The sequence below is a fragment of the Teredinibacter haidensis genome (genome assembly GCF_014211975.1).
Classification (GTDB): Bacteria; Pseudomonadota; Gammaproteobacteria; order Pseudomonadales; family Cellvibrionaceae; genus Teredinibacter; species Teredinibacter haidensis.
On the sequence record NZ_CP060084.1, the window covers coordinates 230686 to 1153431 of the forward strand.

At 47.0% G+C, this 922746-nt stretch carries 751 protein-coding genes, 3 tRNA genes, 2 other RNA genes and 9 pseudogenes (1 of these 765 only partly in view); 521 read left to right on the forward strand and 244 right to left on the reverse strand.

Features of this window, described 5'->3' with window-relative positions; genetic code table 11:
- The 4 genes from H5715_RS00910 to H5715_RS00925 all read left to right on the forward strand — a co-directional run.
- On the forward strand, positions 1-198 hold the end of the coding sequence (locus H5715_RS00910; protein ID WP_075186018.1) for an efflux RND transporter periplasmic adaptor subunit. It extends 1008 nt beyond the left edge of the window; the window shows 198 of its 1206 coding nt (coding positions 1009-1206); its start codon lies beyond the left edge, outside the window; it ends in the stop codon at positions 196-198.
- Positions 195-3299, forward strand: a complete 3105-nt coding sequence (locus H5715_RS00915; protein ID WP_246434643.1) for an efflux RND transporter permease subunit — start codon at positions 195-197, stop codon at positions 3297-3299. The genes H5715_RS00910 and H5715_RS00915 overlap by 4 nt, the downstream gene beginning before the upstream one ends.
- A gap of 103 nt (positions 3300-3402) precedes the next feature.
- Positions 3403-4836 carry a Na+/H+ antiporter NhaC gene (gene nhaC, locus H5715_RS00920; protein ID WP_075186017.1) on the forward strand — a complete coding sequence of 478 codons (1434 nt, stop codon included), beginning with the start codon at positions 3403-3405 and terminating at the stop codon, positions 4834-4836.
- A gap of 46 nt (positions 4837-4882) precedes the next feature.
- A complete protein-coding gene (locus H5715_RS00925; RefSeq protein ID WP_075186016.1) occupies positions 4883-6730 on the forward strand; it encodes a DUF885 domain-containing protein in 1848 nt (615 codons plus the stop codon).
- On the opposite strand, the gene H5715_RS00930 is transcribed toward H5715_RS00925, so the two are convergent.
- Positions 6731-7264 (reverse strand): hypothetical protein, encoded by a 534-nt coding sequence (locus H5715_RS00930; protein WP_075186015.1) that lies wholly within the window; start codon positions 7262-7264, stop codon positions 6731-6733.
- 122 nt (positions 7265-7386) lie between these two features.
- On the opposite strand from H5715_RS00930, the gene H5715_RS00935 reads away from it, so the two are divergent.
- Together H5715_RS00935 and H5715_RS00940 are read left to right on the forward strand one after the other, a co-directional pair.
- Positions 7387-9927, forward strand: coding sequence for a beta-glucosidase (locus tag H5715_RS00935; RefSeq protein ID WP_083608046.1), 2541 nt, complete (start codon positions 7387-7389; stop codon positions 9925-9927).
- 145 nt (positions 9928-10072) lie between these two features.
- On the forward strand, positions 10073-11539 hold the full coding sequence (locus tag H5715_RS00940; RefSeq protein WP_075186014.1) for a DEAD/DEAH box helicase: 1467 nt from the start codon (positions 10073-10075) through the stop codon (positions 11537-11539).
- 325 nt (positions 11540-11864) lie between these two features.
- Here H5715_RS00940 and H5715_RS00945 read toward each other — a convergent pair whose 3' ends face one another.
- A complete protein-coding gene (locus H5715_RS00945; RefSeq protein WP_075186013.1) occupies positions 11865-13946 on the reverse strand; it encodes a cellulase family glycosylhydrolase in 2082 nt (693 codons plus the stop codon).
- A gap of 1992 nt (positions 13947-15938) precedes the next feature.
- Between H5715_RS00945 and H5715_RS00950 the strand changes: the two genes are divergently transcribed.
- The 40 genes from H5715_RS00950 to H5715_RS01145 all read left to right on the forward strand — a co-directional run bounded on the left by H5715_RS00950 (position 15939) and on the right by H5715_RS01145 (position 49934).
- Entirely contained in the window at positions 15939-16616 is a 678-nt protein-coding gene (locus H5715_RS00950; protein ID WP_075186011.1) for a PEP-CTERM sorting domain-containing protein, read from the forward strand.
- 572 nt (positions 16617-17188) lie between these two features.
- On the forward strand, positions 17189-18364 hold the full coding sequence (locus H5715_RS00955; RefSeq protein ID WP_075186010.1) for a Re/Si-specific NAD(P)(+) transhydrogenase subunit alpha: 1176 nt from the start codon (positions 17189-17191) through the stop codon (positions 18362-18364).
- Between the two features lie 2 nt (positions 18365-18366).
- Positions 18367-18651, forward strand: coding sequence for a proton-translocating transhydrogenase family protein (locus H5715_RS00960; RefSeq protein WP_075186009.1), 285 nt, complete (start codon positions 18367-18369; stop codon positions 18649-18651).
- A 9-nt stretch (positions 18652-18660) separates the two neighbouring features.
- Complete coding sequence (locus H5715_RS00965) at positions 18661-20055, forward strand: NAD(P)(+) transhydrogenase (Re/Si-specific) subunit beta (protein WP_075186008.1); 1395 nt, start codon at positions 18661-18663, stop codon at positions 20053-20055.
- A gap of 176 nt (positions 20056-20231) precedes the next feature.
- A complete protein-coding gene (locus H5715_RS00970) occupies positions 20232-20954 on the forward strand; it encodes a DUF2189 domain-containing protein (protein WP_075186007.1) in 723 nt (240 codons plus the stop codon).
- A gap of 81 nt (positions 20955-21035) precedes the next feature.
- Entirely contained in the window at positions 21036-22460 is a 1425-nt protein-coding gene (locus H5715_RS00975; RefSeq protein ID WP_075186006.1) for an OmpA family protein, read from the forward strand.
- 216 nt (positions 22461-22676) lie between these two features.
- The gene (rpsJ, locus tag H5715_RS00980; protein ID WP_075186005.1) at positions 22677-22988 is read left to right on the forward strand and encodes a 30S ribosomal protein S10; all 312 of its coding nucleotides are present in this window, start codon (positions 22677-22679) and stop codon (positions 22986-22988) included.
- Positions 22989-23154: 166 nt separating this feature from the next.
- Entirely contained in the window at positions 23155-23799 is a 645-nt protein-coding gene (gene rplC, locus H5715_RS00985; RefSeq protein WP_075186004.1) for a 50S ribosomal protein L3, read from the forward strand.
- A gap of 20 nt (positions 23800-23819) precedes the next feature.
- Positions 23820-24434, forward strand: coding sequence for a 50S ribosomal protein L4 (gene rplD / locus H5715_RS00990; RefSeq protein ID WP_075186003.1), 615 nt, complete (start codon positions 23820-23822; stop codon positions 24432-24434).
- A complete protein-coding gene (gene rplW, locus H5715_RS00995) occupies positions 24431-24727 on the forward strand; it encodes a 50S ribosomal protein L23 (protein WP_075186002.1) in 297 nt (98 codons plus the stop codon). Before rplD ends, rplW begins: the two co-directional genes overlap by 4 nt.
- Before the next feature lie 11 nt (positions 24728-24738).
- On the forward strand, positions 24739-25566 hold the full coding sequence (rplB, locus tag H5715_RS01000; protein ID WP_075186001.1) for a 50S ribosomal protein L2: 828 nt from the start codon (positions 24739-24741) through the stop codon (positions 25564-25566).
- Between the two features lie 34 nt (positions 25567-25600).
- A complete protein-coding gene (gene rpsS, locus H5715_RS01005) occupies positions 25601-25876 on the forward strand; it encodes a 30S ribosomal protein S19 (protein ID WP_075186000.1) in 276 nt (91 codons plus the stop codon).
- A gap of 24 nt (positions 25877-25900) precedes the next feature.
- The gene (gene rplV / locus H5715_RS01010; RefSeq protein ID WP_075185999.1) at positions 25901-26233 is read left to right on the forward strand and encodes a 50S ribosomal protein L22; all 333 of its coding nucleotides are present in this window, start codon (positions 25901-25903) and stop codon (positions 26231-26233) included.
- Positions 26234-26245: 12 nt separating this feature from the next.
- Positions 26246-26920 carry a 30S ribosomal protein S3 gene (gene rpsC, locus H5715_RS01015; protein ID WP_075185998.1) on the forward strand — a complete coding sequence of 225 codons (675 nt, stop codon included), beginning with the start codon at positions 26246-26248 and terminating at the stop codon, positions 26918-26920.
- Positions 26921-26962: 42 nt separating this feature from the next.
- A complete protein-coding gene (gene rplP / locus H5715_RS01020; RefSeq protein WP_075185997.1) occupies positions 26963-27376 on the forward strand; it encodes a 50S ribosomal protein L16 in 414 nt (137 codons plus the stop codon).
- Complete coding sequence (rpmC, locus tag H5715_RS01025) at positions 27376-27591, forward strand: 50S ribosomal protein L29 (RefSeq protein ID WP_075185996.1); 216 nt, start codon at positions 27376-27378, stop codon at positions 27589-27591. The genes rplP and rpmC overlap by 1 nt, the downstream gene beginning before the upstream one ends.
- Positions 27584-27850, forward strand: coding sequence for a 30S ribosomal protein S17 (gene rpsQ, locus H5715_RS01030; RefSeq protein WP_075185995.1), 267 nt, complete (start codon positions 27584-27586; stop codon positions 27848-27850). Before rpmC ends, rpsQ begins: the two co-directional genes overlap by 8 nt.
- Before the next feature lie 65 nt (positions 27851-27915).
- Positions 27916-28284, forward strand: coding sequence for a 50S ribosomal protein L14 (gene rplN, locus H5715_RS01035; protein ID WP_075185994.1), 369 nt, complete (start codon positions 27916-27918; stop codon positions 28282-28284).
- A gap of 32 nt (positions 28285-28316) precedes the next feature.
- Complete coding sequence (gene rplX / locus H5715_RS01040) at positions 28317-28634, forward strand: 50S ribosomal protein L24 (protein ID WP_075185993.1); 318 nt, start codon at positions 28317-28319, stop codon at positions 28632-28634.
- Between the two features lie 18 nt (positions 28635-28652).
- Positions 28653-29192 (forward strand): 50S ribosomal protein L5, encoded by a 540-nt coding sequence (gene rplE / locus H5715_RS01045; protein ID WP_075186103.1) that lies wholly within the window; start codon positions 28653-28655, stop codon positions 29190-29192.
- A 14-nt stretch (positions 29193-29206) separates the two neighbouring features.
- Positions 29207-29512, forward strand: coding sequence for a 30S ribosomal protein S14 (gene rpsN, locus H5715_RS01050; RefSeq protein WP_075185992.1), 306 nt, complete (start codon positions 29207-29209; stop codon positions 29510-29512).
- A 28-nt stretch (positions 29513-29540) separates the two neighbouring features.
- Positions 29541-29933, forward strand: a complete 393-nt coding sequence (gene rpsH / locus H5715_RS01055; RefSeq protein WP_075185991.1) for a 30S ribosomal protein S8 — start codon at positions 29541-29543, stop codon at positions 29931-29933.
- 44 nt (positions 29934-29977) lie between these two features.
- Positions 29978-30511 carry a 50S ribosomal protein L6 gene (rplF, locus tag H5715_RS01060; protein ID WP_075185990.1) on the forward strand — a complete coding sequence of 178 codons (534 nt, stop codon included), beginning with the start codon at positions 29978-29980 and terminating at the stop codon, positions 30509-30511.
- A gap of 36 nt (positions 30512-30547) precedes the next feature.
- Positions 30548-30898: a 50S ribosomal protein L18 gene (rplR, locus tag H5715_RS01065; RefSeq protein WP_075185989.1), complete on the forward strand. Its 351-nt coding sequence runs from the start codon at positions 30548-30550 to the stop codon at positions 30896-30898.
- Positions 30899-30908: 10 nt separating this feature from the next.
- Positions 30909-31424, forward strand: a complete 516-nt coding sequence (gene rpsE / locus H5715_RS01070) for a 30S ribosomal protein S5 (protein ID WP_075185988.1) — start codon at positions 30909-30911, stop codon at positions 31422-31424.
- A 97-nt stretch (positions 31425-31521) separates the two neighbouring features.
- A complete protein-coding gene (gene rpmD, locus H5715_RS01075) occupies positions 31522-31707 on the forward strand; it encodes a 50S ribosomal protein L30 (RefSeq protein WP_075185987.1) in 186 nt (61 codons plus the stop codon).
- 1 nt (position 31708) lies between these two features.
- Positions 31709-32143 (forward strand): 50S ribosomal protein L15, encoded by a 435-nt coding sequence (gene rplO, locus H5715_RS01080; protein ID WP_075185986.1) that lies wholly within the window; start codon positions 31709-31711, stop codon positions 32141-32143.
- 31 nt (positions 32144-32174) lie between these two features.
- The gene (gene secY, locus H5715_RS01085) at positions 32175-33521 is read left to right on the forward strand and encodes a preprotein translocase subunit SecY (RefSeq protein WP_075185985.1); all 1347 of its coding nucleotides are present in this window, start codon (positions 32175-32177) and stop codon (positions 33519-33521) included.
- Between the two features lie 32 nt (positions 33522-33553).
- Positions 33554-33670, forward strand: coding sequence for a 50S ribosomal protein L36 (gene rpmJ, locus H5715_RS01090; RefSeq protein ID WP_075185984.1), 117 nt, complete (start codon positions 33554-33556; stop codon positions 33668-33670).
- Positions 33671-33902: 232 nt separating this feature from the next.
- Positions 33903-34259, forward strand: coding sequence for a 30S ribosomal protein S13 (gene rpsM, locus H5715_RS01095; RefSeq protein WP_075185983.1), 357 nt, complete (start codon positions 33903-33905; stop codon positions 34257-34259).
- A gap of 46 nt (positions 34260-34305) precedes the next feature.
- A complete protein-coding gene (gene rpsK / locus H5715_RS01100) occupies positions 34306-34701 on the forward strand; it encodes a 30S ribosomal protein S11 (RefSeq protein ID WP_075185982.1) in 396 nt (131 codons plus the stop codon).
- A gap of 12 nt (positions 34702-34713) precedes the next feature.
- Positions 34714-35334 (forward strand): 30S ribosomal protein S4, encoded by a 621-nt coding sequence (gene rpsD / locus H5715_RS01105; protein ID WP_075185981.1) that lies wholly within the window; start codon positions 34714-34716, stop codon positions 35332-35334.
- Between the two features lie 52 nt (positions 35335-35386).
- Positions 35387-36376: a DNA-directed RNA polymerase subunit alpha gene (locus H5715_RS01110; protein ID WP_075185980.1), complete on the forward strand. Its 990-nt coding sequence runs from the start codon at positions 35387-35389 to the stop codon at positions 36374-36376.
- An 84-nt stretch (positions 36377-36460) separates the two neighbouring features.
- Positions 36461-36853: a 50S ribosomal protein L17 gene (gene rplQ / locus H5715_RS01115; RefSeq protein WP_075185979.1), complete on the forward strand. Its 393-nt coding sequence runs from the start codon at positions 36461-36463 to the stop codon at positions 36851-36853.
- Between the two features lie 1025 nt (positions 36854-37878).
- Positions 37879-40089 (forward strand): 4-alpha-glucanotransferase, encoded by a 2211-nt coding sequence (malQ, locus tag H5715_RS01120; RefSeq protein ID WP_075185977.1) that lies wholly within the window; start codon positions 37879-37881, stop codon positions 40087-40089.
- A gap of 18 nt (positions 40090-40107) precedes the next feature.
- The gene (gene glgB / locus H5715_RS01125; RefSeq protein WP_075185976.1) at positions 40108-42303 is read left to right on the forward strand and encodes a 1,4-alpha-glucan branching protein GlgB; all 2196 of its coding nucleotides are present in this window, start codon (positions 40108-40110) and stop codon (positions 42301-42303) included.
- A gap of 38 nt (positions 42304-42341) precedes the next feature.
- On the forward strand, positions 42342-44519 hold the full coding sequence (glgX, locus tag H5715_RS01130; RefSeq protein ID WP_075185975.1) for a glycogen debranching protein GlgX: 2178 nt from the start codon (positions 42342-42344) through the stop codon (positions 44517-44519).
- A 24-nt stretch (positions 44520-44543) separates the two neighbouring features.
- Positions 44544-46994, forward strand: a complete 2451-nt coding sequence (locus tag H5715_RS01135; protein WP_075185974.1) for a glycogen/starch/alpha-glucan phosphorylase — start codon at positions 44544-44546, stop codon at positions 46992-46994.
- A gap of 90 nt (positions 46995-47084) precedes the next feature.
- Positions 47085-48356, forward strand: a complete 1272-nt coding sequence (gene glgC, locus H5715_RS01140; protein WP_075185973.1) for a glucose-1-phosphate adenylyltransferase — start codon at positions 47085-47087, stop codon at positions 48354-48356.
- Between the two features lie 24 nt (positions 48357-48380).
- Positions 48381-49934, forward strand: coding sequence for a glycogen synthase (locus tag H5715_RS01145; RefSeq protein ID WP_246434645.1), 1554 nt, complete (start codon positions 48381-48383; stop codon positions 49932-49934).
- A 155-nt stretch (positions 49935-50089) separates the two neighbouring features.
- Here the strand turns inward: H5715_RS01145 and uvrA are convergent, their stop codons facing one another.
- Together uvrA and H5715_RS01155 are read right to left on the reverse strand one after the other, a co-directional pair.
- Complete coding sequence (gene uvrA / locus H5715_RS01150) at positions 50090-52918, reverse strand: excinuclease ABC subunit UvrA (RefSeq protein WP_075185972.1); 2829 nt, start codon at positions 52916-52918, stop codon at positions 50090-50092.
- Between the two features lie 140 nt (positions 52919-53058).
- Entirely contained in the window at positions 53059-53721 is a 663-nt protein-coding gene (locus H5715_RS01155; RefSeq protein ID WP_075185971.1) for a LuxR C-terminal-related transcriptional regulator, read from the reverse strand.
- Positions 53722-54155: 434 nt separating this feature from the next.
- Here H5715_RS01155 and H5715_RS01160 point away from each other — a divergent pair, with 434 nt between their 5' ends.
- From H5715_RS01160 to H5715_RS01170, 3 genes are all read left to right on the forward strand, one after another.
- A complete protein-coding gene (locus H5715_RS01160) occupies positions 54156-55430 on the forward strand; it encodes an MFS transporter (RefSeq protein ID WP_246434647.1) in 1275 nt (424 codons plus the stop codon).
- Positions 55431-55515: 85 nt separating this feature from the next.
- Positions 55516-56034: a single-stranded DNA-binding protein gene (gene ssb, locus H5715_RS01165; RefSeq protein WP_075185970.1), complete on the forward strand. Its 519-nt coding sequence runs from the start codon at positions 55516-55518 to the stop codon at positions 56032-56034.
- A gap of 45 nt (positions 56035-56079) precedes the next feature.
- Complete coding sequence (locus H5715_RS01170) at positions 56080-56958, forward strand: sugar nucleotide-binding protein (protein ID WP_075185969.1); 879 nt, start codon at positions 56080-56082, stop codon at positions 56956-56958.
- Between the two features lie 70 nt (positions 56959-57028).
- Here H5715_RS01170 and fabB read toward each other — a convergent pair whose 3' ends face one another.
- Positions 57029-58243, reverse strand: coding sequence for a beta-ketoacyl-ACP synthase I (gene fabB / locus H5715_RS01175; RefSeq protein ID WP_075185968.1), 1215 nt, complete (start codon positions 58241-58243; stop codon positions 57029-57031).
- Between the two features lie 68 nt (positions 58244-58311).
- Complete coding sequence (gene fabA, locus H5715_RS01180) at positions 58312-58836, reverse strand: 3-hydroxyacyl-[acyl-carrier-protein] dehydratase FabA (RefSeq protein ID WP_075185967.1); 525 nt, start codon at positions 58834-58836, stop codon at positions 58312-58314.
- A 282-nt stretch (positions 58837-59118) separates the two neighbouring features.
- Between fabA and galU the strand changes: the two genes are divergently transcribed.
- Entirely contained in the window at positions 59119-59946 is an 828-nt protein-coding gene (galU, locus tag H5715_RS01185; RefSeq protein ID WP_075185966.1) for a UTP--glucose-1-phosphate uridylyltransferase GalU, read from the forward strand.
- 18 nt (positions 59947-59964) lie between these two features.
- A complete protein-coding gene (locus H5715_RS01190) occupies positions 59965-61326 on the forward strand; it encodes a phosphohexomutase domain-containing protein (RefSeq protein ID WP_075185965.1) in 1362 nt (453 codons plus the stop codon).
- Between the two features lie 66 nt (positions 61327-61392).
- Here the strand turns inward: H5715_RS01190 and H5715_RS01195 are convergent, their stop codons facing one another.
- Genes H5715_RS01195 through H5715_RS01210 form a run of 4 tightly spaced genes read right to left on the reverse strand, consistent with a single transcriptional unit; the run spans position 61393 to position 63841 of the window.
- Positions 61393-61857 (reverse strand): DoxX family protein, encoded by a 465-nt coding sequence (locus H5715_RS01195; protein ID WP_075185964.1) that lies wholly within the window; start codon positions 61855-61857, stop codon positions 61393-61395.
- On the reverse strand, positions 61854-62657 hold the full coding sequence (locus H5715_RS01200) for an HvfC/BufC N-terminal domain-containing protein (RefSeq protein WP_075185963.1): 804 nt from the start codon (positions 62655-62657) through the stop codon (positions 61854-61856). The genes H5715_RS01195 and H5715_RS01200 overlap by 4 nt, the downstream gene beginning before the upstream one ends.
- Positions 62648-63508 carry an MNIO family bufferin maturase gene (bufB, locus tag H5715_RS01205; RefSeq protein ID WP_075185962.1) on the reverse strand — a complete coding sequence of 287 codons (861 nt, stop codon included), beginning with the start codon at positions 63506-63508 and terminating at the stop codon, positions 62648-62650. The genes H5715_RS01200 and bufB overlap by 10 nt, the downstream gene beginning before the upstream one ends.
- 51 nt (positions 63509-63559) lie before the next feature.
- Entirely contained in the window at positions 63560-63841 is a 282-nt protein-coding gene (locus H5715_RS01210; protein ID WP_075186100.1) for a BufA1 family periplasmic bufferin-type metallophore, read from the reverse strand.
- Between the two features lie 525 nt (positions 63842-64366).
- Here H5715_RS01210 and H5715_RS01215 point away from each other — a divergent pair.
- The 21 genes from H5715_RS01215 to H5715_RS01315 all read left to right on the forward strand — a co-directional run bounded on the left by H5715_RS01215 (position 64367) and on the right by H5715_RS01315 (position 95835).
- The gene (locus tag H5715_RS01215) at positions 64367-65068 is read left to right on the forward strand and encodes a LuxR C-terminal-related transcriptional regulator (RefSeq protein ID WP_175574272.1); all 702 of its coding nucleotides are present in this window, start codon (positions 64367-64369) and stop codon (positions 65066-65068) included.
- Between the two features lie 674 nt (positions 65069-65742).
- On the forward strand, positions 65743-66333 hold the full coding sequence (locus H5715_RS01220) for a hypothetical protein (protein WP_175574271.1): 591 nt from the start codon (positions 65743-65745) through the stop codon (positions 66331-66333).
- A gap of 2 nt (positions 66334-66335) precedes the next feature.
- Positions 66336-69659 (forward strand): hypothetical protein, encoded by a 3324-nt coding sequence (locus tag H5715_RS01225; RefSeq protein WP_075185958.1) that lies wholly within the window; start codon positions 66336-66338, stop codon positions 69657-69659.
- A gap of 1 nt (position 69660) precedes the next feature.
- The gene (locus H5715_RS01230; RefSeq protein WP_075185957.1) at positions 69661-72318 is read left to right on the forward strand and encodes a zinc dependent phospholipase C family protein; all 2658 of its coding nucleotides are present in this window, start codon (positions 69661-69663) and stop codon (positions 72316-72318) included.
- Positions 72318-73151 (forward strand): hypothetical protein, encoded by an 834-nt coding sequence (locus tag H5715_RS01235; RefSeq protein WP_075185956.1) that lies wholly within the window; start codon positions 72318-72320, stop codon positions 73149-73151. The genes H5715_RS01230 and H5715_RS01235 overlap by 1 nt, the downstream gene beginning before the upstream one ends.
- A 137-nt stretch (positions 73152-73288) precedes the next feature.
- Positions 73289-74680, forward strand: a complete 1392-nt coding sequence (locus H5715_RS01240) for a phage tail sheath subtilisin-like domain-containing protein (RefSeq protein ID WP_075185955.1) — start codon at positions 73289-73291, stop codon at positions 74678-74680.
- Positions 74681-74694: 14 nt separating this feature from the next.
- Positions 74695-75192, forward strand: coding sequence for a hypothetical protein (locus tag H5715_RS01245; protein ID WP_075185954.1), 498 nt, complete (start codon positions 74695-74697; stop codon positions 75190-75192).
- 6 nt (positions 75193-75198) lie between these two features.
- Positions 75199-75684, forward strand: coding sequence for a hypothetical protein (locus H5715_RS01250; RefSeq protein ID WP_075185953.1), 486 nt, complete (start codon positions 75199-75201; stop codon positions 75682-75684).
- Positions 75681-77030 carry a hypothetical protein gene (locus tag H5715_RS01255; protein ID WP_075185952.1) on the forward strand — a complete coding sequence of 450 codons (1350 nt, stop codon included), beginning with the start codon at positions 75681-75683 and terminating at the stop codon, positions 77028-77030. The genes H5715_RS01250 and H5715_RS01255 overlap by 4 nt, the downstream gene beginning before the upstream one ends.
- A complete protein-coding gene (locus tag H5715_RS01260) occupies positions 77027-78043 on the forward strand; it encodes a contractile injection system protein, VgrG/Pvc8 family (RefSeq protein WP_075185951.1) in 1017 nt (338 codons plus the stop codon). Before H5715_RS01255 ends, H5715_RS01260 begins: the two co-directional genes overlap by 4 nt.
- A 14-nt stretch (positions 78044-78057) precedes the next feature.
- Positions 78058-78720: a phage baseplate assembly protein V gene (locus tag H5715_RS01265; protein ID WP_075185950.1), complete on the forward strand. Its 663-nt coding sequence runs from the start codon at positions 78058-78060 to the stop codon at positions 78718-78720.
- Positions 78721-78918: 198 nt separating this feature from the next.
- Positions 78919-79275, forward strand: coding sequence for a hypothetical protein (locus H5715_RS01270; RefSeq protein ID WP_221892328.1), 357 nt, complete (start codon positions 78919-78921; stop codon positions 79273-79275).
- A 60-nt stretch (positions 79276-79335) separates the two neighbouring features.
- Positions 79336-79815, forward strand: coding sequence for a GPW/gp25 family protein (locus H5715_RS01275; protein ID WP_075185948.1), 480 nt, complete (start codon positions 79336-79338; stop codon positions 79813-79815).
- Complete coding sequence (locus H5715_RS01280; protein ID WP_075185947.1) at positions 79815-81665, forward strand: baseplate J/gp47 family protein; 1851 nt, start codon at positions 79815-79817, stop codon at positions 81663-81665. Before H5715_RS01275 ends, H5715_RS01280 begins: the two co-directional genes overlap by 1 nt.
- 2 nt (positions 81666-81667) lie before the next feature.
- Positions 81668-83404 (forward strand): hypothetical protein, encoded by a 1737-nt coding sequence (locus H5715_RS01285; protein WP_075185946.1) that lies wholly within the window; start codon positions 81668-81670, stop codon positions 83402-83404.
- Between the two features lie 67 nt (positions 83405-83471).
- Positions 83472-84185: a carboxypeptidase-like regulatory domain-containing protein gene (locus tag H5715_RS01290; RefSeq protein ID WP_075185945.1), complete on the forward strand. Its 714-nt coding sequence runs from the start codon at positions 83472-83474 to the stop codon at positions 84183-84185.
- An 87-nt stretch (positions 84186-84272) separates the two neighbouring features.
- The gene (locus tag H5715_RS01295; RefSeq protein ID WP_075185944.1) at positions 84273-84854 is read left to right on the forward strand and encodes a hypothetical protein; all 582 of its coding nucleotides are present in this window, start codon (positions 84273-84275) and stop codon (positions 84852-84854) included.
- Positions 84855-84883: 29 nt separating this feature from the next.
- Positions 84884-86590, forward strand: a complete 1707-nt coding sequence (locus tag H5715_RS01300; protein ID WP_075185943.1) for a hypothetical protein — start codon at positions 84884-84886, stop codon at positions 86588-86590.
- A complete protein-coding gene (locus H5715_RS01305; RefSeq protein ID WP_075185942.1) occupies positions 86587-88413 on the forward strand; it encodes a collagen-like domain-containing protein in 1827 nt (608 codons plus the stop codon). Before H5715_RS01300 ends, H5715_RS01305 begins: the two co-directional genes overlap by 4 nt.
- A 1-nt stretch (position 88414) precedes the next feature.
- Positions 88415-92101: a beta propeller repeat protein gene (locus H5715_RS01310; protein ID WP_075185941.1), complete on the forward strand. Its 3687-nt coding sequence runs from the start codon at positions 88415-88417 to the stop codon at positions 92099-92101.
- Between the two features lie 14 nt (positions 92102-92115).
- Entirely contained in the window at positions 92116-95835 is a 3720-nt protein-coding gene (locus H5715_RS01315) for a beta propeller repeat protein (protein ID WP_075185940.1), read from the forward strand.
- Positions 95836-95950: 115 nt separating this feature from the next.
- On the opposite strand, the gene H5715_RS01320 is transcribed toward H5715_RS01315, so the two are convergent.
- The 4 genes from H5715_RS01320 to fbaA all read right to left on the reverse strand — a co-directional run bounded on the left by H5715_RS01320 (position 95951) and on the right by fbaA (position 100528).
- Complete coding sequence (locus tag H5715_RS01320; RefSeq protein WP_075185939.1) at positions 95951-96151, reverse strand: hypothetical protein; 201 nt, start codon at positions 96149-96151, stop codon at positions 95951-95953.
- Between the two features lie 516 nt (positions 96152-96667).
- Positions 96668-98311, reverse strand: a complete 1644-nt coding sequence (gene pgi, locus H5715_RS01325; RefSeq protein ID WP_075185938.1) for a glucose-6-phosphate isomerase — start codon at positions 98309-98311, stop codon at positions 96668-96670.
- 33 nt (positions 98312-98344) lie between these two features.
- Positions 98345-99307 (reverse strand): polyprenyl synthetase family protein, encoded by a 963-nt coding sequence (locus H5715_RS01330; RefSeq protein WP_075185937.1) that lies wholly within the window; start codon positions 99305-99307, stop codon positions 98345-98347.
- A 144-nt stretch (positions 99308-99451) separates the two neighbouring features.
- Entirely contained in the window at positions 99452-100528 is a 1077-nt protein-coding gene (gene fbaA / locus H5715_RS01335) for a class II fructose-bisphosphate aldolase (protein ID WP_075185936.1), read from the reverse strand.
- 415 nt (positions 100529-100943) lie between these two features.
- On the opposite strand from fbaA, the gene rplU reads away from it, so the two are divergent.
- From rplU to H5715_RS01360, 5 genes are all read left to right on the forward strand, one after another.
- A complete protein-coding gene (gene rplU / locus H5715_RS01340; protein WP_075185935.1) occupies positions 100944-101255 on the forward strand; it encodes a 50S ribosomal protein L21 in 312 nt (103 codons plus the stop codon).
- 25 nt (positions 101256-101280) lie between these two features.
- Positions 101281-101538: a 50S ribosomal protein L27 gene (rpmA, locus tag H5715_RS01345; protein ID WP_075185934.1), complete on the forward strand. Its 258-nt coding sequence runs from the start codon at positions 101281-101283 to the stop codon at positions 101536-101538.
- A gap of 351 nt (positions 101539-101889) precedes the next feature.
- A complete protein-coding gene (cgtA, locus tag H5715_RS01350) occupies positions 101890-103092 on the forward strand; it encodes an Obg family GTPase CgtA (RefSeq protein ID WP_075185933.1) in 1203 nt (400 codons plus the stop codon).
- A gap of 128 nt (positions 103093-103220) precedes the next feature.
- Positions 103221-104342, forward strand: coding sequence for a glutamate 5-kinase (proB, locus tag H5715_RS01355; RefSeq protein ID WP_075185932.1), 1122 nt, complete (start codon positions 103221-103223; stop codon positions 104340-104342).
- 81 nt (positions 104343-104423) lie between these two features.
- Complete coding sequence (locus tag H5715_RS01360) at positions 104424-105473, forward strand: pyridoxal phosphate-dependent aminotransferase (RefSeq protein ID WP_075185931.1); 1050 nt, start codon at positions 104424-104426, stop codon at positions 105471-105473.
- A 49-nt stretch (positions 105474-105522) separates the two neighbouring features.
- Here H5715_RS01360 and rpsT read toward each other — a convergent pair whose 3' ends face one another.
- The 4 genes from rpsT to H5715_RS01380 form a co-directional block, all read right to left on the reverse strand.
- Positions 105523-105789, reverse strand: a complete 267-nt coding sequence (rpsT, locus tag H5715_RS01365) for a 30S ribosomal protein S20 (protein ID WP_075185930.1) — start codon at positions 105787-105789, stop codon at positions 105523-105525.
- 106 nt (positions 105790-105895) lie between these two features.
- Positions 105896-107977 carry a proteobacterial dedicated sortase system histidine kinase gene (gene pdsS / locus H5715_RS01370; protein ID WP_075185929.1) on the reverse strand — a complete coding sequence of 694 codons (2082 nt, stop codon included), beginning with the start codon at positions 107975-107977 and terminating at the stop codon, positions 105896-105898.
- A gap of 15 nt (positions 107978-107992) precedes the next feature.
- Positions 107993-108697, reverse strand: coding sequence for a proteobacterial dedicated sortase system response regulator (pdsR, locus tag H5715_RS01375; protein ID WP_075185928.1), 705 nt, complete (start codon positions 108695-108697; stop codon positions 107993-107995).
- Positions 108698-108791: 94 nt separating this feature from the next.
- Positions 108792-109580 carry a type IV pili methyl-accepting chemotaxis transducer N-terminal domain-containing protein gene (locus H5715_RS01380; RefSeq protein ID WP_246434649.1) on the reverse strand — a complete coding sequence of 263 codons (789 nt, stop codon included), beginning with the start codon at positions 109578-109580 and terminating at the stop codon, positions 108792-108794.
- A gap of 342 nt (positions 109581-109922) precedes the next feature.
- Between H5715_RS01380 and H5715_RS01385 the strand changes: the two genes are divergently transcribed.
- The 4 genes from H5715_RS01385 to H5715_RS01400 are packed head-to-tail and all read left to right on the forward strand — an operon-like array spanning position 109923 to position 114163.
- On the forward strand, positions 109923-111173 hold the full coding sequence (locus H5715_RS01385) for a hypothetical protein (protein ID WP_075185926.1): 1251 nt from the start codon (positions 109923-109925) through the stop codon (positions 111171-111173).
- A gap of 8 nt (positions 111174-111181) precedes the next feature.
- Entirely contained in the window at positions 111182-112138 is a 957-nt protein-coding gene (locus H5715_RS01390; RefSeq protein ID WP_075185925.1) for an HlyD family secretion protein, read from the forward strand.
- Positions 112128-113057, forward strand: coding sequence for an ABC transporter ATP-binding protein (locus H5715_RS01395; protein ID WP_075185924.1), 930 nt, complete (start codon positions 112128-112130; stop codon positions 113055-113057). The genes H5715_RS01390 and H5715_RS01395 overlap by 11 nt, the downstream gene beginning before the upstream one ends.
- A complete protein-coding gene (locus H5715_RS01400) occupies positions 113057-114163 on the forward strand; it encodes an ABC transporter permease (protein ID WP_075185923.1) in 1107 nt (368 codons plus the stop codon). The genes H5715_RS01395 and H5715_RS01400 overlap by 1 nt, the downstream gene beginning before the upstream one ends.
- A 308-nt stretch (positions 114164-114471) precedes the next feature.
- Here the strand turns inward: H5715_RS01400 and H5715_RS01405 are convergent, their stop codons facing one another.
- From H5715_RS01405 to H5715_RS01425, 5 genes are read right to left on the reverse strand one after another with little or no spacing between them, the layout of a single operon-like run.
- Positions 114472-115008, reverse strand: coding sequence for a DUF2058 domain-containing protein (locus tag H5715_RS01405; protein WP_075185922.1), 537 nt, complete (start codon positions 115006-115008; stop codon positions 114472-114474).
- A gap of 12 nt (positions 115009-115020) precedes the next feature.
- On the reverse strand, positions 115021-116013 hold the full coding sequence (locus tag H5715_RS01410; RefSeq protein WP_083608044.1) for a glycoside hydrolase family 5 protein: 993 nt from the start codon (positions 116011-116013) through the stop codon (positions 115021-115023).
- Between the two features lie 60 nt (positions 116014-116073).
- A complete protein-coding gene (locus H5715_RS01415) occupies positions 116074-116913 on the reverse strand; it encodes a CPBP family intramembrane glutamic endopeptidase (protein WP_075185921.1) in 840 nt (279 codons plus the stop codon).
- Complete coding sequence (locus tag H5715_RS01420; protein ID WP_075185920.1) at positions 116913-117677, reverse strand: sulfite exporter TauE/SafE family protein; 765 nt, start codon at positions 117675-117677, stop codon at positions 116913-116915. The genes H5715_RS01415 and H5715_RS01420 overlap by 1 nt, the downstream gene beginning before the upstream one ends.
- Complete coding sequence (locus H5715_RS01425) at positions 117670-118908, reverse strand: hypothetical protein (protein WP_075185919.1); 1239 nt, start codon at positions 118906-118908, stop codon at positions 117670-117672. The genes H5715_RS01420 and H5715_RS01425 overlap by 8 nt, the downstream gene beginning before the upstream one ends.
- Positions 118909-119104: 196 nt before the next feature.
- Between H5715_RS01425 and fabV the strand changes: the two genes are divergently transcribed.
- The 6 genes from fabV (at position 119105) to H5715_RS01455 (ending at position 125132) form a co-directional block, all read left to right on the forward strand.
- On the forward strand, positions 119105-120295 hold the full coding sequence (gene fabV / locus H5715_RS01430; protein WP_075185918.1) for an enoyl-ACP reductase FabV: 1191 nt from the start codon (positions 119105-119107) through the stop codon (positions 120293-120295).
- A 44-nt stretch (positions 120296-120339) separates the two neighbouring features.
- Positions 120340-121383, forward strand: a complete 1044-nt coding sequence (locus tag H5715_RS01435; protein WP_075185917.1) for an NADP(H)-dependent aldo-keto reductase — start codon at positions 120340-120342, stop codon at positions 121381-121383.
- A 99-nt stretch (positions 121384-121482) separates the two neighbouring features.
- Positions 121483-122361 carry a 4-hydroxy-tetrahydrodipicolinate synthase gene (gene dapA, locus H5715_RS01440; protein WP_075185916.1) on the forward strand — a complete coding sequence of 293 codons (879 nt, stop codon included), beginning with the start codon at positions 121483-121485 and terminating at the stop codon, positions 122359-122361.
- 26 nt (positions 122362-122387) lie between these two features.
- Complete coding sequence (gene bamC / locus H5715_RS01445; protein WP_075185915.1) at positions 122388-123590, forward strand: outer membrane protein assembly factor BamC; 1203 nt, start codon at positions 122388-122390, stop codon at positions 123588-123590.
- A 12-nt stretch (positions 123591-123602) separates the two neighbouring features.
- The gene (locus H5715_RS01450) at positions 123603-124370 is read left to right on the forward strand and encodes an MBL fold metallo-hydrolase (RefSeq protein WP_075185914.1); all 768 of its coding nucleotides are present in this window, start codon (positions 123603-123605) and stop codon (positions 124368-124370) included.
- 492 nt (positions 124371-124862) lie between these two features.
- Positions 124863-125132: a PilZ domain-containing protein gene (locus tag H5715_RS01455; protein WP_075185913.1), complete on the forward strand. Its 270-nt coding sequence runs from the start codon at positions 124863-124865 to the stop codon at positions 125130-125132.
- A gap of 21 nt (positions 125133-125153) precedes the next feature.
- Here the strand turns inward: H5715_RS01455 and H5715_RS01460 are convergent, their stop codons facing one another.
- Positions 125154-125681: a leucine-rich repeat domain-containing protein gene (locus H5715_RS01460; RefSeq protein ID WP_075185912.1), complete on the reverse strand. Its 528-nt coding sequence runs from the start codon at positions 125679-125681 to the stop codon at positions 125154-125156.
- A gap of 89 nt (positions 125682-125770) precedes the next feature.
- Here H5715_RS01460 and H5715_RS01465 point away from each other — a divergent pair, with 89 nt between their 5' ends.
- The 4 genes from H5715_RS01465 (at position 125771) to H5715_RS01480 (ending at position 129322) form a co-directional block, all read left to right on the forward strand.
- Complete coding sequence (locus H5715_RS01465) at positions 125771-126421, forward strand: YiaD family glycine zipper/OmpA-like lipoprotein (protein WP_075185911.1); 651 nt, start codon at positions 125771-125773, stop codon at positions 126419-126421.
- Between the two features lie 206 nt (positions 126422-126627).
- Complete coding sequence (locus tag H5715_RS01470; RefSeq protein ID WP_075185910.1) at positions 126628-127029, forward strand: BlaI/MecI/CopY family transcriptional regulator; 402 nt, start codon at positions 126628-126630, stop codon at positions 127027-127029.
- Positions 127029-128621, forward strand: coding sequence for a M56 family metallopeptidase (locus H5715_RS01475; RefSeq protein WP_075185909.1), 1593 nt, complete (start codon positions 127029-127031; stop codon positions 128619-128621). The genes H5715_RS01470 and H5715_RS01475 overlap by 1 nt, the downstream gene beginning before the upstream one ends.
- A gap of 47 nt (positions 128622-128668) precedes the next feature.
- Positions 128669-129322, forward strand: coding sequence for an energy transducer TonB (locus H5715_RS01480; RefSeq protein ID WP_075185908.1), 654 nt, complete (start codon positions 128669-128671; stop codon positions 129320-129322).
- Between the two features lie 204 nt (positions 129323-129526).
- Here the strand turns inward: H5715_RS01480 and amrS are convergent, their stop codons facing one another.
- Positions 129527-130663 (reverse strand): AmmeMemoRadiSam system radical SAM enzyme, encoded by a 1137-nt coding sequence (gene amrS, locus H5715_RS01485; RefSeq protein ID WP_221892329.1) that lies wholly within the window; start codon positions 130661-130663, stop codon positions 129527-129529.
- A gap of 45 nt (positions 130664-130708) precedes the next feature.
- Between amrS and amrB the strand changes: the two genes are divergently transcribed.
- The 4 genes from amrB to H5715_RS01505 all read left to right on the forward strand — a co-directional run bounded on the left by amrB (position 130709) and on the right by H5715_RS01505 (position 132898).
- The gene (amrB, locus tag H5715_RS01490) at positions 130709-131530 is read left to right on the forward strand and encodes an AmmeMemoRadiSam system protein B (RefSeq protein WP_075185906.1); all 822 of its coding nucleotides are present in this window, start codon (positions 130709-130711) and stop codon (positions 131528-131530) included.
- Positions 131508-132107 carry an AmmeMemoRadiSam system protein A gene (amrA, locus tag H5715_RS01495; protein ID WP_075185905.1) on the forward strand — a complete coding sequence of 200 codons (600 nt, stop codon included), beginning with the start codon at positions 131508-131510 and terminating at the stop codon, positions 132105-132107. Before amrB ends, amrA begins: the two co-directional genes overlap by 23 nt.
- Positions 132108-132280: 173 nt before the next feature.
- A complete protein-coding gene (locus H5715_RS01500; RefSeq protein WP_075186098.1) occupies positions 132281-132487 on the forward strand; it encodes a cold-shock protein in 207 nt (68 codons plus the stop codon).
- Positions 132488-132685: 198 nt separating this feature from the next.
- Positions 132686-132898 carry a hypothetical protein gene (locus H5715_RS01505; RefSeq protein WP_075185904.1) on the forward strand — a complete coding sequence of 71 codons (213 nt, stop codon included), beginning with the start codon at positions 132686-132688 and terminating at the stop codon, positions 132896-132898.
- Positions 132899-133211: 313 nt separating this feature from the next.
- Here H5715_RS01505 and H5715_RS01510 read toward each other — a convergent pair whose 3' ends face one another.
- The gene (locus H5715_RS01510) at positions 133212-134138 is read right to left on the reverse strand and encodes a carbohydrate-binding domain-containing protein (protein WP_425507051.1); all 927 of its coding nucleotides are present in this window, start codon (positions 134136-134138) and stop codon (positions 133212-133214) included.
- Positions 134112-134216: pseudogene (locus H5715_RS20490) on the reverse strand (carbohydrate-binding domain-containing protein); the annotation flags it as partial. The pseudogene H5715_RS20490 and the gene H5715_RS01510, both read right to left, overlap by 27 nt.
- 555 nt (positions 134217-134771) lie before the next feature.
- On the opposite strand from H5715_RS20490, the gene H5715_RS01515 reads away from it, so the two are divergent.
- Positions 134772-137033, forward strand: a complete 2262-nt coding sequence (locus H5715_RS01515) for a TIM-barrel domain-containing protein (protein WP_075185902.1) — start codon at positions 134772-134774, stop codon at positions 137031-137033.
- 4 nt (positions 137034-137037) lie between these two features.
- On the opposite strand, the gene H5715_RS01520 is transcribed toward H5715_RS01515, so the two are convergent.
- Positions 137038-139173 carry a hypothetical protein gene (locus H5715_RS01520; RefSeq protein ID WP_083608042.1) on the reverse strand — a complete coding sequence of 712 codons (2136 nt, stop codon included), beginning with the start codon at positions 139171-139173 and terminating at the stop codon, positions 137038-137040.
- A gap of 162 nt (positions 139174-139335) precedes the next feature.
- Between H5715_RS01520 and uxaC the strand changes: the two genes are divergently transcribed.
- A complete protein-coding gene (uxaC, locus tag H5715_RS01525) occupies positions 139336-140787 on the forward strand; it encodes a glucuronate isomerase (protein WP_075185901.1) in 1452 nt (483 codons plus the stop codon).
- 20 nt (positions 140788-140807) lie between these two features.
- Positions 140808-142292 carry a UxaA family hydrolase gene (locus tag H5715_RS01530; RefSeq protein ID WP_075185900.1) on the forward strand — a complete coding sequence of 495 codons (1485 nt, stop codon included), beginning with the start codon at positions 140808-140810 and terminating at the stop codon, positions 142290-142292.
- A gap of 6 nt (positions 142293-142298) precedes the next feature.
- Here H5715_RS01530 and H5715_RS01535 read toward each other — a convergent pair whose 3' ends face one another.
- The 13 genes from H5715_RS01535 to H5715_RS01595 all read right to left on the reverse strand — a co-directional run bounded on the left by H5715_RS01535 (position 142299) and on the right by H5715_RS01595 (position 156228).
- Complete coding sequence (locus tag H5715_RS01535) at positions 142299-143045, reverse strand: RES family NAD+ phosphorylase (protein ID WP_075185899.1); 747 nt, start codon at positions 143043-143045, stop codon at positions 142299-142301.
- Positions 143046-143435 carry an antitoxin Xre/MbcA/ParS toxin-binding domain-containing protein gene (locus tag H5715_RS01540; protein ID WP_075185898.1) on the reverse strand — a complete coding sequence of 130 codons (390 nt, stop codon included), beginning with the start codon at positions 143433-143435 and terminating at the stop codon, positions 143046-143048.
- Positions 143436-143583: 148 nt separating this feature from the next.
- Entirely contained in the window at positions 143584-144582 is a 999-nt protein-coding gene (locus tag H5715_RS01545; protein ID WP_075185897.1) for a hypothetical protein, read from the reverse strand.
- A gap of 30 nt (positions 144583-144612) precedes the next feature.
- Positions 144613-145896: a phosphoribosylamine--glycine ligase gene (gene purD / locus H5715_RS01550; RefSeq protein ID WP_075185896.1), complete on the reverse strand. Its 1284-nt coding sequence runs from the start codon at positions 145894-145896 to the stop codon at positions 144613-144615.
- Positions 145897-145959: 63 nt separating this feature from the next.
- A complete protein-coding gene (gene purH / locus H5715_RS01555) occupies positions 145960-147540 on the reverse strand; it encodes a bifunctional phosphoribosylaminoimidazolecarboxamide formyltransferase/IMP cyclohydrolase (protein WP_075185895.1) in 1581 nt (526 codons plus the stop codon).
- A 311-nt stretch (positions 147541-147851) separates the two neighbouring features.
- Positions 147852-148166: a DNA-binding transcriptional regulator Fis gene (gene fis, locus H5715_RS01560; RefSeq protein ID WP_083608041.1), complete on the reverse strand. Its 315-nt coding sequence runs from the start codon at positions 148164-148166 to the stop codon at positions 147852-147854.
- Positions 148163-149155 (reverse strand): tRNA dihydrouridine synthase DusB, encoded by a 993-nt coding sequence (gene dusB, locus H5715_RS01565; RefSeq protein WP_075185894.1) that lies wholly within the window; start codon positions 149153-149155, stop codon positions 148163-148165. The genes fis and dusB overlap by 4 nt, the downstream gene beginning before the upstream one ends.
- Positions 149156-149468: 313 nt before the next feature.
- Positions 149469-150785 (reverse strand): DUF3426 domain-containing protein, encoded by a 1317-nt coding sequence (locus H5715_RS20355; protein ID WP_075185893.1) that lies wholly within the window; start codon positions 150783-150785, stop codon positions 149469-149471.
- A gap of 151 nt (positions 150786-150936) precedes the next feature.
- A complete protein-coding gene (gene prmA, locus H5715_RS01575; RefSeq protein WP_075185892.1) occupies positions 150937-151830 on the reverse strand; it encodes a 50S ribosomal protein L11 methyltransferase in 894 nt (297 codons plus the stop codon).
- Positions 151831-151902: 72 nt separating this feature from the next.
- Positions 151903-153243, reverse strand: coding sequence for an acetyl-CoA carboxylase biotin carboxylase subunit (gene accC / locus H5715_RS01580; protein WP_075185891.1), 1341 nt, complete (start codon positions 153241-153243; stop codon positions 151903-151905).
- A gap of 21 nt (positions 153244-153264) precedes the next feature.
- Positions 153265-153711: an acetyl-CoA carboxylase biotin carboxyl carrier protein gene (accB, locus tag H5715_RS01585; RefSeq protein WP_075185890.1), complete on the reverse strand. Its 447-nt coding sequence runs from the start codon at positions 153709-153711 to the stop codon at positions 153265-153267.
- Between the two features lie 52 nt (positions 153712-153763).
- Positions 153764-154207, reverse strand: a complete 444-nt coding sequence (aroQ, locus tag H5715_RS01590; protein ID WP_075185889.1) for a type II 3-dehydroquinate dehydratase — start codon at positions 154205-154207, stop codon at positions 153764-153766.
- A gap of 245 nt (positions 154208-154452) precedes the next feature.
- Positions 154453-156228, reverse strand: coding sequence for a protein-disulfide reductase DsbD family protein (locus H5715_RS01595; RefSeq protein WP_075185888.1), 1776 nt, complete (start codon positions 156226-156228; stop codon positions 154453-154455).
- 244 nt (positions 156229-156472) lie between these two features.
- Here H5715_RS01595 and H5715_RS01600 point away from each other — a divergent pair, with 244 nt between their 5' ends.
- Genes H5715_RS01600 through H5715_RS01610 form a run of 3 tightly spaced genes read left to right on the forward strand, consistent with a single transcriptional unit; the run spans position 156473 to position 158786 of the window.
- Positions 156473-157192 carry an N-acetylglucosaminyltransferase gene (locus H5715_RS01600; protein ID WP_246434651.1) on the forward strand — a complete coding sequence of 240 codons (720 nt, stop codon included), beginning with the start codon at positions 156473-156475 and terminating at the stop codon, positions 157190-157192.
- Between the two features lie 14 nt (positions 157193-157206).
- Positions 157207-157695, forward strand: coding sequence for a copper chaperone PCu(A)C (locus H5715_RS01605; protein ID WP_083608040.1), 489 nt, complete (start codon positions 157207-157209; stop codon positions 157693-157695).
- Between the two features lie 17 nt (positions 157696-157712).
- A complete protein-coding gene (locus H5715_RS01610; protein ID WP_075185885.1) occupies positions 157713-158786 on the forward strand; it encodes a DUF2333 family protein in 1074 nt (357 codons plus the stop codon).
- An 8-nt stretch (positions 158787-158794) separates the two neighbouring features.
- Here the strand turns inward: H5715_RS01610 and H5715_RS01615 are convergent, their stop codons facing one another.
- Positions 158795-159787, reverse strand: coding sequence for an adenosine kinase (locus H5715_RS01615; RefSeq protein ID WP_075185884.1), 993 nt, complete (start codon positions 159785-159787; stop codon positions 158795-158797).
- 375 nt (positions 159788-160162) lie between these two features.
- Here H5715_RS01615 and H5715_RS01620 point away from each other — a divergent pair, with 375 nt between their 5' ends.
- Together H5715_RS01620 and H5715_RS01625 are read left to right on the forward strand one after the other, a co-directional pair.
- Positions 160163-162454 (forward strand): DUF1631 domain-containing protein, encoded by a 2292-nt coding sequence (locus tag H5715_RS01620; RefSeq protein ID WP_075185883.1) that lies wholly within the window; start codon positions 160163-160165, stop codon positions 162452-162454.
- On the forward strand, positions 162441-162791 hold the full coding sequence (locus H5715_RS01625; protein WP_075185882.1) for a hypothetical protein: 351 nt from the start codon (positions 162441-162443) through the stop codon (positions 162789-162791). The genes H5715_RS01620 and H5715_RS01625 overlap by 14 nt, the downstream gene beginning before the upstream one ends.
- On the opposite strand, the gene hemL is transcribed toward H5715_RS01625, so the two are convergent.
- From hemL to H5715_RS01645, 4 genes are all read right to left on the reverse strand, one after another.
- Entirely contained in the window at positions 162788-164068 is a 1281-nt protein-coding gene (hemL, locus tag H5715_RS01630; RefSeq protein WP_075185881.1) for a glutamate-1-semialdehyde 2,1-aminomutase, read from the reverse strand. The two genes, H5715_RS01625 and hemL, sit on opposite strands and share 4 nt — an antisense overlap.
- Positions 164069-164116: 48 nt before the next feature.
- A complete protein-coding gene (thiD, locus tag H5715_RS01635; RefSeq protein WP_075185880.1) occupies positions 164117-164959 on the reverse strand; it encodes a bifunctional hydroxymethylpyrimidine kinase/phosphomethylpyrimidine kinase in 843 nt (280 codons plus the stop codon).
- Between the two features lie 80 nt (positions 164960-165039).
- Positions 165040-165465 carry a CopD family protein gene (locus tag H5715_RS01640; protein ID WP_075185879.1) on the reverse strand — a complete coding sequence of 142 codons (426 nt, stop codon included), beginning with the start codon at positions 165463-165465 and terminating at the stop codon, positions 165040-165042.
- A complete protein-coding gene (locus H5715_RS01645; RefSeq protein WP_075185878.1) occupies positions 165452-167248 on the reverse strand; it encodes a chloride channel protein in 1797 nt (598 codons plus the stop codon). The genes H5715_RS01640 and H5715_RS01645 overlap by 14 nt, the downstream gene beginning before the upstream one ends.
- A 117-nt stretch (positions 167249-167365) precedes the next feature.
- Between H5715_RS01645 and argC the strand changes: the two genes are divergently transcribed.
- The 27 genes from argC (at position 167366) to mutT (ending at position 197654) form a co-directional block, all read left to right on the forward strand.
- Positions 167366-168406, forward strand: coding sequence for an N-acetyl-gamma-glutamyl-phosphate reductase (gene argC / locus H5715_RS01650; RefSeq protein ID WP_075186095.1), 1041 nt, complete (start codon positions 167366-167368; stop codon positions 168404-168406).
- A gap of 34 nt (positions 168407-168440) precedes the next feature.
- Positions 168441-169181: a DUF6776 family protein gene (locus H5715_RS01655; RefSeq protein WP_075185877.1), complete on the forward strand. Its 741-nt coding sequence runs from the start codon at positions 168441-168443 to the stop codon at positions 169179-169181.
- Between the two features lie 3 nt (positions 169182-169184).
- The gene (locus H5715_RS01660) at positions 169185-169631 is read left to right on the forward strand and encodes a bactofilin family protein (RefSeq protein ID WP_075185876.1); all 447 of its coding nucleotides are present in this window, start codon (positions 169185-169187) and stop codon (positions 169629-169631) included.
- A 97-nt stretch (positions 169632-169728) separates the two neighbouring features.
- Positions 169729-170082 (forward strand): iron-sulfur cluster insertion protein ErpA, encoded by a 354-nt coding sequence (erpA, locus tag H5715_RS01665; RefSeq protein ID WP_075185875.1) that lies wholly within the window; start codon positions 169729-169731, stop codon positions 170080-170082.
- A 23-nt stretch (positions 170083-170105) separates the two neighbouring features.
- Positions 170106-170624: a DsrE family protein gene (locus tag H5715_RS01670; protein ID WP_075185874.1), complete on the forward strand. Its 519-nt coding sequence runs from the start codon at positions 170106-170108 to the stop codon at positions 170622-170624.
- A 25-nt stretch (positions 170625-170649) separates the two neighbouring features.
- Positions 170650-171008: RNase P RNA component class A (gene rnpB / locus H5715_RS01675), an RNA gene on the forward strand.
- Between the two features lie 246 nt (positions 171009-171254).
- A complete protein-coding gene (locus H5715_RS01680; RefSeq protein ID WP_075185873.1) occupies positions 171255-173252 on the forward strand; it encodes an ATP-binding protein in 1998 nt (665 codons plus the stop codon).
- A 428-nt stretch (positions 173253-173680) separates the two neighbouring features.
- On the forward strand, positions 173681-174124 hold the full coding sequence (mraZ, locus tag H5715_RS01685; protein WP_075185872.1) for a division/cell wall cluster transcriptional repressor MraZ: 444 nt from the start codon (positions 173681-173683) through the stop codon (positions 174122-174124).
- A 12-nt stretch (positions 174125-174136) separates the two neighbouring features.
- Entirely contained in the window at positions 174137-175072 is a 936-nt protein-coding gene (gene rsmH / locus H5715_RS01690) for a 16S rRNA (cytosine(1402)-N(4))-methyltransferase RsmH (protein WP_075185871.1), read from the forward strand.
- Positions 175073-175142: 70 nt separating this feature from the next.
- Positions 175143-175409, forward strand: a complete 267-nt coding sequence (ftsL, locus tag H5715_RS01695; protein ID WP_075185870.1) for a cell division protein FtsL — start codon at positions 175143-175145, stop codon at positions 175407-175409.
- Between the two features lie 8 nt (positions 175410-175417).
- Positions 175418-177112, forward strand: coding sequence for a peptidoglycan D,D-transpeptidase FtsI family protein (locus H5715_RS01700; protein WP_075185869.1), 1695 nt, complete (start codon positions 175418-175420; stop codon positions 177110-177112).
- Positions 177112-178668: a UDP-N-acetylmuramoyl-L-alanyl-D-glutamate--2,6-diaminopimelate ligase gene (locus H5715_RS01705; RefSeq protein ID WP_139309792.1), complete on the forward strand. Its 1557-nt coding sequence runs from the start codon at positions 177112-177114 to the stop codon at positions 178666-178668. Before H5715_RS01700 ends, H5715_RS01705 begins: the two co-directional genes overlap by 1 nt.
- Positions 178665-180059, forward strand: coding sequence for a UDP-N-acetylmuramoyl-tripeptide--D-alanyl-D-alanine ligase (locus tag H5715_RS01710; protein WP_075185868.1), 1395 nt, complete (start codon positions 178665-178667; stop codon positions 180057-180059). The genes H5715_RS01705 and H5715_RS01710 overlap by 4 nt, the downstream gene beginning before the upstream one ends.
- Positions 180059-181141, forward strand: a complete 1083-nt coding sequence (gene mraY / locus H5715_RS01715) for a phospho-N-acetylmuramoyl-pentapeptide-transferase (protein WP_075185867.1) — start codon at positions 180059-180061, stop codon at positions 181139-181141. The genes H5715_RS01710 and mraY overlap by 1 nt, the downstream gene beginning before the upstream one ends.
- 18 nt (positions 181142-181159) lie before the next feature.
- Complete coding sequence (gene murD, locus H5715_RS01720; RefSeq protein ID WP_075185866.1) at positions 181160-182524, forward strand: UDP-N-acetylmuramoyl-L-alanine--D-glutamate ligase; 1365 nt, start codon at positions 181160-181162, stop codon at positions 182522-182524.
- The gene (gene ftsW, locus H5715_RS01725; protein ID WP_175574270.1) at positions 182521-183666 is read left to right on the forward strand and encodes a putative lipid II flippase FtsW; all 1146 of its coding nucleotides are present in this window, start codon (positions 182521-182523) and stop codon (positions 183664-183666) included. The genes murD and ftsW overlap by 4 nt, the downstream gene beginning before the upstream one ends.
- Positions 183653-184774, forward strand: a complete 1122-nt coding sequence (gene murG / locus H5715_RS01730; protein ID WP_075185865.1) for an undecaprenyldiphospho-muramoylpentapeptide beta-N-acetylglucosaminyltransferase — start codon at positions 183653-183655, stop codon at positions 184772-184774. Before ftsW ends, murG begins: the two co-directional genes overlap by 14 nt.
- Positions 184775-184789: 15 nt before the next feature.
- Positions 184790-186214 carry a UDP-N-acetylmuramate--L-alanine ligase gene (murC, locus tag H5715_RS01735; protein ID WP_075185864.1) on the forward strand — a complete coding sequence of 475 codons (1425 nt, stop codon included), beginning with the start codon at positions 184790-184792 and terminating at the stop codon, positions 186212-186214.
- A 4-nt stretch (positions 186215-186218) separates the two neighbouring features.
- A complete protein-coding gene (locus H5715_RS01740; RefSeq protein WP_075185863.1) occupies positions 186219-187175 on the forward strand; it encodes a D-alanine--D-alanine ligase in 957 nt (318 codons plus the stop codon).
- A gap of 2 nt (positions 187176-187177) precedes the next feature.
- A complete protein-coding gene (locus tag H5715_RS01745; RefSeq protein WP_075185862.1) occupies positions 187178-188047 on the forward strand; it encodes a cell division protein FtsQ/DivIB in 870 nt (289 codons plus the stop codon).
- Positions 188048-188083: 36 nt separating this feature from the next.
- Complete coding sequence (gene ftsA / locus H5715_RS01750) at positions 188084-189310, forward strand: cell division protein FtsA (RefSeq protein ID WP_075185861.1); 1227 nt, start codon at positions 188084-188086, stop codon at positions 189308-189310.
- Positions 189311-189387: 77 nt separating this feature from the next.
- Entirely contained in the window at positions 189388-190554 is a 1167-nt protein-coding gene (gene ftsZ / locus H5715_RS01755; RefSeq protein WP_075185860.1) for a cell division protein FtsZ, read from the forward strand.
- A gap of 489 nt (positions 190555-191043) precedes the next feature.
- Positions 191044-191958 carry a UDP-3-O-acyl-N-acetylglucosamine deacetylase gene (gene lpxC / locus H5715_RS01760; protein ID WP_075185859.1) on the forward strand — a complete coding sequence of 305 codons (915 nt, stop codon included), beginning with the start codon at positions 191044-191046 and terminating at the stop codon, positions 191956-191958.
- Between the two features lie 273 nt (positions 191959-192231).
- Positions 192232-193164 (forward strand): M23 family metallopeptidase, encoded by a 933-nt coding sequence (locus H5715_RS01765; protein ID WP_075185858.1) that lies wholly within the window; start codon positions 192232-192234, stop codon positions 193162-193164.
- A 119-nt stretch (positions 193165-193283) separates the two neighbouring features.
- The gene (secA, locus tag H5715_RS01770; RefSeq protein ID WP_075185857.1) at positions 193284-196019 is read left to right on the forward strand and encodes a preprotein translocase subunit SecA; all 2736 of its coding nucleotides are present in this window, start codon (positions 193284-193286) and stop codon (positions 196017-196019) included.
- Between the two features lie 10 nt (positions 196020-196029).
- A complete protein-coding gene (gene argJ / locus H5715_RS01775; RefSeq protein WP_075185856.1) occupies positions 196030-197250 on the forward strand; it encodes a bifunctional glutamate N-acetyltransferase/amino-acid acetyltransferase ArgJ in 1221 nt (406 codons plus the stop codon).
- The gene (gene mutT, locus H5715_RS01780) at positions 197250-197654 is read left to right on the forward strand and encodes an 8-oxo-dGTP diphosphatase MutT (protein WP_075185855.1); all 405 of its coding nucleotides are present in this window, start codon (positions 197250-197252) and stop codon (positions 197652-197654) included. Before argJ ends, mutT begins: the two co-directional genes overlap by 1 nt.
- On the opposite strand, the gene yacG is transcribed toward mutT, so the two are convergent.
- From yacG to pilB, 5 genes are read right to left on the reverse strand one after another with little or no spacing between them, the layout of a single operon-like run.
- Complete coding sequence (yacG, locus tag H5715_RS01785; protein ID WP_075185854.1) at positions 197651-197851, reverse strand: DNA gyrase inhibitor YacG; 201 nt, start codon at positions 197849-197851, stop codon at positions 197651-197653. The two genes, mutT and yacG, sit on opposite strands and share 4 nt — an antisense overlap.
- The gene (gene coaE / locus H5715_RS01790; RefSeq protein ID WP_075185853.1) at positions 197848-198438 is read right to left on the reverse strand and encodes a dephospho-CoA kinase; all 591 of its coding nucleotides are present in this window, start codon (positions 198436-198438) and stop codon (positions 197848-197850) included. The genes yacG and coaE overlap by 4 nt, the downstream gene beginning before the upstream one ends.
- 6 nt (positions 198439-198444) lie before the next feature.
- The gene (locus H5715_RS01795; RefSeq protein ID WP_075185852.1) at positions 198445-199332 is read right to left on the reverse strand and encodes a prepilin peptidase; all 888 of its coding nucleotides are present in this window, start codon (positions 199330-199332) and stop codon (positions 198445-198447) included.
- Entirely contained in the window at positions 199332-200558 is a 1227-nt protein-coding gene (locus H5715_RS01800; protein ID WP_075185851.1) for a type II secretion system F family protein, read from the reverse strand. The genes H5715_RS01795 and H5715_RS01800 overlap by 1 nt, the downstream gene beginning before the upstream one ends.
- A 5-nt stretch (positions 200559-200563) precedes the next feature.
- Positions 200564-202291, reverse strand: coding sequence for a type IV-A pilus assembly ATPase PilB (gene pilB, locus H5715_RS01805; RefSeq protein ID WP_075185850.1), 1728 nt, complete (start codon positions 202289-202291; stop codon positions 200564-200566).
- Positions 202292-202704: 413 nt separating this feature from the next.
- On the opposite strand from pilB, the gene H5715_RS01810 reads away from it, so the two are divergent.
- The 5 genes from H5715_RS01810 (at position 202705) to H5715_RS01830 (ending at position 208180) form a co-directional block, all read left to right on the forward strand.
- The gene (locus tag H5715_RS01810) at positions 202705-203142 is read left to right on the forward strand and encodes a pilin (RefSeq protein WP_075185849.1); all 438 of its coding nucleotides are present in this window, start codon (positions 202705-202707) and stop codon (positions 203140-203142) included.
- A 235-nt stretch (positions 203143-203377) separates the two neighbouring features.
- Positions 203378-205267 carry a hypothetical protein gene (locus tag H5715_RS01815; protein WP_185906581.1) on the forward strand — a complete coding sequence of 630 codons (1890 nt, stop codon included), beginning with the start codon at positions 203378-203380 and terminating at the stop codon, positions 205265-205267.
- Positions 205268-205355: 88 nt separating this feature from the next.
- Positions 205356-206213, forward strand: a complete 858-nt coding sequence (locus H5715_RS01820; protein WP_075185847.1) for a glycosyltransferase family 2 protein — start codon at positions 205356-205358, stop codon at positions 206211-206213.
- 77 nt (positions 206214-206290) lie between these two features.
- On the forward strand, positions 206291-207556 hold the full coding sequence (locus H5715_RS01825; protein WP_075185846.1) for a lipopolysaccharide biosynthesis protein: 1266 nt from the start codon (positions 206291-206293) through the stop codon (positions 207554-207556).
- Positions 207557-208180, forward strand: coding sequence for a class I SAM-dependent methyltransferase (locus H5715_RS01830; protein ID WP_075185845.1), 624 nt, complete (start codon positions 207557-207559; stop codon positions 208178-208180).
- A 76-nt stretch (positions 208181-208256) separates the two neighbouring features.
- Here the strand turns inward: H5715_RS01830 and H5715_RS01835 are convergent, their stop codons facing one another.
- Entirely contained in the window at positions 208257-209135 is an 879-nt protein-coding gene (locus H5715_RS01835; protein WP_075185844.1) for a glycosyltransferase family 2 protein, read from the reverse strand.
- Positions 209136-209142: 7 nt separating this feature from the next.
- A complete protein-coding gene (locus tag H5715_RS01840) occupies positions 209143-210195 on the reverse strand; it encodes a glycosyltransferase family 4 protein (RefSeq protein WP_075185843.1) in 1053 nt (350 codons plus the stop codon).
- Positions 210196-210318: 123 nt separating this feature from the next.
- Between H5715_RS01840 and H5715_RS01845 the strand changes: the two genes are divergently transcribed.
- Positions 210319-211548, forward strand: coding sequence for a glycosyltransferase family 4 protein (locus tag H5715_RS01845; protein ID WP_075185842.1), 1230 nt, complete (start codon positions 210319-210321; stop codon positions 211546-211548).
- Here the strand turns inward: H5715_RS01845 and nadC are convergent.
- Positions 211535-212380 carry a carboxylating nicotinate-nucleotide diphosphorylase gene (gene nadC / locus H5715_RS01850; protein WP_175574269.1) on the reverse strand — a complete coding sequence of 282 codons (846 nt, stop codon included), beginning with the start codon at positions 212378-212380 and terminating at the stop codon, positions 211535-211537. The two genes, H5715_RS01845 and nadC, sit on opposite strands and share 14 nt — an antisense overlap.
- A gap of 22 nt (positions 212381-212402) precedes the next feature.
- Positions 212403-212927, reverse strand: coding sequence for a retropepsin-like aspartic protease family protein (locus tag H5715_RS01855; RefSeq protein WP_075185840.1), 525 nt, complete (start codon positions 212925-212927; stop codon positions 212403-212405).
- A gap of 323 nt (positions 212928-213250) precedes the next feature.
- Here H5715_RS01855 and H5715_RS01860 point away from each other — a divergent pair, with 323 nt between their 5' ends.
- The 3 genes from H5715_RS01860 to ampE all read left to right on the forward strand — a co-directional run bounded on the left by H5715_RS01860 (position 213251) and on the right by ampE (position 217034).
- Positions 213251-215554, forward strand: a complete 2304-nt coding sequence (locus tag H5715_RS01860) for a DUF1631 domain-containing protein (protein WP_246434653.1) — start codon at positions 213251-213253, stop codon at positions 215552-215554.
- Positions 215555-215652: 98 nt separating this feature from the next.
- Positions 215653-216198: a 1,6-anhydro-N-acetylmuramyl-L-alanine amidase AmpD gene (gene ampD / locus H5715_RS01865; RefSeq protein ID WP_075185838.1), complete on the forward strand. Its 546-nt coding sequence runs from the start codon at positions 215653-215655 to the stop codon at positions 216196-216198.
- Complete coding sequence (gene ampE, locus H5715_RS01870; protein ID WP_075185837.1) at positions 216195-217034, forward strand: regulatory signaling modulator protein AmpE; 840 nt, start codon at positions 216195-216197, stop codon at positions 217032-217034. Before ampD ends, ampE begins: the two co-directional genes overlap by 4 nt.
- A gap of 341 nt (positions 217035-217375) precedes the next feature.
- Here the strand turns inward: ampE and H5715_RS01875 are convergent, their stop codons facing one another.
- On the reverse strand, positions 217376-218680 hold the full coding sequence (locus tag H5715_RS01875; protein WP_075185836.1) for an AmpG family muropeptide MFS transporter: 1305 nt from the start codon (positions 218678-218680) through the stop codon (positions 217376-217378).
- A gap of 132 nt (positions 218681-218812) precedes the next feature.
- Between H5715_RS01875 and H5715_RS01880 the strand changes: the two genes are divergently transcribed.
- The 4 genes from H5715_RS01880 (at position 218813) to H5715_RS01895 (ending at position 222286) form a co-directional block, all read left to right on the forward strand.
- Entirely contained in the window at positions 218813-219262 is a 450-nt protein-coding gene (locus tag H5715_RS01880) for an FxsA family protein (RefSeq protein ID WP_075185835.1), read from the forward strand.
- A gap of 189 nt (positions 219263-219451) precedes the next feature.
- Positions 219452-219742, forward strand: coding sequence for a co-chaperone GroES (groES, locus tag H5715_RS01885; RefSeq protein WP_075185834.1), 291 nt, complete (start codon positions 219452-219454; stop codon positions 219740-219742).
- Positions 219743-219803: 61 nt separating this feature from the next.
- Positions 219804-221453: a chaperonin GroEL gene (gene groL, locus H5715_RS01890; RefSeq protein WP_075185833.1), complete on the forward strand. Its 1650-nt coding sequence runs from the start codon at positions 219804-219806 to the stop codon at positions 221451-221453.
- 251 nt (positions 221454-221704) lie between these two features.
- Positions 221705-222286 (forward strand): Fe-Mn family superoxide dismutase, encoded by a 582-nt coding sequence (locus tag H5715_RS01895; protein ID WP_075185832.1) that lies wholly within the window; start codon positions 221705-221707, stop codon positions 222284-222286.
- Positions 222287-222331: 45 nt separating this feature from the next.
- Here H5715_RS01895 and H5715_RS01900 read toward each other — a convergent pair whose 3' ends face one another.
- Complete coding sequence (locus H5715_RS01900) at positions 222332-222967, reverse strand: hypothetical protein (protein ID WP_075185831.1); 636 nt, start codon at positions 222965-222967, stop codon at positions 222332-222334.
- Positions 222968-223678: 711 nt separating this feature from the next.
- On the opposite strand from H5715_RS01900, the gene H5715_RS01905 reads away from it, so the two are divergent.
- From H5715_RS01905 to H5715_RS01925, 5 genes are all read left to right on the forward strand, one after another.
- Positions 223679-224317, forward strand: coding sequence for a urate hydroxylase PuuD (locus H5715_RS01905; RefSeq protein ID WP_075185830.1), 639 nt, complete (start codon positions 223679-223681; stop codon positions 224315-224317).
- 47 nt (positions 224318-224364) lie between these two features.
- Positions 224365-225102 carry a hypothetical protein gene (locus tag H5715_RS01910; RefSeq protein ID WP_075185829.1) on the forward strand — a complete coding sequence of 246 codons (738 nt, stop codon included), beginning with the start codon at positions 224365-224367 and terminating at the stop codon, positions 225100-225102.
- Between the two features lie 107 nt (positions 225103-225209).
- A complete protein-coding gene (locus H5715_RS01915) occupies positions 225210-226730 on the forward strand; it encodes a fumarate hydratase (protein WP_075185828.1) in 1521 nt (506 codons plus the stop codon).
- A 332-nt stretch (positions 226731-227062) separates the two neighbouring features.
- Entirely contained in the window at positions 227063-229144 is a 2082-nt protein-coding gene (locus H5715_RS01920) for a putative bifunctional diguanylate cyclase/phosphodiesterase (protein ID WP_175574268.1), read from the forward strand.
- Positions 229145-229172: 28 nt separating this feature from the next.
- Positions 229173-229379, forward strand: coding sequence for a hypothetical protein (locus H5715_RS01925; protein WP_075185826.1), 207 nt, complete (start codon positions 229173-229175; stop codon positions 229377-229379).
- Positions 229380-229388: 9 nt separating this feature from the next.
- On the opposite strand, the gene purN is transcribed toward H5715_RS01925, so the two are convergent.
- Together purN and purM are read right to left on the reverse strand one after the other, a co-directional pair.
- Entirely contained in the window at positions 229389-230027 is a 639-nt protein-coding gene (purN, locus tag H5715_RS01930; RefSeq protein ID WP_075185825.1) for a phosphoribosylglycinamide formyltransferase, read from the reverse strand.
- 9 nt (positions 230028-230036) lie between these two features.
- A complete protein-coding gene (gene purM / locus H5715_RS01935; protein ID WP_075185824.1) occupies positions 230037-231107 on the reverse strand; it encodes a phosphoribosylformylglycinamidine cyclo-ligase in 1071 nt (356 codons plus the stop codon).
- A 204-nt stretch (positions 231108-231311) separates the two neighbouring features.
- Here purM and H5715_RS01940 point away from each other — a divergent pair, with 204 nt between their 5' ends.
- Both H5715_RS01940 and hda read left to right on the forward strand, forming a co-directional pair.
- Positions 231312-232460: a DUF2066 domain-containing protein gene (locus H5715_RS01940; RefSeq protein ID WP_139309791.1), complete on the forward strand. Its 1149-nt coding sequence runs from the start codon at positions 231312-231314 to the stop codon at positions 232458-232460.
- 3 nt (positions 232461-232463) lie between these two features.
- Positions 232464-233177 (forward strand): DnaA regulatory inactivator Hda, encoded by a 714-nt coding sequence (gene hda, locus H5715_RS01945; RefSeq protein WP_075186092.1) that lies wholly within the window; start codon positions 232464-232466, stop codon positions 233175-233177.
- A gap of 181 nt (positions 233178-233358) precedes the next feature.
- Here hda and sppA read toward each other — a convergent pair whose 3' ends face one another.
- The 4 genes from sppA to arsC are packed head-to-tail and all read right to left on the reverse strand — an operon-like array spanning position 233359 to position 236616.
- Complete coding sequence (gene sppA, locus H5715_RS01950; RefSeq protein WP_075185822.1) at positions 233359-235239, reverse strand: signal peptide peptidase SppA; 1881 nt, start codon at positions 235237-235239, stop codon at positions 233359-233361.
- Positions 235240-235252: 13 nt separating this feature from the next.
- The gene (locus H5715_RS01955; RefSeq protein ID WP_075185821.1) at positions 235253-235633 is read right to left on the reverse strand and encodes a DUF2069 domain-containing protein; all 381 of its coding nucleotides are present in this window, start codon (positions 235631-235633) and stop codon (positions 235253-235255) included.
- A gap of 26 nt (positions 235634-235659) precedes the next feature.
- Complete coding sequence (wrbA, locus tag H5715_RS01960) at positions 235660-236256, reverse strand: NAD(P)H:quinone oxidoreductase (protein ID WP_075185820.1); 597 nt, start codon at positions 236254-236256, stop codon at positions 235660-235662.
- 3 nt (positions 236257-236259) lie between these two features.
- Complete coding sequence (gene arsC, locus H5715_RS01965) at positions 236260-236616, reverse strand: arsenate reductase (glutaredoxin) (RefSeq protein ID WP_075186091.1); 357 nt, start codon at positions 236614-236616, stop codon at positions 236260-236262.
- A gap of 70 nt (positions 236617-236686) precedes the next feature.
- On the opposite strand from arsC, the gene H5715_RS01970 reads away from it, so the two are divergent.
- The 3 genes from H5715_RS01970 to H5715_RS01980 all read left to right on the forward strand — a co-directional run bounded on the left by H5715_RS01970 (position 236687) and on the right by H5715_RS01980 (position 239728).
- A complete protein-coding gene (locus tag H5715_RS01970) occupies positions 236687-237958 on the forward strand; it encodes a YihY family inner membrane protein (RefSeq protein WP_075185819.1) in 1272 nt (423 codons plus the stop codon).
- A gap of 105 nt (positions 237959-238063) precedes the next feature.
- Positions 238064-238429, forward strand: a complete 366-nt coding sequence (locus H5715_RS01975; RefSeq protein WP_075185818.1) for a response regulator — start codon at positions 238064-238066, stop codon at positions 238427-238429.
- Between the two features lie 48 nt (positions 238430-238477).
- Complete coding sequence (locus H5715_RS01980) at positions 238478-239728, forward strand: valine--pyruvate transaminase (protein WP_075185817.1); 1251 nt, start codon at positions 238478-238480, stop codon at positions 239726-239728.
- Here H5715_RS01980 and H5715_RS01985 read toward each other — a convergent pair.
- Positions 239718-240263: a gluconokinase gene (locus H5715_RS01985; RefSeq protein ID WP_075185816.1), complete on the reverse strand. Its 546-nt coding sequence runs from the start codon at positions 240261-240263 to the stop codon at positions 239718-239720. The genes H5715_RS01980 and H5715_RS01985 overlap by 11 nt on opposite strands.
- Positions 240264-240410: 147 nt before the next feature.
- On the opposite strand from H5715_RS01985, the gene gntR reads away from it, so the two are divergent.
- The 7 genes from gntR (at position 240411) to H5715_RS02020 (ending at position 250705) form a co-directional block, all read left to right on the forward strand.
- Positions 240411-241424, forward strand: coding sequence for an HTH-type transcriptional regulator GntR (gene gntR, locus H5715_RS01990; protein WP_075185815.1), 1014 nt, complete (start codon positions 240411-240413; stop codon positions 241422-241424).
- A gap of 18 nt (positions 241425-241442) precedes the next feature.
- A complete protein-coding gene (locus tag H5715_RS01995; RefSeq protein ID WP_425507007.1) occupies positions 241443-243104 on the forward strand; it encodes an MFS transporter in 1662 nt (553 codons plus the stop codon).
- Between the two features lie 312 nt (positions 243105-243416).
- Positions 243417-245777 (forward strand): GH36-type glycosyl hydrolase domain-containing protein, encoded by a 2361-nt coding sequence (locus H5715_RS02000; RefSeq protein WP_075185814.1) that lies wholly within the window; start codon positions 243417-243419, stop codon positions 245775-245777.
- A gap of 85 nt (positions 245778-245862) precedes the next feature.
- Entirely contained in the window at positions 245863-247152 is a 1290-nt protein-coding gene (locus H5715_RS02005) for a Dol-P-Glc:Glc(2)Man(9)GlcNAc(2)-PP-Dol alpha-1,2-glucosyltransferase (protein WP_075185813.1), read from the forward strand.
- Positions 247153-247267: 115 nt separating this feature from the next.
- Complete coding sequence (locus H5715_RS02010; RefSeq protein WP_246434655.1) at positions 247268-249289, forward strand: DUF2298 domain-containing protein; 2022 nt, start codon at positions 247268-247270, stop codon at positions 249287-249289.
- 30 nt (positions 249290-249319) lie between these two features.
- Positions 249320-250282 (forward strand): glycosyltransferase family 2 protein, encoded by a 963-nt coding sequence (locus tag H5715_RS02015; protein WP_075185811.1) that lies wholly within the window; start codon positions 249320-249322, stop codon positions 250280-250282.
- Positions 250283-250288: 6 nt separating this feature from the next.
- Positions 250289-250705 carry a GtrA family protein gene (locus H5715_RS02020; protein ID WP_246434657.1) on the forward strand — a complete coding sequence of 139 codons (417 nt, stop codon included), beginning with the start codon at positions 250289-250291 and terminating at the stop codon, positions 250703-250705.
- 2 nt (positions 250706-250707) lie between these two features.
- On the opposite strand, the gene H5715_RS02025 is transcribed toward H5715_RS02020, so the two are convergent.
- Genes H5715_RS02025 through pyrC form a run of 3 tightly spaced genes read right to left on the reverse strand, consistent with a single transcriptional unit; the run spans position 250708 to position 252766 of the window.
- On the reverse strand, positions 250708-250995 hold the full coding sequence (locus H5715_RS02025) for a hypothetical protein (RefSeq protein ID WP_139309790.1): 288 nt from the start codon (positions 250993-250995) through the stop codon (positions 250708-250710).
- 10 nt (positions 250996-251005) lie between these two features.
- Positions 251006-251731 (reverse strand): ribonuclease T, encoded by a 726-nt coding sequence (gene rnt / locus H5715_RS02030; RefSeq protein ID WP_083608037.1) that lies wholly within the window; start codon positions 251729-251731, stop codon positions 251006-251008.
- Entirely contained in the window at positions 251732-252766 is a 1035-nt protein-coding gene (gene pyrC / locus H5715_RS02035; RefSeq protein WP_075185809.1) for a dihydroorotase, read from the reverse strand.
- Positions 252767-252955: 189 nt separating this feature from the next.
- Here pyrC and H5715_RS02040 point away from each other — a divergent pair, with 189 nt between their 5' ends.
- Positions 252956-253855, forward strand: a complete 900-nt coding sequence (locus H5715_RS02040; RefSeq protein ID WP_175574267.1) for a flagellar protein MotY — start codon at positions 252956-252958, stop codon at positions 253853-253855.
- A 3-nt stretch (positions 253856-253858) separates the two neighbouring features.
- On the opposite strand, the gene H5715_RS02045 is transcribed toward H5715_RS02040, so the two are convergent.
- Positions 253859-254548 (reverse strand): ABC transporter permease, encoded by a 690-nt coding sequence (locus tag H5715_RS02045; RefSeq protein ID WP_075185807.1) that lies wholly within the window; start codon positions 254546-254548, stop codon positions 253859-253861.
- A 131-nt stretch (positions 254549-254679) separates the two neighbouring features.
- Here H5715_RS02045 and H5715_RS02050 point away from each other — a divergent pair, with 131 nt between their 5' ends.
- The 11 genes from H5715_RS02050 (at position 254680) to H5715_RS02100 (ending at position 265388) form a co-directional block, all read left to right on the forward strand.
- Positions 254680-255912: an argininosuccinate synthase gene (locus tag H5715_RS02050; RefSeq protein WP_075185806.1), complete on the forward strand. Its 1233-nt coding sequence runs from the start codon at positions 254680-254682 to the stop codon at positions 255910-255912.
- 316 nt (positions 255913-256228) lie between these two features.
- Positions 256229-257674, forward strand: a complete 1446-nt coding sequence (gene ccoN, locus H5715_RS02055; RefSeq protein WP_075185805.1) for a cytochrome-c oxidase, cbb3-type subunit I — start codon at positions 256229-256231, stop codon at positions 257672-257674.
- A 12-nt stretch (positions 257675-257686) separates the two neighbouring features.
- The gene (gene ccoO / locus H5715_RS02060) at positions 257687-258298 is read left to right on the forward strand and encodes a cytochrome-c oxidase, cbb3-type subunit II (RefSeq protein ID WP_075185804.1); all 612 of its coding nucleotides are present in this window, start codon (positions 257687-257689) and stop codon (positions 258296-258298) included.
- Positions 258299-258306: 8 nt separating this feature from the next.
- Positions 258307-258522, forward strand: a complete 216-nt coding sequence (locus tag H5715_RS02065; protein ID WP_075185803.1) for a cbb3-type cytochrome oxidase subunit 3 — start codon at positions 258307-258309, stop codon at positions 258520-258522.
- A 2-nt stretch (positions 258523-258524) separates the two neighbouring features.
- Entirely contained in the window at positions 258525-259427 is a 903-nt protein-coding gene (gene ccoP, locus H5715_RS02070) for a cytochrome-c oxidase, cbb3-type subunit III (protein WP_175574266.1), read from the forward strand.
- A 115-nt stretch (positions 259428-259542) separates the two neighbouring features.
- Positions 259543-260982, forward strand: coding sequence for a cytochrome c oxidase accessory protein CcoG (gene ccoG / locus H5715_RS02075; RefSeq protein WP_075185802.1), 1440 nt, complete (start codon positions 259543-259545; stop codon positions 260980-260982).
- 30 nt (positions 260983-261012) lie between these two features.
- On the forward strand, positions 261013-261522 hold the full coding sequence (locus H5715_RS02080) for a FixH family protein (RefSeq protein WP_246434659.1): 510 nt from the start codon (positions 261013-261015) through the stop codon (positions 261520-261522).
- A gap of 4 nt (positions 261523-261526) precedes the next feature.
- A complete protein-coding gene (locus H5715_RS02085) occupies positions 261527-263908 on the forward strand; it encodes a heavy metal translocating P-type ATPase (protein ID WP_075185800.1) in 2382 nt (793 codons plus the stop codon).
- A complete protein-coding gene (gene ccoS, locus H5715_RS02090; protein WP_075185799.1) occupies positions 263908-264099 on the forward strand; it encodes a cbb3-type cytochrome oxidase assembly protein CcoS in 192 nt (63 codons plus the stop codon). The genes H5715_RS02085 and ccoS overlap by 1 nt, the downstream gene beginning before the upstream one ends.
- A 2-nt stretch (positions 264100-264101) precedes the next feature.
- Positions 264102-264821, forward strand: coding sequence for a sulfite exporter TauE/SafE family protein (locus tag H5715_RS02095; protein WP_075185798.1), 720 nt, complete (start codon positions 264102-264104; stop codon positions 264819-264821).
- Positions 264822-264833: 12 nt separating this feature from the next.
- Positions 264834-265388: a DJ-1 family glyoxalase III gene (locus H5715_RS02100; protein WP_075185797.1), complete on the forward strand. Its 555-nt coding sequence runs from the start codon at positions 264834-264836 to the stop codon at positions 265386-265388.
- Positions 265389-265427: 39 nt separating this feature from the next.
- Here H5715_RS02100 and H5715_RS02105 read toward each other — a convergent pair.
- Positions 265428-265504: transfer RNA gene (locus tag H5715_RS02105), tRNA-Pro, on the reverse strand.
- A 540-nt stretch (positions 265505-266044) separates the two neighbouring features.
- On the opposite strand from H5715_RS02105, the gene H5715_RS02110 reads away from it, so the two are divergent.
- The 8 genes from H5715_RS02110 (at position 266045) to H5715_RS02145 (ending at position 277818) form a co-directional block, all read left to right on the forward strand.
- Positions 266045-269122 (forward strand): TonB-dependent receptor, encoded by a 3078-nt coding sequence (locus H5715_RS02110; protein WP_075185796.1) that lies wholly within the window; start codon positions 266045-266047, stop codon positions 269120-269122.
- A gap of 279 nt (positions 269123-269401) precedes the next feature.
- Entirely contained in the window at positions 269402-270133 is a 732-nt protein-coding gene (locus H5715_RS02115) for a SapC family protein (RefSeq protein WP_075185795.1), read from the forward strand.
- A 33-nt stretch (positions 270134-270166) separates the two neighbouring features.
- The gene (locus H5715_RS02120) at positions 270167-271198 is read left to right on the forward strand and encodes a cupin-like domain-containing protein (protein ID WP_075185794.1); all 1032 of its coding nucleotides are present in this window, start codon (positions 270167-270169) and stop codon (positions 271196-271198) included.
- Positions 271199-271241: 43 nt separating this feature from the next.
- Positions 271242-272723 carry a tryptophan halogenase family protein gene (locus tag H5715_RS02125; protein WP_075185793.1) on the forward strand — a complete coding sequence of 494 codons (1482 nt, stop codon included), beginning with the start codon at positions 271242-271244 and terminating at the stop codon, positions 272721-272723.
- A gap of 814 nt (positions 272724-273537) precedes the next feature.
- A complete protein-coding gene (locus tag H5715_RS02130; protein ID WP_075185792.1) occupies positions 273538-274449 on the forward strand; it encodes a LysM peptidoglycan-binding domain-containing protein in 912 nt (303 codons plus the stop codon).
- Between the two features lie 74 nt (positions 274450-274523).
- Positions 274524-274907 carry a lactoylglutathione lyase gene (gene gloA / locus H5715_RS02135; protein ID WP_075185791.1) on the forward strand — a complete coding sequence of 128 codons (384 nt, stop codon included), beginning with the start codon at positions 274524-274526 and terminating at the stop codon, positions 274905-274907.
- Between the two features lie 33 nt (positions 274908-274940).
- Positions 274941-277055 carry an aminodeoxychorismate synthase component I gene (gene pabB / locus H5715_RS02140; RefSeq protein ID WP_185906582.1) on the forward strand — a complete coding sequence of 705 codons (2115 nt, stop codon included), beginning with the start codon at positions 274941-274943 and terminating at the stop codon, positions 277053-277055.
- A 139-nt stretch (positions 277056-277194) separates the two neighbouring features.
- Entirely contained in the window at positions 277195-277818 is a 624-nt protein-coding gene (locus tag H5715_RS02145) for a ParA family protein (RefSeq protein ID WP_075185790.1), read from the forward strand.
- A 61-nt stretch (positions 277819-277879) separates the two neighbouring features.
- On the opposite strand, the gene H5715_RS02150 is transcribed toward H5715_RS02145, so the two are convergent.
- The 7 genes from H5715_RS02150 to metG all read right to left on the reverse strand — a co-directional run bounded on the left by H5715_RS02150 (position 277880) and on the right by metG (position 286206).
- Positions 277880-278590, reverse strand: coding sequence for an electron transport complex subunit E (locus H5715_RS02150; RefSeq protein WP_075185789.1), 711 nt, complete (start codon positions 278588-278590; stop codon positions 277880-277882).
- 3 nt (positions 278591-278593) lie between these two features.
- The gene (rsxG, locus tag H5715_RS02155) at positions 278594-279226 is read right to left on the reverse strand and encodes an electron transport complex subunit RsxG (RefSeq protein WP_075185788.1); all 633 of its coding nucleotides are present in this window, start codon (positions 279224-279226) and stop codon (positions 278594-278596) included.
- Between the two features lie 3 nt (positions 279227-279229).
- Positions 279230-280264 carry an electron transport complex subunit RsxD gene (gene rsxD, locus H5715_RS02160; RefSeq protein ID WP_075185787.1) on the reverse strand — a complete coding sequence of 345 codons (1035 nt, stop codon included), beginning with the start codon at positions 280262-280264 and terminating at the stop codon, positions 279230-279232.
- Positions 280265-280266: 2 nt separating this feature from the next.
- The gene (gene rsxC / locus H5715_RS02165) at positions 280267-282525 is read right to left on the reverse strand and encodes an electron transport complex subunit RsxC (RefSeq protein WP_075185786.1); all 2259 of its coding nucleotides are present in this window, start codon (positions 282523-282525) and stop codon (positions 280267-280269) included.
- Positions 282522-283124, reverse strand: a complete 603-nt coding sequence (rsxB, locus tag H5715_RS02170) for an electron transport complex subunit RsxB (protein ID WP_075185785.1) — start codon at positions 283122-283124, stop codon at positions 282522-282524. The genes rsxC and rsxB overlap by 4 nt, the downstream gene beginning before the upstream one ends.
- Positions 283125-283128: 4 nt before the next feature.
- Positions 283129-283704, reverse strand: a complete 576-nt coding sequence (rsxA, locus tag H5715_RS02175; protein ID WP_075185784.1) for an electron transport complex subunit RsxA — start codon at positions 283702-283704, stop codon at positions 283129-283131.
- A 474-nt stretch (positions 283705-284178) separates the two neighbouring features.
- Entirely contained in the window at positions 284179-286206 is a 2028-nt protein-coding gene (gene metG, locus H5715_RS02180) for a methionine--tRNA ligase (RefSeq protein WP_075185783.1), read from the reverse strand.
- A 194-nt stretch (positions 286207-286400) separates the two neighbouring features.
- Between metG and apbC the strand changes: the two genes are divergently transcribed.
- Positions 286401-287489 carry an iron-sulfur cluster carrier protein ApbC gene (apbC, locus tag H5715_RS02185; protein WP_075186086.1) on the forward strand — a complete coding sequence of 363 codons (1089 nt, stop codon included), beginning with the start codon at positions 286401-286403 and terminating at the stop codon, positions 287487-287489.
- Positions 287490-287558: 69 nt separating this feature from the next.
- Positions 287559-288128, forward strand: coding sequence for a dCTP deaminase (gene dcd, locus H5715_RS02190; protein WP_075185782.1), 570 nt, complete (start codon positions 287559-287561; stop codon positions 288126-288128).
- Positions 288129-288197: 69 nt separating this feature from the next.
- Here dcd and can read toward each other — a convergent pair whose 3' ends face one another.
- On the reverse strand, positions 288198-288836 hold the full coding sequence (gene can, locus H5715_RS02195) for a carbonate dehydratase (RefSeq protein ID WP_075185781.1): 639 nt from the start codon (positions 288834-288836) through the stop codon (positions 288198-288200).
- A gap of 53 nt (positions 288837-288889) precedes the next feature.
- Between can and sbcB the strand changes: the two genes are divergently transcribed.
- Positions 288890-290299 (forward strand): exodeoxyribonuclease I, encoded by a 1410-nt coding sequence (sbcB, locus tag H5715_RS02200; RefSeq protein WP_075185780.1) that lies wholly within the window; start codon positions 288890-288892, stop codon positions 290297-290299.
- On the opposite strand, the gene H5715_RS02205 is transcribed toward sbcB, so the two are convergent.
- Positions 290296-291186: a DUF2971 domain-containing protein gene (locus H5715_RS02205; protein ID WP_083608036.1), complete on the reverse strand. Its 891-nt coding sequence runs from the start codon at positions 291184-291186 to the stop codon at positions 290296-290298. The two genes, sbcB and H5715_RS02205, sit on opposite strands and share 4 nt — an antisense overlap.
- A 326-nt stretch (positions 291187-291512) precedes the next feature.
- Here H5715_RS02205 and H5715_RS02210 point away from each other — a divergent pair, with 326 nt between their 5' ends.
- Together H5715_RS02210 and H5715_RS02215 are read left to right on the forward strand one after the other, a co-directional pair.
- Entirely contained in the window at positions 291513-292532 is a 1020-nt protein-coding gene (locus tag H5715_RS02210; RefSeq protein ID WP_075185779.1) for an aspartate carbamoyltransferase, read from the forward strand.
- Positions 292533-292918: 386 nt separating this feature from the next.
- Positions 292919-293416, forward strand: coding sequence for an EF-hand domain-containing protein (locus H5715_RS02215; protein ID WP_246434661.1), 498 nt, complete (start codon positions 292919-292921; stop codon positions 293414-293416).
- A gap of 109 nt (positions 293417-293525) precedes the next feature.
- Here the strand turns inward: H5715_RS02215 and H5715_RS02220 are convergent, their stop codons facing one another.
- A complete protein-coding gene (locus tag H5715_RS02220; RefSeq protein WP_075185778.1) occupies positions 293526-294809 on the reverse strand; it encodes a diguanylate cyclase in 1284 nt (427 codons plus the stop codon).
- Between the two features lie 194 nt (positions 294810-295003).
- Here H5715_RS02220 and H5715_RS02225 point away from each other — a divergent pair, with 194 nt between their 5' ends.
- From H5715_RS02225 to fbp, 4 genes are all read left to right on the forward strand, one after another.
- Positions 295004-296155, forward strand: coding sequence for a 1-acyl-sn-glycerol-3-phosphate acyltransferase (locus tag H5715_RS02225; protein ID WP_075186083.1), 1152 nt, complete (start codon positions 295004-295006; stop codon positions 296153-296155).
- Positions 296155-298275, forward strand: coding sequence for an ATP-dependent DNA helicase DinG (gene dinG / locus H5715_RS02230; protein WP_075185777.1), 2121 nt, complete (start codon positions 296155-296157; stop codon positions 298273-298275). Before H5715_RS02225 ends, dinG begins: the two co-directional genes overlap by 1 nt.
- 5 nt (positions 298276-298280) lie before the next feature.
- Entirely contained in the window at positions 298281-298604 is a 324-nt protein-coding gene (locus H5715_RS02235) for a YqcC family protein (RefSeq protein ID WP_075185776.1), read from the forward strand.
- A 76-nt stretch (positions 298605-298680) separates the two neighbouring features.
- Positions 298681-299682 (forward strand): class 1 fructose-bisphosphatase, encoded by a 1002-nt coding sequence (fbp, locus tag H5715_RS02240; RefSeq protein ID WP_075185775.1) that lies wholly within the window; start codon positions 298681-298683, stop codon positions 299680-299682.
- A gap of 160 nt (positions 299683-299842) precedes the next feature.
- Here fbp and argS read toward each other — a convergent pair whose 3' ends face one another.
- Complete coding sequence (gene argS, locus H5715_RS02245; RefSeq protein ID WP_075185774.1) at positions 299843-301570, reverse strand: arginine--tRNA ligase; 1728 nt, start codon at positions 301568-301570, stop codon at positions 299843-299845.
- A 121-nt stretch (positions 301571-301691) separates the two neighbouring features.
- Here argS and H5715_RS02250 point away from each other — a divergent pair, with 121 nt between their 5' ends.
- The 3 genes from H5715_RS02250 to purU all read left to right on the forward strand — a co-directional run bounded on the left by H5715_RS02250 (position 301692) and on the right by purU (position 304247).
- Positions 301692-302468 carry an enoyl-CoA hydratase gene (locus tag H5715_RS02250; RefSeq protein ID WP_075185773.1) on the forward strand — a complete coding sequence of 259 codons (777 nt, stop codon included), beginning with the start codon at positions 301692-301694 and terminating at the stop codon, positions 302466-302468.
- Positions 302469-302480: 12 nt separating this feature from the next.
- A complete protein-coding gene (locus H5715_RS02255; RefSeq protein ID WP_075185772.1) occupies positions 302481-303296 on the forward strand; it encodes an SDR family oxidoreductase in 816 nt (271 codons plus the stop codon).
- Positions 303297-303380: 84 nt separating this feature from the next.
- On the forward strand, positions 303381-304247 hold the full coding sequence (gene purU, locus H5715_RS02260; protein WP_075185771.1) for a formyltetrahydrofolate deformylase: 867 nt from the start codon (positions 303381-303383) through the stop codon (positions 304245-304247).
- A gap of 581 nt (positions 304248-304828) precedes the next feature.
- On the opposite strand, the gene H5715_RS02265 is transcribed toward purU, so the two are convergent.
- From H5715_RS02265 to H5715_RS02280, 4 genes are all read right to left on the reverse strand, one after another.
- Positions 304829-306061: an ankyrin repeat domain-containing protein gene (locus H5715_RS02265; protein ID WP_075185770.1), complete on the reverse strand. Its 1233-nt coding sequence runs from the start codon at positions 306059-306061 to the stop codon at positions 304829-304831.
- A 343-nt stretch (positions 306062-306404) separates the two neighbouring features.
- Positions 306405-309515, reverse strand: coding sequence for a D-2-hydroxyglutarate dehydrogenase YdiJ (gene ydiJ / locus H5715_RS02270; RefSeq protein ID WP_075186162.1), 3111 nt, complete (start codon positions 309513-309515; stop codon positions 306405-306407).
- Between the two features lie 251 nt (positions 309516-309766).
- Positions 309767-310639 (reverse strand): MOSC domain-containing protein, encoded by an 873-nt coding sequence (locus H5715_RS02275; protein ID WP_075186161.1) that lies wholly within the window; start codon positions 310637-310639, stop codon positions 309767-309769.
- A gap of 17 nt (positions 310640-310656) precedes the next feature.
- Positions 310657-310944 (reverse strand): DUF1244 domain-containing protein, encoded by a 288-nt coding sequence (locus H5715_RS02280; RefSeq protein WP_075186160.1) that lies wholly within the window; start codon positions 310942-310944, stop codon positions 310657-310659.
- 408 nt (positions 310945-311352) lie between these two features.
- Here H5715_RS02280 and cobA point away from each other — a divergent pair, with 408 nt between their 5' ends.
- The 5 genes from cobA to H5715_RS02305 all read left to right on the forward strand — a co-directional run bounded on the left by cobA (position 311353) and on the right by H5715_RS02305 (position 319345).
- Positions 311353-312165 (forward strand): uroporphyrinogen-III C-methyltransferase, encoded by an 813-nt coding sequence (gene cobA, locus H5715_RS02285; protein WP_425507031.1) that lies wholly within the window; start codon positions 311353-311355, stop codon positions 312163-312165.
- 38 nt (positions 312166-312203) lie between these two features.
- Positions 312204-314750, forward strand: a complete 2547-nt coding sequence (gene nirB / locus H5715_RS02290) for a nitrite reductase large subunit NirB (RefSeq protein ID WP_075186159.1) — start codon at positions 312204-312206, stop codon at positions 314748-314750.
- Between the two features lie 11 nt (positions 314751-314761).
- Complete coding sequence (nirD, locus tag H5715_RS02295) at positions 314762-315097, forward strand: nitrite reductase small subunit NirD (RefSeq protein ID WP_075186158.1); 336 nt, start codon at positions 314762-314764, stop codon at positions 315095-315097.
- Between the two features lie 151 nt (positions 315098-315248).
- Positions 315249-317432 carry a molybdopterin oxidoreductase family protein gene (locus H5715_RS02300; protein ID WP_075186157.1) on the forward strand — a complete coding sequence of 728 codons (2184 nt, stop codon included), beginning with the start codon at positions 315249-315251 and terminating at the stop codon, positions 317430-317432.
- 65 nt (positions 317433-317497) lie between these two features.
- Positions 317498-319345: a DmsC/YnfH family molybdoenzyme membrane anchor subunit gene (locus tag H5715_RS02305; RefSeq protein ID WP_075186156.1), complete on the forward strand. Its 1848-nt coding sequence runs from the start codon at positions 317498-317500 to the stop codon at positions 319343-319345.
- 227 nt (positions 319346-319572) lie between these two features.
- Here H5715_RS02305 and H5715_RS02310 read toward each other — a convergent pair whose 3' ends face one another.
- On the reverse strand, positions 319573-319728 hold the full coding sequence (locus H5715_RS02310) for a hypothetical protein (RefSeq protein ID WP_175574275.1): 156 nt from the start codon (positions 319726-319728) through the stop codon (positions 319573-319575).
- A 507-nt stretch (positions 319729-320235) separates the two neighbouring features.
- Here H5715_RS02310 and H5715_RS02315 point away from each other — a divergent pair.
- From H5715_RS02315 to H5715_RS02325, 3 genes are read left to right on the forward strand one after another with little or no spacing between them, the layout of a single operon-like run.
- Positions 320236-323424 (forward strand): transporter substrate-binding domain-containing protein, encoded by a 3189-nt coding sequence (locus H5715_RS02315; RefSeq protein ID WP_075186155.1) that lies wholly within the window; start codon positions 320236-320238, stop codon positions 323422-323424.
- Positions 323402-323773, forward strand: coding sequence for a response regulator (locus H5715_RS02320; protein ID WP_075186154.1), 372 nt, complete (start codon positions 323402-323404; stop codon positions 323771-323773). The genes H5715_RS02315 and H5715_RS02320 overlap by 23 nt, the downstream gene beginning before the upstream one ends.
- Positions 323770-325944 (forward strand): two-component system response regulator, encoded by a 2175-nt coding sequence (locus H5715_RS02325; protein WP_075186153.1) that lies wholly within the window; start codon positions 323770-323772, stop codon positions 325942-325944. The genes H5715_RS02320 and H5715_RS02325 overlap by 4 nt, the downstream gene beginning before the upstream one ends.
- Before the next feature lie 385 nt (positions 325945-326329).
- On the opposite strand, the gene H5715_RS02330 is transcribed toward H5715_RS02325, so the two are convergent.
- Genes H5715_RS02330 through selD form a run of 6 tightly spaced genes read right to left on the reverse strand, consistent with a single transcriptional unit; the run spans position 326330 to position 332672 of the window.
- Complete coding sequence (locus H5715_RS02330) at positions 326330-327478, reverse strand: endo-1,4-beta-xylanase (RefSeq protein ID WP_075186152.1); 1149 nt, start codon at positions 327476-327478, stop codon at positions 326330-326332.
- Positions 327479-327530: 52 nt separating this feature from the next.
- Entirely contained in the window at positions 327531-329018 is a 1488-nt protein-coding gene (locus H5715_RS02335) for an ABC transporter permease family protein (RefSeq protein WP_075186151.1), read from the reverse strand.
- Positions 329019-329021: 3 nt separating this feature from the next.
- The gene (locus H5715_RS02340; protein WP_075186150.1) at positions 329022-329693 is read right to left on the reverse strand and encodes an ATP-binding cassette domain-containing protein; all 672 of its coding nucleotides are present in this window, start codon (positions 329691-329693) and stop codon (positions 329022-329024) included.
- Entirely contained in the window at positions 329690-330547 is an 858-nt protein-coding gene (locus tag H5715_RS02345) for a putative selenate ABC transporter substrate-binding protein (RefSeq protein ID WP_075186149.1), read from the reverse strand. The genes H5715_RS02340 and H5715_RS02345 overlap by 4 nt, the downstream gene beginning before the upstream one ends.
- On the reverse strand, positions 330544-331635 hold the full coding sequence (gene mnmH, locus H5715_RS02350; RefSeq protein ID WP_075186148.1) for a tRNA 2-selenouridine(34) synthase MnmH: 1092 nt from the start codon (positions 331633-331635) through the stop codon (positions 330544-330546). Before mnmH ends, H5715_RS02345 begins: the two co-directional genes overlap by 4 nt.
- Positions 331632-332672 carry a selenide, water dikinase SelD gene (gene selD / locus H5715_RS02355; RefSeq protein ID WP_083608063.1) on the reverse strand — a complete coding sequence of 347 codons (1041 nt, stop codon included), beginning with the start codon at positions 332670-332672 and terminating at the stop codon, positions 331632-331634. The genes mnmH and selD overlap by 4 nt, the downstream gene beginning before the upstream one ends.
- 351 nt (positions 332673-333023) lie before the next feature.
- Here selD and H5715_RS02360 point away from each other — a divergent pair, with 351 nt between their 5' ends.
- Both H5715_RS02360 and H5715_RS02365 read left to right on the forward strand, forming a co-directional pair.
- The gene (locus H5715_RS02360; protein WP_075186164.1) at positions 333024-333434 is read left to right on the forward strand and encodes a GFA family protein; all 411 of its coding nucleotides are present in this window, start codon (positions 333024-333026) and stop codon (positions 333432-333434) included.
- Positions 333424-334524, forward strand: a complete 1101-nt coding sequence (locus tag H5715_RS02365) for a serine hydrolase domain-containing protein (protein WP_075186147.1) — start codon at positions 333424-333426, stop codon at positions 334522-334524. Before H5715_RS02360 ends, H5715_RS02365 begins: the two co-directional genes overlap by 11 nt.
- Before the next feature lie 76 nt (positions 334525-334600).
- Here the strand turns inward: H5715_RS02365 and H5715_RS02370 are convergent, their stop codons facing one another.
- From H5715_RS02370 to H5715_RS02400, 7 genes are all read right to left on the reverse strand, one after another.
- Positions 334601-337300, reverse strand: coding sequence for a nitrate reductase (locus H5715_RS02370; RefSeq protein ID WP_075186146.1), 2700 nt, complete (start codon positions 337298-337300; stop codon positions 334601-334603).
- A gap of 11 nt (positions 337301-337311) precedes the next feature.
- Positions 337312-338643, reverse strand: coding sequence for an NAD(P)/FAD-dependent oxidoreductase (locus H5715_RS02375; protein WP_221892330.1), 1332 nt, complete (start codon positions 338641-338643; stop codon positions 337312-337314).
- Positions 338644-338797: 154 nt separating this feature from the next.
- Complete coding sequence (locus H5715_RS02380; RefSeq protein WP_075186145.1) at positions 338798-340120, reverse strand: sensor histidine kinase; 1323 nt, start codon at positions 340118-340120, stop codon at positions 338798-338800.
- Positions 340107-340775 (reverse strand): response regulator transcription factor, encoded by a 669-nt coding sequence (locus H5715_RS02385; protein ID WP_075186144.1) that lies wholly within the window; start codon positions 340773-340775, stop codon positions 340107-340109. The genes H5715_RS02380 and H5715_RS02385 overlap by 14 nt, the downstream gene beginning before the upstream one ends.
- A gap of 113 nt (positions 340776-340888) precedes the next feature.
- A complete protein-coding gene (locus H5715_RS02390) occupies positions 340889-341431 on the reverse strand; it encodes a rhodanese-like domain-containing protein (protein ID WP_075186143.1) in 543 nt (180 codons plus the stop codon).
- A gap of 21 nt (positions 341432-341452) precedes the next feature.
- Positions 341453-341758: an ArsR/SmtB family transcription factor gene (locus H5715_RS02395; RefSeq protein WP_075186142.1), complete on the reverse strand. Its 306-nt coding sequence runs from the start codon at positions 341756-341758 to the stop codon at positions 341453-341455.
- 147 nt (positions 341759-341905) lie between these two features.
- On the reverse strand, positions 341906-345337 hold the full coding sequence (locus H5715_RS02400) for a methyl-accepting chemotaxis protein (RefSeq protein ID WP_075186141.1): 3432 nt from the start codon (positions 345335-345337) through the stop codon (positions 341906-341908).
- 298 nt (positions 345338-345635) lie between these two features.
- On the opposite strand from H5715_RS02400, the gene H5715_RS02405 reads away from it, so the two are divergent.
- Positions 345636-346631 carry a Gfo/Idh/MocA family protein gene (locus H5715_RS02405; RefSeq protein ID WP_075186140.1) on the forward strand — a complete coding sequence of 332 codons (996 nt, stop codon included), beginning with the start codon at positions 345636-345638 and terminating at the stop codon, positions 346629-346631.
- Between the two features lie 49 nt (positions 346632-346680).
- Here H5715_RS02405 and H5715_RS02410 read toward each other — a convergent pair whose 3' ends face one another.
- Positions 346681-347550, reverse strand: a complete 870-nt coding sequence (locus H5715_RS02410) for a peptidylprolyl isomerase (protein WP_075186139.1) — start codon at positions 347548-347550, stop codon at positions 346681-346683.
- A 124-nt stretch (positions 347551-347674) separates the two neighbouring features.
- Positions 347675-348961, reverse strand: coding sequence for a sugar MFS transporter (locus H5715_RS02415; RefSeq protein WP_075186138.1), 1287 nt, complete (start codon positions 348959-348961; stop codon positions 347675-347677).
- 140 nt (positions 348962-349101) lie between these two features.
- Here H5715_RS02415 and glk point away from each other — a divergent pair, with 140 nt between their 5' ends.
- Positions 349102-350061, forward strand: coding sequence for a glucokinase (glk, locus tag H5715_RS02420; protein WP_075186137.1), 960 nt, complete (start codon positions 349102-349104; stop codon positions 350059-350061).
- A 308-nt stretch (positions 350062-350369) separates the two neighbouring features.
- On the opposite strand, the gene H5715_RS02425 is transcribed toward glk, so the two are convergent.
- Together H5715_RS02425 and H5715_RS02430 are read right to left on the reverse strand one after the other, a co-directional pair.
- The gene (locus H5715_RS02425) at positions 350370-352928 is read right to left on the reverse strand and encodes a glycoside hydrolase family 3 protein (RefSeq protein ID WP_075186136.1); all 2559 of its coding nucleotides are present in this window, start codon (positions 352926-352928) and stop codon (positions 350370-350372) included.
- Positions 352929-353162: 234 nt separating this feature from the next.
- Positions 353163-356258 carry an error-prone DNA polymerase gene (locus H5715_RS02430; RefSeq protein WP_075186135.1) on the reverse strand — a complete coding sequence of 1032 codons (3096 nt, stop codon included), beginning with the start codon at positions 356256-356258 and terminating at the stop codon, positions 353163-353165.
- Positions 356259-357576: 1318 nt separating this feature from the next.
- Here H5715_RS02430 and H5715_RS02435 point away from each other — a divergent pair.
- The 9 genes from H5715_RS02435 to ltrA all read left to right on the forward strand — a co-directional run bounded on the left by H5715_RS02435 (position 357577) and on the right by ltrA (position 369921).
- Positions 357577-358431 (forward strand): hypothetical protein, encoded by an 855-nt coding sequence (locus H5715_RS02435; protein ID WP_139309802.1) that lies wholly within the window; start codon positions 357577-357579, stop codon positions 358429-358431.
- A 144-nt stretch (positions 358432-358575) separates the two neighbouring features.
- Positions 358576-359019 carry a hypothetical protein gene (locus H5715_RS02440; RefSeq protein ID WP_075186133.1) on the forward strand — a complete coding sequence of 148 codons (444 nt, stop codon included), beginning with the start codon at positions 358576-358578 and terminating at the stop codon, positions 359017-359019.
- Between the two features lie 532 nt (positions 359020-359551).
- Positions 359552-360022 (forward strand): hypothetical protein, encoded by a 471-nt coding sequence (locus H5715_RS02445; RefSeq protein ID WP_075186653.1) that lies wholly within the window; start codon positions 359552-359554, stop codon positions 360020-360022.
- Between the two features lie 173 nt (positions 360023-360195).
- A complete protein-coding gene (locus H5715_RS02450) occupies positions 360196-364020 on the forward strand; it encodes a hypothetical protein (RefSeq protein ID WP_221892331.1) in 3825 nt (1274 codons plus the stop codon).
- 130 nt (positions 364021-364150) lie between these two features.
- The gene (locus H5715_RS02455; RefSeq protein WP_075186129.1) at positions 364151-365023 is read left to right on the forward strand and encodes a hypothetical protein; all 873 of its coding nucleotides are present in this window, start codon (positions 364151-364153) and stop codon (positions 365021-365023) included.
- Between the two features lie 2 nt (positions 365024-365025).
- On the forward strand, positions 365026-365487 hold the full coding sequence (locus H5715_RS02460; protein ID WP_075186128.1) for a hypothetical protein: 462 nt from the start codon (positions 365026-365028) through the stop codon (positions 365485-365487).
- A gap of 676 nt (positions 365488-366163) precedes the next feature.
- Positions 366164-366643: a hypothetical protein gene (locus H5715_RS02465; protein ID WP_075186127.1), complete on the forward strand. Its 480-nt coding sequence runs from the start codon at positions 366164-366166 to the stop codon at positions 366641-366643.
- Between the two features lie 86 nt (positions 366644-366729).
- Positions 366730-367464 carry a hypothetical protein gene (locus tag H5715_RS02470; RefSeq protein WP_139309801.1) on the forward strand — a complete coding sequence of 245 codons (735 nt, stop codon included), beginning with the start codon at positions 366730-366732 and terminating at the stop codon, positions 367462-367464.
- Between the two features lie 1113 nt (positions 367465-368577).
- Complete coding sequence (gene ltrA / locus H5715_RS02475; RefSeq protein WP_075186125.1) at positions 368578-369921, forward strand: group II intron reverse transcriptase/maturase; 1344 nt, start codon at positions 368578-368580, stop codon at positions 369919-369921.
- A 512-nt stretch (positions 369922-370433) separates the two neighbouring features.
- On the opposite strand, the gene H5715_RS02480 is transcribed toward ltrA, so the two are convergent.
- Positions 370434-370682, reverse strand: coding sequence for a transposase (locus H5715_RS02480; protein WP_075186124.1), 249 nt, complete (start codon positions 370680-370682; stop codon positions 370434-370436).
- Positions 370683-370711: 29 nt separating this feature from the next.
- A complete protein-coding gene (gene tnpA / locus H5715_RS02485; RefSeq protein ID WP_139309837.1) occupies positions 370712-371155 on the reverse strand; it encodes an IS200/IS605 family transposase in 444 nt (147 codons plus the stop codon).
- Positions 371156-371971: 816 nt separating this feature from the next.
- Here tnpA (H5715_RS02485) and H5715_RS02490 point away from each other — a divergent pair.
- The 27 genes and pseudogenes from H5715_RS02490 to H5715_RS02625 all read left to right on the forward strand — a co-directional run bounded on the left by H5715_RS02490 (position 371972) and on the right by H5715_RS02625 (position 397383).
- A complete protein-coding gene (locus H5715_RS02490) occupies positions 371972-372991 on the forward strand; it encodes an HlyD family secretion protein (protein ID WP_139309893.1) in 1020 nt (339 codons plus the stop codon).
- Between the two features lie 10 nt (positions 372992-373001).
- Entirely contained in the window at positions 373002-375131 is a 2130-nt protein-coding gene (locus tag H5715_RS02495; RefSeq protein ID WP_075187340.1) for a peptidase domain-containing ABC transporter, read from the forward strand.
- Positions 375132-375246: 115 nt separating this feature from the next.
- Positions 375247-375435 (forward strand): hypothetical protein, encoded by a 189-nt coding sequence (locus H5715_RS02500; RefSeq protein WP_139309892.1) that lies wholly within the window; start codon positions 375247-375249, stop codon positions 375433-375435.
- 465 nt (positions 375436-375900) lie between these two features.
- A complete protein-coding gene (locus H5715_RS02505) occupies positions 375901-377088 on the forward strand; it encodes an efflux RND transporter periplasmic adaptor subunit (protein ID WP_075187339.1) in 1188 nt (395 codons plus the stop codon).
- Positions 377089-377099: 11 nt separating this feature from the next.
- Entirely contained in the window at positions 377100-377795 is a 696-nt protein-coding gene (locus H5715_RS02510; RefSeq protein WP_175574321.1) for an ABC transporter ATP-binding protein, read from the forward strand.
- Entirely contained in the window at positions 377788-379008 is a 1221-nt protein-coding gene (locus H5715_RS02515) for an ABC transporter permease (RefSeq protein WP_175574320.1), read from the forward strand. Before H5715_RS02510 ends, H5715_RS02515 begins: the two co-directional genes overlap by 8 nt.
- 216 nt (positions 379009-379224) lie before the next feature.
- A complete protein-coding gene (locus H5715_RS02520; RefSeq protein WP_075187337.1) occupies positions 379225-379677 on the forward strand; it encodes a cysteine peptidase family C39 domain-containing protein in 453 nt (150 codons plus the stop codon).
- Between the two features lie 45 nt (positions 379678-379722).
- A complete protein-coding gene (locus tag H5715_RS02525; protein WP_075187336.1) occupies positions 379723-380931 on the forward strand; it encodes a glycosyltransferase family 4 protein in 1209 nt (402 codons plus the stop codon).
- Positions 380924-381871 (forward strand): FkbM family methyltransferase, encoded by a 948-nt coding sequence (locus tag H5715_RS02530; RefSeq protein ID WP_075187335.1) that lies wholly within the window; start codon positions 380924-380926, stop codon positions 381869-381871. Before H5715_RS02525 ends, H5715_RS02530 begins: the two co-directional genes overlap by 8 nt.
- 24 nt (positions 381872-381895) lie before the next feature.
- The gene (locus tag H5715_RS02535) at positions 381896-383635 is read left to right on the forward strand and encodes a hypothetical protein (RefSeq protein WP_075187334.1); all 1740 of its coding nucleotides are present in this window, start codon (positions 381896-381898) and stop codon (positions 383633-383635) included.
- A complete protein-coding gene (locus H5715_RS02540) occupies positions 383622-384833 on the forward strand; it encodes a glycosyltransferase family 25 protein (RefSeq protein ID WP_075187333.1) in 1212 nt (403 codons plus the stop codon). The genes H5715_RS02535 and H5715_RS02540 overlap by 14 nt, the downstream gene beginning before the upstream one ends.
- A 154-nt stretch (positions 384834-384987) precedes the next feature.
- Positions 384988-385185: a glycosyltransferase gene (locus H5715_RS20495; protein ID WP_425507032.1), complete on the forward strand. Its 198-nt coding sequence runs from the start codon at positions 384988-384990 to the stop codon at positions 385183-385185.
- The gene (locus H5715_RS02550; RefSeq protein ID WP_075187332.1) at positions 385176-385637 is read left to right on the forward strand and encodes a glycosyltransferase family protein; all 462 of its coding nucleotides are present in this window, start codon (positions 385176-385178) and stop codon (positions 385635-385637) included. The genes H5715_RS20495 and H5715_RS02550 overlap by 10 nt, the downstream gene beginning before the upstream one ends.
- A gap of 183 nt (positions 385638-385820) precedes the next feature.
- The gene (gene tnpA / locus H5715_RS02555; protein WP_139309837.1) at positions 385821-386264 is read left to right on the forward strand and encodes an IS200/IS605 family transposase; all 444 of its coding nucleotides are present in this window, start codon (positions 385821-385823) and stop codon (positions 386262-386264) included.
- 251 nt (positions 386265-386515) lie between these two features.
- On the forward strand, positions 386516-387151 hold the full coding sequence (locus H5715_RS02565) for a transposase (protein WP_484600451.1): 636 nt from the start codon (positions 386516-386518) through the stop codon (positions 387149-387151).
- Positions 387152-387425: 274 nt separating this feature from the next.
- Complete coding sequence (locus H5715_RS02570; protein WP_075185766.1) at positions 387426-387638, forward strand: hypothetical protein; 213 nt, start codon at positions 387426-387428, stop codon at positions 387636-387638.
- A gap of 781 nt (positions 387639-388419) precedes the next feature.
- Positions 388420-388707 carry a hypothetical protein gene (locus H5715_RS02575; RefSeq protein ID WP_075185767.1) on the forward strand — a complete coding sequence of 96 codons (288 nt, stop codon included), beginning with the start codon at positions 388420-388422 and terminating at the stop codon, positions 388705-388707.
- 82 nt (positions 388708-388789) lie between these two features.
- Positions 388790-389737: an IS30 family transposase gene (locus tag H5715_RS02580; protein ID WP_185906583.1), complete on the forward strand. Its 948-nt coding sequence runs from the start codon at positions 388790-388792 to the stop codon at positions 389735-389737.
- An 891-nt stretch (positions 389738-390628) separates the two neighbouring features.
- Positions 390629-390886, forward strand: a complete 258-nt coding sequence (locus H5715_RS02585; protein ID WP_139309807.1) for a hypothetical protein — start codon at positions 390629-390631, stop codon at positions 390884-390886.
- Between the two features lie 11 nt (positions 390887-390897).
- Complete coding sequence (locus H5715_RS02590) at positions 390898-391074, forward strand: hypothetical protein (RefSeq protein WP_175574276.1); 177 nt, start codon at positions 390898-390900, stop codon at positions 391072-391074.
- An 18-nt stretch (positions 391075-391092) separates the two neighbouring features.
- On the forward strand, positions 391093-391488 hold the full coding sequence (locus H5715_RS02595; RefSeq protein ID WP_075186192.1) for a hypothetical protein: 396 nt from the start codon (positions 391093-391095) through the stop codon (positions 391486-391488).
- Positions 391489-391553: 65 nt separating this feature from the next.
- Positions 391554-392381 (forward strand): SMP-30/gluconolactonase/LRE family protein, encoded by an 828-nt coding sequence (locus tag H5715_RS02600; RefSeq protein WP_075186191.1) that lies wholly within the window; start codon positions 391554-391556, stop codon positions 392379-392381.
- Between the two features lie 148 nt (positions 392382-392529).
- The gene (locus H5715_RS02605) at positions 392530-392784 is read left to right on the forward strand and encodes a group II intron maturase-specific domain-containing protein (RefSeq protein ID WP_221892332.1); all 255 of its coding nucleotides are present in this window, start codon (positions 392530-392532) and stop codon (positions 392782-392784) included.
- A 162-nt stretch (positions 392785-392946) separates the two neighbouring features.
- Positions 392947-393425 (forward strand): annotated as a pseudogene (gene tnpA, locus H5715_RS02610) (IS200/IS605 family transposase).
- A gap of 1127 nt (positions 393426-394552) precedes the next feature.
- A complete protein-coding gene (locus H5715_RS02615) occupies positions 394553-394945 on the forward strand; it encodes a hypothetical protein (protein WP_139309806.1) in 393 nt (130 codons plus the stop codon).
- A gap of 723 nt (positions 394946-395668) precedes the next feature.
- Positions 395669-395896 carry a hypothetical protein gene (locus tag H5715_RS02620; RefSeq protein WP_075186186.1) on the forward strand — a complete coding sequence of 76 codons (228 nt, stop codon included), beginning with the start codon at positions 395669-395671 and terminating at the stop codon, positions 395894-395896.
- A 119-nt stretch (positions 395897-396015) separates the two neighbouring features.
- On the forward strand, positions 396016-397383 hold the full coding sequence (locus H5715_RS02625) for an MFS transporter (protein ID WP_075186185.1): 1368 nt from the start codon (positions 396016-396018) through the stop codon (positions 397381-397383).
- A gap of 116 nt (positions 397384-397499) precedes the next feature.
- Here the strand turns inward: H5715_RS02625 and H5715_RS02630 are convergent, their stop codons facing one another.
- Together H5715_RS02630 and H5715_RS02635 are read right to left on the reverse strand one after the other, a co-directional pair.
- The gene (locus tag H5715_RS02630) at positions 397500-399272 is read right to left on the reverse strand and encodes a GGDEF domain-containing protein (RefSeq protein WP_075186184.1); all 1773 of its coding nucleotides are present in this window, start codon (positions 399270-399272) and stop codon (positions 397500-397502) included.
- Positions 399273-399727: 455 nt separating this feature from the next.
- Complete coding sequence (locus H5715_RS02635) at positions 399728-400321, reverse strand: PEP-CTERM sorting domain-containing protein (protein WP_075186183.1); 594 nt, start codon at positions 400319-400321, stop codon at positions 399728-399730.
- Between the two features lie 436 nt (positions 400322-400757).
- On the opposite strand from H5715_RS02635, the gene H5715_RS02640 reads away from it, so the two are divergent.
- Positions 400758-402170, forward strand: coding sequence for a family 8 glycosyl hydrolase (locus H5715_RS02640; protein ID WP_139309805.1), 1413 nt, complete (start codon positions 400758-400760; stop codon positions 402168-402170).
- Between the two features lie 71 nt (positions 402171-402241).
- Here the strand turns inward: H5715_RS02640 and H5715_RS02645 are convergent, their stop codons facing one another.
- From H5715_RS02645 to H5715_RS02655, 3 genes are all read right to left on the reverse strand, one after another.
- Complete coding sequence (locus tag H5715_RS02645; RefSeq protein WP_075186181.1) at positions 402242-403801, reverse strand: Y-family DNA polymerase; 1560 nt, start codon at positions 403799-403801, stop codon at positions 402242-402244.
- A gap of 2 nt (positions 403802-403803) precedes the next feature.
- Positions 403804-404619, reverse strand: a complete 816-nt coding sequence (gene imuA / locus H5715_RS02650; RefSeq protein WP_075186196.1) for a translesion DNA synthesis-associated protein ImuA — start codon at positions 404617-404619, stop codon at positions 403804-403806.
- A gap of 136 nt (positions 404620-404755) precedes the next feature.
- A complete protein-coding gene (locus H5715_RS02655; RefSeq protein WP_075186180.1) occupies positions 404756-406216 on the reverse strand; it encodes an ArnT family glycosyltransferase in 1461 nt (486 codons plus the stop codon).
- A gap of 114 nt (positions 406217-406330) precedes the next feature.
- Here H5715_RS02655 and H5715_RS02660 point away from each other — a divergent pair, with 114 nt between their 5' ends.
- From H5715_RS02660 to H5715_RS02705, 10 genes are all read left to right on the forward strand, one after another.
- The gene (locus tag H5715_RS02660; protein ID WP_075186179.1) at positions 406331-407215 is read left to right on the forward strand and encodes an ROK family protein; all 885 of its coding nucleotides are present in this window, start codon (positions 406331-406333) and stop codon (positions 407213-407215) included.
- Positions 407216-407217: 2 nt separating this feature from the next.
- Positions 407218-407889, forward strand: a complete 672-nt coding sequence (locus H5715_RS02665; RefSeq protein WP_075186178.1) for a DsbA family oxidoreductase — start codon at positions 407218-407220, stop codon at positions 407887-407889.
- Positions 407890-408030: 141 nt separating this feature from the next.
- On the forward strand, positions 408031-408543 hold the full coding sequence (locus H5715_RS02670) for a phosphatase PAP2 family protein (protein ID WP_075186177.1): 513 nt from the start codon (positions 408031-408033) through the stop codon (positions 408541-408543).
- Positions 408544-408565: 22 nt separating this feature from the next.
- Positions 408566-409651 (forward strand): MJ1255/VC2487 family glycosyltransferase, encoded by a 1086-nt coding sequence (locus H5715_RS02675; protein ID WP_075186176.1) that lies wholly within the window; start codon positions 408566-408568, stop codon positions 409649-409651.
- A 1023-nt stretch (positions 409652-410674) separates the two neighbouring features.
- Positions 410675-412534 carry a TolC family outer membrane protein gene (locus H5715_RS02680; protein WP_083608065.1) on the forward strand — a complete coding sequence of 620 codons (1860 nt, stop codon included), beginning with the start codon at positions 410675-410677 and terminating at the stop codon, positions 412532-412534.
- An 18-nt stretch (positions 412535-412552) separates the two neighbouring features.
- On the forward strand, positions 412553-414673 hold the full coding sequence (locus H5715_RS02685; RefSeq protein WP_221892333.1) for a type I secretion system permease/ATPase: 2121 nt from the start codon (positions 412553-412555) through the stop codon (positions 414671-414673).
- On the forward strand, positions 414670-416082 hold the full coding sequence (locus tag H5715_RS02690; protein WP_075186173.1) for an HlyD family type I secretion periplasmic adaptor subunit: 1413 nt from the start codon (positions 414670-414672) through the stop codon (positions 416080-416082). The genes H5715_RS02685 and H5715_RS02690 overlap by 4 nt, the downstream gene beginning before the upstream one ends.
- A complete protein-coding gene (locus tag H5715_RS02695; protein WP_075186172.1) occupies positions 416079-416726 on the forward strand; it encodes a response regulator transcription factor in 648 nt (215 codons plus the stop codon). Before H5715_RS02690 ends, H5715_RS02695 begins: the two co-directional genes overlap by 4 nt.
- A 107-nt stretch (positions 416727-416833) precedes the next feature.
- The gene (locus H5715_RS02700; protein WP_185906584.1) at positions 416834-432010 is read left to right on the forward strand and encodes an immunoglobulin-like domain-containing protein; all 15177 of its coding nucleotides are present in this window, start codon (positions 416834-416836) and stop codon (positions 432008-432010) included.
- Positions 432011-432033: 23 nt separating this feature from the next.
- On the forward strand, positions 432034-432363 hold the full coding sequence (locus H5715_RS02705; protein ID WP_075185759.1) for a hypothetical protein: 330 nt from the start codon (positions 432034-432036) through the stop codon (positions 432361-432363).
- Here H5715_RS02705 and H5715_RS02710 read toward each other — a convergent pair.
- The 4 genes from H5715_RS02710 to H5715_RS02725 form a co-directional block, all read right to left on the reverse strand.
- Positions 432360-434294, reverse strand: a complete 1935-nt coding sequence (locus tag H5715_RS02710) for a bifunctional diguanylate cyclase/phosphodiesterase (RefSeq protein ID WP_075185760.1) — start codon at positions 434292-434294, stop codon at positions 432360-432362. The genes H5715_RS02705 and H5715_RS02710 overlap by 4 nt on opposite strands.
- A gap of 19 nt (positions 434295-434313) precedes the next feature.
- Positions 434314-434979 (reverse strand): transglutaminase-like cysteine peptidase, encoded by a 666-nt coding sequence (locus tag H5715_RS02715; protein ID WP_246434665.1) that lies wholly within the window; start codon positions 434977-434979, stop codon positions 434314-434316.
- On the reverse strand, positions 434963-435124 hold the full coding sequence (locus H5715_RS02720) for a hypothetical protein (protein WP_175574264.1): 162 nt from the start codon (positions 435122-435124) through the stop codon (positions 434963-434965). Before H5715_RS02720 ends, H5715_RS02715 begins: the two co-directional genes overlap by 17 nt.
- A 1113-nt stretch (positions 435125-436237) precedes the next feature.
- Positions 436238-437275 (reverse strand): integron integrase, encoded by a 1038-nt coding sequence (locus H5715_RS02725; protein ID WP_075185761.1) that lies wholly within the window; start codon positions 437273-437275, stop codon positions 436238-436240.
- 1179 nt (positions 437276-438454) lie between these two features.
- On the opposite strand from H5715_RS02725, the gene H5715_RS02730 reads away from it, so the two are divergent.
- From H5715_RS02730 to H5715_RS02775, 10 genes are all read left to right on the forward strand, one after another.
- Positions 438455-439258 (forward strand): hypothetical protein, encoded by an 804-nt coding sequence (locus tag H5715_RS02730; protein WP_075185762.1) that lies wholly within the window; start codon positions 438455-438457, stop codon positions 439256-439258.
- 1795 nt (positions 439259-441053) lie between these two features.
- Positions 441054-441482 (forward strand): hypothetical protein, encoded by a 429-nt coding sequence (locus H5715_RS02735; protein WP_075187539.1) that lies wholly within the window; start codon positions 441054-441056, stop codon positions 441480-441482.
- A gap of 69 nt (positions 441483-441551) precedes the next feature.
- Positions 441552-442058: a hypothetical protein gene (locus H5715_RS02740; protein ID WP_075185460.1), complete on the forward strand. Its 507-nt coding sequence runs from the start codon at positions 441552-441554 to the stop codon at positions 442056-442058.
- 1393 nt (positions 442059-443451) lie between these two features.
- Positions 443452-443892: a hypothetical protein gene (locus H5715_RS02745; RefSeq protein ID WP_139309808.1), complete on the forward strand. Its 441-nt coding sequence runs from the start codon at positions 443452-443454 to the stop codon at positions 443890-443892.
- A gap of 1431 nt (positions 443893-445323) precedes the next feature.
- The gene (locus tag H5715_RS02750; protein ID WP_075187319.1) at positions 445324-446055 is read left to right on the forward strand and encodes a hypothetical protein; all 732 of its coding nucleotides are present in this window, start codon (positions 445324-445326) and stop codon (positions 446053-446055) included.
- A gap of 560 nt (positions 446056-446615) precedes the next feature.
- Positions 446616-447080: a hypothetical protein gene (locus H5715_RS02755; protein ID WP_075187321.1), complete on the forward strand. Its 465-nt coding sequence runs from the start codon at positions 446616-446618 to the stop codon at positions 447078-447080.
- Between the two features lie 1820 nt (positions 447081-448900).
- Positions 448901-449389 carry a hypothetical protein gene (locus tag H5715_RS02760; protein ID WP_075184541.1) on the forward strand — a complete coding sequence of 163 codons (489 nt, stop codon included), beginning with the start codon at positions 448901-448903 and terminating at the stop codon, positions 449387-449389.
- 138 nt (positions 449390-449527) lie between these two features.
- Positions 449528-450145 carry a hypothetical protein gene (locus H5715_RS02765; RefSeq protein ID WP_075184542.1) on the forward strand — a complete coding sequence of 206 codons (618 nt, stop codon included), beginning with the start codon at positions 449528-449530 and terminating at the stop codon, positions 450143-450145.
- Positions 450146-450279: 134 nt separating this feature from the next.
- Positions 450280-450801 (forward strand): hypothetical protein, encoded by a 522-nt coding sequence (locus H5715_RS02770; RefSeq protein ID WP_075184543.1) that lies wholly within the window; start codon positions 450280-450282, stop codon positions 450799-450801.
- A 1423-nt stretch (positions 450802-452224) separates the two neighbouring features.
- Positions 452225-452662, forward strand: a complete 438-nt coding sequence (locus H5715_RS02775; protein WP_139309887.1) for a lysozyme inhibitor LprI family protein — start codon at positions 452225-452227, stop codon at positions 452660-452662.
- A gap of 1753 nt (positions 452663-454415) precedes the next feature.
- On the opposite strand, the gene H5715_RS02780 is transcribed toward H5715_RS02775, so the two are convergent.
- Positions 454416-454718 (reverse strand): type II toxin-antitoxin system RelE/ParE family toxin, encoded by a 303-nt coding sequence (locus tag H5715_RS02780; protein ID WP_045856568.1) that lies wholly within the window; start codon positions 454716-454718, stop codon positions 454416-454418.
- Positions 454715-454957, reverse strand: a complete 243-nt coding sequence (locus H5715_RS02785; protein WP_045859830.1) for a type II toxin-antitoxin system ParD family antitoxin — start codon at positions 454955-454957, stop codon at positions 454715-454717. Before H5715_RS02785 ends, H5715_RS02780 begins: the two co-directional genes overlap by 4 nt.
- Before the next feature lie 577 nt (positions 454958-455534).
- On the opposite strand from H5715_RS02785, the gene H5715_RS02790 reads away from it, so the two are divergent.
- The 13 genes from H5715_RS02790 to H5715_RS02850 all read left to right on the forward strand — a co-directional run bounded on the left by H5715_RS02790 (position 455535) and on the right by H5715_RS02850 (position 469830).
- Positions 455535-455996, forward strand: a complete 462-nt coding sequence (locus tag H5715_RS02790; RefSeq protein ID WP_139309907.1) for a hypothetical protein — start codon at positions 455535-455537, stop codon at positions 455994-455996.
- A gap of 95 nt (positions 455997-456091) precedes the next feature.
- Positions 456092-456514: a lipocalin family protein gene (locus H5715_RS02795; protein WP_185906528.1), complete on the forward strand. Its 423-nt coding sequence runs from the start codon at positions 456092-456094 to the stop codon at positions 456512-456514.
- A 724-nt stretch (positions 456515-457238) separates the two neighbouring features.
- Positions 457239-458177, forward strand: coding sequence for a GapS4a family protein (gene gapS4a / locus H5715_RS02800; RefSeq protein ID WP_075187525.1), 939 nt, complete (start codon positions 457239-457241; stop codon positions 458175-458177).
- Positions 458170-459291, forward strand: coding sequence for a GapS4b family protein (gene gapS4b / locus H5715_RS02805; protein WP_075187526.1), 1122 nt, complete (start codon positions 458170-458172; stop codon positions 459289-459291). The genes gapS4a and gapS4b overlap by 8 nt, the downstream gene beginning before the upstream one ends.
- 3026 nt (positions 459292-462317) lie before the next feature.
- A complete protein-coding gene (locus H5715_RS02810; protein ID WP_185906585.1) occupies positions 462318-462773 on the forward strand; it encodes a lipocalin family protein in 456 nt (151 codons plus the stop codon).
- A gap of 548 nt (positions 462774-463321) precedes the next feature.
- Positions 463322-463600 (forward strand): hypothetical protein, encoded by a 279-nt coding sequence (locus H5715_RS02815; RefSeq protein ID WP_075188179.1) that lies wholly within the window; start codon positions 463322-463324, stop codon positions 463598-463600.
- Positions 463601-463762: 162 nt separating this feature from the next.
- Positions 463763-464134: a hypothetical protein gene (locus H5715_RS02820; RefSeq protein ID WP_185906586.1), complete on the forward strand. Its 372-nt coding sequence runs from the start codon at positions 463763-463765 to the stop codon at positions 464132-464134.
- Positions 464135-464765: 631 nt separating this feature from the next.
- Positions 464766-465275, forward strand: a complete 510-nt coding sequence (locus tag H5715_RS02825) for a type VI secretion system amidase effector protein Tae4 (RefSeq protein ID WP_075186119.1) — start codon at positions 464766-464768, stop codon at positions 465273-465275.
- 315 nt (positions 465276-465590) lie between these two features.
- Positions 465591-466307, forward strand: a complete 717-nt coding sequence (locus H5715_RS02830) for a L,D-transpeptidase family protein (RefSeq protein ID WP_075188144.1) — start codon at positions 465591-465593, stop codon at positions 466305-466307.
- Between the two features lie 310 nt (positions 466308-466617).
- Complete coding sequence (locus H5715_RS02835) at positions 466618-467097, forward strand: lysozyme (RefSeq protein WP_083608246.1); 480 nt, start codon at positions 466618-466620, stop codon at positions 467095-467097.
- Between the two features lie 95 nt (positions 467098-467192).
- Entirely contained in the window at positions 467193-467654 is a 462-nt protein-coding gene (locus tag H5715_RS02840; protein WP_075187878.1) for a lysozyme inhibitor LprI family protein, read from the forward strand.
- A gap of 990 nt (positions 467655-468644) precedes the next feature.
- On the forward strand, positions 468645-469337 hold the full coding sequence (locus H5715_RS02845; protein ID WP_083608116.1) for an FRG domain-containing protein: 693 nt from the start codon (positions 468645-468647) through the stop codon (positions 469335-469337).
- A 124-nt stretch (positions 469338-469461) separates the two neighbouring features.
- Positions 469462-469830, forward strand: coding sequence for a hypothetical protein (locus tag H5715_RS02850; protein WP_075186641.1), 369 nt, complete (start codon positions 469462-469464; stop codon positions 469828-469830).
- 103 nt (positions 469831-469933) lie between these two features.
- Here the strand turns inward: H5715_RS02850 and H5715_RS02855 are convergent, their stop codons facing one another.
- Positions 469934-470176: a hypothetical protein gene (locus H5715_RS02855; protein ID WP_075186642.1), complete on the reverse strand. Its 243-nt coding sequence runs from the start codon at positions 470174-470176 to the stop codon at positions 469934-469936.
- A gap of 648 nt (positions 470177-470824) precedes the next feature.
- On the opposite strand from H5715_RS02855, the gene H5715_RS02860 reads away from it, so the two are divergent.
- The 8 genes from H5715_RS02860 to H5715_RS02890 all read left to right on the forward strand — a co-directional run bounded on the left by H5715_RS02860 (position 470825) and on the right by H5715_RS02890 (position 475038).
- On the forward strand, positions 470825-471382 hold the full coding sequence (locus H5715_RS02860; protein WP_083608117.1) for a TIGR02594 family protein: 558 nt from the start codon (positions 470825-470827) through the stop codon (positions 471380-471382).
- Between the two features lie 68 nt (positions 471383-471450).
- Positions 471451-471936: a hypothetical protein gene (locus H5715_RS02865; RefSeq protein WP_075186644.1), complete on the forward strand. Its 486-nt coding sequence runs from the start codon at positions 471451-471453 to the stop codon at positions 471934-471936.
- A 320-nt stretch (positions 471937-472256) separates the two neighbouring features.
- The gene (locus tag H5715_RS19915) at positions 472257-472511 is read left to right on the forward strand and encodes a hypothetical protein (RefSeq protein ID WP_221892334.1); all 255 of its coding nucleotides are present in this window, start codon (positions 472257-472259) and stop codon (positions 472509-472511) included.
- A gap of 42 nt (positions 472512-472553) precedes the next feature.
- Positions 472554-472778 (forward strand): hypothetical protein, encoded by a 225-nt coding sequence (locus H5715_RS19920; RefSeq protein WP_221892335.1) that lies wholly within the window; start codon positions 472554-472556, stop codon positions 472776-472778.
- Entirely contained in the window at positions 472759-473175 is a 417-nt protein-coding gene (locus H5715_RS02875) for a DUF2195 family protein (protein WP_075186645.1), read from the forward strand. The genes H5715_RS19920 and H5715_RS02875 overlap by 20 nt, the downstream gene beginning before the upstream one ends.
- 516 nt (positions 473176-473691) lie before the next feature.
- Entirely contained in the window at positions 473692-474051 is a 360-nt protein-coding gene (locus H5715_RS02880; protein ID WP_075186646.1) for a L,D-transpeptidase family protein, read from the forward strand.
- A 4-nt stretch (positions 474052-474055) separates the two neighbouring features.
- Positions 474056-474619, forward strand: a complete 564-nt coding sequence (locus H5715_RS02885) for a hypothetical protein (protein WP_075186647.1) — start codon at positions 474056-474058, stop codon at positions 474617-474619.
- Between the two features lie 80 nt (positions 474620-474699).
- Entirely contained in the window at positions 474700-475038 is a 339-nt protein-coding gene (locus H5715_RS02890) for an SMI1/KNR4 family protein (RefSeq protein ID WP_075186648.1), read from the forward strand.
- A 16-nt stretch (positions 475039-475054) separates the two neighbouring features.
- Here the strand turns inward: H5715_RS02890 and H5715_RS02895 are convergent, their stop codons facing one another.
- Positions 475055-476431 carry an IS1380 family transposase gene (locus tag H5715_RS02895; RefSeq protein ID WP_075186650.1) on the reverse strand — a complete coding sequence of 459 codons (1377 nt, stop codon included), beginning with the start codon at positions 476429-476431 and terminating at the stop codon, positions 475055-475057.
- A 1014-nt stretch (positions 476432-477445) separates the two neighbouring features.
- Here H5715_RS02895 and H5715_RS02900 point away from each other — a divergent pair.
- From H5715_RS02900 to H5715_RS02920, 5 genes are all read left to right on the forward strand, one after another.
- Complete coding sequence (locus H5715_RS02900; protein ID WP_185906587.1) at positions 477446-477889, forward strand: hypothetical protein; 444 nt, start codon at positions 477446-477448, stop codon at positions 477887-477889.
- Between the two features lie 895 nt (positions 477890-478784).
- Positions 478785-479090, forward strand: coding sequence for an NIPSNAP family protein (locus tag H5715_RS02905; protein ID WP_075187879.1), 306 nt, complete (start codon positions 478785-478787; stop codon positions 479088-479090).
- A 160-nt stretch (positions 479091-479250) separates the two neighbouring features.
- Positions 479251-479712 carry a hypothetical protein gene (locus H5715_RS02910; protein ID WP_139309845.1) on the forward strand — a complete coding sequence of 154 codons (462 nt, stop codon included), beginning with the start codon at positions 479251-479253 and terminating at the stop codon, positions 479710-479712.
- Positions 479713-479805: 93 nt separating this feature from the next.
- Complete coding sequence (locus tag H5715_RS02915) at positions 479806-480240, forward strand: DUF4304 domain-containing protein (protein ID WP_075186754.1); 435 nt, start codon at positions 479806-479808, stop codon at positions 480238-480240.
- 103 nt (positions 480241-480343) lie between these two features.
- Complete coding sequence (locus tag H5715_RS02920; protein WP_139309846.1) at positions 480344-480565, forward strand: hypothetical protein; 222 nt, start codon at positions 480344-480346, stop codon at positions 480563-480565.
- Here H5715_RS02920 and H5715_RS02925 read toward each other — a convergent pair.
- The 4 genes from H5715_RS02925 to H5715_RS02940 all read right to left on the reverse strand — a co-directional run bounded on the left by H5715_RS02925 (position 480553) and on the right by H5715_RS02940 (position 485003).
- Positions 480553-482034: a hypothetical protein gene (locus tag H5715_RS02925; protein ID WP_075186756.1), complete on the reverse strand. Its 1482-nt coding sequence runs from the start codon at positions 482032-482034 to the stop codon at positions 480553-480555. The genes H5715_RS02920 and H5715_RS02925 overlap by 13 nt on opposite strands.
- Positions 482021-482809 (reverse strand): hypothetical protein, encoded by a 789-nt coding sequence (locus H5715_RS02930; RefSeq protein WP_075186757.1) that lies wholly within the window; start codon positions 482807-482809, stop codon positions 482021-482023. Before H5715_RS02930 ends, H5715_RS02925 begins: the two co-directional genes overlap by 14 nt.
- A 409-nt stretch (positions 482810-483218) precedes the next feature.
- Positions 483219-483992, reverse strand: a complete 774-nt coding sequence (locus H5715_RS02935) for a hypothetical protein (protein WP_075186758.1) — start codon at positions 483990-483992, stop codon at positions 483219-483221.
- A 39-nt stretch (positions 483993-484031) separates the two neighbouring features.
- Entirely contained in the window at positions 484032-485003 is a 972-nt protein-coding gene (locus H5715_RS02940; protein WP_075186759.1) for a hypothetical protein, read from the reverse strand.
- A gap of 1158 nt (positions 485004-486161) precedes the next feature.
- Here H5715_RS02940 and H5715_RS20505 point away from each other — a divergent pair.
- Positions 486162-486257, forward strand: coding sequence for a hypothetical protein (locus H5715_RS20505; RefSeq protein ID WP_139309859.1), 96 nt, complete (start codon positions 486162-486164; stop codon positions 486255-486257).
- 930 nt (positions 486258-487187) lie between these two features.
- Here the strand turns inward: H5715_RS20505 and H5715_RS02950 are convergent.
- Positions 487188-488912: a bifunctional protein-serine/threonine kinase/phosphatase gene (locus tag H5715_RS02950; protein WP_075186760.1), complete on the reverse strand. Its 1725-nt coding sequence runs from the start codon at positions 488910-488912 to the stop codon at positions 487188-487190.
- An 80-nt stretch (positions 488913-488992) separates the two neighbouring features.
- Positions 488993-490465, reverse strand: a complete 1473-nt coding sequence (locus tag H5715_RS02955) for a NarK family nitrate/nitrite MFS transporter (RefSeq protein WP_075186761.1) — start codon at positions 490463-490465, stop codon at positions 488993-488995.
- 303 nt (positions 490466-490768) lie between these two features.
- On the opposite strand from H5715_RS02955, the gene H5715_RS02960 reads away from it, so the two are divergent.
- Positions 490769-491557 (forward strand): lipoprotein intramolecular transacylase Lit, encoded by a 789-nt coding sequence (locus H5715_RS02960; RefSeq protein WP_083608128.1) that lies wholly within the window; start codon positions 490769-490771, stop codon positions 491555-491557.
- An 8-nt stretch (positions 491558-491565) separates the two neighbouring features.
- On the opposite strand, the gene H5715_RS02965 is transcribed toward H5715_RS02960, so the two are convergent.
- Entirely contained in the window at positions 491566-492444 is an 879-nt protein-coding gene (locus H5715_RS02965) for a diguanylate cyclase (protein ID WP_075186762.1), read from the reverse strand.
- Between the two features lie 218 nt (positions 492445-492662).
- Between H5715_RS02965 and H5715_RS02970 the strand changes: the two genes are divergently transcribed.
- From H5715_RS02970 to H5715_RS02995, 6 genes are all read left to right on the forward strand, one after another.
- Positions 492663-493001, forward strand: a complete 339-nt coding sequence (locus tag H5715_RS02970; protein ID WP_075186763.1) for an ArsR/SmtB family transcription factor — start codon at positions 492663-492665, stop codon at positions 492999-493001.
- 12 nt (positions 493002-493013) lie between these two features.
- Positions 493014-493259 (forward strand): YgaP family membrane protein, encoded by a 246-nt coding sequence (locus tag H5715_RS02975; protein WP_075186764.1) that lies wholly within the window; start codon positions 493014-493016, stop codon positions 493257-493259.
- 19 nt (positions 493260-493278) lie between these two features.
- Positions 493279-494394, forward strand: coding sequence for an efflux RND transporter periplasmic adaptor subunit (locus tag H5715_RS02980; protein ID WP_075186765.1), 1116 nt, complete (start codon positions 493279-493281; stop codon positions 494392-494394).
- A gap of 13 nt (positions 494395-494407) precedes the next feature.
- A complete protein-coding gene (locus tag H5715_RS02985; protein WP_075186766.1) occupies positions 494408-497638 on the forward strand; it encodes an efflux RND transporter permease subunit in 3231 nt (1076 codons plus the stop codon).
- Positions 497639-497670: 32 nt separating this feature from the next.
- Complete coding sequence (locus tag H5715_RS02990; RefSeq protein ID WP_083608129.1) at positions 497671-499728, forward strand: TonB-dependent receptor plug domain-containing protein; 2058 nt, start codon at positions 497671-497673, stop codon at positions 499726-499728.
- Between the two features lie 372 nt (positions 499729-500100).
- The gene (locus H5715_RS02995; protein ID WP_075186915.1) at positions 500101-501324 is read left to right on the forward strand and encodes a helix-turn-helix domain-containing protein; all 1224 of its coding nucleotides are present in this window, start codon (positions 500101-500103) and stop codon (positions 501322-501324) included.
- 239 nt (positions 501325-501563) lie between these two features.
- Here H5715_RS02995 and H5715_RS03000 read toward each other — a convergent pair whose 3' ends face one another.
- The 7 genes from H5715_RS03000 to H5715_RS03030 all read right to left on the reverse strand — a co-directional run bounded on the left by H5715_RS03000 (position 501564) and on the right by H5715_RS03030 (position 517999).
- Positions 501564-502619 carry a TolB family protein gene (locus tag H5715_RS03000; protein ID WP_083608130.1) on the reverse strand — a complete coding sequence of 352 codons (1056 nt, stop codon included), beginning with the start codon at positions 502617-502619 and terminating at the stop codon, positions 501564-501566.
- 312 nt (positions 502620-502931) lie between these two features.
- Complete coding sequence (locus tag H5715_RS03005; protein WP_246434667.1) at positions 502932-505007, reverse strand: glycoside hydrolase family 6 protein; 2076 nt, start codon at positions 505005-505007, stop codon at positions 502932-502934.
- A 127-nt stretch (positions 505008-505134) separates the two neighbouring features.
- On the reverse strand, positions 505135-506907 hold the full coding sequence (locus H5715_RS03010; RefSeq protein ID WP_175574294.1) for a cellulase family glycosylhydrolase: 1773 nt from the start codon (positions 506905-506907) through the stop codon (positions 505135-505137).
- 875 nt (positions 506908-507782) lie between these two features.
- On the reverse strand, positions 507783-509939 hold the full coding sequence (locus H5715_RS03015) for a glycoside hydrolase family 6 protein (protein WP_221892337.1): 2157 nt from the start codon (positions 509937-509939) through the stop codon (positions 507783-507785).
- A 192-nt stretch (positions 509940-510131) separates the two neighbouring features.
- Positions 510132-511796, reverse strand: coding sequence for a cellulase family glycosylhydrolase (locus H5715_RS03020; protein WP_075186768.1), 1665 nt, complete (start codon positions 511794-511796; stop codon positions 510132-510134).
- 851 nt (positions 511797-512647) lie between these two features.
- The gene (locus H5715_RS03025) at positions 512648-515089 is read right to left on the reverse strand and encodes a cellulase family glycosylhydrolase (RefSeq protein WP_185906588.1); all 2442 of its coding nucleotides are present in this window, start codon (positions 515087-515089) and stop codon (positions 512648-512650) included.
- Positions 515090-515242: 153 nt separating this feature from the next.
- Positions 515243-517999, reverse strand: coding sequence for a glycoside hydrolase family 9 protein (locus H5715_RS03030; RefSeq protein WP_075186770.1), 2757 nt, complete (start codon positions 517997-517999; stop codon positions 515243-515245).
- A gap of 1446 nt (positions 518000-519445) precedes the next feature.
- Between H5715_RS03030 and H5715_RS03035 the strand changes: the two genes are divergently transcribed.
- From H5715_RS03035 to H5715_RS03045, 4 genes are all read left to right on the forward strand, one after another.
- Positions 519446-520981 (forward strand): GGDEF domain-containing response regulator, encoded by a 1536-nt coding sequence (locus tag H5715_RS03035; protein ID WP_221892338.1) that lies wholly within the window; start codon positions 519446-519448, stop codon positions 520979-520981.
- A complete protein-coding gene (locus tag H5715_RS20360; protein WP_221892339.1) occupies positions 520963-521532 on the forward strand; it encodes an EAL domain-containing protein in 570 nt (189 codons plus the stop codon). The genes H5715_RS03035 and H5715_RS20360 overlap by 19 nt, the downstream gene beginning before the upstream one ends.
- A gap of 153 nt (positions 521533-521685) precedes the next feature.
- Positions 521686-522591, forward strand: coding sequence for a DUF808 domain-containing protein (locus H5715_RS03040; protein WP_075186771.1), 906 nt, complete (start codon positions 521686-521688; stop codon positions 522589-522591).
- Between the two features lie 672 nt (positions 522592-523263).
- A complete protein-coding gene (locus tag H5715_RS03045; RefSeq protein WP_075186772.1) occupies positions 523264-526464 on the forward strand; it encodes a TonB-dependent receptor in 3201 nt (1066 codons plus the stop codon).
- A gap of 675 nt (positions 526465-527139) precedes the next feature.
- Here the strand turns inward: H5715_RS03045 and H5715_RS03050 are convergent.
- Together H5715_RS03050 and H5715_RS03055 are read right to left on the reverse strand one after the other, a co-directional pair.
- Positions 527140-527760: a hypothetical protein gene (locus tag H5715_RS03050; protein ID WP_083608142.1), complete on the reverse strand. Its 621-nt coding sequence runs from the start codon at positions 527758-527760 to the stop codon at positions 527140-527142.
- A 64-nt stretch (positions 527761-527824) separates the two neighbouring features.
- Positions 527825-529282: a hypothetical protein gene (locus tag H5715_RS03055; protein WP_075186774.1), complete on the reverse strand. Its 1458-nt coding sequence runs from the start codon at positions 529280-529282 to the stop codon at positions 527825-527827.
- Between the two features lie 425 nt (positions 529283-529707).
- On the opposite strand from H5715_RS03055, the gene H5715_RS03060 reads away from it, so the two are divergent.
- Complete coding sequence (locus H5715_RS03060) at positions 529708-532362, forward strand: cadherin-like beta sandwich domain-containing protein (RefSeq protein WP_175574295.1); 2655 nt, start codon at positions 529708-529710, stop codon at positions 532360-532362.
- Between the two features lie 41 nt (positions 532363-532403).
- Here H5715_RS03060 and H5715_RS03065 read toward each other — a convergent pair whose 3' ends face one another.
- Both H5715_RS03065 and H5715_RS03070 read right to left on the reverse strand, forming a co-directional pair.
- Positions 532404-533201 (reverse strand): hypothetical protein, encoded by a 798-nt coding sequence (locus H5715_RS03065; RefSeq protein WP_075186776.1) that lies wholly within the window; start codon positions 533199-533201, stop codon positions 532404-532406.
- Positions 533198-533860: a molybdenum cofactor guanylyltransferase gene (locus H5715_RS03070; protein WP_075186777.1), complete on the reverse strand. Its 663-nt coding sequence runs from the start codon at positions 533858-533860 to the stop codon at positions 533198-533200. Before H5715_RS03070 ends, H5715_RS03065 begins: the two co-directional genes overlap by 4 nt.
- Before the next feature lie 62 nt (positions 533861-533922).
- Between H5715_RS03070 and pdxH the strand changes: the two genes are divergently transcribed.
- From pdxH to H5715_RS03090, 4 genes and pseudogenes are all read left to right on the forward strand, one after another.
- Complete coding sequence (pdxH, locus tag H5715_RS03075; RefSeq protein ID WP_075186778.1) at positions 533923-534561, forward strand: pyridoxamine 5'-phosphate oxidase; 639 nt, start codon at positions 533923-533925, stop codon at positions 534559-534561.
- A 192-nt stretch (positions 534562-534753) separates the two neighbouring features.
- Positions 534754-535060: pseudogene (gene tnpA, locus H5715_RS03080) on the forward strand (IS200/IS605 family transposase); the annotation flags it as partial.
- A 336-nt stretch (positions 535061-535396) separates the two neighbouring features.
- The gene (locus H5715_RS03085) at positions 535397-535756 is read left to right on the forward strand and encodes a diacylglycerol kinase (RefSeq protein WP_075186779.1); all 360 of its coding nucleotides are present in this window, start codon (positions 535397-535399) and stop codon (positions 535754-535756) included.
- A 3-nt stretch (positions 535757-535759) separates the two neighbouring features.
- On the forward strand, positions 535760-536287 hold the full coding sequence (locus H5715_RS03090; RefSeq protein ID WP_175574296.1) for a shikimate kinase: 528 nt from the start codon (positions 535760-535762) through the stop codon (positions 536285-536287).
- A gap of 749 nt (positions 536288-537036) precedes the next feature.
- Here the strand turns inward: H5715_RS03090 and H5715_RS03095 are convergent.
- Positions 537037-537507, reverse strand: coding sequence for an Lrp/AsnC family transcriptional regulator (locus H5715_RS03095; protein WP_075186781.1), 471 nt, complete (start codon positions 537505-537507; stop codon positions 537037-537039).
- 92 nt (positions 537508-537599) lie between these two features.
- Between H5715_RS03095 and H5715_RS03100 the strand changes: the two genes are divergently transcribed.
- Positions 537600-538775 carry an amino acid aminotransferase gene (locus H5715_RS03100; protein ID WP_075186782.1) on the forward strand — a complete coding sequence of 392 codons (1176 nt, stop codon included), beginning with the start codon at positions 537600-537602 and terminating at the stop codon, positions 538773-538775.
- A gap of 133 nt (positions 538776-538908) precedes the next feature.
- On the forward strand, positions 538909-540135 hold the full coding sequence (locus H5715_RS03105; protein WP_075186783.1) for an HD-GYP domain-containing protein: 1227 nt from the start codon (positions 538909-538911) through the stop codon (positions 540133-540135).
- 133 nt (positions 540136-540268) lie between these two features.
- Here the strand turns inward: H5715_RS03105 and greB are convergent, their stop codons facing one another.
- The 4 genes from greB to H5715_RS03125 form a co-directional block, all read right to left on the reverse strand.
- The gene (gene greB / locus H5715_RS03110) at positions 540269-540742 is read right to left on the reverse strand and encodes a transcription elongation factor GreB (RefSeq protein ID WP_221892340.1); all 474 of its coding nucleotides are present in this window, start codon (positions 540740-540742) and stop codon (positions 540269-540271) included.
- A 246-nt stretch (positions 540743-540988) separates the two neighbouring features.
- Positions 540989-544681 (reverse strand): AAA family ATPase, encoded by a 3693-nt coding sequence (locus H5715_RS03115; RefSeq protein ID WP_075186785.1) that lies wholly within the window; start codon positions 544679-544681, stop codon positions 540989-540991.
- Between the two features lie 12 nt (positions 544682-544693).
- On the reverse strand, positions 544694-545941 hold the full coding sequence (locus H5715_RS03120; RefSeq protein WP_075186786.1) for an exonuclease SbcCD subunit D C-terminal domain-containing protein: 1248 nt from the start codon (positions 545939-545941) through the stop codon (positions 544694-544696).
- Positions 545942-546163: 222 nt separating this feature from the next.
- Positions 546164-548143, reverse strand: a complete 1980-nt coding sequence (locus H5715_RS03125) for a S9 family peptidase (protein WP_075186787.1) — start codon at positions 548141-548143, stop codon at positions 546164-546166.
- A gap of 65 nt (positions 548144-548208) precedes the next feature.
- On the opposite strand from H5715_RS03125, the gene tilS reads away from it, so the two are divergent.
- The 8 genes from tilS (at position 548209) to H5715_RS03165 (ending at position 559666) form a co-directional block, all read left to right on the forward strand.
- Positions 548209-549552, forward strand: a complete 1344-nt coding sequence (gene tilS / locus H5715_RS03130) for a tRNA lysidine(34) synthetase TilS (protein ID WP_075186788.1) — start codon at positions 548209-548211, stop codon at positions 549550-549552.
- Positions 549553-549792: 240 nt separating this feature from the next.
- Complete coding sequence (gene pyrG, locus H5715_RS03135) at positions 549793-551415, forward strand: CTP synthase (protein WP_075186789.1); 1623 nt, start codon at positions 549793-549795, stop codon at positions 551413-551415.
- Positions 551416-551439: 24 nt separating this feature from the next.
- Positions 551440-552291, forward strand: a complete 852-nt coding sequence (gene kdsA / locus H5715_RS03140; protein ID WP_075186790.1) for a 3-deoxy-8-phosphooctulonate synthase — start codon at positions 551440-551442, stop codon at positions 552289-552291.
- A 27-nt stretch (positions 552292-552318) separates the two neighbouring features.
- Entirely contained in the window at positions 552319-553605 is a 1287-nt protein-coding gene (gene eno, locus H5715_RS03145) for a phosphopyruvate hydratase (protein WP_075186791.1), read from the forward strand.
- Positions 553606-553895: 290 nt separating this feature from the next.
- Positions 553896-555107 (forward strand): ABC transporter substrate-binding protein, encoded by a 1212-nt coding sequence (locus H5715_RS03150; protein ID WP_075186792.1) that lies wholly within the window; start codon positions 553896-553898, stop codon positions 555105-555107.
- Between the two features lie 30 nt (positions 555108-555137).
- Positions 555138-557135, forward strand: coding sequence for a methyl-accepting chemotaxis protein (locus H5715_RS03155; protein WP_075186793.1), 1998 nt, complete (start codon positions 555138-555140; stop codon positions 557133-557135).
- Positions 557136-557406: 271 nt separating this feature from the next.
- Positions 557407-557910: a TIGR03546 family protein gene (locus H5715_RS03160; RefSeq protein ID WP_075186794.1), complete on the forward strand. Its 504-nt coding sequence runs from the start codon at positions 557407-557409 to the stop codon at positions 557908-557910.
- A 4-nt stretch (positions 557911-557914) separates the two neighbouring features.
- The gene (locus tag H5715_RS03165; RefSeq protein WP_075186795.1) at positions 557915-559666 is read left to right on the forward strand and encodes a TIGR03545 family protein; all 1752 of its coding nucleotides are present in this window, start codon (positions 557915-557917) and stop codon (positions 559664-559666) included.
- Positions 559667-559726: 60 nt separating this feature from the next.
- On the opposite strand, the gene H5715_RS03170 is transcribed toward H5715_RS03165, so the two are convergent.
- Positions 559727-561814: a sodium-translocating pyrophosphatase gene (locus H5715_RS03170; protein WP_075186796.1), complete on the reverse strand. Its 2088-nt coding sequence runs from the start codon at positions 561812-561814 to the stop codon at positions 559727-559729.
- 921 nt (positions 561815-562735) lie between these two features.
- On the opposite strand from H5715_RS03170, the gene H5715_RS03175 reads away from it, so the two are divergent.
- Positions 562736-564925, forward strand: coding sequence for a cellulase family glycosylhydrolase (locus H5715_RS03175; RefSeq protein WP_075186797.1), 2190 nt, complete (start codon positions 562736-562738; stop codon positions 564923-564925).
- A gap of 83 nt (positions 564926-565008) precedes the next feature.
- On the opposite strand, the gene H5715_RS03180 is transcribed toward H5715_RS03175, so the two are convergent.
- Positions 565009-568062 carry a phosphorylase b kinase regulatory subunit alpha/beta gene (locus tag H5715_RS03180; RefSeq protein WP_075186798.1) on the reverse strand — a complete coding sequence of 1018 codons (3054 nt, stop codon included), beginning with the start codon at positions 568060-568062 and terminating at the stop codon, positions 565009-565011.
- 84 nt (positions 568063-568146) lie between these two features.
- Positions 568147-568602 carry an LEA/WHy family protein gene (locus tag H5715_RS03185; protein WP_083608131.1) on the reverse strand — a complete coding sequence of 152 codons (456 nt, stop codon included), beginning with the start codon at positions 568600-568602 and terminating at the stop codon, positions 568147-568149.
- Positions 568603-568747: 145 nt separating this feature from the next.
- On the opposite strand from H5715_RS03185, the gene ftsB reads away from it, so the two are divergent.
- The 8 genes from ftsB (at position 568748) to rpoS (ending at position 575290) form a co-directional block, all read left to right on the forward strand.
- Positions 568748-569032: a cell division protein FtsB gene (gene ftsB / locus H5715_RS03190; RefSeq protein ID WP_075186800.1), complete on the forward strand. Its 285-nt coding sequence runs from the start codon at positions 568748-568750 to the stop codon at positions 569030-569032.
- A 36-nt stretch (positions 569033-569068) separates the two neighbouring features.
- On the forward strand, positions 569069-569782 hold the full coding sequence (ispD, locus tag H5715_RS03195) for a 2-C-methyl-D-erythritol 4-phosphate cytidylyltransferase (RefSeq protein WP_075186801.1): 714 nt from the start codon (positions 569069-569071) through the stop codon (positions 569780-569782).
- Positions 569782-570255 (forward strand): 2-C-methyl-D-erythritol 2,4-cyclodiphosphate synthase, encoded by a 474-nt coding sequence (gene ispF, locus H5715_RS03200; protein ID WP_075186802.1) that lies wholly within the window; start codon positions 569782-569784, stop codon positions 570253-570255. The genes ispD and ispF overlap by 1 nt, the downstream gene beginning before the upstream one ends.
- Positions 570245-571261 (forward strand): tRNA pseudouridine(13) synthase TruD, encoded by a 1017-nt coding sequence (gene truD / locus H5715_RS03205; RefSeq protein ID WP_075186803.1) that lies wholly within the window; start codon positions 570245-570247, stop codon positions 571259-571261. Before ispF ends, truD begins: the two co-directional genes overlap by 11 nt.
- Positions 571262-571388: 127 nt before the next feature.
- Positions 571389-572030 carry a protein-L-isoaspartate(D-aspartate) O-methyltransferase gene (locus tag H5715_RS03210; RefSeq protein ID WP_075186920.1) on the forward strand — a complete coding sequence of 214 codons (642 nt, stop codon included), beginning with the start codon at positions 571389-571391 and terminating at the stop codon, positions 572028-572030.
- Positions 572031-572109: 79 nt separating this feature from the next.
- On the forward strand, positions 572110-573063 hold the full coding sequence (locus tag H5715_RS03215) for a DUF368 domain-containing protein (protein ID WP_075186804.1): 954 nt from the start codon (positions 572110-572112) through the stop codon (positions 573061-573063).
- Positions 573064-573273: 210 nt separating this feature from the next.
- Complete coding sequence (locus tag H5715_RS03220; protein WP_075186805.1) at positions 573274-574053, forward strand: peptidoglycan DD-metalloendopeptidase family protein; 780 nt, start codon at positions 573274-573276, stop codon at positions 574051-574053.
- 211 nt (positions 574054-574264) lie between these two features.
- Positions 574265-575290: an RNA polymerase sigma factor RpoS gene (gene rpoS / locus H5715_RS03225; RefSeq protein ID WP_075186806.1), complete on the forward strand. Its 1026-nt coding sequence runs from the start codon at positions 574265-574267 to the stop codon at positions 575288-575290.
- 108 nt (positions 575291-575398) lie between these two features.
- Here the strand turns inward: rpoS and H5715_RS03230 are convergent, their stop codons facing one another.
- The 3 genes from H5715_RS03230 to mutS all read right to left on the reverse strand — a co-directional run bounded on the left by H5715_RS03230 (position 575399) and on the right by mutS (position 579374).
- Complete coding sequence (locus tag H5715_RS03230; protein ID WP_075186807.1) at positions 575399-576163, reverse strand: exodeoxyribonuclease III; 765 nt, start codon at positions 576161-576163, stop codon at positions 575399-575401.
- A gap of 211 nt (positions 576164-576374) precedes the next feature.
- On the reverse strand, positions 576375-576698 hold the full coding sequence (gene fdxA, locus H5715_RS03235; RefSeq protein WP_075186808.1) for a ferredoxin FdxA: 324 nt from the start codon (positions 576696-576698) through the stop codon (positions 576375-576377).
- A gap of 84 nt (positions 576699-576782) precedes the next feature.
- Entirely contained in the window at positions 576783-579374 is a 2592-nt protein-coding gene (mutS, locus tag H5715_RS03240; protein WP_075186809.1) for a DNA mismatch repair protein MutS, read from the reverse strand.
- Positions 579375-579583: 209 nt separating this feature from the next.
- Between mutS and H5715_RS03245 the strand changes: the two genes are divergently transcribed.
- A complete protein-coding gene (locus tag H5715_RS03245) occupies positions 579584-580597 on the forward strand; it encodes a GGDEF domain-containing protein (protein WP_083608132.1) in 1014 nt (337 codons plus the stop codon).
- Between the two features lie 251 nt (positions 580598-580848).
- Here the strand turns inward: H5715_RS03245 and H5715_RS03250 are convergent, their stop codons facing one another.
- Entirely contained in the window at positions 580849-581316 is a 468-nt protein-coding gene (locus H5715_RS03250) for a DUF4124 domain-containing protein (protein ID WP_175574297.1), read from the reverse strand.
- Positions 581317-581421: 105 nt separating this feature from the next.
- Between H5715_RS03250 and H5715_RS03255 the strand changes: the two genes are divergently transcribed.
- The 10 genes and pseudogenes from H5715_RS03255 to H5715_RS03300 all read left to right on the forward strand — a co-directional run bounded on the left by H5715_RS03255 (position 581422) and on the right by H5715_RS03300 (position 591732).
- Complete coding sequence (locus H5715_RS03255) at positions 581422-581925, forward strand: CinA family protein (RefSeq protein ID WP_075186922.1); 504 nt, start codon at positions 581422-581424, stop codon at positions 581923-581925.
- 140 nt (positions 581926-582065) lie between these two features.
- A pseudogene (gene recA, locus H5715_RS03260) lies at positions 582066-582689 on the forward strand (recombinase RecA); the annotation flags it as partial.
- Between the two features lie 162 nt (positions 582690-582851).
- Positions 582852-583880 carry a recombinase RecA gene (recA, locus tag H5715_RS03265; RefSeq protein ID WP_019604687.1) on the forward strand — a complete coding sequence of 343 codons (1029 nt, stop codon included), beginning with the start codon at positions 582852-582854 and terminating at the stop codon, positions 583878-583880.
- A gap of 12 nt (positions 583881-583892) precedes the next feature.
- Positions 583893-585884, forward strand: coding sequence for a hypothetical protein (locus H5715_RS03270; RefSeq protein ID WP_075186812.1), 1992 nt, complete (start codon positions 583893-583895; stop codon positions 585882-585884).
- Positions 585881-588136: a hypothetical protein gene (locus H5715_RS03275; RefSeq protein ID WP_075186813.1), complete on the forward strand. Its 2256-nt coding sequence runs from the start codon at positions 585881-585883 to the stop codon at positions 588134-588136. The genes H5715_RS03270 and H5715_RS03275 overlap by 4 nt, the downstream gene beginning before the upstream one ends.
- 1 nt (position 588137) lies before the next feature.
- Positions 588138-588566, forward strand: a complete 429-nt coding sequence (locus H5715_RS03280; protein ID WP_075186814.1) for a hypothetical protein — start codon at positions 588138-588140, stop codon at positions 588564-588566.
- On the forward strand, positions 588566-589813 hold the full coding sequence (locus H5715_RS03285) for a site-specific integrase (RefSeq protein WP_075186815.1): 1248 nt from the start codon (positions 588566-588568) through the stop codon (positions 589811-589813). The genes H5715_RS03280 and H5715_RS03285 overlap by 1 nt, the downstream gene beginning before the upstream one ends.
- Positions 589810-590241 (forward strand): regulatory protein RecX, encoded by a 432-nt coding sequence (locus H5715_RS03290; protein ID WP_075186816.1) that lies wholly within the window; start codon positions 589810-589812, stop codon positions 590239-590241. The genes H5715_RS03285 and H5715_RS03290 overlap by 4 nt, the downstream gene beginning before the upstream one ends.
- 298 nt (positions 590242-590539) lie before the next feature.
- On the forward strand, positions 590540-591121 hold the full coding sequence (locus H5715_RS03295) for an AHH domain-containing protein (RefSeq protein ID WP_075186817.1): 582 nt from the start codon (positions 590540-590542) through the stop codon (positions 591119-591121).
- Between the two features lie 44 nt (positions 591122-591165).
- Entirely contained in the window at positions 591166-591732 is a 567-nt protein-coding gene (locus tag H5715_RS03300) for a hypothetical protein (RefSeq protein WP_185906589.1), read from the forward strand.
- Positions 591733-591796: 64 nt separating this feature from the next.
- Here H5715_RS03300 and H5715_RS03305 read toward each other — a convergent pair whose 3' ends face one another.
- The 3 genes from H5715_RS03305 to H5715_RS03315 are packed head-to-tail and all read right to left on the reverse strand — an operon-like array spanning position 591797 to position 594174.
- Positions 591797-592150 carry a hypothetical protein gene (locus H5715_RS03305; RefSeq protein WP_075186819.1) on the reverse strand — a complete coding sequence of 118 codons (354 nt, stop codon included), beginning with the start codon at positions 592148-592150 and terminating at the stop codon, positions 591797-591799.
- Between the two features lie 27 nt (positions 592151-592177).
- Positions 592178-593617, reverse strand: coding sequence for a DEAD/DEAH box helicase (locus tag H5715_RS03310; protein ID WP_075186820.1), 1440 nt, complete (start codon positions 593615-593617; stop codon positions 592178-592180).
- Positions 593611-594174, reverse strand: a complete 564-nt coding sequence (locus tag H5715_RS03315) for a hypothetical protein (protein WP_075186821.1) — start codon at positions 594172-594174, stop codon at positions 593611-593613. The genes H5715_RS03310 and H5715_RS03315 overlap by 7 nt, the downstream gene beginning before the upstream one ends.
- 73 nt (positions 594175-594247) lie before the next feature.
- Here H5715_RS03315 and H5715_RS03320 point away from each other — a divergent pair, with 73 nt between their 5' ends.
- Complete coding sequence (locus H5715_RS03320; RefSeq protein WP_037991016.1) at positions 594248-594499, forward strand: helix-turn-helix domain-containing protein; 252 nt, start codon at positions 594248-594250, stop codon at positions 594497-594499.
- A gap of 59 nt (positions 594500-594558) precedes the next feature.
- Here the strand turns inward: H5715_RS03320 and H5715_RS03325 are convergent, their stop codons facing one another.
- On the reverse strand, positions 594559-595194 hold the full coding sequence (locus H5715_RS03325) for a DUF6088 family protein (protein ID WP_026337685.1): 636 nt from the start codon (positions 595192-595194) through the stop codon (positions 594559-594561).
- A gap of 327 nt (positions 595195-595521) precedes the next feature.
- On the opposite strand from H5715_RS03325, the gene H5715_RS03330 reads away from it, so the two are divergent.
- The 7 genes from H5715_RS03330 (at position 595522) to H5715_RS03360 (ending at position 604215) form a co-directional block, all read left to right on the forward strand.
- A complete protein-coding gene (locus tag H5715_RS03330) occupies positions 595522-595923 on the forward strand; it encodes a hypothetical protein (RefSeq protein WP_139309852.1) in 402 nt (133 codons plus the stop codon).
- A 114-nt stretch (positions 595924-596037) separates the two neighbouring features.
- Positions 596038-596532: a DUF411 domain-containing protein gene (locus H5715_RS03335; RefSeq protein WP_075186822.1), complete on the forward strand. Its 495-nt coding sequence runs from the start codon at positions 596038-596040 to the stop codon at positions 596530-596532.
- Entirely contained in the window at positions 596532-597869 is a 1338-nt protein-coding gene (locus H5715_RS03340; protein ID WP_075186823.1) for a TolC family protein, read from the forward strand. Before H5715_RS03335 ends, H5715_RS03340 begins: the two co-directional genes overlap by 1 nt.
- 25 nt (positions 597870-597894) lie before the next feature.
- Positions 597895-599625, forward strand: a complete 1731-nt coding sequence (locus H5715_RS03345; RefSeq protein ID WP_075186824.1) for an efflux RND transporter periplasmic adaptor subunit — start codon at positions 597895-597897, stop codon at positions 599623-599625.
- A 3-nt stretch (positions 599626-599628) separates the two neighbouring features.
- Complete coding sequence (locus H5715_RS03350) at positions 599629-602739, forward strand: efflux RND transporter permease subunit (protein WP_075186825.1); 3111 nt, start codon at positions 599629-599631, stop codon at positions 602737-602739.
- A 64-nt stretch (positions 602740-602803) separates the two neighbouring features.
- Positions 602804-603154: a hypothetical protein gene (locus H5715_RS03355; RefSeq protein ID WP_075186923.1), complete on the forward strand. Its 351-nt coding sequence runs from the start codon at positions 602804-602806 to the stop codon at positions 603152-603154.
- A gap of 194 nt (positions 603155-603348) precedes the next feature.
- Complete coding sequence (locus H5715_RS03360) at positions 603349-604215, forward strand: formyltransferase family protein (RefSeq protein ID WP_139309853.1); 867 nt, start codon at positions 603349-603351, stop codon at positions 604213-604215.
- A gap of 89 nt (positions 604216-604304) precedes the next feature.
- On the opposite strand, the gene H5715_RS03365 is transcribed toward H5715_RS03360, so the two are convergent.
- Positions 604305-605714: a heavy metal sensor histidine kinase gene (locus H5715_RS03365; protein ID WP_175574299.1), complete on the reverse strand. Its 1410-nt coding sequence runs from the start codon at positions 605712-605714 to the stop codon at positions 604305-604307.
- Positions 605707-606387, reverse strand: coding sequence for a heavy metal response regulator transcription factor (locus H5715_RS03370; protein WP_075186827.1), 681 nt, complete (start codon positions 606385-606387; stop codon positions 605707-605709). Before H5715_RS03370 ends, H5715_RS03365 begins: the two co-directional genes overlap by 8 nt.
- A 217-nt stretch (positions 606388-606604) precedes the next feature.
- On the opposite strand from H5715_RS03370, the gene H5715_RS03375 reads away from it, so the two are divergent.
- From H5715_RS03375 to H5715_RS03540, 34 genes are all read left to right on the forward strand, one after another.
- On the forward strand, positions 606605-606880 hold the full coding sequence (locus H5715_RS03375; RefSeq protein WP_075186828.1) for a hypothetical protein: 276 nt from the start codon (positions 606605-606607) through the stop codon (positions 606878-606880).
- 57 nt (positions 606881-606937) lie between these two features.
- Positions 606938-607462 carry a c-type cytochrome gene (locus tag H5715_RS03380; protein ID WP_083608144.1) on the forward strand — a complete coding sequence of 175 codons (525 nt, stop codon included), beginning with the start codon at positions 606938-606940 and terminating at the stop codon, positions 607460-607462.
- On the forward strand, positions 607449-607970 hold the full coding sequence (locus H5715_RS03385; protein WP_075186830.1) for a GNAT family N-acetyltransferase: 522 nt from the start codon (positions 607449-607451) through the stop codon (positions 607968-607970). The genes H5715_RS03380 and H5715_RS03385 overlap by 14 nt, the downstream gene beginning before the upstream one ends.
- Before the next feature lie 22 nt (positions 607971-607992).
- Complete coding sequence (locus H5715_RS03390) at positions 607993-608376, forward strand: FtsL-like putative cell division protein (protein ID WP_139309854.1); 384 nt, start codon at positions 607993-607995, stop codon at positions 608374-608376.
- A 128-nt stretch (positions 608377-608504) separates the two neighbouring features.
- Complete coding sequence (locus H5715_RS03395; RefSeq protein ID WP_075186832.1) at positions 608505-610649, forward strand: TonB-dependent receptor family protein; 2145 nt, start codon at positions 608505-608507, stop codon at positions 610647-610649.
- A gap of 144 nt (positions 610650-610793) precedes the next feature.
- The gene (locus H5715_RS03400) at positions 610794-611174 is read left to right on the forward strand and encodes a hypothetical protein (protein ID WP_075186833.1); all 381 of its coding nucleotides are present in this window, start codon (positions 610794-610796) and stop codon (positions 611172-611174) included.
- Positions 611175-611377: 203 nt separating this feature from the next.
- A complete protein-coding gene (locus H5715_RS03405) occupies positions 611378-612499 on the forward strand; it encodes a porin (protein WP_139309855.1) in 1122 nt (373 codons plus the stop codon).
- 11 nt (positions 612500-612510) lie between these two features.
- Positions 612511-613062 carry a c-type cytochrome gene (locus H5715_RS03410; RefSeq protein WP_075186834.1) on the forward strand — a complete coding sequence of 184 codons (552 nt, stop codon included), beginning with the start codon at positions 612511-612513 and terminating at the stop codon, positions 613060-613062.
- Positions 613063-613100: 38 nt separating this feature from the next.
- Positions 613101-613454: a hypothetical protein gene (locus H5715_RS03415; protein ID WP_075186835.1), complete on the forward strand. Its 354-nt coding sequence runs from the start codon at positions 613101-613103 to the stop codon at positions 613452-613454.
- Between the two features lie 106 nt (positions 613455-613560).
- Positions 613561-613992 carry a MerR family transcriptional regulator gene (locus H5715_RS03420; protein ID WP_075186836.1) on the forward strand — a complete coding sequence of 144 codons (432 nt, stop codon included), beginning with the start codon at positions 613561-613563 and terminating at the stop codon, positions 613990-613992.
- Positions 613985-616306, forward strand: a complete 2322-nt coding sequence (locus H5715_RS03425) for a heavy metal translocating P-type ATPase (protein WP_425507009.1) — start codon at positions 613985-613987, stop codon at positions 616304-616306. The genes H5715_RS03420 and H5715_RS03425 overlap by 8 nt, the downstream gene beginning before the upstream one ends.
- A gap of 27 nt (positions 616307-616333) precedes the next feature.
- Positions 616334-616699 (forward strand): cupredoxin domain-containing protein, encoded by a 366-nt coding sequence (locus H5715_RS03430; protein WP_075186837.1) that lies wholly within the window; start codon positions 616334-616336, stop codon positions 616697-616699.
- A complete protein-coding gene (locus tag H5715_RS03435) occupies positions 616696-617049 on the forward strand; it encodes a P-II family nitrogen regulator (protein ID WP_075186838.1) in 354 nt (117 codons plus the stop codon). The genes H5715_RS03430 and H5715_RS03435 overlap by 4 nt, the downstream gene beginning before the upstream one ends.
- Positions 617039-617311 carry a DUF5676 family membrane protein gene (locus H5715_RS03440; protein ID WP_075186839.1) on the forward strand — a complete coding sequence of 91 codons (273 nt, stop codon included), beginning with the start codon at positions 617039-617041 and terminating at the stop codon, positions 617309-617311. Before H5715_RS03435 ends, H5715_RS03440 begins: the two co-directional genes overlap by 11 nt.
- Positions 617304-617600, forward strand: coding sequence for a DUF2933 domain-containing protein (locus tag H5715_RS03445; RefSeq protein WP_075186840.1), 297 nt, complete (start codon positions 617304-617306; stop codon positions 617598-617600). Before H5715_RS03440 ends, H5715_RS03445 begins: the two co-directional genes overlap by 8 nt.
- A gap of 10 nt (positions 617601-617610) precedes the next feature.
- Positions 617611-618261 carry a methyltransferase family protein gene (locus H5715_RS03450; RefSeq protein WP_075186841.1) on the forward strand — a complete coding sequence of 217 codons (651 nt, stop codon included), beginning with the start codon at positions 617611-617613 and terminating at the stop codon, positions 618259-618261.
- A 9-nt stretch (positions 618262-618270) separates the two neighbouring features.
- Complete coding sequence (locus H5715_RS03455) at positions 618271-618609, forward strand: hypothetical protein (RefSeq protein WP_075186842.1); 339 nt, start codon at positions 618271-618273, stop codon at positions 618607-618609.
- 82 nt (positions 618610-618691) lie between these two features.
- A complete protein-coding gene (locus tag H5715_RS03460; RefSeq protein WP_075186843.1) occupies positions 618692-619063 on the forward strand; it encodes a hypothetical protein in 372 nt (123 codons plus the stop codon).
- A 24-nt stretch (positions 619064-619087) separates the two neighbouring features.
- Positions 619088-620776, forward strand: a complete 1689-nt coding sequence (glgP, locus tag H5715_RS03465; protein WP_075186844.1) for an alpha-glucan family phosphorylase — start codon at positions 619088-619090, stop codon at positions 620774-620776.
- Positions 620777-620818: 42 nt separating this feature from the next.
- Positions 620819-621163: a hypothetical protein gene (locus H5715_RS03470; protein ID WP_075186845.1), complete on the forward strand. Its 345-nt coding sequence runs from the start codon at positions 620819-620821 to the stop codon at positions 621161-621163.
- Between the two features lie 42 nt (positions 621164-621205).
- The gene (gene petA, locus H5715_RS03475; RefSeq protein WP_075186846.1) at positions 621206-621790 is read left to right on the forward strand and encodes a ubiquinol-cytochrome c reductase iron-sulfur subunit; all 585 of its coding nucleotides are present in this window, start codon (positions 621206-621208) and stop codon (positions 621788-621790) included.
- A 9-nt stretch (positions 621791-621799) separates the two neighbouring features.
- Positions 621800-622774: an FtsH protease activity modulator HflK gene (hflK, locus tag H5715_RS03480; protein ID WP_075186847.1), complete on the forward strand. Its 975-nt coding sequence runs from the start codon at positions 621800-621802 to the stop codon at positions 622772-622774.
- Positions 622774-623733, forward strand: a complete 960-nt coding sequence (gene hflC / locus H5715_RS03485; RefSeq protein ID WP_075186848.1) for a protease modulator HflC — start codon at positions 622774-622776, stop codon at positions 623731-623733. Before hflK ends, hflC begins: the two co-directional genes overlap by 1 nt.
- A complete protein-coding gene (locus H5715_RS03490; protein ID WP_246434671.1) occupies positions 623730-624239 on the forward strand; it encodes a hypothetical protein in 510 nt (169 codons plus the stop codon). Before hflC ends, H5715_RS03490 begins: the two co-directional genes overlap by 4 nt.
- A gap of 47 nt (positions 624240-624286) precedes the next feature.
- A complete protein-coding gene (ftsH, locus tag H5715_RS03495) occupies positions 624287-626140 on the forward strand; it encodes an ATP-dependent zinc metalloprotease FtsH (protein WP_075186849.1) in 1854 nt (617 codons plus the stop codon).
- A 77-nt stretch (positions 626141-626217) separates the two neighbouring features.
- Positions 626218-627261 (forward strand): 2-hydroxyacid dehydrogenase, encoded by a 1044-nt coding sequence (locus tag H5715_RS03500; RefSeq protein ID WP_246434672.1) that lies wholly within the window; start codon positions 626218-626220, stop codon positions 627259-627261.
- Positions 627262-627334: 73 nt separating this feature from the next.
- Positions 627335-628636 (forward strand): NAD(P)/FAD-dependent oxidoreductase, encoded by a 1302-nt coding sequence (locus tag H5715_RS03505; RefSeq protein WP_075186850.1) that lies wholly within the window; start codon positions 627335-627337, stop codon positions 628634-628636.
- 72 nt (positions 628637-628708) lie between these two features.
- A complete protein-coding gene (locus H5715_RS03510) occupies positions 628709-629890 on the forward strand; it encodes a cation:proton antiporter (RefSeq protein WP_075186851.1) in 1182 nt (393 codons plus the stop codon).
- Between the two features lie 13 nt (positions 629891-629903).
- Positions 629904-630200, forward strand: coding sequence for a hypothetical protein (locus H5715_RS03515; RefSeq protein ID WP_175574300.1), 297 nt, complete (start codon positions 629904-629906; stop codon positions 630198-630200).
- A complete protein-coding gene (locus H5715_RS03520; protein WP_075186853.1) occupies positions 630197-631090 on the forward strand; it encodes a DMT family transporter in 894 nt (297 codons plus the stop codon). The genes H5715_RS03515 and H5715_RS03520 overlap by 4 nt, the downstream gene beginning before the upstream one ends.
- A gap of 181 nt (positions 631091-631271) precedes the next feature.
- Positions 631272-631550 carry a DUF2934 domain-containing protein gene (locus H5715_RS03525; RefSeq protein WP_075186854.1) on the forward strand — a complete coding sequence of 93 codons (279 nt, stop codon included), beginning with the start codon at positions 631272-631274 and terminating at the stop codon, positions 631548-631550.
- 251 nt (positions 631551-631801) lie between these two features.
- Entirely contained in the window at positions 631802-632530 is a 729-nt protein-coding gene (locus tag H5715_RS03530) for a heparan-alpha-glucosaminide N-acetyltransferase (RefSeq protein WP_175574301.1), read from the forward strand.
- Between the two features lie 48 nt (positions 632531-632578).
- Positions 632579-632992: an ion channel gene (locus H5715_RS03535; protein ID WP_075186856.1), complete on the forward strand. Its 414-nt coding sequence runs from the start codon at positions 632579-632581 to the stop codon at positions 632990-632992.
- Positions 632979-633536, forward strand: coding sequence for an ATPase (locus tag H5715_RS03540; protein ID WP_246434673.1), 558 nt, complete (start codon positions 632979-632981; stop codon positions 633534-633536). Before H5715_RS03535 ends, H5715_RS03540 begins: the two co-directional genes overlap by 14 nt.
- 21 nt (positions 633537-633557) lie before the next feature.
- Here H5715_RS03540 and H5715_RS20365 read toward each other — a convergent pair.
- Positions 633558-633749, reverse strand: a pseudogene (locus H5715_RS20365) (GDCCVxC domain-containing (seleno)protein); the annotation flags it as partial.
- 92 nt (positions 633750-633841) lie between these two features.
- On the opposite strand from H5715_RS20365, the gene H5715_RS03545 reads away from it, so the two are divergent.
- Positions 633842-634477 (forward strand): DsbA family protein, encoded by a 636-nt coding sequence (locus H5715_RS03545; protein WP_075186857.1) that lies wholly within the window; start codon positions 633842-633844, stop codon positions 634475-634477.
- Between the two features lie 144 nt (positions 634478-634621).
- Here the strand turns inward: H5715_RS03545 and H5715_RS20370 are convergent, their stop codons facing one another.
- From H5715_RS20370 to H5715_RS03625, 17 genes are all read right to left on the reverse strand, one after another.
- Positions 634622-634837, reverse strand: a complete 216-nt coding sequence (locus tag H5715_RS20370; RefSeq protein ID WP_075186858.1) for a GDCCVxC domain-containing (seleno)protein — start codon at positions 634835-634837, stop codon at positions 634622-634624.
- Positions 634830-635120, reverse strand: coding sequence for a mercury resistance system periplasmic binding protein MerP (merP, locus tag H5715_RS03550; protein WP_075186859.1), 291 nt, complete (start codon positions 635118-635120; stop codon positions 634830-634832). The genes H5715_RS20370 and merP overlap by 8 nt, the downstream gene beginning before the upstream one ends.
- Positions 635121-635132: 12 nt before the next feature.
- Positions 635133-635492, reverse strand: a complete 360-nt coding sequence (locus H5715_RS03555) for a mercuric transporter MerT family protein (RefSeq protein WP_075186860.1) — start codon at positions 635490-635492, stop codon at positions 635133-635135.
- Between the two features lie 66 nt (positions 635493-635558).
- A complete protein-coding gene (gene merR / locus H5715_RS03560) occupies positions 635559-635951 on the reverse strand; it encodes a mercury resistance transcriptional regulator MerR (protein WP_075186861.1) in 393 nt (130 codons plus the stop codon).
- Positions 635952-635954: 3 nt separating this feature from the next.
- A complete protein-coding gene (locus H5715_RS03565) occupies positions 635955-636845 on the reverse strand; it encodes a cation diffusion facilitator family transporter (RefSeq protein WP_075186862.1) in 891 nt (296 codons plus the stop codon).
- 10 nt (positions 636846-636855) lie between these two features.
- Positions 636856-637458: a methyltransferase family protein gene (locus H5715_RS03570; protein WP_075186863.1), complete on the reverse strand. Its 603-nt coding sequence runs from the start codon at positions 637456-637458 to the stop codon at positions 636856-636858.
- A 37-nt stretch (positions 637459-637495) separates the two neighbouring features.
- Positions 637496-640612 (reverse strand): efflux RND transporter permease subunit, encoded by a 3117-nt coding sequence (locus H5715_RS03575; protein ID WP_075186864.1) that lies wholly within the window; start codon positions 640610-640612, stop codon positions 637496-637498.
- 11 nt (positions 640613-640623) lie between these two features.
- Positions 640624-641658, reverse strand: a complete 1035-nt coding sequence (locus H5715_RS03580) for an efflux RND transporter periplasmic adaptor subunit (protein ID WP_083608135.1) — start codon at positions 641656-641658, stop codon at positions 640624-640626.
- The gene (locus tag H5715_RS03585) at positions 641658-641936 is read right to left on the reverse strand and encodes a hypothetical protein (RefSeq protein WP_075186865.1); all 279 of its coding nucleotides are present in this window, start codon (positions 641934-641936) and stop codon (positions 641658-641660) included. The genes H5715_RS03580 and H5715_RS03585 overlap by 1 nt, the downstream gene beginning before the upstream one ends.
- 54 nt (positions 641937-641990) lie before the next feature.
- On the reverse strand, positions 641991-643262 hold the full coding sequence (locus tag H5715_RS03590) for a TolC family protein (protein ID WP_075186866.1): 1272 nt from the start codon (positions 643260-643262) through the stop codon (positions 641991-641993).
- Positions 643263-643323: 61 nt separating this feature from the next.
- The gene (locus tag H5715_RS03595; RefSeq protein WP_075186867.1) at positions 643324-643680 is read right to left on the reverse strand and encodes a hypothetical protein; all 357 of its coding nucleotides are present in this window, start codon (positions 643678-643680) and stop codon (positions 643324-643326) included.
- Between the two features lie 228 nt (positions 643681-643908).
- A complete protein-coding gene (locus H5715_RS03600) occupies positions 643909-645768 on the reverse strand; it encodes a cytochrome c/FTR1 family iron permease (protein ID WP_075186931.1) in 1860 nt (619 codons plus the stop codon).
- Positions 645769-645935: 167 nt separating this feature from the next.
- Positions 645936-649049: an efflux RND transporter permease subunit gene (locus tag H5715_RS03605; RefSeq protein ID WP_075186868.1), complete on the reverse strand. Its 3114-nt coding sequence runs from the start codon at positions 649047-649049 to the stop codon at positions 645936-645938.
- 9 nt (positions 649050-649058) lie between these two features.
- The gene (locus H5715_RS03610; RefSeq protein WP_075186869.1) at positions 649059-649955 is read right to left on the reverse strand and encodes an efflux RND transporter periplasmic adaptor subunit; all 897 of its coding nucleotides are present in this window, start codon (positions 649953-649955) and stop codon (positions 649059-649061) included.
- 55 nt (positions 649956-650010) lie between these two features.
- Positions 650011-651282 (reverse strand): TolC family protein, encoded by a 1272-nt coding sequence (locus H5715_RS03615; protein WP_075186870.1) that lies wholly within the window; start codon positions 651280-651282, stop codon positions 650011-650013.
- A gap of 456 nt (positions 651283-651738) precedes the next feature.
- Positions 651739-652446, reverse strand: coding sequence for a hypothetical protein (locus tag H5715_RS03620; RefSeq protein WP_075186872.1), 708 nt, complete (start codon positions 652444-652446; stop codon positions 651739-651741).
- Between the two features lie 7 nt (positions 652447-652453).
- Positions 652454-653359: a cation efflux transmembrane domain-containing protein gene (locus tag H5715_RS03625; RefSeq protein ID WP_075186873.1), complete on the reverse strand. Its 906-nt coding sequence runs from the start codon at positions 653357-653359 to the stop codon at positions 652454-652456.
- Positions 653360-653437: 78 nt separating this feature from the next.
- Here H5715_RS03625 and cadR point away from each other — a divergent pair, with 78 nt between their 5' ends.
- From cadR to H5715_RS03645, 4 genes are all read left to right on the forward strand, one after another.
- A complete protein-coding gene (gene cadR, locus H5715_RS03630) occupies positions 653438-653836 on the forward strand; it encodes a Cd(II)/Pb(II)-responsive transcriptional regulator (protein WP_075186874.1) in 399 nt (132 codons plus the stop codon).
- A 348-nt stretch (positions 653837-654184) separates the two neighbouring features.
- On the forward strand, positions 654185-654847 hold the full coding sequence (locus H5715_RS03635) for a hypothetical protein (protein ID WP_075186875.1): 663 nt from the start codon (positions 654185-654187) through the stop codon (positions 654845-654847).
- Positions 654847-655569: a hypothetical protein gene (locus H5715_RS03640; RefSeq protein ID WP_075186876.1), complete on the forward strand. Its 723-nt coding sequence runs from the start codon at positions 654847-654849 to the stop codon at positions 655567-655569. Before H5715_RS03635 ends, H5715_RS03640 begins: the two co-directional genes overlap by 1 nt.
- 129 nt (positions 655570-655698) lie before the next feature.
- Positions 655699-656337, forward strand: coding sequence for a hypothetical protein (locus H5715_RS03645; protein ID WP_246434674.1), 639 nt, complete (start codon positions 655699-655701; stop codon positions 656335-656337).
- 103 nt (positions 656338-656440) lie between these two features.
- Here H5715_RS03645 and H5715_RS19935 read toward each other — a convergent pair whose 3' ends face one another.
- The 6 genes from H5715_RS19935 to H5715_RS03680 form a co-directional block, all read right to left on the reverse strand.
- The gene (locus H5715_RS19935; protein WP_221892341.1) at positions 656441-658015 is read right to left on the reverse strand and encodes a hypothetical protein; all 1575 of its coding nucleotides are present in this window, start codon (positions 658013-658015) and stop codon (positions 656441-656443) included.
- Between the two features lie 597 nt (positions 658016-658612).
- Complete coding sequence (locus H5715_RS03660; RefSeq protein ID WP_075186878.1) at positions 658613-659197, reverse strand: hypothetical protein; 585 nt, start codon at positions 659195-659197, stop codon at positions 658613-658615.
- A 142-nt stretch (positions 659198-659339) separates the two neighbouring features.
- Positions 659340-662171, reverse strand: coding sequence for a pPIWI_RE module domain-containing protein (locus H5715_RS03665; protein WP_175574302.1), 2832 nt, complete (start codon positions 662169-662171; stop codon positions 659340-659342).
- 18 nt (positions 662172-662189) lie between these two features.
- Positions 662190-665639 carry a pPIWI_RE_Z domain-containing protein gene (locus H5715_RS03670; protein ID WP_075186880.1) on the reverse strand — a complete coding sequence of 1150 codons (3450 nt, stop codon included), beginning with the start codon at positions 665637-665639 and terminating at the stop codon, positions 662190-662192.
- On the reverse strand, positions 665636-667135 hold the full coding sequence (locus H5715_RS03675) for a restriction endonuclease-related protein (RefSeq protein WP_075186881.1): 1500 nt from the start codon (positions 667133-667135) through the stop codon (positions 665636-665638). Before H5715_RS03675 ends, H5715_RS03670 begins: the two co-directional genes overlap by 4 nt.
- Before the next feature lie 134 nt (positions 667136-667269).
- Positions 667270-670689, reverse strand: a complete 3420-nt coding sequence (locus H5715_RS03680) for a TM0106 family RecB-like putative nuclease (RefSeq protein WP_075186882.1) — start codon at positions 670687-670689, stop codon at positions 667270-667272.
- A gap of 821 nt (positions 670690-671510) precedes the next feature.
- Between H5715_RS03680 and H5715_RS03685 the strand changes: the two are divergent.
- Positions 671511-671942: pseudogene (locus H5715_RS03685) on the forward strand (recombinase RecA family protein); the annotation flags it as partial.
- A gap of 90 nt (positions 671943-672032) precedes the next feature.
- On the forward strand, positions 672033-672527 hold the full coding sequence (locus tag H5715_RS03690; RefSeq protein WP_075186883.1) for a regulatory protein RecX: 495 nt from the start codon (positions 672033-672035) through the stop codon (positions 672525-672527).
- 304 nt (positions 672528-672831) lie between these two features.
- On the opposite strand, the gene H5715_RS03695 is transcribed toward H5715_RS03690, so the two are convergent.
- Both H5715_RS03695 and H5715_RS03700 read right to left on the reverse strand, forming a co-directional pair.
- A complete protein-coding gene (locus tag H5715_RS03695; protein ID WP_175574303.1) occupies positions 672832-673002 on the reverse strand; it encodes a hypothetical protein in 171 nt (56 codons plus the stop codon).
- Positions 673003-673023: 21 nt separating this feature from the next.
- The gene (locus H5715_RS03700; protein ID WP_075186884.1) at positions 673024-674499 is read right to left on the reverse strand and encodes a glycosyl hydrolase; all 1476 of its coding nucleotides are present in this window, start codon (positions 674497-674499) and stop codon (positions 673024-673026) included.
- Positions 674500-675361: 862 nt separating this feature from the next.
- Here H5715_RS03700 and H5715_RS03705 point away from each other — a divergent pair.
- The 7 genes from H5715_RS03705 to H5715_RS03735 all read left to right on the forward strand — a co-directional run bounded on the left by H5715_RS03705 (position 675362) and on the right by H5715_RS03735 (position 680387).
- Entirely contained in the window at positions 675362-675529 is a 168-nt protein-coding gene (locus tag H5715_RS03705; protein ID WP_175574304.1) for a hypothetical protein, read from the forward strand.
- A 166-nt stretch (positions 675530-675695) separates the two neighbouring features.
- Positions 675696-677534, forward strand: coding sequence for a cellulase family glycosylhydrolase (locus H5715_RS03710; RefSeq protein WP_075186885.1), 1839 nt, complete (start codon positions 675696-675698; stop codon positions 677532-677534).
- Between the two features lie 195 nt (positions 677535-677729).
- The gene (locus H5715_RS03715; protein WP_185906590.1) at positions 677730-677879 is read left to right on the forward strand and encodes a hypothetical protein; all 150 of its coding nucleotides are present in this window, start codon (positions 677730-677732) and stop codon (positions 677877-677879) included.
- Between the two features lie 114 nt (positions 677880-677993).
- A complete protein-coding gene (locus H5715_RS03720) occupies positions 677994-678329 on the forward strand; it encodes a hypothetical protein (protein WP_075186886.1) in 336 nt (111 codons plus the stop codon).
- Between the two features lie 610 nt (positions 678330-678939).
- Positions 678940-679272, forward strand: a complete 333-nt coding sequence (locus tag H5715_RS03725) for a hypothetical protein (protein ID WP_075186887.1) — start codon at positions 678940-678942, stop codon at positions 679270-679272.
- A 6-nt stretch (positions 679273-679278) separates the two neighbouring features.
- The gene (locus H5715_RS03730) at positions 679279-679914 is read left to right on the forward strand and encodes a hypothetical protein (protein ID WP_139309857.1); all 636 of its coding nucleotides are present in this window, start codon (positions 679279-679281) and stop codon (positions 679912-679914) included.
- 59 nt (positions 679915-679973) lie between these two features.
- Entirely contained in the window at positions 679974-680387 is a 414-nt protein-coding gene (locus H5715_RS03735; RefSeq protein WP_139309858.1) for a hypothetical protein, read from the forward strand.
- A 191-nt stretch (positions 680388-680578) separates the two neighbouring features.
- Here H5715_RS03735 and H5715_RS03740 read toward each other — a convergent pair whose 3' ends face one another.
- Positions 680579-681604: a YheT family hydrolase gene (locus H5715_RS03740; RefSeq protein ID WP_075186890.1), complete on the reverse strand. Its 1026-nt coding sequence runs from the start codon at positions 681602-681604 to the stop codon at positions 680579-680581.
- A gap of 242 nt (positions 681605-681846) precedes the next feature.
- On the opposite strand from H5715_RS03740, the pseudogene H5715_RS03745 reads away from it, so the two are divergent.
- The 7 genes and pseudogenes from H5715_RS03745 to H5715_RS03775 all read left to right on the forward strand — a co-directional run.
- A pseudogene (locus H5715_RS03745) lies at positions 681847-682482 on the forward strand (M23 family metallopeptidase); the annotation flags it as partial.
- Positions 682483-682673: 191 nt separating this feature from the next.
- Positions 682674-682874 carry a Trm112 family protein gene (locus tag H5715_RS03750; RefSeq protein WP_075186891.1) on the forward strand — a complete coding sequence of 67 codons (201 nt, stop codon included), beginning with the start codon at positions 682674-682676 and terminating at the stop codon, positions 682872-682874.
- A gap of 57 nt (positions 682875-682931) precedes the next feature.
- Positions 682932-683285: a histidine triad nucleotide-binding protein gene (locus H5715_RS03755; RefSeq protein WP_075186892.1), complete on the forward strand. Its 354-nt coding sequence runs from the start codon at positions 682932-682934 to the stop codon at positions 683283-683285.
- Between the two features lie 60 nt (positions 683286-683345).
- Positions 683346-685940 (forward strand): alanine--tRNA ligase, encoded by a 2595-nt coding sequence (gene alaS, locus H5715_RS03760; RefSeq protein ID WP_075186893.1) that lies wholly within the window; start codon positions 683346-683348, stop codon positions 685938-685940.
- Between the two features lie 141 nt (positions 685941-686081).
- Entirely contained in the window at positions 686082-687305 is a 1224-nt protein-coding gene (locus tag H5715_RS03765; protein ID WP_075186894.1) for an aspartate kinase, read from the forward strand.
- Between the two features lie 256 nt (positions 687306-687561).
- Positions 687562-687756 (forward strand): carbon storage regulator CsrA, encoded by a 195-nt coding sequence (gene csrA, locus H5715_RS03770; protein WP_075186895.1) that lies wholly within the window; start codon positions 687562-687564, stop codon positions 687754-687756.
- 187 nt (positions 687757-687943) lie between these two features.
- Positions 687944-688033 (forward strand) — tRNA-Ser (locus H5715_RS03775).
- A gap of 359 nt (positions 688034-688392) precedes the next feature.
- Here the strand turns inward: H5715_RS03775 and H5715_RS03780 are convergent.
- Together H5715_RS03780 and H5715_RS03785 are read right to left on the reverse strand one after the other, a co-directional pair.
- Positions 688393-689235, reverse strand: coding sequence for a tyrosine-type recombinase/integrase (locus tag H5715_RS03780; RefSeq protein WP_075186896.1), 843 nt, complete (start codon positions 689233-689235; stop codon positions 688393-688395).
- Positions 689232-689480 (reverse strand): DNA methyltransferase, encoded by a 249-nt coding sequence (locus tag H5715_RS03785; RefSeq protein ID WP_075186897.1) that lies wholly within the window; start codon positions 689478-689480, stop codon positions 689232-689234. The genes H5715_RS03780 and H5715_RS03785 overlap by 4 nt, the downstream gene beginning before the upstream one ends.
- 919 nt (positions 689481-690399) lie before the next feature.
- Between H5715_RS03785 and H5715_RS03790 the strand changes: the two genes are divergently transcribed.
- On the forward strand, positions 690400-690936 hold the full coding sequence (locus H5715_RS03790; RefSeq protein WP_075186898.1) for a hypothetical protein: 537 nt from the start codon (positions 690400-690402) through the stop codon (positions 690934-690936).
- A gap of 635 nt (positions 690937-691571) precedes the next feature.
- Here H5715_RS03790 and H5715_RS03795 read toward each other — a convergent pair.
- From H5715_RS03795 to H5715_RS03810, 4 genes are all read right to left on the reverse strand, one after another.
- Complete coding sequence (locus H5715_RS03795; protein WP_075186899.1) at positions 691572-692450, reverse strand: hypothetical protein; 879 nt, start codon at positions 692448-692450, stop codon at positions 691572-691574.
- A gap of 12 nt (positions 692451-692462) precedes the next feature.
- Complete coding sequence (locus H5715_RS03800; protein WP_185906591.1) at positions 692463-692741, reverse strand: hypothetical protein; 279 nt, start codon at positions 692739-692741, stop codon at positions 692463-692465.
- A gap of 278 nt (positions 692742-693019) precedes the next feature.
- The gene (locus tag H5715_RS03805; RefSeq protein ID WP_075185002.1) at positions 693020-693898 is read right to left on the reverse strand and encodes a hypothetical protein; all 879 of its coding nucleotides are present in this window, start codon (positions 693896-693898) and stop codon (positions 693020-693022) included.
- A 12-nt stretch (positions 693899-693910) separates the two neighbouring features.
- Complete coding sequence (locus H5715_RS03810) at positions 693911-695149, reverse strand: hypothetical protein (RefSeq protein WP_246434675.1); 1239 nt, start codon at positions 695147-695149, stop codon at positions 693911-693913.
- A gap of 729 nt (positions 695150-695878) precedes the next feature.
- On the opposite strand from H5715_RS03810, the gene H5715_RS03815 reads away from it, so the two are divergent.
- The 4 genes from H5715_RS03815 to H5715_RS03830 all read left to right on the forward strand — a co-directional run bounded on the left by H5715_RS03815 (position 695879) and on the right by H5715_RS03830 (position 718165).
- A complete protein-coding gene (locus H5715_RS03815) occupies positions 695879-697843 on the forward strand; it encodes an NHL repeat-containing protein (RefSeq protein WP_185906592.1) in 1965 nt (654 codons plus the stop codon).
- 890 nt (positions 697844-698733) lie between these two features.
- Positions 698734-700689, forward strand: coding sequence for an NHL repeat-containing protein (locus tag H5715_RS03820; RefSeq protein WP_185906593.1), 1956 nt, complete (start codon positions 698734-698736; stop codon positions 700687-700689).
- A 114-nt stretch (positions 700690-700803) separates the two neighbouring features.
- The gene (locus H5715_RS03825) at positions 700804-716190 is read left to right on the forward strand and encodes a filamentous hemagglutinin N-terminal domain-containing protein (protein ID WP_075186902.1); all 15387 of its coding nucleotides are present in this window, start codon (positions 700804-700806) and stop codon (positions 716188-716190) included.
- Positions 716191-716284: 94 nt separating this feature from the next.
- Positions 716285-718165 carry a ShlB/FhaC/HecB family hemolysin secretion/activation protein gene (locus H5715_RS03830; protein ID WP_075186903.1) on the forward strand — a complete coding sequence of 627 codons (1881 nt, stop codon included), beginning with the start codon at positions 716285-716287 and terminating at the stop codon, positions 718163-718165.
- Between the two features lie 212 nt (positions 718166-718377).
- Here the strand turns inward: H5715_RS03830 and H5715_RS03835 are convergent, their stop codons facing one another.
- The 7 genes from H5715_RS03835 to H5715_RS03865 are packed head-to-tail and all read right to left on the reverse strand — an operon-like array spanning position 718378 to position 723457.
- Positions 718378-719544, reverse strand: a complete 1167-nt coding sequence (locus tag H5715_RS03835) for a glutathionylspermidine synthase family protein (protein ID WP_075186904.1) — start codon at positions 719542-719544, stop codon at positions 718378-718380.
- 4 nt (positions 719545-719548) lie between these two features.
- Positions 719549-720160 carry a DUF1190 domain-containing protein gene (locus H5715_RS03840; protein WP_075186905.1) on the reverse strand — a complete coding sequence of 204 codons (612 nt, stop codon included), beginning with the start codon at positions 720158-720160 and terminating at the stop codon, positions 719549-719551.
- A gap of 10 nt (positions 720161-720170) precedes the next feature.
- On the reverse strand, positions 720171-720584 hold the full coding sequence (locus H5715_RS03845; RefSeq protein ID WP_075186906.1) for a DUF350 domain-containing protein: 414 nt from the start codon (positions 720582-720584) through the stop codon (positions 720171-720173).
- Positions 720585-720627: 43 nt separating this feature from the next.
- Positions 720628-721275 (reverse strand): YjfK family protein, encoded by a 648-nt coding sequence (locus H5715_RS03850; protein ID WP_075186907.1) that lies wholly within the window; start codon positions 721273-721275, stop codon positions 720628-720630.
- A 53-nt stretch (positions 721276-721328) separates the two neighbouring features.
- Positions 721329-722360: a potassium channel family protein gene (locus H5715_RS03855; RefSeq protein WP_083608139.1), complete on the reverse strand. Its 1032-nt coding sequence runs from the start codon at positions 722358-722360 to the stop codon at positions 721329-721331.
- A 3-nt stretch (positions 722361-722363) separates the two neighbouring features.
- A complete protein-coding gene (locus H5715_RS03860) occupies positions 722364-723056 on the reverse strand; it encodes a PspA/IM30 family protein (protein WP_075186908.1) in 693 nt (230 codons plus the stop codon).
- Complete coding sequence (locus tag H5715_RS03865; RefSeq protein WP_075186909.1) at positions 723053-723457, reverse strand: DUF2170 family protein; 405 nt, start codon at positions 723455-723457, stop codon at positions 723053-723055. The genes H5715_RS03860 and H5715_RS03865 overlap by 4 nt, the downstream gene beginning before the upstream one ends.
- Before the next feature lie 144 nt (positions 723458-723601).
- On the opposite strand from H5715_RS03865, the gene H5715_RS03870 reads away from it, so the two are divergent.
- Both H5715_RS03870 and H5715_RS03875 read left to right on the forward strand, forming a co-directional pair.
- Positions 723602-723880: a DUF6471 domain-containing protein gene (locus H5715_RS03870; protein WP_075186910.1), complete on the forward strand. Its 279-nt coding sequence runs from the start codon at positions 723602-723604 to the stop codon at positions 723878-723880.
- The gene (locus tag H5715_RS03875; RefSeq protein ID WP_075186911.1) at positions 723873-724439 is read left to right on the forward strand and encodes a rhomboid family intramembrane serine protease; all 567 of its coding nucleotides are present in this window, start codon (positions 723873-723875) and stop codon (positions 724437-724439) included. Before H5715_RS03870 ends, H5715_RS03875 begins: the two co-directional genes overlap by 8 nt.
- A gap of 76 nt (positions 724440-724515) precedes the next feature.
- On the opposite strand, the gene H5715_RS03880 is transcribed toward H5715_RS03875, so the two are convergent.
- On the reverse strand, positions 724516-725676 hold the full coding sequence (locus H5715_RS03880) for a DUF2220 family protein (protein WP_075186912.1): 1161 nt from the start codon (positions 725674-725676) through the stop codon (positions 724516-724518).
- Between the two features lie 396 nt (positions 725677-726072).
- On the opposite strand from H5715_RS03880, the gene tnpA (H5715_RS03885) reads away from it, so the two are divergent.
- The 5 genes from tnpA (H5715_RS03885) (at position 726073) to H5715_RS03905 (ending at position 734668) form a co-directional block, all read left to right on the forward strand.
- Complete coding sequence (gene tnpA, locus H5715_RS03885; protein ID WP_185906594.1) at positions 726073-726516, forward strand: IS200/IS605 family transposase; 444 nt, start codon at positions 726073-726075, stop codon at positions 726514-726516.
- A 533-nt stretch (positions 726517-727049) separates the two neighbouring features.
- The gene (locus tag H5715_RS03890) at positions 727050-729725 is read left to right on the forward strand and encodes a TonB-dependent receptor plug domain-containing protein (protein ID WP_075188120.1); all 2676 of its coding nucleotides are present in this window, start codon (positions 727050-727052) and stop codon (positions 729723-729725) included.
- A 479-nt stretch (positions 729726-730204) separates the two neighbouring features.
- Entirely contained in the window at positions 730205-731167 is a 963-nt protein-coding gene (locus H5715_RS03895) for a class I SAM-dependent methyltransferase (RefSeq protein WP_075188119.1), read from the forward strand.
- A gap of 811 nt (positions 731168-731978) precedes the next feature.
- On the forward strand, positions 731979-733139 hold the full coding sequence (locus tag H5715_RS03900) for a helix-turn-helix domain-containing protein (RefSeq protein ID WP_075188118.1): 1161 nt from the start codon (positions 731979-731981) through the stop codon (positions 733137-733139).
- Positions 733140-733645: 506 nt separating this feature from the next.
- Entirely contained in the window at positions 733646-734668 is a 1023-nt protein-coding gene (locus H5715_RS03905; protein ID WP_075188117.1) for an extracellular catalytic domain type 1 short-chain-length polyhydroxyalkanoate depolymerase, read from the forward strand.
- Between the two features lie 127 nt (positions 734669-734795).
- Here the strand turns inward: H5715_RS03905 and H5715_RS03910 are convergent, their stop codons facing one another.
- From H5715_RS03910 to H5715_RS03925, 4 genes are all read right to left on the reverse strand, one after another.
- Positions 734796-738434, reverse strand: a complete 3639-nt coding sequence (locus H5715_RS03910) for an ATP-binding protein (RefSeq protein ID WP_185906595.1) — start codon at positions 738432-738434, stop codon at positions 734796-734798.
- Positions 738434-739162: a DUF4194 domain-containing protein gene (locus H5715_RS03915; protein ID WP_075188116.1), complete on the reverse strand. Its 729-nt coding sequence runs from the start codon at positions 739160-739162 to the stop codon at positions 738434-738436. Before H5715_RS03915 ends, H5715_RS03910 begins: the two co-directional genes overlap by 1 nt.
- A gap of 141 nt (positions 739163-739303) precedes the next feature.
- A complete protein-coding gene (locus H5715_RS03920) occupies positions 739304-740731 on the reverse strand; it encodes a Wadjet anti-phage system protein JetA family protein (protein ID WP_075188115.1) in 1428 nt (475 codons plus the stop codon).
- Positions 740732-740956: 225 nt separating this feature from the next.
- Positions 740957-741033 (reverse strand) — tRNA-Arg (locus tag H5715_RS03925).
- Positions 741034-741206: 173 nt separating this feature from the next.
- On the opposite strand from H5715_RS03925, the gene H5715_RS03930 reads away from it, so the two are divergent.
- Both H5715_RS03930 and ggt read left to right on the forward strand, forming a co-directional pair.
- Positions 741207-741665, forward strand: a complete 459-nt coding sequence (locus tag H5715_RS03930; RefSeq protein ID WP_083608263.1) for a methylglyoxal synthase — start codon at positions 741207-741209, stop codon at positions 741663-741665.
- Between the two features lie 361 nt (positions 741666-742026).
- The gene (ggt, locus tag H5715_RS03935; RefSeq protein ID WP_246434676.1) at positions 742027-743730 is read left to right on the forward strand and encodes a gamma-glutamyltransferase; all 1704 of its coding nucleotides are present in this window, start codon (positions 742027-742029) and stop codon (positions 743728-743730) included.
- Positions 743731-743772: 42 nt separating this feature from the next.
- On the opposite strand, the gene H5715_RS03940 is transcribed toward ggt, so the two are convergent.
- From H5715_RS03940 to H5715_RS03950, 3 genes are all read right to left on the reverse strand, one after another.
- Positions 743773-744516 (reverse strand): alpha/beta hydrolase family protein, encoded by a 744-nt coding sequence (locus tag H5715_RS03940; protein WP_075188114.1) that lies wholly within the window; start codon positions 744514-744516, stop codon positions 743773-743775.
- A gap of 102 nt (positions 744517-744618) precedes the next feature.
- Positions 744619-744921, reverse strand: coding sequence for a hypothetical protein (locus H5715_RS03945; RefSeq protein WP_139309942.1), 303 nt, complete (start codon positions 744919-744921; stop codon positions 744619-744621).
- A gap of 413 nt (positions 744922-745334) precedes the next feature.
- Positions 745335-746303 carry a tRNA dihydrouridine synthase gene (locus tag H5715_RS03950; protein ID WP_075188111.1) on the reverse strand — a complete coding sequence of 323 codons (969 nt, stop codon included), beginning with the start codon at positions 746301-746303 and terminating at the stop codon, positions 745335-745337.
- 535 nt (positions 746304-746838) lie between these two features.
- Here H5715_RS03950 and H5715_RS03955 point away from each other — a divergent pair.
- From H5715_RS03955 to pyk, 4 genes are all read left to right on the forward strand, one after another.
- Positions 746839-747087 carry an OadG family protein gene (locus H5715_RS03955; protein ID WP_075188110.1) on the forward strand — a complete coding sequence of 83 codons (249 nt, stop codon included), beginning with the start codon at positions 746839-746841 and terminating at the stop codon, positions 747085-747087.
- 40 nt (positions 747088-747127) lie between these two features.
- A complete protein-coding gene (gene oadA / locus H5715_RS03960; protein WP_075188109.1) occupies positions 747128-748927 on the forward strand; it encodes a sodium-extruding oxaloacetate decarboxylase subunit alpha in 1800 nt (599 codons plus the stop codon).
- 18 nt (positions 748928-748945) lie between these two features.
- The gene (locus tag H5715_RS03965; RefSeq protein WP_075188108.1) at positions 748946-750253 is read left to right on the forward strand and encodes a sodium ion-translocating decarboxylase subunit beta; all 1308 of its coding nucleotides are present in this window, start codon (positions 748946-748948) and stop codon (positions 750251-750253) included.
- 246 nt (positions 750254-750499) lie between these two features.
- The gene (gene pyk / locus H5715_RS03970; protein ID WP_185906596.1) at positions 750500-751948 is read left to right on the forward strand and encodes a pyruvate kinase; all 1449 of its coding nucleotides are present in this window, start codon (positions 750500-750502) and stop codon (positions 751946-751948) included.
- A 269-nt stretch (positions 751949-752217) separates the two neighbouring features.
- Here pyk and H5715_RS03975 read toward each other — a convergent pair whose 3' ends face one another.
- On the reverse strand, positions 752218-752463 hold the full coding sequence (locus H5715_RS03975) for a hypothetical protein (RefSeq protein ID WP_075188106.1): 246 nt from the start codon (positions 752461-752463) through the stop codon (positions 752218-752220).
- A 307-nt stretch (positions 752464-752770) separates the two neighbouring features.
- Between H5715_RS03975 and H5715_RS03980 the strand changes: the two genes are divergently transcribed.
- From H5715_RS03980 to H5715_RS04020, 9 genes are all read left to right on the forward strand, one after another.
- Complete coding sequence (locus H5715_RS03980) at positions 752771-753103, forward strand: BolA family protein (protein ID WP_075188105.1); 333 nt, start codon at positions 752771-752773, stop codon at positions 753101-753103.
- Positions 753104-753520: 417 nt separating this feature from the next.
- Positions 753521-754153, forward strand: coding sequence for an IMPACT family protein (locus H5715_RS03985; protein ID WP_075188141.1), 633 nt, complete (start codon positions 753521-753523; stop codon positions 754151-754153).
- Positions 754154-754373: 220 nt separating this feature from the next.
- Positions 754374-755327 (forward strand): XdhC family protein, encoded by a 954-nt coding sequence (locus H5715_RS03990; RefSeq protein ID WP_075188103.1) that lies wholly within the window; start codon positions 754374-754376, stop codon positions 755325-755327.
- On the forward strand, positions 755308-755901 hold the full coding sequence (locus H5715_RS03995; RefSeq protein WP_075188102.1) for a nucleotidyltransferase family protein: 594 nt from the start codon (positions 755308-755310) through the stop codon (positions 755899-755901). The genes H5715_RS03990 and H5715_RS03995 overlap by 20 nt, the downstream gene beginning before the upstream one ends.
- A gap of 229 nt (positions 755902-756130) precedes the next feature.
- Positions 756131-756805, forward strand: coding sequence for a phage shock protein PspA (gene pspA, locus H5715_RS04000; protein WP_075188101.1), 675 nt, complete (start codon positions 756131-756133; stop codon positions 756803-756805).
- An 11-nt stretch (positions 756806-756816) separates the two neighbouring features.
- Positions 756817-757059, forward strand: coding sequence for an envelope stress response membrane protein PspB (gene pspB, locus H5715_RS04005; RefSeq protein WP_075188100.1), 243 nt, complete (start codon positions 756817-756819; stop codon positions 757057-757059).
- Positions 757056-757436, forward strand: coding sequence for an envelope stress response membrane protein PspC (gene pspC, locus H5715_RS04010; RefSeq protein WP_075188099.1), 381 nt, complete (start codon positions 757056-757058; stop codon positions 757434-757436). The genes pspB and pspC overlap by 4 nt, the downstream gene beginning before the upstream one ends.
- 38 nt (positions 757437-757474) lie before the next feature.
- Positions 757475-757855 (forward strand): hypothetical protein, encoded by a 381-nt coding sequence (locus H5715_RS04015; protein WP_075188098.1) that lies wholly within the window; start codon positions 757475-757477, stop codon positions 757853-757855.
- A 124-nt stretch (positions 757856-757979) separates the two neighbouring features.
- Entirely contained in the window at positions 757980-758729 is a 750-nt protein-coding gene (locus H5715_RS04020; protein WP_246434677.1) for a TIGR01458 family HAD-type hydrolase, read from the forward strand.
- 46 nt (positions 758730-758775) lie between these two features.
- Here the strand turns inward: H5715_RS04020 and H5715_RS04025 are convergent, their stop codons facing one another.
- On the reverse strand, positions 758776-761172 hold the full coding sequence (locus H5715_RS04025) for a glycoside hydrolase family 94 protein (RefSeq protein ID WP_075188096.1): 2397 nt from the start codon (positions 761170-761172) through the stop codon (positions 758776-758778).
- A gap of 258 nt (positions 761173-761430) precedes the next feature.
- Between H5715_RS04025 and H5715_RS04030 the strand changes: the two genes are divergently transcribed.
- Positions 761431-762789, forward strand: a complete 1359-nt coding sequence (locus H5715_RS04030; RefSeq protein ID WP_075188095.1) for a S1 family peptidase — start codon at positions 761431-761433, stop codon at positions 762787-762789.
- Positions 762786-763748 carry an FHA domain-containing protein gene (locus tag H5715_RS04035; protein WP_075188094.1) on the forward strand — a complete coding sequence of 321 codons (963 nt, stop codon included), beginning with the start codon at positions 762786-762788 and terminating at the stop codon, positions 763746-763748. Before H5715_RS04030 ends, H5715_RS04035 begins: the two co-directional genes overlap by 4 nt.
- 38 nt (positions 763749-763786) lie before the next feature.
- Here H5715_RS04035 and H5715_RS04040 read toward each other — a convergent pair whose 3' ends face one another.
- The 4 genes from H5715_RS04040 to H5715_RS04055 form a co-directional block, all read right to left on the reverse strand.
- A complete protein-coding gene (locus H5715_RS04040; RefSeq protein WP_075188093.1) occupies positions 763787-765124 on the reverse strand; it encodes an MFS transporter in 1338 nt (445 codons plus the stop codon).
- A gap of 239 nt (positions 765125-765363) precedes the next feature.
- On the reverse strand, positions 765364-765834 hold the full coding sequence (locus H5715_RS04045; protein ID WP_075188092.1) for a hypothetical protein: 471 nt from the start codon (positions 765832-765834) through the stop codon (positions 765364-765366).
- A 351-nt stretch (positions 765835-766185) separates the two neighbouring features.
- Positions 766186-768621: a glycoside hydrolase family 94 protein gene (locus H5715_RS04050; RefSeq protein ID WP_075188091.1), complete on the reverse strand. Its 2436-nt coding sequence runs from the start codon at positions 768619-768621 to the stop codon at positions 766186-766188.
- 107 nt (positions 768622-768728) lie between these two features.
- A complete protein-coding gene (locus H5715_RS04055) occupies positions 768729-770627 on the reverse strand; it encodes a sodium:solute symporter family protein (protein ID WP_075188090.1) in 1899 nt (632 codons plus the stop codon).
- An 813-nt stretch (positions 770628-771440) separates the two neighbouring features.
- On the opposite strand from H5715_RS04055, the gene H5715_RS04060 reads away from it, so the two are divergent.
- The 6 genes from H5715_RS04060 to H5715_RS04085 all read left to right on the forward strand — a co-directional run bounded on the left by H5715_RS04060 (position 771441) and on the right by H5715_RS04085 (position 776907).
- Positions 771441-772277 carry a DUF4380 domain-containing protein gene (locus tag H5715_RS04060; RefSeq protein ID WP_075188089.1) on the forward strand — a complete coding sequence of 279 codons (837 nt, stop codon included), beginning with the start codon at positions 771441-771443 and terminating at the stop codon, positions 772275-772277.
- Positions 772278-772404: 127 nt separating this feature from the next.
- Complete coding sequence (locus tag H5715_RS04065) at positions 772405-773181, forward strand: 3-hydroxybutyrate dehydrogenase (RefSeq protein WP_075188140.1); 777 nt, start codon at positions 772405-772407, stop codon at positions 773179-773181.
- Positions 773182-773200: 19 nt separating this feature from the next.
- A complete protein-coding gene (locus H5715_RS04070) occupies positions 773201-775018 on the forward strand; it encodes a PHA/PHB synthase family protein (RefSeq protein WP_075188088.1) in 1818 nt (605 codons plus the stop codon).
- A gap of 29 nt (positions 775019-775047) precedes the next feature.
- Positions 775048-775548 carry a polyhydroxyalkanoate synthesis repressor PhaR gene (phaR, locus tag H5715_RS04075; RefSeq protein ID WP_075188087.1) on the forward strand — a complete coding sequence of 167 codons (501 nt, stop codon included), beginning with the start codon at positions 775048-775050 and terminating at the stop codon, positions 775546-775548.
- 218 nt (positions 775549-775766) lie between these two features.
- Complete coding sequence (locus tag H5715_RS04080) at positions 775767-776084, forward strand: phasin family protein (RefSeq protein ID WP_075188086.1); 318 nt, start codon at positions 775767-775769, stop codon at positions 776082-776084.
- 337 nt (positions 776085-776421) lie between these two features.
- On the forward strand, positions 776422-776907 hold the full coding sequence (locus H5715_RS04085) for a phasin family protein (RefSeq protein ID WP_075188085.1): 486 nt from the start codon (positions 776422-776424) through the stop codon (positions 776905-776907).
- A 55-nt stretch (positions 776908-776962) separates the two neighbouring features.
- Here the strand turns inward: H5715_RS04085 and phbB are convergent, their stop codons facing one another.
- Positions 776963-777688: an acetoacetyl-CoA reductase gene (gene phbB, locus H5715_RS04090; RefSeq protein ID WP_075188084.1), complete on the reverse strand. Its 726-nt coding sequence runs from the start codon at positions 777686-777688 to the stop codon at positions 776963-776965.
- Positions 777689-777855: 167 nt separating this feature from the next.
- Here phbB and trxA point away from each other — a divergent pair, with 167 nt between their 5' ends.
- From trxA to H5715_RS04155, 13 genes are all read left to right on the forward strand, one after another.
- Complete coding sequence (gene trxA / locus H5715_RS04095; RefSeq protein ID WP_075188139.1) at positions 777856-778710, forward strand: thioredoxin; 855 nt, start codon at positions 777856-777858, stop codon at positions 778708-778710.
- A gap of 265 nt (positions 778711-778975) precedes the next feature.
- The gene (locus tag H5715_RS04100; protein ID WP_075188083.1) at positions 778976-780091 is read left to right on the forward strand and encodes a phosphoserine transaminase; all 1116 of its coding nucleotides are present in this window, start codon (positions 778976-778978) and stop codon (positions 780089-780091) included.
- Between the two features lie 273 nt (positions 780092-780364).
- Positions 780365-781543: a phosphoglycerate dehydrogenase gene (locus H5715_RS04105; RefSeq protein ID WP_075188082.1), complete on the forward strand. Its 1179-nt coding sequence runs from the start codon at positions 780365-780367 to the stop codon at positions 781541-781543.
- 93 nt (positions 781544-781636) lie between these two features.
- Positions 781637-781733: signal recognition particle sRNA small type (gene ffs / locus H5715_RS04110), an RNA gene on the forward strand.
- A 104-nt stretch (positions 781734-781837) separates the two neighbouring features.
- Positions 781838-783745, forward strand: a complete 1908-nt coding sequence (gene dnaX, locus H5715_RS04115) for a DNA polymerase III subunit gamma/tau (protein ID WP_075188081.1) — start codon at positions 781838-781840, stop codon at positions 783743-783745.
- Positions 783746-783752: 7 nt separating this feature from the next.
- On the forward strand, positions 783753-784073 hold the full coding sequence (locus H5715_RS04120) for a YbaB/EbfC family nucleoid-associated protein (protein WP_075188080.1): 321 nt from the start codon (positions 783753-783755) through the stop codon (positions 784071-784073).
- A 105-nt stretch (positions 784074-784178) separates the two neighbouring features.
- A complete protein-coding gene (gene recR / locus H5715_RS04125) occupies positions 784179-784772 on the forward strand; it encodes a recombination mediator RecR (protein WP_075188079.1) in 594 nt (197 codons plus the stop codon).
- 15 nt (positions 784773-784787) lie between these two features.
- A complete protein-coding gene (gene rnd / locus H5715_RS04130) occupies positions 784788-785948 on the forward strand; it encodes a ribonuclease D (protein ID WP_246434678.1) in 1161 nt (386 codons plus the stop codon).
- Positions 785945-786238, forward strand: a complete 294-nt coding sequence (locus H5715_RS04135; RefSeq protein WP_075188077.1) for a YcgL domain-containing protein — start codon at positions 785945-785947, stop codon at positions 786236-786238. The genes rnd and H5715_RS04135 overlap by 4 nt, the downstream gene beginning before the upstream one ends.
- Complete coding sequence (locus H5715_RS04140) at positions 786238-786672, forward strand: YcgN family cysteine cluster protein (protein ID WP_075188076.1); 435 nt, start codon at positions 786238-786240, stop codon at positions 786670-786672. Before H5715_RS04135 ends, H5715_RS04140 begins: the two co-directional genes overlap by 1 nt.
- 9 nt (positions 786673-786681) lie before the next feature.
- Positions 786682-786900: a SlyX family protein gene (locus tag H5715_RS04145; protein WP_075188075.1), complete on the forward strand. Its 219-nt coding sequence runs from the start codon at positions 786682-786684 to the stop codon at positions 786898-786900.
- 28 nt (positions 786901-786928) lie between these two features.
- Positions 786929-787291, forward strand: coding sequence for a hypothetical protein (locus H5715_RS04150; RefSeq protein WP_075188074.1), 363 nt, complete (start codon positions 786929-786931; stop codon positions 787289-787291).
- A gap of 107 nt (positions 787292-787398) precedes the next feature.
- The gene (locus H5715_RS04155) at positions 787399-789651 is read left to right on the forward strand and encodes a VWA domain-containing protein (RefSeq protein WP_075188073.1); all 2253 of its coding nucleotides are present in this window, start codon (positions 787399-787401) and stop codon (positions 789649-789651) included.
- 69 nt (positions 789652-789720) lie between these two features.
- Here the strand turns inward: H5715_RS04155 and H5715_RS04160 are convergent, their stop codons facing one another.
- Complete coding sequence (locus tag H5715_RS04160; protein WP_075188072.1) at positions 789721-792105, reverse strand: DUF748 domain-containing protein; 2385 nt, start codon at positions 792103-792105, stop codon at positions 789721-789723.
- Positions 792106-792416: 311 nt separating this feature from the next.
- Between H5715_RS04160 and H5715_RS04165 the strand changes: the two genes are divergently transcribed.
- Entirely contained in the window at positions 792417-792938 is a 522-nt protein-coding gene (locus H5715_RS04165; RefSeq protein WP_075188071.1) for a MerR family transcriptional regulator, read from the forward strand.
- Between the two features lie 49 nt (positions 792939-792987).
- On the opposite strand, the gene mnmL is transcribed toward H5715_RS04165, so the two are convergent.
- Complete coding sequence (mnmL, locus tag H5715_RS04170; RefSeq protein WP_075188070.1) at positions 792988-793893, reverse strand: tRNA modification radical SAM protein MnmL/YtqA; 906 nt, start codon at positions 793891-793893, stop codon at positions 792988-792990.
- An 83-nt stretch (positions 793894-793976) separates the two neighbouring features.
- Positions 793977-794813: a CZB domain-containing protein gene (locus H5715_RS04175; RefSeq protein WP_075188069.1), complete on the reverse strand. Its 837-nt coding sequence runs from the start codon at positions 794811-794813 to the stop codon at positions 793977-793979.
- Positions 794814-795097: 284 nt separating this feature from the next.
- Between H5715_RS04175 and H5715_RS04180 the strand changes: the two genes are divergently transcribed.
- Positions 795098-797659 carry an esterase-like activity of phytase family protein gene (locus H5715_RS04180; protein ID WP_075188068.1) on the forward strand — a complete coding sequence of 854 codons (2562 nt, stop codon included), beginning with the start codon at positions 795098-795100 and terminating at the stop codon, positions 797657-797659.
- 226 nt (positions 797660-797885) lie between these two features.
- Here H5715_RS04180 and miaA read toward each other — a convergent pair whose 3' ends face one another.
- Complete coding sequence (gene miaA, locus H5715_RS04185; RefSeq protein WP_075188067.1) at positions 797886-798770, reverse strand: tRNA (adenosine(37)-N6)-dimethylallyltransferase MiaA; 885 nt, start codon at positions 798768-798770, stop codon at positions 797886-797888.
- An 827-nt stretch (positions 798771-799597) separates the two neighbouring features.
- Between miaA and H5715_RS04190 the strand changes: the two genes are divergently transcribed.
- The 18 genes from H5715_RS04190 to H5715_RS04275 all read left to right on the forward strand — a co-directional run bounded on the left by H5715_RS04190 (position 799598) and on the right by H5715_RS04275 (position 823757).
- Positions 799598-800224 (forward strand): MotA/TolQ/ExbB proton channel family protein, encoded by a 627-nt coding sequence (locus H5715_RS04190; RefSeq protein ID WP_075188066.1) that lies wholly within the window; start codon positions 799598-799600, stop codon positions 800222-800224.
- 2 nt (positions 800225-800226) lie between these two features.
- The gene (locus tag H5715_RS04195) at positions 800227-800748 is read left to right on the forward strand and encodes an ExbD/TolR family protein (RefSeq protein WP_075188065.1); all 522 of its coding nucleotides are present in this window, start codon (positions 800227-800229) and stop codon (positions 800746-800748) included.
- 34 nt (positions 800749-800782) lie between these two features.
- Positions 800783-801325: an ExbD/TolR family protein gene (locus tag H5715_RS04200; protein ID WP_075188064.1), complete on the forward strand. Its 543-nt coding sequence runs from the start codon at positions 800783-800785 to the stop codon at positions 801323-801325.
- A 297-nt stretch (positions 801326-801622) separates the two neighbouring features.
- The gene (locus H5715_RS04205) at positions 801623-801943 is read left to right on the forward strand and encodes a hypothetical protein (protein ID WP_139309941.1); all 321 of its coding nucleotides are present in this window, start codon (positions 801623-801625) and stop codon (positions 801941-801943) included.
- A 22-nt stretch (positions 801944-801965) separates the two neighbouring features.
- Positions 801966-804470, forward strand: a complete 2505-nt coding sequence (locus tag H5715_RS04210) for an AgmX/PglI C-terminal domain-containing protein (protein ID WP_075188062.1) — start codon at positions 801966-801968, stop codon at positions 804468-804470.
- Positions 804471-804481: 11 nt separating this feature from the next.
- Entirely contained in the window at positions 804482-805189 is a 708-nt protein-coding gene (locus H5715_RS04215) for an outer membrane beta-barrel domain-containing protein (RefSeq protein ID WP_075188061.1), read from the forward strand.
- Between the two features lie 5 nt (positions 805190-805194).
- Positions 805195-806721 (forward strand): hypothetical protein, encoded by a 1527-nt coding sequence (locus H5715_RS04220; protein WP_185906597.1) that lies wholly within the window; start codon positions 805195-805197, stop codon positions 806719-806721.
- A complete protein-coding gene (locus H5715_RS04225) occupies positions 806718-810176 on the forward strand; it encodes a tetratricopeptide repeat protein (protein WP_075188059.1) in 3459 nt (1152 codons plus the stop codon). Before H5715_RS04220 ends, H5715_RS04225 begins: the two co-directional genes overlap by 4 nt.
- Complete coding sequence (locus tag H5715_RS04230) at positions 810163-811557, forward strand: hypothetical protein (RefSeq protein WP_075188058.1); 1395 nt, start codon at positions 810163-810165, stop codon at positions 811555-811557. Before H5715_RS04225 ends, H5715_RS04230 begins: the two co-directional genes overlap by 14 nt.
- 188 nt (positions 811558-811745) lie before the next feature.
- Positions 811746-812621: a thrombospondin type 3 repeat-containing protein gene (locus tag H5715_RS04235; RefSeq protein WP_075188057.1), complete on the forward strand. Its 876-nt coding sequence runs from the start codon at positions 811746-811748 to the stop codon at positions 812619-812621.
- Positions 812622-812732: 111 nt separating this feature from the next.
- Entirely contained in the window at positions 812733-814343 is a 1611-nt protein-coding gene (locus tag H5715_RS04240) for a VWA domain-containing protein (protein WP_139309940.1), read from the forward strand.
- A gap of 12 nt (positions 814344-814355) precedes the next feature.
- On the forward strand, positions 814356-816695 hold the full coding sequence (locus H5715_RS04245) for a hypothetical protein (protein WP_075188055.1): 2340 nt from the start codon (positions 814356-814358) through the stop codon (positions 816693-816695).
- A gap of 1165 nt (positions 816696-817860) precedes the next feature.
- Entirely contained in the window at positions 817861-818343 is a 483-nt protein-coding gene (locus H5715_RS04250) for an Hcp family type VI secretion system effector (RefSeq protein ID WP_075188054.1), read from the forward strand.
- 107 nt (positions 818344-818450) lie between these two features.
- Complete coding sequence (locus tag H5715_RS04255) at positions 818451-820463, forward strand: type VI secretion system Vgr family protein (RefSeq protein WP_075188053.1); 2013 nt, start codon at positions 818451-818453, stop codon at positions 820461-820463.
- Between the two features lie 8 nt (positions 820464-820471).
- Positions 820472-821059, forward strand: a complete 588-nt coding sequence (locus H5715_RS04260) for a DUF6484 domain-containing protein (protein ID WP_075188052.1) — start codon at positions 820472-820474, stop codon at positions 821057-821059.
- A gap of 15 nt (positions 821060-821074) precedes the next feature.
- Positions 821075-822070, forward strand: coding sequence for a DUF2169 family type VI secretion system accessory protein (locus H5715_RS04265; RefSeq protein ID WP_075188051.1), 996 nt, complete (start codon positions 821075-821077; stop codon positions 822068-822070).
- 30 nt (positions 822071-822100) lie between these two features.
- Entirely contained in the window at positions 822101-822481 is a 381-nt protein-coding gene (locus H5715_RS04270; RefSeq protein WP_075188050.1) for a DUF4150 domain-containing protein, read from the forward strand.
- A 28-nt stretch (positions 822482-822509) separates the two neighbouring features.
- The gene (locus H5715_RS04275) at positions 822510-823757 is read left to right on the forward strand and encodes a TIGR02270 family protein (RefSeq protein WP_246434679.1); all 1248 of its coding nucleotides are present in this window, start codon (positions 822510-822512) and stop codon (positions 823755-823757) included.
- Between the two features lie 319 nt (positions 823758-824076).
- Here the strand turns inward: H5715_RS04275 and H5715_RS04280 are convergent, their stop codons facing one another.
- The 12 genes from H5715_RS04280 to tssA form a co-directional block, all read right to left on the reverse strand.
- Positions 824077-824349: a hypothetical protein gene (locus H5715_RS04280; protein ID WP_075188049.1), complete on the reverse strand. Its 273-nt coding sequence runs from the start codon at positions 824347-824349 to the stop codon at positions 824077-824079.
- Between the two features lie 112 nt (positions 824350-824461).
- Positions 824462-825043 (reverse strand): tetratricopeptide repeat protein, encoded by a 582-nt coding sequence (locus H5715_RS04285; RefSeq protein ID WP_175574340.1) that lies wholly within the window; start codon positions 825041-825043, stop codon positions 824462-824464.
- 116 nt (positions 825044-825159) lie between these two features.
- Entirely contained in the window at positions 825160-827961 is a 2802-nt protein-coding gene (locus H5715_RS04290) for a tetratricopeptide repeat protein (RefSeq protein ID WP_075188048.1), read from the reverse strand.
- 3 nt (positions 827962-827964) lie between these two features.
- The gene (locus H5715_RS04295) at positions 827965-829401 is read right to left on the reverse strand and encodes a tetratricopeptide repeat protein (protein ID WP_083608258.1); all 1437 of its coding nucleotides are present in this window, start codon (positions 829399-829401) and stop codon (positions 827965-827967) included.
- Positions 829402-829490: 89 nt separating this feature from the next.
- A complete protein-coding gene (gene tssH / locus H5715_RS04300; RefSeq protein WP_075188046.1) occupies positions 829491-832178 on the reverse strand; it encodes a type VI secretion system ATPase TssH in 2688 nt (895 codons plus the stop codon).
- Between the two features lie 28 nt (positions 832179-832206).
- Complete coding sequence (gene tssG, locus H5715_RS04305) at positions 832207-833337, reverse strand: type VI secretion system baseplate subunit TssG (protein ID WP_075188045.1); 1131 nt, start codon at positions 833335-833337, stop codon at positions 832207-832209.
- Positions 833301-835136, reverse strand: coding sequence for a type VI secretion system baseplate subunit TssF (tssF, locus tag H5715_RS04310; protein WP_075188044.1), 1836 nt, complete (start codon positions 835134-835136; stop codon positions 833301-833303). The genes tssG and tssF overlap by 37 nt, the downstream gene beginning before the upstream one ends.
- Positions 835129-835626: a type VI secretion system baseplate subunit TssE gene (tssE, locus tag H5715_RS04315; RefSeq protein WP_075188043.1), complete on the reverse strand. Its 498-nt coding sequence runs from the start codon at positions 835624-835626 to the stop codon at positions 835129-835131. Before tssE ends, tssF begins: the two co-directional genes overlap by 8 nt.
- Positions 835627-835650: 24 nt before the next feature.
- Positions 835651-837174: a type VI secretion system contractile sheath large subunit gene (gene tssC, locus H5715_RS04320; RefSeq protein ID WP_246434680.1), complete on the reverse strand. Its 1524-nt coding sequence runs from the start codon at positions 837172-837174 to the stop codon at positions 835651-835653.
- Positions 837175-837242: 68 nt separating this feature from the next.
- Complete coding sequence (gene tssC / locus H5715_RS04325) at positions 837243-838730, reverse strand: type VI secretion system contractile sheath large subunit (protein ID WP_075188042.1); 1488 nt, start codon at positions 838728-838730, stop codon at positions 837243-837245.
- On the reverse strand, positions 838720-839244 hold the full coding sequence (gene tssB / locus H5715_RS04330) for a type VI secretion system contractile sheath small subunit (protein ID WP_075188041.1): 525 nt from the start codon (positions 839242-839244) through the stop codon (positions 838720-838722). The genes tssC (H5715_RS04325) and tssB overlap by 11 nt, the downstream gene beginning before the upstream one ends.
- Positions 839245-839307: 63 nt before the next feature.
- Positions 839308-840429 carry a type VI secretion system protein TssA gene (gene tssA / locus H5715_RS04335; RefSeq protein ID WP_075188040.1) on the reverse strand — a complete coding sequence of 374 codons (1122 nt, stop codon included), beginning with the start codon at positions 840427-840429 and terminating at the stop codon, positions 839308-839310.
- Between the two features lie 964 nt (positions 840430-841393).
- Here tssA and tagH point away from each other — a divergent pair.
- The 14 genes and pseudogenes from tagH (at position 841394) to tnpA (H5715_RS20160) (ending at position 857773) form a co-directional block, all read left to right on the forward strand.
- A complete protein-coding gene (gene tagH / locus H5715_RS04340; protein WP_075188039.1) occupies positions 841394-842944 on the forward strand; it encodes a type VI secretion system-associated FHA domain protein TagH in 1551 nt (516 codons plus the stop codon).
- Positions 842945-842973: 29 nt separating this feature from the next.
- Positions 842974-843495 carry a type VI secretion system lipoprotein TssJ gene (tssJ, locus tag H5715_RS04345; RefSeq protein WP_246434682.1) on the forward strand — a complete coding sequence of 174 codons (522 nt, stop codon included), beginning with the start codon at positions 842974-842976 and terminating at the stop codon, positions 843493-843495.
- A 21-nt stretch (positions 843496-843516) separates the two neighbouring features.
- Positions 843517-844851, forward strand: a complete 1335-nt coding sequence (gene tssK / locus H5715_RS04350) for a type VI secretion system baseplate subunit TssK (RefSeq protein ID WP_075188038.1) — start codon at positions 843517-843519, stop codon at positions 844849-844851.
- 17 nt (positions 844852-844868) lie between these two features.
- A complete protein-coding gene (gene icmH / locus H5715_RS04355) occupies positions 844869-845765 on the forward strand; it encodes a type IVB secretion system protein IcmH/DotU (RefSeq protein WP_075188037.1) in 897 nt (298 codons plus the stop codon).
- 72 nt (positions 845766-845837) lie between these two features.
- The gene (gene tssM / locus H5715_RS04360) at positions 845838-849392 is read left to right on the forward strand and encodes a type VI secretion system membrane subunit TssM (RefSeq protein ID WP_075188036.1); all 3555 of its coding nucleotides are present in this window, start codon (positions 845838-845840) and stop codon (positions 849390-849392) included.
- Positions 849392-850312: a type VI secretion system-associated protein TagF gene (gene tagF, locus H5715_RS04365; RefSeq protein ID WP_075188035.1), complete on the forward strand. Its 921-nt coding sequence runs from the start codon at positions 849392-849394 to the stop codon at positions 850310-850312. Before tssM ends, tagF begins: the two co-directional genes overlap by 1 nt.
- A gap of 23 nt (positions 850313-850335) precedes the next feature.
- Positions 850336-851085 (forward strand): PP2C family protein-serine/threonine phosphatase, encoded by a 750-nt coding sequence (locus H5715_RS04370; protein WP_075188034.1) that lies wholly within the window; start codon positions 850336-850338, stop codon positions 851083-851085.
- A gap of 23 nt (positions 851086-851108) precedes the next feature.
- Positions 851109-853991 (forward strand): bifunctional serine/threonine-protein kinase/formylglycine-generating enzyme family protein, encoded by a 2883-nt coding sequence (locus H5715_RS04375; RefSeq protein WP_075188033.1) that lies wholly within the window; start codon positions 851109-851111, stop codon positions 853989-853991.
- Positions 853981-854340, forward strand: coding sequence for a hypothetical protein (locus tag H5715_RS04380; RefSeq protein ID WP_139309939.1), 360 nt, complete (start codon positions 853981-853983; stop codon positions 854338-854340). Before H5715_RS04375 ends, H5715_RS04380 begins: the two co-directional genes overlap by 11 nt.
- Before the next feature lie 74 nt (positions 854341-854414).
- Positions 854415-855032: a MotA/TolQ/ExbB proton channel family protein gene (locus H5715_RS04385; RefSeq protein ID WP_075188031.1), complete on the forward strand. Its 618-nt coding sequence runs from the start codon at positions 854415-854417 to the stop codon at positions 855030-855032.
- Between the two features lie 10 nt (positions 855033-855042).
- Positions 855043-855576, forward strand: a complete 534-nt coding sequence (locus H5715_RS04390; protein WP_075188030.1) for an ExbD/TolR family protein — start codon at positions 855043-855045, stop codon at positions 855574-855576.
- Positions 855576-856088 carry an ExbD/TolR family protein gene (locus H5715_RS04395; RefSeq protein WP_083608256.1) on the forward strand — a complete coding sequence of 171 codons (513 nt, stop codon included), beginning with the start codon at positions 855576-855578 and terminating at the stop codon, positions 856086-856088. The genes H5715_RS04390 and H5715_RS04395 overlap by 1 nt, the downstream gene beginning before the upstream one ends.
- Positions 856089-856095: 7 nt before the next feature.
- Entirely contained in the window at positions 856096-857052 is a 957-nt protein-coding gene (locus tag H5715_RS04400) for an AgmX/PglI C-terminal domain-containing protein (protein ID WP_075188028.1), read from the forward strand.
- A gap of 289 nt (positions 857053-857341) precedes the next feature.
- Positions 857342-857773: pseudogene (gene tnpA / locus H5715_RS20160) on the forward strand (IS200/IS605 family transposase).
- 185 nt (positions 857774-857958) lie between these two features.
- Here tnpA (H5715_RS20160) and H5715_RS04410 read toward each other — a convergent pair.
- The 3 genes from H5715_RS04410 to H5715_RS04420 all read right to left on the reverse strand — a co-directional run bounded on the left by H5715_RS04410 (position 857959) and on the right by H5715_RS04420 (position 862003).
- The gene (locus tag H5715_RS04410; protein WP_075188027.1) at positions 857959-858447 is read right to left on the reverse strand and encodes a jacalin-like lectin; all 489 of its coding nucleotides are present in this window, start codon (positions 858445-858447) and stop codon (positions 857959-857961) included.
- 946 nt (positions 858448-859393) lie between these two features.
- Positions 859394-860989 carry an ABC-F family ATPase gene (locus tag H5715_RS04415; protein WP_075188026.1) on the reverse strand — a complete coding sequence of 532 codons (1596 nt, stop codon included), beginning with the start codon at positions 860987-860989 and terminating at the stop codon, positions 859394-859396.
- Positions 860990-861220: 231 nt separating this feature from the next.
- Positions 861221-862003 carry a phosphatase gene (locus H5715_RS04420; RefSeq protein WP_075188025.1) on the reverse strand — a complete coding sequence of 261 codons (783 nt, stop codon included), beginning with the start codon at positions 862001-862003 and terminating at the stop codon, positions 861221-861223.
- 139 nt (positions 862004-862142) lie between these two features.
- Here H5715_RS04420 and H5715_RS04425 point away from each other — a divergent pair, with 139 nt between their 5' ends.
- The 7 genes from H5715_RS04425 to H5715_RS04455 all read left to right on the forward strand — a co-directional run bounded on the left by H5715_RS04425 (position 862143) and on the right by H5715_RS04455 (position 868535).
- Positions 862143-862463 (forward strand): DUF4156 domain-containing protein, encoded by a 321-nt coding sequence (locus H5715_RS04425; RefSeq protein ID WP_075188024.1) that lies wholly within the window; start codon positions 862143-862145, stop codon positions 862461-862463.
- Between the two features lie 151 nt (positions 862464-862614).
- Positions 862615-864513, forward strand: coding sequence for a molecular chaperone HtpG (htpG, locus tag H5715_RS04430; RefSeq protein ID WP_075188023.1), 1899 nt, complete (start codon positions 862615-862617; stop codon positions 864511-864513).
- Between the two features lie 361 nt (positions 864514-864874).
- Entirely contained in the window at positions 864875-865909 is a 1035-nt protein-coding gene (locus H5715_RS04435; RefSeq protein ID WP_075188022.1) for an NAD(P)H-dependent glycerol-3-phosphate dehydrogenase, read from the forward strand.
- Entirely contained in the window at positions 865894-866313 is a 420-nt protein-coding gene (locus tag H5715_RS04440) for a DUF4389 domain-containing protein (protein WP_075188021.1), read from the forward strand. Before H5715_RS04435 ends, H5715_RS04440 begins: the two co-directional genes overlap by 16 nt.
- 7 nt (positions 866314-866320) lie before the next feature.
- Positions 866321-866791 carry a phosphohistidine phosphatase SixA gene (gene sixA, locus H5715_RS04445; RefSeq protein ID WP_075188020.1) on the forward strand — a complete coding sequence of 157 codons (471 nt, stop codon included), beginning with the start codon at positions 866321-866323 and terminating at the stop codon, positions 866789-866791.
- 7 nt (positions 866792-866798) lie between these two features.
- On the forward strand, positions 866799-867659 hold the full coding sequence (locus H5715_RS04450; protein ID WP_075188019.1) for an alpha/beta hydrolase: 861 nt from the start codon (positions 866799-866801) through the stop codon (positions 867657-867659).
- Positions 867660-867662: 3 nt separating this feature from the next.
- The gene (locus H5715_RS04455) at positions 867663-868535 is read left to right on the forward strand and encodes a DUF4892 domain-containing protein (protein ID WP_075188018.1); all 873 of its coding nucleotides are present in this window, start codon (positions 867663-867665) and stop codon (positions 868533-868535) included.
- Positions 868536-868560: 25 nt separating this feature from the next.
- Here the strand turns inward: H5715_RS04455 and folE are convergent, their stop codons facing one another.
- Entirely contained in the window at positions 868561-869136 is a 576-nt protein-coding gene (gene folE / locus H5715_RS04460) for a GTP cyclohydrolase I FolE (RefSeq protein WP_075188017.1), read from the reverse strand.
- Between the two features lie 104 nt (positions 869137-869240).
- Between folE and prmB the strand changes: the two are divergent.
- The 4 genes and pseudogenes from prmB (at position 869241) to H5715_RS04480 (ending at position 873545) form a co-directional block, all read left to right on the forward strand.
- Positions 869241-870160, forward strand: a pseudogene (gene prmB, locus H5715_RS04465) (50S ribosomal protein L3 N(5)-glutamine methyltransferase).
- Between the two features lie 22 nt (positions 870161-870182).
- Positions 870183-871283, forward strand: a complete 1101-nt coding sequence (gene aroC, locus H5715_RS04470) for a chorismate synthase (RefSeq protein WP_075188015.1) — start codon at positions 870183-870185, stop codon at positions 871281-871283.
- A 5-nt stretch (positions 871284-871288) separates the two neighbouring features.
- Positions 871289-872446: an MFS transporter gene (locus H5715_RS04475; protein WP_075188014.1), complete on the forward strand. Its 1158-nt coding sequence runs from the start codon at positions 871289-871291 to the stop codon at positions 872444-872446.
- A 127-nt stretch (positions 872447-872573) separates the two neighbouring features.
- Positions 872574-873545: a hypothetical protein gene (locus H5715_RS04480; protein ID WP_075188013.1), complete on the forward strand. Its 972-nt coding sequence runs from the start codon at positions 872574-872576 to the stop codon at positions 873543-873545.
- 294 nt (positions 873546-873839) lie between these two features.
- Here the strand turns inward: H5715_RS04480 and H5715_RS04485 are convergent, their stop codons facing one another.
- Together H5715_RS04485 and H5715_RS04490 are read right to left on the reverse strand one after the other, a co-directional pair.
- Positions 873840-874619, reverse strand: coding sequence for a TIGR04219 family outer membrane beta-barrel protein (locus tag H5715_RS04485; RefSeq protein WP_075188012.1), 780 nt, complete (start codon positions 874617-874619; stop codon positions 873840-873842).
- A 98-nt stretch (positions 874620-874717) separates the two neighbouring features.
- Positions 874718-875605 (reverse strand): LysR family transcriptional regulator, encoded by an 888-nt coding sequence (locus tag H5715_RS04490; protein WP_075188011.1) that lies wholly within the window; start codon positions 875603-875605, stop codon positions 874718-874720.
- 151 nt (positions 875606-875756) lie between these two features.
- Here H5715_RS04490 and leuC point away from each other — a divergent pair, with 151 nt between their 5' ends.
- From leuC to H5715_RS04550, 12 genes are all read left to right on the forward strand, one after another.
- Positions 875757-877175 carry a 3-isopropylmalate dehydratase large subunit gene (gene leuC, locus H5715_RS04495; RefSeq protein WP_075188010.1) on the forward strand — a complete coding sequence of 473 codons (1419 nt, stop codon included), beginning with the start codon at positions 875757-875759 and terminating at the stop codon, positions 877173-877175.
- Between the two features lie 13 nt (positions 877176-877188).
- Positions 877189-877836 (forward strand): 3-isopropylmalate dehydratase small subunit, encoded by a 648-nt coding sequence (gene leuD / locus H5715_RS04500; RefSeq protein ID WP_075188009.1) that lies wholly within the window; start codon positions 877189-877191, stop codon positions 877834-877836.
- A 30-nt stretch (positions 877837-877866) separates the two neighbouring features.
- Entirely contained in the window at positions 877867-878943 is a 1077-nt protein-coding gene (gene leuB / locus H5715_RS04505) for a 3-isopropylmalate dehydrogenase (RefSeq protein ID WP_075188134.1), read from the forward strand.
- A gap of 51 nt (positions 878944-878994) precedes the next feature.
- The gene (asd, locus tag H5715_RS04510; RefSeq protein WP_075188008.1) at positions 878995-880101 is read left to right on the forward strand and encodes an aspartate-semialdehyde dehydrogenase; all 1107 of its coding nucleotides are present in this window, start codon (positions 878995-878997) and stop codon (positions 880099-880101) included.
- Between the two features lie 364 nt (positions 880102-880465).
- Positions 880466-883954 (forward strand): FimV/HubP family polar landmark protein, encoded by a 3489-nt coding sequence (locus H5715_RS04515; RefSeq protein ID WP_075188007.1) that lies wholly within the window; start codon positions 880466-880468, stop codon positions 883952-883954.
- Between the two features lie 104 nt (positions 883955-884058).
- On the forward strand, positions 884059-884922 hold the full coding sequence (gene truA / locus H5715_RS04520) for a tRNA pseudouridine(38-40) synthase TruA (RefSeq protein ID WP_075188006.1): 864 nt from the start codon (positions 884059-884061) through the stop codon (positions 884920-884922).
- Between the two features lie 105 nt (positions 884923-885027).
- Positions 885028-885642: a phosphoribosylanthranilate isomerase gene (locus H5715_RS04525; RefSeq protein ID WP_075188005.1), complete on the forward strand. Its 615-nt coding sequence runs from the start codon at positions 885028-885030 to the stop codon at positions 885640-885642.
- Between the two features lie 4 nt (positions 885643-885646).
- Positions 885647-886867 (forward strand): tryptophan synthase subunit beta, encoded by a 1221-nt coding sequence (trpB, locus tag H5715_RS04530; RefSeq protein ID WP_075188004.1) that lies wholly within the window; start codon positions 885647-885649, stop codon positions 886865-886867.
- Between the two features lie 14 nt (positions 886868-886881).
- A complete protein-coding gene (gene trpA / locus H5715_RS04535) occupies positions 886882-887691 on the forward strand; it encodes a tryptophan synthase subunit alpha (protein WP_075188003.1) in 810 nt (269 codons plus the stop codon).
- An 18-nt stretch (positions 887692-887709) separates the two neighbouring features.
- Complete coding sequence (accD, locus tag H5715_RS04540) at positions 887710-888573, forward strand: acetyl-CoA carboxylase, carboxyltransferase subunit beta (RefSeq protein ID WP_075188002.1); 864 nt, start codon at positions 887710-887712, stop codon at positions 888571-888573.
- 66 nt (positions 888574-888639) lie between these two features.
- Positions 888640-889935, forward strand: a complete 1296-nt coding sequence (locus H5715_RS04545) for a bifunctional folylpolyglutamate synthase/dihydrofolate synthase (protein ID WP_075188001.1) — start codon at positions 888640-888642, stop codon at positions 889933-889935.
- Positions 889935-890453 carry an SPOR domain-containing protein gene (locus H5715_RS04550; RefSeq protein WP_075188000.1) on the forward strand — a complete coding sequence of 173 codons (519 nt, stop codon included), beginning with the start codon at positions 889935-889937 and terminating at the stop codon, positions 890451-890453. Before H5715_RS04545 ends, H5715_RS04550 begins: the two co-directional genes overlap by 1 nt.
- A gap of 110 nt (positions 890454-890563) precedes the next feature.
- On the opposite strand, the gene H5715_RS04555 is transcribed toward H5715_RS04550, so the two are convergent.
- Together H5715_RS04555 and H5715_RS04560 are read right to left on the reverse strand one after the other, a co-directional pair.
- Positions 890564-891466 (reverse strand): sulfite exporter TauE/SafE family protein, encoded by a 903-nt coding sequence (locus H5715_RS04555; protein WP_246434684.1) that lies wholly within the window; start codon positions 891464-891466, stop codon positions 890564-890566.
- 168 nt (positions 891467-891634) lie between these two features.
- Positions 891635-893296, reverse strand: a complete 1662-nt coding sequence (locus tag H5715_RS04560; RefSeq protein ID WP_075187998.1) for a response regulator — start codon at positions 893294-893296, stop codon at positions 891635-891637.
- 173 nt (positions 893297-893469) lie between these two features.
- On the opposite strand from H5715_RS04560, the gene H5715_RS04565 reads away from it, so the two are divergent.
- The 10 genes from H5715_RS04565 to H5715_RS04610 all read left to right on the forward strand — a co-directional run bounded on the left by H5715_RS04565 (position 893470) and on the right by H5715_RS04610 (position 905511).
- Positions 893470-893970 carry a CvpA family protein gene (locus H5715_RS04565; RefSeq protein ID WP_075187997.1) on the forward strand — a complete coding sequence of 167 codons (501 nt, stop codon included), beginning with the start codon at positions 893470-893472 and terminating at the stop codon, positions 893968-893970.
- Between the two features lie 33 nt (positions 893971-894003).
- Positions 894004-895524, forward strand: a complete 1521-nt coding sequence (gene purF, locus H5715_RS04570) for an amidophosphoribosyltransferase (RefSeq protein WP_075187996.1) — start codon at positions 894004-894006, stop codon at positions 895522-895524.
- A gap of 82 nt (positions 895525-895606) precedes the next feature.
- The gene (locus H5715_RS04575; RefSeq protein WP_075187995.1) at positions 895607-896812 is read left to right on the forward strand and encodes an O-succinylhomoserine sulfhydrylase; all 1206 of its coding nucleotides are present in this window, start codon (positions 895607-895609) and stop codon (positions 896810-896812) included.
- A 14-nt stretch (positions 896813-896826) separates the two neighbouring features.
- A complete protein-coding gene (locus H5715_RS04580) occupies positions 896827-897813 on the forward strand; it encodes a VanZ family protein (protein WP_083608255.1) in 987 nt (328 codons plus the stop codon).
- A gap of 51 nt (positions 897814-897864) precedes the next feature.
- The gene (locus H5715_RS04585; RefSeq protein WP_075187994.1) at positions 897865-898803 is read left to right on the forward strand and encodes an AAA family ATPase; all 939 of its coding nucleotides are present in this window, start codon (positions 897865-897867) and stop codon (positions 898801-898803) included.
- A gap of 9 nt (positions 898804-898812) precedes the next feature.
- On the forward strand, positions 898813-899778 hold the full coding sequence (locus H5715_RS04590; protein ID WP_075187993.1) for a DUF58 domain-containing protein: 966 nt from the start codon (positions 898813-898815) through the stop codon (positions 899776-899778).
- Between the two features lie 4 nt (positions 899779-899782).
- Positions 899783-901891, forward strand: a complete 2109-nt coding sequence (locus tag H5715_RS04595) for a transglutaminase TgpA family protein (protein ID WP_075187992.1) — start codon at positions 899783-899785, stop codon at positions 901889-901891.
- Positions 901892-902146: 255 nt separating this feature from the next.
- The gene (locus H5715_RS04600) at positions 902147-903439 is read left to right on the forward strand and encodes an ammonium transporter (RefSeq protein ID WP_075187990.1); all 1293 of its coding nucleotides are present in this window, start codon (positions 902147-902149) and stop codon (positions 903437-903439) included.
- A gap of 75 nt (positions 903440-903514) precedes the next feature.
- Complete coding sequence (locus H5715_RS04605; protein ID WP_246434686.1) at positions 903515-904738, forward strand: MFS transporter; 1224 nt, start codon at positions 903515-903517, stop codon at positions 904736-904738.
- Between the two features lie 158 nt (positions 904739-904896).
- Positions 904897-905511, forward strand: a complete 615-nt coding sequence (locus H5715_RS04610; protein WP_221892344.1) for an acetate uptake transporter — start codon at positions 904897-904899, stop codon at positions 905509-905511.
- 141 nt (positions 905512-905652) lie between these two features.
- Here the strand turns inward: H5715_RS04610 and H5715_RS04615 are convergent, their stop codons facing one another.
- The 7 genes from H5715_RS04615 to H5715_RS04645 all read right to left on the reverse strand — a co-directional run bounded on the left by H5715_RS04615 (position 905653) and on the right by H5715_RS04645 (position 910185).
- Complete coding sequence (locus H5715_RS04615) at positions 905653-906426, reverse strand: TrmH family RNA methyltransferase (RefSeq protein WP_075187988.1); 774 nt, start codon at positions 906424-906426, stop codon at positions 905653-905655.
- Between the two features lie 62 nt (positions 906427-906488).
- Positions 906489-906902 carry a CBS domain-containing protein gene (locus H5715_RS04620; protein WP_075187987.1) on the reverse strand — a complete coding sequence of 138 codons (414 nt, stop codon included), beginning with the start codon at positions 906900-906902 and terminating at the stop codon, positions 906489-906491.
- A gap of 111 nt (positions 906903-907013) precedes the next feature.
- Positions 907014-907778 carry a pyridoxine 5'-phosphate synthase gene (locus tag H5715_RS04625; protein WP_139309936.1) on the reverse strand — a complete coding sequence of 255 codons (765 nt, stop codon included), beginning with the start codon at positions 907776-907778 and terminating at the stop codon, positions 907014-907016.
- On the reverse strand, positions 907775-908395 hold the full coding sequence (locus H5715_RS04630) for a peptidylprolyl isomerase (protein ID WP_075187985.1): 621 nt from the start codon (positions 908393-908395) through the stop codon (positions 907775-907777). Before H5715_RS04630 ends, H5715_RS04625 begins: the two co-directional genes overlap by 4 nt.
- 15 nt (positions 908396-908410) lie before the next feature.
- A complete protein-coding gene (locus H5715_RS04635; protein WP_075187984.1) occupies positions 908411-909124 on the reverse strand; it encodes a TIGR04211 family SH3 domain-containing protein in 714 nt (237 codons plus the stop codon).
- A gap of 25 nt (positions 909125-909149) precedes the next feature.
- Positions 909150-909449 carry a YciI family protein gene (locus H5715_RS04640; protein WP_075187983.1) on the reverse strand — a complete coding sequence of 100 codons (300 nt, stop codon included), beginning with the start codon at positions 909447-909449 and terminating at the stop codon, positions 909150-909152.
- Between the two features lie 4 nt (positions 909450-909453).
- Complete coding sequence (locus H5715_RS04645) at positions 909454-910185, reverse strand: VC0807 family protein (RefSeq protein ID WP_075187982.1); 732 nt, start codon at positions 910183-910185, stop codon at positions 909454-909456.
- Positions 910186-910345: 160 nt separating this feature from the next.
- Here H5715_RS04645 and H5715_RS04650 point away from each other — a divergent pair, with 160 nt between their 5' ends.
- From H5715_RS04650 to H5715_RS04675, 6 genes are all read left to right on the forward strand, one after another.
- The gene (locus H5715_RS04650; protein WP_075187981.1) at positions 910346-911179 is read left to right on the forward strand and encodes a PHP domain-containing protein; all 834 of its coding nucleotides are present in this window, start codon (positions 910346-910348) and stop codon (positions 911177-911179) included.
- A 35-nt stretch (positions 911180-911214) separates the two neighbouring features.
- Positions 911215-911835: an L-threonylcarbamoyladenylate synthase gene (locus tag H5715_RS04655; protein ID WP_075188131.1), complete on the forward strand. Its 621-nt coding sequence runs from the start codon at positions 911215-911217 to the stop codon at positions 911833-911835.
- 140 nt (positions 911836-911975) lie between these two features.
- Positions 911976-912812 carry a segregation and condensation protein A gene (locus H5715_RS04660; RefSeq protein WP_425507033.1) on the forward strand — a complete coding sequence of 279 codons (837 nt, stop codon included), beginning with the start codon at positions 911976-911978 and terminating at the stop codon, positions 912810-912812.
- A 35-nt stretch (positions 912813-912847) separates the two neighbouring features.
- Positions 912848-913909 (forward strand): SMC-Scp complex subunit ScpB, encoded by a 1062-nt coding sequence (gene scpB / locus H5715_RS04665; protein WP_083608254.1) that lies wholly within the window; start codon positions 912848-912850, stop codon positions 913907-913909.
- On the forward strand, positions 913902-914765 hold the full coding sequence (gene rluB / locus H5715_RS04670; protein ID WP_075187979.1) for a 23S rRNA pseudouridine(2605) synthase RluB: 864 nt from the start codon (positions 913902-913904) through the stop codon (positions 914763-914765). The genes scpB and rluB overlap by 8 nt, the downstream gene beginning before the upstream one ends.
- Positions 914762-915172: a hypothetical protein gene (locus H5715_RS04675; RefSeq protein WP_075187978.1), complete on the forward strand. Its 411-nt coding sequence runs from the start codon at positions 914762-914764 to the stop codon at positions 915170-915172. Before rluB ends, H5715_RS04675 begins: the two co-directional genes overlap by 4 nt.
- A 4-nt stretch (positions 915173-915176) precedes the next feature.
- Here H5715_RS04675 and H5715_RS04680 read toward each other — a convergent pair whose 3' ends face one another.
- Entirely contained in the window at positions 915177-916112 is a 936-nt protein-coding gene (locus H5715_RS04680) for a GGDEF domain-containing protein (RefSeq protein WP_075187977.1), read from the reverse strand.
- 309 nt (positions 916113-916421) lie between these two features.
- Here H5715_RS04680 and H5715_RS04685 point away from each other — a divergent pair, with 309 nt between their 5' ends.
- The gene (locus H5715_RS04685) at positions 916422-916958 is read left to right on the forward strand and encodes a flavodoxin (protein ID WP_075187976.1); all 537 of its coding nucleotides are present in this window, start codon (positions 916422-916424) and stop codon (positions 916956-916958) included.
- A 295-nt stretch (positions 916959-917253) separates the two neighbouring features.
- Here the strand turns inward: H5715_RS04685 and cmoB are convergent, their stop codons facing one another.
- Both cmoB and cmoA read right to left on the reverse strand, forming a co-directional pair.
- A complete protein-coding gene (gene cmoB / locus H5715_RS04690; RefSeq protein ID WP_075187975.1) occupies positions 917254-918237 on the reverse strand; it encodes a tRNA 5-methoxyuridine(34)/uridine 5-oxyacetic acid(34) synthase CmoB in 984 nt (327 codons plus the stop codon).
- Between the two features lie 14 nt (positions 918238-918251).
- A complete protein-coding gene (cmoA, locus tag H5715_RS04695) occupies positions 918252-918992 on the reverse strand; it encodes a carboxy-S-adenosyl-L-methionine synthase CmoA (protein WP_075187974.1) in 741 nt (246 codons plus the stop codon).
- A gap of 131 nt (positions 918993-919123) precedes the next feature.
- Between cmoA and H5715_RS04700 the strand changes: the two genes are divergently transcribed.
- Positions 919124-920740 (forward strand): tetratricopeptide repeat-containing response regulator, encoded by a 1617-nt coding sequence (locus H5715_RS04700; RefSeq protein WP_246434688.1) that lies wholly within the window; start codon positions 919124-919126, stop codon positions 920738-920740.
- Positions 920741-920754: 14 nt separating this feature from the next.
- Entirely contained in the window at positions 920755-921450 is a 696-nt protein-coding gene (locus tag H5715_RS04705) for a sensor histidine kinase (protein WP_075187973.1), read from the forward strand.
- Positions 921451-921525: 75 nt separating this feature from the next.
- On the opposite strand, the gene H5715_RS04710 is transcribed toward H5715_RS04705, so the two are convergent.
- Positions 921526-921990, reverse strand: a complete 465-nt coding sequence (locus tag H5715_RS04710; protein ID WP_075187972.1) for an NUDIX hydrolase — start codon at positions 921988-921990, stop codon at positions 921526-921528.
- The gene (locus H5715_RS04715) at positions 921987-922622 is read right to left on the reverse strand and encodes a pseudouridine synthase (RefSeq protein WP_075187971.1); all 636 of its coding nucleotides are present in this window, start codon (positions 922620-922622) and stop codon (positions 921987-921989) included. The genes H5715_RS04710 and H5715_RS04715 overlap by 4 nt, the downstream gene beginning before the upstream one ends.
- Between the last annotated feature and the right edge of the window lie 124 nt (positions 922623-922746).

Sequence of the window (922746 nt, forward strand, 5' to 3'; positions counted from 1 at the left end):
AATAATACTGCTTGGGTGATGGAGAGGAATACCCTGGTTATTCGCGAATTGGATATTGTTTTTCAAGATAAGGAGTACGCCTACCTTAAAAGCGGTTTAAATGCCGGAGACAAAATTGTAACAACTGATCTTTCTCGTGTGCGCGAGGGGGCTGAGCTTAGATTAAAAGGTGAAATGAATTCGGAGGTTCGCTCGTGACAACGAACAGTGGTTCCATCGCCTGGATGGCGAAAAATTCTATAGCGGCCAATCTGTTGATGATTATTTTGCTTGGTGGTGGCCTGTTTATGGCGTTTGAGGTACAAAAACAGGTCTTTCCTGAGTTTGAAATGGATATTATCGATGTAAGTGTTAGCTATCCTGGATCATCACCAGAAGAGGTCGAGCAGGGCATTCTTCAGCCGATAGAAGGTGCTTTACGTGGCGTACAGGGAATTAAGGAAATGTCTTCCCAAGCGAGGGAGGGGGGCGGGCAAGTGAGTTTGGAGCTGGTGTCTGGCACCGATCGCATGAAAGCTTATCAGGAAGTCGAGCAAGCCGTTAGCCGTGTACGCACCTTTCCCGACGATGCCGAAGATCCTGAGGTGAGCATACGGGCTAGCCAGAATAGGGTAATGGAAATTGGTCTATATGGTGACCTCGATATTTGGAGCCTGCGGGAGCTGGCCGAGCAACTACGCGATCGATTACTCACCGAAAACACGATTACTCATGTAGAGCTGGGAGGCATTCACGATTATGTCACCCATGTGGAAATCGCGCAGGAACAGCTGCGCCGCTTTGGATTAACCTTGGGAGAAGTGGCCCGCTCAATTGCATCATCGGGGCGTGATGTGCCGGCTGGAGCTGTAGAAACGAGTCGTGGTGAAATTCTAATACGATTAAAAGAGCGTAAACAGTGGGCGGAAGAGTTTGCCAGTATTCCAGTGGTTATCGCTGATAGCGGTGCGCTGGTTACTCTTGGTGACATCGCCACCGTGTACGATGGATTTGAGGAGTCAGGCTTTCATTCACAATTTAATCGGCAACCATCTGTTGATGTGGATATCTATCGCGTAGGGGACCAATCTCCACTGAATATCGCTACGGCGGTCAGCGAAGTGCTGAAAGAGTTGGATGCGACGCTGCCGTCTGGTGTGCATTATCGTATTGATCGGAATGATGCCGAAGATTTTCGTGATCGGTTAATGCTGTTGCTGGGGAATGGTGGTTTAGCCATTTTAATTGTGCTGATGATACTCACGGTGTTCTTGGAGTTACGCTTGGCCATTTGGATTATGGTGGGCATGTGCGTTTCATTTGTTGGCGGCGTGTTAGTGCTACCTTTTTTGGGTGTCAGCATCAACATGATTTCTATGTTTGCCTTTTTGGTTGTACTTGGCATTGTTGTGGATGATGCGATTGTGGTGGGGGAAAACGTCTACGAGCGCCGCTTGCGGGGCGAAGACTACATGACCGCCGCGATCAATGGCACTCGCGAAATTGCCATGCCGGTAACATTCACCATTCTGACCACTATTGTTGCCTTTGTTCCCATTATGTTTATTCCCGGTACCACGGGAAAATTCTGGTGGCCGTTCCCGGTGGTGGTGATTGTGGTGTTAATTTTGTCGCTTATCGAAGCTCTCTATATATTGCCCGCGCACCTGGCACACAATGCGGTGAAAACACGCACAAAGATCGGCCAAAAAATTCATCAGCGCCAACAAAAAATGGCCCGAGGTTTTCATTATTTAGTTGAAACCCAATACCGCCCTGTAATCGATCGCTGCCTGCGTTTTCGTTATATCACCGTTAGCGCTGCGTTATCGTGTCTGATAGTGGTGGGAGCATATGGCGTGAGTGACCATATGGGGATGATCATGATGCCGCGCGTAGCTGCGGATGAGATTGAAGCGGGTGTGCGTTTGCCGGTAGGTACGACCCTTGAGCAGGCCGCCCGGGTTGCTAACGCGATTACCGAATCAACCCACAAAATGTTCGCAGAGCACGATCTCCACCGGGTGGCAGAGGGAATAAAAACCAATGTTCGGGGCAAAACTTTTATCGATGTCGAAATGGTGATGAAACCACCCAACCAGAGGGATATGAGTGCAGCGGAAGTGATTGAGTTGTGGCGAAATGAAATTGGCGATATTGATGGGGTTGACCAAATTACGTTTGAAGCAGAGCGCGGCCCGGGTGGCTGGCGAAATGATATTAGTGTTGACCTTAGCCATAGTGATACCGCTGTGCTGGCAGAAGCTGCTATGGATTTTAAAGCGCGTATGGCGGAATTTTCCAATACCCGTAATCTCAATGATAATTACAATACCGGCAAATTACAGTACAACTTTACGATGCTTCCCGAGGGCCAACTATTGGGACTTAGCCCCGCGAATGTGGGGCGCCAGGTGCGCGACGCTTTTTACGGAGCGGTGGCGCTGCGGCAGTTGCGCGGCACCAATGAAATTGAAGTGCGGGTAAAGCTACCGCTGGCAGAACGCCAGCAGCAACACACGTTGGACAATTTAATTATTCGCACTCCGGATAACCGGGAAGTGCCCTTGCATGATGTCGCCAATGCCGAATTAAGCGAGGCATTTAGTTCGCTGAGTCGGCGCAATGGTCGTCGGGTTATTAATGTGGGAATGGATGTCGAGCCACAAAGCGCCATCAACCGCGTTAGCGCGGCCATGAATGAGCGGATACTACCGCAGTTGCGTGAAGACTATCCCGGTGTTACCTGGAGCTTTCGCGGTAGCGAAGCAGAAATGCGCGAATCCACGCGTGTGCTCTGGGGTGGTTTTTCCATGGCCATGTTTATCATTTATTCCCTTTTGGCCATCGCCTTCCGCAGTTATACGCAACCACTTATTGTTATGATCTCAATTCCATTTGGTTTGATCGGTGTAGTGCTTGGCCATTTGCTACTGGATTACGATTTGTCTCTGGTGAGCTTAATGGGAATGGTGGCTTTGTCTGGTGTGGTTGTGAACGGTGCGTTGATTATGGTCGACTACGCCAACCGCCATCGTGAGCATCTTTCGGCGCTGGAGGCCATTCGGGAAGCGAGTATCCGGCGTTTCCGCCCCATCTTCCTAACAACACTCACCACTTTTGGTGGTCTCGCACCGATTATTTTGGAAACCTCACGACAAGCAGCACAGCTGGTTCCGATGGCTATTTCGCTAGGGTTTGGCATTATATTCGCGAGTGCCATCATTTTAATTATTGTGCCGTGTTTTTACATGGTGCTGGAAGATATTCAGGGTGTGTGGTATTCAAAAAAAGCCGGTTTTATAGAAGGAGAGAGTTAATTGGAGGGCGCTGCCTCCCGTAGCGCTTGACGCCAGTGTCCAGAGCAGGACAGACTACTCTTTTTTCGCGAACCGCCTCTTTTTTCATTGATCAGGATCAGACATGAGTCGCACTCCATCGTTTGTTTTGAGCCTTACTCCCGTTTGTCTTCTTATTGCTCTGTTGGCGCTAAATGTTTATATCTTTGGCGATAATGCCATCGGCGGTGCAAACCAGCTGACGATGCTTTTTGTTTCTGCTGTAGCCACCGTTTTTGCCCTGCGTATTGGTATCCGCTGGAAAGATCTTCACGCAGGTATGATCAAATCTATTGCGGTTGCAATGCCGGCAATTTTGATTTTGTTGATGGTGGGAGCACTTTCAGGAACCTGGCTGCTGGGTGGGGTTGTCCCCGCCATGATTTATTACGGCCTCTATATTCTCGACCCCAATATTTTTCTATTGGCAGCTTGCGTGATCAGTATTGTGGTGTCGGTTGCGACGGGTAGCTCGTGGACAGCGTCAGCTACGGTCGGCGTCGCCTTAATGGGTATTGGCATAGCGCTCGGATTCAACCCGGCAATGACCGCCGGAGCGATCCTGTCCGGAGCCTATTTCGGCGATAAAATGTCGCCGTTATCGGATACCACCAACCTTGCGGCGGCAGTCTCCGGTGCGGACTTATTTACTCATATTCGTTATATGTTTATTACCACGGGGCCTTCCATAGTGATCGCGTTGGTAGTTTTTGCGTTTATGGGGATCGGCGATTACGAGCAAAAAACGGGGACGCGCGAGATACAAGATGCATTGGCCGCAACCTTTAACATCAATGGCTTTTTACTTATAGCGCCACTTTCCGTCATTGTGATGATTGTAAAGCGTGTGCCGGCCTTGCCAGCGTTATTTGTAGGTTCCCTCCTCGGTGCGCTGCTGGCACTTACTTTTCAATCGCCCTTAGTGGAATCTCTTGGACAAGAAGCGGGATACCAAAAGCTGACAAGCTATGCGGTTATTCTCACAGCTTTTTATGGAGAAACGAGTATTACAACCGGCTCGGCAGTGGTGGATGAGTTGCTAAGTTCCGGTGGTATGGCGGGTATGCTGAATACCATCTGGCTGATTCTGTGTGCAATGATTTTCGGCGGGGTGATGGAAGCTTCGGGTTTTTTACGTCGTATTACCTCGGCTATTGTTCTCAAAGCTCGCACCCAGGGACAGTTGTTCAGTGCTACCGTGGGCACCTGTATTTTTACCAATGTCAGTGCGTCGGACCAATACTTGTCGATTATAGTGCCTGGCCAAATGTATCGGGAAGCTTATAAAGATCGTGGTCTCGAACCGCAGAACTTGAGTCGTACGTTGGAAGACTCGGGTACGGTAACGTCTGTTTTGGTTCCGTGGAATACTTGCGGTGCGTTTCATGCTGGCGTGCTGGGGGTTGCAACCTTAAGTTATGCACCGTTCGCGGTTTTCTGCTTTATCAGCCCGATTATGACACTGTTATTTGCCTTCTCCGGGTATAAAATCGCGAAGACCGGAGCTGTCGTCGAGTAAGTGTGTTTACCCGTAAAGAATAATGTTTCCTACCTGGAGTGATCTTATGTTTAAAAAAATGGTCATGGTGTTTATTGCTGTGCTTAGTGTTGCCTGTAGTGAAAAGGCGGTGGAGGTTGTTGATCAGACTGACGAGGTGGTGCTGAGTGAAAGCGACAGGCTCAATCAGTGGTTTGAAACAAAATACGAAGAAAAATTGCGGTTCAGTCCCATTGAGCTGACCTTTCTGGGGCGCAAGGATCTTTACGATAAAATAGACGACTTTAGTATCGCCGCTGAGAAAAAGCAGCTTGCTTGGTTGGCGTCCACCGTTGATGAGCTAAAGACCCAATTCAATTATGCCAAGTTAGACAATGAAACCAAAACCTCTTTCGATATGTGGGTTTATGGCTACGAGCTGGCCAAGGCTGGCGAGCCATTTATGGAGAGCGGCTATATTTTTAATCAAATGGATGGCCTGCATTCGTTCCTGCCAACATTTTTAATTAATTTTCACAAGGTAGAGGATGAGCCTGATATGCGTGCCTACCTGGCGCGGATCAGTGGTGTTTCCAGGGGGCTGGAGCAGTTGCTGGCCCGAGCTAAAGCCGCATCGGATAAAAATATTCGGCCACCCGCATTTGCATATGAAATTGTTGCAGAAGAAATCGAAAAGCTTATTACCGGAAAACCGTTTGATAACTCTGACGTAGATGCCCCGTTGTGGCTCGATGCTAAAAGTAAGATGAATGCCCTTTTGGAAGGGGGGAAAATTACTCAGGCCGGTGCAGGTGATCTACTCAAGAAAATAGAAACGGCGCTATCGGACGAATATGCGCTTGTTAACCGTAACATTATCGCTTTCCTTGAAAGCGATATTGAAAATACCAGCCCCCTTTCCACTGGGGTGTCTGCGTTACCAAATGGTTTGGAGTATTACAATTATCTGCTAAAACTGATGACAACCACCGATCTCAGCGCCGAAGAGATTCACCAGTTGGGTTTAAGTGAAGTCTCGCGACTGCGTGAAGAAATGGTTGCGCTGAAGGAAAAATCTGGTTTTGAAGGCAATCTACAGGAATTTTTTACGCTCATCCGGGAAAGCAAACAAGATGCGCGTTTCTATTACCCCAATGTGGATGACGGTCGCAAGGCCTATATTGATGATGCTTCGGCGGCCATTGAAAATATCAAAGCCGAGCTACCTCATTATTTCGGGATTTTGCCTAAAGCTGATTTAGTGGTTAAACGTGTAGAAGCGTTCCGCGAGCAGGATGGTGCTGCTCAGCACTACTATCCAGGCACACCCGATGGTTCGCGCCCGGGAACCTATTACGCACACTTGTCCGATATGGAGTCTATGCCGAAAAATCAGTTGGAGGTGATTGCTTACCATGAGGGGCTACCCGGCCACCATATGCAGATCTCCATTGCCCAGGAGTTAAAATCGGTACCTACCTTCCGCCGTCAAGAGCACTTCACCGCGTATGTGGAAGGCTGGGCGCTGTACTCCGAGTTTTTAGCAAAAGAAATGAATAACACCTATATAGATGTTTATTCAGATTTTGGTCGTTTGAGTAGTGAAATTTGGAGAGGTATTCGGTTGGTGGTCGATACTGGTCTGCATGCCAAAGGTTGGACAGAGCAGCAGGCGATAGAATTTTTCCAGCAAAATTCGCCCGAGCCATTAGAAGGTATTCGATCCGAAGTGCGCCGCTATCTGGTTATTCCCGGTCAGGCAACGTCGTATAAAATCGGAATGATCGATATTCTACGCCTGCGAAAAAAAGCGGAGGATACGTTGGGCGATAAATTTGATATTCGCGGCTTCCACGATACGATTCTGGGTGGGGGGGCGCTGCCACTTACTCTGCTGCAACGCCGTGTCGACCAATGGATAGTATCCCAGCGTTAATTACCAATGTTTAGCCTGTTCCGGTTGGCGGTTAAGTTCTATTTCAACCGCCGCCAGGAAAGCCAGCTGATCTTTACTGGCTTCCCTTTCTTTTCCTGCTGTCTCTTTTAGCATTTTTAGCAGTGATTCTTTGTGCCTTGTCTGGTACTGCCCAATGCTGGGAGCAAGAACCGGTTTGACTTCGTCGGTAATATTCACCACGTCTTTGAGCAAATGTGAGGATACGGCAAACGATTCAATCGCTGACGTCTCGCTAATACCAAACTCCTCGATAAAAAACTGGATAACGTCCTGCTTTTGTTCACGGGTAATGTCTCCTTCCAGCCTCGCCATGGCGACAACAAGTAGAGCGGCGGCTTCCATGGGGGTTTCCAATCGGTGTAGGGGTTTGGTGCCTAGCTGTTTTTCCCATTCGCGCCTGCGCGCCCAATAGAACGGGTTGAAGGTGTTCAGGTTTACGCCAGCATTGTGCAAGCGGTAGAGCGCAAAGCACAGGGTCGCTAGAGCGGTAAGAAATCCAATGATGATATGCATGATGCTTCCCTTAAGTTCGCATTACGGCTTTTTACTGACCTAAAGCCTGCTACTATCGCAACGATAATGATAGCGTGCTTGTCGTTAACTGCACATCACCTTTTAATGTAAAGATCCTACCTATGAAATTGCCTGAAATACTATGCCCCTTGTGTCTGCTCACCCTAATGGGCTGCGCCAAGCCCTTACCGGAAGTTGTTATGCCTGAGGATAGCCGGAGCTCTGCAAAAGTTGTTGAGGCCGAAGTTGAGCGTCTTTTAGTGGCGCTTACATTGGAAGAAAAAATTTCGATGTTACACGCCAACAGTAAATTCACCGTGGCAGGCGTTGATCGTTTGAACATTAAGGAAATGACGCTAAGCGATGGACCTCATGGTGTGCGCGAAGAGATCTCCCGGCACAGCTGGGCCTCGGCTAACTGGGATACGGATTACGGTACTTATCTACCACCTCTCACGGCGGTTGCCGCCAGCTGGGATCCGGAACAGGCTCGTCTACACGGTAGTGTTTTGGGTGCAGAAGCCCGTCATAGGGGGAAGGATATTATTCTTGGCCCGGGTGTAAATATTGCTCGTCTACCAACGTATGGCCGTAACTTCGAATACTTTGGCGAAGATCCTTTTTTGGCCGCCAGCATGGTCGTACCTCAAGTTCAGTCCATTCAGGAAAACGATGTGGCAGCCTGTGTAAAACACTATGTGTTGAATTCACAGGAATTGAATCGCTGGAATGTCGATGCCCGGCCGGATGAGCGCACATTGCGGGAGGTTTATTTACCGGCATTTGAAGCGGCAGTGAAAGAGGGGGGGGCACTGTCGTTAATGGGAGCTTACAACCGTGTTTATGGCACGAATGCCAACCAGAGTAAGCGCCTAGTGCAGGAAATTTTAAAAGAGGAGTGGGGGTTTGACGGCGTATTGCTGACGGATTGGCATGTGGATATTAATACGTATGACGCGGCCATGAATGGCCTCGATCTGGAAATGGGAACCAAGGTTGACGACTACGAAGACTATTTCTTTGCTCGACCACTACTAAAAATGGTGAAAAAAGGAAAAATTCCCGAATCGATTGTTGATGACAAAGTACGGAGGATTCTCCGTTTGCAACTGCGTGTGGGGATGATGGATCCACAGCGTAAAAGTGGTGCGCGTGATACCGAAGCGCATCATCAAGCTGCTCAGTCCATTATTGAGCAAGGCATCGTTTTACTCAAAAATGACAATCAGCTATTGCCCTTGGATAAATCCAAATTGAAAAAAATCCTGGTGCTTGGGCCCAATGCCACGTTGGCTCACGGCCGAGGCGGCGGTTCTGCGCAAGTGAAATCACACTACGAGATTACACCTCTGGAGGGGTTGAAAAAAGCGTTGGGTGACGATGTCGACATTATCTATATGCGTGCAGCCAGCCATAATACTTTGCAGCCCATCGCGACCGATTATATTTCCACTCGCCATGGAGGCTCTGGAACGCCGGCCTGGATGGTTCATCGTTTCGAGGATGCCGAGCGGACAAAACCTAAGGGATACGAGCAATGGCCGGAATCCCGTTACGAGATGGAGCCCGGTGTTGCCACACAGTATTTAAATATGCAGGCAACGCTAGTGCCTTTGGAAACGGGTGATCATATTGTTCAGTTTAAAGGAGTGGGTAAAGCCGAGCTGCAGGTAGAGGGCGAAACGGTGCTTCGCTACGAAGGCGATGAAGAAAGTACGGTAGCGAAAACGTTGCGACTGGAAGCTGGCAGCCCCTACAAATTTGAATTGTTCTACGATGGTGATCGCGCGTTTACGCTTGGGTGGGCAGCGCCGGGATTGACGCTGGCGAGCGAAGCTGAATATTTGGCGGTCGCAAAGGACGCCGATGCGGTACTTTATTTTGGCGGCTTAAACCACGATCATGATCGTGAAGGCGCCGATCGTAAAGATATGCGATTACCGGGAAATCAGGATGATGTTATTCGTGCGCTAAATAAAGTGAACCCCAATACTATTGCTTTTATGGTTGCCGGTTCAGCGGTGGAAATGCCCTGGGCTGAAGATGTGGCGACTATCGTGTGGGGATGGTACGGAGGAATGGAAGCCGGTAACGCATATGCGCGAATGCTACTGGGGGATATCAACCCTGGCGGCAAAATGCCCATCACTTTGGCGCAAAAATACGAGCATACTTCGGCCATCGCGCTTAACGATTACAACGAGGTCGACTCGCTGTATAAAGAGGGTGTTTTTATTGGCTATCGCTGGCTCGAACTCCACGGCATTAAACCTCTCTTTCCTTTTGGTCACGGTTTATCTTATAGCGAATTTGAATTGAGCAACTTATCGCTCCCCAACACGGTTTCGGTAAACGACGAACAAATTACCATTAGCGTTAATGTGAAAAATACCGGTAAGCTCGCGGGTTCGGAAGTGGTGCAGCTATACTTGGGTGATGATCAGGCGAGTGTTGAGCGTCCGCAAAAAGAGCTGAAGGGGTTTGCCAAAGTGTGGTTGCAAGCGGGGGAAGAAAAGCAGGTAACGATCAATATTGGCCAGCGAGAATTGTCGTTCTGGGATGTGGAAAGTAAGGGTTGGTTAGTCGAACAAGGTAAATTTAATGTCTATATGGGCGTATCCAGTATGGATATTCGCCAAGAGGGTAGTTTTGTTTACCAATAAGCTTATACAGAAGGGAGGGCAGTGCTTTAGTTCTTTTCCTGTCCGGGAGGCTGCGCAAGGGGATAAATAATAACAGGCAATCGCTGTACGATTCCTGTACACTGCGCGCCTTTTCCCCTGTGTGCAGTTCCTTCCGAGAGTTTATATGATTTTTTCCGAACTGGGTTTGTCCGAATCCATTGTCAAAGCCGTAGCCGAGCAGGGCTACGAAACGCCTACACCTATCCAGGCCCAAGCGATTCCCGCTGTGCTGGAGGGGCGTGATGTGATGGCGGCGGCGCAAACTGGCACCGGTAAGACGGCTGGTTTTACCCTTCCGATTTTGCATCAGTTAAGTAAGGGAGAGCCTACCAGAGGGAATCAGGTCCGGGCTCTTATACTCACGCCTACTCGTGAGCTGGCAGCTCAGGTCGCCGAGAGTGTGCAAACTTACAGTAAGTACCTACCAAAAATTCGCGCCGAAGTGGTTTTTGGTGGAGTAAAGATCAACCCGCAGATGATGCGCCTGCGTCGTGGCGCAGATATTCTGGTGGCCACTCCGGGTCGCTTAATGGATCTCTTTCAGCAGAATGCAGTGAAATTTAATCATCTGGAGATTCTGGTGCTAGATGAAGCTGACCGTATGTTGGATATGGGCTTTATTCACGACATAAAAAAGATACTGGCGGTGTTACCTGCCAAACGTCAGAACCTGTTGTTTTCGGCAACCTTTTCGGATGAGATCCGTACGCTGGCCAAAGGTCTGATTCACAACCCGGCGGAATTTTCGGTTACGCCGCGCAATGCGACCGCTACTACGGTAAAACAATGGATTCATCCCGTCGATAAAAAGCGCAAGCCTGCATTGTTAAGCTATTTAATTGGGCACAACAACTGGCAGCAAGTGCTGGTGTTTACGCGCACCAAACATGGCGCGAATAAGCTAACCCGTTATCTTGAAGATGCTGGATTAAAAGCCGCCGCTATTCACGGAAACAAAAGCCAGAATGCACGCACCAAAGCGCTGGCAGATTTTAAGCAAAATAAAATTCGCATACTGGTGGCCACGGATATCGCTGCGCGTGGTCTTGATATTGACCAGCTGCCCCAGGTGGTCAATTTTGACTTGCCTAATGTGTCTGAAGATTATGTTCATCGTATTGGCAGAACCGGCCGTGCGGGCGCGAGCGGTCAGGCGGTATCTCTGGTGAGTGCCGATGAATTCGATTGTTTGGCCGGTATAGAGCGGTTAACAAAAAAACTGATTCCTCGTGAATATGTAGACGACTTTTATCCTGTGCACGAGCTGCCAGAATCAAAACTCGATTTGCGTCCAATCCGAGCCAAAAAGCCCAAAAAACCAAATGCGGGACACCGGGATGGGCAGCGTTCAGGCGAGGTGGCACGGGGACACAAGCCGAGCACTAACAGTAGCAGCAGGAAGAGGGCTGGTGGCCGTACGGCAGGAGAACATAAAAATACGGCAAAAGGGGATAATCCAGGCGCCAGAAATAGTGGTAGTACCAGCGCTGGCGATAACCAGAATATTTATGCTGGGCCTAAGGCCGGTAATACCAGTCGAGGCGGTCGTAGCCAAAATAGTAGTCAGTCCAATCGCGGCGGTAATCGTTAGCGGCGGATTTTGCGTCTTTCACTGAAGGTTAGTGGAAGGCGCGCTCTTCAAATAGTGCCGACCGAGTTGCGCTGTAAAATACGTAGTTTCTGGTCACTTTGCTCCTAGCGTTTTTTCCCAATCAAAAAAGAGTTAAATCGCTTGGTCTGGCTTCAAGCACTATCCCTTCTCAGTGCAGGCTGTCGACGCAATATTTCTGTGTAAGCGGCTCTATTCGTTAGAGCGCTGATTCCCTTTCTGTGAAAATCAAACACGCAAAAGAAAACCCGAGATCAGCTTTCGCTAGTCCCGGGTTTGGGTTTTGCTAATCCCTAGGGATTAATGTTTACCAGGTTAATTCCAGCAGACTCCACTTTCTTTCATCGAAGCCTAGCCATTCGCCCCAACCGGATTCGTTAGAGCGTGGATCGTAGGTTGTCTCATACAAACCGCCAGTGTCGCCGGACTCTGGGTTAATAGACCAGTAGCAGCTTTGGATGTTTTTCTCTGCCATGTAGTTGGCGAAGGCCGTTTGCCATTCTTGATCGACACCTTCGGGTATGTGATCCCAACGATCCTGATCTCGAATACTGGCGGCTCCACCTGGCCAATCCATATTTCCTCCCCACTCGCCAACGACCATTGCGTAGCCCATATCACGCAGATAGCCGAAGTGCTCTTCCCAGCCCGCGCGCAGTTGTGTGGCATTGATAACGATATTGCAGTCGTTTTCACCAGCTTCGTCACCTTCCAAACCTTCACACTCTGGTTGTGCAGGGTCCATGAACATCTTCTGTACGAATACGGAAGGACCATAGGTGTGTGGAGAGTAAACCAAACGCTCTTTGGGGATGTCAGGGGGGTTGTCTCCAGCTTCAAACAAGTTTTCACCCCAGTTTGGATTGGAGGCTTCTTCGCCGTGAGGAACTTCGATGATATCGTCTGGCGTACCGTCCTGGTTACTGGCCGAAGCGGAGATGCCTTGTACAAACAGAAGAATATTTGGATTGACTTCATTGATGGCACCGTAGGCGGATTCAACCAATGTTTTCCATTCTTCCCAAGTGTAATCCCATGGCTCGTTGAAGATATCGATACCGATAATATTATCTACACCAAGGTCGCTAGCCAGTCCGGCAAGCTCTCTAAGGTTAGCTAGCCAAGCGGCTTCGTTGTATGCGTCGCCACCGGATGCACAGCTATAGTCTTCACGAGTGAAGTCATAGTTGTCTCGGTCGGCATCGACATAGGGAGGACGGGCGTCCAGACGGCCAGCACGCCAACCAACGTAGTTTGAACAGGAGTGAATATCGAGCATAATTTCGATATTGTTTTCGTCGGCCTGAACAATAAAGTCTTCCATTGCCTGACGAGCATTATCCTGACGGTATTGCTCGTAGTTTTTCAGCACGTTACCCGTACCCTGTGGATCGTTTGGATCGAGGGTTTGAGGTGCGATAGGCAAGCGAACAACGTTAATGCCTCTCTGAGTGATTTCATCCATGGTTTGCTGGATAGTGCGGTCATGGGTGTCGGCCCAGAAGGTATTACCAATGTATAACTCCATAGGCGCGCCGCTGGGGTTATCTGGATCATCGGAGGGTTCGTGTCGGCCCTCTAGGCCAAACCATGAGCCACAATGAACATCGAACTGCTGGCCATTTTTGGTGATATTACCTGAGTCATCGACGCGGAAAATTCCGTCGGTGCTAGAGCTACTGGAGCTGCTGCTAGAACTGCTCGAGCTGCTGCTAGAGCTAGAACTACTAGAGCTAGAACTGCTGGAGCTAGAAGATGAGCTGCTGCAGTTCGATACCACTCCGCCGCTGCCGCTTTGACCTTCGCACGTTGTGCGACCAATACAGCTTTGGCTGTCTTCCCAACCCCAACCGCTATCCTGATTTTGACACAGAGGCCAAGTGCCGTTGCCATACCAGTTACATTCTTCTGCACAATCGCTGCTAGAAGAGCTAGAGCTGCTAGAGGAACTTGAGCTGCTAGATGAGCTTGAACTGCTAGAAGAACTGGAACTGCTACTGGAGGAGCTTGAACTGTTAGCTGTGCCAGTACAGCTTGGTGTTGCCAGGCTTCCATTGGAGCTTCCCTGGAATCCGAAGCTGGTGGATTGCCCATTGCCAAGGTTACCATTCCATCCAATGTTGGATGCTGAAACGGTGGTTCCGGAAGTGCTTAAGCTCGCATTCCAGCTATTTGTAATTTGCGGTGGTGCTGTAAAGTGAAGCGAGATTGTCCAGCTTGAAACGGCGGCCCCAGTGTTGGAAACACTAACGTCAGCTTGGTAACCGCTGTTCCACTGGTTTAGGCTCGTAACTTCACATGTTATATCGGCAAGCGCTGCGGGCGACAGGGCAAAAGCCAGTGCCGCGCAAGCTGTGCGTAGAGGTGTAAATAACTTTTTGGTTTTCATTTTTATTCCTCAGGAGGGTCAAATGATTAATGTTTCGCAAAACATGATGGCCCCTGTTGTTAGTATTATGGTGGGCTGTAACAGATAAATTCCGGAGCGCATAGGAACTGGTGTGCCCTTATTGCACCGGTAAAATGCAGGGCTTTTTGAGCCGTTACATTAAACTTGGAAATATAAAAATAATCGGATATTTCGAAATTATTTTTTTGTTATTGATGTTAAGTCGTATGTTCTTCTGCCTTTGTTTTATCGGTTGTAGGGCAAAAGTATTGGTAAGTGTGCTTTTTATATTTATTGCACCAAGGAGAATATGTTAACTGTTTTTTTTACTATTTAAATTGATTGGTGCGCCAAATTGAATTGATTTTAACGTTCATTTTTGCTTGTGTGAGGAAAGTATAATTTTTATTAAGAAGGGTTATTATTGGTTATTGTTTTTATTAGGTAAAAAATATCGTGGTAGGTGTTCCGAGGTTTAGTAATGCCTCGTTGCTATTTTAGTTATATTAAATACGATGTAAATATTATTATAAATGGAAATAATATTTTGCTTGTTTAGTTGCGATTATTTCATCGCAACTTTTTAAAACTGTTCGGCGTGGTTGGTGCCAAGTTTGTCACAGATATGGTGTGATCAAGTAGAAGAGTGTTTTGTGCTAGTTAAGCAGGGATAAAGCTAATTTATTCTTCGAGCTGAAAAACATTTCAGGTGATGCCTAGTTTAGGCGGTAGAGGTATTCAATAGAGTGCTGGGGTGAAGTAGGTTTGGGGTGTTATGTATTGATTTCTTTTTTGTTGTTAAGTGTGGACAGTGTTCGCTTCTCGTTGCTCTTTATTAACATTAATCCTCAATATTTTTCGGGTCATAAATGGGCGTTAAGTATTTTTGATTGCCGAGAATTGTCCGTGGAAAATGAAGGCTCTTAATTGCCGCTTGAAGAGATGTATAAGAGTAGGTGTTTTTGAGACGGTAATGCCATCGCTACAAGGTCTGCATTCGCGGGTGAGCCGTATTACCCCCGCAACCATCGGGGGAATGTCGGGGAGGGAGTTCCCGATTTCCACATTTTTTGTTTTGTCGGTCTTGTGTTTCGGGAATGTAACCTCGTTACGATCTTACGGTATGGGACATCGCGGTTTTGACGAGAGATTAAGCACTCAATAAGCATAGCTTGATGTTGGTGAAACTGTTTTCCCAAATTGATTTTGGGTGGGGCGTACCCCGCGCGCGTCGCTGCTCGCTTTGTAAATGCTTTACCCTTGAGGGTATAAATGGTTTGTTTTACGCAATTGGTGGGCAGTCTATATGCTATCTCCACAAAGTTGTGGGCTTGCCCGAGTTGAATGGTCAGCCGAAAAATGACTCGTCCTCTGTGCGCTGTTCCAGCGAATTGCGCACTTACGGTTGTTGTTCGTAATTGAGACGGGTACTTACTAGCGGTATTGTCTTTTCCGGTAGAGGCTTTCGGGTTTCCGGCTTGTTGCTAGGTGGAGCAAGAGTCCTTGTCTCAATTTAACGGGGTTTCTCACTGAAACTATATCGAACCCTATATGGTTGTGAACGCCTCCTAGCGGCGTAGTAGGTATAAATGTTTCTTTGTGTCCTAGCAGTTAATTGTCCCTGTATTTCAGGTCCGGCAGTGTCGGCGAGAGGGCGCGCACAAGGGGGCGCGGGAGTTCAGGGGGTTGTTGCTCGTGCTGTTCTGCTTGTTGGGGCAGTGGAAAAGCAGATAAAAGGTGATCTCTTTACAAGGGCCCCATGAAAAGCATGACTATTGAGGGGCTCAGCCCTGAGTCAGTTACAGTTTCGCCATCAAAAAAACAAGTGCATGGTTCACAAATATGTCGAGATGCTTATCATGTAAACGCTAACATTTTGACAGCGGATAACAAAAGGCTTTATTAATCAATACTTTATATTTTTAGGCGCGAATATTGCTTTCGGCATCGTATTCGTTGGAATGAAAGATGTGATGTGTTTTGAGGAAGAGTATGAAGCTTAGGTTTTTCTTGTTGGTGGGTGGGTTGGTTTGGTTGTCCTCTTTTCCGGTTAGTGCAGGGGTTATTCCCTATGGTGTTCACTCGGATACCGAGGTCTCTACGGTTGAGGGTGAGTGGGGGTGGAGTGAATGCTTTGTTACGCCCGGGCATTCATCCGGTATTGCGATTTCAGCCATACTCTCTAGTTGCGACACTGGTGATAGCTTGATGGTGGCGGTTAGGCGGGTTGGCTCTGATGTATTTGATATTTTAGGTGCTGCCAGTTTCGAAGTTGTTTCAGCCTACACGGTTTTGCCTTACAACATCGACACGCTTACCGGCAACGATGAGAATGGTATCAGTTGGTATCGGAACGGTAAGAGTTGGGGTTTTACTGAGCAGGGGAACACCATACGTCAATTTAGTGCAGATACTAACCTTAAAGATGCGCCTTATCACGGCGTGTCGGATACGAGCTATGGTTTTGTAGGCTTATCGTTTCATGCCAGGGGCGGTTTGTTGGATGCGGGTTGGGCGTTTAACAACGGTTCTTTTGTTTCTGTGGGCAAGGAGTATGAGCGTGTGTGGTTGACGGCTACTAGCGCTTCGGTGCCCGAGCCGGGAACAATATTTCTCCTTGCGCTGGCGCTTGTTGGGGTGGGCGTATGTCGACGAAGAGTTGACGTTTAATAAATAGATGGATTTTGAGTTTCTATAGCCTCGTTTTTTAGCGGGGCTTTTTTGTATTTGAGGTTTTCATTGTGAGTTAGTGCTAGCTCCTATGGGTGGTGTCGAAGTCTTTGTTGTTGCTCAGTTTGGGTTGATGATTGTTCCCTGTAAAAAATGAATGCTGTTTAGTGGGTTTAGGTGCGACAATATGCCACTTTTTTTTGGAGGGGGCGGCTCTGTATAGTAACGGCTCCGACTAAAAGCCAGTAGTTGAGCAGTCGCAGGGGCGATCTTTTGTTGTTGTGCGTCTTCTATGCATAACGTAGTGATGGGTAGATTGCCTGCAGCAGCTGGAGAAGACGAGACACTCCCAGATTAACGTTTTCTCGATTATTCGGCGCTGCCATTTATTGTGGTTTTTAGTTGGTCCCTTCTTAACAGACTATTTTGCGCCCCTTGTTGGGGCGCTTTATTTTTGCGCTGTATATAATCCTTATATTATTCATTGAAAGCATTCTGATCCTGTCATAAGTCAATACGATTTATTTGCGAAAATCGTATTCTGTGATAGTTCCTGTAAATGGGGGGAAATCATGAAAATTGCGGTACTTAAAGAACGTCGTGAATATGAAAAGCGCGTCGCGGTGACGCCTGAAGTAGTTAAGAAGTATATTAAGTTGGGCCAAGCCGTGGCCATTGAAAGCGGTGCGGGGCTTGCGAGTCGTATTAGCGATGAGGAGTATGCCCTTGCGGGTGCGACGATAGTTACCGATCCGGCTGCATTGTTGGCCGATGCCGACATTCTGTTAAAAGTACAGAGACCTTTGCTTGCGGGTGAAGGTGAGTTGGACGAACTTTCCTTAATGAAGTCGGGCAGTACGATTATTTCTGTGCTCTCTCCGTTTTCTTGTCCAGAATCGGTAGAGCTTTACGCAAAGGCTGGGGTTGCGGCTATGGCTATGGAGTTTGTTCCGCGAATTACGCGAGCGCAAACCATGGACGTGCTCAGCTCTCAAAGTAACCTTGCTGGTTATCGAGCGGTGCTCGAAGCCGCTTTTGAATACGAGCGTGCAATGCCGATGATGATGACGGCCGCAGGTACTGTCGCTCCTGCAAAGGTTATGGTGTTGGGGGCTGGCGTTGCGGGTCTTCAGGCGATTGCAACCGCTAAGCGTTTGGGTGCAATTGTTAGCGCTACCGATGTTCGGCCAGTGGCTAAAGAGCAGGTTGAAAGTCTTGGGGCTAAGTTCGTGATGGTTGACTCGGAAGAGATGGCCAATGCAGAAACGGACGGTGGGTATGCTAAAGAGATGAGTGAAGATTTCAAGCGCAAGCAAGCTGAGCTGGTTGCTGCCACTATGGCCAAGCAGGATATTGCTATCTGTACAGCGCTTATTCCTGGTCGTAAGGCGCCCACGTTGATCACAGATGAGATGGTGCACTCCATGCGCCCAGGCTCTGTCATTATCGATCTGGCAGTCGAGCAGGGTGGCAACTGTACTTTGTCCAAGCCGGGCGAGGTGGTCGATGTGAACGGCGTTGCTATTGTCGGGCACATGAATATGCCCGCGCGCTTGGCTGCTGATACGAGCTCCCTGTACTCCCGCAATCTGTACAACTTTATTGAGCCTCATATCAATACTGAAAGCCAAGAGCTGAGCTTTGATTGGGATGACGAAATCGTTGCGGCGACGTTATTAACACAAAACGGCAAGGTGGTTCATCCACAATTCGCCCCGGTAAATGCTGATCAGAAACAGGAGGCCTAAGCGTGCACGGTGAATTTGTATCTCAGTTATCTATTTTCGTTATGGCGGTGTTTGTAGGTTATTACGTGGTTTGGAGTGTGACTCCAGCCTTGCATACGCCCCTTATGGCTGTAACTAATGCTATTTCCAGCGTGATTATTGTGGGAGCGTTGATCGCGGCGGGCCCGGCAGAATTCAATCTGGCGAAAGTGTTGGGCTTTATCGCCATGATCTTGGCGGCCATCAATATTTTTGGTGGTTTTGCAGTAACTCAACGCATGCTAGCCATGTATAAAAAGAAGAAATAGGGGGAACTAATGGAATCTAATTTAACTGCATTTGCCTATTTGGTTGCCTCTGTACTCTTTATATTGGCGTTGCGCGGCCTGTCGTCCCCAGAAACCTCCCGTACTGGGAACCTAATGGGTATGGTTGGTATGGGGCTGGCAATTGTCACGACAATTTTTAGCCCTGAAATAACCTCCTATACCTGGATTGTGGTTGCTTTGGGTATTGGCGCTGCAATTGGTATTACCATCGCTTCGCGTATTGCCATGACGGCAATGCCGCAGTTAGTGGCGGCTTTCCACAGTTTGGTCGGTATGGCGGCTGTACTGGTTGCTGGTGCGGCCTACTCTAATCCTGGAGCTTTCAGCTTGCTGGATGCCAGCGGTCAAATCTTTGCTGCCAGCCGTATTGAAATGTCTCTTGGGGTTGTTATTGGTGCAATCACCTTTTCCGGTTCGGTTATAGCGTTTACCAAGTTGCAGGGCTTGGTGTCGGGTGCTCCTGTTGTGTTTAAAGGTCAGCACCCACTTAACGCCTTGTTTGGTATCGCGATTATTGCGTTGATGGGTGTGTTCTATACAGACCAGTCTCCAACAATATTTTGGTCCATGACTGCGTTGGCCTTTATTATCGGCGTGCTAATCATTATCCCTATTGGGGGTGCCGATATGCCGGTTGTGGTGTCGATGCTCAATTCTTACTCTGGTTGGGCTGCGGCAGGTATCGGCTTTACGTTACATAACAATGCTTTGATAGTCACCGGTGCCTTGGTTGGCTCCTCTGGCGCCATTCTTTCTTACATTATGTGTAAGGCCATGAACCGCTCCTTTATTAGTGTAATTCTCGGTGGCTTTGGTGGTGAAAGCGAGAGTGCCGCTGTCGGAGGCGTAGAAGATCGTCCGGTTAAGCGGGGTAGCGCGGAAGATGCTGCTTTTATTATGAAAAATGCGGGCTCAGTGATTATCGTGCCTGGGTATGGGATGGCCGTGGCGCAGGCACAGCACGCCTTGCGTGAAATGGGTGATGTGTTGAAAGAGGCCGGTGTAAACGTGAAGTATGCGATTCACCCGGTTGCCGGGCGGATGCCAGGGCATATGAACGTACTACTGGCTGAGGCCAGCGTATCCTACGATGAGGTTTTCGAGCTGGAAGACATTAACAGTGAATTCCAGGGCGCGGATGTGGCCTTTGTTATTGGGGCTAATGATGTTACCAACCCGGCCGCAAAAACCGATCCGCAGAGTGCCATCTACGGTATGCCAATTCTCGATGTTGAAAAGGCGCGTACTGTGCTTTTTGTGAAGCGCGGAATGGCGGCCGGTTATGCGGGAGTGCAGAATGAGCTCTTTTTCCGTGATAACACGATGATGCTGTTTGGTGATGCCAAAAAAATGGTGGAAGGTATTATTCGCAATATCGATTAGTGTTTACGCATTTTTTGTAAAAGGGTCTGATTTTCAGGCCCTTTTTTTGTTTCTGCGCCTTGTATAGAAACGGTTTAGGGTGAAGGTTGATCTTAATACTTGTGCGGATTTGCAAGCCATTGCACTATAGGTTCTTACGTTTATAACAATTCCCAGTGGAAATCGGAGTAAATAATATGACGGAAGCTAATCCTTATCAGGCGCCGGAGAGTGTGCTAGCGACAGAAAATGCAGAATCTATTGGTGGGTCTTTAGAGCGGGGGCTTAATGGCGAATACGATTTTGCTATTGGATCAACCATAAAAAAAGCTTGGTCGCTCACCAAGGGGTTTAAGCGAACTTATTGGGGGGCGGCCCTAATTGTCGTCGCTGTTAGTGTCGTCTTTATGTTGCTCGGTATCCCGGTAAAGAACAATGTTGCGCTTGCTATTGTCGTGCAGATTATTTCTTATATTGTGATTTATCCATTGTCTGCTGGCTTTTACATGTTGAGTGTTAGGAGGGCAGCTGGACGAGAAGTTCAGGCAATGGAAATTACCGGCTATTTCAATCGCACATTGAAGATTTTTTTGCTTAACGTGCTTATGATGGTTTTGGTTGCTGTCGGCTTGCTTTTGTTGGTATTGCCCGGCTTGTATTTGATGGTTGCGTATATGTTTGCGGTTCCATTGATGATTGATAAAAATATGGGCGTCTGGGCTGCACTGGAGGCTTCCCGTAAAACGGTTACGCACAAATGGTTTAGCTTTTTTGGCGTGTTTTTCTTGGTGATGATACTTGTGGCGGTGGCTGCGATTCCATTTGGTATTGGCTTGATTTGGGTTTTGCCGCTGGTTAGCCTGGTGTTTGGGGTCTTGTATACCCAAATTCTCGGGGTTGAAGCTGAGGCACGCGAGTAAGCCTCGCGTTGAAGCGGGACGAGCTGAAGCCCTATTCAGCTCGATTGCAAATATAACAATAACATTGACTGGAGTTGTCTTATGGCTTTGCGCAAGTCGTTCTTTGGTTTACTACTATTTCTTTCGTGTACCCTTTCTGGTATTGCAGTGGCGGATGAATTGCGCGGATCGCTCTTCGCGTCTGCCAATGCAGCATTAAAGGAGGCGGATAATGAATTGGCAAAGGTATTGGCGCCGGTGAGTTATCAGCAGGCAGCAAAACTCTATGCCGGAGCCGATAAGCGTTATGGTAAGGGTGGTAACGTTGCGAAGGTAGAAAAGGATTTAACTTCCGCGGCCCAATATTTTCGGAAGTCCGCAAAGGCCGCAAAGTTTGCGCAGACAACATTCAAGTCCGCGATTCAGGCCCGTACCGATGCAAAAGGCGTTGATGCCGAAAAGCTGGCTGCTGATACATGGGGTGAGGCAGAGCAAAAGTTTTTGACTGCAACCAAAATTTTGGAAACCGGCAATATGAGTCGCGCCCAGGTGAAGGCGGCTGAGGCTGAAAGCGTTTTTCGGGACGCAGAGCTGATTGCGATCAAAGGGAATTACCTAAATCAAACTCGTGCCAAGCTTGAAGAAGCTAAGCGTATCAAGGTGAAAAAGTTTGCGCCCAAAACGCTTGAGCGCGCTGAAAAGCTGCTAGCAGCTGCAGAAAAAGAGTTGAGCGAAAACCGATACGATACCGATTACCCCCGAGCCCTGGTAAAAGAAGCTTACTATGAGGCTAGGCATGCAATTTATCTGACCGGACAACTGGAGGCGCTGAAAGCTAAAACGCTGACGGCCGAGGAGTTGATCCTAATGCTGGAAGAGCCCGTAGCCGTTCTAGCGGGGGAGGCGGATGTGCTTGCCGAATTTGATCAGGGCTTCGGCGTGCCAACCGAAGCAATAGCGGTTGAGGTTCGCCGCCTACAGAAAGACTCTTATGATTTGGGCGAGTTGCGCACCCGAGCCGCTACCCTAGAGCAGGACTACGCCATGCTGGAGACCAAGCTGGGTATCCAGTCCGAGCGGCTTAATGAGCAGGAGGAGGCTCGTGAGCGACTACAGCGGGTTACGGAGTACTTTCGCCGCGATGAAGCTTCTGTACTTACCCAGGGGAGTAATGTGTTGGTGCGTATGGTGGGTTTGAATTTTGAGCCCGGCAGCTCGCAAATTACCGCAGCTAATTACGGCTTGCTGCAAAAGGTGGAGCAGGCCGTTCGCATATACCCAGGTTATACGGTTGTAATTGAGGGGCATACGGATTCGTTTGGGAGTACAGAGGCGAATCAAGTGTTATCACAAAATCGCGCGAAAGCTGTTCGCCAGTATTTAATGGTGAATATGAGTGACCTGCCTGCAGAGCGCTGCGAGGCTTATGGTTATGGGGAGTCTAGCCCTATCGCTAATAATGAATCCCGTGAGGGGCGGAAGCGTAATCGCCGTATTGATCTACTACTTAAACCTCCTGTCGAATAGCGTGTTTTGGCGCCTGCTGGGAGGTTATATTTCGCGCCCAGTCAGGCCTCAAGAGCTCATTTTTACGGTATCTCAAAGGCAAATTCTTGCGCCGTGAAAATAATCGTTTTCCCTGTTGACAGACCTATACCTAGTCATTAGAATTGCGCCCTCATTTCAGCCAGCCAAAACAAGCTTGGTTGATTGTTCTTTAAAAATGTTTGGAGTTTGGTTCAGATGCAGAATCAACGTATTCGAATTCGTTTGAAAGCTTTTGATCACAAGTTGATTGATGCTTCAACGCAAGAGATTGTTGAAACGGCAAAACGTACTGGCGCACAGGTTCGCGGTCCTATTCCGCTGCCGACTCGCAAAGAGCGTTTTACTGTTCTGGTTTCGCCGCACGTCAATAAGGATGCGCGAGATCAATATGAGATTCGTACGTATAAAAGGTTGCTCGATATTGTTGAGCCAACCGAGAAGACTGTAGATGCTTTGATGAAGCTGGATTTAGCAGCTGGCGTCGAAGTTCAAATTAGTCTGGGCTAGATTATTTTTGCTTCGGCAAAGATGGTGTGTGCTGCATTCGTGCGGCCAAGACTCCAGATAAAGTTTGTCGGCAATAAGGCTGGCAAGCGTGTAACGCTCTGAAATGGGCGGCCATAGCGGGTCCACATAAAGTGGGAAAGCCCCGTACACTGAGAGGTTAACGAAAATGACGATTGGACTTGTCGGCCGCAAGAGCGGCATGACGCGCATTTTTACTGACGATGGTTTATCCGTTCCTGTCACTGTGGTTGAGGTAGATCCCAACCGCATCACTCAGGTTAAGAACGCAGAAACCGACGGTTACGCCGCTGTGCAGGTAACCGTAGGGTCTCGTCGAGCCTCCCGTGTCACCAAAGCGGAAGCAGGGCACTTCGCTAAAGCGCAAACAGAAGCCGGTCGCGGCGTTTGGGAGTTGCGTAATAACGAAGGTGCTGCATTCGATGTTGGTAGTCAACTTACTGTAGAAGCTTTTGAAGCTGGTCAGAAGGTAGATGTAACGGGCACTTCTAAAGGTAAGGGTTTTGCTGGTGGTGTTAAGCGTTGGAATTTTTCAATGCAAGATGCTACTCACGGCAACTCCCTCTCGCACCGAGCCCCTGGTTCCATTGGTCAATGTCAGACGCCAGGGCGCGTATTCAAGGGTAAAAAGATGGCTGGTCACATGGGTGCTGAGCGTGTAACGACTCAGAATCTTGAGGTGGTCAGGGTCGATGTTGAACGCAATTTACTGCTTATTAAGGGTGCCGTTCCTGGTGCTCCAGGTGGAGACGTTATTATTCGTCCTGCTGTAAAGCTGCGTAACAACGGTTAAGTATCCCGGGGGAATCGACCATGGAATTAAGTATTGCTACACCGCAAGGCGCCAAGGGTACTATTGCAGTTTCCGAAGTGGCTTTTGGTAAAGAATTTAATCAAGACCTGGTTCATCAGGCAGTAGTGGCCTATATGGCTGGTGCTCGTCAGGGAACTAAGGCTCAGAAGAATCGTGCTGATGTTTCCGGTGGTGGTAAAAAGCCATGGCGTCAGAAAGGTACTGGCCGTGCTCGTGCAGGTACCATTCGCAGTCCAATCTGGCGCTCCGGTGGAGTGACTTTTGCGGCTGAGCCACGCAATTTTGAACAAAAACTGAACAAGAAAATGTACCGCTCTGCGTTGCGCTGCATTTTGTCCGAGCTGGCTCGTCAGGAGCGTTTGGTTGTAGTTGAGGAGTTTAGTGTTGAAGCTCCTAAAACCAAAGATTTAGTCGCCAAGCTTGCGCAATTTAATTTGTCTGATGTGTTGATCGTGACGGCTGAGGTGAGTGAAAACCTTTATCTTGCCTCCCGCAATTTGCACAAAGTAGATGTTCGTGATGTTCAGGGTATCGATCCCGTCAGCCTGATTCGTTTTGATAAGGTTGTGGTTACTGTACCCGCTCTCAAAAAACTTGAGGAGGTGCTGGTATGAACCAGGAGCGTCTGTATAAGGTTTTGCTTGGACCCGTAATTTCTGAAAAGTCAGCTGTCGTTGCTGATATAGCTAACCAGGTTGTTTTTAAGGTGGTTGCTGATGCAGAAAAGTCTGAAATCAAAGCTGCGGTAGAAAAGTTGTTTAATGTTAGCGTTGAGGGCGTTCGCGTTCTGAATGTTAAGGGTAAAACCAAGCGCACGCGTTACGGCATCGGTCGTCGCAGTGATTGGAAGAAAGCGTACGTATCTCTGGCCGAAGGCTCAGAGATCGACTTCGAAGCAGCTGAATAAGGAGCGGACTGATGCCAATTGTAAAACGCAAGCCAACGTCAGCCGGTCGTCGCTTTGTTGTAAGCGTAGTAAACCCTGACTTACACAAGGGCGCACCTTACGCGCCGTTGTTAGAAAAGAAATCTAAAAGCGGTGGCCGCAATAATAACGGTCGTATTACGACTCGTCATATTGGTGGTGGTCACAAGCAGCATTACCGCAAGATTGACTTTAAACGTAATAAAGATGCTATTCCGGCAAAAGTAGAGCGTTTGGAGTACGATCCAAATCGAACGGCCTATATCGCGCTGGTTTGTTATGCCGATGGTGAGCGTCGCTACATTATCGCTCCTAAGGGTGTTGCAGCGGGCGATATGGTTGAGTCTGGTGATGCGGCAGCGATTAAAGCTGGTAATACATTGCCCTTGCGTAATATTCCAGTGGGTAGTGTTATTCATTGTGTTGAGCTGAAGCCTGGTAAAGGCGCCCAGTTGGCACGCTCTGCCGGTACCTCAGTGCAGTTGGTTGCTCGTGAAGGTCAATACGCTACTCTGCGGTTACGCAGTGGTGAGATGCGTAAGGTTGAGTCTGAGTGTCGCGCCACATTGGGTGAAGTATCCAATAGTGAGCACAGCTTGCGCTCTTTGGGTAAGGCTGGCGCTACTCGCTGGCGTGGTGTTCGGCCAACCGTTCGTGGTGTTGCGATGAACCCGGTTGATCACCCGCACGGTGGTGGTGAGGGTCGTACCTCCGGTGGTCGTCATCCTGTGTCTCCATGGGGTACGCCAACTAAGGGTTACAAAACTCGTAGCAATAAGCGTACGGACAACATGATTATTCGTCGTCGCGACAAGAAGTAAGCGCCGGCTAAATAGCTAAAAAGAGGAAAGAACAGTGCCACGTTCACTGAAGAAAGGTCCTTTTGTAGACCACCATCTTTTGAAGAAAGTTGAAGTAGCGGCTGAAAAAAATGACCGTCGTCCTATTAAGACCTGGTCTCGCCGCTCCATGATTTTGCCAGACATGGTGGGCTTGACTATCGCTGTGCACAATGGTCGTCAACACGTGCCAGTGCTGGTTAGTGAGGAAATGGTAGGTCATAAGTTGGGTGAGTTTGCGGCTAGTCGCACTTACCGTGGCCACGTAGCAGACAAGAAAGCGAAGCGCTAAGCGCGCACTTAGCGAGGAATTGTGATGGAAGTAGCAGCTAAATTACGCGGCGCTAATATGGCGGCGCAGAAAGCGCGGCTGGTGGCAGATCAGATTCGCGGAAAATCAGTAGAAGAAGCTTTGGATGTGTTGGCATTCAGCCCAAAGAAAGGTGCTGCTGTCATTAAGAAGGTTTTGGAATCGGCTATCGCCAACGCTGAGCATAATGAAGGTGCTGACGTTGATGAGCTGAAGGTGTCCACCATATTTGTGGACGAAGGTTTAACGATGAAGCGCATTCGACCACGCGCAAAAGGCCGCGCTGATCGTATTTTAAAGCGCACTTGTCACATCACCGTTAAAGTAGCGGATCAATAAGAGAGTAGACTTATGGGTCAGAAAGTACACCCTACAGGAATCCGTCTCGGTATTGTTAAGAAGCATACCTCAACTTGGTATGCCAGCAAAGGCGAGTACGCGGATAAGCTGAACGAAGATTTACTGGTGCGTAGCTATATTCAAAAGGCATTGGCGCACGCGTCAGTTAGCCGAATAGAAATTGAGCGCCCAGCCAATACCGCGCGAGTGACTATTCATACTGCTCGCCCAGGTATCGTAATCGGTAAGAAAGGCGAAGACGTTGAAAAGCTGCGCGCTGAGATTAGCAGGCAGATGGGCGTTCCCGTTCATATCAACATTGAAGAGATTCGTAAGCCAGATCTGGACAGTGTGTTAGTTGCACAGAGCGTTGCTCAGCAGTTAGAGCGTCGAGTGATGTTTCGCCGTGCTATGAAACGAGCGGTTCAGAATGCCATGCGTCAAGGCGCTGAAGGCGTAAAGATCCAGGTTGGTGGTCGTTTGGGTGGGGCAGAAATTGCTCGTACTGAATGGTATCGCGAAGGTCGTGTACCGTTGCACACCTTGCGTGCTGACATCGATTACGCGACTGCAGAAGCTGCTACTACTTACGGTATTATTGGCGTAAAGGTATGGATCTTCAAAGGCGAAATTATTGGCGGAATGGAAGAAGTTGAAACCACTCCCAAGAAGAAAGGCGCTAAATAAGCGCTTGTAGTTAAACAGTTTTGACGAATAAGGGTTAGGCAAATGCTGCAACCAAAGCGTACAAAATTCCGTAAGCAAATGAAGGGTCGTAATCGCGGATTAGCGCAACGCGGCTCCAAAGTTAGCTTTGGTGAATTCGGACTGAAGGCGGTTGACCGTGGGCGTATTACAGCGCGTCAGATTGAAGCGGCTCGTCGTGCGATGACTCGTCACGTTAAGCGTGGCGGAAAGATCTGGATCCGTGTATTCCCGGACAAGCCTATTACTGAGAAGCCTCTGGAAGTTCGTCAGGGTAAAGGTAAGGGTAATGTTGAATATTGGGTTGCCCAGATTCAGCCAGGTAAAGTACTTTACGAAATGGAAGGCGTTTCTGAAGAGTTGGCTCGTGAAGCATTCGCTCTCGCAGCTGCGAAACTGCCTCTGAATACCACTTTTGTTAAGCGGTCGGTGATGTGATGAAAGCTACAGAACTTAACGAAAAGTCAGTTGATGAGTTGAGCCAGGAATTGCTTTCTCAGCTTGAGGCGCAGTTTAAGCTCCGCATGCAGAAAACAACTGGCCAATTGAATCAGACTCATTTAATGAAGCAGGCTCGTCGCGATATTGCTCGCATTAAAACGGTTTTGCGTCAGAAAGCAAAACAAGTAAGCGTAGGTAACGATCATGTCTGAAACAGAAAAATTGGTACGTACGCTAACGGGTAAAGTTGTTAGCGATAAAATGGAGAAATCCATCGTTGTCTTAATCGAGCGTCGTGTTAAGCACCCCGTCTACGGTAAGTACGTCAGCAAGTCTTCGAAGTTGAAGGCCCATGACGAAAGCAACGAATGTAAAGCGGGCGATACCGTAACTATCGCTGAGTCTCGGCCTCTTTCGAAAACCAAGTCCTGGACTCTGGTTAAAATCGAAGAACGGGCTACACAAATTTAATCGAATCGCCTCGGGCCGGTGGTTTTTAACTTCCGCCAGTCGGTAAAGAGTTTCGGAGAAAGACGATGATTCAAACAGAAAGTTATTTGGAGGTAGCCGACAATAGTGGTGCACGCCGAGTAATGTGTATCAAGGTATTGGGTGGCTCACATCGTCGCTACGCGAGTGTTGGCGATGTAATTAAAGTTACCGTTAAAGAGGCTATTCCTCGTGGTAAGGTAAAAAAAGGTCAGGTAATGAAGGCCGTTGTGGTTCGCACCAAAAAAGGTGTTCGCCGCCCTGACGGTTCTATTATTCGCTTTGACGACAATGCTGCGGTGTTGCTCAATCAGCAGGAAGCTCCTGTTGGTACTCGTATCTTCGGACCAGTAACCCGTGAATTACGTGGCGAAAAGTTTATGAAGATTATCTCTCTAGCGCCCGAAGTACTGTAATCGGCCGCACTGAGGTCAAGAGGAATTAGGTTATGCGTAAGATTAAACGTAATGACGAAGTGGTGATAATCACCGGTCGTGATAAAGGTAAGCGCGGTAAAGTAAACCGTGTACTGCCTGATAATCGAGTCATCGTCTCCGGCGTGCAAATGATTAAAAAGCACCAGAAGCCAAACCCCCAGCTGAACGTCCCTGGTGGTATTGTTGAGAAAGAAGCTCCGATTCAGGTTTCAAATGTTGCAATTTTCAATCCGAGCACGCAAAAGGCGGATCGCGTTGGATTTAAAGTGTTGGAAGATGGAAACAAGATTCGTGTTTTCAAATCCAATGGCGAAGCTATAGACGCATAAGCGGACTGAGTGAATAAAATGGCCAGGCTGAAAGAAATTTATCAAAAAGAAATTGCTCCAAAGCTTAAAGAAGAGTTGGGGTTGAAGAATGTGATGGAAATCCCTCGCATTACCAAGGTCACTCTCAATATGGGTGTCGGTGAAGCGATTGGAGATAAGAAAGTTTTGGAGCACGCTGTAGCTGACTTGGAAAAAATTGCCGGTCAGAAGGTTGTGGTTACCAAGGCTCGTCGATCCATCGCAGGTTTTAAAGTGCGCGAAGGTTGGCCGGTAGGCTGTAAAGTAACTTTGCGTCAGGAGCGTATGTACGAATTCCTGGATCGATTGATCAGTATTGCTATCCCGCGCGTACGAGATTTTCGTGGTATTAGTCCTAAGCAGTTCGACGGTAGGGGTAATTTCTCAATGGGCGTAAATGAGCAGATCATTTTCCCCGAGATTGAGTACGATAAGATCGATAAGCTGCGTGGTTTGGATATTTGTATTTCCACCAATGCTCGCACAAATGACGAAGGTCGTGCTTTGTTAAAAGCATTTAACTTCCCATTCAAAGGCTAGGAGTTGATTGAATAATGGCTAAGAAATCAATGATCGCCCGTGAAGTTAAGCGCGCGAAAGCAGTAGAGAAGTACGCAGCTAAGCGTGAAGAATTAAAAGCTGTTGTTGGCGCTTCCGAGTCTACGGATGAGCAGGTTTGGGATGCGATGATTAAGCTGCAAAAGTTACCTCGTGATAGCAGTGCCGCTCGCGGACAGCGTCGTTGTCGAGTGACTGGCCGTCCTCACGCGGTTTACCGTAAGTTTGGCTTATGCAGAAACAAATTGCGTGAAGCTGCAATGCGCGGCGACGTACCAGGCCTGGTAAAAGCCAGTTGGTAATCCAGGTTATTAGTAGGAGCAGAATTTTATGAGTATGCAAGACCCTATCGCAGATATGCTCACTCGCATTCGTAATGCGCAGATGGTTGGTAAAACGTCAGTTTCCATGCCGTCTTCGAAGTTGAAACAAAGCATTGCCAGTGTGCTGAAAGAAGAAGGCTACATCGATGGCTTTTCGGCTACAGAAGAAGCGAAGTCTGAGTTGAGCCTCGAGCTAAAGTATTTTGAAGGCAAGCCCGTTATTGCTGAATTGGATCGCATTAGTCGTCCTGGTCTGCGTTCATACGTAGGTAAGGGAGAGTTGCCATCCGTTCGCGGTGGTTTGGGTATCGCCATCGTATCCACCAGTAAAGGTGTTATGACCGACCGTGCCGCTCGCGCAGCCGGTGTTGGTGGTGAGATTATTTGTACTGTTTTCTAAACAGTTCAAGCCTGTAACAAGAAACGTATTGACGGGTAACCATTATGTCACGTGTTGCTAACAGCCCAGTTCAACTGCCTCAGGGCGTTGACGTTAAGCAGAACGGTCAGGACCTCACCGTAAAAGGTGGTAAAGGAACTCTGGATCTGCAAATCCACAATAATGTGGAAGTAAAATTAGAAGATAACGTGCTCACGTTCGCTGCTCGTGACGGAGCGAAAAGCTCCCGAGCGTTGGCAGGTACTATGCGTGCGCTGGTAAACAATATGGTTACCGGTGTGACACAAGGTTTCGAAAAGAAACTAGTGCTGAACGGCGTAGGTTATCGTGCGAAAGCCACAGGGACGGTGCTAAACCTGACCTTGGGTTTTTCCCACCCAATTGATTACGATCTGCCTGAAGGCGTAACGGCCGAAACACCGTCCCAAACAGAGATTGTGTTGAAGAGCTCCGACAAGCAATTGTTAGGTCAGGTGGCAAGTGAAGTACGTGCTTTCCGTCCACCAGAGCCATACAAGGGCAAGGGTGTTCGCTACGCTGACGAACATGTACGTCGTAAAGAAGCTAAGAAGAAGTAAGCCATACTAAGGCTAACTAAACAGTAGGTTTTGAATATGAACGCTAAGAAGCAATCCAGAATACGCCGTGCTACCCGGTCTCGGGCTAAGATCCGTGAACTGCGCGAAGTTCGTCTTTGCGTTAACAGAACTCCACGTCATATATATGCGCAAGTAATCGCTGCAGAAGGTGACAAGGTTCTGGCTACCGCTTCAACACTTGAAAAAGATTTGCGTGGTGGCAAAACCGGTAATGCCGATGCTGCTACAGAAGTAGGTAAGTTAATCGCTGAGCGCGCGAAGAGCGCAGGCGTGACTAAGGTTGCGTTTGATCGAAGCGGTTTTAAATATCACGGTCGAGTAAAAGCGTTGGCAGATGCTGCTCGTGAAGGCGGATTGGAATTCTAAAGGTTGAATTATGGCGCAGCAAAACAACAAACGAGATGATAACACTGCCGAAGGTTTACAGGAAAAGTTAGTACAGGTAAACCGCGTTGCTAAGACTGTTAAAGGTGGCCGTATTTTCGGTTTTACTGCCTTGACTGTTGTCGGTGATGGTAACGGTAAAGTGGGTTTCGGTCGCGGTAAAGCACGAGAAGTGCCTATTGCTATTCAGAAAGCCATGGAAGCTGCTCGACGCAATATGATCGAGGTTGAGTTGAACGGTGATACCATTCAGTACCCGACTAGAGGTCGTCACGGTGCATCGAAGGTTTACATGCAGCCCGCTTCTCAAGGTACTGGCGTAATTGCTGGTGGCGCGATGCGAGCAGTATTGGAAATCGCCGGCGTACAAAACGTACTGGCTAAGTGCTACGGTTCAACAAATCCGGTTAACGTTGTACGTGCAACTTTCGAAGCTCTGCGTGCAATGACTTCTCCTGATACTGTTGCGGCGAAGCGCGGTAAATCCGTAGAAGATATTTTGAACTAAACGGTTTTTGCTTCAGCGAATCCAGAATACACCACATCCCTGTGGTTAGTCGCTTATCGCGATTGGACAAAAGGGGCCGATTTTAGGTAAAAAAGTCATGGCTAAAAAGACGGTAAAAGTTACACAAGTGAAAAGCGTTCACGGACGCTTGGAAGCGCATCGAGCCTGCATTCGTGGCTTGGGTTTGCGTCGGATCGGTCACACCGTAGAAGTAGAAGATACTCCTTCGACTCGCGGTATGATCAATAAAGTTAATTATATGGTTCAGGTGGAAGGAGAGTAAGATGCGTTTAAATACTTTAAGTCCTGCTCCCGGTAGCACCTCCAGCAAAAAGCGTGTGGGTCGCGGAATTGGTAGCGGTTCTGGTAAAACTGCAGGTCGTGGACACAAAGGGTTGAAAGCACGTTCAGGTGGTTCTGTTAAACCTGGATTCGAGGGCGGTCAGATGCCTTTGCAGAAGCGCCTGCCAAAATTCGGTTTCACGAGTCGCGTTGGTCGCGTTTCTGCTGAGATCCGATTGGCCGAGCTGAATAAGGTTGATGCAGATGTTATCGATTTGGATGCTCTACTGAACGCAGACCTTATTGGTGTTGGCGTGAAACGCGTGAAAGTATTCTTATCCGGTGAACTGAAAAAAGCTGTTACGGTTAAAGGTTTAGCTGTTACTAAAGGCGCCAAAGCAGCCATTGAAGCTGCCGGTGGAAAAATAGAAGAATAAGCGGAATTTTCCGCATATATTAGGGGGATTGATGGCAACGCCAGGTAACATGCCTCTGGGTAGCCAGAAAGGTTTAGGTGAGCTGTGGGTTCGCCTAAAATTTTTGCTTTTGGCCATTGTGGTTTATCGCCTAGGAACCCATATTCCGGTTCCAGGGATAGATCCTGAGCAGGTCGCAAATCTGTTCAAACAAAATCAGGGCACTATCCTTGGCATGTTCAACATGTTCTCGGGTGGTGCGCTCTCGCGTATGAGTATTCTTGCGCTGGGGATCATGCCCTATATCTCCGCGTCAATTATTATGCAAATGATGAGCGCAGTGACCCCCTCGCTTGAGGCAATGAAAAAAGAAGGTGAATCCGGGCGTCGTAAGATCAGCCAATACACTCGCTTCCTTACCGTAGCCCTTGCGACGGTACAGGCGTTCGTGATGGTTGCCGGAATGTCTGGTCAGGGAATGGCTTACGCAGGTCTTGCGACTGTCAGTTTCTACGTTATCGCAGTGACTTCACTGGTCACAGGCGCCGTATTTATGATGTGGTTGGGCGAGCAGATTACCGAACGCGGTATTGGTAACGGTATTTCTATGCTGATCTTTGCCGGTATCGTTGCGGGATTGCCCGGTGCTGTGGGTCAGGCCTTTGAAAGCGCCCGTCAGGGTGACTTGCATGTGCTGATGCTGTTGGCACTACTTTTTGCAGCAGTAGCCATCGTTTGGTTTGTGGTCAGAATGGAACGCGGTCAGCGTCGTATTACTATTCAATATGCGCGCCGTCAGGCGGGTGGCCGTGGTGGACAGGGTCCAGCACAAACGAGCCATCTACCACTCAAAATTAATATGGCCGGTGTTATACCTGTGATCTTCGCAAGTAGTATTCTGCTATTTCCTGCCTCTATCGCGCAGTGGTTCGGTAGTGCTGCCGAAGGCAAGTCTAGTGAAATCCTGCAGGAAATTGCATTGGCCATTGGTCCTGGTCAACCGCTGAACTTTGTGTTGTTTGGCGTTTTGATAGTCGTTTTTTGCTTTGTCTACACCGCGATGATGTACAACCCTAAAGAGGTTGCAGACAACCTTAAACGCGGCGGTGCTTATATACCAGGAATTCGCCCTGGAGATCAGTCCGCTAAGTACATCGATAACGTTTTAACTCGACTTACTGTTGTAGGCTCTATCTATATCGCTGCTGTTGCGCTATTGCCACAGTTTCTGATGGTGTCGGCAAATGTTCCCTTCTACTTGGGCGGAACGTCGTTACTGATTGTTGTAGTTGTGGTTATGGATTTTATGTCACAGGTACAGTCACACTTGATGTCGCATCAATATGACTCGGTGATGAAGAAAGCTAATTTACAGAGTTACGGGCGTGGCACTCGCTAGGTGCTAGCCCGGTATTTTCGGAGTAATTAAAGATGAAAGTTCGTGCGTCAGTAAAAAAGGTATGCCGTAACTGCAAAATCGTTCGGCGCAAAGGTGTTCTGCGTGTGATTTGTAGTGCAGAGCCACGCCATAAGCAGCGTCAAGGCTAAGCGTTAGGCAATGTTTTCTGGTGTTGTTAATGGGGGGTTCGTTTCTCTTTTCGCAAAACCATTCAGGGTTTCAGGCCCTGATAAATCGGAGGTGTTAACTGTCGTATAGCTGGAAACAGCTATACTATTGCTTTTTGGTAGGTTTGCCGCTATCCTTCGCGCCCTTTCAAGGTGCTAGGGTGGTCGATTCTGCCGTTAACACTGAAAATCTTATCTAGTTGGAGTAAGTTGAATGGCTCGTATAGCTGGTGTCAATATACCAGACCATAAGCATGCCGTGATTTCCCTCACTTACGTGTTTGGGGTTGGTAAAACCAAGGCCAAACAAATTTGTGTGGCAACCGGTATCGCTGAATCTACCAAGATTGGTGACTTGGGCGAAGACCAAATGGATGCAATCCGTAACGAGGTAACGAAGCTTACCGTTGAAGGTGATCTGCGTCGTGAAATTTCCATGAACATCAAACGTTTGATGGATCTCGGAACTTATCGCGGAATGCGGCACCGTCGTAACCTGCCAGTACGTGGTCAGCGTAGCAAGACCAATGCGCGTACTCGCAAAGGTCCTCGTAAGCCAATCAAGAAGTAAGTTTCGGGTTTATTCACTCTAACGTATTAGTTCGGGAAATATTGCTATGGCAAAGCCAGGTGGTAAAAGCACGACGAAGAAGAAGGTCAAAAAGACCGTCGTCGATGGTATTGCGCATATTCATGCCTCTTTTAATAACACTATCGTGACGATTACTGATCGTCAGGGAAATACATTGTCTTGGGCCACTGCTGGTGGTTCAGGTTTTCGCGGTTCTCGTAAAAGTACACCTTTTGCTGCGCAGGTTGCAGCAGAGCGCGCCGGTCAGGCAGCTCAGGATTACGGTTTGAAGAATCTGGACGTCGAAGTTAAAGGTCCAGGGCCTGGTCGCGAATCCGCGGTTCGTGCCTTGAACAACGTAGGTTATAAGATTACCAACATTACTGATGTCACGCCGATTCCTCATAACGGCTGTCGTCCACCCAAAAAGCGTCGAGTATAAGGAGCAGAGAAAGTGGCACGTTATATAGGTCCTACTTGTAAACTGTCTCGCCGCGAGGGAACAGATCTGTTCCTGAAGAGTGGCGTAAGACCTTTAGAATCAAAATGTAAAGCTGAAAACGCTCCAGGTCAACATGGGCAGCGTCGTGGTCGCCTTTCTGATTACGGTGTTCAGCTGCGTGAAAAACAAAAAGTACGTCGTACCTACGGTGTGCTGGAGAAGCAATTTCGTAGTTACTATAAAGAAGCTGCACGTCGTAAGGGTGCAACTGGTGAAAATCTTTTGAAGCTTCTTGAAGGCCGACTAGATAACGTTGTTTATCGCATGGGCTTTGGTGCTACTCGCTCCGAATCTCGCCAGTTGGTTTCGCATAAAGCTATTTTGGTTAACGGCAAGATACTGAACATACCATCCTACCAAGTACAGACTGGTGATGTGGTTTCTGTTCGGGAAAAAGCAAAAAACCAACTGCGTATCCAAAGTGCTATGGGTATCGCTGCACAGCGTCCTGATGTTGAGTGGGTTGATGTTAACTCTGACAAGAAAGAGGGCACCTATAAGCGTGTTCCCGATCGCGCGGACTTACCAGCCGACATCAACGAGAACCTGATTGTGGAGCTTTACTCTAAGTAGAGCTTTTAGTCGGTTTATAATTTAAGGATCACAATTACATACAGGTGCCTATATGCAGAGTGCGGTTAACGAATTTTTGACTCCTCGTCACATCGATGTAACAGAATTGGCCCCAACCCGAGCAAAAGTTGTTTTAGAACCGCTTGAGCGTGGTTTTGGTCATACACTTGGTAATGCTTTGCGTCGCATTTTACTGTCCTCCATGCCTGGTTGTGCGATCACTGAAGTTGAGATTGCTGGTGTGCAGCACGAGTACAGCGCTATAGAAGGTGTTCAGGAAGATGTTATTGAGATCTTATTGAACCTAAAAAACGTAGCGGTTGTAATGCACGGCAAAGATCAAGCTATATTGTCGTTAGCCAAGCAGGGCCCGGGTGTTGTTACCGCAGGTGATATTCAGCTGGATCACGAAGTGGAAATTGCTAATCCTGATTTGGTTATCGCTAACATCACTGGCGATGTTGCGCTGGATATGAAACTGACGATCGCTCGCGGTCGTGGTTATCAGCCAGTGGATGCGCGCCAGTCTGATGAAGATGAAACGCGTGCCATTGGTCGTTTGCAATTGGATGCATCTTACAGTCCCGTTCGTCGTTTGGCTTATACTGTGGAAAGTGCCCGTGTTGAGCAGCGCACCGATCTGGACAAACTGGTTCTCGATCTTGAGACCAACGGTACCATTGATCCCGAAGAAGCGATTCGTCGGGCAGCGACTATCCTGCAACAGCAGCTGGCTGTTTTTGTCGACCTAGAGGGCGAGAAAGAAGTTGAGCCAGAGCAGAAGGAAGACCAGATTGATCCGGTACTATTGCGTCCGGTCGATGATTTGGAGTTAACGGTTCGCTCCGCTAACTGTCTGAAAGCCGAAAATATTTACTACATCGGTGATTTGATACAGCGTACAGAAGTAGAGTTGTTGAAAACCCCAAATTTGGGTAAGAAATCTCTTACTGAGATTAAAGACATACTCGCGTCTCGCGGATTGTCCTTGGGTATGCGTTTGGAAAATTGGCCTCCCGCCAGTCTGAAAAATAGCGACTAGGTAAAAATGAGTATGACGGGGTATGTCCCCGTCAATTGAAAAATTTGACTTGCTGAGATAGCAACCAGGTGAAGGGTTACAGTCATGCGTCATCGTCATAGTGGACGTCAGTTAAATAGAAACAGTTCTCACCGTAAGGCCATGTTCCGTAATATGGTTTCTTCTTTGGTAGAGCACGAATTAATTAAAACAACCTTGGCTAAGGCGAAAGAACTGCGTCGTCATGCAGAACCTTTGATAACCTTATCTAAGGTGGATAGCGTAGCTAATCGTCGTCTGGCGTTTGATCGTCTGCGCAGCAAAGAGGTGGTTGGTAAGTTGTTCAACGATTTGGGGCCTCGTTACGAAGGTCGCCCAGGTGGTTACTTGCGTATTCTCAAGTGCGGCTACCGTGCTGGAGATAAGGCGCCTATGGCTTACGTTGAGCTTGTTGGCCGTCCTCAGGTAGAAGCTTCTTCTGAAGCTGCTGCCGAATAAAATACTATTTTTCGGCTCGGTTCCGTTGAGTCGAGATACTATTCAATTTGATAAGGCGCCAAGTTAAAAGCTTGGCGCCTTTTTATGTCTCAAATATTTTAATTTCTTGTGCTTATGTCCAGGTAGGAGCCTTAGGTAATATCGAAGCAGGTTGAGCTTGTTTTTTATGGCTAGTGTAATCTTTCTTCGTGCGATGGTTAGCGGGTGTCGTTCAGTCATCTTTTAGGGGCGTAGAGGGACTGTTTTGAGCATGGCCGTTTGGTTCGGACGAATAGCCTTCATTCAACCGTGAGTTTCATCGGTGAAATCAGCGGATATGTCGTGGTGCGGTTGAAATCATCGGTTCTGATAGCTGAAGTGTAGAGCTCTATTCTTTATCTCAGTTCAACGGAGTTACTTTTTAAGATCTTACGTATTGGTAGCTGAAACGAGCCATACGCCAACCTAGCTATCTTTTTAAGGCACGCGTTAAGGAAAACCACACGAGCGGTTGGCTCGGGCGCTCAGTTGAGCCCCTTCTTCCCCGAGTAACTTTACGACGATCCGGCAGGCGAACGCAAACCTCACCCGTAAATCACCCCATCACTAATCAAGTGAATTATTACTATCTTGCACAGTCGGAAGGTATGGCGGGTGGTGTACAGTGTGAAATAATTAACAAATACGAACTTTTTTGAGGCTGTATTATTCAGTTCTATTACCATCTTGAACAAAGCCCATACAGCTTTTGTATTTGGCATTTGAATCCATAAAGGGCCAGTCTCCAAGTCGGCCATAAGCTGCTATCCTTGTTGTCAGGTGTCATATTCGCTCGTTATAGTGCTAAATCGCATCGCTATCATGCGTTAGTGTTAAGTATCTTTTTCGAGGTAGTCAAAATGGCAGCGCAATCGAATTACGGTGCCCGGTAATTTACTAACCCGCCCTCCATAAGTCGTTTGAATGTTATCTACTAATCGCGAATAAACCTTTTTGGCAGCTTGTTTGCTTTAGTAACCATAGAAAACATAAATAATGGAACCGTTATGAGCGATCTCGATCGAATATTTTATTGGCGAGGTATAACAGGGGAGTATCAAAACTATCGAGGTGAAGCAGTAAAAGTACCGCTGGCAAACCGGTTAACGCTATTAAAAGCCATGAACGTAGATGTTTCTAGCCCTCAAAAGGTTGCGAAAGCTGCTTATGAACTTGATGTCGGCCCATGGCGTCAGTTTTTTCCTGCATTACAAACCGTCAAGTTAAAGCCGAACACGTCTGCGGCGTTTTATATAAACCTTCATCCAGAGCAGTTAAGTAAAAAGTTACGTTGGCGATTGGAAGGCGAAAATGGCGCAGTGGTCGATAGCGGTGCGCTTTTGCCTGCTAGCGCTCCAGAAACGGGTGATTATCTTTTTGATGGAGTACGCTATTCTCGCAGGCTTATTACAACGGCCGTAGATAGCCCGGGTTACTACCAGTTGGTGGTAACGCTGATAGAACCTTCAGCTACAGATAAGCGCCAGAATACTGTTAGGGAGATAGAAGGTGTATTGGCCGTTGCGCCCGCTACTGTGTTTCAGCCTGCCTGGCTCGAAAAGGGGTGTAATCCGTGGGGATTCATAATCCAGCTCTACACCTTACGCACGGAAAGTGATTGGGGCGTGGGGGATTTTTCAGATCTACAGTTGCTCGTAAAACGTGCGGCTGCGTTAGGTGCTGATATTATTGGTTTGAATCCGCTACACGCGTTATTGCCGGATATTGAAAACAATAATAGCCCATATAGCCCCTCTGATCGACGCTTTATTAACCCGTTATATATTGACCCTACCAGCGAGCAAGATTACCTGCAGTCGAATATTTTACATACCGAAGAAGGTTTAACTGCGCGCAAGCAAGTGATTGTGGAGCTGCGCAAAGCACCGTTAGTAAACTATTCTGCGGTTAAAAACTTGAAGTACCCTGTTTTCGAACAGATGTATCAACAATTCCGTTTATCAGAACCAGATAGTGAACGTGTTAAATGTTTTGAAGATTTTGTGAGTGAATGTGGTGTTGCTCTGCAGCAGTTTGCCCTCTACGAAGTTGCGCGCGATCGATGGCCTGGGTGTGGATATAAGGGGGATATCAGCGATAGTGTATTAATGGCTGGCGCAGAAACAGAGGCGTTTAAGCAGGTTGCGAAAGCTCATTCAGAGGCGATACGTTTCCATTGTTACGTTCAGTGGCTAGCTCATAATCAATTGCGGCGGTGTCAGCAGCTCGCAGAAGAATCAGGTATGAACGTTGGTTTGGTGCGGGACCTTGCCGTAGGCGCCGATGGTGGTGGTGCTGAGGCTTTCTCAAACCCGAATCAGTTCTGCCGCGGAGTATCTGTTGGCGCTCCTCCCGATCCTTTGGCAGAGCAAGGACAGAATTGGGGGTTGCCACCGATGGATCCCGCTCATTTGCGTGCAAGTGGCTATAAACACTTTATTCAAATTTTGAGAGAGAACATGTCCCGTTGCGGGGCGCTACGGATCGATCACGCTATGGCATTGATGCGGTTGTGGTGGTGCCCGCCTGGTATGACCGCCGACCATGGGGCCTATGTTTATTATCCGTTTGAGGATATGCTGGCATTGCTTTGTTTGGAAAGTCACCTTAATCAGTGTGCGATAATCGGGGAGGATCTTGGTGTTGTGCCAGATGAATTTCGCAAAGCGATTACTGAAGCCGGTATTTTTACTAACCGTGTGTTTTATTTCGAGAAAGAAAATTACAGCCATTTTCGGGCACCCGAAGATTATGATGTTCATGCGCTGGCGATGGTCAATAATCACGATGTGCCAACGTTAAAAAGCTGGTGGGATGGTAGCGATCTTATATTGCGGGATCGACTGGGGATTTTTGAAGAGGGCGTGGATTATGCAGCTATGGTTGACCAGCGGAGCCGTGATAAATATGAGCTGCTGAATTTCCTCGAAGCGAAAAAAATGTTACCGGATCCATGGCGTAGTCGGGAGATAGAAAAACCTGCCGATGATATTCTGATTTATGCCTTGTTAGTGGCGGTAAGTCGCGTCGCATCCAGGCTTTTTGTGATACAACTTGAAGATGTTTTATTAATGGATTCTCCTGTCAATGTGCCGGGAACCTACAAAGAACATCCAAACTGGCAGCGTAAAATCAGTAAAAGTATTGAGGCTGTATTTGATGCCGAAAAAACTATTGAATTGTTAAAGAGAATAAACTCTGAGCGTCGCTGCCGTTAGTAAGGGATAAGAATAGTTATGGCAACACTTCCTCTCGATGTAATTCAGTCTATTGTCGACTCCCATTGCGACGATATTTTTGCGCACCTTGGCTGCCACCAGTTGAATGGGGGGATATTACGTTTTAGCGTGTTTCTTCCTGGTGCGGAGGATGTCGAAATATTTAGCTACGATAATTCAGCGTTATTGCTTAAGCTTGAAAAAATTCACGAAGCGGGTTTTTTTACAGGAACGTTGGAGGCTAGCGAACCTTTTCGATACCTATTGAATATTTGCGAGCAGGGACAATGGTCGTTAGAGGAAGACCCTTATCGCTTTGGTAGCAATATTGGTGAGCAGGACTTATACCTGTTCGGCGAAGGTACCCATGAGAATGCTTACAGCTTTATGGGTGCCCAGTTGAAAGCGGTGGATGGTGTTGCGGGAACACAATTTGCTGTGTGGGCGCCCAACGCAAAGCGAGTTTCTGTTGTTGGAGAGTTTAACCATTGGGACGGTCGCAGGCATATGATGCGCAAGCATATGCTCAGCGGTATATGGGAGATATTTATTCCTGGTGTTGCCGAAGGCGCGCACTACAAATATGAATTAAAGGCGCAGGACGGTTCGCTTTTACCGCATAAGGCTGATCCATACGGATTTTACGCTCAACAGCCTCCCGAACAGGCATCTCGCGTATACGATAATCGACGTTATCAGTGGCAGGATAGTGATTGGAATCAAAAAAAATGTCAGTTTACCAAGCGCGATAAAGCTGTATCCATTTACGAAGTTCATTTGGGTTCGTGGAAGCGCGTTGTCGAAGATGAAAATCGCTATTTAGACTATAGAGAATTGTCAGAGCAGCTTATTCCCTACGTGAAAGAAATGGGGTTTACGCACATCCAGCTAATGCCAATTAGCGAATTCCCGTTTGATGGCTCGTGGGGCTACCAACCGATTGGTTTATTTGCTCCTACCAGTCGTTATGGTACTCCTGACGATTTTAAATTTTTCGTCGATCAATGCCACAAAGCAGAGATAGCGGTATTGATTGATTGGGTCCCGGGTCATTTCCCAACAGATCAACACGGACTTGGACGCTTTGATGGCACACCGTTATACGAACACGCAGATTCGCGACAAGGCTTTCATCCTGATTGGAACACATTTATATACAACTATGGACGAAAAGAAGTTGCCAATTACCTGATGGCCAACGCTCTTTATTGGCTTGATGTTTTTCATATTGATGGGTTGCGGGTGGATGCGGTTGCATCCATGCTTTATTTAGACTACAGCCGCAATGAGGGCGAGTGGATCCCCAATGCTTACGGAGGGAGAGAAAATCTCGAAGCTATTGATTTTATTCGCCACGTGAATGAACGCGTATATAAAAACTACCCCGATGTGATGATGGTGGCAGAAGAATCAACGGCTTGGCCCGGAGTATCCAAGCCCACCAACTTCGGCGGGCTTGGTTTTGGTTTTAAGTGGAATATGGGATGGATGAACGATAGCTTGGAATATATTTCTAAAGAAGCTATTCATCGTCAGTACCATCACCACGACATGACTTTCAGCCTTTATTACGCTTTCAGCGAAAATTTTATCTTGCCGCTAAGTCACGACGAGGTCGTGCACGGTAAAGGTTCGATTCTGGGGCGAATGCCGGGAGATAGCTGGCAACAGTTTGCTAACCTGAGAGCTTACTATACGTTTATGTGGGCGCACCCCGGCAAGAAACTATTGTTTATGGGGAGTGAATTTGGTCAGGGGCCAGAGTGGGATCACAATAATGGTTTGTGCTGGCACCAGCTGGAAATAACAGAGCACGCGGGCGTACAAAAGCTCATTCGAGATCTTAATCTGCTATTACAATGTTACCCCGCGCTGTATGAGCTCGATTGCGAAGAGGGTGGTTTTGAGTGGGTCGAAGCAGATGATAGTCACAACTCCGTCTTTGCATTTCATCGCAATGACAGCAGTCGTAAAAGCAGTTTATTGGTAGTGTGTAATTTTACACCAGTCGTCCGAGAAAATTACCGTGTTGGCGTCAGCAGTCCTGGGGTCTATGCTGAACTATTGAATACAGATTCCAGCGAATACGGTGGTAGCGGTATTGTCAATGCCGACAAGCTTTGTTCGGAACCTGTTCCCTGGCATTATCGAGAGAATTCCCTTGAGTTGAAATTGCCGCCACTAGCGGCGGTCATATTGAAGAGGGAGTCCTAATCTTGGATAAGTCGTGTCATCCGAGTGGTGCAATTTGAATGAATGAGTTTATACCCTCCCGTCAATTTTCAGTAAAAGAAGGTAAGGCCTATCCTCTAGGCGCGAACTGTGAAGAGAATGGCGTGAATTTTGCCCTGTTTTCTGCTCACGCTAGAGGTGTGCAGCTCTGCTTATTTGATGACTTGGGGCGAGTGGAAATCGCACGTATTGATATGCGTGGTTATACCGATCAGGTGTGGCATGTGTTTGTCGAGGGCGTCGGTTCTGGCACACTCTATGGTTATCGTGTGTCTGGCCCCTACGAGCCCAAGCAGGGGCATCGGTTCAATTCCAATAAATTGGTATTGGATCCCTATGCGAAACACATAGACGGCGTCTTCCATTGGGGCTCAAGTATGTACGGCTATGACGTTAATAGTCCCCAACAGGATATGGCCGTCGATAACCGCGATAGCGCAGCCGACATGCCCAAGTGTGTTGTTGTTTCCGATGCCGAAATGCAGTTGGACGATTTGCCCCATCCGCACAGTAACAAACCCAATATTCCACGAAACCGAACCGTTATTTACGAAACCCATGTGAAAGGATTTACCCAGCTCAATCTAGCGGTTCCCGCCCACGATAGGGGGAGTTTTGCCGGTTTAGCCAATCCAGATTTACTAGCCTACATCAAAGATCTCGGTGTCACATCGATAGAGCTGTTGCCGGTGCATGGTTTTGTCAACGAAGCTTTTTTAGAAAATCATGACTTAAGTAATTACTGGGGTTACAACACTCTCCATTTCTTTAGTCCCCATGCGGACTACTCAAGCAGCGGCCATCCCCGAGAGTTTAAACGCATGGTCAGTGCAATTCATGAAGCGGGCTTGGAAGTGATTTTGGATGTGGTTTATAACCACACCGCCGAGGGAAATCATCTTGGCCCCACACTTTCATTTCGCGGTATCGACAACGCCTCTTATTACTCTCTGCAAAACCATGATCAGGGTTTTTATGCTAATGATACGGGCTGTGGAAATACCCTTAATATCCGACATCCCCGGGTGCTGCAAATGGTGATGGACAGCCTGCGCTACTGGGCGGCTGAAATGGGTGTCGATGGCTTCCGGTTTGACTTGGCAACAGTGCTCGGGCGGGAATCTTATGGTTTTGATGCAGGCAGTGGTTTTTTTGACGCGGTGAGGCAGGATCCGATATTGGCAGAAGTAAAGCTCATTGCTGAGCCCTGGGACATAGGCCCCGGAGGCTACCAGTTGGGGCAGTACCCCAGTGGCTGGTGCGAGTGGAATGATCGCTACCGAGATACCTGTAGGCGTTTCTGGAAGGGGGATCCGGGGGTGTTGCCTGAATTTGCACGGCGTATCCACGGCTCCAGTGATTTATTTGAACACTCCGGACGCGCACCGGCGTCGAGTATCAATTTTATTACCAGCCACGATGGTTTTACTTTACGCGATCTGGTTTCGTATAGAGACAAACACAATGAACTAAACAAAGAGCAGAATCGCGATGGCCACCATGCTAACTTCAGTGAAAATTACGGTGTGGAAGGTGAAGTCAGCGATAGAAAAATTCTTGATGTTCGTCAGCGTCAGCAAAGAAATTTTTTAGCGACTTTATTTCTATCTCAGGGAACGCCCATGCTGTTAGCTGGGGATGAATTGAACCGAACACAGAAGGGCAACAATAACGCTTATTGCCAGGACAACGGTATCAATTGGTTGGATTGGCAAAAGCAGGACAAAGATCGTCAAAACCTACATAAGTTTGTTCGTTACGTCATTTCTGTTCGACAAAAATATCCACTGTTGACCTCTCAGCGCTACATTCACCGGCCCGATGAGCCGGACTCCGATATTAAATGTGTTGTGCGTTGGGTTAATGCCTTTGGTGAAGAGATGCGCGAATCTCATTGGACAGAACAGCATGTGAACACCTTAGGTTGGATATTGGAACAATACCCTGTTGAAAATCCTGCAGTAAATGCGGGGAAGGCTAGGTTGCTAGTATTATTTAACTCCGGGCCAACAGATGTGGAGTTTCGCATTCCTATTGGTACCCCAGATGCTTACGGTGTAGAAGCCCGTTATTGGGAAAGTGTTATAGATACATGGGAGCCAGATGGACTCCCCAAGTTGCGCATGCAGGCAAAAGGCGCAACCGTAAATTTGCACGCTCACAGCATGCAGTTGTTGGTGGCTGTATTTAAAAATTAATATGTATTGACGAAGGAAAGTGTTATGGACAAAAAATTGTTGGCACCTGTTCTCAGCAATGACCATGAACAGGTTGCTGCAGATTTACATCGTCATTTCAATTTTACATTAGGTCGTTTCGATACAGATGATATTAGCGGTTATATGATGACTGCTCTTGCCCTCACCGTTCGAGATCGTCTTATGGAACGCTGGCGTATTACAAAAGCGCACGAGCAGGGCGGAGAGCGCTTACGCAAGGTTTACTACTTGTCTCTGGAGTTTCTTCTTGGCCGGAGCTTGGGCAACGCCATCTTGAACCTTAATATGCAGGATTCCATTCGCCAGGCGTTGAGCGAATTTAGCGCGGTTCTGGAAGATATTGAAATGGAGGAAAAAGATGCTGGCCTAGGCAATGGTGGATTAGGGCGATTAGCAGCCTGTTTTATGGATAGCTGCGCAACACTAGCACTACCGGTCATTGGCTACGGTATTCGCTACGAATACGGCATGTTTCAGCAAAGCTTTCATGAGGGGCGTCAGGTAGAGCAACCCGATCACTGGTTGATTGCGGGAAATCCCTGGGAAATCGAACGCACAGGGCATACGCGCCGAGTAAAGTTTTATGGCTACTCAGATTACTATCATAACGATGCAGGTAAGATGTGTGTGCGTTGGTCGAATACGCAGGATGTACTCGCAGTGCCCTATGATATGCCAATCCCTGGTTATAAAAACGATAAGGTCAACACTCTGAGGCTGTGGAAGGCAACAGCAACAGACGAATTTAATTTGCAGGAATTTAACGAGGGTGATTACGCCGACGCCGTTGCCCAAAAAAATCTTGCAGAGCAAATTACAATGGTGCTCTATCCGAATGACTCCAGCGAAAATGGAAAAGAATTACGTTTGCGTCAGCAGTACTTTCTCGCGTCAGCAAGTTTGCAGGATGTTATTGCAGACTGGGTTCTGGAGAATGGCGAAAATTTCGAAGATTTTGCTAAATACAACTGCTTCCAGTTAAACGATACTCATCCAACTCTTGCTGTTGCCGAACTGATGCGCCTGTTGATGGATGACCATGGATTGACATGGGATGAGTCCTGGAAAATCACAACAAACACCATGGCCTATACCAACCACACATTACTGCCGGAGGCGTTGGAGCGTTGGTCAGTAAAGTTACTTAGGGAGTTGTTGCCACGCCTATTGGATATTATTTACGAAATCAATGCGCGCTTTTTGGCCGTGGTGGCTCATCGCTGGCCCGGTGATGTATCCCGCCAGCAGCGAATGTCGATCATAGAAGAGGGCGGCGAGCCGCAGGTGCGCATGGCCTATATGGCCATTGTCGGAAGTTTTTCTGTTAATGGTGTTGCTGCGTTGCATTCACACTTATTAACGACCGGCTTATTTAAAGATTTCTATGAATTGTGGCCAGAAAAATTTAACAATAAAACCAACGGTGTTACCCCTAGACGTTGGTTAGCCCACTGCAACCGCGGGCTGGGTGATCTATTTACTGAATCCATTGGCCCGGGCTGGAAAACCAATCTTTCAGAATTGGAAAATATTCGCCCCCTTGCTAATGATGCTGAGTTTCGTAAACGTTGGCAGGAGGTTAAGCGACAAAATAAAGAGCGATTACTTAATCGCGTAAGTGATAAGTGTAATGTCGGATTTAGTTTGGACAGTATCTTTGATGTTCAGGTTAAACGTATTCACGAATATAAGCGCCAATTGCTTAATATTTTACATGTTATTCATTTGTATGATCGAATAACGCGTGGTGATGGCGAAGGTATTGTGCCGCGTTCGGTACTGCTTGGGGGCAAGGCTGCTCCTGGCTACGCGCTGGCGAAACTGATCATAAAGTTGGCTAACAATGTTGCGCAGGTAGTGAATTCTGATAGCAGTGTCAGCCCTTACGTTAAATTGGCTTTTTTACCTAATTACCGCGTTAAATCTATGGAGATTATTTGTCCCGGAACAGACTTGTCCGAGCAAATATCTACGGCAGGGAAGGAAGCCTCCGGTACCGGTAATATGAAATTTATGATGAACGGTGCTCTAACGATAGGGACTTATGATGGTGCGAATATTGAAATATTGGATGCAGTGGGAAGTGAACATTTCTTTCTGTTTGGTTTGCGAGTTGAGGATGTAGCAGAATATCGTCTGCATAACAATCCAAATGAAATTATCGAACAAGATGAAGATTTAAAACGCGTTATGCGCTTGATTGAATGCGGTCATTTCAGTATGTTTGAGCCAGGGATTTTTGAGCCCATCATTCAATCTATTCGCAATCCAATGGATCCTTGGATGGTAGCTGCAGACTTCCGCAGTTATGTGGATTCTCAAAAACTTGCTGCTGAAGTGTATAAGGATCAAGATCGCTGGTTGAAATCCAGCATTTTAAATACGTCCGCAAGTGGTTATTTTTCAAGCGACCGTACGATTCAGGATTACGCCAGGGATATTTGGAAACTATAAGAATGAAAGGCTGCCGGTAGTGAGTCTCTTTTAATGATGGTAGCCTCTTAGAGCTACCGCATTTTGAATCTGTATAACAGGAGGACGCTAATGCTAGATCCGAACTCTCGCTACGTGAGTCGATTAACACGCGATACTATGGCACTTGTTTTGGCTGGTGGCCGGGGCAGTCGTTTACATGAACTAACAGATTGGCGAGCTAAGCCGGCACTGCATTTCGGGGGGAAATTTCGAATTATCGATTTCCCCTTATCGAATTGCGTCAATTCAGGCATTCGAAAAATTGGTGTGCTTACCCAATATAAGGCTCACTCGTTGATTCGTCACCTAGTACGTGGCTGGAGCCACTTTAAAAAGGAGTTGGGAGAATATGTTGAAATCCTTCCCGCTTCACAGCGCTACTCCCCCAACTGGTATCAGGGAACTGCCGATGCAATTTATCAAAACCTGGATATCATTATGGCCGAGGCTCCGAAGTATGTGATGGTGCTCTCGGGTGACCACGTGTACCAAATGGACTATGGTTCCATGCTGGCATATCACGTTGAAAAGGGTGCAGATCTTACGGTTTCCTGTATTGAAGTGCCTATCGAAGAGGCCGCCGGTGCCTTTGGTGTGATGACCGTAAACAAAGACAATAAAATTATACGCTTCGATGAAAAGCCTAAACATCCAACAGAGCTGGAGGACGAGCCGGGGATGACATTGGCATCTATGGGCAATTATATTTTTAATACCGAGTTTTTGTTTGAACAGTTGCGACAGGATGCGGAAGACCCTGAATCCGATCACGATTTCGGCAACAATATTATCCCCAAAATTATTAATACCAGTAATGTTCGAGCTTTTCGCTTTCGCGATCACGAAACGAATGTTGCTTCCTACTGGCGAGATGTGGGTACACTCGACGCTTTCTGGCAGGCCAATATGGAGCTAGTATCACCTTCGCCTGCACTTAATTTATATAACCACGATTGGCCTATCTGGACCTATCAAACGCATTTGCCTCCTGCTAAATTTGTGTTTAACGATGATGATCGACGAGGTCATGCCGTTGATTCTATGGTGTCTGGGGGGTGCGTTATCTCTGGGGGAAAAGTGGATAGATCGCTACTGTTTTCCGATGTACATGTTCACTCGTTTACGAATATTGAAGAGTCTGTGGTTCTGCCTGAAGTTGAAATACATCGCAACGCAAAAATTAAGAAAGCTATTATTGACACTGCCTGTGTTATTCCTGAAGGCATGGTGATCGGTCACGATCATGAACATGATACTGCCCGGGGTTTTCGTGTCAGTAAAAATGGCGTTGTTCTGGTAACTCGTGAAATGCTCGGACAGCAAATTTTAGGCCCAGGTTAATTTAACTGTTAGAAAAATAATAGAATGAGTGATCGCAAACGTATTTTAATGGTAGCAGCCGAGAATGATTCCCTTCCTGGTGTAAAAGTCGGTGGAGTAGCAGATGTTATTCGCGATTTACCCCCGGCACTGGTAGCGCTCGATCTAACCGTCGATGTTGTTGTGCCGTCATATGGTTTTCTGGCTCGCTTACCTGAGCAAGATAATATAGCAGAGATTGAGGTTGCCTTTTCTGGAAGCATTCACCGTGTGAACCTGTTTCGACAGCAGCGAACTAACGGTGGTGCAGTAAATTATATTTTGCACCATCCGGCGTTTGCTCCACAGGGTGAAGCGGTTTATTGCAACGACGCCGAACATCCTTTTGCAACCGATGCGACTAAATTTTCTTTCTTTTGCGCCTCAGTAGCCAGAGCGTTGATTGAAGGTCATTTGCCGTGGCCAAATATTTTGCATTGTCATGATTGGCATACGGCTTTTTTATTGATTTTAATTAGGTTTTCACCTGCCTTTTCACGTTTGCAGAGTATTAATACCGTCTACACCATTCATAATCTGGCAATGCAGGGGGTTCGACCTTTTAAAGGTGATGATTCAGCATTTGAAAACTGGTACCCGGATATGCATTACGACGGCCAGGCCATTTGCGATCTTGCAAATCCGCATTGTGTAAATCCCATGCGTGCCGCCATCAATCTTGCAGATAAAGTTCATACCGTTTCCCCAGCCTATGCCGAGGAAATTCTGCAACCCAGTAATACATTGAATGGTATTTATGGTGGGGAAGGTTTGGAAAATGATCTTTATCGGCGTTATCTGCAGGGGAGCTTGATTGGTATTATCAACGGATGTGAGTACCCCAAGAACGCGCGTTATGCCTCACCGGCCAAGAAAAAAGTGATCGCCACAGCGCAGGAAGATTTGATTGCCTGGGCTAGTCACAAAGCGGAATTAGGTGGCGCACATTTCGTGGCAGATAAGCGTTTGCATCACTGGTCGCAGAAAAAATCTAGAGGATTTGTTGTAACATCTGTTGGGCGTATTACAGAGCAGAAAGCGAAATTGCTATCCACTTTTGTTAGCAATGGAAAAACAGCACTGGAAACAATGTTGGATAAGCTGGATGACAAAGACCAATTTATATTGCTGGGTAGTGGAGATAAAAATTACGAAGATTTTCTATTGCGTGTCAGTGGGAAGTACACTAACTTTGTTTTTCTGAATGGCTACTCACATGAGTTATCTCTAAATCTCTATCGTTACGGTGACTTGTTTTTAATGCCCAGTTCTTTTGAACCCTGTGGCATTAGCCAAATGCTGGCCATGCGCGCTGGTCAACCCTGCCTTGTTAATATGGTGGGCGGGTTAAAGGATACCGTTACCCACAATCAAACTGGGTTCTGTTTTTCTGGTGATTCAGCAGGGCAGCAGGCGCAAGCCATGGTAGAAGAGTTTGTACGGTTACGTAATTTATTCGAACAAGAGCCTGATCAGTGGAAGAAAATTTCGCAGGCGGCAAGTGAGGTGCGTTTTACCTGGCAGAAAAGTGCAGAAACGTATATTTCAGCACTTTATTAGTTGCTTGGTTATAAAGCGGTTTTTTGTTGACTAGATAAACTCCAAATATGTTCTGGTCTCCTGGCTTTTCCAATATTAAGGCATCTTTTGCAGAAATGCGTATAAGCGGTGATGGAAAATGCCTGGAGACCCGAAAGGGCGAGTCCGGATTTTGATCAGGGGTTTCCTAGCATGGTCTTTAAAAAAAATCCCGTGTGAGATTTCTTGCTACGGGCGACTTTTTCCGGAGTTCCTTCCGCGACTATCTGCCCGCCGCCGCTACCACCTTCTGGCCCTAAATCCACAATCCAGTCTGCGGTTTTAATGACATCCAGATTGTGTTCGATAACGACAATTGTATTCCCGTGGTCGCGCAAGCGGTGCAATACGTTTAGCAGTTGTTGAATATCGTGAAAATGTAGACCCGTCGTGGGTTCATCAAGAATATAGAGTGTTTTCCCTGTATCACGTTTGGATAGCTCTCGGCTGAGTTTTACGCGTTGCGCTTCTCCTCCGGACAGGGTTGTTGCCGCCTGCCCTAAGCGAATATAGGAAAGCCCCACATCTATAAGGGTTTGAAGTTTTTTTGCGATAGAGGGTATCGCATCGAAAAACTCGCGGGCATCTTCAACGGTCATCTCTAAGCATTCATGGATGCTTTTGCCCTTGTATTTGATTTCCAGTGTTTCGCGATTGTATCGTTTGCCTTTACACACGTCGCAAGGAACGTATACATCGGGTAAAAAGTGCATTTCCACTTTAACAACACCGTCACCTTGGCAAGCTTCGCAACGTCCGCCCTTTACATTAAAGCTAAAACGACCCGGTTTGTATCCTCTGGAGCGAGCTTCCTGGGTGCCGGAAAATATATCGCGAATGGGTGTGAAAATTCCCGTGTAGGTCGCAGGGTTTGAGCGTGGCGTTCTACCGATGGGGCTTTGGTCAATATCGACACATTTATCCAATAGATCCAGACCTTCAACCGCTTCGTATTTTGCTGCCGTCAGTGTTGTGGCACCATTTAAGGCGGTGGCTGCTAAAGGGTAAAGGGTTGCGTTTATCAGCGTAGATTTTCCCGAACCGGAAACCCCTGTTATGCACGTCATTAATCCAATTGGAATTTGAAGATTAACATTCTTCAGATTGTTGCCACAGGCACCCGTCAGTAACAATTGTTTTTCCGGTTCGGCTTTATGTCGAACTGTGGGAATTTCAATTTTTTTACGGCCAGATAAATAGTCTGCCGTAGTGGATGTTTTAGATTTGATAAATTGTTTGTATGTACCTGAGGCAACTACTTCTCCGCCGTGAACGCCCGCTCCCGGTCCGATATCCACAATATAATCGGCGGTGCGAATAGCGTCTTCATCATGCTCTACCACAATAACGGTATTACCTAAATCTCTTAGATGAGTGAGCGTGCGCAATAGCCGGTCATTGTCGCGCTGATGTAAACCGATCGATGGTTCATCGAGTATATACATTACTCCCACCAGTCCTGCTCCAATCTGGCTGGCAAGGCGAATACGTTGTGCTTCTCCACCGGAAAGCGTTTCTGCGCTGCGGTTTAGGGAAAGATAGTTCAATCCTACATCCACTAAAAAGCGAAAGCGGTCGCGCAGTTCTTTTAGTATTTTGTCGGCAATTTCATGGCGCGCACCAGTAAACTCTAGTTGCTGAAAATAGTCGTAGGCTTCTCCAACGGGGAACTCGGTGATGTCTGGTAGGGTTTTATTGTCGATAAAGACATGGCGTGCATCTTTATTAAGACGAGTGCCTCCACAGTCTGGGCACTTCATAATGGACAAATACTTAGACAATTCATCACGCACAGAGTTTGAGTCGGTATCGCGGTAGCGTCGATCTAAGTTGGGGATCACTCCTTCAAAAGCATGGTTGCGATTGTAGGTGTCGCCACGATCGTTCACGTAGCTGAAATCGATTTGTTCGCCTTTTGAGCCGTACAAAATGATCTCCCGGTATTTTTTAGCCAACCGCTTCCAGGGTTTGTCTACATCGAAACCAAAGTGGGCGGCGAGGGACGTCAACATATGGAAATAGTACAGGTTACGCTTATCCCAACCGCGAATGGCGCCTTCAGAAAGTGAGGATTCCGGGTATTGAACCAATTTGTCTTCGGAAAAAAATTGTTTCACGCCCAAACCGTCGCAACCTGAACAGGCTCCAGCCGGGTTGTTGAAGGAGAACAGGCGGGGTTCCAATTCAGCAAGGGAGTAGTCGCAAACAGGGCAGGAGTGCTTGGCCGAAAAAACCATATCCGCTTTTTTGCCGTCCATATCGGCCACAATGGCGATGCCGTCGGAAAGGTTAATCGCGGTTTCGAACGATTCAGCTACACGAATTTGTATATCGTCGCGAATTTTAAAACGGTCAACAACAACTTCAATCGTGTGCTTTTTCCGTTTGTCCAGATCAGGTGTATCGTCTAGGTCGACCACCAGCCCGTCAATGCGCGCGCGAATGAAACCATCGCGGCGCAGGCTTTCAAAGATATGTAAATGCTCACCCTTGCGATCCCGAATAATGGGAGCCAGGAGCATTGTCTTGCTGCCTTCAGGTAGCGTTAAAACTTGATCCACCATCTCGGAAACGGTTTGTGCGGCTAGGGGTTCGTCGTGTTCGGGGCAGCGTGGCTCTCCGACCCGAGCGAAAAGCAGGCGCAGGTAATCGTAGATTTCCGTGATTGTCCCTACCGTAGAGCGAGGGTTGTGAGAAGTGGATTTTTGCTCGATTGATATGGCGGGGCTTAGGCCTTCAATGTGATCGACATCGGGCTTTTCCATCATCGACAGGAACTGGCGAGCATAGGTGGAAAGAGATTCCACATAGCGGCGCTGACCTTCGGCGTAAAGTGTATCGAATGCGAGGGATGATTTGCCAGAACCGGAAAGGCCTGTAATCACAATCAACTTATTGCGAGGCAGATCGATATCGATGTTTTTCAGGTTATGGGTGCGCGCACCACGTACGACGATAGTATCCACTGAATTTGAGTCCTAAAGGAAAGCGAACGCGAAATTATACGCGTTTAAGAGATGAATATTTACTTGCTTAAAGCAATAGGTAAGAAAAAACCCGGTTGGAAATCCGAACCGGGTTTTATATGTCGCTTTTTGTGGGGCGATTAGTTTTCCAGGTCGTCCATATCGCGAACCCAGTTGCTCGCTTCTAGGCGGTTACGTACACCGATTTTCTTGTAGACATTATATAAGTGGCTTTTTACAGTGTGTTCGCTCACCGAAAGAGCTTCGGAAATATCCGCATTGGTGGCGCCGTCTTTAATGAGTTTAAGAATTTGCTTTTCACGCTTGGTCAATTTGACATTAGGGCGCTTGATGTTCGAGGGGGCCTTCCTGTTTTTATCCAGGAATGTATGCAATAGCCGTCTTGGTACCCAGAAGTCACCTTCGAGAAGACTCTTTAAGCCGCGGATAAGTTGTTCTTGTTCTGAATCGACGTAGAAAAGGCCGGAAACACAAGGCCAATCCAAGAGAGTTTCTTGCGTACTCTCGTACTCAGCATTTAATAAAGCCGCGTTAACGTTTCCAAAGGAGTCTTGAATCTTGCGTACGTAATCGCTCAGGGTTTCAATATCTTGTCCGTTGCAATCGATAAGCAGCACGTTAGTTGTACTGGGAACCGTTTCCAGTTCTCGGTGAACGCTGCAGTCAAGAGCCAATTCCTCACCAATCAGCTTGGCCAGTAGCCCTGTTTGTAGGCTGCTGTTAGCCGAAAAGAGAACAATATGCTTAGCTTGTTCCGTGGTGTCTGATTCTAATATAGACACATGATTACCTGATTTGGTTATTCGTACATCCTTTGCTTTTAGGCTAAAGAGGTACGAGTTGATTTATTGTTGTTATCTTCCCTGGTTATGGGGAATCACGGGTCATTGTACCCCATATTTTCTGGTTGCAGTACCAAAAAGACTTATTATATTCGCGCCAAGGAGATAGAAAGTTCATTCTTAAGTGCTGGAATTGAGCACCATACTTGCCCGTAAATAGAGGCTTTGCTGGTGGTATGGTACGTCCTCGACGAGGTGCGGGTTTATACGGGCTGTAAAATATGAACTCGAAAAAGGGAAGCGGTGTTATGTCGCGGGGTTGGCTGTTAGAATCGCCGTTTTTTCGAGTTAGAGGAAGTTCCGCTTTGCATTCTCAGGTTAAAACAGTCGCCTCTTTGGCGTCTCTGTATGCATTTCGAATGTTAGGGCTCTTTATGGTCCTACCAGTGTTAATGCTTTACGGTGGTGAATACCTCGGTGCGTCACCCTTGCTCTTGGGCTTTGCTCTTGGCGTCTACGGTCTTACCCAGGCCCTGTTCCAGATACCGCTTGGATTGCTATCCGATATTTGGGGTCGCAAACCTGTGATTTTTCTCGGCCTTGTCGTTTTTGCTGTTGGGAGTCTGGTTGCGGCTCAGTCAACCAGTATAGAAGGCCTTATTGTCGGCCGGGCGCTACAGGGGAGCGGCGCGATCGCCAGTGCAATTATGGCGATGGTGGCAGATTTGACCTCGGAGGAAAATCGAACTCGGGCGATGGCGGCGATTGGTGCGTCTATTGGTTTGTCGTTTTCTGTTGCCATGATCTTGGGGCCAGGGGTTGCTGCATTCGCGGGCTTGAGTGGCGTATTTAGTTTGTCGTCGGTACTCGCGGTGGCGGGTATGCTTGTTCTGATTTTCGTTGTGCCAACGCCGCCCAGAGCTCCAGCGACGCATCGGGATACTGGGGCGATTCCCGCACTTATATTTGCCAGCGTTAAAAATACGGAGCTGTTACGCCTGAACTGGGGCATCTTTTCCCTGCATTTTGTCTTGATGACAGCCTTTATCGTGGTACCTCAAGTTTTGGAGCAGCGTTTTACTATTGGCCGCGAATCCCATTGGATGGTTTACCTGTTACTACTTGGAGTTGCGTTTGTGTTGATGCTGCCGTTAGTGGTGTTTGCCGAGCGTAAGCGCAGGGTAAAGTTGGTGTTTGTCGGCGCCGTTGCGATATTAGGGTTAAGTTTAGCTGTGCCGGGATTTTTTGTCGTGTCTAAAGAAGGATGGTTCCTATTGTTGCTGGTATTTTTTACCGCCTTTAATTTATTAGAGGCCAGCCTACCGTCGCTGGTAAGCAAGCTTGCTCCTGCAGGGGCAAAGGGTACAGCGATGGGGGTATATTCTACCAGCCAGTTCCTGGGGGCTTTTTTGGGCGGAGTAAGCGGTGGCTGGGTGCTGCAGTATGGCGGTGTGGAGCAGGTATACTGGCTGGGAACGGCAGTTGTTGCCCTCTGGTTTCTAATTGCTGTTACCATGCGCAGCCCTCGTTACCTCAGCAGCTTGAGTGTCAGTGTTCAGCGGGGTTTTCATGCGACGATGGATATTCTTGCTGTGCCTGGTGTAGAGGAGGCCCTGTTGGTTAGTGAGGATTCGCTTCTGTATCTGAAGGTGGATAAGCAGCAGTTTGATGAGGACGAGCTATACCGGGTTTTACGGCGGGAATGTTAGCTGGGTAGATTAGTTAAAGCTAAACACGCTAGAATTGTGGGCATATCAGTACATACATAATATTGAAATATTTAGGAGAACTATCGTGGCCAGTAGAGGCGTCAATAAAGTTATCCTGGTTGGAAATTGCGGCCAGGACCCAGAAACCAAATATATGCCGACTGGTGGTGCTGTCACCAATATCAGCGTTGCAACGTCCGAAACCTGGAAAGATAAGCAGACTGGTCAGCCGCAAGAGCGTACCGAGTGGCATCGCGTTGTGTTTTTTAACCGCCTAGCGGAGATTGCCGGCGAGTACCTACGCAAGGGTAGTAAGGTTTATGTTGAAGGGGCCCTGCGTACGCGCAAGTGGCAGGGGCAGGATGGACAAGACCGCTACACTACTGAAATTGTCGCTAACGAAATGCAAATGCTCGATACTCGTTCTGCAGGGGAAGGTCAGGCATCTGGCGGCGGTTATCAGCAGGCGCCCGCAGCTTCTCAGCCCCAACGAGTTCCAGCTCCGGCTTCAGCGCCGTCCCAATCGACCGCTCCAGCACAAAGCTCTCATGCGGCGGCGCCACCGCCGGCGATGGATAGTTTCGACGACGACATTCCGTTTTAAATGAATGCGAAGGGATCAACAACAATCTGCTGCTAGGGCCTACAGTTGAGCTACCGTATATTGGTGCGGCGAGCGGATACCGATCTCGCCAACATTTTCTTGGGGGTAATGGAAGATTACCCTTTTGTTTTGCTTACGCCTTCGTCCGAAGGCCTTGATTGGTCTGATCCTGCATCAGTGGAGGGCTATTTCAGCGAAAAGTCGCCGAGTTTGGCGATCCATTTCCCAGAGCTCTATGGGGAGGTGAGTGAGGACGATATTCGGGCAGCGGATAGCATGGGGAAGGCCTGTAAGGCGAAATCGATACCGCTTATTCAGTTGTCCTCATTTCGGGTTTTTGGCGACGATTATCTTGCCGATGGTATCCGCGAAGATGATATGCCGGCTCCGGAGAGCGACATTGGTCGGCAATTCCTGCGGATGGAGCAGGCAGCGTTGCAGTGCCCATCTACGATTGTTTTACGCTTACCCTGGGTGATGGATTTCGTTTCTGGAAGCTTGTTTGACAGGCTTCTTCCCAAACTTATGAGCGGTAATTTAGCCCCCGTTTCTGACCATCATCGCTTTAGTCTGGTATCTGCGGGCTTTGTTGTGCGTAGCTTAATTGCGCTGCTTCACCAGGTGTTTTCTGGTGCTGAAAACTGGGGAGTCTTCCATTTGCGGAGTTCTGACCAGTGCTCTGAGGCAGAGTTGGTCGATGCGGTTGTGCGTATGCTAAACAGTGAGGTTGGGCTGAAGGCGGCCATGCCGCAAGTGATTGGCGGTAAAGACGAAGGGCGTCTGTTGATGGGAAGTGCCAACCTGAATGGTCGTCGCTGTACGGATGACTTTGGCATACAGTTTCCGTCATGGCGACACGGCTTTAAGTCTTTGGTGCGACGCTGGTTGCACGATAAAAATATGATTGCGGAAGCTCCCCGCTAAAAACGCCGTTACCATGTGTGAAAAAAGCGCCGAACAGGCGCTTTTTTTTGCTCGGAAAATCGCGCGTTGATTAGCCGTTGTACTTCTGGAAAATCAGCGTTGCGTTAGTGCCACCGAAACCGAAGCTGTTGGACATCGCTAGATTAATATCGGCGTCTTTTGCGTTTTGCACAATATTCAAGCCTTCGGCTTCCGGGTCCAGTTGCTCGATATTGGCAGAGCCGGCAATAAAGCCGTGCTGCATCATCAGTAGCGTGTAAATAGCTTCCTGAACGCCGGTTGCACCTAGAGAGTGGCCAGTCAGAGATTTGGTTGAACTGATGGCGGGTAGTTTGTCGCCAAAGGTTTCGCGCACGGCTCGCAGTTCAGCGAGATCGCCAACGGGTGTACTAGTGCCGTGTGAGTTGATGTAGTCGATATCACCATTAATAGGCTGTAACGCCTGTCTCATGCAGCGGACGGCGCCTTCACCCGAGGGGGCAACCATGTCGTAGCCGTCTGAGGTTGCGCCATAGCCAACCAGTTCTGCGTAAATCTTTGCTCCCCGAGCCAGGGCATGATCCAGAGACTCAATCACCAGGCTACCACCGCCACCGCCAATGACAAAACCGTCGCGGCTGGCATCGTAGGGGCGTGAGGCTTTTTCGGGGGTATCGTTGTATTTGGTTGAGAGCGCGCCCATGGCATCGAACAAGCCTGTTAGTGTCCAGTGCTCTTCTTCGCCTCCGCCGGCAAAAACGACATCCTGTTTGCCCAGCTGTATCAATTCCATCGCATGGCCTATGCAGTGGGCGCTGGTGGCACAAGCCGATGAAATGGAGTAGTTGACGCCCTTGATCTTAAAGGGGGTCGCAAGGCAAGCAGAGGTTGTGCTGGCCATGGTTTGGGTAACGCGGTAAGGGCCTGCGCGCTTAACGCCGCGGCTGCGAATAATGTCGGCAGATTCAACGACACTAGAGGTGGTCGCGCCACCAGAGCCAACAATAATACCCGTGCGCTCGTTGGAAACCTCTGCGTCACTCAAGCCTGCATCGGTGATGGCTTGCTGCATCGATATGTAGGCGAAGCCCGCAGCGTCACCCATAAAGCGCAGTACTTTTCGGTCGATGTGTTCGCTTAAGTCAATATCAACCGATCCGGATACTAGGCTGCGGAAGCCTTGTTCCTGATAACTTTCGTTAAAACGAATGCCAGACTTGCCAGCTTTCAAAGACGCCAGTACGGTATTTACATCATTGCCTATGCATGAAGTAATACCCATGCCCGTGACTACAACACGTTTCATAATATTCCTCTTCAAGTATTTGAGCGCTTTGGGCTTGCTCTGTGCAAGAGCGCTGTGGGGATATTGCCCTAAAAAGTGTCTGTGTTACTGAATAGGCCTACACGCAGATCCTTGGCGAAATAGATTTCCTTGCCATCGACGGCCACGCGACCGTCGGCAATACCCATTATCAATTTACGTTCAATAACACGCTTTAAATGGATATGGTAGGTGACCTTCTTTGCTGTTGGAAGAATTTGCCCGGTAAATTTCACCTCACCAGAACCCAACGCACGGCCTCGGCCTGGATTGCCCTTCCACGCGAGGAAGAAGCCTACCAGTTGCCACATGGCGTCCAGCCCCAGGCAGCCCGGCATTACGGGGTCACCGGGAAAGTGGCAGCCAAAGAACCACAGGTCATCTTTGATATCCAACTCTGCGATGATCTCTCCTTTGCCGTATTCCCCGCCCGTTTGGCTGATAAGGTTAATACGATCCAGCATCAGCATATTGGGAACGGGAAGCTGGGCATTGCCGGGGCCAAACATCTTGCCTTGGCCGCAGGCGAGCAGCTCTTCAAGATTATATGACGACTGTGGTTCAAATGAGTTCATGACAGAAAGATATCCGTTTGTTATTTAGACGACAGCGTAACTTTGTCGCTCAGAAAAAGGCGCCATTCTACCCTGTGTATAGTGCATGTCCAGCGTTGTGGCCAGCGCTCCGCCAACAGGCATGCCAATTTGACATTAATCAGGTTGTCTATGCGTTTCTGGAACGGTAAAGCAATATTGAATATGGTATATTTCGTGCCTGCTCAAATCGGGGCAATATGGCGGGAAACTGCCCGTCTCAAATGCAAATATAGAAAAACAAGCAAGAAGGTGAAGTCGATTATGATCAGCAAATGTTTGTTCCCTGTTGCAGGATATGGAACCCGGTTCCTCCCTGCCACCAAATCCATGCCTAAAGAAATGTTGCCGGTTGTGAACAAGCCGCTCGTTCAATATGGCGTGGAAGAAGCGTTGGAGGCTGGTCTGACGGAAGTGGGTTTTGTCACTGGTCGTGGTAAGAGAGCGATTGCGGACCACTTTGATGTGAGTTACGAGCTGGAGCATCAGATCGCGGGCTCTTCTAAAGAGCAATATCTGTCTTCCATTCGAGAGGTTATGGCAAAAGGTTCTTTCTCTTTTACCCGTCAGCGCGAGATGCGTGGTCTGGGCGATGCTATTCTTAACGGACGCCGCCTGATCGGCGACCAACCGTTCGGTGTTGTGCTTTCTGATGACCTCTGTGTGGCCGAAGAGGGTGTGCTATCGCAAATGGTGAAGCTCTACAACCAGTTTCGCTGCAGTATTGTTGCTGTTCAAGAAGTACCGGAAACGGATATTAGCAAGTTTGGCGTAATCGCGGGCAAGCAGATTAAAGACGGTATTTACCAGGTAGATGAAATGGTAGAAAAGCCAGCTCCAGAGGATGCGCCCAGTAATCTCGCCATTATAGGTCGCTATATCTTAACCCCCGATATTTTTGAACTGATTGAAGGTACCCCTCCAGGTAAAAATAACGAAGTGCAATTAACGGATGCACTGATGACTCAAGCGAAAAATGGTTGCGTATTAGCCTATAAATTTAAAGGTCGCCGCTTCGACTGCGGCAGCGTTTCTGGCTTTGTAGAGGCAACCAACTATGTGTATGAAAATCTTTACACTCATCAAGACTAATAGGTGGATTTAAACCGAATGAAGATTGATATAACCTGTTTTAAAGCCTACGACATTCGCGGTCGTGTGCCGGAAGAGTTGAATGAAGACGTGGCCTACCGTGTCGGCCGGGCGTTCGTCGAATTTCTAGATGCGAAAAAAGTGGTTGTTGGGCACGATATTCGTTTAACCAGCGCAACATTAACCGATGCACTGGTTCGAGGCATTAATGAAGCTGGTGCCGATGTGATACATATTGGCCAGGTGGGAACCGAGGAAGTGTATTTCGGCACTTTCCATTTGGGTGTTGATGGTGGTATCTGTGTAACTGCCAGCCACAACCCAATGGATTACAACGGAATGAAGCTGGTAAAAAAAGGTTCGGAGCCTATTTCAGGTGATTCCGGCCTTGATGATATCAGGGCGATGGCAGAAAAAGGCGAGTTCAAGCCGTCAGCTTCAATTGGAAGTGTTGAGAGGCGCGATCTTCGTCCAGAATATCTGGAGCACTTGCTCCAGTATGTGGACACCTCAGCTCTTAAGCCATTAAAAGTCGTTTGTAACGCTGGCAATGGTGGTGCGGGTGCAGTTATTGATGGTCTCGAGCCTCATATGCCTTTTGAATTTATCAAGGTTCACCACAATCCTGATGGTTCCTTCCCTAATGGTATTCCAAATCCAATTCTTCCCGAAAGGCGCACTGCGACGATCGAAGCGGTAAAAGCAAACGGTGCAGATCTCGGTTTCGCTTGGGATGGCGATTTTGACCGTTGCTTCTTCTTTGATGAAAACGGCGTATTTATCGAAGGATATTATGTGGTTGGTCTGCTGGCGGATGCCTTCCTGAAGAAAAATCCCGGGGCGAAAATTGTCCATGATCCTCGTTTAACCTGGAACACCATCGATATTGCGGAGCAAAGTGGCGGTAGCGCCATAGAAAGCAAAACCGGTCATGCCTTTATCAAAGAGAAAATGCGCAAAGAAGATGCTGTTTACGGCGGTGAGATGAGTGCTCACCACTACTTCCGCGATTTTGCTTACTGCGATAACGGCAATATTCCGTGGTTGTTGGTTACAGAGCTGATGAGCCGTACAGGTAAAAAATTGTCTGAACTGGTTAAAGACCGCGTTGCTAAATTCCCGTGTAGCGGAGAGCGCAATAACACTGTAAATGACCCTGTTGCGATTATTACCGCGATTGAACAGCACTACACTGATACGGTTACCGAAATCAAAAAGGTAGACGGTTTATCCATGGAGTTTGCCGACTGGCGATTCAATATTCGTATGTCCAGTACCGAGCCTGTGCTGCGTTTGAATATTGAAAGCCGTGGCGACCAGGCTTTGATGGAAGCGAAAACGGAAGAGCTACTGAATCTGGTTAAAGAATACGATGTTTAATTAGTATTGTTTTAGCTCCGAATAAAAATAAAGACCGGCGAAAGCCGGTTTTTTTATGTCTATGCATTACCCTCGAGATAGAAAACGATCCAGTGACAGTTTTCCTCCGCCATTTTTGATCAAGTAAACGAGTGGAATCATCCAGAGAAAATGTGTTGCCAAGGCGCCAGGGTAGACAAAAAATTGAATAATCAATGTCATAACAATAAAGACCAATGCGCTGAACCGCGTTACCAAGCCAAACAAAATAAGTAGAGACACAAAAAACTCGGCAAAAGTGGCGGTGTAGGCTGCTAATTCTGCTGGGATTATAGGTAGATCATAATCGTATTCAAACAAGAGGAAAGTGCTTTGGGATATATCCCAAAAAGCGAATTTCTGGCCTAGGAATGTAGCGCCCCCAATTTTGGTCTGTGCTGACAGCCAGAAAATCATAAAGACTGAAATGCGGGCAGCGACATTAAGGATGAACTCCGGAATCAGGTCGCCGATGGATTTGGCGAAGTTGTCGAGTATACGTAGCATTTTCATTTTTCTTCTACCTTATGATCTTCCAGGGAAATAATTACCCTGCTGGAAACTAAAAATGCGATTGCCTCGCTAGGATTAAATGTTATTTGCTGTTTTTCACCGGTTTCTAAAGCGGCTTCTATGGATTGAATAAGGGTTTTTTTGGCAGCTAATTGATTGATAAGTTCAGTTACAGGTGGAGATAATCTCCAGGTTCTTACCTCCGTGTCTGGGCGAACGGTTAGCAATGTTTCCGGCGTGTCATATAGGATTGGTGTGGAATCGTTTAAATTTGTGTTCGTGAGTGAGTCCCAAATAGTAAAGATAGCAAACTCTGATTTAAGTAGGTTGGTACTGGGGTGAAGTTGCAGCAGGCTATTGCTGAGCGTGGAGTTATCAATTTTCTGGAAAAATTCCGGCGCTAAGGGCTCCGCTTCTGCAGCGTGATACGCCAGCTGTCGATGCCAGTCGAGCAGGGCAAGGTCCGCCAGGTAGGGGAGGCTTTGAGTGTGTTCAAAATGTTTAATAAAATCCGAAAAATTCTCGCCGAGATAAATCATGGCGGCATGTTGTGGGGGGTGCTGCCGAATATAGGCTGCAGATAAGGCGTTAAAGAATTCCTCGCCTACAATCTGATTTACGGAACTATAGGTTTCCCGTAAAACCTCTTCAAATGAAGCGTAGTAATTGTTGCGATAAATATCTAAGCGCGCTTCAAGCTCATCCCTGCTATAGCGCTTAATAGCAGACTCCAACGAATAGCTGGGTTTGTTGCCAAGTATGGTTTGTGTCAGTTGTTGCTGAAGATCGCTTAAATACATGGGGTTGTGTTTTTTGAATGATTGTTTAATTTCGTGTCGGCTTTTTCTGCTTCTCCAAGTAATGTAGTGAGACTGGGGACATTATTGTCCCATTCGATTAGTGTGGGTAGAGGTTGTTTGGTTTTGCTTAACAGGTAGTCGTACAATGCCCATACGTTTTTTTTGACTTCAGAACCGTGGTCATCAATGCGTATCGTTTTGTTGTTACCGAGTTTTTGTTCTGAGTGTCCGGCGAGGTGAATTTCTCCGATATTCTGCAGTTTGATATCGTCAATATACCGGTAAGGGTCGAATCCATTGTTGCTTGCAGAAACATAAATATTATTTACATCGAGCAACAGGCCTGCGCCCGTTTTTTTGCATATTCTATTAATAAATTCCGGTTCCGAAAAATCGCTTTGAGAAAAATCGATGTACGTAGAAGGGTTTTCCACTAAAATTGCTTGTCCCAAAAAAGATTGCATGCGATCTAGGTTTTCGCACAGTATTTCCAGGCTATCGTGCGTATATGGAAGAGGCAGCAAGTCGTTAAGAAAAATCTGATTGCAGTGGCTCCAAGCAATATGTTCGGATACCTGAGCGGGCTGGTAGCGGTCTATTAGGTGTTTGAGCGCGATGAGATGATCTTTTTTTATACCTCCAGTAGAGCCCAGGGACATGCCTACACCGTGAAATGACAGTGCATAGTGCTCACGTATTTTTTGCAGGTAACGGTGAGGGGGGCCGCCAGCACCCATATAGTTTTCCGGGTGAACTTCAAACCAGCCAATGTCGGGGAGAGTCGAAATAATTTCCTGGTAGTGTTGCGGCTTCAGGCTAACGCCTGCACGGTGGGGTAAAGTTGGTTTCATAGTCTCGTGTTGTGTGGATTAGCCCGTGTGTTCGCACGGGCTACAAAGAATTTATTTTTTCCCTTCTTTTGGCGCTAAGCTGCCACCGATAATGGCTTCGCATTTGCCTGTGGGGACATAAATCCATGCGTCCGCAATACCATCTTTTTTCGCCTGGCCCGCACAGCTGGTACCCTGGCTCTTAATGGCACAGTCGTTTTTGCCTGCTTTCACAATGCCGTAGCATTTCTCCATTTTTGCTTTGCTGCCCGCCAGTACATCGTTGGCACCAGCCATCATAACACCTGCGGCAATAGCGCTGGATAGGGCAACAGTTTTACTCATCTTTTTCATTTTTTTGAACTCCTGATCTTTCAACTCCACTAGTGGGGTTGTTCGGATAATTTTTTGGGAGCCTCTGAAAAAAACAACACCAGAGGTTACAGCTATGCTGTTAGCGGTCTGACTGGGCCATCAGCATAAAGTTCGTTTTATACAGAAATAAAAACGCAAATGATACTGGTTTCGATGCGCTTAACCTTTTTATATTTGTTAATGCTCACTTGTTAGACTTCATTATTTATAGGGACAACAGCTGTATTTTGGAGTCGATATACGGGCTGGGGAGGGTTGCTGGTGTTAAGCGATATGTTCGTGTCGTATGATTCAACGAGTGCCCTCCTTGCAAAAAAACCCTTTAATTTATGTGCTTTTATGGAGAGGGGCACAACTGATTGGGTGTAGTTTCCGCGAATTAGCTATGACATAATCGATCGACCTTCCTCTTGAAATATTCTTGGCGTGCTAAATAATCCGTTTTAAGATTTTATGCCACGCGAATGATTGACACGCCTTTTTTGTAGACGAGTATCTATGGTTATGGATATCCATTTAGATTTAGTCATTAAAAACCGACTGTATCGAGAAAGCCTAGCGGGTTATTTGAACGCTTTGGATGAAGGGGTGAATATGCAGATACCTGTTTTCTCTGCATCGCTTGTCCAAACGTTGAATGCAAATGGTGAACGTTACAAGCTTGAAAAAAACATTCTCGAAGAATATGGCGCTGATATTATTTTAATTGATAGCCAATTGGATGACAGTTTTACCTTGGTATCCCGGCTTAAAGCGTTGGTGGCTGAACTAAAAATAATTTTGTTTGTTCCTTCCTACAGCGAGTCTGTTATCTGTGATTGTATTACATCTGGCGTAGAGGGGGTTATTTCCGCGAACGACAGTGTTGATGATCTAAGGCACTGTATTTTTACCGTGTTTGCCGGTCGTTTGTACTACCCGGCCTACACTGCCCGGTTGTTGAACCAGGGTTATCGCAGTAGCACTGGCGGCGCCACATTCAATGCCGATATCAAGTTGACAGAGCGGCAAAAACACGTTGTTCAGCTTATCGAAAATGGTTTTTCCAATAAAGAAATCGCACGCGAGCTGGATATACAGCTTTCAACAGTAAAAAATCACGTCCATCAGATTCTCGATCGTTTGAAAGTGAAAAGCCGCTGCGAAGCGGCGGCACTCTATCGGCGAACGAAAATCCCTGCAGCTAGAACTTCCACAGCCATTTAAAGCGGTACCGACCAGGGAAATTTTGATCGAGGCTAGAGCATATTTGAACTTAATTAGTGGTGCTCTCTCAATATTCCAATTTGTTCCGTTCGTTTAAATGTTAACGGGTATGCGCTACTTTTAACGTCACAGGCGTTGTCGTTTATTTATCCTATACACTGTATTTCCGCCCGTTCCCGCCGTCGCCACTGCCTTTTGAAATTGATTTGAGGTCGATAATCAATCCTTTCTGCTACCACAAAATATAAACCTAAAGATCTATTTTTTTGTAGATCTTTAGCGAGATATCTAGTTCTTGCTAGTCACTAATGCTTATTTTGTTAACGATAGCCATGGGATAGCCTGTAACCGCTGCCTCCTGAAAAATAGCGCAAAAAATTTGTATCGCTTACTTTATTCAGTCGCAACGAGATTTGTTTTGCGGCCTTCGGGATACTGATCTGTTTAGTTTGGAAGCAATTATATGTCGTGGATAAGATCTGGCTAACCAGCTATGGCGCGTTAAAAAAGGTGTGCCAAGCACTGCCAGCGAGCAAGGAAAAGCAAATGGATTCTCCATCCGTGTACATCCCAAATTTACTGTACGGTTGTGTGAGTAACTGCATTGCGCAACGTTTCTGCCACAAGGTATTTTTCGCAATAGAAAGTTGGGCGCTCTGATGTTGGTGCGTCCGATGATTAGCGGTTGGGAAATTCCGCGTATCGCCAATATTCAGGCTCATGAATCGCGTCGCCTGGTTCGTTTGCCTATTCCAGGACTCTCCGGCGACCTTCATCAAGACCTGGGTCGTAGTGCTCTGGTTGTAGACATTAGCGGCTCACTATACGGAGATGAAGCTCGCGACGAGTTTTTAATCAACAATATTCGTCCCGCCTTCCTCGCGGGGGATCCGGTGGACTTTGTCGCTGACATTGTTACCGAAGCTGAGTTGGAGCAGGTATTGATCGAAGCTTTGCATATTGAAGAAAGTGCCGATACACCTAACCAATTCCACTATCGCATCCGCCTGCGCGAGTACACAGAGCCACCCGAACCTCCCGGGTCGGATCTAGGGCTCGAAGCGCCCGATCTGGGTTTGGATATCGACTTGGGGCTGGATCTGCTCGATCTGCCGGGCCTGTTGGTGCCGCTGCCGGATATAGGCGATCTGCTGCAGCCCATTGAGCCTGCGGCAGATTCGCTGCGTGATGCACTCTCTGGTGCTGCGGATGCTTTCAGCGGGCTAGAAAGCCTGTTCGACAACCCTCCCGCTGGAGATACCTAACCATGGCTTTGAGCGATATCTTAAGCGACAAGTTCGATGTCAGCACGAACCTCACCGATCTGGGCGCCAATGTCACCACCGCACTGGGCGAAATGGGTGGCGTGTCTCTACCCGATATGACCTCGGAATTCGGCGAGGCTGGCAGTCTGGCTGGTGGCATCGATCTCAGCAGTATTACCGACTCATTGAATAGTGTACTCACACAAATCTCACCGGCTTTGGCTAATTTGCCAGTGGCCAATGAGGTGCTTGGCCCGCTGCAAAATGCGATCTCCCTGGCTGAGCAGTTGGCCGAGTTGGATTGGCCTAATGCACTTCAGGATTTTGAATCCGGGCTGGAAGAGCAGATTAGCGGCAGCAGCGACTTTCTCTCCAAGCTCAGTGATTTGTCTGGCTTTCTACAGGGAAACACAAGCCTGGATGCGGCCAAAAGCCTGCTCGAAAGTTTGGCGCAGTTAACCGGCACAACTTTGGATTCAGACAAGCTGCAGTTACCACAGCTGCTACCGGCGGTGCAGGCCATTACGCAGTTGATTGGCCACCTGATGACCATATGGCATCAGTTGAATGAAGGTAATCAGTTGGCTAGCTTCGTTGGCAAACAACTGGATGCGGACAGTATCACTGCTGGTGTCGCGCAGGTGAATAAGCAGCTTCAGGAAACTGGCGGTGAGCCTTTACCGCAGATGATCAGCAATCTCGATATTGCCGATGACGCTGCGGTCGCCGCCGCCAAGCTGGCCTTGCAGAATGTGGCATTGCCGGTAATCGCACTCCGCGACGGCATCGCTCAGGGTATGGGCTTTGGTGAGGCAACCCTGGTGCAGTTGAATCCTAACAAGCTTCGCCAGGCGATAAAACAGGCATCGAGCCAACTGGGTAGCCTGGATCTCAGTCCTTTCGACAGCATAGTGCAAAGTCTCGCTGATACGCTGCAACCGCTGTTTGTCGTGGATTTTTCCAATGCCCCAGCGGAGACTCTCGACAGCTGGCTAACGCGTATTCAAGGCAGGGTGAGCGAGCTGGCCAGTGGCATAGATACTTACGATATAGGCTCTCTTACCGCGCCGGTTACCGATGGTATAGACGCGGTGATGGCGTTGCCGGAGGAGCTTACCAAAGCACTGCAAAGCGTAAAACTCACGGTCAAGCAGGGTTTAGATACTATCGAAAATGCAGTACAGGCCATACCGGTGGAAAGTATCGCCAATGCCATTCGTACAGTGCTGGATCCCATTGCCGATGCGCTGGCATTTATCGGAGACCTTGTCGCACAAATTCAAGCGTTGCTGGAAACAGCTATTGAAACGCTGCAAACAGGTCTGGAAAGTGCTGAGCTGGCGGTTGATACGGTAAAGAATGCGATTGAGGACGTATTTCAAACGGCTAAAACCTATGTCGACAGCCTGAAGCTCGATCAGGTCATTGGCGAAGTTTCTGAACAGATCGAAAATTTCGCCCAACTGCTCAGTCAGGCCGATATGACGCCCTATTTTGATACCGTGGTCGATGTGCTGGATACCACCACCGGCGTTGTGGGCAAGGTTCCCTTTGATATGCTGCCCGATTCCATGGAGCAGGATGTGGTGGACCTAGTTAAGCCGGTCAAATCGGTCGATATCAATGCTTTTAGTAACGACATCAAAAGTCTGCTGCAACTGGGGCCGGACGGTAAATTCGCGCTGCGCCCAGATCTGGAAGCCGCACTGGCGGGTATCCAGACCAAGTACGATGAAATTCTCGATATTGTGCGTGAGGCTGACCCGGCTGAGCTGTTGAGTGAAATCAACACGGCATTGGCGGATCTGCAAACGGAAATTGAAAGCCTTACCCCCACGGTTGCCCTGGAGCCTCTACAGGATGCTATCGACGAGGTGAAATCGGCGATTGGCAGCTTTAATCTCAGCGAGGTGCTCGCTCCCGTCAATCAGGGGTTTGATGATTTTCTGGCCAAGGTGGACGAATACAAACCCTCGGAGTTACTACAACCGTTGGAAGACCAGCTGTCCGAATTGCGCGCTACCGTATTCGGTAGCTTGAAATTAGATAGCTGGGAAGAACAACTGCTGGATGTGCGCCAGCAGGCGCTTGATCTACTCGACCCGCTCGACCCTAGTCAGTTGCAACCGACGCTGGAAAACCTAGTGAACGAGCTGAAATCCCAGAGCAACAGCTTGTCCCAGCTGGAGCTGGGTTATCTGTTAGGTAGTGTTATCAACAGTCTGCTCGGGGGAGCCGGTGGCCGCGCTGACAGCTTTCAGGCCATACTCCAGTGGCTTACCAGCAACAGTGGAACCTCCATCCTCACTGGCCTTGCCAGTACCGCCTCTGCAGCAATAGAGCAGGCCAAGGGTGCGGTGCAGCAGGTTGATCCCCAGGCTATTGTGTTACAGCTGCAGCCTGAAGTTAGCGCTATTAACAGCGCGATAAGTACCTTGGTGGACGGTGAGGTTAAAACCGAACTGCAGCAGTGTGCCCGCGCGCTGGAACTGGAAGAGGCCATCGGTGGCTTTGCCATTCATCGGCAGCGCTATTTAGTGGCGCTCAATGAGGCCAGTGCGGCGTTCACGGAACTGGCCAATGAAGGTTTATCCGAAGTCGATTTGTCCGTAAACCAACTGCGCGAGGCCTTTATCCCTCTGAGCTTTGCCCGTGATCTGTTCCAGCAAATTCTCGGCTTTCTCGGTATTGGCAATTTGGATCAGGGCTTACAACAGGTGGTTAACAACACCTTCGACGTGGCAACGCCCGAGCGTCTGGCGAATATTTTTACGCCGTTGCTAACGGCGGCAAAGGGTCGGTTGGACGTTTTTCTGGACGGTTTCCTCAACCCAGTGCTGGATGCGATAGACGACCTGCAGGCACTGGAAAGCCAGCTGAGCCTAGCGGATCTAATGATAGAGCTGGATGAGATCCACACCGCAGCGAGGCAGAAAATTGAAGCCCTGCACCCCAACACCCTCCTGGGTGATGTTGTCACTGCCTTTACAGGTAGCCAGAACCAAGTCTTGAGTTTCGACGCCCTCGGTAGTCTTACCGAGGGCATTACCAATCTGCAGGACACCAGCACGCGGGTCCTGGGCAAACTCGATGCAGAGGAGATCTTAAAAACGCCGCTGGAAATTTATGACGATGTGTTGAGCTTGTTCGAGTCTCTCGACCTGGGTGAGCTGCTTACACCTGTGTTGGATGTACTGGACAACCTCTCCGAAAAAGTGGCGACAGGGCTGGACGAAACCAGCACGGCCTTTGTTCGCCTTCAGGATGCTCTGCCGGATCAGGTGGGTAGTTCATCTGTTTCTGGTTCCGCAAGCGTGGGGGTTTAACATGCCAGCCGTTCTGACACACAAAGCCATAATGCTACTCGCCCGCGAACGGGTGCACAGCATCAAAACAGTGCTGCAAACCAAAGTTAACGCCGGTGGCGCGAATGTAACCACACTGGATCGCCAACTACTGGCTATCGCGAGTGAAACTTCGCGGATTTTTGAGAGTGAACCTCGTCCACGTACGCAGCTTCCCGGCATATTATTCGCGACGCCCGTGGGGGCTGATAGCGACAGCTACCCCATTTCCCAGTACGCAGTGTTGGGCTCCATGGGGCCGGATCTAACGGCCTTTTCGCACCTACTGGCGCCGGGGCAGGACTGGGTATTCGATACTGTCCACAAGGGCACGCCGGACCCAGATAGGGAACTGGTCAACGCTCAAACCTGCGATTTCATTATGGCCTTCTGGTCGAAAGTAAACGATTCGATGCCTGCGGGTGCCGACCGAGAAGCGAAGCTGGATAAAATGCGCGCCTTCGTACTTGGGCATCTCTGCCATATTGGCGCGGATGTGGTTTCTCACCCCTATATCAACGATTACCAGTGGCAGGATCCGCCGCACGACGTAAAGAAGTTTCACGCCGATATTGAAGCCGAAATGGATGCGTTGGTAGCGCGTACGCTATTGCGAAGAGACAGCACCCGCAGCGGTCAGGACTGGGATGTGTGGTGGCCTTCGGAAGAGCTGCCAACAGAGTTTTTTGGCGCCTATGCCGACGCCCTCGAGCAGGTCTATACCGCGCAGAGCCGTCGCCGTACCGGTTACGGCGAATTTGAGAAACATCTCGACGACCTCGGCCCCGAAACACTGGATGCCGACTTTATCAAAGACGGCTACAACATGCTGCGCCACGGTATTGTCGCTAAAGGCTACGGCTATGGTTACGGCAGCTGGTGGGGTTGGCTGAGCCTATTGTTTGTTCCCGCCATTGCGCTGCCTTTGGTGGTCGCGGCATTGCCCAAGGGCGGCAACATTCTGCTGAAGGATGATAGCAAGCGTACCGAGCGCGCCTGGATGGAGTTTGTTTCCATGCCCATGCTCTTCGCGTTGCCGGCCACCATTGGTTATGGCGCGCTGCTGGGAACGCTCACCACTGGAGGTGTGGAAGGCCGCTACTGGCTGGGAATGGTCGGCACCATTATTTCAGGTGTATGCGGCATTCTTTTGCTCTCCACAATGGGGGTGGATGATCTGCACCCGGGCTTTTCCTGGCCGGTACTCTTCGCCATCCCAGCCATATTTTCGGCCATCCAGGCGGTGCTGGGTTTCGTTGCCCTAGGACGCGGTGACCGCGGAGGGCGCATGGCCATCGGTTTTGTTTACGCCCTGCCGTTTGCGCTGTTGCTTCTATTTTTTGTCTTTTTCAGTATTTTTCCACGGCTAATTACCTGGAGTGACGATGTTACCAACCCCTTCGCGGCAGAAGGGTTTTGGATAATCTTTGCCATTTGGCTGGCGGCTTGCCTAGTAGGCTGGTTTTGGTTGCCTGCTATCGTGCGAGATACACGCATTCCGGAAAAACCAGCGGGTAATGTCGTAAATCGTCGCTACGTGCGGGTATTCGATGAAGGTACTCTGCATCACGATAGCGAGCTGGCAACACGTGATGTCGCTGCCGAGGTTTATCCCAGCGGTCGCCGCCAGTTGGTAAAACTGTGGTGGGAGGGAACGGGCGATCTGTATATCCGTTCCGACCGTTACCAGTTGCAGTTTTCGGCCAGCGAAGACGGCAGCGATGCGCAGGTTGTGCCCGCACCCATCGCACCTATGACGCTCACCGAATACATGACTTACCTCTCGGCTACCGTGGTTCAGCCCGGTGGTGCCGTCACTAATAAACTGAAGTGGGAAATGAGCTTTCCCGCCGATGTGGAATACGAACTTCCTGCCGGAGCCGTTTTTGCCGATCACGGTGATGAGGAGGACGGTCGCGCCGATCACGACGAGGAAGCGGCTAAATTCAAAAAGCTGGACACTAGCGCCGACGCCAGCGACTACTACCTCTATCACGCTTATAAGGCCGCCCAGGCGGTACGCTATGGAGAAAAAGGCGCGGTTCCGCCCGAGCGCAATCTCGGTGGAGCAAGCCCCATCGTCAACGTGGTTGAAGACGAAGGCTACAACTACATACACAACCCTGAAACCGCCGAAGCGACTGAAGCTCTGATGAGTTATGCGGGTGATTTTGGCGCCATTCTCAGTATGGCGGCCACCACGCATATGACCACTAACCTGCGGGACAGCCAGAACAATAACGTCAATAAAATCTATCAGGTATTTCGTAACTGGAACCTCGATCGCCGCCGCGTGAACGAATGGCGAACGCTGGTATCGGGTGGCGCTTTGAGCGAGAAAGGCAGCGATCGCAGTGGTTACGACAGCAAAATGCTGGGCGGCATACTACGCCCCAGCAACCACGAGAGTTGGCAGGAGGCGCTGCTGGGCTCTAGTCAGGCGGCGTTCGATGAGGGGGAGCAGACCGCGCGGCAAATTGGGTGGGTAAAGGTCATGCGGGAGTGGATGGATGTCAGTGGCACCGCCGGGCAAAACCCTCTGGGGGCCACCTCTCTGAAGCCGGGCAACCCCAGTAACCAGGCCTTGAGCCGGGCGATGGCCTATCTTCTCGACCTGGCCGATCCAGCGGCGGCGCCCTGATGATTGCCGCTGCCCGGTTACTCGAAGCGGTGCGTAGCCACCTCAGTGCGGAGCTGTTGGTTCCTTCGCTGGGCATTGGCGTGGCAGAACCCGCTACCCCGCCAGAATTGCCTGCGGTAGTGGTTTCGCTGGCGCAGTTGCTCAATCCCTCGCGGGGGCTGGGTGAGCATCGGCAACTACAAAACGGTGCGTTGGCCGAGCGTACGGCGGTAGATTTAAGTAATCCGGTTTTGGCTGACGATACGGCGGTATCCCTGTTGAGCGCAGACAGGTTGAAATTAACCCTGCTTCACGGAGGCCTGGTGGATGCCAGTGGCTCGAACACACCGCTGGGGGCAGCGGACATACAGGTCGAGCGCAACGGCGTGCCGTTTACCTTGGTCGCCGCCTCGCCCGGTGCGGGGGAATTTACCGTTAACGCTGCGGCGGGCCAGCTAACTTTTGGTGCAGGGCTGCCAGCTGATGGTTTGGTGGAAGCCGAATATTTTATCGGTCAGTGGGAGCGGGTGGTTTATCAGTTGCGTGGGCTACTGCGGATTGCTTCTGTGGCTGGAAACAACGTCGATGCAGAGAGCCTGAGCGATTTGGTGTACGACGCCATGTCCGATCAAACCATTCAGGGCTTGCGGGACCTGGAGATTATCAATATTGGGCCAGTGACAACCTTTCGAGAATTTCCACCGCCCATGCGGGTGCGAACCCTCGAGTGGCAGTTTGATTACGAGAGTATCGTCGAGTTGCCAGATGCTTCCGGGGGCATTATCGAGCGAATCACCCTGCTCAGCAGCCAGGATGGTTTGGGTGTGGAAGAGGAACAGATCGTTTTGGAGTAGCTCATCGTTTTCAGGATGTTGTATTCCTGTGGTTGTTCAATGGTGAGTATTTTTTAACACGTTAATAGTTTCAACAGATCGCCCCGCTTGTACAGGCATTAAAGCGCGGTTTTAAACAAACGAGAGGAGGAGTTCGCATGAGCGAAAGTATCGGCGAAATGATTCTACCGGGCACCTACATAGATGTGCGGGCGGAAGGTTTAATTGGTGTGGGCGGTATCAGCACCGGCAACATAGGTATTGTGGGCACGGCAAATCGCGGGCCGGTGAATGAAGTGCAAATTCTGGGCTCCTACACAGAAGCTTTGGATACCTTTGGTCAATATGACGAATGGTCTACTACCGGTAATCCGCTGAGCCTTGTACGGGCGTTGGCTCAGGTGTTTAACGGTGGTGGTTCGACGGTGTATGCCGTGCGCGTTGCCAACGGCACTCCGGTGGCGCGAGTGATTAGCGTGCGCGACTCTGCCGACGCCGTGCTGTTCACCCTCACGGCAACTTCTGGAGGCACCTGGGCCAATGATATTAAGGCTACGCTTACCTCCGGAGCGACAGCTAAATTGGAGCTGGAGTACGCAGGAAACAAAGAGGTGTTTGAAGGTGCTACCGCGCTGGATTTACACACCGCTATTGTTGCTTCGTCTACTCAACTTATCACTGCTGGCGCATTGGCAGCGGCTGATGAGGCGACAGCCGCAGACGATCTGGATGATACAACGGCTGGCTCCAACAACGGTGAAAACGCCACGGCGACTCAGTTGCAGACCGGGCTGGCCCGGTTGGCGACACAGCCGGTGAATATTCTGGTCGCTGCTGGGTTCGGAGCTGCTCAAGCCGCTTCGCGGGTATTGGCACACTTGGAGGCGACTGAAAACGACGGCTTGGAACGTATGGCCGTACTGGGTGTAACCAGTGACACGGTGTCTAGTGTTGTCAGTAGCGATGCAGGAGCCGTGAGTAACAAGCGCGTGATTTTGGTCGGCCCCGGTATTAAGTCCACCGATGCCCGCAGTGGAAATCTGGTTAACCTACCCGGCTCTTACGCGGCAGCGTTGGTGGCCGGTCGCCTGTCCACTTTAGCTCCGCATATTAGCCTTACCAATAAAGATCTGGCGGCCGAGGGTTTGACTACAGAATACACGCGTGCCGAACAGAAAAACCTGCTGCAGAACCGAGTCATGGTCTTGCACAAACACTTTGGCTATCGAGCACTTAAGGGCATTACCACCGATACCGGTGCGTTCAAGCAAATCTCCGTTCGTCGTACAGTCGACTACGCCAAGGCCGGTGTGCGCAAAGGTAGCAACCCTTACATTGGCAAACTCAACAACGTGCGGGTTCGTGCTGCCTTAAAAGCGACTTTAGATGGCTTTTTTGCGGGCATGGTACTGGATGAAATGCTCACCGAATACAGTCTGGATGTCACCGCAACTCGCGCGCAGGAAATTAATGGTATCGCTCTGGTGACGCTCACCCTTAAACCTACCTTCTCGATTGACTTTGTGAAAGTCATCATGAATCTCGAATAAAGGAGCAAGCAACAATGGCTAATAATGTTTACCGAGGATCAGATGGCACTATTTCCGTTGCCGTAGAGCAGGGTGTGGAAGGTGATGCCGCTGCGGTGGTCACCGAAGAATTTGCCCTTACCCCGATTGGCCGCGCGACAGGTGTGACCGTAAAAGTGACTAGCGATACCGAGCCTTTCCACGAGTTAGGGCAGCGCTTCGCCACGGAATTGCGACCGGGGAATATCAATGTTTTCGGCACCATAGACCGTGCCTACATCAACGGTGCGCTGCTGAAACTAATGTTAGGTGACGCAGCTAATTCACGCCCGCAGGGCACCTTTACTAGTCCGGCCTTTAACTTAAATGTTCGTCTTGAAAACCCATCAATACCGGGCAACAGCGCTTCCGTTACGGTGATGGGTGTAAAACTGAACGAGTGGAATTACGATTTGCCGGAAGACGACTTCGCCATGGAACAAGTGAGTTTTAAGGCTTTGTGGGTAAAAGTTGAAGATGCGACAGCGGGGTAAAGTGTGATGGCATTTCTAAGCGCTAATGACCTGCTGGCAGGCGGTGCACAGAAGTACAACATAACGCTTCCGGCAGCGTTGCTGCCGGATACCTTGTCGGGCAGCGATGCCGAAGTGTTGATGCGGCCGCTAACGGTTAATGATGTTCAGCGAGTGGGCAAGGCGGCTAAAGACGAGGGTCTGTTAACCAGTGTATTAATGGTGCAGCAGGCGCTGGTAGAACCGGCGATGAGTATCGAACAGGTGGGCAAACTACCCGCGGGTTTAACGCAGTTTTTGCTGGCAGAAGTTAACCGCATCTCGGGTTTGAGTTTGTCGGAAGACGAGTTGCAGCAGGCCGTTAAAGCCCCCCTTACCAAGGCGGTTTTTGTGCTGGCAAAAGAGTTCGGTTGGACACCGTCGGAGTGCTCGGAACTTACCGTGGGCCAAGTACTTTTGTACCTGGAAATGCTTTCGGGTGAAAAAACTTCCGACCAGGAGAGTGCTGCATGAGCGTGGGGTTTTTACCGCCAGCATACCCACCAGATTTGCTGAAAGTGCTGGTTCATCAAAGTCAGCCGCTGCGGGAGTTTGCCGAGGCGGATAGGGTGGCAGCTGAAAAACTGTCGCGCCTAGATGGCGCGTTGGCCCCTGCGTTATACCAGTCAGGAGGCTTGCTGGACGAACAAACGCTCGACATATTCTTTGCCAGTCCACTGCCAGACGCGCCGCTGGCGGCTACGTTAAAAACGCAGGCCAATGCCGCCGGTTTAAACCCCAGCGTCGAAACGCCTAAATCAACCAGACAAAAAAAAATACACGCAGCAAAAATTTCCGACCGTGAGACAGTGCAAACCAACGAAAAACATCCGTATCAAAAAGCCGACGTAAAAAAAACGCCGGTATCGAAACAAGTGGAGGCAGAGCCGGTAGCATCTACTGAAGCTCAGTCTGCGGGAGATAAACCGCAAAACGAAGATATTGCCCATAGGCTTTATCAGAAAGTAACGGTGTTACAGCAAGCAAACAGAAGTACTGATGCCACACCTAAGCCACGGCCAAACCAAACGTTTGGAAAAACCATTTGCGATAAAAAAACATCGGCAAAAAATAGCACTAAAGCGCAAATAAAACGTAAACGAGATACTGCTGATATTGAAAGTAATCAATCGAAAAAAACACGGGATATAAAGATCCTTAAATCAGAAAAATATTTCATTGATCGTCGTAAAGCGGAGAAACTGTTAGCGGATAAGTGGGGGCAGATGGCCTGGAACTCAGTCATTAAAACCGATGGGCGTTCCGCAAGTTCAGAGCAGATTTTTGACTCAGAAAATAAAAATCGCTCAAACCCAACAATAACCGAGCAGAGTACCGCAGAAACAAAACTGGAAAAAAAATTAGCACAAATTCTCGATAAAAAAAATTCTTCAGGTGAACAGATAAACTCATCTGAACTGTTATTAACAGCCAACCCTTCAAAAACAAAAAAATTAACGTCCAGTGGTCATGATGCTCACCAGAAAAAAGCACTTCCCGTAGCGAACGCTGAGCCGTCAAATGCGCACGACTATAAACCCGGCGAAATAGTATCTGTTAAAGCAGAAGGACTCGTGGGTCTGCGTGGCCTGGCTGCCCGTGCAGAGGAAAGTGAGGCAGTGGCACCCGCCAGCGGACTCGCTCGCAACGGCTCCGCTCACCGTTCACAACCGGCCCAGGCAAGTCATGCCATCGGAGGTCTGCCAACAACACCTGAGCAGGGTGGCGGCGGCAAGGCCCTGCAGATTGCCGAGCTGGCCGAGACCCTGGCTGAAGAGGCAAGAAGAGCCGGCATTAACTTGGAGCAGTTTCAGCCATGAGCCTTGCTAAACCCAGTGCCACCATCACCTTGGACGGCGACAGCTTTACCGCTGCTGAGGCGGGGCTGGTGAGCGCGCGGGTTGATCTGGGCTTTAATTCTCACGACCGGGTTCAGCTCAATTTATGGCCACAATCCCGGCTGGCCAGCGCCTCGCCAGGGGCAGAGCTCAGCCTAAGATTGAGCCTGGAAGCGGATAGCGGTGGTTTACTGGCTGCCGTACCGGGGCTGGGAGGTAGTAGTGGTGGAGATTCTTTATGGACCGGCACGGTACAGAGTATTCATAGCGGAGCGGATTTTGTCACCCTGATGGGCTTGTCTAGTACCGCCTCGCTTAGTGATATGCGCCGCTCGCAGTCTTGGGCCGATATGAGTGTGGGCGACATCGTTAGCGATATGGCGGGAGATTTAAGCAGCGAGGTAGAGGCAGATCTAACTCTTTCCTCCTACTGCATTGATAACACCCGCACTATTTGGTCCTACCTCTACGAATTGGCTCAGCTGGCAGGGGCCGAGCTGAGCTGCGCGGGTGATGGAGGCGTGCGATTTATTCTTGCGAGTAAGGAGAGTGGTACTACCGAGCTGCGCTATGGGGCCGACTTAATCGACTGGCGCCTGTCGCGCAATCTGGCGTTAGCACCCGTTGGTGCGGCAGAGCATGGTGCTGCGAGCTCTGCCGGCAGTGATAAGTGGCACTGGCTGGCCCACGACCCAGTGGGTGCAGGGGGTGAACCGGCGCGGGTGCCCGCTGCCTTTCACAGCCGCGATGCTGCGAGTGCTTTTACCGATGCAGCCAATGCAAGAGCCCAGCGGGCGCAGCTGCGAGGTGACATTTGGTTGGGTGGGCGCCCCGAGCTGCGGCCTGGCAGCTGGGTTGAACTGAAGGATCTTCCGCAGGGCGACAGCGGCCCGTTAAGGGTGCATGCGGTTACCCATCAGCTGGATGGTGATAACGGTTTTATAACCGCTTTGCGTGTAGAGGGTAGCGGTGGTGGTGGAGGGTTGAGTCTCTGATATGAGCATGGCAGATGAGTGAATTAATCGACACCCTTAGGGCCATAGTGCGCGACGAACTGTCACGAATGAGAGCGCCGGAAATGGGCATAGTGGCGGCGGTATATCCTAACGATACTGATGGCAATAACCATCAAGTGGATGTGCGCTTGCGCAACAGTGGCGTTGAACTAATGCGTGTTCCAGTCACTGTCCAGCGTTACGGCTTATCGGCGTTGCCCAGGGTTGACGATGCGGTGGTGGTGGTATTTCTTGGTGGCGATTTAAATGCGCCCATGGTGATTGGCTGTGTCTATAACGAAGAGCACAACCCGCCGGAAGCTGCCGCCAGTGAAATGGTTTATCAGATACCCGACGATGGTGGAGAACGGCATCTGTATGTGGAGTTACCCTCGGGTATGAGTATTACCGTCAATGATGAATCGATACAAATTACTGCTGGCGGAACCGAAGTACAGCTCGAGCAGGATGGTGATTTAAAAATCGTTTCGGCGGCCAATATCGATTTTCAGGCGCAGGGCGATATTAGCCTTGAAGCTTCCGGCAAGCTGAATCTAAAGGCGTCTCAGGATGTGAACATTCAGGGGATGAACGTAAAGAACCAGGCAGATGTGCAGCTGGAATGTAAAGGTTCGATATTGAAGTTTGGCGGTATGGCCCAGTTCAGCTCAAGTTAGCGTGTTAATTAAACGGGGCCGGCTGCCCATAAGTTTGGATATATGAATTTGGCGTTTACGGATGCGACCGTCGCCAGCAGAGATGTATTCACGGCATGTCGCGGTGGTGAATGCCAAGCGTATGTTCGCGCGTTGCGCCTTGCTCTGATAACGGCGTTTATTTGATTGCCTATGGGGCAGTCGTGAAATTGGGTGTATTTGTTTATACGGAGAAATTCCATGTCCAAACCGCCGGTTTCCATTGGTTGCGCCGTGGTGTTATCGCCGGGTATGACGGGGCCGCCGGATGCGGGGGTGATTACCACCATCCTGCAGTCGACGGTGACATTCAACGGTATGCCTTTGGCGGTCGCTGGCTCGCTGTGCCAGATGATTAACTCGTTAAGTGGTGCGCCCTATATGTTGCCGATTGGTTCACTTGGGGTGTCCACCGGATTTACTGTTGATGGTATGGGACTGGTGCGAATGGGTGACCAGATTCCCAGCGGGCCGGGGATTTTGAGTATTCTCGGGCCGCCGGCAAATCCAATGCTGCTGGACGGCTGGCCGCCTTAATACAATTGTTTTTAACGTCGAAAGAAACGGAAACAAAAAAACGCGAATAGGATAAAGATAGTGGCAAATAGCGGTACAGAATATCTCGATGAAATTCTAGGCCTCGATCTGTGGTTGGACTATCGCAGTACGCCGGGCTATTGGGAAAACGCCGACCTGCGCGGTGAACGCGGCCCGGAAGCTAGCGCACAGATCGATCTGCGCGTGGCGCGAGGTGTTGATACTTTGCGACAGGCTATCACCAATCGTTTGAAAACCCATAAAGGCGAACTTGCGCCACTCGGGCACCCGGAATATGGCTCGCGTCACCACGAGCTTATTGGTGAACCCAATGTGGAGCGTACACGCAACCTTATCAAACTCTACATACTGCAGGCGCTCAAGCGTGAGCCGAGAATCGAAAAAGTACTTAAGGCCGAAGTGTCGGCGCAACACAATCCACCCCGAGACGTTGTGCGCATTGAGCTGAGCGTGAAAGTGGTACGTGAGGCGTTGCCACTGGACATTATTGTTCCCTTTAATTTAGAGGAGAGTACGTAATGAGCTACGTAGCGGAGCCTTACGCCCAATTTGTTGATGACTTGCTTGTTGGCTTAACCGGCGGGCATGTACGTGAAACCTTCCGCATGTTGGACGAGGAGTCGCCCTTTCGTCTGAGTTCAGATAGCGGCATAAAACCTAACACCTTGCGGGTTTATGGACAAAAAGAGAGCACCGATGATAGCTATGTTTTTCAGCGCTTTACCCTGAATGTCGATTACGAATTATCCAATGGCCGCGATGTGGTCTGGAAAACCAAAGAGGGTGGGCTGCCAGCGGTTGATGCAGTTTGGCCTGCCGAGGGCACGACTTTCTATGTTAACTACGAAAGTGCGCGTAGTGGCTTTGACGGGCCACTGCTTAGTGATCGCAGCCCCGGTAGTGTGACGCGCCTGTTGGCGGAAAGTATTGGTCGCGAATACGCGGTACTGTCCGGCCAGTTGGAAAAAGTTTACGAGGCCGGTTTTTTAGAATCGGCAACAGGACGTGACTTGGATAATCTGGTGGCGCTGGTTGGTATTACCCGCTGGGGCCGTGATGTGGCTGAGGGAGCCGTGAGTTTTAGTCGCAATACTCCGGCGCCAGCCGATATCACCATTAGTTCCGGTACTCGACTAACCACCGGTGATGCGCCCGCCCGCGTTTTTGAAACCACGGCGACAGCCACCCTACAGCGTGGGCAGCTGAGTGTGGAGGCGCCAATACAGGCCACTGCGACGGGAAGTGACGGTGTTGTGGAAGCTGGAAAGATTGTTGCGATTAACCGTCCTGTACTGGGTATTGATGCGGTTAGCAACGATGAGCCCACCTTATTTGCAGCCAACAAAGAAAGTGACGAAGCCCTGCGCCTGCGAGCCCGTCGTGCCTTAGAAAGTGCTGGTCAGGCAACCGTGGGAGCCCTGCTGGGGGTACTGACCGGGCTGCCGGGTGTTCGGGAAAAAGACATTCGTTTTACCGAAGACCCTATCGAGCATCCCGGCATTGTTAACCTTGATATCGCGCTGCCGGAACTCAGTACGGAAAAGGCTGAAGACTACAAGCGCAGCGCTATTCAATTACTGGAAGAAACTCGCCCTGTCGGGGTACGCATTCGCCACACCATCGAGGCGGCTCTGCCGCTTGGCGCGGCGACCCCCACTGGTGGACAGGACACGGCTTTGGGCGATGGCCCTCCGGTGTCTACCGGAACCCTGGATGAAAACCTACACATGTCGGTGGATGCCAATGTGATTGTTCAGCCGCTATTGCAGAACCTGACACCGAGTGAACGGGAATCCCTGGTGAGTGCAGCAACAACGGTCGCGGAAAATTTTATTGCCGAGGCGGGCCTGGGTGAAACGCTGGTCTACAACCAACTGGTGGCCTTGCTGATGGATATTGACGGAGTGCTAGATGTCGCGTTGGAACTATTTCCCACCTCAGAGCACACCGGCCCGCGCACACGTAATGTATTACCTAGTGATGTTGGTGCGCGGCCGGTAGTTGGGACCATTGATGTGCAGATCGGCAGTTCATTGGTGGCGCTCGACCTGGAAGTAACTCTGACCATGGAAGGTGCGGGCACCATAGGCAATGCCGAGAGCAATATCACCAGCGCCGAGAAAGAAATTCAGAGCGATGTGCAAAAGGGGCTCAATCAGTTTAGCGGCAGCCAGGTTGATCCAGTTGCACTGCTGGCACTGATTCCTGCATCAGACACTTATCAAGTCTCGAGTGTTGGCTATGACAGGGTGGAATATCTGGATATCGGTATCAAAATCGATGTACCAGATATACCGTTGCCCTATACCGGCTTGGAGCGATTTTGGGTGCGTTCCGTCAAGGCCCAGGAAGCTGGGGCGGGGGCCTGATTATGAGTGTCGCGCTGAATGGACGCACCAAACGGGTTCTGGAACGTTTTCCCTATCACCTGGAGGCCGCGAGCCCGGGAAAGCTCCTGGCTAATGTTACCCGGGCTTTGGTACGTGATCAGGACGTGCAGGCGGCGGATCTTCAGGGTATTCGCCTGGCTCATCGTCTGTACGAAGCCAGAGAGCTGATAGACCTGCTGCGTATCGGTGCCCTGCACCATATCACTCGTATCGAACTCGCTCTACTGTTCCAGCGTTTCACCGAGGCTCGTGAGCGCTTCAGCGCATTGCGCACAAATGTTAACAGTGATGGTGATCTAGCCGAACGGGAGGCCCTCGCAGATGCGTTTTTGGCTCTGTGGCCCATACCCGGTGAAATGCCCTTACGTGTATTTAGCGACGATCCTGCCGGCAGTGACCCGATCGATATTGCGCTAGCCGCTGAGGGCCTGATTCAAACCGGCGCAAAAGCGGTGGGCACCCAAGCGTTGTTGGAGGCGGTGCGCCAGCGCATTGGCGTTATCGCCGCCACCCACCGAGTGGGCAACGGCACCGTAAGGGCATTGTTGCAAGGGGCAGCGAATTGTCTTGATCTAAAACTGGGGGCTATAGAGCACAGTGACGATCGCTTTTGGCATGCAGCATCGGTAACCGACCGGGTGGCGCTTCACCGTCCTATAACGGGTACAGACAAAACCGAAGCGATTAGCCCTGGGTTGGAATTTTTGGGTATCGAAGAAAACCCCAAGCGTGTGGCAGAGTTTGGGCCGCGTAATGTTAGGCACACGCAGCGGTTTCATTTGCTGCGCAAAGGTTTTGAAGATGCCCTGCTGGAAATTCGCATCCGTGGTGTTGGTTTGCGCACGCTTAGCCCGATGCTGGTGAATCGTGACGCGGGGCATGGCGTCGGCATATTTGGTGCAATACCCGACGGTGTGGAAGTGATCTTCACTCAGGGCGGTAGGGTAGTAATGAACGGCAAGGATGTCACCAGTCGCTGCTACGCCTGGCAGGGAGCCTGTTTTGCCGAGCAGCCAGCGGAGCAAGTCTATGCGAAAGGTGCCGGCCTCAGCCAGAGCAAGGATTTTGTTTTTGCCGATGAAGGCGAAGGTAACGGCAGCAATACCAGCTGTTTCGTTAACGTCACACCCGCCAAAAACCTCGATCGGGAGGCAAAGTTTCCCCATGCCGGCGACAGCCTGCCCATGCCAAGCGTAGGCATAGGTAAAACCCGCTTCGCCTTCTTTGTGCAACATGGACACTTCGCCGCATTGCGCAAGGCTATGCCACCGCTGCCGGACGGTATTTTTGGCTCAGACCCCTTTGCCTCCACTCACCCCTTGGTGTTAGCCGACCGCGAACTGGTAACACCGCGTTATGGTGCGGCGATTGCCGATGCTTCGTTGTTTTCGAATGCGAGCGGTTACGACGAAAGCACCAAGCATTCGGCCGAAATACATCTGCGTTGGTTGGAGCGCCAAGCCTATAAAGTGCGCCTGTTTGTACCCCAACGTTTTATCGGTTTCGACGAAAGCGAAGGCGAGCTGGTGAAGCAGACTATCAAGCTCGGCATTGAACGTTTCCGCCCGGCGGGTATAGACGTTGAAGTGCAGTATATCGATGAGAAGTGGGTGTTGAGCGATGCCGATCTGCCCCATGAAGATGCTTCCCTCGACAGTGCAATCAGCCGCATTCGCTCGCAAACAATATTAAATCCGGTGCCGGGTCTAGAGGTATAAAAGATTATCAAACGGAACTAAAAAACATAACCCCAACGCAAACTGATTCTCGAAAAGAGGCAGAGTTATGGAACTAAAAGAATTTACCGCGAAAGAGGTCGCCCCCGGCGAACCCATAACCGCGCAGGCGTGGAATGAACTGGTGGGCGGCATTCGTTCGCTAAATGAATTTGTCGCGGCCAGCCAGAAAACCTCCCTCGAAGTAACTTTAGGTAATGTCGATATCGACCTTTCTAAGGTCCGTGTGACGGCAGAGCGAGATGATGGCTGGCTAGTAGAAGCCGCGGTGAACAGTGAAGACGTTTTTGTATTTACTTCTCTACCTGCGGGCGCCTTTATTGTAACGGCCAGCGCACCCGGGTTTAGTGCGGCTACGCAAAATATCACGGTACCTACAGAGAGCAGTGTGCAGCTTACCATGGCCCAGAGTGGTGCCTTTATGCCAAACGTGACAGGCGTGGAACTGGGCACAGCACTTAACCAGTTAAGTGAACTCGGCATTGCCGTGGGACGTTTAATTGACGTTGTTGGCCGGGAATTAGCGCCAGCAAAACCCGATTCCGAATACTTGCGCCAGCCTTTGCTGGTACAGCTTCCCGATCCCGGTGTTCCGGTGTTGCCGAGTGACAAAATTTCGCTGGTGGTTTCCACCGCGCTCCAGGTTGACGATTCAGTAGAAATTCCGCCGCTAACCGGGCTTACGCTGGCCGAAGCGCGTAAAACGCTGGAATCACTTGGTTTGCGGTTGGGTGATGTGGAAACACGACAGAAGGGCGTTTAAGACGGTAGGCACCGGTTTGCTAAACGGCCTGTATAGGGCAAGAGTAAGCGCATAACCGTTTGCGTAACTAAATGCAGGGGACAAAAAATGGCATCTTTTAATTTTTCAAATGATATTACCCGCGCGTCGGCGGCTGTCGCTAATACTCGGTTTGCGGCACAGCCACAGACGGAAAAACTGGTGTTTGTAGAGCTGGAGGACGAACCGGCAAAAGCCAATGTGTTGCGCGAAGGCAAGCAGGTGCCCTCGGTGATACCTGAAAAATCCAGAGTTTTAGAAGCCTTGGGCGGCATGGATATCGTACAGCCGACGAAAAAACCGCGGGTGTTAAACCAGAGTATTGAGCCGGGCGTAAGAGTTACCGTTGGCACAACCATCGACCTAGTAATGGCTCCGCGTGACGACGTGAATATCGGGGTTTTTTCCGATGTTCACGTGGCTACCAAAGACGTCAGTGTGGGAGTGATGGTTGAGAAACTTCAGACAAATAATGAACTTGTTAATCTCGCACTGAAGTACAACAAGGTTGCTGATGTTAGCGAAACCGATAAGGTCCGAATGACCGAGTTATTTGTAGAAACCGCCGAAATACCGGTAAACGAAGGTGTCGCGGGCCAGGGCTTTGAGCATGCTTTCAATAGCATGCAGGTAGCGCTGGCGTTTCAATAGCAGAGTCAGAAAAGAAAAAGGGAAGCGCAATGGCTATTTCGGTAGGGAACGGCGGTTATTCTGGGAAGCGGCTACACGTATCGGCATCCCAGGAGCCCCACCGCGTGCAGCTTGTTGAAGAGCAACTCGCCTATGCGGTGCAAAACCCACCGATTAAAGTGATTACCGCCAATGGTACCAGCAGCGCCAGCACCAGCGTAACCCTGCCTGCCAATGCGCTAGTGGATGAATACCTAGTCAAAGTGCAGGCCGCCCGCGCAGGTTACACGGAGGCAAAGCTTGCGGGTGAAGTTCGGCAAAGTAGCTCGAGTCCATTGGAGGTCGTAATTGACTTCGGTGCCATGGTTACGGTTAGCGGGATTCGGATACCGTATATTGTTACTGATTACAGTGCCCATGCTTGGCTGGGTTCAAAGTTTGATTTGCTCAATGATGTAAGCCGAGTACTCAAAAGTCGCCCTGCGGACGCCCGCTACGGAAGTGATAGCGATGTGCCGGTGGTTTATTCGTTTGCGCAGGAGATCCGTACCGAGCGCTTGTTGTTAATCTTTCCGGACAGCATTTCCTTTGCCACTGTACAGGACAAACTGGAATTATCCCTGCCCGACCTGCCGTCAGACCTTGCCATCACTTTGAATGGAGGTGTGCCGGTTTGGCAGTATGCGGGCATGGTTCAGCCGGGAGTGGCGAGTGAGCTGGGTGAAGAGCAGTGGAGTGATAATGCCGTTTTGCTCGTATCATTGACGTCACCGTTACAAGCTCTTGCTGGCGATGCTACCCGTAGTGATTCAATCCCCTTGACGATAGAGCTTACCTCAAAAACTTCGGGTTACTTGGATATAGACCGGTACAGCCACTCCTTGCGCCTGTTGCACCGGCAAAGCTTTAACAGCGAGTCGGATCTCAATTTCGATTATGTAATGGAAGGCAAGCTTGCCATAGCGCTTGATTCACCTGGCACCGGCCAGGCTAAACCGCCGCTTTTGGGTGTACAGCTGAAGTTATCTGCAGACTTTCCTTTGCAGCGTGCACTGCCACCACTGGGAGCAGCCGCCAACGGTATTTGCGAACTTGTGCTAGGCAACGGCAAGGCCGCTTGTGTGCGGCTCGATGACATTGATCCCCTGGTGCAAATCTCCGGTATACGGATTCCTCTCTCGACGCCGAGCACGCGCGCAGAAGCACGCGTTGTGTTGTGGCGAGGTAAAGACGAGGCGCCCACGGAAGCGATCGAGGCGGGGGTTAGTGCTCCTCAGAGTTGGAGCGGTGAAGATGAGCAATGGCTGAGCTTTGACTTTGCCGAACCCATTGAAAGTAGTGATGCCGATGTCTTTTGGGCGGCGATTATGGTTGAGCGGGGAGAAGTCTCCTGGGCACTGGCGGCGGCTAACAACAGCGGGCACTATCCGGTGCGTCTGGGTGCGCCCTCGGGGCCCTGGCGTGCGCTACCGGCTATTTTTGCCAGCGACACCAGCCTTGGTTTAGTGGCCGGTCGCCTGCATGTGCTTGGATTCGCCGCCGAAACTAAGCCTCTGGCCCCGTTACAGCTCAGTTTGAATACCAACAGTACACCAATTGAACTCACACCCACCAAAGACGGCGTGAGCGTGCAATTGTTACTTGATAATCCCAACGGAAGTTCGGTTACCAGTGCTGAACTGACCATCATCAGCCGCGCTCTTGGCAATCTGGCCGTCAGCGAAGTTGATGTGATTACAAAGGAGATAACGGTATGACAGAAGACGCGCACAGCCGTTTTATCGACGGGCAAAAAGTCACGTCCCTGCATCTACAGCATTTGCAGGATCGCCTGCGCGAGGGCATTGCCGATATTCGCAGCTGTATTGGTTTGGGCCGTGTCGCTTGGGGCCTGAAAGCCGAGTTGGCCGACGGTGACATTACTGTACAGCCCGGTGCGGCCTTTGCCCGCAGTGGCAGTAGGCTTTCTATCGACGAGGTTGCCCAGGTGAGCCTGCCTGCCGATGGTGCGCCTTGGCAGTTAGTGCTGCGAGGGGAAAACCAGGATATAGAAGCCCTGCGTCACAATGGTGCTTCGACGGTGATTAACCTCGTACCGCAATTGGCGGTAGAGCCTTCCGGCGATGCGGATGTGAATACGCTGATTCTGGCCACCATTGATCTTGTCGATGGTGCCGCGCAGCTGCAGCAGGACCCGGAAATATTCGCTACCACCGGCCACCATAATCACACCGGAACTTGGCGTCAGAATGCTCTGGGCCAATGGCTCTACGACGGGCCCACGGTAAGCAGCGACCAGCCCAGTCTGCCGGGGCCAAGGGGTGAGCAGGGGCCGGTTGGCCCGGCCGGGCCGCAGGGCCTGCGAGGCGAAGCGGGGACGACCGGTGCTCAAGGCCTGCAGGGCGAAACTGGTGCTCAGGGGCTGCAGGGTTTAAAGGGCGATAAAGGTGATCCTGGTGCTAAGGGTGATTCCGGCGCACAAGGTTTGCAGGGCGATCCTGGCTTACAAGGCACGCAGGGTGACGCCGGCTCCCCCGGGCCACAAGGCATACAAGGTTTGGTCGGCGCAACAGGTTCCCGCGGTCCTGCGGGTGCTCGTGGTGATAAGGGTGAAGCTGGGTTGCGCGGAGAGACGGGCCCCAAGGGTGATATTGGCGTTCAGGGGCTTCAAGGTGATAAGGGCGATACCGGTGCGCTAGGACCTGTTGGACCGCAAGGTGAAATAGGTGATGAAGGCCCGGTAGGCCCGCGTGGAGACCAAGGCGAACAAGGACTTCAGGGCGAGCGAGGCTTAGTGGGGCCGCAGGGTGAGGAAGGGGAGCCGGGACCGATAGGGCCGCAAGGTCTACAGGGTGAACAGGGTGAGCGGGGGAGCACGGGCCTACAAGGCATACAAGGTTTGCAGGGGCTTCAGGGTGAGCAGGGTGATACTGGGCTGCGTGGAGACAAAGGTGATCCGGGGGTGGCCGGGCCGCGAGGGTTGCCAGGTCCTGTCGGAAGCGTTGGTCCATCGGGGGAGAAGGGCGATACCGGTGCCGCTGGCCCAAAAGGTGATCGAGGCGAACAGGGGTTACAGGGGGTTCGCGGGCCTCAGGGATTGCCGGGCGTGGGGTTTGACGCCGATGTCCCTGTGATCAGGAGTATTAGCTGGCCACACGACCAAATTGTTGAGCTGGATAGAGCGTTGGATCTCTTGGTCGAGTTGAGGCTAGGTATGTCTTCGCCAGCATCGTCTGAAACAGACAAAGCGCAGCCCCAGGTTGTGCAGGTATTGTTCGAGCCCGGTGTGTTGGAGAATGAGCCCACCGCCGTTATCAGAGTGTTGAAGGGGCGCACACAAATTAAATCCATGGAGATTACCTGGGCTGGCCCCAGTAATCGTGACGATCTCTTCAAGATGATTAGTTCGGGTATTACCGGAAATGAAAACGGACGTGTGTGGGTAAGAGTCAGTTGCGGCGGTATATTGGATGAAAAAGACCGACCACTTTCGTCAAGCCCTGGTGTGCTATACGGCCGGGAAATGGTGGGTGTACCGGGGGGCATATTTGAAAGCTGGTTTTACATAGGACGCGGATAACATGCCGCTAGAGGATGGAAGCCGTCACGATAACCCATCGGCTCGAGTCGATTATTTACTCCGGCGATCGGGGTCGGTAAGCCCTTGGGATTTTAACCGCTTAACGGACGAAGCTGTGACCCACGCTGCAGATAACGGCCGCCGGGATAGTCTCGCTTCCTCTCGTGCTTGGCGCCCCCTTGGCCCAAGGAATTTGGGTGGACGAATTCGTTGTTTGGCTCAAGATGAGCGCGATCCGGATACCGTCTATGCAGGCAGTGGTCACGGCGGTTTGTGGCGCACACGCGATGCCGGTGATACTTGGGAGGTGCTAGATTACCTCGACCCGCCGGGCGTGCATCACGGTGTACCCATTGGCGCCGTGGCCATCAGTTACAGCAATCCGGAAATTCTTTACATAGGCACAGGTGAGCCGACGCGCTCGCCGCCCGCTGGCACGGTGCGGGATATTCCCGGCAACGGTCTCTATTGGTCTACAAACGGCGGCGAGAGCTTCCAGCAGATTGATGAACCCGATATTGGAGAGGGCGATATAGGCGCCAGCCAATACGAAACCATTGTGGTCGACCCTTGGGAACCGAAGCGCCTGTGGATAGCGAGCCCAGATCGAGGCTTGGCGCGCGGGATTCCTCCCGTATTCGGCGGTACCCCTAACTTCCATCGCGATAATATTGATCATGCGGCCGCTCCAGCCGCCGGCAGCCAGCAGGCGTCCGATATTTGGGTGGATTTCGGCGCGAGTCGAACCACCCCGCCCACCACGGTTACCGTTTACGCAGCACTTTGGGGTAATGGTGTTTATCGCGCGGTGTACAACCGCAATAACGATAGCTGGCAAGGTGCAACGGGTTCTGTTTGGACGCAAATCACACCGGCTTTTCCTGCGGGGTTTACACGCATAAAAATATCGGTGTGCCGCCAACAGTCTAACTGGATTGCCGCCGTTGCAGGTCTTGGTGCTGCTGACAATACAACCAACGTTTTCCTGTCGAACAATCAGGGTAACGCAGCCAGCTGGGTCGATACCGGTTCGCGAGCGGCGGCTGGCGACACGGGTACTCAGGCCTCTTACGATTTGGTACTGGGCGTTCACCCGTCCAACCCTGCGATTATTATTACCGGTTCTGTCGAGCTTTTTTTAGGACGGCACAATGCTGTCGCCAGCACCACCGTGTGGTCGCGAATTCTCAACTGGCAGCAACACGATCTGGGTGACAGGGCACAGCATGCAGATCAGCACGCATTACTTTTCGATGCTGCAGATCCGCGACGTATCTGGGTAGGAAACGATGGTGGTCTGTCGTCTTCTGTGAACCTGGGCACGACTTGGCGGGAGCGTGGCTTGGGGATTAATGCCGCGCAGTTTTACGATATTTCCAGTCATCCCACATACCCTTACATTTACGGCGGTGGCTTGCAGGATAATGGCACCTGGCTGAGTTATGGCGGGCAAACCTGGTACCACGTTAATGGGGCAGACGGTGGGGAGGTCGCATTCGACCCGACAAACCCGCGCAATTTTTTTGCCACCTGGCAGGGTGGGTTTGACCAAACGACTATTCAGAGCATTGTTGCAGCAATTGGTAGCAACAATTATATGAATCGCCTGCCTGATGTGCCTCAGGTGGGCGGCAACGATGTTAACCAGCAGGCTGCACTCACTGTGGCCGGAACAGGAATCGCCGGCGTTCACGGGGCGACCTTTGTCGGCATTATTGCCCAGCATCCAACCCTGGCCAATCATGTGCTTGTGGGGCGCAATGGAGCCGCTTATTTATCCACCAATGGGGTTAATTTTAATCAGGTCAACACGGGTGCCTTCACGGGGGCAAACGATCCGGTTTCAAAAATTGTTTACTCCCCGCAAACCCCCAATACCAACTGGTGGGTGGCTACAGAGCAGGGGCAGCTGTTTTTTACTAACGATGCCAATGCAACAGCCTGGACGGAACTGGCTGCGGCAGCTTCGGCCACCGTACACGACTCAGATCCTGCGGTTACAGTACAGTCCGCTGGTAACTACATTACCGGCGTTGCGGTCAACCGCAGCAATGACGCAATTATCGCTATTTCGGTTACCCTGAGAACGTCCGTAGGTGGCGCGCAGGGTTTTGTTTTTTTAAGTGGCGATAGGGGCGTGACCTGGTGCGAAATTTCCGGTCGTTGCGATCCTTGTAGTAGTGGCGGTAGTGATCAGCTAAACCCCTCGGCCGCCACGGCCCTGGTGTTCGATCCTGGCAGCTCCACCAATGTGGCCAATACCCAAACCCTATATTGCGGCACCATGGCGGGTGTTTACGTGATACGTAATGCCATTGCCCCCTCGGGTTCTATCACCAATTTTAACCCTGAGTGGCACACCTTTAACGGCGGACTACCGCTTACGCTGATTTTCGATCTCGAGTCTGTCACCTTTCAGGATGCCGGTGGCACAGCGCAAAATTTGTTGCGCTGTGCCACCCACGCTCGCGGTGCCTATGAGTGTGACTTGGGCGGGGCACCGCCTGTAAAGCTACTGATTCGCGATAATATTGTTGATGACGGGCGCCGCTACGCCGCTGCCCACCAGGTGCCAAATAATCACGATCCAAGGATGACTGCTGGTGCTACAGCGGTGATGCAGTTAAATCGCGCGCTGGATCTTCGTATCGATACTCCGCCTTACCGCTACTTCGGCAGCGCCATGGACGGGTTGGAATTTGACGAACATTTGCGCAGCCAGTCGCTGGCGGCGGGTAAAAAAAACATCGTTTACCTACAGTTGAATAATGTTGGCAGTGGCCGCTCTACGAATGCTCAGCTCAATATTTATTGGGCGCAGGCTTCCGGTGCGCCCCTACAAGCACCGGATCTGCAGGCGGATTTTTGGACGCAGTTTCCCAATGTGGAAGATGGCGGTGTCTGGCAGAAAGTGGGTGGTAAGCAAATCAACTCTCTGCCGTCGGGGCAGCCGTTGGTGGTGGGCTTTAAATGGAATGTACCCGGGCAATTGACCGGCGAAATAGCACTATTGGCGATTGCTAGCGACCCCGATCAGGATGCGCTAAATACCGCCGGGCTGGGGCTTGTGGTAGACCCGGCAAAAGCGGGCAGTTTTATCGGTACTGAGCGTCGAACCGCATTGCGACAAACCCCGGTTTTACCCGCGCCGCCAGACGCTTTGTTGCGCGACGGTTTTGACGACCTGGGCAACCTGGGTGAAACTGCCTGGGGTGCGCGCAGCCACGACATCATTGTGGTTCACGCCGCCGACCCAACCCCTGCCGCAACCTTCGCTGATGGTACTGACCTACGTAAAAGTGATGTGCTCGATGGCAGTGAGACTAACCATATCTATGTGCGGGTGAACAATGCTGGTAGTCGTCCGTTGAGTAACGTCGCGGTTGAGGTATTTGATATTCCTTTCGCCACCCTGGAAGACCCCAGTACCTGGGTAACTCGCGGCACGGTAAATCTCGCCAATATTGCTGCCAATACTTCGGCGATTATGCCCGCTATTCAATGGCCCACCCCTGCCGATCCTGCGCCAAACAATGGCTATCTACTGTTTGCGTTGGTTCAGGCCGATGGTGATCCGCGTCCGGATTTTTTGGCGCGTGTAGACAGTCTCGCGAGCGTATGGGAAATGGTGCTGGAAGCAGTTGATAGTGGTAATGCCGTTTTGCGCGGTATTAAGTGGCAGAGCTAGGAGAGTGAAGAGCAATGACCAGCTTTGAACCCATTCACGACCCCGAATTGCACGACGAACCCGATGCCCGAGAGGAAGCGAATGAAGGAATAGCGTCCATCCCGTCCACCAGCCTGCGTGAGAATTTAGATGAGGTCCTCGTCCATGCCGGTTCCGCCGCCCGGAGGGATCCCAATGCCGCCAACTTTCCCTGGCGCTCGTTGGGGCCGCGCAACGTGGGTGGTCGCGTTCGTTGTATTACTCAAGATCCAATCAATGCGCAAATTCTCTACGCTGGTACGCCACGCGGTTTGTGGAAAACCACTAATGCCGGTGACACCTGGTCTGTATTGGATGACTTTAGGCCGCCTAGCCCTCCCAACAATGTACCCCAGGCTTTGCCCGTGGGTGCGCTTGGGGTTGGGCGCAGTAATGCGCAGGTGCTCTATGTGGGAACAGGCGAGCCGGTGCTCAACAAGGCTGATTATGACTACAAACTCTCCGGCGCCGGACTGTATTGGTCGACCGATGGTGGTCAGATTTTGAGTCGTTTGGATCATCCCGATGTCGGCACCGGTACCATTGCCAGCCGTAACTTCGAGCGTATTATCGTCGACCCCTGGGAGCCGCGACGGTTGTGGCTTGCCTCTCCCTTGCGGGGTTTGTGGCGGGGAGTTCCCTCGGGCGCCTTCCCTAACCCCCCAACGTTTTCTCAAGACGTGGTCGATGGAGCTTCTGCTCCGGCGTCTGCAGCAAAGCAGGACGCCAGTGATGTGGTGGTCAACTTTGGCAATACGACAGGGCCGCCACCGGCTAAATACACGGTCTATGTTGCTCTGCGTGGGCGCGGAATCTTTGCTGCTACCTACGATCGAGCCACCAACACTTACGACACCGATGCTGCCGGTATTGCTTGGCGTTATCTCAGCAGCAACAAATTTCCAAAAGCCGATGCCGATATTAACAAACGAAAATTTCATCGACTGAAGATCGCACTTTGCGCAGCGCAGCCGCAACATCTTTACGCCATTTTTGCCTTGCAAGATAACAAGGCATCTAATGTTTTCCATAGCTCCGATGGCGGCGCGAACTGGGAAGAAACGGGCAGTAGGCCTGGTGATAAAGGGAAGCAGGCTTGGTATGACCTAGTCTTGGAGGTACACCGACAGGATCCTAAGGTTATTATTACCGGCAGTGTGGATATGTACCGCAGCTACGATGGTGGCAAGCACTGGGATAAAATTATCGATTGGCTGCAATACAATAAGGGCGACCGCGCCCAGCATGCCGATCAGCATGCCTGTGTTTTCGATCACTCAGACATTCGCAAAGTGTGGGTTGGGAACGATGGCGGCATCTCCATGACCGGCGATCTGGGCCATACTTGGCGCAAGCGCAGCCACGGTATTCTCGCGTCGCAACCCAATGACATTACCTCCCACCCGAATTTCCCGATGGTGTGCGGCGGCGGCTTGCAAGATAACGGCACCTGGGTGAGCTATGGCGGCCTTACTTGGCACTATATGTATGGTGGAGATGGCGGTGATATCGGTTTTGAACCCAACGATGTACGTGCCTTTCACGTTACGACCCAAAATGGTGTGAGCCAGGCCAAGGTGCAGCAGAGTACGGACTTCAATTGGCTCTATTCCAACCCTCTTCCTGATGTGGGCGCCGATGAGCAGATGCGAGTGGAAATTCTGGAGCGTGGTTCGGGCTTTAGCGGTTCCCACAAATCCACGTTCTATGCCGTACTGGAGCATCACCCCAGCAATGCCAACGAGGGGCTTATCGGTCGTTACAAAGCCTTGTACCGGACGACAGATGGCCACGATTGGAGCAACCAAAACCTGGGAGATCTGCGGGAATTCCGGCCAGCGGGGAGTACTTCGGCTTTCTACAATGCGCAAATTAGCGCCATTGCATACGGCCCTGGCGCGAATGCGAATAGTATCTGGTGGGCGGCAACATCGCGCGGCGAAGTCTTTCTGACCACAAATGGCGGTACCGATTGGAACGCCGTCGGTCCGGTGCCTGCCAACGGATGCTGGATTGCTCAAATTGCCGTGCACCCGTCCAGCGCTAATATTGTGGCATTTTGCTGTGCTGAACCCGACGGCACGGTTTATCTCAGTGGTGATCAAGGCAGTCATTGGCTGGAAATTTCCGGTGTCGACATCAATGCGACGGCCGCTGTCGCCAATCGACTGGGGCCTAGTCCCTCTCTCGCACTGGCTTTTGACCCTGGCTGCCCTAACGTTGCCGCTGGCCCACATACTCTTTATGTGGGAACCCTTACGGGCGTTTACGTTATTCGCAACGCTGTGGCTCCTGCCGCTGCAGTGGGTGGGTTAGTGTTCAATCCGGTATGGAGAACCTTGAATATCGGTCTGCCATTGGTGCAAATTTATGATATGGAAGCCATTCGCTATACGGTGAACGCCGTTAATAAGGACGTTTTGCGGGTCGCAACTTTTGGTCGCGGAGTTTATGAGTGTGATCTGAACGGCGCACCAGTGGTGCGTTTATTAGTGCGCAATCACGTCTGTGATACTGGCAGACAATACGATGTTGCTCAGCGGTTGATAGATGACCCTCGCGTGCCTGCGGGACGAACACTGGCCAGCCAGGAGCATGTGAGTATCGATATCCGTATTGATTCGGCGCCCTTTGTGGATTTCGGCCCCGTGATGGATGCCGTGGAGATGGATGAAGATTTTTCTGGCGAGTCTAGTTTACGCGCGGGCGAAATCAACCTCGTTTACGTACAGGTACAAAATACAGGAGGTGGTGATGCAGCGGCTACCCAGGTCCACCTGTTTTTTGCCGATACCGCTGGAACACCGGCGAGGGCGCCGGACTTTGCTGCTGGTGCCTGGGGCAGCTTTCCTGCGGCAGCGGCACCCTGGCGCCTTGCCGAAACCAAAAACCTGCCACATTTACAATCGTCAACACCACAGGTCTTGGGGTTTCGCTGGGACGTTCCTGTAGATGTCGGCAGTGAAGTGGCGCTGTTGGTCATTGCCAGCCACGCCAACGATAATATTGTCACGCACGACGCTGAGTTCCAGGTTCGTCCGGCCGCAAACCCGATACCGTCACTGGTAATCGATACTCGCAATGCGAACGCCCTAGTGCTGGCAGATCGTCGTGCGGCAATGCGTATAGTCTCCGTTGAAACCTATAACCCAGATCCTTTTGTTCGAGATGGGATGGATGATCAGGGGCTGGGAGCGGTTGCCTGGGGAGGGCGAGCTGCCGATATTGTTGTTCTGGAACAAACCGCTGCAGCAGCTATTGCCGATATCAATACCGAGTTTACCAACTTGGCCGATAAGCGTGCCGACGACCAGCTAAACATTAGCAATAATTACCGTATCTTCGTGCGTGTTCATAACCGTCGTCGAATCGCTTTTGCCAACCCCAGTGTTCAACTCTATGCGATTTCGCTGGCCAATCTTACCCTGCCGGGTAACTGGGTGGATTTAGGTGCGGTGAATATCGCTTCCATTGATGCACAATCATGGCGTTTCTCTGCCGCCATTAATTGGGATACACCACCGGACCCAGGAAACAGTGGCGATCGAAAATTCTGGTTGTTGGCGGCTATTGTGGGTGTGGAAGACCCTACGGGCGCCGATGATGAAGCGCCGGACCACACAGCCATTAACAGTGTGCAGAGCTTCTGGCATTTTTTTGTGGGTGCAGAAAGAAGTAACAATGCGGCGCTTAGAGTGGTGCCGTGGAGCGCATAACTTTATGTAAGGTTGAGGTGTGTTTTATCGTGCATTAATATTTTTATAGCTAACAGGTACGGTAATAATTTTTTAGCGGCGGGGTTTTAATGCCGCCGCTAGGGGCGTCTTTATGTTATTTATTTGAGGTCAGCAGAGTTTTACCCGTCTGAAATAATGCATCGAACAAAAACCAGGTTGTCAGAAATGCCACCAGCTCCAACCCAAAACTTCCAAATTTGTATAACGTGTTGGCGATAAAAAAAGAAACTAAAAATACGGGGGCTTGCTCTAGGGCAATACGTTGAACAGACAGCTCGCGAAATAGAGAGTACATAATAAAATCCTTTTGAAAATTAATGGTACTTTAAAAGGAACTGCGTAGGGAATGATGCTAAACAGTTTGGAATTAATATTCAAATGATTTTGGCTTCTGGTGTAATAGTGGTTAGGGGTATTTCCAATAATACTTTTATTTGTTTTAGTTATTGGAGAAAATTTTTGACGCTAATTTTTTTGGACTATCTAGAAAACGGTAAGCGGCTGCGCCGTATTTAAAATGTTTCGCAACAGAGTCTAACGGGTATGGTTCGCAAATCTATACTCACCACAGGATCAATAGGCGTAGGTTGATATTTGTGCCTGCACGCAAGCCGGCTCTGCCAGAGCGTTAGGATGGCAATTATAAATATTAAGAGAGGGGGATGAGTTGGTGGGGCGGTTACAGCGTTTTTTGCTGCTTCAGCGTAGTGGCCAGTGTGCTAAAGTTTTAATTTCACGGCCGGGATATTCAGCGGGGCTGGTGTTCAAGCTGAGAACAATCAACCCCGCCGAGATTTATTAATATACCAAATTACAGGCTTTTGTTCGCTTCGTTAAATTTGCGCACCAATGTTTGCGTTGACGAGTCCCAGTCGCCCGGGATATCGGTGGTATCGATGGCATTGGCGATGTGGGTGCCGAGCAGCTTGCCCAGTTCCACGCCCCACTGGTCGTAGGAGTTAATATTCCATAGCGTGCCAAGGGTGTAGACCTTTTGCTCGTAGGCAGCAATGAGTGCGCCCAGAGTTTCCGGTGTCAGCTTGTCCATCAGGATGGTGTTGCTGGGGTGGTTGCCGGGGTGAACTTTGTGCTCTGCCAGCTTCTGAATTTCTTCTTCGCTAACACCGTTTGCGCGCAGCTCTGCTTCGGTGGTTTCCAGATCCCGGCCGCTCATCAGTGCCTGGCTCTGGGCAACGCAGTTGGCGAATAGGTACTTATGCTGATGGTCAATAGGGTGGTGGGCCTGCAGGGTGGCGATAAAGTCGGTGGGAACCATAGTGGTACCCTGGTGTAGCAGCTGGTGGAAAGAGTGTTGGCCGTTAGTGCCTTCACTACCCCAAACGATTGAGCCTGTCTGGTAGTCCACGCGGGCGCCGTCTTTGGTTACGCTCTTACCGTTACTTTCCATTTCTAGTTGTTGTAGGTAGGCCGGCAGCAGTTGCAGATGGCAGGCGTAGGGTAGAATAGCCTGCGTATCGGTGCCGAGGAAGTTGCTGTACCAGAAAATGATCAGGCCCATCAGTACGGGAATATTTTTTTCCAGTGGTGCCTCGGCAAAGTGGGTGTCCATGGCGTTGGCACCCGCGCGCAGCTTATTGAAGTTATCCATTCCCACGGCGAAGGCGATGGGCATACCAATGGCTGACCACAATGAGTAGCGGCCGCCCACCCAGTCCCACAGGGGGTAGACGTTATCGGCATCAATACCAAATTCAACGGCTTTATCGACCTTGGATGATATGGCCACGAAGTGATGACACAGTTGATTTTCACCACAGTCGTTGTCGAGCATCCATTTTCGTGCGCTCAGGGAGTTTTCCAGCGTCTCCAGGGTGGAAAAAGATTTGGAGGCGATCAGGAACAATGTGGTGGCCGGATTCAGCTTTTGCGTTAGGTCGTAAATCTCTGCTCCGTCGACGTTGGCAATGAAGTGAACATTGACATGGCCTGTGTGAAAAGGTGTCAGCGCTTTAGTCACCATACGCGGACCGAGGTCGGAACCGCCGATACCGATATTCACCACATCGGTAATTTTGTCGCCTTTAAAGCCTTTCCATTCACCACTGTGAACAGATTCAATTAATCCCGCCATTTTTGTCAGCGTCGCTTCTACGCACTTTTCTTCTTCGTTAGAGGCTTCACCGGTATAGCGTAGAGCGGAATGGAGAGCTGGTCGGTCTTCGGTATTGTTTACATGGTCTCCGCGGAAAAGGCGTTTGATCGCACCCTGTAAGTCGGCCTGTTTGGCAGCATCCAGTAAGAGTGCTAGCGTCTGCTCGTCGATATGGTTTTTCGAAAAGTCCAGTTCCAAGCCTGCGGCGGCAACAGAGTAGCGAGCAGAGCGGTTGGCGTCTTCGCTGAACAGTTGTTTTAAGGTGCGTCCTTCCCAGGAAGCGGCATTATCGACGAGTTGATCCCAGTTACTGTACAGATCGGATAATTTTCGTTTTTGCATCGATAGACTCTCTATGGCTGGGCTTAGGTAGATTCAGGTGCTACGTTCTACCGAGAAGCGTGTAAGGTCCGCAAGTGCGGACTGATAGGGTGTTGCCGGCAGGTTGGCAATTAAAGCTAGCGCCTTGTCGGCGTGAGCGCGAGCACACTCATTGGTGTATGCCAGACCACCGCGCTGCTGCACGATAGTGATAATGTGTTGCAGTTTGTCGATACCGCCTTCGCGTATCGCCTGCTTGATTAGGGCTGCTTCGTCTTTAGTGCCCTGTGTTATGGCGTGAATTAGAGGCAGCGTGGGCTTACCCTCTGCCAAGTCATCACCTACATTCTTTCCGAGTTTTTCGGCATTGCCTTCGTAGTCCAGGGCGTCATCTACCAATTGGAAGGCGACTCCCAGATGGTAGCCGATCTGGCGGACTTGTTTGCGCAAGGTTGTATCCGCGCCGGAGATTACCGCGCCAATTTCACAGGCCGCTTCAAACAGGGCTGCGGTTTTTTTGTGGATCACGGTTAAATAAGTGGCTTCCGATACTTCTGGGTTGTTGGCGTTAACCAGTTGTTGAACCTCTCCCTCGGAAATGACATTGGTCGTATTGGAGAGGATTTCCATAATATCCATATTGCCGATGGCAACCATCATCTGGAATGAGCGTGAATAAAGGAAGTCGCCAACCAGCACGCTCGGGGCGTTACCCCATTGGGCATTTGCCGTTGGGCGGCCTCGGCGAAGGGATGATACATCGACCACGTCGTCGTGGAGTAAAGTCGCGGTGTGAATAAACTCAATAATGGCGGCGAGATTAATATGCTGCCTACCGTTGTAGCCTAGGGCGTTGGACATCAAAAGAACCAGCAGTGGGCGCAGGCGCTTGCCTCCCGCATCGACAATGTAGTGACCGATATTTTCAACCAAGTCTACATCCGAATGTAGCTGTCCAATAATAAGCTGATTAACGGATTCAAAGTCAGATTGCACCACTTTGTGAAAGGACTGCATGGAGTATAGTCGCCTGTCATTTTTGAGGGGTGGATGCTAGGGGGCTGCTTTGGGGGTGTCAAGCTCATCAGCTCATATCGATCAAAAGCCAGCCAAAAAAAAGCCCGTAGAGCTACGGGCTTTTATATCTAACGCTTAGGCAAATTAGAGTACGTCTATAGCGTTCAGGTCGGCGAAGGCTTGCTCAAGGCGAGCAACCATAGCGTCTTGGCCTTTGCGCAACCAAACGCGTGGGTCGTAGTACTTCTTGTTTGGTGAGTCTTCGCCCTCAGGGTTACCGATCTGGCCCTGCAGGTAAGCTTCGTTTGCGACGTAGTATTCCTTGATACCTTCCCAAGTTGCCCACTGGGTGTCGGTATCGATGTTCATTTTGATTACGCCATACCCAATAGATTCCTGGATTTCTTCAGGAGAAGACCCGGAACCGCCATGGAATACAAAGTTCAGGCTGTTGTCTGCCAGGCCAAACTTCTCGCTGCAAAACTTCTGGGAGTTGTCCAGAATTTTCGGTGTCAGCTTCACGTTACCGGGCTTGTAGACGCCGTGTACATTGCCGAAAGAGGCAGCAATGGTGAAGCGTGGGCTGATAGCATTCAATTTTTCGTATGCGTAGGCAACGTCTTCTGGCTGGGTGTACAGCAGTGAGCTGTCCATATCGGAGTTATCAACGCCATCTTCTTCACCGCCAGTGCAGCCCAGTTCAATTTCCAGGGTCATGCCGATTTTGCTCATACGCTCCAGGTATTTGGCACAAGTTCCGATGTTTTCTTCCAGGCTTTCTTCAGACAGATCGATCATGTGTGAACTAAACAGAGGTTTGCCAGTTTCTGCGAAGTGCTTTTCGCCAGCGTCTAATAGGCCGTCGATCCATGGCAGCAGTTTCTTGGCCGCGTGGTCGGTGTGTAGAATAACGGGTACACCGTAGGCCTCTGCCATTTGGTGAACGTGCTTGGCGCCAGAAATAGCTCCCAGAATTTGTGCTTGCTGGCCTTCGGCTTTCAGGCCTTTACCTGCAAAGAAAGCTGCACCGCCGTTGGAGAATTGGACAACAACAGGAGATTTGGCTTTAGCTGCTGCTTCTAATACACCGTTTACGGAGTCGGTACCCACGCAGTTAACCGCTGGCAGGGCAAATTTGTTGGCTTTGGCAATTTCGAATATTTTCTGAATATCGTCGCCAGTAGCAACGCCGGGTTTTACTGCATCTAAAATTTTGGACATATCAATGGTTTCCTGTAGTTCAAAACGTGGGACGGGGCAGGGGTTCTATGCGCGCTTCTGCTGTTGGCGGTGTTTCTGCCACAGTGGCTTCCCGTTCGGGGCCGCATTATACGGGAAAGTGGTGGCTTTTGTACTCTCGTACGCGACTCCAAAAAGATGAACGGGCCAACTCCCCTATAAAAGAGTAGAACAATTGATTTGAGTCGCCAGTAGAGAGTTTATCTGTCTGGATGAGGGATGTATAAATAGGGTTTGATTTGGCCAGAACCATAAAGTACAATTCGCGCCCCTGTAACCTTTGGTTGCGGGTTTTTTAAGCAAACGACGCAAGTTTTGTGGTTGTCGCCGATAATGGTGCTCTCCTGAAAGCTTTATTGAGCTACTTCGTGTCGTCCATTCTAATCTGGAGCAGATTATGTACGCAGTTATTGCTGCCGGTGGTAAACAGCACCGCGTGGAAGAGGGCGAAGTTCTTCGTCTGGAAAAAATTGAAGTGGCTACTGGCGAGAGCGTTGATTTTGATCAGGTTCTGCTGGTAGGTAGTGGAGACGACGTGAAAATCGGTACTCCTGTTGTGGAAGGCGCTAAAGTAACTGCCGAGGTTGTAAGCCACGGTCGTGCAGACAAGGTGACGATTATCAAGTTTCGTCGTCGTAAGCACTCTATGAAGCGTCAAGGTCATCGCCAGTGGTATACCGAAGTTAAGATCACCGGTATTCAGGGTTAAGTTAAAGATTAAGCAGGAGTAGAGCATGGCTCACAAGAAAGCAGGCGGTAGTACGCGCAATGGTCGCGATTCCGAAAGTAAACGTTTAGGCGTTAAGTTGTTTGGTGGTCAGGTAGTTAAAGCCGGTAATATTCTCGTTCGTCAGCGTGGCACTAAGTTCCACGGTGGTGAAAATGTTGGTATGGGTAAAGATCACACCCTGTTCGCCAAGACTGACGGCGAAGTTAAATTTGATGTTAAAGGCCCTAAAAACCGCAGAGTTGTTAGCATCGTAGCTGCTTAATTTCGGTTTATTAGTGTTTGAAAGCCCCGCTACACTTTTGTGGCGGGGCTTTTTTGTTATTGAGCAGGAAATTGTGCGCTGCACTATTGTCATTATTGACTATTTTGTGGGGCGATAACGTTTTTGGGAGCGTTACTCTTCGGGTGCAGCCAGCCTTGGGTTAGTGGTTTGGCGCTTAAGCACTGCCTTGCGGTAATCCACGTCGCAGTTAAAGTGTTTACTGTGGCCTCTGGCCCGATCTTTGGAGATTTCACTACAGTATTTCTGCTGTTGAGGTCTCGGGAGGCAAGCTCCTACCGTCCCAGCTGAAACTGAACTGCTCACCATCTCTTCTTACATAAAGGTTACAAAATGAAATTCGTAGACGAAGCCCCAATTATTGTTCAAGCGGGTAAAGGCGGGAATGGCTGTCTCAGCTTCCGTCGCGAAAAGTTTATCGAACGCGGTGGTCCAGATGGTGGTGATGGTGGTGATGGCGGCAGTGTTTATCTGGAGGCAGATGAAAATCTTAATACGCTAATCGATTACCGCTATCAGCGCAGTTACAACGCTCAGAGTGGCGAGGGTGGTCGCGGTCGCAACTGCACCGGTAGAAAAGGTGATGATTTGGTCCTCAAGGTGCCCGTGGGTACCTCTGTTTTGGATGAGGAGACGGGCGAGCAGGTCGGCGATCTGACCCGGCATGGAGATTTGTTGTTGGTTGCTCAGGGCGGGTTTCATGGTCTGGGTAATGCTCGCTATAAGTCGAGTGTAAACCGTGCTCCTCGACAAACATCAAATGGTTCTGAAGGTGACGCTAAGCAGCTTAAGCTGGAAATGAAAGTTTTGGCTGATGTGGGTATGTTGGGTTTACCCAACGCCGGTAAGTCCACGTTTATTGCGGCTGTCTCTGCCGCCACGCCAAAGGTGGCTGGCTACCCGTTTACCACGCTGATACCCAGCCTAGGGGTGGTTAAAGTACAGATGCACCGCAGCTTTGTTGTTGCAGATATTCCGGGATTAATTGAGGGGGCGGCAGAGGGTGCCGGTTTGGGGATTCGTTTCCTGAAGCATTTGACCCGTTGTCGAGTACTTGTGCACTTAGTGGATATTTGCCCTATTGACGGTTCTGATCCGGCGGAGAATGCAAAATCCATTACTCGCGAGTTGGAGAATTTCAGCCCTACGCTGGCTAAGCGAGATCGCTGGCTGGTGCTGAACAAGTCGGATTTGTTGACTGATGAAGAGCTCGAAGTTCGTAAGCAGCAGGTGGTGGACGCCCTCGGTTGGCAGGGGCCCGTATACTGTATTTCGGCAATTGCGCAGCTGGGTACCAGCCATTTGTGCGAGAATTTACTGACCTACATGGAGTCGTTGTGGGAGAAAGAGAAGGAAGACCCGGAATTCGCCCAGCAGGAACAGGATACTCAGGTTCGTATGCAAGCGGAAGCCCGTGAGCGGATCGAAGCTTTGCGCGCAAGACACAAATCAAAGAAACACCAGAATGGCGATGATGATGGTGGTGATGATGATGACGGTGACTTTGATGTAGAAGTAGAATATGTTCGTGAATGAATTTTGTCCTACCCATATATTCTTTAAATAGGTTCAGACACAAAAGGCACCAAATGCAGAGTGTCGACATAGGCTGAGGTATAGGTACATACTTCTAATAACCTTAACAATAACGAACGAAGAGAACTATGTCTAAGAGAATGCTAGTCAAGCAGGGTCGGCGTTGGGTTATCAAAATTGGTAGCGCGCTGCTCACTGATAATGGTCGCGGTTTGGATCGGGAGGCTATGGCCATCTGGGTTGAGCAAATTGCGGCGCTGTCCAAGAAAGGTTACGAGGTTGTTTTGGTCTCCTCTGGTGCCGTTGCTGCGGGAATGACGAAGCTGGGATGGAAGTCTCGGCCAAAGGCAATTCACGAGCAACAGGCGGCGGCGGCAGTCGGGCAATCCAGTTTAATACAGGTCTATGAAGAGGAGTTTCATCGGTTCAGCAAAAAGACCGCTCAGGTGTTGCTCGATCACGATGACCTATCTAATCGTCAGCGCTACTTAAATGCCCGTTCAACGCTTAGTACGTTAATTGATATGGGTGTTGTGCCCATTATTAATGAAAACGACACTGTCGTAACCGAAGAAATTCGTTTTGGTGACAACGACACTCTGGCTGCTCTGGTGGCGAATTTAATTGAAGCAGACGTGCTGTGTATTCTGACTGACCAGAAAGGTATGTACGACTGCGATCCTCGTAAGAGCGCTCTGGCGGAGATTGTGTTTGAAAAATCTGCCCTGTCGCCCGATCTCGATGCTATGGCAAGTTCTGGCGGCGCTCTAGGGCGTGGCGGGATGATCAGTAAAGTTCGAGCTGCGCGTTTAGCTGCGCGTTCTGGAGCTAGCACGGTCATTGTGGGTGGAAAAATTCCCGATGTGATGCCGCGTATCGCTAGCGGTGAGTTGTTGGGAACACTACTTTATTCCGATCAGCAGCCAATTGCTGCGCGCAAACAGTGGTTGGCTGGACATCTTCAGTCTCGCGGTGTGGTTGTTTGTGATGATGGTGCTGTAACGGTTCTTCGAGAGCAGGGTAAGAGCCTGTTGCCGGTGGGAGTGGTGGGTGTTGATGGCCATTTTACCCGGGGTGAGATGGTCCTCTGTCACGATTCGAAAGGTAATGAAGTTGCGCGTGGCTTGGTCAATTACAGTAGTGATGATGCGAGAAAAATTATGGGTCAGCCCACGACAAAAATCGAGGGTCTTTTAGGTTATAAAGATTTCGACGAGTTGATTCATCGAGACAACCTTGTGCTGTCATAACGCTTGCTGATAAACCCTTTTAAGTTGTAATCTTCGAAACCCGGCAATTGCCGGGTTTCGCTTATTTTGAGATCTTATGTTATGTCCATCTTCAAAGATCATATTGATCGTATGAGTGCTTATAAACCGCCTTTGGATGGTCGTGACCCAAAACAGCATTTGTTGCTCGATTTTAATGAGAGAACTCTTCCTGTGGGTGAGGCTATTCGGCAGGCTTTGGTGGACTATATCAACGATGACCGTCTGCAGATGTATCCGTCCTACGGTGACATTGTAGAGAAAATCGCCGCTTACGCCAAAGTGAGTGCTGAGCAGGTGATGATTACAAACGGCTCCGATCAGGGGATCGATTTGATTTTTCGCGCGGCTTGCTGCGAAGGGGATGAGGCAATTATTCCTGGGCCGAGTTTTGCCATGTATAGCCAGTGTGCGAGGGTCGAAAACCTGACGATTATTGAGCCACAGTATACGCAGGAAAAGGGTTATCCTCTGGCGGAAGTGTTGGCCGCGATTAGCGGTAAAACACGTATTATCGTGGTGTCTAATCCGAATAATCCCTGTGGGACGTTGGTTGCGCGCAACGATATTTGCACCTTGGCAAAGGCTGCGTCCGATGCTGTTATTTTGGTGGATGAGTGTTATTTCGAGTACAGCTCCGTAACGGTTGCTGATCTGGTACAGCAGTACCCCAATATTGTGATCACCCGAACATTCTCTAAAACTTGGGGTTTGCCGTCTTTGCGCTTGGGTTATGTGATTGCTGATGCCGACAATATTCGTGCGCTGCTTAATGTTCGTGGCCCTTACGATATTAATCAGTTGGCGGTTGTGGCAATTCGCGCTGGTCTGGAAAATCTCAATGGTATAGAGAGTTATGTGTACGAGGTGATGAGCGAGTCCAAGCCGATGTTAGAGGGGTTCTTCGATCAGCAAAAAATTCCCTATTGGCGTAGTGGGGGGAATTATTTGTGGGCGTTTTTTGAAAACCCTGAGCAGATAGAGCGTGGGCTGCAGGAGGCTGGAGTTTTGGTTCGGCCGAAATCTTATTTGGGGCAGGTGGGTCTACGTATAACGCTGGGCACTAAAGAGCAGAGCGAGCGTTTAATTAGTGTTCTCGCCCAGCTTATTTAGGTCATAAAAAAACCGGCGAAAGCCGGTTTTTTTATGAAAGCTTTGCCACTTAAGCAGCGAGAGCTTTAATTTGGGTATTCAGGCGGCTCTTATGGCGAGCAGCCTTATTCTTGTGAATGACGCCTTTGTCAGCCATACGGTCAATCACGGGCACTGCTGCTTCGTAAGCTGCTTTTGCTGCTTCAACGTCGCCTGCTTCAATCGCCGCAATAACTTTTTTAAGATAGGTGCGAACCATGGAGCGCAGGCTAGCGTTGTGTACGCGACGCTTGTCGTTCTGACGGGCGCGCTTCTTAGCTTGGGGTGAATTTGCCACCGGGTTAGCTCCTGTAAAATCTGTTAAAGAAAAAAATAAATTCTATTGTTGTACCGCTACTGGTGCGGTTTAAGGACGCGGTATTATCCGTGTTTATAGGCCAATGTCAAGCCGCAGGTAGGCGAATTTCGAAGATAACGCCACTGTTGTCTGGAACGTTATAACACTGTACCTCTCCGCGATGAAAATCTGCAATCAGACGTACAATATAGAGCCCTAGGCCCAGATGCTGTCCGTTCTCGGTATTATTGGACTTTTTTTCTCGTACGGACACCATGGAGTCGAATAGCTGCCCGTGCATGTGCTTGGGCAGCGGTGGACCTTCATTGTGAACGGTAAACACCAGGGTATCGTGGTGGCGGTAGAGCCCTATTTCGATTCGCCCTCCTTGCGGACAGAAGTCGGCGGCGTTATCGACCAGTTTATCGAACATCTGTACCAATAGCTCCCCCGAGCCGAGCAGGGTTAGAGGGCCATCGTCGTGGCGAATTTTTAGGTTGAACGAGGCGTTTTGGTACACGTCGCCATAGGCTTCCTTTAAGTTGGTCAGCAGCTCATCGCAGGGAATGGTTTCCAGTTCTGCAGCTCCAATGGCCTGCTCTACTCGGCTGGCGGCGCTCATGGCGTTAAGGATATTGGATAGCCGGGTCGTCCCTTCCTTGGCGCGCTCCGCATAGATTTTCGCTTTGGGTGTAAGCTCTTCGTGTTCAAGATTTTCCAGCGAGGATTTCACTATCGCCAGCGGTGTACGCAGTTCGTGAGAGAGTTTGCTCGAGAGTGAGCGCAGGTAGTTAGTGTATTCGCGCAGGCGGGTCAGCAGCAGTGCGTAGTTGCGGGACAGGTCGCCAATTTCGTCCTGGCTTTTAAATATGGGGAAAGACTCGGCGATTTTACCGCTGTCTGTAATGGCACTGGCGGCCGCGTGGCTGAGTCGGCGGATACGCAGGGACAGCCAGGAGGCGTAGAGTATGAGGCTAATACTGGCCGCAAAGGTGACCACCAGAGAATAAAAGAGCAAACGGTAGAAGGCCGAACTCGTGAGCGTTGCAAGACTGTCTGCGCTTTGGTCGGCCACTATAATGCCAATAGGGCCTTTTTCTTTGCTGGCCAAATCAAAAATGGGAAGACTGACGCGGACTAACTTCTGCTTTCCCTGCTGATACCAGCCATGGGAGGGGGGCGCGTTATCGCTAAAGCCCGTATCAAGAGCCTGTCGAGCTTCACTGCTGTCGAGCCGGCCTGTTCGCTGGTGGTTGTCTAGTTGTGGCAGCCGCTGGTTGCCTAGAGCTGCGCGGTAAAACCAATTGAGGAAGTTGTGCCGAGTTTCCAGTTGGCTGCTTTCTGGTGTGAGCAGGTCGCCGGAGAGCGCGATCGGGCGGAGACCGCGGGTGGCAATGCTTAGTTGCACGCCACTGCGTTGAAAAATTTCCAGTTCACGGGAGAGATCCGGTGAATTTGAGATCAGCGGAGGCAGTTGGTGGTCGATGCCCAGATTACTGGCGCTGGGCCTAATGGTATTTGCATCGTTAATATCGATACCGATACCTTGGCGAACCCAGCTCAACGGGAGGCGCATTTCCATCTGGTACCCCTGTGGCCATTCGGAGGAGGTACCGCTAGCTTGGTACTCCATCTGTAGGCTGCCGCTTTCCTGTTGCCAGGCTGCATGCAAATCACCAGAGCCAGAAGAGTAAATAATGAGCCTCTCGTGCTGCTCTCCTCTTTTTAAATGTAATTGCAGGTGGTCGCTGGCTAAAGGGCTTTGAAGGGTTGGGTTGAAGTAGTGCCGTTGCGCGTCTTTTACCTGGATAAGCAAGTATAAGAAGGGTGTGTTGTCGGTAACCGCTACCAGTAGTAGAGCCATTTCCTCCCCGCGGCTATTCAGCAGACTTTGTCTGCTCAGTGAATACGATAGCCATTCGTCATCGTAGGAATCAAGAATGGGTGGGGTGTCTAGCTGGTGGGCGTAGAGGGGCGTGCTGCCCGCAGGAGGGTTGAAGCTGGTTAAGCGGCGAACGGTGTCTGGATCGCTTCCCAGTCTCGCGGCTACGGCTTTTGCGGTGGCTGCCAGGGCATCGGTTTGGCCTTTGCGTAAAGTGCTTTCCATTTCCTGAATATATTGGCAGCCCACCCAGGGTAGTGTGAGGGTAATCAGGCTGACAATCAGTAGTTGTTTACGCAGTTTCATTAAGTGCCTGCCGGCCTATTTTGCCGGTGCTTCGCTAAGCCAGCGATACCCCATACCGTAGGCGGTCTGGATGCAGTCGAATTGTTTATCCAGCTCTCTAAATTTTTTGCGAATACGCTTGATGTGGGAGGTGATGGTGTTGTCATCCAGGACGACATTGGCAGCGTCCATTAGTTGCTGACGGTTTTTAACGTGCCCTGGGTGCTGCGCTAGAGAGTGGACAATCCACAGTTCGGTTACGGTTAAATCTACACGTTGGTCTTCCCATTGAACACCCATGCGATCCATGTTGAGTGTGAGCTTGCCGCGCACAATTTCTTTCTCCTGGGCAACCGGCTGTTGCAGCGCATCGATACGCCGGAATAAAGCAACGATTCGCGCAAGCATGTGAGGCTGGCTAATATCTTTGGTGAGGTAGTCGTCAGCGCCCAGTCGCAAGCCGGAAACGACATCGAATTCGCTGTCGCGTGCGGTCAGGAAAATGATGGGCAGCTCAGGCGCACGACTGCGTAGATCGCGGCATAAATCGAAGCCGCCCTCAATCTCATGTTCCAGGCCGACATCAATAATGGCGAGATCCGGCAGGCGTGTACTGAAAGCCTCGGTGGCTTCAGGCCGATTGCGGTAGTGGGATACGGTATACCCGTGCCGCCGGAGGGCGTCGCAATAGTTTTGAGCGATGGCTTCTTCGTCTTCTACGATGGCAATATGACGGGACATAGGCAGGTTTTCTTATCGTTCTGGTAAGGCGAAAGCTTAACAGTGAAGCACCTGAATCAACAACCTGCCTTTGTCAAATCAAGGCTATGTATTATTACCGGGAGACAATCTGATTTTGCGTATCCAGCAACGTCGCGTACATGCGTGTGATCTCATCCATGTTGCGTAACATAATGTCTGTGGTACCGGTGATGACAAAAATTAATCGGTCGCCTTTTAATGTCATGTCACCATCGAAACCTTTAGCTGCATAGCGTAAATGGCCTTCGGTTTTCATAATCTTGCGCATGATATCCTCTGTGTTCAAATCACTCTCTTTTAGATAACTCAGCATCAGCTCGTATTCCGCCAGGTCGGAGTAAAGGTGTTTCAGGCTGTTGTTATCCAGTTGCCAGTAGTAGGCGAGATAATTTTTGGCAATACGTTGGGATAGCATACGTTGACGGCCAGATACGTTGATCAGCTCGGCACTGGAGGTGTTGGCGAGCTTTTCCAGCTTGCCAACATACGCGTGGGCTGCAGTCAGGAGAGGTGAACTCTGTTTGTATAAGTCGGCGGCAGCTACCTTTGAGACGGGGCCGAGGGCGACAGGTTTAAAATCAGCCCATAATTGCCTAACGGTTAGTAGGTCTTGTGTTAGCGACGCCCCTTCGGGCATGCTCGCCAGAGCATCTAGGTTGCTTTGAAATTCTGATACGCATTTTCGCAGTTGTTTCTGGTAACGTTGGTTCTCTGGCTGAATGCCGGTAAGGATAAAGGACTGGGTAATACGCTGTGACAGCATGCGCTGTCGACCTGCGGTATTGATTGCATCACCCATTGTGAGGGCTATGGTTTCGTTCGCACAAAAGAACAGCAATAGAAGAACAATAGATCGCATCATAAACTCCGCAAAAAATAGAAAAGAAAATCATTCTCGGTTGTGGCGAGCTAGCTATTTGCAGGATGTAGACCAATGTGTGAATCGGATACCGACGCACCTTTTTGGTGATGTATTTGGACGAAAGTGTCTGTTAATTGAACATAAGGTAGGAGTTGTGAGATTCTGCTCTCAGTTCTGAGTGTTTTAAGAGGGCAAAAAAAGAGTGGTTGGCACGCCTATGGTGCGCGATCAGTCAAAGGGTGTGGCGCGTGAAAGATGCTGACATTTATGGTCAGTTTGTAGTCCTAGAGGGCGGTTATAAGCAACTAAGTTTATGGGTCAAAATGGCTAGGAATTAAATGTATGCACATGTCGTTGATTAAGGGTGTTTTACTCGTTTTTTTTATTCCTGTGTGCTTTGCGCAAGCGGAGCGATTGTATCCTGTGGAATACAGAGTGCAGTTTGCGCCAAACGAGTCGTTAGCGTATGTCACGCTGACGCTTCGTAATAGCGGGCTAGTGAACTACATCAATTTCAATCTAGCCAAGAGTTTATGTGACGACTTTGAAAGCAAATCTTCTTTGACGCGTGAGGGAGAAAGGATTATTTGGCGGCCGGAGGGTAAAAAGGCCGTTTTGCACTACCGGTGTAAAATAAATCAGCTACGCAGTCACAATAACGGACAGAAAAGCTACGACGCCTATATGACGAGTGATTGGGCAATTTTTCGTGGCGATGACCTGGTTCCACCGGCGAAAGTGCGAGCTAAAAAGGGGGCCTCCTCCGACGCTCGACTTATTTTCGATTTGCCCAATGGTTGGGGGAGTGTGAATACAGGTTGGCGACGGATAAAAAATAAGAACGAATTTGTTATTCAGAATCCACAGCGCAATTTCGACCGACCTACAGGCTGGATGATCGCGGGGAAAATAGGAACAAGGCGAGCTTATCTGGAAGCAGGAAAAAAAGAATTATCGCGTATCTCGGTTAGTGCCCCTCTAAATTCATCACTACGACGCATGGATATTCTTACCTTTACTCAAATGGTATGGCCGCAATTCGAGCGTGCTTTTATTACCATGCCGAAAAGTATTCTAGTGGTAGGTGCCGATGATCCATTTTGGCGAGGCGGCTTATCTGCCGGGAATTCTCTATACGTACACGCTGATCGACCTATTGTTAGTGAAAATGGCACAAGTACCCTGCTGCATGAACTAGTGCATATGGTGACGGGTATACACGGCCAGAAAAACAATGATTGGATTGCAGAAGGGCTGGCGGAATACTATGGCATCGAGTTACTTTTACGTTCCGGTGGTATGAATGAAAAGCGGCATAAAAAAATACTTCAGGAGCTAAAGCTGCGTACGAAGGGCGTTAAATCCTTGAGGGTTGGGTACGCAAATGGAGCGGTAACGGCGGCGGCAGTTTTACTCTTTGCCGACTTGAGCCGGGAGATTCGAACATCCAGTAATCAACGTTATTCGCTGGATGACCTTGTGCAAAGGTTAATGTCACTAGACCGTAGAGTGAGCGATAAAGATCTAAAGGCAATTTTCGAGCAGCTAACAGGTGACTCCACGAAAGTACTACAAACCAAATTACTTAAATAAATATCGCTATGAACAAAATAACGGCGAAGCATGTGTATTTTTTGTTATTTGCATTGCTGTCTGCATGCGAAAGTGACCGGCCTTCAAGCGCGTTGGGCACCGTTGAGCGCGACCGCATTATCTTAAAAGCTACCGCCAGTGAAATTATCATCGCGCAACCAATTCGAGAAGGGGAGTTTGTTGAGCGGGGTCAGCTTTTGGTTGAGCTGGATGATCGTCGCCAGCAGGCGCGGGTTTCAAAAGCAAGCGCAGAAAATGTTCGGGCAGCAGCGTACTGGGAAGCTCTACGAAACGGTGCCCGCGTTGAGGATATTGATGCGGCAACGGCCGAAGTCAACGGCGCACAGGCGACACTGATCGTAGCCGAAAAAAACTACCAACGGACATTGGAGCTGCGCAGAAAAAACCTGAGTGCTCAAGTATCGGTGGATCAGGCTTTAGCGCAGCGAGATTTTGCCGAAGCAGCGCTGGATGCCGCCAGTAAACACCTGCTGGCGCTAACTAACGGTACACGTAAGGAAGAGCTGGATCAGGCTGAAGCGGCTTTCAATGCCACTCAGGCTCAGCTTGAGCTGGAGCAGTATCAGTTAGAAGAATTAAAAATAGTCGCGACCCGCGATGGGTATCTTGATAGCCTAACCTGGAACACCGGAGAGCGAGTGCTTGCGGGTGGCCGTGTCGGGGTACTATTGGTGGGTGAGCACGCCTACGCTCGTGTTTATGTACCCGAGCCCTGGCGAGCAAAGCTTGCTGTGGGAGATCAGCTGAGCGTCAATGTTGACGGTGTAGAAAAGCCTTTTGTGGGGAGGTTGCGTTGGATATCGTCGGAACCTGCTTTTACACCCTACTATGCGCTTAACGAAAGGGATCGCACGCGGCTGGTGTACTTGGCTGAAGTGGAGTTGGACGGCTCGGACGGTCTTGCGTTGGGTGTTCCGGCGGAAGTTCTGTTTCATGAGCACTGATACGCTAGCCATCCATACTCAAAATCTTACTCGTAAGTTCGGTGATTTTGTCGCCGTCAATCAACTCAATCTCGCTGTGCCTAAAGCTTCTATATACGGTTTTCTGGGGCCCAATGGTTGTGGTAAATCAACCACCATTCGCATGCTTTGCGGCCTGTTGTCGCCCAGTGCGGGGAGAGCGGAAGTGTTAGGTATGGAAGTGCCGAAGCAAGCCGAGGCGCTACGTTTACGTATTGGCTATATGACTCAAAAATTTTCACTTTACGAAGATTTAAGCGCAGAAGAAAACTTACTTTTTATGGGGCAGATATATTCTCTTCCGAAAGTTTTTTTAAAAAATCGCATTGAAAAATTGCTGTGTACCTATTCGCTGATCGATATACGACAACGGCGCGCGGGCAGTATGAGCGGTGGTCAGCGTCAGCGTTTGGCGTTGGCAACGGCAACGTTACATTGGCCTGATTTACTCTTTCTCGATGAGCCCACCTCTGCGGTCGACCCGGAAAATCGCCGGGATTTCTGGGAGAAATTATTTGATCTCTGTGATCAGGGAACCACGATTTTGGTATCCACGCACTATATGGATGAAGCTGAACGCTGCCATCGTTTAGCGATTCTCGATGAGGGAAAGCTTTGCGCGGAAGGCGAGCCGCTAGCGTTAATGGCGAGTATGGGCGCGCATGTTGTGGAGGTGGAAGCGGAAAATTTGCGAGATTTAAAAACAAAAATGCTTGCGCTTCCCGGTGTTAAATCTGCGGCACAGCAGGGCGTAAGGTTGCGTGTGCTGGTTGACGGTGAAATTTACAATCCGCTTGATTACATAAAGGCTCAGTTTGTCGACGCTCCCCTGGTTTGTAATCGGGTGCATGCGAGTCTTGAAGATGTGTTTGTTACGGTTACCCATTCGGGGCGGTCGTAATGATATCGTTTAGGCGGGTTTTTTCTGTTATCCATAAAGAATTTATGCAGCTGCGCCGCGATACAATAACGTTCGTTATGATTATTATGATCCCATTGGTGCAGCTGTTGTTATTCGGTTATGCCATCAATACCGACGTGCGCCATATTCCCGTGGGGGTGGTCGATCTCAGTGGCAATAGCGACGCGCGTTTTATTGAACAGGCCGTCATAGCGACTCAGGTGGTCGATATTACTGCCCGATATCAAACGCCCAAGCTGGCCGAGCTGGCCATTGTGCGAGGGGAAATTCGCGCGGCTTTGGTGTTTCCTTCCGACCTGAATAAGCGTATCGCCGAGCAGGAAATTTTGGCTCAGTGGCTAGTGGATGGTTCCGATACCATGGTTAGTTCTGCGGTATTGCAATTAAGACAAATGTCTTTGGATCAATTGATAGTCGAACCACAGTTAAAACGCAACACTCACAACCCCAGTTTTGAGGTGGCTTTATTCTTTAACCCCACCCGTCGTTCCGCCGTTAATATTGTGCCCGGGCTTACGGCCGTTATTTTGACCATGACGATGATCTTGTTTACCTCTACGGCGATTGTGCGTGAGCGAGAGCGAGGGAACCTGGAATTGCTGATTACGACACCTATTCGGCCCATTGAGTTAATGATAGGGAAAATAGTACCCTATATTTTTGTTGGCCTTATTCAGGTAAGTATTATTTTGTTATTGGGGCGTTTGGTTTTTGCTGTACCAATCAACGGTTCACTCGCACATGTGTATGGTGCAACCCTGTTATTTATTGCCGCCAGTCTTACCTTGGGGTTAATTATATCTACCATTGCGACAACCCAGTTGCAGGCTATGCAAATGACAGTATTTGTATTGCTGCCATCTATCCTCTTGAGTGGGTTTATGTTTCCCTACGAAGCCATGCCAGTTATCGCGCAAAGAATTGCAGAAGTGCTACCGGCAACCCATTTTATGCGCATGATACGCGCGATCATATTGCGTGGAGCGGAGCTGCCGATGCTGATTTATGATTCTTTGTGGTTGGTAGGTTTTAGTATTTTAGGGTTGCTTGTGGCAGCGTTACGGTTCAGCAAACGGCTGGATTAAATGGGTTTAATCTCTTTATGTGTTATGACGGCTAATGCTATTACATGAAGGATGGCTATGCTTGCAGATTCTTCTTTAGCAGAGCATGCCGTTCACCTAGTGCCACACTCGATCTATCGACAAGTTCGCAATCTCTGGGCTGCTTGTTTGGCTTGTATCATGTTTGCAGCTCTTTCTGTACTCGTACTTGTTCTGATTCCGGTAGTGGTGTTTTTTCTGGTTAGCTGTTGATAGAAAGCGTAAAGACGTGGAAGGCAGTTTGAAATAACCAAGTCGCCTTTAATGGAAAATGCGACTTGGTTTGTTGTTCACCACATTAAGTCGTCGGGTATTTCATAATTCGCATAGGGGTCACCTTCCTCTGTAACTTCTGCAGATTTTTCAGCAAGCGAAATAATAAAGCTATCGTCGCGCTGACTGATTTTGTCGGCAACAGCAGCGGGTACCAGTTCGTAGCGTTCATCCCGTTTGACAATCGCTATTTGGCCCCGTGCCAGCTGGTTTTGCAGCTTGTCTGAGATGTAGATTTTTTTAATCTGTTTGCCATCAGTAAAGTTATAGGCAATATCGCCCTCACGCCTAATAATATTAAGCGTAATCAACTGACGAATCTGGGCCAATATGGCTTTGCGTAGGGCTTCGGCATCGCGCTCTGCGTTGAGCTGGCGGTCGCGCTCTGCTTTTTCTGCCATAGCTTGCTTGGCTCTTTCTTTCGTTTCGTCCACTGTAGGTTGAGATGATTTTCGCTCAACCTTATTTTTTTTGGCCTTGTCCTTTTTAGCCTGTTTGGCTTTTTTCTCATTAACCAATCCTGCTTTTAGCAATTGGTCCTGCAAGCTGCTCATAGGATTATTCTCTTACCAGTTGGAAATGATTTGTTTAAGGTAAAGTCCATTTTCAGTTAAATCGCTATCTGTCCAGTTGCCGTCGGCTGACGCGCCGGGCTTAAGTATGGACGCACCTTCTTCCTTATCGTGCATAGACCAAGTGCAGAAGCTGAGGTCGTGCTTTTTCATAAAGGTGAGCCATTGTTCAACACTTTCTTTGGCTACTTTACCATCGCCATCGGCATTAACGGTACCCCATTCGGTAACCATTAATGCAACACCGTTGTTAAGCGCTATTTCAGCTTTTTTTCGTAGTTCTTCTTTGTGGGTACCTGCGTAAAAATGCAAGGTATAGACAATGTTGTTAATGCCTAAAATAGGGTTTTTAGAGGCTTCGTCTACATCCTGAGACCATGCTTGTGTGCCCACAACAATTAAATTGTCGGAATCTATTTTTCGAATAACGGGGATTACTGTTTCAGCATAGGGCTTGATGGTTTTCGCCCAGTCAGCAGCTTTTAAGGGTTCGTTATAAATTTCGTAAATAACGTTCGGTGTGTCGCCATAGGCTTGCGCGATACGGGTAAAAAATACAATGGCATCGTCTGTGTGAGTCTCGGCGTGGTGAGAGTGCCAGTCTACGATGACGTAAAGACCTTCTGCGATGGCCGCATCAATTAATGCTTTAGCTCGCTGGTAGTTGCCCTCTGGGTCTTCGCTGTAACCACCAGGGCCTTCAGCACCAATCGCGGCGCGAACAACACTTGCTTTCCAATCCTGCTTTAAGTGGCGAACGACGTCGGCATTATAAAATTTTTCTGCGCCCCAGCCGGTATTGCTCCAGAAAAAGCTGGGGCCGGCAAGGGATACGGGTTTGCCGTGGCTGCCTACGATTTTATTTCCCATTACAGCCAGTTGTCCGTGCTGTTCGACCGGTGTTTTCGCCAGAGCGGTGAAAGGAAGCGCGACTAAAAAGAGAAAAATTGCAGAGATAGACAGGCGACCGCAGTTCTGTTTGTTCATGTGAGTGATTCCTCGTTCGAATTTGGCGCGTAGCTTATCTTCAGCTCGGTTAATGTCCCGTCAAGGCCAGAGCTGCGATGGTATCTTGCCCTGCTGCAGGAGGGAAGCAATATCCATACTGACCGCAACGCCCGCATGAACAAAAAAACCGCCCCAAATGGACCGAGATCGCAGGGCCAATATCCCTAGAAACAAGCCGAACAGTATCGCGCCGCTAGCTTCCAGCCAAAGCTTTGGGAGGTGAATCATCAAATAGGGTACGCACATCACCCATATGGCGTTGGCGCCTATTGCGGGCCGTAGTGATTGAATGATAAACCCGCGGAAAAAGAATTCAAGGCAAATAAACTGGGTGAGGTATAGCGCTTCCCAGGCAATAAAATCGAACCAACTTCTTCCCGCTTGTTTATAAAATGGGTAATGCTGAACAAAATCTGTGCGGAAGCTCACCAGCAACACAAACAGCAGAATGGGACTGAGCAAGAGTAAATAGCCCTTCCAGTGCTTTGCTGTTTCGTTAAAGCGCCAACCCATTTGGGTAAAGCTGGTTTTTAGTTTATAACGAATAATCAAGAAGGGAATGGCGATATAGCCGATAAGGTGCCAGAAGGTCCACCAGCTGTAGGAGGCCAGTTGCATATAGTCGCTACGCTGGAGTTGGCTTGACCAGTAGTTGCGAGGTTTGTCCTGCCATTCCGCAAGCAGGTATAAAAATGCTTGAAAGGAGGAAAAAAATTTCAGGTAGTGGATCGTTAGCAGGCTGATGCAGACGCAGGCTAAGGTCCAGAAAACACGTCTTAGCGTATCGTGCCGGTTAAGGGTGTAGGAGGGTTTTTGTTGATCGATCTCGTCGAGAGCAATAAATATATTGCGCGGATCCAAAGCAAACCGTTTTTTCATTATTGTGTGCTCGCAATAAGAGAGAGGCCGACCATTATAGTGACAGCTTCAAAAACCCGCTTGATCAGCGGGTTGCCATATTTAACCGCAATATGGGCGCCGCCGTACCCCCCCAGCAGAGATCCTAGCAATAGCATGGGCAGCCATTCCCATCTGACGGGTGTTAATAGGGCCAGTGTCAATGCGCCGGTGCCATTCCAGAATAAGCCGACAAGAATCATGGTGTAGGCGGTGGCTCGCTTATAGTCGTAGCCAAACCAGGCGATTAACCACATTGTTACAAAAAGGCCTGTGCCAGAAGTAAGTGAACCATTAAAAAACCCCAGTACAAATAAACCAAGGCCGCCGGCAAGATAACCTTTAAGGTTGCGATGACGGGGCAGGTAGTTTTGGCCGAGTTGTTTCTTAAAGAAAGAATATGTACCCAGGCCAATTGTAAGAATACCCAGAGCGATTTTTGCCATATTTTCGGGGATACTTAAAATAATGTTGGCTCCGATAATAACACCGGGAATACCGGCTCCCAGCATTAACAGTGCAAATGGCAGCCGTGTATTGTGCTCGCGGGCGTGCTTAAGAGTAGCTCCTGCGCCAAGCGCTACGGTGGCGATTTTATGTGTGGCCAGGGCCATAGAAAAAGGCAGCCCCAGAAAAATGAGTGCGGGTAGCTGTAATAGGCCTGCACCGCCGCCCGCCATCGCGGAAACCATATTGGAAATAAGGGCAACAACAAGGAGTAAAGCGTGTTCGGCAATATCAATCATTAATTTGGCTACTTAATTGGTTAATCGCTTTATGTAACGGTTGAGGCGGGAAACCATTTTGTTGGAGGTGGTGGATGAATTTCAGCGTTAAGAAAGCATCGAACCATTGATGGAATTGGGTGCGAAAAGCGTGTAATGATTTGCAGTGGGATCTTGCGTGGGTCAAGAATTTCTCTGAGCCTAATACTGTAACGGTCTTGCGAATATTTTCCGGTAACGCTTCCAGCGGGGCGGCCCCTGTCTGAAGCGCCTGCCATAGCGTATCGATTGACTGCAGCCAACGTCTAAGCTCTACAAAAATACCGGCGTTATAGTAGTGGTAGTCTTCGGACGGTTTTTCCAACTGCAGAATTTTTTCTACTGCTGGTCCCGTTCCAAAAGGGACCCGTTGGGATTGTCGGGCAGAAATCTCAACGCAAATAGTTTTGGCAAAAACAACATCCCCGAGTTTTGCAAGCTTGTTCAATAAGTAAAAATCTTCACCGCCTGCACGCTTGGGAAAACCGCGTGACTGAACATAGTGGTGAATAGAAACTGCCAGCGTGCTGCCCAGGGTATAGAACGCATAGGGGGATTCGGCAAAGCTCAAACCCTTGCGAAAATATTTTAGAGACCGTTCGTAGAGCAGGGTGGCTTGTAAGCATGTGTCCGAAGCGTGGGGGTTTTGCTGATCACTTTTATGGTGGAAGTCGAACACCAGGGCGCTGGCCGTATGTGTGAAATAGTGTTTAGCCGCTAGAAAATAATCGTCGGGTAAATGCGCGTCGGCATCGGAGGAAAAAATCCAACTGCTATTTAAACGTTGTTTTCGATATAGCTCGCAGGCGAGATCGCAACCAATTTTTCTCGCAAGGCCCACTCCTTGCTTTGTGGGGATGGGTTGAGAGCTAAAACGATCAACTAACAGAAGGTGACAGTTGTGGCTGGAGCCGAAATAGAGGTTTGCTTTTTGCCAGTGATTTGTCGCGAAGATCGCTCGTGCTTTTCTTGCCAGTTCGTTATTGCTTGTGTTGTCGGTTTGGGTCTCTGGGCGATTAATTACCAGGATTAATAATATATTGTGCTGGCTTTGATCAAAGGCTGAAATAAAGCGTTGCAGCCATTCTGTACTTTCATCTCGGGCGGGGATAACAATACAGTATTCGAAGGCTTTCTCGGGAAAGGTGTCGAGATGTGTCACTTCAGTTTCACTGTATTGCTGTAAGTATTTCCCCAGGTTACTTGTGGCCATGTGACGGTACAATATTCAGTTTCGATTAAAAAAAGAGCAAAGGAAAAATATGAGTTGTGGCTAGGGTTACACTTGGGCGCGATGAGCTACTGTTCCTCTGCGCGCTAGGCGGTATAATGCGCGGCTACAAAGGCGCCAGTATACCTTATTAAGGGACGGCTGCTCGCTCTAAGAACAATAGCCTCAGGACATTCGCATGATTATCAAACCAAAAGTTCGTGGATTTATCTGTATCAACGCTCATCCCAAGGGGTGTGCTGCCAGTGTGCAGGCGCAGATCGCTCACATTAAAGCGCAACCGGCTATCGAAAGCGGCCCTAAAAATGTATTGGTTATTGGCGCATCGACCGGCTATGGGTTGGCTTCTCGTATTGCAGCGGCTTTTGGCTGCGGGGCTAATACTTTGGGCCTGTTTTTCGAAAAGCCCCCAACGGAGCGTAAAACCGGAACGGCAGGGTACTACAATACGGCGGCTTTCCATGCGGCAGCAGAAGAAGCTGGTGTTTGGGCTAAGAGCTTGAATGGCGACGCCTTCTCTCACGACGCCAAGCAGAAAGCGATAGACGTGATTAAAGCAGATATGGGGAAAATTGACTTGGTGGTGTACAGTCTGGCGTCCCCTCGCAGACAGGATCCCGATACCGGGGAGGTCTATTCTTCCGTGCTCAAGCCTGTAGGTAAAGCTTACACTTCCAAAGGTTTGAACACCGACACCCTGAAAATTTCCGAAACCTCTATTGAGGCTGCCAGCGAGGACGAGATAGCCAGTACCGTTAAGGTTATGGGTGGGGCTGATTGGGAATTGTGGATGGCGGCGCTGAATGAAGCCAACGTGTTGGCCGAAGGCTGTAAGACGGTTGCCTATACCTATCTGGGGGAAAAGCTAACCTGGCCAATTTATGGTCACGCGACTATTGGTCGAGCGAAAGAGGATTTGGATCGCGCCGCAACGGCGATTACCAGCTCTCTCGCGCCCCTGGGCGGCAGCGCCAATGTCGCCGTACTAAAAGCGGTTGTTACCCAAGCCAGCTCGGCGATCCCCATTATGCCGCTATACCTCTCCATTCTGTTTAAAGTTATGAAAGACGGTGGCACGCACGAGGGCTGTATCGAGCAGCTTTATCGTTTGTTTGCCGAGTGTCTTTATACTGATAGCCCGCGCGTTGACGAAGTAAACCGCCTGCGTGTCGACGAGCTGGAATTGTCTCCAGAGGTTCAAAGCAAAGTAGAAGAAATCTGGCCTGCGGTAACGGAGAGCAACTTGTTCGATCTCACCGACTTTAAAGGCTATCAGTCTGAGTTCCTACAGCTGTTCGGTTTTAATATCGAGGGTGTGGATTATGAAGAAGACGTTAGCCCATTGGTAGAGTTATCACTGGTCGATTAATGGTATAGGTTGGGGAGTCGTCCCCATCATTGGAGGTATCGATAATGAAATTTCGCAAATTGGGCAGTACGGATCTCGATGTTAGCTTGATCTGTTTGGGCAGCATGACCTGGGGAGAGCAAAACACTCAGGAAGACGGCTTTGCTCAAATGGATATGGCCGTCGATAGGGGCATAAATTTTTTCGATGTGGCAGAAATGTACTCCGTACCGCCGCGCCCGGAAACCTACGGTCGCTCGGAAGAGGTCATGGGCAGCTGGTTGGCCAGTCGCGGACAGCGCGAGCATCTGGTGATCGCTTCTAAGGTAACAGGGCGTAGCGAGCGAAATGGTGGAGTGGGTCATATTCGAAACGGTGCCCGCCTGTCTCGCGAGCATATTTTCCAGGCGGTGGAGGGATCGCTCAAGCGTTTGCAGACTGACTACCTCGACCTTTATCAGGTTCACTGGCCCGAGCGGCAAACTAATTTTTTCGGCAAGCTGGGTTACAGCCACGGTGGTGACGATGGTATAGCTATAGAAGAGACCTTGTCGGCGATGCATGAGCTGGTGGAGCAGGGCAAGGTTCGCCATATTGGTGTTTCCAACGAGACACCCTGGGGATTGTTTGAATATCTGCGTTTGGCCGAGCAAAAAGGCTGGTCGAAAATTGTCAGTATTCAAAACCCCTACAATCTGTTGAATCGCACCTTTGAAGTGGGATGCTCTGAGTTTTCCATGCGTGAACAGGTGAACCTATTAGCCTATTCTCCACTGGCCTTTGGCGTGCTCTCGGGAAAATATCTGCATGGCCAGCAGCCGCAGGGTGCTCGTCTCACTTTGTATGATCGCTTCACCCGATACGGAAAAGTGAATGTGGAAGAGGCAATTGAGGCATATGTGAACCTAGCGAAGGCGCACGGACTCGATCCGGCTCAGATGGCGTTGGCCTATGTGAATAGTCGTGATTTTGTAGCCGGGAATATTATCGGTGCAACCAGCCTCGAGCAGCTGAAGAGCAATATAGAAAGTGTGGATTTGGAGCTGGGTGAAGAGGTTCTTGCCGGAATTGAGGCGATTCACGAGCGTTACCCCAATCCATCCCCCTAATTTGCCAAGATTAGCGGCGTTAATGGTTGAGTGTAATCGCTTGCGCCAGTACCATTGACGCCCTCGTAATTATCACCCTTCAATTTGTGGAGAAATCTTATGTTTAGAGGCAGCATGGTCGCACTTGTGACCCCGATGAAAGCGGATAACTCGCTCGATTGGGATGCCCTGCATAAGCTTGTGGAGTGGCATATAGAGCAGGGAACTCACGGTATTGTGGCCGTGGGTACGACTGGCGAGAGCGCCACTCTAAATATGCAAGAGCACGCCGAAGTGATTCGCAAGGTCGCAGATCAGGTCAATGGCCGAATTCCGGTAATAGCGGGAACTGGCGCGAATTCTACTTCTGAAGCTTTGGAGTTGACCTTGGCGGCCAAGGAAGCGAACGCTGACGCCTGTCTGCTGGTAACGCCTTACTACAACAAACCCTCCCAGGAAGGTTTGTATCTACACCATAAATTGATTGCCGAAAGTGTCGCCATCCCCCAATTACTGTACAACGTACCGGGCCGCACCGCTGTGGATATGCTGCCCGAAACTGTTGCCCGGTTGGCCGCGGTCGACAATATTATTGGTATAAAGGAAGCCACTGGTAGCTTGGATAGGTTGCAGCAGTTGCAGGCCGTAGTGCCCGACGATTTTCTCTTCTTTTCCGGTGATGATGGTACTGCTCTAGATTTTATGCGTTTGGGTGGTTGTGGAGAAATTTCGGTAACGGCGAATGTTGTTCCGCACTTAACCGCAAAAATGTGTGAACTGCTGCTGGAAGATAAGGTCGAAGAGGCTCGCAAAATTGACGAGCGTATGCGGCCACTGCATAGCGCGCTATTTTTGGAAGCTAACCCCATCCCTGTTAAGTGGGCAATGGCACGTATGGGAATGATGAGTGAGGCGATTCGCTTGCCGCTTACGCCACTCGCAGAATCGTATCGCTCAACGCTGGAATCTGCCATGTTGGCAGCTGACGTTTCACTGTAGAAAGAGTTATATAAGTAAATAATAATATGATGTTTAACCAACGTTTTATCGCTTCAACACTGTTTCGCTCGGGCTTAATACTGTCGCTTGTATGGCTTTGTGGTTGCAGCACTTTTTTTGGGAAGCACGGGGTTTTTCGTGGCCGCGGAAATGATTACCTCGCCGCCGCTCCCATCAAAGGGCTAGCGCTGCCTGAGGGTATTCAAAGTGTTCTCTCGGAACCTATGTACCCAGTTCCCGATGTGAATGCTGTCGATGAGTTCGGTGATCCGGTGAATATTGCCGAGTACAAAGTGCCACGTCCGCTTCCTTTGGGAGATAAGGGCGAGATTGGCGTTAAAATCCAGAAGCTGGGTGACGAGCGTTGGATTTACCTGAACGCTTCAACTGCCCAGGTCTGGCCCCGCACCCAGTATTTCTTGTCACAGTTCGATCTCGATATCGCTCGCAGCAATGCTACGGCAGGTATTATTGAAACTAACTGGATGAAATTCACTAACGATGAGGTGAATGCTGTACGTTTCCAAATCCATCTATCCAAGGGTATTCATCCAGAGACGTCAGAAATACATGTCCTTCATATGCAGCGCTCGCGTGAAGAGGCTGCGAATAACCCAAATCAACCTTGGCCTAAAACTTCAGATGATACCGAGCGTGAATCCTGGTTACTGGGTGAACTCGCGAAGACTTTGGCTGAATCGGTTGATAATTCGTCGGCCTCTCTGTTAGGGCAGAATGTGGGTGGAGATCTCAAAGCGGGCTTTACCCGGGATCATAACGAGCCAACACTTTCAATCCGCCTGCCAAACAGTCGCGCCTGGGCGACCATTTCCCACTCGGCTAAAAAAGAGGGTTTTAAAACCTGGGAAGCTGATTCGGACTTGGGTCTCCTTTACGTTGGCTATGCCCCCTATGATGAAGATGGGGAAGGTTTCTTCAGTAAGCTTGCTTTCTGGAGTAAGAAAAAAGGGCTACCAGACACCGCTCCCCACAAAATGGCAGAACTGCTAGCGAATTTAGATAACAGTACCGATGTGATGCAGCGATTTAATGGTGTAACCGGCGCAGCTTTTAGTGGTCTGAAACTCGCTCAGGCTCAGGGTTACTTACTGGTTGTTTCGCCCAATGGCGCTGAAATACTAGTGAATATCCGCGATTTTTACGGTAACCGTCTTCCTGATGGCAAAGCCAAAGATTTTCTTCGTTTGCTACGAAAAAACCTGATTTAAATTGGGGTCCTATTGAGCCTGCAATTTGCGTCCCTTGGCAGCGGCAGCAAGGGCAATGCGACCGTTATCCGCAGTGATAAAACGACACTATTGCTCGATTGTGGCTTTGCGTTGCGAGAGCTTGGCTCCCGCCTCGCCAACTTAGGTTTAAGCCCTTCAGAGCTGGATGCCGTCTTGGTCACCCATGAACACTCTGACCACTGTAAAGGCATAGGTGCGCTCGCTCGTAAACACCGTACACCTGTATATATGACCCTAGGGACCCACCTGGGGCGGGATTATGGTGAGCTACCCAATCTACAACTTATTCAGGGCTATAAGCCGTTTACCCTGGGTGATATTGACATTACTCCCATTGCGGTGCCGCACGACGCCAGGGAGCCTGCACAGTTTTTTTTTACACACCAGCGTTTGAAGTTCGGCGTTCTTACCGACTTGGGCTGTATCACGCCACACGTGCTGCAGGCCTACAGTCATTGCGATGGTTTAATTCTTGAGGCTAATCACGACCCTCAAATGCTTGCTGTTGGCCCTTATCCTCCGTCGTTAAAACGTCGTGTTGGTGGTGATTGGGGACACTTGAGTAATGCTCAGGCCTACAGCTTTTTGGAATTGGCGCTACTGCCAAAGTTGCAGCAGCTGGTGATTGGTCATATCAGTGAAAAAAACAACAGTTTGGCTGTTGTGCAGGAGGTTTTTACACAAAGTCTTTCAGGTCCGAAAATCACTTTTGCCAGCCAGCAGCAGACGATGGGTTGGTTTGTGTTAACAACTGGTTAAAAGTGTTACTGACCTGTAACTATCCAGTAACAACTTAGGCTGGAAATCTCTTTGTTATTGGTAAAATGTCCGGTTTGGCGCTTGATTATTTGTGTTGTATCAAATAGACAGCGCTACACAAAAAATAGGTGTTACCGAAGTAAGTAACTACTTCCCTCTCGCACTACAAAACATGGGTGTCAAATACTTTTTCCACATGACGTTACAAAAAGTCACACTGAGTGGAAAAATTCTAGTTTTTTTGATGCGTGCGCTGATAAAATAGCGTAACTCGTTGATAAATAACTAATATTTCAAATTGGTTAAATAGCCGTCAAACAGCTAGCTGGCCAGAAGTAATGGTAAATAGCGGTAGATGTAAAGAGATTGCTCACAGAGTTATCCACAGGTTTTGTGGATAAACAAACATACAATTTTTTCATGAACCTGTTAATCCTCTTGTCATGAACTAAGCTTAGTGACAACGATAAATGTATAGAAAGGAGAGCCTTAGTGGACGAAAGACGCAAGTATGAGCGCAAGGCAACGTCTATTCGTGTTGAAATCATTCACCCGGCGTTTGGTTCCATCATCGGCTTCGCTCGAGATATTTCAGATGGCGGAGCACAGGTCACCATAGAGAACCACCCAACACCACCGGTTGGTACCGTGGTATCCGTAAAATTCCGCAAGGTCATGGGCCCTATTAATGAGGAGCCCGTAGCCATGAGAGTTATGCACACTGCTCGCAATACCGTCGGCCTTATGTTTACAGGCGCATAATCTAGCGCCTCTTTCCACCTTTTAATGACTCGCTTGCAGACAATGGTTTGGAGGAATCACTTCCAGATCATTTTTTGGTGTTTGATGTGAAATACTGGCGCACTTTAACGCTACGTTGCCTTTCAGGTTTAGGTATTGCAGTTTGTTCAGCTTGGATAAAGGTTGAGTATCGATAATGTGGTTGTTGGCTAGGTTTATGTGCGTAAGGCGGGGAAGGAGTGAAAGCGTCTCGATATTGCTAATGGCGTTGTCGCTTAAACCCAATTGCTGTAGTTGATCGAATATCTCCAGGCCGGCGAGGGAGCTTATTTTTCCGGGCCCACACTGCAGGCGTTTTAACTGGTCTGCAGAAGTAATATTCTTCTCCGCCAGATTCGTTTTTACGCATGACTGTAAGGCGGTATCGGCAAATTGAACACTTCGTTGAAATTCAAGCGGGTCGTAGAGGGTTCGCTCGTTTATACTGAACTCGTACTGACTACAGGAACTTAAATAGCCAATTAAAAAAATAGGTGACAGTCGACGCAGATAGAATGATTTGATTGTCATAAAATTAACTCTTTCATGGGTGCTGACTAAGATAGTAGGCACTTTATAGACATATTAAACTATTAACACGTTATAGCCTTGGAGATTGTATGAAACGGCTCATCATTATTAGCATGCTAATGTTTACCTACGGATGCACAACAATAGATCCTTACACGGGTGAACAAAAAACCAGTAAGGCGGCTGCGGGCGCCGGTATAGGCGCCATTGCTGGCGCGGTTATAGGGGCTGCAACTTCCAGCAAGAAAGATCGTGACAAGGGTATTCTTACGGGTGCCGTCGCCGGTGCTGCCGCTGGCGGTGGTATTGGTTATTACATGGATCGTCAGGAAACCAAACTGCGTGAAGAGCTGCAGGGTAGTGGCGTACAGGTTCGTCGTGAAGGTAATACCATTCACTTGGTAATGCCCGGCAATATTACCTTCGAGACCTCGCGATATGAGATCAAGTCGGAATTTTATTCGGTGTTGAACTCTGTGGCAAAAGTACTGGCCGAGTTCAAGGAAACCTCCATTAAGGTGTCTGGCCATACTGATTCCACCGGATCAATGGCGTTGAATCAGACCCTTAGTGAGCAGCGCGCAGACAGCGTTCGCCAGTATTTGATTCAGAGAGATGTTGCCGGTGGCCGCGTTCACGCCTACGGCTATGGCCCACGATACCCTGTTGAATCAAATTCATCTGCCAGTGGGCGCCAGCAAAACCGGCGTGTAGAGCTGAAATTGGAGCCTTTGGAATAGGGGTTCACATTTCCCGCCATAGAGCCCGCTATTTAGCGGGCTTTTTTGTGTTCGCTTATTGTTCGGCGCATTACTGTAGGGGAAAGGGAGGCAGTTAATGCTAAATTTATAGCACTATGTTGTTGTTCTTGCGTTCGAGGTGTGCTACTTTTCTAGCATGATGCTAAATATTTAGCAGGTGCAGCCAAGTTAACACAGGAGCAACGATGCCACCCCTCTCACACCTTAACCTCAGCCGTCGGGAACGCCAGATTATGGATGCGCTCTATGAGTGCGGCGAAGCCTCTGCTCACGATGTGCAAGGAAAAATCCCCAACCCGCCTGGATACTCCGCCGTACGTGCTTTGATTGCCCGTTTGGTAGAAAAAGAGTTGGTTAGCTTTCGTCAGGAAGGCGCCAAGTATATTTACTTCCCTACCGTTGCCCAGAAAAAAGCCAGCCAGTCGGCGATAGAAAGAATAGTTAAGACGTTTTTTAAAGGCTCCAAAGCGAAAGCTATGAATGCACTTTTGGATCTGGACGGGGACGATATCTCAGCGCGGGAAATAGAAGAGTTGGAACGCAATATTGCGCGTATAAAAGCGCTAAAAAAGGACGGAGACAAGTAATGATTTCCGTGGACTTGATGCATATTTTCAGCGACTACTGGCTAAAACCTATGATCGGGTTTACCTTCGTGCTGCTGTTTCTGCGTCGAGCTAACTTTCGTTCTGCCGCATTGAGTCACCGGATTTTATCTTTGGTTCTGGGCGCAATGGCAATCCTAATTGCGTTACTACCTGTTATGCCAACCTGGACCTTAGAAATATTGCCCCAGTGGTTGGCTAGCCATACTAGGATTACGTTCTCGCCCAATGTTGGTGGGTTCGACAATTGTGTTTTCTATGGTCTTATTGCTATTTATATACTCGTTTTTTGCTGGGTGAGTAGTTTTACCCTATGGTCGATTAAAGACGCACAAGCGTTGACTGTTAGCAGTCGAGAGGCCGATGCACAGGAGGCTAAAGTATTAGGGCCCATAGAGCAGGAGCTGAATGCACTTTTCGATATTAATGGTAATAAGCGCCTTCAAATTGTTATTAGCAATGAGATTCAGACACCGCTCGTTTGGAAATATCAGCAGCCCGCGATAGTACTCCCGGAAGCATTTAATCGTTGGCCGGTTGCGAGATTAAAGCGAGTGCTAGCCCATGAGTATGCGCATATTGAACGTAATGACTGGCTCACAAAAATCATTACACGAATAGCCTGTATGGTTTTCTGGCCTATTCCGTTGGTTTGGCTTTTGAGCCGAAAGATTAACTGGTATGCGGAAATAGCCTGTGACGATAGGGTCGTGCAGTTGCTCGACTGCAGAGGTGAATATGCAGATGATCTGCTGAACCTATCAAGCGATCAGAAACACTTTGGTTTTACCTTAAGCTATCTGCGCAATTCAGAGCTTTATGCACGTATTAATTTGGTGCTGGATCCCTGTCGCAGTAAAAACAGACCAAGCTACAAGCAGAGCCTGGCAATAGGTTTAATGGCGTTATTGGGTTTGTCACCGATAGCGACAACAAAAATCGTTACAAATAAGCAGTTCGACACCTTGTGGGAATTGGGCGTTTACCCTTTGCCCAGTCATGTTCCGTTGCTGGAAGTGCCAGAAAAATCGCCGATTGCTGACAGTAAAAGCCGTGTTCGCTGGTATATACAGCAACAGCAATTGGGTGATTCCCGCGTGCAGGCGAGCGAAGCCAAACAAGAGGACAGTCGAAATCAGCTGGCTTCAGATAAATCAAAAAAAGAATGGCTTGGGGCGCCAAGACCACAATATATTCGCCCGGAAGAAGAAATGGTTATTTCTGTCGCCCCCCCCAGAGCGCACACAATTGATCTTTCAAAAAAACAAAGAAATGCATTTGCGATATCGGCTCCCAGCGTAGCGGTAAACGGCTATATTCCGTTGAAAACAATTACGCCGCAATATCCCAGGTTTGCATTGCAGCGAAATATTACGGGCAAGGTTGTCGTGCGGTTTGATGTAAACGAGAGCGGCCAAGTTGTTAATCCAGTTGTTATCAAGGCAGAGCCCGGGAAAGTTTTTAATAGAAGTGTACTTAACGCGGTTAAAGAATTTAAATTTATGCCTTTGACTATCGATGGCGTACCCGTTATTACAAAAAATGTCTCAGAAACATTTGTATTTACGATATAAAAATAAGCACTACTGACGTTACATTGGCTCAATAGAGGAGAACGTCCATGAGTAAGAACCTTATCAACAATACCCCGTCAGTTTTTATGGCAACAGAGGTTGCTGAATCAAGCCTTGGTCGCTGGTTGCAGGTGCTGCCACTCGCCGCGATTATCACTTTTTGCCTATTAATTTTTATGGAGAGACTTATCGCAATGGCAGATGTCGAACTTGAAGAAGAGGCTCCACATATTATCGATAATATATATTGGGAGCCAACGGTAATTGAAACGCGCAGGGAGGAAATGGCCAGAAAACCTCAGGAGCCTATGGATAAGCCTGAACTTCCGGAGGAGATTCCCAGTGTGACTCCAGGGATTAAAACAAACCTTCCGCGCAGCAACTTTAGTGTTAAACCACAAGGTAAGTTACAGGTATCTATGTTCGCCAATATCCCTATTGCACAGTACTTAGCTACCGCTCGATATCCCAGCACTGCGCTTACCAGGGGAATAGAAGGCTATGTAGATATTATGTTCGATGTAACGGAATACGGTGGTACCGATAACATTAGGGTGGCAGCAGCTGAACCCGAAGGCATTTTCGAAAAGGCAGCAATGAAAGCCGTAGCAAAGTGGCGCTTCCAGCCAAAAATGTACGAAGATAAGCCGGTAAGGTTCGAGGGAATGATGCGTCGCGTTCGTTTTGAGATGGAGAAGTAATGGATGTAGAAATTTTATGTCAGTAGTACCTTTGCGCTTTCCCTGGAAAGCGCTTTTTTATCTTCAGTAGCTCTGTCGTCCACTTAACGGCACAATTAAAAAGACCCACCGTTTTGGTGGTTGGCGCAATAGTCATACGACAACACGTTTTTCAGGTCGTTATCTTTTATTCCCTCTATTCTCCCGCCGTGCGCAATGAGAGTACTAAAAACAATTTTCAGGACGAATCAATTGCTGTTTCGTCCCCCAGTTTCCCGGTGTGGTTTCAAATACTCCCGCGATAACCTGGCCACAATAAGCGCATTGGCCCGTGGTGCTTGCCCTTGTTGTCTGGATATTCCACTCGCCTAGTTCATACCAGTCGCGCTCAATGAGCAATTTTTTACAGTGTGGACAGTAGGTGCTGCTGCCGTAAGGGTCGTGCACATTGCCTGTGTAAACGTAGTTCAAACCGACGCCTGTTGCGATTCTGCGAGCACGTGTCAGGGTCGCTATCGGTGTGGGTGCTTTGTCTTGCATTTTCCAATCGGGATGGAAGGCGGTAAAGTGCAGGGGGACATCGGGGCCGAGGTTTTCGATTATCCATTCATTTTCGCGGTGAAGTTCTGCGTCACTGTCGTTTTCGTTCGGAATTAAGAGCGTGGTGATTTCAAGCCAAGCATCGGTTTGATGTTTTATATAGCAAAGAGTTTCGAGCACATTTTCCAGTTCAGCTCCGCAAAGTTTTTGATAGAATTCGGGAGAAAATGCTTTGAGATCGATATTGACGGCATCCATATGACGGAAGAAGGATTCCCGCGGTTTTTTCTCTAAGTAGCCTGCGCTAACGGCAACGGCACGTATATTCTTTTCGTGGCAAGCCTGAGCTGTATCAATGGCGTACTCCAGAAAAATTACCGGGTCATTGTAAGTAAAAGAGACAGAGTGGCAATCTGTTTTCATGGCTATTTTTGCCAACTGTTCGGGCATGGCCAAGGACGATAGGGTATCCATTTCCCTAGATTTACTCATATCCCAGTTTTGGCAAAATTTACAGGCCAAATTACATCCTGCGGTGCCGAATGATAAGGTGGGGGTGCCGGGAAGAAAATGATTCAGCGGTTTTTTTTCGATAGGGTCGATACAAAATCCGCTGGATTTTCCGTAGCTATACAGTAGGATTTGATTCGACTCCCTGCCGCGGATAAAACATAGGCCGCGCTGGCCTTCGTGAAGTTTACAGGCGCGAGGACAGAGGTCGCATTGAATCCGGTCATCTTCCAGCTTGTGCCAGTAGTCGGTCTTTATGGTGTGTTGTTGGGATCTTAAAAACTGTCGCGCGCTCATCGATTTAACCCTCATTCATCCAGCCTTTCTACTAAACTATAGACAGTGTGGGAGGCAACTATGCTCGCTCGACCTGCAGTGGTGGCTGGTAGTTTTTACCCAGCAGACCCAGAAACGCTAAACCGGCAGTTGGAGCTGTTGTTACAGACGCCGGACTTGCACACCGGTGGCACGACAACACGGCCCAAGGCCTTGATTGTGCCGCATGCAGGCTATATCTATTCTGGGCAAACGGCGGGCATCGCTTATCGAACGCTCAAACGTCACGGAGAAAATATTTGTAAAGTTATTCTGTTGGGGCTTTCTCATCACTTGGCTTTTTGTGGTATTGCCACAAGCAGCGCTAGACAATTTGAGACCCCGCTGGGTGCTATTAATATCGATCGTGCTACGATTGCATCGCTTAAAAAACTACATCTTATAATTGAACTCGATGACGCCCACCACTGGGAACACAGTCTGGAAGTACAGCTCCCCTTTTTACAGAAAGTATTAAATCCATTTAAACTTATTCCCCTGGCGACTGGGGATTGCTCTGCTGGGGATATCGCACGGTGTTTGGATGCTCTATGGGGGGATGGTGAAACGTTAGTTGTCGTCAGCAGTGACCTTAGCCATTTTCATTCGTACCGTGACGCACAATGTATTGATAAGACCAGCTGTGAGCGGGTATTACAGAAAAAACAATTGAGTGCAGAGCAGGCCTGTGGGTATAAAGGGGTTAATGGTCTATTGAAATTTATTTGTGCCCGTGATTTCAGTATTGAGTTACTCGACTACCGTAATTCCGGTGATACAGCGGGAGATAAACAACGGGTCGTGGGCTATGGCGCTTTTGCCATTTATCCAGGTGTCGGAAATGGTGAAACCTCATTTAGGTAAAGAACAGCAGCAGATGTTGTTGGCGGTCGCCAGAAAATGCATTATTTATGGATGCCAAAACCGATCCCTTTTGCCTATCGATAAATCATTGATTGTTCAACCTGAACTGCAACAAATTGTCAGTACTTTTGTCACTTTGAAAGAGGCTGATATCCATAACGTTTACCAGTTACGTGGTTGCGTAGGCTCAGTAACGGCATCTCAATCATTATTGTCGGATGTGATTGAGCATGCCTATACGGCTGCTTTTTACGACTCCCGATTCCCCGAAATAGCCGCTGATGACATTCCTCTGTTGCATATTGCTATTTCGATAATCTCGCCCCAAGAAGAGCTTCAGTTTAAAAAACAGGATGATTTGCTTGAGCAGCTAAGGCCCCATGTTGACGGTTTAATCATCCAGTCTCGGGGGCGGCTAGCCACCTTTTTACCTTCGGTTTGGGATTTGGTGTCAGATAAAACTGGATTTATCGAGCATTTAAAGCTTAAAGCTGGCTTTACTACTGACTATTGGAATGATGATTTAAAGGCCTTTCGCTACGAAACTCTCTATTTTGAAGAGAAAACCCCTGTTTAAACTGATGTTTAATCGGTCTGGCTGTCGAAAAGTATCAAAAAATACAATAAAATGCGTCGCTTGAGTGTTTGTAGGCATATTGCGAGCTCAATTAATTGTATTCAATATCTGTTTTTGTAATGGTGATGGCAAAAACAGAATTTTATTCTTCACCAAAAGATAAAGAGAACGGTATGACTAAAGGTACAGTAAAGTGGTTTAATGCAGATAAAGGCTTCGGTTTTATTACTCCAGAAGACGGCAGTAAAGATCTGTTTGTTCATCATTCAGAAATTCAAGCTGGGGGCGGTTACGCAACTTTGAATGACGGTCAGGCCGTTGAATTTGAAGTTGGTCAGGGTCAGAAAGGTCCATGTGCAAATAAGGTTCGCCCGATATAAGGGGCTACACCTAAAATACGATTCAGCCGCATTGCACGCCGCTTTCCATCTGTCGGCATGCAATGCGGTTTTTAGGTTTAGAGTTACTGAATATAGAATGAATGTCGGGAAGGTCGATATAAGGCCTATACGTGGGAACGTACCCGCTAGGTTTTTGAGCTTGTTAAAGGGGTATTTGACGAGTTCTTAAAGCACGATATGACAGAAGCTGGCGTTGCTGAGTTTTATCGGCCAGCACAGGAAACCGTTTTTCACACACAGGACAATCATTGTGTGTTGGTGGTCGGTTCAGAGCGTCGCGTTGTCGGGATGATTGATATTAGAGTCTGGCATCATATCTCTCTGTTTTTTGACAAAAAAATTGTCATCAAAAAGGCGTGGGAAAAGGTTGCTTGTACAACCCTTAGTTAAATGTGTGCATACTTTACCAAAACTGGAAAAGTTACTGTTAATTCGTCTTGTTATGCCGTTAGTGCATAGAAAAGTTGGGGTTTATTAAAACAAGAGCGAATAGATTGTTTACTGAATGCGGTTTATTCCAATGATCCGGCCAGCGTTATCGTTATAGCGTTGCGTTATCAAATGAATTTTTCTTTACAGATTTAAATGCAACGTTCGTTTTTTCTAGTCACCGTTACATTGACCCTGCGTAGCACTGCTTGAATAAAAAAAAGGCCAGCAACTAGAGCTGGCCTTTTGTCCATATTGACTCTGCTAAAATCAATCAAATCGCAGGTATGCTTACCCAGAAACGAATATCGTCACTTTCGTGGCCGTTTAGCATGTCATAGGTCCACTGGTAACCTGTTTTAAAGTTATTGATATCGCTCGTATTGGGGTTATCAAGGCCAGACGAGCCATTGCGATGCCCGGCAAACCAGTTGTCTCCGAAATAGCTGCGGCACTCGTTGTAAACTTGTACGTCGAGGCTCTTACTGCTATTCATTGCTGCAGATACATCGTAATCATCCGCGCCATAACTGCTCCAGGCACTGTGGCATTGGCGCATCATACCCCAGTTTTGTTTGGTTGCTCCGGCGTTAAACGCGTCTCCACTTTTCCCGTCACCATAGGTGTAGTTGGTATCCATCATTTCGGTTTCCATCATGGCAGACGCAAGAAAGCGACGGTCGGCGCCGGCGTTGGTATAGGATTGCTTGTTCGAGCCGAGGCCGCTGACGGTATAGCAGCCACACTCAATGCCGCTTGGACAGCTGAGGGAGCTGGGGCAGCTGCCACTTGTACTTCCTGTGTTGGAGCTAGAGCTGCTACTGGATGTGGTATTGCCACCATCCTGAGAGTTACAGGTATCAACGCCTATGCAGCTCTCGCCGTTTTCGTAGCCCCAGTCGCTGCTTTGATTTTGACACATAGGGTAGCTGGTGCCGTACCAGTTGCACTGCTGGCTTGAACCGGTGTTGGTGGACGATGAGCTAGAACTGGATGACGTGGAGCTGTCTGTCCCGCTGCCTCCAGGGCAGCTATCAGGGCCAATACAGCTTTGGTCGTTTTCCCATCCCCAGTCGGAGGACTGGTTTGTACATAGCGGGTAGTCGGTGCCGTACCAGTCACAGATCCCGGAAGCGCTGCCGGAGTTTGTGTCGGTTGCAGTATTACCGCCATCCTGCGAGTTGCAGGTGTCTGAACCAATACAGCTTTGGTTGTTTTCGTATCCCCAGCCGCTGCTTTGGTTTTGACACAGGGGGTAGTTGGTACCGTACCAATTGCATTGACTTTGCGCGTGAGATCCAACGCTTGCGAGCCCTATAAGTAAAAAAGCGGCCATTAAATAGATGCGTATCATTGTAGGTATCCTCTATTCGGAGTTTTGTTTCTTCGATCCATGCACCAGTACAGGTCTTAATTTGCAAGACGGTAAACAGACCAAAATTATTTAAACGGTGTGGAAAATGAAGGCTCGAGCAAAGGATATAGCGAACATGCTTACTCTAAGCCCAGTGGTGGCCAGAAGGTATTAGGCCGTGTTGCAAACGTTAACGGGTACATTATTGTTATCACCGCACTAATCGTTTGAGAGGGAAGTTTGACTGCAAATGGAACCGGTTACAAACACATAATGTTCATGTAAAACGGTCATATCTATACACTGTTGAAGTAAAAAACAGAACAAGTTCAAAGTCTCTTATTCTTTGATGATTCAGACGCGGATGGCGTTGCCGCAATGCGTAGCTATGGAGTTGCGCCAGAAGGTTATAATGGGGCGTTAATTGAAAAGGCAATATAGATAAACACGCAAAAATAATAAGCACAAAGAGGTATAAAAATGAAACTCGCGGTATTCTGGGTATTACTGATTAACTTGATTTTTCCTCTGTCGGCACTGGCTAAACCTGCCAATTACGTACTAGTTGCGGGTGATGCCCAGCTGCGTTTCCATCAACAGCAGATCTCTTTATTACGCGATGGCAAGCAGCTACTTTTGTTGGACGGCCTCCGTTTTAATTATGTGCAAGCAGACTCCTGGAATTTGGTGGAGGCTAATGAAAGCCAGATGACCATCAGGGGAAGCTTTCCTGCGAAGGCAGATTTTTATCGTCACGTGACGGACACCAAACCCCGGGTGGCAGAGTTGACTATATCTAAGGCGGCGGGTGGTTTTCGCCTATATGCGAATCCCGAATGGGCACGCCAAACAACATTGAGCTTTGGCTATCTTGGGGATCATTTTTTTGGCTTGTCGGAACCGCTGCAGCCAGATAACCGCTTGTCGCCAGATTTAACCAACAGCCATATCCGCGTAGAGATCGTGGCTGAGCATGCATCGTTTCAGGAGAATTATGCTTCGGCCTATTCTTCTTTTTTTATGAGTAGCTACGGTTACGGTGCTTTCTTCGATACCTTCGCTCGAGGGCAGTACCAATTTGCAATTAATGGTCGCAATGAGATTCACCACGATACCGGCGAGCTGGATTGGTACCTGTTCCCCGGCGCAAACGGGGCGGAAATTCACGAAGCTTATTATCAGGTCATTGGGGCACCCAAAAAAGTGCCTGCCTGGGCGCTGGGCCCAGTGGGTTGGCGTGATCAGAATGATGGTGGTGCTGCCGAAATAGTCGATGATGTAAAAAAACTCACTGAGATGAAAATTCCATTTACCTCGTGGTTTGTCGATCGCCCCTACAGTGATGGTGCCCATGCCTGGTCGGATATGAATTTCAGTGAAAGCTTTGCCAACCCCAGCCAGTGGATAACGTCCTTGCGTCATGATTATGGTCTGGAATTTATGACCTGGACCTCTCCAGCCACTTTTGGCGACGCACGCTTCGAAAAACATCTGGCGGGAAAATTCAGCTATGTGGATTTAAGCCATCCACCAACAGTGGCGGCTTTTCAGCAGGAACTAAAAGACGAGCAGTATGTGCACGGTGTAAAAGGACACAAAATAGATCGCGCCGATGAAAACTTGCCCATGTTTGAAGACTGGTACGATACGGTAGTTTCACCGGCTGAACGTCGCAATAAATATTCTTATCTAATGGCCAAAGTTCACGATGAAGCTCTGCGCAAAGCCTGGGGAGATGACCAGGTCACGTTTGCGCGCTCTGCTATTCACCGCAGCCAGCCATTCCTTAGCGCCATCTGGGCGGGGGATCCCCGTACCAGCTGGGAAGGCCTGCAGGCGAATTTTGCCAATGCCGCACGCAGCGCTTTTATGGGTTTTCCGGTCTGGGGAACAGATGTTGGAGGTTATCAGGGCGAGGGATACATTCCGGAAGATTTATATCTGCGATGGATGCAGGCCGGTAGTGTGAGTGGGCTTTTTGAAATTAAGTTGGATGGTGCTGGCGGAGATGGGCGGGATCGTATGCCCTGGCAGTACGATGCTGCTTTTCAGCGGCAATTTAAAGCGATTTGCGATGACCGTATGCGTTTTATTCCCTACCTTTATTCTCTCGCGTATACGGCGGGAATAACGGGTAGTTTGATGCAACCGCTTGCCTATCGGCATCTGGATGACAAAAATACCTACGCTATTTGGGATCAGTTTTATTTGGGCGAGGCGATTATGGCCGCGCCCGTTTTTACACCGGGAAACCGGCGCAACGTATATTTTCCCAAGGGAAACTGGCGAGATTTAGACGCTCCAGCGAAAATATTCAAAGGTCAGAAGCTGTTAGAAATAGAGGCGCCGCTGGACAAGCTTCCGCGTTTTATACGCGAAAACAGTATTTATGTAACGGGCAATCTTTTTGTGGGTAATGATCGTTTGTGGCAGACAGCCGAAAAGCAGCTGACTATTCACGCCTACCCCGGTAAGGCGGGAAGCGAAGCGCTATTCCATTATGTCGATGCATTAAATGGCAACCGGGAGAAGAGTATTTCTTTGGTGACGGAAAGAAAAATACTGAAGCTAACAGCGCCCGCGATGTCGCACGCTACCCGAGTGGAGATTTTGCTCGATAACGCCGCGAAAAAAGTACAGCAACAGGGTGAGGTGGTGGCACATAGCTACGATAGTGAACAGCACCAGCTGAGTGTGAGTATCCCAGCCGGCGAGCCCATTGATGTGTGGGTAAGTTTTTAATTTTTTAATAATGTTGTGCGTTAAAACCCTCTGCCTGTAGATCCCAGCCGGGAGCTTTTTGTTCGTCCCACCGCGAGGCAATCATAGCGAGGGCGGACAGTAAAGCGCCGTTTGCCGGTAGGTATACCGGTAGTTTGGCGCCGGGTTGCGGACAGTGCCCGTTGATTAAATAGTGGTTGTGCGGTGCGTCTTTTAGCAGTAGCTCAAGCGCGAGTTCCGTATCACCCATTTGCAGGGCCGTCATGGCGATCATGGGGTAATCCCAGCCCCAGATTTTTTCTTTCCAGTCCCAGCTTGTGAGTACCGCCGCCAGTGTGTTTTTCATAATAGCTTGATTGACACTCGGGTCCTTTAGCAGACCCCTGGGCGCAAGCATAGTCGGGTGATCTTTGCGGCTGGCAGGATTGTCAAAAGTATCGGGAATCGATTCTATGGCAACGTACTTACCCTGTTTTTGAGGCAGGGGTGCGAGGCTATCCAATTGCTTTTGCCACACGGGGTTGTGCGGTTTGCCCAGGCGTTTGCGCCAGCTTTGGGCGGTGCTCAATCCATAGCGCCAGTAACTGAGCTCAAAGGTAGGGTTTTTCGTGAGCGCAGGTTCGTAGATTTCCTGAGAAATCCAAATGGGTGGCAACAGTGAGTAATGTTGTTTGCTGTCCTCCCAGCTCAGCATGGAAGAGAGCGCTTCTGCGCTCTGTTCGACAAGGTGCTGATATTTTTGTAGGACTTCGGGGCTATTCTCACTGCGGTAGAGCAATTCCGCTAGATGAATCGGTTGGGGTTGATTCCAGATAATTAACGGGTTGCCACCGGGGCTTTCGCGTCCCCAGGGGCCGACCATTTTTGCCCAGCGTGCCCCTCTTAAATTACGACTGGCCGCCAGTTGTTTAGCTTCAGTCAATCTGCTCAGGTACCAGTCCAGCACGCGCTCGGCTTGTTTAGGGCGGCTCCAGTATATCCAGTGGGCGGTGTGCCACCAGGTCATTTCGGTGTGGTGCTTTCCGTACCAGGAGCTGCTCGTTAAACCGGTTTCCTGTGCAGGAATCTGACCGCGCCCCTGAGTGCCCATTAAATACTGAGATAAAATAATACGGCGTTCCAGTTCTTGTGCCCCGGGGTTTTGGCTTTTTTCCAGTGAGATCATGGCTCCCTGTGTCCAATAGTTCTTCCACTGGCTTTTTGCTGTCTCAAGCGTCGCTCGATAGGATTCTGGCTTGGCAGCGCTTTTGTTTTGCTGAATAAACTCCACCGAGATCTCGAGCGTTGTTTCACTGGAGGGCAAGGCATAGAGAATATAGTGGTGCGGCCCCTGTTGCTTTAATTCGGCCTTTCCTTGCCACTGCAGGCGTACTTTGTGCGTTTCGTTATCGATGCTACGCAGAAATAATGCCGAGTGGGAATCGCTTTTGAGAAGCTTGGTCGTGTGCTCTTCGTGGTGCTGCCAATCTATGGCAGGAGTATTTTTCTTATCCAGTTTGTAGCCTCTGGGAAAATTTACGCTCAAGCCCAGTTGACCGTTTTGTATAAGTGGTGATTGAATCTTTGTGGCCAGAAGATCTCTTTGACCGTGTACGGTGCTGTGCAAGGATACGGGGCTTCCTTGCAGAGTGTATCGACTGGTCAATTGACCTTGCCAAAGGTTTAACGTCTGTTGAATATTGTCGAGATCGTTTGGTTGAAGGGCTTGCTTGTCGAATAGCAGACCCAGATTTGCGAGAGGTAAATCGTGTGGATTTTTGCGCAGCCACTGGCCTGCATCGCTTTCCATGTTGGTGGGGAAGTTCACTTTTGTGCCGTAAGCGTCGTAGGACTGATGGGTGTCCTGAAGTCGGTAGCTCCTGGGGTTGCTGCGGCTGTGCCAGGCCCAGCGCGCCTTGGTCTCCACAGGTGTACCCTTTACATAGTAAAGTTCGCTAAAACTTTGCAATCCAGTGACATCTGCGGTGAAAGCGAAATGCCCATTACCCAGAGTGAGGGGATTGCGGGGGTCCAGTTCTCGAATAACGGGATTGTGTCGTTCTACCAGGGCCTGCCGGTCAATCGGTGTGTCGGTGCCGGCAAGTACGGGGCTGGAGAGTATAAAAAAAAGAGAAGTAAAATATCGGTGGGCGTGGCTACCCCAGTTAATTATTTTATGCATTATTTTTGAAACCAAAAGGCAGAGAGAAATTTATTGGCCTGTACGCAGGTGCAATCTACAGCTGAGTTCCATAAAATGGCTGTCGCTTGCAAACTCATTCAGCCCGCTTTTTATACAGTCACTACGCTTTATGATTCTCTCACGAATAATTAAGGTTTTGCCATGAATAACACGATTCAAGCGCTTTCCCTTCATCCTGAACGCCTTTTTGGTAGTGATCCCGCAGTTGTTGCAATTGCCCGGTCGCTTTACCTTGACGTGGAATCATTGCCCATCATCAGCCCCCACGGGCATACGGATCCCCGCTGGTTTGCGGATAATAAACACTTTGGTAATCCGAGCGAGCTGTTAATCAAACCCGATCACTATGTATTCAGAATGTTGTACAGCCAGGGTGTTGATATGAAAAGCCTGGGTATACCCCAGCACGGTTTTAAAGGGCAAATGGCCGAGTCTGCAGCTATAGACCCTGAGGTTATTTGGAGGATTTTTGCCGAGCATTATTACCTTCTGGTAGGCACACCTTCTGGTTATTGGCTGGATTCTGTTTTTGCGAAAGTCTTTGGTTTGACGGAAAAATTGTGTGCTGAAAATGCAGATCGTTATTACGAGCGCATAAATCAAACGCTGGCCACAGATGCCTTTAAGCCGCGAGCTTTAATGGATAAATTTAATATTGAGCTTCTCGCAACAACGGAAGGTGCGCTGGACTCGCTGGAGCACCATAAAAAATTGGCGGATACGCCCTGGGCGAAGCGGGTTATTACCACCTTCCGCCCCGATGACGTGGTCGATCCCGACCGGGAGGATTTTCAGGGTAATTTGGACGTACTGAGTGAGATTAGCGGCCACGATACTGCCAGCTGGGCGGGCTATTTGGAGGCTATACGCAATCGTCGCGCATACTTCCGTAAAAAGGGGCGGGCTACCGCGACGGATCATGGACATCCTACGGCATTAACGGCCGACCTGTCTGTATCCGAGAGCGAGAAGTTGTATCAGAAATGCCGGACCGGGACATCGACCGAGTGGGAAAACGAATTGTTTCGCGCTCAGATGCTAACCGAGCTGGCTGGTATGAGCGTAGAGGATGGCATGGTGATGCAAATTCATCCCGGCTCCCACCGCAACCACAATCAGCAGTTATTTGATGTTTTTGGCCGCGATAAGGGCGCCGATATGCCGGTTGCCACGGAGTACGTTAACGCACTGAAACCGCTGTTGGGTAAATATGGTAATTCCAAAAAGCTCAATATTATCCTTTTTACGCTGGATGAAACGTCTTACAGCCGAGAGCTGGCGCCGTTAGCTGGGCATTATCCCTGCCTGAAATTGGGGCCCGCGTGGTGGTTCCACGACAGCCCTGCGGGCATGATGCGTTTCCGTCAGCAGACAACCGAAACGGCGGGCTTTTATAATACCGTCGGATTTAATGACGATACGCGTGCATTTTTATCTATACCCGCTCGCCACGATGTGGCGCGAAGGGTCGATTGCCGCTATCTGGCCGAGCTGGTTGCCAATCACCAGATCACGGAGGTGGAGGCTCGTCATGTCGTGCACCAACTCAGTTATGGCTTGGTCAAAAAAGCCTATAATCTCGATTCACTCTAAAACGGTATTACAACCTAGCCATGCAGTATTTTATTCAAATTCACCCCAGCGATAATGTGGCCGTTGCCTTGCGGGATTTAAGTGCTGGCACGGTGTTGCCGTTAAATAGCCGCGATATTCGCTTAGAGACAGATATTGCCAAGGGCCATAAGTTTACGTTGTGCGATATTACTGTCGGCCAAGCGCTAAAAAAATATGGGGCGGTGATCGGAGAGGCCGTGAAGGGGTTGAAATCTGGAGCCTTGGTGGATGAGCACAGTATAAAGACCCGGCTGGACGATGTGATCAGTTACACCTACGAGCCTAAACTGTGCGATTTACCCCGTCAGCCTTCAAGGGATGTTCAGGTGTACCGGCGCAGTCAAGGCCTTGTTGGTATTCGCAATGAGCTGTGGATTATTCCAACTGTGTCCTGTGTGAATGGTGTTGCCGCGAATATCGCCAAAGCTTTTCTAAGGGAAAATGCCTGTGATGATATTGATGGTGTGCATGTTTTTCCCCACCAGTTTGGCTGCTCTCAACTCGGTGATGATCTGGAGTACACGCGCAACATATTGCGTTGCCTGGTTCTGCACCCCAATGCCGGGGGCGTTCTGGTGTTGGGGTTGGGTTGCGAAAGTAATCAGATCGCGGAGCTTAAATTGGGGATGGCAGATATTGATCCCGCGCGACAAAAGTTTCTCGTGACACAAAGTGTTGAAGATGAAGTTGAGTCGGGGAAGCTGGCGCTCGCTGAGATCTATCAGCAAATACGCCACGACCGTAGGACAACGGGAAATCTCTCGGAGCTTTGCTTCGGCCTGGAGTGCGGGGGCAGTGATGGGCTGTCGGGTATTACCGCTAATCCCTTGTTGGGCGCTTTTTCCGACCGGGTTATTGCTCAAGGTGGCAGCAGCGTTCTAACCGAAGTTCCGGAAATGTTTGGTGCTGAAACATTGTTAATGGAGCGTTGCCGCAGCGAGGAGGTATTTCTTCAACTGGTGGACATGGTCAATGAGTTTAAGCATTACTACAAACGTCACCAGCAGCCCATTTATGAAAATCCATCACCGGGAAATAAAGCCGGTGGTATTTCCACACTGGAAGAAAAATCCCTGGGCTGCACCCAAAAAGCGGGCTGCTCTACGGTAGAGGCTGTTGTGGGCTACGGTCAGCGTATTCACGCTAAGGGTCTAAATCTGTTGAATGCTCCGGGCAATGACGCCATTGCAACAACAGCACTGGCTGCTGCCGGCTGCCATATGGTGCTGTTCACTACCGGACGGGGAACTCCCTACGGGGGGGCTGTGCCCACCGTTAAAGTTGCGACTAACTCGGAATTGGCCAAACGTAAAAAACATTGGATTGATTTTGATGCCGGGCCACTGGTAGAGGGAGCGGCTATGGAGACCCTGCTGGAGGGTTTTATCGACCAGCTGGTGTTGATTATTAACGGCGAACAAACTCAAAACGAGCGTAACGATTTTCGCGAGTTGGCGATATGGAAGCAAGGCGTGACGCTTTAAGCCCGGCTACAGGCAGGGGTGCTGTAGCACTCCTGCGCGCTTGAATGCGGTATGCGAAAACTCGTAGTAATCACCTCCTGCTCGGCCAAACCAGCAGAGCTCTTCGGTCAGGCGCAGGTTCCAAAGTTCTTCTTTATCTGGTTTTGTTGTGGCGAAACATTCGGGTTTAAGTACCGCAACATTTGTTCCTTCGGGACGGCGTGAAGAGGGGTACCAAAAAAATTCTGCTCCCGCTTGCCGCAGGTTAGTGCCCAACTGCTGACTGTGTTGCCAGTCTTTCGGATTCGTGATGGACGGGTGTAGCTCGGCAAAGTTCGAGCTGCATAGGTCGCAGCCTTTTTGAGTTCTTAAGCGTACCGAGAACAATGTGCGTGAATCGGAAATTTCTGCCAGTGGGCCGGTAATCGTGGGGCCTTTTTGAAATAGCCACAGGTAGACAGCAGTTTCGGCTAGGGCGGTTTGTTTTTCCTTTGCCGCATAAAAAATGCCCCTCTCCCATTGGCCGCCGTAGCGCGAGCCATATTGCAGCGGAGGATAGCGAAAGGGTGTCATCAGCAGGTAGGAAAGCCTTTCGCATTCCGAAGGGACTGGTGGTTTGCTTGTATCCAGTAACTGTTCAAGCCGAAGCTGCTCTTCGGCATTGCGGCTGATGGCTCGTGTTGCTGCCGTTTCCTGGGTTTCAACCACGCGCCAGGCGAGGCCGACAAGGGGGGCTAACTGTTTTTGTAACTCGTCCGTTGAGGGGATTTGCACTTATATTTTTCCCCGCATGGCGTCGAGGTACCAGATAATTTGCCCCAAGCCTAAAGCGGTTTGTACTAGGTCGACGGGCTTTGTATTGGAAAGATGGAGATTGGGGGTGCTCATCCAGTGTTTCATTGCTTGCTGGTTACCGCCGAGTATGGAATAGAGGGAGCGGTATACACGGATCAGTAACAGCGATAACTCAAAGGGTTTACCATTGCTCGCTAAAGCGGCGTCGTCCAGGTTACTGCTGGCACTTTTTTTGATACGCGCTACCGTGGCGCGGGATACGCCTATAGCGCTGGCGAGCTGGTCTTGTGTGATCCCAAGGAAGCGGCTGGCTTCGATTAGGCCGTTGGCGACAATGGCGCTGTCGTTAGGAATACGGGATGGCTCCATGCTGACTATGCCTCATAAGATACAAATATGCATATATTGTTGCATATGATGTTTTTTTCTGCAAGAAACAAAGGGAGTACGGCGAATAATGTACAAACGAAAACGCCGACGGATGCAGGCGTTTTCGTTATTGATTGTGTTGTTGGTGCTATTCGAGGTTGAAGCTAAAGCTGCCGTTGAAATTGGTGCCATTTCCAGTCGCAATATCAAATGTACCGCTGGCCTGCCGGTCGGCGATGCTGATGATGCTGAGGCTTCCACTTATGCCTTTGAGGGCGTCGGGTGCGGCGTCGGAACCACCGAACTCAGGGGAGCTGATGTTGACGGCAGTCTGATTCGCCTCATTTTCTATTTCGAGAGCGCTAACGATAGAGTAGGTGCCCGGTGTGACGGTGCGAAGGAATGAAAAGGCGAAGTTGATTTGGCTGTCGCCGTATGGGGCAGCGACGTTTACTGCAGCGTATGTAGCTGTATCATCTTCCAGTCCCAGCCCCTGATCAGACAGGGTTAATTCGACGTATGAATCTGCTGTGCCTCCGCAAACGCCCGCGCTGGCATCAAGGTCGTTGTACTGGTCGGAACCGAAGCTCAGAGTACCTTGATTGAACGTAGGCGTCGCGCTGAGTTGCCGCATTTCAACGGCTCCGATACGGTCGCTGCCACAGTGCATTTCGATACGGTATTGCGAATCGGAGACCACGAAATAGCTGGAGGTAATCGCGCTGTTACAGTTGAAAAAGTTGGCGTCTTCTTCCCCGATAAAATCTTCGCCGTTCACTGTAGTGTCTGTCACCAATTCGGAGCCGCTGGCGTCGCAGTAACTGACCGTTGTAGCGCTAGCTCCAACGTTGATTTCGCTGACGACGGTGCTGAAAGCTAACATATAACCATCGATATGGAATACGTTAGATCCGTATTCAAAATCGAAGATAAAGTCAGTATCCAAGTCTACATCGGTACGCCATACCCCCGATTTAGTGAGCAGATCAAAATCGTTTAGGCTGACTTCCGTACCCAAGGTGCTGGTGCGCCCTGGGTCTTTACTTACAGTATCTTCTCCATCACCACCGCCGCCACAGCCGGTGAGACCCAGGGCGGACGCGAGACAAAGGTAAGTGAAGGTTGTTGTCCATAGACGATGTTGCATTTTCCTCTCCTTGTAATAGTCGTTTTGTTGTTACTGTTCGCGTGCAATTGCTCTGTAGGCAATATCTGTACGCATAAAGACATCTTCCCAATTGATATGCCGCGCTAGAGTATAAGCGTTCTGTTGCGCCTCTGTGACAGAGCTGCCCAGCGCCGTTGCGCAGAGAACGCGGCCTCCGTTAGTGACGACATTTTCGTCTTCGAGTGCTGTACCCGCGTGGAAGACTTTGGCGTCGGCAGATTCGCCTTTACCTAAACCGCTGATGACTTTACCTTTAGCGTAGCTATTGGGGTAGCCGCCTGCGGCCAGCACGACGCCAACGGATGGGCGTGAATCCCATTCGGTGGTCGATGTATCAAGTGATTTGCTTAGCGCGGCTTGGCATAGCTCCACTAGATCGGATTTCAAGCGCAGCATAATCGGCTGGGTTTCGGGGTCGCCGAAACGGCAGTTGTACTCGATTACCTTGGGCGTGCCATCTGCGGTAATCATTAAGCCCGCGTAGAGGAATCCGGTGTAGGTGTTGCCTTCGTCGGCCATACCGCGAATGGTGGGCATGATCACCTCATCCATAATGCGTTGATATACGGCGTCGGTTACTACGGGAGCTGGCGAGTAGGCACCCATTCCTCCGGTGTTTAGACCAGTATCACCATCTCCTGCGCGCTTGTGATCTTGGCTGGTGGCCATGGGCAGGACATTGTCGCCGTCGGCGATAACAATAAAGCTGGCTTCTTCGCCCACCAGAAATTCTTCGATAACCACGCGGCAACCGGCATCACCAAAAGCGTTACCGGAGAGCATATCGGTAACGGCATTCTCTGCGGTTTTAAGATCTTCGGCGACAATCACGCCTTTACCCGCGGCCAAACCATCGGCTTTCACTACAATGGGCGCGCCTTTTTCCCGCAGGTAGGCGAGCGCGGGTTTCACTTCGGTAAAGGTTTGATAGTCGGCTGAGGGGATGTTGTGGCGGGCGAGAAAATCTTTGGTAAAGGATTTGGATCCCTCCAGTTGCGAGGCGCCTTTGCTTGGGCCAAAACAGGCTAGGCCTGCGGCTTCAAAGGTGTCTACTACGCCTTCCACCAACGGTGCTTCCGGGCCGATAATCGTGAGATCGATGGCGTTGTCTTTGGCGAATTTAACTTGTTCATCAAAGGCCATAATATCGATGGCAACGTTTTCCATTTTATCTTCGATTGCGGTACCAGCATTGCCGGGCGCGACAAATACTTTTTCGACTTTACTACTCTGTGCCGCCTTCCAGGCTAGCGCGTGTTCGCGGCCACCGGAGCCTATTACAAGTATTTTCATGTTTCTGATCTACGTTTTATGTCGCTTGGGGGCCGCTTAGCGAACCCCAATCTACGTGTTTATTTAGTGCCGGAAATGACGCATACGGGTAAAGACCATCGCCATGCCGTGTTCGTCGGCGGCGGCGATCACTTCTTCATCGCGCATGGAACCACCTGGCTCGATGACGGCAGTGATGCCTACGCTTGCGGCATTGTCGATACCATCGCGGAAGGGGAAGAATGCGTCTGAAGCCATAACGGAGCCTTTTACTTCAAATCCTGCGTGCTCGGCTTTAATGGCGGCGATTCGCGCGGAATTTACACGACTCATCTGGCCTGCGCCGACGCCTATCGTCTGGCTGTTTTTGGCGTAAACAATAGCATTGGATTTGACCATTTTGCCGACTTTCCAGGCGAACAACAAATCGCGAATCTCGTCTTCTGTTGGGGCTCGCTGGGTCACGATCTCCAGATCTGCTTCGACAATAATACCGTCGTCACGATCCTGAACCAGTAGGCCGCCGGTGACGCGTTTAAAGTCGAATGCGTGTGCTATTTCGGTGCTCCATTCGCCGCATTCAAGCAAGCGGACATTTTTCTTGGCACTAACCACCTGGCTGGCTTCGGGAGACACCTGCGGGGCAATAATGACTTCCACAAATTGCTTGTCGATGATGGCTTGCGCTGTGGTTGCATCCAGTGGCCGGTTAAAAGCGATAATGCCACCGAAGGAGGATTCTGGATCGGTAGCGAAGGCTTTTTCATAAGCTTCGAGAATGTTTTCTCCCAGTGCAACACCGCAGGGGTTGGCGTGCTTCACAATCACACAGGCTGGGCCGTCAAACTGTTTCACGGTCTCGAGTGCCGCATCGGTATCGGCCATGTTGTTGTAGGAAAGCTCTTTTCCCTGCAACTGTTTCGCCGAGGCCGCGCAGGAGTCGCTAAAGCTTTTCTCTTTGTAGAAAGCCGCTTTCTGGTGAGGGTTTTCCCCGTAGCGCATGCTCTGCACTTTCTCAAATTGCAGATTGAAGGTGCGGGGGAAATTGTCTTCGCCCGGAGCTACCTTTTGGCCAAGATAGTTGGCAATGGCGCCGTCGTAGGCAGATGTGTGTTCGAATGCCTGTACACACAAATCAAAACGGGTATCCAGAGAAATAGCACCGTTGTTCGACTGCATTTCTGTTAGTACGGTTTCGTAGCTGTTGGCATTGACTACAATCGCGACATCTTTAAAGTTTTTCGCCGCTGCACGTACCATCGTAGGCCCGCCGATATCGATATTTTCGATTGCGGTTGGTAGGTCGCAGTCCGGGTTGGCAATGGTCTGTTCGAAGGGGTAGAGGTTAACAACGACCATATCGATGGGATTGATGCCGTGCTTTGCCATTACAGCATCGTCGATGCCGCGACGGGCGAGAATACCGCCGTGCACTTTGGGGTGTAGTGTTTTTACTCGACCGCTCATCATCTCGGGGAAGCCGGTGTAGTCCGAAATTTCAATGGCGGGAATATTGTTGTCGCACAGCAATTTATAGGTGCCTCCGGTAGAAAGCAGTTCTACACCTTGAGCACTTAAGGCTTGGGCGAATTCAACAATGCCGGTTTTGTCAGACACGCTGATTAGGGCGCGCTTGATGGTTACGGGTTCAGCAACGTTTGTCATGAGTGGATGCGTTCCTGTGATTGGGAGGATGAATCATGTAGTCCGTTGCAACCAATACAAAAAAACTACCGCCCGGAGCTGGTTATGGTCGGGAGTAGACATCTTTTTATAAAGTAGCCACAGAAGTAGCCAGAGGTATTGGGTGCTGAGCAACACTTTACAACAGCATAGACGGCGTTTTGGAAGACTATGCTCAATGTAAGATTGAGTCTATGTCATTGTTGTCGGGCTGTTGTTGGTTGAAACTTAAAGGCCGGATCTACCGGCCTTTTTGGCATGGTGAACAAGTATTCACCCGTTTTCAAAAATACTTAAAGTAATCCGTATTGTTTGAGTTTTTTACGCAGTGTGCCTCGGTTTAGGCCTAGAACCTGTGCTGCACGGGTTTGGTTGTGTCGGGTGTACTTCATAACAACTTCAAGCATTGGCGCTTCGACTTCTGCCAATACCATATCATAAACATCACTCACGTCTTGACCGTCGAGGTGTTGGAAGTAGTTAGATACGGCTTTCTCTACACTGTCCCTCAATGAAGGCTCTTGGCTGCTATTGTACTGTTCACCGTTGACGGGTTGAGTACTAAATTCTCGCGCGCCTTCTCTCAGAAGCGTATCCGCTGTGTTCATGCTGCATTTTCCTCATGTGTTTCTGGCCGGTTAAAGAAATTTGTCACGGCCTCAAGTTGTGATTGTAAGGTGTCTAACTGATTAAAGTGTTGAAGGAACGTTTTTGCCCCCTGGTATCGCTCGAGATACCAGCGAGTGTGTTTTCGCGCAATGCGAACGCCCTTCGTCTCTCCATAGAACACTGTAAGTTCGTTAAGGTGCCAAGCCAGTGTTTTTTGTAACTGGTGCGCACTGGGCGTGGTTTTGAGCTTACCTTCTTGCAGGTAGTGCTCGACTTGCTCAAAAATCCAGGGGTTACCAAGGGCGGGGCGACCGATCATTACCGCTGCGGCTCCCGTGTACGCGAGCACACGTTCAGCTTTTTGCGGGGTATCGATATCTCCGTTGGCGATCACTGGGAGAGCAACGCTGTCGACTATTTCGGCAATGGTGTCGTACTCAGCATTACCATTAAAGCGACAAGCGCGTGTTCGGCCATGAATGGCCAAGGCCTGTATGCCGCTCTCCTCGGCAATACGGGCAATTCTCTTTCCATTGCGGTTGGTACTATCCCAACCTGTTCGGGTTTTTAGCGTTACTGGAGCAGAAACACTGTTAACAACCGTCGTGAGTATTTCTGCTACTAGGGATTCATTTTGTAGGAGCGCTGAGCCCGCCAGTTTTTTACACACTTTCTTAGCCGGGCAGCCCATATTAATATCGATGATTTTGGCGCCATTAGCAACCGCTAGTTGCGCAGCTTCGGCCATCATTTGTGGATCGCTGCCAGCAATCTGTATGCTGATGGGGGTTTGCTCCTGCGCTTCGCCGGCTAGTCGCGAGCGAGTTTTGTTACTGCTCCACAAGCGGGTATCGCTGGTTACCATTTCTGATGTTGTCAGTCCGGCCCCGAATTGGCGGCACAGGCGGCGGAAGGGTGCATCGGTTACGCCAGCCATGGGCGCAAGCACAGTTCGGCCCGCAATGGTATAAGGTCCAATTTGGAACAAACGACTCCCCCCAAAAGAATGGTCTGCAATTACATCTAAGTGCCTGATTTAACAGTCAATATAATATCAGGTAACCATTCCCTTATAACCGTCGAAGGTTCTGTTAAATGGTTAATACTGATCGATAGTTGAGTGTTTCAGGTGGCGCACATATCGCCTTTAAGGAAGGCAAAGCCGTCTCCAAAAAAGGGTGGCTATAATACCCGTTGTTACACATGTTTGGAATGCACAATTTGATCAGATTGGTCAAAAAAATAGCAGTCTTTGATGTTTTTCAATGAGGCGTCAAAGAGCTTGCTTAGAATGGGCTTATTTATTGGGCTATTGTGATGCGATAGCCCACGGCCTTGGGGCCGGGGTCGGCAATTTCGAGAGCAATATGAATGGGCTGTTTGCTAGGCATACTGTCTTTGCCGGCCATTTCACCCCCCAGGTACTCGCGGGGCTCAAAGCGACGAGCGGCAACGGGTTGATCCTGCATATCGGTGAAAACGAGGTCGAGCGATGGAAAACGCTGAGGGAAGGCGGCTGCATTTTGCAATACAGCATCGACCACCAGTGCATTACTGCGCTCGGGGTGGCTGCGAACCACTAGGTTGACAGCGTGAATCTCGGCTCGGTTAACTAGGGGGGGGAGAGTACAATTGAGCCACTGGCAGGCCTGGGCGTAGTAGCTGCGGTAGGGCTCTGTACGGTTTAGGCGGTCAAATTGAAGCCAGGCGACTTGTGCCACTAAGGCAATACTCATAAGACCAATCAGAGGAGCCCAGAGTAGCTTGGACTCAAGAAAATGTCGGTTCTTGCGGTAGGAAAATTCTACCGGTTCCGGTTCAATGGCGTGGATAAATTGGTGCTGTGGCGTGGCGGCGGTTTCGTAATCTGGTTCGATAATGGCTTCCAGCTCGCTCAGGGATGGTTCTGCAGAAGTAAAAACCGGTTCGTGAATGCGGTCGGTCGTGCTTCTATGGGCCGCTTCCTCTATTTCTTTTTCACTGTACTCAGCGTGGTAATCGGAGTAGTTGGATTCTTCGTAATGATCTTCGCTCAAGTCGTGATTATTGTCGTGGTTCGCATCATCTGCACTATTGTTGTCTTGCGAGGTATCTTTGCGGACATAGAGTTGTTCGTCCTCGGCGCCATCAATAAGGTCAAGCGCCCAGCTTTCATCGGACGTTTCTTCATCGTCGTCATCCTCTTGAAGAATTTCCCGCTCAAACAGGTTGGATTCCTGTGATCCTACCGATGTACTGTAAAGGATATTGTCGTTGAAGTCGGCTTCGTAGTCGCCTTTTTCTTCGGTATCGAGTTCATCCAGCGGCATATCATCGCTGATCAGAATATCATCATCTTCTTTATGGGTGTCTTCTATTACTGGCTTCTGTATTGGCGCAGGCTTGGGTGCGCTCTTTTTCGGTTTGTTGGTTAATGGTTTTGGTTTGGTCTTGGGTTTTGGTTTGGGCGTTTCGACAGGAGTTGTTTCAAGCGCGGCGTTTTGCACCAAGTGGGCTCGGGCATTAAAAATATTCAGGCAGGAGCCACAGCGAACCGCACCCTTGGCAGACTTAAGATGTGCCTCGGTGATTCGGAAGGATGTGTGACACTTTGGGCAGCGCGTAATGGTCTCTGCCATATCGGCTAGAACTCTCCACCTAGAAACTTCATTAACTTTAGTACCTAATGTGCTATCAGGCTTAACTTTGTGTGCAGTTTAACCTTAACCTGGGGGAGCGTAAATCGAACGAGGCACTTTTCTCCCTGGTTGTGTCACTAAAATCACTTTCTCACGGCTTAGCTGTTCCTGTTATGCAAATCCATTCGTCCTTGGTCTCGACGCTGTCGATATCGATCGAGGACTCATAAGCGGCAACAATAGATTGCTGCTGGGTATTCAGCACGCCGGAAAGGCAGAGTTTGGCTCCGGGCTTGAGTAGTTTACCGAGCGTGGGCGCCAGCTCAACCAATGGGCCAGCAAGGATGTTGGCGAGTACGATGTCGACCGGTTCGCGGGGGCAGGCGTCAGGGAAAAAGACCGGGAATTGCTCCGCCTGCAAGGCGTTGCGCTGTACGTTGTCACGGGTTGCCAGCAGCGCTTGAGGGTCGATATCAACGCCAGTGGCTTTACTTGCTCCCAGTAATAAGGCCGCAATGCCCAGTATGCCTGAGCCGCAGCCGTAGTCGGTAACGGTTTTGCCTTCTACCGCTTGCTCAGCCAGCCATTTAAGGCAAAGAAAGGTGGTGGGGTGGGTGCCGGTGCCGAAAGCCAGACCCGGATCCAGCATCAAATTTACCGCGTTAGGGTTGGGTGGCGATGTCCAGCTAGGGCATATCCACAAGTTGTCGGCACATTGAATGGGGTGGTAGTGGCTCATCCATTCCCGCTCCCAGTCTTTATCTTCCAATAGGTGCCAGTTGGCGCTGTCGAGCATTTTTCCCGTACCGCGCTGAAAGTACTTGGCTATGTCTGCACGTATTTGTGCGGTATTGACATCCGCGTCAAACAGACCTGTAACGCGGGTTTCCTGCCACAGGGGGGTTTCACCTAGCTCGGGCTCGAAAATGGGTTGATCAGCGTTATCTTCCAGGGTCACGGCTAGTGAGCCGTTTTCAAGAAGCGCGGTTTCAACGATAGGGGCTTGGTCGCGCGAGCTGTCGATGCGCAGTTGTAGCCAGGGCATGAGCGGCTCCTCAGATAAAACACCGCAGCCGGAAAGGCTGCGGTGTGGATTGGTTTGATGTGAAAGTGGAGCTTAGAGTCCCAGCTTTTTCTCGAGGTAATGAATGTTTACACCGCCTTCAATAAAGGCCTCATCTCGAACCAGGTCTTTTTGCAGGTCGGTATTGGTGCGAATGCCGCTGATAATCAGTTCATCCAGTGCGCCTTCCATACGCTTTAATGCTGTTCGGCGATCCTCTCCGTGAGTAATTATCTTGGCGATCATGGAGTCGTAGTAAGGGGGTACGGTGTAGCCGCTGTAAAGGTGCGAGTCGACCCTTACGCCCAAGCCTCCAGGAGGGTGGAAGTTTTCCACTAAGCCGGGAGATGGCAGGAATGTTTTAGAGTCTTCCGCATTGATACGGCATTCGAAGGCGTGACCATTAATCTTAATGTCTTCCTGGCGAATACTGAGTTTTTGACCTGCACATACTCGAATCTGCTCTTTAATGAGATCGACGCCAGTAATCATTTCTGAAACGGGGTGTTCGACCTGGATACGGGTGTTCATCTCGATAAAGTAAAAACCGCCGTCTTCGTACAAGAATTCGAACGTTCCCGCACCGCGGTAGCCGATTTCATTGCAAGCTTTTATGCAGGATGCAAACACTGCTTGGCGGGCCTCGTCGTCAATATGTGGCGCTGGGGCTTCTTCAATTACCTTCTGGTGTCGGCGCTGCATGGAGCAGTCGCGGTCATAGAGGTGGACTGCGTTGCCCTGGCCATCGGAAATGATCTGTACTTCTACATGGCGAGGGTTCTGCAGGAACTTTTCCATGTAAACAGTACCATCGCCAAAAGCGGATTTGGCCTCGGTTTTGGTTATCTGGATAGAGTTCCACAGGTTGGCTTCGGTATGGACTACACGCATTCCTCGGCCACCGCCGCCAGCGGACGCTTTGATTATGACAGGGAAGCCAATGGCGCGACCAATTTTAATACAGGCTTCGGGGTCGCTTGGCAGAGGGCCATCGGAGCCAGGTACTGTGGGTACGCCAGCTTTTTTCATGGTTTGAATCGCGCAGACTTTATCGCCCATCATGCGAATAACATCTGGATCTGGGCCGATAAAGACAAAACCGCTTTTTTGGATTTGTTCAGCAAAGTCGGCATTCTCTGCCAGAAAACCGTAGCCGGGATGAACGGCGATAGAGTCGGTGACTTCCATCGCGGAAACAATGGCCGGAATATTCAGGTAGCTTTCGCTGGAGGGGTTTGGGCCGATGCAAACAGATTCGTCTGCCAGACGGACGTGTTTGAGATCTCGGTCGGCTTTGGAATATACAGCTACCGTGGTAATACCTAGTTCACGACAGGCACGCAGTACGCGCAACGCAATCTCGCCTCGGTTAGCAATGAGGACCTTATTAAACATAGTGGTTATCCTCGTTACGGTTTAGGCGATAACCAGCAGTGGCTGGTCAAACTCTACGGGTTCTCCGTCATCTACCAGATACGCTTCAATAACACCGGATTTATCGGCTTCGATCTGGTTCATCATCTTCATGGCCTCAACAATGCAGATAACATCGCCAGCTTTTACGGATTGACCAACTTCAAAAAATGGCGACGCGCCGGGGCTAGGTGAGCGATAAAAGGTGCCAACCATTGGCGATACAACTTGATGCCCCGTAATGACGGGCTCTGCGGGAACAGCTGTTTCGGCAACGGGAGCTGGCATGGGTGCGGCAGCTGGTGCTGGGTGATAGAGGGGTTGTGCCGGCGCGGGATTGCTTGAGCCTCTGCTGATCCGAACAGACTCCTCTCCTTCCTTGATTTCTAATTCTTCTACGTTGGACTCTTCCAACAGTTCAATCAATTTTTTAATTTTGCGAATGTCCATTAGGGCCTCTCGATAACAAGCGCGTAACAAAGTGGATGTTCATGGAAAGCGATTATTCGTTTTCCAGATGGGAAAATGCGGCCTGCAAGGCCAGCTCGTAGCTTTGAGCACCGAAACCGCAGACAACTCCCTTTGCGATATCCGAAAAATAGGAGTGGTGGCGGAAGGGCTCACGGCTAAATACGTTTGATAAATGGCACTCCACGAAGGGGATCTCGACCGCTGCTAAAGCATCGCGCAGGGCGACGCTAGTATGGGTAAATGCGGCGGGATTAATAACTATGAAGTCGACGCCTTCGTTGCGTGCATCGTGTATGCGGTCGATCAGTTCGTACTCGGCATTGCTCTGCAGTGCGTGAAGGTGATGACCTTTTTCGATACAGAGTGAAGTAAGCTTTTGGTTGATGTCAGACAGTGTGGTGCCGCCGTATATCTCTGGCTCACGGGTACCAAGAAGGTTAAGGTTGGGGCCATGAAGAATTAGAATCGTTGCCATTGCCGTACCTACCTACTGAGTTTGCCGAGCCAAGCGACAAAATATTGCCGCAAGTCAAGACTGGGTCGAATGTGCAGCGAACGGTGCCGATATTGTTATATACGGTGGCTAAATAGCTCGCACACGAGGAATGAGGGGAATTGTGCCTAAATTGCAGGGTGTTGTCTACGGGAAGTTGTGACTTACCTCTCTTTCAGCGATGTTTCCTTCTAAGTTAGCGAATATCAAGACAAAACGGCTGCTTGTTATTCTTCCGTCGTTGCGCGCGTCAGCGCATCACGAATGCTCGCAGGAGTGAGCAGTTGCGGTAAAATTTCTGGTTCTGCGCCTACTCTAGCGGGAAATACTAGGTAGAGGGGAATGCCACTGCGTTTGTGCTGTTTGAGTAGTGCGGCAATATCGTCATTGGGGTTGGTCCAATCGCCAATGAGTAGGGTTACACCCAGCTCCTTGGCCTTCGTATAAAAATCTTCTGAGCTGAATGCAATTCGTTCGTTCACTTTACATGTAATACACCAGTCGGCCGTAAGGTTGATAAACACGGGTTCTCCGTCTGCGCGTAAGCTTTCCAGTCGCTCAGGTGTGTAAGTTTCCCAGCGCTCATGCGAGCTGCCCCCCTGAAATAGGCGGATATTCCATGTGAGGTGGGCGGCGGCCAGAAGGCAGAAGACCATTAAAGCTCTCAGTCCCCACTGCTGTATGGCTTTCTCTCTGTTGAAGCGTGCGAGCCACAAGGCAAAGCAAATAAGAAGGGCGGAGCACAATACCAGAGCGGTGCCGTCGCTGCCGGTTTGATGGCCTAGCACCCATAGCAACCAAATACAGGTGGCCAGTAGGGGGAAGGCGAGCACCTGTTTAAGCACCTCCATCCATGCGCCTGGTTGTGGTAGGTGATGGGCGAGTTTGGGGCTGTAGCTAAGCGCGAGGAAGGGTAACGCCATACCGAAGCCCAGAGCGATAAAGATGATTAACGCCACAGCAACCGGCTGTGAAAGGGCGATACCCAGTGCCGTCGCCATAAATGGCGCGGTACAGGGGCTGGCCACAACAGCGGCCAACACGCCGGTGAAAAATGAAGCGCGTAGGCCTCCTCCTGCGGTCAGCGATTGCCCGACCCCCATAAATTGGGTGCCAAACTGAAAAAGCCCGAAGAGGTTCAACCCCATGACTAAAAACAAATACGCCAGCGCCGCTACGAAGACGGGTTGTTGAAGCTGGAAGCCCCACCCAAGCATTTCGCCTGTGTGGCGCGCAGTGAGAATAATACCGGCAGCGGTGACAAAAGAAATTACCACTCCAGCGGTGTAGGCCCAGCCGTGTAAATGTTGCCGGTGGTCTGATTGATTGCTGGATGCAAAGCTGAGGGCCTTTAGCGATAGCACGGGGAAAACGCAGGGCATTAGATTGAGGATTAAGCCTCCGGCCAGAGCGCCGAGAATAATCAGTGGTAGAAAGGGGGGCTTTTCCTGGTTGACGGGGTGCTCATTGGTTGTTGCTTGCGTAAACTGTGAATTGTTCAGTTCGATAACGCTGCCATCGACGCGAACCTGAAAAAGTTGCTTGCGTGGTGAATAGCATAAGCCAGCATCGGCACAGCCCTGGGATGAAACTTTTATTTCGTAGGGGGCGGCCATTTGCGGTATAAGGCTTCTTACGATTGTGCTGTTGTAATAAACCTCTAGTTCCTTGGCAAAATAGTCGTCGTATTTACGCTTACCTGGCTCAAATGTGAGTTCGAGTGTCTCGCTTTGTGAACCGTTATAAGCTTCCAGCTTAAACTGGTGCTGATACAGGTAGTAATTAGGCGCGAGATTCCAGTTCAATACGGTTTCGTTGTCGGCCGTTTCAATCAGAACCTGGAAGGCTTCTTCAACAGGTAAAAATTCGTCGTCGTTACCGGCAACACCAAAATCATAATTGTCGGCGTTAGCGCCAACGTTAATAAGGCCTGTGAGCAAAAAAACGACAGTGAATCGAAGAAATATCGAGAATGAGGAATAAAAAGAATATCTGTTGGTCATATAAAAGAATATCTGTTGGTCATATAGCAGTATGGCTTGTTATTAGTTTTTGCGTCTCGCTGTACAACACAGTACTCTCACAGTCGCAGACAATAAAGGCACATCTTAAGCCCTGTGTATGACAGTGGCATAGATATTGAGTTCAGTGTAGCTAAACCTCGTCTTCCGCTCTGTGCAAAGGTCACACGAAATTGTTTTTTAATGACAAAGTAGGGGTAATGAGCCCGTGGGGGCTAGGGCATTTATGCGGTTTTTAATAACGATTTGTATAGCTATATTGCTTTCAGCCTGTGCTGGCACGCAGGTTAAGCCCGTCGATACTGCGGCCGGTACTACGGTCGATGTCGGTACTATCACAGAGCCAGCTTCTCAGCCCATATTTGAGCAGCGTCTAATGCAGCAGGCAGAAAAGGCCTTTCGACGAGGGCGCCTGATATCGCCCGCCCACGATAATGCGTACGACCGTTTTCACGCGGTATTGTTGATGAATCCAGACAATGCGACAGCCAATGCGGGCCTGCAGGCGATAGTGATACGTTATGCAGAGTTAATTCGCGATGCTCTGGGGCATAGTCGTTATCATCAGGCGACAGGATTTATGCGGGTGGCTCAGCAGTATTTCCCCGGTAATCCGCTGTTGGTAAAATTACAGCGGGAGCTTGCGGAGACGCGACGCCACAAATCGCAGTCTCGTGTTGGCCCGACGCCCGATGTTGCTGTGGTGGATGAGTTTTCCCTGTCTGTGCAGTTGCTCAACGACAGCCCCGAACAGTTGGTACCTTTGCTGTTCAGCATTGCTGAGCGTGTTAAGGTGAGAAATGAAAGTGTGATGATTTATGCGCGCACCGATACCGAAGGGCGCTGGATATACCGACAATTGAAAAAGGCTGTACCCGGTTACAGGGTGCGTGGGGATATTCGTTTGGCTAAGCGCCCCAAAATAACCGTAATGCCCCCGTTGTAAGAAAACCCCGGTGGATGAAATTATTAATGTGTGTACTAATGAAAGCTTTACGGCAAACTATACTGATCAGTGTATGGCTATGTTTAGCGCTTAGCGTTGCCTGCAGCAAAGAGCCTGTTCCCGGTGGCGCTGAAATGGGTATCAGTGTTAAGTCTGCTGTTATGCCCAGCTTAGCTCCTGGGCAGATGACTGCGGCTATCTACCTCTTATTGGAGAATAACACTGAGCAGACATTGGTCATAAATCATATAGTTTCTTCAATATCTGACCATATTGAAGTTCACCGCACCTTTTATGAGGACGGAATGATGAAAATGCGCTCGGCACCTCACGTTTCTATAGCGCCAAGTGGCAAAATGCGGTTTGCGCCAGAAGGCTACCATTTGATGGTATTTGATATTTCTTCACCGGTACAAGCGGGGGATCAGTTCTCGCTCACCATAGAATTTGAAGGCGGTAAGACGGTAACGGGCAAAGTCGATGTTCGCCGTTTAGCTCTGTAATACTTGGAACGATGGATATGTTTACTAAAATTTCGCGATCTGCAGGGAATATGAAACAGTTGGCTCAAACCCGGTGGCAGGATTTTAAGTCCGACTTAGAAGAATCGAATCGCTGGTTTCGTCTAGTTGCGATTGGCATAGTTGTTTATTTGCTTCTAGCGATGGTTGTCGGTATTTACTGGAGTGTTGAGCCCGATTTTTTTGATGTGAATGCGGCGGTAAAAAAAGAGGCTCCTCAATTACAAGAGCGTTTTGTGACGGGAGCGACAACGACTGCCGCACTAATTACGGTTATCGATACACTAATGGATAAGTCGGGAGGCTATTTGTCTAACGATATCGCGCCGCCGGGTGCGTGGCTGGATAATATTCCCAACTGGGAATATGGTGTCCTTATTCAGGTGCGAGATTTTACCAAAGCTATGCGCGAAGCGTTTAGTCGTTCTCAATCCCAATCTACAGAAGATAAAGATTTGTCTTTAGCCGAGCCGCGATTTAACTTTGATAATCGCAGTTGGTTGTTACCTCCCACCGAAAAAGAGTACAGAGAGGGCGTTAAGTACTTGCGTTCCTATCTGCAGAGATTGACCGATGAACAGCAGTCCAATGCGCAATTCTATACACGTGCGGACAATATTAATTACTGGTTAAGCACCGTAGAAACTCGTCTTGGCAGCTTGTCTCAGCGTTTGAGCGCAAGTGTCGGCCAGCGTCGCCTGAATACGGATTTGGCCGGCACTGCTGGCGCAAACCAATCCACATCCGCGCCATCGGAAATAGAAATAAAGACCAGTTGGTTCGAGATTGACGATGTGTTTTATGAAGCGCGCGGCAGCGCTTGGGCGCTGATCCATTTGCTCAAAGCGATTGAAACGGATTTTGCAGATGTGCTGGAAAAGAAAAATGCTCGTGTTAGCATGCAGCAAATAATTCGTGAGCTGGAGGGCACTCAGGAAACCGTCTATAGTCCGATGATTCTTAATGGTAGCGGCTTTGGGGTGTTGGCCAATCACTCGCTGGTGATGGCCAATTATATTTCCAGAGCTAACGCTGCTATCATTGATTTGCGGGATTTACTCTCTCGCGGCTAGTGCCGCAATCAATCGTTTTTAAGCAGGTCGTCGTACTGTTCGGGCGAAAGTCTGGGCCCGAATTGCGATACTACCTTTGCCGCGGCCCTATTGGCCAGAGTACCTGCGCTGGCGAAATCCATTCCACGGCTGATACCAAATAAAAAAGCTCCGGCGAACATGTCTCCAGCGCCGTTAGTGTCGACCCGCTCTGCCGGATAGGGCGAGATTTCAATGGTTTGCTCTCCATCGAAAAGCAAAGCGCCATGTCTACCTAGCGTGATAGCGAAGGTTTTTGCGTATTGTTTTAACGCTTCTGCAGCAGCTTCAATTGAGCCAGTTTTAGTAAAGTTGATTGCTTCATCCTGATTGCAGAATATGATATCCACGCCGGAACCAACCATCTCTAACAACCCATCGTGGAAGAAGTTGACGATAGCTGGATCCGACAAGCTGAGAGCGGTTTTAACCTTATGCTCCTCTGCCAGCTGTCTAAGTTTGACGGCTGCCGGCCGTCCTGTTTCAGAGGTCACCAGATAACCCTCAATATAGGCGTAGCGAGATTTTACTAAAGCATCGACGTCGATATCGTCGATAGAAATGTGTTCGCTGGTGCCCAAAAAGGTATTCATGGTGCGCTCGGCATCGGGGGTGATCATCACTAGGCATTTACCGGTAATACCGTTACAGGAGCCGTTGCGGTTGTGGTAGTCAACGCCCGCAGCGGAGAGATCTTCCAGATAGAAAATGCCATTGTCGTCACTAGCTACACGACAACTATAAAAATTACGGGCTCCAAAGTAGCTTGCCGCAATAATACTGTTCGCTGCCGAGCCACCGCTGGCACGGTTTGAGGCAACAATGTGGGCTGATAGGGCATCGATTAGCTGGTGTTGGCGGGGTTCATCCACGAGCGTCATTACGCCTTTTTCGATTTCTAGTTCAGCTAGGTCGGTGTCGGTTACCTCTATTTCGGTATCCACCAAGGCCGCGCCAATGCCATAAATATCGTAATCACTCATTATTGCTCTCCAATTTAATAAGAGGGGATTATAGCGGTTGATAATGAGAGGTACAGTTCTGGCAGTGTTGGTTACTCAGCAAGAAACATAAGAAATTGTATCCGTATGGCGCTAAAGGCATTCTTTTTGCGTCATTTTTGTGGATAATGTGAGCGGTGTCTATGATTTAGACATTCTAAGTTTGTTACGGAAGTAGAAAACCACTTTGTTGGCTGATCTAAGCGGCTATAGTTGAGAGAGGCTTCTTTTAGGATTGAGGGAAGCTTTTGAATGAAAAGATCCCGGCTGATGGTTTATTATAATCGGGATTTTGCCGCCAGATAGCTACTGAAGCTGACCGAAACGAATGTTTTTGGGGATAAAACCAGGGGAACTATGTCAAGACTGATTCGTGGCGATGACGATAAGAGCGCCAGCGCCGATGACGATCATGCACCATTACTGTTGCCGCTTTCTAACGCAGCGGTTGTGTCGCACCTCAAAGCCTGCCAAGGCTTGGCTGCGAGCCATTCCCAGGATGCTTTTCGTGAGTATCTTAAGGTCTTGGATGATGCGCTTACTATTGAGATTGAGGGGGCAAAATCCAACCAGGAAGCTAGCGAGTTGCAGGAGGTTCAGCGGCTGTTCCGCTTAAATCGGGAAGAGTTGGAGCGCTATTTTTGTGGTTATCTCTCCGAAGGTTTTGTGAAGTTCAAAAAACGCGAATTACAGACTTCTGTTGGTGGTGTTGGTGAAGGCGATACCTTATCTTTGGTCGATAATGAAGACCTGGAAGAGACGATTGCGATTTCCTCTATTGCCCAGCGAGCAGACTCTTTTTTTGCTGAGCCTCTATGGGCTCTGAACCAGCGGTTTGCGGTATTGAATGGCGGTGAGCATGTGACAGAGGCGAGCAATCCTGCATCGCCAATACAGTTTTGCGAGTCTTTGCGTAAAGCGTTGAGGTTACTTTCACTCGATCCCAGCGTTAAGCAGTTGGCTTACCGGGTATACGATGATCAGCTGATCAAAACTATTCAGGATATCAGTGAGGACATTAACCGTTACCTGAAACAGGAAGGGGTTTTACCGCACTTAAAGTACAGTGCTCCCAGTGGGCATGCGCCTGCGTCCAGCTTAAGGCGGGAAGATGATGGCGTTTCACAGGAAGCGTCGTTTGATGGTGCGGGTGGTTCAGCGCTCCCCGATCCGAATCTTCCTCCAGAAGAGTACCAAAGCAGTTTATTACACGCGATTCGTGGCTTACAGAATCAGCTTGTTCCTAGTGCCAGTGCCAGTGCCAGTGCCAGTGCCGGTGGAAGCCTACCGCCTGGTGGCGTTATGGTTTCGCCTGATGATTTACTTGGCGCTTTGCGGGCATTGCAAGTGCCTGGCGCGGAGGCCAATCTCGGCAGGCAGGGGCAAGTCGTTCCTCTGGACGTGTCGGAAATTGTTGACCGATTACATGCGCAGCTAAAATCGGAAGAAAAAGATGGTGCCGTCGACAAGAGTGACATGCAAACCATCGATTTAGTGGGGATGTTGTTCGAGTATATGCTCAACGACGAAAACCTGCCCAACTCCATTAAAGCGTTGCTGAGTTATCTGCATACGCCTTTCCTGAAAATCGCTTTTATTGATCCTGGTTTTTTTGAGCAGGCCGAACATCCTGCGCGGGTCTTGTTAAACAGTCTCGCTGAAGCTGGAGCGCGCTGGGTTAGTGATGACGGTAGTGCTCAGTACGACATGTACAGCAAGATTAAAGATATTGTCGATCGCATATTGCAGGAGTTTGATAACGACGTAAAAATTATTACCGAGCTGTTGCTTGAATTCAGTAGCTACACTAAAAATATTATTCGTCGCCAGGAATTAATGGAAAAACGTGCAACAGAAAAAGCACAGGGCGAAGAAAAACTGCGCGAAGTGAAATTGAAGGTGAACGATGAGGTTCGCAGCCGAACAGAAGATCGGGAATTGCCCTCTGCCGTATTACTCTTTTTGCTGCAACCCTGGTCGGACTATCTGAGCTTTGCCCTTTTGCGTTATGGAGATAAGTCCGATCGATGGGGCAAGGCTCTGGCCATTGTTGATGATGTTTTATGGTGTGTAGAGCCCAAGGAAAGCGCCGCAGATAAAACCCGTCAGCTAGAAATTCACGATGACCTTATCGCGGCCATTGAGGCTGGATTCGAAACGATCGGTTACGATCAGCTCAAAGGTAATAAATTGGTAGATGCGTTGTCGGCGCTGATAAAGCTGGCGATGCAGAGTAAGAAAGCCGAGCCAGCACCAGCGCCAATGCGCGATAAGCTGGAGCGCATTGCAGCGGAAAAAGCGGGAACCAAAGAGCTGCGTCAGGAAGACTGTTCGCCGGAAGAAGCGCAGATGGTAGAAAGCCTGAAAATGATCGAATTTGGAACTTGGTTCGAATTTGAGGGCGGCAAACGCTTGAAAGTGGCTTGGTACAACGCGCGAACCTCCCACTACATGTTGGTTGATCAGATGGGTAAGCGTGTTGATATGCTCTCTGGTTTAAGCTTGGCCAGGCAAATGATCAGTGGTAAAGCTAAAATTATTTCTGGCAGCTCAAAGCCTTTCTTCGAACGCGCGCTGGAAAATATTTTCCAAAAGCTCAACGAAAAAGCCGAATCGATCAAGCCGGGAGAAGAGAATGTCGTCAGCTGAGTCGAATAAGCGTCGCCTTGCCCGGATTTCCATACAGCAGACCGTTATTGTGCGAGATCTAATGCGTGAGGTTGAGGTTGGGCGTATTGTGAATGTTCACGAAGAAGGCTTTATGTTGTTGAGTGAGGGAGGCTTGAAAGAAAATTGCCTGTATCAGCTGCAATTTAAACTATCCAAGCCTATCGATGCTGTTTCTGAGATTAGTGTTGGTGCTGAGTGCCTTTGGATCAACGAAACGGTTGGCGATGATCGCAACTGGGCCGGTTTCCATATTATTGACCTATCCTGTCGGGACGTTGCATTAATCGCCAAGCTTAAATCTCAAATCGACAGTTAGAGTGTTGCGAATACTTTTTTCGCGGCGTTTAAGGTTTGCTCTATATCGCTGTCGCTATGAGCCGCAGACATAAAGGCCGCTTCGTAAGAAGCGGGCGCTAGGTAAACCCCCTCATTTAACATGCCGTGGAAAAAGCGATTAAACCTTTCGTTATTGCAGTTCATCACTTGCTGGTAATTTGTTACCGACTCCTCTTCCGTAAAAAAGCCTCCCCACATTGTGCCGACATGGTTGGTTGTAAAAGGGATGCCAGCTTTTTTGGCAATGGCCTTCAAACCAGTTACTAGCGTTTCTGTCTTATCGAACAGAGGCTGATAAAACCCGGGGATAGCAATTTTCTGTAGGGTTTTTAAGCCCGCAGCCATAGCCACGGGGTTTCCTGACAGCGTGCCCGCTTGGTATACGGGGCCGACCGGCGCAATATAGTTCATAATCTCCTCACTCCCACCAAAAGCGCCTACTGGCATTCCGCCTCCCATTACTTTTCCAAGGGTGGTGATATCGGGTTGAACATTATAGTAGCCTTGGGCGCCGGTTAGACCGAGGCGAAAACCGGTCATTACTTCATCCAGAATTAATTGAGCACCGCTGGCAGTACACTGTTCGCGCAAGCATTCCAAGAACCCTGGTTGTGGCGGTATACAGTTCATGTTGCCGGCAACGGGCTCGACGATAACGCAGGCAATCTCATTTCCCAGTTTGGTAAAAGTTTGCTTAACCTGTTCAATGTCGTTGTAGTTGAGCGTAATGGTGTGTTCCGCTAGGCAGGCGGGAACACCAGGCGAGCTGGGAACGCCCAGAGTCAGTGCGCCACTGCCTGCTTTGATAAGTAGAGAGTCTGAATGGCCGTGGTAGCAGCCTTCGAATTTAATGATTTTATCGCGTCCGGTAAAACCTCTTGCCAGTCGAATCGCGCTCATGGTTGCTTCGGTGCCGGAGCTGACAAAGCGCACTTTGTCCATGCCGGGCATAGTTGTGCATAGCATTTCGGCCAGTTCTGTTTCAATTTCTGTGGGAGCGCCGAAACTCAAGCCGTGTTGCAACTTCTCGGTTACGGCTGCCAGAACCTCGTCATCGGCATGGCCCAGAATCATGGGGCCCCATGAGAGCACGTAATCGATATAGCGTTTATCGTTAATATCGTAAAGATAGGCGCCCTTGGCTCTTTGTATAAAAACGGGCTCGCCACCGACGGCTTTGAAGGCACGGACAGGTGAGTTTACTCCACCAGGAATAGTTTTTTGTGCGCGTGCAAATGCAGAGGTCTTCTCGCTCATAGGGCTCTCTTTTTTGGGGTGAGGAAAGTAATTGATACTGTGGGGCTGTCAGTGGTTTTTTTTGGCCGAAGGTAAATCCTGCGGGGATTCTATATTTTTGTCAGCCCAAAAAAAACGGTGAGGTGTGCGTGTACCATAGCCAAGCTCTCGTGAGGCGCGCATGGTTTGCCAGGTAAAGTCCTGGGCTTGGCCAATGGCCATTTTGGGCGTGCAGCCGTGGGTAAGGTAGGCGCAGGTGCTCATGCCCAGTGTGCTACTGGCTCCGTGGCAGGTCGGTGGTTCCTGCTCCCATTGGTAGTGCTGAATAAGGCCTTTTTGGTTAAAGCTGCTGTTCTGAAAGGTGGGGCGTTCATGCCCGGTACCGGTAATGAGTGTTAATTCGCAGCCGCTACTGGTGATGGCCTGTGCCGTTGTGGCCAGCGTATCGAGTTCGCGGGAGATTGAGCGAGCTTCCCACAGGGAAAAAATGCCTATATTTACTTGCGGAACGATAAGTGAGAAAAAGGCATCGGGGAAATCTTGTTGATCGTCATCGTCTCTATCCCACAGCATTAGAGTGGGGTGGGCAACAACGGGTATCTCGGGGTAATCAAGAATAATGGTGTGCACGGCTTCGGCATTCGCCACCGAGCCCAGAAAGCCAATTTTGATGGCGGCAACGGCCATGTTTTCGAGCACGGATCGCGCTTGAGCAATGAGTAAGGTGGCATTTACTGGGGAGGAGTCTGTATCCGTGCCAGCGCCAGCTGCGGCCAGCGTTGTGGCAATGGGGGAACAATGGCAGCCTAGGCTGGCAGCAGTTTCAATGTCTGCTTGAAGGCCGCCAGATCCCGATGGGTCTAGCGCACCCAGTGCGAGTATTACGGGAGGGTTAGCGTTACGTGGTGTCATTATTTGTAATTCGCTCGTCAGTGGCGGAATTCTAGCATAGGAGCAAGGTCATGCTGGATATTTTCGGCGCCATTTGGCTGTTACAGGGGTTGTTTTAAAACCACCAAAAAAACAGATGCCAGCAAGATTATCGTTGGAAACTCATTAAACCAACGGAAAAATACGTGGCTTTTCGTACATTGGTCGTTGCTAAGTTGGCGTAGGTAATAACCGCAAATATGGTGGTACACCACCAGCGTGAGAACCAGGGCCATCTTAATCCAGAACCAAGTACTGGACACATAATACTCCCATGCATAATGGACTGACCACAAACCAAAAATAATCGTGAGCCACAGGGAAGGTGTTCCTATACCCCTGTAGAGTTTGCGTTCCATCACTTTAAATTGATCCTTGATGGCTTGGTTATCGCTCATGGTGTGATAAACGAACAGCCGTGGCAAATAGAATAACATTGCAAACCAGCACACTACCGCGATAACGTGAATCGCCTTAACCCACAGCATGTTTAAACTCCTTTGGTTGATAATAGTTTTCGATGGCTTCCATGGTGACAACGCCGTAAACATCACTCGTTAACGGCGAATAGGTTCGCGATACATAGAGTGCGCCTGTGCCTGAATTTTTTATTGCTTCCATGGCCTCAACTAGATTTGCGGTATCGTGAATGGGTAACAGGTTAACTCTTCGGCCGGCGATTTCTAGCAGGTCGATTAGCGGCGGTTCAATACTGTTATTATCGGGTTCCTCTGGTTCTTCCTGCTGTTGATTAATGGCTGCAGCGAGGTCTGCTGCGCGCAGGCCAATTTTCTGATGTTCCGAATCGAAAATAAACCACATGGGTTTGCTTTCCAGTTTTTTAATAACGGCTTCTTCGCTGATAAGTTGGGAGCAGGTAACAAAGCGAGTGTCCATAATGCTGCGTACACCTGCGCGCCTTAGGGCCTGCCTTGCCGGACCGAAATCGAGATCCCGGCCACTGTATTTTAGTTGTTGAATAAAAATACAGTTGAGTTTGAAAAATTGCCGTGTCGATACACAGGCCACGACGATAACCAGCATGGCAGGAAATATCATGTTGGGGTTATAGCTTAGTTCCAGTACGGCGACCAGCGCTGCCAGCGGGGCGTTAAGGGTGGCTGCCATCATTCCTGTCATACCGACAATCACGTAAAAACCGGGGTTTGTTTCCAGCGATGGGACAAAGGTTTGCAGGGCTAAACCCATCGCACCGCCTACACAGGCCCCGATAACCAGCAGCGGGCCAATTACTCCACCGGGGATTCCCAGGCCTATTACAATGGGGGTTACAAAGAGTTTGGCTGCAGCAATAATTAATAAGCTTGCAACGGCAAGCTTGCCGGCTAAGGCGGCATTAACCGTGTCGTAACCCAGGCCCATAATCTGTGGAATAAAAGCGGCGACACAACAGGTGATTAATCCGGCAGCAAGTAGGCGCAGATAGATGGACGCTTTGTTGAATTTCAGCGCGAATATATTTAAGCGAATGTAAACGCTTGCGCATACGGAGATGGCTAAGCCAACAATCATCATATACGGCAGCTCCATCAAGCTATTCATATCGCTGGTGCCTACCAGTAAGCCACCGCTGTCACCAAACGCCGCTTGGCTCATCATCGTACCCATGACGGAGGCGAGAATGACGGGTACAAATCCGACGATGGTGTATTCCATTACAATCACTTCCATAGCGAAGATAACGCCGGCCATGGGGGTGTCAAACGACGCTGAGATGGCTGCAGCAACGCCACAACCAATTAGTGTGTGCATGCTGTTATTGGGCAGCCGCAACCACTGCCCCAGCTGGCTAGCGGCACCTGCGCCCAGGTGTACTACTGGACCTTCCCTGCCAACAGATTGACCGCTGATTAACGCAATAGCCGCACCGGCAAATTGCACCAGCCAGTTGCCAAAGGGCAGTTTGCCTTGGTGGTTATGTAGGCGATCGAGTACATGGGCAACGCTGGTTTCACCGTACTTTTTCCCTGCAAACTTGAGCAAAACCGCAATAGCAAACAGTCCGGAAAATATAAATAGAACACGGTCTGCAATAACCAAAGACTCGAAGTTATCTGGGCTGTCAGCAATCAGGAATGCGAGTGGGGTATCGATAATATATCGAAAGGCAACGATAATGGCCCCTGTAAGCAAGCCTACCACCAGACCAAGCAGTGTTAGCTGGGGAAGGGCGTCGATATAGGCGAGAGAATGGCGAAAATTATTGAGGTGGCTGCTGAAAAACTGGCCAATATTTTTGGTGTTAATCATATTTAGTCAGAATCCCGGATGGGAAGCGACAACCTCCCTTTAGCTTTTGGCGAAAGAACCTTATCATACGCGGCTATTCTTTTGTCGTCATTGGCGGCGTGTTATGGAGACTATGCTGTGATTAAAGTGGGTATTGTAGGTGGTACAGGCTATACCGGTGTTGAGCTTTTAAGGTTGTTGGCTATGCACCCGGAGGCGGAAGTGACCGCCATTACCTCTCGTGCAGAAGCGGGAAAGCCGGTTGCGGATCTTTTTCCCAACCTTCGGGGCCACTATACGCTGACTTTTAGCGAGCCCAGCGCCAAAGTTTTAAGCGCCTGCGATGTCGTTTTTTTTGCAACTCCCCACGGCGTTGCCCAGGCGATGATGAACGATCTGTACGAGGCTGGTGTCCGTGTTATCGATCTTTCCGCCGATTTCCGCATCAAAGATATTGCCGTCTGGGAGCAGTGGTACGGCCAGAAACACGGTTGTCCGGAACTGGTGGCAAAGGCAATATACGGTTTGCCTGAGGTTAATCGCGAAGCGATTAAAGGCGCGCAATTGGTGGCGTGCCCTGGTTGTTACCCCACATCCATTCAGCTGGGTTTTTTGCCTCTGCTGGAAAATGACTTGATTGAAGCCGATTCGTTAATTGCCAATGCTGCATCGGGTATTAGTGGCGCGGGCCGACAGGGTAAAGTGGACTTCCTTCTGGCGGAAAACAGCGATAGCTTTCGGGCTTATGGTGTTGCCGGGCATCGCCACCTGCCCGAAATTGAGCAGGGTTTACAGGCTCTGCAGCCGCAGGGAAGATCTGCGCCAAAATTAACGTTTGTGCCTCACCTTCTACCTACGATCAGGGGGATTCATTCTACGTTATATGCACGCTTAAAAGGCCGCGTAGACGATGTGCAGGCGCTATACGAGCAGCGCTTTGCCAAAGAGCCTTTTGTGGATGTGTTGCCAAAAGGCACTTTCCCGCAAACCCGCACGGTAAAAAGTACAAATATGTGCAGACTATCGGTACTAGAGCCTCAGGAAAGGGGTACGGTTGTGGTGATGTCCGTGATCGACAACCTGACAAAAGGAGCCTCGGGTCAGGGTATTCAGAATATGAATATTATGTTTGGGCTGGAAGAAACCCTTGGTTTGTCGGCGCCTGCACTATTACCCTAAGCAAGCTGAACACAACAATAATAAGGTGAATTAAATGGCGGTGGTGAAGGGGAGTAAACAGTATTCGTTGCACGTTGTTCAATATCGGCCATGGACGAGAGCGGGCATAAGCATGCTGCTGTTAGCTGTTGTGGCAGCTGCAGTAGCGGTTAGCTTCGAGTTTGGTCATACGAAGGGGATGTCGGGGCAGGAGCAGGCTCTGCAAGATGTTGCGCGTTTAAATAGTGAGTTGCAGGCCAGTAACAGTGAGCTATCGGAGCTGCAGCAGCAAACGGCTAATATCAACTTGGGAGCCGAGGTCGATCGCAAAGCAAGTGAGACGGTTCGTCAGGAAGTTATTACGCTAAAGGATCAAGTTGCGGCGCTACAGGAAGAAAACAGTTTCTATCGCAATCTGATGGCACCAACGGGTAATAAGCGTGGTCTAACATTTGGCGCTGTCGAGGTGGTAGATACCGATAAGCCTCGGACTTACCACTTTAAAGTGGTTTTACAGCAGCTGGCAACTAATCATCAGTTGCTGACGGGTACGCTCACATTTGATGTAGTGGGCAGGCTCAATGGCGTGGAGGCAAGCTTTTCTCTGAGTCAGTTATCCGAGCAGGTGAGCCAGGATGCTGTTAGGCTGCGTTTTAAGTATTTTCAAACGGTTCAGGGGGAGTTGTCCCTGCCCGAAGGGTTTGAACCAGAGCGTATAGAGCTGGTGGCAAAATCAGCTGGCAAAACGCCAGTAACGATAGAGAAACGGTTTGGCTGGTTGGTCGAGGAGGCCTAATAAATGTTCGCTAAGAAAAAAGATAATCCATTTGCCCAGGGTGGTCACACACTGTTCGATAACGCGCTTGAAATTACTGGCGATGTGCATTTCGGTGGAACCCTTGATATTGAGGGCACCGTGAAAGGGAATATCACAGCCGAAACCAATGGTGATGCTTTGGTTCGTGTGCGAGCCAAAGGCGAGGTGACGGGTGAAATTCACGCGCCCAAGATTATTATCAACGGCCATGTTCATGGAGATGTGTATTGCAGCAAGCATTTGGAGCTGGCAGCCAATGCTGTCGTGAATGGCGATGTGCACTACAAAGTTATCGAAATGGTAAAAGGAGCCCAGGTAAACGGCAAGTTGGTACATATTGTGGAAGATGCCGTTGCCAAGCCGGAGGCTGTTAAATCGACGGCGCCAGCCAAGGCAGGGTCTGTGCCGGCGACTAAGGCTTCTGCTTAGCTAATCCCAATCTGGTTAATAGTTGACTAAAATGGTTGGTTAAATGGATAATTGCCTCTCCGTAGTATTCGCTACTGTATAAGGTATGTGTCCCAACATGAGTCAAGCGCAAACATTTACTCCCGAACCCCTGCTGGTAACCGAAAGTGCGGTGGCCAAAGTGAAGGGGTTAATTGACGAGGAAGGCAATTCCGACCTTAAGCTGCGAGTGTACGTCACTGGTGGTGGCTGCTCGGGGTTTCAGTATGGTTTCGCTTTTGACGAGGCCTGTGCGGAAGACGATGCCCGCATCGAAAAAGAGGGTATCACGGTGGTGGTGGATGCCATGAGTTACCCTTATCTGGTTGGTGCTAGGTTGGATTACCAGGAGGGGTTGCAAGGTTCGCGCTTCACTGTCGAAAACCCCAATGCTGCTTCCACCTGTGGCTGCGGCTCATCTTTTTCTATCTAGCTAGCCTATCGTGGGGCAGTATTGTGAAGCCATACTGCCCTTATTCCCAGTTACTCTCCATCTCAATAGTGGTACTCGGCTTGTGCTTTGTCAGCCAGGCTTTCGCCCAGGTTTTAGCTCCCCCTTCGAGTAGCCATTTCAACACCCCGCCTCCAACGTATTCCCCTGTCGAGCCGTTGCCGCAAGGCTATTTAGCAAGAATTCAGCTCAATTCTCCCGAAGAAGTAGGGCAAGCCCTGCTGCGGGCGGAGTTATTGTTTCGCGATGGAAAGGCTTTACATCCGGGCGAACCCTTGGCTTTTGTTCTGCATGGCCCGGAAGTCGCTATATTTTTCCGAGAGAATTATGAGCAATACAAACCAATCGTGGATTTGGCTGCACGCTTATCAGCACTGGAAGTGGTCGATGTTCGCGTGTGTCAAACGCGCATGGGTGTGCTTGGGCGTGACCCTTCCGTATTGCTGCCTTTTGTTGGAACCGTGCCTTTTGGGCCGACTGAGATTGAACGGCTGGTGAAGGACAAGCAATTTGTTTATTTCTAGACTAGAGTTTGCTACCGTGCGGCCCTGAGCTGGTCGGGCAATCGCGTTTGTGGGTTTTCGAACCTACAGCCGAGGAAAGTCCGGGCTCCATAGGGTAGAACGCCAGGTAACGCCTGGGGGGCGTGAGCCTACGGAAAGTGCAGCAGAGAGTAGACCGCCGATGGCCTTCGGGCACAGGTAAGGGTGAAAGGGTGCGGTAAGAGCGCACCGCGCAACTGGCAACAGTTTGTGGCATGGTAAACCCCGTTCGGAGCAAGACCAAATAGGAATCCTACAGGTGTGACCCGCACTGGATTCGGGTAGGTCGCTTGAGGTTTGTGGTAACGCAAGCCCTAGATGAATGATTGTCCACGACAGAACCCGGCTTACAGACCAGCTCTTTTTACTTAAAATACCGGTAGTTTCAGGGGGGCGAGATTGCTTTAACCCCTTTGGGCTACTAGTGTTGGTACAGAGTCTGATGATACAAGAAAAATACGTTCCGCACCCACCTCCTGTTTGATTGAGACGCTTGTTTTGTTTCTCTTGTTCGGCTTACATACTTTAGTCTTATTGCTTGATTGATCACCAGCTGCGAGGATTGCTGGTTGCACTATATTGGCTCATGGTTAGGTTATACAAGGGAAGCTCATGCTTGATGTTATCTGGAACCCGGAATCCTGCGATCTTGTTGATATCAATATTCTCGGCGAGGAAATTGCGCGCCATCAGCGCAGCATGCTGGGTAGTGGGCAGGGTTTTTGGGAGTGGGATCTAGCCGCAAACAAATTGAGTTGGTATGGCACCTTCTGGCGTGAACTAGGGTATAACGAAGACGATATCCAAAACATGACCGAGCCGGAAGTTCTGCTGAATTTTATCCATCCGGAAGACCGTGCAGTTTTTGGTTCTGCCATGACCAAAACGATCACTGAAGGCGTTGGCATTGATGTCTGCTATCGCCTACGCAGTAAGATGGGGTACTACTTGTGGGTTCGTGTTACCGGCCAGGGTTTTCGTGATGAAAACGGTTGGACTCACCATGTCGCCGGCGTAAACCAGAATATTTCCCAGTTAAAACAAACCGAGCAGGCGCTTCGAGCCAGTGAAGAACGTTACGGTCGCATAATTGCCGGAACGCAGGATGGCGTGTGGGATTGGGATATTGAAACGGGTGAAATCGAATTTTCCGATATCTGCTGGGAGCAGTTGGGTTTTAGTGGCGCAGAGATAAAAGAGCAGAATTTACGTAAAATCTCCGACTGGGAAGCGCGGATGCCCGAGCGCGATGTCGAGCGTTTTAAAGAAGCGTTACGTGCGCACATTCTGGAAGGGCAGTCCTTCGATATTGAGTATCAAAGCACAGCCAAAGATGGTTCTATTCGCTGGATTCGTGCTCGTGCAGAGGCCTCTTATAATAAACAGGGGCGGGCGGTGCGGGTGTCGGGTAGTAATATGGATATTACCGAGCTGAAAAACACTCAGCTGGCCGTGGTCCAGGCAAAAGTAGCTGCAGAGAAGGCTAATCAGGCCAAGTCCGAATTTTTATCCAGTATGAGTCACGAACTACGTACGCCGTTGAATGCCATTCTTGGCTACGCACAGCTATTTGATTACGACGACAACCTTAACGGCGAGCAGCAGGATAATATTGTTGAGATCCGCAAAGCCGGGGCTCACCTGTTGCACTTGATTAATGAGGTGTTGGATCTGGCCAAGATCGAAGCCGGACGTATGACGCTTTCGTTGGAGCCGGTGATTCCTAATCGTGCTCTCGATGATTGCTTGAAGCTGGTTCAGCCACTGGCGGAAAAGAAACGTGTAGAGATTGTCGTGCACGCGGGCACCTTTGGCAACACCCCTATTTTTGCCGACAATACGCGTTTGAAGCAGGCACTAATAAATTTAATATCCAATTCAATTAAATACAATCGTGAAAAAGGCAGAGTGACCATTGCTTTGGAGCAGGGGGATCGCGAAGCCATGCGGATTATTGTGCGTGATACTGGCCTGGGAATTCCCGAAGAAATGCGAAGTCAGGTCTTTGAGCCCTTCAATCGCTTGAGCGCTGAAATGGGCGCTATAGAGGGGAGTGGTGTTGGGTTGGTGATCACCAAGCGTTTGGTCGAAATGATGAGTGGGCGCATTGGTTTCGAAAGTGTAGAGAACGTGGGCACCGAGTTTTGGATTGAGCTACCTCTGGCGAAAGAGGGGGACAAGGGCGTTACCCAGAGAGCTGAGGATGTGTTCTCATCCAAGCGCGGTGAACTGAAAGTGAGCGAATCCAGGCATATCCTTTACATTGAGGATAATCCTGCCAATACTCGTCTGTTTGCTAAAATCATTGATCGCTTCGACCTGTTGACCGTAAGCACCGTAATGGAGCCACTACTGGGCATTTACGAAGCGCGTACCGCACCACCGGACATTATTGTGCTGGATATCAATCTACCAGACTTGGATGGCTATGAGGTGCTGGAGGTTCTGCAGAATGATGCTCGCACCAAAGATATTCCTATTGTCGCGCTGTCGGCCAACGCCATGTCATTGGATGTACATAAGGGCCTGAAGGCCGGTTTTGTTGACTACTTAACCAAGCCCGTAGACGTCAATCGTCTTATTGAAGTATTTAATACGCATCTTGGTTAACGTCTAGAAATATTTTCGCTATATTCACTGTCGTTATATGCTTCTTGGGTATATCCCGCACTGATTAATAATCCCAAATATTCTTGCAGTTAAAGTAAATTCTAGGAATTCACTTTAACTGCTTGTATATGATTGTGTTTCTTCTTTTTGTCGTTTCCTCCCGCTGTGTATGCATCCTGTAAAACTCTCAGAATTTCAATAGCTTAGCGAAACTTTTGCTCTCCATTTCCTTGACTTTGGCTCCCTGCGAAATATAGTGTTCAAAAGTGGTGTAAAGTGGATTAATGTGGGGTAAAGTGGGTAGATAAGCAATTTAACGTTATACTTCTCCGAGGTATTCCCAATTCAGTGCTTTATTTGCCGCTTTGAATAAACCGATAAACGCGTCTCAACCTTGACGTAATAAGGAAGAGAGACAGGAGGAAAGAGTGTTTCAGGGCAGTCACGCTATCAATATGGACGCCAAAGGGCGCATGGCTATTCCGGCTAAATACCGGGATTCGCTGGCAAGTGCCTGTGGTGGCCGTATTGTTATGACAGCTCACACTCAGGATCGCTGTGTGTTGGTTTATCCAGAGCCAGAGTGGCAGACCATTCTGCCGAAAATCGAAGCACTTCCCTCTTTCAACAAAGCATCACTTAGAGCGCAGCGATTGTTAATCGGCTACGCCTGCAGTCTTGAGCTGGATGGTAATGGTAGGGTGTTGGTTCCGCCAACTCTGCGCGACTACGCTGGTTTAGAAAAAAAAATGATGCTCGTTGGTCTCGGCAAAAAGTTTGAGCTCTGGAGTGAAGAGGCCTGGTTGGCCTCGGTGGCAGATATGGACAGCGATGAAGATCTGCCGGAAGAAATGATGACACTCTCTCTATAGAGATCCAAAGCTATGACAGGTACGCCACACTATTCGGTTCTATTGCAGGAATCGGTTGATGCATTGATTACCAATCCGAACGGCCTCTATGTGGATGGCACTTTTGGGCGTGGTGGTCACAGTCGCGCAATTCTCAATCGTCTCGGGCCGCGAGCGCGGCTGGTTGCGTTTGACAAAGATCCGGATGCAGTGAAGGTTGCTAGTGTTTTGCGGGCTGAAGATGAGCGCTTTCATATCGTGCACGATTCGTTTGCACATTTGGAACAGGTGACAGGTTTTTTACACGACCGTGATGATGAAAGGGTTGATGGTGTATTGCTTGATCTCGGGGTTTCTTCTCCGCAATTGGATGTTGCCGAGAGAGGTTTTAGTTTTATGCAGGATGGTCCGTTGGATATGCGTATGGACAACAGCCGGGGGCAAACGGCAGCTCAGTGGTTGAACACTGCGGATGAGGCGGATATTGCGTTTGTTTTGCGGGAGTATGGAGAAGAGCGATTTTCAAAGCGTATGGCGAATGCTGTTGTTAAGGAACGAGTGAAAAAGCCTTTTGAAACCACAGCGCATTTTTCCCGGGTGATCACAGAGGCGAATCCGCGTTGGGAAAAAGGTAAAAATCCAGCGACTAGGGCTTTTCAGGCGGTAAGAATTTTTATCAATCGGGAATTGGAAGATTTGGAAACCGCTTTATCCGGCGGTGTAAATCTGCTCTCCAGCGGTGGCCGCTTTGTGGTGATTAGTTTCCACTCGTTGGAAGACCGAATGGTAAAGCGTTTTTTTCGCGAGCAGTCCCGCGGAAAAACTCTACCCAGAGGTTTGCCGGTAACGGAAGATATGCTGAATAAAACGCTTAAAACTATTGGCAAAGCGGTTAAGGCTGGTGATAGTGAATTACTGGAAAATATTCGTTCAAGAAGCGCGGTTTTGCGAGTGGCAGAAAAATTATAAAGTCCATTATACAAAACTAGTAAATAGCGACGGTAAAACAAGTACGTAATTTTGTGGAGAAAAAGGGTCGGTGAAGTCGCTACTGATAATAATGTTGTGGTTGAGTTGCGTGTGCTCTGCACTTGGCGTTGTGTATTCGGCCTATAGTGCGCGCCAGGCGACCCAGGAACTGGAGTCTTTAAGGCGGGAGTCCAGTAGTTTGCAGGTGGAGTCCGGGCAGTATTTGTTGGAGAAAAGCACCTGGGCGGCCTATTCCCGTGTGGAAAAAATTGCTGTCAATGAACTGAATATGAAAGTTCCTGCATCCAATAAAACAATATTAGTCTTTAAGAAGTAATAGAAATAATGAAACGAGAACTGCAAATGTCCTTTTGGCGATTTTGGTTGTTGGGTGGAATGCTGGTCATTCTGCCTGGCCTGCTCGTCTGGCATTTGGCAAATTTGCAGGTTATTCCCTCTGCAGATAAAGGTTTTGAATTCTTGCAGAGCGAAGGTGAGGCGCGCACTTTACGGAGCGAAATTTTGCATGCCTATAGGGGCGTTATCACTGACCGCAATGGTGAGTTATTGGCGGTAAGTACGCCCGTAACGTCTATTTACGCAAATCCACAATTTCTAAAAGAAGAAGAGCACAGTGTTCTCGCTTCAGCACTGGATATTTCTACAAAGCAGCTACGTGAGCGCCTGAAGGTCTACGCTAACAAACAATTTGTCTACCTAGCTCGACATTTGCCCCCTCAGCAGGCAGATAAAATTTTAGCGAAAAAAATTCAAGGTATTTACGGGGAAACCGAATATCGTCGTTACTACCCTGCCGGAGAAGTGGTTGCCCATGTTGTAGGCTTTACTGATATTGAAGATCACGGTCAGGAAGGTGTGGAACTGGCGTTTGATGAGCACTTAGCTGGCGCAATTGGTTATAAGCGGGTACTAAAAGATTTAAAAGGCAATATCGTTAAAGAAAAGGGCCTGCTTAAAGCGCCGATTGCCGGCAGTAATTTATCGTTAAGTTTAGATTTACGTTTACAGTATTTGGCCTACCGTGAATTGAAGGCCGCTGTTGCCAAACAAAAAGCGAAATCCGGTTCTGTCGTTCTATTGGATGTTAAATCGGGGGAGATTTTGGCAATGGCTAATCAGCCCTCTTACAATCCAAACGATCGCCGTAATATAAAACCCGCACAGCTTCGCAATAGGGCAATTACTGATGTGTTTGAACCGGGCTCCACGGTTAAGCCTTTCACGATGATGGCTGCGCTGGAAAGCGGTCGTTATGCGCTAAAAGACACCATTAATACCAGCCCTGGTTATGTCATGGTTGGCAGTAAGGCGCTGCTCGATCCAAAAGATTACGGTGTTATGTCAATGACCAAAATTCTCACCAAATCCAGTCAGGTGGGGATAACCAAAATTGCGTTAAATATGGAGCCGCAGAGTATTCGAGAGCTGTTTTTTCGCGCAGGTATGGGGCAGAGTACAGGCATGGGTTTCCCTGGCGAAAGTGTAGGAGTGTTGCCAAACCGAAACCGCTGGCAGCCCATTGAGGTGGCAAATCTAGCGTTTGGATATGGGCTTAATGTCAATGCTGTTCAGTTGGCACAGGCTTATGCCATGATCGCTGATAAAGGGTCGTTCAAAAACGCTAGCCTAATTCAGGCCGATCAAGAGCCAATTCGAAACCAAATTGTTTCTCCTGGAATAGCGCAAAATATTACCGATATGTTGAAGACGGTACCACAACCTGGAGGAACAGCTACGCGCGCACAAATTCCTGCTTACCCAGTTGCTGGGAAAACAGGTACTGCCCATAAAGTGGGTGCGGAAGGTTATGTTGATGACAGGCATATTGCGTTGTTTGCCGGCTTTGCTCCAGCGGATAACCCTGAAGTGGTTGCTGTTGTGATTATTAATGAGCCTACCGATGGTAAGTATTTTGGTGGGGAAGCGGCTGCGCCGGTGTTTGCTACTATTGTCGAGGGCGCATTAAAAGTGCTGCGCGTTCCACCGCAAGTGGACAAGGCAATGATGGCGGGATTGTGATGGTAGATCCGTTAGCAAAAAATATGGGTTCATCCGATTGCTCTTTAAATGAGCTTCTGTCGGTTGTCGGTTGTGGCCCGTTATCGCAGCAGAACCCAAGCATTAAAAATATTGTACTAGATAGTCGACAGGTAAGTACTGGCAGCCTGTTTGTTGCGATAAAGGGAAGCGCGGTTGATGGTCGTGAGTATATTGGGGCGGCCATTCGTGCTGGCGCCGTTGCAGTTATCGCAGAGAGCAAAAGCTTTTCTGTGGAGTATTTCGACAACGTCGTAATTATCAATATTGAAAATTTGTGCGAAAAGCTGGGTCTTATTGCGTCGAAATTTTTTGGTGATCCGTCAGAAAAAATGCATGTGGTCGCTGTGACGGGAACTAACGGAAAAACAACTTGTGCGCAACTATTGCAACAGTTGTTCCAGTTGCTGGGAAAAAAATCGGCGACTATCGGTACCATGGGCTATGGGGCTGATTTATCGTTACTTGTTAGCACCGGATTAACCACGCCGGATGCGGTTACCTGTCAGCGAATTTTGAAACAGTTGCTCGATGATGGTGTTGAGTGCGTGGCTATGGAGGTTTCTTCCCACGCGATTGCACAATGTCGTCATGGTGGGATTCAGTTTGAGGGAGCAGTTTTTACCAACCTTTCGCGAGATCATTTGGATTACCACGGATCGATGGGCGATTACGCCGAGATTAAAGCGTCATTATTTCAGTCTACAGAGCACAAGTTTGTAATTACGAATTTAGATGATGACGTTGGTGCAGGCAGTATTCGTGATGCCGTCCCCGAAACCGTCGATTGCTTTGGTTACGGTCTGAAAACAAAAAAAGGGAACAGGGGTTTCGAAGGGGGGAGCGTATTTGCTGGCGAGCTGGATTTTTCGGAAAAGGGTATATGTGGCCATGTTGATTCTTGCTGGGGAGAGGGAGAGTTAAGTAGTCAGTTAATTGGTCAGTTCAACGCCTACAATCTTCTGGCTGTTATCTCGACGGCTTGCGCATCGGGTTATTCACTTGTTGAAGTATTGGAAAAAGTACCTTTGCTTGAGCCTATAGAGGGAAGGATGCAAAAGGTTCAAGTAGCTGGAGATATTGTTGTAATTATTGATTACGCACATACGCCAGATGCATTGGAGCAGGCGCTGAAGGCTGCGCGCGAACATACAGCTAAAAAATTATGGGTTTTATTCGGTTGCGGCGGTGACAGAGATAAAGGTAAGCGTCCGCAAATGGCTGCTATTGCAGAGGAGTATGCCGATAATATTGTGGTCACTTCAGACAACCCCAGGATGGAAGACCCAAAACGGATTATCGAAGACATTCTCGCCGGCTTTTCTTCGGTGGATAAAATTATTACTGAACCCGATAGAGCCGCTGCTATTTACTGGGCGGTAAACCAAGCCGCCTCCGGCGACATGGTGTTGTTTGCCGGGAAGGGGCACGAGAAATATCAGCTGGTGCAGGGTGAGAAATTATCGTTTAGTGATTACGACACAGCCTCTAGTGCGTTAAGGATGCGGGCGCAGAAAAATGCGGGGGGCCTGCAATGATGTTATCGGATTTGTGTTCGGCAGTAGACGGAAAAGTCATTGGCGCTGACACTGCCTTTGCCCGCGTTAGTACCGATACACGCTCAATCAAAAAGGGCGATTTGTTTTTTGCGTTGAAAGGGGCCAATTTTGACGCCCATCATTACCTTGTGCAAGCAGTGCAAGCTGGAGCTTGTGCCATAGTTGTGGAAAAAGAAAGTCCGCACGTTGCTGTTCCGCAATTACTTGTAGAAGACTGTTGTAACGCTCTGGGGCAGGCTGGGAGATTAAACCGGGAAGCCTATTGCGGAATGCTTGTGGCGATTACCGGTAGCAATGGAAAGACCACTGTGAAAGGTATGCTGAAAAGTGTTTTCTCTGAGCGAGGGCGTGTTTTGGCTACTGAGGGCAACCTGAATAATCATATTGGGGTGCCTCTAACGTTAATGAAGCTGGACGTTCATCACTCGTATGCAGTCTTAGAGGCTGGAACCAGCGGGAAAAATGAAATTGCGTATTTAACGTCGTTGATTCAGCCCGAGATCGCGCTTGTTAATAATATAATGTCCGCGCATCTTGAAGGGTTCGGATGTAAGGCTGCTATTGCAGAAGAAAAATCCGCTATTTATTCCAGTACGAAATTACGTATTGGTGTTGTCAATTTGAATAGTGCCTATTGTAGTGAATTTCTGCTGAAGCTAAAGGGAAAGACTGTAACAGGTTTTGCTCGTGTTGAAACCACAGAAGAGCTTGAACGGGTTGTCGCTAAGTTCGATAAAGCGGTTAATCGTTTAGTGTTGGCTCGAGTCTTAGTGAAAGATGATCGGGGGTGCAATCGTTTCGAGCTAATTGATGGCACTGAACAATCCTCGGTGACTTTACGGGTTCCTGGCTTACACAATGTGAATAACGCTTTAGCTGCGGCAGCTTGTGCTTTGTCCTGCGGTTTACCTTTGTCGGTTATTGTCGTCGGCCTCGAAAAATTTGCCGGTGAGTCTGGCCGTATGCAAACTGTAGCTTCAATATTGTGCGATCAGCTAGTCGATGATAGTTATAACGCAAATCCCGGCTCTATGCGAGCGGCCATAGATTTTTTGGCAGAGAAGGCAAAAAGCGTACTAATAGTAGGAGATATGGCTGAAGTAGGCAGTAATGCTGAGCAAGAACATTTTGCGATAGGCGATTACGCAAAAAAGAAAGGTATAAATACTGTAATAGCCGTTGGCCCTCTAAGTCGGTTTGTCGCTGAAGGTTATGGTGAGGGAGCTGTTTGGTTTTCCGGTCGAGAAGAGTTATTCGAAGGTTTGGGAAAGTTAAATTTCAAAAATAGTGTTGTTTTGGTAAAGGGATCGCGCAATTCCAGAATGGAGAAAGTTGTGCAGACACTGAAGCAAAGAGAGGAGGATTGCTGATGTTGGTGTGGCTGGCGGATTTTCTGCAGAATTTTATTAGTGGTTTCGGTGTCTTTAAATACCTGACCTTGCGTGGCATCCTCGGGATTATGACCTCGCTGGGTATTTCCATGATCATGGGGCCCTGGGTGATTCGTAAATTAAACCACTTACAGATTGGTCAGTCCATTCGTGACGATGGCCCGGAAAGCCACTTGAGTAAATCGGGTACGCCGACAATGGGCGGCACACTTATTCTATTTTCAATTGTGACATCAACTTTGATGTGGGCCGATCTCAGTAACCGTTATGTGCTGGTCGTGCTTTTCGTTACTGTGGCTTATGGCTTGATTGGCTGGGTTGATGACTATAGGAAAGTTGTAGAAAAAAATTCGCGGGGTTTGCCCGCCAAGTGGAAATACTTTTGGCAGTCGATTGTAGGCTTTGGTGTGGCACTGGTACTTTTCTACAGTGCCCAATCTCCAGTAGAAACCACACTTTATGTTCCGTTCTTTAAGAGTTTCGCCTGGGAAATGGGCGCGTTTTTTGTTGTGCTGACTTATTTTATGATTGTTGGTTTTAGCAATGCTGTGAACTTAACCGATGGTCTGGATGGTTTGGCCATAATGCCTACCGTAATGGTGGGCTCGGCATTGGGGATTATTGCTTACTTGAGTGGACACGCAAATTTTTCTGGGTATTTGCATATTCCTTATATCCCCGGTGCTGGAGAGCTAGTGATTTTCTGCGGAGCCTTGGCGGGCGCTGGTTTGGGTTTTTTATGGTTTAACACCTATCCTGCCCAAGTGTTTATGGGGGATGTAGGTGCCTTGGCGCTGGGCGCTGCGCTTGGTGTTATGGCGGTCATTGTTCGTCACGAGATCGTATTTTTTATTATGTCCGGTATTTTTGTGATGGAAACGGTATCGGTTATTTTGCAGGTAGCTTCCTTTAAGCTTACCGGGCGTAGAATATTTCGAATGGCTCCGTTGCATCATCACTTTGAGCTAAAAGGTTGGCCTGAACCCCGGGTAATTGTTCGTTTCTGGATTATTACCGTTATGCTGGTTCTGATTGGCTTGGCAACACTGAAAATTCGTTAACAGGGTATTGGCAATTTAATGAGTTCGCTACTAGCAACAGATAGAGTCACCATTGTATTCGGTTTAGGTATGACTGGCGTGTCTGTTGCGCGTTATCTAAGCCGAAAAAAACAAGCTTTTGTCGTTGTTGACACGCGCGCGAACCCTCCTGGGTTAAATCAATTGAAAGTGATTAATTCGAGAGTGGAGGTTATCACTGGGGAACTCAGTGAAGAAACGATTTTGTTAATGTCGAATGCCACCGAAATTATTATTAGTCCAGGGGTTTCACGTCATATACCAGCATTAAAAAACGCGATCGAAAAAGGCGTGTCTGTTATTGGTGATGTTGCCCTATTTTTGCGCGAGGCGAAGGCTCCGGTAATTGGAATTACCGGTTCTAACGGAAAAACAACGGTTACAACAATTGTTGGCGAAATAGCCGAGAAAGCGGGAGTTAATGTCCGCGTGGGCGGGAATATCGGCGTGCCAGCGCTGGATATACTGGGGTCTGATGTCGAACTCTATGTTCTGGAGCTGTCGAGCTTTCAATTGGAAAGCATTCCTTCTGCCGGTTTACATGTTGCCTGCCATTTGAACCTTAGCGAGGATCATATGGACCGTTACGACTCGCTTGCACAATATTGTATGGCTAAGCAGAGAGTTTTCTGGGGAGCAAAAAATGTCGTTTATAATCTGGACGAAAAACTGACTCAGCCGCCGATCACCGAAAAGGTAAAGCGCTTTGGGTTTGGTATGAAAATTTATGCTGAGCAGGGTGATATCAAGTACCTGTTTAGTGGAACAAATAGAGTTTTAAATATTGATGACCAACCGCAGTTAGCCGCATCAGAATTAAAAATGTTTGGCCGCCATAATATTGCTAATGCATTGGCCGTTATGGCCATTTGTGACGCGGTGGGACTTGATCGAAAGGCGGTAAAATCAGTGCTTTGCGAATTCAAAGGATTGTCGCATCGTTGCCAATGGGTGGCTGAATATAGGGGGGTTACCTTTATTAACGATTCTAAAGCAACCAACGTTGGCGCCGCAATAGCTGCTATTGAAGGCATGGTAGATGATTTTTCAGAAATTACGCTTATCGCTGGTGGTGATGGAAAGGGTGCAGATTTTGATGTGTTTGCGGGTACGATTAATCGACATATTGCTCAATTGGTATTGATTGGTAGAGATGCTTTGCTTATCGCCGATAAAGTTGATGGAAATAAGGTTAATAAAGTTCACGCCACTACTTTAGAGGATGCTGTTCAAAAAGCGTTTGAAAACAGTAGGAAAAATAGTGTTGTCTTACTGTCACCCGCATGTGCAAGCTTTGATATGTTTACAAGCTTTGAGCACCGGGGAGATAAATTTATTACTGCGGTGGGAGCCTTGGTTGCATGAAGGGTAAGCAGCTGGTGCTAAATGATTATTTGCCTCCACTCGCGATGGATAAAGGCCTGGTGTTCGCCGTTGCTAGTTTAGTCAGTATTGGTTTGGTTATGGTCGCTTCCAGCTCGCTAGATTATGCGGCAGCAAATTATGGTGATGCGTGGTATTTCGTAAAAAAGCAGGCGATCTACTTGTGCATGGGCGTCGCAGGAGGACTAGTGGTTGCATCGATACCGACGGATATTTGGCAGAAATACTCTGGTCTGCTGCTAGTATTGGCCATCGTTTTTCTTGTGATAGTCCTACTGCCCGGGGTCGGTAAAACTGTAAATGGGAGTCGTCGCTGGTTACGGCTTGGTCCGCTGACGATGCAGGCCTCTGAGTTGGCCAAGTTTTGTCTGGTTGTCTATTTTGCGAGCTATCTCGCGAGAAAAAACCATGAAGTGCGTTTCCAGTGGGGCGGCTTTTTCAAAATGATCGCGATTATTGGCCTAGTCGTTTTTTTATTGCTGTTGGAGCCGGATTTCGGTAGCTCAGTTGTTATTTGTTTAACTCTGGGGGCAATGATGTTTGTCGCGGGTGTTCCGCTATTGCGTTTTTTGTTACTGGCGCTCATCGGTATTGGCATGTTGGCTTTTATGGCCGTTATGTCTCCTTACCGTTGGAACCGATTAGTCGCCTTTATGGATCCCTGGGAGCATCAGTTCAACAGTGGTTACCAATTAGTTCAATCGCTGATTGCTTTTGGTCGAGGTGAATGGTTTGGGTTGGGGTTGGGGAATAGCTTGCAAAAATTATTTTTTTTGCCAGAAGCCCACACGGATTTTGTTTTCGCTATCTACGCCGAAGAGTTCGGCTTGATAGGTGCTTTGTTGTTGATTGGTTTGTTTGCGTTTTTTGTTTGGAAAATGGCAGTACTGTCACGAATCACTTTTTTTAGGAAAAAACTCTTTGGCTGCTATCTGGTTTTTGGTATAGCAGTAATGGTGGCGGTACAGGCATTTATCAATATGGGCGTTGCGTCAGGTTTTCTACCGACAAAAGGTTTAACTCTCCCGTTTATTAGCTATGGTGGCAGTAGTTTGTTGGTCAATTGTGCTTTGGTAGCTTTGGTTTTTCGAGTGGCTTGGGAAGAGCGTTATGGCTGCAACTAAGCGTGTATTGGTGACTGCTGGTGGTACGGGTGGCCATGTTTTTCCTGGGTTAGCTCTTGCCAATGAATTGCAGTCCCGGGGTTACGAAATTCACTGGCTGGGAACAAACGCGGGAATTGAATCTCGTTTGGTATCAGAAGCGAAAATACCACTGCATATGATTGATGTTAAGGGCCTGCGTGGAAAGGGTGTTCTGTTAATATTTGCAGCCCCATTCAATATTGTAAGGGCGGTTTGGCAGGCTGTGAATATCGTGAAAAAAGTGTCTCCGGATTTGATTGTTGGCCTCGGTGGTTTCGTGGCTGGGCCAGGAGGCATTGCTGCTAAATTAACGGGTAGGCCGTTATTGATCCACGAGCAGAACGCCGTAGCGGGAACGACGAATAAAATATTGGCGCTAATGGCTAACCGTGTTTTGACCGCGTTTCCCAACGTTTTGAGTAAAGGTGTTTGTATAGGTAACCCTGTAAGAGATGAGTTTTACTCTTGCAAAATGCATAAAGCAGAAAACAACGGGCGAATAAATTTATTGGTCGTTGGTGGTAGCCGAGGTGCTCGGGCGCTAAATCAACTACTGCCTGACGTTATTGCGCAAATGGGCGAAAAGGCTGGAAGTCTTGCTGTTCTTCATCAAACGGGTGGAAAACTGCTTGTTGAAACAAAAGAGGAGTATCAGCAGAAAGGAATTACTTATTCAAACGGATTAGAAATGCCGGAGGCCGGTGAAGTCGCGGTAGTTGATTTTATTGACGATATGGCGTCCTGTTATCAGTGGGCAGATATCGTGCTATGCCGTTCAGGCGCACTTACGGTTTCTGAGTTGGCTGCGAGTGGCGTTGCGTCCATATTGGTACCTTTTCCGTTTGCCATTGATGACCACCAAACGGAAAATGCTAAATACCTAGTGGATGCAGGAGCAGCAATACTTTGGCCACAAAGCGCTATTGACAGCAAAAAAATCGCACAAAAGTTGCAAGAATTTATTGATGGTCCCAGTCAGCTTGTCGATATGGGATTGAAGGCAGAAGAAAGAGCGAAGCCACTGGCAACTAAACAGTTTGCCGACGTGTGTGAGCAGCTAATAAACGTTATGGCAGGCACGAGTTAACAAGGTTGTATTATTATGAAATCAAATAACCTTCATCAAATACCCGAAATGCGCCGAATCCGACGAATACACTTTGTCGGTATCGGCGGAGCAGGAATGAGCGGGATAGCTGAAGTCCTGTTGAATCAGGGTTATGAAATTTCGGGTTCGGATTTAAAGGAGTCTGATGTTACCCGTCGTCTTGCGACAAAAGGAATCGAAATATTTATCGGGCATCATGCGCAGAATGTTGAAGGTGCTAGTGTTGTTGTCAATTCCAGTGCAGTTACCGATGGTAATCCTGAGCTGGCGGAAGCGAAAGAAAAGCGAATCCCGGTTGTACGAAGAGCAGAAATGCTCGGTGAATTAATGCGCTATCGCCATGGGATAGCTGTCGCCGGTACACATGGTAAAACAACAACAACAAGCCTGATAGCCAGTATTTTTGCCGAGGGAGATCGCGATCCTACCTTTGTTATTGGCGGCTTGTTAAATAGTGCTGGCTGCAATGCCAGTTTAGGGGGAAGCCGTTACTTGGTTGCTGAAGCCGATGAAAGTGATGCTTCTTTTTTGCATTTACAGCCCATGGTTGCCGTCGTTACCAATATCGATGCTGATCATATGGATACTTACGATGGCGATTTTTCAAAGTTAAAGAAAACATTTATTGAATTTTTGCACAACCTGCCATTTTACGGTGTAGCGGTTATGTGCGGCGACGATCCTGTTGTGAAAGAAGTGATACCTAGTGTCTCACGCTCGGTGGTGACATACGGTTTTTCTGAAGACTGTGACTATCGTATCGAGGATTTGCAACAGTATGGAGATAAACAGAGCTTCAAAGTTATTCGTCCCGGCGACAAATCGATGCTGAAACTGAAGCTGAATATGCCGGGTAGTCATAATGTATTAAATGCTACTGCGGCTGTGGCGGTTGCGACCGATGAAGGGATTAATGATGAGGCTATTTGCAATGGTCTAGATAAATTCCTTGGTGTCGGTCGTCGTTTTCAGGTGTATGGTGAATTTAACGTGGGTGAAGGTGACACCGCGATGCTGGTGGACGACTATGGTCATCATCCTCGAGAAGTGGCCGCGACTATTAAAGCCGTTCGTGACGGTTGGCCAGCTCGACGTTTGCTTATGATTTATCAGCCACACCGTTATACTCGTACGCGGGATCTCTACGAGGATTTTGTCGATGTGCTTTCGAGCGTTGATCAACTTATTTTACTAGAAGTCTATTCGGCTGGTGAAGAACCGATACAAGGTGCCGACGGTCGTCACCTTAGTCGAAGTATTCGCAATCGAGGCGTAATTGATCCCATTTTTGTGGAGGGTGTGGAAGGTGTGCCAGCTGTTGTAAAGGATATTGTAAAACCTGGTGATGTGGTAATAACTCAGGGGGCGGGCAATGTAGGTGCATTGGCTACGGAACTGGCGAAGAGAAAATTTTGTTAAGGCTATGAGCGATAAAGTGGTAACTCGTTTTCAACACTTATTAAATGCTGAAGAAGGTTTTGGCAAAGTGGCGGTTTTGTATGGCGGAACGTCTGCAGAGCGCGAGGTTTCGTTAAAAAGTGGGCTCGCCGTCGAAAAAGGTTTGCAGGAACTGGGGATTGACGCCAAGGGATACGATATTGGGGGAAATGCTGTTGAGCAATTGTTGGCAATCGATTTTGATCGCGCTTTTATTGCTCTGCATGGGGAAGGTGGTGAGGACGGTAAAATTCAGGCTGTGCTGGATTTAATGGGTAAGCCCTACACTGGTAGCCGGCATACGGCTTCAGCGATTGCAATGGACAAACTGAAAACCAAACAGATCTGGTTGAGTGAAGGTTTACCGACTCCATCATATCGAGTTATTGATGCCTGTGCAGATATGGCCGAAGTGCTACAAAGCTTAGGTGGCGAGGCTTTTGTGAAGCCTGTACACGAAGGTTCCAGTATCGGTATGCGTTGTGTCTCGTCACCGCAAGCTTTGGCTGAAGCATGTGTTTTGGCGAATCAATTCGATAGTCTTGTTATGGCTGAGCAGAAAATTTCTGGAGCGGAATTTACGGTAGCTGTTCTAAATGGCAGAGCGCTGCCACCGGTAGAGCTGCAAACCGATAATACGTTTTATGACTACGAAGCGAAATATGAATCCAGTACTACTCGGTACAACTGCCCGTGCAATTTAAGTGTGGAAAAAATACAGGAGTTGGAGAACTTGGCGGTTAATGCCTTTGGTGCTGTCGGTTGTAGAGGTTGGGGGCGAGTCGATGTTATGCAGAATCAACATGGCGATTTTTTTCTGTTAGAAGTTAATACTGTACCGGGTATGACAGATCACAGCCTGGTACCGATGGCCGCACGAGCTGCAGGCTTAAGTTTCAACGAACTGGTGTGCGAAATTCTAGCCACTACCATGCAGGATTGAGAATGGCTCCAGTAAAGAAGCATAATTCCAAAGGAGAGCGGGTCTACGGATCAAAACGTAAAAGATCCGATGGGCGAGTAAAGTCTAAGGGCGCAGTAAAAAAACGAAAGAATATGTCAGTGTTTTTTTCTGCGGTTCGCTGGGGGCTTTGGTTGAAAGGTATGGCTGTATGTGGCGCTTTTTATCTGCTGGCGGTATATGTAGATTGGTGGAGTTTAAGTAATAAAGCGCAGGCATTGGTGAATAAACCCATCGCTAATGTTGTGGTTAAGGGCGAGTTTACTTGTTTGGAAAAAGGCACTGTTCAACGTATGGTTGTTGATCATATAAACGGCAACTTTGTGGGTATTAATTTGGCGGAGCTGCGTTCGAGTTTGGAAAAAAATGCTTGGGTGCAATCGGCAAGTGTACAGCGGTTATGGCCTGACGGGTTGCAGATCGACGTGCGTGAACAAAGGCCAATTGCACGTTGGGGAAATAGTAGTTTTATTAATCATGAAGGTGCCGTCATTGGAATAGGCCGCAACGACCAGCTTGTGCATTTACCGCAATTGTCGGGGCCAATGGAGCAGAGTCGACAGATAACACGCACTTATCTAGATATGACAGAAATGCTATCTAGTCACGGAATGGCGTTAGTTGGGATACATGTAGACCCAACGCTTTCGTGGGAAGTGAAGCTGACAAGTGGTGTTGAAATCGTATTTGGCCAATACGAAGTGCTAACGAAAATGCGCAATTTTTTATTGGTATACGACACAAAGTTAAAAGCCGATATTCAGGAGGTTAGCCGCGTGGATATGCGTTACGAAAGTGGAATGGCTGTGGCCTGGAGAGATCAGGTATTGGCGAGTGTAAAGGCAGACCATTAACAGATGAAACTATTTAAACAAGTGGCAGGTGAGTAAATGGCATATTCAAGCGGGGGGCGCATGATTGTCGGCCTGGATATAGGAACATCCAAGGTTGTTGCGATTGTTGGTGAGGTCTCTACTGAGGGTGATTTGTCGGTTGTCGGTATCGGATCGCATAAATCCGTCGGTATGAAAAAAGGCGTAGTGGTCAATATTGAATCCACGGTGCAATCCATTCAGCGTGCGGTGGAAGAGGCCGAGTTGATGGCTGGTTGTGAAATTCATTCGGTTTATGTAGGTATTGCAGGTAGTCATATTAGAAGTTTGAATTCTCACGGTATTGTCGCCATTAAGGACCGCGAAGTTTTTTCTCAGGATTTGGATCGCGTAATTGACGCCGCTCAAGCTGTCGCTATTCCCGCAGATCAAAAAATTCTGCATATCTTGCCGCAAGAATATTTAATTGACGATCAGGAAGGTGTGAAGGAGCCGCTGGGAATGTCCGGGGTTCGCCTGGAAGCGAAGGTTCATTTGGTCACGTGTGCGGTCAATGCAGCGCAAAATATTGAAAAATGTATTCGTCGGTGTGGCTTGGAGGTGGAAGACGTTATTTTGGAGCAGCTGGCCTCCAGCTATTCGGTTCTAACGGAAGACGAAAAGGAATTGGGCGTTTGTCTAGTAGATATTGGTGGTGGCACCACGGATATTGCTATTTTTACCGAAGGCGCCATTCGCCATACGGGAGTTATCCCCATAGCGGGCGATCAGGTTACGAACGATATCGCGATGGCCTTGCGTACGCCTACACAGTATGCAGAGGAAATAAAAATCAAGTACGCCTGCGCACTGGCAAAATTAACCGGTGCAGAGGAAACCATAAAGGTGCCGAGTGTTGGTGATCGACCGGCACGCGATTTATCTCGGCAGGCGCTTGCTGAGGTGGTTGAACCAAGGTACGACGAGTTGTTTACACTGGTTCAGGCAGAGTTGCGAAGAAGCGGTTTTGAAGATTTGGTCGCGGCAGGAATCGTTTTAACCGGCGGCACATCGAAAATGGAAGGCGTTATCGAGTTGGCGGAAGAGATTTTTCATATGCCGGTTCGTTTGGGGGCGCCGAATAATATTAGCGGTCTGAAAGATATTGTTGATAACCCGATATATTCCACCGGCGTCGGTTTATTGATTTACGGTATGGGGCAGAGTGCTGATAGCGGCTACGGCTCTGAACCGGGGCTAAGTTTTATTGAGCGTTTGAAATCTTGGTTTCAGCGTAATTTGTAAATTTTCACGAATTTAATTTGGTAGAAAACTACCGAATTGATTGTAGTTTTAATCAAGGGGAAAAGAGGGGAACTCTTATGTTTGAATTAGTTGATAGTATTCCGCAAAATGCGGTAATTAAAGTTGTTGGTGTTGGTGGTGGCGGTGGTAATGCAGTTAAGCACATGATCACCAATGCGGTTGATGGCGTCGAGTTTATTTGTGCGAATACAGATGCTCAGGCATTAAAAGATGTTGATGCTCGCACGGTATTGCAGCTTGGCAACGGTATTACTAAGGGCTTGGGCGCAGGAGCAAACCCTGAAATTGGTCGTCAGGCAGCAATGGAAGATCGCGAACGCATTCTCGAAGTATTGGAAGGTGCTGACATGGTGTTTATTACTGCCGGGATGGGCGGTGGAACCGGTACTGGAGGCGCGCCAGTTGTAGCGGAGATTGCCAAAGAACTGGGCATTTTAACGGTTGCAATTGTTACTAAACCTTTCCCGTTTGAGGGGCGTAAACGCATGACGATAGCTGATGAAGGTATTAAGCAGCTTCAGGATCGTGTGGATTCTCTTATCACCATACCCAATGAAAAGTTGCTGGCTGTGTTGGGCAAAGCAACTACTTTACTGGATGCGTTCAAAGCCGCCAACGATGTATTGCTAGGTGCCGTTCAAGGTATTGCCGATCTGATTATTCGCCCGGGTATGATCAACGTGGATTTCGCCGATGTACGTACGGTCATGTCTGAAATGGGTATGGCAATGATGGGTAGTGGTAGCGCTACCGGTGAAAACCGAGCTCGCGAAGCGGCAGAAGCCGCCATTCGCAGTCCGCTGCTTGAAGATATTAATTTGCAAGGCGCTCGTGGTATTTTGGTCAATATTACGGCTGGAATGGACTTGTCTCTAGGTGAGTTCTCTGAAGTGGGTGACACTATTGAAGAGTTCGCCTCAAATGATGCCACCGTAGTTGTTGGCACAGTGATCGATCCAGATATGTCGAACGAGCTTCGAGTGACCGTAGTTGCAACCGGTTTGGGCGCGGCTATGAGTGTAGAACGTCCGGTGCCAACGAAGGTAGTTGTCGATAATACCCGAAAAGCGGATGGTCGCCCCAACTATGCAGAGCTGGACCGCCCAACGGTTATTCGTAACACCCAGTCTGCGGCGAAAGCGATTGCGCCTGAAGCTGTAGCGCAAGAAAAGGATATGGAATATCTGGATATTCCTGCGTTTTTACGTCGCCAGGCAGATTAATCTAAAAGCAAAGTAAAATTGCTTGCGGGAAGCGATTCTCGTAGGACATGTTGGGCTGAATTGTCGCGATCGAGCGAGGCAATGATTTCCCCGCTCTCCCCTATTTTAGGGGGCACATGGATGTGGTTGCCTGCATTTTGGCGACATTCTGGGTGGAACTTATTACGACTTCACCCGTCTCAGCTCTAACATGGCTAATTTGGCATGGGATTGATTTAGCCCGAGGCTTCCATCGCCGTCGGGCGTCGACCTCGGCAAAGCCGCTTGGGAAGTAGAGTATCGTGCGAACAGCATTGTTTGTTTGTGATGGTATTGAGTTTTACTGGTGGCATTTAGATCCAAATGTTGAAACAGGTCTCAGCTGAACACAAAGGTACTTGTATTACGCGACAAAAGTGCTGTTCAATTGTTGATCAGCCCAGTTGGTTTGGCGTATGCGTTCTGGTATGATGCGCGCCGCTTTCTGCCCCACCCTAGAGATGTTATTTAATGATCAAGCAGCGAACCCTTAAGAACGAAATTCGAGCAACAGGCGTAGGTCTTCATACAGGACAGAAAGTTTATCTAACTCTTCGCCCCGCTCCAGTCGATGCCGGTATTGTGTTTCGTCGAATCGACCTGAATCCCGTTGTTGAAATTGCAGCTAAAGCTGAGAATGTTGGCGATACAACGCTTTCCACCACGTTGATGAGTGGTGATGTGCGGGTATCGACGGTTGAGCATTTGCTATCGGCGATGGCTGGTCTGGGTATCGATAACGCCATTGTTGAAGTGAGTGCTGACGAAGTCCCCATTATGGATGGCAGTGCGGGGCCGTTTGTTTTTCTGATTCAATCAGCGGGTATTCAAGAGCAGAATGCGCCAAAGAAATTTATTCGTATTAAGAAAAAGGTTGTTGTTCGCGACGGTGATAAGGAGGCTTGCTTCCTGCCGTTCGAGGGCTTTAAAGTGTCTTTTGCCATCGATTTTGACCATCCGGTTTTCAAAGGGCGTAAGCTGGATACGACGGTCGATTTCTCCAGTACGTCCTTTGTTAAAGAAGTCTCCCGTGCGCGCACCTTTGGGTTTATGCATGAAATTGAATACCTACGCTCAAAAGGCTTGGCCAAGGGTGGCAGTGTGGATAATGCCATTGTGGTGGACAAGTACCGCATTCTGAATGATGATGGCCTGCGCTACGAAGATGAATTTGTTAAACACAAGGTGTTAGACGCTATTGGTGATTTGTACCTGCTAGGTACCAGCCTGATTGGAGAGTTCAAAGCCTTTAAATCCGGTCATGGTTTGAACAATAAATCGCTACTTGAGCTAATAAAACAAAAAGATGCCTGGGAGTTGGTGACTTTTGAAGATGATGAAGAAGCGCCCATTTCTTACGTGAAACCGTTATTGGCGGCATCCTAAAAGACGTTTGACGGTATCGATAAATGACTCTTTTTTTTGAGCTATACGAATAAAAACGTCCGTTGGTTGATCTGTGATCGAATATGGAGTTGAAGTTTTGTGGTTAGATGTGCCATAGTTCTGACACTCAAGGGTTTGTGCGACACCCGGAAGGCAACTGGACTTGCACCTTAGTCCGGTGTACACAACTATTATGATAAAGCGCTGGCGAACCCCTATTCGTTCGCCAGTAATAAAGTCGCTAAAACTAGCACCCAGTGTGCAAATTGACCAATGAAAATAATCGTAGTGAGTAAACGCCACGGTAGCACCCGCAGTTTTACACTGGGTGGGTGGACTCGTGCGTTGCTCTCAGCCTGTATCGTTGGCATCCCTGTCGGGGCCGCCACTCTTGCCGTTTCCCACCTTTCCAATACGGATGCCTCCGATGTCATGACACCGGAATCGGCGCTGGCTTGGTCCGAATCTTTGGAACGGCAAGAAGCTGAGGTAGAAGAAGCTCGTTATCTCACAGAGAAAAAACTGGCGGCAATAACACTTCGAGTAGCAGAGCTGCAAGCGCGTTTAGTTAGGCTTGACGCGTTGGGTGAGCGGCTCACTACTATGGCCAAGCTCGACAATGGCGAGTTTGATTTTAGCCGTGTTCCGGCATTGGGTGGCCCTGAAGAGGATCTTGATGAAGCCAACTACGCAGCACCTGATTTTCAGTTGGTGTTGGAGCAGTTGGGCGAACAAATCGAAGACCGGCAGCAGCAGCTGGATACGCTTGAAGCGTTAATGGCCAAGCGCAAGCTCCAAAACGATGTATTCCTTGCTGGTCGTCCTATTAAGAAAGGGTGGATGTCTTCCCGCTACGGTCGCCGTAGTGACCCCTTTAATGGTCGTATTGCCTGGCATGCAGGGGTCGACTTTGCAGGAAAGGCGGGCTCAAATATTATTGCTGTAGCCGCGGGCGTTGTTACCTGGTCGGGTGAACGTTACGGTTACGGTGAAATGGTGGAAGTGAACCACGGCAATGGTTTCACAACACGTTATGCACACTGTAAAGAAAGCCTAGTGAACGTTGGCGACGTGATAAAAAAAGGCCAAATTGTTGCCCTCATGGGTTCCACTGGTCGTTCAACCGGGCCACACGTTCACTTTGAAGTCTATAAAAATGGTCGAACCGTCGACCCTGCAGCGTATATTCATCGCACAAACCGATAGAATCCCCTTCTTTTCGCCAGCAATAGCTTTATATTGTTCGGCCAAGCTCAACTTCATGTTTTAATCGACGCACTATAAAAAATTCGGGCCTTGGGGCTCGCTTACTGGTTGGAAAATATATGTTAGGTAAACTCGCTAGGGCTGTTTTTGGCTCCAAAAATGATCGTGAGCTGAAAAAAATGGGCAAAGTGGTTCAGCGAATTAATGCGCTTGAATCGGATATGGAAGCATTAAACGACGAGCAGCTAAAAGCAAAAACGGCCGAGTATCGTGAGCGATATGAAAAGGGCGAAACGCTGGACCAGCTGTTGCCGGAGGCATTTGCAACCGCGCGTGAGGCCAGTCGCCGCGCAATGGGAATGCGACATTTTGACGTGCAGTTAATCGGTGGTATGACCTTGCACCAGGGCCATATTTCGGAAATGAAAACCGGTGAAGGTAAAACGCTGGTAGCAACGCTTGCGGCCTATTTGAATGCGATTCCGAGCAAGGGAGTTCATATTGTAACGGTTAACGACTACCTTGCTCGTCGCGATTCCAACTGGATGCGTCCTGCGTACGAAGCGCTGGGCATGACGGTGGGTTCCATTGTGTCGATGCAGGATCAGCAGGAAAAATACGACGCCTACCGCGCAGACATTACCTACGGCACTAATAACGAATACGGTTTTGATTACTTGCGTGACAATATGGCGTTGCGCCAAGAAGATCGCATGCAGCGACCTTTGTTTTTTGCGGTTGTCGATGAAGTGGATTCCATATTGATCGATGAGGCACGTACACCGCTGATTATTTCCGGTGCCGTTGAAGATAGCTCTCTGTTGTATCAAAAGATCAATACTCTGATTCCGAAACTGAAACTCCAGCCAGAAGTTGCAGAAGGTGAGGAGAACACGGAAATTGGCCACTTCACCATCGATGAAAAATTGCGTTCTGTGGAGTTGACGGAGGATGGCCATCAGTTGGTTGAAGAGCTACTGATTAAAGAGGGCCTATTAAAAGAAGATGAAAGCCTGTATCAGGCATCGAATTTGAAACTGGTACACCATATTCAATCGGGGCTGCGGGCACACCACCTTTATCAGCGCAATGTTGAATATATTCTCCAGGATAATCAGGTTGTTTTAATTGATGAGCACACCGGCCGAACGATGTCTGGTCGTCGCTTGTCTGAAGGTCTGCATCAGGCGATTGAAGCGAAAGAAGGTGTTTCTATTCAGGCCGAAAGCCAGACCATGGCATCTACCACCTTCCAGAATTATTTCCGTCTCTACCCCACGCTATCGGGAATGACGGGGACAGCGGATACCGAAGCCTTTGAGTTTCGTCAAATTTACGGCCTCAACGTCGTCGTTATTCCAACTAACCGTCCGGTGTCACGCCAGGATCTTAACGACCTTATCTTCCTTAATATGGAAGATAAGTACGATGCAATTATTGATGATGTTAAAGCCTTTCGCGAGAAGAACGCGCCAGTACTGGTGGGTACAGCGTCGGTAGAAACGTCCGAAGAAATGTCTGATCGTTTGACTAAAGCGGGTATTCAGCACGAAGTTCTTAACGCTAAGCAGCACGAGCGCGAGGCAGATATTGTTGCGCAAGCTGGTCGTCCAGGCGCCGTTACTATCGCCACCAACATGGCAGGTCGCGGTACCGATATTGTGCTCGGAGGTAAGTGGGAGTCTGAAATCGCTAAGTTGGATAATCCTAGCCAAGAGGAGATCGATGCGGTTAAGGCCGATTGGAATCTGCGCCACGAAATGGTTATTGAAGCCGGTGGTTTGCATATTATAGGAACCGAGCGGCATGAATCCCGTCGTATCGATAACCAGTTACGCGGTCGTGCTGGTCGACAGGGCGACCCTGGACTATCGCGTTTTTACTTATCTCTCGAAGATAACCTGATGCGCATATTCGCCTCGGATCGCATGCGTTCCATCATGCAGACCCTGGGTATGGAAAAAGGCGAAGCCATTGAGCACCGTATGGTGACGAATGCAATTGAAAAAGCCCAGCGTAAAGTCGAAGGTCGCAACTTTGATTATCGTAAACAATTATTGGAATACGATGATGTAGCCAATGATCAGCGTCGCGTTATTTATGCACAGCGTAATGAATTACTGGATGCGGATGATATAGAGGAAGCAATTGCGGGTATTCGAGAAGATGTCATTAGTGCGCAGATGGCGAGCTTTATTCCTCCTCAATCGGTTGAAGAACAGTGGGATATAGCCGGTTTGGAAAAACGACTTCAGGACGATTACGGTATCAGCCTGCCGATTCAGCAGTGGCTGGATGAGGATGCCAATCTTCACGAAGACTCGTTGAGAGATAGAATTGTTGGGGCTGTGGATGAACTTTATCTGCAGAAAGCGGAGCAGATTGGCGATATTATTCGCACCCTGGAAAAGCAGTTAATGCTGCAGGTGCTAGACACTCTTTGGAAGGATCACTTGCAGAATATGGATTCTCTTCGCCAGGGGATCAACTTGCGCGCTTACGCACAGCGTAATCCTAAACAGGAATACAAGCGTGAATCTTTTGCCCTGTTTGAAGAGCTGTTAGAAACATTGAAGAGCGATATTACGCGTGTTCTCTTCCGTATCCAGCCGATTAGTGAAGAGCAGTTGGCAGAGATGGAGCGCCGCCGTCGGGAAGAAGCAGAAGCACAGAAAATGCGTATGCAGCAGCAGCACGAAGAATTTTCTGCGCTGACCAAGGAAAGCCCCGAAGCAATGGCGCAGGTTAGGCCCGAGCGGCCCTATGTACGTGATGGTAAAAAAATTGGCCGTAACGATCCGTGCCCCTGTGGTTCAGGAAAAAAATACAAAGCTTGTCACGGAAAATTGGCGTAGGAGCGAATTTATGGCTGTAGGTGAAAGTCTTTGGCCGCATATATACCCCGTTGCGGGTGTGCGTCTTGGTGTTGCGGCCGCAGGGGTGAAGTACCGTGATCGCAACGACGTCGTATTACTGGAGATTAAAGACGGAAGCTCCGTTGCTGGTGTATTTACACAGAACACATTTTGCGCAGCGCCAGTAACCATTGCCAAACAATTGCTGAAAGAAAAAACGCCACGCTTTTTTATTATTAACTCCGGTAATGCCAATGCTTGTACCGGTCGGCAAGGGATGGAAGCCGCCTGGGAAACCATGCAGGCGGTGGCGGATATTAGTGGAGAATCCGCCGACAGAGTGTTGCCATTTTCAACGGGCGTTATTGGTGAGCCGCTACCCTGTGGGAAGATTTCCGCCGCCGTGCCCGAAGCGTTTAACAGCCTTTCTGTCGAAGGTTGGGAAGCTGCTGCCAGAACGATTATGACCACGGATACCCGTCCCAAGGCGGCGAGTGTAGAAGTTGATGTGGACGGAGAAGTGATAACCATAACGGGTATTGCAAAGGGTTCCGGTATGATTCGTCCCAATATGGCGACTATGCTGGCCTATATCGCAACCGATGCCGCAATTTCACCAGATGTTCTGGGAACGATCTCCCGCTTGGCTGCTAACAGATCTTTTAACCGTATTACCATCGATGGTGACACCTCCACTAACGATGCGTGTATGTTGATCGCAACCGGGCAGTCGTCTGCTCCAGCGCTAAAATGTCACGGTGGCGAATATTTCGAAAAAATTGCTGCGGCAATCGTCGCGGTTTATCAATCTCTTGCTCAGGAAGTCGTTCGTGATGGTGAGGGGGCGACGAAATTTGTCACGGTGAATGTTTCGGGAGGCCAATCGCAAACGGAAAGCTTACAGGTTGCCTACTCCGTAGCGCATTCCCCCTTGGTTAAAACGGCTTTGTTCGCCTCTGACCCCAATTGGGGGCGGATTGTTGCCGCCATAGGTTATGCTGGTATCGAGGGTTTGGATGCTAATGGCGTACGAGTTTCGCTGGATGATGTCGAGATTGTACGGGATGGAGGACGATCACCGAACTACACGGAAGAGGCGGGACAGGCTGTTTTTAACCAATCTCAATTTGCGATTAATATCGATCTGGGGAGAGGTGAAGCGTCTGAAACTATTTGGACGTCAGATCTTTCTCACGAGTATGTCACCATTAATGCCGAATACCGCAGCTGATGGCTTCATCGGCTAAGCCTGTTCGGGTAGCGGTGGGCGTCGTTCTAAACGCCGAAACCGAGGTGCTTGTTGCCCAGCGTCAACAGGGGCAGCACCTCGCTGGTTTGTGGGAGTTTCCCGGCGGCAAAATAGAGGCGGGTGAAACCTGTGAGCAGGCGTTGAAGCGTGAATTGGAAGAAGAGGTCGGGATTGTGATTGGCCTCTGCCACCCGTTTGCGCGCATTATTCATCAATACCCAGAAAAGCAGGTTGAGCTGAATGTGCAACTGGTAAGTACTTTTGAGGGGGAGGCACACGGGAAGGAAGGGCAGGCAGTGCGTTGGCTTGCACTATCAGAGCTGAAAGAAGAAATGTTCCCAGAGGCTAATCGCGCGATTATTCACAGCCTGCAACATCAGCTTTAAAACCCTTCCGGTTTATCCTCAGACCAGTTATCACTCTCCGTTTCGTCGCCTTCAATAAGGTGCTGTTCTGCAGCCCAGCCACCAAAATCGATGGTTTTGCAGCGGTCGCTGCAAAAAGGGCGAAATGGGAATTCATCAGTCATTAGAACTTGCTTACTACAGGTAGGGCATTTTACGGCGAGCGTTTTAACAGTCATAACATCGATAAGTAGCGTTGGTGTAGGTCTTCCACCTGTTTGCGGGTGGAGTTTAGGTCGCCGCTATTATCGATAATATCGTCCGTCCTTGCCAGCCTATTCTGGCGTGATATCTGGTTTTGGATAATGGATTTAATACCGTGGGCGCCGACATCATCACGCAGGGATGCGCGTTCAAGCTGTTGTTCTTCGCTGACATCGACAACCACAACGCGATCAACCAGGGCGTTCTGCCCTGTCTCGAGCAGTAGAGGCGAAGAAAGTATGACATAGGGGCTTTGAGCGGCATTTAAACGCGCGATAGTTACGTTGCGAATAACGGGATGTGTCAACTGCTCAAGCCATTTTTTTTCTGCAGGCCGGCTAAAAATAAGTTCTCGCAGCTTGGCTCGATCAAGCGTCAGGTTGTCCTGCAGCATCATTTTCCCAAAGTGTTCGACAATTTTTTCCAGACAGTCGGTGCCGGGTTCTACTGCTTCGCGTGCAATAACATCGGTATCAACAATGGTAATACCCAGGGCTGAGAAATAATCTGTTACCGTTGATTTGCCGCTTCCGATTCCTCCTGTTACGCCAATTTTCAGCATTGGGTATTAGCCGACTTTGGCGTAGTTCAGGTAGGCAGCGGTAATTTGATCTCCCCAAAAAAATGCGATCCAGCCTGCGATGGCGAGATAGGGGCCAAAAGGTATGGGGATGTTTTTGTCTCGACCGGCGATAAGAATACCGGCTATACCGATTGCGGCACCCACGAAAGATGACAGGATAATAATCAGTGGCAGCATTTCCCATCCCATCCAGGCGCCTAGAGCCGCCAGTAGCTTAAAGTCGCCAAAGCCCATCCCTTCCTTGCCAGTGGCAAATTTGAACAGCCAGAAGACACTCCAGAGCACACCGTAACCCAAAATGGCTCCGTAAACAGCGCTTTGTAAATCGGTAAAGAGGTGAAAAGAATTAAGCAGTATACCCAGCCACATTAAGGGCAGGGTAATGCCATCGGGGAGTAACCTATGATCGATATCGATCATGGTTAAGGCAATGAGGCTCCAGGTAAATACCAATGCAAGCCCGGCTTCATAGCTAAAGCCGAGAATGAGAAGGCAAAAAACGGAAAGCAGGCCGGTTATTACCTCTATTATCGGATAGCGGATAGAAATGCTGGCCTTACAGCTGTGGCAGCGCCCTTTGAGGATAAGGTAGCTAAGTACTGGAATGTTCTGCCAGGGCTTGATGGGCGCTTTACACTTTGGGCAATGCGAAGCGGGGAAGGCGATATTGAAGTTGGGGGCTACCTCATCTTCAGTGTTGGGGTTGTCGGATAAAAATTCTTTACACTCAACTTTCCATTTGGCCAGCATGGAAAGGGGCAAACGATAGATAACGACGTTTAGGAAGCTGCCAATCATCAAGCCCAGAACCAGTGTAGTGATAAGTAGACCTGCGAGTACCACTGGATCGTAACCGAAACTGTAGGTTGTCATTAAATAGCCTGACCAATCTGGAATATGGGCAGGTACATAGCAATCATAAGGCCGCCCACAAGGACACCGAGTATTGACATAATCATCGGTTCGAGTAGCGAAGTCAGGCTGTCTACCATATTATCTACGCCTTCTTCATAGTAATTGGCGACCTTATCTAGCATATCATCGAGCGCGCCAGACTCTTCGCCGATGGCTACCATTTGAATAAGCATAGCCGGAAAAATATTGGTGTTAGATATTGAAGCGTTCAGTTGGGTACCAGTAGAAACGTCATCGCGTATGCGTAATACTGCTGTTTCGTAGAGCGAGTTGCCAGTGGCTCCGGCTACGGACTGAAGTGCGTCGATTAAGGGGACTCCCGCTGCGAACGTTGTAGACAGGGTGCGCGCGAAGCGCGCGATAATCGACTGATAAACAATACCGCCGACAATAGGAACTTTGAGGATTAGTCTATCCATGAAATTTCTAAAACCCTTACTTTTTTCCTTTGCTTTTCCATAAAAGACAACCGTCAAAATAATACCCACTAGAATTACAAGCCAGTATTCTTGCGCTAATTCTGAAAGATGTAAGACAAAAAGTGTGAACGCAGGCAAATCGGCACCAAAGCTGCTAAAAGTGTCTGCAAATTGAGGAACAACTTTTACCAGCAATATACCTGTTACAACAATGGCTACAGCAACGACGGCAATGGGGTATGTCATTGCCTTTTTAATTTTAGCTTTTAGCTGTTCCGTTTTTTCTTTGTAGGTGGCAATTCGCTCTAGCATCGTTTCAAGAGCGCCCGATTGCTCACCGGATTCTACTAGGTTGCAAAATAGGTCATCGAAGTATTTGGGACGTTTGCGCAACGAGGCCGCAAATCCACCGCCAGCAGCGACGTCGTCTTTGATGCCTCGAATTAAATCCGCCATTCTTTGGTTTTCACTGCCGCCAGCAACAATTTCAAAACTTTGCACGAGAGGCACACCCGCTTTCATCATTGTTGCCATTTGTCGTGTGAAAATGGCAATATCCAAGGGGTTGATTTTTTTTCCGCCACCACCGAACAGAGGTTTTGGTTTTCGTCGTACAGAGTTTGCCCGTACCCCTTGTTTTAAAAGCTGAGCCTTGGCCAGAGCAGGGCTTGGGCTGAAAACCTCCCCCGTAACTTTGTGGCCCTTTTTATCTACGCCTTTGTAGACAAAGACTTCGGTTGTTGCGGATGCTTTTGCGGTTGCCATACAGATTAATCCTTCGTCACTCGGTTGGCTTCTTCGAGGCTGGTTAGCCCTGCTGCCGCCTTGCGAAGCGCCGATATTCGTAAATCGTTAAAACCCGCTTTACGGGCGGCATCGGCAATTTGAATAGAATTGCCACCTTCCATAATAATGCGTGAAATCTCGGGTGTAATGCGCACAACTTCATAAATACCTACACGGCCCTTATAGCCGTCACTGCACTTGTTGCAACCCACGGGGTGGAACAGTGTGAACTCTTCCCGAGGGACCCCAATAGTGTCGAAACCTTCTTCAGAGAGAATTTCTTCGGGAATATCATCCGCCGGTTTTTTGCAGGCGCTGCACAGTCTTCTGGCTAGGCGTTGCGCAATAATAATACTGACGGTTGTTGCAACATTAAATGTCGGTACACCCATATTGAGCAGGCGGGTGAGGGTTTCGGGGGCGCTGTTAGTGTGTAAAGTAGATAAAACCAAGTGGCCTGTTTGAGCGGCTTTAATCGCAATTTCGGCCGTTTCGAGGTCTCGGATCTCGCCTACCATCACAATGTCGGGGTCTTGGCGCAGAAATGATCGTAATGCCTCCGCGAAGGTAAGTCCAACCCTCGTATTCATGTTGACCTGGTTTACCCCCTCCAGGTTAATTTCCACAGGGTCTTCTGCAGTCGAAATATTGCGTTCGGTTGTGTTTAGAATGTTTAATCCGGTATAGAGAGAAACTGTCTTACCCGAACCGGTAGGGCCGGTAACTAAGATCATTCCCTGGGGCTGGGCCAATGCATCCATATACATTTTTTTCTGGTCTTCTTCGTAACCGAGGGCGTCAATACCCAGTTTTGCACTGGACGGGTCAAGAATTCGAAGAACAATCTTTTCACCAAAAAGTGTTGGAAGACTGTTCACACGAAAGTCGATGGCCCGGGTTTTGGAAATTTTCATCTTAATACGACCGTCTTGTGGAACGCGTCGTTCAGAGATGTCCATTTGTGACATCACTTTTAACCTGGCCGCCAATCGAGTCGCAAGGTTTGTGGGCGGGCGAGCCATTTCTTTCAGGATGCCATCGGTACGAAATCGTACCCGGTAAGATTTCTCGTAGGGCTCAAAATGAACGTCGGATGCGCCGATCTTTATGGCGTCCAAAAGGACTTTATTGACAAAGCGAACAATGGGCGCCTCATCGGCTTCGGAACTATCGTCTGTACCCTGTTGGTTGCTTTCATCCACGGCTTCGATATCAAGGTCGTCGAGCGCCTCTTCGTCTAGCCCTCCAAGCGCATCGCCGATACTTTCTTCTTCAGCTTTCAGAAAAGCTTCTATTGCCGTATGGAGTTTATCGGCTTCGGCTAATAAGACTTCGGTATTTAAGCCGGTGTTGAATTTAATTTCGTCGAGCGCGTGCAGGTTGGTTGGGTCTGCTAATGCAACGAATAGTCTGTTGCCTCGCTTGAACAGTGGAAGCGCGTGGTGCTTGTGAATCAGTTTAGAGTCGACTATACCCGAGGGGATTGACTCGGTGCTCAGGGATGCGAGGTCGTACAAGGGGGTTCCAAACTCATCGGCTGCAGCTTCAGCCATGGATTTGGCGTCGATAGCACTGTTGTTGACGAGGTACAAGGGAAGTGGAGTCTTCGCTTTGGCCGCGGCTTCGGTTGCTTTTTGCGCTTCGTCTTCCGAGATGAGGTTATCTCGAACTAAGCGACGTGCAAGGCCGGTAAGACTGGTTGCTGTATTCATGTATTTCCCTGCTGAGTCCTGTCGTATAGCGCCTGAGGCCATTATCGGATTGGCTAACGAGTAAAGTGTAGGACAATGAACGTCAGAAAGATGATTTTAGAGGAGACTTTACCACTTTTTTGAGGTTCGGCCAGTAACCTGTTGTTAATTTTAAGGTTTTAAGTGAGCTAAGCCTCATTTTTATGCGGGTAACGTGTAAAAGTAATGCGAGTGAAGCTTGGCTGTTGTAGTCAAATCTTGTTTAGGGAGTGACATTTTTTGTCATGCAGCTTTTGAGGCTAGCCATTCGAAAATGGTGGTTAACGGTTTGAATGTAGGGTTTTACTTGTGTTAGAGGTGGGTTTTGTTAGTTGGCATTGATATTGAATACATTAATTTCGTATTTCAACATTTCCCGTCGGAGGAACTTTTACATGAAAAAAGTACAACAAGGTTTTACTCTTATCGAATTGATGATAGTTGTTGCGATTATCGGTATTCTGGCAGCGGTTGCGCTTCCGGCGTATCAAGACTACACCATTCGTAGCCAGGTTTCTGAAGGTTTGAACTTGGCGCAGGGCGCTAAAGTAGGTGTTCAGGATTTCTGGTCTGATCGTGGCCGTTTCCCCGCTAGCAACGTTTCGGCTGGTATTGCGTTGCCAGCTTCAATTGTTGGCACCTATGTTTCTACCGTTTCAGTTGGGGCTAGCGGTGTGGTCACGATTACTTATGGTCGTAATGCGAACACGGCTATAACCACTGCTGGTACAAACACTTGCACTATTACCCCAAGAAGTGCAGGTGGTAGTGTTGTTTTTGCGGGCGACTGCACTTTTGACAATAAATATCGTCCACAAGCGTTCCGTGACTGATAATAAGTTTCTAGGAAAAGCCTGGTTATCCGCCAGGCTTTTTTTATGTCTGAAGTTTTGTGGTTATTTATGTCTCGAACGTTTTATTGGTAATGCGCGGTGATAAGATGAGCCTGAAATTCAGTAGTTGGATAACTTATTCCCTATGTTAGTTTTACTTGGAAAGTTACATTGTGGGGCCTCGAGTTTTCGGAGGCAGCTCAGTATACTCCTAACCATAATTTGTTCTTTTGTCGTGCTCTTCTGGCTCTATTCATATGCAAAGGGGCTCCAGTGGGGTTTTGACGACTGGATTAACCTGAAAGACCTTTCGCAGGTTAGCTCCTTTGACGGTTTAGTCAATTTTATATTCGGTGGCATAGCCGGCCCTACAGGGCGCCCCGTATCACTGCTGGCGTTTCTTCCCAATTATACAGATTGGCCAAGCAACCCTTACGGGTTTGTGTATGGAACACTGATCTGGCATTGCTTAAATATGCTGTTAGTATTCTTGTTGGTCAACCGAATACTGAAAATACATAATGAATTCGCGAGTTCTGCGATGTGGGTAGCTCTTGTTTCCGCTGTTATGTGGGCAGTGATGCCCATACACGCGAGCGCCATCCTGCTGCCGGTACAGCGTATGACTCTTGTATCTGCTTTTTTTGCCCTTGTCTCAATGAATATCTTTGTTTACTGGCGCACTCGTTGCGCGGGTAAAGGAAACTATTTAATGACAGTTGTTAGTTTGGCGGGTGTTGCGCTGGCGTTGCTTTTGTCTGTATATGCTAAAGAGAATGGTGTTCTTGTTATCGCCTATCTTGCAGTGATAGAGGTCTGCCTGTTAGGGCATCTATCTGCCCCTCTGAATAAAAGAGTCTGGTCGTTCGTTGTGAAAGCGGCGTGTTTGTTCATTCCTCTGTTATTGCTTGCTTACTTATATTTGAAATGGGGATCCATTCACGCCAGTTATGCCTCTAGCCGTAATTTTGATGTAAGTGAAAGATTAGCTACCCAGCTGGTTATTTTGTGGGAGTACGCAAAAAACTTGATTTTGCCTCGGGCGACAGCATTTGGCCCGTTTCATGATGGGCACGCTATATTTAGTTGGCAAAATTTAGTGCCTCTGGGAGCGCTACTGGCTTGGGTTGCAGCTGTTTCAGCGGTCTTGGCTTGGTCAAAAACAGGGAGTATGCTTGGGCGTATTGGTCTGTTTTCGCTGTTATTTTTCCTGTCGGGGCATTTGCTGGAGTCCACTTTTGTTCCTCTGGAGCTTTACTTTGAGCACCGCAATTATCTTCCCGCATTGGGGTGGGCGATATTTCTATCCGTGGCCTTAGTGCAAGCATTGAAAAATGCGCATCAAAAAGCGGTTGTATGGACTGTCTTCAGTGTGTATATAACGTACAACGTATTTGTTGTCCAGCAAATAACTTCGCTATGGGGACAGCCACTTTTTGCCGCTGAAATGTGGACAAGAGCGCAGCCGAACTCTACCAGAGCAGCGCAAATGCTCGCGCGTGAATACTCTATGATAGGGGAGTCTGGAAAAGCGCTTGAAGTTCTGGATCGCTTCTCTCTCAATGAGGTTTCAAGTCGTCTAGATGTAAAAATTCAGGCTTTTACTTTGGCTTGCTCTACGGAAAGCTGGGTGGGACTGGACAAGCGCATTAACTTGATGACTGATTCAGTGGCGGCGTTGGTTTCACCTAATGGCATCGCAACTGGTCTTCAGTCTATGGGGGATGCGGTTCGCCGGAATAAATGTGAAGGTATTTCACTTAAAAGGTATGAGATATTCCTATCTGAGCTTCTGGATCACCGTAAAATTAAGATAAATAGAAGGGTTCGGCATTATGTTTACTATGAGCTTGGATTGGTTGCCGAATCTATGGAGCGCTTGGATGATTTTATCAAGTATGCAAAGTTAGCATTTCTCGATTTTCCATCCTTGTCGGTGGCTCAAAAGATAGCTTTAGAGTTGTTCAAAAGTGGGCACGAAGAAGAGTCTTTGGCTTGGATTGACGAGGCCGTGGGGTATGCGCCTACCAATATTTCTGGCGTAGCTTGGTCCCGGAGTTTGACCAGTTTGCGTAATGCTATTATTGATATACAGGCGATGCGTTCGCAGTTGAATATTGAGTAATGTTTATTCGTGTAATATGGGGGAATCCTAATTTTGATGTCAGATTCGAAAGAAAGGCTAATAATTCCTTGTTTAAGTGGAGTTAGCTATGAGTAAAAGGGTCAGCATCATATTGCCCGCAAAGAACGAAAGCGCATCCATTGGTAAAGTTGTCTCTAAGCTGCGAGAGATTCACTCAGAATATGAGATTCTAGTTGTCGATGATGGGTCTTCTGATAATACAGCTGACGTAGCCGAGCAGTCGGGTGCAAGGGTTGTACGGCATCGGTATTCTATGGGGAATGGGGCTGCGATTAAAACAGGAGCGCGGGAGGCCAGCGGAGAAGTGTTTGTTTTTATGGATGCTGATGGACAGCATCGGCCAGAAGACGTATCCAGACTATTAGAAACGTATGAACAGGGTTACGATATGGTGGTAGGGAACCGCGATTCGAAATCCCAAGCAAGCTTTGGAAGGCTTGCCGCTAATAGGGTATATAATCGCTTGGCTAGCTGGATGGTTGGGGTGCGTATACGGGATCTAACCTCTGGGTTTCGTGTGGTAAACGCAAAAAAATTCAAGGAGTTTCTGTATTTACTGCCAAACGGTTTTTCTTACCCTACAACTTGCACGATGGCGTTTTTTCGGGCAGGTTATTCTGTTAAGTATGTGGGTATTACTGCTGATAAACGTCAGGGTAAAAGCCATATCCATGTTGCAAAAGATGGACTCCGGTTTTTGCTTATTATCTTTAAAGTAGGAACACTATACTCTCCGTTGAAGCTGTTCACGCCTGTTAGTGCGGCGCTTTTTATTCTCGGCATGTCATATTATATCTATACTTATGCAACAGTAGGAAGATTTACAAATATGAGTGCGTTGCTCTTTACAACATCGCTAATGATTTTTTTGTTAGGGTTGATATCGGAGCAAATTACCGCTCTTATGTACCGAAGAGAAGATTAATAGTAAGTTGCGTAATAGCCTGAAAATAAATATTGATCCTTGGTTGACTGATTGTTGGTGCCTAATTGCTATGAATTATGTGTGGTCGTTCTGATCTGAAAACAATAGGTAATGTATTTGCTCTCGCTTCCGGGGCTGCCGTTGCCCAGTTAATTGCTATTGTGCTTATGCCTGTAATTGCTCGCTTTTATGGGCCTGAAGAATACGGTATTCAAGGTGTTTTTCTTTCTGTAGTTAATATTCTCGTGCCAGTGTCTACCTTGATGTATTCGATGGCAATTGTGTTGCCTAAGTCTGAAAGGGGCGCTTTCCTCGTTTGTAAAATTGCCATTCTGATTTGTTGTTTTAATGCGGCTATTGCTGCAGTTGTATTGTTTATATTTTACCTGATTGGAGGGGGGACGGTTTTTGGCGAGGCCTATTTTTCTTTCTTCTTTTTTATACCCTTATATATTTTCTTCTACGGCATTCATTCCTCCGCCTACCATGTGCTTGCGAGGAGGCAAAAGTTCAAAAAAATTGCAGGGATAAATGTCGTACAGGCGATTGTTACAAGTGGCGGAAAAGCGCTTTTTGGGCTCTTTTCTTCCAATGCTTTTTTCTTAATTTTTTTCCATACTTTTGGGGTTTTGATCGCTGGTTTAATATCCTTTAGTAAACAGGATTGGAAGACGTTGATCTCGGAGTTGAGGCGGGGACTGGTTACTAGTAGAGATAAGGTGGTCGCAGGGTTTTTTCGAGACTTCCCAAAATATAGATCTCCCCAAGTGCTTTTGAATGCGAGTTCGATGAGCGCTCCCGTGTTACTGCTCGCATTTTATTTTTCTCCAGAAACGTCCGGTTACTACAGTTTGGCGTATTCTTTGGTGAATATTCCTTCTGGGCTGCTCGGGGCCGCCGTAACTCAGGTGTATTACCCAAAAATAACAAAAATGGTTCGGAGTCATCAGCCCGTTCGGTGGGATATCGTGAAGGCGACGATAGTGCTATTTGTTGTAGGTATTCCAATATTTTGTGTATTTATATTTTATGGCGAATTTATTTTTTCTGTAGTGTTTGGGGTCGCGTGGATTGGTGCGGGTGAGCTATCACAATATTTATCGCTAATGCTTTTTATGGGGTTTGTTAATAAGCCTGCTGTTGCGGCTATTCCTGCTTTAGGGATACAGAAGGGGTTGTTTGTATATGAAATTGCTAGCTCCTTTTTAAAGGTGTTTGGTTTTTTGGTTTCGTATTATGTTTTTGGGTTAGCGGAAATTTGCGTCCTTGTATATGCGATTATTGGCGCGATATGTTATGGTTTCCTTATTTTATGGGTTGTTATTGCAGCAGAGAAAATTTAGATGTTTGAAAAGCAAGTTGAAAAATGCCACTACGAGTTCGGACGTTATTTTCATAAAAAGCGATGGATAAGCGTTTGGCACCAAATTTCAGAGGTGCTTGAAAAATCTCCTAGCTGTGTTCTTGATGTTGGTCCGGGGGCCGGGGTTCTGGCAGCACTTCTGAAGCTACAGAACATTAAGGTCGAAACTGCAGATATCGATCCTGACCTTAACCCTTCGATATTGTTGTCATCGGCAAAAATTCCTGTTGATGATAACCGTTATGATTGTGTTTGTGCGTTTCAGGTGTTGGAGCACCTGCCGTACGACGAAGCGCTAAGTTTGTTTCGTGAGATGGTTAGGGTGAGCAAGAGTCAAATAGTCATTAGCTTGCCTGATGCAAAGAAAGTGTATCGGGTGCTTTTGGACTTTCCTTTTATCGACAATTTTTCTGTATTTATTCCTAGACCCAGATTTGGGCAAAGAAAAAACAAGTTTGATGGAGAGCATTATTGGGAAGTTAACAGAGAAGGGTTTTCTCTCGGTAAGGTTGTATCAGATCTTAGCGCTAATGCGGAGTTGCTAAAAACGTATAGAGTTCCAGAAAACCCACATCATAGGTTTTTTATTTTTCATAAGTGGTGAGAGTTGCTGTCTTTTGTTGTTTTTTTTCGGTAGGGCGGTGTTAATTTTTTGTGGCGCTAACGCACGCCTATTTTACTTACTCTCTTTCTGGGTTTCCGCCTAATCGTATTCTGATTTTCTCAATTTCACTAACTCCATATATGACCGCTGCCAAAAAAAATATCTTGATTCTGGATGGGAGTGAAAATCTATTATCCGATAGTATGAATTTTATTTTTTTTATTATGGAGCTTGGCTCGTTACCTTGGCGAATTTTATAATATTCTTCGTTTTTGTAAATTCTATCAGCAATAAGCTTGCCAGCTGCAACTCGCCTTGCTTGTTTGATCGCAGACGCAAGGGTTGTTCTCGGGGCTGTGATGACGGCGGTGTTTCTGGAATACGTGGTTGGTATTCCCATATGCTCGGACTTCCAGCACCAGAGTCTATCGCCTCCAGATAAAAGCTCGGTGTCAAATACGCCGGTTTTTTCCCACGTTGTTCGAAAGATGAAAAGGTTGGCTGTAGTAGAAAAAGATCTTGAGAGAATATTTTTCTCTTGCCCGAACCCAGTCATTAGTTGGTATTTTGTGGCGACACTTTGGGATGCTTGATCACTCAGTATGACATTACCGCCTATATTGCATATCGGTGTGTGGGCTCTAAGCGATTTTACTCCACTCTCTAACCAATCGCTTAAGGGTTCGCAGCCTGCATCAAGAAAAACAAGTATATCGCCGGTTGATTTTTTTACGCCATAATTTCTGGCTGCATAAGAGCCGGGAGTTTGACATACAAATAGCTTGGTATTGCTTGTGTGATCAATGTTAAGAGTAATAGGTATAGGCGAGCCGTTGTCTATTATCAATACTTCAGTTTTGATTTTTTCTAACGAGAGTTGGGGGCGAAGCGTGTCAAGTGTTTTATTTAGCCCTTCTTGATCTTTGTAAACGGGTATGATTATTGAAACATCCATTTTTTGCTCAACTTTCTTGGGTTTTTAACAGGCCTTTGTAGATAGAAATGTATTTGTTTACAGCAACATTTCCACAGTATAAAGATGAATTTCTTAACGCTCCACTAGAGAGCTTGTTGTAAACGCCATGATTTTTTGCAAGCAGCCTTATCTTTGATGTGTATGCCGATATGTTTTCAGTTTCACACAAAAAACCACAGCTTTCATTAACTATCTCTGGCATTGAGGATGTGTCGCTTGTGATTATTGGTAAGCCACAATATTGTGCTTCTAGAATAGATAAACAGCACCCTTCAAGGCGACTGGGAAACAAAAAAGCGTCTGCTTCGTTGTATATATTGAGCAGCTCCTCTCTCGGGACTTTTCCTTTATATATAATATTTGGGGCGCTGTTAGATAAGTTGTCACTGCTATCTCCTGCAATGGTGAGTTGATAGTCTTCGCCAAGATTTTGCATGATTTGAGTTAGTATGTCCGCGCCTTTTAGTGGGCGAAGCTTTCCGACAAACAGCAGCTTAAAAGGATGTTGTGGTTTTTCTTTTGATCTTCGATAGAATTGGCCTTCCTCTATCCAGTTATATATAGGGAGAATATCTTTCTTTGGCTTGAATGTTTTTTCTACGACGATTGCAGTGTATTTGCTCACGGCTGTTAATGCGCAGGATTTTTTTATATTAATGGCTTCATTCCGTTTGACCCATATCGCATGATATAGTTTTTGTAATATCGATTTGTATGGGGAAAGCGTGCTGTCATGCACGCATGTATGAAAGGTTGTTACAATATTGCATTTTGAGGGTAAAAGTGATGATGGAAACCATGAGTTTATGTGAGTGATATTTACCCATGCAGGGACTTTCAGCGTTTTGAGCATCAAAGGGAAATATTCAGCGTGGTGGGGCAGCCATTGTATTTCTGCTCGTATTCCCCTTTTGTTTAGCTCTTTTACTAGTTGTATAGTGAAAATGTCGACGCCTGAGCCCGCTTTAATAGTAGGAAACCATATTGCTGGCAGGGGGGGGCTGGCTAGCTTGGCTTTATGCGTTGTTTCAATATTCATTTTGATATTTACTTATGATAATGAGCTACTATACCTGCGTATTTTTATTAGCGGCAGTCAGCTTGCTAAACCTTTCTGATGCTATAGTACTGATTTCGCCAAGTTTCCACAGTGGTTATCCCAATGGATGATAGAAAAGAGAAAATCCTCGTTCTTACCTCAACTTATCCTCGCTTTCGTGGCGACAGTATCCCTGAGTTTGTTCATGGATTAAGTTCTCGCTTAAATAATAAATACGATTTTTTTGTATTGGCCCCACATTGTAAGAGATCGTTAAAAAACGAGGTTATTGATGGCGTTAATATAGTAAGGTTTCGTTATGCCCCTGAGCGATTGGAGGTTCTTGCATATGGAGCTGGAATGCTGGCAGAGTTAAAACGCAATCGCTTCGTATACTTGTTGGTGATACCTTTTCTTTTTTCCCAAATGGCTTATACCTGCTTCTTTATTTGGAAGTATAAGATACGCCTAGTACATTGTCATTGGATTATTCCTCAGGGAATAACTGTTTTGTTTGTAAGGCTGATTTTCTGGAGAAAAGTTAAGGTTGTATTAACTGTTCATGGCGGCGATTTGTATAGTTTTAATGGCGCTTTTGGTCGTTTGTTAAAAAGAGTTGTGTTGAGTGCAGCAGATATTATTGCGGCAGTAAGCGAGGCGGTGAAAGCGGATATTAATAGTAGGTTTCCGGGGCATTCGCAACGATGTGTTGTTGCTCCGATGGGGGTGGATCTCGAGGGTCGCTTTATTCCCGGTGCGGTAAAACATAGGCAGGGTATAGGGTTTGTCGGTCGTCTAGTGGAGAAAAAAGGCGTTTCTACTTTGATTAATTCTCTTAGGATCTTGCATGACATGGGGGGGAATCAAAAGCTCACGATTATTGGTGATGGAGATGAAAGACCGCAGCTGGAATCACTGGTTCAGGAATTAGGGTTGCAGGAATACGTTGAGTTTTTAGGCGCAATACCTAATGAGAGAGTGGTCGGGTACTATCAAAAAGTCGAAGTAGCTGTGATCCCTTCACTTGTTGCATCTACCGGTGATAGAGAAGGCTTGGGGTTGGTGGCCGTTGAGGCCATAGGTTCGGGAGCTATTACGGTTGCTTCTGATTTGCCTGCATTGGCAGATGTTATTACGGACGGGGTAACTGGGTATACCTTTGGAGCGGGGTGTGCTGAAAGCCTAGCGGAAAAATTGCACAATATTTTTTCCGACATAGAAGGAGCTCGGCGTCAATTAGATTGTGCGCGAGATCACATTGTTCAAAAGTTTTCCTGGGGCTCCTCAGCGGAAAGATACGCTGAAATATTCAAATCAGCACTTGTTGATAAGGAAAAGCCTACTGACTATTAAACCGCATCGACAAATCAATCGCCCCGCAATTTTTAGTCAAATCCCCTGTAGAAATATAATCTACATTATACTGTTTCAATACGGCCACTTGATCGCTAGTGACATTGCCAGAGATCTCAAATTTTGCGGTTCGTTCCAGGTTGCTGGCGTACTCCAACATATTGGCACTGAAGTTATCCAGCATTATAATATCGGCGCCGGCGCTCAGGGCTTTATTCAGCTCTTCGAGAGTTTCTACCTCTACTTCTACGGGTTTCCCCGGAGCGATTTCTTTGGCGGTTTTTATGGCTTGCTCTATTCCTCCGCATGCGGAAATGTGATTCTCTTTAATTAGAAATGCATCGAACAATCCTATGCGGTGATTGTGGCATCCTCCACAGGCCACGGCGTATTTTTGTGCAGTTCGTAGCCCCGGGATGGTTTTTCTTGTATCGAGTATTTTAATGCTGGTATCGGCAACTAGCTGCGCATATTGACTGGCTTTTGTTGCTATACCCGAAAGGAGTTGCAAAAAATTGAGCGCTGTTCGCTCGCCCGTTAAGAGTGAGCGGGTGTTGCCCTCAATGGTGAAAAGAGTGGTGTCCGCGGTAACTTTTTCACCGTCAGCAACTTGCCAGCGAATACTGTTGATGCCACCTATCTGGCGATAGACTTCATCTACCCAAGCTATTCCGCAAATGGTGCAATCTTCACGTGTAATCACTTCTGCCGTGTTGGTTTTAGAGGCTTCAATAAGCTGTGCGGTAATATCACCACTCCCCACATCCTCTTCTATCGCCTGCGTTACCGTTTGTTCGATGTCTTTTTGAATGTCTTTTATGTTTAGGTTCATGATTCTACTGCTAAATGGAAGGTTACTGTTTGTATTGTCGCAAGGTGAGATGCTTTCCCTGCTGGGAAAAATCCAGAGATTTTAACACGCTCATGCCAAGCAGTACTTCGTCTCCGTTCATCCCTGGGTTGAGGGATGCTCTTACATTGTGAAGTTGAATCGGACCGAGATCCAGTTGTGTGATTTCGGTCATCCACACCATAACCTCTCCATTAGCGGTTGAAACGGGTATTTGTGGCCCGCGTTTCAAACCGAGCTTTCTTTGAAGGCTTGCGGGAATGGCGACGTCCGTTGCGCCAGTATCAAGCATAAAGGTTACTGCCTGGCCGTTAATAAACCCGTTGGCTAAATAATGACCGTAAGGGTTTCGCTCGAGGGTCACGTCTACCCAGTTCGGATTTTCTTTTCCTTCCAAGTATTGGTTTGGATTATAGCGGTTTTCTTCATGGCGGTTGAAAAACAGGGTTAAGCCCGCGAGAACCAGTATCCAGCAGGCTATTAGCATGCCCTTGCCGATATGTTTTCCTGGTGCTTGTTTTTCGCTCATGAGGTCTCTAGAAAGGCTGAGGAATAGTTGTTTGCCAATACAATTCTTTTGATTATATCAAGGATGTCTTGTTAGGCCACAGAAGTATTAAATGCGTCACGCTTTGGACTACAGCTTGTGACACATTTCTCGAACCAGCCAAGCTACCGTAGGTCCTTGTCAGGCATTCAGTATACTGAGTGGTGTTAGATGTCGATGTATATCCGAAACTGATTTTGCCTATCGTTTTGGATTTGATGTTCCTGAGGAGGCGTTAGGTGCCAGAATATGCAAAACAATCAGCAAATGTGAAGGTAGTGCATTTGGAACCTGAAGGTCAAAGAATGACTCGTGCCAGAATTGCGCGTTTACCCGCGGCTGTGCACGCGGTTCACGAAAAGGGTAAGCAGCTCCTGCTTGATAAGTTGAGGGCCTTTTTCGATCAGGCCGACGATTCTCTGTTTAGTCTTGCCGATAAGGCAAGTTCCAACCAGGAACAAAACATCTATTTCGATTCCATGCGTGAAGTTCGTGTACAACGGCGTGGTTTTGAGAAGCGTTTCAATTCCTCCATTGACACTGCCTTTGCCAATCTGGTGTCTGCGGACGCCGCCCCCACTGTTTCCGACGATACTTTGTCTGCGGATACCCTTTCTCTTGTTCAGAATGAACAGCTCGAGGAAATGGTTGCGATAGAATCCTCTGTAAACCGGGCAAACAATGAATACGGCGAGGCGATTCAGCATCTGTCGCTGCGCCTGGATAGTTTGGTGCCGGTTAAGGTCTTCCAGAAGAACAATCCGCTAGGGCCGGATGTCGTTTCTGTTGCTTTTATGGATCAAACCAAACGACTTGATATCGATATCAAGGCCAAGTTGGTGTTATTTAAACTGTTTGATCGTGCTGTGATGCAGGGGCTTGGCTCTTTGTATGTCTCAGCGAATCAGATATTGATAGAGCATAATATACTGCCTTCGTTAGTAAGGGCGGGTGCGCCAAGCGGACGATCGGGTGGCGTTAACCCCCATGGCAATCATATGTCTGCCTCGGTGCCTCACTCTTCATCTCCGGTGGGTGGCTTGGAGGTGGAAGGAAGTCAGGCCAGTACAGAAGTTATGCAGCTTTTGCAGGGCTTGTTAGCCGAAAAGCAGAGCCTGCAGAGTGCTCAGCCGACGGATGTCATTCGGTTATTATCTCTAGCACAGCATTCGCCGGTACCGGTGAACAATGTGCGTGGTGGTGTAAAGGCGCTCGAGCTGATTAACGAATTACAGCGTCGCAGCGGCAGTGCGTCAACGGTAGAGGGGACTGACCGAGAAGTTATTAATCTGGTCGATATGCTCTTTAACTTTATTCTTGAAGACCGCAATCTGGCTGAGGAAATGAAAGAACAGATCAGTCTTTTGCAGATTCCTATCGTTAAGGTTGCACTGCTGGACAAGTCTTTTTTTGCTAAAGGCGGCCATGCTGCGAGACGATTGCTGAATGAGATGGCGACGGCGGCATTGGGTTGGCAGCCGAATGAGAATGGTAAAGGTGATCCTTTATATCGAAAAATTAAAGAGTTAGTGAGCACGCTGTTAACGGAGTTCGAAACGGATGTCAGTATTTTTAATGACATGCTGGCCGATTTCTCTTCTTTTGTCGCCAAGGACAAAAAACGAGCGGAGCTGCTGGAGCGACGTGCCTTGGATGCAGAAGATGGTAAGGCCAAAGCTGAAGTTGCTCGTTCGGTTGTTGCTATTGAAATCGAATTGCGCACGGTTGACCAGGTATTGCCAGAGATCGTTGAAAAACTGATCGAAGGGCCATGGAGCAATGTTCTCTTTCTGAACAACCTTAAGCAAGGCATAGAGGCAAAGGGGTGGGTTGACGCTCTACAGACTCTGGAAGACCTTGTGTGGAGCTCTCAGCCGCCGCAAAGCAACGAGGATCGCAAGCGATTAATTCGCATGGTGCCTGATCTACTACAGCGCCTGCGCATGGGTTTGGATTCCATTTCGTTTAATCCGTTCGAAATGTCAGAAATTTTCAAAGAGTTGGAAAACGTTCATTTGGCCTGTATACGTGGTGAGATCCCAGCAGGGGTAGATGCCGCCAATGCGTCCGTTACTAAAGAATCGAGCGTGGACAAAGCTCGGCGTATGCCGAGTATTGAAGAGCTGGAGGCTGAAGTGTTTGGGGATGCAGAAGAAATGTTTGCCGATGTCGATGCGGCAATGACCTCTGCAGATCTCGATGATCTAGAACCAGTCGAGATTAAAAGGCGTATGGCCGCCGCAAGTGCTAGTAAGGCCAAAGCCTCTGCCGCAAAAACGCAGAAAAAACAGGAGCGAGCTATTGCGGCCAAGAAAGATACGCTGCCAGAAAACGACCCGTTTATGCAGCAGGTAGCCAATTTTGTACAGGGTGCTTGGTTTGAAATGAGTGATGACAATGACAATAGTTCACGCTGCCGTCTGGCGGCGATTATAAAGCCGACTGGCAAGTATATTTTTATTAACCGTGGGGGTATGAAGGTCGCGGAAAAAGCTCAGACCGAATTAGCCTTAATGTTAAAGCAAAACCGGATTCGTGCTTTGGATAACAGTATGTTGTTCGATCGAGCCCTGGAAACGGTTGTTACCAGCCTGCGCAAACCCCAATAGCGCTCCTCCTCCCTCATAAATTTCCTGTTTCCTCCGTTTGCGTGAGTTATATTCCTTAACGGGGTATTATCGAGGCTTTATTTTCGTTGGAGATTGGGGTGGTAGAGCAGGGCTGGTACCGGCAGGCGCAACGGCTGATATCGTCGAATTGTAATCGTAGGCCGGACAATACTGAAGTATCACTACTGGTTATTCACAATATTAGCCTCCCGCCTGGCGAATATGGCAACGGCTGCGTCGAACGTTTTTTTCAAAATCAGTTACCGGCTGGCGAGCATCCTTACTTTTCTACCATATCTAACCTGCATGTGTCATCGCATTGCTTTATTCGCCGAAATGGTGAGGTGGTGCAATTTGTTCCTTTTAGCAAGAGGGCGTGGCATGCGGGTGAATCCTGCTTTGACGGTGATGAAAACTGCAACGATTATTCCATTGGTATTGAGTTGGAGGGTACGGATTCAGAACCCTATGCTGAGCAGCAATACCATTCGCTGGCCGCCCTCACTAAGAGTATCATTCATCAGTACCCCAAAATAACAAAAGAGCGTATTACCGGCCATAGTGATATTGCACCGGATAGAAAAACCGATCCTGGCCCATCCTTTGACTGGAACCATTACCGCTCACTATTGGAGTTATCATGAACCTGTTCATCGTGCTTATTGGCATCGCCTTCATCCAGGTATGGGGGGCGGCAAATCCTACACACAAAGATGGCTGGTTTTACAGTTGGTCGTCCAACGTCGTTGGAAGTACAAAGATACCGGCGGAATTAAAAGTGTTGGTTGCCGTTGGCCTTCCCCTTGTATTACTGGCTCTCCTGCAAACGTTGCTTGCGGAATTGTCTCTGTGGTTGCTGCTGCCGCTGGGCATTGCGGTGCTTCTATACAGTTTTGGACGCGGTGAGTTTGGCGATATCGTCTCGGAATATACTAAGGCCTGTTACGTTGAAGATTGGTCTTCTGCGTTGGATAGGGCGCAACGTTTAAATGTACAAACGGACGACTTAAACGAAGGGGATTGGTCGGAGTTACATGAGCATGTATTGCGCGAAGCAGGGTATCGCGGATTTGAGCGCATGTTTGCGGTGCTCTTCTGGTTTTTTGTGCTTGGCCCGGTGGGGGCTCTATTGTATCGCCTAACGTTTCTTTATTCTCACGAAGCGCAACCAGAAGATGATTTGGCTAGGCGATTACGGTGGATACTCGAATGGCCAGCGGTCAGATTGTTGGGGTTATCCTTTGCTTTGACGGGGAACTTTGTCGGTTGTTTCCAGCGCTGGCGAGAATGCCTGTTTTGCGTAAAGCGTTCTACTGTTGCGGTACTCAGCCCATTAATCCTAGGGGCTTTGATGGTTGACGACGATATGGATCAAACCTGTGAAGTTACGCGCAAAGAGTTAAACCTCCTTAATGGCCTATATACCCGTACGCTGTGGTTCTGGCTGGCCACGGCTTCCGTTTTGATAATACTGGTCTAGCGCGTATGTAAGCGGTTGCATACCGGTTAGAGCCCTATCTACATTGGTTTTTGTGGAGATGACCGGCCTGTAGCTATATTGAAAAGTGGGTGTATTAAAGGATTTATGTAAACGTCTTGACCTTGTCATATCATAGGCATAAGATGAACTTCCTTACCGGCTGACTGTACATGCATACAGCTCTCCTTATGACGCATGGATGCAGCCATAGTACCCCTAAGGAGCCTCCCTCTTTGGCTCCTAACCCCTTGAACTGACAATGCTGTACTCAGTCGGTAAGGCCCCTTTTTTAATAGCCGGTTTGCTGGTTTCAGCTTGCAATAATCCGGTAAGTCTTTCCGTTAACCCCCCTGCTTTTTCTGATGCTTCCAAATAATAATTGCTAGTAATATGGCTGGTATGCCCATGATTGCAGCGTAGATGAAGAAGTTCCAGTAGCCGAAATTGTCGACAATCACACCGGAAAATCCACTCTGAAATTTGCCGGGCAGCGTCATAAATGATGAAAAGAGCGCATACTGAGTCGCCGTATAAGCGCGATTGGTTAGACCGGAAAGGTAGGCGATAAAGGCCGCGTTACTGAAGCCACCACTCAGGTTATCGGCACTGATAGTAACAATTAAAAATTCCGGTACGGCGCCCAGTTGGGCCAGCTGTGCGTAGAGTAGGTTCGTTACGGCAACTAGTATTGCTCCTGCAATTAATGGGCGATACACACCTAGTTTGGCCACGCAAATACCGGCGATAAAACCCCCTGCGATAGTCATGGCAAAGCCATAGATCTTAGAAATACTGGCGATCTGGGTTTTAGTAAAACCTAAATCCAGGTAAAAAGGATTGGCCATAACGCCCATGGTGATATCGCTTAGTCGGAACAGTCCAATAAAGGCCAATATCAGCAGGGCAAAACGGCCGTTGCGTTGAAAGAAATCTACGAAGGGGGCTACAACGGCGCAGTAAAACCACTTTACTGTAAATAGCTCCACTTGATTGCCATTAGCTTGATGAGTACCGGGCTCTTGAATACACAGGGTAAAAATAATGCCTGTGCCCATAAGTCCGGCCATACTCAGGTAGGCGCCGGGCCAATGCAGCGTATCGGCGATAAACAGGCTGCCTGCGCCCGATACTAGCAGTGCCAGCCGATAACCGAAGCTATAAGTGGCGGCCATGGCCCCCTGAAATTCAATCACCGCAGTTTCGATACGATAAGCGTCGATCACTATATCCTGTGTTGCGGAAGAGAAGGCGATCAACAAAGCGCAGAGAGCAATCAGCGCCATATGGTCTACGGGTGAGACTGTGGCGATCAGCAAAATACCGACAACAATGCCGACCTGTGCAATCAGCAGCCAGCTTCGCCTTTTGCCAAGCAGGTGGGTCAATATTGGCAAGGGTAGATTGTCAACGATCGGTGCCCAGAAGACTTTGATGGAATAGGTGATGCCCACCCAGCTAATAAAGCCGATAGCCGAGCGGCTTATTCCTTCATCCCGTAACCAGGCGGTTAGTGTCGAAAACACCAGCAGGTAGGGGAGCCCGGCAAAAAACCCCAGAGCGAGCATTATCAGCACGGGACGTTTAGAGTAGAGACTTAGCGCTTCGGTCCAAGTGAGTTTGTGGGGGGCTGAGGATAAGTTGACCAAGGTCGGAATAGCCTTTTGTTATTGTCTGAACCCGTAACCCTACCGATTCTGCCGTTGTAGGGCTAGTAGCACGACACTTGTGTTTATGGATTCTGCCCGCATCTTACTAATATCCCCTAATGGAGTGGTCTAGTGCGATTTGTTCTTTTATTGTTTGTAGTGATACCCGTTATCGAGATGTGGCTGCTTATTAAGGTGGGCGGCATTATTGGTGCTCTCCCTACCATCGGGCTAGTTTTACTTACCGCTATGATCGGTCTCGCACTGCTTCGCCAGCAGGGCTTTAGTACCTTGATGCGTGCTCGCTCCAAAATGGAAGGGGGACAACTGCCCGCCAGTGAGATGATTGAGGGCCTTTTCTTGGCCGTTGGTGGAGCTTTGCTGCTGACGCCGGGTTTTTTTACCGACGCCATCGGTTTTGCCTGTCTGTTGCCCGGTATTCGACAAGTAATTATTGCTTGGGGTGTCCGCCAGTTTTCCATTCATAATCTGGGCATGCATGGACAGCCCTCTCAACACGGATCTGCTCAGAACAGTAGCGAGCGCCACACAATCGACGGTGAATTTCGCCGCGACGACTAAAACCGTCGAGAAATCCAAAGTTTTTATTCTACAAGGTGTTGAAATCCCAAAACGGGCACCCATCTTGGGGTACACGTAGTCTTTCGCGGCCTCGCTCAACAGCATTAACCGGGCGAGGCCGCTTTTATAACTTGCTCCACTTCAGAGCAGCATGTGTTTAAAAAACGCTAATTATTGGAGATATCATCAATGAAAATTCGTCCTTTACACGATCGTGTTGTGGTTCGCCGCAAGGAAGAAGAAGAAACAACTGCTGGTGGCATTTTGCTGCCTGGTTCTGCTAAAGAAAAGCCAAATCAAGGTGTTGTAGTCGCTGTAGGTTCTGGCCGCGTATTGGAAAATGGTGAAAACCGCCCTGTTGATGTTAAAGAAGGCGACATCGTGGTATTCGGTAAATATGCCGGAAGTGACACCATCGAAATCGACGGCGAAGAGCTGGTTATCCTTAGCGAAAGCGATATCAAAGCCGTCGTTGAATAGGCTTTTTCGTACAGAATTCTCACATTAAAGTATAAAAATTAGCTAGTAAGGAAAAATTACCATGGCAGCTAAAGACGTAAAATTTGGTGACGAAGCGCGCCAGAAAATGTTGGCGGGCGTAAACATTCTGGCCGACGCAGTTAAAATTACCTTGGGCCCTAAAGGCCGCAACGTAGTGTTGGACCGAGCATTTGGTGCTCCAACCGTCACTAAAGACGGTGTTTCCGTAGCGAAAGACATTGAGCTGAGTGACAAGTTCGAAAACATGGGCGCACAGATGCTTAAAGAAGTTGCTTCTAAGGCGTCTGACGATGCTGGTGATGGCACCACTACCGCGACTGTTTTGGCTCAATCCATTGTTAACGAAGGTTTGAAATCTGTTGCAGCGGGTATGAACCCAATGGATCTTAAGCGCGGTATTGACAAGGCTGTTATTGCAGCAGTTGAATTTGTTAAGTCCAGCGCTCAGCCTTGTGAAGATAGTAAATCAATCGCTCAGGTAGGTACTATTTCTGCTAACAGTGATACCCAAGTGGGTGACATTATTGCGGAAGCAATGGAAAAAGTGGGCAAAGAGGGTGTTATCACTGTTGAGGAAGGCAACGGTCTGGAAAACGAACTGGACGTTGTTGAAGGTATGCAGTTTGATCGTGGTTACCTGTCTCCCTACTTTATCACTAACCAAGACAACATGAGTGTGGAACACGAAGCGCCGTTCATTCTCCTGGTTGATAAGAAAATTTCCAATATCCGTGAGCTGCTGCCAGTATTAGAAGCAGTGGCCAAAGCTGGCAAGCCTCTGATTATCATTTCTGAAGACGTTGAAGGCGAAGCTCTGGCGACTCTGGTTGTGAATAATATGCGCGGCATCGTTAAAGTGGCCGCTTGTAAAGCGCCTGGTTTTGGTGACCGTCGTAAAGCTATGTTGCAGGATATCGCTATCCTTACTGGTGCTACCGTTATTTCTGAAGAAGTTGGCTTGGACCTCGAAAGCGCAACTCTGGAGCACCTGGGTCAAGCCAAGCGTTTCAGCATGTCTAAAGAAAACAGCGTAATTGTTGATGGCGCTGGTGCAGCGGCAGATATTCACGCTCGTGTTAACCAGATTCGCGCTCAAATTGAAGAAACCACTTCCGAGTACGATTCTGAAAAACTGCAAGAGCGCGTAGCTAAACTGGCTGGTGGTGTTGCGGTTATTAAAGTGGGTGCAGCTACCGAAGTTGAAATGAAAGAGAAAAAAGCTCGCGTAGAAGATGCTCTGCATGCGACTCGCGCTGCGGTTGAGGAAGGTGTTGTACCTGGTGGTGGTGTTTCTCTGATTCGCGCCGTTTCGGCTATTGCTGATCTCACGGGTGATAACGAAGACCAAGACGCTGGTATTGGTATCGCACGTCGTGCAATGGAAGCTCCTTTACGTCAAATCGTCACTAACTCAGGCGATGAAGCTTCTGTTGTCGCTGAAAAAGTACGCAATGGCGAAGGTAACTTTGGTTACAACGCTGGAACAGGTGAATACGGTGATATGCTGGCCATGGGTATCCTCGACCCAGCTAAAGTGACCCGCACTGCATTGCAGGCTGCAGGTTCTATCGCTGGATTGATGATCACTACCGAAGCGATGGTTGCCGATAAGCCAGACGATAAAGGCGCAGCAGGCATGCCTGATATGGGCGGCATGGGCGGCATGGGTGGCATGGGCGGCATGATGTAAGTCATCCCTCAAATCATGCGCACTCGAACGGCCCCTCTGGGGCCGTTTTTATGTACAGGAAGTACGTATGTTACGAAGCCTAGGGAAGGGCGAGAGTAACGATGTGTAGAATACCTAGTCGCTACCAATATTCATTAAAGCGTTGCTACTTTATGCACCGATAACTTTTTCCAATTTCCATTTTCTGTGAACAAAGTTAGACTGCGCTTCGTTATCTAGTTTGTTTGATTTAAATCAAAGGAGAAATGCTCATGGCTATCCAGCTACCTGAACTGCCCTACGCACGCGATGCACTGGCCCCTCATATTTCTGAAGAAACACTAGACTTTCACTATGGCAAGCACCACAAAACCTATGTAGACAAATTAAACGGCCTGATACCGGGTACTGAATTTGAAGGTAAGGCGCTGGAAGATGTGGTGAAAACCTCCAGTGGTGGCGTATTTAACAATGCCGCTCAAATCTGGAACCATTCGTTCTATTGGAACTGCCTGAGCCCAAATGGTGGTGGCGAAGCTAGCGGTGAAATAGCAGATGCTATTAATAGCGCCTTTGGTTCATTTGCTGAATTTAAAGAAAAATTCACCGCTTCAGCTATTAACAACTTTGGTTCCAGCTGGACCTGGTTGGTTAAAAAAGCCGACGGCTCTGTCGATATTGTGAATACCTCCAACGCGGCAACGCCTTTAACCGATGATTCAGTTACGCCATTGTTGACTGTTGATCTGTGGGAACACGCCTACTATATCGACTACCGCAATGCGCGACCAGCTTATATGGATGCGTTTTGGAATCTGATTAACTGGGACTTCGCTAACCGTAATTTTGCGTAGTGATAGATGATAAAAAAAGGGCCCTACGGCCCTTTTTTTATAGCGCTACAAATTGGCGGTATCGGGATCGGGAAGGTCGCGCGGTAAGAGAGGCTGGCTACAGTTCTTAGTGAGTTTGTCTGGGTTCCATGCGTAGGCACATGCAGCCATCAAAATTAACAGTGAACCGTCCAGCTCAAGTAACTCCTCTAACAGCACCATGTGGGCTTGCTCAAAAAGGCTACCGACAACGAGAAACAGGCAGCCAATAATGACAGTTTTAGCTATGCGGCTTTTAAAAATATTTTTAATCTGTGAGTTGAGATGTCTATAGTGCCTAAAGTAATGGACTGTTAACAATATATAAGTAACAGCTATTAAATAGTGCTTCCCCTTACCGGAAATAAGGTATTCAACCAATGCCGGTAACGCAAAATCTCGGGTTTCGAGTTCTCGTAGAAATAAAGTCAGGCAAGTAAAGTAGAAAAAAAGTGATAGCCAACGTTTGAAATAACTTAGCCGGAAAATAGCAAACAGGATCACCACTGCTGAGCCAAGATAAAATGCAATCTGTAGGTTCTCAATCAGACCATTTTCATCGGTCAAAGCGATATTCCCGTTCCAATAAACATTGGCAAATAAAACAAAGTTTAGAGGGATGGCGATAAGCAGAAACAGCGTTCTAGTGTAGTTCTTTTGCATGGAAAAATGTTATCAGTCCACCGTTGTAATGTAAATGTAATTAAAAGTACACGCTGTATTTATACGGTTCGTGTGGGGCTGTGCCGCTAGAATTCAACAAATGACCACAATGAGACCTGAATGTTTTTACGTCGAGGTGTGACGTCTGTTTTGGTCTATCGCGGGATCTGTAGGTGATAGTTTAGAGTGGGGCGATTTAGGGTGGCCATCTCCTGCTCGTCACACCTCTGGGAGATGAGTGTTTGGTAAGTCATCTGACCTAATCAAAATACTGTACCGGATCTGGTTGAAGGCGGTGTTGGTAGCGCCGCGTGAAGAGATGCTTTTGCATGTCGTATCAGTGTCCTTTTCTCCGCTTCAATTGAATTTTACCTGTGGAAGTCCCCACGCTTGGGCTAAAGTGCTGGGCGCTTCGTACCGACAAGCGGCCTTTTCAATACTTATCGTCACCATAAAGCCCTGAATGCCAGAGGTTCTTTATAGAAGACCGTGTGTAGTGGTCTAAGTAGGGGGACTAAAGCCCCGGTAGATATGGATGGGGTATATTTTTCTGTACTGTTAAGTTGATTACCGTTTAAAGGGGGGTATATTTCATGAGTGCAGTTGTAGTGCCGTCCGCTGTTTGACTGAGGTTGCATTTGTGACGAGCTGATATAAAGTAGACCTTTGTCAAACAATAACAAGACTGGAAAACACTTTTTGGGAGCTGTTATGGAAATTGTCGATTTTTTGTTTCGTTGGGTGCATATGCTGTTTGGTATTGCCTGGATCGGTATGTTGTATTATTTCAACTTTATTCAAACCGAATATTTTAAAGAAGCTGATCCTGTAGCCTTGGCGGATGTCAAAGCTAAGCTTGCGCCGCGCGCGTTATGGTGGTTCCGTTGGGGCGCGATGTTTACTTTTATCACCGGCGTGATTTTATTGGTGGGAACCTATCATGGCTCACTTCTGAATGACTATGTTCTGCTTGGCGCACTGCTGGGTACTTTTATGTTTTTGAACGTTTGGCTGATAATCTGGCCTAATCAAAAAGTTGTGCTGGGCTTGGCTGAGGGGGATGTTGCTAGCGCTGCGCCAAAAGCAGCTTTGGCGTCTCGTACCAATGTACTCTTTTCCGGTCCAATGGCATTTTGCATGTTGGCGTCCCCACATTTGGGCTACAGCGCAGATTACCTTGTGGCTGCAAGTGGCGCTGGTTTGGGATTGTGGCTTTCTCTTGGTTTGACTTTATTGCTTGAAATCAATGCGTTGTTTGGTAAACCTGGTCCGATAGCCAGTATTCGTGGTGTGATTCATATGAGTCTGGCACTAACTGCGGTATTCTTCCTGCTTAACTTGTATCTCTAATAAAACGTCGGGCGTAATGCGCCCGGCAGCATTATTCGGTTTTCTCCATGGTAGAACGTAAAGAACCTACATTAAATCCCATTCGTCCTGAACAAGACGAAATTGCTCGTCATCGTCAGCGTTCCTCGCAGGCAAAAACCAGTAACGGAGGGTCAGAGCCGCCGGTAAGGCCTGTGATTGTTAAATCACCGCTGGCTCCAGTGGCTTTTCTTTTAGCGGTAGTTGGTATTGGTTTGGCCGGGTTTGCCTATTGGCAGTTAACACAAACCCAGCAAACAATGGTGCTCTCCGAGTCTCGTATTGCGTCTCTGGAGAGTCAGCTTCAGCTGACAGGTGATGAATCGTCGGCGTCGGTTACCGCTTTGCAGGCCAAAATCAAGTGGGCCGATTCTGAAATTCGTAAGCTTTGGGGGGTATCTTTCGATCGCAATAAAAAAGCAATAGCCGAGAATAAAACACAGATCGACGTGCTTTCGAAAGGTGCAAAATCGGTAGACGGAAAAATTCAAAAGGCGCTGCAAAACACCGCTGCAGAGATTCGATTGATTAACGATCTGCTCGATTCTCAGCAGAGTGCCATGAGTGAAATTGAGAAGAAAACACAGTCGCAGGTAAGCCAGGTACAGGCTTTAACCGATAAGATGCGCCAGCTAGATAAGCTGGAGGTTGAGCTGAAAGGGCGTATCAGTACCAATGAAGAGGCTATTAAAGCCATCGATGCTTTCCGCCGCAGCGTTAATCAGAAGCTGCTACAGTTAAGCCGTTCGGCTACCGCAATGCCATAAGCCATTTGATTCAAATTCAGAAATATTTCGGTTAGCGGTGTAAAATCGCCGCTTCTTCGGCGGGTAACCGCTACATCCTTCATCTGTTATAAGACTTTGGATATTCCATGACTACGATCATTCGCCAGGAAGACATTATCGCCAGTGTGGCCGATGCCTTGCAGTTTATCTCCTACTATCACCCAAAAGACTTTATCGACGCTGTACACGATGCCTATCAGCGAGAGGCCAATCCGGCGGCAAAAGATGCTATGGCGCAAATACTGATTAACTCGCGTATGTGTGCCCAGGGGCATCGCCCCATCTGTCAGGATACCGGTATCGTTACCGCGTTTGTGAATGTCGGTATGGATACAAAAGTCGAAGGTAATATGAGCTTCGACGATATGATTAATGAGGGTGTTCGCCAAGCCTATAAGAACACGGATAACTTGCTTCGCGCGTCGATTCTGGCCGATCCTGATGGCGCCCGAAAGAATACCGGCGACAATACCCCTGCGGTTATCCATTACAAAATGGTGCCCGGCAGTTCCATAGAGATTCATGTCGCTGCCAAGGGCGGCGGCTCAGAAGCCAAAACCAAATTTGCGATGCTCAATCCCTCCGATTCGGTTGTTGATTGGGTGTTAAACGTTGTGCCGCAAATGGGGGCGGGTTGGTGTCCTCCGGGTATGCTGGGTATTGGTATTGGAGGCACGGCAGAAAAGGCCATGCTGTTGGCGAAGGAAGCTTTGCTGGACCCTGTTGATATTCAGGATTTACGTGAGCGTGGCGCGAGCAATCGCTCGGAAGAGCTTCGCCTGGAGCTGATGGAAAAGGTTAACGCGCTGGGTATTGGCGCGCAGGGGCTAGGCGGTTTAACGACGGTTCTCGACGTTAAAGTTAAAGACTACCCTACGCACGCAGCCAACAAGGCTGTTGCCGTTATCCCCAATTGTGCGGCGACTCGACACGCTCATTTCACCCTGGAGGGTTCCGGCCCCGCGCTGCAAACGCCGCCCAATCTGGAAGACTGGCCTGAAGTGAGTTGGGAAGTGGGAGATACGGTGGAGCGTGTGGATCTGAATACTATTACGCCTGAAGTTATAGCCAAGTGGACACCTGGGCAAACTCTACTACTTAACGGTAAGCTGCTGACTGGGCGCGATGCCGCACATAAGCGATTGGTCGATATGATTGAGAAGGGTGAGCCCATGCCTGTGGATTTCACCAACAAGTTTATCTACTACGTTGGCCCGGTGGATCCGGTTGGTGAGGAAGTGGTTGGTCCGGCAGGCCCTACGACGGCGACCCGTATGGATAAATTTACCCGCACGGTGCTGGAAAAAACCGGCCTGATTGGCATGGTTGGTAAAGCTGAGCGCGGTCCGGTGGCAATTGAAGCAATTAAGGATAATAAGGCGGTCTACCTAATGGCCGTTGGAGGCGCTGCTTATTTAGTGTCCAAAGCTATTGTTGGTGCTAAGGTGCTGGCATTTGAAGATTTGGGAATGGAAGCTATCTATGAATTCGATGTGAAAGATATGCCCGTTACGGTAGCCGTGGACAGTGAAGGGGTTTCTATTCACCAGACCGGCCCTAAACTCTGGAAGGCCAAGATTCAAGAGCAGGCCTTAAATCTCAAGTAGGACTCTAGGAGCTCTGATTTAGTCAGAACATATCTGGCTTGATTAGAGCTGCCCACCCCCTCTACTGTCGATAGGCGAGGGGAATTCACCTCCCCATTTTGCTTTCAGCCAGGTGGGTTGATACCCCCGTGTTTTAAATCGCTTTCCTTCTGCTGCCATTTGTTCCATAAAATTGGTCTTATTGACCGAAAATGTTGCGGTGCAGCGCTATACTCAAAGTAAGGCTGTTCTTGTTTGGGCTTCGGTTTGCGTCTTACTCTTACTTTGCGGGTCAATGTGCTTTTAAAACGCGAGGAACGATAAGACTGGCGCTGTCAGTGGGAGGTGCAGATATGCGTCTTAGCGATATTAATATCAGCACTAAACTGACATTGATTGCTGTTGCGTCCTCTGCTGCCGCTATCCTTTGTGTGGTAATCGCTTTTGTTGTGCAGGATTTACGTTTGGTCAACCAAATCAAGGACGAGCAAATTCGTACGCACAATGCGTTTATCTCTACCAGCCTTTCTATTGCTATCGACGAACACCGTAAAACAATGGTTTACGATCTTCTGCTATCGACTTTAAGTGATTATGGTATTGTTGCCGCCGCCGTAATTTCACCAGATTCGACTCTCTATGCCAGCATAAATTTTCCTGAATTGGAGGAAAATAAACCGGTGTCACTGCTGGATTTTTTTCGTTACGCCAAATCACCGGCTTTTAGCTCAGCAGTCGGTGTTTATCAGCATGATATTCCTGTTGCAAACTCGGCACCGGCCATACTCGTAACCCTCGTTAGCCTGGAGGACGTCCAGCAGCGAATTTGGTTTATGGCGGGCTATTCAGTAATGGCATTTATATTGGCGATGTTTATCTCTCTCTGTGTTTCATGGCTAGTGCAGCGGATGGTATCGAACCCCATTCAGCAGCTTAGTGGTTTGATTCGTCGTATCAAGCTGACAGGCGACTACAGCTTACGCTCTGAAGGGGAAGGGAGTGATGAGTTGGGAGAGTTGTCTGAAGGCTTTAATGCCATGCTTGAGCAGATTCGGCTTAAAGATAAAAACCTTGAAAAGCAGGTCCTTCGGCGGACTCAGGAGCTGGAGGAGTTAGCCGAAGCGTTTCGCTACCGGGCTTTTCACGACCCATTGACGGATTTGCCTAATCGAGCTTTGTTGCAGGAAGAGTTTTATCGTGCTGTAGCGCATGCCAATCGTTCGGGTAAGTATTTTGCCCTTATGCTGATGGATGTTGATGATTTTAAGCAGGTAAACGATACCTACGGCCATGAGTTTGGTGACGAGCTTCTGAAGGAGGTTGCGCGTCATATTCGATGTGTTGTGCGTGCCGAAGACCGTGTATGCCGTATGGGCGGCGATGAGTTTATTGTGCTGATGGAAAACATCAGTAGTGAAACAACGGTGCGCACTATCGGTGAGAATCTCCTGAAAGATTTAAATAATGAGTTGAATATCCTCAACGTATCCTTAAAAATCAGCGTTAGTATTGGCGCGAGTATTTATCCACGGCATGGAGGGCAGCTGGGGGATCTTAAACGGAAAGCTGACGTTGCTATGTATCATTCGAAAGAAGAGGGTAAAAATCGGCTGACGGTTTTTCAAGGTTTTATGGAGCGCAAGGCCTCCCATCGTCAGTTGGTTAAAAATGATTTGGACGGAGCACTGAAGAACAACGAGCTGGAAATAAATTACCAGCCGCAGGTGGATATTGAAGCGGGAAAGCTTGTGGCGGTGGAGGCACTGGTGCGCTGGCGAAACCCTGAGTACGGCATGTTAAAGCCAGGCGAATTTATTGGCCTAGCCGAAGGTAGCGATTTAATACGCAATATTGATTACCATGTTATTAAATATGCCTGTAGTCAAAGCGCAGACTGGCTAGCAACACTTGGTCGCTGTATACCGATTTCTGTTAATGTCTCCGGTGTGCATTTCCGAGATATGGATATTGTCAATTTTATTGATCAGACACTGCATGAGTACGGAATAGGCGGTAAACATTTGATTGTGGAGCTCACACAGGCCGTTTTAGGCGAAGATGAGACGTGCGTTCGAAGGGTTGTCGATGCCTTGCGAGAGCTTTGCGTACGCAGTGCGCTGGATAACTTTGGTACGCCTGCCAGCTCCCTGCACTACTTGCGTTGCTTTCGGGTTGATATTCTAAAGCTGGATAAAAGCTTCTCCAGATTTGTCCACAGTAGCGAGCGAGAGAAGAGGTTGGCGAAGGGCATTATTTCGCTTGCTAAGGATTATGGTGTTACGTTAGTTGCCGAGGGAGTGGAAACCGAATCGCAGGCAGCCAGCTTGACGTCGCTTGGTTGTAGCATTACCCAGGGTTACTGGCACGCAAAACCTTGTAATCGTCAGATGTTTGAGCAATGGTTAGAAGCCTTTGAACACAAGCATGTCGCCTAATTTTAATACACTAACTCGAGAGTGATGTATGACAGATAAACCGGAAACAACGGACAACGTAGTGCCGTTAAAAAAGAAAACACCTGCCGAAGAGCACAAAGGGAAGTCCATGTGTCGCCACGGTTTTCACAAATGGATAATAAAGCAGGATAAGCAGTTTGATGTGAAGCAGGGCAAGCTGGTGACGATTCTAAAGTGCAGCCGCTGTGGTAAAGAAAAAGTGCAGTTGAGTTAACGCTCTGTGCTAAAACGTAACTGGATTTCCATCCACAAGGGCTTTCCCGTCCACCATTTTCACTCTGCCATCGGCAAACCAACCTACTGCCTGCGGGTAGATTTTGTGTTCTTGTACTAGCACTCTTGCGGCTAGCTCCTCTGCCGTATCACCTTCCATCACGGGTACGCGCGCCTGAATAATATTTGGGCCGCCGTCTAGCTCCGCTGTCACAAAATGTACGGTTACACCGTGCTCTTTATCGCCCGCATCAATCGCGCGTTGGTGGGTGTGCAAGCCCTGATATTTGGGCAGCAGGGAAGGGTGAATGTTAAACATACGCCCAAGGTAGTGCTTGGTAAACTCGGGGGTGAGTATTCGCATAAAACCGGCGAGTACGACGAGATCTGGAGTGTACTCGTCGATGGTCTCACGCAGAGCTTTATCGAAACTCTCGCGGCTGTCGAATTGTTTGTGATTGAGTATGCGCGTGCTGATACCGTGATTGTGTGCGCGCGCCAAACCTTTTACGCCGTCTTTGTTGCTGATAACGGCACAGATTTCAATATTAATCGTGCCGGCTTCCTGCTGGTCGATAATGGCTTGTAAATTACTACCGCTACCGGAGATTAGAACGACCACACGGGCCGGCGCTTTCACTTGTGTCATTACCGGCTCTCAGACAATATTGCGCAGTTCAACTTGTTCTTCACCTTCTTCAGCGGTGTCGATCTGGCCAATAACAAAGGCCTGCTCGCCTTCGGTTTTCAGCAGTTCGATTGTGCGGGTAGCATCGGCTTCCGCTACACAAATCACCATACCCACACCACAGTTAAACGTGCGGTACATCTCACGGGCTTCCACATTGCCTTTTTCCTGCAGCCAGGCAAAGATATCCGGGAACTGCCAGCGGCTGCATTCAATCACTGCTTTGGCGTTTTCCGGCAGTACGCGGGGAATGTTTTCGGTTAGGCCACCGCCAGTAATATGGCAGAGGGCGTTCACTTGAACCTGCTTCATTAGGTTCAGTAGTGGCTTAACGTAGATGCGAGTGGGTTCCAGTAGGGCTTTGCCCAGCGTGGTTGCGCCCAGTTTTGTATTGAGGTCGGCACTGTTGACTTCAAGAATCTTACGAATGAGTGAGTAGCCGTTGGAGTGGGGGCCACTGGACGGCAGAGCGATTAATACATCACCTGTTTGCACCTTGCTGCCGTCAATAATTTTGGATTTCTCAACGATACCGACGCAGAAGCCTGCTAGGTCGTAATCTTCTCCTTCGTACATGCCGGGCATTTCGGCGGTTTCGCCGCCAACCAGTGAGCAGCCAGACAGGTTGCAACCATCTCCAATGCCTTCAACGACTTGTGCCGCAATCTCTACAGAAAGCTTGCCGGTGGCGTAGTAGTCGAGAAAGAACAGGGGCTCTGCACCACCGACGATCAGGTCGTTAACGCACATGGCGACCAGATCGATACCAATGGTGTCGTGCTTTTGCATTTGCAGGGCCAGTTTCAGCTTGGTGCCCACGCCATCGGTGCCAGAGACCAGGACGGGCTCATCGTAGCCTTTTGGCAGCTCAAATAATGCACCAAAGCCGCCCAGTCCGGCCATAACTTCGGGTCGTTTGGTTCGTTTAGCCACAGTTTTGATGCGCTCGACCAGAGCATTACCTGCGTCGATATCGACACCGGCGTCTTTGTAGCTAAGTGATGGGGAAGTTTGGCTTGGGGGTGGCGTTTGTTGAGTCATATCGGTAGAGTTCAGTCAGGTTATTGCTGATGCAGGAAAGGCGTGCATTCTAACAGCTTCGATGGCGGGCTAACACCCTTGAATTCGGCCTAATCGGCCTTCATCAACGGGGTAAATTTGTGTTACAGCGCCCTGTGATTTCGTTGGCGAATTGCTACAATTTACCGCCCAGTAACAGGCGCAACCAAGTGAGAGAGGATTTAGGTGAAATTAGCCTATAGAGGTATTCAGACTGCCCGATTAAAAAGCCACATTATGTGCCGTTCCTGCGCGCTGGTTGTGCTCGCCGCAATGATGTGGATAGGGCCGGTGTTCGCGCAGCAGAATTTTTTTAAAGCCTCCGTGCCCGTGACGTCCCAGTCCCCCGGCGATAGAAAGGCGGCTGCACAGCTGGCGTTTGCCGAGGTGATAACCCGGATTTCCGGGTCTGATTTGGTGCTGGATAATTCGCAAATGAATTCCGCGCACTCGAATGCCATTGCCTATGTGGAGCAGTTTCAGTATTCCCCGGTGGATGATCCCAAGCTTCTTGCTCAGGGCTATAAAGAGCAGATCGCGCTAACGTTTTCAGCTGTTTCTATCGAACGATTATTGCGCAAAAACAACCAGCCTTTTTGGCCGGTTAATAGACCTACAACACTGGTGTGGTTAGTGGAAAACGATTTTGAATATGGCAAGCAGCTGGTGTCTGGTGATATGGCTCCAGAACTGGCTGAAGGATTTGAAGAGGCGGCTAGTCTGCGCGGTTTGCCCCTGAGTTATCCGTTATTGGATATACAAGATCAGGTTAACCTTTCTTCCGACCAGTTGTGGATGCTCGACGAGCAGGCAATTTTACAAGCGTCGGAACGTTATTCTCCCGATTCGATACTGGTTGGTCGATACTCGGTCACGTCGACGGGGGAAGTGCTATCCACATGGCAGTTTTTTCATCGTGGGGACTCTCGGGTTTACGATAGCCGCAATCAAAATTTGGAGCAGTTGGGAGCCGCAGCGCTGAACCCGCTGGGAGATTACTTGGGTGGGCGCTATGCGATTCTAGCTCAAGGCGAAAACAGTTCCGCTTTGGTTTTACAGATCGCGGGGGTTAATAGCTACAGCAGCTACCGAAAGGCGCTGGATTATTTAGACTCCATAGCGGCAACCTCCGGTGTTTTTCTGGCGGGAGTTCGTCAGGACACTTTGTTGTTGTACCTAGATTCCGATGCCGGTGTAGAGAAGTTTGTCAGTGTACTGGCGTTGGACGGAAGGCTCAAAAAGAATGAGTCCGTTGCCGCTGGAGATCTACCGGTTTGGCAGCAGGCGCAAAGAGGGTCTTTGGAAAATCCCTTGCAGTACCGTTGGGGTCGTTAAGTGATGAGTGATGGGACTCCAGTTCAGTTAAGCCTCGGTGTGTCTCTGCGCGATGATGCCACGTTCGAAAATTATTTCGTCGCGGCCGGAGTGAACACACAAGCGGTCTTCGCACTCAATCGTCTGGCCAAAAACAATCAGCAGGACTTAATGCTGGTATGGGGTTCCCGCGGGGCGGGGCTGACGCATTTGCTGCAGGCTGCCTGTCATATAGCAAGCCACGATGGACGAATGATCCAGTATCTACCCATGGCGGATGTACGCGGTTACGATGCAGCGGAACTCTGTGATGGCCTGGAGGAGATGGATATTGTGTTTCTTGATGGTATTGAGCACGTTTGTGGTAACCACCTTTGGGAGCAGACATTGTTTCATCTGTTCAACCGCTTGCGTGACGGCGGGAAATCGCTGCTGGTATCGTCTCATACCAGCCCTCCGTCACTTCCCATTTTATTGCCGGATTTAAAATCGCGTATGCTCGGCTGTGAAATCTATCATATAGAAGGCCTTACGGATGAAGGGAAAAAAGAGGCTTTAAAAATGCGTGCCGCAGCAAGGGGGATGGAGCTTTCCGGCGAGGTGGCAAGTTTTATTTTAAACCGTGCATCGCGAGATACAGCTGAACTTTTTTATTTGCTGAATCAGCTGGATGATGCTTCGCTGCAGGAAAAACGTAAACTGACCATTCCTTTTGTTAAAGAGGTGCTAGGGCTTTAGATGACGCTTTGTTTGAGCGCAATGGTTTTCATACTGTGCGGCGATGCCTTGGCAATTTTCTTCAGGCTCTACTGAAAAGCCATTCCTTCACGCCCACACCAATATCCGTTGGCGTTGGCGTTGGCGTGAAGGGAATAACCCATGTACCTGAAAGAATGGTCGTGGGGCTAAAGTTTAGTCCTCAAGGCGTATAGCACTCCATGCAATAGGCCATGGTCGCTGGTTGCTGTCCTTCTTCTGTGGATAGCTTTATTTGTTTTAGTATTTGCACAAGGCTATTGATCGTTGGCGAGCTGGTAGACATAGACGCCAATCTATTTAGTATGCCAATATTTTTCAGCGGACCTTCCAGTATTATCCCTTCGAGTTTTACGCTGGCGTCTTCCATAAGTGCGCGCATAATTTCTTCCGACGTGGAGAGGGGTTTTTCTATGACTTTGATACCGTAACTATCGAGTTCGCGGTCACTCGCAACGGAGATGATCAGGTCGTTCAATGTCCCAATATTGTCTACCAGGCCCAACGACTTGGCCGCCTCGCCTGTCCATACGCGGCCACCGGCAATTTCGTTGACGCTGGTGGGGTCGCTGTTGCGCGCTTCAGCCACAATATTCAGGAAACGGGTGTAAACATCGTTCACGCCGTTTTGGATCAGTATTTGTGCCGGTGCGGAGAGTTCTCGGTCGATATGATAAATATCGGAGAGCGATGTTGTGCCTATGCCATCGGAGTGGATACCTATTTTGTTCACGCTGTCGGCGATATTGGGGATTAAGCCCCACACACCAATAGAGCCAGTGAGTGTAGACGGGGTTGCCCAAATTTGTTCGGCTGCAGTAGAGATCCAATAGCCACCGGAGGCGGCCATGCTGCCCATGGAAATATACACGGGTAGTTCCTGCTCTTGTGCTTCGAGAATTTCACGGCGAATCACTTCGGAGGCGAAGGCACTGCCGCCGCCACTGTTAACACGAATAACCAGAGCTTTTAACGATTCATCCTCACGAGCTTGTCGGATAAGTTCGCTTAAGCTGTCGCCACCAATTGCGCCGTTGTCCTGTTTGCCATCCAGAATATTACCGGCGGCAACAATTAAGCCGATATTGTTTTTATTCTGTGGGGAGTGCTTGGCCATGGCGTGACGGTAATGGCTATAGCTGATGGCTTTAAATGTATCATCCTCGTCATCCTTTCCTACCTGTTCGATCAAAGCTTTGCGAATGCCACTTCGAGAATGCAGTTCATCAACTAAGCCCTGGCTTTGGGCTATGGTGGCCAGTGTTTCCTCTGTCTGGCTCGATTCCGTGGCAATAGAGATAATATAGCTTTCGATTTCCGATTGCGGCAGTTGACGGTTTTGACTGACCACTTGTGTGTAGCGCTGCCATAATTCATTTAGCCAGCGGCTGTTATGTTCGCGCGAAGCAGTTGACATATCGTTGCGCATAAAGGGTTCTACGGCATCTTTGTAGTCACCTACGCGAAACACATGGAATTTTACCGCCAGTTTGTCGGCGGCATCCTTGTAGTAATTGCGGTACACGCCGAAGCCGGTGAGCAACAGATTGCCCATATCGTTCATATAAATCGTGTCGGCATAGCTGGCGAGAAAATACTGCTGCTGCGAATAGTTATCAGCATAGGCGTAGATGGGTTTTCCGGCAGCTTTGAACTGGTTGAGAGCCTGCCCCAGCTCCTCCATTTTACTGATACCGCCGCCAACAAAGTGGTTGAGGTCTAACACCAGGGCCGTAATGCGCTTATCTTTTGAGGCTTGGATAACCGTGCCGATAAGTTCGCGCAGCGGTGTTTCTGCAATGCGATCTTCAGACCCGAGCAACAGCTCGGCGGGCGTGGGTTTGTAGGTTTTTTGGTCGACAAGGTAGCCTTCTGGTGCGATATAAAGTGCGGTTTTTGCCGGCATCTCAAAACGTGGTGCGGAGACAATGCTGGCGATAATCACAATAAGAACTAGCAAAAAAAGCAAGTTAACAAATGCTGCGCGCAGCCAGCTGACGATTTTCCACAAACCGTTCCATAGAGAGCCAATAAATTTAAACATGAGAGGGGGTTCCTTAACCTTTTTGCTGTCTTTGTAACCAGCGAGCGGCGAGCATCGCTGAAATAAAGGTTGTCACTGTTAACGCAACAAACAAGGCATCGCTCCAGTTTGCTGTCGACATAAACACACCATCTATCCCTTTAACAAAATACATTAGTATCACAAAGCATAGCCAGCTGTAGCTGCGGTAATATTTTTGCCAAAGACCAGGCAGCAGTACCAATAGTGGTAGGGATTGCGCAGACAGTACTACCCAGTTTGGGCCGCTGGCGCGAGTAAAACACCAACCGAGAAACAGTATCTGCAGCGAAATATAACTGATCGCTACTGCGAGCAGACTGTACCGGACTTTCGTTGCCAAATGAGCAATGGGCTTTAATTGTTTTTCAGGCATGATGAGTTTAATCGGGTTTGGTGTGTTTAGTGTGAAAGCTTTTGGGCTAGTTCTGCAATGCGCTTTCCCAGCGCCGTACACAGGTGTTGCTCTTCTGCGCTAATATTCCTGTCGTGATGGGTGCCACTGATATGGCTGGCACCATAGGGTGTGCCACCACTTTGGGTTTCGTGCAGTGCATTTTCACTGTAGGGGATACCGGTAATTACCATTCCGTGATGTAGCAAGGGCAGCATCATGGAAAGTAGGGTAGATTCCTGGCCTCCGTGCATGGAACCGGTGGAAGTAAAGACCGCTGCGGGCTTTCCTATCAGATCACCGTTGAGCCAGCTGCTGGAGGTGTTGTCGATAAAATACTTCAGTGGTGCAGCCATATTGCCAAAACGAGTGGGGCTGCCAAGTATAAGGCCTGCGCAGCTTTTCAATTCTTGCTCACCGCAATAAATATCGCCCAACTCCGGAATGACAGGTTCGGTCGCTTCGCAGGTTGCAGAAACCGGTGGAACTGTGCGCAATCGCGCTTCCAGTCCAGCGGCTTCAATACCTCTGCCAATTAACTGAGCCATTTCGCGGGTGGCGCCTTTTCGGCTGTAGTAGAGCACCAGAATATAAGAATCACTCATGCTCTAACCCAGCAGCGCATTGACGTTTTCCGGTGGACGTCCCAACACCGCTCGATCACCTTTAACTACAATAGGGCGCTCGATCAGTTTGGGATATTGCACCATAAACTCAATAATTTGCTCGTCGCTCAGTGAAGTATTGGATAGCTGGTTTTCCTTGAAGCTCGCTTCGCCTTTACGCAGAAGATCGCGAGCGCTTATGTTCAGCTTGTTAAGTATGTTTTTGATTTCTGCCACGGATGGGGGCGTTTCCAGGTAGAGTACAATATCGGGTGTTATTCCCGCGTCTTCAATCAACGCCAACGTTTGGCGAGATTTTGAGCAGCGGGGATTGTGGTAAATACGTATAGAGTTGGTCATCATAATGGCCCCCTTTATGATTGATCGGGTATTCTAAACCATCGGCAACAATGAGCGAGAGAAAGATTCCATGGAGCAGGTTGATATAGGCTATCAGCAAAGAGTAAAAATGGTGGCAAGCTCGGTTGGGCTGTTCTGTGTAGAGCTTTACCGCGAGTTTATGGATAAAGGCTGCCAGAAAAGTGCTGCTGCCTTGACCTATATGACACTGTTTGCGCTCGTTCCGCTTATTACCGTTACATACTCTATGTTTTCGGTGATTCCTGCGTTTGATGGTGTGGCCGAACAGTTGCACAAAATGATTTTCGCCAACTTTTTGCCTGAAACGGGTAACGAAGTGGCGGATTACCTGGCGGACTTTTCTTCTCAAGCCCGCAGCCTGACGAAAGCCGGTGTGGTCATCCTGTTGGTGACAGCCTATCTGATGCTGCGTAATATCGAAAAGACCTTCAATTCGATCTGGGGGGTGAAACAGGGACGTAGCGGTCTGTTTGGTTATTTATTGTACTGGGCCATTTTAAGTATTGGCCCGTTGCTACTGGGGTCGGGCTTTGTTGTCAGCACTTATCTGCTATCGCTAAAATTGATTGTTAACGAGCTGAGTCACCTGGGGCTTACGGCGGCGGTCTTCCAGCTGCTGCCCTGGACGATGACCAGCGTGGCTTTCACCATGCTATTTGTGGCTGTGCCCAATTGCCGTGTGCCCTTTCGTTATGGGCTGATTGGCGGGATTCTCACTGCGGTATTGTTTGAATTGCTGAAAAATCTGTTTGGTTATCTGGTGGCCAATTCCAGCTTTAAACTTATCTATGGCGCCTTCGCCGTTGTTCCTCTGTTTCTGCTGTGGATCAATTTTTTGTGGACAATCATTCTTGGTGGCGCTGTTTTTGTGCGCACACTGGCAGAACATAGCTATGCTTCTAAGGTGTTGCGTTATTCGGATATGCTTGCGGTACTGCGCTGCTTGGCGTTATTTCGAGCGAAAGCAGCAACTGGTGGAACCGTTTCTGATAAGGATTGCGTCAATCTGGGTTTGGGGTTGGTGCACTGGCAGCGTCTGCGTTCCATGCTGGTTCAGCATCGCTGGATTGTTGTTACCGAGGCCGGAGATTACGTCCTCAGTCGCGACCTTAAGCAAGCCAGCCTGTGGCATGTGGCTGAAATGGTGCGATTACCTGTGAATGAACAGGTACCGGAAGGTAAAGACGCTTTGCCAAATCCAGAGCCCTGGTTGCAGGATTTTCTGGCCAGGCAGGCACAAATTGGTGCTAGCGCACGGCAAACTTTTGCGCTGTCGCTGGAGCAACTTTTCGCCCAGGAAGCTAAAGACCTTGGTGAATAAAAAAGTCGTTTTATAGTTTTAAAGAATATTTCAAAACAGTTTTTCCTCCTGTGTCTATAATCTAATGAACACTTGGAAGATAGAGATAGTTGAACGCGAGATTTCATGGCCATTCCTCTGTTGATTTGTGACGACTCCAATATGGCTCGTAAGCAGGTAGCCCGCTCGCTGCCGGAGCAATGGGAAGTCGATGTTTCCTTCGCTGGTAACGGTATGGAAGCGTTAGATGTTATACGTGCAGGGAAAGGCGAAATGGTCTTTCTCGATCTCACCATGCCGGTAATGGACGGTTATGGGGTGCTGGAGGCGGTACGTAAAGAAGATCTAAATAGTGTCATTATTGTTATTTCTGGCGATATCCAGCCGGAGGCGCGGGAGCGGGTAAAATCCCTTGGTGCTCTCGATTTCATCAAAAAGCCCATCGACAAGCAAAAACTCAACAGTGTGCTAGAAGCCTACGGTTTGCTCTAAGCCCTTCGGATTGCTGTAGAATCTGCCCCCTGTGCTCTTGGGGTAGTTATGAAACTTTCTTCTATTGGTCAACAACTCTGTAGTGAATCCGGGATCGTCAGTTTGATGGAGGATCTGGGTGATGCTCTTAATGTCAACCCAGATATGCTCTTTCTTGGCGGTGGTAACCCAGCCTCTGTCCCCGCATTTGAACAGCGTATTGCGCAACATTTACAGCGTATAGCGACGGACCCGGTTAAATTACACAAGCTACTTGGAGTCTACCAGTCGCCCCGGGGCAACGAGCAGTTTATCAGCGCCTTGGCGGCATACCTTCGTAACACTCTGGGTTGGGATATTAGCGAACGTAATCTTGCCGTGACCAACGGCAGTCAGCCAGCGTTTTTTTTGCTCTTTAATATGCTGGCGGGCGAGGCGCCCGAAGGTGGCGTCCGGCGAATCTACCTACCCCTAATGCCCGAGTATTTGGGCTATAAAGACCAAGCCCTGGCACCGGATCTATTTAAAAGTTTTCGTCCAGCCGTAACCCTGACGGGCGAGCATCGCTTCAAGTACAAAATCGATTTTGAAGCTTTACACATTGATGATGATATCGCCGCTCTTTGTGTCTCTCGCCCCACCAATCCTACCGGCAATGTCCTGACCGATGACGAGATGGATCAGCTCAATCGCTTGAGTTTACAGTACGAGGTTCCTCTTATCGTCGATTGCGCCTATGGCACTCCATTTCCAGGGCTGCTCTATAAAAACATTACAAGCCAGTGGCAGCCGAACAATATTTTTGTGCTGAGCCTCTCCAAATTGGGCTTGCCGGGTGTACGGGCGGGTATCGTTGTTGCTAAAGAATCGGTGATTAATAAGCTGGTGCATGCCAACACGATCGTCAGCCTCGCTAACGGTAATCTAGGACCTATGCTGGCCGCAGAGCTATTGATAAGCGATGATCTGGAGCATATTTGCCAGCAGGAATTGTTGCCCTACTATCGATCCAAGCGCTCGCAAATACTCAAGCTTTTAGGCGAGCATTTGCAGGGGGTGAACTATCGTATTCACGAGTCGGAAGGAGCTTTCTTTGTGTGGCTTTGGCTGCCGGATTTGCCCATATCATCTACACAGCTGTATGAGCGCTTGAAACAGCGCAATGTGCTGGTCATGGCTGGCGAGCATTTCTTTTTCGGGTTAGAGGGGGAGTGGGAGCACCAAAAGCAGTGCCTGCGTCTCAACTTTTGTCAGAGCGAAGAGGTGATGAATGCAGCTCTGGGTATTTTGGCTGAAGAGTTAAACCTGCTTAAGGGGTAAGTTTCCGGTTCCGTAATGCTTCCACCGCCTGGGCCACTAGCGGTTCAATGGCTTGCGCTATATTCAGCGCTATAACGTCCTTTTCCTTGGGTACTTCCAGAGCTTCAAACTGGCTGTCCAGCAGCGAGCTGGGCATAAAGTGTTTACTGCGAGCCTGCATTCGCTGAAGTATCAACTCTTTGTTGCCTTCGAGATATAAAAAACAGATATTGGCCTCTGGAATACGCAGAATATCCCGGTGCTCCAAGCGCAGGCCGGAAAACGCCAGCGAGCAGCTTTTACCTTGCTTGGATAGGGTCTGCAAGTGAGTGCGAATGGATTGTACCCACGGTAGGCGCATAGCGTCCGTTAGTGGTCTGCCGTTGGCCATATGAGCTTTGTTTTGCTCGCTGTGAAAATCATCGGCATCGAAGCTTTCTATACCCAATCGTTTTCCCAGCGAATGGGCCAGAGTTGTTTTGCCGCTGCCAGACACGCCCATGGCAATCACTACAAGAGGTTTAGTGTTGATAGTGGGTTTGTTGTCGACGGTCATGGATAGGTTCTGTTTCTGGATGATAGCGCTAACATTTTTGTTATGTTATGGTGCCGGACAGCCTGTTTTAGGCCCGTGAAGCCAAAGTAGTGTAGGGGCTTTAAACAAAAAACGCTACATTTATAGTGGCTTGGTGTAATAAGAGTAATGGGTAATCGAGTAACTATGGCTGATGTGGCAGAGTTAGCGCGTGTTAGCGCTATCACTGTGTCGCGGGTTATTAATCAGCCAAATAAGGTTTCTGAGGCAGTCCGCCAAAAGGTGGAAGACGCTATCGAAGCGCTTGGGTATATTCCTAATCGCTCGGCCAGCGCCTTGGCTTCTGCTCGCTCGGGGGTTATAGGTGTCGTTATTCCCTCTTTATCCAACAGTGTTTTCAATGATGTCTTACAGGGGATCTATTCTGTTGCGGGGCCTGCGGGTTATCAGGTTGTGTTGGCCGATAGCCATTATTCTCCCCTGGAAGAAGAGCAAATGGTGCGCACGTTGCTGGGGCAGTCGCCAGAAGCGATGATTATTACCGGTAGCAATCAAACCCGGCAGACCCGCAATTTGTTACAGGCTGCGGATATTCCAATTGTGCAGCTTATGGAGTTTGTCGAACAGCCTCTTGATATGTGCGTAGGCTTTTCCCATCGCCAGGCGGCGTTCGAAGCGGTCAATCATATGCTTGCTGCCGGTTATCAAAAGCTGGGGTTTCTGGGTGCAAGAATGGATCCCCGTGCTCAGCAGCGTTTACAGGGTTACATTCAGGCAATGGAACAGGCCGCAAGGTATAGTGAAGATTGGGTCGTGACGACGCCACGGCCATCGTCAATTGCGGTGGGGGTGGAGTTGTTTAACAGCTTGATGTCTAAAAGCGCTGGCGAGTGTGACGCGGTGTTTTGCGTAAATGATGACCTGGCATTGGGTACTCTGTTTGAATGTCAGCGAATGCATATTGCCGTACCGGATAGAATGGCAATATGCGGCTTTAACGATATTGAAGCTTCTGCTTTGGTCAATCCACCGTTGTCCAGTGTGCGTGTCCCCCGTTATGACATGGGGGCTAAGGCAACGGAAATGGTGCTGGGCGTGCTGGTGGGGGATGCGGTAGAAGAAAAGCAGATAAACTGCGGCTACCAATTAATAGTGCGCGAATCCACGAGCGCGAAGCGATAAAAAAACAACAATAAAATTATGGGGGATAAAGTGTCATCTATCACTACAGCAGAAGACAGAACAGCAAAACTCGCCATTGGTGAAAAACTCGGTTATGGCTTTGGCGATTTCGGTTTTAATTTGTACTGGACCACCATCGCCTCGTTTCTTGCCGCGTTTTATACGGATGTTTTTGGTATTTCCGCTGCAGCTGCGGGCACCATGCTGTTAACCACTAAAATTGTCGACGCCTGCACCGATCCTTTAATGGGTGCTGTCGCGGATAGAACGCGTACGCGCTTCGGACAATTTCGGCCGTTTTTATTGTGGGCGGCTTTACCCATGGCCGGCGCGGCCGTTCTCACTTTCAGTACGCCAGATTTAAACGCGTCGGGTAAAGTGATTTATGCGTATATCACTTATACATTAATGATGATGATGTATACCGTGTTGAGTACGCCGTACTCGGCGCTTTCCGGCGTAATGACTGCGCGCAGCCAGGAGCGAACATCTCTAATCAGTATTCGTTTTATCTTTGCGTTTAGTGCGGGTTTTTGCGTTAATTATTTTACTTTAGATATTGTTAACGCTCTGGGTGCCGGCGATGACTCCAAGGGATGGCAGTTGACCATGGGGCTTTATGGTATTGCTGCAGCCATTATTTTCGCGATTACCTTTTTAGCAACGAAAGAACGTATCTCTCCACCAGCGGAGCAGCGCACTCACCCTATTGCCGATATTAAAGATCTAATTGCCAATCGGCCGTGGTTAATACTATTTGTTCTTTCCATGATTATTATGATGACCATTACCATGCGTGGTGGTTCGGCGTATTACTATTTCACGTATTTTCTTGAACGTCCTGATCTATTGGGTGTATATCTTGGTTTACAGATGGCGGCATATGCTGTGGGGGCCGCCTGCGCACCGCTGATGACAAAGTTTCTTGATAAAACACGTTTGCTGATGCTGTTAATGGTTATTGTCGGTAGTTTGTCGGTTATATTTACTTTTGTTCCTAAACCCGATCTCAACGGTGTGAGAACTATTCAAGCGAATGAAAACGTCACGCTTCAAGCCAGTGAGTTGGTGGATCTCAGTGGTGCGAGTGAGGTGCAATACCAGTGGCAGGAACACCAAAGATCTTGGTGGATTTTTACTGATCGTGTTGCGATAGCGGGTGAGAGGTCTGCATCTGCAGTGTTTACGGCAGAGGAAGATCTGGTGGTGAGCATCCTGGTTACTTACAAGAATCAATCCGGCGAATTACAATTGGTCGATAGTGGAACTTTACCGAGTGAAATCTGGATGATGTTTTTGCTGTGTGTGTTGATCAGTTTAGCCTTGGGGCCTAAATCACCGCTTACCTGGTCTATGTATGCAGATAGTGCCGACTACAACGAATGGAAAACGGGCCGCCGCGCAACGGCGATGACTTTTTCTGCTGCGACCTTCTCCCAGAAACTGGGCGGGGCATTAGGTTCGGCTGGAATGTTATGGGTTTTGGCTGCTTTCGGTTATGCGGCGAAGGAAGCTCAATCTGATGCATCGCAGTTTGGCATCGTTTTGCTGCAAACAGCGGTTCCGGGTTTCTTCGCGTTAATTGCGGTGTTTGTGGCTAAATTTTATACGTTGACCGGGGCTCAGCTGGAAACGATTCAGGTGGATTTAAAAGAAAGGCAGGCGGCGGCTGAAAATTAGTCGATCAGGTTGATGACTGCGAGACACTTTCTACCCTCTTAGGGTAAGTCTTTCAAGTTCGCATTAACAAGCCCCTTTAAAGCCGTCAATTTCTCCCGTAATTGGCGGCTTTAAAACATTCCCCCCATTCTGAACGTTTAGCGATCACTAGTAATAGGATTGCTGGAATACACTTTTACGACCACGCTGGGGAGTGGCTTCTGAGACTCGCGACCACTGCTTTGCGTTTTGCCGCAGAAGCGATTCATTCTTTTATTTGGACTGGGATTGAACTCCCGACTTACCTAAAACTGATTTTAATTGGATTATTCAATGCTAAAACTCTCCTCAAAAGGTGATCGTTGCGATTTGTTAACGCCGACAGCGATGCCCCATTCAGCGGGCTTTTTGTGGAATCAACAAATGATGATTCACGTTAATTGCCGTGGTTATGCCATTGCGCAATTTATGCAGCCCGAACCCTCAAAATATACATATCAGCCAGTGATTGAAGGCAAAATATTTATGCTGCCGGAGCAGCCTTTTTTTGCGCATTCGCCGGGCCGCTTCTTTTACATAAAAGATGAAGAAACCGGTGAGTTGTTTTCTGCACCCTTCGAGCCGACAAAGGTCAAGCCAGAGAAGTTTGTATTTTCTGTTGGTAAAAATGATATTCGTTGGACGGTGGAACATCTGGGGATTGAAGTAACTCTAGAGTTAAGCATCCCCGCCGATGACGTCGTCGAACTGTGGCAGCTAAGGGTAAAAAATAAATCCGCTCGCGCGCGTAAGATCAGTGTCTACCCCTATGTGCCTTTCGGTTTTATGAGCTGGATGAACCAGTCTGCACAATATCGAGAGGATCTAGGTGGAATTATTGGTAATTGTGTGACGCCTTATCAGAAGCTGGATGATTATTTTCTAAATAAAAACCTAAAGGATAAAACCTACTTTTTACACGAGCGAACACCTGTTGCCTATGAGGCCTCTCGGGATGCCTTTGAAGGTGAGGGCGGTATTCACAATCCGATAGGTACGCAGCAGGAGGTGTTGGGAAATGGGGATGCGCTTTATGAAACGCCTGCCGCTATATTGCAGTACCGTCTGAACCTCGAACAAGATCAATCGGAAGACTACCGGTTTTTATTGGGGCCTGCCTTTGACGACGCGGACGTTCGTCGTGTTCGCGAGATCTACTTTGGCGATAGAAATTTTGCAAAAACCAAAGCTGATTATGCGGCTTATATAGCTAAGGGAAAGGGTGTTCTTCACATTGAAACGCCAGACAAGCACTTCGATAACTTTATAAATACCTGGTTGCCCCGGCAGGTGTTTTATCACGGGGATGTCAATCGCCTGTCCACCGATCCGCAAACGCGTAATTATTTACAGGACAGTATGGGTATGAGTTACATCAAGCCCGAGGTGACAAAAAACGCCTTTCTTTGGGCCTTGGCGCAACAGGAGGAGAGCGGCGCAATGCCCGATGGTGTCTTGCTGCGTGAGGATGCCCAGCTGAAATACATTAATCAAATTCCTCATACCGATCATTGCGTCTGGTTGCCGGTCTGCCTGCAGGCCTATCTGAACGAAACCAATGACTACGCTTTTCTGGACGCGCTGGTTAAGGATTGGAAGGGCGACACGGTGCTGAGCGTTTTCGTGCGAATTTCGGCTGCTATGCGTTGGTTGTTGAATGACCGCGATGAGCGAGGTTTAAACTATATTGCACAGGGTGACTGGAACGATCCCATGAATATGGTTGGTTATAAGGGCAAGGGGGTTTCCGGCTGGTTGTCGGTGGCAACCGCTTACGCCTTAAATTTATGGGCGGAGGTGTGCGAACAGGTTGGTGCGCTCGAGGATGCCGATGAATTTCGTGCGGGTGCAGATGATATCAATGATGCTGTTAATAAGCATGTTTGGGATGGTGATTGGTACGGCCGAGGTATTACTGACGACGGTGTGGTGTTTGGGGTTTCCAGCGATAAAGAGGGACGAATTTTTCTTAACCCACAAAGTTGGGCATTAATGGCGGGTACTCCAGATGAAGATCAAGCCCGGAAAATCTTAAAAGCTATTGATGAACAGCTAGACACACCCTACGGGGTAATGTTGTTGGCACCGGCCTATACATCTATGCGTGATGATGTCGGTCGTTTGACTCAAAAACACGCCGGGGCGGCGGAGAATGGTTCAATTTACAATCACGCTGCGGCATTTTATGCCTGGAGTTTGTGCTGCATTGGCGATGCTGGCCGCGCCTTTGACGTGATCCGAAAAATGATATCGGGGCCGGATGAGGCGGACTATCTTCAGCGTGGTCAATTACCGGTCAATATTCCCAATTATTACCGCGGTGCTTATTATCAGCATCCTCGTACAGCGGGACGCTCAAGCCAGTTGTTTAACACCGGTACGGTTTCATGGGTATATCGCTCGGTGGTGGAAGGCATTTTTGGTTTGGTGGGTACCAGAGACGGTTTGGCCGTAAAGCCACTGCTGCCTGAAGGCTGGGCACAGGCGAGTGCTACTCGAGAGTTTCGGGGCGCCACATTTAACGTGAATTACCAGCGGGTTGAAGATGTTACTGCGATCTCTATTGAGGTTGATGGGCAGCCTTTGAGTGGTGCTGTGATCTGTGCGATTTCTCCCGGCAGCGTCTACCGGGTAGACGTCAAACTCCCCCTTTAAGGCCAGGTAAACTGTGGTGGGCTCCCTTGAACCCACCACAGAAAAGCTCAATAATGGCGGTCTAATAACAAAGTAGAGTTTCCTTTTGAATTCACCTCCAGCGCCTCCCAAAGACTCACTGTCGCCTACAGCGTTATTTTACCTGCTGGTTTTGGCCGTCCTTCTAATGGGGTTCAATGCGATGAGCCATCTTAGTGGTGGTATCGGAGATGAAGATGTTCATCGGTACCAGATTAACTGGTTCATTAATGGGCGCTACGAAATTTTCAAATATGTCACCATGTTGCCTTTTTATCATGCCGTGGTGGCGTTTTTCGGTAAAGTCACGGGTCTAACCTCACTCGATGGTTTACGCTTTGTGCATATGGCTATATCGGCAAGCGTAATTCCTGCCATGGTTGCCCTTGTGCGTTGCTTTTATCCAACGGAAGCACTTTCTCGCACGCTTCTGCTTGTTTTTGTTCCTTTTCTTTTCCCGCTATTTTTTTTGACCTACACCGATCTTGTGTCGCTTATGTTCGTTCTGTTTATGGTTGAGCGGGCGTGGAAAGAACACTACGTGTGGTCGGCAGTGTTAGCCCTATTTGCTGTTGTTGTTCGCCAGCCAAACATTATTTGGGTAGCGTTTACTGCTTGTCTGGTGGTGCTGAATACGGCGAAGGAGATGGGAGTTGGGTTTTGCGTTAAGGGTAGTGACGGGAATACTGGTTTACTTGATTGGGATTTTCTAATCCGAGTTCTGCAGCGAACGTGTTTCTATGGCGTTGTCTTTGCCTTGTTTTTGGCGTTTGTGGTTTGGAATGGCGGCGTTGCGGTTGGTGATGCCGAACAGCATCCCATTTCCTTTAATTTGTCTAATCTGTATTTTTTCCTATTGGTAGCCTTTGTGTTGTTTTTGCCATTTAATGTAGAGCAGCTGGCAAATATCAAACGACTGCTGATGGCGAATTGGTGGATTCTGCCGCTGCTGTTAGTGCTATTCGTTGTTTATTTTTATACCTATGAGCACCCTCACAAATACAATACGGCAGCATTAAAGTTTTATCGTCACAACTTGTTTATTCATTACACTTGTGATTATTTACCTTGGCGAATTCTTAGTTTTATCCCTATGGCCTGGATGGGTTTAAGTTTTGTTACGTCCATCCGCACATCTGATTATGCTCCCGTATTGTTGTTAATGTTGCCTTTTGCGTTGCTTTCTTTTGTGCCCTTGCCATTAATTGAGCAGCGCTATTATGTGGTTGCTCTAACCTTGTTTTTAGCGTTGAGACCGAAAATGTCGTCGTTAAGCACAGGGATTACGCTATGGTCCTTTGTCGCGATTTGCGCGTACGTTATGTTCAATATTACACGTAAAGTATTTTTCCTATAAACAAACAGTTAGTGGTCTTATGTACGGCATATATTTAATTTTCACTATCGTATTTTTATGGTTTTGTGTGACAGGGGGCACTTTACTTGCCTACCGATATTGTCCGCATTTGCATTTGGCTCGCAGTTTAAGTCTTATCTTGTTTGTGTTGTTGGTATTTTTTATTGAGCATTTCTTCGGCTTGGGTCGCCTGAATGCAGCGTTGCCAGTGCTTATGGGGATTTCGGCCTGGTTGTTCTGGAAAAACCGCGAGCTTGTTCGATCCAGAGAGTTTATCGTTTCCGAGACCGTTTTTATTGCTGCTTTTATGTACGCTTTTGTGTGGCGTTTTTCGTTTCCTTCGATAACCCCGTCTTCAGAGCGGCTAACCGACCTCTTCTTTATTACCAATTATCTTCAGGGGGTAACACTCCCGCCGGTGGATAATTGGAACCCACCGCATTTGTTCGATTACTACTATGCCTTTCAGCATTATGCCGCCGCGTTAATGGGCCGCATTTTTAATATGAGCCCCGGTGAAAGCTATAATTATGCTTTTGCGCTTTTGGGAGCTTTGCCGATTACGCTTGTTGTCTTTGTGGGGCAGCGCGTTTTTCAGCAGCTGGAGATGCCAAGGTACAAGCGTATTGGCTTGACGCTGCTATTAGCGCTTTCGATCCTATTTGGAGGGAATGGTTTTTCTCCAGTATTGGGAGTGGTCTACAAGGCGCCGGAATACGGTAGTTTCGTGAAGCCGGGTACGTCCGGTGGCACCGAAAAAAGAGCCATTGAGCGTTATCATTCGGCTCTGGCGAATCAGAGCCGCGATTTAATTATTGGTGCTGCGCGTTATATTGGCAGCGATAGAGATACATCCCTGCGGGGGAATGCGTCGGTGAATCAATCGGTTGGCAAACTATTGCTGCCCGACACCCCTAAGCCTGCCAAGGGGAAGAAATTAGTTTTGCCCTCGGAAAATTTGGGCTACCAGTATTTTTTGGGTGATTATCATCCTACATTGGGCGGCTTCTTTCTGTTAACGCTTGGTTTAGGGCTTATCTTTTCCATGCGTTTTACCGGTGCTGCGGCGAAGGGTGAGGAGCCCTGGGGCAAGCTCAGCCAGGCGGCATTGACTCTGTGCGTGCCTGTTATGATGATTACTAATACCTGGACTTTGCCACTTCTCGTGGTGCTAATCTCCGTCTGGGTTTTATATCGTGTTTGGTTCAGACAACCCGTTTATTGGTTGTGGCTAATCGGTGGTGGGGTTGTTGGAACGTTTTTGATATACCCCTTTATGACAGGTTTTCTTACCAGCACTTTATCGACACCGGTTGCCTGGGTGTCGGCCGACATGCGCACCCCATTTTCTCGCTTTCTTGTTTTACAGTGGCCGGTACTGTTATTGATTGCTTTTGGCTTGTGGGAGGGGCGTAAGCGGCCCTTGGCTTGGTTCTTCAGTGGTTTATGGCTGTTATTGCTGATTGTTTCGGAATTGATTTATATCGATGATCCGACGGCAGAGCACTTTAGCCGAACCAATAGCGTTATGAAGTGGTGGGGCTGGATTCAGGTTGGTGCTTTCGTTTCTCTCGGTGGCCTGTTAATGGGGTCAACTATAAAGTGGGTGCGCTGGGCGTCCGTGGCCGTACTGTTAGTGGTCACCTTTAGCGCGGGTTTTGAATTGCAGCGCTATTGGAGACACTCAGGCAAATACAATGCGGGTCATCTTGAGGGGCACTATTGGTACACTAATAACGCAACTAATCGACAGATGTTTGAATATCTGGAGGCTGCCCCCGCAGGGATTGTGCTCGAACCGATTCTGGATAACGCATACAGCAATACCAGTATGTACGGTATTTTCAGCGGTAAGCCGGTTTTGCTGGGTTGGCCCTCCCATTTGCGTACCTGGCATGGTAGTGTTCCTCGAATATGGGTTTTAAAAGATGAAATTGATCAATTTTATAAAGCTGAAAAAGTAGATACGTTGCCCTGGCTGAACAGTAACAACGTACGCTATATCGTATTTGGTCCCAAAAGTGATAATAAAAAATTCGAGGCAATACATAATAAAATTAAATCCGAGTATGCTTGGCATGAGTATGAACATTCACGTCGACGTCATACGGGAATTTGGGTAAAGGTTAGCCCTTAAATTTTGCAACATTAAACAAAGGTGACGTCGATGACTGGCAACAATGTGACAGGTAACAAAAAGAATAAAAAACTGTCTTTATTGGTTCCTATGTACAATGAATCCAGTGTTATTCCTGTATTCTTTGAAACGGTATTGAAGGTGTTGGAAAATCTTAGCTACGATTTGGAAATTGTATGTGTTAATGATGGCTCCACCGACAATACTTTAGAGTTGTTGAAGGCGTATGCGGCCAAAGATGAGCGTATCAAAGTTGTTTCCTTTTCGCGTAATTTTGGCAAAGAACCCGCTATGACAGCTGCGCTGGATTACGCTACAGGCGATGCCATAATTCCTATAGACGCCGATCTGCAGGATCCCCCTGAGCTTATTTTAGAAATGTTGGCCAAGTGGGAGCAAGGCTTCAATGTGGTGTTTGCTCGCCGCTCCTCCCGCGATGCGGACAGTGTGCTGAAACGCAGTACCGCCATTTGGTTTTACACCCTATTTAATAAAATGAGCGACACCTACATTCCGTCCAATGTGGGTGATTACCGATTAATGGATCGCAAGGTGGTCGATGTTATTAAGCAGCTGCCGGAAAAAGACCGCTTTATGAAAGGCTTGTTCTGCTGGCCTGGATTCAAGAGTACAACGGTAGAGTTTGAGCGTCCAGAGCGCGCTGAAGGTGAAACCAAGTTCAATATGTGGAAGCTTTGGAATTTCGCTATCAGCGGAATTGCTTCTTTCAGTACTATGCCAATTCGACTGGGTATCTATCTGGGCTTAATGATCTCAGCAGCATCTTTTGTTTACGGTCTGTTTATTATTACCAAAACGCTGTTTATGGGAATTGATGTTCCCGGCTACGCATCTATGATGGTTGCAGTGTTGTTCCTTGGTGGGATTCAGTTATTTTTCCTCGGTTTGCTCGGCGAGTATATTGGCCGTATCTATAAAGAAGTTAAAAATCGCCCCTTGTACGTGGTGGAAGAGTGGGTAGGCTTTGAGTAGGTTGCGATGATCGCCAGCTTTGTTGTGCGGCAGCTGAAACGTGAGTTAATTGTTCAGCTATTGGTCTTTGGTGTAGTCGGTGTTACTGCGACGTTAACGCATTATTTTACCGCGCTGATTAGTCATGAGTGGGCGGGTATTGATTTGTATTTTGCCAACTTGATCGGGTATGTGTCGGCGGTTATGGTTTCTTATTTTGGGCATGGCCGATTTACATTTAAGCAAGAATTAGATTTGCAGGTGTTTCTTCGTTTTGCACTTGTTTCTGTGTCTACATTTTTTTGTAGCGAATTAATTTTATTGGCTTTGGAGACGTTTCTTCAGCTCTCACACAGAGTCTCCTTAGGTGTAGTGGTCTGTACGATTCCCGTGATTACGTTTGTACTGAGTAAAATGTGGGTTTTTCGCGCACGAAAAGAATGAATTTATTGCAGTATCAGCCCATAGTTTACATACAGTGCCCAGCCGATAATCGCGGTGATTAGCGCGAGGGCTGTACCAGGGAATAAGAGTTTGGCTGGGTAGCTGGCTTCTTTTCTGTACTGAAAACAATATGCTAGGGCGACAGGGAATAGTAAAAAAGAGAGGGCGCCGTAAATATAATGGCGATTGCCAAGAGCTGTTAGCAGTGTCATTAATACGCCGACAAACATCAGAGCGATGCCGATAGAGCCGCTAATGGTTAATACGATAATCCATTCGGATGTCATCAATAAAATCTCATTAATCTTGTGTTGCTAGCGGCCAGCCGCCGAGCGCCTTCCACTTGTTGACAATCAGACAGAACAAATCTGCTGTTTTTTCTGCGTCGTACGCGGCTGAGTGCGCTTCTTTGTTGCAGAACTCGATTTCAGCCAGCTTGCAGGTGGTGGCTAATACGGTGTGACCGAAAGTGACACCAGACAGACTGGCTGTATCCATGCAGGAAAATGGGTGAAAAGGATTGCGCTTGATTTCACAGCGTTTTACCGCAGCGTTGAGAAACCCCAGATCGAAGTGGGCGTTGTGCCCCACTAATACTGCGCGGTTGCAGCCGTGCGCCTTAATGGATTTTCTTATTGGCTGGAGCAACTCACTTAAAGCGATTTCCTCTGGTACCGCTTTTCGGTTTTCGCATTCCAGGTTAATGCCGGTAAAGTCTAAAGCGCTTTGCTCAATGTTGGCGCCTTCAAAAGGCTCAACGTGGAAATCGAAAGTTTCATCGCGTACCAGCGTGCCGTCCTCTTCCATGCGAATGGTTACGGCGGCAATCTCCAGGAGCGCGTCGGTAGCGGCGTTAAAACCGCCGGTTTCTACATCAATAATAACGGGTAAAAAACCGCGAAAACGTAGGGCAAGTGGTGTTTTTTGTTTCTCTTCGGGGCGTTTATCGCTCACAAAAATCTCTACTTCTTTTGTTTTATTTTGAGTGGCTTCCAACGTTGGCTTAACGATCACGCTGGGAATCATTTATGGGCACCTTTTCCAGCGTAACTTTTCACCGGCTTTTACGGGAACCAGCTGCTCACTGCCAAACGGTAGGGTTTTGGGTACTTCCCATTCGATTTTTTCTAGCGTAATGGTACTGCTGTTGCGTGGTAGCCCATAAAAGTCGGGGCCATAGAAGCTGGCAAAGGATTCCAGCTTGTCGAGAGCCTTCGCATCTTCAAAAACTTCCGCGTACAGCTCTATGGCGGCAAATGCGGTGTAGCTGCCAGCGCAGCCACAGGCGGCTTCTTTTTTTGTCTTGGCGTGCGGGGCAGAATCTGTCCCCAGGAAAAATTTGGGGCTGCCACTGGTGGCGGCCGCTATTAGTGCCTCTTGGTGGCTCTGGCGTTTAAGAATCGGCAAACAGTAATAGTGTGGGCGAATACCGCCGGCAAGCATATCGTTGCGATTGTATAGCAGGTGATGTGCAGTAATGGTGGCGGCCACATTGGCAGGCGCTTCGCGAACAAATTCTACTGCCTGGTGAGTGGTGATATGTTCCAGCACTATTTTTAGTTGTGGGAAATCACTTACCACGTGGCGTAGCGTGCGATCGATAAAGGCCGCTTCGCGGTCAAAGATGTCGATATTACTGTCGGTTACTTCACCATGGAGCAGTAGCAGCATGCCATGCTTTTGCATCGATTCCAGAGCGGGATAGATATTGCGGATATTGGTAACACCGGAGTCGGAGTTTGTGGTGGCTCCGGCCGGGTATAGCTTGCATGCAACAATGCCAGCAGCTTTTGCTTCGGCTATATCCTGAGGATTGGTGTTGTCTGTTAAGTAAAGCACCATTAGTGGTTCGAACTGGTGGTCCTGGGGCAGCGCATCTTTAATGCGAGCCTTATAGGCAAGGGCTTGGCTGGCGTTGAGCACCGGCGGGACCAGGTTGGGCATAATGATTGCCCGGGCAAAGCTGTCTGCAGCGTGGGGAACGGTGGTTATTAACGCTTCACCATCGCGCAGGTGGATATGCCAATCGTCGGGGGCAGTGATAGTCAGGGCGTCAGTCATGGAAACTATAGCTATTCTGAAATAAGAGAGTGCCCGCAAACAGCGGGTTGCTTGGTGTGAATGCTACCGGAAAATGGGCTTGCTTGCACTGTGAGGCTCAAGGGTTTATCGGATTGGCCGATAGTTGTCTAACGGGTGTCTCTTTTGGCAAGAGGTTTTTAGGTGTGGTTTATAGATAGGTAGAATGGTGTGACACGTTTAGTCTTGGTGATGGTTTTGGCTGTGCTGCCAGTGGTTGCTGGTGCGGCCACCTACACGAACGCGATCAATGATGGGCAGTGGCGCTCAATCTCGTCCGTTTTTGAGTGCCGGCTGGAGCAGAGTGTGCCTTTCTTTGGTGAAGTGGTTTTTCGCACGCGCGCGGGTGAAGCGTCTGGGTTTTACCTGCGCACACGATCAGCGAGATTTCAGGCGGGAGAGGCTCAGTTGTTGTCGAAAGCCCCTGTCTGGATGCCGGAGCCATCGGAACAGACGTTGGCCTCCGTTCCGGTAAAGCGAGGGAATCGTCCCCTTTGGTTAGGCTCCCAGCAAGCGGAGTTGATGTTGTCGGAGCTGAATGCTGGCAGGGAGTTGAAGCTGGTAAAAGATAGCTGGTACCAGGCCGAGGAAAGTCAGCCTGAGCGACTAGCCATTACGGGTATCGGTTTTAGACCGGAATATCGTACATATCTGGATTGTTTAACGGGTTTGCTGCCGGCCAATTTCGAACAGGTTAAGCGAACAGCCCTTCTCTTTCCTGCTGGCGTTACCGATGAGTTGAATAAAAAAATGATTCGTCAGATTGATAAAATGCTTGAGTTGGTAAAGCACGACTCGAAAATCAGGAAATTTTATGTGGATGGGCATACCGACGCTTTTGGTGATAGAGCCGATAACCTGGAGCTTTCCAAGCAACGCGCAGAATTGGTAAATCAATACCTTGTTTTAAGAGGCGTGCCGGAGGACTGGATTGTGCTGCGTTGGCATGGCGAACGCTATCCGGTGGCCTCTAACGGTTCCGTTGCCGGTAGAGCGAAAAACCGCCGTGTTAGTGTGCGTATGGAGCGATTGGAGGAGGTTGATGTTTTACCTCTGGCGTCGAGCCAATAAAATTTATTGTCGTTTAAAGTTAAGCGCGTAAAAATAGATCGTTAGGCTGAGTGCGGACGTTCCGGCAACCATGCTCATCACCATAATTTGATAGCGCACCGCTTCGAGAGGCGATATTCCTGAAAGGATCTGGCCTGTCATCATTCCCGGCAGCGATACCAATCCGACGGCCAGAAGGGCGTTTATCTGAGGGATCATAGCTGCGTTAAAGGCGCAGGTTGCGGCATTCTCGTTATTGTGTTTCTGCTCCGCCTCAAACCTCTCTGCTCCTAGGCTAAGGCTATTCATACCGTTGGCAAACACCATTCCAGCCAGAGGCACGACAAGTTGTGGTTGGTACCAGGGTGAGAGTTTCAGAACAATTAAAACAATCCAGGCCAAATGAAGTCCGCTTGCCAGAAACAGTGCGAGGGCGGCGGCATTGAAATGGCGCCAGGATTTGGATTTCAATGGCCGGATCGCTATCGCGGCTGATACCAGTGTCATAAAAGTAATAACGGCAATTCCCAGCGTGTTCCAGCGATACTCAAAGAGTATTGCCAGCAGGTAGCCCATGGCAATAAGTTGCAGCACCATTCGTGCGCTGGCGACTAAAATATCCCGGCAGCCATTAAGCTTCCATTGGAAGAGTGCAATGGCTAACAGTAGTGGAAGCGTGGAAAGAAAGGTATCAAATACCGTAAGGCTGATCATTGTCAGGTTTCCTGCTCTTTATTTTGTGCTGGATGAGGGCAAATAAACAGCCAAAGCACTGGAGTTTGTGGGCTCTTTGCATATAAAATTCGCGTCCTTCAGATCGCATTCTATCCATTTGTGGAGTTTTCATGTCAGAAGATAAGTCTTCAATCAAAAAAGTTGTACTCGCATATTCCGGTGGCCTTGACACTTCGGTGATCATTCGCTGGCTAGAAGAAACCTATAACTGCGAAGTTGTAACCTTTACTGCCGATATTGGTCAGGGTGAGGAAGTAGAGCCTGCCCGAGCCAAAGCTGAAGCGATGGGCATTAAAGATATTTATATTGAAGACTTGCGTGAAGAGTTTGTACGCGACTATGTGTTCCCAATGTTCCGCGCCAATGCGATCTATGAAGGTGAGTACCTGTTGGGCACCTCTATTGCCCGCCCGCTGATCGCCAAGCGTATGGTTGAAATTGTTAAGGAAACCGGTGCTGATGCTATTTGTCATGGAGCAACGGGTAAAGGTAACGATCAAGTACGTTTCGAGCTGGGCGCCTATGCGCTGCAGCCGGGTATTAAAATTATTGCTCCCTGGCGTGAGTGGGATCTGACTTCCCGTGAAACGTTGATGGCTTACTGTGCAGAGCGTGATATTCCTGTGGACTTCGCCAAGGCGACCAAAAAATCACCTTACTCTATGGATGCTAATTTGTTGCATATTTCTTATGAGGGCGACATCCTCGAAGACCCATGGAGTGAAGCTGAGCCCGATATGTGGCGCTGGACGGTTTCACCGGAAGAGGCGCCGGATGCACCTGAATATATCGAGCTGAGCTTCGAGAAAGGTGACGTTGTTGCAATTAACGGTGAAGCCATGTCGCCAGCGACCGTATTGGAAACACTGAACAAAAAAGGCGGTGCCCACGGTATTGGCCGAGCAGATATCGTCGAAAACCGTTATGTGGGCATGAAGTCCCGTGGTTGTTATGAAACGCCAGGCGGCACGATTCTGCTGCCAGCTCACAGAGCCATTGAATCTCTTACCCTCGATAGAGAGGCCGCGCACCTCAAAGATTCGCTGATGCCCAAGTATGCTGAGCTGGTGTACAACGGTTATTGGTGGAGTCCTGAGCGCAAAATGTTGCAAGCGCTTATTGATGATAGCCAACAATTTGTCAATGGCGATGTGCGCCTCAAGCTCTACAAGGGCTCCGTCAGTGTTGTCGGTCGCCGTTCTCCAGACACCCTGTTTGATGAAAGCATTGCAACCTTCGAGGATGATGCCGGCGCCTACGACCAGAAAGATGCCGGTGGCTTTATTAAGTTAAATGCATTGCGTATGCGCATAGCGGCCCAAAAAGGTCGTAAACTCGACTAATCTTGATCTTGTAAGGGGGGAGTGGCCTGATATGGCTTCCCCTTAAAAGATAACTATTCACCGCACTTTATTCGCAAGATGTGCTGCAGAAGCCTGTAGAGGGTTTGTGCGGCATTTTTTGACGTTTGATATAGATCAAATAAAGAGAGAGGAAAGTGCCTAAAATCGTTAGCAATTACAGCCCTAAAAAATGAAGAACTGCGTAATGAGACGCGCATAGATTCATCTACAGGATACAAATGTGTTTTGGGTTGGCTGCAAGTGATTTACAAATACTGTTTTCGAAACCTGAAACAAAACAACACAGGACTGAACTATGAGCAATGGCTTGGCAACTGATCAGTCAACATACAACTACAAGGTCGTACGCCAGTTTGCGATTATGACTATTGTTTGGGGTATTGTTGGTATGTCTGTGGGGGTGCTGCTGGCAGCGCAACTCATGTGGCCGGAGTTGAATGATATTCTGCAACCATATTCGCATTTTGGACGCTTACGACCACTGCACACCAATGCGGTGATTTTTGCGTTTGGAGGGTGTGCGCTGTTTGCAGCCTCTTATTACGTGGTACAGCGCACCTGTCAGGCCAAGCTGTTTGGTGGTTTTTTAATTCCGTTTACCTTTTGGGGTTGGCAGCTCGTTATTGTGCTTGCCGCTATTACCCTGCCTATGGGGATGACCTCCGCTAAGGAATACGCGGAGCTGGAATGGCCAATTGATATTCTGATTACCCTGGTGTGGGTTTCCTACGGTATCGTGTTTTTCGGAACGGTCGTATCCCGTAAAACGTCACATATTTACGTGGCCAACTGGTTTTTTGGTGCCTTTATCATAACCGTTGCGTTGCTGCATGTTGTTAACAGCATGGCGGTTCCGGTGTCACTCAGCAAATCTTACTCAGCCTATTCTGGTGCAATGGATGCCATGATTCAGTGGTGGTACGGCCATAATGCTGTTGGTTTCTTCCTAACTGCGGGCTTTCTGGGCATGATGTACTACTTTGTGCCAAAGCAAGCGGGTCGCCCGGTATACTCCTATCAGCTATCAATCGTTCACTTCTGGGCCTTGATTGCCGTCTATATCTGGGCGGGTCCTCACCACCTGCATTATTCGGCCTTGCCAGATTGGGCTCAGTCGCTTGGTATGGTGATGTCTTTGGTTCTACTGGCGCCATCCTGGGGCGGTATGATCAACGGTATTATGACGTTGTCCGGTGCTTGGGATAAGTTGCGTACAGATCCAACACTGCGCTTCTTGGTGGTATCGCTGTCTTTCTACGGTATGTCCACCTTCGAAGGGCCAATGATGTCCATCAAAACCGTAAATGCCCTGTCGCATGATACAGATTGGACCATTGGTCATGTTCATTCTGGCGCTTTGGGCTGGGTGGCGATGATTTCCATTGGTGCGGTCTATCACTTGCTTCCTGTTCTGTTTGATCGCGCTCGTATGTGGAGCGTCAAACTTGTCAACGTACATTTCTGGCTATCGACTATTGGCACTGTGTTGTATATCTGCGCCATGTGGGTCAATGGCATTATGCAAGGCATGATGTGGCGCGCGTTTAACGCAGACGGCACTTTGACCTACAGTTTTGCCGAGTCCGTTGAAGCGAGTTATCCCGGTTATTTTGTACGTTTCCTAGGAGGCTTTATCTTCCTGATCGGTATGTTGCTAATGGCCTACAACACTTATAAGACCGTTACTGAAGAAGAGCCTGCGGAAGAAGAATCCAATGCCGCAGAGCCGCAACTAGCCTAAGGGGACGCCACAGTGAAAAATCATGACATTGTTGAAAAAAATGTTGGTTTGATGGTGCTGCTGGTCGCAGTTGCGATCAGTTTCGGGGGGCTGGTTCAAATTGTGCCGCAATTCTTCCTGGATGAAACCACAGAGCCTGTAGAGGGTTTGATGCCTCTTCCCGCTTTAGCTCTGGAAGGGCGCGATATCTATATCCGCGAAGGCTGCCATGTTTGTCATACTCAGATGGTTCGACCACTGCGTGCGGAAGTGGAGCGCTACGGCCACTATTCTGTTGCCGGCGAATCGGTTTATGAGCACCCATTTCTGTGGGGCTCCAAGCGAACCGGGCCCGATCTGGCGCGCGTGGGTAAGCGCTACAGTGATACCTGGCATAAGGCGCACCTGTATAACCCTCGCAATGTTGTTCCAGAATCGAATATGCCCGCATTCCCCTGGCTATTTGACAATATTCTGGATGGCAAGGAGACAGCAACGAAGATGAAGGCCTTGAAGCTTGTTGGTGTTCCTTACACCGATGACGATATTGCTGGTGCAGAAGCCGCTGTGGTAGGTACAACCGAGGTTGATGCCTTGGTTGTTTACTTGCAGCAGCTGGGTACCTTGCTAACCCATAAGCGATAGAGGGCATTATGGATATCAATGACCTCAGAAGTTTATCGGTAGTTTTGGTGGCGCTCGCCTTTGCGGGCGTTTGCTGGTGGGCGTTTTCACCTAAGCGCAAGAAGCGTTTTGACGATGCGGCTAACTTGCCATTTGCCGATGAACCGGGGAATACATCAAACGAACAAAAAAAAACTGAAGATAAAAATCTTCAGTCAGCTGACCAAAAAGAAAGGCAGGGCTGATTATGAGTATATTTTGGAGTCTTTGGATCATCGTGCTGACGACGACCTGCGTCGCACTGGTCTGCTGGGTGTTGTTTGCCAATCGCAAAGTCGCCATGAGCGACGACGAATCCCCAGAAAATAAAACAACGGGTCATATTTATGACGGTATTGAAGAGTACGACAATCCGTTACCACGCTGGTGGTTTCTGATGTTTGTATTCACCTTGATTTTTGGCGCAGCGTATCTGGTGTTTTATCCGGGTATGGGTAGCTTTAAGGGGGTTCTCGGGTGGACTTCCACGGGAGAGCTGAAAATGGATCAGGAGTCTGCACAATCCGATCTGGCTGAGACCTTTGGTGTTTACGCCAAAATGCCTATCGAAGAGTTGATTCATGATGGTCGTGCCATGAAAATGGGGGTGCGCTTGTTCTCGAACAACTGCGCAGTCTGTCATGGTGCTGATGCTGGTGGTAACTTCAGCTTCCCTAATTTATCGGATAAAGACTGGTTGTATGGTGGCAAACCGGAAGATATTGCTCACAGTATTCGCGAGGGGCGTGTCGGAGAAATGCCAGCCTGGGGCGATATTATTGGTGAACAGAACGTGGTAAATGTGAGTGAGTATGTCCTGAAAATGTCAGGGCAGGATCACGAGGCGGCCTTGGCTGCAGCGGGTGAAAAAGTATTCGCTCAAAACTGCGTCGCTTGTCATGGTACAGATGGTGCGGGAAGTCAGTTGTTAGGCGCTCCAAAACTAGCGGATAACACCTGGTTGTACGACGGCTCCCGGGAAGGCATTCAGCACTCGGTTCGCAATGGTTTGAAAAACCAAATGCCATCGCAGAAGGATATGTTGCGTGAGGATAAAATCCACCTGTTGGCCGCCTATGTCTATTCTTTATCATTCGACTTCGACGAGTAATATAAAAGCGGTTTGGTGAATGGAAACGGGAGCCCTGAAAAGCGCTCCCGTTTTTTTTCCAGGAAGGCAATAGTGTATATTAGTTTGGCCTAATTCATAATCCGGAGTTCTTAACGTGTCCGAGCAGTCCCCTTCTGATGATAGTGGCAACATTCGCTACCGAAACCTCTACGAATCCCAAGGTAAGATCTATACGCGTAAAATTAGTGGTTTCTACCAAGCTATTCGCCGTTACACTGGCCTGCCGTTAATTGCCGCATTTTTGCTGTTGCCGTGGATTTTGATTGATGGCCGACCGGCGGTTTATTTCGATTTGCCGGCCCGCCAGTTCCATATTTTTTGGTTAACCTTTTGGCCGCAGGATTTTATGCTGCTCGCCTGGACGCTGATAATTTCGGCCTTTTCTCTATTTACCGTAACGGTTCTTCTGGGGCGAGTGTATTGCGGTTTTACCTGCCCTCAAACCGTATGGACGTTAATGTTTATTTCTGTTGAACACTTTTTTCAAGGTGATAGAAATAAGCAGATTAAACTGGCTGGTCAGCCTTGGACCTTCAATAAAATCTGGCGCATAGGCGTTACTCACAGTGTTTGGGTACTTATTGCCTTTATTACTGGCGCGACCTTTATCGGTTATTTTGTACCTATTAGGGAGTTGCTTGCGGGGCTCGTACCCTACGCTGATCCAAACACCGGCATTCTGACGATTGATGCGCCTGCGGTTGCAGCTTTCTGGACATTGTTCTTTACCTCAGCAACGTATTTAAATGCGGGCTGGATGCGCGAGCAGGTGTGTAAATATATGTGCCCCTATGCGCGTTTTCAGTCGGTTATGTACGATGACGATACGCTCGCGGTACAGTACGACCCCAAGCGGGGAGAGAGTCGCGGGCCACGTAAACCCAAGGATGATTACAAGGCAAAGGGCTTAGGGGATTGTATTGACTGTTCCTGGTGTGTACAGGTTTGTCCGGTTGATATCGATATTCGTGATGGTCTGCAGTACGAGTGTATTAACTGCGGTTTATGTGTTGATGCCTGCAATGCTGTTATGGATAAAATGGAATATGAGCGTGGGTTAATTCGTTTTACCTCTGCAGACGAACTAAAAACCGGCAAAACTAAATTTTTTCGGCCCCGCCTGTTTGGCTATTGCCTGGCGGTAGTGGCAATGATTTCAGCTTTTAGTTACACCATAGCCACTCGTACGCCACTTTCTGTTGATGTTATTCGGGATCGTGGTGCGCGCCTCTACCGTATCAGCGGCGATCAGGTGCAAAATGTTTACACCGTGAAAATCAACAATATGGATCGTAATGCCCACGTATATAAGATATCCGTTGATGGCGACTACCCGTTCACTGTGAATAATTTCCGTGCCGTTGAAATTGAAGCGGGGGAGGTGTTTACTGTGCCCCTAAGAGTTTCCATTCCAAGAAAAGTCCTCGATACCGAGAAAACCATGATTACGTTTACGGTTGTTGCTGGTGATGACGAGGAACTTCATGCAGTTGAGGAAACGAATTTTATTGGCCCGATGTTCCAGCGGAAATAGGCAGATTTAAACTCAGGTTGAAATAAACATTTGAATACAACACACGTTACAAAACACTGGTATCAAGAGCCTTGGGCTTGGATGGTGGCGGCGCCTTTACTGCTCGTATTTGTGGTCTGCGCCGTCTTGGTGACAGTAGCCGTTAGAGGTGGGGATGATGTCGTCAGCGATGATTATTATAAAGAAGGCAAAATGGTTAATAAGCGTTTTGCTGCCGAGTCTTATGCTGAGGAAAAGGGTATCAGTGGCGTTTTAACGCTGTTTGCCGAAGAGGGTTATCTTGATTTGACACTAACGGAGCCGCTGGATTCTAGTGACAAGCTTGAGTTGAGGTTGTCACACCCGGCTGAGGCAGACTTTGATCAAGCCTACGTTTTGAAGCGTAAATCGATTCGAGGTTATTACGCTGATTTGTTGTCCGTACCCGAGGGGCGATGGTATGTGCGTGTTGAGGGCTTTTCCAGTGAGGGCAATAAGCTTCTCTGGCGGCTGAGTGGAGAGATCGACTTCAACCAGTCGCCCCGTCTACAGTTACAGTAAGCTTATGTCTGCCTGCTTTCATTGTGGTTTGCCTGCGGACCCAAGCATTGCCTGTACGATAAATGGCGAACCCAAAATATTCTGTTGTCACGGCTGTATGTTGGTGGCGCAAGCCATCCATGAGGGCGGCTTGGACAATTACTATCAATATCGCGATCAATTGGGCGAAAAGGCCGTCGAAAAGCAACAGGATTTTTCTGGCTACGATTTGCCTGAGGTTCAGAACGAATTTGTCAGCCGTAGTGAAAATGGTTTTAGGACCGCTCGTTTGAGTGTGCAAGGTATCAGTTGTGCCGCCTGCGCTTGGCTGATCGAGCACCACCTGGAAAAGGCAGATGCGGTTGATAGTGTTCGCGTAAATGCGACCAACCGAACCTGCTTATTACGCTGGGATGAAGGCAAAACGCCGCTAAGCCAATTGCTCAACGAATTTCAAAAAATAGGCTATCACCCACAACCAGATCGCCAGGAAAACAAACAAAAATTACGCCGTAAGGAATCCCAGCAGGCGCTTATGCGTTTGGGTGTGGCCGGTATCGGTATGATGCAAGTCGGCATGGTGGCCGTTGCGCTCTATGCCGGAGGTATGCAAGGGATAGAAAGTCATTGGCAATCGTTTTTGCGTTGGGTGAGCTTGGTGATGGCCACACCCGTTGTTTTCTTTTCTGCTCAGCCTTTTTTTAGCAATGCACTGCGATCGCTAAAAGCCTCACATCTTAATATGGATGTACCGGTTTCCCTGGCGATTGCCTTTGCGTACGCGGCTAGCGTCTGGGCAACGCTTACTCGTACCGGTGAGGTCTACTTTGATTCTGTTTCCATGTTCACTTTTTTTCTGCTGCTGGGGCGCTACCTGGAAATGCGTGCGCGTCACAGCAGCGCTTTCGCCAGTGAAAGCCTGCAGCATTTGTTGCCACTAACGGCATGTCGAATGGAAAACGGCAAGCTGCTTTCTATTCCGTTGGCCGCAGTACTACCCGGTGACCGGTTATGGGTTGAGGCGGGAGACGTTATTCCTGTGGATGGCCAATTGATGTCCGCCAGCGCCAGGATTGATGAATCGTTGTTGACCGGTGAATCTGTGCCGCAAAAGAAAGTCGAGGGTGATGAGTTGTCTGCGGGAACCCTCAATGGCGGTAGTGCACTTGAGCTTGACGTCACCCGTACGGGGCAAAGTACTCAGTTGGCGGCGATAGAGCGACTGGTGGATCAGGCCAGTATGGTGAAGCCACGACAAATTGCGTTGGTCGATAAAATTGCCGGACGCTTTGTCGGCGCGGTTCTTCTGTTGGCCCTCATTGTTGGCGGCGTGTGGTGGTATATAGATTCAAGTAAGGCTTTTTGGGTCGTGTTATCGGTTTTGGTTGTAACCTGCCCCTGTGCGCTTTCTTTGGCGACACCGGCAGCGCTTACGGCAGGCATAAACCGTGCGCGGAAAATGGGGCTGTTAATTAGTGGCCCACAAACAATTGAATCTCTGGCTGAAGTTGATTTGGTTGTGTTTGATAAAACGGGCACTTTAACGGAAGGGCGGATTACCGTATCCCAGTTGCTGCCGCTCGATTCTGACAACAGCCAAAATGAAGCCTTGATTGAGATAATTGCGGCTTTGGAAGCTCATTCTCGTCATCCCATTGCCTTGGCGTTTGCGGGCTACCGGGCATCAGTAGCTGCAGAGCAGGTTGATGTTGTTGAAGGCGAGGGCGTATCCGGGTGTGTTGGTGACGCGTTTTATCGCTTTGGACGACCGGCTTTTGCATCGCCATCTACGCCCGATCTGGATATCCCCGAGGTAGAGGGTATGTGGCAATTACTTTCCCTTAAAAAGCAGGGCCAGTTTGAACCCTTGCTTTGGGTTTGTTTGACCGATGATATTCGCCCATCGGCCAAAGTCGCTGTTTCTGAGCTACACCGACTTAATAAAGATGTTGCGTTGCTTAGCGGTGATCGGCCGCAACCGGTAGCATCGATAGCTGTGCAGCTGGGAATAGAGAGCCCTGTTGCTGAGGCCAGGCCCGATGGCAAGCTCGGATGGGTGCGCAAGCAACAGGCAAACGGGAAATCCGTACTTATGGTGGGAGACGGTATTAACGATGTTCCCGTATTGAGTTCGGCAGATGTTTCCATTGCCATGGGCTCCGCAACCCGTCTTGCGCAATCCAATGCCGACAGTGTGTTGTTAAGCGGTAATCTGGCCGTCATTCCTTTGGCCATCAGCTTGTCGGCGCGGGTACAGAGAGTTATTCGCCAAAACCTTGGCTGGGCTCTGTTGTATAATGGACTGGCTCTTCCTGCCGCTGCTGCAGGGGTGTTGCCGCCTCATCTGGCCGCCATAGGTATGTCGTTCAGCTCCCTGGTTGTTGTTCTTAATGCGATGAGAATCTAATGGAAAGTTTGCTTATATTAATTCCCATCGCCATAGTCTTTGTAATTATTGCCATTGCCATTTTTTTCTGGGCGGTAAAATCCGGGCAGTATGAAGATCTGGACACAGAAGCTCGAAGAATCTTGTTTGACAGTGAGCGCAAAGAAAAAGACGGTACCGACAAACTATCTCAACCTTCCGATAAAAAATAACCATGTCAGAAACGTTTATTGCAGCTTTTGTTCTTGGATTAATGGGGGCGGGTCACTGCCTGGGTATGTGTGGCGGTTTGGCCGCAGCGCTGGCTTTTGCAAATCAAGGTAAAAGCAAGTTTCACCGGTTCGCGATACTTCTGAGCTACAACATTGGACGCATTTTCAGTTACGGGCTTATAGGGTGGATCTTTGGGTTTATTTTTTCCAATGTTGATCAGCTAAGTCCAGTCCCTGTTTTAAGGGCCGTCTCGGGTGTGCTGTTGATCGCAATGGGGTTCTATTTAGCCGATTGGTGGAAAGTGCTTACACGTCTGGAGCGTTTGGGCTCTTTGTTATGGCGCTGGATATCACCACTGGGACGCCGTCTTATGCCCGTTACCAATACCGTAACGGCTTTGTTTCTAGGCTTGCTCTGGGGGTGGTTGCCATGTGGGTTGGTTTATTCGGTATTGGCGTTGGCCGCAGCTCAAGGAGAAGCCTTGGCTGGAGCCGGTGTTATGGTGGCTTTTGGCCTAGGAACCGTTCCTGCCGTACTAGCTGGAGGTCTCGCGAGTAATTATATTAAAACCGCTATTTCAAATGTATGGGTGAGGCGATTGTTTGGAATTGGCTTTATTGTTTATGGCATCGTTACCCTGCTGCCGGTGATTAAATTGTTGTTGGTGGCCTCTGGAGTGCTGGCGGCTTCGGAACAGGGAATGATGCATCATCACCACTAGGGGAGAGGGACCATGGTTAATGTTTTAGTGCCTGTTGCGGACGGAACTGAAGAGCTGGAAGCTGTGACCATTATCGACATTCTGCGGCGGGCGGGTGCAGACGTTTGCATCGCGTCGGTTATGACATCAAAAAGAATTACGGCGTCCAGAGGCGTTACATTGGAAGCAGAAGTTCTGATACCGAGCTGCGTCGATACCGTGTGGGATCTAATCGCGCTGCCTGGCGGGATGCCTGGTGCAGAGCATTTGCAAAATTGCTCCACATTGCAACATCTTCTCGGGGAGCAGTTTTCGACTGGTCGTTTCGTCGCTGCCATTTGTGCAAGTCCGGCTGTAGTCCTGGGGCGAAATGGCTTTCTAAAAGGGCGTCGCGCGACTTGCTACCCAAGCTTTCAAGACGAACTACAGCAATACGGCGCTATATCAAGCAGTGAAAAAATCGTTGTTGACGAAAATTTGGTGACCAGCCAGGGGCCGGGAACGGCGTTGGCATTTTCATTGAAACTTGTTGAGTTAGTGTTTGATAAAAACGTAATGAAATCGGTTACATCTGATGCGGTTGCATAAAAAAGCTAAGAGGTTGTTTTAAATTGTGTTTTAAAAATGTGGTCGGAGCGAGAGGATTTGAACCTCCGGCCCCCGCCTCCCGAAGGCGGTGCTCTACCAGGCTGAGCTACGCTCCGTAGAATAATGTCAATGATGCGATGAGATGAAAATGCTGTTTTTTCGCTAGACCTCCCCTGTATTTTTGCTAAAAAAGTACTAAAAATAAAGTGTTTTTTACATGTTTGACTTTAATTCAACGAAGTTGAAACAAATAGCGCTTCCTCATAAAGCCCCTACAAAATTAAAATCACATCAGCAATAACTATCCTCTGCGTTACCCATAAATGATATTTATGGGTAAACTGATGCGTGCTTGTTTTCGGTCAAAGCTATCTGGGAATAGTAAGATATTGACAGCATAATCAGTAAGAGTAATATAGAACCTCCTCAGAATCATTTGTGTTTATTATCATAACAATAGAAATACGCTTTATGTTGGTTTGCGGGGGAGCCAGAACGAGCACCTTATAAACACAGATTCTCGCGGTAGAGATAATAAAAACTGACTTGCGCCTAGTACAACTATAAATACGCTAGCAAAGAAAGTTTAAAACAATCAAAGCTTCAGCGCTGAGGCGCCTATAAAAATCAACTCTAATCGAGGAGTGGGAGTTTCTATGTTTAAGAAAAATAATCTATCTAATGCTATTGCCGGTATTCTGGCTGCGTCCGTCGTCGCATCTCCGGCCCTGGCTCAAGAAGGCAACATCGAGGAAGTTTACGTAACGGGTATTCGTGCCAGTATGGAAGCTTCAATGGATATTAAACGCGAATCAGCTGGTGTCGTTGATGCGATTAATGCCGAGGATATTGGTAAATTCCCTGACACAAACCTTGCCGAGTCGCTGCAACGTATCACTGGCGTGTCTATAGACCGTGTAAATGGTGAAGGTTCAGAAGTTACTGTTCGTGGTTTCGGTGGTGGCAATAACCTGGTCGTATTGAATGGCCGTCAAATCCCCTCTGCAAACGTTGCTACTGTAGGTGGTGATCAGAACTCTGACTTTGCTGCAGGTTCTGGACGTTCTTTCGACTTTTCCAACTTAGCATCTGAAGGTGTAAGTGGTCTGGAAGTCTATAAAACTGGGCGTGCCAGCGTCTCCTCCGGCGGTATTGGTGCGACCATTAATGTCAAAACGTTGAAGCCTCTTGATAATCCTGGGTTTAAAGCTTCCGTTGGCGGTAAAATCGTTAACGATACCAGTGTTGAGTACACTGGTGACGAGTACACCCCTGAATTGTCTGGTCTGGTGAGTTGGACTGATGACGATGAGACTTTCGGTGTTTCGTTGTTTGCCAGCCATCAAGTTCGCCACAGCGCTACTCCAAGCGCTACTGTGAACGGCTGGAATATTAGCTCTCTGGAGCAGTTTCTCGACCCAAACAGCGGTATGGTTGACGCGGATACTAATGTTGCTAATGCTCCGGGCAATCAGAATCAGTGGGTGTCAGTGCCAAACGACAGCCGTTGGCACGTGGCTGAGACCGAGCGTGAACGTACTAACGGCATGGTAACTTTGCAGTTTCGCCCAATGGAGAGCCTTACTCTTACCGCTGACGCATTCATCGCTAAAAACGGCCTGAATGAGTGGCGTAGTGATCAGACTAACTGGTTCAACCGTCCTTTCGATAATGTACAGTTCGACTCCAACCCAGCTGTTGCTACCACTGTGTTCCTGCAGGAAGATATTTCCGGTGTGAAGGATACTGGTTTCGAGCAACAGGCTCGCTCCACGGAAGATAGCATTAAGTCTTTTGGTTTTAATGCTGGCTGGCAAGTGACTGATACTCTCAATCTTGCACTGGACGTTCACAGTTCTGAGGCTGAAAGTACGCCAACTGGCGCGTTCGGTACCAGCTCTATTCTGGTGAGTATGGGTGCTCCTGTTGTTACCTCTCACTCCTTGGACCTCCGCAGAAATGGTTTCCCAATCCAGAACATCACTATCGACGACTCTGGCGCTAGTGGTCGTGGTGACTTTGGTGGTACTAACAATAACGGTATCTTAGATGTTGGCGACCTGGGTTCTCAGGTTGCTAGGACCATAGCATCCGGTCAGACAACCAGTATCGACCAGTTCAACCTGGACGGTAGTCTGGAGTTCGATTTCGGTACATTTGATTTCGGTGTAGATTACCGCTCGTTAGAAATGAATCAAACTCGTATTCAAACTCAGCAGACCCTGGGTAACTGGGGTATTGAAAACCCAGGTGATATACCGGCTGACCTGATAGAGACAGTATGTCTAAGCTGTGCTTTCAGTGATATCGACACTTATGCGACGGGCCATTCTCTGACAGCGTTCCGAGGGGACGCCGGAGAGTTGTACGCGGCGTTGTCACCTTTTTACGCTAGCCGCGGTAACGCTGTGACTGAAAATGGCAATGAGAATAACACCGTTCAAGAAGACTCCACTGCGCTGTACGTCCAGTTTAACCACGATGGTGAAATCGCGGGAATGACGTACAATGTATTGGCAGGTGTTCGCTGGGAGACGACTGATGTCACTTCGAGTGCGCAACTTGTACCATCTGCCGAGATTATCTGGCAGTCGGATAATGACTTCACCATCACTACTGCCGACATCGTAGAACCACTTCGGCAGGAAGGTTCTTATGACAACGTTCTGCCCTCAATTGACTTCTCCCTAGACGTCAGCGATGACATCAAAGCGCGTGCATCCTATAGCTGGACTATTGGACGTCCGGACTATGGCTACTTGTTCGTAACCGACGATGCCGATACTCCACCACGTCCGACTGCGCTGGGTGGTCTTGCCACGGGCTCTTCGGGTAACCCAAGCCTTCAGCCTCTTGAGTCCAAGAATTGGGATCTGTCTTTCGAACACTACTACTCAGACAGCAGCTATGCGTCTGTCGGTTACTATTACAAGACCATCGATAACTACGTGGGTACCGGTGTAGAGAATCGCAGCTTGTTTGGCCTGCGTGACCCAAGCTCTGGCCAAGACGGGACTCGCTCCGGTGCTGCTCTTGATGAGTTGGATGCCTTAGGGATGACCCGTAGTGACGTTAACATGTTTACTATGACTGCATTGCTGGATAACTTCCCTAGAGACGAGGCTGTTGCACGTTTCAACGCGGGGGTCGACCCGGATACTGGTGCTCTGCCTCAGTCATTTGTTGATGAAATACTGGCCGCATACGATATTGAGCCAAACTCAACCGACCCACTGTTCAGCTTCGCTGTACAGGTACCTGTGAATACAAGTAAAGCTCATATCGACGGTATGGAATTCGCGTGGCAGCACTTCTTCGGTGATTCTGGCTTCGGTGTTCAGGCTAACTATACTATCGTTAATGGTGACATTGGAATTGATGTTGCCTCCGACCCAGACGAAAACCAGTTTGCGTTGCTTGGTTTGAGTGACAGTGCTAACGCATCGTTGATTTTCGAAAATGATCTGATGTCTGCTCGACTGGCATACAACTGGCGTGATGATTTTTTGACTGAGTCTAACCGTGGTGCTGCCCGTAACCCAGTGTTCGTCGACGAGTACAGACAGCTTGATATGAATGTAAGTGTGTTTGTTACCGACAATCTTAGTGTTACCTTCGAAGCTATCAACCTGACTGGCGAGAACTCTAAGAACTATGCTCGTGATGAAAGTAATATCTATTACATGCAGGATTTGCAGACTCGTTACGTGCTTGGAGCTCGCTACACTTTTTAAACCCTTGGCTGTATAGTTATTAACCCGACAGTATCGATTGCCGGGTTAATAAGCGCTGTAGAGATGCATCGCCATTGCCTGATAGGCAATGAATTTCTGAAATACCCGAAAGTGGTTCATTTTCGCCGGCGTTTCAGAAGGGAGTAACAAAATAGACAGGACGATCTATTTTGTTACTGGGTTAATAGTAGTCTACCTATCGCCGAAGGCCGCTGTTATCAGCGGCCTTCTTTTTTAGTCTGTATAAAAAATCTAGTTTTATCGGGGTACAAAATACCGATGTCAAATAATGTAATTCTTAACAATGTGGAGCACAAAGACCTTCGGGTTATTACAACCTATAGCAAAGAGTATGGGGATAGTGTCAATCAAGTGCTGACTTTTCCTACCGAGTTTGCAGAGGTGCAACGAGAATATCCGATACTTTTTTGTAAAAATTCCGAAAATAAAATGCAAGCCGTCGTGATTTTAGGGCTGGATCGTGATGAAAACCTTTTTCTTGATGAAAAAGGAGGGTGGAGCGCGGACTACATTCCGGCGATTGTGGCCAGAGGGCCGTTCATGATTGGCTTCCAGAAAAAAGAAGTAGACGGGCAGCTGATTAAAGACCCTACGATTCATATCAATCTTGAAGATCCCAGAGTGAGTGAGAACGATGGTGACGCGGTATTCCTATCTCAGGGCGGAAACTCTCCATATTTGGACCGGGTGAGTGAGACTTTACGCCGTGTTTACCATGGACTACCTTTGTCTGATTCTATGTTTACTGCATTTGAGGAGTGCGGGCTTCTGGAGCCTGCGACCATAGAAGTAAAGTTGAGTAACACCGAGCAGTACACCATTCAGGATTATTTCACTATTTGTGAAGAAAAGCTCAACAACTTGGACGGTAATACGTTGGAGCGCCTGAATAAAGCGGGTTACTTGGGTTTAGCCTATCTTGCATTGAGTTCACTTGGGAATATGGCGAAACTCATACAAATGAAAAACATAAAAAAAACGGCAGTGTAATCTGCTCAAATTAGCGCTTTAGGTAAAGTTAATATGAAGGTGGTTGAGCGAAAAACCCAAACAGTATCAGGTGTTGATATAGAAAATATTCCATATCAAAAACTGCTTGAAGAGGGCAGGCCGGTAATCTTTAAGGGAATTGCTCAACACTGGCCAGTTGTTCAAGCTGGACTTAAAAGTGCATCTGAGTCGATGGATTACGTGTCTCGATTTTATAACCGGAAAAAATTACTTGCTTATATCGGCCAGCCAGAAATTAAGGGAAAGTTTTTTTATAATACAGAACTTACTGGCATTAATTTCGAAACTCAGTGGGTAGAATTAGGGCCGTTTTTCAATCAGTTAAAAGTGTCACAGGGAAACAAAGAGTCACCGGCGTATTTTATTGGTTCAACCACGGTGGATGGGTGTTTGCCCGGCTTCCGTAAAAATAATGAGCTTCCTCTTAATCACGAGATGTTTCAGAAAAACCCTCATCTGTTGAGTATCTGGATTGGCAACAGAACCCTGACTTCGGCGCATTACGATTTCTCGAACAATCTCGCCTGTTGTCTTGTTGGAAAGCGCAGGTTCACGCTTTTCCCGCCGGACCAAATTGCAAACTTATATCCGGGCCCGCTTGAACCTACGCCGGGTGGGCAGGTTGTAAGCATGGTGGACTTCAATAACCCAGACTTCGATATTTTCCCGCGTTTTACAGATGCCCTTGCTGCATGCGAGGTTGCTGATCTTGAGCCGGGAGACGTACTCTTCTACCCTGCAATGTGGTGGCACCAGGTGGAATCGCTGAGTGACTTTAATGTCATGATGAATTACTGGTGGAATACGACGCCACAGTATCTGGATTCACCACAAACTACTTTGCTCCATGGCATATTGAGCTTAAGGGATCGGCCTGTTGCAGAAAAAACGGCGTGGAAGGCAATTTTTGACTACTACTTGTTTAATGAATCGGATGACATTACCGGTCATATTCCAGAGCATGCTAGAGGAAACCTTGCCAAGCTCGATGAAACAAAGGCGCGAAGGCTTAGGGCGCAGATTCTTAGTGCTCTAAATAGATAATGATAGAGGCCAAAATAAAATATGAAACTACTTGGGGGTTACAGTGAACGATCAAAGGGTTAGAAAAATCGTGATAGCTGGCGGTGGAACTGCTGGATGGGTAGTTGCGGCCGCGCTCTCAAACCAACTTGGCTCATTGTTGGATATCACTCTCGTTGAGTCTGATGACATTGGTACCGTGGGTGTGGGTGAAGCAAGCATTCCTACCATGCGGAGCTTTCATCGATTAGCTGGAGTCGATGAACAGGAATTCATGAAGGCTACGCAGTCTACTTTCAAGCTTGGTATTTCATTTGAAAATTGGGGGAAAGTGGGGGGAAAATACATTCACTCGTTTGGAAAAGTTGGTAAGAGCGTGTGGATGGCAGATTTTCATCATCTTTGGATGGATGCTAAGGCCAGAGGTTTAGCGGGTGATTTAGGTGATTATTGTCCCGAACTCCAAGCGGCGCTAGCAGGCAAGTTTGCCTTGTCACCAGAAGGCGGGCTCAACTACGCTTACCATCTGGACGCTTCATTGTATGCAAAATTTCTCAGGACCATAACAGAAAAACGTGGCGTTACACGGCTTGAGGGAAAAATTGTTTCGGTCAATCAAAATCCGGATTCGGGGTTTATTACCTCTCTTGCACTAGACTCAGGCGCTAATGTAGACGGCGATTTTTTTATCGATTGCACTGGGTTCAGAGGCGTCCTTATTGAGCAGACATTAAAAACCGGATACGAGGACTGGTCGCACTGGTTGCCAACAGACCGTGCGCTTGCCGTTCAGTCCGAAATGTGTGGCCCAATCCCCCCCTACACTCGAGCGGTAGCGCATGATGCGGGATGGCGCTGGCAGATTCCTCTGCAAAAGCGTATGGGTAACGGACTTGTGTATTGCAGCGAGTATATGTCGGATGATGAAGCGCTGGAACAGCTGCTTTTGAGCTTAGACGGAAAAGTCTCAACAGAACCGTTTAAAGTTAAATATACCACTGGCCGCCGCAAAAAAGCGTGGAATAAAAACTGCGTTGCTCTAGGGTTGTCTAGCGGCTTTTTGGAACCGCTAGAGTCTACGAGTATACACCTGATCATGATTGGTATTACTCGACTAATGCAGCTATTCCCCTTCAATGGCGTTGCAGATTCACTCATCAAGCAATTTAATGATGGAACAAGTCTGGAGCTTGAGCGAATTCGTGACTTTATAATTTTGCACTACAAAGTTACACAAAGAGAAGACACTGCGTTTTGGAAGTTCTGTAAAAACTTGGATATACCTCAGTCGCTCTCGGATCGCCTCGAGTTGTTCAAAGAAAGTGGCATTGTAAGTCAGGCAGAAGGTGATGTGTTTCAGATTGATTCGTGGTTGCAGGTCATGATGGGGCAGGGCTTGCATATGGATAATTACCATTTGATAGGGCGCCTGATGAGCGACCAGCAGCTGGGTTCCGCGCTAAGTTCGCTTAAAACGAGCGTTACTCAGGGTATTGCAAAGATGCCTGCCCATCACGAGTTTCTGAAACAATATTGTGGGAATTAAGTTATCGAGCCAGTCCTGGTAAGTAGGCTGTCGAAAAGCTATTTGCGTTGACAGCGAGGTGTTAAAAATGGGTTCAAAAGGCTTATTGATTCAGCATAGCCCCCCGCTTTTTCACCCGTTTTTGTTTTGCGCTGACAGCCTCACTTACGTTGTTTCAACAACCTGCTAGAGACTGTGAACTGTATTCAAGGTGAAATATTATCGACAGAGTTTTTATGGACAATGCCAGAAACTAGCTTAACGCGTTGATAGAAGTAGGGACGTATTTTAACGGCTAGGGGTTGTGGGCGCTTGCGTTCCTTACCTGATCGAAACCCATTACTCGAGATGTTGGTTGGCATTAGAGAGTTGATGCGGTGGTTGTTCAACCTGGGACGCCAGCCTCTTCTGTAAGACGTATGGGCATTAATCTTTACCCGGTACGCTGTCACTACGAATTAATGCTTTTCTAGACAATGGAATACCAATTCAGGCAGTGGGTAATCTCTTTCAGACAGATTCCTGTGTCAAGTTGTGATCGGGCAGGGCCCAACGTCACAGGAATGCCATCATTTAGCGTAAATAATGACCGATGCTCAGCGTAGTAAGTGGCTTGAAAATCTGTGCGAGTCTATTTCTAGCTGGGGTGAGCCATAGCATTGTTACTATTATGTGAATACGAGGAAAGCAGTAAAAGGACGGATTTTTTATTTCTTAGATAGATATTTTTGTTTTGGAAAAGCTATTATTTTTTTGTCGACTGTAATTTTCCTGTAAAGATTCACCTTAATATTATGTGTCAGGGTGTTTGTTGGCTTTCCACAGGGGTTTTTACATGGCAGACGGTGATGTAAAACATACGGTTTCTACAGGAGAAACGCTTTCACAAATTGCCAAGCGTTATCGATTAACTTTGGGGCGGCTCCTTTCTGCGAACACCCTGTATCGAACGCATCCTGAAGATTTACGGGCAGGCGCTGATTTGATTATTCCCCAGGCTAAAATTGAATTTTCAGCCCTACGTTTTGAACGTGATGATACTGCCGATTCGTCCATTTATAACTCTTCTGAAACACTTGCTCTTCCTCACGACGAAAGTGTGTATTTCTCCGTTGGTTGTGGCCAGTTAACATTTGACTGTGAAGGGTCGGAAGAGCGTGGGCGTAATTTCAGTCGTAAGCCCCGGGTGCCGACCGCAGAGTCGGGTGTAACTATTGGTCGTGGTTATGATTTAAAAGAACGTTCTGAGACGGAGATATTTGATGACTTGATGGAGGTGGGAGTGAAAGCGCAGGATGCTAGAAAGCTTAGTGGCTGCAGACATTTATCGGGAGTAAAAGCGAGAAGATTTTTAAAGGACTTTGGCTTCAATCGAATCGAGATATCTGCAGAATCGCAGTACGGGTTATTTAATTTACTCATGTCTGAATTCGAAGGCGATATCATCAATATCTGTCATAAGGAAGATATCGTCGAAAAATATGGCCTGACTCCCTGGCAGGATATACCACAAGTAATAAAGGACGTGATTTTGGATCTGAAGTTCAAGCGCGAGTTCACCGGCGCAACGCGCGAACGCCTACAACCGGCCCTCGTTTCTGGTCGCTTAGACGAGTTCTTTCAAATTATGTCAGATCGCTACTACTGGGTAGAGCTGCGAGGAGTCCCTTCTTCTCGCTTTCAGAAGCGCATAGACTACCTTTCCGGCTTTGTCGCTTCGTGGATGAGAGTGGATCCGGCAATTTGATTGCCAAACCCCGAACACAGAGGGTATCCTTCGCTGCCTTTCATATTAACTCCCTGTTTTAGGAGATCCTCCCTATGCAATTTTTACACACCATGTTACGAGTCGGTGATCTGGACAAATCCCTTGCCTTTTATACGGACGTATTGGGCATGACGTTACTGCGGAAAAATGAATTTCCAGATGGTCGCTTTACGCTCGCATTTGTGGGTTATGGCGATGAGTCCGATTCAACAGTGCTGGAGCTGACCCACAACTGGGATACACCTTCCTATGACGTGGGAACCGGCTTTGGGCACTTGGCTATTGGCGTTGAGGATGTCTATAAAGCTTGTGACAAGATAAAAGCGGCTGGCGGCAAGGTTGTACGCGAAGCCGGACCAATGATGCACGGAACAACCGTGCTGGCATTTGTCGAAGACCCGGATGGCTACAAAATCGAATTGCTGACAAGCAAGTAATTAACTGGCAGGTTTTAGCCCGGTGGTTCGCTTTTGAAAACGCTACTTATCGATAATTTCGATTCCTTTACCTATAACCTTTACCAGCTGATTGCCGAGGTAAATCGAGTTCCGCCAGAGGTGGTGAGCAACAATGCTATTAGCTGGGAGGAGATTAAAAAGCGGGGCTACGATAATATCGTTATCAGTCCAGGGCCAGGAAGGCCCGAGAAAGAATCGGATTTTGGTGTTTGTCGAGAAGTTCTTATGCAGTCTCAAATTCCTGTTCTGGGTGTTTGTCTCGGGCATCAGGGCTTGTGCCATTACACTGGCGGCAAAGTTGACTACGCTGATAAGGTTATGCACGGCCGGGTTAGTGTGATTCACCATTCCAAAGGCGAGCTATTTCAACATATACCCTCTCCGTTTAATGCTGTGCGTTATCATTCCTTGGTGGCCAGTGAAGTGTCTAATGCACTGGAGGTTACGGCATTTTCAACAAACAACATCGTTATGGCGGTACGCCACAAATCACGGCCAATGTGGGGTGTGCAGTTTCACCCGGAATCTATTTGCTCTGAATACGGTTTTCAGATTCTAAAAAACTTCAGGGATTTGACGGTTGATTACCACAAGTATCACCCCGGCCTGAATTCGGGCGTTATTCTGGAACAATCGTTAAAAACAGAACCTGTAAACGAAAGCCCAGCGTTCCCGGCGACAGCGGAAAATCCGACGATTTTTTATCGGCGGCTGCCGTTCACGCTGAATTCAGAGCTGGCCTTTCGCGAATTATTTCAGGAGTCGAGACCTGCTTTTTGGTTGGATTCGTCTCTGCAGACGGAAGAGACACGTTTTTCATTTATGGGTGATGGCAACGGGCCTCTCTCTGAATTTATCAGCTATCGAGCGCTGGATCAAAGTCTGACCGTGACGCGAGGAGGGGAATCCACAGAATTAAGGGATAGCGTTTTTAGCTATTTACAGCGACAACTCTCGCGCTACGAAACCTTTACTGACAACTTGCCCTTTGATTTTAATTTGGGCTATGTCGGTTACTTTGGTTATGAGTTGAAAGCTGAATGTGGTTATCGCAACGAGTTCAGCAGTTCAGTGCCTGACGCCCAGTGGCTGCTCGCAGACCGAGTACTGGTCTTTGATCACGACGAAGATGTCATCTATCTGGTTTGCTTGGAGTTCCGCAGCCAACAGGCTCGCGGGAAAGCTTGGCTGGAGCAGATGGAATTGGTACTGAACAATCTCGCCGGACAAAAGCTAGACGCTGTACATCAGCTTGCCGCTGAGGAGGCCATTGATTCAAGTATTGATAAGTATTCTCGAGCGCTGTCGGAAAATGAGTATATTGCAGTTATCGAAAGGGCGAAGGAGGCGATACGTGAAGGCGAGAGTTACGAGATTTGCTTGACCAACCAGCTGTTTAAACAAACGGACGCAAGCCCCTTCTCGGTGTATTCAGCCTTGCGCGCCCTAAACCCGGCTCCCTACTCCTGTTTTCTGGCCTTCGGTGAAACTCACATTTTGTGTTCTTCACCCGAACGCTTTTTAACGATCGATCAACAGCGAATGGTAGAAAGCAAACCCATTAAAGGTACGCGAAAACGGGGTGTGACAGCACTGGAAGATGAGGCGCTAATTTCTGATCTGATTAATAACGAAAAGGATCGCGCAGAGAATTTAATGATAGTCGACCTGCTGAGAAATGATCTCGGACAGGTCTGTGATATTGGCAGTGTGCAGGTTAACAAACTGTTTAATGTTGAAAGCTATGCCACTGTTCACCAGTTGGTTAGCACCGTACGCGGTCACCTAAAACGGGGCAGTTCGTCTGTCGATTGTGTTAAAGCGTGTTTCCCCGGAGGTAGTATGACCGGGGCTCCCAAAAAGAGGACTCTGGAGCTTCTAGGGGGAATGGAAAAATGTGCCAGAGGAATTTATTCCGGGAGTATTGGTTTTCTGGCGTTTAATGGTTGTGCAGATCTCAATATTGTTATTCGAACCGTGGTTATTCATAGAGGTGTTGCCAATATTGGGGTGGGTGGTGCTATTGTCGACCTTTCTGATCCTCAGCAGGAGTTGGACGAAACCTTACTTAAAAGCCGTGCGCTGATCGGGGCATTGTTGGTTGCAGAGCAGCGGGAAACGGATTAACTGCTTTGCATGTACAATCAGCGAGTCCCTCTGTTGGTATATCTGCTATAAATAAAAGGGCGTTTAAACAATAATGACTAGCCTGTTAAGCGATTTCCCTCAAAAGCTTTTCCGATAATCATGGACCCTGGTTGCCTCTATGACCCAGATCTTTGTCGCCAATCCAAAAGGTGGTTGTGGTAAAACGACAATAGCCACCCAGCTGGCAGGCTATTTCGCGAATAGCGGAAAACGGGTGCTGTTAGTGGATCACGATGCCCAGCGTTCCAGTTCGGACTGGTTGGGTAGCCGGTCTGAGTGTTATTCCCATATTGATCTGATCGCTTCTGCGGTAGATCAACCTATAGAGGAGGGCACGGCTGAGCTGGTTGTACACGATATGCCTGCAGCCTGGGATCTGGACCATGTAGCGGAAATTATTCAGGGTGATGACCGTATACTGATTCCCGTTCTTTCCTCTCCAACCGATATAAAAGCTTGTTTGCGTTTTATTATGGGCTTGTATCGCTCGGGGGTGATGGAATCATCAATTAAAATCGGTTTGGTTGCCAATCGTTCGCGGGTAAAAACTCGCTATTTCCGTGTGCTGCTGGAATTCCTTCAGCGCATAGAGTTGCCTCTGGTGGCAACTTTACGCGATACCCAAAATTACGTAAAAGCGATGGATCGAGGCGTAACGATCTTCGATTTGCCGCCGGGGATGGTGGCTGGAGACATAGAACAGTGGCAGCCGTTGTTGGAGTGGCTGGAGATTACCCACTGATCATAAATTCAATACGATCTGTACTAATTGCGCTGTGTCGGGTGCCGAGAGTGGAAGTGCTTCAGGCAACTTGACCGGTTGTTCTCACTCGCTTGGAGCCCTTGCTTGCGGCGACCTTGCTTTTTTCCGTCTGTTTTTTCAAATACGTATCGATCATATTTTTAGTGGCAATTAACAAGCCGGCAATTAAAAATGCCCCGGGTGGTAGCACGGCAACGAGAAAACCTTTGTAGTTGTCGCCAAATACATTCAGCGTCCAGTTGCGAGCACCTTCACCGAAGAGTAAATGCATATTGTCGAACAGGGTTCCTGTACCGAGTATTTCGCGCAGGGCACCGATGGTGACCAGTACCAGTAAGAAACCCAGGCCCATCATAAAACCGTCTACAGCCGAAGGTAGAACCGGGTTTTTGCAAGCGAAGGCGTCGGCGCGCCCGAGAATGGAACAGTTGGTTACTATCAGAGGGATAAAAATACCTAGAATTTGATAAAGCTCGTAGGTGAAGGCCTGCATAAGTAGTTCGGCGCAAGTTGTAAAGGCAGCGATAATCATCACAAAAGCAGGTAGTTTTACGGCATCGCTTACGGCGTGGCGAATTAATGAGACCGAAATATTCGATCCCATCAGTACCAGCATGGTGGCAATACCCAGGCCCAGCGCATTCACCACGGAGCCGGTGACGGCCAGTAAAGGGCATAAGCCCAACAACTGAACCAGTGCTGGATTGTTTTTCCACAAGCCGTTTGCGGTAATTTCCTGATAGCTAGCCATAGCTTACTCGCCCTCAGTTGGTTTAAATATTTGTTGTTGGTGTTTCCGGTAAAACTCCAGTGTTTGCTTAACGCGCTTTACCACCGCACGTGGTGTGATAGTGGCGCCGGTAAACTGATCGAAATTGCCACCGTCTTTCTTCACGGCCCAACTCTCTGCGTTGGGGTTGCTGAGCGATTTACCATCAAAACCCAGAATCCAATCGCTCTTGCGTAAGTCCACTTTATCACCTAAGCCAGGTGTTTCTTTATGGGTTAATACACGAACACCCGCTACGCTACCATCGGCATTTACACCGATAATCATCTTAATATCGCCGCTGTAACCATCCGGGGCCATCGAGGGGATGATCGCGGCTACGGGGTTACCGTTTTGGTAGGCGAGGTGAATGGTGGCGCTATCTTTAAGGCCAAGCTCTGTCAGCAATGGCTGCTGTAGGCTGACAGTGTCCGAGAGCATATCGTTGTTATGACGGTTCGCCGGCACGATTTCCAATAGCGCGGCCTGAGCGGCTTTTCTTTCTGCCGCAGCTATCCGCGTGGCTGTTGCCTGGTACGTAGTCGCTAGAATACCGGCGGTTACCAGCGCGAAAGCGGCAAGGATTAAACTGTTTTTGCTGATCGATTGTCCTAACACGGCTTAACCTGCTTTATGCCCGTAGGTCTTGGGCTTGGTGTAATAATCGATAAAAGGTGCGGCGAAATTCAGTAGCAGCACCGAGAAGGCGAGTGCATCTGGGTAGTTGCCCCATGCGCGAATAACAAATAGCAATACGCCGATTAGCGCTCCATAAATCAACCGACCTTTATTACTTACGGCACTGGTGACAGGATCGGTGACAATAAAAAATGCACCCAGCATTGTTGCACCGGAGAATAAATGGAACAGAGGAGACCCTGTACTGCCAGAGCTGCCTCCATCGTAAAAAAGTGCAGATAAAACACTAAGGCTGGTCAGCATTGCGATTGGTGCGTGCCAGGTAAAAACTTTTTTATAAAGTAGAAAAGCTCCACCAAGAAGGAATGCCAGGTTTGCCCATTCCCAACCCGCTCCGGCCCAGTACCCAGCAATAAAACCCGCATCAGTTTTATAAACCTCATTTAGCTCGAGGGAATTGTTTTGTTTAAGGACATCGAGAGGCGTCGCGGCGGTATAGCCGTCAATGGGGTTACCGAGAAAGACCTGCTGCAGGGTCTGGCTAATGCTTGGCAGCGATTGTCCGTCACTTAAAGCGCTGACTGCTGCTGGCCACTGGCTCATTTCGAGAGGAAAGGAAATGAGTAGCACAATATAGCCGACCATCGCTGGGTTGAACGGGTTGTAGCCTAAACCACCGTAGAGTTGCTTTGCGACGACAATGGCAAAAAAACAGCCGGTTGCCACCAACCACCAGGGGGCATAGGGGGGCAGCGTCAGTGCGAGTAGTACTGCTGTTAACAGCGCGCTGTAGTCCTGTAAATAAAACGCGACGGTTTTGTTGCGTAGCTTCAAAAAGGCCGCTTCAAAAACCAGACAAAAAAGACTGGCTAACACAATATTTAACAGCGTGCCGGGGCCAAAAAAAGCCGTGATAACCGCAATACCTGGAACTGTTGCCAGCAAGACGGTTTTCATTACCGTACCGGTATTGCCGGGGCGGTGAGCGTGCGGTGAGGTAACTTTAATAAATGCCATAATTAGCTCTGGCCTTCTTCTATGGCGACTTTGGCGTCGGCAAGTTTGGTTTCCAGCTTTTCGACTCCGGTTTGGAAAGCCTCAATATTGTCGTTGCTTTCTTCCTGCGCTTTTTTCAGCCGTTGTCGGGCTTTTTCTAATCGTGCATCCAGCGATTTAATATTCGCTACGGCTTTCTCTTCGTTACTCATGCTTGCCTGTGCAGCCGCTTTGGCTTTTGCTCGTTCAATGGCCGCCTGAGCGGCATTTTCTTCGGTCTTTCCTGCGCCGGGGCCGGTACCATCAACCGGAGACAATGGCTCAATTTCTGCCAATTCTTTGCGGTTGGTTTCTAGTTTTTGCAGAAGTTTTTTAATACCCTGCTGTAATGCACCTACAGACGGTGACTGTTGCTCCTCGGCTTCAGCCAGTTTTTCCTTTGCGGTTGCAATGCGCTTTTCCAGGGTGACAACGGCCTTTTCCATCTGCTCTTTGGGTGACGCGGTCATTTTTTTCTCGACAGTTTTGGCCACGCTACCTTGCGACGCAAGCTTGCTGCCGAATTGCTCTAGTTTGACTTTTGCGTCGGCTACTTTTTGCTCTGACTGTTTTAAGCGAGCTTTTAGCGAATCGATGCGCGCCTCGTCCGCACCTTCGTTCTGCGCACTGGCAAGCGAATCTTTAGCTCGCTCTACGCGGCTGGATGCACTGGAAAGTGCACGATCCAGCTTGGCTTTCTCCTTTTCAGGATCAAGCTCTTTCGTTTTTGCGGATGCGACGGCTTCTGTCACAATATCTTTTGCTGGCGCTTCTGCGGCTTTTTCTGCCAGTAATTTTTTCGCTTTTTCCGCAGCTTCTTTACGGGCGATGCGCTTGGCTTCTTTTTCCGCTTCTGCGTGAGCGATACGTTCCTGGCGAGCTTCAAAACGTAAACGTGAACGGTCGGACTTTTCTTTTTCCATATCCAGTTTACGAATTTCACCTTTCGATGCACGATAGTATTGCACCAGGGGAATATTGCTGGGGCATACAAAGGAGCAGGCACCGCACTCGATACAGTCAAATAAATTGTGCTCGCGTAACTGTTCGAAGTTTTCACTCTGGGCGTACCAGAATAATTGTTGTGGCAATAAGTTCGCAGGGCAGGCCTCTGCACACATGCCACAGCGAATACAGGCTTGTGCCGGTGGTTGCGAGGGCATTTCGTCATTTGATGGTGCTAAAATGCAATTGCTGGTTTTAATGATGGGAGTTGTTAAAGCTTCAACTGTAAAGCCCATCATTGGGCCGCCAATGATCAAGCGGGCACAGTTGGTTGCGTCCCAACCGTGGGCCTTAAGAATATGCGCAATGGGTGTACCCAGCGGGACGTCAATATTGCGTTGCTGCTGCAAGGATTCGCCCACTATCGTGGTTACGCGACTAATCAGGGGTTCACCGTAACGCACGGCGCGATAGGCGGCGACAGCGGTACCCACGTTCTGTACAACGATGCCGATTTGTGCGGGGATGCCACCACTGGGAACCTGTTTGCCGGTCAGAATTTCAATAAGTTGTTTTTCGCCACCGGAAGGGTATTTGGTGGGAAAAATAACAATATCTATGCTGGTACCTTCGGCAGCTTTTTTCATTGCTGCGATGGCTTCGGGCTTGTTGTCTTCAATCCCTACCAGGACATCGGTGGGGTTATCTAGCAGTTGTGCTAATAATTGAGCGCCGTCAATAATTTCATCAGCGCGCTCACGCATCAGCATATCGTCAGCGGTAATATAGGGCTCACATTCGGTGCCGTTTAAAATCAGCGTATGGATTTTATTGTCTGCGCGCGGGTTAACTTTGACTGCCGTGGGAAAACCCGCACCGCCCATACCGGCAACACCGGCTACTCGAATTTTTTCTACCAGTTCGTGGTGGGCAAGTTTGCTGAAGTCGTCACAGCTTTCCAGCGTGATCCATTGGTCTTTACCATCTGGCTTAATAACAATACAGCGCGCGGTCATGCCCGAGGCGTGAGGAACGGCTCTTTCTTCAATCGCTGTAATATTTCCGGATGTTGACGCGTGAACCGACGCACTAAAAACGCCTTCGGCTTCGGCAATAAGCTGCCCTTTTAAAACGTGATCGCCAACATTAACAACGGCTTGTGCCGGCGTTCCAATATGCTGGTTTAGAGGCAGGATAATTTCGTCGGCCAGTGGAATAGTGCCAATGACTTCTTGGGTTGACTGGTGTTTATTTTCGGCCGGATGAACGCCGCCGTGAATATCAAAAATTTTTCTCATGCGACATGCTCCTGATCGCGATCAGTTGCAATAATCTGAGAGGGCTTTGGTAAAGCCCATTTCCAACTATTGAGGCCCGTCTCCACGGGGAGCATATCAATACAGTCCACAGGGCAGGGCTCTACGCAGAGGTCACAGCCTGTGCATTCGGAGCCGATAATGGTGTGCATTTGCTTGGCCGCGCCTAAAATTGCGTCCACAGGACAAGCCTGAATACATTTAGTGCAGCCGATACATTCATCTTCGCGAATGTAGGCAACTTTTTTGACGTCCGACTCTTCGCCGTGTTCTTCGTCCAGCGCCGGGGCTTCCACATCCAATAAATTGGCGAGAGCGGCTATTGTCGTGTGACCGCCGGGAGGACACTTGTTGATCGCATCACCTTCGACAATCGCTTGTGCGTAGGGGCGACAGCCGGGGTAACCGCATTGGCCGCACTGGGTTTGCGGCAATAGTTCGTCAACTTGCTCTACTAGCGGATCGCCTTCGACTTTATAGCGAATGGCGGCAAAGCCGAGTACGCCACCAAAAACGGCGGCCATACTGCCGAGGGCAATAAGTGCACCGAGAATCGGGTTTTGGATGAGAAATTCGATCATAGTGTTATACGAGGCCGGCAAATCCCATAAAGGCCAGCGACATTAAGCCAGCGGTTATCATGCCGATTGCAGCACCTTTAAAGGCTTCAGGCACATCCGCAACGGCGAGTCTTTCGCGCATGGCCGAAAATAAGACCAGCACAAGGGAAAAACCAACGGCTGCACCAAACCCATAAAAAGTGGATTCAAGGAAATTGTGGGCTTTGTTGGTGTTTTGCAGGGCGACGCCCAATACGGCGCAGTTGGTTGTAATCAACGGAAGAAAAACACCCAGTACTCGATACAGTAGCGGGCTGGTTTTTTCGATAAACATTTTGGCAAATTGCACAACGGCCGCAATTACGAGAATAAAAGAGATCGTCTTTAGATAGGTAAGGCCAAGCGGGTCGAGAATCCAGGTGTGGACCATATAGCTGCACACGGATGCGAGCGTAAGTACAAAGGTGGTGGCTGTACTCATACCGATGGCGGTTTCCAATTTATTGGAAACACCCATAAACGGGCACAGGCCCAAAAATTGGACCAGTACAAAATTATTGACCAGTACGGTGCTTAATAAAATGAGCGCGAATTCAGTCATGTTTTTGCGGTTTCTAGTTTAGCCTTTCTCAGTCGTTTCTATCGTAGCGTGGGCTTTTACCTTGTATACAAAAGCGACATATTTTCCCTTTGGAAGGCTTTAATAAAAATTCCTCCGGTTTGATTTGTCGCTAGCGGGCACATAACAGGGGCTACTTCTGAAACCCTCGGCCGCAGGATGCGGAAGTGGAGCCCCCAGGCGAGGGGTTTCGGCGTGTTTCAGACGTAATTCGGTGTCATATGCTGACCCACACTAAATTTCAGGACTCCTCAAATTGACTATCAGCCAAATTCGACTTGTTCTCGATAACGCTATAACAACACTATTATCGAATGAATTGAAGTGCTCTTGTGGGTAATACTTTTGCCTTGGGCCGTATGCGATCGGTGCGGGATGGACAATATCAAAAACTGTAGATTCCCGTATATGCCAAAAAGAAATTATTTTGGAATATATTTATTCCCAAACAGTGCCTTACATCACCCGCATGCCTGGTTCCGCACCTTCGTGCGGTTCCAGAATAAATAAATCCTTTCCACCCGGTCCCGCCGCTAGAACCATGCCTTCAGATAAACCAAACTTCATCTTTCTAGGCTTTAAATTGGCGACCATAATAGTTTTTTTACCAATCAGATCTTCCGGCTGGTAGGCACCTTTAATACCTGCAAAAACATTGCGGGTTTCGCCGCCCAGGTCCAGGGTTAGGCGCAGTAATTTATTTGCGCCTTCAACATGCTCGGCATTGGCGATTAGGGCAACGCGCAGATCTATTTTTGCAAATTCGTCGAACTCAATTTCATTGGCGACCGGTTCTTTTGCGAGCCATGTTTTGGGTGATGATTCTGCTGCAGCCTCGGCAACATCTTCTTTACTGGCATCGACCATAGCTTGCACCTTGTCACTCTCAACTCGTGTCATAAGAGGTTTGAATTTGTTGATTTCGTGATCGCCGAGGAAGCTAACCGGTGTTGACCAGCTTAGTTTAGTGTTTAAAAATAATTCGGCGGCCTCTGCAGTGGCAGGCAGTACGGGCTTTAGGTAGGTCATAAGAGCTTTAAAGCAGTTGACGCCCATGGTGCAGATATCCAGCACCTTTTGCTCGTTGCCGTCCTCTTTCGCTAGGCTCCAGGGAGCCTGCTCGGCAATATATTCGTTGGCAGCATCTGCGAGTGCCATAATTTCGCGCATGGCCTTGCTGAACTCTCTGTTTTCGTAGGCTTCGGCAATTCGGCTATCGGCAGCCTGGAATTTATTCCACAGTTCTTCATTGGCAATACTGCCGGAGAGCTTGCCACCGGCTTTAGCCACAAATTTGGCGGTACGGCTGGCAATATTGACAACCTTGCCAACCAGATCGGAATTTACTTTGGAGATAAAATCATCCAGATTTAAATCTAGGTCATCAACAGAATTGGTTAATTTGGTGGCGTAGTAGTAACGCAGGTATTCCGGTTTCAAATGCTCAAGGTAGGTGCGGGCATTAATAAAGGTGCCGCGGGACTTGGACATTTTTTTACCGTCAACGGTTAAAAACCCATGCACACAAACCTTGGTGGGTGTGCGGAAACCTGAGTCGTTGAGCATGGCTGGCCAGAAGAGCGCGTGGAAATTAATAATGTCCTTACCTATAAAGTGGTAAAGCTCATGCTTGGAATCTTTGGCCCAGTAATCGTCGAAGTTTAAGCCGTCGGTTTTATCGCAGAGGTTTTTAAAGCTGGCCATGTAGCCGATGGGGGCATCTAGCCATACGTAAAAATATTTGCCGGGGTGACCGGGTATTTCAAAGCCGAAGTAGGGAGCATCGCGGGAAATATCCCATTGCTGCAAGCCGCTGTCTAGCCACTCGGCTAGTTTGTTTGCAACTTCATCTTGCAGGTGGCCAGCGCGGGTCCAGTCTTTCAGGAAATCGGTAAAGTCTGGCAGAGTGAAGAAGTAATGGTCAGAATCTTTGGCGATTGGGGTTGCACCGGAAATAACGGATACCGGGTTAATTAACTCTACGGGAGAGTAAGTCGCACTACAGTGCTCACAGTTATCGCCGTATTGATCCGGTGTTTTACATTTCGGGCAGGTACCTTTTACATAGCGGTCGGCCAGAAATAGTTGCTTTTCCGGGTCGTAGGCCTGGGTGACCGTGCGGGTATCGATATGGCCGTTGTCCTGCAATTTTTTGTAAATATGGCTCGACAGCTCTTTGTTTTCTTCCGAATGGGTGGAATGGTAGTTGTCGAACTCGATCAGGAAGTCATTAAAATCTGCCTCATGTTCGGCCTGGATGTTGGCGATCTGTTGCTCGGGTGTTAGCCCTAGTTGCTCGGCGCGCAGCATAATGGCAGTGCCGTGGGCATCGTCGGCGCATACATAGATACAGTTGTGACCACGCAGCTTTTGGAATCTCACCCAGATATCGGTTTGGATAGTTTCTACCATGTGCCCCAAATGGATCGAGCCATTTGCGTATGGAAGGGCACTTGTTACTAGCATTTTGCGTTGTTCTGTCATGGTCACTTGATCGTTTCTACAGCTAAAGTATGGGTGCCCGCGGGTGGCGGGCATTTCGGGCGCGCAACTATACCACTAAATACTTGATTTTTCCGCATCATGGGCTCCTGAATACAGCCAAATTGAATCGTGGGGTTGAGAGTGGTAATTTGCTTACCTTCTGCGCGCCCCAACAAATTTTTCACGGAGTTTTTATGAGTAGTGACCTAATGCAGCAGGTAGATTCAGCTTTAACGGCGGTGGTTTTACCAGAGATCGGTGGGCAAAGCCTGCGCGCAATTTGCGAGCTGTCGGCGCACGAAAATGGTGTGCGTATATTGGTTAATCAGGGCGTGCACGATGACGAGCTGACCCGGCGCATCCAGTCGGATATTGCGCGGGCATTGTCGCCGTTGGATCAGGAGCGGGTAGAGGTGGGCTTCAACATCGCCGTGCTGCCAGCAAAATCCTTACAGGCGGCGAATGTCAGCAGTGTTCCCGGAGTGAAGAATATTGTTGCCGTGGCATCGGGTAAGGGTGGCGTGGGTAAATCGACGACAACGGTAAATATAGCGCTGGCGCTGGCGCTGGCGGGAGCGAAGGTGGGCGTGCTGGATGCTGATATCTATGGCCCCAGCCAGCCACAGATGCTGGGCGTAGCTGATAAACGTCCTGAAATGCACGGCCCCAACATGATTGAGCCTATTGATGCCCTGGGTTTGAAAATGATATCCATGGGCAATCTGGTCACCGATAAAACGCCGATGGTATGGCGGGGGCCAATGGTGAGTGGTGCTTTACAGCAGTTGTTACAAAGCACTCACTGGGACGACATTGACTATCTTGTAATCGATATGCCGCCGGGAACGGGTGATATCCAGTTGACCTTATCTCAAGCTGTACCGGTTTCTGGCTCTGTGATTGTGACCACGCCCCAGGACATTGCGCTGCTGGACGCTCGCAAAGGTATTGAAATGTTTACCAAGGTGAATATTCCGGTATTCGGTATTGTGGAGAATATGTCGACCCATATTTGCTCCAATTGTGGTCATGCCGAGGCCATCTTTGGTGAGGCTGGCGGTGAGGCTCTGGCAGATGAGTATGGTGTAAGTGTCCTTGGTCGTTTACCGCTGACACTTGCCATTCGTGAGCAAACCGATGCGGGTACACCACCTGTGGTTGCCGATCCTGATTCTGCCGTCAGCAAGGAATACCGTAGTATTGCCAGCCATGTGGCTCTGGCCTTATGGCAGCAGTCATTGGCGGGAAATGCTGGCCCGGAGATTTCTTTTTCCGACGATTAACTTGCAGCGCCATGCGGCCGACACTATTATCCCGCATTCAAATTGAATAGCTGAAAAGAGAGAACTTCAATGAGCATCAAATCCGACCACTGGATTCGCCGTATGGCAGAGCAGCAGGGCATGATCGAACCCTTCGAGCCAGGCCAGGTTCGTTACGATAGCAACGACCAGCGGTTGATTTCCTATGGTACGTCCAGTTACGGCTATGATGTGCGTTGTTCCGATGAATTCAAAATCTTTACCAATGTGCACAGTGCGGTGGTTGACCCCAAAAATTTCGATGACAATAGTTTTGTCGATATCAAAAGCGACGTGTGCATCATTCCTCCCAATTCTTTTGCTTTGGCTCGCACGGTGGAATTTTTCCGTATACCGCGTTCAGTGCTGACGGTGTGCTTGGGTAAATCGACCTACGCCCGTTGCGGTATTATTGTTAATGTCACTCCGCTTGAGCCGGAGTGGGAGGGGCATGTGACGCTTGAATTTTCCAACACCACACCGCTGCCGGCCAAAATTTACGCGAATGAGGGTGTGGCCCAGATGCTGTTTTTTGAGAGTGATGAGGTGTGTGATACGTCCTATAAAGATCGAGGCGGGAAGTATCAAGGGCAGACAGGGGTAACGCTGCCGAAGGCCTGATCCTTTTGGGCCTGTCTTCTCTCGGGCCAGCTAGCAAGGTTAAAAAAAGGGGGCTACGCCCCCCTTCTGTTACGGCTGCCCCGATACCCTGTAGTGCTCTGGTATCTGCTCAATACTGTTGAATGTCTCCGTAATCTGTTTCAGCAGGCCATCCTGAACGCCGTAAATCCATCCATGTATAGCCAGAGATTGGCCTTTTGCCCAGGCGTTTTGTATTGCTGGAATATGGCAAACGTTCGCGACCTGCTGCTGCACATTTAATTCGCACAGCATATCTACGCGAGCTTTCTCATCGGTAACGGCTTCAAGTTTTGCTTGGTTGTTATGGTACACGTCGCGGATATTGCGTATCCACTGGTCGACCAGTCCAAATTGTTGGTTTTGCATAGCCGCATGTACACCACCGCAGCCGTAGTGGCCGCAAACAATGATATGTTTAATCTTCAGTACCTGAACGGCGTAATAAATAACACACAAACAATTTAGATCGGTGTGCACCACACAGTTGGCAATATTACGGTGAACGAAGAGTTCTCCAGGTAGCAGGCCAACAATTTCGTTGGCGGGGACGCGGCTGTCGGCGCAACCAATCCACAAATATTCTGGATTTTGCTGTTTGGATAGTTTTTCAAAAAACTCAGGGTCTTCCGCTTTTATTGCGTTTGCCCACTGCTGGTTATTCTGGAAAAGGTTTTCGAGATCATTCATAGTGCAGCTCATACGTAAAATCAGCGGCGATTATAACCAATTTGGAGAGGGTGATGAACAGCTTTTACTGGCACGATTATGAAACTTGGGGTGCAAATCCGGCGGTGGATCGTCCCAGCCAGTTTGCGGGTGTTCGAACCGATGAAAACCTGAATATTATCAGCGATCCGTTGGTGCTCTATTGTAAGCCTCCGGAGGATATTTGGCCGCAGCCGCAAGCCTGCATGGTGACGGGAATTACGCCACAAAGAGCTCAGGAAGAGGGGTTTACTGAAAGTGAATTTATAAGAAAAATTCACCGGGAATTGTCCCAACCAGGTACCTGTAGCGTGGGCTATAACTCCCTGCGTTTCGATGATGAGGTTACGCGCTACACGCTTTTCCGTAATTTTTACGACCCCTACGAGCGTGAGTGGCGCAACGGGAATTCCCGTTGGGATATTATTGATATGGTGCGTTTGACATACGCGTTGCGCCCCCAAGGCATCGAATGGCCTACCGTGGAGGGTAAGCCCAGTTTTAAGCTGGAAAACCTGACGCAAGCCAATGGTATTTTGCATCAGTCAGCTCACGATGCGTATTCCGATGTGGAGGCGACCATTGCGCTGGCCAAGCTGATACGTAAAGCCCAGCCGGATTTATACCGCTATGTCCTGGCCAATAAAGCCAAACAAAAAGTGGCGTCAATGCTTGATGTCGGCAGTAAAAAACCGTTGTTGCATATCTCTTCTCGCTTCTCTTCGGAGCACGGTTGTGCCGCTTTAATTGTGCCTCTGGCTATGCACCCGAGCAATAAAAATGCCGTGGTTGTTTATGATTTGTCGGTAGATCCCACACCGCTAATAACGCTGGATGTGGAGACCATTCGCCACCGGGTGTTTACTGCTACCGCGGATTTGCCGGTAGGTGTAGAGCGTATTCCCCTAAAACTCGTGCATTTGAACCGCTGTCCGGTATTGGCCACGCCCAAATTACTGGATGAAAAGGCGGCGGTGAGATTGACGATCGATAAAGCCCTGTGCGAGCAACATTGGCAACAGCTTCGCTTGTGTGACTTGTCGCCAAAGCTAAACGAACTCTACTCGACTGAAAATTTTGCTCCGCGAACGGATCCGGAGCAGCAGTTGTACAACGGCTTTCTTAATGATGAAGATAAAAAGCGCTGTGCTCAGTTGCGCAAAGCAAGTGCTGGACAATTGTCCGAGACCAATTTTGTTTTTAATGATGCCCGTTTAAACGCGATGGTGTTGCGCTACAAAGCACGTAACTTTCCTGAGTCATTAAATTCGCAGGAGCAGTTAGAGTGGCGGGAGCATAAGCTGCAGAGGTTAGAAGGCGGCGGAGATGCTTGCTTGTCATATAGTGAATATCAAGCTGCCATTGTCGAGTTGCAGAAAGACGCGCCCACAGAGCGCTTACCCGTGTTAGCGGCGCTCCAATCCTGGGGGGAGGAGAGGGCTTAGGCTTTTTGAACTTCTAGCTCGTATTTGCCCGCGGCCAAGTTGGTTTGATAGCTGCGCGCCACGCCGAGGTGTTCTTTCATTAGCGCGATAATTGATTTTTTATCGGCTTCGCTGGTTTCGATACCAAAGCAGGCGGCCGACAGCTCGGTTGGGTCGAAGGGAACGTCATCAACCCAATTCATTGGGTTCTCTCCAGTGTCTGAATGACTGGTTTTGCGGAAGCAGCGCCACTCCTGCTCCTGCTTTCTATGGGGGGCTTTCAGCGAAAAGAGCGATTCAAAAACGAAGTTCTGGTTTTGTGGGATATTAAAGAGAATCGCATCCACCTGATCGCGCAGTTTAATCAGTTCCGGGCGGTTATTGCTGTACTCTACTTGTCGTGGTTGACGAGTACTAGATTGCTCTGTGCAGTCGAAGCGTAAGCATACGCCCCTATGTCCATCAGCGAATAGATCCCATGCGGTCATATTGTCCGGCCGGCTGCTAAAGCTGCAGATGCGAATCTTACGGTTGTAATCCATCCACTGTCTGTGAAATTCCTCAATAACCAGCATACGCTGGTCTACCATTTTTGATAGTAGCTCGCGAAGTACGCCTTCGGCCTCTTCGGGCGCAGCAAATCGCTCATCTTCACGCCAGCGGCGAATAGCGTTAATTAAGGGGGTATCGCCATTGGGGGTGCTGGAGGCGAAAACCATGGAAGCTGCCAGCTTTATAGTGGCTTGCAGCAGTGATTCCGTTTCCAGGTTGAAGTGTGTTGTGTGATTGAGCTCTAAGGGGTCTGCAAAGACGATTGGAGCGCTCCAGCGCAGGCTGAGCCCGGTAATAATTTGCTTTGCGGTTTCGATAGAGCAGTATTTGAAGAGCTTTTCCGTACGACTTGCCACTATTGGATCCCCTAACAAAGTTGGCCTTTGATTGAGTCTGCTGTTTATAACTGATACCGGAAGCTTAGCTGGTTTTTAGACGTTTTGTGGCTTACGAAATACCGGATCAAATTCAGGCATACTCAGAGCGATTCTAAAAGCGTTGATTGGCAAGGCGGACGTTGCCGTTAATGGTCGTCGCCCATAGCAATAACTATTTACTTGAATCTAAATGGCCTTCTTTTGCGTCAAATAGCTTTTCTTGATTTTTATCGCTTGGGCTGGGTTTCGCTCGGCAGTAGAATAGCCGCCAATATCAAATCCCACCATCTAAGAGGTCGCCTACAGTGAAATTTGCCGGTTCCCATATTCTCTCTGTTGAACAATTTACTCGTGCCGATATTGAACAAATTTTTGCTGTTGCGGACAGTATGGAGCCCTATGCGTTGCGCAAACGGGTAACACGTGTTCTTGAAGGTGCGATTCTCGGTAATATGTTTTTCGAACCCAGCACGCGTACGCGTGTGAGCTTTGGTTGCGCCTTCAACCTGTTGGGTGGCGAGGTGAGGGAAACGACAGGGTTCAAAAGTTCGGCAATTGCCAAAGGCGAGTCACTTTACGATACCGCGCGAGTGCTTTCGGGCTATAGCGATGTGATCTGTATGCGTCATCCAGAATCGGGTTCGGTGGCTGAGTTTGCCTCTGCCAGTCGGGTGCCTGTTGTGAATGGTGGTGATGGCGCTAACGAGCATCCCAGCCAGGCATTGTTAGATCTGTATACCATTCAAAAAGAGGTGAAGGCTAAAGGTGGAAGTATGGACCGCTTGCGTATTGCTATGATCGGCGATCTTAAGTACGGACGCACGGTGCACTCCCTTAGTCGATTACTGGCTCTGTATGACAAAGTGGATGTGGTTCTGGTATCCCCTGAAGAGCTGGCGATGCCAGAGAGTTATGTTGAGTCGCTGCGCTCGGGAGGCCATACCGTAACGATATCCTCGGAATTGAACCAAAGTATCAGCCAGGTCGATATCGTTTATTCGACCCGTATTCAGGAGGAGCGTTTTGCGTCCAAGGAAGAGGCGGACCTTTATCGTGGTCGCTTCCGCCTTAATCAGGCAATTTATACAGAGTTCTGTCAGCCGAATACGGTGATTATGCATCCCTTACCCCGGGATTCCCGATCGGATGCCAACGAGTTGGATAACGACCTTAACCAAAATCCGAACCTTGCGATTTTCCGCCAAGCAGACAATGGAGTGTTGGTTCGTATGGCACTGTTTGCCATGATTCTTGATGTGGTTGATCAAGTTGAAGCTCATTCCCGCGAGGTCAACTGGTTTCATCGTCGGATCGGTGACTTGTGACAGCTAAATCTTTAATTTGGCGCTGTTGTTCGTCATCCTTTAGTGCTTGTTTTGCGTTTATTCATTGACGCTAATTTTTATTTAGACGACATCTTGTGGCGTGGTTAGGTTCTTGATATAGATAGAGTTATTAAGCTCGTGGTGCTTTTATAATCAGAGCTTTCTATCTGTTCGTTAATTAGGCATAATCGGTTTTAATAATTCATCCAAAAGTGTGAACTTGAGCCTGTGTTGAATTGAGTGTCGGGTTTACACTTTTATACAGGTAGTAATAAGCTTGAAACTCAGTTAACAGGAATCAAGTTAATCATGGAGGGTGAACTTCGGTGCTAAAAGAGCGCCTAATATAATATAACAACATCACAAAGTGATACGAGGTGGAAGTAATGACGGGCCTTAATGTTCTCCGAGGGCTAGCAGGAGCGGTGCTTGCGGGCTGTATACTTTCAGGGAATGTAGTGGCACAACCAGAGACTGGTGCTGAAGATCTTTGGTTGTTGGCAAAGTATGACGAAAATGGCGATAAAGTCATTACCGTCGACGAAATTTCGGAAAAAAGAAAACAGATCTTCTCTCGTATGGACGGTAATGCTGATGGCGGTGTTTCGTTCGAGGAGTATCTCGATCTGGATACCGAAAAACGTGAAATGCTGCTAAAAGCACGCTTTAGCAAGTTGGATTTGGATCAGGATGGCAATTTGTCTGGTGATGAATATTGCTCATATCTAGGCAGCTTTGAGCGTTTTGACCAAAATGGAGACGGCAATATCAGCAGCGAAGAGATCACCCGTGAAGCTCCCGCCAAAGTCGATATTGCTGAAGAGGCAAAGGACGATGATGTCCACTGTTTGTTTTGGGTTTGCATTAAAACAAACTTGGAATAACGTAGAAAATACCTATGGCATTGTAGAGAAAGGCTGCTTATATAAGCGGCCTTTTTTGTGTGTGTATAGTTTTCAGTATTACCGGCATTCTTTAGCGGCGGCTCTTACTCTATTTGCTTAGATACAGTCGAATTTTAGCCAATAGTTGATGCGTATTAAATGGTTTCTGTAGATAAGCATTGGCATGAAATTTCTTGCTGAAGCTCTCTAATTCCTCTTTCTCACCATCTGAAGTCAGTATCACTGGGGTTTCGTTCGTTTTGTCGTTACCTTTAAGTGCCTGACATATTTCGTAGCCGTTGGTATCGAGCAGGTGGGCATTGATCAATATAATATCGGGCTTCAGCTCACTTACGAGGAGTAAAGACTCCTCTTTGCTTTGTGAGGTGACCAGTGCGCAGTGTCCGTCGAGTGTTTCCTCCAGAGCAGCTAGGCTGTTCTGGTCGTTATCTACGGCAAGGACACAGGCATTTGGGGTGTAGGTGGCAAGTGTTACTCGGTTGCGGCCCTTGTGCTTCGACTTGTACAGCGCTTGGTCGGCCATGGCGACTTGATGGGATAGGCTCGTACCAGTAGTAACGTTTGTCACTGAAGCGCCAATACTGATGGTCACGCGATCATTCTGAGTCAGCCCTCTGTGCTTAAGACGCAGAGCTTCAATTGTTTTCCTTATATGTTCTGCAACATGCAGAGCGCCTTCTTCCGTTGTGTTGGGCAGCAGAGCGATGAACTCCTCCCCCCCGTAGCGGCCGACCAAGTCTCCGGGGCGATTAACACAGCGTTTAATGGCTGTTGATATCAAGCGAATGCATTCGTCTCCAGACTGATGGCCATATGTGTCGTTATAGAGTTTGAAGTGATCGATATCCATAAGCAGGATAGATAGGGGTTCCTGGGTCCGAGTAGATAGCTTCCAGTGCTCTTCGGCTTTCGTGTCAAATGTTCGGCGATTATAGAGGCCACTGAGACCGTCTTTTTCACTTAAAAATAGTAGCTCTTTATTGGCCTCGTTGAGCTGGTCACGCATGGTGGCAATGCGCCCCATTGCTCGTATTTTTGCAGTGAGAATAACGGAGCTAACGGGTTTGATCAGGTAATCGTCTCCGCCAGCTTCAATGCCTTCCTTCAGGCTCTTTTCATCATTGCAGCCCGTTACAAAGATTATGGGTACCCAGTGATCTCCCAGCCATTCACGGATTAGTCGTGTGGTTTCAAAGCCATCCAGGCCGGGCATTTCAACATCCATAATTACCATGTCGACCGGTGTATTATCGACAACTTGCAAGGCTTCTTCGCCGCAGGTGGCAATAATGGGTTCGTGGCCAGCTTGGCGAATATAAGTGCTGGTGGCGTAACGTAATGTAGGGCTGTCTTCAACAAGAAGGATTTTCATCGCGTAGGTGTAAGGCTCTCTATACTGGAATCCAGAAAAGAGTGTATCACAGCAAAAAAAATCTGCGCTGTGGTAAGGCAAACATAGGATCAGAAGTCATCAGCCGGTATAATGCTTGGTTTTGTTTTCTAAAGGGTTTTTCCCCTCCTCAGAGGGATGAACCGGGCATAAAAGTAATGGTGAGTAAAAAACTTATGGCGGATTTTGAAGATATTCGGCCCTATAACGATGACGAAGTGCGGCCAATTTTGGAACGCTTACTGGTAGATAAAGAACTGCTGGATACCGTGGCCAAGCTTAAATTACCGACCATCTCCAGATTTGCAGCTCCCGCATTGAGGCCGCTGGTACGCAAGCGTTTGGCGGGAGAGATGGCTCATATTCAAACTGTTGCAGATTTTCAGGCCTTAGTCGAAAAATATATGGCGAAATCCCTGAAAACGACGGTAGATCATTTAAGTTTTTCTGGGTTGGATAAATTGAATGCCGATGAGTCTTACCTTTTTATTAGTAATCACCGCGATATCGCCATGGACCCGGCGTTTGTCAATTGGGGGCTTTATCACAACGGCTTTTCCACCTTACGTATAGCCATCGGCGATAATCTACTGTCTAAACCTTTTGCTTCGGACATAATGCGGCTCAACAAAAGTTTTATCGTTCGCCGCGGGCTTTCTTCTCGTCGGGAAAAATTACAGGCCGCAAAAAAGCTATCTAGCTATATTCACCATTCGGTTGTTAATGACAAAGAGAACGTATGGATCGCCCAGCGAGAAGGTAGGGCCAAAGATGGTCTGGATCAGACCAATCCTGCATTGATTAATATGCTTGCTATTAGCAAACCTAAAACACAAACCTTTGCTGAATTTATTCGCGAAGCGCGTATTGTGCCGGTTAGCATTTCTTACGCTTACGATGCGTGTGATATGGAAAAAGCTCGCGAGCTGCATCAAAAATCGGTTCACGGCAGTTATACCAAAGATGAGCACGAAGACGTTCAGAGTATTGCCCGCGGTATTACCGGTTATAAAGAAGCGGTGCATGTTTCTTTTGGTACACCGTTGACAGAGGAATACGAAAATGTCGATGAAGTTGCTGTTGCGATTGATCAACAAATAGAAGAAAAATACGTGTTGCATCCAAGCAACGGTTTTGCGTATGAGCTATTAGAAAAGAAAACACCAACAATTGCCGTAAGCGAAGCGGGGATAGATTTTTCCTCCAGGGGTTGGGATCAGGAGCGATCCAAATTTAAGGAGCGTATTGCGACGTGTAACGAGGCTGTGAAAAAAGTGCTGTTGACCGGCTATGCCAATCCGGTTTATCGCCGGCTTGGGGAAAAATAGTGCTCGACACGAATACCAAAGAGGTTATTCAGCAGGCCTACAGTAAATTTCTTGCAGCAAAAGAGCTAAAGCCCCGTTACGGGCAAAAATTAATGATTGCAGAAATTGCCCGGACCCTGGGTAATATTCTTCTGGATGACAACGAGGACCGTGCATCCGACAGCCATATCTGCGTTATTGAAGCCGGTACTGGTGTGGGTAAGACGGTTGCTTACCTGCTTGCTGCTTTGCCTATAGCTAAAGCCCTTAATAAGCGCTTGGTTCTCGCCACTGCAACTGTCGCGTTGCAAGAGCAGGTGGTGCTTAAAGATCTGCCGGAATTGCTGCGGTTCAGTGAATTAAACTTTCAATTTCGATTGGCAAAAGGACGGGGCCGGTATTTATGCTTGGCCAAGCTGGATAAGCTATTATCCGCAGAGGAAGATACCCAGTTTATCCCCCTTTACGAAGATGAACAAAGCGGTATTACATCCGATGAGTCGCGCCTGTACGGCACCATGATGGAAAAACTCTCCCATGGGCACTGGGATGGTGATCGCGATAATTGGGATGATGAGATACAGCAGTCCAGCTGGCAGCGGGTAACCACCGATCATCGCCAATGTACGGGAAGAAAATGCAGTTTTGTACGCAGCTGTTCATTTTTCAAAGCGCGGGATGAGCTGGATGATGTCGATTGCGTGGTTGCCAACCACGATTTGGTACTGGCAGATCTGGCTTTGGGTGGCGGGGCGATTTTATCCAAACCGGAAGAGACCATCTATATCTTCGACGAAGGGCACCACCTGCCCGAAAAAGCGCTTAACCACTTCGCCTCCCATACGCGCTACCGTAGTACGATTCGTTGGTTAGGTCAGAGTGAAGGCCAGTGGCCCAGCATAGTGGAGCCGATAGCGGAGGCCAGCTACTTTATGCAATTAACTGCGCCTATGGAAAGCACACTAAAAAATGTGCGTACTATCCTCGAGCAGAACTTGCATCTTATTCAGGCGCTTACCGAAGGTGTCGACCGGGAACAATTTTCTCCTCGCCTGCGTTTCCCTGAAGGCGTTGTGCCTCCAGAATTGGAAACCCTCGCGTCTGAATTGCAGCGCGCTTTTGCAGAGTTGGTTCATTTGCTGGAAAAGCTCAATAAGGAAATGAATCTTCTTATTGATGAGGATTATCCAACGGTTCCGAGGGTTGATTTGGAAAACGTTCTACCAATACTGGGTTCCTGGCTTAGTCGAGCAGAGGGTAATTTAGAGCTATGGACCAGCTATGCGGATACCCGGGTGGACAAGAAATTTCCTCTGGCGCGTTGGATAAATTTGCTGGAATTCAATGAAGTCAGTGATTTTGAAATTGTTGCTAGCCCTATACTCGCATCCCGTGCTTTGCGAAAAGATTTATGGTCTCGCTGTTTTGGTGCGGTTGTTACCTCTGCAACCCTAACTGCTTTGAATAAATTTGACCGTTTTCAATACCGTGCCGGCACTTACGACGACAGCCGTTATGTGGTGGTTCCGAGCCCTTTTGATTACCCAAATAATGCAGATTTGGTAGTGCCTGATGGCGCACTGGAAGCTAACGATGCTTTAGCGCATACCGATAGTATTATTGAACTGCTGCCTGAAATTATTGATGAGAATGCGGGTTCCCTTGTGTTATTTTCCTCTCGCAAGCAAATGCAGGAGGTTTACGAGGAGCTCCCACGTGATTTCAAAATTATTATATTGATGCAAGGTTTGGAAAGTAAGCAGGCATTGGTGCGTAAACACAAAAAGCGTATCGATAACGGCCAGGGTAGCATTATCTTTGGGTTGGCAAGTTTTGCTGAGGGTGTGGATCTACCAGGGGATTATTGTACTCATGTTGTAATAGCAAAAATTCCGTTTTCCGTACCGGATGACCCCATTGAAGCGGCATTGGCAGAATGGATAGAGGCTGGCGGTGGCAATGCTTTTATGGAGATTACGGTTCCCGATGCAGCTATAAAGTTGGTGCAATCCTGTGGTCGACTACTGCGAACCGAATCCGATACAGGCCGTGTGTCCATTCTAGATAAACGTTTAAAAACCAAGCGTTATGGAAAGGCCTTACTCAATTCATTGCCGCCTTTTGGCGGTGGGCTGCGTTAGCCCCGATGCGTGAGTTACACACCTCGATAACTACTCTGTTGCGGGATCTTGAAGTAGAGCTTCGAAAGCTGGAGTGGTGGCAGCCATTCCAGCCGAGTGCAGAAGCTTTGGCTAGCTTGCAACCCTTTTGCATGGATACTCTTTCTTTTTCTCAATGGCTGCAGTTTGTTTTTATCTCGCGTATGGATATGCTTATTGCTGCTGATCAGCCATTACCTGTCGCTTGTGCTATCGCGCCTATGGGTGAAGAAGCTTTTGCTGGGCAGACGCCTGCTGTAGAAACACTTTTACAGATTCTCAAGCGTATCGATAAGACCCTATCCAAATAACGGCACATAAGTTCGCAGCCGCTCATTCTGATCGGCTAAGCTCATATTGATCTTTTCTCAATAAGGGGCTTTGTTTATGGAAAACCTCATTACCCTTGGCGAATTCGTCATTCAAAATCAGCATCACTACCCGGGTGCGACGGGTGAGTTAAGCCAAATTTTTGGTGCTATAAAATTAGCCTCCAAGCTGGTGCATAGGGAAATCAACAAGGCCGGTATTGCGGATATTGTGGGTTATGCTGGGCAGGACAATATTCAGGGGGAACGTCAACAAAAACTCGATGTTTATGCCAACGAGAAATTTAAGGCAGCGCTGTCGGCGCGTGGGTTGGTTTGTGGTTTAGCCTCTGAGGAGGAGGAGTCCTTTATTGAATTTAACCAGCCGCTGCATAAGGGTAGTAAATATATTGTTTTGATCGACCCGGTTGATGGCTCATCAAATATTGATGTCAATGTGGCGGTGGGAACCATTTTTTCAATCTACCGCCGAATTTCACCAGCCGATAGCCCGGTACAATTGGCGGATTTTCTGCAGAGAGGAACTGAACAGGTAGCAGCGGGTTACGTTATTTTCGGTTCGTCTACCATGCTGGTCTATACCACGGGTAGCGGTGTGAATGGTTTTACTTTCGATCCCTCTATTGGCGTCTACTACCTTTCCCATAGAAGTATGCGTATTCCCGAGAAAGGGAAAATTTACTCAGTAAATGAGGGGAATTATGTGCACTTTCCCGAAGGTGTAAAACACTACATTAAATACTGTCAGGAGCATGACCCTGAAACCGATCGTCCCTACACATCGCGATATATCGGTTCTCTGGTCGCAGACTTTCATCGAAATTTATTGAAAGGCGGCATTTTTATTTACCCTTCGTATGCGGGAAATCCGAGCGGCAAATTGCGATTGCTGTACGAGTGTAATCCGATTGCGTTTTTGATGGAGCAGGCAGGAGGTGTTGCGTCCGACGGACGCAAACGGATTTTGGATATCGAGCCCAAAGAACTTCATCAGCGCACGCCGTTTTTTGTGGGCTCCAGGGAGATGGTCGTTAAGGCTGAAGAGTTTATGCTGGATTGATGCTAGTGCAGTTTAAGTATTTCAATTTTGCTATCGAGGGCGCCGGCTATTGGGATAGGTTAATTAAGCGCCGCAATGGACGTAAGGCGTAAACCCCACTCCCTTCCTTGTTCTGAGTGGGGTGCCCTGCCCGTGAAGGGGCCTTGTTGGATGGCCTTTGTTACATGCGTTCCATCGTTTCAATACCCAATAACTCCAGGCCTTTCTTCAGAGTTTCCGCAACGGCTTTACTCAGTTGTAAACGGCTGTTTCGGGTGTCGGGAGCTACATCGCTTTTGAGAATTGGGCAAGCTTCGTAGAAGGTCATAAACAGACTGGCCAAATCGTATAAGTAGGTACACAGAATATGGGGCATGGCTTCATTACCAACCTGTTCGAGTGCCTCGTCGAACTGCAGGGCTTTTAATGCCAGCGCTTTTTCTTGTGGCTCGCGTAGATCAAGTTCTGCCGTAAAGCTTTGCATGTCGATATTGGCTTTTCGGAAAACACTGAAGATGCGAGTGTAGGCATATTGCATATAGGGGCCGGTATTACCTTCGAATGCGAGCATAGCCTCCCAGTTAAAGATGTAATCGTTGGTGCGGGTTTTGGATAGATCGGCATACTTCACTGCGCCAATGCCAACCTTGCGGGCAACGCCCCGAGCTTCGCCTTCGTCTAAATCCGGGTTTTTGTCGCGGACGACTTTGGCAGCACGCTCAATTGCTTCATCCAGCAGATCCGCCAGCTTAACGGTGCCGCCGCTGCGGGTTTTAAATGGCTTGCCATCCGCGCCCATCATAGTGCCGAAAGGGTGGTGCTCCAGGCTTACCCACTCGTCCACGAAACCGGCTTTGCGGGCAACCGTAAACACCTGTTGCATATGCAGTGATTGGCGCGCATCGATAAAGTAAAGCACACGGTCGGCATTCAGCGTGCCGGTGCGGAAGCGCAACGCGGCGAGGTCGGTACTGGCGTAAAGGAAACCACCGTCTTTCTTCTGTACAATCACAGGGCTTGGGTTGCCGTTTTTATCGGCCAGCTCCTGCAGAAATACAACTTGAGCGCCAGCATCTTCCACTGCCAGGCCCTTCTTTTTTAACTCGGCAACGGTGGGTGCAAGGTCGTCGTTGTAGAAACTTTCACCGCGCACGGCATCGGCGTTCAGCGTCACGTTTAGTTTCCGGTAAATATCTTCGCTGTGATTGAGCGAAACGTCTTTAAACTGTGCCCACAGGTTCAGTACTTTGGTGTCGCCAGATTGTAATTTCACCACGTAATCGCGAGCGCGATCAGCAAAGTTCGGATCTTCGTCAAAGTGGGCCTTGGCTTGCTGATAAAAGCCTTCCAAGTCTTTTAGTGCCAGTGCGGCTTGTTCGCCTTCACCCAATTGATCTTCCAGCTCGGCGATCAGCATGCCGAATTGGGTTCCCCAGTCGCCCACATGATTTTGACGGATAACTTTGTCACCTCGGAATGCGAGCACGCGGGCAATGGCATCACCAATAATGGTGGAGCGCAAATGGCCAACGTGCATCTCTTTTGCGAGGTTTGGGGAAGAGTAGTCGATGACGACTATTTGGCTGTGATCGTCTTCGTGGTCGCGCTCAGCGCTGTGGGCTAATTGTTGGGCGAGCCAACTTTCGCTTAAATGTATATTAATAAATCCTGGGCCTGCTATTTCCACTTTCTCCGCCACACCGGCAAGATCCAGGCTGTTAACGATGGATTGTGCGAGTTCGCGGGGATTGGTTTTCATCGCTTTGGCGGCGGACATGGCGCCATTCGCCTGGTAATCGCCAAAACCTGCCTTTTTACTGATGGCAAGGGCGGGGCTGTAATCGTTGGGAATACCAACATCAGACATGGCATTACGGATACGATCGGCGAGAAAACTGCGAATATTCATGGCGATAAAATCTACAATTTGAGCGGAAGCGCGATTGTAACGGCATCCCCGAAAGAAGCAAGTTTGCAGGTCAACAATGGGCTAGACTTCAGTCGACGGTATAACAATAAAGAGAAGGGATATGGTGAACGAAATTCTTACCCTGTGCGAGAATGGAGTGCTTGAGATAACATTCAATCGACCCGAGAAAAAGAACGCGCTCAACCAGCATATGTATCAGGCCCTAGCTGATGCATTCCAGCGGGCGGCGAATGACCCCTCAATTAGAGTCGTGTTAATTAAAGGCGCTGGCGCTGATTTTTGCAGCGGAAATGATCTTGCCGATTTCTCGTCCGTTATGGCCGAACCTGAGAAACTCGCGCAACAAGATAGCCCCATCCCCGCATTTATGGCTGCTCTGGCGGAATTTCCCAAGCCCGTGGTTGCGGCGGTACACGGTGTTGCCGTGGGGATTGGTGTAACCCTCTTGCTGCATTGCGATTTAGTCTACGCCTCTGAATATACGGCTTTTTCGCTACCTTTTGTAAGCCTGGGCCTGCGGCCGGAGTACGCCAGCTCGTATTTGCTGCCTCGCTTGGCGGGCCATGCGCGCGCAGCTGAATGGCTGCTGCTGGGGGAGCCTTTCGGTGCAGATGACGCTCGTATGGCAGGGATGATAAATAAAATTGTTGCCAATCCCGTTGAGGTGGCGCGCGAAGTTTGTGAGAAATTAAGCAAACAGCCCTCGGTGGCCGTTCAGCAAACAAAAACACTGTTAAAGCAGGCGGATACGCTAAATGTGCAGGTGAGTATGCAGAATGAGCTTAAGAGCTTTATCGAGGGCCTTAGCAGCGCCGAATTCCGCGAGGCAGTCACGGCTTTTTTCGAAAAGCGCCCGGCAGATTTTTCCAAATTATAAAAGGTGGGCAGAATGCAGTTGGATTTTCGAGATTGTACGGTTGTCGTCGTTGGTGGAACAAGCGGGATTAACCGTGGCATTGCCGAGTGCTTTGCCAAAGCTGGCGCAAGAGTGGCCGTCGCTAGCCGAAGTGAGGATAAAGTGGAAGATACCGTGGCGGCATTGGCTGTGTTAGGGGCCGAAGCCATGGGCTTTACCGCAGATGTCCGCGATCAGGAGGCCGTTAAAACCGGCTTTGCGGGTATTGAAAAAGCCTACGGCAAATTTGATGTGCTGGTCAGCGGGGCCGCGGGTAACTTTCCCGCGTTGGCTAATGGTATGTCGGCGAACGGTTTTAAATCGGTTGTGGATATCGACCTGCTGGGAACTTTTCATGTGCTCCAGGCCGCTTATCGTCATCTGAAAAAACCGGGTGCAAGCATTATCAATATTTCTGCTCCTCAGGCCTTTCTACCGATGGTCGCCCAAGCACATGTCTGCGCTGCGAAAGCGGGCGTGGATATGATCACCCGCACTCTGGCGATGGAGTGGGGACCAAAAGGCATTCGTGTAAACAGTGTTGTGCCCGGTCCTATAGAGGGTACAGAAGGCATGCAGCGGCTGGCACCAACACCGGAACTGCAGAAGCAGGCGACGCATACGGTTCCGCTTCGCCGATTGGGGCAGACCGATGATGTGGGAAACCTCTGCCTGTTTTTGGCGTCTGCAATGGCCAGCTATGTGAGCGGTACTGTGATTCCGGTGGATGGTGGGTGGTCGTTGGCTGGTGCATCTGCATTCAGTGCAACATTGGGAGATTTTATGATGCAAACCGAAAAAGACGTTTAGCGGCACCTGCATAGACCTGAACACACGGCCTTGCTATGATCGCTTCTTGCCTGTTGGGGGGCGTCATTACAGCAAGAGGGCAGTATGTCAGCAAAAGTAGAACAGCTGATTTTAAAATTTAGTTGCAACGATCAGCCGGGAATAGTCGCATCCGTTGCCAGTCTTTTTTCTCTTCAGGGTTTTAACATTCGAGAATCGTCACAGTTTGAAGATGTGAGCGCTCGTCGCTTCTTTATGCGCACCTTACTGGAATCAGTTGAAGGTCCAAAAAGTTTTGCTGATGTGAATTCTGCTTTTCAGTCTATTGCTGACCGTTACCAGATGGATTGGACGCTTACCGATGGTAAAAAACGGACTAAAGTTTTAATTGCGGTTTCCCAGTGGGGCCATTGTCTAAATAATTTGTTGAATAGTTGGAAGCGTGGCACTTTGCCCGTAGATATTGTCGGCGTAGTCTCTAATCACGAAGATATGCGTGCGCTGACTGAATGGTACGAGGTTCCCTACCACTACCTTCCGGTTACCAAAGAGACCAAGCCCGAGCAGGAAAACCAAATACTGACGTTGATGGATGAGACCGGAGCTGAGTTGCTGGTACTTGCTCGCTATATGCAGATTCTCTCTAATACGCTGTGTGCCCAATTGGAAGGCCGGGCGATTAACATTCACCACTCCTTTCTGCCTGGTTTTAAGGGCGCAAAGCCTTACCATCAAGCCTATGATCGCGGTGTAAAATTGATCGGTGCTACTGCCCACTATGTGACAGCAGAACTGGATGAAGGCCCGATTGTCGAGCAGGAAATCGAGCGGGTAACTCACGCCAACTCTCCGGAAGAGCTGGTTGAAATCGGTCGTAATACCGAAGCTGTAGTCCTACAGCGCGCGGTGCGTTGGCATGCGGAAAATCGCGTGTTACTCAATGGCCAGAAGACGGTAGTGTTTACGCGTTAAACAAAGGGTTACCCGTTCCTTAAAAAGGGGGACTGGCGATACCAATAGATAACAACGCCTTACTATCGAGTAGAGAGGGATTTGAAAACAGAATAAAGGGATATTTCATCTATGCCCAATGCCATTCTTCTTTTTGTAGTTATGTTCCTTTCCGTAAACCTTTTCGCTGCCAAAGAAGAGGCCCTCATTTAGACTGAACAATCGCACCGGGTACTGAACTCGCGTTTCCCAACGACGATGATATCAAACCGAGCAGAAGTGAATTCGAACTTGTTAATTATGTGTTGATGAGCAGTGAGCCTGGTGAACGCTGGACGGTCATGACTATTCGCAACACATCCACTGAGTCTCGAATTTTAGAGAGCAGGCACCTTATGGCCGCCTTGTTTGCCGATGGTGGGCGACTAGCGCCACAGGCATTTTCACGAAGCTTAAATGGTGGCGAGACTATTTCTATCACGCTATCTTTCGGGTTTAGCCAATTTCCCATCTTGGGCGTATATACACGTGAGTAAGGCGTAGCCCGTTCAAGTGCCACTTATTTAGACGTGCTTTTATATTGCTTGGCAGATTACTCTTTGCTAGTTGGGGGCAACCGATGGGCTGCTTTCTTCCAGTAATTTGGCAATGTCCGATTGAGCGGTCTCCTTCGCATATTCCGCCGGAGACATATCATCTATCGTAAAATCGGTGCTTACACCAGCGCCGAGAAGGTAGTTTACGAATGTATACCCCGTGCCGGACTCTATTGCCGCCTTAAGGAGGTTATCACCGTGCTCCGAAAGCGTGTGAATATCAAAGCCCCTGGCAACTATTAAATCCATTATTTCCGCAGGTGGTCCAGCGTTGGATACTGCCCACCAAATATTGTTGTGGTCATCCAGCGAATCAACGGATTGTAAAATCAGATTTGTCGACTGCATATCTCCGAATTGCAGTGCTTGCTCTAGAGCTGTTTCACCTTCGCCGTTTTGCTGCGCAGGATTAGCGCCTTGCTGGAGTAATGCTTCAACAAGCTCATAGTCTTCTATCCCGACGGCGTAGTGCAGGGGGGAATCACCATATTCATTTCTTACATTGATATTTGCTCCCTTACTGACGAGCTCTTCAATATTTCCAGCTGTCAAGGTATCGTGATCGAGGTTGTCCAAAATAGCCTGTGCGCCGTAAACTAGTGGTAGTTTGAAGGAAAACACCATAATCATCAGTGTTGCAACAGCGTAGGAAAAACCGGTGTTTATTGCTCCCCTGCCTTTCTTTACATACTGATCTTTTGGGCTCCAGCGTGTTATTTTTGGCGGTGTTTTGACGCGTGTTATCAGAATATAAATACTGGCTAGCGCCCACAGCCCACCCACAATCAGGGTAACCCAGCGCCATTTGTTGATGTAAAACCAGGAGATAAACAAAGCGAAAAACAGGCTGAACAGGGATGGCAGTATTGCGGTAAACCAACGTTGCTGGTGTTCGGTTTTTTTTAGGTTTTCCGGCGCAATTTTATTAAAAATGGAAGTAAATTCTTGCTTTTGTTCTGTCGATTGGAAATTTAAAGGCAGGTTTTCTTTTTTCTTCAGGACTCTGTAGCACAGGTCGATATTCGTATCGGTGTTGCGACTGGTGACTGATCGCAACTGCGTGGATTTGACAATGTGAATATCGTCTTTGGCATATATCGAGATAGGGTGAACGTTAGCGGCGAGCTTTTCTCTTATGGCGTCACATGCATATTCATTACAGGATGCGACCAGAACACCATTTTTGGTCAGAATAACAACGTTATCGGAATTTGAGTTTGTATTAATCCAAAACTTCATAGACTCCTCCATTAAACTATTAGTCATTATTTCTATTAGTTATACGAGTAGTGCTAGTTTCAGTGCTTTACGTGCTCTGGTGAGCGGGGTGATCTGAGCAGGGTAGCAGTGAAGGAACGTTTTCTTTTGTATGCAGATCAAATTTGTTGTTTATTTCATAACCAGCGTAACAGTGCAGGCGACAGAACATTGTGGAATATGCTCTGGGATCTCAGAGCAACAGAGTGGCCATTTTTCGATGCTTTTATTGGTAGGAAAGTGAGTGGGTTAGTTTTGAACTTTGTTCGGGAGCCCCGCGACTCGACCCTGCAGGTGCGAGTCGCGGGGCTCCCGGAGCGCTAGCTTACTTATGTTCCAGCGAGGCGAGCAGTGCCTGAAATGGATGTTGAATAATTTTCCCTGCTTCGCGTTTCACTTGGCTGCGGCAGGAATAGCCTGTCGCCAGTAGCTGTTCGGTAGCGATTTCATCCACTGGCTTTTTCCAGCTTAGCGCGTAAATTTTCTTCGAGGTTTCGACATTGCGCGCTTCATGGCCGTAAGTGCCGGACATACCGCAACAACCCAAGGATAATATATCCAGTTCGTGCCCCAGCGCGGAAAATATTTGTTTCCACTGGTCGCGTTCTTTGGTGGCGTGAGACTGCTCTATACAATGGGGCATTAAGGTGAACTGCAGTTTGTCTTCAGGGGCATGCTTTTTCAAATGTTCGATATTTTTCATCAACCATTCCTGTAGCAATAAAACATTGGGGGCTGCGTTTTCCTGGGTTTCATCTTCCAAAAACTTTTTATACTCGGCGCGGTAGGTAAAGGTCATCGATGGATCAACACCTACGAGGGAAACACCCTGCTCGCTAAATTTGTTGAGCATATTGGCATTGCGCCGTGCAACTTTGGTAAACCAGTTTAAAAAGCCGTGTACGTGTAAGGGTTTGCCATTGGCTCTATAAGGGGCCAGGTAAGGGGTAAAGCCCAGCGCGCGCAGAAAATCGAAAATATCGACAATTAGTTGGGTTTCGAAATAGCGGGTAAATGCGTCCTGTACTATCAGGACAGTGTTTTGTTTTTCTTCATCGCTCATACGCTTGATTGCGTGCAGGTTGGCTGTCTCGATTTGGTGCTTGCGTAAAGATACTCGGGAAAGCAGAGGCCCATTCACAAAGCCGACCCATTTATTTAGTATCCACTTTATGGGAGCTGCACCCATAACGCCGTTGTATATAACCGGTACTTTTGCACAGATAGGTAGAACAAATTCAAGCGTTCCCACTAGGTAATCTTTTAGTGGACGTAAATAACGGGTGTGGTATAGCGCGATAAAGCGGCTTCGAAATTCCGGCACGTCTACCTTAATGGGACACTGACTTGCGCAGGCTTTACAAGAGAGGCAGCCCGCCATTGCCTCGTAAACATTGTGCGAGTAGTCGTCACTGTTTTTACCGAAAATGGCATTGAGTAATTTTAGGGGAAAGCGAATAAGGCTGGAAATCCCGCTGGCGTTTTTTAATTGTTGCTGTGGGTGAACTTTCTGGTCCGATAATAATTTCAGCCAGGTTCGAATTAATGTAGCGCGGCCTTTTGGCGACTGAATCCGATCGCGGGTTCCTTTCCACGATGGGCACATGGCATCGTTGGGATTCCAGTTATAGCAGGCTCCATTACCATTGCAGTATACCGCTTCGTTAAAGCTCTTCCATGCGTCTGGTAGTATTTCTCGGTCGTACTGACCCCGTGTAGGCACTTCATTAATTTTCAACAGTTCAATATCGGCTGAGGGGGTGGCTATTTTTCCTGGGTTTAATTGGTTGTGCGGGTCGAAGGCAGCTTTAATTCGCTGCAGTTGCGGATAGAGTTGGCCGAAGAACTTGGGTGCATATTCCGAGCGCACGCCCTTGCCGTGTTCGCCCCAGAGCACGCCGTTGTATTGATGGCACAGGTCGGCAACCCTGTCGGAAATCTCCCAGGCTATTTCTTCCTGTTGTGGATCTTTCATATCCAGCGAGGGGCGCACATGTAGAACGCCCGCATCTACATGGCCAAACATGCCGTATTCCAGTTGGTAGCCATCAAGAATTTCGCGGAATTCCAGAATAAAGTCGGCAAGGTTTTCGGGCGGTACCGCAGTGTCTTCCACAAAGGGCACGGGGCGAGCTTCACCCGCTGCGTTGCCGAGCAAGCCAACAGCTCGCTTGCGCATGGCCCAAATACGTTTAACGGCATCGTTGCCCATGGCGATTGAGTAGCCCAATCGACCACTGGTGGTATAGCTACTGGCTTCGAAATCGGGTGTATCGCTGGCGTGACCGACCGATTGCTTGAGTCGCTTGGATAGGCGCTCTATACCGTCTTGAAGTTCCTGTTCTGTGTCGCCGGTAAATTCCACCAGATTAATGCCTTTCACGTCCTGATTGTGGTGGTCGCCAAGGGCATTGTTATTGGATTCATTGAAAAACTCTTCTACCTGGTGCCAGATAAAATCGTTCATCGCCAGGGTGAGCACTTTGGAATCGATGGTCTCGATAGACGTGGGATTTGCTCGCATCAGCTCGGTTGCATCCCGCAGGGAGCTGTTAAAGTCTGAATACTTTACGACGACCAGTGCCGAACATTTGGGAATGCTTAGCAGGTTAAGTTTAGCTTCGGCAATAAATCCTAGGGTGCCTTCGCTGCCACAGAGGATATTGTTCAGGTTGAGTTGCCCCTGTTCATCACGAATATGGGCCAGGTCGTAGCCCGTCATGCAGCGGTTCAGCGGGGGGAAAACGTCGTCAATAAGCGCAGCATGCTCCCGATGAATGCTCTCGGCCAGTGTGTGAATATCCGAACAGGGGCCGTCGCCCTCCAGCAGGGCAGAGGCTTCCTCTTCTTTTAGTGCGCGCGTTTGCAGTGTTGCACCACTGGCGAGGACAGTGGTGAGTTCAAGTACATGGTCGCGGGTCTTTCCGTACACGCAGGAGCCTTGGCCTGATGCGTCAGTATTGACCATTCCGCCGATGGTCGCGCGGTTGCTGGTCGACAGGTCAGGCGCAAAAAACAAGCCGTAAGGTTTGAGGGCCGCGTTGAGCTGGTCCTTGACTACACCGGTTTCCACGCGCACCCACTTTTCTTCCGCGTTAATCTCTAGTACGTGGTTCATATGTCGTGAGAGGTCCACCACAACCCCATCGGTTAAGGATTGGCCATTGGTGCCTGTGCCGCCTCCGCGGGCAGTCAGTACAATAGTCTGGAAGCGCGTCTCGGATACCAGCTTAGCGGCAGTGATCAGGTCGTCGATATCTCGTGGGTAGACGATACCCTGAGGGAGAATCTGATAGATGGAGTTGTCCGTAGCCAAAGCCAAGCGATTACTGATATCCGACTGTATTTCTCCTCTAAACCCTCGTGCTTCCAGCGAATTCAGGTATTCCAGATAGAGTGTTTGTTGTTCTGCAAAGGGGCTTAACTTGGGGATCATAACTACGTTGTCCTGTACCTATCGGAAGACATTAAGTTTCGGGCTAGACTATAGACAATTACGAAACGCGGTGTCTGTGTTTAGTGTGTTCTCACTGGTGCAACGGCGCATTTTATAGCCTTGTAGCATCACGGTCATCTACAGGTAGCAAATGAATTTATCTAAAAAGTTTAGCGCTAAGCTTGCGGGCAACTTGGAGGTCTTGTTCAGTATGTTTTGTGCGCGTTTTGAGGCAGGGTTACCATATCCCCTTATTGAATGACCTGCAGCTTATCCCCCAAGCGTAGCCCCACTTTGGTCGCCATTTCTCCCACGGGCTCTCTCAGTTTGGCATTGACACCAAAGGCAGGCGCTTTTTTGTTCCCCGGCATTGGATTTAATTCCGTTAGCTGTTTGAAGGGAACTGAGTAGGGCAGCTTTACTCCAGTATCTGGGTTGATGGTAATAATTGCGCAGCGCTGGCAGGCATCCACTAAGGTGAACTCGATTCCCGAAGCGGGGTGTTTAAGCGCTCGTACCTGATGCTCCGCGAATGCGGGTAAGCCGCTGATCACAATATTGGGCCGAAAGTTGCGAATGTCCACTTCGTGTAGGTGTCGTTTCGCTAATAATTCATTAAGTGTGTACAGCGACAATGCATTGGCGATCAAAAACGGTGCCGCATCGGCAAAGTAGGTGGCGTTGGCGCCGAAGCGTTCCGGGTAGCCGGGTAGTCGTTCTGTGGCTTTGTTAAACCAGGCCAGAAAGAGTGGCTCCTGTGAGTGAAGTGCATGGGTAAGCCAGCGGTTAGCGTGTTCCTCTGCGAGAAAGCCTTGTGCTGAATCGCTCCAGATGTGCACTTCTCGACTGGGGGACGTTTTTGTCGGAAAGTTCAGTGTGCAGTTTGGAACATCCGAAGGATGGTCATCATTCAGCTTAAGTATCAGGCCTTGAGGCTGACGTTTAACTTGAATCAGCGCCATGCGGGGTAACTTTCGCTGACTTAAAAACTGCCCTTGAGCGTTAATGACAGCCCATTCGCGATCACCGAGAACCCCCTTTGGTGTTAGGGAGCATTGCGCCAGGGGGATGCCAGCGCAGGATTTAACGGGGTAGTGGTACAACCCAGTGATAGTGACTTCCACAGGTTTATCTGCCGCTGTTAGTGGTTTTTCTCAAAAGTAGCCAGTTGCTCGGGGCTCGCAGGCGTCTGGTGCTTTTCCTTCCATTGATCATAGGGCATGCCGTAGATGATTTCGCGAGCCTGGTCGTAATTTATGGATTCTCCTTGCTCTTGTGCCGCTGCGGTATACCATTTGGCCAGGCAGTTACGACAAAACCCAGCCAAATTCATTAGCTCGATATTTTGTACATCTTTTCGGGAATCCAGATGCTCGAGTAATCGGCGAAAAATGGCGGCTTCTATTTCGGTTCTCTTCGTATTTTCCACGATCTCTTCCTTATATAGTTTGAGCGTGGAGAGTACCCCGGATTTTCTGGAAGAGAAAGAGGCGGCGTAACGCTCCTTTTGTGAGTCGTTATGGTGCAAAAACAGATCAAAAAACCACCAAAACGAAATTAACCAAGAAATCGGCTATGAGTTCATGGTAGCTAAAAGTGCATATATGATCCGTAGTGGTGCGTTTTTTACTGTTTGGTGAGTCTGAAATATAGTCATTTAGAACTACGCCTATGATTTCATGGGTTTAACCCATTGATATACAAGGGATAAAAAAATATTTTTGTCGACCGTTCGCGATTGGTTTCCATTTTGCAGTACTGGCAGTGGCTGCTAAATAAGGCGTTTTATCTAGCGGCCAGCCTGGTGCTAAAACTAATGATTATTCGTGGCGAAACTATGATGTACTCACAAACAAAAACTTCCGCACATCGGCCGCAGAGCTCGAACGTGGGGAAAGTATGGCTAGTCGGCGCCGGCCCCGGCGACCCAGACCTGCTAACAGTCAAGGCATTGCGTGTTTTGCAGCAGGCCGATCTTATTTTGTTCGATAATCTGGTAAGTGATGAGATTCGAGCGCTGTTTCCGAAAGCCGTACCTGCTTTCTATGTGGGCAAGCGCAAGGATGACCACAGTATTGCACAACAGGATCTTAATGCCTTGTTGGTAAAGAAAGCAAAACAGGGTTTGAGTATTGTTCGTATTAAAGGCGGTGACCCCTTCGTTTTTGGTCGTGGCGGTGAAGAGTTGATGTCTTTGCGAGAAGCGGGTATTGATGCCGAAGTTGTACCCGGTATTACCGCTGCTTCGGGTTGCACAACGGCTGCCGGTATTCCTCTTACCCATCGCGGCGTTTCTCAGGGCTGCACATTTGTAACGGCGCATGGAGAAACAGAGTTAAACCTGGATTGGCAGGCTCTGGCTCATGTAGGACACACCCTGGTGTTTTATATGGGGGTTAGCCGTGCAGGTATTATCGCCAAAAATTTAATCGGTAATGGCCTTTCCGCGAGCACGCCGGCCGCCATTATCGAAAACGGTTGTCGCTCCAATCAACGGGATATTGTGGGGCAGCTGGGGGAGTTAAGTCACCTGGTTGATACCCATCAAGTTCAGTCTCCTGCGTTAATAGTTGTGGGTGATGTGGTGAACCTTTCAGCGCGATTGCGTACACTGCCTGAGTTGGAAATATTGAATCAAAGCTGTGCCTAGGTTCACGGCGCTGACAACAAGAATTTTGAGGACGTAATATGAGTAAGCAAAGAATAGTGGTTGTCGGTAACGGCATGGTTGGACATAAGTTGATTGATAATCTGATCAACCACGAGAATGCCGATCAGTACGAAGTAATAACATTTTCTGAAGAGCCACGCCTGGCTTACGACCGGGTAAAGTTAAGCGCCTATTTTTCCGGTTCAACCGTCGATGATTTAATGCTTACTTCCGAAGCTTACTACGTGGAAAATGGTGTTAAGTATGTTTTGAATGAAAAGGTGGTGGAGCTGAAAACCGCCGAAAATAAAGTGGTTACGGCCAGCGGCCGTGAAGAAAGTTACGACAAGTTGGTACTGGCAACGGGTTCCTTCCCCTTTGTTCCGCCTATTCCCGGTAAGGATCAGCCCCACTGTTTGGTGTATCGCACAATTGAAGATTTGGAAGCCATCACAGCTTCAGCAAAAGAAAGCAAGGTGGGCGTTGTTGTGGGTGGTGGCTTACTTGGTTTGGAAGCGGCCAATGCTCTTAAAAACCTGGGGCTGGAAGTACATGTAGTTGAATTTGCTCCCCGTTTGATGGCCGTGCAGTTGGACGAAGGTGGTGGTGAACTACTGCGTAAAAAAATATCTGAATTGGGTGTGAACATTCATACCGAAAAAAATACTCAGGAAATTGTTGACGGTGAAGAAGCGCGTTATCGCATGAACTTCGCCGATGGCTCGCATTTGGAAACCGACATGATCTTGTTTTCTGCCGGTATTCGCCCGCAGGATGAATTGGCTCGCCAGTTTAATTTAGATATTGGCGAGCGCGGTGGCATCGTGGTTAACAATAGTTGCCAAACATCTGTAGACAATATTTACGCGGTTGGTGAATGTGCGCTTTGGGACGGTCGAATTTTCGGTTTGGTTGCGCCGGGTTACACCATGGCCAAAGTAGCCGTGTCCCATATGACCGGTGGCGATGAGGCCTTCACCGGCGCTGATATGAGTACCAAACTGAAATTGCTCGGTGTGGATGTGGCCAGCGTGGGTGACGCGCAAGGACGCACCCCCGGTTGCTTAAGTTACGTTTATCAGGACGGTGTTAACGAAGTTTATAAACGCATTATTGTGTCTGAAGATAAAACCAGATTGTTAGGTGCTGTGTTGGTAGGGGATGTGGATGCCTACGGTACGCTGCAGCAGATGTGTGTAAACAGTATGGATTTGCCGGAAACCCCTGAAGCTTTGATTTTACCGGCCATCGACGGTGCCGCGAGTGTTGGTATGGGCGTTGATGCCCTGCCCGATGAGGCTGTAATTTGTAGTTGTAATGATGTGAGTAAAGGCCAAATTTGCTGTGCCGTGCAGGATGGCGCCGTCACTATTGGTGATATAAAAGCCGCTACCAAAGCGGGTACCAGTTGTGGCGGTTGTGTTGCACTGACAACACAAGTTATGAACAGTGAACTTGAGAATTTGGGTGTTGAGGTTAATACCGATCTCTGTGAACATTTTGCTCACACCCGCCAAGAGCTGTATCACATCATTCGTGTCGAAAAAATTAAGACCTTTGGTGAAATGCTTGAAAAGCACGGCAAAGGACTGGGTTGCGACATTTGTAAGCCAACGGTCGGTTCTATTCTCGCCAGTTGCTGGAATGACTATGTGTTGGAGGATCAGCACGCATCGTTGCAAGATACCAACGACCACTTTATGGCAAATATGCAAAAAAATGGAACCTATTCCATTGTGCCGCGTATAGCCGGTGGTGAAATCACACCAGACAAATTAATTGTGCTGGGCCAAGTGGCTAAAACCTATAACCTTTACACCAAAATTACCGGTGGTCAGCGTATCGATTTATTCGGTGCGCAACAGCACGAACTACCGCTAATCTGGAAAGAGCTTATTGAAGCCGGTTTTGAAACGGGACATGCCTATGGTAAATCATTACGTACCGTTAAGTCGTGTGTCGGAAGCACTTGGTGTCGCTACGGAATGCTCGACAGTGTTGGCATGGCTATTCGATTGGAAAATCGCTACAAAGGTCTGCGTTCGCCACATAAAATAAAGTTTGCCGTATCGGGCTGTACCCGCGAATGTGCGGAAGCACAAAGTAAGGATGTGGGCGTTATCGCGACGGAAAATGGCTGGAGCTTATATGTGTGTGGGAACGGTGGTATGAAGCCGCGCCACGCCGATTTGTTTGTGACAGGCCTTGATGATAACGCGCTTATTCGAACCATCGATCGATTCTTAATGTTTTACGTACGAACCGCCGATCGACTACAGCGCACCTCAGTTTGGATGGACAATCTGGAAGGAGGCTTGGAATATCTGTCATCTGTAGTGATCGACGATAAGCTGAATATTTGTGAAGAGCTGGAAAGTGAGATGTCTCACGTGGTCGATACCTATCAGTGTGAATGGAAAACCACCATTGAAAATCCAGAAAAGCTTAAGCGTTTCCGCACTTTTGTAAACAGCGACTCAGCAGACGATACCGTTGTATTTGTTGAGGAGCGCGAACAGATTCGTCCGGCAACGGAAGAAGAAATCGTTCGCTTCGTAGAGCAAAAAGAAACTGCTACCGTATAGGAGAATAGAGTATGAGTACTGAATTAAATTGGGTATCTGTTTGTGATGCCAGCGAACTATCTCCTTTCCTGGGTGTGCGCGCTCTTTTGGATCAAGAGCAGGTGGCGATTTTTAAAGTGAAGGATGAGCTGTATGCACTAAATGCCATAGACCCATTCACTAAAACAGCCGTGTTGGCACGCGGTATAGTGGGTGATCTAAAAGAGCAGTTAGTTGTTGCCTCACCTTTGTATAAGCAGCATTTTAATTTGCAGACTGGTGTGTGCTTGGAGGATGAAACCGTAAGTGTACAAACTTACCCGGTTCGAGAGCAGGACGGGCAGATACAGCTGGCAAAGGCCGTTTAATACGTAGAGACTTCGCCCCGACAAGTTTGATCTAACGCCTATGCTGGGTTGGTCGAACTTGTCGGGGCGAAGTGCTGTACAAATCAACAAAATAATAATGCAGTAAACCCCTATTAATCTATAGCACCTATTTATCCAGTGAGGCAGGCGCATGCTTTTCGGTAGAAAAAAGAAAAATCCGATTAAGATTCGAGACAAGGGCGTAGTCGACTGGAAATACTCCACTTGTGGCTATTGCTCTGTGGGCTGTTCTATAGAGATCGGCATGAATAAAGACGGCGTGCCGGTTACGACTCGTGGAGTGGGTGGTGCCGACGTGAATCGCGGAAAGCTCTGCATTAAGGGCTTGACGGAAGCGCAAATTTTCGATTCCGTTGGTCGTGGTAGCACGCCAAAAATTCGCAATAGAGCTTTTGACGAGTGGCAGGAAACAAACTGGGATACCGCTCTGGATAAAACCGCTGCTGAGTTTAAGCGTATCCAGGAGAAATATGGTCGGGATTCGGTTGCGGTCGTTTCTACGGGGCAGATCATGACCGAGGAATTTTATACCCTCGGGAAGCTGGTGCGCGGGGTTATCGGTACAAATAATTACGATGGCAATACCACCTTGTGTATGGCTTCGGCGGTGTCGGGCTATAAGCGCTCGTTTGGTTCCGACGGCCCTCCAGGGTGTTACGGGGATTTCGAGCATACGGAATGCTTAATGGCTTTCGGTTCTAACCTGCCAGAACAGCACCCCATTATTTATTGGCGTTTAAAAGAGGCGCTGGAAAAACGTAAGTTCCCCGTTATTGTGGTCGATCCACGCGTTACCATGTTCTCCCAGTTTGCCGATATGCATCTACCCATTACACCGGGTACTGATCTGGTGCTGCTGAATAGTCTCGCCTATGTCATTCTTGATGAAGGCCTGGAAGACCGCGACTATATTGAGCGCAGTTGCAGTAATTATGAAAAGTTTGCAGAAGTCGTTGCCCAGTACGATCCAGTCTCAGCTTCAAAAATTTGTGGTATTGACGAAGATACCATCCGCAATGTTGCGCGGCTCTATGCCAAGGCCGGTGCTGCCATGTCTATTTGGACAATGGGCATTAACCAAAGCACTCACGGTTCTGATGGAGTATGTGGCATTAATAACTTGAATTTAATTACCGGTAATATCGGAAAGCCCGGTGGTACCAGTCTTTCTATTACTGGTCAGAACAATGCAATGGGGACTCGTGAGTGGTCTTCTTGCTCTGGTTTACCCGGTTATAGAGCCTTGGAAAAACCCAAGCATCGAGAAGAAGTTGCCCAATTCTGGGGCGTCGACCCTGAATTTTTCCCGGAAAAACGCGGCCTGGTGGAAACCGATATATTTCCTGCAATTGAAACAGGACAGATTAAAGCTCTGTGGCTGGTTGCAACCAACCCCATGACTTCTATGCCCAATTCCGCCCGTATTCGTAAGACGTTCCAGAATTTGGAGTTCTGCGTTGTACAGGATTGCTACGAAGATGTGGAGACCACTCAGTATGCCAATGTTTATTTGCCTGCGGCGCTTTGGGCAGAGAAAAAAGGGTGTTTTACGAACACTGAACGGCGTGTAAACCTTACGCGCCCTGTCGTTGAGCCTATTGGCGATAGTAAACCCGATTTTTGGATTTTCACCCAGCTTGCCAAGCGTTGGGAGCAGGGCAGAAAAATGGCCTTCCCTGAAGATACTGAAGAGGTGTTCGAGGAAATGAAGGCGCTTTCCAAAGGGGATGATCGTATGCTGGATATTTCCGGCATGAGTTACGACCTTATCGAACAAAAACGTGGTATTCAGTGGCCGTTTCGCGAGGGGCAGGAAGAGGGCTCACCAAGGCTTTATACCGAAGGGGTTTTCCAACACCCGGATGGCAAGGCCAAGTTGATGGACATGCCCTATATAGAAAACAATGAATGCCCCTGTGAAGACTTTCCGTTCTGGTTGAACAGCGGTCGGGTTGTTGAGCATTTTCACACTCGGACAAAAACGGGAAAAATAGGTAACTGTAATAAATTCAGTCCAACACCCTATATGGAAATGAATCCCGATGCGGCGGCTGAGATGGGCATTAAGCATATGAGTTACGTGCGCTTGGTCTCGCGCCGGGGCGATGCTGTCGTGCTGGTGCAAACTACTCAGCGGGTTGCACGGAATATGGTGTTTATTCCTATGCATTATCATGACTGTATTAACCGCTTATCTCTCGGTTTGCTCGATCCATATTCAAGACAGCCCGCGTTCAAACAATCTGCTGTAAGAATTGAAGAGATCGATCAGGATGAAGCTGCGCGATTGAATATGGAAATGCGGGAATTTTAATTTTTGTAAACCGGTTTTTCATTCATGGCTAAAACGATAAAATTAATTATTATCAAGGATCAAACGTGTTCAAAGTAAGAGAAGACGAACCTCCCTACGCAAAATTGTTTGACCCAGAGACTCTCGAAAAAAATCGTTACGGTCAAGCGATCAATTTAACGCCGGTAGAAGATAACGGTGTAAGCCTTTGTATTAATGGTGATGAAGCTATTGGCCCGAATCCCAATCGTACCAAGCAGCACGCGTTTCATTTTACTGCGGATAATTGCATTGGCTGCCATGCCTGCGAAGCCGCATGTAGTGAGAAAAATGATCTGCCTCCACACTTGAGCTATCGCTCAGTAGGTTACGTAGAGGGCGGTACTTTTCCGAACTTTACCCGTATGAATATTTCGATGGCGTGTAACCACTGTGACGATCCGGTTTGTTTGAAGGGGTGTCCTACTCGCGCTTATACTAAGCACCCGGAGTATGGGGCTGTTATTCAGGACCCGGATATTTGCTTTGGTTGCGGTTACTGCACCTGGGTGTGTCCCTACAATGCGCCACAGCTCGACCCGGTAAATGGTCAGGTAGAAAAATGTAATATGTGCGTAGATCGATTGGAGGTCGGGCTAAAACCCGCATGTGTATCCGCTTGCTTGGGCAATGCACTCAACTTCGGAGTGGTCGAAAATACACCGGAAAATCGCGAGCAAATCGAAACGCAAATTCCAGGGTTCCCCGACCCGTCCATTACCAACCCCAATATTCGCTTTCAGCAGGTCAAAACTCTGCCACGCGAAGTGACGCGCACTGATTCTATACCAGTGAAGTATCACAAGAATAATGAAGACGGGAAATACAGGCCTGTTGTTGATCAGAAAGAAGGCGTTGATAAGCATTGGAATTTGAAGCGTTTGTCTTCTCGTGAAAATCCATTGGTGATTTTTACCTTAGTGACACAAGCTGCAATCGGGCTATTTGCCACAGCCTTTCTTGGCGGCATGTTAGGTGTGCCAGCGTTAGATGCAGCCATGCAATCGGTTATGTACGTGCCGATGGTTGCAATAGCGTTTGGTTTGGCGGGTTTAGGTTTATTTTTATCGACCACTCATTTGGGTAAGCCGATTCGTTTTTATCGTGGCTTTAATAACCTCAGGCACTCGCCGGTAAGTCGGGAGGGTGCTGGCGTTGCAGTATTTATGGGGTTTGCCGGTTTGCACTTGTTGTGTATGCTTCCCAATAACCCCCTCTTTCAGCAGCTGTTTGGTACCTCATTAGCTGCGTATACTTTTGTTCCTTCGCTCGTGACCGGTACTCTGGCCTTTTTGGGGAGTTTGGTTGGCCTGTATTACATGTACCGGTGTTATCGTATTAAAGCACGACCATTCTGGGACCACTGGCAAACGGCGACCACTTTTGGTGGTAGTGCGTTGGCTATGGGAGGATTGGTGTACGGCTTGTTAAGTGTGCCTTATCTTGTTGTGATCGGTGGCGACTATATAGCACTACTCTCTACACTTGCTTGTGTCATTGTCGCCGGCTTGATGATTGAGGCCTTGGGTCTGTATAAGCATGCGGGGGATTTAAATGCTTCAGAAACCGAAGGCGCAGTCTCGCATTATATCCAGTCCACTACGTTTGGTAAAAGTTATTGGCTGCGTAACATTCTAATAGGCATAAACGTCATTGCTATTGCGATAATGGCAGCAACAGCATTCAGTGGAGTGTTGGCGTTAAGCTTGTGGGCGGTTGTGGGGCTTAGTTTAATCGCAGCGGCGCTTATTGGCCGAGCAATTTTTTATGTGTTGGTTGTGCCGACCACAATGCCTGGTGCATTCTTTTGGCGAAACAAAGCCTTTGAAGAGCACGCGAGGGAAATCGGCCTGGCAGCAAACCCCGCAGTGGGTGTAGCGACCTGGAAGCACTAATTTAACGTTTTATGAGTAAGCTTGTAATCCTCCAAAGATATAAGCTTTGCACCAGTTGGGCGGCTTTGGCCGCCCTTTTTTATTTGTAATAGAAATAATGATTTTTTGGTGTTACCAGGATGCGGCTGAGTTGACGGAGCGGTTAATAAAGAGTGCTAATATATACAAATTGAGGCATGTTACGTCTATAGCTATTCAAAAACGTCGCTTGAATTGGTGATCCTTTTCTACTTTAATTCCGACGCCAAACGATTTTCTCCGCCGTTATACAGAGCTCCATCAGAGCTAGAATAGAGCTTGAGTACTGCTGCGGCTTGCTCCCTGAGCAATGCTGGAATAATTTCAATTCCCCTGTTATTTAAGCAGCCTTTGGGTGTACTCAATCTCAAAAGACCCCTGATGCCCAAGCTGTGTAGCATGGACAAGATGTTAATGGAAATATTTCTCCCCACAATCCTGGCCTCACGTAGTTAGGGCTGAATGCTATGGATTGTGCCGAGGGCTGTGAAGTGTGAGGGTAACAGGCTAAACCCTTTGATAGGGTAAGGCTATTGTTTTTAGGATGTCTATTTGATTACTTCTTGTGTCGTAAGGGCCTAGCCAATCGGACTCATAACCTTCTCGCTCGATCTTATGCCGCCTGTAATCTTAACCTTGGCGTATATTGTACGTTTACTTTTGATCGGGTTCTGCAAAACGTATACTATCTAATACCCAATCTAGTCTTGAACTTGTGGACGTTCGGAAGAAAGTACCGGGTTCGATTGAGTGACCTAGGTTATATCCGCGTCATAATGAGATAAGGGGTTACCGTAAATAAAAAGAATAGGGAAGTCGTGAAAGTAAAGGGTGTAAAACCTGTCTCCGGGGCTGATTAAGGGAAAATAATAATGGGTTTAGCTTTAGGATCGCAAAAGCCACTCAGGGCAATGCTTATACTTACCGCCCTGCTCGCACAGTATGCACTCGGTTCAGCTCAAGAGAGTCTTCTCGAGCTAACGCCGTTGGAAAAAAACTGGATTAGGCAAAATCCGGTTATTGTTGTGGCCAACGAAATGGACTGGCCTCCTTTTGATTACGTCGAGAACAGTAGACCCGAAGGCTATTCAATTGATATTGCTAGACTGGCCGCCGAAAAAGCGGGTTTAAAAGTAGAATTTATTAATGGCGTTACTTGGGCGGAATTACTGGAGCAATTTAAGGTCGGTGACATTGATATAATGCCCGCGATCTACCTCAATAAAGAACGCGAAAAATATACGCTTTTTACCAAAAGTTACTACTCCCAACCTTCCGTACTTGTCGTTAATAAAAAAAACAAAACGATACGTGATGTGCACAGCCTTGCAGGGTTGAGGGTCGCGGGTATACGCGGTTTTAGTATCACTAGTGCGATAGAGGACACCATCCCGAATGTTGAAGTAATAGCTGTGGACAGCGTTATAGAGGGACTAAAACGGGTGTCGCTTGGTGAAGCAGACGCGTTTGTTGACAGTATTGGTACGGTCTCCTATGTATTGGAAAAAAATTACATTCCTAATATAGAGTTAATTGGTAATGTCGGTAGTGATGAAATTTCCAATCCTCCCTTGTATATGGGTATCAATAAAAACAAGCCCATCTTACATAGCATTGTCGAAAAAGCACTGGCTGCGATAACCCGCGAAGAAAAGCAGAAATTGAACGCTCAATGGATTTATGTGCACCGTGGGTTATATTTCGCCGAAAAGGAACTGTTTTCTGACGAGCAATTGAACTGGCTTTCAGATCACCCAACGATTCGTGTCGGTATTATGAACTCCTGGCCACCAATGGATTATGTTGACTCTGGCGGTGAGCCCAGAGGTATAGGTGTTCGCTATATCCAGGCAATAAATAGGCGCTTAGGTAATCGCCTGGAAATAGTTCCCGGCTTATGGCGGGATAACTATGGCGCTGTGAAAGCAAAAAAACTAGATGCGTTACTGGATATTACACCGCGAAAAGATAGGGAAGAGTATGTTCTTTTTACTGAGCCCTATATCGAGGTTCCGCATCTTATTTTTACACGAAAAGGCGATGATGCGGCTAATACGCTTACTGACCTTCGTGGAAAGACTGTTGGTGTGGAAAAAGATTTTTTTATTGTTTCGGTGCTTAAGTCCAAATACCCTGAAATTGTAGCAAAAGAATATGCAACAACCAGCGATGCGCTGGACGCCCTATCTAAAGGTGTTGTCGAGGCTTATATTGGAAATAGAGCGGTAGCAAATTACCTGATAGAAAACGAGCTTATCACCAATATAGTCGCACGAGGGAAAGTAAATGAGACCTCGTCTGTAAATGCCATCGGTGTAAGAAAGGACTGGCCCATTCTGCGAGATATTCTGCAATTGGCCTTGAATGATATTGATGTCGCAGAGCGTTCTGCCATCGTTAAGCCCAGCCGGCAAGACAACAGAATGGAAGATCTTCGTTCTCAATTGAGGGCGTTGCTTAGTCCAAAAGAGATTGCCTGGATTCAATCCCACCAACCATTGCGTCTTGGCGTGGATCGGGCTTGGCCACCCGTTGAATGGATCGATAATAGCGGTCAGTATCAAGGCATGACCTCTGATTTCGTAAAGACTATATTTGATATGTCAGGGATTAGGTATCTCGCGCCAGACGTAAAATCATGGACTGAAGTTTTGGAAGAAAGTAAAAGTGGGCGATTAGATGTTGTACCCGCTATTGTTTCAACTCCCGCGCGCAGAGATTACCTGAATTTTAGTCGCCCTTACTTAACGTTTCCGTATGTGATTTTTACTCGGAACGACTTTGGATTAGTTGCCGATATACACGATCTATACGGTAAAAAAATTGGGGTTGAGCAGGGTTATTCAATGGGCGAGCAGATCGAGAAAGAACACCCTGATCTTAATGCCATCCATTTCGAGAATACAGAAGATATTTTGCAAGCGTTGTCGGTGGGCAATATTGATGCCTACGTGGGCAATTTAACGGTCGCTGTTTACCTCCTAAATAAAACTGGACTCACCAATATTAAAGTTTCTGCGGCAACTGAATATACCGTAGACTTGGCTATTGGTGTGAATAAAGAGTTTCCGGAGTTGTACTCCATTATTGAAAAATCGCTAGGTCTAGTATCGGATAGACACCGGACAGAAATAAAACAACGCTGGCTGAAGTACGATTTTAATGTTGGTGTAGACTATAAATATGTATTTTCAGTTGTTGGAGTTTTGGCATTCGTTATTTTGTTTAGTTTTCTTTGGTTGCTGTATGTACAAAAACAAAAGCGGGAGCTGGCTCTTGCAAAGGCAGAAACGGAACGGGCCAATACAAAGCTGAAGGAGCTGGATCAATTAAAATCTATGTTTATTGCCTCCGTTTCCCACGAGTTAAGAACCCCCTTGAATGCGGTCATCGGTTTTTCAAGCTTAATGAAGAATAGTTTTTGTGGGGATCTCAATGACAAATATATAGATTATGCTGGACGTATACACCGTTCAGGATTGCATCTTCTTTCCTTGATTACCGATGTTATTGATATCTCGAAGATTGAATCTGGAAACTTTGATGTCGAGTTGTCCAATTTCGACTTTGGCGAGATAATTGAAGAAGCTGTTAGCAGCCTTAAACAAATGGCTGATGTAAAGGGGTTAACTTTCTCTGTAGAAACCGAAGGCGCTATCTGGATGGTTACAGACAGGCGTCGTTTGTATCAATGTGTATTGAATTTCCTTAGTAACTCTGTGAAGTATTCCGAGCGGGGAGATATACATATTGATGCCAAAATCGAAGCTGGTTTTTTACTGTGTAGCGTGACAGATAAAGGAATTGGTATTCGAGATGAAGATATGGCAAAGCTATTTGAACCATTTGAGCGGTTGGAGTCGCATATAAAAATCCAGGAGGGTGGCACTGGGCTTGGCCTATACTTAACCAATAAAATTGCGAAGGATCTATTGAAGGGGGCGGTTGGTGCAGAGAGCCGTTTAGGAGAAGGTAGTCGATTCTGGATACGGGTGCCAATATCGTTAATAGAAGTGAATTCAACAGAAGGTATTGTTCATGAAGACGGCGCTGGTAATTGAAGATAACCCCGATAATATGCTGCTAATTTGCGATATTCTGGAAATGAGTGGCTATCGGGTGTTGAAAGCTGATACGGGAAATATGGGTTGTGAGATTGCTAAAGCGGAAAAGCCAGATTTTATCCTGCTGGACATTCAGCTGCCAGATATTGACGGTTACTGCGTCATGGATATGATTCGTAAGGATGTGGAGATGGCCCATATTCCCGTTGTCGCCATGACATCCTATGCTATGGCTGGCGACCGGGAACGTTTGATATCCTGTGGTTGTAGTGGTTACGTGGAAAAGCCAATTGACCCAAATAAAGTTATAGCACAAATAAATACGGCGCTTGGAGAAAGCAGATGAGGGTGCTTATCGTAGAAGATAGTGAAGATTCGAGAATTTTACTCGAGGCCGCTTTGGAAGGGAGATCCTTTCTTGTAGAAACTGCGGGCAATGGAATAGAGGCCTTAGCCCGCGTTAAGAAAAACGTTCCGGATTTGATAATTTCTGATATTTTAATGCCGGAGATGGACGGATTTGAATTGTGCCGCCAATTAAAAGATGATCCCATTTTTAAGGGTATTCCTTTTATTTTTTATACGGCGACTTATACCGAGCCAGCAGATGAGCGTTTTGCTATGTCTTTAGGCGCTGACAGATTTATGCAAAAGCCTCAGGATCCTGTGACGGTTATCGATGTCATTAATCAGGTTCTCGAGGAAAAAAGTCTCGAATATGAATCTCGTGGCGTGGAATCTTTGCCTCGTGTCGTCTACGAGAGTATTCATATCAGTAGATTACAAAAAAAGCTTAATTCAAAAATCGAATTGTTGGAGAGACAGAAAGAGGAGCTACAGCTAAAGTCACTGGTATTCCAGAACAGCACAGAAGGAATGATGGTAACGGACCAACACAATAAAATTATCGCAATCAACCCGGCATATACCAGCATAACGGGTTACAGTTTTGATGAGGTTAAGGGTGAAAATCCCGCCGTCTTTGCTTCTGGTAAGCACAATAGAGCCTTTTTTAAAAAAATGTGGGCTGAGATAAGTGCGGCAGGGAGTTGGCAAGGTGAAGTCTGGGATTGCAAGAAAAACGGTGAGGATTACGTTAAGTGGTTATCGATTAAAACTATTCGTAATGCTGCTGGTGATGTGTATCGTTATGTCGCAATATTTTCTGATATTACGGATAAGAAAAAATCTGAAGAATTAATTAGGCGGCAGGCAAATTATGATGCATTAACGAATTTGCCAAACAGAAATATGTTTCGAAACTGTTTGGAGACTAAGCTGCAGATCTCCGGGCGGGGGAATCTTCCTTTGGCCCTATTGATAATCGATCTTGATTTGTTTAAAGAGATAAACGATACCCTAGGTCATGAAGTCGGTGATATGCTTCTTAAGGATGCAGCTTCTCGTATTAGTGGGCTGTTAAGGGATACCGATATCGTTGCTCGTTTGGGGGGGGATGAATTTGCGGTGATTCTTTCTGAGATCGTTGAAATTAAACATGTAGACGATGTTGCCGCTAGAATTCTTATTGAACTGTCCAAACCTTATCGAATTAATAGAGATGAGGTTTATATCTCCGGTAGTATCGGTATTACCTTGTCACCCAATGATAGTTCGGATATAGATGAGCTAATAAAAAATGCTGATCAAGCCATGTATGAGGCAAAGCGAAGGGGGCGGAATTGTTTTAGTTATTTTACACCGTCAATGCAAGAGTTAGCTCAGAAAAGACTACGTACGATCCGTGATTTGCGTGACGCTCTCGTCGCTAATCAGTTTAGTGTCTATTATCAACCTATTATTGATTTGGCGACCGGGCAGATCAAAAAAGCAGAAGGGTTGGCTCGCTGGCTACACCCTAAGAAAGGTCTGATTGCGCCTAACGAATTTATTCCCTTGGCAGAAGAAACCGGTGTTATTAACCAGCTTGGCAGTTGGGTTTTTAAAGAAGCGACTCGACAAATAGCCGAGTGGAACAATCAGCACCAGCTTGATCTGAAAATTAGTATCAATATGTCACCAGTGCAGTACAAAATGGAAAATAAGAAATACACGGCAGACTGGCTGGACCATATCGGAACACTTGGACTTTCCGGTAGCAATATCGTGCTGGAGATCACCGAGGGCTTATTGCTTCATGCAGAGAAAGAGATTACGGATCAATTGTTGGCCTATCGTGATCAAGGAATCAATATAGCGATTGATGACTTTGGGACCGGCTATTCATCGCTATCGTACCTGAAAAAATTTGATATTGATTTTTTGAAAATCGATCGTTTATTTGTGCAGAATCTCGGTGCCGATACGGATGACCTTATACTATGTGAAGCTATTATCGTGATGGCGCATAAGCTGGGATTAAAGGTTATTGCTGAGGGCGTAGAAACATCGGCCCAAGCTGATTTACTGGTTCGTGCGGGGTGTGATTATGCGCAGGGTTATTTGTACGCCAAACCGATGCCTGGGGATGAATTCGCACAATTTCTAAAAAACAATGGCTCTTCTAGTGACGGGTAAATGTGGTCGTATCTGCCGATAGGCTTCATTTTTCTAAGAGATTTTTCTATTGTATGAATTGGTTGTGGTTGCGATGTAACCGATTTTTTCGGAGTCAGGTTGTCAGGCAGCTAAAAATGGGCTCTCGGCCTCACTTACGTTTTTCAACAGGTTGCTCGCGGTATTATCAGCGTTTATGACGTGGTGAAAGCAACTGCGTTCAGTTGAGCCTAGCTAGCGATCCAAGCCAGAGGCTACAGATGGTAACCGCCCTCGGTGAGCTGTGGGCGGTACACTAATCGAAAGGTTCTACTGGAGGGTGTATTTTGGTTACAGCGACGTAACTGCGCTGAAGTGCATTCAAGTAGTTGCGCTTGAATGACGTTACCGCGCACTACTTTGTGCGCTACTTTTCCATGGGCACGTTCAGTATAGCGGCTACGGCAGGTTTGGCCTGTTTATGTCGGTTGTAGAGCAAGGGATAATTTGTTCTGTTGGGAATGGGGTAGCCATTCTTCCAGGACATATCATCGTGAACCCCCCAGAGGGTTACGCGATCGATTTTATCCCGTCGGTCGTAAAAAATTTCAAACAATTGCGCGTAGCGGTCTGACAGCTGCTGCTCCACATGTTTTGGCAGCCCTGCGGCATAAGGATTTAAAACGGTCATAAATTCCTCTAGCTGAAACTGTGGGTGCATCATGCCGGTGCCAATAATCTGGCCCTCTTTGGTGAGTGGTAACACATCAACGTCCAGCTCGGTAATCATTACTTTTACGCCAAGCGCGGCATAGGCATCAATGGCCGCTTCGATATACTCTGTTTTGGGGTAATTCAAGCCCCAGTGACCCTGGATGCCAATGCCATCGATACGAATCCCCGCTTTTTGTAGCATTTTGACCATACGCACAATCCCGTCTCTTTTGGCCGGACGCCAAGCGTTAAAGTCGTTGTAATAGAGCTCTGTATTGGGTGCATATTTCGCGGCATAGGTAAACGCAGCCTTCACCATCGTATCGCCACCCCCTGCGCCTTTAACCCAAGTGGTTGGTCGATAGGAGCCATCATCGGCGATAACTTCGTTGACAACATCCCAGGCGTGAACTTTTCCTGCGTAGCGGCCCGCTACGGTTTCGATATGGCTGCGCATGCGTTCCAGCTGTTGAGTTGGCGTGTTGGCTTCGCCTTTTTCATTGTGGAAAAACCAAGCGGGGGTCTGGTTGTGCCAGACCAGTGTGTGACCGACGACAAACATATCGTGTTGTTTGCCGAAGGCGACATAGGCATCAGCCGGTGGAAAATTGTAGATGCCGGGTTCGGGGTTAATCAGTGCCGCCTTCATATCATTTTCTATGGTAATAGTATTGAACTGTGTTGTGATGATTCGCTGAGTCTGTTTGTCTTCGCCTGCCACAATGGCCGTATTGATAGCGCTACCGATCAGAAAGGCCGAGTGATAGGCATCCTTCATTGTGGGTAGTGGGCTTGCGGGGAGAACGTGAGAGGAAAAGGCAGCGATAACAAGAGCGGTGAGGACGGACGTTGTTCGTTTCATTATGTTTCCATATAGCGCGTGTATTACCGAAAGTATAACGGAGATTATGTCGTTATTCTGATGATGACGGAAGGGGTTCCTGTAACTGGCAGTGTTGGCGAATTTTTCGGGCCACACTATCAACCGCAATATTTAATACCGCTGCACAGACGACTAACAGCAGGGCTTTATCGTAGCGAATTTCCTCAAAGGCCGAATCGACATAAAAACCCAATGTGGTAACGCCAAGTAAGCCGAGAATCGCAGATTCACGAATGATAACTTCCCAGCGGTAGAGTAGCAGCGCCATGATACGTGGATAGAGGCGCGGTGTTAATTCGTAGCTGTAGAGGTTGAAGCCTTTAGGCGCATCAATACGCAGTTTTACATGTTCGCTTTCACGGGCAATTAAGTAGGCGATAAGCCCACTGTTATGTAGAGCCAGGGCTAAAATTGCCGGTAAAGCGGAGGGACCGAATAGCAATAGAAAAACAAAGGCCAACACCAACTCGGGTGTGGAGCGGAAGAATAACAATAGGCTGTGACCCAGCATATAAGCTCGGCCAATCAGAATCCTGCTGGCGAGTGGGTATAGCAGTAAAACAAATAGGGCTGTAAGTACCAGAGCGATTAGGGAAAGTAATAATGTATAAGCGGTGGCGGGAATAAGTGTTTCCGTTATTTGTTGGTTGTACCAGATTAGGGCGTCGAGCCAGCGGCCTTCTTGCAAAGCTCTGGGCCAAATGTCGTGACAAATAAACTGCCAGAAGTACTGGCTGTTAACAGGGGCCGATTCAGGCAATAAAAAAATTGCTGCAATACAATAAATGGGCACCAGTTTCCAGTGAAGCCAAAAGCGCAGGCTGGCGATTAGTGCGTAAAATGCCCAGAGCAAACAGGCTGCTTCGGAATACTGACCTTGTTTAAAGGCTGTTTCAAAATAAAACCCTAAGGTAGGCAGACCGATAAATCCTAGAATTGTGCTTGAGCGCAGGGCACATTCAAACCGGTAACGAATGTAGGTTGTGAGTTGCGGTAGCGCTTGGGCAAACAGCGTATAAAACCAGTGGCTAAAGCCGCTTTTTTTTGCAATGGTTTGGGCGGGCAGGGGTGATTGCTGTTCTAAAATTTCGGCAAAAACTTTGGCAAAGATACCCGTATAGGGAACGGCAATGGCCAGTACACCGGTAAGCGCCGAAAGGCCAAATACCTGCATAAAAATAAGGCCCCAAAACAGCTCGTGTACGGCGCGAATACTGGAGCAAAAGAGCCTTATGCTGCGGTGCTTAAAAAGGGTGGCGAGCAGTAGGCCCGTCAAGACAGAAATGGCGACCGCTGCGAAAGCAAAGGCCAGGGTATAAAGGAGCGCTTCTCCAAGCGTTGGCCAGTCGTACCAGTGCGGCGTTAACAAACCGTGAAATATACGTAGCAGTTCTTGCCAGGGCTCCGAAGGATAAATGGTTAGATCGGCAAAGGGTAGGCTTGCGATCGCCAGAAACGCGAACATTAAACTGGTTTGAATAAAGGGTCGACCGGAGAAGGGCAGCCGGTTGATCAACATGGCTTAAAACCTGGCGCCAGCATACAGTTCGTTGAGCTGTTCGCTGGAAGAGGAGGCCGAAGGGCGATCGAAAATAATATGGCCGTTGTGAACGCCGACTATACGATCAAAGGCCGACAGTGCCAGCTGAGGATCGTGCAGAGCGATGATAACCGTTTGGTGGCGGGCAAGTATAAGCTCCAAGACCTGCTGGCTGCGGCTGGGGTCTAGCCCTGTGGTGGGTTCATCCCCCAAAAACAGGGATTGCTCGCGATACAGCGCGCGGGCAATGGCAACGCGCTGACGTTCGCCACCGGATAATTGGTTGGTGGTTTTGGATAACAAGTGCTCTATACCCAGAGTAGAGGCTAGAGTGTGAATGTTTTTTTTATGGGCGGACAGGGGGAAAAGCAGATTCCATAGGTTGGTTAAGCTGGAGTGTTGCTCCAGCTGGCCCATATAAATGTTGTGATATACCGACAGCGTATCCACGAGCCCCAGCTGTTGTGGGCAGAAAGATGCCTGGTTGCGCACTCGCTGGTACAGCGCCATCAGTAAGCTTGATTTTCCTGCGCCGCTAGAGCCAAGCAGTGCAATTTTTTCACCGGGCTTTACGGAAAAATTAATGCCCTTGAGTATGGCCTGCTCACCAATACTCCAGTGAAAATCGCTTAATGTAATATCACCAGAATTCATTGAAGAATATCAATGGCGCGAGCGGTCGATTCAATGGCTTCGTAATCGCTGTTGCTGGCAGGAACAAACGATTTACGCGGGAAGGCCTGTAGTAACGAAGGCTCTTTCATATTCAATAGAGTTTTTCGTACTTTTTCAGTAAAACCCTTTCCGTAGCGTTTGTCGGCGTCGCCGCGTATGGTCCACTGATAATCGGCATAATTGGGTGTTTCCCAAATTACGCTCGCTTTTGTTAAATCAATTTTTCCTGCGGCTAATTCTGTTTCCCACACGAGGTAGTTGACGGCTCCCAGTTGGTACGCACCCGCCTGTACTTGAGCGATGGTCATACTATGGTCACCAGAAAATCCTACGCGCTGGAATACTTTTTGTGGAGCTTGTTTAAAATGCTCTCGAATAAAAAATTCTGGCATCAGTCGGCCAGAGGTGGAGCCCTTTGAGCCGAAGGTAAAAGTTTTACCCTTAATAGCGTTTGGGAAATTATCGCTTTTAGTTAAACCTGCGCTCTTGTGGGCGATGATATAGGTTTTAAAAAACTGGTCCTCATATCCCTGTGCCAGTGCTAGAGAGTCTGGAACTTGTAGGCGTGCCTGCACTCCCGAAAGCCCGCCAAACCAAGCTAGTTGAACCTGATTGTTGCGAAAGGCGGTTACCGCCGCGGCATAGGATTTAACCGGGATATAATTAACCTCCACTCCGAGCTCTTTTTCCAGATAGTCGGAGACTTGAGTGAAACGCTGAACCAATCGCGATTCATCTTCATCAGGAATCGCAGTAAAGGTGAACGTTTCTGCCCGAGCGAACAGTGAAAGGCAAAGTAGTGCTAACGCCAGAGAGGTTTTAGAGGTTGTCATTGTGAGTCCTTATTTAAAAATTCGACGACAGCTTCAGGTCTTCCTCGGAAAATAACCCGTTCGGTTTTTTGTTGGATCTGGTAGCTGTACATGGGGTCGTAATAGTCGCGCAGAAGGGTTTCGATCCAGCCAATATGTCCACTGCTGTCACCATTTTTGTGTTGCGCCAATGCGTTTTCCATTTGTGTATTCAGCTGCGTAAACCGCTCACCGCCGAGGCGGCGTCGGATGTTGCTCAGTGACTGCAGCAGCTCCGTGGCAAAATAGTCGAAGCCATCCTGCTCGCCGAAGGTTGTTAGGCTTTCCTGCAGGTTACGCAAAATATAGTTTTCGAATGAATGGGAAACGCGCTCTTCCAGTGTTGTTTCCACCAGTACTAGAGGCGATTTTTTCATAGCCTCCAGTAATTCTGGGGGCAGACACAAACGGCCAATTAGACGGCTTTCATCCTCTAATACGATATTGGCATTTGGAAAATGGTGGTTGTGTTTGAGAAAACCGACGGCAAGCGTGTTTTCAAATGATATTTGCGGCGGTTGACCACCGATACGTTTCCCAAAAGCACTGCCCCGGTGATTGGCCATGCCCTCCAAGTCCAGGCTATGAGCGACCTGATCTAACAGTTCGGTTTTGGCCGAGCCGGTATTCCCACCGAGAATCACTAGCTTTTTGGTGTTAAGTGTTTGTTCCTGAGTTTGAATCAGAAAACGGCGCATGGCTTTGTAGCCACCCTCTACCCGGGGGTAGTCACAACCGGCTTCTGCCAGCCAGCGCTGGCAAATTTGCGAACGCAGGCCGCCGCGAAAACAGAACAAATAGCCTTGAGGGTTCTGTTTTGCAAACGCTAACCAGGCGTTTACACGCGCTTCCTTGATACTGCCCCTAACCAGTGAGTGGCCCAGTTCGATGGCTGCATCCTGCCCTTTTTGTTTGTAGCAAGTACCGACTTGTGCTCTTTCATCATCGGTCATGAGCGGCAGGTTTTGGGTTAACGGAAAGCTACCGCGAGCAAATTCCACCGGTGCGCGTGTATCCATCATCGGGGCATCGGATAAAAAAATGTGTTTGTAATCGATGGTATCGGTCACGCGATAAACTCTACCCGGTGACCGCTGCCGTAGGCTTGCAGTTCACCAATGACGTTGGGAGTGATACCTGCCCCGGTGAGTAGCTTCTCAACGTTGTATTGCCCTGCGGGCTCGACGGCTATAAGCAGGCCACCACTGGTTTGCGGATCGCAGAGAATCTGTTTCTGCAGATCGGAAAGGGGCGCCGCGTTGTGCCCATAGCTATCGAAATTACGTTGCGTGCCGCCGGGGATGCAACCCAGTTGCAGGTATTCCTGAATGGGGGCCAGCACGGGAACCTTATCGAAATTGAGAAGAGCTTTTAGGTTGCTACCTTCGCAGACCTCCAGCAAATGGCCAAGTAGACCAAAGCCGGTGACATCGGTAATGGCCGTTACCTCGTCCAGCTTCGCCAGTTCACTGCCAATATTGTTGAGTTTACACATCCAGTCACGGGCCAAAAATTCGTGTTCGGGCTTGAGCTTCTTCTGTTTTTGAGCCGTGGTAAGCACACCAATACCGAGAGGTTTAGTGAGGTAAAGCTGTGAGCCTGCAGTTGCCGAGGCATTCCTTCTTAGGCGCTGCTTGGGTACCCGGCCGGTAACGGCCAGCCCGAAAATCGGTTCCGGGGAATCGATACTGTGGCCGCCTGCCAGCTGAATCCCGGCGTCGGCGCAGGCCTGGCGGCCTCCTTCCACAACTTGGGCGGCAACCTCTGCGGGCAGGGCACTTACCGGCCAGCCCAGAATGGCGATGGCCATAATGGGTGTGCCGCCCATAGCGTAGATATCACTAATGGCGTTCGTTGCTGCAATGCGGCCGAAATCGAAGGGGTCGTCGGCTATAGGCATAAAAAAGTCGGTGGTACTGAGAATCACTTCACCATTACCCAGATCGTAGGCGGCGGCATCGTCGCGTGTGCTGTTACCCACTAATAGCGCTGGGTCTGGGGTTCTATCTATCCCTCCTGCAAGGATTTTATCCAGGATGGCGGGGGATATTTTACAGCCGCAGCCTGCGCCGTGACTGAATTCGGTAAGTTTTATCGTATTGCTCATCATGACCGACTTATTTGGTGAAAGCGGCATGATAAGGATTTTACGGGTACTTGTCACAAGCTTGCGTAAAATAGGGTACCTCTATGGTCGAGGGATGTAAAAGCCCCCGCAAACTGAGCTAATAAGGCCTTGTAATTATGCTGGATAGATAACAGCAGCGTCTTAACGGTCCTTTGATCGAAGAGGTTGTTCTTCAACCTAAAGAAGAACACAATTCCAGCGATAAGCGTGGCGGAGGCCTCAGAGCCTGCAGGAGGTGAGCTCGAGGCGACAAAGCAAAGGTCGTTAGCTAAGCCGCTAGTCTATCTATCGTCATTGATAATGATTGAGGCAAATATTAAGGGGTTAGGTGTGATCTACCAGGGGAGTTGTCACTGTGGCCGCGTGCGGTTTGAGGTTGAGGCGGATGAAGAGATTCAGTGTAAAGACTGCAACTGCAGTATTTGTGCGATGTCGGGTTTTCTTCACCTGATCGTACCCAAATCCAGGTTTAAATTACTGGCTGGAAAGGAAAACCTTACAACTTATACTTTTAATACCGGGGTCGCCAGGCACACTTTCTGCCGTGTATGTGGCATTAAACCATTCTATACGCCCCGATCCAATCCCGATGGTATCGACGTCAATGTGCGCTGCCTGAGTCCTTTGCCAACAAAGCTTATCCTTAAGCCGTTCGACGGGCAGAACTGGGAGTTACACGCGCACACTCTTGCCCATTTGAGTCGAGAAACCGATCGTGAGGAGAAAAACCATGAAAACTAAAAAACAAGTGTTTGCCCCATTTATTCTGCTGTCTCTTTGGTTGATAAGCCAGAGCGCGTATTCAGCCCGGCTACAGGATTATCTCTCTGATACCGCCTTTCCCGATAGTTTTTGGCAAATATCGTCGCCTGAAACCGAAGGCTTAAACGCCAAGAACTTAAACGACGCGTTGAATTTCATCGAAGAAAAAAATTACGAAATTCACAGCTTTAGTATTATCAAAAACGGCAAACTTGTCTTTGACCGCTATGGGCAGCTTAGAAAAACCGACGAGGATCTTCAGCTTACCCCCAATTCTCGCCACGAGTTGTTCTCTACAACCAAAACCGTTACCTCTGCATTGTTGGGGGTTGCGATAGCAGAGGGCAAAATAGCCGGTGTCGATACTAAGGTGCTGGATTATTTCCCCGGCGTTCCGGTGAAAGGAATAAATGATTACAAAAAGGCGCTGACACTAGAAAACCTGTTAACCATGCAGAGTGGTTTGGAAAATGCCGAGGGCGGTGAGGCGGATCTTTATTCTTCCGATCGCTATCCAACGTCGGCGTTTGCCTTCCTTGATCAGCCCTCCATCCTAACACCGGGAGACCAGTGGAATTATAATTCTGGGAATTCCCAGATTCTGGCCGAGGTATTAAGAAAAACAACAGGAAAAACGCCGCAGGATTATGCGCAGGAAAAGCTTTTTAATCCTTTGGGAATCTCCGATGTGCAATGGTCTGCGGATAAAAGTGGTACGCACTATGGGGGCTGGGGATTGTTTTTAAAACCGCGCGATCTCGCACGATTTGGTTACATGTATTTACATGGTGGGCGCTGGGGTGATCAGCAGTTGGTACCGAAAAGCTGGGTACAGGTCTCTACGCAGCCGCACTCAGAAACGCCTTGGGCCGGAGGTCAGTATGGTTATCATTGTTGGGTACCGAGAATAGGCGGCTATGCCACGACTGGGTATAAAGGACAAGATATGTTTATGTTTCCGGAGAAGGATTTAGTTGTGTTATTTACCAGTAACCTACCTCACGATCGAGCGGATGAAATATTAATCGACTTGGTAGAGAAGTTTGTATTGGCTGGATTAGCGCAATAAGTTTTTTGGTTATGGGCGTTTGGTGCTTTAGTGTTTATGGTTCCCCCTAAAACCCTAGGCACTCTAACGCCCAATGTTATTTTTGAGATGCTTCTATCTTGACCGGCGTGGTGTTTTGAATAAGCGCATTTAGCTCGGGGACGCAGGAGCCGCAGTTGGTTCCGCACTTTAATTTTTCGCCTAGCTTTTCGATTGTGTCGCAACCGCCTTCGATGGCTTTAATAATGGTATTTTCCCCTGTTTGGAAACAGGAGCAGATAGCTTTTCCCGTATCCTCCGTAGCATTGGCTGGAGCACCAGCCAAAAGTGTGAACCGATTAGCGCTATCACAGAGTTTTCCCAGATGGGATTCCAGCCAACTATTTTCCTGTTTCTGTTGATTCTCAATAGAGCAGGTTAACGCTACCACCATTTTATCTTCGATAAAGCCTAAGGCTCTGTAATGCTGTTGGCGGGAATCTAGTACTTCGCTCCATTGTTCAACGTGTGGAAATTGCTCGCGTATCCAGGTTTGCCAGTTTTCCGGTTGCTCGCGGTCCGCCAGGCGGTATTTGAAGCCTGTACCAAGCAGTATTTTGCTCCAGTATTCGCTCTTGGGAGTAATGTCTTCACACGTTAATAAAAAGCCCTGCCAAGCAGCATTAAAGGGTTTTACTGACACCGGAGTGTGTTTGAATTCAGGCTGACCACAGAGAGGATCCGTAATCGAATTAACCAGAGCATCGGCGCGGGCACTCGCAGAGAATTGATTGTTCCAGTGCATGGGAACAAAGGTTTCACCGCGTCTTACGCTATCGGTAATAGAAACTCGCCCAAGAAAACGGGAATTGCGATTTTCGAGCAGAGCGATATCGCCGTTATTCAGCTCCAGTTTTTTTGCATCGCTGGGATGAATATCTATATAGGGTTCATCGGTATGTCCGACTAGCTTGGCAGAGCTACCGGTTCTACCCATGGTATGCCACTGGTCGCGAATACGGCCAGTGTTCATTATGAGTTGTCCTGCCTGCGGCGGCTTCTTTGGGAATTGCGCTACGACGGGAATAAAATTCGCTTTGCCATTATCAGTAAAAAATTTATCGTCTTCGAAGAGGCGGCGCTTGCCTGTGGTTTCGCCCTTGACGATGGGCCAGTAGGTGGGAGGGAGGTTAAAGTAATCGTAATCGGATAGGTTTTCCAACGCTGAAATATTAAAAGCTCTTTCGCCATTATTTTCAAAGCCAGACAGCGCCGCGTGCTCGCGAAAAATATCTGCCGCCGAGGTGTAATTAAACCCTTCGTTGAACCCCATTTTTTTGGCAAATTCCATGATGATTTGCCAGTCGTTTTTTGTGTCGCCTGGCGCTTCAAGGAATCCTTTTTGCAGAGAGATACAGCGCTCGGAATTGGTGACGGTGCCGGATTTTTCACCCCAGGTGGTGGCAGGAAAAACAATGTCGGCTTCTACAGCGGTATCTGTATTAGCCACACACTCACTCACTATTACCATTTCGCAGCGGCGCAATGCCTCGCGTACAAAATCCGCATCGGGCATGGTGACGACCGGGTTGGTGGCCATAATCCACACGGCTTTAATTTTTCCGTCGTGAATGGCTTGAAACATATCAACGGCCTTAAGACCTTCGTTTTCGGCCATTCGAGGAGCGTCCCAGAAACGCTTTACTTTATCGAGGGCTGCAGCATCTCCGTAGTTCATATGCGCGGCTAACTGGTTGGCAAGGCCGCCGACTTCTCGCCCACCCATAGCATTGGGCTGTCCGGTGATAGAAAACGGCGTCGCGCCGGGTTTACCAATTTTGCCGGTAGCAAGGTGGCAGTTAATAATGGCGTTGCCTTTATCGACGCCGGAGGATGACTGGTTTATTCCCTGGGAAAATACCGTTACGGCTTTCTGTTTTTGCGCAAAAAGCTGGTACACCCTGGCGAGGTCGCCCTCGTTCAGGTCACACATAATGGCTGCTTGAGCGGTACTGCCTACCTGTGTTTTCGCTGCGGCTAGTGTCTGCTCAAACTGGTTGCAGTGTTGTTCAATAAAGTGTGTATCCAGGTGGTTGTTATCGGCCAGATAACTGAGTAATCCGTTAAAGAAAAAAGCATCGGCACCGGGGCGTAGGGATAGATGGATATCGGCGATGTCGCAGGTAGGCGTGCGGCGGGGATCGAGTACCACCACCGTCATCTCCGGGCGCCGTTTTTTCGCTTTTACAATTCGCTGGTAAACCACCGGGTGGGTGTAGGCCATATTGGAACCGACCAGAATTAGCAGGTCGCTTTGTTCTAGATCGTCGTAGCAGCCGGGCACAAGGTCTTCACCAAAAGCGCGTTTGTGGGCAACGACGGCGGAGGCCATACACAGTCGAGAATTGGTGTCGACATTGGCTGTGCCAATAAAGCCTTTCATTAACTTGTTGGCAATGTAGTAATCTTCGGTTAGCAGCTGGCCAGATAAATAAATGGCCACCGCATCTGGCCCGTATTGATCGACAACCTGCTTGAATTTACCTGCGCCCAGCTCGATCGCCTCTTCCCAACTGCTGGGTTTACCGTTGATTAGAGGCTGCTGTAGTCGGTTGGAGAAATTCTGCGTTTCGTGTAAAGCCGAGCCTTTTACGCAAAGCCGTCCCTCATTTGCCGGATGTTGTTTGTCTCCCTTTACGCTGGTAATGGTATTGTTCTCGACCGTAGCGGAAACACCGCAGCCAACGCCACAATAGCAGCAGGTCGTATTGACGATTTTTTGAGGGCTTGTACTAGCGATAATCGATTCAATATTCATGTATAGGCTTTTTAGGCGACCTGAGATTGTGAGGGAATGGTTGTTTTATCGATCTTGCAATAGTGCTGCCCGAAGATAAGCTGGGGCAGGTACTTACTAACGGGTATTTGGTTTTGCATCAGCTCGAAATACTCATTGCCATCGCGAGTATCGCCAAACAAAACGATGCCAACGATACGGTCGTTTTCAAGCAATAGTTTGCGGTACATATTATTGGCGGGGTCTTGCATGATGATTTCGTGGTGGTGAGCCCGAGTGATAAATTCTCCCGCCGAGTAGAGCTGTACACCGGAGACCTTTAGTTTGGTGGCGACAGGCTTTGTTGAAAACGGTGTTAAGCGGTCACTGGTCAAGCGATCGGCTAGGGTAGTGCATTGCTGCCATATTGGTTCAACAAGCCCAAAGGTATTGCCGTCGTGCTCACAGCATTCACCCAGCGCGCTGATATTAGCAGAGGACGTGTTCAAAAAATCATCGACGAGAATAGCGCGCTTGGTTTCAATACCGCTCTCTGTCGCTAGCGCCGCATTGGGGCTGATTCCTGTGGCGATAACAACTAAATCGCAAGGCAGAGTCTCTCCGCTTTTCAGGCTTGCACTGCAAACAGTATCGCGGCCGTTGAATTGCGTAATTTCATCGCCGAGGCGAAAATCGATGAGCAGATTGTGCATGACTTTACGTAGCAGATCGCCCGCGTTTTTATCCAGCTGACGGTTGAGCAGCCAGTCCGAGCGGTGAATAAGCGTAACTTTTATATCTTTTTGGGCCAGTCCGTAGGCCGCTTCCAAACCCAGCAGTCCTCCCCCGACAACAATGGCGGATTTCGCGTTTTGGCTTACCTGGTCAATAGTGTGAACATCGTCCAAGGTTCGAAAAGGAAAAATATGGGCGAGGTGTTGGTTTTTTGCCGGGATTTTACTGGGGCTTGAGCCAGTTGCTATAACGAGGTGGTCGTAACCGATTTGTTTGCCATTTTCCAGCTTTACGGATTGGTTTTCCGGCTGAATGGAGGTTACCCGCGCACCACCATAAAAACGAATATTGTTGGCTGCATACCACTTGCTGTCCTTTTGAATAATATCACTATGCTTCAGCTCACCGGCCAGTACCGGTGAAAGCATAATACGGTTATAGCTTCCCTGCAGTTCATCACCCACAACGGTTATATCGAACTTGTCTGGACTGCGCTTCATAATCTCATCGATTAGTCGGCCTGCGGCCATACCGTTGCCGGCGATCAGGAGTTGTTGTTTGCTTTTTTCGGCAGTGGGTATCACTGAATCTGTACCTCGGTTTCGAGAGCAACCCTGATGCGGGTGTTCTGTTTTGGTTAGCGTTGGCACTGTTTGAGTGCCTGTCTGGGCTAATGAAAACAAAATTTTTCGGCGCGGCTCAATTAAAATACTCAAAAACGCACCAATGAAGTGCTTAAAGCATGGAAAATGCTGACTATAGGAGGACTTTAGCAATAAGCAGACCAGCTTAGATCGTTATTGCTTAGAAACGTATTCTGGCTGTTGCCTGGTGGTCGTCCACATGGAAACTGAATTGCCAGCCCTGTTTTTCGGTAATTTTCTGGACCAGAGTTAAGCCCAGCCCAAAGCTTCCTGTGACAAGTGCCTGGGCTGCATCCTGGGGCCTGGGGGAGACATAGCTGTAGGAGTGATTGCAGTTGACAATTTCAAGGCTGTTGCTAGCGATTGCCTGGATGCTGATGGCGCCGTCCCCACAGTGTTGAAAGGCGTTGCGGATTATATTATCCAAAACAATATGCGCAAGTGCGGCTTCCATTTCCTGTGTGCCCAGGGCATCCAGATTCAGGTTAAGTGATACTTGTTTGCCTTCATTCAGGTTTTGGTTCTCTTCGATAATGTCGCGTGTGAGTGTTTTTAAACAAGTTGCTTGCTTGGATGGGGCTGAATAGTTCTCGATCGCTAGCCATAGAATGGCTTCAGTGACGGATTTCATCGTGTCGCCAGCGCGCCGAATTCGCTGTACTAGGCTATCAATCTCATCGTTGCCGATTTTACGTTTGTATTCGAGTACATCCAGTGCGTTGCGGATAATCGCGATGGGCGTGCGCAATTCGTGGCTGGCGTTGCGTAAAAACTGTCGTTCGCGCTCGTTGTACTGGTGAATTCGTTTAAGTGCGTTATACAGGCTGTCGGCCATCTGTCCAATTTCATCGGCCTGAATATTACGTGGCAGTTGTTCTGGCGGGCTGGTTTGATCGAGTTTGTCGATCCAGCGGGAAAGGCTTGTAATCGGGCGCAAGGCTCGGGCTATAGTGGTTTTAAATACCAGTAACATGGCAATAACCAGAATGCCGCCGACAATGGCCAGTAATTTGAATTTTCGCCACACTTTTTCAGCTACGGCATCAGAAACGGTTATTGTGTAAAAAATAAATAGGCGTTCGCTGGTATCGGGCAGGTGGGATATCAGCAGGTGGTAATGCGATTCAGTTCCAGGGTTTTTGTTAAATCGATAGATAAGACCCTCTTCATCTGCCCCCCATTTATGCCACTTACGATGGGGGTACCACTGCAATATCTCTTTGGGCAGGTTGTCTTCACCGATATAGCCTTTCAGTGTTTGGCTATTGGGTAGCGGAGCGTCGTGGTCTTTTTGGTAGGCCTGCTTGAACAGAAGGGCTTCCTGCCAGACGATGCCGTGGGTGGCATCTGATAACCCCCATTCATAGAGCATTGCGAGCATGGTGGTGTAGAACGACACCAGTAAAATCGAAAAAATCAGAACGATTTTACTGATGCGTGCGCGCAGTGAATAGTTGCGACCTAGGGGCTTAACTGTTGTCACGTACTGCAACTCCAACGCCTCGTAAGGTATGTATCAAGGGCTGGTCGAAGGGCTTATCGACGAGTTTACGCAGAGTGTATAAATGGGATTTCAACGCTTCCGAGTCGGGCGGGCTATCTTTCCACAAAACGTTTTCCAGCTCGTAGCGGGATAACACCCGCGGGCTGGCCTGAACTAGCGCCACTAATAATTTCCAGCAGGCGGGAGAAAGGTCAATGGATTTACCTGCACGGATGGCTTGGTGATTGTCCAGGTTGATTTCCAGATCAGCAACTTTTAGGGAGGAGCCGTTGGTGGTTTTGCGCTTGGTAATCGCGCGTATACGTGCAGCTAGTTCCGGTAGATCAAAGGGTTTAACCAGATAGTCGTCTGCGCCAGCTTCGAAGCCAGCCAGTTTATCATCCAACGTGTCTCGTGCGGTTAGCATGATTACCGGGGCGTTGTTGCCGCAGTCGCGCAGGGTTTTGCACAGGCTAAGGCCATCAATGCCGGGCATCATGATGTCCAGAATCATTGCGTCATAGGTGTTGTCTCTGCACAGTTCCAACGCGTGGTCGCCGCGTTCGGCGTAGTCGCAGTCGAACTCCTGCAGTTCAAGATAATCCAAGACATTGGCGGCTAGGTCGCGGTTGTCTTCTACTAGTAGCACTATCATGGTTGTTCCCTCCAACAGACAAGTATACCGCAGAATAGCAGGAGTTTTTACCTGAGCTTGACTTGCTTGGTCTTGGTAGCAGGGTATCGGGGTACCCTGCGTGAAGGAGGAATCTATCGATTCCAGGGCATGCGAGTCAGCAGGAATGCCAAGCCGCAGCGGTTAGTAACACCCGCGAAAATGAGGCCGGCGCCGACAAAGCCCGACATTAATAGGAAGTTGGGGTTGACGTTTATACCCAAAATTACACCGGCAAGGATAACTATACCGGCAGCAATGCGTACTTGACGTTCCAGCGGAATACTTTTGCGCTCGCCTTTGTTGATGTTCCCTCCAGCGGCCTTGATACCGTTTATACCGCCTTCGATAATCACCCACTCTACACCCGCCAGTTTACCCAGTTGGCGAACGGTGGCCTCTGCACGCATACCACTCTGGCACAGCAAGAATACGCGTTGGTCTTCATTCTGTAGATTGGTGGTTATGCTGTCATTGACGGCCTCTGCTGAAATACCCTGGAAGGGCAGGCAAATACAGTTGTCGATATTTTCCCGGTCGATCTCCGGCTGGGTTCGCAGGTCGACAATGGTCAACTCACTGGTCTGACTGCTGCGCAGTGTTTCAAATTCCGCTGCACTGATACGATTAATGGTCATAGTTAACTCGCTGGTGGGTTACTAGGGGCGATCCGGGCAATAGATGGACTTTAACGTGGTAATAATTCGGATGGCGTGATCGCCGGAAAGGCGATAGAACACTGTTTGGCCTTCCTTGCGTGTGGCGACAAGGCCTGCTTCACGCAACCGGGCCAAATGCTGGGACAGGGCCGACTGGCTAAGGGGAACCAGTTTGTTTAGTTCGCCAACGCTCATTTCATGGCTACCGAGGGAGCAGCACACCATCAAACGGCTTTCATTGCCTAATTCTTTTAGCAGGCTGGCGGCATCTTTGGCGTGTTCTGAGAGCTCGTCATGCGGGTTCACAGATAATTCCTCTTGTCTGGAATAGGTTGTTTCCTGATCACAGGACGCGAACGCGCGATTCTATATAGGGTTGACTGGGGAGGCAAGTGGCGGAAGTGAGGTAGGTGCAAGACAAACGAGGATAGCTCCCCGTTTGTCTTGGTGCGCTTAGCGGGTAAAAAAGGCGACCATCTGCTCCATTTGGTGTGCTTGCTCTGCAATACTTTCGCTAGTGGCAGAGGCTTCTTCAACCAGTGCGGCGTTTTGTTGGGTCATTTGGTCCATTTGCGCTATGGCGGCGTTAACCTGCTCTATGCCGGAGCTTTGTTCGCGGGCGCTCGTGAAGATCTGATCCATCATATCTCCAACGCGTTCAATCTCGGTGACTATGTTTTGCAAGGTTTTACCGGAGCTTTCTACCAGGCTCGATCCATCATCGACTTTCGTGGTGGAGTCGCGGATCAAATCCTTAATCTCCTTTGCTGCGGATGCTGATCGCTGAGCCAGGTTGCGCACTTCCCCTGCAACTACCGCAAACCCACGCCCTTGCTCGCCAGCGCGGGCGGCTTCTACGGCTGCGTTTAACGCAAGCAGATTGGTTTGGAAGGCGATTTCATCAATCACGCCAATAATATTGGCGATCTTGTTACTGGACTGTGAGATTGCTGCCATCGCTTGGCCGCTGGCCCTGACTGACTCGTTACCTACGCGCGCGATTTCCATTGAGCGTTGACTCAGCTCGGTCGCACTCTTTGCGCTGTCTTCATTTTGTTTCACCAGTGTTAGGAGTTCTTCCATGCTGGATCCGGTCTGCTCCAGAGAGGACGCCTGCTCTTCGGTTCTTTGGCTCAGATCGGTATTGCCGGCGGATATTTCGTTTGTTCCTCTGGCGATATCTCTCGAGGAACTCGAAATTTTCTCAATAATATCTCTCAACTTTTCCACGGTAGCGTTGGCGTCGTCTTTCAGCTTCGCAAATTCTCCTTGATACTCCCGGTCGATTTTTTGTGAGAGGTCACCTTTTGCCAGGGCAGAGAAAACCCGCATCATATCGTTGAGCGCAATATTAGTGGTTTGAGTGAGGCGGTTGAGACCATCACTAACACTTTTGAAAAAGCCCGTTTTTCCCTCTGACATTATTGTTTGGCTAAAATCTCCAGCGGCGGCGGCGGTAATAATACTGTCTATCTCCTGTTCAATGGCGACTTCTGCAGTACGATCCAGCCATTCCGTTACTGTACCGATACGCTCTCCATCGATGTTGTTGATAGGGTTTGTCGTCAGTGTAAAGGTGCGGTCACCAGCGTTAATTTCGCTGTTGAATGTACGGTTAAGCTGATCGAGAATTGAGCGTTGGTGAGCTGGGTTTTTATGGAAGGTATCAATGTTTTTACCCAGCAGGTTGTCGGCACTAAATTGTCCGATATGACGGCTTAGATCCTCCTCGGCTGCCTTCATCATGGAGTTTAGGGAGCTGTTGGTGTAGATAATGTTAAAGTCTTTATCTGCGATCATGGTGCTGGTAGAAGAGCTGTCCAGAGCTTGTCGTATGCGTGCGTTTTCATCTGCAATACGTTTTACTTCGCGTTCATTTTCCAGCTTTTGAGTTATATTTTCCCACTCGACAACGGCACCAAGAAATTCACCGTCTTCATCGCGGATAGGCGTGGCAGATAGAAAGAAGTTTAAATTGGCAATGGCGAGCTCGACTTTAAAACTATCGCGTAATTCCTGTAGTAGGTGCCGTTGGTGAGCTGGGTTTTTGTGAAAGATATCAATATTGCTACCCATTAATGTACTGGAGTCAAAGCCGGGGATATCCTTTTGAATATCCTGCTCTGCGTCCAGCATGAGGGCATCGGCCGACTTATTCATATACACGATATTAAAGTCTGCATTGGCAATCATTACACCGGTAGCGGAAACGTCCAGAGCCTGTTTGATTATCAGCGTTTGCCTTGCCTGATTCTTTGCTTCTAAAGCGGCCGTTTCCGCGGCCTTGGCATTTTTGTCGGCTAGCGCTTGCTGGCGTAGCTGCTCGGCATTTGCCTCTTGGATATCCTTAACCGCAGCGTTTACCCCGTGAGTGAGCATTCCCAGTTGACCGGGGTAATTTTCAGATACCTTTTCCTTATAGTTTCCTTTCCCAAGCTCTTCCAATACTGTATTCGTCCCTGTAATGGACGAGGACAGGTTGGATAAAAGAGAGTTGAAAGCGCGGCTGGTATTGCCTATTTCATCCTGGTAATCGTTGCGTAATAGTGGTTGAAAATTGCCTTCGCGTTCAACCTGCTGGATAGTGTTGCCAAGCTGGAGGATAGGGGTGCTGACAAGCTTGCTGATATAAAAGGCGAAAAGAGTGATCGCAATCGCGCAGACAAGGGCGATAACCAGCAGCGCCCACTTCATCGAGCGGATTCCGGAAAAGGCTTCTGCTACACTGATCTCAGAAAGAATTACCCAGCTGAAATGGGTGAAGTTGATTTTACTGTAAGACGATAGCACCTGTTTATTGCTGTAATCTTGAATAATCTTATTTCCGGATTTTCCCTGCAGAGCCTCTTCGACTGACTGCGTTTTGACCGATCCGGTTTCCGGGTTTTTGAAGGAGGCAGATACAGAATGGTTCTCTGGATTCAAATAAGAATCGGAACGCATTAGATAGTCTTCGCCCACCAGATAGCTTTCACCGGTTTCCCCCATTCCTGATCGCTCGCTCATAATGGCATCGATTGGTTCCAAGGGGATCTGAAAGACTAAAACGGCTACGCGTTTTTCTTTGTAGAAGATGGGCGTGGCAATAAAACTGGAGGGAGCTTCGTAAGACGGCGGATAGGGTCTAAAATCTTTTAAAATCGATTGCCCTTTTTCCAGCGTTAAAGCCTCTCTAAAGCTTTCTGCGAAATTCGTTTCTGAGTAGGGGCCATCAAGCAGCGAGGTGGCATAATCCAACTCTTTATATACGGAGTAGACAATGTCGCCGCTTTTGGCGTCTGCGATAAAGAAGTCGTAGAACTCAAACTCCTTTACAAACTGGCGAAAACTATCGTGGTACTTAGTGTGTACTCGGTGGTAAATACTTTCTCCGTCGGTTTTGGAGAGTTTGTCTTTTTCTCCTAGAGGGTATTCGTTTTGTGCAATGTAGCGTGTCTGCATTACCGTGGCGAGGTCATTTAGTTTGGCGATAGCATTGTTGGTGTTGAAGGATGCTCCATTGTTTTTTTGAGCGTATTTAACGGCAAATTCGTCGGTGTAGTAGGTCTTGAGTGCTTGTCTAAATTCTAAGATCTGTAGAGCGTCGTAGTTTTCAGAATTCAAAACACGTTTGAAAGATCGTGTAAATGATCCTGCGGCGCTTACGACCATGGGCGTGTCAGCCATAGTGATGACTTGGCTGTGAACCTGGTCAAAATAGCGTTTTATGGCTGCAGACTTAATTTGCCGGACAGCATTCAAATGCTCGAAGGATTGCTGTTCAAGTTGCTGGGTTGATATGGACGCAGAAAGCACGGAAACGACAAGCATGGGTAGCAAGCCAGCCAGCAATAGCACAGAAATCAGTTTCTGTGCCAGCGAGAGGTTCATAAACCAGGTTTTCATCCTTACACCTTTAACTGAGAGAATTACTAAGCGGGAACGCTTGAGACGGTTGGGTGAAATTTGATCGGTAGAAAATAGTCATATAAAAACATGTTTCTAACCCACTAAAATATAGTGGAGCCGGAAAGTTCAGTTAGAACTATCTGCTATAAATGATGGGTTTTCACAAAACTAGAGCAATTAACGATGTTTGTCTGAGCTGAAGGGATGGTGAACATGGTAATTTGGCGTTCATGTTTGCATTTTAATTCACCTGGCTTGTGAGATACTGGCAACAAACTGAATCTGGAGAATAGTAATGTCTAAGCGACCGCTTCGATGGGGTATTTTAAGTACAGCGAAAATAGCGCGTGAAAAGCTGATTCCAGCCCTGAACGCGTCCACATTAAATGAAGTTGTTGCTGTGGCTTCAAGAACGGATGAGTCTGCGGCCGCGTTTGCACGCGAGCAGGGGTTCCCCCAGTCCTATGGTGATTACCAACACCTTCTGGATGCCGATGATATTGATATCGTTTACAACCCGCTCCCGAACCACTTGCACATCCCCTGGACTGTCAAGGCGGTAGAAGCTGGCAAGCACGTGCTGTGCGAAAAGCCTATCGCTTTGAATGAGTCCGACATGGCACCTCTGGATGCTGCGCTTAAAGCGCATCCGAATGTAAAGGTGATGGAAGCCTTTATGTATCGCTTTCATCCGCAGTGGTCGATGGCAAAAGATCTGTTGGATAATGGCAAAATTGGCAAAATTAATAGCATTGAAGCAGTGTTTACTTACTTCAATCGAGACCCTAAAAATGTGCGCAATATGCCTGGGATTGGTGGTGGAGGCTTATTGGATATCGGTTGTTATTGTATCTCGGCTACCCGTTATCTGCTGGGCTTGGAGCCGGTGCGAGTGATGGGCTCTTTGAGTATGGATGGCGACTTTCAGGTGGATCGCCATGCTCACGCCATGCTTGATTTTGGTGAGGTGCGCGCGAATATTTATTGCTCTACTCAAAGCGAACCCAGCCAGCGTGTTTACGTTTCTGGTGAGCATGGCAGTTTGTTGATGGAATTTCCGTTTTATCAGCCGGACAACGCTATGGCTCTCTTGAAGTTCTATCACGATCGGCAAGAAGAGGTGATTGAAACCGAGGCTTGTGATCATTACGTAAAACAGGTCGATGCACTTGCCGATGCGGTTATGCACGATAAGGCCGTACCGACACCGTTATCGGATGCCAGAAATAACATGAAGGTTATCGATGGGGTGTTTGCGAGTCACGAAGAGGGTAAGTGGATATCTCTCTAACTATAACGAAAAAAACGCAGCAATAGCTGCGTTTTTTATCTTTCGCCGTTTACCTTTTTCTTGCAAAGCGGCCAAATACTGCGAGTAGCACAAGCCCAAATAAGGTTGAACTGCCACCGCCAGAACTACCACTATTGTTATCGGAGCTGCTAGAGCTACTGGAACTGTTTGAGCAGGAAGGGTCTGTTGCGCTGTGGGAATCGATAAGTGTATTTTCTTCAATCGTTAACGATGCACTGGTATTCACCGTTGAATCAGTGACAACAATAGCGTCAACATGCACGATATTGTCTTTCTTCACAGGATTGTAGTTATCGGTATTCGCGTTAATGTAATACTCGGTGTATTCCTCTAGGGTATAGCCGGTCAGTGGGAGGGTGCTAAAACTGCTGCCCATATTGAAAACGGGCAATTGTGCTATCGAGTCAACAACCTGCATACCGTCACCCGCAACCTGGCCAAATACGGCATAGCCACCATTTTGGGGATCCAACTCGGCACTGTTATCTGTCAGATTAATAAACCATTGGTTGGTGGCGCTATTAGGATCGCAGGCAACCTTGGCCATGGAGATGGTACCGCGAAGATTCGAGTATACCGGTTCGTTACTCACGGGGGCGTTTGTCTCTGTGTACACCGGCCCATCTTCATTGCTAAAGGTCAACCCGCCGCCCTGAATAACAAAGTTCTTTACGGAGCGATGGATCATGGTTTCGGTATAGAGACCATTGTCTACATAGTCTAAAAAGTTGGCGACTGTTTGGGGGGTGTCCTCATCAAAGAGAATAACTTCGAAATTGCCAAGAGACGTTTGGAACTGAACGGTTGTTGCCTGTGCTGTTTGCAGCAGCATGCTGCCAGCGATTAAAAACAGACCAGTGAAAGTGGGGGTAAAAGAGCGGGAGTTTATTTTTAGCATGGTGATTTTTGACTCTACATAATAAAGCTATAACAAACGCCACCTTACTGCATTCAGGTGGCGTGGGCGAGTAAAAGAGGCATTAAGAAACGTAAACTTTTGTTAATTGAGAGTCCGGGGAGATTTACTCGTCATCGAGGTGATAACCCTTTACGCCGTAGAAGGCGATATAGATATAACAGAGAATCGGCAACAGGAAGGAAATTTGAAGGCCTATATTATCGGCTAATAGTCCCTGTATGGGGGGGATTATCGCTCCGCCAACAATGGCAACGCATAAAATCCCTGAGCCCTGACTGGTTGCGGGGCCGAGCTTATTGACGGACAAGCTGAAAATAACTGGGAACATAATGGAATTAAACAAGCCAATCGCCAGTACCGACCAAACGGCAATATTGCCGCTGGAGAGTGAGGCGGCCAGGAGTAAAATTGAGGCGGCTACAGCGGCAAAGGTTAAAAGCTTTTGCGGCTTAAAGCGCAGCATTAAAGCAACACCTAGAAAGCGCCCAACCATTGCGGCCCCCCAATAAAACGAGATCATTGAACCTGCTTGCCTCTTGGGCATATTGGCAACGTCGGGTTCACCGAGGAAGTCCACAATAAAGCTACCTATCGACACTTCTGCACCCACATAAAGAAAGATACCCAGAGCCCCCAGTACCAGATGCTTATACTGCCAGGCAGATTTTGCAGTGTGGTTAGCGTCCTCTGCGGCATCGACAATCACCGGCAGGTTTTTCAGCAGCGCAAAAACGATGGATAAGCCTATAAGTGAGGATGCGAGAATCAAATACGGTAGCTGAACGCTTTCGGCCTCGGTTTGACGGTGTGCTTCCAGGTCGATGGCGCTCAGAGAGCCGATATCAACCGTCGCGGCTGAAAAGATCAATATCGAGCCAAAGATTGGGCCTAGCGTGGTGCCCAGCGAGTTAAGTGCCTGGGTGAACGTCAATCGCAGTGATGCGCCCTCCGGCTTACCTAGGCGTGTTACATAGGGATTGGCTGCCACTTGTAAGATGGTTATTCCCGAAGCGAGTACAAACAGCGCGGCAAGAAACAGCCCGTAAACGCGCATAGTCCCTGCTGGGTAAAACATTAAGCAGCCAACTCCGGCGATTAGCAGGCCCAGTACAACGCCTTTTTTGTAGCCAATTTGTTTGATTAGCGCACCGGCTGGGTAAGACACTACGCCGTAAGCGCCAAAAAAGGCGAACTGCACTGCAGACGCCTGGAAGTGGCTAAGATCGAATACCGCTTTAAGATGGGGGATTAGGATATCGTTGAGAACGGTAATAAAGCCCCACATAAAAAACAGCGTCGTTAAAATTGCCAGTGGAACAAAGTGATTTTGTTCGGTTGAGGTTGAAGCTGAGGGAGCAGGAATATTGGTAGCGCCGGGAATACTTGCCATAGGGACCTCGAATTTATTGTTATTGATCAGAACCGGTTACATTCTTCAATGAATAGGCCGTCCGTGTCCAGCCCCGACTTGACGATTAGCGAGCCATTCCCTAGAGTGCGGGCACTAGAACAAATCAAGGGTTGGATTATATGTTTCCGTCGATTGTTGCAGATATTGGAGGTACAAACGCTCGTTTCGCACTTGTAACGGGCGAAGAAAATGGTCAGTTTGTGCTTGATCATATTCAGATTTTAAACGGTAGTGAATACGCCAGCTTTTCTGATGCCATGCGTGCATATATAGCGATGCTAGATGGCGTAACGCCGCACTCTGCTTGTGCCGCTATCGCAGGCCCTATTGAAGGGGACAGCGTTAGAATGACTAACCTCAACTGGTCTTTTGCGCCATCCGCCATACGGGAAGAATTTGGCTTCGAAAAATTTTCTGCCATTAATGATTTTGCTTCGCTCGCGGTTGCCACCAGTGCGCTGCTTCCTACCGATTTGATATCGATTCGCGAAGGCGAGCGGGAAGCGACCAGTAATAAAGCGATTCTTGGCCCAGGTACGGGCTTGGGTGTTGCCGGGTTGGCATATAGTAATGGTAGCTGGCTGCCTATTCCCAGCGAAGGCGGTCATGTAAACATCGCGCCGGCTACGCCGCTGGAGTGTGATGTGGTAAAAGCTGCCATGGCGCAACATGGCTATGTATCAGCGGAGGTCTTTATTTCCGGCCCCGGTTTGGTCAATCTCTATAACGCGCTTTGTGCGGTAAAAGGCGAGCAGCCTCGCTCTTTGCAACCTAAAGATGTGACAAGTGAAGCGATGGCTGGGGCCAACGCTACCTGCAAAGAAACGCTGGAGCTTTTCTGCAGCTTTATAGGCACGCTCTCGGGCAATTTGGCCCTGACCTATGGTGCGAAAGGTGGCGTGTATCTGGGGGGCGGAGTCCTGCCACGTATTGTCGATTTTCTTAAGTCCAGTGACTTTAACACCCGCTTTGCAGAGAAGGGCGTTATGAGCCCCTATGTAAAAGATATTCCAGTGGATATTATTGGCCACCCACAGACGGCATTTTTGGGTGCTGCGGCTTGGTTGGCGCAGCTATAGGTTAAAGTTTTACGAATAGAGAGCCCTTGTGCTCTCTATTCGCTACTTATTTCGTTTCTACCGCCATATTCTCGTAGCCCCTCCATAGCCGATTCCTAGCGCCACCTCCAGATAAATTATGGCACCTAAAGGGACGGTTTCTGGACGAACCACCCATCCAGTAAGAGTTAACCCGAACAGTCCACCGTTTCGGTGCGGCCTACCGGTCTTTCAATGCGATGACATAGGTAACCCCGTACCGCCCTGAGTTCGGCTTCGTTATTTGGTCAATAGAACCACTCTCTAACCTCGACTGTCCGTGTTGGAATTTACTGGGATAAACACAAATTAATGGCCGAGGGTTTTACCTTTCCCACTCGCATATTGCGCAGGCTTAGGGAAAGGTTTCCCGATGAATCGATCCTAAATGGGCTGTTAATTTTATGCAGGTCTGTACGGTGATCGGCTATACAGGATAGCGGGACATAAACCGGATGCCACTCGTTTTGAGTGAGTGCTTTTAACGGCTCTGTTACGTCTATCTGTTCTGAACATAAATGGCCACACTCCATTTTTAGCCACACCGTTTCGTTTGCGGATTGGCGAATATTGACTTCGAAAGCCAGAGACTGATCAGCGACTAAGTTGGGGACAAACGATTGAACTCTGCCATTTTGCAGTACGGCATTCACCCGTGGGGCGCCCGCCCAGACAAGGTCAATTTGCTCAATGTTTTTATCACCTGTGCGCGAAACTTTTGCGTTCAAACCGTGCCAACTGGTCTCGGTGTTTACGACAACTTTTTCCAGGCTTTTTAGCTCCAGGTGCAAGTTCATATCGCTACCACTTAAATCGTAGCCCGCGACCTGCAGTGGCTGGTCTGGCAAATCGCAACCGTTGATAAATGGTGGGTAGTTTTCATTCAGCTGTGGCGTTTGTACATCGCTTTGATAATTCAAGCCAAAGCCCAGCGGGTGCAGTGGTGGAGGGTTGTTGCCATCGCTGTTTGGACAGGGTTGTGACGGCCAGGAGAAGGGCAGTTTTCCTTTAAAACCCCGGGCACCGTCCAGCAGAACATCGGCGATGCCTTGGCCTTCGGAGCCCGGCAGCCAGGCCATAACAAAGGCATCGGATTGGTTCATTTCCTTCGCGACCAGACGCGGGCGGCCGGAAACAAATACCGATACCGTGGGAATTCCCTCGGCTTTTAGCGTGCTCAGTACCATAAGGGCTTGTGCGTATTCGCGGTTATATTCCAGGGTTTTTAGGTTCTGCAAATCGCCGCGCATCTCCGCATAGGGCTCCTCGCCGAAAACGACAACAGCAGCGTCGGGCCGTTTTCTGTAGCTCCCGTCCTCACTCAATTCTACGCTACCGCCAGCAGAGCGTGTGGTGTAAAGCAAACCCTGGTAAATACTGGTGGCGGCAGGGAAGTCTTCGGGCTTCGTGTCGTTACCTTGCCAGCTAATGGTCCAGCCGCCACTTTGCATTGCTACACTATCGGCGGCATTGCCGGTTACCAGAATATGACCGTCGGCGGCCAAAGGAAGTGTTTTGTTGTTGTTCTTCAGTAATACCAACGATTCGCGTACGGCTTGGCGAGCGATTTCTTGATGGGCAGCCGTGGATAACGTATCGCCAAAAGAATAAGTTGTGCGCGTAGAAGGCTGCAGTTCTTGAAACAGTCCGGCGCGCATTTTTACACGCAGAATCCGGGTCACGGCATCATCGATTCGCTCTATGGCAATGTCGCCGTTTTTTACCTGGGATAGGGTGTTGGCTATCATATTTGGCCAGTCTGGTTTCGTGGGTACCATTAGCATATCCACACCCGCATTGATGGCGGTGGCGCAATTGTCTCGGGTGCAGCCCTCAACATGGCCGGTAGCGTTCCAATCGCTGATCACAAAGCCATCAAAGCCCATATGATTCTTCAGTACATCGGTAAGCAGGTATTTTTGTGCGTGCATGGGCACTCCCTGCCAGCTGCTGTATGAGGCCATAACGGTTTGTACGCCGGAGCTGATGGTGGAAAGATAGCCCGTTACGTGCTCGTTGATTAATGCCTGCTCGCTCAGTTGGGTACTTCCCTGGTCATCTCCCCGTTCCGTGGCGCCGTCACCGATAAAGTGCTTTGCCGTCGCAATCACGCGGTCATTAGCCAGAAAGCGCTCAGAGCTAGGCTCACCCTGCAGGCCGATGACCATTGCAGCGGAAAGCTGGGCTGCGATACCGGGGTTTTCGCTGAAGCTCTCGTAAGCGCGGCCCCAGCGCAGGCTTTTGGCAATGGCAACGGTCGGAGCGAAGTTCCAGTCGAGGCCAGTGGCAACCATTTCCCGTGCAACGGCTTCACCAATCTCTCTTACTAGCTTGGTATTGTTGGCCGCTCCCAGGGCACTGTTGTGGGGAAATAACGTTGCACCTACAACATTATTGTGGCCGTGTACGGCATCGGTGCCCCAGAGAAGGGGAATCGCGGGAACGCCTTCGGGCATATTCCTGGCCGCATCCCAAAATTCATTTGCCAGTGCCATCCAGTCGTGGGGAGATGCGTAGCGGTCCTTGTTGGGGTACATACCGCCGCCATTTAATACCGAGCCAATGTAGTATTGGGTGACCTCTTCCGGGGTGATGTGGTCGATAGAGGGTTGCATCATCTGGCCAATTTTCTGCTCCAGGCTCATTCGGGCAAGTATCTCGGCAATTTTTTTCTCGGCCTTCGGGTCTTTGCCTATGGGGCTTTGGGGTGTTGGCCAATAAACGTTAGGCGTTTCTCCTCGTGCCATTGGCCCTTCAATACGGGTGTCTTCAGCGGGTGAGCAGGCCAATACCAATACTGCTGATAGTACGAGGCCTAATGGTTTTAACGCTGGAATATTCACTTCCATAGCTAATTTCCCTTATATGGTGATAGGAGCATATTGCCCGGAGTTTTCTCGTTATTGTTGCGAAAGTGGGGTGACGCCTGGTCTTTAACGAATGAAGGGTTGTTATTGTTATTTCTACGCCCCTGATTACGCGGGCTATCTTAGCAAGGGCTCCGGGGGTAGGGCCAGAATCGGGTTCCACCTTTGTCTGGGAGAAAACGCAATACCTGGGCAAGGTCTGGCTCCGTGATCGTGTTAATGAAAATCCCGCGAGGTGAGTTTTAAATCAGTTAAGCGCTCAGAATAATCGACCAGTTGTCCCGCGACGACGTGGATCACCGGGTGGCCCTTGCCCAGTTCGCTGATTTCCAATCGACCTTTGATCAAAAGCAGTTTGCTGGTAAGCAGCGCTTTACGAAAATTTTCCTGAGTGTTTTTCCATACCACCACATTAATATTGCCAGTTTCATCTTCCAGCGTTAAAAACAAGGTGCCTTTGGCCGTGCCCGGCCTTTGCCTGCCAGTGACTAAACCCGCTACTTGAACAAAGCGGCCGTTACTAATGTTGTGCAATTGGTTTTGTCTTTTACAGCGATTAAAAGGAGATGTCTCACGCAATAATGCCATGGGATGAATTCGCAGGCTGAGGCCGGTTGTTTGGTAATCCTGGCTGAGATCTTTTTCAATAGGGGGAGCAGATGTGAATAACGTTTCCTGTGAGTTTTTTGCGGAGGCTTCCAGCAGCGGTGAATGCGGCTCTATGGCGGCAGCTTGCCAGTGGGCCTGATGGCGGTTACCGGCAAGTGAATGGAGCGCATCGGCAGCGGCTAGCAGCTGCAAATCGACCCGGCTTAGCTGGCTGCGACGAGCTAACTCTTCCAGCGAGCAAAAAGGGGTACTTCCCCGGCTGCAGGCAATGCTTTTGGCTTTTTCTGAATCCAGCGATTGTATACGGCAAAAACCCAGGCGGATTGCCCAGGGGGATGCCTTTTGGTTACTGGCTTCCAGAGTGTTCTCGTATTCGCTGTGGTTAATATTAATCGGTAGTACAGAAACCTTATGCCGCCGGGCATCCTGTACTAATTGTGAGGGGGAATAAAATCCCATTGGCTGACTATTTAACAGGGCGCAATAAAAAGCTGCCGGGTGATGACATTTTAGCCACGATGAGGCATAGCATAAAAGCGCAAAACTGGCGGAGTGTGATTCGGGAAAACCATAGCCGCCAAAACCTTTAATTTGTTCGAATAGACGCTGGGCAAACTCTAGTGGGTAACCATTATTAAGCAGACCTTGAATAAATTTTTCTTCAAACTGCAGCAGGTTGCCATTTTTCCCCCAGCTGGCCATGGCTCTGCGCAGATTATCGGCTTCGCCACCACTGAATCCCGCAGCGACCATCGCTAAACGTATGGCCTGTTCTTGAAAAATGGGTACACCTAAGGTGGATTTAAGAACGGCTTCAATCTCCGGGCTTTGATAGCTAACAGGCTCCAGGCCGTCGCGCCTGCGCAGGTATGGATGCACCATATCGCCTTGAATTGGGCCGGGACGAACAATGGCAATTTCAATCACCAGATCGTAAAAATTTCGGGGACGTAAACGTGGCAGCATGGACATTTGTGCGCGCGATTCAATTTGAAAAACGCCGATACTGTCCGCAGCGCAAAGCATATCGTAGGTATCTGGATCTTCGCGGGGAATGTCGGCCAGGGTTTTAATGACTGGGTTATACCGGTGTACAGTTTCCAATGATTTTTTCAGCGCGGTGAGCATCCCAAGCGCCAGAATATCCACCTTTAACAAGCCCATGGATTCAAGGTCGTCTTTATCCCACTGAATGATCGTGCGCTCCGGCATACTGGCATTTTCCAAGGGTACAAGATCACTAATTTTCCCCTGCGTAATCACAAAGCCACCCACATGCTGAGACAGGTGGCGGGGAAACCCGAGAATCTCTTCCACCAGAGAGAAAAACTGTTGCAGTATTTTTTGTTGCGATTGTAAACCCGCCGCTTCTATGCGTTGAATTAAATCGCCGGTTCTATCCCACCAGGCCAGAGATTTTGCGAGATGATCAACGAGAGCGGGCTCCAGCCCCAGCGCCTTGCCGACATCGCGAATGGCACTGCGGGAGCGATAGCTGATAACCGTCGCCGCCAAGGCCGCCCGCTGGCGAGTGTATTTCCGGTAAATATACTGAATCACTTCCTCCCGTCTTTGATGCTCGAAATCGACATCAATATCCGGTGGTTCGTTGCGCTCCCTAGAAATAAATCGCTCGAATAAAACATTAATTTGTCCCGGCGCAATTTCGGTAATAAATAGGCAGTAACAGACCACCGAATTGGCTGCCGAGCCGCGCCCCTGGCAGAGAATGTTTTGCGAGCGGGCAAAGCGAACAATATCGTGTACGGTTAAAAAGTAATATTCGTAGTGAAGTTCTTCAATCAGCGCCAGTTCTTTTTGCAGAATGGCTTCGGCAAATTCCGGCACACCCTGGGGCCAGCGCTGTTGCTTGCCGTGTGCCACCAATGTGATCAAATGATCGATGGGCTTGGTGTGGCTGGGCACCAGCTCTTGTGGATACTGGTAGCGCAGCTCGTCCAGAGAAAAAACACATTGCTCTGCAATAACGTGAGTTTGGTCAATCAGTTCTGCTGGGTAGAGGGCGTAATACGCTTCAATGGGTTTTAGGCAGGCTTCGGCATTGCTACCCGCTCGGGTTCCCAATTCCGACACGCTGGTAGTGTGGCGGATCGCCGTAAGTACATCCTGCAAAGGTTTGCGCTTGGCATCGTGCATCAGCGCCTGGTCGCAAGCGACCATGGGAATACGATATTTTTCGGCGAGCTGCTGCCAGTGTTCGAACTGCATAATCTCGCCACCACACAGCTGGTGACTTAACCCTAACCATAAACGCTGGTGAAAAGCCGCCTGCAGCGTTTTGGCGAAAAGGACATTGGCGCTTGCAGGGGAGGGTAGCCAGATGATTAGGCAGCTTTGCAGACGAAAGCGCAGGTCTTCCATATGGGCCTCGTACTCTCCTTTCGGTGCGCGGCGGCGAGCGAGAGTAATAAAACCGGAAAGCTCACTGTAAGCCTGCCGATGGGGAGCAATAGCAATAAGGTGGCAGCCGTTGGAAAGATGGAAGCGGCTGCCCACGATAAGCGGGATGCCAGCGTCTTTTGCGGCTATATGGGCTTTAACCGCGCCAGCCAGTGAGCATTCATCCGTAAGGGCGATAGCGCTATAGCCCAACTCTTTAGCGCGTGTCACATACTCATGGGGGTGAGAGGCGCCCTGGAGGAAGGAGTAGTTACTGGTGGTGTTGAGATGAGCATAAAACATAGGGGGTTCGATAGCTGTATTTATATACAGTATAGCGTAGTTGGGTCGCGGGAGGTGACAGCTGACAGAAATAAAGTTGCCGGGCTGAAGTGATGTATCGGCCCTAAAGGAACGGCGATTCTTACGGCAAGGCTCCTCAGAGCATTCTTCATATCGCCTGGGTCTTTTCCCTGCAGCAAAGAATGACGTAAATCTGTCCAAAAGGGTAGTTGGAAAAAAGTCGGCGCCGGATGTTGGACGAGCACGATTCTGAACTAGCAACTACCATCTTCGATCGATCAAGGACTCTGGTATGTGCCAATGCACCAGACACGCCAAGAGGAAACCTATAGTCATGATCCCCTATATTGAATCACCTAATACGTCGATATCTACACCCTTAAGTAAATGGCAGTGGCTAGAAGCTGTTAATAAAGCCATAAACGCTTTGAGCTACCCGGTGAATCTCATCCCACGGGAGTCAAAGTGCTGGTAGGAACGAACTACATTTAAAATACGGTGGTAGTTTGTTAAAAATCCGGTCACATATTGAATTAACGAGCGCATATGTCTTTCATACCGTTTTGGCGATGGAAATGCCGAAAGGAGTGTGTGTTAATTGAGCTGGCGCAACTACCAGCATAGGAGAACTTATATGCTGAAGCTAGAGTGAATAGAGCGTGCCTGTTGGTCACAGCAACATAAAAGGCAATCTATGCACTCAGGCCGTAAACGGGCCAAGCGGGCGCACGGGATAGCGAGCAGAATGTGAGCGGGCTTCGTAAATGTGAAAGGTAAAACCAGAGACTCTACTCTGATGCCTACCTTCGGTAATTGATAGTCTAGATGATAGCTCTACGGCTTTTCCCGTTTGTCTTCGATAAGCTTGCTATTGTTAACCTGGCCAAATACACAATAAAGCTGGCTCGCCTTCTAACTGCAGTTGGAGTGCAAAAGCCACAAAACTACTTGTAGCGATCCGCTATAAGCCGTGAGCGTAGGATTTACAGGGGTTTTGGGCGTACCCATTAAATAATGCACGCGTTGAAAGGCGGTATTTCGTCGTAGTTAATACGGCGTTTTACATTATAATAATATTGTTATGCCCCTAGGCCCAGAATCTCGGTAAAGGATGAATATTAATATCACGTACATTACGACCTGGACAAAGGACAGCGTTTTTCTTTACCCTCTCGTCCTCTCACTTTTTTCAGCCTTGATATTCTGGTTGGTGTTCTCCTTCGTGCCGAATCGCAGGAGGCATAGCAAGATTAGACCCTTGGTCGAGTTGGACATAATCAATGTTCGAAGTGAGTTGTTTGCTCTGTTCGATTGCATCATGAGAGAAAAGAATTTCTCACCATCAAATTTCCAATCTGAAATTCGATCGGGATTGCTCTCTGCTGAAGAAGTCGAGCTTGGCCTTCAGAATAAGTCACTTAATGAGCATTACTTGTACGACCCGGAGATCAGCACCCAAATGTTAGTTGTGGGGCGTGACATCTTCAAGCGCTCAGAGACTATAGATCGGTTGATAGATAAAGCACTAAACTTAAGTCAGTTCGTGAACGCGGATGAGATAATTCTACTTGAGCGAATCAGAGAAAACGTACGGCGATATGACTTTGGTGAGAAGGCGGTTGAGAAGCGTCCAGGCACCAAGATTGGTGGCAGTCAATACCTTCCAGTTATTCCGAACATCTCATACAGAAAGAACAACTTTTCAGAACTTTACTCGCTTTATTTAGAACTACAAAGACTCATTATTAAGCACTTTAGGTACATGGACAGGAATACTGCAATCCACAATGTTCAATATCTTTTCGGCGCAGGCAAGTACAAAGAGTGCATTGCATACGCTCGCGGATGTATTAAATTTGCACCGAACGACAAAATACTTATTTGGAACTACATTGCTAATTGTCTGTACAAAATAGGCCTGAAGAAATCAGCATATCGAAAGCTTTATTATATTTACAAAGACAGGCCCTACAATGGCAGCCTAGTTTCATCTCGGTCCGTCTTGGAGAATTTCGTCAATGACACCAAGGCTGTAGAAGTGCTTTTAAGAACCCATTCTGAAGATGAGTTTGAGCAGCTAAAAACAGTCCTGCAGCAAGAGCGATTGCAACGAGAATGTTTCCTGAAGAAAAATAGGCTGCTTTTCGAGTACTTTGAAAAAAAGAAAGGCTAAGGTTGGAAATTCCGCATAACAAAAATCTGCACCTGACAAATATTGCTACGCTCGATTTTGTGTATGTCGCGTAGCTCCATTTTACACAAAAACGCTCTCCGCAATATTTGCAGGTGAGCTTGGCGTTAGGGGCTAATTGAAATAATGGATAAGTTTTCTAAGGGCATAGAGCTAAAATTTAATTCGCGCTTCCCTGAATGGAAGAAATTTGGTCAACCTACTGATTATGAAGGGGTTACAATTTTTGAGGCAAAAATTCCGTGTCCAAATGGCGGGGAAGAAAATCTTCTGGTTGTGGATACATTTAACGAAGAAGTAACAGTTTCATTTGACGCCTATCACGCCCATTTTGACGACTTTGGTAATAGTGATGCATATGACGATGCTTTAGAGTTTATTCTCCAAATAACAAGTGAAGAGTGGGCGGTAGTGAGTTATTGGTTGGATGAACAATGGAATGGCTCATCACTAGTAAAGGTTTCGGATCTGCCCGATAGCAACTCTGAATATCCAGCTGCAAATAGGCTAAAAATTAAATCCTGGTGCGGAAATTTTGACAAAGAAATCACGTTTAAAATTAGTGGTTAACGGTGCCCTAACAAACAGCTCAAGCCGACCTCCACTGCGTTGCTCGTTTTGTGCTTTTCAGCTACGCTGGCACAAAACAATCAACTCCGTTTCAGCGGCTTAGCTGGGCGTTATAAGCGCTCGTATTTGGTTGTAAGGTTTTTTACGTTTTTCAATTGAGCGCAGAGGCGCCTGAGGGTTTCGTGGAACCACTTTTTGGGCTAAAAGGCCGCCTGTCGGCCGCCATAGTTTGAGATTAAGAGTGTTCGTTCCCGGTGCGGGTAATGCCAGCCAAACTAAATTGTTAAAGAACAACAATATAGTTTGGCTTAGTAAATAATTTGTTGGTGGTTGTTTGACTTCGTTTCAACCATCTTTGCGTGGGCTAAGTCAAAATATTGAAGCAGGCTCTTTGAGTAAGGCATTGTGGTCCTCACTAGCAGGTTCAGTGCGGTTCCGCTTATAACAAATTACTTAAACATCGTTCCGGCCGAAAAGACGGCCTCCACTGGACGCAGCAAGCTGCGCCGTTTAGCAAAACGTTAGGCAAAATATGAATTCAATCATCCTTAGAATCTGCGTGATATATTTTTTGACTGGTTTCCAGCTTGCCTTCGCAGGAGCAGACAAATTATGTGGTTATCTAGATGCATATCTAAAAACGATAGGTCCTGATAAGTCATCGACTATTGAGTTGCACACATCGTGGGGTTCAAATTTTATAGGGGAGTCGGAAGAGGCTTTCGCGGCTAAGAGATGCATTCGAGATGAATCTCCATTGGCAAAGAGCTTATGCAACTACTTAATGGAGAACTCATCTACCGAGTTCTCTGGAGTTAATTTCAAAAGGTTTTTGATGTGTCTATCGCCAAAAACGAAAATAGAAAGAGACGTGTCATTTGAAACGGCGTTTGTTTCGCTATCATGGGGTACGGATGAACGCGGCTCACTTATAGAGCTGTCCCTGAAAAATGATAAAAAAATTGGTGGTATGGTACTTAAATTGGAAGCGGAGGGTTATTAAGCCTATGCCTAACAATTTACTCCTGCTGACGTTTTGGTCTACGCTCCGTTTTGGGGTGGCTGCGCCACTTTACCCCAAAACCCCACTTCAACCAAAACGCAGCAGAGTAAGGCGTTATACGACCTTTCAGTTTTACAGATATTAATTGGCAGCATAGGGAATTGTAAAACCTAATGATATTTTTTGAGCTTGAGCCATCTGATATTTCTAATCTTAGTGATGCAAATCTAAGAGAAATGGTTGCTAGATTGTGTGAAGCGGAATTAATTAGCCAAGAGCTTCAGCCTTCTTGTGTTCTTTGGGGTGGTGCGCAAGAAGCTGCCGATGGTGGCCTTGATGTTCGAGTTATAGATGCAATCCCGTTATCAAATCCAGGCTTTGTAAGCCGTGATAATACTGGTTATCAAGTAAAGAAAAACAGCATGAGTAAAGCTGCCTGTAAAAAGGAAATGCTTGAAAAGGGAAAAGTTAAAGCTGTTATAGGCGATTTGTTAGCTAAAAAAGGCGCCTATGTAATTGTTAGTGGCAAGGATGATTGCTCGGATAAAATGCTGTCTGAACGTATTCTTGGTATGAAATCAGCCCTCGAAGATTTACCAAATAGTGATGATCTTCTCCTAGATTTTTATGGAAGAGATAGACTATGCGCATGGTTGAGGCAGTTTCCTGGCGTTGCCTTATGGGTTCGCTCTAGGCTAGGGAAGCCTCTAGCTGGCTGGCTACCTTTTGGGAAATGGACCGCTACCCCGGCAGATCAAGATGATGAGTTTTTATTGGACGAACATCCCTGCGTTATCGATTTAAATTCGCACCAAAAAACACCTATAGCGATTTCTGATGGAATCAGGCTTGTACGTGAAAGATTACTTAAAGCAGGTTCAGTGGTTCGAATAACCGGTCTTTCTGGAGTTGGAAAAACACGCTTTGCTCAAGCACTTTTTGAAGATGGTGTATGCGAAAAACCTTTGCCGGAAGCAAATGTAATTTATGCAGATCTTGGTGACGATCTATCCCCAACAGCATCTGAGCTTGTTTCATATTTAATAGCTAATGATTTTTCATGCTATGTGGTTCTGGATAATTGCCCGCCAGATGTTCATAGGAGACTGCAAAAGCAAGTATCATCAAATCAAGCTAAATTAAGTCTTCTTACTATCGAATATGACATTTCTGATGATCGCCCAGAAGAAACGGAAGTAATACATATTGAGCCCTCAAGTGAGCAGACTGTTTCCAAACTTATTCAAAAAAGGTTCTCATCTCTAGGACGAGTGAATGCCGATAAAGTTGCAGAGTTTTCTGGGGGGAATGCGCGCGTTGCTATTGCATTGGCTAGTCGAGTAGATTCAGATGAGACGTTAGCAATATTTTCTGATGAAGAGTTGTTTCAGAGGCTATTTAATCAAAGAAAAGGTGCAGCTGAAAGTTTACTTGAAAGTGCAGAGGTATTATCGCTAGTTTATTCCTTTAACGTAAGCACGCAAGAGTTCAACAATGAATTAAGCGCTCTTTCTAAAATTGGCGGGTTGGAGCGCAACAAGTTAAATCGTAACCATGCAGAGTTATTACGGAGACAGCTATCACAGCGGCGAGGAAACTGGAGAGCAGTTTTACCGCATGCGTTAGCTAATCGTCTTGCACGAAGAGCACTTCAAAACATCGGTCCTGACCAAATTAATGCCGAGTTGTTAAAGGGGGATAATTTACGTCTATTCAAATCATGCGCTCACCGATTAGGGTATCTACATGATTTTGAACCAGCTCGTCAACTCGCTTATACGTGGATGAAGGTTGATGGGCCATTTCACAACATTACAGTGTGTGATGCTGAGTTACTTACGGCTCTAACCCATATCGCGCCTGTTTTTCCAGATGTAGTTTTAGCTGCTATCGAAACTGCTTCGGAAATCCAAGGATTCTGCTCTCGAAATAATCAGAATTTCTCTATTTTTGTTCAACTACTTCGAAAGATTGCATACGATGATCAGTACTTTGATCGCGCAGCTGAGTTAATTCTTCGTTTTGCTGAAACAGAAAAATCTGGAGAAAATAACAATAGTATCACTAGTCAATTATCGAGCCTTTTTTCATTGTACCTCTCAGGTACACAGGCTACGTCTACACGAAGACATGCATTTGTAAAAAGAATGTTGGATTCCGGTGATGTGAGACAACTTGAGATTGTGCAGGATATTCTTGGCTCTGTTTTTCAGACTTCTCACTGGACCTCATTTGGAGGTTTTGATTTTGGTGCTCGAAGTAGGGACTATGGATGGGAGCCGAAAACAGCTAAAGAAGTATTGGATTGGTACGTAGGTTTTGCTGAATTATTAGTGCCACTTTTAGATTCTAATAATGAGCCCAGAGTGAACTGGGCAAAGGAGCTACTGGCAAACCATTTTAATGGTTTATGGACATACGCAGGTTGTTTTGACTTTCTTGACGGTATTGTTCGCAAATATGCTGTTGATGGTCAGTGGCCAGATATGTGGATATCTATTAAACGGACAATTCATTACAACGGAAAGAAGCACACTCCCGAATTATTGAAAAAAATTGAGGAGCTAGAAAGTTTAGCGGCACCGACTGATCCCTATTCTGAAATCGAAGCGTATGCATTGACTAACACATGGGACCACATAGAGGTGAGAAATGGGGATTTCACAGAAAATTCAGAAGAAATTCACCGTAAGATAGAAAAATTAGGGGAGTTAGCTGTATCCGAACCTGAGTATCTTGAAAAATTGGCACCAAGGCTTTGGAAGCAACATATCGATGCGCTTTGGCCATTCGGCAAGGGGTTGGCTAAAGGTTCATCCGATCAAAGATCAACCTTTGATACGCTGGTTCAGTTGATGCAAAAGCAAGAATTGCAATTAGTTCAAACCAACCTCTTTGGCGGCTTTATTGCTGGTGTTCATGCAGATAATCCTAGTTTGTCACGGATACTCCAAGAGTCTGTCTTGGTTGTACCTGAGTTAAAGCCGTATTTCGTTGATATTCTGTCTGCAACGCCGATAGCACCTTGGGGTACAAAAAGGCTCATAGAATTAGCGCTGGCTGGTGAACTGGAAGCTTGGCGCTTCCAACAGATAAGTTATGGTCGAGCTCATGAACCTATATGTGATGATGATTTATCAAAACTGCTTGGCGCAATTAATGATTTAGCTGATGGGATATTTGCAACCATTGAAATATTGAGCATGAGATTCTTTACTGATATGAGTAGCAACTATAGTCCTAGCAATGAGCTAAGATCAGTTGGTAGGCTTGCTATATTGAAACTTCTTTCAATGCACAGGGATGAAATAAGCAGGCGACAGTCTCATGGACTGGACCGAGTTATTGAAAAGTGTTTATCAGAAACCACAACGGAGAATGAAATTCGCGATATTGTTAGCTTGCTCTGCGACGGCGTAGAGACATATCGCCTATATGGCTTCGAATTAGAAAATATCATAGCCCATCTGGTAAAAACCTATCCTGAATATGTATTGGATAGAGTATTCATTGATAGTGAGAACAGCGAACAACTTACGTATTTGCTTTTTAAAGACAGGGTCAGTCGTAGTGGCTCTCCTTTAAATTTAGCTCCGATCGAGCGCGTGTTAGATTGGTGTAATGGAAATCAAGATAAGATCCGGAAAGTAGCAGGTTCTGTTTCAGCATATACGTCCTTAGACAAAGAATCACAGGCTCTAGACAATCCTAAGACAGTAGCTCTTAGTAAACATATCACATCACTTTTAGATGCCGCAGAGGATAAAGTCGCTATAGTTGAAACTATTTTCTCAAGGACCTTTCCTAGTGGGTGGTCAGGTTCACTTGCCGACATTCTTGAAGTCCGATCGAAGGCGTTTGCAGAGTTATTAAATCAAGACTCACCTGAGGTGCAAAAGATTGCAAAGGCTAAGCTTTCTCTTTTAGATAGGTCAGTTAGAGAGAATAGAGATCGCGAGTCGGACGAATACAACCAGCGAGAACAGCGATTTGAATAACCGTCCTGCTTGTGTTCGAGTATCGTATAACAAGGCGCTGCTGTCGGACAAATTTTCCGCTACGCTCCAAATTTGCCGCAGAGCGCGGCGTTATTTCTCATCACAATTTTAACCAATGGAGGGAAGCATAGTGCTTACTGAAAAGGAAAAGAAAGACCTACAACAAAAGATACACTCGAACACGCATGAAGTTTATGTAGTTTCATTTGAAGAAATGGATGCCATTATTAAATCCTCACCTAAAGGGCAAAAGGCAAGTGTCCAAGCAGCTTGGCAGAAAATTAAAGGTACGGCTGGAGTTGGAGCAAATTTCTACTCAGCGGGTACTGATGCTGTAGCCATGACTAAATTGATTGGTGACTTGGGAGGTGTTGGTGCAAGGGCGTACATTAAGAGCTATGGCGGCAAGCCTCATATCATCCTTAAAGGTCACGCAGGGTTGAGGACTGTGCTCACTGGCACCAAGTACGGAATTAAAAATCCTAAAGTGATTTCAATGGGTCTAGGAAAGGCTGGAGCTGTAGCAGCAGCCAAACAGGGTGGAATTCTCACAGTCGTTCTCCTATCTGCATATAGGGTTGCTGACTATTTCCTTACAGACCAAGCAACTTTAAGTCAATTGATCGGGACACTTGCAACCGATGTTGTAAAAGTAGGCATTGCTACTGGCGCTTCAATTTTGGTAGCTACGGCAGTTGGCGCAGCGACATTTGCAGTCGGGCCAATTATAGCGGTAGTGTTTGTTGGTGTAGGCGTGTCTATGCTTCTAGAGTATGCAGACAACCGCTTGGGGATTACAAATCGCGTAATAGCTGGTCTCGATGAGATGGGCGAGAATGCAGAGAGCTATATGGCACAGGAAAAGCAGCAGGCTATCAATTCTGCCGGGAAAGCAATTGGTGAAGTAATCGACTACGCAGTTGAGTCTGCACGAGCTATTACAGTTACGTGGGTCAGGAGAACGCTACGCGAATATCTCTCTCCATTCCCAAGAGTTAAATAAAAATGGAAACACGAGATCCCCCATCTTTACTCAATAAGGTAATCACGCCTCCTCTACTTTTGGTTGGGGGTGTATCCGCCGTTTTATGGTTCATTTACAGGGTAGCGTTTCTTTATAAAAATATATCAGAGTCAATGGTTGTTTTTGATAAAGGCTCTTACTATATGCTCGGCGTAGGTATTGGCCTGCTAACACTTGCTTTCGTAACTCTCAAAGAATTCTGGGGCGGGAATCCGATAACAAAGAAGCAGAATCACATACTCACAAAGCTTGCAATATCTGGGTTGGCTCTATTGTTTATAGTTCCTCATGCCGCACATTTTTTTGCTAACAAACATCTAGTAACGCACGGTTACTCCGTTTGCGAAGACGCATCACATCAATGGCTATTTGTTCGAGATATTGTATATATTCAACCTTCAATTGAGTGTAGTGCAGAATTGAAAAATGAAATAACAAAGTAATCAACCGGACTCCACAAAGCGTGGCTCGCTTCGCTCACTTTACCACGCTTTGTTCCGCTCGGTTATTACGGCGTTAGCAGTCAATACATATGAACTTTTTAGCAGGCACAATAGTTCGTTACGAAGAAGATGAAAATCTTGATCTCGACGAAGAGATATCGAAACTAGCTGAATAAATTGGATAGGATAACGTCCTCAAAAAAGCCTATATTACGTTGTCATCGTACAGAGTTATGGGGTTGTGGTATGGAGCTGCGAGAATTATTTATTTCGCCGCAGTAGATGGAAGAGTGCCATTCGGGTCAAGCCTATTTTATAATATTCAAATATAATTGATGTTAGGTTTCAGTCGATTTTATCCCGGTGCAAGACAATAAGGACACCATCTCCCCAAAAAGGCCAAAATATTGCCAGGGTGTTTTACAAAAATTCCTTTTGAGCAGTGAAAATTTAGGATTAGTAAGAATACATTGCAGTATGGGTAGGAGCAAGCGTGCGTGGCTGTCCGTCTCAATCACGATAAAAATTCGTTGCAATAGCTCATTTTTTTGAATTTTGTACAATATTTTTTCTTTTTCTAGGCATTGCCAACGAAATAGCTCAAAATTGTCTTAACGGGTATGTTTAATGTATTTTATCTATAACGCTATTGCATTAGGAGGATCATCGGTTGAATATGTATAAATATATTTTCATTATTACATTCGTACTCTTTATTCAGGCTTGCGCGACCAGTCATACAGGCACGACCAATCCAAGCGGCGCTGAGAAGGTAGCGCTTACTTCCATTTTGGAATCTGAAGGCATAGATGCTTTCAAGAAAACACTCCACCACATTGTTCAAGAACGAAGCCATAATACTAAGCAAATACAGCATTTTTTTGTAAGTAAATACCCAGAAGTTGATAACCAGACATATATGTTCTGGCAGGAAGAAAAACTGTTGTGGATCATGTATCTCGGCTCCGATGATGAGGATAGTTGGCTGGGTGTTCGTTATCCCAATAGTGGCCAGTTGATTGACCTTAGTACGAGCGTAGTAAACACGCAGGAAGAAGTAGGTGGTAGCAGTTATCTTGTTACAAAAGATTGGGCTTCAAAGCATATATTCGATGCCATTATCGATGGTGATGTAATAGTAATAAATAGGGAATAATATATGGACAGTTTACTTCGATAAGCGATCACAACACAGCGTTAAAAAATGTTGAAATTCCAAGCTCAGATAAAAAACGCGTTCATTTGTTTGGTGTAAAAGCTAGAACATCAGCAGATATAAAATTGACTCACGGAAAAAACATTGAAGTCGCGATAAAATCATCTCCATTTAATGGTCCTAAAGGGATATGGGTGATCGATATTAAAGGTATCGAGAATGGAGAAACCACACTGAAAGCGGAGCTTGATAGTAAGCCTGTAGCCAGTTTGGATATAAAGATATTTACAAAAATCAATATTTCATTGGATCTTGAGAATAATGAGCAAGGTATGCTTACCCGCTTATTTTTGGCCGAAAGTATTAATCCAGGTAATGGTTTGGTATATAACGAAGGCCAATCCAAAACATCTATGCTTTGGATGCGTAAAGTTATTGAAAATAGACTAGCCCATAAAACACCTAACATTTTTGGGGCTGTAAAACCTATTGGTCAGTCAAAGTATACAATTTACGATATTGTCAAAGCAAAAAACCAGTTTCATGGTTTCGAAAAGTACCCCGAAATTAACTCGTCTATTAAGCTTAATCTGACTAGTTTCTTAGTAATCGCTAATAATTATAATCATGCTAAACGCGAGCTTTACGCAAACTTTATAGAGAATGCAAAAAATGCTGCTTCTAAAAATGCTCTAACAGGTTTTATTGATACTAGTCCAAAAGGCTTGTATGGATGGAGAACAAAAGGATCAAGTGCGCCAGGAGGAGATTTTAAGAAGTATAAAGATTTTGCTGGTCAGACCTTCTATACATTGAAATAGTAATCTTAAGTGGGTGTCCGCAGTGGTACTTTTTATAAATAAAGCTTCTAACAAACAAAGGCATCTGACCCAAGCAAGCAGCGGCCTAAAAAGCAGGCCGTTAAGCGCTTGCTCGGCCAGCTGCTTTGGGCGTTAGAAGGCTCTGCCATTTACTTTAAATGTTGGGTGAGTTATTCACTTCGTAATGGCCCTTTTTTGGGTTTGGAGTAATAGCAAAGATTTACGTTGGGAGTAGGGTGTAAAAATAAACCGGCTATTCCTGCATTAGGCGCTGCAATCCTTTCTTTGGGCGCTGTATTTTGCGTCAGGTTAACCGCTTTCGTTTCGTCGGTTGTTGGTGGATTCACTATCGTGGTAACGTTCTAGCGGTAGTGGTTAAGAGGTTCGTAGCAGGGAGAAGCCGTCAAAAATCCTCCCGTTCGCTCTTCTCGCCAGTAAGCTAACATTAATTTTAAATCAGGTGAGCACTGTTTTCGCCAGTGTTGAGTTAAGGCTCCACTAGCGTTTCGCAGCGTAGGTTTGTTCAGGCGTGTAGTTCGCAATCTAACAAGGCGCTATACCTCGGCCAACAAGTTGGCCTGGAGTGCGCCCGCAATTGCGCGCAATTAGTGCGGTGAAAGTCCGTTCCAAAGTAAGTTAGAACTTTGTAGTCGACCGTAACTGCGTTGCTGTGAAGCAGGGTGGGGAGAAACGGAAGACGAACTATCAGTCCGTAGTAAAGCGAACTCGTTTCGGTTTCATATTGTGGCGAGCCTTCTCCAGTTTGGCGAAGCCTGAAAAACACGGATAACGTTAACTAACGCTAAACGATTATTCGACGATATGGGATGGTTGGAGATGGAATGATGGGAAGATTGCGCGAGAGAAGCGGGGAGACCTACGCGCTGTAGTGACAGTGGGTAGGAGTCAGAGCCCTAATATTATCGGTGAGGATATTTTCTGAAAATTAATTGGTCTATTTCGAGTTAGCAGATTGCACTGCTTGAACAAAACACAGGTGATTCGTTTGCCGCTGAAATTGAATAGACTTGACGACAATTTGTTGAAGGGGAATATTTTTGAGACAAGCAGAAACCAAAGCTGCTTTTAGAAAAGTGGGGCAGGAAGATTGATTTGGAACGAATAGAACGTAGCCCTAATGGAGATCGCCTAGTGAGTGAAAGCTCTAAACCCCGATCAGAACCTCCGGATGAAAGACTATTTCGAGGGGAAGCTACGGTCTGGACAGACCGAATGCTTACGGCGCTGGGTGACGGCGTCAAAGGCGGTAAATGGCATAGTTTGATGGATAAAGTTTACGCCCTAAAAACGTTGCGCCTCGCTTGGAAGAAAGTGCGAGCGAACAAAGGTGCTGCAGGCGTAGATAATATCAGTATCGTTAAGTTCGACGCCCACGCTGCACGCTATATTGAAGAGCTCCACGACGCATTAAAGACACAATGCTATGAGCCAAAACCGGTTAAGCGGGTGTACATCCCTAAAGCCGATGGCGGAGAGCGTCCTTTGGGCATCCCTACGATAAAAGATCGTATTGTGCAAATGGCGATCAAGATGGTGTTGGAGCCGATCTTCGAGAATGAATTTTGTGATGATAGTTACGGATTCCGACCGAAGAGAAGCGCTAAAGATGCGTTACGTGAAGTAAACCGAGAGCTTCGTGCAGGCAAACACTGGGTAGTGGATGCGGACATCAAGGGCTACTTCGATGCAATCGATCACAGTCTGTTGATATCCATGCTGAAGGAATATATAGCCGATCAAACGCTACTAGGTTTGATCACATCCTACCTTAACCAAAACATCCTTGATGGAGTTGATGAGTGGACGCCCATAAAGGGTTCGCCGCAGGGCGCAGTCTTAAGCCCGCTTCTCGCTAACATCTATCTTACTGGTTTAGATAAAACAATAGGGGAATCGCACAAGATTATTCGCTATGCGGACGACTTCGTGATCCTTTGTCGAAGCCAGGAAGAAGCAGAGTTGGCGCTGGGAAAAGTGACCCAATGGACTGAACAGCATCAACTTACCTTACACCCAACCAAAACGAAGATTAGTCATGAGCTAAGCGATGAGCATGGTTTTGACTTTCTTGGCTATACGTTCCGAGAAGGTTTTCGTTACGCACGGGCAAAGGCCATCGACGGTCTGCGGAGTAAAATCCGAATTGGCACGCGGCGGCAGCCGGGTAAAAGTATAAAAGCGGTGATTGCTGGATTAAATCGCGTGCTGAGGGGTTGGTTCGAATACTTTAAACATGCGTGGTATACCCTTTTCCGCTTTATTGACGGCTTTGTTCGACGACGATTACGTAGTATCTTACGTAAGTATCTGAAGAAGAGCGGCGGTACAGGTAGGAATGTGTTGGACCACATAGCATGGCCAAATATCTTCTTCGCAAAACTAGGGCTTTTCACTATGCATGAGGCCTTTGTTAGAGCGAGTGAGTCACGATGTTGAAACAATCGACTGGAGAGCCGTGTGCGGGAGAACTGCATGCACGGTTCGGAAGGAGGGGAGAGAAATCTTCCCTACCCTTATCAAATTTTCCGTGGTTCGTTTTGCGCTTATTCGCTACTCTAGCACAAAACGCGCCATTCCAAATTTTCCGCGTATAGCGGCGTTATGCTTAACAAATCGTTCAATCAGACGTAAATTTCGGTGAGCCTTTTGGGTGGCTGCGCCACTTTAACCCAAAAGTCACCCCAAAAATTCCGCAGGTTAACGCGGCGGTTGAAGCCGTCGAAAAACTCCAAAAACAACAAAATTCCTGCTGAATTGACCACTTTATTGAAGTAAGATGGGGCTATTATCCATTTGCTGGAAATGCAGATGGTCAATAACTTCAAAGACCCTATGATTTAATGAAGGAAAAATGCTATTGAAAACGCCGACTACTGTTTTGAGCGGGAGATTGATGCCTATTTAGCGGACGGGGATATGCGATGACTCCCGATGAACAAAATCGTACTTTATTTCATTTCTTTCGCGAAGAAGGCACTTGCCTTTTTTAAAATTTCTTTCTCCATACGCAACTCTTTGACTTCTTTGCGCAGGCGTTTTAACTCTGCACGCTCATCTTCGACCAACACTTTCCCCTCAAGCTCGGCATCAATCTTTTCCTTCCATTTGTAAAGCATGTTTGTCGCGATCCCTAGAGATTTAGCCGCTTCAGGAACGGAATAGCCTTGTTCGCGAACAAGCGCTACAGTCTCGTCTATAAAAAACTCGGCCGCAAGCGACCGAGTTTTTAGAAGAGCCCCAGCTGCTTACTGTTTTCTTCACCTTTATTCATAGCTTCAAGTTGATTCTTAACATACTCGCGAATGACTTTTTCACTCGCATTTCCGATCGTTTCGACAAAGTAGCTTTGAGTCCACAATTTGCCACCCCAGAAATATTTATGCCTTATTTGTGGGTGTATTCGAAAAAACTCTCTTGCCGATAAGCTTTTGATTTTCTGCATAATACTTGATGGTGAATCTTTAGGCTCAGCTCTTACAACCATATGTATATGATCTACTGGAATCTCAAGCTCCACAATTTCTATATCGTAGTCATATCCGATCTTCTGGATAATGGCTTTCAAATCTGCTCGAAATGGTTCTTCAAAAACTTTATGCCTATATTTTGGTATCCATACAAAGTGATACATTATTCTATACACATGATGAGTATTTCGACGTAACTCCATAAGTTGGCTACCCCACAATGGCTAAAGCCATTGTACGCTATCCAGCTCGGGGGCAAGCCCCCGAGATTTACGCTATGCGGTTAAACTCTTTCGGGTACTGTTTGTATGTACGTTTTTGACTCATGATGGCACCTTAATCGTTGACAGTTATTGTCTCTCATTAACGTGTCCGGTGTCATTAGACCACTACACCCATTCCCGGTCCGCCACCGCCGTGGGGAATACAAAAAGTTTTGTGTAAATTCAAGTGGGAGACAGCATCGCCAAATTGGCCTGGGGAATACAGCTATATAATACCTATGGATTGGTGATATGGTTAACAAATTCTATAAATTTAAAATAGTAACCGACATTAATCTCATGCCAAAGTGCGAATTGAGAAAAGGAGAAACGTATAGCCGAATCTAGGCCAATTATTTATTCGTATCAGACGAATATTAATGTTAGAAGACTCATACAAATATAAATTGCTGTTCTTTCACAAAACGGAATTGTTGATAATGAGATGCATTCTATGGTTTTGTGAATGTGTTAATTAATCGTTATTTTGGTGCATTTATTGTTAACTGTCGCTAAATGAGGTTATTAAAACAAACAATATGAAACTATTTTTGGAGCACGATTGGTTAATTGAGTATGCAATATGTCTCGGATGAATATTTATAACGATTTAAATTAAAAAAAGTTGTATATGCTCAATCCTAAGAGTAATATAATCGCTCATTTCTTAGCCTTAAGTCATAGCGAATACGCAGATATTAAATTTTTAGCTGCAGTAATGCTGAGGTGGTCTTTGAATTTTCAAATGGATTTGTTGTGCATTTATTCCGTACTCAAGCGATAGAACATCGTAAGCAACGTTTATACGGCGATGTCATCTTACTTCCGAGAATTTCACATACATTAATCTTAGGTGGTCTCCTAGTATGGGTGGGCTTTCTATTATTGTGGCTTTTCACTAGTACTTATACCGAACACGAAACTGTACATGGGTGGTTGGAAGCACCAGGAGGTTCGGTGAAACTGTATCCCGAAAATTCAGGATTAATAAAAAAGTTATTAGTAGGGGAAGGCGAGAAGGTTACCAAAGGCCAGCAACTCATGGTCTTGAGAATTGAGCCCAAACTTAATACCAACAATCAACTTAATTGGCAGCTGTTTAAGGAATATGAACCGTATTGCCAATACCTTCATGCGCACTTGGCGCCTATAAAGTCTTTTCTTGGCAATAGTTTTATCGTAAAAATACAAACAGAGCAGAGTGAATTTAAGTTGCCAAGCGCGCTAATTGTCAAGGTTAGCGAGTTGTGTGAAACATTTAAAGGGTTTGCGAAGCAAGAAGCTCAGGATGGTGGTGAATACACACAAATACTGAAGGCACCTCAATCGGGTATCGTGAGTAACTTGCAGGTGCGAGAAGGTCAGCAGGTGCTTTTAGAAAATAATATGCCATTGCTCACATTAATGCCAAATGAGGCGAAGATAAAAGCCTATATATTAATTCCTGCCAGATTAGTTGGATCGTTAAAGCAAGGGCAATTACTTGATTTTGAATATGATGCATTTTCTTATCCAAAAGCCAGATTGTCACAGGGGGAGATTGAGAATATATCGAATACAATTCTATTACCTATTGATAGGCATAATGCTCCGATTGCGATTGAAGAACCAGTATACAGGGTTGCTGCGCGTTTATTATCACCTAACGTGCAGGTGTATGGCAAAAATTTATTTCTTAAGCCCGGGATGACTCTATCAGCGGATATTAGGCTAGTGGATCGAAAATTAATTGATTGGTTTTTAAGGCCATTTATCAGTTTAAAGGATAGAAAATAATGGAGAATGTATGATAGACGCGGTGCGCGCTGATGCCTTACTCAAATTCGGTAGTTCATATCGTTTGCCAATGATTTTGCAAACTGAAATGGCAGAGTGTGGTTTGGCATGTTTGGGAATGATTGTAGGTTATTACGGTTATGACACAGATATAATGAATTTGCGACGGCGCTATTCAATATCCAGTAAGGGCGTAAACTTAAAAAATATTATGAATATGGCCGCGGGACTACACCTTGCGCCAAGGGCACTACGTATTGAGCCTGAACATCTAAATCATGTTCAATTACCTTGTATCGCGCATTGGGGGCTTAATCATTTCGTTGTTTTAAAGGCAGTGAAAAAAAACAAAATGGTAGTGCATGATCCCGCTTTAGGAGTGCGTCATCTTGATAAGGAAGAATTTAACAAAGAGTTCACGGGTGTCATTTTGGAGTTGAGCCCTACAAAAGAATTTGAATTAGGAGAAGAAAAGCAATTACTTAAGCTAAGTGATTTTTGGTCTCGAATTGTTGGCTTAAAACGTAATCTAACACAAGTTTTAATGCTATCGCTAATGCTTCAGCTATTTGCGCTAATGGCTCCATTTTACATGCAGATTGTAGTCGATTATGTAATACCATCGCGTGGAGAAAGTTTTCTTATTGCGTTGGCTTTGGGCTTTTTTTTACTCATGATTGTGCAAATTGCCACGAACACACTGCGTGAATTCGTAATATTGCATATAGCTAATCGATTGTCTATGCAAATGTCTTCAAATCTGTTTCGTCACTTAATTCGCTTGCCCATAGAATATTTTGAAAAGCGCCATATGGGAGATATTGTTTCGCGTTTTGGTTCGTTAGGACACGTTAGAAACCTGCTTACTTACAGTATTGTGGCAGCAATAATTGATGGTGTTATGGCGGTGATTACCTTAATAGCTATGTTTTTATATAGCTCACAACTTTCGTTTATTGTGCTAGGTGTTGTTGCTCTTTACGGGGTATTCCGTTGGGTTTTCTTTCGGCCATTTAAGATGCTAACGGAAGAGCGTATTATTGCGGGTGCAAAAGAAAATTCTCATTTTATGGAATCTATTCGTGCAATTCAAACGATTAAGATATTCCAGCGGGAGAATGATCGCCAGGCTCAGTGGTTAAATAGTCTCGCAGCTGTAATAAATCGAGACATTCGCATTGCCAATTGGGGAATCGGTTATGGCGTTATTAACAGTTTCTTGTTTGGGTTAGGCAGTATTTTGATCATCTATTTTGCGGCAATATCTGTTATTGAAGGTGTGCTTTCATTAGGTATGGTCTACGCATTTATGAGTTTTCAAGGCAGGTTTGTTAGTGCTATGGATAGTCTTATTAGTAAGTGGGTGGACTTGAAAATGTTGGATGTGCATTTGGGTCGCTTAGCTGATATTGCATTCACTCCATCGGAAAATATTGATAGACATTCGATAATTGATAAACAAAATGTATTAGGTGAGGATTCTTATAGCCTGCAGAAAATAGCAGGTAAAATAGAGGTTCGTGATCTTTCATACCGATACAGCGAACATGAGCCTAACGTTTTTAAAAATATTAGTTTTACCGTTCAGCCGGGTGAATCGGTCGCTATAACCGGCCCGAGTGGGTGTGGAAAAACCACAATACTCAAGTGTCTTATGGGGCTATTAAAGCCAACAGAAGGTGAAATTCTGATTGATGATATACCGCTTAAAAATATATTACATTATCGTAGTCAAATTGCAGGCGTTATGCAGGAGGATCAATTGTTGAACGGCGATATGGCTGAAAATATTAGTTGTTTTTCGACTGAGCTTCAGATGGATGAAGTACATAAAAGTGCGCGCATGGCTTGTATTCATGATGATGTTCTAAAAATGCCAATGCAGTATAACACGCTAGTTGGTGATATGGGGTCAAGTTTAAGTGGTGGCCAAAAACAACGAATAGTATTAGCTCGAGCACTGTATAGCCAGCCTCGAATTTTATTTATGGATGAGGCAACTAGCCATCTCGATTTGGGTAATGAATCTGTTATAAACGATAATGTAAAAAGTCTTGATATTACTAGAATAACGGTTGCACATAGAGGTGAAACAATAAACTCTGCAGACCGAATAATAAATATGAATCTTCAATTTTAAAATATAGTTTTAATCGAATTAAGGACTTTTGAATTGGAAATGCTTGCGAGCATTGGCGTAGTGCCAGCGAAAAGGAATTTGCATTACTTTTAATTATTAATTAATGGAGTAAGATATGAGTAAAGATGTGAGTGAATTAACGGGTATTCGTGGGTTGAGTCTTGATGAAATTGAGTCGGTAGTTGGCGGTGGTTTTTGCTACTCAGTCTGTTCAGTAGTCTACTCAATGGTATGTACTGGCACCGATAATGTCCGAGAATGTACCTATATTAGCAACCAATTCTGCCATGATGTTTGCAGTTAGATGGTTAATGTTGCGCTCAGAAAATGATAAAAAAATATAGGTAGCTGTTGGGTGGTGAGCGGTTAAATCTTCCATTGCTTGCTTTAGCTACACTTTAAATTGGTTTACCTGTGGCACGCCGCAAAATTCTTCTGAGGTTGGTTTTTCTCGTTTTTTTGGCGTGCTGTTTTGTTTCTTAAAAAGATTATGTGCTCATTTGTAAGGAAGGATTAACCAGATGCTTATTAGGTAGATTGTTGCGTTATAGGCTCTAGAGAAGAGGTGGTCTCTATACTATTTGGTTTTCACCGCTGTACGGAATGAGTTCTGGTGTTTTAAAGTTAATTGGCGAATTTTCACTAGTTGAATAATGATGACTGCTATTGCGTGGGTAAGTTTATTTAGATATCTTTTGTTGTTTGCTCTTACGGTTTTGTTTGAATTGACAGTGGTTTGCGACGGCAACTATATTAATAGAGATGTGGAATGAAAAAAAATATTTCCATTATCGTTATTATGCTTTTAGTAGCTACAATAGCGCGGCCATTTATTTTTGTTAAAAGTGAAACACTTGCACTGCAAGCTGAAGAGTTACAATTTCGAACACTAAGTCGGTCAATAATTGCTTCAGGCAACCTAAATCATGAAGATAAAGTAAACTTGAGTACAGAAGTTATTGGAAAGATAAAATCACTTTTAGTAAAAGAAGGAGACCGTATAGCTGAGGGGCAATTGTTATTAATAATTGATGATGAAGCTTATCTCTCTGCGGTAGAACAAAATGAAGCCGCTGTACGCATGCAGGCGATTATGGTGGAGCGATCAGAATTAAGATATGAAAACGTACTGTTACAATGGAAAAGATATAAATTAATTTTTGACAAAAGGCTTAGTGATGAGCAAACGCTTGAGCAGGTTGCTTTCCAGTTGTCTTCCTCAAAATTAGATATTCGTGCCGAGAAGGAACAATTAGCTCAAATGGAAGCACAGTTAGCGCAAGCTAAGGGCAATCTTGCAAAAACGCGCATATACTCACCAATTAAGGGTGTTGTTACATCGTTGTCTATTAAGGTTGGTGAAACGGCGGTTTCTGGAACTATGAATTTTTCAGCATCTAGCTTGATGACAATAGTAAACCCTTCCACTTTATACGCAGAAATCAATGTAGATGAAGCGGATATTAGCAATGTCAGTATAGGTCAGCATGTTGAGGTTACTGCTATTGCTTATTCTGAACACCCATTAAACGGTGTAGTATATTTTATTGGTGAAACTGCTAGAACCGTGAATGGTCACAATGGTTTAAGCTTTTCCGTTAAAATCCGTTTGGAAGAAAAAATTACTTTAAAACTTTTTTCAGGCATGTCAGTACGTGCTGAGATTTTTCCCAATGGTAGGGTTGAAAAGATAGCTGTACCTATTCAAGCAGTTTTTAGTCCTCTAAATAAAGATAATAATAATTATGTGTTTGTGAATAACAACGGCAAGGCTCGACGCGTAGCAGTAGTATTAGGAACGAACGATGATGAGTACCAGGAAATCACTTCTGTTTCAAAAGGTGAATTAAATGTGGGGGATCAGGTTATCGTCGGCCCTCAACGCTTTATGCAGTCTATAACAGATGGCAAAACTATTTCTACAGCATTGTCTTCGGTATCCAATGTTGGACGTTAGTGACAGTAATTATGGCTTTTATTGTGTTGGAAAATATTTTAAAACAGTATTTTGTTGGTCAACAAACTGTGTCTGCGTTAAGCGGAGTTGATTTAAGAATAGACAAAAACGAATATATCGCCGTCACGGGCTCGTCTGGTTCAGGAAAGTCTACGATGATGAATATTTTGGGCGCACTTGACAAGCCTACTAGTGGTACTTATTTGCTCAACGGGATTAACGTAAATACACTTAATCAAGATGAGCTGGCGGATGTGCGCAACTTAAGAATTGGGTTTGTTTTTCAAAGTTTCAATTTATTGACTCGAATGTCTGCACTGGGCAATGTAATGCAGCCACTAGTGTATCGCGGCATAGGGTCGAAGGAACGCAAATATGTAGCACAAATGGTCTTGGAGAGAGTAGGTCTTGGCGAACGAGAGAATCATCTGCCCAATCAATTATCTGGCGGCCAACGCCAACGCGTTGCGATAGCTCGTGCACTGGTGACAAAACCTTCCCTTTTATTGGCGGATGAGCCAACTGGTAATTTAGATACTGTTACATCTAACGAAATTATGAACCTTTTTGATGAATTACATCAGGAAGGAAACACTATAGTAATAGTTACGCACGAGTATGAAATTGCTCGTCGATGCGATAGGGTGGTTTACATGCAAGATGGAAAAATTGCGAAAGACCAAGTTAGAAAATCTAAACGTGTTTAATATTATTGAATGTTTTCGTTCGGCTCTTTTTTCTATTAGAGCGCATAGCTTTCGTAGTATTTTGACTGTGCTTGGTATTATTATAGGGATTGCTTCAGTGATCGCTACTATTTCTATAGTACAAGGTTTAAGCGAAAGTATCAGTAAGCAGTTTGAGGGTTTGGGTTCAAAAAGTTTAACTGTTTCATCGTATACTTCTTATGAAGACCGGCTAAATCAGCATATTGCTCGTATTACGCCTAGTGACTTTGAAAAAATTAATGACAATATTAGTGGTATAGATTATACGTCGCCGGTGCTTAGCCCTAATTTTTCGAGCAAGGTGCGTTATGGTGCAAGGACGACTTCAGGGAGACTTATTGGTACTACCAGCACTTATTCTAATGTTAATAAACTGTTTGTTGAAAATGGAAGGTTTCTGTCTGAGAGAGACAATAAAAGGCGCCGAAGAGTTTGTGTCATTGGCGTGAAGGTGCGTGACGATTTAATGTTGCCTATAAATCCAACGGGAGAATTTATTGAAGTTAATTCTGAATGGGTCAAAGTTGTAGGCCTTATTGAGGCAGGTGAGCGTATGTTTCCATTTAAACACGATAATACAATTATTTTTCCTTATGAAACAATGCAAAGCCTAAATGGTAATCTGGCGCAAACTGATATTCAAATACAGTTAGCGGTAAATCACTTGAGCGATGCTGATATAGTGGCAGAAAATATTCGAAACCTTTTGAGGCGAACACGTAATATCAGGGAAAAAGATGATGATTTTAAAGTGAAATCTTCAGATGAGTTAAAAAAGTCTTTCTCTGAGATTGCTGTAACAGTTACTCTTGTAATGGGAGGAATTGTATGTATCTCGTTGTTGGTGGGTGGTATCGGGATTATGAATATAATGCTGGTTTCTGTTACCGAACGTACTAGGGAAATTGGTATATGTAAAGCTATCGGTGCAAAGCGAAAGCATATTCTCTCACAGTTTTTAATCGAGTCTATCGTGTTATGCATGTTAGGTGGAATAATTGGCCTTTTTTTTGGTTTTTTAATAGCAAAGGGAGTAGCAGCTGTGATACCAAAAATCGACTTCATATATATACCTTGGTGGTCGGTATCAATTTCTCTCGGTTTTCCAATCGTTATAGGGTTGGTGTTTGGGATAGTGCCTGCAATTAAAGCTGCCAACCTCGATCCAATTGAATCATTGCGTTATGAATAAGTAATAACCTGACTTAACGTTAATCGAGTAATGTGAGTAACCTTTATATAGTTTAGAAGTGAATATTATTATACACCCAAATAGCATCCCCTTTGAATTAAAGGATGCTCGACTCGCATTCTAGCACGGAAGTCATTGATAGCATTTTTATTTGTCGGGCCTCGCCCCGTAAGAATTTAAAGTAATAGCAGGAACTATTTACCTAAGAACATAAATATGTCAATTTTATTAAATATTCGGAAATTATTGGGTTTGACTCAAGTCTATCCAGACTTTGGAATTTACTATATCAAGCAGCGCAAGCAAGGTGAAGATGCTCTTGCTTGCGTCGCTATGCTGCTTAATTACCATGGTCAAAACGTGTCGTTTTCAGTTTTTAAAAATAAATATAGTCATTTTAGAAATATTTCATCGATAAATAAACTAAAAGAACTTTGTGACTTAAACGGCTTGCACATGCAATATTTTGACGGGAATTTCATTGAGATAAAGAATGTTGATTTACCCTGTATTATTCGATGGCGAATGAATAGATATGCTGTGCTCTTAAAAGTTAATCATGAAACATTTTATGTTTTTGATCCTGCCTGCAAAAGATATTCATATCACCAGTATGAGGTGGAATGTTACTATTGCGAAAGTGCACTAGTTGTTTGCTCGCAAGAATAACCAAACGAGCTGGAGTCCGAAATATACACCGGAAGTGAAAATTCTATGAAAATACTTTTTATCGCACCTTCATTACCCATCAACAACGGAGCTGGCCATGCAATAAGAAGCTACCATGTTTACACGGAACTTTGCGGCTTCGCTGATGTCGACGTGCTGTCTTCTAATCCCAACGGTGTGAGTTATCCATTAGCAAAAGAGTTTAGGGAAAATCATTCGTATATGGGGCATATAGATATAGGCTGGAAAGAGTATTTTTTTGGCTTTAAAAAGCGGTTACATCGCAAGCTAAAAAAGATACTAAATGAAGGTTGTTATGATTACGTATTTATAAGATATTACAATACAGCGTTGCGCTTAGGGGCGTTAAAACTAAAGAATCTAATTTTAGATTGTGATGACTGCTACATGGAATTGCTTGTGCAGCAGAATTCAGAGCTAGAGTTGAAAAAAATTGCAAAATTAAAAAAGAATTTATCATTTAAATTCCGATGCTACAATTATCAAAGGAACCTTAAAAAGGTTAGAAAAGTTATCTTTTCAAAGCAAAGCTCACAAATATCATGGAGAAGTAATTTCACATTGGTACCTAACAAAATTGCGTACCGACCTTTTTCAATCCCAGCATCAATAAATAAGAAAGCCATTAAAGAAAATGTCAAAATACTATTTATTGGAGTGTTAAATTATGCGCCAAATTACGAGGGCCTATATCATTTTGTAACTAACATTTGGCCCAGAGTTTTTGATGAGTGTCCACAAGCAAAACTTAAAATCGTCGGTTCAGGTTTGCCGGAAGAATATTTTCTCAAATGGAAGAATGATTGCAGCATTGAATTGTGTGGATACGTACACGATATTGAGAATGTCTATAAAGATATAGATATTGCTATTGCCCCTGTATATAAAGGGAGTGGTACGCACATAAAAGTAATGGAGTCTCTATTAAGAGGCAAAACTATGGTGATTTCGCCTCTTGCTCACAGAGGGTTCGAAGATTCATTGCTTGATAGTGAAGCTCTCTTTGTAGCCCCTAGCGTTGAGTCGTATGCGAAATGTTTGATTAATCTTATAAAAGATAAAGAAATGCGAATAACTATGGGAAATATAGGTCGTAAGGCTGTCATTGCTAACCATACTCTTGGAGAATGTTCTTTGAAATTTAAAGAGATTATCTACAATCTTTCTTTAATAGAAGGCAAGCGGGCTTCACGTACTGATAGTCAAACGATTCTAGCAGAAGTATATGAATAAAAGAATGTGCGCTAATGTAGATGAACACAACTGTTCCGGATTCTTAACTCATCGAGACGATGTTCAGTTAGCAGATAATATCCGTAATGTATTGCACCGTTTTTTTATTGAGGATGATAGATCCGAAGATGTTCATGATCTAGAGTTAACTAATCGACGTGAAGATGTTTTTGTTTCGTATATCGAGGATCGGATAAACAATGCAAATTGCTACGATAAGGATCTTATTATATTAAGCGCTTTTAAAAATGATGAAGATTTGATTTTAGATATTGGAGCAAATTGGGGCTATTCCGTAGCTGATTTGTGGTCCTATGGTGCTGGTACACGAATACTTTCATTTGAACCGGTAAAATTTTACGCTCCGTTACTGGAAAAAATTAAAGAAATGAGACCTGGTAAATATGAATACAAGCTGGTTGCATTATTTGACGAGCCTTCAACGTTAAAATTCGTAGTTCCGGTTGTCAATAATCTTCCGGTCTTCGCCTTGTCAACCGCTGTGAATAACCCAAATATTGAGTTCATGGTTAAAGATATCTGCTTTCATATTAAAAATTATATGAAAGCAGATGACTGGATTAATGTTCGTATGCATGAGTTTCTGGCTCCTGTAGATACTCTAGATAATCAATTGAAAATTATAAAAAGTAATTTTTCCTGGAAGCAGATTTCCGCAATTAAAATTGATGTAGAAGGTTTAGAGTATTATGTTCTAAAAGGCGGTTTTGACACTATTGTCGAGTATTGTCCGCTAATTATGATAGAGGATGGTAATCGTAATAAAGAGGTAACAGAATTTCTTGAAAAGATAAATTATATATTTGCTGTTAGGTTAAATGAAAAGTTAGTATTTTCAGACGTTATGGATGATCGTGTTAATGGTTTTTTTGTGCACTCAAGTAAGATTGAGGAATACAAAAATTTAGGGATCTTGTAAAAAATAGAGGGAGCTTCAGTAAATATGCAATATATAGATTTATTTCATGTTCTTAAAAATGAATGGGCTTCATTTGAAGCAAATAAAATATCTGGGTTAAAAACTGCGTGGCTATCTCCAAAATTTAATGGTGATAAGGTCTCTTTTGCCCAGCAATTTTCATTTGCCATTCCAGGTACTAACTGTCTCAGTAAGCTTACTTTTAATAGAGACGAAAAAGTTCAACTATTAGCAGAGCGATACGGCGGCAAGGGTATTGGCCTAAACGGAGGAGGTGCCCGTTGTGGAACATTCGGTAGTTTCCAGTTGAAAGGCATAGGAGCAAATATTCTTGCTGGAGATCACGATGACTTAGTTCATGCTTACGGCGGGCTTGATGCGCGATCGGCAATATGCGAGGTAATATTTACAAATGTAATGTCAAAAGTACTTCCTATTGGTGTGGTTGATATCTATGGGATCATTTTTACTGGGGTGGATACTGCAATTGACCCAATTACAAAGGAAAAATGTTGGGGTTCGATTCTAGTAAGAGAAGCATGTGTTCGGCCGGCACATTTTTTACCTGCAGCTGGTTTCTTACCATGCTCGGAATATCAAAAGCAAATAAGGCCTGATTTTGCACGAACAAAAATTGTGAATCAAAATTTAGCAGAAATGTTCGCTTCTCCCAATGAGTTTATTATGTTTTTGGGAAGCTTTTTGAGTAAATGTGCGAATCAAATGGCATTTGCAAGGGTTGCTAGGGCTATGCACTCTACATTGAGTCCATCAAATTTCTCAATAGACGGTCGTTGGTTAGATTTATGTCTATCTACATTTTTGAGTGGAGGAGAAAATTTCGGATCGTCAAGTATATTTTATAATGAGGCCGGTGAGCCACTTTTATTTTGTATCGAGCTACTTTATACATATGGGAAAATGAATGATTTGGTGTTAAATCCTAATTCGTTAGCTTCATACTATAACGAGCAACTTGATGCCTATTGTAGCCTTCATCTTGGGTATGTATTTGGTTTGCCATTTGAAAAAATATGCGATAAATATAAGCAAGATCTAGAATTATTTAAATCATTGGTAATGTTAGTAATAAATGGTGCGAAGTATGTAAGTCGTAATTATCCTGAACCCAATCCATCTGATCCGATTGTAAGTTTGATTCTTGGAGTATATATATCACTTGAGGATCGATTAGCCGGACTAAGAATGGTAGAGGCATCCGGTCTGAACAAGTTAAATTCAGAGAAAATAATCAATGTATTTAGAAACTTGATTCAAGGCCTCGCGACAGAGGATGAAAGTACTGAGCTAGACTTTACTCTCAGATGTAGCATACTTGCGATCAAGCGGGCGGTATTGCCAGGAATGTTTTATTTGTTACTTGTAGACAAAGAAATAAGCGAACTTTGCATGAATGGCACACCTGATGAAATCGAAAATACCATTGATTTTTACGACTGGGCCGCAGACTGGGTGTTTGACTATAATAATGGTAAAGATATTACAATATATAGATCTAAAGAATTTCACGTTGAGCTTAAGGTCGAGTCTAATAGATTTTTGATCCACGAAATCGCGAATAATCAGACATCGGAATTCGTCACTTTAAGTGAATCGCTAAATGGGGCAGAAGAATTATTTGGATTCGCAAGTAAAAGTATTAAAGGGTTTTTTTATAAAAATTACTATAACAAACTATCAATTCTTTCTCGCTATTTATGTTCCGGTTCAAGTAAAGAGGGCGCTCTTCATGCAGCAGAATGAAAAAGTATCAGATAACCTTCTAGATATAATGCGTATCCGAACTGATAATAATTTGGATACTCCTGCAGAATTGCAATCAAGAATTATGAATGCTATTTATAGCGATAACATTAAAATATTTAAAAATGAAAACGGTGATCCTATCGGATATGTGGCTTGGGCTAGAGTGAAGCGAGAGACGCTTAATTATTTGACAAAGGTACAATCATTGCCAAGCTTTTCATATGAGTGGCGCGAGGGAAGGATAAAGCTTTTTTTTGATTTGGTTTTGAGCTATGAATGGCGACGTCAGGCGAGAGATTGTTTTAACTTATTTTTAAGAGAGCATAGATTTTTTGCGTATTATCGAAAAAATAGGTTGAAAATATGTATGCATACTTATAGTAGGGCGAGCGGATATTTTTGGCACTACAAGTTAGTTAATCCGAAGCGGAAAAAAATCTTTAAGTCATGTTTGGGTATGAGTAGTAAAAGTAGTAATGTTACATATATTAAATATATCAACATGGATAAGGATGTCGAAAAGCGATTTTTAATAAGTAAATTGTTGTCTAAATTTCCTTATGCATCTCAGCGTATTCAAGGGGTCATGGTTAACGATCAGAATATTTCTATAGAAAATTATCTGAAATTTGGATTTCAGTCATATCTCAAGAAGCTGCCTGTTAATCGTCAAAATGGGGTGCTTGGCTGTTGGATAGCACATATAAAAGCTTTAGAAAGCATTACCGAAACGGACGGTATTACGGTTGTTCTTGAGGATGATTTTGTGTGCAAAGAAGGATTTTTTGAAAAAGCGTTAAAAATGATCAAAGAATTTGATAAAGATTTTGATGTGATAGTGTTTGATCCTAGTGGGGGTGGCCCACTAGATCGTCACTCGATAGGATCGGATATGTATGATGTTGATGGATATAGTAGTCCAGAATATGTCGGAAGCCACTGTTTGTTTTATAACAACAAAAGCGTTAAAAGAATACTCAAAACAATTTTAAGCTCATTTGTGACGGATTTTGATGGCTTTCTATTTAAAGATCAGACTATAAATTCATATGTATTTTATACCGGAGAGTCGTGTAGTATTTATTACTATTCCGACACCTGTGGCATTGGCGACCAGACTAGTTTATGGTATGGAATCGCAAACTGGATAGACTTTGTTTGTGACTGGAAGAGTGATGTAGAGAAAATGGCATAGACGTATAATGTTCTCTTCAGTTGAATAATATCGCGCTAGAATAAAGAGTTAAAAATTTATTCTTCAATCCGATTATACGGCAAAACAAATATTTGAAGTATGGTTTTCTATTGTCATTCCAAGCAAAGATAGGCCTGTATTAGCTGAAAGAGCCATTGCAAGTGTTAGGGCGCAGGGTTTTAATGATTGTCAAGTGATATTGATTAATGATGGATCAAGTCAGTCATATGAAAAAATTAGAAATAAGATGGGCGCAAATTATTTATATTTAGAAAATAAATCGTCATTAGGTGTTTCTCAAGCAAGGAATCTGGGTATTGAAATAGCAAAATACGATTGGTATTGTTTTTAGATGACGATGACGAGCTTCGAGTCGGATATCTAAATAACTTAATCAGGTGCATTCACTTAAATCAACACATTGATTTTTTTTGGTGTGATGTAGTTGTTTATGCGTCTAGGCCAGATAAACAAATTTCGAGAATAGATAGAATATGGCCAAGAAAATACTGGAATGAGGACCATTTTTTTGCGACAGCACTTTCTGTTGCGACGAGTTATGGTCTGTGTGTTAGAAAGGAAAAGCTTATTGATATTGGTTTGTTTGATAAAGAATTTCCTGTCGGCGAGGATATGGACCTTATAATAAGGTTGCTTCAAAATCTTGTATTGCCTAAATCTATCCCTTTCTTTGGAGTAAACAAATTTGAAACTACTAGTGAACGGCTTTCCTATGGGTTTAAAAGATATTCATCTGACAGGGTGTTTGAAAAAATATTATCGAAAAATAGTAAGTTTTTTTAGATCATAATTACTGCAAAGCGTTAACCATTTATTTTGCAGCTTCCGTTCATGCTGCTAACAAGGATTTTGAATCTGAAAAAGAACTATTAAAAGAATTGTTTAACCGCATAGCGTATATCTCGGGGGCTTGCCCCCGAGCTGGATAGCGTACAATGGCTTTAGCCATTGTGGGGTAGCCAACTTATGGAGTTACGTCGAAATACTCATCATGTGTATAGAATAATGTATCACTTTGTATGGATACCAAAATATAGGCATAAAGTTTTTGAAGAACCATTTCGAGCAGATTTGAAAGCCATTATCCAGAAGATCGGATATGACTACGATATAGAAATTGTGGAGCTTGAGATTCCAGTAGATCATATACATATGGTTGTAAGAGCTGAGCCTAAAGATTCACCATCAAGTATTATGCAGAAAATCAAAAGCTTATCGGCAAGAGAGTTTTTTCGAATACACCCACAAATAAGGCATAAATATTTCTGGGGTGGCAAATTGTGGACTCAAAGCTACTTTGTCGAAACGATCGGAAATGCGAGTGAAAAAGTCATTCGCGAGTATGTTAAGAATCAACTTGAAGCTATGAATAAAGGTGAAGAAAACAGTAAGCAGCTGGGGCTCTTCTAAAAACTCGGTCGCTTGCGGCCGAGTTTTTTATAACTAAGAATTACAAAATGTATTTTGAGTATAAGGTAAATACAATTATTAAAGGGGCTGGTTATCTTGTTGGGTCGGTAACTTAGTTTAAATTTTAATAAAGCAATATGTGCATTTTTTCTAAAAGCGACCGGATATCTATTGTTTAACACTGTGTCAATGAAAAATGTTTGGTTTAAAAATGAGTAATACATTATAAGTGTTGTTCGTTTTTATATAGCCTGACTGAAACGGCAAAAGCCAACGGCATAAATCCTTACGCTTACTTACGTGAAGTATTTGCTCGGTTGCCGGTAATGACCCCTCTCATAATGCTTGCGGATGAACTCGATTGGTTAAAACTCGAATTGGAGTTAAAGCCATTTTATACGCTCGATAATGGCCGTCCTGCCTTGCCGATTCGCCTCATGGTAGGCTTGTTGATTCTAAAACAATTAGAAAACCTCAGTGATGAGCAAGTTGTTCTTCGATACAAGTGTAATCCTTGCTACCAATACTTTTGTGGTGCGCCAAGCTTTGTAAGCGCCTTTCCTTGTCACCCCAGTGACTTAAGTCGGTTTAGAAAGCGAATCGGTGCTGTTGGTGTAGAGTCAATCTTTTCGATGTCGCTTGAAATTCATGGTGATGCCATTGAAGAACCTGTTGTCAATGTGGACTCCACAGTTCAGGAAAAATTTATTACGTACCCAATCGATGAGAAACTCACTATAAAAATTATCAATCGGTTAAATAAAATAGCTAAAATCCACGGTATTCAACAACGTCGAACTTTCGTTAAGGAGGTGAAAACCCTTCGTCTTCAGCTTCGTTTTTTTCCACACGTAAAAAAGCGGCTAAACGGCTTCGTACCATCCTAGGGATCTTAATAAGAGAGTTACAGCGCTGTTTAACGGATGAGCAACATGCATTCTACGAAAAAGATTTCCCACTTTATCAAAAAGTGGTGAAACAACAAAAAAGTGACAAAGATAAAATTTACAGTTAGCATGAGCCTCAAGTCTATAGCATTGCTAAGGGTAAAGATCACAAACCCTATGAGTACGGAACCAAGGCATCCATCGTATCAACAGCAAAAGGGGCATTATTTTTAGCGCGGTTAGCCACAAAGAGAATGTTCAGGATAGCCACACGTTGGAAGAAGTTATTGATCTTGCGAATAGATATAGACAGCAACCGATTACCAAGGCTGTATGTGATCGAGGTTATGGCGGTGTTAAAGAAGCTGCAGGGGTAATGATCGTTTTACCGAAGAAGGCATTGAAGCGAGATAGTCGTTATCAGCGCGATCAAAAACGTAAAATGTGTCGACAGTGTGCAGCTATAGAACCATTATTGGTCATCTAAAACAGCACTACAGGCTATCCAGAAATTACCTGAAACGTCACGTTGGCGACGCTATTAATCTTTCTATGGCCGCTTGTGCATGGAATTTGAAAAAATGGATCAATGCAATGCTGGAGACTATTCTTGTTGCCAAAAAATTGCGAAAACACCCTGTTTTTATCGATATATTAGCGTTTATGGGAATGATTCTGTCGATGGGAAGAAGAATTTAGCGTGGGGGTAGAACTGAAAATGCTTACTTTGCCGATATTTGCTGGCCTTCGCATAAAAAAGAGGGGTTATGCAGGGGCGTCTAATTACTTGACAGTCCAGGTTGAAGACGAACACTGGGTCAACCAGTGGAACACAAATTAAGATTAATCCTACAGGCTCTAAAGGTGCCAGTGTCTTCCGGAGCACACAGTAGATATAAAAATCAAATCATTCGGAAGAATTTCCTGATTTTAGATTAGGTCGGTGTGAGCGGGTGGGGCGCCTGACATCTCATCCTGTCTTCATCGGGTGCCTTTTGATCAAAACAAGATTGATCGGTGTGGTTCAACTACAAAAATTGGGGTTTAGGCGGTAAACGATGTCGAGAATTTGGGGTAAGATACTAAGCTTGTTGGGGAAAAAGGGTGGTTTGTAATTCCTATACTCACTTTATTTTGACGCTGTACGCTGGGAGAATACTCCAGCTGGTTATCGCCGGTTGCAAGCAAGTAAAGTCACTTCATTTTCAATACGTAAATTGATGCGGAATCGTTTGGCGATTCCGCATTGTTTTTATTAAGGCAGATCGATGTCCAGCACTTTAACTGACGCAAACGGCAATACTATCAATTTGTATCGCCGCCTACTAAGCTACGCTTATAATTACAAATCCTTTCTGATTATCAGTATTTTCGGTTTCGTGTTGTTTAGCGGAATGGATGCATTACTTTTTAAAACTCCCGGATTTTTTGTCGCCGCCATTGAAGGCAATCCCGTCGATCTGGGAAGATTCAATTTCATTAGCGTAGATATACGCTCTTCAATTTATTTTGTACCCATAACAATTATTGTTTTAAGTGCCGAATTCGCAAAGTAAGTGCAACACGCCTGCCTCTTCCTTTATATAGGGTGAACTGGGATACTCATGGTTTTTCTCGACCAGCAAGAAGAGGAATCTCATGACATACCACCAGCTCACCACCGATGAAAGATATACTATAGCTGCCTATCTAAAGCAACGAAAATCACAAGCATTCATTGCTCGCGCCCTAAATAGAAGCCCTTCAAGCATTTCCCGTGAGTTAAAAAGAAATCGTCGGCCAGATGGAAAGTATTGTGCCGCCCGTGCTGTAAAGCGTACTTCTCGCATCCGGCGAGAGTCCCGTCGAAAATGGTACTTCACCGATATCGAGCTTCAAATGGTTATTGCGCTAATACGTCTAGACTGGAGCCCGGAACAAGCATCTCTATGGCTCAAGAAATGCAATATTCGATCCATTAGCCACTCAACCATCTATCGCTATATTTGGTACGATATTTTTTACCTGGGCGATCTCCATAAACACTTGCGTCAGTCTCAAAAACAACGTCGTAAAAAGTATAGAAGCCCTGATTCTAGAGGCGTTTTGGCTAATAAGGCCCATATTTCTGAGCGACCAATAGGTGCAGAAAACAAGTCTCGTATAGGCCACTTTGAGATCGACACTGTTCATGGATCTAGGGACCAGCACTCAATCGTCACGCTGGTCGATCGAAAGAGTAAATACACCATTATTGGTAAAATCAAAAACCGCACTACGGATGAATTAAACCGCAAGGTAATTCAATTGATTGCAAAAGAGGTTAAACAGGTAAGGTCGATCACCTCCGACAACGGAACTGAATTCCATCAATACAAAAAGATAGAAGAAGCGACTAACGCAACATTCTATTTTGCCAACCCATATCACTCATGGGAGAGAGGTTTAAACGAAAACACAAATGGACTTATACGACAATATTTACCTAAAGGTGAATCAATGAAAAATATCACTCAAAAAGATTGTGACAAAATTGCAATGAAACTTAACCGGCGACCAAGAAAGTGTTTAAATATGGAAACACCGGAGGCAGTCTATGTACGTTAGTCAATTTCGTTGCACTTCATTTGATAACTCAGGAGGTGTTGCATCTAGTTTTTTTGGTTGGTACTTATCATATGGGGTATACAGAGGTGCGTATCAAATACTATTTCAATCTGTTGCAATAGTTGGAGTTGTACTTGGAATTAATGCGTTATTCAATTTTGGCGGCCTATCTAACAAAGAGTTGTTGGTTTCTTTAGTTGGTGTGAGTGTAGCTGTTGGTTGGTGGTTTTGTTCAAATCGAAGTACAAATTCATAACAAAAATCCGCACCTGAAAATATTGCTACGCTCGTTTTTGTGTATGTCGCGTAGCTCCATTTTACACAAAAACGCTCTCCGCAATATTTTCAGGTGAGCTTGGCGTTATGGCTGTGATATTCGGCGGAATCGAGAAATCATGTTTAGTCTGGACGTTAAAATATACGAAATGGTAATATTTTAAACTGGAGTATTGCAAACATTGGTAATATTTTATTCTGATTGCATAGATTGATTTAAAAGGAGATAACTACTTGAAAAAACGATTTATAAACCTTTATGGGATGCAACAATAGAAACCGGTATGTGCAACAATGCCGAGCTTACACTAACACTAAAGTTGGCATTTAAGCAGGTCAACCCTGCTGCTGAAGCTCTTGGTGGAGCTTATCATGACTATGGCGACTCGCGTGCCACCGCTCGAAAAATTGTCAGGTGGTCACCTGCAGATTGGATAGCTTGGAAAATGTCATTTATTAGATCTGATGAACAGTTTTGGAAAGGTAAATTCTGGCTCGTTAAATAATTTTTCTGAACTGGAGTATGAGGATTCAGGTACAAAATATATTCCAAACATTTGCCGTCGTTTTAAATTGGACGGGAGTGATGCTTCTCCAGCTTTCAAATATCATCACATGATAGAATTAGTTGAACTGCACCAATCTGAAACGTGGTTTGGCTCACACTCTAGACTATACGATAGCCTAGACAGTAGTTCGGTACAAAAAGGTACTGATAGCAAAGGTAAATCGATTATGCAGCGTGCTCATGTGCACGAGATAGGGCACCTACTTTGTTTAGGGCATGTCGATGAAGGTAAGCCACACTGCCCCCTAGCGAATACCAACTCGTCCGCTTGCTATGGAGTGAGTGACCAGGACAAAATTCTGTGATGGGTCAAGGTATGCAACTAAGAAACGAGCATGCTACAGCCTGGCGCAAGGCAGTGATTGGTCTGCTAAGCAATGATAATATTCAGATTCCTACTGATTGGGAAGCGAAGCTGCAACGCCACTACCCGAGAGACCTCGCGGAAGTCCAAGCTAAAAAATATATTACTACAAAACCCAACAGAAAATAGCATGAGCAATTTACAACCATGAAGCTAATCGTAACTCCATCAATCAAAATGTTTTTAGTTGCCTTGTGTCTGTCGCAGGCATCAGTATCTTGCGCACTTGATCAAACGAGAATTACAGGTAATGATAAAGAAGAGGTCCAAGCCATGACTAGTCAAAAAAGGAACTGTAAATCTAATAGCATTATCAAATCCCAAAGCCTCATAGATTTCGTGCTAAAAGATATACTTGCAAACTATACCCATTCCGGTGGTGGTGGCATCACATCTATAAAAGAAACGCTCACGAATACTTATGAAGTGTCCATCGCGCAAGAAGAGAGAGTGGACGTATTGACATACGAGCTAGCCATTGATGAGCGGTGCACGGCAACGCTTTTAAAGAAAACTGGATCGACTGTTAATTTTGGCCAATAGCTTTGGCCTGGTTCAAAAAGGGAGAGCTTTTGTGGCCACCCAACTAAAAACTGTAGGACAACAGAATGAAATTATTTTTTATTATGACGCTGTTAGTTTCGAATGTTATCAACGCACAAGCGTTTCAAACACCCGAAAGCGCAGCTTTCGACTCTAGCTCAAATAGATATTTCATTTCAAATTATGGAGATGGAAATATCATTCAACTTGATTCAGCAGGAAATAAATCCTATTTTAAAACGGGATTGTCGAAGTCTTTGGGGATGATTATTAAGGATGATATTCTGTACGTTGTCTCAAATCCGAAGATGGTAAAAGGCTTCCGGCTCTCAGATGCAAGTCAAGTGTTTGAAATCGAAATCAGTGAAGGTCTGTTCTTAAACGATATTACTAGTGATGATTCTGGGTTTTTATATGTTACTGATAGCCGCTTAAAGGCAGTTTTTAAAATCGATCTTTCAAAGAAAACTTATTCGTTGTTTGTAAAAACAGAGCTCGATAATCCTAATGGGATTATCTTTGATAAAGCCAACAACAGACTGGTAATGTGTTACTTCGAAGAGGATTCACCCATTGACCAGATCACGCTAAAAGATGCTGTACGCACTGAGATTATTAAACCCGGATTCGATAATCTTGATGGTATTGCCATTGATGAATTAGGAAACTTCTATATTTCTTCATGGGGAGCCGGGAGCTTTTCGACTGGATTCAAGAAAGAAGGGACGATATATAAATTCGATAATCAGTTTTCAGTAAAGCCCAAGGCAGTTTCAACTGGCCATCATGGGCCGGCGGATATATTTTACTCGCTAGAAAAAAGCGAACTGATTATTCCGTTATTCATGGAAAATGACATAAATGTTAAAATACTAACAACTCTAATAGAATAGTCACGATAAGGCGCTATCCATATAGAGGATTAATGCATACGGTATTCGGGATTAGTTGAACACTACGAAAAGTGCTGTTGGCCGGCCATGGACAGGAACCTTTCTGGAGTTCACCTTCACCCAAAATGGGAAAGTGAAAAAGATAAAGATGAGTGAAAAGGCACTGGCAAAACTCAAAACTAATGTTCGTATGATTACGCCCCGGACCCGAGGGCTAACGCTATTGTATATTGTCTCGGATTTACGAAAGTATCTACTGGCCTGGAAAGGCTATTTCGGAATAACAGACATGCCGACTCCGCTCAGGGAGCTGGACAAATGGATAAGGCGTAAAAGCTTCGATGTTATATTTGGAAGCAGTGGGATCGTTCAGGTTATCCGCAACTTCGTAAGCGGGGTGTAAAGCGGCAATTGGCATGGAATACGGCCACGTCTGCGCATGGCCCGTGGAAACTAAGCTATTGCCCAGCTCTTTATTAGTCTCCTAAAAGGTTAAAATCATCGGCTTTAGCCGGTCAGCTTTAGCTACAATGCTGGAATCGAAAATAAAGCTGGGGAGCAAAATATGGATTATCGATATGGCAGCCATACAGCCTTAAAGTTCAGTATCACTTTGTGTTTGTCACTAAATATTGCTATCGGGTTTTGAAGGGGGATGTTGGGTTGAGAGCCCGAGAGCTGATTCGACAAACGTGCCAATTTTTGAGATTGAGATATTGAAAGGATTGGTTAGCAAAGATCACATACACCTGCTTGTTTCAGCTCCGCCCAATATGGCCCCCGAGCGAAATAATGCGTAGGGTCAAAGGCCGCTCATCGTCAAAGCTATTTTAGAGTTTCCCCGATCTTAAGAAAAGATATTGGGGTCGTCATTTTTGGGCAAGAGGATACTTTTACATTACCCATGAAATACTCCAATCACTTGGGTGTGTTGGAACTGGTGGGATGGCAATTACTCCATCAACCGAACCGCCGTGGTACGTGATCCGTATGCTCGGTGGTGTGGCGGAGGGACATCGTGAGATGCCTCCCTATCCCGATTAGGAGGCCAAATGAAAATCGCGGTTTTATACCTTTTACTCAGTACTTTTTTTTCTCTTGTGCTAGCTTCAATGATTCGACACCTGAAGTACAGAAAGGAAAGTGGCTACTTACAATTCAAAACCTCAACAATGAAAAAGTTACCATCATGTCAATTCGATTTGCGGATAAAGGAGCTGAATCATGTCTAGGTGGTGAATGGCTTCAATTAACAAAAAAAGCTATCTACGACCGAAGATGAAGACTTTTTCCAGTAGAAGATTTCCTTTCTTATCAGCTAAAAGACGGAAGATTAATTGACGGTCGAAATGGAATTTGCGACGCATATTTACACCCTAGCGGCGAATTTGAAGGCGATAAGTCGAGCGGAGAATATGTTTCATTTGGCTGGAGTGGTGAAAAGTTGGGTTATTTCACCCTAAAAAATTTTAGCGCTATGGGCTGATATAGGTATCCGCATGACAAAAGTTGAGGTTGGGGAATGAGAGGAAGTGCGTCTATCTATTTTGCCGTAGGGTATTATGTCTACTTGTATTTGTCCGATAGGTAAATCACCTGTTAAAGGGTGTCAATGGGGGTTTTTTGAATAAGCTATTTTGGGAGCAGTTACGGGAAAAGTACTTTCTTAAAATTGTATTAGTTATTGCTTTGCTTATGGTATTGAAAGTACTGTAAATAATAAGTTTAAGAATGATTGTGTAGATATCTGTTTGGTTGATACTAACGGCCCCGATTATAAATATTCTCCAATAAATATTTTACCAGTCTTTTCTGGCAGAAGTTCGGTAAGTCATAATTCCCGATACGAATCTGAGTGTACTTGTTTCAATCAAAGGGAATTAGATAAATCAAGTAAACAGCAAACTGAAGAAAAGCAGTGGTATAAAGATAATATATTGTAATAAGCGTTGCATTATTCTGTGAGGCCAGCCTTCTCAATAAAACGTTCAGCCTCGAAAGCTAAAATACGCTTGCTGGAACCACAAATAGCGAGGTTCGGTTAGCTTGGCGTTATGCGAATACAAATTAATACAACTACGCTTTCCTCTATTGGATATCATTTGGCTGGTTTATTTATGATGGAGAAAAGGACTTGGTTATGAAAATTATTAATATGGTTGTATTTTTGTTTGTTTTGCATCATCTGGTGGGGTTCAAGTGACGGATCTAAACAGCTAGATCAAGCAGAAATCTATAGTATCTGGAATGAATATAGCGAGCGTGTTGTCTTCGTTCAAGATAACGGGAATGTCATCGAATCAAATGATAGATACGTTACTTATGACTACTCCAGGGACACTTTAACCGTTGAAGCGAAGGATGCGTTACCTGTAATTCAAGTTGTGATAGATGGGCTTACTTGCGTTGAGGACGGAGTAACTTATGACATTACTGTCACAAGCAGTTCCGGAGAAGACAAAACATATTACTCTGCAAATAAAGCATGTGATGCAGCTCAGGAATTGAACTATGTTAAAACTGAAGAAATTTCATCGCTAATTCCATTGCTTTTTATCTACTAAATACAAAAGGCATAACAAAGAGGTAAACCTTATGCGGAGAATTTACAATTAGTTAGTCCCATGGCATCTACGCTCTGTGTGTTGCGAGAAAGTAAGATCTCACCGTATTTACTCTGCATCTTTCCAGTTTTGGTCTTTATCAGCGGTATATCCGCAATTTCTTATCTCGCAAATATTGCTTCCGCGGGTGGAACGCGAGCTGTTGCTTTAGGGCATTTGCAAATGGAGGTCTAATATTGGCGGTGTTTTGAGTGCCTAGTATAGTGGTTCGTTGCGATGCCTAACAAGCGACTGTGATTAAAAGCAATCCCGCAGAAACGTTATTCGCTAATTTATTTATTCCTCTTTATGTTTTCTGTTGGCGACGATTTTGGTGTAGAAGCGCTTTATCACAGTGTTGTTCTGATATGGCACCCAACTAATTTGGAAGCTCTCGAACGTGGTTGTCTAGGCTATAATTTGATCGTATGTCGCTCAGTAGCTGTTAGCACTGTTAAGCCCCGAGCCGTGCTGCAAGGTATAACAAGGAAATTTTACTCGTTTGGCTCTTGGAATTCGGGTGAGTGGGGTTTTGTGGCTCTAGGAAACTCAGAAAGTACGGAAAGTGTACGATGATGTGCAACGCGTTTTTAAACTGCGAGTGGATGCTCAGAGTGTGGCGTACATTGAGGCCATACCGAATCCGTCCTGGGGCCCACCCGAGCAGGTCGGGTCGCCGCCGCCATGGAGCTGAGGGGCCCCTTGGGAATTGGTGTCAGTGCCAAATTTTTTGGAGAGATACTGTGGGTAATGGCATCTAATGGCTTTAAATACTTTGCCTGTGAAATCGGCGGTACCTTTGAGAATGAGGATGCGTTAAAGTTGGCTCGAATGGCTGCTCTGGGAAAAGAAAATTATTTGCCTGCTCGTTTTGCTCGAGCTGCCGAAGGGAATACTGTTTTCTATTTTTAGTATAGACAGATGGTGGGCTAGTTGTAGAGAAACCGGAATTTTATACCGGTTTTATATTGTTCAGCCAGCCCTAATGATTTCTTTAATGGTTCCTCGTTTTAATGTTGTTTTGGAGTCGTATGATTCGTTCATTAGTACCTTTAACTGCTTTGTTGCTTTCTGATGCATTGCTCCTTCTTGGGCATGGTCTTTTGCTCACATTATTGCCGGTTACGGCAAGTAATATCGGATTTTCTGATTTTCAGGTTGGTCTTACCGGTACGGCATATTTTATCGGCTTTGTGGTTGGCTGCCTGGCCACACCATTCGTGTTAAAGCGGGTCGGTCATATTCGGAGCTTTGCCGTATTAGCTTCGCTATATGTCTCGATGGTTCTGCTTTTTATGTGGAGCCAAAATTTTTTGGGGTGGTTGATTCTACGCTTTGCCATTGGCGCAATGATCGCGGGTATTTATATGATTATTGAAAGCTGGCTGAACGAACGTGCAGATAGTAATCACCGCGGTACTATTTTATCTCTTTATGCCATGCTGAATCTGGCGATGATTACTTTGTCGCAGCAGTTGTTAAACCTAGCAGGCGTCAGCCCCCTATTATTGTTTTCGTTGGCGGGTATCTTTATTTCGCTTTCGATTGTTCCTGTATCAATTACTCTCGCCTTGGCGCCGACGCCGGTTAATAAGGTAAAGGTTAATTTCCGTAAAGTTTGGAACCATTCGCATATTGGCCTTATTGGGGCTTCTTTTTCGGGTCTTATTACTGGGGCGTTTTGGTCGCTAGCACCTATATATGCAAGCGATAGCGGCTTTTCAAATTTTCAGCTGGCCAGCTTTATGTCCGCTATCGTTTTGGGTGGTGCGATATTTCAAATTCCATTAGGACGATTTTCAGATAGATTTGATCGGCGAATTGTTTTGGTATTCGTTGCAGCGATTGGCATGTTGTTTTCGATGGGTATATTTTCGGCCTCATTTTTAAGCAGCTATGCGGGTACGTTGTCGACCTTGTTGGCCTTTACTTGGGGAGCGATGGGTATGACGATGTATCCTATTTGTTTGGCTCACGCAAACGATAATGCTGAAAGCACGGATTTTGTCGAAATTGGCAGCTCTATGCTGATCACTTATGGTATTAGTTCTGCTCTAGGTGCACCGATCGCGTCTCTTTTGATGGAGTCGTTTGGGCACCAATATTTGTTTGTGTATATGGCGGTGGTGTTTTTCTTGTTTTCTGTCATTTTAATTATTCGTCGTCAGTCTAATGTGCTTCCAATATTGGCGGAGGAGCATGAAACCTTCCAAGCCGTCGCGGGGATGACTACACCAGAAGCGTTTAATCTTGACCCGCGAGCTGAGGAGCCAAATGAAGCAGCTACGGAAGAGGCGTGTGAGCGTGAATGGTCCGATGTGGATGTCGATTATCATCAGTACGTTGAACCCGATGGGCGGGGCGAAGGTGTACAAGAGGATGAATCGAAAGCCGATTGATTCTCGCCGGTACGGCTGGTACTCGAGTTGGCAATTGGTTAGTGGTGCTGATGCCAGCTCGGCGGTTACGTTTTTACCCAGCAGGTTTACTTTTCCGTACTAGGGTAGGCGTTTGGTTACAATATGGCCAAATCCAGGGTGTCGTTACAGGGTTGAAATTGATCAGACATTTTAAGTAACCGTATTTTTGAAACCGATTTTTTAGCCTCTCCTTTTACTTTTGCAGCATGAAAGGTGATGTCAAAGCCATCGGGTATACTGGGCATGTCTTGCTCGACAATGGCAATGGACAGTGAGCTGATCGGGAAAATGTCCGCTATTCCGTTACGCCCTATAGCGTTTAAGGTTCCTCGCGTGGCTACATCTTTGGGGTAAAGTGACTTTACTTTTGTATCAAACGACGCTTTTAAGTCACGCGCTGTTTTGATCATGTCGCGAGGCGTTTTGAAAATTACCACAAAATCGTCACCTCCTACATGCCCGATAAAGTCACCGTTGCCATTCAGTTCCTGCTTAAGAATGTTCGCCAATAGTTGTATAACATTGTCGCCTTTTGCGTAGCCATAATTGTCGTTATAAGGCTTGAAGTAGTTGATATCAAAATAGGCCAGTGAGTAACATTGGTTGGATTGGTTTAATTCGGCAATTGTTTCGTTAATGGGGACGTTGCCAGGCAATTGAGTGAGAGGATTGGCGTATTTAGCCGCGCGTATTTTCATTTCTGTTATGCGTTTTAGCACATCTCTGGTACTGCCGAGGCCGATATATTGATGGTCCCGGGTAATAATAAAGTGCTGGCGTACGTAGAGATCTTCTTCGCCGGTTAATAATCGGCTTACTTCGGAAACATCGGAATCCCAGCTGACGGTAATGACATCCTTTGCCATGTAGTTTTTTACCGGTTTATACTCGTGGAGCGAGCGGCCGTAGGTTTGTGAAAATAATTCCAACAGGCTCCAGCGGGAGATCATGCCCAGAGGCGTACCGTTTTTAACAATGGGAATGGAGGACAGATAGCGGTTGCTGGTAAAGGCTTCTGCTATTTCCAACATTTTTGTTTCCGGTGTCGCTGGCGTAATGTGGTTTGATAGTGAGCCTATCTTTGCAATAGAGGTGTGCCCCGCCTGCAATTTTTTGGTTTTATCCAGGTTTTTAACCGAGGGAATGGGCTTGGGTTTGCCAAAGTAAAACCCCTGGCAAATATCGATACCTAAATCGTGGACAGCTTTATACTCGCCCTCGGTTTCTACGCCTTCGGCAATTAACTTGCAGCCTAATCCGTTTGCCAGATCACACAGCCGGCTAACAAATTCATGTTTGACGAGATCGCTGTCTATATCGCAAATAAAGTGACGATCTAATTTTACGAAATCAGGTTTAACCTGCGACCACAGTTTTAGGCCGGAGTAGCCTGTCCCCAGGTCGTCAATGGCGATGGAGAAGCCCAGCTCTTTAAAGGATGTTAGTACTTTACTTGTATGCTCAATATTTTCCGTTGGGTAGCGCTCTGAAAGCTCTAGTACGATGCGATGGGGCTCAATGTTAAGCTCATTCGGCAACTGCTCAAGGTAGGCCGCGGCCTTTTTGTGATCATTGAGGCTATTGGGGCTGATATTGATAAAGAGCAGGCCCCCGGGGCTAAGGGAGTTAAATCGCTTGGCGGCTAGTACACGGCATTCGTATTCCAGCTCTTCCTGCAGACCCGCGCGTTCGGCCGCTTCGAAGAGTCGTCCTGCCGGGAACAGAGAAGAGTCAGATGGCCCCCGGCTGAGCGCTTCGTAGCCGAGTACCTGTTTGCTCCTGGTGTCCACGATGGGTTGAAAGTATGTTTGTATTTCTCCTTCTTGAATAATCTCCTTTAATCGTTGTTCAAGGGCCAACCCGTTCATTTAAACTCCGCCTGCTTGTCTTCTGGTGCCGAAAATAATGCATAACTTATGTGACAAAATTGTTACGAGTTAGTACTAAGGTTTGGGTATTTTTGGAATCATTTGTTTTGAGTGCTGGCCAATCTGATAGCGCCGCTCTTTCTGTGTTAACAAAACCCACTCGTTGTTTTATTCCCTATGCACTAATAACGATCTCGGTAGGCGTTATATTTCCCGCGCGGGAGTTTCCGTTTTATTAGGTTTTTGCTTGGGTTTTAAGGCGCGTTCTTGGAGGGTGTTGATAACAGCTGTATTTTCAGCCATTCACTTTTTGGGGTTGCCGGGGTTTTTCTGTGGTGTTTGGGAGCGAGCGAAGCTGGCCGCTCCTGGTTGCCCATCTATATTTTTAAAAAGCGTCATCCCGTTATTGGGAATAAAAGGAATGACACCGTTTTATGAATAAATACGATCAGTATTTATGCTTTTCTGGCTCGGCTTAAGCCCAGGCCAGCAATACCGATAAACAGCAATATTAGTGTTGATGGCTCTGGTACGCTTGCGCTGCTAACGGAGTTGATGGCAACGGAAAAATAGGTTTCATTGTGGTTGTGAGCATCGTCAGACCAGATCCACTGAGCGCTGCTGTCGATTGCGGCTTGAGTTCCCCAAGGGCCAACACCATTGCTGCCATAGGTGCTGGCGGTCGTGTAGCCACTCCAGCCGGTTGTGCTGACATTCCAATCGGTACCGTTGGTGAGCAGGGTGTCGGTGCCATTAGTGAAGATGTGGTCACTGCTATCGAGGAAGAGGTTGCCTAAAAAGCCCGCAATACCGCCGACATCTTCTGCATAGATGTGCAGGAAGTAATCTGTTCCAGCGTCGAGCGTGTGGCTAAAGGTATCGGTTATGCCCCAGTTGTCGCCGCTGGAGATTGAATCTCCTTGAGTGCTGTCGTCTGTGCTTATATATACCCAGTGCTGATTATCAACATTCAGCTCGCCAGAAATAAGGGTGGCGTTCGCCGCGATTGAGAAGAAGGCAACACTTGCCAATACGAGTCTAATTATCATTCAAAGTACCATGAGAAAATAAGTAAAAGTTAACGATCCATCTGTGGTTTTTTAAGCAACACTCTACGAATATCGAGCGTTACTATTTACGCGTCTAAAAACCGATTTTTTAAATCCTTTTACGCCCAAATCAACGAAAAGCAATAAACGTGCCAAAATATCGCGCACGTTGCTATTCGCGGGGTTTATGTTGATCGCATATGTCATGCCTCTATAAGGTGTAAAAAAGTCTGACAAAAATACGCTAAAGTATGGTAAGAATTTTACAGTTGTGAGCTGGTTCTCTCATGCTAATTAATGGGTGATTGCGATTTCTATCGAGCGCTTACTTCGGTAGGATGCGGAGCCTCTAATAGTCATTGGTACTTTAAGGCTTCGGCGCGTTGCTGCTTTATCGTGGGTTTACAGAAATACTTCCGTTTGGATGGTTAACAATATGCTTTTTATCTCTCTCAGGTTTCTTCTTCTTACCGGTGTGCTCTCATTGGTTGCCTGTGGTGGAGGGGGCGGCTCTGGCTCGCCTGCGTCCTCATCCTCCTCCGCGATGTCCTCATCAGAAGCATCGTCCTCAGAATTCTCATCGTCTGTGGTTTCATCCTCGTCATCTGAGGCGTCTTCGTCAGTTGCTTCATCGTCTTCTTCTCAGTCTTCTTCAAGTACGTTTGAGGTCACTTATAATGATACGTCAGCGTATGAGACCGGTATTCACCGGAATCTGTTTGTTGAGTTCCAGTTAGGTACGCAGCAGCAGGTAGACGATAAGGTGGGAGCGGCTTACCAGCAGCTGTTTTTTGGCAATGGTTCACAAACGGTGATGTATGCGGTGGGCTCCGATATGGCCTATATCTATGCACCGGATAGTGATGATATACGCTCCGAGGGGATGTCTTACGGGATGATGATTGCCGTGATGATGAATGATCAGGAGAGCTTTAATAGGCTGTGGCGGTTTGCCAAGGAGTATATGCAGGTTAAAACCGGGAACTTGGCGGGGTATTTTTCCTGGAGCCTGGATAACGAAGCGCCTTACCCAGCGACTGATGTCAATCCTGCACCTGATGGCGAAGAGTATTTTGTGATGTCGCTATTCTTCGCTCACAACCGTTGGGGAAGCGGAAGTGGTGTGCTCGACTACCAGGCCGAGGCCAATGCCATCCTCGATGATATGGTGAATAAGGACACGGCTACCGTTGGCCCTTTAATGGATCCGGCAGCGCACCAGATAGTGTTCTCTCCCGTGCAGGCAAATCCGTACACCGATCCCTCCTACCATCTTCCTGCTTTCTATGAGTTATGGGCGCTGTGGGCAGAGAGTAATAATCAATACTGGCACGATGCAGCGCAAATAAGCCGGGACTTTTTTTATTCGGCCGCTCACACGTCGACAGGCCTGTTCCCCGAGTACAGCTCCTTCGAGGGTGCGCCCGTGGAGACTAGTTTTAACTCCAATAGCCATAACAGCGCGTTCGATGCGCACCGTGTGATCCATAATATGGCGATGGATTATGCGTGGTTTAGTAAAAGTAATACGCTCAACGAACTTGTAGAGCGCTTACATCAGTTCTACTACAACGAGGGGGCGCCAGAGAATCCTCGGTCTTATTTTGCGGTTTACTCTCTGGATGGGGAGGCTCTTGCCAATTACAGTGCTTCTTCTCTGGTGGCGATGAATGCTGTGGGTGCGTTGGCTTCGGATGAAACCATTGCTGCGGGTTTTGTTGAAGACCTGTGGTACCAGGCTGTGCCCAGCGGTACCTACCGTTACTATAACGGTTTAATTCATATGCTGGGTTTATTGCACACTGCGGGTGAGTTTAAAATTTATGGAAACCCCGCTCTGGTAGATTAACCTTCGGCAGGCAATGTTCTTAGGCCGTAGATGATCAGTTTAAATACCCCATTTTTCAATGGGGTATTTCCTTAACCAAATACACCCTGTACAAACCAGCTTTTTTTCAATAAATCGTAAAAGACCCAAAGCCGTAAATAATCATCCCGCTGAGCGATAAAATAATCTCTTGCGCAGGCCTGCTGCCACCAATTTCCTTCTATACGTTCTGGGCCTTGCAATAAGGTTAGTTTGCCTCGCCAGTAAAGATTTTCCCTTCGTTGTTCTACGGGGAGTGGTGAATCGAACAGCCAGCTTGGTCGTGCCCCCTGATGCTCGGGAGCTGTGTCTTCGCTGTGTTGGTCAACGGGGAGGGATAGATTACTGTGCTCTGGTAAATGGCTGTCGCGGTAGGCAATTTTAAACAGGGCGTTGTCGCCAAGGCGAGCACGCAACTTGGCGGTGGTTATCGCAAAATCCTGCTGCAGCTCTATTTTGTTTTTGGCCTCTTGCCCGTCGAAGTTGAGTGTTTGTCGCGCGTCGCCGATGACGTGTGTATTGCGGCAACTGAGCTCCAGGCTATCCACTTCAAATGTGAGTGTGTGTGCTTCCAGTTGTATTTGGCTGAGTTCCAACCATAGTGGCCATTGGCTTTGCGCTTCGCTGGTAAAGACCTGAAACTTTTGTTTGTTGTGATAGATATCCATCAGAATCCATTCGATTTTCTGCGATTGTTGTTGCCGTTGTTTCAGGTGTTGGCTCAGCTGTTGGAGTAAAAATTCCATCGGTTGAATTAGTTGTTCGATATTGGAAATAGGGTAGTCAAATTGAATGCTATCGAAGAAAAATTCTTTGGGCTGATACATTTCAGCAGGTTTTTCAAAAAGGCTGGGCTGGTTGAGTTGCTGATCAAAATTAAAAAGGCCCATTAATAATCGTGAAAAATTCTGCCCCCAGCGTTTACGGATACCGGCAAGGGATTGCTGTTCTATTTGTTGGGCAATATCACCGAGGGTGCTAAAGCCGGATTTATCCAAATTTGCGATGTGGCCGGCTAATTTTTTGGCTTGAATAATGTTTTGTGGGCATAGGGATAGTCGCTCAATAGGGCTTGCGTGGAGCTGTGTTAGGAACGTTTGGCGATCTTCGTTACCGCTGATAACTTGATTGGTATAAGACAAAACCCAGGCGGCGGTTGCGCTGTATCCCAGCCCCAGGCGGTAGTTGTGAGGGCTTTTTTTTAGCGTGTCTTCCAGCCGTGCGATTAAATTCAGTAAGCCTTTAAATAGGGTTAATGAACGTGATATTTCGATAGTGAAACCGCTTTGGGTGGTATCGCTGGGTAGGTGTTGCTCAATATAAGGCGTGAACAGGTAAAGCTGTTCGGCGAATTGATCTAATACGGCTTCTTCCTGCTGCTTATCTCTTTCCAGCCGTTGGCACTCGCACAGAATTTGAGCGGTTGTTGGCGACATGCTTAATGTCACCCCTTGTTTTTCTGCTTGCGGATTACAACAGATAACGTTCTGTTGGTCGCAGACGACGACTGGGGTGGGGTCTTGTTCGAAAAAACCAAAAACCTCCAACGGTAATTGGGGTAGGCGAATAGCCAGCCAATATTTTTCCTGGCGTTTGGGTGCAGCATTTTTCATCGTTAGGAGTATTGCCGCTTTAACTTAGCTTGCTTGCCGGCGGGAATAGACAAAATATTCTGTCGGGGTTGGTAGCTGGTAAGCAGCCAGTCGTTGGCGGCGCTGGGAGCGCTGTTGCGAGGTTTTCCTCCCAGTAGACGGTGCGGTGGTTGAGGCCGCCAGTGTTTAGACAGCGGCAGGCCCAGTGGTTTGCTTTGTTGGCGCAGTTGCCCACGTTGCTTCAATAAGGTGACATTCAATGTCTGTTTGTCTAAGGCTGCTATCAGCCGCAGAGCTGCGGGGGAACTTTGCTGTATGGCTTGGCTTGAACGGAAGAGAATGTAAAGACCCTGTCCATCGCTCGTCGCCAGCTGGCATTTGCGAAGTTCACTGTAGCTGAGAGCCTGCTGCGGTTGCCAAGCCAGTACCAGGCCGCAGCTGCGGGCTCGGGCCAGTTCGATAAAAGAGGAAATAAAATCTGTTTTGTTACGAGCCCTTACAATGAGCAGTTGTTCTACCGGAATGTCGTTTTGTTTTAGCCCCTGGGCAAAAGGTAGCGCGGGGGGGTTAAGGAGAATGGCGTATTGTTGCGCTTGCAGGCACGCTTTTAGTGCCGGAGTGAACAGTAGCCAATCGCCATGCCCTGCTGCTGGTTGGCATATTTCAATCAGACTGGCTGTGGGCCAGCCCTGATCAAGCAGTTGCCGGTTAAGCTCTGGGTGGCCGCTATCCACAACGTTTCTGGCTTTGGAGCGCTGTCCTTGTCCGCGCCAAATGTCACTGCGCTGGAGGAGTTGTTCCAGTGTGGGAGGCTTCGGTTGGGTGGGGGGAGTTTTCATGCTGGCTAACACACTTACACTGTTGTTATATACAGTACTCCTGTGCGTGTGTTATGGCAAGTACAACTTTTGCGCTGGTCGAAGGGCTCTGTCAGTTGTAAACGGTATATTCAAAGGTTTTAAGTGCTGACAGGCTTTAATTCAACTGTACCCTGGCCCAGTAAATGGTCAAAAACATCGAGTCCATATAGTGGTAGGGTTGCACGATGGTTTTGAAGCTAAGTGATTGCGATTTGATGGCGTAATTGTCTAAAAGCCAGTTTTGAAAGTGTTTGTCTTCACAGTTTGGTGTGATACAAAGCACGATGCCTTCACCCTGAAAAGGCCTGGTACTTATGTCGAATTCCGGTATGCGGACGGCGGTTTGTTTGAAAACGGGGATGGCGTTGCCGCCGAGCATACGGGTTTCTGCCAGAATAAAGTTGGCCTGTGGGCGTTGGCTCTTTAGTTCTGCCATAACCGCAGGGTAGGGCATATTGGGGCGGTTGGATTTATCGGTTTTTTCCGCAATCAGGGTCCTTAGGGGGAGGGCAATTGCGACGAGAAGAGCGAGTCCCAGTCCCAGTCCTATGTAGGTATTTACTGGCCATTTTTTTTGAGGCTGCGTGAAATAGGCAGCCACGATAGGAGTGAAAAATAACAGAGGCTGGTACCAGCGATCCTTAACTTCCTGTGCGCCTGTGACAATAACAAAAAACGCAACCACAATACCGACTGATACAAGCAGGGCAAGGAGAAATCGACCGTAAAGGGATTGCGCTGTGGTGCTAATGTGTATTTTGGGTGTAGCAAAAAACAGTAAAAGGGAAAATAGCCACAGCGGTGAAATATAGGCGAGTCCCGATGTGCCCGCTTGGGTCAGGCCAGTAAAAATATTACCGGAACTGGCTTCGATTTTATGAATACTGCCCATGGCTATGCCGTAGTGATTTAGAGCCCAGAAAATATGGGGGCTTGAAATCGCTATGGCGATAGCAATACCCACAAATACGCGCTTATCGAAGATCAGCGATCGAAAAGCCGGTACGTAAAAAACTGCACCAGCCAGGGCTGCAATAAAAAATACATAGTTGTACTTACTGATTACCCCCAGGCCTATAAGTAGGCCCATAGCGGCGTAATTAAAAATGCTGAGCTTGCTCTGAAGCCTGAGGGTTTGCAGCAGCGTCGCGGCAGCCAAAATACTCACCAATACCGAGTGGGTTAAATCTCTTTGAGACTCCCAAATAATTTGAGGGATAAAAACAAGGCCTATTACCGCAATAACTTGTTGGCGAATAGATAAATTAAGCTGTTTGCCTATGCCGATAAAAGTACCCGCAAGCAGGCTTAATAGCAGGGCTTTAAAAACCAGTAATGTTGCAAGGCTGGGCTGGGTAATGCTGAATAGGGTTTTGGTGATATAGGTGTATAACGGTGGCTGTGCGCCATACCCCAGCTGAAAGGTCTGGCTGAGGATTAGTTGTTCTGATTGGTCCAGGTCGGCGGTGCCAGACAAGCTTACTTGGGTCAATGCATTGAGAAAAAAATACAATACAATGGCACCCCACAGCCAAAGCAGGTGCTGGGATGTGTTTCGCTTTATCTTGTGTGTCATTGCAGAGACTTATTTAGATAAATGGGCGCACATTTTTAACCGAAGCGGAATATGGGTCAAGCCAAACCCTTTAGCGGTTCTACTGTTTTTTTTGCGATGTTTTAAGGAGATTTTATGACCAGACTATACGGCGCCATAGAAGCTGGCGGGACTAAATTTGTGTGTGCCGTGGGCACCGGGCCGGAGGATATTAAGGATATTCGCTTTCCCACCACAACACCGCAGCAAACGCTACAGCGGGCCGTCGATTTTTTTCTGCCTTACCGTCAACAGTTGGCGGCAATCGGTGTGGGTTCTTTTGGGCCCATAGATTTACATAGGGATTCGCCATCTTACGGCTGTATTACCTCTACACCAAAGCCCGGTTGGGCTAATACCTCTGTGGTGGGGGCTTTAGGGGCCCATTTTGATATTCCCATTGGTTTCGATACTGATGTTAATGGCGCGGCGTTGGGGGAGGCCAAGTGGGGAGCCGCTCAGGGGTTAGACGATTTTATTTATCTGACTATTGGTACCGGTATTGGTGGCGGTGTGGTGAGTGGTGGCCAGTTGGTGCACGGGCTGGTTCATCCCGAGCTTGGCCATAGTTTTTTGCCAAAATTACCAGAGGACGGTTACAAGGGGCGGTGTCCCTACCATGGCGATAGCTGCTTTGAAGGCCTAGCGGCGGGCCCTGCGATAGAGGAACGCTGGCAGGTACCGGGGGCCGAACTGGCGGCAGATCATCCCGCGTGGAATATGGAAGCTGAATATATTGCCCTGGCGTTGGCGAGCTATTTTTGCACGTTGTCGCCACAAAGGATTATCTTGGGCGGAGGCGTTATGGATCAAAGTCATTTGATTTCCATGGTGCGAGAGAAAGTACAGAAGCGGTTGAACGGCTATATTCAGCATTCGGCTATTCTAGATGACATTGAAAACACCATAGTACTTCCGGGGCTGGGTAGTAAAGCCGGCATTCTCGGTGCGATGGTTCTGGCGCAACAACTAGAGGGGTAAACGTGTCCAAAATCCAAATAGATCATTTTTCCGATGTGTTATGTATATGGGCCTATGTGTCGCAGATTCGGGTGGACGAACTGATATCCGAGTTTGGCGACAAGGTGGAGGTCGCCTTTCATTTTTTCCCTGTCTTTGGTGATGTGCCGGGGAAAATTGAAAAAAATTGGAGTCACAGGGGTGGGGTTAAAGCCTATAGCTCCCATGTACAATCGGTTGCCGATAAGTTTGATCATGTATCGATTCATCCGGATGTCTGGGTGAAAAACACACCTCAATCTTCACTGCCCGCCCACCTGTTTTTGTCTGCGGCAAAAATGGCAGAAGCTAACGGCGAGGCGAAAGCGGGTTCTTTTCTTCATTTTATGCAGAAGGTGCGCGAAGCTTTTTTTGTGGACGCGAGGGATATATCCAACCGCATGGAATTGTTGGCTATTACCGAACAGGCAGGCTTACCCATTGCCGTGATTCGTGAGGCGGTGGATAGTGGCAGGGCTCACTCGATGATTTGTGGCAACATGCATCACTCTGTGGACTTGGGTATTCAATCCAGCCCAACGTTGATTTTTAATGAGGGTAGGCAAAAGCTTTCGGGTAATGTGGGTTACCGTATTATCGAAGCGAATATTCGGGAACTATTGGAAAACCCTGCAGGGCAGCAGTCATGGTGTTGATCGACAAATTCCCGTTTACAGGGAATATTTCTGGGGGCACACATTTTTGACGCATTAAACTCTATGTAACCATTTCGTCATGTAAATCTCATATCGCTGTCATGCTGTGATATTAACGTGGTTATATGCGGAGGGTATTACATGCGTTTATTGCAGAACATACATCAATTTGATCTGATGACTTTTGACTGGTGCTTACGACGAAAGCACCGTCAGTTGGCGGTGAGCCTTAGCCGTTATGTTTCGCGTACAGCGGACGGCCCTCTCTATGCGGTAATTGGCGCGGTTTTTATGCTGCAGCAGAACTGGGCTATGGCCAAGCTGATGGCGCTCGCGTTTCTAGTAGAGCGCATTTTCTACTTCATTTTTAAATCTTCATTCCGCCGAAACCGACCAGCTGTGGCAATTCCTGGTTTTAAAAGTGCGGTGGTTCCCTCCGATCAGTTCAGTTTTCCTTCCGGTCATACATCGGCTGCCTTTTTGGTCGCCTGCGCACTTTCATCGGCATTTCCAATTCTAGCCTGGGTGCTCTATCCGTGGGCTGTCTGTGTAGGCTCTGCCAGGGTTATGCTCGGGGTACATTTCCCAACAGATATTTTGGCTGGTGCTTTGTTGGGCCACAGTATTTGCCTGTTGATTCTGGGCCTTATCTAAACAAAGAGCAAAAATAAACAGCATGAAAATACTTTACGGTGTCCAGGGAACTGGCAACGGGCATATCAGCCGTGCGCGTGCTATGAATAAATATTTACGCGAATTTGGTGTGGAGGTGGATTATATTTTTTCTGGACGTGAGCGGGAAAAATATTTCGATATGGAAGAGTTTGGTGATTGGCGCTGCTATAAAGGTTTAACCTTTCTTCATAGCGCGGGCCAGCTTAATATCATGCGCACATTAAAAGAGGCAAAAATACGGCAGGTGTGGCGTGACATTAACGAACTAAAGCTGGATGCTTACGATCTGATTGTAACCGACTTTGAGCCAATAACTGCTTGGGCTGCAAGGCGAGCGGGGCGGATCTGTCTCGGTGTGGGTCACCAGTACGCTTTTAATCACAGTGTTCCGCTACGTGGCCATAATTTTGTGGGCCGCAAAATTATGGCGCTATTTGCACCGGCCAGCGAAAGCCTGGGGTTGCACTGGCACCATTTCAATCAGCCCATTTTGCCGCCTATTGTCGATATGGATCATATTGATGATCCGGTGGACGAGAAGAAAATACTGGTATACCTGGGTTTTGAAGACAGTGAGCAAGTGGTCAGTTTGTTGGAGCCCTTCGAAGACTACACCTTTTGCCACTATGGGCCTTTCCCTGAATATGAGAGCCGAGGCCATATTAAGCTGAAGCCCTTATCGCGGGACGGTTTTAAATACGATCTGGCAACCGCCAGTGGTGTTATCTGCAACGCGGGTTTTGAGCTTTCGAGTGAAGCCGTTCAATTGGGTAAAAAATTACTGGTTAAACCTCTAATTGGGCAGCTGGAGCAGTTGTCCAACGCCAGGGCCATGGAAGAGCTGGGCTTGGCTATGACGATGGATACTTTGAACTCGGAAAGCGTTGCCGATTGGTTAAATAATTTCCATGCCCCGCAGGTGGAATACCCCAATGTTGCAAAGGCGATTGCCCGCTGGATTAAAGACCGGGAATGGGAGAGAAAAGGCTCCAAAGAGGAGCTTATTAAAGCCCTTTGGCAGGCTGTAGAAAGTCGTGGTGTGGAGCGCTTTAAAAGTAATCCGCTGCCATTATGCTTGGCGGTTTAGAACAGCTCAGAACAATCTCTATATAGAAACGCTCAATCTGAGTCGAAGCAATATCGTGCTCGACGCTGCGGATAATGTTTAGGATTTTATTGTTCGCGACCTCCGATTTTAACTATTTATCAAATGCTTCATTTATCTTCCTCTGGTTATCATTGCTCTACGTTTGAGTGCTGCAGCTACGGGGGCGTCGATATTGGCGGCTATCTCCTTCATGATTTCACTTTACCAGTCTGCATTCTGTATGATCTGAGGATAAATCGGATTTCCCCAAAACCTTCGATAAATCTCGGTCTTTCAAATAACATGCTCAGAGGTTTCCTTGTTGCGGTTGACATAAATTTTTTTCAGCGGAGGTCGCAATAAATTCGGTCATGCTTTTGGTGTGAGCCGTAACGTTATCGACTATGCTGGAGATATCGCCTGTAGATTGGGATGTTTACCGGACGGCTTCTCCGCTTTCATTTATAAAAAGGGCTATATGGTGTCGATCACTTCTGATATTGGGGAAGATACGACAGCCGGTTTTTTGATAGTGCGGTCTATTGTGTGTGAAAACGCTAATATGGCTGACTTTCGAGGAAGCATGTACAATCCGTCGGCTGTAGGGAGTTGGTTGCGTGGGGAAACTAACGTCCTCCAGCGTGGTTAAGGTAAACAGGGTAACGTTCTTGGCCATGAGGTTTTAGTGTTTTTGTCTCAATGCAGCCCTTGCCCTCGGTTTTATTCATATCTTGCCGATAAGAAAAGGTAGAGCGCCATTCTCCCGCTGCTTTGGGAAAAGTGCCTCGTGGCACTTACACAGAAGCTGTTTACCTCTGGTGATTTTCTGCCGAAAAAATGCAGGTATGAACCTCTGAAATTAGGCTAGAGTGGGATATAACTCTCAGAATAAGAGGGCTGTAGTACTATTTTCTTAGTAAAAACCCCAATAACATATTGTTTTTAATGAAAAATCGCCCCCGGTTTATGAGTTGCTAGGTTAAACTATGGGAGTTTAATGAGATCAAGAGACAACTACACTAGATGTCAGTCCAAATAATGATACGTTTACTAACAGCATTCTGCTGCCTCTCCTTGGGCCTTTTCAGCCCCTATTCCGCATCTGAAGCGCTAGAAAAACACACCTTAAAAGGTGCTGTAGCGCAAGCTGCTATCAGCAATCCTGGTGTTCAGGCGGCATGGAATGCGTTTGAAGCGGCTAACCAGGGCGTTAGAGCATCGCGAGGGCGGTATCTGCCAAAGCTGGATTTGACGCTAGAGCATGGAAAAGAGAGAACAGAAGACCCCCAGCAGATAGAAGAGTCTTATGACACCAAGATCTATCAGCTTGTTATGACGCAAATGCTGTTTGATGGCTTTGCGACTAAACAGGATGTCGCCAAGCAAAATTTTATCAAGCTTGCGCGTTACTACGAGTTCAGGCAGGTTGCCGAGGAAACCGCACTGGAAACGGCCCAGGCTTACTTGGATGTTTTACGTTATCGGGAGCTGGTTGATCTTTCCAGAGAAAACTATTTCCAGCATGTCCGTTACCACAAGGATATTGAAGACCGGGCGAACTCGGGGATTGGACGTGGGGTGGATCTAGAGCAGGCTAAAGCACGATTGGCTCTCGCCGAATCCAATGTACTGACTGAGACCACTAATCTTTACGATGTTTCTGCGCGCTATCAGAGGTTGGTTGGCACCTTCCCTGGTATGTTAATGGAGCAGCCTGAATTACCTGAAACAACGATTCCGTCACAACGCAAAGATGCCCTAACACGAGCGTTTAATTCCAACCCCCAGTTGAATGCATCGATTGAAAACATTCGTGCTGCCCGGGCAGACTTAAAGGGAAAAGCGGCCCCTATGATGCCTCGTTTGGATCTTAGGTTGCGAAAGCAGATTGACGAAAATACCCGTGGCTTTCCTGGTGAATACGATGAAGAAGCCATTGAACTCGTGCTCTCATACAACCTGTACAACGGTGGAAGCGATAAAGCCAGGCGTAAGCAATCCAGATATTTAATGTATGAAGCGGTGGACACGCGAAACAGAGTTTGCCGCGAGGTAAGACAAACCGTCGCTATTGCACACAACGATATTTACAGTAAAGAAACCCTTATTGGGTATTTGAAAAAAAATGTTGATGCAATAGCGCGTGCGCGTCTGGCCTACAAAAACCAATTTGATATTGGTCAGCGAACGCTCTTGGATTTACTCGATACCGAAAATGAATTTTTTGAGGTAAATCGCACGTTAGTGAATGAACGGTATGCCTTAGTGTTGGCGAAAGTACGCACCATGGTAGGAATGGGTACTTTTCTCTATGCGTTGAAGGTTGACAGTTTGGATAAAGAAGTTTTTGACGATTTGGATTTGAGCCAGGAAGAGTCATTAAAGGCCCGGTGCCCAGCAGAATCGCCGGTAATGCAAAGTATTGATTTTGATAAAAACAAAATTCTGGGTGATCGAAACTTTCAGTCAATACCGCTGGCCCAGAGGGAAGTGATGCGACTGGATATTAAATTCAACCATCAATCTGCAGGCTTAGGTCTAGTCAACGGGCCGGAAATTGAACGCGCGGCCTCTTTTCTATGTGAGAATCCAAATATCCGTGGCGTGGTTGAGGGGCACACCAATTCACTTGGATCGGATGATTACAATTTGGAGCTGTCACAGGCTCGTGCAAATTCAGTACGAGCCGCGTTAATTCAGCAGTGCAGTAGCGCGAAAGGTCGGCTTTCTGCTGTTGGTTTTGGTGAAATTCGCCCGATTGCTCGTAACGATTCAGAGCTTGGCCGCGCAACCAATCGGCGTGTGGAGTTGGTGTTAGAGAGTGGAAAAGGTAGTTATACGATCCAGGATGGCCATTCTGAACCCAATTCCTCTAAAAACTGATTGCGGGGGGAGGAATGCGTGAGTAAAGTCGATTCACTCCTCGATTGCTTATTGATTCTTGGAGCAATTCACGGGCAAGTTACTACTCGCGAATCGTTGACGGCGGGGCTGCCGCTTAAAAATGCTCGCCTCGAACCCGAGCTGTTTTCGCGCGCGGCTAATCGCATTGGTCTGACGACCAAAATCCATAAAAAAACGCTTAGTCACATTAATCCATCGTTACTTCCGGCCGTTTTGTTACTGCGAGATAATCAGGCTTGCCTGCTGTTGCGTTTTTCTGAACAAAAAGGCGCCACGGTTATTTTTCCGGAGCTGGGTGATGCGGCGGTTGATATAAGCGCTGAGGAGCTTGAAGACCAGTATTTAGGACGTGTTATTTTTGCTCGTCCGAGATTTCGTTTCGATCAACGCAGCCCGGAACTAAAAAATAATCATACACAACAGCATTGGTTCTGGAGTAGCTTTCGAGCGAGCTTTAGTCTCTACCGTGATGTTTTGATCGCTGCGTTTTTTATTAATTTAATGGCCATCGCGTTACCCTTGTTCACGATGAATGTGTACGATCGCGTAATACCCAACAGCGCTGTTGAAACACTGTGGGTGTTGGCCATTGGGGTTGCGATTGTTGTGATTGCCGATGCAATATTGCGTACTATTCGTGGGTATTATCTGGATCTTGCCAGCAAGCGTATTGATATTCGCCTGTCGGCGGAAATCATGGAGCGGGTATTAGGCTTACGCATGGAGTCGCGTCCGGTATCTGCGGGATCTTTTGCGGCAAATTTGCGCTCGTTTGAAACCATACGCGATTTTATCACCTCAGCGACTATTACGGCGGTTATCGATTTACCCTTCACTCTTATATTTTTAATTCTGATATTTTGGATTGCAGGGCCAATGGCGTTACCGGCCTTGATTGGCATGACAGTTATTGTACTTTTTGCGCTCACTACACAGGCCAAGATGGAAGAGCTTACCGAGACAACCTATCGGGCGAGTGCTCTACGCAATGCAACGCTTATTGAAAGTCTCGTTGGCTTGGACACCGTAAAGGCGATGGCAGCAGAAGGTATTATGCAACGACGCTGGGAACAGTCTGCAACGTTCTTGGCTCGCGTATCGATACGACTTCGTTTACTGGCATCGTCGAATGTTAACCTAGTGATGTGGGTTCAGCAGTGGGTCACAATAGGGGTGATTATCAGTGGTGTATACCTGATCACTGCCGGCGAATTGTCGATGGGCGGTTTGATCGCCAGCACGATGCTAAGTGCACGCGCCATGGCGCCGTTTGGTGGCATCGCGGGTTTGCTTACCCAGTATCACCACGCACGCACGGCCTTTTCTTCGTTAAATGAAATTATGGAGACGCCCGTTGAGCGAAATCCGGATGCGCGTTTGGTTCACAGGCAAAAATTAAAGGGCAAAATCGAATTCCGCAACGTGTCTTTTACGTACCCTGGCAGTGAAGTCCCTGCGCTTAAAAATGTTTCTTTTAGTATAGAGCCCGGAGAACATGTGGCTTTCATTGGTCGTGTTGGCTCTGGAAAAAGCAGTTTGCAACGTTTGGCGATTGGCTTGTTCCAGCCCACTGAGGGTGCGGTATTGGTGGACGGCATCGATGTAAGGCAGCTCGATTTGGCTGAGCTTCGTCAGCAGGTCGGTTATGTCGCACAAGATGTGACATTGTTTTACGGCAGTTTGCGTGAAAACATCGTACTTGCGCACCCACAGGCTGAAGATGAAGACGTTATTCGCGCAGCGGAATTCGCCAACTTGGGCGATTTTGTTAATACCCACCCTAACGGTTTCGACATGGTTATTGGTGAGCGTGGTGACTCCATTTCAGGGGGCCAGCGAAAATCGATTGCGCTGGCGCGGGCGGTTGTCCACGACCCTCAGGTGTTACTACTGGATGAACCAACGGGGTCAATGGATCATTCTACAGAGACCTGGATTAACAATAAAATTCAAGAGTTTAGCGAAGGCAAAACCGTCCTCGTGGCGACTCACCGAACCTCGGTGTTGGGCTGGGTTGACCGCATAATTGTGATCGACAATGGACAAGTGGTGGCAGATGGTCCGCGAGACAGTGTCGCCAGCGCATTACGGGAAGGCCGCATAGGAAAGGCTTCATGACTAAGCCAGCAACGCCTGATGGCGGCTCGGAAAACAAAAGGCGCCTTAGAGATATTGCTGCGCAGCCGCTCGAAAAAATCCTGGAGGCCATTGATACCGCCCCGGATGAAGCCGATTCTTTGACGTGGGAAGACAGCGCTGATCGTGCTCAAGTTGAACAAAATCCGATAAAAACACGTGTCATGTTCTACACGCTCTGCTCTTCGATAGTTGCGTTGATCGTTTGGTCGGCTTTTGCGGAAATTGACCAGGTCACTCGGGGGGAAGGCAAGGTCATACCTTCTCAGCAGGTGCAGATTCTGCAGTCGCTCGATGGTGGTGTTATCACCGATATTCGCATGAGAGAAGGTGATATTGTCGAAAGGGATCAGTTACTGGTTAAACTTGATGCCACACGGTTTCAGTCCACCCTACAGGAGAGTCACGCAGAGCTATTAGCGCTAAAAGCGAAAGTTATTCGCCTGCGGGCGGTTGTGGAGGGCACTGATTTTGTTCCCGGTAGTGAACTCGAAACAGCCGCGCCCGGGCTGGTTGAGCATGAGCGGCGGCTTTTTGAGACCAGCCAGCAAGAGTTAGAGGTGCTCAAACAAATTGCCCTACAGCAGATTACGCAGAGAGAGCAGGAACTCGAAGAGGCTGAAGCCACGCGTGATCGGGCCGTGAAAACCTATAGTTTGGCGTCGCGAGAACTTGCTGTAACCCGTCCGTTGGTTGCTACAGGTGCCGTGTCTGAAGTGGAATTGTTGCGTCTGGAGAGAGATCTGGCCAACATGATCGGTGAGCGCGACCAGGCATTAGCACAAATTCGTCGGCTAAAATCTGCGATTGTTGAAGCTAAGCAAAAGTACTTGGAAGTGGATCTGAATTTCAAAAATGATATTCGCGAGGGCATGTCCATTGCCATGGCTCGGCTTAGCGTGCTGGAGGGAGCGTCCTCCGGTTTAAGCGATCGTGTAAAGCAAACCTCGGTGCGTTCCCCGGTGCGAGGAACAATTAAGCGCCTTTTTTACAACACCATTGGCGGTGTGGTGTTACCAGGCAAGGAGATTGTCGAAATTATCCCCTTGGATGATAGCTTGCTGTTGGAGGCGCGCATTAAGCCCCAGGATATTGCTTTTTTACATCCTGGGCAGTTGGCAAACGTTAAATTTACCGCTTACGATTTTGTTGTTTATGGCGGGCTTGACGCCAAGGTGGAGCACATAGGCGCCGATACGGTGACGGATGACAAAGGAAACCCGTTTTATATTGTGAGAGTACGCACCTTCGAATCCAGCTTGGGGGAGGGTAAGCCGATTATCCCCGGAATGGTCGCAACAGTAGATGTGTTGACGGGTAAAAAGACAATATTGGCTTACATGCTCAAACCACTCTTGCGAGCCAAACAATACGCACTGACTGAAGAATGAAAGCTCCCCTGTTTGTTAGTTCTGCGCCACAACTCCTGCCCAACTGGAAAGAAGCCTTTTCCGGCTCGTCTTTTGTTTGTGGCTTGCCGACCCGTTTTGACGCGTTTGATGACGCCTTAATTTTTGTCGATTATATGAATCTTAAAAGCGATGAAAAACGCAGTTGGCTAGAAAGGTGTCTGGCGACAGGTCGCAAAGTATTTGTTTTGAGCCCAACCCCCAATTTGCACGAAGCGATTGATGTTATAAAAGCTGGTGCTGTGGGCTATGGGCATACACTGTCTGCCCCCAGCCGACTGCAGGAAATGGTGTTGGTGGTTAATCACGGTGGCCTTTGGGTTGGGAATAAGCTACTCAAACGAGTGATGGCTGGTTTAGGCCAAAGCTCCCAGCAGAAAAATGACCCAAAAAAGCAGGGGGTTGAACGTTTTAAAGGCATACTTAGTCAGCGAGAAATCGCTGTGGGCCAATTAGTTGCTCACGGTGCCACCAACGCAGAAATATCCACCGCACTTAACATTAAAGAAAGAACCGTAAAGGCGCACATTAGCTCAATATTTAGCAAGCTAGATGTACGTAATCGCGTCGAATTGGCGCTTCGTCTCAATAATATTAAAATTTCCCGCCCATCTATCCTAAATTAGTCTAAGAGATATGCCCTTTAGTACAATTAGTGGCGTTTCTATTGGGCTAGGCTTAGCTCGTTAAAACTGTTTTTGCTTACTACTACCGATTAGACCCAGGATCACTTATGAACCCTATTGCAACAGTCGTCTCTGTTTCCGGCGTTAACTACGCAAAAAATGCTACTGGCGAGCTGCGTGAGCTTAAACCTGGGGATGTCATTTACGAAGATGACATCATCATTACCGGTAGTAGTGGCAACGTCGAGCTCGCATTAAATGACGGTAACAGGATTGTGGTGGCTGAAGCTGGGGAGGTGGCCATTACGCCAGATTTACTGGCATATAAAGGCCCTGTGGCAGATGAAAACGCCATCGAAAGTGACGATGTGGCCGCCGTACTCGAAGCGTTGGAAAGTGGTGTGGACCTTAGTGAGGTTCTTGAAGAAACTGCCGCAGGCGGGGGGCCAGCGGATGAAGGGCATGGATTTGTGCGCCTAGCGCGCATCGTAGAATTGCTACCCGATATTGAGATCAATACCGAGACACTGGTTGCTCCTGATATTGACGATCTGGATTTCAGCACTGCAGATGATACTGGGGTGCTGTTTTCCAGCTCAAATCTATCAATATCGGCACCCGCTGTCGTCACCGAGGGCGAGTTGATTCGCTATACGGCCACGGTGGATAACCCCACCCAAAGTGATATGAACGTAACCCTGGGTAATGGTTTGGTTATCATTATTCCTGCAGGTGAAACCTCCGGCTTTGCGGAAACTACCGCCTCGGATGATGTGTATTTAGGCGGAAACAGCGTTAGCACCGTTATCTCCGACGTGAGTGGCGGCGACCTGCAAAACCTGAATGTATCCACCACGCCTGTGGTGACTGCGATTAATGATGATGCCGATATAACCCAGGTGCAGGTGAGCGCTACCGCCATTGTGTCGGAGGGCGGCGATATCACCTATACCGTAAGCGTTGCTCAGCCCACGCTTGAAGACATGGTGGTTGTTTTGGATAACGGGCTGCAAGTTACGATCCCGAGTGGCCAGTCAACGGCGAGCGTTGTGGGTTCAGCGCCAAATGATGTTTATGCGGGAAATAGTCAAGCAACTGCCACAATTCTTGGCGCACAGGGCGGTGGTTTTGAAAATCTTGTTGTTGATACATCACCTGCCGTGGTTGCGGTTGAGGATGTGGTGGATACCACCACTTTGAACCTTTTTTCATCTGAGTCGGTGGTTGAAGGTGGCACGATAACCTATACCGCAGAACTGGATAGTCCTGCTGCGAGCGATCTGACTGTAACGCTGAATAATGGTGGTGTTATTAGCATCTCAGCGGGCAGTACTAGCGGTACTGTAGAGATGCAGGTTGAGGATGACGTATATCTTGGTGATAACCGATTTTCGTCCGCGTCAATAGTTGGCACTACGGGCGGGAATTTTGAAAGGTTGCTGGTTAATTCCACTACAACAGAGATTCTGGACAATGACAGCAACACCAATCTGGTGCTTACGGCAACAGAAAGCGTAATTGAGGGCGAGCCAGTGACGTATCTGGCCACTCTTGATAACGCTGCGGCCAGCGATATGACAATCACCCTTGAAAACGGGCTGGTGATTGTCATTCCTGCCGGCGCAAGCTCAGGATCGGTTACGTACACCACTACTGACGATGTTTACATAACTGAAAATACGGTTAGCACCACCATTGTAAGTGCCGAGGGTGGGAATTTCGAAGCGCTCAATGTGAGTGCTGATCGTGTTGTTACGACGGTAGTTAATGATAGCGATGCTACTACGCTGCGTTTGAGTGCAAGTGACGTGGTCACGGAAGGTGAGGAGATTGTTTACACGCTGACCCTGGATAATCCGACGAATAGTGATCTGGTGGTTAGCCTAGATAATGGTGAAATTGTCACAATAGCTGCGGGAACTTCGCAGGCCAGCATTGCTACGCCAACAGTTAATGTTGGTTCAGTTCTTGTCGCAATTACAGAAACATCCGGTGGCGGTTTTGAAAACCTGGTTATTGATACGGTACCCGTCGTCACGCAAGTCAACCAGGTTCCACAGCTTTCGTTAATTGCCGAGCAAACGGTTGCGGAGGGCGAGACGATAACCTACACGGCGACTTTGAGTGAAGCGATAGATACACCATTACAGGTTACGCTCGACACTGGGCTTGTCATCACCATCGCCGCCGGTCAGACAAGCGGTCAAGCGAGCATAACGGCAGACGATGACGTTTATATAAACGGCACAACCATCAGCGCTTCAATAGCCTCCATTGCGGGAGACAATCTCCCTGCGATTCACGTTAATACCTCACCGTTTGAAACTGCGGTAGTAGATGATGGTGACCAAACAACGCTGAACCTTGCGGGTCCTGCATCCATTATTGCGGGTGAAGATTTAACCTATAGCGCAACTCTCGACAACATCGCAGAAACCGATGTGACAGTAGAGCTTTCAAATGGCCAAACAATTTCAATCGCAGCTGGGCAAGCTTCGGGTTCTATTACTCTCACTAGCAGCGATGCGACGTACCCCTCATCCTCCACGGAAACCATTTCAATCAGCAATGTATCGGGCGGCAACTTTGAAGGGGTATCGATTGTTGGTGGTGAAGTTGTTACGAGCATTACGGAAGCTCCAGCTACAAACACGGTGCGCCTGAGTGCCGACGTCAGCACGTTGAGCGAAGCGGGCGGGGTGATCACCTACACGGCGACGCTGGAGAGTGCGAGTCAGGGCACGACCACGGTAGAAACCACGCTGGGGACGATCACGATTGCCGACGGGGCGACGGAAGGGCAGCTGGCATACACGGTTGCGGCGGATGAAGATGTTTACGTGGATGCGGGCAGTCTAAGCAACGTCATCACCGGCGCGAGCGATGGCAACTTTGAACAGCTGACGTACAGCGACACGGCGTTAGCGATCAGCATCACCGACACGCTCGACGAGACGGAGGTGCGCCTGAGTGCCGACGTTAGCACGTTGAGCGAAGCGGGCGGGGTGATCACCTACACAGCGACGCTGGAGAGTGCGAGTCAGGGCACGACCACGGTAGAAACCACGCTGGGGACGATCACGATTGCCGACGGGGCGACGGAAGGGCAGCTGGCATACACGGTTGCGGCGGATGAAGATGTTTACGTGGATGCGGGCAGTCTAAGCAACGTCATCACCGGCGCGAGCGATGGCAACTTTGAACAGCTGACGTACAGCGACACGGCGTTAGCGATCAGCATCACCGACACGCTCGACGAGACGGAGGTGCGCCTGAGTGCCGACGTTAGCACGTTGAGCGAAGCGGGCGGGGTGATCACCTACACAGCGACGCTGGAGAGTGCGAGTCAGGGCACGACCACGGTAGAAACCACGCTGGGGACGATCACGATTGCCGACGGGGCGACGGAAGGGCAGCTGGCATACACGGTTGCGGCGGATGAAGATGTTTACGTGGATGCGGGCAGTCTAAGCAACGTCATCACCGGCGCGAGCGATGGCAACTTTGAACAGCTGACGTACAGCGACACGGCGTTAGCGATCAGCATCACCGACACGCTCGACGAGACGGAGGTGCGCCTGAGTGCCGACGTCAGCACGTTGAGCGAAGCGGGCGGGGTGATCACCTACACGGCGACGCTGGAGAGTGCGAGTCAGGGCACGACCACGGTAGAAACCACGCTGGGGACGATCACGATTGCCGACGGGGCGACGGAAGGGCAGCTGGCATACACGGTTGCGGCGGATGAAGATGTTTACGTGGATGCGGGCAGTCTAAGCAACGTCATCACCGGCGCGAGCGATGGCAACTTTGAACAGCTGACGTACAGCGACACGGCGTTAGCGATCAGCATCACCGACACGCTCGACGAGACGGAGGTGCGCCTGAGTGCCGACGTTAGCACGTTGAGCGAAGCGGGCGGGGTGATCACCTACACAGCGACGCTGGAGAGTGCGAGTCAGGGCACGACCACGGTAGAAACCACGCTGGGGACGATCACGATTGCCGACGGGGCGACGGAAGGGCAGCTGGCATACACGGTTGCGGCGGATGAAGACGTTTACGTGGATGCGGGCAGTCTAAGCAACGTCATCACCGGCGCGAGCGATGGCAACTTTGAACAGCTGACGTACAGCGACACGGCGTTAGCGATCAGCATCACCGACACGCTCGACGAGACGGAGGTGCGCCTGAGTGCCGACGTCAGCACGTTGAGCGAAGCGGGCGGGGTGATCACCTACACAGCGACGCTGGAGAGTGCGAGTCAGGGCACGACCACGGTAGAAACCACGCTGGGGACGATCACGATTGCCGACGGGGCGACGGAAGGGCAGCTGGCATACACGGTTGCGGCGGATGAAGACGTTTACGTGGATGCGGGCAGTCTAAGCAACGTCATCACCGGCGCGAGCGATGGCAACTTTGAACAGCTGACGTACAGCGACACGGCGTTAGCGATCAGCATCACCGACACGCTCGACGAGACGGAGGTGCGCCTGAGTGCCGACGTCAGCACGTTGAGCGAAGCGGGCGGGGTGATCACCTACACAGCGACGCTGGAGAGTGCGAGTCAGGGCACGACCACGGTAGAAACCACGCTGGGGACGATCACGATTGCCGACGGGGCGACGGAAGGGCAGCTGGCATACACGGTTGCGGCGGATGAAGATGTTTACGTGGATGCGGGCAGTCTAAGCAACGTCATCACCGGCGCGAGCGATGGCAACTTTGAACAGCTGACGTACAGCGACACGGCGTTAGCGATCAGCATCACCGACACGCTCGACGAGACGGAGGTGCGCCTGAGTGCCGACGTTAGCACGTTGAGCGAAGCGGGCGGGGTGATCACCTACACGGCGACGCTGGAGAGTGCGAGTCAGGGCACGACCACGGTAGAAACCACGCTGGGGACGATCACGATTGCCGACGGGGCGACGGAAGGGCAGCTGGCATACACGGTTGCGGCGGATGAAGATGTTTACGTGGATGCGGGCAGTCTAAGCAACGTCATCACCGGCGCGAGCGATGGCAACTTTGAACAGCTGACGTACAGCGACACGGCGTTAGCGATCAGCATCACCGACACGCTCGACGAGACGGAGGTGCGCCTGAGTGCCGACGTCAGCACGTTGAGCGAAGCGGGCGGGGTGATCACCTACACAGCGACGCTGGAGAGTGCGAGTCAGGGCACGACCACGGTAGAAACCACGCTGGGGACGATCACGATTGCCGACGGGGCGACGGAAGGGCAGCTGGCATACACGGTTGCGGCGGATGAAGATGTTTACGTGGATGCGGGCAGTCTAAGCAACGTCATCACCGGCGCGAGCGATGGCAACTTTGAACAGCTGACGTACAGCGACACGGCGTTAGCGATCAGCATCACCGACACGCTCGACGAGACGGAGGTGCGCCTGAGTGCCGACGTTAGCACGTTGAGCGAAGCGGGCGGGGTGATCACCTACACAGCGACGCTGGAGAGTGCGAGTCAGGGCACGACCACGGTAGAAACCACGCTGGGGACGATCACGATTGCCGACGGGGCGACGGAAGGGCAGCTGGCATACACGGTTGCGGCGGATGAAGATGTTTACGTGGATGCGGGCAGTCTAAGCAACGTCATCACCGGCGCGAGCGATGGCAACTTTGAACAGCTGACGTACAGCGACACGGCGTTAGCGATCAGCATCACCGACACGCTCGACGAGACGGAGGTGCGCCTGAGTGCCGACGTCAGCACGTTGAGCGAAGCGGGCGGGGTGATCACCTACACGGCGACGCTGGAGAGTGCGAGTCAGGGCACGACCACGGTAGAAACCACGCTGGGGACGATCACGATTGCCGACGGGGCGACGGAAGGGCAGCTGGCATACACGGTTGCGGCGGATGAAGATGTTTACGTGGATGCGGGCAGTCTAAGCAACGTCATCACCGGCGCGAGCGATGGCAACTTTGAACAGCTGACGTACAGCGACACGGCGTTAGCGATCAGCATCACCGACACACTCGACGAGACGGAGGTGCGCCTGAGTGCCGACGTCAGCACGTTGAGCGAAGCGGGCGGGGTGATCACCTACACGGCGACGCTGGAGAGTGCGAGTCAGGGCACGACCACGGTAGAAACCACGCTGGGGACGATCACGATTGCCGACGGGGCGACGGAAGGGCAGCTGGCATACACGGTTGCGGCGGATGAAGACGTTTACGTGGATGCGGGCAGTCTAAGCAACGTCATCACCGGCGCGAGCGATGGCAACTTTGAACAGCTGACGTACAGCGACACGGCGTTAGCGATCAGCATCACCGACACGCTCGACGAGACGGAGGTGCGCCTGAGTGCCGACGTTAGCACGTTGAGCGAAGCGGGCGGGGTGATCACCTACACGGCGACGCTGGAGAGTGCGAGTCAGGGCACGACCACGGTAGAAACCACGCTGGGGACGATCACGATTGCCGACGGGGCGACGGAAGGGCAGCTGGCATACACGGTTGCGGCGGATGAAGACGTTTACGTGGATGCGGGCAGTCTAAGCAACGTCATCACCGGCGCGAGCGATGGCAACTTTGAACAGCTGACGTACAGCGACACGGCGTTAGCGATCAGCATCACCGACACGCTCGACGAGACGGAGGTGCGCCTGAGTGCCGACGTCAGCACGTTGAGCGAAGCGGGCGGGGTGATCACCTACACAGCGACGCTGGAGAGTGCGAGTCAGGGCACGACCACGGTAGAAACCACGCTGGGGACGATCACGATTGCCGACGGGGCGACGGAAGGGCAGCTGGCATACACGGTTGCGGCGGATGAAGACGTTTACGTGGATGCGGGCAGTCTAAGCAACGTCATCACCGGCGCGAGCGATGGCAACTTTGAACAGCTGACGTACAGCGACACGGCGTTAGCGATCAGCATCACCGACACGCTCGACGAGACGGAGGTGCGCCTGAGTGCCGACGTCAGCACGTTGAGCGAAGCGGGCGGGGTGATCACCTACACAGCGACGCTGGAGAGTGCGAGTCAGGGCACGACCACGGTAGAAACCACGCTGGGGACGATCACGATTGCCGACGGGGCGACGGAAGGGCAGCTGGCATACACGGTTGCGGCGGATGAAGATGTTTACGTGGATGCGGGCAGTCTAAGCAACGTCATCACCGGCGCGAGCGATGGCAACTTTGAACAGCTGACGTACAGCGACACGGCGTTAGCGATCAGCATCACCGACACGCTCGACGAGACGGAGGTGCGCCTGAGTGCCGACGTTAGCACGTTGAGCGAAGCGGGCGGGGTGATCACCTACACGGCGACGCTGGAGAGTGCGAGTCAGGGCACGACCACGGTAGAAACCACGCTGGGGACGATCACGATTGCCGACGGGGCGACGGAAGGGCAGCTGGCATACACGGTTGCGGCGGATGAAGATGTTTACGTGGATGCGGGCAGTCTAAGCAACGTCATCACCGGCGCGAGCGATGGCAACTTTGAACAGCTGACGTACAGCGACACGGCGTTAGCGATCAGCATCACCGACACACTCGACGAGACGGAGGTGCGCCTGAGTGCCGACGTCAGCACGTTGAGCGAAGCGGGCGGGGTGATCACCTACACAGCGACGCTGGAGAGTGCGAGTCAGGGCACGACCACGGTAGAAACCACGCTGGGGACGATCACGATTGCCGACGGGGCGACGGAAGGGCAGCTGGCATACACGGTTGCGGCGGATGAAGACGTTTACGTGGATGCGGGCAGTCTAAGCAACGTCATCACCGGCGCGAGCGATGGCAACTTTGAACAGCTGACGTACAGCGACACGGCGTTAGCGATCAGCATCACCGACACGCTCGACGAGACGGAGGTGCGCCTGAGTGCCGACGTCAGCACGTTGAGCGAAGCGGGCGGGGTGATCACCTACACAGCGACGCTGGAGAGTGCGAGTCAGGGCACGACCACGGTAGAAACCACGCTGGGGACGATCACGATTGCCGACGGGGCGACGGAAGGGCAGCTGGCATACACGGTTGCGGCGGATGAAGACGTTTACGTGGATGCGGGCAGTCTAAGCAACGTCATCACCGGCGCGAGCGATGGCAACTTTGAACAGCTGACGTACAGCGACACGGCGTTAGCGATCAGCATCACCGACACGCTCGACGAGACGGAGGTGCGCCTGAGTGCCGACGTCAGCACGTTGAGCGAAGCGGGCGGGGTGATCACCTACACAGCGACGCTGGAGAGTGCGAGTCAGGGCACGACCACGGTAGAAACCACGCTGGGGACGATCACGATTGCCGACGGGGCGACGGAAGGGCAGCTGGCATACACGGTTGCGGCGGATGAAGATGTTTACGTGGATGCGGGCAGTCTAAGCAACGTCATCACCGGCGCGAGCGATGGCAACTTTGAACAGCTGACGTACAGCGACACGGCGTTAGCGATCAGCATCACCGACACGCTCGACGAGACGGAGGTGCGCCTGAGTGCCGACGTTAGCACGTTGAGCGAAGCGGGCGGGGTGATCACCTACACGGCGACGCTGGAGAGTGCGAGTCAGGGCACGACCACGGTAGAAACCACGCTGGGGACGATCACGATTGCCGACGGGGCGACGGAAGGGCAGCTGGCATACACGGTTGCGGCGGATGAAGATGTTTACGTGGATGCGGGCAGTCTAAGCAACGTCATCACCGGCGCGAGCGATGGCAACTTTGAACAGCTGACGTACAGCGACACGGCGTTAGCGATCAGCATCACCGACACGCTCGACGAGACGGAGGTGCGCCTGAGTGCCGACGTCAGCACGTTGAGCGAAGCGGGCGGGGTGATCACCTACACAGCGACGCTGGAGAGTGCGAGTCAGGGCACGACCACGGTAGAAACCACGCTGGGGACGATCACGATTGCCGACGGGGCGACGGAAGGGCAGCTGGCATACACGGTTGCGGCGGATGAAGATGTTTACGTGGATGCGGGCAGTCTAAGCAACGTCATCACCGGCGCGAGCGATGGCAACTTTGAACAGCTGACGTACAGCGACACGGCGTTAGCGATCAGCATCACCGACACGCTCGACGAGACGGAGGTGCGCCTGAGTGCCGACGTTAGCACGTTGAGCGAAGCGGGCGGGGTGATCACCTACACGGCGACGCTGGAGAGTGCGAGTCAGGGCACGACCACGGTAGAAACCACGCTGGGGACGATCACGATTGCCGACGGGGCGACGGAAGGGCAGCTGGCATACACGGTTGCGGCGGATGAAGATGTTTACGTGGATGCGGGCAGTCTAAGCAACGTCATCACCGGCGCGAGCGATGGCAACTTTGAACAGCTGACGTACAGCGACACGGCGTTAGCGATCAGCATCACCGACACGCTCGACGAGACGGAGGTGCGCCTGAGTGCCGACGTCAGCACGTTGAGCGAAGCGGGCGGGGTGATCACCTACACAGCGACGCTGGAGAGTGCGAGTCAGGGCACGACCACGGTAGAAACCACGCTGGGGACGATCACGATTGCCGACGGGGCGACGGAAGGGCAGCTGGCATACACGGTTGCGGCGGATGAAGATGTTTACGTGGATGCGGGCAGTCTAAGCAACGTCATCACCGGCGCGAGCGATGGCAACTTTGAACAGCTGACGTACAGCGACACGGCGTTAGCGATCAGCATCACCGACACACTCGACGAGACGGAGGTGCGCCTGAGTGCCGACGTCAGCACGTTGAGCGAAGCGGGCGGGGTGATCACCTACACGGCGACGCTGGAGAGTGCGAGTCAGGGCACGACCACGGTAGAAACCACGCTGGGGACGATCACGATTGCCGACGGGGCGACGGAAGGGCAGCTGGCATACACGGTTGCGGCGGATGAAGACGTTTACGTGGATGCGGGCAGTCTAAGCAACGTCATCACCGGCGCGAGCGATGGCAACTTTGAACAGCTGACGTACAGCGACACGGCGTTAGCGATCAGCATCACCGACACACTCGACGAGACGGAGGTCTCGCTGGGAGCGACGGCCTCGATAAGCGAAGCGGGCGGGGTGATCACCTATACGGCGAGCGTGAGCCACCCAACCGAGACGGAGATGACTGTCAATTTAACCAATGGACAATCCATTACCATTGCGGTTGGAGATATTTCTGGCACAGTCGATATGGTGATCGCTGCAGACGAAGACGTTTACCTGGATGTTGATTATATTTCGGCCTCAATCGACAGTACCTCGGGCGGCAACTTCGAAAATGTGGTTATCGAAACTACTCCTGCAAGTACGATAATTACTGACACGCTAACGATTACCACGGTGAGTTTGACGGCGAGCCCTAGTGTTGTTGAAGGCGGGGAGATCACCTACACGGCGAGTCTGACGAGTGAGTCGCAGACGCCGGTGTCGGTAACGCTGAGCAACGGTGAAACTATTATTATCAGTGCTGGCAATACAGCTGGGACAGTGACCGTAAATGCCAGTGACGATGAGTACCTCGGTGGCGGGAATGTTTCTGTCAATATAATAGCGGCTTCCGGCGGTAATTTTGAAAACCTGCAAATCGATCCAAGCGCTGTAAGTACCGTCATTACAGATGATAGCGATATCACCTCACTGACGCTTTCGGCCACACCGAATGTTACAGAAGGTGGAGTGATTACCTATACCGCTACCTTGGATAGTGTTGCTGTATCACCTGTAACTGTAACTTTAACAAACGGTGCAGTAATCAATATTGCTGCGGGCAGCACAGCGGGTGAACTCGATATTGCCGCGAGTGATGATGTTTATCTTGGTGGTGATTCTGTAGCTCTTGCGATCGTATCTGCGACGGGCGGAGAATTCGAAAATTTGGTGCCTGACACCACTCTCGTTACAACGTTAATTGCGGACGATACGGATATAACGAATATTGCGCTCACCGCTACTGAAAGCGTGAATGAAGGGGGGATGATTACCTATACGGCGACATTGGATAACCCCGCAGCTACCAGCACAACAGTTAATTTGAGCAATGGCGCAGTTATTACGATTGCTGCAGGCGCTATTACTGGGACGGTTGATGTTGTTGCCGGTGGTGGCAGTAGTGCGAGTGTTACCGTCAGCGGAACCAGTGGTGGGAACTTCGAAAACCTGTTGGTGGACAACACCCCAGCAGCTACGACAATTGTTGACCTCCCTCCTCAGATCTCTGTAACGGCTGTCGACGTTACAGAGGAATCGTTGTTTGCGGGCGATGTAATCGCCACCTTTGTCTCCAGTGACCCTGGTGGTGATTCACTCAGCCATCAGTTACTCAATAACAGTGATGGTTATTTTGTCTTGGTGGGTAATCAGGTTCAGCTGACACAAGCGGGTATCGATGCCATTAACAATGATGTACTTAACTTAGCGTCGTTGGATATTACGGTGGAAGTGACAGCAGATGCTGTTTCTGTGGGTGATTCCGATACCAGTAATATTACCCGCATCGATGACGCACCTGCTACGAACACAGAAAACTATGCGGCGGTGGAAGGTTCAACCTTAAGCGTCACTGCAGCGGCGGGCGTGCTTGTAAATGATAGTGATCCAGAAGGGAGCGCAATTAGCGCTATAGAATTTGCGACGGATATAGCGGGTAGTAGCTCAGCGTTAGTGGATGGCACCAATACGGTAACAACTGCATTGGGCGGCACAGTTACCTTGTTTAGTGATGGATCGTTCGATTATGTTGCTCCGGTGTCCTTGGATCATAGTTTAGCTGGCACGTTACCAGACAGCTTTGCCTATCGCGCATCGGATGGCGCCCAAAGCTCTGCATGGACCGCAGTCACCATTGATGTCTCGGATACCGCCCCGATTGCGGCTGATGATAACGACAGTGTTGGCTTCGGAGAGACAGCCAGCGGTAATGTTATTTCGGGGATTGGTGGTGATGGCAGCGGTGCCGACGCGCTCGCCTCAGATGCGAGCCAGGTTATCTCCGTCGAATTCAATGGCGATATCTATAGCGGATTTGACGGCAGCGGTGATCTGGTGATTGATGCCGATTATGGAACGCTCACTGTTAACCAAAACGGTTCGTACAGCTACGCTTCCACGCAATCCCTGCCGCTGGTGACTGTGGGTGGCGGTAATACTGCGTCGTGGGAAAATGCTGGAGTTACGCTTTACGGCTTTAACTCAGGAACAGTATTCGAGCGCGAAGGTGTGCTGAACTTAGGGGCGGCAAACCGTACGGACGATATCACCTATAGTGATGGCAACGGATTAGGTTTGAACTCCCGTGGTGGTGGCGATGATCGAACTGAGATTGATGGTAGCGAAGCTATTGCGTTAGAGCTGAATGAGAATGCGCTTACTGCGACCTTTACCCTGGGCGACGTTCAGAATAACGATGGAGGGAGATGGTATGCCTATGATGAAGGCATGAACGAGGTGGATACTGCAAATTTCTCTGGCGGCACAACCGAAGTCAGTATCAACCCGGGAGCGCCCTTTAGGTACGTTGTTTTTACCACCAACGACAACAATGATGACTACAATATTTTCAGTGCAACTTACACACCCGATGTGCATCCTACAGAAAGTTTCACCTACACCATTGAAGATTCTGATGGCGACCAAAGTAGTGCTGATTTAACGCTTCGACATGATCCAGTGCCGGTTGCTATTAGCGATAACAACACCGCTTATGAATCTGCACTGTTTAATGGAACCGAATTTGGTTCGCAATCACCTGTTTCATCAGGCAATTTATTGGATAACGACGAAGGCCTTAATAGCGATTCTTCCATCCAGGAAGTTGTGTTTGGTGCAGAAACTTACACGCCGGATGGAGCCGGAGTGATTACCGTTACCTCAACCTTAAGCCAGGGCCAATTGGTTGTTTACACTCAGGATGATCTGGTGAACGGCATTCGAGCAGGTGATTACCAATACACTATTCTTGAAAACAATCTTGCTGGTGATGTTTCAAACGAGGTATTCAGCTACACCTTGGATGATGGATCCAATCGATCTTCCGCCGATTTAACCATCAATTTCGTCGATGATGCGCCGGTGGGCGGCGATATAGAAACCACTATTCGAGCCTCTAGTGAAGTCGACACCTATAACCTTGTTGTTGTGCTGGATAGGTCGGGCAGTATGGGCTGGGACGTGAATGGTAATGGTAGTGGAAATTACGGTTTCGACCCCACCCAGGTACGCATCGATATCGCGCGTGACGCGCTTAGTCAGCTGTTCAACTCATACGACGATGTTGGCAATGTGAATATCCAAATTGTTGATTTCTCTACTGATGTGACGAACTCAGACTGGTACAACGATAATATCAATGGTGCGATGGATTACTTAAGTGCCATAAACCCTGCAGGTGGCACGCGATATAGTACGGCGCTCAACGGCGTAATGGAGGGTTTTAATCCGCCAGAGGGCAGTAAAACTCTGGTTTACTTTATTTCCGATGGAGAGCCCACCTGGGGCTATGGGGTCGATGCTACGTTACAGTCCAGCTGGGAAACCTTTCTTGATAATAGCAATGTCGATATTTCCTTTGGTATCGGGGTTGGTAATGTATCGGTTGACTCACTTGAGCCGATTGCGTACCCAAATCTGGATAGTAATGGCAACGGCACTGACGATTATGCTATCCAGGTGGCTAATGCCAATGATCTTGCCGACACTTTGTTGGCGACACTGGATTCCGGTGTGGTTAGCGGATCTATTTCCATACTCGAGGGGGATGGATCCAGTGGGTTCTTCGTGGGTGCCGATGGTGGTTATATCAATAGTGTTGTTGTAGATGAGGTGACCTATACCTATATCCCCGGCGTGTTGGAAAACATTGCTATTACAACGGCTCTCGGCGGTACACTTTCTGTGGATTTCCTCACTGGCGCTTACAATTATCGCGTAGAAGTTGATAGTGCCATTATGGGAGAGCACGAAGTCTTCACCATCACGGCTGTAGACGGTGACGGTGACAGCCTTACGGCCGATCTCACCATTAATCTGGAATACAGCCCTGCTCTGGATGCAAACCGCGATACGATAATCAGTAATCGCCAGGACGGTACATTCACGGTTTCCGATGCGGCCTTGTTACATAACGATATGGTGACCGAAAGAGGTTCCGTTACCTTTGTTGGAAATGCTTTAAACGGCTTAATTTCCGGGCCTGGGCCGAGCACCTCCAGCTTCGCAGGGCTAACACTCAGTGAAGACGATTTCGGTACTGTTGCCTACGCAGAAAATGAACCCACCGAAGATTCCGATGTGAGACCGTTGAACAATAGCAGTGCAACGGCTGTCGATTTTACCGATCGCTCTCTGTTCGGCAGCGATGGCAGTGCACTGGCGGGACTTAGTGTAGAGGGCTACAGCTATAGCGCAGCTTACTACGGTAGTCTCTCAAGAGATGAATCAGCGGACGAAGACTGGTTACAGCTTCGTTTGGCCGAGGGAGAAAACATCTGGTTCGATATAGATAACGCGGGTATTGCGGTGCAAATGGCGGTGTACGACGGAGATGGATTCTTTATCCAAAACATTGATAATGACGGCCAGCCTTGGGGAGGGTTTGTCGCAAGCAGCAGTGGAGATTATTACGTGCAAATCACTACTACTGATACAGGCTCCGGGAATTATGAGCTGTATATGGCCATTAATAACGATAATGCGAATTACGATAATGTAGATGCGAGCTTCGAATATACAGTGACTGATGGTGCTTTGTCAGACTCAAGTTTTGCTGACGTAAGTTTTGTCAGCGGTGTGACGATTACAGGCAGCGAAAGTGACGAGATACTTATCGGTAGTGACGATGCAGATACAATAATCGGGGAAGCCGGTAAAGATGCACTCGCCGGAGGCGCCGGAGGTGATACCTTGGATGGCGGTGATGGTGCAGATCTTATCGTCGGTGGAGCCGGTGATGACTTCTTGACGGGTGGGCTGGGAGCCGATGTATTCGCTTGGGAATTAGCGGATGGCGCTACTATGGGAGTACCTGCGCATGATCAGATTACTGATTTTGATAATTCGAGTACTGGGGATGCGCTCGATTTACGCGATCTATTAATTGACGAAACAGAGTCCTCCTTAACGGAACACCTTTACGTCGAAATCCAGGGGGGCAATACTATTATCCATGTTAGTTCCAGTGGCGGATTCGACAATGGAATCTACAATAGTGCGATGGAAGACCAAAGCATAGAGCTTAGCGGTGTTGATCTTGTAAGTGCTTTTGGTGGTGATCAAAGTGCAATTATTCAAGATTTAATCGGTCGAGGAAAACTCATCACAGAATAGTTTGAAAACCGGGAAGTATTAATATGCCGTTTGTAAAACGCAATAGTGAAGGTGATGTGATCGCAGTAAGCCAGGCACTTGAGGATGGCTTTTCGGAAAAGCTTGATAAGGATGACCCTGCATTACAAAAATTTATAGTGGAGGTCGGAGAAAGCAGTGTAAGAATGGCGGAAACCGATCTGGATTTTGTTAGGGTGGTAGAAGACTTGATTGATATTCTTGTATCAAAGAACTACATACTGTTCACAGATCTTCCAGAAAAAGCGCAGGAAAAAATGCGAAACCGTCGAGTCCTGCGCGGGAAGTTATCTACGTGCTTGGATTTGCTCTCGGATGATGAAGGCTATTTTTAGCCTTCATCAGTTTCTTTTCTCAGCGAAAAGAAACTACCGGCTCCACCATCAATACCCAATGTATTAAGAGCTTTCCATTCCTCACTACTGCAGACTCCCTCGGCTATTACCTGCAAGCCAATGGAGTGTAGAATCGTGCATAAGCCCCTCAAATAAACCTGGTAGGCTGGGGTGTTGTGGATATCTTGAACAAAGGACTGATCGATTTTTACATAGTGCAAACCAAGGTCATGTACTTTGGCAATATGCTTGATTTCCTGTCCTGAATGGTTAATGCCTATCTTGCAGTCTAATGAGGACAGTAACTGGCAAAAAGCGCGCAGCCCATCAATATTTTGAAAAACACCATGCTCAGGTATTTCGATATTTAAGTATTTAGATAGTTGCGAGTTTTGTTGAATAAGTTCTGAAATTTCTCCCATTAGCGCCGGGTGGGTCAGGGTGCTGGCAGACAGATGGATGGCCAACGGCTTTGGGTTTTGTTTGAGTATGTCGATGGCCATTTCCACCACCATACGATCTAGCTGGGAGCTTAGCCCAAGCCTCGAGATATGGGGCATAAATGCGGCGGCATCTAGATCGCTTCCATCCTCGTGTCGTAGTTGCAGTGGCGATTCCCAGTGTAGAAGCTTTTCTTGCACAGAATAAACGGGCAAAGCCTTCATACTAAAACGACGCTCAGCGAGTGCAGTTTTAAGATAGTTCAGCCAATCATGTTCGCCTATTTTTGATGATGTTGGCGCTTGGGAATCGATAAAAATATACGCAGGCGCTTCGTTTTGCGCTGCGTCCTGAAGCCCGTTGTCCAGTCGTGTGAGGACCTCACTCGTATTTTCTCCGGAATAATAAGCGGTACAAGAGCTTAATAGTATTACGTTGTTAAGTCCGCGATCACGACACACGCACAATAGCCTTTCACTAATGTCACGGCCGGCGCTTTCGGCTTTTGTATCGCAAGCAGGAAGAATTACCAAAAAGTCTGATCCGTTTAGTCGTCCAGCTAAGCCCTGGCTTGACCTGCTTGCACAAGCCTCTTTTAATGTGTCACCAAAATCCACCAGCAGGCTATCGATAGCCTGACGGCCCTCCTTCTGGTTTAAGTGGAATAAATCAACGATTCTAATAAGGATTAGAGCGCCATGAGCGTATTCGTTTTGTTTGTGTAAAAAAGACGTCAGTCGACCTAGCAAAGGTTCTCGATTATAAAGCCCACTCACTTCGTCTTTTTGAGTTCTCTTTATAAGTTTTTCCAGCTTGCCAGATTCGTCGTCCAACATTTTTTGAACATGCTTGGAAAGCTTGTTTAACGAGCGAATAACAGCTTTAAATTCCAGAGTGCGAGGCTCTTTAGTCGTTATAAAGCGTCGGTCGCCAATTGCAGCAGCTTGAGATACCGCTTGATGAAGTGGTTTCGTAAGCCAGCGGAGAAAAACGCTGCCTAGTACGCCAAAAATAAGAGAAATAAGCGAAAAATAGTAAAAAAGTTGTTTTACATTGCTCCATAACTGTTTGTAAGCGAACCTTACATGGGAGCTTAAGGTTAAAACCCCAACTTGCTGCCAGCCATTACTAATATTGGCTAGCCCGGGTTTAATATTTATTGGGAATAGGTTGATTAGCCAGCGAGGCGCTTCACTGTAGTCTCTATCATCAAATTGCACGGCAATGGTGTTTCCATCCGTGTCTATCAGGCTTATAAACTGATAGTGACCCAGATCGAACTGAGTATTAACCAATAACTCCATCGATAATCTATCCTGCGTTGCCGTGGAGAGTGATAATGCCAATGCCGAGGCATTATCAATATTTTTATGGTAAAGCTGCTCTTCTAAATAATTTTTTGCAGAAACGCAGCTAAAGAAAAAACTCCCCAGAAAAGAGGTGATCATAAATAGAACAATAGAAAACCAAAGTTGTTTATATAAAGACATTGCAGGTAACTAGCTCCAATTATTGTATGCCTTCAAGTTGCATTCTAGTAAGCACATCGCGCCAGCGAGATAGACGTGTTTCGGGTTGCTTGCTCTTGGATTCAGTGCTGTTGCCAACCCATAAGCCTTCACTGTTAAAACTGAATACAGGGGTTAAATCTGGTCGCCTAGAAGCTGGCATAATTTGTGTGCTGAGGTTATCCAAAATCAGAGGTTCAGCATTGGGCTCGGCATAGTACGCCAAAACCATGTGTGCTTGTACTCGGCCGCTAACCAGCCTAGCTTTAACATACACTAGCCGGAGTTTTTCGATAGGAATCCCTAGTTTGATGAGACTTATATATTTTGCAATACTAAAATCTTCGCAATCGCCCTGCAATGTTCCCATTGTTTCGAGAGGCGTCGCCCAATAGTCCTTCTTTCCCCAAATCACTGCATCATCGCCGAAGCGCACACGTTGATTAAAGAAATCGTTAGCCAGAATGAGCTTTTCCGTTTCCTTATTTGCGTCGCTATTTTCTAGAAGATTGCGCCAATCGACTATCGTTTGCTTTGCATTATTGCCATAGCGTTGCTCAGCGAGAACTATTAATTTATCCCAATAGGGCTCGCCATTGCCAAACCATGCAATGCTCAAAAGTAAAACAATACAATACCACTGGATAGAGTTACGCCGACTGATCACGCAACAGAGACACCTTTACATAGGCGACAAACACGATATCGTTTTGTCGGCGATTTTTTGTAAGTATAGCTTCTCTGGGGGAGAGGGTAGCGAAACTTCCGTTATCTTCGGTAAGTGCCAGTTTTCGGCGTCGAGCATATCCCATTATGAAGACCTTGATTTCTCTTTTAAAACGCAAATTAAGAGTTATCTATAGTCGACTCTAGACTAGCTAAGCGGGGCTTTAGGGGTTGTGGGGCAAACATCTGGAAGTACTGGATCAGCTTCGGGGCTTGTTAGTCTTCAACAGACTTCGCGTTGGCACTCTCCGAGGCGAAATACTGATACTGCTTGTTTGAATGGAGGGGAGTAAAGCCTTTTTCGAATCGCCTACACTCTACTGATTTCTGTGATTACATTAATTGTAACGGTACGCTTTCCTGTTTTCACCAAAAGGTGGCCTGAATGTGGCGCCCTGGTTTCAGCTTAAAAAACGAGCATCGAATAAACGGAAGAAGACAAACAACAAGCCCTTAGAGTAAATGAAGTTGATCGCAACAGCTCGTATTCTAAATCTATGGTTCATAGCACACGCCGTATGTTCCCAAAGATGGTCATTCCGTAGAGAATGGACTGTTTTGTTTTCTATTCTCGTTAAATAACGCCGATAACAGCTCTACCCTTCGGTTAGCTACCGTTTTTAAGTGCTTATTTCGCTTTCTGTTGGTGAGCCAAACTGGGCCTGTAACTCGTCAAACAATAGGTACGTTTTCGTTAACGTTTGTGCAAGTTGAGCAAGGTTTTTTTGGTAGAAATTTACGGTCATTTGAATAGTAGAGATACAGTAAAGCCGCTTGAACTTGCAGCCAAATAGGGGAAAAGACCTTTCCGCGTTAAGAACTGTACAGAAAAGACCCTATTAGAATTTGGAAGTGACTTCCTTCGGTGGCAAGCAAGTCAATCGCTAATGCGGTCGGAATATATTGATACTTGTATAGATTCGTGCTTTTTATGCAGCACGCCAACGTTGTCTCGTTGGGGCGCGCTTGATTAAGTGCCAATTATAGCTCTGAGTTTTAGCCCATTCATCCGGTGAATATTGCTCTTTCAAAGGTGGATACTTGGTTTTTGGTCGACCGTATTTGAGCAAAGGGGAAATGAATAAATCTCTGGTCAATTTCAGATATGTTCTGCCCGAATTCGACACGCTACTTGGTAAGACCGACTTCGCCGTTAATGGCTGTAGCTCTTAGCAAAAAGTGCAACGTAGAATAAGATGTTATGCAGACAAGGGTAACGCCTCAATGAGCGAAGGTTTTGAATGCTCAATCGCATAAATAGCGGCGTTTTCCCGAATGTTATCGAATGGACTTATTACGGCATTACCGCCCATTTGCAGTACATGGGTGTAAATTTGAGTGGTTCGTAAATCTGAGTGACCTAATTGGTCCTGAACCGTACGAATATCAGCGCCGCGAGCAAGCAAGTGCGTTGCAAATGAGTGCCTTAGTGTGTGAGCAGAGACCACTTTGGCAATTTGAGCATCGCGTGCGGCGCGGCGAATAGCACGTTGCAGCGTACTTTCATCGATATGGTGACGGCGCAATGCGCCATCTTCAGGATCATTGCTTAATCGGCCTGACGGGAAAAGATAGTGCCATCCCAATTCCCTGCAGGCGAATGGATGCTTTCGGCGTAGGGCATAAGGGAGCGCAACACCCGTATAAGCGGGGTTATTCAAATCAATAGAATGATAATCCGACCCAATATTAATTTGGTTTCTCAGTGCGTTCATCAAATTGTTTGCGAGAGTAACCGTTCGATGTTTTCCGCCTTTACCGTTCCACACTCTTATGCAGCGATAATCGAAATCAATATCGTGTATGCGCAAGCGAACTGCTTCCATTAGCCGTAAGCCGCTTCCATACATCAATGCGGCGAGTAGAAAATAACGAGGAGCTATGCACGAGAAAAACGCCTCAATTTCGGCTTCAGTTAGAACAACAGGTAGCTTGCGCGGTGTTCTACTTTTTACGAAATTGAGCTGAAACGAAATGGGTTGATTAAGTACAGTTTTATATAAAAATGACAGCGCATTCAGTGCCAACGCCTGGGTATTAGGAGATACGCGCTTATCTAGGGCTAAGTAGTTTAAAAATTGCTCAACTTCAGCGTTCCCCATCGTAGAGGGGTGATTTTTATTGTGGAAGCGAATATAAGTAGCAATCCAATGCACATAGGTTTCAATGGTTCGCTTGGAATAGTTCCTTTTGTACATCAGTACCTGAATGGACTGGAGGAAGGGAGATTTAGCCATAATATCGTAGCCTAGATAAGGATATAATGTACGTGTACATATATACAGTAAAATTAAGTTGCTGTCTAGTTGCAGTTGGAGCGCAAAAGCTCGAAAAACACTTATAGCTTTCTGTTATAAATCTCGAGCCTAGGATTTACGGTGCTTTGGGGGTATGCTTCAATAACGTACGCGCTGAAAGGCTGCATTTCGCCGTGTTTAATGCGGCGTTTTACATTCTAATAATATTGTTATGGCGGGTTTAAATAATTTAGTTGTCGTTCCAGAATTTTTATTAAATTGAGAGTTCGCAGTTTAGTAAGTGCAGTCGTCGAGAAAGAACAAATAGTTTCACTCGGCACAAGAAAGTAGCTAAGTGGTTACAATAAAAAATTGGAATAAGGTGAGCCCAAAACCATTCGTTCCTTGGTTCACCGTTTGAGATTCCACTGCGAAAAGAAAATGGGTGACCCGCATCTTCAAAGCTCCATCAAGAAGGTACGTATTACAAGAATTGTAGTTTAAACTGGTTGGGGTTTTTTCGGGGTATTGGTTTCGCTAAAGCTCCACAAAGAGCGCTGTAGAGAATAAGTGCCACCCCGCTCATAACAAATCGCTGCACTCGGACGCATATTGCTACGCTCGTTTTTATGTATGTCGCGGTGCTCCATTTTACATAAAAACGCTCTCCGCAATATGCGCCGGTGAGCTCGGCGTTATGGCGGGTTTAAATAATTTGTAAATCGTTCCAGAGTTCGTCAAAATTTGAGGTCTCGCAGTTTAGTAAGTGCAATCGTCGAGAAAGAACAAATAGTTTCACTCGGCACAAGAAAGTAGCCAAGTGGTTACAATAGAAAGCATTGGAATAAGGTGAAAGCAAAACCATTCGTTCCTTGGTTCAACGTTTTAGGTTTCACTGCGAAACAAAAATGGGTAGTTCGCATCTTCAAGGCTCCATCAAGAAAATGCGAATTGTTAGAATAGTAGTTTAAACTGGTTGGGTTTTTTTGGGGTATTGGTTTCGCTAAAGCTCCACAAAGAGCGCTGTAGAAAGTAAGTGCCACCCAGCTCATAACAAATCGCTGCACTCGGACGCATATTGCTACGCTCGTTTTTATGTATGTCGCGGTGCTCCATTTTACATAAAAACGCTCTCCGCAATATGCGCCGGTGAGCTCGGCGTTAGGTGCCTTCTGAAGTATGAGTAACCTTCAAGAATTGATAGAAGATTTTGATTTTATAACTGAGGTAGCTTATGACCTGTCTCAGCAATTTGATGGTGTTCAAACGGATGATAGAAAGAAGAAAGTTTCAACTTATTATTTGGCTAAAGTTGTTCCAGAGTGCATGTCACTATTAAGAGTTCTCCCTGGCTCGAGGTTCACCGACACAGAAGAGCTGTTCGATTTTCCGTCTTTTTGTTCGATTTCTAGGAGTGTTATTGAAGCGGCTAACCTGCATTGGTATTACTGTATAGAGAGCATTGATGCGGAGGTATCTAACTTTCGATTTTATCTTTATGATTTCCATGACAACAAATCTACAATGCAAATATCGAAATTTATTGACGGCGAAGAGGAAGGTTTAGATTTACTCCAAGAAAAGTGTGATGATCTTAAAGATAAAATTATACAAAGCGACAAATTCAAATCCCTTTTACCTGAGGTTCAAAGGCAGATCCTCAAAGGGCGAAAGTGTTCGGATATGAATCAAACCGAAATACCCGAAAGTCGAGGTCTGGATCTGAATACGTTTAATGGTATTTACAAAATACTATCTACTAATACTCATTCCACACCTTCGGCGATAAGTGCCATAGTCCACTCTAGAATTCATGGCAAAGAGTTACATGAGGCATTTGCAGGCCTAGTTCTCTCATATGTTGCTTCATTTGTTGCTGATATGGTGCGAACAATTGGAGAAATATGGTGCTTGGAGTTTGCCAAAGATGAGTCTGAGGAGATAATAGCGGTTTATTCGGAGGGCTTGAGTGAGAGCACCTAACAAGGCGCTGCACGCTGACACATACTGCTACGCTCGTTTTTGTGTGTCGCTGCGCTCCATAATACACAAAAGCGTTCTCCGCAGTATGTGCAGGTGAGCGCGGCGTTATAGCGGTCTTTAGCATTTTACATTTTTAGGTGAGTCTCAAGTATCCCTTACCTTACTTCGTAGGGGCTTGGCCAAGCAGTTGGATCGTAAATTGCGAGATTCTACATCGCTAACGTAGTTTCTTTATCGTTGGTGGTATTTAACTACGAGCCTTTTCAAGTTTGGATGTTGTGCTGTTGCTAAGCTTTTGTCGGTGGTGGCAGTGTTTAAAGGGTAATAGGGCGGGGCGGTCTTGTCGTTATTGTCGGCAAAGGCTTTGTTAGAGAAATGGGGAGCGTTTGTAGGTATGAACGCTGCCTTGCTATAACAAAGTCATCAAACCTGACACTTTTTACTCCATTTCATGTTGTGCATGCCTACGGCATAGTTGCACAACATTACATTACGTAAAAAGTGCAGTTTATAACAACGTTATAAGCGCTCGTAGTTGGTTGTAAGGTTTTTACGTGTTTCAATTGAGCGCAGAGGCGCCTGAGGGTTTCGTGGAACCACTTTTTGGGCTAAAAGGCAGCCTGTCGGCCGCCATAGTTTTATGTTAAGAGCGTTCGTTCCCGGTGCGAGTTATACCAGCCAAGCTAAATTGTTAAAGAGCAACAATATAGCTTGGCTTAGTCAATCAGTTTGTTGCTGGTTGTTTGACTTCGTTTCAACCATCTTTGCGTCGGCTAAGTCAAAATATTGAAGCAGGGTCTTTGAGTAAGGTATTGTGGCCCTCACTAGAAAGTTCGGTACGGTTCCGCTTATAACAAATTACTTAAACATCGTTCCGGCCAAAAAGACGGCCTCCACTGGACGCAGCAAGCTGCGCCGTTTAGCAAAACGTTATAAGCGCTCGTATTTGGTTGAAAAATGTTTACGTGTTTCAATTGAGCGCAGAGGCGCCTGAGGGTTTCGTGGAACCACTTTTAGGCTAAAAGGCAGCCTGTCGGCCGCCATAGTTTGATGTTAAGAGCGTTCGTTCTCGGTGCGAGTTATACCAGCCAAACTAAATTGTTAAAGAGCAACAATATAGCTTGGCTTAGTAAATAATTTGTTGGTGGTTGTTTGGCTTCGTTCCAACCATCTTTGCGTCGGCTAAGTCAGAATATTGAAGAAGGGTCTTTGAGTAAGGTATTGTGGTCCTCACTAGAAAGTTCGGTACGGTTCCGCTTATAACAAATTGCTTAAACATCGTTCCGGCCAAAAGACGGCCTCCACTGGACGCAGCAAGCTGCGCCGTTTAGCAAAACGTTATAAGCGCTCGTAGTTGGTTGTAAGGTTTTTACGTGTTTCAATTGAGCGCTGAGGCCCCTGAGGGTTTCGTGGAACCACTTTTAGGCTAAAAGGCCGCCTGTCGGCCGCCATAGTTTGAGGTTAAGAGTGTTCGTTCTCGGTGCGGGTAATGCCAGCCAAACTAAATTGTTAAAAAGCAACAATATGGCTTGGCTTAGTAATTCATTTGGTTGTTGGTCGCTGAACTTCGTTCTAACCATCTTTGCGTCGGTTACGTCCAAATATTGAAGAAGGGTCTTTGAGTAAGGTATTGTGGTCCTCACTAGCAGGTTCTGTGCGGTTCCGCCTATAACAAATTACTTAAACATCGTTCCGGCCAAAAGACGGCCTCCACTGGACGCAGCAAGCTGCGCCGTTTAGCAAAACGTTAAATGTCACGATATCTGAAAGATCTAAACTATTAATGGAAAGAAATATGAAGAAGTTATTACTTATTGGAATTCTTGGAATTTTTAGCACCAATGTAATTGCTGGTGATGTCTGCGATAAGGCGTCTAAAGAGTTTGCGCAGGCTGTCGAGGTATATAAGAAAGAAGGTGGCACAGCTTTTATGAAGCGCGTTCTTAAAAATGGTCCATTAGAAAATGACACGAGATCATTGAGTCAGGCGCAAGCACTAGGGCAAATCGAGCAATTTTTCGGCCCTATAGAAACAGCTTCGGTTTTAAGCACAAAAGCTCTCGGATCAAAATCATGCTATATCATCGGCATATTGGAGTATCAAAATGGGCCAGCTTTTGCGGTAGCAAACTACTACAGTGGCTCAAAAGGCGTTGGTGCTACATCAATGTTTTTCCAAACAGAACCCGAAAAAATATTACCTAAGCAGTTTCTTGTTCAGTAAAACATTTAACAAGCTAAGTCAGCAGGACGCCGCAAGCGGCGCCTCTGCTTAGGGCGTTAGAGCTACACAATGAATAAAATTACGCTTCTATTTATAGTTATTGCATGTTCTGCCATTGGATTTATTGGTGGAACATATTATGGCTTCAAAGAGGGTGCTGAAAATCATGGTTTGCTTGAGCAAGTTGCTCAGGGAGCGCTCTCGCGACATCAGCTAGCATCAATCGAAAAGGGGGAAATTGAAAATGTAACACATTTATTCGAGTTAAATATTGACGCTGGTTTACACCGGTACGTGATGTACGAAGAGTCTGGTAATAGGATTCTGTCTGAGTTATTCATGCTTGAGGTTACGTCAAACTTAGATTCATATGTAGATTTAATGGCAGAGTATAGAAGGGATCATCCAATTGTCTTTAACTCGGACTGGGCATTACCAGTAGATGGTGATGATGAAGAAACGAAGAAGTGGAAGAAGCAAGAATACAATGGTAGTGAAAAAATGCTTTTAGAAATTAGAGAGCTTCTTAGATCTCGGGGCGTCCCAGAGTCAGCTCTAACAAAGCAATCTACCTGACCTCAAAAGCGTCGCTGGTTTAGTTCGCCATTCCGCTTCGCTACATTGTAAACTAAACCAGCGCCACTTTCGTGGCAGGTAATTGCGGCGTTATAAGCGCTCGTATTTGGTTGAAAAATGTTTACGTGTTTCAATTGAGCTCTGAGTTTTTCTGAGAGTTTTGTGGAATCACCTTTAAGTTAAAAGGCCGCCTGTCGGCCGCTATAGCTTCAGGTTAATAGTGTTCGTTCCCTGTGCGCGTTATACCAGCCAAACCAAATTGTTGAAAAGCAACAATATGGCTTGGCTTAGTAATTCATTTGGTTGTTGGTCGCTGAACTTCGTTCTAACCATCTTTGCGTCGGTTACGTCAAAATATTGAAGAAGGGTCTTTGAGTAAGGTATTGTGGTACCCTCTAGAAAGTTCAGTGCGGTTCCGCTTATAACAAATTACTTAAACATCGTTCCGGCCGAAAAGACGGCCTCCACTGGACGCAGCAAGCTGCGCCGTTTAGCAAAACGTTATAAACGCTCGTAGTTGGTTGTAAGGTTTTTACGTGTTTCAATTGAGCACTGAGCTTTCTGAGAATTTTGTGGAATAAATTTTAAGCTAAAAGGCCGCCTGTCGGCCGCCAAAGTTTGAGGCTAAGGGTGTTCGTTCTCGGTGCGAGTTATAGCAGCCAAGATAAATTGTTAAAGAGCAACAATATAGCTTGGCTTAGTAAATAATTTGTTGGTGGTTGTTTGGCTTCGTTTCAACCATCTTTTCGTGGGCTAAGTCAGAATATTGAAGAAGGGTCTTTGAGTAAGGTATTGTGGTACTCACTAGAAAGCTTGGTGCGGTTCCGCTTATAACAAATTACTTAAACATCGTTCCGGCCAAAAGACGGCCTTCACTGGACGCAGCAAGCTGCGCCGTTTAGCAAAACGTTACTTGTCTATTCAAAAAAGTTTGGTGTGTATTTAAGTTTTGGTAGGGTGTTCCTAAATTCGTCAGGCTCCATCAAGTTTAGGTAAGCCACCTTTGGTCGCTTACAACGTGCTTCGTAAGAGGTAGATTTGGTAATCCGGTAAAGCTTCGTTGCAAAAAAGCGCAACCAAGCTTTACCTAGCAAAGGGAAATTGCGGCTAATTCCTCCCGTTCGTTCCTTTCTGTTGGTTGCCATAATCACTTGTTGTTTTGGGTCAATTTTATGCCTTCTGTTTTGGCTATCCCACGGTTATAGTTGGGTCTAACCAAAGCTTCAGGCTTTTTAAACAAATAAAGCAATTGGCGTAACAGCGTAGTTCAAAGCGAGTAAGTGTTTGGTACAAGTAACAAACCAAGTCAGTAGGACTTACTTTGCCGTCGCTTCGCTCCAAAACGCAAAGTAAGCCTCTGCTTGGGGCGTTATGAGCTACTGAGAACTTGAGCATGGATGAAAGAATCGATTGTAATAGCTGCGGAAAAAAATGTACTCCAAGGCTTTGGCATTTAAAGGGAGGTTTTTTTCGTAGAAAAAGAATTCAGCACTTATGTCCATATTGCGGCGCGGTAATGTATCAATCGGGCGGCGGAATAGGTCTAGGCGTCATCGGTATTGGAGTTCTATTCGCTTTTTATATTGCGGCGGCACTTAATCAATCGGCAAACAAAGATGAAATCCTCGCGCAGCGGCTGCAAGCCGAAATTGAGGAGTTGAATTCGAGGGTTGAAAAATACGAAAAAGAAATTTCCGTTCTTATTAAGAAAACTAAAGATGGTAATAATCCTCAACTGTTAAGGCAACTGGAAAGCAAGCCTGAAAAGTTAGAGCAGCTCAAGGGTCTACTCAATGACAAAAAAACGGCGCTCAGTTTGGCTACTGGCTCATAACAAAGCCAGCCATTTGACCGTCATTCCGGCGCTTCGCGCCTCCATGCCGGCAAATGCTGGCGGCGTTATGGCGGGTTTAAATAATTTATTTGTGGTTCCAGAATCTTTTCTAATTTGAGAGTTCGCAGTTTAGTAAGTGCAATCGTCGAGAAAGAACAAATAGTTTCACTCGGCACAAGAAAGTAGCCAAGTGGTTACAATAGAAAGCATTGGAATAAGGTGAGAGCAAAACCATTCGTTCCTTGGTTCACCGTTTAAGATTTCACTGCGAAACAAAAGTGGGTGGCTCGCATCTTCAAGGCTTTATCAAGAAGGTACGAACTAAAATAATAGTAGTTTAAACTGGTTGGGTTTTTAATAGGCTAAAGTTCCGCGTTCGCTCCACAAAGAGCGCTGTAGAAAGTAAGTGCCACCCAGCTCATAACAAATCGCTGCACTCGGACGCATATTGCTACGCTCGTTTTTATGTATGTCGCGGTGCTCCATTTTACATAAAAACGCTCTCCGCAATATGCGCCGGTGAGCTCGGCGTTATGGCGGGTCTAAATAATTTGTATATCGTTCTAGAGTTCGTCAAAATTTGAGGTCTCGCAGTTTAGTAAATGCAATCGTCGAGAAAGAATAAATAGCTTCACTCGGCACAATAATCTAGCGAAGTGGCCACAATAAAAAGTATTGAAATAAGGTGAGAGCAAAACCATTCGTTCTTTGGTTCAACGTTTTAGTTTTCACTGCGAAACAAAAATGGGTAGTTCGCATCTTCAAGGCTCCATCAAGAACGTGCGAATTGTTAGAATAGTAGTTTAAACTGGTTGGGTTTTTTTGGGGTATTGGTTTCGCTAAAGCTCCACAAAGAGCGCTGTAGAAAGTAAGTGCCACCCAGCTCATAACAAATCGCTGCACTCGGACGCATATTGCTACGCTCGTTTTTATGTATGTCGCGGTGCTCCATTTTACATAAAAACGCTCTCCGCAATATGCGCCGGTGAGCTCAGCGTTATAGCGGTCTTTAGCATTTTACATTTTTAGGTGAGTCTCAAGTATCCCTTACCTTACTTCGTAGGGGCTTGGTTAAGCAGTTGGATCGTAAATTGCGAGATTCGGCATCGCTAACGTAGTTTCTTTATCGTTGGTGGTATTTAACTACGAGTCTTTGCCAGTTTGGATGTTGTGCTGTTGCTCAGCTTTTGTCCTTGGTGGCAGTGTTTAAAGGGTAATAGGGCGGGGCGGTCTGGTCGTTATTGTCGGCAAAGGCTTTGTTAGAGAAATGGGGAAAGTTTGTAGGTATGAACGCTGCCTTGCTATAACAAAGTCATCAAACCTGACACTTTTTACTCCATTTCATGTTGTGCATGCCTGCGGCATAATCGCACAACATTCCATTACGTAAAAAGTGCAGTTTATAACAACGTTAGGCGTAAGGTACGAAAGATGACATCAGTATTTATCGATCAGTGCATTATTAGTGATGGAGATATATTAACTGGTGAAAGACGAAATGGGGTAATTGGCTACGTTAGAAAGAAACCTCCGAAGGAAAACTGGAAAAGAGAGCAGTTTGAGTATTTTCCTACAATTTCTGAGTTAGCTGAAACCGGAAAAATTGAATTTTTCAGATACCTAGAATTAGACTTTGAAGATTGGAAGAGAATAGGGTCATTTCCGTCGAATAAGCTTGGAAAGCTCTTCGAACCTAAAAAAATGAAGCGTGTTAGCGCTGCAATCGAGAGATCCTATTTTTTTCAATCTTCATTAGAAACGCATCTAGAAAAAAGTAGAGTTATCGAATTTTGTCGCTGGCTCAATACGCCAAACCTAGAAGATAAAATTCTTGGATCAAGGGCCGCTGATAAACTACCAGAGCAAATGAAGAGCAATATCACCCAGCTAGAAAGGTATCGTGTTCTTTGTAAAAATCTATCTGAGTCTCAGCGAATAGATGCCTTTCACTTTTGGAGTGCAGAAATTTCTGGTATTGATTACTTTCTAACAACCGATAAGAAATTTGTAAATGCTATGCGTATTACCAATAAAGTGGAATCGTCCTGTAGTCTTGTTTTTCCTTCTGAGCTCAGTAATATTTTAGATTGTGTAGAAAAATCTAAATTTAAATACGAGCTTGGTGTATTTTATGGTATCGCGGGTAATCGTCTATATGTATGAGCCTAACAAGTTTGTCAACAGGACATTTTTTGCTACGCTCCGTTTAGCGGTGGCTTCGCCACTTTACCGCAAAACTACACTACACAAAAAATGCCTGTTACAAAGGCGTTAAGTGCAATCAAGTATGAGTCCAGTTATAGTTTTTACAGCCATAGTAATAGCTTCGCTTGTTGTCGCTGTTGTATGTTTAAACAATCTGAGAGCTGATCTAAGCAGATATTATTGGCTCAATGGGTTAGGTGCTACTTTTGTAGGTATGACAGTATTGTCGGGCCTAGCTTGGTACAATTTGTTTTTTTATGCATTCGTGTCGTTCGTAATAATTATGGGTGTGCGTGAATCAAGCAAATACATATTCTTAAACCCAAGGGGTGGTATCGTTTTGGGCATATATTTTGGTTTGTGGTTAAGTCTGCCTATAGGTATGTTGCAGCTCGGCACTTAACAAGCATAGCCAGGTCGACATTTATTCCGGCGCTTTTTTTATGCCAGTCGCTACGCTGGCATAAAAAAATCACCTACATAAATGCGTCTGCTATGGGCGTTAGAAGCTCTTAATCATGGCACGTAGAAAACAACTAAAAGGTGTTGCTGGGAATCTCGGTCAATGGTGTTTGAGTAGAAGCTTCGACTATGAGGGCTATTGGGCAATCGGCCAGTTTTACGCACATGCTGAAGCAAATGGAACAGAAGAGATCGTTCTAAAGTTAATTGAAGACTTCGTTCCGATCTATGCAGAGGGCATAAAGTATTCGTCGGCGATTAAACTTCTATCAAGTATTTTAAAGCAGGATGTACAGTCCAATAAAATACCTGATTGGTGGCTAAAGGACGTGAGTGTGATTTTTAGGTTTAATACTGAATTTGTGCACAAGTATCATTATTGGGGCTCAGGATTAGGTGGCAAGCCATTTATTTGTGTAGTAAAAATTACTACGGACTTAGGTAAAACCTATTCGAAAGAGTTTGGTTGTAATGTATGGGTGCATAACCCAAAAAGAGAGCAGCGTCGCTATGGCTTCTAACAAAACAATCTTGCGGAACGGTTGCTGCGTCGCTTCGCTCCTTACAACCGCCCGCAAATTGTGGCGTTACTTGTCTAATCTAAAAAGTTTGGTGTGTAGTTAAGTTTCAGTAGGGTGTTCCTAAATTCGTTACCCTCCATCAAGTTTAGGTAAGCCACCTTTGGTCGCTTACAACGTGCTTCGTAAAAGGCAGATTTGGTAATCAGGTAAAGCTTCGTTGCAAAAAAGCGCAACCAAGCTTTACCTAGCAAAGGGAAATTGCGGCTTATTCCTCCCGTTCGTTCCTTTCTGTTGGTTGCCATAATCACTTGTTGTTTTGGGTCAATTTTATGCCTTCTGTTTTGGCTATCCCACGGTTATAGTTGGGTCTAACCAAAGCTTCAGGCTTTTTAAACAAATAGAGCAATTGGCGTAACAGCGTAGTTCAAAGCGAGTAGGTGTTTGGTACAAGTAACAAACCAAGTCAGTAGGACTTACTTTGCCGTCGCTTCGCTCCAAAACGCAAAGTAAGCCTCTGCTTGGGGCGTTATAAGCGCTCGTAGTTGGTTGTAAAGTTTTTACGTGTTTCAATTGAACTCTGAGTTTTTCTGAGAGTTTTGTGGAATCACCTTTAAGTTAAAAGGCCGCCTGTCGGCCGCCATAGTTTGAGATTAAGAGTGTTCGTTCCCGGTGCGGGTAATGCCAGCCAAACTAAATTGTTAAAGAACAACAATATAGTTTGGCTTAGTAAATCAGTTTGTTGTTGGCTGTTTGACTCCGTTCCAACCATCTTCGCGTGGGCTAAGTCCAAATATTGAAGTATGGTATTCGAGTAAGGTATTGCGGTCTCACTAGAAAGTTCGGTACGGTTCCGCTTATAACAAATTACTTAAACATCGTTCCGGCCAAAAAGACGGCCTCCACTGGACGCAGCAAGCTGCGCCGTTTAGCAAAACGTTATGGCGGGTTTAAATAATTTAGTTGTAGTTCCAGAATTTTTATTAAACTGAGAGTTCGCAGTTTAGTAAGTGCAATCGTCGAGAAAGAACAAATAGTTTCACTCGGCGCAAGAAAGTAGCCAAGTGGTTCCAATAGAAAGTATTGAAATAAGGTGAGTCTAAAGCCATTCGTTCCTTGGTTCACCGTTTAGGATTTCAATGCGAAACAAAAGTGGGTAGTTCGCATCTTCAAAGCTCCATCAAGAACGTGCGAATTGTTAGAATAGTAGTTTAAACTGGTTGGGTTTTTTTGGGGTATTGGTTTCGCTAAAGCTCCACAAAGAGCGCTGTAGAAAATAAGTGCCACCCAGCACATAACAAATCGCTGCACTCGGACGCATATTGCGGAGAGCGTTTTTATGTATGTCGCGGTGCTCCATTTTACATAAAAACGCTCTCCGCAATATGCGCCGGTGAGCTCGGCGTTATAAGCACTCGTGGTTGGTTGTAAGATTTTTACGTGTTTCAATTGAGCAACGAGCTTTCTGAGAGCTTTGTGTAATCACTTTTAAGCTAAAGGGCCGCCTGTCGGCCGCCAAAGTTTGAGGTTAGGAGTGTTCGTTCTCGGTGCGAGTTATACCAGCCAATCTAAATTGTTAAAGAACAACAATATAGATTGTCTTTGTAAATAATTTGTTGGTGGTTGTTTGACTTCGTTCCAACCATCTTTGCGTCGGCCAAGTCAAAATATTGAAGTAGCGTCTTTGAGTAAGGTGTTGTGGTAATCACTAGAAAGTTCAGTGCGGTTCCGCTTATAACAAATTACTTAAACATCGTTCCGGCCGAAAAGACGGCCTCCACTGGACGCAGCAAGCTGCGCCGTTTAGCAAAACGTTATAAGTCATGTCGAACCTTGAGCTAAACCTTAAAAATCATAAAACGGATGAAGGAGCATATGCCCTTGTTGTCTTTGATGAAAGTTCATCTATGGCAATAAAGGTATTTAAAAATGACCCCAATATAACTCAACACGCTAATGTCTTTAATTCTGAAGTAGAGGCATATGAAAAGGCAGCTCAAGATGAAGAGTTAAAAGTGTTAGTACCTGTTTTTTATGGGAAAGTCGAAATAAATAAGATATTGGATAAAGCAGACAACGATATATCATCAAACTATTTTTTAAATTTAGCTTATGGAATGAGTATAGAAGATAAAGAATTTATTAAACTATATAGCGCTGGAGTTTGCGAAAAAGAAAGGACTCGTATAGTGGAGCTGTTTAATAAGAACGGTATTATGTATACAAGAGATTCATCTGTTTTAATGAAAAAGTCGAAAATAGTTAAAGTAATTGATTTTGCAATACAAGCACATGAGACCAGTTGGGAATGACTTATAACAAGCGTATCATGGCTCAGCCGCAAGCGGCTTGGACTCGCAAAAGCTACGCTTTTACTCGCCCCATATACGAGCGTTATGCGTCTCTGTGAAGTACGAAAAAAAAGTAGGGGTGCGAGGTAAGAAGAGATAATGAGTTTAAAGAATGGAGATTGGGTGACTACTATTGATGGTATTGGCCAGCTAATAAGTCGCCATAAACTGTATGTTGAAGAATTCCAGTTGCAAACACCAACAAATATTGAAAATGGAAAACACAGCAAGTCGTTAGGTGAATTGGACTTAGAAATAGGTGTATATAAATTATTTTGCAGCTTTGAAGGTATACCGAGAAAACGATTCGTTATTGACAGTGGGAATTTGTCTTATATAAGTACTCTGACTGAAAAATATCAAGCGGTCTTGAACAAAGAAAAAGCCTTAGACCAAGAAAGGGTTGAAAAGTTTTCCAAATTCAATTCCAAAAAGGCGAATGGATCTTGGTGCAAGTTTTGGGTACAAGCACCGATAGTTAGTCTTTCTGAAACCGCTGATTTGCTTACATCTGTATTTGAAGCTTTAGATTCAAGATTCACTTTCACTGAAGTATTGGAGCGGTTTGAAGAAAAAGGTATCACGCTAGATTATCAAATAGGTGTAAAGGATCACGGGTTTGTGAGCGTAAACATGTTCAATGAAAACTATGAAACTATCGGTAAGCGCCGAGTGTTTACCAATGTAAATGTGGTGAAACAAAGCGTGAACGCATAACAATCGGCTCCACGCAGACGCCCAAACCTACGTTCTTTTTGTGGGTTGCGCTGCGCTTACTTTACCACAAAAAGCTCTCCGGTTTGGGCGCTGGTGAGCCGGGCGTTATGCACCCAAAATGAGAGAAATTTAGATTGCTGCTAGTAAGCGAGCATAAAGTACACGATATTGAACTTGATCGATTGCGCGAGCTTTTGGAGGTTCTTGACGGCAAGTTATATCAAATTGAAAAGTCTATTTTAAATTCAGCTGATCCAGAGTCCGATGGGCTTTTTGACCGAGGCGAATACCTTATTGGAGTTGGGTTTGTTGCAATTCAGCAGCATTTTATCGACTCCTTAATAGCATTAGATATTAATAAGAAAGAAGCATATTCGCTTGGTTCAAAACACTCTTCAGGGGTATCGTGTGCTGCAGTAATTAACGCAGCCGCTAATTGGTGGAAACACGAAGCAGAATGGTTTAAAAATGGAAGTGTCCCGAAAAATGGTGAGCGTACATTTGAAATAATAATGAATATATCAAATCAATATGAATATGCATTATCTAATGTGCTGGCGTCGTTCTCTGAGTCTAAGGACTTATCGTTAACAAAAAGTGTTATCCCTCATGTTGAAGAATGGACGAAAGCGCTTCTTGTTGAGCCTAAGGGCTGAAAAATGCATAACAAACGGCTCCACGCAGACGTCCAAACCTACGCGGTTTTTGTGGTTCCGCTGCGCGGTACTTTATCACAAAAACCACTCCGGTTTGGCCGCTGGTGAGCCGGGCGTTATGGCGGGTTTAAATAATTTGTAAATCGTTCCAGAATACTGTCCAATTTGAGAACTCGCAGTTTAGTAAGTGCAAACGTCGAGAAAGAACAAATAGTTTCACTCGGTACAAGAATGTAGTGAAGTGGTTACAATAGAAAGTATTGGAACAAGGTGAGTCTAAAACTGTTCGTTCTTTGGCTTACCGTTTGGGATTCCACTGCGAAATAAAAAATGGGTGGTTCGCATCTTCAAGGCTCCATCAAGACAATGCGAATTGTTAGAATAGTAGTTTATACTGGTTGGGTTTTTAATAGGCTAAAGTTCCGCGTTCGCTCCACAAAGAGCGCTGTAGAAAGTAAGTGCCACCCAGCTCATAACAAATCGCTGCACTCGGACGCATATTGCTGCGCTCGTTTTTATGTATGTCGCGGTGCTCCATTTTACATAAAAACGCTCTCCGCAATATGCGCCGGTGAGCTCGGCGTTATAAGCGCTCGTAGTTAGTTGTAAGGTTTTTACGTGTTTCAATTGAGCACTGAGTTTTCTGAGAGTTTTGTGGAGTCACTTTTAGGCTAAAAGGCCGCCTGTCGGCCGCCATAATTTGAGGTTAAGAGTGTTCGTTCTCGGTGCGAGTTATGCCAGCCAAGCTAAATTGTTAAAGAGCAACAATATAGCTTGGCTTAGTAAATAATTTGTTGCTGGTTGTTTGGCTTCGTTTCAACCATCTTTGCGTCGGCTAAGACAAAATATTGAAGTAGGGTCTTTGAGTAAGGTATTGTGGTACTCACTAGGGAGTTCGGTGCGGTTCCGCTTATAACAAATTGCTTAAACATCGTTCCGGCCAAAAAAACGGCCTCCACTGGACGCAGCAAGCTGCGCCGTTTAGCACAACGTTATAAGCGCTCGTAGTTGGTTGTAAGGTTTTTACGTGTTTCAATTGAGCGCAGAGGCCCCTGAGGGTTTCGTGGAACCACTTTTAGGCTAAAAGGCCGCCTGTCGGCCGCCATAGTTTGAGGTTAAGAGTGTTCGTTCTCGGTGCGAGTTATACCAGCCAAACTAAATTGTTAAAGAGCAACAATATAGCTTGGCTTAGTCAATCAGTTTGTTGTTGGTTGTTTGACTCTGTTCCAACCATCTTTGTGTCGGCTAAGTCAAAATATTGAAGAAGGGTCTTTGAGTAAGGTATTGTGGTCCTCACTAGCAGGTTCTGTGCGGTTCCGCTTATAACAAATTACTTAAACATCGTTCCGGCCAAAAAGACGGCCTCCACTGGACGCAGCAAGCTGCGCCGTTTAGCAAAACGTTATGTATCTTAAGGAGTAAAATGAAAAATTTAGCCTTTGTGTTTCTAATGTTTACACTATCATCGGTTTGTTGTGCTGAACCTTATCTGTATGAGGACGGTGCATATAAATTTAAGGCCGAAAATATTGATGAATGTTATGGTCTTGGAACTAGCAGCCCAATTCTAGGAGTTTGTCAAAAATATTTTAGAAATCTGGCAAAAAATAAATTAGATACTAGCTATAACAACCTACTTTCTAAGTTAACTCGCGATAAATCAGAACTTATTGCTGCTCAACTGAAATGGGAGGAGTTTTCAAATTTACAGTGCCAATTTGAAGCAAAAGCATCAGAAGCAAACTCAAAGCCTAGTAAGGTATATTTTGAAATAAATAATATATGCATGGACAATCTTCGTGTAGTTCGAGCTGGCTATCTAGACTCTATAGATACCGGTTGTGCTGGCTGTGTGCAATGATACATAACAAGCATGTCCTGTTGACGTTTTGGCTTTCGTTCCGTTTTGGGGTGGCTTCACCACTTTACCCCAAAACTCCACTACAGCCAAAACGCAACAGACATGGGCGTTATAGCGGTCTTTAGCATTTTATATTTTTAGATGAGCCTCAAGTATCCCTTACCTTACTTCGTAGGGTGCTTGGTTAAGCAGTTGGATCGTAACTCGCGAGATTCGGCATCGCTAACGTAGTTTCTTTATCGTTGGTGGTATTTAACTACGAGTCTTTTCCAGTTTGGATGTTGTTCTGTTGCTCAGCCTTTTTTAGTGGTTGTAGTGTTTAGACGGGCAGTAGCTTGGTATGGCTTGGTCGTTATTGTCGGCGATGGCTTTGTTAGATATATGGGGAAAGTTTGTAGGTATGAACGCTGCCTTGCTATAACAAAGTCATCAAACCTGACACTTTTTACTGCATTCCATGTTGTGCATGCCTGCGGCATAATTGCACAACATTCCATTACATAAAAAGTGCAGTTTATAACAACGTTATAAGCGCTCGTATTTGGTTGAAAAATGTTTACGTGTTTCAATTGAGCGCAGAGGCGCCTGAGGGTTTCGTGGAACCACTTTTAGGCTAAAAGGCAGCCTGTCGGCCGCCATAGTTTGATGTTAAGAGCGTTCGTTCCCGGTGCGAGTTATACCAGCCAAGCTAAATTGTTAAAGAACAACAATATAGTTTGGCTTTGTAAATCAGTTTGTTGGTGGTTATTTGCCTTCGTTCCAACCATCTTTGCGTGGGCTAAGTCCAAATATTGAAGTATGGCATTCGAGTAGGGTATTGTGGTTCTCACTAGACAGTTCGGTGCGGTTCCGTTTATAACAAATTGCTTAAACATCGTTCCGGCCAAAAAGACGGCCTCCACTGGACGCAGCAAGCTGCCCCGTTTAGCAAAACGTTATAAGCGCTCGTAGTTGGTTGTAACGTTTTTACGTGTTTCAATTGAACTCTGAGTTTTTCTGAGAGTTTTGTGGAATAAATTTTAAGCTAAAAGGTAGCCTGTCGGCCGCCATAGTTATAGGTTAAGAGTGTTCGTTCCCGGTGCGGGTAATGCCAGCCAATCTAAATTGTTAAAGAACAACAATATAGATTGGCTTTGTAAATAATTTGTTGGTGGTTATTTGACTTCGTTTCGACCATCTTTGCGTCGGCTAAGTCAAAATATTGAAGTAGCGTCTTTGAGTAAGGTGTTGTGGTAATCACTAGGAAGTTCGGTGCGATTCCGCTTATAACAAATTACTTAAACATCGTTCCGGCCAAAAGACGGCCTCCACTGGACGCAGCAAGCTGCGCCGTTTAGCAAAACGTTATAAGCGCTCGTAGTTGGTTGTAAAGTTTTTACGTTTTTCAATTGAGCAACGAGCTTTCTGAGAGTTTTGTGTAATCACTTTTAAGCTAAAGGGCCGCCTGTCGGCCGCCAAAGTTTGAGGCTAAGAGTGTTCGTTCTCGGTGCGAGTTATACCAGCCAATCTAAATTGTTAAAGAACAACAATATAGTTTGGCTTAGTCAATCAGTTTGTTGCTGATTGTTTGACTTCGTTCCAACCATCTTTGCGTGGGCTAAGTCAAAATATTGAAGAATGGTCTTTGAGTAAGGTATTGTGGTAATCACTAGAAAGTTCGGTACGGTTCTGCTTATAACAAATTACTTAAACATCGTTCCGGCCAAAAGACGGCCTCCACTGGACGCAGCAAGCTGCGCCGTTTAGCAAAACGTTATGAGCCGCCAAATTTTGAGAGTACGTCCATGTTTTTGTGGAGAATACGAATAATTTGAATGCTGCCTTGGGTCGCTATGCGATAAAAAATTATATGGCTACCCTGAGGAAATCTTTGGTAATTTTCTTTTATATGGTTACAGTTATTCCCTATTTCGGGGGTATTAGAAAGCACATGAAATGTATCATCAAATTGCTTAATGTAAATGTAGCGTTGCTCTCGTCCCCAGCGCTTTTCAGTAAATTTAGCTATGGATTTCAAATCAGTTTTAGCACGTCGTGTTAAAGTAAATGCGCTCATATATGACTTTCAGCATCAAGTTCACTCATGAGGCTGTCATAGCTATAGTCAGCTGTACCGCTTTCTTCTCCGTCAGCCAGCATTTGGCGCAATACATCAAGTTTGCTCTCCTTATCTTCAAGCACCCTCAAACCTGCACGTATAACCTCGCTTGCAGAGCCATAGCGGCCACTTTGAATTTGATGAGAAATAAAGCCGTCAAAGTGTTCGCCTAACGTCATACTTGTGTTTTTAGCCATGATTCACCTCCGAGATACCAATATATACCTAATTATGGTATAAAAGTCATAACAAGTCAAAGCACGCGGACGTGGCAAAGCTGTCACCTTTTGTGCAAAAACATGCACAAAAGCCGCCAACTTCACCACGCCAGTGTTTGAGGCGTTATAGCGGTCATTAGTATTTTACATTTTTAGGTGAGTCTCAAGTATCCCTTACCTTACTTCGTAGGGGCTTGGTTAAGCAGTTGGATCGTAAATTGCGAGATTCTACATCGCTAACGTAGTTTCTTTATCGTTGGTGGTATTTAACTACGAGTCTTTGCCAGTTTGGATGTTGTGCTGTTGCTCGGATTTTGTCGTTGGTGGCAGTGTTTAAAGGGTAATAGAGCGGGGCGGTCTGGTCGTTATTGTCGGCGATGGCTTTGTTAGAGAAGTGGGGAAAGTTTGTAGGTACGAACGCTGCCTTGCTATAACAAAGTCATCAAACCTGACACTTTTTACTCCATTTCATGTTGTGCATGCCTGCGGCATAATCGCACAACATTACATTACGTAAAAAGTGCAGTTTATAACAACGTTAGAATTTGAGGTTTACATGGAAGAGTTGTTGCACATATCCAAGTTTTCTTTGCCAATAATTGCGCTCCTTGGGTTATATATAGCGGGACAGCAATATTTAGTAAATAAAACAAAAATAAGATTAGAGCTCTATGATAGGCGATTTGATATCTATGATTCAATCTTTAGCATTTTCGATAGTATGTTAAATGATGGTAAAGTTAACGAGAAAACCTTTTTTACTTTTGAAAAGTCATGTCACGAAGCTAAGTTTTTATTGCCAAAGAAAATACACAAAGAGGTAAATAAAGCTCATAGTTTAGTCTGCAAGTGGAAACGTTTAAATAGACAACTAGTTGCCTTTGAAATAAAAAACTTAAGTAGTAAAGGTGTTGATGATGTCAAAAATGAAATGATTACAGTGGAAGAAGAAATCGAGTCATTTATAGAGCCTATGACAGCATCTTTTGCAACGGTACTAAAATTTGAACAATTCTAACAAGTTGCTTAAACGGAATAAAAACAGTTGGCCATCGCTTCGCGATTATAGCCAACCATTTTTATCCGCTTAGCAAGGCGTTAGGCGTAAATTTCATGAAATTATTATCCGCTATATTTTTGGTAATCTTTGTTGGTGCATACGCTTCGGCAGAAGAAGAGTTGAATTGTGAATACTTAGTCGGTACTTGGGTTGGTAGTAGTTTTGAGTACAGCATACAATCCCAGAAAACGTTTCAATCCACCTTTAATAAAGATGGAACATTTGAAATGGTATTTAACTTTGCTGATGGCGTTGTAGATGAATCACAGAAAGAGTCTGGGGTGTGGGAGTGTGATGGGAGGTATGTTGTAGAGCATACGCTGATAGTTTCTGAAACTGAAGTTGAGTATGTAGACTTGTATGAATATTTGGAGTTAACAGCGTCTTATAGCAAGTACAGAGCTGTTCTAGCTAATTGTGATGATGTTATTGGGGATTGTAATGGAAAGCTGTATGAGTCAGTAAAAATTCGTTAGCCTAACAAAGCTATCAAATTGACCACCGAAGCTACGCGCCGTTTGGTGTATTTGCTTCGCAAATTATCACACAAAACGTCACTCCACTTCGGTGGCAATTTATAGCGGCGTTATGGCGGGTTTAAATAATTTTTAAATCGTTCTAGAGTTCGTCAAAACTTGAGAGTTCACAGTTTAGTAAGTGCAATCGTCGAGAAAGAACAAATAGTTTCACTCGGCGCAAGAAAGTAGCCAAGTGGTTACAATAGAAAGCATTGGAATAAGGTGAGTGCAAAACCATTCGTTCCTTGGTTCACCGTTTAAGATTTCACTGCGAAATAAAATGGATAGTTCGCATCTTCAAGGCTCCATCAAGAAAATGCGAATTGTTAGAATAGTAGTTTATACTGGTTGGGTTTTTAATAGGCTAAAGTTCCGTGTTCGCTCCACAAAGAGCGCTGTAGAAAGTAAGTGCCACCCAGCTCATAACAAATCGCTGCACTCGGACGCATATTGCTACGCTCGTTTTTATGTATGTCGCGGTGCTCCATTTTACATAAAAACGCTCTCCGCAATATGCGCCGGTGAGCTCGGCGTTAGATGGAGCAGCAGAGTACGATAATTTGACTTAGGGCGACAGCAATTGCCTTACATTGCCTCAATTAACCAATCGTTAATTTTTTTTGCAATATTCGGAGTAAATCTATTCGGATATCGCTACACAGAATAATAAAGGGCTATAGTTATGGGAGAGTGGTCTAAGAAGATCGGAGAGGTGGGAGAAAGTGTAGTTGAGGAGTTCTTTGACTTAATTGGATGGGCTAATTCACAAAGCAATCTTACATTGCCTTGTTTCAGGGGGATTAGGCATGGGAAAGAGGGATCGCCCAAGCAAACTCATGGTATAGATCGTCTTTATTCTTATGAATCACCTTTGGAAGACGGCGTTTTAAATCATCTAGTAACTTCTGTTAAATATACTAGCTCCCCATACCCGAAAACTCCGAATTCTGTATTTAAGGGGCACTTCCTAGACCTAACGAAAACGCTAGAGTGTTTTAAAAAATCAGAATTAAAAACTAGATCCAACAAAGATTTTTCTGGAATTGATGTCGCCAAAAATATTGGGGTGCTATTTTGGTTGTCTCATGAAGTAGAAATGGATGTTGATATCTTGCAAAAAGTATCTGGCTGTAAGGGTTTGGATGAGTATTCTTACGATGCTGTATATGTTGTTGATAACAAAAGAGTTGGCTTTATTTATGACTCTATTCAGTTTGTTAAAAGCGCCTACCCTATAGGTGAGTTCGAGTTTTTTTACCCTTCCACAGGTAAAAATATAAATCCTCTAAATAAAAAATCATCTGGCGAGTTTCTTCCCGTAGAATACATAAATTCAAGCGTTCTTGTTTTTAAAGTAACCGATGAGTCCGAAAAAAAGACACTAATAATATCCTGTATAAATGAGTTTGATAATTCTAGTCTGAGAAGGTTAATTGGATTGGCGCAAGAAATCAGTCAGGATTTGACGGCATCAATTGTCATCCTTTTTCCTGACTACAATAAGCTTCATCATGAAAATTATGTTAGTGATGCCAAGGCGGGGTTTAGAAATAAGTCTTTTACAAATACAATTAAGGTTTCCTCATTCAGGAGCGATTTTCGGGGTTTAGCTGATGAATAAGGAACCGGTTGATATAAGTAGGTTTTTGCCCATCGGTGAAATGCTTAGAGGGCTAATGGAGCAGCCGTTTATCCAGAAGGCAGATCTAAAAACTATATTAAGATCTCGCGGGGTATTTACATGTAATACGGAAAAATCTGACAGTATACCAGTGCTAATGGCAACTATATTGAGTCCTTCAGAATTTGATGTGTTACGCGAATCACAAAATTCAAGAGAAGATAACCCTAAGAGAATTACTCAGGTTGTGGCATGGGATTCTGATGAGACGTTACTTGATTCGCTCCCCGATGATATTGATTTTAAAAAAATTGTAGATATGGAGTTTTCCAGTTGTAAAGTTGATGGCGCTCCCGAGTTTGTTCCTGTCGATGGAAATCCAGACCATTTACGTCTTGAGTTTGATGTTGAACGAACAAATCTTACCAAAAGTTGGGCATCAACAAAAAGTACCTTTCCTGGCTCGCTTGAGCTTAAACGAATCAAAGATAAGGGAGAGGTCAAAGTTGTAGTAACGCATACTGCCAATGAGACCAAGCAGGTCGCTAGCAAAGCAACGTCTAGTCTTGTAAATACGTTTAAAGAAAGCGGTCATATATCTAAAGCTAAAGATATTGAGAGAATTACTTTTGGTAGATTTTCAAATGCTAGTCGAATTGAGTACTTCTTAGAGCTTTCTGTAGAGACAACTTCAAATATATTGTCATTCGAGGAAATTGTCGATTTGGAGCTTTCCCCCGATCAGGAGGCGGAGCTACCAGCCAATATGGATTGGATGTCAAATAGAATTGATGATCTAAAATTAAATGGAAAGTCATTACATGAAACATTTTTTGTAAATGAAAAAAGTAGTCACGAGTACATATTCCTTTATAGGGTCGATGTACGGTATAGCTTTGATATTTCTGGATTAGAAGGGAGTTGCGTCGTGTCGATTAGTTTTCCTGAATACATAAAATCCAAATCGGATAAGTCCGAGTTGGAAATTAGTATCAAAAGTATGTCTTTTGCTGATCGACTTCGTGGAATTACAAAGAATGAAGTAAAGGAGATGTTACTAGATGAGCTCGAAACACAAAAAATCGAAAAATACCGAAATTATATAGTTGATTAGGCGATGAGTTCGGTTCATCTAACAAACACTTACAGGCCGACAGCTGGTACTTCGCGGTTTTTGCGTTACTCGCTATCGCTCAAACAATAACACAAAATCCACTCCATACCAGCTGCGGCTGAAGTGGGCGTTATAAGCGCTCGTAGTTGGTTGTAAGGTTTTTACGTGTTTCAATTGAGCGCTGAGGCCCCTGAGGGTTTCGTGGAACCACTTTTAGGCTAAAAGGCCGCCTGTCGGCCGCCATAGTTTGAGGTTAGGAGTGTTCGTTCTCGGTGCGAGTTATACCAGCCAATCTAAATTGTTAAAGAACAACAATATAGATTGTCTTTGTAAATAATTTGTTGGTGGTTGTTTGACTTCGTTTCAACCATCTTTGCGTGGGCTAGGTCAAAATATTGAAGAAGGGGCTTTGAGTAAGGTATTGTGGTCCTCACTAGCAGGTTCTGTGCGGTTCCGCTTATAACAAATTACTTAAACATCGTTCCGGCCAAAAGACGGCCTCCACTGGACGCAGCAAGCTGCGCCGTTTAGCAAAACGTTATAAGCGCTCGTAGTTGGTTGTAAGGTTTTTACGTGTTTCAATTGAACGCTGAGCTTTACTGAAAGTTTTGTGGGATCACCTTTAAGCTAAAAGGCCGCCTGTCGGCCGCCATAGTTTGAGGTTAGGAGTGTTCGTTCTCGGTGCGAGTTATACCAGCCAATCTAAATTGTTAAAGAACAACAATATAGATTGTCTTTGTAAATAATTTGTTGGTGGTTGTTTGACTTCGTTTCGACAATCTTTGCGTCGGCTAAGTCAACATATTGAAGAAGGCTCTTTGAGTAAGGCATTGTGGTCCTCACTAGAAAGTTCGGTACGGTTCCGCTTATAACAAATTACTTAAACATCGTTCCGGCCAAAAAGACGGCCTCCACTGGACGCAGCAAGCTGCGCCGTTTAGCAAAACGTTATAGCGGTCTTTAGCATTTTACATTTTTAGATGAGTCTCGAGTATCCCTTACCTTACTTCGTAGGGGCTTGCTCAAGCAGTTGGATCGTAAATCGCGAGATTCGGCATCGCTAACGTAGTTTCTTTATCGTTGGTGGTATTTAACTACGAGTCTTTTCCCGTTTGGATGTTGTGCTGTTGCTCAGATTTTGTCGTTGGTGGCAGTGTTTAAAGGGTAATAGGGCGGGGCGGCCTGGTCGTTATTTTCGGCAAAGGCTTTGTTAGAGAAATGGAGACGGTTTGTAGGTGCGAACGCTGCCTTGCTATAACAAAGTCATCAAACCTGACACTTTTTACTCCATTTCATGTTGTGCATGCCTGCGGCATAATTGCACAACATTCCATTACATAAAAAGTGCAGTTTATAACAGCGTTATAGCGGTATTTAGCATTTTACATTTTTAGGTGAGTCTCAAGTATCCCTTACCTTACTTCGTAGGGGCTTGGTCAAGCAGTTGGATCGTAAATTGCGAGATTCGGCATCGCTAACGTAGTTTCTTTATCGTTGGTGGTATTTAACTACGAGTCTTTGCCAGTTTGGATGTTGTGCTGTTGCTCAGCTTTTGTCAGTGGTGGTAGTGTTTAAAGAAAAATAGGGTGGGGCGGCTTGGTGGTTATTGTCGGCGATGGCTTTGTTAGAGAAATGGGGAAAGTTTGTAGGTATGAACGCTGCTTTGCTATAACAAAGTCATCAAACCTGACACTTTTTACTCCATTTCATGTTGTGCATGCCTGCGGCATAATTGCACAACATTCCATTACATAAAAAGTGCAGTTTATAACAACGTTATAGCGGTCTTTTGCCTTTTATATTTTTAGATGAGTCTCGAGTATCCCTTACCTTACTTCGTGGGGTGCTTGGTTAAGCAGTTGGATCGTAAATTACGATATTCGGCATCGCTAACGTAGTTTCTTTATCGTTGGTGGTATTTAACTACGAGTCTTTGCCAGTTTGGATGTTGTGCTGTTGCTCGGCTTTTTTCCGTAGTGGTAGTTTTTAGAGGGAAATGGCGTGCGGCTGCCTGTTCGTTATTGTCGGCAAAGGCTTTGGTAGAGGAATGGGGAAAATTTGTAGGTATGAACGCTGCTTTGCTATAACAAAGTCATCAAACCTGACACTTTTTACTCCATTTCATGTTGTGCATGCCTGCGGCATAATTGCACAACATTCCATTACATAAAAAGTGCAGTTTATAACAACGTTATAAGCGCTCGTATTTGGTTGTAAGGTTTTTTACGTTTTTCAATTGAGTCCTGAGTTTTCTGATAGTTTTGTGGAATCAGTTTTAAGCTAAAAGGCAGCCTGTCGGCCGCCATAGTTTGATGTTAAGAGCGTTCGTTCCCGGTGCGGGTAATGCCAGCCAAACTAAATTGTTAAAGAGCAACAATATAGCTTGTCTTAGTAAACAATTTGTTGGTGGTTGTTTGACTTCGTTTCAACCATCTTTGCGTCGGCTAAGTCAGAATATTGAAGAAGGGTCTTTGAGTAAGGTATTGTGGTCCTCACTAGAAAGTTCGGTACGGTTCCGCTTATAACAAATTACTTAAACATCGTTCCGGCCGAAAAGACGGCCTCCACTGGACGCAGCAAGCTGCGCCGTTTAGCAAAACGTTATAAGCGCTCGTAGTTGGTTGTAAAGTTTTTACGTGTTTCAATTGAACTCTGAGTTTTTCTGAGAGTTTTGTGGAATCACCTTTAAGTTAAAAGGCCGCCTGTCGGTCGCCATAGCTTGAGGTTAAGAGTGTTCGTTCTCGGTGCAAGTTATACCAGCCAAACTAAATTGTTAAAGAACAACAATATAGTTTGGCTTAGTCAATCAGTTTGTTGCTGGTTGTTTGGCTTCGTTTCAACCATCTTTGCGTCGGCTAAGTCAGAATATTGAAGAAGGGTCTTTGAGTAAGGTATTGTGGTCCTCACTAGAAAGTTCGGTACGGTTCCGCTTATAACAAATTGCTTAAACATCGTTCCGGCCAAAAGACGGCCTCCACTGGACGCAGCAAGCTGCGCCGTTTAGCAAAACGTTAGGCGTAAATTTCATGAAATTATTATCCGCTATATTTTTGGTAATCTTTGTTGGTGCATACGCTTCGGCAGAAGAAGAGTTGAATTGTGAATACGCTTCGGCAGAAGAAGAGTTGAATTGTGAATACTTAGTCGGTACTTGGGTTGGTAGTAGTTTTGAGTACAGCATACAATCCCAGAAAACGTTTCAATCCACCTTTAATAAAGATGGAACATTTGAAATGGTATTTAACTTTGCTGATGGCGTTGTAGATGAATCACAGAAAGAGTCTGGGGCGTGGGAGTGTGATGGGAGGTATGTTGTAGAGCATACGCTGATAGTTTCTGAAACTGAAGTTGAGTATGTAGACTTGTATGAATATTTGGAGTTAACAGCGTCTTATAGCAAGTACAGAGCTGTTCTAGCTAATTGTGATGATGTTATTGGGGATTGTAATGGAAAGCTGTATGAGTCAGTAAAAATTCGTTAGCCTAACAAAGCTATCAAATTGACCACCGAAGCTACGCGCCGTTTGGTGTATTTGCTTCGCAAATTATCACACAAAACGTCACTCCACTTCGGTGGCAATTTATAGCGGCGTTATAAGCGCTCGTAGTTGGTTGTAGAGTTTTTACGTTTTTCAATTGAGAAACGAGCTTTCTGAGAGCTTTGTGTAATCACTTTTAAGCTAAAGGGCCGCCTGTCGGCCGCCATAGTTTGAGGTTAAGAGTGTTCGTTATCGGTGCGAGTAATGCCAGCCAAACTAAATTGTTAAAGAACAACAATATAGTTTGGCTTAGTCAATCAGTTTGTTGCTGGTTGTTTGACTTCCTGAGTTCCAACCGTCTTTGCGTGGGCTGAGTCAAAATATTGAAGCAGGGTCTTTGAGTAAGGTATTGTGGTAATCACTAGAAGGTTCGGTACGGTTCCGCTTATAACAAATTACTTAAACATCGTTCCGGCCAAAACACGGCCTCCACTGGACGCAGCAAGCTGCGCCGTTTAGCAAAACGTTATGTGTCACTCAGAATTTAGGATATGAAATTAAAATTAATGTTTATTTTTAGCGTTCTAATCATACTTGGATGTGCCAACACATCTGGTGTGGTTCCATTGGGTGGCGGTTCGTATCTGATATCTCGTTCGGAGAAGGGTTTTGATGTTACTGGCTCGGCGGTGAAGGCGGATGCAATTAAAGAGGCTAACGAATATTGTTCCCTTAAAAATAAAAGTCTTGAATTAATTAAGACTAATCAAAAGGATATGGTGCCATTTAAATCCGATGCCCAGGCTGAAATAGAGTTTAAATGTATTTAGCGCAAACACATAACAAACAGCACCAGGAACAGCCGCGTCGCGGCTTGGACCTTCGTTACAGCGCTTCGCGCTTTCACTCCGGCCCCTGTGCTGGGCGTTAGGCGCCCGCCGAAACGGTGTAAGCGAGCAAATTTGGTTCTGCCATGAACAATTAGGAATCCTATGTGGTATAAACGATTCGGCTTCAAATATCCTAGCTCCAGTTATGCTGGAGGTATGGGGTGTTTTAGTATGATTGCCGTGTATGTTGCATCACTATCTATGGCCTTTTTAATTGCAGTAATTCTGCAAAATGGTTGGTTCTTCTTTACAGTAATCCCTATATCGTTTTTTGGTTTTAATCTTGCGGAAAAATACGCGAGCGACGAAGGGGGTAGGTTGCGGAGAAAACGGTTCAAGCATCATCTTAACCTAGCTCAAGTTCATATATCGACAGGATCTACGGCTAAAGCTCTAGAGTCCCTTCGTAAAGCAAAGATTTACGGTGAGCTACCAACAGAATTACAAGAGTTTGAGCATCGAAACAATGAATAGTAAATCGCCTAACCAAGCTATTAACCAGACGCCCAAAGCTACGCTTGTTTTGCGCATTTCGCTGTGCTCAATTATTGCTCAAAACAAGCTCCACTTTAGGCGCTGTTTATAGCGGCGTTACTTGTCTATTCAAAAAAGTTTGGTGTGTATTTAAGTTTTGGTAGGGTGTTCCTAAATTCGTCAGCCTCCATCAAGTTTAGGTAAGCCACCTTTGGTCGCTTACAACGTGCTTCGTAAGAGGTAGATTTGGTAATCCGGTAAAGCTACGTTGCAGAAAGCGCAACCAAGCTTTACCTAGCAAAGGGAGTTTGCGGCTTATTCCTCGCGTTCGTTCCTTTCTGTTGGTTGCCATAATCACTTGTTGTTTTGGGTCAATTTTATGCCTTCTGTTTTGGCTATCCCACGGTTATAGTTGGGTCTAACCAAAGCTTCAGGCTTTTTAAACAAATAGAGCAGTTGGCGTAACAGCGTAGTTCAAAGCGAGTAGGTGTTTGGTACAAGTAACAAACCAAGCCAGGAGGACTTACTTTGCTGTCGCTTCGCTCTAAAATGCAAAGTAAGCCTCTGCTTGGGGCGTTAGCATACAGGCGCAATGCCAGAAATTATTTCAATCATTAAATGGAGAATATATATGCCGTCGTTCGAGACTCTTTGGAGAAGGTACCCAGATAAGGATAAAATCAAAGCGATATGCACCAACAAGCAAAGGGATAGCAATAAACCATTTAGTGATTACTGTGCAATTATGATGAGTGAATGCTTTATCCGATCAGGTGTCGATTTAAGTCTGTATAAAGGAAATCGATGTTGGTCGCACTCTGGGAAAAAACACGTGTTGCTGGCTGAAGATTTTGCCAATGGACTTAGTAAATTTAACCCTCCTGTATTTAGCAATGTAACAAAAATTCCTCCGGGCTCATTTCAGACGCAGCTTGAAGGAAAGACCGGCGTTATATTTTTCAAGGATTACTGGCAGCGTGGTAAAGAATCCTTCGAAAGGAGAAGTGGAGACCATATTGATTTATGGAATAAAGACAGAATAACCAGCTCCTCTATGTTTGTGAGGGGTGTACTGGAATTCTTTGGTCGGGTAAGTGACTTAAACAAATCTCGTGAAATCTGGTTTTGGGAGGTTAAATAATCGAAAATGAAAATATTTATCCTATACACAATATCAGCCCTAGTGATATTTGTTGTAAATTTCATGATCTACAACATTTCATTTAATATTCAGGCAACGCCTTACCTTTCCGAGGAGCAACGAGTAGATAGTGGAATTTTAATGCTTAAAACCACGATGCCAGCATATCTTATTTTTTCTATTCTAGTAGCTTTATCGTTTTATCTAATCGCCAAATTGACAAACAAAAAACATATGCTAACAAAAAGCTCAAGCGGACGCTGAAAAGCGCGCCGCTTAGCTTGGCGTTAGCACTCTTGGTCCTTCTCACGAAATATGAATAAACTAAAACCAATCATATTCTTGCTTTCTATCTTATTGGGCCTTGAGTCTCTTGCAGTAGAAATCCCAACAAGTGCCCGAGCAGAAAGATCCATAGCAAGCGTAGAGCCAGCGTTGAAGAAGGAGCTATCGAATCTAGGTCTTAAATACGGGGCACCTATATTTATCCGTATCTTCAAAGACCCTGGGGTACTTGAAGTATGGGTTGAGTCCGATGATGGAACCTTCGTAAACTTCAAAAACTATGATATCTGCACCTTTTCAGGCAATCTCGGTCCGAAGCTGAAGCAAGGTGACAACCAAAGCCCTGAGGGCTTCTACTATGTTAATGCAGGCAGGCTAAACCCCTGGAGTAGTTACCACTTATCTTTCAATTTAGGCTACCCCAATAAATACGACCGCTTGCAAGGCCGTACCGGTAGTGCACTGATGGTTCATGGCAGCTGCGTATCCATAGGTTGCTACGCGATGACCGACGCATATATTAATGAAATTTACGCCCTTGGCGTTGCTGCGCTAAAATCTGGGCAACCCTATTTTAGGGTTCATTCATTCCCTTTCAAACTTGAGGGCGTTACCCTATTAAAATACAGCTCAAATCAGTGGCATTCGTTTTGGCTTAACCTCAAAGAGGGTTATGATTACTTCAATAAACATAAACAACCGCCAAACGTTGAGGTATCCAATGGTAAATATGTGTTCGGCGCGTAATCCAGTGCTAACAAGTAAAGCAAGCCGACGCATAAATGCGAGGCTTCTTTAAGCGTTAGTTTTCTCTCTTGAAGCACTTAGGGGAGCTAACTTTCATCAATACTGATAGAAATTCGCACCATAAACTAAGGAAAGTAATAATGAAAAAGATAATAGCATCAGTTGGAAACAAAGGTAAAAATAATATGTTAGACGTTAAAGTGGTGCAAGGCTTACTTAATCAGCACAAATTAATTGGTTTTCAATAGATGGAAAATCAGGACCAAACACGGTTAAGAGAATAGAAGCTTTCCAAAAAAACAATTTAAAAATGATTCGTCCTGATGGCTTAGTTGATGCTAATGGTAAAACCTTCAAATATTTGGTTGCGACTAAAGTTGGGGCTAAATCAGGTGTTTCTATGTTCTTTGGTCAAAAAGGTATGAATCTTTTAAAGTCGATTGAAGAATTGGCAACTACTCCCTACGACGACCAAACAGGCAAAGATATTACAGTATGGGTAGAAGGGGCAACTATCGGTTATGGCCATTTGATCGCTAAATCTAATTGGTCAAAATACAGAGATGGTTTGACAGAGGCTGAAGCTCTTGCATTATTTAAAGCAGATTTAAGCCCTTTTGTTAACACCGTAAAAAACAAAGTTAAGGTTAGTGTTACTCAAAATGAATTTGATGCAATGGTCATACTGGCGTTTAATATAGGCGAAGCTGGTTTCTCTAGTTCATCTGTTTTAAAAATGGTGAATAATCCATTGGCAACAACCGCTTACGCTACACTTGAAAAGGCTTGAAAAGCTTGGGATAAATCTCAAGGCAAAGTCAGTCGAGGCTTAATTAGCAGAAGGCAAGCAGAGTGGAATATATATAATAAAGGAGTTTATGTAAAATGGTAAAAATAAAACAGGGTACCGCTTATAAATATATTATCGGATTTTTGTTGTCAATTGGCTTGGTTGTAGGTGTATACGCAATTGACAACCCTGAAGCACCAGACTTGATTGGTGAGTTTGAAAAACGAGAAATTATTTATTTAACGGCTATTGATCGCCCCCAAAATAGCACTAGAGATTTTTTGGTTTCCTATGATAATTATCTAATCTTTTTAGATGAGGAGTTGAATAAGGCTGCTGATAAACTTAATTCGAAATTACCTGAAGCAAGAAAATTAGAGTTGATGGCTGCACAGCAGCATTGGAGTAAATATCGTGATGCTGAGTTTGAGTTCATTAAAAATACCTGGACTCGCAAAGGTTTTGGTAGTTCTGCAGGAATTTCGCGTGGTGATTATCGAACCAGTATAATCAAAGATCGTGTTATTCAATTATTGCATTATACAAAGAACTTCTAGTTTTGAACATTTGCCTTGTTAGTTTTAATTTATACGTTTCAAAACCTGAGTTATCACATCTGACACTTTTTACTCCATTTCATGTTGTGCATGCCTACGGCATAATCGCACAACATGAAATGGAGTAAAAAGTGTAGTTTATAACAACGTTATAAGCGTTCGTAGTTGGTTGTAAGGTTTTTACGTGTTTCAATTGGGCACTGCGTTTTTTGAGAGTTTTGTGGAACCACTTTCAAGCTAAAAGGCCGCTTGTCGGCCGCCATAGTTTGAGGTTAGGAGTGTTTGTTCTCGGTGCGAGTTATACCAGCCAAGCTAAATTGTTAAAGCACAACAATATAGTTTGGCTTAGTCAATCAGTTTGTTGTTGGCTGTTTGACTCCGTTCCAACCATCTTCGCGTGGGCTAAATCCAAATATTGAAGTATGGCATTCGAGTAAGGTATTGTGGTCCTCACTAGAAAGTTCGGTACGGTTCCGCTTATAACAAATTACTTAAACATCGTTCCGGCCAAAAAGACGGCCTCCACTGGACGCAGCAAGCTGCGCCGTTTAGCAAAACGTTATAAGCGCTCGTAGTTGGTTGTAAGGTTTTTACGTGTTTCAATTGAGCGCTGAGGCCCCTGAGGGTTTCGTGGAACCACTTTTAGGCTAAAAGGCCGCCTGTCGGCCGCCATAGTTTGAGGTTAAGAGTGTTCGTTCTCGGTGCAAGTTATACCAGCCAAACTAAATTGTTAAAGAGCAACAATATAATTTGGCTTAGTCAACCAGTTTGTTGCTGGTTGTTTGGCTTCGTTCCAACCATCTTTGCGTCGGCCAAGTCAAAATATTGAAGTAGCGTCTTTGAGTAAGGTGTTGTGGTCATCACTAGCAGGTTCTGTGCAGTTCCGCTTATAACAAATTACTTAAACATCGTTCCGGCCAAAAGACGGCCTCCACTGGACGCAGCAAGCTGCGCCGTTTAGCAAAACGTTATATGTGATTTTGGATCATTATGCGTGAAATCAGTGAGTTCTTAAAAATAATAGATAGTTTTGGTTACGTTAGCTATTATCGTGGTCACGCAGATAATAGCTGGGATCTACTTCCTTCGCTTTCTAGAACAGAAGTATCTTCAATTGATGTATTTAATTGTTCGAACTGGTCAGATTTAGAAAGGGAAATTTTACGCGCTTTTGAAAAACACGGATGTTCAATTATTAATACACCTCCTAAAAATTCACTTGAATGGTTAATTCATGCGCAGCATCATGGTTTACCAACAAGGCTACTTGATTGGAGTTCAAATCCGTTAAAGGCTTTATTCTTTGCTGTTGAAAATCCGGAGCTTGATCATTTAGACGGCGTAGTTTTTGGTGCTTCGGTCGTTACAAACTTTGTAATGGATAAATATGTTGAAATTGATCAACATAATAAAATTATAGGCTTTCATTCTTCAAGTTTAAATAAGAGAGTGACGGCTCAAGAAGGTTGCTTTACTTTAACCCCTTTACCTGATTACTGGGGTGATTTTATGAAAGTCGAAGCTGATAATAATTCATTGGATTACCTTGGGAGGTGTGATATTCCTAAAGAAAATAAACCTGCTCTAAGAAAGCAGTTAAAAAAATTAGGAGTAACTCATCAGTTTCTTTTTCCTGATCTTGACGGTTTAGCTAAATCAATAAAAAGAGATTTCGGCTTGTGATTAATTACATATAACAAGTTGCTCAAACGGAAAAATAACAGTTGGCCATCGCTTTGCGATTATAGCCAACCATTATTTTCCGCTTAGCAATGCGTTATATTTAAATTCGAATAAGGAGAACTTTATGAGTAAAGGAATTTTTCTACTAATTTTTATTTGTGTTTCTGTCACAGTACAAGCCGATGTGTATAAATGTTCAGGCGGAAAAAACGGTCAGTATTATGCAGACACTGGTTGTGCTAATGGCGAAGTTGAATCTATTGTTGTAGTGCGGAAACCAAATATTTCTATGCCTGTAGAGGCTACGGAAAGTGTTAAAGCTGGATACGAATTGTTTTTTGGGCCAGAGCGCATTGGCCACGAACCGGAATGGACTTTAGCTCAAGCTTTTGAACATCTTCGTTGGTACAAAAACAAGAATAGCACTACACAAAAAGCGAAGGGATACTACAATGGAACAGTTATTATTCTTCGTGATGTTTCAGTAAAGTAAATATAACAAGTTGGTGAACCCGACCTTCACTGCGTTGTGCGTTTTGTGCTTAAATAGCACAAAACTTCAACTCCGTTCCGGCGGGTTACCAAAGCGTTATAGCTCAATCGGAAAAGTTAACTGGCATACAAATGATTAAGACAAGAGTCATTGCTACTTTAAATATCCTGGCTGCTGCCTCAGCTTGGCCACTTTTATTCGTAGCTTTAGTATTTGGTATGCGCCCGGCAGACCAACCTGCAACATTCTTGCAAAATCTAGCATTTGCTGTACCAATACTTTTGTTTGCTGCTTCAATTTGGGTTTCTGGTTTTTTTTTCAAGCGCCATCCAAAACTTTGTACCATTAGCTCACTTATCGCTCTTTTAGTGCTTGTTGGCATGATCTGGTCTGTGGTCTCAATGTAGAGCGCTATAACAAAGCGGTCAATGTCGCCTTCGGCTGGACCTCCACTGCGTTGGTTAATTTGTGCTTTAATAGCACAAATTAACCAACTCCGTTGCGGCCCATTACCGCGACGTTATAGCGGTCATTAGTATTTTACATTTTTAGGTGAGTCTCAAGTATCCCTTACCTTACTTCGTAGGGGCTTGGTTAAGCAGTTGGATCGTAAATCGCGAGATTCTACATCGCTAACGTAGTTTCTTTATCGTTGGTGGTATTTAACTACGAGTCTTTGCCAGTTTGGATGTTGTGCTGTTGCTCGGCTTTTGTCAGTAGTGATAGTGTTTAAAGAATAATAGGTTGGGGCGGCCTGGTCGCTATTGTCGGCGATGGCTCTGTTAGAGAAATGGGGAAAGTTTGTAGGTATGAACGCTGCTTTGCTATAACAAAGCCATCAAACCTGACACTTTTTACTCCATTTCATGTTGTGCATGCCTGCGGCATAATCGCACAACATTACATTACGTAAAAAGTGCAGTTTATAACAACGTTAGGCTGAGCATTACTCCTATAGCAATTACATTAAAAATTCGTCAAAAAGGATCACTTCATGTCTTTCTTCATTCCATCTGGATTGCAAAACTTCATAAATCACTCGCATACTATGCTGTTTCTATTTACACCGTGGATGAAAACGGCCTATGGGGAATTAGGGCAAAGCGAAGTTGCTGGCGTCAAAGCAAACCCGAGAATCCTCAATTACTTCAACGCATCAAAATTTTGGGGAACGGATGATTCAGGCGGTAAAAATGCATGGTGTGGGTCTTTTGTTGCTTGGGTCATGAAAGAAAATGGCCATACGCCAGTGAAGAATGCCTTTCGTGCAAAGTCTTGGAAAGATTTTGGTAAAACCATTAAAGACCCCGTTTTTGGTGCAATCGCGATTAAGAGCCGCAAAGGTGGTGGGCATGTAGGCTTTGTTGTAGGTAAAAGCGCTTCGGGTAAAGAGCTATTTATTTTAGGAGGAAATCAGGGGGATAAAGTCAGTATTGCTGAATACCCGCGAAATGTATGGGAAACTTTTGTTGTACCTAAAACCTTTGATAAAAATTCTGGCCGTCTACCCGTTTATACAGCCCCAGCAGAAAAAGCCGGCTCGGAAGCATAGTACAGAATATATTGGCCTTATGTTAAAGGCAAGGCAAAAAGTAACAGAGTCGAATAGCGAGGTAAACAATGACTAATAATTTTAAAAAAATCAGCACTAAAACCACTGTAACGATGAAAATTCTAGTTATTTTTTTTGGTGCTATGATAAACCAAGCCTGTACGAATCAAGCTAATGCGCAACAAGAATTTCTAACCGAATCTGTCTTGAGTACTTCTTTTACTGCAGTGGTAACCCACAAAAAAGTAATGAAACTATCCTCAAACGCAAATGATGGCGATGAGTATGAGTTAAGTGCTGAGGTTATCAAACACATATCTGGTAAAAAGCAAAAGGTGATTAACTACCGGATGTTCGTCGAGCCCGGTGAAGAAGTAGTATTGAACCGAGACCTAGTGATTATCACCTTGTGTGAAAACAAGGGCCAATATTACTGGCCTGGTGTTGGAGCAGAGTTCCCGGCCACTGAAGCTTTTATCAAGACGGCTGGCAAAGCTGCCAAAATGAAGTCAAACCAATCTCCCACTGAATTAGGCAGTCATTGTGAAAACTAAGAGTTATTACTTGGCTCGAAGAAGCCCGGTTTCACTATCGCCCCCCCCCTTTCAGCTGAGGTAAAGCGAGATTGTATCGTGCCTGAAATTCACCTTCTCCCTGATACATATATGGGGTATATCCATTGTTTAAGCTGGCTCCGTTGGGACCGCCTAACAAAAAGCTGCACGCGGATACATATTGCTACGCTCGTTTTTGTGTATGTCGCGTTGCTCCATTTTTACACAAAAACGCTCTCCGCAATATGTGCCAGTGAGCTTGGCGTTAGCATTCAGTATCAAATTTTTCATAATTACATTTAATATAAGGAAGTAACTTTATGCACCACGAAATGCATTACGATGGGCAAAGCCTCAAATGGGATACACGCGGGAAATTCAAGGCAACATCTGGCTTACCAGAGTCTCAATTACCCAAAAATCAATGTGTTCCTGATAGCGGGCCAATACCAGAGGGTTTTTATAAAATTTTCCTTGCGAATCATGGTTTAGCTAAAGATGATGGTAGAGGATTATGCGCGTTAAAACCATCTTGGGGTATTCAAAGTATCTCTAGTGGTGAAGAAGCTGGTTAGTGTGCGCCATATTGGGCTAACTGGGGTGAAAATAGAGCTAGAATGGAGCCTGCTGATCTTGCGGCTAAGTCAAAATGTAGTCCCACTATGCGTGGTGGTTTTTATCTTCATGATTCAACCAAAGGATATAGCCATGGTTGTATTGAGGTTGAAACTCGAATTTTCCCTTTATTACGTGCATTTAATAAAGCAACAAATAAAAATACGATTATATTAAAAGTTAAATATAACAAAGGGGTGGCAACAAATGGCGGAACGAAGATTTAGCTTTATATTGTTACTTTTAATATCTGCTTGTTCTCAGGCTACACAAAGATCAGAAACAAAAGTTACAATTGAAAATAGTTTGTCAAGTTGTTTAAAGATCCAAGATGAAAAAATTGTATATAAAAATGATTTCCCAGTCTTAAATGCGTCATTTACAACTTTGAGTTCTACTTCTGAGTGTGGGTGTAAATCGAAAATATCGGCTTATACTTCTGAATTACAAATCGGGAATATCAGGTCAAAGTTAATGGAAGCAAAATATGTTTTCGTAAATGGGAAAGAGTTGAATATTCCAGTGGCAACTAGCAAACAACTTGTTGGGGACTACGGCTTGGTTGTTAAGTTCAGTTGTGGGTTACCAGACTTGAATGCTAACAAGGAATTTAAACGGAACTAAAACAGTGGGTTACGTTCCGCTTCGCTCCACAGTATAACCCACAATTTTAGTCCGCTTAATGCGGCGTTATAAGCGCTCGTATTTGGTTGAAAAATGTTTACGTGTTTCAATTGAGCGCAGAGGCGCCTGAGGGTTTCGTGGAACCACTTTTAGGCTAAAAGGCAGCCTGTCGGCCGCCATAGTTTGAGGTTAAGAGTGTTCGTTCTCGGTGCGAGTTATACCAGCCAAACTAAATTGTTAAAGAACAGCAATATAGTTTGGCTTTGTAAATCAGTTTGTTGGTGGTTATTTTCCTTCGTTCCAACCATATTTGCGTGGGCTAAGTCCAAATATTGAAGTATGGCGTTGGAGTAAGGTATTGTGGTTCTCACTAGACAGTTCGGTGCGGTTCCGCTTATAACAAATTACTTAAACATCGTTCCGGCCGAAAAGACGGCCTCCACTGGACGCAGCAAGCTGCGCCGTTTAGCAAAACGTTAGGCTTAGAAATTAATCAATTAGTAGGGAGATAACTTAATGTATAAAATCACAATAAAAAGATTGGCTAAAGATGGTACTTTGACATTTAGTTCACCGGGAAAGACTATTTCAACAAAATGCTATTGGAATTTAACTAAAAAAATTCCAGCAGGTACATACTTGAACTGCTCTGTAACTACAGTGGCCCGCAAAAAGAATTCTAAGGGGATGCCTAGAGAAGCTGTTTTCTTACCTAATGTTGCAGGATTTTCAGAAATATTTATACATATGGGTAAACCCCCATATGAAAAATGGTCTGATGGTTGCATTGTTATAGATGAAGGTAAAATAATTGAAATATATAACGCAATCACCCCTAAAAATGCACATAATGTTACTGTTGTGATTAATGGCTAAATTTATGAAACATACAATTATAATATGTTTATTCTTGTTGGCGGCATGCTCTAATTTAAAGGCATCTGAGTCATCCGCCGATGAATATACAATCTTGTTATCTAGCCTTTTAGGCACGGATAAGGAAAGGTTCACCTTTACTGATAAAAATGGCAATAAACAGATTGATTCACTTGCAAGATTTAAAGAGCTGGAAAAAGTATATATAAATAACATCAACCCGGATCTTGCTAACAATAAATTCAGCAATAAGCGTTTAAAAATTGTAATGCTCTATTCTTTTTATTCATTTGTAAAGAAATCAGCAGCTTTCCAGGAATATTTAGCAGCAGACTTAATGCCGATATATATACGCAACTCTGCGGATTTTTTGAAAGTGTTGAATGAACTACCTTTTTTAATTGAAGCAAATTGCAACAGGTTAAATGCATACTTTGGTTTTGAAGGTAAAAATACCGATAAAAAACCAACATTTGTTAAACAACATGCAAATCAATTCAAAAAATACTTAAATACCGATCAATACGAATTATGTATTCGTAGTTTTCATGAAAAGCCTAACAAGTAAATCAACATTGACAACTTTGAGCTACGGCCTAAAAAGCAGGCCGCAGCACAAAGTTGCAAGTTATTAAAGCGTTACGTGTAATGGAAAAAATCGATCGCCTAGCGAAACAATATGATGGTCGGCGTCACGTTCACATGAATAGCGCTCCGCCACCAACGTCAGAATCTGTAAAGAAGATTGAAGAGCTCTTCGGTTGTGAATTGCCTAAGAGCTATATTAGATTTTGTGAGAAATCTGAACATTACGATGATTGGCTCGCTAGTATAGGTCCAGATTTTGATTCTCCGAACCATATAATTTGTATAAATAGACTATGGCGTGAAGAGGTTGATGAAAGTGAGCGTATTCCTTCAAACCTCTTGATAATAAACGTAGGCTACGATGAAGATCTTGATTGTATCGACCCTAACGTTGCATAAAAAAGACGAACTAGGGCTAGGCCGCCTTTCCAATTGTATCTAAATAATGCAACATTTCATCTTTCACTGCATCATTTTTGGCCATAGAAAGAACAAGTTTACCTTGAGGCTGAATAATTCGACCCGCTCTTTGAATAATTTGTCTTCTTAAGGTCCCGAGTGCCTTAAATTTCCATAAAGTGGGACGTTTTTCTTGAGTGGTTCTTACCGGCGAAGAAGATATCATTTGTAATTCACGCGTCAAGTTGTGGGCTAGAACAGCACTAAGCAGATAAACTTTATTTCCTTCCCATGTCCGAGTCGGTACATAGTCCATTTGTAGCGATGACTTTAACTCGCCAAAGATATTCTCCTGACTGCCTCGGCCATTATGATAAGCAACAGTATTTTTTGCGGTCAGTATTTTATTGGTAATGACCACTTTATATTCCCATTGATAATCAGAAGGTGTGAACAGATCGAGTTGTACCGGAGTCTTCATTTGAATTTTCGTTGCTTGACGCACGGCGATAAATCGACGCGTGTATTTCCACGACTTGGGCTTCCAGCGAATATCAAAAAAATCGCAGTATTTGTCGAGATAACACCATTTTCGGCGCTTCTCTACTCGCCCCTTTAGTTCCAATAGACGCTCAAAAGGTACACTTATTGTATATTCAACATCGCAGGCCTCTAACAGACTGACAAGCTCATCACTAAAAAAGGCGCTATCCATGCGCACCTCTACAATTACATTTGGCAGCACCTTTCGTACTTGATCTACGCAGTTTTGTATGAAACCCGGGGCACCGTTTGAGTCATGGATGTTACCTGATCGATGTAAGATATTGAGTACTTGACCTGTCTGGGCAACCGTACAGAAAAGGGGATAGTAGCTGCATTGACCTTTTTTCTTTTTGTTAAAGCCTACGGCGGTACCTTCAGCGAAACGACCAGTTCCTATAACTGAGCCATCAAAGTCGAGTGTGATTCTCGAAGTAGAAAGTGACACTAGTCGATTGAGTACGCCGTCACCAATCACTTGCTGAAGTTGATTAACGCTTTTTGCGTCCATGCTTGATAAGCAGCGACTAACCGTAGAAACATCCGGTAACCGCGTTAAACCGAGGATGCGTTTGACCATAGGGTCATTTTCATAAAATTTAATATGACGTATTTCTCGGTAGCCAAGAAGCATATGAACAACAAGCAACATAACGATTGTCGCATCCCCAAAAATAGAATTAACGGTTCGATGCTTAAAGCATCCACTTAGGATCGACTTCAAGGATAGAAAATCGAAAAGTTGTTGAAATACGGTCAGCCCGGAAAAAGAGGTCAGTTTTTGTTCTTCGAATCGAAGTTCGGGGATCGCATGTGTTTTACTGTGAATGCTGGATTTGCTATGCTTCATATCTAGTGGCTTGTGTGTTTTGTTTTGGATTTTTTTATGGTGAAAACATTCTAACAAAACCTCAAGCCACTTCTAATTTTATAACCTCAAATAAACTATTTAATTGCACTTTTCGACTCATTCATGGAACTCACCAAGGGTGGAATCCAGATTTTGGTCAAAAATGCGTGCTCATACTACATATACAGGCTTAAACCGATTTCTTGCCATTTCTTAATGCAACTGTAAGGTCAAGTATCCCTTACCTTACTTCGTAGGGGCGTGGTTAAGTAGTTGGGTCGTAAATTACGAGATTCGGCATCGCTAACGTAGTTTCTTTATCGTTGGTGGTATTTAACTACGAGTCTTTGCCTGTTTGGATGTTGTTCTGTTGCTCAGCCTTTTTTAGTGGTTGTAGTGTTTAGACGGGCTGTAGCTTGGTATGGCTTGGTCGTTTTTGTCGGCGATGGCTTTGTTAGAGAAATGGGGAAAGTTTGTAGGTATGAACGCTGCTTTACTATAACAAAGTTATCAAACCTGACAATTTTTATGTAATGTAATGTTGTGCAACTATGCCGCAGGCATGCACAACATTACATAAAAAGTGCAGTTTATAACAACGTTATAAGCACTCGTGGTTGGTTGTAAGATTTTTACGTGTTTCAATTGAGCTCTGAGTTTTTCTGAGAGTTTTGTGGAATCACCTTTAAGTTAAAAGGCCGCCTGTCGGCCGCCATAGCTTCAGGTTAATAGTGTTCGTTCCCGGTGCGCGTTATACCAGCCAAGCCAAATTGTTGAAAAGCAACAATTTGGCTTGGCTTAGTAATTCATTTGGTTGTTGGTCGCTGAACTTCGTTCTAACCATCTTTGCGTCGGTTACGTCCAAATATTGAAGAAGGGTCTTTGAGTAAGGTATTGTGGTCCTCACTAGAAAGTTCAGTGCAGTTCCGCTTATAACAAATTACTTAAACATCGTTCCGGCCGAAAAGACGGCCTCCACTGGACGCAGCAAGCTGCGCCGTTTAGCAAAACGTTATGAGCTACAAGGAAATTAATTTGGTTGCGTATTTCAAGATTTTTTATCTACACCTTACGTACTACTTTGTCGGATTAGAAGAGGAAGGCTTTTACTATCAAAAAGCTATGTACTTAACAGAGTTAGGACATTACTTCCCTGCTATTACGGCTTTAAAGAAGGCTGAGAAAAACCTTAAAACTAGTTATGTTTGGGGCTTGCTTGGTTGGTGCTACGCCAATGTAGAAGTATTTGAAAAGTCTTTATATTATTATAAGCTTGCATATAAAACTGATAAATCAGAATCGGTATTATTGGGGTTAGCAGTTTCAGAGTGCCATGCAGGGAGTCCCGAGAAATCCCGGGCTTATCTCGAGCAACTTAAACCTTTTCGTAATGACCCCATAATGAATGAATACGCGCAAAGAGTAGAAAATGAACTTGAAATTCGCAAAATCTCATAACAATCAATTCAAGCGACCGCCTTCGGCGTCGCTTGAATTGGGCGTTATAAGCGCTGTAAGGTTTTTACGTGTTTCAATTGAGCGCAGAGGCGCCTGAGGGTTTCGTGGAACCACTTTTAGGCTAAAAGACCGCCTGTCGGCCGCCAATGTTTGAGGTTAAGAGTGTTCGTTCTCGGTGCGAGTTATACCAGCCAAGCTAAATTGTTAAAGAGCAACAATATAGCTTGGCTTAGTCAATCAGTTTGTTGCTGGTTGTTTGACTTCGTTCCAACCATCTTTGCGTGGGCTAAGTCAAAATATTGAAAAAGGGTCTTTGAGTAAGGTATTGTGGTCCTCACTAGCAGGTTCTGTGCAGTTCCGCTTATAACAAATTACTTAAACATCGTTCCGGCCAAAAGACGGCCTCCACTGGACGTAGCAAGCTGCGCCGTTTAGCAAAACGTTATAATCGCTCGTATTTGGTTGAAAAATGTTTACGTGTTTCAATTGAGCAACGAGCTTTCTGAGAGCTTTGTGTAATCACTTTTAAGCTAAAGGGCCGCCTGTAGGCCGCCATCGTTTGAGGTTAAGAGGGTTCGTTCCCGGTGCGGGTAATGCCAGCCAAACTAAATTGTTAAAGAACAACAATATAGTTTGGCTTAGTAAACAATTTGTTGGTGGTTGTTTGACTTCGTTTCAACCATCTTTGCGTCGGCTAAGTCAAAATATTGAAGAAGGGTCTTTGAGTAAGGTATTGTGGTCCTCACTAGCAGGTTCAGTGCGGTTCCGCTTATAACCAATTGCTAAACATCGTTCCGGCCAAAAGACGGCCTCCACTGGACGCAGCAAGCTGCGCCGTTTAGCAAAACGTTATGTTCAGCAAACAATTTTGGCGTTTTCAACAAGGAATAGATAAATGGTCACATGCTATTTGAAATATGTGTTAGATCCATTCAAGATAAAGGAGTTTGAGTATTATTCAAAACTCTGGATTCCATTGGTTGCAAAGTTTGGAGGTAATCATCATGGTTACTTCTTGCCTCATGAAGGGGCAAGTAATGTAGCTATTGCGCTATTTACATTTCCAAGTTTAGCTGAGTACGAAGTTTATCGTCAGCAAGCAAGTGATGATTCAGAGTGCCAAGCTGCGATGAAATATTATGAAGAGACCAAATGCTTTTTGAGCTTTGAGCGCTCATTTATGAAGCCTCTGTTTCAATAGATAGGAAATGTATTCTAAGAAAGAAGTGCCAAAAAAACATAACAAACAGCTTCAGTCGACGTTTTGGTCTTCGCTCCTATTTGCGCATGGCCTAGGGCCATTGTTGCGCAAATATCCACTACAACCAAAACGCAACTGAGCTGGGCGTTATGAGTAAAATATGAATTGTAGACTGGTTTACTTAGCTCTATTTATTAGCACTTTGTCTTTAGGAATAATTTTATGGGATAAAGTGGCGGAATATAGATATAAAAGAGCTGTGCCAGTGTCAGTAGATGAATTCATGACTCATAAAGGAAGTGACGGGAAAAATGTATTTATCTGGGGCTTTCTGACAAAAGAAAATGGAATATTCCTTTTGCATAAAGACAAAGAATTCAGTGAATTAAAAAATCCCTATATTTCCCCCATTTCTATTTGGGTTTCAGATAACGATCTTGAGGGTATGTGCGAGGGTAGCTATGTTATAGTTCATGGAAAAATGCGTCCTACTCTTTATGGCCCAGGAATAGACAATATCTTCTATCTAGGCTCCTTGAAAATTGAAGGTGACTGCAAAAAAACAGGTGAAAGAAAAGAGTATTATCCAGCTTGGGTAAAGTTTAATGTTAAAAACACATAACAAGCTCATCGTGCTTCGTTCCAGCCACTTTGTGGCTTCCACTGGACGGCCAACAGGGTTGGCCGCCGCACATGCAGGGCGTTAGGCATCACCATGAGTACAGTCCAAGATAAGTTTAAAGAACTTCTCAAGAATACTGTTGCACCAGCCTTGAGAGAAAATGGCCTCAAGGGTTCTGGTCAAGAGTATTCAATAAAATCCGATGATTATTGGGCTCTTATTGGTTTACAGAAATCGATGTATAGCGATTCACGAGGATTAAAGTTTACAATCAATATTTACGTTATTTCTAAACTTCAGTGGGACGAAGGTCGTGAGCAATACAGCTACTTCCCGAAAAAACCTTATCCAAACACCAAGTGGCAGTTGGGTTGGTCTGAGCGTATTGGTACTCTTATGCCTTCAAAGTTAGATCACTGGTGGGAGTTCAATAATCAAACCAATAAAAGGGAGCTGGCACGGCAACTAGTGCATGCAATTATGGAGTACGCGGTGCCAGCAATGCAGTCGAGAATGCGAAATGCCTGAGTTATCAAATGAAGTCAGCAGGACGGCCAGAAAGACGGCCTCCCCTGGACGCAGCAAGCTTCTCCGTTTAGCAAAACGTTATGGTTCCCATGGGATCGAGAGAATGCTAAATTTAGTAACGAAGTGGTTAAATGGTGCTATGGGGCGGCAGCCGGGTGAGAAAATCCCCAAGGAAGATGAAATATTTCTACCAAATGGAATCATCACTTTATCGGGGCCGCCAACTAATCAGCCTAATCTTCTAATGATACAAGTCCAGGTGAGTATGGAAATTATTTTCACGAAGAGTGTGCCTGATAGGATGTCTACCAATCACTCTCGGTAGCCGTCGGAATACACTATAAATTTATCGTATAACAGTGGGTCTGAGATAATGCCATTACCGGCCATTCGGCTAATCAGTTCTTTGGTGCTGAGACGCTCGGAAGACTGTTGCTGATAATAGTTGAGTGCCGATATTACAATGGGCGGGGCGAAAGATGAGGAGCGAAGGCCAGGGAAAAACTCTCGTTCCAAGAATCCGTGCATAATTGTCTTAAAACTTTTTTCACGTAGTGCGTAGATTAATGGAGGGGGCAGTGACTCATCGGTATAGATACCCAGAGGCACGTAGAGGTCTGTGCATGCAAGGTAATCCAGTAGGCTCGTCGGTTGAATCGCGTTGGTATTATCGGTTCCATTCTCGGGTATAACGATGGTCATACCATCATTTTCAAGACCCTGAACCCTCACTCTGTTCATGGTCGAGCTATCGCAATCCGATAGGAATTCAGGGTGATTTTCCAGCAACGGTTCAGATGCCAGCACGGCTCCTGCCTGCACTACTATGGTTGAGACCAGCTCCTCTGTTTTTGAGTTTACATATTTTAAAGCCGATAATTGTCGAATAAAATCCCTGTCGATGATTTGTAGTTTTTCAACCATTTGTGGAGGTGCTTCACCATCGCAAACTGCGGATATCTGGCGGCGAATAACTGGCGCAGATGTACCCCACGACGCGTTTATATAGTCAATTTCGTAACGCGATACCAAGCCTTCAATAGCGCCCAAAAAACGGCTATATCGATTTGTGATCTCGCTTAATGCCATGCCCTGTAATTCAGTATCACTCGATAGAAGATTCTTGCAGTAGCCATCGGGTGTTAACAAATCGCGGTCACTTTTCCCTAGCTCAACTAAAACAAATTTAGCGTTCGGGTTATGTTCAAATAAAAATGAACTAATAAAATAGCCGTGGCCGAATATGGCTAATTCGGCTGTTAGTTTATCCAGCAAAGGTATGTTTTTGTGGTCTTGAAATTTCTGGAAACGACTGACGGACACAAAGTGTGGGTGGTCACTTATGGTGGTAAAAATAGTGTCGAATAATGTCGAAAGAGTGACCTTTGGTCTGGATTCAATGATGTTCAATTCGTTATCGAACTCAAAGGTGTTGAGCACTCGTTTTCTGTATCCGAGTAGGGCGTGTGAATGTATCCCCCAGTCTAGGATCAGGATTCTCGCTTCTTGATCGGCTCTTTCCTGTGGCGCGGGTGGCGCGTAGGTGTGCTCGGTTTCAGCGCAAGCGTCCTGCTCTGAATCCAGGCAATCTTCTTCGTCCAGTAACACCTCAATAGAATCTATTAGTTCCGCTTCCAGCAACGATCTTGCTGGAGGGGGGGGGGCTGTGGGTTCGGGCACGCCTGTTGGTTGCGGCACAATCCCTGGATTTACGGTGTTACCACCACCACAGCCAACCAACATAAAAGAGGCCAAATAGATGAAAAGTAGACCTATACGATTAAGCTTCATCATTGCTATTCTCGAATTTTTGACGCAAAGCATTTTTTTGAGTGCCATCTAAGTGCTTAAGCACGCCAGAAAGTACCAACCCAACCATCACTTGGTTGGCTAGGTTCGTACTATAACTGATATCGGTTAACAGGCTGTCGATATTCGCAACGAAATTAGTGGATCCATACGTTTTTTGATATGACTTAAAGTAGCCTGCCACCATATCACTGTAATCGTGTTCGACGCCTTTCTCCTGTGTACCTTGCCCTAGGGAACCTGCAACTGTTTGGATAGCATTAAGTAGTGGCTCTGAGTTTCCTTCAGTTGACAAATATTCAAGAAACATAATGGACGCAACTCTTGCTTGAGCCTGCTGCTCACCGAATAGGACAGACGCGTACGCCGCATCGCCTGCAACCCGTTCAGCTAGGTCGATGGCTTCGGGAATAGCGGTCATTTCACCATACAGTTCATTGCGCTTTTCCAATCGGTTAATATCCTTGCTAACCATAAATATTTGGTTGACGCTCTTTGTATATTCGCTAATTGTCTCATCGTTAAATTGGCCGTGAATGATTTTCTTTGGCTCTTGTTGAAGAGAGTTAGCGGCATTTGTAACTACGCTTTTGGTTATAGGCTTTTCTTGACTACTCTTGACTGAAGATTGCGTACTGGCGTTAATTCCCTGTGGGTTAGTTTCATCTACAAGTTCTTTATTAAAAAAGGGGCCAAGTTGAGTGTAGATCGTAATAGCGAGTATGCATATGCCAGTGAACATCCAAAGTGTATTTTTCATTTTCATCTCCTGAAATAAATTACCTAGTTGTTCAATAAAGATGTAATAGTTACCGCTATCTTAGCAGTAGAAATTCTTTCGCATTGACAGGTGAATGCTAGATAATCGCTCACAATTCGGTTGCAAACAGGAGCGAGATTTTACTCTTTCTTGTATTGAAATTTTTATTCTGATACACACCCGGTTTGGAATTTTCTGCATAGGCATTCGGCAATTTTCATTGTTCAGATGATACGGCATCGAGTACATAGCGCGATCGATACACATCGTCATTCTATATAGTGAAATTCGCACCCGAATTACTCGATTGAATTGAAATAGCTAAGGCAAAAAAAGCCGGGGTATGATAGTTGTTCGATATAACCTTGATAGGGGCACCCCACGGCGCCCCCTATTGTACCTATTGTACCTATTGTCGTATTTTGAATCTGCGGAATTCTGAGTCCAGAATATTCTGCCAATACAAGTCGCCCATTATTAATCCTTGTGCAACGATCAGGTGGCTGGCCCCACTTTCATCATCAGTTTCGGTGAGAACGTTGTACACAATTTCGCCGACAGGGCCTTGCTCAATAGACACAATGGGGTCAGGCGATCCGTCCGCTTGCACCAATACATCGCCTACTGAAAGTTCTGTGGCAGTAGTCATAGTGCCCGAAATTAGAAGAACACCGTGCCGACTGGATAAACCAATACGCTTTCCTGACTCGGTTAAAACAACAACCAGTGGCTTTTCTTCAACGCCATCAGTTACCACGTCAAACCCTCGCGGTTCATACGAAAGTGATGTTAATGTTGAATTAGCTACAACAGTATAGGCCTCGTAAGACGAATAGTTGTTCACAATATCTTCGATTGTGGCCAGCTGATCATTGCCATTTACCCTGTTAACAGTGCTGATGTTCGTACCTTCTTCAAAGCAGCCACAAGGACATACGGCAACTAAGCTAACCGGCGGGAAGGGCGTGCAGATAGGAGCGAGTTTTTTGGTATTTGCGTAGTCGTACTCCTCAAGCGTAACGCAGTCGGTTTCGTAAGCATAGTCTCGTAAATCTGCGCATTGCGCGGCGGTGAGATCTGCTGTGTAGCAACGACTTCTATAAACGTCATCATCCAATCGGTTTGCTAGTGCTTCAAGTGGAAGTAGTGCAGTAAGAACCATGAGTAACAATAAATTATTCACGTTATATCTCCTCTATAAATATACGGGTTAATCATCCATTTAGTAATACAAATCGGGAACGTCTGCGGCTTTTAGCTTGGGTTTGAACCAGCAGCGTGGTCTGTGTGCGTCGTTATAATTGATAACATCCAAATCGGCTGAAATGCTTGCACAGTAGTGATAAGCCGACTCCATCTCTGCATACATCGACTCTCTACCAAGCACGGCATTTTTACCGGGAATAAAGAATGGGTCTAAGTCCATTGTGCAGAGTGAGCCAGCAAAGTAGGTATCCAATCGGCACTGGGGTGCTGGGTGGTTAATATATGTTTTATCAACCTTTCCCTGGTCCGGCGTATCAAAGTGCACAGCTACACCTCTTGAAGCAGCCAATAGATCTGCCAGAGATTTTCCGGCAAGTGCTGTTCTATAACAAAGCTGTTGTTCAAAGGTTGTATTCCATCGAGCGTTGCACTCATTTTTTACCGTCTGTGGCGCGCTATGTTCGTATTCAGAGTTGTCGTCGTAGAGCCATAGTTGCCTTGCGCAAGATTGCGTTGCAAAATAATCTGATTGCCCTTCCGAAGCTGCCCAGCGAGCACCTTTAAAAGGAAATCCTGCAAGGTGATGGCCCATTTCATGGCACACCACTAACGCAAAACCATCGGGTGTTACCTCGGGCGCACGAGCGAGGCCGCCATACATCCTTATAAACCAGTTATTACCGCTTTGGTACGCTTGTGCGTTAACAGTATTGTTATCCCATTCGCGAACTGTATTTAATACCGCTCCATGTGAACTAACGATGGTGGTGTAGTAATCGTAAATCTCATCGATAATTTCATCGAAGAGCGCTTCATCAATATCGCTTCCTCCCGCGTTACTCCGTAAATGTAATTGGTTAGGTGGCATAAAAATTTCGTGGGTACCTGCCTCCACAGCTGTCGTATAGTGGTCGATATCCTCAGCGTGTAGTGAGGATATCGACACGAGCGATATCGCAAATGCAACGATCTGCTTTACACATTTCATATCCATTCTCCAGTATTGAGTAAGTTAGCATTGTCTCCAAAAACAAATAGAGGCTAAACGATACGCAGCTAAATTCCGCTAGAAAACCATTTAACTAAGCAACATAATTTTCACGTCCATAATGTTTAGCAATGCTTGAGCATAATTGTTTAATATTTGGCGAAGATCAAGAGACAAAACGCGCCACAAAGAATGTTGTGCGACTTATTGGGGTCGCAAGTGACATTGTTTGTTTGAAAATACTATTTTATCTATTTGCTTCTTAAACATTACAGATAAACGACAGTGCCATTACCTATTTGTGTCATATTGTTTTCTAGCCAGACAGAAAAATTATTCAAACTGGATGTTGCTAATAAAAATTAATCCAGGTCTGCGTTAAATAGTCATATCGAAGGCACTCCGTTGAATATGGGTTAATGAATCTATCGTACTGAATTAATTTTCATCGAAAAATAATATGTATACGTTAACGGAAATGTTATTTATTGTTCGTAGCTATTTGTCGTTCCGGGTGCTTTCTAGGGGTGCAACAAATAAATGGGTCAGGCTGTACTCCCTTGGCTTATTGGGCTCCCCAGATAGCAGGAAATACCTAGGTGGGATCGATGTATGGTCAAGCGAAATGCTTACACCAAAGAGTTAAAGTTGAAAGCTGGGTGTCTCCTGGAGCCGAACGGTAAACATGGGAAATAGATTTCTCGTGAACTAGGCATAAGGCGCAACATGTTTTGTAACTGGCAAGATTATTTTTCGAATATCGCTGAGAATGCATTTCTAGGCGCGCGCCGTAAGCCGATAGATAAAAATGAAAATATGACGAAGCTTGAGCGAGAAAACCTCGGGTTCAAATAATAGGTGGGTTTACAAAAAGCGGCCGCTGTATATTTTTCTCGGGAGCTCAATCGAAGTACGCCTTTATTCCTTGATAACGAGTGCAATGAAAATGGATTTTTCTCGACGAGAAGTTCCTCCGGGGAATCGTTCATTCGGGCCCAGGGGTATATTGATTACCTAACGATGAAGGGCTGTCAAATTAGTATGAGCCGTAAAGGGAGTTGTTGGGATAATGCGCCTATGGAATCATTCTTTAGCCGATTGAAAGTAGAGTTGATCTATGTGAAAAACTACCACTCGATCGAAGAATAAAAATCCGTTATCTTTGCGTATATTGAAATATTTTATAACCGAAAAAGAAGGCATTCTGCAAACGATGATATGAGTCCCGTCGCGTTTGAAAAAAGGCAGCATTGACTGCATAGTTATGGTGGCTACTTTTTGTGGGGAACACCATTTGTGTTGGCTGCGCCACTTGGTTGCAAATATTCGCTCCACAAAAGCTGGAGGTTAGCACTGCGTTATACGGTCTGGGAGCTAGCGTGCTGAGATCAGAGTGCCCCTGGTGTTCAACTAAAGTATCTACAAACCAACTTGGAGCACGAACTCGTAAAGTAAAGCCAAAGTGGTATCAATTTACTCGGCACGTGCAAGTCTGCCCATATTGTAATAATCCAGTTAAAATTGACCAAAAATCTATTAGGTAGATTTTTCTAATGCTGCCGTTTTTTTGTTATGTTTGTTCGGGTTTTTGTCTGGCAGTTATAGATTTTTTAGCGACGCAAATGACAATGAAATTCGGTAAAGAAGAAGACTTATAACAAGCTTGTTAACGAACGCTCTGTTTGCCGAGCCCTCCAGGGCGTACTTCCGGCCCCTAAAGCAACCACAGTGACAAAACCTCACAGCACAGCAACGCTAAAGATTGAACTCAAGCCCACAGCTGTGGGCTTTTTTATGCTGGGGTGGAGCGATTCGGGCGAGAGGCGCGTTTGAAGGGGGAGAAAGCCTGCCCGGAAGTGGCGCGCTAGCCTAAAAAATACACTCCAGGGTGGGTCATCCACCTACACGGAGGGGGCAGCACCCTACACAGACCGGGTCATCTGGTCAGTACCCTACACGGACCGGGTCATCTGCCTACACGGATAGGTCGGCACCTTACACGGACCGGGTCATCCGCCTCCATGAATGGCGATCTGGTTCCCAGCTAAACAAAGCCAGGTTCCAATACTGAATATCCAGATTGGCTTGTGATATTGCTGTTTGGTTTGGCGGCAGCCATCGGTTTTTGTATGGCTTTACGGTATTTATGGTGCGCGAAGCTGGTTTCCTGCGTGAAGTCAGCGGTTATTGTTGAAAGAGCAATATAAGGGCGGCCAGCCAGCCAAGGCCTGCTATCACTTGCCACACTTTTACCGGGTCTCGTTCCAGTAGGGGCGCTTCTCTTGGCGATGTCCAGCTGGGGTTGGGGCGCTGTAAATCGGTTACCCATTCGGAGAGTGCCGGGTAGCGGGCGTTGGGGTGAATGCTCAGTGCTTTTTCCATGGCTTTATCCAGCCAAAACGGAACCAGCGGGTTATGTTTTCTGGCTGGGATGTAGGATAGCTTTTGGAAGCCTTTCGGGTCTTTCGTGTTGCTGTAGGCATTCCCGTAGGGGGATTTCTGCGTGAGCATTTCATAGAGCAATACCGCCAGCGAAAATTGGTCGGACTTTTGCCCAACGCTTCCGCCAATACGATATTCTGGTGCAGAGTATTCGAGTGTTCCGAGTATTAGGTCGCGTTCAAATGGCGAGCTCATTTCATGGATGCCTGCGACCCAGCAGGAACCGAAATCGATAATCGTAGCGCCTTGTGCGCCAATCACTATATTGCCCGGTTTAATATCCTGGTGCAGGGTATCTTTGCGGTGGAAGGCTCTAATACCTTTGACGATTTGTTGTATTAACTCAATGGCATCGGGAATGGGAAAGGGCGCACGTTCCTTTATTAATTGTTCCAGGGTGGGGCCGGGAATATATTCCGTGAGGTAGTAAAGTGTTTTTCGGGCGTGGGGCGGGGTTACTACCCGGGCGACCTGAGAATTTTGAATACGTGAGCCAATCCAGGATTCCATCACAAAGCGTTCGATATAGGCTGGGTCATCTTCGTAATTAACGGAGGGCGTTTTCATCACCAGTGGTGTGCCATTTTCCGCTTTTACCAAATAGACCTGACTGCGCTCGGATTCGTGTATTACCTTTGTTACGGTCATGCCATCGATTTTATTGCCCGGTTCCAGCAGTGGGGGGAAGGGGAGCTTTGATAAAACGGTAATGGCGTCTGATTGTGAGGGTGTACCAATGGATAATACCCGCACTGCCTGAATGCTAATGTTATCTTTGGTTTCGTATTTTAGGGCTAGCTTGGCTGCCTTTTCGGTTAAGGCTTCGGGCTCTTGTTGGTGTTCAAGAATTAGCTGCTGAAATTCTTTTTGGGGGATGGCATCGTGAATGCCGTCGGAGGTTAAGACAAATAAATCGCCGACTTCCATTTCCTCTGTCTGCATATCTACTTCCAGCGAAATATCCGCGCCCATCGCTCGGCTGAGGTAGGTGGTGGTTTTATCGATTCGCTGGGAGTGATCGCGGGTTAATTGTTCTAGCTGGTCGCCGCGCAAACGGTAGATTCGGGTATCGCCAATATGAAAGGTAAAGCACTTATCACCCTTTAATATCAGCGCGCTAAAGGTTGTGAGATAGCCTTCGCCGCGAACACTGTTTTGGCTTTGTCCCCATAAATAACTATTGAGTGAGTGAATGACGCGCATGGCCGATTGCTGGGTTCGCCAGGTTTCGGGCGTAGCGTAATAATCGGTAAGAAAGCCGGATATTGCCGATTGGCTTGCCTGCCTTGCGGAAGAGCTGCTGCTAACGCCGTCGGCTACTGCAATGGCAATGCCCTTGGTGGCAAGCGTGGATTGTTGATCGTCGGAAGGAATGCGCGCGCCCACGGTATCTTGATTTTCGGGCTTGGGGCCTTTATCGCTGTATTGGGATAGGGCGATTTTTAATGACGATTTTAGGTGGTCCACGATTTTTATCCGTTTTATATAGAAGCAGCCCTTAAAGGGCTGCTTAGAATTCAATCATACATCAATTAAATTATCGGTGATCAGGTCAGCTCTATCTGCTGAACGGTGCCGTCTGGTAACACTTCGGTCATGTGGCCTTCTGGCTCTTCCAGGAACTGCACAATAAAGAAGACTACCGCAGCACAGGCGCCGATAATCATAAAGAAGGTACTGGCATCTACAAAGCTGTAGGCGGTTAGGAATGTTACTGCACCCACGTTTCCGTATGCACCTGCCATACCGGCGATCTGGCCTGTCATGCGTCGCTTAACCAAAGGCACCATGGCAAATACCGCACCTTCGCCTGCCTGTACGAAGAAAGAGCAAAACATTACCGAGGCAACCGCAAAGTAGATGGGCCAGCCACTGCCAACTTGTGACAGAATTAAGTAGCCAACAGTTAGTCCCGCAATGAAAATAGACAGTGATTTGCGGCGACCAAACCTATCGCTGATATAGCCTCCACCGGGGCGGGCGATTAGGTTCATAAAGGCGAAAGCAGCACCTAGTGCACCGGCTTGTACAAGGCTTAAGCCGGTGAAGGTTTCCAGGAAGAAAGCGGGCAGCATGGAGACCACCGCAAGCTCGGAACCGAAGGTAACAAAATACGCCCAGTCTAGAATTGCGACCTGCTTAAATTTGTATTTGTCGTGTTCTGCGGCACCGTGGCTCAGCATTTCCTTGTTTACTTTATAGATTTGAGAAAACTGAAAAACACACAATACAAACAGAGCGACATAGAGAATGTAAGTTGTTGTTTGACTCAGTAGATCAACGCCAGAGGGAGACAGTTTCCACGCGAGTACGGCGAGAATAATGTACATGGGTATATTCATTGCCAGGTACAGGTAAAAATCTTTTTTACTGCTGACTTCTAGGCCGCCGGATTTCTTGGGTTTGAAATAGGTGGAACCTTTGGGGGTATTCCGTGCTTTCCAGTAAAAGAAAAAGCCGTAAATAAGAGCGATAACGCCGGTGCTGGCAATAGCATAGCGCCAGCCGTTGTCCCCACCAAACATCAGTGCAACGGTGGGCAGAGAAAAGGCTGCCGCTGCAGAACCAAAGTTACCCCAGCCGCCGTAAACGCCTTCGGCCAGGCCAACTTGACGGGCCGGGAACCACTCTCCCACCATGCGGATACCAATCACAAAACCGGCACCAGCGAAGCCCATGGCAAAACGCATAATCGCCAACTGCTCATAGCTGGTAGAAAAAGCAAAGCCTATACAGAGCAAACCGGAAATAACCAGCAACGTACTGTAAACCGTTCGTGGTCCGAATTTGTCTACCAGGATACCGATGACAATTCGGGCGGGAATGGTTAAAGCAACGTTAAGAATGAGCAGCGCCTTCCACTGGGCGCCACTCATATTGAAGGCTTCCATGATCAAAGGCTTCATTGGCGCGTGGGAAAACCACATAACAAAGGTTAGAAAGAATGCAAACCATGTCAGATGTAGCATGCGGATATTAGCCTGGGCAAAATCCAGTAGATTTAGCTTGGAGGTACTCATTGGGTTTCCTTCAATTAGTGGGTTGTCTGTGGTTCAATCTTGCTTGGTTATGTACCACTTTGATATTTGCTGATTCCCTTGCAACCTGTGTGCCAGCACGCAAATAGTGCATAAACAGGGAGGTGGGTGCTCGTGTTGGCGTTCTTACGCGATGAAACTATTTTGATTTCGCCCTCAAATGGGGCTGCGTTGGGATTTTTTGATTCGTTATGAGGCGATTGAGCGGATTTTATCAGGGTTAAAAAAATGAGTCATGAATTAACGGTAATATATGTGGCTACAAATAACAGGTAAGCGTTGTTGATGAGTAAAAAAGCAGAAAAAAGAACGAATCGTATAAAGGCCGCCAATCAGGCTGTTAAGTTAAAGGCGAAGGTGGGGTTGTGGGCGCTTACGCTCAGTTACACACTGTTGAGTTTGATCATTTCCCTGACGGCGGCCTGGGTGTTGCTTGCCAAGCAAGATTTTATATATGGCGTTTGGCATGACCACGGGGGAATCGGGCAGGGGATTGATACTTACGGCCCTCAAAACCGTTATAAACCGGGCTTTGGCGATACCTCCAGGGCGGAACGAATCCGCATTTTTGCGGAAATCAATCGTAGTATTCATGAGGGGGGCGAGGGCCTGGAGGCCATCATCTATCAATCTTCCAGCAGCGGTGGAGAGCAAGCGCTATTGCGCACCCCGGAAGTGGTTCATCTGCAGGATGTGGCCAAGCTTATTGATTTTCTGTTTGTGGTGACGTTTGTTTCAACTATCTTGTGGCTGGCTGTGAGCATCTACCTTTTGTTGGTCAGGCATCGTATGCCCTCCATTCGCCAGCAGTTGTCAGCATTACCGATATTGCTGATACCCAGTATATTGTTGGTCTTGGCTATTGGTCCGAAATCGGTGTTTAACACTCTACATATCTGGGTTTTCCCGGCGGGGCATCAATGGTTCTTTTATTACCAGGAATCGCTGATGTCTACCATGATGCTGGCACCAAATTTATTTGGTTGGATCGCACTGGCCTTGCTGGCACTCTCTATTGTCATATTTTTGTTTATTCAGTACACGCTCTTTTTCATTGGTAAGCGGACCGGGTAACGCTAATATTAATCGTCAATATCTTGTATGGTCACTCTGTTTCGCCCCAACGCCTTGGATTGATAGAGTAATTTATCAACGGATTGGTAGACCACTTTTGCGTCGATATTGGTACTGACAATGCACAGCCCGATGGACGCTGTGACGTGATCAAAACGTTTGTTGCCGGGGCTTGGAATGGCCAGGTTTTCAATTCCCAGGCGAATCCCTTCAATAAAGGCAATAATATCGCTGCGCGAGTGTCCGTTACATTGCAGAATAAATTCATCGCCACCTATCCGATAGCCTCTATCACTTTGCCGTTGTAGGTGCTCTGTTATCACCTTTCCCACGTTTCGTAAAACATCATCACCGGCGTAGTGGCCGCAGGTATCGTTATATTGTTTAAAGTAGTCGATATCGAGCATGGCAACACCCAGCAGGGATTGCCCATTGGCGGTCAGTGTACTGCTTAAAAACTCGGTTTCAAATTTCCGGCGATTCAGTAAGTGAGTCAGTACATCTTTTTCACTTTCTTTTATGTGGGTGATTTCGGTAAAAATCCAAATACGCGACTGGCCGATTCGGTCATCGGTAAATGAAACACTGCGTCGGCTAAAGTAACGCCCGTCGAGCAATTTCAGCTCGTCCTCGAACATTTCTGTGCTGTTGTGTAAGCGCTCGATCTGACTAACAAAGGCTGAAGGATCTTCTACCTGCGAAAGGGCGTATTCCAGCAAAGCGGCATTTTCATCAAAGATGTTTTGTTCTTTGGGAATATTCCACTGCTCGCGAAAGCGATGGTTACAGTAAACAATTTCTCGATTACGGCTGACAATCAATATGCCATCGGGCAGTGCATCCAGCGTATTTTTAAGTAGCTCGAGTGTGTAGCTCTCTTGATCCATAAGCGTAAAAGCTCGTTTATTGTAGGGTTAATAGCCAAGGTAGATTGTTATACGGCGGGCGTTATAGTGTACAAATGCGGGATGACTTTCAAATGATCGACGCGCCAATGTGAGAGTGAATAGGCAGAATGTGAAAACTTATGCTTGTACATTAGAATTATCTAATTTAGAGTTGCCGCTAATTGATGTGTGAGAGTCCGCAAGCACTGAGGAAGGATATGCCATCATCGAAATCAATAGGGGAACGTGAAACTGTTGCTTTGACAGATGTTGAGCAGCACGTTGACTCCGCTGCAAACTTGCTGAAGAGCCTGGCGAATCCCAATCGATTGCTAGTGCTGTGTGTGCTGGCGGGCAAGGGCGGGGAAATGTGTGTTTCTGAATTGAACGCCTGTATTGATCTGTCGCAGTCGGCACTGTCCCAGCATTTGGCGCGATTAAGAACCGATAATCTGGTTCAGACCCGGCGTGACTCTCAAACCATCTATTATTCCATTAATAGTGGCCCGGCTCTGCAATTGATCCAGGTTTTACAGCAATACTATTGTCAAAAATAGCGAGGCTCACCCATGACGACCGAAACTACAAACTCAACGAATATCGATACGCTGGTATTCCGTTTTGCCGGTACTTTTGTGCTGATTAGCTTGTTACTGGCGCATTTTCATCATCCCTACTGGCTGTGGTTTACCGCTTTTGTAGGTGTTAATTTGCTACAGGCGTCGTTTACTGGTTTTTGCCCTCTGGTTATGATTCTGAACAAGTTAGGTTTTAAACCCGGTACGGCTTTTAATTGCGGTATGGCTGGAAAATAAATTGTAAGGGAGTGGGACAATGTTACCGTTTGTGTGGGGCCAGCATCGGCCTGTAAAAAAACGCGTTGCTTTTTTTTGGGGGGCGGCAGCTTTGGTGCTGTCGGCTTGTGGGGATGATTCCACTGAGCGTGTTCCAAAGGCCTTTTCACCGAGTGTGGGAACACTTGAAACCGCTGTTGCCTATGATTCACAGGTTGCGGCTGAAACCAATTTTGACGGCGTTATTGAAGCGGTGAACCAGGCTGTGGTGTCTGCGCAAACCAGTGGCCGTATTATTGAGCTTCCCTTTGATGTGGGCGATTACGTTGCTATGGGTGATACGGTCGCGCGTTTTACGGATACCGAGCAAAAGGCAGTGTTTGCCGCCGCAAACGCTCAGTTAGAGGAGGCCAATGCTCGTTTTGCCGAAGCTGGCCAGCAATTCAAGCGTGTGTCCGATGTTTATGGGAAAGGTGTTGTTGCCAAAGCTAATCTCGATCAGGCTCAAGCGTCTTATACGGCGGCAAAAGCGCGAGTGGAATCGGCTCAGGCGGCATTGAATGATGCACAGGAAAGGCTTTCGCATACGGTGGTGACGGCTCCCTATAGTGGTATTGTGGTCAAGCGTTTAACCGATGTGGGCGCAACCGTTGCGCCGGGCTCACCCCTGATTGAGGGCTTGTCGCTGAACCATTTACGGGTGCAGGTCGATATTCCCCAGCAGCATATTGGGCCTTTACGTCGACATAAAAAAGCACGGGTGATTCTCGAAAATGGGACTTCTGTGGATGTAACCGATATGCGCATTCCTCCTAGCGCTAATCCGACTACCCACAGTTTTCGTGTACTGCTGACTCTGCCCGAAGGGGAATACGCTGAGCCGGTGTTTCCCGGTACGTTGGTCAAAGTGGCTTTTGTTACCGGTGAGCAGATGCAGTTATTGGTGGCCGATAACGCGGTGGCCAAGCGCGGCGAAGTGACGGGTGTGTATGTGGTTGACAGCGAGAAGGTCGAGTTTCGTTATATTCGCCTGGGGCACAGTTTTGGCGATCATCAGACCAGTGTGTTGTCTGGTTTGAAAAACGGTGAAAAGGTTGCGCTGGACCCCGTAGCTGCCGCTGCCGTATACAAAAATCAATCGTATAGCACACCATAGCCTGGAGCGAGCCATGACGACGCATGACGAAAAGCCTCTGGGTATTTCCGGACGCATTGCAAAAGCCTTTCTTACTTCCGAGATAACACCCTTGCTGGCGTTAACCGGATTTTTGTTGGGAATGTTCGCGGTAGTGGTAACGCCACGGGAAGAAGAGCCTCAGATTAACGTAACCTTTGCCAATGTGTTTATTCCGTTCCCCGGGGCGACCGCGAAGGAAGTGGAATCGTTGGTCACTACGCCGGCCGAGCAAATCGTGTCGGAAATACAAGGTGTTAAGCACGTTTACTCGGCGTCTTCACCGGGTATGGCGGCATTAACGGTTCGTTTCACCGTGGGCGAGCCGCGTACAGAGGCGATTGTACGTCTGTATAACGCCTTTTATTCCAATCAGGATGCGTGGTCACAAAATCTCGGTGTTGGGCAGCCGCTGATCAAGCCAAAAGGCATTGACGATGTACCTGTTGTTTCCGGAACTCTGTGGAGTAAAAACCCGGATTTTACCGCTGCAGACCTGTTGAAAGTTGCGCACTCTATGGAGGCCGAGCTGCAGCGTGTTCCCGGTACCCGGGATATCGAAACTATTGGCGGGCACGCCAGTATTGTGCGGGTGAATTTCGATCCTGCTCGACTTTCGGCTTACGGTTTAGCTCTGGATGATATTCGCCTTAGCCTCGCTGCCGCCAATGCCTCGGCCGATGCCGGCAGCCTGGTGAACAGCAATACGGAAATTCAAGTGCAGGCCGGAAATTTTCTGACCTCCCCTCAAGAGGTCGGCGAGCTCGTGGTTGGTGTGGTGAATAATGCACCGGTTTTTCTGCGCGATGTGGCCGAGGTTTCTTTAAGTGCTGAGACAGCAAAAACCTATGTCAATTACGGTATAGGTTCTGCTCACGATGACGTTCCGGGGCGCTACCCAGCTGTGACGCTTTCCGTTTCCAAAAAGCCGGGTGAAAACGCGGTGGATGTCGCCAATGCGGTGATTGAACGCTTTGATCAAATGAAGGGTGTTTATTTTCCCGATGGTGTCGAGGCGACGGTAACCCGCAATTATGGCGCGACGGCTGAGGAAAAAGCGCAAACGCTGATCAAAAAGCTGATTTTTGCCACCTTGTCAGTAATTGTTTTGGTGCTGTTTGTATTGGGGCGGCGAGAGGCGATTGTTGTGGGTGCCGCGGTGGTGGTAACTCTGGCGATAACCCTGTTTGCTTCGTGGGCCTGGGGTTTTACGCTCAACCGCGTATCTCTATTTGCGTTGATTTTCTCTATCGGCATTCTGGTAGATGACGCCATCGTGGTGGTGGAAAATATTCATCGGCATATGAGCTTAGGTGGAAAAACACTTAAAGAGTCTATTCCCTATGCCGTAGACGAGGTGGGTGGGCCGACCATTCTTGCTACATTTACGGTTATTGCAGCATTGCTTCCGATGGCGTTTGTGACGGGTTTAATGGGCCCTTATATGCGCCCGATTCCAATTAATGCCTCAACCGGTATGTTGATATCTTTGGCGGTTGCCTTTGTGGTGACTCCCTGGCTGTATCTACGCCTGTTTAAACACCACGAGCCGGCTACAGGTGATCATCACGAAGAACATGGGCACAGAGGAAAATTACACGCTTTCTTTTATCGTATGCTAACGCCCTTTTTAAATGGCATTGACGGGCGAAAAAACCGCGTATTTCTTCTGTTTGCTATTCTCGCATTAATTGCTATTTCCCTGAGCCTTGCCGTTACGCAATCCGTGATTATGAAAATGCTGCCATTCGACAATAAAAGCGAATTTCAGCTGATTGTGGATATGCCGGAAGGTACGCCGTTGGAAGAAACACATCGTGTGTTGCAGGCCCTGGCAGATGATCTGGAAGCTCTGCCGGAATTGCGTGATTATCAGTTATACGCGGGTACTGCGGCACCGATTAATTTTAACGGACTCGTGCGACAATATTATTTGCGCAGCGAACCGCACATGGGTGATATACAAGTAAACCTAGCGCATAAAAAAGATCGCTCCCGAAAAAGTCATGATATTGCCTTGCACGCTCGAGCGTTGATCGCCGAAACGGCGCGTGAAAATAAGGCGAATGTAAAAGTGGTGGAGATGCCACCCGGACCACCCGTTATGGCACCATTAGTAGCGGAAATTTATGGTCTGGATTATCTGCGTCAAATGAACGTAGCGAACGAAGTTCGTAAGGTTTTTGAGTCCACCGACGATGTGGTTGATGTGGACGATACTATCGAGGCCCAGCAGGAGAAGTGGGTGCTGGTTGTCGATCGTGCACGTGCAGCTAAAATGGGCGTTAGCCAACAAACGATTATTTCCGATATTGCTGCCGCTTTGCGGGGCGAAGATATTTCTTTCTTGCACGATGAGCACGCGCGCGTGGCCATTCCTGTACGCTTGGAATTACCCGCCATGGCTAAGGGGGATTTATTGGCGCTGCAGAACTTACGTGTTAAATCCCGAAACGGTTCGCTTGTTGCCTTATCTGAAGTGACGCGTGTTCAAAAACAATTACGTGACCAAACCATTTACCACAAAGATTTATTACCCGTTGTCTATGTTTTGGGTGATGCGGCGGGCGTTACCGACAGTCCACTCTATGGTTTGGCTAGTATTGCTTCCGTGTTGGGTGAAAGCCCGGTAGATGGTTCCATTATCGAGCAGTTTTATATACAGCAACCGGAAAATCCCTACAGCTGGAGTATGAAGTGGGACGGTGAGTGGCAAGTTACTTACGAAACCTTCCGCGATATGGGTATAGCCTACTCCATCGGCCTGATCATGATTTATTTGTTGGTCGTCGCACAATTTCGTTCCTACTCAACACCGCTCATTATTATGGCTCCTATCCCTTTAACCATTATTGGCATAATGCCGGGCCACGCTTTATTAGGGCAGCAATTTACGGCACCGTCTATGATAGGAATGATTGCCCTCGCGGGTATTATTGTGCGCAATTCGATTCTGCTTGTGGACTTTATTCAGCAGGAAATTGCACGGGGTATAAGCTTGCAACAGGCGACGGTCGACGCGGCGGCAGTAAGGTCTATTCCCATTGCACTAACCGCTGTGGCGGCGATGATGGGAGGCTTCTTTATTCTGGATGATCCTATTTTCGGTGGCTTAGCGGTTTCACTGATATTTGGCTTGCTGGTATCCACGGTTTTAACCTTGTTGGTTATCCCGGTTGTGTACTACGCTTATGAATACCAGCAGGAGCCCACCTCCTTGCGTTAATTATACCATACGAAATTTAGGGGTTCTCAACCATGGGCCGAAAGGGACATGTTAAAGGCCAGTTTGCGCCTCTAATTCTGTTAGCCACATTATCTACGAGTTATGCCGATCTTGAGCTTTACGACCTTTCGTTAGAAGATCTTTTAGAGTTAAAAATCACGTCGGCATCAAAATTCTCGAATACTGTTCGAGATATCCCTGCATCCGTCACGGTTATTACGCGCGATGATATCAGCCTTATGGGTTACAGTTCTTTAGAGGAACTGCTCATTAATATTCCTGGCTTCTATCATGTTGATACCTACGAAGATTTTCAGATCGGTGTTCGAGGCACCGTGGGTGGATCGTTGGCTTTCCTCGTAAATGGTATACTGCAACACCCCACCCGCATTAAAACACTGTCCACTCCCGATCGTTCCCGCACTAATATTCCCATTGACTCCATCGATCGTATTGAAGTTGTTCGTGGACCCTCGTCGGTTATTTATGGTAACAATGCTTTTTTTGGCAGTATCAATATTGTTACCAATAATCATGAAGTACAGGGAAGTAAAGTATCAGCCAGTATTGGTGATAACGGTTACAAAAAAGCGTTTGCGCGCCTCGCGCAAACGTCCGTAAGTGGATACTCCGTATTGAATCTTGGGGGAGTTGAGAGTAACGGTATTGGTGGTAATTTAGCGGAGGTTATGAGCGAGGCTCAGCTAAATCACCCACTGATGCAGCCGGGTATGTACCAGCAGTTAGATGGCACTCTACAATCAAAAGCTTTTAATGCGGATTTAACCGGCGCCGCTGATAATATTGAATATGGTTTTCGCTATTCAGAAAGGGACTATGGATTTTATGCACTCTTTCCCGGTTTTGGCGATGGCAACCAACTGGAATTGAAAACCTGGAATGCCCACCTTGGGCATGCTTTCCCTCTTAACGACAGTATCGAAACAAAGCTCGGCGCTACGTTAAGTAGTGAAAGCTATTTCGTTGCCCCAGATTTTATTATTCCCAGCGTACGCGGTTACCAGTACCAAAGCAGTAATCGAATGGATATCGAAGGGTTATTGACAGGCGAGAAGAGTAATGATTTTGGTTGGGTATTAGGCGCCAATTATAGCCAGTTAAGTGATATTAAAAACGATGGCGACCTTAGCGAAATTGGTTTTTATAATTTGGCTGAAACGGACAAAGTTGAAAGCTCGGCTTTATTTACAAACGTAACCTACGAATTCTCTCCGTTTTTACATATTGAAGGTGGTTTCCGATTGACACGTATTGGCGACTATAGTGCAAGTTTTACTTCGTTAAACGAGGGGGGCGATAAAATTTCGCGAGAGCAAAGAGTCTTGTCGCGAACTGATGATGCGGTAAAGTTGTCGGGTATTTGGGCGTTTGCGTCACAGGATTTCCTTAAATTTCTTTACAGTACTGCCACTCAAGATAATAGCTCTATCGAACTGGTCGAGCCTGAACATATTCGTTCGTATGAGTTGAATTACTTACATGCAGGTAAAAAAAACACGGTTTCGATAAGCCTGTTTGATAACGACATTCAAAAGGTTAGGCGGCGTATTTTACGCTACGATGCAGGGGGGGTTAACGAGACCGTCGATAATCAGTCTCAATGGAAAACTCAAGGAGTCGAGTTTATTTTAACATTCCGCCCGAACAGCCGTCTGACAACTGAGCTTAGTGGTGTTTACCAAGAGAGCGACGATGCCGCGGTGGATGGTTTGTCCGTGGGGTATTCCCCTAATCATCAGCTGAAGTTCAAGATGGGGTACGGGTGGAGTGAATGGAAAGCCAGCAGCTCAGTGGTTTGTACCGGAGAGATGTACACAACTTACCGTCTGGATTACCAACATCTCACGCCGGAGGTGCAGTACCTCGGTCAACCGGTAGATGGGTATACCTTAGTGAACAGCAATCTTCGTTATCAGAAAAACAATAGTTTATGGTATTTGAACCTTCATGCTTTTAACTTGCTCGATAGCGACATACGTTATCCCGCAAATGAGTTGGCCAATTTTGAATACGGCGCTTTTGGGCCTGCTCGACAAATAACCCTTACCTTGGGTATGGATTTCGAATAGCAAAAAAAGCCGTGGTAATCACGGCCAGTAACATGCGGAAGCTGCTTCAAGGCTTATACATAAATATGTAGGCCGTAATTCCTCAAGACTTCTATCGGAACAGAAACAGCCTGAAAATATTAGGTTTTTTTTGTGCTGAATAGAAGTGAAAAACCATAATGATAACTATAGCGGCATACTATATCGGATCTCATGCTTCAGACTGATTGTGTTCATACTGGAAAAAAGTACACAATTGTTGGATATTGAACGTTCAAATATAAGCATAAGTATTCATGTACGCAGGTTACATTCTGGTTTGTTCGAAAAACTGGGGTAAATAATAATAAAAGCAGCAAATAGCTGTATATATTGCCGGGAGGCCTATTCGTTTTGGATAGTGTACTTTTCAATATTCACGATGTCGTTTTATTGACGACGGTTTATCAATGCGCTGCACTGGCAGTTGTACTGTTTATTGCTGCACCGCAACAGCGCCTGTCTAATGTTTTTTTGATCGGATTCCTAGTCGCTAATGCCGTGGTACCGCTTGATACTCTAATAAACTTTGGTGCCGCGTTCAGGGGCTGGGCAATTGTAAACCTGCCCGACTGGTTCTATGTCTTCGAGATGGGGTACTGGCTACAGGGGCCTATACTATTGTGGTATTTACGCTCCCGTTTCTACAAAAATTATTGTTTGAGATTTGTTGATCTATTCTATCTAGCACCATTTTTCCTGTTTGTCTTACATCAGCTGTTGTCTTACCACGTGTTGCCGACCAGCGTAAAAGTTGAGATTCAGCAGAGTTATAGCCTGTTTTCTGAAAAATCGATTATCTTTTTCTTCGTGACTCTGGCACGCGAGCTGCTGCGTTTGTATTTCGGTGTTTTGTGTGTGCTTGAGTTGCGACACTATGTGAGTACGCTTGATACCGGTTTTCAGAGTTCACATAAAGAAATGCTGCGTTGGTTGAAGTTGGGCGTGTACAGCTTTGTTGGTTTGTGGGGTTGGGCTTGTGTTCTCGCGGTAGGTATTATCGTGAACGTGCAGTTTAGTGAAGTCGTTCCGATTGGCTCGATGGGGCTGGCGGCCAATTATGCTACCTGTTTATTGTTAAGTGGCTATGTGATTTTGCTTGGAAGGGCGGGCGCGACAAAAATTGAGTGGCCGCAGATCTCCTACCGCTCTTCGTTGAGCCTTCGTCTAGCGGGCGTAGCTGAAGAGGGCTCCAATGTAGAGCCGAAAGAGTCCTTGCCAGGGGTAAATCTAGAGTATGTACATCGTCTCGACGCTTTAGTCAAAGAGGGGGAGATATACTTAGAGCCATCGCTTACATTGGAAATGTTGGCTTCGAAGTTGTCCATTTCTCCACGTACACTCAGTACGATTTTAAATCGTCACTATGGTAGTAACTTTTTCGAGTTTGTTAATACCTACCGTATTGAAGAGGCGAAAAAGCTGTTGCTAAGTGATGAGTTTAGAAATGCAACAATGCTTGATATTATGTATAAGGTGGGGTTTAAGAGTAAGGCTACCTTCAACAACTTTTTTAAGAAAATGGAGGGTATGACTCCACGGGAATTTAAGAAGGCGAATAGGGTGGTGGAAGCTTAGGGATGCTCTGATTAAGTTTAGCTATATTCTGCTCGTTTGTTGGCAAGGCGCACATCTTCGTTAATGGTCATAGTTCGCCCTTACCCGAAAATGGGTGTTTTGGCGCACGCTTCAGAATCTCCTGGGGCCCCATTTTCGCGTCGCGCCTTGTTGCAGAACAGATCTGCTCCTGCAACAAAACGCTTTAATCGTGGGGAAGTCAGGAATCTAGACTATGTTTGTACTTGATCAGCGCTTTCCTATTTCCACAACAGTGACGAGCTGGGCGTTACACTTTCTTGAAGCGTCTCACGCTCATTACCTTTTCTATTCATTGTGCTTAGGTGATAGGTGCGCTCATCCAGGGTGTCAGAATAGAAATAGGCTATGAGCTTTTCATCGGGTGAATAGGTGGGCCTTTTAAAAACGTGGTCACCGGAAGTGAGCTGCTGGTTTTCCTTTTCCCCTACGGCATACTGGAAAATATGCATCCCTCCTTCGTAAACTTTTTTGTGGATGGTTTCGTCGTAATAAAATTTGTACCCAACTAAAGCGGCATACAGTAACTGTTTCCCGTTTTTGGTCCAGCTTACGCCATCCTGAGCGTGAATTCCTGAAGTCGTGATGGGCTGATCGCTTTGATCTTTCAGGTTAAAGACGCGTAATTGTCTTGAGCCGTGAAACGTCGGGCTACGAATGTAGGCGATGTGTTCCCCATTTGGCGACCAATTGAGATAACCCACTTTTTTCATAATATTGTCTTCGTCATTGGGTTTGTGATCTTGTGACGGAGCTTTTAGTGGCATGGATAGTAATACTTTGCTACGGCCAGACGATGCTTCTAGGTGGCTTATATAGGCGGTGGTGTCGTCGTTATGGGCGATAGCAATATAGTCACCGCTGGGTGACCAATCGTAAGCGGTAATTTCTTTTGCTGTATAAATCGATTTTGGTTCACCACCACTGCGCGGCATGAGCAAAAAGCGATAGTGAGAGTCTTCTTGCAACAGGTAGCTGATCCACTGGTCATTTGGACTGAACTTGGGGGATATTTCGGTTTTTCCATGAGCGGCTATTTTAGTGGGTTCCAGCTCGCCTTTTTTTTGTAGGAACAGGTTGTAACTATCACTGTGCTTGTTAAGGTCAATTTTAAAATTTTCTTTACGATTTGAGACAAAAAGTAAATCGCCATTATTGGCAATATCGATGTCGAGATCACGCCAGCGAGAATCATCGGTTAGTTTGTGAAGCGTTCCCTGGCCATCTAGTGCGCGAATATTGACAGAGGGGCCAATGGTTTTAACTGAAAAATACATTTGACTATCTTTGTTCGACGGTGCTTTTTCTATTGAGCAGCCACTTGTTAGCAGCCCTGCGATAAGTGCAGTAGTAAAAAGAATTTTTCGGGGTGTTCTGTTTGAAGTTGATCTGAGGCTAGACATAGGCTGGTAATTTTATTCTGTTGTTATTTTGTCTGCTTATGATAACGGGAATTGTACTGGGATTCATCTGTGAGACCCCTGGTCTGTGTGATTAATTTCTGAATTTACATAAAAAAGCCGCAGCTTCAAGCTGCGGCTTTTAACAAGAGTAGTGCTTAGCTTTCACTGAGCACTAATAATATAGACCTACAGTCCAGGGTAGGCATTTTCCAGCAGAGTATGGAAGGCTTCTGGGAACCAACGACCTGCGTGAGGAGCGTTATCGAGCGCACCAGTGTATATACCGGAACCTTCATCCGCATAGCGGTTTTCTGCATTCGGGTCACACATTGGATCGTGTTGTTTATTGGGATCGTTAGGATCAATTTCGAAGTTAGGATCGGACACTCCGTCGGATTCACCCTGTGGTTTCACCCAAACATAGGCATCAACACCGGTATGAGGATTGGCAGTTGGACGATAACCAACACCACCTGGCTGGTTACACCAGTTACCTCGATGCTGACGACGATCGATACGTGACTCATTCACATAGGTTTCAAGATCGCTGCTGCCAGAAACACCTGATGGACGACCAGTTCCGCCCCAACCATTACGACCGGTATCGATTAGCATACCAATGTTGTTAGGTAAGCCGCGGCTTATCATGGCATCACGCCAGTCTTGTACGAAATCCAATTCTTCGAAGTAACCGTTGTACTCGTAGAAGTCGGAAGACTTGAGTTGCCCACTGCCAACTTGCATGTCTGGATTTGGCAGATATGGTTCTTCAACTGGAGTGTAGTTAGCCGAGTTACTCACGAAACCGGCGACGGGGTTAAGATTTGCACCTAAGTCACCAACAGCGCCAGCAATTAACTGAGATGCTTCATTGAAGTTGTCGGACCAACCTAACCAACCAGAGTGAGCGATATCAACGTATGAGTATACGTTATCCAGTTGTCCCAATTGCTGCAGTGCATAGCGAATACCGTCAACATAGCCACCGGCACCATTTGCTTCGGAGCAGTCTGGCTCATCAAGGTTAGTTACCAGGTTGGGCAGAGAGTCCACTTCGATAATGGCTACGATGTGAATATCGGCATATGCCGCATCGCTGATGATGTCCATGATCTGGGCAATATATTCAGTCTTATAACGGTTGAAACCGTCTTCAGAAATACGCAGTTCACCATTGGAGGCGAGTGCAGCACAGTCACGGTTTGGCAGATCATAAACCACAAACATAAACATGTTTGCGCCTTGATTCAGCGCTTCGTCCAGGTGGCCTTGCAAGCCAAGGCCGTCACCATCTGCAGGGCCTTCAATCGCGCCAATGCGATCCATCCATACTGCAGTGTTGTAATTGGCAATGGCGCTACCACCAGGCTCGCCGGAAGCTTTAGCAGACCATACAGGATCTACATACCAAGTAGCGCCCACAAATGGGTTGTCTACGCGTTCTCCGTTTGGAAAGCTGGAAGAGCTACTGCTGCTTGAGCTGGAGGAGCTGCTGCTTGAGCTGGAAGAGCTGCTGCTAGAAGAGCTACTGGAGCTACTGCTAGAAGAGCTGCTTGAGCTGGAAGAAGAGCTGGAGCTGCAGCTTGAAATAACGCCACCGCTACCACTCTGGCTTTCACAGGTTGTGCGACCGATACAGCTTTGGCTGTTTTCCCAACCCCAACCAGTGTCCTGGTTGTCACAAAGTGGGCGTGGGTCGTCTTGGTACCACTTACACATTTCTTCACAAGCGGGATTACTGGAGCTTGAAGAAGAGCTTGAGCTACTGCTGGAGGAGCTGGAGCTAGAAGAGCTGGAGCTAGAAGAGCTTGAGCTACTACTTGAGCTAGATGAAGAGCTTGAGCTTGAGGACGAGCCGTCACCGATACAGGTTGGTGTTACGAAGCTACCGTCGGCATTGCCCTGAAGTCCGAAAGAGGTTGTAGCTCCTGCTCCGAGGTTGCCGTTCCAGCCGATATCACTGGCCGTTACGGTATTACCTGAAGTGCTTAGTTGCGCATTCCAGCTATTCGTGACTTGTGGAGCTTCTGCATACTGGAGTGTTACCTGCCAGTTTGAAATCGCGCTGCTGCTATTATTATTGACAGCGACATTGATTTGATAGCCAGTGCCCCAGTTGTTGTCATAGGTAATTTCGCAGTCTACGGCATTGGCGCCGACGGAAAATGCCGACAACGCCAGTGCGGCGCTGCTGAGTTTCAGCCAGCGCCTAAATGTTGGGTGGGAGCTCCTGGAGTGCGAGCGATTTAGAAATCTCATCATTATTTTATCCTCTATGTTGCAGCGCCGTTCATGGGTTGGTTGGCGCCATTTTCAAAGTACACATCAAAAAACTTCAAGTTGCCTAGTTGCAAGAGGAGCCAGCGCGAGCGGGCTCCGCTCCAAAAGGTTAGTTACATACCGATCCAGTCACGGTCGGTGCTTCGGCCGTGCTGCCGGTACCCTGGAAGCCAAAAGTGACGGAGCTTCCCGGGGCGATTGAGGCGTTCCAGTTCAGGTTGCTGGCTGTATAGGGGTTACTGCCGGAGATATCAGCATTCCAACTACTGGTGATCTGGTTATTGCTGTATTGCCAGCTGACTTCCCAGCCGTTGATTGTGCTGGAACCGTTGTTCGTAATGGTGATCGACCCGGTAAACCCTGTGCTCCAGGAATTGCTAATGGTGTATTCACAGCTACCACCTCCGTTGCTGGAGGAACTGGACGATGAGCTACTGCTGGACGAGCTACTGGAGCTGGATGACGAACTGCTAGAGCTGGATGACGAACTGCTAGAGCTGGATGAAGAACTACTGGAGCTGGATGAAGAACTGGAACCGTCGCAAGTCGTACCTATAACGCCGCCACTCCCGCCACTCTGGTTTTCACACGTCGTGAGGCCAATACAGCTTTGGCTGTCTTCCCATCCCCAGCCGCTATCCTGATTTTCACACAGAGGCCAAATGCCATTGCTGTACCATTGACACTCTAATACGCCATCGATGCAGGCGCTTGAACTGGATGACGATGAGCTGCTGGAACTGGAGCTGCTAGAGGATGAACTACTAGAGCTTGACGAAGAACTGCTGGATGAGCTGCTAGAGCTTGACGAAGAACTGCTGGACGAGCTGCTGCCACTGGAAACATCTTCATAACTGCGCAGGCGATTGCGGATATAACGGCCAGACTGAGTCAGATCGCTATCACTCCAGTCTCCAGTGGTACTGGCTCCAGGATTTAAAGCGGCGGAGCTTTCGAGACGGGTACTAAGCGACCAGTTCATCCAGCTGATATTATTTTGATCATAGAAATTCAACCAGGTTGTGGTATCGCTTTCGCAAACGCCGCCATCACCGCTGGAATCGGAGAGGCCGAACTCGGTTGACATTATGGCTGCACCTTGGGACAGCGCGCTGGAGATCTCGTCGCGCAACCATTGGCCATGGGTACAGGCATAGAAGTGAACCGCGTAGGCAATGTTGTTGTAGCTCAGAGGGTTTTCGGCAGCGTCGGTGACGTACTGGCTCCAATTGGGTGTGCCAACTATAACGACGCCATCGGGATCGATATTGCGAATTGCAGGAATAACGGCCTCGGCATAGGGTTTGATGTTGTCACTCCAGCTGGCGCCATTGGGCTCGTTCGCAATTTCGTAAATAATGTTCGGTGTATTACCGTAGCGATTAGCAACTTCCTCGAAAAAATTGATTGCCTCACTCTGGTGGGTTTGTGGATTGCCATCAGACAAAATATGCCAATCGACAATGACGTACATATCCAGTTCGATTGCTGCGTCTGCAATTTCCCATACCTTGTTGGCAACGCCGGCATCAAAAATGTAGCCCTCTTCTTCGGTATACATGGCGGCGCGAATAACATTACTATTCCAGTCATCGCGTAACCACTTAATGGAGTCATAATTCATCCAGGGAGCTGCGTCAGACCACTGTAGGCCCAGGGAACTCATGCCGCGAAGCTGGAAACGCTCACCATTTTGGTTGACCAGGGAGCCGCCGGAGATACTCAATTGACCGTTGCCGCTGACCAGGCCGTTCGCGTGTACTGTTGTGACGAAGCTTATGCTCGCCAATAGGATGAGGAATGTGTATCTAAACAGGTGGATTACGTTTTCTTTAAATGTGTTTGCTGCGCTTATACCACTGTTAATAGGGAGGGCTCGCATACTCTTCTCCTTGAAGATTAACGTTATTGTCATTCCAATATTATTTGTCGGGCAAATTCCACGTGCCTGAATAAAGCGCCGTTAACTTATTTGCGCTAATAACAACGTTGTTGTGGAGACAGCTTAAAAGGAGGTTTCTTGGAGATTGAAAACGTGAAACCTGTTTCTTCTTCCTCGCGCCAGGTTTCTCGTTATTGCATTCACACGCACCCTAATGCTGAGTCAGTATTAGGGTGAGAGGTGCTGATTTGAAGAAGACCTTGCTTAGTTTGGGTACTGATTAGGCTTTGGTAGCTCTTGTTATTTAATCTAAATTATTAGGTTAGGTTTTTCGCTATTATTTTATCGATGCATAAAATCTACATTCGTTTTCGCGGTGTACATTTTAATCCTTATTGTTGCCTTTTTTACCTGCTCGGTAAGCAAAAAAAAGTTGTCGTTAGTTCTTTTTTTCATTCTCCGTAAAATTTTTATTCCTAATCTCGTTTTTTTGTTATAACAAAATAAAGATGGGTTGTTTTTATTTCAATGCTTAATAAGTTAAATAAATGTGTGTTACGTCTATTTTTGAGCGATAAGTATGAAGTAGTTCGCTCTGGCGTGTGTCGTGGTGCGCATAGGGGCGTTGATAATCATCACTATTTCGGGCGTTCTACGAGCGGTTTCCGTTTGTGGGGCGGGTGCAGATAATGTCGACGTAAAATAGTGTTGGTTGGAACTTCTTTATTCTGTAAGAGAATGGTTCATGCGCTTTGGTAGTGCGATAAGGTTGATGAGGGCGTGAGACCGAAAAAATTGCCCCTGATTGACTGTTTTCCGGGCATAAAAAAACCGCGATCGTTTCTGATCGCGGCTTTGGGAGGCGTTACCCGGTATTAGTCGAGAGGAGGGTAAGCATTTTCTATCAGCAACTGGAATGCTTCTGGGAACCAGCGGCCAGCGTGGGGAGCATTATCCATAGCGTCTGTTCCGAGAGAGGTATCGGAGGTGTTGTTGGATGATGGATTACACATTGGGTCGTGCTGCTTGTTCGGATCGTTAGGATCGATCTCAAAGTTAGGATCACTTACACCATCAGATTCACCCTGTGGCTTAATCCATACATAAGCATCAATACCTGCTTCTGGGGCTGCCTGAGGACGGAAGCCCACACCACCAGGCTGGTTACACCAGTTCCCACGGTGCTGACGCTTGTCGATGCGGCTTTCGTTAACAAAGGTGTTAAGGTCAGTGCTGGAAGACGCTTCTTCTGGGCGGTTTGTTCCACCCCAACCGTTGCGGCCAGTATCGATCAAAATACCAATAGTTGAGGGGAAGCCCTTGTCGATCATAGCTTGACGCCAATCCTGAACGAACATGAGCTCTTCCATGTATTGAGTCCACTCATAGAAGTCTGCAGAACGGATGGGGTTTCCACCTACCTGTAAATTGGGGTCTGCCATATGTGGCTCTTTTACGGGTGTGTAGTTGGCGGAGTTAGATGCGAATCCAGCAATGCTGTTAGCACCTTTATCTGTTGCCAAAATAGCGTCACCAATCAGAGCAACGGCTTCGGAGAAGTTATCGCTCCAGCCTAACCATCCAGAGTGTGCAATATCGACGTAGGAGTATACGTTAGGAATTTTGCCTAGCTCGTTCAGGGCGTGCTGAATACCATCTACGTAACCACCTTCACCGTTCGCTTCCTGGCAGTCTGCTTCGTCGAGGTTAGTTACCAAGTTGGGTAGTGAATCCACTTCGATGACAGCGATAATGCGGATGCTGGCGAAAGCGGGGTCGCTAATAACGTCAGTAATACCGGCGATATATTCATCCTGATAGCGCTGGAAACCGTTCTCTGAAATGCGTAGCTCGCCGTTTGAGGCTAGTGCAGCACAGTCACGGTTTGGCAGATCGTAAACTACGAACTGGAATAGGTTAGCCTCTTGAGCTAAGGCTTCGTTCAAGTGATCACGCAGACCCATGCCGTCACCATCTTCAGGGCCGGCAATGGCTCCAATGCGATCCATCCACACGAAGGTGCTCTGGTTTGCAATGGCGCTACCACCAGGCTCGGCAGCGGCTTTTGCAGACCAGATTGGGTCAACATACCACTTGGCATTTTCGAACGGGTTGTCGCGGCCAGCGGCATCTCCGTAGTCAACACTGGAAGAGCTGGAGCTACTGGACGAAGAGCTGGAGCTGCTGCTTGAGGATGAAACACTTGAGCTGCTGGAGCTAACACTGCTTGAGGATGAAACACTTGAGCTGCTGGAGCTAACACTGCTGGAGGACGAGCTGCTTGTGTTGCAGCTATCGACTACACCACCACCGCTACTTGCATCCTGACTGTTACAGGTTTGAGTCCCGATACAGCTGCTGCTGTTTTCCCAACCCCAACCACTGTCTTGGTTATCGCATACCGGATAATTGGTTCCGTACCAATCACATACTTGCTCACATTGATCCGTTGAACTAGAGCTGCTGGAAGAGCTGGAGCTAACGCTGGAAGAGCTAGAGCTAACACTGGAAGAGCTAGAGCTAGAGCTAGAGCTAGAGCTAGAGCTAGAGCTAGAGCTAGAGCTAGAGCTAGAGCTAGAGCTAGAGCTAGAGCTAGAGCTAGAGCTAGAGCTAGAGCTAGAGCTAGAGCTAGAGCTAGAGCTAGAGCTAGAGCTGTTATCTGTGCTGTAGCAGGTTGGGGTGTTCAAGCTTCCATCGTGGTTGCCTTGAAAACCGAAAGAGGCGCTACCGCCACTAGCCAAATTTCCATTCCAGTTAATGTTGCTTGCGGTAAGAATGTTTCCAGATTCACTGAGTGATGCATTCCAGCTGCCGGTCATTTGCGGAGCTTCACCGAAGTCTAACGCAATCTCCCAACCGGAAACGGCGCTACCATCGTTGCTTACTGTAACGTCCATCTGGTAACCGCTACCCCAAGTATTTACGAAGGTAGCATCACAAGTAATTGCTGCCAGTGCGGATGAAGAGGTCATAGCAAACGCTAATGCCGCTCCGCCGAGGCGCAAAGTTTTTTTAAATGATTTTGAATTCATTATTATTCCTCATAGAAGTCACTGGTGAACAGCCGTTGCCAGATATATGGCGGGCAGAGAAAATGTCCACAAGAAGCGCAGTAGATGCACTAACAGCGACAGGTTTTAAGCAAAGTTATTATTGTTAGAAAAGTACACCGAGACGCTTGGCCCCCAGAGCCAAGCGTCTTTCCGTACCAGTTTTCAACCAAATTACAATCCAGTGCAGGACGGCGTATTCAGACTTCCGTCGGAATTACCCTGCAAACCGAATGAGGTTGATTGACCTGCGCCGAGGTTGCCGTTCCACGAGATATTGCTTGCGGTCACGGTATTCCCGGAAGTGGAAAGGTCGACATTCCAGCTACTTGTAACTTGAGGGCTTTCGCCAAAATCGAGTTCTATTGTCCAGTTGTTGATAGACGAACTACCGGAATTGGTAACTTCGACATTCATTTGGTAACCGGAACCCCAGCTGTTTGCATAGCTAGCCACACAAGTCACGCCGCCGTTTGATGCACTACTCGAGCTGGATGAGCTGCTGCTGGACGAAGAGCTAGAGCTGCTGCTTGATGAAGATGAAGAGCTACTGCTTGACGAAGAGCTGGAAGACGATGATGAGACAGAGCTACTACTTTGAGAGTTTGAGCCACATGAATCAACAACGCCTCCGTTACCACTCTGGCTGTTACAGGTGTTTGGCCCGATACAGCTAGCACTGTTTTCCCAGCCCCAACCACTGTCTTGGTTATCGCATACCTGATAATTGGTTCCGTACCAGTCACATACCTGCTCACATTGGCCGGTGCTACTTGAACTTGAAGAAGAACTGTAGCTGCTGCTGGAAGAGCTAGAACTACTGGAGGAACTGTAGCTACTGCTTGATGAAGATGTCGGATTTGTGTTGATGCTGGTTCCCCAGTTGGACACAATATCTTTCGCAAAGCGGCCTGCAGCTGTTAGCTGTGAATCGCTCCAGCCACTGGTAGGCGCACCTTCAACGACAATAGATGCGCCTTCAGCCTTATCGCTTACAGCCCAGTTCAGGTGTGAAATATTGTTTTGCTTGAGGAAGTCCATCCATGCGCGGGTTTCACTCTCGTTAGGAGCTCCGTCACCATTAGCATTTACGGAACCCCACTCGGTTGCAAACAGTGCGATACCATTGCTCATGGCGGTGCGTGCCTTGTTGCGCAGCGATTCGCCATGGGTACCTGCATAAAAATGCAAGGTGTAGGCGATGTTACTGTAGCTGGTAATGGGGTCGTTAGACGCGGCATCGACATCCTGGGACCAGCTAGGTGTTCCGACAACGATCAGGTTATCTGGGTCGATGGCACGAATCGCAGAAATGACGGCTTCAGCGTAAGGCTTAATGGTTCCACTCCATGAGATCTGCAGAGGTTCGTTGTAAATCTCATACACAACGTTATTGTTGTTGCCGTAAGTACGCGCCATTTCTTCAAAGAAGGCAATTGCATCGGCTTGCTTATCTTCAGCATGGTGAGTGTGGAAATCGATAATAGCGTACATATCTTCGGCAATGGCAGCATCAACCAATGCGCGTACGCGGCTTATATTGCCTTGAGGATCTTCCTGGTAACTACCATCTTCGTCGGCTCCCATGGCGGCGCGAACAATCGTCGCGTTCCAATCGTTTTTGAGCCATCTTACGGTTTCAGCTGCGTAAAAACGCTCTTGGCCCCATCCGGTATTACTCCAGAAGAAGCTGTTTCCGGCAAAACTTTTTGCCTGTCCACCACTTAATATTTGATTTCCGCTTACTGTCAGCGCCGGTACGTCGGCGAAGGCTGCGGAGGTTGTCAATGCGGCGGCGGCGACCGCAGTAAGTAGACCTTTCATATTGGTATTTATCATAGTGAGAATCCCATGATTTATTAACGTTATTGTTTTGGGGTTTCGATACTTAGCCATATTTTTAAAAATAGAAAAATTGCTTAAAAATTCAAAGCACGAGTGATTCTAGGGGAAGAAAAATACGATTGAAAGTATTGATTAGTAAGGGATTTTCTTCCTAGAAAATGGCGATTGAAAATTTGCTTTCGAGTGTGTGGTGGTTATCGATACTCTTTTGAATAAAAGGTTGCGACAAGTTAAACCTTAGCTGGGTGGTCGGTGCTCCTGCCGTATACAATCGTATTCTGCTGGATCATTTGTATGTAACGGGTTCCTTCGTAAAAAAGTATGTATTTTGCTGCACGTGCAAACCAATCAAATTGTTGGTTTTCGAAAGAGTTGCATGAGATCGCTTGAATTTATGGTGTTGTTTGACTATTTAGCACTGAAAATCCAGTTTGCTTTTTATTGAGTGTTGTTTTTGCTTTTTTATAAGTGTTACTTCCGAAAGGTGTACTTAAGTTGCTTATATTTAAACTAAAAAAAACGTTGGTTTGTGAGAAAGTTTTACTTTTATTGAGGTGATTCACTAAGCCTTTTCGCGATATGCTCGGATTTATACTTAATTTTGGGTGTGAGTCGAGTATTTATGTGGGTGGTATTTGTTGGAAGCGGGTTATTTAATGGTGATACGGAATATCTCAGCATTGAGTTTGGCAGAAGCTTTACAGGGAAGTTTTGGTAGAATCACTTATTAAAAAAAGGGGTATTGTGGGTGTAGTGGATGTCTTCTGTGTCGACGCGGTTAAATAATAAAGCCGCAGCAGTGAACTAATGCCGCGGCTTTTTCGATTGAGCCTAAAGCGAGCTACTTATAGCCCAATACAAATGGGTGTAGTGACATTTCCATCGGAATTTCCTTGTAAGCCAAAGCTAGTTGATCCGCCAGCACTTAGGTTGCCATTCCAACCGATACTGGATGCAGTGACTACATTTCCTTCGCTGGCAAGCTCGGCATTCCAGCTGTTGGTCACCTGTGGAGCCTCTCCAAAGTCTAATGCAATGGTCCACCCGTTGGACGTTGTGGTGGAATCGTTGGTTACCGTGACATTCATTTGATACCCAGATGCCCACTGGTTGATATAGGTAACCTCACAGTTAATACCGCCAGCACTGGAGCTTGAAGATGAACTGCTAGAGCTGGAGGAGCTGCTGCTAGAGCTGGAGGAGCTGCTGCTAGAGCTGGAGGAGCTGCTGCTAGAGCTGGAGGAGCTACTGCTAGAGCTGGAGGAGCTACTGCTAGAGCTGGAAGAATTACCCGTGCAAATCTCAATAACACCGCCGTCTCCGCTCTGGCTTTGGCAGGTGCTTAATCCAATACAGCTTTCATTGTTCTCGTAACCCCAGCCGCTATCTTGATTTTCACATAGCGGGCGAGGGTCGTCCTGGTACCATTTACACATATCGATACACTGGCCAATTTCAGAGCTACTCGAGGATTCGCTTGAGGAGCTAGAGCTACTGGAAGAGCTTGAGGAGCTAGAACTACTGGAAGAGCTTGAGGAGCTAGAACTACTGGAAGAGCTTGAGGAGCTAGAACTACTGGAAGAGCTTGAGGAGCTAGAACTACTGGAAGAGTTACTTGAGGATGAGCCTCCTATACCTGAGAATTCAGAATCTGAACAAGTTAACTCGTTAAGCAAGTAATAAGAGGGCTGCTGAGCAGGGCCGCTCTCTTTACTTACTTGGTAGTCGATGGAGGCCGTGTTGCCAGGCGCAAGAGTACCGTTGAAGTGGTCGGCATCCAGATGCGCAGTAATGGTGTCTCCTTCCTCGGAGAACCCGGTGGCATTGTAACCGCCACTTAAGTCTTCACTCTCACCGATAACCCAAGATAGGTCGTAGCCCGAAATTGTTTCACTGCTGTTATTGGTTACATTCAATTGCAGGTGAGAACCTGCGTCCCACTCTTCGTAGCGCACAAATTCTACCGAGCAGTAGGGTTTACCGCTAGTACCACCAGCTGAAGCTACAACCATTGTGGCAGTTGCTTCGCTCGATTCAGCTCCGTCGTCGTCGATGAGAATGTAGTTGAATGGGTCGATACCAGAAAACCCATTGTCTGGTGTGTAAGTTACCACTGGACCAGAGCCGCTTATGTTGCCATTTGCTGGAGCGGACGTAATGGTGGACTCAACCAGTTCCCCATCAATATCACTGCCCTGTAATGCAACTTCGACGGCAACTCCTTGAAGGGTGGTTTGAGAGAACGGAACGGATTGTGGTGGGTAGATTGGGCCTGCGCCGCCAGTAAAACAGGAGCAGGTTTGAGCTGTTGCGCGAAGACCATGCTCGCTGTTGATAAGGAAATCACCCCATTCAGACAAGTTGTTTACATCGTATTCGATGGTAATATCCAGCGATTCGACACCGCCGCTGTTGCCGGACCAGGACCAGCCAAGGTAGCCTAGGTTGTATTGGTTAGCCAATTCTAAAATGGAGGCTTCGTCCACCTCTTCACCCGCGTGATCTGCACCAAATTCTCCTATGACTAGTGGTAGCTTATGGTCGTAAACGAAGGTGCGTAGGTAGTTGTCGATGACATTACGGTTGTTGTAGATTTGGTACATGTGAATACTGAAAACGACGTTTTTCAGTGGGTCGGAAGCGAATACTTCGGGAGCATAAGTCAGCATGGCTTCCTCCCAGTCTTGACCCCAGTTGGCCGCATCGACCATCAAGGTGTGGGTGAAGCCTGCATCGCGTAAGCGCGTAATTGCATCAATGTGTGCGTCTACCCAGTCGCGAGCTTCAACACCGTTACCGAAAGGCTCGTTGGCGATGTTAATTATCACATAATCTTCTTCGCCTTTTAGCGCGTTTTGAATGTCAATCCAGTAGTCAACAGCCGTCGACATATGGGCTGCGCCGGCCTTTTCCGGGTAGCCTGTGGAATCGTGAACTTCCACTATGGACACCATTTGCAGCTCTTTCATCTGTGCGATGATTGAGGATACGGTTTCCTCTGAGTCGCGACCCCATTCTTCTTCGTGAGCGCCATTACTTAAAACAATGCGTACCGAGTTGGCGTTTACGCTGGCAATATCGGCCAGCGCTTGTTCGGTGGTATCTTCATACCAGGTATGTGCGTGGTTTACGCCGCGCATAATAAAAGGGGTGTCGTAATTGTCGAGCAGCAGGCCGTCTTCTACAGAAAATCCTGCAAATGCGAAGCTGGTGGTGATGGTTGTTGCTGCAAATAAAGCGGATGTTCCCGCCCATTTGCATAACTTTTTAACAAAATATTTGTTCATGGGGTTTCCTCTTTTCATTATGGTTGAGTGGCCGTTACATCTGGCAGCTAAATCGGTTACATCGGTGACTCAAAAAAAGACCTTTCGGTCAAGGATAAACGCAGCCTCCTTGTTGGGGAGGCTGCGTTTTGAATGGCTAGCGTGTGGGCTAATTTATGGGGTGGTTACTGTACAACTTGGTGTATTTAGGCTGCCGTCAGAATTACCCTGGAAACCGAAAGATACCGTCGAGCCGCTGACAATATTGCCGTTCCAGCTAATGTTGCTTGCCGTCACGATATTGCCTGAAGTGGATAGATCTGCGTTCCATGAGTTGGTGACTTCTGCGGTCTCGCCGAAGTCCAGCTCAATTGTCCAACCGTTGACAGCGGTGTTGCTGTTGTTGTTTACAGAAATATCCATTTGATAGCCGCTGCCCCAACTATTGACATAGCTGACTTCACAGCTTACTTCGCCCGTGGGGGTGCTGCTGGTACTGGAGGACGAGCTACTGGAGCTTGAAGAACTGCTACTGGAAGAGCTAGAGCTTGAAGAGATGCTACTAGATGAGCTAGAGCTAGAGCTAGATAACGAAGAGCTGCTGCTGGAAGATGAGGTGCCGGTACAAACCGAGACTACGCCACCGTCGCCACTCTGGCTTTCACAGGTTGTGATGCCAATGCAGCTTTGTGAATCTTCCCATCCCCAGCCACTGTCTTGATTGTTGCACAAGGGACGAGGGTCATCCTGATACCATTTACACATCTCGGTGCAACTTCCCTCGCTGGAACTACTGCTAGAAGACGAAACGCTGGAAGATGAACTAGAGCTGCTGCTAGAAGACGAAACGCTGGAAGATGAACTAGAGCTGCTGCTAGAAGACGAAACACTGGAGGATGAACTAGAGCTACTGCTAGAAGAGGAGATGCTGGAAGAGGAGCTTGAGCTACTGCTGGAACTGGAAGAACCGTTTTGCTCTGGCTCTTCGCCCCAAACAAGACCGTTGGCATCGTAGAGTGCAATTTTGGGTGCTTCAACACCGTAAGTTGCGTCTGCATCGCTGCCGGTATAGCTGGCATCGTAGGAGGGGTCGTTAGTGTCATCCCAGGTTACGCCTGTTGCAGTATCGGGTACAGCTACGCGAAATTGTGATTCGCGGCGGTGTTCGGATTGGCCGCCGGGGAAAATTACATCATCGAAAAACTCCACCTGCACGTAGTAAACGTCGCCACTCCATTGAACCGGGCCAGTGATGCCAGAACCCTGGTTGTAGCCGGAGCTGACAATAATGTCTCCTACATTTAAACCCGCTTCGAAGAGCTCAGAAAAATCGTACCAGTAGCGCAGATAAAGATCATCGTTGCCTTTTGCTGGAGTAGTGCTGTGGTTTTGAACAACGGCTTTGATTTCCACGTATTTACTGCTGGTAGAATTAACCTTGGCACCTACCAAGTATTCGACAGATTCCGGTTCAGCGGGAGGGAAGTTTGCCAAAGGTGCGCCGCCATACTGGCCGTAAAGCGCAGCAACTGCACTGGTGAAGCCCGAGTTGTAGTCTGTGGCCACCTCATTTAACACGTAGTCACCGCGGTCTTCTATATAGCCGGTATCTCCCTGCGGGCCGCCAACAACAGCGCCATACAAAATGTGGCGTTGCTGCTCTGGCACGCTGCTACTATCGGACCAGGAACCGTGAGAACCTCGGTGGTGAACGTTGGTTGGGTAGTTGTTACCGAAACCGACAACGTAGCTCTGATTGTCTGGGTTGGCGCCTAGGATATGGTCGATTTGGTATTTGCCGAAGCTGTGGTAGCGATCATACAGCGCGTGTCCGCTTCCCAGTTGATCGGCGTAGAAGAGGGCTAGGTAGCCAGCGTTCGCGGCGTAGCGGTTAACACCCCAGGAATCGACCAAAATCAGGCCGTTTGGTGTGCGAGAGCCTTCACCAACACTCCAGTGATCAAGGTAGCGCTGAGCGTCTGCGTGGTAAGTCTCATCGCCGTCTAATGCGGCCATCATTACATAGACCGCATAGGCTTTATCGTTCCAGCCTTGAGACCAGCTATACACCGGAGTTTCAGACTGATTTTCTGTGCCCATTTGGGTGTAGTACTGCTTGGCTTTCACGAGGTACGTTTCGTCACCGGTTGCACGGTAGAGCCAAAGCGCACCCCAGGCTAGTTCATCGTAGTAAACGCCATCGGTAGCGGTGTAAAAACCTTGCGCGCCGGTAATGCAATTGGAGTAGGCGGTATCTTTGCCATCTGTTCCCTTGGTGGAATCGGCAAAGTTGTACAGTTCTTTTGCGTGTTGAATCAGGGTTGAAGCGTAGGCTGAATCTGAATCCTGGAATATCATTGCAGAGGAGGCCATGGCAGCAGCTGTTTCTGCAGCGAGGTCCGTACCTGGGCAACTGGCATCAATTTTCATTGATATGCGCGACTCGGGGATTTTGTAGTGTAAAACTTCGGCGGGCCCCCAGAATGTGTGGTCTGCACTACCATCGCCTACCTGGCCATAAAAAGTATTGGCGGATGGGTGAGCATTAATAAAGTAATCGTTTACAAAGCGAAGATTGTTGCGCAAGTGAACCATTTGGCCTGACTGCTCGTAAGCGTTTGCATAGTCAACACCACCCCAGGCAACCATGGTGACGGTCGCGGCCATGGGGAATCCAAACTTTACGTGGTCACCGGCATCGAACCAGCCACCGCGAAGGTCGAGCCCCACATCGGCACCATCGTCGGGTACTGAGTCGCTGCGCCAAGCGACACGGTTCCACTCGGGCAGTGGTCCGGCCTGTTGGGCCTCATAGAAGTAAAGGGATTTTTGTAAGGCTTCGCCGTAAGCAAAGCTGGATTGCGCGTTAGCACCGCTACTGGCGAGTGTAAACGCTGCAATGCTGGTTGCGAGACACAATTTTTTTATCATTTTCTTGCTCTCCATAGGTTAGAAACAAATCTTAGCATTTGGTCTAATAGGCTTATTTCAGCAGGTACAGATACAACACAGCTTCCGCAAGTGCTTAATGAGTTGTCATTTTCAGTGGCTAAAAATAAAAATAGGGATAGTGATGTGTACGCTTTCGGTGCTGGGATGTTATTTTTATTGTTGGTTGGTTGTCTAAAGACCGTTACGCCGAGAAGTTGCATATTTTTATTTTTTTGCGAAGCACATTAGACGCCGCCGACATAGGATAGTCCAGACCCAGATCAAAAATTTAAACTAACCAGTTAAAATAAAATGAACAACTAAACGTGGGAGTTAAAACAAACTGGTTTTAAGATAATACTTTGGTTGGGCTTTTGTGCGGGAGGCTCATGCGAACGTACTTATAGCGGGAGGGAGTACTAAAATTCATTATGGGGAGTGTTGGTTGCGGCCACAATTTTGATATTGTTGAGCTGGGAATACCGGCAGAGCATAATCCTGCTGGTTGTTAGTTTAGGTCTAGAGGCGTCAACGCTTTAGGGTGTTGTGATTTTTCGAGAGTATGGCAAGTGACGTTTTCGCCAGCGTTAGGGACAGGAAATTTTTTTTCAGCTAGTGGGTTTTCGACGAAAATTTTTTGTTGGGGTCTATGGCTTATGCGAGGGGAGGTGTTACTCGAAAATGCACTGGGGAGAACTTAAGTTTGTGGGCGATAGTGAGAAAATATCCGCAGTTGTCTACCTTCTAAATTTCGGTTTTTTTGGGACTGTATTCGGATATATAAAATAAAAACAGTAAGAGCGACCCCCCTTTTCAATAGCTGGGAATGTCGTGTAATGCCCGCTCAGACCAATCCAAAAGCAGCGCAGATTAATCTGTGCCAGATGATCGTCTAGCGAGGGCATTTTAGATCGCGTAAACGGTCGAAATGATGGTATGTCAGCCACTTTTCCCGTCTTGATTATATGCGTCTGTATCTTTATCGATTGCGGAAGTCAACGGGTAGCTTCGCCCTGCCGTGGTTAGCTGGAAAATGTGTAGGGAAAATGTAGTTTCGTTGCACTACCCCAAAGAACGGCAAGTTTGTGCTCGTATACTTTTGTCCGCGGGTGAGGTACTTCTGAGCTGGCGGTATAGTATCGAAAGTGAACCACATCGATCGGTGTCACGGTTTTATTCTGGTTATATATCGTGTCTATTTTCGCTTCCCGGTTAAGCGTGTTTTTGTTTTTGTTTTTGTTTGTGTTTTTGTTTGAGTTTAAATATCACTTGACGCATAGTGTTGTTGCGCCTGTAAACGGGGCTGTAGGACGTGCGATATAGTACAAGCGCATATTGCAATTGGTTATATTGGTAAGCGTTAAAGGTGCGTATTGAAGAAAGGTATATGGAGATGGGAAAGGCGAACCAGGCACGCTGGGAGTGGCTTGGAAATGGATGAGTTGTATGCAAAAAGAGTTGGCTAATATACTAATCGTTGAGGATGAAGCGGTAGTTGCTCGAGATATCGAACAGCAACTAAGTCTTGCTGGCTATAATGTCTTGGCGCGGGTCGCAAGCGGGGAGGACGCGCTTACTGCGGCACAGGAATTGCGGCCTGATCTTATTCTGATGGATATTCAAATACATGGTTCTATGGATGGAATTGATGTTGCGCAGTTGATCAAAAACAAATTCTCTATCCCTGTTGTTTTTTTAACCGCTTACTCTGCAGACGAGGTAATTTCACGAGCTAAGCTCACAGAGCCCTATGGCTATATTTTAAAACCGTTTTCCAGTAGGGAGCTGTATACGGTTATATCTATGGCGTTGTACAAGCATAAAGCAGAACACAAGATTCTTGAGGTTGCGCAATACAGCCAGATTATTATGGAAAACATGGTAGAGAGTGTTATAACTACCGATAAGTTTGGACAGATTAAAACGTTTAATGCAGCTGCTAAACGGGATTTCTGTTACGAGCTAAACGAGATCTCTCAAAACAGTATTGCCATACTTCTTCCTGAAATAGAAAAATTTATCTCGATCAAAAATGGCCATGCAGACCTTAAGCCGTATCTAACAAATGAGAGTATTTCGTTTGAGACGGTTGGTTACAGAAAGGGGGGAGTCAGTTTTCCGGTGGAGCTGTCTGTTTCCACAGTTGAAACGTTTAGCGAGAACGTTCTGGTTTTTGTTGTGCGCGATAATACAAAGAAAATACAGGATGAAGAAAAAATAAACCGGCTCGCTTTTTATGATCCGTTAACCGATTTACCTAATAGGCGATTGTTGAGTGATAGGTTAAATCAGTCTAGGTTGAAGTCGTCTCGCCGGGGGCGTCACTGCGCTTTAATATTTCTCGATCTTGACCACTTCAAAAAATTGAATGACAGCTTGGGGCATCATAAAGGCGATGTGCTGCTTGTTACAGCAGCGAAGCGATTAAAAACTTGCCTGCGGGAAGGTGACAGTGTTGCCAGGTTTGGAGGGGATGAATTTATTATCCTGTTGGATGCTTTGAGTATTAATAATACTGAAGCTGCTGCGCAAGCGGAGCATGTGGCCCATAAAATTATGGAACAAATGCGCAAGGGGTATGATCTTGGTGACCACCATTATCATACCTCTGCGAGTTTGGGAATTGTTGTGTTTAAAGGTGATTCAGAGTCCTCAGAAGAATTGCTAAAGAAAGCCGATAGCGCTATGTATCAAGCTAAATCTGCGGGTAGAAATAATACAAGGTTTTTTGATCCGGTGATGCAGGCTTCTGCTGCGACGCGAATAGAATTGGAACAGAGTATTCAGAAGGGGCTGGATAATGGCGATTTTTCACTGCATTTTCAGATTCAGAAGGACGCGAAAGGAAAGAATATGGGTGCGGAAGCTTTGCTGCGTTGGAAACACCCCAAGCATGGTATGATTCCCCCGAGTATTTTTATTCCGATCGCAGAAGAGACAGGGATGATAATTGCGGTGGGTCGGTGGGTCGGTGGGTCGTAGAGGCTGCTTGTGAGCAGCTCGTTACTTGGGCCTCTGATACAGTTTTGGCAAAACTATCTGTATCCGTAAATATCAGTACCGTGCAGTTTATGCAGCGAGATTTTGTCAGCGAGTTACAGAATGTGATCGAGGAAAAAGGAACTCAGGCGAATAGGTTGAGGTTGGAGTTAACGGAATCTGTATTGGTGGACGACTTTCATGATGTCGTGAAAAAAATGAGTGCTCTTAAAAAAATGGGAGTCACGTTTTCTCTAGATGATTTCGGTACAGGGTATTCTTCTTTAGCTTATTTGAAACAGTTGCCATTGGATGAACTGAAAATAGATGGTTCTTTTGTTAAAGACTTGGAGACGGATCAGAATGACGCCGTTATCGCGAAAACAATTGTTGCTCTGGGGCATAACTTAGGCTTGAAAGTGATTGCTGAAGGTGTTGAAAATGAAGCTCAAAGAGTTTTCTTGGAAAACGTGAGTTGCGATGCTTTTCAGGGGTATTTGTTTAGTAAGCCTTTACCTGTCGAGGAGTTCGTCGATTTTTGTAAGCGCGCATAGCCTTGGTTAGTATAGATATTATGTTGTCACAGTGTATAAGCTTTGTGGAATCTCCAGGAAATGCGCGGGCTACCCTTCGACATTGAGGCTTGTGAGTCGGCGAAAATATCGAAACTATTGCGTTATCATCAAAATAGACTTTTAGGGTGAAGTATGGCTGGTGCAAGTTTATTGGCATTGTTGGACGATATAGCAACAGTGCTCGACGATGTCAGTATATTAACCAAAGTTGCGGCAAAGAAAACGGCGGGTGTGCTTGGAGATGATTTGGCTCTTAACGCAGAGCAAGTCAGTGGCGTGCGAGCTGAGCGAGAGCTGCCAGTGGTTTGGGCAGTGTTTAAAGGTTCTATGGTCAATAAGCTGATATTGGTTCCGGCAGCTTTGGCTATTAGTGCTTTTTCCCCTTGGCTGGTGGTCTATCTATTGATAATCGGCGGCTTGTACCTTTGCTTTGAGGGTGCGGAGAAAGTGTGGCACAGCTTTACCCATAATCACACTGAAAAAGCCGAGCTTCGCAATGCGTTGCTTGATCCGTCTATGGATTTTAAGGCCTTTGAGAAAAACAAAATCAAAGGAGCAATCCGTACGGATTTTATTTTATCAGCTGAAATTATTGTTATTGCGCTAGGGACCGTTAGCGATGCGTCACTGGGGCAACAGGTTGCTGTGGTGAGTGTTATTGCGCTTGTTATGACATTGGGGGTTTATGGCTTTGTCGCATTGATTGTAAAGCTTGATGATATGGCACTGCTTTTGATGCGGGGTGAGCGCGTCTCCCTGTGGGCTAGACTTAAGTACGCTATTGGCTATGCGGTACTGGCGTTTTGCCCTTGGTTAATGAAGGGACTCTCGGTTGTTGGTACAGTGGCGATGTTTTTAGTTGGCGGCGGAATTTTCGTTCATGGTATACCGTGGCTACACCATCTTATAGCCTATGACTCATTTTCTTTTCCGGGCGTGGTGTCGGTTCTATTCAACCTATTAATTGGTGTGATGGTCGGCGTTGTTTTAGTTTTTATTGTTGCCTCCATTCGGCGAGTGGGTATGCCGTCTAGTTAATTGAAGCTGTATCCGCGAATTATTGTAAACGTCTCTTTTATGGTGATTCTTTAGGGGTGTCTTTCTCGTTATTTCCTCTGATTTCTTTTGCTCCCCTCTTCTTTTATTTCGTTCAGCTCTAAGACTCCTCGGTTTATATTTCAAACTTATGGTCGGTTAGCGTTTCACTTGATCATATAAGTGGTCATTTTTACATGCAAAAACTATAAATAAAAAACATTTACATATGAATATGATTTGCGAATGTTTTTTCGTCTGATTTTTGGGTTGGGGTTTTTGCACGTCTATATGTTGCGCGTTTTGTTTGTTTTTAATTCGGGTTTTGGGGCCGTATAAATCGACTGAATGGGAGTGTGCGTCAGTATTTAATTTGTCTACTGATGCTTGTGTTCATATTTACTATAAGATCACCTGAAATACTAATTAGCGTGCTGTGTCGCGTATAAATGCTTGGCTGTTTTGGTTCGGTTCGTTTTGCGCAATAGGTAAGCGTTGTATTGTAATTATAATAATAATAAGTGTCAGTGGGTAATGTTTTGTTGAAGTGAAAAGTTGAAAAATAATTATAAAAATAGATGTATTTATCAGCCTTCCAGGGAAATAGAAGTCGTTATAAAAAAGTAATAATAAAGCATATCCAATAATCAACTCTTTAAAGAGGTAGGAGATATTATGTTTAAACTTAACAAGCTATCTAGCGCAATCATGGGAGCGGTTTCAGCTTTGGCTGTGATGCCGGCATTGGCGCAGGAAGAAAATATTGAAGAAGTATTTGTTACTGGTATTCGTGCTAGTTTGGAAGCCTCGATGGATGTAAAAAGGGAGTCGTCAGGTGTTGTTGACGCTATTTCCTCTGAAGATATCGGTAAGTTCCCAGATACCAACTTGGCAGAATCCTTACAACGCATAACCGGTGTTTCTATTGATCGTGTAAACGGTGAAGGTTCACAAATTACGGTGCGTGGTTTCGGACCCGCAAACAATATGGTGACGTTGAATGGCCGTACAATGCCCGCAGGTTCCACCTTCGGCGGTGGTAGCGGTGCAGGGGGAACTACCGGTGGTGCAACGCGTGCATTCGATTTTGCTAACTTGGCTTCCGAGAGTGTTAACGGCGTGCAGGTATATAAAACCGGCCGCGCAAGTGTTTCTTCTGGAGGTATCGGTGCGACAGTTAACATTACTACCTCTCGTCCGTTAGACAAAGAAGGTATGGCGGTAACTATTGCTGGTAAAGCTGTACATGACACAACGACCCGTATTGGAGACGATCTTACTCCTGAGCTATCAGGCTTGGTAAGTTGGAGTGATGGAACCTTTGGTGCCGCATTATCCGGTAGCTATCAGGTGCGGCATTCCGGTACTGCTGGCGCGCAAGCAAACAACTGGAATATCGCTGAGTGGGATTCAGAAAATATACCTCTGTACTCTTTTACCGACGACGTAATAATCACGAATCCACCGGAGAATGGCCAGTTGTTCGGTCGGCCAAATGATTTCCGCTGGGCATACTCGGACAAAGAGCGCGAGCGTGTCAATGCACAGTTAACCTTGCAGTGGGCTCCCAGTGATACCGTAGTAACAACGCTCGATTATACCTTTGCCGAAAACGATCTGTGGGAGCACCGCGGAGAGTGGACTATGTGGTTGAATAACGGTGACTCTATCGATGCAGTAACCTTTGACGATAGCGCTGTCGCCACCCCAATTTACATACATGAAGTCCAGAACGGTAATAAAGATGTTGGCTATGAACAGCAGCTCCGTGAGCAAACGAATACGCTTGACTCGATTGGTTTTAATGTTGATTGGCAGGCAACGGAAAGTTTGACTCTGAATTTCGATGTGCATGACTCCTCCATGGAAAGCATGCCTGCCGGTATTGGCGACAGTGGTGAGCTAGCGATTAGTCTCGGCGTGCCTGTATCTAGTTCATTCACGTATGACTTCAGTGGTGATATGCCCGTTGGCAGCTTTACCATTGATGATGCGAATACCAATGGCAATGGCTACCTGGATGAAGATGACGTGGGTAGTGCACAAGGCCGGGTAGCCTACGCTGCACAAACTATGGACATTACCCAGTTTAAGATGGATGGCACTTGGGAATTTGATAATGGCCATTTTGATTTTGGTTTTTCCAGAACTGAAATCGACATGCTGCAGCAGGCTTCGAATCGACAAGTCGGTCTAGGTAATTGGAATGTCACCTATCCTGGCGAATTTGACGAAGGAACCTTTTCTACGTTCAACTTTGCCGACCAGTATGATGACTACGATATGGATGGTTCTTTCCAGTCGGGAATACGAGCTAACTCGGTAGCTGACCTTTGTCGCCAAACGGAAGCGATGTACGGCGTTGGTGGCACAACGGATGATCAAGGTTGGGTCTGTGAAATTGAACGTAATTTCAGTCAGGATAACCGGGTAGGAGAAGACGTCACAGGACTGTTCTTCCAGGTTGCTCTAGAGGGCGAGTTGGCCGATCGACCATTCCATGTGCTTGCAGGTTTACGCTACGAAGAAACAGATCTGACTTCCACGTCTATGTTGCGTCGTCCAGAATATCGAGTCTGGCAAGGCAATAACGACTTCCAGGTCACCCACTATGCGGAAGGGGATAAAATCCCTATTACTATAGATAATTCGTATAGCAATATGCTGCCAAGCTTCGATTTCGATATCGAGCTGTTGGATAATCTTGTTGGCCGTTTCTCTTTCAGTAACACCATTGCCCGCGCGAACTATGGAAACCTATTTGCGGGAGCTAGTAACTTCCAGCAGACCGACCCGACCGGATTCGCCGGTGCACAGCCAACGGCTAATCGTAATAACCCGGAGCTTTTGCCCCTTGATTCCGATAACTTGGATCTGTCGCTGGAATGGTATTACCAGGAAGGTAGTTACGCCTCTATTGGTTTTTTTGAGAAGCGCGTAAACAATTTTGTAGGTACCGGCCAAATCGTCGAGACTCATTACGGCATGGTGGACGCTAGTACGGGGCCACGTATGGATCAAGCGAGGGCTGACCTTGAAACTATGGGGTACGCTGACCCTAACGCCGATCAGTTGTTTGCTCAAGCGGTTTGTTTGACCTATACCGACGAGTATATGGGTGATTATAGTCTTCCAGAAATAGAAGACCTTCAATTGCAATGTGGAAACGCGGCATTTTTCGATCCCAACAACGACGTTACATTTACACCTGTTGATGAAAATGGTGATGCTGTAATGGTGCAGAATCCTGCGAACCCTGATGATCCCAATGACCTTATACCTCAGGAAGTTATTTTCATGAACTGGGTAGAGGGGCCTTATGATGTCAACGGTTTGATGACGGATGATGAGCATCCAGACTTTAATGCTGATTCTGAAGCTGAGTGGTTAACTGCTTTCCCAACCAATAATAAAGAAGCTAAAATTTACGGCTCTGAATTGGCCGTTCAGCACTTCTTTGGTGATTCAGGGTTTGGTTTACAGGCTAACTACACTATCGTAAATGGTGATGTTAGCTTTGACGATTTGGCCTCGCCATCGGAAGAGCAATTTGCCTTACTCGGTTTGAGTGACACAATGAATATTGTTGGGATTTATGAGAAGTATGGTTTCCAGGCACGTCTCGCTTACAACTGGCGTGATAGCTTCTTGCGACAAACCAATCAGGGTGGCTCCAGAAACCCGGTTTATGTGGATGAATATGCACAGTGGGATTTGAACGCTTCCTATGATATCAACGATAGCTTTAATGTGTTTGTCGAAGCGCTGAATATTACCGGGGAAAATGTCCGTTGGTACCAGCGTTCCGATAGGATGACCCGCTATGTGGAAGACTTGGGTTCTCGTTACCAAGTGGGTGCTCGTTACACATTCTAACAACAGCTCCATGTTGTAGGGAAAGGGAATTCCTATTCGTGTGATGAAGAGGCCGTAATCGAACGGTTCTCGATTGTTTATCTAGCCCCGGTCTTCCTCCGGGGTTTTTTTATATGGGTAACAATTACCTGATCGGTGTATTCAGTATTAGCCCTTGAAAAAAGGCCACAGTTCAACGCAGTCACCCTTGTCTCGATAAAGTTCGCGAATTTCAATAAAAACCGTTGTTGGTGTCGCTAGTCTATGTTGGTTGCAACCCTTTCGTGCTGAAATACGCTAAGTTCGCAAGCGTTAATTTTCAGCTCCATCCCCATTACACCTGACGCCTATCTGCAGAGAACTGAGAAGTTGTGATCTCTATTGTCGAGGCGTTATTGAGCGGCATATGTAAAAGTAAATGATGAGTGGTGCCGGAGGTACCACCATTACCTAGGCTTTACTTGGCGTACTTTCGCCTATTCATATTAGGTTTCGGACGTGGTTTTAGGTGCTGGCATCGATGATAGAGGAGGTTTTTTGAGTTGCTGCCTCAATTTAGGCTGGCGTTTAGCTAAAGGAAGGAAAAAAAGGGGAGCGAAGCTCCCCCAAGCAATCATGTTCGCGAAGACACTCCAGGTGAGAGGAGTGTGGTTCACGAACAGGATTCTACCAGTGACGCGTAAATCTTAGGTGAAATTACAGTGACAGCGCTTCAGGTTTATCCAGATCATTTATCACCAGCCAGCTTCCACCGCCATTCGTAACACGGTCACTCCACTGACTGAGTCGGTCTAAATATTCCTGAGGGTTTTGATTGTCTGCACGGAGTTTTGTGACATTTAGGGCTTGAACGGTAAAACCATCCAATACCAGATCGAAATTGCGCACATAGCCGTCGGGTAACTCTTCCTTCAGGTCCGAATAGATCATGATGGTTTTGCTGCCAACTTTAGCTTCGTTCAAATATTCAACTCCTTGCAGTAGTCCGCCGGAGATATCGGTATAAGCGCTACTTTTTACCGATTTAACAAATTGTTCTACCTGCAAAGCAAAGCCCCGTTTTTGCTTGTTGGCAATGGATGGGCGTGGGTCCAGCACAACCTTGGCAACGATATCTTGTTCACTAAAACTGCTGCTGTCGATACGGGCCACAGCGAAGGTGTCGCCGGGCTCCAGCATGGCCAACATATAGTTGATAAGTTGCTGCGCCTTGTTCAGCTCCTTGGTATAGGTGCCAGAGGTATCCAGAAGTAGGTAAATACCTCGAGCGTAGTGCCCCTCGGGTTGGGGGTCTCCACAGCCGGTGAGAGATAGCATTACGGCCAATACCGTGGCCCCTATCATGTTGGTGGTTCTGTTAAATTGCATGGTAAATCTTCTTTTATTGGTCTTGCGTTGTTGTGAACTCAGCCACGGGGTCGTAGTCGTTTTTTATGGTCGTTTTGCGGCGGCGAACCTGGCTTTCGATCCACAGCGGAGCGGCAATTAAGAGATCGTAAAAGCTGATAACCATTCTTCCCAACTGACGCATAATATTGGCGAGTATTCGTAGTAGGGTGGCTAGTACACTTAGCAGAATTTCGAGTAAGCTCCCAATCACGTTGCGGCCCGTTTGTAGTAGGTATTCCAGAGGAATGGCAACCATAGTGAGGGCCAGCGGTAGAATAAAGCCCAGGATCATATTGGCGGCCAGGGGGATCCATTGGCTGATTGTTGGCGTGGTAGCTGCTGCATCTGATTCCACGCCTGCAAGGGATGCACGTAGGCTGGCGAGATCTCCAGCAATCTGGTCGCGCATAAAAGCGAGAGCAGATTCAGTAGAGGCGAGTACCACCAGTACGATGGCCGCGGTGATCATAATGGTGCGGCGGATACGATCATCCATCGAACCGATAAGTGGAAACAGCTTGGTTATACGCAGGCTTTCCAGCAGAAATATACCTGCAGTCACCTCCAGGCAAATAATCACCAGTGCAGCAAGGTTGGCGACCTTTACTCCTCCCACTCTTTCAACCGATCCGACCATTTCCGACATAGGTAAGGCAATAAGGTGAAAGTTGAAAAATGCTCCGCCAACGGCAATAGCAATGACCAGTGAAGCGATTAAAAACTGTGTGATTGCAGAGGCTTTCAGGGCACGCTCGGCCCTGTCGGTGCCTGCAATGATGTCGTTAAAACGAGCCATATGAGTGTCGATATGCTGGCTGCGGGTGATGATTTCTTTCAGTCTGTCTCCAACCTCGTCGACGCTGTAGGCCAGCTTGCGCCAGAAGGGGGTCATGGTTTTAAGGATACGATGGCGTGTGCCGGACTCTTTTCGGTAGGCTGCTAGATTTTCTTTGTGTTGTTGTTCCGCGGAGGAGTGGATCTGCTCAAGAATCTTGCCGCCTACAGCTGTTGCCTTGTCGCCACCTTTCAGCTTGGCAATGGATTCCACGGCCTCCAGCCAATCAGGTTCTGAGACAGGAGCTTCGCGGCTGCATTCGTAGTCGTCTTGTATTTGGGCAACCTGTTCTTGAATGCGGCGTTGTAGTTGTGGATATCCGCCCAGGTCGTGCTGCACAAATTTGTTGATTTCAAAGAATTCCTTTTCTAGGTCGCGCTCTGCTTGTTCGCGTCCCTGACACAAGAGTACATCGCGATTGCGAGCGGCAACAGAAGAGCAGGTTTTCTGCAGTGCTTTTGCCGCTAGTCTAAAGCCGCCGTATAAGCCGTGAAACACGGCATGGAGCGCGCGGTGAGCTGGTTCGCGAGCGAGGTACAAAATAATCGTACCGCCGATCAGTAATACCAGGAATGAGCCCCAACTATTTAAGGCGAGCGGTGTATCTATAGCCATAATGCATTCCACCATCTGTGGTTAAAAATTAAAAATTAAGCCTGGCACACAGCAAAAGTGACCAGTTTGTATTCAATGTATCAATGATGGCTGAGCGACTGTGGACACAGTTCACGCTTTCACGGTGATCAATCCTGCCCAATTATGGCGAAATGTGGCAGCTGTAACTCGTTGATTCGTATAAGAAAATAATTGTCTTCTGGGGAGGAACTTATTAGCCGGGAGAGGTCAAATCGGAACGGTGTAAAGGCAATTGTCGGAGGCGGGCACGGGTTACAAGTCTCTACTTTACTAAAAGAGCGAATACTAGTACCGTGTTGGCCCTGCTTTTGTGGCCTTTACGCCATTAAAAATAACAACGAGTGGAACAAAAACGGGTGTTTTATTTCCTATTCCAAATGCTTACTTTTGGGTTAATTCAACGAATGTTACGTAGTAAATCCTTCTTCTTTATATTCTTCTCCATTATTTCTTTGACCTTATTGCAAGGTTGCGGTGACGATAGCGGCCGAAAAAAAGGTCCTGTGACTGATTACGCAAATTATACGGATTTGCGTTTGTCACAGCTCGGTTTCAGTACTGGCACTTTGGTTCCTGAGTTTGATCCGGATTACACCGGTATATACTCACTAATGCTCGAGAGTGACGTGGCGGGGGTTGATATCACTGCTGCTCCAGCGGACGAAAATGTACAGTTACTGATCGCAAAAAAAGAACTGCAGTTGGATGATAATGGCAATCCGTTACTCGACGAAAATGGTAATAATCTTTATACCTCCGCGGGTGAAGCAAATATTATTGAAGCGGGTGAAGTCGATACCAAAAGTTTACATAACGGCGACAACATAATTGAGTTTCGCCTTTACTCTCCAGAAACTGGAACATTTCTGATATACACCGTGAATGCTCATCGCTTAAATAGCGATGCGAAATTGCTTGGTTTGTTCGTCAGTAATGAGGGTTTTGTTACTTCTGGCGAGGGAACTCGCGTTCTCACCTTAACGCCAACGTTTGATGCAGCTGTTAGAGATTATGCCGCAACGGTTCCTTATAGCGGTTGCATGCTTACCGTGGGAGCCCGCACAAATTCGCGCTATGCCTCGGTAGAGATTAATGGCCATTCTGCTCTCCATATGACTCCTATACCTCTGGATGTAGAGGAAGGGGATAACCTAGTTGAGCTTGTCTCAACGGCAGAAGATAACGAATCTACCGAAACCTACCGCATTACTATTACGCGAACGGAAGCTACCGCAGAGCAACTGGCCGCAGATGCAACACTGGATTCAATGGAGCTTGTTAATGCCGACTTAACCCGTGGTTTCGGCTGCCTGACTGATTTTTATCAAGGGGCTTACAATAACGATGTTACCAGTGTGCTTCTTAACGCGACCCCCTCGGTTACGGGGGCTACCATGCGAGTCGGTACTCCGGAATATGATGACGATGATGTTTATACCGGTATTACTGATGCCGTTACGCTTGCGGCAGGCACTCCTCTGGATATTGCTCTTGCAGCAGAAAGCGAGCTTAACCGCGTAATTGAAGTAACAGCAAGTGATGGCACGACTATTAAGTACTACGGCCTGAGCCTGTCTCGAAGGGATACCAATTGGGTTACGGCAGAAACGGTAGAGGAGCTGCAGACCGCACTGTTAAATGCCGAGCCCAACGACGAAATTTTTGTACTGCCGATAACTCATGAAGGTGTTGCCTCTTTGGAGACTAGCGGCCATGTAGATGCGTATTTCTATAGTGCCCAAAGTGGTACGGCTGATCACCCCATAACGCTTCGTGGAGCCGTGACAGGGGCCTTCCCTGTTTTGACCGGTAGCGATGGGACAAAAGACGTACTTCGTCTCGACGGCAATTACTGGGTTGTTAATAGCCTGGAGATTACTGGTGGTCGTAATGGCGTGGTTTTGGATAGAGCCAGTCACAATACAATTGAAGGCTTGAGTGTTCACCATGTTAATGAGCGTGGGGTACTGCTTCGCAACGGTAGCTCGAATAATACAATTCGCCGCAACCATATCTCCCATACTGGGCTCTCGCCACGGGAAAATGTGGAAGCTTTCGGGGAAGCCATTGTCGTTGGTTCCAGTGCAGATGATTGGAGTGCGGCTCCAAGTGGTACTTTGGACGAGAAGGATTACGAAAACCGAATTCACAACAATCTTATTGGCCCCGGTGTGCTCGCTGAAGCTGTAGATATTAAGGAAGGTACGCAGCAAACAGAGGTGAAGTACAATATCCTCGACGGTAGCAGTACTGGCAGCGAGGAAGAGGGCGCTTTGATTGTTGTTAAAGGCTTGAGTGCTGAGATAAGCCATAACGACGTGATTAATACGTCTGCCAGCCACTTACATCACCTCTTGGTGGTTAAAGATGTAGAACGGGATTGGGTGACCGATAGCTCCGGTAGTGACATCATCGATTTCTACCAGAATATTAGTGATCTCGGTGGCGCAGAAATAGCGCTGGCAAACAGTCTGGGCGAACATACCGTGCGTGTTGCAGATAACTTCCGTAAAGATGCTGTTGACGTGAGTTATACCGGCCAAGGTATCGACGATTCGTTTCAAACCCCCGCATTCCAGCTGCAGGCTGGAACGGAGAATCCGCTTTGCCTCGAAGAGGAGCGCCCATACCCTCTGGTGGAGGAGGTGGATACTACGTTGCGCCCGACATTACCGCTGATCTATATGCGTGCATGTGATACTTCTGTTAGCGCGCAACTCTGGAGATTGGTTCAAGCCGAAGAGGGTTATGTAAGAATAGTTCCTGCAGATGACGATAAGCGAGTGCTGGTACCTGCTTCTCCATCTTTCGTTGGATCACTGTCTATATTTGCAGTAACAATGAATCCCGAGGAAGACTTTACGCGTATTATTAATCCAGAAAACGGATTTTATATGCGCTGGCTGATGCGCCACGACGAAGATGAAGTGATCTTTATCAATAAGGGCGATTGGGGGCGGCGATACGTGCTTTCGGGTAGTGATGATGTTGACGGAACGGTTAAAACTGCTATTAATACAGGAGCCGATTTTCAGCGCTTCCGACTGATTCCTCAATAAGCGAATTTAACGGGAGCTCAGCTCCCGTTTCTATATCAGGGCTATGGTTCTCGCCGGTATAGCCAGTTTCTTTTTACATTGTCACACACTATTAAATCCGCGTTGGCCCGCATACATTGCTGAATGGTTGATGGCAGAGTGCTGTCGTAACGCCGTTTGATGCTGTTGTTGGCTTTTTCATTCTTTAAATGCTCAAACATCATACCGAAGCGCAGCTCAAAACTTTCTCCCTGCTGAATAATCTCTCGATAAGTTGCTGCATAACGCGTAAACGACATGGTTGAGTCACCCAAGCCAATGGATAGCATTTTGTCCAAATAAAGAGGGTATGTAAGACTAAGGTAGTGCAAATCACTTTGGCCTGAAAAACGCGGGTGATCGCGGCTTGCTAGGTTCAGGCTGTTCGATTGGCTGAACACCGTGGTGTTCAGCTCCTGGTTTTGGCGGTTGGTTTGCAATTGATAGTGATTCGTACGACAAATGATCCACTGCTTTTGTAATTTACAGTTATCTAGGGAAGTGCTTTGCTCCTGTTTTATTCGTTGGGACGGCTTGTTAACGGGTTTGATTGGCGCTGTCGCTGATTTTTTGGGGGCGGCTGGCGGAAGAGATAGCCCGGCTTTTCGCGCTGGCGTTTTGAGTAAAAGCCGTTGGATATTCTCGGAGTTTTTGCGGAACTCATTTAATGGTGGCAGCTGAGCACCCTTGCCGCGGGTCTTTAGCTTACAAAGAACCTCTTCTAATGCTGTTTTTGCCTGCTCCTGGCAGCTAAGCGTATTGGAACTTGCGCCAATAGCGGAAATGGCAATTAATGCCAGGAAAAAGCCCTTGGATTTCATTTTGAGCTTAAACCCTTAAAAGTGTTTTTTGCGTTTTGATAGTCTTCGGGCGTATTGATGTTCAAAAACAGGTGCGGTATCAGCTTGCTGGGCGCCTCTACTTCCTGCTCCGTTAAAATAAGAGGTTTAGCCTTGAGTTGTTTGAGCAGGCCCTTTGCCGACCTTTTGCCGCTATCAAAATAGGACTGCAGGGTCGCTAAACTGTTGACAGGCCAAATAGCGGTCAGATAATGATTCCGCTGTTGCCACTGAATATAGTGAACGGTTTCTTGTTCGGCATTTGCCGCTGAGCAAAACTGTTGTACTAGGTCTGTAGGCAGGAAAGGCGTATCTCCCGGCAGGGTTATCAGCCACTGACAGCTTGCGTGGTTTTCTTTTAGCCATATTAGCCCGCTTATCAGTCCCGCGAGGGGCCCTTGCCGTTCGCAGGACTGATCTTTGATAACGGGTAAATTTTGTTGGAGAGCTGATGGAGGCTGGTCGTTATAGCTTAACGCGACCCTACCTGTGCAACCGTGAATGCAAGCCAGAGTGTGTTGAAGGAGGCTGCTTTCGCCCAAGGGCAAAAATATTTTTGCTTGCCCGCCCATACGTCGATTTTCGCCACCGGCCAATATTACAACGCCAGTGTTGTCTGATGTTAAAGTGGTAGGTGCCATAATTGGATTAAAAAGGTAATATCCCTGCCCCGGAAAACGTTAATACTCATCATAACCGAAATATGAAACTAGAAGACATTCGTCGTGAATACCTGGCCGGAGGCCTGAGTCGTGAAAACCTGCTGGCTGATCCGATCGCGCAATTCAATGTGTGGCTAGATCAGGCAATAACGGCGCAAATTCCAGACCCTACGGCTTTTACATTAGCAACAGTTGGCTCCGACGGTAGGCCAAGTCAACGTATTGTGTTATTGAAACAATTGGATGAACAGGGATTTGTTTTTTTTACCAATTACAGCAGTAAAAAAGCCGTTCAGATGGAAGCTAATAGGAACATCTGTATCCACTTTCCTTGGCATGGTATGGAGAGACAAGTGGAGGTGGAGGGTACCGTGGAGCGTATTTCCATAAAGGATTCACTGAAGTACTTCTTATCCCGCCCACGAGACAGCCAAGTGGCTGCTTGGGCTTCACACCAAAGCCATCATATAAGCTCTAGAAAAGCACTGCTGATGCAATTTGAAGCGATGAAAGCAAAGTTTGGTCAGGGCGATATTCCTCTCCCGGATTTTTGGGGCGGCTATCGTGTAACCCCCGCGAGTTTCGAATTTTGGCAGGGCGGAGGTAGCCGTCTGCATGACCGTTTTCAGTATTCCAGAGTGACGAATACTCATTGGGATATAGAAAGGTTAGCACCTTAACTGAGCTCGTTTATCCCGATGCTCGTCTGGAAGTGCGTATAGAAAACTTCTGAATCGAAAATCGCCAAGGCTCGTCGATTGAGGGTATATGACTTTTATATTTCTGCGACCTATTTATTAGTCTCCTAAAAGGTTAAAACCATCGGCTTTAGCTACAATGCTGGAATCGCAAATAAAGCTGGGGAGCAAAATATGAATTATCGATATGGCAGCCATACAGTCTTTAAAATTCAATATCACTTTGTGTTTGTCACTAAATACCGCTATCGGGTTTTGACGGGGGATGTTGGGTTGAAGGCCCGAGAGCTGATTCGACAAACGTGGCAAGCTTTTGAGATTGAGATATTGAAAGGAGTGGTTAGCAAAGATCACATACATCTGCTTGTTTCAGCTCCGCCCAATATGGCCCCGAGCGAAATCATGCGTAGGGTCAAAGCTATTTGAGAGTTTCCCTGATCTTAAGAAAAGATATTGGGGTCGTCATTTTTGGGCAAGAGGATACTTTTGTGTTACTTCTGGGGAGTTAACTGAAGAGATGATTAAAAGTTATTTAGAACACCACTTCGAACCGAAAGTTGAAGACAATTTTCGGGTGGAGGAATAGACGGGTCTTCGACCCGTATCCGGACTTTCAGTCCGTAATGCTAACCCACCAGCTTTAGCTGGTTGTTGAGTTACACTGTCGGCGCTAGAGCTGGTGAGCTATCGATATCTCATGAAATCTCCTTTTGGCTGCTCTAATCAGAGCGCAAGAGCTTGAATACCCCCCCTGTCATTGAACTGTCACGAGCCTGACATAGGCTTGCTTTCGAAATTGTCATAAGGGTCAGTTAGTATGATTAAGAAGAACCGCGGCTTTACCCGCGTCGTCAAGGCTGGTATGTATTCATACAAGGGATTGATTGCGGCATTTAGAAATGAAGCTGCGTTTAGACAGGAGTTGGCGATTGCGGTTATTCTAATTCCCCTCGCTTTTTGGCTGGAAGTAACCAAACTCGAGAGAATTGTCCTTATTGCTATGGTGATTATGGTACTGATTGTTGAATTGTTGAACAGTGGTATTGAATCGGTGGTGGATCGGGTGGGCTACGAACATCACGAGTTGGCGGGGCGGGCTAAGGATATGGGTTCTGCGGCGGTCCTGCTAAGTTTGGGGTTGCTGTTATTTGTATGGATAGGCATTGTCCTTTTTTAGCCAATGGTAAAACGAATAAACCAACAATCAATAGTCCTTATAGGGATGCCTGGTTGCGGCAAAAGCACTTTGGGCGTACTGCTTGCCAAGGCTCTTGCCAAACCTTTTGTGGATACTGACTTGCTGATTCAGGAGCAGATGGGGGCCACCCTTCAAGATTTTCTGGATGTTCACGGCCATATGGCGCTTAGGCAGCAGGAAGAGCGCGTAGTGCTTATCTCGGACCTTGAGAACAAGGTTGTTGCGACGGGAGGCAGTGTTGTATACAGCTCCGCTGCCATGGCGAAGCTAAAGCGGTGCGGTGTTTGTGTTTTTCTTGATGTGCCGCCTGAAGAACTTTACAGACGAGTTGCTAATTTCTCTTCTCGAGGCATTGCCAGTGCGCCAAATACCACTCTCGAAATGCTCTATCGGGAGCGTTTACCGTTCTATCGACAGTATGGAGACTACTGCCTCAGAGTTAACGGCCAAACTCCCAAGCAAATGATCGAGCAGTTGCTCGAGCTTTTGAGCGTCAATTCTCCCCTCTAAATTTAAATACCGATACTCAATATTCCTTTTTAAATAAGGGGGGAGCAGGGTATCTGTATCGAGTATGTCGCTCAAATTTCAATTTCGCGCAACAAAACAGCTTCCAGAATAAAAAATATTTTATTTTTCGGGAATTCATTAAAAAATATGAAGTCCTATGAAGTGTATTTGTTGGAATACTGCGCCATATTTACAGGCGGAGCCGGAAATGCCGTGAAAAACCAAAAACTAATACTTTAAGATTAGCTAAATGAATGATATTCACCATTCTTATTACGTTTTTGTCCTTCATATTTAATGCGTATGTGCTATATTTTGAAACAAGTAGGTTGATTGCTCTTCTCTACAAACGCAGTTTTTATGTTTGTTGTGTTGTTTGTTTTTACGTTTGTTTTTTTTAATTGTGTAATTGTTATTCGCTTAATTTGATGTGTTTTATGTGTAACTAGTCCCAGCCCGCCTTCGTGCGGGCTTTTTTTTGCCTACAGGAAGTAGGTATGCCGTGCAGGCCAAGGAAGGCCGAGAACGCTGGCCTACAGGAAGTAGGTATGCCGTGTAGGCCATGGGAGGCCGAGAACGCTGGCCTACAGGAAGTAGGTATGCCGTGTAGGCCATGGGAGGCAGAGAACGGTGACTTACAGGATGCAGACCGAAAACTGCTCCTTGTATTTTCTGTGTTTCAGCCATCGTTGGTGGTCGTATGCTTTAGGGAATGCATCATCAGAGCGGGGAGCGACTAAACCCCCTTTTTACGGTAACGGTAAGGCCGTTGTATATTTAACCTGTTTCAACGCGAAAACCGAATTTACCGAAGCAACATTGGGCAGGTGGACCAGTTTACTTTTCAATAGCTGCTCATAGTGGTCTACGCTTGCAACAATGACTTTCAGTAGATAGTCCTTATCGCCGGTAATGGAGTAACATTCGACAATTTCTTGGATGGTTTGTACCGAGCTCTCGAAAGCGAGCAGCGATTCTTCATCGTGGCTTTTTATCGTGATGTAAGCATGTACAGCGACGCCTAAATTGAGTTTTTCCGCATCCAGCAGCGTCACTCGGCGCTTAATATAACCGGCTTCCTCCAAACGCTTAACCCTGCGCCAACAGGGAGTATGGGAAAGACCGATGGCATCTCCCAGCTCTGCCATTGAAACTTCAGCGTTGGCTTGCAGGCATTTCAAAATTTTTATATCGTAATTATCCAGTTCAGTAGTGGTCATAACGGGCCCAAAGCTAGCAAGTTATAGGGTAGAATCGCGATTTCGCACGACTTTACACTGTGTTCCTTTCCCTCTCAAATGTAATAGCAAGCATGTTCAATAATTTATCGACTTTACCACCGGACCCGATTCTTGGGTTGATTGCCCAGTTTAATAACGATTTACGCGACAGGAAGATAGACCTCGGCGTCGGAGTGTACCGAGATAGTAAAGGTGAAACCCCTATATTGGAAAGCGTGAAGTTGGCTGAAAAGCGCATTCTCGAAAGCGAGCGCTCCAAAGCGTATGTGGGGCCGCTGGGTAATGCAGAATTTAACCGCGCAATGGCAGTGTTGGCTTTAGGTAAACACCACCCTCAGTTGGAATCTCTGGCTTTGGTGCAAACCCCTGGGGGTTGCGGTGCGTTGCGTGTCGCCGCGGAGCTGATAAAACGAGCAGATGCTAACGCCTGTATCTGGGTTAGTGATCCGACCTGGGGTAACCATGTGCCATTATTGGCTGGTGCGGGGGTTACCATCAAAACTTATCCCTACTATGACTTCAAAAATCACAGTATTTGTTTTGACTCCATGATGGATGCTTTGCAACAGGTCCCCGCGGGGGATTTAGTTCTTTTACATGGTTGCTGCCACAATCCGACGGGTGCCGATCTCTCTCCGGCTCAATGGCAAGCGATTACCAACTTGTCTGCGGAGAACGGTTTTGTACCCTTTATCGATTCTGCGTATCAGGGGTTTGGTAACGGTATCGCCGCCGATGCTTATGGTATCCGCTTAATGTGTGAGCAATTACCTGAAGTGGTACTTGCGCTGTCCTGCTCAAAGAATTTTGGTTTATATCGAGAGCGCGTGGGTGCGGTAGGCGTACTCGGTAAAGGCAAGGCGACCGTCAGTTCTCATATTGCCAGTATTGTGCGGGGCATCTATTCCATGCCTCCATCGCATGGTGCAACAGTGGTTTCTGAGATATTGACGGATGAAGCCTTGCGTCGGGCGTGGGTCAGCGAAGTGGACCAGATGCGCGGAAGAATTGACTCTATGCGTAAAAAACTCGTTGAGGAGGTTAATGCCTTAGGTGCCGCGGGCCGATTCGATCATATTGCACAGCAGCAGGGAATGTTTTCGTTTCTCGGGATTAATAAAGGGCAGGTCGCCCGTATGGCCGAAGATCACGGGATCTATATGGTTGATACCAGCCGCATCAGTTTGGCCGGATTGAACGAATCGAACATGCAGACATTTTGTTCTGCGCTGATGAATGTGATCTAGGCGTCAAAGTTTCGATAAAGTCCATCGGGGCGAAGAAAAGCCTTCTATACTGGCGCAAAGTATCGCCTCAATTTTGTAATCGAGGCGAACCCAGTTGAAGAAGATTTTTTTCTGAGTGAGTTGGTTAGTTTTCATGCCAAATAATATCAAAATGCATGTGGGTGAATTAAGGGTTGGTATGTATGTGTCCAAGCTAGATAAAGACTGGCTGGACACGCCTTTTATCATGCAGGGATTCTCTATCGAAGAGCAGGACGATATCGATATCGTTTCCGAGTATTGCGAATATGTGTGGGTGGATGTCGACCATTCACGGAAACTAAGTGTTCATAGCTCTGGTACTGGCTCGGCGTCCCAAGCACGCGCTTCAGTCAATGCCTTCGCGCCAGAAGTATCCATTCAAGAAGAGCATCGTAAAGCCTATAGAACCTTCCGGAATGCGCGTTCCCTGACGAAAACTATGCTGGACGATATTCGTCTGGGTGGTGCCTTGGATGGCTCCAAAGCGCGGGAAATGGTAAACGATTGTGTGCAATCGGTCATTCGTCACCCGGACGCGTTGCTGTGGATGGCAAAGATTCGCGATGAACGTGCGTACACTGCAGAGCACTGTTTGAACGTCTGTATTCTTGCTATCGCCTTTGGTCGACAATTGAGCTTGGATGAGAGCGGGTTGCATGACCTGGGTATGTGTGGGTTGCTGCACGATGTGGGGAAAATGCGTGTACCGGAGGAAATAGTCGATAAGCCTGCGAGCCTTACGCCGAAAGAAATGCGTCTAATGAAAGCGCATACTGTCCATGGTCGAAATTTATTACTGGCCAGTTCCAATATTTTTAATGGTGCTATCGACGTCGCTTACAGCCATCACGAACGTATTGATGGAGTAGGGTACCCACGTAAGCTGCCTGGCCACGGTATTTCACGATATTCCCGTATTATTTCTATTGTCGATGCTTATGATGCTATGACGGCAGACCGCTGTTATTCGCGGGCTCGAACCTCCACAGAAGCTCTAAAGATAATATACGAAGAAAGAGGCAAGCAGTTCGATGAGGCGCTGGCGGTAAAGTTTATTGAAACCATTGGACTTTATCCTGCGGGTAGTATTGTTGAACTCTACAGTGGTGATGTGGGTATTGTCTTGGAATCCAACCAAAAATATCGTCATCTCCCCCGTGTTATTTTACTGCTGGATGAAAATAAAAAAGCACGGGAGAAAGAACTGATTAAAGATCTTGTTTACATCGAGAGTGGTGAAATACCCCGTAAATACCTGGTGAAACAGGTTTGGCGCGATGGCAGTTTTGACATACGCTTACGCGAATACCAGAAGAAGGGGCTGGTGTTAAAGCACTAAAGCGAACCAGCAAAACGGTCGACAAGCTGAATAATTTTCCGCAACCGCACTAGGCGCCAGTTCGTGTCCAAGCTACTACATTTAAGATAGAAGTAGTGGCCATTAAAAATAGTACATGTACTAGCGAGCCAGATTATTTTTCATACTCTATTGCATTGATATACCAAATCATCGCTCCAGCCTCAGTTTTCACTTCAGCCTCATCGTCCACCTCTTTTTTTAACAGAGCTCGGGCCATGGGCGAGTCGATGGAGATATAGTCTTTACGGTTGAATATTTCGTCATAGCCTGTAATCCGGAATTTAAGGCGGTCACCCTGCTCGCTCTCGACTTCTACCCACGCACCAAAAAACACCTTTCCTTCTTGTTCGGGGTGATATTCAACTATTTTAAGGTGCTCCAGACATTTACGTAGGTAGCGAACACGGCGGTCCACCTCTCGGAGTCGCTTCTTGTTGTATTGATAGTCGGCGTTTTCACTGCGATCGCCTAAGCTTGCAGCCCAAGAGACTTTCTTCGTAACTTCTGGGCGCTCAATACGCCATAGCTCATCGAGTTCCTTTTCAAGGTCGTTGTAGCCTTGTTTGGTAATTAATGGCGTTTTCAAATCTTGTCTCTCGTTCTTAGTCTTTTCGTCAATTGAGTGATGTGGGATAAGTGATACCCCAACAATTTAGTTACTTTAGTTTTCATCACCGTGCCAAGCAAGGCGGGTAGGGGCTGCAAGTGCCAAATAATTCAGAAATAGAAAATTTATGGGGCTGTACCTGTATCGATCGATTATTACTTACTTGGTGGAGTAAGGAGCCTCGTGAATATTTTGCTCTTTAAATATGGGTGAATAAAGGCTGCTTTATCCGCCTTTTATCAAGCGGCACCCAGGCCCGATAATGTGACTTCTTCCTCCACTACTTGGGGCCACTTGTATTTGTGTGCCGATTCTTTCTTTTAAAGCTGAAACATGTGAAATAACGCCGATCAGCTTCCCTTCCTGTTGTAGGCTCGAGAGTGTTTCAAGGGCCGTGTCCAGCGCTTCTTCATCTAAAGTACCAAAGCCTTCATCAAGAAAGAGAGAGTCGACTCGAACATTCTTGCTTGCCATATTTGAGAGCCCCAAGGCTAGGGACAGGCTGACAATAAAACTCTCGCCTCCGGAAAGATTTTTGGTGGAGCGAATCTCGCCAGCCTGATAGTTGTCGATCACATTAAGTTCAAGCGGTTGGTTTTCATCTCGAACTAAGAGGTATCGGTCGGTCATTTTTTGCAATTGCCGATTAGCATGGCTGATCATTATTTCAAAGGTCATCCCCTGGGCAAAATTCCGATATTTTTTCCCGTCTGATGAACCGATAAGCTCGTGGAGAAGATCCCATCTTTCGCATTCTCTCTTCTGTAAATTGATGGCCTTGAAGCGAACTCTCTGCTCTTGTTTTAGGCTGTCGTTGTCCGTAAGTTTTCGCTGAATACCGCCTATTTCTTGCTGGAGCTCTCGCAGATTTTCCATCGAGTCAGCCAGTGCTTTTTTGAGATCGTCCAGTGATTCATCCGTAATGTTCTTCCCGCTTTCCGTTGCCAATAAACTTCTCTTTTCTCGCTCTCTTGAGCCAATCTCTGCCTTCTCGTCCGAAAGTGCTTGTGATTGTAGTGTCAAATGTTTGCGTTCGTGTTCTTCGAGGTAAGCCGATTGATAGCGTTCTTCATCGCTAAAACCGGCGGTGTTTAAACGCCCGCGAAAGCAGGTCTCCGTATGCGTTAACACGATCTCCCTAGCATCGATCGCCTTACCCCATTCGCTGATCTTTGTTGTTAGTTGAGAGAGATTTTGGCTCGCCGTTGATAAAGCTCTGCGGGCACTGTCCACTTCGTTCTCCGAAGCTTCTATGCACGAGGAAAGGCGAGTTTCTTCTTGGTTTGTATCCTTGTTTCCAAATATCTGTAGCCGTTCCAGGGAAAAGGACTCTCTTTCCCGCTGCAATTCAGCAAGGTTTTTTCGATAGCTATTAAGGCTTTCTTCGGTTTGAATAAGCGCGTTTTCTCTATGGTGAATTTGTATTTCAAGTGCGGATATTACTTTTTCAAACAGGGCTCTTTCTTTACTTCTTTCCTGCCACTGGTCTCGACGCAGGGTCAGTTGCGCCATCGTTGCGTCGATGTGTTCTATCAATAGCACTTCCATCCCGAAACGCTGTATTTTTTGCTGTAATTCTTCGTGTAGCTCTTCCTGTTGCTGGAGACTGTTGCCAGTTTCTTTTCTCAGCCGTTCGAGTTCTTGTACGGCTGAATCCTTTGTGTGGGTGGCAGCCTGAGCTTCGCGTTCGCTATTGGCGACGACATCTCTGGCATTGGTAAAGGATTCACGTAGTGCGTGCAACTCTTTTTCAATTAACTCTGCCGCTTGTATGGTGTGGGTGGTGAGAGAGAGTTGGGCCTTGTTTTTCTCCAGAAGAAGTTTAAGTGCTTCCTTCCGGTTGAGGTCTGCGGGAAAAGCTTCTGGTGCGAAAGGTAACTCTGCACAATTTCGGTGAATTATCTGGCTGGCATTGTCAATTTCCCGAAGGCACTCCTGTTGCGATGCGGCAATTTGCTCAAGATCTTTTTCCTGCTGAGCCAAGGTTACGTTGAACTCGGTAAGTTGGTGCTGTAACGTTTTTAGTTCAGCCCGTACGGCGCTTAGTTGCTGCTGGGTATCGTCAGGCTTGGGAACATTCCCTTCGGCATAGGGGTGGGATTCTGCACCGCATAGGGGGCAGGGATCACCGTCGTTGAGCTGGTGGCGGGCAGCTTCCAGGTCATCGATTTTCTTGAGTAATACTAGCTGGGTTTCCAGGTGTTTCAGCTCTGTTTCCAATGTTGCTTGCTTGTGGGTTTGAGATATCAGCGTCGCTTTTATCTGATCCTGCATGCTTTGGAGTGAGTCTTTACGTTGCTCGAGAGTTTCATTCCTCTGCTCAGCATTTGCGTGCGCCTGAATAGCGTCTTGCGCTTTAGCAATAAGATCATTTTGCGCAATTAGTGACGTTTGTTGTTCTCGCCAATGGGCTGAGTCTTTCCGTTCAAGGGTATCGAGTAACTCATTTTTTTTCTCTTCCCCTTGCTTTTTGATCGTGTCCAGATCTGTTTGTGCTTTTCCTAGTTGAGCATTCCGGTTTTCGCAGGCTTTAATATTGGTCTGACACCGAGTCTCCGCTTGTTCAGCCTCTTGAGATTTTCTGGAGAGCTGATCCCTATTGGCTTTTAAGGTTTCAAACCGGCTATGTAAAGCTGCAAGTTGTTCAACTAGTACGCTATCCTCTTTGGAAGCTTCCAGTAGCGACTTTAGTTCTTCTGTTGCACCTTGTTTATTGATTAATTCATTGGTGTCGATTGTCTGCTGCGTTTTCAGTGCATTAAGCGACTTTGACAATTCTGCGATGGAGTCGTTTGCTGTTTTCATTGGCGAGCTTTTCTCGGCAATTTTTAAATCCAGCTCGCGAACCTTACGTATGACCGGCAGCGCTTGCTGCTGTTCCGCCTTCCTTGCTTCTAGGTGTTCCGTTGTTGTTGCCATTGTTTCTTCCGCTTGCTTTGCGATATCGGCGCAAGTGGGAAGGGCATTCTGGCAGGTGCGCAGTGAGCTTCTGTCAACATCTTGTTCCTTGCGAACAGCGGTTAACGCTGCATAATCGGCCGCAAGTTCGAGCGCCATGTTGGCGAGCCGCAGGCGTTCTTTCTCTGGCGCAAAAGCGTGCAACCGGATCTGTAATTCGTCCTTTGCCAGATCGAGCTGTTTTATTTCTGATTCAAGCTGAACCATACTTTTCAACCAAGTAATGGCCGTATTTTTTTGATTAATCGAATTGCCAAGCTGTGTGTCCTGTTGTGCTTTTTGATCCAGGCTCTCGCTAAGTTGATGTTCCTCTTCCGGTGTTAGGAGCTGTATTCCGGCCAGTTCTGCCTGTAGTGTCTCCAAGTTTTTGCGCTCTAGCGCGCGGCGTTCATGAACGTGAATGGATATTTGGCTGTAAATCTCTGTACCGGTTATTTGTTCCAGAATTGGCGCTCGGTCATCAGATGTAGCCTGCAGAAATGCAGAAAACCCGCCCTGGGCCAGTAACATGGACCGGGTGAAACGGTCGAAATCCATACCAGTAGCAGCCTCGATCCGATCGGCTACGCCCTTAATCTTGGCTTCAAAAATTTCGCCAGAATCGGCGTTTGCTATCTCATGCTTAGGGCTCTGCAAATCACCTTCTGGCTTTCTACGCGCTCGGTGCTGACTCCAGTGGCAACGAAAATGCCCGGCCTGGGTTTCAAAAGTGACTTCAGCAAAGCACTCACCGGTTTGGCGGGACATGATCTCGTTCGTGCTTTTGGTAACTTTGGCGAGACGAGGGGTGCGGCCATAGAGCGCGAGGCAAATAGCATCGAGAAGGGTTGTTTTTCCCGCACCTGTAGGGCCTGTAATAGCAAAAATACCATCGGAGGCAAACGCCGGGTGAGAAAGGTCGATCTCCCATTCTCCCAGCAATGAGTTTAAGTTTTTGAATCGTACCTGCAATATTCTCATCGAAAGTCTTTTCTAATCCGCTCGCACATCTTGTTCGTAAAGAGACGTGAGTGTTTCCTGGTAAGCTCGGAGTAATTCCGGCCGCTGCTCATCGGGCACGCCATGTACGGCGAGACACCTGTCGAACACATCGTTTACATTCAAATCATCCAGGGTTTCGTCTTCTTGGGTTTTGCCCAATATACGGTCGATGATGCGGGCATTCTTAACACGCAAAATTTCGATTCCCGTACTGGCGATCACGGTATCTAGGCGATCTCGTAAATCCCCGATGATTTCATCGCCATCGTAGATGATCTCGATCCATGTCTGCGAGTTTGTTAACGAGAGTTCGAGAATGCGTTTTTCAATGCTTTCCCAGTCGCCCTTAATACGCTCAAGCGGTTGAAATAGGGGTACGTCAATTTGTTGGATTGGCACGTTAGTGCTTTGATAGTCGGCATGATGCTCCAGTTGGATTCGGCAAACGCACTTTTGCTGTTTTGCTTCACCAAAGCCCATGGGTATCGGCGAGCCGCAATAACGAATATGTTCAAATCCACCGACTTTTTGCGGTACATGTAAATGCCCAAGCGCAACATAATCAAATGAATCCGGGAAAATAGTTGCGTTGACATGCGCTAGCGAGCCCACGTAAAGCTCGCGCACGCCGTCGCCGTCAATGGTTTGTCCACCAGCCGTGAAGAGGTGCCCCATACCCACAATGGGTACTTTTACTTCGAGTTCATTGTTTTTTTGATCTGCTACAGCAGCTATAGCGCTGTAGTGGCTACGAATGCCTTCGAGCAATTTTTGCTCTTTATCTTCAATGCTCTCGCCGGCCTCGGCTATTCGAATATCTCTATCCCGCAGATAGGGTACAGCGCAAACGATAAGTTCTGGCTTACCCTGAGCATTGTTAAGAACCAGTACTTCCTCTTCCATATTCTCCGATAGGTTACCGATCACATGTACATCCAGCACTTTGAGCAGCGCCTTGGGGGCGTTGAGAAATGAAGGTGAATCGTGGTTGCCAGCAATTACCACCACATGTCGACAATCGGAAGCGGCTACGCGACACAAAAAGCGGTAGTAGAGTTCCTGGGCGCGATTGCTCGGGGCGCTGGTGTCAAAAATATCACCGGCAACCAGGAGGGTATCGATTTCGTCGCGCTCAATTATCTCTGCCAGCCAGTTTAGAAAGGCTTCAAATTCCTGGTAGCGCTTTTTGCCGTAAAGAGTTCGGCCTAGGTGCCAGTCGGATGTATGCAGAATTCTCATAAATATCGCAGTTCCAATGCATCGAGATACGGATTTATTAAATGCTTAATTATTAAACCTAGACGGTGGGAGTTTGAACTCACAGTGATATGGACCTTTTTCAAAAACCGGGCTGTAGGTTTAGCTGCAACCAAGCCTGAATATTGTTTTATTAAATTGCGGGGATTTGTCTAAACCCTACAGCTTTTTTTGCACTAATTTTTCAGGGTGTTAAGTGTGTGTCTATAGTGCAAATACCCGCTGGTAAAACCTAAGCTCTTCATCGAGCATGGTTTTTATATTGTGCGCATTGCGAAAGCCGTGGCCTTCATCGGCAAAGGTGATATAGCGGACTTCCAACCCTTTTTCTTTTACGGCACTCACCATGGCTTCTGCCTGATTTGGAGGTACGACTTTGTCTTCCAGGCCCTGAAAGACCAGCAGTGGACAGTTTATCGTATCGACAGAATGAATTGGTGAAAGTGCCAGATAGCGTTTCTTCTCTGTTTTGTAATCACCAATAAGTTTGTCGAGATAGCGGGCCTCAAATTTATGGGTGTCGCGCACAAGCGTTTCTAAATCGCCAATACCATAAAGACTGACTCCAGCATTGAATCGGTCGGTAAAGGTGAGCGTGGCCAGAACGGTATAGCCGCCCGCGCTGCTACCTTTGATTATCAGCTGCTCAGGGTTTGCCCAGCCTTGCTCAACGGCATAGTCTGCGGCGGCACAAACGTCTTCCGTATCGAAGACACCCCAGTTGTAGTGAAGGGAATGACGGTACTCTCGGCCGAAGCCGGTACTGCCCCGATAGTTGACGTCGATAACGGCAAATCCTCTGCTCGTCCAATACTGAATTTTTAGATTCAGCGAGTTTTCTGTTGCGCCTGTTGGACCTCCGTGACAAATAACGATTAAGGGTGGTTTTCCAGTGATGGAGTCGTAATGTGTACTTGTCGGGGCATAGTAAAAGCCGTAGGCCGTTTCGGCTTTAGTGTGGCCAGTAGCAAAGTGTATGGCTTGAGGCACGGAAATATCTGAACGGTTTAGCGGTAAGGCCTGATCGATTGCGCTACGAAGCAGACCGTTTTTAAAATGATAGATGTTCGGCAGCGTGATTGGAGAGGCGCCAACAAAGGTTGCCTGACCGTTGCTACAATCGACGCCGTGGATCACACTGAGTTCGCATGCTTGCTTGAGGAGCAGATATTCTGTGCTGGGTGGTGAAACGGCGAGATTTATTTTTGCCAGTTTCCAACTACCATTCGCGCTAAAGGTGGCCAGTATTTCACTGCCATTTAGGAAATCGTAGGTGGACATACGAAATGTCCACTGTGGGGTAGCGCATTCGGCCTTCTCTTCGGTAACAGCCGCAGCCACTACATGGTTATGATCAAAATGTACGGCGGCAATGCGGTAAAGGTTCCACCAATTGTTGCGGTCGGAAGCAAAAAACAAATCACCGTTAGGGCTAAAGCGAGGTTGGAAAATACTTTCGTGATGGTTGCCAGCAATTTTTTTTGCGTTGGCCTGACTAAACTGGCCCTTGCTGTCGCGTTTACATAACCAAAGCAGGGTTGCATCCCAGGGCATATCCGGGTGGTTCCAGCATAGCCAGGCGAGGTAGTTGCCACAGGGAGAAACAATGGGGTTTGAATAAAAGTCATCGCCTTCGGCAATAATACTTAATGGCTGGCTGCGATCGAAAGGAATTGCTGTTAGCCGCGTGACGGGCTCTTTGTCGCTTTTGTTAAAATGCTGTTCGCAAACAGCCAATAGCCGCTCGCCGTTGGTGTCTGCGATAATATCGGCAAAACGTAGGCTGGAGGTCTCTTCATCGCTGAAGGGAGTGTTGCTAGACGTGAGGGCTTCGGGTGTAAATGTCGATTGCTCAAGATTCGTCCGATAGATCTGTTGGTCATCGGCTAATACAAAAAAGAGCGAGTTCCCTTCCAGCCAGTAGCTGCCGCCTCCATATTCATGCACCTTCGATTTTGCACTGAGAGGGCGAGGTAAAAGACACTTTGCCGGTTCAGATTGTGGCGCATCGAGAGCTTTTTGCATAATCGCCACTCGGCCTTTTTCGTCCGGCAGAGTTTGTAGCCAGAAAAGCTGGTTATTGTGAATACAGGGCTCACTCAAGCGCGGCGTTTTTCCGGCAACTATTTCTGCTGAAATGTCTGAAGGCCAGCCGCCGTAGCTGCGTTGTTGTTTGGAATCCATAGTGATCGAGCCCTTAATTGCGGGTATATTGCCTATTTAAATGACAGGAAACACACTTTTCCATTATGGCTTCCGTTTTTCAAGCACTGGAACATCTTAAAGCACAGCTCGGCAGCGCTCGACACCTGTGGGTAGGTTACAGCGGTGGACTGGATTCCACTGTTTTACTTCAGCAATTGGTGCAGCTCGGTTTTAAAAATCTTACAGCTCTTCATGTTCACCACCAACTGTCGGGACATGCCGATAGTTGGGCGGAACACTGTCGCAAACAGGCGGAGCAGTGGGCTTGTGACTTTAAGAGTGTTCGAGTAAGTGTTGATCTTCAAGGGCGTGGGCTGGAGCAGGCGGCTCGCGATGCGCGCTATCGCGTATTTAATACGCTGGCCCAGGCGGGCGATATTGTACTGACGGCGCATCATGCCGGTGACCAGGCGGAGACCTTTCTTTTTCGGTTGCTGCGTGGCGCCGGGCTTAAGGGCTTGGCCGGTGTGCCGAAGCAGCGGCCGCTTGACGCTAGGGATAAGAACAGTGCGTTGCTGCTGCGCCCTTTCTTAACGATGCATCGCTCTGCGATTCTCTCTTATGCCCAGGATAAACAGTTGCGCTGGATTGAGGACGATAGTAATTCCAATACTGACCTGGACAGGAACTACTTAAGACATAAGCTGGTTCCCGTAATGGAGCAACGCTGGCCCAATGCGGTGGCGCGTATCGAGGCGAGTGCAGATTTACTACAGCAGAGTGGTCGGTTGCTGGATGAGTATTTGGCCGAAGACCTCAATGTTTGTGATCTTCGGCCGGAGAGGCTTGGGTGTAGCCTGAGCCTTGATAAGTTCACAGGCTTTTCCTGGTTGCGACAAAAACACCTGCTTCGCTACTGGCTCGTTCAGAATCACTATCTCTTGCCGGGACAACAACAACTTGAACAGATTCAGTATTTAATTTCCGCCGCCGATGACGCCAATCCTGAGGTCAGCTGGGGCGGCTCCTCGACGGCGGGCTCACCAGGCTGTAGCTTTTACCGTTTTCAATTGCGGCTGTACTTGTTGCCGCGAATGCAAAAGGCGGGAAAAAACACATTTTCATGGAATGGTGAGAGCATCTGTGGATTGGGTGGTGGCTTTGTGCTGGGTGGAGAAAAAGCCGCGTTCGGCTTGGCCGCAGGAGACTACGAGATTCGGTTTCGCAGCGGCGGAGAGCGCTGTCGGCCCGAGGGTAGAGATAAATCGCAAACGCTAAAGAAGTTGCTGCAAGAGTATCGCCTGGAGCCTTGGCTGCGCGACCGGGTGCCGTTGATTTATCACGAAAACATGCTGGTGGCCGTAGGAGATTTGTGGTTGTGTAAAGGGGGCGGTGAGCCGGGCGGGTATCAGCCGAGATGGTACTATCAGCCTCAATCTCATGTATAAATCACATTGAGTCAAAAGGCACTTTCTGGTAATCTGGCGCCCCATCTCGGGGGCACTCTCCGTTTGCAAAAAAGTTAGCCAAATCCATGCGCTATACTTCTGCAAACAATCAATTTAGCTCCCTCAATTCCGTTTCAAAAGTGCTTAGGCAGTGCGTTTATGTGCGATCATTTTTCACCGGTCTTTGTGTGTAAAAGTGTGCCTGTGCCAGTGATTTAAACAGTCGATTTAAGGGTTTCAATGACTCAGTATATATTTGTTACCGGCGGCGTTGTGTCGTCATTGGGGAAAGGTATTGCATCTGCTTCGCTGGCAGCAGTACTCGAGGCGAGAGGCTTTAACGTCACCATTCTAAAGCTGGACCCCTATATTAATGTCGATCCAGGGACTATGAGCCCTTTCCAGCACGGTGAAGTGTATGTGACTGAAGATGGTGCCGAAACCGATCTGGACCTTGGGCATTATGAGCGTTTTATTCGATCAAAGATGACTAAACGCAACAATTTCACCACCGGACGCGTCTATGAGACTGTGTTGCGTAAAGAGCGTCGCGGAGACTATTTGGGTGGAACGGTGCAGGTCATTCCACATATTACCGACGAAATCAAACGTCGCATTCTCAGTGGTGGTGATGGTTACGATATTGCACTGGTGGAAATCGGTGGAACTGTGGGTGATATCGAATCACAACCGTTTCTGGAAGCCGTGCGTCAGTTAAAAGTAGAAATGGGCTCTCAGCGTGCTTTGCTGATGCATTTGACCCTGGTGCCTTACATCGCTACGGCCGGTGAAACCAAGACCAAGCCTACTCAGCACTCGGTCAAAGAGCTGCGTTCTATTGGTTTGCAACCGGATATTCTGTTGTGCCGTTCCGAGCAGGAAATTGATATAGATTCACGCCGTAAAATCTCCCTGTTCACCAACGTTGAAGAGCGCGCAGTTGTACCGCTAGCTGATGCCAAATCTATCTACGCCATCCCTCAAATTCTGAAGAGTTTTAATCTCGACCAGATCGTCCTGGAAAAGTTTAACCTAGATGCCCCGGAAGCAGATTTGAGCGAGTGGAACCATGTGTTGGAGTTGGAACTCAATGCCACGAAAGCGGTTACAGTGGCGATGGTTGGAAAGTATATGGATTTGCTGGATGCCTACAAATCCTTGAATGAAGCGCTAACACACGCCGGGTTGCATGCTGGCGCTGATGTGAATATCAACTATATTAATGCTGAAGATATTGAAGAGCAGGGGACCGGAATTCTTGCTGATGCAGATGCCATTTTGGTGCCTGGTGGTTTTGGTGAGCGTGGGCTGACAGGGAAATTAATGTCTGTTCAATATGCACGCGAAAACAACGTGCCCTATTTGGGAATCTGCCTGGGAATGCAGTGCGCGGTGATTGAATTCGCACGAAATGTGCTGCAACTGGAAGCGGCTAATAGTACGGAGTTTAACCCGAAAACACCTCATCCGGTTATCGCCTTGATTACCGAGTGGGTTACGGCCGAAGGCGATAAGGAAACCCGCGACGAATCATCTGACCTGGGTGGCACCATGCGTCTGGGGGCTCAGGAATGCCACCTTGAAAAAGGTTCAAAGGCTTCCACTATCTACGGCAAGGATTTAGTTGTAGAGCGTCATCGCCATCGTTTTGAGGTAAATAACACCTATCTGGATCAGTTGCGCCAGGCGGGACTGCGTATTGGCGGCTGGTCTGCCGACGATACTTTGGTCGAAGTGGTCGAGCTACCAGATCACCCCTGGTTTGTCGCTTGTCAGTTTCACCCGGAATTTACGTCCACTCCGAGGGATGGTCATCCGTTATTCTTAAGTTACATCAAAGCCGCCATGGTCGCACACGGCTAAAATCGCCGCCCAGGAGATACACACTTGCAACATAAAACCATTAAGGTTGGCGATATTGAGGTCGCCAACGATAAGCCTTTTACACTCTTTGGCGGCATTAATGTACTAGAGTCCAAAGATATGGCTCTGAAAACTGCAGAGCACTATGTAAAGGTTACTCAGAAACTTGGTATTCCTTACGTATTTAAAGCCTCTTTCGATAAGGCTAATCGTTCCTCCATCCACTCTTATCGTGGGCCGGGAATGGAAGCCGGGTTGAGAATATTCGAGGCAATTAAAGCCGAATTTAATGTTCCGATTATCACCGATGTGCACGAGCCTAGTCAGGTCGCACCGGTGGCGGAAGTGGTGGATGTTATACAGTTGCCCGCTTTTTTGGCTCGCCAGACTGATCTGGTTGCGGCCATGGCAAAAACTGACGCGGTTATTAACGTGAAGAAACCGCAGTTTTTAAGCCCGGGGCAAATGAAAAACATCATCGAGAAATTTGCAGAGGGTGGTAGTGAAAAGCTTATCCTTTGCGAACGCGGAGCTTGCATGGGCTACGACAATCTAGTTGTCGATATGCTGGGTTTTCGCACCATGAAAGAAGTGAGTAACGGTCTGCCCGTTATTTTTGATGTAACCCACTCACTTCAATGCCGCGACCCTTTGGGCGCAGCATCCGGTGGTCGTCGTCACCAAACAGCTGAACTGGCTCGCGCCGGTATGGCGATTGGTTTGGCGGGCCTGTTTATTGAAGCCCACCCCAACCCGGCAGAAGCGAAATGCGACGGCCCAAGTGCGCTTCCTCTGGACAAGTTAGAGCCGTTTTTGGGGCAAGTTAAAGCAGTGGACAATCTAATTAAAGTGTTGCCGCCACTGCACATTCAATAGTTTTGTAAACAAAGAGAGACAGTCACTATGAGCAAGATTGTAGACGTAGTTGGTTTTGAGGTAATGGACTCCCGCGGTAATCCAACCGTGATGGCCGAAGTTGTTCTGGAAAGCGGTGTAGTAGGCAGCGCCTGCGCACCATCCGGTGCTTCCACCGGTTCTCGTGAAGCCTTAGAGCTACGCGATGGCGACAATAGCCGTTACTTGGGTAAAGGCGTACTGAAAGCCGTAGCTAACGTAAACGAAGCCATCAAGCCTTTACTGGTTGGTAAAGACGCTGCTGCTCAGCGCGAGCTGGACAACATCATGCTTGAAGCTGATGGTACGGAAAACAAAGGCACCTTGGGCGCCAACGCTATTCTGGCTGTTTCCCTGGCTGCCGCCAAAGCTGCCGCTATTGATAAAGGCATCCCCCTGTACGCTCACATCGCTGAACTTAACGGCACTCCAGGTAAATACACCATGCCTGTTCCTATGATGAACATTGTTAACGGTGGTGAGCACGCCGATAACAACGTCGATATCCAGGAATTTATGATTCAGCCTGTATCTGCGCCTAACTTCACTGAAGCACTGCGTATGGGTGCCGAAGTATTCCACAGTCTGAAAAAAGTATTGTCTAGCCGCGGTTTGAACACTGCAGTTGGCGACGAAGGTGGCTTTGCTCCAAATTTGCCATCCAATGAAGCCGCTCTGGAAGCGATCGCCGAAGCCGTTGCTAACGCAGGCTACAAGCTGGGCGAAGACATTACCTTGGCCCTTGACTGTGCATCTTCAGAGTTCTACAAAGACGGCGTTTACGATATGAGCGGTGAAGGTAAGACCTTCTCTGCTGTTGAATTTACAGACTATCTGGCAGATCTGTCCGCTAAGTATCCTATCCTGTCTATCGAAGACGGCATGGACGAAAGCGATTGGGCTGGCTGGGATGTACTGACCAAGAAAATTGGTGACAAAGTACAATTGGTCGGTGACGATCTGTTCGTAACCAACACTAAGATCCTTAAGCGTGGTATCGACGAAGGAATCGGTAACTCCATCCTGATCAAATTCAACCAGATCGGTTCGTTGAGCGAAACTCTGGACGCCATTAAGATGGCTCAGGATGCAGGTTTTACAGCGGTTATCTCTCACCGTTCCGGTGAAACTGAAGACACCACTATTGCTGACCTTGCTGTTGCGACTGCTGCTGGCCAGATTAAGACAGGTTCTCTGTCTCGTTCTGACCGTGTCGCCAAATACAACCGTCTGCTGCGCATCGAAGCTGAGCTGGGTGCAGCGGCCCCATACCGCGGTCGTGCGGAATTCAAATAAGCACTTATTAAAGTGGCACCCGAAAGCCGGCTGATTAGCCGGCTTTTTTATTTACCGGGTGAACGCAATGATACCCCCGCTCTAACTGTGCTTTATTTATTCTATAAGAGCGTAAAACATGCACTCCAGTATGTTCGAGGTTTTGTGGGCCTCCCCCCCCCCGCTAGTATGCAATCCCCTGCAATCGTTTACATCTTTGCTAAACTCAATAGGAAAAATTGAATTCATTCAAGGTTCCTGCGCTTTTGCCGATGGGTTAGTAGGGTATTTCTTACGGGAGATTTATTTGTATGCTGCGAGTGATTGTACTGGTGTTACTAGTATTTAGCGTTCCTGTCTCTGCACAGGTGGCCGGAACGATTTCAGTGTTTACCAACAGGGGAGACCTCGTTCGAAACGGGAGCTTTAAGCGTTGGGCTGCCGAGTTTCGATCCTTGCACCCTCAGGCATCTGTAAAAGTAGTGTTGGTGGAACGTTACGGTGAGGAGATGGCTGCACGCTTTGATAAACGAGACTATGGCGATGTGGTCCTAGTTCCGACTGATATGCCAAAGGAAGCTTATCCCAAATTTTTTCTTCCATTAAATGAAATGGGCCTGTCAAACAAAATTTATTTTTCCGATAGTTGGAGCCTTGATGGAAAAGAATATGCCTACACTCAGGGGGTTAGCGCAGAAGGGCTTATCTACAATAAAAAAATTCTAAACGATTTGGACGTTAAAAGTCCACCCGATAAATTGTCGGACTTTTATGCTCTGTGTGAAAAGATAAAGGCCTCGGGAAAAACACCTATCTATTTGAATGTTGGTGCCGGTTGGCCTCTTCAGCAATGGGACAAAGCCGTTATGGTTTTGGCCGAAGATGGTAATTATTATCAATCCATGCTGAATCAACAGCGTCCGTTTGCATCGGGGATGCCGTATACGAAGTCTCTACAAATAGCGAGTTCAATTTTCAAAAAGGGCTACAGTGAGGAGGAGTTTATCCTCGACCAATGGCAAGAGTCTAAAGTAAATTTTGCGGAACACAATTCGGCGCTTTTTTTTCTTGGAAGCTGGGCAATACCACAGTTAATTGAATCGGGTATTCCCTCTCGCCATGTGGGTTTTGTGCCTTTTCCTCTGGATGATACAGGTGTAAGCAAAGGGATTCTTAACTTCGACTGGGGGATCGCCATTAGTCGTTATAGTCGCAACCCTAATACAGCGAAGGCGTGGTTAGACTTCTTGCTGACCGAATCAAATTTTGCCGACGTGTCAGGCTTTATTCCAACCGTTAAAACTCGAAAGTCAGGAATGCCCCAATTGTCGGAATACATGAGTTATAAGCCTCAAGTGATTCAGACTGCCTCCTACGATGCAGATTTTTTACGGAGGGCAAACAAAGCGGGTATGGATTTTTTGGGAGGCAACTATATTCGAAATATTTTGCTTAGCCCCGATTTCGACGGAAGTATGGAATACTTGAATAAACGCTGGCAACAGGCTGGTTCAAACTTTTAATCGAACACTTCTTTGTCCATAGGCTAATCAATGAACATGACTCTTGTTTCCAAAGTAATCTCTGGCTTTGTGATTGTTTTGGGATTACAGTTTTTGGTAACAACATTCGGGGTGTGGAGCCAAGGCCGCGCGTATAGCCAGTTTTCACTGTCAAACAACACTGTTTTTCCTATGCTCCAGCAAAGCGCACAAATGATGTTGCATGCACAAAACGCAGCTCAAGCGGTAGGTATGCATGCCGCAGAAAATGAATTGTATCGCTTGAGTCCTCTCAAGGAAAAGTACGAAGATGCCGTTCAATCTTATCAAATTGATTCTCAAAAGTTGATATCAATTGCGAATAATCAAACGGCGTTTCAGCAAGAAATAGAAAGTACCATCGAGGCCACTGGGAAGGCGTTTGAGATTGGTCGTCAGCATCTAGATTCCCATCGGAAAGTCACGAATACCACGGAGCTGGAATATCAGGCTCTGGCGGAGTTTGAGCAAACCTGGCAATACTTTACGGCGGATCTAAAAGATGTTCGTTTTGTTTTAACGGATGCGGAGCTGCCTGCTCGATGGTTACTCGATGCTTTGGAGCAGGATGCAAATGATGCCGCTGCTTTATTGTCTCGTGTACCTTCCTATCGGCTTAATGCGGAGTTGGAGGACGTTGCGCGCTCGCTACAGTATTTCTGGGTCAATATTGAGGCTAAGCACAAGCTAATGTTGGAACGCTTTCCCATTATGGCGGCAAGGCTGGGAAAATACATTGCGTTATTGCGTACGCATGTTACGGCGGAAAGCGGCGTGCTCGAACAACAGCGAATGCGACTTAAACTATCAGCAGAAAGTCGTGAGTTGATGCTGAATTTATCGCAACAGCTCGAGTTGAGTACTGGGATGTTGGACACGATGCATGGAGATCTACAGAACCTTGCTGATGAAGCCAGTCTGGATATTTCAGGGGTGCTAGAAAACTCGCGATTCATAATGGTTGCGAGTCTTGTTGTCGCGGTATTCGTCGGTATTGCGGTTGCTTTTCTTGTCGTGAGTGGTGTGAGAGCGCCTTTGGCGCAGCTAGTGAGTCGCTTGGATAAACTGGCGAACAATGATTTGTCCGATACGGGAGATCACTATGCTAGTGGTGAATTTAATAGTATTTCACGCTCTTTGGATAAACTTGTAGACGGTTTGTCGGGCACCATACGCACTATTAAAAACCAAAGTTCGGAGCTATCTGGTTTGGCGGCAAATGCTTCTTCTATGAGTTCAGACTCAAGGCAGGATATTGATCAACAAAAAGAACAAACTACATCGCTTGCGGCGGCGTCAACGGAGCTCGAGTATACCGCGAGGGATGTTGCAAACAATGCCAAAGAAACCAGCGATGTTGTCTCTCGCTTGCATAGCTCGGCGGAAGATGGACGAGAGATAGTTTCCAATAATCGATCGTTAATTGCTTCGCTCGACGCCGAACTTGATAGTGCTGCAAGTGTTATCGAAATGCTGCGCAATGAATCGGACAATATAGGCTCTATCGTCTCAGTCATTATGGGGATCGCAGAACAAACCAACTTGTTAGCATTAAATGCGGCAATTGAGGCTGCTCGGGCCGGTGAGCAAGGGAGAGGGTTTGCGGTAGTGGCTGACGAGGTAAGAGCCCTCGCAAATAAAACGCAAGCATCTACAACAGAAATTACTCACATGATTGAACGGCTACAAAGCAAATCCACCGAGGCAAACTGTATTATGGATAATAACCGTAAGACCGCAAATGCCTGCGTGGAACAATCGGATTTAACGGCTGAATCATTGTCGGGTGTTCTTTTGGGGTTGGAAAAAATACGGACGATGACATCCTCAATTGCCTCAGCAGCGGAAGAGCAGAGCCGTGTTACCAGCGATTTGGCTCAGACCGTTGTCTTTATTTCCAATGTGGCCGAAGGTGTTCAAGATCGAGCTGTGACTATGGAACGGTCGAGTGGGAAGCTGCGTGAAATGGCACAAAAGCAAAATGACTTGGCTGAGAAGTTCAAACTATAGGTATCTCCTGAGCACGGAGGGCTGCTGACAGCAAACCAACAAGCTTGTCACAGGATCGTTAAAGCAGAGAAACGCGAAAGCAGGTTTTGTCGCCGATAGGGTGGTATGATTATCACCCGATTATCATTTGGGCAATGATCGTGAAGGCTACCTACGTCTTTCTTTCCCGGTTGACTCCTCGTTATTATTGCCCCCATTGTACTTTTCCTATCGCAAATCTCCGACTCTGGAGAATAAAATCTATGAGCGTTATCGGCTACAGGAGGCAGCTATGAATTTTCTGTTTAAGTTTGTCAAAGTTATCAGTTCGGAAACCAATCCCTGGCAAATTGCTATCGCCATTATGTTTGGCATGGTTGTTGGCTTTACACCGCTGTTAAGGTTTCACAACCTTATTATTTTGTTCGTTGTGTTATTTTTCCGGATCAATATTGCTAGCTTTCTGCTGGCCCTCGGACTGTTTACTGGGCTCGCGTTTGCTCTTGATCCCGTTATGCTCCAGGTTGGAGAGGGTGTGCTTAGTTCGACTGCTACCGAGCCCTTATGGCAAGCATTGTATAGTTCAACTGTGGGGAGAATCTCTCAATTTAACCATACGCTAACAATGGGTAGTCTAGTGGTTAGTATAGTTTTTGCTCCCGTTGTATTGATTGTCAGCCGAGTTTTAATTGTGCAATACCGTGTGAAAATTATGGCTGCGCTTAATAAATTACACATTGTACGGGTGTTAAAGGCCAGTACGATAGTCCAGCGTTTTTCAGGCCTGGGGGGGTAAGAAGATGAAAGCTATTCGTTGGAGTGGGTTTCTTGGGTTTATCGTTGTTGTTACTTTGATATTTGTCGTCACACATTTCTTTGTCGACGGTTGGATCAAGCGGGGTGTGCAATCGCTAGCCTCTGAAGCAGTTGGGGCCGAAGTTAATGTCGGTAGTGTTTCTCACTCCTATATGCCCTTTGGCGTGACATTGCAGAGAGTGCAGGTAACTGACCCGGAAAATCCAAGCCTCAATAAAGTGGAGTTAGCTGAAGTCGCGGCAACTCTTGATGTGTTACCACTGTTAATGGAAAAGGTCATTATCGACGAGCTTACGGTAAGTGAATTACAGTTTGGTACAGTCAGAGCGAAGCCTGGGAAAGTGTATCGGGGTACAGCAGAAAACGAAGGGGGCGAGAAGGAGAAAGGGGAAGGTTTGAATATCGAGCTGCCTAGTGTTGATGAGGTATTGGCAAAGGCAACTCTAAAAACCGAAACCGCCAGAACGGCGTTACAGCAATCTTATGAGGAGCATGATACGCAGTTGAGGGACAAATACGCGGCACTGCCCAACGAAAAAGTATTGAAATCTTACGAAACGAAAATTAAAGCATTGCAAGCCCGAGATGTTAAAAATCCGCAGGATTTCCTTGCTGCGCAAAAAGAGCTAAAACAACTTAAGGACGAGTTGAAAGCAGAAAAGACTAAACTGAAAGACTTTAAGCAGGCTGTTGATGGCGCCAAATCAGGGGTAGGCTCAGACATTAGCACTCTAAAAACGGCTTCAAAAGAGGATTACGATAAGCTAAAGGGCTTGCTTGCCGGCGACTTGGCCGCGTTTGGTGAAATTACGTCGCTACTGTTTGGTGAGCAGGCGAGGGTCTGGTCTGAGCGGCTATTTTCTGCCTATGAGTTGGTTGTTCCTATGTTGGAAGGAAAGAAGGAGCAGGTTGTAGAGGAAGAACGCGCTAAAGGCCGATGGATAGAGTTTACTGATGCAGAATTTCTGCCCGATTTTTTGGTGCGAAAGGCCAATGTATCCCTTTTGTGGGATGGCCAGAGTTTCGAATCTATTTGGCAGGATATTACAACGGAGCACGATTTGCTGGGGAGGGCAACGCAGTTTAGAGTGGCTTCCCTGAACACGAAAAAATGGAAAGCGTTAAATGTTGATGGTGATTTTTGGTTGGCAGAGGCAGGCGTAAAAGCTAATCAAAAATGGAAGTTGCAGGATGTCGTTCTCAATAAGCTGCCATTGGCCGCCCAGGATATATTGACGGGGCAGTTGGAAAAAGCGAGCTTGAACAGTTCTGGTTCGTTAAGTATTCGCGATAATATGCTGGATGGTAAAGGTGTTATCGATTTGGTGGATCTTGTCCTGCAAATGGAGGGGCGTAATACTTTTGCATCCAATGTGGCAAAAACGCTTAATCAACTAAAAAACATAAAAATGGATGCAGGGCTAAGCGGTATGCTGGACGAACCAGAGTTCAATCTGGGCTCCGATCTTGATGCTCAAATACGCAAGGCATTTGCCTCTGGCGCTGGAGCAGAGGGACAGGGAAAGCTGGATGAATTGCAGCAGAAGCTGAATAGTATGGCGGCAGATCAACTGGGTGAAAGTGGTGCTAAGCTTGCTGATTGGAAGCAGTGGCAGGATCTGGCGCAGGGTAAAACTGGTACTATAGAAAAAATGCTGGAAGCTGAAATGGAAAGCAAGGTCGACAAACAAAAAGATAAGCTTAAAGATGAGCTAAAAAAACGACTATTTAATTAATCGTGAAACATAAAAAACCCGGCAAATTCAGCCGGGTTTTTTATTGCCTACAGAAAAGACCTAAGCCAGAATCGCCAGCATCAAAATTGCCACAATATTGGTAATTTTAATCATTGGGTTAATCGCTGGGCCAGCGGTGTCCTTGTAGGGGTCGCCAACGGTATCGCCTGTTACTGAGGCTTTGTGGGCTTCTGAACCCTTGCCTCCGTGAGCGCCATCTTCAATGGACTTTTTGGTGTTATCCCAGGCTCCGCCGCCGGATGTCATGGAAATTGCGACAAATAGGCCAGTCACAATGGTTCCCAACAACATTGCACCTAGTGCGGAGAAGGCAGCAGCCTTACCTGCGACGAAGGATATTACTACATAGATCACTACGGGGGCCAATACGGGCAACAGTGACGGAATGATCATCTCGCGAATAGCTGTTTTAGTCAGCATGTCCACGCAGGCGCCATACTCGGGCTTTGTTGTACCGTCGAGCACACCTGGTATATCACGGAATTGGCGACGCACTTCGTTCACCACTTGCCCGCCCGCGCGACCAACAGCCTGCATGGCAATGGAGGCAAAGAGGTAAGGCAGGAGGCCGCCGATAAATAAGCCAACCACGACATAAGGATCGGATAAAATAAAGCTTACATCCAGGTCCGGGAAGTAGTGTTTGAGATCTGTGGTGTAGGCAGTAAACAGTACCAGTGCCGCCAAGCCTGCAGACCCAATCGCGTAACCTTTGGTGATGGCTTTGGTTGTGTTACCTACAGCATCCAGAGCGTCAGTGGTTTTACGTACATCGGCAGGAAGGTCAGCCATTTCGGCAATACCACCGGCATTATCGGTAACGGGACCAAAGGCATCAAGCGCTACAACAATTCCAGCCAGTGCCAGCATTGTGGTAGCAGCAATAGAAATACCATACAGGCCAGCAGCGAGGTAGGAAGCGATAATGCCTGCACAAATGGCTAATACTGGCAACGCTGTGGATTCCATGGATATGGCCAGGCCCTGAATAATATTGGTTGCATGGCCCGTGCGTGAGGCTTCTGCAATCACTTTTACTGGACGATGATTGGTACCAGTGTAGTAATCAGTAATCCATACAATTAAACAGGTAACACATAGCCCTGTAATCGCACAAATGATCAGAGTCTTACCCGTTAGCCCTGTATCAGCTATGGCTGAGTTAAAGCCAAATTGCCAATAGGTGGTAGCAATAATCAGTGCGGCGGAAATAAAGACGCTGGCGAAAAAGCCTTTGTAGAGAGCGTTCATAATATTTTCGCTTTTACCCAAGCGGACGAAGCTAGTGGCGACCACAGATCCAATAATACAGACGGCCCCTATCAACAATGGGTACATCATTAAATCAGCTCGTATCTCACCTGAAAAGAAAAGTGCTCCGAGTAGCATTGTGGCAACGATAGTCACAACGTAGGTTTCAAAGAGATCGGCCGCCATTCCTGCACAATCGCCAACATTATCGCCAACGTTGTCAGCAATAACGGCGGGATTTCGGGGGTCATCTTCTGGGATGCCGGCTTCAATTTTACCTGAAAGGTCTGCACCCACATCAGCACCTTTAGTAAAGATGCCGCCGCCGAGACGAGCAAAAATTGAAATAAGGGAAGCACCGAAGCCCAGTGAGAGAAGTGCTTCTAAAATATGGCGGGACCCCTCGTTCGTTGCTATATCAAATTGCTGTTGGAGTATTATGTAATAGACGGTAATACCTAACAGCGCGAGCCCCACAACCAGCATGCCGGTAACAGAACCGGATTGAAAGGCCATGGCCAGCGCGGGTTTAAGACCAGAGCTGCGCGCTGCCTCTGCTGTGCGGACATTGGCTCGAACGGATATCAGCATTCCGATATAACCGGCCACGCCGGATAGAATGGCACCAATAAAGTAGCCGACCGCAGCCCATGCATTTAACAACAGTCCAAGCACGATTCCGATCACTACGCCTACAACTGCGATGGTGCCGTACTGTCTGTTGAGGTAGGCCTGAGCGCCTTCTTGCACGGCACTAGCGATTTCCTGCATGCGCTCGTTACCGGCGGGTGAATTAAGGATGATACGGGTTGCAAAGACACCATAAAAAAGCGAGATGATCACTGCACCAAAAATCACGGCGTAGGTGATGGCCATAGGGGGAATCCTCCAAGTGTGGCGGTTTTAATCGCGTATTATAATTAGTTAAATTGTATATATTCCGCTTTAGGTCAAGTCGGGGTGACTTTCTCCAGTTCGATTCAACGCAAAAACAGCCCGACAAACCAGTAACGGCAATGTTATAGGGCGCGAATATTCTGGCTGGTTAAATGTTATTCAATTTATTGTGTACCAGACCAAGTATAACAATAGTTTTTTGTTTGTTGGTGTTATTTACAAGCTTGTTATTTCTAAACAGAGGTATGAGTATGGTGGGGTGGTGTATAATTTTACTACTAATACGCATTTACCTTTCCTCAAACCTTCTGCTGTTCAGGTGTCTGTATTATTAATGAATTGTTACTGTTTTTGGCTGTTTTGTCGTAATAGTTCAATTTTCTTAAAGATTGAACTACGCGCTAATTTGATATTGAAGTAGTATGTGACTCCATTGCTGTGCCCGGTAGTATTTCCACAAAGTATTTAGTGTTTTTAATACTGCGTTGCTATCGGATGAATGATGTACTGAGAAAAATAAGAATAATTAAAGGCACCATAGAATAATAAAAATGTATTCCGTTAATGGTTTTTCTCTGCAGTTTTTCTCGCGTTAACCTAATAACGGTATTGGGCCTTATTTGGAAACGAGCCGTTGCTTGTTTTCCAAGAAATTATTTAAATTTTTTTTGTACCATTCTTGTGCTGTCTATTTTTTGCACGCAGCGATAAACCGAAGTTCCCTCATTCTGGTCGATGGCCAGATTAAATGTTTCTGAGTTTCCTGTTTCGGCAGGTTTGCTCTTGCCCTGTGATGTTTTCTGGGCGGTTTTACGCGCCACAAGTGTTACCGCTTTCCCGCGGATGGGTGTGTCCTACAAATAACAAAAACTCCCATTTTTGGTTAGGAGAAATAACAGTATGAATTTCAAACAGAAAAAAAGCTTACGCTTAGCCAGCTTATTAAGCTTGGGTATTGCAGCGTCGGCTATGGGCCTGAATGCTCATGCAGCTGACTGTACTTATGAAGTGACTAATTCGTGGGCTTCCGGCTTTACCGGTGCCATTCGAATTACCAATGATGGCTCCAGCGCAATTGATGGCTGGGAAGTCAATTGGTCTTATGAAAACAATGCTATCTCTAACTCATGGAATGCTAACGTTAGCGGAAGCTATAGTGCTAGTGATCTAGGTTGGAATGGCACCATTCAGCCTGGAAACAGTGTTGAATTTGGTTTCCAGGGAACCACTAACGGTGGTAACGTTGAAACACCGATTGTTACTGGGGATGTGTGTTCTGGTGCTACCAGTAGTTCTTCTAGTAGTTCCAGTTCTTCTAGTAGTAGTTCAAGTTCCTCCTCTAGCTCTAGCTCTAGCAGTTCCAGTAGCTCAAGCTCCTCATCTAGTTCTAGTAGTTCAAGCTCTTCAAGCGTTGGCGAGTGTGAAGAAGTTTGCCAATGGTACGGTGAAGGTGCTTACCCACTGTGCGAAAACTCCTCTGGTTGGGGTTGGGAAAATAACCAGAGCTGTATTGGTCGCACAACCTGCGAAAGCCAAAATGGCGGTTCCGGTGGCGTCGTGAGCTCCTGTGGCAGCTCAAGCTCCTCCAGCAGTTCAAGTTCATCGTCTAGTTCAAGTTCTAGCAGTTCAAGTTCTAGCAGTTCAAGCTCTAGCTCTTCATCAAGTTCTAGCAGTTCAAGCTCAAGCTCCTCTAGTAGTGTTGGTGGGACTTTCCGAGTGAACGATGCTGGTCATATCACCAAGAATGGAGACGAGCTCCCCATTCAGTGTGGTAGCTGGTTTGGTCTTGAAGGTCAACACGAGCCCAAGGATGCCGACAATAATGCCGATGGTGCTCCAATGGAGTTGTACATTGGTAATATGTGGTGGTCCAACAGTGGTCAAGGTACTGGTCGAACCATCCAGCAGACTATGGATGAAATTAAAGCGCTGGGTATCAACGTTGTTCGTTTCCCCATCGCGCCACAAACTCTGGATCCAAACGATGCACAAGGCATTGGTTCTGTTCAGAACGGTGGTGTATTGAAGAACCACGATGATTCAATTCAGGATAATGCCCGTCAGGCGATGGAAGACTTCATCAAACTGGCCGACCAGAACGATATCGAAGTTATTATCGATATTCACTCTTGCTCCAACTATATTGGTTGGCGTGCCGGTCGCCTGGATGCCAAGCCTCCTTATGCCGATGCGGAGCGTGAAAACTACGACTTCACTCGCGAAGGTTATTCCTGTTCTGCATCTGGAAACCCTGATAGCGTAACGACTGTTCATGCCTACGATGAAAGTAAGTGGTTAGATAATCTGCGTGAAATCGCTGGTTTGTCTGCAGACCTGGGTGTTGACAATATTCTCGCAATCGATATTTTCAACGAGCCTTGGGATTACACCTGGGCAGAGTGGAAATCTTTGTCTGAAAAAGCTTTTGTTGCTATCAGCGAAGTTAATGACGATGTACTGATAATGGTTGAAGGTATTGCTGGTGGTACTGCAGATGGAACTGAAGTTCCTCACGGTAGTACAGATACTAACCCGAACTGGGGTGAAAACTTCTATCCAGCAGCTGACGAGCCTTTAGATATTCCAAAAGAGCGTTTGATCATCTCTCCACATACTTATGGTCCTTCCGTATTCGTACAGAAGCAGTTTGTTGACCCCTCGCAGCCAGATTGTGTTGGCTTGGAAGGTAACGAAGCTGGTGATGCCGATTGTAATATTCTGATTGACTCCTCGGTACTTGAGCCCGGCTGGGACGAGCACTTTGGCTTCCTACGTGATCAGGGTTACGCCATGATTATTGGTGAGTTCGGAGGCATGATGGATTGGCCTGAAGGTGCCGCTGCACACGATCTGGAACGCTGGGATCACATTGTTCCTGGTGTAGATGAAGATTGGCAGAATGCTTTTGTTGACTACATGAAGAAGAAAGACATTCAAGGTTGTTACTGGTCTATCAACCCTGAGTCTGCCGATACTGGTGGTATCTACAGCCACGCCTACGACGCACAAAGCAACGAAAGTGGCTGGGGCGAGTGGCTTGAGTTTGATACACGCAAAGTTAACTTACTGAAGCGTCTCTGGGGCAATTAATTTCCAACAGCCCTAATCTGAAAACCCGAGACTGAAGTTGTCAGTCTCGGGTTTTTTTATGCCTTAATCTTCACAAGTAAACGTTATAGATGTTGCGCTCGAGATTTAAAAACCTTGTGGAAATAGTGAGCTAACTTTTGCGGGGATTCCTCCAGCAGAATATCGATTTTGCGAGTTGTTGGATTTGCATGATGTTCCTGCTCACAAAAATCGATTGCGGCCATCTCTAAAATGGTTTCCAGATTAATAGGGCCATTGAATTGTGCCGTTGGGTATTGCTCATGGAAGGTGGTAAGGGCAACCAATCCTTCGACGAGCGCGCTTTTAAAATAGGGGGGATGGAGCTGAGCCAGAGCATTGTCAATCAGCTGAGCAAAAATTTCTTCCCCAGGCGTCATGGAGCTTTGTATAAGGCTGCTCTGAATGACACAGTTTGGGTTGTATGTGTCGCCAAAAATAAGTTGTGGTGCAAGGCTTAGGCATTTCCATATATTTTCCAGAAAATCGCGGTTTAAACTCATAATCATGCCGCGTTCAAAGCGCCATTCAAACCAATCCATATCCATTGCGCCCATCTCTTCATCACCAGATGCAATAGCTAGGTTTTTCTTCAAATCCGCAGAGAATTTCAAATGCATGGATTGGAATATGTCATTTAACTTTTCCAGTAGCTCGTGAGGACTATAGGTTCCGACCGTGAGTACCGTTTGGATATGGTTGTGTTCCGCACGCTGCTTATCGCAAAGGCGCAAGAGATTGTGAAGATGTATGGACCGAAGACCATCGAAAAACTGGGGTTTTGTGCGTTGGAATACACCAATAAGTTCGAGGATTTCCTGCAACAAGCTGTGTTCAACCGGATGGTTGCTCGCATCGCAGAGTACTTCTACTATTTCATGGTTATTAAGAGCGGGGTGGAGACCGAATTCGCAATTCTTATTTTCACCCACAATAACTGAAAAATGTCGGGCGGATAAAACTGATAAATAATCTGCCAAGTCGGATTTTCGACGGTGCGATAAAGCGAAGGTGGCTCGTGTCACCAGCCAGTGGTGCTGCTCCATGGCTTGTTGATATATATGATGAAGTAAATCGAGAAGGGTTAGCTTTGTATTGCTGTCGCTGGCGGGAGAAGCAAATTCCTTTTCGTCGAAAAAGTTCAGCAGTTGTGCAACCTGTTCGCTTTCATCACCTTTCAGTTTGTGGAGAAGTGCGGTGGCGGCATTGTTCCAGTCTATATGTTCTGGGCCTGGGCGCGCGGTACTGGCCAGCGGAGTAATACACAAGTTGGGGATTTGTAGGTGGTTTTCTCGTGAGGCAAGGTAGGCGAGGTTTGCTGAAGCGTAGCCGATATTTTCGTCTGCCATTCGCAGCTGGTAATTTTTGATGCAGTCAAATAGCAGGTGAGAATCGGGCGCACGACACAATTGTTCGCTCACCATAAAGGTGAACACCGCCACTTCTGAATTCAGCCAATGCTCAAGGATATGGGATATTTCCTTTTTCATCATTTTTGCGACTAGGCCGGCGTCACGCAGGCTGTAATCGTCGCTCTGGTCGCCTTGAATCCAAGATAAACACAAGCATTGCTGGTCATTAAGGTTGTAGGTTTGTGATGTTGCGAGGCTGAGTAGGCGACGCTTCGGTCGGCCACTGAGGTTTAGCTTCTGGTTTGCACCTACTTGCCCATATGCTTCTACCAAATGTGGCGCTGAAATGGCGCGTATTGGCGATATATCATCAATGCTTTCTGCAATAACACCATTGCTAGCCAACTGATGTTTAACGTGTTCATTTTCTGCGAGCACAACAAGTGCAACCTGGGCGCGTGCAAATTGTGTTGTTTTACCACGCAGGCCCAAGGGGTCCAGATCGCCCGGGTACAGATAGCCTTCGTCCAGCAGTGTTGCGGTATAGTAAAGGCTTTGGGCCCATACCAGAGGTAAATTGTCGTTTGGCAATCGCGCCTGGCTTTTAGGGTTTTCTTTCTCCAGCTCAATATTTTCAGCTGCAACATAGTAAAGCTCCGGGATCAAATGAATCCCATCTTTTTCTACCATTAAGGCCTCAATTTTCTCCCGGTAGTGCCTTGCCGTTTTGTGGTTTCCGGAAAATAGGGCGTTGATGTAGAGATAACAAAAGAATAGGGGCCATTCGGACTCAACATGTTCAAAACTGGCGAGTTCCGAGTGCTCGTAGTAAAGGCGTGATGGATCTTCTATGGTGGTTTGGTGGCCATCCCATAAAAAGCGTTTGAGTCCGTAATTACCGCCTAACTTTTTTAATATCTCATCTCTGGTTCGGGTGGCCAGAGTGTTATCGCCCACGGCGAATGCGGGGAATCCAATAACGCTAAGCAGGGCACTATCTACCTCTTTAGAAAGGGATTCGCGTGGTAGTAATGCCGCTAGGTTTGTTCTGGCCATGGAGAGGGCATCGGCGACGGTATGGACAACGGATCGTTTTGACGCTTGCGTACCGAAGAGATTGAGTCCATCCAGGGCCTGAAGCGCCGCCTTTGCCATCCCCAGAGAGCTGGCATTGATCTCGGTATTGCCGTTATTGATTTTATTGCCCCTTTCCCAAATGCCGTAATCGGGTGTGCGAAATGCGCTGGCAATGTAATAAATGAGGTTTTGTACAAAGTCGACCTCATCATAGGTGTGGATCATCCGTAAACCGGAAGCCGTCATTTGAGCAAGCATTAGTAGGTAGATGGCGGTGGCATCTATCTGCAGGTGGCCCCAAGCATCGTCAGCGACGACCGTTAGGCCGGAATGGGTATCGTATTTTGCGTGCAGGGAGTCGAGGGGGTTGAGTGAATGTTTAAAGGCCTCGACTTTATTGGACTGGCGCATCATCGACTGCAGTAGGCCGCGCATCAGCTTAATCGTGGCCTGTTCTAACTCGTCGCTCTTATGCTGCTCGCCGCTTCGCTTATACGCAAGGGCTAGAGCCCAAGGAGCGATAATGGAGTAGACGTTGTCTCGAACCCAGGCATCGGTATAGTCCCCATGAGCATTTACTGCCGTGCTCGCGGGTAGTAAGCCCGTAACGGGGCTTTGGCGCGAAAGAATCACGGTTTGAATTTCGTGGTACAGTTTTTCCAGGTGATGCTTGGAAAGGTTTGGACTCATATTTCTTCCAGTCGTTTAGTCGCATACATGCGTATTGAGCAGTTATGTTGTTCCAAGCATATTCTATGCCTGTATCAGAATTTTTTATTGGGGAAGCTTGCCGACAGGCAGCTCGCCTTCCTCCACTAGCCTAATACTGGGTAAGGCTCCTTTTAGATCGATTTTTGTTTTAAAGGCGTAGTGAATTTTCTGGTTAGGTTTTTTCAGCAGGTTGTAGAGAATTTTAGGTGCAGAGAGTAGGTTAGCGCTTAACTGAAGCGCTATATCCTGACTACCGTAGGCTGGAATGGTGTCGATATTGTTACTCACGCCTCTCAGTAACCCCGTATCATTGATGGCAAATTCATAACTCATACCTTGAATTGGCAGGGGAATACCGTTGGGGTTGGCGATACGTACCTGTAATTCAAACAGTGCCTCCAGCCCACTGGTTTTGACTGGACTGAAGCCGATAATTGAAACCTGAGGTTGTTCAAGCTGCATAGATGCGCATCCGCTAAGTACGCACAGAAAAAATACAGCAACTAAAAGTCTTTTCATCTATTGTCTCCCTATGGTGTGTTTCGAGATCCCGCGTGCATTATAAGTGACCATCGCCAGATAATAGCTAGAATGCTTTAGCTTTGTGGCGGTTTCCTAAATATGGTACTTTTGGCGCACTATTGATGTGCCTCGGCCCCTTGTTATGAAATGGATACTCTCATTACTCTTCGTACTTCTGGGAATACTACAGTATCGCCTGTGGGTAGGAGAGGGCAGTATCGCTCAAGTTGTACGTCTGCAGCAGGAAATTACGATGCAAAGTGCCGAAAACGAGCGTCTGCGGGAGCGCAACCGCCTTCTTGCGGCAGAGGTGGAAGCGCTTAAAAACGGCTATGATGCGATAGAAAACCGGGCTCGTAGCGAGATGGGTATGATCAAAGACGGCGAGACATTCTTTATGATCGTCGGCGAAGAATCTAAAAAATAGCTTGCCAACAGGTTGGTGAGTAGGTGATAGGCTTTCGTGAATAATAACAATAAAATATGGGCCGTGGTGCCAGCCGCAGGGGTTGGCAGCCGCATGGGTGGGGAAACGCCCAAGCAATACCTTCCTTTAGCCAACAAAACAGTTCTGGAAACATCACTGGAGAAGCTGCTGGAAATTGACCAGCTTGAAGGTATTGTTGTTGCCCTCAATGCGGGAGACATCTACTGGCAAAAAATGGCTTTAGTGAATCACCCCAAAATTTTTATTTGTCTCGGTGGAAGCGAGCGTAGTGATTCGGTGTTGAACGCGCTGAAGTTTGTTCGGGAAACTACGCTTGATATTGAGCATACCTGGGTGATGGTGCACGATGCCGCCCGTCCCTGCGTCACGTTAGGGAAGATCCAGGCACTGATTGACCTGTCGTTTACAGAAAACAGCGGAGCGATTCTGGCTGCACCGGTTGCCGATACCTTAAAAAAGGTCAATCACAATAATATTGTGGTTGGTACGGAGGATCGATCTAAGTTGTGGCTTGCCCACACTCCACAGTTGTTCAAACTGCAAAAACTGAGCGCGGCTCTCGAATATTGTCGTGAAAAAGCCCTTTCTGTTACGGATGAAGCCTCTGCTATAGAGCGTGTAGGTGGCAAGGTACTGATCCTGGCGGATCGAAGGGACAACATTAAAGTTACCATGCCGGAAGACCTGGCGTGGGCAGAATTTATTTTAGCGAATCAGGAATCCACTTAATGAGAATAGGCCAGGGCTTTGATGTCCATGCATTTGGTAGCGGCGATAAAATAGTGATAGGTGGTGAAGTTATCCCCTACAAACACGGGTTAGTGGCACACTCCGATGGAGATGTTTTACTTCACGCGCTGTGCGATGCACTCTTAGGGGCCGCTGCGCTCGGTGATATAGGCGGGCATTTTCCCGATACTGATGCTCAGTATAAAAATGCCGATAGTCGTGCACTGCTTCGTATGGCTTATGCGAAGTTAAAGGCCGAGGGGTATTTGCTGGTTAATGCGGATATGACCATTATCGCGCAGGCTCCCAAAATGGCTCCATATATTGATGCCATGAGAGCCAATATTGCCTCAGACCTGGAATCGACTATCGGTACTATTAATGTCAAAGCGACGACTACAGAAAAATTAGGATTTAATGGCCGTGGTGAGGGTGTTTCGGCCATGGCGGTGGTGCTACTAAATGAACGATGATATTTCGACCATCAATACGCCTAGTATTGATTTCCCGTACGCCTACGGCGCCCCCCTTACAACTGCAGACTTTCGTAGCCAGCAGGAAGACTTTGTTGTTGACGAAGAATTAGACTTTTTACCTGATGGCGAAGGCGAGCACCTGCTGGTTCAACTGCGTAAACGGGGCGACAATACGGCCTGGATCGCTGAACTTTTGGCCAAGCACTTCAACCTTCGGCAAATGGATGTTGGCTTTTGTGGACTAAAAGATCGGCATGCGGTTACCAGTCAGTGGTTCAGTTTGTACCTGCCCAAAGCGGCACCTTCTGAAGATGCGCCTCAACTGCAGCAGTTTTTGGATAGCAGCGAGTCCAGCCTGGAGCTGTTAGCGCAGGGCCGGCATCGTAAAAAGCTACGTCGCGGTCAGCACAAAGCAAACCATTTTCGTATCACCCTTAAAAATCTGGCTAACACAGTAGGTCTGGAAGAGCGTTTGCAGCAGATAGCTGAAAACGGTGTGCCCAACTATTTTGGCGAGCAACGTTTCGGGCGCTACAGTTCCAACTTGCATTGGGCTATGCGATGGTTCGAGCAGGGAGAGACGATCCGCAATCGCAATAAAAAAGTCATGGCAAAATCGGCTGCGCGCGCCTATTTGTTTAACTTGGTGTTGGCCAAGCGTGTCGAACAGGAAAGCTGGAGCCAGTTGTTGGATGACAACCCTGAATCTGCTACGGGTCCTCTATGGGGGCGGGGACGTCCGGTTGTCGCGCCGGGTTTGGCTGAGTTGGAAGGTTCTGTTTTGAGCGCCTGGCAGAAATGGTTGGAAGCTCTGGAGCATGTAGGCTTGCAACAAGAACGACGAGCGCTGGTACTTAAGCCCGAGGGTTTCAACTGGCAAATGAGCGATGAAATGCTTGTGCTGGAGTTCGCTCTCCCGCCCGGAGCCTTTGCGACTTCGGTGTTGCGCGAGCTGGCGTTACTCAACAATATATCGGCCCAGCCAGAATCGGTGGACGCATAAAATTTAGCGACGCGGCTGTGGTATAGTTTTGGCGGCTGTTACTACCCCATCCTGGGCTAGGTCTGGCAGTTTAGACATTGAAATGCGAGTAGAAAAAGTGAACCCATTAAACCTTGAGGGCGTAGGTATGACGTCCAAACGAACTAGGGAAAGACTCGTTCAGCGACTGATGGAGCAGGGCGTTAGCAATCAATCCGTCCTGGAAGTAATGTCTAACACGCCACGTCACATCTTTCTCGACGAAGCACTCTCCCATCGCGCTTACGAAGACACGGCTCTGCCTATTGGTCATGGACAGACGCTCTCTCAGCCCTACATTGTCGCGCGTATGACGGAGATACTGCTGGGTGCCGGGGGCAAGATGTCCCAGGTTTTAGAGGTGGGTACCGGATCGGGGTATCAAACGGCCGTTTTGGCACAGCTTGTTGACCAGGTTTGGAGTGTTGAACGCATCAAGCCCCTGCAGGACAAAGCGCGCGAACGCTTGCGTTTACTTGGCTTACGCAATGTCCAGCTGCGCCATGCTGACGGCGGTTTTGGCTGGCCAGAAGAAAAGCAATTTGATGGCATTCTCTCTACGGCGGCACCCCGAGAAATCCCGCAGGGCCTGTTAGACCAATTGGCACCAGATGGGGTTCTTGTTATACCCGTTGGCGTTGAAGCGCAGTATTTAACGTTGGTTATGCGGGTGGGCGATACTGATGAATTCAAAACTCAGCGGTTGGAGCCTGTGCGTTTTGTTCCCCTTCTGTCAGGCATTACAAGATAAAACTCTAAAGTAAAACCAAACTGGCGCCATTGTGGCGCTTTTTTCTATTTAATCTGTTAACCAAAAATATAAACATGTTATGAAAACTACATCTGATCGGCGTGCGATCCAAGACTATTTATTGTTGTTGTTGAAAGGAATGTGCATGGGTGCTGCAGATGTGGTCCCGGGTGTATCGGGAGGCACCATTGCGTTTATTACGGGTATCTATGACGAGTTGTTGCATTCTCTAAAGCAAATTGGTCCACAGGCTCTAACGGTTTTGTTTAAAGATGGGGTTGCGGCTGCGTGGAGATTTGTGAATGGCAATTTTCTACTAGCGGTTTTCGGGGGGATTCTTATTAGCCTGAAAACTTTCGCCTCTGTCATTGGTTATTGTCTGGAGAACTACCCGCTATTGGTTTGGGCTTTCTTTACAGGGCTGATTATCGCGTCCATTGTGTTGCTTTGGAAGCACCAAACCCGGTGGCATTGGCCGCAAATACTAGCTTGTATACTGGGTGCAGCCTTTGTTTTTGGTGTATCTATCGCTTCTCCAACGCAATTACCGGGAACATGGTGGATGCTATTCCTCGGTGGCTTTGTGGCTATCTGCGCGATGATTTTGCCTGGTATATCCGGTAGCTTTATTTTGCTGTTGGTTGGTTTATACCCTGCATTTCTTGAGGCCATTACGGAGATGGATTTAGTTGCTTTGGCAAGTTTTGGCGTTGGCTGTGTGGCAGGGCTATTATTGTTTTCCCGCTTTTTGTCCTGGTTACTAGATAGCTTTCACCAAACGACATTGGCTACGTTAATCGGTTTCTTAATAGGTTCATTGAATGTTACATGGCCGTGGAAGCAAACGCTTGAAACTACGGTCGATCGTCACGGTGAACTTGTACCACTTGTCCAGCAAAATATTTTACCTGCTACTTACGAGATTGTTGTGGGCCAGGGCGCGCAACTGTTTACAGCGCTGTCTCTTGGTCTTTTAGGGCTAGCATTAGTGCTATTTGTTGAGTTGTTGTCGAAACGTTATTCAATTAACTAGTTAAAAACGTCTAGTGGCTTTGCTCCAAGAATGAGTTAATCTCGGAATATAAGACAAATTTATGGAAGTTTGCCTGAGGATGATAGATTTTTTTCTAATATGTTTGTCGTTCTTAGTTCAAAAACATCTAACTTTACTTGGTCTTTATGCATGTCTACTTGGTCGATAGATAAGGATTGTCCGCAAACGCTTGGTATACGGTTATATAGAGTGATCAAAATATTGATCACTCTGCTATTTGTTATTGCGATCAATAGCTCATGCTCGAACACGTCATACAGAGCCAATGTAGCTGATCGCCCAGCCCCCCCAGGAGAGAAGCTTACATTCCATATTGTTGCTAAGGGTGAAACTCTTTATTCAATTGCGTGGCGCTACAATTTGGACTACAAATTACTGGCTCGCGCCAACGGTGTGGCCTCCAGCTATAATATCTATCCCGGTCAAAAATTAAGTCTTAATACAAAACCAGCAGTGTACAAGCCGACGGTGAAGAAGGCGCCGGCAGGCGCCAAGCTACCTACACCTCAGGTTTCGAAAGAAAATACAGCGCCACCTCGTTCGATAAAAAAATCGCCAACCATGGCAAAACAACCAGCGAAATCTCCAAGCAAAAATCCGCAGAAATGGCAATGGCCAGCAAAAGGAAAAGTAATTGCTACTTTCAGCTCAAACTCAGGCCTAAACAAAGGTATTGATATCCAAGGTAAATTGGGGGAGCCTGTGCATACAGCTGCTGCGGGGATCGTTGTTTATTCCGGTAGTGGGTTGCGAGGCTACGGCAAGTTACTGATCGTCAAGCACAGCGATAAATACCTGAGCGCATACGCACACAACAAGCGTCTGCTCGTTAAAGAGGGCTCTCAGGTTAAAGTTGGCGATAAAATAGCCGAAATGGGGTCATCTGGTACCGATACCGTAAAGCTGCATTTCGAGATTCGATATGATGGTAATCCGGTCGACCCCCTTAGGTTCCTTCCTCGCAAGTAGTTAGTAATAAAGTAGTATTTTTTCTCCGAAAAGCTTAAAGATTTGTCATTGCTGCCGACATCTACTCTTACTGGTGGCGGAGTTATCAACGCATAAACATAACTTTTCGATAGAAACCAAAACCGGAGGGGGGTAGTAGTATTGCCCAACCTGCAAAACGGCGAGCATATGGATTCTCGCAACTATAAATCTCGGTAACAGGAGTCAGGTCATGGCGGTTCAAGAACTCGATGCAGTTTTATCTTATGCGGATTTAGAGCAGGACACGCTGGTACAACAGGGTACGTCTTTTGGTTCCGTGGATGATTCAAGGTCTGAAGAAATACACTCAAAACAGTCCCGTAAGCCCAAAAGTACTCGTGCTTCAAATACTAGTGATGTTGATGACACCTATCAGCGCAACCTCGATGCAACTCAGCTTTACTTGAACGAGATTGGTTTTTCTCCCTTGTTGAGTGCTGAAGAGGAAGTGTATTTTGCACGCAAAGCCCTCAAAGGAGACGATGCTTCACGTAAACGCATGATCGAAAGTAATTTGCGTTTAGTTGTAAAAATTTCCCGTCGATATGTTAACCGTGGGCTGGCGCTTCTCGATTTGATCGAAGAGGGTAATCTAGGCCTGATCCGAGCGGTTGAGAAGTTTGACCCCGAGCGTGGTTTCCGATTTTCGACGTATGCGACCTGGTGGATTCGACAGACAATTGAACGCGCCATTATGAATCAGACCCGGACTATCCGTTTACCGATTCATGTTGTGAAAGAGTTAAATGTGTACTTGCGCGCTGCGCGAGAGCTTTCCCAGAAACTTGATCACGAGCCTTCGGCAGAAGATATAGCCAACCTCTTAGATAAGCCTGTAGAAGATGTTGAGCGAATGCTGGCTTTGAATGAGCGTGTGACCTCAATGGATGTGCCTATTGGCCCATCTTCCGAAAAAACCGTGGTAGATACGGTGCCCGATCAGCAGGTTTCTGACCCTGTAGAGCTTCTTCAAGACCGAGATTTGTGTACTAGCTTGAATGGTTGGTTGGATGAGTTGAGCGAGAAGCAGCGCGAAGTTGTAGCACGTCGCTTTGGTTTGCGTGGGCATGAAACGAGTACGCTTGAAGAAGTGGGTCGTGAGATTGGTTTGACTCGCGAGCGTGTACGCCAGATCCAGGTGGAAGCGCTGCGCCGTTTACGCGATATTCTGGAAAAGCAGGGTTTGGATGCTACAGCCTTGTTTGGTGCTATGTAATTAGCGCGCAAAGAAATAAAAAGGGTTGCCTTCCAGCAACCTTTTTTTTGTTTCTCAGCTTTTCTGGCACTTGTTGATCGGAAGTGAACAGCTACCGAAAACGGTTGTTTAAGGTTTTAGCTCCAGCCACACCGGGCAGTGATCAGAGCCCACAATCTCGTTGAATATACCGGCATCGCTGTTGTGTTCTGCTATTTCTGCCGAGCACATAAAATAATCTATTCTCCATCCAACGTTTTTTGCGCGAGCGCCTGCACGATAGCTCCACCAGGAATATTTGATTTCTTCAGGGTAAAACTGACGGAAAGTATCGACAAATCCGGCATTGATATAGTTGTCCATACCGTCAATTTCCTCCTGCATGTAGCCAGCGGACTTATTGTAGTTTGGTTTGGCTCGAGCGAGATCAATGGCTTGGTGCGCAACATTCAAATCGCCACACACAATAACCGGTTTCGTCTTTTCAAGATTTTTTAAAAAGGCAAGGAAAGCGGCATCCCAACCTTGGCGGTACTCGAGACGTTTTAACTCGCTGCCACTATTGGGTACGTAAACCGTTACCAGAAAATAATTGTCATATTCTGCAGTAATCACACGTCCCTCTAGGTCGTGTTCTTCTTGGCCGATATCAAAGCTGACACTAATAGGTTTTGTTCGGCTAAGAATGGCTGTGCCGGAATAACCCTTCTTTTCTGCAGAGTTTGTATAGAGGTAGTAACCGTTAATACCCTCAAGAGCTTCCTCTACCTGATCATCTTGGGCTTTGGTTTCCTGCAGGCACAAAATATCGGGTTTCATTTGGTCTAGGGAGCCGAGGAAATCTTTTTTCATTACGGCGCGAATGCCGTTAACGTTCCAGGAAATAATCCGCATAGCAGTGTTCTTTTGTTGCCCGTTAGTGGTGGTTTTAATAGAAAACTAGCGCGAGATTATACCCGAAAGTATTTAAAACCGTGTTTTTATATCGTTGGAGGCAGGGCTTTGGGCTAAGTGGTACAGAGCGAAAACCGGCAAGGCTTAGCGCGAATTTGTGTTAGCCGAAAAAAAGCCCGCTTAAAAGCGGGCTTTTTAATACTGAAAAAAATCACCTTTCGAGATATTGCAGCTTGCCCTCTACTCCATCCCACTCTTCGGCATCGGCAGGAGCGTCTTTTTTCTCGGTAATATTGGGCCATACCTCAGAAAGCTCAGCGTTCAGCTCCAAAAACACTTCTTGGTCAGCAGGTAACTCGTCTTCCGAGAAAATGGCATCTACGGGGCATTCTGGCTCGCACAGGGCGCAGTCAATGCACTCGTCCGGGTGGATTACCAGGAAGTTCGGGCCTTCATAGAAACAGTCAACTGGACACACCTCTACACAATCTGTGTGTTTGCACTTAATACAGTTGTCGCCGACTACGAATGTCATGTGGGTTAACCTCTAGCTGAAAATTCCAAAGCGCGGCATTTTAGCAGGATAGTTGTGGGACGCATAGCCTCCAAATACCCGCATTTAAAGTAGTTCTTTTAGCTGGTAAACGAGTTCCAAGGCTTGCCTGGGGCTTAGCTCGTCTGGGTTTATCTGCTTCAAACGTTTGTCGCTTTTACTGGGTTCTGGTGCGGAAAACAGATCTGCCTGGGGGTTGTTGTATGTCGGTTCTGGTTTGACGGCTACGATTGGCTTTGGCGCTTCGTGGCTACCGGCTTCAAGCTTGGTGAGTTGCTCTTTTGCATTATTCAGCACGGCTGCTGGAATGCCGGCTAGCTTGGCAACCTGTAGACCGTAACTGCGGCTGGCTGGGCCCGCCTGGATATTGTGCAGGAAGACAATGTTGTCATTGTGTTCGGTCGCGTCCAAATGAACATTGCGTACGGTGGGTAGTTGCTCGGGTAGGGCGGTAATCTCAAAGTAGTGTGTCGCGAAAAGCGTGTAGGCTTTTAAGTTCTCGGCTAAATGTTCGACGCATGCCCAGGCCAATGACAGGCCGTCGTAGGTGCTGGTACCGCGCCCGATTTCATCCATAAGTACTAGGCTGTTAGCCGTTGCATTGTTGAGGATGTTGGCGGTTTCCGTCATTTCCACCATAAACGTAGAGCGGCCGCCAGCAAGGTCGTCAGAAGAGCCGATACGGGTAAATATTCTGTCGACCAAGCCCATTTTGCAACTTTGGGCTGGGATATAGCTGCCCACCTGGGCGAGTAGGACAATCAGCGCAGTTTGGCGCATATAGGTGGATTTACCGCCCATATTGGGGCCGGTAATAATAAGCATACGCTGTTGGTCATCGAGAATGACATCGTTGGGAATAAATGGGTCGTCCAGAACTTGCTCTACGACGGGGTGCCGTCCCTGCTCAATATAGATGCCGCTTTCAGACGTAAATTGGGGGCAGGCAAGGTTAAGTTGATCGGCGCGTTCAGCCAGTGTATTTAAAACATCCAATTCAGAGACGGCAGCCGCAGATATCTGTAGCGGTATCAGCTGCTCGTTTAAGGTTTCAACCAGCTGCTCATAGAGTGCTTTTTCTCTTGCCAGTGCTCTGCTGCGGGCAGAGAGGGCTTTGTCTTCAAACACTTTTAGTTCCGGCGTAATAAAACGCTCGGCATTTTTAAGGGTTTGCCTGCGAATATATTCGGCTGGCGCTTTTTCCGCCTGTGATTTACTGATCTCAATAAAATAGCCGTGAACACGGTTGTAGCCGACCTTCAGCGTACTTAACCCTGTGCGTTCGCGCTCTTGGGTTTCTAGTTTTAGCAGGAACTCTCCAGCGTTTGTGCTGATGTTTCGCAGTTCGTCGAGCTCGGAATCATAACCGTCAGCGATAACTCCTCCGTCACGCATCACCACAGGAGGGTTTTCTACCAGGGCTTTATTCAGCTCCTCGACCAAAACCGGGAATTCGCTGATATCACCGCAGAGCTTTTGAATTTTCTCAATGCCCATTTTTCGCAGTAGGTTCTGTATTTCCGGGTAGAGGGCAATAGAGCTGAGTAAGCGCGACAGATCTCTGGGGCGTGCAGAACGCAGCGCTATACGACCGAGTATACGTTCAAGGTCGCCAATATGTTTTAACGTTTGCCTAAGCGTATCGTACTGATAGTTTCGCAGAAGTTCACCGATAGCTGCGTGCCTCGCTTCCAAAATCTGTTGGTCCCGCAACGGTGCGTTTAACCAGCGTCTTAGCAGGCGGCCGCCCATTGCGGTGGATGATGTATTGAGTACGCTAAAAAGGGTGTTGTCTTCTCCGCCGGTAAGATTTGTATCGATTTCGAGATTGCGGCGGGTGGCAGCATCAAGCCTTACGCTGTCGTCTGGGTTTTCTACGGTCAGACTGGATATGTGGTCTAATTCGGTGCGTTGGGTCTCCTTCGCGTAACCGAACAGGCAGCCAGCAGCGCCCAAGGCAAGAGTTAAATCGGCACAGCCAAAGCCGTCGAGGTCTTTGGTTTCGAAATGGCGGGTGAGTAGGCGAATACCGGTTTCGATATCGAACTCCCACTCTGCACGGCCTCGGAACCCGGGTCGATTACTAATCTCGCGGGGCATAACTGTTGTTTCCTGCGCGAGAATTTCAGCGGGGCGCAGGCGCTCCACTTCTGCGATTAGCGATTCTTCACCAGAAATTTCGAAAACAAAAAAGCGGCCACTGCCCATATCCAGGCAGGCGATACCATAGTGCTCGTCGTGACCGCAGATAGCCATTAGCCAATTATCGCGATGCTCGTCGAGCAGGGCTTCGTCACTAATCGTGCCGGGGGTAACAACGCGAACAACTTTCCGTTCAACCGGGCCTTTGGAGGTAGCTGGGTCGCCAATTTGCTCACAGATGGCGACTGAAACGCCAAGCCGAACCAGCTTGGCCAGGTAATTTTCTGCCGCGTGGTGGGGCACTCCCGCCATCGGAATCGGTTCTCCGCCAGATTTACCCCTTGCGGTTAACGTAACATCCAAGAGCTTGGCGGCCTTCCTGGCATCGTCATGAAAGAGCTCATAGAAATCACCCATTCGATAAAACACCAACTCATTCGGGTGCTCGGCTTTAATACGCAGATATTGCTGCATCATGGGGGTGTGCTGGGGCGGATTTTGTTTTGTGTTATTCATTCGGCTTTTTGACGGTTTGGCTAATACGGATTATTCAGCAATCACTTTGTGATGCGGCCTTCTGGGGTGGCAAGGATACAGGGTAACAATAGATAAGGGCCAGCCATAAAGTTCTGTCGTGTGGCGCAAGAAATTGCATGTTGAATAAGCTACACTTGGCATTTGTAATGCCATTAGCTTTATGGCGTGATTCTGCTTACGGATGATAGATGATGATTCCCAATATGACGGATTACAGAGTAACGGCGACCCGCTATGTGGCGTTGGTTGCGGTTACGATTGTTTCGCCGTTTGTAGTAAACCATTTTTTGCAGGGACGCGTGGGCTTGGGCGTTCTCTGTTCGATTATTGTGGCTACGCTCTGTGCTAGCGGATACAAGGCCTATAAAGGAAAGCCTATATGTAATCTGTTGTTTGTGGGTTTTGTACCAACGGTAGTGCTATTGCTTGCCATATCGCTGCTTAAACAAGGTGTGACCGCTGTGTTCTGGGTCTTTCCCACCATCATGACGTTTTATCTTATGCTCTCAGAGAAGCGGGCCTGGATGGCGAATTTACTGATTTTGGTGGTGATGTCAGCCATGTCTTTCCAGTATCTGGATTTAGCCATTGCCCCCAGAGTGACGGCTTCACTGCTTTCGGTGAGCTTGTTCAGTGCAATCCTTACTCGTGTGATATCCGACCAGCAAATCCGACTGCATCGCCAAATTGTGACAGACTCGCTAACGGGCCTTACCGATCGAGTTCTACTGGCCAGTACGCTCCAATCCGCTGCTGAACATTGTCGGGATACACGCTCAATCGCGGCACTCGTTGCAGTGGATATTGATCATTTTAAATCGATAAATGATACCTATGGGCATGACGTTGGTGACGAGGTGCTTCGTCAGGTGGGTGCGGTACTTAGGAATAACGTACGTAAAGGCGACGTGGTTTTCCGCCTTGGGGGAGAGGAGTTTTTGGTATTACTCTACGATATGGCGACAAAAGAAAACCGCGCTGTAGCCGAGAAATTACGTACCGCAATCAGTGAAGTCTCAGTTATTCCGGACAGGAAAATTTCCGCCAGTTTCGGTATTGCAAATTATCGACAGTCGGAAGAATGGAAAGTCTGGATGAAGCGGGCCGACAAAAAATTGTATGAAGCGAAAAATCGAGGTAGAAACAAGGTTATCTGTGATGTTAGCGATGTGGAGAATAGCTCAGAAGCTTGCGTTAACTGATTTCAGCCAGTTTTTAAGGCTCGTTTGATCAGCCACCTTAAGGATGTATCCATCGAGCCTGCAGGCTAAGCTCCACGGTCCCTTGCTTGCAAAGCTGATATTACCACCCAGGGGCGTTCCACCTGCTAAAACTTTAACTTGTTAATGATGCTCTCGGTAACTAAATGCCGAGACTATCCAAATTATTCATTGTGTTGGGTTTCCGGGGGGCGGAACAATCTATCGAATTTATCGGCACATAAATAATGGACCTATGAGCCATCAATAATTTTTCGTTGTTGCTCGTGGCGGTCATTGAGTTTTCGCTGAACGTCTCGGGCGTCGTCGAGAAGCTTTTTCACACCTTCGGCATTGTACGGGCTGCTGATTACCGGCTGGTTGGATATCGGTGCGTCCGAAACTGTTGGGGTAGTGCTTCCCGGCTTCAAACCCTGAACCATATTGGTATCGGGGTCGACCACCATTTTCTCGGCTTGATCTTGCATGTGGGCCGGTGCTTCGGAGCCATAGTGAACCACGCCGTTTTCATCTGTCCATTTATAGGCGGTGTCTTTCGCCGAAGGGAATTTGGGCTTTAAGCCTGAGAGCGACGGTGTACTGATTTCAGCATCCATCAAGCCAAAGGGTGCTTTTCCCGTCATCAGATAGAACATGTAGTTCGATACGCCAACCACTATCAACAGTGTCATAACAAGCTTTATAAGTAACTTTGCTGCCATTTCCCTTTCCAGCCTTCTTTGTGTGTCTTGTCGGCATTGTAGGATAAACGGAGCATTGACGAAATCCCGTTGCAAAATTCGACAGATTGCCCTATTTTCCGCTCCATGAATAATACATTCCGCACCTCCCAGTTGGCTGAGGCCCTGGGGCATACTCTTATCGACCGCAAGCTACGTGTAGCAACCGCTGAATCCTGCACCGGGGGAGGCGTGGCTCAGGCCATTACCGCTATTGACGGTAGCTCTCAATGGTTTGAACTGGGCCTGGTAACTTATAGCAATTCAATGAAAGAGCGCCTGCTGGGCGTGAGCCCAGCACTGCTGGAAGCACATGGTGCGGTGAGTGAAGCGGTTGTGGCATCGATGGTCGTGGGCGCGATTAAAGCGTCGGATGCAGACATCGCTGTAGCCATCAGTGGTATTGCCGGGCCCACGGGCGCCGTTGAAGGTAAGCCGGTAGGGACCGTATGTATTGCATGGGGTAGCCGTGATTGTATCGCTACATCAACAGAGCATTTCAACGGTGATCGCGCGCAGGTGCGGGAGCAGTCCGTGATAAGCGCACTGGAACATCTCATTTCAATACTCCAGAATAAAAACACTGTATAAGTATATATTACTGTTTGCGCGTACAGTGTTTTTGCCGTATGCTGCACTCGTACTTTGGCAAGAGACATAGCTCTCTGCGGCAATAAATGAACAACAGCTGGCCGGATTCAGCTACAGAATGGCATAGAAAGGGGTGATTAATGGACGCGAATAAAGAGAAAGCATTACAGGCCGCGCTAACGCAAATTGACCGACAGTTCGGTAAAGGCACCGTTATGCGTATGGGTGACAAAGAGCTGGTAAAAATACCTGCAATATCTACGGGCTCGCTCGGGCTGGATGTGGCACTAGGTATCGGTGGTTTGCCAAAAGGGCGAATTGTTGAAATCTACGGCCCTGAATCTTCTGGTAAAACCACGCTTACCTTGCAGGTTATTGCCGAAGCGCAGAAAGCCGGTGGAACCTGTGCGTTCATTGATGCGGAGCATGCGCTAGACCCTATCTATGCGGGTAAATTAGGCGTGAATGTGGATGATCTGATTGTCTCTCAGCCAGATACGGGCGAGCAGGCGTTGGAAGTTGCCGATATGCTGGTGCGTTCCGGTGCGATTGATGTTCTGGTTGTGGATTCTGTCGCTGCACTTACCCCAAAAGCGGAAATTGAAGGTGATATGGGTGACCACCACGTAGGCTTGCAAGCACGCTTAATGTCCCAAGCCCTGCGTAAAATTACCGGCAATATCAAAAATGCTAACTGTCTGGCTATTTTTATTAACCAGATCCGTATGAAAATTGGTGTAATGTTTGGCAACCCATTATCTACTATTGAAAAATTGTACACACCTACTAAATCCCTTGCTACTATTGGCCTTCAGTCCGCAAATGACGGTCTGTACAGTTCTCACCTAGCTTCAGCAGCCTAAATTTAGCCAAAGCGTTGTAGTGAGTTGTTTAAAAAATACTTTAATTTTTGGTAGGAAATAATTATGGATGCGAATAAAGAAAAAGCTTTGCAGGCTGCATTAGCTCAAATTGATCGGCAGTTTGGTAAAGGAACTGCGATGAAATTAGGTGATAAGCCTATTGAAAGAATACCTTCGGTTTCAACAGGTAGTTTGCCACTGGATATTGCCTTGGGTATAGGTGGGTTGCCTTATGGGCGTATTGTAGAGATATACGGGCCGGAATCATCTGGTAAAACAACTTTAACGCTAAGCACTATTGCGCAGGCACAAAAAAGTGGTAAGACGTGTGCATTTATTGATGCGGAGCATGCGCTTGATCCTGGTTATGCACAAAACCTTGGGGTGAATACAGACGACCTTATTGTTTCTCAACCTGATACTGGTGAACAGGCGCTTGAAGTGACTGATATGCTTGTTCGTTCTGGTGCAGTTGACCTTGTAATTATTGACTCTGTTGCAGCTCTTACGCCGAAAGCTGAAATTGAAGGTGAGATGGGCGATCATCATGTTGGCCTTCAAGCGCGTTTAATGTCGCAAGCTTTACGAAAGCTCACAGCAAATATTAAAAACGCAAATTGTTTGGTTATTTTTATCAACCAGATCCGAATGAAGATTGGAGTTATGTTCGGGAATCCAGAGACTACATCTGGCGGCAATAGTTTAAAATTTTATGCATCTGTACGCTTGGATATTCGTCGCATAGGCTCTGTTAAAGAAGGTGACGAAGTTGTTGGAAGTGAAACTCGTATCAAGGTTGTTAAAAATAAAGTAGCCCCGCCATTTAAGCAATGTGAAACTCAAATTTTATATGGTCAAGGCTTTAATTATTTTGGCGAATTAATTGATTTGGGTGTAAAAGTTGGATTGATTGATAAAGCCGGTGCTTGGTACTCCTACAAAGGCGATAAAATAGGTCAAGGTAAAAAGAACGCAGCGGTGTTTCTAGAAGAGCATCCGGAAGCTGTTGAAGAGTTGGATAAGGCGATTCGAGGGGAATTTTTGCAAGTGCCTAGTTCAGTGTCGCCCGATGTTGAAGAAATAGAAAGTTAAATTCGGCTCGTAATGAGCTCGATTCTTTTAAAGCACCCCGAGAAAGATGTTGATCTTGGGGTATTCCTCCCATTTATTAGTAGGCCTTTTCTTACTGCTGTACAAAAAAGTTGTAGTGACGCAGCTAAGTATTCACTGGATCATTTTAACTCTATTTGGGCCTCAATTAAGTTGCTTTTTAAAGAACTTAATGAGCTTGCTGTTGGGTTGTTGGGTGAAATAAATAGTGGCGTTGCTACTTTTGGGGAGAAAATTTCATGGATGAAATTTATTGCATTGGTTCGTTGTCGGTTGGAACGGCGAAAGATTACATCTTATGCTAAGAACTCCTATATCTCTGGTATAAATTACACCCTTAATCGTCTCCAGTATTATGGGTATATCCCTAGGTTCGATGTTCTGTCGACATTTAAGCCAGAGAAAAAAGTTTCAAAATCTCTCCTTGAGTTCACTTTTGATGACAAAGAAATCTTTAGTGAAATTGTTGCGGGTGATGACGCTGCTGCAATTGAAAGGGTTATGCATTCATTGGCCGCAGAGATGAATGGAGAGGTTTATGAAAATATTGCAGATCAGTGTGCTTACCTCTTAAAAAAAAGACTGGCATTAATTCGTTCAGAAGCAGAGATGCAGTTCTCAAGATATGCTGTATTGAGGAAGTCGGGATTAGTTGCTATACGAAAATATCGCTCATTATTGCCAATAATAGATCGTTGGATCGAGTGGCGGCGCTCAAAGTCGACTGGCTCGATAAATCCTTACAACGATGAAATAAAGAAATTGTCAAATGAGCAGTGGTGGGGTGTATATCTCGCATGGTGCTGGTATAGAAATGGCGGTGTAGAGCCAAAGTGCAGCGTTTTGCCAACGCGTATTTATAACATGCTCCGAAAACAGTTTTTGAGTAGAAAGGATGCTAGGGCCGATGTGTCTACTGCTGAAGCGATTGGATGTAGTATGGGGTTTATCGCTTCCGCGAGTATTCTTTTAGTGCATGATCTTGTTGCAAATGTTGACTCGATCCGAAATATACTTGTGGATGCTGATTACATCACAGACTATGGCGTTGTTGATATTGAATGGGTTAAGCCACGGGCTAGAGGGTTTCTCACAGCTATCGACGAAGGCGAACAGAAGTACTCTCCATCAAAAGTAATCAGGACTATTAGGAAAGCAACTCGTTGTTACAGAAAAACGGCAACTGATCAGCACAAGGGAAAGCTGTTTTTACATCATCATTCGGCTAAGGGATCTTCTAAAAAGAACAGTCATCAGAAACATATTACTCCTATGGTACCTACTTCGAGTACTTTGCTTACGCATATAAAAAAAGTAATTAAGAGTGCGTCCGGGGGAGAATGGGGCGGGACCGCGCGATCAATTCGAGTAAGCTTATTGCTATATAAGGGGTTGACGGGCGGGTTGATTGCTGTTCAGCAAGCTGCTCAACACAATAGTCTACGGACTTCAATGTTGTATGCTAATTCAATTCCTATGCGCATGTCTTTCGATCAAAAAATGCGAGAGTTTAGAGAGTGGTTACAAGTTCTAGTCACTATTGATATCGAAAATGTGGCGATAAAGATTGGTCTAGATGAGGATAAGTATCGACAAGATAAAGAAAAAATAATTGCGTCCCAATTTGGTGGGGTTTATTGTCGTGATCCTATGGCGGGTGTGCAGCCAGGAACAAAAAAAGGCGAAGTTTGTTGGGCAATTAGTCAATGCATGACGTGTAATAATAAGAGAAATATATTTGTCGTCACAGAGGAGAATGTGGTTCACCTTTTACAGTGGAATGAGGCGTTAAAAAGTGCCAGTAGAGCAGGATATATAAATGTGATGAAAGAAGCCCCGTGGGCATTCTGGTGCGTGTTTATTGAGTCTGTTCTCGAGAAAATGTTTCAATCCGGAGAAAAATATAAAGCGATTTTGCACAGTAGCCAACGTAAGTTGTCTGAAATTGATAACCCCTATCTTAAAATTGATTTTCGTCTTATATGAATAATGTTTCTGTACTTCATCAGGTTTTAAATGGGGAGGCTGATACCAGTAAACTGGCAAAGGGAAACTATGATTGGCTGCTGTCAGAGTATCGAGAACCGATATGGAAGATCCAGGACCCTGGGAACTTATCGAGTCCTATTGTAGGTACAATTAATTTTGATGGTCCTTTGATTGGTGGTGGGAGACTAATTGATATTGAAGGGTTGGTTGATGATTTAAAGCTTTCTTTGGTGTTTGCTGTAGAATTTTCTGCTTTCAAAGATCAAGTAAAAATACGTAGCTGCTCTGCAATGAGAAATCATGTTTATATTTTGAAGCGGGTGTTTAACGAAATCTACGACATGCAAGGGTGTCGTTGGGATCGTTGGTTGGAAAAGGATCGTCAGGTTTTGGTTGAGCGGTTGAAATATAAGCCTTCCGTTTCGCAAAATTATCTACCTAGGTTGACAATGTATATTGAAAATGTCGGCATTGAAAATCTTCCTGTTCGTAAATATAAGGGGAGCGTCAAAATAAATTATGATGCCGTATTTGGAGAGATCGGCATAGATTACTACCAATTGCGAGGCGATCTTGAAATTCAAAAATATTTGGATGAAGTGTACGTACGGTACAACAAGCAATCAATATCAACTAAATTGAAGCGAGGTGAAAGAGCTCTTCAGATGAATTCTTCCGGAACGACTTTGAGCCGTGATCGTTACGAAGATGTTCTTAGGGCTGTTAAATTGTATCAGGCGCAAACCTCATTGATGCCCGATCAATATGTAAACGCTAGCAGATTAAATCTCGTTTATGATGCGTCATCAACACTTCGCAGTTCAAATTTAAAGCCTTCTAATCCATCCAGAACGCGAAATATTCCCGTGCCTGTATTTCTTCATCTTGTCGATGCCTCGATACGATATATTCTAGACTATGCAGATACGCTATTTGAAATCGAGGACAAACTCGCCCTCGAGCATAAAAAATTAACTTTGCAAACTAACAGCTATGAAGCAGGGAAAATTGTTAATGCTTATGCCCGCGAGCTAGGGGAAGTAAAAGAAGGTAGGTATTCCCCTTTCCCGTTAGCAGCCTATAAGCATTTTCAGATTCGAGAGAAAAATATTTCTGATGAAGATCTAAGTATCTTTCATGATATGGTTAATTCTGGGCTTGGTCGTGCTGAAATTAGAAAAATATTGGGATTGTCCAAAGGACAGTATGATTATCGTAGTAAGGTTATACGTAATATTCAGCCTTATGGAAAGAATTTACCGCATAAAGGTATCTCCCTGCAGAAAGCCCTTTATCAGTTTTTGCCGCTTAGCTGCTTAATTGTAATATTTGCTTTCTCTGCGCGACGTGAATCGGAGGTATTTGGTATGAGGGAAAACTGCTACCAAAAATTCCAAGATGGCTGGAGAGTTAAATTTTATGTGGCTAAGAGCCTTCGGCGTCATGAATGGTTTACAAGCGTTCCTGTTGTCATTAAAGCTATTAAAACACTTGAAGCGTTGAGCGAAGAAGGGCGAAAAATATCTCGGAGTGATTCTTTATATCGATTTAATGACACCTTCAATCGATCTCCGATTAATATGGACCGACTAAATATCGCAATGGAACCTTTTTTGGACTTTATTGGGGTTGAAAAAGGAGAGGGTGGAGAAAGGTTTAAATTCAGCGAGCACCAGTTTCGACGATTCTTTGCCATTATGTATTTCTATCGATACGAAAAGCAGGCTGACCTAGAAGCTCTGACGTACGAACTTCGTCATGAAGATTGGTCAAATACAGCCGTATATTTGACTGAGCAAGAAAGTGGCCGTATTTTTCGAGAAGTTGAAAAAGAGTATATGGCTGAGAAGCTAGTAGGCACGCTGGGTGCTGAGTCTGAACCTCGAGGCGTGTTGCGTGACTTGAGTGAGAGAATCAAGCAAACGGTTGATGTCGTTCCTGAAAATCGTTCAGCAATCGCGATGAAGTATATTGAAGAAAATTCATTACGAATGGATTTTATTAGTGAGGGGATTTGCTTCGGGAATACGCCAGGGCGCTCAGAGTTAAGCCGGTGTTACAGTGATGGTTACGTAATGTGTCATCGCTCTTCTTCGGAGGTGTGTACCGATTGTCCCAACCTACTCCCCATTGAAAACATTAGGAATGATAAGAAAGTGGCAGCGATTGAAAATCTCGAATGTGACAATGCTTCGATTCTCGATGCTGCAATTTCTTACTCTAATAAGGTTGGAGAAGGTGTAGATTAGAATGAACGATCATAACCAGATTAAAAAAGATGAAGCTCAGTGTCAGCTATTAAAGAAGGCGAACTATTTTAAGTCGGCTGTAAATGAACGTGTTAGTCATAATCTTTCTTTCGATGGTCTTCCTCGCAATATTACTCAGTTTTTACGTTGGTGCGAAGGTGATCTATGTCAAACGAATAGAACGTACTTGTACTCGAATTGTAATAAGGCCATTTTAGCGCAAGTAAAAACGCTAATAGCTGAAGTCAAAAAGCCGCCGACTAAAAGTAGCGATACCTTCAAGGAATTAAAATCTGAGATTAAGACGCTGAAGCAACAGGTCGCCGGTTTAGTCGACGCTAATCGAGATCTTAGGGGGCGGTTGAAAGAATATGAACAAAGGCTGAGTCATTATGAATCACAAAAGCTTTCAATGGCTAGGAAGTTATAGTGTACTTCAAGATATTTGGTTCGGATAATTATAAACACAATGGTAAGTATTTACCTGAGCTTCCTTTTATTGTGGATCGGGGCGGGAAACCTTTTGATGAATTGAATGATTACATCTTGTATTTGGCTGGTACTCAAGATAAAGACCTGGATTCTACAGTACGCCTAGCGGTGGTACGTATTTTGGTAGTATTGAACTCGCTGAGTACTGGGAACTCAAAGTTCCAGTGGCGTCAGGTCGTAGGGGCTCACCTTGAACTATTGATGAATACTTTAAAGCTGGATGGGCATAACAAGAAAGGTCTCCGGCGCGACACAATCAATACTTATATCAGTGCTTTTATTGCCTTCCTTTGGTGGGCAGAAAAAGAGGGGCTTTGCGATGGGGTTGTTGGTATCAATGATGTAGGTGTGTCTGATCGTCTTTACCAAATAGCACTTGAACCATCGGCCCAGAGAGGAAAACAGTACAAAATACCATTTCTGCTTTCTCGGGATAAAACGCAAAAAGGGAGTAAGCGAGAACACGATTCTAGGAAAGCGTGGGACAAAGCGTTGGAAATGGTGACTCAGTTTGATGCGGGTGGTTTAAGCAACAAATCAATCGCAATATTTCACCGAGATGAGATGATACTTAGATTGTTTTTGGAAAGTTCATTGCGTCGTGTCGAGCTGATTCATTTGGAGGTGGGACTTTTTCTCGAGCCTCTATTGTCCGGAGAGAGAAAGAAAATTATTACTTTGCCTAAGACTAAGATATACGATACCCGTGATGTCGGTATTCATTCTGCTTTGTATGCTGATATTCAGGTTTACATCGCGAGTTCAAGAAAAGAACTGGTTGCTGGGAAAAAGAAATCTCTTGCCCTAATACCGTCCTTAAAAACGGGCGGCTTCTTCAAACCAAACTCAATTACGAATTTGTGTCGAGAATACGGTGTAAGACCTCATGAGGGTAGGGCCCAAGGGCTAACGGAGCGGTTTATTGATTTGATTGAGTTGGGCGTATCGCAAATGACCGCAATTTTGACCGTGAGTCAGGAAGCAGGGCATAAAATAGAAAACCGAAATGCGGGTAATATCTTTCTAAAATATTATCTTAGAGCTGAACGGATTGTTGCGCGAGCAAACGCTGCGCGTGATAAAAAATTGAGTTTGGAAGAGGAAAACGCTGCTTTGAGGCAAAGCCTAAATAACGCAAACGCAGAACTCAGGAAGCTGGGCCGTGAAGCTGTGGAGGTGCTGTGAGTATACGAAATAAAGCGCTAGATTTATTGGCTCGTAGAGAGCACTCTCGGGCTGAGTTAAGAAACAAGCTACTTCATCGCTTTCGGAATGAAGAGCAATCGATTGATTCTATTCTTGATAAGCTAGAAAATGAAAACTTATTATCCGATCAACGCTTTACGGAGATGTATATTCGTGGACGTGTGGCTAAGAGCATTGGGCCCATTCGAATTATCTCTGAGCTTCGTCAAAAGGGTGTTGATGCATCATTGGCCGAATTGGTGCTCGCCGATTTAGGTATGGAATGGTGCGCTGCTTTGAAGGCGTTGTCATTGCAAAAGTATGGTGAAACAGCCGCGCAAGATGATAAAGAAAGAGCCAAGCGCATTCGTTTTTTTCAATACAAGGGTTATCCGCCTGAATTCATTCGTGAAGTAGTAACTTGGTGAGATTTGTCACCAATACCGCAGCCTGACGGATTACACTGTTTTCGAGAGCAGCTATAGAGGCGGTTTAAGCCGGTGATGCAAAGATAAATTGTTAGAGATGTTGAATAAGGCGTCTTGTAACATTTCAAGTAGAGGGTCATGAGAAACGATAATAATTAGTTGGTAGGTTGCTCAACAGTGATACAGCTGGTGAGCTTTGAAATTATCCGCCAGTATGCTTAGTATTTTTGGAAATACAGGTAGAAACTCTGCGATAATAGACATCTTCTACTAATGCACTATTACAGAGGGCGAACGGATGTATCCTGATATCAGGCCACCTCAAAACAAAGTTGATTGGCTAATTGCGGATTTTGCGAAAAAGGAAAAGCCCGGCGTGGCTGACTTTGCGCGCTTGAGAGTTATTGGAGGTCTTTACGACCGTCTAGATAGCTATCGTGTCGCCGGTGAATCCATGTCTCGCGGCGAGTTGTTGGCAGAATCACATAAATCCGATCGTCTTGGCCGGTACTTAACTAGGGCTGGTGATGCCCGGCCATCCACGCGATGTGATGCTCACGCCATCATCTCCGGAGGGCACCCTGAAACAATAGTTCTTAGGGGCATTATGGCTTGGGTGAAAATGAGAATTGATGACCCCCACAATGGGTGTTGGCTCCCTAGAGACTGGGATGATCGTGCGTATATGCCGAACCATTTACGAAAAGCAGTACCGCACCGGCGTATCCACACCAATGCATACTATGAATGGTTAAGTTCGCGGATTCGCCCTCAGTTGATTAGAACGTCGGAGCAGCTTATTCATGCGCTACGCTTTGCTAGGGTTATGCTGCAATCGGGCAGTGTGCCACCTAATGTAATGCCGAGGACGGGACGCTAAAAATGTTATATACGATAGTGCAAGATTCTAATCGGTATCGTTCGTTGGTTTGGGATGATGCGCAAATAACACAGCTGGTTGGTGAGTCCGACATGGAACTGCGCATTGATATGTGGAATTCTCCTCGAACTTATAAAGATGTATTTGATGAAACCTTACGTGTTAGTTTTAAACCATTATCTAAGCAAGCTGAGAAACTAGCAATTCCTGATGTGAGTGTGCTACAGGGGCGCCTGTTTCTAAGTTTGAAAGCGCATTCAGTACTATCGAATCTCATTAAACCTGATGGTGAGTTTTTAAAAGTGAATTTCGACGGTGGGGATGGATATATTTTCACTCCATTGTGTGTTGCGGAAAAGTTAGGTGGACTGGATATTCAATTGAGCCGTAAAAATGAGTGGGGTGATTTGGAAAACCTTGCATTTCATGAGGAAAAAGTTAAAGGCTGCGCCCTTTTTCGTTGTGAGTACGATATGTTCATGTCGCTTCATTGTCAGCAGATAGTGAAAGACGCTATTGAGAAGGCTGGACTCAAAGGTGTATTTTTTACCACTGATATTGGGAATATATTTTCTAACCAGTTCGACGGTAATATTCGAGATACAAATTAATTCCTTGAAAAACAATGAAGCGTGTTAATACTCGGTGTCTGAATTACAGTAGCGGGTAGTTTAATTAACTTTGTCTCCACCACTGAATCGAAAGATTTGTTTTAGCTCTTCGCATTGAAATTAGCCCACCGATTATCCAGCCGATGCATATGGGGCCGGCTAAAAAACCGAGCGCCATTGATAACAGCATCCAGCCAGATTCAAAGTAGATAGTTACAGCAAAAAATACTGCAAAAAAAGCAGCCCCAACTAAGCCCATTTTAACTTTGGTTTTACCGAGATCATAAACTTGTTGTCTGGTCTTTCCTGTTGAGCTTCCCCAGCGCGCGCCGCAGGCAGCACAAACAACGGCATCGAGAGGCACATCGGTTTTGCAGTGGTCACATTGGCCTTGGTGTTTATCTTCAGGTAATTTCAAAGGTCTACTCCTATCTTTTTGAAACAATTAGGTTGAGCTGTTGAGAATCGTGGGTTGAATTATTTGCTGTTTGAAACGTCCGAAAAAGTCGATCGTCATATTGTATGTGTCGGATAAACTTGGATAGATTCCATTGGCTATATCTGGTGTTAATGTATTCTCATTAAGAGGTGACCCGTCCAAATCGAATGGAACGTGTAAAAGCACTTCATCGATAGGTGGATAGTTAATCCCTAGTTCGTCGTTAGACTCGTTACTGGTGCATTCGGTGAAGGATGTTTGTTCTTCCATTACGTCAATGGATACGGTGTGTTCCTCGGGAACGTCTTCCGCTACTCGTTGTGCAAATGCAATTAAGTTGGGCTCTGCTGGCATAAATAGGTATCCGGGAGAGTCATGTTTTCCTGAAGAGCGGAGAACCCTTCCAAGCACTTGACGGAAGGCGAGTTCAGTTTTTATTCTGCTTAAATGGCAGCAGACACGAAGTCGAGGAATATCTGTACCCTCGCTGATCATGCCAACGGAAATAATCCATTTTTGAGTGGAAGATCGGAATTGTTGAATAATATCTTGAGCGTCGTCGTGTAAGTGAGTTACGACAGCACTTTCATCACCTGTAACCTCTTTGAGGATTTTAGAAATTTTTAACGCGTGGTTAATACTGGCTGCAACGATTAGAGCACCTGCGTCACGGTTTTGCTTGCGTAAAGAAGATAGCTGGGCCGATGCCTTTTTGATGACTTGGCGAATGAGGCCGGGATTGTCGAGTATTTGCTGGTAGCTGCAAGTCGACTCGCTAAGTAGTGATTCAAACGAGTTATAATAGGACTCCCTACCATTTTCTCGTAACGATATCTTCTCGTTGTCGATGGCTATAATTTTAGGGGCTCTACAAACATAATCTTTAATGGCTTTATTTAAACCGTAGCTATAGTCGCAGTTGACTTTTCCTTGCTCACAATAGTTAGAGAGTGCAATGGGTATGTTATCTGAACGCCAAGGTGTGCCGGTCAACGACAGCGTATAGGTTGCTCTACCTTGTATGGAGTTAACTATTGTTTGCCCCCAGCTATTGCCGTTGCCAAACGCGTCGCCGGCACAGTGGTGTATTTCATCAAAAATGGCCAAAACACGGTATTGAGAAAGAATTTCCCAATAGCTTTGATCAAGGCTTAGCATTGATTGATAGGTCATTACATGACCCTTGGCACCTAGCCGTCCGTTAATGTGATGTCCAATATGTTGTTCGAGAGAGTGCTGTAAGGCAGTAGCGATATTAATCGACGGTGAAAAACAAATGACCAAGTCAATCTTGTTGGATTGAAATAACTGTTTCGCCAAAATTGATGCCATGAGCGTTTTGCCCGCACCGGGGGTCGCAAGACAGAGAAAGTGTGATTGTCCTTGCGCATACTTTCGCCGAATTGCAGAAATCGCCTCTGCTTGCCACTTACGAAGCTTTAGCACTGCTCTGGCGCTTTGATAGAGATAAGTGTTTCGAGAGCCTTGATCTTGCCAAGGAGGATGGCACTGCGCTCCCTCGCTCGGTTGTAGAGCTCTTGAGTCTGTATTTTTAGCCCTGGATGAGCAGTGCACAGGGCGTGATATTCTTCGGCTTCCCCAACAGCACAAAGCATGTCCGATCTATGCTGGCTTAACCTTTCTGATAACTCTCTTATGGCTGTAGTAGCGCTAGGCTTTTCTGGAGAATCTTGTTTTCTGTATTGGCGTTGCTTATTAGTGCTTACTTTAGGGGAGACTTTTTTATTGTCGGCGCTCTCGCTAAAACGCTTAGCGAGCACATAGGTTGGCCAACCACCTTTCTTGATTTCGCGACTCATTAATTCAGCTTTCATCATTCGAACCATATTTCTATAGACAAATTGACGTGCTGATTTTTTGTTCGAATGTTTGCATGCTTTACTTTCTAGGTAGGCTGTTGTCAGTTGGTCTACCGTAAATTGCTGTTGGGTAAAGGATCTGAGGACAGCAAGTAGCTCAGGCTTGATTTCTATGGTCTTCATCTACTTCTTAGTGTCTATGTCTTTCGGTGTCTCGAATTTCGCGACATTCTATATTGTCTCTATCATCGAGACAATGAAAACATCTCCTTATTCACCTCACTACGATAGATTGCGCGCTTGGATGAAGCAGAAGCGTGAAGACAGTGGTCTATCTCTTCGAGCTGCATCTATTAAGATGGGGAGACATCATTCTGTGTTGGGGAAGATGGAACAGGATAGACGTAAAATAGAGATATTGGAGTTCATCCAATATTGCCATGTCATTGGTGCTGACCCACAAGAGGGGTTGGAGGTGATGATTCAGTCTTTGTCGGGTGAAAGCTGAAACGTAGATACTTAGATTTACAGAGTTGTCAAAATCGACAACGGTGGATTTTGAGCGTATTAGTCGTCGAGCCCCTGAGTAGATAACTTCTCGAAAGATTTAAGCTTGCTAATCCACTTCTTCGGCAAAGGTTCTTCTTGGAGTTGTTTAAGCATCCTTGCCATTTCTATACTGGTAATAGACAACCGGTTAAACGCAGTTTGTAGATCCTTCATCTCAATCGCATCTGCGTTTGTTGCGTAGATTGCTCGCAACAATCCACCAAGAGCTTGGCCAGAAAACTTAAGCTTCTTATTAGAAACTCGGCGAATAAATAACGTTGCGTTCCCGAATGTAAACTTCCTTGTAGGCCCATCACTCCAATAAACAGTTCTGACCGGTGCTTGCGTTTGAAAGCCAATTTTATAGGCTGCTTCGACCCCTTGACTGACTAAGCGATACCCATGTTTCTTTGCCCAAAGCCTGGCGATTTCTTCTGGGCTGGTGGTGATGACAATACTTGGGACGCTTGGAAGTGATTTTGGTGCTGCGTACATCCCTTTGCTAACGCGAACGACTTTGCCAGCTCGGACAAGCTTACCTATCGCTTTTTGAACAGCGCCCTTGGACGCGAGCTCGTAGAGCTCGTCTATATAGAAAGGCGCGCCACGTTCGAGGTTATTAATGTAGTGAAGGACAATATCTTGAGTGGTCATGTTTGCCAAAAGTTCTATGTGCCGAGTTTGTTTTGACGGTGCAGTATAAGACATGCTTAGAATCGCTAGGGTGTTGAGCCTCAGAAAATGGGTTGCTTGAATCGGTACGGTAGGTACAAGAAATACCTACCGTACCGCTGAGAGGGCGTAATTTTATCTAGTTTGTCGAGTCGTGCCCGAGTTTGAAAGTGACAGTCTGTTAGTAGATTGACGTAGATCGATTGCGTGATATGTAACATGACTTAAGTCAATCTATGCCTCTTGCTCGCTAGGCAAATTCGATATAAAATGCTATTGTTGACGATGTAATCTAAGTTAAAGATGAATATGAATTCGTTCCGAACCAACAAAAACACCCGCAAATGGGTGCTTTTCGCACTATTGACCTTCTTGGGTCAGGTAGTGTTGGCGGACGCGCATTCGAATATGATGTTCAGTAATACAGTCGCTGACACTGCTCTTCAGCCTGCCGTAAGCTCGACATGTCATGGTGACGCAGTTCACCATCCTGAGGCCGCAACTCATACCTCTGAAACGGCCACTACTAGTGCTGACAACGAGTGTTGCGATGATGGGTGCCCGATGACAGCATGCCACTCTGTCAGCGCGATTCTAACTTCCGTTCGACTTGAGACTCTCGGGTTTCGTAACCAATCTTCTTTCTTTTTAAGTCAGGCTGAAGTCATTAAGCCTACTAGCTCTCTCTACCGTCCTCCCATTCTCGGCTAATCACACCCTAATTGCGTCTGAAATTAGGCGTTTTTAAAGCCGAGGATCCCTTTGATCCTCATATTTAATCATTTCCGCAAGCGTTGTTGCTCGTGGATCTTAGAGGATTAAACAATGAAAGTTGTAACGCTCAGTATTCTTTCAATCATATTTATGGCCCTGGTGGCCTGTTCCGAATCGTCAGCACCTGAATCGTCAGAGGCTAAACAAAGCATCGCAATAGAGGTGTTCAAGAGCCCAAGTTGCGGGTGTTGTGGCCTTTGGGTTTCCCATATCGAAGAAAATGGTTTTGACCCTACCATCCGCAATCGTAACTCCCTCGATGCCATCAAAAAGAAGCTCAATATTCCCGCCAATATGCAGTCTTGCCATACCGGCGTGACCTCAGATGGGTATTTCTTTGAAGGCCATATTCCCGCCAAGCATATCACTGCTTTTATAGCCAACCCGCCGGAAGGTGCTATTGGTCTGGCAGTACCGGGCATGCCCGCCGGTAGCCCAGGCATGGAAATGGGGGACCGTTTCACACCCTATGAAGTGTTATTGGTAAAAGCTGACGGCAGCACCGAACCCTTCGCCACGGTGTCCAGCCTAGAGGAGCAATATTAATGCACTTTGACTACAAAATTTGGAGGCCCATGGTATGCGCCTCGCTGGTTGCCTTGTCGGCAACCTTAGCACACGCCGATTCTTACTCTCTTGAGAATGCGGTGACAACAGCCCAACGACAAGACCCATGGGTTCAGGGAAGTTTGAAGCGCCAAGAAAGCCTTGATGCGCTGAGTGTTGAAGCGGGCTCGCTTCCGGATCCCTCAGTCAGCTTGGGCGTGGCAAACCTTCCGATAGATACCTTTGATTTTTCTCAGGAGGGGATGACGCAGTTCAAAGTGGGTGTAAGCCAAATGTTCCCGCGCGGCAAAACGCTCTCACTCAAACGTGAAAAGCTACAAAAGTTGAGTGAGATGCAGCCCTATGCGAGAGCGGATCGAAACGCCCAGGTTGCTGTTACGGTTGCCCAATTGTGGCTGGATACCTATAGAAGTGAACAGACAATCTATTTGATAGAGCAGGACCGGGGGCTTTTTGAGCATCTGGTCGACGTGGCTCAATCCAGCTACACCACGGCTTCCGGAAGAACACGTCAACAGGACCTCGTCAGAGCGCAACTCGAACTGACTCGGCTGGACGACCGCCTCACGCGTTTATACCAGCAGCGGGATATGTCGCTCGCTAAGTTGGGTGAATGGTTGGGTGACCCGGTCATCACTCTTTCCGAAAACGAGAACTCAGAAAGCCTCATTGAATTGAAGGCGCCTGGCTTGATAAAAGAACGAGATCGCTCTACGAAGCTTCGTCAGTTGTCAGAGATCTTGAGTCGCCACCCCAAAATAAAACGCATTGACCAAAAAATTAACGCGTTTGACTCCGGTGTGAAACTAGCGAAGCAAAGCTACAAACCGCAATGGGGGGTTAACGCGAGTTATGGTTATCGGGATCAAACACCCATGGGCGATGATCGCTCAGACTTTTTTTCTGTTGGTGTGAGCTTCGATGTGCCCTTGTTTACGGGTAAGCGACAAGACAAAAAGGTGCAATCGGCTAATGCTGAATTAGAAGCCGTGAAAACCGAGCGTGCGCTAGTACTGCGACAATTGAAAGCCGGCTATGACTCGGCAGAAGCCATGTACCTCAGGTTAGTCGAACGGAAGTTTTTATTTGATTCCCGTTTGCTAAAAGAAATGGCCGAGCAAGCGGAGGCTTCTCTTTCCGCTTATACAAATGACGACGGTGACTTTGCTGAAGTCGTGCGTGCGCGTATTGCTGAACTTAATGCACGGATAGAAGCATTACATGTGGATATCGACATGCAAAAGAACATTGCCCAGCTTAATTATTTTCAGGCGGGCACCCCATCTACAAAAGAATCTAGCCGCGCTGCGCTTTAGTGAAGCGCAACGATAGGAGAAAAACATGAATACATCAGACATATTTAAGCCCGCAACGCTTGTTGCCGCAATTTCGGGCGCCCTTGTGGGTGGTCTACTGACCCTCTCTCTGGGCGGTGGAAATAGCAGTTCCGAGACGTCATCGGATGCCAAGCAAGAACCCTTGTATTGGGTGGCGCCGATGGATCCGAATTATCGACGCGATAAACCGGGTAAGTCGCCCATGGGCATGGATCTTATTCCAGTCTACGACAAAGGTGCAAAAGCCAATGACGAAGGCCCCGGAACAATCAGCATATCGCCCGATGTGATTAATAATTTGGGGGTTCGCACCGGCTTGGTTGAGCGTCAGCCACTTCATACTGAAATTGTCACCGTCGGATATGTTAAATACGACGAAGACAAGCTAATCCACATCCATCCTCGAGTCTCCGGCTGGGTGGAAAAATTATTTGTTAAGGCAGCCGGTGATCCGGTGCAACAAGGCGAGCCTTTGTATTCGCTTTATTCGCCGGAATTAGTCAATGCACAAGAAGAGTTGGTGCTCGCACTTAATCGTAAAAACTCACGCTTAATTCAGGCAGCGGAAGACAGGCTTAAAGCCTTACAAATTCCAGCGGCCTCCATTAAAGCGCTGAAGCAGACCTTAAAAATTCAGCAAACAGTGACGTTCTACGCCCCCCAAACCGGCGTGGTTGATAACCTGAATATTCGAGAAGGCTTTTACGTTAAGCCAGGCACAACGATGCTCAGTATCGGCGCATTGGATCAAGTATGGGTAGACGCGGAAATCTTTGAACGCCAGGCGGCCCTGGTTAAAGCCGGCGATCCTGTCACGATGAACTTGGACTACCTGCCGGGTAAAACCTGGTCAGGTCAGGTGGATTATATTTACCCAACACTCGATAGCAAAACACGCACAGTGCGTCTTCGCCTTCGTTTTGAAAATCCAGATTTTGCGCTCAAACCCAATATGTTTGCGCAAGTTGCTGTGCACTCCGATAGTGCTGAGCAATTACTTGTCATCCCAAGGGAAGCACTTATTCGTACCGGCAGCCAAGACCGGGTTGTATTGGCCTTGGGAGAGGGTAGTTACAAATCGATTGCCGTCAAAGTTGGGCGTGAAGATCAGTCAATTGCTGAAATCATCGAAGGCGTGAGCGAAGGGGATAGGGTAGTGACATCGGCCCAGTTCTTACTCGATTCCGAGTCTAGCAAAACCTCAGACTTTAAACGAATGCATCATGGCGAAGATCAGCCCAGCTCAGTGTGGGTTGCCGCCACGATCGAGAGCGTAATGCCTGATCATCGAATGGTGACGGTCAAACATGATGCGATTGACGCTTGGGAATGGCCTGAAATGACCATGGATTTTCAGGTTAACCCAAAAGTGAATTTTGAGGTGTTAGCACCCGGTACTCAGCTGCACATGGAAATTACCAAGCTCGATAATGGGCAGTATGAAATGACGGGTACACATATTATGAATGGTGAGAGTGAGAACGAAATGTCTTCGGAAGATGAAGAGAGCGTGGATCATAGTCAGATGAATCACGGTGAGATGGATCACTCCAAAATGGATCACAGCCAAATGAATCATGGTGAGATGGATCATTCTAAAATGGATCACAGCCAGATGAATCATGAAGAAATGGACCATTCACAAATGAACCACAATGGCATGGAAACTAACGCGGTTGATCACTCAAAGATGGATCACTCCAATCACCAACAGCACTCAGGTGACGGGGAGTAAGGCATGATTGAATCCATTATTCGTTGGTCCGTTGGCAATCGTTTTTTTGTCTTACTTGCGACCGCCATACTCGTTGGGGTCGGGTTGTTTTCCTTAAAGCGTACGCCTGTGGATGCAATTCCCGATCTTAGTGACGTACAGGTCATTATCAAAACGTCTTACCCCGGGCAGGCGCCTCAGGTGGTTGAAGATCAGGTGACCTATCCGCTCACGACGGCCATGTTGTCGGTACCTGGCGCTGTGACGGTACGAGGTTACTCTTTTTTTGGCGATTCATATGTTTACATCATTTTTGATGAGCAAACGGATCTTTACTGGGCGAGAAGCCGCGTCTTGGAATATCTGAGTCAGGTAGCGCCTTCGTTACCCCCAGCGGCGAAACCTCAACTAGGCCCTGATGCCACTGGTGTGGGCTGGGTCTATATCTACTCACTTATTGATCGAACGGGAAAACACGACCTGAGCCAGCTGCGAAGTTTGCAGGATTGGTTTTTAAAATACGAACTTCAGACGGTGCCGGGTGTTTCAGAAGTCGCGGCCGTTGGAGGTATGGTCAAGCAATACCAGGTGACAGTAAACCCAGAGAAATTACGGGCTTTTGGTATTCCCTTGTCTCATATTCAGATGGCGATTAAACGGGCAAACCAAGAGGTCGGTGCATCGGTCGTTGAAATGGCTGAAGCCGAGTACATGGTGCGTGCCTCGGGCTACTTACAGAGTGAAGAGGATTTGGCCAACATTCCGTTGGGTGTGAATGAAAATGGCACTCCATTACTTTTGAAGGACGTTGCGGATATCGGTCTCGGACCGCAAATGCGCAGAGGAATTGCCGAACTCAATGGCGAGGGTGAAACAGTAGGTGGTGTTGTGGTCATGCGTTTTGGTGAAAACGCCCAGACCACCATCGATGGTGTCAAAGCTAAGCTCGAGCAATTGAAACAAGGCTTGCCTGAAGGCGTAGAGGTTGTCACGGTGTACGATCGCTCCGGTTTGATTGAGCGTGCGGTTGAAAACCTATGGCATAAGCTTCTTGAAGAGTTTGTTGTTGTCGCGCTCGTATGTATGGCCTTCCTTTTTCATATTCGCTCATCCCTGGTGGCAATATTCAGTTTGCCGGTGGGTATTCTGACTGCGTTTATCATCATGCATGCTCAAGGCATTAACGCCAATATCATGTCGCTCGGAGGGATCGCGATTGCCATTGGCGCGATGATTGATGGAGCAATCGTCATGATTGAAAACATGCATAAACACATGGAAAAGACGCCGTTGACCAAAGAGAATCGTTGGCAGGTTGTCGCGGAGTCGGCCTCTGAGGTTGGGCCAGCGCTGTTTTTTAGTTTGCTGATTATTACAGTGAGTTTCGTTCCTGTATTTACTTTAGAGGCTCAAGAGGGGCGGATGTTTAGCCCACTTGCTTATACCAAGACCTATGCAATGGCCGCGTCCGCGGCACTGGCAATCACCTTGGTGCCGGTATTAATGGGGTATTTTATTCGCGGTCGTGTCTTGCCGGAACACAAAAATCCCATCAATCGCTTTTTAACTGCGACGTATATGCCCGTGCTGAAAAAAGTGCTGGCGTTTCCAAAAATGACGCTAGTGATCGCGCTGTTGCTACTTTCGACTGTCATGTGGCCCTTAGGAAAAATCGGCAGTGAGTTTATTCCGCCATTGGATGAAGGCGACTTGATGTACATGCCAACCACGTATCCCGGGATATCAATCGGTAAAGCTCGAGAGTTACTGCAGCAAACCGATAAGCTGATTGCCAGTGTGCCCGAAGTAAAAACAGTGTTCGGTAAGATCGGGCGAGCGGATTCTGCGACCGACCCCGCACCGCTCACCATGATAGAAACCTTCATTCAATTAAAACCACAAAGCGAGTGGCGAGAAGGTGTCACCACTGAAACGCTAAAAAAGGAATTTGATGCGTTGGTTAAACTTCCAGGTGTCACAAATGCTTGGGTGATGCCCATTAAAACGCGCATCGATATGTTAGCCACGGGCATTAAAACGCCGGTGGGCATAAAAATCGCGGGGCCGGATTTAACGGTGATACAGGACATCGGAAAGCAGTTGGAGGTGATTTTAAAAGATGTGCCCGGTACGGCATCGGTTTACTCAGAGCGCGTAGCTGGCGGGCGCTATCTCAACGTAGATATTAACCGGGCAAAAGCTGCGCGCTTTGGGTTGAATATTGCGGATGTTCAACAGGTCATCGCTTCTGCGATTGGCGGTATGAATGTCACGCAAACCGTGGAAGGGCTTGAACGTTACCCCGTGAATATTCGGTATCCTCAGTCGTATCGAGATTCGCCCCAACAACTTGCGTTACTGCCGATTGTTACGCCCAGAGGTGAGCGGATAGCCCTTGGTGATGTCGCTGATGTAAGGATAGAAGATGGCCCCCCAGGAATAAAAAGTGAGAACGCACGCATAAATGGTTGGACCTTTGTGGATATCGATGGCATTGACGTCGGTACCTATGTTGTGAACGCTCAGCAGGTAGTTGCAGAGCAGCTTGAATTACCAGCGGGTTATTCGGTGGGGTGGTCCGGACAGTATGAATACATGGAGCGTGCCAAAGCCAAACTGACTTACGTCATTCCTTTGACCTTGGCCATTATCGCCATATTGCTGTTTATGAACTTCCGAAGCTTTATCGAAGTGGCAATATTGATGGGGACATTACCATTCGCCCTGATTGGTAGTATTTGGCTGATGTATTTTGAAAGCTTTAATTTCTCTATCGCCGTTGGCGTGGGTTTTATTGCTCTAGCCGGTGTTGCCGTCGAAATCAGTGTGATTATGTTGGTGTACTTAAATCAAGCTTGGAATCGGGCTAAGGCTGATGCTGAGGGCGGGGTGCTGTCGTCTGAAGCACTCCGACAAGCGGTTATCGATGGGGCGGGTCTTCGTGTTCGGCCAGTCATGATGACGGCGGCTGCCGTGACCGTCGGTCTGCTTCCAATTTTATACGGTTCAGGCACAGGTTCCGAAGTGATGAGCCGGATTGCCGCGCCGATGGTTGGCGGGATGATCAGTGCGGTGTTTTTAACGCTGTTGGTGTTACCGGCCGTGTATTTCCTATGGAAGAAACGTGTTTCCTAATCTCTCATGCCGGCACTTGATTAACGGTGTCGGCAATTTTAACCTTCAAAAGGATGAAAATCTCATGAAAAATAAATTTTTTAAGTTTGGTGTATTGGGCGCTCTTATTTTGTTACTGGGTGCCTGCTCTTCGTCGATGTACCACAAGGCACTAATGAAGGGCCAAATTGTTAAGGTGAATGATCGTGAAGTCGTGATGTGTATTGGCAGTCGGGAAGGAGCGAAGGCGAACGATGAATTCCGTGTTGTGCGTTCGACCTTCCGTACAGATGTTGTCGAAGAGGGTGAATCTGACTACGAGCTCATCGAAGTCGGTCGTGTTGAAATCGTAAGTATCGTTGATGAACATTATGCGGTCGCTAAAGTGATTAATGGAGATATTCAACTTCACGATGTTGCTGAAAGAGCTAAGTAGTATGTGCCTTGAGCGATTGGGGCCTCACATCGGGCGCCAATCGTTTTCGTCTGGTTAAGTGAATTTCAAAATTGTAATGTCCGTGTCATGTTTGTGTTGGTTGCTGTCATCTACTGTTATTTTTGGTGCTCCTTTAAATTCGCTTGAGATATTAAGGGGTGATTGAAAATAAACACAAGGGTAAGGATGGCGTAGTGAAAATCGCATATTTCGGGGATGATTTTTTTATTAATTGTTTTTATATGCTGCGAGAATTTGGGCATGAAATAGCGTATGTATTCGTTTGCGCAGAAGAAGGGTATGGCGACAAGTTACTTGCACTGGCGAATGCTGAGAACATTCCCATAAGGTTCGATAAAGTAGAGGCTGGATTTGTAGATAAAATCATTTGTGAAGATAAAATTGACTGTGTTTTTTCTGCTGGTTACGGATGGAAAATCAAATTTGATTACGATGCTGTCATGTCAGTGAATGTTCATCCAACGCTGTTGCCGATGGGGAGGGGGCCCGACGCGGCGGCTTGGGTAACGCTCAAATACAGAGAGAGTGCAGGCGTTACTTTCCACAAACTGAATGGTGTCTTTGATGCGGGTGATATCCTATGCCAAAGGTCAATCGTGTTAGAGGAGCAGGATGGCTGGGAAATGTACATGGCGAAGGTCCAGATTGAGGTGGCTTGGGCTCTTCCTGAGTTGCTAGAGAATATTTCCGAGCTTTATGAAAAAGCAATGAGTCAGGAGTCAGGCGTTAATTGGCCACCGGCTACAATAGCTGAGCGATTAATCGATTGGGATATGACTCAAGATAAAATCAGAACCATCACAAAAGCGTTTGGTCGATGGGGCGTGATTGCATTGGTGGGCGATACGTATTTACTCATTAATGATCTTGAACTTAGCACTTATTCACATAGTTTTCCGGTAGGAAAACCATTAAACGAAGACCGTTATGCTTTCACTATCGCGACTAAAGAGGGGCTCGCGCTTTTGGCTAAAAAGAATATTCTTCGGACGCTTGACGTTACTGAAGCGCGGAATCTTGGTTTATCAATCGGTCATTGATTATCTTAATGAGTATTGAGCCCTCGTTGGTTTATGTATAACGGTTTTATGGTAGGAAACGATCCTAGTTGGTATCGGTTATTTGGGCGTCACTTGGCGCTGGTTACAACCGGAAACTGGATGGCAAATTCTGTTTTCCCTCTTTCACTGGTGCAACGTATGGTACCGTTATGTAGATCGATAATAGCTTTCACAATGGCGAGCCCCAAACCACTACTGCCTGAGTGCCGGGCGCCCTTTACTTGATAAAAACGATCAAAAAGTCTGTTGATTTCACTCGCCGGAATAGGCTCTCCCGTATTACTGATGGAGAGCCATACACGTGGTTTTTCTCTGCTATTTTGTACATTGGTTTTGAGCTGAATCGTAATTGACCCTTCTCTTGGTGTATGCCGGATAGCATTCGATACAATATTGTTAAGGGCGCGACGAATCATGTTTTTGTCGCCGTCGATACTTACAGGGTCTAGTGAGATGCTCAATTTAATCTCCTTCTCATCAAGCAGATCAGCAAAATAGTCGATAATGGATCTAACCTCGGTGTCGATAGCAAAAGGCTCATGAACAAAATCAAGTTGAGCATTGTCTGTCTTTGCCAGCCATAGCATGTCATTGACCATTCCGGTTAAACGCTCATATTCTTCGAGGCAGGAGTACAGTGTTTCTTTATACTCCTCATTTGTTCGTGTTTTGGTTAGCGCAACCTGTGTTTGCACACTGAGGTTGGCCAAGGGAGTACGAAATTCATGGGCAAGATCGGCTGAAAAATTGTTGAGCGTATCGTAGCCTTTTTCAACTTTTGTCAGCATGTCATTAAATGCACAGACCAGTTCTTTGAGCTCGGGTGGTGTGTTTTGCATCTGCAAACGCTGGTCTAATTCACTGGCTCCGATGTTGCGTATGTCTTGCGAAATTCGGTGGATGGGCCGAAGTCCGAGTTGTGTAAAAAAAAAGATGGCTGCCGCGCTGACAATGCATAACGCCAAGATGATGAGCCACAATGTTTGTCGAAAGCCCAAGATGAAGTGGTTGTGAAAGTCGAGTGAGGCGCCGAGGATTATAACGTAGGTTCGATTGTTTACCTGACGTGATAAACGGGTAAGGCGGTATTCATGACCTTCAAATACAGCATTAGAAAGTGTGCTGGCACTTAAATTCTGAAAGCTCGTCCCAATCGTTAAGGCATGCTCTGCAAGTGTATCGTGGTTACTGTACACCAGTTTATCTGGGGAGATAAACACACCGAAATAGATACCGTGGTGGCCGGCAACACTTAGTGCTAATTGTTTGCTCAGGGTGGAAGTGTCAGAGCTTTCCTGTTCCAGAGTATCGTCAATCGCCTTGAGGACCACTTGAAGTTCGTCGGTATCCTGCTCGATAAAATGGCGTTTAACGGAGTATTCAACGACGAGCCCCAGTAGCAGGAAGCAGATCAATACAATGCCCCAGACGGATAATGCAGTGCGAAACGTAATAGACCGCGGAAGATGACTAATCATCAAGTACATCCAGGGTATAACCCATGCCGCGCACTGTGTGAATCAGTTTTGTTGGCGCTGAATCGTCAATTTTTGCGCGCAAGCGACGCACGGCAACATCGATCACATTGGTGTCGCTATCAAAGTTCATATCCCATACATGGGATGCAATTAGGGCTCTCGTCAGCACTTCGCCTCGTCGACTGGCGAGGAATTCCAACAGTGAGAATTCTTTGTTGCTTAAAGCAATACGCTGATCACCACGATGCACCCGACGCTTTTTTAGGTCGATATGCATGTCATCAATGTCAATGGTCTCTGATAGGGGCGCAGACGTTCCCCGGCGTAACAGCGTTTTTACACGCGCGAGGAGTTCGGGAAAAGCAAAAGGTTTAATGAGGTAATCGTCACCGCCAAGCTCAAGGCCCTTCACACGATCATCGATGCTGTCTCTGGCGGTAAGGAATAGTATAGGCGTTGCAATAGCGGCTTCCCGTAGAGCGGTCACCAGACGAAACCCATCAATGTCCGGCAGCATGACATCCAGAATGATGATGTCGAAGGGTTCGGTTTTGGCTATGTGGTGCCCATCTAGCCCATTATCGCACCAACGGACGTTGTACCCCGATTCTGAGAGGCCTTTTTGAACGTACTGGCCGATCTTTGGCTCATCTTCAACTACTAATATTTTCATGATTTCTATTTAGTGCGGCTTCTAGGAGAACCAAGAGTACGTTGTCCTTTCAATTCGTGCGAGCGACATTACCATATTGTAATGTCGCAGTAATCGGTCTGTTGGTGGAAATGGGCTAACGTAGAACCTATCAATAAAGCACCCGAAACCGTCCAACCGACTGTTGGCTTGGAGTAGGGGTAGTAGTTAATCAACCATACAAAAAAAGGTTCTTGATATGCGCAAAATTCTAACTCGTGTTGCCGCTTATGGCGCACTGACCATTTTACCGGCTTTTGCGTTGGCTCACGAAGAGGCTGAGCATGCCAAAACTGCCGAACCCCCCAAATGTGAAGCAATGAGTGCCATGGATCATAGCAAGATGAAAAAGGATGATCCTGTGATGCAAGCGATGATGAAAAAGTGCATGAAAACACACGCCAAGCAATCTGAAACAGAAGGTGAAACATCACACCAAAAGTCAGAAGGCCATAAAAAACATGATTCGCACTAGCATTAATTTTGTGTGGCAAATTGGAGTTTGAGTCTTGTGAAACGCGTTTTATTTGCGATGATATTTTTACTCGGTATTGGTGGTGTAGGCTACGTGGTTTTGGGGTTGTATCCCATAGGCGCAGATGTGCCTCATACCAAGTTGACCTATGAGCTACTTGAGTTTGCACGTGAGCGTTCGATTTCACGCGCATCTCAAGACATTGGCGTGCCGAATCTAGAAAACCCAGATTGGTTGTTACGCGGTGGGGCAGACTACAACGATATGTGCGCCTCATGCCACTTAAAGCCAGGGAAAACAGAATCAGATTTGAGCGTTGGGCTTTACCCCAAGCCGCCAAATCTAAGTGTAATACACACAGATCATACACATGGCGACCCGTCCGTAGAGGGGCAAGCCAGGCGTCAATTTTGGATCATTAAGCATGGGATCAAAGCTTCGGGTATGCCTGCGTGGGGTCCGACCCATAGTGATGAGCGAATCTGGGCGATGGTGGCCTTTTTGCAGCGATTGCCAGGGCTGGACTCAGAGCAATATCAGATTCTCACCGCGCGAGGCGAAGGCCAGCATGAGCATCATTGATGAGACAGGGGTAGCAAGGTATGAGCTTGTTGAAAATATTGATCAAATGCGAGCGTTATTTCCGCTATTGAATGCACAATTTGATGAAGAGCAATGTCTTTTTGCGCATGCAGAATTACTAACGCATTTCAGAGGCGGCGAAGATGCCGTGAGTGCGGTGCTCGATTTTTGGGCAACGGATTTTGGTATTGATGTCATCGCAGCCTACAGTGGAAATCATAAAGTTGGGTTTATAGCGACTCAGGTTAAATGTGATGTGTATTATGGGCAAGAAATCAGTGTGGCAGAAATAGTTGCCGTGTATGTCGTAGAGATATTTAGAAGAAAAGGCGTTGCCACCAAACTCCTATCACTGGCTAGCGCGCGATTAACGGCGCAAGGCGTAAGCTTAGTGACGACTTCCTGGTTGATGGGAAATAATGCCTCGCGAAAACTATATGAAAAATTTGAATTTGAACCCGTGTGTGTACATGCGCGAAAACGATTGGTGTCTGACTTTGTTCGCTAATCTGTTAATGCTGGGAGCGTTGTTGAAAAGAAATGTTAAACATGACTGGTGTTCTGCTTCGCGCCTAGTCATCTATCTCGTATTGATCGGTGGCATTTTAAATAATATCGCATATGCACACAGTGGCGATGATCCCAATCGGGAATTGGAAAAATTAAATAACCAGGTTAAATCGCATAACGCAGAATTTAAATCGCTCTCCGATACAAAAGAAAAAAAGAAAAATATTTCTCAACAAATTAGAGGCGTTAGATCGACAATATTGTTGTTAAGGAATGAATTATCGGGGACTCGCGCAAATCGTTGTATTAAAAACGAAGATGAAATTGATTATTTTAAGGAGTTAGATAAAGCGCTTAAAGCGAGTGAGAAAGCGTTGGCGCAGTTGAATCAAGTCATTCATTAAGCGAGCGCGATCGGACTAGAGCAAGAAAATTCGGACTACTTTGAAAAATATAATGATTATCATTTGCATTTAATATGGCGGTTTTGTAGTGTGGCACCTTTCTGGTTGTTTTTACAAAAAGGTGTTTTATGTTCAAGAATTTTGGGTCAACGGTGTTTATTTGCAGTGTTGTTAATGTGTCAGCGTATGCCGACTCGATTGAGGAGGTGACGATCATTGGTAACCGAGAGAATGCTCAAACATTGCCGGGTTCAGCTCACGTTATTGATGAACAGGCCTTATTAAAATTTGAATATACGGATATCAATCGAATGATGCGTCAGGTCCCTGGTGTCTATCTTCAAGAAGAAGACGGTTTTGGATTACGCCCGAATATTGGTATCCGAGGGGCTGGGGCCGAGCGGTCAGAGAAAATTACGTTGTTGGAAGACGGTGTATTAATCGCACCAGCGCCGTATTCGGCCCCCGCAGCCTATTATTTCCCAACGGCCGGAAGAATGTCGGGTATCGAAGTATTAAAAGGGAGCAGCTTATTAAAATACGGGCCTTCAACAGTGGCCGGTGTCGTTAATTTAGTTTCTGCTCCGATTCCTGAAGACAGCAGTGGGGTATTTAATGTTGAGTCAGGAGAATATAGCAGTAACAAGGCACATATACGTTATGGAAATCGTGTGGAAAACATGGGGTTTCTATTGGAAACGTATCAAGCCCAAAGCGATGGCTTTAAGCGGATTGATCGATCACCTGAAAACAGTGGCTTTGATATTGAAGATTATATGCTGAAATTTTCTGTGAATGGTGGCGATAAAAATCAGGAAAACTACCAGCAGCTGGACGTGAAATTGCAGTATTCAGAGGAGTCGTCGGATGTGACTTATGTCGGGCTTTCTGACGCGGATTTTGATCGGGATATGAATCGGCGCTACGGCTTAACGGCTCTGGATCAAATGAGCTCACGCCATGTGGGTTTCAGCGCACGTCATTTATTCAAGGTAAATCCAAATCTAAAATTTACCACGACCGCCTATAGAAATTCCTTTGCCCGAGATTGGTTTAAAGTCGATAAAATAAATGGCAATGGATTTGGACGTGTCATCGATGCAGCCAATGATGGCGAGGCAAATGCACAAGGCATACTTGATGGTACTGTGGATGCAGAAATCAGTATTAAACATAATGATCGCGAGTATGTTAGTGAGGGTGTCCAGTCGATAGTGGATTGGCGTTGGAGAGAGCATGCGATTCAGGGTGGGGTTCGATATCACGAAGACAGCTCGGATCGATTTCAGCCGTCAGACATTTATTTTCAACGTGAGAGTGCATTAATTTTTGACCGCGTGAGCCAGCCTAGTGCGAGCAATAATCGGCTCGAGGAGGCTAAGGCAACATCGGCCCACCTGATGGATGTATGGCAGGTAAAAAATGACCTGGCGCTAACGCTCGGTGTTCGATATGAAAATATTCGAATGCAACAAAGACGTTACAGTGATACCGCACGCAGCGAAAGTACGCTATCGGCGACGAATCAAATTGAAGAAATCATGACAGGCGTAGGCGTGACCTATGAGCTCAATAACCAGTGGCAACTTCTCGCCGGGGCTCACACCGGTTTCGCGCCGGCATCACCAAGCGACCAGAATAATATCGAGCCAGAAAAAAGCACGAATTATGAAATGGGATTGCGGTTTTCAAATGCTTCTTTTGACGCAAGTGCCCTGACGTTTTACAGCGACTACTCGAATAAAGTCACGAATTGTTCAGTGGCGTTTCCGTGTGGAGAATTAACCACCGGCTCTGTCAGTGAGGGTGAAGCGAGTATTGCGGGTATTGAGCTTTCGTTAAGCCAAAACCTGGCAGTGACTGAGGGTTTAACGGTGCCTTTGTCTGTGGTGTATACCTATACTTTAGCGGAAATTTCTGACCCCGCTCAGTCCACGAGTCAAAAAGGTGAGGCGCTGCCGTACACGCCAAAAAACGTGTTGAATATTCAAACGGGGCTTGAATCGTCGTTCGGTTGGAACACGTATTTGAGTATGAGTTACGTCGATAAAATGTGTATTTATAACCGTTGTGGAAATGATTCACTATTTTCAGAGACCGAAGAAACGGTGGTGGTTGATCTTACTTCACATTACGCTTTTTCTGAGGGCTTATCGATGTATATAAAATGGGACAATCTGCTTGACCAACGGCAAATTGTGGCGCGAAGCCCTGGTGGTGCGCGCCCAAACAAGCCGCGAACGTTGACGGTCGGATTTAAACTGGATTTTTAACTGAAATACAGTGAGTCTTTGATCGATGATGATCGTATTGACTCCTAGGACTGGCTTGGTTGATTTAAGTCAATTTTGTAGGCGTGGTAATTTGAGATAATAACTTGTATGGCGCTGCCAAATTATGATGAGTGAGAGTGGTCAATGAAGTTGACGCGAGTTAAAGTAATACTGTTGGTTTGGGTGCTGTTATTTCAGCCCATGCTTTCGCTCGCGTCCAATGCTGAGGCGGAGCACGATCACAGTCAGCACGAGCATTCGGTGGAGCATCAGCACGTTGCACAAAATGACCACCATGCAAGTGATGCGCATCATGATCATTCTGCGCCGATAAAAACCATGGCCACACATGACTGTGGTCCATGTGTAAATGGTGATATGAGTCACTGCCAATGTGGTGCTGTATTGCCGTCCATTGTTTCCACCATCTATTTAGATTCATCTTCTCGAGACACCCTGTCTCTTTATCGAAATATTTTGGCAGCACACAGCCAGTCCTTAATTCGTCCCCCCATTATTGCCTAACCCCAGGGTAAATCCGTCTATCGTTTGTGGATTTTTAGTGGGCGTTTCCCACTAAAGACTACTCGTTTAATCTCGATGTATTCCACATGTTATGTGGCCTAAGTCGACAGCGTATTGCCCTCAGTATTTCTGAATTAATCCTTCACACATTTATTTTTCATGCGCCCATGAGTTTAACTGGTGCGTAAAAAAGGAGACGCTTGATGTCTATAAAATCTTGTGCGGCAATGACTATTGCTGCGTCGTTATCCCATGTCGTTATGGCGGACGAGGGTGATCGGGGACGGTTTGCTCTTGGTGGCTATGGGGATGTGAAATATGAAACATCGGAAGCGGAAGACACCAGTGCATACAGCGCGCGCTTTGTCCCAATTTTTCTATTCAGTCTCAACGAGAAAATGCATGTTGAAGCTGAAACTGAAATTAGTATTAACGCGGAAGGTGAAACGGAAGTTGAGTTGGAATATGCCGATCTTCATTATTTTCTGACCGATACCACCACGGTTACAGCGGGTAAATTTCTCATCCCGTTTGGTCAATTTGGACCCAATATTCACCCAAGCTGGATCAATCGTTCGCCGTGGACCCCAGGTATTTATGGATCGCACGGCAGCAACCAGGCGATGGAAGCGTTGTTGCCCATATTGAGTGATGTTGGCGTCGCCGTTCAGCAAACCATTGTTCTGGGTGGCCATCAAAAGGTATTTATCGATCTCTACAGTACCAATGGTCCTGGAGTGGAGGCCGACGATCACGCCGAAGAGCCGGTTGAGGATGAGCATCAAGAGGAAGAGAGTGATCACGCTGAGCTGCCTGAACTTGCCTTTGAGGCCACCAGTGGTGACAACAATAAAGACAAGGCATTTGGTGGTCGCGTCGCTTACGCCATGCTGCCGGGCCTCGAACTCGGCGCATCTTACTATAGCGCCAGCTACGACGAAGAGGAGTCATTGGACTTCCGTGCCCAGGGTGTCGATATCAATCTGATTGGCTCACATTACCTGCTGCGCGGAGAGTACATCGAAACGCAAACGGATGGGCGCGAGGAAGAAGAAGGCGAGAGTGAAATTCATACCTTCAAACGCGATGGCTGGTATCTGCAGAGCACTTTTCAAACGGGAAAACTTTGGCCATCGCTTTCGGGTACGGAGTTGGTACTCGAGTACGCCGAAACCAACCAGCTGGCAGAAGCCAGTCGTTGGATGGTCGGAGTGAATTACTGGTTGGATGCCCGCTCGGTGATCAAAGTTGCCTATGACGATACCGATCTCGAAGAGGGAGAAGACGATCAACGTTTTGCCATTCAATTGAGCTATGGCTTCTAGGAGAGACCACTATGAAACAACTTATAAATCGCACTCCTTTATCACCAGCTTCCTGGTCGATCCTGTTTTTATTGATGTTTAGCGCATCTTGGGTAAGCGCTGAACCCTCACCGATCAACGGCGCGGAAGTGTTCAACAACAATTGTGCCCGATGCCATAACGCACGTTCACTTGATGAATTTTCATTGCAAGAGTGGGCCGTCATTATGCCGCACATGCGTGAAAAAGCGCACTTAACTGGCAAAGAAACCGATGCCGTGATGGCGTTCATTACTCTCGTGAAAAAGGGTGAGACCAAAAGCGCTAGCGCTAAAGAGGGAGCCCACGTTTTAAATGGTGAAGCACTGTTCAACAAATACAGTTGCCAGGGTTGCCACAGTGTTAACGGGAAAGGTGGGACAGTGGGGCCTGCTTTGGACACGACAATAGCGGATAAAGGAAAAACGTTTTTTCTTCAGAAATTAAAAAACCCTCAATTTAATAATCCGGCCTCGCCGATGCCAAAAATGCCGTTATCGGATGAAGAGATTGAAGCCTTGGCTGATTATCTATCAACATTTTAATTCACTTAATTAACGAAAAAAATACAGGAATAAGCATCATGAAAAAACACATTAACCATTTCGCCATTCTGTCATTGACCACGTTGGCTGTAGGGTACGCTTCGCTGGCGTTTGCTGAAGACAAAGCAACGCATAAGCACCATAAAGCCACCATGCCGGAAGCGACGCACCAGCAATACATGGAAAAACAGAAAAACGAAGCAGCACCGAGTGATAGCGACAAGCAAACGGTCAGCAAACACTCCATGCGCAATGGTGTTCAGATGCAAGGGAAAACCCATCGTGAACACGCTAACCGTGAAAAACAAGAGGACCTTGTCGATGCAAGCAAAGAAAAAAAGAGCCATAAACACCACAAAATGACTATGGAGGGTGAAAAGCATAATCAATAAGGCTTGACCTGTGTGTTGGACACAGGTTTATCGTGAATGGTAACGATTAGACCTAGGTTTAACACTTGGGTCTAAGCTGAAATATTTGGATTAAACAGGTGACGTCATGCGAGTCAAAGATTTAGCCAAGATGCTTAAGGTCAGCGCTGAAACGGTGCGGTTCTATACCCGGAAGGGCTATTTGTCGCCGACCAAGAGCCCTGCGAACGGCTACAAAGAGTACAGCCCTAAAGATCAGGCTCGTATGCGTTTTATTTTGAGCGCGAGGGCACTCGGTTTTACGGTCAATGATATCGGCGAAATATTGGCGGTGGCGGATAAACAAAACGCGCCTTGCCCAGTAGTGAGAATGCTGATTGAGCAACGCCTGATGGAAACCGAAGCGCAATTTAAAGCCACCGAAGAACTCCGTAATCGTATGCGCACCGCTGTGCGCGAGTGGAGTGGTTTGCCGGATGAAGAACCCACCGGACATATGATTTGCCATTTGATTGAAAACTTTACCAAAAACACCACAGGAGGCGAACGCAATGAGTGAATCCACTGTTACTGACAGTCATTGTCATTCCGAACACCCAGAAAAACCAAGCGCGGCACAACCAGTGAGCTCCGCTGTTACAGAACTCATTATCGACGGTGCGGGATGTGCTAGTTGTGTCGGCAAAATCGAAGGTGCGCTCAAAGCGGTATCCGGGGTGCAGCAGGCTGAAATGAACTTTGCGCAACGTACCGTCAGTGTTTCAGGTACGGCACCCAATGAGGCATTGATTCAGGCAGTAGAGCGCGCGGGGTACAACGCCAAGGTCAGTTCCGCCGAGTCAGATAGTGATGAACTAGACGAAAAAGAACAAGCCGATCTTGCGTACTACAAAAAGTTGATGCGAGAGACCTGGATTGCCTTGGCTCTGGGTGCGCCGTTGATGGCCTATGCGCTGATCACCGGCGAGATGAGTGTCAATACCACGACTGAGCGAATCGTGTGGCTGATCATCGGTATTCTGACGCTAGGCGTCCTACTCGCCAGCGGACGTCACTTCTTCGTCGGTGCTTGGAAGTCATTTCTCAATCACTCCGCGAACATGGATACATTGATTGCGTTGGGTACTGGCACAGCGTGGCTGTATTCCATGGTGGTGGTGTTTTTTCCGGAAGCGGTGCCAGCGCAAGCCCGGCACGTCTATTTTGAAGCCACCGCCATCATTATCGGCTTGATAGATTTAGGCCTGGCACTGGAGATAAAAGCGAGAGGCCGTACCAGTGAAGCCATTAAGCGTTTGATCGGCTTACAGGCGAAAACAGCGCGCGTCATTCGTGACGATAAAGAAATGGATTTGCCCATTGAGCACGTGCTGCTGGATGACCTAGTGCGCGTCCGCCCCGGCGAAAAAATCCCCGTCGACGGCGAGGTGGCCGAGGGACGCACTGCCATTGATGAGTCCATGCTGACGGGTGAGCCCATGCCCGTGGAAAAAGCTAAGGGTGATGAAGTGGTCGCCGGCACACTCAATAAAACTGGCAGTATTGTATTTCGAGCAACGCGGGTAGGAAAGGACACCGCGTTGGCTCAGATCATCAATATGGTCAAGCGCGCCCAAAATTCCAAGCCGCCGATTGGCCGATTGGCCGATGTTATTTCAGCGTTTTTTGTGCCGGTCGTCATGATTACTGCTGTCATCAGTGCCTTAGCCTGGCTCAATTTCGGCCCAACGCCAGCCATCGCTTTTGCCATCGTGTCGGCAACCACGGTACTCATTATCGCTTGCCCTTGTGCTTTGGGATTAGCGACGCCCATGTCGGTGATGGTCGGTGTAGGTAAAGCGGCGGAGGCCGGAGTATTAATTCGTAATGGCGAAGCCTTGCAAACCGCTTCCAAAATTACCGCCATGATTCTCGATAAGACCGGCACGATTACCCTGGGCTCACCGAAGGTAACCGATGTTGTCGTCGTGAGTGGGCGAACGGAGCACGAAGTGCTGCAATTAGCCGCCAGTGTTGAAGCGGGTTCGGAACACCCATTAGCGCTGGCCATTATGGAAACCGCACAAGAAAAAGCGATCGAGTTAAGTAAAGCGTCGTCCTTTAACGCGATTACCGCAAGAGGTGTCGAGGCTGAAGTCGACGGTCGTCGTGTGTTATTTGGTAATGAAAAGCTAATGCATGAACGAGACGTCACGTTGAATGTGGCGGGAGACGATTTTGTTCAAAAGGCACAGTCGTTGGCGGCTGACGCGAAAACGCCCATGTACTTCGCAATTGATGGCAAGTTGGCTGGCATTATCGCGGTCGCCGATCCCATCAAAGAAGACTCCATCTCGGCAATTCAGCGACTACAGAAAAACGGTATTCGCGTCATCATGCTCACGGGGGATAACCGCGATACCGCCAACGCTGTAGCGAAAAAGGTGGGTATCACAGAATTTGTGGCCGAAGTGTTGCCGGAGGATAAAGCCAAGAAAGTACAAGAGCTTCAAATGGCCGGGGAAGTCGTGGGCATGACGGGGGACGGTATCAATGATGCCCCAGCGTTGGCCTTAGCCAATGTGGGATTTGCCATCGGCACTGGCACTGACGTCGCCATTGAAAGTGCCGATATCACGCTGATGCGGGGTTCACTTCATGGGCTGGCGGATGCCATTGCTGTGAGTAAAGCCACACTGAGAAACATCAAGCAAAACTTGTTCGGCGCCTTTGTCTATAACGTCGCCGGTGTGCCGGTAGCGGCCGGTATTCTCTATCCCGTGCTTGGCATTCTGATGAACCCGGTTATTGCTGGGGCGGCCATGGCGTTCTCGTCACTCACGGTCGTGAGCAACGCCAATCGATTGCGTTTATTTAAAGCCCAAGAACACTAATACACAGCAACACTGAGGAGCGTTCAGATGTTAATAATCAATATAGCCGGCGTGATTTTAATTGCGCTTATTATTTGGTGGTTTTGGTTGTACAAACCCAAAGCAGAACAGGTGGGTAATGAGGATTTGGTAGTTGTTGTCGAAAACGGCGTGTATAAGCCGTCTCATATTTTGATGGATGGTAACGATACGCATGACATAACGTTTTTACGCAAAGATGCTTCACCTTGTGCGGAAACACTCTTGATTCCAGAGTTAGAAATCAGCGAAACCTTACCGCTCAACAAGCCAACAAAAATCCAGATCCCACCATTAAGTACAGGGGAATACGCCTTTCATTGTCAAATGCAAATGTACAAAGGCACGATCAAGGTGGAAGGAGGCCCATCATGAGTTTATGTAAAGTTGTCGCAATTTTTGATGAGTTTCGTCTCGAGGAAGTCGAAAGTAAATTGATCGAACATGGCGTGCATGGCTTTACCTTGCACCCCGTTCGTGGGCGAGGGCGCTATTTCGATAGTTTCAATGAAAACCACTTAATCAAACATATCCAAATGGAAATATATGTTTCCGAAGAACAATCGTTAGACCTGTCCCGCCTCATTTCAGAGACGGCCTACAGTGGTGCCGAAAGTGAAGGCCTTGTCTCCGTGGTTCCAGTGCAATCATTACGTTGGATTCATGATAAGCGAGAGGCGCAAGCAACTGATTTTGTCTTTAGGGAGTCCCGTCATGCGAATTAACTCCGTAAAACTTGCAACCGTCACGGCAGTTTATGTGGCCGCGGTGTGGGTGTTGTGTTCCGTTGCTATTGTCGTTGCCCCGAACGCGTTGCGCACGATATCGGGGGCCATGGTGCATCTCGACCTTTCTCAGTGGTCTTGGGATATGGCGTTGGATACTTTTGTTGTAGGCCTGTTGGCCTGGACACTTTTTTCATGGGTGACGGTGTGGAGCATCGTGACTGTTTATCAACGTTTGCTTGGAGGGTCAACTTATGAGTGACCAAAAACAATCTTTCTGGATGAGCCCTAAGGGCTTCGCTGCGATGGGGCTTATTGCCTCAGTGTCTTATTTTGTACTAATGGAGCATCGTCAGCACTTCTTTCAGTGGTTACCGTTTCTCATCATCTTGTTGTGTCCGCTGATGCATATATTTATGCATGGTGGACATGGCCATGGCGGACACAGTGGCCATGGGGATCATGACGAAAATTCGGAAAATGAATCGGAAGCATACAAGCGTGGCCTAAAAGATGGCCAGAAAAATTCCAACCAACATCATTCACATTAGGAGGTGGGTTATGCACGGCGACTCTTCTTACGGCCTATGGGTTTTAGTCATTTTAAACTCGGCCATTTTTATTTTTTTCGCGTTTAGTTTTGTAAAACCAAAAACGAAAACGGACTGGCGGAGCCTTACCGCATTTTCTGCTTTTATCGTAGCGTTATTCACAGAAATGTATGGATTCCCACTGACCATTTATTTTTTATCCGGGTGGCTGGCAGAAAATTATCCTGGCGTGGATTTTCTAGCGCATGAGAACGGCCATCTTCTCCATACACTGTTTGGATTTGAGGGGAATGCGCATTTTGATCCACTGCATATTGCCAGCAATGTGCTTATTTTCCTGGGATTCATTTTGCTTTCCTCGGCGTGGTCGGTCTTACACAAAGCCCAACAGACGCGGTCACTGGCATCTACCGGCTGGTACGCGCGCTGCCGTCACCCGCAATACATCGCATTTATCATGATTATGTTTGGATTTCTATTGCAGTGGCCGACGATTCCAACGGTTGTCATGTTCCCAATACTTGTCGTGGTGTATGTGCGCTTGGCTAAGCGCGAAGAGGCTATTGCGCTCAATGAATTTGGTGATGAGTATCGCGCGTACATGCAAGTGACGCCAGCTTGGCTGCCAAAATTTAACAGCGAAAAAATTAAAACAGCTTGAGGAGATAACATGAAATTTATTACAACTTTTTCGTTAGCCTTATTGGTTAGCGCTTATACCTACGCACAAGGTGGTCATTTGCATGGAGACAGCTCAATTGACGAAAACAATCAAGCGCATGCTATGCAATGCGGAATGATGGAGAAGATGAGTCATGAACAGAAAGTGGCGATGCAGCAGCGTATGAAGAAAATGAAGTTAACGATGAAAAAAATACAGTCAGAAAAAGACGTAAAAAAACGCGAAGTATTGATGCAAGAACAAATGGCTGACATGCAAACGTGTATGGGCATGATGGAAAAAATGATGGGCGAGTCGCCCATGGCTCACGAACATAAGGGAAGCTGACCTGAGTAATTAATTTTATCTTATGTGCAGCAAGACTATAAATGTCAGGCTGAGACAAAATGAATAAACGAGGAGTTTCATTATGAGTAATAAAGAGCATCGGCTCGGTGTGTCCGAGGTTAATCTCGTTGTGCGTCATCTGAAATTAGAAACGGCCGAAAACGATAGCGTTGCCAAAGCCGTGGCTGACATTGATGAAATATACGGCCTTGATTCCGTGTCCTTTGATGAAAAATCACATGTGCTGAATGTTGCCTATGATGCGACACGTATTTGCATTGATTGTGTCGAGGAAGTACTCGAGAAATATCAGGTACAGATTAGTCATGATTGGTGGACGCACTTTAAAGAAGGCTATTACCGCTTTGTGGATGACAACATTAAAGAGAGCGCCAAAACGGAACCATGGAGCTGTCATGGCAACGTGAACCAAGCACCGAAGCGAAAAAAATAGAGCGTCGATGCGGGAGGGGAATACATGTTAGATCATTTTACTCACACGCCACGTGTTGCCTATCTCTCAATGGAGATCGCCTTTCACGAAGACTTGCCCACCTACTCGGGGGGCTTGGGTGTGCTCGCAGGTGATTCGATGCTGTCAGCCGCGGATTTGGATTTACCGATGGTCGGCGTCACGCTGGTCAGTCGTGAGGGCTATTTTCGCCAGCACCTTGATAGTGACGGCTGTCAAACGGAGTCTCCCGAAACGTGGGATCCCTCACAGTATGCCACGCGCTTGCCCGCGAAAACCTCCATTCAACTACAGGGGGAAACCGTATGGATCGGTGCGTGGCTCTATGAATTGAAAGGGCATATGAATGGATGTATCCCGATCATTTTATTGGATACCTTTGTTGAGGGTAATTCGGCTGATAATCAGGCCTTGACACATCACCTGTATGGGGGCGATGCGCGCTACCGTTTAAAGCAGGAAGCGTTGCTCGGCATTGGTGGTGAACGAATGCTCCGTGCGCTGGGTTTTACAATCTTTCGCTATCATATGAACGAAGGCCATTCGGCCTTATTGATCTCTGAATTACTGAAACAGTATCGTTTTTCATCGGAGAATATGCGCAATAGTGAACATTCGTCCGATATTCCACGTGTAAAAAGATTGTGCTGTTTTACCACGCATACACCGGTTGATGCCGGGCACGATAGGTTTGACTACGCGATGGTCGAGGCGGTATTGGGCGAAGAAGTTGACCTCAATACTGTAAAAAAACTGGCTGGGAGCGAGTGTTTAAATATGACGCAATTGGCTTTGAATGGAAGTCAATATATCAATGGCGTCGCCAAAAAACATGCGGACGTGTCACGCAATATGTTTCCAGGCTATCGTATCCATGCAATTACCAACGGCGTGCACCCACATCGCTGGGTGAGCCCATCATTGGCGGAAGTATTGGATACCTATTTACCGGGTTGGTGCCACGAGCCTGAGCTGTTACGCAACGTTGACGGTATCCCAAATGACACGCTTTGGCAGGCGCATCTGTTAGCGAAACAATCCCTTATATCGCATATACACGAGCAACAAAAAAAATCACTTCAATTGGAATTGCCGATCTTAGGGTTTGCTCGCCGAATGACATCCTACAAACGTGCGGACTTATTATTTTCCGATATTGATCGACTGGTTCAGATTGCTGAGCGATATCCTTTTCAGATTGTCCTGGGAGGGAAAGCCCACCCACAGGATCATGAAGGAAAACATTTGATTCAACAATTACATATTGTTGCAAAGACCGTGAAAGATGTGCTCCCTGTTGTGTTTCTCGAAAATTACGATATCGCTCAAGCCAGGCAATTGATCGGTGGTTGCGATATTTGGTTGAACACACCACTGCGGCCTTATGAAGCGTCCGGCACGAGCGGGATGAAAGCGTCGATTAATGGTATAGCCAATTTGAGCGTGCTCGATGGGTGGTGGATAGAAGGCTGTGTTGAGGGGAAAACCGGGTGGGCCATCGGTGGTGTTTCCCCGTCAGAAAATGGCAATGATGCATTGAGCCTATATCAAAAGCTAGAGCAGCAAGTATTGCCAATGTATTACGACCGTAAGCTTGACTGGGTCCAAATGATGAAAACCTGCATCCAGAAAAACGGTACCTATTTTAATAGTCATCGCATGATGCGTCGTTATGTCTGTGAGGCCTATTTGTAGATTTACATTGTTTAAAAAACGAAATTAATAGAGGAAGGTTTGATGAAAAGTATCGTGTTGTTAGTGTTCGTTACCGCTTCACTCTTTTTGGCTGCATGTTCGCAGAACCCTTTTTATCACGAGCATTTTATGCGAGGTCATGTGGTCAATGTGAGCGACGATCAAGTTCGAGTCTGCATTGGGAAAAAAGATGGCGCAGAAGTATCTGATGAGCTGAACGTCTATCGGGTCGTTGTATCGGGACAAGATGCCTCAGGTACTGATATCTATGACAGCGAAACGGTTGGCAAAGTCAAAATTACGCGCATAACAGGCGAACATTTTGCCGTTGCAAACGTGACAGAGGGAAGTGTTAAGAAACACGATATTGTGGAGTTTTCGCCATAAGTATCGCAACCCATCGTTTTCTAACAAAGTAAGGTGAATCGTGTGGATAAAACCATTCCCAATGAAAAACGACGACGTTTTTTAAGTCTTGCCACAGGCTTTGTCGCTGGCGCCGGCGTGGTCGGAGCCTCAGTTCCTTTTATCGGTTCTTGGCAGCCGAGTGCTAAAGCAAAAGCCATTGGTGCACCCGTGCAAGTCAATGTCGATAAAATTGAACCAGGGGCAATGGTGAGTGTTGCATGGCAGGGGAAACCCGTGTTCGTGTTGCGCCGGTCGGTGGGCATTCTTGACATCTTATCGACTGCTGAGCATCTGAGTCAGTTACGCGATCCCGCTTCGGATGTGAATAACCAACCTGAGTACGCCAAAAATGCGGCTCGAAGTATCCGCCCCGATATCTTGGTGGTGGTTGGGGTTTGTACGCATTTAGGCTGTGTGCCTGAGTATCGCGAAAACGGGATGATCAATGTGTCTCATAGCCTGTATTTTTGTCCGTGCCATGGTTCGAAATTTGATCTTGCGGGTCGTGTGTATAAGAGCGTTCCTGCGCCGACCAATCTCATTGTGCCACCTCATCATTATATCAACGACAGTATCGTGGAAATCGGTACCGATAAAACCAGTTAGGAGTGTCTCATGCCACAAGCACAACAAGAGTTACCCGATATTAACCTATCGCCAAAAACCATTGGATTCGCGATTGCCGCTGCGATCCTGCTGTATGTGGGATATAGCAGCTATTACACCGTATCAGCAGAATCCGTTGGAGTGTTACAGCGCTTTGGCCACTATCACAAAGTGGTTGATCCCGGGCTGCATTTTAAAATCCCGTTCGGGGTGGATACCGTGACGCAGGTGCCAATCAAGCGACAACTTAAAGAAGAGTTTGGTTTTGGAACGCCAGGAGCAACGTTTAAAGATCAAGTTGGATCGAAGCAACAGTGGGACTTGGAAACCACGATTGTTACGGGTGATTTAAATACGGCACTTGTCGAATGGGTGATTCAATTTCGTATTGAGGAGGCATACGATTTTTTATTTAAGGTTCGCGATCCCGGCGAGGCCTTGCGAGACATTTCCGAATCTGTGATGCGAGAGGTGGTGGGTGATCGCACCGTGGATGAAGTGTTAACCATTGGACGCCAGGATATTGAGACCAGCGCACAAGTGAAAATGCAGGAGGTCGTGAATTTGTATGAAATGGGCTTACGTATCGATCAAGTGCAGTTGAAAAATGTCAATCCACCGAAGCCCGTGCAAGCCTCTTTCGATGAGGTGAATGAAGCGCAACAAGAACGCGAGCGCATGATCAATGTGGCCCGAGGGGAATACAACAAAGCCGTGCCGAGAGCACGCGGTACCGCAGACCAAAATATACAGTCGGCAGAGGGCTACGCAATTCAGCGGGTCAATCAAGCCGAAGGGGACGCGGCAAAATTTAATGCCCTACTCACGGAATATCTTAAAGCCCCAGAAGTAACTGAGCGTCGCTTGTACCTTGAAACCATGGCGGCGGTTTTGCCGAAGGTCGATCAAAAAATCGTGCTTGATGCCAAGGCCAGTAATGTTCTTCCTCTACTGAATTTAGATCGACAATCCGGAGCCCGATAATGAACAAGATATTGAGTGTATTAGCGCTATTAATTTTCCCCCTTGTGATAGTTGGTTTCCAATCCTTTTATCGTGTCAACGAAACAGAACAAGTCATCATTACGCAATTTGGTAAACCTGTGGGCGACATCATTACAGACTCGGGCTTGAAACTGAAAGTGCCCTTTATCCAAACGGTGAATCGAATTGAGAAACGTATTTTGTTGTGGGACGGATCCGCGAATGACATGCCGACCAAAGATAAGCTGTATATCACGGTGGATACCTTTGGTCGCTGGCGAATAAAAGATCCCTTGCAATATTTTTTACGCCTACGCGATGAACGTAGCGCTCAGTCCCGACTGGAAGATATTTTAGGCAGTGAAACCCGCAATGCTGTGGCCAAACATGAACTCATTGAAATTATACGCACGACAAAAGGCCGTCAACCGGCCGTCGATCCGTTGTTGGAAGGCGCTGACATCAGCACCTTACTTCCGATTACACGTGGTCGTCGCCAAGTAGAGGAAGATATCTATGCTGCGGCATCCAGCAAGCTTTCTGAATTTGGCATTGAGTTGTTGGATATTCGATTTAAGCGCATCAACTACAACGATAGCGTCCGTCAAAAAATCTATCAGCGTATGATCAGTGAACGTCAACAAATCGCTGAACGATTTCGATCTGAAGGAGCGGGTGAGGCCAATAAAATTATTGGTAACAAAGAAAAAGACCTGCAAGAAATCGAATCGGAAGCCTATAAAACCATTCAAACGATTCAGGGAGATGCAGATGCGAAGGCAACCGAAATTTATGCTAACGCTTACAACAAATCAAAAGCATCCCGCACACTATACAATTTCGTGAAAACCCTGGAGACCTACCAAGACGTTGTAGATGAGAAAACAACACTGGTACTGACAACAGACAGCGCCTTATATCGCATCCTCAGCGAGGCCGAGGCGGGAGACGTCAAATGAGTCGGGTCAGCCCTTTTGCAAAGGAAGATCGCCCTTGTCCCGTGTGTGGGATGAAGGCTGTTCATGAAGCCTTATGGCGAGCGCATCTCGGTATAAAACACTATTTTTGTTCTCAGCAATGTGTCGACCGTTTCATTGCGCATCCTGGATTGTATACGGGGCATCCCAAAACTGGACCATCGGAAAAGCAAAAAGGTCGCGTTCAAATAAAACGCCACAAAATCTTATTTTCTGAACCGATATCAACGCAAAGTATGGCGGAAATATTGGAGGCCGTGCGCGTAATGATGGGTGTGAAAAGTCTCAATGCCCATCGTGAGGCTTTTTATGTCACTTACGATCTGATGGAGGTCTCGCTGGAAGATATAGAAAAAACGATAGAACTCACCCTTGGAAAAATACATTCGCCGATGATTGAACAGGTAAAACGCGGTTGGATTCACTACACCGAAGAGTGTGAGTTGGAAAACTTAGCCCATCCTTCGAAAGAAGGCGGTTGTCATTGACGTCATCGTCAAGATTGGCGAACACCATATTATAAAGGGGGGACAGTGTGGAGCAAAAACACAAATTAAATATGGGGTATGTGATTGTCGCTTTTTGGGTGATCATACTTTTTCAACAGTTTATCGGCCATACCGCCAGTCAAGTTGAACTCAGCTACAGCCAATTTGAGGCGTATTTAGAAAATGGTTGGCTGGATGAAATTGTCATCGATGACAATAGGATTCGGGGTACCTTTAAAGAACCTCAAGAAGGCAAAGACCATTTTGTCACCTTGCGTGTGGATCCTGCGCTCGTCGATACCTTAGAAAAATACGAAGTAGAGTATTCAGGCGCTCCCAAAGGTGGTTTGCTTTCAACATTGATTGGATGGGTAGCCCCTGCGCTAGTATTTTTTGCCGTGTGGTTTTTATTGTTCCGAAAATTTGCCGATAAGCAAGGCATGGGCGGCATGATGAATATCGGTAAATCCAAAGCCAAAGTGTTGGTGGAGAAAGATACCGGTGTGACGTTTGCGGATGTTGCGGGTGTGGATGAGGCAAAGGAAGAGCTGGTTGAAGTGGTGGACTTTTTGAATACGCCCGAACGGTATGCAACGTTGGGGGCGCATGTGCCCAAAGGTGTATTACTGGTGGGGCCGCCGGGAACAGGCAAAACACTTATCGCAAAAGCCGTTGCCGGCGAGGCAGGCGTGCCTTTTTTCTATATCAGTGGTTCAGAATTTATTGAGATGTTTGTCGGTGTTGGTGCGGCGCGCGTACGTGACCTATTTGAGCAAGCCAAACAGCATGCCCCCGCCATTATTTTTATCGATGAACTCGATGCGCTGGGACGGGCGCGTGGTGCAGGCCCCATGTCCGGAGGTCACGATGAACGGGAACAGACTCTGAATCAATTGCTGACCGAACTCGATGGGTTTAATCCTTCGGAGGGGGTTATTATTCTCGCCGCGACTAACCGTCCGGAAATTCTCGATCCAGCACTGTTGCGAGCTGGGCGTTTTGATCGGCAGGTTCTGGTGGATCGTCCAGACAAACAGGGACGGGAGCAAATCCTGCAGGTGCATCTTGCCAAGATTCAGCATGAAGAACGATTAAATATTTCAGCGGTTGCTGCCCTGACGACCGGGTTCAGTGGCGCGGACCTGGCGAATTTAGTGAACGAAGCGGCACTGCTTGCCACTCGACGCAATGCGGCGTCTGTCACGATGGATGATTTTGTCTCAGCGATTGAACGCACCATCGCGGGTTTGGAAAAGAAAAACCGGCTCATTCATCCCCACGAGAAGCTGGTGGTGGCGCATCATGAAATGGGGCATGCCCTTGTCGGGATGGCGCTCAACCCAGAGCAACCGATTCAAAAAGTGTCCATTATCCCACGAGGTATTGGGGCTTTAGGGTATACGATTCAACGCCCCTCAGAAGACCGTTTTTTAATGAGTCAGAACGACCTGCAAAACCGCATCGCTATGTTATTGGGTGGCCGCGCGGCCGAGCAATTGATTTTTCAGGAGGTTACCACGGGAGCCTCGGACGATTTGGCGAAAGCCACCGACATTGCCAAAGCCATGGTCACGCAGTATGGCATGTCAGGCGATATTGGCATGCTCTCGCTTGAGCAACGCAATCCCAACTTTCTACAACAAGGCAGTATGCAGGCCGACTATGGGGTGGAAATGGCGACGCGCGTCGTCGATGGCATGAACGGGATATTAAAAGAGGCCTTTGAGCTGGCGACCGGTATCCTCACTGAGAACCAGAGCCTCTTAGAAGAGGCGGCGAAAGACCTCCTCACCAACGAAACCCTCGGAGAGTCGGAACTTAACACCTACAAAACCAAAGTACAGATGCCCGCACAATTCGAAGAAGCCGCGTTTAGTGCTTACCACCGGGAAGGTGCTTAGCACATGATCAATGGAGCATTTTCAAAGAACGCTTTTAGTGTTACTGCAATAGCGCGAAAACAGAGGGGAAAAAAGCGGTGAATATACCGATCGCCATCTTCAATACGCATGCATTCGAGCGCGCCGTATTTGACGTGCAGAATAGTCAATATGGTTTTTCCTTTCACTATTTCGAGGCGTGTTTAAATGCCGATACAGCGCCGATGGCCAACGGGTTTGAGGTTGTGTGCTGTTTTGTTAACGACCGGCTTGATGAGGCATGCGCGGAGCGTTTGGCTGATGCTGGGGTGAAACTCGTTGCGCTGCGTTGCGCGGGTTTTAATCAGGTCGATTTGCGAGCCATGGAGCGTTGCGGTATTCGGGTCGTGCGTGTGCCAGCCTATTCGCCATACGCGATCGCCGAGCATGCGATGGGTTTGATTCTTTCGCTGAATCGTAAAATACACCATGCGTATTGGCGAGTGAAACAACTGAACTTTGCACTGGATGGCTTAGTTGGTTTTGACTTACACGGCAAAACGCTGGGTGTGGTGGGGACCGGTAAAATAGGCGCGGCATTTGCGAGAATCGCGAAGGGCTTTGGTTGTCGTGTCTTGGCATCCGACCCTCACAAAAATGCTGAACTAGTCGAAGGTAAGGTCGTTGAGTATGTGGTGCTGGATGAGCTATTTGCCCAATCCGATATTGTCTCTCTCCACATTCCCTTAACGCCCGATTCTTATCACTTAGTCAATGCACGATCGCTTGAGCTGATGAAAACGGATGCTCTGCTGATTAACACCAGTCGCGGGGCACTTGTCGATAGTCACGCACTCATTCAGGCACTGAAATCCGGTGCCATTGCCGGGGCGGGCTTGGATGTCTACGAAGAAGAGGCCGGTATCTTTTTTGAAGACCTTTCTGATCGTGTTCTGCAAGACGATACGCTGGCCCGGTTAATGACATTTCCCAATGTATTGATTACCGCCCACCAAGGGTTTTTAACGCAGCAAGCGCTGGCGAATATTGCGAGCACGACCTTAGCCAACATCAACGGCTTTTTAAAAGGGGCGCCACTGGAAAATGAAGTTCTGGCTAAACATGTGCTTTGCCGTGCGGGAGATGCAACATGCAAACCCTGAAACGACAAAAATGCCCCATTGAAATCATCATATTGGGTGCGCAAGCGATGTCCAGTAATAGGGGTTTATACAGATGACTCATCGCGCAACCACGCGGATTGTGATTGTGGGTGGAGGCGCTGGTGGCTTGGAATTGGCGACCAAGCTTGGGCACGCTTACCGAAAATCGACCTCGGCATCGGTACTGCTGTTAGACAAGCATCCCTTTCATGTCTGGAAGCCTTTGTTTCATGAGGTTGCATCGGGTTCTTTGGATGTGGATATGGATGGTATCGATTTTCGTTCACACGCAGCGAATCATGGATTTGAGTTTCAATTGGGATCGCTCACGGGACTGAATCGAACAAATAAGATCATCACGTTGGATGCTATTTGCGATGAGGACGGCGGCGTCCTGATTCCAGAACGTGAAATCGAATACGATATTTTGGTCTTGGCTATTGGCTCAATTACCAATGATTTTGGTATCCCAGGTGTGCGCGAGCACTGCTTGACCATTGATGACACCCATGAAGCCGAGCGCTTTCATAAAGGCTTACTGAATCAATTCCTTAAAATCAAAGCGCAAAAAAAAGATGCTCCACTTACCATTACGATTGTAGGGGCGGGGGCCACGGGCGTGGAACTCACCGCTGAATTATACAAAGTGGCCGATTATTTACGCGTATACGGGTTTCAAAATATCGATCGTTCCTCTTTGAGAGTTAACCTTGTTGAGGCCTCTGAACGCATCCTTAGCGCTTTGCCGCACCGAATTTCCGAAATGGCAGGGGGCGTACTTGAGGAGTTGGGTGTACAGATATTGGTGCAGACACAGGTTCAAGGTGTCGGGGCCACAGGCGTTTTTGTGGATGATGGAGCCTTCCTCCCCTCGGACATCACCGTGTGGTGTGCCGGCGTAAAGTGCCAGGATGTGTTGGACCAGATTGGTGGCCTGTCTACCACAGGACGTCATCAGATTATCGTGAGACCCACCTTACAAGCACAAGATGATCCATCGATTTATGCGTTGGGAGATTGTGCGGCCTGTGAACAAGAAGGCGGGCAGTTTGTGCCACCTCGAGCACAATCGGCACATCAAATGGCCACGTCGGTTGCCGCCAATATTCGGAGACACATCAACGGGAAGCCTCAGAAGGCGTTCCGGTATCGTGATCATGGCTCGCTCGTATCGTTTGCCGAGTATTCATCTGTGGGTGTGCTGAGTTACATGACTAAGCATCGTCTTTTTGTCGAAGGGAGTATTGCCAAATATTTGTATATCTCGCTTTATCGCCTCCACCAAATCGCACTTCACGGATATATCAATACTGCGTTGACGATGATCGTGGGCCGTATTAATCGCAAGCTACGGCCTAGGTTGAAATTACACTGATGAAAAAAATAACGCGAATCGCTAAAAACTGTTCGACCCATTATTTAAACCGTCATTGGGTGGGAGGGCATCATGCTTAATCTTTCAGATCTGTTATTTGTGGGTCTTGTCTTTAGTATCGTAGCGTTGAGTCCATTCGTGGAGAAAGCAAAACTCCCAACATCGGCCCTGGTGATTATTGTCGGTGTGTTGATTGGGCCTGCGGGGTTCTCGCTTTTGGCGTTTACCGAAGGCATACGCCTTTTCTCTGAGTTAGCCATCGTGTTGATTTTGTTCTATGCCGGTTTGGAGGTGCAATGGCATCGCTTCGTCATTGCGTTGAGACCCGGATTTTACGTAGCGTTGGCAGGAATAGTGCTCAGTGCACTTCTGGGTATGGCGGTAAGTTTGAGCTTCGACTCGAACATGGAGCAAGCCCTTTACATTGGAGCTGCTTTGGCCGCTACCAGTATTGGGTTGAGTGTTCCCTTGCTAAAACAAGCGAACCTGCTGCATACCCGCATGGGGCAAATACTGCTTGCCGCTGCCATTATTGATGATGTGCTGGCCATGTATTTCCTCTCGGCGTTGCACACAAGTTTGAGCGCGCAAGGCGATCTTGGGCGCCTTGCGGTTGGTTTAATCATAGGGGCACTGGTGTTGATTTTCATTGCCTTGCTCAATGCGGTACTCGCTTCCTTACTGAAAAAGACGTTTTTTGATGGCAGGGTTGCCCTTGTGACTGGACTGTTGTTTATAGGCGCACTTGCGTCTGGGGCAGTGACCTGGGCCGTCGATATGTCCCTGGCCGTGGGGGCTTTTTTATCGGGTGCTGTCATGGCCTGGTCGGGTATTGGGCAAAAGTATAGGTTGTCCACTCATATTTTTGAGCGGCTTTTTAGTGTGGCCACACCGGCTTTCTTTTTCGCTATCGGTCTTCAAATTACCGCTATTTCATTTGCATCAAACACCTTGTGGGTCTTTGCGATTGCCATCACTGTGGCCGCCATTGCCGGAAAGCTGCTTTCCGCATGGGTGGTTCCTCTCGCGTTGTCAGCACGAGATCGTTGGGTACTGGGTACCGCATTAATTCCTCGTGGGGAGGTTGGCTTAATTATCGCTGGGCTCGGGCTGAAGCAAGCACACCTGAATCACCACGCCATGATGGCCTTGGTTGTGATGACGGTGATCACTGCCATTGTGGCGGCCGTTTTTGTCCCTGTGTGCGCGCGAACGAAATGGCGCGTGCCGGTGTCAACGCCGAACGATGAATAACAAGGTCCGTATTATGAGTCACATCCCCAAAGTCGGTATGACCTACAAGCACACATTGAGAGCGCTTCAAATTAAACGTGTGGCGCTTCAGAAAGATTTTATTCAACGCTGGTTAAAGGCCTTGGTCTCGTTTGATGAATTAGGTGCTGTTGGTAAAGGAGGGATTATTAAATGGGAAATGCAGTATCTCAGTCTGCGTGAACTCTGGGTTACATGTCCAGATCACGATGTGCACGCGGCAATGATGGATAAGGATGTTATTTATCAAGTTGCCCTTGCCCAAATGAGCAATGGGAAACTACAGCCATGATGATTGTCGTTCTCGGGGCAAGTACCGTCATGCTGCTTTGGGCAGTGTGCTATCCATTGATTGTGTTGAGTATGCCTTATGCACCACTCATGCAAACGGCGTTTTTACGTGCTTTGATTGGTGGGCTGTTCTTGTTGTTGTGTGCTGTGGTTCTACGTCGTCCTTTTCCTAAGTCTCTGCGGGCTTGGGCTTCGATTGCGGCTATTGGTTTTACTGCCACCAGTATAGGGTTTTGGGGGATGTTCTATGCAGGCAGCCTGATCTCGCCTGGCCTGGCCACCGTCTTGACCAACACCCAGCCCTTGATTGCCAGTGTTCTGGCCGGTGTCATTCTAAAAGAAGTGATCCACCGAAATGTTCTGGCTGGCATCCTTCTCGGTTTTGCCGGTGTTGCCATTATCGGATTTAACGGTGCTCTGGGTAACAATACACAGGCCATATTTGGCATTGCTTTTGTGATCAGTGCAGCCTGTGGCATAGCAATCAGCAATATTTTGCTAAAAAAACTCGCCGCTCAGATAGATATTTTCTATGCCATGGGGGGACAGCTCGCGATCGGCGCATTGCCGCTATGGGCGATCGCACCCTCGCCAACAGTGGCCGCGGGCTTATACCCAGACACAAATTATGTTGCGATTCTGATGGCGCTCGCGATTCCAGGTACGGCACTCCCATTTTTATTGTGGTACTGGTTGATGGCTAAAGCCCCCCTCAATCAACTCAACATTTTCAGTTTTCTCACACCCATTTTTGGATTGGTTCTCGGCGGCGTTTATTTCGCGGAATCGCTGTCGCATTGGCAATGGGTGGGGGTAATGATCGTCATTGTGGCTATCGTGATCTCGATCTTGCCCAAAAAGCGTGTGAAAGAAAGATCGTGCCCGGTGTGAGGCCGAATAGTGTGGGTTTGAACACAACATCTACTCGCTGCAAGGCACTGTGATGACGGCAGTTGCAGTATTGACCTGTGAGTTAGTCCCACATTTAACATCCCGTGGGCCATTTTTTTCGTTATCTAACGTTTTTAATGGCCGCTATTAAAATTGACACAACCTACTGAGGAGTAGAGCTATGACAGAAGCAGAAGCAAAAACAAAAACACGCAAGCCAAGCAAAAGCACTAAGAAAAAAACGACCACCGCAAAAAGCGCCAATACTAATGACGTTCCGGTCAGTGCTCACTGTGAAACTGAATGTTTGACCGCCGATGCCCGACAAAACTTAATTGAAGAAGCCGCCTACCGTCGTGCCGAAGCGCGTAATTTTGATGGCGACATGGCGCTAGAAGACTGGCTAGAAGCTGAAGCTGAAATAAATGAGAACTTTCCCGCTGCTGCAGAATTAAAGTAATGCCGGTGGTCATTGTCCTTTGGTGTGAGATGGGATGTTTTTACCCATTTGTCCGGTAGCAGCCGACGTTTTTCAACACCGAGCGTGGTAACTCGCTGGGGTTATCGCGCGGATTGCTGAAAATAATCTGCAAGATTTGGGGGAACTGTTGGCTTTTTATGGTCGCAATATAAGAAGGAGGCTGTTATTTGGTGATGTCTTAATGACGAGTAAATGTGGGGTAAATGAGTGTTTGAAATACGATGAGAATCATGCCTATAGATAGCAGTGAAGTTGAATGTGTAAAGAGAATTGAGTGGCTAGATTTTCTCAAGGGAGTAGCCGTTCTATTAATGGTTGCTTTTCATTTTTTCTACGACTTGAGTTACTTTGGTTGGATGGATGCTGATGTTTCCGGCCCATCTGGGTGGAAGCCATTTCGTTATTTGATTGTTACGATATTTGTATTCTCAATGGGTGTAAGCTTGTATTTGGCAAATTACCGAAAGCCAGACTGGAAGGGCTATTCCTATCGATTGCTGAAGCTCCTACTCTCGTCAGGGGTTATAACTATAACGTCAATACTAATATTTCCAGATGCTTGGGTTTATTTTGGGATCCTGCATTTTATGTTTTTTGCATCTGTTGTTGGCCTAATTTTTGTGCGGTACCCATGGCTATGCCTGCCAGCTGCTGGCATTATATTTATTATTCATGCGATGGGCATTCTTCCCTTTAAGTGGCCTTTTAATTATATCGTTCATTTTTTGCATTCAAGTCGGTCAGCAGATTTTGTACCTATTGTTCCATGGTTTGCGGTGGTTTTGATTGGGGTGTTTGTTGGGAGGATGGTTGGTGAGTATACAAAGTTGTTGCGAATAGGTGTCGGTCGCTTCCCTAAATCAATTATTTGGATGGGGAGAAAATCCCTAATCATCTATTTGCTACATCAGCCAATACTTTTTTCTATTCTTTATCCCATTAGACAGCTGACTCACTAACAATGTATTGGGGTTGTAGAGTGGTTAACAAAATATGGTTCTAATTTTATGGCAGTGACAGTGGTAACCATCTTAACGGTACTGGTGAGTGTGAGTTTGCACTACTACGTTTTAAATCGACTCAATGCCGTTATTGACAAGCGTGGTAGTACGCAGCAATGGGTGGTCTTATTGATGGTGGTTATTATTTTAGTAACACACTTTTTAGAAGTGATGGTGTTCTCTTCGGTATACTGGCTGTTTGCTTCTCACTTCGCCATTTCAACCTTTGAAGAAGCTGTATTTCTCTCGTTTTTATCGTATTCGACCCTGGGTTTTATCGATTTCGAGTTGAGTGATTATTATCGCTTGATACTCGGTGTAGAAGCGCTGTGCGGTTTATTGCTAGTTGCGTGGTCAGCCTCGTTTACCTTTATTGCCATGCATCGTTTATGGAAATGCGATCAATGTGACCAAGCATGAAAAAATAGCCTGGATCAGTGAGCGAAAAAAAGCTCCTGACGAACAGCTGATGTCGACAACCCAACCTGGATATGAGGAATATATTATGCAAATTGAAACACTAAGAGATGTCCTTCAATGGACTGGAGACTACCATCGGTATCTCGCTGAATGCACTCGGCATTGTGCGAATCAACAACTCAACCAGCGAGCACAGTTGTTATTGAACTACCTTTCAGAGCATGAAAAAACCTTATCTACTGTACTGGATGCTTATGAAGCAACCGCTGATCCACATGCCTTGAACACATGGTGTTATGAGTTCTTTGAAAAAGCACCGGTGAAACCTCATTATCATTGCGACAAGCCTTTTGCTGAAATGGATACGCAGGAAATTATTGAGGCGATTGAAAATCAACATCAGCAGTTGATCGCATTGTATCAATACCTCGTGGGGCGAGCGGATATTCCTTCGGCTATTGAGTTACTCGAGCAACTTACTGCGCTAGAGGAGCACGAGGCCATGCGGATGGCGCACGAGGCTAATCGCTTGGAAGATTTTTAGTTTTTTGGAGGTTTACGAACTTCACTGTTTCGAACTCATGCATAAAGGGGCGGTCAATACTAAATTAAGTGGAAGCAGAGCTTGGGTTACGATCTTCTTGGAGCAGTACTGCTTGTTTGATTGAATTGGTTGGCATGGCACCGTTCCATACGAGCAGTACACGCAGCAATCTGTTAGCTTAGGGCTAAACACCGCGTGGCACGATGCACACTCGAAAAACCACTGATTTGAAAATGCTGTGCTACGAACGTTGTCTTACTGTTATCATCTCGAAAAAGTCTAATTGAAATGAGAAGAATGTCACGATGAAGGGCTCACAAAAACCACACACTTTATGGTTTCGAATAGTCAATATTGCAACTGCAGTACTAGTATCATTTTCAGCAACTGCGAGTGGCGAAACCGAAAAGGCGTTAGGTCATGCCCAGGCCCCGGTGACCCTGATTGAATACGGGTCAATGACCTGTGACTATTGCATACATTTTCACCGAGAAGTGTTGCCCATCATTCAATCTCGTCATATTGAATCAGGCCAGGTTCGTTTTATTTTTCGCGATTTCCCAACCAGCGCGGCCGCGGCACGAGGGGCTGTAGCAGCCCGCTGCGCTACTGATGATTATTACAATATTTTAAAAATATTGTTTTTAGAAGTCGGACAATGGTCTCAGGCGGAAGATGTTGATGCTGCTTTGGTCCAGCTTGCTAAGCAGCTGGACCTTGATACGAAGAAATTTAACACTTGTCTCAAAGATCCAAATAAGAGCCATGCGGTTACAAAAGCGCAGCAAGAAGCACGGGAAAAATTCGACATCATTGGAACCCCGACGTTTTTCATTAATGGCAAAGTCGTAAAGGGTAAAAAGTCTATCGAGGAAATGGAAGCACTGATAAAACAGGCTCTATCGCAGCCGGATTCCGCGCCCAAGGCTGTCAACCAATAGGGAAAGCCAAGTGAGTGAAACGGAAAAATACATTCAAGCGGTTACGCGCTTTAATACCCGTAACAGTTGCCGAGTCGCCATTGAACATAATGGGTCGGTATGGTGAAGATATATTCCTGCGACTGGCAACAGTGTTGCGATCTACTAGTTACAGCACGACTTATTTGATTGAATTGGCGGACATGGCACCGTTCCATACGAGCAGTACACGCAGCAATCTCCTGGCTTAGGACTTAACACCGCGTGGCACGACTCACACTCATAAAACCACTGGCAAGCATCTGTTGGCATTGTTTCCACTTTCTTAAAACTGCACTCTGGGCATGTGATCTCTGAGTCTGCTAAAAGTGGCTTAGTCATTAGACGCTTCCGACTTTAGAGTAGATGGAAAGCCCGCATTGGTGGTTGCCGAGATTAACTCATCAATAGAGGTGAGCGTGTTTTCGAACTTCACTGTCGCAAGCTTGGTTTTATAAGTGACCTCGACAAAATGCACGCCTTCAACTTTTTCCAATGCTTTTTTCACCGTAATCGGGCATATCGAGCAATTCATGGAGGGAAGGCTCAGTTCAACTAGCTGTTCTTCTGCAAATACGCTGCCGATCGAAAACAAGCTTAATAAAAAAACGCTTAACTTTTTCATGTGGGTACCTTTCTATACAAATAGTGGAATCCAGTATGGGCTTGCCACAAAACCAATAGCGGCAATTAGTGATACGACAAACAGGATCTTGCGATTTCTCTGTGTTTCAGGAATCGCGCATGCTTCCCCAGGTTTACAATCACCGCTCCCTGTTGAGTCTGTTTTGAATAATCGCCAGCCAGCCCAGCCAAATAACACAATGACGATGGCGACAAATAGGGGGCGGTATGGCTCTAGGCTAGCCAAGTTGGCGATCCAAGCGCCACTCACACCAAGTGACAATAATATCAGTGGTCCAGCACAACATAGGCTAGCGCCGATAGCGGCGCCAAGCCCCGCCAGTATTGACCAAAGTGATTTGTTCTTGAGCACCGCTTTGCCCCTATTCAGTCTGAGATACCCTAAGTGTATGCTCCGTACCTATGTACGGAGTCAAGGTTAAGGCGGAGGCTGTAATGAATCGATGATGGGGCAATGACTTTTGTCGTCATTCTCATGACATTGAGAAAGAAGTACTTCAAGTGCATTTTCAAGGCGTCGTAAATCGAGGATTTTGGATCGCACTTTTTCAAGCTTATTGTTTGCAAGTGTTTGGACCTCGCTGCAGGGCGAGTCTTCCAGGCTAAGCAAGTGCACGATTTCATCAAGGGTAAACCCTAGCTCCTGCGCACGCTTAATAAAATGGATTCGATTGACCGTCTCACTCGGGTAGTGGCGGTAACCGGTTGTTGGCTTTGGTGGTTGCTGGATTAAGCCTTTGCGCTCGTAAAAGCGAATGGTCTCAATATTAACACCCAGCTCTTTAGCAAGGCGGCTGATTGTTCTGGTCATAATTTATTGGTCTCTGCAGGGTTCATTGGGGAACTCCAGCTCGATGGTTGTGTGCTCTAACCCAAATCCCGATAGGCGGTCAGCAATCTCGGTTTTTAATTGGATTTGACGGGTTGGTTCGATTAGCTTACTCAATTCTAAATGCGCGGTCATGACATGGTGTTCCCCGTCAAGCGACCAAAAATGTAGATGGTGAATCTCTTTGACTTCCGCAAAACTCAGTAGTGATTCACGAATAGTATTGGCCGTATCATCATTTGGCGTCGCCTGAAGAAAGAGTTTAGTTGTGGCCCATAAATTACGAAGAACGTTGATAAATATAAAAATCGTAAAAGCAATGGAAAGAATAGGATCGAGTATGGGCCACTCGATAAACATCAAAATGATTGAGACTACCAGTACCGCTACCCAGCCTAGAACATCTTCCAGTAGGTGCCAATTCAACATCTGCTCATTAAGTGACTTACCTTTGGATAGTTTAAATGCTGCGTAACCGTTGACTGTAACCCCTAGGATAGCTAAGCCGAACATACCTTCAACAACAGGCATTTCGGGATTAAAAAGTTTGGGGATTGCTTCAGACAAAACCCAAATTGAACCGATAATTAATACGATTCCATTAATCAGTGCGCCCAGTAAGGAAAACCTGCGATAGCCGTAGCTAAACTTTGAGGTGGACTCTCTATTGCTCAGTTTTCCCAGTATCCAAGCGAGACCAATCGATAAGCTATCCCCTAGGTCATGAACCGCATCAGCCATGATTGCGGTGCTGTTGGTCAGCCATCCCCCAATAAATTCGATGATCGTAAAGCTGACATTCAGGAAAAATGCCCAGGCTATTCTGGATGTACTTTCATTGTGTTGTTCGTAGTTGTGGTGCGCATGATTGTGCATGGTATTTCACCTATAGCCAGCGACGAACATGTTGGCAATACTCACTATATGAATCCCCGTGTTGCTTTGTTAAATACTCTTCTTCCATGGCGACTTGTATTTGAATTAACGCGATATCAAGGGCAAGTATTGTTAGCGTAATTGGATTGGGGAGTAACAGAAAAAAACCGAAAGAAATGAAAATCACCCCGACAAAAATAGGGTTTCGTGAATATTTAAATAAACCTTTTTGGACAAACGCTGTCTTTGCGTCATGATCAATTCCGATTCTCCATGACGCGCCCATTTGAGATTGTGCCGCCAGTACCCAAACTAGCGAAACAACCATTATTCCCATTCCCATCCACTGAATAGCGGCATGGTTCATCAGGTCAATCGGCCCGATAGATTGATATAGGTTTGGCAGAAAGCTATAGAGAATAAAAACCAGAATGGAAACAAGAGGTAGAAATTTAAAGTACCACCCCGTAATCGATTCGGCTCCTGCCTTTTGATTAAGTTTAAAGGCGTTAACGCCCGTTCTTTTTGCAACAATAAAATTTCTGAATACAACGGCGAACCCAAAGAAGCAAATAAAGTAAATGCCCAAAAAAACGATACTGGTATTTTGCATAAGTTTGGCCCCTCACACAGAAGGGGCTCCTCCATTGTTATTGATTCACTTTTTCGTTTTTATGAAGCCAGTGATACAGCACCGGTAAAACGAGCAGCGTTAAGAGTGTGGATGAAATAATGCCGCCGATCACCACCGTGGCAAGGGGGCGCTGAACTTCCGCGCCAGTTCCGGTATTAAGTGCCATCGGCACAAAACCCAAACTCGCTACCAACGCCGTCATTAAGACGGGCCGTAAACGAATCATTGCGCCTTCGGTAACAGCCAAGATTAAGTCGCCTTTTTCATGCCAGAGGTCGCGAATAAACGCGAGCATAACCAAGCCATTAAGTACGGCGACGCCTGAGAGCGCAATAAAGCCAATACCCGCAGAGATCGATAAAGGCATATCTCGGAGATAAAGTGACAAGACGCCACCGGTTAATGCTAGCGGTACGCCACTAAAAATAATCAATGCATCTTTAAGTGAGGCGAAGGCCATAACGAGAATACCCAGTATCACCAACAGGGTAAGTGGTACTACGATAGACAAGCGTTGGCTAGCAGACTCCAGTTGTTCAAAGGTGCCGCCATAATCTAACCAATAGCCCGGTGGGATATCCGCTTGCTCGCGGATGTTGGCTTGTACTTCTTTCACGAAACTCCCTAAATCCCGGCCGCGCACATTGGCGGTGACCACGACACGGCGCTTGCCATTCTCGCGGCTGATTTGCGCAGGCGCCGGTGAAATATCCAAGGTTGCGACTTCTTCGAGTGGCACGTAATCACCGTTGGGGAGTGGTACAGGTAGAAACTTTAAACGGTCGATATCGCGACGCGTCGTTTCAGGTAAGCGAACCACCAATTCAAAACGTCGATCACCCTCGTAGATAATGCCGGCGGATTCACCACCAATGGCAGCGGACACCCAATCCTGAAGTTCGGCAACATTTAATCCATATCGGCCCAAGGCAGTGCGATTCGGTATCACGGAAAGCGTAGGTAACCCAGTCACTTGTTCAACCCGAGCATCGGCCGCGCCTTCAATTGCGTTAACGATGCCTAGGATGTCGTTGGCCGTTATGACGAGTTGGTCCAAGTCGTCACCAAAAACCTTGATGCCCAGATCCGCCCGCACGCCCGAAATCAATTCGTTAAAGCGCATTTGAATAGGCTGGGTGAACTCGTAGTTGTTTCCCGGTAGCTCCTCCACAGAACGCTCCATTTCCTCAACGAGTTCGGCTTTTGTTTTCGCTGGATTTGGCCATTCACTTCGTGGCTTCAATGTCACAAAATTATCGGCAACGTTCGGTGGCATTGGGTCTGTAGCTACCTCGGCAGTACCGATACGTGCAAATACCTTATCCACTTCAGGAAAGGATTTGATTCTCTGTTCGAGGATTTCCTGCATTTCCACGGCTTGCTCAAGACCAGTACCTGGAATACGCATGGCATGCAGTGCGATGTCCCCCTCATTTAATTGTGGAATAAATTCGGAGCCTAAAGTGGAAGCTAACCATAAACAAAACACAACGAGTACTGAGGCAAAGCTCACCACCGCCCAGCGAAATTTCAGGGCGAGGTTAAGCAGCGGTTTGTAGGCGGATTTTGCTTTGCTGATAACGATGCTTTCTTTTTCACTGATTTTGCCATTCATAAACACGGCAACCGCCGCTGGTACCACCGTTAACGAAAGCACCATGGCTGACAGCAAGGCCATCACTACCGTTGCTGCCATTGGGTGGAACATTTTACCTTCAACACCGGTTAGGCTGAATATCGGGATGTAAACGATGGTAATAATGGCCACGCCAAATAAGCTGGGGCGAATCACCTCCGATGTTGCTTCGAAGACCGTGTTTAGGCGCTCGCGTAAGTCTTGCAGTCTGCCATTCGCATGCTGAGCTTCGGCCAAGCGGCGAACACAGTTTTCAACAATGATCACCGCACCATCAACAATCAATCCGAAATCGAGGGCTCCCAAACTCATAAGATTGGCCGACACGCCGGTTTTCACCATGCCAGTGATGGTCATCAACATGGCTAACGGAATTACCGCTGCAGTAATTAATGCAGCCCGCATATTTCCTAGCAAGAGAAACAGCACCACGACGACTAGAAGCGCGCCCTCCATCAGGTTTTTGGACACAGTGGCAATGGCCTTATCAACCAACGCGGTGCGATCGTAGACGGCTTCTGCCACTACACCCTCTGGTAACGAAGCTTGTATAGCATCGAGTTTACTCGCTACATCCTGAGCAACCGTACGGGAGTTGGCACCGATAAGCATCATGGCGGTACCTAGCACGGTTTCCGCACCATCGCGTGTCGCCGCGCCTGTTCGCAATTCTTTACCAATTGCTATCTCAGCGACGTCCTTGATTTTAATCGGCACACTGTCATGTTCAGTAATGATGACATTGCCGATATCTTCACTTGTTGCGAGCTGACCAGGCGAACGGACCAACAGCTGTTGGCCATTGCGTTCGATATAGCCCGCGCCCCGGTTATCGTTGTTGGCTTGCAAGGCTTGCACAAGCTCTTCAACGCTGACTTTATAGAGCAGCAATTTGGTGGGATCAGGCATCACGTGGTATTGCTTGTTGTAGCCGCCAATACTGTTAACTTCAATGACGCCTTTCACCTGGGCGAGCTGAGGTTTGATAATCCAGTCCTGAATTTCTCGCAATGCGGTTGAGGTGTAAAGTTCGCCATTGGCCATGCGGGCATCAGGTTTGGCTTGCACGGTGTACATAAAGATTTCACCCAAACCGGTGGATATGGGGCCCATCTCAGGTTCCAACCCAGGCGGTAAGACACTTTTGATCGCACCCAGTCGAGCGTTAATTAGGTTGCGGGCAAAATAGATATCCGTGCCTTCTTCAAACACCACCGTAACTTGTGACAAACCATAACGTGACAGTGATCGCGTGTAGGAAAGATTGGGCAAACCAGCCAAGGCGGTTTCCACTGGATAAGTAATGCGTTGTTCCGATTCTAATGGTGAGTAACCCGGAGCAGCGGTATTGATTTGTACCTGAACATTAGTGATATCGGGTACCGCATCAATTGGGAGTTTTTGATAACTCCATACGCCCACACCGACTATCAACAAAATCGAACATAAAAATAGTAAGCGCCTTTCAATGGCTAGGCGCAAGATAGATTCAATCATGGTGCGCCCCTTTAGTGGTCGTGTTCAGCTTCGGATTTTTCGATATCGGCTTTAATTAAATAGCTGTTCTGACTGACATACTCAGCGCTACTCTCAAGGCCATCGATGACTTCATAAAAGTGATCGTCTCCACGACCTAACACAAGAGGGGTAAAGGTGTATTCGTCGCCGTACTTAACAAATACGCCCTGGCGTCCGCCCAGGTTTTGGACGGCATCTTTCGCAACGGCAAGAGATACGGGAAAGCGACCAATCTCTAATTGGGCTTCCACTATCAAGCCCGGAGATAAGGTCTGCTTGGTGTTGTCCAGCTTGACCCGCGCCAATTGATAAGGGGAGTCCATCGACGGCACAACATGTTTTACCCTAGACTCAACGCGTCCGTTGGTTGTCAAAACATGCACGGACTGACCTTCTGCGACCGAGGATTGTTGCGCAGGGTAAACACGCAGCTCTGCCCACACAGTGTCAAAGTTGGCGATAGAAAATAGAATCTGATCCTGAGTCACTTCACCACTGTTGGCGTGTCGCTGAACAACACGACCAGAAATAGGTGAGCGTATTTTGTAGATTTTAAGGCTTTCATTGGATTCAATTTCTGCCAATACGTCACCGGTTTTTACAGTATCGCCGATAGTAACTTGAACAGACTTAACGAGACCTTCAAAGCGTGCACGTACATGGCTTAGCTGTTCTGGCCCCGAGATCAAATTACCGTAAACAGTGATGGTTTGGTGGAGCTCTTGTGAGCCGGCGTTTGCGGTAACGATGCCCACTTGTTGCGCCATGTCGCTATCGATGCGGCTGCTATTTTCATCGCCGTGTCCGTGCTCATCTTCTCCGTCATTCCCGTGATCATGTTCATTATGATCGTGTCCGTCGTCATCGTGATCAACGTGGTCTTCATGCTCATGTTTGTGGTCACCCTCCGACCAAGCGTTTAATGCAAGTGCACTTAACAGAAATGCCGAAGCAAACAGTACGCCTAAAAAAGGTGTTTTGCTTTTGGGTTTTAAATAAGAAAACAAGGTAGTTAAGCCTTTCATTATTTATTCTCCTTTGTTTTTTTATTCGCATGGTCATCGGCGTGATCGTTGTGGTCATGATCTTCATCGTGATCATCTTTGGTGGGACTCTTTTTGTGATCGACGTGGTTCTTATGTTCCTCGTGGTCGCCTTCAGCGTGGTGTTTTTTATGATCTCCACTTGCTTCATGTTGATGATCGTGGTTTTGCTTTTCAGCTGCGTGAACATACGTACTTAAAACAAAGCTGCTTAAAATAACGGTTAATGTCGTGATTACTGTGAGAATTGATTTTTTCATGGTCATAAATTCCTATGGTCTGATAGTAATCAAACCTAAATAAAATGGATTGAATTATTGATTAAGGGATTCACTGGACAGATTTTCTATCAGTGCTTGACTGATGAGTGCTGTCGATGCCGCATCGATATGTGCTTGTTTGGTTGCAAGTAATTCTTCCTGGGCAGCAATCAAATCCAGGTATCGATAGCGCCCATTTTCATAAGCTTTACGTGTGAGTTTGAGCGCGTTTTCGAGCGCTGGAATGATCTCATTTTCGGTTTTATTCACGGCCGCGATACTCTGCTGTCGGAGCGAATACGCTTCAAAAAGCTGCGAATGCAAACGCAAAAGTAGATCCTGCTGGGCATAATCCACGGCATTGCGGTTTGCTAGGGCAGCCTTCACTTCGCCGGTGTTTCGTTTTTTTGAAAATAACGGAATGGAGAGCCCTGCGGTGAATGCCGAATCGCCAGTTTCCTCAAAGCGTCTGATACCCGCACGCCAGGTCAGATCACTGCGTCCACCGGCGCGTGCCAGCGTCACTTCTGCATCTTTGATTCGCGCCTCACTCGCAAACACCTGAATAGTGGGCGATGTCTTCACTCGCGCATACAGCTGGTTGAACCCTTGGCTTGCGCCAAATACAAATAGGCTTCCCTCCAGATAGCTAAAGGCCGGAGTGGTATCTCCCCAAAAACGCGCAAGCCGCACCTTTTGACGCTCCAACCGCTCCACTAAGGCAGCGAGGCGGATCTCAGCGCGTGCAACTGCCGCTTGAGCGCGCATGACTTCAGCTTCGGGCGTTGCCCCTTTGTTGGAACGCGTTTTGACAGTTTTTAGTAATGATTGAGATAGTGCCAAAGATTCTTCCGCTAGTTGAATGTTGGCTTGGGTTGCCAAACTCTCGATGTAGCTCGCCGTCAGTTCACCGAGCACATCCAATGTAGTGGCTTGCTGTTCCCATTCCGCTTGGTGAATTCGAGCATCCACCAAAGACATGCGTGCTTTTCTTTTTCCACCCATTTCAATAACGGAAGAGAGTGAAAGTGTGGCTTCGGGACCATCGAGTCCTTTAAATGAGCCTGAACCCGCAAAGTTTTCCACCTCTAACTCGAGCTCCATTGCGGGGCGTAGTGCACCCGTTTGCTTTTGAGCATTTAAAGCGTCATTTACAAACCGGTATTGATATAACTGTGGGTTTTGCGCGAGGGTCTGAGTGATCGCGTCTTTTAGTGTGAGTGGGGTGTCAGTGCTTGCGTATCCAACTGGTGGTAGTAAGCCGCCAGCCAGAATAAACACAATCACACAGACTTTTCTACACCCGATAAGTGTAATAAATCGCATAACTTGATCCTAAATTAAGTCTAATTTTTCCGCTTTCGCGAAATTAAAATAAGGGCTTGAATTAGGTGTGTGCGATCGGAGGGCGTAAGAGCGGGTTAATGACTTTAGAAGGGAAGTTTTCGCTATAATCCGATTTGGATGCGGACGATTTTCTTAAGGCGAATCCGGAGGGTTTAACTAAAACCGCTGGGGTAAAATGGCCATGACAATGGCAGCAGTGATGGCAGTCCCTTTCTTGACCTTCTGCTCCGTCAACTAATTTATGATCAACCTCGACATCTTCGTGCGAATGTTGATGGTCGTCAAAAGTGAGGTGCTCCGTGCCTGACTGATGCGACTGATGGGCATCGGCAACCCCTGCGGCGGATTGGAACACCACCAGTGCAAGGATAAAATATGTCAGGAAACGTTTGCTCATTATACAATTCTAATTCATTCGTTATGCGATTCTATTTAATGGGCTATCACTCGATCATCTTAGCAAAAGTATGCGTCGAGCGCCGTTTTAAATAATAAACTCAATGATGACATCGATGATCAAGTCCGGTATTTGAGACCCCGTCAGCGCCACAAGGGTTCCCGCAATGATCACGCCTAGCCAATACATCTTTACCTAGCCCGCTTAATCGGCTGGGAATATTTTTCATTACATGACCTGGATTCTGGAAAGTCTGGAGCGGATTGTATAAGCAACAAATACTGCAATGACCAAGGCTTGGGCAAGGACGCTTTGCCAAGTTGATTTCAGTCCTATCCAGTCAAGTTCGAAATTCATAGGCAGGGGAGAGATTCCGATGATTGCCGCTTCCTGTAATGCGATAATACCTTTCCCGATCAACACAAATGACAGTCCAACCAATAGATAGGTGGTCACGGAGAAGAATCGACCAATCGGAAGTCTAACTGAGTAACGGATTGTTAGCCACGCTACCACCGCTAAACTAAGTGCTCCTGCTAAGAATCCACTGATAATTGTGGGCGTTTGAGAAGGTAGCGATTGTGTTAAAAGGGCTTCGTAAAACAACACCGTTTCAAAGACCTCTCGGTAGACCGCGATAAATGCTAATAGGGCGATCCCCCAAAGTGTGCCAGACTTTAATCGCTGAGAGACCTGTTTTTGGATATAAGCTTTCCATTGTGCTGCATGACTTTTACTGTGCATCCAAACGCCCACGTAAAATAATACTGCAGCGGCAGTCAGGGCGGCCACGCCTTCCATTACCTCACGGCTGGCACCACTGATGCTGATTAGCTCGCGTGCAGCCCACCAGGTTAATCCGCCAGCTACGAGCGCTGTGATCCATCCCGCGTGGACATACCGGAGGACGTCGGCTCGACCAGAGCGTATCAACACCATTGCTAAAGCAAGTGTAACCAGAAGCGCTTCTAGCCCTTCACGCAGTAGGATGATTAAACTGGCACTAAATAAGGTTGCGTTAGATAATCCTTCCGAAGACAAAATCTGTTCGGCACTCTCGAGTTGTGCCAGGGTGGCATCCAAGCTTGCTTCTAGCTGCTCCCGGTTCTCCGCGTTTTTAAACTGCTTCCTTAATGCCATCATATTGGCTTCAATTTGCTTTCTCAGGTTCGAGTCTCGAGTATCGAGACTGCTTTCTACCAACTCAAACCCATCTAAGTAGGCGCTCACAGCAAAGTGATTTGCCTTTTCCAATTGACCATTTTTGTAAGCAGAGCGAGCCTCTAACAACTTGCTTCGAGCTATACCTAGGGGAGAAGGGGAGTGAGAAAAAAGCCTGCTGGGTGACGCGCGAAGTTGTACAACTTTTTCAAGCTCGTCTATATCCCCATTAGCTAATTGCGTGGGGCTATTATTGATCAATTCCTCCAAGGTAACATTTGGTGATTTCGCAAACTCGACCTTAACCTCTTCAAAAGCCAAACTTCCCGCATAAAAAGCCAGCGACCAACGCTGCTCTTCGCTCAGTTGGTCGTAAGCAACCATGGCTGTTTCATCGATGCCATTGGATGTCGCATCGTATAACCCGAGAATGGAACGATTCATCGCGCGCGTTCTGTCGGTAAAATCTGCGGGCGGTGGTTCTAGCCCAATACTAGTGGGGCCATCACCTTTGCCTTGGCGGCCGTGACAGGTTGAGCATTGTTGCTGAAATAGAGATTGGGTTTCAGGCTCTGGCAACAGTTGCCGAGGCAGTGTCGCTTGAGGCATTTGCTCCAATAGTTCAGAACGTAGCTCGTTACACAATTGTTGAATTACTGAAGATGCTTTCTTTTCCTTGATGGACGCTTCCAATATTTCTGCCTTGGAAACGAGCGCACTTACCTTTGATGCCTTTGCCTGTGTTATCAAGATGCCGGAAAACTCCAGCATTTCCTGATACTCCGCATTATTGATAATCTCACCACTATCGATTGCTTCTGGATAGTCCACGCCTATATATTCGGCCAACTGAGCCATCTGCCTGTAGTCTGGTATTTGTGTATTGGCAATACAATTGACCGAGAGTATTGATATCAATACCAACATTGCTGTGTGAACTTTAGAGCCATTAAACCAAGGAAAAAACACGATATAACCTCAGGGGTTTATAAGTGGAATGAGAATTAATCTCGATTATAAAGTCTATAGCTAGTATAGAGTCAACCCCCCGCTTATAGATGCCCCTCCACGGCTGAAGAGGGGGGGTATTTCTGCTAGCCTTGCTTAACATCTTTTCGATGTACCCACTGATACAACACTGGAAGTACGAGCAAGGTTAAGATAGTTGAGGAGATAATTCCTCCAATCACAACAGTCGCAAGTGGGCGTTGGACCTCGGCACCGGTACCGGTATTCAGTGCCATCGGCACAAACCCCAAACTTGCGACAAGTGCCGTCATTAACACTGGCCGTAGTCGGATCATGGCTCCGTCTACGATGGACTGGGTCAATTCTCCCGTCTCATGCCAAAGTTGACGTATGAAAGCGAGCATCACCAGACCATTCAGAACGGCTACCCCTGATAAAGCGATGAACCCGATGCCAGCGGAGATCGATAACGGCATATCACGTAAATACAGTGATAACACGCCACCAGTGAGCGCGAGTGGCACACCACTGAAAATAATCAATGCATCTTTGAGTGAAGCAAAGGCCATGACCAGCAAACCCAAAATCACTATCAGAGTGAGTGGCACCACAAGGGATAGTCGCTGACTGGCCGATTCCAACTGTTCAAAGGTGCCGCCGTAATCTAACCAGTAGCCTGGAGGGATATCGGCCTGTTCGTGAATTTCCTTTTTTACCTCACTAACAAAACTTCCCAGGTCTCGCCCGCGCACGTTTGCGGTTACTACAACACGTCGTTTCCCATTTTCTCGACTAATTTGTGCCGGAGAAGGCGCAATACTGAGAGTCGCCACTTCTTCCAGAGGGACATAGTCGCCGTTGGGAAGAGGAACAGGTAAGGATTTAAGTCCTTCGATATCCCGTCTGAGCAGCTCGGGAAGGCGCACGATCAGCTCGAAGCGACGATCTCCTTCGTATAAAACACCCGCTGATTCGCCGCCTATTGCTGCAGCAATCCAATCCTGTAGTTGAATCACATTCAAACCATAGCGACCGAGTGTTTCTCGTTTGGGACTCACTGACAAGGATGGCAACCCCTCCACTTGCTCCATTCGGACATCGGCAGCGCCTTCAATCTTGCTTACAACCTGTAGGATGTCTTTTGCGGTAAGGGTCAGTTGGTCCAGGTCATCACCAAATATTTTTATTCCCAGATCTGCTCGCACACCCGAAATGAGTTCGTTAAAACGCATTTGTATGGGTTGAGTGAATTCATAATTATTGCCGGGTAGTTGCCACAGTGCTTCTTCTATTTCTTCAAGTAATTCATTCTTTGTTTTTGATGGTTCTGCCCATACATTCCTGGGTTTTAGAATCACAAAAATATCAGCAATACTTGGCGGCATAGGATCAGTGGCTACTTCTGGTGTGCCTATTCGAGCAAAGACTTTATCGACCTCCGGAAACGCTTTAATGCGCTGTTCCAGAACCTCCTGCATTTCGACAGATTGTTCCAAGCCTGTACCGGGTATGCGTAGCGCTTGAAGAGCAATGTCACCTTCGTTTAACTGCGGCACAAATTCTGATCCTAGAGTGGTCGCCAGCCAAATGCTGAACGCCACAAGAAGAGCTGCACCTGATACGACCACCCAGCGAAACTTGAGTGTGGCAAGCAGTAACGGACGATAAACAGATTTGGCTGCGCTGATGACGAGGCTTTCTTTTTCACTAATTTTTCCATTCATAATCACCGCGACGGCTGCAGGAACCAGCGTTAACGACAATATCATGGCAGAAATTAGCGCCATCACGACGGTCGCAGCCATCGGGTGGAACATTTTTCCTTCAACGCCAGTCAAGCTAAATATCGGGATGTAGACGATGGTAATGATGGCGACACCGAACAGGCTTGGGCGTATCACTTCGGATGTAGCTTCAAATACCGTATTCAATCGTTCACGAAGGTCTTGCCGTCCACTCTGATGCTGTGCTTCAGCCAAGCGTCGAATACAATTTTCAACGATAATTACAGCGCCATCGACAATCAAACCAAAATCGAGAGCCCCCAAGCTCATTAAATTGGCTGACACGCCCGTTTTTACCATGCCGGTTATCGTCATCAGCATCGCCAAAGGAATGACTGCAGCGGTGATAAGTGAAGCACGTATATTCCCCAGCAATACAAATAACACAACAATAACGAGTAGCGCGCCTTCTAATAAATTTTTGCTTACTGTCTTAACGGCTTTATCAACCAGGCTTGTGCGATCGTATACCGCTTCCGCAATAACGCCTTCTGGCAGTGAGGCTTGTATATCCGTCAGTTTAAGCGCGACATCTCGTGCCACTGTACGTGAGTTTTCGCCAATCAACATCATGGCGGTTCCCAGTACTGTCTCCACACCATTTCGCGTTGCGGCGCCGGTACGGAGCTCCTTTCCTATCGCAACTTCTGCAACATCATCTATTTTCACGGGCACGCCATCATTTTGCTTGATGATGACCTGACGAATCTCTTCAATCGTGGCTAATTGACCTTGAGAACGCACCAATAATTGTTGGCCATTGGCTTCGATGTATCCGGCACCTCGGTTATCGTTATTTGCGCGAAGTGCATCAGCAACATCTTCGAGACTGACCTGATGGTATAAAAGCTTTTCCGGGGTTGGCATCACATGGTATTGCTTGTTGTAGCCACCAATACTATTAACTTCAATTACGCCTTTTACTTGGGCGAGCTGAGGTTTAATAATCCAGTCCTGAATCTCTCGTAACGCAGTGGCCGTATACGGCTCGCCATTACTCATGCGCGCAGATGGATCTGCTTGAACCGTATACATAAATATCTCGCCAAGACCGGTCGATATGGGGCCCATCTCTGGCTCCAGCCCGGCAGGCAACACACTTTTAATCGCACCAAGGCGCGCATTAATCAGGTTTCTAGCGAAATAGATATCGGTGCCTTCTTCAAATACCACCGTGACTTGAGATAAGCCATAGCGAGATAAAGAACGCGTGTGCGAAAGCTTGGGCAAGCCGGCAAGAGCCGTCTCAACGGGATAGGTGATCCGTTGTTCCGCCTCCAGAGGCGAATAGCCTGGTGCCGAGGTATTAATTTGTACCTGTACATTGGTGATATCCGGTACTGCATCAATGGGGAGTTTTTGATAACTCCACACGCCAATACCAACAATCACCAAAATAAAACTTAAAAATAGAAAACGCCTCTCTATCGCGAGGCGCAAAATTGATTCAATCATAATGCACCCCTAGTCGTCGTCTTCAGCTTCGGATTTCAAAATATCCGCTTTGATTAAGTAGCTATTTTCAGAAACATATTCGGCCCCATGTTCCAGCCCTGAAACAACCTCAATGAAATTGTCGTCGGATTTCCCTAGTACCAGAGGCGCAAACTCATAAGCTTCACCTTCTTTAACAAACACGCCTAATCGTTCCCCCAATTCTTGTACGGCGTCTTTCGTCACCACCAAAGACACGTCAAATTCATTGGTATGTATTTTCCCTTTGGCAAGCAGACCTAAAGAAAGCCTTAATTCATCGTTATCAAGCTTGACGCGCGCAAGTACGTATGGTTTATCTTCAGCCGGTATTAGGTGGGCTACATCGGAACGAATAGTCTTATCGTTGATGGTGATAGAAACAGGCTGTCCCGCGCTCACTTTTGCTTGCTTTTCCGGGTAAATACGGAACTCTATCCACACCGTATCCAAGTTGGTAATCGTCAATAACCGCCGTTGTTGTGTCGGTTCACCTGGGTTCGCGTGGCGTTGCACAATAACCCCGGATGCCGGAGCGTGTATTGGATAGCTTTTTAAGCTTTCATTTGACTCAATGGTCGCGATGCGATCACCTTTTTTAACGGTATCGCCGATTGCAACATTGACTGATTTGATAATGCCGGGGAAACGCGCATAAATTTCGTGACTGTTCTCAGGCGCTTGTGTCACGCTCCCATAGACGGTAACGGTTTGACTGATTGTCCCTGCCGTTGCTTTTGCGGTAACAATACCTACCTTGGTAGATAACTCGTCGTTAATTCGACTAATTTCTTCATATTCTTCATCATCGTCGTCATCTGCCAAGGTGGATTGAATCGGCGCTAAAACGCCAAGCAATAAAAATAGTGAGAGTAAGTATTTATTCATTGTTTTTCCTATTTGATCCACGTATCGATGGATCACTCAAATTGTTAAAAACGGTTTATTGAGAGAGCGATGCACCGGTCAACTGTTCGATTAGAACCTGGCTTATCTGCACATTCGTGGCGGCATCGATAAGGGCTTGTTTTGCAGCGAGCAACTCTTCCTGTGCGGCGACAAGATCTTGATATCGATATCGTCCGTTTTCATACGCTTTTTTTGTTAATTGAAATGCCTTTTCCAAAGCGGGGATGGCCGTGTCTTCCATCTTCATCACAGCGTCCATGTTTTGGTTTCGTAGAGACCAAGCTTCGAAGAGTTTTGCATGCAAACGCAGGAGAGAGTCTTGCCTGGCATACTGGATGGCGTTGCGTTCAGCGAGTGCGGCTTTAACTTCACCTCGGTTTCGCTTGGATGCAAACAGCGGCATTGACAGGCCAGCGGTTAACGCAGAATCACCGGTATCTTCAAAGCGCCTAACACCTGCACGCCAGGTAATATCGCTGCGACCACTTGCGCGAGCTAACGTGACTTCCGCATCTTTTATTCGTGCATCACTCGCAAATACCTGAAGAGAAGGCGATGTTTTAATGCGCGCATAAAGCTGATCGAAACTCTCGTTTTTACCAAATTCGAATAAGTTTGCATTAAGGCGATTAAATGTGGGTAATGTGTCTCCCCAAAAGCGTACCATTAGTACTTTTTGTCGTTTCAGCCTAGCGGTTAACGCCGCTAGTTGAAGTTCTGCCCGTGTGACGGCTGCTTGTGCACGCATGACTTCAGCTTCAGACGTAGCCCCTCGCTTTGCTCGTGTTTGTACGGCCCGGAATAATGATCGCGACAGATTCAATGAGTTGTTAGCAAGGTCGATATTTGCTTGCGTCGCTAGGCCTTCAATAAATAATTGGGCCAGTTGACCCAAGACATCCAAAGTGGCCGCTTGCTGTTCCCAGTGGTTTTTATTGATTCGAGCATCCACTAGGGACATACGCGCCTTGCGCTTGCCCCCCATCTCAATAACTGATGAGAGTAGTAGCGTGGTTTCAGCGCCATCAAACCCTTGGGTATCGCCGGTCCCCGCAAAATTTTCCATTTCGAGTTCGAGTTCTATTGCAGGGCGTAAAGAGTGTATTTGCTTTCGAGCTTCAAACATTTCAGTAGCGAAGGTGTACTGATATAGCTGCGGGTTACGTTCTAGAGTCTGGGCAACGGCGTCTTTTAGTGTAAGAGTAGGTTCAGCACTTGCATAGCTATGAGAAGCGGATATACCGACGACCAAAACTATAGCTGACAGGCAAATCGCCCGACACCGATTAAGTGTGTTAAATCGCATAAAATGATCCTGATTAAGTCAATCTATTCCGCGTTAGCGGAGTGAATAGTTTGTTTAATTAAGATCGTAAGATAGGAGGGCGTTGGAGAGGACTAGGCACTTCAGAGGAGATGCGTTTACGATAATCAGGGACATTTGTTCGTGCTTTTTGAAACGTAAAACTCAACGTTTTAACTAAAATCACGGGACAACCATGTCCATGGCAAAGGCTGCAGTGACTGCAATCGTGCTCCTCTTCAAGCGGATCAATATTTGTTTCAGGCGGATCAATCTCGCCGAGCCCAATTAGAATATTATTAATTGAAAAATTATCCGAGCCTGACTGTGTTATCTGGTCTACATCGGCCATAGCGATGCTCGACTGAAAAACCGTCAATACGAGCATCAAATATATTAGGGTGGGTTTTACCATCAGGGCTGCCACTAGATTTCGATTAAAAAATACATAATAGGATGTCAAGAATTCACATTTAACCTGGGAACAATAAATATTTCTGTCTCGCCATTTAACACAAAGATGAAGTGTTCACTCTCACCAAGTTTTGTGCCGCTAACCAACCTGCCGCCATAAGCTTTTACTTGAATGGGTGCTAGTTCTATATTGCCTTTCATCAATAAATACAGGCTGTGTATCGCTGCAGGGTAAAAATGTTTTAGCCAATATTCGCGATCTTTCGATAATTGAGATTCCGAAATATTCGCAAATTGTATCGTTCGTTCCTTGCAATAACGGAAATGCACCTCGATGGAGGAATCTATGTCTGTTGAAAAGTTTTGAAAGCCTAACTTAGGTAGGTTTGAGTCCCAAAACCTTAGGGTCCAGTTATAGTCTGCGTCATTGAAATGCAGATCGGCAAGATCGAGCCAATCCCCAGCATATGTGGCCGTGTTATTTAGGCGTATTTTATTGCCCTTGGCTACTTCCTTTAAAGCATTGGTTATATCTTTGGCCGCCTGATCGAAACTTTTTGTTTTTTCCTGTGCTGCGGGGCTTATATTGTCAAAAATAATGGCATTCACTGCCTTTTTTTGGGTTAAGTCCTCGATACCAATAGAAGTAATATTGTTTGGCCGATTGTTGCTAACACATGCGCAGAGCACGCCACTGATGAGCAGTAGCGTCAATGGCTTAATGGTGACTAGTTGTCGGATTGTATTGACCATATCGCGTTTATTTCAGTCGCAAGATGCGAACCGCCCCCCACATAACCAGGCCTGCTATTAATAGGCCGATGACCAAATCTGGCATTTGAGACCCTGTCACCGCTACTAGAATTCCCGCTGTTATCACGCCCGCATTGGCCAACACGTCATTGGCAGAAAATATCCAGCTCGCTTTCATATGGGAGCCTTGGTTTCGCGATTTGAAGATCAACAAGAGACAGGTAATATTCGCTATCAAGGCCACGGCGCCAAAGCTCATCATGAGCACCGAGACCGGTTCACTTCCATATAGGAAGCGTCTGACAACCTCCAATAGAACACCCAGAGCAAGTGCAATCTGCAACCAACCCGAAAAGTGAGCCGCTTTGAGTTTAAGCTTGGCCGCCTTGCCCACTGCATATAACGACACGCCGTAGACCGCCGCATCGGCGAACATATCCAGTGAGTCGGCGATAAGCCCTGTCGATTGCGCCACAATGCCCACGCCGAGCTCAAGTACAAACATGGCCGCGTTAATGGCCAACAGCCATTTTAATACTTGAGATTCACGCGTTTCATTGATTGTTGTGGCTTCCAAGGCAGCCTGAACCGCATTGTGATCTACTGACTCGAATGAGACCAAGGTTGCGCCGAGGCCAACAGACGTCATGGCTTTTTCCACTTTATCCGCCATATCAGGGTGATATATATGCACCTTGCGTCCGGGCAAGTCGAATTCGAATACGACGGTTGCTTCAAAGCTAGCAAAAGCCGTACGAATCAAGTTCTCTTCGGATGGGCAATCCATCTTAGGAACGTCAAATACGCTCAGGTGGCTCATTTCAGTCTGAGCATCACTTTCTGCTTGTGATTCAGGTTGCAATGACGCGCCTTGACTGGCGTTGCAACCACAAGTCTTCGAGTCTTCAGTCATAACCGGCTCTTGTTTACACATTAATAGAAAGTGTAAACTCTGTAGTAACTATAGAGTCAAGGGGCGGGTTGATGAAAGATGAAAATTGGTGAGCTGGCAAAACGCAGTGGCTGCTCAGTGCAGACCATCCGGTACTATGAAAGGGAGGGGTTATTGAGTTCTGTTGCGCGCAGCGAGGGGAGCTTTCGGTTGTATGACAAGCAAGCGGAAGAGCGGCTGATGCTCGTTAAGCGTTGCCGCAGCCTGGATCTTACTTTGGTGGAAGTGAAGCAGCTATTGACCCTCACCCAAGAGCCTGACTCAGCGTGTGATGAAGTGAATCAGATCGTTGACCAGCATATCCAGCGAGTGGAGGATAGAATCGCTGAACTTCAAGATCTACATAGCCAGCTAATAGGGTTAAGAGGGCATTGTGCAGATAATCGTACTGTTGAACAGTGTGGAATAATCAGGGGGCTAAAAGCGGAAGGGGGATGAGGCAAATATTTGAGGTTATGCCCTGAGATGAGCAAGAGTATGAATATTGGTGTGGTCTTGAGCTGTATCTGGTGTAGATTGATCCGCTCATGATTAATCTAAATCGAGCCTATTTGGGCCATTCGGCATTTCTAAAAGCGCCCCTGTGACCATGATTGCGCCAGCAACACACTAAACAATTATGCTGGTATGCGTGAGTATGCTCGCAGCAAGCCCATTTAATCCTATCAAGACAGCCTGACCCCTCCATTCAGACCTCTTTTTTAGTGTTCTTGGTTGAAAGCTTGAGTATACTAAGATACGCTAGTCCTAAATCCTAGGACGCGGGACATAGAGGGGTGATGCGCTTTGAAAAGTCAAGATATATTATTGTTGCTGAAGCTTGTATCCCTACGGAAACAAGAACAGCGAATTGAGGGCGGCTCCGAAAGCAATGCCTGGCCCTCTGGCTGGCAGGACTGGGAGGTTATTGAAGAGGAGCAGTCCGCTCTTGATGATTTTCTGCTTCCAGAGAGAAGGTTTGGTGTTAATGAATATATCTCCACTCTATATACCGCAAGGAAGCTTGAGGCCGACACCGGGATAAGCAAGTCTCAAATCAATCTGGCGTTAAACCGCTGCCTCGATATTGGTTTAGCGAAAAAAGACCGAAAGCTAGGGGTTCCCAGGGCTAATGTTCGAGCCTTATTTGAATTTATTGTCTTTGGCCTTAAATATGTATTTCCTGCTAAGCCAAAAGAAATCACTCGGGGTATCGCCACCGCTTTTGCCGCGCCAGTATTGAAAGACAAGCTGATGAGCGCTGGAGAGTTTGTGCCTATTTGGCCGGACGCAAAAGGCAATACAAAAGGGCAGGCTGTAGAGCCATTATACAAGTCCGTGGGGCATGCAATAAGGCGAGATCCTGAAATGTATTCCTTGCTGGCTTTGGTCGATGCTATGCGTCTAGGGCAGCCTCGTGAGAAGGCCCTTGCAGCTGACTTGCTTAAGCAGAGCCTTGGGGTTTCATGATGAGCGCACTTCCAGTTCACATCAAGATGCTCGAGCAAGTGGCTAACGCACTTGGGGAAGAGTTTCGACAGCAAATGACATTTGTCGGCGGCTGCACCACCGGATTGTTGCTCACAGATGAATATACAAAAGAGCAAGTGCGACATACCGATGACGTAGACCTAATTGTCCATGCAATGGGTTATGTTGAATTTCATAAGCTACAGAAAAGTCTTCAAGAGCGAGGTTTCACTATCCCTAGCCCCGTTCCAGGTGAGGAGTCGCCTATCTGCGCAATGCAGCTGGGTGATCTTCGGGTGGATTTCATGCCCGATGATGAGGGTGTTCTAGGTTTTGGTAATCGTTGGTATCAAGGCGCCATGGAGACCGCGGAATGCTATAACCTCACTACCGAGTTATCGATCAAGCTAGTAACCCCAGTTTATTTTCTGGCTACCAAATTAGAGGCCTACAAAGGCCGAGGGAATAACGATGCGCTCGGTAGTAGAGACATCGAGGATATTCTCAATCTTGTCGATGGTAGGGAGGAGCTTTTGGGTGAGGTGCAATTGGCATCGCTTGAATTACAGCAATATATATCGAAAGAGTTAACCCCGCTCTTAAGTGACACTAATTTTGAGTACGCAGTACAAAGCCAATCCAAAGGGGATGAAGGTAGAGAGGCCTTGATTTTTGAGCGGTTAGAGGCTTTGGCTTCATGCACCATCGATGGTAGTGAGTAATGCGATATTATGGATGTTAAGTGGATAAGCCGGTGTGGAAATGAGCGCTCTCAGAACAACGACGCGATTGCATTGGGTTACAAGGGCAGCTTTTTAATTGCAGTACTAGTAGATGCAGCGGAGAGCCGCGTGACCAGAAGAGTAACATCGAGTACTCCGGGGCAAAAAAAGCGACTTGCGGTTTTCTGGGCGGATAGCTGCTTAAAGAGAATACTTCAGCTTGAAGGGAGCTATTCTGATGAAGCGATAATTAATATGTTATCGGACCAGCAAAAACAACTTAGAAGTCTCTATCTTCATGATATTGCAAGCTATGGCATACTCATTTTGAATCTCGAGACTGGCGATGTTCAGTGGCTCTATACAGGTGATTGTCGCATTGGGTTGGTAGCGTATTCAGGGGAAGTGCAGTGGTTAAATAGGCCACATAGATTGAATGAATTCCCGTTATTAATTCCTCAAGGGCAGGGGGGCCAAGATATTAACCCGTCAGCGCGTGATATTTCAGAGCACACACTGACGCAATGCCTCAATGCTCGCCGCTTTACTCGCCCAGATTTAGTGACTTCCAAAATAGACATTAAAGATCCAGAGCTAGCCGCAGCCAGTATTGTCATTGGTACCGACGGGTATTGGAGTGAGCACCTTCAGGACGGAGTTGAAATGAGTAAGCTTGTGGATGATGCCAGCTTTCTGACAATTAAATGTGGCGGGAAGGCGCTTACTCTGCAATCAGACTCGCCCAATTTATTTGTTATCTACGTTTAATGGGTACTCGGAGAGATACCCATCAAGTATTAGTTGATTCGATATAAAACTGGTCAGTTGACCTCTGCGGTGCTGGCAAGCTGCTGTGGTTCGCGGCCAATAACTATGCTGGAGGCGCGGTATGACCCAATCGCTCAGCAATTTTCTTTTGGCTGCTGGATAAAGCCTTCCAGAACGTATGAACTTTAAAGGTGTCCATTTCCTCCAGGTGTTCTTTGTACTTGTTCTTATTGAGTGCGACTTTAAAAAATGACGGACTATGATCAATGTCATTCTTGTTCAGTCGCCAGAAAACGACAAAGGCATACTTGGGGGTCAAGTATTTGTTCTTAAGGTAATAATTTAGTGCATTGCTTAAAATTTCGTTTGGTTCAGCTATTGCGAGGTTTTTAAGAGCATTAATGCACGCGTCATAACACATTTTGTCTTTTAATTTATTTAGTTTTTTCTCGGTATCTTTTGCGTTGAGAACGTTACCCTTATTATCAAATACTTGAACTTGAAACTTTAGAATACAGCTGGATCCAATCCATAGTCGGTTTCGAGTAATTTCGTTTTCAATTTCGAAGTGATATCGTAACTTTTCGTTGTCACATAGCTCGCAATCTTCATTAGGTTTTAAATGATCTTTCACTTTATCGGTGAAATGCCATTCTTTAAATGCCGCAGGCAAATCCCCCGCCATGGATAATGGCAAAATATTATCGGCAACCCGTTTGGGGTAAGTGCTCATCGTATTTCCCCTATTGTCGTTAGGTGTAGAAGGCTCCGCTAATTGTGTGTGCTCATCAAATGCGTTGGCGCTAACACGAATAGTTTTGTCATCACTCAATCCTTCAATTTTCCCCAGTATTTCAGGTGGGCAAGTGTCGTCAAAGGTCAGAATGAAATCATAAATCAGTCCGTCATTACTGCTGTTTTCCTGTGTTTCCCATTCCAGCATTTCTAGGTCGTCGTCACTAATGCCCAGTTCTTCTGCGAGTCGGCTTTGAAGAGGCTTGCCATATTTTAGGTCCGGATCCACCCAGTCATCATTGATGCTGCCGCCTACCTCTAATTCGAAGTCGTAAAAACCACGCTTCCCGGCTATACGAGGTAAAGTAATTTGGACGCCCATATCAATGGTGTCACCACAAAATGGCTTATCATCGAGTGATTCACCCTTGTATTGAGCGGAGGCAGTGACGATCAATTCGTCATCGCCATTATGAATTTTGACATCATCATAATATGGCGTGTCGAAGAAGCCCGCATTAGTTTCTGCCATCACGCCCGATAGCTCATCATCGATCAGCGCTTGGCTGTCAGGAAGGAAGACGTCAGTGATGTAGCTCTCGAGAGAGTCATAGAGCCAAACGTTTCCGCCACATAATCCTTCACCGGATAAAAAGTCTGAAAGAAGCTTCGCAATATTCATTGAAGAGATGAGGTCGGCAGGTAAATCGTTTAGCTTCACGCGCCGATCTTCCAGTAAGGGAAGGTCGGGAATAAAGATATAGGCGTCTTCGAGCCTTTGAAGGGGATACGCTTTTTCTGCCATAAGCGCTGCATGGCTTTTATACCCAAAAAAAGCCGCCACCAGTTCTCTGGCATGTGATGCTTTTAGTTTTTCGGGGGATAGAGAAGCATGTTTTTGACGCAGAAAATCTGCGCAAAGCTTGGAGAGGTCTGTACTCATTGGAGTGATCCTTTCTTAACAATGCTGGGCTTTGGTATGTAGTAGTAAGTGTTTAATTCACTACACTTGCCAGCGGAGTTAGAAAAAATCGACTGAAAAGTAGGTAGTTAAAATTGCTGTCTTTTAGGTCACTTACAGCCTTGGCATCAGCTCCGATACTTAAGATACCAGATCTACAGGTTTTGGCAATACGGTCAACAAACAAAGAGGGCGCCTTTGAATGTTCTGTTGGGGGCTGCGTTTGTGGCTTGTAGTGGGGGGGTAGCTGTTATCTGAGCGGGCGGGGTGTTGTATAAAGGTAGATGCTAAAAGCACCTACCTTCTTAGGCTGCAATGAGGCAGATGGCGTGAGTGAGTCTCATTGGCGAGGTTTTCTCTTTGGTCGCTTGTTTTATCTGTTGTTCAAGGCTGGGCTTAACTTCATCGTAGATATGTGGCTTGACGTTGCTCGAATCTAGTGTGACCACTAAGGCATAAGGAATCGTGAGTTGCTTTCCTCCGGTATGTGATTTCGAGATGTTCGCTCTGTATAATTAGCTTTTAAAGTTGTTTTATAGGGGACTTCTTTGCGGTGGTAAAGTGAGATCTTGGATTTATCTAGCGGTCCCATGACGGCCCCGGGTCTCTGTTGCGTACTGGCGACGGCTTGAGTTTCGCTTGTAGTCTCTGTTCCAGTTGCATCGCTTGTCCAAACTCAGATAGTTTCATACACTTCGTCACTGTGCCATCGCTCCTAATACCCGCAACGAGTCCGAAACCTCCGGAACTCTTATTTGAATTCTTTTTAAATGTGACAAACTTCCTCACGTACTCAAAAAAACTATCGATATCAGTACCCTGGCTAAGAGCATCCTCGATATGCAGTTGTTCTTCAGAAAAATACTCTTGGCATACTAAATCAATGTCTCTTCCTGAACTCTCTCCGTAGATTATTAAGTGGTGGCTACTTTCATCAATTAGAATACCTTTTGCTTCTTCATAGTTGGTGAATTTTCGGCACTCATCTGTTAAGCATGTTTCGTCCTTTTTGAATTCAATAAGAATCCAGTTTTCTTCGTTTCCCAATATTGTGTCCCCTGCGCGCTCCTGATGTCCATCAAGGGGAGCAATAAATGCATCTAGCTCTACGTATTTTTTTACGAAATAATATTCGACCGTTTTTTCCCACCAGATAATGCTCATTAAAATTCAATTTCCCTTAATGTTGTTAACTATGTTTTGTGCAGATGTTGGGCTGTATTTGTTATGAGTTATAGGCATAGCTTACATTTCCCACTCTATGAATATGTCAGTTGTGTACGTCGTAACGGAAAGCGTCGTCAGTTCACAGTTCAAAATACTCTTTGAGCTTTCTGGTGATGAAAAGCGGTGCAGGTAAAGAGACGAAATTCGAATAATTAGCCTGAAGAATGCCAACCCTTAGTGAAGTAGTAAATTGGATGAGCTTATCGACCGGTTCATCTTCAGGTGCTGATAGTACGACAAATTCAACGGCGTTTGGCGTCGGCGTTGAGCCCAGGATTGGATCATGAAGCTTTGTTTCGTCTTCTCCTTTCCCTGGCAGTTCAATGCTGCGGTAAGTACTAATGCCACGTTTCTTTTGACTGAGTGGCTGACCAAGTGACCAATATGTTGGAACCTCTCCCATATCGACAGAATATAAGCGGCGACAGGTTGTAGGTGTAAAATAATTATCCTTGTGTTTTTCGATCAAGAGTTGTGGAGCCTGCCTACGAACTCGTATCACTCTAAGAGCGGGGAAGTCTGAGAATAAGCTTGAATCTTCTCCGACTTGGGTGTCAGACATCCACGGGGTCAATGCGCTTTTTGGGGCGCTTTCCAGATAGATGACTCCTTTGTTCTGGTTGGCTTCCTTGAAAATATTTTTGCAAAATAGGAGGTAGACTTCGTGACGAGGGAGTCTTGATTTATTTGTTCCGAGTGTGACTTTCCGGTTAAATCGCGTGGTGAGATATTGAATTGCATCTCGGTAATTGAGCCAGTCCGAGGTGACTAAAATGCGCTCTTGGTGGCAAAATCTAATCGAAGGTTGGCCGGTGTTTACGTCTATCCGTGTCGCAACGGCAATCTCAGCAGGTGTGGGCCCTGATCGCGTGTTCACTCTAATATTTGTAATGCCATAAATGAAGTGAGGCTTACTTTCCTCCTTAGGGAAATACTTAGTGACACTCTCGCTGATCGCAGGGACGATGCCATGGTGCCCAAAAACCAGATCGAAAAATGCACTCCGAATTCTATTGAGATAGTCTTTTAATTGTTTGTCTCGCTTAGTGATTCTTCGGTCGATTGGATTTAAATATTGTGTGGGTATTCCTGACTGAGCGAAAGCGATCTTTGCTGCGGGTTTGTTAATTGTATCATCTCGTCCTTGGCCTTCATAAAATTGGTCTGCTTGGATTATGCACATATCCACTTGTTGATTGGAAATGGCATTGTTAATTGCTGCGTCCCAAATATCTTTTCGAAGTTGTAATCGTTTTGCTGTAGTTAACTCTGAGCCGGGGAGGGATTTTTTTGGTCCATGCGTGTTTGCTGGTAATAGCGTGCTGATCACTTGAATGCTGTCGCCAAATAATTGATCAACAATATACTTAATAATCCCTTGTTGGCTCTGATCTTGACAAATGAGTAAAATTCTAGGGGCATTATTGGTGGGGAAGTGGTCGCGGATAATATCGCGGTTTATATTTTGCATATTCCCCACTTTATCGGCTTTTTGTTTTATATTTTTCAGTTTGTCAGGGTCACTTAAATTTTCCGCGAGTAGGGCGGTCATTTCAAACCATTCCTGACCTAACAATTGTATTGTTTCTCTTTCGTTTGGTTGAATATCGCTATTGATGGTTTCGTTGCTCAAATCCTCAGAGGCGGTTTGATCTTCATTAATGTGCATGCACAGTGTGACGAGGTCGAGATAGTTGATCTTTTTTCTTTTTAAAAACTGAATTTCATTATCAATTTTGTGAAAGCTATCCATTCTATGAAACCCGTAGGGCGCTAAGTTATCGAATATAAGATTAAATGCGTCGCTTCTATCTCGTTCTGTTACCCCGGAGCCCAACAAATTTTTCCCAGAATAGCCACCGCCATCGCTGGAGTGAGAATGGCTGACGCTAGATCGAATACCATTGATATTGAGCGTATATATTTCACTTTCATCGATTATCTCCGGTAGATCAAAGCGGTCACGCAGGGCGCTAAATGAGTCGTCGGGAAGCCATTTTCTCTCACCGTTATCCTGCCTCCTCTTCGCAATATTGAAGGTGTAAACACGCCCCTTGCCTTCATCAAATAGAAAGGCTGATGCATTTTGATTGTGCGAAAACTTTTCTTTCAGTGCTGATACCCATCGCCTGCGGCCAAAATTGAAATTGATAATTGGGTAACTGACGGTGGGCAGTGTTTCAATTGAAATTTTACAATAAAGACTAAATAAGCCCTTTTCTTGAAACTGATCTATGATTGGGGTTATGAGTTCGGCGGTATTGTTGCCTAAATCTGATCCTATAACTCGCATTACTGGCGGTAATTCGGGGAAGATAGATACGCCCTCTAAAAGTCTGGCGATATCATTTGCTGTAATAGAATACCCATGTGGGCTAAAGAGTGGTGCGGCAGTGCCATTGTTTGAGGCGCCCCAAGGCAGTAGCTCAAAGGATTGTGATTCTACAGAAAATACTAATTTTGAATCCAGCGCTGAAAATAAATTATCGCGCAATGAATCCGGCATTTCACGCTTTTCCATGAACGGTACGAGGTAGTCGTCCACCCAAGTATCAATGCAACTACTAATGGTTTCAGCAATATCACTTTGATCAATCGCGATAATAAAGGGTTCTATTTTTGATGAAGGCTTGAAGTACTTTAAGTCGTTTGTTTTTAGGCCTGAATATGCTCGTACAAGTAGCAGCCCATCTAAGTGTATTTCCAGGATAGATTTTAACGATGCTGTTGGAATGGATTGGAAGTCGTTACTTGCGGCTTCAGCGTAAGATATGATTTCCCGCATGATTGTCATCCATTGCGGCGTCCATTTTACTAAACAGGTATTTCTAGAAAGCGCTTCCGCATCTCCAGGGTAAAAAAGCGCATGTGCAACATCCTTTTCAGTCGATTTATTCGTATTCTTAGTCACTTTTGTTACCTTTGTCATTTAGGTGTTGTCGGAAAGTAAAGCTTCGGTTGTAGTTATTCCATCGAGGCTACTCTCGCTTGCGGCGTCGTAGTGCGGCGAGAGTGTTTTTACATTTCTTTTATCGTAATGAAGTCCCTGTGTTTCGCTTAGCGGCTCTAAGAAAGCGCTGTATAACTCCTCGTAAACTGAGCGCTTAATTGGATCGGTGTGATTTACGCAGGATTTTAATATGTTGATGAGCTGCACGAGCATACTGGTTTCGTTTGTATCTAGTATCGATTCATCGTTTTTGGCGGAGTTTTTAGCCCAGGCTGCATCCACAAAAAAGCATTGAACTCGGCAGCTATTTCGCATTCCCCGTCCAATAGTTTGTAGTAGCGACACGGAAATGTTAGCCGTGAAGGGTTCCATTAAATCGCCAAGCCTGCTGGCAATAAGTGGGTTGAGTAACAGCCTCCAGACTTTATCGTAGGCTTTATTACGAGCAGTCATATGATGCGTGGCAATATCTTCAAATGAAGCGTCTTCCGAGAATGTCTCGGCGTTAAACTCCTCGGATTGTTGTGCGGCAATGCTAATCAGTAGTGATAGGTCATCAGTGGAAGGGTGTGGGCGTGTCAAAAAGTACATCGTTCCTATTGCCGCGTCTCGTGCTCTCGTCCCTTTACTGAATACGATATTAGTTCCTCTGCCTATGGCGCCCATAGGGAAAATAATAAGTTCAATATTATCCATGTCTCCGAGCGCTTCGACTTGTGAGTTCGTGACGTAACCCGGGGCGCCATCGTATGCTTCCACATCCTTTACAACGGCAACTGTCTTTGAGGCCCACTCAGGATGTCGTTGGTCGATGTGTCGCTTGAGCATTTCACAGTGTTGGTAGCTATTCACCACGAATGCGGCTTTCCTTTTGCGCTCACCTGAATCGAAGCTTGTAATCGCTTTGCCTACCACGGAGTCATCAACGCCATCTTTGAGTAGGTACGATACCATTTTTCGGAGATTGCCTTCTCGAACCGAGGGTAGTGCTTCGCCACTGTATCGGAGGCATGTTCCGGGCTTTGACGCGTTAGGAATGGGTTTAAATTCAAAATAGCTTTTGTCAGATCTTTCGTCGTTGTTGCACGCTCTGACGATATAATCTGGTACGCGGTTGATATGGTAAGCAGGGCTTTGCTCTAAATAGCTTGTAGCACTTGCTAATAAAACGGCGGGGGCGCGACTTACTCCCGGTACGGACTTGTGGAGGTGATAAATAAAGGATCTCGGAGAACCTGAAAACACGGCGTATTGTAACTTTACGCTCGACAACTCCGAGTGTTTGGACGAACGATTATCAAGAAAAAATCGCACCCCGGACAGTCTGCCTAATATATTATCTGTTGTGTAGCTTAGTAAATCGTCAGAGCAACGTTGCTCGACATGCGACGGCGTCAAAAAACCTTGCTCAATGAGAGCTTCGGAGTGGGGGGCCAGTTTTTTGTAGGAGAAAATCGTAAAAGTTACGCAAACCAGTAAGTGAACCTTTTTATCGAAAGAAGGGGATTGACTTCGGTGAGCTAGTTCAGAAAGAGCAGTGCATATCCTGGTCATTCCGATGTCGCGATTAGAGCTACGTTCTTCTGTTAGCCAAATCCTGCAAGCACTTGAAAGGTTTTTAAATTGGTTTTTAATTTCCTCTTCACTAAAGTTAAGGTTTTCAGCTATACGCTGAATTTTCAATTGTTCAACGGTATCTTGTTCGGCCATATCTTGTCGATTGTAAAAAGCGGCGTTAGCTGCGCTTTCCCAAAGAAGTGTAATGGCTTCTTTTTGTCTGAAGCGACTATCGATACCCTCTAGTTCTTCGGCCAATCCGCTCTTGGCTTTATCACCACTGACAATGGCATTTATTAAGCGAGACGAGGTAAGAAAAATGCCTTGATATTGTTTTCGGAGTTCCTCGTCTAGCTTTTGGATAGTGCCAACCAGCATATGGCTGTTTCGACTAAAATCCATGGCCGTTAACGTAAAGTTAAAAATGTTAGGGTCGCCAAGCGCATAATTATGCTCTACGGTCATTTGATTTTGGCGTTTTTGCAGGTCGGCATGAAATGATTCGGAATCTCCTGTTAGTGTGAGCTTCGACACGCCTTGATCATCTAGCCAAGATTGAACTTGGTCTGCTTCATCAATAATTACGACATCAAACTCCCTGGCGATATGCTCGAAGTATCGATAATGAAGCTGAGTTGCATGAGGAGGAACGAGGGTGTCAAATGATGCTATGTGACCTAGCCAGACGTTCACATCAATTAGCTCTCGGGAAGCTTTGTGATAACCACACATCCCCCATAGAGGGCATAGACGGCTGACAGGCTTGCTCGCGCTACCATCTCGGCTCTTTGTCCTTTCTTTTACCTTGCTACAAAAGTTACGTGTTGGGTTTATCCCATCTTCCATTGCGTCGGTAAAGGCGGGTAAAACACAGTGTGTGGAAAAGTACTCGCTTCCTGCAAAATCTTTTGCGAAGCCTTTTAATGGGTCTGCACACGCAATCGTTTCGGCGATGTTATGAGCGTGTCGGGCTCGAGTGGATTGGCTTTGTCCAGTTAACAGCCCTGCAGCCACATCGTAGTCTTTTAAGGCTGTCAGGTATTGACGGCTAACTTCTACGGATGGAAATACAACGGCCGTTTTATAGTCTTTTCTTGAGAGCCATCGGGTTAAGCACATTAATAGTGTTGTCTTGCCGGCTCCGGGTAGTCCAATGAGGTGTTTTAAGCCTGTAAGTTCAAGGGTATCTGCGCGAGAAAAGCCGCCGTTTTCCTTAGGTTTTTCTAATAAGATGTTCTCAAGCCGAGAAATCCAGTTACCAGCGCGTCGCGAGTGCTTTACGTCAAGTAGATCCATCTCTGTCGCTTCTTCGAATAACTCTGCGATAGGGATTTGAATAGGTCCGCTGGATTGATTGCTTATATTATGTTGCGTGTTTGAAAGGGGGCTCGGCAAATCTTTAATGTTGTACGGACGTTTAATACCGATATCGTCTACCTCGATGAACAACTCTTTATCCGCTTTTGCGACACTTTTTCCGTGCTTTGAAAATTCGAGAGGTTTTAGCAAAACTTGTTTGGCTTGCTCGTATTCGGGCGGCATTAAATCCAGTAGTGGTTGGAAGGTCAGTGTCTTTTCATCGATATTAAACAGTCGTTGGTCGCTGGTAGTCTCACCGCTTGTATAATGTTCGTTATAACGGACAACCGCTTTTTTAATTGCTGTTAAGTTAGAGAAGCGCAGCATTAATTGTCGAATATTGAAGTACGCGAACTCATTCTCTTGGGCGACAGAAGAGGAGCGAAGTGAGTGAAACCCAGACAGTAATAGTGGAGCTAAGTTTAAATCACTTTTCCCTGTGAACTCATTAATGAATAGGCAGAGCCAATTAATTTTGTCATTGCCTGTCCAGATGTCGATGGATTGTTTCATCGCTCACTCCTTATCATATTTTTAACGCCTGATACGGACATGAACTCGATGGGAATCTCGTTGTTATAGTATCTTTTTAGAGTGGCGAGATAATCTCTGTGGCGAGATATGGAGGTGTCACTGACGGCAATAATCTTCTTGGCGTATCGGTTGAGTCGCCCGATCGTTCGGTTAAGGGTATTCGCTAATAGGTACGGGCTTGAGTAAGATTTTATGTCAATACCGATATCATATCCGTCAATTGAGATATCGCAGGCATCGCTCTCAGGGTATAACTGAATCTCAGCCTCTGGCAGTAGTTTTTTTGCCAGCTCATATACCGCAAGCTCATCGATTGAGGGACCAAACCAAAAAGAAAGCAAGTGAGGTTTTAAAACAAGGCTATCGGCTTCGGGCTTACGGCCGTCAATGAGCGGTATATGCTTTCCATAATCGGGGCATTGTTTAATCGTACATTTTCCAAGTTTTTCTTCGGCCTTGCGGATCGGCGCTCCGCATTTTGGGCATAAATAAAGTCGCTCATCAATCAATATATGGCTTCCTATCGGAGAGTACACCTCTCGGGATAAGAACTGTTCGATCTTTGCCATTGCGTGCTCTTTCGCGTGAGCAGCAATTTCACGGCCTGTTGTGACCGGTTTTTCACCAATGAACCGTCGCACTGATGTGTAGACTCTGTGTTTTTGTGTTCCAAACCCTGAGCACAGTTGAGTTAAAAGTTCGAAACTGAACTGCTCTTTGATATTGGCTTCGCTTCCGCCGCTGGCAAGTTCCACGCAATCCTGAGTTGGACACCGATGGTCTCTGTCAATTAGATTGACAGAGCCTAGTTCAAAACTAGCGTCTTTAAATGCGGAGAGTGGCCAGGAGGTGTCGTTAAAGGGCAGTTTGCAGAGCGCTAATGTGTCGTGAATGGATGCGAAGGAGTCTTCTTTACCTTCTTCAATGCAAAGGCGCCCCAGTAGTCCCATGGCTCTCTTTAGGTTAAAGGGGATATCGTTCCCGTTTACAATTTTGTGTTCGTCAATTACGCGGTTAAAGCTGTCACAGACTCCAATTGCCAACATTTGTACAGCTAGCTCTGGGAGAGGTAATTCAGGGTCTACATTAATGGCTTCATCGTTTACCTCGTTCGGTGTTAAACCTTGGGAGGCAGTCGAGGCGCTAAGTCCTATGGCAGCATCAGCTTCGATTTCCCCGTATGCGACTTGTATAAGGGTCCATTCATCAACATTGGCTATCAGCTGTGCCAGTTGACTCACAGTCCATCCGTGTGAAATCAGTTTTCTCGCTGCTAGGCATTGTGCCAGATGAAGGTAGCCATACTTTTTACCGTTTGCGGGTGAGATGACCCCTTTGCCGCGGTAATAGATAAGGGTTCTTTTGGTGATGGGTTGGTCGCCCGGAATTAGGAGAGGGCTTAATTCGCCAACAAGGGCTACTAACTCGTCTTGTGATCCGCTCCATTCAGAGTATTGCGATAATTCAATATTCATATCTAGCCATAAGAAACTACAGTGTTAGGTGTAATATTACACTTATAACTGTAGTATTCAAGGTCAAAACTAGAATTTCAGTAATATATTACACTTTTTACTGTAGTATTTTGGTGTTCTGACCGTGTGACAGGTCAACTTGATAGCAGTCGTGACATGTTGTTTGCGAGTTTCATCTGTTCAATTGTAGAGGTGTCAGGGCACGCAAGCGTCGGGTTTCCAACAGTGATTACCAGGCACTGGCCTCGAGATATTGCGACGTTGGTGCGGTTGCGGTCGTAAAGAAACTCTAACCCTCGTGGTGATTCGGATGGTTCACTTGAGCACAGGCTGTAGAACACGATAGGGGCTTCTTGCCCTTGAAATTTGTCCACTGTCCCCACTTTTGCGTCCGCACCTAATAGCATCTGAAGACGATTGACTTGGTGGTTATAGGGGCTTAGGAAAAGCATGTCATGGAGAGTGACCGGGCGAGTGACGCCATTTTTGTCTCGGTATTGGCAGCTCATCAAAGCTTTGGATAGCTCAAGAATTTTTTCAGCTTCTTCGTCACTAGCTTGTTGGTTACCGGAGTGTTCAACGGAAATAAACTGGACGCCTGCGCTTTTTAGGGGTGGGTTGCATTGGGTGTTACCTAGCAGGAGTTCTTGTGTATCGTTTTGTGGGTCTGTGAGTAGCTTTCCCTGATAAAAGGCTGGACTAATAAATTCGTTAATCTTGGAGTGCATCCTGAAGCTCGTTCCGAGAAAAATGCCCATGTCACTGGTTACGATAGCGGTATCGCCTAGCGCGTAATCCAGAATGGATAATCCACTCTCGGCTGGATGTGTTCCTTGTGAGGGCTGGCTTAGCTGCATTTGGTCCCCCATTAATATAAGGTTATCTGTTGCGCGACTCATTCCAACGAGGCGGGCCATGGGGACTTGTCCGGCTTCATCAATGAATAGATAGTCAAAAGTATTGATTAGGTCAGATCGACAGAACCCCCACGCAGTAGTGCCGATGACGACGCCTGGACCAGCGTTGTCAGCGAGTTCTCGGCTTGTCAGGATCTCCACCCCAGCTTCTTGTAATTCTTCTCCAGTATTTTTGGTGGCGTAAGTTACGGCAGGAATTTGTTGCTCTTTACAGTATGTGGCAACGCCGCAGAGAAGGTGATTAATGGCTTTATGACTATTGCTGGAAATACCCACACTCTTGCCTTGAGAAAGTAAGTTGGCAATAACATGTTTTCCGGTATAGGTTTTTCCTGAGCCCGGCGGGCCTTGGATGATGAGGTAGCTTTTATTGAGATTATTGATTGCCGTTATGGTTTCTTTTAGTTTTTCGTCGGGTATTTCGCTATGGACTATGTTTCCTGTGCAGCCCTTAATATTGGGTTTTCTACGAAACAAATAGTCTGCTATTGCGCTGTGCTTGGAGTCGAATTCGGAATCGCTTAACGTGTTGTAATCATTGACAACGTCGTCAATGGCCTGAGGGATTTGGCCAGGACTTATGTATTCATCGGGAATGAGAGTGATAAGGGGGGCTGGATCATGGCTGGCTTGAATGACAATGAGACCGCTATCAAAATCTGATTGGTCTTTAATTAGATTTACTTTCCTCCGCTCGGGTTCAAGGAGGTAAAGTGAGGTGAGGCGAGGAGGCTTGAATTCTTGATCCACGCTCATCTTGTATTCGTATGCCATGTGCCTTGACCTGGCTGTTGGCTTGAACGGTTCTCGATCGGTGCGGTGACACATTGCCAGGCAGTCCATATCGTCCAGTAATTCATTGTGCTCCATACCTAGGCGATCGAAGAGGCGCCAGTAGAGTGGCCTTATTTCTCTTCGGTGGAATTCCAGAGACCATGCAAGATTCTCGGTAACGCTTTTTTGGGGCTCAGGCTGCAGGTGGATTTTGTCCAAGAGTTCGTCTCTTAGTGTGCTTCTAGCAGTGACCTCTTCCGAAATGTCAGGCTCAACAGTTTCTGCTGTGCCCATGTAGGGAATGTTGTGTTCTGCTTGTTGCTTTCGAAGCCAAATCGTGAGCTCTTCAGTCGAGTTACAGTCATCGATATTGTAGTCACGGATATCTCGAAGTATTTCTGATTCTTGCCAGTCGTCATTTTCTAAGCCTGCTCTATGGAGTGTTTGCCATTTTTCATAGACAACAACGGAGTCGCCGCCAGATTCGACCTCTGTGTCACGTTGCCCGCGATAAAGATGCTCGATGTTTTTGATGGAGTACCTTGGCTCTCCTACAACTAGCCCATGTATTACTATTTTGTATAGGTCAACAAATACATCATTTCTTAGTAACTGGTCCAGTTCATATTGGCAAACCCCGTAACGCCCCATGAGTTTTCGGCATGCTGCAATTTCATAATTTGCGTAATGATAAATATGCATTGCTGGGTCAGCTGTCCAGCGTTTGTAAACCCACTGAATAAATGCTTCAAAGGCAGCCTTTTCTTGGTCGGCGTTATGAGCCCAAAAATCTCTGAACGTTCTATTGCCAGATTCATCGTAATAGGTGGAGCCCCATAGATATTCCAGTCCACCTTTAGTAAGAGGGTATCCCTCGATATCAAAAAATATATCCATTGCCGAGTGTGGTGGTAGCAAAGACAGCCCAATATGAGTTTGCTGCTCAGAGTGTTTGATTTCAAATTGTGGCGGAATACGACCGTTAGTTTTTAGTTGTAGGCTGGCTTGCTTCTTTAATTTTTCAAAAATATCTACTTGGATACCGTTGATTTCAGCATAGTGAGCGGATAATAATTTTTCCCTGCTTTCTACCCCAGCGGCACAGAGTTTCTTGACTTGGGTTCGAGTAATGTTTGCGATTAAAGAAACATGATCTCGCGCTTTTAGTTGTTCAGTGGCAAATGTTTCCCAGCGTCCAAACATTTTAGAGTTCGCTGGGTCAGGCATATTGTTTACATCAAATTCATCATGAAATCGTAGGAATCTATCCTTTAGGGCAAGGTAATAGTGAAAATAGTCATCCACATAAAGACGCTCTTGTTCGCCCGAGCCTAATACAACAACGAACGAATCTGGCTTGAATGCATTGGTTGTGATTAGTATATCTGTATAGCAACACAGTTGAATGATGTGGGCCGGTTTGATAGTTGATGATAGCTTTGTATCCCAAACTTCGTAGTAACTTTGTCCTGATGAGGTACTTTTTTTAACTAAAAAGTCAGCAAAGCCTCTGAATGGACCACTTTGTAGCGCGGCTTGAAAAACAACATCGACTTTCCTATCTATAGCGTCGATGGTGGCCTGGTGTTTTAGGTTGAAGGGTACATGCTCTTCTTCGGTGATAAGCTCGTCGGTAATCTCTTCAACATGAAGTCCCTGACTTATTAGGTCGTCGAGCAGATTCTGTTCGTGCTCATAGCCTTTCTGAGACAGAGACTTTGTCATTTCAGATTCAGGGTCTTTCTCTGGAGCAGACAGTGGTGATTCGACTTCAAGGCGCTGCATCCAAGATGCAAACGGGCTTTTCACGAAAGTCGTTAGGTCGGTTGGAGAGAAGAATAGTTTTCCGGCTTCTTTATACATGAGGTATGGATCTACCCTTTATTTTGTTTTTGACGAAGTATGCCTTGTTTTTATGTGGATCGTAACAAATAGGTAGCGAGAGTGATGAGGGGTAATGGGAGTGTTACGGGATGTTGGCGCGCCAGATATTTACTTGACGCAGTTAGTCAATCCTTGGCCATTGAGTGCTGGTGTCCTTTACGAGCGGGAAGTTTCTCATTGTTGTGTACTGAACTATGTGGCTGACTATTTAATTTACACTAGTCACAGGTAATAAGCTCTGTTAATCCTAGTAAAATAAGGCCTTGGCGCAACACTTTCTGGCGAGAATTCTTTGGCATAGTACTGGTCCAATGGAGGCTGGATGGATTAGCGTCTTTCCTTTAGTTGCTATCGGGAATACACTCGTTCACTGATTTATCCACAAAATGATGCTAGGTCTTAGGCTGGAGTTCGTTGCTATGGATGTTTGTTCTTCATGTTCAGCCTATTGGTCAGTAGGGCTGTTTACCGAAAACTGCCTTGAATGTGGAGGGGCTGCACTGGTCAAGGATTGTCCACACTGTAACGGCAAATGCGGCGCAATTTGGCATCGAGAAGTTGCTATGTCCAACTCTTATAAGGAAGCATTTTACTCTGGTGGATGTAAGTGGAAATTGCACGAGAAGAAGCCAACTGAGCACCCTGCATGTGATTAAGGACGTTTATGGACACAGATTGGAAGGCTAACTCGTGAACACCATCAGCGGTTATCCAAATTCAGTTGGTGAGCTAGGGTTTCGCGCTTGTGATAGATTGGTTTGGTCTGTACAAAATGTGCTGTATTTCACAATAGTAGATCTAACCCCGAGACCACTACCGGCGGTAACGCACTTAAATTCTATTCTTCCGTACGATTGGATATTCGCCGTATTGGCTCGGTCAAAGACGGGGATGAAGTTACAGGCTCAGAAACCCGTGTAAAGGTTGTGAAAAACAAAGTTGCACCTCCTTTCAAGCAAGCGGAATTTCAGATTCTTTACGGTCAAGGCATAAACCGTTTAGGAGAAATTATCGATTACGGCGTGAAGTTGGGTCTTATCGATAAAGCGGGTGCTTGGTATAGCTACAATGGCGATAAAATCGGCCAGGGTAAAAGTAATGCCATGCAATATATGAAAGAACATCAGGATATCGCCGAGTTTTTAGAGGCTAAAATTAAGGCCGAACTGTTGGGTCCTGACGATATAAGCCCTGCAGAAGCCTCCGGTGATGCGACGACAGAAGAAGCGTAATTTTACCCCGTTTCATTATAGTGTTTCACACCATCTCCGAATTGCCTACAAATTGTGGGCAGTTCAAACTTCCTTCTTATATGTTTTTCAATGTTTGATGACTCCCTAAACCCAGAGCCCGACGAGCTTGAGAATAAAGCCTATAACGCTGCCATAGCGTTACTAGCTAGGCGGGAGTATTCTCAAAAAGAACTGACAGATAAACTATTTAAAAAATTTTGTAGTGCAGAAGGCGATATTCTCAATACAGTAATTCAGCGGCTTACTGAAAATAGTTATCTCTCGGATGAACGCTTTGCAGAAGCTTATTGCCGGGCGAGAGTCCGAAAAGGTTTTGGGCTAGAAAGGTTGTTGTTGGAGCTTGCAGAAAAAGGTATATGTACGGAACTCGGCGAGCAAGTGTTGATACAGTTTGAAGAGCAGTGGCTCACTCTTGTCGAGCAGGTTTGGCGAAAGAAATATAAAACACTTCCTCAAAACTACGCGGAGAAAGCAAAACAGCAAAATTTTCTACGTTATCGTGGTTTTACATTCAGCGATATTGATCGGTTGTTTACATATTTAAAGTTCGAGGATAATACATAGGCGTGCGCCTAAGCCCTTCGATCCCTCCTGATGGCAGTGATTTCCTATAATGAGAAAAACCGGCACCCGTATATCGTTAACAAGTTGATTGAATCTGTCGTTCAACAGTGCGGGCGCGCCAACCTTATGGATATCGACTAATCCGGTAATTTTCTGTAATCCCTAACGCCGCTCTTTGAGTAGCAAATGATTATCTAGCGGTTGGCGTCTGTGCCAATCGGATGTGTAGACTTTCCCTGTTTGCTCAGCCGGGAAAATTTCAGCGGCAACAGCAACGAGATACTTATCTATACGGTTATTTTTTCTAGCTCTTCTTTTCGACGGTAATTTCTATCGTTTTCGCATCACCAGCAAACCACTTCTGCATATACACAGTACCAAAGATCGGGGCTTGGCCTGCTTCTGGAACTTCTTTATAGCGCACGCTATTCTTCGTCTCTTTTTCCAACTCAAATTTAACTAATGTTTTTGACATTTTATCTTCTCTATAACCGTTCTATTTTAGATTCAACTCTTTCAATGTAATAACGCCCTCTGATTCATAGCGCGTGCGCAGTTGCTCATCGGTCATTAATGCTGGGCCGTAAAGACCGAATTCATCTTTCCAACTAACAAAATAACTCCACCACACACCTAGATTGTGCATGCGTTCAATATCCGGCACGCCACCAAATTCAGCTAATGCAATAAGTTTTTTTCCATCGAAACGCGCGCGTAACGCATCCCATCTAGGTACAAGAGGGTCCGAAAGATCATCGGGGTAGGCGTCGACGCCAACAATATCAACATAATTATCCCCCGGATACCACGCCGGATCTTCACTGGATAATACCCAAATTAAGTTGTGTAGCTTATGGTGTTCTGTAAGTCGCTCAAAGAGTAAGTGCCACAACGATTTGAACGCTTCGGGGCCTTTTGCTCCCCACCAAAACCATTCGCCCTCGGATTCATGCAAAGGTCGCCACAATACGGGGATTCCGGCTTTCTGCAGTTTTAGAAGCTCTACCGCTATAACATCAATATCCTGAATCATAGCGATATATTCGGCACTCTCCTTATCGGCCAGCGCCTGCGCCACATCAAAATCCGTTGCTCTGGTGTAAAACCCAGACCACCAAGGGCGCTCCTGCGTATTTGGCAAATGCATTGGCGCATTCCAATGCCATAGTAGGGTGACGATATAGTGTTGTTGATTGACTGCTCGGATAATGGATTCGCTTAAACCATTTGCATCCGCGCCGAATTGGACTCTTGTGGGTGAATAGTCGAGAAGATCTGCCGACAAAATAGCGGGGAAGAGGCCGATTCGCCGATAGATATTGTCGTGCTCCACCAAGGCTTCCTGACCACTCAAAGTGTGCGAACCATATTCTGTCGCCAAATAATTCAGCAACGCTAATGTTTCGCCATTGGCATTCGTGTCGGCCGGTTGCGGTGTGATTTTTTGTAGTGGCACGGGAGCCTCGGTGGGCGTCAGCTCAACGTAGTCTATTTCGTAAAACAACCATCCACCACCGAGTGAGAGCGTGTGTTGACCCGCCTCAAGCCAATACCGTCCAGCATCGACAGTTGAAAACGCCTCGGAATGTTGAAACAACCCGCTTAACCGAAGGTTGTCAATGCCAAGCAAATAGCCTTTCTCGCCGGCGGCCGCTCGATACCCAATATCTATGCGGTAATAGCCCGCTCCAGCGGTGAAATTCCAAGTAACGAGATCTGCTTCTTCGTCAAACCCACCAACATAAGCATCGCCGGAATAGCCGGTTTGTGTTTGAAGTAACTCAACACCGCTGAGAGTTCCTTTTTCGGCCTCAAAACGCTGCACGTCTACTGGGTAATTCTGAACATTGGCACCTGCGCCGCCCAGAGGGTCATCGGCTACGGGGTCTCGTGTGGCATTGGAAGAGCCACCACAGGCATTTAACCAGAACAGTGCGACAAACAGCGACAGCCCGCTAGGATTCAGTCTCATTTGTTGGCGCCTCATAGAAACATGGGTACAGGGCATATTATGCTCCTAAAATGTCCCTGGTAGTATCGTCGTTGCTGGATGGTCAGAGAAGCTGTGTAACGTGCTATAGAGCAACAAATAAACCCATCGGGCAGCCAGTAGGTATAGATCTCTCACATAAAAGAGCTTGTTTCGGTAATGCTCACACTCGAAGGCCACAACCAATACACTTCTTTATGAATTGCAAATATACCAGTATGGGCGTAAAGGCTTCCTGTAAAGCAATCGAGTTTAGGGTAACGGAGCAAGCCCATTATTTACCTGACTTGCGTATGTTTTCACCGAAAAACTTACTAAAAAATTAAACAATCAAAGCCTTCGCCCCCATATTTGTTGGGGTTCGCGCTGCGCTCGGATTTCTTTATTGGCCGATAAAAATCAGAAAGTTAAAATAGCAATGTAACGCAATATGGGCGCACAGAAAGAATGTGGGCTTATAATATTTACACGAAAGATTGCGCCTCATCAATACTCGCACTCGAGATTCTCATTAAATACGCGGCTCTTAGAGACTTCCTAACACCCAGCATTACGGTAACTATTTTTATAGTGCATCGCAGTTTAGGGTAACGAAGAAAGAAAAATATTTACCTTACCTGCATAACTAAAATAAGCTCATTCACAAACTAATACCAACAGCTTTCTTCGCGGTTAGCGTTACACAAAGAAGAGTGGAAAATGAAACCATTTGTGTTTTCAGGCGGCAAGTCTGAGAGCAGGCTTCATAATGACTTTTAAAAGTGTGACTGCTGTCGAAAACTTAACGAAGAATCCGGTGAAAAATGTTTTCAACGGATTAAATCTTCGGAAAAAAGCGTAGCTTATGTATGATGTCAAGGTGTTTCAGAACGTAATTAACACCACAGCAGAAGTGTCGTTAGTTGCCAGCAGCCTGTTAAATCCATTTAAGTCGATGTTTTTTCGGCGCAAATGCATTATTTTTGAGAGCCCCTTTATTCTGGTTACATCCAGTGTGGGTTCTTTTGAGTAGAGCGTGGGGATCAGAGGTTGGTTAAGGTTTTTATACGGCAAGGTGAAAAATCATAAATATGATAAGCGAAAACGTGAAATATCCGTTACCAAAAAGCCAAGCAATCGCTATGGGAGTTGGGTAGAAAATAGCAACATGTTCGGCGTAATAATAAAGAGGATTAAACATGGTTACTAATAAAATTTTGAGGTACCTACGTTCGTTGCGGGTTGGCGGTCTATTGTTAGTTGTATCACTGCTGTCAGTTCAGGCGCTCGCTATTCAATGCGAACATGGTGTAGGAAATAGCTGGGGCTCAGGGTTTACTGGCAGTATCACGATTACCAATAACGATACGAACGCCATTACTGGCTGGGAAGTGCAATGGTCATACGCAAGCGGCACAACAGTCACCAACCTGTGGAATGCAAATAAGTCGGGCGACAATCCATACACCGCTACCAACCTAAGTTGGAATGGAAGCCTACAACCAGGGCAATCGACTGAATTTGGCTTTCAAGCCGCTGGCGATAATCAAGATGCCAGCATCATAAGCTGTATCGATACGGGGGCAAGTAATTCCAGTAGCTCAAGCTCTTCTTCCAGTTCTAGCAGTTCTTCAAGCAGCAGCTCAAGCTCCTTGTCGAGTTCTAGCAGCTCCAGTTCTTCGTCCAGCTCAAGTAGCTCCTCAAGCTCTTCATCCAGCTCTGAAGGGAACTGTATTGATATGTGCAACTGGTATGGAGAGAGCCGTCCACTGTGCGAAAACCAGGATAGTGGCTGGGGTTGGGAGAACAGCCAGAGCTGCATTGGTGCGACCACCTGTGAGAACCAGTCGGGAGATGGCGGAATCATAGCTAGCTGTAGCACCAGTAGTTCTAGCTCTTCTAGTTCTAGTTCTAGTTCTAGTTCTAGTTCTAGCTCGAGTTCCAGTTCCAGTTCCAGTTCCAGTTCCAGTTCCAGTTCCAGTTCAAGCTCCTCATCTTCGGCTGGCGGTTTAACCGCCGTAGAATTGACGAAACTAATGGGTGTAGGCTGGAACGTCGGCAATTCGCTAGACGCTATCGGCGGTGAGACCGCATGGGGTAATCCCGTTATCACTCAGCAGTTAATCAATTCAGTTAAAGCGGCAGGTTTCGATACCCTTAGATTGCCAGTAGCTTGGAGCCAGTTTTCAGACGATGCCAATTTTGTCATTCAAAGCAGTTGGATGAATCGCGTTGAAGAAGTGGTGAACTACGCTCTAAATGCCGACATGTATGTCATCATGAATATTCACTGGGATAACGGCTGGATGCAGCCAACCTATGTTGAGCAGGATTACGTTAATAATCGACTCGCCGTTATGTGGACTCAAATCGCAACACACTTCCGCGATTATGATGAACGGCTGCTCTTTGCCGGCACGAATGAAGTGATGGTCGACGGCGACTATGGCACGCCTACCGTCGAATATTACACCGTGCAAAATAGTTTCAACCAGACATTTGTCGATACTGTGCGCGCCACTGGCGGTGGCAATGCAGACAGGTACCTCGTCGTGCAAGGGTTCAATACCAATATTGATCACGCGGTGAATTATGCAGAAATACCCAGCGACACAATCAACGATCGGCTTATGATGGAAGTCCATTATTATGACCCCTATAACTTCACGCTAAATGAAAGTAGCAGCATTACTCAGTGGGGCTCCATTGCTACAGATTCCAATGCAACGGAAACATGGGCGAATGAGTCGTATACGGACGCTCAGTTCCAAAAAATGACGTCAAACTTCGTTGATCAGGGCGTAGGGGTTATTCTTGGTGAGTACGGTGTTATCTCACGGCCTTCGGTTACCGACCACGAGATCTATAGAGTTTACTGGAACGAGTACATCACTCAATCTGCAATCGATCACGGGATAGTTCCGGTCTATTGGGATAATGGCTATTCCGGTGAACATGGGATGGCTATTTTTGATCGAAATAATGGTAACTCGCTCTATCCCGATATTATTGAAGCGCTAATCAAAGCGGCCAACTAAAACTATCGATATCTGGGTGGCAGGGTAGCATGGTCCAGATAAAGACAGTGATGGTTTGGCGAATGCCTAAACGCTAGATGGCTGGTGCTTTGCTTATGGGGGGAGGAGTGATTGAATCCTGAATTTAGCATCCCCGTTCGGGAAGGGCGAGTTCGCAAAGCATTTTCAATGATTATTTTATAAGAGCCCGGGATAATGTCGGGTACAGGTTTGGGCTACATTAACTCTGGTACCGTGCAGCAGGATATTATCCTGTTGCGGCGGTCAAGTCAGAAGCTGAAGGGCTTGTTAACGTTTATGGCGGTGGGATTGGTGAGCCAAATTATATTGAGGGCAAGTGATTAAGATGCATGCCCCTAATCCGCACAAAACATACACCCATCGAACCCAAGCCTAGAGCGTTAGGGCTGTGTTAACCGCGTATACAATTACCAGCTCACCACCGTTGTTGATAAACCGTTGGGTTGTCTAACTCAAACACTCTTGCGGTACGGCGATATTGAAAACGACAGTCAATCCGAATTGGCAAATGATGAAAATAAAGGCTTCGCGAAAATCAGCGACACCTATTACCACTACCAACGTAATCTTACCGCACAAGCCAAAACAGACGCGGACCTAACCGGTGAATACCTCCCCCAAGAAACCCTACCCGAAACCATCCAGAGTTGGCTTGCCAAAAAAGAATTAACCGGGAAAACCGGCTACCCCAGTAAAAGCGAATGCAAAGGCTTGGTCGTGCACAGTGCATGCAGTGGCCATAGGGGTTTGGGTGTTCTGGTAGTTTCTACGTAGCGTGAAGCGCAAAAATACTGGATAAAACCCACGGTGTGGGTGTCCCTTTGCAATACCGGCCGTAAACAACCGATCTAAAGGATGTGAAGGCCAGCGACGACGCATATGAATGATTAATGAAGGCGGTCGGCGACTGCAATGCGGGCATTGGCCTATTTCAAGAATTTAGCTGGCCGATGTCATTAAAAAATGGCCAACCTTCACCCGTATACGGTAAATGCATTGGAGCATTCCAATGCCATAGTAGGGTTGCAATATAGCTTTCGGGTCATCCCCCTACACGGACGGGCCATACACGACCCATTAACGAAGTGGAACGAACGTTTACTGAATCGTTATGTGGAGGTGGCTGATCGCGTTGTTTACGGGTGCCTATGCTGTAGAGATGATTGTTCGGGGTGTTGAAACATTTATTCATCACGTCGAAAACAGTATTGCCGAAACTAGAAGTAGGACAGTCTACGTTGCCGAAGTGTAATCGACCATACATAAAATTTATGGACTAGTGCAGGAGTTAGTTCGGAAATCAAACCCCGTTAAAAATAAAGAGGCTTTATTTTGTATATCCTAGTCTTTACCCAAAATAATAAAGAATAAAACGGAATTACAGGTGAATCTCGACGAAATCCGCAAGAAAATTAATGAGAAAGGTTCACGCGAGGCCCGCAGCTCGGGGAATCCAAACAACGGTGATATTGACCGCGAACTATCTGGCAGAGGCCGTCAGCGGCAGGCTGACGATATTCCGATGCAAGATTACTCAACGTGGTATCGCACACAGAAGAGCAATGTGACCTTGCCGTTCCACTCTACAACGTTAGAAACTGGAGGGAGCTACCGTGCTGGTGCAGCGAGTCGACCAGCTATTCGGCACGATGATGGCTTTTCTAAGTTTCCCATGCGTAATCCCGAGTTGTCTGACTATTTATCGCTATATAAATAGACACTAATGATGGATGGCGCCGCGCTGTTACGATCAGACTTGTTCGATGCTGTTGCTGCCTATGGCCACTTTTTAAATGGTAAGGGTAGGAATAGACAGTTTTCTTATGACCGCTATGTAAATACTGATAGCAGTGGTCGGCTCACATTAAGAAACGCGATTTTGGATGCGCAGGATGCGGCCATTAAATTATGGCAAAATAACGATGAACCTAACACGTTTAGATTTACAGGCCCGGCAATTCCGAGTGGTTCTTCAGCAGCTACACACACCTATTTGCGTTCTGTTTTTCCATACCCGGCAACTGAAAACTGGCAAAAAGCGATTAGTGCCCATACTATTTGGTTAAGTGGTAGGGTTTCTGTAAGAAAGCCGTTCTCGGTTACCAAACCGATCGACTTTTCTATGAGTTTCAGGATAAATGCAGAAGACCAATACAATTTTAACCCCGGTATGAATGATATCGCATTTGGTATTCCTGATGACGAAAATGGTAAATTTGTTGTGTGTGGTTTGGCTGATGGGGATAGACATAATTCTACCTTGGACAGATTGTTCAGATGGAAAGGAACGGATTTGGGGGTAGCCAGTATGGGGATTAATTTAACACGTATCCCCAATCAACCGCGTCGAAACAGGTGAGTAATCGTGCGAACTATTTTTTTGTTAAGTTTTTTATTTTTAATGGTTTGTGGGAACAGATGGAACAAAAATATATAACTTCAACCGAAATGGGTCTTCTTCCTAAACTCATATCCATCCCTTCTGATGTCGTGTCGGTTAAGTGGCGTGCTCCAGATGACGGGGCTTCCGGCTCGAAAAATCTTCTCGTGCTTATTCGTTTTTCAAACAACGATTATGAAAAAGTTCTTGGGGATAGTGAGCCTTTAGGTAATGCGAAAACCCGTTTTCCGAAGGCGCTGTTTGATGAGTGGGTGCCGCAGGAGCTGAAGAATAATATGCAGGTGCAGCAGCAAGGTGATATTTATTTACTTGAAACTGTTCAACCCTACCAGCCCAGTGTATTTACTCGGACTGATTTGTCGCCATTTGTAAACGGTACACTATACCCCCTGGGTGACGGTTATATGCTGCTCGATTTAACCAGTATGTAAACAAATAGCGTAGGGAGAGATTAAGGGCGAGACCTTACCTTTTGCTTGCGAATAGCGCTAAGCTGTTTATGCCCCATTAGGGGGGAGGAGGTGAAGTAGTAAACGGTTGCGCGTTACTGTGGTTTTACGTATCAACGATACTGAATGGCTCTTTGCAAATTTAGAGCTTGGATATAATGCTTGAGTGAGCGCTACGTCAGTAACGGTTCGAAAAAGGCTATGGCGTATTTGTCTACCCAACTGGGCTTGCCAATACCACGAAGGAAAGCGCAATGGGAGCCGTGTTTCTGCAGGGATATGCTTAAACTTGTCGGCCTCGCAATTTTGGTTAAGTCCTGTACGGGTATTACCGGGTCGTCTTTACTGACGATAAGGCTTGTCGCGCTGGAGGTGAAGGCGAGTTTGTGGCCAGTGATGGTATAAGCTCGAAAATAGTCTTCTACGGTGTTGTAGTTTGTGTACCGGGGAATAAAGTAATCATTCATTTCCCGTAGACGTTTTAATTTTTGCAGTGGCTCATGGAAGCCGTAGTCGGGGAAGTGCGCTAATTTTTTTAAGAGGGATCGTTTCCATTTATGGACGAAATACTGCTCGTACCAGAAGGGGCCGTTTTCGAGCCTTTGCATTGTGTGCACAGGATCCAGAACCGGGCACACGGCCAGTACGGCATCTAGAGGCTTGTGTAGAGATTGGTTGAGTAATCCAACCCTTAATGCAAAATTTCCTCCCAAAGAAAACCCCATTAATCCAGACCGCTCGTAACCCTGTGTGGCCTGCAGGTTTTTTATGGCCCCAGCAACTTCTTCCACGAGTGATGAGTTGAAAATGCCTCGATTTAAATGGTGGCTATCGCCATGATCTCTAAAGTTCAGGCGAACCACATCGTAGCCTGCGGCGAGGAGAGTGGCAGTGGCGGAGATTATGTAGTTGGACTGGCTTGAACCTTCCCAGCCATGCAGCAAAATAATGAGTTGTTTTGCTTTTTTTTCTGGATCTGACTGGTTTAGCTCTCCCAGAAGCCTGACCCCGTTCCCGGCATCAATAATTTGAGTTTGTGCATTGTTGAGCATTGCCGCATGTTGACGAAGAAGCGCGTTTTTACGCAGTTTCGAGCTGGAGAGAGTCGCCTGTATATGGTGGTTATTCAGGTGCCAGGGCGGCTGGAAATCTTCAGCAAGGCTGTCGTTATTAGGCGTAAGTACATCGAGATTGTGCATATTCACAAATAGCAGGGTCTATAAATCTGTTCTGGCGTGTGTTGTAATTTCATAGTCAGTTGATTGTAACCTGATAGAACCTGTAAGCAATTTCGGCGTTGGGGTATATGGTGATAGATCACAAAAAAAATATTCGGGTGCGATATCTTGTTGAGATCGCGGTTCTTGTGTGTTTGCAAGTTTTCCCCTTAACAGCTCTTTCCAGCACGGAAGGGTTGTGGTTGAAGGTTAACGGTGAGTGGATGCCGGGGGCGTTGCTGATAGGAAGTACTAAGCCAGAGGCGCAAGTGAAGGTGCTGGATAGAGCACTGGTTGCGGATAAAAATGGTAGATTCGTGTTTGGTCTGGGTAGAGATGTTACTGGCCAGGTGGATATTCAAGTGACCAGTGCGAGCGAAACTCTGGTAAAAAGCTTTCCGTTACTGTCCAGAGACTACGATATTCAGCGCATAACGGGTGTCGATAAAAAATATGTGTCTCCGCCCCCTGAAGTTACTGAGCGCATTAAACGCGATGCTGCCAAGGTCTGGAAAGCCAGGCAGATCCATTCGAATGAAACCTACTTTACTGAACGTTTTATTTGGCCTGCCAAGGGGCCGATTAGTGGCGTATACGGTAGTCAGCGGGTTTTTAATGGTGTGCCTAAGCGCCCTCATTTTGGGTTGGATATTGCCGGGCCGGTTGGAACGCCGATTTTCGCGCCCGCAGGCGGCGTGGTAACGCTGGTAGACGACGATATGTTTTACTCTGGTGGCACTTTAATCGTTGACCATGGCTATGGTATTTGTTCGACCTTTATCCATTTGAGCGAGATCCTGGTAACGGTGGGGCAGCGTATTTCCCAAGGGGATGTTATCGCTAAAATGGGGGCGACGGGGCGCGTTACCGGTGCGCATTTGGACTGGCGCATCAACTGGTTTAATCAGCGTCTGGACCCAGCACTGTTGCTGCCTGTACGCCCTTAGCCTTCGAGTCTTAACTTGGGCTTACTTGCAGACAAAAGCCATCCCTGGGTGTAACATTCGTTCCCGTTTTACGACAACCACAAATTGCGAAATCAGGGTAAATTATGATCGATCAAAAATTACTCAGCATACTGGTGTGTCCAGTGAGCAAGGCACCCTTGCAATATATTGCCGACAAGCAGGAGCTTGTTTGTGTTGCCAGCGCTTTAGCTTACCCCGTGCGCGATGGCATTCCCGTTATGTTGGAAAGCGAAGCCCGGCAGCTATCATCAGAAGAAAAAGAGCTTTACCGAACAAAGCCCTAGTATCCAGCCTTTGATTAATTCCCGTTACCAGTCTGTTGACCCAAAGAGGGGCGCTCAATGAGTGATGAAACGTTATTTACCAAGATCATTAATGGCGATATTCCTGCGGATATTTTGTTTGAAGATGAACACTGTATTTGCATAAAGGATATTCACCCTCAAGCGCCTACTCATGTGCTGGTCATTCCGCGTAAACCCCTGCCTCGTCTCTGCGATGCCACGCAAGAAGATAAGGTTTTGTTGGGGCATTTGATGTTGCAGGTGGGAGAGATCGCTCGCAAACTGGGTATTGATGAAGCGTTTCGCGTGGTTATTAATAACGGTGCGGGCGCGGGGCAGCAGGTGTTTCACTTGCACCTGCATATCCTGGGTAATAAAACCTTTGATGAAGGATCGTTGGGCATGCACTAACGACTGTTGCGGTACAAGGTTTAACCCCATTTATTAGAGACAAAAGCTAAAAGAGATTGTATGAAAAGCTCAGAAATTCGCGATGCATTTTTAAGTTATTTTGCAGAGAACGGCCATGAAATCGTGCCCAGCAGCTCGCTGGTACCCGGCAACGACCCAACATTATTGTTTACCAATGCGGGTATGGTGCAGTTCAAAGACGTATTTCTCGGGGACGACAAGCGTAGCTACAGCCGCGCTACCAGCTCCCAGCGTTGCGTTCGTGCCGGTGGTAAGCATAACGATCTGGAAAACGTGGGCTATACCGCACGTCATCATACCTTTTTTGAAATGCTCGGCAATTTCAGTTTTGGCGATTACTTTAAGCGCGATGCGATTAAGTTTGGCTGGGAATTTCTTACCAAAACTATGGGCTTGGCTCCTGAACGCCTGTGGGTGACAGTACACATTAGCGATGATGAGGCAGCCGATATTTGGCTAAAAGAAGTTGGTATTAGCCCCGATCGCTTCTCTCGTCTAGATGAAGATAATTTTTGGCAAATGGGTGATACCGGACCCTGCGGTCCGTGCTCAGAGATTTTCTACGATCATGGAGAAGATGTTCCGGGTGGCCCCCCAGGTAGCGAGAACGACGATCTGGACCGTTATATCGAGATCTGGAACCTGGTGTTTATGCAGTATCAGCGCCAGACCGATGGCTCTCTTGTGCCTTTGCCTAAGCCCTCTGTGGACACGGGTATGGGGCTGGAGCGTATTGCTGCCGTTATGCAGGGGGTTCACAGCAATTATGAAATTGATTTGTTTCAGGCGCTGCTAAAAGCCGCCGTTAAAGCCACGGGCTGCAGCGATATTGAGCATAAATCACTGCGCGTTATTGCGGACCATATACGCTCCTGTGCTTTCCTCGTGTGTGATGGCGTTTTGCCGTCGAACGAAGGTCGCGGTTATGTGTTGCGCCGTATTATTCGTCGCGCGATCCGTCACGGCCACAAGCTTGGCCAGAACCATGCGTTCTTCCATACACTGGTACCGGCACTGGTAGAGCAAATGGGCGAGGCTTATCCTGAACTTGTTCAGCATCAGCTACAGGTTGGAAAAGTACTCTTGGCGGAAGAGGTTCAGTTCGCGAAAACCCTGGATAAGGGAATGGGTGTGTTGGATGAGCACTTGCAAGAGCTGAAAGGGTCGGTGATTCCTGGCGAGACGATTTTTACCTTGTACGACACCTATGGCTTTCCCGTAGACCTTACCAACGATATCGCTCGCGAACGCGACCTTACGCTGGATATGGCGGCTTATGAAGCGTTAATGGAGGAACAAAAACAGCGTGCACGTTCCTCCGGGGCCTTCAAAGTAGACTACACCGCGAATGTATCGGTAAAGGGTAAGACCGAATTTCTCGGTTATAACGATCTGGAATTCAAAGGCGTGGTGACGGTCATCCTGAAAGGGGAAGGTGAAGTCGCACAACTAAACGAAGGCGACGAAGGCGTTATTGTTTTGGCACAAACGCCGTTTTACGGTGAATCGGGTGGGCAAGTAGGCGATACCGGATATATCTCCACCGTTGCGGGAAAGTTCGAAGTAAGAGATTGCCAAAAGAGCGGCAACAATCATTTACATGTTGGCGTTATGCTCAGTGGCAGTATTGCCAAGGGTAATGAGGTGACCGCGACAGTCGACAGTGATGTTCGCAACGCGACAGTGTTAAACCACTCCGCTACTCACCTTTTGCATGCAGCCTTAAGGCAGGTATTGGGTACACACGTTTCACAGAAGGGCTCGCTGGTTGATTCCCAGCGGTTGCGTTTCGATTTCTCTCACTTCGAGGCCGTTACGCAGGGTGAATTGGCTGAAATTGAAGCCCTTGTGAATGCCCAGGTTCGTGAGAATACAGCGATTACCACAGATTTATGCGATATGAACACCGCTCAGCAGAAAGGCGCAATGATGCTGTTCGGCGAAAAATATGGTGATGAAGTGCGAGTGCTATCCATGGGCGATGGTTTCTCCGTAGAGCTTTGCGGCGGCACCCATGCCAAGCGAACCGGCGATATAGGTCTAATGCGTATCACCTCTGAATCCGGTATTGCGGCCGGGGTGAGACGAATTGAGGCGGTAACCGGGGCAGGGGCCTTAAATGTTATTAATCAGCAGTCTCAGAGGCTCGCTCAGGCTGCTCAAGCAGTAAAAGCTTCGCCAGAAACGTTGACCGAAAAGTTGGAACAACTACTTAATCACAGCAAGCAGCTAGAGAAAGAGTTAGCGTCACTTAAAAGTAAGCTCGCGGCGGCTTCTGCAGACGATTGGTTGAATGAAGCGGTCGACGTGAAAGGCATTAAGGTTTTAGCGAAGGTGTTGGATGGTGTTGACGCCAAGTCTTTGCGCGATACTCTGGATCAGCTGAAGAACAAGCTGGGAACGTCAGCGGTAATTTTGGCGGCAGTGAATAACGGTAAAATTGCATTGGCGGCCGGAGTGAGCAGCGATGCAACCGGCCGTATTAAAGCCGGTGATATCGTTAAGCAGGTTGCCGAGCAGATAGGAGGGAAAGGCGGTGGTCGTCCCGACATGGCTCAAGGTGGTGGCTCCGACATTGGCGCTCTGCCCGGTGCAATGGAAAGCGTTGTGAAGTGGGTGGAATCCAGCTTATAGCTATTTCGAATATCCCTGTATCGTGTGGGTTTATTGTGTGAATTTACGCAATATAGTTAACAAAAGTTGGAAACTAGTGTTTAATTGGCGCCCTCTGGTGGGGCGCAGTTTATCCATTTACAAATCGAGTTTTCTTACTAGATGAGCCTGTTCGTTCAAAAGTTCGGTGGAACCTCTGTTGGTACCACAGAGAAAATTAAAGCCGTAGCCGAAAAAATTATCGGTTTTCGCGAGCAGGGCCACGATATGGTAATTGTCGTTTCTGCCATGAGTGGTGAAACCAACCGGTTGGTCGGCCTCGCTGCAGAAATACAGGATCACCCTGAGCCCCGCGAATTGGATGTGCTGGTTGCAACCGGTGAACAGATAACGATTGCATTGCTGTGTATGGCCTTGAAGGCGCGAGGTTGTGATGCCCGCTCCTATACCGGAGGGCAGGTTCGTATACTCACTGACGATGCTCACACCAAAGCTCGCATTCAGGATATTGATGTAACCAACATGCGAGCCGATTTAGATGCGGGCCGCGTGGTGGTAGTAGCAGGCTTTCAAGGTGTCGACAACAGCGGCAATATTACCACCTTGGGGCGTGGTGGTTCCGATACCACAGGAGTGGCACTGGCGGCCGCTTTAAAAGCCGATGAGTGTCAGATTTATACGGATGTAGACGGTGTCTACACGACCGACCCGCGAGTAGTGAGTGGCGCCCAACGATTGGATCGCATTACTTTCGAGGAAATGCTCGAAATGGCGAGCCTGGGCTCCAAAGTGCTACAGATTCGAGCGGTAGAATTTGCTGGTAAATACAGCGTACCTTTAAGAGTGCTTTCCTCATTTGTAGAGGGGCCAGGGACACTGATTACCCTTGACGAGGAAAATGACGCAGTGGAACAGCCTGTTGTTTCAGGAATCGCATTTAATCGCGACGAGGCGAAGATCTCCATATTGGGTGTGCCCGACGCACCGGGGGTTGCCTCCAAAGTATTGGCTCCAGTAGGAGATGCCAATATCGAAGTTGATGTTATTGTGCAAAATATTGCTGCTGACAATACTGCAGATTTAACCTTTACTGTAAATCGTTCGGATATGGAAAGGGCAAAAACTGTCGTTGAAGGTGTGGCGGAGGCTTTGTCTGCCCGTTGTGTGGTTACCGACGATAAAATTGCAAAAATTTCAATTGTGGGCGTCGGAATGCGCTCGCATGCGGGAGTAGCGTCTAAAATGTTTAAGACGCTTGCTGCAGAAAATATTAATATTCAGATGATCACGACGTCAGAGATCAAAATATCGGTGATCATTTCAGAAAAATACTTAGAATTGGCCGTAAGAGCGCTACACTCAGCGTTTGGTTTGGACAAAGAATAAGTAATAGCAAGCATTTTGGGATATTTAGGGTTGAAATGAATGACACACCTGTCATCTAATGTGACAATTGTTCGTTTGAACCTCCCAATTTAAAGAGTTGGCTGGTGAATATCTGCCGTCCATGCTAAAACTGTGATATTGGTTTTAGTAATAAGAACAATTATAGGACCGGTTAAGAGAACCAACAGCGGAAGCTAGCTGGCAAAACTATAAAACCGCTGACATGAGCAGGATGAATCGAAGGAGATAAGTAACAATGTTAATTTTAACCCGCCGTATTGGCGAGACCTTGATGGTAGGCGATGACGTAACCGTTACCGTTCTGGGAGTTAAGGGCAACCAGGTTCGAATCGGCGTAAACGCACCAAAAGAAATAGCGGTGCACCGAGAAGAAATCTATCAGCGTATTCAACGCGAAAAACAAGAGCAAGGTGAGCCCGGGAATAGTTAGCTCTACTCGTAAGAGTGCATATTTTCGAATAGTTTAGAAAGAAAAGCCAAGGCGGGTGCTGCTCGCTTTGGCTTTTCTTTTAAAAATATGTGGAAAACCTTTGATTTTTTTCTGCATATTGCTATTATCCCCGCCCACACAATTTTCAGTTCTAATGGGCTGATTTTTAAGCAGTATTTAAAAACACGGAGAGGTGGCCGAGTGGCCGAAGGCGCTCCCCTGCTAAGGGAGTATACCTTGATCGGTATCGAGGGTTCGAATCCCTCCCTCTCCGCCATACAAGCCCGCGTAGAACGTGGGCTTCAGATTAGGTAGCACGAATTTGGGGCTGCTGGTCTAATCTGATAGAAAGAAAAGCTGCCGCGAGGCGGCTTTTTTTTTGCTTAAAATAGAGGGCATTATGAAAGCATCGCTAGCCGTTTTTTTGATGCAGCTAGTAGCGATTTTTCATCGGGGTTTTCTGCGCCTTGTTATCTCTTTGGTGAATTAATGTTGTTCACCGCTGAAGAGTCGCCAGCTTAGTTGGGGTGAGCAGTCTGAATAGCTACCCGAAAGCCGTGGAGGCAATCTGGGCTGCGCTTTCGGTTAACTCTAGCTCTTGATAAAGAAACGTTATGAGCCACCCTACGGCGGCCCTCACTCAGTGAACCCAAGTTGTTTATTTGCAAGCGTGGCAAAGCTGACCGGCTGATCTTCCTGAATAAACTTTCCGTAGTGCCGGCGTATCATAGTTTCCGACGAGTGCCCAACTTGCGCGATGATCCAATTTATCGGCATGCCAATAGTTAACATCTGACTTATAAAGGTGTGCCTACATTGGCTTGGGCCTCTATAGCGAACTTCGGCTTCTCCCAGGTGTCGCGTCCACCACGCCCTGAAGCTTTGATTATGGGTGTAGGGTTCATCAGAGAATGTTGTTACCCAAACGGGTTTAAAATGCACTTGCCGCTCAGTTCTGTTATCTCTGTCGATCATTTTTATTGTCATTGCTTCTCTTTCGCCTGTGATCGCATATTGCCTTTCAAGGGCTTTACGAGCAGGTTGCAGCAGTTCAACAGAGCGCTTAGATCGTCGGTTCTTCGTTGCTTTGTATTGCCCCTGTACAACGCCCATTTCATATCGAACAATTCCGTTTTCCAAATCAACCGCGTCCCGGCTCATTGCCATCAGCTCTGCCGAGCGAGGGCCAGACCCCAGCCAGTATTCGGCCATGTTTCGTTCGCTTTTCCTGTTTGATGATGTCGAAATAATAAGATTGATTTCATTACGCGTGAAAACATCTGGGTCTTCCGAGTCGGGTTGCGAAGCCTTCACCGCTTTGGTGGGGTTGTACTGCAATCGCTTACGGGTGCCGTACAGATCGAACACTGGAGACATTATTTGAATGATCTCTTTTTGTATTTCGCTGTCGTGATCTTCCGTTGCTCGCATCGGCTCTGCGAAAATAATACGCTCTGTTTGCGAGAAGAATTTTCTCAAGTTCTCCTTTTTGCAGCCATGTAAGGGCCTGCAAACCAATACAGGCTGCCATTTGGCTTCAATACTCGAGTCATTTCGAAAAGCACCAGTTCACACCACGTTAGAAATTCACTTTCGTTTTCCCATTGGTTATCCCAATCGTTCGATTTAACACGAAAGTAGGGTGGGTCGGTAACAATAAGGTCAACGGATTTTTCGGGGAGTGTTGGTAAAACGCTAAGGCAATCGCCTTGAAAAAGTTGCATAGGGAATCCTGTTTTATAAGTAAACAAAATCCCCCGACGCAGGGCTATTATCCTTAGATAGCAGCTAATAAAAAGGTAGTTCAACTACCAGTATTACTAGGGCCTCTTCAAGCTAATTAGTTTGCCAGCTATCAGTGAAAAGTTAACCGAAACCCAAAAACGACTGGATATCATTCCCAATTTCAGAACCGGCTGGCGAGTATCGTTGCGCTTATAGGGCGTATATTTCAGTATATGAGCGCCTTTCCAGCCGTATACTCAGAGCCTCTGGTTAACGGCCTGCCGATAGCGAGAAGGGGGCCGAAGATCTGTAATCGCCGCTACCTCGTGAATATTAGTTGGCGATCCTACCCTTTATTTTCCAATACCCCGCGGACCGAAAGCTCCATAGAGTTGACGCTATTGCTGTACAAATAGTATCCGCGATAGACTTCTATCTTGCCCCGCTGGACGGTGAACCCGTTTGTCATAAAGGTTTAGGGTGTTCGGCCTTTTGTTTTTTCGCAAATAGGTATGACTCCGGTCGGTTAGATACGGTACTACCAATCTAAAGCTGACTAAATGCGTGTTCAGTCGCGTGGCGCCAAAAGTTGGGCGTTATTGTGGACGGCAAAAGGAAAATAAATCGGCGGGTGTTGTTTGTGGGTGATTAGATAATAAAAAAAACTATAGAGTGTCAGAAGTGTTTTCATAGTTAACGCGTACACTTGAGCATAAAAATAAAGTTACAGCCAAACGGCGACTGAAGTGTAAATCCTCGAAAACACTTATAGCTATCCATTAAAAGTGTGGAGCTAGGGGGATCGCTTTCTGGGCTTGTCCCGAAGGCGTGTAGACGTCGAAAAGGTAGTCTTTCTCCGTGTTTAATGCGGCGTATTACATTCTAATAATATTGTTATACAAAACGAGGAATTGAACATTGAAGAATATTTTTGAAAAAGGGCTTTTACTTTTCTTTGTATTATTAGCAAATTTCGCTGTTGGAGACGAATTGGAAAATAGCATCAAATATGGGGTTTTACTCACAGAAGCTGTACAAGATAAAAAAGTAGTTAAGCTTAAAAAGCTCAATCAATATAAAGAAATAAAGAATTACCTATCAGATAATAAATGCCCAGGGTTTAAATATAAAGCATATATCGTTGGCCCTGAAGAAAGTAGAAATCTGTATCTAGTTGCTTCAAAAGGAAAAAATGTCATTATTGGTCGTCATTTCAAAGCGGCAATTTCAAACAGTATTGTTGATCTTTCTACCTTTGAGAGTTCAACCAATGGGTGCCTAAATTTAGGGCCTGTTAAATCGAATGTGGGTGGTATGTATGCAACACATTTGAAGCCATTCCCCAATGAGTTTCATCTTCTTCAAAGTAATATTAGACGCATAGCGCTATACATAGGTACAAAGGAAGGTATGTACATTGTAGATGATGGGGAAATCGTTCTGTCAAAGGAGTAGTAATGTATAACAAAGCAATGCAGCATCAGCCACTTCGTGGCTTGGACAGCCTAGCAGTTGCTCGTTTAGTGCATGGCTTCGCCATTATCGCACAAAACAATCAACAACTAGTCTGCCGCTGATTGCGGGGTTAGCTTATCGAGTTACCCATAAAAAGTTGACAACTCACTACTACCTAAACAGAGTCTAGAAAATTCCTAAAAAGACAAAAAACAAGCACAACCACTACACCGAAGATTTCCGTCGAGAGGCGGTTCGTCGGTCAGAAGCTCCCAATATCAGCGATCAACGAATTGCCTAAAAGGTTCACGGATCTTTCCCGCTAAAGGTGGCCTCCACTGGACGCAGAAAGCTTGACTGTTTAGCAGAATCTTGTATCGGCCCACAAATTTACTAGAGCGGGTAATCAGAGAGTGGCGCGGTCGTTGAAAATTAACCTCATTCCCGTGCTCCTGCGTGGGAATGCAGCTTGAGGTATATGAGTTCCCTCGGGAACTAGGGCAAAAGAGGTTGATTGCCTCCAAATGTCTTCATTGTGAAAAATTAACAGGGCAACAGTGAAAAAACGATTAGTTCGTTGGCTGTTTCCTAGTGCGCTTTTCCAGCGTTGCCCGTTATTTTTTTTATAATCGGTATTACTTATTTTCGTTCGCGAGTATTTTTATTTTCTCCTCTTCGTCAAGTTTATCCCACTTTAACGGAGCGTAGTTTTGTACTAGCGAGGTGTCTTCCATTCCTGCCAGTGCCGCATCTTTTTGTGCCTGAGCTTCGGGGGAGAGTGTGAGTTGAATGCTATTGATAATATTATCCATCAGTTCGTACATAGGCTGTACGCTCACTAGCTTATCTTGTTCCGCTCGGGGTAATCCTTTAAAGCGAGTGGGCCAAAATATTAGCCGGGCCATTTGGTCGTCCGCGATGGGGAAAAATACCTGATGCTCGATTGTTCGATGGGGGGAAAAGTTCTCCGAAACCACTTCAAGCCTGGCGGTATTTACCGGCAGGTGATGCAAGGGTTGCCAATTGATCGGCGCCTTAAATTCTTGAATGCCGCCACGGGTTTTATCAAGATGGTGTGAGTTCAAATTTGTGAGGTTGTCGCCGATCGCTTTTTCTAAAGCTCGTGGATGAAATAGGGATACATCCTGCGGATAGTTGACCACCTTAATTAAATTAAAAGAGAGGCGTAGTTCGGATGCTACGCCGGTAAACCAGGGGCCATAAAAAGCCCAGGTGCGATAAAAGAATTCGGCTTCTCTCCAGTGATCAGGGAGTCCCCGTGCAGCCTTTTCTTCGTCGTAGTAGTTCCGGTACAGCAACGTTTCTTCGGCGTTATAACAGCGCTTAGGCTGGTGAGCCTTATGATTAGAGCGTCGGGGCCTATGCTTAGGTGCCTTAAAGCAAATTTCGGTACCGTCAACCTCACTGCGAATAGTGCGAGCCCAAGCGAAGTTCGGGCCTTTGGGAAGAATAAGGCCTTTGGGTTCTCGCAATTTGAGAGGAACATTGAACATGGTGTGAATCCTTTATTTATATTTTTTTCCCGAAAACTGCTTGGTTCCAGACATTACGGTGGTAGTGACAAAATACAGAGCACCGACAAGGCCGACAGCCCCTCCGACCGTAGGTGCTACACCCGCTAGGCCAAACGCAGCGCCTGCGCCAGACAAGCTAAAGGCAGCGGTTTTGAGTGCTCCACCCCGCGTAAGGCTGGATGAAAAATGGTTGCCCATTATTTCGCTTTTACGAAGGCCGGTACTTTTGCCGCCGGTTCCGGCCAAAGAAAGCTTTAGTTCCTTAGCCAATGCCAAGGCCTCTGAACTGTTCGACGTGGGCCGGTTCAGGAATATGGCGTGTTTGTCCAGGGTTGTGCTTTTTTCGTGATAACCTCGTTCCCATGCTCCTGCGTGGGAATGCAGCTTGAGGTATATGAGTTCCCTCGGGAACTAGGGCAAAAGAGGTTGGTTGCCTCCAAATGTCTTCATTGTGAAAATTTAACGGGGCAACAGTGAAAAAACGATTAGTTCGTTGGCTGTTTTCTCGTGCGCTTTTCCAGCGTTGCCCGTTATTTTTATAATCGGTATTACTTATTTTCGTTCGCGAGTATTTTTATTTTTTCCTCTTCGTCAAGTTTATCCCACTTTAACGGAGCGTAGTTTTGTACTAGCGAGGTGTCTTCCATTCCTGCCAGTGCCGCATCTTTTTGTGCCTGTGCTTCGGGGGAGAGTGTGAGTTGAATGCTATTGATAATATTATCCATCAGGTCGTACATAGGCTGTACGCTCACTAGCTTATCCTGTTCCGCTCGGGGTAATCCTTTAAAGCGAGTGGGGTAGAATATTAGCCGGGCCATTTGGTCGTCCGCGATGGGGAAAAATAGCAAATGCTTTATTGTTCGATGGGGGGAAAAATCTTCCGAAACCACTTCAAGCCTCGCAGCATTCACGGGCAAGTGATGTAGTGGTTGCCAGTTGATAGGCGCCTTAAATACCTGAATACCACCACGGGTTTCACTGAGGTGGTGTGAGTATAAATTGGTGAGGTAATCTCCGATCACAAGCTCCAAAGTACGTGGGTGAAACAGGGAAACGTTTTTTGGGTAGTTGATCACCTTAATTAGGTTGAAGGATAGGTCCAATTCAGCCATCGCTCCAGTAAACCAGGGGCCATAAAATGCCCAGGCGTGATAGAAAAAATCGGCTTCTCGCCAGTGATCCGCTAGCCCCCGCGCAGCCTCTCCCTCATCGTAGTAGTTGCGGTATAGCAGCGTTTTTTTGGCGTTATTATAGCGTTCTGGAAAAATTGGTTTATCGTTAGAGCGTCGGGGCCTATGCTTAGGTGCCTTAAAGCAAATTTCGGTACCGTCGATCTCACTGCGAATAGTACGAGCCCAAGCGAAGTTCGGGCCTTTGGGGACAATAAGGCCGTTGGGTTCTCGCAATTTGAAAGGAACATTGAACATGGTGTGAATCCTTTATTTATATTTTTTTCCCGAAAACTGCTTGGTTCCAGACATTACGGTGGTAGTGACAAAATACAGGGCACCGACAAGGCCGACAGCCCCTCCGACCGTAGGTGCTACACCCGCTAGGCCAAACGCAGCGCCTGCGCCAGACAAGCTAAAGGCAGCGGTTTTGAGTGCTCCACCCCGCGTAAGGCTGGATGAAAAATGGTTGCCCATTATTTCGCTTTTACGAAGGCCGGTACTTTTGCCGCCGGTTCCGGCCAAAGAAAGCTTTAGTTCCTTGGCCAATGCCAAGGCCTCTGAACTGTTCGACGTGGGCCGGTTCAGGAATATGGCGTGTTTGTCCAGGGTTGTGCTTTTTTCGTGATGCAATATCTGTAGCGCACGGGTAAGTATCGCCGAGCCACCCCAGTCGGAAAACCACAATACCCCTTCAATATTCCGGGCTTTATACATGGTGTTGGCCAGCAGTGTTGCCGATTCGATAATGGCTCTACCTCCCTCTGTGGGCAACGCTTTGCTAGCGGGCTTAAGGCCGACTATACCTCCATCACCTGGTGTATGGTGTAAATCGAAACCAGAATTTCTAACCATACTTTTTATGGTGGTATTAAGTTTAATCAAATCGTTCCGAGTTGCCTTTGCAATATCGCGAGGATCATCAGAAGCCTGGTCGGAAATTACCACCGGCCGGTACTCCTTCGTCAAAATCGTGCCGTCGTGCTGAAATTCTGGATCTTTGTCAAGTCTTTTATCAATCCTCCACAGCCCCGGTTTCTGCTTATACTCCTGCATTTGCATATAATTATTATCGGCTTTTAAGTATTTTAGCTGGAAAGAACCATCCGCACAGTCTTCCAGCGTAGCTGTAACGCCGGGTAGAACCACATAAAAAAGACCTCGGCCATAGGCCAGGCTATTTTCTTTTTGCACATAAACATTATCCATATGCAAGCGGCCCGAGGTGAGCCCTTTAATTCCTCTTACTATCAACCCGGCCCAATGGTTACCCTTATTTGCTAGGGCCACCAAGTTGTTATAAACCGGTAGTGCTTGGTTGGAACACATAACACGTTTGCCACCCGAACTGCCAGCAATGGTGATGGATTTACCTTCTGTCGCTTTTAAGCGGCTTGCCTGAAGCATCGGCCATTCTCCTTTGAATATATTTCCTGTTTTAAAAGTTTTACTGATGGCGTGATTTTGGGTTATCTCCCAGCTTCTGAGATCTTCCAACAAAAGCATCATTGACGCCCACCATTCAGCCAACGGCGACTCAACTCGCGCCGAACCACTTTATTATGATTTGATGTTTTGGTAAATGGCTGCCATACAGAAGCTCCGTCAAAGATGATACAGGTCGCATTTCTGCTCGTTCTTTCGTTCCATAAAGGTAATAATTATTTGCTGGCGATACGCTGCAATGCGGGGGATGGGAGAGACAAAAGCGCCCTTTTAAATTTGGATAACCTAGTGTACTGCCGTTACTCACCCATAAATTTTTCGCTAAGTTAATCTTGAGGTGAAGACAAGCGGGGATGTTTTGCTTTGTAAGTACGGATGATTGCGAAATTCCCGGTTATTTTTTCGACAATCTAAGTCGTCGCGAACGCCCAATACAGGATTTTTCCAAACACTCAAATAGAGCGACGTCACGCAAATTCAGGAGATGGTAGCCTAGCCTTTTTTACTGGCGTTTTGGAACGCAACGAACCTGGGGGAGCTGTAAATTTAGTCGCTTTGTTGACAGGAGATTAGCTAGCCCTTCTGGTGTTGCAGCGCTGTTTGGTATTTGTTTGGTTTGATCTGTGTTTGCATTAAAAAAGTAAGTTTGGTCACGTTTGGCAATTTGGCGGGTTGCTCGTGGAACTCTTTTCCGCTTTCTGGTAAAAAACATCGATTAAAAATTTAATCTTATTTGGGCAGCGCTTTAGGGCGGTGCCCATTTTTCTGTTTTGCGTTTAGGGAGCTTCTAACATGGTGTTTATTCCGCAAACCGTTCGGTTTATCTTCGTTGTCGTATTTACTTCGCTTTTATTGGTGGCCTGCGGAGGCGGTGGTGGTAGTTCTAAACCAACTCCAACTCCAACTCCAACTCCAACTCCAACTCCTGTGCCGGATACCACACCAGCAGCCTTTAGTTTTATTGAACAAAATGTAATTGCGTTAGAAGCTGTGGTTGAATCCGAAGCCGTTACCATTGCGGATATAGATGCGGCAGCGGCTATTTCGGTCAGTGGTGGCGAGTATGCGATTGATAGCGGTGTTTACACTGAATCGGCAGGTACTGTTACTAACGGTCAAACGGTTCGGTTGCGGGTCACCGCCTCGGATCAATTTTCTACGCCGGTTGCGGCCACCCTTACGGTGGGCGGCGTTACAGGCACCTTTACCGCCACCACCCTGGCGATGGATACAGACCCGGAACCGTTTGAGTTGGGTGATGAGGTGAGTGTATCGGTAGCGGCAGCCACCGTTGAATCTGAAATGGTCACCATAATGGGGATCAACACTCCAGCGAGTATCGCGATTCAAAACGGTGAATACCGCATTGTGGGAGCAAGCGAATACAGCACAGCGGCATCGACGATTACAGTAGGGCAACAGGTTCAGGTGAGAGTGACCGCTGGAGCAGCACTCAACAGCACCGAAACCGCCACACTTACCATTGGTAACCAAAGCGATACCTTTGCGGTAACCATAGCCGACCAGAGCGCGCCCACGGCACAAGTGATTTTTCCCACAGCCAACACCATGAGTGATGGCACAACCGTTACTTTACGCGGTAAAGCCACCGATGACTTTGGCCCGGTAACAAGCATAGAAGTTACCGTAACGACGGACGAAGGCACTGTAGAGGTAGATAAACAAACCCTTACCGCGGCGACCGGTGAAGATTTACAGGAAACGTGGTCGGTGCAGGTGGCCTTGGCCAGTGAAAAACTCAATACCCTTCAGGTACTGGCAACGGATGTTAGCGGCAATATTCAGGAAACGCCGGTGACCTTGACCGTGTTGCAGAAGGCGGATGCGTTGACCTCGCTTTTTCCGGAAGATAATGATGTTTTGATTGGAAGCTACGTTCGCAGAGGTATCGAATGGGATAAGACAAACAATCGCCTTTTTATTCCGCGAGGAAGCCCGAATAAAATTCTATCTGTAGATATTAATACCGGTACAAGAAGTGTGTTTGTCGATGAAGCTATAGCTTTCACTAGCTTTTCAATGCTTGAGATACTACCAGAACAAAATACCCTATTATTTGCAGACCAGAATGAGGGGGTAATATATAGCGCAAACCTAGAGACAGCAATATTTAGTGTTATAACAGATAGTAGCAATTCTATTTCTAATGTGGATATTGTTGGGCCATTCTCTATGGAGTTAGGGAGTGATGGTGCACTCTATGTGGCAGATGCGGGTGCGCATTTTTATTCCGTTAATATGGTGACAGGTGCGCGTGCGCTTATTTCCGATAGTACGCGGCCAGTAGATGGTGCCAACCCCTTTACCAATCCAACTGGCGTAGTGCTAGACGAGGATAAAGATAGAGCTCTGATTGCGGATGCAACCACGCAACAACTACTGTGGGTGGATCTGGCGACGGGAGTGCGAACCGTATGGGTGGACAGCGACGAATTAGGTTTTCCTTTTGATATTGAAAAGGACGCCGATAATAATCGCATTATTCTTGTCGATAACGGGTTAGAGGCCGTGTTAGCCGTTGATCTTGAAAGTGGGGTATTAACAACGTTGTCCGGGCCGAGCATTCCTGTTGGTGGGGCTAATAACCTGCAAAACCCCTGGGGTATTGTTATCCACGAGGAAGATGATATAGCCTTTGTGGGTTCGAATAGTAAATTAGATGGATTGCTTACAGCGATTATTTTGGTCGACCTTACAACAGGCGAACGAATCATTGTAACCAGTTCAATTCAATAGTCATCAGTTAAGACGTTTGTCGTGCAGGTGAAAGTCTGTACGGCAAAAATATAGTAAGAATATGCAGTCAGTTAAAAATCAACAAATGGACGTTGTACTATTTAGGAATATTCTATGAGTCGTGCTAAACCCCTTCGCTTGCCCAATTCTCCGCTAATAAAATCATTCAAGCGTGCACACCACAAAGCATATCTGGCGAAGCACCTGTAGCACTGTGTACCCAAGTTGAATCCTATGCGCTCTAATCAAACTATTGATCTTGTAATCGCCGTTTTACTTTTTGGAGCGGGGCTTGCGCTTATGTTGTCAGGCGGTTTTCATTTTCCGAGTCGCTATGGATAGGAAGGGAAGGATATTTTACCTCCAGCTACCTATGTGGTCGCATTCCTGCCCCTGTCCTTTTCAATCGCTATTTTGTTAAACGTTTTCAGGCCTGCTTTAGCAAAGAAATATGGGGTATATGTTATTTCTTTCGGGGTGATATCTAGTTTTCTCGGTTATATTTTTCTGTAGCGAAAAAAGCTCCGGTATTCGAAAAGTCTATGTTGGAACGCCTAATATTATCAGGCGCAATTTAACAAAGACAAATTCTAGTTCTTTATGCTGAGTTTTTCTGGTGCAACGAACCTGGGGGAACTGTAAATTTAGTCGCTTTGTTGACAGGAGATTAGCTAGCCCTTCTGGTGTTGCAACGCTGTTTGGTATTTGTTTGGTTTGATCTGTGTTTGCATTAAAAAAGTAAGTTTGGTCACGTTTGGCAATTTGGCGGGTTGCTCGTGGAACTCTTTTCCGCTTTCTGGTAAAAAACATGGATTAAAAATTTAATCTTATTTGGGCAGCGCTTTAGGGCGGTGCTCATTTTTCTGTTTTGCGTTTAGGGAGCTTCTAACATGGTGTTTATTCCGCAAACCGTTCGGTTTATCTTCGTTGTCGTATTTACTTCGCTTTTATTGGTGGCCTGCGGAGGCGGTGGTGGTGGCTCTAGGCCCACACCTACACCTCAACCCACACCCGCGCCGGATACAACGCCAGCCGCATTCAGTTTTACGGCCCAAACCGACGTTGCTTTGGCTGCGGTGGTGGAATCGGCGAACGTGACTATTGGTGGAATCGATGCGGCCGCGGCTATCTCGGTCACAGATAATGGTGAATATTCCATTGGGGATGGCGCTTACACGAAAAGTACAGGCACCATTACTAATGGCCAAACGGTAAAAGTAAAAGTCACCGCTTCGGACCAATTTTCTACACCGGTTGCGGCCACGCTTACTGTGGGTGGTGTTACAAGCACCTTTACGGCGACCACTTTAGCGATAGATGTAGATCCAGAGCCGTTTGAATTGGGTGATGATGCCTCCGTATCCACCCCGGAAGCCACCGCCGAAAGCAGCCTGGTTACTATTGCCGGTATAAACGCTCCCGCCAATATCAGTATCGACAACGGTGAATACCGTATTGTGGGTGAAAGCGAATACAGTACAGCGGCATCGACGATTACAGTAGGGCAACAGGTACAGGTGAGAGTGACCGCTGGAGCAGCACTCAACAGCACCGAAACCGCCACACTTACCATTGGTAACCAAAGCGATACATTTGCGGTAACCATAGCCGACCAGAGCGCGCCCACGGCACAAGTAATTTTCCCCACAGCCAACACCATGAGTGATGGCACAACCGTTACTTTACGCGGTAAAGCCACCGATGACTTTGGCCCGGTAACAAGCATAGAAGTCACTGTAACGACGGACGAAGGCACTGTAGAGGTGGACAAAAAAACCTTTACCGCGGCGACCGATGAAGATTTGCAGGAAACGTGGTCGGTGCAGGTGAACTTGGCCAGTGAAAAACTCAATACCCTTCAGGTACTGGCGACGGATGTTAGCGGCAATATTCAGGAAACGCCGGTGACCTTGACCGTGTTGCAGAAGGCGGATGCGTTGACCTCGCTTTTTCCGGAAGATAATGATGTTTTGATTGGGGCTTTTACATATTTTGGTATTGAATGGGATCAGGCTGGCAATCGGCTTTTTATTCCCCGTAGGGGCCCGGATCAAATTCTAGCTGTCGATATTGATACCGGTACAAGGAGTGTGTTGGTCGATGAAGACCCTGTTTTCGATAGTTTTTCTATGTTGAAACTACTACCGAAACAAAATGTATTGTTATTTGCAGATCAGAATGAAGGGGTTATTTATAGCGCAAATCTCGAAACTGGAGATTTTAGTGTGCTAACAGATAGCAGCAGTCCCGATTCAAATGTAGATATACAAGCGCCTTTTTCAATGGAACTGGGTAGTAATGGTCTTCTTTACGTGGCGGAAGGGCATGGGAGCCTTTATACAGTGAGCATGGACACGGGCTCACGTACACTTATTTCTGGGCCTGCCAGGCCTGAGAGCGGTTTAAATCCATTTGCGAACCCATTGGGCTTAGTGCTGGATGAGGTGAATAATCGAGCATTACTCGCGGATATAACCACGGAACAACTACTGTGGGTAGACCTTGTGACAGGCGTTCGAACCGTGTGGGTGGACAGCGACCAATTGGATTTTCCATTTGATATAAAAATGGATGCGGACGACGAACGTATTGTTCTGGTTGATCATGAATTGGAGGTAATATTTGCGGTAGGGCTTGATACGGGTGAATTAACAACTTTGTCTGGGCCGAGCATTCCTGTTAGCGGTGCTAATAGCCTTCAAGAGCCGTGGGGGATTGTTATCCACGAGGAAAATGATATAGCCTTTGTGGGTTCGAATAGTAAATTAGATGGATTGCTTACAGCGATTATTTTGGTCGACCTTACAACCGGTGAACGAATCATTGTAACCAGTTCAATTCAATAGTCATCAGTTAAGACGTTTGTCGTGCAGGTGGAAGCCTGTACGGCAAAAGTATAGTGAAAGTATACAGTCAGTTAAAAATCAACAAATGGACGTTGTACTATTTAGGAATATTCTATGAGTCGTGCTACACCCCTTCGCTCGCCCAATTCTCCGCTAATAAAATCATTCAAGCGTGCACCTTTACCCTTTTTTATTGGTTTGATACTGGCAGGTCACGTCTATGCGGGGCCGGAAGGCGGTGAAATTGTGGGTGGTGCTGGGACGATTAATCACTCGGGTACTACCACGACGATCAATCAAAATACCGATCTAATGGCCATAGACTGGCAAAGCTTCGATGTTAATAGTAATGAGCGCGTTCAATATATTCAGCCCGATAGTTCGTCGGTATCGTTAAACCGTATTATGAGTAACTCAGCGTCTCATATTAATGGCCGGGTAGATGCCAACGGCCATCTTATTTTTGTAAACCCGCACGGAATTATGTTTGGCGAAAACTCGGTAATTAATGCCGGTGGTATTCTGGCCAGCGGTTTGTCGATAAACCCTAACGATTTTATGAATGGCGCCACAACTTTTAGTGCGGTCGATGGCGCCGAAGGTTTTGTTATTAACTCGGGGACATTGAACGCAGCCACGGGTGGCAGTGTAACTTTATTGGGTAAACAGGTAAAAAATGAGGGATTAATCAGCGCCGATCTGGGCTCTATAAATTTCGCGGCAGGCCGCGAAGCGGTGGTGACGTTTGGAGGTGATGGTTTTGTGGGCGTGCGTATTACGGAAGCCCTACTAGCAGACGATATTGGTGTAGACCCCGCTGTGATTAATGCAGGTGAAATTAATGCCGAAGGCGGAAAAGTACTCCTTACCGCGAGTACCAGTCGCGATATTTTTTCACAAGCGGTCAATAACGGTGATTTAGATTACGGCCGCAGTGTGGTGGTTTACGAGGATGGCTCGTTTACCTTGGGCGAAGGTGGGGATGTTAGCAATAGCGGGTTAATCAATGTTTCTGGTGAGCAAGCCGGGGTTGTGGTTGTTCTTGGTGAAAACATTACCCACAGTGGTGAGATTAATGCCGATAGTTCCACGGCTGAAACCGTAGGTCATGTGGAAATTCACAGTCGCGATACGACCTTATTAACGCAAGCCAGTTTGGTAACAGCTAGTTCAGAACAGGGTAAAGGCGGCGATATTAAACTGCTGGGTGAGCGTGTTGGCTTAGTTGATCAAGCGCAAGTCAGCGCTACGGGTTTGAGCGAAGGCGGGCAAATTCTTATTGGTGGTGACTACCGTGGTGAAAATGAGCTTGTCCGTAATGCCTCGGGGGTATTTGTTGGTGCCGAAACTTTAATTCAAGCGGATGCTGTGGGAGAGAGTGGTAGTGGTGGAAAAATTATTCTTTGGGGCGACGATTCTTTAAAGGCTTTTGGTGAAATCAGTGCCGCTGGCATAGCTCATGGTGGTTTTGTAGAAACCTCTGCGGGCGTGGTGAATTTGAATCTTTCGGTCGACGTATCGGCGGCTGAAGGCACTTCTGGTACTTGGCTGATTGACCCATTTAATATCACCATACAGGGCAACGGCACAACGAACGTTTCTGAAGAAAAGGACGATCCACTATTCGATAGTATTTTCACCGCTACTGTTAATGATTCCATCCTTAGAACAACTACGCTAGCGTCTAGCTTAGCGGGAGGAGCCAATGTTCTAGTGGAAACATCTGGAAGCGGCGAGCAGCAAGGGGATATTACACTTTCTGAAGCCCTTGATTTTGATGCTAAATTGGGAAGCTCATTAACACTTCGCGCCCACGATGATATTTTCATTAATGCTGATATAGACGACAGCAATACGCTCGCTTCGGGCGACTCTCTGAATCTAACGTTGGTAAGCAATTTCGATAACGGTGGTAGGGACAACGACGGGAATCTTGCAACCGGTACAGGCAATATTGTAATTGCCGCCGGTGTAGACATTAAGACTTATGGCGGCTTGTTCACCGCAACCGGCTCAAACTTCACGTCTACGGGTGCCCATATCAACGTCGCCTCCAGTACCGGCGGCGGCGATATCACAATAGATGTGGATGGCAATGCAACTATCGGCCAAATTACCATGGGCGATACCACCAACACTGCCACGAGTAATCCAGCGAGCCTTTTTGATGTAGATGCCAGGAATATTATTTTTCAAGGCGATGGAGCTTCTGGCTATGATTTTACCTACGGTGTTGATGATTCGGCCGCTAATCACACGGTAAATTTGGTTTTTGATGCAACGGGAGATATTACTTTTACTAATCTTGCCGTCGATAATGGGGGCTCTGGAAACGATCCGTTAAATGTTAGTTTAAGCGCAAACACAACAGACGGTGTTATCACTTTTAATGGAACCGAAACACTTTGGTTGTCGGGCGGAAGTTTTACTGCAACCGGTCATGATTTTATTTTAAATGCTTCAGAGATAGGTAGTGAGGGCGGTATTGTTACTATTGGTACAGTGGCGTCCTCTTTAACCGGGTCCTACAGTGGTAGTAACGGTCGAATTGACACGACTAAAGGCGGTGGAGCTAGTGGCAATATTTATATCCGAGCAGATGAAGATGTAGATTTAGGTTATTTTCGCCATAGCCAATATGGAAGCGAATCAACCTCTACTCAAAATTTTGAACTTTTTGCTAGTGCCGGTGACGATTTACGCATTAATCAAAATATTGTATTCGATAGACTCGTGGGTACGGGGACTAACACGCTAACCTTTAATGCCGGTAATGTTGACCCAACAGATGAATATGACAATGACTCATCAGCCATAGATGGCATTCATGTTATAGGGCAGCTATCGGGCACTACCGACCAAGCCAATATCACTTTCGGCACCGTAGGCACCGACTCCAACCTTACAGATTTTGTTAACACCGCAACCATTAATTCCAATGGCGGAGCCGTCAAACTATTTGTTGATGGCGATGTTTCTGTTCAAGAAAATATTTCCACCAACGGTGGAGACTTTACGGTAGGTGACTCAACCGGTAGCCTCTTCGCCAATTCATTTGACAATTATGTGAGTGGTAGTGGTGGGAGTATTACTACAAACGGTGGAGTTATAAATATTTCAACCGTTGTAGATACAACTGCAAATGGCGATGTTACCTTAGGGGGGCTGGATAACAGTACCACCTCGGACTCTGTGTTGGCAGGAAATATTATCGTAACCTCGGGTAATGATATTACCCTACAAAGTGCATACGATTTTCATAATACGGGTACTGGTGCGAACACTAGCAACGAAGATCCATCCTATATTACGTTCACTTTAAACGCCGACAACGCGATTACGCTGAATCAATCGATTTATGATTCTGCTGCGACAACTAGCGTTTCACCGGGTGACAATTACGGCAATCAAGATACGCTTAATTTGGTTTTAAATGGAGGCCTCCAAGAAGGATCAACCACAGGTCATGTAACTATTGATGCCGATATTTATACGGCAGGCGGAAATGTTTTGGTTTCCGGTGTGGATTTTTATAGTGCAGGGAACATACTGCGTAGCGGTCACGCCAATGCTACACAATGGGGGTATACCACAACGGGCGGTGATATCTCGTTGGATATGACAGGCGACGTCACCCTCGGAAATATTGTAACCGAAGGTGGTTATGGTGGTGGCGATCTTAACGTTACTTCCAATGGTTTAATCTCTGATGCCTCTGGTGCCGGGCTCACTATTAATGGTACAACCACACTTAATGCCGACCAAAATGACGATGGCACAGCAGCCAACATTGTTTTAAATAACTCAGGCAATGATTTTGTAGGCGCCGTTTCAATTACACACGCACAAGACGTAACGCTTAACGATACCAACGGCATTGTGTTGGGCAATTCGGAAATTGATGGTGACTTAATCGTAACCGCGACAGGAATTACCGACAGCGGTGCGTTTACCGTTGCAGGACTCTCCGGTTTTACTGCGGGTAGCGGAATAATTGAACTAGATGAAAATCACGATTTTCAAAATGCTGTAACTGTCATAAGTGCTAGCCAGCTAACCCTTAACGACAATGTGGACGGTTTAGCCTTGGGTGATATAAGTATCACCGGCTCAGCGGCAAACACCATTACCTCTGTAGGCGCTATTACTCAAACTACGGATAATAATATTCGTGTGATAGGTAATAACAGTGCATCTGGGAATTTATTAATAACGGGTAACTCCATAAGCCTGCAAAATATTGATACCTCTGGAGCCAACAACCAAAACGGTGGTGGTATTAGTCTTACGGCTACCGGCGGTACTTTGCAAACCGGAACTTTGACCAGCAACGGTGGTGAAGCAGGCAATGGCAACGCGGGTAGCGATGCTGCAGCTATTACACTTAACGCAACGGGCGCTATTACCGTTGGAACTATTCAAGCCGTGGGTAGTAATGGCAATGACGATAGTGATAACGGCTATGCCCAATACAATGGCGGTGCCGGTGCGAACATTACAATCAATTCTACCGGCGGCAATGCAATAACCTTAGCGGGTGTTAGTAGTGATGGTGGCAACGGTCATGCTCAGGATACTGACGATGCTGATGATGCCAGCGGTGGAGATGCTGGAGCAATTTCTGTTACTACAGGCACCGGCCAGATAAATATTGGTGGGGATATTACGGCACGTGGGGGGCGGTTGTGGGACAACAATACGAACAGTAGCAACGGTTCGGCAAAGACTATTACCCTCAGTGGCAATAGTGTACTGACCAATAATGTAATTATCGATGCCACCTTAACACCGGAATTTACCGATGATGGGGGTAATACCAGTAATACGGTAGAAAATGCCATTCCCGCAACCGTTACTTTTGACGGAACAATTAACGGTACAGCCGCTGGAGCCCAAAACCTAAGTGTTTACGGTTCCAACATTACCTTTTCACAAAACGTGGGGGAAACTGTTCGGTTGGGTGATTTAATTATTGGTGAAGCGGATACCGATACTACCGATCAGCTGGGTCCATTAGCGGGAATTGTCGATGCAACCAATCGAACAATAAACGCAGCCTCTGTATTGGTAACGGCCAGCAGTTTTATTTCCTCCCATGTCAATACTTCCGGACTTACCGATACAGCCGGTGGCGATATTGTAATAAATGTAGGTACCACACTTACGACTGGCGACCTTACCAGTACCGGCGGCACAGCAACAGCAAGTGGCCAACACGGTGGCAATATTACCCTTAATGCGGCGGATATTATCGTGAGTGGTATTAACACCTCGGGCAGTGATGCTGTAACTGGCAGTGGTGGTAGTGCGGGAGCCGTAAATATAACCGCACTGGAAAACAGCGGTACACCCAGTATCATTCTTGACGGTGATGTGAATACTGAAGGCGGCACGGGTGACTCTGTTGGTGTGGGCACCACGGCAGTTCTTACTTTGTCGGGTACAGGTGATACCACGGGCAGCATTACACTCAACACCACAAATTTTTTCACGTCTAATTTCACCCTTAGCGGCAATAGTGCTTTAACCGCAACCGATATTCTAAGCGGCCCCACCGTTGCCGCATTTTGGGAATCTTCTGCGAATGGTGCAGGTACTATTAAAAATGCTGAAAGTAGCCCAACCAACACGCTTTCGTTTAGCGGTTTCGAACAATTACAGGGCGGCGCAGCGGTAGATACCTTTACACTGGCTCATAATTTTGAACAAGTATCGGGCGGAGCCGGGGACGATGTTTTTACGGTTAATGCCGCAATAATTGGTCGCTTGTCTGGCGAAGACGGCGTTGATACGTTTACCTTGAAATATGGAGTGACTGATAACAATACAGGCACGCGGGATGTAGATGGCGGAGCCGATAAAGATATTTTTAATGTTGCGGGAGGTATTACGGCCACCACCATTGATGGCGGGGACGGTACGAAAGACACGCTGTCCTTAACCGATATCACAGACACTCATAATTGGAAGTTGAATTCCACAAGCTCCGGTACCTTAAACACCAATATTGATTTTATTAATACTGAACAGCTTAACGGTTCCGACGGTGGCGATGATGCGTTCGAATTTGGCAGTTTCTCGGGAGATTATGGTGGTGATGATGGTGGTATTGATGGGCGGGGTTCCGAAAACGACTCGCTGCTAGTTACCACTGCTGGGACCTATGAAATAGCATTGGGCGATAGCTTACGCGGCATGTCTAATGTGGAAACCTTTGAAGGTGGAGGTGCAGGCTTTACGTTGCAGCTTGCTAGTAATGACAGCATGGCTAACACAACAACTACTTGGGAAATTGATGCCGCCAATAGTGGCACGGTGACCAGTGATAATGGCACAGCACAAACTGATGATGATGTTTCACTCACGTTTGTTAATTTCGCAGGGCTGGAAGGCAATGAAGCGAACGATAGTTTTGAGATCACCACAGGTTCTATCGTGGACGTCGAAGGCGTTCGATCAGACGGAACGTTAGGGGGGGCAGAAAGTAATACGCTTTCGTTCGCATCTGGTACAAATACCTGGGTGTTGGACGGGCAACATCAAGGTGATGTTGTCGGTAGCCACATAGCATCCTTTAGTAACATACAAACCCTCTCGGGTGCCGGTAGCGACACGCTCACTGCGCGAGACCAAGCCAACACCTGGAAGCTGGATACAACCAATACCCTTGCCGCGACCGTAAACAGTCCTACCGACACCGTAACCTTTAGCGGCATGGCAATCCTCAATGGCAACGACCAATCCGACCGTTTTGTGGTTAATGCCAGTGTCGCCATGTTGCTGAGTGGCGGTGCCGGTGACGATACCTTTGAGTTTGGTTCTGCTGGTGCGATTACAGCGGGAGGTTCCATCGAGGGTGGTGCAGAAATCGCAACGGGTGGTGATCGACTTATCGCAAGAACCACGGCCAATACCTGGTCGCTAGGCTCTACCGTTAACAGACTTGCCGTAACCAGCGGCAGTACCTACGTCGATAAGTTCAGTGGCATTGAAATTCTGGAAGGCAGCAATACTGCAGTTGATCTCTTTGATTTCTCCAGCTTCACCGCTTACCAAATGATTGCGGGCGCCAGCACGGGCGATATTGCTGACTATGCCGATGTAACGGGTACGGTTTCGGTTACCGTAGGTTCATCCGCGATTACCGGTATTGATCGTTTTGTTGGGAACCAAGACGGTATTACCTCGCTAGAGGGTAACAGCAGTACGCTTGCTTATAGCAGTACAACTGGTGCATCGGTGGGCTGGACAATTGTTGATATAGACGCCGATACAAACACGGCTAATGCCGATGGTATTAACGACGGCACAGTAGCAGGTATTGAATTTGTTAACGTCAATAATTTAATTGGTGGTGATGGCAACGATACCTTCACCTTCGATCAAACCGAAAATGCAGTTACTGGTTTGACTGGCAGTTTAACGGGCGGCGGCAATTCTGGTTCCAGCGGCGACCAGATTATTGCTCCTAATACAAATATTGCTTGGGTTATTGCGCCCGAGTCGGGTAGCGAGAGCCTAACTTATAACAATGGCCTGAACGATGGCGGCGACCCACCGGTAAATCTGCAAACCACCACCGCTTTTTCCGGGTTCGAAACGCTAACCTCTGGTAGTGGCAACGATAGCTTTACGGTTGGTTCTGCAAGAACCGTAACGTTAAACGCGGGAACGGGAGCGGATGAAATCACTCTGCCCGATACGGATCTTTCGATCACTTTAGGTGAATCCGTTGCTGGTTTAACCCTTAATGGGTTTGAAACGGTGAGTGCCACTGCTGGTAACGAAAACGCCTTAATGGTTAGCAGTGGTTCAGGCGTACAAGTAGACTGGAAAATCAATAGCGCAAACTCCGGTACTGTAACCGTGGGAAGTGGTTCCGCAACCATTTTTAATAATTTCCAGGTGTTAAACGGTGGCGATGGCAACGATATTTTCGATTTTTCCGGTGGTGGCAGTGTGGTGCGCACAGGGTCGGCTAATGGAGCGGTAAATGGTGAAGGCGGCAGCAATACGGTTATTGGACAGGCAGTGGCCACGCGCTGGACGATTGATGGTAATGCTAGTGGATCGTTAACGACCGGTGGAACTGCTTATGTTGAATTGTTTACCGGCATACAGAATTTACAGGGGCAAAGTACTGTTGATGAATTTGTACTGACCGGAGACGGCTCTTTTAATGGTGATATCAATGGGGTGAGCGGAGCTGATACCTTAACGGTCGGTTCTGTTACCGGTGAGCGCAACGAATGGCGTTTATTGGATAGTGAAAACGTCGATCAAGTTCGCCGACTGAGTACAGATGATACCGCTAGTTCATCTTTTACCTTTAGCAATATTGCCGCTCTAACTGGCGGCACCGGTACCGATGAATTTATCTTCCTGGGTGTGGGTACCTACGGCGGCACCATTAATGCGAGCGATAATTCCAGTAATAACGATATCGATATTGTCGACTTCTCGAACCTTTCGGGCACACTTTCAGTAGCCCTGAGCTCTAGTGGTATAAACGGTGTAAAAAATGCTGAGCGTATTAAAGGTAACGGTGCAAACAGTACATTAACGGGGCTGAATAGCGGTACTAATAGTTGGTTGGTTTCGCGTAACGATAATAGTGGCCAAGCCATTACTGGTGCCGATGGGGAAAATGACGGTGTTCTTGTCAATGCTAGCAATAGTATTCAGTTTATTAATTTCGCCAATTTAACCGGTGGTAATAACGCGACAGATAATTTTACGCTGGGGACTTCGGGCAGCGTAACCGGCATGATGAGCGGCGGGACACCTACTACAGGAGTCATTACCGATTCACTAACAATAAGCAGTAATAACAGCCAATGGACATTAAGCGCTGCTAATGCTGGCAGTGTGAATGGTAACCTTTTTACTGGAATTGAACGTGTAGTTGCTAATGGCAGTGGCGATACCCTGGTGGGTATCAACCAAAACAACATATGGACAATAACGGGAATTAATACGGGCACTGTGGCAGAAGCGGAAGAGGCCAACATCTTGGTGTTTGGCGGTATTGAAAACCTTTCTGGCAACGTGAAGAATGATGAATTTGTTCTATTAGACAATACCGTCGAGGCGGATGGACAGGTTACCGGTACTATCCGGGGCACTGCTCTGGGGCTAGTCGATGGTGGAGTTGATAAGCTCACTATTGAAAGCGGTGGTGCCACTGCGGTGACTTGGCAACTGAATGCAAGCAGCGGTATCACCAGCGCAAGTGTGGCAGGCCGCCTTAATCAAGCGAGTTTTATCGAGCAGTTTATAGGTGGTGATGGCAACGATATTTTTGCAGTTACTGATGCCGATGTAAGTGCTACCGTCAATGGTAAAGGCTCGGCCAGTGACATTGTGCGCCTCTCGTATGGCAACAACGCTCAATGGCAGGTTGGTGGCGGTAGCGATACCGTTGGGGTGAGCGGTCGTGGTTCGGTTACCTTGTTAAATATCGAAATCGCAGAAGGCAGTGATACAGGGCAAGACAGCTTTAGTGTAAACGGTACGGCCGGCAGCCTTTCCGAGTTGCGTGGTCGAGGCGGCAATGACACTTTTACTATCGCTACTGTAGACGCTTTGCGTTTAACCCTCGATGGTGGTAATGGCACTATCGATGAGCTGATAGGGGCTAACCGCGGCAACCAGTGGGTATTTGACAATAGCACCACAGTTGTCGACGCTAATACCTTGAATTGGGATAGTTCATCCAGTACCGGTATTGATTTTAGCAATATAGAAAACTTTACCGGCGGTACCGGTGCCGATACTTTTGAGGTGCGTAGTAGCAATATTGTTACTGCGCTGCGTGGTTCGGCGGCAGATGCCACTGACACCGCCGCCGATACATTAGCGGTTGTGCGTAATAACGGTGCCACAACAACATGGAGTATTACCGGAGACGATGCTGGTAATGTGGCGGGTAGTTATGTTCCTGATTTTTACGATATTGAAAACTTGCTCGGGAGTGTTGCAAACGATGTGTTTACCTTTACAGATATCGGCGCATCTTTAGCCGGTTTAATCGACGGCGCGGGTGGCGAAGATAGTTTAGGCCTGCAAGCCTTTACCGCAGGCGTTGTAGTGGAGTTAGGGCCAACCGCCACACCGGGCAGCTTGGTGGACGGCACGGCAGGCTTGCCGAATGTAAATGTTTTTCATGTGGAAACCATTACAGCGGCGCACAGCAATCACGATATAGGCACAAGCCCTGAAAACAATAACTGGTTGGCCATTGCCAACGACGATGTAATCGATTGGAATATGGCGGTCGGTGACGTTAACGAAGGCATTGTTCGAAGTCTTAACAGTTTGGCTGACCCCACGCCCATAGCCGGGACTGAAACCCATTTTTATCACTTCGGCAGTTTGCAGGGCGGTACCGGTGGCGAGCAGTCTAATATCGTGGCCGGCACCAATATCACCGGCGAGTACCGCGAAGGCTCGGGTCAACGCGCCCTAAATTACAGCGGTGTGAAAGGGCTGGTTGTGGTCGAGATTAGCGAGCTGATTATCAGCCTTGTAGGTAATGATGATACGTTGCTGCGCGTGGCCTCAGGCAGCGAGTTTAATGGCACTAATACATGGGATATTGACGGTGAAAACAGCGGGTCTTTTGGTGCTGCCTTAGATGAAGAAAACTTTAGTTTTGATTTTAGCGGCGTAAACCAATTACAAGGCGGTGCAGGGCAGGATACCTTTAATTTCGCTGATCATAGTACAGCAGCCACTACCGGTTCATTAGTAAACGGGTTTATTAATGGTGGTGGCGGTGCCAACAATGTGAATGTTGCTAATTCCACCGGTTCGCTCACTTTCGGCTTTAATACGCTGCAAGACTCTCCGACAACTGTAATCAGTGCCGCCTACCCGCAAGAGCTAACCGACGATGTGTACCTTGCCAATAACCGCAACGGTGTAGTGGATCTTGTGAATATTTTACAGCTTTCCGACACCGGGGACGGTACAACAACGTTGCTCAGTTCGGATGTGGGCACAGCGCTTTGGAATATCGAAAATTCCACGGGTAATACGCTAACGGAAAACTCTGCGCAAATATTATTTGGGGGAGTAGACGCTGTAGCTGGTGGCGATGCGGACGATACCTTTAATGTTTTTCAGCTTGGCCTTGTCAGTAATGTGTTCGAAGGCGGAGGTGGAGATGATACGGTAAATATCGAAAGCCTCAGTGGAGCCTTAAATATTTCCCTCGATGTTTCCAATAGTGCAAATGTTGATATCGCGCTTTCCAATATAGAAACCCTGCAAGCTCTGGATGCTGGGCATGCGTTGACCGGCGATAACGTAGTAAATACCTGGAATATTACCGGTGTTAACGATGGTGAGTTGAGCTACAACTCTGGCGCCGGAGCTCAAACACTGGCCTTTACTAATATGGCCCATTTAAAGGGTGGGACGAGCCAAGATATTTTTCAATTGAGTGGCGCGGGTAATATCACCGGTACCATTAATGGTGGTGGTGAACTTGCCAACCCCGATGGGGTTGAAGTGTTGAATTCTTCTACAGGCAGTTTTGTATTTCACGTTACTACTGTTGATGGCGATTCCCGTGCGGTAGACACTAGTGCCGAGCGTATCGACCTCTACGACATTGAACAACTGCAAGCAGTAAATAGTCAGTCTCATATTCTGATGGGTGCAGAAGAAACTGAGAATACCTGGCAAGTCGCAGCAACGGGCGGAACATTGTCCAATTCAGACCGAAGTCTGCAATTTTCGGGTATCGACAATCTTACCGGTGGAAATCAACAAGATAGTTTCACGTTTAACGGCGCTGTTGTTAGTGGGTTGGTTGATGGTGGTAGCCACGTGGATGGCGCGGAAGACACCGTTACACTTAAAAACCTGGGCAGTACAGGCGTGAATGTGGTGCGACTAGGAACCGTGGTCGCTGACAATGAGCTGAACCTGAGCAATATTGAGAGTGTTGACGCAAATACACCGAATGCTTTGCGTTTAATCGGTGAAAACAATACCAATCAGTGGACTATTCACGGAACCGATGCGGGTGAGGTAGATGGCGTTACGTTCTCTGGGTTTGCCAATATTGAAGGTGGTACGGGCAACGATACCTTTGTACTGGGCCGACAAGATGGTGCAGAAGCGGATGATGGGATAACAGGCGTTATTGATGGTGGGGCTAACCCCAGTGAAGGCACCGCAAGAGACAGCTTGGATCTGAAGGGGCTGCAGTCAAGCGTTACTGTGGCCCTCGATCCGAACTATGATGCGGATCTGCACATAGCCAATATGGAAACTATCGAAGCCGTAGACAACAGCAATACGTTGGTGGGTGGTAACAACGCCAGCCAGACCTGGATCATTAACAGCCTGGATGAGGGAAGCGTTGGCAGCATGACTTTTAGTGGCTTTGCGAATTTGCTGGGCCGCAACCAGGTAGATATTTTTAATTTTACTGGAGCGGGCGATATCACCGGTTTGGTTAACGGCGGCGGGCAGCCGGAAGGGCTGCGCGACCGGGTGGATATGAGCGAATTGAACACGGCCAATGTTGTGATTGGTGATACTTCGTCTGGCTTTATGGATATCGAGGAATTTTACGGTAACAACCGTTCTAGTGTTCTAACGGGAGCGAATGTACGGAACGAGTGGTCTATCAGCGGTGCCAATGTTGGGACCATCGACGACGAAAATGGCAACAACATTGCTTTTTCTGGTTTTACTTCGCTGGAGGGCGGTTCTGCGGTAGATATTTACACCTTAAACGGTGGCAGCATTAGCGGTGAAATTCGTGCGGGTGGCGGTGATGACCGATTGGAAATGGATCTCGGCAGCGGCGTTACCGGTGGTGTGGCTTTCTTTGGCGGCGCAGATAACGATACCGTTACGGTAAAGGGGGGGGATGCAAGCACACGGTTTACAACTATTTATACACCGGCTGCGACAGCAACGGCTAGCGAGCTATTTGAATACAGTATTACCAACGGGGAGGTGTCGCATAGCTATGAGTTGGCGGTTAGCGGCACTGAAACCATTAATGATCGTGTGTACACCTCTGTGTTTACGCTTAACAACGTTGTCAATCGGGACGACAGGATTGTTATGAGTAACACAGGCTTTGAGATTGAAGGAATAAGAGCGCTCGATCTTACCAATAAAAATGGGTTTAGCATTATCGGCGAACAACGTGATGAGGTAATTATTGATGGAGCCTTGTCCCTTAATGGCTTATTCAGTGTTACCAATGCGTCTGTCAATGGAGCCGACGAAAATGCTGAAATCTCGGCCGCTCAGGGCATTGCATTTATTTCCACCGGTGCTGTGGGCGTGGTCAATGCGCCACTTGCCATTGAAACAAGCACGCTGTCGTTGAGTGGGGTGCGAGACGATGTGTACTTATCTCAAACGGGCGACTTGAATATTGCAGCGTTGTCCAACCCCGCGAGCGTGGTAAATATTGAAGCTACTGGCTCGATTACCAGTAGCAGTGCGTTTGATTCCAACAACGCGGTTACTTTATCGAGTGGTGGCGATATTCTATTGGATAACAGTCACTCGCTATCGGGCTTGTTAACTTTGCATGCCGAGAACGGTGATATAAGCCTGACCAACGGCACCACCCAATTAGGCTCCGTTACCGCGCAAAATCTTGCGTTAACAACTAGCGGCAGCGTAGGTGCTAGCGATGTCATTGAGGTGGATGGCAGAGTTACCATCAAGGCAACGGATACCAGCGTTGTTGCCTTCAACAACGAGAACAACAGTCTGAATAATGTCTCTGTTACAAATGCAGGTACAGTAATTCTGCACGATGGCAGCGACGATGGAGTGACCGTTGCGGGAACGACCTCAGACGGTTTTATTGTTACGGCTTCGAACCACATTACTGCTAACTCAATTGTTTCGGATGATATTTCCCTCACCTCCGCAGAAAGCGGTGTATCGGTACAAAATACGTTGATAGCGCAAAACTCGGTGGCGCTAGTGGGGACGGGCGTTGATATTAGTGGCGCAATTACGGTGGCTGCCAGCACGGCTGATCACGCTATTCTGGTGGATGCCGGTAGCGGTGAGGTTGATGTGCGCGCTGCACTCACGGCCAATGAAGCTCTGCCCGGTGATATTGAATTACGTGGCTACGCTGTTACGCAGCAATTAGGTGCTGCCATTACAGGGCGTGATATCAACATTATCAGTAACTCAAATGCAGTTCTTGGCGCGGATCTTAGCGCGACGCATACCCTGAATGTAGACGCGTCCGACACTATAACAATGGGTAACGGGGTGTCACAGACGCGGGCAGAAGCTCAATCGCTAAATTTTTCAGCCGGTACGGGTATTGTTACCGAACAGATAGTGGCCGATTCGGTTAGCCTCACGAGCGTTCAGGGTAATATTGTTCAACGGGGTGATGTAAGCGTCGGTCACTTTTCTGTTGTTACCAATTCCGGCGCATTTGAAAGTGAGGCCAATACCACAACTACCCTGGATGGTGGTGAATTTACGCTGAGAGCCCGCAGTGCAAGCCTTGCGGGTGATATTCAATCTACCAACGCAAACTTGGTGGTGGATGTGACGGAGTCTGTGCTTGTTGGTGCAAGTATCGCTGTAAGTGATGCCAGTGTGAATGCTGGAAGCCAGTTTGCTATGACCGCCGCCGCCAGCATTACAAGCGGTTCCAATATCACCGTAAATGCGGGTAATGAAATACAGCTGGCGAGGCTAGCTGCGGATCAGGGCACGGTTTCTTTAACGGCTGGAGGTGCGGTGACAGACAGTAACGGCGAGCAAACCAATATTTCTGCAAACTCGCTGTTCGCGCGCACAGAAACAGGTTTTGGTGGTTTGGCGGACGAGCAAACTATCGATACCGCTATCGCCAATCTTGATTTACTCAATGCCTCGGGTGAGGTGGGGCTAACCAATAACCAAGATGTAGCGGTTACCGCGTTAATTAATAACGGTGATATTCGCTTGGTCAATACGCAGGGTAATGTGGTAATGGCTAATGCTAGTGAAGGGGAATATAACCGTGACCCTAGCATCACCGATGCTCGCGAGGCCGGTGGCGTAATCAACGCAAATTACACCGACGGCAATGTGGTTCTGGAGATTGATAATGGCTACCTCACGGCCACCCCAGGAGCATTCTCTCGTCGCCCCGAGTTGGTGGGAGATGTGATCGACGTTACCACCAGTGATGGCTTTGGTGTCGATCGTCAGCTTGTGGTCTACGCACATACGGAATTGATTGTCAGCGGGCCGGGTATTCGCCCAATTTGGGCTTTTGGGGAGCCTCCTCTCTTTGGGCTAACCACCGATTCCGATTTGCTCGATCCATCCATCGTGAGCAGTGTGAGTGAGCTATTAATTGAAGTGGATGAGATTGAGTATGTTGATCCCGCCGTATTTACCAATGTGCGTAACTACGCCTACGACAGTGTTTCGATTCGTATGCCGCACGATCAGTTGTATGACGATGAGTTCGATGGCGAGGGAGGAAACGATTATTGAGGCCTTTTAATTGCTTGGACTAGCTAAACTTTACAAAGCCATTACCGGGGTTTGTTGCAATTTTTCTGGAAAACAAAAAAGTAATGATGACGTTATGATGTTAAAACGAGCACAACAGTTGGGTTGCTACAGTCTACTCGCGATAATTGGATTTCAAGTAAACCTCGTGTGGTCACAGGGCTTTTTAGACATGCCCGATACCACCGAAGTGCCGGAGTATGAACGTGAAACGATGTTGTTGGATCTTGATATACCGGGGGTACGTTATCGCGATCCCAACCCAGAAGCCGGGCCACGTTTAAATATTAAAGAGTTTCGATTGCAGGGGATTGTAGAGTACCCGGAGCTTGGGATTACGCGAGAAGAAATCATTAAGCGGGTGGAGGCTATTCGCTTTGATTTAATGAAGGAGGGGGAACATACCGAATCTGGCTTTACCTTGGATGAATTGGGAGCGATGTCGAATCTTATTGTCGATATAGAAAAAAGTACTCCTGTTCAACATGTTGGTTCTCTGGAAGTTCAAAAATTTGTGTTCTTAATTCGTGATCAGTTACGTCGCCGTGGCGTAACACTGGGAATGATTGAAACGGTTGCCGATACTATTACGCAGCTGTATCGCGAGCGGGGTTTTATCCTCGCCAAGGCGTATATTCCAAAACAGCAAGTTAGGGATGGGGTTGTGTCATTATCCTTACTTCTAGGGGAGTTGGGTGATGTTGAGGTGGAAGACCATACGCGTGTTTCGCCAGATCTGATTGGCCGTGTTTTTAAAAACGATTTACATAAGCCTGTCGCGAATTGGAAAATCGACGAAGCACTCACCTTGATTAATGATATTCCTGGGCTTCGGGCGCAAGGATTTTTCTCTCCGGGGGGGCAGGTTGGCGATACCCGTATGACGGTGAAAGTTACAGAAGAAAAGTGGACGACAATGAACGTTCGCCTTGATAATCATGGTTCTAAAAGTACGTCAGAAAATCGCGCCTACGCGGATATTTATGTGCATAACCCACTGGGTTATGGCGACGAATTGTATGTTGGGGTACTGAACTCCTATAATCCTGACAGTAGTACTTATGGTTCCATTCGTTACAATTCTTTTATCTTAAACCCTCGTTGGCGAGCAAGTGTGGGGTTTTCAACCAATGACTTTGTGTCGCGGAATCTTCGGCAAGCTGGTGCGTCGTACTTTACGGGCCAATCAGACGTCGCTGATGCATCTCTAAAACATGTATTTAAGCGCAGCCGTGTTAACAACTATTCTGCTGAAATTAAGTTCATGGATATAAACACGGAGCTGGATACGCAATCCAATGTAACGCAAGAAAATGTGAAAAAAACGTCGCTGTCTTTTAATTTTGATCTTTTGAATGAAAAGCGGCGACAGTTATATTTGGGTTATATGGCGCTCCATCAAGCTAGCACTAATGAATCTGGTGGTTTTGATGGCGCGACCAGTGGAAGTGAAAGTTACTTATCATTTGATTTGTCGATGCTTAGCTTTTTAAAAATACCGTTTACATCTTCGGAGTCTCGCATTGTATGGAAAAGTAGTGGGCAGTACGCAGGCAAGAGCCTTTCTAATTTGAATCAAATTAATTTAACTGGCCCAACACGTACACGAGGGTTTGGCGTGAATGGTTTACAAACCGACGATGGTCTATATGTAGGTGCCGATTGGATTTTTACGCTTCCTAAATTCGGTGGTAAAACACTGCTTGGTGAGAATATTAACCGTGTTTTTCAACCTTTTTTCTTTGTGGATTCAGGCTATGGGGTTTTACATCCTCTCACGGATGGTGATGGAGATATTACGGGGAAATTGGCCAATGCCGGTGTAGGCTTAAAAGTCCACCATTCCCGTTTTGGCGGGAGTATCTCTTATTCGACGGTACTGGCTGACGATGTGAATGAACTGCAAGATGAAACGCCAACCAGTAGTGTGTATTTCGAGTTGCAGGTGACTTTTTAGTGTGGCGTGTGTGTTTTTTCCGGCGCTTTCTTGCTTCTAAGGCGACACCGCGCCGCCGATAGAACCTTGTATCTAGAATTTCAATATTAACCGTGAATGCATACAGCTAATATTGTTTGACATAAGGCATTGGTATAAAGATTTTGGATGTTATTCCTGCCGGCATTAGGCTTCTTTCGGAGCTCGGCCAGGTCGAAGTGACTACATTATGATTACAATATGGTGTGGGGTAGATAGCGGCTCATGTCTTGGGTTATTGGGCTTGAATCCTCTCGAATGGATATGCCTGCTGCTTGATCATCTACCAGCCAGCTGCCGATCAAGGTATAGTTTTCGCCAAATTTCGGTAGCATATGCGCAGCTTGGTAGATAAAGCCTTCTTCGCCATAGGGGCCAGATGATTCCGCAATGGCGGATTTGTTGTCCATTATGGATATGTTGGCGCCTTCCCGTGAAAAGATGGGTTTTTTTACCATCGATCCAAAGTCTCCGGCACTGTCTAATTCGTCTTCAAAAAAAGCCGGTAGTAGATTGGGGTGGTTTGGAAACATTTGCCAGAGTAATGGTAGTAAGGCTTTATTCGAAACAATACTTTTCCATGGTGGCTCTAGCCAGCGGATATTATTTTTCCCAAGAAATTCGCCGTACTCTTCGGTAAACATAAATTCCCACGGATAGAGCTTAAACATCCAGGTAATAACGTGGTTTTTTAGATCGGTGAAATTACCTTCTGCATCGCAACCGATATTTTCAATTTCTACAAAATGTGTTGTTGCTCCAGCCGATTTTGCACAGTCTTCTAGATATTGGACGGTGCCGCGATCCTCTTCTGTATCTTTGCAGCTTGAAAAATGCAGCTCACGGTCAGGCGTTAGTACTTGTAGATCTTTAAAACGATTTACCAATTTTTCTTGGAGGCTATTAAATTGGTCGGATTGTCGAGGCAGGGTTCCAGAATCTACATTGTCTTGCAGCCACAGCCATTGCCAAAACCCAGTTTCATAGACGCTGGTGGGGGTATCGGCATTGTTTTCGTAAAGTTTGGCATGGCCACTGCCAGAGTAGGCGAAATCTAGCCGGGAATAGAGGCTAGGATCGCCATTTTTCCAAGAGGTGCGTACAAAATCCCAATGTGACTCCGGAATTCGAAAGCGTCGCATAAGCTGATCATCGGCAATGACGTTTTCGACCACAGCGAGACACATTTGATGAATTTCTTCTGTGGGCGCCTCAATGCCTTTCTCAATTTGCTCAAGCGTAAACTGGTAATATGCGCTTTCATCCCAATAGCGTTCACCGTGCATGGTATGAAATTTAAAGCCAAATTCGTTGGCTCTTTCCTGCCAAGACGGTCGCTCGCTAATAGGTATACGCAACATAAGTTTAGCCGCCCCAGCCGCGTGACTTTCCACCGCCCCAGCTGGATTTGGCCGAGGCCACCGAGCCGAAACCGCCTCGAGACATTGTTCGAGTTGCGCTGGGTTTTGCTCGCAGGTTGGATTTTCCGACTTTGTAGGAGCTTTGTCCGGCGCGGCCTATGACTTTACCATCTGCCGTCATAAGGCGATCGTTATAGCTGGAAAAAGGTCGATTGTAGCGGTATACCGGATTAAATATACTACCGCGGCTATAGTCGTTGCGGCTCATCATACTGCCGATCATATAGCCGGCCATCATGGGCATGAAGACGCCATTGCTCTGGCGACATTGCCCGCTTCCAAATTCGGATTCACAATTGCGTTGTGAGGTGTATTTGGGGCCGGTGCGTTCTGCTTCTATTAAAGCGCGTTGATAGGCCGCCTCACATTGTTCTGCCGACAGTTTCGTTCTTGAAATGCAGTCGTCCACTGAATTAACGACCTGAACGTCTTCTTTGCTGCTGCAGCCAGCTAATGTTATTGCCGCTATCGCCAGGGCGAGAGGGCGGACGATAGGGATTTTTTTCGCAGATACCTTGCGCATAAAATCCAAGCTTATATTCTTTGATCTTTTCATGACGCCCCCTTTAATACGCCATGCAAGCTGCGTTAAGCAAGCCTACGGCAATATTGGTTGCGGCTAACATAATGCCAGCACTGGTTTCGTTCGATTCAATTCGTTCGACGATGCGGGGCATAAAAACGAAACGGACAAGGAGGAAGGCGAGAGTTTGGGCCACGAGAGCTACTGCGCCCCAAGTCATGAAATCCACCAGAGAAACCGAATTGCTCGCTGCACCGCTTAAGGCAATGGCGAAACCGACTATGGCGCCCCCGAAACCGATAGCTGCGGCAACATTCTGCTGTTCTTTTATTAGCTTCCATTCGTCGTGGGGGGTAACAGCGGCGTAAAAAAACTTAAAAACAATAATAAAAACGAGCGATAGGCCAAAGTAGGCTCCAAAGTGGAGGATACTGGTTAGAAGTTCTGGTTGTTCCATAGCGGTTTCCTTTGTTAACCGTGTGAATGTATAGAGGTGTCTTTTACCCGTGAATAGTGAGCTGGGAAGGGCTTAATGTTATGCCTGTACTGAGAACGAAACAGCGGCTCAGGTTGCCGGATTCTACTGTTTCTTCCGCAGAGAGGAATAGTGATTCGGTGCGACCATCGGAAATGGGTCGTTCAAATAACATAGTGAACTGATCGGTTTCGGATGATTCCCCATCGCTGTCGTACGTTTTTTCAGTCATTGGAACAGGGTTGTGATAATTACTGGCAGACGTCCAGACTCGTTCATAGCTCTGCCCCTCTAAACCGTACACCGGTGTTCCCATCTGTTCGTTGAGTAGTGTGTCCCAAACTTTTTTGGTGCTAATGTCCTGGGTATCGTAAAAATAGAAAAGCTTTACATCAACCACATGCGTATCGGTTTTCCCACCATCGGCAATCACTTGTAAAAACGCATCGTCATCGGTGTAAAAACGGAATACCCAAGCACCACCAAACTCGGCAATACCTGCGGCTTTAATAATATGTGTTGTAGCGGCTCCCTTGGTCACTAATTCACTTTCGATTAACTTGAACAGCAGCGGATCAACTTCAAAGCTTCCCCCGAGGCGCAAGCCCATAATGCTGGGCGCATCTTTAAGAGGTTCATCTTCTGATTTTTTACCAAACAACTTACTGAACATAGATTTCTCACAATAAGGGCTAATGATACCTCAGTTTGGGTCAGGAGACCTTTCTAGAGTTCAAAGCACTGGTTTTTGGCTAGTCGCTTTGCGGCAATATAATATAATAAGTCGCCCTTGCGTACAGACAGTTCAAGCGGAGGGTTAAGGTTTATAGTGTGCTTGTCTTTATGTTTTACGCCAATAATGGTTGATGCAAGATTGGTTTTGAAGTGGTTAAAAATAGCACCGAATTTCAGGGCTTCATCACTCTCGTAAGCTACTGAATATTGCGTCATTCCGTAGGTGCTATCGAGTAGCTGCATGTGCAGCAATGAGGAGCCCGGATCGAGCGACGAGCGAGCCAGCATCTCTACAGAAACCGAGGGTATAACTTCGATGTTTGGGCAGTGCATGCGCAACAATTCACCAACACCTTCATCTTGAAAGTAAACGGTTTTGTGACTGTTAGGGCTCATACGCTCGCAAAAAAGCGCCGTTGTTAAGGTTACGTCGTCTAATGGTGTATCGATTATGATACGACTGGCGTTTGAAAGATTTGTCCGCTTCATTGATTCCGCATGGGAAAAAGATTCTACACGAACAAATTCGATTTTACCCGGCATCGGATTTTCAATATCTGCGACCACACATAGAACAATCGGTTCACGGTGCCCGTTGGTGTTGGATAGCAATAAATCTATTAAGCGCAGTGTGCGCGCAGTATTCCAGCCAATAATAATGCAATGCTTTTCAGTCTGGATCATGCGGAATCCTTTTTTTCCCTTAAGGGCCAGTGCAGAAAGATAAAAACCGGCTCGGGTCAAAACGAGTGCAAATAAGCTTAAGCCAATGGGAATAACCCATAAGCTTGCCGCTAACTTGCCTGCATATGTTGAGGGGGATAGATCCCCGTAACCGACGGTTGAGGCGGTGACAATCAGCCAATAGAAGAAATTTTCTGCCGTAATTAAATCGGCTTCACCAGCCCAAGCCATTAGCAGATAGGATATCAATACGTAAAATACCACGCCCGCCAAGGTGGACGCGGTATTCATGTTTAAAAACACAACCGCCATACGGCGGCTCAGTTTTAATAACAGCACCGACTACCCTTTTTTGGCGGCGAGAAGCTGTGCCAGTTTATCACTACCACTTTTTTGTCCGCCGGGCTGAATGCCCGCCGCTTTTAACTTAGCATCCAGGCTACTGCCGCTTTCTTCGCTGGCCAATTCTTCGGCCGCTTCCAGCTCAGCACTGCGTTGCTGCTGCATAGCCTTAATGCGCTCAAGACTACCCAAAGCGGTTTTCACTTTGCTGTTAGCGCCCGTATGACGAGAGGAAACGGCTACCTGTGCTTTTTGAACCGACTCGGTGGCTTTTATTTGATCAATCTGTTGTTCCATTCTGCGAACATTGGTTTTCGCTTTGGCGATATTGGCTTTTAATGTTTTTTCTGATGTAACAAAGCTGTCTAGCAGGCTTTGCTCTGTCTCAAGGTTCGTCTCCAGCTCTCCAACACGCTCTGCGCATTCTATCGCGAGTGTTTCATCACCTTTTTCATTAGCTGCAATGGCATGATGAGTATAGGTGTCGACATCGGTTTTTAACGCATTCACCTTGCCTTCAGCAAGTTTTCGCTTGGCCATAATTTTGGTGAGACTTTCGTCGCAGGCTTGCAGTTCTTTTTTGGCTTCTCGCATTTCTTGATCCAAGATGCGTATGGCTTGTGAATCGGCTACGGCTTCGAGGCCTTCGTTAGTTGCTCCGCGCAAGGCGGTCCATATTTTCTTCAGGCTCATGCTACGGACTCCACACTTAGGTAATCGTTATATAGATCTAAGAATTCAGCGGCGTTATCGAATAGTGTCTCGATCTCTTCAATGACTACACTCTCTTTACTGTCGATGGATAAAGCGCCAAAAGCGACGTAGTAGTCCTCACCGCCAATTTTATTGAGACAAATGGTCGTGAGTGGCACCAGTTGGTGGGTGCGCAGTATTAAGTCATTTAAGGCGGCTGTGTCAGTGACACTAGCCGCAGGAAATAGGGCGGTTTCCACGAGAATCTGCTTACTTCCCGCATAAATAAAGGCATCGACACCTTCATCATTTGAAATGCTAAGGCAGTCGCCTTCGACTTCCACAACCCATAACGGCTGGGCGTCGGCAATCAACTGCAGGGTGCTGTTACTCCAAGACATAAGCTTTTTCCTTTCCAGTTAGTGTGTAACATAGGTCACAAATATATCACTATGACTAATAGTGTCAATCATAAATTACTTTTGTTGCCTTGGGGGCGCTCCGTATGTAACATGGAACACAATTGTCCTCGCATAGGCAGACATATGAATCAAGATCAAAGCCTTAGTAATCGCCAAACCCTCTCGCCGTATAAGCAGGCCATTACGCGCTATATCCGTGCGGCACTGGTACTTAAAGGGATGAAGTATGATGATTTAAGCGTCAGCTTGGCTCAACGAGGCATCATTATGACGCCGGAAAACTTACGAAGCAAAACCCACAAGGGAATGTTTTCAGCTGATCTATTCACCATGATTATCGACGTGCTCGGGGTGGAGAATGACGCCTTACGCGAAATATTGAAACAGGTTCACCATGATTAAACGTCTGTTACCCACGGAAGCGCTGATTTTTGTTGCCCTAATGTGGGTGATTTATCTTGTTGATCTACTGTTGCCCGGTTTTAGCTTCAATGGTCTCGGTATTCAACCCAGAACCTTTGCGGGGCTTTCCGGAATCTTTTTTGCTCCTTTTCTGCACGGTGGGCTGTTCCATCTTGTTTCCAATACGCTTCCGCTCTTGGTGTTGGCCGCTATTTTACGTTTGTCGATTGGCGCGGGTTTGATGGTCGGAGTGATGTTTTGGAGTGCTATGGGTTCGGGTATTGGTGTTTGGCTATTCGGTTTTGGCGGTATTGTTGTTGGTGCATCCGGGATGGTCTTCGGTCTTATTGGGTTTTTATTTGCCAATGCCTACTTTAACCCGAGTCTACGCAGTTGGCTATGCGCCGGAATATCTTTCGTTCTTTACAGTGGCACATTGCTGTCGTTACTGCGGCTATTGCCGCACATATCCTGGGCCGCTCATTTTTGGGGTTTTGTTGCCGGTATGATGTTAGCAGCACTTTTCAGAAAGCAAGAAAAGCAATCTGCAAGCACATAGAGCTGTCTTTTCCTGTTTTCGCGCTTCAAGTTTGGGGGCGGGTTTTCTGTTGGCTCTAGAAAATGTTTCTTCGTATTCACTGACCAAGCTCTTGCGGCAAAACCGCTTCCTGATCCACAAATCCCCCATACTTTCTCATGGCGGGAAGTAACTCCAAGTCCGCAAATTCGCAGCCGGTTAGGTGGGGGTCTTTCTGCCGCTCTTTCCCGCTGCTTTCGTGTGCATGCCCAAGCCCTTGTTGTAATCGTTCAATTAGTGGTAAATAACCCGGTTTCCAAGCATCAATTTCGGGAAAAATGTGTTTAAGGGCTTTAAGTATTCCCATCCCCGAATAATCCAGGTCCCCCCAGAATCGCACGTTAACAGTGGTATGTTGTTGCGGTTCAAACCACCAGTTTTCGAATAAAGTGAAGCTCGATGGTCTAGCTCGTTCACCATAAAAGGTAAAAGCGACATTGCCATGCTCTCTTATTCGGGTGGCGGAACCGCGAAAACCCGCTGCGTAAATAAGGGTGGTGTTGTGAAGTTCTGCGTTGGTAAGCGCCAGAAAGCTATCCTGGTTTTCGATAAAGAGGACTCGGTCGATTACATCGGAGAGGCATACTGTCATTAAAATGGGGCGAGCTAAAAGATTGTGGCTGGCAGAAGGGTAGAGGTTACGAACAAGTTCTTCGCGGTGATCGAGAAACTTTGAGTCCCCCCAAAAACAACGAGCAGATAGCGCGCGTAACGTGATTGGTTTTTGCAGCATTCCTCCCATACGAGAAAATGCGCGCAGTGTCTGTTCTGCCCCTTGGTCTGGCAGGCGGATCATTTGCTCTGAAAGGGATTGACCGTGATCCTCGAAGCGATCTTTTAGCTTTCGTAGCGTGTCTTGCCAAACGAGCGCGTAAGGGTCCAATGCTGGGCGATTTAACCAGTCTCGAACCAGTTCTTCCTTTTCGGGATTAAAAACAATCTGAGCATTATCGTAAGGCTCTTGGTAGGGTTTGTTGCGGGCAAAGCGAATGGAGATAATGTGATATTCATTGTTAAGGGATTTAACTAACGACCAGAGGTATTTCACTTCTGGTGATCCGAAGTCGAAGAGCTCGGGTAGTGTTTTGGCGTTAATCCGCATCGACAACCGATGCCCTTTTTCCAGCTTGTGTAGAAAGGTGTCGAGTAAACCAATAATTGCCGGTTCTTCATCTACCCAGCGAGGACGTGTACGAAAAACATTTTCTTTTATATTCATAACCGCTTCTCCCCACCTGTTAGGTGCCGCACAGAATACTTGATCGCGCACCGTAATCAAGATTAAGCATACACCGACGATAGTTCTTCTTGCGAGATAAGGCGCAAAAAATTTATTCGTAAAGATTAGTTATTTAGGTGACATCGATAGTGTTGGATCGATGCGTTTTTGTTTGTTTAGCGCTTGTGAGCGCTTGTTAGTGGTGCAACAATTGTTAGGGCGCATCATATTGGTGATGAATGTTTTTATGCGCGCCAATTGCGATTACCTGATGTCGAGGGATTGGTTGTAAATGTTGTCTAATATGTCAGTTTAACCGCATAGCGTAAATCTCGGGGGCTTGCCCCCGAGCTGGATAGCGTACAATGGCTTTAGCCATTGTGGGGTAGCCAACTTATGGAGTTACGTCGAAATACTCATCATGTGTATAGAATAATGTATCACTTTGTATGGATACCAAAATATAGGCATAAAGTTTTTGAAGAACCATTTCGAGCAGATTTGAAAGCCATTATCCAGAAGATCGGATATGACTACGATATAGAAATTGTGGAGCTTGAGATTCCAGTAGATCATATACATATGGTTGTAAGAGCTGAGCCTAAAGATTCACCATCAAGTATTATGCAGAAAATCAAAAGCTTATCGGCAAGAGAGTTTTTTCGAATACACCCACAAATAAGGCATAAATATTTCTGGGGTGGCAAATTGTGGACTCAAAGCTACTTTGTCGAAACGATCGGAAATGCGAGTGAAAAAGTCATTCGCGAGTATGTTGAGAATCAACTTGAAGCTATGAATAAAGGTGAAGAAAACAGTAAGCAGCTGGGGCTCTTCTAAAAACTCGGTCGCTTGCGGCCGAGTTTTTTATGTGGTTGGTGTGAGCATTGACATCGATATTGGTGTGGCTACTATGCGAAGCTCGGAGGAGTTTTTCGACAGTTAAATTATAGTTAATAAAAAAGCGGAAAGATAATTTAAGTAGTGGTACATGCATTGCTTAGATAAATAATAAAGTCGATCAAGAAATTACCGTAACAATGCCCGGCAATAAAAAATGAATTAAGTCGGTATTTATAACGAAATTTTGGCGCGTAAGTTTGGGTGACTAAGATATATCAATTGTTCCGATAACAAATAGATCCCTGGTGTTTTTTTTGTTAAGAGGACGGTAAATACATTTAAGCCGATTTCATTACATGCAATGTATATACACCATAAAAATTACGTTTTCCCTATATAAACCAAAGTTCCGTTACTTATGACGGTTTTATGGTTTTCGCCGTTGAGTATTGCGCTATAGGCCAAGAAGGGTAGTGTTTAAGTGTTTCAGCAATTTGACAAATTGAAAACAATCGTTTTGGAGAGATTAAATGTTTAAGCAAAAAAAAATTGCAGTGGCCGTTCGTTTCGCCAGCCTGGGGTTGGGAGCCTCCTTGCTGACTTGTTTACCTGCGTTGGCGCAGGACAGTGAGGTTCCTAATGAAACTTCTAAGCAGGAAGAGATGCTTATTACGGGCTCACATATTAAACGTAGTAGCGATTTTGAAAATGGTGGCCAAGTTGTCGGTATTGACGCAGTCAAAATTGAAGCTCTGGGCAGCTTAAATATTGCCGATGTACTGCGTGCCTCTCCGTTGAACAGCTACGGTTCTTTTAGTGAACGGTCGGGGTCTTCAGCACAGTCAAATGCCTCGATTAACCTCCGTGGTCTCGGTGACCAGCGTACGTTGGTGTTGGTTGATGGTCGCCGTATGGTTGGTTCTCCAAATATGGGCGCGGCTGTAACAAATATTAATATGATCCCTATGGCTGCTATTGAGCGTGTTGATATACAGGCCGATGGCTCATCGGCTATTTATGGTACGGATGCTGTTGCCGGTGTTGTGAATATGATGACTAAGCGCGGGATTAACGGCTTCGAATTGACTGCGCGTTATGGGGATCGCAGTGAAGACGACGGCAGTGAGCGTGCAATAAGTTTGGTTGGTGGTTTTGATACTGATCGAGGCAATATTACGTTTGCTGTTGAGAAGAGTAAGCGTGACCCAGTTTGGGATAAAGATCGTGACTATACGGCGCCTTGGGCACGTGACGAGAATGGTAACGGTGTAATTGATGCCTACGTTGAAACAGACGGGTATTCCTATTACGGTAAAGCGGTTGAACTTTGGGATCCCAATACGGAATATTACGGCCTAAAGGCTGCCACAAGTTGTGCGGCTGGAGATGGTTTCTATGGTGAAGCGAGCGCTGACATGGCGTTTGGTTTAACGGATTCCACCGTGTGCTTGTACGGTTATGCCGATATTTCAGCCAACAAGGCCAGCCTCGATAAAACCAATGCTTATGTAAATGCGACCTATAAGTTGAATGATAAAGCGGAGTTTTATGTTAGTTCTCTGGTTTCTCGTGTTGAATCTTTTGGCCGTTATGCCCCACCAGCGGCTGGTTGGCCGGATATGCCTGCGGACTATGCGGATGTTCCATTTGATATCGATACGCTTCTGGAATCAGGCGAAATTACGGAAGACTATGAGCTCTACGGCTACTATCGCTGGACTAACATTGGTCCACGCGACAACAATGTAACAGACACCCTCATTGATTTTTCCGCTGGATTACAGGGCGATTTAACTGACAATATCAGCTATGACGTTTACGTTCAAAATAGTAGCTACGATGTTAAGGAGTATGGATATTACTATTTGTCATACCCTGGTCTGGATTATGTTCTGAATGAGGGTATCGACCCCTTTACCGTCGAAGGCGCTGGTGCCATGAGTGCAACCAGTACGCAGGATAACTTCAGTAAGATGTCTAAAGTCTACGGCCATATGCAAGTCGGTCTAGGTGATCTCTTTGGCGCTGGAGATGTGATTGGGTTGGTTGGCGCAGAGAGCATGGAATTCAGTTATCAAAACAAATATGACCGTGCCTCTGAGGCGGGTTTAGTTGGTGGTAGTTCAGGAAACTCTTCTGATGGGGATCGCGATGTTGTCGCCATATTTGGCGAACTACTCGCCCCAGTGGCTGACAGGGTTGAATTGAACGCATCTATACGATACGACTCTTATAGCGATTTTGGTGAAAATGTTTCTCCAACTATTAGCGCTACTTGGGGTGTTACGGATGAAGTGACTTTACGTGCCCGTTATGGTCAGGGATTTCGAGCACCAGGTTTGGATGAACTCTATGGCCCTGAGAGATTTTCTGCTGAAGATGCTTCAGACCAATATACCTGTGCTCTGAGCGATATTTCTCCTGAAGAGTGTCCAAGTCGTCAGTTTGATACTTACTACTACACCAGCCCAGATCTATCGCCAGAAACGTCTGAATCGCTGAGCTTCGGTATTAACTGGCGTCCGCTGGATAATTTGACTCTTGATGTAGGTTATTGGGACATCAATATTCAAGATATTATTACTCAGCCACTACCGCAGGAATTATTCGATGCAGAGCTTGCTGGTGTGGTATTGGTCGCTCGTACCTACGTTGATCGTACGGGAGGTTTACCCGTTATACACAGTACTTATACGAACAGCGGTGACCTAGGTGCTACGGGATTAGATTTCCAAATTGATGGCTATATAGATACACGATTCGGTACGGTGACTAGTGATCTGTTAGTCGCATATAGTCTTTCATTTGATGAGTCGGCATACTTTACCGGTGGAAATCAGAATACCGCCGGATATAATCTGCAACCAAAGGTAAAAGGCCAGTGGGGAATTGGTTGGTCTCTCGCTTCGAACCGTGTGGACCTGATCGTTGAATATATAGGTCCATCGGCAGAGCAAGACTTTGTCGTTCGAACAGGCAGTAAATCAGTTTTGGAAAAATCAGATGAAGATTTGGATAGTTTGACTACATTGAACCTCTCCTACTCCTATGATTTGGATACCTTTGGTGAGGTGAAGATTGGCGCTCGCAATCTGACCAACGAAGATCCTGTTCTTGATAGAGATGGCAAATTCGATGGCAGTCATTACGAGCTTTATGACAGTACTGGACGAGTATTGTTTGCCGAGTATAAAATTAAATTCTAAATTAGCTTGGACGGTTGTTAGTTTGCAGCGTTTAGGTTTTGTTAGCGAAAATATCGAAACCCACCTTTTGGTGGGTTTTTTGTTGGATGGAATTAAAAGTGCGATAAGGACGTAGCTACTAGCATTGCACAATTTTATTTCTGTACTTGTACTCGATCAAAAAAAAGGTGTTAAATTGAGTTTTGCCTGTGGTGTCGCCGCAGTGGGGAAAGTAGACCAGTATGTTCTTGTGTGCTGCTTAGCGTTGTAGTTTTTTTTGGTCAAAAATTAGAACAGATAGATTGCTTGGTTGTTCTTTGATAATAGTGATAGCTGGGTTGTAGGTAGGTTTGTTTGTGTAGAAGGTCAACGTTAAGCCGTTATAATCGGGGCTCGATAAATTTTATAGACGGTAAAGCTTGGGAGCCTCTGGTCAAGGCTGGAACATATTTTGACTTGATCAGAGCTTTCCTAGTATTGCAGATAGTTGGGGTTTGGACATGAGTGCTAAGTGTGGAGAGCATTGGAGTACGTTTTGGCAGCAAGGTTATATCACGACATTTGGCGTTTCAAAACCGCATAATTACGATGGTACAACTTTAGCTTTTTGGCGAGACCATTTCCTCGCGTTACCCAGTAGAGCCAAGGTGCTTGATATTGCCACTGGGAACGGTGCAATAGCCGCCATTGCGATGGATGTGAGCAATAAAAGCAGTAAGAGTTTTTTGGTCTCAGCAACGGATATAGCGGTAATTAATGCGTCTGTCCACGGTTGCTATGCCAGTGTTCGAAACGGTATCGAATTCCACAGCAACACTCCGTGTGAGAAGCAGCCCTTTGAAAGTCATTGTTTTAATCTTATCACCTCACAATTCGGCTTTGAGTATAGCGATATAGGTAAAACGCTAGTTGAGGTGCGCAGGTTGTTGAGAGAGGGCGGACGTTTTGTGGCAATTAGCCATCATACTGATTCAGAATTGCTAAAAGCCTCTAGAGTGGAGCTTGATATTTACAGAGAGGCCTTGGATGAATTGGATTTGTTTGGCTTCCTGTCAGGCTATTTTTATACGCTCGGCACCCCTGAACAAAATAAGAATACTGAGGAGAGGGGGCTTCGAAAAGCAACAGTCGGTGCGCAGGAATTAAATCGCCGAATGAATACGTTTATGTCTTCGCATAGAAAAGATGAAACAGCAAAAGGAGTTGTGAGTGCAATCGTTCAATTGGCCAAGGTCGCTTCCACAAAAAGTAGAGATGAGCGCGTCAAGTTGGCGAACAACGCGGAAGAACGTTTTGTTCAGGCCAGAGCCAGGTTAAAGGATATGGCTAGTGCTGCTCTGGATCAAAATGCAATTGATCAACTAACGAAAGCAGCAATGAAATTGGGGTTTACAACAGTAAAATGTAAACCCACGGTTCTTGAAAATAATTCTCTGGTTGGCTGGGAAATATTGATTGCTTAGATCGGGTGTATACTCGTATTTAGAGTCCATTGATTGCCACCTAAGGACTGACTATAAAACCCAAGATTTTCTGTTTCTGCACTATCTGCGATAACATGTTCATAATCAATTGACCTTTTCATGATGCAGGTTTTCGGTTGACCAGTGCTCGTGTATTCCGTTCGTCTACTAGCACCTGCGCCGGTGGACGTCACTTTTGTTAAAGCGAAAGGCGGAGCTGGGCCGGTAAGTGAATGATCCTGGGCGAGAATGAATCTAACTCATACTTTTGCCCTCTTAACAGGTATTGCCCCCTGAATTGTTGCTTTCTCGGTTTGATACTCATTTCTGTACGAGCCCCGATTCGGAACCCGAGGCTTCAAGATAAAAAGGTAGGAGGGATCTGGGCAGAAACGGCAAATTCGGTGGCAGATATTACGAGCTTTATGAGGGTGCCGGATGAGTATTGTTTGCCGAGGACAAAATGAAATTCTAGATAGCTGTACCGTAACAGCCTAAAGGTTACTTTTTCACCGCTTACATAAGTAATAGCCAGTTGAGGCTCGCTATTTTTGTGTAAGAAAAGGCTGTATTCTTCCGCGCGGGGACTACTTGGGTTTACCTAGATGTTTTTGAAGTGAAAAACCAAGTGCTTCAGGTAGGAGAAGATGCTTATTCTTGTGGGAATGAGTTAGGACGGCTTGCAAATTGTCTGCTACGGTTTGTAAGGCTTAACCTATAGCTCTGGCTGATCTCCATTGGAGGCAAGTGCGAACCACACATCGCCTGCTGTAGCCGAATTTACTGAACTGCCACGACGACAAGCTAAAGAATGTCCAAGCTCTATACAAATCCAGTCACCCTACTTACAGCACTTTTGGTTATATCATTTCTTGGCTTTTATGTGGTAACGAAAGCTTCTCGCCTGGATGATCCCCTGCTTCCAGTGCATAAGAGTACCTACCCATGGAAGACGTTTAACAGCTCAGATGCGCAAGATGGTGGTTCGTCTATCATCACCATTAACGACGATACTTATAGTCTCGATTTTGACTATAACCTGGCCAGTAACGTTCAGTTTTCCTACGCCTCGCTGGGGGTTACTTTTGGCGATTATAAGCACCCGGATAATCATATCGATTGGTCTAAGTACGCTACGGTGACTTTATCGGTACGTTGTGCCCCCCGCAATGTGCTCGCCTTTGCGCTTCATACCTTCGACGAGAAGGTCACCGATAGCCGCCAGTTTTCTACTTATCGCGTGTCCACTACTTTTTTTACCTGCTCTGAGGAGTGGAGTAACGTGGAAATCGACCTAAAACGTTTAGATACACCTGAGTGGTGGCTACAGCGTTACGGCTTAGATTTTTCCAATCAAGACTACCAGCTCGACAAAATAAGGAGTTTTTCTATCGTAAACTCCCCTCAAAGCCGCTTGGATACCCTCTCTAATGTGAAAATTGGTGAGGTTGTGCTTCACGGTCGCAGCCGGGTGTTTATCTATTTGTCTGCTGCACTCGCAATCACGGTGTGGCTGACGTTTATCTACGGGGTTTTTCGCCGGCACATCCACAAGAAAATTTTGGCTGTGCAGGAGAAAATGCAACAAAACCGACCTCTGATAGCCTATCAACAGCTACCTGTGGAGTCCCGAGAGAATCAGGATCAAAACGCCGTATTACGTTTTATGGCCACAGAATATGCTAATCCGGATTTAACCCTGCAAATGGCGGCGACCTCTCTGGGGGTTAACCGCACAAAAATTAATGAATTATTGAGGGATGGTGTGGGCGTAACGTTTAGCACTTACCTTAATAAGCTGCGCCTCACTGAAGCAGCGCGTTTATTGTTGGAACGTAGCGGCAGTATTGCTGAAATTGCTTATTCAGTGGGTTACAACAATGTCTCGTACTTTAACCGTATATTTAAGAGCCAGTATGGCTGTACGCCCAAGGCCTACCAAAAGCAGGCGGTAGAGGAAAAACACTCCTAGTGGGCCGCTATTGTCTTCAACAATGTGCAAGAAACCTTTCACTATCTGCAATTTTTCATCTTTCCCAGGTTAATTTATCAAAGCGGCGTTACAGAATAAGCTAGTGTGATCCACTTGATATTTATCGCACCGAGTATGGGCTAGGGCAAAGATATAGGGGCTTTCGGGATAAGTACCTTTAGTCTCTGCGCAATCTCTAGCGAGGCGAATGGCGTTCTTAATAAGGTATTCAACACTCCCTCGGTGTCTGTATCACCCCTTACCAATGGAAGGCTCGGCGACTGCTTGAGCTTGCTCGGTAGCGCCCTGCTTGGGAGGTAAAAATAATAAGTGGATTGGAGGCAATACCAATCGTTCTGTTAACCCTTAGGGACACCACCACACACATCATTCTTCTTTGATTGTTTACGTAAAGGGATCTGGCGTAACGACGAAGGGAAGAGCGTTGCTTTCGAAAATTAACGTTAGCTGTACTGGCTATAACCATAAGAGAGATATAAAAACATATGAAAAATATAGTAATGACGATCCTTTTAATTGTCACGGCCACAACCATCGTTGCATGTGGCGGTGGTGATGGAGGTGACGATCTCAACACGCTACCTACACTCACGCCTACAGCAGCTCCCACGCCAGAGCCGACATCGGAGCCGACATTGGAGCCGACACCCGCTCCGACCCCTGAGATCCCTTCCTCGAGCCTTACAAAGGTGGATGACTTTGGGGAAAACCCAAGCAACCTGGATATGCATGTGTATGTACCCGAAAACTTGCCAAATATGGCGCCCATTTTACTGGCGGTACATTACTGTTCAGGGGATGGTCCAACCTTTTATCGGAATACCCAGTATGCGAACATGGCTGAACAGTATGGGTTTATCGTGATATATCCCACGGTTACACGTAGCTCCAAGTGTTTTGATGTGTCGTCACCCGACGCCTTGACCCGTGATGGCGGCAGCGATCCGGTTGCGCTGATGTCTATGATTCAGTTTGTTCAGAGCCAATACAATACAGATGATACACGCATATTTGTTACCGGCGTATCGTCAGGTGCGATGATGACCAATGTGATGCTTGCTCTGTACCCTGAGGTGTTTAACGCTGGCGCAGCGTTTGCAGGTGTGCCTTACAGCTGTTTTGCGACAAATGGTTCGTCAGAATGGAATAGTTCATGTGCCAATGGCACTACAGCTAAAACAGCGCAGGAATGGGGTGATGCGGTTCGTAATGCAAACCCGGATTACACGGGTGAGTATCCTCGCTTTCAGCTGTGGCATGGTACAGCCGACGAAGTGCTTAACTATGCAAACTTTGGAGAAGCTATTAAGCAGTGGACGAATGTTCATGGAACCTCGCAAGCCCCTGTTTCGACTGAAACTTTGTCTAACGGCGCTACGCTAACTCGCTACGGTCAGGATGCTGGCGCGCCTTTGGTAGAGGCGTACAGTCTTGAAGGTGTTTCCCATAATTTACCCGTTAACGAGGCGGCAGTTATGGCTTTTTTTGGCTTGGATACTGAAATTTAATATCCTTTGCTGCGTTCAAGTTGTCACTGCGGTGGCAACTTGAATTCTCCAGGATGGGGGAATTGGTTATGGCGAGATCAACACTCCATCGTTTACCTGCTGTTTTGGAACGAGTACCTGCTAGTAGCTAAACACCCTCCATAAAGTCCAGCATTCCCTGATGTCGCACCATCTTGCGATGTTTTGCCCATAAGCCCTTAATTTTTTCCTTATTGCAGGCTTTTCGATCGACCAGTACCCGCGTGTTCAGTTCACCCACTTTGGTGGCGGTGGGGCACTTGCTGAAAACAAACTGGTTACTGATTAAATCCATAAAGGGGCCAGATTTACTGGTGGGCATAATAAAGACCAGTTGTAGGCCCAAGGTTTCGGTTAGATAGTTAATGACTTCCCGTGAGCGGGTTTCGTCCATTTTTGAGAAGGCTTCGTCTACCAGTACCATGCGCAGGTGGGCATTACCCTCGTTAAAACGAAAGGCGGAGGTAATGGCGGCTGAGCGAATGATATAGGCTGGTGTTTCCAGCTGGCCGCCCGAGCCGGTGCCGTATTGGCTGAGGGCAATAGGGGCCTTGCCTTCGGGTTCTTTGTAGATTTCGTAGTGGCGATAGTTGCGGTAATCGCTGACTCGGCCGAGTTCACGCAAGGCGACCTGCTCATCTTTATCGAGCAGCATCTCCAGCATTTTGTCGCGCACGGCGCAGGCTTTTTCCGACAGCTCGGCATCGAACAGGCTGGTGCCGTCTCCCAGATTGGGTACGTCGATCACTTCTTTAAAAAAGCGCCAGTAATCCCTAAACTCGGGCACCCATTCATAGCCAAAATAAAAGCGCTCCCGATCAGCACCAAAGCGGTGATGTTCCAGCTCGCGGTTTAGATCGTCGAGAATGCGCTTGCCGTCGCTAATGGCCTGGTAGATTGAGTGGCACAGGTTGGTAATAAAGGCGGTGTTAAAACTGTCTTTCAGGCCCGTGAGTTTGTCGTACTTGTCTATCAACACGTTATTTTTCAGGCGATTGCGAATTAAATCCACTTCGCCGCGTAGTTTGACCAAGCGTTGAAAAAACTCGTCACCGTGACGATCGCCAAAACCGGTATCGTATAGAATGGAGTCGTGTTCTTTGCATTGCTGGTTGTGGCTGCGAATGGTATCAAAAAGTTCGCGCTCGATTTTTTCCAAGCTGCCGCTCAGGGTTTGAACTTCATCTTCAAAATTAAAATCGTTACTCGATTGTTTTGCTCGTCGATCAGCTTGCTGTAAAGCGTAGGTGCTATCGAAATCCGGGTGCCAGTCACCGATGCGCTCGATGGCGACTTCAGCTTCTTCCTGGGCTTCCTGGAATACGTCAACGGCGTCGGCCAGCTCTTTCACCTTCTTTTCGCACTGGCGTTCACGCTCCAGTAAGCGACCGGACTCCTTGCCCAGCTCGCGATTTTGTTCTTGCTGTTCGTTATAGGCTGTTTTGAGGCTTTGAAGTTGTTCTTCTAGTAGCTGGAAATCACTCAAATCCAAACGCTCCAGGGCTGACTCGGCGTTTTGAATGTCTCGGTGGAGTACAAGTATGGTTTGAATTACTTCGGCGCACTGTACAGGCCGGATAGCCTCTACCTGTTCGAAAATACGTGCGATACGCTGGTAATCCTGTTCGGCGCTGTTCGCTTCTATGGCGATTTGCTCGCGCTCTTTCTCTTTCGCTTTTAGCGCACGCTCACGGGCACCCTGGCCGAAGACCAGTTCACTATCATCAAGATCGCATCGCCACATGCTGTAACTGCCTGACCCCAAACCTTCGGGTGTAATACCGCGCGCTGTCGAGCGCAAGGCTTCGGCATCCTCCACCCGAATTACTGAGCCGTAAGAGGCTCGCAGGTAGAACTCAGCGGTTTTGTGGCTGAAGTCCATGACTTCGATAACCGAATGATTCGGAAGCGATAGGCGTTCGGCATCGCGCTGGGCCTTGTAACCCTGAATAACACGGGCGCGATTGCGGCGGGCATCAGCTAGGTTGCGCACAATACGAATAGCCTCGGCTTCGTATTCGTGCTCCACAATAATCGAAAAGCGAGCACCGCCAATATAGCCTTCGATGGCCATTTGCCATTTGGGGTCGAGAATTTCAATATAGTCGCAGAGTACTCGTGGGTCTGCCTGCGGACAGATTTTCTTTATAGCGGCCAGCGCGCTTTCTACATAGGGCGGGTAGTTGATTTTTTTACTTTGCAGTAATTGAATTTCTTTTTGTTTCTGTCGCAATCGGTTTTGCAGATCTTCTCGTTTGCGGTTTTGATTGGATAGCAGAAGGGCAATCTGGTCGCGGATATTGCTTCCGTTGTTTTGTGGTTGTGAGTGTAGATAGTTGGCCCAACGGCGATGATCGGTTTCGGCCTGAGTTACCTTCCCCAGGTAGGATTCCAGTGGTGCGGTGTCAATCCAGTCTCTGCCCAGTAAGCGGGTTAGGTCAAAATCTGTGAGTTCGGCGCTGGCGGTAACGGTTTTGGCCAATGCACGACATTCTTTACTGTCGAGCGCGGGAATATCCACCGCAAGAGAAAATTCGTTTAAGGCGCTGGTGAGCTTTTGGCTTGACTGAATATTACGTTCTAGTTGGTGGTGCTGTTCCAGTAACGGCCGGGCTTTTTCTGCCAGCGTACGGTTTGCGTCGGCAATGGATTTTTCCAAAGCGTCCTTGTCTTTAAGTGCGGTAATGCCCTGGCGTTGTGCTTCCAACGTAATAATGTCTTCGTGTGTTTGCCGGTGGAGCTGCTCACTTTGGCGAATTTTATTTTCGTTTTCGATCAGGGATTCATGGGTTTCTTTTTGATTCTGCTTCGCAGAAACATAGGCATTGTGGTTGCTGTCAAAGCGGCGCGAGGCTTCGATATATTCTGCCAGGCGGCGTTCCACCCAGGTATCGATATAGCGTTTGGCTCCATCGGTGGCCAGGGTGAGGGTCTCAATGGAATCACGTATTGCTCTGGTATCGCTTTCCATTTGATGAATGGTTTTCATCAGCTCGGAAACGTTGCGAATAGCATCGCCTAGATCTTTAGGTTCCAACACTTCACGGGCGACAAATTCGTTAATGCTTTTAACTGGTTTGTAGGCCATAAAATTGGAGAATGTACGCGCTGCGTGTTTGGCCTCACGGTCCGATACGGCTTCACGGCGGCCGCGGAGCGCGCCGTAAAGGCGGCGCAGATAAGCACCTTTTTTATCGTAAATTTCAATGTTTTTGCTGCCGAATTCCTTTTTCAGTAACGTGGCAATTTCTGTAATAGGAACGATATGTTTACCATCGGGGTATTCACGTACAAAGTGTGAAAGTGCCAGTTGTTCTCCGGGCGCGATTAAAAAAATTAAATCGTCCAGTCTTGCCTGTTTTTGTGTTCCGGCGCTATCGACATGGGCGCGTATACACATCACGGCAGTAAAGGCTTCGCTATTTTCACCCTGCGTTGGGTGAAATATGCCAGCAACGTAACCATCAGTGGCGTGGGGGCGAGCATAGCTGCCGTCGTCGCAACCCAAAACATAGGAAGCGAGGGTACGTACCTGTTTGCCGCCGCGCCCCTTCTGTGTCGTTTCGTCTTGACCCGGGTTGTAGTTAAACAGATTTTCGTGCGCGGCTGTCATTAAAGTTTGAATCGCATCCGCCGCTGTGGTTTTACCTGAGCCGTTGCCGCCGGAAAATAAATTGATGGGGCCAAAATCAAATTCCAGATGTGGAATATTGCCCCAGTTAACGAAGACACCTTTCTTTAAAAACATTAGTGGGCATCCTCGTTGTTCACTACATCACCATGTTCGGGGTTGTCGAACATGGTGCTGGCTACGATGTTATTCGGTTTTTCTTCACTTGTTTCAATGGGCGGCTCACCCTTTAAACTGTTTAGCACTTCGTCGGTCACAAAACTGGTGATGGAGGGTTGAATACTGATCCAGCTTTCATCGCTATCTAGCTCGGTATCGATATTGAATTGGATTAAGCGCAACTGGCGCAAGCGGGTAAAAAGCTTGTTTCGCTCGACTTGGCCTTCCGGTAGATGGCGTTTGAGAAGGTTGTTGATGGCGATGGCCAGCCCTTCCAGCGAAATCATAACCCGACCTTTTTCATCCACCTGGCCTTCCCGAAGGGCCTTTTCGTATTCTGCGCGGAGCACCAAAATAACGGCGACTTCCTGTTGGCTGGGGCGAGAGCGAAAACCGCTGTTATAGGGAGAGTTTTCGTCGTCTATCAAACCGGGGATTTCTGCGCCCGGCGGGTAGATGCGAATAAAGGCAAACTGTCGGTTGTGTTGAATACGGATCCCGATAATGTGTAAATATTCTTCTATTAAACCGGCACACTGAAGATAACGGTCGTAAAGAGTTGCCTCAATCTGACTTTCGTCGCGGCAGATTACGCCGTAATCTAAAAGACGGATTAAAATTTCGGAATATTCATCACGGCTTAGGCCGGATTTTCCCAGTTGTTCTGTAAGGAAGTTTTCGATCATTTTGTTTGTAGCTGTTGTTTCCACTTAAATTGGGGGTGTAGGGCAAAGTATTTTCTTCAAACTGTCGCGACGGTTGATGATATGTGCCAGGGGATATCTTTTGAATCCTTCCCCTGATGTATTGCTAGTTGTGGTTCAAAATTAATTTTTTTTTAGTTCTATCGTAAACTCATCCAGCTCATCGTAATATTCGGTTTTAATTCTGTGGCCAGTTGGTTCTACGTTAAAACTATGCTCTGTGCTTAAATTATTAATCGCACCCAATTCTACAATGTGAGCCATTGCCAATAAATCGGGAGCGCTGTCGACCGGTAGATTACGGGAAGAAATTTTTTGCCCTGAGCGAAGTGCTTTTATTACATACTCACGTACATTCTGGTTGTTAATGGTAAACGCCTGATCCAGCAATTGCTGAATAAGGATTTCTCTCTGAGCATTTTCGTCTACGGATTGTTCTTCACTAACGGCCGTTTTTACAAACTGTGTTTGTTTACGCTCCTGCACTTTTATATGCGCCGGGTCGATTAGTTGCAGCTTCACCGTAGTCATTTGCTCTGCGGCAGTCTGCATTTTTTTTTCGAACATCTGTGGCGACAAGCTTTGCAGGCCTTTGCACACTTGCAGTAGGTCGTTATTTTGCTGGCTGTTAAGGTAGCTGAGTTGGCGAATAATGATATCGGCGCGTTTGGTAAAGCCGTGCAGTGCGCGGCGCAGAGCTGGCAGCATAATGTCGGCGGCATTGCCCATGCGTCTTTCAATGGTGTCGAGAATAAGCCATAGCACTGACTGCCCCTCTATCGCTAGCTCTGGTACCAGTCTGCGCAATTGTATTTCAATCTGTCGCTTGCTGTCGGTTTTCTTGCGGCGAATTTTGCCTATAGCCTTGTGAATCTGGTCGCGGTGTTTTTCTACGCTGTCGGCGGAAAGGCGAACGGATACATCTGGCTGAAAACGTTTTTCCATAAACTCGAAAAATTGATCGGTCGCCTGTTGTACTAGCTGCTGGGCTTCGACCTCGCGAACCAGTTGACGCTTGCGTTCTTCCAGTTCGGAGATGACATCAGTGAAATCGGTCACAATGCGTTCCGAGGACTCGAAGGCATCGATAAGGTCGTGGACCTCTCCGCGGTTGAGGAAGGCCTCTAGGGCATTCAGCGTGTTACGAGTATTGCGGTGCCGAGTGCGAACTTGGGTGCTGTCTGATTCGACTAGCGATTGGGTGAATTTGCGGCCCATGCGGCTGAAAGGGTAGGTGGTGTGCATGGTGGCAGTGTCCACTTGCTTTTCTAGCCAGCCGAAATCCAGCAGCTGCTTAAGAATCCAGTTGCCTTGCTCGCGGTTGTTTTTAAAGCGCGTTTCCTCTTCCTCATCGTCTGCTTCCAGTATAGGAGCGCGCACGAGAGCTTCCTCCAGTATTTCCACCACTTGGTCACGGCAGAGCGACGAGCCATAGTCGGCGTTGGAGCTGTATAAGCGTTGGTAGAGCAGGCACAGGCAGTGAACCACTTGTTCGCGGTACTTACTGGTAAGTGGCTTGAAAAAGTGCTGGCGCTCTGGGGTGAAAAACATGCTTTTCGAGGTACACCGAGTTCTTATCTGGGAGCGTATGGTAGTGGTTTACGAAAGGGATGGGAATGGGTTTTTTGGGTGGATTTAAGGATGACTTCGGGAAGGGTAAATTGTACCGGCCCAAGGGATGTTATGCGCTTTTGGGGCTTCGTCGCTGCGCTGGGGCAGCCTGTGGAGTCAAACATTACCCACAAAAAAACCGGCACAGGGCCGGTTTTTTTTGTATGGCGCACTCGGGAGGATTCGAACCTCCGACCGCTCGGTTCGTAGCCGAGTACTCTATCCAGCTGAGCTACGAGTGCGTGGGGTTTCAACTGCCATGTAGCTCGTTGAGGGCGCGTATCTTATGCAGTTGGCTGGTTAGAGTCAAGAGGGAGATTGCAGGATTTTTAAGTTTTTTATTGTGGGCCGCGAAGAGCGGCAGAATCGGTTAAACTGTTGGCAACATGATTTAATGTCGTTTAGGGGTAGTGCTTTGAAAACAAAACCATCCAAATTACTAGAAAGAAAGAATATTGCTCTGATTGCTCACGATAATATGAAAGAAAATTTATGTGCTTGGGCTATTAAACATAAGGCGGAACTTGGTCGCCACAACTTGTATGCCACGGGCACAACCGGGTACAAGCTTGAATCCGCCACGGGTTTAAGCATTCAAAAGTGCGCAAGCGGCCCGATGGGAGGGGATCAGCAAATTGGTGCCAAGATCTCTCAAGGTGACGTGGATATGCTTATATTTTTCTGGGATCCATTTGAGCCAATGCCCCACGATCCCGATGTAAAAGCTCTATTGCGCATCGCGGCCGTGTGGAACATTCCCGTGGCCTGTAATCCTGCTTCTGCGGACTTTATTATCTATTCACAGCTGATCTCTCAAGATTATGAGCGTCAGGTACCTGACTACGAATCTTATATCGCTGAGCGAATTGTTTGATCTGCTTTGAGTGGTTGTGTACTTTTGCAGCCTCTCATCTATCTCCCCAATATGTGCGCGCTTAAGGCGCGCATTTCTTATATTTTTTTATCGATACAAGCATAACCTCCCCGACTTGTGGCTTCGGCGGTTAGTGGGCTGGGATGGTCTGTGTGGTGTAATCCCTTTTCGAATGCGTGGCTTTTTCAATATCGTCCGCTCAAATTTCGTTCGATAAGTTGGGGCGTGGAGCTCTTTAGCGTCATTATTGTTTCGCATGGTTGTTTCGGTTAGCGCAAATGATTGATTCTGTTAAAGAAATACTTCTCATTTCCCGTTTTCGTGATACTGTTTATCCCGAACAATCCAGAGGATAAACAGTTTGAAACGCCCAATTTGGATTTTAAGCTTACTGTTGGTGGTCTGCAGCCACCCGTGTTTTGCCAAGGCTCCGTTCTCTAATGATTATGCGGGGATGGCTGTTGTTACTGAGGATGGCCGTGGTGCTGTCGCTTCGGTGAATAGTATTGCCAGCCAAGTAGGATTGGAGGCCTTTGCCAACGGTGGGAACGCTGTCGATGCTGCAGCCGCCATTGCTTTTACGCTTGGTGTGGTTGATAGCGCGAACTCGGGTATTGGTGGCGGATGTTTTATTCTCGTTCGCTGGGCCGACGGATCGATAGAGGCAATTGATGGCCGAGAAATGGCGCCAGTGAACGCCACACAGGAAATGTTTCTGGTGGATGGTGAGTATGACCCATCCCTAAGTAAAACTGGGGCGCTCGCTATCGGTGTTCCCGGCTCAGTTGCTGCGCTGGACTACCTGTTGAAAAAGGGCGGAAAGCTTAGCTGGAAGGAGGCTGTTCTGCCGGCCGTAAATATTGCCGAACAGGGCTTTTCTCTGGGCAGTCACGATGCCAAGCGCTTGGCTCGCACGGCTTCCCGGCTGAATCAATTTCCCGCTAGTGCCGCAATATTCCTGGATAAAGACGCCCAAGCTTGGGGGGCCGGGCACGTTTTAAAACAGCCGGATCTGGCTCGAACCTATCAGCTGCTGGCTGATCATGGCAGTGATTACTTTTATCGAGGAGATTTCGCCAAGCAGGTTGCGAGCTGGATGAGGGTAAATGGTGGCAGGGTTACTGAAAAAGATTTTGCCGGGTACCAGGTTCTTCTGCGTGAGCCTATCCGCACAACCTTTCATGGTTATGATATTGTTGGATTTCCTCCTCCAAGCTCTGGAGGCGTAGCTGTCGCACAAATTCTGAATATTCTGGAAAACTTCCCGCTTAAGCAGCTCACAGAAATTGATCGCTACCATACGACAATTGAGGCTATGAAGCTTGCCTTTGCGGATCGTGCCCAATGGCTAGGGGATGCCGATTTTGCTAATGTTCCGAAAGGCCTTATCGAGAAAAGTTACGCAAAAGCCTTAGCGAACAAAATAGATGCTGCCAAAGCAACCCAGGTGAAGGGCCACAGTACGCCACCAAAATCGACAACGGATATCTTCAATCGTCACACCACTCATATTGCCGTGGCTGATCGCGAAGGGAATTGGGTGGCTATAACCACCACATTAAATACCAGTTACGGTAGTAAGGTGACTATCCCGGGAACTGGAGTGTTAATGAATAACCAGATGGATGATTTCGCTACGAAAGAGGGGGTTCCGAACGCCTTCGGTTTGATCGGTTATAGTGCGAATAAGGTTGAAGCACGCAAAAGACCGCTTTCCAGCATGAGCCCGACCCTTGTGTTAAAAAAGGGTAAGCCCGTTTTAACTACCGGTGCTGCGGGTGGCCCGACAATTATTACCCAGGTAGTGCAAATACTGGTAAACCGCTTGGCTCTTGACAACTCCTTACTGAAGTCGATGGAGGTCCCGCGAGTGCACCAACAATGGCAGCCTGAAAGGACGTTGATCGATCCAAGTGTTGACGAGAGTCTGCGAAAAGGCCTGGACGCGCGAGGGCATCAATTGGCAGACTGGCCAGGGTTTGGAACAGCGCAAAGTATTGCCCTGGAAAATGGTCGATTTGTAGCGGTTTCTGAACCGCGTTTAAAGGACAGGATGTCGGAATAAAATTATAGATTAGGCCCGTTCTGGGGGAAGGGCCCTTGCACTTTACAGTGATTGTTCTACGGGAAGATTTTTCTTTAAAAAAACATCCATTGCTTTGAATGCAGCAATGCGATTTGTCTCATTGGAAAGGTAGTGATCTTCGTTGGGTTGCTCAATAAAGGCAACATTTTTACCTGCTTTTTCGAGAGTATCTCGCATTTGGTGGCTGTGCTTGATGTCTACTTGTCGGTCAAGTTCGCCATGAATTAAAAGAGCTGGGTCGTTAATTTCGGTTGCACGGTACGCTGGAGAAATTGCTTTTAGCTCCTGTAAGTCGTTGCCGATCATTTCTTCTACGATATTGTAACTGCGCCAAAATGCTCGGTTGTCTATCACTAGATCGCGGACGTTGCTTACACCGTTAATACTAATAGCGCACTTGTAACGATCGGGTGTTTTTGTTACGCCCATAAGTGCTGCGTATCCACCGTAGCTGGCGCCGACTATACAAACCTTATCGGGATCGGTAATGCCTATTTCAATCAATGCTAACGCACCATCTTCAATGTCATCCTGCATTTCTTTTCCCCACTTTTTTAGGCCAGAATTTCGGAACTCAAAGCCCTGGCCAGTACTTCCGCGGAAGTTCATTTGCAGTACGGCATAACCCCGACTGGCATAAAACTGCGCCCAGTAATCGAAAGCTCTAGAATCCCTTGCCATAGGGCCTCCGTGGGGAAACATTAATGTAGGCAAATTTTTCTTTGGGCCGGTTTTTGGCGTGGTCAGATAGGCCTCTATTAACAATCCATCTCGTGCTTCGTATTTAATTCTTGTTACGGGGGATAGAATGTTTGGTGTAAGCTTTTTATACTTGTATGCGATAGGGGTAAGTTGGGTAGGATTTCTCTAGCCTATATAATATGTCCCAGAATCTGTATGTCCAGTGGAGTGCACCAAAAACTTTTTTTCGCCTTTTGTTATAGCGTAGATAAAGTTGCGAGTTGTTGGAGGTGTGTTATCTATTTTTTTGAAGTATTTTATATTCGGGTGCGAAGTATTGTGTGCCTCTTCATCGGTGCTTCCTATGCCAATGGCTTCGCCAGTTTTAGGTGGATAGATAATGCTACCGAAGACATCGTATTTTTTATCGGCGTAGACAAGCTCTCGTTTTAGCTTACTATCCTGCATCCTGCATCCTGCATCCTGCATCCTGCATCCTGCATCTTTCCACCAGGCGGAGCCAATAAGTAGTGTTTGGCGTTATTACTGAATAGAACGATTTTTTTTCGCCTGTATTTAGATTAATTACTTGAATTCCGGTTCCTTTGGTTTGTCCGACATCTATACGTATTAGTGAGGAAAGTTTTAAACCGGAAGGTGACAGGGACACATTTCGAACATCTGGTAAATTGGCAAAATATTCCAGTGGTAGAACTTCGGCAGTACCGGGGTATGAAAATATGGATAAAAACGCTATAACAGCGATGCGAAGTGGGCTCAGCATAAGGCACCCTGGAATTATTGTTTGATTTATTATCGTTAGGGGAAACAGGATATTTGATGGTGTCAGCGGGTAAGCCGGATAGACAGCTGTAGATTTGAGCTAGCTCAAAATATATAGGTTACTGCGCTTTATTAGTGATATCGCGCTGTAAGCGATTCTGGATATATATTCGCTCTCGGCTGTGTTTAATCTCTTTAAACAGCTTTTGTGCCTCTGGATAATTTCGTTGCAAATAATGCAACCACTGCTTTAGGCGGTTGCCAGTATATTTGGCGGGGTAAAGTTCGCTGGTTTCAAGGAAAAACTGGTAGAGATATTGTGCGATGCCTCGCCAATTCAGTGGAATGTGCTGGTAACCGTTAATATGCGCTTTTATGGCTAATGCCAGGTCGGGCTTTGCTAGTAGGCCACGGCCGAGCATTACATCGGCACAGCCACTTTGCTTTCTGCACAGCAGGTAATCGTCCAGGCTCCATACTTCACCATTCGCAATAACGGGGATTTTAATGTGTTGTTTTATTTCACTGATACAAGGCCAGTAAGCGGGTGGGCTATAGCCGTCTGATTTTGAGCGAGCGTGAACAACCAGCTCGTTGGCTCCGGCTTTTTCAATAGCTTCTGCGTTGCGAAGGTAAGAATCTCGCTCTTGGTAGCCCAGACGAATCTTTACCGAAACTGGGGTTGTCGCGGGTACCGCTTCACGTACCTTTGAAACAATTTCATAAATAAGGGTTGTTTCATCTAATAGGCAGGCGCCTCCTTTATTTTTATTGACGGTTTTTGCTGGGCAGCCAAAGTTTAGATCGATGGCTGGCGCTCCGAGCTGTGCGGCTTTGCGTGCATTAAGAGCCAGCGCTTCGGGGTTACTGCCTAGGAGCTGAACCCTAACGGAGTAGTTGTCCTTACCTAAGAGCTCGGGGCAGCTGCGTAAAAACACTCTTGAGGGGAGAGGTTGATCGGAAATACGAATAAATTCTGTTACACAAACATCAATGGCGTTTCCCTTGGGGAGGCTAGAAATGGCGTTGAGGGTGCGACGCATTGGGTGGTCAACTACGCCCTCCATGGGAGCGAGAAAAATTCGCATAAAATGCCCTGCTTATATATTTGCTTGCTCATCGGCGCGCGAGTGTAGCAAATTGCGTTCAATAGCAATAAGAGAGAATGATGATAAAACACTCGGCGTAACGAAAAAAAGAGATCGAAAAGGAAGAAAATTCTATGTTGAGCTTGCTCATGTGGGGCACTTTTCATTATCTTATGTACCTGTTCATTTTTACGCGATTAATAGTATTGTAAAAAATCAGGGTATTGTTGGGTCGTAGACACAACAAATATTGAGCATTCCTTAAACAATTGATTTTTATCGTTAAAAAGACAGGCGTCTCTCTGATCTAGCTCAATAACTGGTTGGCTATCTTGTTCAAACTGTAAGGTGAGCCCAATTCATATAAACTCGCGAGTTCGAGAGGGCCGAAGTAAGCAGCAGATAAACCTAAAAAAGAGCTGTGTACTTAATTATTACATTGAAAAATTCATTTATTGGTTGGTCATATGGGAGTCTACGCCCAAGAACCTATCAGTAGTCAACAGGCATAACATGCAGAGGTAAGAGGAGAATTATGCAAGTAAATCTTTGGGAACAAGGTGTAGACCTGATGCTCTATGGCATGGGAACGGTATTTGTGTTTCTTACTCTTTTGGTAATTGGCACGATGATTATGTCCAACATCGTCAGTCGGTTCTTTGCTGAAGAGCCTGAACCCGTTCTTGCTCCTGTTGGGGGCAGCCAATCTCAAACAGTCAATAAATCAACACTTGCCGTTATTCAGGCGGCAATCCATGCACATCGCGCAAAACATCAAAAATAGTAATCTACAAACGTTCACCGACGAATGGGAGCTGTAGTAAATGAGCGACACTAAGAAGAAACTGGGTATTACCGAGGTTGTATTGCGCGACGCGCACCAATCGCTGTTTGCCACCCGTATGAGAATCGACGACATGCTCCCGATTGCGGAAGAGCTGGATAATGTCGGTTATTGGTCTGTCGAAACTTGGGGAGGGGCAACCTTCGACTCCTGTATTCGATTTCTTGGCGAAGACCCGTGGGATCGTATTCGCGAGCTGAAAAAAGCCATGCCGAAAACGCCACATCAAATGTTGTTCCGCGGGCAAAACATTCTCGGTTATCGTCACTATGCTGATGACGTAGTAACCAAGTTTGTTGAGCGCTGCGCCGCTAATGGTGTTGACGTTTTCCGGGTGTTCGATGCAATGAACGATATGCGGAATATCGAAACGGCATTGAAAGCGGTTAAAAAAGTTGGCAAGCATGCACAGGGTACAATTTCTTATACCTTAAGCCCCGTACACACCGTTGAAAAGTGGGTAGAGCAGGGTAAAGTCATCGAAGATATGGGTGCAGATTCCATCGTCATCAAGGATATGGCCGGTTTGATGAAGCCCTATGAGGGCTATGAGCTTGTTAAACAGTTAAAAGCGGCTTGTGATATTCCTATCCATTTTCACTGTCATGCTACTACTGGTTTGGCGCATTCCACTATTTTGAAAATGGCTGAAGCGGGCGTTGACAATGTTGATACCGCAATTTCGTCCATGTCGACGACTTACGGTCATAGTCCAACCGAAACGCTGGTTGCTGCGCTGGAAGGTACAGAGCGTGATACCGGCCTTGATTTGGCCCGCCTTGAAAAAATTGCACTCTATTTCCGTGATGTCCGGCCTAAATACGCCAAGTTTGAAGGTGCCCTGAAAGGGGTGGATGTACGCATTCTTACCGCACAGGTTCCAGGTGGCATGCTAACCAATATGGAAGGCCAGCTGAAAGAACAGGGTGCGGCTGATCGAATTGATGAAGTATTGGAAGAGATTCCACGCGTACGCAAAGATTTGGGTTATATCCCATTGGTAACGCCTACCTCGCAAATAGTGGGTACTCAGGCAGTATTGAATGTTCTCTGTGGTGAGCGTTACGCCAATATCTCTAAAGAAACTCGTGGCATTTTGCGCGGTGAGTACGGTGTGGCGCCAGCTGAAATTAATAAAGAGTTGCAGGCCCGTGTACTGGAAGAGGGTGAGTCACCAATTACGTGTCGCCCCGCTGATCTGTTAAAACCAGAGCTAGAGGCGCTGTCCGCCGAGTTAATAGCAAAAGCCGAAGAACAGGGCGTAAAGTTGCATACCGGTGATCGGCAAATTGATGATGTTTTAATTTACTCGCTGTTTCCTCAGGTTGGTTTGAAGTTCCTGGCTAATCGTGGCAATCCAGATGCTTTCGAGCCCGCACCAACGGGTAAAGAGACTTCAGTGGTCAAAGCGGCAAACGGTGACGAAATATACACCGTCAATGTCGAAGGGAAGGACTACACCGTGACCGTTAGTAATGGGGGCGAGCTGACGGGAATTGTACCTTTGAGTGGTGCTGCTGCGGGCGATGCGGGCGGTAATGCTGCTGCGGCAGCAGCAGTAGCGGGCGGCGATCCGGTGAATGCACCACTGGCTGGAAATATTTTCCGGGTTATGGTTAGCCCTGGTCAGCAAGTAGAGAAAGGCGATACTTTGCTGATTTTGGAAGCCATGAAGATGGAAACACAAGTTAGTGCACCTCAGTCGGGCATTATTGGCTCGGTAACTGTTAAAGACGGTGATGTAGTAGCAGTGGGCGATTCCCTGCTTACTATCGCTTGATAATCATAGGGGTCACTCATGGGGAATTTGTTAGGTCTTTGGCAGGCGACTGGCCTGTATCAGATGCAGTCTGGGCAGCTCATTATGATATTTATCTGTCTGATGTTGCTGTTCCTTGCCATTCGTAAAGGTTTTGAACCATTACTGCTGGTGCCTATCGGTTTTGGCGGAATTCTAGCTAATATACCGGGTGCCGGACTGGCGTTATCTGCGGTTGAGAATGCTATTGTCGGTGGTGATCCGGCAGTATTGGCAGAGCTCGCGAGAGTGTTGGGAGTAGATGCATGGGAGTCTGTGAAGGAGTTAGTTACCGCTTATAGTTCGGCTGGGCCAGCAGCTCATCATGCTGCCGTCCAGATCGCATTGGAGGCTGGTTATACCAACGGTATGCTATATAACTTCTACTCGGTCGCTGTGGCAACTGGCGCTGCACCGCTCATTATCTTTATGGGCGTTGGAGCGATGACTGACTTCGGTCCGCTGCTGGCAAACCCAAAAACCCTGTTTTTAGGGGCTGCGGCACAGTTCGGTATTTTCGCAACTATCATGGGTGCGGTAGGTCTTTCCGCTGCTGGTATTATGGACTTTAGTATCGCAGACGCGGCTGCAATCGGGATTATCGGCGGCGCAGATGGCCCTACAGCTATTTACGTGTCCAGTAAGCTTGCGCCGGAATTGTTAGGTGCGATTGCAGTAGCGGCATACTCCTATATGGCGTTGGTACCATTGATTCAGCCGCCCATTATGAAAGCGCTAACGACTCGAGAAGAGCGTGAGATTGTGATGACTCAGCTGCGAGAGGTAAGTCGTAGAGAGAAAATCACTTTCCCAATATTGCTATTGCTCTTGGTCGCTATCGTGCTTCCGGATGCGGCACCATTACTGGGTATGTTCTGCTTTGGTAACCTGATGCGGGAATGTGGTGTGGTGGATCGTCTGTCTGATACGACTCAGCATGCATTAATTAACATTACCACGATTTTCCTGGGGCTCTCTGTTGGTTCGAAGCTGGCAGCGGATAAGTTCCTGGACCCCAAAACACTAGGTATTTTGGTGTTGGGTATCGTGGCCTTCGCTATCGGTACTGCGATGGGTGTGTTAATGGCTAAGTTGATGAACGTGTTGAGCAAGCAGAAGATCAACCCGCTAATTGGATCCGCGGGGGTTTCTGCTGTACCTATGGCGGCTCGCGTATCCAATAAAGTTGGTTTGGAGGCAAATCCTCACAACTTCTTGTTAATGCATGCAATGGGGCCCAATGTTGCGGGTGTTATTGGTTCTGCGGTTGCCGCAGGTGTTATGATTTCCTTGGTCTCGGGAATGTAACATCTACACGCTACACTACTTGCATTGAAACGGGCGCTTAGCGCCCGTTTTTCATTTCCCCTAAATAAATACGGTAATATTTAGCGTTGATGATGGAATGGACTAGACTAGTTAGCAAGAAGTTACCCATTCTCGGCGAATAATTGCCCGTACTACCATTATTTATTAGAGAACCGATTACAATTGGCGCTCCGCATATAGTAGAATGCGCGCATTTTCCTGTACCTGAATCCCACGGAGTATTATATGTATCGACGTACTAAGATTGTGAGCACCCTTGGCCCGGCTACCGATGAGCCCGGTATCCTTGAGAAATTGATTGTTGCGGGTGTAAACGTTGTACGTATGAATTTTTCACACGGCGTGCCAGAAGATCATACGCGTAGAGCAGAAATGGTGCGTGAACTATCGGTAAAACACAATACTTATGTCGCGATCCTCGGCGATCTACAAGGTCCAAAAATTCGGGTAGCACGCTTCGCAGAAGGCCCAATTCAGCTGGAAATTGGCGATAAATTTGTTCTCGATGCGTCATTGGAGCGTGATGCCGGTAACCAGAAAGAGGTGGGTATAGATTATAAAGATCTTCCTCGAGACGTGAATCCAGGTGATATGTTGTTACTGGATGATGGTCGTGTTGTATTGAAGGTTGAGTCGGTCGATGGTTCTCGTATCCACACCGACGTTATTGTTGGCGGTAAACTTTCTAATAACAAGGGCATTAATCGCCAGGGCGGCGGTTTGTCAGCGCCTGCACTTACGGATAAAGACCGTGAGGACATTAAGACGGCGGTTAAAATCGGTGTTGATTACCTAGCGGTTTCTTTCCCTCGTAATGCTGAAGATATGAACTTGGCGCGTCAGCTCACCCGTGAGGCTGGTGGCGACATGTATTTGGTTGCCAAAATTGAGCGTGCGGAAACTGTTGCCGACGATGAAATTTTAGATGATATTATTCTGGCTTCTGATGTTGTTATGGTTGCTCGTGGTGACTTGGGTGTCGAAATTGGCGATGCTCAATTGATTGCGGTTCAGAAGCATTTGATCGGCCGTGCGCGCGCATTGAACCGTTGTGTTATTACTGCAACTCAGATGATGGAAACTATGATCAGTAGTCCGCTGCCTACTCGAGCGGAAGTTTTTGACGTCGCTAATGCCGTACTTGATGGTACAGATGCAGTGATGTTGTCTGCTGAAACTGCTGCTGGTAAGTATCCAGTGCAAACTGTTGAAGCCATGGTTCGTATTATTCGCGGAGCGGAAAAACATCCTCAAGCAGAGGTTCCACCCGAAAAGCCTGAAGGTGGTTTTACTGCTATTGATCAGGCAATTGCCATGTCAACTATGTACACGGCCCAAGAGCTGCAAAATGTTCAGTGTATTGCGGCTTTGACTGAAACGGGTTCTACACCATTACTTATGTCTCGTTACGGTGCCCGCCTGCCTATTTTTGCATTTTCTCGTCACGAGAAGACTCTGCGTCGTGCAGCCTTGTTCCGTGGCGTTCAGCCCATGCTTTTTGCCAGTGATACTATCCCTTATGCTGAAACGAATGCGCGTGCGCTGGAAATTTTGTGTGAGCAGGAAGGCTTGGAAGATGGTGATTTGGTTCTGATTTCCAAAGGAGATTCGGCCAATATTAGGAGCGGTACTAATACCATGAAAATTCTGCAGGTAGGTACCGAAGTTTCTTAATCTGTAGGAAAATAGAAAGCACAAAAAAGCCGCTAGTTTACTAGCGGCTTTTTTGTGCGCGTCAGTTTAGTCCCCAGGATGTAGTGCCGTTTAAATCTTGGGCTCCTTTGATAAAGAGCAAGGGTCTCAACTCTTTAGGTTGTTAATCGTAGCAAGAGAGCTTTGATTGAGGTAGGGATTTTATACGGGTATGTATGGAGGGTAGTGATTGGGATGAGATAATTTGATGTGGAGTAGACCTAAGGAGTGGGCATTTTGTGCGAAAAAATCTAGACAGGATCCTTCGTATTTTGTATTTTAGTCATGGTTTTATGCATATAGGCGTAATAATCGTCACTTAATGTGCGGCTGGTATCACGCCTTTCTGTGGATTTACGGCGTTTCCGGTGAAAGAGATCCATAGACATATTGCAGCAGGGATCCTCGTCCTGGCGTCTGTCGTCTCCCTTACGTCTATTGACAAAAATGATTTTCTTGTCCTTCATCAGGTCTCCCGACTTAACGTTGTTGCTCACGTGATACCATCCCCTATCGTATAGCCGTGGGCTGCCTCCATTCCAGCATAGCCCCTCGTTAACGCTGTTGCTGGGAAATGGTTAAAACTATGAGGCGCCTGCCATAAGGCTGTTATTTTTTATATCGTCCGGTGTTGAGCTAGTCATGCCTAGCTAAAGCGATGGAGTGAGCGGGTACTTACTAATGAATACCTGTTTATTATTGCTCATACCATTGCCTTATTTATGTAAAGGCTTGCTTAATGCTAGTATCGACAATTGTAGTCAATAATGTGACGCGTGTCACACTATAGTGCGGAGATTAGTCATGGAGCGCCATTATAAAGCTATTGAAAGTAAGTTATATGATGAATGTTCCCCCAGTTTTCTGGAGGTGGTGAACGAGAGTCACCAACACAGTGTCCCAGAAAATTCGGAAACTCATTTTAAAATTACGGTGGTATCGGACGTTTTTAAGGGGCTTTCAGCCGTTAAACGTCATCAGTTGGTATACGTGTTACTGCGGGAGGAGTTAGATGCAGGTGTGCATGCACTTGCTCTTCATTTGTACACACCAGAGCAATGGTCTGAACGAAATATGAATTCACCGGTGTCGCCACCTTGCGCTGGGGGAGGTAAAGCGAGCGAGACAATGGAGTAGTAGGTGCATTCCCCGAGTGCGATAAAACTGGATATTTCCAATAACAGTAATAGCGCGCCAAACAGGTTTGGCGCAGCGGTATGGGAATAATGAAGGTAGCTGACTTCTGAGCGGTTTTAAATGGTCGGGTATCGTCGATTCTAAATGTGTGATGTTTTTTACCGTCGACAGCGCAAGTTGCAAGAGCTCTCTCCGTTAAAGCTGACTGGAAAAGAGTACGGCTTGCTCGCCTTTGTCGAAAAGCGGGTTAAAAATCTGGGGATGACATTGGGCTAAGCGAGGAGCGAATATTATTTTGACTGGCTTTCTTGAGAGGAAAAGCATGTCTATTTGGTTCACGTACGGGAAAAGGAAATTGAATTCACCCGCCACCATATTTTTTAATGAATACCTTCAATTATGAATAAGTTGTTGCGAATGTCGACTTCATATCAACAACTTGCTGCACCCGAAATCTTTGAGTTCGAGGAAAAGCGCAGCCGCTTTATCTGCCATTTATTTCCTGTTGTAAGTCGTGAGCAATCGCTGCAGCACCTGGAAGAGCTTCGCAGTCAGTATCCTGATGCTCGCCACCATTGCTGGGCCTACCTTGTAGGTAATGCTCAGCAGCCGAAAACTCAAGCTTATAGTGATGATGGTGAGCCGAGCGGTACCGCCGGCAAGCCCATATTGAACGTTCTTACGCAGAGACATGCGGGTGACAGCTGTGCGATTGTGGTTCGTTATTTTGGTGGTGTTAAATTGGGTGCAGGTGGTTTAGTCAGAGCTTATAGCGCCGTTGTATCTCAAGCGCTAGACAAGGCGCGATTGATTGCAATGGTGCCAACAGTTGAGTTTGGAGTTGAGGTGGCTTTTCATTTGGAAGCCATTACAAGGCGTATTGTTGCCGAATATGGCGGTGAAATCCTCAATGCAGAATACAATAACCAGGTGCTATTGACGATTCAGTTAGCACTTGAGTGTGAGCAAATGTGTAAAGACAAACTGCAGCATGCGGCAAGTGGTGGTGCGTTATTTAAAAAAGCAGAGAATAAAAAAGCAACCTGCTGAGGCATGCGTTTTTTTCGTTCATTCGAACCAAAAAACACTTTGTCCATGTCTTCAAGTGCTACCGGGGAGTCATGGACTTAACACAGCACCCTGTGTATTAATGGGTTTCAATGTCTCCAAACTCAAAGTTTGCACAAGGCATTCAGACGTTACTTTACCCTGTTTTCACTAATATAGAAGAGAATAACGGGCTATACCAATTACTTAGGGGTAGCAACGCATGCTCTTATCCTCCAGCCAAGATATTTTACAGGCCTTATGCCACTCTTTAGAGCGGGGTGAAGAGGTTTATCTCGCAACGGTCATTAGCACCTGGGGAAGCTCGCCACGGCCACCGGGTGCGATGATGATATGGAGCCGACAAAGCGGGGTGGTCGGATCGGTTTCCGGGGGCTGTGTGGAAGAGGATTTGATTGCCCGCCTGGGCAATGGAAAATTTGATAATCATTTTCCCTGCGAAATTCCTTATGGCGAAACCAATGGAGATGATCAGAGTTTGCAGCTGCCTTGTGGCGGTATTTTGCGTGTGTTGCTCGAAAAACCGGGCAGCAACGACTTGACGTGCTGGCAGGCAGTATTAGATTTATTGTCACAGCGACAGGGAATTAGCCGAGTTGTCGATACGTCTATTGGCCAATGGCAATTTGAGACAAGCCCACCTCATAAGTTGAGATACGAAGACGGATGCCTGAATACCTATCTCGGATCTACCCGTAAACTTCTTATCGTGGGCGCTAATCAAATTAGCTATTACCTCGCTAACTATGCTCAGTCGTTGGATTTCGATGTAAGTATTTGTGACCCGGGAGAGGCGTTGAGTAGCCAGTGGCAGGCGGATGATTTTGAGTTTCTTCAGTGCTATCCCGATGGTTTGATCGAAAAACGTTTTGCTGATTATAACTCTGCTGTTGTGGCTGTATCCCACGACCCTCGCCTGGATGATATGGCCATTTTGGAAGCGCTGCCTTCAAATGCCTTTTACGTTGGTGTAATGGGGTCTCTAAAAACCACCGAGGCGCGCTTGCAGCGACTAAGGCAGCTGGAAATGCCCGAGGCATTGTTACAAAAGTTAAAGGCCCCGGTCGGCCTGTCAATTGGAAGTAAAACACCTGCAGAAATCGCAATGAGTATTGCGGCTCATCTGGTTGAGCAGTATGCAAAAGACACTCCCTAAGCCTGGATTTCTGGTGATGGCTGCGGGCCAGTCGCGGCGCTTTGGCGAGACCTGTAAGCTGAGTGCAAGAGTGGATTCTGGCTGTAGCCTGCTAGAGCAAACAGTAAAAACCATTCAGCAGGTTTCATCCCGAATCTGTATTGTGGCATCTGCCAGTAATGAAGGAGTCGCTGTTATCGGTCATCGTTTGGGTGTGGAGTTGGCACTTTATCCTAACCAGTCACCTGGCTTGGGCGACTCCATTACTTACGGTGTAAAGGCTACATCGGGTTGGGGGGGGTGGATTATTTGTTTGGCTGATATGCCCAGAATAAATTCCGGCATTTACCAACAAGTTTTGGCGTTAAGCGCTGGTTATCCTTTGGTATCACCACAATTTGATGGGCGGAGAGGGCACCCGGTTTATTTCTCTTCACGCTATTATAAGCAGCTCATTCAGTTAAAAGGCGACAGGGGGGCAGGAAGTATTCTGAAACAAAATGGTGCTGATCTTAAGCTGTTTGATTGTGGATGCCCCGGTGTTCTACAGGATGTTGATACTCCTCAGCAACTCGCTGAACTACCTCCTGGCTGATGTTAGTTGAATCAACTAAATATTGGTTAATTTGGGGTTAAATTGGCTCTATTCACTATTGTTGATTTCTGCTCGATTACATGTCTTCTAAAATATTTTAATAAAAACAATGAGTTAGTGAGTTTTTCTTGATTGGCACGAAATCTGTAATAGTTATCACAAACCATGCTAATCAATTAACCAAGTCCGTTAAAATATTTCAATCCAGCGGCGCCTAGGAGGCATACAGATGGGCATTTTTTCCCGATTCTCAGACATTATTAACTCGAATATAAATTCTTTGCTGGATAAGGCCGAAGATCCTGAAAAAATGGTACGGCTGATTATTCAGGAGATGGAAGAAACTCTAGTAGAGGTCCGAACTGTATCGGCCAAAGCCATTGCCGATAAGAAGGAGTTGTTGCGTCGCAAGCAGTGGCTCGCTGATCAGGCGGAATCCTGGGAGCAGAAAGCCGAACTGGCCATTCAAAAGGGCCGTGAAGATCTTGCCAAGGGAGCATTGGCTGAAAAACTGAAGTTTATTAACGAGGGTGTGGATGTTGATGCAGAGCTGGATGCAATTGAAGAAAGCCTGCAATCCCTGGAAGACGAAATTACACAATTACAACAGAAAATTGCCGAAGCCAAGGCGCGCCAGAAATCGCTGGTGACTCGCCAAAAAACCGCGAGTTCGAAGCTAAAAGTACGAATGGTGTTGAAGGGTGGTTCTGTTGAAGAGACACTCTCCAAGCTAGAAGGATACGAACGCAAACTGGACGAACTGGAAGGGCGAGCGGAATCCATGGATTTGGGTAAGAAGTCCCTTGCGGATGAGATCGAGCAATTGGCAAAGAATGATGAGATCGAAGCTCAGTTGGCGGCTTTGAAGGAAAGAGTAAAAACTAAAACTGAAGATCAAGGCTAAGGAGTAAGCGAATGCTGCATCAACTAATTGGCATGCTAGAGGCGCCACTGGTTATTTTTTGTTTGTTTGTGGCCCCGATCTGGGTGTTTATGCACTACAAGCAAAAAGGCCGATCCGCGGCACCAGAGGAGTCTGCGGCGGACAAAAAGAAAATCGAGGAATTGTTGGCGATGGCCGACAAGATGGAGAACCGTATTGAAACACTCGAATCAATCCTCGATAAGCAGGACCCTAACTGGAGGCACGAGGTATGAGTGATTTCAGAAGTGATAAAAAGCTGTATCGCAATCGCAAGAAGGGCGTGATTGGAGGGGTTTGCGCGGGTTTAGCTGACTATTTTGATGTGGATGTGGTACTTGTGCGGATCATTGCAATTACCTGTTTGTTTTTCACTCTTCAGGTTGCCTTTATCGCCTATTGGGTCGCCTACTTTGTCTTACATGATGATCCGAACACGTTAACGAATAAAGAGGGGCATTTGAAGTCGAAGTTTCGCAATGCCTATGAGCGAAAAGCAGTTTTTAGCAGCGTCCGTGATCGTTTTAGCAAGGTGGAGCAACGGTTACGCAAATTGGAAGCCTATGTGACCTCGTCTCGCTTCAAGTTGAGTGATGAGATAGATAAGTTGTAGTCTTGCCCCTCAGCCATACTGGAAGGACGGCAGTAGCTATGAATATTGAGTGCGACAATTGCGGCGGATCATTTAACAGTCATTATTCGTTACTACATTGGTGGCGGGTTGGTGCCGGATCTATACGCTGTCCCGAATGTAATCATTATGTTCAACAGGATTTGCATAAGGTAAAGCGCTTACTCTTCATCTCCATCACGATCGCGACAGCTGTGTCAGTGGTGCTGCCTATCTTGTTTGTTCTAGTGGCGTCTCTTTTGTCTGGTCATGTGAGTATCACAAAAGGGGCCTATTTTGTGCTGACTAAAGGCGAGTCGTTTGGCAGCATTATCTTATTACTCAATTTTATCGTAGTATTTTTGGGTTTGAGTGTACCGGGTATCGTTAAAGGTAGTGGTACGGGCAAATATAAATCCTAAACGCTGTCGAACTATATATATCCAGATTGATAACTTTTTTTATATTTCTAATTACTCCATACCCTGTCGCTTTAGGGGCGTAAGCTAAGCTTCTGAACCTACCAGAAATTCCATGGAGGTTGGTGTGACTCCTGGGTGCAAAGCGTTACTCCTCGATTTAAGCGGTGTTCTCTACGACGGGAATATTGCTATTGAAGGTGCAGCCGATATTGTGGCCAAGGCGCGCAGGTTGGGTCTGGTTATCCGTTTTGTGACCAATACGGCCAGTAAATCTTCGGCAGAAATTATTACCGGATTACAGCGGATGGGTATTGTTGTGCCGGAAGATGAATTATTTACTGCGCCTTTAGCTGCCAAACGTTATGTCGTCGAAGAACAATTGCGCCCCTATATCCTCCTCCATTCTTCGGTGATATCGGAATTTTCTGATGTGCCGCAGAGCGAACCTAATTGTGTTGTACTCGGGGATGCGCGTTCAGATTTAAATTACGAAAATCTTAATAGAGCCTTCCAGTTGTGCCACGCAGGAGCGCCGCTTATTGCGGTGGGCATGAATAAATTTTTTCAAACAGAAAGTGGTTTACAACTGGATGCTGGCGGTTTTGTTCATGCGATTGAGTGGGCGGCGGGGTGTGATGTGATTGTAATGGGCAAGCCCAGCATAGAATTTTTTAAGCAGGTAGTCGCTTCTACAGGATTTGCTGCAGGTGAGTGTTTAATGGTGGGGGATGATGTTGACAGTGATGTTCTTGGTGCACTTGCCGCTGGGTTACAGGCTTGCCTGGTTAAAACCGGAAAATATCAACAAGGGGATGAGGAGCTATTACCTAAGGGCGCGAGGGTAGTGGATTCTATCGACGATTTGTTTAATTGAAATAAAAAGCCTGCAGTATCAAAAAGGATTCTGCAGGCTTGTTTTTTTAGCCCATTATTGCGACAACGGTATTCTTGTCTCCGCAAATGTCTGGGTTAATGGTATTTCCCTCAATGGTTTCTCCATTCACTACTAGTGACTGAATACCTTTTTCAATACCTTTGGGGTTTTCCACGGTAATGTTAAAGGTTTTGCCTCGGAATACTCGGGTTGCGGTAAAGCCTTTCCAGTCTGCAGGAATACAAGGGTCGATCATTAAACCGTCGTACTCTGGTCTAATGCCCAGCATATACTGCGAGGTGGCATGGTAGGCCCAGGTGGCTGCTCCGGTTAACCACGGCAAACGGGAAGCTCCGTAGCGCGGGCTGTATTTACTGTGGGTGCTTTGGCAGAAAACGTAGGGCTCGCTTTCACGCACTTCGGCTTTTTCGTTAAAGGCCGCTGGCATAAACGTGCGCAGGTATTCGTAGGCACGATTGCCGTTGCCCAGTTTGGATTCAGCCATGACGACCCAGCCCTGGGTGTGGCAGAAGACAGCGCCGTTTTCTTTCATGCCAGGGTTGAATAGGCGGGCGCGCATAATACTGGGGTCCAGCTTGGTTACCGGTGGATCCAGTACCATTAAGCCCGCATCGGTTGCCAGATGCTCGTTTACGCTATCCATCGCGAGTTTCGCTTTCTCTTCTGACGCGTGACCGCTGAGTACCGACCATGTTTGCGGATTGAGGAAAATGGAGGCTTCTTCACTTTCTTTTGAGCCAAAAACAAATCCGTCAGCACGTAAGGCGCGGCGATACCACTCACCGTCCCAGGTGTGCTCGTCCAGGTTTTTGTCCAACGTATCCAAATGGCCTTGAGCCCAGCTGATTTCACTTTCTAGCTCGCCTTTCATGGTACAGATTTCAATATAGGTTGCCAGTGCGAAGCGTAATTGCATGGCAACAAACACGGTTTCTCCGTCTTGCCCCAATTCTAGGCAATCGTTCCAGTCGGCCAGTAGGCCGCAAGGTAGACCGTGCTTACCGAGGCGGTTTAAACTGAATTCGATGGCGCGCCTCAGGTGTCCAAGTACCGTGTCTTCGCCTTTGTCACCATAGGGCAGTATCTTGTCGTAAAAACTAAGATTACCGGTTTCTTTTATCAATGCCGGGACGGTGTTGAACAACCACATACAGTCGTCGGAGCGATACTCGGTTTCTTTCGGGCAATCTTCAGCCCCGGGAGTGTGGGCGTAGGGCTTGACTACTGGCATTGCTCCACCGGTGGAGACCTGGCCTGTAATCATCAGCTCCAAACGCTCCTGAGCTTCGGTGGGGATGGAGTGTAAGGTACCGAGCATATCCTGTACGGTATCGCGGTAGCCGAGACCGTCGCGCTCCCCGTTGTATACTAGGCTGGCTGCGCGGGACCAGGCGAAGGTGATCAGACAGTTGTAGGGGTTCCAGGTGTTGAAGAAACTGTTCAATTCGGCATCGGGTGTTTTGGTGGTGAAGTTGTTCAGGCGCGAATGCCAATAGTCCTTCACGTCGTCCAGAGCTTTTTCAACATTAGCCATATCGCTGAACTGCGCGCGGGCGGCAGCGCCTTCTTCCTCGGCGCGACCAATACCCATAATCACACAGAAAGATTTACTCTCGCCGGGTTGTAGCTCAATGTCTATCTGCACGGTACCACAACCGTTATCGGCAACTGCCAGAGACTGGCTGCACTCGCCTTGCTCGACCACCAGTGGGTTGTGGTAGCTGCGGTAGGGGCCGAGGAATTTTTCGCGATCCGTGTCGTAACCACTAACCTCTGCACCAGCAACAGCCAGGAAGGTGTGGCGACCTTGGTCGGAATCTTGAAAATCGTCCGGGTTCGGATCCATACTTACGTTCGTACCGTGGTCGATAATGCCATCTTTTACCGACATATTAACGATATAGGCTGAGTACTGGAGGTTGAGCAGGTCGTTAACCAGATTCCAATTGGTGGTGTATTCCACAAAGGTAAACAGGCGTAATTTACGAGGCTTATTGCTCTTGTTAGTGAGTGTGGTGTACCACAGCTCGTTGATTTGATTCAGTGGCACAAAATAAGTGGTGCTGCTTTCAATACCTGAGTACTGAGAAGTAATGGTGGAATAGGCTGTACCGTGCCGACATTCGCTTTGGTACTGGTCGAGAGGTTTACCAACTGGCTGCCAGGCGTTAGACCAGTAGTCGCCACTTTCCTGATCGCGAATATAAATATTGCGACCGGGCTGATCCATAGGCACCGCATTCGAGCGATAACGGGTAAAGCGCCCCTGTGCAGCGGACTTATAGAAGCTGTAGCCTCCGGCGTTATTGGTGATAATGGCGCCGTACTCTGTAGAGCCTAGGTAGTTAGTCCATGAGCGCGGAGTGTCGGGTCGGGTCACCACGTATTCGCGGTTTTCATCGTCGAAGTAACCGAATTTCATTGCTTAGTATCTCGTTAGGTTAGAGTCGATAGTTTTATAGTGATTGTTTGGTCGGGCATTATAAATAACACGCGTGAGCTTGTCGTGACCTGTTGTGGCCAGCTTGTCGTGTGAGTGGACATTGTACAAGTGGGCTTATACTATCCATCAACTATAGTTAAGGAAGTAACGATTGAGTCAAAATTTGTACTGGTCTTGATCAGAGTTCCTTAACAACAATTCACACAGTAGCCAGCGTTGTCAGGCTAGGCAGGTATTTTGTTGAAAACCCGTTTATGTAATTTTTTGCAGTTTGTTGTTGTCGTTATTATCTCTATTGGGAGTTGTGCTCTTTTTGCCCAGGAACCGGTCGCACAGCCTGGTCGGGCAGAGCAGGCGTTTGCGACGTTTGGCCCCTCGATTTATCAGGTTCGCATCATTAATTTGAAATCACAGAATCTAAACAGCTCTGGGAGCGGTTTTTACGTTGCAGACGGTTCACTGTTTGCCACCAATTACCATGTGGTCTCGTCAGTGGTGCTAGAACCAGAAGAATACAAAATAGTGATCGAAAAGGGGGAGGATGAGTACGAGTTGGAGGTGGTGGCGATTGATATCGTAAACGACTTGGCCGTACTCAGTACACCGAATAGCGGTAAGCCATTATTGCTTCGGGAGCAGTCGCCAGCAAAAGGCGAAAAAATGTACTCCATAGGAAACCCTCATAATATCGGTATGACCATTGTTGAGGGGAATTACAATGGCTTGGCCGATGATTATGTCTTTGATCGCATTCATTTCTCTGGGGCGCTCAACCCTGGAATGAGCGGTGGGCCAACCATTGATGCCGCTGGTCGAGTGGTCGGTGTTAACGTTCAAACGGCAGGTAACCAAGTGGGTTTTTTAGTCCCAGTGGAGAAGCTGGCAATATTGTTGGGCTCCCTTGCTAACGAGCCGGGTTCTTCAGAAGAAAATTTTGACGTACGACTGGTCAATACCGATGCTTATAGCGTTGCGAAAACTGATAATTATAAAAAGCTGCAGAAAAATATTGGTGAGCAGATATTAAAAGCAACTAGTGCACTTATTGATGGAATAAATTCGAGCGAATGGCCATTGGAAGAGTTGGCCGGAGCAACGGTGGTGGGTGAAATCCACCCTGGATTCCATTGCTGGGGGCAAAGTGATACGGATGAAAAGAAAAAAATTCTCACCGTTGTAAAAGGCTGTAACAGTCGCCAATCGATTTATGTTTCCCGTGAGTTAAATTCGGGCTATTTCGAATACGAATTTCGATATCTCGAAGGAGATGAGTGGCCATCCAGTGCATTTTATCGGCACGCTACGCAGGAGTTCTCCCAGGGGCGGCCTTCTAATCGTGCAGGTGAAGATGACGTTGATAACTTCACTTGTGTGAATGATGTTGTTGAGCAGGACGAAAACGGTATTCGCAAGCGAGCAGCTTTTTGCGCAAGGCCCTATAAAAAATTTGCGGGTTTGTACGATACCTTCTATATGGCCGTTACTGTAGATAAAAAAAATCGAGCGTTAATGGAGCATTTTTGCTTGTCCGGTGTTGATAAAAACAAAAGTAACGAATTTTTATCCCGGTTTATAAAACAGGTGGTTTGGCAATGATTGTAGAAATTGTAACTAAATCAGGCCGGGTAATGGAAGTTCACTCTTTCCAAAAGGATCAGATTACGATCGGCCGTGGTTATGGTAATGATTTGATTTTGCAAGATCCTTATATGGAGGCGAACCATTTGGCGGCCAGTTACGATAGTGAAATCGGTCAGATTTCAGTTCGCGACCTGGGTTCGCTCAATGGAACGAAAATTCACGGTTTATTAACAACGCTTGAAGGGCATGTTTCCACGCAACTGCAGGCGAGGCAAATTCTAACGCTAGGAAAAACCAATATTCGAATTTTGGATAGGGAGCATTCGATTCCTTCAGCTCTGAAACTTTCGTCTTTCGAACCGTTGTTTGCGTATCTCGGATCTTGGTGGGTAAGTTTATTGGCCATAGTGGCAGCAGTTGTTTTAACCTTGGTCAGCGCTTACTTGGAAAATCCATTTTCGGACAAGTTGGTGAAGGAGCTTAATGCGGTTGTTATGTATGTCGTTGTTGCCATTTGCTACGGAGGCCTCTGGGTAATGCTGGCGCGACTGCAAAGGATAGAAGGACGTTTCCTGCTGAACATGAATATGTTATTGCTGATACTGGTGATGGATGAATTGGTGCAGTTGTCGTTATCCGTATATGATTTTAATTTAGGTTGGTTACTTTCGACGGGGTTCTTTTCTATATCCATCAGTTTTGGTTTGGTGTATATGGCAGTGTCTGTTTCCTGTTCTCAAACCATGCATTTAAGAAAGTGGATGACGGCCGCAGTTGCTTCAACGATTGGGTTTTTACCGATAATGTCTGAAGTGAGCGCGGTAGTGTTTCCGCCCGACTTTACCAGTAATCCTGGTTACAATATGACACTGGTGGCCCCAGCATACCAGGTACGTGGGGCTTCAAGTGAGGAAGAATTCTTGCGGTTGGTGAACGATGCCTACCAGTCGAATGAAAAAGATGAGGTGTTGTAAGTAAAAAAGCCTGCTTTAAAAACAGGCTTTTTTTGTGATTATGCAGATTCGAGAGATTGTTGTACTTCATCCATTTTTTGGTCTGATAATTGATAAGCCATCATTGCCAATGCAGCGACTACCGATAAGACTGCAGGGATAAAGGTAAACATTATTCGAATACCCATAATGGTTTCTTCTGGTTGTGCAACGTTAGGCTCGTAGTTAAAGAAGGCAAGTAAAAACCCACCTGCGGCGCCGCCAACGGTCCAACCCATTTTTTGTGAGAAGGATGCACCAGAGAAAATTAAACCATCCACTCGTCGTCCCTTTGCCGATTCGGTATAGTCGGCGATATCTGCATACATAGAAAAGACAATTACGGTTATCGGGCCAGCGAGAAGTCCGTTTGCAAAGTGAAGCGCACCGAACAAAATCATATTCTCTGGGCTTACCCAATATACCAATCCAATTGTTACCGAATTTAGCAGCATCAGCAGGATGTAGACCATTTTTTTGTCGCGTCCTTTGCATACCCACTGGGTTAGTGCAGCACCGGCAATATTACAAATGGTGAAACCCGCCATAAACCATTTGGCCTGATCTTCTATTCCCAGATAGTACTTGAAGTAGTACATGATGGAAGCGCCGCGAATGGAAACCCAGCTGAGCGTAAAAATACCAACAAAAAAGAGTACATAGAAAGGTACGTTGGTGAGCAGAGCTAAAGCGTCAGCTCTGAGCGAGTGATCTTTTTTAATGGGTTTTACGCGTTCTTTGGTCCAGCTAAACGTTAAGAACAGCAATACGGCGAAAATGATGGAGTAAAGCCCCATCGTCATTTGAAAACCGAGTTTGTCATCGCCTTCGCCAAACCAGCCTACGAGATCGAGCGTCGCAAATTGTACTACTAAACCAGCACAGTAAGCGCCGACTAAGCGAGCGGAAGATAAACCGTTGCGCTCATTTCGGTCGGAGGTCATCACCGGTAACATGGAAGAGTAGGGGATATTAATTGCGGTGTAGACCATGCCTACCAGAAAGTAGGTGACGTAAGCGTAAATAACTTTGCTTTGGTCTGAAATATCCGGTGTTGTAAAACAAAGTGTTGCCACAATACCTAAAGGCGCTGCACCAAAAAGTAGGTAAGGGCGAAATTTCCCCCAACGGCTTTCAGTTCTGTCGGCAAGCATGCCCATTACAGGGTCGTTAACGGTATCCCACAAGCGGGTAAATAAAAATAGTGAGCCCACTGTGAGAGCGGAAACTCCAAATACATCTGTATAAAAATAAGTTCCAAAATAAATAAACGTCATCCAAACAAAATTGAATGCGGCATCCCCCATGCCGTAGCCAATTTTCTCTTTAATGCCAATTTTGGCGAAGTCGGAAGCCATAGGTTTCTCCGTAGGTCAGTGGGTTTTGCCCGTATGGTTATTGTTATGTTGTCAGCGCAAACAAAAAGTGCGCCAAAAACATCGAAGAGTATACCGGGGATATTATCGAATAGGTATCAGCGAATTGGTGGGGGGATTGATATGGCTCACTAGCCATTAGTTCTATTTGTTTTTAAAAAATAAAAAAACGCCCAACTAAAAGTCGGGCGTTTTTCATTAGGACAGTATTGGAGGCTTACTTAGTTCTGTGCATAGCGAAGAACAACTTGATAGCCTTTGCGTAGCTGGTCGATGGAGTTAGCGGCAACAGCGCCAGTAACGGTTACGTTATTGCCGAACCTTACTTCTATAACGTCTTTCGAATCCAGACGAATGCGGGCAGTGTTGGTTTTATGGTTCAGAGAAACGATTTCACCTTCAATCGATTCAGTAACAGGCGTGTAAGTCTTATGTTTAATGCTTACAGTGCTGCCTTCTTCCAGGCTCTGGAGTGACGATTGCTCGCCGTCCATAACGAATTTAGCTTCTGAAGAGAGTGTCAATGTTTCAGTTTTACCAGTATTTTTTTCGATCACAATGGTGTTCTTCTCCGCATTGACTTCGGCAACAGTACCTTTGATGTAGTCAGTGGATACGACGGAGAAGGCTGAGGCGAATGGTGCAGAGATAGAAAGAGCTAGGATTGATACGGCAATAGCTTTGTTCAACATGGTTGACTCCTGTTAGCAAATAGATAAGCGAGGCGAGCTGCTCAAGGTACGTGGTAATTGTACACAGTTAAGGGGTGCGCATGTTACCCAAAGTTACGTATTTTCAGATTAGTTTGTTATTGATTCGCTGAGTGAGAACCTTTTTTATATATAACGGATATATCAGAGGCGCCATATAGACATAAAATATTCCAAAAAGAAATATGACGCGCTAATAATACTTTTGGCGTTACGATTTGTATCGTGTCGTGAAAGAAGTGTTTGCGTTGGTTGAGGTTTGTGGGGGGCGAGGGAATTAAAAAAGCCCCGATCAAAGATCGAGGCCATATTTGGATATCGTTGTTAGTTTAGTTAGCCCAGTACGACTTCTACCTTGACCGCAGAGCCTTCGGCCTGCAGGGGAATAACGGTTCCCTCAATGGATTCGCCGTCTACTGTCAGTGAGGTAACGCCTTTACTGACATGATTGGGGTTCTTTACTTCGATATTGTAGGTGGCGCCACGGAATTTACGGGTAACCTTAAAGCCGTTCCAGTCTTTTGGAATGGAAGGGTCAACAGAAAGGCCGCTGTAGTCTGGTTTTACTCCTAAAATGTATTGCGTAATGGCGACAAAGTTCCAGGACGCAGTACCGGTTAACCAGGAGTTTTTACCTTCGCCGGGGGTGAAGGCATCTTTACCTGCAACCATCTGGCAGTATGCGTAAGGCTCTACTTTATGAAGATCGCTGATGTCTTCCAGGTAGGACGGAGCAATTTTACGGTAGTATTCGAACGCGCGATCGCCATTGCCGATTTGAGCTTCGGCAATAACAATCCAGGGGTTGTTGTGGCAGAAGATGCCCGCATTCTCTTTATAGCCCGCTGGATATGTAGAAATTTCTCCGTACTCTATTACGTATTTTGTGAAAGCAGGTTGCTGCAGAACGATACCGTACTCACTATCCAGGTGCTCTTTAACCGAGTCCATAGACTTGTGAACCATGCCGTCTTCCAGGCCGATACCGGCCATACCGCAGAAGCCCTGGGATTCGATAAAAATTTTGCCTTCCTCGTTCTCGTTGCTACCGACTTTCTTGCCGTAGTAGTCGTAGGCTCGCAGGTACCAGTCGCCATCCCAGCCGTCTTTCTTAACCGCTTCGATCATGGTGTCAACATGCTTTTGAGCTTCGGCGGCTTCGTCGTCTTTACCAATCACTTTACATAGTTTGATGAATTCTTTGCCGTAGAGCACGAAGGAGCCAGCGATCATCAAAGATTCGGCGGTAAAGCCTTTTTTGTTGCCGGTGGTCTGGAAAGATTCGTTAGGGTCTTCCGAGAAGCAGTTCAGGTTTAGGCAGTCATTCCAGTCTGCGCGGCCGATTAATGGCAGGCCGTGTGGGCCGAGGTTATTAACCGTGAAGTAGAAGGAGCGCTTCAGGTGTTCGAAGTGGCTTGTTGCCTTGCTTTCGTCGTTGTCATAGGGCACTTGCACATCGAGAATACCCATGTCACCAGACTCTTTAATGTAGTCGGTGGTGGAAAGGATTAGCCACAGGGGGTCATCGTTAAAGCCGCCGCCAAGGGTGTGATTACCGCGCTTGGTGAGGGGCTGATACTGGTGGTACGCAGAACCATCTTCAAATTGGGTTGAGGCAATATCAATGATACGCTCGCGCGCACGCTCGGGTACTTGGTGCACGAATCCAATCAAATCCTGACTGGAGTCTCGGAAGCCCATTCCTCGGCCAATACCGGTTTCGAAGAAAGATGCGCTGCGGGACATATTGAATGTCACCATGCACTGGTACTGGTTCCAAATGTTGACCATGCGATCAAGCTTCTCGTCGCCACTGTCCAGCTCGTAGGTAGATAGCAAATCTTCCCAGTAAACACGCAGTTTTTCCAATTCGGCATCAACTTTTTCAACGCTATCAAAACGTGCAATCAAGTCTTTTGCCGGAGTTTTGTTGATAACGTTTTTACTTTCCCACTTATTGTCTTTGTCAATTTCGATGTAGCCGAGTACAAAAACGAAGTCTTTTTCTTCTCCGGGAGCCAGTTCCACTTCGATAAAGTGAGACGCGCAAGGCGACCAGCCGTGAGCTTCAGAGTTGCGTGGTTTACCTTCAAATACGGCATCGGGTTTATCGAAATCGTTGTAGAGGCCTTTCCATGTGTCTCGGTCGGTATCAAAGCCTTGTATCGGTGCGTTTACCGAGTAGAAGGCGTAGTGGTTGCGGCGCTCTTTGAATTCGGTCTTGTGATAGATGACAGAATCTTCTATTTCAACTTCACCGGTAGACAGGTTGCGCTGCAGGTTTTGCATATCGTCTTCGGCGTTCCACAGACACCATTCGGCGAAAGAGAAGAATTTCAGTTTTTTGGTTTCACCGGACGTATTTTTTAGCTTAACTTTCTGAACTTCCGCCCAGGTGCTTAATGGTACGAAGTAGGTCACCTCTGCCTGTACACCGTTGCGCTCACCGGTAATCCGGGTGTAGCTCATACCGTGTGCACAGCTGTAGTTGTCCAGTTCGGCTTTTACGGGTTTCCAGCCTGGGGACCATACATCACCGCCGTCGTTGATATAAAAGTACTTGCCGCCATTATCGACCGGTACATTATTGTAGCGGTAGCGGGTCAAACGACGGAATTTGGCATCTTTGTAAAAAGTGTAGCCGCCAGCAGTGTTGGAAATCAGGCTGAAGAAATCTTCATTACCCAGGTAGTTGATCCATGGGTAAGGTGTTTTAGGGTTCGTGATGACGTACTCTCTGGCGTCATCATCAAAATGACCAAATTTCATTTTGTGTTTACCTTAGCTAGTTGTGGTTAGGATGTTTAAATACGTAGGGAGCATCGAACGTTACCGCACGATACTCCCCAATTTATCTGTTCTTATTATTATTAAAATTAATTGCCGCTTTCTTGGCTAATTTCTTCTTCTGGCCAATCACACAGTTTGTTGAACCAAGTTTTCCATAGGATCAACGAGGTAACTCCTGCAATAACCGCTGTAATGGCTGTGCCAGAGAAATCTTTGATGACAAAAAATATGGGTAACGCTACCAGCGACGTCTGTAAAACGATACCCAAGGCGATATTGCCCATGTCACGCTTGAAGTTTGGATTCGCGGTGAAACCTGGGTGTTCTGCTTCAACGAGGTCGTGTACAGGACCCCAGAAGCCCCATGGGCGAACTTTTAAGTAAAAATCTTTCAAACGTTCTGGGCTCTCTTGTTCTGTATAAATACTACCTAGCACTGCGGAAATACCCGAAACCACAATAATCAGCGGGAACGAGTATAAAGGCGCAATGGCTGGAGAAATATTCGGGAACATGACGCCAACAACTACCGGCATTATAAACGCCGCAAGTATGCCTGAAATCATACCCCAAAAATAACCCATACCGTTAAATCGCCACCAGTACCACTTAAGTACATTGGAAACGGTGTAGCCGCCGTACAGGCCAGAAACGATCCATTGCATGATGGAGTTAACCTGAGTTACATAAAACCCAATAACTGTACTGAGGGCTACAACGGCAATAGAGACGACATAACTCATGCGAACCAGACGTTTTGCAGGTGCTTCCGGGTTGATATAACGCTTGTAAATGTCGTTGACAAGATAGGCCGGCGCGGAGTTAACCGTTGAGGCAAATGTTGACATAAAGGCGGCCAGCAGGCCAGCGAGTATCAATCCAAGGAAGCCGACAGGAACAAATTGCTTAATTGCAGCGGGCAGAATATTTTCGAAGTCCAGTGCTGATGCGTTACCGGCCACGGTCAAATCCAGTTCTTTATAGAAGACCAGGGCGAGTACTGCGAAGCCAGCAACCATCAGATAGCGAATAGGCATCAGTACAACGGAAACAAAACCGCTCATCTTGGCCGCTTCTCTTGGCGATTTGGTGGCAAGGATTTTCTGCATATCATAGTTAGGGGCCGGTCCGGCGGCACTGATTAGTATTCCTTTAAAGAAATACATCATAACTAGGGCACCAAACAAGCCGAAACCGTCAGATTCGATTTTTGCTAACACCTGAGGAATTTTACTACCCCAGTCCATGTCAAGATTCCAGCTGAAGAACGGGTTGGCCCAGCCGCTTGGTAGCGCTGCCTGCAGGGCTTCTGGAGATACTTGAGTCATGGCGATAACGGCAATCACAACAGCGGAAACCGTCATAATGGTGAACTGCAGTAAGTCAGCCCATACAATACTGAGCATGCCGCCCAGCATTACGTAAAAAGTAGCGATAGAGGTAAAGACGATACCGTATAGCTGAGGGACTCGTTCGGGAGCAACATCGAAAGGAACGTAGGGCGCTATGACTTCCCAGGGAATGAAGATTTCCATAAATTTACCGATGCCCACGAAGCCGTATACCAGGAAGCCAATAACGCCAATCAACGCAAAGACAACGATAACGCCGTGGGAGAGTCGGCCACCCAGGTCGTCCCCAAAACGGGTGCGAATCCACTCTGCGCCGGTTAGCACGTTGGAGCGACGCAACCACAGAGATAGAAAAACCATCAAGAAAACCTGGTTAAAGACAGGCCATGCCCAGGGAATCCAGATACTTTTTAAACCGTAAACGAATAGCCAGGTCACCAACAGGATGGTGCCGGAGATATCGAACATGCCAGATGCGTTGGAGAGGCTGAGCATGTACCAGGGGAGGGTTTTACCCCCGAGGAAGTATGAGTCGAGATTTTTGGATGCCTGTCTTTTTAGAACCAGGCCAATGACGATGGTACTGGCCAGATACAGGCCGATAATGGAAAGATCCAGTAATGTTAAATGCATGAAACTGACGCCTTAAAGCTGATGTCGTTGTTTTTTTAGGATTTCGTTGGTTTGCTCCATGCTTTGGGACAATTTTACAGCGTTAGGCCAATAGTTGGCCGTAACAAAGCAAATCGCGCCTATAACCGGCACCAAAAAAGGCTGCTGATTCCAACAGAGGTTCCTTAGGTTAGTTTTCTTTAGCCTTGTTCGCGGTGTTCTACTACGACGCTAGGGGTATTTTGACCATAGTCAATAATTCCTCGTTGAGCTAGCAGTAACCGCGACTACCCCGCGGCAGGTTCTGGTATTGCGAGCAATATAAGCCACGGCAGCAAAAAAGATCCCCCCCAATCATAAAGGTTCAGCAGGCGCTACTAACAGCCACCAGAGTACAGGCGGCCAGTATTTTATGAGAATTTCAAGCGATTGACAGCTGTTTGCTCAAAAAAACTGTTATTCGTTGAGAATTTGTTAAGAAAAATGGGCTGAACTGGCAAATTGGAGGGTATTTGCTTGCTACCGCTTTCTGAGAGCAAGAGCTTCAATTGACTTGTTTCGGTGTCAAATTGTTGCTTGCATTACACTAATTGAGTGATATTCGTATCGGTAGGGGCCCATTGAGGGGGAGTTAATTGTCTTTATTCTCGCAGCCGTGTTATAAAACGATTGAATGGTGCTGATTACTGGGTGGCACTTTTCGGGCAAACGCAATAATAAATAACAATAAATAGACATCGCCCCCTTTGCTCCAACGGTTCGCACTAGTATTGGTAACCTCTATTGCTGACTCCTCAAGTGAGCCTGGACAGGTGCTGTGCGCAAGGAGTTTCCATGGATAGCGAGATAGCTGCTCTGGAGTTGCTGTCGTCAGGCAGGAAAATATCAATCAACCGTTTAGGGGGAAGGATTCAGTCGTTCTCTTTGAACTCAAAAAATGTCCTTATGTCGTCGGGAGTGCAAACCGGCTCTACCTTCTGGCCCTCTCCGCAATCGCTCTGGGGCTGGCCACCGCCAAAAGTTATAGATCAAGCTCTCTACGATATAGTCAAACGCTCCAGCCAGTGTATTTCGTTGCGCAGCGTTGTTGATGAGCAGCACGGGGTTCGGGTGGTTAAGCGTATAACGCCAATTAAAAATGGCGTTACCATTGAATACTCGATTATTAATGAATCCAGTGAGATCATCACCATGGCCCCGTGGGAAATTAGCCGGGTGGCGGGGGGCTTAACCTTTTACAGTGCAGATTCCGGTCCGGAGCCGCAATCTACTTGTCCTATCGATTACGCCGCAGATCACTACTGGTATAAATACGACGCGAAAGAACTGCAGGGTATACCGAAAATATTTGCCAATAACACCGATGGTTGGTTGGCGAACGTCAATGATGGGCTGTTGTTTCTTAAGCTGTTTCCCTGTGTGGATCCGGCAGAAATTGCGCCATCAGAAGCCGAAGTGGAAATTTATGCACATGCTGATGCTAAGCAGCCTTATATTGAATTGGAGCAACAGGGGCCGTTCAAGGCGATAATGCCCGGCATGAAAACCAACTGGTCGGTCGACTGGCTGCTGTTTGACGTGCCCGACAATATCCCCGTGAAGATTGGCAGTTTCGAATTGCTTGATTTTGTGGAAGAGGCTTTTCGTGTTTCCGAGAATGTTGTGACGTAGATTACTGGGTAATCGGTGAAGCACTGGAGAACACAGGCTATGCTCAAATGAAGTTGAGTGATAGTTTTGGTGTGTTATTGCTTGCGGGGAGTACAATTAACGGATTGCTTTAAGAGGAGGGATGGCCATGGTCACGGTTGCTCACAGCACATTACCTACTGCGCTAGTCACTGGCGCGGGTAGCGGCATAGGTGCCGCGTTGGCTCAGGCACTGGCCCCGCAGCATGAGGTGATTGTATCGGACCTCAATATGGAAGCGGCTACCGCCGTTTCGGAGCAGATTCTATCGCAAGGGTTTCGTGCGCGGGCACTGTCTTTGGATGTATCGAGTCAAGCGAGCATTGATACCGCTGCGCAAAGCGCGGGTACTGTCGATATTCTTGTAAACAACGCAGGCATACAATACGTGGCCAAGCTGGAAGCCTTCCCCCCGGAAAAATGGCGTCAATTGAACGAGATCTTGTTAGTTGGTCCAGCCATGCTAACGCGCGCCTTGTTGCCTTCGATGAAAGCGAAAAACTTTGGGCGCATTATCAATATTGGTTCTATTCATGCCTTGGTTGCGTCGCCATTTAAAAGCGCCTATGTAGCAGCCAAGCACGGGATTTTAGGTTTTTCCAAAGTTGTTGCTCTGGAAACTGCAGAGTTTGATATCACCATCAACACAGTATGTCCCTCTTATGTCAAAACACCGTTGGTTGAAAAGCAAATTGTTCAGCAGGCTCAGGAGCATTGTATGTCCGAAGCTGATGTAATAAGCAAAATAATGCTTGAGCCCATGCCCAAAAAAGCCTTTATTGAAATGGATGAGCTCGCTGGTACGGTGCAATATCTAATCTCACGCGCAGCAAAAAATATAACAGGCCAATCCATAGTGCTTGATGGTGGCTGGACGGTTAGATGAATTTCGGGGTGTTTAGCTTATGATTGAGCAGGAGCGTACAGAGGTTCTGCATTATTTGAACAAATTCAGCGGTGTCTTTAACGACATGATGCAGGAGGTGATTAAGCGCATTATTCGTAGCCAATTCGACGGTGAATTTCAATCGGCCTGCTTTAGTAGTGAAGAGCATTGTCCTGCACCCAAAATCCCAAATGTGAAAGTAAATGCTGAACAATTTGTAAAGCAGCAAATGCAATTTTTGGAAAAGCAGCAGGAGCTGTGGCAAAGCGCGACGCGAGCCATGATGGGGGAAAAGGTTGAACCGGTAATTAAGGAAGAAAAGGGCGATACACGTTTTGAGGACAAGGATTGGAGTGGAAATCCAATGTTTAGTTACATCAAACAAGCCTATTTGCTTAATGCTGAATATATGCACCAAATGGTTAACACTCTGGAGTTTGATGATAAAAAATTGGAGGAACAGGTACGTTTTTACACTCGACAATTTATCAGTTCTGTGGCTCCCAGTAACTATGTGTTGACCAATCCAGAGGTGTGTCGGGAAATCTTATCGACGGAGGGGGAAAACCTAGCTAAAGGCATAGATAATTTTATGCGGGATTTGGAAAACAGCCCCAGTGAAGCGTTTAAAATTACACAGGTCAATTTGGATGCCTTTACACTAGGAGTGAATTTGGCTTATACGCCGGGTAAAGTCATCTTTCAAAACCGTTTAATAGAGCTTATTCAATACAGTCCAACTACCGATAATGTGTTCACCAACCCTCTATTGATTATTCCGCCTTTCATCAATAAATATTATATTCTTGATCTTGACGATCAAAAGTCATTGGTGCGCTGGCTGGTTGGGCAAGGCTATACCGTGTTTATGGTGTCGTGGGTTAATCCAGGTGAAGATCTGGAGGGCTTAACCTACGATAGTTATATAGAGGAGGGGGTGGTCGCGGCTTTGGATGTGGTGGAATCCATATCCCAAAGTGATAATGTTAATGTTGTCGGCTATTGTGTAGGTGGTACCCTGCTTGGCATGGCACAAGCGTATTTGTTGTCGAAGGGAGATCGGAGGATTCAATCGCTAACTTTCTTGACCACGCTGTTCGATTTTTCGGAACCGGGAGAGGTTGGCAATTATATTTCTGAGCAGATGTATCCGCTTATTGAGAAAATGGTGCAGACCAACGGATATTTTGATGGGCGAATACTAGGTTTAAGTTTTAGCTTGTTGAGGGAAAACAACCTGTTCTGGTCCTTCTTTATTGAAAACTACCTAAAGGGCAAGGATCCAACACCCTTCGACATCCTTTACTGGAACTCCGACTCGACCAACATCCCCGGTCCAGCGTATTTATACTATCTTCGGGTAATGTACTTGGAGAATAAATTGATTCAGGCCGATGGTTTAGAGGTCAAAGGTGTTCCTATTGATCTTGGTAAAATAAAGACCCCTAGCTATTGCTTGGCGGCTATGGCAGATCATATAGTGCTTTGGCCCGCCGCGTACCGCAGCGCCAAATGCCTGGGCGGAAAAAAGCGCTTTGTGCTGACCGAATCTGGCCATGTTGCCGGAGTCGTCAATCCGGCGGCGATAGGTAAATACCCTCATTGGGTAAACGATAGAATGCCCAAAGATCACCAGCAGTGGCTGGCCGGGGCGAAGCAGCAGCAGGGTTCTTGGTGGAATGATTGGCACCGCTGGTTACAACAATTCGCTGGAGAACAGCGCGATTTAATTGATATGGGAAGCGTACGCTACCCGGTTATTGGCGACGCGCCGGGTTGTTATGTAAAGGTGAGATTGGAGAAAGTAGAGTCTGACGTTGCAGATGTGTCGTTATAATCCATAAAAAACACTATGAGAAAAATCTTGTGATAATTATTAAAAAATACCCTAATCGACGCTTATACGATACGTCCAAAAGCCAATACGTTAATTTGGAGACAATCAAAGAATTGGTTATACAGCATCAAGATTTTAAAGTAATTGACTCTAAAACAGAGGACGATCTTACTAAAAGCATTTTGTTACAGATCATTACCGAGCAGGAAGGTAGTGATCAGCAGGCAGTTCTCACTCAGACAGTGCTCAAGCAATTAATACGTTTTTACGGTAGCGATATGCAGGTATTTATGCGTCAGTATCTGGAACAGAGTATCGCCACCTTTATGGAGAGGCAGGATACTTTCCAGGGGGTGATGCAAGAATTTATGGATACAACGTCTCCCGCCTCTGTATTCAATCAAATGATGGAGAAGAATATGTCTATTTGGCAGAGTTTTACTGGAGCGGCAACCCAAAAGGATTCTGGGCATAGCCCCTTCGGAGATGCGCCAGATGAGCCCTCCAAAGAAGGCGACAAGCCCGAGTAACGTCCTAGCTAGGCCCAAGGGGCTCTCTACAGAACCCCTTCCCCCGTCACCGCTCACCGTAAAATATTCCCGCAGGTTTTAACCGTAATAGCGTCTAGCTTTAATTCAGTCTAACAGTTGTTGTTGCGCTGCAGCAGAATCGCTTGACCAACGCTTAGATGATGCTTAAACTACGTTTAAATATTGCAGTGCAGCAACCCTACAATGGAGGATCGGCCATGTTAGATAAAATGTTTGAACAATCTCAAAACGCTTTTAAACCCATGAACGAATTGCTGTCTTTAAACACCAAGGTACTGGAAGAGTTAGCGGAAAAGCAAAAAACTCTGGTAACCGATATGGTTAATGACAGCATGGCATTTGCCAAAGAAATAGGCTCTCAGAAAGACTTCTCCGGTGTGTTCCAAACGCAGAAATCTTATGTAGAAGGAGTCCAGGATAAGTGGGTTTCAGCTTCTACCGAAATGTATGAACTCTTTACTTCCACCCAGGAAAAGGCCGGGGAAGTCATTAAGAGTGCGGCCGTTGTTCAATAGTCTGTTTGTGCGTACGACCGGCTTCTCTGTTATACGGTCATAGCACTAGTTATACATAGGCCCGGAAAGTTACCGGGCTTTTTTGTGCGTGGGATTGTTCGGCGGTTTGATCCTGTTGTGAAAGAGAGAGGGCGCGCCAAAAAGGCTTACCTGAGCGCGAAGGGTTGCTTCTAGCGTCGGAATGCTGCGATGCAAAATAGAGGCGTTGACCATTACTCCTGGGTATCGTAAGCTTGCCGACAATATTGCACTGCAATAGGTTGCGGACATTTATGAGTCTCGAGCTCGCGTGTCTTCGGTTCTAAATTTTCGGCAGAATCACATAAGGAGCGTTGTTATGTACGAAAAAATGTATCAACAAGCGGAATCCTTGCTTAAACCTTTCGGCGACATCATGAGTCTAAATTTTGAAGTGATGGACGCTATCCGTGAAAAACAAGCGGATTTTTTAAGTGGCATGCTGTTGGATTCAATTGAGCACGTGAAGGATTTGTCGGGCCAGACAAGCCTAGAGCTGATTTGTGAAGTCCAAAAAAAATATTGGGAGTCTGTGCAGGAAAAAGTGTCCGCCAATACCCAGGACTCTTATACTCTGTTGAGTGATTCGCAGGAAAAATTGGGTGAAGTGATTCAGGGGGTAGTGAGTTGGCCAGAAATGCCAAGTTGGAGCGATATCATTTCGCCGGACGCTGTAAAAGCACCGGCTAAAAAGCCTGCATCACCTAGAAAGTCTGCGGCGAAAAAGAAGTCTCCTGCGAGTAAGGCCGTTGCCCCGGCAAGTTCAGACGTCGAATCAAAGCCAGCAGAAGCTGTTGGCGAGTAGGGAGTGAAGCAGTCGCCGCTATCAGGAAAATGGTGCTGATAGCGGCTTTTTGCTGTCAATACATATGCTGCCCGCCATTAATAGACATGGTGGAACCGGTAATAAACCCCGCTTCGTCTGCAACAAGGAATGCAACACCTCTTGCTATTTCCTCGGGTTGACCTAATCTGCCAATGGGTATACCCGCGACAATTTTAGCCAGTACTTTTGGGGGAACAGCTCTTACCATATCCGTTTCGATATAACCTGGCGCAATAGCATTTACTGTGATGTTATGTCGCGCTCCCTCTTGAGCCAAGGCTTTGGTAAAACCGTGAATACCAGACTTGGCTGCTGCATAGTTTACCTGTCCGTACTGTCCGGCCTGCCCATTAATTGAGCCAATATTCACAATTCGCCCAAAATTATTTGTACGCATTGTTTCAATAACGTTGCGACTTAGGTTAAAACAGGAGCCCAAATCGGTCTCCATTACTTTGTGCCAGCATTCTGGTGTCATATTGTGAATGGTGTTATCGCGAGTGATGCCAGCGTTATTGACCAAAATATCAATATCGTGACCGAAGTCTGAACGTATTTGTTCGATGGCTGCTTTGCAGGCGTCAAAATCCGAAACATCGAATTTATAGATGGGAATATCATGTTCTTTATTAAAAGCTTTGGCTTTCTCGTCATTGCTTCCGTAATTTGCCGCAACTATATAACCGGCATCTTTTAGTCTTGTTGAGATGGCTTCACCGATACCGCGTGTGCCTCCAGTAACGAGGGCGAGTCTACTCATGGGCTGTTCTCCTTGAAGCTAATGAGTGTTAGTAGGGCATGGTTGTTCTGGACACAGCTCGAGCCCAGGTTTTGTTCGGGTAGGCAATTGAAACTTGAGCTTTAGTATCCATATAAGACAAAACCCGTAAATAAAGGGATGTTCGCGCCAACCTGAGAGGAATGACTGTGTCCGAGCACATTGTAGAAATTAACGAGTCAAATGCACAGGCCCAACTGATAGATGAATCCTTTAAACGCCCAGTGCTTATCGATTTTTGGGCGGATTGGTGCAGTCCCTGCAAAGCATTGATGCCGATGATGGAGAAATTGGCTGACGAGTATCAGGGAGCTTTTTTGTTGGCGAAGGTTAATGCCGATGAGCAGCAAATGATTGCAGGTCAATTTGGTGTTCGCTCTTTGCCTACTGTGATGTTGATAAAAGATGGTCAGCCGGTTGATGGTTTTACTGGTGCTCAGGCGGAGCCACAGATTCGAGAATTCCTAAGCAAGCACTTGCCAAAGTCTTGGGATCTTCAGCTAAGGCAGGCCGGGGGGTTGATGGAGCAGGGCGAGTATGCCGAAGCTTTGCCTCTATTGCTGCAGGCCTGTAAAGATTCTGGTGAGCAAGCAGATATAGCTATAATGCTGGCAAAAGTCCTGCTTGAATTGAATCGCTTAGGTGATGCCGAGGCGATTTTGGCAAAAATCAAAATGGCAGATCAGAATCAAGAATATCAAAACCTTATGTCCAGGCTGGAGCTGGCTCGGCAGGCGGGTAAGGCTCCGGAAGTGGAAGCTTTGGAAGCGCAGTACCGGGAGAATCCGGAAGATCGGGAAATTGCTTTTCTTCTAGCGGTTCAATACAGTCAGAACAACTATTATGAGGAGGCGCTTTCCTTGTTGTACGACATTCTTCGGTTAAACCTCAACTTCAAAGACGGAAAGGCAAAAAAAACCTATACCGACGTGTTGGCCGTTCTAGGTAAGGGAGATCCGCTTGCTGTCGAGTATCAAAGGAAAATGTACACGCTGCTGTACTAATGCGTGCCAAGGGTTGATCCTGTTCAATTGCAGGTGCTTTCGTATGGTGTCAGAGCCTGGGATTACTAGGCGTCCAGCAGCAAAAATGGCATAATGCGCCCCATTTAAGGGCGAATCATTTATAAACCCGCAACCGCGCCTGTCGTTTGTCGCAATCTCTTTTCCAGGCACCCTGCTTCATTACTGGCGACGACAGACAAATGTTATCCAAGCGCAAGCACTCAAAACCCCGGAAGGGGTTTTGACCGTTATCTAGAGGACTAAAATGCAACCGCAAACTAAACCAAATAACCCCAACTTTTCATCTGGCCCCTGTAGTAAACGCCCAGGTTACAGCGTAAGTGAATTGGACGTTGCCACTTTAGGGCGCTCTCATCGTTCGGCTCTGGGTAAGAAAACCATGGCTCGTGTATGTGAGCAAACAGCTAAAGTTCTGGGCTTACCTGAGGGCTACCGCGTTGGAGTGGTTCCCGGTTCTGATACCGGTGCGGTAGAAATGGCCATGTGGTCTTTATTGGGGGAGAGAGCTGTTGATGTGCTGGCGTGGGAATCCTTCGGCAGTGGTTGGGTAACCGACATAACCAAACAGCTTAAGCTCGACGATGTGAGTATTCATGAAGCAGACTACGGCCAGTTGCCTGACCTGTCGGCAGTGGATTTCACTAAAGATGTCGTCTTTACCTGGAATGGCACAACTTCAGGGGTAAAAGTGCCGAATGGTGACTGGATTGCTGATGACCGTGAAGGTTTAACTATTTGTGATGCGACCTCTGCCGTATTTGCCATGAATATGCCTTGGGAAAAACTGGATGTTGTTACTTACAGTTGGCAGAAAGTGTTGGGTGGCGAAGGTGCTCACGGTATGCTGATCCTCAGTCCTCGCGCTGTTGAGCGTCTCGAGAGCTATACCCCTGCTTGGCCGATGCCTAAAATTTTCCGTATGACCAAAGGCGGGAAGTTGATAGAGGGTATTTTCCGTGGCGAAACCATCAATACACCATCGATGCTGTGCGTGGCTGATTACCTGGATGCGCTCGACTGGGTAGAAAGCCTGGGTGGTCTCTCTGGAGCTGTCGCTAAATCGGAGGCAAATCTTGCCGTTGTTGAAAAATTTGTTAACGACAATGATTGGGTTAATTTCCTGGCTGATAAGCCTGAAACTCTTTCCAATACCAGTGTTTGCTTAACCTTAAAAGCTGAGCCAGATCAGGTGAAAGCCATGATTAAATTGTTGGCAGATGAAGGCGTGGCTTACGACATTGGCGCTTATCGTGATGCGCCAGCGGGTCTGCGCATCTGGGCGGGAGCTACGGTTGAGGCCTCTGATCTAGAGTTACTTATGCCTTGGTTGGCCTGGGCCTACGAGCAAGTTACCCAATAGAGTCGCAAGACTCCCTGTTTCGCGCATATAAAATGGCCCTGGAAGCCAGGGCCGAATCGAAGAAACAAGGTTTTACCTCGCTGAAAACCGCCCAGAGGGCCTTTTAAAGCTTGGTTCTTATTGTTTAGCAATAATGGGGCCACAAATTAAGTCCAGTTAAAACAAGGGCTTACAAATTAGGGCGTGCCTTAATGTTAAGTATACTGACAAGTACGTGTGACCCTATTCACATTTTTATTCCGATTTTTCATTTCAAACTAAGGTGCAAATAGCATGTATCAAGTTCGTACATACAACAAAATCTCGGACAAGGGCTTAAGCCGTTTTCCTGAGTCACAATACCGTGTGGGCGAAGACCTTGCGGATGCCGATGCCGTTCTGTTGCGCAGCCAAAAGCTGCATAACGAAACACTGGCAGAATCGGTGTTGGCTGTCGCCCGTGCCGGTGCTGGTGTCAATAACGTGCCCGTTGAGGCCTACACCAAAAAAGGGATTGTTGTTTTTAACACGCCTGGCGCTAACGCTAACGCGGTAAAAGAGCTGGTTTTGGCAGGTATGCTGCTTAGTTCTCGTGGCATTTTGCAAGGTAGGGACTTCGTATCTTCGTTGGGTGATATGACCGACGCCGGCGAAATGTCCAAATTGCTGGAAGCCGAGAAAAAGCGTTTTGCCGGCAGCGAGCTGTCCGGGAAGACTCTAGGTATTGTCGGTCTTGGTGCCATTGGTTCTAGCGTCGCGGAAGCTGCACTTGCACTGGGCATGAAAGTTATTGGTTATGACCCGGCCCTGTCTGTTGACGCCGCATGGAAACTGCCAAGCGAAGTTGGCCGTAAAGAAAGCCTGCAGGCCCTGCTGAGTGAACTGGATTACCTGTCTTTGCATGTGCCTGCTATTGAGCCAACAAAAGGCATGATCAATGCTGAAGCGCTGGCTTTAATGAAGCCTACGGCTGCCATTATGAATTTCGCTCGCGATGCTATTGTGGTTGCGGAAGATATAGTTGCTGCACTGAACGCTGGTAAGTTGCGTCAGTATGTTTGTGACTTTCCGGAGCCTTGTTTGATCGGTCACGAAAAAGTCATTGCAGTTCCGCATATTGGTGCCAGTACGGCAGAAGCGGAAGAAAACTGCGCCGTTATGGCCGTGGACCAGATGCGTGATTATCTCGAAAATGGCAACATCAAAAATTCCGTAAACTTCCCGGAAACCAATATGGGGTTGATCGCCTCTGGTTGTCGTATTACCTTTACCAACGAAAATGTGTCGGGTGTACTGGGTAATGTATTGTCCATTTTTGCCAAGAACGACGTAAATGTGATCGATATGGTCAACAAAAGTCGTAACGACGTGGCCTATACGATTCTCGATTTTGAATCTCGCCCAAGTGACGCCGTTATTGACGCCATTCAGCAGGTTGAGCATGTGATCTCGTTACGCGTAATCAGTAAATAAATCTTTCCTTCGGTGTTGCATTGTCCGGCCAAAACCGGATAATGCGCATCCCTTGGGTTGTGTTCTAGCGGCCCAATATGTAATGGTGGCTCAATCTGGTCCCCTCGCAACAATTCGCTGTAAACTCCGCCAGGCCCGGAAGGGAGCAACGGTAGCAGTATAATTGTGTGCCGGGGTGTGGCTGGGTTGAGTCCCCTCCAGTCCCTTGTTACTCAACAAAACTCTCCCCGCTCAGACATAAACCGAATCCGCAGGTATAATGGCTCTTTTTTATCATTAAGAGACTCATCCCTAATGAGCTATCAGGTTCTCGCCCGCAAGTGGCGGCCCGCAAACTTTCGTGAAATGGTGGGGCAGGAGCACGTGCTGAAGGCGCTGATCAACGCGCTGGATCACAACCGACTGCACCATGCCTATTTGTTCACCGGTACCCGTGGTGTGGGTAAAACCACCATCGCCCGTATCCTCGCCAAGTGTTTGAACTGTGAAGCAGGCGTAACATCCACACCCTGTGGCGAATGTAGTTCTTGTGTTGAAATCAGTGAAGGTCGCTTTATTGACCTGATTGAAGTGGATGCCGCTTCGCGCACCAAGGTTGAGGATACCCGCGAGCTGCTCGACAATGTTCAGTACGCGCCCACCCGGGGTCGTTATAAGATCTACCTCATCGATGAGGTACACATGCTCTCCAACCACAGCTTCAATGCACTGCTGAAAACTCTGGAGGAGCCTCCGGAGCATGTGAAATTCTTACTGGCGACTACCGACCCACAAAAGTTACCAGTTACGGTGCTCTCCCGCTGTTTACAGTTCAATCTTAAAAATATGAGCCCTGAGCGTATTGTGGGCCACTTGCAGCATGTCCTGGCAAACGAAGCCGTGCCATTTGACGAAGCCGCGTTATGGTTGCTGGCTCGTGGAGCCGATGGCAGTATGCGCGATGCACTCAGCCTCACCGATCAGGCCATCGCCTATGGTAGCGGTCAAATTGGTGAGTCCGATGTGGCGCTGATGTTGGGAACCATTGACCACCAACTTATTCAGAACTTAATGACCGGATTGATGACCTCGGATGGCAAGCAGCTGCTGGAATCCGTGGCCAAGTTTGCCGAGCACGCCCCGGATTTTAATGCGGCTCTGGCCGATCTATTAACACTGCTACATCGAATTGCGATTGCTCAGGCGTTACCGGAAGCGTTGGACAACAGCTTTGGTGATCGCAAGCAGATATTGGAATTCGCCTCCCGAATGCCAGCAGAAGATGTACAGCTGTTCTATCAGACAGCGCTTATTGGTCGGCGAGATTTACATTTGGCATCCGACCCTCGCAGCGGCTTTGAAATGACGCTACTGCGAATGCTGGCCTTCAAACCACAGGGCGTTGTCGACATACCTGGAAAGCCATTGGTAGTGCCGTCTGCAGTAGATAGCCTACCTGCGGTCGAGGAGGATTCTGCCAGCGTAAAAAAGCCCCAGCCTGAAATCGCGCCAACCACTGAACAAGCAGTGGAATTCGTTGCTACAGCGGTTTCAGTGTCTGAATTCCCCGCGACAGTAGTTTCTGAGCTAGAACCCCTAGATCCAGTAGAAACCATCTTGAAGGAAACGCCGGAGGCATCGACAGCGGCTGCGCTGGCCAATATTCTTGATACTGTAGACAAAAACACAAATAAAGCCGATATCAATGCGCAACTGAAAGCGCAGGTGAAGGCCATTACCGGCAAAGAGGGGATTGCAGAGAAAAGGGTGGCTTCTGTTCTGGAGCCAAAAACGCCGGAAAGTCCGGTTGTTTCTGGTAGCCTGACTTTGGAGCAATTATTGCCAGTCAATTGGGTGGAATTGTTTCGGCAATTAAATATCAAAGGCATACTGCAAAGCACTGCGGCAAATTGTGTATTGTTGGGACGAGAAGGTGCGCAGTTATATTTTGGCCTGGATGAAAACAAAGGCAGCCTGTTCGATAGCTCCCACAGCCAGCGTTTGGCCGGTATACTCAGTGACTATTTCCAGCAGCCGGTAAAAGTCGATATACACTTACAGACATTGCCTGAAGGCACAGAAACTCCCGCTCAATGTTTTGAGCGGGAAAAAGCAGAGCAGCATCAACAGGCATTGCAAACACTAGCGGGGGATCCGGTGGTGCAAACTCTGGAACAGGAGTTTGGTGCAGTGTTAGATTCACAAACGGTTCATTACGATTGAGGTGACTATGAAAGGCTTGGGCGATTTAATGAAACAAGCTCAGGAAATGCAGGCAAAAATGCAGCAGATGCAAGACGATATTGCCAATACGGAAGTGGAAGGGCAGGCCGGGGCTGGTTTGGTAAAAGTTACCATGACCGGTCGTCACGATATTAAAAACGTGAATATCGATTCCAGCTTAATGCAAGAAGATAAAGAAATGTTGGAAGACTTGCTGGCCGCTGCGGTTAACGATGCCGTGCGCCGAATAGAAGAAGAAAACAAAAAATGTATGGGTGATTTAACCGGCGGAATGCAAATGCCACCCGGGTTTAAAATGCCGTTTTAACGTAAGCTCTTCCCTGGTATCAAGCTAAGGTTGTCTCAGTTGATGATTTTTGTGGTTCGGGGCAATATTTATTTTACGCTGTCATTGAGATAACTAACGAAACACATGTTCTCCCCTTTAATAGACCAATTAATCTCTGCATTACGCGTACTTCCTGGTGTAGGCCCAAAATCCGCTCAACGTATGGCGCTAAATCTGCTTGAACACAATCGTGCGGGAGCCGATCAGTTGGCAAAAGCCTTAGCGGTCGCTATTGAGGCTGTGCAACGCTGTCAGCAGTGTCGAACCTTAACGGAGCAAACGCTTTGTAATATTTGTAGTAATAGCAAGCGGAACCACAAACAGTTGTGTGTGGTTGAAACACCAGCGGATGTTCTGGCGTTGGAGCAAGCGCGTATTTTTTCCGGTGTGTATTTTGTGTTGCTTGGAAAACTATCGCCTATTGACGGTATAGGTCCTAAAGAAATTGGAATGGACGTATTAGGCCAGCGTTTTCAAAATGAAGAAATTGAAGAATTGATCATTGCCACCAATCCAACCATCGAAGGTGAAGCTACGTCACACTATATAGCCGAGCGGGCAAAGGTACACGGTATTAAAGTGTCCCGTATTGCACATGGTGTCCCCATCGGTGGTGAGCTGGAATATATTGATGGCAGTACACTTGCCCACGCATTAAACAGCCGAAGAGAAATATAAATACAAATGATAAAAATGCTTTGTAACCAACCCATTCATTGGGTCGAAGATAAAAAAACGCTGGACGATTTATGTACCCGTTGGCGTGCCTGTAAAATACTGGCTGTAGATACAGAGTTTATGCGTAGTCAGACGTATTATCCCATTGCAGCGCTGTTGCAGGTGAATGATGGTGAAGCCAACTACTTAATTGACCCAACCGTTATTCAGGATTGCTCTGCTTTTGGGGAAATGCTGACCGATATCAATATTGTAAAAATATTGCATTCCTGCTCAGAGGATTTAGACGTTTTCCAACATCTGTTGGGCGTAATTCCCGTTAAATTATTTGATACCCAGATTGCCGCAGCGCTGTGTGGCTATGGTTTTTCTGTCGGTTATGGTAATTTGGTTAAGGCCGTATTAGATAAGGATTTACCGAAATCTGAAACGCGTTCCGACTGGTTACAGCGCCCCTTGAGTACCGCGCAAATTGATTATGCGGCAATTGATGTTGAAGATTTGTTTCAGCTCGCTCAGGTGCTAATTCTAAAGCTGAAAAATTTGGATCGGTTGTTTTGGGCTACGGATGATTGCGAACAAGTGCTCACGGCATTTGGCAATAATCAGGGTGATGCCAACAGTTATCTACGTATTAAGCAGGCTTGGCGTCTCAGCCGTAAAAATCTCACCATACTGAAGGCGTTGGCGCAATGGCGAGAGGGCTGCGCTAAAAATCGGGATGTACCTCGCAACCGCGTGATAAAAGAACATTCGCTAATGGATATAGCCTCCGCAGCGCCTAGCCATATCTCGCAGTTGCGGGCATTTGAAGGCTTAACGGATCGCATGATTCGTACGGATGGTGAAAATTTAATTACGGTGGTGCAGGCAGCCTTGGAGCAGGATGTTGAATCATATCCCGCTCTAATCGAAAAGCCTTTAACGAGTAGTGAAAATAAGTGGGCAAAGAAAATGCGCGCCTGTGTCGGAGTGATTGCGGAGGAGCAGAATGTCGCTCCGGAATTGTTGATGAAAAAGCGTGATTACGAAGCCATTACCCGCCGGTTTTTTCAGCAGGAATCCGATAATCTGGAAAACATATTGGAAGCGCTTAAGTCCCATATTTCCGGGTGGCGTTATGACTTATTAAGTGAACCACTGGCGCAAACCATTTGCGGTGAAATTGAAGAATGATGTTGTTAACCGATATTTATCGATCAAAAAAGAAAGAGGGAATGTACCTTTATGTTCGTAAAGGGTACTCGCTGAAGCAGCTACCGGAAGCTCTCCAAAAACAATTCGGGCAGGCTGAATTGGCAATGTCGCTGTTGCTGACTAAGGAGAAAAAACTCGCGCGAGCCGATGTAGAATCCGTGATCGAAAGTATTGAAAAGCAGGATTTCTACCTCCAGTTGCCGCCATCAATTATCCTTGGTGATAATTATATGCAAAAAATACCCAATGCAAAAATGGGACGCGGCTAGTGTCCCTGTATTGGGAGGAAAAATCCCTTGCTGAGATGGATCAGAGCGAATGGGAGCGGTTGTGTGATGGTTGTGGAAAATGCTGTTTGCACAAGTTGGAAGACGAAGACACTGGTGAGCTACATTTTACGCGTGTCGCCTGCCGTTACCTGGAGGAATCCAGCTGCCGCTGTCGCGAATATGCCGATCGGAAACGTCTGCAACCAGAATGCTTAGTATTAACCGTAAAAGAGCCAGAAACTTTCGACTGGCTACCGGAAACCTGTGCCTACCGTCTGCTGTCTCAGGGCAACCCTTTGCCCAGCTGGCACCCTTTAGTTAGCGGGAATGTAGACAGTGTCGCCGAAGCGGGGATTTCTGTGCGGGGTAAAATCTTATCGGAAGTGTGCGTTCACCCGGATGGGTTGGATGAGCATATTGTCCACTGGGTATAAAAAGAGACTATGACGAAGGAAATTGAAGATTTACAGGCGCGTATCGCCTTTCAAGAAGATACTATTAGTACACTTAATCGACAGGTGACAACCCTCGATGGGGAAGTGCGCGACTTACAAAAGCAGCTACATCTTTTGTATAAAAAAATGAATGATATGGTGTACCAGTTGGAGCAATCACAAGGCCCTGCAGACAGTTCGCACGATGAGCGCCCACCGCACTATTGAGTATTAATCGAAAAGAGACAATAGCACTATGATGACTGAAACCGAATATCTCTATGCCTGGATATATTACCTTCTAGGGGCCGGTTTGCTCATCGCCTGTTGGTGGTACATTACCCGGCGTGTTCCATGGCCGGAAGTACGCCACTTGGCTCGATTGGTCGTCGCTGTGGCCATAGTTGTGCCCTGGTATACCAATACCCAACAGGGTTACCTGTCTCCGGCTATTTTGATTGCCATTATTGAGGCACTATTTGAAGGTGGCTCTGCTTTTTGGCGCGCAGGTTTACCTCTGCTCAGCGCCATGGCTGTAGCGGTTACCCTTTCCTCCGTTTTCTTTGTCTCCCGTTGGGTGATACGTCTCCGTCTAAAGCCAGAAGCTAGTGGAAACTAGTTGAGAATGGACAAATACCGGGGCTTAAACCGGCATTTTTGATAGTTTACTGCTATAAATAACTAAAGCTTAGGTTGAATTCGCCTGTTATCACCGCGAGTCTCGTTATGACGATTTTTTTGCGCACCCTGTTTGGTGTTCTCTGTTTGCTATGTGCTGGTTTTGTCTCTGCTCAGGAGAATGTCGGTTTAGCTGAAACTGGTGGGAAATTACCGCCAGACGTTCGTCTGGTCATCGATGTATCTGGCAGCATGAAGCGTAACGACCCGAATAACTTACGTCAGCCGGCTATCGAGCTTCTGGTGCAACTGCTGCCTGAAGGCAGCCGTGCGGGTGTTTGGACCTTCGGTAAGTGGATTAACATGCTTGTGCCTCATAAGCCGGTCACAACCGAATGGAGAGATGCCGCACAGAAGAAGTCGGGCGACATTAGCTCCGTTGGTCTCTACACGAATATTGGCGAAGCTCTGGAAAAAGCCTCCTACGATGCGCTAAGCACCAGTAAAAAATACCGTACCTCTATCATTCTACTTACGGATGGTATGGTAGATATCGATAAATCGCCAGACGTAAACAAGCGAGAGTGGCGACGAATTGTGGATGAAGTTCTGCCTAAACTGAAAGAGGCCGGAATCACCATTCATACCATCGCTTTATCGGACAATGCCGATAAAAACCTGATGAATAAATTATCTCTCAGTACCGACGGTTTGGCTGAAGTGGCTCATACGGCCGATGACCTGATGAGGATATTTCTCAAAACCTTCGATGCAGCGGTACCGTCCGAGCAGGTTCCCCTAACCGATAACCAGTTTGTTATCGACTCCAGCGTAGAAGAGTTTACGGCGCTGATTTTCCGTAAAAACCCAGAACAGTTTACCGAACTGGTCGGGCCGGATCAGAACCTCTACTCTGCCAGCTTTAAAGATAATGATGTGAAATGGCATCGTGCAGACAATTACGATTTAATTACCGTTAAGCGGCCATTGGAAGGTGAGTGGGGTGTTAAAGCGGATATGGATCCCGAAAGCCGAATTACCGTGGTCAGTAATTTAAATTTACGGGTAAAGCCTCTGCCCTCGAACGTGTTTAAAGGGCAGAAAGAAGAGTTGAGTTTGTTTCTACAGGAAGATGGCAAAAACATTGCCCGGCCGGAATTCCTATCTCTGATGGATATTGATGCTGCTATGGAGGCTGGCAACGACGAATTCGATATTAAGCAATTCTGGACAAAGACCCTCAGTGAGGGTTCTCCACCAGCTGGTGGCCACTATAGTCAACAACTACCGACCTTCGATAAAGACGGGATCTATCAATTGAGTGTGGTTGTGGATGGTAAAACTTTTGTTCGTCAGTTCAGTCACCAGTTTACGGTACGTCAAACGTTTGGAGCGGAAGTTAAACAGGTTTTCACAGACGGCAAGCTCGAATACGTACTCGTTGCCAACTCCTATAACCAGAATATTGATATCCCGCGTACGCAGGTAGCGGCTACAATTATATCGCCCGAAGGCCGCAAAAAAATACGCCCGCTTATATCAACCGATGTGGACACGTGGAAAGCGACGCTGCTACCCGATGTCGAGGGCGAATACAGCGCTAGAATTAAAGCCAAAGGCTATGACGTTGAGGGTAACCCCTTCGATATTACACTGGAAGACATCAAGTTTAACTATTCGCTGGAAGACGGTTTTGTTGAAGATAAAGAACCCTTTTTCGATGAGTCCGCCGAGTCCGAACCTACCGCCGAGGCGAAGGTTACAGCGGAAGCTGTAACAGAAGAGCAGCCTGTCACAGAGGAAGAGGCTGCTCTCGAACAGGGTATGCCGATGTGGATGCTCTACGCCACGCTTGGTGTTGGCAATGTATTGTTGTTTGGTTTAGCTTTTCTTCTCTACAAAAAAATAATGGGCAAAAATGTAGATATACTGGATCAGTTTTCGGACGAAGCCATAAGCGAAGACCTGTCGGAGGAAGGTGCAGATGATGGGGAATCAGAACCCGAGATGGAAGAAGAGCCGCCCATGGAGGATTTGGATCCGATAATGGATGAGTTGGGGCAAAACGAAGAAGAGGATCTGGATCCCGCCCTCGAGCCAGAGATGACTGAGGCTGAAGGCGAACAGGATTTAGAGCCAAAGATGGAGTCTGAGCCTGACATGGAAATGCCCATTGATGATCTGGAATCAATGGCGGAGACCCAACCAGAGGGTGGCGAGGAAGACGACGATATGGTGGCCGAAATGCTTAAAGCTCAGGGCCTGGATTTAGCTGAAGACGAGTTAGATGAAGCCATTTCAACGTTAATCGATGATCTTGATGCAGATGATCTGGATGAAGACGAAGATAAAAAAGAATAGAATAGAAAACAACACATATTATCTGTGCTCTCGGCACTCTAACCGTGCCGAGTTATCGCGGGTTGGCCACTACTGAACTTTAAGTTCTATAGCCGGAAAGGCCGTTTTTCTTTTATCGACTGTCGGAGCGCAAAGCAACAGTCGGTTAGATTCCACTCCTTGTTCTACCGCGGCACGTTTAAAGTTGCTGCCACGTGTTTTTGCTAGGTCAATCAGTTTTTGCTGTGTATCTTCTGGCGTTGCGTTTATTTCTGTTGTCGGTGTATATTCCGCCGGAATGGCTCTTGGGCATACATGAACCGTCAGCTTCTTGTCGTCTTGCATCAGCGCGACAAACTGTTGTAAATATTCTTTCTGGCTTTCGTTAATTTCAACTGCTCCTATTTCGTAGGGCAAATCTTCCAAGCGCACTTTTAGTGTATGGCTGCCTGCAACCATCGCTACTGAAACGACCTTTGCGTAGGGAACAAAGGTTGCCATTAAATAATTTTTAGCCTGCATCATGACTGCTTTTTTTACAATCAGGCCAATTATATGCTGTACCCCGAAATCGGGATCGTTGACATTGCCGGATAGGGGGATCTTCAGTTTGATATTGCCATTTTTATCTTTTAGTAGGCCAAGGGCAACATTAAGTGGGACTGATGATTGATCCAGAATACTGGTAGCGCTAACCGTATCGCTGGAGGAAAATTTGACAGCATTAATATAGATGACGGTTTCGCCCTTAATATTCGAGTCGACAACGTCCACTTTAATGTTGCTATTGAGTTGGCCGCGTTTTACTCCGAAGCCGAGTAATTTGGAGGTGTAGCCCGTTGCCTCAGGCAAAGCGAATTCGTTGATCTTGGTTTGCATAGAAAGATTAACCCCTTCGCCAAAGGGTCTGGCTTTACCGTGAACATTGAAGCTTAGGAACTCGCTGTCTTTGCCGGAAAGGGTAAAGTTCAGAGTTTCGCTGGTATCAGCGCTATTGAGGTTGGTGATTTCAGCTTGTTGTAATGTGATGAATTTGTTGAAGGAGGGCACAATACTTCGGTCGATGATATGGATATTGCCCTCGGATTCCAGTTTGATTTTGTCAATAGCGACGGTATATTTAGGTTCTACTGCTTTCGTATCTTCTGTATTGTCCTGCTCTGAAGGCGTCGATTTTTCTGCGGGTTTTTGTTCGGTTGTTTCGTTTGTAGAGGTGAGCAGGTTTTCGATATTGCCCTCGGGGTCGATATGCAGCTGTAGTTTGGGCGATTGAATGAGAAGCTCGGCAATCTGTGCGTGCTTATCGTTGGCGGTGAGTTTATTAATATGTAGCTTGGCCAGCGTTAGTAGTGGTTCGGGCTGTTTTTTCTGTTCCTTAGCGACAGGCAGGGAAGTGAGTATATCGCTGGCCATGATAGATAAAATTTTAACATCGTTATTCTGGTTCTGTTGACTGGCCTGTATTTTGTGAAAGCTAAGTGAGGCCAGTTGCACAAGCGTATCCTGGTTTTTTGGGTTGGTTGCGGAGATGTTTTTGAGGTCAAGGTCCAGCTCGGTGGATACAGATTCAAGAACGGCGCCTTTCAGTTCTGCGCTCGCTCTGCTTAACGATAGGTGAACATTTCCTCCCGATGCTGCAATGGCATCGTCCGCGTAGCGAATATTCTCCAGGGTTAACGTGCTGTCTTGCAGTTCGGCGGATAACTGGTTGCCGTTAAGGGTTCCCTTGAATTTCAGTTGAAGCGATGCAAAGCCGGAATAATTTTGTGGATCGGGTAAAAAAATATGGGTATCGCGCAAGTTAAACTTATTGAGAGTCATATCTCCCACAACCGATATCTTCTCTCCAGCCCTGCTTAGGGATAGGTTCGCATTGAGTTGTGAATCGTTGATGCCAAGTCGAATGCTAGTTTCGGCATTTAAGGCGTCGCTCGTAAGGTGAATATTGGAAAGTGTGATGCTGTTTAGGTATAGATTGTTGTTGGCATTCTCGTAGTTAATAAGGATGTGAGATTCCGCAATGCTTAGCTTGGGAATGGTTATCGCGAAGGCAGTCGGTTTCTCGGTAATAGATGGGGCGGGCGCTTTTTCTACATCTTTGGAGCTGGCTATCGAGAATCCGGCTACCGACAGTAAACTACCGACTTTGGTGAGCTGCGTGTCCAACCCGCTTAGTGTTAATTGCTCGACTTTAATGTGTTTTTTTAACAGAGGCCAGAAGGCCAGATCGGCAACCGCCTTGGGGATTTTCAGTACGGTTTTATCGCTAGTGAACATCTTTAGCTCAGTAACCGTTATCTTTAAGAGAAAAATATTAATTCTTACACGGCTTTCTTCATCCAACTGCAAGTTGTGTTCGGCCAAAAAATCGGCAGCGGCCCATCGGGTGATGGTTGGGCTGAGCATCCATATTAAGGCCCACGTGGCGACCACAAGGGCGGTAAGGTACAAGCTGAGGTTTCTAAAAAGTCGCATAAACAATGAGGCGTAGAATGCGCCATCTCCCTGTTGTGTTTTGAAAGAGGATTATAGGAGGTTTTTGTATCGCAACCTACAGGTAGCGTTTTCGTTGCGTAGATATGGATTATTGGGTCGATCCTTTTCCCATACTTCGTGGTGTCCTAAAGAATAGTGGCCTGCTTTGCGAGCGTTAAGCCCTATTGGGCGTTAGAAGAAAAAACATTCCTGAAGCGAAACCATGACAATGGAATTCTTTCCAATAAAGGGTTGACCCGTCTATTGCTTAAGGGTTCAAACTGCGCGCTCGATCAACAGTGGAGGGCAATATGCTAACCGTTACTCAGGTGGCGAATCGATACGGTATCTCTCGCTCGACCATTCTCTACTACGAGAAGGCGGGGCTGCTACAGCCTGCCTGCCGCTCGGATAATGGTTACCGCTGGTATGGAGAGAGCGAGATGGAAAAGCTTAAAGCGATCTTATCGTATCGTTCACTTGGGCTGCCAGTGCAGAAATTGTCCGAGATGGTGAATCGAAACAGTGAAGCCGCACAAGAGTACGCCTTGCGTGAGCAATTTATGGCCCTCGAGACCGAGATAGCCAATTTGCGAATGCAGCAGCAGGCAATTGTGCAGTTACTTAACGCACATGAAATTCTGGAGGACAAAATGATTACTAAAGAACGTTGGGTGGAAATTATGACCGCCGCAGGTTTGGGTGATGAGGAGATGCGTAACTGGCATAAGAAGTTTGAACAAATGGAGCCTGACGCGCATCAGGAATTTTTAGAATCACTGCAAATTGATGAGGAAGAGATAAAACAAATTCGCACTTGGTCTGCGGGTTAAATTATCGGGCACAGGGATGTGCCCGTCACCCCTATATTTTTAGCCTGCCTCAACACTTTGAACCCTGACTGCCTGTGCCTGCCAGTTTTTTCGATATGGCCACCATCGACGACCAGCGATCGCCACACCAATCGGGCGCCAGTAAAACGGGGGGGCGTCCTTTGGCGGTAACGCGGTGGTAAATAATATCTTTTGGCGTGTGCTGAATAATGTCGACCGCAGCTTGAGTATACTCTTCTTCAGCCATTATCCGTAAACGCCCAGCTCGCCAGGTGCGCGCCATAGCGCTGCCTTCAACAATATGTAATGGGTGTAGTTTTAAGCCCTGTACGCCGGTTTCCAATACTTGTGCTAACGTTTTCCGGTATTCAGCCGTCCCTTCTCCTGGTAAGCCCAATATAAGATGGCAACAAATATTGATGTTATAGCTTTTCGCTTTGGCAACGGCTTGCTGGTAGCAGGTGAAGTCATGGCCGCGATTAATGCGTCTTAAGGTGTGGTCGTGAGCTGTTTGTAATCCCAGTTCCAACCACACTTCTTTCCCTTGCTCTTGGTAGTCCGCCAGTAGTGCTAATACTTCATCGCTGAGACAGTCGGGCCGTGTGCCGACACAAATCCCTACAATATCGGGCTCCTGCAAAGCCTGTTGGTACATCTTTTTTAGGTGCTGAATTTCACCATAGGTACTGCTATAGGCTTGAAAATAGGCAAGGTATTTGATGTTACTGTGTTTGAGTTCCTGCTTGCGTAATGCTAGCTGGTCTGCCACCGGTAGCAAGTGTTGCTCTGGCTTAACGAAGGAATCCATATTGCAGAAAGTACAGCCGCCCCGGCCGATAGAGCCATCGCGGTTTGGACAAGAAAAGCTGCCATCTACCGTGAGCTTGCGAACACGCTCGCCAAAGCGTTCTTTAAGGTGATTACTGATGGTGTTGACGTAGAGATTGAGTTGCACTGGTTTTGTTGATCCGTATGGGGTAATAGTATGTTTCGTACCCCTATCCGGCGGTGTTGCCGACGGTCTAGCGTTTTATACGGTTAACCGAAATCTTCAACCGTTTCTTTCAGTAGTTTGTGGGGCACAATATTTAGGAATAATTCGGCGTTTTGTGTTTGGAAAAAACCGTCGTAACCGCCGAAGTCTCCTTGTTGCTGGCTTTGGTCAGGCAGCCAGGATGCTGCTGAAAACTCTTTAATATCACTGATCTGCTCAAGCTCCAGGGCGAAGATTTTACCACCATCCTCCAGCACCAGAACAACCGGTTTGGTCAAATCTTTAAGACGTGCGGTGGCTTGGTCAAACAGTTCCAGCAGATGGTGCAGGGTGGTATCCCGGGTTTTGTTCAGGATCTCAATGGCGTCCTCGATTCGATGATCATCGTGAGCCATGGAGAGTAGTCGGTCTGCAATGGAATGTATGAGCTTATGGGGTTTGTCAAAAAGGGACAAAATGGATTCCATTTCGCTGTCTTCTGGTTTGTACTGGTCGTACCAAATGCCGAAGGCACATTGATGGGAGTCTCTAGCCTTGTCGAAATGAGCGCCAGTGCGAATACTGTGCTCCAATGCATTTATCCAGTCGATGTGGTCCTGCCGTCTTGTCTCCAGTAGTTTAATCAGTTCAACACTCTCGTTGGTCTTTTCCTCTGCGCCAACAATCTTATTCAGCGGGTAGAGACCTATGGCTTTACCGTCAAAGTCAAAAACCGAGTTTGCCGCGCCATTATGGCCTGGGACTGTACGAGTACTGAGAGAGGACAACGCAGCGATGTAACGCACATGGTGCACGGAGAGAGCGAAATGCATATCGCCAGCCTTGAACGTTAGGTACGAACCAGCGTTATGAGTGTCGGTAGTAACCGCTTGCTGCTCCATCTTACCTCTCTAGCGTGTTATTAGATGATTGAAATCTATCTCTTTAATGTAGTACAAATCCTTGTGTTGGCTAGGGGGTAAGTCTTGGCTGAAGGATGAACCGGTATTGTTATTACTGGGTTTATTGCAGTTGAGCGTCAGTATTGTGTCGGTTTTATTTCGGAGTTGTTACGGTTATTGTGGATCAATAGAAAAGCGGGATCGATTTCACCTTTGTCATCCTTTTGTCATCTAGTTCTCGTAGATATACGCGCTTCATACAATTTAGAAAGGGCGACCGGGTTATGGGAAAAACACAATTACTGAAAATACTGGCAGTTACAGCCGCATTGGGCTTATCGGCCTGTTCGGGGGATGACGGTAAAGATGGCGCGTCTGGCACGCAGGGTCCTCAAGGTATCGCAGGGCTTGATGGCACCAATGGCGTAAATGCGTCCGATGGTGCGAATGGCGTGAGCGGGTTAAACAGCTTGGTTAACTTTGTCGATCTGCCTGCGGGCAATGCGATGTGCTTTAAAGGCGGAGTTAAGATTGAGAGTGGTTTAGATGCTGATGCTGATGGCGTTCTTAGCTCGAGCGAAGTGACAGACGAGCGTTATACGTGTGCGCCTTCTTTGGTGAATTCGGAAAAGAATTTTAATCGTATTGCCAGCTTCCCCATTTGTACGCAAATTGACCCGACGTGTAATACCGATACCGAAACGGCGGCCGAGATTATTGCGGTTTCTGAGGATGGGAATAGCTTAATCTATTCCGATAGTCCTGGTGAAAGTGTGGGCTTTGTCGATATTTCTGATCCTGCAGCCCCAAAGGCTGATGGAATTTTGGCGCTTTCTGGCGAGCCTACTTCTGTAGCGGTAAAAGGGGGCTATGCCCTGGTGGGCGTTAACACCTCCGCAGACTATGTGGAGGTTTCAGGCTCTCTGGCTGTTGTGAATATTACTACCAAAGCATTGGCTGCCAGCATTGACTTAGGTGGTCAGCCAGATTCCATTGCGGTCAGCCCGGACGGACAATACGCGGCTGTAGTGATTGAGAACGAGCGCGACGAAGATTTGGGGGATGGCAATCCACCACAATTGCCTGCCGGTACTTTAATTATCGTTAATACATCTTCCACCGATCCCAGTAATTGGACCACGTCAGTCGTTGATCTTACCGGTGTCGCCGATCTTTTCCCTAGCGACCCAGAACCAGAATACGTAGACATTAACTCGGATAATATTGCCGTTGTAACCCTTCAGGAAAATAATCACCTCATTCTGGTCGATTTATCTGACGGCAGTATTTTGAATGATTTCTCTGCGGGTTCTGTAAACCTAGCAAACATCGATACCGAAGAGGAAGATTCGGCAATAATCAGTCAAACCGAATCGGAAGATGCCGTTGTTCGGGAGCCGGATGGTGTTGCCTGGATTACCAACGAATACTTTGCTACCGCTGATGAAGGTGATATGGATGGCGGCAGTCGTGGTTTTACCATCTTCAATACGGCTGGGGATGTTGTATGGAACTCCGGTGCATCGCTGGATCATATGGCGGCTAGATTTGGTCATTATCCAGATGGTCGTTCCGGTAACAAAGGTAACGAGCCGGAAAACGTGGAAATGGGTGTGTTTGGTGAAGACCGTTACCTATTTGTCAATTCCGAGCGTTCCAGCCTGGTATTTGTTTACGATGTAGCCAATCCAGAAAAGCCTGTATTCAAACAGGTTTTACCCGCTGGATCGGGTCCAGAAGGTGGCTTGGCCATTCCTTCACGTAACCTCTTAGCGGTTGCCAGTGAAGTTGATGATCGGGGCGATAAAATTCGTTCGGTAATCAACCTTTACCAATACAACACTCTGCCTGCGAGTTATCCAACCCTTCAGTCGGTCAATCGTATAAGTGGTACTCCCATTCCCTGGAGCGCGATGTCTGGTCTGTCTGCCGATCCGTTGAACGATTCGGTTCTCTACGCAGTGGAAGACAGCTTTTATGGTTCTAATCGTATCTTTACTCTGGATGTTAGCGCCACACCGGCGGTTGTGACTGCCGAGACGAAACTGATAGACAGTAAGGATGTGTTCGCCGCTATTACAACCTCTGGTGCTACGGATGATGATGCGAGCTTTGACGCTGTAGATTTGGCAGCATTAATTAATGCCAATGCAACGGTAAATATCGACCCGGAAGGTATCGCTAAGGCGTCTGATGGTGGGTTCTGGGTGGCTTCCGAAGGTGCGGGAACTATCACGGACACCGACGAGCGCCCTATAAAATCTCTTAACTTCGTTTTTAAAACTGATGCCAATGGCGTAATTGAAAAGGTTATTACGCTGCCTGACGCCGTTAATGCCATGCAGGTACGCTTTGGCTTTGAAGGTGTTGCTGAGTACAACGGCAAGCTCTATGTCATTGTGCAGCGAGCTTGGGGCGGTGAGGCCAATCCCCGTATCGGTATCTACGACATCGCCGGTGAAAGCTGGGAATTCGTCTACTATCCTCTGGATGCTGCGGAATCTCAAGACGGTGGTTGGGTAGGTCTTTCGGATATCACGTCTTTGAGCAACGGCAAATTTCTGATTGTTGAGCGCGATAATAAAGCGGGTCCGGATGCGGCTATCAAGCGGCTTTACAGTATTGATCTTACTGCTCACACAGCTGGCGAAACAGTGACCAAGGCCTTGGTACGTGATTTAATCAGCGCGGGTGACTTGGCCGCGACGGGCGCATTGACCTACGAGAAAATTGAGGGTTCTGCCGTTATGGCCAATGGAGATGTGTATATCATCAATGATAATGACGGTGTGGACGATAACAGTGGTGAGACTCAGCTGATCAATCTGGGCAATATACTCAAATAAACGAAACTTATAGATCCTTAAATGAAGCCGGTGAGTTATGACACTGGCTTTTTTTGAACGAATTTTATGACCAACAAACTAGAGGAATTAATTTGGGCTCTTCTTATCGAGAGAGATTCAATAACCTTCGCTTTGTCGAGCCATTCAAAAACTTCATTTCTTGAGATGCGGCTTGGTATGGAAGCTCCAGAAAGGCAGCCGCTGCATCGTCTCTGGGAGTCCAGCTTCAGGGCAGGTTATGGCCATCAAGCCATTCGATCTTTGTGCCTTTTCGCTCCATTCGTCTAAACCATTTTTCCTGTTGTTTACAAAAGGTGTGAATGGCGGAATTGAGCTTCTGGTACATGTCGTTGCGATTAATTTCTCCCTTTAAGTACGCAGCCACAAAACGGTATTCCAGGCCATAAAAATGCAAGGTTTCCCAGCTGACGCCTTGTTCGTGAAGCTGCGCGACTTCTTCGATTAACCCTTGCTCAAGTCGCTGTTTGAGGCGGAGGGTAATACGCTGCCTTAATTCCTCTCGGCTCCATTTAATACCGAAGATAATGGGATTTATCTTCGGAAGAGCTTTGGTGGGGGAGGGCGCGTTCCTTTCAGCATCTGCGATTTCTATTGCACGCACTACGCGCGCGCGCTCAATTAGATCTGTTGTGTTATGAGGCGTTGGATTCAGTTCGATCAAATACTGAACAAGTTGCTCGTGGGTTTTGTCGGCCAGCGTTTTTCTGAGCACCTCATTTATAGGTGCATGAGTGAACTGATACTGCTCGATAATTGATTCAAGGTATAACCCGGTACCACCGACGAGAAATGGCAGCCGGTTGTTCTGGTGTATGGCGTTAAATGCCGCGCAAAAAGCTTGTTGAAACTCAAAGACATTAAATTCGTATCCCGGGTCGACAATATCAATCAAATGGTAAGGGGTATCACCATATTCGTCCAGGTCCTTACCACTGCCGATATCCATACCTCGATACACTTGCCGTGAGTCTGCCGAAATTATTTCGCCATTGTTTTCCCGCGCTAGCCGCACGCCGAGTGCCGTTTTGCCCGAAGCGGTTGGGCCGAGTACAACGACCAGGTTAGTGTTCGGTGGTATATAAATAGCCATTTATCAATATTTAGTTGGTTTATAGTTTTGTGTAGCTAGCGTCTTGGAGCGGTTAAAAGTCACTATTCTCAGCAAAGCTTCTACCTATGCTGTGTTTCTGAGGCTTCCTCCCTAGGGGATAGGGGAGTGACCTGCTTGTACATGCGGGCCCTAGCGCTGGTAGCCCGATATTGTCGACGGGAACAGCTCAAAAGTCTACACCCGTGGCAGTATTGAGGCTGACAGGAGATGTCGATGACAAATTTGAAGGTTGTCGAGAAACCTTTACGAAAACCTTTCTTTCGCATTATTCCTAACTTTTAAATAGATGGATAACAGCATTATTGATAATGATGCGCGCAGATTTGTATGTGTCGACGATATCTGAATCTTTAGGTGGTGCTGGACGCAAGCAATAAGTGCACTGCAGAATTATAGAAAGTACTGGTCCATAAATTTGTACGCAGTGGTGGTGTCGACATGTTTTCCAGTGTAAAAAAATATCGATTTTTTTACACGGTGGTATGTCCAAATACGATCGGGGAAAATATAGTCATATAAAGTAGATTCGATCGGATCGTTTTAGATGGGTGTTTAATAATTGAAGTGCTTTAATCCACCTACAAAAACTTTGTTTACAAGCTAAATAATAGCTTGAGTTACCGCGTTGCACTTCGTTTTTGATTACAGTCAAGCGCTAGACTTACTCGCTTCACACTTTTACATCTGATCACAGATTACGTTCTTTCATTATTTTAATCTCTGCAAAATCGTTTCTTTCTACGAAACTAATCTTGTGTGAAGACAAGATTGGATTTTTACCAATTTTTACATTTAAGGGGTAGACAATGTTTTCGGCCTTCACTAATGGCGGAATTTTTATGTATGTCATTCTTTTTACATCGGTTGGAGCCCTAGCACTATTTTGTGAGCGAGCGTTCCATTTATATCTTCGTCTTGGCTTGAATATAGATAAGGCGTTTAAACGTGTCCAAGTTCGTTTGGACAGCGATAACTATCAACAGGCTTTTGAAGAGGTTAATAGGTTTTCAAAGCATCCTCTTGGTAGAACATTAAAAACGGGATTACTCAAGGCTGGAAAACGTGATAAGGAAATCGAGCAGGCACTACAGGAGAGCATCCTTAAAGAAATCCCTATGATTAAGGCGCGAATAAATTATCTTAGTATGTTTGCCAATATAGCGACGCTTCTCGGTTTGTTGGGTACCATTGTGGGGCTTATTACGGCTTTCTCTGGCGTTAGTGAGGCAGCAGCAGCAGACAAACAGCAAATTCTTGCTTCCGGTATTTCCGTAGCAATGTTCACAACGGCGTTTGGTTTGATTGTTTCTATACCGTGTCTAGTTGGGTTCTATCTCCTGAATAATCGCTGTGACTATATTATCGATAAACTCGATGAAAAGGCTCTGGGCTTATTTAATATTCTGTCTAATATGAAGCGGAAGAGCGCGTAGTTATGTCTGCGCTAGGTTCAAGACGAAAACGAACTGACCCAGATGTAGAAATCAATATGGTGCCTATTATGAATATGTTTTTGGTGCTGATCCCGTTTCTACTTATGTCGTCTAGTTTTTTAAACTTGAAAGCGATTGATGCTTCAGTTCCGGTACGCTCCGAATCCAGTGTTAGTCAGGATAAAACTAAAGAAAGTGATATTGTGGTAACGGCTGTTATTAAGTTGAACTATAAGGAAATTCGAATTTCAGTGACATCGGATGAGCTTACAGAAATACAACTCAGTGAGCTGGATAAGAAAATTGAATGGAAGAAAGAGCGTGACGATAAGATGGTGATACGTCTTTCATCAGCTCTACAAAATATAAAAGCGAAGTACCCGAAAAGTAATACGATTATTCTTTCTCCCGGCGACGATGTTGTTTATGAGGATATAGTCAATGTTATGGATGTGGCGAGAACGCTCGGTGACCAGTCGCTATTTCCGATAGTTGTTGTTTCTGGAGAGGTCTCTTCCGGTTAAAAGGAAGTTTGCGAAAAAAATTGAGGTGTACTAAATGTCCTTAGGTAACACATTACGAAATAGGGATGAGTTTGTTCCGCCGAAACTGCAGATTACTGCGATGATGGATATGTTTACAATCATCGTATTTTTTCTATTGTTTTCGTATGCAGAAAGGCCGGATGAGGTTGAGTTGACCTCTGATATTAATCTGCCTGTATCAAATACCCAGCGAGACTACGATAACACCATAAAAGTATTTCTGTCCGTTGGGGAGTTGAAAATAGACGATGAAGTTGTTGCCAGTATAGTGGAAGAAAAAATATCTGGATATGATCCCGAGCATCCACGCAATAACAATATTTACAGGGTGCTGGAAAAAATACGCAATGACAGGCTTAAGCTACAGAAAGAGATGGTAGTAGAAGAAATCGGTGAAGAGCTTGCCGTGAATGCGGTAGCGAAGAGCGCACAAAAGTCTCAAGTCTTGTTTTTTTGTGATAAATCGGTTCCGTTTAGAGTTATTAACACAGTAATGAAAACAATTGGGATGGCAGGATATCCGAATATGCAGTTTGCCGTTACGGGAGAACGCTAGCGCTGCGTAATGAACTGTTTGTAAAACAGTGGTTGGAAGTTCTGCGTGAAGAAAACTATTGGGTCTATTTGTAGGGAAAGGGATTGTTGGGTTAACCGTTCAGAATGATAGGTTTTTTATACATAATTTAATGACTAATGTAATGAATGGGATAAATGTAGGGTTGTAACCGCCCCAATTATCTATGGTGCTAGAGCTTTTTGTTTAGAAAGTATCAGGATCGATGATTATTTTACACGAGTGACCGACACGGTGCAGTGTCTGGACGATCCAATACCTTTAGTAAAGGGTGAATCAATGTCTGTAGGAAAGCGTGAAAGGCTATTATGCCTATTTGTGATGATGCTGCTTATTCCGGTAGGAGGCGTCGTTGCACAGGAAGAAGACAAGAGTCAAGAGAGCCGCATAGATTTTGGCAATGCCTATATCAAGGGCCAGTCTATAACGTCGGGCGCGGTTTATTTAACCAATCGAAGAAAGAGCGCGATAAAAAGTCTATTGAAAACTCGGGAAAGTTATCGTTATGAAATCGTCAAGGATTTTTACGGTGGTGAAGTTGAGATAGTAGAATCAGAAATAAAACCCGAAGTAGAACCCGATCGTAAATCAGACAAATGACCGATCGAATAGGATTGATGTAATGCCTGCAAGAGATAATACCGCGTCAGATATTCCTGTAATTACAGATTCGATGCTATGTAGCGTCGATATTGATAGCGACACTGTGCTGAGTGGGTCAGAGGTGAAGGATAAGGACCAAATAATTCGCGAGCTGGTTGCGCAGGTAAAAAAGCAGCATCGTATTATTCACCGTCTTAATGAAAAACTACAGCCTGATAATAAGGAAAAAGGTCGTCGTAGTAATAAGATTTCAGGATCTGATCGAAACGACATAGATTCGAAATATCTTGAGTCAACAATAAAAGATAAACTAATCAATCGCATACATGAAAATGTAGAGAAAAAGCAAGTTAAATTGAAGAAAAGATTTGGCAAGTTGTCATCTCTATTATCTGGAGCGACAAAAAAAGATGATGCGTCTCTTGATAAAACGTTTGTAGATGTAAGTGAATTCCCTGGAGAGCTGCGAAGAACTTTGGATGAGCAGTTTAAAGATGAGGTCGTCAGACAAATTAAAGATGATTTGCGAAAGGAGCTGATGGCTGAATTAAAAAAAAATGACAACCTTAGGCGTAATCAGAAAGATGTCTTTTCTAGGAGTGAAGATTTAAGTGAAAATAAGAAAAAAGAGGTGTTGCGTAAAACGAGGAAAACAGAACTAAGGTCCGCTGAGAAAACGGGTTTATCCGGTATAAAAAAAGAGGCGTTGAAATCTCCAGGAAATCTAGATTCTGAAGGGGTTGTAGCGGTCGGTGGCGACAAAAAAAGTCATAGAGATTCTGTTAAAGGGGAGACTCGTAATAAAGATAAAGAAATGTCCGGTTGTTTTGTGAGCTCGACGGAAAAGATGGTATCGAAATATGAAGCAGAAAAGAAGGGAAAAACCACATTAAATATCAAGGATATATCATCAAAAAATTCAACTGCTGCGGGAATCCTTGAAGCCTCAATCGAGTCACCGCATGCAGTCACGCCAGTTTGTAAAGACTTCGTAGTCGCGGCGCAGCCTAGATCAGAAAAGGCTGCTAGCTTACCTTCTTTCCCTTTTGTCGATAGGCTCGTTGATGCTGAGGATGTCGATGACGAGGATGATGAAGTCGATAGCGAGCGTCTTTTCTCCCTTACCAAAATATTAGACTCGAGCCCCTACAAAGGTCGCAAGGACGGCAATGCTCCGGCTATGATCGAAGTTGCTCGAATTCATCGGGGGGAGATAAAAGATCTACAACATATAGCATTAGGTAGCAGTTATTCGGCGTGTGTTGGCGGCAAAGAGCTAAAAATCGCTCGTAATGGTAGAGATAACCGTTGCCAGATATTTTATTCCCAACGCCACTTTCGTGGTTCTGTCGGTGATTACGATAGTAAAAATAGTGGAGGAGCAGATGCCAAGTCGCTACCATCGAGTAATTCAAAAAAACAGATACGATATACGCTTCCAACGAATAAGGTAGTATTTTTGAAAGCCGGGAACGATGAATATCGTATGCGGATCGTTCCTACAAGTATTTCCTGTAACATTCCCGATGAAAGTCCGCCCTCAGGAAAGCGCTTTAAGCATTTTCTACAATATTCTGCATTATTCCATGTGTTTGTAATAATTATTGTAAGTCTAGTGTATTCGCTAACTAACAAAGAAATAGAGCTCAAAGAAGAGCCGAGATTTACGCAGGTCAGCTTACAAGATTTTAATAAAGTGTCGCCGACACCGAAGCCGAAAGCCAAGCCCCCTGCTGATTTAAAAAACGTGAAGCAAGATAAAGTTGAAAAGCCAAAACCAGCTAAGGGAAAAAATGTAAAAGTTACAAAAAAACCAGAAAGTCATTCCCCCAAACCAAAAAATGCAGGTGGCGGTAGTAAGAATGGAGGAAATATCAAAAAACGCGATGTAAAAAGCTCTGGATTATTGGCGGCTCTAGGTACCAAGAAAGGAAGGCAGCCAGGTAAAATCCAGGCGCTTGCCACTATAAGTAGCATTGACGCAGTTTCAACGTTGGATAGCGAGTCCGCAGTACTAAAAGTTGGAGGCCTTGCGGCCAAGGTAAAAGGAGCGCGTATTGAAGTTGCGACTGGGGGGCTAATCAATACGAGTGGCTCTACCAAGGTGCTACGTAGCGGAGGTGCAGAGGGCGACGGCAGTATTGCAGCGCTTGAAACAGGCGTTACGGGTAGTCGAGATGTGCGTGGTAAAGTTTCTGCAACGTTGACACGTAAGGTGAATATAAGCGGTGGTTTAAGTCGGAACGAAGTTAAGCGTGTCATCGACGCCCATATGGATGAAGTTGTCTATTGCTATGAAAAGACATTGCTAAGTACTCCGGGTTTGGCCGGAAAGGTTGTTTTTGAATGGAAAGTGTTGCTTTCCGGTCGTGTGGGTGCAGTTAACATTAAGTCATCTTCCTTGCGCGCCAATGAAATTCATTCCTGTATAAAGAGTGCTATCAAAAGTTGGCAGTTTCCGCAGCCTACAGGCACGTCTGTATTTGTTTCTTTCCCATTTATTTTTGACTCGGTCGAATTCTAAGGAGCCGGTAAATGCGTTTTATACGAACTGCTGTTTTTTCAATCGTCGTGCTTAGCGGCTCTCCGTGGGCCTTATGCGATGAAAACGATAGGTCGGATGTTCCAGAGGTAACGATTATTCAAGAAAGGATTTTCGACAAAAAGAACGAGGTAGGACTGTCTCTTGGGTATTTGCCTGATGACAACTTTTACGAAGCGTTTCCAGTAACGATAAATTATATCCATCATTTTGACGAGCACTACGCTTGGGAGGTTATCCGAGCAAGCTATATGTTGAATAACGAGCGCGATATTAAGCGGGATCTCGAAGAAAATTTTGGCGTTACTCCATCAACGTTCGACGAATTTGTTAGTCATATAGAAACCAGCTTTATCGTTAAGCCAACTTACGGGAAGGATTCTTTGTGGAATAAATTAATTCTTAATCATGAGGGGTACTTTTCTTTTGGGGCGGGTGTGGCTACATACGAAAAAAAGTTTAGCTATGATTCTCCGCAGCAAGAATCGGCACTTACGGTGAGCGTTGGCATTGGGAGGAAATATTTTTTTAATAGATCAGTCAATATTAGTTTAGATCTTAAGGAGATTGTTGTTTTTAAGGAAGATACAACGGAAAGCTCTGTCTATATGGGTGTAGGGTTCAATTATAGATTCGACCTATTTGGATCGATGAGGAAAATTGATGAAGAAAGCTCTTCCATTTATAAGTATTTGAACTGATGACTATGTTTTCAATCGATCGTTTTACCGTTAGTGTATTGTTAGTATTAGCTATTTCCTCTCCGGTAAAATCCCAGAGTATAGGGCCTGTCGGTACCCCGCTTTTGGAGACTACTGTAGAGCTATCGATCGATGAGCAAGAACAGCTGGATGAAGAAAAGAAGCGTCTATTCAAAACGGGTCAAGACAAATTTAACAACAGAAAATATATGGATGCTCTAATAGCTTTCTATCTGTATATGAAAGCGGCTAATTCTAGCGATGAGAATTATGAATGGGCGTATTTTTTCTATGGCGTATCACTCGAAAAGCTGGGATTTTCGCATGCGGCAGTAGATACATTTACCGATATCGTTACCGAAAAACCAAACACAAAAATCGTAATTTATATTCTTAGTTACTTTGATATGATTTCACGGAAGCAACCATTTGATCAGGAGTTGTTGATTGCGCAGGCGCTTAATAGCACTGATTACGGATTTATCGAAGACGATCTGTCGGCTTTAGTGCACTATCACCAGGGCGTATACGATGCGCGTTCTGGATTGGCGGATTGGTCTAACAGCCATTTTGAAAAAATCCCAGCGGGCTCGGTTTACTTCGGGCACTACCTCTACCATAAAGCCGTTGAAGCGATTATTCGGGACGAAATTGGTGTTGCAGAGAAGACCTTAGATCAACTATTGGCGCTCCCAGGATTGGATTCAAAGCTTAAGGATACCGCTCATTGGTCTAGTGCGAGATTGTTGTTTGAGCATAGGGAATACAAAAAGGCAATTGAGCACTACAAAGCGATTAAAACACCAGTAAACGAACAAGCTTCTTTTTTGCTTGAGAGGGCATGGAATCAATATGGGCTGCAAAATCCACAGCGAGCAATGGGTTTGCTTTACGCATTTGACGCCCCGAATTTCGAGCGTTATTTTACCCCTGAGATGTTTATTTTGAAATCGCTAATTTATAAGAGCTTGTGCAATTACGAGTCCACGTTGTCGACTGTAGATGAATTTTACACGCGTTATCAGAAAGCACTCGACGCGGTTTATGACCGTAAAGCTGCCGCTGACCCGGAATCTGAAACGCTTTTATTACTTGTTTTGAATGATGAGGTGATCAAGCGCCAATGGAGATTCGTTAGGCTACTAGAAAATGAAATTGAGCTGTTAAAGGAGGTTGACGATCGAGGTCTACGTGAGCATCTGAAAAATATCTATCAGTTGAAGGTTGAAAAAGTTGCAAAAAAAATTCGCATTAACGTCGATGCGGAGTACGAGAGGCTTGCAAATAATTTGCTGGAGTATGAAGAAAATATCAACCTAGTTCGTTATGAGGCTGGAGTTGACAGGTACCAAAGCGCGACACTGCTACGTTATAGAGGACATGAAAATATACGAGCTGGAGCCGAAACTGATCGCAGTAAAGTAATTTACCCCTTTCAGGGTGAATTTTGGAATGATGAATTTGATGACTATAAGGTTCATATAGCAGACGAATGCAACAACGAGCAGGAATGGGAGGTGTTTTTTGAATGAACAATAATATCTTAACGAGAGTTATTGGCTTCTTAAAGTGCCTAGGTTTTTTATCCTTGTTGTTGAGTGTTTTTTCCTGCTCGTCGCATTCATTCTTCAGGCTCGCCGGGGAAGAGTCTCCCGAGCTTGAATTGGAGTTGAAACGGGACGATACCGAAACAAGTAAATACGGTTTTCAAAAGGAAGACCAAACCGTTGAAGAACATACGCTTATAAAACGCTTTGAGCTGGATAAAAGCAATTTAGATCATGCCATTACAAATACTAAAGATCTAATATCTAAGTCTTATGACCGGCCATTTCTTCCTGAACTATATATTCGCTTGGCGGAACTCTATACTGAGAAATCCCGTGTCGTATTTTTTTTGCGCCGTCTGGAAATGGGGGAGCGTGGAAAAACACGTGAAATTAGCAGTTTGGAAGCGACAGGTTTAAAAGAAAAAGCGATTGAAACCTATCTTCAAATTGCCAGTCATTATCCCGAGTTTGAAGAACTCGATAAGGTCCATTTCTATTTGGCTCACGAGTTTCGTGAATTAGGTAAATATTCTGAAATGGTTGATCAGTACGAATCCATTTTGAAAGAGTTTCCCTTTAGCGAATTTGTTCCAGAGTCGCTCCTTCTTTTGGGTGATCACGCCTACGAAGAAAAAAATATTGACCAGGCTCTCGGATACTATCTTAACGTACTGCAGTATCCGAAAAGCTCTGCTGTGGTTATAGCGCGTTACAAACTTGCTTGGGTACATATTAACAAACGAAACTATAGCCAGGCTTTGGATCTGTTTGAGCAATCAGTTAAAAATAGGATCTCGCCTTCTACCGTAGATGTTGATACTTATAATCGTGTCGATATTCGTCTTGAGGCATTGGCAGATATGGCTTACACCTATAGCCAAGTCTATAAAGAGACTAAGCCAGGGGATGATTCAAAATATTTTAAGGATATCGCTTGGTCACGTAGGTCTTATATTATGGTAATGGAAAAGCTTTCGAAACGGTACATGATTAAGCATAAATGGGACAATGCAGCATATATATATCGCGAATTGTCTGAGATTCAATTCGATGGTGATAAGCTACTCCAGTACACAGAAAATCTATATACCTGTGTACTGGAGTCTAAGAATTTCAATAACTCCGACAAAGATGTAGCGCTTATAGTCAAAGCATTAGAACAAAACGTGTACTCGGTACATGTTGATGAAAAACATAAATTGTTGACCGATTATGAAGTTTATGCACGTGATGTGGCGACACGTTTACATGAAAAAGCTAAACGTACTAGGAGTCTAGACGATTACTTATTAGCGGCGTCCGTATATGAGGAATTTCTCAATTTCTTTGATGCGAGCCCAAAATATTCAGAGATGAAAATAAATTATGCAGAAAGTTTATTTGCCGGCGGTGATTTTACTCGCGCAGGTAAAGTGTATGAGTCTATTGCCCTACATACTGATGATATAAAAAGCAAACACGATCCTTTATATAGCGCTGCGGTGGCTTATTACACCGCACTCGACGACAAGGAAAACCTTAATTATTACGAAATTGCCTTTTCTCAAGATGGACTTCGAGATGTGGGGCAGGCCTATGCATCCCTTTATCCCGAGTCCAGTAAAGTCCAGGATATTCTGTTTAACATTGCGCGTATTCAGTACGACAAAGGTGAGTTCGATGATGCTATTCAGGAGTTTTCCTCCTTTGTAAAACGCTACCCTAATGGTGACAATGCCAACGCAGCTGTTGAACTCATTATGGATGCGTTAAACCTGACGGAGAACTACGGAGGGCTGGTCGATTTGCAACAAGAGTTGGCAGGGATCCCAAAACTAGATTCGAGTGTAAAGCAGAAATTAGTAAAAATAGGGAAATCTGCTCAGGCAAAAATAATTCAGGAGATGGTTGTTGAGTCCATAAACGACTGGGATTCAGGAAAGGATAAGTTACTCAGCTTCGTCGACAATAGTAAAACCGCAGGGATGGGTATTCAAGCGCTTAATGCATTGTTTGTCTCGAGCGAAGAGCATGGCGATATCGAAACCATGCATATAGCGGGGCAAAATATTATAAGCCGATTTCCCCGAACAGAGAATGCGGAGAATGCCCTTAAAGCACTTATTGATCTGTCTTTGACAACGGCTCAGTATCGTGTCCTGGCAGATTACCTCGAGCAATATGTCCAGCAATTTCCGAAGTCAGAAAACGCCAGTGACTTTTTATTTCAAGCAGGCCAGATACGCGGAAATCTGAAGCAGACATCCCTGGCAATAAATATCTATAGAAAACTACTCGATGGTTACCGTCTTGATAAGGAATATCGTGAGAAAGTGGTTCTAGCTCTAATCACGGAACACAATGCAAACGGAGAAAAAGAATCTGCTTACAGAGTGATGGATCGTTACAAAAGTTCAATTAACTCAAAGACTTTGAACGCGGTTGGTGCTGAGCTTTCATACTATACAAATCGTACAGGTTCAACACAGAGCTATATGCGTAAAGCTCGAAGAAATATTTCGCAAGGAGAAATTTCTAACGACTATTTCGAACCTCTTGGTAGAACTGCCTATGGCCTCGCTAATCGTTCTTACGACCGGTTTATGAAATTGAAGTTAGGCACAGAGATCGACAACAGTGTGGTTACGGAAAAAACCAAACTGCAGGAACAGCTACAGAGCGAGTATATATCCGCCATTAATTTTAAGTCTCCACGCTGGTCCATTTTGTCTTGTTACAGGCTTTACGAGATAAATAGTGAATATGCACTTTTTTTGGAGACTGCACCAGATCCCGAGGGGTTTTCAGCTGAAGAGATAACACAGTATAAGCAGATAATCTACGAAAAATCGCTAGAGTATAAAAATGAAGCCGTACAATACTTAAATACCGGGCAGGAGCTTGCAAAGCGGATTAGACCATTTGACAGGCAAATAGCACTTTACAATCCAGATGTTGGTTCGACGGACGTACGAAATAAGACGTTTTTAACAAGATCTAAACAGAAGCAAATAGGCCTGGAATCTCTTAAAGAAAATAGAATTAGGGCGGTTTATGATTCTCTATACCGAAATCCGGACGATGTAGATGCGCTTCTATCTCTGGCAAATATCTATAAACAGCGTGGTGATTTTGGCCAGGCAATTGTGGTTGCGAAAAAATTGTTGGCAGAGCAGCTGAAGCTAGGTAGGCATCGTCGTGCGGAGGTGTATGCGTTAATGGGCGTGGTGTATATCCATTTTGGTGAAGATGTACTTGCGAGCGAAGCCTTGCAAAAATCGTTGGATATTGACAGCGCCAATTATTCAGCCGCGGTAAATCTCGCGGGCCTATATTATCACTATGGTTATGAGGGTTATGCGAATAGTGTTTACAGCAAGAGGGTAGGACTGAAAAGTAAGGGCGATGAAGCGCTAATCCTCGCTCGAGCGGAGGGGTTTTTCAATGCTCCAGATTAATTGGCCTGTGCTTGCTTTTATTGTCGAACTTCTCGGTTTATTAATGATGGTTTCTTGTGGTGGCGGTTCTAGTCGTGACAAAACTGAAGTGCAGCCTGAAATTGTTCAAAGCCCGTGGTTAAAAACTGCGATTATGCGCGTTACTGATGGCGGCTTGTTAAGTGCTAATGTGGCGGCTGTTCCAGACCACCTATACGAAAGTTTGATCCACTTTGTCTATATAGTCGATGCTGATGATGGCAGTGAAGCAGAGTCTCCCCCCCCGAATGAATATACCCTGCGACATTTGGTTTGGGACACTAGCGCAAGTGATGGGAAGAATATTGTATCTACTGATGACATCGTTACTCTGGATAACACTCTGGAGTTTGATCTAGAGATTGATGAAAGTAACACGCTTTATGCCGCATACAGAGGAGGGAATAAAGCTCACTGTAATACTAAGCAATCTGACACCATGGTGGCGGTAAAAGCTGTAGGTGATGACCAATGGCACGAATATGTTGGCGCTATCGGTTATTCCGGGTCTCGTAACCCTGCGTACACCGATGGTGACGCAGGAGACTACCCGAGTTTGGCAATTGATAATCTTGGTAACGTGCATATCGCATTTCAATTTTTTTGGGAAGGCTGTGATTCGAATAACGCTCTGCACCCAGACATATTGTATGTCCTAAAGCCTGCTGGTTCTTTTGATAGTTTTAGCATTTCCGATGAAGAACCAGTTGAAGGTAATGATTATGAGGAAACAAATTATCAAAATGCTGTTGGCTATCACAATAGTCTAATTTTGGATGCGGAAGAAAATCCGGCCATTTTTTATGGCGCTCGTGAAGTCAATTATAATGAACATGGTCTACGCCTAGCTCGACGTAATAATGGGACTTGGTCCACCGAATGGGTGGATCGTGGTTGTTTCATCGGCGATGTGTCCGCCGCAATTTCTCACGAGGGTAACTTGGCTGTTGCGTATTATGTTGACGAGTGTACCGAACACCTCAGCTACACGGAAGATGATGCTCATGCGTTACGATTTGCTGTTTACGTTGATAATGAATGGCAAGTGCATACGGTTGATGAAGCTACCAAAGCTGGAACCCATACCCAATTAACCTTCGATCGATTGGGGGCTCCCGCAATTGTTTATTACGAGACAGAATCCTACGGAATAGGCTCTCAACGTGATCTCTATAATTTAAAACTCGCTCGATTTGAATCCGATAGTAATAGTTGGTTTAAACAGCGTGTGTCCGAAGCCGGGGATATTGGAGTGTTTAATTCTCTTTGGTTTGATGCTGACAATAATACTTATATTAGCAGTTTTTCAAAAACGGATAGTACAATTTATCTCTTTACAGAAATAGAACTTACCGACAGTTAATGAGAGTGGAATTTCTGTATCGTTTATGGGTGTGTAAATTGTCAAAATGTTAAGAAAATATGTCAATTTTTTAGATTTAGATTCCAGTTGTTGGGAAAGAGGTGAAACGGAAGGTACTGTTTGCATAATATTCGTAGTACGTATTTTGGCTGGCAGGTAATAAAAATATTGGGTTACTGGAGGTTAGAGTGAATAAGTTTATAAAGTCACGTTTATTGGTCGGATTCGCTTCCGCCATTATATCAATTTCCGCTATAGCGGGTGTCTACACGGATGAAGGTTATCTTGATGATAGTGGTGTGCTTTGGGTGCGTTACGTCGACCAGAGCGGAAACGTTTTTTATCGGGATATTGACGGGCGCATTCTTGAATGTGGATCTGACTGCGGTGCGCCTCCAACGGGTGGCGTTGGTGGCGGTGGCGGCGGCGCGTTGGTGTTGGTTGCCTTAACCATTGGCCCGATACAGCAAGCTGATGACGATTTTGATGATGACGGTTGGAATGATCCTCAGGATAACTGTCCGCACGACGCGAATTTAGATCAGGATAATTCCGATGGTGACCGTCATGGAGATGCTTGTGATAACTGTTCTGGGATTGCCAACTTTTATCAGGAGGATGTCGATAATGATGATATTGGTGATGTCTGTGACAGTGATATCGATGGTGATGGAGTCGAGGGTTCCGGTGTGACTGACAATTGTTCCTATATCGCTAACATAGATCAGACGGATCGTGATGGCGACGGCTTAGGGGATTTGTGTGATGACGACGATGATGCCGATAGCATTCCAGATGCGATAGACAACTGTCCCGGAGTGGCGAATACCGAGCAAGCGAATACTGATTTCTATCTCGTCGGCGATGTGCACGGCGATGCGTGCGATAACGACTTCGATAACGACGGGTTTAATCTGTCCGTCGACCTCTGTCCTAATGCTCGCTCGGACCAAAATAACGATTCCGATGAGGATGGTATAGGGAACGTATGCGATAACTGTCCGTCAACTGCGAATGCGGACCAACTTGATAGGGATAATGACGGCCATGGCGATGCCTGTTAGGTGTGGCGATGAATAGCCTGATTTTTTAAGAGGGAAAAATATTTACGGCCTGTCTACGGGTAACTGTGGATAAGACAACATAACGTGATCGATGTGTATAAGGTGATACGTGTGAAACAGTTTTCCAGATTTTACTATTTTTTTATTTTTTCTCTGGTGGCGCTGGTCGGTTGTAAAGATCATGCTCCGTTGGAGCGCACAACAGAAAGTCAAGTCGCTACATTAAAAGGAACATTCCGTACTGAAAATCCGGATGAAATTAATTTTCCAGTAAAAGTACTGTTTGCAATTGATGCATCTGCCAGTATGGGTTTTGTTATGCCTGATGGGAGTGGTGCTGGTGCTGATCCCTACGGTTTGAGGTTGGATGCTGCGCGTGCGTTTATTGACCGATACAACAGTGAGTTCAGTGATGTATCGTTCGAGGTGATGATCTGGAACTCTGCCGTCACTGCTGTAACGCAGAATGCAGATGGGCAGAACGACTTTACCAAAGACCCCGACGAACTTAACGATATTCTCAGCTTTAACGCGAATGATACTACCACCAACTATTTGGGCACATTGAATACAATTTATACCGATCTTCAGAGAGATATCACAGATTCTGAAAATAAAGATAATTTATCGCGTACTAAATATATTGTTATTTTCCTCAGTGATGGCCAGCCTGATTCGGGTACGGGGATCGACTCTCTGAAAAAGATAACAGATAGTGTGAAAGATATTGTCGATATGGTTGAGAACTGGGGAGTAGGATCTTTCAACTTCCATACTTTCCTACTCGAGGATCCGACGCTGGATGAAGGTGAACTTGCTGAAGCCGGTCAGATTCTGGAAGCGATGGCGGAAGCTGGACAAGGACAATTTCGACGATTTGAAAATGCTGATTCCGTCGATTTCAATATTGTCGATTTGCGTCTGACGGTTGAATATATCGTTAAATATATTGTTGCTTACAATTTTAATGTGAAACCCGGCGTGGACAACCTGATGGTGGATACTGATGCGGATGGCCTTACCGACGCCGAAGAATTGATTTACGGCTCGGATCCTGGTTCTCGTGATACCGATAACGATGGGATGAGCGATTTTTTTGAAAAACTGCTCAGCTCTCCCGGCAACGAACGTGATCCGTTGGTATTTGACAGCCCTTGTGATTTGGGCGCTGAAGAGGCCTGGCCCGATACTGATACTGATGGTCTGACCGATTGCGAAGAATATATTCAGGGTACTAAGCGAAAAATAGCCGATACCGACTACGATGGAATTCCTGATTATATTGAGCATCTCTCGGGTACAAGTCCCATAGAAGTTCAAGATACTGATGATACGGATTTTGACGGCAGTGTCGACTGGTTAGAGGTTCATCATCACACGAATGTTAAATCAGCTGACCCGATTATTCAGCAGAGATACGCCTACCAATACGATATCGTGGATTCTGGTTTGGTACAGATGAACCAAGGTACTGACTCAGAATCGTATGTTCGTGAATTTCAATTTACAGTGTCCAATATTCATTTGTTAGACACTGAGTACCGTAACGACAAGGAAGGGCACCTGCTAGGTGACAACATGATTCAACTTTATGTTGCCCAAGTTCCCAGTGACCAACCTGATTCAACACCATTATTTCGACGCGTAACTGTAACTGTCAATATCAATGATAGCGATAAGGTTATTGAAATTACGCCTGACAATTTTGAATTAGTTCCTTAATTGGGTAAAGTTATGAAAACTATATTGGCACAACTTAGCTTATGTTTATTTACGGCATTTTTATTATCCGGGTGCGGTGGTAATAAGGAAAAAGGTTCAGATAGCGATGACGAGAAAGGAATTCGTGCACTTGAACAGCAGACGAATCTTGATGGTATTATCAATCCGGTTACTGATGTTGATTGGTACACCATCAATATTACTGAACCTGGTATCGTTGCCCTAAATGTATACAACGATACGCAGCGTTATAATGTTGACATTCTGGCAACGATTTATGAAGAAGACAGTAATGGAACACGGAAGCGGATCGCAGCCGATCATTTTCCTGAAGAGAGTGCTACAGATTCTTCGTTAAGCATTAATGTTAATATTACTGAGCCAAAAAAACTGTTTATTGCTATCCGTGATTTGGATGACAACGAAGCCTCGGAAACGGAAACATATAGTGTCTCTTACGATGTGGCTGCGCCGGAAGATGGTAATGGTACTTTTGATAGCGCTACCAATCTTGCTCTCAACGGCAGTTGTTCTACCGATAGTATAGGGACTGTGGGTGATACAGATGTTATGAGATTTAATCTGTCTGAGAGTGGCGTTTATAAAATTTCTACAGATTTTAACGCCTTTTCCGGTGGCACCTCTGTTACGCTAAAAGTGAGTTTGTTTGATAGCGAGGGTACCCTCGTACGCAGTGTGGCACAATCGGTGGATAGCGTTTACAGAATGGTCGAAAGTTTACGGGCAGGTAGCTACTATTTGTTGGTTAATGATCACGGTAAAGACAATTTTGATACGTCATCCTCCTTTACAACCTGTTTGACGGGGGTCGCCACCGAGGAAATATCGGAAAACGATCGCCAGGAAAACGCCACCACGATTAGCGGTAGTGGTCATTTTGAAATTAGTGGCTCTCTTGACTATGCCGGAGACCAGGACTGGAGCAGTATTCAATCTGGCGCGGCACCAATATCCATTCAGGTCCTGCAATTTGAATTCGATCCGACTGCTAGCAATGGTTGTGACTCCTGGTTTCTAGTTGAAATTACGGATGCAAACGGAGTTGTTTTGTTCTCAAAGGAATATTCCACTGAAACGGGTTCCCGTATTGCACATGTGAAAGTTGAAAACAGTGGTGAACACTTCATTGCAGTAAGTGCGATTGACGAGAAGGTATGTAGTTTCGGTGATAAGGATGGTATGCGCTACCAGGTAAGTGTCGATGTGATAGATGTACTAGATGATATAGAAATGGGTGAGGGCAACAACACCATTAATCATGCGACAGAGCTGGATGAAACCAGTGACGTATCGATAGAGGCGAAGTTATCCTACGTGGGTGACGTAGACTGGTATCGAATTACCGTACCTGCAGATGCGTACCAGGATCGCATTGTAGAGATATTTATCGAATCAGAGAGTGCGACGCCACTGGAATACTATGTCAGTGTATTTCAGGCTGATGAAATTCTGGATACATTCACGGGTTGGGAAAATAACGAATATCCTGTATCTTTTAAAACCAGCTACATTATTTCGAGAACTTTGGGGAACACGGACACGGACTATTTTGTAAAAATTGTAGATATGCAATCTGATGAGGCAGATATCGATAACAATTACACCATTCGCGCGAATATTATTCCGGTGCAAACTCAGCTTGCTGCTGTCAACGACGCGAAGATCATAAACGCTGTATTCTTTTCCGAAGCCGAAGAGCAAGCACAGCTAGCTATCGACAATAATGTAGTTGAGCTAGTTGTATCTGCCAGCGATCACCGAAATTTCAACTATAATGCGGCAAGCTTTGTAATAACTCCCGAGCTAAAGGACAGCCTTGTCACGAGTAGTCCCGTAGCCGATACCCTAGAGGTAACTTTCCCCTGGCAATCTGGATATATTGATTACTACAAGGATCGCGATTGGTTCCAATTGGATCTTTCAGAAATCTATGTTTCTGCAGGTGGCCTTGCAGACATATGGTACTGTGAAATTAAAATTGAACTCTATTCACCAGCGCCTGGTTCTGCAGTTGAATATGCATGGGGTCTATACCGCGACAGTAGTAATAACTATAGTGTGGATGACTGGCAAGGTGAGGATGGCCTTTACGCGAGTAACGGCGACGTTTCCGCTGGAGTGGCGGTGTTAGATATCATTACCCCGGCGGCTGATGCCAGCGGCCCTATGTGGGTAAACAATGAAACTGCATCAGATAGATTTTATCTGGCCGTGGCGGACATTCTTAATCAATCCACGAATATTGCAGACAACGACTGGGGATATGATCAGCCTTACTTTGTAAGGATAGCGTTAGTATACCGTTCGAATTTGTCAAAACCGGAAAATTAATCGACACTTTCTGTGAATAAAAGTGGGGATCGGTATTGTGACTGTCGTATTATTTTACAGTTTTGCGAGCGTTTGACTACGCCTGTACGCCGCAGCTTGAGCTATTCAAATAAAAGGGGTTCACTTAAAATTCGTTCAATTAATTTTAGGTTCTGTCGTTTCCTGCATGGCTGTTGGGAGGCGGCGGGAATTTGGATGAAGGCGTAGAGAAGCTTGCTCATCGAGCAAGGGTCGCTAATGTGAGCAGTAATCAATTTTGATGATTTTTTTTCATAGTGTGTATTTATCTCCCAAACCAGAGTAGGGTCACGAATTTGTCCTTATAGGCTGCGTCGATGATGTTAATTCGGTGATTTTTTATCGTCAGCAGAATACTGGGTTATCTTCTCTCAAGCGCGGAAGTTAAGTGTTGCGGGTCGTGTATGTATAAACACGCTGCTGGATTGGGGTATGTCGATCTGCCCGCGATCTCGTAACGTACTTATAAAAACCGGCTTGAGTGAAATCAAAAATATCGTTTAATTGCGTCTAGATCAAGATAAAGACGGGTTTTTGTGTGTTAGCGATGAAGGGTGTTTCCACTCCACCCCGCGTACAAAGTGGAAAGGTAGTAACTGGATGGGGCTTTCTACGGGTCTTCGCCTGCTCTTTAGTGGTTTTCGTGATTCATTTTTGGGCCTTTAGTAACTGTTATGTGGTTCTTGGTTGAGAGGTTCATGAGCAACGATCAACAAGCGGTAATATCACTCCTTAGAAGAAAATTTCCTGTTTAAACAGGGTAGGTGTCGCAGTTATTTAGACATTGAATTGGTCTCATTATTAAAAAGTAAGCAGAGAGTATGCATGCACGAGAGCAGGTGCTAAGCAAGACGTTTGATGACTTGGGCGAAGGTATTTTGGTTTGTCGGAATATGCTTTGCGGTGGTTCACAAACTGAAGGTTATGACGTTGTTTGAGCTGCCTAATTTAGTTACCATCGTCACGCATACGAATTTTGCGGTCTTGGAAAGAAAAGAAAAACCGAAATAAAGTATGGGAATTAGAAAGTCAAACCAACTACTTAGTGTAACTCGCAGGGTTGGGTTTCTCATTAACGCTGTTTGTAAAAAGAACCCCGATTGAGATGTGCTAGCGTGTTTTCAGTTAAACAATAGGAGAATGATAGATGGCAATTTATCTGGAGTGGGAAGGAATAGAAGGAAATGTTACCGCGGATGGCTATGATAAGCATCTCTCAGTAGATTCTTTTCAATTCGGCGTTGCCCGCGGAATTACAATGGAAGCTGGTAATTGTTCGAATCGTGAAGCGAGTCGTCCTAGCTTTAGCGAAGTTCATGTAACGAAGCCTGCAGATAATTCTTGTACAGCAATCTTTACCGAAGGCGCTTACGGCTCAGCAGGTAAAACCATTAAGGTTAAATTCGTTCAAACTGGATCCGATAAGGTAACAGAGTATATGACCTATACTCTGGAAAACTGCTTGGTAAGTAGTTATTCTGTATCTGCGGATTCTGAAGGCGATCCCATCGAAGCGATTAGTATTAGTTACACTGCAATTGAAGTGAACTATGCCGACTACGATATGACCAACAAGCAGGCTAGCCCACAGCGCGTCGGCTATGATCTTGCGAAAGCTGCCAAAAAGTAACGGATTTACCTATCTAAGGGTAGTAACGTGCAACAGGGGTGGCTAGTGCTGCCTCTGTTCATCGTTGCAGTGGAATTATTATACGGAATGTATGGAGTTGATATTGCATGAGTCAGAGTCCCCTTACTCAGGATAATCGGCTTATTTCCATTAGTGATTTTTCTCTAGGGAAAGATACCTTTCTTCTCACCGCCTTCGAAGGCAGTGAATCTATATCCGGTTTGTTTGAATTTCAGATAGATGTTTTATCAGAAGATCTTGATATATCACCCGACAAAATCGTAGGTAGAAGTGGAACTGTTACCGTTCATAACGAGATTGAGCGTGTTTTTCATGGATGTATTAAGCAGTTTACTTTTGGTGAAATAAGTACTGCTAATCTTCGTCAATACCGCATGACCATGGTTCCCTGGTTATGGTTTCTATCTAAAGCGAATAATCATCGTATTTTTCAAGAAATGAATACCAAGGATATTGTCTCCGAGGTGTTTGGCGATCATGGGTTTACCGATTTCGATTTTCGAGCCGAAGGTGGCTCTACACGGGAATATTGTGTCCAACACAATGAAAGTGATTTAGAATTCGTTTCTAGGCTGCTTGAGGAAGACGGCATTGCTTACTTCTTTAAGCATGAAAAGAAAAAACATCAGTTGGTATTGGTGGACAAAAAAAACGCATACGATGAATTTGAAGAAACCAGTCTGGAATACTCTAAGGGCAGTAATCCCAACGCAGAGATAAAGCGCTGGCAGCATTTGTATGAATTTAAAAAAGGCGCGTGGTCACTAAATGACTACAATTTTGAAGAGCCCAAAAAAGATTTGTTTGCGACAACCAAGACAAATAGTAAGTTTTCCGGAAACGATAAGTTTGAACACTACGAATATCCCGGTTTGTACGACACTACGATGGGGAGGGATCTCGTAGAGATTCGCTTGGATGCCGAAGAATCTAACAAAAACACCGTGCGTGCGGCGAGTGGTTGTTGCAGTTTTTATGCTGGCGGTCGCTTCAATATGGCGAAGCATACTACCAAGGCTGAAACGGGCGACTATATCGTTGTCAGTATTTTCCATCGTGCATACGAAACCAGTTATTCCTCGGGAAGCCAGTCTAGCGCGGATTACAGTAATGATTTCGTTTGTATCCCGGCCGATGTTCATTTTCGACCAATCCCCGTTCATCAGAGGCCAGTGATGAAGGGCCCCCAATCGGCGCTAGTTGTCGGGCCAGACGGTGAAGAAATTCATGTTGATGCGCATGGTCGTATAAAAGTCCAGTTTATTTGGGATAGAAAAGGGAAAAAAGACGAAAATAGCAGTTGCTGGATTAGGGTTATGCAATCCTGGGCAGGAAACCAGTGGGGTGCTTCCTTTATTCCTCGAATCGGTCATGAGGTTATTGTTAACTTTTTGGATGGAGACCCAGACAGGCCGTTGGTAGTTGGTTCCGTATATAATGGTTGGAACAAACCTCCTTTTGAATCGAAAACTCAAAGTGGTATACGAACACGTTCTACGCTTGATGGTTCGCCGCAAAATTTTAATGAGTTTAGGTTTGATGATAAGAAAGGAGCAGAGCAGGTTTATATTCACGCAGAGAAAAACTTTGACGCTGTTGTGGAGAACGATGAATCCCTAAGTGTGGGTAATGACGAAACTATTGATATTGGTAATGATAGAAGTAAAAGCATTGGTAATAATGAAAATTCTAATATTGGCAATGACCGAAATAAATCGGTAGGGAATAACCAGTCAGAGTCTATTTCTAAAAATAAGTCGATAGATGTTGGTGAGAATCACACGGAAAATATTGGAAAAAACGTTTCTATATCGGTAGGCGCTGATCATACAGAATCTATTAGTAAGAATATGACAATTTCCATTGATAAGGATTTGTCTGAGTCGGTTGGCGGTAAATATACGGAATCCGTAACGAAGGAGTATGGTTTACAAGCAAAAACCATAACGATGCAGGCGTCAGATAAGATCACTTTGAAAACAGGATCTGCCCAAATTGTAATGAAGAAGAATGGCGATATTACCATTAGCGGAAAAAACATTAATATTAAGGGCTCCGGAAACGTCGTATTAAAAGGCAGTAAGGTCACTGCGAACTAGGATTTTGAATGACAAGCAAAAAAATGGTTAATGGGCTTGATGAAGCTGTGTTCGACGAGGATTCTGCTACCATTGCCAGTCAGCAGACTGTTCCTACAGGTGAAATTATTATATCCACATTGGTGGGTTTGAATGATACTAGACAGCCCATTGTTAAATTCGAAGCATTTGGTCATCATGATCCGGTCGTTGCTTCAACGACTTTATCCATAGGGCCGGAACATGTCGGTCGGCAGGCGGCGTTACTTTTTCTGAATGGGAATATGAGCACTCCGGTAATTGTTGGATTTATCCATAGTCCTCTGCACGCGCTTCTGGAAAGTTACGATAATGCCGAGCTGGAACCTGTATTCAGTGAGCCCAGCGTTATGACAAATTCTTTACTGGAAAAAACTGATAGTAACTCGGTATCGAAGACACTTGTAATTGATGGGAAAAAAGTACACATAGAGGGTGAGGAAGAAATCGTTCTAAAGTGTGGTGACGCTAGTATTACTCTGACCCATACGGGAAAAATACTGATCCGCGGTAAATATATAGTCAACCGATCCAGTGGTGTCAATCGTATCTTGGGCGGTTCTGTCCAGGTTAACTAGTCTCGGCGCCTAACTATGCTTCAGCTAAACAACAATACGCCTTTCGCTGCGGAAATTGCGCTTTTCCCAAACGCGGATGGGGTCGATACGCTTTTTGTTATGGTAAAGGCAGGGTTTAAGCTCGGTAGCAGGTGGACGCTACTGAATGAACAAATGTCACCCCAGGCTGAAGACGAATACTATGGTGAGCCGGCTAAATCTAGCTTGAAACGAGCCTCTGATTTTCACCCAGGAAAGCCGAATACGGACATTATTATGTCGGGTTCGGCTTGTGCACCCGAGCAAAAAACTGTCGAACAGCTAGATGTGAGTTTGTCCGTTGGTAATACTCGAAAAACAGTGCGTGTATTTGGAGATAGGCAGTGGCGAAATGGGACTATTACTAAGCCTGTCCCTTTTACTACGATGCCGTTAGTGTATGAAAACGCTTTCGGTGGGCTCCAGACTATTAGTGGTAAAATACATAGAGCAGAGGAACGTAACCCGGTAGGGAAGGGGTATCGCGGAAGCTGCAAGCGCGCTGATATGGAGTCGCAAAATCTACCAAATCTCGAAGATCCTGGCGGGTTGATACAGGATATTGATGATACCCCTGTACCGGCTTGCTTCGCACCGGTAGCCCCTAATTGGCAACCTCGAGTAGCTTATGCGGGCACCTATGATGAAAAGTGGGAAGCCGTTAGAGCGCCCTATTTACCTGGGGATTACGATGCGCGCTTTATGAACTCGGCACATCCTGACTTGGTTTATCCGGGATACTTACAGGGGGGCGAGCCTCTGATCATTACAGGCATGCACCCCGGCGGCTCTATGCAGCTATCTTTGCCGGTACTGAGATTTAACTGTAAGGTTAGGATGGCTGTAGCGCAGCATGCCATTAAATTGAATATGGAAAGCTTATTGCTGGAACCAAACCAACTGAAGCTTTATATGGTCTGGCGGGCGGCACTGGTGGTTGATAAAGATGCGTTGAATGTAGAAGAAGTTTTTATTAGCCTTTCACGAGCCTGAGGCACGGTAAAAAATATACTAGAGGTTAAAATGGGTCAAACAACATTTGTAAATTCCAGAGGCATTGCCCATAAAGGTAGTGGCGGCCAAAGTATTGTTTTTCCTGACGTCTGCAAGACTCCGGTGGGTCCGTCCGTCGTACCAATACCTTATCCTAATATTGGTATGTCTTCGGATACAGACAAAGGGCCGAAATCAGTAAAAGTCGATAAAAAAATGCCTATGGTTAAGGGTGCGATATACAGTAAGAGTACTGGTGACGAAGCGGGTGTTCAGAAGGGTGTTGTTAGTGGTAAGACTAAAGGTGAGTGTGAATTTATGATGTACTCTTTTGATGTTAAATTCGAAGGGAAGAATGTGTGCCGGATGGGAGATCCACTTTTTCACAACAAAAAAAATATAATGGGCTAAAGGCTAACATTTACGAGAGTAGAAATAGTTGATCTCAAAACTGCACCCTTTTAAAAGTATCTACGAACAGTACGTTGAGGACGCGTCGTTTATGTGGGTGCTGCGCTCAATAGCGGTGACTCAGCCGCACTATACCAGCGCAGATATTGCAGAACTGGAAGGCCGCTTGGAGAAGTACCTCGATGGCATACAAACCGCTCCTGAACTCGGTTGGGAGCTGTGTCTGGAAGCGGCAGAATTCGAGCAGGGTGGTGAGGCCTTTTGTACAGCGGTAACTGCTTTTAGAAGCCTTGAAATTGAAAAGATACGGGTCGCTGTCGAGATTGGCTTTAAAAATGCCGAGACGTTTAAGGGGTTAGTATCTGCATTTGGGTGGCTACCGGGAAAACTGATCCAGCCCTGGATTAAAAAATTCTTTACGAGTAAGGATGTTCGGCATAAAAGACTGGCGGTTGCGGCTTGCAGTGTACGCAGGGAGAACCCACTAGAATATTTAACCAGAATTTTTGCAAGGGAAGACTGTATTGAGAATAGAGCCCTCCATATTCGTTCTCTTAGATTGGTTGGCGAGCTCAAGCGGCATGACTTAATCCCATCTTTGGAATATGCAAGAGCATCGGATGATGATGAAATTCGGTTTTGGGCTCTTTGGTCCTCGATCCTGTTAGGCAATAGAGCGTTGGCGCCCGAGCTCGAGCCTTTTGTGATCTGCCCCAATGTTAACCAGCAGCGAGCTATACAGTTGGCTTTTCGGTGCCTGGCAATAAGTAAGGCAAGGGATTGGATTACTAAATTATCTGCCGATGAAAGCCAAGTTAGAAATGTGTTAAAGGCCTCTGGGGTGCTCGGTGATCCGCAAGCGATTGGGTGGTTAATCACTCACATGCGTAATCCTAAACTGGCGCGCTTGGCTGGTGAAGCGTTTTCTTTAATTACGGGTATTGATCTTGAGGCTAATCAGCTTGTTATCGAAATTCCAGATTTAGACGAGCAGTTGCCGGACGACGAGCCTGGTGACGATAATGTTGAAATGGATGAAGATGAAAATCTTCCCTGGCCCGATGCCGATGCACTGACGATAACCTGGCAAAAATATGGGAATAAATTTGTCTGTGGTAACCGTTATTTTATGGGTAAAGCCATTGGGCAGGAGCCGCTAGTCACGCAATTGGGGAATATGACTCAGCGACAGTTGCATGAAGCGGCTATAGAGGCCGCTCTAATGAACCCATCCTTGGTGTTATCGAACACTTATAAAAGGGTTTTGGATCATTAAAATGAGATACATCCTTGATTGCGTCGGGGATGGATAGTCCGAGAGGTAGGGGGGAGTGTTAATTTCTAGGGTCGAACTGGCATCGCGACCGGAGATTTTAGCCACCGTTATGATATGTTTGTAGTGTCCACTGTAGTAGCCGCTGTTATTAACTTCGCCTTCGAAGCCCTCAAAAAAATTCAGATACATCGGTCATCGTAATAGGCTCTTCGTTTCGCGTGTTAAAACCTACTTTAAACGATGCATTTGCCACATCCGGCATCTGCGTCTATGTGTATAAAGGTTCCTATACCAGTGATATAGAGGTTTTTTGTTGTCCTCATTGCTGCGTGGTGCCGCTGAGTCTGTTCCCAGTTGGCTCCATCGGAGATATAGGATCAAATAAATCACCAAATAAGCTGTGCAAAACCAGCTTTTGCTGTTTACCCTCACGGTCTTGAGCATCTTTCCAAGGAACGACATACAATATTTTAGGCAATTCAGTATTGCCTTTAATTGTTGTTGTCTCAAGATCAATACGATCTTCTACAGAGAAACTAACATCTGAGAGCCCGAATAGGGCCAGTGCCAATAGCAATATAAGCAGCTTCATAATGATATTCCAAATATTTACCGGTCGTTCTTGTTTAAACCTGTTGAGATTTTTCTCTACTTATCAGAAAGACATTGTACCCTTGCCCTAGTACATATGGGTAGTTCACCAATCAACTTTCTCGGTCCAGAGAATATTTTAATTGTTCCACCCAATCGCTGGTTTCTTTATCTTTAAAATCGATCAGTTCTAGGTAACGTTTGTAATGTATATATGCAGCGGGGATATCTTGAAAATAGATATCGTATAGAAGTGCAATATTATAGTGGGCGTCGGCGTAGGATTTATTCAGGTTTATAGCGTTTTTGTAGTGCTTATCTGCCAGTGGAAAGCGCCCCAGTTCAACGAAGATTAGTCCGAGAAGGTTATAGATCTCTGCATCTTTAGGGTTTAGCTTATTCGCTCTAAGGGCCGATTTTTCGGCTTGTTCATTGAGGCCTTGCTTAAATTGCGCAATGGCTAGGTTAGCCCAAACACCAGTTACGTTAGGATTGCGCTTGCGTAGTTTTACAAGTGTTTTTTCAGCAAATCTATAATTGCTTTTATCAATGGCTTTCATGGCCTCAAGGTATTTCTCTGCATCTTGTACTGCAAGCGAAGTCGGTTGGGTGGTGGCAGGAGCTAGGTGCTCTTGAGAATTGATCGGAGGTTTAACGTTGTCAGCGCAGTTTGTCAGCGCGATAGCTATTGTCACGGATAGGAAAAGTCTTAAAGTAGCATTTAAGAGTGGTTTCTTACATAATGCTAAGCATCTTAACGTCATAAAGTACTCGATAATAGATTTACAATTTGGCGATAGGTTTTTGTTCCCTATTGCAGTGTTTCGCCGATATAAGAGCCCAGTTTTCCTTTACGCGCAAATCGTACAGGGAATAGTTCCACTAGCTTGGAGAAGCTTCCAGCGATCCATTCGTTATAGGTTCCCTGTTTCACTCGGCCTAAATTGGTTTCGTAAAATTCAATGGCCTTTTCTTCAAATGGAAACGCCTGATCTTCTAGCAATATTTCATATTGTTCCAACTCTTCTTCATTAAGCCCGTTCGGACGCTCTGAGTTGAGTAGGTTCTGGCTGAATTGCTGGTAAATGTCACCGATGCTAAAGGTCGACTCGGTGGTGATATCGGTTAACCCAAAAGCTGAGGCTTGGCCATACAATTTAATTGAGCTCTGCATAGCGGACTTTTTGAGCTTTAGATTTTTTTCGAGTGGTTCTACTAAAGAGATACGATTAAATTCGCGACGCTCTTCCCTTGCGAGATCCAGTATTGCTGAAGAGGCTATGTAGTTGGTGCGATCATTTTTTATACGTTTGGTTGCTCTGTTATTGGCTGATCGAATTTTTTGCTTCCAGAAATGGGTATTTTCTCGATTTCCAGTTTTTGTATAAAGTTGAGTAAGCTTGAACATAGCCTCCATATGTTGAGGGAAAGGCGTTGGGTAGTTGTGGGCGTATTCGCGGTAGGAACGAATGGCACCTTTATGATCACTTTTGTTTTCATAAAGCTCTGCGGCTTGCCACAGGGCCGCCATTTGGACTTCACGACTGTCATCCGAGCGCGCGATTCGTTCGAACTCTTGAGCAGCTTTATCATTTTGGTTTGAGTTAAGGTAGGCTACGGACAGTTGACGCGAAACTTCTTGCCTGTGTTTGTGATTAGGGTATAGGTCCTCAAACCGCTTAATATAAACAATTGCTTCATTCCAGCGGCTGCTTTGCATCGCGACTGAAATTGCGTCAAATAGCCCCATGGAGGCGATTTTCGAAAGCGGTTTCGCCTCGGAAATTCGGGCGTAATGGAATAGTGCAGAGTCGATATCATCGTTGATTTTTGCGGCTTCGCCTTGTCTATAAATGGAGAGCGAGAGTGTATCGCTGAATCCATCGCGCTGTGCTTTTGTTAGTTGTTTGCTGGATAGAAGTTCCATATAAATGGCTTCTGCGTCGCTATATTGTGCGAGTTCGATGTAAGCCCTAGCTTGAATTGTGTAAAAGTCATAGCGTATATCCGCTGGCGCGTTATCGGATACTTGGTTTGCCAGCTCGAGTGCCTGCTTATATTTTTTATGTAAAAAACTCAATTGTGCGGCGTTTAGAGCAATTTTATTTGTGTGTTTGTCCGCTGGGTAGAGTTGGGCGTAAAGATACGCGTAATTAAGATGTTTGTTTAGCCATGCCTCGCGTTCCTCAGTCGTTTTTGATGATTTGTAGAGGTCATCTGATAGGAGTATCGTTGCATAGGCGGCCTTTTTGCTTAGAATTAGCTGGCCATCGTAAGCTGCAGATTCAAAGTAGCGAATCGCTTGATTGGTGTCGCCAGCTTCTGCTAGTAGCTCAGCGTATAAACTATGTATGTTGTCTTTATTTGCGTAAGCACCATAGTGTTGTAAGTAGCGTTGATACCAGGTTTGGGTTGTTTGTAGATCTTGGGGGCGGCCCTTTTTTTGATATAGGTTGTGATAGTAAGATGATACAAGAACGATATATTCGCGCAGTTTAGTGGTTGCGGTGTTGAAAGTGTCCTCGGCGGTATTGTTTTCCCAGTATTTTGCTTCAGGGTTATAGTCTATATAGAACTGGTTAATTGCTGTATAGAGGTTTTGAGTAAAGCCACCTTCTTGCCATATTTCTATTATTTTTAATTGTGAATGTGGAACTTCCGGTGCGGACGTATGGTTCTGGCTAAATTGAACCAGCGTATTTGCAGCGTCTGAATAACGCTCTTTCTTTAGGTAGATATCAGCGATTACAGCATAGGTGTGATAGAGATATTTAAAATTTGGTTTGTCTGCGAAATATGTTTGCAGGCTTTTTGCACCATCAAGATAGGAGAACGCCAGCCCTATTGCTCGGAAGTATTCTTCGAACCGGTCTTTTTCGGAGGCATTAAAATATTTTTGTTCGTCAAAATTATGGTAGGTTAGTGCGTCAAGGTAGTCGTCTACGGCCTCAAAGTATAGCTGTTGTTTATAGCGAGACCAGCCACGCTTAAATACAGCCTTTTCATAAAAAAGGTCACTGGTTGGGGTTAAAATTACTTCAGTATACGCGTCCTCTGCAGTGATGTAGTCACGGGTAACAAATGCTTCCTCTGCTAATCGAAATTGGGCTTCTGCGTAGTATGGCGATTTTGGATACTTGCGAACCAATTGTTGTAAGGCTGTCATAGCTGCGTGGTGTTGTCCTAACTGGTCGTAGGTTCGTGCCAGTTGGTACAGGCTAAGGTCGTTATCCTTTGCTTCCGGGAAATCATTCAAGGCAGTGGATAGGAGGTCGGCAGTCGTTTGAAGGGTGTTTGTGTAAACACTGTCTTCCAACTCCTCGTTTGTCTGGTTGGATTTACTATCTTTCAATAGCTGATCACTTAATTCTAGCTCCAGTTGTGCCAGTCTATTAATTGCCGTTAGTCGCGAACGATCTGTTTTTTCCGCGTTTTTTATATATGTGTAATAGGCATCCTTGATTTCCTTGTCTGATTTTGGTTTTACAAATACCTGTCCTTGCATAGAGGTATCGTTGTTGATGTCAATATCGGCTAAAGTCGATTTTCTTTGTGTGCCGCCACAAGAATTAAGGATACACAAAGATAGTACTATAAAAAATAATTTTGTCATTGCTTATTGCCCACTATCGTATAGTTTCGCTACACCAAACTGTGCCTGGCTCAAATAACTTTGTAGTAACTTTTCATTTTCGGCAAGAAGGGCTATTCCGTAGCTGGCCAATACTTTGCTGTAGGTATTCTCGAGGCTTTTCAGTTCGTTTGATAGTGCTGTATTTTTAATCAGCGAACTAAACTTGCTAAGCATTGCTAGGTTGTCGGTCGCGTTTGTCGGTATTTTACTTTTAAGCTGTTGGGACACTAGCGCCAAAATATCTTGAATGTCTGTTGAGTTTTTCGACATAGTACGGATTTTTTCTTTGGCTTGATCGTTCTGTGCTATTCGGCTCTGATAATAAGCGATAGCTTCAGTGTAGAGGGCTGAGGCTGTGGTGTTTTGCCCCATTTGCTCATGGCTGAAGGGCACTAGAAGATTGGCTTCGATTATGTATATATCGTAACTTTTATTGGATTTCCCCCTTTTCTTTAAAGTGTTGAAAGCATTGAGTGACCCAACATAGTCTCCCTGATGGAGTGCACACAAGCCAATTCCGAGCAGTGCCTGGTTAACGTGGGGGCTTTCTAAATCGATATTCCGAAACGTTTCTCGTGCATCGCGATAAAATTCGTGCTGAAGTTGTGAGTAACCCAATACAAGATAGAGTCGATTATTGATCGCTTTTTGTTCTTCTGAAATTCCTTTCTCTTGGGTGTTTGTGAGGGCTTTATCAATGGCAATTTGAGCATCTGTCCACCAGCCTTGTCGAATATACGCGACAGCTATGTTTAGCTGAGCGTAGGAGTAGTAACTGGATGAATCTTTTATGCGTTCGTAAAAAGTTATCGATTTACGGTGCAGCCTACTTTTTTGTAAAGTAATGCCAAATATAATGGTTGCATAATCGGCCTCTTCTTGGGTAAGAGCGTTTTCAGCCTCAATAGCGCTTAGGTGTTTTTGAGCCTGAGCCCAATCACCCTTTTTAAAATAATAGTTCGCAAGCAGGTATTGAAATTTTGATTGGGTATAGAGATTGCCATCTAATTTTGCTGCGCTAACTAATGCTTCTGCGGCGTGCCGTTCGTTGTAGGAAAGTGTCTGCGCTAAAAAATATTGTGTTTCGGGCGTATCAATATGAACTCTAATTAACTTGATATTTGTTGTTATTAGTGAAAGGGCAAGGATAGGGTTGTTGTTTGAGAAAGCCGCGTTCACCCGGCTCCTTAGTCGGGATATACTATTTTTTTTAGAGATTTTTGTTTGGTTTTCCTGGGAGTAGTCGTTGAGAAGGCGTGCAGAGAGTGATTGAAATTCTTTATCCAGTTTCTCTAGGCGCTCAAGGTCGGGGTCACTTCTGTCGTTCGCGAAAGCGGTACTGGTGAGCAGGCAAAGCACCGATAGAAACGATAGGGGCATAATCCGCAAAGCGCATTGCTTCAGAAAAAAGTAAGTCATGTTCAATATGTGTCTAATGTATTGTCCGTGGATAGTCGATATTCGTGCATCTCGCCGTGAGATTGCCAGCGAGAGGCACGAATATATGATTAGCTTACCTGATAGGAGAATCCGTCCTCACCAGTAACGCCAATGTGCACATTGTTGATGGGTTCACCATTGGCCATACGTGCAAGACATTCGGAGGCCAGTGCTGGTAGCATGGTGCGGGTTAAAATATTTTCAATATTCCGCGCGCCAGTATCGACTTCCTGGCTGCGGGCAACAATGTGCAACATTACATCTTCATCGTAACTAAACACGGCGTCATAGTGCTCTTTTACGCGTTTATCAATTCGATTCATATTGATCCTACAAATTTTTAGGAGGTTTTCGTCATTTAGGGGGTAGTAGGGGATAACTGTGGTTCTTCCAACAAATGCGGGTTTGAAATACTTGAGTAGTTGCGGACGAAAATTGTCCATCAGCACATCCGGCGCGGGTAATTCTTCTGCGGAGGCACACATGGCACGAATATGTTCTTCTGCGGCATTGGAGGTCATAATGATAACAGTATTGCGAAAATCAATATCCCGGCCTTCACCGTCTTTTATGGTTCCTTTGTCAAATACATTATAAAAAATGTCCTGTACTCCAGGATGAGCTTTCTCCATTTCGTCAAGCAGCACTACACTGTAGGGTTTACGTCTAACCGCTTCTGTAAGTACACCACCTTCTCCATAGCCAACATAACCTGGGGGAGAGCCGAGTAGCATAGAAACTTTGTGTTCTTCTTTAAACTCGGACATATTGATGGTTGTAATATTTTGCTCGCCGCCGTAAAGCATATCGGCCAACGCTAGTGCGGTTTCGGTTTTACCTACTCCACTGGAGCCCACCATAAAAAATACGCCTATGGGTTTTCGGGGGTCGGTTAGTCCTGCGCGGGAAGTTCGAATGCTTTGCGCTATAGCTTCAAGGGCATGATCCTGGCCTATTACGCGTTCGCGTAGTGCTTCCTTTAAGTTCAAGATTGCATTAATTTCATCTGAGACCATTTTTCCAACTGGAATTCCTGTCCAGTTCGCGACTACCTCGGCGATTGCTTGACCGTCTACATTAACCTGTATCATGGGGGAATCGGCCTGGATGTCCGTGAGTACTTCCATTAAACGATGTAATTCTTGTTTAATTTTTTCGCGCTCATCCTCTTCAAGGATTGCGGGAGCATTGTCTTTTTTCTTGTCTTCGTCGTTTAGACGAGCTGCGTGAAAATCGTCTTCGATACGTTTCTGTAAATCGTGAATCGCATCGACTTTTTCTCGTTCTTTATCCCACTGGATTTGCTGAGCGTCTAGATGGCTCCTCAATTCTCCCACTTTATCCTTTAATTGGGATATTCGACCTTCGCAATTCCCAAGCGTCGCGTTTTCGCGCTCTAGGGATATGATATTGGATTCGCTTTGTACAATGAGTCGTCGTGTATCCTCTATTGCTGCGGGCGTTGCACTTTGACTTAATGCCACGCGGGCACATGCAGTATCTAAGAGGCTTACTGATTTGTCGGGTAGTTGGCGAGCTGTAATATAGCGGCTGGATAGGCGAACGGATTCAACAATAGCTTCATCCATAATGCGAACACCGTGGTGACTTTGCAGCATTACGGAGATTGCACGCATCATGTTGATAGCTTTTTCTTCACTGGGTTCTTCTATTTTTACGACCTGAAAACGGCGAGTCAGCGCGGGATCTCGCTCAAAATATTTTTTATATTCCGCCCAGGTTGTTGCTGCGATGGTACGTAATTCGCCTCTAGCTAGTGCTGGCTTTAGTAGGTTTGCTGCATCGCCTTGGCCTTCTTTCCCTCCAGCTCCAATCATGGTATGGGCTTCATCGATAAACATAATGATCGGGTCGGGTGAAGCCTTCACTTCAGAGATAACGGATTTTAAGCGATTTTCGAATTCACCTTTCACGCTCGCACCGGCTTGTAGTAGCCCGAGGTCGAGGCTTCTAATGGTTACGCCTTTTAATGGGGTAGGGACATCCCCAGACGCAATACGAAGTGCAAAGCCTTCTACTACGGCTGTTTTACCAACACCGGCTTCTCCCGTTAGAATTGGATTATTCTGACGGCGACGAATTAAAATATCGATTATCTGGCGAATTTCTTCGTCGCGCCCGAGTACAGCATCAATTTTTCCCTGTTTAGCGGCTTCAGTAAGGTTAACCGTAAATTTATCCAGCGCCGGACACTTACTTGGTGCGCCGGACGCGATGGTGTGTTGGCCACTATCATCTTCACGAATATGTGTGCTGGATTCGGCTGTACTTCCAACGATGCTACGTACAACGTCGCGCAATGATTCCGGGGGTATTTTACTGAGTTCACCAGATGTTATTTCGGTGGAGCGACGAAGGTTATCGTCAAGCATGAGCGCAGCCAATACATGCGCCGATGTTGCCTGGTTGTGGCCGTATTCAATAGATGCCAGCATCCATGCGCTTTTTGCCAGATCGACAATGGTAGGCGATAGTGCCGGTGCGCGTGAATTTCCCGCTTTAATGCGATCCAGCTCTCGATTGATTTCCTGAACCATCTTTCCCGGGTTAATTTCAAATTTTTCCAATATCGCTACGATATCGCTGTCTGAAAGCTCCAGTAACTTTAATAGCCAGTGCTCTATCTCGACGTTATAGTGCGTGCGGGCAAGACAGAGACCGGCAGCGCCTTCTAGTCCATTGCGGCAGTGCTCGTTGAGCTTTCCGACTAATGACTTCAGGTTGATGTTAATCATACAGTTATCCTTATTTTTACCTATGTAACTATTTTAGTTGGTTTGCCGATACGTGGATCCGCATAATTTCGTTATGTTGCGTATGGTCCAGGGGTTTACTGGAAAGCCAGGTGCTCCAGCCGATAATGGGTTGCTTATCCTTACTCAGTGCTATCTTGTTGGGAATGTCCTTTCGGCTTACCTGTATTTCAAAATCAAATTCCCGCTCCAGACCAAGGTAAAGTCGGACAAGCTCGTTAAGGGCTTTCAAATTTCTTGTGCCCGGGGCAAAGCGATAATATTGCTCCTTGTTTAGTGGCCCTAGCGTAATCCTCGTTTTTCCTTGAGAAAACCAACCATTGCTGCCAAGAATAGTGGAACGTCCAAGGATGACATTTTGCCCTTTTTTGTTTGTTCTGGTGGGCAATCGAGTTCGCACTTCATCAATAAGATTGTGCCATTCCCCAATAAACTGTTTAATTTCTATGGGTACATCAAAATAGGCCTGAAGCATCTGCTTTAGACCCGTAGAGGTTTTAACCTGTTGACTTAATAGCCCACTAAAATAGATGAGGGACTCGTCCTGAATAACGTTCCGGTGATTTAAGTGTTTAGTGCCGAGCCCAATCAACGACAACAAAGCTTGGGTGTGTGAATCTCTTGTGGCGTTGCCCTCAAGTTTTGAGTTTTCGTAGGCGAAAGGCAATCGGTACTTTATGGATGCTTGGTAAAACAGTGAGGTGGTTCGATGGTTAAAGATGTTTATAAAATGCAACATTGCAGAATCCTTCTGCTTAATACGCTGCATTAAAAATTCGGTGTAGTGGTAAGGGAGAACTCCCATACTACCCATCAGCCCGATAAGGTTAACCGTGACTTGCCATTGATTATGTGATTCCTTGGGTGTCCTTTGGGCGTTTGGAGTTACTTGTTCAACCTCTGAGTTCGGAAAGCTTAAAGATGGATTTCCGAGAAATCGAATCGCTTCAGAGGCGGGTGGGGAAAATCGACCAACTGGATTGCTAGCCTGCTCTTTCCCAATCGTTCTGGAGCCCAGTTTTTTGTTATAGCTAGCTGCTCTCAGCAGCAGACGAACGACTTGAGAGAATGAATAGTTTTCAGGGTTTTCTGTAAGATCTTTAATTACAGAAGTATTTTTTCGCCAGCGCGGGGAGGGCATTCTTTAAGGTAACCTTCTTTATTTTTTAGTTTAACCAATACGCGTGAAAATGAGTTAACCGAGCAGTAGAGAGCAAAGAAATGTTCTAGTACGCTTGCGTAAAGGAAGCTACTACTCCCGGTCAATTGTGTTTCGTTCAACGTAATAGAAATCTCAATGCCGCGACAAATCGTCACGTGCCCATCAATAGGTAATGGCGCACTGATATTTCGCACATTGACCGATTCAATGGATTCTATTAGCCCGCGCGTAACCGCTGTCTCATTAAAATCGTAAAGCCGCAATATTTCCTTTAGCGCTTCGGTGGGGTTGCCTCCTCCAGTTAGCGACAGATGGTTTAGATTTAAGTGCGAAAGTAACCGCCAGCGGGCATGGTTGCCCAACGGAGGCCTTACGGTGGCGCTGGGTTGTGTGAGACAGCGGATGCGAGAGCAGGGCGGAGCACTATCGATACACTGCAGTTTTGGTTGCTCCATATTAAATGGCAGCTTTGCTGGAAGATCTCGATTGCTACAGGTCATGGATAACGACAGCGTTCTATCTTCAGGAATATTGGGGTTAAACTGGAGGTCTACCAAGCTGAGAAATACATCTGTGCCTTCGTCCCGTTCTTGATAGCCAAGTTTGGCGGTGCGTCTACTGGCGTACCAAAATGCGTGGTTTTCAGAGCTCTGGTGTTGGTGAGAAAGGCCGTAGAAAGGCAGGTAAGGAATGTTTTCTCCAGCGGGGTTAGAGGCAACTGCGGCATCGATAGAATAGACTTCGTACCCTACTGGGCGTCGGGCATCGGGTATGACTTGGTACTCGCTGCAGCTATGGTCGAGCTTGATCGGATCTGCTCTCTGTTCAAACAAGTTGACGATGGGAGTGCAACCCAGCGCAAATGTTTCGGCATTGATGTTGTGTTCCAGTTCAATATTTGAGGATTGTAGGTAGACGTAAAGCTCAAGTGTGGTTCCGGTATTTTCAGGGATTAAACCTGCTAGACCGGAAAAGTCGATAAACATAAATTTGTCTGGGAACGCGAAGTATTCGGTTAGTAGGCGATAGCCAACGAAGGACGCAGGAGGGTAGGGCAATATCCCTTCGTCTACATCGAAACCTACGGGCTTAATAATATCGCTGCTGGCAAAAACAGGTTTACCGTCTGTTGCACTGGTCGAAATGACAACGCTTAGGCACTTATTGAGTAATAGCCGGTAAAGAGGATGAATATGCTGCGACTGACCTTTCAAATAAAAGCGTAATCTATCCGGTTGTAGCTCTGAGAAAGTGATCTCTTCGTTAAAACTTTCCAGTGTAAGTTTTAGAACGCCACCGGCACCATTCACCCGGTCCGCACCGGGCGTGGCGAAAGGGCGGCCCATCAAGCTGGCATGGCTTACTGAAACTGGTAGCAAGTTTACCGGGTACGCGGTTGAAAATCGGCAGTGCTCCCCTTGGAATTGCTCGGTGTCCAAAAGGGTATTTCGGGGGATAGTATATTGGCTATCAAGTTGATCCTTATCCGCAATAAATTGAACAATAGATGTTGAGGGGATAGGCCGCTGGTAGTGAGGAAAAATAACACTAAGCAATGCATCTGATAATTCGGGAAAATCATCATCGAGCTTATGCTGTATACGTGAGTTCAAATAGGCAAAGCCTTCTATCAATCGCGATACGTGGGGGTCTTCAATAGTATCAGAGCTAATCCCAAGGCGGCCGGCAATTTTCGGGTGCTCTTTAGAAAACTCTGCCCCCATTTGGCGTATAAATGCCAATTCTTTTTCGTAGTAGGGGAGTAATTCATCAGTCATGGTGCGACTCTTCCACGTTTACTGTTCGTGATACGGGTTCCAGAATGGAATCGAATATAATAATCTCTGGAGCTGGGTCTGCATAAAGTGTTGCGTCAATTCTAAAGCGCAGGGTCCTATCTGTCCCGTCCTTGTTGTTTTGGTATTTCACCTTCACACTTTTAAATCTGGGTTCGAAGGTGCGCAATATCTTTTCGAGATTTTTGGTGAATTCATTTTTCTTTTCATGATCCACAATATTTACTGTGGCCAAGTCTGGCAGCCCATAGTTTAATACGGATGATTCCAGCTGTGACAGATCGGTATTGGGTTCAATCACGCGGTAACGTGTGTTTAGAAGATTTTCCAAGTCGCGACGTACGCTATTACGTAACTCCTTTATTTGTTGATGTTTGCTTTTGTCAGCCTCTATTTGAATGTGAGGTTCGCTATCAACCAAACGATCTAGAATGGAAGGGCGCAGTTTTTTCTTTTTGTCAATGCGTGCCATAAGTGATTTTTTTAGCTTGTTCGCTTATCCTGATTGTGCCAGCTCTGTGACTAACTCCAGTTCCGATACCATTTGGTCTATTTGGTAGTGTGGAACCATATGAATGACACATAAAAACTGGCCAGGTTTTTCTGGGTGTTCGCGCACTCTTACCGAAGCTTCTCTTAGTGGGTAGCGGGCCTGTTCATCCCATTCCAAATCGTGACGGCCAGTAGTATATTTAAATAGCCATTTATGTAAGTAAGCTTCGCATTCTTCCGCTGAAATAAAAGATCCGACTTTATCGCGAATCATAACTTTGATGTAATGCGCTATACGTGAGCCACAAAGTACATGCTGTAGCATGGATGATAGCTTCGCATTGATATGGCTTGTTTTAGACTCCTGCGAGCTGGGGCGTTGTACTGATTGGTTGCTGTAAAATGCTGCGTAGGGTGTGTCATAGCATTGGCATAAGGGAATGAGGCCCATAGTTCCAATTTCCCTTTCTACCGCATCTGTAATGACAACATCGGTTGCGGGTTTGTAGGTGATACCCTCTGCATCCGTATCAAACGAATCCACCGTAAGGTTAGTAACAAGTCCTCCACCTATTTCGTTGCGTGGTACTCCTCGAATATGCCCGAACCAGCCTACACTGGAAAATTCCCGAATTAGAATTCCGGCAAAGGCATAACAGGCGTTGCTCCATAAATACATATTTTGCTCTTTGGATACGGTTTTCTCGTAAAAAAACAGCCCTTTGTAGCTGCCGGGTGTTTTCCGGTAGAGGTGGCGGCCCAGTACTTTTGGTAAGGTTAGCCCAATAAAACGTGAATCTGATTTGTCGCGAAAGCTTCGCCACTTAATGTATTCGGTTTGAGAAAAAATGGAATGGAAGTTCTGAGGCAGGCCAAGCTTCGAAAAGTCTTCCATCCCAAGTAGTTTACTAGATGCGCCGGCAACAAAAGGAGCGAAAGCTGCGGCGGCAATTTCGGCAATACCTTCAAGCGTCGAAAGATCGTTGTGATGCTGTTGTGTCGATGGCCGATGGCTAATTTCGTAATCACCAATTAAAATACCATAAGGCTCCCCTCCGGGAGAGCCGTATTCGGCACTGTATATTTTTTGAAACAGCTGGCTTTGGTCAAATTCGAGGGCGCGATCTATGTCGCGTACTATTTCTCCCCAGCTAATATCAAGCACCTTAACTTTTAGGTTCTTCACTCCATCTGCCTGAACTGCCAAATACCAAAGTCCTCGCCAAGAGGCTTCAAGTTGTTGGAATCTTGGCGTGTGCAAAATCAGATTAAGCTGGTCGTTTATTAGGTTGTCTATTTCGGAAATGCTTCTCTGAATTGCATTTATAGCGTCTCCCGGCGATTTGAGTGTGCGTGGGTTTTCAAATTCTGTTAACCAATAGAGTAGGGATTTAGAGGTGTTTTTCTCTTTGAGGAAATCTCCTAATGAGGTTAGGTAGGAATCTTGGGTATAGAGAGATTCGGCATCAATCGGTATTGATGATTGATGGTCTCCTGTTGCTTTGTTGGAATTGCTCGTTGGTTGCACGTTATAAATCCGGCATATCGTCCATGCAAAAATAAAGGGGCATACTGCCCCCTGTACCTTTCGTATCTTTAACCTGCTTTCGGAATATTCGCTACCAATCTAAGAGAGGCGGTAAGTTCTTCCATTTGCAACCAGGGCCGCATATAGGCAATTGCGTTAAAGACTCCGGGCTGGCCGGGAACTTCCTTAACTTCTACTCGAGCTTCGGCTAAAGGATATTTCGCTTTCATTTCTGGGCTAGCGCCGGGGCTGCCATTCACGTAAGAGCCAATCCAGCGGTTGAGCCACAGCTCTGCTTCGTCGGCCTCCATAAAGGAGCCAATTTTGTCGCGAGCCATAACTTTAAGGAAATGGGCGATGCGCGAAGTTGCCATAAGATAGGGGAGTCGCGCAGAAATTGCAGCGTTGGAGGTAGCATCTGGATTGTCGAATTTCTTCGGCTTTTGAGTAGATTGTGCGCCAAAAAATACGGCGTAATCTGTGTTTTTATAGTGACACAGCGGCAAAAATCCTAGCTTACTTAGCTCGGCTTCTCGTCGATCTGTAATTCCGATTTCGGTAGGGCATTTTTGGTCTGCATCACCGTCGTCGCTAATAAAAACATGGCTGGGTAAGCCTTCGACTTTTCCACCACCTTCAGCGCCACGAATACTGGTACACCAACCGTACTCGGCGTAGGCCTGGGTTAGGGTGGTAGCCAACGTGTAGGCAGCGTTCATCCAGCAGTATGAGTCGTGCTTAGACTCAATATGTTGGCCGTCAGAACTCTGTGCGGCTTCTTCGTAGTTGAATTCTTCTACTGGTTTGGTAGCTGCGCCGTAGGGTAGGCGGGCCAATACGCGAGGCATGGTTAATGCGACAAAACGGGAATCATCGCTATCGCGGAAGCTGCGCCATTGGATGTACTCAGCTGAGTCGAATATTTTTTCAAGGTCGCGAGGTTTTGAAAGTTCAGTAAACGTATCAAAACCAAACATTTGTGGCGCAGTAGCCGATAGAAACGGGCAAAATCCGGCAGCAGCAACATTAGACATTTTGCCTAGCAATGATACGTCATCAGGGTGGGAAGAAAACTCGTAGTCGCCAATTAGGGCGGCATAGGGCTCGCCACCAGCGGTGCCGAACTCACTTTCGTATATTTTTTTGAATATTTGGCTTTGGTCGAATTCAACAGCTTTCTCTAGGTCGCGGCTCAATTCCTTTTTACTGATGTTCAGCATACGAATTTTGAGCTGGCTTCCTGTTTCTGAATTAGATATCAAATGGTTGAGACCGCGCCACGAGCCTTCCAGTTTCTGAAATTTTTCATGGTGCATAATAGCAGCAAGTTGCTTGGACATTACGGCGTCCAGTGCGGCAATAGCGTTGTTAATTGTTATGGATAGATTTTTATCCCACTTAACAGTGCCTCGAGTTGCTTCTTGAGTGAGGGTTTTCAGTAGCAGCTCGGTTTCGTCTCGCGGTGTTTGCTTGGTAGCGCTTATGGCTTGCTCTAGAAAGCTGACTTCCTGTGCTTCCGCTTCCTGGCTTTCTACTAACTCTTCTTTATTCGCCATCTTTGTCCCCTTCGGTATCGTCTGAGCCGAGTTCACCTGCGAGTGAAGCCAGTGCGTCAGTATTACTTAAAACATCCTCAAGGATGGTTTCTAAATCTTCAGAACGATCCGCTTTTGTTAGCAGGTCGCGCAGTTTGTTACGCGTTTCCATTAATTTTCTTAGTGGTTCAACTTGATTAACCACTTTTTGAGGCTCAAAGTCTTCCATACTTTTAAAGTCGAGATTGACAGACATCTCACTGTTATCACCTTCTAGTGTGTTTTCGACTTTTAGGTTGGCCTGTGGATTTACCTTGCTCATTATGTCGTTGAAATTATCGCGGTCGATTTGTGAAAACTTTCTATCTTTTAATGATTTCTTGCTCTCGGCATTATCGCCGGAATAATCACCCATAACACCCATTACAAAAGGAATTTCCTTTTCAACAACAGATCCACTTGTTTCGAGATCATAAGTAATATGAACTCGGGGTTTTCGCACTCTTTTGAGTTTATCGTGTATGCTTTCAGACATAATCCCTGACCTCCAGGTTATAGATGACTATTGGTTACCACTTCTAATTTTAGCGGGTGAATATTAGTCGTCACTTTGAACTCCTGTGAGTTCACTGTAACGTTCACGTGATGATGAATCGGGTATTAGCTCGGATATTAATTCAATTAGCGACATGTCGCCCCATTTTATTGCCTTCTCCAGAACGTAGGAGATAGGTGAATGGGGTTCCGATTTTCTAAAATATTCGGCAACATGTTGAAGTTGTTTAATAGCAGCTTCTCGAGAGTCTATCGGGCCAACTTTCACGGTGTTAGCTACATTGGTTGTTGAGTTTTCATCCATGCAGACCTTTCCTTCTTCCTCCGTAGCTGCAGCTACGGCGTCAACGGTATCGACAGGAAATTTATTCTTTCCTAAATAATTAACGGCACCGAGACACTCTTCCAAAACTTCTGTTACTGTTCGGGTTGGGGGCGCTTCGTGAATTCCACAGTGCTCGTCAAGCAGTGTGCCAAGCTGTTTGTATTTGTGAATGCTTTCTTCAATATCATTACGCTGGTTAGTGAAAAATATGTCTGTGGAGGCCGCTACAGATTTTTCAACATCATCGAGGCTGTAACCTAGTTTTTCCAGTTTGGATTTTCTGGTGTCGTCATCTGATGATTTGTGGGCTTCTAGCACGCGTTGATACTGCCAGAAGCTAAAAGGCCCTGGGTTTTCGCCGTCGGTAATTTTTATTTTTCGAATAGGTGCAATAATAACGCCTTCAGCGCCTTCACCATTTAGTCCTGCGACGCAGGCAACTCGTGTTTCCATTCCGTACTCATCCGGCATGGGGTAAAGGCCTTCCCAGTACTGATCGATTAGGCCGTGCATAAGACTGAAGGCGTCGCGTAATCCCTGAAACCCGTATATGCGAATCATAGCCTCTGCATACCAGCAGGCGACCTCCAGGTCTTTAGCGTAATGAGTCAATATTTCTGGCGCTAGATCGGCAATTTTTCTCCAGTGGGTATCAGCTTCGCTGGAGTTTTTGTCGTCGATGTTTTGTCTTTCGAGGGCGCGAGCGGAATTCCGCTCGCCTTTAATTGTTTGGTAGATAGAGCTGGGAGAGCTATCGTCTCGAATATCTGTACCAAAGGGTGTTTCGTCACTAATGGCTAACAGCAGACTATCAATATCAACTAAATTCGGTGAAGCCATTTATTATTGTCCCTTGGGGCTGATTTCTAATCCTGAATCAATTGCCACTTAAAAAGTTTGAACTGGTTCACACTTTTTGTCGCGCAACGAAATGTCCATACATTTCGGAAACGTTAGCACAAGTCGCCCTATTATTTAATACCCTAAATCGCTCCTAAGTAAAATCAGCGAATAAAATATCAAATAATTGACGGGGTTCTGGTTATTTGGCGATACAGTCTATGGTTGTGCGATAATATTCGATTAAATAAGAACGCACCACGGATTCTGTTGTTTTATGCGATAAACAACAAAATAAATGGAAAACGGGATAAAGTTTGACCTAATGCGGTTACGAAAGCTTGTTATCTATGAGTGAAAGCAAATTGAGTCATCTTGGGGCGTTTGTCTGTGTTATGTTTGCTTCGTAGTGGTAAAAATAAATGGATATGTAGCGCATTGTTATTGAACAGGGTCTACTTAACACTCTTAATGATTTTCTTAATCGATCCCTGTAACTTGAAAATTAATTGCGGTTGCAAAGATTGAGGTCGTAATAAAGTTGCAGTGTCCGGCATAGCGGCGTTAGCTCGGAACTCCGTTTTCTTAGATAAATAAATTTGTAAGGAGGTTAAGCAGGGAAGGTTAATGCTCAGGTACTAATTTGTTTGGATATGATTCGTTAAAGTACGTCTTGAGTATGGGTTTTGACGAACGAAGATTTTATTAAAATAATGTTGTAGCTGGTCATATCACTTTTTTTTCTGTTACTTTTGTGAAATGTGATTCAATGCGACGTATGTTTGGCGTGTTATAGATCATTATGCTGATCCTGTTAACGTAATTTACGGCGGAAAGCTGCTGTACGATTGCGTTAGTTGTATGCAATAGAGATAATGCCATGGATTGTTTTGGTGGTTTCTTCTGCATAACATCTTGATAATTATATATTTTTGGATTTCGGTGAGTTTAGGAAGACGTACGAATGGCATTGCAGATCACCATTACTCGATCGCCGGATGGAGTAACACTACAGGAAAGTAGTATGGTTTTTCCCGAGCAGGGGGGGGGCCTGGGTAGGGGGGATGGGAACCACTGGGTTTTGTTAGACCCAGATCGTTTTTTGTCGTCCAATCATTGCGAAATTCGGGCGGACGGAGGCCAATATTTTTTAATTGACTTGAGTACTAATGGAACCTTCGTCAACGGATCGCCGGAGCCTATTGGAAAGGGTGGCAGAATCGCCCTTAACGATGGTGATACCTTTGAGCTGGGCGATTATCAATTTTCTTTTTCTAATGCGTCATCGTCTGGTACAGATGAAATGTCGCCATTCTCAAGTGCGAGTTCGCCTTTTGCAGGTATGGACGAGTTTGCACCACAGCAAAGCAGCCAGTTGAAAGATGTTTTTGGGCGTTCGAATGATGGTATTGCACCGTTACCCCTTAATTCTGAGCCGCAAGAAACTGATCCACTTGCTGCTTTGGATAAGGCTTCTTCATCTGCTGGTATGGGCGATCAAGAACTTTTTGGTTGCAGTGATCCGTTTGAAAACGGTATTGATGCTAGTCATTACGATGGCGCCGACGCTATCAATCAAGCTGTTCATTGGCCGGATGCATCCCCGTCAAATGCCATACCTGAAGGCTGGGACGATGATTTGATGGCGCCCGTGCAGCCCGCGCCGGCACCGACCCAGCAGATAGCAACACCTTCTCGTCCGTCCAGACCTCTGCCGAGCGCGCCCGCACCGGGCAATAAATCGGTGCCTTTAACTGACCCACCTGTTTCGCGCGCTTCACAAAAGCCAGCTCCGCAGCCAGCCGGTCAGAAAAGAGGAGCAGATACAGGTCGTGCAGCGGAGATCAAGGCCGCAAAAATAAAGGCGGCCAAAGCGAGAGTTGCTGCAGCAAAAAAAGAAAGTTCTGCAGCCAACGCTTCGCTTGTAGATGCCATGGGGTTGGCTGAGCAATCATTGACGGACGAGCAAAAAAACGACATTGCGAAAACTGTGGGTGAGTTACTGCCGGAGATCATTGAAGGCATGATGCAAATACTGCGCTCGAGGGCGAGTATAAAAAATGAATTTAGAATGAATATTACAACTATCCAGCCTGTAGAGAATAACCCGTTAAAGTTTTCGGTAAGTGCGCAGGAGGCCATCGAAAATATGTTTGTTCGAAATAGTAGCGCTTACAAAAAACCAAGGGATGCATTTCGTGATGGTTTTAGTGGTATAGCCGAGCATCAGGTTGCCATCATTGCTGGAATTCGAGCTGCTTTCAAAAATATGATGGAGCGATTTAACCCGGAAATACTGGAAAATCAGTTCGATAAAAGCCAAAAAGGTGTGCTGCTTCCTGGGATGCAAAAGGCGCGCTACTGGAGCAGTTATACCGATTATTACAGTGATTTTGTCGATAACATGGAGCAGTCATTTCAATTTCTGTTTGGCGATGAGTTTGTTCAGGCCTATGAAGATCAGTTGCGAAGGTTGGCAGCGACTCGGAATAGATCGGTAAAAAATGACGACTAAATACAAAAAAAATAGACGAGTAGGTAGTGATGAAATTATTTCGATCGGGGGCACACTTTTTTTCTGCCGGCATGTGTGTGGCGGTGGCCACAGCTGTAGTACTTCTCTTATTCGGCTGCTCAGCGGGGGGGAGCAAGGTAGGTGGGATGCTAAACCTGGATACGGATTTAAAGCTCGAGTTACAAATATCTTCAGATGTAAACCCCGATGAGCGGGGCAAGCCTTCGCCTCTATTCGTCCGTTTTTATGAGCTTAAATCGCCTAAGTTGTTCAATAAATCGGATTTTATCGATATATTCGAGCGGGACGAGGAAGTTCTGGAGGCGGATCTTATTTCTAAACAGGAACTGAGGCGGGTCACTCCTGGATCTAGTCGAACCGAAAAATTTGTACTCAGCCAAGAGACACGTTATATCGCACTGTTTGCAGAGTTTTATGATTACAAGAATTCAAAATATAAAATAATATTTCCTGTAACCGCGAACAACATTTTTCGCAATACCGTAAAAATAGAAATTACGGGTAATAAAATCATATTGGTTGACGACTAATCCATCTGGGAGTAGGGAATAATGTCATTAGACAGTAAGGTGGTGTGGTCGGAGGGTATGTTTCTTAACCCCCAGCATTTTCAGCAACAGGAACGCTATTTCGAGCGATACGTAGCTGGTAAATGTTCCGCGTATGGCGCTTATGGTTGGGGGGTTCACGCTTTAGAAGTAGATCTAGAGCTACTAAAGCTTGGGAAAATATCAATACTCAATGCTTCGGGCGTCTTTCCAGACGGTACGCCTTTTAGTATACCTGCCGTAGATGAGGCACCGCAGGTATTGGATGTGCCCGAAAGCACTCATAACAGTATGGTTTATCTAGCTATACCCGTGCGTCGACCTGGGGCTGTTGATGTGCTTATGGATGAAAATAGCCAGGGGCTAGCTCGATATGTTGCGGCGGAACAGGAAGTGCGAGATATCACTGTAGAGGGCGGTGATAACTTGGCAGTTAAAGTGGGCAAGCTAAACCTGAAATTGTTGCTGGAATCTGATGATCGTAGCGGCTATGCCTGTATTGGCATAATTCGAATCGCCGAGTCGCGTGAAGATAAAAATGTGTTGCTCGACGACCAATATATACCAACTTGCCTCGATTGCAGAGCGGCGCCGAGACTGTCGGGCTTCCTGTCAGAGTTAACCGGGTTGCTGCATCACAGGGCGGAGTCTATCGCCGGACGGTTAGCGGACGCGCGTAGGGGCGGAACCGCGGAAATCGCAGACTATATGATGCTGCAGATGATTAATCGTCTGGAGCCGCTGACAAATCACTTGTCGAAAATTAATGGATTGCATCCGCTATCTCTATATTCAGAGCTTGTGCAAATAGCCGGAGAGATTTCCACGTTTGTAGCGACCAATAAACGCCCAGAAGCGTTTCCTCCCTACCTCCACGACTGCCTTCAGGAAACCTTCATGCCAGTATTGGGTGCTCTGCGATCCAGTTTGTCTATGGTGTACGAACAAACCGCTATTGCGCTGCCATTGGTAGAGAAAAAATACGGGATTCGGGTGGCGGAAATTACCGACCGCAGCCTCTTGTCAACGGCGAGTTATGTTTTAGCCGTACGTGCTGATGTTGCAGAGACAATGGTTCGTACTCGATTCCCAGCACAGGTCAAAATCGGTCCGGTAGAACGAATTCGTCAGCTGGTTAATGCAGCCATGCCCGGTATTCAGCTGAAGCCTTTGCCTGTGGCGCCGCGCCAAATTCCCTACCGTTCAGGTTACACTTACTTTGAGTTAGAGCAGCAGAGCAATTTTTGGAAAGAGCTGCAAACTTCTGGCGGATTTGCCCTTCATATCGCTGGCGACTTTCCTGGGTTGGAAATGGAGTTCTGGGCGGTGCGTCAGTAACCCTTTGGAGTTAAAACATGTCTTCGGATAACTTTGATAAAACGGTTTTTCAGCAGCCGACTCCGGGTGGTGATCGCACGGTAATGAAGCCTATGCCGGGGCGTAGGGCCGGCGCACCACAGCCAAATCGGTCACACGGAGGAGATCATTCGAGACATTCTGGCATGGGAGCCATGCCTAGCGTAGATGTTGAAGCTGCGTATTTTAGGACATCCTACGGGTTAAATCCGTTGGTTAACGCAGCCTCAATCCTGTTGGCTGTTTTTGAAAAAATGCGTCAATCCATGAAGCACGATAACGTCGGTGGTTTGCATCAGCGATTAACCGGTGAAATTAAAGCGTTTGAAGCGCGCGCTATAGAGTTAGGAGCTAAGCAGGAAGTGGTCTTGGCGGCACGCTATGTTTTGTGTTCAGTGTTAGATGAGGCTGTATTGAATACCCCTTGGGGGAGTGAAAGTGCATGGGGGCAACGCACCCTGCTTACGGTTTTTCATAATGAAGCCTCCGGTGGAGAGAAATTTTTTCTAATATTGGATCGGATGCTTCAGCAGCCCGCTGAAAACCTGAATATGCTGGAGCTTATTTACCTGTGCTTAAGTATGGGGTTTGAGGGACAGTATCGATTGCAGCAAAGGGGGCGCGACTCTTTAGAGAAAATGAAAGATGAGTTGTTTACCGTTATTCGCAGGTATCGAGGCGAATATGAGCGAACACTTTCCCCTAATTGGCAGGGTCTTGGCAATGTCAGGAAAACACTTACCGAATATATACCTGTATGGGTGATCGCCAGTATTGCGGCAGCTATATTGTTTTTTGGTTATTCTGGTTTTCGCTATTGGTTGTATGAAACAGCCACTCCCGTTGCCGCACAGCTGCAGGCTATATCCAAAGAAGACGCAAACGTTGAAGGTTAATGAAAGGTTGTTCGCTTTCAGAGTTGGAGCGCTAGCTGGATTTATTGTTCTTTAAAAAGTACTTAAAATTATATGAAAAAAATAATTAGATTTTTTACAAACCCAATTGTTATATCCTTGATTGGGCTTGTTGTACTATCTCTTCTGATTTGGTTTGGCGGGCCCTATATTAAATTTGGGGAGACTAACGCCGCCCCTTTAAGCGGGGTCGTTACCAGGTTAATAGTTGTTATGGTTTTGGTGGCAATTTGGGGGCTAAACAACCTCCGGAAGCAGTTCCAAAACACGAAACAAAATAATGAATTGGTTGATGATATTGAAAAAAGTCACAAGCAGAGCAAGGCTGAGTTGCGCCGCAATGCCGGCTCTGAACAAGCTGCAGAAGAAATAAACCAAATGAATCAACGCTTTACACAGGCGTTGGCAACACTAAAAAAATTGAAATTCCAAGGTGGAGGCAGTGCAAAAGCTCTATATGAACTGCCTTGGTACATTATTGTAGGGCCGCCGGGATCAGGGAAAACCACAGCGCTGGTGAATTCCGGTCTGGATTTTCCGCTAGCAGAGCAGTTCGGTAAGGGCGCTTTACAGGGTGTGGGTGGCACTCGTAACTGCGACTGGTGGTTTACCAACGACGCCGTTTTAATTGATACCGCAGGCCGTTATACCACTCAGGATAGCCATCGGGTCGTCGATAGCTCGGCCTGGGAAGGGTTTCTTAACCTACTGAAACGCAATCGTCGGCGTCGTCCAATTAATGGAGCGATTGTGGCAATAAGTCTGCATGATTTACTTCTTCAAACGGAAGAGGAGCGTATATTACACGCAAAAACCATTCGTTCCCGGCTAGATGAATTAATGGAAAAGTTACAAATCCGTTTTCCCATCTACCTAATGTTTACTAAAGCCGATTTGGTCTCTGGTTTTTCCGAGTTTTATGAAGATCTAGGGCGGGAAGATAGGGAGCAGGTATGGGGTGTTTCCCTACCGAACGCCCCACAATTATCGCAGTCGCCCGATTTTGAATACTTAGAAAAAGAAATGAAAACACTGGTGTCACGTCTATATGACCGAGTTCTATGGCGTATGCATCAGGAGCGAGATACGCACCGCCGAGGAGCGATATATGGCTTTCCCCAGCAAATGGAAAATCTTACCAATATTGTCGATTCGTTTGTCCGCCAAACCTTTACCCAAAACCGCTATCGCTTTCAACCGTATCTACGTGGCGTTTATTTTTCCAGCGGCACCCAGGATGGCACACCCATTGATCGCCTAATGAGCTCTGTTTCTGCCAATTTCGGTTTCTCCCGCGAATCAGCTCAGGCGCCAAATCAACAGGGCAAAAGCTTTTTCCTTTCGCGCTTGTTCCGAGAAGTTATATTTCCAGAATCAGAATTGGTAGGCTCAAACGTTCGGTATGAGTCGTTTATCCGCTGGGCACAGCGAGGAGCATTTATCGGCCTGGCAGGTATAACGGTACTGGTTGTTCTTGTGTGGAGCGGAAGCATCACTCGGCACAAACTGTATATGTCTGAAGTGGGTTCCTATATCAAAGAATTCGAAACAGAAAATAATAAACTTAGTCGCTGGAATAAGGATGTTCGAGCCGTTATTCCAGCTCTGAACGCCCTTGCAAAAGCCAGTATCGTTTACGATCAAGAAGAACACCCTTGGCTGTCGGGCATCGGTTTATATGATGGGCGTGTCGATATTGAAGCTAACATTGCCTATGAGGAGTATTTACAGCGGTTGTTATTGCCTAGGTTAATCTCAGATTTGGAATTATCATTAAATCGAGGGCATCAAGGTGGTGATTTATATAATACTTTTCGTGTCTATATAATGTTTAACAAGCGGGATAAAATGGATAGACCGCTTATCTCTGAGTGGTTTGAAACTAACTGGGAGAGCCAATTTCATGGCGAAGCTACTCGCCGTCAAGAATTAAAGGCACATTTGATCGCTTTACTAGCATTGGATTTAGCTCCAGTGGAGCTGAATAAACGCTTGGTATCGCAAACTCGTTCGTTATTGCTACGTGTGCCCGTGTCCAAACGTATTTACAGTCGTATTAAGACTAGCCCGGATTACGTGCAGCCTGTGGATATGTTAAATCACTTTGGGGAGTCGGTGCGTGCGGCCTATAAAGTTAACGCCAAAATTAGCCAGGCACTCAGTGTTCCCGCCATGTTCACCGTCGATGGATATGAAAATATTGATTTTTCTGCTGGTGCACCGGTTATTGCTGATATTGTGAAAGAGCGTTGGGTACTGTCTGATGATGATAAAGAGAAAGTAGATTTCATCAACGAAGATCTAGATGAAATAAGCGCGGAGGTAAAAGATCACTACTTGTCGGATTATGCCAGTGTTTGGAGTGATGTCTATAGAGCGCTGGAGGTTAAGGAGTTTAAAGATCTACGCGAAGCACAAGAAATATTGTCCAGCTTTAGTGATCCAGTCTACTCCCCTCTACGTTCAATACTGCAAGTGGGGTTAACTCATACTCAGTTGACTTCGCCCGTTATTCAGGATTTGGCAGAGGGAAATACCCAAGGTAAAAAAGGTAAAGCGTTGGGGTTTATTGCCAGCAAAGTCGAAACGACTAAGGTGGATCGTCGTTTCCATGATTTAAATATTTTATTGAAAGAAAACGCCAGAAGTCCGGCTGTGGTGGATAGTATTTTGCAACGTATTGGGCAGATGCAGGAATATGTGGCAGAGATTTCGTTTTCACCCGACCCGAGTAAAAAATCATTCGAAATCGCAAAAGCACGCTTCCAAAGCGGTGCTGCTAGCCCGATCAGCTCCCTCAATGCTTATGCTCAGAATATGCCAGAGCCGGTGGAGCGCTGGTTAACGACATTGTCTAACGAGACTTGGAAAGTCATTTTACGTTCAGCTCATGAATATGTCGCAAGCGAATGGCGTAATCAGGTTTACACTCCATATTCGCGCGGTTTAGCGGGGCGCTATCCCTTAAAGAAAAATGCTATCGATGAGTTGGCTTTGTTTGATTTTAGTGAGTTTTTTAAACCGAATGGAACGGTTGACGCTTTTTATTTAGAGTTTATTAAACCATTTGTGAATACCCGTAAAAATTGGAACAACAAAGTGGTGGATAAATACTCTATTGGTTATTCCTCTGCGGCGCTTAAGCAGATTCGCCACGCATTGTCGATTCGTGATGTTTTTTTCCAGGGTGGAGGTGAATCACCTTCCATTAGCCTGGAACTGAGGCCGCGTAGTATGAGTGAAGACGATGCGCGGTTTATCCTGGAGTTGGGTGAGGAACGGCTCAGCTACAAACATGGCCCAAAATTCTGGAAGCCGGTTAATTGGTCTGGCGAAGATGGCAATAGTCGAGTGCGCGTCATTTTTGAAGGGGTCGATGATTCCGTTTTTGATAAAACTTACGTTGGTCCTTGGGCGTGGTTTCGTTTAATGGATGCCTCAAGCATCAAGAAAACAAGTCGTTCGAATGTGTACGAGCTTACTTTTCAGGTAGATGATCAAGGCGAAGGGCATTCGCGCAGTATTGTATATGAAGGTCGAGCGAAGAGCGTCAATAATCCATTTACAAACGACACCCTCGGTTCGTTTAGATGCCCAGAGGCCATCTAGTGAATAACACTAACCCAACAGGATTATTCGGTAAGTTGCCGGCACACGGTGATTTTATCTACCGTGATTTGCCTGCCCAGTTTATGACCGTATTTGATTCGTGGCTTCAGGGCTTTGTTGGCGGTTCGCAAGAGCAGTTAGGCGAGCAATGGCTGGAGACTTATCTCACTAGCCCTATTTGGCGTTTCGCTTTCTCTGAAGGTGTTATCGATGAAAACGGCTGGGCGGGCCTGTTTTTACCGAGTGTAGATAGGGTGGGTCGTTATTTTCCGTTTTCGATTGCTACGCGCCTACCTGGAAGCATCGCTCCCACCGAGTTTATCAGCACGCAAATGCAGTGGTACGATGCTATGGAAGGTATCGCGTTGAGGGCTCTTGACGGAGAGCTCCAAATAGAAGATATCGTAGAGGAAATAAATCAGCCGGATTTACTGATTGACTCTTCCTATGTACGAGGCTCTTGCGTTGATAACACCTCAGCTCTCGTTATGAATATGGAGTTTGAAGAGCAATCTCCGAGCACGGTAATACCCTATATGTTGGATGCTTGCTTAACGCACTTATTGGCGAGTTATAGCGCTTGGAGCACAAAGGGTTCGCAGTTGGTTGAGCCTTGTTTGTTTACCAGCAAAGGCCTGCCACCTATTGGTGGCATAGCGGCTATGCTTGACGGCCGGTGGGAAGAGTGGCGCTGGCAGCAGCCATTTTATTTGAACGCTGGTGGCTTAAGTGTGGGAGAGAATGAATTTAACCCACAACTAGCGGAGCGACGGTTGGAACCAGAGCAAGTTCCTGAGCAAGTAAGTGAGCCAGAAACAGAACACGTTCTGGCAAGTGATCAAGCCGAGGAGCCGCAGTTGGACAGTAAAATACAGACTATTATCCCAGAAGATGATGAGCTTTTTGGCAGCTCTGAATAACGGGATATGTTAGGAATGATTGAATGAGTGACACAGCATTTAGACCCATTGAATGGGTGTATGCGTCGCAAACTGACGTGGGAACAGTTCGCGCGGCAAATGAAGACGCTTTAATAGCGCTGCCTGAATCTGGTCTTTGGGCCGTAGCCGATGGCATGGGCGGACACGAGATTGGCGATATAGCGTCCACAAAAATAGTGGAGGCGTTGGCTGCGGTGCCTAACCTACCCAAGCTCAGTGATTATGTGGATGCCGTAGAAGACGCGCTATTGAATGTTAACCAGGAAATTATGGAATACGCTGGCATTATGCTGGAGAGCGGTACCATGGGTAGTACACTTGCGGCGTTAGTTATCCGCGGGCGAGTCGGTGTTTGTTTATGGGTCGGTGATTCTCGAATATACCGCTATCGAAATGGTTGGTTACAGCAGCTTTCACGGGATCATAGCCAGGTGGAAGAAATGTTGCGCATGGGACTAATTACAGAGGCAGAAACCCATAATCACCCGCAAAAAAATGTCATTACTCGTGCAATAGGTGGTGAAAGTGAACTGTATGTCGATATCAATGTATTTAGCACTCAAATTGGAGATACCTTTCTAATCTGTAGCGATGGATTGTACAACTCTGTAAAGCAGGACGATATTGAGTTCCACCTCAGCACGCGAAGTATTGAACAGAGTGTTTCAGAATTAATGAATAAATCTTTATCAAACAGAGCAGCAGATAATGTTTCAATTGTGATAGTCAGGGGTATTCCCGATAAATTGTAAAATGAGTGGTAAAAATACGGTCCATGAGTGAATTTGAAGACAACAATAAAACGCAAATCGGAAAGGCGGGTACATTGGGAAGTAAAAAACCTGATGATATTTCTGTTGCAAGCGGCAATGATAGCGTGTTGTCTGAAATTACGCCTGAAGGCATTACGGCAGAGGGAAATGACGATAAAACTCGTTTGGCACCCAATCCCCAACAAAAGTCAAAACAACGAAAAGCGCAGGAATTAAAAGTACAAAGACTTAAGGCGCAGCTACGTAAAGCACAAATCCTAAAAGCACAGCAGGAAAAAAATCGGCAATTGAAGGGACAGATACTGCAGCAGCAGGGAATAGGAAGCGAGGAGGAAAAAACTCAAATTAAAGCGGCGATGATACCGCAGCCGCTAAGCGACGATCTTACTCAAATTGCACCATCGGATAGAACCCGTATTGCCCCGAACCGGAATGCTCCTCCTGCATTGTCGCCAATAGACCATTCACCTTTGGAGCAAGATTTTTCTGATAAAACACAGTTCGCAAAGCCGAAGCGTTCCACAAGCTTAAGCCCCGTATTAGATTCTCAAGAACGACCACAGGACACAGGTGAATTCTCTAATCGAGCTGGTAATGAACTATTGAAGAACCGCTTCATTTTGGAGGAAGTGCTGGGCGCTGGAGGCATGGGGGTTGTATACAAAGCCAAAGATCGACTAAAAGTGGAAGCCAATGATCGCGACCCTTATCTTGCTATTAAAGTTCTGAGTGAGGACTTTCGTTCTCATCCCGAAGCCTTTATTGCCCTGCAACGGGAGTCTCGAAAAACCCAAAGAATAGCACACCCTAATATTGTAAACGTCCATGACTTCGATAGAGATGGCGAAACCGTTTTTATGACTATGGAGTACCTGGAAGGAAAACCGCTAGATAAGCTCATTAGCCAATATAAAGCTACCGGTTTACCCGAAGATGACGCGTGGAAGATTCTTGAAGGTATTTGTGCTGCACTTGTTCATGCGCATGCCGAAAATATTATCCACTCGGATTTTAAGCCGGGAAATATTTACGTAACGAATAGAGGGTCTGCGAAAGTTTTTGATTTTGGTATTGCGCGAGCAGTTGCCTCGGCGGAAAATCTGGAGGAAAGTGTAGACGATAGAACTGTGTTTGATGCCGGTAATCTCGGTGCGTTAACGCCGGCTTATGCCAGCCTGGAAATGCTGGAGGGTGAAACTCCTGATGTACGCGACGACATTTATGCTCTGGGTTGTATTGCCTGCGAACTGTTTTCTGGAATGCATCCGTATGATCGCGTGCATGCGAATGAAGTTTCTCGAGGTAAATTGAAGCCCAAGCGGGTTCACGCATTTAGCAAACGTCAATGGAAGGTAATAGAAAAGGCCATTGCTTTAAAACGAGAGGACAGAATTGCTTCGGTGGATGAGTTTTGGAAACAGCTTACGCAAGCCAAATCTTCTCCCCTTAAATTGGTATTGCCAGCGGTTCTAATTTTATCGTTAACTGCGTTTGCAGGTTATCAGTCGGTTTTTAACGAAGGCGGGACACAGATATCGGAAGATGAAGTTCGCAGTGAAATTGAAATGCAGTTGCGGCTAGAGCAGCACCAAAACAATTTCCAAGCGCTGTTGGAATCGGTGCTCTTCACAAATGTTTGGGAATCGACTATCTGGAAAGAAACTCAGGAATTAAGGCGGTTGTTGGGTCAGAATAGCGATTGGTTATCTCCCAAGGAGGTAATACTGTATCAGGCATACCTAGAAAAAATAGCAAAAGCCATTGGAGCTGAAGAGTTAGAGTTGGCTAGGCGTATTATTGAAAATGCTCCACGATACACAACGGATACGTCTGAGCTGACGGCTCTGCAGAAGCGGCTTTCAGATGTAATGTCTTTGGTCGAGCAGCGAGAGAGAGAGAAAGTTGAAGCGCAGCGATTGGCCGCCCAGCAAAAAAAAACGCAACAGGCCGAGGCTAAGGAAGTTATTGAAAAACGAAATGTATTTAACCAAGCAATGACAAATGTTGATGAGCAGCTCGCTTGTCGCTCAGGCTTAAATATGAGGGATTTGGATATTGCAATAAAAAAACTTCGTTCCGTAAATATGGCAGAGTATAAAAAGAGGGAGGGAGGAATAGTATTAGCGTTGTCAAAATGTATATCAAAAATAGGTCGGTCTTTTCCTGAGCGGGCGATGGAATCCAAAAAGTTCGCTTTGCGAATATTCCCGGAAAATGCTTCGGTAGCAACGATTAAAATCGTTCCCAAAGATCCGTGCGATACAGCCTTGGCCGGTCTTGGTGCGAGCGGTAAGCGTGCGATATGTAGAGACCGTCTCGGTACACAGGGCAAGGGGCCAGCGATGGTTGTTATCCCGGGGTTTGGTAGCATGAAGGAATTTGCAATAGGTAAATATGAGGTGTCTGTTGCGGAAATAAATGTTTACTGTAAAGAGTCTGGGAAGTGTGAAGAAATTTCAGGTGTAAGCAAAAGTTTCCCGGTAACGAATATCCCCAATTCCCTCGTAAAAGATTATCTACGTTGGTTAGGAGATAAAGCTAAACGAAAATACCGTTTGCCGACCAAAGCTGAATGGGTTTACGCGGCAAGAGCCCAAAGCGGGAAGTTGGACTCCAACCGAAATTGCCGACTGAATTCTCGAGGAATTCAAAAAGGCGATGCGCTTATCAAAGCTTCGGTAGGTAGGCAGAACAAATGGGGGGTTGTGAATCATGTAGGTAACGCGCAGGAGTGGGTGATTGATACCGGCGGAAGAATAGCCGCTGTCGGTGGTTCGTATAAAACAGCAATGGAATCTTGTACTCTTAAGTCCGTCGAGAAGCACTCTGGTTCAGCAGATGAAATTACGGGCTTTCGAGTGTTGAGAGAAATTGTTGAACGATAGTAAACAGTCTGTAACTAATGGGTCAGTAATGCCGGATACGAGTTTTTCAAAAATCATTACGGAATTGTCGAACGATTACTATAATCGTTCAATTTCGTTGGAAGAGTATCGCAGTCGTAGAAGAGACATTCTCGATGAAATCGATACGAAATATAATGGGTTCTCACCGGCGGAAGAAATAGCGGCGTGCACAAACGCAGCGTCTATTGATGAAGTGATGCTCTCCGAAGTTGACGTTAAGGTGGAAGATACGAATGCCGATGTGTTTGTTGATGGTGTTAGCGGGCATGGCGAAGGTGAAATTCAAATAGTAGACCCCACTCAGAATCTAGATAAAAATATCGAGTAGAACCTTTTTCATCGTTCTGGCGGCGAGCTGGAATAAAAAATTATTAAATTGTAAACACTTTAGAGGTTATAACCATGGTTTTAGTTAAGTTCTTCCAGTCCGGAGGGCCGTTTATGTACGCCATATTGGTGGTAATGGCCATTGGTTTAGCTATTGCACTGGAACGGTTTTTGTATATTGTCACTACGCAGAGTAAAACTAATAGAATTTGGAAAATCCTAACGCCTATGCTAAAAGCTAATGACTATGATCGTGCCGATAGCACCATACAAAAATCCAACACCCCGCTTGCGCGTGTTCTAGCCTACGGTTTTTCGCGTCGCAAGAGCAACGCTAAAAGAGAGCTTATTGAATCGGCAATGGAAGAGGGCGTAATGGAGGTGATGCCCGAGTTGGAGCAGCGAACCCACTACCTGGCAACCCTTGCCAATATTGCAACCTTACTAGGTCTTCTTGGAACCATTATCGGTTTGATTCAAGCGTTTACAGCTGTGGCTTCAGCTGATCCTGCAGAAAAAGCTGATTTACTTTCAGCCAGTATTTCTGTAGCAATGAATACCACCGCATTTGGTTTGACAGCGGCGATTCCGTTGATACTTATACATTCCTACCTAGCGACAAAAACGGGTCGTTTAGTTGACAACCTGGAAATGGCGGCAGTGAAATGTCTTAATCTTATGACGGACGAATAAAAATCAACCTATGAAACTAGTTCGTAGAAAGCAACTTCAAGAAACTGTAGAGCTAAATATAACCGCCTTTATGAACTTAATGGTTATATTGGTTCCCTTTCTTTTAATTACAGCGGTATTTTCCCGCATGACGGTATTAGAGCTTAATCTTCCTGCATTGGATGCAATGCAGAGAGAGAATGATAATTCTGAAGTCAAGCTGCAGCTACAGGTTGTTATCCGTCCAAATGCCATTATTTTGCGAGACGCAAACTTGGGCGTTCTAAAAAAACTTAATCGCTCGGGTGATGAGATAAACTGGAAAATATTTACCAAAGTTTTGCTGGAAGTTAAAACACGTTTTCCGGAGGAAAAAGGTATCGCCCTTTTATTAGATAAATCGGTTAGCTATAAAACCCTGATCCAAGTAATGGATAGGGTTAAGAGTGCTGATGTGGTGGAAATGGTTTCAGTAGTCAATGTAGAGCTATTTCCCAATGTATCCATTGGGGATGCACCGGAAGAAACGGTTTCTGGGCCGCCCACTGTAGGGGATACATTGTAATGTTAGAGACTTCTCGTAGAGCACGACGTATGGAGCGGCATCATAAGTTGAGAAAGCAGCCGCCGCTGAATCTTGTATCGTTAATGGATATTTTTACTATTTTGGTTTTTTTTCTGTTAGTGAATTCATCCAGTACTCAGCAGTTACCTAATAATAGTGCGTTAACCTTGCCGACATCAGTGGCAACAAAAGTACCCGATGAAACTATCGTTGTAGTGATAACTAAGTCCGATATTTTGGTGCAAGGTAGAAAAGTGGCTAGCATTGCCGAGGTTTTGGCTGATAGTAGCGACTCTATTCCAGCTTTAAAAGAAGAGCTCGAATTTCAAGCGTCAAAAGAAATGCAGGACGCTACCGATGAAAATATAGCTGCAAAAGCAATTACTATAATGGGGGACGAAAACATCTCCTACGACTTGATTCGCAGAATACTCACGAGTTGCCAGCAGGCAAGCTATACCAAAATTGCATTTGCAGCAAACCAGATCGCTCGGAAAGCAGCGAAAGAATAGAGCTTTAATGACACATCAAAAATATCAATCCGTCGCACTTGAATGGCTACCTGACAGTCGAAATGAAAGCACCTTTCATATTATTGCGGGTGTTGTCTTTATCGTTGTATTCGTCGTTGCCACATTGATTGGCCGCATTGAGGCCCCGGAAGTCGATCGAAAAAAATCCATCAAGGTTCCTGATCGTATTGCTGAATTTATTTCCGAGAAAGAAGCACTGGTACCCGCACCGACACCGGCTCCGACACCGGTACCAAAACCTTTACCTACTCCGAAGCCAAAAGTCGCGAGGGAAATGGAAACTGAAGAGGAGAAGGAACCGCTTACCGTAGTGGAGCAAGAAGCAAGAGAGAAAGCGCAGAAAAGTGGGTTGCTGGCACTGGGTAGCGAATTGGCCGATTTGATAGATACATCTGATATAGATGAATTATTAGGCGGAGTTGTTGAAGATTCGAAAGCAGGTAAAAATGTGGCCGTAGGCCATAATACCGATGCACTCACGGCCGGTGTCGGAGAAGGTAGCGGCGGTGTGGATTCCAGTCAATACATCGGCGGTGGCGTGGGGCATACCACTTTATCTAAGCGGGAGGTGGCACTGGTAAAACAATCGCTGTTTAAAAGTGATGTTGTAATAAAAACCGATGGTGAAGCTAAAGTCGGTGGCCGAAGTGGAAAAATTCGCTCTGAAGAAGACGTCACTATTGTCTTCGACCAAAATAAAGGCACGCTTTATTCCATATACAACCGGGAGCGACGTAAACAGCCAGGATTGAAAGGTAAAATCGTATTAGAGTTAACCATATCGCCGGAGGGTAAAGTGACCCATATTCGTATTGTCTCCAGCGAACTCAATAGCTCGTCATTGGAGCGACGCCTGCTCAGCCGCATTAGAATGTTCATGTTCGGCGTGAAGGATGTTAAGCCGGTAACGGTTATTTTTCCAATAGAGTTTTTGCCATCGTAAGCTACGGCAGTGCAGGTGGAAGGAAAGTTTGGCCGAGCGATAGAGTATCTATTTTCGAGCATATATCTTCAACACAACACCGCTCTTACTGTGCCTTAGCCTATCGTAATTGTGTGAGAGGGTAGCGTAATTCTCAGCCACCATTTTAAAATGGAGAGGTTAAAAGGGGCTAAACATCTATTAAAGTTTAACCGTATTGCCAACTTTTGGAGTTACGTCGAAATTCCCATCATGTGCTTAGAATAATGTATCACTTTGTATGGATACCAAAATATGGGCATAAAGTTTTGTGGAACCATTTCGAGAAGATTTGAAAGCCATTATCGAGAAGGTTGGATATGACTACGATATAGAACTTGTGGGGCTAGAGATTCCAGTAAATTATATACATATGGTTGTAAGAGCTGAGCGTAATGATTCAGCATCAAGCATCAAGCATCAAGCATCAAGCATCAAGCATCAAGCATCAAGCATCAAGCATCAAGCATCAAGCATCAAGCATCAAGCATCAAGCATCAAAAGCATATCAGCAAGAGAGTTTTTTTGAATGCACCCACAAATAAGGCGTAAATATTTCTGGGGTGGTAAATTGTGGACTCAGAGCTACTTTGTTGAAACGATTGGAAATGCAAGTGAAAAAGTCATTCGCGAGTATGTTCAAAATCAACTTGAAGCTATGAATAAAGGCGAAGAAAACAGTAAGAAGCTGGGCGTATTCTAAAAAAACGGTCGCTTGCGGCCGAGTTTTTTATAAAAATTGTTGTTGGTTTAGCTGGTAGCTAATAGGTTATTAAAAATGAGAGGTAAGTGGAAGTTTCGAATTGATTAGAGAGGTAGGCAGCCCCGCTCGGACTACCTACCTCAACATACAGTGGTTAAAAATACCATATAGGTAGCAAGTTACAGCTAGTAATCTTGACTGTAAATAACGCCAACTGCGTCTAGTCTGCTGCCGCTACGTCCTTTAAACCCGGAAATTTTGAACTGGTCGCTTGCAGTATATTTGAATGTTGCGTAACCGCCAGCCCCGCCTTTTTTTAGAACGCGACCCTGATTAGTGGTAATACTCAAAGAGTCCACGGCTGAACCATGTTTGCCCGAAATACTTCGTATATATTCACCGCTCCAAAAATAGAGGGTTTCACAGCTCCCACCATTACCTCCATGTTTGCCAAAGCTGTAAGTGTTTCCGCTTAAGTCTTCGTAATTCACAAGTATAGAATCAATCTTAGATCCACCGCATAGCGTAATATTGGCTATATGAGAAAAATCAGAAGGAGGGTTGTCGGAGAAAGGGGATCCGCCGCCGCCTCCGGATGATCCCGCTTCAAACTCTACTGCTGAAGTAATGCCGGATACGCAAAGTAGAGCTGTAAGAGAGAGTTTTTTAAGCATTTAATAAAGTCCTTTTGTATGTAATGTTTTAAATGATTGCCGATTTAAATAACGGGAAACTTATTATAAATGTTAAGTTGCGGCGATGCTGAGTTGCAACCGTATTTTTTTGTTTTGGAATAAAAGCAGGGAAAAAGGCGTCGTACTATTTGTTTTGTCGTGATGAATGTTTTTAGTCGTGCTGGTATGCAAGGATAGGTTGCATTTCTTTAGCTATATTTATCTCTGGTTTGACTTGCTGCTGTGGTAGATGTCTGAACGTAGACTTTTTGGGTTGTTGGGCTCTAATCGCTAGCTATGATTTGAATAACTTACACATACGAGAATATAGTAAAAATTAACGGTTGAAGTATTGGAGGATGTCATTGCACTCGGTGTTCAAAGTATCCCTTTCTCGGAAAGGACGTTTTAATCTGCTATCGAATGGATCAATGGGTGATGCTGGAAGGTTGGGGGAATGATAGAGGCGGAGAAAAATATGCATGCCTTTATGAAAGCTCACTGAGTGTGGCCGATACATTATCTAACATCGAAAGTAATGCGTAATTGGAGGCCTATCTAGGCTAGATCGTATATCGTTTTTTTATGGAGGTTTTTCGTCAAAACCTAGATCAAAAAAACGAATTAGAAGTATCGACAAAAAATTAGTCGATTGATAGTTGCGCCTTGGGTTTTATAATGGAATCAACGCTTTTGGTGTTGATTAGTCTGCCTGGAGAGGCGTGATAGTTAGGGTATAATGTTTGGGGTTTGTGGTACTTTTTGAGAGGTAACCTGCTCTCGCTTGAGTGAAAATGGAGTTCTAAATTATAGGGAATTGAACCGATAGCGGAATGGCTTAGTCTTCATTTCAATGCCAAGATCTTGGCGTAAGCGTAGCTCAGATTTAATCTAACGGGCACCGGTAAATACAGTAAATTGTAAGATCAAGTCTGAGCTACTACCGTTATTGTGTTACTACTTGGCTTTCCAGATACTCATCATACGTTCCCTGGAAGTCTACAAGGGTCTCGTTTTTGATTTCGACAACTCGTGTCGCCAAAGAAGATACAAACTCTCGGTCGTGGCTGACAAATATGAGTGTGCCGGGGTAGTGTTCCAGCGCGAGGTTCAAGGCTTCAATCGATTCCATATCTAAGTGGTTGGTTGGTTCATCCATTATTAGCACATTGGTATCTTGCATCATTAACTTGCCGAAAAGTAATCTATTCTTCTCTCCACCCGAGCAAACAGTTACTTTCTTTTCAAAGTCGTCTGCAGAGAACAATAAACGGCCCAGTGTCGCACGAACGATTTGGTCATCGTGGCTGGGTTTTCGCCATTGGCTCATCCAATCAAAAAGATTTAGATCACTATTGAAATCTGCACTGCTATCTTGAGGGCAGTAGCCGAGCGTGGCGTTTTCCGCCCACTGAATTTTACCGTTATTGGGTTTCAATTCGTTCATTAAACAGCGCAAAAGGGTAGTTTTACCCGCACCATTTTCTCCGATAATGGCTAGGCGTGCCCCTGCTTCTAAAATAAGGTTGCCCTTGTTGAAGAGGGAGGCATCTTCAAATGCGTGCCCAATGTTCTCCAAGATAAGTGCTTGGCGATGAAGTTTTTTATCTTGATTGAAGCGAATGTAAGGGTTAACCCGACTGGAGGGCTTGATATCCTCGAGCTTAATTTTGGTGAGTCGTTTTGCGCGGGATGTCGCTTGTTTGGCTTTCGATGCGTTGGCGGAAAAACGGCTAACAAATTGTTGTAGCTCGGCGATTTGGGCTTTTTTCTTGGCATTCTCGTTTTGCATCGTTTCGCGAGCCTGGGTCGATGCAGTCATAAAGTCATCGTAGCTGCCGGGGTATACGCGCAGTTCGCCATAGTCGATATCAGCCATGTGTGTGCATACGGCGTTCAAAAAGTGGCGATCGTGGGAAATGATGATCATGGTGCTGTTGCGCTGGTTGAGCACACCTTCCAGCCAGCGAATGGTATTGATGTCGAGGTTGTTGGTGGGTTCGTCGAGGAGCAAAAAATCAGGTTCGGCGAAAAGCGCTTGTGCCAAAAGGACCCTTAATTTCAAGCCTGGTGCAACTTCGCTCATTGGTCCAAAGTGGTAATTTATGTCGATTCCTGCGCCAATCAGTATGTCGCCAGCGCGACTCTCTGCACTGTACCCATCTATCTCGGCAAAGTGTGTTTCAAGTTCAGCGACCTTCATGCCGTCTTCTTCGCTCATCTCCGATAAGCTGTAGATACGTTCACGCTCTCGCTTAATCTCCCACAGGTCTTTGTGGCCCATAATGACGGTGTCAATTACGGAGTATTCTTCAAATGCAAACTGATCCTGGTTTAGTTTGCCTATGCGCGTATTTGGGGCGATTGACACATTACCTGCGCTTGGAATGAGGCTTCCGTCCAGTATTTTCATGAATGTTGATTTGCCACAGCCGTTGGCGCCGATTAGGCCGTAGCGGTTGCCGTTGGCAAATTTCACTGAAATATTTTCAAACAGAGGTTTGGCACCAAACTGCATGGTGATATTGGCGGTAGAGATCATGGAATTCCCGTAAAACGTTCAAGACAAATAAGCGTAAAGGGGCGGCACTATAGGGATTTCAACGTGAAAGGTCGAGCAAATATTGGCCAGTCTCCGCGTTTCAGTACAAGGTTTTCAGCACCGTCTATTGTTTTTCCTGGCTGCAAATGGCCATAGAACCATCGCGCTGCTAACGTATGAGAACCGGTGGCGTTGCGACAAATTGCGCCACGCTTAGCCGCTAAGGGACTTTCAGAGGCCCGCCAGCCAGCCCTTTAGCTCTTCGGCCACTAGCTTGCGGTGTTCGCCAAGAAATGCCAGCAGCTTTGCGGGTGAAGTAGATAGTACTCGTGACCCGGGGAATCCGATGGCTTTGGCTTTGGCGATACAGGCTGAATGCTCGCCCAAGTCCCATGCTGCATGGGCGTCACTGGCAAACACGACTTTCCAGTCGTGCTTATCTACCAGTTCGAGCAGTTGTAAGCAATAGCTCTCACTGCCGGTACGTGAGTGGGTGAAGGAGCTATTGTTGATTTCGATGGCGACATTATTGTCTTTGGCGGCGCGAACAACTTCTTCCTGATGTATAGGGTAATTGGGGTTGCCTGGGTGGCCCAGTATCTGGCATAGACCTGATTCCATTGCGGCGATAGCTGCTTTTGTGTGCGTGTGTATATCTGCGGGCGGAAATACAGGCTCGTGAAAGCTGGCGATAGATATATCGAGAAATGGGACTAAATTCGGCGGAATATCCAGGGCCTCCATGCCGTGATGCCCGCACGCGGAGTGTTTCCCCGCTGGCAGAATATTGGCTTCAATCCCTCTTAGCATGGCGACACCATTCACAATTCTCGGAATAATTTTCATGTTGCCAAAGTGCCAGTAGTGCGGGGCATCCTGCATCGCGGGGGCGTGGTCGGTAATGGCAAATAGCTGAATGCCTTTTTCGCGCGCTACGGCAAAGTAGTCGTGAACGGTGCTGTAGGCGTGAGTGCTGGCAACGGTATGGGCGTGGGTGTCGCAAGAAGTCTGCATGATGGTTACTTCGGTTTATCGGCTGAGTTCTCATAGTAAACAACCACTGTGAAGAGTAAAAGACGATATTTTTTTGCAGAGCCGTCGCCGATCCTTGTGTTAGCATGCGGACGCACGATTTTCAACGAAAGGGGTTAATATGAAATCAACCAAATTGATCGTTATTACAGCAGTGTTGGCGTTGACTGCAACGTCTTGTACTTGGGTCAAACCTGTCGAGGGCACCGAAGCTGTTGCGCTTGTTAAGGCTAATGCTGTACAGAACTGTAAAAAACTGGGTAAAGCCACTGTTAGCGTTAAAGGCAAGGTCGGTTTTTTTAATCGTAAAGCCAAAAAGGTGTCTGAGGAGCTGTTGACTCTGGCGCGCAATGAAGCCGTATCGCTGGGTGCAGATACGATTGTCTCCGACTCGGTTGCAGACGCGGGGAAGCAGAGCTTTTCTCTATACCAGTGTAGATAAACCCTTCGGTCAGCCGGCAGCCATAGGGTCGCCGGTTGATTCTTGTCCCAGCCCTTGAAATATTCCCACCTAACTCCATATAAGCGAGCAACATTCTTTCGATGACTGGGTGCAAGGCGCCCTATAAATTGTGCTTTAAGGAGTAACATCTATGACCGTTGAGGCCACTAAAGAAACTCGTGGATTTGAAACGGAAGCCAAGCAGCTTCTGCATCTGATGATCCATTCGTTGTATTCCAATAAAGAAATTTTTCTACGAGAGCTGGTATCCAATGCCTCAGATGCCGCTGATAAACTGCGTTTTGAAGCTTTGCATCACGGGGAGCTATATGAGGACGACCCCGAGCTGAAAATCCGTATCAGCTTTGATAAAGAGGCTAATACTGTCACCATTTCCGATAACGGTATTGGTATGAGCCGTGAGGAAGTGATCGACCACCTGGGTACTATCGCTAAATCTGGAACCGCGCAATTTTTGTCAAACCTCACGGGCGACCAGAAGAAAGATTCCCACCTGATAGGTCAGTTCGGTGTAGGGTTTTATTCTGCCTTTATCGTGGCTGATAAGGTTACTGTGGAAACCCGTCGTGCGGGAGCAGCGAAGGAAGAGGGGGTTCGCTGGGAGAGCGCAGGGGAAGCTGAGTACAGTGTCGAAAGCGTGGAGCGTACTGAACGTGGTACCTCCATTATTCTGCACCTGAAAAAAGACCAGCAGGAGTTTGCCGATGGCTGGCGTCTGCGTTCCATTATTAAGAAATACTCCGACCATATTTCACTGCCTATCGTTATGCAAAAAGAGCATCACGGAGAGGACAAGGGCGAAAAAGAGCCGGAAGACGAAACCGTCAATACTGCTACAGCACTGTGGACTCGCTCACGTAACGACGTGACGGAAGAAGAATACAAGGAGTTCTACAAGCATATTTCCCACGATTTCAGTGACCCTGTGAAGTGGAGCCACAACCGTGTCGAAGGTAAGTTGGACTATACCAGCCTATTATACTTACCCTCCAAAGCACCGTTCGATCTCTATAACCGCGATGCAGCGAAAGGGTTGAAGCTCTACGTTCAGCGCACCTTTATTATGGATGACGCCGAGCAGTTTCTTCCATTGTACCTGCGGTTTATAAAGGGGGTTGTCGATTCCAACGATCTGTCTTTGAACGTATCCCGTGAAATTCTGCAGAAAGACCCAAATATTGACAGTATGCGCTCTGCTCTCACCAAGCGTGTGCTGGATATGCTCGACAAGTTACGCAAGAACGAGACCGAGCAATACGCAGAGTTTTGGCAAGAGTTTGGTCAGGTATTAAAAGAAGGTCCTGCAGAAGATTTTGCTAACAAAGAGAAAATTGCAGGGCTAATGCAGTTTGCAACAACGCATACTGACACCGACGTCCAGGATCAATTTTTGGATAGTTACTTAGAGCGTATGCAAGACGGTCAGGACAAGATTTATTACGTGGTCGCTGAAAACTTCAACACTGCGAAAAACAGCCCGCACCTTGAAGTTTTCCGCAAGAAGGGGATTGAGGTTCTACTGTTAAGTGACCGCGTTGACGATTGGCTTATGGGTCACCTGATGGAGTATAAAGAAAAGCAATTTCAGGACGTAAGCAAGGGTGAGCTTGATCTCGGCAAGCTGGACAGTGAAGACGAGAAAAAAGAGCAGCAGGAAATAGAAAAGAGTTTTAAAGACTTTGTTAAGCGTATTAAATCAGTGCTTGAGAATGAAGTGGAAGACGTTCGTGTTACTCACCGCTTAACCGAATCGCCAGCGTGTCTGGTTGTGGGAGAGAACGATATGGGCGCACAGATGAAGCGCCTGTTGGAGTCTGCTGGTCAGGCTGTGCCTGAGTCTAAGCCTAGCATTGAGATCAATCCCCAACATCCTTTGGTGGAGAAGATGGACAAGGAGACAGACGAAGACCGTTTTGCTGACCTAGCCCATGTTCTATTCGATCAGGCCAATTTGGCTGAGGGTGGCAGTCTGCAAGATCCGGCGGCTTACGTTAGGCGGTTGAATAAATTGTTAATGGATGTTTCCTGATAAATGGCGCTTCGGCGCCATTTTGCTTTCAGTCGTTTGACAGCCCCCTTTGGGGGGTAGTTTATAGTGAGCTGGATGTCTGACAGGAAGGTTTAGAAGAGAATCATCCACGCCGGTGATACGGTGTGATGCACTTTGATTCTGTAGCGCACTGTACATCTCCGTAAGGGAATCATGTCGAAGGTATTAGAATCAATACTCCAGGCTATACTCCCAAGGCTTTTGTGATATTGCAGGTGTTTGAAGAGTAAAACCGTCTTCACAAGCCCATATTCAGGCTTATCTTCGACAGCGCGTTAACAAACGCTTTCGATTATACTTAGGCCCCGAGATTTAAACGATAACGATAACGGAACCAGTCATGCCCGAAGCAAAAACGGTAGCAGTACTTGGTGGCGGCAGTTTTGGTACTGCCATTGCCAATATTATCGCCGCCAATGGTAATAAAACCTATTTGTGGATGCGGGATTCCGCGCGAGCAGAAAAGAGCCAGGCCACTCGAGAAAACCCTGAATACCTTCCCGGTTATGAGTTAGATCCCAACCTTATAGTGACATCAGACTTGTTACATTGTGTCGAAGAGTGCGATGTAGTCACAATATCGGTGCCCAGCAAATCCTTTCGCGAGGTCGCCCGATTAGTGGCTCCCCATATTCGTCCCGGCACCATTGTTCTTAGTACGACCAAAGGTATTGAGGGTGATAGTTTTCTGCTTATGAGTCAGATTTTAGAGCAAGAATTGAGCAGTGTGCGCATTGGTGTGCTCAGCGGACCGAACTTTGCGAAGGAAATCATCCAGGGCCAATATACCGGCAGTGTGATCGCCAGCGAAGACGAATCGGTTATCGAATGTGTACAGCAGGTTTTTGCGTCTGACACATTCCGAATATACAGTAACCGTGACCGTTATGGTGTTGAGCTGGGCGGGGCACTAAAAAACATCTATGCCATCGTCACAGGGCTGGCGGCGGCCTTGGGTTGTGGCAGCAATACCTTGGCAATGTTACTGACGCGCAGCCTAGCGGAAATGAATCGCCTGGCTACGGAGCTTGGTGCCGATCCCATGACTTTCCTTGGTTTAGCTGGCGTCGGCGATTTGATATTGACCTGTACCTCCGATTTAAGCCGTAACTATCGTGTTGGATATGCGCTGGGCAAAGGGAAAAAACTAGATGAAACCCTTGACGATATTGGTCAGGTGGCGGAAGGTGTCAATACTCTCCGGATCGTTAAGGAAAAATCCGAACAATTAAATGTCTATATGCCGCTGGTTACGGGCTTGTATGAAATTCTGTTTAACGACCAGGATATCCCCACGGTAATCCAAGGTTTGATGACAGGTGAAATGAGCAGTGATGTCGATATGCAAGGAGGAGTTAAATGGACGAACAATTGAAGTCAAATCTAACATCCAGCAAACACTGGATGCGCCTCATTTATATGATTCTATTTGCCATATTCCTACAGCTGGCACTTAGTATTATGTGGGTGCTGGTTGTGGTTCAGTTTTTATTTGCTTTAATTACAGGCAACGATAATAAAAAGCTGCGGGAATTTTGCAGCGCGCTAACCTGTTACATCAACCAGACCATTCGTTTTCTTACTTACAATAGTGACGAAAAACCGTTTCCTTTTTCCGATTGGCCCGAGGCAGAGTTAGTCGCGGAATCGCTTCCCGGTGATTTGGACTCTGAAATTGTTCCAGAGTCCGAGGCCGAGCAGGAGCAGGAACAGGAGCAGGAACAGGAACAGGAACAGGAACAGGAACAGGAACAGGAACAGCAAGACAAACGGGAGTAAACAGGCTGTGAAGATTTTTGTGTTTCGGCACGGTGAAGCCGAATTAAGCTTCGGTGACGATACCCTGAGGCAATTGACCTCACATGGTCGACAGCAAGTTGAGGATAGCCTGCGTAAAAAATCAGAGATACTTAAATCTACCGATACAGTGCTTACCAGTCCTCTGGTAAGAGCACAGCAAAGCGGCGAAATTTTGCAATGTTTTTTACCTGCTGCCGAAGTAAGGGCTGTCGACTGGTTAACGCCATCCTCCTCGCCGAAGGATGCGATCCAACAACTTTCCGATTTACAGGAAAAGAGAAAGATTTCAGTCATTGCTTTAGTGACCCACTTACCGTTTGTAGCCGACTTTATTGAGACCCTTTGTGGTTTACAGCGTGGTAGTATTCGAATGACAACCGGTAGCCTAGTTGCCATAGAGACTGACGTTATTGCCAAGGGGTGCGCTGAACTTTGCTGGCAATATCATCCACAATAAAAATACTATGAATTCAACTGCTGTTACATGGGATGTCGGTGGTCAAACCATTGCTGGGCTGCGCTGGGGCACCGCTGGTGGTCAGCCAGTCATTGCACTGCATGGATGGCTGGATAATTGCGCAAGCTTTCAGTTTCTGGCTCCGAAACTGGGTAATATGGATTTGCTTGCACTCGATCTGCCGGGGCATGGGCAGAGTTATCACCGGTCTCACTTAGGCGCTTACAATATCTGGCAAGATATTGCCGATATCCTCAGTGTTGCCGAGCAGATGGGCTGGCAGAAATTCTCACTGCTTGGGCACTCTCGTGGCGCAATGATAGCGACACTTCTCGCTGCAACGTTTCCAGAAAAAATCGAAAGAGTGATGTTGATCGAAGCTTTGGTGCCAGAACCGTTAGACGCTGTTTCAGCACCAGCTCAATTGGCTTCGTCCATTGTGAATTTAATGGTCGTAGCCAAAAGAGATCGGCGCTTTTACAGTAGCTTTGAACACGCAGTTGAGTCCCGTATGAATGGCTTTGTTCCGCTCAATTATGAGGATGCCCGGGCCTTGGCAGAGCGGGGCGTATTGAAGAGTGAGCAGGGCCACTATTGGGCGAACGACTATAAAGTTATGGCGCCGTCGGAAGTGAAGTTTACCTCGGAGCAGGTCGCCGCTTTTTTAAACTGTTTAAACGCTCCAGTACAGTTAGTTATTGCCAATTCTGGTTTGGTCAAAACGTTTCGAGAGTATGCGTTTTTCCTGGATTTGATTAAAAATCTCGAAATAGTGGAGTTGGATGGATATCATCATCTGCATATGTCGACGCAAGCAAATACTATTGCCAGTCATGCCAACGCTTTTTTCACCGTATCCGGGTCATAAATTATGATAAGAAAACGGCTCATTGTTTTACTCATTGTTTTCATCGCCACATCGGTTGCGGTAGCTAAAGCGCAGCTTGCAGAGTTGTTTGCGGGTGCGCGTGTTATTTATACACAAACGGTGAGTGATGACGACTATCGTTTGTCTTTATCGGCACCTAAAAAAATAAACAGTCAATGGGTGTTTGAGCGAAGGGAAAAGCTTCAGGGAAAAGTGAGCCGCCAAACACTGGAGTTGGAATCGACCTATACCTTTAACGACGCAAGGCGACGACTGGAGACTTTTTTTAAAACAAAGCAGGCTCGGCTTCTGTTTTCATGCTCGGGGTTGGATTGCGGTAGTAGCAATGCCTGGGCGAATGAAGTATTTAAGGTTAAACAGCTCTATGGTCTCGATACTCTGCAGTGGTATCAGGTGTGGGAAACTACGGAAGACGGTATACCGAACTATTTGATTGCCTATCTGTCCCAGCGGGGAAATCGACGTATATACTTGCAGCTGGAATCGCTTGAGGTCTCTGGGGATCAGGTCGTTTTAATCGAAGCAAATCCAAGGTCAGTGCTCAACAGCTTATTGGAAAATGCTTTTTATGTGGTTCCAGGCACTTCGGTAGCAGCAGAAAAGAATCAACATCTTGTTACTGTTGCCAGTGCGTTAAAATTAAGGCCAATGCAAAAAGTGATTGTGGTTGGCCATATCTATCAATCGAGAAAAACGGAAGAGAACCTGCAGCTGTCAGTGCAACTGGCAGAACAGGTTTACAACAGGTTGATTGTGCTTGGAGTGAGAGAGGCTCAGCTGTCTTTTCACGGTGTTGGCGCCTTGGCGCCTCAGCGGCGTAACGGTTTGAGCCGGGTGGAGCTCGTTTTACCCTGACGGCGCCATTTCTGTAATGGTGTGACTATTTTATCAGTGATAAAAATTCATTACGCGTGCTTGAATTACTCCGAAACGTTCCCAGCATGGCAGAGGTTTTCATCACAGAGTTTTGCTTTTCTACGCCGCGCATCATCATGCATAAATGTTTCGCTTCTATAATGACTCCTACGCCCGCCGCGCCGGTAACCTCGTGGATTGTTTTTGCAACCTGTGTCGTTAGTTGCTCCTGAATTTGTAGGCGTCGAGCATACATATCGATAATGCGAGCGACCTTCGATAAGCCGAGAACTTTTCCTGTGGGAATATAGCCAACATGGGCTTTGCCTATAAATGGCAGCATATGGTGCTCACAAAGGGAAAAAAGCTCGATATCCTGCACAATTACCATGTCGTTAGAATCGGATGGAAATAGGGCGTCGTTGACGACTTCTTCGAGTGTTTGTTGGTAGCCACTGGTTAGATACTCAAAGGCCCCGGCTGCACGGTAAGGCGTGTCGACCAGCCCGGGGCGCTGAAGATCTTCGCCGGTAGATTCGATGATTTTGGCAAAATAGTCAGCGGTGGCGGTGCTTTCAGCCACCTTGTTTGAATCGCACATGATAATTCCAGCTTGTGTTGTTGAAACCGCTTACGCTTAATGTCGTTAGGCGGTGGGGGGAAAAAGCGCTAGAATAGCGGCCTTTTGTCCATTTGCCAAAAATTATGACGATTAATCCTATCAATGAGTTGGTTTCAGTACGCGATTGGATTCGCTGGGGGCCAGTGAATTTACGCGAGCAGGTCTGTATTTTGGTCACGGAACCGATAATGCTTGGGATGAATCCATGGTGCTGGTTATGTGGGCATTGCGTCAGCCATGGGAAATGCTTGAGCAGATTATCGATACACGCCTGACGCTAGCCGAGCGCGAACAGATAGGTGATTTGATTCAAAAACGAGTCGAAACTCAGCAGCCAGCAGCCTATCTTACGGGCGAAGCCTGGTTTGGCGGGTTGAGATTTGAGGTTACGCCAGACGTTTTAGTGCCCCGGTCGCCAATGGCCGAATTGATTGTTGCGGGTATTCAGCCCTGGTTGACAAATTTTCCCGAAGCCATTCTGGATTTGTGTACCGGGAGCGGCTGCATAGGCATTCTCTGTGCCGATACATTCCCCGAGTCGTTAGTTGATTTGAGTGATATTTCTACCGAGGCGCTGGCCGTTGCGACGCGAAATATTCAAAATTACGAGATGATGGCTCGCGTTCAGGTCATTGCCTCGGATGTTTTCAATGCAGAGCATTTTAAGGGACGGACCTACGACCTGATTATTTCGAATCCACCTTACGTGGATGCCCAGGATCTTGCCTCCATGCCTGCCGAGTATCATGCGGAGCCGGCCCTGGGGCTGGCCTCGGGTGAAGACGGCCTGGATCTGACTCGGCGTATTCTGCGTGATGCAGTCAACCACCTAAATCCCGGCGGTCTCCTGGTGGTGGAGGTTGGTAATAGCTGGGAGGCGCTGGAAGAGTCCTATCCCGAAGTGGATTTCCTATGGCCTGAATTTGAAAGTGGTGGGCACGGTGTTTTTGTGCTGACCTATGAACAACTTGTGGAATATGGCTCGCTGTTTTCGGGCCACTGAGTAAAAAGATAACGAGAGATTTATGTCCGGTAATACCTTTGGAAAACTGTTTACTGTTACCACGTTTGGTGAGAGTCATGGCCTGGCTCTAGGCTGTATCGTCGATGGCTGCCCTCCAGGGGTTCCTCTGACAGAAGAGGATTTACAAAGAGATCTCGATCGGCGCAAGCCTGGCCAGTCGCGCTATACCACTCAGCGTCGTGAAGCTGATCAGGTGCGCATTTTGTCAGGCGTTTTTGAGGGTAAAACGACGGGTACGCCTATCGGTATGGCGATCGAAAATACCGATCAGCGATCCAAAGATTACTCCAGTATCAAAGACCAGTTTCGTCCCGCACACGCCGACTATACCTACATGAAAAAATACGGCGTCCGCGACTACCGCGGCGGCGGTCGTTCATCTGCAAGGGAGACCGCCATGCGGGTGGCGGCGGGCGCTTTGGCGAAGAAAGTTCTGCAGCAGTTTTGGGGAATTGAAATCCGAGGATACCTGTCTCAATTGGGGCCTATTGCTATAGATAGTGTGGACTGGGATCAGGTCGATCAAAACCCATTTTTCTGCCCCGACGCCTCCAAAGTTAAAGCGATGGAGGATTATATGCAGGCGCTGGGCAAAGAGGGTAATTCCGTCGGCGCGAAAATTTCTGTGGTTGCTCGCAATATGATTCCGGGTTTAGGGGAGCCAGTTTTCGATCGTCTGGACGCTGATCTGGCCCACGCGTTGATGGGTATTAATGCGGTCAAGGGCGTAGAAATCGGCGCCGGCTTTGCCAGTGTTAGCCAGAAGGGAACGGAACACCGAGATGAAATTACGCCAGAAGGTTTCCTCTCCAATCAGGCGGGTGGTGTGTTAGGCGGTATTTCGACAGGGCAGGATTTTATCGCTCATATGGCGTTAAAACCTACCTCCAGCCTCCGTATTCCCGGCCGAAGTATCGACGTGTACGGCAATCCCGTTGAAGTCGTTACAACGGGGCGACACGACCCCTGCGTGGGCATACGTGCTACCCCCATCGCCGAAGCGATGATGGCACTGGTGGTCTTGGATCATGCGCTCCGCCAGCGAGCACAAAACGGAGATGCCGGAAAACAGGTGTTTACGATTCCTCCCTCAGCAGAATAATAGCTATGCCGTATTGGCGTTTATCTGCGGTCTATTTTTGTTATTTCGCCGTTGTTGGAGCCCTCTCTCCCTATTGGGGGCTTTATCTTGAAGATCTGGGCTACCAGCCTGCCGATATAGGCTTGCTTTCAGCTATCCCCATGCTAACCAAATTAGCCGCACCCAATATATGGGGGGCGCTGGCAGACTATAGCGGGCGGCGTTTGCGAGTTATTCGCCTGGGGGCGGCGGGGGCCTGTATCTGTTTTCTAGGTATTTTAATTCGTCAGGATTACGTCTGGCTCATCGCGGTAACCATAGCCTACAGTTTTTTTTGGAACGCCATTTTAGCGCAATTTGAAGTCGTCACTTTGTCATACCTCGACGCAGAGCCGCACAGCTACAGTCGTGTCCGGCTGTGGGGTTCAGTCGGCTTTATCGTGACGGTAGTAGTGTTGGGTTATATGTTGGAAGTGGTTTCGATTCGGCATTTACCCTTGGTCATTTTTATTTTCTTAACTGGTATTCTTCTTAGCGCTATCAGTTTACCAAGTGATCAACCTGTTATACACCAGCGCGGAGTTGGTCGGTTTTTGGAAATAATAAAAGAAGGGCACGTGTTGTGGTTTTTTGCGGTGATGGCACTACTGCAGTTAAGTCATGGGGTGTATTACACGTTTTACAGTATTTACCTCGAAAGCTTTGGATACTCCCGCACCTTTATCGGGGTTCTTTGGGCAATAGGCGTTATTGCAGAAATTCTAATTTTTTTGCGAATGCCGCAGTTGTTTAAATGGTTTTCAATATTGCGTTTACTGCAGGTGAGCTTACTGTTGACAGCCATTCGCTGGTGGGTGATTGGTTGGTTTCCACAGTCAGTGTTGTTCATAACTCTTATACAAATTCTGCATGCATTTTCTTTTGGCGTTGCTCACGCCATAGCCATTGAGTTTGTTCGTACACGCTTTAGTGAGTCGGCGCAAAGCCAGGGGCAGGCGTTTTACAGTGCGGTTTGTTTTGGCGGTGGTAATGCGCTGGGTGCATACATTAGTGGATTGTTGTGGCAGGAACAGCCCCTTTGGGCTTTCGCATTTGCTGTTTTTGCGGTATTGATGGGGTTTGTTTTTTCTTTGCTATTTATCCCTGCTCAAGCTTTTGCCAAGACTATTTGCGTTGGTGATTAAAATGAAAAATCAAGCATTAATTGTTGAATATATGACGCTGTTCGCTTGTGTTAATGCGCCAAATCTCTAAAATGAGTAGTCGTTAAATAAAAAATCCATCTTAAAAATGCCTTTCGGATTGAATAGTATGAAAACACTATTAGCTTTCATTACCGGTATAGGAATTGTGTTGTCTGCAGCCGCCCAGGAAGGCGAAGTATGTCCACTTATTAACTGTGACTGCAGCAGCTTGCCGAGTGACTCCTGGAAACAGACGTGCAGAACCCATGAGCAAGTTATCAAGGAGCGTTGTGCTGTTAATGGCAATACGCCGACCGATTTTTGCTCCCTTCACGGGCCATCAGCATCACCGCTGCCGCTCGCGATGAAATTTTCTGATATGGAAGTCCTTGCGGAAGAAGGCCTGGAAGATACACATAAAGAAACTGTGGCGCTCTACCTTGCTATTCGCTCAGATCTATCCAGCGTGAAGGTGAAACTGAGTAACCTGCAGTTTAAAAACGCCGTGGTGATGGTAAAAGACATCGATAATAATGTTGATTCTCTTTTTAGCGCCCAGCGTCAACTGACGATGAGTTGGCTCGTATACGAACAAGAAAAGGAAGCCGTTGCTGGTTGGCGGACTTACGCCGAAGAGTCTCTGGCTATGGCTGAGGATCAGTTCGCTTTTGGCGCACAGTTATGGACTCAGTATCAAGCGGCGGATCATGAAGGGAAAAAGAAGGCCTACAAAGTGCTGGCGCTAAAGTTAATGCGTATTGCGGGTAAATCCTTCGAAGTTGCTGGCTACAGTTACGCGGGTGGTGATCGAAGTAAAGATGCGGCCAAGGCGTGGGCGAGGGGGGCTGAAGTGTCTAAGGCTCTGATGGTTGCGAAGCAGGAATCCGGCGCAGATATCAGCCATGTGAATTTTTATCGGTACCAAGCGGCATCTAGGCTTCATCGCGCGAGTTATTATTGGGCCGTCGATCAGAAAGTTGAAGATGCGCTAGCGGCGTTAACCTTGGCGAATGAAATATCGCCGGCAACAGAGTTGGTCGAGCTGCTTGCGAACGATGATGCTCAGGAAGAGAGTGGCGTGATTCAGTTGGTTCAATAAATGTAAGTTGTTCTAAATCGTTCTTGGGTGTTTTTTTTGAAGTGAGGGGGCTGATATTTACAGCAGCCCCTCAAGTAGGATGCTCAGCCCTTTTTCTGTCCATGTGGGTATGGATTCAATGTTTGCCATAGCCTCACACTGTTAACCCCCCTCTTTTTTGACTCCTCATCGCTAATCGTTCCTGAATTGTACCAATAAATGGTGGCGATGGTGGCGATGGTGGCGATGGTTGTGAAGTCATATCTTCATCATTTGTGGAGCCGTAGAGGCTGGTGCGGCCTCTACGGCTTCTGTTTAAAAGTGAATAGCCACGTTTAGGTAAGGGCCGTCAAAGGTAAGATCTGTGTTGGCATCATCAAAATCTACCAATTCCATTTTAAATTGGCGGAAACCTAGTTCTGCACCAATATCCAAAACACTTTCGAATGCCCAACCGACTCTAATATCCAGGTCGCTAATCACGCTGTTGTCATAGGATACGTAATTAGCATTACCGGCAATATATGCACCGGAGAGGGGAAGATCGAATCTTGCCATACCGTAAACCATTGGGATGGCACCGGTCAGTTCGATTTCTTCTGTAACAACGGCCAAGCCTTCTGGTTCTGCATAGACGGACGCAGTTCCATCAAGTACTTTTGCGGTAACGCCAACATCCAAGCTCACCCAGTTATCCAGAATTTCGTAATACAGAGTGATATCGGTTTGGGTAAAGTCCAGTAGTGTCGTGGTTGCCGCCTCAGCGGGGAACGTGACATCGCTCCAGGTGAAGTTTCGCTCAACTACGGCATAACCTTCGCTTTTCAGGGTTGAGTGGTGGATGCGCACATTGGGAATCAATGGGATTGGGTGTTCTAAAGCGACGTACACAAAGGTGCTATTATCCGCTTCCAGTCCCAATTCGTCTGTTGTGATCGGTATATCATCTACACCGATTGAGCCATCCAGGCTGGCATTCCATGTTCCTGCGCCCGCATAAATACCTAAAATGGTATCGGCATGCGTCTGAGCACAGGGAAGTAGCACGGAGGCGGCGATTAGTGGCGTGTATAACAGAGGGGTTAGCTTTTTCATATTGGTAAACCTGTTTCTTGTTTTAAATTTGGTGCAGCTTTTTAATGATATAAAATATTTTATAGCAGATGGTCGCGTAAATAATTGTTAAAAATTGATTACTTGACGTGGTCAGTATTTTTCATGGTGCGAAGTACATCAAAAAAGGCGTTCGCGGCGTTACCTAATGTTCTCTTTGTGTGAGTGACGACGCCCAGCTCGCGTTGAAGGTGTACGTTTTTTATGGGTAATTCTAGCATCTGATTATCAACCATTGTTCTGGGTAATACACTCCAGCCCAAGCCGACAGATACCATCATTTTGATGGTTTCCAGATAGTTGGTCGTCATATTTTGCTGTAACGCAACGTTTGCCTTATCAAAGCAATTTTTGACCAGCCTCCCGGTAAAAGTGTTCAGGTCGGGCAGGATGGAGGGCAAAGGGCTTAGGTCTTTTAGCGTTACATCCAGTTGAGATATGATTGGGTGTTTGTATGAGGCGACAAATACCAATGGGTCTACCCAAATGCTTTCAGCTATTAGGGGTTGTCGAGTTTTGGGTGCCAGAGTAACGATTGCGAGTTCACAATCGCCGTGGGCAACGCGCTCGTGGGCCTGCTCCGAATCGAGAAACTCAAATTGTAAGTTAACGTGTTTGTGGCGTGAGGTGAACGCATGGAGTACGGGCGGGAGGTGATGCAGTCCAATATGATGGCTGGTGGCGACTCTCAAAGTGCCGGATATTTCTCCCGATAATTCGCGGATATTGCGCTCGGTATCACGCATTGTATTCAGTATATATTCTGCGCGGGGTAGTAGTTTTTCGCCGGCTTCCGTCAGTTTTATGTCTCGCCCAAGACGATCGAACAGAATGTGATCGAGTTTTTGTTCTAGCGAGGCGATACGCTTGCTGACGGCGGGCTGGGTAATGTGCAAACTTTCTGCCGCCAATGAAAATGAACGGTTCTGTGCAACTGCCACAAAGGCTTTTAGTGACTCTGTATCCACGGCTTTAGCCTCACTTACCGATAATGATTGTGAATTAATCTTAGCATTCCTTGCGGGAATGTAAAATATGAAAATAATGAATTTGAGTTATTTGTCGTTGACTCATAGAATGCAGCAATCTCAGCCCACATTAACTATTTAGAGGTCGAAAATGGTTGCAAGAACGCTCTACGATAAACTTTGGGATGATCACGTTGTTACTCAGAGAGACGACGGATCTTCGCTTATCTATATCGACCGTCACATCGTACATGAGGTGACGTCTCCACAGGCCTTTGAGGGTTTGCGGCTCGCAGGGAGGAAACTTTGGCGGGCGGATAGTGTTGTCGCTACTCCTGACCACAATGTTCCGACGACTGCGCATGAGCGGGCCTCCGGTGTAGACGGCATTGAAGACCCGATCTCAAGAATTCAGGTCAAAACTCTAGATGATAACTGTGATGAGCTGGGTATCGTTGAGTTTAAAATCAACGATAAGCGACAGGGGATTGTGCATGTGGTTGGCCCTGAAACGGGCGCCTGCCTTCCTGGAATGACGATTGTGTGTGGCGACTCCCATACTTCAACCAATGGTGCTCTAGGTGCTCTCGCCTTTGGTATTGGTACCAGTGAAGTGGAGCATGTGCTGGCAACTCAGTGCATTGTAGCCAAGAAAATGAAAAATATGCTGGTGCGGGTAGACGGTGAACTCGGTAATGGGGTGACATCCAAAGATGTTGTTCTGGCTATTATCGCGAAAATAGGCACGGCCGGCGGCACGGGTTATGCGATCGAATTTGGAGGCGGTGTCTTCCGCAGTATGTCGATGGAAGGACGTTTAACGGTTTGTAATATGGCGATCGAAGCAGGTGCTCGTGCAGGTATGGTTGGTGTAGATGATATTACACTGGAATATGTTGAAGGCCGCGCCTTTGCTCCTAAGGGGGATGATTGGGCCTCAGCCAAAGAGTGTTGGCGAGAGCTGCACTCCGATGCCGATGCCGAATTCGATTGTGTCGTGGCGCTGGACGGTGCAGCGATCAAGCCTCAAGTGAGTTGGGGAACATCACCAGAAATGGTACTGCCAATTGATGGGCTTGTGCCCAACCCTGAAGAAGAAAGCGATGAGGTAAAAGCTGGAGGAATTCGTCGAGCTCTTGACTATATGGGCCTGAAAGCAGGCCAGGCAATTGGGGATATTAAGGTTGATCGTGTGTTTATCGGTTCCTGCACTAACTCCCGTATAGAAGATATACGCGCGGCGGCGAAAGTCGTTGAAGGCCGCTTCAAAGCCGAGTCTGTTAAAGAAGCTATTGTTGTTCCGGGTTCCGGTGCGGTTAAAATTCAGGCAGAGGCAGAAGGGCTCGATAAAGTTTTTATTGCCGCAAATATCGAGTGGCGAGAGCCTGGATGTTCCATGTGTTTGGCAATGAACGCAGACCGTCTGGGGGAGGGGGAGCACTGCGCTTCAACATCCAATCGAAATTTTGAGGGCCGTCAAGGCTATGGCGGCAGAACACATCTGGTTAGTCCGGCGATGGCCGCAGCCGCAGCGATTGCGGGCCATTTCGTAGACGTGCGTGACTTTTAGGAGAAGACAGCATATGAAAAGCTTTACAACGGTTATGGGCCTTGTTGCGCCTATGGATCGCGCCAATGTCGATACCGATTTAATTATTCCGAAGCAATTTTTGAAGTCAATTAAGCGAACAGGTTTTGGTCCCAACCTGTTTGATGAGCTACGCTATCTCGATAAGGGTGAGCCGGGAAAAGAAAACAAAGGGCGTCCCATTAACCCAGAATTTCCGTTGAATTTTGAACGTTATCAGGGCGCAAGTATCCTCTTGGCGCGTGAAAATTTTGGTTGTGGGTCTAGTCGAGAGCACGCACCATGGGCGCTGGATGAATATGGTTTTCGTGCGGTTATCGCTTCTAGCTTTGCCGATATTTTTTATAATAACTGCTTTAAAAATGGGCTGTTGCCAATTGTGCTGGATGAACAGGATGTCAATACACTGTTTGAACAGATGTATGCCAGCGAGGGATACCAGCTAACCATTGATTTACAGCAGCAAAAAGTTATTTCAGCAAGTGCAGAATACGTGTTTGAAGTTGAAGAATTTCGCAAGCACTGTCTGCTAAACGGTTTGGATGATATTAGTCTTACGCTGCAAGATGCCGAGCTGATTCGTGAATACGAAGGCAGCCGTAAGCAGCAAAAGCCCTGGTTGTTTGGCGCAGTTAGTCAATAGTGCGTGCTTTTTGAATTAGAGGGAAAAACCTTGAGTAAAAAAATTGTATTGTTACCCGGAGATGGCATTGGTCCGGAAATTACGGCTGAAGCGGTAAAAGTATTAGAGGCCGTGGATAAAAAGTTTAAACTTGGCCTTAAGTTTGAAGAGGATCTTATTGGTGGTTGCGCGATCGACACTCACGGTGTCCCGCTGGCCAGTTCCACTCTTGAAAAATGTCAAGCAGCCGATGCAGTATTGATGGGTGCTGTTGGCGGTCCCAAATGGGACGCTATGGATGCAAGCATTCGTCCGGAAAAGGGTCTGTTAAAAATTCGTTACGAAATGGGTTTATTCGCTAACCTTCGTCCGGCCATTTTGTACCCACAATTAGCTGATGCATCGTCCCTAAAACCAGAGTTGGTTGCGGGCTTGGATATTCTCATCGTTCGTGAATTAACCGGTGGAATTTACTTCGGTGAGCCACGAGGTATTCGCTTGCTGGATAACGGCGAGCGCCAAGGTTATAACACCTACGTTTATGCCGAACACGAAGTTGAGCGCATTGGTCGTACGGCGTTCGAAATGGCAATGAAGCGCGATAAGCGTGTTTGTTCCGTGGATAAAGCTAATGTGTTGGAAGCAACGGTACTGTGGCGCGAGGTTATGCAATCGCTTGCGCGCGAGTATCCTGACGTTGAGTTATCTCACATGTATGTTGATAACGCTGCCATGCAGTTGGTGCGCGCACCCAAACAATTCGATGTCATCGTTACGGGTAATATGTTTGGCGATATATTGTCGGATACGGCGGCAATGCTGACTGGCTCTATCGGTATGTTGCCTTCAGCCTCGTTAAATGTTGACAGTCGCGGTTTGTACGAGCCGGTGCATGGTTCCGCTCCCGATATTGCGGGGCTGGGTATTGCTAATCCTCTGGCGACGATTTTGTCTGCTGCCATGATGCTGCGCTACTCCTTAGATGAAGCAAAAGCGGCGGACGCTATTGAAAAGGCTGTCGGTGAAGTGCTTGACCAGGGATTGCGCTCAGCAGATATCTATTCCGAAGGCACCACAAAAGTATCGACCAGTGAAATGGGTGATGCGGTTGTCGCGGTACTTACGTAATTCGGATTCCATCATTATAAGTCGTTAGGTTAATTTGTAGAGAGAAAGGTTATGAGAGTTGGATTTGTTGGATGGCGTGGCATGGTCGGTTCGGTGCTCATGGGCCGTATGCTGGAAGAGAATGATTTTGTTGGTTTGGAGCCTGTGTTTTTTACTACCTCCAATGTTGGAGGTGCGGCTCCCGATGTAGGTGTAGAAGCCCCGGCGCTAAAAGATGCTTTTGCTATTGAAGAGCTGGCGAAAATGGATGCCATTATTTCCTGTCAAGGTGGCGATTATACGGGTGCGGTATTTGCGAAGTTGCGTGAAGGCGGCTGGCAGGGGTACTGGATTGATGCGGCGTCCTCTCTGCGTATGGATGATAGCGCGCTTATAGTCCTAGACCCGGTGAATGATAATGTTATTCGCGACGGCCTTGCTAAGGGCGTTAAAAACTATATAGGCGGCAACTGCACCGTTAGTCTGATGCTTATGGGCTTGGGCGGCCTTTTCCGTGAGGGATTGGTTGAGTGGACGAGCGCTATGACATATCAGGCTGCCAGTGGCGCTGGAGCTCAGAATATGCGCGAATTGATTACCCAGATGGGTGAAATCCGTGACAGTGTCGCCGCTGATCTAGCTGATCCAGCCTCTGCAATACTTGGCATCGATCGTAAAGTCGTCACTACCATGCGAGAAAACCTCACAATTGACCGCTTTGGTGCGCCTCTGGCGGGAAGCTTGTTGCCTTATATCGATAAGCAGCTGGAAAACTTTCAGAGCAAGGAAGAGTGGAAAGGGGAGGTTGAGACCAATAAAATTTTGGGTAGCTCCGCTAACCCCACTCCAATTGATGGAATTTGTGTGCGTATTGGAGCCATGCGCTGCCACAGTCAGGCATTGACTATCAAGCTGACCAAGGATGTGCCCCTGGGTGAAATTGAGCAAATTATTGGTAGTGCGAATGAATGGGTGAAAGTGATTCCGAATGATCGCGATATTACTTTACAGGAGCTGACGCCAACAAAAGTAACTGGCACCTTATCTATTCCTGTAGGGCGCTTGCGGAAAATGTCCATGGGGCCGGAATATCTCAGCGCCTTTACCGTTGGTGACCAATTGTTGTGGGGTGCAGCGGAGCCTCTGCGACGTATGCTGAAAATTTTGCGAGAGCAATGAAACCAGCCACAAAAGAATGTGCCCGCAAAGCATGCGGGCACATTCTTATCTCTGTCTTTATCTTCACAACTTTTTGTCTGGATATTGGCGAAAAGCCCGATCAGTTTCTATATTGATCAAAAAAACAACTTTAAATTGTGTCTTTCCTCTAAAAACATGCTCTAACAGGGCCTGTTAAACGCTGTTAGCATGGTCAATAAGTTGAAAAAAACCTATTTATAATGAATACTTACGATCAATAGTGAAAGATTATTCGAGGTTTTGTTATTTCGAATTCGACCAAGGGTATGACTGGTTCGCGTTTTGTGTTTTTCCTAATGCGTGACGACGTGCCACTCTGAATTATTAAAACAAGGATTCTCCTATGGGTCATAGAATACTGGTGTTGCTTCTGGGCGCGTTCGCGATGGTATTACCGCAAGCGGTTTTCGCCTTGGGGCTCGGAGAGATAACGCTAAAATCTGCTCTTAACCAGCCTTTAAATGCGGAAATTGAACTGCTGCAAGTTCGTGACTTGAGCGAAAGTGAAATCCTTGTGGGTTTAGCTTCTGCCCAGGACTTCGAGCGCGTTGGTGTAGAGCGCCCCTATTTTTTAACCAGCCTTAAATTTAAGGTAAGGCTTACCGGTGGTTCTCCCGCCATTCTGGTTAGCTCAACCAAGCCGGTAAAAGAGCCATTTGTAAATTTCGTGCTTCAGGCCCAATGGCCGAGTGGCCGTTTGCTGCGTGAATATACCCTGTTGATGGACTTGCCAGTATTTTCAGGCGAAAAGGCTGCACCGGTTGCGGCAACATCCAGAAACACTCAGCCTAAACCAAGAGCACAACCTGCTACCAATCAGGTGGACAGCTCAGCAAAATATAACCCCCGTTCCTCTTTTGATGAAGCACCTTCGCAGCCATCCTCCAGCATAACGGGTTACCAGCAATCTGAACCAAACTATTCTGGTGACGACTATGGTCCGGTTAAGGCAAATGACACCTTGTGGGATATTGCCAAGTCTGTAAGACCAGACCGTGGAGTCTCCATTCAGCAGACGATGCTGGCACTGCAACGTCTAAATCCTGAAGCCTTTATCAATAACAATATAAATTTGCTGAGAAAAGGGCAGATTTTACGTGTTCCCGATAGAAACCAGATCGTTGAATACACCAAGCAAAGAGCGATTAGCGAAGTAGCCGTACAAAATACCTCTTGGTCTGGCGACCCCAATGCAGGTTACGGTGCTCAGCTCGAGGGCAGTAAGAGTGTAGCTAGTTATGAGGAAGCCCCCGAGGTCGTTGAAGGGCGTGTAAGCCTATCTTCTCCAGAGGACGTTTCTAGCAGTCTAGAAGGTCGCGGTACCGGGTCAGGTGCGGGTAGTACTGAAGCACTCGAAAACGAACTGGCGATTACGCTTGAACAGCTCGATAAAACTGAACGTGAAAACTCCGATCTGAAATCCCATGTCGAATCTCTGGAAGAGCAAATTCAGACTATGGAGCGCATGATCGAGATTAGCAGTGAGGATATGCGCGCCCTCGAGCTTTCGGTAGAAAAGACCAAACAGGCTCAGGCACAGGCCGACGCCGCAGCCGACGAGCAGGCAATTGCTGAGGGCGGAGAAGATATTTTAGATGAAGCTTCAATGGCTGATGCAGATGTTTTGGTTGCAGATAGCGCAGTTGAAGACGCGACTGCTATGCCCAGCGATTCAGCCACAGTAGATGTTGCTGATAGCGTGGCGACAGAGGAAGTGTTGGATGCTACAGCCGAGCTGGAGGTAACGCCAACGCCCATGCCCCGGCCTAAAGTAGTCTCCGCGCCTAGGCCTGTTGAAAAGTCCATTTTGGATCACATTCTGGATAACCTTATTTTTATCGTAGGTGGTTTGGTTGCATTGATTCTGGGCGCTTTCTTCATTATTCGTCAGCGTCGTGAGTCTGAAGAGTTTATCGGTGAAAGTGACGACTTCCTGAGTCAGGCTGATTTCGATACCACCGAGCCTGAAGAGCCATTATTTGAAGAGACAGCGGCTGTTATTGGTGCTGATCTAGAAGACGACGGTTACGAGGAGGAAGCTCCAGAAGAAGTCGTTGCCGAACCGGAGATCGAAGAGCCTAGCGCTGCCGAAGCTCAGACTGAGGACGTGGTCGCTGAAGCCGATATTTACATTGCTTACGGCAAGTATGATCAGGCGGAAGAAATGCTGAGCAGCGCATTGGAACGCGAGCCTTCAGATACTGCGATTCGAATTAAGTTGCTAGAGGTTTATGCCCAGCAGCAGGATATAGAAAGGTTTGACCCTCATTACGCAGCTCTGCTGGCTTCTCGTGATGCTCATGCCAAGGGGCGTGCAGAGGAGTTGAGATCCTCCATCCAGGACGCGCCGGAATTTGATAACAACCTATACGACGCAGCCGTAGAAACGGCATCGAATATGGATTCCGATACGTTGGGTGCACCTTTGAGTGATCTGGCTTCGCATTTGGGCGACGAAGTTGAGGATGACTTCGAAGAGTTGAGTTTGGACCTGAATGAAGCGAGTGAGCAGGCATCTGGAGAGTTCTCTGAGAATGTAAGCGATTTGGATGAAAGTCTCGATTTTGAGTTGGATATCGAAAGTTTGGATACCGAGGACGAGTCGACCAGTGATAATGGTTCGGATTTTGATCTGGAGTTAGGTGATATTGAGCCACTCGAAGATCTAGCCGATGACGAATCATTAGATTTTGAGTTGCCTGAGCTGGATGAGTCCGGTGTGGTTGATACTGGCCTAGAGTTGGAACTGGATCTCGAAGAGGTCTCCTCAGATGACGGGGACCTGGATATCGAAGACTTTGATCTGGATTTTGACGCTAAGCCATCCATCGAGGGTGGAAATGATGACGAACTCGGCGTTCTCGAGTTAGGCGCGTTAGATGATGAGCTTGCTTCATTATCGCTAGAGGATACTGAAGACACCTCTGTGGATCTTGATACTGACCTGTCAGCGCTCGACTTGGATATTGGGGAAGAGCCTGAGGATCTGTCCTTAGAGCTGGATGCTGATGTCGAGAAGGGTGATTATGATTTAGGTGATCTTGATATTGCGGGAGAGCTAGATCTTGAACTCGGTGATGACGCTTTAGATATCGCTACTGGCTCAGATGATTTGCTCGATGAGTTGGCGCTTGATGAAGATGAAGAGTTTGTCAGCGAGCTTATGTCAGAAAGTGTTGAGCTTCGTGATGAATCCGAGAGCGATATGGGTGAAGATCTGGATCTTTCCGATGATCTGGATCTTTCCGCTCTGGATCAGGAATTAGATGCGTTGACATCCGATCTTGGTGTCGAAGAAGCCGATATCGATAGTCTTGAGTTGACGGCGCCAATTGAGCCTAGCCTGGAAAATGATTTTGATTTTGACGACGATTCAGACCTTCCGGCCACTCCGACAGTTATGGAAGAACCCATAACAGACTTCGATGATTTTGAGGTTGAGTTGGAGCAGGATCTAACGGAAGATCTAGAGCCAGAAACTCTTAGTGATGATGCCTCAGAAACAGTGGATGTCGAGTCGCTAGTGGGTTCTGACGATGCAGAGGACAATGCTGAAGAAACTGGAGAGGATACATTGTTCGAGCAGGCGCTTGCAGATGTGCCTGATTCGGATCTTGAGTTCAATATTCCTGAAATCGACCCAGAAGCTGATGAAGATGACGATTTGGGTTTTCTGAGCGACAGCGATGAAACGGCAACAAAGCTGGATTTGGCTCGAGCCTACATCGATATGGGTGATGCGGATGGTGCGCGTGACATCCTTGACGAAATTATGAAAGAGGGTAATCCTCAGCAGAAACAAGAAGCTGAAAATTTACTCTCGCGAGTATAGTGACGCTAATTGAACTCTGAGTAGCAAAAGCCCTGCGAAAGCGGGGCTTTTTTATGGCGGCGATATAAAATCCTGTAAAGGTTTCACAATCGAATCACAAAGTAATGTCTAGTAAGTTCAATCAAATCTATAAACGCAATACAGAAATAAAAATGGGCACGGATGTTCCCGAGGGAATAGTGCGGGTTGCTGCGGGCCTTGCCTACTCGGGGACAGAGCTTCACGGGTTTCAAAAGCAGGCGAGTACCGAGCATACGGTGCAGGAGCATCTCGAGCGAGCTTTGAGTTATGTGGCGGATGAAAATATTACGCTCGTATGCGCCGGTAGAACGGATGCAGGGGTACATGCTACTGGGCAGGTGGTACATTTTGATACGCTGGCCCAGCGTCCCCTCAGGGCTTGGGTGCAGGGAGTGAATACGCAGCTTCCTGATGATATTAGGGTTCTCTGGGCAGAAAACGTCAGCTTGGATTTTCATGCTCGGTTCAGGGCACTGTCGCGAACATATCGCTATGTGATTCACTCGGCTGGGGTGCGTTCGCCGGTCCTGAAAAAGCAAGTGACCTGGACTAATGATTGCCTGGATATTAATACTATGAGGGATGGTGCTCAGAGCTTGGTGGGGGAGCACGATTTCAGCGCCTTTCGCGCATCCCAGTGCCAGGCGAAAAGCCCGGTTAGAACAATTGAACGGATTCGTTTTCAGGTTGTGGGTGAATTAATCATTATGGAAGTTCGAGCCAATGCCTTTCTCCACCATATGGTCCGCAACCTTGTTGGTTCATTGTTGGAAGTGGGGAGTGGGCGCAAGCCGACAACTTGGATCAAGGAGTTGCTGGAGGGTAGAGATCGAACTCGGGCGGCAGCCACCGCTGCGCCGCATGGTCTCTACCTTGTTGCTGTGGAATATCCCCAGGGCTTCAAGTTGCCTGTACAACCGTTGGGACCACCTTTTATACAAAGCTGAAGGGCGAACAACATCTGGTAGTAACATAATCGCCCCAAGTTGCTGCAATTCTGTTAATATTTTGCGTTTTTTTAAATAGGGATTTGCAAGCGGGGGCAGTCCTCAATGCGCGTAAAAATATGTGGCATAACCAATCGGGAAGATGCATTGTTGGCGGTAAAATTGAATACTGATGCAATCGGGTTGGTTTTTTATGGGGCAAGTCCACGAAATGTGGCGAATTTGGATGTCGCTCGAGAGATCGCTCTGGCCGTAGGGCCATTTGTAACCGTTGTTGGTTTAGTGGTGAATCCTGAGCTGGATTTTATGGGTGAATTACTTAACCGCGTTCCCTTGCATGTCCTGCAGTTTCACGGAGATGAAAATGCAGCGTTTTGCGAACAGTTTGACCGGCCCTATATTAAGGCAGTTCGTATGAAGGAGGGGGTAGATGTTCTCGAGCAAATGGGGCAGTTTCCCGGTGCGAGTGGTTTCTTGTTAGATGCCTATAAAAAAGGTGTTCCAGGAGGAACCGGTGAGTGCTTTGATTGGGCGCGCGTGCCCCGGGATCCGCCGAAACCCTTGGTGCTTGCGGGGGGGCTTTCACCCGCAAATGTTGCCAGTGCTATCAAAAGTGTAAAGCCCTATGGAATTGATGTCAGTGGCGGAGTAGAAGCTTCGCCGGGCAAGAAAGATAAAGCAAAAATAGAGGCGTTTATTGAAAACGCGAAGGTGGAGTGAGCAAGTGAGTAGTGATCATAAAAAAGTTGATTATTCAGCCGTGCCAGACAGTAAAGGTCACTTCGGTATATACGGTGGGAAGTTTGTATCTGAAACGTTGATGCATGCGCTAGATGAGCTAGAAGAAATTTATACCCGTGTGAAAGACAGCCCCGAGTTTGTTGCAGAGTTCGATAAGGATCTGGCCCACTATGTTGGTCGACCATCGCCGCTCTATCACGCTGAACGCCTGACTCGTGAGCTAGGCGGCGCGCAAATTTATCTTAAGCGCGAAGATTTAAACCACACTGGTGCGCACAAGGTAAACAACACCATCGGTCAGGCTCTGTTGGCGAAATATACCGGGAAATCTCGAGTTATTGCCGAAACTGGCGCTGGCCAACATGGTGTCGCGACGGCGACGGTCGCAGCTCGTTTGGGGTTGAAATGCGTTGTTTATATGGGTGCAGAAGATGTTCAGCGTCAGGCCTTAAATGTTTACCGTATGAAGCTCTTGGGGGCAGAAGTTGTTCCTGTAACTTCCGGCTCAAAAACACTAAAAGATGCCATGAACGAAGCCATGCGCGACTGGGTGACTAACGTAGATGATACTTTCTACATCATAGGTACCGTTGCTGGCCCGCATCCATACCCGCAGCTCGTACGAGATTTTCAGTGTGTGATTGGGCGTGAAGCTAGGCGACAATCTCTAGATATGGTTGGAAAACTTCCCGATGCGTTGGTTGCCTGCGTTGGAGGCGGCTCAAATGCTATTGGCCTGTTTCACCCTTTTCTAGAGGACGATAGTGTAAAAATGTACGGCGTTGAAGCTGGTGGTTATGGTGTCGAAACCGGCAAGCATGCCGCACCGCTCAACGACGGTATTCCCGGCATATTGCACGGTAATCGAACGTATCTGATGGAAGATGAAAACGGCCAAATTATTGAAACTCACTCGGTTTCTGCCGGGTTGGATTATCCGGGCGTTGGCCCTGAACACTCTTGGTTAAAAGATATTGGTCGAGTGGATTATGTTGCGATTAACGATGATGAAGCCATGAATGCTTTCCGTCGGCTGACAAAGGTCGAGGGTATCATGCCTGCATTGGAATCCAGTCATGCTGTTGCTTATGCGGAAAAGCTGGCGCCACAAATGGGTAAAGATCAGATGATTGTGGTGAACCTGTCGGGAAGAGGGGATAAGGATATTCTGACCGTCGCAAATATTGATGGCATAACAGTATAGAAAGAGAGGCACGAGTGAATAGAATTACCAAACGCCTTCAAGCGTGTAAAGCTGAAGGGAGAAAGGCCTTAGTCAGTTATATTGTCCATGGCGACCCTAAAACAGAAGTCACGATGCCAGCGATGCATGCACTGGTAGCGGCAGGTACCGATATTATAGAGTTAGGTGTACCCTTTTCAGACCCAATGGCAGAGGGGCCGGTTATTCAGAAAGGGCACGAGCGAGCTCTTGAAAACGGTGCTAGCCTCACGAGTGCGATAGCGCTGGTGAAAGAGTTTCGAGCAAGCAATACCGATACTCCTATAGTCTTAATGGGCTATGCTAACCCTATTGAACGAATGGGTTATGAAAGCTTGGCGTCCACAGCTTCAGAGGCTGGTGTTGATGGGGTTTTAACGGTGGATCTTCCACCGGAAGAGGTGGAAGATCTCGATACTGAGTTAAAAAAAGTTGGTATCGAAAATATTTTCCTGATTGCACCGACAACAACTGAAAGCCGCATTGCCTACATCACCAAGCTGGCCGGAGGTTTTGTCTACTACGTGTCACTGAAGGGTGTTACCGGTGCAGGTCATGTGGATGTAGAATCGGTAAAAGAAAAAATGCAGCAAATCCGTGCCTGCACAGAGCTGCCGGTACTCGTTGGTTTTGGTATTAAAGATAAAACGACAGCCAAGGCAATTGGTGAGTTAGCAGATGGCGTTGTTGTTGGTAGCGCCTATGTTAAAGCCATGGGTGATATGGCAGATCAGTCCACGGAAAGTATTTGCGAAACCCTCACAGCAATTGTTCAACCAATTCGCCAAGGATTGGATGAACTGTAAATTCGAGATGATGACGTTATGAGTTGGCTAGAAAAAATAGTTCCTTCCAGTGTGCGCTCTCCGGCTTCTCGCAGTGCGAGTAAAGTGCCTGAGGGCTTGTGGAAAAAATGCACCAAGTGTGCGGCCGTTTTGTATCGACCAGAGCTAGAGAAAAATTTGGATGTATGTCCGAAATGTGACCACCATATGCGTATTGGCGCGCGTCGTCGCTTGGATATTTTCCTTGATGATGAAGGGCGGGATGAGTTGGCGGCTGATGTATTGCCTGTAGATCGTTTGAAATTCAAAGACGTAAAAAAATACAAAGACCGCTTAACCACTGCGCAAAAAAACACTGGTGAAAAGGATGCGCTTGTAGCAATGAGGGGCACGTTAAAATCTATGCCGGTTGTTGCCAGTGCTTTTGAGTTTGCTTTTCACGGTGGCTCTATGGGTTACGCCGTCGGTGAGCGTTTTACGCGAGCTGCTCAGGTTGCGCTGGAAGAAAGAATTCCTTATGTGTGTTTTTCGGCGACTGGTGGTGCCCGTATGCAGGAAGCACTGATTTCGCTTATGCAAATGGCAAAAACCAGTGCTGTTATTGAGAGGTTGAAAATGGAGGGTATACCCTTTATTTCGATTATGACCGATCCGGTATACGGCGGTGTCTCCGCAAGTCTGGCCTTGTTGGGAGATATCAATGCGGCTGAGCCAGGTGCTCGAGCAGGCTTTGCAGGCCCCAATATTATTGAGCAGACGATTCGCCAAAAGTTGCCTAAAGGTTTTCAGCGCAGCGAATTTTTGTTGGAGCACGGTGCTATCGATATGATTATTCATCGCAACGATATTCGCGATCGCATTGCCTCTCTGTTAGCAAAAATGACCAATCAGCCAGCGGCTTAAACTGATTGATAAGCTTTTTATTTGCGGGTGAAGTAGTTGAACGAAAGCACCCAAGAGCTATCTCTTATGTCTTCTCGATTTAACCATCTGGCTGATTGGCTCAGCTGGATGGAAACTCTACATCCTTCTGAGATCGATCTGGGTTTGGATCGCGTCTCACTCGTCGCGATTACGCTTGGATTAGAAGCCTTTATTAATCCAAGAAATACTGCGCCACATTTCCCAAAAGTTGTTACGGTTGCCGGTACTAATGGGAAAGGCTCTTGCGTTGCTCTGCTGGAAAAATTCCTGATTACAGTAGATAAAGCCGTTGGTTCCTATACTTCGCCACATTTATTGACGTACAACGAGCGTATTAAAATAAATGGCAACCCCGTTTCCGATAAATGTTTATGCGATGCTTTTGCAAGAATCGATATTGCGCGCGGAGCTACCAGTCTCACCTATTTTGAATTTGGTACGTTGGCTGCATTTCTCCTATTCCAGCAGTATAAAGTTGACTATTGGCTGTTAGAAGTTGGTTTAGGGGGGCGTTTGGATGCGGTGAATATCCTACCGCCAGATATAGCAGTAATCACGTCCATTGCGATTGACCATGAAAGCTGGTTGGGGAATTCACGGGAAGCGATCGCCAGCGAAAAAGCTGGGATATTAAGGCCGAAAATTCCTTTTGTTTGCGCAGAAGCCGATGTGCCCAAGAGTTTGCAGAAAATTGCACAAGAGCTAGATGTATATGGGTTTCACATTAACCAGGATTTTGGCTGTCGGGTTCAGCATGACGGTATCGAAATCTATAGCGTTAGCCACACACAAGCGCTGAAATTATCATCTGTCAATTTACCTTTGCCCAGTGTGGCAGCAGCGTGGCAGGTTATTAGCTTGTTGGGTTTAACACTCTGTCCACTAGAAGCCGCTGCGGTTATTGAAGGCTTTACCCTGCCAGGGCGTTTTAGTCCTCATCATTTGAGTAATGGGCGACTTATTTTTTTTGATGTTGCTCATAACCCGGCAGCTACGGTGTTATTGGCGGAAAAACTCTCTGGAGCTGAACCCGAGGTCAAGGTGGCAATTGTTGCTATGATGGCGGACAAAGATATTCGTGGGGCACTAAAAAACCTGCTGAAAAATATCCAGCATTGGTATGTGGCTGATCTGCCAGATGTTCCACGTGCGGCACAGGGGGAGCGACTTGCAGCGGTTTTAATGGAGTTGGGTGTGAGCGATAGAAATATTACACTTTGTAAAACGGTGGCTTTTGGGATTGACCGTGCTCAGCAGCAATTCGATGGTTCTCCATTATTGGTATTTGGCTCATTTTTCACGGTAGCTGAAGCCATGACAACAATAAGACGAGGTGAATAGTGGACGACGGACTCAGGCAGCGTATTGTGGGTGCCTTTGTGTTAGTGGCAATTGCGGTTGTTTTTGTTCCTGTAGTGTTTGATCGCGAACGTATAGAGGCGCTGGACAGGAAAACTCAAATTCCTCCTGCGCCGCATATCGAAGCTGTTGTGGTTCCTGCTCCAGTGGTGCCGAAAGTGGAAGAGCCGCTAATCGAAGCAAAAAAAATGTATGTGCCCGATGAAAAACGTGCGCAAGCTGTTGAGCCCGAAGAGCCAGTTATGACCGCCAAGGGCACTCCCAATAGCTGGGTATTGCAAATTGCCAGTTATAAGTTTAAGGCTCACGCTGTTGAAAAACGAGATGAGCTGATTGCACAGGGCTACAGCGCTTATATACGAAAGGTTAAAACTGAGCGGGGAAATATGCACCGTTTGTTTGTTGGGCCCAGCCTTAAAAAAAGAAAGCTGGCGAAGGCAAAAAGTACCTTGGATAAAAAGCTGGGTGTTGAGTCAATTTTGTTGAAGTTTGAACCCTAGCTGCTTGTTGCAAAACGTAAGCGAGGTCGCCAGAGGGCAAGGAAAGATGGTTGATAAATGATCATTTTGAGCCCGTTTTTGACACCTCGGAGGCAACGCAGATAGTTCTGCTAGTCGAGCTCTTTGCAAGCCTGTTGACTTGTGTGGGTTTTTCTTCGGTTGTATTTATGGAGGAGTAGAAGAAGGGTGACAGAGATAACGGCCAGCGATATATAGTAGCCCGCTCTGTTTAGCGCTATAGGAACGAGTAACAGAGTTGAAACCAGTTCGGCTATTACGATAGCGCTAATAAAAAAAAGCAGCGAGCGTGTTGTTGCTCGGCGGCAAAAAACGGCGCCCAATGGAGCTCCGATCATTACTACAGGTGTTGCAAGCAGCCAGAGCTGCTGAATGGCAGGGGTGATATCAGCAAACACTAGGCCCTGAAGTAGTACCCCGACGATGGACGTGAGGGCCATAATAATAACCGATGTCTGTGTTGCTAGCTTTAGGTCAATACGAAAGTACAAGGCCAGCAAGCAGAAGGCTACAAGATCTGCCCCAGAGCCGAGTAAGCCGGAAATAATCCCGCCTAATAATCCAGCCTTAAAAATTAAATTTTTGTCGACAATCGAAAGCTTACCCAGATCGGTATAGTGCGCCTTCTTGTTAGTGTAAGCCCAGAGGTAGATCAGCATAAAAATCAGTACGAACAAGGAAAATCCTATGCGCAAGTCATTTCCGGCAACGACTTTTTCTAGAAAACCCAGAGAAACAAGCAGCCCGATAATTACACCAGGAAGGTAGAGCGCAAAGAAACGCCAGGGAATGTTTTTTACGCTGAAACATATGTAAAGACTGGCTGATGTCATGCCAACGCTTTGAATGGCGAGGGAGAAAGTTTTTGCGCTACTGGGGTCTACCGCCATGATTTTAGTTAGGCCTGGGAAGGCAACTGCTCCACCACCTAAAAATGTTGAGCCCGCAACAAATGAGCCGAGAGCCATAATGGGGGTAACCAATGCGCTTGGCATCGACCAAGCTTGCGAGTATGCCGCACCAAAAATAATAAAAAAGAACCCAATAGCAGCTAAAAAAAGCAGGACTATAAAAATCTTGGAAGATGGTATGTATGAGCGTGGTGGCATAAGAATGCTTGCGGCAAATGGCCACGTATAATACCGTAAATGTTCGCAGCCGGGTTAGGGACTTTCGTTCGAGGCTTCTATAAGCCTGCTGTACTGGCGCAACAGGTATTCATAGCGCTTGATATAGCTGGACTCAGGGTTGATTCGGCCTATACGTTGGAGGCTGTTGGCAATGGTCTCAACCTCCTCATCGGATACCGAGCCGCCTTTGTTTTTACTGATAATGGCCTGAACCATATTGAGATTCAGCCCTATATGGTTAGGGATTTCTTTAAGTACGTTGTTAAAGGCCTTGATGGCTTGTTCGTATTGTTCCTGCTGATAAAACCCAATGCCTTGCTTGTTCAGTTTCGCCGCCAGTTGCATTCCTTCGCGGGTCAGGGGTTCGCGAAGCAGCTTGTCGAGTTGTATGGCGATATCAGGGTCTTTGTTAATGCGAGCGAGTTCTTGCAGTAATTGTTCGCCTGCATCATATTCACCAAAGTTCATAAAGGCCTGCGCACAGTCAATACACAATTGGGCAGAGGTGTTTTGTATGGCGCTAAAACGCATTTCCTTGTGGATGCTTAGTGCTTCGCTGGTGGCTTGGTTGGCTTGCTCTTCCAGTTTTTGTATATGGTATAAGTCGGCTTCAACAAGCTTGCCTCGCATTTTTACGATGGGCTGAGTGCTGAATCGTTTTTCTACCGCTTTGATAGCCTCAACCGCTTCACTTGCCAGGCTTTGAAGTTGGCTATTGGATTCTCTGCTTAGGTTGGTTAGGCCTTGAGCGAGGTTCAAATAATCTTCTGCCTGCTCATGGCAGGAGTTACGGCTCTGTTTTATGGCTGCGCGATAGGCATGTACTGAAGTGTTTTCATCTCCAGCGTCATGACTGATCCGACCCATTTCACGCTGTCGTTCACTCGAAAAGGGGGAGATTTTCAGTGCGTTGTGTAGTGTTTGTTGAGCTCTTGCAGGATTATTCTGGGCTTTGAATAGGCGAGCTAGTAAATCGTGGGCTTCGATACAGAGCGGGTTTTCACCGATTAGGTTATCGAGAATTTCTTCAGCCTCTTTATAGGCTTTAAGGCCGAACTTGGCCCGAGCAATACCAATGGTGGCCCAAACGGGGTGTCGCCCCTGTGGTAATTGTGCGTAAACCTTCATGGCTTGATCATATTGTTTAAGGCCAATATGTAATTCGCCCAGCATTTTTCGGGCGTCGTTGCTGTATCGGCTTTTTTTTGCGAGCAGTTTTATGCAGGCCGATATGGCGTTGTTTGGGTTTTTATTGTCTAGCGCTTTTTTTGCTTCAATAAGGGCTTCGTTTTTTAACAGGGCCTGGTCAAGGCGGGGGCGCAACGAGTCGCGGTTTATGGGCTTGCTCAGGTAGTCGTCAGGCTGGTATTCGAGTGCGTGTAAAACGTACTGGCTAGCACTCTCTGCTGTGATCATGACATAGAGTGCGGTGTTGTTGAGTAGACCGTGAAAACGCAACTCTTCCAGCAGTTGCTGCCCGGTTTTACTTGTGCCCAGATTGTAATCGGCCAGAACAATATCGTACTGATGTTTCTGGCAGAGATCGATCGCTTCTTCAGCATTGCCAGCAGTGTCGACGTTAGCCGAGCCAAAATCCACCAGGATGCGTTTAAGGTTGGCTCGGATATCCGGTACATCGTCTACCACCAAACATCGCTTTTGGCTATAGGTTTTGATGATATCGATTTGTTTCATTGGGGTCGATTCTAGAGGCTGATCACAGTTCTCTTAAAGTGTAGTTCAATCGTACAGCTTCACATCAACTGGCTATAAAAAACTGAAGAGTTATTCTTCCTAGTATTTCGGTATGATGACAGCCTCTGATAGAATTGCGACTTCTCATCAACCACTACCGGATAATGCTAAGTATGAATTGGGCAGATTGGGTCATTATCGCAATTATGGTGGTTTCTAGCTTAATCAGCCTCAAGCGTGGCTTTGTAAAAGAAGCCCTCTCCATGGCGAATTGGGTGCTGGCATTTATTGTTGCCATGACTTTCGGTGATCAGTTATCTGCCCTCCTGGTTGATCAAATCACTACGCCATCTGTACGCGATATGGCTGCCTTCGCCATCTTATTTGCAGCTACACTTATAGTCGGTGCGATGGTGAACTATTTGATCGGTGAGCTGGTGCGTATGACGGGCCTCTCGGGTACCGATCGGCTTTTTGGCATGATGTTCGGTATGGTGCGCGGTTTCATTGTTGTAATGGCTATACTCCTGCTGATACCAGCCATTATTCCTATCGATAAGGACGCTTGGTGGAATGATTCGCTTCTGATTCCGCATTTAATGGAATTCGAGAGCTGGTGCCGTACAGCGGCACGCGAGTTCACTTCTTTTGTCGGCCGGATGTTGAACGGCTAATCTAATTACGTTTTATTAATCGAGATTTAGTATATGTGCGGTATTGTCGGTATTGTGGGCAAGAGTAATGTAAACCTTGGTTTATACGATGCTCTCACCATGCTTCAGCATCGGGGGCAGGACGCCGCAGGGATTATGACGTGCAACCAGGGGAAATTTGCTCAACAAAAGGCAGTTGGCCTAGTAAAGGATGTCTTTCGTACCCGGCATATGCAACGTCTGGTGGGAAATATGGGCATCGGGCATGTGCGCTACCCTACCGCAGGCAGTTCGGGCCCTGCGTTGGCACAACCATTTTACGTAAACTCTCCTTACGGTATTGCCCTTGCGCATAACGGCAATCTTACCAATACGGAAAAATTGCGTGCAGACCTGTTTAATGGCGATCTTCGCCATGTGAATACGGATTCCGATTCCGAAGTTTTATTGAATGTTTTTGCACACGAACTTCAGTTACAGGGCAAGATACAGCCTGCCGCAGAAGACGTCTTTCGTGCGGTAGAGGGGGTTCACCGTCGAATTCGAGGTGGGTACGCAGTTGTGGGGATGATAGCCAATTACGGAGTATTTGCATTCCGTGACCCTAACGGTATTCGTCCTCTGGTCTATGGTTATCGTGATACCGACAACGGCCGTGAATATTTAATCGCTTCGGAAAGTGTCGCGCTAGACGTTCTCGGGTATACATTAGTACGCGATGTCGCGCCAGGGGAGTGTGTTTACATTACCGTAACGGGAGAACTCTATACTCATCAGTGTGTAAAAAAATCGGGTTATGCGCCCTGCATCTTTGAGCATGTGTATTTTGCCCGTCCAGACTCCATTATGGATGGGGTCTCAGTATACAAAGCCCGTTTACGTCAAGGTGAAAAACTGGCTGAAAAAATTCTTCGAGAACGCCCAGAGCACGACATTGATGTAGTTATTCCTATCCCAGACAGCAGTCGCGTCGCAGGGCAGGCTATGGCCCAGACTCTCGGGGTAAAGTTTCGCGAAGGCCTAGTGAAAAATCGTTATATTGGACGCACCTTCATTATGCCCGGCCAGCAGTTGCGTAGAAAGTCTGTTCGCCAGAAGCTAAACGTTATCGATCTGGAGTTTCGCGATAAGAACGTAATGCTGGTCGACGATTCGATTGTTCGTGGTACAACCTGTCAACAGATTATTCAAATGGCCAGGGATGCTGGTGCGGCAAAGGTATACTTTGCGTCGGCATCTCCGGCGGTTCAATACCCTAATGTTTACGGTATTGATATGCCGACAGCGACAGAGCTAATTGCGCACGGCCGTACGGAGCAGGAGGTGTGTGACGAAATTGGTGCAGACTGGCTGGTGTATCAGGATCTTGAGGATTTAATTGCGGCTTCCAGAGAGGGGAATCCAGAGATCCCTCACTTTGATTGCTCGGTCTTTGATGGCGAATATATTACCGGTGATGTGGACAGTGAATACTTCAGTAAATTGGACGAGGCGCGCAACGATAAAGTGAAATCCTCCGGTGAAAGCTTTGCGCAGGGCGATAATGCCATGGTAGGTATTCACAACGATCAGTAGCTCCGGCTTACTATTCCATCTCGATACTCGAATTTGGCCCGGTTAATCGTACAGTCGGGTCAATTTTTTGTGAGAAAAGTTTATGACAAATACACCATCGTCTGAGTTTGATTTTTTAGCGGATGCGGATCTGGATACGCTGGCTGTTCGTGCCGGGCAGGTGAGAACCGCCGAAGGTGAACACGGCGAACCCATATTCACTACTTCCAGTTATGTTTTCGAGTCTGCAGCTCAGGCTGCTGCTCGCTTTTCGGGCGAAGAGCCGGGAAACGTGTATTCACGCTATACCAACCCAACAGTTAGAACCTTCGAGCAGCGTATCGCGGCTCTGGAAGGTGCAGAGGCTGGCGTAGCAACTGCCTCGGGAATGGCTGCAATTTTAAGTACCTGCATGGCGTTGCTGTCTGGTGGCGATCATGTGGTGTGTTCGCGCAGCATATTTGGTACGACAACTGTACTGTTTACCAAGTATTTGCAAAAGTTCGGGGTAAGCGTTGATTTGGTCAATTTGACGGATATTGATCAGTGGCAGTCGGCCATTAACGATAAAACGCGTTTATTATTTGCGGAAACACCCTCAAACCCACTAGGTGATGTAGCGGATATTGCAGAGCTTGCTAGTCTTGCTCACAATAACCAGAGTTTGCTCGTAATTGATAATTGCTTTTGCACTCCAGCGTTGCAAAGGCCATTAGCGTTGGGTGCAGATATTGTTGTTCATTCAGCGACGAAATATCTTGACGGGCAGGGGCGCTGTTTGGGAGGCGCAGTTGTCGGAAAACAGGAACTTATGGATGAAGTGCTCGCCTTTATTCGTACTTGTGGCCCAACTATGAGCCCATTCAATGCCTGGGTATTTTTGAAGGGCTTGGAAACTTTGCGTTTAAGAATGGATGCCCACTCAGCAAATGCATTGACACTTGCTCGGTGGTTACAGCAGCAGCCAGGGGTTGAAAAAGTGTTTTACGGAGGCTTGCCCGAGCACCCGGGGCACGAATTGGCAAAAAAACAGCAGACGGCATTTGGCGGGGTTTTGTCATTCAAAGTGAAAGGTGGCCGCAAAGAGGCGTGGCAAGTGATTGATGCTACCCGCATCATGTCTTTAACCGCAAATCTTGGAGATGCTAAAACGACGATTGTGCATCCGGCGACGACTACCCATGGACGTTTGTCCGATGACGATAAGGCCTCTGTGGGCATTACTGAAAACCTGATTCGCGTTGCTGTAGGGCTGGAATCTATCGAAGATCTGAAAAAAGATCTCGATAGAGGCCTCAGTTCTCTATAGCTCCATAGCCGGTTATGAGTGCTTCTCTAGAGCCTGAAGTCCGTTGTTTAAACAATCGTTTCTCCTGGCGTTTGTTTTTGGGTTTTTTTCTTTTACTGGTGGTGATTGGGCTCAATAGTTGGCTGCTCTTTTACTACAAACTACCCGGCAAGAATTTTTTCTGGTCAGCCCTACATAACTCCGGACATGATCTGGTGTTTTTGGGCTTAGCGTTTTTACTTTCTCTTATCCTCCATTATTTCGTCGTTAATCGAAAATTGACCAGGGCAGCTGCGTATTCCTTGGTGCTAAGCCTAGTATTTGGAGCTGCTGTCGAATTGCTTCAGGCTCAAGTGGGGCGGGAAGCAAGCTGGGATGATTTCCGGTTAGACGCTGCGGGTTCGCTGGCCGGCGTATGTGTATATCTCGCTATTTACTGGTGCCACTGGCGACGTTATGTCGCTATAGTTTTATGTATCCTATTGTTGGGCATCAGTCTGATAGAACCAATTAAGTGGCGTTTGGCGGAGGAATACCGAGAGGATGCATTCCCTGTTTTGGCGGATTTTGATAATGACTGGTTGAATCTATATGTTCGTCCGGCCTACCAAGCTAGTTTGTCGTTTGTTGCTGCACCAGCCAAGTGGAAGGGCAATAACACCGTTGTTGCAAAGCTTGCCCTAAGACCGGCCCCCTGGCCTGGCTTGCACTTAGCGGAAGTGGAGAGGGATTGGCGTGGCTATAAGACCTTTTCATTTGAGGTGTTTAATCCGCAATCAGAACCGGTAAAGCTGGTAACACGCGTCCATGATCGCTCCCATAACAATAAACACAACGACCGCTTCAATCGTACTTATACGCTGGCACCTGGGTACCAGAAAATAGAGATTCCTATCGCAAAAATAATGTCGGCACCCAAAGGGCGAGATATGCGTATGGATCGCGTTAGAGCGGTAATGTTCTATTCTTATAAATTGCAGGAAGAGCAAATACTGTATTTTGATAACATTCGATTGTTCTAGTTTCCTCTCTATACCCTGACATGAAGTAGTCGCCAAAAAGGCAGAAAATTAATGAACCCATTAATTAATAAAGTAATTGATAGCGTTGGTCTTATTTTGTTGGGAAAGGAGAAACAGGTAAAGTTGGCGGTAACCTGCTTGTTTGCCAGGGGACATTTGTTAATTGAAGATCTGCCGGGGATGGGGAAAACCACGCTCGCACAGTGTTTGGCGCGGGTGTTGGGCCTGGAATATGTACGAGTGCAGTTTACCAGCGACCTGTTGCCAGCGGATATCCTGGGCGCCGCAGTGTTTAATCGGGAAACATCCGAGTTTCGTTTTATAAAAGGCCCGGTTTTTACTCAAGTGCTGTTAGCGGACGAAATTAACCGCACCACGCCGAAAACGCAAAGTGCTTTATTGGAAGCGATGGAAGAAAGGCAGGTAACGATTGATGGGGAGACGCGACCTTTACCGGAACCCTTTTTTGTTATTGCCACGCAAAACCCCTTAACTCAGGCGGGTACTTATCCGCTGCCGGAATCGCAGTTGGATCGCTTTCTCATGCGTATCTCGCTGGGCTACCCCAACAGAGCAACAGAGCAGAAATTGTTTAAAGGTATCGACCCTCGTCAGAAGTTACCAACGATTGAGCCTGTTATCGATCTGAATAAACTGACACAAATTCAAGCCTTGGTTGATGAAGTTAAAGCAACGGATCAACTGCTTGATTACCTCCAGCGTCTGGTCGATTTTACACGTGATGATGAGAGTTTTAGCTACGGCCTTTCGCCCAGAGGCGCTATGGCTTGGTTAAAGGCGGCAAAAGCCTGGGCTTTAATTGAGGGGCGTGAACATTTATTACCGGATGATTTGCAGGTTGTGATGCCCTCGGTGGTTGGGCACAGGGTAAGGGGCGTTCATTCGCATACCACCAGCGGTAAAGCGGACTCTGGTCGCTCGCTGGTGGATCATCTACTCAGCAGTGTTGATGTTTTACCATCGTCCTAGGGCGGCCATATGAACAACCGTATGACGGAGGTTTTTAGAGAGCGCATTTTTATGTGGGTTGATCGTAAAAACCGTCCTTCTAACGGCCACCACCTTACCCGAAAAAACCTTTTTATTTTCCCTTCAGTAAGCGGTTTTTTCCTGGTAATGGTCATTGCGGTTTTATGGCTTCTGGGAACCAATTATCAAAACAACCTGATCCTCGCGCTGGCCTTCTTGCTTACCAGTATTTTTGTGGTGTGTATCCTCCATACTCACAGAAATCTATCGGACATTCGTATTGAATATGCGGGATCAACGCCTACCTTTGCTGGCGACGAGGTCGAATTTATTTTTGTGCTTAATACCCGGCTCAAAAAAACTGTCGAAAACTTGGAGGTTGGCTGGCAAGGTGGATATGATCGCGTGGTTAATATTGATATTGTTGGTGGTGATGCTTTAAAAGTGAAAATTCCTCAGCCCGCAACTCTCCGAGGTTGGCAATCACCTGGGCGGTTACTGATTCAGAGCTATTTTCCCTTGGGGATTTTACGTTGCTGGACATGGTTGAGCTGGGATGTTCGCGCGTTAATATATCCAGAGCCTGTGGCCTCTCCAATACCTGCCATGAGCCAGGTGGATGCTGACGGCGACGGCCTACACCCCATTCCCGGAGGCGAGGATTACAGTGGCGTTCGTCACTACCGAGCGGGAGATTCACTCAAGCATATAGCCTGGAAAGCGTACGCACAGGGAAAAGGATTATATTCCAAAGAGTTTAGCCAGAATACATCCAAGGAACTGTGGCTGGATTTTTATGAAGTGCCCGTCAGCGGGATAGAAGCAAAATTATCGGCACTGTGTTATTGGGCTTTGCAACTGAGCCAGAACGATGAAGATTTCGGCCTAAAAATACCCGGTAAAACGATTGCCCCAGGACGGGGAGAAAATCATCGCAGGCAGGTGTTGGAAGCTCTGGCGATGTGCGAGTCCTAGACATATGGAAAATAGCAAACGCCAGGAACGTCCCGTTGCATACAGTGGTGATACCGCGGGTACCTTTGCCAGTAATCATGTTAGTCGCAGCACTCTTACTTGGATTTTTATTGCTCAGGGCTTTGTGATCCTGCCGTTGTTCTTGTTTTTACCGCATTGGTTAGCTGTTATTTGGTTTTTATCGGTTATTGTGCGTGTCCAGGTTTTTCGCGGTGTGTGGCCATTTCCCGGTAATATTCTGAAGGTGTGTATCGGTTTCGCGGGCGTTGTCGGCCTGTATTGGAGTTATGGGGGGAGAGTTAGCGTTGAACCCATGATTGCCTTCCTGTTGTTGTCTTTTGTTTTAAAGCTGATTGAGGTCAGGAACAGAAAGGATGTATTGATTGTCCTCTATATCGGTTTTGTCGCGACTGCGGCGCAATTACTGTTATCCCAAAACTTTTGGATGAGTTTGTACAGTGTTTTGAGTTGTGGCATTTTACTTGCCGCATTGCAATCAGTTTTCCAGCACCGAAAAATAAGCATTACCCAACAGTTGTTTAACGGAAGTTCGCTGTTACTGCAAAGTCTTCCCGTAATGCTGATTTTATTTTTAATTATGCCTCGGCTGGGCCAACTTTGGGCGGTGCCTTCTTTATCTTCGGTGGCTAAAACCGGATTTAGCGATACGATGTCACCGGGCGATTTCAGTCGTTTGATTCAATCGAATGAAATCGTTTTTCGGGCAACATTTAGCAATGACAATATTCCTACGCCGCGGCAGCGATACTGGCGAGGATTAGTGTTGGACGAGTTTGATGGAGTTCGCTGGAAACGCTTTGGTTCGAGTTGGTCTTCGGTTTCAAGTGGCGCAGTGGAGTCGTCCAACCCTCATCCAAAGTGGCGTTTATCTGGCGTAGGGGAAAAAGGAAATAAAAGGCCTCTCGATCAAGCCCGTGAGTCTCAAGTGCTGTTTGAGTACGGCGTATTACTTGAGCCTCATTATTACCCCTGGCTGTTTTCCTTGATGGCCCCGTTGGAGGCCCATTCCGCCACTGCAACGACAGTGTTTAACGAGCAGGGGCTTTTGGTGAGCGGCTCACCCGTTACAGAAAGAAGCTACTACGATGTCGTTTCTCTACAGAATTACTTTTACGGGCCTTCAGAACGCTCCTCCAGAGAGTTGATCCGTTATACGGAGTTACCAACGACAAGTAACCCGCGCGCACGGCAGTTGGCCGAAAGCTGGCTTATTGAGGGGCTTAGTCCCCGGGAAATAGTGGCAAAAGCTCAGGATCTGTTTCGGTCAAGTTTTACTTATACCTTACAGCCACCCTTGCTGGGTTTTAACCCTGTGGATGATTTCCTATTTCATACACAACGGGGGTTTTGCGAACACTTTTCGTCCAGTTTTGTCTTTCTAATGCGCGCGGCGGGCATTCCAGCCCGCGTTGTTGTGGGTTACCAGGGGGGAGAATACAAAGAAGACGGGCGTTATATTGTGGTGCGGCAATCCGATGCCCATGCATGGTCTGAAGTGTGGCTCGAAGAGAGCGGCTGGACTCGTGTCGACCCCACTGCGGCAGTGTCCCCATTGCGTATTGAGCGTGCTCTGCACGAGGTTGTCGATAGTGGAGAGGCTTCGTTGGTGGGAGGGGCGCTTTTTCGAGTAGAGGCTTTAGCATGGCTGACTCTGGCGAAAAACAGGATGGAGGAGTTGGAGTATCTGTGGCAAACGCGAGTGCTTTCTTATAACGATGATGTGCAGAATGGCGTTTTTAAGCGCCTTTTGGGTGGATCAGACCCCTGGCGTTTGGCGGTGTTTTTTGTCGGTGGAGTAGGGGGCTTGTTACTACTGTATTTTCTCATTAACCAGTTTTCGTTTCCGCGAAAGTCACCCTCTGTCGAGCTGAGCTTGCTACTCAGAGTATTCAGGCAGTTGGAACGGCAAGGTTACCCTCGAGGGGTGGGGGAGACACCCCGTGCCTATGCCCGCCGGGTTGGGCACGCGCTACCTCAGTTGAAGATCCCCCTAGAGCAGGTCGTGCGTATCTATTACGAAATTACCTATAAAAATCGCACCGATTTAGCGCCCCAGTATCGATCACTGTGTAAAAATATGCACCGTCGTTGAGCGCTTAGCATATTCAGCGTGCCGGCCTTTTGTCCTGGAGCAACTCGAGTTGTCGTGAATGTTACAAAATGATGTTGCTGTGGTAAGGTTTGCGCCCTGTGGCAGTAGGCTAATTTGGTGCAAAACCGGATTTATTGTAATGACGACTACAATCACAATCATAGTACGAGACTATCAAAATCTTTATCAGGAATGGTTTGTGTGGCAGATACCAGATATCCCTTCCGAGAAAAAACTGACCTTTAGGAGCAATAGATGAAAGCTTGTCTTCGCGCACTCTGCATGTTTGGCCTAGTGCTGCCAGCAGTGGCTTCTGCCGATGATTTAAACGGTGCAAATACCGCTTGGATACTGACGTCCACAGCACTGGTATTGTTTATGACCCTTCCCGGGTTATCCCTGTTTTATGGTGGCCTGGTTCGCACCAAGAACGTACTCTCTATTTTAATGCAGTGTTTTGCGATCGCTTGTATGGCTTCTATCGTTTGGCTGGTTTTGGGTTATTCACTTGCGTTTGGCGAGGGCAACCTAGTTATTGGCGACCTGAGCAATGCCTTCTTTAAAGTGATGAGTAAAGACAGTTTAAGTGGCGATATTCCCGAGCCTCTGTTTGCCATGTTTCAAATGACTTTTGTTATTATTACGCCGGCTCTGATCGTGGGCGCCTTCGCAGAGCGAATGAAATTTTCTGCCGTTATGATCTTCAGCTTCTTCTGGATTTTGCTGGTATATGCGCCTGTTTGTCACTGGGTGTGGGGCGGTGGTTGGCTGGCCGAAAAAGGCCTGCTCGACTTTGCCGGTGGTACCGTTGTTCATATTACTGCCGGTGTTGCCGCATTAGTAGTTGCTCTGATGATAGGCAACCGCAAAGGCTTCCCCGATACGGCTATGCCGCCACATAATATGACCATGACGGTGACTGGTGCCGGCATGTTGTGGGTCGGCTGGTTCGGTTTTAATGCAGGTAGCGCCTTGGCGGCTAACGGCGATGCAGCGATGGCAATGTTGGTGACTCATATTTCTGCCGCAGCCGGCTCTCTTGCGTGGATGACGATGGAGTGGTCCAAGTTCGGTAAACCAAGCGTATTGGGTATTGTTACGGGTATGGTTGCGGGCTTAGGTACCATTACACCCGCTTCTGGTTTTGTTGGACCTATGGGCGCGCTGGTTATCGGTTTAACCGCTGGCGTGGTCTGTTTCTATGCTACTCAGCTGATCAAGCGCAAGCTGAAGATTGATGATTCTCTGGATGTTTTCCCCGTGCATGGTGTCGGCGGTATCCTGGGCACGCTGGCGGCAGGTATTTTCTGTTCGACAGAGTTGGGCGTGTTCTCCGGTTATGGCTTTGGCGGTGAAAACGAGACTATCGGCCAGCAGTTTGGTGTTCAAGTTCTAGGTGTTCTTGCTACGGCGGCTTATACTGCTTTTGTAACTTTTATTCTTGTTAAAATCACCGGGCTGCTGACTAGCGGCATACGTGTTGAGCATGATGAAGAAACCCAAGGGCTGGATCTGGTACTTCACGAAGAGACAGGTTATAAGTACTAAACACCGGGTTTACTCGTCCTCTAAAAAGAGCCACCTACACAGGTGGTTCTTTCGTTTTAAGATATGAACCATTCTATGACTCGTCCGATAAAACATTTTCTGGTTGCGCATGGAGCATCGGCGTTTGCCTTGGGTATACATCAAGTGTTACTCGCCTGGTTGGCTATAAGTCTGCTGCAGGTGGAGGCACATCAATTGGGGTGGGTGCAGGCCGCGGGTCTAATTCCTAACTTAGTTCTGATGTTGGTTAGTGGGTCTCTGGCTGATAAACGCAGCACTTACCGAATGATGCTGTTGGCCCAGCTTGGATTAACACTGTGTTACCTGTTCCTAGTGATAGTGCTTAGTTCCGGAGGTATTCATTACTATTGGCTGCTGCTTTATGCCGTGGGCGTGGGTTCAGCGAATGCTTTTATACAGCCTGCCAGGGAAAAACTTATCGGTGAGCTTAGTGACCAGTCGGTACAGGTAAAAATTACACGGGCCAGTATCGTACAGTTTTCTTTGCAAGCGGTGGGTATTGCCGTCGCAGGGCTATCGGATCAGATCGGGTTTACGCTTGTTATTTGTTTGCAGGTTGTGGTGAGTGTATTTGCAGTGTTGCAATTATGGGTTCTGACCAAGCAAATGGATGTAATGCAGGAGGAAGAGAACATTGTCCAGCCTGATTCGGGTTTGGTATCCAGTACTGGCTTAGGCCCACATATTCTGGAGGGAGTGAAAGTCGCGTTGGCAGATAGCCGTATTGCGCAGTTGATCGGCTTGGTCAGTTTTAATGGATTTATGCATATGGGGTTATATATCGTCGCAATTCCTCTCCTGGCTCGAGACGCCTACGGCTTTAATGCTTTGCAGTACGGGTTCTTACAGCTGTGTTTTGTGATGGGAATGTTGAGTGCTTACTTATTGTTGATGTTCAAGCCCCAAATCGAATTCCCGGCTCAAGGAGCGTTGTTTAGCCTTCTCTATGCCGCGATTGTAGGTTTCGCTTTATCCCGGCAGCCAACGGTGGCTGGGCTGTATATCCTGATTGTTTTTTGGGGCTGGATTGCTGGCCACTCCGCTACGCATTGTCGCATGCTTATGCAAATCTTGGCTGGCCCCAAGATGAAAGGGCGCATGATGTCGTTATACCAGTTAATGCTTTTTGGTATGGCTCCACTGGGCGCGTTAACGACGGGTTATTACACTTCGTTATTTTCACTAAGTACTATTTTTACAGTTCTAAGTGGTGCCAGTGTGGCGCTTTTTTTAGTCTTTATGTTTGCTCGCTCACTATGGGTTGTTCGTCAAATATAACTTACTGTTTTTTTGATCGAAATCCATTCTTTACAGGAGTCGGTGTTTATAGTGGTTCTCGGAGCCGATATCGCTGTACCTCCCGTCGTTACAGTCTTCTGTGATCCAGATGGCGTAATTAAAAATAATCTACTTAAAAAAAGAGAGAGAATACTTATATGAGCATGGTAAGCGAGCTGGTTGGTAATGAAATTGTTAAAATAAAGACCTCCGATAGTTCTGCGAATCCCGCACCACTGGGATTAATGGGGTTCGGTATGACAACGGTGCTACTGAATCTGCATAATGCCGGATTGTTTTCGCTGGGCTCGATGATTCTGGCAATGGGCATTTTTTACGGAGGCATTGCCCAGGTTATTGCTGGTATTATGGAGTGGAAAAAAGGTAATACCTTTGCGACAACGGCGTTCATTTCTTACGGTTTTTTCTGGATGGTTTTGGTTGGCTTAATTTTGTTGCCTAAGCTGGGGTTAGCGACAGCACCAGAGACTTCGGGTTTGGTTGCCTGGTTGGTTATGTGGGGGATTTTTACCGCGATTATGTTTGTTGGTACGTTGAAAATAAATCGCGCATTACAGTTTGTTTTCGCCTCCCTGGTCGTACTGTTCTTTCTGTTAGCTATTGGTGATTATACTGGCAGTACAGCCATTAAAACGTTCGCTGGTTATGAAGGCATTGTGTGCGGTGGCTCCGCTATCTATGCGGCCGCGGCGCAGATTATCAATGAGCTACATGGTCGAGTTTTGCTACCTTTAGGGGTTGTGAAGTCATAAGCCGTTTCTGACCTACAGACGAGGTTTTTGACCTAACCAAATACTTGTTGTCTATTAAAAGCTTCAATGGTTACCCAGTAAAATCTGGTATTGTTGATTTTACTGGGCTTTGATGAACTATCGATATTCTTTTATATCGGTTTAATCGATGTAGTGAAAGGCAATTATTCCTGCGGCAACGGCAACATTCAGTGATTCGACGTTATTGCGCATGGGGATTTTAACGGAGCGATTGCATTCGCTCGCACACGCTTCTGAAATACCTTCTGATTCGTTTCCCAAAATAAAAATATTGCGGCCGTGGCTATCTAAGCTGGCCAGAGTTTCCTCTGCATTACTGTCCAAGCCAATAATATTCGTTCCCAAATATTTGAACTCCTTTAAACATTGCGCCAGTGATTCACAGAGGAGTATTTGTGTTCGAAAGAGGGTGCCGGCGCTGGCTTTTATTACCAGAGAGTCCAGTTTTGCGCAGCCTGCTTTAGGTAAAATCAAGCCATCTAAAGGTGATGCGCAAACGGATCGAATGATCATGCCCAAGTTTTGGGGGTTGGTTACGTTATCGACTGCGAGAAAGCGTGATTTTTCTGGTATGCCTTGTTCAATATAGGTCTGATAATGGATAAAACCGTTCAGTTCCAAATCGATAGCGACGCCCTGGTCTTGTTTGCTGTTTTTGGATATCCGTGATAATGATTTTTTATCGTGATATAGAATTTCCGCATTGCGCTGTTTCGCTAAAGTAACAAGCTCGTCAATTATTTTTGCCGGTTTATTTGACTCGGCTAGATGCAAGCGAAAGACATTTACGCTTGCATCTGTCATCGCTTCTAGGCAGGGTTTTCGGCCGTATATAGTGAGTAGCTGGTCGAAAAATTGTTTGCGCTTTTTATATTCAGGGGAGTCGTTGAGCATTGTGTTTTATAAACCAAAAACCGCCTCGAAGGAGGCGGTAGAAATATTGTGTTTAATAGGATCTAGTGGTGAATATAACAGTCCTCGTTTGTTTCGACCAGAGCCTTGAGTATGTGTTTACGAGACAGCAGCCCAATCAGCTTGCCGCTCTTAACGACAGGGTAGTTTTTCGGTGGCGCTTTTGCCATCGCTTCGGCTACAGCTAATATGCTATCGTCGGGGTCCAACGTTTTGACCTCTGTACTCATGACTGCAGTCACCGCAGGGGATTCTTCGCAGTAAAAAGCATCGTTCAGCATTTCTTTGATACAGTCCTGTTCTGAAATAAAGCCAACCAGCAGCTTTTCTTCGTTTACAACAGGCGCTCCGGGTATGTTTTCTTTCATAAACAGGTGAATGGCATCTCTAACGGTGGCTTTATCACTAATGGCGTGTGGATTGCCATCCATATAATTTTCAACCAGAATTGAATGCATTATTTTTCTCCTGTCATTCCTGACATACAGATATTCCTTTAAGTTTAGCGGAAGACGCTGTCTTTTACCCCGGTTGGAGTAAAAATTTTCTATCGCTTGGTGAGTTGCGGTTTATACACACAGTTCACCGTAGCGTTTTACCGCTGTTTCAAAGCCCATAAGCAGGGCATCTACGGTGAGGGCGTGGCCGATGGAGACTTCCGCCAACCCTGGTAGTTGACTGTACAGCTGCATGTTCTCCAGGTTAAGGTCGTGCCCGGCATTGATACCCAGGCCAAGTTCCAAAGCCTCTTGTGCGGCGAGGGTGTGAAGTTCGAAGCTGTGTTGGCCGGTACCTTCATCGTAAGCCCTGGCAAAGGGGCCGGTATAAAGTTCGATGCGATCTGCTCCAATCTCCTTTGCCAGACGAATTTGCGTTGGAATGGGATCCATAAAAAGGCTGACGCGAATACCAGCATCTTTTAGCTGCTGGATCAGGGGTTCAAGCTGAGAGCCACTGTTGCTTAGATTAAACCCGTGGTCAGATGTTTTTTGGCTATCGCTATCCGGTACAAGGGTGCATTGGTCTGGTTGAGCTTCCAAACTCAGAGGAATTAGCCCTGGATAGCTTCCACGAGCGGGTGCCAGTGGGTTACCTTCTATATTGAACTCAACGGGGCGTACATTACTTGAATACTGTTTGACTAAAGCAGCCAGTACACGGGTATCTTCCGGTGTTATATGTCGCTTGTCCGGGCGTGGGTGGACGGTTAGTCCGCTGGCTCCTGCATTAAGGCTGAGCTTGCCAAATGCTTCTACGCTGGGAAAATTACCTTCGCGCGAGTTGCGAATCAGCGCGATTTTATTCAAGTTAATGCTCAAAGCAATGGACATCAGGACTTCTCTACAGCAACAGTTTTAGGCGCGGTAGGCGTTTGAGGTTGAACGCGGCCGGCCCTAAGGATACGTACTGGGTAGTTCGGTGCCTGTGGGTGAGAGCGGTAGAGGCCTTTCGGTTCCTTCTCGATTTTTTTTACTACGTCAAAACCTTCCACAACTTTTGCGAAAACAGCATAGCCTAGTTGCTCATCCTGTGGGTCTAGGTGCTCGTTGTGCTTTAAATTGATAAAAAATTGTGAGGTAGCGCTCTCCGGATCCGAGGTGCGGGCCATGGATAGTGTCGCTTGTAAATTGAGTAATTTGTTGTGCGATTCGTTGGCAATAGGGTCTTTAGTTTCTTTTCGGCTGAAATCAAAAGCGAGACCACCGCCTTGTACGACAAAATTGTCAATTACGCGATGAAATATCGTACCTTCATAAAAACCGGAATCTACGTATTGGAGGAAGTTGGCGACTGTGATTGGCGCCTTTTTCGGGTATAGCTCGATAACCATCTTACCTAAATCTGTTTCAAAGTAGATTCTGGGGTTGTCAGGGCTAGATGGGTCATCCTTGGCGTAGGCGCATATGGACGTTAAGCTTAATAAACTGAATAAAATAAGGGTTCGTAACATATTTTTATGCTCGTATTATCGCCACTCTGAATGGTTTCTTTTGGGTTTTAATAAAGGAAGCAGGTAGGCTAGGAAAATGCCCAATAATAAAATTCCTACGCCATACATCATGTAGGTAACTCGATTGTCGTTAACCAGCTTTTCATTTTCAGCTTTTAATACGTTGTTCTCTGTCTGGATCAACTGATGCTTTTGTAATAGCTCGTTGTAACGCTTGTCGAGGTCAATTGCGCCAGCAGAAAGCGTTTTTATTTTTTCTAGTTCAGACGCTAAGCCCTGGCTCTTTTCCGTGGATGACGATGCTGTACTGGAGAGTTCGTTATTGGCTTGCTGAAGCTGTTTGTTTTCGCTTACCACTTGCTGTTGTTTTTTATCCAGCGCCGCTAACCGGCTGAGTGCTCGATTAAGTTTTATACGAGAAGGTTCTTCTTCCATAAGGTATTGGTTGCGTATCCAGCCCTCTATCCCGCTTTCTGTTCGAACCTTCGTCCATTCGCCACTATCACCATCTTCAATAAATATCAGCTTGGTCGCGCTTTTTAATCCTTTGTTAATAATCCGGTATTGACTGCCCTGGCCGCTGCGTAAAGGCACGAATAAAACGTCGGATATATAGCGAAATTCATCCTGTTCCTGAGCAACGGTCTGCGGTGAGTGCAAACTCATCAGAATAGAAAATAGGAGGCCAATACAACTCAGGGTTACGGCTGTTGGTGTAGGTATATTCATGGTGTAACTCGAAAGTACTTGAGCCTCAAGGGAGGACTTTTTTGAAAGGTTTAACTTTAACTGCGGCGTAAACACCCGCGTCAATATAGGGGTCGGCGTTTGCCCAGCTTTCGGCTTCGGCCAGTGAATCGAACTCAGCAATTACTAAGCTGCCGGTAAAACCAGCTTCACCCGGTTCGTTGCTGTCAATCGCGGGGTGAGGCCCCGCGAGCATTAAACGCCCCTGATCACGTAAAAGTTGCAGGCGCTCAAGATGAGCTGGCCTAGCAGCTAGGCGTTTGGGCAAAGAGTTTTCAACATCCTCACTGATAATGGCGTACAACATAAACTCAGGTTTCCTGTTTATCGGATGACTTTTTATGTTCATCCGGATCAATAAAAATGTCTTCCAGGCTTAATCCTGTCAATTTGGTTATCTGACGAAAAAGGTAGTAGAGCGCAAGTACTAGCACTAACATTGCCGGAATTGTGATCACCGGTAAGCTCAAGGCGGTCATTTTACCTAACTCTGCATTAAATGCTTCTGTTCCGGGTGGGCTTACTAAGACCCATTTTGCCAGGGCATAGTTCAGTACGGAAGATAAACCAAATGATGCAGCGATCATAAATGAGGCATTGGTCAAGCTGTTTTCAAAGACCTTTTCATTGCCTTTGCTCTCCAATGCTTCGTGTACGCGAGCTGTTTGCATCACTTTGTCGTTAAAGAGAAAGGTTTTCACCAGAGGGTAGCGTGTTTTTAACGAAATCAGCGTTGCTATACCAAATAAGGCGGGAATAGTGGCCTCTTTAATGGCGATATACTTAGGGTCCAGTTCCAGCAGGGTAATGCCACCGGTTAGGAGAATACTGATGACCCCCAGCGTTGAAAAAAAGTTTACTTTCTTAATACGGAAAAAATCAATGACGCCGTAGGTAATTGGGAAGGCCAGGGCGACGATCAGACCTAGCTTGGCTCCAAGGTGATCCGGGCCGCTGAACTTCATTAAAATCACGGTTGGGATAACAATATTCAGCAGTAGGTTGATAAACGGGTTTTCTTTTTTTTGGCTTACATCAGTCATAAAACGACACATTCTGCTAGGGCAGCTCCATTGCCGGTGTTTGCTGTATGCGCTGCATCCTAACAGGAAGCTGCGATTTTGGCTAAGTGGGCGCTAATTAGTTTAAACTCTATCCCTTTGTTGTTGAAATATTCGTCAAAAGGTGAGGGCTCTCAAAAATATGGCGCAAGTATACGATCTTCATTGCCATAGCGACCAGTCGGATGGCGCTTTATCTCCGGAGGACTTGGTCTCTCGTGCCAAAGAGCGGCAGGTTACCGCGCTCGCTCTAACGGATCACGACACCATCGCGGGTATCGAGCGGGCCAGAAACTGTGCCCGTAGAGAGGGGATTGACCTTATTGCAGGCATAGAGTTCTCCAGTCAGTGGAGCGGGCGAGGCATTCACGTTGTTGGGCTGAATATCGATACTGGGAATATGGTCTTGCTCAAGGCCCTTGAGAAGCAGGCCAGAGTGCGGGAAGAGCGGGCGGTAAACATTGGCGAGCGCCTAGCAAAATGCGGTATTCAGGATGCGTATGAAGGCGCCAAGGCCTATGCTGGTGATGCAGCGGTGGGTCGTCCTCACTTTGCTCAATATTTGGTTGATACGGGAGCAGTAACGAGTTTTAAGCAGGCGTTTAAACGTTATTTGGGTGCAGGGAAAACGGGAGATGTTAAAAGTGGTTGGCCGGAAGTTGCCGAGGTTGTTGAGTGGATTCTTGCCGCTGATGGGGTAGCTGTTCTTGCTCACCCGGCCAAATATAATATGACCCGTACAAAGCTGTGTTATCTGACCGAGGCCTTTGCTGAGGCCGGTGGGCAGGCAATTGAGGTGGTTAGTGGTAAACAACCCGTGGGTTTGGCAGAAAATCTTGCTAAAATCGCCCTTCAATACCAGCTTGCGGCGTCCTGTGGCAGTGATTTTCATGTGCCGGGACAGCCATGGCAGGAACTGGGATGCGCATCCCGCCTGCCTGCAGATGTTCAGCCGGTGTGGGAGTTGTTCTCGTAGGAATAGTAATGGATCAAAAACAAGAAGGGGCTCAAATGGCGCAGTTTTTCAGTATTCATCCCGAAAACCCTCAATCCCGCTTAATTCTGCAGGCTGTAGATATTTTGAAACGGGGCGGGTTAATTGTTTACCCCACCGATTCGGCTTATGCACTGGGTTGTCATATTGGTGATAAGTTTGCTCTAGACCGTATTCGCGCGCTCCGGCAGTTGGACAAGCACCACAACTTTACCTTGATGTGTCGCGATTTGTCAGAATTGGCGAATTACGCCCGCGTTGATAATGCGGCCTATCGTTTGATTAGAAGTCATACGCCTGGCCCGTATACCTTTATTCTAAACGCCACCTCGGAAGTTCCACGAAGGTTGCAGCACCCTAAACGTAAAACCTTGGGGATGCGAGTACCTGATAATGCGATTGCGTTGGCTCTGATGGAGGAGCTTGGGGAGCCCTTGATGAGCAGCTCGCTCATTTTACCGGGTGACGCTGTACCACTCACCGATCCCTACGATATTCGCGATACGCTGGAGCATCAGCTGGAGCTGGTGATCGATGGCGGCTTCTGTGGTCTGGAGGCGACCAGTGTTATCGATTTAACGGGCGAAGAGCCCAGTATCATCCGTACGGGTTGCGGAGATGTCAGCAGTTTCCTGTAGCTCTGCTGCTTCCTTTGCCGCTTGAGTGATAGCGGCAAAGGCTCATCTGCAGCTATAATGCGCGGTTCATTTTATCTAGTCAGTTGTGAAGGTGTGTCTTGTCGGGAATAGAAGCAAACGTTAATCAAGCATCGGAAGCGTTGGAAGTAGCGCCCGCAGACGTTGCAGCGCCGGCTGCGGAGCATCATCCCGAGCAGGGCGAAATGCCTTTTGCGATGGTGCAGGGCAAAGCCTATACACAACTCCCTAAAGACCTTTACATTCCACCCGATGCACTGGAAGTGTTTTTGGAGGCATTTGAAGGGCCTCTAGATCTGCTGCTTTACCTGATTCGCCGACAAAACCTCGATATTCTTGAGATCGACGTATCTGAAATTACCCACCAATATGTTTCCTATGTGGAAATGATGGAATCTATACAGTTTGAGCTGGCTGCAGAGTATCTTGTAATGGCTGCCATGCTGGCTGAAATTAAGTCGCGTATGTTATTGCCTCGCTCGGCATCCCTGGATGAAGAGGAAGAAGATGACCCTCGTGCGGCACTTATTCGTCGCCTGCAGGAGTACGAGCGATTCAAACAGGCAGCGGAAGATATTGATGAACTGCCGCGCATGCATCGTGAAATCCATATTGCCAAAGCCGAGGAGCCAGACAGGCACGTAACACGCCCGGATCCAGACGTCGATTTGAAAGAAATTCTGCTGGCCCTGTCTGAAGTACTCCGCCGCGCCGATATGTTTGAGAGTCACTATATCGAAAAAGAAAAGCTTTCTACCCGCGAACGTATGGGGCAGGTTCTGGATAAGCTTGCGGGGCAGCAATTTGTACCCTTTGTTAGTTTGTTTAGTGTGAAAGAAGGGCGCTTGGGAGTGGTGGTGACCTTTCTTGCGGTTATGGAACTTATTAAGGAATCATTGGTGGAAATTGTACAAACCGAAGCCTTTGCTCCAATACATGTAAAAGCCCGCGCACAGTAGCGGTAAACCTATTGACTTTTTAGCACAGAAAATTCATGAGTTACGAAAAAAAACAATTACAAACAATCATTGAAGGGGCAATTCTTGCTGCAGGCGAGCCGCTGACGCTTGACCGCATGTTAACGATGTTTGAAGAGCATGAAGCGCCCAGTAAAGAAGATCTGAACGAGGTACTAGAAGAATTAAAACGGAGCTGTGATGACCGGGGATTCGTCCTTACTGAAGTCGCCAGTGGTTTTCGCTTTCAGGTGCGTGAGGATCTAGCCGAATGGGTTAACCGCCTGTGGGACGAAAAACCGCAGAAGTATTCACGCGCAATGCTCGAAACGCTGGCGCTGATTGCTTATCGTCAGCCCATCACTCGCGGCGACATCGAAGAGGTCCGCGGTGTTGCAGTGAGTAGCCATATTGTTAAAACGCTGGTTGAGCGTGATTGGGTAAAAGTTGTAGGGCATCGAGACGTCCCTGGTAGACCCGCGCTTTACGCAACGACCCGTCAATTTCTGGATTACTTCAACTTGAAAAGCTTGGAGGAGTTGCCAACCCTGGGTGAACTTCGGGATATTGATAGCCTAAATGAAGCCTTGGAGTTTGATTCCTTGCCACCGGAAGTGCAGGAGAGTATCACCGCTGCGGCTGCGGTTGCAGAAGCTGAATCGGCGGTAGCGCAGGATCAAAATGAAACCGCGGATCCGGTAGAGGGGGAAGAATCCCTGGAGGTGGAAAGTGAGACTCAGCAAGTGGCTGAGGATGAAGAAATTGACGAGATTGCGGAGGACGTTGGAAGCGTTCAAGGTGACGGCGACTCTGCAGAAGAGCCGGAACCTAGAGAAACTGAGCAAGTTCAGAGTCTGGGGGCATCTGATCAAGAGCCCGCTGGCGAACCACAAGACGACACGCTAGACGATGTGCAGGGTGATTCCCATCAAGAGCGCCCAGAAGAGCAGGAACAAGAACAGCAAGTAGCATTAGATAAAGATCCCTACGAATCCCTATTTGGAGATTCGTCGGAAGCTGACAGTAACGAGCAAAATTCCGATCAACCAAAGCCAAAGAGCGAAAACATCGAGGCAGACAAAGACCAATTTCATGACTGATCAACCACAAGCACCCGAAGGTGAAAAATTACAGAAGGTTCTCGCACGCGCTGGTATGGGCTCACGGCGGGAAATGGAAAGGTCGATCAGTAGCGGAAAGGTTACGGTTAACGGTCATCCGGCAAAGCTTGGCGACCGGGTAACTGAATCCGATCGTATTGACTACGACGGCAAACGTATTTCCTCTGCGTTTCAGGCCAAAAAGCGTGTGCGCGTTATTCTCTACAATAAGCCGGAAGGGCAGATATGCTCCCGCTCCGACCCCGAAGGTCGACCGACGGTTTACGATAATTTGCCACGAGTTGCCAACAGCCGATGGATATCGGTTGGGCGTTTGGATTTTAATACCAGTGGCTTGCTGCTCTTTACGGATGATGGTGAATTAGCCAACAAGCTTATGCACCCTTCATCGGGAATTGACCGTGAATATCTGGTGCGGGTTCAGGGCGAAGTCGAGAAGGACATGTTGCAACGGATGCGGGATGGCGTGCTACTGGAAGACGGTATTGCCCGTTTTACCGATATAAAAGAGGGTGGTAACGAAGGTAGTAATCTGTGGTTCTATTGTGTGGTGATGGAAGGGCGCAACCGTGAGGTAAGGCGCTTGTGGGAATCCCAGGGCGTGAGAGTAAGCAGGCTTAAGCGTGTACGCTACGGTAATATATTTGTTCCATCCCACGTTCGTTCCGGTCAGTGGTTAGAGCTGAATGAAAAAGAAGTGGCGGACCTGTGTGTAACCGCAGGCCTGGATGCGCCACCGAAACCCAAGTATTCTCCTGAGCTGAGAAAATCACGTGAGCGACACCAAAGGCGCTTGCGCAAGGCGCATACCTCGAGAACCAAGACTCGACGATGATCCGTACGGTTCTATTTCTTGTCGGGTTTTTGTTTGCCAGTAGCTGCCTAAGCGCAACACTTAAACCCTTTACCAGCGATGGCTGTAGCTCATTTCCCGATGGCACACTGAAACAAAAGAAGTTGTGGCTGCACTGCTGTAAAACACACGATCTAGCGTATTGGCGCGGCGGCAGTTACACAGAGAGAAAGCAGGCCGATGAGCAGCTACAGCAATGCGTTGTGACCGCCGGTGAAAAGGAAATTGCCATTCTAATGTTGGCTGGTGTTCGTGTTGGAGGCTCTCCTTTTTGGCCAACACGGTATCGTTGGGGTTACGGTTGGAGCTACCCCCGTTTCTATGGCGAGTTAACGGAAGACGAGCTGGCGATGGTCGGAGCATTACTGCAAAGCGTATCCGGTCAATAGCCGACTATCCTGCCTCTACCCGATTACGGCCTAGCGCCTTGGCTCGGTACAGAGCTTGGTCGGCCCGATTGAACAATGTTTCAGTGTGGTCGCATTCTTTTAGTTTGCTTATGCCAATACTCGCAGTAACAAGTACATCACTGTTGTCCACACGGGTAGGCGACATGGCGACCTTTAAGCGAATGCGCTCGGCGATCAGGTGCGCATCCTTATGACAGGTGTTGCTCAGCACTACAACAAACTCCTCGCCGCCGTAGCGGAATACCTGATCGGTTTCCCTTAGCCCAGCCTGAATGCTCGTGGCTGCGTGCTTGAGAATACGGTCTCCGTTCTGGTGGCCGTAGCAGTCGTTCACGTTTTTGAAATGATCTATATCGATAACCAATAGTGATAGATGTTGTTTGTGTCGTTGGGCGAGTTTTAGCTCGCGATCAAAATTAGCGTCGAAGGCTGCACGATTGCCGATACCGGTAAGGCTGTCGCGCAGAGAATTCTCTAATGCCTGCTGGTAGAGAAGGGCGTTGCGTAGGGGGTAAAAAAGTACGCCTACCATCATTTCTAGTGCGGCCAATTCGGCTTCCAAGAATGGTTTGGCACGGCTGAAGACAATTTGCCCGAGCTTTAAATCGGCAGAGCTAACCTTGTAGCTGGCTTTGTGTGGGCATATGTTACCCAGCTCCAGGTTGGAAACGTCTTCAGGGCAGCGGTAGTGAAGCCCGTTGACGCTAACCGCTTCTTGAATGTTATTGAAAAACAAATCCAGAGTGGTATGTAGATCCAGAGAGCTTTGTAGGTTGTGTGCCAACTTAAATTGCAGGTCACGCAGATCATTTTCTGCGGGGAAGCCATGTACCCTGTGGTCGGGCCACGATTCCGTATCCGTTCTTCTGGATGCGGCGGTGCCGCTGCGACGTTGCTTAGTGGAGGCCAGAGTTACCATAGTGTGTCCTGTTCAATCCAGGTTAAATCTTTGATTGGTTAAAGGCTGCACAGCGATTTTTGTGCCAGTTTTTTAATGATCAAAAATATCCAATAAAAACAGATGGATAGCGGTGTTCTGCGGCAGGGTTTAATTCTTGCGACGGATTATTGTCGCTCTACCGGCAGAGCTTGTTCCACTGGGGGATAAGTTTTGCCGGTTTCTTGGCTGTCACTGATTGCGGGCATTTCGATAAGTTGCGAAAATGTGCGCCCTTTAGGGAAGGGCGCAGTTCCTCTTCCAGAATTCCGTAGCTAAATGAGGTTTAGAGTGGCAGATATAGGTCTGTTTTTCGGCAGTGATGAAGGTAACACCGAAGGCGTTGCCTTCCGTATCGAGCAGTGCTTGGGTGAAGAGAATGTCGACGTTCTGGACATCGGTGAAGCTACGCAACTGGATTTTGCAGCGTACGATAAGTTGATTATGGGTATTCCCACCTGGGATTTCGGGCAACTGCAGTCTGACTGGGACGATTTTTGGAACGACCTTATCGAGATAGATTTTACCGGCAAAACCGTTGCGTTGTTTGGTTTGGGAGATCAATTTGGTTATGGGGATTTCTTTTTGGATGCGATGGGTATGCTCCACGAAGTTATCGTAAAGCGTGGTGCAACGATTGTTGGGCATTGGCCAATAGAAGGCTACGAGTTCGATGCATCTAAAGCTAAAGTCGAGGGAGAAGACGCTTTTGTGGGGCTCGCGTTAGATGAAGATCAGCAGCCGGAGTTAACCAACCCAAGGATCGAAAAGTGGTGCCAGAAAATTGTGGATGAATTCAATTTGGATATCACCATTAAGCGCTTGTAGTTATTTTTCAGTTGTTTCATACCGTAAAAAAAGGCAGCCCTCAAGAGGCTGCCTTTTTTCTATTTTACCCATCGGCAGCTCTTCAATACTTTCCCTTCATGATTGAAGCATTCTTCTTTTAGCTACCCGCCATAAATAACAAGTTAGGTCTGGCCTGTAAAAACGTACAAGTACTCGGGTTTAGTCACTGAGCATAGAGACATATAACGACGCGACAGAGGCAAAAACAGGTAAGAAAAATGAATCATGAAGATACAGATTACGCTTGAGGGGGTATTTGTATCGGTCCATTTGGCTACTTTCTTTTGTTGGCGACAATAACTGCGCGAACGGGACCTGGGTGGCCTTCAATGGTTTTGTCTGGCGCTGTTGGGTCGAGAAAGTCCTCCAGTGATTGAAATTGCATCCAGTCTGTTGTGCGCTGCTCTTTTGTGTCGGTTGTACATTGGTTTATGCAGCGGGCGTTTACAAAGCCGCATTTTTTAAGCCATGAAAGAAGTGTGGGTACACTAGGTAAAAACCAGACATTATTCATTTTTCCGTAGCGGCCCTCGGGAACCAACGCGTCACCGATTCCGCCGTCAATGACCAAGGTTTCCAATACCAGTTCACCACCAGGCTTAAGGGTATCTCGAAGCTCGAGTAAATGATCCATTGGCGATCGGCGGTGGTAAAGCACGCCCATGGAAAAGGTGGTATCGAAGTATTCCATTTTGGGTGGCAGGGCTTCGATACCAACGGGCAGTAGATCGACGGAGCAGTTTTCCAGAAAATGCTTGACCATATAAAACTGAACGATAAATCGTGGTGAAGGATCGATACCGATGACCTGGGAGGCACCTTCCCCATACATACGCCAGCAGTGATAACCGTTACCACACCCTACATCCAATACATTGCGGTCCTTAAGGGGGGCAATATGCCGCTGCAGTCTTTGCCATTTCCAGTCAGATCGCCACTCGGTGTCTATGTGTAGTCCAAATAACTCAAATGGGCCTTTGCGCCAGGGGATTAGGCTGCGAAGGGCGCTTTCGAGCTGCTGGTACTGCTCGGTACTAAGCTCTTCTCGTTTGCCGATGGTTACTTTGTCGCCAAAGTAGGTATAAGTGCTTTTTACTTTTGGTAGTGAATTCAGAGCGTGATACCAGCTGGGAAGGTCGCCGTAGCGTTGCTCCGAAAGGCCTGAGGTGATTTGTGCTGGCAGCGTTTCCGCCCATTCACACAACGCTGAATTTTTCAGTTGCGTTAGCAGGGGGCTGTAATCAATGGGTGTAGACAATCCGAGTGGCCTCGCTATGGCTTGAATGCCAAAAGGGATGAAAAATTAAAGCACTGGAACCAGAGTTCTGTTCCTCGAAACCCTGCATTCGCTAGGCGTTGCTTGTGGCATTCGAGTGATTCTGGTATCAGCACATTTTCTAGCGCCGAGCGTTTTTGAGCAATTTCCAGCCCGCTGTAGCCGTTGGTCTTTTTAAAGTAGTAATGAAGCTCATTCATCAACTTATCGTGGTGGGCATCGTTAAACGTTAGCTTTTCGGAGAGAATAAACACCCCGCCAGGGCGCATACCGTCGTAGATGTGCCGAATCAAGCTGTCGCGAACGTCGGGCTGTATAAATTGCAGGGTGAAGTTCATGACGACCACGGAAGCATTGTCGATAGGGCTTTGTAGTAGATCCTCACACCGGAGTTCAACAGGTACATCGTGGCTGTCTGCATCAAGGATTATTTTGCAACGCTTGATCATATCCGGAGAGTTATCTATCGAGATGATTTTAACGTCAGCTGCCTGGACTCTGTGGCGCATTGCCAGTGTAGAGGCTCCCAGCGAGCAGCCCAGGTCATAGCAGTTGCTACCGGCCTGAGCATAACGTTCAGCTAATTGGCCAACCATATGAATAATGGTGGTATAGCCGGGCACCGAGCGCTTGATCATATCGGGGAATACATCCACAACCTTTTGGTCAAAGGTGAATTGCCCGAATTCAGCATCTGCGGCGGCAAAGAGAGTATCGCGTTGTTGGTCGTCGGTCATGGGTTAAGTGTCGGTATGGGTATTGGCCGGCTATTCTAACGGCAAGCGAGGTGTGGCTCAATTTTCGTTATGTCCTACACTTAGGTGATAAAAGTTGTTCGATACAAACTATTGGGGGATATGGGCAAGCAGTGAGTCGTCAGATCAACTATTCAAACCTGACCTTTTTAGTTGCAGATGATTTCAGCAGCTTTCGCAATACCGTTAATGCCATGCTTACAAACCTGGGAGTAAGTCAGGTGGAGATGGCAACGAATGGGCACGAGGTTATCCAGTGGTGTAAGAACCATACCTTCGACGTAATCCTATGTGATTACAACTTAGGCGCTGGGCGAACCGGTCAGCATGTATTGGAAGAGCTGCGCTATAAAAAGCTGATTACCAGGAAAACAGTTTTTATTATTGTTTCGGCTGAATCTAGTCGAAATATCGTTATGTGCTCCTATGACTGCGAGCCAGACGATTATTTAATGAAGCCCATTACCGCGAAAATGCTCGAGCAGCGAATGGATCGCCTGCTAAGACAGCGTGATGTTATGTCCGAGGCCTACAAGGCCCTAGATGCCTGCGATTACATTACAGCCACAGATATATTGATTGACTTATCGCTTGCGGAAGATCGTTACTCAACTCATGCGCAAAAAATACTGGGCGCCCTTTTTACTGAGCAGGGCGAGTTCGATAAGGCTGAGCGCCTGTATACCCGAGCACTTGAGATTCGACAATTGGATTGGGCTAGGTTGGGGTTGGCGAAGGTGAAGCAGGCCAGAGGTGAGCTGGAGTTGGCGGGCACCTGGCTGGAGACCATCGTTAGTGATAGCCCGCTCTATTTGCCAGCATACGATGTGTTAGCAGAAAACTGGGGCCAAAAAGGTGAGAAGTTACATGTTCAATACACCGTTCAGCGAGCGGTTGATATATCGCCCATGTCCATATTGCGTCAAAAATTATTATCGGATGTGGCGGCAGAGAATAACGACCTAGTAACGGCCCTTGCCGCACAGAGAAAAGCCGTAAAACTAGGGCAGTTGTCATGCCACGGTAAAGCGGAAGATCATTTCATCTTCGCCCGGATTGCATCTCTTGCTGCTGAGCGGGATATGGATGTTGATCCCAATACCAGTAACGAAGCCCTGGCGATACTGGACGCAGCAAAAGAAAAATATGAACTAACAGAGGGTCAGTTGGCGCAACGTAATTTGCTGGCAGGACGTATTCATGCACAGCAAAACAGACCGGATATTGCAGAGCAATTTTTTAACGCCGCGCAACAAACTATGGATATGGATGAGTTGGGTATTGATGTGGAGATCGATATGTTATTAGCGATGCAATCAATGGGCTTAGACGAAAAAGCAGAGCAATACTTAAGCGATCTACAGCATAAATATAAGGACGATCAGCAAGCACTTGAAAAACTGGATGCATTCTTGAATGAGCCTGCGAGTGCTTCAAATCGGGAATTTGTTGCAGCGATCAATAAAGAGGGCATTGAGCTTTATAGCGACGGGCGATTTGATGAGGCACTCGCATGCTTTGAAAAAGCGCGAAAGCTTTTCCCCAGGCATGTGGGCATTCAGCTGAATATTGTTCAGTCATTAATAGGTAAATTAAAATGTGGACAAACGGATAGTGTTATAAGCCGTGACTGTCAGTCTTCTTTGGAATTGGTTGCAACACTGATTGAGGACGGGCACCCGCAATTTGAGAGGTATAAGCGTTTGCGCCTAATGGCGAGTGCGTACTGATTTTGGAGTCAACAATGATAGACGGTAACGAGAGTGGTATTGATTTTTCACTGGTATTAGCTTCCAGCGTGCACGATATGAAAAATTCTGTGGGTATGCTACTGGCCTCTCTGGAGTCGGTGATAGAGGATACCCCGCCTACAAGTGAGGTGCAGGCGCGCCGTTTTTCTACGCTACATTACGAGGCGTCTCGAATTAACAGTGAATTGATCCAGCTGCTTACCATTTATCGTATGCAAAATGACGTTCTTCCGGTGCATATCGATGAACATTATATTATCGATATTTTTGACGATCAGATTGCACGTAATCATATGTTAACGGAAACCAAAGGCGTTACGATCACCTTGGATTGTGATAGCGACCTCCACTGGTATTTCGACCACGATTTAATCGGTAGCGTTATTCACAATATTATCGTGAACTGTGTTCGCTACACTCATTCATCTATCCTGATTCAGGCCAGAATTGAAAACGATTTGCTCTGTATAACTATCGCAGACGACGGCTCGGGCTACCCTGCGAACATGCTTAACAGAACGGCAGGGCAGATTGATGAGGCTGATGTGAGAAATGGTGGGACACATCTCGGCCTGTATTTCGCCGAAAAAATAGCAGGATTCCACAAGCAGAATAACCGTATAGGTTATATTGATATGTCCAACGGTGATCCGCTGGGCGGGGGCGTTTTTAAGTTGTTTCTGCCTTGATCGTAGCTTGAAAACTTTCTCTAAAATTTCAATGCAGGGATAAATGTGTTTATAGATTCAACCTTTGGCTAACGGTTAAATGGAGGGTGTAAAACCCTGAATATGAGTAATCAATTCCAGGGGATAAGACTCACCTTTTAAAAACCGGTCAATATCATTTATGACCATTGGGCTTCGCAGGCGGTATTGATTTTTCTTTACCTCCATCGGACTCAGCCAAACGGCTCTTTCTATATCGCTATCCAACGGATGTAAGGTATCCAGTTCAATGGGCTCGGCGATAAAGCTTGTTCTTAAATAGGTAATGCCATTAGCCGGAGAGGTAAATAGCGAATTACCCAGCAAAGCTTTAAGCTCAACTCGCCATTGTGTTTCCTCCAATGTTTCCCGGATAGCCGCTTCGAATAAGGTTTCGTCTTGTTCTAAATGGCCTGCTGGTTGGTTCAGTAACAACTGCCCCTGTTTTTTTTCTTCGACAAGTAGAAACAAGCCTTCTTTTTCAACAAGGGTGGCGACCGTTACGTGGGGATACCAGCTCATAATGAACCTTTTGTTTTGCGCCTATGGGAAGAGGTTTTTGTGATGCCATGTTTTTTTTGGTTCGGGGGCGATGGCAGGTGAACCGCCTCTTTGCGGTACTGGCCTGGCAATAGAGCACCGAGCTGCCAATGACCGATAGCCGCGCGCACTAACCTGAGCGTTGGCAAGCCGACGGCAGCGGTCATGCGTCGTACCTGTCGGTTTCGGCCTTCAGTAATCGTTATGGACAACCAATGGGTTGGGATATTGGCTCGCTCGCGAATGGGGGGATGACGAGCCCAGAGCGAGGGCGGGGCGATTGAGTGCACAGTAGCGGGTTTACTTGGGCCATCCTTTAGCACTACACCTTTCTCCAGTTGTTGAATCGCTACATGGCTGCATTCCCCCTCGACCTGAACCCAGTAGGTTTTCGGTAATTTTTGCGATGGGTCGGTAATGCGGTGTTGAAGCGCCCCGTTATTGGTCAGCAATAGCAGGCCTTCCGAATCGTAATCGAGCCTTCCTGCGGGGTAAAAATCACTACCGGGAGAGTTTTGTCGCTTGAAGATATCGGTCAAGGTTGTGCGACCTTGGTCGTCGCTAAACTGGCTTAAACAATTAAAGGGCTTGTTAAGTAGAATGATGTCGGGCATCTAAATGCTTCTTCTTGGTGCTTAAATTGGGTCGATGCCCCATATGGGCAACTTACCTGAATAATGAAACGCTGGTATAATTTCCGACCATTTTACGGGGTATCCCCAACGATTTCCTTCTTTA

Bases quoted from the DNA above. Each gene is read 5' to 3' on its own strand.
- H5715_RS03680 (WP_075186882.1), bottom strand. From the start codon at position 670,689: ATGTATAAAGAAGCCGGAAAACTATTCTTCTCTCCAACCGACCTAACG.
- rpsJ (WP_075186005.1), top strand. From the start codon at position 22,677: ATGCAGAATCAACGTATTCGAATTCGTTTGAAAGCTTTTGATCACAAG.
- glgX (WP_075185975.1), top strand. From the start codon at position 42,342: ATGAATGAGTTTATACCCTCCCGTCAATTTTCAGTAAAAGAAGGTAAG.
- H5715_RS03085 (WP_075186779.1), top strand. From the start codon at position 535,397: ATGATTAAGAAGAACCGCGGCTTTACCCGCGTCGTCAAGGCTGGTATG.
- dcd (WP_075185782.1), top strand. From the start codon at position 287,559: ATGAGCATCAAATCCGACCACTGGATTCGCCGTATGGCAGAGCAGCAG.
- pgi (WP_075185938.1), bottom strand. From the start codon at position 98,311: ATGCAAAAACGAAAATTATCCGATCTGTACAGTAACTGGGATCAACTC.
- H5715_RS03510 (WP_075186851.1), top strand. From the start codon at position 628,709: ATGCTTAATCTTTCAGATCTGTTATTTGTGGGTCTTGTCTTTAGTATC.
- H5715_RS02730 (WP_075185762.1), top strand. From the start codon at position 438,455: ATGAGTAACCTTCAAGAATTGATAGAAGATTTTGATTTTATAACTGAG.
- H5715_RS01985 (WP_075185816.1), bottom strand. From the start codon at position 240,263: ATGACCGTCGACAACAAACCCACTATCAACACTAAACCTCTTGTAGTG.
- H5715_RS01480 (WP_075185908.1), top strand. From the start codon at position 128,669: ATGAGTAAGAACCTTATCAACAATACCCCGTCAGTTTTTATGGCAACA.
- H5715_RS04260 (WP_075188052.1), top strand. From the start codon at position 820,472: ATGACAAGCAAAAAAATGGTTAATGGGCTTGATGAAGCTGTGTTCGAC.
- H5715_RS01195 (WP_075185964.1), bottom strand. From the start codon at position 61,857: ATGAAAATGCTACGTATACTCGACAACTTCGCCAAATCCATCGGCGAC.
- H5715_RS01710 (WP_075185868.1), top strand. From the start codon at position 178,665: ATGATGTTATCGGATTTGTGTTCGGCAGTAGACGGAAAAGTCATTGGC.
- H5715_RS02775 (WP_139309887.1), top strand. From the start codon at position 452,225: ATGAAAAATTTAGCCTTTGTGTTTCTAATGTTTACACTATCATCGGTT.
- H5715_RS03230 (WP_075186807.1), bottom strand. From the start codon at position 576,163: ATGCGGATTATTTCCTGGAACGTTAACGGCATTCGCGCCGTAATGAAA.
- H5715_RS03730 (WP_139309857.1), top strand. From the start codon at position 679,279: ATGATGGATGGCGCCGCGCTGTTACGATCAGACTTGTTCGATGCTGTT.
- H5715_RS04440 (WP_075188021.1), top strand. From the start codon at position 865,894: ATGGACGAACAATTGAAGTCAAATCTAACATCCAGCAAACACTGGATG.
- csrA (WP_075186895.1), top strand. From the start codon at position 687,562: ATGTTAATTTTAACCCGCCGTATTGGCGAGACCTTGATGGTAGGCGAT.
- H5715_RS02225 (WP_075186083.1), top strand. From the start codon at position 295,004: ATGGCGGATTTTGAAGATATTCGGCCCTATAACGATGACGAAGTGCGG.
- H5715_RS01295 (WP_075185944.1), top strand. From the start codon at position 84,273: ATGGCATCTTTTAATTTTTCAAATGATATTACCCGCGCGTCGGCGGCT.
- H5715_RS04710 (WP_075187972.1), bottom strand. From the start codon at position 921,990: ATGAGCTGGTATCCCCACGTAACGGTCGCCACCCTTGTTGAAAAAGAA.
- H5715_RS03600 (WP_075186931.1), bottom strand. From the start codon at position 645,768: ATGTTGGTATTGATATCAATACTCTCGGTCAATTGTATTGCCAATACA.
- H5715_RS02320 (WP_075186154.1), top strand. From the start codon at position 323,402: ATGAAGACGGCGCTGGTAATTGAAGATAACCCCGATAATATGCTGCTA.
- H5715_RS04450 (WP_075188019.1), top strand. From the start codon at position 866,799: ATGAATTCAACTGCTGTTACATGGGATGTCGGTGGTCAAACCATTGCT.
- H5715_RS02510 (WP_175574321.1), top strand. From the start codon at position 377,100: ATGGCTTTTATTGTGTTGGAAAATATTTTAAAACAGTATTTTGTTGGT.
- tssB (WP_075188041.1), bottom strand. From the start codon at position 839,244: ATGTCTGAAAGCATACACGATAAACTCAAAAGAGTGCGAAAACCCCGA.
- H5715_RS03435 (WP_075186838.1), top strand. From the start codon at position 616,696: ATGAGTTTATGTAAAGTTGTCGCAATTTTTGATGAGTTTCGTCTCGAG.
- H5715_RS02880 (WP_075186646.1), top strand. From the start codon at position 473,692: ATGTATAAAATCACAATAAAAAGATTGGCTAAAGATGGTACTTTGACA.
- H5715_RS03605 (WP_075186868.1), bottom strand. From the start codon at position 649,049: ATGATTGAATCAATTTTGCGCCTCGCGATAGAGAGGCGTTTTCTATTT.
- H5715_RS02535 (WP_075187334.1), top strand. From the start codon at position 381,896: ATGCAATATATAGATTTATTTCATGTTCTTAAAAATGAATGGGCTTCA.
- H5715_RS01970 (WP_075185819.1), top strand. From the start codon at position 236,687: ATGGAGCAGGTTGATATAGGCTATCAGCAAAGAGTAAAAATGGTGGCA.
- truA (WP_075188006.1), top strand. From the start codon at position 884,059: ATGTCTAGTAAGTTCAATCAAATCTATAAACGCAATACAGAAATAAAA.
- H5715_RS02620 (WP_075186186.1), top strand. From the start codon at position 395,669: ATGGAGCTGAGGGGCCCCTTGGGAATTGGTGTCAGTGCCAAATTTTTT.
- H5715_RS03250 (WP_175574297.1), bottom strand. From the start codon at position 581,316: ATGGCAGCAAAGTTACTTATAAAGCTTGTTATGACACTGTTGATAGTG.
- H5715_RS02365 (WP_075186147.1), top strand. From the start codon at position 333,424: ATGAAAACTAAAAAACAAGTGTTTGCCCCATTTATTCTGCTGTCTCTT.
- H5715_RS02595 (WP_075186192.1), top strand. From the start codon at position 391,093: ATGAAGCTAATCGTAACTCCATCAATCAAAATGTTTTTAGTTGCCTTG.
- H5715_RS02345 (WP_075186149.1), bottom strand. From the start codon at position 330,547: ATGACAACCTCTAAAACCTCTCTGGCGTTAGCACTACTTTGCCTTTCA.
- H5715_RS04560 (WP_075187998.1), bottom strand. From the start codon at position 893,296: ATGAAACAAATCGATATCATCAAAACCTATAGCCAAAAGCGATGTTTG.
- rpsN (WP_075185992.1), top strand. From the start codon at position 29,207: ATGGCTAAGAAATCAATGATCGCCCGTGAAGTTAAGCGCGCGAAAGCA.
- H5715_RS02900 (WP_185906587.1), top strand. From the start codon at position 477,446: ATGAGCTACAAGGAAATTAATTTGGTTGCGTATTTCAAGATTTTTTAT.
- H5715_RS02495 (WP_075187340.1), top strand. From the start codon at position 373,002: ATGATAGACGCGGTGCGCGCTGATGCCTTACTCAAATTCGGTAGTTCA.
- pdsR (WP_075185928.1), bottom strand. From the start codon at position 108,697: ATGTCCCGTCATATTGCCATCGTAGAAGACGAAGAAGCCATCGCTCAA.
- H5715_RS03815 (WP_185906592.1), top strand. From the start codon at position 695,879: ATGGTGTTTATTCCGCAAACCGTTCGGTTTATCTTCGTTGTCGTATTT.
- H5715_RS02830 (WP_075188144.1), top strand. From the start codon at position 465,591: ATGAATAAACTAAAACCAATCATATTCTTGCTTTCTATCTTATTGGGC.
- H5715_RS01470 (WP_075185910.1), top strand. From the start codon at position 126,628: ATGCCACCCCTCTCACACCTTAACCTCAGCCGTCGGGAACGCCAGATT.
- H5715_RS02045 (WP_075185807.1), bottom strand. From the start codon at position 254,548: ATGATCAGCCTTACGGTATTTGATACCTTTCTTTCCACGCTTCCACTA.
- H5715_RS03165 (WP_075186795.1), top strand. From the start codon at position 557,915: ATGAAAGCTATTCGTTGGAGTGGGTTTCTTGGGTTTATCGTTGTTGTT.
- H5715_RS02410 (WP_075186139.1), bottom strand. From the start codon at position 347,550: ATGCTAAAAATAAACTCCCGCTCTTTTACCCCCACTTTCACTGGTCTG.
- H5715_RS04605 (WP_246434686.1), top strand. From the start codon at position 903,515: ATGACTCGTCCGATAAAACATTTTCTGGTTGCGCATGGAGCATCGGCG.
- H5715_RS03380 (WP_083608144.1), top strand. From the start codon at position 606,938: ATGATATTTTTACTCGGTATTGGTGGTGTAGGCTACGTGGTTTTGGGG.
- H5715_RS03660 (WP_075186878.1), bottom strand. From the start codon at position 659,197: ATGAGCATTATCTGGTGGGAAAAAACGGTCGAATATTATTTCGTAAAA.
- H5715_RS02990 (WP_083608129.1), top strand. From the start codon at position 497,671: ATGGGCCGAAAGGGACATGTTAAAGGCCAGTTTGCGCCTCTAATTCTG.
- argJ (WP_075185856.1), top strand. From the start codon at position 196,030: ATGGCTGTAGGTGAAAGTCTTTGGCCGCATATATACCCCGTTGCGGGT.
- pspB (WP_075188100.1), top strand. From the start codon at position 756,817: ATGCTGCATCAACTAATTGGCATGCTAGAGGCGCCACTGGTTATTTTT.
- fis (WP_083608041.1), bottom strand. From the start codon at position 148,166: ATGAACACAGCGGATACGCTTCTGAGAGAAGGCGCGCGAGAATTTAGT.
- H5715_RS02750 (WP_075187319.1), top strand. From the start codon at position 445,324: ATGACATCAGTATTTATCGATCAGTGCATTATTAGTGATGGAGATATA.
- secA (WP_075185857.1), top strand. From the start codon at position 193,284: ATGTTAGGTAAACTCGCTAGGGCTGTTTTTGGCTCCAAAAATGATCGT.
- rplN (WP_075185994.1), top strand. From the start codon at position 27,916: ATGATTCAAACAGAAAGTTATTTGGAGGTAGCCGACAATAGTGGTGCA.
- tssA (WP_075188040.1), bottom strand. From the start codon at position 840,429: ATGGCTTCACCGAATTTAGTTGATATTGATAGTCTGCTGTTAGCCATT.
- leuC (WP_075188010.1), top strand. From the start codon at position 875,757: ATGGTTGCAAGAACGCTCTACGATAAACTTTGGGATGATCACGTTGTT.
- galU (WP_075185966.1), top strand. From the start codon at position 59,119: ATGATCAGCAAATGTTTGTTCCCTGTTGCAGGATATGGAACCCGGTTC.
- pspA (WP_075188101.1), top strand. From the start codon at position 756,131: ATGGGCATTTTTTCCCGATTCTCAGACATTATTAACTCGAATATAAAT.
- H5715_RS04230 (WP_075188058.1), top strand. From the start codon at position 810,163: ATGCTCCAGATTAATTGGCCTGTGCTTGCTTTTATTGTCGAACTTCTC.
- H5715_RS03845 (WP_075186906.1), bottom strand. From the start codon at position 720,584: ATGGAACAACCAGAACTTCTAACCAGTATCCTCCACTTTGGAGCCTAC.
- selD (WP_083608063.1), bottom strand. From the start codon at position 332,672: ATGAGCAATACGATAAAACTTACCGAATTCAGTCACGGCGCAGGCTGC.
- H5715_RS03640 (WP_075186876.1), top strand. From the start codon at position 654,847: ATGAGCGCACTTCCAGTTCACATCAAGATGCTCGAGCAAGTGGCTAAC.
- H5715_RS01390 (WP_075185925.1), top strand. From the start codon at position 111,182: ATGAACAAAATAACGGCGAAGCATGTGTATTTTTTGTTATTTGCATTG.
- H5715_RS02860 (WP_083608117.1), top strand. From the start codon at position 470,825: ATGTCTTTCTTCATTCCATCTGGATTGCAAAACTTCATAAATCACTCG.
- H5715_RS01380 (WP_246434649.1), bottom strand. From the start codon at position 109,580: ATGATGCGATCTATTGTTCTTCTATTGCTGTTCTTTTGTGCGAACGAA.
- H5715_RS03570 (WP_075186863.1), bottom strand. From the start codon at position 637,458: ATGCAAAATACCAGTATCGTTTTTTTGGGCATTTACTTTATTTGCTTC.
- H5715_RS03155 (WP_075186793.1), top strand. From the start codon at position 555,138: ATGAACATGACTCTTGTTTCCAAAGTAATCTCTGGCTTTGTGATTGTT.
- H5715_RS01475 (WP_075185909.1), top strand. From the start codon at position 127,029: ATGATTTCCGTGGACTTGATGCATATTTTCAGCGACTACTGGCTAAAA.
- H5715_RS04400 (WP_075188028.1), top strand. From the start codon at position 856,096: ATGACACATCAAAAATATCAATCCGTCGCACTTGAATGGCTACCTGAC.
- H5715_RS02460 (WP_075186128.1), top strand. From the start codon at position 365,026: ATGGAAACACGAGATCCCCCATCTTTACTCAATAAGGTAATCACGCCT.
- H5715_RS03245 (WP_083608132.1), top strand. From the start codon at position 579,584: ATGATGATTCCCAATATGACGGATTACAGAGTAACGGCGACCCGCTAT.
- cgtA (WP_075185933.1), top strand. From the start codon at position 101,890: ATGAAATTCGTAGACGAAGCCCCAATTATTGTTCAAGCGGGTAAAGGC.
- H5715_RS01655 (WP_075185877.1), top strand. From the start codon at position 168,441: ATGGCGGTGGTGAAGGGGAGTAAACAGTATTCGTTGCACGTTGTTCAA.
- H5715_RS01810 (WP_075185849.1), top strand. From the start codon at position 202,705: ATGAAAAAAGTACAACAAGGTTTTACTCTTATCGAATTGATGATAGTT.
- fabA (WP_075185967.1), bottom strand. From the start codon at position 58,836: ATGAACTCATTTGAACCACAGTCGTCATATAATCTTGAAGAGCTGCTC.
- H5715_RS02780 (WP_045856568.1), bottom strand. From the start codon at position 454,718: ATGAGCGCATTTACTTTAACACGACGTGCTAAAACTGATTTGAAATCC.
- H5715_RS04565 (WP_075187997.1), top strand. From the start codon at position 893,470: ATGAATTGGGCAGATTGGGTCATTATCGCAATTATGGTGGTTTCTAGC.
- H5715_RS03450 (WP_075186841.1), top strand. From the start codon at position 617,611: ATGCACGGCGACTCTTCTTACGGCCTATGGGTTTTAGTCATTTTAAAC.
- H5715_RS03895 (WP_075188119.1), top strand. From the start codon at position 730,205: ATGAGTGCTAAGTGTGGAGAGCATTGGAGTACGTTTTGGCAGCAAGGT.
- rplC (WP_075186004.1), top strand. From the start codon at position 23,155: ATGACGATTGGACTTGTCGGCCGCAAGAGCGGCATGACGCGCATTTTT.
- H5715_RS02325 (WP_075186153.1), top strand. From the start codon at position 323,770: ATGAGGGTGCTTATCGTAGAAGATAGTGAAGATTCGAGAATTTTACTC.
- H5715_RS03425 (WP_425507009.1), top strand. From the start codon at position 613,985: ATGAGTGAATCCACTGTTACTGACAGTCATTGTCATTCCGAACACCCA.
- H5715_RS01265 (WP_075185950.1), top strand. From the start codon at position 78,058: ATGAGTGAATTAATCGACACCCTTAGGGCCATAGTGCGCGACGAACTG.
- H5715_RS03040 (WP_075186771.1), top strand. From the start codon at position 521,686: ATGGCTGGTGCAAGTTTATTGGCATTGTTGGACGATATAGCAACAGTG.
- H5715_RS02235 (WP_075185776.1), top strand. From the start codon at position 298,281: ATGCGTGAGTTACACACCTCGATAACTACTCTGTTGCGGGATCTTGAA.
- H5715_RS03335 (WP_075186822.1), top strand. From the start codon at position 596,038: ATGAAAGTTGTAACGCTCAGTATTCTTTCAATCATATTTATGGCCCTG.
- H5715_RS01845 (WP_075185842.1), top strand. From the start codon at position 210,319: ATGGATGATAGAAAAGAGAAAATCCTCGTTCTTACCTCAACTTATCCT.
- H5715_RS01425 (WP_075185919.1), bottom strand. From the start codon at position 118,908: ATGGCCACAAGTAACCTGGGGAAATACTTACAGCAATACAGTGAAACT.
- H5715_RS04655 (WP_075188131.1), top strand. From the start codon at position 911,215: ATGGCGCAGTTTTTCAGTATTCATCCCGAAAACCCTCAATCCCGCTTA.
- ispF (WP_075186802.1), top strand. From the start codon at position 569,782: ATGAGAATAGGCCAGGGCTTTGATGTCCATGCATTTGGTAGCGGCGAT.
- H5715_RS04645 (WP_075187982.1), bottom strand. From the start codon at position 910,185: ATGACTGATGTAAGCCAAAAAAAAGAAAACCCGTTTATCAACCTACTG.
- tssF (WP_075188044.1), bottom strand. From the start codon at position 835,136: ATGACTGATGAATTACTCCCCTACTACGAAAAAGAATTGGCATTTATA.
- thiD (WP_075185880.1), bottom strand. From the start codon at position 164,959: ATGACACCACGTAACGCTAACCCTCCCGTAATACTCGCACTGGGTGCG.
- H5715_RS02765 (WP_075184542.1), top strand. From the start codon at position 449,528: ATGAGTTTAAAGAATGGAGATTGGGTGACTACTATTGATGGTATTGGC.
- rplU (WP_075185935.1), top strand. From the start codon at position 100,944: ATGTACGCAGTTATTGCTGCCGGTGGTAAACAGCACCGCGTGGAAGAG.
- H5715_RS03805 (WP_075185002.1), bottom strand. From the start codon at position 693,898: ATGTTCAATGTTCCTTTCAAATTGCGAGAACCCAACGGCCTTATTGTC.
- H5715_RS01855 (WP_075185840.1), bottom strand. From the start codon at position 212,927: ATGAGCGAAAAACAAGCACCAGGAAAACATATCGGCAAGGGCATGCTA.
- H5715_RS03445 (WP_075186840.1), top strand. From the start codon at position 617,304: ATGAGTGACCAAAAACAATCTTTCTGGATGAGCCCTAAGGGCTTCGCT.
- H5715_RS03340 (WP_075186823.1), top strand. From the start codon at position 596,532: ATGCACTTTGACTACAAAATTTGGAGGCCCATGGTATGCGCCTCGCTG.
- tssC (WP_075188042.1), bottom strand. From the start codon at position 838,730: ATGGCGAATAAAGAAGAGTTAGTAGAAAGCCAGGAAGCGGAAGCACAG.
- H5715_RS02905 (WP_075187879.1), top strand. From the start codon at position 478,785: ATGGTCACATGCTATTTGAAATATGTGTTAGATCCATTCAAGATAAAG.
- H5715_RS01465 (WP_075185911.1), top strand. From the start codon at position 125,771: ATGAAACGGCTCATCATTATTAGCATGCTAATGTTTACCTACGGATGC.
- H5715_RS04200 (WP_075188064.1), top strand. From the start codon at position 800,783: ATGTCCTTAGGTAACACATTACGAAATAGGGATGAGTTTGTTCCGCCG.
- H5715_RS03015 (WP_221892337.1), bottom strand. From the start codon at position 509,939: ATGAATTCAAAATCATTTAAAAAAACTTTGCGCCTCGGCGGAGCGGCA.
- H5715_RS03490 (WP_246434671.1), top strand. From the start codon at position 623,730: ATGAGTCGGGTCAGCCCTTTTGCAAAGGAAGATCGCCCTTGTCCCGTG.
- H5715_RS00925 (WP_075186016.1), top strand. From the start codon at position 4,883: ATGTTTAAAAAAATGGTCATGGTGTTTATTGCTGTGCTTAGTGTTGCC.
- ccoS (WP_075185799.1), top strand. From the start codon at position 263,908: ATGGAAAGTTTGCTTATATTAATTCCCATCGCCATAGTCTTTGTAATT.
- H5715_RS20355 (WP_075185893.1), bottom strand. From the start codon at position 150,785: ATGGCAGAGACCATTACGCGCTGCCCAAAGTGTCACACATCCTTCCGA.
- H5715_RS01250 (WP_075185953.1), top strand. From the start codon at position 75,199: ATGGCATTTCTAAGCGCTAATGACCTGCTGGCAGGCGGTGCACAGAAG.
- H5715_RS01160 (WP_246434647.1), top strand. From the start codon at position 54,156: ATGGTCCTACCAGTGTTAATGCTTTACGGTGGTGAATACCTCGGTGCG.
- H5715_RS03530 (WP_175574301.1), top strand. From the start codon at position 631,802: ATGCCTATAGATAGCAGTGAAGTTGAATGTGTAAAGAGAATTGAGTGG.
- H5715_RS01955 (WP_075185821.1), bottom strand. From the start codon at position 235,633: ATGCCTGAAAAACAATTAAAGCCCATTGCTCATTTGGCAACGAAAGTC.
- ccoN (WP_075185805.1), top strand. From the start codon at position 256,229: ATGAGCAATGGCTTGGCAACTGATCAGTCAACATACAACTACAAGGTC.
- H5715_RS00930 (WP_075186015.1), bottom strand. From the start codon at position 7,264: ATGCATATCATCATTGGATTTCTTACCGCTCTAGCGACCCTGTGCTTT.
- H5715_RS03515 (WP_175574300.1), top strand. From the start codon at position 629,904: ATGAGTCACATCCCCAAAGTCGGTATGACCTACAAGCACACATTGAGA.
- H5715_RS02445 (WP_075186653.1), top strand. From the start codon at position 359,552: ATGAATTCAATCATCCTTAGAATCTGCGTGATATATTTTTTGACTGGT.
- tssM (WP_075188036.1), top strand. From the start codon at position 845,838: ATGAAAAAAATAATTAGATTTTTTACAAACCCAATTGTTATATCCTTG.
- murC (WP_075185864.1), top strand. From the start codon at position 184,790: ATGAAATCAAATAACCTTCATCAAATACCCGAAATGCGCCGAATCCGA.
- nhaC (WP_075186017.1), top strand. From the start codon at position 3,403: ATGAGTCGCACTCCATCGTTTGTTTTGAGCCTTACTCCCGTTTGTCTT.
- H5715_RS04595 (WP_075187992.1), top strand. From the start codon at position 899,783: ATGGAAAATAGCAAACGCCAGGAACGTCCCGTTGCATACAGTGGTGAT.
- H5715_RS00955 (WP_075186010.1), top strand. From the start codon at position 17,189: ATGAAAATTGCGGTACTTAAAGAACGTCGTGAATATGAAAAGCGCGTC.
- amrB (WP_075185906.1), top strand. From the start codon at position 130,709: ATGCTCGCTCGACCTGCAGTGGTGGCTGGTAGTTTTTACCCAGCAGAC.
- H5715_RS03585 (WP_075186865.1), bottom strand. From the start codon at position 641,936: ATGAAAAAATCAATTCTCACAGTAATCACGACATTAACCGTTATTTTA.
- H5715_RS03115 (WP_075186785.1), bottom strand. From the start codon at position 544,681: ATGAGAATATTGCAGGTACGATTCAAAAACTTAAACTCATTGCTGGGA.
- H5715_RS01700 (WP_075185869.1), top strand. From the start codon at position 175,418: ATGAAACGAGAACTGCAAATGTCCTTTTGGCGATTTTGGTTGTTGGGT.
- H5715_RS03345 (WP_075186824.1), top strand. From the start codon at position 597,895: ATGAATACATCAGACATATTTAAGCCCGCAACGCTTGTTGCCGCAATT.
- rplR (WP_075185989.1), top strand. From the start codon at position 30,548: ATGAACGCTAAGAAGCAATCCAGAATACGCCGTGCTACCCGGTCTCGG.
- H5715_RS03000 (WP_083608130.1), bottom strand. From the start codon at position 502,619: ATGTATTTTTCAGTTAAAACCATTGGCCCCTCTGTCAATATTCGCGCA.
- fabV (WP_075185918.1), top strand. From the start codon at position 119,105: ATGATTATCAAACCAAAAGTTCGTGGATTTATCTGTATCAACGCTCAT.
- H5715_RS02580 (WP_185906583.1), top strand. From the start codon at position 388,790: ATGACATACCACCAGCTCACCACCGATGAAAGATATACTATAGCTGCC.
- H5715_RS03980 (WP_075188105.1), top strand. From the start codon at position 752,771: ATGGAGCGCCATTATAAAGCTATTGAAAGTAAGTTATATGATGAATGT.
- H5715_RS01305 (WP_075185942.1), top strand. From the start codon at position 86,587: ATGACAGAAGACGCGCACAGCCGTTTTATCGACGGGCAAAAAGTCACG.
- H5715_RS03825 (WP_075186902.1), top strand. From the start codon at position 700,804: ATGAGTCGTGCTACACCCCTTCGCTCGCCCAATTCTCCGCTAATAAAA.
- H5715_RS03350 (WP_075186825.1), top strand. From the start codon at position 599,629: ATGATTGAATCCATTATTCGTTGGTCCGTTGGCAATCGTTTTTTTGTC.
- H5715_RS04220 (WP_185906597.1), top strand. From the start codon at position 805,195: ATGTTTTCAATCGATCGTTTTACCGTTAGTGTATTGTTAGTATTAGCT.
- H5715_RS01995 (WP_425507007.1), top strand. From the start codon at position 241,443: ATGGGGGATAAAGTGTCATCTATCACTACAGCAGAAGACAGAACAGCA.
- H5715_RS01240 (WP_075185955.1), top strand. From the start codon at position 73,289: ATGAGCGAAAGTATCGGCGAAATGATTCTACCGGGCACCTACATAGAT.
- H5715_RS03785 (WP_075186897.1), bottom strand. From the start codon at position 689,480: ATGCAACTTTTTCAAGGCGATTGCCTTAGCGTTTTACCAACACTCCCC.
- H5715_RS04435 (WP_075188022.1), top strand. From the start codon at position 864,875: ATGCCCGAAGCAAAAACGGTAGCAGTACTTGGTGGCGGCAGTTTTGGT.
- H5715_RS01920 (WP_175574268.1), top strand. From the start codon at position 227,063: ATGCGTCTTAGCGATATTAATATCAGCACTAAACTGACATTGATTGCT.
- H5715_RS04055 (WP_075188090.1), bottom strand. From the start codon at position 770,627: ATGCATTTAACATTACTGGATCTTTCCATTATCGGCCTGTATCTGGCC.
- H5715_RS03525 (WP_075186854.1), top strand. From the start codon at position 631,272: ATGACAGAAGCAGAAGCAAAAACAAAAACACGCAAGCCAAGCAAAAGC.
- H5715_RS04040 (WP_075188093.1), bottom strand. From the start codon at position 765,124: ATGGCTTCCGACTTCGCCAAAATTGGCATTAAAGAGAAAATTGGCTAC.
- H5715_RS02755 (WP_075187321.1), top strand. From the start codon at position 446,616: ATGGCACGTAGAAAACAACTAAAAGGTGTTGCTGGGAATCTCGGTCAA.
- H5715_RS02450 (WP_221892331.1), top strand. From the start codon at position 360,196: ATGATATTTTTTGAGCTTGAGCCATCTGATATTTCTAATCTTAGTGAT.
- H5715_RS01795 (WP_075185852.1), bottom strand. From the start codon at position 199,332: ATGACAACCTACAGTTTCGGTTACGATCCAGTGGTACTCGCAGGTCTA.
- H5715_RS03900 (WP_075188118.1), top strand. From the start codon at position 731,979: ATGTCCAAGCTCTATACAAATCCAGTCACCCTACTTACAGCACTTTTG.
- H5715_RS03045 (WP_075186772.1), top strand. From the start codon at position 523,264: ATGTTTAAACTTAACAAGCTATCTAGCGCAATCATGGGAGCGGTTTCA.
- tssK (WP_075188038.1), top strand. From the start codon at position 843,517: ATGTCATTAGACAGTAAGGTGGTGTGGTCGGAGGGTATGTTTCTTAAC.
- H5715_RS02120 (WP_075185794.1), top strand. From the start codon at position 270,167: ATGAAGGTGGTTGAGCGAAAAACCCAAACAGTATCAGGTGTTGATATA.
- H5715_RS03850 (WP_075186907.1), bottom strand. From the start codon at position 721,275: ATGTTCAGTAAGTTGTTTGGTAAAAAATCAGAAGATGAACCTCTTAAA.
- H5715_RS03275 (WP_075186813.1), top strand. From the start codon at position 585,881: ATGAATAATGTTTCTGTACTTCATCAGGTTTTAAATGGGGAGGCTGAT.
- coaE (WP_075185853.1), bottom strand. From the start codon at position 198,438: ATGCTGAAAATTGGCGTAACAGGAGGAATCGGAAGCGGCAAATCAACG.
- groL (WP_075185833.1), top strand. From the start codon at position 219,804: ATGGCAGCTAAAGACGTAAAATTTGGTGACGAAGCGCGCCAGAAAATG.
- H5715_RS03105 (WP_075186783.1), top strand. From the start codon at position 538,909: ATGCCAAATAATATCAAAATGCATGTGGGTGAATTAAGGGTTGGTATG.
- H5715_RS01830 (WP_075185845.1), top strand. From the start codon at position 207,557: ATGTTTGAAAAGCAAGTTGAAAAATGCCACTACGAGTTCGGACGTTAT.
- H5715_RS02300 (WP_075186157.1), top strand. From the start codon at position 315,249: ATGCTTTTCGGTAGAAAAAAGAAAAATCCGATTAAGATTCGAGACAAG.
- H5715_RS02540 (WP_075187333.1), top strand. From the start codon at position 383,622: ATGCAGCAGAATGAAAAAGTATCAGATAACCTTCTAGATATAATGCGT.
- pspC (WP_075188099.1), top strand. From the start codon at position 757,056: ATGAGTGATTTCAGAAGTGATAAAAAGCTGTATCGCAATCGCAAGAAG.
- H5715_RS02575 (WP_075185767.1), top strand. From the start codon at position 388,420: ATGTCCAGCACTTTAACTGACGCAAACGGCAATACTATCAATTTGTAT.
- H5715_RS03210 (WP_075186920.1), top strand. From the start codon at position 571,389: ATGACGTCCAAACGAACTAGGGAAAGACTCGTTCAGCGACTGATGGAG.
- H5715_RS02675 (WP_075186176.1), top strand. From the start codon at position 408,566: ATGAAAATACTTTACGGTGTCCAGGGAACTGGCAACGGGCATATCAGC.
- H5715_RS04425 (WP_075188024.1), top strand. From the start codon at position 862,143: ATGAAATCAACCAAATTGATCGTTATTACAGCAGTGTTGGCGTTGACT.
- H5715_RS03365 (WP_175574299.1), bottom strand. From the start codon at position 605,714: ATGATTAGTCATCTTCCGCGGTCTATTACGTTTCGCACTGCATTATCC.
- H5715_RS01840 (WP_075185843.1), bottom strand. From the start codon at position 210,195: ATGAATATTGAAACAACGCATAAAGCCAAGCTAGCCAGCCCCCCCCTG.
- H5715_RS03035 (WP_221892338.1), top strand. From the start codon at position 519,446: ATGCAAAAAGAGTTGGCTAATATACTAATCGTTGAGGATGAAGCGGTA.
- H5715_RS03880 (WP_075186912.1), bottom strand. From the start codon at position 725,676: ATGAATATAAAAGAAAATGTTTTTCGTACACGTCCTCGCTGGGTAGAT.
- nirB (WP_075186159.1), top strand. From the start codon at position 312,204: ATGAGTAAGCAAAGAATAGTGGTTGTCGGTAACGGCATGGTTGGACAT.
- H5715_RS03455 (WP_075186842.1), top strand. From the start codon at position 618,271: ATGAAATTTATTACAACTTTTTCGTTAGCCTTATTGGTTAGCGCTTAT.
- H5715_RS02335 (WP_075186151.1), bottom strand. From the start codon at position 329,018: ATGTTGATCAACCGGCTGCCCTTCTCCGGTCGACCCTTTATTCAAACC.
- H5715_RS04120 (WP_075188080.1), top strand. From the start codon at position 783,753: ATGAAAGGCTTGGGCGATTTAATGAAACAAGCTCAGGAAATGCAGGCA.
- H5715_RS04050 (WP_075188091.1), bottom strand. From the start codon at position 768,621: ATGAAATTTGGTCATTTTGATGATGACGCCAGAGAGTACGTCATCACG.
- H5715_RS02315 (WP_075186155.1), top strand. From the start codon at position 320,236: ATGGGTTTAGCTTTAGGATCGCAAAAGCCACTCAGGGCAATGCTTATA.
- rsxA (WP_075185784.1), bottom strand. From the start codon at position 283,704: ATGACTGAATTCGCGCTCATTTTATTAAGCACCGTACTGGTCAATAAT.
- H5715_RS03545 (WP_075186857.1), top strand. From the start codon at position 633,842: ATGAAGGGCTCACAAAAACCACACACTTTATGGTTTCGAATAGTCAAT.
- H5715_RS01310 (WP_075185941.1), top strand. From the start codon at position 88,415: ATGCCGCTAGAGGATGGAAGCCGTCACGATAACCCATCGGCTCGAGTC.
- H5715_RS01595 (WP_075185888.1), bottom strand. From the start codon at position 156,228: ATGACCAACAGATATTCTTTTTATTCCTCATTCTCGATATTTCTTCGA.
- H5715_RS02695 (WP_075186172.1), top strand. From the start codon at position 416,079: ATGAAAGCTCCCCTGTTTGTTAGTTCTGCGCCACAACTCCTGCCCAAC.
- rsxC (WP_075185786.1), bottom strand. From the start codon at position 282,525: ATGAGAAAAATTTTTGATATTCACGGCGGCGTTCATCCGGCCGAAAAT.
- asd (WP_075188008.1), top strand. From the start codon at position 878,995: ATGAGAGTTGGATTTGTTGGATGGCGTGGCATGGTCGGTTCGGTGCTC.
- H5715_RS02505 (WP_075187339.1), top strand. From the start codon at position 375,901: ATGAAAAAAAATATTTCCATTATCGTTATTATGCTTTTAGTAGCTACA.
- H5715_RS04575 (WP_075187995.1), top strand. From the start codon at position 895,607: ATGACAAATACACCATCGTCTGAGTTTGATTTTTTAGCGGATGCGGAT.
- tnpA (WP_139309837.1), top strand. From the start codon at position 385,821: ATGGAGTTACGTCGAAATACTCATCATGTGTATAGAATAATGTATCAC.
- H5715_RS03325 (WP_026337685.1), bottom strand. From the start codon at position 595,194: ATGACCACTCAAGATATTGTCCTTCACTACATTAATAACCTCGAACGT.
- rplP (WP_075185997.1), top strand. From the start codon at position 26,963: ATGCTGCAACCAAAGCGTACAAAATTCCGTAAGCAAATGAAGGGTCGT.
- H5715_RS03020 (WP_075186768.1), bottom strand. From the start codon at position 511,796: ATGATAAATACCAATATGAAAGGTCTACTTACTGCGGTCGCCGCCGCC.
- H5715_RS03875 (WP_075186911.1), top strand. From the start codon at position 723,873: ATGATTAAACGTCTGTTACCCACGGAAGCGCTGATTTTTGTTGCCCTA.
- H5715_RS03185 (WP_083608131.1), bottom strand. From the start codon at position 568,602: ATGAAAAGACTTTTAGTTGCTGTATTTTTTCTGTGCGTACTTAGCGGA.
- H5715_RS02850 (WP_075186641.1), top strand. From the start codon at position 469,462: ATGAGTAAAGGAATTTTTCTACTAATTTTTATTTGTGTTTCTGTCACA.
- H5715_RS02530 (WP_075187335.1), top strand. From the start codon at position 380,924: ATGAATAAAAGAATGTGCGCTAATGTAGATGAACACAACTGTTCCGGA.
- H5715_RS02625 (WP_075186185.1), top strand. From the start codon at position 396,016: ATGATTCGTTCATTAGTACCTTTAACTGCTTTGTTGCTTTCTGATGCA.
- H5715_RS02635 (WP_075186183.1), bottom strand. From the start codon at position 400,321: ATGATAATTAGACTCGTATTGGCAAGTGTTGCCTTCTTCTCAATCGCG.
- H5715_RS03820 (WP_185906593.1), top strand. From the start codon at position 698,734: ATGGTGTTTATTCCGCAAACCGTTCGGTTTATCTTCGTTGTCGTATTT.
- H5715_RS02590 (WP_175574276.1), top strand. From the start codon at position 390,898: ATGCAACTAAGAAACGAGCATGCTACAGCCTGGCGCAAGGCAGTGATT.
- H5715_RS02980 (WP_075186765.1), top strand. From the start codon at position 493,279: ATGTTACCGTTTGTGTGGGGCCAGCATCGGCCTGTAAAAAAACGCGTT.
- H5715_RS03270 (WP_075186812.1), top strand. From the start codon at position 583,893: ATGAGCTCGATTCTTTTAAAGCACCCCGAGAAAGATGTTGATCTTGGG.
- H5715_RS02855 (WP_075186642.1), bottom strand. From the start codon at position 470,176: ATGGTACAAAGTTTTGGATGGCGCTTGAAAAAAAAACCAGAAACCCAA.
- H5715_RS01980 (WP_075185817.1), top strand. From the start codon at position 238,478: ATGAAACTTTCTTCTATTGGTCAACAACTCTGTAGTGAATCCGGGATC.
- H5715_RS03160 (WP_075186794.1), top strand. From the start codon at position 557,407: ATGAATTTTCTGTTTAAGTTTGTCAAAGTTATCAGTTCGGAAACCAAT.
- H5715_RS01280 (WP_075185947.1), top strand. From the start codon at position 79,815: ATGAGCTACGTAGCGGAGCCTTACGCCCAATTTGTTGATGACTTGCTT.
- H5715_RS04630 (WP_075187985.1), bottom strand. From the start codon at position 908,395: ATGTTACGAACCCTTATTTTATTCAGTTTATTAAGCTTAACGTCCATA.
- H5715_RS03120 (WP_075186786.1), bottom strand. From the start codon at position 545,941: ATGAGAATTCTGCATACATCCGACTGGCACCTAGGCCGAACTCTTTAC.
- accD (WP_075188002.1), top strand. From the start codon at position 887,710: ATGAGTTGGCTAGAAAAAATAGTTCCTTCCAGTGTGCGCTCTCCGGCT.
- rplD (WP_075186003.1), top strand. From the start codon at position 23,820: ATGGAATTAAGTATTGCTACACCGCAAGGCGCCAAGGGTACTATTGCA.
- H5715_RS04015 (WP_075188098.1), top strand. From the start codon at position 757,475: ATGAATATTGAGTGCGACAATTGCGGCGGATCATTTAACAGTCATTAT.
- H5715_RS04635 (WP_075187984.1), bottom strand. From the start codon at position 909,124: ATGAATATACCTACACCAACAGCCGTAACCCTGAGTTGTATTGGCCTC.
- H5715_RS02865 (WP_075186644.1), top strand. From the start codon at position 471,451: ATGACTAATAATTTTAAAAAAATCAGCACTAAAACCACTGTAACGATG.
- wrbA (WP_075185820.1), bottom strand. From the start codon at position 236,256: ATGAGTGATTCTTATATTCTGGTGCTCTACTACAGCCGAAAAGGCGCC.
- H5715_RS19935 (WP_221892341.1), bottom strand. From the start codon at position 658,015: ATGAGTACAGACCTCTCCAAGCTTTGCGCAGATTTTCTGCGTCAAAAA.
- H5715_RS03070 (WP_075186777.1), bottom strand. From the start codon at position 533,860: ATGGCACCTACCACTTTAACATCAGACAACACTGGCGTTGTAATATTG.
- H5715_RS02705 (WP_075185759.1), top strand. From the start codon at position 432,034: ATGCCGTTTGTAAAACGCAATAGTGAAGGTGATGTGATCGCAGTAAGC.
- H5715_RS01400 (WP_075185923.1), top strand. From the start codon at position 113,057: ATGATATCGTTTAGGCGGGTTTTTTCTGTTATCCATAAAGAATTTATG.
- arsC (WP_075186091.1), bottom strand. From the start codon at position 236,616: ATGACCAACTCTATACGTATTTACCACAATCCCCGCTGCTCAAAATCT.
- H5715_RS04610 (WP_221892344.1), top strand. From the start codon at position 904,897: ATGAGCATGGTAAGCGAGCTGGTTGGTAATGAAATTGTTAAAATAAAG.
- H5715_RS01860 (WP_246434653.1), top strand. From the start codon at position 213,251: ATGACTCGTGCCAGAATTGCGCGTTTACCCGCGGCTGTGCACGCGGTT.
- H5715_RS02390 (WP_075186143.1), bottom strand. From the start codon at position 341,431: ATGACCATTAATCGTATCAGTGCAGCGGAATTTGAAACACTGCGCAGC.
- truD (WP_075186803.1), top strand. From the start codon at position 570,245: ATGAACGATGATATTTCGACCATCAATACGCCTAGTATTGATTTCCCG.
- H5715_RS03735 (WP_139309858.1), top strand. From the start codon at position 679,974: ATGGAACAAAAATATATAACTTCAACCGAAATGGGTCTTCTTCCTAAA.
- H5715_RS03320 (WP_037991016.1), top strand. From the start codon at position 594,248: ATGAAAACATCTCCTTATTCACCTCACTACGATAGATTGCGCGCTTGG.
- H5715_RS04225 (WP_075188059.1), top strand. From the start codon at position 806,718: ATGAACAATAATATCTTAACGAGAGTTATTGGCTTCTTAAAGTGCCTA.
- rsmH (WP_075185871.1), top strand. From the start codon at position 174,137: ATGACAGGTACGCCACACTATTCGGTTCTATTGCAGGAATCGGTTGAT.
- H5715_RS04485 (WP_075188012.1), bottom strand. From the start codon at position 874,619: ATGAAAAAGCTAACCCCTCTGTTATACACGCCACTAATCGCCGCCTCC.
- H5715_RS01260 (WP_075185951.1), top strand. From the start codon at position 77,027: ATGAGCCTTGCTAAACCCAGTGCCACCATCACCTTGGACGGCGACAGC.
- H5715_RS01315 (WP_075185940.1), top strand. From the start codon at position 92,116: ATGACCAGCTTTGAACCCATTCACGACCCCGAATTGCACGACGAACCC.
- H5715_RS01330 (WP_075185937.1), bottom strand. From the start codon at position 99,307: ATGCAGTCCTTTCACAAAGTGGTGCAATCTGACTTTGAATCCGTTAAT.
- H5715_RS00935 (WP_083608046.1), top strand. From the start codon at position 7,387: ATGAAATTGCCTGAAATACTATGCCCCTTGTGTCTGCTCACCCTAATG.
- H5715_RS03065 (WP_075186776.1), bottom strand. From the start codon at position 533,201: ATGAAATCCAAGGGCTTTTTCCTGGCATTAATTGCCATTTCCGCTATT.
- H5715_RS04715 (WP_075187971.1), bottom strand. From the start codon at position 922,622: ATGCCCGACATCATTCTACTTAACAAGCCCTTTAATTGTTTAAGCCAG.
- H5715_RS02700 (WP_185906584.1), top strand. From the start codon at position 416,834: ATGAACCCTATTGCAACAGTCGTCTCTGTTTCCGGCGTTAACTACGCA.
- rnd (WP_246434678.1), top strand. From the start codon at position 784,788: ATGCTTTGTAACCAACCCATTCATTGGGTCGAAGATAAAAAAACGCTG.
- mutT (WP_075185855.1), top strand. From the start codon at position 197,250: ATGGCTTCATCGGCTAAGCCTGTTCGGGTAGCGGTGGGCGTCGTTCTA.
- tssE (WP_075188043.1), bottom strand. From the start codon at position 835,626: ATGGCACGCATTGACAAAAAGAAAAAACTGCGCCCTTCCATTCTAGAT.
- H5715_RS03470 (WP_075186845.1), top strand. From the start codon at position 620,819: ATGAAAAGTATCGTGTTGTTAGTGTTCGTTACCGCTTCACTCTTTTTG.
- H5715_RS02215 (WP_246434661.1), top strand. From the start codon at position 292,919: ATGACGGGCCTTAATGTTCTCCGAGGGCTAGCAGGAGCGGTGCTTGCG.
- H5715_RS03830 (WP_075186903.1), top strand. From the start codon at position 716,285: ATGATGTTAAAACGAGCACAACAGTTGGGTTGCTACAGTCTACTCGCG.
- rplQ (WP_075185979.1), top strand. From the start codon at position 36,461: ATGCGTCATCGTCATAGTGGACGTCAGTTAAATAGAAACAGTTCTCAC.
- rnt (WP_083608037.1), bottom strand. From the start codon at position 251,731: ATGATTCCCAGCGTGATCGTTAAGCCAACGTTGGAAGCCACTCAAAAT.
- H5715_RS04375 (WP_075188033.1), top strand. From the start codon at position 851,109: ATGAGTGAATTTGAAGACAACAATAAAACGCAAATCGGAAAGGCGGGT.
- H5715_RS03420 (WP_075186836.1), top strand. From the start codon at position 613,561: ATGCGAGTCAAAGATTTAGCCAAGATGCTTAAGGTCAGCGCTGAAACG.
- purH (WP_075185895.1), bottom strand. From the start codon at position 147,540: ATGACAAACGTTGCTGAACCCGTAACCATCAAGCGCGCCCTAATCAGC.
- lpxC (WP_075185859.1), top strand. From the start codon at position 191,044: ATGATCAAGCAGCGAACCCTTAAGAACGAAATTCGAGCAACAGGCGTA.
- H5715_RS04515 (WP_075188007.1), top strand. From the start codon at position 880,466: ATGGGTCATAGAATACTGGTGTTGCTTCTGGGCGCGTTCGCGATGGTA.
- H5715_RS02845 (WP_083608116.1), top strand. From the start codon at position 468,645: ATGCGTGAAATCAGTGAGTTCTTAAAAATAATAGATAGTTTTGGTTAC.
- H5715_RS02740 (WP_075185460.1), top strand. From the start codon at position 441,552: ATGAATAAAATTACGCTTCTATTTATAGTTATTGCATGTTCTGCCATT.
- H5715_RS01245 (WP_075185954.1), top strand. From the start codon at position 74,695: ATGGCTAATAATGTTTACCGAGGATCAGATGGCACTATTTCCGTTGCC.
- H5715_RS02065 (WP_075185803.1), top strand. From the start codon at position 258,307: ATGGATATCAATGACCTCAGAAGTTTATCGGTAGTTTTGGTGGCGCTC.
- H5715_RS03675 (WP_075186881.1), bottom strand. From the start codon at position 667,135: ATGAATATTGAATTATCGCAATACTCTGAATGGAGCGGATCACAAGAC.
- rsxD (WP_075185787.1), bottom strand. From the start codon at position 280,264: ATGGCATTTATTAAAGTTACCTCACCGCACGCTCACCGCCCCGGCAAT.
- rplE (WP_075186103.1), top strand. From the start codon at position 28,653: ATGGCCAGGCTGAAAGAAATTTATCAAAAAGAAATTGCTCCAAAGCTT.
- apbC (WP_075186086.1), top strand. From the start codon at position 286,401: ATGAGTAGTGACCTAATGCAGCAGGTAGATTCAGCTTTAACGGCGGTG.
- H5715_RS04165 (WP_075188071.1), top strand. From the start codon at position 792,417: ATGCTAACCGTTACTCAGGTGGCGAATCGATACGGTATCTCTCGCTCG.
- H5715_RS01235 (WP_075185956.1), top strand. From the start codon at position 72,318: ATGATTGCCGCTGCCCGGTTACTCGAAGCGGTGCGTAGCCACCTCAGT.
- H5715_RS02670 (WP_075186177.1), top strand. From the start codon at position 408,031: ATGCGTTTATTGCAGAACATACATCAATTTGATCTGATGACTTTTGAC.
- phbB (WP_075188084.1), bottom strand. From the start codon at position 777,688: ATGAGTAGACTCGCCCTCGTTACTGGAGGCACACGCGGTATCGGTGAA.
- H5715_RS19920 (WP_221892335.1), top strand. From the start codon at position 472,554: ATGGAGCCTGCTGATCTTGCGGCTAAGTCAAAATGTAGTCCCACTATG.
- oadA (WP_075188109.1), top strand. From the start codon at position 747,128: ATGAGCGACACTAAGAAGAAACTGGGTATTACCGAGGTTGTATTGCGC.
- H5715_RS03385 (WP_075186830.1), top strand. From the start codon at position 607,449: ATGAGCATCATTGATGAGACAGGGGTAGCAAGGTATGAGCTTGTTGAA.
- H5715_RS03795 (WP_075186899.1), bottom strand. From the start codon at position 692,450: ATGTTCAATGTTCCTCTCAAATTGCGAGAACCCAAAGGCCTTATTCTT.
- pdsS (WP_075185929.1), bottom strand. From the start codon at position 107,977: ATGAAACTGCGTAAACAACTACTGATTGTCAGCCTGATTACCCTCACA.
- hemL (WP_075185881.1), bottom strand. From the start codon at position 164,068: ATGAGCGAGAAGACCTCTGCATTTGCACGCGCACAAAAAACTATTCCT.
- H5715_RS01220 (WP_175574271.1), top strand. From the start codon at position 65,743: ATGATTAGCGGTTGGGAAATTCCGCGTATCGCCAATATTCAGGCTCAT.
- gapS4a (WP_075187525.1), top strand. From the start codon at position 457,239: ATGGGAGAGTGGTCTAAGAAGATCGGAGAGGTGGGAGAAAGTGTAGTT.
- H5715_RS02520 (WP_075187337.1), top strand. From the start codon at position 379,225: ATGTCAATTTTATTAAATATTCGGAAATTATTGGGTTTGACTCAAGTC.
- H5715_RS03595 (WP_075186867.1), bottom strand. From the start codon at position 643,680: ATGAGCAAACGTTTCCTGACATATTTTATCCTTGCACTGGTGGTGTTC.
- murG (WP_075185865.1), top strand. From the start codon at position 183,653: ATGGCTGCAACTAAGCGTGTATTGGTGACTGCTGGTGGTACGGGTGGC.
- H5715_RS01915 (WP_075185828.1), top strand. From the start codon at position 225,210: ATGACTACGATCATTCGCCAGGAAGACATTATCGCCAGTGTGGCCGAT.
- H5715_RS02385 (WP_075186144.1), bottom strand. From the start codon at position 340,775: ATGATAGTGCTACTAGTAGAAGACAACCGCGACCTAGCCGCCAATGTC.
- H5715_RS04395 (WP_083608256.1), top strand. From the start codon at position 855,576: ATGTTAGAGACTTCTCGTAGAGCACGACGTATGGAGCGGCATCATAAG.
- dapA (WP_075185916.1), top strand. From the start codon at position 121,483: ATGTTTAGAGGCAGCATGGTCGCACTTGTGACCCCGATGAAAGCGGAT.
- H5715_RS01285 (WP_075185946.1), top strand. From the start codon at position 81,668: ATGAGTGTCGCGCTGAATGGACGCACCAAACGGGTTCTGGAACGTTTT.
- H5715_RS02095 (WP_075185798.1), top strand. From the start codon at position 264,102: ATGTCAGAAACGTTTATTGCAGCTTTTGTTCTTGGATTAATGGGGGCG.
- H5715_RS04480 (WP_075188013.1), top strand. From the start codon at position 872,574: ATGAAAACACTATTAGCTTTCATTACCGGTATAGGAATTGTGTTGTCT.
- H5715_RS04250 (WP_075188054.1), top strand. From the start codon at position 817,861: ATGGCAATTTATCTGGAGTGGGAAGGAATAGAAGGAAATGTTACCGCG.
- H5715_RS03840 (WP_075186905.1), bottom strand. From the start codon at position 720,160: ATGAAAAGATCAAAGAATATAAGCTTGGATTTTATGCGCAAGGTATCT.
- H5715_RS04555 (WP_246434684.1), bottom strand. From the start codon at position 891,466: ATGCCAAGCGCATTGGTTACCCCCATTATGGCTCTCGGCTCATTTGTT.
- H5715_RS04650 (WP_075187981.1), top strand. From the start codon at position 910,346: ATGGCGCAAGTATACGATCTTCATTGCCATAGCGACCAGTCGGATGGC.
- H5715_RS01610 (WP_075185885.1), top strand. From the start codon at position 157,713: ATGTTTACTAAAATTTCGCGATCTGCAGGGAATATGAAACAGTTGGCT.
- H5715_RS02895 (WP_075186650.1), bottom strand. From the start codon at position 476,431: ATGAAGCATAGCAAATCCAGCATTCACAGTAAAACACATGCGATCCCC.
- H5715_RS03985 (WP_075188141.1), top strand. From the start codon at position 753,521: ATGTCGACTTCATATCAACAACTTGCTGCACCCGAAATCTTTGAGTTC.
- H5715_RS03010 (WP_175574294.1), bottom strand. From the start codon at position 506,907: ATGCGAGCCCTCCCTATTAACAGTGGTATAAGCGCAGCAAACACATTT.
- H5715_RS03905 (WP_075188117.1), top strand. From the start codon at position 733,646: ATGAAAAATATAGTAATGACGATCCTTTTAATTGTCACGGCCACAACC.
- H5715_RS04620 (WP_075187987.1), bottom strand. From the start codon at position 906,902: ATGCATTCAATTCTGGTTGAAAATTATATGGATGGCAATCCACACGCC.
- argS (WP_075185774.1), bottom strand. From the start codon at position 301,570: ATGAATATTCGCAGTTTTCTCGCCGATCGTATCCGTAATGCCATGTCT.
- fdxA (WP_075186808.1), bottom strand. From the start codon at position 576,698: ATGACATTCGTAGTCGGCGACAACTGTATTAAGTGCAAACACACAGAT.
- H5715_RS04105 (WP_075188082.1), top strand. From the start codon at position 780,365: ATGTATCAAGTTCGTACATACAACAAAATCTCGGACAAGGGCTTAAGC.
- H5715_RS03175 (WP_075186797.1), top strand. From the start codon at position 562,736: ATGAATTTCAAACAGAAAAAAAGCTTACGCTTAGCCAGCTTATTAAGC.
- H5715_RS02660 (WP_075186179.1), top strand. From the start codon at position 406,331: ATGACCAGACTATACGGCGCCATAGAAGCTGGCGGGACTAAATTTGTG.
- H5715_RS02150 (WP_075185789.1), bottom strand. From the start codon at position 278,590: ATGGCTAGCTATCAGGAAATTACCGCAAACGGCTTGTGGAAAAACAAT.
- H5715_RS01500 (WP_075186098.1), top strand. From the start codon at position 132,281: ATGACTAAAGGTACAGTAAAGTGGTTTAATGCAGATAAAGGCTTCGGT.
- fabB (WP_075185968.1), bottom strand. From the start codon at position 58,243: ATGAAACGTGTTGTAGTCACGGGCATGGGTATTACTTCATGCATAGGC.
- H5715_RS01620 (WP_075185883.1), top strand. From the start codon at position 160,163: ATGTCAAGACTGATTCGTGGCGATGACGATAAGAGCGCCAGCGCCGAT.
- H5715_RS01530 (WP_075185900.1), top strand. From the start codon at position 140,808: ATGCAGTATTTTATTCAAATTCACCCCAGCGATAATGTGGCCGTTGCC.
- H5715_RS02655 (WP_075186180.1), bottom strand. From the start codon at position 406,216: ATGACACACAAGATAAAGCGAAACACATCCCAGCACCTGCTTTGGCTG.
- tssG (WP_075188045.1), bottom strand. From the start codon at position 833,337: ATGCCCTCCCCGCGCTGGCGAAAAAATACTTCTGTAATTAAAGATCTT.
- accC (WP_075185891.1), bottom strand. From the start codon at position 153,243: ATGTTTAATAAGGTCCTCATTGCTAACCGAGGCGAGATTGCGTTGCGC.
- H5715_RS02430 (WP_075186135.1), bottom strand. From the start codon at position 356,258: ATGTTTTATGCTCATCTCAACACCACCAGTAACTACTCCTTCCTCCAG.
- dnaX (WP_075188081.1), top strand. From the start codon at position 781,838: ATGAGCTATCAGGTTCTCGCCCGCAAGTGGCGGCCCGCAAACTTTCGT.
- H5715_RS03750 (WP_075186891.1), top strand. From the start codon at position 682,674: ATGATCGATCAAAAATTACTCAGCATACTGGTGTGTCCAGTGAGCAAG.
- H5715_RS02115 (WP_075185795.1), top strand. From the start codon at position 269,402: ATGTCAAATAATGTAATTCTTAACAATGTGGAGCACAAAGACCTTCGG.
- H5715_RS01640 (WP_075185879.1), bottom strand. From the start codon at position 165,465: ATGCTGTGGGTTAAGGCGATTCACGTTATCGCGGTAGTGTGCTGGTTT.
- glgP (WP_075186844.1), top strand. From the start codon at position 619,088: ATGTTAGATCATTTTACTCACACGCCACGTGTTGCCTATCTCTCAATG.
- pyrC (WP_075185809.1), bottom strand. From the start codon at position 252,766: ATGACTGACGCCCTGACTATCACTGCCCCCGACGATTGGCATATCCAC.
- H5715_RS03690 (WP_075186883.1), top strand. From the start codon at position 672,033: ATGTTTGATGACTCCCTAAACCCAGAGCCCGACGAGCTTGAGAATAAA.
- H5715_RS02085 (WP_075185800.1), top strand. From the start codon at position 261,527: ATGTCTGCCTGCTTTCATTGTGGTTTGCCTGCGGACCCAAGCATTGCC.
- H5715_RS01900 (WP_075185831.1), bottom strand. From the start codon at position 222,967: ATGCAAAAGAACTACACTAGAACGCTGTTTCTGCTTATCGCCATCCCT.
- prmA (WP_075185892.1), bottom strand. From the start codon at position 151,830: ATGCCCTGGCTACAACTGCGCATCGACAGCTCGCGCGACCAAGCCCCT.
- H5715_RS03590 (WP_075186866.1), bottom strand. From the start codon at position 643,262: ATGCGATTTATTACACTTATCGGGTGTAGAAAAGTCTGTGTGATTGTG.
- gapS4b (WP_075187526.1), top strand. From the start codon at position 458,170: ATGAATAAGGAACCGGTTGATATAAGTAGGTTTTTGCCCATCGGTGAA.
- gloA (WP_075185791.1), top strand. From the start codon at position 274,524: ATGCAATTTTTACACACCATGTTACGAGTCGGTGATCTGGACAAATCC.
- rsxB (WP_075185785.1), bottom strand. From the start codon at position 283,124: ATGATCGAATTTCTCATCCAAAACCCGATTCTCGGTGCACTTATTGCC.
- H5715_RS03710 (WP_075186885.1), top strand. From the start codon at position 675,696: ATGGTTACTAATAAAATTTTGAGGTACCTACGTTCGTTGCGGGTTGGC.
- H5715_RS01385 (WP_075185926.1), top strand. From the start codon at position 109,923: ATGCACATGTCGTTGATTAAGGGTGTTTTACTCGTTTTTTTTATTCCT.
- H5715_RS04415 (WP_075188026.1), bottom strand. From the start codon at position 860,989: ATGATCTCTACCGCCAATATCACCATGCAGTTTGGTGCCAAACCTCTG.
- pdxH (WP_075186778.1), top strand. From the start codon at position 533,923: ATGAAACTAGAAGACATTCGTCGTGAATACCTGGCCGGAGGCCTGAGT.
- alaS (WP_075186893.1), top strand. From the start codon at position 683,346: ATGAAAAGCTCAGAAATTCGCGATGCATTTTTAAGTTATTTTGCAGAG.
- H5715_RS02145 (WP_075185790.1), top strand. From the start codon at position 277,195: ATGACCCAGATCTTTGTCGCCAATCCAAAAGGTGGTTGTGGTAAAACG.
- H5715_RS03915 (WP_075188116.1), bottom strand. From the start codon at position 739,162: ATGATCGAAAACTTCCTTACAGAACAACTGGGAAAATCCGGCCTAAGC.
- H5715_RS01645 (WP_075185878.1), bottom strand. From the start codon at position 167,248: ATGATTAACACCAAAAATATTGGCCAGTTTTTCAGCAGCCACCTCAAT.
- H5715_RS01435 (WP_075185917.1), top strand. From the start codon at position 120,340: ATGAAATTTCGCAAATTGGGCAGTACGGATCTCGATGTTAGCTTGATC.
- rplF (WP_075185990.1), top strand. From the start codon at position 29,978: ATGTCACGTGTTGCTAACAGCCCAGTTCAACTGCCTCAGGGCGTTGAC.
- ftsZ (WP_075185860.1), top strand. From the start codon at position 189,388: ATGTTTGAATTAGTTGATAGTATTCCGCAAAATGCGGTAATTAAAGTT.
- H5715_RS03920 (WP_075188115.1), bottom strand. From the start codon at position 740,731: ATGTTTTTCACCCCAGAGCGCCAGCACTTTTTCAAGCCACTTACCAGT.
- H5715_RS03430 (WP_075186837.1), top strand. From the start codon at position 616,334: ATGTTAATAATCAATATAGCCGGCGTGATTTTAATTGCGCTTATTATT.
- H5715_RS03170 (WP_075186796.1), bottom strand. From the start codon at position 561,814: ATGGCCATCACCTACGCCGTGATTTTTGGTGCAGTGATCATCTCGCTT.
- H5715_RS02500 (WP_139309892.1), top strand. From the start codon at position 375,247: ATGAGTAAAGATGTGAGTGAATTAACGGGTATTCGTGGGTTGAGTCTT.
- H5715_RS02840 (WP_075187878.1), top strand. From the start codon at position 467,193: ATGGTAAAAATAAAACAGGGTACCGCTTATAAATATATTATCGGATTT.
- H5715_RS02250 (WP_075185773.1), top strand. From the start codon at position 301,692: ATGGTGAACGAAATTCTTACCCTGTGCGAGAATGGAGTGCTTGAGATA.
- H5715_RS04390 (WP_075188030.1), top strand. From the start codon at position 855,043: ATGAAACTAGTTCGTAGAAAGCAACTTCAAGAAACTGTAGAGCTAAAT.
- H5715_RS02440 (WP_075186133.1), top strand. From the start codon at position 358,576: ATGGATAAGTTTTCTAAGGGCATAGAGCTAAAATTTAATTCGCGCTTC.
- H5715_RS04175 (WP_075188069.1), bottom strand. From the start codon at position 794,813: ATGGAGCAGCAAGCGGTTACTACCGACACTCATAACGCTGGTTCGTAC.
- H5715_RS03375 (WP_075186828.1), top strand. From the start codon at position 606,605: ATGCGCAAAATTCTAACTCGTGTTGCCGCTTATGGCGCACTGACCATT.
- H5715_RS03950 (WP_075188111.1), bottom strand. From the start codon at position 746,303: ATGCGAATTTTTCTCGCTCCCATGGAGGGCGTAGTTGACCACCCAATG.
- H5715_RS02815 (WP_075188179.1), top strand. From the start codon at position 463,322: ATGAAATTAAAATTAATGTTTATTTTTAGCGTTCTAATCATACTTGGA.
- cobA (WP_425507031.1), top strand. From the start codon at position 311,353: ATGATGTACTCACAAACAAAAACTTCCGCACATCGGCCGCAGAGCTCG.
- H5715_RS02985 (WP_075186766.1), top strand. From the start codon at position 494,408: ATGACGACGCATGACGAAAAGCCTCTGGGTATTTCCGGACGCATTGCA.
- uxaC (WP_075185901.1), top strand. From the start codon at position 139,336: ATGAATAACACGATTCAAGCGCTTTCCCTTCATCCTGAACGCCTTTTT.
- H5715_RS02720 (WP_175574264.1), bottom strand. From the start codon at position 435,124: ATGGGATATGCTCGACGCCGAAAACTGGCACTTACCGAAGATAACGGA.
- H5715_RS02925 (WP_075186756.1), bottom strand. From the start codon at position 482,034: ATGATGAAGCTTAATCGTATAGGTCTACTTTTCATCTATTTGGCCTCT.
- H5715_RS04255 (WP_075188053.1), top strand. From the start codon at position 818,451: ATGAGTCAGAGTCCCCTTACTCAGGATAATCGGCTTATTTCCATTAGT.
- H5715_RS01405 (WP_075185922.1), bottom strand. From the start codon at position 115,008: ATGAGCAGCTTGCAGGACCAATTGCTAAAAGCAGGATTGGTTAATGAG.
- rplO (WP_075185986.1), top strand. From the start codon at position 31,709: ATGCGTTTAAATACTTTAAGTCCTGCTCCCGGTAGCACCTCCAGCAAA.
- H5715_RS02255 (WP_075185772.1), top strand. From the start codon at position 302,481: ATGCAGTTGGATTTTCGAGATTGTACGGTTGTCGTCGTTGGTGGAACA.
- H5715_RS01210 (WP_075186100.1), bottom strand. From the start codon at position 63,841: ATGAAAAAGATGAGTAAAACTGTTGCCCTATCCAGCGCTATTGCCGCA.
- H5715_RS01705 (WP_139309792.1), top strand. From the start codon at position 177,112: ATGGTAGATCCGTTAGCAAAAAATATGGGTTCATCCGATTGCTCTTTA.
- H5715_RS02415 (WP_075186138.1), bottom strand. From the start codon at position 348,961: ATGGCAAGTATTCCCGGCGCTACCAATATTCCTGCTCCCTCAGCTTCA.
- rpsM (WP_075185983.1), top strand. From the start codon at position 33,903: ATGGCTCGTATAGCTGGTGTCAATATACCAGACCATAAGCATGCCGTG.
- H5715_RS03910 (WP_185906595.1), bottom strand. From the start codon at position 738,434: ATGTTTTTAAAGAAAGGTGTCTTCGTTAACTGGGGCAATATTCCACAT.
- malQ (WP_075185977.1), top strand. From the start codon at position 37,879: ATGAGCGATCTCGATCGAATATTTTATTGGCGAGGTATAACAGGGGAG.
- fbp (WP_075185775.1), top strand. From the start codon at position 298,681: ATGGAAAACCTCATTACCCTTGGCGAATTCGTCATTCAAAATCAGCAT.
- gntR (WP_075185815.1), top strand. From the start codon at position 240,411: ATGGGTAATCGAGTAACTATGGCTGATGTGGCAGAGTTAGCGCGTGTT.
- rplB (WP_075186001.1), top strand. From the start codon at position 24,739: ATGCCAATTGTAAAACGCAAGCCAACGTCAGCCGGTCGTCGCTTTGTT.
- H5715_RS02405 (WP_075186140.1), top strand. From the start codon at position 345,636: ATGTCTAAGCGACCGCTTCGATGGGGTATTTTAAGTACAGCGAAAATA.
- H5715_RS04370 (WP_075188034.1), top strand. From the start codon at position 850,336: ATGAGTGACACAGCATTTAGACCCATTGAATGGGTGTATGCGTCGCAA.
- H5715_RS02795 (WP_185906528.1), top strand. From the start codon at position 456,092: ATGAAATTATTATCCGCTATATTTTTGGTAATCTTTGTTGGTGCATAC.
- H5715_RS04160 (WP_075188072.1), bottom strand. From the start codon at position 792,105: ATGCGACTTTTTAGAAACCTCAGCTTGTACCTTACCGCCCTTGTGGTC.
- H5715_RS01110 (WP_075185980.1), top strand. From the start codon at position 35,387: ATGCAGAGTGCGGTTAACGAATTTTTGACTCCTCGTCACATCGATGTA.
- H5715_RS03700 (WP_075186884.1), bottom strand. From the start codon at position 674,499: ATGAGACTGAATCCTAGCGGGCTGTCGCTGTTTGTCGCACTGTTCTGG.
- H5715_RS04060 (WP_075188089.1), top strand. From the start codon at position 771,441: ATGGATAGCGAGATAGCTGCTCTGGAGTTGCTGTCGTCAGGCAGGAAA.
- bufB (WP_075185962.1), bottom strand. From the start codon at position 63,508: ATGAAACCAACTTTACCCCACCGTGCAGGCGTTAGCCTGAAGCCGCAA.
- H5715_RS03095 (WP_075186781.1), bottom strand. From the start codon at position 537,507: ATGACCACTACTGAACTGGATAATTACGATATAAAAATTTTGAAATGC.
- H5715_RS04135 (WP_075188077.1), top strand. From the start codon at position 785,945: ATGATGTTGTTAACCGATATTTATCGATCAAAAAAGAAAGAGGGAATG.
- H5715_RS03670 (WP_075186880.1), bottom strand. From the start codon at position 665,639: ATGAAACAATCCATCGACATCTGGACAGGCAATGACAAAATTAATTGG.
- H5715_RS04205 (WP_139309941.1), top strand. From the start codon at position 801,623: ATGTCTGTAGGAAAGCGTGAAAGGCTATTATGCCTATTTGTGATGATG.
- H5715_RS02585 (WP_139309807.1), top strand. From the start codon at position 390,629: ATGATAGAATTAGTTGAACTGCACCAATCTGAAACGTGGTTTGGCTCA.
- H5715_RS03330 (WP_139309852.1), top strand. From the start codon at position 595,522: ATGAATTCGTTCCGAACCAACAAAAACACCCGCAAATGGGTGCTTTTC.
- H5715_RS02885 (WP_075186647.1), top strand. From the start codon at position 474,056: ATGAAACATACAATTATAATATGTTTATTCTTGTTGGCGGCATGCTCT.
- H5715_RS02820 (WP_185906586.1), top strand. From the start codon at position 463,763: ATGTGGTATAAACGATTCGGCTTCAAATATCCTAGCTCCAGTTATGCT.
- imuA (WP_075186196.1), bottom strand. From the start codon at position 404,619: ATGAAAACTCCCCCCACCCAACCGAAGCCTCCCACACTGGAACAACTC.
- tnpA (WP_185906594.1), top strand. From the start codon at position 726,073: ATGGAGTTACGTCGAAATACTCATCATGTGTATAGAATAATGTATCAC.
- nirD (WP_075186158.1), top strand. From the start codon at position 314,762: ATGAGTACTGAATTAAATTGGGTATCTGTTTGTGATGCCAGCGAACTA.
- H5715_RS03695 (WP_175574303.1), bottom strand. From the start codon at position 673,002: ATGTCAAAAACATTAGTTAAATTTGAGTTGGAAAAAGAGACGAAGAAT.
- H5715_RS01360 (WP_075185931.1), top strand. From the start codon at position 104,424: ATGTCCATCTTCAAAGATCATATTGATCGTATGAGTGCTTATAAACCG.
- H5715_RS03580 (WP_083608135.1), bottom strand. From the start codon at position 641,658: ATGAAAGGCTTAACTACCTTGTTTTCTTATTTAAAACCCAAAAGCAAA.
- htpG (WP_075188023.1), top strand. From the start codon at position 862,615: ATGACCGTTGAGGCCACTAAAGAAACTCGTGGATTTGAAACGGAAGCC.
- H5715_RS01300 (WP_075185943.1), top strand. From the start codon at position 84,884: ATGGCTATTTCGGTAGGGAACGGCGGTTATTCTGGGAAGCGGCTACAC.
- H5715_RS04045 (WP_075188092.1), bottom strand. From the start codon at position 765,834: ATGTTGAACAAAGCTATTGCCGTATCAATCCTAGCTCTTTCTATCTCT.
- H5715_RS03355 (WP_075186923.1), top strand. From the start codon at position 602,804: ATGAAAAATAAATTTTTTAAGTTTGGTGTATTGGGCGCTCTTATTTTG.
- H5715_RS04085 (WP_075188085.1), top strand. From the start codon at position 776,422: ATGTACGAAAAAATGTATCAACAAGCGGAATCCTTGCTTAAACCTTTC.
- merP (WP_075186859.1), bottom strand. From the start codon at position 635,120: ATGAAAAAGTTAAGCGTTTTTTTATTAAGCTTGTTTTCGATCGGCAGC.
- yacG (WP_075185854.1), bottom strand. From the start codon at position 197,851: ATGACTGTTAAAACGCTCGCCGTAAAATGCCCTACCTGTAGTAAGCAA.
- H5715_RS04035 (WP_075188094.1), top strand. From the start codon at position 762,786: ATGATTGTAGAAATTGTAACTAAATCAGGCCGGGTAATGGAAGTTCAC.
- sppA (WP_075185822.1), bottom strand. From the start codon at position 235,239: ATGTTTAAATTTATTGGCTCTCTATGGAACGGTTTGTGGAAAATCGTC.
- H5715_RS01740 (WP_075185863.1), top strand. From the start codon at position 186,219: ATGAGCGATAAAGTGGTAACTCGTTTTCAACACTTATTAAATGCTGAA.
- H5715_RS04475 (WP_075188014.1), top strand. From the start codon at position 871,289: ATGCCGTATTGGCGTTTATCTGCGGTCTATTTTTGTTATTTCGCCGTT.
- H5715_RS02745 (WP_139309808.1), top strand. From the start codon at position 443,452: ATGGATGAAAGAATCGATTGTAATAGCTGCGGAAAAAAATGTACTCCA.
- H5715_RS01190 (WP_075185965.1), top strand. From the start codon at position 59,965: ATGAAGATTGATATAACCTGTTTTAAAGCCTACGACATTCGCGGTCGT.
- purM (WP_075185824.1), bottom strand. From the start codon at position 231,107: ATGACTCAACAAACGCCACCCCCAAGCCAAACTTCCCCATCACTTAGC.
- H5715_RS02000 (WP_075185814.1), top strand. From the start codon at position 243,417: ATGCTAAAACTCTCCTCAAAAGGTGATCGTTGCGATTTGTTAACGCCG.
- rpmC (WP_075185996.1), top strand. From the start codon at position 27,376: ATGAAAGCTACAGAACTTAACGAAAAGTCAGTTGATGAGTTGAGCCAG.
- amrS (WP_221892329.1), bottom strand. From the start codon at position 130,663: ATGAGGGTTAAATCGATGAGCGCGCGACAGTTTTTAAGATCCCAACAA.
- H5715_RS02835 (WP_083608246.1), top strand. From the start codon at position 466,618: ATGATTCGTCCTGATGGCTTAGTTGATGCTAATGGTAAAACCTTCAAA.
- pilB (WP_075185850.1), bottom strand. From the start codon at position 202,291: ATGAATACAGCAACCAGTCTTACCGGCCTTGCACGTCGCTTAGTTCGA.
- H5715_RS03030 (WP_075186770.1), bottom strand. From the start codon at position 517,999: ATGATAAAAAAATTGTGTCTCGCAACCAGCATTGCAGCGTTTACACTC.
- H5715_RS03870 (WP_075186910.1), top strand. From the start codon at position 723,602: ATGAATCAAGATCAAAGCCTTAGTAATCGCCAAACCCTCTCGCCGTAT.
- H5715_RS01420 (WP_075185920.1), bottom strand. From the start codon at position 117,677: ATGATTGATATTGCCGAACACGCTTTACTCCTTGTTGTTGCCCTTATT.
- H5715_RS03520 (WP_075186853.1), top strand. From the start codon at position 630,197: ATGATGATTGTCGTTCTCGGGGCAAGTACCGTCATGCTGCTTTGGGCA.
- aroC (WP_075188015.1), top strand. From the start codon at position 870,183: ATGTCCGGTAATACCTTTGGAAAACTGTTTACTGTTACCACGTTTGGT.
- H5715_RS02890 (WP_075186648.1), top strand. From the start codon at position 474,700: ATGGAAAAAATCGATCGCCTAGCGAAACAATATGATGGTCGGCGTCAC.
- H5715_RS03255 (WP_075186922.1), top strand. From the start codon at position 581,422: ATGAATAATACATTCCGCACCTCCCAGTTGGCTGAGGCCCTGGGGCAT.
- H5715_RS00965 (WP_075186008.1), top strand. From the start codon at position 18,661: ATGGAATCTAATTTAACTGCATTTGCCTATTTGGTTGCCTCTGTACTC.
- H5715_RS02915 (WP_075186754.1), top strand. From the start codon at position 479,806: ATGAGTACAGTCCAAGATAAGTTTAAAGAACTTCTCAAGAATACTGTT.
- H5715_RS02785 (WP_045859830.1), bottom strand. From the start codon at position 454,957: ATGGCTAAAAACACAAGTATGACGTTAGGCGAACACTTTGACGGCTTT.
- H5715_RS02810 (WP_185906585.1), top strand. From the start codon at position 462,318: ATGAAATTATTATCCGCTATATTTTTGGTAATCTTTGTTGGTGCATAC.
- H5715_RS04385 (WP_075188031.1), top strand. From the start codon at position 854,415: ATGGTTTTAGTTAAGTTCTTCCAGTCCGGAGGGCCGTTTATGTACGCC.
- H5715_RS02020 (WP_246434657.1), top strand. From the start codon at position 250,289: ATGATCGCCAGCTTTGTTGTGCGGCAGCTGAAACGTGAGTTAATTGTT.
- H5715_RS04420 (WP_075188025.1), bottom strand. From the start codon at position 862,003: ATGCAGACTTCTTGCGACACCCACGCCCATACCGTTGCCAGCACTCAC.
- H5715_RS03400 (WP_075186833.1), top strand. From the start codon at position 610,794: ATGAAGTTGACGCGAGTTAAAGTAATACTGTTGGTTTGGGTGCTGTTA.
- hda (WP_075186092.1), top strand. From the start codon at position 232,464: ATGAGTGATGGGACTCCAGTTCAGTTAAGCCTCGGTGTGTCTCTGCGC.
- H5715_RS03610 (WP_075186869.1), bottom strand. From the start codon at position 649,955: ATGAATAAATACTTACTCTCACTATTTTTATTGCTTGGCGTTTTAGCG.
- H5715_RS02930 (WP_075186757.1), bottom strand. From the start codon at position 482,809: ATGAAAAATACACTTTGGATGTTCACTGGCATATGCATACTCGCTATT.
- H5715_RS02425 (WP_075186136.1), bottom strand. From the start codon at position 352,928: ATGGAAGTGAATATTCCAGCGTTAAAACCATTAGGCCTCGTACTATCA.
- ftsW (WP_175574270.1), top strand. From the start codon at position 182,521: ATGAAGGGTAAGCAGCTGGTGCTAAATGATTATTTGCCTCCACTCGCG.
- amrA (WP_075185905.1), top strand. From the start codon at position 131,508: ATGGTGAAACCTCATTTAGGTAAAGAACAGCAGCAGATGTTGTTGGCG.
- aroQ (WP_075185889.1), bottom strand. From the start codon at position 154,207: ATGGCAACGATTCTAATTCTTCATGGCCCCAACCTTAACCTTCTTGGT.
- metG (WP_075185783.1), bottom strand. From the start codon at position 286,206: ATGACAGAACAACGCAAAATGCTAGTAACAAGTGCCCTTCCATACGCA.
- H5715_RS04145 (WP_075188075.1), top strand. From the start codon at position 786,682: ATGACGAAGGAAATTGAAGATTTACAGGCGCGTATCGCCTTTCAAGAA.
- H5715_RS01520 (WP_083608042.1), bottom strand. From the start codon at position 139,173: ATGCATAAAATAATTAACTGGGGTAGCCACGCCCACCGATATTTTACT.
- H5715_RS02680 (WP_083608065.1), top strand. From the start codon at position 410,675: ATGTCAGTCCAAATAATGATACGTTTACTAACAGCATTCTGCTGCCTC.
- H5715_RS01745 (WP_075185862.1), top strand. From the start codon at position 187,178: ATGGCTCCAGTAAAGAAGCATAATTCCAAAGGAGAGCGGGTCTACGGA.
- H5715_RS01895 (WP_075185832.1), top strand. From the start codon at position 221,705: ATGGCTATCCAGCTACCTGAACTGCCCTACGCACGCGATGCACTGGCC.
- H5715_RS01230 (WP_075185957.1), top strand. From the start codon at position 69,661: ATGCCAGCCGTTCTGACACACAAAGCCATAATGCTACTCGCCCGCGAA.
- H5715_RS03295 (WP_075186817.1), top strand. From the start codon at position 590,540: ATGTATCCTGATATCAGGCCACCTCAAAACAAAGTTGATTGGCTAATT.
- H5715_RS03150 (WP_075186792.1), top strand. From the start codon at position 553,896: ATGCTGCGAGTGATTGTACTGGTGTTACTAGTATTTAGCGTTCCTGTC.
- H5715_RS20370 (WP_075186858.1), bottom strand. From the start codon at position 634,837: ATGACTAAGCCACTTTTAGCAGACTCAGAGATCACATGCCCAGAGTGC.
- H5715_RS02920 (WP_139309846.1), top strand. From the start codon at position 480,344: ATGCTAAATTTAGTAACGAAGTGGTTAAATGGTGCTATGGGGCGGCAG.
- H5715_RS04680 (WP_075187977.1), bottom strand. From the start codon at position 916,112: ATGGTAACTCTGGCCTCCACTAAGCAACGTCGCAGCGGCACCGCCGCA.
- rpsC (WP_075185998.1), top strand. From the start codon at position 26,246: ATGGGTCAGAAAGTACACCCTACAGGAATCCGTCTCGGTATTGTTAAG.
- rluB (WP_075187979.1), top strand. From the start codon at position 913,902: ATGACTGATCAACCACAAGCACCCGAAGGTGAAAAATTACAGAAGGTT.
- H5715_RS01925 (WP_075185826.1), top strand. From the start codon at position 229,173: ATGACAGATAAACCGGAAACAACGGACAACGTAGTGCCGTTAAAAAAG.
- tilS (WP_075186788.1), top strand. From the start codon at position 548,209: ATGGCTTCCGTTTTTCAAGCACTGGAACATCTTAAAGCACAGCTCGGC.
- H5715_RS03060 (WP_175574295.1), top strand. From the start codon at position 529,708: ATGTTACGTAGTAAATCCTTCTTCTTTATATTCTTCTCCATTATTTCT.
- H5715_RS04150 (WP_075188074.1), top strand. From the start codon at position 786,929: ATGATGACTGAAACCGAATATCTCTATGCCTGGATATATTACCTTCTA.
- H5715_RS02220 (WP_075185778.1), bottom strand. From the start codon at position 294,809: ATGAAAATCCTTCTTGTTGAAGACAGCCCTACATTACGTTACGCCACC.
- H5715_RS03620 (WP_075186872.1), bottom strand. From the start codon at position 652,446: ATGGTCAATACAATCCGACAACTAGTCACCATTAAGCCATTGACGCTA.
- mraY (WP_075185867.1), top strand. From the start codon at position 180,059: ATGTTGGTGTGGCTGGCGGATTTTCTGCAGAATTTTATTAGTGGTTTC.
- H5715_RS01460 (WP_075185912.1), bottom strand. From the start codon at position 125,681: ATGACAATCAAATCATTCTATCTGCGTCGACTGTCACCTATTTTTTTA.
- H5715_RS03315 (WP_075186821.1), bottom strand. From the start codon at position 594,174: ATGAAGACCATAGAAATCAAGCCTGAGCTACTTGCTGTCCTCAGATCC.
- glgC (WP_075185973.1), top strand. From the start codon at position 47,085: ATGCTAGATCCGAACTCTCGCTACGTGAGTCGATTAACACGCGATACT.
- H5715_RS01835 (WP_075185844.1), bottom strand. From the start codon at position 209,135: ATGGATGTTTCAATAATCATACCCGTTTACAAAGATCAAGAAGGGCTA.
- groES (WP_075185834.1), top strand. From the start codon at position 219,452: ATGAAAATTCGTCCTTTACACGATCGTGTTGTGGTTCGCCGCAAGGAA.
- can (WP_075185781.1), bottom strand. From the start codon at position 288,836: ATGAATGATCTCGAAAACCTTTTCCAGAATAACCAGCAGTGGGCAAAC.
- H5715_RS04545 (WP_075188001.1), top strand. From the start codon at position 888,640: ATGTCTTCTCGATTTAACCATCTGGCTGATTGGCTCAGCTGGATGGAA.
- H5715_RS03460 (WP_075186843.1), top strand. From the start codon at position 618,692: ATGAGTAATAAAGAGCATCGGCTCGGTGTGTCCGAGGTTAATCTCGTT.
- H5715_RS02330 (WP_075186152.1), bottom strand. From the start codon at position 327,478: ATGAAACGAACAACGTCCGTCCTCACCGCTCTTGTTATCGCTGCCTTT.
- fbaA (WP_075185936.1), bottom strand. From the start codon at position 100,528: ATGTCCAAAATTTTAGATGCAGTAAAACCCGGCGTTGCTACTGGCGAC.
- H5715_RS02600 (WP_075186191.1), top strand. From the start codon at position 391,554: ATGAAATTATTTTTTATTATGACGCTGTTAGTTTCGAATGTTATCAAC.
- H5715_RS03410 (WP_075186834.1), top strand. From the start codon at position 612,511: ATGAAACAACTTATAAATCGCACTCCTTTATCACCAGCTTCCTGGTCG.
- H5715_RS00945 (WP_075186013.1), bottom strand. From the start codon at position 13,946: ATGAAAACCAAAAAGTTATTTACACCTCTACGCACAGCTTGCGCGGCA.
- purN (WP_075185825.1), bottom strand. From the start codon at position 230,027: ATGACACAAGTGAAAGCGCCGGCCCGTGTGGTCGTTCTAATCTCCGGT.
- H5715_RS03125 (WP_075186787.1), bottom strand. From the start codon at position 548,143: ATGGATTCCAAACAACAACGCAGCTACGGCGGCTGGCCTTCAGACATT.
- H5715_RS01910 (WP_075185829.1), top strand. From the start codon at position 224,365: ATGGTAGAACGTAAAGAACCTACATTAAATCCCATTCGTCCTGAACAA.
- H5715_RS04270 (WP_075188050.1), top strand. From the start codon at position 822,101: ATGGGTCAAACAACATTTGTAAATTCCAGAGGCATTGCCCATAAAGGT.
- secY (WP_075185985.1), top strand. From the start codon at position 32,175: ATGGCAACGCCAGGTAACATGCCTCTGGGTAGCCAGAAAGGTTTAGGT.
- folE (WP_075188017.1), bottom strand. From the start codon at position 869,136: ATGTGCGATTCAAACAAGGTGGCTGAAAGCACCGCCACCGCTGACTAT.
- cmoA (WP_075187974.1), bottom strand. From the start codon at position 918,992: ATGACCGACGACCAACAACGCGATACTCTCTTTGCCGCCGCAGATGCT.
- H5715_RS01145 (WP_246434645.1), top strand. From the start codon at position 48,381: ATGAGTGATCGCAAACGTATTTTAATGGTAGCAGCCGAGAATGATTCC.
- H5715_RS02630 (WP_075186184.1), bottom strand. From the start codon at position 399,272: ATGAACGGGTTGGCCCTTGAACAACGATTAAAGGAGATTATTCAAGAA.
- H5715_RS02015 (WP_075185811.1), top strand. From the start codon at position 249,320: ATGACTGGCAACAATGTGACAGGTAACAAAAAGAATAAAAAACTGTCT.
- H5715_RS04025 (WP_075188096.1), bottom strand. From the start codon at position 761,172: ATGAAATTCGGTTACTTCGACGATGAAAACCGCGAATACGTGGTGACC.
- H5715_RS02825 (WP_075186119.1), top strand. From the start codon at position 464,766: ATGCCGTCGTTCGAGACTCTTTGGAGAAGGTACCCAGATAAGGATAAA.
- icmH (WP_075188037.1), top strand. From the start codon at position 844,869: ATGTCTTCGGATAACTTTGATAAAACGGTTTTTCAGCAGCCGACTCCG.
- pyrG (WP_075186789.1), top strand. From the start codon at position 549,793: ATGACTCAGTATATATTTGTTACCGGCGGCGTTGTGTCGTCATTGGGG.
- H5715_RS03090 (WP_175574296.1), top strand. From the start codon at position 535,760: ATGGTAAAACGAATAAACCAACAATCAATAGTCCTTATAGGGATGCCT.
- H5715_RS03535 (WP_075186856.1), top strand. From the start codon at position 632,579: ATGGCAGTGACAGTGGTAACCATCTTAACGGTACTGGTGAGTGTGAGT.
- H5715_RS02265 (WP_075185770.1), bottom strand. From the start codon at position 306,061: ATGAAGTTTTGGATTAATACAAACTCAAATTCCGATAACGTTGTTATT.
- H5715_RS04215 (WP_075188061.1), top strand. From the start codon at position 804,482: ATGCGTTTTATACGAACTGCTGTTTTTTCAATCGTCGTGCTTAGCGGC.
- H5715_RS04180 (WP_075188068.1), top strand. From the start codon at position 795,098: ATGGGAAAAACACAATTACTGAAAATACTGGCAGTTACAGCCGCATTG.
- H5715_RS03615 (WP_075186870.1), bottom strand. From the start codon at position 651,282: ATGCGATTTAACACACTTAATCGGTGTCGGGCGATTTGCCTGTCAGCT.
- H5715_RS04525 (WP_075188005.1), top strand. From the start codon at position 885,028: ATGCGCGTAAAAATATGTGGCATAACCAATCGGGAAGATGCATTGTTG.
- ccoP (WP_175574266.1), top strand. From the start codon at position 258,525: ATGAGTATATTTTGGAGTCTTTGGATCATCGTGCTGACGACGACCTGC.
- H5715_RS00975 (WP_075186006.1), top strand. From the start codon at position 21,036: ATGGCTTTGCGCAAGTCGTTCTTTGGTTTACTACTATTTCTTTCGTGT.
- H5715_RS01320 (WP_075185939.1), bottom strand. From the start codon at position 96,151: ATGTACTCTCTATTTCGCGAGCTGTCTGTTCAACGTATTGCCCTAGAG.
- H5715_RS02400 (WP_075186141.1), bottom strand. From the start codon at position 345,337: ATGAAAACCTGGTTTATGAACCTCTCGCTGGCACAGAAACTGATTTCT.
- H5715_RS03890 (WP_075188120.1), top strand. From the start codon at position 727,050: ATGTTTAAGCAAAAAAAAATTGCAGTGGCCGTTCGTTTCGCCAGCCTG.
- H5715_RS01540 (WP_075185898.1), bottom strand. From the start codon at position 143,435: ATGGAGCCATCCCGTATTCCTAACGACAGCGCCATTGTCGCCAACGGC.
- miaA (WP_075188067.1), bottom strand. From the start codon at position 798,770: ATGGCTATTTATATACCACCGAACACTAACCTGGTCGTTGTACTCGGC.
- H5715_RS02970 (WP_075186763.1), top strand. From the start codon at position 492,663: ATGCCATCATCGAAATCAATAGGGGAACGTGAAACTGTTGCTTTGACA.
- ftsB (WP_075186800.1), top strand. From the start codon at position 568,748: ATGAAATGGATACTCTCATTACTCTTCGTACTTCTGGGAATACTACAG.
- ydiJ (WP_075186162.1), bottom strand. From the start codon at position 309,515: ATGATCCCCAAGTTAAGCCCCTTTGCAGAACAACAAACACTCTATCTG.
- H5715_RS00950 (WP_075186011.1), top strand. From the start codon at position 15,939: ATGAAGCTTAGGTTTTTCTTGTTGGTGGGTGGGTTGGTTTGGTTGTCC.
- rplV (WP_075185999.1), top strand. From the start codon at position 25,901: ATGGAAGTAGCAGCTAAATTACGCGGCGCTAATATGGCGGCGCAGAAA.
- H5715_RS04295 (WP_083608258.1), bottom strand. From the start codon at position 829,401: ATGACTTACTTTTTTCTGAAGCAATGCGCTTTGCGGATTATGCCCCTA.
- H5715_RS03415 (WP_075186835.1), top strand. From the start codon at position 613,101: ATGAAAAAACACATTAACCATTTCGCCATTCTGTCATTGACCACGTTG.
- H5715_RS03765 (WP_075186894.1), top strand. From the start codon at position 686,082: ATGAGCCTGTTCGTTCAAAAGTTCGGTGGAACCTCTGTTGGTACCACA.
- H5715_RS02960 (WP_083608128.1), top strand. From the start codon at position 490,769: ATGAGTAAAAAAGCAGAAAAAAGAACGAATCGTATAAAGGCCGCCAAT.
- purF (WP_075187996.1), top strand. From the start codon at position 894,004: ATGTGCGGTATTGTCGGTATTGTGGGCAAGAGTAATGTAAACCTTGGT.
- H5715_RS03945 (WP_139309942.1), bottom strand. From the start codon at position 744,921: ATGCAGGATGCAGGATGCAGGATGCAGGATAGTAAGCTAAAACGAGAG.
- H5715_RS01660 (WP_075185876.1), top strand. From the start codon at position 169,185: ATGTTCGCTAAGAAAAAAGATAATCCATTTGCCCAGGGTGGTCACACA.
- H5715_RS01200 (WP_075185963.1), bottom strand. From the start codon at position 62,657: ATGTATTTAAGCGATCTTCAGCAACAACTGACACAAACCATACTTGGC.
- mutS (WP_075186809.1), bottom strand. From the start codon at position 579,374: ATGAATAACACAAAACAAAATCCGCCCCAGCACACCCCCATGATGCAG.
- H5715_RS03280 (WP_075186814.1), top strand. From the start codon at position 588,138: ATGAACGATCATAACCAGATTAAAAAAGATGAAGCTCAGTGTCAGCTA.
- tnpA (WP_139309837.1), bottom strand. From the start codon at position 371,155: ATGGAGTTACGTCGAAATACTCATCATGTGTATAGAATAATGTATCAC.
- rpmJ (WP_075185984.1), top strand. From the start codon at position 33,554: ATGAAAGTTCGTGCGTCAGTAAAAAAGGTATGCCGTAACTGCAAAATC.
- H5715_RS03005 (WP_246434667.1), bottom strand. From the start codon at position 505,007: ATGATGAGATTTCTAAATCGCTCGCACTCCAGGAGCTCCCACCCAACA.
- H5715_RS01410 (WP_083608044.1), bottom strand. From the start codon at position 116,013: ATGAACAAACAGAACTGCGGTCGCCTGTCTATCTCTGCAATTTTTCTC.
- H5715_RS03565 (WP_075186862.1), bottom strand. From the start codon at position 636,845: ATGCACAATCATGCGCACCACAACTACGAACAACACAATGAAAGTACA.
- H5715_RS04280 (WP_075188049.1), bottom strand. From the start codon at position 824,349: ATGAAGCTGCTTATATTGCTATTGGCACTGGCCCTATTCGGGCTCTCA.
- H5715_RS03370 (WP_075186827.1), bottom strand. From the start codon at position 606,387: ATGAAAATATTAGTAGTTGAAGATGAGCCAAAGATCGGCCAGTACGTT.
- H5715_RS02910 (WP_139309845.1), top strand. From the start codon at position 479,251: ATGAATTGTAGACTGGTTTACTTAGCTCTATTTATTAGCACTTTGTCT.
- H5715_RS04245 (WP_075188055.1), top strand. From the start codon at position 814,356: ATGAAAACTATATTGGCACAACTTAGCTTATGTTTATTTACGGCATTT.
- H5715_RS03990 (WP_075188103.1), top strand. From the start codon at position 754,374: ATGCTCTTATCCTCCAGCCAAGATATTTTACAGGCCTTATGCCACTCT.
- H5715_RS02975 (WP_075186764.1), top strand. From the start codon at position 493,014: ATGACGACCGAAACTACAAACTCAACGAATATCGATACGCTGGTATTC.
- H5715_RS02760 (WP_075184541.1), top strand. From the start codon at position 448,901: ATGTCGAACCTTGAGCTAAACCTTAAAAATCATAAAACGGATGAAGGA.
- H5715_RS01975 (WP_075185818.1), top strand. From the start codon at position 238,064: ATGGCCATTCCTCTGTTGATTTGTGACGACTCCAATATGGCTCGTAAG.
- H5715_RS02340 (WP_075186150.1), bottom strand. From the start codon at position 329,693: ATGAATTCTGGTGATATTACATTAAGCGATTTTCACTGGAGTATTGGT.
- H5715_RS02725 (WP_075185761.1), bottom strand. From the start codon at position 437,275: ATGGCTAAATCTCCCTTCCTCCAGTCCATTCAGGTACTGATGTACAAA.
- H5715_RS04675 (WP_075187978.1), top strand. From the start codon at position 914,762: ATGATCCGTACGGTTCTATTTCTTGTCGGGTTTTTGTTTGCCAGTAGC.
- H5715_RS00970 (WP_075186007.1), top strand. From the start codon at position 20,232: ATGACGGAAGCTAATCCTTATCAGGCGCCGGAGAGTGTGCTAGCGACA.
- H5715_RS04455 (WP_075188018.1), top strand. From the start codon at position 867,663: ATGATAAGAAAACGGCTCATTGTTTTACTCATTGTTTTCATCGCCACA.
- H5715_RS01680 (WP_075185873.1), top strand. From the start codon at position 171,255: ATGCTTGATGTTATCTGGAACCCGGAATCCTGCGATCTTGTTGATATC.
- H5715_RS03740 (WP_075186890.1), bottom strand. From the start codon at position 681,604: ATGCACAATCTCGATGTACTTACGCCTAATAACGACAGCCTTGCTGAA.
- rpsK (WP_075185982.1), top strand. From the start codon at position 34,306: ATGGCAAAGCCAGGTGGTAAAAGCACGACGAAGAAGAAGGTCAAAAAG.
- H5715_RS03715 (WP_185906590.1), top strand. From the start codon at position 677,730: ATGTCGGGTACAGGTTTGGGCTACATTAACTCTGGTACCGTGCAGCAG.
- H5715_RS02645 (WP_075186181.1), bottom strand. From the start codon at position 403,801: ATGAAAAATGCTGCACCCAAACGCCAGGAAAAATATTGGCTGGCTATT.
- H5715_RS04640 (WP_075187983.1), bottom strand. From the start codon at position 909,449: ATGTTGTACGCCATTATCAGTGAGGATGTTGAAAACTCTTTGCCCAAA.
- H5715_RS03575 (WP_075186864.1), bottom strand. From the start codon at position 640,612: ATGATTGAATCTATCTTGCGCCTAGCCATTGAAAGGCGCTTACTATTT.
- H5715_RS04065 (WP_075188140.1), top strand. From the start codon at position 772,405: ATGGTCACGGTTGCTCACAGCACATTACCTACTGCGCTAGTCACTGGC.
- tssH (WP_075188046.1), bottom strand. From the start codon at position 832,178: ATGATTAACATCAACCTGAAGTCATTAGTCGGAAAGCTCAACGAGCAC.
- H5715_RS04600 (WP_075187990.1), top strand. From the start codon at position 902,147: ATGAAAGCTTGTCTTCGCGCACTCTGCATGTTTGGCCTAGTGCTGCCA.
- H5715_RS02735 (WP_075187539.1), top strand. From the start codon at position 441,054: ATGAAGAAGTTATTACTTATTGGAATTCTTGGAATTTTTAGCACCAAT.
- H5715_RS02640 (WP_139309805.1), top strand. From the start codon at position 400,758: ATGCTTTTTATCTCTCTCAGGTTTCTTCTTCTTACCGGTGTGCTCTCA.
- pyk (WP_185906596.1), top strand. From the start codon at position 750,500: ATGTATCGACGTACTAAGATTGTGAGCACCCTTGGCCCGGCTACCGAT.
- H5715_RS04290 (WP_075188048.1), bottom strand. From the start codon at position 827,961: ATGACAAAATTATTTTTTATAGTACTATCTTTGTGTATCCTTAATTCT.
- H5715_RS01135 (WP_075185974.1), top strand. From the start codon at position 44,544: ATGGACAAAAAATTGTTGGCACCTGTTCTCAGCAATGACCATGAACAG.
- H5715_RS01820 (WP_075185847.1), top strand. From the start codon at position 205,356: ATGAGTAAAAGGGTCAGCATCATATTGCCCGCAAAGAACGAAAGCGCA.
- H5715_RS02605 (WP_221892332.1), top strand. From the start codon at position 392,530: ATGAGTGAAAAGGCACTGGCAAAACTCAAAACTAATGTTCGTATGATT.
- H5715_RS01800 (WP_075185851.1), bottom strand. From the start codon at position 200,558: ATGGCAACCGCAAAAGCATCCGCAACAACCGAAGTCTTTGTCTACAAA.
- H5715_RS01215 (WP_175574272.1), top strand. From the start codon at position 64,367: ATGGATATCCATTTAGATTTAGTCATTAAAAACCGACTGTATCGAGAA.
- rpsE (WP_075185988.1), top strand. From the start codon at position 30,909: ATGGCGCAGCAAAACAACAAACGAGATGATAACACTGCCGAAGGTTTA.
- accB (WP_075185890.1), bottom strand. From the start codon at position 153,711: ATGGACATTCGCAAAATTAAAAAATTGATTGAACTGTTGGAAGAGTCC.
- H5715_RS01505 (WP_075185904.1), top strand. From the start codon at position 132,686: ATGACAGAAGCTGGCGTTGCTGAGTTTTATCGGCCAGCACAGGAAACC.
- H5715_RS01905 (WP_075185830.1), top strand. From the start codon at position 223,679: ATGGAAATTGTCGATTTTTTGTTTCGTTGGGTGCATATGCTGTTTGGT.
- H5715_RS04590 (WP_075187993.1), top strand. From the start codon at position 898,813: ATGAACAACCGTATGACGGAGGTTTTTAGAGAGCGCATTTTTATGTGG.
- H5715_RS03965 (WP_075188108.1), top strand. From the start codon at position 748,946: ATGGGGAATTTGTTAGGTCTTTGGCAGGCGACTGGCCTGTATCAGATG.
- H5715_RS04195 (WP_075188065.1), top strand. From the start codon at position 800,227: ATGTCTGCGCTAGGTTCAAGACGAAAACGAACTGACCCAGATGTAGAA.
- H5715_RS04190 (WP_075188066.1), top strand. From the start codon at position 799,598: ATGTTTTCGGCCTTCACTAATGGCGGAATTTTTATGTATGTCATTCTT.
- H5715_RS19915 (WP_221892334.1), top strand. From the start codon at position 472,257: ATGCACCACGAAATGCATTACGATGGGCAAAGCCTCAAATGGGATACA.
- scpB (WP_083608254.1), top strand. From the start codon at position 912,848: ATGAGTTACGAAAAAAAACAATTACAAACAATCATTGAAGGGGCAATT.
- H5715_RS04265 (WP_075188051.1), top strand. From the start codon at position 821,075: ATGCTTCAGCTAAACAACAATACGCCTTTCGCTGCGGAAATTGCGCTT.
- glk (WP_075186137.1), top strand. From the start codon at position 349,102: ATGTTTCCGTCGATTGTTGCAGATATTGGAGGTACAAACGCTCGTTTC.
- H5715_RS03505 (WP_075186850.1), top strand. From the start codon at position 627,335: ATGACTCATCGCGCAACCACGCGGATTGTGATTGTGGGTGGAGGCGCT.
- H5715_RS04210 (WP_075188062.1), top strand. From the start codon at position 801,966: ATGCCTGCAAGAGATAATACCGCGTCAGATATTCCTGTAATTACAGAT.
- H5715_RS02370 (WP_075186146.1), bottom strand. From the start codon at position 337,300: ATGAATATTGAATCGATTATCGCTAGTACAAGCCCTCAAAAAATCGTC.
- cadR (WP_075186874.1), top strand. From the start codon at position 653,438: ATGAAAATTGGTGAGCTGGCAAAACGCAGTGGCTGCTCAGTGCAGACC.
- H5715_RS02875 (WP_075186645.1), top strand. From the start codon at position 472,759: ATGGCGGAACGAAGATTTAGCTTTATATTGTTACTTTTAATATCTGCT.
- glgB (WP_075185976.1), top strand. From the start codon at position 40,108: ATGGCAACACTTCCTCTCGATGTAATTCAGTCTATTGTCGACTCCCAT.
- H5715_RS02110 (WP_075185796.1), top strand. From the start codon at position 266,045: ATGTTTAAGAAAAATAATCTATCTAATGCTATTGCCGGTATTCTGGCT.
- rpsH (WP_075185991.1), top strand. From the start codon at position 29,541: ATGAGTATGCAAGACCCTATCGCAGATATGCTCACTCGCATTCGTAAT.
- H5715_RS02940 (WP_075186759.1), bottom strand. From the start codon at position 485,003: ATGAAATGTGTAAAGCAGATCGTTGCATTTGCGATATCGCTCGTGTCG.
- hflC (WP_075186848.1), top strand. From the start codon at position 622,774: ATGAACAAGATATTGAGTGTATTAGCGCTATTAATTTTCCCCCTTGTG.
- H5715_RS03625 (WP_075186873.1), bottom strand. From the start codon at position 653,359: ATGACTGAAGACTCGAAGACTTGTGGTTGCAACGCCAGTCAAGGCGCG.
- H5715_RS01415 (WP_075185921.1), bottom strand. From the start codon at position 116,913: ATGAAAAAACGGTTTGCTTTGGATCCGCGCAATATATTTATTGCTCTC.
- hflK (WP_075186847.1), top strand. From the start codon at position 621,800: ATGCCACAAGCACAACAAGAGTTACCCGATATTAACCTATCGCCAAAA.
- H5715_RS02100 (WP_075185797.1), top strand. From the start codon at position 264,834: ATGGTTAATGTTTTAGTGCCTGTTGCGGACGGAACTGAAGAGCTGGAA.
- H5715_RS03215 (WP_075186804.1), top strand. From the start codon at position 572,110: ATGAAAACTACATCTGATCGGCGTGCGATCCAAGACTATTTATTGTTG.
- H5715_RS02790 (WP_139309907.1), top strand. From the start codon at position 455,535: ATGGAAGAGTTGTTGCACATATCCAAGTTTTCTTTGCCAATAATTGCG.
- H5715_RS01545 (WP_075185897.1), bottom strand. From the start codon at position 144,582: ATGCAACATCGTCTATGGACAACAACCTTCACTTACCTTTGTCTCGCG.
- H5715_RS04080 (WP_075188086.1), top strand. From the start codon at position 775,767: ATGTTAGATAAAATGTTTGAACAATCTCAAAACGCTTTTAAACCCATG.
- H5715_RS02955 (WP_075186761.1), bottom strand. From the start codon at position 490,465: ATGAGTACCTCCAAGCTAAATCTACTGGATTTTGCCCAGGCTAATATC.
- H5715_RS04615 (WP_075187988.1), bottom strand. From the start codon at position 906,426: ATGCTCAACGACTCCCCTGAATATAAAAAGCGCAAACAATTTTTCGAC.
- H5715_RS02690 (WP_075186173.1), top strand. From the start codon at position 414,670: ATGACTAAGCCAGCAACGCCTGATGGCGGCTCGGAAAACAAAAGGCGC.
- H5715_RS01225 (WP_075185958.1), top strand. From the start codon at position 66,336: ATGGCTTTGAGCGATATCTTAAGCGACAAGTTCGATGTCAGCACGAAC.
- H5715_RS00940 (WP_075186014.1), top strand. From the start codon at position 10,073: ATGATTTTTTCCGAACTGGGTTTGTCCGAATCCATTGTCAAAGCCGTA.
- rplX (WP_075185993.1), top strand. From the start codon at position 28,317: ATGCGTAAGATTAAACGTAATGACGAAGTGGTGATAATCACCGGTCGT.
- proB (WP_075185932.1), top strand. From the start codon at position 103,221: ATGTCTAAGAGAATGCTAGTCAAGCAGGGTCGGCGTTGGGTTATCAAA.
- H5715_RS04580 (WP_083608255.1), top strand. From the start codon at position 896,827: ATGAGTGCTTCTCTAGAGCCTGAAGTCCGTTGTTTAAACAATCGTTTC.
- murD (WP_075185866.1), top strand. From the start codon at position 181,160: ATGAGTTCGCTACTAGCAACAGATAGAGTCACCATTGTATTCGGTTTA.
- H5715_RS03995 (WP_075188102.1), top strand. From the start codon at position 755,308: ATGCAAAAGACACTCCCTAAGCCTGGATTTCTGGTGATGGCTGCGGGC.
- rplW (WP_075186002.1), top strand. From the start codon at position 24,431: ATGAACCAGGAGCGTCTGTATAAGGTTTTGCTTGGACCCGTAATTTCT.
- ampE (WP_075185837.1), top strand. From the start codon at position 216,195: ATGAACCTGTTCATCGTGCTTATTGGCATCGCCTTCATCCAGGTATGG.
- H5715_RS03055 (WP_075186774.1), bottom strand. From the start codon at position 529,282: ATGGCTATAGATACACCGCTCGCCTTAAATAGTTGGGGCTCATTCCTG.
- H5715_RS02965 (WP_075186762.1), bottom strand. From the start codon at position 492,444: ATGGATCAAGAGAGCTACACACTCGAGCTACTTAAAAATACGCTGGAT.
- H5715_RS04155 (WP_075188073.1), top strand. From the start codon at position 787,399: ATGACGATTTTTTTGCGCACCCTGTTTGGTGTTCTCTGTTTGCTATGT.
- H5715_RS02710 (WP_075185760.1), bottom strand. From the start codon at position 434,294: ATGTCTTTATATAAACAACTTTGGTTTTCTATTGTTCTATTTATGATC.
- recR (WP_075188079.1), top strand. From the start codon at position 784,179: ATGTTCTCCCCTTTAATAGACCAATTAATCTCTGCATTACGCGTACTT.
- H5715_RS01825 (WP_075185846.1), top strand. From the start codon at position 206,291: ATGTGTGGTCGTTCTGATCTGAAAACAATAGGTAATGTATTTGCTCTC.
- rpmD (WP_075185987.1), top strand. From the start codon at position 31,522: ATGGCTAAAAAGACGGTAAAAGTTACACAAGTGAAAAGCGTTCACGGA.
- H5715_RS03180 (WP_075186798.1), bottom strand. From the start codon at position 568,062: ATGAGTCCAAACCTTTCCAAGCATCACCTGGAAAAACTGTACCACGAA.
- H5715_RS03755 (WP_075186892.1), top strand. From the start codon at position 682,932: ATGAGTGATGAAACGTTATTTACCAAGATCATTAATGGCGATATTCCT.
- H5715_RS01600 (WP_246434651.1), top strand. From the start codon at position 156,473: ATGCGGTTTTTAATAACGATTTGTATAGCTATATTGCTTTCAGCCTGT.
- H5715_RS02465 (WP_075186127.1), top strand. From the start codon at position 366,164: ATGTATAAATATATTTTCATTATTACATTCGTACTCTTTATTCAGGCT.
- H5715_RS03100 (WP_075186782.1), top strand. From the start codon at position 537,600: ATGTTCAATAATTTATCGACTTTACCACCGGACCCGATTCTTGGGTTG.
- H5715_RS03810 (WP_246434675.1), bottom strand. From the start codon at position 695,149: ATGATGCTTTTGTTGGAAGATCTCAGAAGCTGGGAGATAACCCAAAAT.
- H5715_RS04070 (WP_075188088.1), top strand. From the start codon at position 773,201: ATGATTGAGCAGGAGCGTACAGAGGTTCTGCATTATTTGAACAAATTC.
- H5715_RS03025 (WP_185906588.1), bottom strand. From the start codon at position 515,089: ATGAACAAATATTTTGTTAAAAAGTTATGCAAATGGGCGGGAACATCC.
- H5715_RS03860 (WP_075186908.1), bottom strand. From the start codon at position 723,056: ATGAGCCTGAAGAAAATATGGACCGCCTTGCGCGGAGCAACTAACGAA.
- H5715_RS03865 (WP_075186909.1), bottom strand. From the start codon at position 723,457: ATGTCTTGGAGTAACAGCACCCTGCAGTTGATTGCCGACGCCCAGCCG.
- H5715_RS03955 (WP_075188110.1), top strand. From the start codon at position 746,839: ATGCAAGTAAATCTTTGGGAACAAGGTGTAGACCTGATGCTCTATGGC.
- H5715_RS01765 (WP_075185858.1), top strand. From the start codon at position 192,232: ATGAAAATAATCGTAGTGAGTAAACGCCACGGTAGCACCCGCAGTTTT.
- H5715_RS04705 (WP_075187973.1), top strand. From the start codon at position 920,755: ATGATAGACGGTAACGAGAGTGGTATTGATTTTTCACTGGTATTAGCT.
- H5715_RS01255 (WP_075185952.1), top strand. From the start codon at position 75,681: ATGAGCGTGGGGTTTTTACCGCCAGCATACCCACCAGATTTGCTGAAA.
- tssJ (WP_246434682.1), top strand. From the start codon at position 842,974: ATGAAATTATTTCGATCGGGGGCACACTTTTTTTCTGCCGGCATGTGT.
- merR (WP_075186861.1), bottom strand. From the start codon at position 635,951: ATGACCAGAACAATCAGCCGCCTTGCTAAAGAGCTGGGTGTTAATATT.
- H5715_RS03440 (WP_075186839.1), top strand. From the start codon at position 617,039: ATGCGAATTAACTCCGTAAAACTTGCAACCGTCACGGCAGTTTATGTG.
- H5715_RS01605 (WP_083608040.1), top strand. From the start codon at position 157,207: ATGAAATTATTAATGTGTGTACTAATGAAAGCTTTACGGCAAACTATA.
- H5715_RS03835 (WP_075186904.1), bottom strand. From the start codon at position 719,544: ATGTTGCGTATACCTATTAGCGAGCGACCGTCTTGGCAGGAAAGAGCC.
- bamC (WP_075185915.1), top strand. From the start codon at position 122,388: ATGATGTTTAACCAACGTTTTATCGCTTCAACACTGTTTCGCTCGGGC.
- H5715_RS01395 (WP_075185924.1), top strand. From the start codon at position 112,128: ATGAGCACTGATACGCTAGCCATCCATACTCAAAATCTTACTCGTAAG.
- H5715_RS02050 (WP_075185806.1), top strand. From the start codon at position 254,680: ATGTCAGAAGATAAGTCTTCAATCAAAAAAGTTGTACTCGCATATTCC.
- H5715_RS01515 (WP_075185902.1), top strand. From the start codon at position 134,772: ATGAAACTCGCGGTATTCTGGGTATTACTGATTAACTTGATTTTTCCT.
- H5715_RS01615 (WP_075185884.1), bottom strand. From the start codon at position 159,787: ATGAGTGATTACGATATTTATGGCATTGGCGCGGCCTTGGTGGATACC.
- eno (WP_075186791.1), top strand. From the start codon at position 552,319: ATGAGCAAGATTGTAGACGTAGTTGGTTTTGAGGTAATGGACTCCCGC.
- sbcB (WP_075185780.1), top strand. From the start codon at position 288,890: ATGAACAGCTTTTACTGGCACGATTATGAAACTTGGGGTGCAAATCCG.
- H5715_RS04100 (WP_075188083.1), top strand. From the start codon at position 778,976: ATGCAACCGCAAACTAAACCAAATAACCCCAACTTTTCATCTGGCCCC.
- H5715_RS04410 (WP_075188027.1), bottom strand. From the start codon at position 858,447: ATGCTTAAAAAACTCTCTCTTACAGCTCTACTTTGCGTATCCGGCATT.
- H5715_RS02130 (WP_075185792.1), top strand. From the start codon at position 273,538: ATGGCAGACGGTGATGTAAAACATACGGTTTCTACAGGAGAAACGCTT.
- purU (WP_075185771.1), top strand. From the start codon at position 303,381: ATGTCAGCAAAAGTAGAACAGCTGATTTTAAAATTTAGTTGCAACGAT.
- erpA (WP_075185875.1), top strand. From the start codon at position 169,729: ATGAGTCAAGCGCAAACATTTACTCCCGAACCCCTGCTGGTAACCGAA.
- leuD (WP_075188009.1), top strand. From the start codon at position 877,189: ATGAAAAGCTTTACAACGGTTATGGGCCTTGTTGCGCCTATGGATCGC.
- rpmA (WP_075185934.1), top strand. From the start codon at position 101,281: ATGGCTCACAAGAAAGCAGGCGGTAGTACGCGCAATGGTCGCGATTCC.
- rpoS (WP_075186806.1), top strand. From the start codon at position 574,265: ATGGCGGTTCAAGAACTCGATGCAGTTTTATCTTATGCGGATTTAGAG.
- H5715_RS03705 (WP_175574304.1), top strand. From the start codon at position 675,362: ATGTATGATGTCAAGGTGTTTCAGAACGTAATTAACACCACAGCAGAA.
- H5715_RS03050 (WP_083608142.1), bottom strand. From the start codon at position 527,760: ATGCTATCTCTCACCGGCTGTGGAGACCCCCAACCCGAGGGGCACTAC.
- H5715_RS02525 (WP_075187336.1), top strand. From the start codon at position 379,723: ATGAAAATACTTTTTATCGCACCTTCATTACCCATCAACAACGGAGCT.
- H5715_RS03395 (WP_075186832.1), top strand. From the start codon at position 608,505: ATGTTCAAGAATTTTGGGTCAACGGTGTTTATTTGCAGTGTTGTTAAT.
- H5715_RS01290 (WP_075185945.1), top strand. From the start codon at position 83,472: ATGGAACTAAAAGAATTTACCGCGAAAGAGGTCGCCCCCGGCGAACCC.
- H5715_RS04585 (WP_075187994.1), top strand. From the start codon at position 897,865: ATGAACCCATTAATTAATAAAGTAATTGATAGCGTTGGTCTTATTTTG.
- purD (WP_075185896.1), bottom strand. From the start codon at position 145,896: ATGAAAATACTTGTAATAGGCTCCGGTGGCCGCGAACACGCGCTAGCC.
- H5715_RS03405 (WP_139309855.1), top strand. From the start codon at position 611,378: ATGTCTATAAAATCTTGTGCGGCAATGACTATTGCTGCGTCGTTATCC.
- H5715_RS01625 (WP_075185882.1), top strand. From the start codon at position 162,441: ATGTCGTCAGCTGAGTCGAATAAGCGTCGCCTTGCCCGGATTTCCATA.
- rpsQ (WP_075185995.1), top strand. From the start codon at position 27,584: ATGTCTGAAACAGAAAAATTGGTACGTACGCTAACGGGTAAAGTTGTT.
- ftsA (WP_075185861.1), top strand. From the start codon at position 188,084: ATGGCATATTCAAGCGGGGGGCGCATGATTGTCGGCCTGGATATAGGA.
- tagH (WP_075188039.1), top strand. From the start codon at position 841,394: ATGGCATTGCAGATCACCATTACTCGATCGCCGGATGGAGTAACACTA.
- recA (WP_019604687.1), top strand. From the start codon at position 582,852: ATGGATGCGAATAAAGAAAAAGCTTTGCAGGCTGCATTAGCTCAAATT.
- nadC (WP_175574269.1), bottom strand. From the start codon at position 212,380: ATGAACCTAAACATAAAAGACATTCAAAAAGACATCGAACAAACGGTA.
- H5715_RS02435 (WP_139309802.1), top strand. From the start codon at position 357,577: ATGAGAGAAAAGAATTTCTCACCATCAAATTTCCAATCTGAAATTCGA.